845 protein-coding genes, 11 tRNA genes, 1 other RNA gene and 13 pseudogenes (2 of these 870 running past the window's edge) are annotated in these 917,602 nt (G+C 60.6%); 392 read left to right on the plus strand and 478 right to left on the minus strand.

Features of this window, described 5'->3' with window-relative positions; genetic code table 11:
• From HXX25_RS08800 to HXX25_RS14420, 7 genes and pseudogenes are all read left to right on the plus strand, one after another.
• Window positions 1–1,068, plus strand: partial view of an ATP-binding protein gene (locus HXX25_RS08800; protein ID WP_233346617.1) — the 3' portion only. 321 nt of this gene lie to the left of the window's left edge; the window shows 1,068 of its 1,389 coding nt (coding positions 322–1,389); its start codon lies off the left edge, out of view; it ends in the stop codon at window positions 1,066–1,068.
• A 166-nt stretch (window positions 1,069–1,234) separates the two neighbouring features.
• Entirely contained in the window at window positions 1,235–2,836 is a 1,602-nt protein-coding gene (pstC, locus tag HXX25_RS08805; protein WP_187165559.1) for a phosphate ABC transporter permease subunit PstC, read from the plus strand.
• Window positions 2,829–4,565 carry a phosphate ABC transporter permease PstA gene (gene pstA, locus HXX25_RS08810; RefSeq protein ID WP_187165560.1) on the plus strand — a complete coding sequence of 579 codons (1,737 nt, stop codon included), beginning with the start codon at window positions 2,829–2,831 and terminating at the stop codon, window positions 4,563–4,565. Before pstC ends, pstA begins: the two co-directional genes overlap by 8 nt.
• A gap of 2 nt (window positions 4,566–4,567) precedes the next feature.
• Window positions 4,568–5,380 (plus strand): phosphate ABC transporter ATP-binding protein PstB, encoded by an 813-nt coding sequence (gene pstB / locus HXX25_RS08815; RefSeq protein WP_370543732.1) that lies wholly within the window; start codon window positions 4,568–4,570, stop codon window positions 5,378–5,380.
• Window positions 5,381–5,400: 20 nt separating this feature from the next.
• On the plus strand, window positions 5,401–6,102 hold the full coding sequence (gene phoU, locus HXX25_RS08820; RefSeq protein WP_187165562.1) for a phosphate signaling complex protein PhoU: 702 nt from the start codon (window positions 5,401–5,403) through the stop codon (window positions 6,100–6,102).
• Window positions 6,103–6,116: 14 nt separating this feature from the next.
• Window positions 6,117–6,413 (plus strand): annotated as a pseudogene (locus tag HXX25_RS14415) (response regulator); the annotation flags it as partial.
• 206 nt (window positions 6,414–6,619) lie between these two features.
• Window positions 6,620–6,808: a winged helix-turn-helix domain-containing protein gene (locus HXX25_RS14420; protein ID WP_370543733.1), complete on the plus strand. Its 189-nt coding sequence runs from the start codon at window positions 6,620–6,622 to the stop codon at window positions 6,806–6,808.
• 3 nt (window positions 6,809–6,811) lie between these two features.
• On the opposite strand, the gene HXX25_RS08830 is transcribed toward HXX25_RS14420, so the two are convergent.
• The gene (locus HXX25_RS08830) at window positions 6,812–7,327 is read right to left on the minus strand and encodes a GcrA family cell cycle regulator (protein WP_187165563.1); all 516 of its coding nucleotides are present in this window, start codon (window positions 7,325–7,327) and stop codon (window positions 6,812–6,814) included.
• Window positions 7,328–7,538: 211 nt separating this feature from the next.
• On the opposite strand from HXX25_RS08830, the gene HXX25_RS08835 reads away from it, so the two are divergent.
• From HXX25_RS08835 to HXX25_RS08845, 3 genes are read left to right on the plus strand one after another with little or no spacing between them, the layout of a single operon-like run.
• A complete protein-coding gene (locus HXX25_RS08835; protein WP_187165564.1) occupies window positions 7,539–8,354 on the plus strand; it encodes an ABC transporter permease in 816 nt (271 codons plus the stop codon).
• A 57-nt stretch (window positions 8,355–8,411) separates the two neighbouring features.
• Window positions 8,412–9,593 (plus strand): aspartate aminotransferase family protein, encoded by a 1,182-nt coding sequence (locus tag HXX25_RS08840; protein WP_187165565.1) that lies wholly within the window; start codon window positions 8,412–8,414, stop codon window positions 9,591–9,593.
• A 5-nt stretch (window positions 9,594–9,598) separates the two neighbouring features.
• Window positions 9,599–10,498, plus strand: coding sequence for an Hsp33 family molecular chaperone (locus HXX25_RS08845; RefSeq protein ID WP_187165566.1), 900 nt, complete (start codon window positions 9,599–9,601; stop codon window positions 10,496–10,498).
• Here the strand turns inward: HXX25_RS08845 and HXX25_RS08850 are convergent.
• Entirely contained in the window at window positions 10,493–11,950 is a 1,458-nt protein-coding gene (locus tag HXX25_RS08850; RefSeq protein ID WP_187165567.1) for a TrkH family potassium uptake protein, read from the minus strand. The genes HXX25_RS08845 and HXX25_RS08850 overlap by 6 nt on opposite strands.
• Before the next feature lie 18 nt (window positions 11,951–11,968).
• Window positions 11,969–12,466, minus strand: coding sequence for a Co2+/Mg2+ efflux protein ApaG (gene apaG, locus HXX25_RS08855; RefSeq protein ID WP_233346618.1), 498 nt, complete (start codon window positions 12,464–12,466; stop codon window positions 11,969–11,971).
• 33 nt (window positions 12,467–12,499) lie between these two features.
• On the opposite strand from apaG, the gene HXX25_RS08860 reads away from it, so the two are divergent.
• The 3 genes from HXX25_RS08860 (at window position 12,500) to HXX25_RS08870 (ending at window position 14,731) form a co-directional block, all read left to right on the plus strand.
• Window positions 12,500–13,513 carry a 2'-deoxycytidine 5'-triphosphate deaminase gene (locus HXX25_RS08860; protein ID WP_187165568.1) on the plus strand — a complete coding sequence of 338 codons (1,014 nt, stop codon included), beginning with the start codon at window positions 12,500–12,502 and terminating at the stop codon, window positions 13,511–13,513.
• 50 nt (window positions 13,514–13,563) lie between these two features.
• Window positions 13,564–13,637: transfer RNA gene (locus HXX25_RS08865), tRNA-Gly, on the plus strand.
• Between the two features lie 113 nt (window positions 13,638–13,750).
• Window positions 13,751–14,731 carry a hypothetical protein gene (locus tag HXX25_RS08870; RefSeq protein WP_187165569.1) on the plus strand — a complete coding sequence of 327 codons (981 nt, stop codon included), beginning with the start codon at window positions 13,751–13,753 and terminating at the stop codon, window positions 14,729–14,731.
• A gap of 164 nt (window positions 14,732–14,895) precedes the next feature.
• Here the strand turns inward: HXX25_RS08870 and HXX25_RS08875 are convergent.
• From HXX25_RS08875 to HXX25_RS08900, 6 genes are all read right to left on the minus strand, one after another.
• A tRNA-Arg gene (locus HXX25_RS08875) sits at window positions 14,896–14,972 on the minus strand.
• 76 nt (window positions 14,973–15,048) lie between these two features.
• Window positions 15,049–16,908: an ABC transporter ATP-binding protein gene (locus HXX25_RS08880; RefSeq protein ID WP_187165570.1), complete on the minus strand. Its 1,860-nt coding sequence runs from the start codon at window positions 16,906–16,908 to the stop codon at window positions 15,049–15,051.
• A gap of 12 nt (window positions 16,909–16,920) precedes the next feature.
• Window positions 16,921–18,348: a sulfotransferase family protein gene (locus HXX25_RS08885; RefSeq protein WP_187165571.1), complete on the minus strand. Its 1,428-nt coding sequence runs from the start codon at window positions 18,346–18,348 to the stop codon at window positions 16,921–16,923.
• Window positions 18,345–19,196: a sulfotransferase gene (locus HXX25_RS08890; protein WP_187165572.1), complete on the minus strand. Its 852-nt coding sequence runs from the start codon at window positions 19,194–19,196 to the stop codon at window positions 18,345–18,347. The genes HXX25_RS08885 and HXX25_RS08890 overlap by 4 nt, the downstream gene beginning before the upstream one ends.
• Before the next feature lie 170 nt (window positions 19,197–19,366).
• Window positions 19,367–21,496 carry a reprolysin-like metallopeptidase gene (locus HXX25_RS08895; protein ID WP_187165573.1) on the minus strand — a complete coding sequence of 710 codons (2,130 nt, stop codon included), beginning with the start codon at window positions 21,494–21,496 and terminating at the stop codon, window positions 19,367–19,369.
• A gap of 76 nt (window positions 21,497–21,572) precedes the next feature.
• On the minus strand, window positions 21,573–22,556 hold the full coding sequence (locus HXX25_RS08900; protein ID WP_187165574.1) for a P1 family peptidase: 984 nt from the start codon (window positions 22,554–22,556) through the stop codon (window positions 21,573–21,575).
• 32 nt (window positions 22,557–22,588) lie between these two features.
• Here HXX25_RS08900 and ggt point away from each other — a divergent pair, with 32 nt between their 5' ends.
• Window positions 22,589–24,277, plus strand: a complete 1,689-nt coding sequence (gene ggt, locus HXX25_RS08905) for a gamma-glutamyltransferase (protein ID WP_370543765.1) — start codon at window positions 22,589–22,591, stop codon at window positions 24,275–24,277.
• Window positions 24,278–24,287: 10 nt separating this feature from the next.
• On the opposite strand, the gene HXX25_RS08910 is transcribed toward ggt, so the two are convergent.
• The gene (locus HXX25_RS08910) at window positions 24,288–25,694 is read right to left on the minus strand and encodes a sensor histidine kinase (protein WP_187165575.1); all 1,407 of its coding nucleotides are present in this window, start codon (window positions 25,692–25,694) and stop codon (window positions 24,288–24,290) included.
• A 172-nt stretch (window positions 25,695–25,866) separates the two neighbouring features.
• Between HXX25_RS08910 and rpmH the strand changes: the two genes are divergently transcribed.
• The 9 genes from rpmH to HXX25_RS08955 are packed head-to-tail and all read left to right on the plus strand — an operon-like array spanning window position 25,867 to window position 33,068.
• Window positions 25,867–26,001, plus strand: a complete 135-nt coding sequence (gene rpmH, locus HXX25_RS08915; RefSeq protein ID WP_109261113.1) for a 50S ribosomal protein L34 — start codon at window positions 25,867–25,869, stop codon at window positions 25,999–26,001.
• Between the two features lie 20 nt (window positions 26,002–26,021).
• On the plus strand, window positions 26,022–26,378 hold the full coding sequence (gene rnpA, locus HXX25_RS08920) for a ribonuclease P protein component (protein WP_187165576.1): 357 nt from the start codon (window positions 26,022–26,024) through the stop codon (window positions 26,376–26,378).
• A gap of 21 nt (window positions 26,379–26,399) precedes the next feature.
• Complete coding sequence (yidC, locus tag HXX25_RS08925) at window positions 26,400–28,169, plus strand: membrane protein insertase YidC (protein ID WP_187165577.1); 1,770 nt, start codon at window positions 26,400–26,402, stop codon at window positions 28,167–28,169.
• Complete coding sequence (gene yihA / locus HXX25_RS08930; RefSeq protein ID WP_187167804.1) at window positions 28,166–28,813, plus strand: ribosome biogenesis GTP-binding protein YihA/YsxC; 648 nt, start codon at window positions 28,166–28,168, stop codon at window positions 28,811–28,813. The genes yidC and yihA overlap by 4 nt, the downstream gene beginning before the upstream one ends.
• A gap of 9 nt (window positions 28,814–28,822) precedes the next feature.
• The gene (locus HXX25_RS08935) at window positions 28,823–29,836 is read left to right on the plus strand and encodes a DUF1036 domain-containing protein (RefSeq protein WP_187165578.1); all 1,014 of its coding nucleotides are present in this window, start codon (window positions 28,823–28,825) and stop codon (window positions 29,834–29,836) included.
• Complete coding sequence (locus tag HXX25_RS08940) at window positions 29,833–30,531, plus strand: pyrimidine 5'-nucleotidase (protein ID WP_187165579.1); 699 nt, start codon at window positions 29,833–29,835, stop codon at window positions 30,529–30,531. The genes HXX25_RS08935 and HXX25_RS08940 overlap by 4 nt, the downstream gene beginning before the upstream one ends.
• The gene (gene dapD, locus HXX25_RS08945) at window positions 30,528–31,355 is read left to right on the plus strand and encodes a 2,3,4,5-tetrahydropyridine-2,6-dicarboxylate N-succinyltransferase (RefSeq protein ID WP_187165580.1); all 828 of its coding nucleotides are present in this window, start codon (window positions 30,528–30,530) and stop codon (window positions 31,353–31,355) included. The genes HXX25_RS08940 and dapD overlap by 4 nt, the downstream gene beginning before the upstream one ends.
• Complete coding sequence (gene dapE / locus HXX25_RS08950) at window positions 31,306–32,499, plus strand: succinyl-diaminopimelate desuccinylase (RefSeq protein ID WP_187165581.1); 1,194 nt, start codon at window positions 31,306–31,308, stop codon at window positions 32,497–32,499. Before dapD ends, dapE begins: the two co-directional genes overlap by 50 nt.
• On the plus strand, window positions 32,496–33,068 hold the full coding sequence (locus tag HXX25_RS08955; RefSeq protein ID WP_187165582.1) for a hypothetical protein: 573 nt from the start codon (window positions 32,496–32,498) through the stop codon (window positions 33,066–33,068). Before dapE ends, HXX25_RS08955 begins: the two co-directional genes overlap by 4 nt.
• A gap of 22 nt (window positions 33,069–33,090) precedes the next feature.
• Here the strand turns inward: HXX25_RS08955 and truA are convergent, their stop codons facing one another.
• The 7 genes from truA to rmuC are packed head-to-tail and all read right to left on the minus strand — an operon-like array spanning window position 33,091 to window position 38,493.
• Window positions 33,091–33,828, minus strand: coding sequence for a tRNA pseudouridine(38-40) synthase TruA (gene truA, locus HXX25_RS08960; RefSeq protein ID WP_187165583.1), 738 nt, complete (start codon window positions 33,826–33,828; stop codon window positions 33,091–33,093).
• On the minus strand, window positions 33,828–34,760 hold the full coding sequence (gene fmt / locus HXX25_RS08965; protein WP_187165584.1) for a methionyl-tRNA formyltransferase: 933 nt from the start codon (window positions 34,758–34,760) through the stop codon (window positions 33,828–33,830). Before fmt ends, truA begins: the two co-directional genes overlap by 1 nt.
• A 48-nt stretch (window positions 34,761–34,808) precedes the next feature.
• The gene (locus HXX25_RS08970; RefSeq protein ID WP_187165585.1) at window positions 34,809–35,393 is read right to left on the minus strand and encodes a hypothetical protein; all 585 of its coding nucleotides are present in this window, start codon (window positions 35,391–35,393) and stop codon (window positions 34,809–34,811) included.
• Window positions 35,394–35,434: 41 nt separating this feature from the next.
• A complete protein-coding gene (locus HXX25_RS08975) occupies window positions 35,435–36,043 on the minus strand; it encodes a hypothetical protein (RefSeq protein WP_187165586.1) in 609 nt (202 codons plus the stop codon).
• Complete coding sequence (locus HXX25_RS08980; protein WP_187165587.1) at window positions 36,040–36,567, minus strand: GNAT family N-acetyltransferase; 528 nt, start codon at window positions 36,565–36,567, stop codon at window positions 36,040–36,042. Before HXX25_RS08980 ends, HXX25_RS08975 begins: the two co-directional genes overlap by 4 nt.
• Window positions 36,564–37,091, minus strand: coding sequence for a peptide deformylase (def, locus tag HXX25_RS08985; protein ID WP_187165588.1), 528 nt, complete (start codon window positions 37,089–37,091; stop codon window positions 36,564–36,566). Before def ends, HXX25_RS08980 begins: the two co-directional genes overlap by 4 nt.
• Window positions 37,092–37,122: 31 nt before the next feature.
• Window positions 37,123–38,493, minus strand: a complete 1,371-nt coding sequence (gene rmuC / locus HXX25_RS08990; RefSeq protein WP_187165589.1) for a DNA recombination protein RmuC — start codon at window positions 38,491–38,493, stop codon at window positions 37,123–37,125.
• Between the two features lie 103 nt (window positions 38,494–38,596).
• Between rmuC and HXX25_RS08995 the strand changes: the two genes are divergently transcribed.
• A complete protein-coding gene (locus HXX25_RS08995; RefSeq protein ID WP_187165590.1) occupies window positions 38,597–39,730 on the plus strand; it encodes a GNAT family N-acetyltransferase in 1,134 nt (377 codons plus the stop codon).
• On the opposite strand, the gene recR is transcribed toward HXX25_RS08995, so the two are convergent.
• From recR to HXX25_RS09035, 8 genes are all read right to left on the minus strand, one after another.
• Window positions 39,731–40,336: a recombination mediator RecR gene (recR, locus tag HXX25_RS09000; protein WP_187165591.1), complete on the minus strand. Its 606-nt coding sequence runs from the start codon at window positions 40,334–40,336 to the stop codon at window positions 39,731–39,733.
• A gap of 6 nt (window positions 40,337–40,342) precedes the next feature.
• Complete coding sequence (locus tag HXX25_RS09005) at window positions 40,343–40,666, minus strand: YbaB/EbfC family nucleoid-associated protein (protein WP_187165592.1); 324 nt, start codon at window positions 40,664–40,666, stop codon at window positions 40,343–40,345.
• Window positions 40,663–42,441, minus strand: a complete 1,779-nt coding sequence (locus HXX25_RS09010) for a DNA polymerase III subunit gamma/tau (RefSeq protein WP_187165593.1) — start codon at window positions 42,439–42,441, stop codon at window positions 40,663–40,665. The genes HXX25_RS09005 and HXX25_RS09010 overlap by 4 nt, the downstream gene beginning before the upstream one ends.
• A 29-nt stretch (window positions 42,442–42,470) precedes the next feature.
• Window positions 42,471–42,568, minus strand: an RNA gene (gene ffs, locus HXX25_RS09015) — signal recognition particle sRNA small type.
• A gap of 46 nt (window positions 42,569–42,614) precedes the next feature.
• Window positions 42,615–44,183: a VWA domain-containing protein gene (locus HXX25_RS09020; RefSeq protein WP_187165594.1), complete on the minus strand. Its 1,569-nt coding sequence runs from the start codon at window positions 44,181–44,183 to the stop codon at window positions 42,615–42,617.
• Window positions 44,184–44,250: 67 nt separating this feature from the next.
• Entirely contained in the window at window positions 44,251–44,460 is a 210-nt protein-coding gene (locus tag HXX25_RS09025) for a hypothetical protein (RefSeq protein ID WP_187165595.1), read from the minus strand.
• Between the two features lie 78 nt (window positions 44,461–44,538).
• Window positions 44,539–45,525, minus strand: coding sequence for a D-Ala-D-Ala carboxypeptidase family metallohydrolase (locus HXX25_RS09030; RefSeq protein WP_187165596.1), 987 nt, complete (start codon window positions 45,523–45,525; stop codon window positions 44,539–44,541).
• The gene (locus HXX25_RS09035) at window positions 45,431–47,002 is read right to left on the minus strand and encodes a murein L,D-transpeptidase (RefSeq protein WP_187165597.1); all 1,572 of its coding nucleotides are present in this window, start codon (window positions 47,000–47,002) and stop codon (window positions 45,431–45,433) included. Before HXX25_RS09035 ends, HXX25_RS09030 begins: the two co-directional genes overlap by 95 nt.
• Window positions 47,003–47,167: 165 nt before the next feature.
• Here HXX25_RS09035 and HXX25_RS09040 point away from each other — a divergent pair, with 165 nt between their 5' ends.
• Complete coding sequence (locus HXX25_RS09040; protein WP_187165598.1) at window positions 47,168–47,557, plus strand: hypothetical protein; 390 nt, start codon at window positions 47,168–47,170, stop codon at window positions 47,555–47,557.
• Here the strand turns inward: HXX25_RS09040 and HXX25_RS09045 are convergent, their stop codons facing one another.
• Window positions 47,558–48,013, minus strand: a complete 456-nt coding sequence (locus HXX25_RS09045) for a diacylglycerol kinase family protein (RefSeq protein ID WP_187165599.1) — start codon at window positions 48,011–48,013, stop codon at window positions 47,558–47,560.
• Between the two features lie 97 nt (window positions 48,014–48,110).
• Here HXX25_RS09045 and nudC point away from each other — a divergent pair, with 97 nt between their 5' ends.
• Entirely contained in the window at window positions 48,111–49,007 is an 897-nt protein-coding gene (gene nudC, locus HXX25_RS09050; protein ID WP_187165600.1) for an NAD(+) diphosphatase, read from the plus strand.
• A 70-nt stretch (window positions 49,008–49,077) separates the two neighbouring features.
• Here nudC and HXX25_RS09055 read toward each other — a convergent pair whose 3' ends face one another.
• Window positions 49,078–49,617, minus strand: a complete 540-nt coding sequence (locus HXX25_RS09055) for a porin family protein (protein ID WP_187165601.1) — start codon at window positions 49,615–49,617, stop codon at window positions 49,078–49,080.
• Window positions 49,618–49,923: 306 nt separating this feature from the next.
• On the opposite strand from HXX25_RS09055, the gene HXX25_RS09060 reads away from it, so the two are divergent.
• Complete coding sequence (locus HXX25_RS09060; protein ID WP_187165602.1) at window positions 49,924–50,670, plus strand: cytochrome c family protein; 747 nt, start codon at window positions 49,924–49,926, stop codon at window positions 50,668–50,670.
• Here HXX25_RS09060 and HXX25_RS09065 read toward each other — a convergent pair.
• Both HXX25_RS09065 and HXX25_RS09070 read right to left on the minus strand, forming a co-directional pair.
• On the minus strand, window positions 50,667–51,515 hold the full coding sequence (locus tag HXX25_RS09065; RefSeq protein WP_187165603.1) for a C40 family peptidase: 849 nt from the start codon (window positions 51,513–51,515) through the stop codon (window positions 50,667–50,669). The genes HXX25_RS09060 and HXX25_RS09065 overlap by 4 nt on opposite strands.
• Window positions 51,516–52,883: a M17 family metallopeptidase gene (locus HXX25_RS09070; RefSeq protein WP_187165604.1), complete on the minus strand. Its 1,368-nt coding sequence runs from the start codon at window positions 52,881–52,883 to the stop codon at window positions 51,516–51,518.
• A gap of 115 nt (window positions 52,884–52,998) precedes the next feature.
• On the opposite strand from HXX25_RS09070, the gene HXX25_RS09075 reads away from it, so the two are divergent.
• Window positions 52,999–53,808: a tetratricopeptide repeat protein gene (locus tag HXX25_RS09075; RefSeq protein ID WP_233346622.1), complete on the plus strand. Its 810-nt coding sequence runs from the start codon at window positions 52,999–53,001 to the stop codon at window positions 53,806–53,808.
• Window positions 53,809–53,814: 6 nt separating this feature from the next.
• Here HXX25_RS09075 and HXX25_RS09080 read toward each other — a convergent pair whose 3' ends face one another.
• From HXX25_RS09080 to HXX25_RS09125, 10 genes are all read right to left on the minus strand, one after another.
• Window positions 53,815–54,315 carry a hypothetical protein gene (locus tag HXX25_RS09080; RefSeq protein WP_187165605.1) on the minus strand — a complete coding sequence of 167 codons (501 nt, stop codon included), beginning with the start codon at window positions 54,313–54,315 and terminating at the stop codon, window positions 53,815–53,817.
• 59 nt (window positions 54,316–54,374) lie between these two features.
• The gene (locus HXX25_RS09085) at window positions 54,375–55,346 is read right to left on the minus strand and encodes a type II secretion system F family protein (protein WP_370543766.1); all 972 of its coding nucleotides are present in this window, start codon (window positions 55,344–55,346) and stop codon (window positions 54,375–54,377) included.
• Between the two features lie 15 nt (window positions 55,347–55,361).
• Window positions 55,362–56,351 (minus strand): type II secretion system F family protein, encoded by a 990-nt coding sequence (locus HXX25_RS09090; RefSeq protein WP_187165607.1) that lies wholly within the window; start codon window positions 56,349–56,351, stop codon window positions 55,362–55,364.
• Between the two features lie 2 nt (window positions 56,352–56,353).
• Entirely contained in the window at window positions 56,354–57,838 is a 1,485-nt protein-coding gene (locus tag HXX25_RS09095) for a CpaF family protein (protein ID WP_187165608.1), read from the minus strand.
• An 8-nt stretch (window positions 57,839–57,846) separates the two neighbouring features.
• A complete protein-coding gene (locus HXX25_RS09100; protein WP_187165609.1) occupies window positions 57,847–59,385 on the minus strand; it encodes an AAA family ATPase in 1,539 nt (512 codons plus the stop codon).
• Window positions 59,386–59,400: 15 nt separating this feature from the next.
• A complete protein-coding gene (locus HXX25_RS09105; protein WP_187165610.1) occupies window positions 59,401–60,078 on the minus strand; it encodes a CpaD family pilus assembly protein in 678 nt (225 codons plus the stop codon).
• Window positions 60,079–60,090: 12 nt separating this feature from the next.
• Window positions 60,091–61,548: a type II and III secretion system protein family protein gene (locus tag HXX25_RS09110; RefSeq protein ID WP_187165611.1), complete on the minus strand. Its 1,458-nt coding sequence runs from the start codon at window positions 61,546–61,548 to the stop codon at window positions 60,091–60,093.
• A 10-nt stretch (window positions 61,549–61,558) separates the two neighbouring features.
• The gene (cpaB, locus tag HXX25_RS09115) at window positions 61,559–62,407 is read right to left on the minus strand and encodes a Flp pilus assembly protein CpaB (RefSeq protein WP_187165612.1); all 849 of its coding nucleotides are present in this window, start codon (window positions 62,405–62,407) and stop codon (window positions 61,559–61,561) included.
• A 113-nt stretch (window positions 62,408–62,520) separates the two neighbouring features.
• Window positions 62,521–63,024, minus strand: a complete 504-nt coding sequence (locus HXX25_RS09120; RefSeq protein ID WP_187165613.1) for a prepilin peptidase — start codon at window positions 63,022–63,024, stop codon at window positions 62,521–62,523.
• A 150-nt stretch (window positions 63,025–63,174) separates the two neighbouring features.
• A complete protein-coding gene (locus HXX25_RS09125) occupies window positions 63,175–63,333 on the minus strand; it encodes a Flp family type IVb pilin (RefSeq protein WP_187165614.1) in 159 nt (52 codons plus the stop codon).
• Between the two features lie 276 nt (window positions 63,334–63,609).
• Here HXX25_RS09125 and HXX25_RS09130 point away from each other — a divergent pair, with 276 nt between their 5' ends.
• The 3 genes from HXX25_RS09130 (at window position 63,610) to HXX25_RS09140 (ending at window position 65,240) form a co-directional block, all read left to right on the plus strand.
• Complete coding sequence (locus HXX25_RS09130) at window positions 63,610–64,095, plus strand: pilus assembly protein N-terminal domain-containing protein (protein ID WP_187165615.1); 486 nt, start codon at window positions 63,610–63,612, stop codon at window positions 64,093–64,095.
• A gap of 88 nt (window positions 64,096–64,183) precedes the next feature.
• Complete coding sequence (locus HXX25_RS09135) at window positions 64,184–64,711, plus strand: TadE/TadG family type IV pilus assembly protein (protein WP_187165616.1); 528 nt, start codon at window positions 64,184–64,186, stop codon at window positions 64,709–64,711.
• The gene (locus tag HXX25_RS09140; RefSeq protein ID WP_187165617.1) at window positions 64,704–65,240 is read left to right on the plus strand and encodes a TadE/TadG family type IV pilus assembly protein; all 537 of its coding nucleotides are present in this window, start codon (window positions 64,704–64,706) and stop codon (window positions 65,238–65,240) included. Before HXX25_RS09135 ends, HXX25_RS09140 begins: the two co-directional genes overlap by 8 nt.
• On the opposite strand, the gene HXX25_RS09145 is transcribed toward HXX25_RS09140, so the two are convergent.
• From HXX25_RS09145 to putA, 8 genes are all read right to left on the minus strand, one after another.
• On the minus strand, window positions 65,241–66,038 hold the full coding sequence (locus tag HXX25_RS09145; protein WP_187165618.1) for an aminotransferase class IV: 798 nt from the start codon (window positions 66,036–66,038) through the stop codon (window positions 65,241–65,243). It abuts the gene before it with no gap.
• Window positions 66,038–67,309, minus strand: a complete 1,272-nt coding sequence (locus HXX25_RS09150; RefSeq protein WP_187165619.1) for an anthranilate synthase component I family protein — start codon at window positions 67,307–67,309, stop codon at window positions 66,038–66,040. Before HXX25_RS09150 ends, HXX25_RS09145 begins: the two co-directional genes overlap by 1 nt.
• Entirely contained in the window at window positions 67,306–68,070 is a 765-nt protein-coding gene (locus HXX25_RS09155; RefSeq protein ID WP_187165620.1) for a tyrosine-protein phosphatase, read from the minus strand. The genes HXX25_RS09150 and HXX25_RS09155 overlap by 4 nt, the downstream gene beginning before the upstream one ends.
• Before the next feature lie 113 nt (window positions 68,071–68,183).
• Window positions 68,184–69,647: an AMP nucleosidase gene (locus HXX25_RS09160; RefSeq protein ID WP_187165621.1), complete on the minus strand. Its 1,464-nt coding sequence runs from the start codon at window positions 69,645–69,647 to the stop codon at window positions 68,184–68,186.
• A gap of 44 nt (window positions 69,648–69,691) precedes the next feature.
• The gene (locus HXX25_RS09165; protein WP_187165622.1) at window positions 69,692–70,729 is read right to left on the minus strand and encodes a ribonucleotide-diphosphate reductase subunit beta; all 1,038 of its coding nucleotides are present in this window, start codon (window positions 70,727–70,729) and stop codon (window positions 69,692–69,694) included.
• Between the two features lie 136 nt (window positions 70,730–70,865).
• A complete protein-coding gene (locus tag HXX25_RS09170; RefSeq protein WP_187165623.1) occupies window positions 70,866–71,684 on the minus strand; it encodes a lipid A-modifier LpxR family protein in 819 nt (272 codons plus the stop codon).
• Between the two features lie 193 nt (window positions 71,685–71,877).
• Complete coding sequence (locus HXX25_RS09175) at window positions 71,878–73,731, minus strand: ribonucleoside-diphosphate reductase subunit alpha (protein ID WP_187167806.1); 1,854 nt, start codon at window positions 73,729–73,731, stop codon at window positions 71,878–71,880.
• 304 nt (window positions 73,732–74,035) lie between these two features.
• On the minus strand, window positions 74,036–77,155 hold the full coding sequence (putA, locus tag HXX25_RS09180) for a bifunctional proline dehydrogenase/L-glutamate gamma-semialdehyde dehydrogenase PutA (protein WP_187165624.1): 3,120 nt from the start codon (window positions 77,153–77,155) through the stop codon (window positions 74,036–74,038).
• Between the two features lie 205 nt (window positions 77,156–77,360).
• Between putA and HXX25_RS09185 the strand changes: the two genes are divergently transcribed.
• Both HXX25_RS09185 and HXX25_RS09190 read left to right on the plus strand, forming a co-directional pair.
• Window positions 77,361–78,440, plus strand: coding sequence for a glycosyltransferase family 4 protein (locus HXX25_RS09185; protein WP_370543767.1), 1,080 nt, complete (start codon window positions 77,361–77,363; stop codon window positions 78,438–78,440).
• A 60-nt stretch (window positions 78,441–78,500) separates the two neighbouring features.
• The gene (locus HXX25_RS09190) at window positions 78,501–78,974 is read left to right on the plus strand and encodes a hypothetical protein (RefSeq protein WP_187165626.1); all 474 of its coding nucleotides are present in this window, start codon (window positions 78,501–78,503) and stop codon (window positions 78,972–78,974) included.
• A gap of 171 nt (window positions 78,975–79,145) precedes the next feature.
• Here HXX25_RS09190 and HXX25_RS09195 read toward each other — a convergent pair whose 3' ends face one another.
• The 19 genes from HXX25_RS09195 to HXX25_RS09285 form a co-directional block, all read right to left on the minus strand.
• Entirely contained in the window at window positions 79,146–80,240 is a 1,095-nt protein-coding gene (locus HXX25_RS09195; RefSeq protein WP_187165627.1) for a substrate-binding domain-containing protein, read from the minus strand.
• A gap of 99 nt (window positions 80,241–80,339) precedes the next feature.
• Window positions 80,340–81,452, minus strand: a complete 1,113-nt coding sequence (locus HXX25_RS09200; RefSeq protein ID WP_187165628.1) for an OprO/OprP family phosphate-selective porin — start codon at window positions 81,450–81,452, stop codon at window positions 80,340–80,342.
• A 184-nt stretch (window positions 81,453–81,636) separates the two neighbouring features.
• Window positions 81,637–83,706, minus strand: a complete 2,070-nt coding sequence (phnE, locus tag HXX25_RS09205; protein ID WP_187165629.1) for a phosphonate ABC transporter, permease protein PhnE — start codon at window positions 83,704–83,706, stop codon at window positions 81,637–81,639.
• Entirely contained in the window at window positions 83,703–84,503 is an 801-nt protein-coding gene (phnC, locus tag HXX25_RS09210) for a phosphonate ABC transporter ATP-binding protein (RefSeq protein ID WP_187165630.1), read from the minus strand. Before phnC ends, phnE begins: the two co-directional genes overlap by 4 nt.
• A gap of 69 nt (window positions 84,504–84,572) precedes the next feature.
• Window positions 84,573–85,049 carry a hypothetical protein gene (locus HXX25_RS09215; protein WP_187165631.1) on the minus strand — a complete coding sequence of 159 codons (477 nt, stop codon included), beginning with the start codon at window positions 85,047–85,049 and terminating at the stop codon, window positions 84,573–84,575.
• Window positions 85,046–85,771, minus strand: coding sequence for a type II secretion system protein N (gene gspN, locus HXX25_RS09220; RefSeq protein ID WP_187165632.1), 726 nt, complete (start codon window positions 85,769–85,771; stop codon window positions 85,046–85,048). Before gspN ends, HXX25_RS09215 begins: the two co-directional genes overlap by 4 nt.
• Entirely contained in the window at window positions 85,771–86,271 is a 501-nt protein-coding gene (gene gspM / locus HXX25_RS09225; RefSeq protein WP_187165633.1) for a type II secretion system protein GspM, read from the minus strand. The genes gspN and gspM overlap by 1 nt, the downstream gene beginning before the upstream one ends.
• Window positions 86,268–87,461 (minus strand): type II secretion system protein GspL, encoded by a 1,194-nt coding sequence (gspL, locus tag HXX25_RS09230; RefSeq protein WP_187165634.1) that lies wholly within the window; start codon window positions 87,459–87,461, stop codon window positions 86,268–86,270. Before gspL ends, gspM begins: the two co-directional genes overlap by 4 nt.
• The gene (gene gspK / locus HXX25_RS09235) at window positions 87,458–88,444 is read right to left on the minus strand and encodes a type II secretion system minor pseudopilin GspK (RefSeq protein ID WP_187165635.1); all 987 of its coding nucleotides are present in this window, start codon (window positions 88,442–88,444) and stop codon (window positions 87,458–87,460) included. Before gspK ends, gspL begins: the two co-directional genes overlap by 4 nt.
• Entirely contained in the window at window positions 88,441–89,085 is a 645-nt protein-coding gene (gene gspJ / locus HXX25_RS09240) for a type II secretion system minor pseudopilin GspJ (RefSeq protein ID WP_187165636.1), read from the minus strand. The genes gspK and gspJ overlap by 4 nt, the downstream gene beginning before the upstream one ends.
• On the minus strand, window positions 89,082–89,444 hold the full coding sequence (gene gspI / locus HXX25_RS09245; RefSeq protein WP_187165637.1) for a type II secretion system minor pseudopilin GspI: 363 nt from the start codon (window positions 89,442–89,444) through the stop codon (window positions 89,082–89,084). Before gspI ends, gspJ begins: the two co-directional genes overlap by 4 nt.
• Entirely contained in the window at window positions 89,444–89,938 is a 495-nt protein-coding gene (locus tag HXX25_RS09250) for a GspH/FimT family pseudopilin (RefSeq protein ID WP_187165638.1), read from the minus strand. The genes gspI and HXX25_RS09250 overlap by 1 nt, the downstream gene beginning before the upstream one ends.
• Window positions 89,935–90,378: a type II secretion system major pseudopilin GspG gene (gspG, locus tag HXX25_RS09255; RefSeq protein ID WP_187165639.1), complete on the minus strand. Its 444-nt coding sequence runs from the start codon at window positions 90,376–90,378 to the stop codon at window positions 89,935–89,937. The genes HXX25_RS09250 and gspG (HXX25_RS09255) overlap by 4 nt, the downstream gene beginning before the upstream one ends.
• 11 nt (window positions 90,379–90,389) lie before the next feature.
• Window positions 90,390–91,616 (minus strand): type II secretion system inner membrane protein GspF, encoded by a 1,227-nt coding sequence (gspF, locus tag HXX25_RS09260; RefSeq protein ID WP_187165640.1) that lies wholly within the window; start codon window positions 91,614–91,616, stop codon window positions 90,390–90,392.
• Window positions 91,603–93,093, minus strand: a complete 1,491-nt coding sequence (gene gspE, locus HXX25_RS09265) for a type II secretion system ATPase GspE (protein ID WP_187165641.1) — start codon at window positions 93,091–93,093, stop codon at window positions 91,603–91,605. The genes gspF and gspE overlap by 14 nt, the downstream gene beginning before the upstream one ends.
• Window positions 93,090–95,027 carry a type II secretion system secretin GspD gene (gene gspD / locus HXX25_RS09270; RefSeq protein ID WP_187165642.1) on the minus strand — a complete coding sequence of 646 codons (1,938 nt, stop codon included), beginning with the start codon at window positions 95,025–95,027 and terminating at the stop codon, window positions 93,090–93,092. Before gspD (HXX25_RS09270) ends, gspE begins: the two co-directional genes overlap by 4 nt.
• The gene (locus HXX25_RS09275) at window positions 95,024–95,821 is read right to left on the minus strand and encodes a type II secretion system protein N (RefSeq protein WP_187165643.1); all 798 of its coding nucleotides are present in this window, start codon (window positions 95,819–95,821) and stop codon (window positions 95,024–95,026) included. The genes gspD (HXX25_RS09270) and HXX25_RS09275 overlap by 4 nt, the downstream gene beginning before the upstream one ends.
• 158 nt (window positions 95,822–95,979) lie before the next feature.
• Window positions 95,980–98,562, minus strand: a complete 2,583-nt coding sequence (locus tag HXX25_RS09280) for a TonB-dependent receptor domain-containing protein (protein ID WP_187165644.1) — start codon at window positions 98,560–98,562, stop codon at window positions 95,980–95,982.
• Window positions 98,563–98,644: 82 nt separating this feature from the next.
• Window positions 98,645–101,440: a hypothetical protein gene (locus tag HXX25_RS09285; protein WP_187165645.1), complete on the minus strand. Its 2,796-nt coding sequence runs from the start codon at window positions 101,438–101,440 to the stop codon at window positions 98,645–98,647.
• A gap of 409 nt (window positions 101,441–101,849) precedes the next feature.
• Between HXX25_RS09285 and HXX25_RS09290 the strand changes: the two genes are divergently transcribed.
• A complete protein-coding gene (locus tag HXX25_RS09290; RefSeq protein WP_187165646.1) occupies window positions 101,850–103,085 on the plus strand; it encodes a type III PLP-dependent enzyme in 1,236 nt (411 codons plus the stop codon).
• 18 nt (window positions 103,086–103,103) lie between these two features.
• Window positions 103,104–104,150 (plus strand): deoxyhypusine synthase, encoded by a 1,047-nt coding sequence (locus HXX25_RS09295; RefSeq protein ID WP_187165647.1) that lies wholly within the window; start codon window positions 103,104–103,106, stop codon window positions 104,148–104,150.
• Window positions 104,151–104,159: 9 nt separating this feature from the next.
• Here the strand turns inward: HXX25_RS09295 and HXX25_RS09300 are convergent, their stop codons facing one another.
• Both HXX25_RS09300 and HXX25_RS09305 read right to left on the minus strand, forming a co-directional pair.
• Complete coding sequence (locus tag HXX25_RS09300; RefSeq protein ID WP_187165648.1) at window positions 104,160–104,534, minus strand: hypothetical protein; 375 nt, start codon at window positions 104,532–104,534, stop codon at window positions 104,160–104,162.
• 22 nt (window positions 104,535–104,556) lie between these two features.
• Window positions 104,557–106,614 carry a TonB-dependent siderophore receptor gene (locus HXX25_RS09305; protein WP_187165649.1) on the minus strand — a complete coding sequence of 686 codons (2,058 nt, stop codon included), beginning with the start codon at window positions 106,612–106,614 and terminating at the stop codon, window positions 104,557–104,559.
• A gap of 148 nt (window positions 106,615–106,762) precedes the next feature.
• Between HXX25_RS09305 and HXX25_RS09310 the strand changes: the two genes are divergently transcribed.
• A complete protein-coding gene (locus tag HXX25_RS09310; RefSeq protein ID WP_187165650.1) occupies window positions 106,763–106,966 on the plus strand; it encodes a hypothetical protein in 204 nt (67 codons plus the stop codon).
• A 93-nt stretch (window positions 106,967–107,059) separates the two neighbouring features.
• Here HXX25_RS09310 and HXX25_RS09315 read toward each other — a convergent pair whose 3' ends face one another.
• Window positions 107,060–107,368 carry a DUF1244 domain-containing protein gene (locus HXX25_RS09315; protein WP_233346624.1) on the minus strand — a complete coding sequence of 103 codons (309 nt, stop codon included), beginning with the start codon at window positions 107,366–107,368 and terminating at the stop codon, window positions 107,060–107,062.
• Window positions 107,369–107,457: 89 nt separating this feature from the next.
• Between HXX25_RS09315 and HXX25_RS09320 the strand changes: the two genes are divergently transcribed.
• From HXX25_RS09320 to HXX25_RS09340, 5 genes are all read left to right on the plus strand, one after another.
• Window positions 107,458–108,507: an aromatic ring-hydroxylating dioxygenase subunit alpha gene (locus HXX25_RS09320; protein WP_187165652.1), complete on the plus strand. Its 1,050-nt coding sequence runs from the start codon at window positions 107,458–107,460 to the stop codon at window positions 108,505–108,507.
• On the plus strand, window positions 108,508–109,812 hold the full coding sequence (locus tag HXX25_RS09325; RefSeq protein ID WP_187165653.1) for an APC family permease: 1,305 nt from the start codon (window positions 108,508–108,510) through the stop codon (window positions 109,810–109,812).
• 112 nt (window positions 109,813–109,924) lie between these two features.
• Complete coding sequence (locus HXX25_RS09330; protein ID WP_187165654.1) at window positions 109,925–110,191, plus strand: hypothetical protein; 267 nt, start codon at window positions 109,925–109,927, stop codon at window positions 110,189–110,191.
• Between the two features lie 115 nt (window positions 110,192–110,306).
• Window positions 110,307–110,957, plus strand: coding sequence for a MarC family protein (locus HXX25_RS09335; protein WP_233346625.1), 651 nt, complete (start codon window positions 110,307–110,309; stop codon window positions 110,955–110,957).
• A gap of 84 nt (window positions 110,958–111,041) precedes the next feature.
• Entirely contained in the window at window positions 111,042–111,215 is a 174-nt protein-coding gene (locus HXX25_RS09340; RefSeq protein ID WP_187165656.1) for a hypothetical protein, read from the plus strand.
• Between the two features lie 57 nt (window positions 111,216–111,272).
• Here the strand turns inward: HXX25_RS09340 and HXX25_RS09345 are convergent, their stop codons facing one another.
• The 5 genes from HXX25_RS09345 to HXX25_RS09365 all read right to left on the minus strand — a co-directional run bounded on the left by HXX25_RS09345 (window position 111,273) and on the right by HXX25_RS09365 (window position 119,355).
• Complete coding sequence (locus HXX25_RS09345) at window positions 111,273–112,826, minus strand: bifunctional GNAT family N-acetyltransferase/carbon-nitrogen hydrolase family protein (RefSeq protein WP_187165657.1); 1,554 nt, start codon at window positions 112,824–112,826, stop codon at window positions 111,273–111,275.
• A gap of 8 nt (window positions 112,827–112,834) precedes the next feature.
• Window positions 112,835–113,671 carry an N-carbamoylputrescine amidase gene (aguB, locus tag HXX25_RS09350; protein ID WP_187165658.1) on the minus strand — a complete coding sequence of 279 codons (837 nt, stop codon included), beginning with the start codon at window positions 113,669–113,671 and terminating at the stop codon, window positions 112,835–112,837.
• Between the two features lie 13 nt (window positions 113,672–113,684).
• Window positions 113,685–114,914: a serine hydrolase gene (locus HXX25_RS09355; RefSeq protein ID WP_187165659.1), complete on the minus strand. Its 1,230-nt coding sequence runs from the start codon at window positions 114,912–114,914 to the stop codon at window positions 113,685–113,687.
• A 37-nt stretch (window positions 114,915–114,951) separates the two neighbouring features.
• Window positions 114,952–115,968 carry an agmatine/peptidylarginine deiminase gene (locus HXX25_RS09360; protein ID WP_187165660.1) on the minus strand — a complete coding sequence of 339 codons (1,017 nt, stop codon included), beginning with the start codon at window positions 115,966–115,968 and terminating at the stop codon, window positions 114,952–114,954.
• Window positions 115,969–116,079: 111 nt separating this feature from the next.
• Window positions 116,080–119,355: a TonB-dependent receptor gene (locus HXX25_RS09365; RefSeq protein ID WP_187165661.1), complete on the minus strand. Its 3,276-nt coding sequence runs from the start codon at window positions 119,353–119,355 to the stop codon at window positions 116,080–116,082.
• A gap of 340 nt (window positions 119,356–119,695) precedes the next feature.
• Between HXX25_RS09365 and HXX25_RS09370 the strand changes: the two genes are divergently transcribed.
• The 17 genes from HXX25_RS09370 (at window position 119,696) to HXX25_RS09450 (ending at window position 137,849) form a co-directional block, all read left to right on the plus strand.
• A complete protein-coding gene (locus HXX25_RS09370) occupies window positions 119,696–121,249 on the plus strand; it encodes a glycosyltransferase family 39 protein (protein ID WP_187165662.1) in 1,554 nt (517 codons plus the stop codon).
• Window positions 121,250–121,318: 69 nt separating this feature from the next.
• Window positions 121,319–123,361, plus strand: a complete 2,043-nt coding sequence (gene gspD / locus HXX25_RS09375) for a type II secretion system secretin GspD (RefSeq protein ID WP_187165663.1) — start codon at window positions 121,319–121,321, stop codon at window positions 123,359–123,361.
• Window positions 123,358–124,119, plus strand: coding sequence for an A24 family peptidase (locus HXX25_RS09380; protein ID WP_187165664.1), 762 nt, complete (start codon window positions 123,358–123,360; stop codon window positions 124,117–124,119). The genes gspD (HXX25_RS09375) and HXX25_RS09380 overlap by 4 nt, the downstream gene beginning before the upstream one ends.
• Before the next feature lie 54 nt (window positions 124,120–124,173).
• Window positions 124,174–126,249 (plus strand): bifunctional 2-polyprenyl-6-hydroxyphenol methylase/3-demethylubiquinol 3-O-methyltransferase UbiG, encoded by a 2,076-nt coding sequence (locus HXX25_RS09385; protein ID WP_233346626.1) that lies wholly within the window; start codon window positions 124,174–124,176, stop codon window positions 126,247–126,249.
• Window positions 126,246–127,298: a rhamnan synthesis F family protein gene (locus tag HXX25_RS09390; protein ID WP_187165666.1), complete on the plus strand. Its 1,053-nt coding sequence runs from the start codon at window positions 126,246–126,248 to the stop codon at window positions 127,296–127,298. The genes HXX25_RS09385 and HXX25_RS09390 overlap by 4 nt, the downstream gene beginning before the upstream one ends.
• Window positions 127,298–128,917, plus strand: a complete 1,620-nt coding sequence (locus HXX25_RS09395; RefSeq protein ID WP_187165667.1) for a GspE/PulE family protein — start codon at window positions 127,298–127,300, stop codon at window positions 128,915–128,917. Before HXX25_RS09390 ends, HXX25_RS09395 begins: the two co-directional genes overlap by 1 nt.
• The gene (locus HXX25_RS09400) at window positions 128,917–130,113 is read left to right on the plus strand and encodes a type II secretion system F family protein (protein WP_187165668.1); all 1,197 of its coding nucleotides are present in this window, start codon (window positions 128,917–128,919) and stop codon (window positions 130,111–130,113) included. Before HXX25_RS09395 ends, HXX25_RS09400 begins: the two co-directional genes overlap by 1 nt.
• Window positions 130,114–130,122: 9 nt before the next feature.
• Complete coding sequence (gene gspG / locus HXX25_RS09405) at window positions 130,123–130,524, plus strand: type II secretion system major pseudopilin GspG (protein WP_187165669.1); 402 nt, start codon at window positions 130,123–130,125, stop codon at window positions 130,522–130,524.
• The gene (locus HXX25_RS09410) at window positions 130,496–130,969 is read left to right on the plus strand and encodes a GspH/FimT family protein (RefSeq protein WP_187165670.1); all 474 of its coding nucleotides are present in this window, start codon (window positions 130,496–130,498) and stop codon (window positions 130,967–130,969) included. Before gspG (HXX25_RS09405) ends, HXX25_RS09410 begins: the two co-directional genes overlap by 29 nt.
• Complete coding sequence (locus HXX25_RS09415; protein WP_187165671.1) at window positions 130,956–131,297, plus strand: prepilin-type N-terminal cleavage/methylation domain-containing protein; 342 nt, start codon at window positions 130,956–130,958, stop codon at window positions 131,295–131,297. The genes HXX25_RS09410 and HXX25_RS09415 overlap by 14 nt, the downstream gene beginning before the upstream one ends.
• Window positions 131,294–131,947 (plus strand): type II secretion system protein J, encoded by a 654-nt coding sequence (locus HXX25_RS09420; protein ID WP_187165672.1) that lies wholly within the window; start codon window positions 131,294–131,296, stop codon window positions 131,945–131,947. The genes HXX25_RS09415 and HXX25_RS09420 overlap by 4 nt, the downstream gene beginning before the upstream one ends.
• Window positions 131,944–132,822: a general secretion pathway protein GspK gene (locus HXX25_RS09425; RefSeq protein ID WP_187165673.1), complete on the plus strand. Its 879-nt coding sequence runs from the start codon at window positions 131,944–131,946 to the stop codon at window positions 132,820–132,822. Before HXX25_RS09420 ends, HXX25_RS09425 begins: the two co-directional genes overlap by 4 nt.
• A complete protein-coding gene (locus HXX25_RS09430; RefSeq protein ID WP_187165674.1) occupies window positions 132,819–133,841 on the plus strand; it encodes a PilN domain-containing protein in 1,023 nt (340 codons plus the stop codon). Before HXX25_RS09425 ends, HXX25_RS09430 begins: the two co-directional genes overlap by 4 nt.
• Window positions 133,838–134,323, plus strand: a complete 486-nt coding sequence (locus HXX25_RS09435) for a GspMb/PilO family protein (RefSeq protein ID WP_187165675.1) — start codon at window positions 133,838–133,840, stop codon at window positions 134,321–134,323. Before HXX25_RS09430 ends, HXX25_RS09435 begins: the two co-directional genes overlap by 4 nt.
• Window positions 134,320–134,802 carry a hypothetical protein gene (locus HXX25_RS09440; protein WP_187165676.1) on the plus strand — a complete coding sequence of 161 codons (483 nt, stop codon included), beginning with the start codon at window positions 134,320–134,322 and terminating at the stop codon, window positions 134,800–134,802. The genes HXX25_RS09435 and HXX25_RS09440 overlap by 4 nt, the downstream gene beginning before the upstream one ends.
• A gap of 138 nt (window positions 134,803–134,940) precedes the next feature.
• Window positions 134,941–137,151: a reprolysin-like metallopeptidase gene (locus tag HXX25_RS09445; protein ID WP_187165677.1), complete on the plus strand. Its 2,211-nt coding sequence runs from the start codon at window positions 134,941–134,943 to the stop codon at window positions 137,149–137,151.
• A gap of 8 nt (window positions 137,152–137,159) precedes the next feature.
• The gene (locus tag HXX25_RS09450; protein ID WP_187165678.1) at window positions 137,160–137,849 is read left to right on the plus strand and encodes a hypothetical protein; all 690 of its coding nucleotides are present in this window, start codon (window positions 137,160–137,162) and stop codon (window positions 137,847–137,849) included.
• Window positions 137,850–137,885: 36 nt separating this feature from the next.
• On the opposite strand, the gene argC is transcribed toward HXX25_RS09450, so the two are convergent.
• The 3 genes from argC to HXX25_RS09465 are packed head-to-tail and all read right to left on the minus strand — an operon-like array spanning window position 137,886 to window position 141,156.
• A complete protein-coding gene (gene argC, locus HXX25_RS09455; protein WP_187165679.1) occupies window positions 137,886–138,830 on the minus strand; it encodes an N-acetyl-gamma-glutamyl-phosphate reductase in 945 nt (314 codons plus the stop codon).
• Complete coding sequence (locus HXX25_RS09460) at window positions 138,827–140,146, minus strand: acetylglutamate kinase (protein WP_187165680.1); 1,320 nt, start codon at window positions 140,144–140,146, stop codon at window positions 138,827–138,829. The genes argC and HXX25_RS09460 overlap by 4 nt, the downstream gene beginning before the upstream one ends.
• The gene (locus tag HXX25_RS09465) at window positions 140,143–141,156 is read right to left on the minus strand and encodes an N-acetylornithine carbamoyltransferase (RefSeq protein ID WP_187167807.1); all 1,014 of its coding nucleotides are present in this window, start codon (window positions 141,154–141,156) and stop codon (window positions 140,143–140,145) included. Before HXX25_RS09465 ends, HXX25_RS09460 begins: the two co-directional genes overlap by 4 nt.
• 305 nt (window positions 141,157–141,461) lie before the next feature.
• Between HXX25_RS09465 and kdsB the strand changes: the two genes are divergently transcribed.
• The 4 genes from kdsB to HXX25_RS09485 are packed head-to-tail and all read left to right on the plus strand — an operon-like array spanning window position 141,462 to window position 145,202.
• Window positions 141,462–142,244: a 3-deoxy-manno-octulosonate cytidylyltransferase gene (kdsB, locus tag HXX25_RS09470; protein ID WP_187165681.1), complete on the plus strand. Its 783-nt coding sequence runs from the start codon at window positions 141,462–141,464 to the stop codon at window positions 142,242–142,244.
• A complete protein-coding gene (locus tag HXX25_RS09475; RefSeq protein WP_187165682.1) occupies window positions 142,241–142,861 on the plus strand; it encodes a histidine phosphatase family protein in 621 nt (206 codons plus the stop codon). Before kdsB ends, HXX25_RS09475 begins: the two co-directional genes overlap by 4 nt.
• A complete protein-coding gene (locus tag HXX25_RS09480; RefSeq protein WP_187165683.1) occupies window positions 142,858–144,000 on the plus strand; it encodes a CaiB/BaiF CoA-transferase family protein in 1,143 nt (380 codons plus the stop codon). The genes HXX25_RS09475 and HXX25_RS09480 overlap by 4 nt, the downstream gene beginning before the upstream one ends.
• Complete coding sequence (locus HXX25_RS09485; protein WP_187165684.1) at window positions 143,997–145,202, plus strand: NAD(P)/FAD-dependent oxidoreductase; 1,206 nt, start codon at window positions 143,997–143,999, stop codon at window positions 145,200–145,202. The genes HXX25_RS09480 and HXX25_RS09485 overlap by 4 nt, the downstream gene beginning before the upstream one ends.
• On the opposite strand, the gene HXX25_RS09490 is transcribed toward HXX25_RS09485, so the two are convergent.
• Window positions 145,199–145,441: a hypothetical protein gene (locus tag HXX25_RS09490; RefSeq protein ID WP_187165685.1), complete on the minus strand. Its 243-nt coding sequence runs from the start codon at window positions 145,439–145,441 to the stop codon at window positions 145,199–145,201. The two genes, HXX25_RS09485 and HXX25_RS09490, sit on opposite strands and share 4 nt — an antisense overlap.
• Before the next feature lie 187 nt (window positions 145,442–145,628).
• A complete protein-coding gene (locus HXX25_RS09495; RefSeq protein ID WP_187165686.1) occupies window positions 145,629–146,315 on the minus strand; it encodes an SDR family NAD(P)-dependent oxidoreductase in 687 nt (228 codons plus the stop codon).
• Window positions 146,316–146,482: 167 nt separating this feature from the next.
• Between HXX25_RS09495 and HXX25_RS09500 the strand changes: the two genes are divergently transcribed.
• Both HXX25_RS09500 and pbpC read left to right on the plus strand, forming a co-directional pair.
• On the plus strand, window positions 146,483–151,354 hold the full coding sequence (locus HXX25_RS09500; RefSeq protein WP_187165687.1) for an alpha-2-macroglobulin: 4,872 nt from the start codon (window positions 146,483–146,485) through the stop codon (window positions 151,352–151,354).
• Window positions 151,354–153,396, plus strand: coding sequence for a penicillin-binding protein 1C (gene pbpC, locus HXX25_RS09505; RefSeq protein WP_187165688.1), 2,043 nt, complete (start codon window positions 151,354–151,356; stop codon window positions 153,394–153,396). Before HXX25_RS09500 ends, pbpC begins: the two co-directional genes overlap by 1 nt.
• Before the next feature lie 80 nt (window positions 153,397–153,476).
• On the opposite strand, the gene HXX25_RS09510 is transcribed toward pbpC, so the two are convergent.
• From HXX25_RS09510 to HXX25_RS09535, 6 genes are all read right to left on the minus strand, one after another.
• Window positions 153,477–154,406, minus strand: a complete 930-nt coding sequence (locus tag HXX25_RS09510) for a hypothetical protein (RefSeq protein WP_187165689.1) — start codon at window positions 154,404–154,406, stop codon at window positions 153,477–153,479.
• Between the two features lie 129 nt (window positions 154,407–154,535).
• Window positions 154,536–155,390, minus strand: a complete 855-nt coding sequence (locus HXX25_RS09515) for an alpha/beta fold hydrolase (RefSeq protein ID WP_187165690.1) — start codon at window positions 155,388–155,390, stop codon at window positions 154,536–154,538.
• Between the two features lie 11 nt (window positions 155,391–155,401).
• A complete protein-coding gene (locus HXX25_RS09520) occupies window positions 155,402–156,508 on the minus strand; it encodes a ferritin-like domain-containing protein (RefSeq protein WP_233346628.1) in 1,107 nt (368 codons plus the stop codon).
• A gap of 95 nt (window positions 156,509–156,603) precedes the next feature.
• Window positions 156,604–157,539: a sterol desaturase family protein gene (locus tag HXX25_RS09525; RefSeq protein ID WP_187165691.1), complete on the minus strand. Its 936-nt coding sequence runs from the start codon at window positions 157,537–157,539 to the stop codon at window positions 156,604–156,606.
• Window positions 157,540–157,544: 5 nt separating this feature from the next.
• A complete protein-coding gene (locus HXX25_RS09530; protein ID WP_187165692.1) occupies window positions 157,545–157,955 on the minus strand; it encodes a hypothetical protein in 411 nt (136 codons plus the stop codon).
• Between the two features lie 70 nt (window positions 157,956–158,025).
• On the minus strand, window positions 158,026–160,551 hold the full coding sequence (locus tag HXX25_RS09535; RefSeq protein WP_187165693.1) for a TonB-dependent receptor: 2,526 nt from the start codon (window positions 160,549–160,551) through the stop codon (window positions 158,026–158,028).
• Between the two features lie 174 nt (window positions 160,552–160,725).
• On the opposite strand from HXX25_RS09535, the gene HXX25_RS09540 reads away from it, so the two are divergent.
• From HXX25_RS09540 to rpmE, 9 genes are all read left to right on the plus strand, one after another.
• Window positions 160,726–161,931, plus strand: coding sequence for a serine hydrolase (locus tag HXX25_RS09540; protein WP_187165694.1), 1,206 nt, complete (start codon window positions 160,726–160,728; stop codon window positions 161,929–161,931).
• Window positions 161,932–161,933: 2 nt separating this feature from the next.
• Entirely contained in the window at window positions 161,934–163,538 is a 1,605-nt protein-coding gene (locus HXX25_RS09545; protein ID WP_187165695.1) for a GMC family oxidoreductase, read from the plus strand.
• Between the two features lie 13 nt (window positions 163,539–163,551).
• Window positions 163,552–164,958, plus strand: a complete 1,407-nt coding sequence (locus tag HXX25_RS09550) for a coniferyl aldehyde dehydrogenase (protein WP_187165696.1) — start codon at window positions 163,552–163,554, stop codon at window positions 164,956–164,958.
• A gap of 3 nt (window positions 164,959–164,961) precedes the next feature.
• The gene (locus HXX25_RS09555; protein WP_187165697.1) at window positions 164,962–165,696 is read left to right on the plus strand and encodes an SDR family NAD(P)-dependent oxidoreductase; all 735 of its coding nucleotides are present in this window, start codon (window positions 164,962–164,964) and stop codon (window positions 165,694–165,696) included.
• Window positions 165,697–165,781: 85 nt separating this feature from the next.
• The gene (locus HXX25_RS09560) at window positions 165,782–168,088 is read left to right on the plus strand and encodes a penicillin acylase family protein (RefSeq protein WP_187165698.1); all 2,307 of its coding nucleotides are present in this window, start codon (window positions 165,782–165,784) and stop codon (window positions 168,086–168,088) included.
• A 10-nt stretch (window positions 168,089–168,098) separates the two neighbouring features.
• On the plus strand, window positions 168,099–169,781 hold the full coding sequence (locus HXX25_RS09565; RefSeq protein ID WP_187165699.1) for an alkaline phosphatase: 1,683 nt from the start codon (window positions 168,099–168,101) through the stop codon (window positions 169,779–169,781).
• A 176-nt stretch (window positions 169,782–169,957) separates the two neighbouring features.
• Window positions 169,958–170,953 carry a hypothetical protein gene (locus HXX25_RS09570; protein WP_187165700.1) on the plus strand — a complete coding sequence of 332 codons (996 nt, stop codon included), beginning with the start codon at window positions 169,958–169,960 and terminating at the stop codon, window positions 170,951–170,953.
• Window positions 170,954–170,956: 3 nt separating this feature from the next.
• Window positions 170,957–171,970, plus strand: coding sequence for a peptidoglycan -binding protein (locus tag HXX25_RS09575; RefSeq protein WP_187165701.1), 1,014 nt, complete (start codon window positions 170,957–170,959; stop codon window positions 171,968–171,970).
• Window positions 171,971–172,068: 98 nt separating this feature from the next.
• Entirely contained in the window at window positions 172,069–172,287 is a 219-nt protein-coding gene (gene rpmE / locus HXX25_RS09580; protein WP_187165702.1) for a 50S ribosomal protein L31, read from the plus strand.
• 76 nt (window positions 172,288–172,363) lie between these two features.
• Here the strand turns inward: rpmE and HXX25_RS09585 are convergent, their stop codons facing one another.
• Together HXX25_RS09585 and HXX25_RS09590 are read right to left on the minus strand one after the other, a co-directional pair.
• Entirely contained in the window at window positions 172,364–172,885 is a 522-nt protein-coding gene (locus tag HXX25_RS09585; protein ID WP_187165703.1) for a DUF1465 family protein, read from the minus strand.
• Between the two features lie 55 nt (window positions 172,886–172,940).
• Entirely contained in the window at window positions 172,941–173,135 is a 195-nt protein-coding gene (locus HXX25_RS09590) for a DUF1192 family protein (protein ID WP_187165704.1), read from the minus strand.
• A 78-nt stretch (window positions 173,136–173,213) separates the two neighbouring features.
• On the opposite strand from HXX25_RS09590, the gene HXX25_RS09595 reads away from it, so the two are divergent.
• Entirely contained in the window at window positions 173,214–174,200 is a 987-nt protein-coding gene (locus HXX25_RS09595) for an NAD(P)H-quinone oxidoreductase (protein ID WP_187165705.1), read from the plus strand.
• 155 nt (window positions 174,201–174,355) lie between these two features.
• Window positions 174,356–175,045: a DUF1013 domain-containing protein gene (locus HXX25_RS09600; protein ID WP_187165706.1), complete on the plus strand. Its 690-nt coding sequence runs from the start codon at window positions 174,356–174,358 to the stop codon at window positions 175,043–175,045.
• On the opposite strand, the gene HXX25_RS09605 is transcribed toward HXX25_RS09600, so the two are convergent.
• The 3 genes from HXX25_RS09605 to HXX25_RS09615 all read right to left on the minus strand — a co-directional run bounded on the left by HXX25_RS09605 (window position 175,021) and on the right by HXX25_RS09615 (window position 176,973).
• Complete coding sequence (locus HXX25_RS09605) at window positions 175,021–175,830, minus strand: SDR family NAD(P)-dependent oxidoreductase (RefSeq protein WP_187165707.1); 810 nt, start codon at window positions 175,828–175,830, stop codon at window positions 175,021–175,023. The genes HXX25_RS09600 and HXX25_RS09605 overlap by 25 nt on opposite strands.
• Before the next feature lie 14 nt (window positions 175,831–175,844).
• The gene (locus HXX25_RS09610; RefSeq protein WP_187165708.1) at window positions 175,845–176,714 is read right to left on the minus strand and encodes a tetratricopeptide repeat protein; all 870 of its coding nucleotides are present in this window, start codon (window positions 176,712–176,714) and stop codon (window positions 175,845–175,847) included.
• A gap of 88 nt (window positions 176,715–176,802) precedes the next feature.
• Window positions 176,803–176,973, minus strand: a complete 171-nt coding sequence (locus HXX25_RS09615; RefSeq protein WP_187165709.1) for a YdcH family protein — start codon at window positions 176,971–176,973, stop codon at window positions 176,803–176,805.
• Window positions 176,974–177,064: 91 nt separating this feature from the next.
• Here HXX25_RS09615 and HXX25_RS09620 point away from each other — a divergent pair, with 91 nt between their 5' ends.
• The 3 genes from HXX25_RS09620 (at window position 177,065) to HXX25_RS09630 (ending at window position 178,410) form a co-directional block, all read left to right on the plus strand.
• Entirely contained in the window at window positions 177,065–177,667 is a 603-nt protein-coding gene (locus HXX25_RS09620) for a UbiX family flavin prenyltransferase (RefSeq protein WP_187165710.1), read from the plus strand.
• Complete coding sequence (locus HXX25_RS09625; RefSeq protein WP_187165711.1) at window positions 177,664–178,131, plus strand: TIGR02444 family protein; 468 nt, start codon at window positions 177,664–177,666, stop codon at window positions 178,129–178,131. Before HXX25_RS09620 ends, HXX25_RS09625 begins: the two co-directional genes overlap by 4 nt.
• Before the next feature lie 63 nt (window positions 178,132–178,194).
• Window positions 178,195–178,410, plus strand: coding sequence for a YdcH family protein (locus tag HXX25_RS09630; RefSeq protein ID WP_187165712.1), 216 nt, complete (start codon window positions 178,195–178,197; stop codon window positions 178,408–178,410).
• 2 nt (window positions 178,411–178,412) lie between these two features.
• On the opposite strand, the gene HXX25_RS09635 is transcribed toward HXX25_RS09630, so the two are convergent.
• Window positions 178,413–179,150: a GGDEF domain-containing protein gene (locus tag HXX25_RS09635; RefSeq protein ID WP_233346629.1), complete on the minus strand. Its 738-nt coding sequence runs from the start codon at window positions 179,148–179,150 to the stop codon at window positions 178,413–178,415.
• Between the two features lie 184 nt (window positions 179,151–179,334).
• On the opposite strand from HXX25_RS09635, the gene purE reads away from it, so the two are divergent.
• From purE to HXX25_RS09650, 3 genes are read left to right on the plus strand one after another with little or no spacing between them, the layout of a single operon-like run.
• Entirely contained in the window at window positions 179,335–179,793 is a 459-nt protein-coding gene (purE, locus tag HXX25_RS09640) for a 5-(carboxyamino)imidazole ribonucleotide mutase (protein ID WP_233346997.1), read from the plus strand.
• 6 nt (window positions 179,794–179,799) lie between these two features.
• Entirely contained in the window at window positions 179,800–180,876 is a 1,077-nt protein-coding gene (locus HXX25_RS09645) for a 5-(carboxyamino)imidazole ribonucleotide synthase (RefSeq protein ID WP_187165714.1), read from the plus strand.
• Window positions 180,877–180,917: 41 nt separating this feature from the next.
• Window positions 180,918–181,700: a metallophosphoesterase gene (locus HXX25_RS09650; protein ID WP_187165715.1), complete on the plus strand. Its 783-nt coding sequence runs from the start codon at window positions 180,918–180,920 to the stop codon at window positions 181,698–181,700.
• On the opposite strand, the gene HXX25_RS09655 is transcribed toward HXX25_RS09650, so the two are convergent.
• Entirely contained in the window at window positions 181,697–182,356 is a 660-nt protein-coding gene (locus tag HXX25_RS09655) for a COQ9 family protein (RefSeq protein WP_187165716.1), read from the minus strand. The two genes, HXX25_RS09650 and HXX25_RS09655, sit on opposite strands and share 4 nt — an antisense overlap.
• A gap of 151 nt (window positions 182,357–182,507) precedes the next feature.
• Here HXX25_RS09655 and rpsU point away from each other — a divergent pair, with 151 nt between their 5' ends.
• Entirely contained in the window at window positions 182,508–182,768 is a 261-nt protein-coding gene (gene rpsU, locus HXX25_RS09660; protein WP_187167810.1) for a 30S ribosomal protein S21, read from the plus strand.
• A gap of 64 nt (window positions 182,769–182,832) precedes the next feature.
• On the opposite strand, the gene HXX25_RS09665 is transcribed toward rpsU, so the two are convergent.
• The 3 genes from HXX25_RS09665 to HXX25_RS09675 all read right to left on the minus strand — a co-directional run bounded on the left by HXX25_RS09665 (window position 182,833) and on the right by HXX25_RS09675 (window position 185,805).
• A complete protein-coding gene (locus HXX25_RS09665) occupies window positions 182,833–184,293 on the minus strand; it encodes an ABC transporter permease (protein ID WP_187165717.1) in 1,461 nt (486 codons plus the stop codon).
• The gene (locus tag HXX25_RS09670) at window positions 184,293–185,225 is read right to left on the minus strand and encodes an ABC transporter ATP-binding protein (RefSeq protein WP_187165718.1); all 933 of its coding nucleotides are present in this window, start codon (window positions 185,223–185,225) and stop codon (window positions 184,293–184,295) included. The genes HXX25_RS09665 and HXX25_RS09670 overlap by 1 nt, the downstream gene beginning before the upstream one ends.
• Window positions 185,226–185,310: 85 nt before the next feature.
• A complete protein-coding gene (locus HXX25_RS09675) occupies window positions 185,311–185,805 on the minus strand; it encodes a DinB family protein (protein WP_187165719.1) in 495 nt (164 codons plus the stop codon).
• A 105-nt stretch (window positions 185,806–185,910) separates the two neighbouring features.
• Between HXX25_RS09675 and HXX25_RS09680 the strand changes: the two genes are divergently transcribed.
• A complete protein-coding gene (locus HXX25_RS09680) occupies window positions 185,911–186,240 on the plus strand; it encodes a TraR/DksA family transcriptional regulator (RefSeq protein ID WP_187165720.1) in 330 nt (109 codons plus the stop codon).
• Here the strand turns inward: HXX25_RS09680 and HXX25_RS09685 are convergent.
• On the minus strand, window positions 186,237–186,857 hold the full coding sequence (locus HXX25_RS09685) for a class I SAM-dependent methyltransferase (protein WP_187165721.1): 621 nt from the start codon (window positions 186,855–186,857) through the stop codon (window positions 186,237–186,239). The two genes, HXX25_RS09680 and HXX25_RS09685, sit on opposite strands and share 4 nt — an antisense overlap.
• Before the next feature lie 127 nt (window positions 186,858–186,984).
• Between HXX25_RS09685 and HXX25_RS09690 the strand changes: the two genes are divergently transcribed.
• The gene (locus HXX25_RS09690; protein WP_187165722.1) at window positions 186,985–187,380 is read left to right on the plus strand and encodes a hypothetical protein; all 396 of its coding nucleotides are present in this window, start codon (window positions 186,985–186,987) and stop codon (window positions 187,378–187,380) included.
• 48 nt (window positions 187,381–187,428) lie between these two features.
• On the opposite strand, the gene HXX25_RS09695 is transcribed toward HXX25_RS09690, so the two are convergent.
• From HXX25_RS09695 to HXX25_RS09730, 8 genes are all read right to left on the minus strand, one after another.
• A complete protein-coding gene (locus tag HXX25_RS09695) occupies window positions 187,429–187,713 on the minus strand; it encodes a hypothetical protein (protein ID WP_187165723.1) in 285 nt (94 codons plus the stop codon).
• Window positions 187,714–187,769: 56 nt separating this feature from the next.
• Window positions 187,770–188,543, minus strand: a complete 774-nt coding sequence (locus HXX25_RS09700; RefSeq protein ID WP_370543768.1) for an inositol monophosphatase family protein — start codon at window positions 188,541–188,543, stop codon at window positions 187,770–187,772.
• Between the two features lie 20 nt (window positions 188,544–188,563).
• The gene (efp, locus tag HXX25_RS09705; RefSeq protein WP_187165725.1) at window positions 188,564–189,130 is read right to left on the minus strand and encodes an elongation factor P; all 567 of its coding nucleotides are present in this window, start codon (window positions 189,128–189,130) and stop codon (window positions 188,564–188,566) included.
• Window positions 189,131–189,249: 119 nt separating this feature from the next.
• Window positions 189,250–189,735 (minus strand): hypothetical protein, encoded by a 486-nt coding sequence (locus tag HXX25_RS09710; protein WP_187165726.1) that lies wholly within the window; start codon window positions 189,733–189,735, stop codon window positions 189,250–189,252.
• Entirely contained in the window at window positions 189,732–190,322 is a 591-nt protein-coding gene (locus HXX25_RS09715) for a glycoside hydrolase family 108 protein (protein ID WP_187165727.1), read from the minus strand. Before HXX25_RS09715 ends, HXX25_RS09710 begins: the two co-directional genes overlap by 4 nt.
• 144 nt (window positions 190,323–190,466) lie before the next feature.
• On the minus strand, window positions 190,467–191,693 hold the full coding sequence (locus tag HXX25_RS09720) for a tetratricopeptide repeat protein (RefSeq protein ID WP_187165728.1): 1,227 nt from the start codon (window positions 191,691–191,693) through the stop codon (window positions 190,467–190,469).
• A gap of 12 nt (window positions 191,694–191,705) precedes the next feature.
• Window positions 191,706–192,326 carry a thiamine phosphate synthase gene (gene thiE, locus HXX25_RS09725; protein WP_187165729.1) on the minus strand — a complete coding sequence of 207 codons (621 nt, stop codon included), beginning with the start codon at window positions 192,324–192,326 and terminating at the stop codon, window positions 191,706–191,708.
• Between the two features lie 41 nt (window positions 192,327–192,367).
• Window positions 192,368–193,165 (minus strand): hypothetical protein, encoded by a 798-nt coding sequence (locus HXX25_RS09730; RefSeq protein ID WP_187165730.1) that lies wholly within the window; start codon window positions 193,163–193,165, stop codon window positions 192,368–192,370.
• Between the two features lie 179 nt (window positions 193,166–193,344).
• Between HXX25_RS09730 and HXX25_RS09735 the strand changes: the two genes are divergently transcribed.
• The gene (locus tag HXX25_RS09735; protein ID WP_187165731.1) at window positions 193,345–193,737 is read left to right on the plus strand and encodes a hypothetical protein; all 393 of its coding nucleotides are present in this window, start codon (window positions 193,345–193,347) and stop codon (window positions 193,735–193,737) included.
• A gap of 3 nt (window positions 193,738–193,740) precedes the next feature.
• On the opposite strand, the gene HXX25_RS09740 is transcribed toward HXX25_RS09735, so the two are convergent.
• Window positions 193,741–194,589 (minus strand): CPBP family intramembrane glutamic endopeptidase, encoded by an 849-nt coding sequence (locus HXX25_RS09740; RefSeq protein ID WP_187165732.1) that lies wholly within the window; start codon window positions 194,587–194,589, stop codon window positions 193,741–193,743.
• A gap of 101 nt (window positions 194,590–194,690) precedes the next feature.
• On the opposite strand from HXX25_RS09740, the gene HXX25_RS09745 reads away from it, so the two are divergent.
• Together HXX25_RS09745 and HXX25_RS09750 are read left to right on the plus strand one after the other, a co-directional pair.
• A complete protein-coding gene (locus HXX25_RS09745) occupies window positions 194,691–195,182 on the plus strand; it encodes a MarR family winged helix-turn-helix transcriptional regulator (RefSeq protein WP_187165733.1) in 492 nt (163 codons plus the stop codon).
• 210 nt (window positions 195,183–195,392) lie between these two features.
• Window positions 195,393–196,145, plus strand: a complete 753-nt coding sequence (locus tag HXX25_RS09750) for a hypothetical protein (RefSeq protein WP_187165734.1) — start codon at window positions 195,393–195,395, stop codon at window positions 196,143–196,145.
• 223 nt (window positions 196,146–196,368) lie between these two features.
• Here HXX25_RS09750 and HXX25_RS09755 read toward each other — a convergent pair whose 3' ends face one another.
• The 6 genes from HXX25_RS09755 to rfbC all read right to left on the minus strand — a co-directional run bounded on the left by HXX25_RS09755 (window position 196,369) and on the right by rfbC (window position 202,504).
• Window positions 196,369–196,959: a hypothetical protein gene (locus HXX25_RS09755; protein ID WP_187165735.1), complete on the minus strand. Its 591-nt coding sequence runs from the start codon at window positions 196,957–196,959 to the stop codon at window positions 196,369–196,371.
• Between the two features lie 744 nt (window positions 196,960–197,703).
• Window positions 197,704–198,732: a class I fructose-bisphosphate aldolase gene (locus tag HXX25_RS09760; protein ID WP_187165736.1), complete on the minus strand. Its 1,029-nt coding sequence runs from the start codon at window positions 198,730–198,732 to the stop codon at window positions 197,704–197,706.
• Between the two features lie 41 nt (window positions 198,733–198,773).
• Window positions 198,774–199,964: a phosphoglycerate kinase gene (gene pgk, locus HXX25_RS09765; protein WP_187165737.1), complete on the minus strand. Its 1,191-nt coding sequence runs from the start codon at window positions 199,962–199,964 to the stop codon at window positions 198,774–198,776.
• Window positions 199,965–199,985: 21 nt separating this feature from the next.
• Complete coding sequence (gene gap / locus HXX25_RS09770) at window positions 199,986–200,999, minus strand: type I glyceraldehyde-3-phosphate dehydrogenase (protein ID WP_187165738.1); 1,014 nt, start codon at window positions 200,997–200,999, stop codon at window positions 199,986–199,988.
• Window positions 201,000–201,077: 78 nt separating this feature from the next.
• On the minus strand, window positions 201,078–201,944 hold the full coding sequence (gene rfbD, locus HXX25_RS09775; RefSeq protein WP_187165739.1) for a dTDP-4-dehydrorhamnose reductase: 867 nt from the start codon (window positions 201,942–201,944) through the stop codon (window positions 201,078–201,080).
• Window positions 201,941–202,504, minus strand: a complete 564-nt coding sequence (rfbC, locus tag HXX25_RS09780; protein WP_187167811.1) for a dTDP-4-dehydrorhamnose 3,5-epimerase — start codon at window positions 202,502–202,504, stop codon at window positions 201,941–201,943. Before rfbC ends, rfbD begins: the two co-directional genes overlap by 4 nt.
• Window positions 202,505–202,646: 142 nt before the next feature.
• Between rfbC and HXX25_RS09785 the strand changes: the two genes are divergently transcribed.
• Window positions 202,647–203,852: an NAD-dependent epimerase/dehydratase family protein gene (locus tag HXX25_RS09785; RefSeq protein ID WP_187165740.1), complete on the plus strand. Its 1,206-nt coding sequence runs from the start codon at window positions 202,647–202,649 to the stop codon at window positions 203,850–203,852.
• Here the strand turns inward: HXX25_RS09785 and HXX25_RS09790 are convergent.
• A complete protein-coding gene (locus HXX25_RS09790; RefSeq protein WP_187165741.1) occupies window positions 203,849–204,535 on the minus strand; it encodes a sulfotransferase in 687 nt (228 codons plus the stop codon). The two genes, HXX25_RS09785 and HXX25_RS09790, sit on opposite strands and share 4 nt — an antisense overlap.
• 6 nt (window positions 204,536–204,541) lie before the next feature.
• Complete coding sequence (argE, locus tag HXX25_RS09795) at window positions 204,542–205,714, minus strand: acetylornithine deacetylase (RefSeq protein ID WP_187165742.1); 1,173 nt, start codon at window positions 205,712–205,714, stop codon at window positions 204,542–204,544.
• Between the two features lie 119 nt (window positions 205,715–205,833).
• Between argE and HXX25_RS09800 the strand changes: the two genes are divergently transcribed.
• Both HXX25_RS09800 and HXX25_RS09805 read left to right on the plus strand, forming a co-directional pair.
• Complete coding sequence (locus HXX25_RS09800) at window positions 205,834–207,381, plus strand: VWA domain-containing protein (protein WP_187165743.1); 1,548 nt, start codon at window positions 205,834–205,836, stop codon at window positions 207,379–207,381.
• Between the two features lie 107 nt (window positions 207,382–207,488).
• Window positions 207,489–208,973 carry a TadE/TadG family type IV pilus assembly protein gene (locus tag HXX25_RS09805; protein ID WP_187165744.1) on the plus strand — a complete coding sequence of 495 codons (1,485 nt, stop codon included), beginning with the start codon at window positions 207,489–207,491 and terminating at the stop codon, window positions 208,971–208,973.
• Here HXX25_RS09805 and HXX25_RS13860 read toward each other — a convergent pair.
• The 4 genes from HXX25_RS13860 to HXX25_RS14085 all read right to left on the minus strand — a co-directional run bounded on the left by HXX25_RS13860 (window position 208,970) and on the right by HXX25_RS14085 (window position 215,065).
• A complete protein-coding gene (locus HXX25_RS13860; protein ID WP_304607828.1) occupies window positions 208,970–209,524 on the minus strand; it encodes an FKBP-type peptidyl-prolyl cis-trans isomerase in 555 nt (184 codons plus the stop codon). The two genes, HXX25_RS09805 and HXX25_RS13860, sit on opposite strands and share 4 nt — an antisense overlap.
• 116 nt (window positions 209,525–209,640) lie before the next feature.
• Entirely contained in the window at window positions 209,641–210,150 is a 510-nt protein-coding gene (locus HXX25_RS09815) for an SRPBCC domain-containing protein (RefSeq protein ID WP_187165746.1), read from the minus strand.
• Window positions 210,151–210,258: 108 nt separating this feature from the next.
• The gene (locus tag HXX25_RS09820; protein ID WP_187165747.1) at window positions 210,259–213,111 is read right to left on the minus strand and encodes a pitrilysin family protein; all 2,853 of its coding nucleotides are present in this window, start codon (window positions 213,109–213,111) and stop codon (window positions 210,259–210,261) included.
• Between the two features lie 94 nt (window positions 213,112–213,205).
• Complete coding sequence (locus HXX25_RS14085; RefSeq protein WP_187165748.1) at window positions 213,206–215,065, minus strand: ABC transporter ATP-binding protein; 1,860 nt, start codon at window positions 215,063–215,065, stop codon at window positions 213,206–213,208.
• 148 nt (window positions 215,066–215,213) lie between these two features.
• Between HXX25_RS14085 and HXX25_RS09830 the strand changes: the two genes are divergently transcribed.
• Window positions 215,214–217,466 carry a PAS domain S-box protein gene (locus HXX25_RS09830; protein ID WP_187165749.1) on the plus strand — a complete coding sequence of 751 codons (2,253 nt, stop codon included), beginning with the start codon at window positions 215,214–215,216 and terminating at the stop codon, window positions 217,464–217,466.
• On the opposite strand, the gene HXX25_RS09835 is transcribed toward HXX25_RS09830, so the two are convergent.
• From HXX25_RS09835 to HXX25_RS09850, 4 genes are all read right to left on the minus strand, one after another.
• On the minus strand, window positions 217,463–218,395 hold the full coding sequence (locus HXX25_RS09835; RefSeq protein WP_187165750.1) for an acyl-CoA desaturase: 933 nt from the start codon (window positions 218,393–218,395) through the stop codon (window positions 217,463–217,465). The genes HXX25_RS09830 and HXX25_RS09835 overlap by 4 nt on opposite strands.
• A 157-nt stretch (window positions 218,396–218,552) precedes the next feature.
• Complete coding sequence (locus HXX25_RS09840) at window positions 218,553–220,430, minus strand: nucleoside-diphosphate sugar epimerase/dehydratase (RefSeq protein WP_187165751.1); 1,878 nt, start codon at window positions 220,428–220,430, stop codon at window positions 218,553–218,555.
• An 83-nt stretch (window positions 220,431–220,513) separates the two neighbouring features.
• Window positions 220,514–221,050, minus strand: a complete 537-nt coding sequence (locus HXX25_RS09845) for a DsrE family protein (RefSeq protein WP_233346632.1) — start codon at window positions 221,048–221,050, stop codon at window positions 220,514–220,516.
• A complete protein-coding gene (locus HXX25_RS09850; RefSeq protein ID WP_187165752.1) occupies window positions 221,047–222,423 on the minus strand; it encodes an MFS transporter in 1,377 nt (458 codons plus the stop codon). Before HXX25_RS09850 ends, HXX25_RS09845 begins: the two co-directional genes overlap by 4 nt.
• Window positions 222,424–222,741: 318 nt before the next feature.
• On the opposite strand from HXX25_RS09850, the gene HXX25_RS09855 reads away from it, so the two are divergent.
• From HXX25_RS09855 to HXX25_RS09865, 3 genes are all read left to right on the plus strand, one after another.
• Complete coding sequence (locus tag HXX25_RS09855) at window positions 222,742–223,065, plus strand: UrcA family protein (protein ID WP_187165753.1); 324 nt, start codon at window positions 222,742–222,744, stop codon at window positions 223,063–223,065.
• Window positions 223,066–223,317: 252 nt separating this feature from the next.
• Window positions 223,318–225,030: an autotransporter assembly complex family protein gene (locus HXX25_RS09860; protein WP_187165754.1), complete on the plus strand. Its 1,713-nt coding sequence runs from the start codon at window positions 223,318–223,320 to the stop codon at window positions 225,028–225,030.
• Entirely contained in the window at window positions 225,027–228,950 is a 3,924-nt protein-coding gene (locus tag HXX25_RS09865; protein WP_187165755.1) for a translocation/assembly module TamB domain-containing protein, read from the plus strand. The genes HXX25_RS09860 and HXX25_RS09865 overlap by 4 nt, the downstream gene beginning before the upstream one ends.
• Here HXX25_RS09865 and HXX25_RS09870 read toward each other — a convergent pair.
• Window positions 228,947–230,545: an AMP-binding protein gene (locus tag HXX25_RS09870; RefSeq protein ID WP_187167813.1), complete on the minus strand. Its 1,599-nt coding sequence runs from the start codon at window positions 230,543–230,545 to the stop codon at window positions 228,947–228,949. The two genes, HXX25_RS09865 and HXX25_RS09870, sit on opposite strands and share 4 nt — an antisense overlap.
• Window positions 230,546–230,640: 95 nt before the next feature.
• Between HXX25_RS09870 and pcaF the strand changes: the two genes are divergently transcribed.
• Entirely contained in the window at window positions 230,641–231,837 is a 1,197-nt protein-coding gene (pcaF, locus tag HXX25_RS09875) for a 3-oxoadipyl-CoA thiolase (protein WP_187165756.1), read from the plus strand.
• Window positions 231,838–231,955: 118 nt separating this feature from the next.
• Here the strand turns inward: pcaF and HXX25_RS09880 are convergent, their stop codons facing one another.
• The 9 genes from HXX25_RS09880 to HXX25_RS09920 all read right to left on the minus strand — a co-directional run bounded on the left by HXX25_RS09880 (window position 231,956) and on the right by HXX25_RS09920 (window position 241,216).
• Entirely contained in the window at window positions 231,956–232,348 is a 393-nt protein-coding gene (locus tag HXX25_RS09880) for a RidA family protein (RefSeq protein ID WP_187165757.1), read from the minus strand.
• Entirely contained in the window at window positions 232,345–233,517 is a 1,173-nt protein-coding gene (locus HXX25_RS09885) for an acyl-CoA dehydrogenase family protein (RefSeq protein WP_187165758.1), read from the minus strand. The genes HXX25_RS09880 and HXX25_RS09885 overlap by 4 nt, the downstream gene beginning before the upstream one ends.
• A gap of 2 nt (window positions 233,518–233,519) precedes the next feature.
• The gene (locus tag HXX25_RS09890) at window positions 233,520–234,329 is read right to left on the minus strand and encodes an enoyl-CoA hydratase family protein (protein ID WP_187165759.1); all 810 of its coding nucleotides are present in this window, start codon (window positions 234,327–234,329) and stop codon (window positions 233,520–233,522) included.
• On the minus strand, window positions 234,326–236,602 hold the full coding sequence (locus HXX25_RS09895; protein ID WP_187165760.1) for a bifunctional salicylyl-CoA 5-hydroxylase/oxidoreductase: 2,277 nt from the start codon (window positions 236,600–236,602) through the stop codon (window positions 234,326–234,328). Before HXX25_RS09895 ends, HXX25_RS09890 begins: the two co-directional genes overlap by 4 nt.
• Window positions 236,603–236,692: 90 nt before the next feature.
• Window positions 236,693–237,313, minus strand: a complete 621-nt coding sequence (locus tag HXX25_RS09900) for a DUF3501 family protein (protein ID WP_233346634.1) — start codon at window positions 237,311–237,313, stop codon at window positions 236,693–236,695.
• A 10-nt stretch (window positions 237,314–237,323) separates the two neighbouring features.
• Window positions 237,324–238,679 (minus strand): (Fe-S)-binding protein, encoded by a 1,356-nt coding sequence (locus HXX25_RS09905; protein WP_187165761.1) that lies wholly within the window; start codon window positions 238,677–238,679, stop codon window positions 237,324–237,326.
• 91 nt (window positions 238,680–238,770) lie between these two features.
• Window positions 238,771–239,190, minus strand: coding sequence for a rubrerythrin family protein (locus HXX25_RS09910; RefSeq protein ID WP_109261295.1), 420 nt, complete (start codon window positions 239,188–239,190; stop codon window positions 238,771–238,773).
• 109 nt (window positions 239,191–239,299) lie between these two features.
• A complete protein-coding gene (locus HXX25_RS09915) occupies window positions 239,300–239,704 on the minus strand; it encodes a Fur family transcriptional regulator (RefSeq protein ID WP_187165762.1) in 405 nt (134 codons plus the stop codon).
• Window positions 239,705–239,740: 36 nt separating this feature from the next.
• Complete coding sequence (locus tag HXX25_RS09920; RefSeq protein ID WP_187165763.1) at window positions 239,741–241,216, minus strand: sodium/proline symporter; 1,476 nt, start codon at window positions 241,214–241,216, stop codon at window positions 239,741–239,743.
• Window positions 241,217–241,341: 125 nt separating this feature from the next.
• Between HXX25_RS09920 and HXX25_RS09925 the strand changes: the two genes are divergently transcribed.
• Window positions 241,342–242,535 carry an acyl-CoA dehydrogenase gene (locus HXX25_RS09925; protein WP_187165764.1) on the plus strand — a complete coding sequence of 398 codons (1,194 nt, stop codon included), beginning with the start codon at window positions 241,342–241,344 and terminating at the stop codon, window positions 242,533–242,535.
• Window positions 242,536–242,592: 57 nt separating this feature from the next.
• On the opposite strand, the gene HXX25_RS09930 is transcribed toward HXX25_RS09925, so the two are convergent.
• The 7 genes from HXX25_RS09930 to HXX25_RS09960 all read right to left on the minus strand — a co-directional run bounded on the left by HXX25_RS09930 (window position 242,593) and on the right by HXX25_RS09960 (window position 249,889).
• A complete protein-coding gene (locus tag HXX25_RS09930) occupies window positions 242,593–243,408 on the minus strand; it encodes a hypothetical protein (protein WP_187165765.1) in 816 nt (271 codons plus the stop codon).
• 66 nt (window positions 243,409–243,474) lie between these two features.
• Window positions 243,475–244,401: an RDD family protein gene (locus HXX25_RS09935; protein ID WP_187165766.1), complete on the minus strand. Its 927-nt coding sequence runs from the start codon at window positions 244,399–244,401 to the stop codon at window positions 243,475–243,477.
• Window positions 244,401–245,402 (minus strand): stage II sporulation protein M, encoded by a 1,002-nt coding sequence (locus HXX25_RS09940; protein WP_187165767.1) that lies wholly within the window; start codon window positions 245,400–245,402, stop codon window positions 244,401–244,403. The genes HXX25_RS09935 and HXX25_RS09940 overlap by 1 nt, the downstream gene beginning before the upstream one ends.
• Window positions 245,399–246,688 (minus strand): DUF58 domain-containing protein, encoded by a 1,290-nt coding sequence (locus tag HXX25_RS09945; RefSeq protein ID WP_187165768.1) that lies wholly within the window; start codon window positions 246,686–246,688, stop codon window positions 245,399–245,401. The genes HXX25_RS09940 and HXX25_RS09945 overlap by 4 nt, the downstream gene beginning before the upstream one ends.
• Window positions 246,688–247,653: a MoxR family ATPase gene (locus HXX25_RS09950; protein WP_187165769.1), complete on the minus strand. Its 966-nt coding sequence runs from the start codon at window positions 247,651–247,653 to the stop codon at window positions 246,688–246,690. The genes HXX25_RS09945 and HXX25_RS09950 overlap by 1 nt, the downstream gene beginning before the upstream one ends.
• Complete coding sequence (locus HXX25_RS09955; RefSeq protein ID WP_187165770.1) at window positions 247,650–249,068, minus strand: hypothetical protein; 1,419 nt, start codon at window positions 249,066–249,068, stop codon at window positions 247,650–247,652. The genes HXX25_RS09950 and HXX25_RS09955 overlap by 4 nt, the downstream gene beginning before the upstream one ends.
• A gap of 50 nt (window positions 249,069–249,118) precedes the next feature.
• Window positions 249,119–249,889 carry a hypothetical protein gene (locus HXX25_RS09960; RefSeq protein WP_187165771.1) on the minus strand — a complete coding sequence of 257 codons (771 nt, stop codon included), beginning with the start codon at window positions 249,887–249,889 and terminating at the stop codon, window positions 249,119–249,121.
• A 157-nt stretch (window positions 249,890–250,046) separates the two neighbouring features.
• On the opposite strand from HXX25_RS09960, the gene alr reads away from it, so the two are divergent.
• The 5 genes from alr to HXX25_RS09985 are packed head-to-tail and all read left to right on the plus strand — an operon-like array spanning window position 250,047 to window position 256,115.
• Window positions 250,047–251,135 carry an alanine racemase gene (alr, locus tag HXX25_RS09965; protein WP_187165772.1) on the plus strand — a complete coding sequence of 363 codons (1,089 nt, stop codon included), beginning with the start codon at window positions 250,047–250,049 and terminating at the stop codon, window positions 251,133–251,135.
• A gap of 39 nt (window positions 251,136–251,174) precedes the next feature.
• A complete protein-coding gene (locus HXX25_RS09970) occupies window positions 251,175–253,760 on the plus strand; it encodes a M14 family zinc carboxypeptidase (RefSeq protein ID WP_187165773.1) in 2,586 nt (861 codons plus the stop codon).
• A gap of 7 nt (window positions 253,761–253,767) precedes the next feature.
• Entirely contained in the window at window positions 253,768–254,577 is an 810-nt protein-coding gene (locus HXX25_RS09975; protein WP_187165774.1) for an enoyl-CoA hydratase/isomerase family protein, read from the plus strand.
• Entirely contained in the window at window positions 254,574–254,966 is a 393-nt protein-coding gene (locus HXX25_RS09980; protein WP_187165775.1) for a DUF4345 domain-containing protein, read from the plus strand. The genes HXX25_RS09975 and HXX25_RS09980 overlap by 4 nt, the downstream gene beginning before the upstream one ends.
• A gap of 6 nt (window positions 254,967–254,972) precedes the next feature.
• Window positions 254,973–256,115 (plus strand): CaiB/BaiF CoA-transferase family protein, encoded by a 1,143-nt coding sequence (locus HXX25_RS09985; protein WP_187165776.1) that lies wholly within the window; start codon window positions 254,973–254,975, stop codon window positions 256,113–256,115.
• 129 nt (window positions 256,116–256,244) lie between these two features.
• On the opposite strand, the gene fghA is transcribed toward HXX25_RS09985, so the two are convergent.
• From fghA to HXX25_RS10075, 18 genes are all read right to left on the minus strand, one after another.
• Entirely contained in the window at window positions 256,245–257,075 is an 831-nt protein-coding gene (fghA, locus tag HXX25_RS09990; protein WP_187165777.1) for an S-formylglutathione hydrolase, read from the minus strand.
• 9 nt (window positions 257,076–257,084) lie between these two features.
• Entirely contained in the window at window positions 257,085–257,993 is a 909-nt protein-coding gene (locus HXX25_RS09995) for a restriction endonuclease (protein WP_187165778.1), read from the minus strand.
• 22 nt (window positions 257,994–258,015) lie between these two features.
• Window positions 258,016–259,134, minus strand: a complete 1,119-nt coding sequence (locus HXX25_RS10000; protein WP_187165779.1) for an S-(hydroxymethyl)glutathione dehydrogenase/class III alcohol dehydrogenase — start codon at window positions 259,132–259,134, stop codon at window positions 258,016–258,018.
• Window positions 259,135–259,144: 10 nt separating this feature from the next.
• Window positions 259,145–261,250: an amidohydrolase family protein gene (locus HXX25_RS10005; RefSeq protein WP_187165780.1), complete on the minus strand. Its 2,106-nt coding sequence runs from the start codon at window positions 261,248–261,250 to the stop codon at window positions 259,145–259,147.
• A 68-nt stretch (window positions 261,251–261,318) separates the two neighbouring features.
• Window positions 261,319–261,963, minus strand: a complete 645-nt coding sequence (locus HXX25_RS10010) for a hypothetical protein (RefSeq protein WP_187165781.1) — start codon at window positions 261,961–261,963, stop codon at window positions 261,319–261,321.
• Window positions 261,899–263,250, minus strand: a protein-coding gene (locus HXX25_RS10015; protein ID WP_187165782.1) for an IS3 family transposase whose coding sequence is annotated in 2 segments (ribosomal slippage) — window positions 261,899–262,914 and window positions 262,914–263,250 — 1,353 coding nt in all. Because the reading frame shifts where the segments join, the coding sequence is not laid out codon by codon here. Before HXX25_RS10015 ends, HXX25_RS10010 begins: the two co-directional genes overlap by 65 nt.
• 139 nt (window positions 263,251–263,389) lie before the next feature.
• Window positions 263,390–263,938 carry a DUF4334 domain-containing protein gene (locus tag HXX25_RS10020; protein ID WP_187165783.1) on the minus strand — a complete coding sequence of 183 codons (549 nt, stop codon included), beginning with the start codon at window positions 263,936–263,938 and terminating at the stop codon, window positions 263,390–263,392.
• A 32-nt stretch (window positions 263,939–263,970) separates the two neighbouring features.
• On the minus strand, window positions 263,971–264,633 hold the full coding sequence (locus tag HXX25_RS10025) for a sulfite oxidase heme-binding subunit YedZ (protein ID WP_187165784.1): 663 nt from the start codon (window positions 264,631–264,633) through the stop codon (window positions 263,971–263,973).
• Between the two features lie 5 nt (window positions 264,634–264,638).
• Complete coding sequence (msrP, locus tag HXX25_RS10030) at window positions 264,639–265,616, minus strand: protein-methionine-sulfoxide reductase catalytic subunit MsrP (RefSeq protein ID WP_187165785.1); 978 nt, start codon at window positions 265,614–265,616, stop codon at window positions 264,639–264,641.
• 119 nt (window positions 265,617–265,735) lie between these two features.
• Window positions 265,736–266,962 (minus strand): efflux RND transporter periplasmic adaptor subunit, encoded by a 1,227-nt coding sequence (locus HXX25_RS10035; RefSeq protein WP_187165786.1) that lies wholly within the window; start codon window positions 266,960–266,962, stop codon window positions 265,736–265,738.
• 6 nt (window positions 266,963–266,968) lie between these two features.
• On the minus strand, window positions 266,969–269,335 hold the full coding sequence (locus HXX25_RS10040) for an ABC transporter permease (RefSeq protein WP_187165787.1): 2,367 nt from the start codon (window positions 269,333–269,335) through the stop codon (window positions 266,969–266,971).
• A complete protein-coding gene (locus tag HXX25_RS10045; protein WP_109261850.1) occupies window positions 269,329–270,036 on the minus strand; it encodes an ABC transporter ATP-binding protein in 708 nt (235 codons plus the stop codon). Before HXX25_RS10045 ends, HXX25_RS10040 begins: the two co-directional genes overlap by 7 nt.
• Before the next feature lie 81 nt (window positions 270,037–270,117).
• Window positions 270,118–270,753: a glutathione S-transferase gene (locus HXX25_RS10050; RefSeq protein WP_187165788.1), complete on the minus strand. Its 636-nt coding sequence runs from the start codon at window positions 270,751–270,753 to the stop codon at window positions 270,118–270,120.
• Window positions 270,750–271,682 carry a rhodanese-related sulfurtransferase gene (locus tag HXX25_RS10055; RefSeq protein WP_187165789.1) on the minus strand — a complete coding sequence of 311 codons (933 nt, stop codon included), beginning with the start codon at window positions 271,680–271,682 and terminating at the stop codon, window positions 270,750–270,752. Before HXX25_RS10055 ends, HXX25_RS10050 begins: the two co-directional genes overlap by 4 nt.
• A gap of 72 nt (window positions 271,683–271,754) precedes the next feature.
• Entirely contained in the window at window positions 271,755–272,615 is an 861-nt protein-coding gene (locus HXX25_RS10060; protein ID WP_187165790.1) for an alpha/beta fold hydrolase, read from the minus strand.
• 3 nt (window positions 272,616–272,618) lie between these two features.
• Complete coding sequence (locus tag HXX25_RS10065) at window positions 272,619–273,995, minus strand: MFS transporter (protein ID WP_187165791.1); 1,377 nt, start codon at window positions 273,993–273,995, stop codon at window positions 272,619–272,621.
• On the minus strand, window positions 273,992–274,936 hold the full coding sequence (locus HXX25_RS10070) for an alpha/beta fold hydrolase (protein WP_187165792.1): 945 nt from the start codon (window positions 274,934–274,936) through the stop codon (window positions 273,992–273,994). The genes HXX25_RS10065 and HXX25_RS10070 overlap by 4 nt, the downstream gene beginning before the upstream one ends.
• A gap of 52 nt (window positions 274,937–274,988) precedes the next feature.
• Window positions 274,989–277,310 carry a TonB-dependent receptor gene (locus HXX25_RS10075; RefSeq protein WP_187165793.1) on the minus strand — a complete coding sequence of 774 codons (2,322 nt, stop codon included), beginning with the start codon at window positions 277,308–277,310 and terminating at the stop codon, window positions 274,989–274,991.
• A 258-nt stretch (window positions 277,311–277,568) separates the two neighbouring features.
• Here HXX25_RS10075 and HXX25_RS10080 point away from each other — a divergent pair, with 258 nt between their 5' ends.
• A complete protein-coding gene (locus HXX25_RS10080) occupies window positions 277,569–278,222 on the plus strand; it encodes a TetR/AcrR family transcriptional regulator (protein WP_233346638.1) in 654 nt (217 codons plus the stop codon).
• A 93-nt stretch (window positions 278,223–278,315) separates the two neighbouring features.
• Window positions 278,316–279,869 carry a class I adenylate-forming enzyme family protein gene (locus HXX25_RS10085; protein ID WP_187165795.1) on the plus strand — a complete coding sequence of 518 codons (1,554 nt, stop codon included), beginning with the start codon at window positions 278,316–278,318 and terminating at the stop codon, window positions 279,867–279,869.
• 8 nt (window positions 279,870–279,877) lie between these two features.
• Here the strand turns inward: HXX25_RS10085 and HXX25_RS10090 are convergent, their stop codons facing one another.
• The 3 genes from HXX25_RS10090 to HXX25_RS10100 form a co-directional block, all read right to left on the minus strand.
• A complete protein-coding gene (locus tag HXX25_RS10090; protein WP_187165796.1) occupies window positions 279,878–280,993 on the minus strand; it encodes a class I SAM-dependent RNA methyltransferase in 1,116 nt (371 codons plus the stop codon).
• Between the two features lie 93 nt (window positions 280,994–281,086).
• Window positions 281,087–281,683 (minus strand): thymidine kinase, encoded by a 597-nt coding sequence (locus HXX25_RS10095; protein WP_187165797.1) that lies wholly within the window; start codon window positions 281,681–281,683, stop codon window positions 281,087–281,089.
• Window positions 281,684–281,740: 57 nt separating this feature from the next.
• Entirely contained in the window at window positions 281,741–282,412 is a 672-nt protein-coding gene (locus HXX25_RS10100; protein WP_187167815.1) for an RluA family pseudouridine synthase, read from the minus strand.
• Between the two features lie 32 nt (window positions 282,413–282,444).
• On the opposite strand from HXX25_RS10100, the gene HXX25_RS14090 reads away from it, so the two are divergent.
• The 9 genes from HXX25_RS14090 to HXX25_RS10140 all read left to right on the plus strand — a co-directional run bounded on the left by HXX25_RS14090 (window position 282,445) and on the right by HXX25_RS10140 (window position 288,678).
• Entirely contained in the window at window positions 282,445–282,579 is a 135-nt protein-coding gene (locus HXX25_RS14090) for a hypothetical protein (protein WP_255466939.1), read from the plus strand.
• A 60-nt stretch (window positions 282,580–282,639) separates the two neighbouring features.
• Window positions 282,640–283,659, plus strand: a complete 1,020-nt coding sequence (gene moaA, locus HXX25_RS10105) for a GTP 3',8-cyclase MoaA (RefSeq protein ID WP_187165798.1) — start codon at window positions 282,640–282,642, stop codon at window positions 283,657–283,659.
• 2 nt (window positions 283,660–283,661) lie between these two features.
• Window positions 283,662–283,919 (plus strand): MoaD/ThiS family protein, encoded by a 258-nt coding sequence (locus tag HXX25_RS10110; protein WP_187165799.1) that lies wholly within the window; start codon window positions 283,662–283,664, stop codon window positions 283,917–283,919.
• Window positions 283,919–284,389, plus strand: coding sequence for a molybdenum cofactor biosynthesis protein MoaE (locus HXX25_RS10115; protein WP_187165800.1), 471 nt, complete (start codon window positions 283,919–283,921; stop codon window positions 284,387–284,389). The genes HXX25_RS10110 and HXX25_RS10115 overlap by 1 nt, the downstream gene beginning before the upstream one ends.
• Window positions 284,373–284,885 carry a molybdenum cofactor synthesis domain-containing protein gene (locus tag HXX25_RS10120; protein ID WP_187165801.1) on the plus strand — a complete coding sequence of 171 codons (513 nt, stop codon included), beginning with the start codon at window positions 284,373–284,375 and terminating at the stop codon, window positions 284,883–284,885. Before HXX25_RS10115 ends, HXX25_RS10120 begins: the two co-directional genes overlap by 17 nt.
• Before the next feature lie 4 nt (window positions 284,886–284,889).
• On the plus strand, window positions 284,890–285,381 hold the full coding sequence (gene moaC, locus HXX25_RS10125; protein WP_187165802.1) for a cyclic pyranopterin monophosphate synthase MoaC: 492 nt from the start codon (window positions 284,890–284,892) through the stop codon (window positions 285,379–285,381).
• On the plus strand, window positions 285,378–286,568 hold the full coding sequence (gene glp, locus HXX25_RS10130) for a gephyrin-like molybdotransferase Glp (protein WP_187165803.1): 1,191 nt from the start codon (window positions 285,378–285,380) through the stop codon (window positions 286,566–286,568). The genes moaC and glp overlap by 4 nt, the downstream gene beginning before the upstream one ends.
• Window positions 286,565–287,323 (plus strand): sulfite exporter TauE/SafE family protein, encoded by a 759-nt coding sequence (locus HXX25_RS10135; protein WP_187165804.1) that lies wholly within the window; start codon window positions 286,565–286,567, stop codon window positions 287,321–287,323. Before glp ends, HXX25_RS10135 begins: the two co-directional genes overlap by 4 nt.
• 158 nt (window positions 287,324–287,481) lie before the next feature.
• Window positions 287,482–288,678 (plus strand): NAD(P)/FAD-dependent oxidoreductase, encoded by a 1,197-nt coding sequence (locus tag HXX25_RS10140; RefSeq protein ID WP_187165805.1) that lies wholly within the window; start codon window positions 287,482–287,484, stop codon window positions 288,676–288,678.
• A gap of 8 nt (window positions 288,679–288,686) precedes the next feature.
• On the opposite strand, the gene HXX25_RS10145 is transcribed toward HXX25_RS10140, so the two are convergent.
• The 4 genes from HXX25_RS10145 to HXX25_RS10160 all read right to left on the minus strand — a co-directional run bounded on the left by HXX25_RS10145 (window position 288,687) and on the right by HXX25_RS10160 (window position 294,751).
• On the minus strand, window positions 288,687–289,058 hold the full coding sequence (locus HXX25_RS10145; RefSeq protein ID WP_187165806.1) for a response regulator: 372 nt from the start codon (window positions 289,056–289,058) through the stop codon (window positions 288,687–288,689).
• Window positions 289,059–289,194: 136 nt separating this feature from the next.
• Window positions 289,195–290,655, minus strand: a complete 1,461-nt coding sequence (locus HXX25_RS10150) for a DASS family sodium-coupled anion symporter (RefSeq protein ID WP_187165807.1) — start codon at window positions 290,653–290,655, stop codon at window positions 289,195–289,197.
• Between the two features lie 71 nt (window positions 290,656–290,726).
• Window positions 290,727–291,590: an alpha/beta hydrolase gene (locus HXX25_RS10155; protein ID WP_187165808.1), complete on the minus strand. Its 864-nt coding sequence runs from the start codon at window positions 291,588–291,590 to the stop codon at window positions 290,727–290,729.
• Window positions 291,591–291,637: 47 nt separating this feature from the next.
• The gene (locus tag HXX25_RS10160; protein ID WP_187165809.1) at window positions 291,638–294,751 is read right to left on the minus strand and encodes a TonB-dependent receptor domain-containing protein; all 3,114 of its coding nucleotides are present in this window, start codon (window positions 294,749–294,751) and stop codon (window positions 291,638–291,640) included.
• Between the two features lie 183 nt (window positions 294,752–294,934).
• Here HXX25_RS10160 and HXX25_RS10165 point away from each other — a divergent pair, with 183 nt between their 5' ends.
• The 4 genes from HXX25_RS10165 to HXX25_RS10180 are packed head-to-tail and all read left to right on the plus strand — an operon-like array spanning window position 294,935 to window position 299,187.
• The gene (locus tag HXX25_RS10165) at window positions 294,935–296,242 is read left to right on the plus strand and encodes a TetR/AcrR family transcriptional regulator (protein WP_187165810.1); all 1,308 of its coding nucleotides are present in this window, start codon (window positions 294,935–294,937) and stop codon (window positions 296,240–296,242) included.
• Complete coding sequence (locus HXX25_RS10170) at window positions 296,239–297,732, plus strand: lyase family protein (protein ID WP_187165811.1); 1,494 nt, start codon at window positions 296,239–296,241, stop codon at window positions 297,730–297,732. Before HXX25_RS10165 ends, HXX25_RS10170 begins: the two co-directional genes overlap by 4 nt.
• Entirely contained in the window at window positions 297,729–298,961 is a 1,233-nt protein-coding gene (locus HXX25_RS10175; RefSeq protein WP_187165812.1) for a M14 family metallopeptidase, read from the plus strand. Before HXX25_RS10170 ends, HXX25_RS10175 begins: the two co-directional genes overlap by 4 nt.
• A gap of 4 nt (window positions 298,962–298,965) precedes the next feature.
• A complete protein-coding gene (locus HXX25_RS10180) occupies window positions 298,966–299,187 on the plus strand; it encodes a hypothetical protein (protein WP_187165813.1) in 222 nt (73 codons plus the stop codon).
• Between the two features lie 31 nt (window positions 299,188–299,218).
• Here the strand turns inward: HXX25_RS10180 and eda are convergent, their stop codons facing one another.
• From eda to HXX25_RS10220, 8 genes are all read right to left on the minus strand, one after another.
• Entirely contained in the window at window positions 299,219–299,866 is a 648-nt protein-coding gene (eda, locus tag HXX25_RS10185; protein WP_187165814.1) for a bifunctional 4-hydroxy-2-oxoglutarate aldolase/2-dehydro-3-deoxy-phosphogluconate aldolase, read from the minus strand.
• Entirely contained in the window at window positions 299,866–300,843 is a 978-nt protein-coding gene (glk, locus tag HXX25_RS10190) for a glucokinase (protein WP_187165815.1), read from the minus strand. The genes eda and glk overlap by 1 nt, the downstream gene beginning before the upstream one ends.
• On the minus strand, window positions 300,840–302,684 hold the full coding sequence (edd, locus tag HXX25_RS10195) for a phosphogluconate dehydratase (RefSeq protein WP_187165816.1): 1,845 nt from the start codon (window positions 302,682–302,684) through the stop codon (window positions 300,840–300,842). Before edd ends, glk begins: the two co-directional genes overlap by 4 nt.
• A 17-nt stretch (window positions 302,685–302,701) precedes the next feature.
• Window positions 302,702–303,430: a 6-phosphogluconolactonase gene (pgl, locus tag HXX25_RS10200; protein ID WP_187165817.1), complete on the minus strand. Its 729-nt coding sequence runs from the start codon at window positions 303,428–303,430 to the stop codon at window positions 302,702–302,704.
• On the minus strand, window positions 303,414–304,889 hold the full coding sequence (gene zwf, locus HXX25_RS10205) for a glucose-6-phosphate dehydrogenase (RefSeq protein WP_187165818.1): 1,476 nt from the start codon (window positions 304,887–304,889) through the stop codon (window positions 303,414–303,416). Before zwf ends, pgl begins: the two co-directional genes overlap by 17 nt.
• Window positions 304,889–306,535, minus strand: a complete 1,647-nt coding sequence (locus HXX25_RS10210; protein ID WP_187165819.1) for a sodium/sugar symporter — start codon at window positions 306,533–306,535, stop codon at window positions 304,889–304,891. The genes zwf and HXX25_RS10210 overlap by 1 nt, the downstream gene beginning before the upstream one ends.
• 135 nt (window positions 306,536–306,670) lie before the next feature.
• A complete protein-coding gene (locus HXX25_RS10215; protein WP_187165820.1) occupies window positions 306,671–309,274 on the minus strand; it encodes a glycoside hydrolase family 3 protein in 2,604 nt (867 codons plus the stop codon).
• Window positions 309,275–309,532: 258 nt separating this feature from the next.
• Window positions 309,533–312,709, minus strand: coding sequence for a TonB-dependent receptor (locus tag HXX25_RS10220; RefSeq protein WP_187165821.1), 3,177 nt, complete (start codon window positions 312,707–312,709; stop codon window positions 309,533–309,535).
• A gap of 178 nt (window positions 312,710–312,887) precedes the next feature.
• Here HXX25_RS10220 and HXX25_RS10225 point away from each other — a divergent pair, with 178 nt between their 5' ends.
• From HXX25_RS10225 to HXX25_RS10240, 4 genes are read left to right on the plus strand one after another with little or no spacing between them, the layout of a single operon-like run.
• Window positions 312,888–314,417, plus strand: coding sequence for a tryptophan halogenase family protein (locus HXX25_RS10225; protein ID WP_255466940.1), 1,530 nt, complete (start codon window positions 312,888–312,890; stop codon window positions 314,415–314,417).
• 24 nt (window positions 314,418–314,441) lie between these two features.
• Entirely contained in the window at window positions 314,442–315,869 is a 1,428-nt protein-coding gene (locus HXX25_RS10230) for a tryptophan 7-halogenase (RefSeq protein ID WP_187165822.1), read from the plus strand.
• Window positions 315,862–317,385, plus strand: coding sequence for a tryptophan halogenase family protein (locus HXX25_RS10235; protein WP_187165823.1), 1,524 nt, complete (start codon window positions 315,862–315,864; stop codon window positions 317,383–317,385). Before HXX25_RS10230 ends, HXX25_RS10235 begins: the two co-directional genes overlap by 8 nt.
• 18 nt (window positions 317,386–317,403) lie before the next feature.
• Entirely contained in the window at window positions 317,404–318,912 is a 1,509-nt protein-coding gene (locus HXX25_RS10240) for a tryptophan halogenase family protein (RefSeq protein WP_187165824.1), read from the plus strand.
• Between the two features lie 15 nt (window positions 318,913–318,927).
• Here the strand turns inward: HXX25_RS10240 and HXX25_RS10245 are convergent, their stop codons facing one another.
• Entirely contained in the window at window positions 318,928–319,974 is a 1,047-nt protein-coding gene (locus HXX25_RS10245) for a LacI family DNA-binding transcriptional regulator (RefSeq protein ID WP_187165825.1), read from the minus strand.
• Between the two features lie 297 nt (window positions 319,975–320,271).
• Between HXX25_RS10245 and HXX25_RS10250 the strand changes: the two genes are divergently transcribed.
• Window positions 320,272–321,210: a sulfite exporter TauE/SafE family protein gene (locus tag HXX25_RS10250; RefSeq protein ID WP_187165826.1), complete on the plus strand. Its 939-nt coding sequence runs from the start codon at window positions 320,272–320,274 to the stop codon at window positions 321,208–321,210.
• A gap of 25 nt (window positions 321,211–321,235) precedes the next feature.
• On the opposite strand, the gene HXX25_RS10255 is transcribed toward HXX25_RS10250, so the two are convergent.
• The 4 genes from HXX25_RS10255 to HXX25_RS10270 form a co-directional block, all read right to left on the minus strand.
• Window positions 321,236–323,449, minus strand: coding sequence for a glycoside hydrolase family 3 N-terminal domain-containing protein (locus HXX25_RS10255; protein ID WP_187165827.1), 2,214 nt, complete (start codon window positions 323,447–323,449; stop codon window positions 321,236–321,238).
• A 53-nt stretch (window positions 323,450–323,502) separates the two neighbouring features.
• The gene (locus HXX25_RS10260; RefSeq protein WP_187165828.1) at window positions 323,503–324,954 is read right to left on the minus strand and encodes an MFS transporter; all 1,452 of its coding nucleotides are present in this window, start codon (window positions 324,952–324,954) and stop codon (window positions 323,503–323,505) included.
• 37 nt (window positions 324,955–324,991) lie between these two features.
• Window positions 324,992–325,975, minus strand: a complete 984-nt coding sequence (locus HXX25_RS10265) for a glycoside hydrolase family 16 protein (RefSeq protein WP_187165829.1) — start codon at window positions 325,973–325,975, stop codon at window positions 324,992–324,994.
• 361 nt (window positions 325,976–326,336) lie between these two features.
• A complete protein-coding gene (locus HXX25_RS10270) occupies window positions 326,337–327,209 on the minus strand; it encodes an aldo/keto reductase (RefSeq protein ID WP_187165830.1) in 873 nt (290 codons plus the stop codon).
• A 91-nt stretch (window positions 327,210–327,300) separates the two neighbouring features.
• Here HXX25_RS10270 and HXX25_RS10275 point away from each other — a divergent pair, with 91 nt between their 5' ends.
• Window positions 327,301–327,744, plus strand: a complete 444-nt coding sequence (locus HXX25_RS10275) for a VOC family protein (RefSeq protein ID WP_233346641.1) — start codon at window positions 327,301–327,303, stop codon at window positions 327,742–327,744.
• A 4-nt stretch (window positions 327,745–327,748) separates the two neighbouring features.
• On the opposite strand, the gene HXX25_RS10280 is transcribed toward HXX25_RS10275, so the two are convergent.
• The 5 genes from HXX25_RS10280 to HXX25_RS10300 form a co-directional block, all read right to left on the minus strand.
• On the minus strand, window positions 327,749–328,558 hold the full coding sequence (locus HXX25_RS10280) for a family 16 glycosylhydrolase (RefSeq protein WP_233346642.1): 810 nt from the start codon (window positions 328,556–328,558) through the stop codon (window positions 327,749–327,751).
• Window positions 328,559–328,627: 69 nt separating this feature from the next.
• Window positions 328,628–329,650, minus strand: a complete 1,023-nt coding sequence (locus HXX25_RS10285) for a LacI family DNA-binding transcriptional regulator (protein ID WP_187165831.1) — start codon at window positions 329,648–329,650, stop codon at window positions 328,628–328,630.
• 74 nt (window positions 329,651–329,724) lie between these two features.
• Window positions 329,725–330,684, minus strand: a complete 960-nt coding sequence (locus HXX25_RS10290; RefSeq protein ID WP_187165832.1) for a glycosyl hydrolase family 17 protein — start codon at window positions 330,682–330,684, stop codon at window positions 329,725–329,727.
• Window positions 330,684–331,574 (minus strand): glycosyl hydrolase family 17 protein, encoded by an 891-nt coding sequence (locus HXX25_RS10295; RefSeq protein WP_187167819.1) that lies wholly within the window; start codon window positions 331,572–331,574, stop codon window positions 330,684–330,686. Before HXX25_RS10295 ends, HXX25_RS10290 begins: the two co-directional genes overlap by 1 nt.
• 164 nt (window positions 331,575–331,738) lie before the next feature.
• A complete protein-coding gene (locus tag HXX25_RS10300) occupies window positions 331,739–332,302 on the minus strand; it encodes a hypothetical protein (protein ID WP_187165833.1) in 564 nt (187 codons plus the stop codon).
• A gap of 377 nt (window positions 332,303–332,679) precedes the next feature.
• Here HXX25_RS10300 and HXX25_RS10305 point away from each other — a divergent pair, with 377 nt between their 5' ends.
• Both HXX25_RS10305 and HXX25_RS10310 read left to right on the plus strand, forming a co-directional pair.
• On the plus strand, window positions 332,680–333,654 hold the full coding sequence (locus tag HXX25_RS10305) for a Gfo/Idh/MocA family protein (RefSeq protein ID WP_187165834.1): 975 nt from the start codon (window positions 332,680–332,682) through the stop codon (window positions 333,652–333,654).
• 140 nt (window positions 333,655–333,794) lie between these two features.
• Window positions 333,795–335,234 (plus strand): SLC5 family protein, encoded by a 1,440-nt coding sequence (locus HXX25_RS10310; RefSeq protein WP_187165835.1) that lies wholly within the window; start codon window positions 333,795–333,797, stop codon window positions 335,232–335,234.
• Here HXX25_RS10310 and HXX25_RS10315 read toward each other — a convergent pair.
• From HXX25_RS10315 to HXX25_RS10340, 6 genes are all read right to left on the minus strand, one after another.
• The gene (locus HXX25_RS10315; RefSeq protein ID WP_187165836.1) at window positions 335,231–337,192 is read right to left on the minus strand and encodes a beta-galactosidase; all 1,962 of its coding nucleotides are present in this window, start codon (window positions 337,190–337,192) and stop codon (window positions 335,231–335,233) included. The genes HXX25_RS10310 and HXX25_RS10315 overlap by 4 nt on opposite strands.
• A complete protein-coding gene (locus tag HXX25_RS10320) occupies window positions 337,192–339,249 on the minus strand; it encodes an alpha-galactosidase (RefSeq protein WP_187165837.1) in 2,058 nt (685 codons plus the stop codon). Before HXX25_RS10320 ends, HXX25_RS10315 begins: the two co-directional genes overlap by 1 nt.
• The gene (gene galE / locus HXX25_RS10325) at window positions 339,246–340,223 is read right to left on the minus strand and encodes a UDP-glucose 4-epimerase GalE (RefSeq protein WP_187165838.1); all 978 of its coding nucleotides are present in this window, start codon (window positions 340,221–340,223) and stop codon (window positions 339,246–339,248) included. The genes HXX25_RS10320 and galE overlap by 4 nt, the downstream gene beginning before the upstream one ends.
• The gene (locus tag HXX25_RS10330; protein ID WP_187165839.1) at window positions 340,220–341,260 is read right to left on the minus strand and encodes a galactokinase family protein; all 1,041 of its coding nucleotides are present in this window, start codon (window positions 341,258–341,260) and stop codon (window positions 340,220–340,222) included. Before HXX25_RS10330 ends, galE begins: the two co-directional genes overlap by 4 nt.
• Window positions 341,257–342,327 carry a galactose-1-phosphate uridylyltransferase gene (locus HXX25_RS10335; protein WP_187165840.1) on the minus strand — a complete coding sequence of 357 codons (1,071 nt, stop codon included), beginning with the start codon at window positions 342,325–342,327 and terminating at the stop codon, window positions 341,257–341,259. The genes HXX25_RS10330 and HXX25_RS10335 overlap by 4 nt, the downstream gene beginning before the upstream one ends.
• A gap of 120 nt (window positions 342,328–342,447) precedes the next feature.
• Complete coding sequence (locus HXX25_RS10340; RefSeq protein WP_187165841.1) at window positions 342,448–343,776, minus strand: ATP-binding protein; 1,329 nt, start codon at window positions 343,774–343,776, stop codon at window positions 342,448–342,450.
• 427 nt (window positions 343,777–344,203) lie between these two features.
• Between HXX25_RS10340 and HXX25_RS10345 the strand changes: the two genes are divergently transcribed.
• The 3 genes from HXX25_RS10345 (at window position 344,204) to HXX25_RS10355 (ending at window position 349,376) form a co-directional block, all read left to right on the plus strand.
• Window positions 344,204–346,081: a RyR domain-containing protein gene (locus HXX25_RS10345; RefSeq protein WP_187165842.1), complete on the plus strand. Its 1,878-nt coding sequence runs from the start codon at window positions 344,204–344,206 to the stop codon at window positions 346,079–346,081.
• Window positions 346,082–346,164: 83 nt separating this feature from the next.
• Window positions 346,165–348,342: a tetratricopeptide repeat protein gene (locus tag HXX25_RS10350; RefSeq protein ID WP_187165843.1), complete on the plus strand. Its 2,178-nt coding sequence runs from the start codon at window positions 346,165–346,167 to the stop codon at window positions 348,340–348,342.
• A complete protein-coding gene (locus tag HXX25_RS10355) occupies window positions 348,339–349,376 on the plus strand; it encodes a toll/interleukin-1 receptor domain-containing protein (protein WP_187165844.1) in 1,038 nt (345 codons plus the stop codon). Before HXX25_RS10350 ends, HXX25_RS10355 begins: the two co-directional genes overlap by 4 nt.
• 252 nt (window positions 349,377–349,628) lie before the next feature.
• Here HXX25_RS10355 and HXX25_RS10360 read toward each other — a convergent pair whose 3' ends face one another.
• From HXX25_RS10360 to HXX25_RS10370, 3 genes are all read right to left on the minus strand, one after another.
• Window positions 349,629–350,678 carry an SMP-30/gluconolactonase/LRE family protein gene (locus tag HXX25_RS10360; protein WP_187165845.1) on the minus strand — a complete coding sequence of 350 codons (1,050 nt, stop codon included), beginning with the start codon at window positions 350,676–350,678 and terminating at the stop codon, window positions 349,629–349,631.
• A 200-nt stretch (window positions 350,679–350,878) separates the two neighbouring features.
• Window positions 350,879–352,033, minus strand: coding sequence for a hypothetical protein (locus tag HXX25_RS10365; protein WP_187165846.1), 1,155 nt, complete (start codon window positions 352,031–352,033; stop codon window positions 350,879–350,881).
• 234 nt (window positions 352,034–352,267) lie between these two features.
• Window positions 352,268–352,357 (minus strand) — tRNA-Ser (locus HXX25_RS10370).
• A gap of 256 nt (window positions 352,358–352,613) precedes the next feature.
• On the opposite strand from HXX25_RS10370, the gene msrA reads away from it, so the two are divergent.
• Window positions 352,614–353,258 (plus strand): peptide-methionine (S)-S-oxide reductase MsrA, encoded by a 645-nt coding sequence (gene msrA, locus HXX25_RS10375; RefSeq protein WP_187165847.1) that lies wholly within the window; start codon window positions 352,614–352,616, stop codon window positions 353,256–353,258.
• 175 nt (window positions 353,259–353,433) lie between these two features.
• A complete protein-coding gene (locus HXX25_RS10380) occupies window positions 353,434–354,147 on the plus strand; it encodes a DUF4386 domain-containing protein (protein ID WP_187165848.1) in 714 nt (237 codons plus the stop codon).
• Here HXX25_RS10380 and HXX25_RS10385 read toward each other — a convergent pair.
• On the minus strand, window positions 354,144–355,460 hold the full coding sequence (locus tag HXX25_RS10385) for an NADH:flavin oxidoreductase/NADH oxidase family protein (protein ID WP_187165849.1): 1,317 nt from the start codon (window positions 355,458–355,460) through the stop codon (window positions 354,144–354,146). The genes HXX25_RS10380 and HXX25_RS10385 overlap by 4 nt on opposite strands.
• 77 nt (window positions 355,461–355,537) lie before the next feature.
• Between HXX25_RS10385 and HXX25_RS10390 the strand changes: the two genes are divergently transcribed.
• Entirely contained in the window at window positions 355,538–356,200 is a 663-nt protein-coding gene (locus HXX25_RS10390; RefSeq protein ID WP_187165850.1) for an HAD-IB family phosphatase, read from the plus strand.
• On the opposite strand, the gene serA is transcribed toward HXX25_RS10390, so the two are convergent.
• Both serA and HXX25_RS10400 read right to left on the minus strand, forming a co-directional pair.
• The gene (gene serA, locus HXX25_RS10395) at window positions 356,197–357,402 is read right to left on the minus strand and encodes a phosphoglycerate dehydrogenase (RefSeq protein WP_187165851.1); all 1,206 of its coding nucleotides are present in this window, start codon (window positions 357,400–357,402) and stop codon (window positions 356,197–356,199) included. The genes HXX25_RS10390 and serA overlap by 4 nt on opposite strands.
• Window positions 357,403–357,465: 63 nt before the next feature.
• A complete protein-coding gene (locus HXX25_RS10400; protein WP_187165852.1) occupies window positions 357,466–357,996 on the minus strand; it encodes a peroxiredoxin in 531 nt (176 codons plus the stop codon).
• A 160-nt stretch (window positions 357,997–358,156) separates the two neighbouring features.
• On the opposite strand from HXX25_RS10400, the gene HXX25_RS10405 reads away from it, so the two are divergent.
• Both HXX25_RS10405 and HXX25_RS10410 read left to right on the plus strand, forming a co-directional pair.
• The gene (locus HXX25_RS10405) at window positions 358,157–358,840 is read left to right on the plus strand and encodes a 2OG-Fe(II) oxygenase (RefSeq protein WP_187165853.1); all 684 of its coding nucleotides are present in this window, start codon (window positions 358,157–358,159) and stop codon (window positions 358,838–358,840) included.
• Between the two features lie 74 nt (window positions 358,841–358,914).
• Window positions 358,915–359,751 (plus strand): DUF3883 domain-containing protein, encoded by an 837-nt coding sequence (locus HXX25_RS10410; RefSeq protein WP_187165854.1) that lies wholly within the window; start codon window positions 358,915–358,917, stop codon window positions 359,749–359,751.
• On the opposite strand, the pseudogene lepA reads toward HXX25_RS10410, so the two are convergent.
• Window positions 359,748–361,555, minus strand: a pseudogene (gene lepA / locus HXX25_RS10415) (translation elongation factor 4). The gene HXX25_RS10410 and the pseudogene lepA sit on opposite strands and share 4 nt — an antisense overlap.
• A gap of 125 nt (window positions 361,556–361,680) precedes the next feature.
• Here lepA and HXX25_RS10420 point away from each other — a divergent pair.
• From HXX25_RS10420 to HXX25_RS10435, 4 genes are all read left to right on the plus strand, one after another.
• Complete coding sequence (locus tag HXX25_RS10420; RefSeq protein WP_187165855.1) at window positions 361,681–362,112, plus strand: BLUF domain-containing protein; 432 nt, start codon at window positions 361,681–361,683, stop codon at window positions 362,110–362,112.
• Between the two features lie 96 nt (window positions 362,113–362,208).
• Window positions 362,209–362,805, plus strand: a complete 597-nt coding sequence (locus HXX25_RS10425; RefSeq protein WP_187165856.1) for a DUF1134 domain-containing protein — start codon at window positions 362,209–362,211, stop codon at window positions 362,803–362,805.
• 9 nt (window positions 362,806–362,814) lie between these two features.
• Window positions 362,815–363,330: a GNAT family N-acetyltransferase gene (locus tag HXX25_RS10430; protein ID WP_187165857.1), complete on the plus strand. Its 516-nt coding sequence runs from the start codon at window positions 362,815–362,817 to the stop codon at window positions 363,328–363,330.
• A gap of 248 nt (window positions 363,331–363,578) precedes the next feature.
• A complete protein-coding gene (locus HXX25_RS10435) occupies window positions 363,579–365,030 on the plus strand; it encodes a DEAD/DEAH box helicase (protein WP_233346644.1) in 1,452 nt (483 codons plus the stop codon).
• Between the two features lie 127 nt (window positions 365,031–365,157).
• Here HXX25_RS10435 and pheT read toward each other — a convergent pair whose 3' ends face one another.
• The 8 genes from pheT to HXX25_RS10475 form a co-directional block, all read right to left on the minus strand.
• A complete protein-coding gene (gene pheT / locus HXX25_RS10440; RefSeq protein ID WP_187165858.1) occupies window positions 365,158–367,557 on the minus strand; it encodes a phenylalanine--tRNA ligase subunit beta in 2,400 nt (799 codons plus the stop codon).
• Window positions 367,554–368,189 carry a hypothetical protein gene (locus HXX25_RS10445; RefSeq protein ID WP_187165859.1) on the minus strand — a complete coding sequence of 212 codons (636 nt, stop codon included), beginning with the start codon at window positions 368,187–368,189 and terminating at the stop codon, window positions 367,554–367,556. The genes pheT and HXX25_RS10445 overlap by 4 nt, the downstream gene beginning before the upstream one ends.
• Window positions 368,189–368,680: a hypothetical protein gene (locus HXX25_RS10450; protein ID WP_187165860.1), complete on the minus strand. Its 492-nt coding sequence runs from the start codon at window positions 368,678–368,680 to the stop codon at window positions 368,189–368,191. The genes HXX25_RS10445 and HXX25_RS10450 overlap by 1 nt, the downstream gene beginning before the upstream one ends.
• 9 nt (window positions 368,681–368,689) lie before the next feature.
• Window positions 368,690–369,772 carry a phenylalanine--tRNA ligase subunit alpha gene (gene pheS, locus HXX25_RS10455; RefSeq protein ID WP_187165861.1) on the minus strand — a complete coding sequence of 361 codons (1,083 nt, stop codon included), beginning with the start codon at window positions 369,770–369,772 and terminating at the stop codon, window positions 368,690–368,692.
• 71 nt (window positions 369,773–369,843) lie between these two features.
• Entirely contained in the window at window positions 369,844–370,029 is a 186-nt protein-coding gene (locus HXX25_RS14425) for a DUF1272 domain-containing protein (protein WP_187165862.1), read from the minus strand.
• 6 nt (window positions 370,030–370,035) lie between these two features.
• Window positions 370,036–370,392 (minus strand): 50S ribosomal protein L20, encoded by a 357-nt coding sequence (gene rplT / locus HXX25_RS10465; protein ID WP_187165863.1) that lies wholly within the window; start codon window positions 370,390–370,392, stop codon window positions 370,036–370,038.
• Window positions 370,393–370,427: 35 nt separating this feature from the next.
• Complete coding sequence (gene rpmI, locus HXX25_RS10470) at window positions 370,428–370,631, minus strand: 50S ribosomal protein L35 (protein WP_109261421.1); 204 nt, start codon at window positions 370,629–370,631, stop codon at window positions 370,428–370,430.
• Between the two features lie 128 nt (window positions 370,632–370,759).
• On the minus strand, window positions 370,760–371,059 hold the full coding sequence (locus tag HXX25_RS10475; RefSeq protein WP_187165864.1) for a metal-sensitive transcriptional regulator: 300 nt from the start codon (window positions 371,057–371,059) through the stop codon (window positions 370,760–370,762).
• A gap of 52 nt (window positions 371,060–371,111) precedes the next feature.
• Here HXX25_RS10475 and HXX25_RS10480 point away from each other — a divergent pair, with 52 nt between their 5' ends.
• Genes HXX25_RS10480 through HXX25_RS10495 form a run of 4 tightly spaced genes read left to right on the plus strand, consistent with a single transcriptional unit; the run spans window position 371,112 to window position 374,836 of the window.
• Complete coding sequence (locus tag HXX25_RS10480; protein ID WP_187165865.1) at window positions 371,112–372,455, plus strand: TolC family protein; 1,344 nt, start codon at window positions 371,112–371,114, stop codon at window positions 372,453–372,455.
• Between the two features lies 1 nt (window position 372,456).
• On the plus strand, window positions 372,457–373,800 hold the full coding sequence (locus HXX25_RS10485) for a multicopper oxidase family protein (protein WP_187165866.1): 1,344 nt from the start codon (window positions 372,457–372,459) through the stop codon (window positions 373,798–373,800).
• Window positions 373,801–373,811: 11 nt separating this feature from the next.
• On the plus strand, window positions 373,812–374,132 hold the full coding sequence (locus HXX25_RS10490; RefSeq protein WP_187165867.1) for a copper-binding protein: 321 nt from the start codon (window positions 373,812–373,814) through the stop codon (window positions 374,130–374,132).
• Window positions 374,132–374,836, plus strand: a complete 705-nt coding sequence (locus HXX25_RS10495) for a PepSY domain-containing protein (protein WP_187165868.1) — start codon at window positions 374,132–374,134, stop codon at window positions 374,834–374,836. The genes HXX25_RS10490 and HXX25_RS10495 overlap by 1 nt, the downstream gene beginning before the upstream one ends.
• Here HXX25_RS10495 and HXX25_RS10500 read toward each other — a convergent pair.
• The 6 genes from HXX25_RS10500 to HXX25_RS10525 form a co-directional block, all read right to left on the minus strand.
• Window positions 374,833–375,264, minus strand: a complete 432-nt coding sequence (locus HXX25_RS10500) for a MerC domain-containing protein (protein WP_187165869.1) — start codon at window positions 375,262–375,264, stop codon at window positions 374,833–374,835. The genes HXX25_RS10495 and HXX25_RS10500 overlap by 4 nt on opposite strands.
• Window positions 375,265–375,399: 135 nt before the next feature.
• Entirely contained in the window at window positions 375,400–377,223 is a 1,824-nt protein-coding gene (locus HXX25_RS10505) for a hypothetical protein (RefSeq protein WP_187165870.1), read from the minus strand.
• Window positions 377,224–377,262: 39 nt separating this feature from the next.
• Window positions 377,263–377,745 carry a peptidase S1 gene (locus HXX25_RS10510; protein ID WP_187165871.1) on the minus strand — a complete coding sequence of 161 codons (483 nt, stop codon included), beginning with the start codon at window positions 377,743–377,745 and terminating at the stop codon, window positions 377,263–377,265.
• Between the two features lie 217 nt (window positions 377,746–377,962).
• Window positions 377,963–378,502 carry a translation initiation factor IF-3 gene (gene infC / locus HXX25_RS10515; RefSeq protein ID WP_187167821.1) on the minus strand — a complete coding sequence of 180 codons (540 nt, stop codon included), beginning with the start codon at window positions 378,500–378,502 and terminating at the stop codon, window positions 377,963–377,965.
• 125 nt (window positions 378,503–378,627) lie between these two features.
• Window positions 378,628–379,605, minus strand: a complete 978-nt coding sequence (locus tag HXX25_RS10520) for a glycosyltransferase family 9 protein (RefSeq protein WP_187165872.1) — start codon at window positions 379,603–379,605, stop codon at window positions 378,628–378,630.
• A 4-nt stretch (window positions 379,606–379,609) separates the two neighbouring features.
• Window positions 379,610–380,740 (minus strand): glycosyltransferase family 4 protein, encoded by a 1,131-nt coding sequence (locus HXX25_RS10525; protein WP_187165873.1) that lies wholly within the window; start codon window positions 380,738–380,740, stop codon window positions 379,610–379,612.
• A gap of 88 nt (window positions 380,741–380,828) precedes the next feature.
• Between HXX25_RS10525 and HXX25_RS10530 the strand changes: the two genes are divergently transcribed.
• Complete coding sequence (locus HXX25_RS10530) at window positions 380,829–381,605, plus strand: carboxylesterase (RefSeq protein WP_187165874.1); 777 nt, start codon at window positions 380,829–380,831, stop codon at window positions 381,603–381,605.
• Here the strand turns inward: HXX25_RS10530 and HXX25_RS10535 are convergent.
• Window positions 381,587–382,441 (minus strand): SDR family oxidoreductase, encoded by an 855-nt coding sequence (locus HXX25_RS10535; protein ID WP_187165875.1) that lies wholly within the window; start codon window positions 382,439–382,441, stop codon window positions 381,587–381,589. The genes HXX25_RS10530 and HXX25_RS10535 overlap by 19 nt on opposite strands.
• Before the next feature lie 59 nt (window positions 382,442–382,500).
• On the opposite strand from HXX25_RS10535, the gene HXX25_RS10540 reads away from it, so the two are divergent.
• On the plus strand, window positions 382,501–383,154 hold the full coding sequence (locus HXX25_RS10540) for a tetratricopeptide repeat protein (protein ID WP_187165876.1): 654 nt from the start codon (window positions 382,501–382,503) through the stop codon (window positions 383,152–383,154).
• Here HXX25_RS10540 and HXX25_RS10545 read toward each other — a convergent pair.
• Complete coding sequence (locus HXX25_RS10545; RefSeq protein WP_187165877.1) at window positions 383,151–384,914, minus strand: DUF885 family protein; 1,764 nt, start codon at window positions 384,912–384,914, stop codon at window positions 383,151–383,153. The genes HXX25_RS10540 and HXX25_RS10545 overlap by 4 nt on opposite strands.
• A gap of 58 nt (window positions 384,915–384,972) precedes the next feature.
• Entirely contained in the window at window positions 384,973–385,857 is an 885-nt protein-coding gene (locus HXX25_RS10550) for an SDR family NAD(P)-dependent oxidoreductase (RefSeq protein ID WP_187165878.1), read from the minus strand.
• Between the two features lie 115 nt (window positions 385,858–385,972).
• Here HXX25_RS10550 and HXX25_RS10555 point away from each other — a divergent pair, with 115 nt between their 5' ends.
• From HXX25_RS10555 to HXX25_RS10600, 10 genes and pseudogenes are all read left to right on the plus strand, one after another.
• Window positions 385,973–387,364 carry an amidohydrolase family protein gene (locus HXX25_RS10555; protein ID WP_187165879.1) on the plus strand — a complete coding sequence of 464 codons (1,392 nt, stop codon included), beginning with the start codon at window positions 385,973–385,975 and terminating at the stop codon, window positions 387,362–387,364.
• Window positions 387,365–387,450: 86 nt separating this feature from the next.
• Window positions 387,451–387,855 (plus strand): succinate dehydrogenase, cytochrome b556 subunit, encoded by a 405-nt coding sequence (gene sdhC / locus HXX25_RS10560; protein WP_187165880.1) that lies wholly within the window; start codon window positions 387,451–387,453, stop codon window positions 387,853–387,855.
• Window positions 387,852–388,235 (plus strand): succinate dehydrogenase, hydrophobic membrane anchor protein, encoded by a 384-nt coding sequence (sdhD, locus tag HXX25_RS10565; RefSeq protein ID WP_187165881.1) that lies wholly within the window; start codon window positions 387,852–387,854, stop codon window positions 388,233–388,235. Before sdhC ends, sdhD begins: the two co-directional genes overlap by 4 nt.
• Before the next feature lie 20 nt (window positions 388,236–388,255).
• Complete coding sequence (sdhA, locus tag HXX25_RS10570) at window positions 388,256–390,043, plus strand: succinate dehydrogenase flavoprotein subunit (RefSeq protein WP_187165882.1); 1,788 nt, start codon at window positions 388,256–388,258, stop codon at window positions 390,041–390,043.
• 271 nt (window positions 390,044–390,314) lie between these two features.
• A complete protein-coding gene (locus HXX25_RS10575) occupies window positions 390,315–390,725 on the plus strand; it encodes a hypothetical protein (RefSeq protein ID WP_187165883.1) in 411 nt (136 codons plus the stop codon).
• Window positions 390,718–391,134: a DUF3052 family protein gene (locus HXX25_RS10580; protein ID WP_187165884.1), complete on the plus strand. Its 417-nt coding sequence runs from the start codon at window positions 390,718–390,720 to the stop codon at window positions 391,132–391,134. The genes HXX25_RS10575 and HXX25_RS10580 overlap by 8 nt, the downstream gene beginning before the upstream one ends.
• A gap of 81 nt (window positions 391,135–391,215) precedes the next feature.
• Window positions 391,216–391,623, plus strand: coding sequence for a DUF2306 domain-containing protein (locus HXX25_RS10585; RefSeq protein ID WP_187165885.1), 408 nt, complete (start codon window positions 391,216–391,218; stop codon window positions 391,621–391,623).
• A 65-nt stretch (window positions 391,624–391,688) separates the two neighbouring features.
• Window positions 391,689–392,309 (plus strand): hypothetical protein, encoded by a 621-nt coding sequence (locus HXX25_RS10590; RefSeq protein ID WP_187165886.1) that lies wholly within the window; start codon window positions 391,689–391,691, stop codon window positions 392,307–392,309.
• 89 nt (window positions 392,310–392,398) lie between these two features.
• Window positions 392,399–393,175 (plus strand): annotated as a pseudogene (locus HXX25_RS10595) (succinate dehydrogenase iron-sulfur subunit).
• 111 nt (window positions 393,176–393,286) lie between these two features.
• Window positions 393,287–393,667, plus strand: coding sequence for a VOC family protein (locus HXX25_RS10600; protein ID WP_187165887.1), 381 nt, complete (start codon window positions 393,287–393,289; stop codon window positions 393,665–393,667).
• Here HXX25_RS10600 and HXX25_RS10605 read toward each other — a convergent pair.
• Window positions 393,664–394,515, minus strand: a complete 852-nt coding sequence (locus tag HXX25_RS10605) for a 1-acyl-sn-glycerol-3-phosphate acyltransferase (RefSeq protein ID WP_233346645.1) — start codon at window positions 394,513–394,515, stop codon at window positions 393,664–393,666. The genes HXX25_RS10600 and HXX25_RS10605 overlap by 4 nt on opposite strands.
• Window positions 394,516–394,641: 126 nt before the next feature.
• Here HXX25_RS10605 and HXX25_RS10610 point away from each other — a divergent pair, with 126 nt between their 5' ends.
• From HXX25_RS10610 to arsB, 4 genes are all read left to right on the plus strand, one after another.
• Window positions 394,642–395,196 carry a hypothetical protein gene (locus HXX25_RS10610; protein ID WP_187165888.1) on the plus strand — a complete coding sequence of 185 codons (555 nt, stop codon included), beginning with the start codon at window positions 394,642–394,644 and terminating at the stop codon, window positions 395,194–395,196.
• 74 nt (window positions 395,197–395,270) lie between these two features.
• A complete protein-coding gene (locus tag HXX25_RS10615; protein WP_187165889.1) occupies window positions 395,271–395,609 on the plus strand; it encodes a helix-turn-helix transcriptional regulator in 339 nt (112 codons plus the stop codon).
• Window positions 395,606–396,094: an arsenate reductase ArsC gene (locus tag HXX25_RS10620; protein ID WP_187165890.1), complete on the plus strand. Its 489-nt coding sequence runs from the start codon at window positions 395,606–395,608 to the stop codon at window positions 396,092–396,094. Before HXX25_RS10615 ends, HXX25_RS10620 begins: the two co-directional genes overlap by 4 nt.
• Window positions 396,091–397,173, plus strand: coding sequence for an ACR3 family arsenite efflux transporter (gene arsB / locus HXX25_RS10625; RefSeq protein WP_233346646.1), 1,083 nt, complete (start codon window positions 396,091–396,093; stop codon window positions 397,171–397,173). Before HXX25_RS10620 ends, arsB begins: the two co-directional genes overlap by 4 nt.
• 3 nt (window positions 397,174–397,176) lie before the next feature.
• Here arsB and HXX25_RS10630 read toward each other — a convergent pair whose 3' ends face one another.
• Complete coding sequence (locus HXX25_RS10630; RefSeq protein WP_187165891.1) at window positions 397,177–397,851, minus strand: hypothetical protein; 675 nt, start codon at window positions 397,849–397,851, stop codon at window positions 397,177–397,179.
• Between the two features lie 140 nt (window positions 397,852–397,991).
• On the opposite strand from HXX25_RS10630, the gene HXX25_RS10635 reads away from it, so the two are divergent.
• The 3 genes from HXX25_RS10635 to queG are packed head-to-tail and all read left to right on the plus strand — an operon-like array spanning window position 397,992 to window position 400,684.
• The gene (locus HXX25_RS10635) at window positions 397,992–398,972 is read left to right on the plus strand and encodes a cation diffusion facilitator family transporter (RefSeq protein ID WP_187165892.1); all 981 of its coding nucleotides are present in this window, start codon (window positions 397,992–397,994) and stop codon (window positions 398,970–398,972) included.
• Between the two features lie 31 nt (window positions 398,973–399,003).
• Window positions 399,004–399,669, plus strand: a complete 666-nt coding sequence (locus HXX25_RS10640; RefSeq protein WP_187165893.1) for a glutathione S-transferase family protein — start codon at window positions 399,004–399,006, stop codon at window positions 399,667–399,669.
• Window positions 399,650–400,684 (plus strand): tRNA epoxyqueuosine(34) reductase QueG, encoded by a 1,035-nt coding sequence (gene queG, locus HXX25_RS10645; RefSeq protein ID WP_187165894.1) that lies wholly within the window; start codon window positions 399,650–399,652, stop codon window positions 400,682–400,684. The genes HXX25_RS10640 and queG overlap by 20 nt, the downstream gene beginning before the upstream one ends.
• Window positions 400,685–400,910: 226 nt before the next feature.
• Here queG and arsC read toward each other — a convergent pair whose 3' ends face one another.
• Both arsC and HXX25_RS10655 read right to left on the minus strand, forming a co-directional pair.
• Window positions 400,911–401,258: an arsenate reductase (glutaredoxin) gene (gene arsC, locus HXX25_RS10650; protein ID WP_187165895.1), complete on the minus strand. Its 348-nt coding sequence runs from the start codon at window positions 401,256–401,258 to the stop codon at window positions 400,911–400,913.
• A complete protein-coding gene (locus tag HXX25_RS10655) occupies window positions 401,255–402,100 on the minus strand; it encodes a CoA ester lyase (protein WP_187165896.1) in 846 nt (281 codons plus the stop codon). The genes arsC and HXX25_RS10655 overlap by 4 nt, the downstream gene beginning before the upstream one ends.
• Before the next feature lie 23 nt (window positions 402,101–402,123).
• Between HXX25_RS10655 and HXX25_RS10660 the strand changes: the two genes are divergently transcribed.
• Window positions 402,124–402,954: a bifunctional hydroxymethylpyrimidine kinase/phosphomethylpyrimidine kinase gene (locus HXX25_RS10660; RefSeq protein ID WP_187165897.1), complete on the plus strand. Its 831-nt coding sequence runs from the start codon at window positions 402,124–402,126 to the stop codon at window positions 402,952–402,954.
• A 9-nt stretch (window positions 402,955–402,963) separates the two neighbouring features.
• The gene (locus HXX25_RS10665) at window positions 402,964–404,097 is read left to right on the plus strand and encodes a serine hydrolase domain-containing protein (protein ID WP_187165898.1); all 1,134 of its coding nucleotides are present in this window, start codon (window positions 402,964–402,966) and stop codon (window positions 404,095–404,097) included.
• Window positions 404,098–404,255: 158 nt separating this feature from the next.
• On the opposite strand, the gene HXX25_RS10670 is transcribed toward HXX25_RS10665, so the two are convergent.
• From HXX25_RS10670 to HXX25_RS10685, 4 genes are all read right to left on the minus strand, one after another.
• Window positions 404,256–405,212 (minus strand): alpha/beta fold hydrolase, encoded by a 957-nt coding sequence (locus HXX25_RS10670; protein ID WP_187165899.1) that lies wholly within the window; start codon window positions 405,210–405,212, stop codon window positions 404,256–404,258.
• Window positions 405,209–406,102 carry an EamA family transporter RarD gene (gene rarD, locus HXX25_RS10675; RefSeq protein ID WP_187165900.1) on the minus strand — a complete coding sequence of 298 codons (894 nt, stop codon included), beginning with the start codon at window positions 406,100–406,102 and terminating at the stop codon, window positions 405,209–405,211. Before rarD ends, HXX25_RS10670 begins: the two co-directional genes overlap by 4 nt.
• Before the next feature lie 124 nt (window positions 406,103–406,226).
• Window positions 406,227–407,243, minus strand: coding sequence for an aspartate-semialdehyde dehydrogenase (locus tag HXX25_RS10680; protein ID WP_187165901.1), 1,017 nt, complete (start codon window positions 407,241–407,243; stop codon window positions 406,227–406,229).
• Window positions 407,244–407,536: 293 nt separating this feature from the next.
• Complete coding sequence (locus HXX25_RS10685) at window positions 407,537–407,896, minus strand: hypothetical protein (protein ID WP_187165902.1); 360 nt, start codon at window positions 407,894–407,896, stop codon at window positions 407,537–407,539.
• Window positions 407,897–408,204: 308 nt separating this feature from the next.
• Here HXX25_RS10685 and HXX25_RS10690 point away from each other — a divergent pair, with 308 nt between their 5' ends.
• Complete coding sequence (locus HXX25_RS10690; RefSeq protein ID WP_187165903.1) at window positions 408,205–408,417, plus strand: cold-shock protein; 213 nt, start codon at window positions 408,205–408,207, stop codon at window positions 408,415–408,417.
• Window positions 408,418–408,489: 72 nt separating this feature from the next.
• Here HXX25_RS10690 and HXX25_RS10695 read toward each other — a convergent pair whose 3' ends face one another.
• Complete coding sequence (locus tag HXX25_RS10695; RefSeq protein ID WP_187165904.1) at window positions 408,490–409,491, minus strand: glycerophosphodiester phosphodiesterase family protein; 1,002 nt, start codon at window positions 409,489–409,491, stop codon at window positions 408,490–408,492.
• Window positions 409,492–409,554: 63 nt separating this feature from the next.
• Between HXX25_RS10695 and HXX25_RS10700 the strand changes: the two genes are divergently transcribed.
• Window positions 409,555–410,079 carry a hypothetical protein gene (locus tag HXX25_RS10700; protein WP_187165905.1) on the plus strand — a complete coding sequence of 175 codons (525 nt, stop codon included), beginning with the start codon at window positions 409,555–409,557 and terminating at the stop codon, window positions 410,077–410,079.
• Between the two features lie 7 nt (window positions 410,080–410,086).
• Here the strand turns inward: HXX25_RS10700 and HXX25_RS10705 are convergent, their stop codons facing one another.
• Both HXX25_RS10705 and HXX25_RS10710 read right to left on the minus strand, forming a co-directional pair.
• Window positions 410,087–410,395 (minus strand): hypothetical protein, encoded by a 309-nt coding sequence (locus tag HXX25_RS10705; RefSeq protein ID WP_187165906.1) that lies wholly within the window; start codon window positions 410,393–410,395, stop codon window positions 410,087–410,089.
• Window positions 410,396–410,515: 120 nt separating this feature from the next.
• The gene (locus tag HXX25_RS10710) at window positions 410,516–410,695 is read right to left on the minus strand and encodes a hypothetical protein (RefSeq protein ID WP_187165907.1); all 180 of its coding nucleotides are present in this window, start codon (window positions 410,693–410,695) and stop codon (window positions 410,516–410,518) included.
• A 171-nt stretch (window positions 410,696–410,866) separates the two neighbouring features.
• Here HXX25_RS10710 and HXX25_RS10715 point away from each other — a divergent pair, with 171 nt between their 5' ends.
• Both HXX25_RS10715 and HXX25_RS10720 read left to right on the plus strand, forming a co-directional pair.
• Window positions 410,867–412,798 (plus strand): transglycosylase domain-containing protein, encoded by a 1,932-nt coding sequence (locus tag HXX25_RS10715; protein ID WP_233346647.1) that lies wholly within the window; start codon window positions 410,867–410,869, stop codon window positions 412,796–412,798.
• Window positions 412,799–412,881: 83 nt separating this feature from the next.
• A complete protein-coding gene (locus tag HXX25_RS10720; RefSeq protein ID WP_187165908.1) occupies window positions 412,882–414,561 on the plus strand; it encodes a hypothetical protein in 1,680 nt (559 codons plus the stop codon).
• Window position 414,562: 1 nt separating this feature from the next.
• On the opposite strand, the gene HXX25_RS10725 is transcribed toward HXX25_RS10720, so the two are convergent.
• On the minus strand, window positions 414,563–415,687 hold the full coding sequence (locus HXX25_RS10725; RefSeq protein WP_187165909.1) for a PQQ-dependent sugar dehydrogenase: 1,125 nt from the start codon (window positions 415,685–415,687) through the stop codon (window positions 414,563–414,565).
• Between the two features lie 65 nt (window positions 415,688–415,752).
• Here HXX25_RS10725 and HXX25_RS10730 point away from each other — a divergent pair, with 65 nt between their 5' ends.
• Entirely contained in the window at window positions 415,753–416,211 is a 459-nt protein-coding gene (locus HXX25_RS10730) for a hypothetical protein (RefSeq protein WP_187165910.1), read from the plus strand.
• Here the strand turns inward: HXX25_RS10730 and HXX25_RS10735 are convergent.
• Together HXX25_RS10735 and HXX25_RS10740 are read right to left on the minus strand one after the other, a co-directional pair.
• A complete protein-coding gene (locus tag HXX25_RS10735; protein ID WP_187165911.1) occupies window positions 416,208–417,437 on the minus strand; it encodes a polyhydroxyalkanoate depolymerase in 1,230 nt (409 codons plus the stop codon). The genes HXX25_RS10730 and HXX25_RS10735 overlap by 4 nt on opposite strands.
• A 27-nt stretch (window positions 417,438–417,464) precedes the next feature.
• A complete protein-coding gene (locus HXX25_RS10740) occupies window positions 417,465–418,115 on the minus strand; it encodes an SCO family protein (protein ID WP_233346648.1) in 651 nt (216 codons plus the stop codon).
• A gap of 113 nt (window positions 418,116–418,228) precedes the next feature.
• Here HXX25_RS10740 and HXX25_RS10745 point away from each other — a divergent pair, with 113 nt between their 5' ends.
• Together HXX25_RS10745 and HXX25_RS10750 are read left to right on the plus strand one after the other, a co-directional pair.
• Window positions 418,229–419,542 carry an ActS/PrrB/RegB family redox-sensitive histidine kinase gene (locus HXX25_RS10745; protein WP_187165912.1) on the plus strand — a complete coding sequence of 438 codons (1,314 nt, stop codon included), beginning with the start codon at window positions 418,229–418,231 and terminating at the stop codon, window positions 419,540–419,542.
• A gap of 31 nt (window positions 419,543–419,573) precedes the next feature.
• On the plus strand, window positions 419,574–420,122 hold the full coding sequence (locus tag HXX25_RS10750; RefSeq protein ID WP_187165913.1) for an ActR/PrrA/RegA family redox response regulator transcription factor: 549 nt from the start codon (window positions 419,574–419,576) through the stop codon (window positions 420,120–420,122).
• Here HXX25_RS10750 and HXX25_RS10755 read toward each other — a convergent pair.
• Window positions 420,119–420,565 carry an MmcB family DNA repair protein gene (locus tag HXX25_RS10755; protein WP_187165914.1) on the minus strand — a complete coding sequence of 149 codons (447 nt, stop codon included), beginning with the start codon at window positions 420,563–420,565 and terminating at the stop codon, window positions 420,119–420,121. The genes HXX25_RS10750 and HXX25_RS10755 overlap by 4 nt on opposite strands.
• A 99-nt stretch (window positions 420,566–420,664) precedes the next feature.
• On the opposite strand from HXX25_RS10755, the gene HXX25_RS10760 reads away from it, so the two are divergent.
• The gene (locus HXX25_RS10760) at window positions 420,665–421,060 is read left to right on the plus strand and encodes a metallopeptidase family protein (protein ID WP_187165915.1); all 396 of its coding nucleotides are present in this window, start codon (window positions 420,665–420,667) and stop codon (window positions 421,058–421,060) included.
• Window positions 421,061–421,073: 13 nt separating this feature from the next.
• Here HXX25_RS10760 and HXX25_RS10765 read toward each other — a convergent pair whose 3' ends face one another.
• Entirely contained in the window at window positions 421,074–421,799 is a 726-nt protein-coding gene (locus HXX25_RS10765; protein WP_187165916.1) for an NAD-dependent deacylase, read from the minus strand.
• Window positions 421,800–421,850: 51 nt separating this feature from the next.
• A complete protein-coding gene (locus tag HXX25_RS10770; protein WP_187165917.1) occupies window positions 421,851–422,300 on the minus strand; it encodes a hypothetical protein in 450 nt (149 codons plus the stop codon).
• Between the two features lie 141 nt (window positions 422,301–422,441).
• Between HXX25_RS10770 and HXX25_RS10775 the strand changes: the two genes are divergently transcribed.
• Window positions 422,442–422,747: a hypothetical protein gene (locus HXX25_RS10775; protein ID WP_187165918.1), complete on the plus strand. Its 306-nt coding sequence runs from the start codon at window positions 422,442–422,444 to the stop codon at window positions 422,745–422,747.
• Here the strand turns inward: HXX25_RS10775 and HXX25_RS10780 are convergent.
• Window positions 422,744–423,745, minus strand: coding sequence for a succinylglutamate desuccinylase/aspartoacylase family protein (locus tag HXX25_RS10780; protein ID WP_187165919.1), 1,002 nt, complete (start codon window positions 423,743–423,745; stop codon window positions 422,744–422,746). The two genes, HXX25_RS10775 and HXX25_RS10780, sit on opposite strands and share 4 nt — an antisense overlap.
• A complete protein-coding gene (locus tag HXX25_RS10785) occupies window positions 423,733–425,160 on the minus strand; it encodes a glutamate-cysteine ligase family protein (RefSeq protein ID WP_187165920.1) in 1,428 nt (475 codons plus the stop codon). The genes HXX25_RS10780 and HXX25_RS10785 overlap by 13 nt, the downstream gene beginning before the upstream one ends.
• A gap of 239 nt (window positions 425,161–425,399) precedes the next feature.
• Here HXX25_RS10785 and ffh point away from each other — a divergent pair, with 239 nt between their 5' ends.
• From ffh to rplS, 8 genes are all read left to right on the plus strand, one after another.
• On the plus strand, window positions 425,400–426,923 hold the full coding sequence (gene ffh / locus HXX25_RS10790; RefSeq protein WP_187165921.1) for a signal recognition particle protein: 1,524 nt from the start codon (window positions 425,400–425,402) through the stop codon (window positions 426,921–426,923).
• A gap of 41 nt (window positions 426,924–426,964) precedes the next feature.
• Window positions 426,965–427,489, plus strand: coding sequence for a 30S ribosomal protein S16 (gene rpsP / locus HXX25_RS14430; RefSeq protein WP_187165922.1), 525 nt, complete (start codon window positions 426,965–426,967; stop codon window positions 427,487–427,489).
• A 176-nt stretch (window positions 427,490–427,665) separates the two neighbouring features.
• The gene (gene rimM, locus HXX25_RS10800; RefSeq protein WP_187165923.1) at window positions 427,666–428,190 is read left to right on the plus strand and encodes a ribosome maturation factor RimM; all 525 of its coding nucleotides are present in this window, start codon (window positions 427,666–427,668) and stop codon (window positions 428,188–428,190) included.
• A 53-nt stretch (window positions 428,191–428,243) separates the two neighbouring features.
• Window positions 428,244–428,846, plus strand: coding sequence for a hypothetical protein (locus tag HXX25_RS10805; RefSeq protein WP_187165924.1), 603 nt, complete (start codon window positions 428,244–428,246; stop codon window positions 428,844–428,846).
• A 3-nt stretch (window positions 428,847–428,849) separates the two neighbouring features.
• The gene (locus tag HXX25_RS10810) at window positions 428,850–429,575 is read left to right on the plus strand and encodes a hypothetical protein (protein ID WP_187165925.1); all 726 of its coding nucleotides are present in this window, start codon (window positions 428,850–428,852) and stop codon (window positions 429,573–429,575) included.
• Complete coding sequence (locus tag HXX25_RS10815; RefSeq protein ID WP_187165926.1) at window positions 429,572–429,748, plus strand: hypothetical protein; 177 nt, start codon at window positions 429,572–429,574, stop codon at window positions 429,746–429,748. The genes HXX25_RS10810 and HXX25_RS10815 overlap by 4 nt, the downstream gene beginning before the upstream one ends.
• A gap of 12 nt (window positions 429,749–429,760) precedes the next feature.
• The gene (trmD, locus tag HXX25_RS10820; RefSeq protein WP_187165927.1) at window positions 429,761–430,471 is read left to right on the plus strand and encodes a tRNA (guanosine(37)-N1)-methyltransferase TrmD; all 711 of its coding nucleotides are present in this window, start codon (window positions 429,761–429,763) and stop codon (window positions 430,469–430,471) included.
• A complete protein-coding gene (gene rplS, locus HXX25_RS10825) occupies window positions 430,468–430,863 on the plus strand; it encodes a 50S ribosomal protein L19 (protein ID WP_187165928.1) in 396 nt (131 codons plus the stop codon). The genes trmD and rplS overlap by 4 nt, the downstream gene beginning before the upstream one ends.
• A gap of 531 nt (window positions 430,864–431,394) precedes the next feature.
• On the opposite strand, the gene HXX25_RS10830 is transcribed toward rplS, so the two are convergent.
• The 6 genes from HXX25_RS10830 to HXX25_RS10855 form a co-directional block, all read right to left on the minus strand.
• Complete coding sequence (locus HXX25_RS10830) at window positions 431,395–431,763, minus strand: DUF983 domain-containing protein (protein WP_233346649.1); 369 nt, start codon at window positions 431,761–431,763, stop codon at window positions 431,395–431,397.
• A gap of 943 nt (window positions 431,764–432,706) precedes the next feature.
• A complete protein-coding gene (locus HXX25_RS10835; protein WP_187165929.1) occupies window positions 432,707–433,288 on the minus strand; it encodes a hypothetical protein in 582 nt (193 codons plus the stop codon).
• Between the two features lie 84 nt (window positions 433,289–433,372).
• On the minus strand, window positions 433,373–434,650 hold the full coding sequence (locus HXX25_RS10840) for a dicarboxylate/amino acid:cation symporter (protein WP_187165930.1): 1,278 nt from the start codon (window positions 434,648–434,650) through the stop codon (window positions 433,373–433,375).
• A gap of 60 nt (window positions 434,651–434,710) precedes the next feature.
• A complete protein-coding gene (locus HXX25_RS10845; protein WP_187165931.1) occupies window positions 434,711–435,019 on the minus strand; it encodes a hypothetical protein in 309 nt (102 codons plus the stop codon).
• A gap of 178 nt (window positions 435,020–435,197) precedes the next feature.
• Window positions 435,198–435,731: a carboxymuconolactone decarboxylase family protein gene (locus tag HXX25_RS10850; protein ID WP_187165932.1), complete on the minus strand. Its 534-nt coding sequence runs from the start codon at window positions 435,729–435,731 to the stop codon at window positions 435,198–435,200.
• 81 nt (window positions 435,732–435,812) lie between these two features.
• Window positions 435,813–436,364, minus strand: a complete 552-nt coding sequence (locus HXX25_RS10855; RefSeq protein ID WP_187165933.1) for a peroxiredoxin — start codon at window positions 436,362–436,364, stop codon at window positions 435,813–435,815.
• A gap of 132 nt (window positions 436,365–436,496) precedes the next feature.
• Here HXX25_RS10855 and HXX25_RS10860 point away from each other — a divergent pair, with 132 nt between their 5' ends.
• A complete protein-coding gene (locus HXX25_RS10860) occupies window positions 436,497–437,390 on the plus strand; it encodes a hydrogen peroxide-inducible genes activator (protein WP_187165934.1) in 894 nt (297 codons plus the stop codon).
• A 54-nt stretch (window positions 437,391–437,444) separates the two neighbouring features.
• Here HXX25_RS10860 and HXX25_RS10865 read toward each other — a convergent pair whose 3' ends face one another.
• Window positions 437,445–439,667 carry a prolyl oligopeptidase family protein gene (locus tag HXX25_RS10865; protein ID WP_187165935.1) on the minus strand — a complete coding sequence of 741 codons (2,223 nt, stop codon included), beginning with the start codon at window positions 439,665–439,667 and terminating at the stop codon, window positions 437,445–437,447.
• An 83-nt stretch (window positions 439,668–439,750) separates the two neighbouring features.
• Between HXX25_RS10865 and dapF the strand changes: the two genes are divergently transcribed.
• The 6 genes from dapF to HXX25_RS10895 all read left to right on the plus strand — a co-directional run bounded on the left by dapF (window position 439,751) and on the right by HXX25_RS10895 (window position 445,044).
• Window positions 439,751–440,554 carry a diaminopimelate epimerase gene (gene dapF / locus HXX25_RS10870; RefSeq protein ID WP_233346650.1) on the plus strand — a complete coding sequence of 268 codons (804 nt, stop codon included), beginning with the start codon at window positions 439,751–439,753 and terminating at the stop codon, window positions 440,552–440,554.
• Window positions 440,555–440,602: 48 nt separating this feature from the next.
• Complete coding sequence (mtaB, locus tag HXX25_RS10875) at window positions 440,603–441,910, plus strand: tRNA (N(6)-L-threonylcarbamoyladenosine(37)-C(2))-methylthiotransferase MtaB (RefSeq protein ID WP_187165936.1); 1,308 nt, start codon at window positions 440,603–440,605, stop codon at window positions 441,908–441,910.
• Window positions 441,907–442,857 (plus strand): signal recognition particle-docking protein FtsY, encoded by a 951-nt coding sequence (gene ftsY / locus HXX25_RS10880; RefSeq protein ID WP_187165937.1) that lies wholly within the window; start codon window positions 441,907–441,909, stop codon window positions 442,855–442,857. The genes mtaB and ftsY overlap by 4 nt, the downstream gene beginning before the upstream one ends.
• The gene (locus HXX25_RS10885) at window positions 442,854–443,699 is read left to right on the plus strand and encodes an EamA family transporter (protein ID WP_233346651.1); all 846 of its coding nucleotides are present in this window, start codon (window positions 442,854–442,856) and stop codon (window positions 443,697–443,699) included. The genes ftsY and HXX25_RS10885 overlap by 4 nt, the downstream gene beginning before the upstream one ends.
• Before the next feature lie 21 nt (window positions 443,700–443,720).
• On the plus strand, window positions 443,721–444,389 hold the full coding sequence (locus HXX25_RS10890) for an inner membrane-spanning protein YciB (RefSeq protein WP_187165938.1): 669 nt from the start codon (window positions 443,721–443,723) through the stop codon (window positions 444,387–444,389).
• Window positions 444,390–444,480: 91 nt separating this feature from the next.
• Window positions 444,481–445,044: a MarR family winged helix-turn-helix transcriptional regulator gene (locus tag HXX25_RS10895; protein WP_187165939.1), complete on the plus strand. Its 564-nt coding sequence runs from the start codon at window positions 444,481–444,483 to the stop codon at window positions 445,042–445,044.
• Here the strand turns inward: HXX25_RS10895 and HXX25_RS10900 are convergent.
• Genes HXX25_RS10900 through ccmA form a run of 6 tightly spaced genes read right to left on the minus strand, consistent with a single transcriptional unit; the run spans window position 445,041 to window position 448,680 of the window.
• On the minus strand, window positions 445,041–445,562 hold the full coding sequence (locus HXX25_RS10900; RefSeq protein ID WP_187165940.1) for a DsbE family thiol:disulfide interchange protein: 522 nt from the start codon (window positions 445,560–445,562) through the stop codon (window positions 445,041–445,043). The two genes, HXX25_RS10895 and HXX25_RS10900, sit on opposite strands and share 4 nt — an antisense overlap.
• Window positions 445,559–445,717 (minus strand): heme exporter protein CcmD, encoded by a 159-nt coding sequence (ccmD, locus tag HXX25_RS10905; protein ID WP_187165941.1) that lies wholly within the window; start codon window positions 445,715–445,717, stop codon window positions 445,559–445,561. The genes HXX25_RS10900 and ccmD overlap by 4 nt, the downstream gene beginning before the upstream one ends.
• Entirely contained in the window at window positions 445,714–446,499 is a 786-nt protein-coding gene (locus HXX25_RS10910) for a heme ABC transporter permease (protein WP_187165942.1), read from the minus strand. The genes ccmD and HXX25_RS10910 overlap by 4 nt, the downstream gene beginning before the upstream one ends.
• Window positions 446,500–447,369 (minus strand): DUF3298 and DUF4163 domain-containing protein, encoded by an 870-nt coding sequence (locus tag HXX25_RS10915; protein ID WP_187165943.1) that lies wholly within the window; start codon window positions 447,367–447,369, stop codon window positions 446,500–446,502.
• A 28-nt stretch (window positions 447,370–447,397) separates the two neighbouring features.
• Window positions 447,398–448,063 (minus strand): heme exporter protein CcmB, encoded by a 666-nt coding sequence (locus HXX25_RS10920; RefSeq protein WP_187165944.1) that lies wholly within the window; start codon window positions 448,061–448,063, stop codon window positions 447,398–447,400.
• Complete coding sequence (gene ccmA / locus HXX25_RS10925; protein ID WP_187165945.1) at window positions 448,060–448,680, minus strand: heme ABC exporter ATP-binding protein CcmA; 621 nt, start codon at window positions 448,678–448,680, stop codon at window positions 448,060–448,062. Before ccmA ends, HXX25_RS10920 begins: the two co-directional genes overlap by 4 nt.
• Before the next feature lie 154 nt (window positions 448,681–448,834).
• Here ccmA and acnA point away from each other — a divergent pair, with 154 nt between their 5' ends.
• Window positions 448,835–451,513: an aconitate hydratase AcnA gene (gene acnA / locus HXX25_RS10930; protein ID WP_187165946.1), complete on the plus strand. Its 2,679-nt coding sequence runs from the start codon at window positions 448,835–448,837 to the stop codon at window positions 451,511–451,513.
• Between the two features lie 20 nt (window positions 451,514–451,533).
• On the opposite strand, the gene HXX25_RS10935 is transcribed toward acnA, so the two are convergent.
• Together HXX25_RS10935 and HXX25_RS10940 are read right to left on the minus strand one after the other, a co-directional pair.
• Complete coding sequence (locus HXX25_RS10935; RefSeq protein ID WP_187165947.1) at window positions 451,534–451,899, minus strand: DUF6768 family protein; 366 nt, start codon at window positions 451,897–451,899, stop codon at window positions 451,534–451,536.
• The gene (locus HXX25_RS10940; RefSeq protein ID WP_187165948.1) at window positions 451,896–452,441 is read right to left on the minus strand and encodes an RNA polymerase sigma factor; all 546 of its coding nucleotides are present in this window, start codon (window positions 452,439–452,441) and stop codon (window positions 451,896–451,898) included. The genes HXX25_RS10935 and HXX25_RS10940 overlap by 4 nt, the downstream gene beginning before the upstream one ends.
• A 137-nt stretch (window positions 452,442–452,578) precedes the next feature.
• Here HXX25_RS10940 and HXX25_RS10945 point away from each other — a divergent pair, with 137 nt between their 5' ends.
• Entirely contained in the window at window positions 452,579–453,313 is a 735-nt protein-coding gene (locus HXX25_RS10945; RefSeq protein WP_187165949.1) for a thioredoxin family protein, read from the plus strand.
• 6 nt (window positions 453,314–453,319) lie between these two features.
• On the opposite strand, the gene HXX25_RS10950 is transcribed toward HXX25_RS10945, so the two are convergent.
• From HXX25_RS10950 to HXX25_RS10970, 5 genes are read right to left on the minus strand one after another with little or no spacing between them, the layout of a single operon-like run.
• Window positions 453,320–453,703, minus strand: coding sequence for a VOC family protein (locus HXX25_RS10950; protein ID WP_187165950.1), 384 nt, complete (start codon window positions 453,701–453,703; stop codon window positions 453,320–453,322).
• Window positions 453,700–454,728 carry a DUF4340 domain-containing protein gene (locus tag HXX25_RS10955; protein WP_187165951.1) on the minus strand — a complete coding sequence of 343 codons (1,029 nt, stop codon included), beginning with the start codon at window positions 454,726–454,728 and terminating at the stop codon, window positions 453,700–453,702. Before HXX25_RS10955 ends, HXX25_RS10950 begins: the two co-directional genes overlap by 4 nt.
• Window positions 454,725–456,560 (minus strand): GldG family protein, encoded by a 1,836-nt coding sequence (locus tag HXX25_RS10960; protein WP_187165952.1) that lies wholly within the window; start codon window positions 456,558–456,560, stop codon window positions 454,725–454,727. Before HXX25_RS10960 ends, HXX25_RS10955 begins: the two co-directional genes overlap by 4 nt.
• Window positions 456,557–457,309, minus strand: a complete 753-nt coding sequence (locus tag HXX25_RS10965; protein WP_233346653.1) for an ABC transporter permease — start codon at window positions 457,307–457,309, stop codon at window positions 456,557–456,559. The genes HXX25_RS10960 and HXX25_RS10965 overlap by 4 nt, the downstream gene beginning before the upstream one ends.
• Entirely contained in the window at window positions 457,306–458,037 is a 732-nt protein-coding gene (locus HXX25_RS10970) for an ABC transporter ATP-binding protein (protein WP_187165953.1), read from the minus strand. Before HXX25_RS10970 ends, HXX25_RS10965 begins: the two co-directional genes overlap by 4 nt.
• A 333-nt stretch (window positions 458,038–458,370) precedes the next feature.
• Between HXX25_RS10970 and HXX25_RS10975 the strand changes: the two genes are divergently transcribed.
• Window positions 458,371–458,691, plus strand: a complete 321-nt coding sequence (locus tag HXX25_RS10975) for a DUF2794 domain-containing protein (RefSeq protein WP_187165954.1) — start codon at window positions 458,371–458,373, stop codon at window positions 458,689–458,691.
• A gap of 50 nt (window positions 458,692–458,741) precedes the next feature.
• Here the strand turns inward: HXX25_RS10975 and HXX25_RS10980 are convergent, their stop codons facing one another.
• Window positions 458,742–459,488, minus strand: a complete 747-nt coding sequence (locus tag HXX25_RS10980) for a Bax inhibitor-1/YccA family protein (protein ID WP_187165955.1) — start codon at window positions 459,486–459,488, stop codon at window positions 458,742–458,744.
• 160 nt (window positions 459,489–459,648) lie between these two features.
• On the opposite strand from HXX25_RS10980, the gene thpR reads away from it, so the two are divergent.
• Window positions 459,649–460,212 (plus strand): RNA 2',3'-cyclic phosphodiesterase, encoded by a 564-nt coding sequence (gene thpR / locus HXX25_RS10985; RefSeq protein WP_233346655.1) that lies wholly within the window; start codon window positions 459,649–459,651, stop codon window positions 460,210–460,212.
• On the opposite strand, the gene HXX25_RS10990 is transcribed toward thpR, so the two are convergent.
• The 12 genes from HXX25_RS10990 to mutM all read right to left on the minus strand — a co-directional run bounded on the left by HXX25_RS10990 (window position 460,209) and on the right by mutM (window position 472,518).
• Window positions 460,209–460,661, minus strand: coding sequence for an isoprenylcysteine carboxylmethyltransferase family protein (locus HXX25_RS10990; protein ID WP_187165956.1), 453 nt, complete (start codon window positions 460,659–460,661; stop codon window positions 460,209–460,211). The two genes, thpR and HXX25_RS10990, sit on opposite strands and share 4 nt — an antisense overlap.
• A gap of 14 nt (window positions 460,662–460,675) precedes the next feature.
• On the minus strand, window positions 460,676–461,368 hold the full coding sequence (locus HXX25_RS10995) for a histidine phosphatase family protein (RefSeq protein ID WP_233347000.1): 693 nt from the start codon (window positions 461,366–461,368) through the stop codon (window positions 460,676–460,678).
• Between the two features lie 110 nt (window positions 461,369–461,478).
• Complete coding sequence (locus HXX25_RS11000) at window positions 461,479–461,880, minus strand: hypothetical protein (protein ID WP_187165958.1); 402 nt, start codon at window positions 461,878–461,880, stop codon at window positions 461,479–461,481.
• Window positions 461,881–462,007: 127 nt separating this feature from the next.
• Window positions 462,008–464,425 (minus strand): DNA topoisomerase (ATP-hydrolyzing) subunit B, encoded by a 2,418-nt coding sequence (gyrB, locus tag HXX25_RS11005; RefSeq protein WP_187165959.1) that lies wholly within the window; start codon window positions 464,423–464,425, stop codon window positions 462,008–462,010.
• Between the two features lie 145 nt (window positions 464,426–464,570).
• Window positions 464,571–465,188, minus strand: a complete 618-nt coding sequence (locus tag HXX25_RS11010) for a LysE family translocator (RefSeq protein ID WP_187165960.1) — start codon at window positions 465,186–465,188, stop codon at window positions 464,571–464,573.
• A complete protein-coding gene (recF, locus tag HXX25_RS11015) occupies window positions 465,178–466,332 on the minus strand; it encodes a DNA replication/repair protein RecF (protein WP_187165961.1) in 1,155 nt (384 codons plus the stop codon). Before recF ends, HXX25_RS11010 begins: the two co-directional genes overlap by 11 nt.
• A 14-nt stretch (window positions 466,333–466,346) precedes the next feature.
• Entirely contained in the window at window positions 466,347–467,465 is a 1,119-nt protein-coding gene (gene dnaN / locus HXX25_RS11020; RefSeq protein ID WP_187165962.1) for a DNA polymerase III subunit beta, read from the minus strand.
• Window positions 467,466–467,618: 153 nt separating this feature from the next.
• Entirely contained in the window at window positions 467,619–468,977 is a 1,359-nt protein-coding gene (dnaA, locus tag HXX25_RS11025) for a chromosomal replication initiator protein DnaA (protein WP_233346657.1), read from the minus strand.
• A gap of 424 nt (window positions 468,978–469,401) precedes the next feature.
• The gene (gene rpsT / locus HXX25_RS11030; RefSeq protein WP_187165964.1) at window positions 469,402–469,668 is read right to left on the minus strand and encodes a 30S ribosomal protein S20; all 267 of its coding nucleotides are present in this window, start codon (window positions 469,666–469,668) and stop codon (window positions 469,402–469,404) included.
• Window positions 469,669–469,781: 113 nt separating this feature from the next.
• Window positions 469,782–470,558, minus strand: coding sequence for an enoyl-CoA hydratase (locus tag HXX25_RS11035; RefSeq protein ID WP_187165965.1), 777 nt, complete (start codon window positions 470,556–470,558; stop codon window positions 469,782–469,784).
• A gap of 122 nt (window positions 470,559–470,680) precedes the next feature.
• Complete coding sequence (locus HXX25_RS11040) at window positions 470,681–471,556, minus strand: TraB/GumN family protein (protein WP_187165966.1); 876 nt, start codon at window positions 471,554–471,556, stop codon at window positions 470,681–470,683.
• A gap of 98 nt (window positions 471,557–471,654) precedes the next feature.
• Window positions 471,655–472,518, minus strand: coding sequence for a bifunctional DNA-formamidopyrimidine glycosylase/DNA-(apurinic or apyrimidinic site) lyase (mutM, locus tag HXX25_RS11045; protein WP_187165967.1), 864 nt, complete (start codon window positions 472,516–472,518; stop codon window positions 471,655–471,657).
• A gap of 47 nt (window positions 472,519–472,565) precedes the next feature.
• Between mutM and HXX25_RS11050 the strand changes: the two genes are divergently transcribed.
• From HXX25_RS11050 to ubiB, 5 genes are all read left to right on the plus strand, one after another.
• Complete coding sequence (locus HXX25_RS11050; protein ID WP_187165968.1) at window positions 472,566–473,333, plus strand: class I SAM-dependent methyltransferase; 768 nt, start codon at window positions 472,566–472,568, stop codon at window positions 473,331–473,333.
• 81 nt (window positions 473,334–473,414) lie between these two features.
• A complete protein-coding gene (locus HXX25_RS11055; RefSeq protein WP_233346659.1) occupies window positions 473,415–473,768 on the plus strand; it encodes a YciI family protein in 354 nt (117 codons plus the stop codon).
• A gap of 3 nt (window positions 473,769–473,771) precedes the next feature.
• The gene (locus tag HXX25_RS11060) at window positions 473,772–474,113 is read left to right on the plus strand and encodes a YciI family protein (RefSeq protein ID WP_187165969.1); all 342 of its coding nucleotides are present in this window, start codon (window positions 473,772–473,774) and stop codon (window positions 474,111–474,113) included.
• A gap of 4 nt (window positions 474,114–474,117) precedes the next feature.
• A complete protein-coding gene (locus tag HXX25_RS11065) occupies window positions 474,118–475,335 on the plus strand; it encodes an RNA polymerase sigma factor (RefSeq protein WP_187165970.1) in 1,218 nt (405 codons plus the stop codon).
• A gap of 97 nt (window positions 475,336–475,432) precedes the next feature.
• Window positions 475,433–477,001: a 2-polyprenylphenol 6-hydroxylase gene (gene ubiB, locus HXX25_RS11070; protein ID WP_187165971.1), complete on the plus strand. Its 1,569-nt coding sequence runs from the start codon at window positions 475,433–475,435 to the stop codon at window positions 476,999–477,001.
• Here ubiB and HXX25_RS11075 read toward each other — a convergent pair.
• Window positions 476,998–477,408, minus strand: coding sequence for an MAPEG family protein (locus HXX25_RS11075; protein ID WP_187165972.1), 411 nt, complete (start codon window positions 477,406–477,408; stop codon window positions 476,998–477,000). The two genes, ubiB and HXX25_RS11075, sit on opposite strands and share 4 nt — an antisense overlap.
• A 96-nt stretch (window positions 477,409–477,504) precedes the next feature.
• Between HXX25_RS11075 and coaBC the strand changes: the two are divergent.
• The 4 genes and pseudogenes from coaBC to cysK all read left to right on the plus strand — a co-directional run bounded on the left by coaBC (window position 477,505) and on the right by cysK (window position 480,758).
• Window positions 477,505–478,712: pseudogene (gene coaBC / locus HXX25_RS14435) on the plus strand (bifunctional phosphopantothenoylcysteine decarboxylase/phosphopantothenate--cysteine ligase CoaBC).
• Window positions 478,713–478,769: 57 nt separating this feature from the next.
• Complete coding sequence (locus tag HXX25_RS11085; protein WP_187165973.1) at window positions 478,770–479,216, plus strand: hypothetical protein; 447 nt, start codon at window positions 478,770–478,772, stop codon at window positions 479,214–479,216.
• Between the two features lie 48 nt (window positions 479,217–479,264).
• Complete coding sequence (gene dut / locus HXX25_RS11090; RefSeq protein WP_187165974.1) at window positions 479,265–479,717, plus strand: dUTP diphosphatase; 453 nt, start codon at window positions 479,265–479,267, stop codon at window positions 479,715–479,717.
• Window positions 479,718–479,801: 84 nt separating this feature from the next.
• Window positions 479,802–480,758 carry a cysteine synthase A gene (gene cysK / locus HXX25_RS11095; protein WP_187165975.1) on the plus strand — a complete coding sequence of 319 codons (957 nt, stop codon included), beginning with the start codon at window positions 479,802–479,804 and terminating at the stop codon, window positions 480,756–480,758.
• A gap of 3 nt (window positions 480,759–480,761) precedes the next feature.
• Here cysK and HXX25_RS11100 read toward each other — a convergent pair whose 3' ends face one another.
• The gene (locus HXX25_RS11100; protein ID WP_187165976.1) at window positions 480,762–482,045 is read right to left on the minus strand and encodes an ATP-dependent RecD-like DNA helicase; all 1,284 of its coding nucleotides are present in this window, start codon (window positions 482,043–482,045) and stop codon (window positions 480,762–480,764) included.
• A 64-nt stretch (window positions 482,046–482,109) separates the two neighbouring features.
• On the opposite strand from HXX25_RS11100, the gene HXX25_RS11105 reads away from it, so the two are divergent.
• Window positions 482,110–482,859: a molybdopterin-synthase adenylyltransferase MoeB gene (locus HXX25_RS11105; protein WP_187165977.1), complete on the plus strand. Its 750-nt coding sequence runs from the start codon at window positions 482,110–482,112 to the stop codon at window positions 482,857–482,859.
• Here the strand turns inward: HXX25_RS11105 and HXX25_RS11110 are convergent, their stop codons facing one another.
• The 3 genes from HXX25_RS11110 to HXX25_RS11120 all read right to left on the minus strand — a co-directional run bounded on the left by HXX25_RS11110 (window position 482,860) and on the right by HXX25_RS11120 (window position 488,181).
• Window positions 482,860–484,926 (minus strand): S9 family peptidase, encoded by a 2,067-nt coding sequence (locus HXX25_RS11110; protein ID WP_187165978.1) that lies wholly within the window; start codon window positions 484,924–484,926, stop codon window positions 482,860–482,862.
• Between the two features lie 175 nt (window positions 484,927–485,101).
• A complete protein-coding gene (locus tag HXX25_RS11115; protein ID WP_187165979.1) occupies window positions 485,102–487,153 on the minus strand; it encodes a S9 family peptidase in 2,052 nt (683 codons plus the stop codon).
• A 128-nt stretch (window positions 487,154–487,281) separates the two neighbouring features.
• Window positions 487,282–488,181, minus strand: coding sequence for an MBL fold metallo-hydrolase (locus tag HXX25_RS11120; RefSeq protein ID WP_187165980.1), 900 nt, complete (start codon window positions 488,179–488,181; stop codon window positions 487,282–487,284).
• A 98-nt stretch (window positions 488,182–488,279) separates the two neighbouring features.
• Between HXX25_RS11120 and HXX25_RS11125 the strand changes: the two genes are divergently transcribed.
• From HXX25_RS11125 to HXX25_RS11140, 4 genes are all read left to right on the plus strand, one after another.
• Window positions 488,280–488,852, plus strand: a complete 573-nt coding sequence (locus tag HXX25_RS11125) for an SH3 domain-containing protein (RefSeq protein WP_233346663.1) — start codon at window positions 488,280–488,282, stop codon at window positions 488,850–488,852.
• A gap of 73 nt (window positions 488,853–488,925) precedes the next feature.
• Entirely contained in the window at window positions 488,926–489,453 is a 528-nt protein-coding gene (gene fabA, locus HXX25_RS11130) for a bifunctional 3-hydroxydecanoyl-ACP dehydratase/trans-2-decenoyl-ACP isomerase (RefSeq protein ID WP_187165981.1), read from the plus strand.
• Window positions 489,454–489,477: 24 nt separating this feature from the next.
• Window positions 489,478–490,692: a beta-ketoacyl-ACP synthase I gene (gene fabB, locus HXX25_RS11135; protein WP_187165982.1), complete on the plus strand. Its 1,215-nt coding sequence runs from the start codon at window positions 489,478–489,480 to the stop codon at window positions 490,690–490,692.
• A 17-nt stretch (window positions 490,693–490,709) separates the two neighbouring features.
• Complete coding sequence (locus tag HXX25_RS11140; protein ID WP_187165983.1) at window positions 490,710–491,528, plus strand: enoyl-ACP reductase; 819 nt, start codon at window positions 490,710–490,712, stop codon at window positions 491,526–491,528.
• A gap of 58 nt (window positions 491,529–491,586) precedes the next feature.
• Here the strand turns inward: HXX25_RS11140 and HXX25_RS11145 are convergent, their stop codons facing one another.
• Complete coding sequence (locus HXX25_RS11145; protein WP_233346665.1) at window positions 491,587–492,762, minus strand: acyltransferase; 1,176 nt, start codon at window positions 492,760–492,762, stop codon at window positions 491,587–491,589.
• A gap of 240 nt (window positions 492,763–493,002) precedes the next feature.
• Here HXX25_RS11145 and HXX25_RS11150 point away from each other — a divergent pair, with 240 nt between their 5' ends.
• Entirely contained in the window at window positions 493,003–493,863 is an 861-nt protein-coding gene (locus HXX25_RS11150) for a LytTR family DNA-binding domain-containing protein (RefSeq protein WP_187165985.1), read from the plus strand.
• 59 nt (window positions 493,864–493,922) lie between these two features.
• On the opposite strand, the gene HXX25_RS11155 is transcribed toward HXX25_RS11150, so the two are convergent.
• The 5 genes from HXX25_RS11155 to rbfA all read right to left on the minus strand — a co-directional run bounded on the left by HXX25_RS11155 (window position 493,923) and on the right by rbfA (window position 500,599).
• A complete protein-coding gene (locus tag HXX25_RS11155; protein ID WP_233346667.1) occupies window positions 493,923–496,373 on the minus strand; it encodes a prolyl oligopeptidase family serine peptidase in 2,451 nt (816 codons plus the stop codon).
• A 365-nt stretch (window positions 496,374–496,738) separates the two neighbouring features.
• Window positions 496,739–498,874, minus strand: a complete 2,136-nt coding sequence (gene pnp, locus HXX25_RS11160) for a polyribonucleotide nucleotidyltransferase (RefSeq protein WP_187165986.1) — start codon at window positions 498,872–498,874, stop codon at window positions 496,739–496,741.
• Window positions 498,875–498,915: 41 nt separating this feature from the next.
• Window positions 498,916–499,185 carry a 30S ribosomal protein S15 gene (rpsO, locus tag HXX25_RS11165; protein ID WP_187165987.1) on the minus strand — a complete coding sequence of 90 codons (270 nt, stop codon included), beginning with the start codon at window positions 499,183–499,185 and terminating at the stop codon, window positions 498,916–498,918.
• A gap of 32 nt (window positions 499,186–499,217) precedes the next feature.
• A complete protein-coding gene (gene truB / locus HXX25_RS11170; protein WP_187165988.1) occupies window positions 499,218–500,174 on the minus strand; it encodes a tRNA pseudouridine(55) synthase TruB in 957 nt (318 codons plus the stop codon).
• The gene (rbfA, locus tag HXX25_RS11175) at window positions 500,174–500,599 is read right to left on the minus strand and encodes a 30S ribosome-binding factor RbfA (RefSeq protein WP_187165989.1); all 426 of its coding nucleotides are present in this window, start codon (window positions 500,597–500,599) and stop codon (window positions 500,174–500,176) included. The genes truB and rbfA overlap by 1 nt, the downstream gene beginning before the upstream one ends.
• A gap of 180 nt (window positions 500,600–500,779) precedes the next feature.
• Between rbfA and HXX25_RS11180 the strand changes: the two genes are divergently transcribed.
• From HXX25_RS11180 to HXX25_RS11190, 3 genes are read left to right on the plus strand one after another with little or no spacing between them, the layout of a single operon-like run.
• Window positions 500,780–501,244 (plus strand): nuclear transport factor 2 family protein, encoded by a 465-nt coding sequence (locus HXX25_RS11180; protein WP_187165990.1) that lies wholly within the window; start codon window positions 500,780–500,782, stop codon window positions 501,242–501,244.
• Window positions 501,245–501,259: 15 nt separating this feature from the next.
• A complete protein-coding gene (locus HXX25_RS11185) occupies window positions 501,260–501,751 on the plus strand; it encodes a nuclear transport factor 2 family protein (protein ID WP_187165991.1) in 492 nt (163 codons plus the stop codon).
• Between the two features lie 37 nt (window positions 501,752–501,788).
• On the plus strand, window positions 501,789–502,166 hold the full coding sequence (locus HXX25_RS11190; protein ID WP_187165992.1) for a hypothetical protein: 378 nt from the start codon (window positions 501,789–501,791) through the stop codon (window positions 502,164–502,166).
• A 32-nt stretch (window positions 502,167–502,198) separates the two neighbouring features.
• Here HXX25_RS11190 and infB read toward each other — a convergent pair whose 3' ends face one another.
• The 20 genes from infB to HXX25_RS11290 form a co-directional block, all read right to left on the minus strand.
• Window positions 502,199–504,781 carry a translation initiation factor IF-2 gene (gene infB, locus HXX25_RS11195; protein WP_187165993.1) on the minus strand — a complete coding sequence of 861 codons (2,583 nt, stop codon included), beginning with the start codon at window positions 504,779–504,781 and terminating at the stop codon, window positions 502,199–502,201.
• A gap of 117 nt (window positions 504,782–504,898) precedes the next feature.
• Window positions 504,899–505,498 (minus strand): RNA-binding protein, encoded by a 600-nt coding sequence (locus HXX25_RS11200; RefSeq protein WP_187165994.1) that lies wholly within the window; start codon window positions 505,496–505,498, stop codon window positions 504,899–504,901.
• Between the two features lie 14 nt (window positions 505,499–505,512).
• Window positions 505,513–507,228 carry a transcription termination factor NusA gene (nusA, locus tag HXX25_RS11205; protein WP_187165995.1) on the minus strand — a complete coding sequence of 572 codons (1,716 nt, stop codon included), beginning with the start codon at window positions 507,226–507,228 and terminating at the stop codon, window positions 505,513–505,515.
• Entirely contained in the window at window positions 507,225–507,767 is a 543-nt protein-coding gene (gene rimP / locus HXX25_RS11210) for a ribosome maturation factor RimP (RefSeq protein WP_187165996.1), read from the minus strand. The genes nusA and rimP overlap by 4 nt, the downstream gene beginning before the upstream one ends.
• A gap of 129 nt (window positions 507,768–507,896) precedes the next feature.
• Entirely contained in the window at window positions 507,897–508,565 is a 669-nt protein-coding gene (trmB, locus tag HXX25_RS11215; protein ID WP_187165997.1) for a tRNA (guanosine(46)-N7)-methyltransferase TrmB, read from the minus strand.
• A complete protein-coding gene (locus tag HXX25_RS11220) occupies window positions 508,562–509,515 on the minus strand; it encodes a class I SAM-dependent methyltransferase (RefSeq protein WP_187165998.1) in 954 nt (317 codons plus the stop codon). Before HXX25_RS11220 ends, trmB begins: the two co-directional genes overlap by 4 nt.
• 14 nt (window positions 509,516–509,529) lie before the next feature.
• Window positions 509,530–510,696 (minus strand): methionine adenosyltransferase, encoded by a 1,167-nt coding sequence (gene metK / locus HXX25_RS11225; RefSeq protein WP_187165999.1) that lies wholly within the window; start codon window positions 510,694–510,696, stop codon window positions 509,530–509,532.
• Between the two features lie 100 nt (window positions 510,697–510,796).
• Window positions 510,797–511,219 (minus strand): helix-turn-helix domain-containing protein, encoded by a 423-nt coding sequence (locus HXX25_RS11230; protein WP_187166000.1) that lies wholly within the window; start codon window positions 511,217–511,219, stop codon window positions 510,797–510,799.
• Window positions 511,220–511,323: 104 nt separating this feature from the next.
• Window positions 511,324–512,946 carry an apolipoprotein N-acyltransferase gene (lnt, locus tag HXX25_RS11235; RefSeq protein ID WP_187166001.1) on the minus strand — a complete coding sequence of 541 codons (1,623 nt, stop codon included), beginning with the start codon at window positions 512,944–512,946 and terminating at the stop codon, window positions 511,324–511,326.
• Window positions 512,943–513,803 carry a hemolysin family protein gene (locus HXX25_RS11240; protein WP_233346671.1) on the minus strand — a complete coding sequence of 287 codons (861 nt, stop codon included), beginning with the start codon at window positions 513,801–513,803 and terminating at the stop codon, window positions 512,943–512,945. The genes lnt and HXX25_RS11240 overlap by 4 nt, the downstream gene beginning before the upstream one ends.
• Complete coding sequence (gene ybeY / locus HXX25_RS11245; protein ID WP_187166002.1) at window positions 513,800–514,264, minus strand: rRNA maturation RNase YbeY; 465 nt, start codon at window positions 514,262–514,264, stop codon at window positions 513,800–513,802. Before ybeY ends, HXX25_RS11240 begins: the two co-directional genes overlap by 4 nt.
• Before the next feature lie 3 nt (window positions 514,265–514,267).
• The gene (locus HXX25_RS11250) at window positions 514,268–515,272 is read right to left on the minus strand and encodes a PhoH family protein (protein WP_233346673.1); all 1,005 of its coding nucleotides are present in this window, start codon (window positions 515,270–515,272) and stop codon (window positions 514,268–514,270) included.
• A complete protein-coding gene (gene miaB / locus HXX25_RS11255; protein ID WP_187166003.1) occupies window positions 515,269–516,639 on the minus strand; it encodes a tRNA (N6-isopentenyl adenosine(37)-C2)-methylthiotransferase MiaB in 1,371 nt (456 codons plus the stop codon). The genes HXX25_RS11250 and miaB overlap by 4 nt, the downstream gene beginning before the upstream one ends.
• A 67-nt stretch (window positions 516,640–516,706) precedes the next feature.
• On the minus strand, window positions 516,707–517,936 hold the full coding sequence (locus tag HXX25_RS11260) for a TCR/Tet family MFS transporter (protein ID WP_233346675.1): 1,230 nt from the start codon (window positions 517,934–517,936) through the stop codon (window positions 516,707–516,709).
• Between the two features lie 13 nt (window positions 517,937–517,949).
• Window positions 517,950–518,372, minus strand: a complete 423-nt coding sequence (locus HXX25_RS11265; protein ID WP_187166004.1) for a Fur family transcriptional regulator — start codon at window positions 518,370–518,372, stop codon at window positions 517,950–517,952.
• 55 nt (window positions 518,373–518,427) lie between these two features.
• Window positions 518,428–518,859: a ribosomal protein S18-alanine N-acetyltransferase gene (rimI, locus tag HXX25_RS11270; RefSeq protein ID WP_187166005.1), complete on the minus strand. Its 432-nt coding sequence runs from the start codon at window positions 518,857–518,859 to the stop codon at window positions 518,428–518,430.
• Window positions 518,856–519,497: a tRNA (adenosine(37)-N6)-threonylcarbamoyltransferase complex dimerization subunit type 1 TsaB gene (gene tsaB / locus HXX25_RS11275; RefSeq protein ID WP_187166006.1), complete on the minus strand. Its 642-nt coding sequence runs from the start codon at window positions 519,495–519,497 to the stop codon at window positions 518,856–518,858. Before tsaB ends, rimI begins: the two co-directional genes overlap by 4 nt.
• 22 nt (window positions 519,498–519,519) lie before the next feature.
• Window positions 519,520–520,137, minus strand: coding sequence for a malonic semialdehyde reductase (locus HXX25_RS11280; protein WP_187166007.1), 618 nt, complete (start codon window positions 520,135–520,137; stop codon window positions 519,520–519,522).
• An 83-nt stretch (window positions 520,138–520,220) separates the two neighbouring features.
• On the minus strand, window positions 520,221–520,772 hold the full coding sequence (locus tag HXX25_RS14440; protein ID WP_187166008.1) for a NifU family protein: 552 nt from the start codon (window positions 520,770–520,772) through the stop codon (window positions 520,221–520,223).
• 64 nt (window positions 520,773–520,836) lie between these two features.
• Window positions 520,837–521,313, minus strand: coding sequence for a universal stress protein (locus HXX25_RS11290; protein ID WP_187166009.1), 477 nt, complete (start codon window positions 521,311–521,313; stop codon window positions 520,837–520,839).
• A 53-nt stretch (window positions 521,314–521,366) separates the two neighbouring features.
• Here HXX25_RS11290 and HXX25_RS11295 point away from each other — a divergent pair, with 53 nt between their 5' ends.
• The gene (locus HXX25_RS11295) at window positions 521,367–521,918 is read left to right on the plus strand and encodes a hypothetical protein (protein ID WP_187166010.1); all 552 of its coding nucleotides are present in this window, start codon (window positions 521,367–521,369) and stop codon (window positions 521,916–521,918) included.
• On the opposite strand, the gene HXX25_RS11300 is transcribed toward HXX25_RS11295, so the two are convergent.
• The 5 genes from HXX25_RS11300 to mutS are packed head-to-tail and all read right to left on the minus strand — an operon-like array spanning window position 521,915 to window position 530,660.
• Window positions 521,915–522,442, minus strand: a complete 528-nt coding sequence (locus HXX25_RS11300) for a copper chaperone PCu(A)C (protein ID WP_187166011.1) — start codon at window positions 522,440–522,442, stop codon at window positions 521,915–521,917. The two genes, HXX25_RS11295 and HXX25_RS11300, sit on opposite strands and share 4 nt — an antisense overlap.
• Window positions 522,443–522,502: 60 nt before the next feature.
• Window positions 522,503–523,531, minus strand: a complete 1,029-nt coding sequence (gene trpS, locus HXX25_RS11305; RefSeq protein ID WP_187166012.1) for a tryptophan--tRNA ligase — start codon at window positions 523,529–523,531, stop codon at window positions 522,503–522,505.
• 39 nt (window positions 523,532–523,570) lie between these two features.
• Window positions 523,571–525,133, minus strand: a complete 1,563-nt coding sequence (gene murJ / locus HXX25_RS11310) for a murein biosynthesis integral membrane protein MurJ (RefSeq protein WP_187166013.1) — start codon at window positions 525,131–525,133, stop codon at window positions 523,571–523,573.
• Window positions 525,134–525,135: 2 nt separating this feature from the next.
• Window positions 525,136–527,949, minus strand: coding sequence for a [protein-PII] uridylyltransferase (locus HXX25_RS11315; RefSeq protein WP_187166014.1), 2,814 nt, complete (start codon window positions 527,947–527,949; stop codon window positions 525,136–525,138).
• Window positions 527,950–527,981: 32 nt separating this feature from the next.
• Entirely contained in the window at window positions 527,982–530,660 is a 2,679-nt protein-coding gene (gene mutS, locus HXX25_RS11320; protein ID WP_187166015.1) for a DNA mismatch repair protein MutS, read from the minus strand.
• Between the two features lie 119 nt (window positions 530,661–530,779).
• Between mutS and HXX25_RS11325 the strand changes: the two genes are divergently transcribed.
• A complete protein-coding gene (locus HXX25_RS11325) occupies window positions 530,780–533,059 on the plus strand; it encodes an NADP-dependent malic enzyme (RefSeq protein ID WP_187166016.1) in 2,280 nt (759 codons plus the stop codon).
• On the opposite strand, the gene HXX25_RS11330 is transcribed toward HXX25_RS11325, so the two are convergent.
• The 7 genes from HXX25_RS11330 to rsmI all read right to left on the minus strand — a co-directional run bounded on the left by HXX25_RS11330 (window position 533,060) and on the right by rsmI (window position 540,936).
• Entirely contained in the window at window positions 533,060–534,400 is a 1,341-nt protein-coding gene (locus HXX25_RS11330) for an MFS transporter (protein WP_187166017.1), read from the minus strand. It lies immediately after the preceding gene.
• Between the two features lie 15 nt (window positions 534,401–534,415).
• Window positions 534,416–536,251 (minus strand): hybrid sensor histidine kinase/response regulator, encoded by a 1,836-nt coding sequence (locus HXX25_RS11335; RefSeq protein ID WP_187166018.1) that lies wholly within the window; start codon window positions 536,249–536,251, stop codon window positions 534,416–534,418.
• A 45-nt stretch (window positions 536,252–536,296) separates the two neighbouring features.
• On the minus strand, window positions 536,297–537,832 hold the full coding sequence (locus HXX25_RS11340) for a YifB family Mg chelatase-like AAA ATPase (RefSeq protein ID WP_187166019.1): 1,536 nt from the start codon (window positions 537,830–537,832) through the stop codon (window positions 536,297–536,299).
• A gap of 139 nt (window positions 537,833–537,971) precedes the next feature.
• Window positions 537,972–538,919: a glutathione synthase gene (gene gshB, locus HXX25_RS11345; protein ID WP_187166020.1), complete on the minus strand. Its 948-nt coding sequence runs from the start codon at window positions 538,917–538,919 to the stop codon at window positions 537,972–537,974.
• A 12-nt stretch (window positions 538,920–538,931) separates the two neighbouring features.
• A complete protein-coding gene (locus HXX25_RS11350; RefSeq protein WP_187166021.1) occupies window positions 538,932–539,597 on the minus strand; it encodes a BON domain-containing protein in 666 nt (221 codons plus the stop codon).
• A 59-nt stretch (window positions 539,598–539,656) separates the two neighbouring features.
• Window positions 539,657–540,043: a YraN family protein gene (locus HXX25_RS11355; RefSeq protein ID WP_187166022.1), complete on the minus strand. Its 387-nt coding sequence runs from the start codon at window positions 540,041–540,043 to the stop codon at window positions 539,657–539,659.
• Window positions 540,040–540,936, minus strand: coding sequence for a 16S rRNA (cytidine(1402)-2'-O)-methyltransferase (rsmI, locus tag HXX25_RS11360; RefSeq protein ID WP_187166023.1), 897 nt, complete (start codon window positions 540,934–540,936; stop codon window positions 540,040–540,042). Before rsmI ends, HXX25_RS11355 begins: the two co-directional genes overlap by 4 nt.
• Between rsmI and HXX25_RS11365 the strand changes: the two genes are divergently transcribed.
• Window positions 540,935–542,254 carry a penicillin-binding protein activator gene (locus HXX25_RS11365; RefSeq protein ID WP_187166024.1) on the plus strand — a complete coding sequence of 440 codons (1,320 nt, stop codon included), beginning with the start codon at window positions 540,935–540,937 and terminating at the stop codon, window positions 542,252–542,254. The genes rsmI and HXX25_RS11365 overlap by 2 nt on opposite strands.
• On the opposite strand, the gene hemW is transcribed toward HXX25_RS11365, so the two are convergent.
• Window positions 542,251–543,387 (minus strand): radical SAM family heme chaperone HemW, encoded by a 1,137-nt coding sequence (gene hemW / locus HXX25_RS11370; protein ID WP_187166025.1) that lies wholly within the window; start codon window positions 543,385–543,387, stop codon window positions 542,251–542,253. The genes HXX25_RS11365 and hemW overlap by 4 nt on opposite strands.
• Complete coding sequence (gene rdgB, locus HXX25_RS11375) at window positions 543,380–543,997, minus strand: RdgB/HAM1 family non-canonical purine NTP pyrophosphatase (protein WP_370543736.1); 618 nt, start codon at window positions 543,995–543,997, stop codon at window positions 543,380–543,382. Before rdgB ends, hemW begins: the two co-directional genes overlap by 8 nt.
• A 539-nt stretch (window positions 543,998–544,536) precedes the next feature.
• On the opposite strand from rdgB, the gene HXX25_RS13900 reads away from it, so the two are divergent.
• Together HXX25_RS13900 and HXX25_RS11385 are read left to right on the plus strand one after the other, a co-directional pair.
• Window positions 544,537–544,881 carry a DUF2975 domain-containing protein gene (locus HXX25_RS13900; RefSeq protein WP_233347002.1) on the plus strand — a complete coding sequence of 115 codons (345 nt, stop codon included), beginning with the start codon at window positions 544,537–544,539 and terminating at the stop codon, window positions 544,879–544,881.
• A 14-nt stretch (window positions 544,882–544,895) separates the two neighbouring features.
• Window positions 544,896–545,126 carry a helix-turn-helix transcriptional regulator gene (locus HXX25_RS11385; protein ID WP_187166028.1) on the plus strand — a complete coding sequence of 77 codons (231 nt, stop codon included), beginning with the start codon at window positions 544,896–544,898 and terminating at the stop codon, window positions 545,124–545,126.
• A 147-nt stretch (window positions 545,127–545,273) separates the two neighbouring features.
• Here HXX25_RS11385 and rph read toward each other — a convergent pair whose 3' ends face one another.
• The gene (gene rph / locus HXX25_RS11390; RefSeq protein ID WP_187166029.1) at window positions 545,274–545,984 is read right to left on the minus strand and encodes a ribonuclease PH; all 711 of its coding nucleotides are present in this window, start codon (window positions 545,982–545,984) and stop codon (window positions 545,274–545,276) included.
• 119 nt (window positions 545,985–546,103) lie between these two features.
• Between rph and hrcA the strand changes: the two genes are divergently transcribed.
• The 5 genes from hrcA (at window position 546,104) to HXX25_RS11415 (ending at window position 551,577) form a co-directional block, all read left to right on the plus strand.
• On the plus strand, window positions 546,104–547,174 hold the full coding sequence (gene hrcA, locus HXX25_RS11395) for a heat-inducible transcriptional repressor HrcA (protein WP_187166030.1): 1,071 nt from the start codon (window positions 546,104–546,106) through the stop codon (window positions 547,172–547,174).
• Window positions 547,175–547,192: 18 nt separating this feature from the next.
• On the plus strand, window positions 547,193–547,864 hold the full coding sequence (grpE, locus tag HXX25_RS11400) for a nucleotide exchange factor GrpE (RefSeq protein ID WP_233346677.1): 672 nt from the start codon (window positions 547,193–547,195) through the stop codon (window positions 547,862–547,864).
• Window positions 547,865–547,931: 67 nt separating this feature from the next.
• Window positions 547,932–549,230, plus strand: a complete 1,299-nt coding sequence (locus tag HXX25_RS11405) for a M48 family metallopeptidase (protein ID WP_187166031.1) — start codon at window positions 547,932–547,934, stop codon at window positions 549,228–549,230.
• A gap of 102 nt (window positions 549,231–549,332) precedes the next feature.
• Window positions 549,333–550,856, plus strand: coding sequence for an FMN-binding glutamate synthase family protein (locus tag HXX25_RS11410; RefSeq protein ID WP_187166032.1), 1,524 nt, complete (start codon window positions 549,333–549,335; stop codon window positions 550,854–550,856).
• A 67-nt stretch (window positions 550,857–550,923) separates the two neighbouring features.
• Window positions 550,924–551,577 carry a hypothetical protein gene (locus tag HXX25_RS11415; protein ID WP_187166033.1) on the plus strand — a complete coding sequence of 218 codons (654 nt, stop codon included), beginning with the start codon at window positions 550,924–550,926 and terminating at the stop codon, window positions 551,575–551,577.
• Here the strand turns inward: HXX25_RS11415 and HXX25_RS11420 are convergent.
• Complete coding sequence (locus HXX25_RS11420) at window positions 551,567–552,178, minus strand: alpha-ketoglutarate-dependent dioxygenase AlkB (RefSeq protein WP_187166034.1); 612 nt, start codon at window positions 552,176–552,178, stop codon at window positions 551,567–551,569. The two genes, HXX25_RS11415 and HXX25_RS11420, sit on opposite strands and share 11 nt — an antisense overlap.
• Before the next feature lie 259 nt (window positions 552,179–552,437).
• On the opposite strand from HXX25_RS11420, the gene dnaK reads away from it, so the two are divergent.
• Together dnaK and dnaJ are read left to right on the plus strand one after the other, a co-directional pair.
• The gene (gene dnaK / locus HXX25_RS11425; RefSeq protein ID WP_187166035.1) at window positions 552,438–554,369 is read left to right on the plus strand and encodes a molecular chaperone DnaK; all 1,932 of its coding nucleotides are present in this window, start codon (window positions 552,438–552,440) and stop codon (window positions 554,367–554,369) included.
• A gap of 64 nt (window positions 554,370–554,433) precedes the next feature.
• Window positions 554,434–555,609, plus strand: a complete 1,176-nt coding sequence (gene dnaJ / locus HXX25_RS11430; RefSeq protein WP_187166036.1) for a molecular chaperone DnaJ — start codon at window positions 554,434–554,436, stop codon at window positions 555,607–555,609.
• Between the two features lie 3 nt (window positions 555,610–555,612).
• On the opposite strand, the gene HXX25_RS11435 is transcribed toward dnaJ, so the two are convergent.
• Window positions 555,613–556,257 (minus strand): TetR/AcrR family transcriptional regulator, encoded by a 645-nt coding sequence (locus HXX25_RS11435; RefSeq protein ID WP_187166037.1) that lies wholly within the window; start codon window positions 556,255–556,257, stop codon window positions 555,613–555,615.
• A gap of 187 nt (window positions 556,258–556,444) precedes the next feature.
• Between HXX25_RS11435 and dapB the strand changes: the two genes are divergently transcribed.
• From dapB to HXX25_RS11450, 3 genes are all read left to right on the plus strand, one after another.
• Entirely contained in the window at window positions 556,445–557,251 is an 807-nt protein-coding gene (dapB, locus tag HXX25_RS11440) for a 4-hydroxy-tetrahydrodipicolinate reductase (RefSeq protein ID WP_370543737.1), read from the plus strand.
• Between the two features lie 193 nt (window positions 557,252–557,444).
• Complete coding sequence (locus HXX25_RS11445; RefSeq protein WP_187166039.1) at window positions 557,445–558,479, plus strand: hypothetical protein; 1,035 nt, start codon at window positions 557,445–557,447, stop codon at window positions 558,477–558,479.
• A gap of 43 nt (window positions 558,480–558,522) precedes the next feature.
• Window positions 558,523–559,137, plus strand: coding sequence for a YafY family protein (locus HXX25_RS11450; protein ID WP_187166040.1), 615 nt, complete (start codon window positions 558,523–558,525; stop codon window positions 559,135–559,137).
• On the opposite strand, the gene HXX25_RS11455 is transcribed toward HXX25_RS11450, so the two are convergent.
• From HXX25_RS11455 to HXX25_RS11470, 4 genes are read right to left on the minus strand one after another with little or no spacing between them, the layout of a single operon-like run.
• A complete protein-coding gene (locus HXX25_RS11455; RefSeq protein ID WP_187166041.1) occupies window positions 559,138–559,602 on the minus strand; it encodes a VOC family protein in 465 nt (154 codons plus the stop codon).
• Window positions 559,602–560,165, minus strand: coding sequence for a hypothetical protein (locus tag HXX25_RS11460; protein ID WP_187166042.1), 564 nt, complete (start codon window positions 560,163–560,165; stop codon window positions 559,602–559,604). Before HXX25_RS11460 ends, HXX25_RS11455 begins: the two co-directional genes overlap by 1 nt.
• A gap of 9 nt (window positions 560,166–560,174) precedes the next feature.
• Entirely contained in the window at window positions 560,175–561,032 is an 858-nt protein-coding gene (locus HXX25_RS11465) for a bifunctional helix-turn-helix domain-containing protein/methylated-DNA--[protein]-cysteine S-methyltransferase (RefSeq protein WP_187166043.1), read from the minus strand.
• 25 nt (window positions 561,033–561,057) lie between these two features.
• The gene (locus HXX25_RS11470; RefSeq protein WP_187166044.1) at window positions 561,058–561,531 is read right to left on the minus strand and encodes a DUF2244 domain-containing protein; all 474 of its coding nucleotides are present in this window, start codon (window positions 561,529–561,531) and stop codon (window positions 561,058–561,060) included.
• A gap of 139 nt (window positions 561,532–561,670) precedes the next feature.
• Here HXX25_RS11470 and HXX25_RS11475 point away from each other — a divergent pair, with 139 nt between their 5' ends.
• Entirely contained in the window at window positions 561,671–562,288 is a 618-nt protein-coding gene (locus tag HXX25_RS11475) for a LysE family translocator (protein ID WP_187166045.1), read from the plus strand.
• A 38-nt stretch (window positions 562,289–562,326) separates the two neighbouring features.
• Complete coding sequence (gene nth / locus HXX25_RS11480; protein ID WP_187167838.1) at window positions 562,327–562,989, plus strand: endonuclease III; 663 nt, start codon at window positions 562,327–562,329, stop codon at window positions 562,987–562,989.
• Here the strand turns inward: nth and HXX25_RS11485 are convergent.
• Window positions 562,986–563,453 carry a DUF6438 domain-containing protein gene (locus tag HXX25_RS11485; protein ID WP_187166046.1) on the minus strand — a complete coding sequence of 156 codons (468 nt, stop codon included), beginning with the start codon at window positions 563,451–563,453 and terminating at the stop codon, window positions 562,986–562,988. The genes nth and HXX25_RS11485 overlap by 4 nt on opposite strands.
• A 60-nt stretch (window positions 563,454–563,513) precedes the next feature.
• The gene (locus HXX25_RS11490; protein WP_187166047.1) at window positions 563,514–564,407 is read right to left on the minus strand and encodes a RimK family alpha-L-glutamate ligase; all 894 of its coding nucleotides are present in this window, start codon (window positions 564,405–564,407) and stop codon (window positions 563,514–563,516) included.
• 109 nt (window positions 564,408–564,516) lie between these two features.
• Here HXX25_RS11490 and HXX25_RS11495 point away from each other — a divergent pair, with 109 nt between their 5' ends.
• From HXX25_RS11495 to hslV, 3 genes are all read left to right on the plus strand, one after another.
• Window positions 564,517–565,521, plus strand: a complete 1,005-nt coding sequence (locus HXX25_RS11495; RefSeq protein ID WP_187166048.1) for an adenosine kinase — start codon at window positions 564,517–564,519, stop codon at window positions 565,519–565,521.
• Between the two features lie 277 nt (window positions 565,522–565,798).
• Window positions 565,799–567,850 (plus strand): bifunctional diguanylate cyclase/phosphodiesterase, encoded by a 2,052-nt coding sequence (locus tag HXX25_RS11500; protein ID WP_233346679.1) that lies wholly within the window; start codon window positions 565,799–565,801, stop codon window positions 567,848–567,850.
• Between the two features lie 64 nt (window positions 567,851–567,914).
• Window positions 567,915–568,475, plus strand: a complete 561-nt coding sequence (gene hslV, locus HXX25_RS11505; RefSeq protein ID WP_187166050.1) for an ATP-dependent protease subunit HslV — start codon at window positions 567,915–567,917, stop codon at window positions 568,473–568,475.
• Here hslV and HXX25_RS11510 read toward each other — a convergent pair whose 3' ends face one another.
• Entirely contained in the window at window positions 568,476–568,907 is a 432-nt protein-coding gene (locus HXX25_RS11510) for a VOC family protein (protein WP_187166051.1), read from the minus strand. It abuts the gene before it with no gap.
• A gap of 85 nt (window positions 568,908–568,992) precedes the next feature.
• On the opposite strand from HXX25_RS11510, the gene hslU reads away from it, so the two are divergent.
• Window positions 568,993–570,297 carry an ATP-dependent protease ATPase subunit HslU gene (hslU, locus tag HXX25_RS11515; RefSeq protein WP_187166052.1) on the plus strand — a complete coding sequence of 435 codons (1,305 nt, stop codon included), beginning with the start codon at window positions 568,993–568,995 and terminating at the stop codon, window positions 570,295–570,297.
• Here hslU and HXX25_RS11520 read toward each other — a convergent pair.
• Genes HXX25_RS11520 through HXX25_RS11530 form a run of 3 tightly spaced genes read right to left on the minus strand, consistent with a single transcriptional unit; the run spans window position 570,294 to window position 572,624 of the window.
• Window positions 570,294–570,842, minus strand: a complete 549-nt coding sequence (locus HXX25_RS11520) for a Smr/MutS family protein (protein WP_187166053.1) — start codon at window positions 570,840–570,842, stop codon at window positions 570,294–570,296. The two genes, hslU and HXX25_RS11520, sit on opposite strands and share 4 nt — an antisense overlap.
• Window positions 570,839–572,062 carry a murein transglycosylase A gene (locus tag HXX25_RS11525; RefSeq protein WP_233346681.1) on the minus strand — a complete coding sequence of 408 codons (1,224 nt, stop codon included), beginning with the start codon at window positions 572,060–572,062 and terminating at the stop codon, window positions 570,839–570,841. The genes HXX25_RS11520 and HXX25_RS11525 overlap by 4 nt, the downstream gene beginning before the upstream one ends.
• On the minus strand, window positions 572,022–572,624 hold the full coding sequence (locus HXX25_RS11530; protein WP_187166054.1) for a Tim44/TimA family putative adaptor protein: 603 nt from the start codon (window positions 572,622–572,624) through the stop codon (window positions 572,022–572,024). Before HXX25_RS11530 ends, HXX25_RS11525 begins: the two co-directional genes overlap by 41 nt.
• A 172-nt stretch (window positions 572,625–572,796) precedes the next feature.
• Between HXX25_RS11530 and secB the strand changes: the two genes are divergently transcribed.
• Window positions 572,797–573,315, plus strand: a complete 519-nt coding sequence (gene secB / locus HXX25_RS11535; protein WP_187166055.1) for a protein-export chaperone SecB — start codon at window positions 572,797–572,799, stop codon at window positions 573,313–573,315.
• Window positions 573,316–573,325: 10 nt separating this feature from the next.
• Here secB and dnaQ read toward each other — a convergent pair whose 3' ends face one another.
• Genes dnaQ through HXX25_RS11560 form a run of 5 tightly spaced genes read right to left on the minus strand, consistent with a single transcriptional unit; the run spans window position 573,326 to window position 576,879 of the window.
• On the minus strand, window positions 573,326–574,018 hold the full coding sequence (gene dnaQ, locus HXX25_RS11540) for a DNA polymerase III subunit epsilon (protein ID WP_187166056.1): 693 nt from the start codon (window positions 574,016–574,018) through the stop codon (window positions 573,326–573,328).
• Between the two features lie 3 nt (window positions 574,019–574,021).
• Window positions 574,022–574,630 carry a dephospho-CoA kinase gene (coaE, locus tag HXX25_RS11545; protein WP_187167840.1) on the minus strand — a complete coding sequence of 203 codons (609 nt, stop codon included), beginning with the start codon at window positions 574,628–574,630 and terminating at the stop codon, window positions 574,022–574,024.
• The gene (locus HXX25_RS11550; RefSeq protein WP_187166057.1) at window positions 574,623–575,462 is read right to left on the minus strand and encodes a shikimate dehydrogenase; all 840 of its coding nucleotides are present in this window, start codon (window positions 575,460–575,462) and stop codon (window positions 574,623–574,625) included. The genes coaE and HXX25_RS11550 overlap by 8 nt, the downstream gene beginning before the upstream one ends.
• Entirely contained in the window at window positions 575,459–576,046 is a 588-nt protein-coding gene (locus HXX25_RS11555; protein ID WP_187166058.1) for a nucleoside triphosphate pyrophosphatase, read from the minus strand. The genes HXX25_RS11550 and HXX25_RS11555 overlap by 4 nt, the downstream gene beginning before the upstream one ends.
• Complete coding sequence (locus HXX25_RS11560) at window positions 576,043–576,879, minus strand: pyruvate, water dikinase regulatory protein (protein WP_187166059.1); 837 nt, start codon at window positions 576,877–576,879, stop codon at window positions 576,043–576,045. Before HXX25_RS11560 ends, HXX25_RS11555 begins: the two co-directional genes overlap by 4 nt.
• 453 nt (window positions 576,880–577,332) lie before the next feature.
• Between HXX25_RS11560 and hemE the strand changes: the two genes are divergently transcribed.
• The 5 genes from hemE (at window position 577,333) to HXX25_RS11585 (ending at window position 582,077) form a co-directional block, all read left to right on the plus strand.
• Window positions 577,333–578,355 (plus strand): uroporphyrinogen decarboxylase, encoded by a 1,023-nt coding sequence (gene hemE / locus HXX25_RS11565; protein ID WP_187166060.1) that lies wholly within the window; start codon window positions 577,333–577,335, stop codon window positions 578,353–578,355.
• Window positions 578,356–578,357: 2 nt separating this feature from the next.
• Window positions 578,358–579,395 (plus strand): ferrochelatase, encoded by a 1,038-nt coding sequence (gene hemH, locus HXX25_RS11570; RefSeq protein ID WP_187166061.1) that lies wholly within the window; start codon window positions 578,358–578,360, stop codon window positions 579,393–579,395.
• Window positions 579,388–579,852, plus strand: a complete 465-nt coding sequence (locus HXX25_RS11575) for a CopD family protein (protein WP_187166062.1) — start codon at window positions 579,388–579,390, stop codon at window positions 579,850–579,852. The genes hemH and HXX25_RS11575 overlap by 8 nt, the downstream gene beginning before the upstream one ends.
• Window positions 579,853–580,175: 323 nt before the next feature.
• Complete coding sequence (gene rho / locus HXX25_RS11580; RefSeq protein WP_370543769.1) at window positions 580,176–581,441, plus strand: transcription termination factor Rho; 1,266 nt, start codon at window positions 580,176–580,178, stop codon at window positions 581,439–581,441.
• A gap of 9 nt (window positions 581,442–581,450) precedes the next feature.
• Window positions 581,451–582,077 carry a glutathione S-transferase family protein gene (locus HXX25_RS11585; protein ID WP_187166064.1) on the plus strand — a complete coding sequence of 209 codons (627 nt, stop codon included), beginning with the start codon at window positions 581,451–581,453 and terminating at the stop codon, window positions 582,075–582,077.
• Here the strand turns inward: HXX25_RS11585 and HXX25_RS11590 are convergent.
• Both HXX25_RS11590 and HXX25_RS11595 read right to left on the minus strand, forming a co-directional pair.
• Window positions 582,074–582,907, minus strand: coding sequence for a glycerophosphodiester phosphodiesterase family protein (locus tag HXX25_RS11590; protein WP_187166065.1), 834 nt, complete (start codon window positions 582,905–582,907; stop codon window positions 582,074–582,076). The two genes, HXX25_RS11585 and HXX25_RS11590, sit on opposite strands and share 4 nt — an antisense overlap.
• 8 nt (window positions 582,908–582,915) lie before the next feature.
• Window positions 582,916–583,611 (minus strand): dienelactone hydrolase family protein, encoded by a 696-nt coding sequence (locus HXX25_RS11595; protein ID WP_187166066.1) that lies wholly within the window; start codon window positions 583,609–583,611, stop codon window positions 582,916–582,918.
• A gap of 82 nt (window positions 583,612–583,693) precedes the next feature.
• On the opposite strand from HXX25_RS11595, the gene HXX25_RS11600 reads away from it, so the two are divergent.
• The 6 genes from HXX25_RS11600 to HXX25_RS11625 all read left to right on the plus strand — a co-directional run bounded on the left by HXX25_RS11600 (window position 583,694) and on the right by HXX25_RS11625 (window position 589,570).
• Window positions 583,694–583,930, plus strand: coding sequence for a DUF6489 family protein (locus HXX25_RS11600; protein ID WP_187166067.1), 237 nt, complete (start codon window positions 583,694–583,696; stop codon window positions 583,928–583,930).
• Between the two features lie 5 nt (window positions 583,931–583,935).
• A complete protein-coding gene (gene mnmE / locus HXX25_RS11605) occupies window positions 583,936–585,261 on the plus strand; it encodes a tRNA uridine-5-carboxymethylaminomethyl(34) synthesis GTPase MnmE (protein WP_187166068.1) in 1,326 nt (441 codons plus the stop codon).
• Window positions 585,262–585,351: 90 nt separating this feature from the next.
• On the plus strand, window positions 585,352–587,214 hold the full coding sequence (gene mnmG, locus HXX25_RS11610) for a tRNA uridine-5-carboxymethylaminomethyl(34) synthesis enzyme MnmG (protein WP_187166069.1): 1,863 nt from the start codon (window positions 585,352–585,354) through the stop codon (window positions 587,212–587,214).
• 1 nt (window position 587,215) lies between these two features.
• A complete protein-coding gene (gene rsmG, locus HXX25_RS11615; RefSeq protein ID WP_187166070.1) occupies window positions 587,216–587,866 on the plus strand; it encodes a 16S rRNA (guanine(527)-N(7))-methyltransferase RsmG in 651 nt (216 codons plus the stop codon).
• Window positions 587,859–588,701, plus strand: coding sequence for a ParA family protein (locus HXX25_RS11620; RefSeq protein WP_187166071.1), 843 nt, complete (start codon window positions 587,859–587,861; stop codon window positions 588,699–588,701). The genes rsmG and HXX25_RS11620 overlap by 8 nt, the downstream gene beginning before the upstream one ends.
• Window positions 588,698–589,570 carry a ParB/RepB/Spo0J family partition protein gene (locus HXX25_RS11625; RefSeq protein ID WP_187166072.1) on the plus strand — a complete coding sequence of 291 codons (873 nt, stop codon included), beginning with the start codon at window positions 588,698–588,700 and terminating at the stop codon, window positions 589,568–589,570. Before HXX25_RS11620 ends, HXX25_RS11625 begins: the two co-directional genes overlap by 4 nt.
• Here the strand turns inward: HXX25_RS11625 and HXX25_RS11630 are convergent, their stop codons facing one another.
• Both HXX25_RS11630 and HXX25_RS11635 read right to left on the minus strand, forming a co-directional pair.
• Window positions 589,571–589,942, minus strand: coding sequence for a hypothetical protein (locus HXX25_RS11630; protein WP_187166073.1), 372 nt, complete (start codon window positions 589,940–589,942; stop codon window positions 589,571–589,573).
• Between the two features lie 58 nt (window positions 589,943–590,000).
• Window positions 590,001–590,957 carry an ABC transporter ATP-binding protein gene (locus HXX25_RS11635; protein WP_233346684.1) on the minus strand — a complete coding sequence of 319 codons (957 nt, stop codon included), beginning with the start codon at window positions 590,955–590,957 and terminating at the stop codon, window positions 590,001–590,003.
• A 78-nt stretch (window positions 590,958–591,035) separates the two neighbouring features.
• Between HXX25_RS11635 and HXX25_RS11640 the strand changes: the two genes are divergently transcribed.
• From HXX25_RS11640 to polA, 3 genes are all read left to right on the plus strand, one after another.
• Window positions 591,036–591,224 (plus strand): zinc-finger domain-containing protein, encoded by a 189-nt coding sequence (locus HXX25_RS11640; protein WP_187166075.1) that lies wholly within the window; start codon window positions 591,036–591,038, stop codon window positions 591,222–591,224.
• Window positions 591,225–591,233: 9 nt separating this feature from the next.
• Complete coding sequence (locus HXX25_RS11645) at window positions 591,234–592,715, plus strand: DASS family sodium-coupled anion symporter (protein WP_187166076.1); 1,482 nt, start codon at window positions 591,234–591,236, stop codon at window positions 592,713–592,715.
• A gap of 64 nt (window positions 592,716–592,779) precedes the next feature.
• Window positions 592,780–595,557 carry a DNA polymerase I gene (polA, locus tag HXX25_RS11650; RefSeq protein WP_187166077.1) on the plus strand — a complete coding sequence of 926 codons (2,778 nt, stop codon included), beginning with the start codon at window positions 592,780–592,782 and terminating at the stop codon, window positions 595,555–595,557.
• 92 nt (window positions 595,558–595,649) lie between these two features.
• Here the strand turns inward: polA and HXX25_RS11655 are convergent, their stop codons facing one another.
• Together HXX25_RS11655 and HXX25_RS11660 are read right to left on the minus strand one after the other, a co-directional pair.
• Complete coding sequence (locus HXX25_RS11655; RefSeq protein ID WP_233346685.1) at window positions 595,650–596,084, minus strand: hotdog fold thioesterase; 435 nt, start codon at window positions 596,082–596,084, stop codon at window positions 595,650–595,652.
• Between the two features lie 47 nt (window positions 596,085–596,131).
• Entirely contained in the window at window positions 596,132–596,887 is a 756-nt protein-coding gene (locus HXX25_RS11660) for a hypothetical protein (protein WP_187166078.1), read from the minus strand.
• A 149-nt stretch (window positions 596,888–597,036) separates the two neighbouring features.
• Between HXX25_RS11660 and HXX25_RS11665 the strand changes: the two genes are divergently transcribed.
• Window positions 597,037–597,453, plus strand: a complete 417-nt coding sequence (locus HXX25_RS11665) for a DUF1330 domain-containing protein (RefSeq protein ID WP_187167842.1) — start codon at window positions 597,037–597,039, stop codon at window positions 597,451–597,453.
• A gap of 13 nt (window positions 597,454–597,466) precedes the next feature.
• On the opposite strand, the gene HXX25_RS11670 is transcribed toward HXX25_RS11665, so the two are convergent.
• From HXX25_RS11670 to HXX25_RS11680, 3 genes are all read right to left on the minus strand, one after another.
• Complete coding sequence (locus HXX25_RS11670; RefSeq protein WP_187166079.1) at window positions 597,467–597,775, minus strand: hypothetical protein; 309 nt, start codon at window positions 597,773–597,775, stop codon at window positions 597,467–597,469.
• An 83-nt stretch (window positions 597,776–597,858) separates the two neighbouring features.
• Window positions 597,859–598,344, minus strand: a complete 486-nt coding sequence (locus HXX25_RS11675; RefSeq protein WP_187166080.1) for a hypothetical protein — start codon at window positions 598,342–598,344, stop codon at window positions 597,859–597,861.
• A gap of 59 nt (window positions 598,345–598,403) precedes the next feature.
• A complete protein-coding gene (locus tag HXX25_RS11680; protein WP_187166081.1) occupies window positions 598,404–599,201 on the minus strand; it encodes a DUF1295 domain-containing protein in 798 nt (265 codons plus the stop codon).
• 139 nt (window positions 599,202–599,340) lie between these two features.
• On the opposite strand from HXX25_RS11680, the gene HXX25_RS11685 reads away from it, so the two are divergent.
• The 3 genes from HXX25_RS11685 to HXX25_RS11695 are packed head-to-tail and all read left to right on the plus strand — an operon-like array spanning window position 599,341 to window position 603,184.
• Complete coding sequence (locus HXX25_RS11685) at window positions 599,341–600,831, plus strand: NAD(P)/FAD-dependent oxidoreductase (RefSeq protein WP_187166082.1); 1,491 nt, start codon at window positions 599,341–599,343, stop codon at window positions 600,829–600,831.
• The gene (locus tag HXX25_RS11690; RefSeq protein WP_187166083.1) at window positions 600,828–601,646 is read left to right on the plus strand and encodes an SDR family oxidoreductase; all 819 of its coding nucleotides are present in this window, start codon (window positions 600,828–600,830) and stop codon (window positions 601,644–601,646) included. Before HXX25_RS11685 ends, HXX25_RS11690 begins: the two co-directional genes overlap by 4 nt.
• A 20-nt stretch (window positions 601,647–601,666) precedes the next feature.
• Window positions 601,667–603,184: a bifunctional 2-polyprenyl-6-hydroxyphenol methylase/3-demethylubiquinol 3-O-methyltransferase UbiG gene (locus HXX25_RS11695; protein ID WP_187166084.1), complete on the plus strand. Its 1,518-nt coding sequence runs from the start codon at window positions 601,667–601,669 to the stop codon at window positions 603,182–603,184.
• Here HXX25_RS11695 and HXX25_RS11700 read toward each other — a convergent pair.
• On the minus strand, window positions 603,181–604,356 hold the full coding sequence (locus HXX25_RS11700) for a cystathionine gamma-synthase (protein WP_370543739.1): 1,176 nt from the start codon (window positions 604,354–604,356) through the stop codon (window positions 603,181–603,183). The two genes, HXX25_RS11695 and HXX25_RS11700, sit on opposite strands and share 4 nt — an antisense overlap.
• 9 nt (window positions 604,357–604,365) lie before the next feature.
• Complete coding sequence (locus HXX25_RS11705) at window positions 604,366–605,667, minus strand: PLP-dependent cysteine synthase family protein (RefSeq protein WP_187166086.1); 1,302 nt, start codon at window positions 605,665–605,667, stop codon at window positions 604,366–604,368.
• 194 nt (window positions 605,668–605,861) lie between these two features.
• On the opposite strand from HXX25_RS11705, the gene acs reads away from it, so the two are divergent.
• The 3 genes from acs to HXX25_RS11720 all read left to right on the plus strand — a co-directional run bounded on the left by acs (window position 605,862) and on the right by HXX25_RS11720 (window position 609,590).
• Window positions 605,862–607,826: an acetate--CoA ligase gene (gene acs / locus HXX25_RS11710; RefSeq protein WP_187166087.1), complete on the plus strand. Its 1,965-nt coding sequence runs from the start codon at window positions 605,862–605,864 to the stop codon at window positions 607,824–607,826.
• A 106-nt stretch (window positions 607,827–607,932) separates the two neighbouring features.
• On the plus strand, window positions 607,933–608,598 hold the full coding sequence (locus HXX25_RS11715; RefSeq protein ID WP_187166088.1) for a hypothetical protein: 666 nt from the start codon (window positions 607,933–607,935) through the stop codon (window positions 608,596–608,598).
• Window positions 608,599–608,657: 59 nt separating this feature from the next.
• Window positions 608,658–609,590 carry a glutaminase gene (locus HXX25_RS11720; RefSeq protein WP_187166089.1) on the plus strand — a complete coding sequence of 311 codons (933 nt, stop codon included), beginning with the start codon at window positions 608,658–608,660 and terminating at the stop codon, window positions 609,588–609,590.
• Between the two features lie 36 nt (window positions 609,591–609,626).
• Here the strand turns inward: HXX25_RS11720 and putP are convergent, their stop codons facing one another.
• Window positions 609,627–611,180 (minus strand): sodium/proline symporter PutP, encoded by a 1,554-nt coding sequence (gene putP, locus HXX25_RS11725; RefSeq protein ID WP_187166090.1) that lies wholly within the window; start codon window positions 611,178–611,180, stop codon window positions 609,627–609,629.
• 257 nt (window positions 611,181–611,437) lie between these two features.
• Window positions 611,438–611,689 (minus strand): YdcH family protein, encoded by a 252-nt coding sequence (locus HXX25_RS11730; RefSeq protein WP_187166091.1) that lies wholly within the window; start codon window positions 611,687–611,689, stop codon window positions 611,438–611,440.
• Between the two features lie 362 nt (window positions 611,690–612,051).
• Between HXX25_RS11730 and HXX25_RS11735 the strand changes: the two genes are divergently transcribed.
• On the plus strand, window positions 612,052–613,299 hold the full coding sequence (locus HXX25_RS11735; protein ID WP_187166092.1) for a 2OG-Fe(II) oxygenase: 1,248 nt from the start codon (window positions 612,052–612,054) through the stop codon (window positions 613,297–613,299).
• Window positions 613,300–613,713: 414 nt separating this feature from the next.
• On the opposite strand, the pseudogene HXX25_RS11740 reads toward HXX25_RS11735, so the two are convergent.
• From HXX25_RS11740 to HXX25_RS11750, 3 genes and pseudogenes are all read right to left on the minus strand, one after another.
• Window positions 613,714–613,845: pseudogene (locus HXX25_RS11740) on the minus strand (IS6 family transposase); the annotation flags it as partial.
• A gap of 94 nt (window positions 613,846–613,939) precedes the next feature.
• Window positions 613,940–615,376 (minus strand): serine hydrolase, encoded by a 1,437-nt coding sequence (locus tag HXX25_RS11745; protein WP_233346688.1) that lies wholly within the window; start codon window positions 615,374–615,376, stop codon window positions 613,940–613,942.
• Window positions 615,377–615,555: 179 nt separating this feature from the next.
• Window positions 615,556–616,857, minus strand: coding sequence for a serine hydrolase (locus tag HXX25_RS11750; protein ID WP_187166093.1), 1,302 nt, complete (start codon window positions 616,855–616,857; stop codon window positions 615,556–615,558).
• 182 nt (window positions 616,858–617,039) lie between these two features.
• Between HXX25_RS11750 and HXX25_RS11755 the strand changes: the two genes are divergently transcribed.
• On the plus strand, window positions 617,040–618,509 hold the full coding sequence (locus HXX25_RS11755; RefSeq protein WP_187166094.1) for a LytTR family DNA-binding domain-containing protein: 1,470 nt from the start codon (window positions 617,040–617,042) through the stop codon (window positions 618,507–618,509).
• Between the two features lie 67 nt (window positions 618,510–618,576).
• On the opposite strand, the pseudogene HXX25_RS14445 reads toward HXX25_RS11755, so the two are convergent.
• Window positions 618,577–618,663, minus strand: a pseudogene (locus HXX25_RS14445) (IS6 family transposase); the annotation flags it as partial.
• An 89-nt stretch (window positions 618,664–618,752) separates the two neighbouring features.
• Window positions 618,753–619,736 carry a CinY protein gene (locus tag HXX25_RS11760; RefSeq protein WP_187166095.1) on the minus strand — a complete coding sequence of 328 codons (984 nt, stop codon included), beginning with the start codon at window positions 619,734–619,736 and terminating at the stop codon, window positions 618,753–618,755.
• Window positions 619,737–620,101: 365 nt separating this feature from the next.
• Between HXX25_RS11760 and HXX25_RS11765 the strand changes: the two genes are divergently transcribed.
• The gene (locus tag HXX25_RS11765; protein ID WP_187166096.1) at window positions 620,102–620,659 is read left to right on the plus strand and encodes a hypothetical protein; all 558 of its coding nucleotides are present in this window, start codon (window positions 620,102–620,104) and stop codon (window positions 620,657–620,659) included.
• A gap of 115 nt (window positions 620,660–620,774) precedes the next feature.
• On the opposite strand, the gene HXX25_RS11770 is transcribed toward HXX25_RS11765, so the two are convergent.
• Together HXX25_RS11770 and HXX25_RS11775 are read right to left on the minus strand one after the other, a co-directional pair.
• Window positions 620,775–621,239: a dienelactone hydrolase family protein gene (locus HXX25_RS11770; protein ID WP_370543770.1), complete on the minus strand. Its 465-nt coding sequence runs from the start codon at window positions 621,237–621,239 to the stop codon at window positions 620,775–620,777.
• A gap of 42 nt (window positions 621,240–621,281) precedes the next feature.
• The gene (locus HXX25_RS11775) at window positions 621,282–621,977 is read right to left on the minus strand and encodes an IS6 family transposase (protein ID WP_187166098.1); all 696 of its coding nucleotides are present in this window, start codon (window positions 621,975–621,977) and stop codon (window positions 621,282–621,284) included.
• Window positions 621,978–622,197: 220 nt separating this feature from the next.
• Here HXX25_RS11775 and HXX25_RS11780 point away from each other — a divergent pair, with 220 nt between their 5' ends.
• Window positions 622,198–624,042 carry a serine hydrolase domain-containing protein gene (locus HXX25_RS11780; RefSeq protein ID WP_187166099.1) on the plus strand — a complete coding sequence of 615 codons (1,845 nt, stop codon included), beginning with the start codon at window positions 622,198–622,200 and terminating at the stop codon, window positions 624,040–624,042.
• 116 nt (window positions 624,043–624,158) lie between these two features.
• Here the strand turns inward: HXX25_RS11780 and HXX25_RS11785 are convergent, their stop codons facing one another.
• The gene (locus HXX25_RS11785; protein ID WP_187166100.1) at window positions 624,159–625,295 is read right to left on the minus strand and encodes an alkane 1-monooxygenase; all 1,137 of its coding nucleotides are present in this window, start codon (window positions 625,293–625,295) and stop codon (window positions 624,159–624,161) included.
• Window positions 625,296–625,416: 121 nt separating this feature from the next.
• Here HXX25_RS11785 and HXX25_RS11790 point away from each other — a divergent pair, with 121 nt between their 5' ends.
• Window positions 625,417–626,019: a TetR/AcrR family transcriptional regulator gene (locus HXX25_RS11790; protein ID WP_187166101.1), complete on the plus strand. Its 603-nt coding sequence runs from the start codon at window positions 625,417–625,419 to the stop codon at window positions 626,017–626,019.
• A gap of 162 nt (window positions 626,020–626,181) precedes the next feature.
• Here HXX25_RS11790 and HXX25_RS11795 read toward each other — a convergent pair whose 3' ends face one another.
• The 4 genes from HXX25_RS11795 to HXX25_RS11810 form a co-directional block, all read right to left on the minus strand.
• Window positions 626,182–626,880, minus strand: coding sequence for an IS6 family transposase (locus HXX25_RS11795; RefSeq protein WP_187166102.1), 699 nt, complete (start codon window positions 626,878–626,880; stop codon window positions 626,182–626,184).
• 106 nt (window positions 626,881–626,986) lie between these two features.
• The gene (locus tag HXX25_RS11800; RefSeq protein ID WP_187166103.1) at window positions 626,987–628,285 is read right to left on the minus strand and encodes a hypothetical protein; all 1,299 of its coding nucleotides are present in this window, start codon (window positions 628,283–628,285) and stop codon (window positions 626,987–626,989) included.
• A 73-nt stretch (window positions 628,286–628,358) separates the two neighbouring features.
• Window positions 628,359–629,825, minus strand: a complete 1,467-nt coding sequence (locus tag HXX25_RS11805; RefSeq protein ID WP_187166104.1) for a hypothetical protein — start codon at window positions 629,823–629,825, stop codon at window positions 628,359–628,361.
• 170 nt (window positions 629,826–629,995) lie between these two features.
• Window positions 629,996–631,288: a S41 family peptidase gene (locus HXX25_RS11810; RefSeq protein ID WP_187166105.1), complete on the minus strand. Its 1,293-nt coding sequence runs from the start codon at window positions 631,286–631,288 to the stop codon at window positions 629,996–629,998.
• Window positions 631,289–631,334: 46 nt separating this feature from the next.
• Here HXX25_RS11810 and HXX25_RS11815 point away from each other — a divergent pair, with 46 nt between their 5' ends.
• On the plus strand, window positions 631,335–631,868 hold the full coding sequence (locus HXX25_RS11815) for a MarR family winged helix-turn-helix transcriptional regulator (RefSeq protein ID WP_187166106.1): 534 nt from the start codon (window positions 631,335–631,337) through the stop codon (window positions 631,866–631,868).
• A 179-nt stretch (window positions 631,869–632,047) separates the two neighbouring features.
• Here HXX25_RS11815 and HXX25_RS11820 read toward each other — a convergent pair whose 3' ends face one another.
• Together HXX25_RS11820 and HXX25_RS14450 are read right to left on the minus strand one after the other, a co-directional pair.
• Window positions 632,048–633,136, minus strand: coding sequence for a dienelactone hydrolase family protein (locus tag HXX25_RS11820; RefSeq protein WP_233346690.1), 1,089 nt, complete (start codon window positions 633,134–633,136; stop codon window positions 632,048–632,050).
• Between the two features lie 26 nt (window positions 633,137–633,162).
• Window positions 633,163–633,303, minus strand: a pseudogene (locus HXX25_RS14450) (IS6 family transposase); the annotation flags it as partial.
• Between the two features lie 172 nt (window positions 633,304–633,475).
• Here HXX25_RS14450 and HXX25_RS11825 point away from each other — a divergent pair.
• Complete coding sequence (locus HXX25_RS11825) at window positions 633,476–635,671, plus strand: M12 family metallo-peptidase (protein WP_187166107.1); 2,196 nt, start codon at window positions 633,476–633,478, stop codon at window positions 635,669–635,671.
• A gap of 336 nt (window positions 635,672–636,007) precedes the next feature.
• Here HXX25_RS11825 and HXX25_RS11830 read toward each other — a convergent pair whose 3' ends face one another.
• Window positions 636,008–638,026, minus strand: a complete 2,019-nt coding sequence (locus HXX25_RS11830) for a pentapeptide repeat-containing protein (protein WP_187166108.1) — start codon at window positions 638,024–638,026, stop codon at window positions 636,008–636,010.
• A 408-nt stretch (window positions 638,027–638,434) separates the two neighbouring features.
• Between HXX25_RS11830 and HXX25_RS11835 the strand changes: the two genes are divergently transcribed.
• The 6 genes from HXX25_RS11835 to HXX25_RS11860 all read left to right on the plus strand — a co-directional run bounded on the left by HXX25_RS11835 (window position 638,435) and on the right by HXX25_RS11860 (window position 644,036).
• The gene (locus HXX25_RS11835; protein WP_187166109.1) at window positions 638,435–638,671 is read left to right on the plus strand and encodes a hypothetical protein; all 237 of its coding nucleotides are present in this window, start codon (window positions 638,435–638,437) and stop codon (window positions 638,669–638,671) included.
• A 97-nt stretch (window positions 638,672–638,768) separates the two neighbouring features.
• A complete protein-coding gene (locus tag HXX25_RS11840; protein WP_187166110.1) occupies window positions 638,769–639,938 on the plus strand; it encodes an integrase family protein in 1,170 nt (389 codons plus the stop codon).
• Window positions 639,928–640,572: a hypothetical protein gene (locus tag HXX25_RS11845; protein WP_187166111.1), complete on the plus strand. Its 645-nt coding sequence runs from the start codon at window positions 639,928–639,930 to the stop codon at window positions 640,570–640,572. The genes HXX25_RS11840 and HXX25_RS11845 overlap by 11 nt, the downstream gene beginning before the upstream one ends.
• An 80-nt stretch (window positions 640,573–640,652) precedes the next feature.
• Window positions 640,653–640,868, plus strand: a complete 216-nt coding sequence (locus HXX25_RS11850) for an AlpA family transcriptional regulator (RefSeq protein ID WP_187166112.1) — start codon at window positions 640,653–640,655, stop codon at window positions 640,866–640,868.
• Window positions 640,868–643,177: a PriCT-2 domain-containing protein gene (locus HXX25_RS11855; protein ID WP_187166113.1), complete on the plus strand. Its 2,310-nt coding sequence runs from the start codon at window positions 640,868–640,870 to the stop codon at window positions 643,175–643,177. Before HXX25_RS11850 ends, HXX25_RS11855 begins: the two co-directional genes overlap by 1 nt.
• Before the next feature lie 340 nt (window positions 643,178–643,517).
• Entirely contained in the window at window positions 643,518–644,036 is a 519-nt protein-coding gene (locus HXX25_RS11860; protein WP_187166114.1) for a hypothetical protein, read from the plus strand.
• A gap of 152 nt (window positions 644,037–644,188) precedes the next feature.
• Here the strand turns inward: HXX25_RS11860 and HXX25_RS11865 are convergent.
• The 6 genes from HXX25_RS11865 to hemC all read right to left on the minus strand — a co-directional run bounded on the left by HXX25_RS11865 (window position 644,189) and on the right by hemC (window position 649,575).
• Window positions 644,189–644,264: transfer RNA gene (locus HXX25_RS11865), tRNA-Thr, on the minus strand.
• 242 nt (window positions 644,265–644,506) lie between these two features.
• Window positions 644,507–645,166, minus strand: coding sequence for a uridine kinase (gene udk, locus HXX25_RS11870; RefSeq protein WP_187166115.1), 660 nt, complete (start codon window positions 645,164–645,166; stop codon window positions 644,507–644,509).
• Window positions 645,163–646,602, minus strand: a complete 1,440-nt coding sequence (locus HXX25_RS11875) for a heme biosynthesis protein HemY (protein WP_187166116.1) — start codon at window positions 646,600–646,602, stop codon at window positions 645,163–645,165. Before HXX25_RS11875 ends, udk begins: the two co-directional genes overlap by 4 nt.
• The gene (locus HXX25_RS11880; protein ID WP_233346691.1) at window positions 646,599–647,870 is read right to left on the minus strand and encodes a COG4223 family protein; all 1,272 of its coding nucleotides are present in this window, start codon (window positions 647,868–647,870) and stop codon (window positions 646,599–646,601) included. Before HXX25_RS11880 ends, HXX25_RS11875 begins: the two co-directional genes overlap by 4 nt.
• Window positions 647,871–647,926: 56 nt before the next feature.
• The gene (locus HXX25_RS11885) at window positions 647,927–648,637 is read right to left on the minus strand and encodes a uroporphyrinogen-III synthase (protein ID WP_187166118.1); all 711 of its coding nucleotides are present in this window, start codon (window positions 648,635–648,637) and stop codon (window positions 647,927–647,929) included.
• Entirely contained in the window at window positions 648,634–649,575 is a 942-nt protein-coding gene (gene hemC, locus HXX25_RS11890) for a hydroxymethylbilane synthase (RefSeq protein WP_233346693.1), read from the minus strand. The genes HXX25_RS11885 and hemC overlap by 4 nt, the downstream gene beginning before the upstream one ends.
• 38 nt (window positions 649,576–649,613) lie before the next feature.
• Here hemC and tsaD point away from each other — a divergent pair, with 38 nt between their 5' ends.
• The 4 genes from tsaD to HXX25_RS11910 are packed head-to-tail and all read left to right on the plus strand — an operon-like array spanning window position 649,614 to window position 652,361.
• Window positions 649,614–650,744 (plus strand): tRNA (adenosine(37)-N6)-threonylcarbamoyltransferase complex transferase subunit TsaD, encoded by a 1,131-nt coding sequence (tsaD, locus tag HXX25_RS11895; protein ID WP_187166119.1) that lies wholly within the window; start codon window positions 649,614–649,616, stop codon window positions 650,742–650,744.
• Window positions 650,741–651,742, plus strand: a complete 1,002-nt coding sequence (locus tag HXX25_RS11900) for an NAD(P)H-dependent glycerol-3-phosphate dehydrogenase (RefSeq protein WP_187166120.1) — start codon at window positions 650,741–650,743, stop codon at window positions 651,740–651,742. Before tsaD ends, HXX25_RS11900 begins: the two co-directional genes overlap by 4 nt.
• Entirely contained in the window at window positions 651,742–652,032 is a 291-nt protein-coding gene (locus tag HXX25_RS11905; RefSeq protein WP_187166121.1) for a YciI family protein, read from the plus strand. Before HXX25_RS11900 ends, HXX25_RS11905 begins: the two co-directional genes overlap by 1 nt.
• Window positions 652,029–652,361 carry a Rieske (2Fe-2S) protein gene (locus tag HXX25_RS11910; protein ID WP_187166122.1) on the plus strand — a complete coding sequence of 111 codons (333 nt, stop codon included), beginning with the start codon at window positions 652,029–652,031 and terminating at the stop codon, window positions 652,359–652,361. Before HXX25_RS11905 ends, HXX25_RS11910 begins: the two co-directional genes overlap by 4 nt.
• A gap of 81 nt (window positions 652,362–652,442) precedes the next feature.
• Here the strand turns inward: HXX25_RS11910 and HXX25_RS11915 are convergent, their stop codons facing one another.
• Window positions 652,443–653,186 (minus strand): creatininase family protein, encoded by a 744-nt coding sequence (locus HXX25_RS11915; protein WP_187166123.1) that lies wholly within the window; start codon window positions 653,184–653,186, stop codon window positions 652,443–652,445.
• Between the two features lie 191 nt (window positions 653,187–653,377).
• On the opposite strand from HXX25_RS11915, the gene HXX25_RS11920 reads away from it, so the two are divergent.
• Entirely contained in the window at window positions 653,378–654,136 is a 759-nt protein-coding gene (locus tag HXX25_RS11920) for a class I SAM-dependent methyltransferase (protein ID WP_187166124.1), read from the plus strand.
• Between the two features lie 134 nt (window positions 654,137–654,270).
• On the opposite strand, the gene HXX25_RS11925 is transcribed toward HXX25_RS11920, so the two are convergent.
• Window positions 654,271–655,041: a DUF3800 domain-containing protein gene (locus tag HXX25_RS11925; protein WP_187166125.1), complete on the minus strand. Its 771-nt coding sequence runs from the start codon at window positions 655,039–655,041 to the stop codon at window positions 654,271–654,273.
• Between the two features lie 95 nt (window positions 655,042–655,136).
• On the opposite strand from HXX25_RS11925, the gene HXX25_RS11930 reads away from it, so the two are divergent.
• A complete protein-coding gene (locus HXX25_RS11930; protein WP_187166126.1) occupies window positions 655,137–656,807 on the plus strand; it encodes a lipopolysaccharide assembly protein LapB in 1,671 nt (556 codons plus the stop codon).
• On the opposite strand, the gene HXX25_RS11935 is transcribed toward HXX25_RS11930, so the two are convergent.
• From HXX25_RS11935 to rlmN, 3 genes are read right to left on the minus strand one after another with little or no spacing between them, the layout of a single operon-like run.
• Complete coding sequence (locus HXX25_RS11935; protein ID WP_187166127.1) at window positions 656,804–657,583, minus strand: extensin family protein; 780 nt, start codon at window positions 657,581–657,583, stop codon at window positions 656,804–656,806. The two genes, HXX25_RS11930 and HXX25_RS11935, sit on opposite strands and share 4 nt — an antisense overlap.
• 11 nt (window positions 657,584–657,594) lie before the next feature.
• Window positions 657,595–658,452, minus strand: coding sequence for a GNAT family N-acetyltransferase (locus tag HXX25_RS11940; protein WP_187166128.1), 858 nt, complete (start codon window positions 658,450–658,452; stop codon window positions 657,595–657,597).
• Window positions 658,452–659,588: a 23S rRNA (adenine(2503)-C(2))-methyltransferase RlmN gene (gene rlmN, locus HXX25_RS11945; RefSeq protein WP_187166129.1), complete on the minus strand. Its 1,137-nt coding sequence runs from the start codon at window positions 659,586–659,588 to the stop codon at window positions 658,452–658,454. Before rlmN ends, HXX25_RS11940 begins: the two co-directional genes overlap by 1 nt.
• An 87-nt stretch (window positions 659,589–659,675) precedes the next feature.
• Here rlmN and HXX25_RS11950 point away from each other — a divergent pair, with 87 nt between their 5' ends.
• A complete protein-coding gene (locus HXX25_RS11950) occupies window positions 659,676–660,425 on the plus strand; it encodes a DUF6065 family protein (protein WP_187166130.1) in 750 nt (249 codons plus the stop codon).
• On the opposite strand, the gene HXX25_RS11955 is transcribed toward HXX25_RS11950, so the two are convergent.
• A complete protein-coding gene (locus HXX25_RS11955) occupies window positions 660,426–660,923 on the minus strand; it encodes a hypothetical protein (RefSeq protein ID WP_187166131.1) in 498 nt (165 codons plus the stop codon).
• A 152-nt stretch (window positions 660,924–661,075) separates the two neighbouring features.
• On the opposite strand from HXX25_RS11955, the gene HXX25_RS11960 reads away from it, so the two are divergent.
• Window positions 661,076–661,657 carry a sigma-70 family RNA polymerase sigma factor gene (locus HXX25_RS11960; RefSeq protein ID WP_233346695.1) on the plus strand — a complete coding sequence of 194 codons (582 nt, stop codon included), beginning with the start codon at window positions 661,076–661,078 and terminating at the stop codon, window positions 661,655–661,657.
• A gap of 74 nt (window positions 661,658–661,731) precedes the next feature.
• On the plus strand, window positions 661,732–662,415 hold the full coding sequence (locus HXX25_RS11965) for a ChrR family anti-sigma-E factor (RefSeq protein ID WP_187166132.1): 684 nt from the start codon (window positions 661,732–661,734) through the stop codon (window positions 662,413–662,415).
• Here HXX25_RS11965 and HXX25_RS11970 read toward each other — a convergent pair.
• Window positions 662,412–662,927, minus strand: coding sequence for an RNA methyltransferase (locus HXX25_RS11970; RefSeq protein ID WP_187167847.1), 516 nt, complete (start codon window positions 662,925–662,927; stop codon window positions 662,412–662,414). The genes HXX25_RS11965 and HXX25_RS11970 overlap by 4 nt on opposite strands.
• Before the next feature lie 17 nt (window positions 662,928–662,944).
• The gene (locus tag HXX25_RS11975; protein ID WP_187166133.1) at window positions 662,945–663,820 is read right to left on the minus strand and encodes an isoaspartyl peptidase/L-asparaginase family protein; all 876 of its coding nucleotides are present in this window, start codon (window positions 663,818–663,820) and stop codon (window positions 662,945–662,947) included.
• Between the two features lie 138 nt (window positions 663,821–663,958).
• On the opposite strand from HXX25_RS11975, the gene HXX25_RS11980 reads away from it, so the two are divergent.
• A complete protein-coding gene (locus tag HXX25_RS11980) occupies window positions 663,959–664,738 on the plus strand; it encodes an SDR family NAD(P)-dependent oxidoreductase (RefSeq protein ID WP_187166134.1) in 780 nt (259 codons plus the stop codon).
• A 175-nt stretch (window positions 664,739–664,913) separates the two neighbouring features.
• Window positions 664,914–666,992 carry a TonB-dependent siderophore receptor gene (locus HXX25_RS11985; RefSeq protein ID WP_187166135.1) on the plus strand — a complete coding sequence of 693 codons (2,079 nt, stop codon included), beginning with the start codon at window positions 664,914–664,916 and terminating at the stop codon, window positions 666,990–666,992.
• Here the strand turns inward: HXX25_RS11985 and egtB are convergent.
• The 3 genes and pseudogenes from egtB to HXX25_RS12000 all read right to left on the minus strand — a co-directional run.
• Window positions 666,989–668,302: an ergothioneine biosynthesis protein EgtB gene (gene egtB, locus HXX25_RS11990; RefSeq protein WP_187166136.1), complete on the minus strand. Its 1,314-nt coding sequence runs from the start codon at window positions 668,300–668,302 to the stop codon at window positions 666,989–666,991. The two genes, HXX25_RS11985 and egtB, sit on opposite strands and share 4 nt — an antisense overlap.
• A 487-nt stretch (window positions 668,303–668,789) precedes the next feature.
• A complete protein-coding gene (locus HXX25_RS11995) occupies window positions 668,790–670,694 on the minus strand; it encodes a cytochrome c peroxidase (protein ID WP_187166137.1) in 1,905 nt (634 codons plus the stop codon).
• 93 nt (window positions 670,695–670,787) lie between these two features.
• Window positions 670,788–671,303, minus strand: a pseudogene (locus HXX25_RS12000) (osmoprotectant NAGGN system M42 family peptidase); the annotation flags it as partial.
• A gap of 282 nt (window positions 671,304–671,585) precedes the next feature.
• On the opposite strand from HXX25_RS12000, the gene HXX25_RS12005 reads away from it, so the two are divergent.
• Together HXX25_RS12005 and HXX25_RS12010 are read left to right on the plus strand one after the other, a co-directional pair.
• Window positions 671,586–672,074 (plus strand): hypothetical protein, encoded by a 489-nt coding sequence (locus tag HXX25_RS12005; protein ID WP_187166139.1) that lies wholly within the window; start codon window positions 671,586–671,588, stop codon window positions 672,072–672,074.
• A gap of 522 nt (window positions 672,075–672,596) precedes the next feature.
• Window positions 672,597–677,516 carry an NAD-glutamate dehydrogenase gene (locus HXX25_RS12010; RefSeq protein WP_187166140.1) on the plus strand — a complete coding sequence of 1,640 codons (4,920 nt, stop codon included), beginning with the start codon at window positions 672,597–672,599 and terminating at the stop codon, window positions 677,514–677,516.
• Here HXX25_RS12010 and HXX25_RS12015 read toward each other — a convergent pair.
• From HXX25_RS12015 to HXX25_RS12040, 6 genes are all read right to left on the minus strand, one after another.
• The gene (locus HXX25_RS12015; protein ID WP_187166141.1) at window positions 677,498–678,373 is read right to left on the minus strand and encodes a dienelactone hydrolase family protein; all 876 of its coding nucleotides are present in this window, start codon (window positions 678,371–678,373) and stop codon (window positions 677,498–677,500) included. The genes HXX25_RS12010 and HXX25_RS12015 overlap by 19 nt on opposite strands.
• A gap of 36 nt (window positions 678,374–678,409) precedes the next feature.
• Window positions 678,410–679,267 (minus strand): dienelactone hydrolase family protein, encoded by an 858-nt coding sequence (locus HXX25_RS12020; RefSeq protein WP_187166142.1) that lies wholly within the window; start codon window positions 679,265–679,267, stop codon window positions 678,410–678,412.
• A gap of 3 nt (window positions 679,268–679,270) precedes the next feature.
• Window positions 679,271–680,860 (minus strand): bifunctional phosphoribosylaminoimidazolecarboxamide formyltransferase/IMP cyclohydrolase, encoded by a 1,590-nt coding sequence (purH, locus tag HXX25_RS12025; RefSeq protein ID WP_187166143.1) that lies wholly within the window; start codon window positions 680,858–680,860, stop codon window positions 679,271–679,273.
• Between the two features lie 76 nt (window positions 680,861–680,936).
• Window positions 680,937–682,652, minus strand: coding sequence for a heparinase II/III family protein (locus tag HXX25_RS12030; RefSeq protein ID WP_187166144.1), 1,716 nt, complete (start codon window positions 682,650–682,652; stop codon window positions 680,937–680,939).
• A 5-nt stretch (window positions 682,653–682,657) separates the two neighbouring features.
• Window positions 682,658–683,320 carry a ribulose-phosphate 3-epimerase gene (gene rpe, locus HXX25_RS12035; RefSeq protein WP_187166145.1) on the minus strand — a complete coding sequence of 221 codons (663 nt, stop codon included), beginning with the start codon at window positions 683,318–683,320 and terminating at the stop codon, window positions 682,658–682,660.
• A 43-nt stretch (window positions 683,321–683,363) separates the two neighbouring features.
• Window positions 683,364–684,668 (minus strand): RsmB/NOP family class I SAM-dependent RNA methyltransferase, encoded by a 1,305-nt coding sequence (locus HXX25_RS12040; RefSeq protein ID WP_187166146.1) that lies wholly within the window; start codon window positions 684,666–684,668, stop codon window positions 683,364–683,366.
• Window positions 684,669–684,714: 46 nt separating this feature from the next.
• Between HXX25_RS12040 and HXX25_RS12045 the strand changes: the two genes are divergently transcribed.
• Together HXX25_RS12045 and HXX25_RS13905 are read left to right on the plus strand one after the other, a co-directional pair.
• A complete protein-coding gene (locus tag HXX25_RS12045) occupies window positions 684,715–684,921 on the plus strand; it encodes a DUF1674 domain-containing protein (protein ID WP_187166147.1) in 207 nt (68 codons plus the stop codon).
• Window positions 684,922–684,984: 63 nt separating this feature from the next.
• Window positions 684,985–686,151: a hypothetical protein gene (locus HXX25_RS13905; RefSeq protein WP_233347012.1), complete on the plus strand. Its 1,167-nt coding sequence runs from the start codon at window positions 684,985–684,987 to the stop codon at window positions 686,149–686,151.
• Here the strand turns inward: HXX25_RS13905 and pyrF are convergent.
• Together pyrF and HXX25_RS12060 are read right to left on the minus strand one after the other, a co-directional pair.
• Complete coding sequence (gene pyrF / locus HXX25_RS12055) at window positions 686,148–686,834, minus strand: orotidine-5'-phosphate decarboxylase (protein ID WP_187166148.1); 687 nt, start codon at window positions 686,832–686,834, stop codon at window positions 686,148–686,150. The two genes, HXX25_RS13905 and pyrF, sit on opposite strands and share 4 nt — an antisense overlap.
• Before the next feature lie 6 nt (window positions 686,835–686,840).
• Window positions 686,841–687,677, minus strand: a complete 837-nt coding sequence (locus HXX25_RS12060; protein ID WP_187166149.1) for an SDR family oxidoreductase — start codon at window positions 687,675–687,677, stop codon at window positions 686,841–686,843.
• A 221-nt stretch (window positions 687,678–687,898) separates the two neighbouring features.
• Here HXX25_RS12060 and HXX25_RS12065 point away from each other — a divergent pair, with 221 nt between their 5' ends.
• From HXX25_RS12065 to HXX25_RS12095, 7 genes are all read left to right on the plus strand, one after another.
• Window positions 687,899–688,366, plus strand: a complete 468-nt coding sequence (locus HXX25_RS12065; protein WP_187166150.1) for a hypothetical protein — start codon at window positions 687,899–687,901, stop codon at window positions 688,364–688,366.
• On the plus strand, window positions 688,363–688,845 hold the full coding sequence (locus HXX25_RS12070; RefSeq protein WP_187166151.1) for a hypothetical protein: 483 nt from the start codon (window positions 688,363–688,365) through the stop codon (window positions 688,843–688,845). Before HXX25_RS12065 ends, HXX25_RS12070 begins: the two co-directional genes overlap by 4 nt.
• A gap of 66 nt (window positions 688,846–688,911) precedes the next feature.
• Window positions 688,912–690,090, plus strand: a complete 1,179-nt coding sequence (locus HXX25_RS12075; protein WP_187166152.1) for a dipeptidase — start codon at window positions 688,912–688,914, stop codon at window positions 690,088–690,090.
• A gap of 107 nt (window positions 690,091–690,197) precedes the next feature.
• The gene (locus tag HXX25_RS12080; RefSeq protein WP_187166153.1) at window positions 690,198–690,470 is read left to right on the plus strand and encodes a metalloregulator ArsR/SmtB family transcription factor; all 273 of its coding nucleotides are present in this window, start codon (window positions 690,198–690,200) and stop codon (window positions 690,468–690,470) included.
• On the plus strand, window positions 690,467–691,171 hold the full coding sequence (locus tag HXX25_RS12085; RefSeq protein WP_187166154.1) for an SdpI family protein: 705 nt from the start codon (window positions 690,467–690,469) through the stop codon (window positions 691,169–691,171). The genes HXX25_RS12080 and HXX25_RS12085 overlap by 4 nt, the downstream gene beginning before the upstream one ends.
• A gap of 67 nt (window positions 691,172–691,238) precedes the next feature.
• Window positions 691,239–692,474 carry an argininosuccinate synthase gene (locus HXX25_RS12090; protein WP_187166155.1) on the plus strand — a complete coding sequence of 412 codons (1,236 nt, stop codon included), beginning with the start codon at window positions 691,239–691,241 and terminating at the stop codon, window positions 692,472–692,474.
• Between the two features lie 93 nt (window positions 692,475–692,567).
• Window positions 692,568–693,863, plus strand: coding sequence for a tetratricopeptide repeat protein (locus tag HXX25_RS12095; protein WP_187166156.1), 1,296 nt, complete (start codon window positions 692,568–692,570; stop codon window positions 693,861–693,863).
• On the opposite strand, the gene HXX25_RS12100 is transcribed toward HXX25_RS12095, so the two are convergent.
• Window positions 693,864–694,202, minus strand: a complete 339-nt coding sequence (locus HXX25_RS12100) for a hypothetical protein (protein WP_187166157.1) — start codon at window positions 694,200–694,202, stop codon at window positions 693,864–693,866. It lies immediately after the preceding gene.
• Between the two features lie 134 nt (window positions 694,203–694,336).
• Here HXX25_RS12100 and HXX25_RS12105 point away from each other — a divergent pair, with 134 nt between their 5' ends.
• Window positions 694,337–694,864, plus strand: a complete 528-nt coding sequence (locus tag HXX25_RS12105; protein WP_187166158.1) for a hypothetical protein — start codon at window positions 694,337–694,339, stop codon at window positions 694,862–694,864.
• On the opposite strand, the gene HXX25_RS12110 is transcribed toward HXX25_RS12105, so the two are convergent.
• Window positions 694,861–695,607: a sulfite exporter TauE/SafE family protein gene (locus HXX25_RS12110; protein WP_187166159.1), complete on the minus strand. Its 747-nt coding sequence runs from the start codon at window positions 695,605–695,607 to the stop codon at window positions 694,861–694,863. The two genes, HXX25_RS12105 and HXX25_RS12110, sit on opposite strands and share 4 nt — an antisense overlap.
• 76 nt (window positions 695,608–695,683) lie before the next feature.
• On the opposite strand from HXX25_RS12110, the gene HXX25_RS12115 reads away from it, so the two are divergent.
• Entirely contained in the window at window positions 695,684–696,454 is a 771-nt protein-coding gene (locus tag HXX25_RS12115) for a DUF2189 domain-containing protein (protein WP_187166160.1), read from the plus strand.
• On the opposite strand, the gene ccoS is transcribed toward HXX25_RS12115, so the two are convergent.
• The 8 genes from ccoS to ccoN are packed head-to-tail and all read right to left on the minus strand — an operon-like array spanning window position 696,412 to window position 704,277.
• Entirely contained in the window at window positions 696,412–696,621 is a 210-nt protein-coding gene (gene ccoS, locus HXX25_RS12120) for a cbb3-type cytochrome oxidase assembly protein CcoS (RefSeq protein ID WP_187166161.1), read from the minus strand. The two genes, HXX25_RS12115 and ccoS, sit on opposite strands and share 43 nt — an antisense overlap.
• A complete protein-coding gene (locus HXX25_RS12125; RefSeq protein WP_187166162.1) occupies window positions 696,621–698,780 on the minus strand; it encodes a heavy metal translocating P-type ATPase in 2,160 nt (719 codons plus the stop codon). Before HXX25_RS12125 ends, ccoS begins: the two co-directional genes overlap by 1 nt.
• A complete protein-coding gene (locus HXX25_RS12130; protein WP_187166163.1) occupies window positions 698,768–699,226 on the minus strand; it encodes a FixH family protein in 459 nt (152 codons plus the stop codon). Before HXX25_RS12130 ends, HXX25_RS12125 begins: the two co-directional genes overlap by 13 nt.
• Window positions 699,223–700,707, minus strand: coding sequence for a cytochrome c oxidase accessory protein CcoG (gene ccoG / locus HXX25_RS12135; protein ID WP_187166164.1), 1,485 nt, complete (start codon window positions 700,705–700,707; stop codon window positions 699,223–699,225). Before ccoG ends, HXX25_RS12130 begins: the two co-directional genes overlap by 4 nt.
• Before the next feature lie 41 nt (window positions 700,708–700,748).
• Window positions 700,749–701,663, minus strand: a complete 915-nt coding sequence (gene ccoP / locus HXX25_RS12140) for a cytochrome-c oxidase, cbb3-type subunit III (RefSeq protein ID WP_187166165.1) — start codon at window positions 701,661–701,663, stop codon at window positions 700,749–700,751.
• On the minus strand, window positions 701,656–701,847 hold the full coding sequence (locus HXX25_RS12145) for a cbb3-type cytochrome c oxidase subunit 3 (RefSeq protein ID WP_233346702.1): 192 nt from the start codon (window positions 701,845–701,847) through the stop codon (window positions 701,656–701,658). The genes ccoP and HXX25_RS12145 overlap by 8 nt, the downstream gene beginning before the upstream one ends.
• A gap of 8 nt (window positions 701,848–701,855) precedes the next feature.
• Complete coding sequence (gene ccoO / locus HXX25_RS12150; RefSeq protein ID WP_187166166.1) at window positions 701,856–702,611, minus strand: cytochrome-c oxidase, cbb3-type subunit II; 756 nt, start codon at window positions 702,609–702,611, stop codon at window positions 701,856–701,858.
• A gap of 10 nt (window positions 702,612–702,621) precedes the next feature.
• The gene (gene ccoN, locus HXX25_RS12155; protein WP_233346703.1) at window positions 702,622–704,277 is read right to left on the minus strand and encodes a cytochrome-c oxidase, cbb3-type subunit I; all 1,656 of its coding nucleotides are present in this window, start codon (window positions 704,275–704,277) and stop codon (window positions 702,622–702,624) included.
• Between the two features lie 231 nt (window positions 704,278–704,508).
• Between ccoN and HXX25_RS12160 the strand changes: the two genes are divergently transcribed.
• The 4 genes from HXX25_RS12160 (at window position 704,509) to HXX25_RS12175 (ending at window position 711,213) form a co-directional block, all read left to right on the plus strand.
• On the plus strand, window positions 704,509–706,785 hold the full coding sequence (locus tag HXX25_RS12160; protein ID WP_187166167.1) for a M3 family metallopeptidase: 2,277 nt from the start codon (window positions 704,509–704,511) through the stop codon (window positions 706,783–706,785).
• Between the two features lie 83 nt (window positions 706,786–706,868).
• A complete protein-coding gene (locus HXX25_RS12165) occupies window positions 706,869–709,532 on the plus strand; it encodes a M14 metallopeptidase family protein (protein ID WP_187166168.1) in 2,664 nt (887 codons plus the stop codon).
• A 200-nt stretch (window positions 709,533–709,732) separates the two neighbouring features.
• Window positions 709,733–710,068, plus strand: coding sequence for a UrcA family protein (locus tag HXX25_RS12170; protein ID WP_187166169.1), 336 nt, complete (start codon window positions 709,733–709,735; stop codon window positions 710,066–710,068).
• A gap of 86 nt (window positions 710,069–710,154) precedes the next feature.
• Complete coding sequence (locus HXX25_RS12175) at window positions 710,155–711,213, plus strand: helix-turn-helix domain-containing protein (RefSeq protein ID WP_187166170.1); 1,059 nt, start codon at window positions 710,155–710,157, stop codon at window positions 711,211–711,213.
• Here HXX25_RS12175 and HXX25_RS12180 read toward each other — a convergent pair.
• The 3 genes from HXX25_RS12180 to HXX25_RS12190 form a co-directional block, all read right to left on the minus strand.
• Window positions 711,210–712,433 (minus strand): trans-acting enoyl reductase family protein, encoded by a 1,224-nt coding sequence (locus HXX25_RS12180; RefSeq protein WP_187166171.1) that lies wholly within the window; start codon window positions 712,431–712,433, stop codon window positions 711,210–711,212. The two genes, HXX25_RS12175 and HXX25_RS12180, sit on opposite strands and share 4 nt — an antisense overlap.
• Window positions 712,434–712,488: 55 nt before the next feature.
• Complete coding sequence (locus tag HXX25_RS12185; RefSeq protein ID WP_233346705.1) at window positions 712,489–713,274, minus strand: DUF3108 domain-containing protein; 786 nt, start codon at window positions 713,272–713,274, stop codon at window positions 712,489–712,491.
• Between the two features lie 99 nt (window positions 713,275–713,373).
• Entirely contained in the window at window positions 713,374–714,966 is a 1,593-nt protein-coding gene (locus HXX25_RS12190; RefSeq protein WP_187166173.1) for an ABC-F family ATP-binding cassette domain-containing protein, read from the minus strand.
• Window positions 714,967–715,144: 178 nt separating this feature from the next.
• On the opposite strand from HXX25_RS12190, the gene HXX25_RS12195 reads away from it, so the two are divergent.
• Window positions 715,145–717,574: a DUF305 domain-containing protein gene (locus tag HXX25_RS12195; RefSeq protein ID WP_187166174.1), complete on the plus strand. Its 2,430-nt coding sequence runs from the start codon at window positions 715,145–715,147 to the stop codon at window positions 717,572–717,574.
• Window positions 717,575–717,679: 105 nt separating this feature from the next.
• A complete protein-coding gene (locus HXX25_RS12200) occupies window positions 717,680–719,062 on the plus strand; it encodes a M24 family metallopeptidase (RefSeq protein ID WP_233346707.1) in 1,383 nt (460 codons plus the stop codon).
• Window positions 719,063–719,207: 145 nt separating this feature from the next.
• Here HXX25_RS12200 and HXX25_RS12205 read toward each other — a convergent pair.
• Both HXX25_RS12205 and HXX25_RS12210 read right to left on the minus strand, forming a co-directional pair.
• Window positions 719,208–719,282, minus strand: a tRNA-Gly gene (locus HXX25_RS12205).
• Between the two features lie 80 nt (window positions 719,283–719,362).
• The gene (locus HXX25_RS12210) at window positions 719,363–719,929 is read right to left on the minus strand and encodes a DsbA family protein (protein ID WP_187166175.1); all 567 of its coding nucleotides are present in this window, start codon (window positions 719,927–719,929) and stop codon (window positions 719,363–719,365) included.
• A gap of 82 nt (window positions 719,930–720,011) precedes the next feature.
• On the opposite strand from HXX25_RS12210, the gene HXX25_RS12215 reads away from it, so the two are divergent.
• The 5 genes from HXX25_RS12215 to HXX25_RS12235 all read left to right on the plus strand — a co-directional run bounded on the left by HXX25_RS12215 (window position 720,012) and on the right by HXX25_RS12235 (window position 722,730).
• The gene (locus HXX25_RS12215) at window positions 720,012–720,521 is read left to right on the plus strand and encodes a prolyl-tRNA synthetase associated domain-containing protein (protein ID WP_187166176.1); all 510 of its coding nucleotides are present in this window, start codon (window positions 720,012–720,014) and stop codon (window positions 720,519–720,521) included.
• Window positions 720,522–720,583: 62 nt separating this feature from the next.
• Window positions 720,584–721,516: a thioredoxin gene (gene trxA / locus HXX25_RS12220; protein WP_187166177.1), complete on the plus strand. Its 933-nt coding sequence runs from the start codon at window positions 720,584–720,586 to the stop codon at window positions 721,514–721,516.
• 42 nt (window positions 721,517–721,558) lie between these two features.
• Window positions 721,559–722,188, plus strand: a complete 630-nt coding sequence (locus tag HXX25_RS12225) for an LON peptidase substrate-binding domain-containing protein (RefSeq protein ID WP_187166178.1) — start codon at window positions 721,559–721,561, stop codon at window positions 722,186–722,188.
• A 33-nt stretch (window positions 722,189–722,221) separates the two neighbouring features.
• A complete protein-coding gene (locus tag HXX25_RS12230) occupies window positions 722,222–722,434 on the plus strand; it encodes a Trm112 family protein (protein WP_187166179.1) in 213 nt (70 codons plus the stop codon).
• Window positions 722,431–722,730, plus strand: coding sequence for a gamma-butyrobetaine hydroxylase-like domain-containing protein (locus HXX25_RS12235; RefSeq protein WP_187166180.1), 300 nt, complete (start codon window positions 722,431–722,433; stop codon window positions 722,728–722,730). Before HXX25_RS12230 ends, HXX25_RS12235 begins: the two co-directional genes overlap by 4 nt.
• 281 nt (window positions 722,731–723,011) lie before the next feature.
• Here the strand turns inward: HXX25_RS12235 and bioB are convergent, their stop codons facing one another.
• Window positions 723,012–724,022 carry a biotin synthase BioB gene (gene bioB, locus HXX25_RS12240; RefSeq protein WP_187166181.1) on the minus strand — a complete coding sequence of 337 codons (1,011 nt, stop codon included), beginning with the start codon at window positions 724,020–724,022 and terminating at the stop codon, window positions 723,012–723,014.
• On the opposite strand from bioB, the gene HXX25_RS12245 reads away from it, so the two are divergent.
• Genes HXX25_RS12245 through HXX25_RS12255 form a run of 3 tightly spaced genes read left to right on the plus strand, consistent with a single transcriptional unit; the run spans window position 724,021 to window position 725,921 of the window.
• On the plus strand, window positions 724,021–724,413 hold the full coding sequence (locus HXX25_RS12245; RefSeq protein ID WP_187166182.1) for a VanZ family protein: 393 nt from the start codon (window positions 724,021–724,023) through the stop codon (window positions 724,411–724,413). The genes bioB and HXX25_RS12245 overlap by 2 nt on opposite strands.
• Entirely contained in the window at window positions 724,410–725,234 is an 825-nt protein-coding gene (locus HXX25_RS12250; RefSeq protein WP_187166183.1) for a heme-dependent oxidative N-demethylase subunit alpha family protein, read from the plus strand. The genes HXX25_RS12245 and HXX25_RS12250 overlap by 4 nt, the downstream gene beginning before the upstream one ends.
• Window positions 725,235–725,279: 45 nt before the next feature.
• Entirely contained in the window at window positions 725,280–725,921 is a 642-nt protein-coding gene (locus tag HXX25_RS12255) for a glutathione S-transferase family protein (protein ID WP_187166184.1), read from the plus strand.
• A 46-nt stretch (window positions 725,922–725,967) separates the two neighbouring features.
• On the opposite strand, the gene HXX25_RS12260 is transcribed toward HXX25_RS12255, so the two are convergent.
• From HXX25_RS12260 to HXX25_RS12300, 9 genes are all read right to left on the minus strand, one after another.
• Window positions 725,968–727,494, minus strand: coding sequence for a sodium:alanine symporter family protein (locus tag HXX25_RS12260; protein WP_187166185.1), 1,527 nt, complete (start codon window positions 727,492–727,494; stop codon window positions 725,968–725,970).
• Window positions 727,495–727,621: 127 nt separating this feature from the next.
• Window positions 727,622–728,167 (minus strand): molybdopterin-dependent oxidoreductase, encoded by a 546-nt coding sequence (locus HXX25_RS12265; protein ID WP_187166186.1) that lies wholly within the window; start codon window positions 728,165–728,167, stop codon window positions 727,622–727,624.
• Between the two features lie 82 nt (window positions 728,168–728,249).
• Window positions 728,250–728,516 carry a hypothetical protein gene (locus HXX25_RS12270; RefSeq protein ID WP_187166187.1) on the minus strand — a complete coding sequence of 89 codons (267 nt, stop codon included), beginning with the start codon at window positions 728,514–728,516 and terminating at the stop codon, window positions 728,250–728,252.
• Window positions 728,517–728,642: 126 nt separating this feature from the next.
• Window positions 728,643–728,951 carry a hypothetical protein gene (locus tag HXX25_RS12275; RefSeq protein WP_187166188.1) on the minus strand — a complete coding sequence of 103 codons (309 nt, stop codon included), beginning with the start codon at window positions 728,949–728,951 and terminating at the stop codon, window positions 728,643–728,645.
• Between the two features lie 113 nt (window positions 728,952–729,064).
• A tRNA-Arg gene (locus HXX25_RS12280) sits at window positions 729,065–729,141 on the minus strand.
• Between the two features lie 40 nt (window positions 729,142–729,181).
• On the minus strand, window positions 729,182–730,243 hold the full coding sequence (gene holA / locus HXX25_RS12285; protein WP_187166189.1) for a DNA polymerase III subunit delta: 1,062 nt from the start codon (window positions 730,241–730,243) through the stop codon (window positions 729,182–729,184).
• On the minus strand, window positions 730,240–730,731 hold the full coding sequence (gene lptE, locus HXX25_RS12290) for an LPS assembly lipoprotein LptE (protein WP_187166190.1): 492 nt from the start codon (window positions 730,729–730,731) through the stop codon (window positions 730,240–730,242). Before lptE ends, holA begins: the two co-directional genes overlap by 4 nt.
• A 2-nt stretch (window positions 730,732–730,733) precedes the next feature.
• Window positions 730,734–733,319, minus strand: coding sequence for a leucine--tRNA ligase (gene leuS / locus HXX25_RS12295; RefSeq protein WP_187166191.1), 2,586 nt, complete (start codon window positions 733,317–733,319; stop codon window positions 730,734–730,736).
• A 41-nt stretch (window positions 733,320–733,360) separates the two neighbouring features.
• Window positions 733,361–733,846 carry a DUF3576 domain-containing protein gene (locus tag HXX25_RS12300; protein WP_187166192.1) on the minus strand — a complete coding sequence of 162 codons (486 nt, stop codon included), beginning with the start codon at window positions 733,844–733,846 and terminating at the stop codon, window positions 733,361–733,363.
• 269 nt (window positions 733,847–734,115) lie between these two features.
• On the opposite strand from HXX25_RS12300, the gene HXX25_RS12305 reads away from it, so the two are divergent.
• Complete coding sequence (locus HXX25_RS12305) at window positions 734,116–735,303, plus strand: hypothetical protein (protein ID WP_187166193.1); 1,188 nt, start codon at window positions 734,116–734,118, stop codon at window positions 735,301–735,303.
• Window positions 735,304–735,407: 104 nt separating this feature from the next.
• The gene (locus HXX25_RS12310) at window positions 735,408–735,827 is read left to right on the plus strand and encodes an NtrZ family periplasmic regulatory protein (RefSeq protein WP_187166194.1); all 420 of its coding nucleotides are present in this window, start codon (window positions 735,408–735,410) and stop codon (window positions 735,825–735,827) included.
• On the opposite strand, the gene HXX25_RS12315 is transcribed toward HXX25_RS12310, so the two are convergent.
• Window positions 735,824–736,441, minus strand: a complete 618-nt coding sequence (locus HXX25_RS12315; protein WP_187166195.1) for a thiamine phosphate synthase — start codon at window positions 736,439–736,441, stop codon at window positions 735,824–735,826. The genes HXX25_RS12310 and HXX25_RS12315 overlap by 4 nt on opposite strands.
• Between HXX25_RS12315 and HXX25_RS12320 the strand changes: the two genes are divergently transcribed.
• Window positions 736,440–737,123, plus strand: coding sequence for a YggS family pyridoxal phosphate-dependent enzyme (locus HXX25_RS12320; RefSeq protein WP_187166196.1), 684 nt, complete (start codon window positions 736,440–736,442; stop codon window positions 737,121–737,123). The genes HXX25_RS12315 and HXX25_RS12320 overlap by 2 nt on opposite strands.
• Here the strand turns inward: HXX25_RS12320 and HXX25_RS12325 are convergent.
• Window positions 737,113–737,619, minus strand: a complete 507-nt coding sequence (locus HXX25_RS12325; protein WP_187166197.1) for a L,D-transpeptidase — start codon at window positions 737,617–737,619, stop codon at window positions 737,113–737,115. The genes HXX25_RS12320 and HXX25_RS12325 overlap by 11 nt on opposite strands.
• 308 nt (window positions 737,620–737,927) lie before the next feature.
• On the opposite strand from HXX25_RS12325, the gene HXX25_RS12330 reads away from it, so the two are divergent.
• Window positions 737,928–738,614, plus strand: coding sequence for a response regulator transcription factor (locus HXX25_RS12330; protein WP_187166198.1), 687 nt, complete (start codon window positions 737,928–737,930; stop codon window positions 738,612–738,614).
• A 77-nt stretch (window positions 738,615–738,691) separates the two neighbouring features.
• Entirely contained in the window at window positions 738,692–739,261 is a 570-nt protein-coding gene (locus HXX25_RS12335; RefSeq protein WP_187166199.1) for a DUF922 domain-containing protein, read from the plus strand.
• Here HXX25_RS12335 and HXX25_RS12340 read toward each other — a convergent pair.
• From HXX25_RS12340 to ahcY, 4 genes are all read right to left on the minus strand, one after another.
• The gene (locus HXX25_RS12340; RefSeq protein ID WP_187167851.1) at window positions 739,258–740,073 is read right to left on the minus strand and encodes an exodeoxyribonuclease III; all 816 of its coding nucleotides are present in this window, start codon (window positions 740,071–740,073) and stop codon (window positions 739,258–739,260) included. The genes HXX25_RS12335 and HXX25_RS12340 overlap by 4 nt on opposite strands.
• A 12-nt stretch (window positions 740,074–740,085) precedes the next feature.
• Window positions 740,086–740,676: a hypothetical protein gene (locus HXX25_RS12345; RefSeq protein ID WP_187166200.1), complete on the minus strand. Its 591-nt coding sequence runs from the start codon at window positions 740,674–740,676 to the stop codon at window positions 740,086–740,088.
• 5 nt (window positions 740,677–740,681) lie between these two features.
• Window positions 740,682–741,137 carry an energy transducer TonB gene (locus tag HXX25_RS12350; RefSeq protein ID WP_187166201.1) on the minus strand — a complete coding sequence of 152 codons (456 nt, stop codon included), beginning with the start codon at window positions 741,135–741,137 and terminating at the stop codon, window positions 740,682–740,684.
• A gap of 84 nt (window positions 741,138–741,221) precedes the next feature.
• On the minus strand, window positions 741,222–742,613 hold the full coding sequence (gene ahcY / locus HXX25_RS12355; RefSeq protein WP_187166202.1) for an adenosylhomocysteinase: 1,392 nt from the start codon (window positions 742,611–742,613) through the stop codon (window positions 741,222–741,224).
• Window positions 742,614–742,878: 265 nt separating this feature from the next.
• Here ahcY and HXX25_RS12360 point away from each other — a divergent pair, with 265 nt between their 5' ends.
• On the plus strand, window positions 742,879–744,510 hold the full coding sequence (locus tag HXX25_RS12360) for a hypothetical protein (RefSeq protein WP_187166203.1): 1,632 nt from the start codon (window positions 742,879–742,881) through the stop codon (window positions 744,508–744,510).
• Here HXX25_RS12360 and HXX25_RS12365 read toward each other — a convergent pair.
• From HXX25_RS12365 to HXX25_RS12380, 4 genes are all read right to left on the minus strand, one after another.
• A complete protein-coding gene (locus tag HXX25_RS12365) occupies window positions 744,495–744,767 on the minus strand; it encodes an HPr family phosphocarrier protein (protein ID WP_187166204.1) in 273 nt (90 codons plus the stop codon). The two genes, HXX25_RS12360 and HXX25_RS12365, sit on opposite strands and share 16 nt — an antisense overlap.
• Window positions 744,767–745,174, minus strand: coding sequence for a PTS sugar transporter subunit IIA (locus HXX25_RS12370; protein WP_187166205.1), 408 nt, complete (start codon window positions 745,172–745,174; stop codon window positions 744,767–744,769). Before HXX25_RS12370 ends, HXX25_RS12365 begins: the two co-directional genes overlap by 1 nt.
• Window positions 745,175–745,244: 70 nt before the next feature.
• Window positions 745,245–746,867, minus strand: coding sequence for a stimulus-sensing domain-containing protein (locus HXX25_RS12375; RefSeq protein ID WP_187166206.1), 1,623 nt, complete (start codon window positions 746,865–746,867; stop codon window positions 745,245–745,247).
• Complete coding sequence (locus tag HXX25_RS12380) at window positions 746,836–747,540, minus strand: response regulator transcription factor (protein ID WP_187166207.1); 705 nt, start codon at window positions 747,538–747,540, stop codon at window positions 746,836–746,838. Before HXX25_RS12380 ends, HXX25_RS12375 begins: the two co-directional genes overlap by 32 nt.
• 129 nt (window positions 747,541–747,669) lie before the next feature.
• Here HXX25_RS12380 and HXX25_RS12385 point away from each other — a divergent pair, with 129 nt between their 5' ends.
• Window positions 747,670–749,367: a hypothetical protein gene (locus HXX25_RS12385; RefSeq protein ID WP_187166208.1), complete on the plus strand. Its 1,698-nt coding sequence runs from the start codon at window positions 747,670–747,672 to the stop codon at window positions 749,365–749,367.
• Here the strand turns inward: HXX25_RS12385 and HXX25_RS12390 are convergent.
• The 7 genes from HXX25_RS12390 to HXX25_RS12420 all read right to left on the minus strand — a co-directional run bounded on the left by HXX25_RS12390 (window position 749,364) and on the right by HXX25_RS12420 (window position 754,383).
• A complete protein-coding gene (locus HXX25_RS12390) occupies window positions 749,364–750,278 on the minus strand; it encodes a hypothetical protein (RefSeq protein ID WP_187166209.1) in 915 nt (304 codons plus the stop codon). The two genes, HXX25_RS12385 and HXX25_RS12390, sit on opposite strands and share 4 nt — an antisense overlap.
• Window positions 750,275–751,198 (minus strand): glycosyltransferase family 2 protein, encoded by a 924-nt coding sequence (locus HXX25_RS12395; RefSeq protein WP_187166210.1) that lies wholly within the window; start codon window positions 751,196–751,198, stop codon window positions 750,275–750,277. The genes HXX25_RS12390 and HXX25_RS12395 overlap by 4 nt, the downstream gene beginning before the upstream one ends.
• Window positions 751,195–752,334, minus strand: a complete 1,140-nt coding sequence (locus tag HXX25_RS12400; RefSeq protein WP_187166211.1) for a GNAT family N-acetyltransferase — start codon at window positions 752,332–752,334, stop codon at window positions 751,195–751,197. Before HXX25_RS12400 ends, HXX25_RS12395 begins: the two co-directional genes overlap by 4 nt.
• Window positions 752,335–752,392: 58 nt before the next feature.
• Window positions 752,393–752,803: a response regulator gene (locus HXX25_RS12405; protein ID WP_187166212.1), complete on the minus strand. Its 411-nt coding sequence runs from the start codon at window positions 752,801–752,803 to the stop codon at window positions 752,393–752,395.
• Between the two features lie 75 nt (window positions 752,804–752,878).
• A complete protein-coding gene (gene folD / locus HXX25_RS12410; protein WP_187166213.1) occupies window positions 752,879–753,775 on the minus strand; it encodes a bifunctional methylenetetrahydrofolate dehydrogenase/methenyltetrahydrofolate cyclohydrolase FolD in 897 nt (298 codons plus the stop codon).
• Window positions 753,772–754,083, minus strand: coding sequence for a DUF167 family protein (locus tag HXX25_RS12415; RefSeq protein ID WP_187166214.1), 312 nt, complete (start codon window positions 754,081–754,083; stop codon window positions 753,772–753,774). The genes folD and HXX25_RS12415 overlap by 4 nt, the downstream gene beginning before the upstream one ends.
• Window positions 754,084–754,383, minus strand: a complete 300-nt coding sequence (locus HXX25_RS12420; protein WP_187166215.1) for a YggT family protein — start codon at window positions 754,381–754,383, stop codon at window positions 754,084–754,086.
• Window positions 754,384–754,544: 161 nt separating this feature from the next.
• Here HXX25_RS12420 and HXX25_RS12425 point away from each other — a divergent pair.
• The 3 genes from HXX25_RS12425 (at window position 754,545) to HXX25_RS12435 (ending at window position 760,678) form a co-directional block, all read left to right on the plus strand.
• Window positions 754,545–754,620: transfer RNA gene (locus HXX25_RS12425), tRNA-Ala, on the plus strand.
• Between the two features lie 344 nt (window positions 754,621–754,964).
• Window positions 754,965–757,916 (plus strand): S8 family serine peptidase, encoded by a 2,952-nt coding sequence (locus tag HXX25_RS12430; RefSeq protein ID WP_187166216.1) that lies wholly within the window; start codon window positions 754,965–754,967, stop codon window positions 757,914–757,916.
• 170 nt (window positions 757,917–758,086) lie between these two features.
• A complete protein-coding gene (locus tag HXX25_RS12435) occupies window positions 758,087–760,678 on the plus strand; it encodes an EAL domain-containing protein (protein WP_187166217.1) in 2,592 nt (863 codons plus the stop codon).
• On the opposite strand, the gene HXX25_RS12440 is transcribed toward HXX25_RS12435, so the two are convergent.
• Window positions 760,675–761,463 carry a MipA/OmpV family protein gene (locus HXX25_RS12440; protein WP_187166218.1) on the minus strand — a complete coding sequence of 263 codons (789 nt, stop codon included), beginning with the start codon at window positions 761,461–761,463 and terminating at the stop codon, window positions 760,675–760,677. The two genes, HXX25_RS12435 and HXX25_RS12440, sit on opposite strands and share 4 nt — an antisense overlap.
• Window positions 761,464–761,564: 101 nt before the next feature.
• Here HXX25_RS12440 and HXX25_RS12445 point away from each other — a divergent pair, with 101 nt between their 5' ends.
• Window positions 761,565–762,026 (plus strand): hypothetical protein, encoded by a 462-nt coding sequence (locus HXX25_RS12445; protein ID WP_187166219.1) that lies wholly within the window; start codon window positions 761,565–761,567, stop codon window positions 762,024–762,026.
• On the opposite strand, the gene HXX25_RS12450 is transcribed toward HXX25_RS12445, so the two are convergent.
• On the minus strand, window positions 762,023–762,301 hold the full coding sequence (locus HXX25_RS12450; RefSeq protein ID WP_187166220.1) for a 4a-hydroxytetrahydrobiopterin dehydratase: 279 nt from the start codon (window positions 762,299–762,301) through the stop codon (window positions 762,023–762,025). The two genes, HXX25_RS12445 and HXX25_RS12450, sit on opposite strands and share 4 nt — an antisense overlap.
• 116 nt (window positions 762,302–762,417) lie before the next feature.
• Between HXX25_RS12450 and HXX25_RS12455 the strand changes: the two genes are divergently transcribed.
• On the plus strand, window positions 762,418–762,690 hold the full coding sequence (locus tag HXX25_RS12455) for a histidine kinase (protein WP_187166221.1): 273 nt from the start codon (window positions 762,418–762,420) through the stop codon (window positions 762,688–762,690).
• A gap of 1 nt (window position 762,691) precedes the next feature.
• On the opposite strand, the gene HXX25_RS12460 is transcribed toward HXX25_RS12455, so the two are convergent.
• A complete protein-coding gene (locus HXX25_RS12460; protein WP_187166222.1) occupies window positions 762,692–763,957 on the minus strand; it encodes a UbiH/UbiF/VisC/COQ6 family ubiquinone biosynthesis hydroxylase in 1,266 nt (421 codons plus the stop codon).
• Window positions 763,958–764,078: 121 nt separating this feature from the next.
• Between HXX25_RS12460 and HXX25_RS12465 the strand changes: the two genes are divergently transcribed.
• From HXX25_RS12465 to HXX25_RS12480, 4 genes are all read left to right on the plus strand, one after another.
• A complete protein-coding gene (locus HXX25_RS12465; RefSeq protein WP_187166223.1) occupies window positions 764,079–766,439 on the plus strand; it encodes a DNA translocase FtsK 4TM domain-containing protein in 2,361 nt (786 codons plus the stop codon).
• A gap of 54 nt (window positions 766,440–766,493) precedes the next feature.
• Window positions 766,494–767,360, plus strand: coding sequence for an SMP-30/gluconolactonase/LRE family protein (locus tag HXX25_RS12470; RefSeq protein WP_187166224.1), 867 nt, complete (start codon window positions 766,494–766,496; stop codon window positions 767,358–767,360).
• 54 nt (window positions 767,361–767,414) lie between these two features.
• Window positions 767,415–768,080 carry an outer membrane lipoprotein carrier protein LolA gene (locus HXX25_RS12475; RefSeq protein WP_187166225.1) on the plus strand — a complete coding sequence of 222 codons (666 nt, stop codon included), beginning with the start codon at window positions 767,415–767,417 and terminating at the stop codon, window positions 768,078–768,080.
• 309 nt (window positions 768,081–768,389) lie between these two features.
• A complete protein-coding gene (locus HXX25_RS12480; protein ID WP_187166226.1) occupies window positions 768,390–769,190 on the plus strand; it encodes an undecaprenyl-diphosphate phosphatase in 801 nt (266 codons plus the stop codon).
• On the opposite strand, the gene HXX25_RS12485 is transcribed toward HXX25_RS12480, so the two are convergent.
• Window positions 769,187–770,146, minus strand: coding sequence for a complex I NDUFA9 subunit family protein (locus HXX25_RS12485; RefSeq protein WP_187166227.1), 960 nt, complete (start codon window positions 770,144–770,146; stop codon window positions 769,187–769,189). The two genes, HXX25_RS12480 and HXX25_RS12485, sit on opposite strands and share 4 nt — an antisense overlap.
• 188 nt (window positions 770,147–770,334) lie before the next feature.
• Here HXX25_RS12485 and HXX25_RS12490 point away from each other — a divergent pair, with 188 nt between their 5' ends.
• The 3 genes from HXX25_RS12490 (at window position 770,335) to HXX25_RS12500 (ending at window position 772,026) form a co-directional block, all read left to right on the plus strand.
• On the plus strand, window positions 770,335–771,549 hold the full coding sequence (locus HXX25_RS12490) for a hypothetical protein (protein ID WP_187166228.1): 1,215 nt from the start codon (window positions 770,335–770,337) through the stop codon (window positions 771,547–771,549).
• A 48-nt stretch (window positions 771,550–771,597) separates the two neighbouring features.
• On the plus strand, window positions 771,598–771,852 hold the full coding sequence (locus HXX25_RS12495; RefSeq protein WP_187166229.1) for a hypothetical protein: 255 nt from the start codon (window positions 771,598–771,600) through the stop codon (window positions 771,850–771,852).
• Window positions 771,853–771,939: 87 nt separating this feature from the next.
• Window positions 771,940–772,026, plus strand: a tRNA-Leu gene (locus HXX25_RS12500).
• 121 nt (window positions 772,027–772,147) lie between these two features.
• On the opposite strand, the gene HXX25_RS12505 is transcribed toward HXX25_RS12500, so the two are convergent.
• Window positions 772,148–773,499 (minus strand): IS3 family transposase gene (locus HXX25_RS12505; RefSeq protein WP_187166230.1). Its coding sequence is split into 2 segments (ribosomal slippage): window positions 772,148–773,163 and window positions 773,163–773,499, totalling 1,353 coding nucleotides; the frame shifts between segments, so codons are not numbered across the junction.
• A 533-nt stretch (window positions 773,500–774,032) separates the two neighbouring features.
• Between HXX25_RS12505 and HXX25_RS12510 the strand changes: the two genes are divergently transcribed.
• From HXX25_RS12510 to HXX25_RS12525, 4 genes are all read left to right on the plus strand, one after another.
• On the plus strand, window positions 774,033–787,901 hold the full coding sequence (locus tag HXX25_RS12510; RefSeq protein ID WP_187166231.1) for an Ig-like domain-containing protein: 13,869 nt from the start codon (window positions 774,033–774,035) through the stop codon (window positions 787,899–787,901).
• A 407-nt stretch (window positions 787,902–788,308) separates the two neighbouring features.
• Window positions 788,309–788,650: a zinc ribbon domain-containing protein YjdM gene (locus tag HXX25_RS12515; protein WP_187166232.1), complete on the plus strand. Its 342-nt coding sequence runs from the start codon at window positions 788,309–788,311 to the stop codon at window positions 788,648–788,650.
• 31 nt (window positions 788,651–788,681) lie between these two features.
• Window positions 788,682–789,143, plus strand: coding sequence for an N-acetyltransferase (locus tag HXX25_RS12520; protein ID WP_187166233.1), 462 nt, complete (start codon window positions 788,682–788,684; stop codon window positions 789,141–789,143).
• Window positions 789,140–790,612 carry a RimK family protein gene (locus HXX25_RS12525; RefSeq protein WP_187166234.1) on the plus strand — a complete coding sequence of 491 codons (1,473 nt, stop codon included), beginning with the start codon at window positions 789,140–789,142 and terminating at the stop codon, window positions 790,610–790,612. Before HXX25_RS12520 ends, HXX25_RS12525 begins: the two co-directional genes overlap by 4 nt.
• Here HXX25_RS12525 and HXX25_RS12530 read toward each other — a convergent pair.
• On the minus strand, window positions 790,609–790,794 hold the full coding sequence (locus tag HXX25_RS12530) for a hypothetical protein (RefSeq protein WP_187166235.1): 186 nt from the start codon (window positions 790,792–790,794) through the stop codon (window positions 790,609–790,611). The genes HXX25_RS12525 and HXX25_RS12530 overlap by 4 nt on opposite strands.
• 352 nt (window positions 790,795–791,146) lie before the next feature.
• On the opposite strand from HXX25_RS12530, the gene HXX25_RS12535 reads away from it, so the two are divergent.
• From HXX25_RS12535 to ptsN, 7 genes are all read left to right on the plus strand, one after another.
• Window positions 791,147–791,761, plus strand: coding sequence for a ribonuclease D (locus tag HXX25_RS12535; protein ID WP_187166236.1), 615 nt, complete (start codon window positions 791,147–791,149; stop codon window positions 791,759–791,761).
• 48 nt (window positions 791,762–791,809) lie between these two features.
• Window positions 791,810–792,496: an LPS export ABC transporter periplasmic protein LptC gene (gene lptC, locus HXX25_RS12540; protein ID WP_187166237.1), complete on the plus strand. Its 687-nt coding sequence runs from the start codon at window positions 791,810–791,812 to the stop codon at window positions 792,494–792,496.
• Window positions 792,493–793,080 (plus strand): LptA/OstA family protein, encoded by a 588-nt coding sequence (locus HXX25_RS12545; protein WP_187166238.1) that lies wholly within the window; start codon window positions 792,493–792,495, stop codon window positions 793,078–793,080. Before lptC ends, HXX25_RS12545 begins: the two co-directional genes overlap by 4 nt.
• A gap of 2 nt (window positions 793,081–793,082) precedes the next feature.
• Window positions 793,083–793,850: an LPS export ABC transporter ATP-binding protein gene (gene lptB / locus HXX25_RS12550; RefSeq protein ID WP_187166239.1), complete on the plus strand. Its 768-nt coding sequence runs from the start codon at window positions 793,083–793,085 to the stop codon at window positions 793,848–793,850.
• Between the two features lie 39 nt (window positions 793,851–793,889).
• A complete protein-coding gene (rpoN, locus tag HXX25_RS12555) occupies window positions 793,890–795,383 on the plus strand; it encodes an RNA polymerase factor sigma-54 (protein WP_187166240.1) in 1,494 nt (497 codons plus the stop codon).
• 112 nt (window positions 795,384–795,495) lie between these two features.
• Window positions 795,496–796,092 (plus strand): ribosome hibernation-promoting factor, HPF/YfiA family, encoded by a 597-nt coding sequence (gene hpf, locus HXX25_RS12560; protein ID WP_187166241.1) that lies wholly within the window; start codon window positions 795,496–795,498, stop codon window positions 796,090–796,092.
• 63 nt (window positions 796,093–796,155) lie between these two features.
• Window positions 796,156–796,620: a PTS IIA-like nitrogen regulatory protein PtsN gene (gene ptsN / locus HXX25_RS12565; protein WP_187166242.1), complete on the plus strand. Its 465-nt coding sequence runs from the start codon at window positions 796,156–796,158 to the stop codon at window positions 796,618–796,620.
• A 47-nt stretch (window positions 796,621–796,667) separates the two neighbouring features.
• Here ptsN and HXX25_RS12570 read toward each other — a convergent pair whose 3' ends face one another.
• From HXX25_RS12570 to HXX25_RS12580, 3 genes are all read right to left on the minus strand, one after another.
• Window positions 796,668–798,251 carry an AbgT family transporter gene (locus HXX25_RS12570; protein ID WP_187166243.1) on the minus strand — a complete coding sequence of 528 codons (1,584 nt, stop codon included), beginning with the start codon at window positions 798,249–798,251 and terminating at the stop codon, window positions 796,668–796,670.
• Between the two features lie 426 nt (window positions 798,252–798,677).
• A tRNA-Ala gene (locus tag HXX25_RS12575) sits at window positions 798,678–798,753 on the minus strand.
• Window positions 798,754–798,834: 81 nt separating this feature from the next.
• Complete coding sequence (locus HXX25_RS12580) at window positions 798,835–799,272, minus strand: FYDLN acid domain-containing protein (protein ID WP_187166244.1); 438 nt, start codon at window positions 799,270–799,272, stop codon at window positions 798,835–798,837.
• A 160-nt stretch (window positions 799,273–799,432) separates the two neighbouring features.
• Between HXX25_RS12580 and aroA the strand changes: the two genes are divergently transcribed.
• The 11 genes from aroA to HXX25_RS12635 all read left to right on the plus strand — a co-directional run bounded on the left by aroA (window position 799,433) and on the right by HXX25_RS12635 (window position 810,547).
• The gene (aroA, locus tag HXX25_RS12585) at window positions 799,433–800,710 is read left to right on the plus strand and encodes a 3-phosphoshikimate 1-carboxyvinyltransferase (protein WP_233346717.1); all 1,278 of its coding nucleotides are present in this window, start codon (window positions 799,433–799,435) and stop codon (window positions 800,708–800,710) included.
• The gene (gene cmk, locus HXX25_RS12590) at window positions 800,707–801,345 is read left to right on the plus strand and encodes a (d)CMP kinase (protein WP_187166246.1); all 639 of its coding nucleotides are present in this window, start codon (window positions 800,707–800,709) and stop codon (window positions 801,343–801,345) included. The genes aroA and cmk overlap by 4 nt, the downstream gene beginning before the upstream one ends.
• Before the next feature lie 195 nt (window positions 801,346–801,540).
• Window positions 801,541–803,436, plus strand: a complete 1,896-nt coding sequence (gene rpsA, locus HXX25_RS12595; protein WP_187166247.1) for a 30S ribosomal protein S1 — start codon at window positions 801,541–801,543, stop codon at window positions 803,434–803,436.
• A gap of 127 nt (window positions 803,437–803,563) precedes the next feature.
• Window positions 803,564–803,851 carry an integration host factor subunit beta gene (gene ihfB, locus HXX25_RS12600; protein ID WP_187166248.1) on the plus strand — a complete coding sequence of 96 codons (288 nt, stop codon included), beginning with the start codon at window positions 803,564–803,566 and terminating at the stop codon, window positions 803,849–803,851.
• A 15-nt stretch (window positions 803,852–803,866) separates the two neighbouring features.
• Entirely contained in the window at window positions 803,867–804,502 is a 636-nt protein-coding gene (locus tag HXX25_RS12605) for a phosphoribosylanthranilate isomerase (protein WP_187166249.1), read from the plus strand.
• Window positions 804,503–804,506: 4 nt separating this feature from the next.
• Window positions 804,507–805,718 (plus strand): tryptophan synthase subunit beta, encoded by a 1,212-nt coding sequence (gene trpB / locus HXX25_RS12610; protein ID WP_187166250.1) that lies wholly within the window; start codon window positions 804,507–804,509, stop codon window positions 805,716–805,718.
• 145 nt (window positions 805,719–805,863) lie between these two features.
• Window positions 805,864–806,649, plus strand: a complete 786-nt coding sequence (gene trpA, locus HXX25_RS12615) for a tryptophan synthase subunit alpha (RefSeq protein ID WP_187166251.1) — start codon at window positions 805,864–805,866, stop codon at window positions 806,647–806,649.
• 12 nt (window positions 806,650–806,661) lie between these two features.
• Window positions 806,662–807,564, plus strand: coding sequence for an acetyl-CoA carboxylase, carboxyltransferase subunit beta (gene accD / locus HXX25_RS12620; protein ID WP_187166252.1), 903 nt, complete (start codon window positions 806,662–806,664; stop codon window positions 807,562–807,564).
• A complete protein-coding gene (locus tag HXX25_RS12625; RefSeq protein WP_187166253.1) occupies window positions 807,551–808,867 on the plus strand; it encodes a folylpolyglutamate synthase/dihydrofolate synthase family protein in 1,317 nt (438 codons plus the stop codon). The genes accD and HXX25_RS12625 overlap by 14 nt, the downstream gene beginning before the upstream one ends.
• Before the next feature lie 11 nt (window positions 808,868–808,878).
• On the plus strand, window positions 808,879–809,457 hold the full coding sequence (locus HXX25_RS12630; RefSeq protein ID WP_187166254.1) for an alpha-ketoglutarate-dependent dioxygenase AlkB: 579 nt from the start codon (window positions 808,879–808,881) through the stop codon (window positions 809,455–809,457).
• 70 nt (window positions 809,458–809,527) lie between these two features.
• Window positions 809,528–810,547: a S41 family peptidase gene (locus tag HXX25_RS12635; RefSeq protein WP_187166255.1), complete on the plus strand. Its 1,020-nt coding sequence runs from the start codon at window positions 809,528–809,530 to the stop codon at window positions 810,545–810,547.
• Between the two features lie 70 nt (window positions 810,548–810,617).
• Here the strand turns inward: HXX25_RS12635 and trxA (HXX25_RS12640) are convergent, their stop codons facing one another.
• From trxA (HXX25_RS12640) to tsaE, 6 genes are all read right to left on the minus strand, one after another.
• Window positions 810,618–810,953 carry a thioredoxin gene (trxA, locus tag HXX25_RS12640; RefSeq protein ID WP_187166256.1) on the minus strand — a complete coding sequence of 112 codons (336 nt, stop codon included), beginning with the start codon at window positions 810,951–810,953 and terminating at the stop codon, window positions 810,618–810,620.
• 81 nt (window positions 810,954–811,034) lie between these two features.
• Complete coding sequence (locus tag HXX25_RS12645; protein WP_187166257.1) at window positions 811,035–814,607, minus strand: UvrD-helicase domain-containing protein; 3,573 nt, start codon at window positions 814,605–814,607, stop codon at window positions 811,035–811,037.
• Window positions 814,604–817,615, minus strand: coding sequence for a PD-(D/E)XK nuclease family protein (locus HXX25_RS12650; RefSeq protein WP_187166258.1), 3,012 nt, complete (start codon window positions 817,613–817,615; stop codon window positions 814,604–814,606). The genes HXX25_RS12645 and HXX25_RS12650 overlap by 4 nt, the downstream gene beginning before the upstream one ends.
• Entirely contained in the window at window positions 817,612–818,322 is a 711-nt protein-coding gene (locus HXX25_RS12655; RefSeq protein WP_187166259.1) for a nucleotidyltransferase family protein, read from the minus strand. Before HXX25_RS12655 ends, HXX25_RS12650 begins: the two co-directional genes overlap by 4 nt.
• Entirely contained in the window at window positions 818,319–819,413 is a 1,095-nt protein-coding gene (locus HXX25_RS12660; RefSeq protein ID WP_187166260.1) for an aminoglycoside phosphotransferase family protein, read from the minus strand. The genes HXX25_RS12655 and HXX25_RS12660 overlap by 4 nt, the downstream gene beginning before the upstream one ends.
• A complete protein-coding gene (gene tsaE, locus HXX25_RS12665) occupies window positions 819,406–819,864 on the minus strand; it encodes a tRNA (adenosine(37)-N6)-threonylcarbamoyltransferase complex ATPase subunit type 1 TsaE (protein WP_187166261.1) in 459 nt (152 codons plus the stop codon). Before tsaE ends, HXX25_RS12660 begins: the two co-directional genes overlap by 8 nt.
• Window positions 819,865–819,963: 99 nt before the next feature.
• Here tsaE and HXX25_RS12670 point away from each other — a divergent pair, with 99 nt between their 5' ends.
• Entirely contained in the window at window positions 819,964–820,284 is a 321-nt protein-coding gene (locus HXX25_RS12670) for a 2Fe-2S iron-sulfur cluster-binding protein (protein ID WP_187166262.1), read from the plus strand.
• Here the strand turns inward: HXX25_RS12670 and HXX25_RS12675 are convergent.
• Complete coding sequence (locus HXX25_RS12675; RefSeq protein ID WP_187166263.1) at window positions 820,281–822,779, minus strand: PAS domain-containing sensor histidine kinase; 2,499 nt, start codon at window positions 822,777–822,779, stop codon at window positions 820,281–820,283. The two genes, HXX25_RS12670 and HXX25_RS12675, sit on opposite strands and share 4 nt — an antisense overlap.
• 181 nt (window positions 822,780–822,960) lie before the next feature.
• On the opposite strand from HXX25_RS12675, the gene HXX25_RS12680 reads away from it, so the two are divergent.
• From HXX25_RS12680 to HXX25_RS12700, 5 genes are all read left to right on the plus strand, one after another.
• The gene (locus HXX25_RS12680) at window positions 822,961–824,457 is read left to right on the plus strand and encodes a CoA-acylating methylmalonate-semialdehyde dehydrogenase (protein WP_187166264.1); all 1,497 of its coding nucleotides are present in this window, start codon (window positions 822,961–822,963) and stop codon (window positions 824,455–824,457) included.
• Between the two features lie 157 nt (window positions 824,458–824,614).
• Window positions 824,615–825,754, plus strand: a complete 1,140-nt coding sequence (locus tag HXX25_RS12685) for an iron-containing alcohol dehydrogenase (protein ID WP_187167852.1) — start codon at window positions 824,615–824,617, stop codon at window positions 825,752–825,754.
• A complete protein-coding gene (locus HXX25_RS12690; protein WP_187166265.1) occupies window positions 825,751–826,179 on the plus strand; it encodes a thioesterase family protein in 429 nt (142 codons plus the stop codon). Before HXX25_RS12685 ends, HXX25_RS12690 begins: the two co-directional genes overlap by 4 nt.
• A gap of 308 nt (window positions 826,180–826,487) precedes the next feature.
• Complete coding sequence (gene zapE, locus HXX25_RS12695; protein WP_187166266.1) at window positions 826,488–827,603, plus strand: cell division protein ZapE; 1,116 nt, start codon at window positions 826,488–826,490, stop codon at window positions 827,601–827,603.
• Complete coding sequence (locus tag HXX25_RS12700; RefSeq protein WP_187166267.1) at window positions 827,603–828,274, plus strand: O-methyltransferase; 672 nt, start codon at window positions 827,603–827,605, stop codon at window positions 828,272–828,274. Before zapE ends, HXX25_RS12700 begins: the two co-directional genes overlap by 1 nt.
• Here the strand turns inward: HXX25_RS12700 and HXX25_RS12705 are convergent.
• Window positions 828,271–828,684, minus strand: a complete 414-nt coding sequence (locus tag HXX25_RS12705) for a DUF6265 family protein (RefSeq protein ID WP_187166268.1) — start codon at window positions 828,682–828,684, stop codon at window positions 828,271–828,273. The genes HXX25_RS12700 and HXX25_RS12705 overlap by 4 nt on opposite strands.
• 139 nt (window positions 828,685–828,823) lie before the next feature.
• On the opposite strand from HXX25_RS12705, the gene mdh reads away from it, so the two are divergent.
• Both mdh and HXX25_RS12715 read left to right on the plus strand, forming a co-directional pair.
• The gene (gene mdh, locus HXX25_RS12710) at window positions 828,824–829,786 is read left to right on the plus strand and encodes a malate dehydrogenase (protein ID WP_187166269.1); all 963 of its coding nucleotides are present in this window, start codon (window positions 828,824–828,826) and stop codon (window positions 829,784–829,786) included.
• 96 nt (window positions 829,787–829,882) lie between these two features.
• Window positions 829,883–830,503 (plus strand): peroxiredoxin family protein, encoded by a 621-nt coding sequence (locus tag HXX25_RS12715; protein WP_187166270.1) that lies wholly within the window; start codon window positions 829,883–829,885, stop codon window positions 830,501–830,503.
• Here HXX25_RS12715 and HXX25_RS12720 read toward each other — a convergent pair.
• Window positions 830,500–831,012, minus strand: a complete 513-nt coding sequence (locus tag HXX25_RS12720) for a TspO/MBR family protein (protein WP_187166271.1) — start codon at window positions 831,010–831,012, stop codon at window positions 830,500–830,502. The two genes, HXX25_RS12715 and HXX25_RS12720, sit on opposite strands and share 4 nt — an antisense overlap.
• Window positions 831,013–831,155: 143 nt before the next feature.
• On the opposite strand from HXX25_RS12720, the gene HXX25_RS12725 reads away from it, so the two are divergent.
• Window positions 831,156–831,707 carry a GNAT family N-acetyltransferase gene (locus HXX25_RS12725; protein WP_233346720.1) on the plus strand — a complete coding sequence of 184 codons (552 nt, stop codon included), beginning with the start codon at window positions 831,156–831,158 and terminating at the stop codon, window positions 831,705–831,707.
• On the opposite strand, the gene HXX25_RS12730 is transcribed toward HXX25_RS12725, so the two are convergent.
• Window positions 831,704–832,438 (minus strand): LytTR family DNA-binding domain-containing protein, encoded by a 735-nt coding sequence (locus HXX25_RS12730; protein WP_187166272.1) that lies wholly within the window; start codon window positions 832,436–832,438, stop codon window positions 831,704–831,706. The two genes, HXX25_RS12725 and HXX25_RS12730, sit on opposite strands and share 4 nt — an antisense overlap.
• Before the next feature lie 145 nt (window positions 832,439–832,583).
• On the opposite strand from HXX25_RS12730, the gene HXX25_RS12735 reads away from it, so the two are divergent.
• The 7 genes from HXX25_RS12735 to HXX25_RS14185 all read left to right on the plus strand — a co-directional run bounded on the left by HXX25_RS12735 (window position 832,584) and on the right by HXX25_RS14185 (window position 837,846).
• Window positions 832,584–833,123 carry a DUF2306 domain-containing protein gene (locus tag HXX25_RS12735; RefSeq protein ID WP_187166273.1) on the plus strand — a complete coding sequence of 180 codons (540 nt, stop codon included), beginning with the start codon at window positions 832,584–832,586 and terminating at the stop codon, window positions 833,121–833,123.
• A gap of 25 nt (window positions 833,124–833,148) precedes the next feature.
• Window positions 833,149–834,366, plus strand: a complete 1,218-nt coding sequence (locus tag HXX25_RS12740) for an alkaline phosphatase D family protein (protein ID WP_187166274.1) — start codon at window positions 833,149–833,151, stop codon at window positions 834,364–834,366.
• A 172-nt stretch (window positions 834,367–834,538) separates the two neighbouring features.
• A complete protein-coding gene (locus tag HXX25_RS12745; protein WP_187166275.1) occupies window positions 834,539–834,829 on the plus strand; it encodes a DUF2282 domain-containing protein in 291 nt (96 codons plus the stop codon).
• 14 nt (window positions 834,830–834,843) lie between these two features.
• Window positions 834,844–835,698 (plus strand): DUF692 domain-containing protein, encoded by an 855-nt coding sequence (locus HXX25_RS12750; RefSeq protein WP_233346721.1) that lies wholly within the window; start codon window positions 834,844–834,846, stop codon window positions 835,696–835,698.
• Window positions 835,691–836,440 carry a DUF2063 domain-containing protein gene (locus tag HXX25_RS12755; protein ID WP_187166276.1) on the plus strand — a complete coding sequence of 250 codons (750 nt, stop codon included), beginning with the start codon at window positions 835,691–835,693 and terminating at the stop codon, window positions 836,438–836,440. Before HXX25_RS12750 ends, HXX25_RS12755 begins: the two co-directional genes overlap by 8 nt.
• Window positions 836,437–837,012, plus strand: coding sequence for a DoxX family protein (locus HXX25_RS12760; protein ID WP_187166277.1), 576 nt, complete (start codon window positions 836,437–836,439; stop codon window positions 837,010–837,012). Before HXX25_RS12755 ends, HXX25_RS12760 begins: the two co-directional genes overlap by 4 nt.
• A 123-nt stretch (window positions 837,013–837,135) precedes the next feature.
• On the plus strand, window positions 837,136–837,846 hold the full coding sequence (locus tag HXX25_RS14185) for a class I SAM-dependent methyltransferase (RefSeq protein WP_187166278.1): 711 nt from the start codon (window positions 837,136–837,138) through the stop codon (window positions 837,844–837,846).
• On the opposite strand, the gene HXX25_RS12770 is transcribed toward HXX25_RS14185, so the two are convergent.
• Window positions 837,843–838,439 carry a YceI family protein gene (locus tag HXX25_RS12770; RefSeq protein ID WP_187166279.1) on the minus strand — a complete coding sequence of 199 codons (597 nt, stop codon included), beginning with the start codon at window positions 838,437–838,439 and terminating at the stop codon, window positions 837,843–837,845. The two genes, HXX25_RS14185 and HXX25_RS12770, sit on opposite strands and share 4 nt — an antisense overlap.
• 58 nt (window positions 838,440–838,497) lie before the next feature.
• Here HXX25_RS12770 and HXX25_RS12775 point away from each other — a divergent pair, with 58 nt between their 5' ends.
• The 8 genes and pseudogenes from HXX25_RS12775 to HXX25_RS12810 all read left to right on the plus strand — a co-directional run bounded on the left by HXX25_RS12775 (window position 838,498) and on the right by HXX25_RS12810 (window position 848,271).
• On the plus strand, window positions 838,498–839,745 hold the full coding sequence (locus HXX25_RS12775) for an MFS transporter (RefSeq protein ID WP_187166280.1): 1,248 nt from the start codon (window positions 838,498–838,500) through the stop codon (window positions 839,743–839,745).
• Window positions 839,746–839,853: 108 nt separating this feature from the next.
• Window positions 839,854–841,040, plus strand: a pseudogene (gene sucC, locus HXX25_RS14455) (ADP-forming succinate--CoA ligase subunit beta).
• A 107-nt stretch (window positions 841,041–841,147) separates the two neighbouring features.
• Window positions 841,148–841,459 (plus strand): hypothetical protein, encoded by a 312-nt coding sequence (locus tag HXX25_RS12785; protein WP_187166281.1) that lies wholly within the window; start codon window positions 841,148–841,150, stop codon window positions 841,457–841,459.
• Window positions 841,456–841,902 carry a thioesterase family protein gene (locus HXX25_RS12790; RefSeq protein WP_187166282.1) on the plus strand — a complete coding sequence of 149 codons (447 nt, stop codon included), beginning with the start codon at window positions 841,456–841,458 and terminating at the stop codon, window positions 841,900–841,902. Before HXX25_RS12785 ends, HXX25_RS12790 begins: the two co-directional genes overlap by 4 nt.
• A 12-nt stretch (window positions 841,903–841,914) precedes the next feature.
• Window positions 841,915–842,819, plus strand: a pseudogene (sucD, locus tag HXX25_RS14460) (succinate--CoA ligase subunit alpha).
• A gap of 139 nt (window positions 842,820–842,958) precedes the next feature.
• Window positions 842,959–845,937: a 2-oxoglutarate dehydrogenase E1 component gene (locus tag HXX25_RS12800; RefSeq protein WP_187166283.1), complete on the plus strand. Its 2,979-nt coding sequence runs from the start codon at window positions 842,959–842,961 to the stop codon at window positions 845,935–845,937.
• A 25-nt stretch (window positions 845,938–845,962) separates the two neighbouring features.
• Window positions 845,963–847,603, plus strand: coding sequence for a 2-oxoglutarate dehydrogenase complex dihydrolipoyllysine-residue succinyltransferase (gene odhB / locus HXX25_RS12805; RefSeq protein ID WP_187166284.1), 1,641 nt, complete (start codon window positions 845,963–845,965; stop codon window positions 847,601–847,603).
• Window positions 847,604–847,833: 230 nt separating this feature from the next.
• Window positions 847,834–848,271 (plus strand): hypothetical protein, encoded by a 438-nt coding sequence (locus HXX25_RS12810; RefSeq protein WP_187166285.1) that lies wholly within the window; start codon window positions 847,834–847,836, stop codon window positions 848,269–848,271.
• Here the strand turns inward: HXX25_RS12810 and HXX25_RS12815 are convergent.
• The 3 genes from HXX25_RS12815 to HXX25_RS12825 form a co-directional block, all read right to left on the minus strand.
• Entirely contained in the window at window positions 848,268–848,525 is a 258-nt protein-coding gene (locus HXX25_RS12815; RefSeq protein WP_187166286.1) for a hypothetical protein, read from the minus strand. The genes HXX25_RS12810 and HXX25_RS12815 overlap by 4 nt on opposite strands.
• Window positions 848,526–848,609: 84 nt before the next feature.
• A complete protein-coding gene (locus HXX25_RS12820; protein WP_187166287.1) occupies window positions 848,610–849,062 on the minus strand; it encodes a MarR family winged helix-turn-helix transcriptional regulator in 453 nt (150 codons plus the stop codon).
• Window positions 849,063–849,071: 9 nt separating this feature from the next.
• A complete protein-coding gene (locus HXX25_RS12825) occupies window positions 849,072–850,217 on the minus strand; it encodes a twin-arginine translocation pathway signal protein (protein ID WP_187166288.1) in 1,146 nt (381 codons plus the stop codon).
• Between the two features lie 156 nt (window positions 850,218–850,373).
• On the opposite strand from HXX25_RS12825, the gene lpdA reads away from it, so the two are divergent.
• A complete protein-coding gene (gene lpdA, locus HXX25_RS12830; protein ID WP_187166289.1) occupies window positions 850,374–851,774 on the plus strand; it encodes a dihydrolipoyl dehydrogenase in 1,401 nt (466 codons plus the stop codon).
• A gap of 162 nt (window positions 851,775–851,936) precedes the next feature.
• Window positions 851,937–852,482 (plus strand): GNAT family N-acetyltransferase, encoded by a 546-nt coding sequence (locus HXX25_RS12835; protein ID WP_187166290.1) that lies wholly within the window; start codon window positions 851,937–851,939, stop codon window positions 852,480–852,482.
• Here HXX25_RS12835 and HXX25_RS12840 read toward each other — a convergent pair.
• From HXX25_RS12840 to HXX25_RS12855, 4 genes are all read right to left on the minus strand, one after another.
• Window positions 852,479–852,781, minus strand: a complete 303-nt coding sequence (locus HXX25_RS12840; protein WP_187166291.1) for a transcriptional regulator — start codon at window positions 852,779–852,781, stop codon at window positions 852,479–852,481. The genes HXX25_RS12835 and HXX25_RS12840 overlap by 4 nt on opposite strands.
• Window positions 852,774–853,394, minus strand: a complete 621-nt coding sequence (locus HXX25_RS12845) for a hypothetical protein (protein WP_187166292.1) — start codon at window positions 853,392–853,394, stop codon at window positions 852,774–852,776. The genes HXX25_RS12840 and HXX25_RS12845 overlap by 8 nt, the downstream gene beginning before the upstream one ends.
• A gap of 220 nt (window positions 853,395–853,614) precedes the next feature.
• Window positions 853,615–854,550 carry a tyrosine recombinase XerC gene (locus tag HXX25_RS12850; RefSeq protein WP_187166293.1) on the minus strand — a complete coding sequence of 312 codons (936 nt, stop codon included), beginning with the start codon at window positions 854,548–854,550 and terminating at the stop codon, window positions 853,615–853,617.
• Window positions 854,532–855,269 carry a DUF484 family protein gene (locus tag HXX25_RS12855; RefSeq protein WP_187166294.1) on the minus strand — a complete coding sequence of 246 codons (738 nt, stop codon included), beginning with the start codon at window positions 855,267–855,269 and terminating at the stop codon, window positions 854,532–854,534. Before HXX25_RS12855 ends, HXX25_RS12850 begins: the two co-directional genes overlap by 19 nt.
• A 64-nt stretch (window positions 855,270–855,333) precedes the next feature.
• Between HXX25_RS12855 and HXX25_RS12860 the strand changes: the two genes are divergently transcribed.
• Window positions 855,334–857,523, plus strand: a complete 2,190-nt coding sequence (locus tag HXX25_RS12860) for a primosomal protein N' (RefSeq protein WP_187166295.1) — start codon at window positions 855,334–855,336, stop codon at window positions 857,521–857,523.
• Here the strand turns inward: HXX25_RS12860 and solA are convergent.
• On the minus strand, window positions 857,508–858,617 hold the full coding sequence (solA, locus tag HXX25_RS12865; protein ID WP_187166296.1) for an N-methyl-L-tryptophan oxidase: 1,110 nt from the start codon (window positions 858,615–858,617) through the stop codon (window positions 857,508–857,510). The genes HXX25_RS12860 and solA overlap by 16 nt on opposite strands.
• A gap of 256 nt (window positions 858,618–858,873) precedes the next feature.
• Here solA and HXX25_RS12870 point away from each other — a divergent pair, with 256 nt between their 5' ends.
• The 7 genes from HXX25_RS12870 to HXX25_RS12900 all read left to right on the plus strand — a co-directional run bounded on the left by HXX25_RS12870 (window position 858,874) and on the right by HXX25_RS12900 (window position 864,996).
• Window positions 858,874–859,431, plus strand: a complete 558-nt coding sequence (locus HXX25_RS12870) for a F0F1 ATP synthase subunit delta (protein WP_187166297.1) — start codon at window positions 858,874–858,876, stop codon at window positions 859,429–859,431.
• 7 nt (window positions 859,432–859,438) lie between these two features.
• Window positions 859,439–860,968: a F0F1 ATP synthase subunit alpha gene (atpA, locus tag HXX25_RS12875; protein WP_187166298.1), complete on the plus strand. Its 1,530-nt coding sequence runs from the start codon at window positions 859,439–859,441 to the stop codon at window positions 860,966–860,968.
• Window positions 860,969–860,990: 22 nt separating this feature from the next.
• Window positions 860,991–861,878, plus strand: a complete 888-nt coding sequence (locus tag HXX25_RS12880; RefSeq protein WP_187166299.1) for a F0F1 ATP synthase subunit gamma — start codon at window positions 860,991–860,993, stop codon at window positions 861,876–861,878.
• 29 nt (window positions 861,879–861,907) lie between these two features.
• Entirely contained in the window at window positions 861,908–863,341 is a 1,434-nt protein-coding gene (atpD, locus tag HXX25_RS12885; RefSeq protein WP_187166300.1) for a F0F1 ATP synthase subunit beta, read from the plus strand.
• Window positions 863,342–863,440: 99 nt separating this feature from the next.
• Window positions 863,441–864,208 carry a hypothetical protein gene (locus HXX25_RS12890; protein ID WP_187166301.1) on the plus strand — a complete coding sequence of 256 codons (768 nt, stop codon included), beginning with the start codon at window positions 863,441–863,443 and terminating at the stop codon, window positions 864,206–864,208.
• A 90-nt stretch (window positions 864,209–864,298) separates the two neighbouring features.
• A complete protein-coding gene (locus tag HXX25_RS12895) occupies window positions 864,299–864,700 on the plus strand; it encodes a F0F1 ATP synthase subunit epsilon (protein WP_187166302.1) in 402 nt (133 codons plus the stop codon).
• Between the two features lie 95 nt (window positions 864,701–864,795).
• Entirely contained in the window at window positions 864,796–864,996 is a 201-nt protein-coding gene (locus HXX25_RS12900; RefSeq protein ID WP_187166303.1) for a hypothetical protein, read from the plus strand.
• Here HXX25_RS12900 and HXX25_RS12905 read toward each other — a convergent pair.
• Window positions 864,954–865,418, minus strand: coding sequence for a hypothetical protein (locus tag HXX25_RS12905; protein WP_187166304.1), 465 nt, complete (start codon window positions 865,416–865,418; stop codon window positions 864,954–864,956). The genes HXX25_RS12900 and HXX25_RS12905 overlap by 43 nt on opposite strands.
• Window positions 865,388–866,389: a helix-turn-helix transcriptional regulator gene (locus tag HXX25_RS12910; protein ID WP_187166305.1), complete on the minus strand. Its 1,002-nt coding sequence runs from the start codon at window positions 866,387–866,389 to the stop codon at window positions 865,388–865,390. The genes HXX25_RS12905 and HXX25_RS12910 overlap by 31 nt, the downstream gene beginning before the upstream one ends.
• A 124-nt stretch (window positions 866,390–866,513) precedes the next feature.
• Between HXX25_RS12910 and HXX25_RS12915 the strand changes: the two genes are divergently transcribed.
• Window positions 866,514–868,037 carry an amidohydrolase family protein gene (locus HXX25_RS12915; protein WP_187166306.1) on the plus strand — a complete coding sequence of 508 codons (1,524 nt, stop codon included), beginning with the start codon at window positions 866,514–866,516 and terminating at the stop codon, window positions 868,035–868,037.
• Window positions 868,038–868,070: 33 nt separating this feature from the next.
• Here HXX25_RS12915 and HXX25_RS12920 read toward each other — a convergent pair whose 3' ends face one another.
• The 12 genes and pseudogenes from HXX25_RS12920 to rplU form a co-directional block, all read right to left on the minus strand.
• The gene (locus HXX25_RS12920) at window positions 868,071–868,559 is read right to left on the minus strand and encodes an RNA pyrophosphohydrolase (protein WP_187166307.1); all 489 of its coding nucleotides are present in this window, start codon (window positions 868,557–868,559) and stop codon (window positions 868,071–868,073) included.
• Entirely contained in the window at window positions 868,559–869,746 is a 1,188-nt protein-coding gene (locus HXX25_RS12925) for a divergent polysaccharide deacetylase family protein (protein ID WP_187166308.1), read from the minus strand. Before HXX25_RS12925 ends, HXX25_RS12920 begins: the two co-directional genes overlap by 1 nt.
• Before the next feature lie 115 nt (window positions 869,747–869,861).
• Window positions 869,862–871,157 (minus strand): S41 family peptidase, encoded by a 1,296-nt coding sequence (locus tag HXX25_RS12930; protein ID WP_187166309.1) that lies wholly within the window; start codon window positions 871,155–871,157, stop codon window positions 869,862–869,864.
• A gap of 31 nt (window positions 871,158–871,188) precedes the next feature.
• Window positions 871,189–872,409 carry a murein hydrolase activator EnvC gene (locus HXX25_RS12935; protein ID WP_187166310.1) on the minus strand — a complete coding sequence of 407 codons (1,221 nt, stop codon included), beginning with the start codon at window positions 872,407–872,409 and terminating at the stop codon, window positions 871,189–871,191.
• Window positions 872,410–872,413: 4 nt separating this feature from the next.
• Window positions 872,414–872,884, minus strand: a complete 471-nt coding sequence (gene rlmH, locus HXX25_RS12940; protein WP_187166311.1) for a 23S rRNA (pseudouridine(1915)-N(3))-methyltransferase RlmH — start codon at window positions 872,882–872,884, stop codon at window positions 872,414–872,416.
• 6 nt (window positions 872,885–872,890) lie between these two features.
• Complete coding sequence (rsfS, locus tag HXX25_RS12945) at window positions 872,891–873,253, minus strand: ribosome silencing factor (RefSeq protein WP_370543771.1); 363 nt, start codon at window positions 873,251–873,253, stop codon at window positions 872,891–872,893.
• A gap of 98 nt (window positions 873,254–873,351) precedes the next feature.
• A complete protein-coding gene (gene egtD / locus HXX25_RS12950) occupies window positions 873,352–874,332 on the minus strand; it encodes an L-histidine N(alpha)-methyltransferase (protein WP_187166312.1) in 981 nt (326 codons plus the stop codon).
• 33 nt (window positions 874,333–874,365) lie between these two features.
• On the minus strand, window positions 874,366–875,013 hold the full coding sequence (locus HXX25_RS12955; protein WP_233346723.1) for a nicotinate-nucleotide adenylyltransferase: 648 nt from the start codon (window positions 875,011–875,013) through the stop codon (window positions 874,366–874,368).
• Window positions 875,010–876,074 (minus strand): annotated as a pseudogene (obgE, locus tag HXX25_RS14465) (GTPase ObgE). The gene HXX25_RS12955 and the pseudogene obgE overlap by 4 nt, the downstream one beginning before the upstream one ends.
• An 18-nt stretch (window positions 876,075–876,092) precedes the next feature.
• Window positions 876,093–876,662 (minus strand): GNAT family N-acetyltransferase, encoded by a 570-nt coding sequence (locus HXX25_RS12965; RefSeq protein ID WP_187166313.1) that lies wholly within the window; start codon window positions 876,660–876,662, stop codon window positions 876,093–876,095.
• A gap of 113 nt (window positions 876,663–876,775) precedes the next feature.
• Entirely contained in the window at window positions 876,776–877,042 is a 267-nt protein-coding gene (gene rpmA, locus HXX25_RS12970) for a 50S ribosomal protein L27 (protein WP_187166314.1), read from the minus strand.
• A 3-nt stretch (window positions 877,043–877,045) separates the two neighbouring features.
• On the minus strand, window positions 877,046–877,594 hold the full coding sequence (gene rplU / locus HXX25_RS14470) for a 50S ribosomal protein L21 (RefSeq protein ID WP_187166315.1): 549 nt from the start codon (window positions 877,592–877,594) through the stop codon (window positions 877,046–877,048).
• Between the two features lie 271 nt (window positions 877,595–877,865).
• On the opposite strand from rplU, the gene HXX25_RS12980 reads away from it, so the two are divergent.
• The 3 genes from HXX25_RS12980 to HXX25_RS12990 all read left to right on the plus strand — a co-directional run bounded on the left by HXX25_RS12980 (window position 877,866) and on the right by HXX25_RS12990 (window position 879,401).
• Complete coding sequence (locus HXX25_RS12980; protein WP_187166316.1) at window positions 877,866–878,213, plus strand: PadR family transcriptional regulator; 348 nt, start codon at window positions 877,866–877,868, stop codon at window positions 878,211–878,213.
• A complete protein-coding gene (locus tag HXX25_RS12985) occupies window positions 878,210–879,157 on the plus strand; it encodes a hypothetical protein (protein ID WP_187166317.1) in 948 nt (315 codons plus the stop codon). The genes HXX25_RS12980 and HXX25_RS12985 overlap by 4 nt, the downstream gene beginning before the upstream one ends.
• Window positions 879,158–879,311: 154 nt before the next feature.
• Window positions 879,312–879,401 (plus strand) — tRNA-Ser (locus tag HXX25_RS12990).
• Window positions 879,402–879,745: 344 nt separating this feature from the next.
• Here HXX25_RS12990 and HXX25_RS12995 read toward each other — a convergent pair.
• Together HXX25_RS12995 and HXX25_RS13000 are read right to left on the minus strand one after the other, a co-directional pair.
• Window positions 879,746–880,753, minus strand: a complete 1,008-nt coding sequence (locus tag HXX25_RS12995) for a recombinase family protein (RefSeq protein WP_187167857.1) — start codon at window positions 880,751–880,753, stop codon at window positions 879,746–879,748.
• 292 nt (window positions 880,754–881,045) lie between these two features.
• Window positions 881,046–882,068 carry an IS110 family transposase gene (locus HXX25_RS13000; protein ID WP_187166318.1) on the minus strand — a complete coding sequence of 341 codons (1,023 nt, stop codon included), beginning with the start codon at window positions 882,066–882,068 and terminating at the stop codon, window positions 881,046–881,048.
• Between the two features lie 128 nt (window positions 882,069–882,196).
• On the opposite strand from HXX25_RS13000, the gene HXX25_RS13005 reads away from it, so the two are divergent.
• Window positions 882,197–882,895 carry an IS6 family transposase gene (locus HXX25_RS13005; protein WP_187166319.1) on the plus strand — a complete coding sequence of 233 codons (699 nt, stop codon included), beginning with the start codon at window positions 882,197–882,199 and terminating at the stop codon, window positions 882,893–882,895.
• A gap of 566 nt (window positions 882,896–883,461) precedes the next feature.
• On the opposite strand, the pseudogene HXX25_RS13010 reads toward HXX25_RS13005, so the two are convergent.
• Window positions 883,462–884,483 (minus strand): annotated as a pseudogene (locus tag HXX25_RS13010) (IS110 family transposase).
• A 128-nt stretch (window positions 884,484–884,611) separates the two neighbouring features.
• Between HXX25_RS13010 and HXX25_RS14475 the strand changes: the two are divergent.
• Window positions 884,612–884,851, plus strand: a pseudogene (locus HXX25_RS14475) (IS6 family transposase); the annotation flags it as partial.
• 301 nt (window positions 884,852–885,152) lie between these two features.
• Here the strand turns inward: HXX25_RS14475 and HXX25_RS13015 are convergent.
• Both HXX25_RS13015 and HXX25_RS13020 read right to left on the minus strand, forming a co-directional pair.
• Window positions 885,153–887,399, minus strand: coding sequence for a PPC domain-containing protein (locus tag HXX25_RS13015; protein WP_187166320.1), 2,247 nt, complete (start codon window positions 887,397–887,399; stop codon window positions 885,153–885,155).
• 143 nt (window positions 887,400–887,542) lie between these two features.
• On the minus strand, window positions 887,543–889,795 hold the full coding sequence (locus HXX25_RS13020; protein ID WP_187166321.1) for a DEAD/DEAH box helicase: 2,253 nt from the start codon (window positions 889,793–889,795) through the stop codon (window positions 887,543–887,545).
• A gap of 254 nt (window positions 889,796–890,049) precedes the next feature.
• Between HXX25_RS13020 and HXX25_RS13025 the strand changes: the two genes are divergently transcribed.
• A complete protein-coding gene (locus tag HXX25_RS13025) occupies window positions 890,050–891,132 on the plus strand; it encodes a DUF2855 family protein (protein ID WP_187166322.1) in 1,083 nt (360 codons plus the stop codon).
• A 61-nt stretch (window positions 891,133–891,193) separates the two neighbouring features.
• On the opposite strand, the gene HXX25_RS13030 is transcribed toward HXX25_RS13025, so the two are convergent.
• From HXX25_RS13030 to HXX25_RS13040, 3 genes are all read right to left on the minus strand, one after another.
• On the minus strand, window positions 891,194–891,490 hold the full coding sequence (locus tag HXX25_RS13030) for a hypothetical protein (RefSeq protein ID WP_187166323.1): 297 nt from the start codon (window positions 891,488–891,490) through the stop codon (window positions 891,194–891,196).
• A gap of 157 nt (window positions 891,491–891,647) precedes the next feature.
• Entirely contained in the window at window positions 891,648–892,163 is a 516-nt protein-coding gene (locus HXX25_RS13035; protein WP_187166324.1) for a curlin-associated protein, read from the minus strand.
• Window positions 892,164–892,345: 182 nt separating this feature from the next.
• Entirely contained in the window at window positions 892,346–892,870 is a 525-nt protein-coding gene (locus HXX25_RS13040; protein WP_187166325.1) for a hypothetical protein, read from the minus strand.
• Between the two features lie 195 nt (window positions 892,871–893,065).
• Between HXX25_RS13040 and HXX25_RS13045 the strand changes: the two genes are divergently transcribed.
• Window positions 893,066–894,322 (plus strand): cytochrome P450, encoded by a 1,257-nt coding sequence (locus HXX25_RS13045; protein ID WP_187166326.1) that lies wholly within the window; start codon window positions 893,066–893,068, stop codon window positions 894,320–894,322.
• Between the two features lie 10 nt (window positions 894,323–894,332).
• Here HXX25_RS13045 and HXX25_RS13050 read toward each other — a convergent pair whose 3' ends face one another.
• Together HXX25_RS13050 and HXX25_RS13055 are read right to left on the minus strand one after the other, a co-directional pair.
• Window positions 894,333–895,946 (minus strand): peptide ABC transporter substrate-binding protein, encoded by a 1,614-nt coding sequence (locus HXX25_RS13050; RefSeq protein ID WP_187166327.1) that lies wholly within the window; start codon window positions 895,944–895,946, stop codon window positions 894,333–894,335.
• A gap of 71 nt (window positions 895,947–896,017) precedes the next feature.
• Window positions 896,018–896,944 (minus strand): alpha/beta hydrolase, encoded by a 927-nt coding sequence (locus tag HXX25_RS13055; RefSeq protein WP_187166328.1) that lies wholly within the window; start codon window positions 896,942–896,944, stop codon window positions 896,018–896,020.
• A 91-nt stretch (window positions 896,945–897,035) separates the two neighbouring features.
• Here HXX25_RS13055 and HXX25_RS13060 point away from each other — a divergent pair, with 91 nt between their 5' ends.
• Window positions 897,036–898,553 (plus strand): leucyl aminopeptidase, encoded by a 1,518-nt coding sequence (locus tag HXX25_RS13060; protein ID WP_187166329.1) that lies wholly within the window; start codon window positions 897,036–897,038, stop codon window positions 898,551–898,553.
• 116 nt (window positions 898,554–898,669) lie between these two features.
• The gene (ileS, locus tag HXX25_RS13065) at window positions 898,670–901,876 is read left to right on the plus strand and encodes an isoleucine--tRNA ligase (RefSeq protein ID WP_187166330.1); all 3,207 of its coding nucleotides are present in this window, start codon (window positions 898,670–898,672) and stop codon (window positions 901,874–901,876) included.
• Window positions 901,877–902,059: 183 nt separating this feature from the next.
• Here the strand turns inward: ileS and HXX25_RS13070 are convergent, their stop codons facing one another.
• On the minus strand, window positions 902,060–902,929 hold the full coding sequence (locus HXX25_RS13070; RefSeq protein WP_187166331.1) for a Rossmann-like and DUF2520 domain-containing protein: 870 nt from the start codon (window positions 902,927–902,929) through the stop codon (window positions 902,060–902,062).
• Entirely contained in the window at window positions 902,929–904,272 is a 1,344-nt protein-coding gene (gene hisS / locus HXX25_RS13075) for a histidine--tRNA ligase (protein WP_187166332.1), read from the minus strand. Before hisS ends, HXX25_RS13070 begins: the two co-directional genes overlap by 1 nt.
• A gap of 127 nt (window positions 904,273–904,399) precedes the next feature.
• Between hisS and HXX25_RS13080 the strand changes: the two genes are divergently transcribed.
• Window positions 904,400–904,475, plus strand: a tRNA-His gene (locus HXX25_RS13080).
• Between the two features lie 7 nt (window positions 904,476–904,482).
• On the opposite strand, the gene HXX25_RS13085 is transcribed toward HXX25_RS13080, so the two are convergent.
• Together HXX25_RS13085 and HXX25_RS13090 are read right to left on the minus strand one after the other, a co-directional pair.
• A complete protein-coding gene (locus HXX25_RS13085) occupies window positions 904,483–906,297 on the minus strand; it encodes an ABC-F family ATP-binding cassette domain-containing protein (protein WP_187166333.1) in 1,815 nt (604 codons plus the stop codon).
• 6 nt (window positions 906,298–906,303) lie between these two features.
• Window positions 906,304–907,122, minus strand: a complete 819-nt coding sequence (locus tag HXX25_RS13090) for a ferredoxin--NADP reductase (protein ID WP_187166334.1) — start codon at window positions 907,120–907,122, stop codon at window positions 906,304–906,306.
• A 146-nt stretch (window positions 907,123–907,268) separates the two neighbouring features.
• On the opposite strand from HXX25_RS13090, the gene HXX25_RS13095 reads away from it, so the two are divergent.
• The 3 genes from HXX25_RS13095 to HXX25_RS13105 are packed head-to-tail and all read left to right on the plus strand — an operon-like array spanning window position 907,269 to window position 912,725.
• Complete coding sequence (locus HXX25_RS13095) at window positions 907,269–908,006, plus strand: ImuA family protein (protein ID WP_187166335.1); 738 nt, start codon at window positions 907,269–907,271, stop codon at window positions 908,004–908,006.
• Complete coding sequence (locus HXX25_RS13100) at window positions 907,900–909,480, plus strand: DNA polymerase Y family protein (protein ID WP_233346728.1); 1,581 nt, start codon at window positions 907,900–907,902, stop codon at window positions 909,478–909,480. The genes HXX25_RS13095 and HXX25_RS13100 overlap by 107 nt, the downstream gene beginning before the upstream one ends.
• Window positions 909,477–912,725 (plus strand): error-prone DNA polymerase, encoded by a 3,249-nt coding sequence (locus tag HXX25_RS13105; RefSeq protein WP_187166336.1) that lies wholly within the window; start codon window positions 909,477–909,479, stop codon window positions 912,723–912,725. Before HXX25_RS13100 ends, HXX25_RS13105 begins: the two co-directional genes overlap by 4 nt.
• On the opposite strand, the gene HXX25_RS13110 is transcribed toward HXX25_RS13105, so the two are convergent.
• Complete coding sequence (locus HXX25_RS13110) at window positions 912,722–913,951, minus strand: DUF418 domain-containing protein (RefSeq protein WP_187166337.1); 1,230 nt, start codon at window positions 913,949–913,951, stop codon at window positions 912,722–912,724. The two genes, HXX25_RS13105 and HXX25_RS13110, sit on opposite strands and share 4 nt — an antisense overlap.
• A 220-nt stretch (window positions 913,952–914,171) precedes the next feature.
• On the opposite strand from HXX25_RS13110, the gene HXX25_RS13115 reads away from it, so the two are divergent.
• Together HXX25_RS13115 and HXX25_RS13120 are read left to right on the plus strand one after the other, a co-directional pair.
• The gene (locus tag HXX25_RS13115; protein WP_187166338.1) at window positions 914,172–915,059 is read left to right on the plus strand and encodes an ABC transporter ATP-binding protein; all 888 of its coding nucleotides are present in this window, start codon (window positions 914,172–914,174) and stop codon (window positions 915,057–915,059) included.
• Window positions 915,060–915,081: 22 nt separating this feature from the next.
• A protein-coding gene (locus tag HXX25_RS13120; protein ID WP_187166339.1) for a M1 family aminopeptidase crosses the window boundary here: on the plus strand, window positions 915,082–917,602 show its 5' portion. 1,139 nt of this gene lie beyond the right edge of the window; the window shows 2,521 of its 3,660 coding nt (coding positions 1–2,521); the start codon lies at window positions 915,082–915,084; its stop codon lies off the right edge, out of view.

Here is a 917,602-nt window from a genome sequence, read left to right on the forward strand (position 1 = left end):
ATCGAACAGGCCAACCCGGCCGCGCATGAATTTCTGGGCCTCGGCAATGAATCTGGCCTGCTGTCGGCATCGCTACGCCAGCCCAAAGTGCTGGAAGCCGTCAGCGCCGTCTTGCAGGGCGACAAGGCGCGTATCGTCGAATATTCAACGCTAGCCCCCATAGAGAGCCATGTCCGTGTCCACGTCATGCCGCTGAAAGCCGAAGAACCCGGAAGTTATCCCTGGCGGGCGCTGCTGGTCCTGGCGGATGAAACCTCCAGCAAGCGCGCCGAACGCATGCGCGCCGACTTTCTGGCCAATGCCAGCCATGAATTGCGCACCCCCCTCGCCTCGCTTGCCGGCTTCATCGAAACGCTGCGGGGCCATGCGCGGGACGATATGGCGGCGCGGGACAAATTCCTGTCCATCATGCAGGATCAGACCGAACGCATGCGGCGCCTGATCAACGACCTCTTGTCACTGAGCCGCGTGGAAATGGACGAGCACGTACCGCCCAGCGGCGAAGCTGATTTCGCGGCCATGACGCAGAACACGATCGATTCTGTGCGTCCGCTGGCCCAGCCGAAAGATATCCGGATCGAGTTTGAAGGCGACCGGAATGCCCCGGTCATCGGCGAACGGGACCAGTTGTTCGAAATTGCCCAGAACCTGATCGAGAATGCGATCAAGTATTCCGCACCCGGTTCGCGAATCGTCTGCGATATTCACGCAGATATCGGCCGTGAAGACATTGACCGCCTGACCGGCAGTCTCGGCCCCGATGCCGGCCGCCTGACCATCGCCGCGCCGGGCCGCGCGGCTGGAATGCGGTTCGCGATGTTGCGGGTACGCGATGCCGGCAAGGGGATTGAACGCCGTCACCTGCCGCGTCTGTCCGAACGCTTCTATCGCGTGGATGGTCAAAAGAGCGGACCGAGAGAAGGCACGGGCCTGGGTCTCGCTATCGTCAAGCACATCGTCAGCCGGCATCGCGGAGGCTTCTTCGTCGAAAGCTTGCCTGGCGAAGGCAGCGTCTTCGCAGTCAGCATTCCGCGGCAAGTCGTGGAAGCGGTGCCCTCTGACACCTGACGGCCGTTATCAGCTGCAGACGAGAACCGTGTTTCCGGGCCGCCCTCGGGTGGCGTCATTAAACTGTTATGAAAATGACATAAGCGCGCCGTGAACCGCCTGCTAGGGGTCGCGGAAGCTCTACTTTGGCAGCCTTGGCCGCATGACGTAAATCGACGGGACTTAAATGCCGATCAACGCCCTCATTCTGTTGATGATGCTCGTGCTCATCTCGGCGGCATTCTATGTCGGCCGGACGCGGGCCTTGCGGTCAGCCGGACGCGAAGCCATCAATCTGCATTCACTGCCAAATTACCATGGCTATTTCGTTGCGCTGTGGACCGGCACGCCGGCACTCCTACTGATGGCGGCGCTCGCCATGTTCGGGCCCAGCCTGACCGAAACCGTTGTTGAATCGCGCCTCAATCAGGCTGCCGCACCGCTTATCCAGGACTTCGAAACGCGTCAGGAAAACGATTCGCTGATCGCGTCCGCGCGGCGCACGCTGGAGGCATCGGACAATGTAAACGCCGCGACCGAAGCCCGCGCCACACTTCAGAGCCGGCGGACCGCGATTGCGGCCGAGATCACGGCATCTGCCCGGCAGAACAGCGCATCGCCTCTGTCGCTCGCCGGTTTCGAATATGCCAATCTGCCGCCCGAACGCCGGGGTCTTTTCATCAACGACGCCCGCGCGCTCGCCTTTGACAGCCAGCCCAGCGAAATCACGCCCGCCATTGAAGCTACCGCTTCGGCTTTCCGCCCGGTCGATCAGGCGATTCGATATGGCGGAGCGGTTCTGGCCATTCTTCTGGCGCTGGCCGGACTGGTGTGGTCGCGATCGCGAGTGAAAGCCGGCTTCCGCGCCCGCAACCGGGTCGAGAGTGCCTTCATGGGCTTCCTGATGCTGTGTTCCGGAATCGCCATCCTGACCACAATTGGCATCGTTGCCTCGCTATTGTTTGAATCGCTGCGCTTCTTTGAAGCCATCAACTGGCGGCTGGACCAATTCCTGTTCGGGACGCAGTGGAGCCCGCAGACCGCCATCCGCGCAGAGCAGATAGGGCAGACGGGCGCCTTCGGCGCGGTGCCGCTATTTGCCGGCACCTTCATGATCACCATCATCGCCATTCTGGTGGCCGGGCCGATCGGCCTCTTTGCCGCCATCTACCTGTCGGAATATGCCGGCAAGCGCACCCGCAACATCGTAAAACCAGTCATGGAAATTCTGGCCGGTATTCCGACGGTGGTGTATGGCTTTTTTGCCCTCCTGACTGTCGGCCCGGCCATCCGGGCGGCGGCCCAGTTTGTGGGCTTTGAAAGCGCCGTCACCCAGTCTGCCCTGTCCGCCGGACTGGTCATGGGCGTGATGATCATCCCCTTTGTGTCCTCCCTGTCCGACGATGTGATCAACGCCGTGCCGCAAACCCTGCGCGACGGTGCCTATGCGATGGGCGCGACCAAATCGGAAACCGTCAAACAGGTCATCCTGCCCGCCGCCCTTCCGGGCATTGTCGGCGCCTTCCTGCTGGCGATCAGCCGCGCGGTCGGCGAAACCATGATCGTCGTCATGGCCGCCGGTCAGGGGGCCAATCTGACGGCCAACCCGCTGGAATCCGTGACCACCATCACCGTGCAGATCGTCATGCTGCTGACCGGCGACCAGGAATTCGACAGTGCCAAGACATTGTCCGCCTTCGCCCTCGGCCTTGTACTTTTCATCTTCACGCTGGCGCTGAACGTGATCGCGCTGCGCGTCGTGCAGAGATATCGGGAAAAATATGATTGATCGCACCGATATTCAGGCCGCTGTTCAGGCCCGCCTCGCCAAGCGCTATCGCGCCGAAGGCCGGTTCCGCATGTTCGGCATTCTGGCCATCATGTCGGCCATCGCCGTCCTGATCCTGCTGATCGGCTCCATCGCCAGCCAGTCGATTCCGGCGTTTCGCGTCCACGAGCTGACCCTGCCGGTAACGCTGGAGGGTTCCCGGGTCGATCCTGCCGGTGATCGCAGCGAAGCCTCGCTCCGCCGGGGACCATATAACAGCCTGTTGCAGGAAGCCCTGCGCGCCGAATTCCCGCATATCCAGGAGCGCGACGAACTGCGCGAACTCTTCGGCCTCTATACGCCGCTCAATTCGGCCCGGCTCCAGAACCATGTGCTGGATAATACGGATCTGGTCGGCCAGACCATCGACTTCACCTTTCCGATTTCCGACGATGCCGACCTCTATCTTCAGGGGCTGACCACGACCTCCAGCGAGGCCGCACCCGGCCTCGTCGCGACTCCGTCCGGCAGAACCGGCGATATCAGTATTTTCGCGAATGCCAATGTGTTCTCGCCGATTGTTGCGGATATTCGCGCCCAGCTGACAAGCGAGGCCGAAGAGCTGGAAGACCGGGCCGCACGATATGAAGCACGCGCAGCAAACTCGTCCGGGGACGAGGCCGCCGCAAGCCTGACGCGCGAGGCCGAACAGGCCCGGACCCAGGCCGCCAGCCGCCGCGAACTGGCCGCACCGGGCGGCGACGGCATCAATATGTCACCGGATTTGCCCAGCCGTCTCGTCCGCATGAATGGGGGCATCATCCAGATCGACCGGATCAGTGATGGCGGCCGCACCGCCGAAGGCCGCGTCCTCGTGGCGCTGGACAGCACGGAGGCCGGCAGTGAATGGACCATCTGGACGCTGGACGTACCGCAGGCCGAACGCCGCATCACCGACGCACAGATCGCATGGGCCGAAACCCTGCTGGCGCGCGGCCGCGTGGTTCAGGGCTTCAACACCTATCTCTTCACCAATGCCGATAGCCGCGAACCGGAACTGGCGGGCGTGCTGGGTGCTGTCATCGGCTCGGGTCTGACCATGCTGGTCACAATGCTTCTGGCCGTCCCCATCGGCGTGGCGACTGCAGTCTATCTGGAAGAATTTGCGCCCAAGAACCGCATCACCGGCTTCATCGAGGTCAATATCAACAACCTCGCCGCCGTCCCCTCCATCGTCTTCGGCCTGTTGGGACTGGCGGTGTTCATCAGCCTCTTCGGCCTGCCGCGATCCGCCCCGCTGGTCGGCGGCATGGTGCTGGCCCTGATGACCTTGCCGACCGTGATCATCTCCTCGCGCGCCGCCCTGAAAGCCGTGCCGCCTTCCATCCGGGAAGCCGCGCTCGGCGTGGGCGCATCGCGCCTGCAGACGGTCGTACACCACGTTCTGCCGCTGGCCGCGCCGGGTATTCTGACCGGATCGATTATCGGGTTGGCGCAGGCCATGGGCGAAACCGCGCCGCTATTGATGATCGGCATGGTCGCCTTTGTCGCCGACACGCCCAGCCTCTCGGCCGCCGGACTGACCGAGCCGGCGACGGTCATGCCGGTCCAGATTTTCTTGTGGTCCGACGGTGCCGAGCGCGCTTTCGAACCCCGCACGGCCGCCGCCATTCTGGTGCTGCTGGCCCTGATGATTGTGTTTAATGCGGTCGCGGTCCTGCTGCGCCGCCGGTTCGAGCGGAGATGGTAGGTATGGCGGATTCCGGTAGCCGGACCTCAACGGTTTATCACGACATTGCCAGGAGCATTAAGGGCAAGATTACCCTTGATGGCGTGAATGTCTTCTATGGCCCCAAACAGGCCATTTATGACGTCTCCATGGAAATTGCCGATCGCTCGGTGACCGCCTTCATCGGCCCGTCCGGCTGTGGCAAATCCACCATTCTGCGCACCATCAACCGTATGAATGAAACGATCGATATTGCCCGCACGGATGGCTCCATCCGCATTGATGGCGAAGAGATCAATTCCAAGGCCGTAGATCCGGTCATCCTGCGTGCCCGCGTCGGCATGGTGTTCCAGAAACCCAACCCGTTTCCGAAATCCATCTTCGACAACGTCGCCTATGGCCCGCGCATTCACGGTCTCGCCTCGTCCAAGAGCGAGCTTGCCGATGTCGTCGAGACCAGCCTGCGCAAGGCCGGCCTGTGGGACGAGGTCGCCGACCGTCTCGACCAGCCCGGCACCGGCCTCTCCGGCGGTCAGCAACAGCGCCTCGTGATTGCCCGCGCCATTGCCGTCAGCCCGGAAGTCATCCTCATGGATGAACCCTGCTCCGCACTCGACCCGATCGCCACCGCCAAGATCGAGGAGCTGATCGACGAGCTGCGCGAGAATTACTGTATCGTCATCGTCACCCACTCCATGGCGCAGGCCGCGCGTGTTTCGCAAATGACCGCCTTCTTCCACATGGGCGATCTGGTCGAATACGGCCCCACAGAAGAGATTTTCACCAATCCACACGAACCCCGGACACAGGACTACATCACCGGACGTTTCGGCTAGGCCACTGAAAGAGCAAAGCCATGAATAGCCAACTCCCCTCCCACACGGTTCGCGCCTATTCCGACGAACTCAACGCGCTGTCCGATGAAATCGCGCGCATGGGTGGCCTGTGCGAAAGCCAGGTGACCGATTGCATCGCCGCCGTCATGCGCCGCGATCCGGAATTGGCGAAACAGGTGGCCGAGAGCGACCACCGGGTCGATGAGCTGGAAACCGCCACGGAAAAGCGCGTCATCCGCATGCTCGCCCTGCGCCAGCCCATGGCGTCTGACTTGCGCGCCACCATCGCCGCCTACCGGATTTCCGGCGATCTCGAGCGCATCGGTGATCTCGCCAAGAATATCGCCCGCCGGACCCACGAACTGAACAAGTCCGAACCGCTGGAGCTGACCCGCAGCGTCGAGCGCATGGGCAAGATGGTCGTCAGCAATCTGCACCGCGTGCTGGATGCCTTCTCAGCCGGTTCGGCAGAGGAAGCCGTTGCCGTCTGCCGCTCCGACGAGGAAGTCGACGAGCATTATAACAGCCTGTTCCGCGAGCTCCTCTCCTTCATGATTGAGGATCCGCGCACCATTACGGCCAGCGCTCACCTGTTGTTCGTGGCCAAGAATCTCGAACGCATTGGCGATCACACCACCAATATCGCCGAAATGATTCACTACCTCGTCACCGGCGCGGAACTGCGCCGTGATATCCGCCGCGACTCCAACGACGCGGCCTGAGCCCGGAGATCAAGATGGACCCGCATATTCTGGTCGTTGAAGACGAGGACGCGCTGGCGACCTTGCTTCAGTACAATCTGGAAAAGGAAGGCTATCCGCGTATCCGTGGTGGCCGGCGACGGCGAGGAGGGGCTGGTGCTCAGATCGACGAGCGCCTGCCCGATCTGGTGCTGCTGGACTGGATGCTGCCCAAGGTGTCGGGCATCGAGGTGTGTCGGCGCATCCGCGGCCGGCCGGAAACCCGCAATGTGCCGATCATCATGCTGACGGCGCGCGGCGAGGAAGCCGACCGGATTCGCGGTCTGGACACCGGCGCCGACGACTATCTGACCAAGCCCTTCTCGATGACCGAGCTGATCGCCCGCATCCGGGCGGTGCTGCGCCGCATCCGTCCCGGTCTGGCCGACGACCGGATCAACCACGGCGACATCGTCATCGACCGGGTGGCCCACCGGTGCGCCGGGCGGGCAAGGAAATCCACCTCGGCCCGACCGAATTCCGCCTGCTGGACCACTTCATGCAGCACCCGGGGCGGGTGTTCAGCCGCGAGCAGCTACTGGACGCGGTTTGGGGCTCGGACGTCTATGTCGAGGCGCGCACGGTCGATGTGCACGTCGGCCGCCTGCGCAAGGCCCTGAACGTTGAAGGGACCGCCAATCCCATCCGCACGGTGCGCTCGGCGGGATATTCGCTGGACGCGAAATAGCCCCTAGAAATTCACGCGCCGTGTGGCTTGCAGCGCGTCCAGAGCGGCTTGCGCGTCGGAGACTTTCCGCTTGCGCTTCTGCTGCGGCTGGTAGGCGATCTGGGCGTGGGCCTCGCAATAGGCATCCCCGGCTTTCGTGCGGTGGCCGCAGAAACGGAAATCACCGCTGGCCGGATCACCGATGGGCCATTTGCACATCGAATCCTTCAGCGTCAGCACGGTGGCGAATTCACCATTCGGCAGGCGCTCCGGCGCAGGCGCTTCAATCGCCGGCTCCATGACCTTGCGCGTAACGGGCGCTTTCGCCTTCACCGGTGTGACGACGCGCGGCTTGGGCGTACGCGCCGGACGGCTGGACGGGCGCGACGGTGCGGCGCGGCCGGACAGGCCGAGACGGTGCACCTTGCCGATGACGGCATTGCGGGTGACGCCGCCAATCTTCTTGGCGATCTGGCTAGCGGAAAGGCCTTCGGCCCACAGCTTCTTCAATTCTTCAACGCGATCGTCAGTCCAGGCCATTTTTCGCTCCACCAGCTTTGCGGTGATACTATGGGCGGTAGCCCCGCCTTCGTCATCCGCAATATGTTGTGTCTTGTCCGAGATACAGTATCCAGAACGCCCCGCACCACAAGATGCGCTCGCTGATTCGCCTGTGGAAAGCTGATTCGGATGCAGTTGACCGCCATCATCCGGCTCGCCCGAAAGCCCGGTGCGTGCTAGTTGGCTGGCTATGACAGAGACTCACACCACCCGCCCCGCTCCCGTGCCGCGCCGCTTCGGAGCGCTCAACACGCTTGGCCTGTGGACGCTCTACCGCAAGGAAGTCCACCGCTTCGGCAAGGTGATCATCCAGACCGTATTTGCACCGGTCGTGACCACATTGCTGTTTTTCGCAGTGATCAATCTGGCCTTCGGCGAGCGCCGCGGCGATGTGGCGGGTATTCCGTTTTCCGATTTTCTGGCCCCCGGCCTCATCCTGATGGGACTGTTGCAGAACGCCTTTGCCAATTCCTCGTCCTCCATTCTGGTGTCGAAGGTGCAGGGCAATTCGGTGGATTTCCTGATGCCGCCCCTGTCCGCGCTGGAGCTGATGATTGCCTTCATCGCCGGCGCGGTGACGCGCGGCGTGGTCGTGGCCGCGGCCACGGGTATCGTCATGGCCTTCTTCGTCGATCTGACGCCCGCGCACATCTGGGCGATCGTCTTCTACGCCATCACCGGTGCATCGCTCCTGGGCATGGTCGGGCTGATCGGCGGCGTCTGGGCGGAGAAGTTTGACCACATCGCGGTGATCACCAACTTCATCATCACGCCACTGACCTTCCTCTCGGGCACCTTCTATTCCATCGAGGTCCTGCCCGAGCCGTTTTACACGCTCAGCCACATCAATCCCTTCTTCTACATGATTGACGGCTTCCGCTATGGCTTCACCGGGCATGCCGACGGCAGCATTCTGGCAGGCGTACTGATCATACTGGCGCTGAATGCCATCCTGATCGCAATCTCCTATCTGGTATTGCGCTCCGGCTGGCGCTTGAAGAGTTAGCGAGACAGGCCTAGACGGCTTCTGGAATAACACCACACATTCAAGGGAGATCACTTCATGCCTGCACCGCTTATGGACACCTATGCGCCGCCGGATCTTGTTTTCGAGCGCGGAGAAGGCGTCCGCCTCTATACGGCTGAAGGAAAATCCTGGCTCGACTTCATTTCCGGCATTGCGGTCAACGCGCTGGGTCACCACCATCCCAAAGCCGTCGCCGCTCTGAAAGAGCAGGCCGACAAGCTCTGGCATCTCTCCAACATGTTCCAGGTGCCGGGCCAGATCGAACTGGCGAAGAAATACACGGACGCCACCTTTGCCGACCGCGTCTTCTTCACCAATTCCGGGACCGAGGCCATCGAATGCGCGCTGAAGACGGCGCGCCGCTATTTCTACGACAAGGGCGAGCCGCATCGCTATCGCATCATCACCTTCACCGGCGCCTTTCACGGGCGCACCTATGGTGCCATCAATGCTGGCGGCAACCCCGCCTATCTCGAAGGCTTCGGCCCCCGGATGGAAGGCTTTGATCAGGTGCCGTTTGGCGATCATGACGCGCTGAAAGCGGCTATCACCGAGGAAACCGCCGCCATTCTGGTCGAGCCGGTCCAGGGTGAAGGCGGCGTTCGCGCCATTCCCGAACATTGCCTGCGCGGCCTGCGCGAGATGTGCAACGAGCACGGCCTCCTCCTGATGTATGATGAAGTCCAGTGCGGCGCAGGGCGCACCGGCAAGCTGTTCGCGCATGAATGGGCCGGCGAGGCCCGGCCTGACATCATGGCTGTGGCCAAGGGCGTTGGCGGCGGCTTCCCGATGGGCGCCTGCCTGACCACCGAAGAGGTCGGCAAGGGCATGGTCGTCGGCACCCACGGATCGACCTTTGGCGGCAATCCGCTGGCCATGGCGGTCGGCAATGTCGTTTTTGACGAACTCACCGCGCCGGGCTTCCTGGATAACGTCAACAAGGTCTCCAACTTCATGCACCAGCAGCTGACCGGCCTCGCCGATCGCCATTCCGGCGTCGTGACCGAAGTGCGCGGCAAGGGCTTGCTGATGGGTCTGAAACTCGTTGACGGCGTCGTCGCCAAGCAATTTGCCGGCATGGTCCGCGATCGCGGCCTGTTGATCGGGGCTGCGGGCGACAATGTCGTGCGCATGGCACCGCCGCTGGTGATTGACGAAGCCGATGCCAGCGAAGCCATCGGCATCCTGGATGACACGCTGAGCGACGTGGCAAAGTAGGCCTCATGTCGGATCCACTGGGTGAAGCAGACGATCTGGTGGCCGCCTTTCAGGTCGACGGTCACGCGGCGCGTGGCCGCATCGTCCGCATGGGCGCGGCGCTGGACGACATCGTGTCGGCCCATGATCATCCCCCGGCGGTAAAACGTCTGGTCGGCGAAGCCGTGCTGCTGGCGGCCCTTGTCGGTGACTCGCTCAAATTCGACGGCCGTCTGATCGTCCAGGCCAATGGCAATGGGCCGGTGAATTTCGTTGTCGCCGAGTGGAATTCCGGCGGAGCCGTGCGCGGCTTCGCCCAGTATTCCGGCGAGCCGGTCAGCGATGATGCCGGCGTGGCGCAATTGCTCGGCACCGGCTCTTTTGCGATGACGATTGATCCGGGCGGCGAGATGGAACGCTATCAGGGCGTCGTGGCGCTGGAAGGCGACCGGTTGAGCCATTGCGCCGAGCGTTATTTCGAGCAATCGGAACAGACCCCGACCCGCATCAGACTGGCCGTTGGCGAGAACGTCCAGACCGGCGGAAAGTCGAACTGGCGCGGCGGCGGTGCCATCCTCCAGCAGATTGCCGGCGATGAGGCGCGCGGCGATGCCTCTGCCGACTGGGACCATTGCCGGGCCCTGTTTGAAACCATCGCCGATGACGAGCTGATCGACCCGGATATTTCAGCGGCAACGCTGATCTACCGCCTCTTCCATGAAGACGGCGCCCGTCTGTTCGAACCGCGCACGCTGACCAGGCACTGCCCGTGCAATCGCGAACGGCTGGTGGAAATCCTCGCCCGCTTTTCCGAAGACGAGCAGGCGGAGATGGAAAAGGACGGCAAGATCGGCATGACCTGCGAATACTGCAATCGGCTGTTTGAATTCACGCCGGAAGATATCGACACCGCCAAGGCCTCATGACTGCCAGAAGCGCGGCGTAAACAGGATCAGCACGGTCAGGACCTCCAGCCGGCCAATCAGCATATTCGCGGACATCACCCATTTGGCGGCATCCGGCAAAGGCTGGAAAGTGCCCGAAGGACCGATGATGTCGCCCAGCCCCGGACCGACATTGGCCAGCGTCGCCGCCGCCCCCGACAGCGCTGTAGTCGTATCCAGACCGATTGCCCCGAGTATCGCCGCTGACAGCGTGAAAATGGCGATGAAGGCAAACAGGAAGCCCAGCACGGAATAGACCGTTTCCGGCGACACCGGGCGCCCGCCATAGCGCAGCGGCGTGATGGCGCGCGGATGTGCGAGCGAGACGACATGCTGGCGGATCGCCAGTATCGCGATCTGATAGCGGAAAATCTTGACCGAACACGTCGTCGATCCGGCACACCCCCCGGCAAACATCAGGACGAAAAAGGCCGCCGTTGCCGGCGCGCCCCAGACCCCGAAATCGGCCGTCGCATAGCCTGTGCCCGTGATCACCGAAATCGTGTTGAAGGCGGCGGCGCGTATGCCCGCTTCGGGGGCATAGAGGTCGGCGGCAACGACAAAGACCGACATCGCCACAATGGCCGCGACGACCAGCGTGAAAAAACCCTGAACCTGCGGGTCGCGCCACAGGGCCGCCGGGTGTCCCCGCACCAGCATCAGATAGGCGGCGAATGGCAGGGCCGCCATCAGCATGAAGACCATGGCGACATAATCCGCGCCGCCCTCGGTAAAGGCGCCCATGGATGCATCGCGGGTGGAATATCCGCCGGTGGCCACCGTCGTCATGGCATGGGCCATGGCATCAAATCCGTTCATGCCGGTGGCGGCATAGGCCATGGCGCAGATCAGCGTCAGTGCCAGATAGATAAGCGATATCGCGGTCGCAATCTCGGCGGCGCGCGGCAGAACCTTTTCCGACGACGAATCCGACGATTCCAGACGGAAGAGCTGCATACCGCCCACGCCCAGCATCGGCCAGATCGCCATCGCCGTGACGATGATTCCGATGCCGCCAATCCATTGCAGGATGGCGCGCCACATCAGGAAACCCGGAGGCCGCGCATCCAGCCCCGTCACCACGGTCGCGCCGGTCGTGGTCAGCCCGGAAATCGCCTCGAACAGAGCATCGGTCCAGCCCAGCTCATGGCCGCCGAACCGCATCGGCAAGGCCGCAAAAATCGCCAGCACCAGCCACGACCCCGCCGTCACCAGAAACGCCGAACGGGTGGTCAGATTGCGGTCTTCGGTGCGAACGCCAAGCGCCACGGCCATGCCCAGAAATCCGCCCACAGCAGACGACCAGAAAAACGCCGACGCGCTGTCCATCGCGCCCGCATTCATATCCATGAAGGCCGGAATCAGCATGGCCAGGGAAATACTGGCGACCATGATGCCCAGAACGAAGAGGACGGTTCGGACCGATGCGCTCATCAGATGTTATCCAGCCAGTTAATGGACCGACGTCCGGTCATAGGGGCTGTCGAGCGAAAAGGCCGGTATCACCGCGTCAAACCGACTGCCCGACGCCAGCGACATTTCAAAACTGCCGCGCATGAAACCCGACGGCGTCTTCAGCGGCGAGCCGGATGTGTAGGAATAGCGCTGACCGGGCTCCAGCACAGGCTGTTCGCCGACCACGCCCGGACCGCGCACGGTCTCGATCTTGCCGGTTCCGTCCGTCACCAGCCAGTAACGGGAGACAAGCTGCACCGTTTCATCACCCCTGTTTTCGATCTCGATCGTATAGGCCCACATATAGAGCTGGCGATCCGGGTCGGACTGGTCGTCCAGAAATTCCGGCGTCACCCGCACGGCAACCCCGCGGGTTTCGCATTCATAACGGGCGATTTCATGTGTCTTGACCATGCCGGGATGATCCCCTCGAATGCCGGAGGCTTCAAGTCCCGCATTCTGCTCTTTCTCGCAAGCGCATAATCCCGTAACCAAGGAACCGACTCTTTTACGGTAATGGACGCCCTCATGAGCATTGCAGGCATTCTGCCCGATACCGAAATCACCGACCTGGCAGCCCGCGGTGCCATCAACTGCGACCTGCCCTTCGTCGACACCCAGGTCCAGCCCGCCAGCCTCGATCTTCGCCTCGGCCATACCGCCTATCGTCTGCGCGCCAGCTTTCTTCCGGGCCGGAGCCGGACGGTGCAGGACGTGCTCGGCAGCGGGCTCGTCATGCACGAGCTGGATCTGACCGGCGGAGCCGTGCTGGAAACCGGATGCGTCTATCTCGTACCGCTGATGGAGACACTCGCGCTCAACGGCGATGTCAGCGCTGCGATGAACCCGAAGAGCTCGACCGGCCGGATCGATGTCTTCACGCGCGTCATCGCCGATCAGGCCACAACCTTCGACCATGCCCCCGCCGGATATACCGGACCGCTCTATGTCGAGATTTCGCCGCGCACCTTCTCCATTCTCGCCCGGCCGGGTGACCGTCTGGTGCAGGCGCGCTTCCGGCGCGGCCTGCGGCAGGCCACCCGCGAAATCACCGTCTCGGTGGATCTCGAAGGGTTTGACGGCAAGGTCGGCTATCGCGCCCGGCGCCATTCCGGCCTGATTGATCTGGCAAAGATCGGCCAGCACGATCCACGCGATTTCTGGGAAGAGATTGATGTGCGCCAGGGCCGCATGATCCTCGATCCGGGTGAATTCTACATCCTCGCCTCACGCGAACCGGTCATCATTCCGCTGGATGAAGCCGCCGAAATGGCCCCCATCGCGCCTGAGATTGGCGAGTTCCGCGCCCATTATGCCGGCTTCTTTGATCCCGGCTTTGGCGTCGCAGAGGCCGGCGGCACAGGTGGCCGCGCCGTGCTGGAAGTCCGGGGCCGCGACGTGCCCTTCTTCCTCGAACACAGCCAGGCCGCCGCCCGTCTGGTCTATGAGCCGATGGCCGCCCGCCCGGCCCGGCCCTATGGCATGCAGGGCTCGAACTATCAGGCCCAGAAGCTGAAACTGGCGAAATATTTTTCCGGCTAGGGAAAGGCGCTTGCGTACCCGGCGCACGCCGACTTAAATTCCGCCACGATGCGGGTGTAGCTCAATGGCAGAGCAGAAGCTTCCCAAGCTTACGACGAGGGTTCGATTCCCTTCACCCGCTCCAGCCATTCCTCAGCTTTGAAGCTATTAGATTTTCCACCGGGTGGAGAGGTTCTCTGATAGGCTCGTCCCGCACGAACCTCGGTCGCCGAGGTCCGACAGGCTCGGAGGGCCATCATGAAATCGCTTCTATCCATCGCTATCCTGGCATCTGGTCTTGGCAGCGCTGCGGCGCTTGCGGACTCACCTCTGACGGACGCGTTCTCCGACTATCTCGGCGCTTGCTGGGCCAATCATCAGGACGGCCAACCGGCACCCGAAGTCTATTGCTTCGAGCGTCTGGAGAGTGATTTCGTCCGCATCGTCCGTCAGAATCCGGGCCCGCATGGCATGTTCTACAATGAAGAACACCTGTTCTGGGATGCTCAGGCCGAACGCATTCTGTCGGCCATGTACACGTCCGGCGGTCATGTGATCGAGAACGATGGTGCAATCGAAAATGGTCAAGCCACGCTGTTCGCGTATCGCGAGTCCGGCGAGATGAATCTGCGTATGCATTGGGGCGCGGTGACAGGCGATTTCGCCAGCTTCATCCGCGAACAATATCTCGGCGAGGATTATGGCGGCTGGAATACCGAGGCCGAACGTGTGTTCACTCGCCAGCCCGCCACCACAGGCGAGGAGCTGGCCGCTGAAATGTCGGGCGATGCCATATTTGGTGAAGCGATTGAGGCCTTTGGCCCATTGATGGGGGCCTGCTGGTCGGCATCCTTCGACGACTCGGCGGCCGTCGATACGCACTGCTTTACCGATCTGCTCGGCCGGTATGTCAGGGACCGCCATATTGTTCCCGGCAACCCGGACTATTCCGGCGAAACCGTTTTTCACTATAACCGGGAATTGGACGGACTCGTCTTTCGCTATGTGAACTCCATCGGTGGCCGGTCGATCGGCTCTGCTACAATTTCGAACAATGGAATTGAATTTGGCGAGGAAACCTACACATCCCCGGACGGCGAGGAACAGACCTTCCGCGGGCGCTATTATGACATGTCAGATGCTGGCTATTCCAGCCAGACAGAACAACTTGTCGATGGCGAATGGGTCGTCGTCTCCGAACAGCGTTTCACCCGCGCCGGTGGACCGAACGCAGAATAACGCCCGCTTCGCGGCCCGAGGATGCAAATATCAGGTGACTCATGCACAAGGATATCAAACCCGCCCACACCCCAGCTCTGAGCGCGCTTAATGCGAGCACCGGCGTATTGCAAACTTCGATGACGAAAGCCGCGCCGGGCGGAGCGGAAGCAACAAGGAAAGAATGGCGCACCGGGGAAGATTCGAACTCCCGACCCCCAGATTCGTAGTCTGGTGCTCTATCCAACTGAGCTACCGGTGCAGACCGACCGGGACAGCTATCCAGCCCCCGGGAAGGCGCGGAAACTAGCCGCGCGATTTTGTAATAGCAAGAGCCCTTATCCGTCTTTTTCAGGGTCTGCAGAAACGTCTTTTCCGCCATAGAATTCGGCCTGCTCGCGGAACAGATCGCGATAGGCGCCGGGCGCGGATGCGAGGTGTTCCGGCGTACCGGACTGGACGATCCGGCCCTTCTCCAGAACCACGATACGGTCGCACCAGCGCAGGGTGGACAAGCGGTGGCTGATCACAATCAATGTGCCGTCCTTTTCCTTCAGGGCGCGCACGAAATCGGCCTCGGTGGCGGGATCCAGCGCCGCGGTCGGTTCGTCGAGAATGAGGATATCCGCGCCCTCGCGCAGCATCGCCCGCGCCAGTGCCAGCCTCTGCCACTGGCCGCCGGAGAGTTCCCGCCCGTCGAGGAATTGCTTCGAAAGCTTTGTGTCCAGCCCCTCAGGCAGATCGTCAAGCACGGCCCCGGCCAGCCCGGCTTCGGCGGCGGCGGCCCAGCGGTCACGATCAGTCACACGAAGCCCCTCGCCCATGGCGATGTTTTCACCTGCCGTCAGGCTGTAACGCTGGGACGGCTGGAAGACGGCCGCAGTGCGCGCAAACAGGGCGGACTTGTCCCATTCGCGAATATCCAGTCCGTCGAGCGTGGCCTGCCCGGATTGCGGCAGGTAGAGCCCCGTCAACAGCTTGACCAGCGTGGATTTGCCCGAGCCATTGGCCCCGACAATGCCCAGCTTCTGCCCGGACGGAATGGTCAGAGAGATATCGCGCAACGCCGGCCGGTTCCCATTGGGATAGTGAAAGCTGACATCGGTCAGTTCATACCCCTTGCCCGCTTCCGGTCCGCCTGCGTTCCGGCCGCGCGCAACGCCGCTATCCCGGCCCAGCAAGGCATAGAGATTGGAAACATAGAGCAGGTCCTCATATCCTCCGCTCAGTGTCGCCAGCAGAGTAGTGACGGAATTCTGCCCCTGTTTGAGTACGGCGGCATACATCGTCATCTGGCCCAGCGAGATTGCGCCCAACACGGTCGCCCACACCACCCAGGCCTTGCCGCCGAGAAAAAAGGCCGAGCTGACCAGAAGCAGGATGACGCCGAATATCGTGCGTCCGGTTTGCAGGCGCATGTCCTCGCCAAACAGCCAGCGGAACAGGCCGGCATAGCGGTCGCGGATGGCCGGGCTCGAATCCGCGTGCAGACGCTCGACCGCAGCGCTGTCACTCGTCATCAGGCCTTCGAGATAATTACGCTGGCGTATCTCCGGCGTCCGTCCGGTATAAAACCGGAAAGCTGTGCCGGAAAAGCGCAATTCCGCCAGAAACAGCGGTACACCGCCCGCCAGTATGATCGCGACAGCCCACGGCGAGAACGTCCACAAGACCACGGCGAGCGAAACGAGCGTCAGCGTATGCTGGCCGCTTTCGATGACGCGGTTGGCGAGGTTATAGGGCCGCGCACTGGCATGCTGGCGCGCCAGCAGGATTTGTTGCTGCACGTCCGGCCGTTCGATGGTTTCCAGATCAAAGCGGCTGGTCTTGTCGAAGATTTTTGTGCTGACGGCGAAGCCCAGCTCGGCATGGAGCAGGCGTTTGAGGTGCACCAGAATGCGCCGCAGCGCCATGCCCACGCCCAGAATACCGGCCTCGGCGGCCACCCAAATCAGCGCCTGCTGACGGTCCGCTTCTGTCCCGGTATCGATCGCCAACAGCACCGTATCCACGATCAGCTTGGCGACATAGGCGGCAAGCGCCGGCACCAGCGCCACAAGGACGGTGGTCGCGGCAATCGCCAGCGTCAGGCGCGGCGCGGTCTGCCAGACCAGCGCCAGCGTCCGTCCGGCAAACCCCAGCGACTGCCGGAAGCCGGGGGCTTCGATGTCGCTGAAAGGGTTGTCGGACGCGGCCATATCGGGGTCTGCCTACTCCGCCACTTTCGCGGCGATCCGGGCCGCTTCCACCCGCTGCGACATGATATTGCCCTTGTGCGGGAAGGGCTCGGCCGGTTTCGGCACACCCATGAAGGGGGCCAGTTTATCAAAGCCTTCGCCTTCGCAGATATTGAGGATCAGGAGATCGTCCGGACGGTCCCTGAAATAGGCCTTCACCTCGGCAACGTGCTTGTCATAGACCCAGCTGAACCGCTCCGGCTGGTAGTTGTAACAGCCATAGACCGCCGCCCGCAAAAGCTGGCGCATCAGCAGATGGGTCTCTTCATCGGGATCATCCGTATGCTTGAAGGCCGGCCGGTTGAACCAGTGATTCTGGCAGGAGCGCAGCCAGCTCTCCCGGTCGCGCACGGTCAGGACGAATTTCGAACCGGGATATTGCTTGTCAAGCTGCTGGTAATACGGCACCGTCGTGATGTCGGTCAGCCCGTCATGATATTTCAGCAGGGTCAGATCGTACTGACCATAGGCCAGCTCGGTATAGGTGTCTTCGTCGATCGGGTAATGCGACGTATCCCAGCCCAGCATCTGCAGACCGGCGGTCAGCGAGCGCGTCCCGGTCCGCGACAGGCCCAGACCGAAGACTTTCGGCTTGTCGCCGGCCGACCCATAGACATGCCGCTGATCATTCCTCTCCAGCCAGCTTTCCAGATCCGCCAGCGTGAAGGCGTCCTTTTCCTCAATCCCCAGCCGGGTCAGCTCGCGTTCGGCATGCTGCGGCAGGTTTTCGATGAAGGCATGGGTCTCCGCCGCGCTGGCATTCTTTGAAACATGTTCACGCGCATAGCGGACGGCATGTTGCGCAATGACATAGTCATCGACCGGCCCGGAAATATCCGGCCAGTGCTTCATCGCCGAGGACAGGCGCTTCAGCTGCACCTGCGTCCGGCTGCGCAATTCGCGCAGCGCGTATTTCATGAAGACGTGGCGGTAGTACTGGAAATAGTCGTGCAGGATGTCGAAATTGCGAAACTGCTTGCTCATCCGCAACGGCTTCATCGCCAGATTGCGCAGGCGTGATTCCGGCCGCAGCACGTATTTTAGATCATCCAGCGGCGGATCGATGGCGGCCATGGCCCGCACCAGATCAATCCGCGTGATATGCACGCCGCAATGCAGCCGCCCGCGGAAACGGTCGGTGACATAGGCATCGACATAGGCGGCATCGGTCTGTTCGATAAACTCGCGCATCTCCTCGAGGATCAGACAGTCGGCATCCAGATAGACGACATAGTCGCAATCATGATCAATGCGCAGCATCTGGTTCACGCACTCGGTAAAGGGCCGCACATCATCAATGATATGCACCGCATCCGGGCGGATATGCTTCCTCGCCAGCTCCAGCGACACGTCCCGCGTGCGCTCGTCGATTTGGCGGAAGACCAGATCAATCTTCGTCATTTGCTATCGTGCTCCCAGGCCATATCGGCATTGAAGTCGCCGGCCATGTCATTGAACAGCGCCAGGTGCGGCGCGGACATTTCGGTTTTCCAGCGAAGGTCCAGGCGGATGTCGCCGGAATGCTTCGCGTAATAATCATGCGTGCGCGGGGTCAGCTTCAGGATCGCATCGGGATCGCCTTCCACCTTGTCACGCGCCGCGACAAATTGTGTGCCGGTATTGCCACCCATCGGATGGGACTCGCCTTCATTGAAGGCCAGCATGTCGGGGTGATAGGGCAACCCCGCCACTTCGCAGATGTTACGAACCATGGCTTCAGGTCTTGTCGCCAATTCCTCATACCGAACGATCAGCTTTGGCCCCTCAAAGGCGTCATAGGCTGTCTGACTGGCGGAAATCTGATCCATCCATGAGCGGATCTGTTCGGCCGCATCGCGATCTGGATATTTCCGGAAGCGGGAATTCAGGACGGCGCGGCCATCACGCTGCAGGAAGATCAGCGCACCCTCATCCCCGGCGGCCGTCAGCTCGTCAGAGCGGGCCCGTATCCATGCCGGATTCTTGGTCGAATCGACGATGATGTGGGCACCGGTAAGGGCCGCGACCTCGCGGTAGAGCGGCTTTACCTGATCCCAGTGAAAATCCGACCAGACGGGGCAATCGTCGCCGCATACCTTGCAGGCGCGCTTACGCAGCGGCTTGTTTAGATCGTGGAGATACCGGATTTTCGCGCCTTCCCCGACATAGAAAGCGCCTTTAGCCCGACCTAAAATCAATCCCAGCAGGGTTGATCCGGAATGCCCGGCCCCGCAAATCATCACGCCCTTGATGGGCGATCCCGTTTTCATTTTACAGCCTGCCTGTCCCGCGGAGTGTTCCGGGCGTCTGAAGCCCACACGGAATACTCACCCCCTCGCAAAAACCTTCATGCCGCCTTTCATGCGAAAAGCGCAAGCAAATAGCGCGGCATTGCTGCCGCGCTATTGCCGGTTATTGCAGTTGGCCGTCGAAGGCCGGACTATTGCGTACGGACCGCCACACTGGTGGCGCCGCGCGCATTCGCGCCCTCATTGAAGCGGACAAAGACGCGGTTCTGGGCCGGGTTGTTGTCAATGGCCTGGCCGTTGCCGCGAACGAAGACACCGAATGTGGCCGTGCCATTGGCACCCACATTCACCTGTGCCGTAGCGGCCCGCGGCGATGTGCATGCGCCGGTACCCGGATCAGTGGGGCAGACCTCGATGTTCTGGATGGCGAGCACCCGTCCGCCCGTATCGGCAGAAGCCGTAATCGTACCGGCGGCACCGACATTGGAAATCGCCACGGCAAACACGCCGACCTGATTGCCGGTTGTCGGCACATTCACCCGTCCCGGATCGCCCGACGCAGCAAGGGCGACGATGTCCGGAACCGGTGTCGGCGAGGAGCTGAAGATCAGCGAATTCAGGCCCAGCGTGTATTCACCGGAGCGGCGATTGGAACAGAAGGCCTCGATGAACAGATGGGTTTCGTTATTTGTCGACGCTTGGGGCAGGCCCTGATTGTCGGCAAAATCCGTCGCACTCGTGACCGAGAACACAAAGTTCTGGGCCCCGCCGGCAGCGATATCCGCTGGTGTGTTGGCCGCGCCCGACAAGGCATTGGCCGGTGTGGTGGTCTGATACGAAAACTGCGCCGGTGTGGTCCCGGCCAGCCGCAGGCCGCAGCCCGTCGCCGTGGAGCCGGTTGCCGCCGGATTGATGATCGTCGCGAAGGCCGTCGCGGCCGTTCCGTTCTGGACCGAACGTGTGATCGGCAGAACCGAAGAGACAACGCGCGGCGCTTCAGGGCGGAAATTCACGACATTCCGGCTTTCCTCACGGGCGGCACGCGCCACATCCGCTGGATCCGGATCATTGAAAGGACGCCCGCACGCACCCGTGCCGTTTGGCGGACACCGCAGTATCTCTGGGTTGGAGAAGAAAAAGGCCGTCGTTTCACCGCCAATTCCATTGGGCGATCCCGCCGGGCAGGCCTGAATTTGGGCATTCGTGGACGGGTAAGCCATGATCGTGCCGAAGTTGCAATCGACCCGGTGACCATGTGCGAAATTGCGAACGCCGCCGCCAACCTGGCCTTCCTGTTCCACATTGTGCACGAAGCCCATATTGTGGCCAATCTCGTGCGCAAAGGTCGCAGCCCCGCAAATGGAGGTTTGATCCGGCGTCAACCAGTCCGCCGACACCGAATAACCGAAGGGCAGATTAGACGCGTCCATCGTCCCGTTGGTCCCATTGGTCCAGGCCACACCGCAGGACACCTGATTGGGCAGCGCCCGCTGGATAATGCCAACAAGGTCAGCGCCATAGGTGACGCCTGCAGCGCGCAATGCACTCAGATCCTGCGTCACTTGCGCATTGCCGTTTGGATTGCCGGACAGATTTTCGAGCGTCACGCCTTGGTCCGCATCATCCGTCGTCAGATTTACGCTATCGAGATGAACCAGACGCGCGCGCAAACCGGTATCACTGTCGACCAGTGCGGTATCAAGCACAGCCATCAGATATTGAACGCGCCCGCCTGTCGCGAGTCCCCAATGCGCGGACATGCTCTGGGAATAGAAAACCGCGATATCAATTATGCCATTCGATCCGACCGGAACGGCTTCAGCGATGTCTTCGGAGAAATCCAGCTGCCCGGCTTCTGCGCGGGCCGCGAGCGCCATCGGGTCGGGAAACCGCATGTCATTGGCACTGAAACGCGGCTGAGCCGTCGCCGGCATCTGCATGATACGGTGGCCGCTGCCGTCGGGAATGATGTGCCAGATGCCCTCGTCAGTGACGATCCGGCCAAATGTGTAGCCGTTGGTTTCCGTGATCAAAATCCGGTCCAGCAGACTTCCGCCCTCAAGCCGGCCGACCCAGACCTGCGCACCCATCGACTGGGTGGTCACCCGGTCCATTTCGGCGACATAGCCTGATCCGAAATTCAGCGCGATCGTCTCACCGGGAGACATGCGCATCACATCCGGCGATAGCGAATCAAACCGGATGATATCCGGCCCGCCCTCGGCGGCCGAAATGGTTTGAACATTCGAGAACATGTCCTGGCCAAAAGCCGCAAAGGACACAGCAATAGTGGCGGCAACGCCGACAAAAACTAACTTCATGAAACTCCCCGTGGCGCGAATAAAGATGCGCCGAACGACGGATGCTAGACTTTCGGACGAACCAATGCCAGCGAAATCAGACCTTTGCCGCTTCGAAAACGCCGCGGGCAACCGCCCGTGTCAGACAATCCGCGGCCAGCGAGCCCAGCCGGGACAGGGTTAAGGCGGTCGGCTCTGCCAGCGCGCGCTGCCCGGTGGACAGGGCAAAAACGACATCGCCATCGAACGGCGTAAAGACCGGACGAATAGCGCGGGCAAATCCGGCCGACGCCATCTGCGCCAGCCGCTTGGCCTCTGCCGAAGTCAAAACCGCATCGGTGGCTATGACCGCAATCGTCGTATTCGTACCCGGAGCGGGATTGAGCTTGGCCGCACCCCAGTTTTCGGCATCAAAGGCCCCATCAGCGGAAATGGGCACACCGCCAAATTCACCGCCGATTTCGAACGGGGCCGCCCAAAAGGCCTCTGTGCCCGGCACCTTCACCGCACCAAAGCAGTTCACGGCAACAATGGCCCCGATGGTATAGCCGTCGCCGGTCTGAATACTGGCCGAGCCGATCCCGCCCGGCAGCGTCCCGGCGCTCGCGCCATATCCGGCGCCGGCCCGGCCCAGTGTCACCGCGCCGCTCGCCGCCTGAACCGCCGCGCGTCCCAGCGATGCATAGGGCGGAAGCTCGCCCCAATGCTTGTCCCCGCCATTGGCGAGATCATAAAGGATCGCAGCCGGCACAATCGGCGAAACCGGCACATCCGGACTGGACATCAATTCAAACCCGCGCCGCTGTGCGCCCAGCACACCGGCCACGCCGTCCGCCGCCGCCAGCCCGTATGAGGAGCCGCCCGACAGCACGAGTGCATCCACGGCATCGACGAGCGTATGCGGCTGCAGCGCATCGGTTTCGCGCGTCCCCGGTCCACCACCGCGCACATCCACGCTGCACACCGCACGATCATCGGGGAGGATCACGGTCACGCCTGTCCGGACGTGTTCGTCCTGCGCCTGACCCACTTTCAGGCCGGGGACATCCGCGATCGTGTTATTCGGGCCGGGTTTTGCCATAATCAGGACTTTCGCTGTTGCCGCTTCACGTTATGGTGCCATCGACTGGACCGGGAGCAAGTGTGTTGATCCGTTTTTTAAGCCTGACTCTGTTTGGCCTCGCCACCGCTGCCTGTTCGGCGCAAGAGTTCGAGCCCGGCCCCGCCATGGTCGCCGCGGCCAATCCTCATGCGGTCGAGGCCGGCCTTGAAGCCCTGCGCGACGGCGGCAGTGCCGTTGACGCCGCCATCGCCATCCAGACCACGCTTTCGCTTGTCGAGCCGCAATCGAGCGGAATCGGCGGCGGTGCCTTCATGGTCTATTACGATGCCGGGACCGGCGAAACCACCGTCTATGATGGCCGCGAAATGGCCCCGGCGGCGACAACAACAGAACACTGGCTGGACGAAAACGGTGAACCTCTGGGCTTCATGGCGGCCTGGACAAGCGGGCGCGCGGTCGGCGTGCCCGGCGTCATCGCCATGCTGGCGCAAGCCCATGCCGATCACGGCGATCGGGACTGGGCGGACAATTTCACCTTTGCCGAGGCGCTCGCCGAGGACGGCTTTGAAATCAGCCCGCGCCTCCATTCCCTGATCGTGCGGGTAGGTCAGGCGCGCGATGTCTCGACCACGCCGGACCTTCGCGACTACCTGTTCGACGACGCGGGCACTGCCCATCCCGTAGCCCATGTTCTCGCCAATCCGGACTATGCCGGCAGCTTGCGCCTCATTGCCGATGACTGGCGCAATTTTTATGAAGGCCCGCTGGCCGAAGACATCGTCGAGGCGGTCGCTGCCGGACCGGTCCCCGGTCAGATGACGCTGGAGGATCTGGCCAATTATCGGCCCGAAGTCCGCGCGCCGATTTGCCGGGAATACCGGAGCTGGAATATCTGCTCGGCCCCGCCACCCTCATCCGGCGGCGTCATCGTCAACGAGATCATGGGCATGCTCGAGCCCTTCGACATGGCGGCCACCGGGCCGGACACGGCCGAAGGCTGGCGCCGTTTCATCGAGGCCAGCCGCCTCGCCTATTCCGATCGCGACGCCTTTATCGCCGACACGGCCTTTGTCGATGTGCCGGTCGAGGCACTGTTGTCGGATGACTATATTAATACGCGCTCGGCCCTGATCGACCGCGACACCGCCATTCCCTCCATCCCCGCGGGCGAGCCGGATCTGCCCGGCACCAGCCATTTCGTCGTCGTCGATAGCGCCGGCAATGTCGTTTCCATGACGACGACGGTCGAATTCCTCTTCGGCTCCAACCGCATGGCGGGCGGATTTTTCCTCAATAACCAGCTCACAGATTTCAACTTCAACCCACTGAATGCCGATGGCAGCCCGGCGGCCAATGCGCCAACCGGCGGCAAACGCCCGCGTTCCTCCATGTCGCCGACGATTGTGTTCGACGCGGATGGCGCGTTCGAGCTCGCCACCGGTTCACCAGGCGGCGCATCCATCATTGCCTATGTCTCGAAGACGCTGGTCGGCATGCTCGATTGGGGTCTGACACCTCAGGAGGCGATCAATCTGCCGAATGTCGTCGGGCGCGGCGATATCATCCGCATCGAAGACAGCTTCCCGGCTGAGCTGGCGGACGAGCTGCGCGCCATGGGCTTCACACTCGATGCCAATCGCACGGAAAATTCCGGCCTCCACATCATTCGCCGTCTGGAAGATGGCTCGCTGACCGGTGGGGCCGACACGAGGCGCGAGGGCGTCGTGGGAGAACCCTAGGGTCCTGACCCTAGTCCACCCCCGGCAGCGTAACCGCGAACACCGTCCCGCCTTCACCTGTCCTCACCAGCACGATATCCCCGCCATGAGCGCGGGCGAGTTCCCGGGCCGTGGTCAGGCCCAGTCCCGTGCCTTCCCGGCGCGTGGAGGAGGTAAACGGCTGGAAGAGATTGTCCTGCGCCTTTGATGGCAGGCCCGGCCCGCCATCAGTCACCTCGATCCGGATGAAGCCGTCATCTTCACGGCTGCTCACCAACAGGCGTATCTCCCGCTCCACCAGCGTCATCGCCTGGATTGCATTGCGGAACAGGTTGAGGAAAATCCGGTGCACATGGTCCGGATCGGCTTCGATGGCCGTGCCCTCGGCGATCTCGTTGTTCCAGACCCCCTCGCCTTCCGTCGCCATGGCATCGGCGGCGGCTTCATCCAGCGCGAGCCGGAGATTGAGCCGCATCGTCTGCGGCGGGCTTTCCTCGGCGCGTCCATATTGCAGCGTTGCCTCGGTTAGGCGAATGCCGCGCCCGACCGCCCGCACCATGCGCGCGCCCATCTTGCGCACGCGCTCATCCTCGAACGAGACCAGCCGGTCGGAGACCAGCTGCGCCGCGGCCAACACATTGCGCAGATCGTGATTGATCTTCGCCATCGCCGCGCCCAGCGCGGCCAGCCGCTCGCGCTGTTTCAGGGCTGCCCGCACATCTTCCTGCATCGCTGCCAGCGCCCGTTGTGCCTGGCCGATCTCGTCCTTGCGCGTGTCCGGCACAATGGCGCGTTTGGGGTCCATCGGGTCTTTCTGGAAACGCGCCATGGCCGCCGCCAGCTGTCGCATCGGCCGCACAAAGGCATAGAGCAATGTCACATAGAGCAGGACCCCCGTGACCACAGCGATGAAGAGCGAGAGCTGTAACAGCCCTACGGAATAGTCCAGGAGGGCCGCCTTCAATGGAGCCTCCGGCACAATCACATCAATAATGTCGGCGGGCCGCGCCTGCGGATTGGCGATAATGCGGATAAAGCGCTCTTCGGTGATGGTGAAGGTGCGCGCGGCACGGGTAATACTGCCCCACCAGGTTTCGCGCCGCAGATCCGCTTCGATCAGGCGCGCATCAATCGGCCCGCCATAAAGCACCAGCTCGTTGCGGCCTTCCGTCACCCGCGCCACAGCGACCGCATCGGAAGCCTCCAGCAACTGGCTCACCTCCACATCGCCCAGCGTGCCGCCTTCGGCGACATCGGCCGCCAGCGCCGCGATAAAAGCGGTCTCGGCCTGGTCGGAGAGCCAGTTGGTGCGAAATTGCGCTGCCAGCGGCAGGAAGATCAGAAGCTGGGCCAGCATGACAAAGCCGAGCGTGAACAATAAAAGCCGCCCCGGCAGGCTTTCGACTGTCGCCCGGCAGACACCGATCATAACGTTCATTATACGTTGAGCGGCTGAGGGGGGAGGTAGATGTTCGTTCATATCCTTCTTCGTTCTAGGCGATAGCCCACACCGGGCCGCTGAACAAGCAGGCCGTACGCCCTTGACGACCCCTATTTGGTCGCGTAATGACCGCGCCTCTTGAGATTTGCCCATGTAATGGAGCGCGCCCGTGAAACGTACATTCCAACCGTCCCAGCTCGTCCGCAGCCGCCGGCACGGATTCCGCGCACGTATGGCCACCAAAGCCGGCCGTCAGGTTCTGGCCCGCCGCCGCGCCAAAGGCCGCAAGCGGCTGTCAGCCTGATCCCTTCTGGCGATACGGAAATGAAGATATCCCGCCTGCGCGTCAGGCGGGATTTTCTGTTTGTGGCACAAGGCCGCAAAGCGGTGCGCTCCAGCGTTGTTGTTCAGGCCCGCGAAGGCCATTGCCCTCCTGACGAGATCCGCGCCGGCTTTACCGCCACCCGCAAGATCGGCAATGCCGTTGTGCGCAACCGGGCCAAGCGCCGCCTGAAAGAGGCTGCGAGGCTGCTATTGCCCCTCCACGGACAGGCCGGAACCGACTATGTGTTCATCGCCCGCGTGACAACTGGCGCAAAGGCATGGACGCGCTTACTTGACGATGTGCAATCGGCGCTGCAAACCCTCGCCCGCCCGGCCTCGGGCGACAAGAACGACTAAAGCGGATCGGGACACCCTCTCATGGGCGACAATCGCAATATCATCCTCGCCATCGTGATCTCGGCGGCCATTCTGATTCCCTATCAGATTTTCGTTCTGGGGCCGATGAATGAGCGCCAGCAGGCGGCGCGCCTCGCCGAGCAATCCACGGCCGTACAGACCGAACTGACCGGCCTCGCCGCCAACGCCAATGCCGCGGCACCGGACGGCAGCGGCCCTGCAGAAGAACAACGCATCGAAATCGTCAGCGAAGCCGTCACCGGCTCGCTCTCCCTGACCGGAACGCGAATCGATGAATTGCGGCTGCAGCGTTACGACACCGAGGTTGATGATGATACGCCGGTGGAGTTTTTACGCCGCCGCGACGGTGCCAATGCGTTTTACGCACAGGATGGCTGGCAGGGGCTGGGTTCCGGCCCGACCGACGCGCCCGGCTTCAACGCCAACTGGACCCTCGTCTCCGGCAATCAGCTGACGCCGGAAACGCCGGTCGTGCTGGAATATCGCGGCAGTGACGGCCTTGTCTTCCGCCGCACGATTTCGCTCGACAACGACTATATGTTCACCTTCGCCGACGAGATCGAGAACACGTCGGGCCAGACCGCCAGCCTGTCGCGTTTCGCGCGCGTGCGCCGCGATGGCGAACCGCCGGCCCCCTGGTCGCCTTTCTTCATTCTGCATGAAGGCCCGATCGGCGTGGTCGGCACCACGATTCTGGATGAAAAATACCGCTCCATGAATCCAGGTGACGAAACCGATCGCTCTGGCACGGGCGGCTGGATGGGCATTACCGACAAATACTGGATGGCCGCCGTCATTCCCGATCAGTCCATGGAATTCGAAGGCTCGATGCGCCTGATCGGCCGTCAGGGGGAAGACACCTTCCAGTCCGGCTATGTCACCCAGCCGGTAGATCTTGCGCCGGGCGCGACCCTCGCCACAACAGCGCGCATCTTTGCCGGTGCCAAGCGGGTCGATCTCCTGCAGGCATATGAAGAAGACCTCGGCATTTCCCGTTTCGACATGGCCGTTGACTGGGGCATGTTCTGGTTCCTCACCCGCCCCTATTTCTGGCTATTGCACACCCTGTCCGGCTTCCTTGGCGGCATCGGCTTTGCCATTCTGGCCGTCACCGTTCTGGTCAAGATCCTGTTCTTCCCGCTGGCCAATCGCGCCTATGTCTCGATGGCGAAGATGAAGAATCTGCAGCCGAAAATGCAGGAGCTGCGCGAGAAATACGCCGACGACAAACAGAAGCAGCAACAGGAAACCATCGCGCTTTATCAGCGGGAGAAGGTCAATCCGCTGGCCGGCTGTCTGCCCATATTGTTCCAGATCCCGGTCTTCTATGCGCTCTACAAGACGCTGTTCGTGACTCTGGAAATGCGCCATGAGCCCTTTCCGGGGTGGATTCAGGATCTGGCTGCGCCGGACCCGACCAGCCTGTGGAATCTGTTCGGCCTCCTGCCCTATGACCCGTCCGGCCTGCCGCTCATCGGCACGACGCTGGCCATCGGGGCCTGGCCCATTCTCATGGGGATCACCATGTGGGCGCAGCAATCGCTGAACCCGCCCCCACCGGACAAGATGCAGGCCCGGATCTTTGCCTTCCTGCCGCTGGTCTTCACCTTCATCCTCGCGAATTTCGCCGTCGGACTGGTGATCTACTGGGCCTGGAACAACTTCCTGTCCGTGGTCCAGCAATACATCATCATGCGGCGTCAGGGGGTCGAAACCCAACTCGACAAGCTGGTTAAAAGACTTGCCAATCGCGGTGGAGAAGCAAGCTGACCGCCGAGCCCGGACGCTCCAGCTCCGGGCGCGGCCGTGCGCTTTTCGTCCGCCCCTGCGAGTTTATCAAAGGTGCCGTCGATCTCGCCGGACTGCCGCCGGCCGACATGCCCGAGATTGCCTTCTGGGGCCGGTCGAATGTCGGCAAATCCAGCCTGATCAACGCCCTGACCAATCGCAAGCAGCTGGCCCGCTCCTCAGGCGAGCCCGGCCGCACGCGAGAGCTCAATTTCTTTGATCTGGGCGGCGCGATCCGCCTTGTCGATCTGCCGGGTTATGGCTTCGCCAAGGCACCCAAGAAGACGGCCCAGGTCTGGACACGGCTGACCGAGGCCTTCCTCAAGGGACGCCCGAATCTCAAGCGCGTCTATTTGCTGATTGATGCCCGCCACGGCCTGAAACCCACTGACGAGACAATGATGGACGGCCTCGACGAAGCCGCCGTCAGCTATCAGATCATTCTGACCAAGGCCGACAAGTTGAAGCCGGGCGAGCTGGCGAAAATGGAAGCCGATACGCTGAAGCAGATTGCCAAGCGCGCCGCGGCTTTCCCCGAGCTGATCCCGACCTCGTCGACCAAAAAATCCGGCCTTGATGATCTTCGCGATGCGATTGCCGCGTTTACGCCGGAATTTTCCGGATAAGGTGAAACAATGATGTTTCGCGCTGTTCTATTTCTGAGCTTGCTGATCCCGGCCATGCCCGCGCAGGCCGCGGATATCTGCAATGAAACCAGCTTCATCGTTGAGGCCGCCTTGGGCTGGGCCACGCCGGATCGCGAGATCGCGGTCGAAGGCTGGACGCGCATTCGCCCCGGTGAATGCGTGGAGACCGGCCCGAGCATCGATCCGGACAGCGACGAACCGCTTCTCTTCTATGCCCGCTCAACCGCCGCCTATCTCGGCGGTGTGCGCGAATGGGGTGGCCAGCTCGATCTCTGCGTCGGTGCCTCCGACTTCGCCGTCGAGGGTGTCAGCGATTGCGACGCTCTGGGGCTGGACCGCCGGGGCTTTGATATTCTGCGCGGCGAGCATCGTTTCCGCACGATCCTGGTCGAACCCGCAGATTTCGGCGAAGACGCGCAGGAGGCCGGCACACAGCGCCTGCTGCGCGATGCCGGATATGATATTCGCTCCATAGACGGGCTGGAAGGCCGCCGCACAACCCGCGCCATATCCGCCTTCGTGCAGGCCGAAAGCCTGCCACGCACACCGCCACGCCCGGAGCTGATAGACGCGCTGGAAGCCGCCGCCTTGCGCCGCAATGCCGAGGCCGGGCTCATCCTGTGCAACGAAACCGAAGGCCGGATCGCCGTCGCGCTCGGGCGCGAACGTGACGAGGTGTGGGAAGCACGTGGCTGGTGGCGGCTCGATGCCGGCGGCTGTGCGCGCCTGATCGCCGATCATCTGACGCAAGCCAATGCTTTCTACTATGCCGAACGCACCGGCGAGTTGGGCGGCACCCTGCAAGGTGGGACGGAGGAATTCTGTTTTTCACCATCGCGATTTGTGGCCGAGGGCCGCGATGACTGCGCCGGCCGCGGATATTCCAGCGCCGGCTTCCGGCAGATACCTGAACCGCTTGACGGAACCAGCCGTATAGAACTGACCATTGCCGATTTCAGAATACCGGCACAACAAGCAACGCCGGAGCCTGAACAGCCATGACGCCGCCCGATCTGTCACACATTTCCAACTGGGTCTTCGATCTCGACAACACGCTCTACCCGTCCGACGCCGAGGTGATGTCGCAGGTCGACCGCAAGATGACGGAATATGTCGCCCGCGAACTCAATCTCTCTCGTGAAGATGCCCGCAAGGTACAAAAAGACTACTGGCGCGAATACGGCACCACGCTGAACGGGCTGATGGCCAATGGACAGGTCCGCAATGGCCGCGAATTTCTGGATTTCGTGCACGATATCGATCACAGCGTCATCACGCCGGACCCGCAGCTGGCGGCACATATCCGTGCCCTGCCGGGCCGACGCTATGTCTATACCAATGGCTCGATGAAGCATGCCGAGGATATCTGCCATCATCTCGGCCTGACCGATTGTTTCGATGACATGTTCGATGTCGAGGCCGCCGACTTCAAACCCAAGCCGCACCGCTCGGGCTATGATCTGTTTTCCTCGCGCTTTGACATCAAGGCACCGGAAAGCGCCTTCTTTGAAGATTCGATCCGCAATCTGAAAACCGCGCACGACATCGGCTGGACCACGATTCTGGTTCGGGCCAGACCGGGTCCGCGCGATGAAGAAAGCGCCGGGCCGGACGATCATCCCGACCATGTCCATTTCGCCGTGGATTGTCTCAAGACCTTCCTCTCGACCGCCAAGACGAAAGACAAAGCCGCATGACCGATCTCGCCGCGCTCGAAGCCACCATCAACACCGCCTGGGAGCATCGCGATCAACCGGACGCGCTGAATGCTTCTGTCGCCGACGCCGTGGCAAAAGCGGTGGGCCTGCTGGATGCCGGCAAGGCGCGCGTGGCGGAAAAGACCGGCGGCGAATGGGTCGTCAATCAATGGCTGAAAAAAGCCGTCCTCCTCTCCTTCCGCCTTAATCCGATGGGCGTGATCGGGGGCGGCATTGGCGGCGCAAAATGGTGGGACAAGGTCCCGTCCAAATTCGAGGGCTGGGGCGAAGCCGAATTCAGGGCCGCCGGTTTCCGCGCCGTGCCGCCCTGTGCGGTGCGCCGCGGGGCGTTTATCGCGCCGGGCGCCGTGTTGATGCCGTCCTATGTCAATATCGGCGCTTATGTCGGTGAAGGGGCGATGGTCGATACCTGGGCCAGTATCGGCTCGTGTGCGCAGATCGGGAAGAATGTCCATGTCTCTGCCGGGGCGGGTATTGGAGGCGTGCTGGAGCCCCTACAGGCCAATCCGACCATCATCGAGGACGGGGCCTTCATCGGCGCGCGTTCCGAAGTCGTCGAAGGCGTCATCGTCCGCGAAGGCGCGGTGCTGGCCATGGGGGTCTTCATCTCCGGCTCGACCAAGATCGTTGATCGCGCCACCGATGCCATCACCTATGGCGAAGTGCCGCCCTATGCGGTTGTTGCACCCGGCACCCTGCCCGACCCCAAGGGCGGCCCGTCCCTCGCCTGCGCCGTCATCGTCAAGACCGTCGATGAGCGCACCCGCGCCAAGACCGCCATTAACGAGCTTCTGCGGGATTGAGATGTCCGATCCGATCGATCTCGCTCAGGCCCTGATCCGCGCGCCCTCGGTTACGCCGAAGGATGAGGGGGTCATGGACGTCTTGCAGGGCGCACTGGAACAGCTCGGCTTTACCGCGCAGCGCTATCCCTTCGAGGAGGTCGACAATCTCTATGCCCGGTCGGGCACGGACGGGCCCGTTCTGGGTTTTGCCGGCCATGTCGATGTCGTGCCGCCCGGCGATGAGGCGAACTGGACCAATGGCCCGTTCGAGGCCCGCATCGAGGACGGCGTCCTCTGGGGCCGCGGCGCGGCCGACATGAAGGGCGCGCTGGCCGCCATGGTCGCGGCCGTTTCGCAGGTAAAGGCCGGACATGACATTCCCGGCTCCATCGTCTTCCTGATCACGGGCGATGAAGAAGGCCCGGCCGTCAACGGCACCAAGCGCCTGATGGAGGCCCTGCACGAGGCAGGCGAACGCTTTGATCATGTCCTCGTCGGCGAGCCGACCAATCCGCACAAGATGGGCGAGACCATCAAGGTCGGCCGCCGTGGCAGCCTCAATGGCGTGATCCGCGTCATCGGCCGGCAGGGTCATGTCGCCTATCCCGAACTGGCCGACAATCCCGTCCCGAAACTGATCGAACTTCTGAACCGCCTGCTGGCGCGCACCCTGGACGACGGGGCACCGCATTTCCAGAAGAGCAATCTGGAAGTCACCTCCGTCGATGTCGGCAATGAGCCGCACAATGTGATCCCTGGCGAAGCGCGCGCGAAATTCAATATCCGCTTCAACACGGCCCACACGGGCGATGATCTCAAACGCTGGATCGAGGGTGAGGCCAGGGCGGCCGGGCTCGGTTTTGAAGGCCGGATCGAGCTCGATCTGAAAGTCACCGGCGAGGCCTTCCTGTCCACGCCCGACCATTTCACCGAAGCCCTGAAAGCCGCCGTCGAAGCCGAAACCGGCCTGACACCAGCGCTGACCACAGGCGGCGGCACCTCCGATGCGCGCTTCATCCGCAATTACGCGCAGGTCGCAGAATTCGGCCTTGTGGGCGCCACCATGCACCAGGTCGATGAGCGCGTGGACACAAGCGATATCGAAACCCTGACCCGCATCTATGCGCGTCTGATCAAATCCTATTTCGGGCTGACCACATGATCCGCCTGTTGACCGATACGATGCAGGGCGTGAAGGCCGTCGGGCGGGCCCTGTCCTTTCGCGAAGACTGGGCCGAAACGCTCGATCTGTCGGCGAGCGGACTGATCCGCAGCTTCTTTGCAGCGATTGTATCCCTGCCCATTCTGGTTTTTGTGCTGCTCGGTCTGCAGCAATTGAATATCGACAATATCGAGGGCTTCGAAAGCCGCCTGACGGCGCTCGACCTGATCGGAACGCTGGCGCGCATCTGGCTGGTTTTCCCCGTGCTCGCCATCTTCCTGACGCGGCTGACCGGTACCAAGCATCGCTTCGTGCACTGGGTAGTCCTGCATAACTGGGCGGTTGTGGTGCTATTGATGGTGCCGGTCTTTCCGGTGGCCTTCTACCTTCTGGGCCTGACCAGCGCGGCCGGTGTCGCCTTCTCGATCGGCTTTCTCTACGAAGGTTTTCGCTATTTCGTGCATTTCCGCGTCGCGCAACTGGCGCTCGGCCTGCCCCTGCTCTGGACCATCCCCATCGCCATGATCCCGGTGATTGTGAACATGGTCCTCGCCTACGGGCTCAACTGACGCGTCCGGAAAAGCCAAAAGGCTAGTAATCCACCCGTTCCAGATAGAGGCCGTCCGCGGGCGCGACCGGCCCACAGGCGGCGCGATCACGCGCCTCCAGTGCCGCTTTCAGATCCTCCGGGGCCCATTTTCCGCGGCCGATTTCCACCAGCGAACCGGTGATCGACCGCACCTGCCGATGCAGGAAGGAGATGGCGGAACAGGTCAGCTCGACCTCATCCGCCACCCGCCGGACGGCAATCTTTTCCAGTGTCTTGACCGGTGATTTCGCCTGGCACTGGATATCCCGAAAGGTCGAGAAATCATGCGTCCCGACGAGGCATTGCGCGGCGGAATGCATGGCATCAACGTCCAGCTTTTGCGTCACCCGCCAGATCTTGCCCTTGTCCAGCGTCAGCGGCGGGCGGCGATCGATCATGCGATAGATATAATGGCGCTTGGTCGCCGAATGACGGGCGTGGAAATCCTCGTCTACTTCCTCGCACGACAGGACCGCAATCGGCTCGGGACGCAAATGCTGGTTGATGGCATCGCGCACCGTATCGGTCGGCAAATCCTTGTCGAGATCGAGATGAGCGACCTGCCCCAGCGCATGAACGCCACTATCCGTGCGCCCCGCCCCGTGAACTTCCACGGGTGATCCGTTCAGCTTTGTCGCGGCACGCTCCAGACTGCCCTGCACGCTGGGTCCGTGATCCTGCCGCTGCCAGCCCATGAAGGGCCCGCCATCATATTCCAGCGTCAGCTTGTAACGCGGCATCAGTCCAGCACCGTTCCGGCCGCCAATGTATTGCCGCGCAGGAAATCATCTGCATCCATCGCCGCCTTGCCTTCGCGTTGCAGCCGGGTCAGGCGCACAGCCCCCGAACCACACGCGATCAGCAGCGCCTCATCCAGCACCGTGCCGGGCGCGCCCGCACCGTCCCCGGCTCTGGCGAAATGGACTTTCACCCGCACGGGCCCCCTGGCGGTTGGCAATTCGAACCAGGCCCCGGGAAAGGGCGACAGGCCGCGAATCTGGTGGGCGACAACCATCGCTGGCTGCGACCAGTCGATGCGCGCCTCATCATTGGTGATCTTCTTCGCGTAGGTCGCGCCCTCGCCGCTTTGCGGGACCGCCTCCAGCGAACCTCGCTCCAGCGCCGCGAGTGCGCGCGGCCACATCTGTGCGCCTGCACCCATCAGCCGGTCATGCAGGCTGCCCGCCGTATCATGCGGGAAGATGCGCACCGTTTCCGACAACAGGATCGGCCCGGTATCGAGCCCCGCCTCCATCTGCATGATCTGCACACCGGTCAACTCATCCCCGGCCATGATGGCCCGCTGGATCGGCGCGGCTCCGCGCCAGCGCGGCAGAAGCGAGGCGTGCAGGTTGAGACAGCCCAGACGCGGCGCGTCCAGCGCGGCCTGCGGCAGGATCTGTCCATAGGCGACGACGGCGGCGAGATCGAGATCGAGCGATGCAAAATCCGCCAGCACAGCCGGATCGCGAAAGCTGTCCGGCGTGTGCACATCCAGCCCCAGTGTTTCGGCCAGCGCATGGACCGGCGTCTTCTGCTCAGACTTGCCCCGCCCCTTGCGGCGCGGCGGCTGGGTGTAGACGCGGACAATCTCGTGGCCGGCAGCGGCTATCTCCACCAGAGAGGCGGCGGCAAAATCGGGCGTACCCATGAAGGCAAGGCGAAGTGTCATGGCGGCGTTTCAACCAATCCCGCCGCCAAGATCAAGGACTATCCGCAATCAGTCCTCAAAACCCCACGGCGCGGGCGGGGCCTCGACCGGATTGGAGAGGTCGAATTCCATTCTCAGATATTGGTCCGGATTATACCACTCATACACAAACCACTGGCCGTCGAATTCCAGTCCCCAGATGTTTTCAGTCGATGAATTGAGGCTTTGCTGCTCGAAAAGGTCCAGACTGTGCGCGTCCGCGGCGAATTCGATCCGAAGGCGATCACTGATCCATGCATCCCCACCATAACCGCTCAGCGCGAGCGATGAACCGTCTTGATGGTGTTGATCATGCCTGAGATGAAAACCCAGCTCTGTACGAGATAGTACCCAGATTCGTGAGCGGTCGTTCCCGGCATGAATCGCGATGCCGATTTCATCGGCCGAGCAGTCGCGAACATGCATAATCAGCGATTGCCCGGCCCAATCTCCCGCCGGCGGACCATTACTTGTGATTCTGCCTGCGAAGGCAGCTCCACAGAACTCCAACAACGCCTCAAATAGATTAATAGGCTCGGCATTCTCACCAGGTATGGAGCGGTCTTCAGAACAAGCGCAAAGCGCCAGACACAGGGCACCGGCAAATCCCGCCAACACTATTTTTCGTACTCGAACTGGCATCAATGCCGCCGCAATCAGTCCTCAAATCCCCACGGTGCAGGCGGTGCATCAACCGGATTGGAGAGGTCAAATACGGCGCGGAAGCTCCGGCCCGGACGGTCCAGCCCGTAAGTGAACGTCTCGCCCTCAACCTGCATCAGCCAGGTATTCTGCGCGGAATCGGGAATGCCCTCAGCCACAAACAGGTCGCGGCTGAATTCATCGGCCGGAAACTCGATCCGGGACGCGGTCACGACAGAGCTGTCACCGCCATATTGCGTCAGCACGTCTTCGGACCCGTCCTCATGCCGGTGATCATGTTTCAGGCGGTAGCCGTCTTCCGTGCGTGTCACCACCCAGGTCCGCGAACGATCCTCGCCAAGATGTAGCGGGATGCGGATTTCGTCTTCCGAGCATTCACGCACATGCATGACCAGCGTCTGGCCCACCCATCCGGCATCGCGCGGATCCTCGCTATCGACGCCGCCTTCAAAAGCCTGCCCGCAATAGGCAGAAAGTGTCGCAAACAGACTTTCCGGCGCCGCCGTGCTCGGCGTGTCCGCAGCTTGCGGTGCCGAACCTTCCATTGAGCATGCCGACACAAGTGCAGCCGTGCTGGCAATAATTCCAAATCGGATATTCATGTCTCAGTTTCCTCCCATTGCGCCCGGCGCAATTCCATCACCTGACACGCATCATCGCCGAAACGGCGCTCTCCGACATCAACAAAACCCAGCCGCCGGTAAAAACGGATGGCCGCGGTGTTGATCATCAGGGGATCAATCAGGATATTGGCGACTGTCAGATCGGCAAAACAGCGAGCAATCGCCAGCCGCATCATCTGTGTGCCGAAACCTCGCGCGAGGTCACTTTCCTCGCCGATCCAGATGTCGATTGCCCGCTGGTTCGGGGCGCATGTCCCCCAGTAATGGCTTTCTTCCAGATGCGGGTCGATGATCTGCACCACGCCAATGGCGCGCCCCTCCACCTCACCGATCAGGATATCCAGCCAGTCAACGTCCCGCGCAATCTGGGCCGCCCAGTCCTCGCGCGCCTCATCAGGCAAGGGCAGGTCCGGATCAAAACCCGTACACCATTTCACATGAGGTTTTTCATCCCAGGCGGCCAGTAGCGGCGCATCATCCTGCGTCGCCGGACGCAGGATCAAGCCGCGTCGTCCTGCTCGCGGAGTTTGACCAGCTTCTTCACCTTCTGGACCGCGCGCTGACGCTTCAGGCGCGAGAGGTGATCAATGAAGAGCACGCCCTCCAGATGGTCCATCTCGTGCTGGATGCAGACCGCAAACATGCCCTCGGCAATCTCGGTTTTCGGCTTGCCGTCATAATCGAGATAATCGATCCGGATGCGGTCGGGCCGCTCGACCTCGTCAAAATAGGTCGGCACCGAAAGACAGCCCTCTTCATAGGGCAGGGTATTCTCGGACGGGTCGGACAGGACCGGATTGACGAAATAGCGCGGATTGCGTTCGCCCTTGCCCCAGTCCAGATCCATGACGATGACCCGCTTGGGCACGCCGATCTGGATGGCGGCCAGGCCGATCCCGTCCGCCGCATACATGGAATCGAGCATGTCATCCATCAACGAGCGAAGCTCTTCATCGACGGTGGCGACAGGCTTCGACACCTCTTTGAGGGTCGGATTGGGAACGGTGAGTATTTCGCGTACGGCCATGGCGCTTAAGTATGCGAGGGGATGGAAATCTTCAAGTCTCGTCTTTGCCGGGGCCAGTATCCAGCGCAGGCAGGTCCGGGTCGTCCGCGTCCGCCGCAGCCTCCAGATATCCGGCCGGCAAGGACTTCTTCGTCTGCGCACCCAGTTCTTTCAGCATCTCGGTCTGGCGGATCACATTGCCGCGCCCGGAGGACAAGCGCCCCTTTGCGGTCGACCACGCATCATGGGCCTGATCCAGCCTTTGCCCCACCGTGTCCAGCTCCTCCACAAAGCCGACCAGCTTGTCATAGAGCTGCCCGGCGCGGTCAGCGATTTCGCGCGCATTCTGGTTCTGGCGGTCAATCGTCCAGAGATTCTGCACCGTGCGCATGGCCATCATCAGATTGGTCGGCGTCGCGATCATGATATCGCGCTCCCACGCATAGCCGGACAGGCCCGGATCACTCTGGAAGGCCAGGCTCGCCGCCCCTTCCAGCGGAATGAACATCAGGGTGAAGCTGACGCCTTCATAAAGCTTGGGATAGTCCTTCTCGTGCAAACTCTTGATATGGGCCCGGATGGAGGCGAGATGCTGTTTCAGCGCGGCTTCGCGGTCCTCGTCCGTGTCGGCATTCACGCACGCCTCGAAAGCTTTCAGGCTGACCTTGGAATCGATGACCAGACGCTGATTGCCCGGCATGTCGACAACCACGTCTGGCCGCAGGCGCGCGCCCTCGGAATCGGTCTCGCTCTGCTGGGTGTGAAACTCCTGGCCTTCGCGAAGCCCGGCCTTTTCCAGAATACTGGTCAGGATCAATTCGCCCCAATCGCCCTGCATTTTCGACGATGACCGCAGCGCATTGGCCAGATTGGTCGCATCCTCGGACATTTGCTGCGCATTCTTGTGCAGGATCTGCACCATACGATCGAGCGAGGACGTCTGCTCCACGCGCTTGTGGGAATCGATTTCCACCTTCTCGCGGAATTCCTTCAACTGGTCGCGCAGCGGATTGAGCATCTTGTCGAGCGATTCCTTGCTGGATTTGCTCAGCTCCTCGCCGCTGGTTTTGAGGATCTCGCTCGCTGTGACCTTGAAGGTCTCTTTCAGCTGCTCGCGCGCCTTCTCCAGGTCCGCCAGTTTCTCGGCATGATGCCGCTCGGCGGATTTCAGCTCGCTTTCCATCCGCGCCAGCCGGGTTTCGGCATTTTCGCGCGCCTGATTGGTCAGCTTCAAGTCCGCCTCCGCCTCGGCGAGTTTCGCTTCCAGCCGGTCGGCAATCGCAGCCCGGCCCTGCAAGTTCGACAGCTCCTTCTCCAGCCGGGATTTGGCGCGGCTGGTCACCAGCCACAACACCAGCAGGCCCAGCGTCATCACGGGGGCAGAAACAATCAGAACGGTCTCAAGGGTCAGCGTATCGAGCATCGAATCATCCAGTCATTGATGCGCCAGCCTACTGTCTCACCGCGCGGCCCGAAACCGGCATCCTTCTTGCTTTCTCCTGTTACGAGAAAGAGGAGCGGAAAGAATGCGCGTAAAAAGCGTTTCGATACGGGACTTGAGCAGCGCCGAACTCGGCAAGTGGCGGGATTGGGCGTATCAGGATGGTCAACTGGTCAGCCCCTACCTTCTGCCGGATTTCGCAGCAGCGGTCGATCGCGTGCGCTCCGATGTCCGCGTCGCCGTAATCGAGCAGGATGAGCAGACCGTTGGGTATTTCGCTTTTCATGCGCCGCGGCACTTTGCGTTGCGCCCGGTCGGCGCGCCGATGTCGGATTATCAGGGCATCGTGTCAAAACCCGGCGTGTCGATCTGCCCGAATGAATTCCTGACCCGGCTCGGGGCCGGTTTCATGGCCTATGAAAACTGGTGGAATGGCGCTGGCTGCAAGGTCGAGAAGGCGCGCGAACGCGATGGCTCCGTTATTGTCGATCTCTCCGATGGCTCTGACGCCTATTTCGCCGAGCGCATGGCCACGCACAAATCCCAGTTCAAGAAAATGGATCGCCGCCTGCGCAATGCCGAGCGCGATTTCGGCCCGGCCCGTCTGGTCGTCGGAGACGGCGACGGTCAGCTTCTTGCCACCTTGAATCGCTGGAAATCCGAGCAGTACAACGCGACCCGCAAGCTGGATGTGTTCGACATCGACTGGGCCCGCCAGTTGCTCGTCAATCTGAACGCCTCGAACGATGCCGGTTTCCAGGGTCTGACCTTCGCGCTCTATTTCGGTGACGAACTGGCCGCGGTCGAGTTTGGCCTGCGCGCCGGTGACGTCTACCATTCCTGGTTCCCGGCCTATGACGAGCGCTTCGCAAAGGTCTCGCCCGGCCTCCTCCTGCTGCACGAAATCTTCAAGGCCGCACCGGAGCTGGGCCTCAATCGCGTCGATCTCGGCAAGGGTGGCGCGCATTACAAGACCTATTATGCCTCTTACGAGGTTCCGCTGGATTCCGGCCGCGTCATCGCGCCCAGCTTTTCGGCTCTGGGCCTGCGCTCCTGGGATGTCGCGGAACAGTGCGCCAGGATTCTGCCCGGAAAACTCTCCGAATTGCCGGTCCGCGCCCGTCGCCGCTGGTCACAGGTCAGTGCCTTCGAACCAGACATGGCAGCGCGCCTGCGGACCTTCTCGAAATTCTTCCGGTCACCGACCAAAGCCGCGTAATCAGGCCGGCCGGCGCGATTTGAACGCCGCGGTCAGCGTGCCGTCGTCGAGGTAATCGAGCTCGCCGCCGACCGGCACGCCGCGCGCCAGGCTGGTAATCTCTACGGCCGCCCCTTCGAGACGATCGGAGAGGTAGTGCGCCGTGGTCTGGCCATCGACTGTCGCATTCAGCGCCAGCACGATCTCTTTCACGACCGGGTTTTCAGCCCGCTCCAGCAGACCACCAATATTGAGATCATCCGGCCGCACACCGTCCAGAGGCGACAAAACCCCGCCCAGCACATGATAGCGCCCCTTGAACGCCGCTGCGCGTTCCAGTGCCCAGATATCGCCGACCGTCTCGACCACGCAAATGACAGACGGGTCACGCCCCGGCGCCGCGCAGATGGCGCACGGATCGGTCACGTCCATATTCCCGCAAGTCGAACAGGCCGTGATCTTGTCGGCCGCCTCTGCCAGCGCTTCGGCCAGCGGGCGCATCAGCGCATCGCGCTTTTTCAGCAGATGCAGCGCCACGCGACGCGCCGAGCGCGGCCCCAGCCCCGGCAGCTTGGCGAGCAACGCGATCAGGCGTTCGATTTCAGGTCCGGCAGAGTGGGTCGACACGCTGGGTTATCCCGGAAATGAAAAGCCGGGCGGCAGCGGCAGACCGCCCGCCGCGTCTTTCATCACCCGCGCCTGGACCTCTTCAATCTTGCCGCGCGCATTGGTGAAGGCCGCCTTGATGAGGTCCTCGACGACTTCCTTCTCGCTGGCGACCAGTATGGACGGATCCAGCTGGATATCCTTGATATCGCCCTTGCCCGACAGGGTGACGCGGACCAGTCCGGCCCCGGATTCGCCGGTGACGGATTCCGCTGCCAGCTTTTCCTGCGCTTCCTGCATACGGGCCTGTAATTCCTGCGCCTGCTTCATCAATCCCATCAGGTCTTTCATGATCGGCCCTTTGCGGTTTCGACGGTGTCATCCGGCTCCGACGAGGCCGGACGGCGCACTTCGACAATTTCGGCACCGGGGAAAATCCGCAGCGCCTGCTGCACAACCGGATCGCGCGCCACTTGCTGGGCGTGTTCGCGCTCTTCCCGCTTCTGCCGTTCGCGAATGGTTTCACCGCCGCGGCTGTCATGTGTGGCCATCACCGCCCAGGTCACCCCGGTCCAGTCCTGCAGGCGTTTGGCAATCCGTTGCGCCAGATCAGCCGGTGCATGCTCGGCGGGCTCGAAGACGATCCGCCCCGGCTTGAACGACACCGGACGAATAAAGCGCATCATATCGGAGCGGAGCGCCGCATCAGCGCGGTCCGTCATCGCCTCGATCATGGCATCCAGAGATGTGGGCGCATCCTGAATATCCGGAACCGGCACGGCGTCCTCATGGACATCCTCGACGGCAGGCGGCGGTGTTTCGGCCTGCGCAACAGGGGCCTCGACCGGCGCTTTGGCCGGCGGTGCCGGCTCAGGCTTTGGGGCGGAGGGCGCGGCCCCCTCGTCGCCGCGCAACAGTCTGGCCGCATCTTCCGGCGAAGGCAGGGATGCGGCAGAGCCCAGACGCAGAAGCGTCATTTCTGCCGCCGTCAGAGGATCCGGCGCACGGCGCACATCATCGAGCCCCACCAGCAGGATTTTCCAGAGCCGTGTCAGTTGCGCAATCGAGAGGTTTTCCGCAATGGCAACGAGCCGCTGAATTGTTTCTTTTGCCTCGGCCAGATCGGCATCGGGCCCGGCCGCCTTCACGCGGGTCAGCGCATGCACATAATCCAGACAGTCACGGGTAATGATGGCCGGATCCCCACCTGCATCATAGAGCGATGCAATCTCGGCCAGCGCCTTGGCATGGTCGCCCTGCAATGCCGCTTCAAGAAGATCAAGCACGCGCGCGCGGTCGGCCAGTCCCAGCATGTCTCGGATCTGCAAGGCGGTCACAGGTCCGTCTGAGGCTTCGCCCTGTACAATCGCCTGATCGAGCAGGGACAGCGCATCGCGCACCGAGCCTTCGGCGGCGCGGGCAATCAGCGCCAGCCCGTCCGCGGCCACCGCGGCACCCTCTTTTTCACAGATGGCGGAAAGGTGTTTCGCCAGTTCGTCGCGGTCGACGCGCTTGAGATCAAACCGCTGACAGCGCGACAGGATCGTCACCGGGACCTTGCGGATTTCGGTCGTCGCGAAAATGAATTTGACGTGGGGCGGCGGCTCTTCCAGCGTTTTCAGAAGCGCATTGAAAGCCGCATTCGACAGCATGTGCACTTCGTCGATCACATAGACCTTGTAGCGCGCGGAGACCGGCGCATAGCGCACGCCTTCGAGAATTTCACGGATATCCCCGACACCGGTGCGGGATGCCGCGTCCATCTCCATCACATCGACATGACTGCCCTTCTGGATGGCATCGCAATGCACACCGGGCGGATCAAGCGTGATGGACGGCCCATCAATGTCATCGGTGAGGTAATTAAGCGCACGCGCAATCAGCCGCGCCGTCGTCGTTTTACCGACACCGCGCACACCGGTCAGCATGTAGGCATGGGCAATCCGGCCCGACTTGAACGCATTAGTCAGCGTCCGCACCATGGCGTCCTGACCGATCAGCTCCTCAAAACGCAGCGGGCGGTATTTGCGGGCCAGCACCTGATAGCCAGCGCCGGACTCCGCGACGTCGAGCCCCAGAGACGGGCCCGGATCGGTGTCCGTCATTGGTTCGGGAGCGTCGTCCATGGCCACTTTCTGGGCTGATTCCGGAGGTAAGTGGAAGACCGGACAGCGACCCGGAGCAAAACTCGTTACGGCTGCTTCCTTCCGGACCTGACCGGGTTGGCGAGGCGTCCGTCCGCGCCGATCTTCCACTGACCAATATCGGACGTTGGATGCCGCATGACAAGGCTTGCGACTCAGCCGGGAGTCACACGGAGCTCATAGCGGCTGTGACGCGATGCCAGACGCGGCTCCTGTGTAGAGATTTCGACGATGAAGGGCGCGGCTGCCTCAACCGTGAATTCATGGCTTCCCGGATCAGGCCGTTCGCGCTGAATGCGACGTCCCGTCTCCGCATCATAAACGATAATCCCGTAGCGCATGTCATCGCTTTCAAGAGTCACGGTCAGATCAACACGCCCTGTCACTTCAATGCGCCAGAGATCTGTCAGATCATCATGGCCGACGAGGCCGTTGCCCGTCTCGCCAGCGGCGAGCTCGGGATAGTCACCGTCGCGTTCGGAATCGGCGTCACCGCCACCGGTATCCGAGGCATCCTCGATGGCAATTTCGAACAGGCTCAGCGGCGTGACGGTTTCATAATTATCGCCGACGCCGATAATGAATCCATTGCCCGTCGTATCGACATAATAGCCGACCAGGCTCTCGCCCGGCAGATTGCGTTCGCGCGGGAAGCCGGACCCGGCCCGCTCCCCGTCCGGCCCCAGCATCCGGATCGTCATCGCGCCCAGCGAGGCTTGCGTTTCCACCGCATCCTCACCGTCGCCGGAATACGCATAGCTTTGCAACAGGCCGCGCACGACACCCATCTCGCCTTCATCCGTGTCGACCCGGAAATAGCGATACTCTCCCTCGGGGACGAGCTCGCCAATCGTGTAGATGCCGGGTTCGAGCAGAACGGCGGATTCAGGCGACAATCCGCCCTGCACCGGGTTTTCACAGCGGATCAGTTCGCGCGACGAACGACTGACCGTCATGCCCGCCACTTCCCGCATTGCATCGGCAAGCGCATCGCCATCCGGAGCCGGGATATACCGGCCGCCCGCGGCTTCCGCGACGGCGCGCATCTGTGCTTCCTGTGCTGGATCAAGATCAAAACCGACCACGTAGGCGGAAACGTTTATGTTTTCGGCCCGCAGAGCGGCGGCTGCCGCCACCGGATCGCCACTGCAGGTCTCCTCCCCGTCAGAGAGGAGAACGATCAATCGCTCCCTCGCTTCAATCGCTTCAAGGTCTGCGGCCGCCGCCTCCAGGCTCGCGGCAATCGGCGTATATCCATAGGGTGACAGGCCCGAAGCCGCATCGCGCAAAGCGCCGAGATCATCGCTCAGAAAATCCGTCAGTTGCTGCGTGTTCGGGCAGGAGGCTTCGGCGGTATGTTCGACGCTGGCATCAAAGCCATAGGCACGAAGCGACGCCGCGATGTTCGCCGCCTCGATCACATCCAACGCATTGATGAAAGCGGTGCGGGCCACATCCATCTTGGAACGGCCGCCGGCATCTCCAGCCATGGATCCGGATGCATCGAGAATGAACTGCACCGCCACCGGCCCTTCCCCCTCAGGCGCAACTTCTTCGCTGCCCTCGAAGGACACGCCGCGCACGACCTCCAGAAGGCGTTGCTGGATGACATCAAAGGCCGGACAGGCGTCGACGCCGTTTTCCGCTTGCGAAACAGATGTTTGCGCCATCGCCGCACTGGCCGTCATGACAGCCGCAAGCAGGGCTGAATGGACCGATCTCATAGGCAACTCCCCTATTTTGAGGAATCCTATCACAAGCCGACCAAAGACCGCAAAAGTCGGAGGGGTATCAGCCCGCAGCCGACCGCAGGAAGGTCTCATGCGCATCGAGGGCTTCGATCAGATCAATGTCACCATTGCGATCGACCAGCAGATCGCGCCAATAGCTGGCGATACGCGCCTGCGTTTCCAGCCAGTCGCGAACCGCCAGTTCGGTTGCGGCTTGCGCCCGATTGTCTACCGCAGCCGACAGTCCATCCGCTTGAATCTGACCTGACACGTTTTCCTCCCGGCTCGTTTGACGTGAGCGAGAGCAAACTAACTTAATTGCGAATGAGTCGCAACAGCAGACGTAGAATCAGGAACGGCCCCAGCGCGCATTCCAGCCGCGCTCGTCGACATGGACAAAGGGACCGTGCGCGGATGTCGAGCCGTATTCGCCCAGCCCGCCATGGAAATCCGTCCAGTCCGGGCGCGTCAGCATACGGTCGATAAAGTCATACAGCGCCGCCGCATCCTGCCGATCGAGGACACCGTCCCGGTTGAGATCGTCCATAATGCCGTCGCCATCCTCGTCGATATAGATATCGGCGGCCCCGCCATAGACATGGCGCGAATAGCGGCCATTGCCGATCCCGGCATTATAGACCGGCGTGCGATAGCCGCTCATCACGACAAAGCCGTCCGTCCGCCAGCCATGCGCATTCACTTCTTCCAGGAGGCGTTCCAGCTTCAATAGAAGGCGTTCACGCACGACGGCATAGCGCACCGGTCCGCCCTCCTGCTTGCAGAGGAACTGGCCCAGGGTGAAATGGGGCGAGATCGGCAGGTCATGCAATTCCGGCGGCACTTCGATGAAACCCGCCGGCGGCAGATAGGCGTCATGGCCCCGATAGGGCTCCTGCGGATACTGGCCGATGGCATAGCCTTGCAGCACGCCCGCCTCGATTTCAGTGGCCGGCCGCAGCACAAAGGCATTCAGCCGGATCAGGCCGCCGGCCCTGTTGCGGATTTCAATGACATGATAGCCCGGCGTATCCGGTGCCTGCCAGACCGCGTCGGTCGTCGACAGCGTTTCCAGGCCGTTTTCAGTCGAAAAGGCTACCGCCTCGTTCGACGAGAGGCTGACACGTTCACCCGGCATGACCAGGGTCGCAAAGGTTCGATAGTCCGCTTCAATCTCGTCATTGATGCGAATGGAAAAACCTACTCGCCCGGCATCGAAACCGGCGGTCTCGCTGGCGGCAGGGTCAGGCGGGGCAATGTCCGTCAGATCCGTTGCGCGCGCGGGCAGAGTGGAGACGGTCAGGGCGAGGCCGACGGAGGCGAGTTTGATCATCTTCATAGGATCGATCCATAGACGTAATAATTGTAAGGTCTTTATCATATAGGTCGTGCACCATCCGAACGGAACCATCTGCGTTCAAAAAAGCGGTAAGGTACAGAAAGTGAACACGAATTTCCTCAGAGACATTGAGCCGGGCTTCGTCCCGCGTCTCGACGAGCGCTGCGATATCCGCCGGTTCGGCGAGGCTTGCGTCGGCTACCCACTGGGCCAGATCGACGGCATCCCGAACCCGGACACAGCCGGATGACAGGGCGCGGGGCATTTCGTCAAATCTCTGCCGGCCGGGCGTATCATGCAGGAAGGTACTGTGCGGGTTGGGAAAGATCAGTTTCACGACGCCCAGCGCATTGAGCGGACCGGGTGCCTGCCGCAGCCGATAGGGGAAAGCGGCAGCGCTGACCGTCGGCCAGTCAATCGTAGCGGCATCCACCACATTTCCGTCGCGGTCCAGTATCTGGAAACCGAGCCGGGCCACGGCATTCGGGTCGCGCCGGAACAGGGGCAATTCATCATTCACGGCCAGCCGGTGCGGCGTTTCCCACCAGGGATTGACGACCATGTAGGCCAGCCTGGCGGACAGGACCGGCGTCGGTCGCGAAACCCGGCCAACGATCACATCATGCCGCCGGACAGTCTGGCCCGCCTCCACCACCTGAAGCGTGAAATCGGGTATATTGACGACGATGTGCCGGGCACCAAACTCGTCGGGCAACCAGCGCAAGCGTTCCAGATTGGCGCGCAGCGTGTCGGCGCGCTGAACGGGAGTCCGGTTGATCCAGGCCAGCGTCCCGGGACCCGCAATGCCATCGGGATGGATGCGCGCCAGGGTTTGCACATTGCGCACCGCTGTCTGCATTTCGGCGTCGAAATGCGGCGTGCCGTCAATGCTGACGAAATCAGAGGGTATCGCCTCAATCGGCATGATCGGCGACAGGGGCTGCAACCGGCCCATCTGCACCAGACGGGCGCGCAAGGCATCAACATCGGCGCCGGCATCGCCCAGCTCCATATGGTCACGGGTTGTGGTCACTTGTGGCCAGTCAGACTCTGACTGCTTCAGCCAGAATAACCGCTCGCGTATCAGCGCCTGATAAGCGGGCGTTTGCGGCTCGAACCCGGCGAGGACCGCCGCGACATCTCCCGTTGAAAGGGCCCATGCCAGCGCCGCATCAACATCCCGCTGGCGATATTCAAACGGCCATTGCCGCTCTATCGCATGCGGGTCGAGGCGGCCGGTCAGCAAATCCAGCGCGAAATTCCGGAAAGCGGCCTCGGCGAGCCGGTCTGTTTCAGCCGAAACCAGAGACGCATCAGCGCTGGCCAGAGCCTCCAGAGAATAGTCTTCCGGCCGAAGGCCATGGCGTCCGGCATCCGCGATCACCGCGACAAGACTGTCCAGCGCGCCTGAGCGGCCAGGACCGGTCCATTGACCCGATTGCGCCCATGCCGCGGGCGTCAGAAGAACAAACAGCAAAATGAAAACCAGCCTCATCCCAAAACCATACGACGGCTGCGGGCATTGCGAAACAGGCATCTTGACGCGGTCGTCGCGCTAGCGCCGGTCGAGACGTGTCTCACCGGACGGCTCGAAGCGAAGCCCCGCGTCGCGCTCAACGGCGCTGTATTGCAGAAGGTTGAAATGCGTCTCGTGGATATCGATCAGATTGAAGCCGGCCGCTTCTTCCCGCGCACGCGCGGAAAAAGCGGTCGACGCGCCGACAAACCAGCTGGTGCACTCACCAGACCGGACGGGGCAGGCAAAATGCTGGTGCAGATGTCCGGTCAGAACGAGGTCAGCCGTGTCGGCAATCTTTTGCGCAAACCGCGGCGCGCGCCGTGTGCGGGCCCGGCCCCGGTTTTCCAGTGGAGAGAGGATGGGATGGTGGGCCGTCAGGATACGCGCGGTGCCCGCGCCTGCGCCAGTGCCTCAAGGGGGGCGTTCAGATGCCGCGCGGAGACGACACCCAAAGACCAGTCCCATCGAAATTGCACGCCCCGGGCGGAATTGAAACTTTCGATCTGGACCTGATCATTGCAGAAATTCCGGGAGGCATGTGCCTCGACCGCCTTCTGCAAACGCCACCGCAAACAGGTGACCATTGGCCTCGCCCAGCGGCAGGCACCGCGCCTCGGCGCTTCGGGCCCCGCCCAGAATGGCGTCGATATCGATCGTTTCGTGAATGTGACGAGCCAGAAGGTTCGCGGTGCCACAGGGCAGGATCAACGCGGGTGGAACGCCGTCCAGTCCGGCCAGCTGATTCAGCACCGACATAAGCGTGCCATCCCCTCCGGCAATCGCGATCGCATCCTCACCGGAATCCTTGAAGACCGCCCGATCCGGCAGTTCGTCCGTTTCCAGTTTTGTCTCGGCGGAAATCGTCCAGCCCGCAGCGCGGATCGAATCCCGAAGCGCGGAAATGTCGAGACCCCGGACAAATGCGCCGGACATCGGGTTATAGATGAGGTGGAGCCGTTGTCGGTCCATATTCGACGTCCTTCGATTTTAGCTGCTCGGGTTCAACGGTTTACGTGACGCCGGGTCTGTCACATATACGGGCAGACAACGAACCGTGGATTATCACATGAATCATCTGCCGCCATTGGCCTTCTGTTTGTCGCCGCTCGACCGGGCAGACGAAATCCGGCGCGATGCCGTCGCCCTGAAAGCGCTCGAAAAACATACCAGCGCGCAGGCGGTATTGTTCCTCAGAGGTGACCCGGCCCTCGACGGCAACGCGCTTTTACGATGGCCTTATTCGAAGACCGTCAACATGACCCAGGCCGCTGATCCCATATTGCTCGGGCTGGAAAATGGTGCCCCTCTTTATGCCGTCGATCTGTTACCGGACGCGGAAACGCCCGGCCTGCCGGAATTCACCGACACACGTTCCGCGGGCATGAGAGTTTCCGTCGAGGAAAGCGGGATTCTGGCGCAGGCCCGGTCGCTGATCGAATGGCGGCGCAAGCACCGCTTCTGTTCCAATTGCGGCGCCGAGACGCAGCAGACCGAGGCCGGCCGCAAACGCACCTGCCCCGACTGTGAGACCGAACACTTTCCGCGCATTGATCCGGTCGCCATCATGCTGGTCGTCAAGGATGACTGGTGCCTTTTGGGCCGTCAGGAATCCTGGCCGGAGCGAATGTGGTCAGCGCTCGCCGGCTTCATAGAGCCCGGAGAGACCATTGCCGATGCCTGCGCGCGCGAAATCCGGGAGGAGGCCGGCATCCAGTGCGATCCATCGACCGCGGAAATTGTCTGTGACCAGCCCTGGCCCTTTCCCTCATCGCTGATGATCGGTCTGATCATCGAGGCCGTAACGGTCGGCATCACGATTGATGAATATGAAATGGAAGCCGTGCGCTGGTTCTCGCGCGACGAGGTTCAAGAGATGTTGTCCGGCACACATAACGAGGTTGATCTGCCGCCGAAAATCGCCATTGCCCGGCGCCTGCTGGAAGTGTGGGCAGCGCGGGGATGAACGTGAAAACGGCCGCGCTGATATCAGCGCGGCCGTCCTTCAATCGTCAATAAATGGCGATCAGGCCGGATTACCGGCCACCGCCAAAGCGGCGCACGTAAGTGATGCCGTAGACGTTTGCGTCGGAATTGCCGAAGTCATAATTGGTGTAATCGACACGGAAACCGTTGCGGGCGTCGAAGAAATACTCGCCGCCAACGCCAAAGCCGAAGCCGTCGAGGCTGTCCGTAATGGAAACGCCCGGCACAGACGCGCCCACATCAGCGGTCGCATAACCGACCCGCGCAAACAGGTTGGCGTTTTCAGAAACCGGAGCGCGCGCAATCACGAAGCCCGAAATGGCATAATTCAGTTCGACGTCGACCGGTGTATTCGCCACGATGATCGTGTCATCGCTGACACCAAAGTCCACCTGGCCTTCGAAACCGAAGTGCCGGGTAAACTGATAGTCGCCGCGAAGCGTGACCGCACCGACGTCAACACTGGCGGTGGAGTCGGTGACATTGACGGTCGAATAGCCGATTCCATAGGTGAAATTGCCCTGACCGGCGAAGGAAGCAGAGGCAGCGGCAAGCGCCAGTGCGGAAGCAGAAACAAGTGTACGCAACATGATATGCCCTTTCATGGGAAACTGGATATTCGATTGCTGGCCGGCCAGCTGTTGGCCGAATGCAAAGTGAGCCCTCAAAAACTTTTGCAAGCCTGATGCCATCAGAATTGCGAAAGTGCTGTTAAGCCGCAAATGTAGGCTGAAAAATGGCAAATATCCAGCTTTCCTGCAGAACGTGCGCCCCGCGACGATGCGCCACTGGACGAGACCGCATCTGACCGGTAAGTGACGGACAACATCAATTGGTTGATTGGCCGCTTTCTGCGTGCCAAACACCGCCGAATTGTCAGACTTTTGGGGACCAGCATGGGTGATCTCTTCTGGAACAAAGTAGCCGCCGCAGTTATCGGCCTCGTTTTGATGGTCATGGTCATCGGCGTTGTCGGGGACATTGTTTTCCCTGACGAACAGGGTGGTGAAGACCACGCCTCGCTGGCCTATCCGATTGATCTTGAAGCGGTCATGGGCGGCACGGGTGGTTCTGGCCCGGTCGTGGAAGAGGTCGTGGATCTGGGCGCCTTGCTCGCTGTGGCCGATGCATCGTCCGGCGAACGGACTTTCCGCCGCTGTGTCTCCTGCCACAATGCAGCCCCGGATGCCGGCAATCTGCAAGGGCCGAATCTCTGGAATGTGGTCGGCCGCGAAGCCGGCACATATCCCGGTTTTTCCTACACCGCCGAAATGAGCGCTCATGGTCCCTGGACCTATGAAGCCCTCGACTCATTCATCGAGAACCCGCGCGCGGACGTTCCGGGCACAGCGATGGCCTTTGCCGGTATCCGCAATGACGAAGACCGCGCCGATCTGCTGGCCTATCTGCAGACCCTGTCCGATAATCCGGTTCCCTTCCCGGCCCCGGCGCCAGCGGAAACCGAAGAGGATATGGCAGCAGGCGGCGATATGATGGACACCGCTGAAGGCGAAATGGCTGAAACGGCAGACGATATCGAAGACCAGATTCAGGCGCTGGAAGACGCCGGCGAAACGGTCATTGACGATCAGGCCGGCGACGGCGAAATGCCGGAAGAAGCCCCCGAAGACGGCGGCAACTAGTCTCTCAACCGGATAACAGTTGTGACAGGCGAGTCGTTATCAACGGCTCGCCGTGTCGTTTCTGATAACGGCTCGATCACTGTTTCCATGAAATGGGCATTGGCGTGGAGGATGTTTGTTGCATCCACCATGATGCCCACATGTCCGGCCCAGAAGATGATGTCGCCGCGCAAAAGCGGCGCATCGGCCGCTATGACCGTGAACCGTTCGGCAAATTCGGCTTCCTGCATACGGGTATCGCGCAGCACGGCTATTCCAGCCGCTTCGAGCGACGTCTGCACCAGCCCCGAGCAATCCAGCCCCAGGCTCTCCTTGCCGCCCCATTGATAGGGGGCTCCCAGAAACCGCTCTGCTGCACTGACAAAGTCGGGCGCCGCATGGTCTGCCGGAACGATATGCCCTTCAAACACCCAGCCCCGGCCATTTGCCGAAACGAACCGGCCGTGTGTGTCGCCGGCGGTGATCTTGGCATTCATCGACAACAGGCCATAAGCGGCTGATTTGAGATCGGGTTCCGAAAACAGGTAGGTCCGCAAGGCAGACACCCGATGTGTCGGCCGGGACACCGGCGAGGACAGGGCCGCCATATCGACATGGCCGACATAGCCGTCATGCCGGGAAAACCCCCATGCCCAGCCGTCTTTTTCTTCCAGCACCGCAAACACTTCACCAAACAGGGTCTGCGTCTCCATCGCGCCATCATCGCGCGGTTCACGCCGGATCGCCGTGACACAGGCCGTCACCTGCATATCGACCGGCTCGACAAAGCGATCGGCCTTGACCTGGCCTTTCAGATGCGCCGCGGCGAGGTCGCCGCGCGCCGGAAGCAAATTCTTGTGCGTCATCTATTGTCCATACAGGGTTTTCAGCGCTTCCCAGGCCGCACGGGAGCCGAGCATTTCACCGCCTGCCGGACGCCCCGGACGATCTTTCGGATTCCAGGCAAAGATGTCAAAATGGCACCAGCGGCAATCACCGGTGAAACGGCGCAGGAAGAGTGCTGCGGTGATCGACCCCGCAAACCCGTTATCACCGGTATTCTTGAGGTCGGAAATCGCCCCGTCGAGCTGATTGTCATAACCATCCCATAACGGCATCCGCCAGAGCGGATCAGCGACTTTCGCCCCGCCCTTGCTCAGCGCATCGGCGAGTTTTTCGTCATCGGTATAGAAGGGCGCAAGATCCGGCCCCAGCGCCACGCGCGCCGCACCGGTCAGCGTCGCAAAATCCAGGATCAGATCGGGTTTGTCCTCGACTGCCTTGGCCAGAGCATCGCCCAGCACCAGACGTCCTTCCGCATCGGTATTGTCGATCTCGACCGTCAGACCCAGCCGCGAGGTCAATATATCGCCCGGGCGGAAGGCACCGGCGCTGATCGCATTCTCGGCGGCAGCGACCAGCAGATGCAAGCGCACCGGCAATTTCGCATCCATGATCAGGCGCGCCAATGCCATGGCATTTGCCGCGCCGCCCATATCCTTCTTCATCAGGCGCATGCCGGCAGCAGGTTTGATATCCAGCCCGCCGGAATCAAACGTGATGCCCTTGCCGACAATCGCAAGACGCGGATGGGACGTATCACCCCATTCCAGCTCGATCAGCCGCGGCGCGCTGTGCGCTGCCCGGCCCACGGCGTGAAGCATGCCATAGCGCTCTTTCAGGAGGTCATCGCCCGCTGTGACGTGGACTGTCGCCCCGAAGGCCTTGGCCAGCTTCACGGCTTCGGCCTGTAATCCGTCCGGATCCATATCCCCGGCAGGTGTGTTGACCAGATCGCGCGCCAGCCAGATGGAACGCACTACCCGCGTTGCCTCATCCGCATCCGCGCCCTCAACCGGTGTCAGGCGGGCGGGTTTCCGCGAGGGCTTTTTATAGCGTGTGAACTGATAGCCCCCGGCACCGAACGCGACCATCGCCAGCGTCGGATCGATCTCTCCCAGATCGCCCGTCAACGTCCAGTCGCCCTCAGACAGCGTCTTGGCCGCATCGCCGAGCGCAAAGGCATCCGTGCCATTCCCGAGGCCGATAATCGCATCGACACCGGCGCTCTCGGGCATCAGGACAATGTGCCCCGCATCGCCCTTGAACCCGTTGGCTTTAGCAATCGCGCGGCCGTCCTCGGTCAGCGGTGCGGGCAAATCTCCGGCAAGGCTGGCGGTTACGGCCAGAAGGCGGCGGGCGGACGAAGAAGCGGTCGGGAATATGTCGGTCACGGGCAAGGCTCCGGAAAATTTCTACGTACAAACAAACCGCCGGAACAGATTAACGCAATCTTGACCGGCGCAGGGAAGAGTAAACCTCTGATTCTGACGGTAAAGGACTTCGCCCATGCGGACCCTGACGAAAATCACGCTGATGGCCTCCATCTCGCTGCTGACAGCTTGCGCGACAGCGCGGACAGATCAGGAGCAGGCGCTCGCTGATGATCTGACGCAGCGCGCCTCCATTGTTCCGGCCAGTGCCGCCGAGCGCGAAGCCATCCGCAGCCAGGACTTGCTGACACAGGCCGCTTTCTGGGCCGAGGCCCACGAGCTCAACCCGGGCGACCGGGAAGCGGCGGTCGAGCTGTCCCGCGTCCTGCGCAATCTGGGACAGACCCAGCGCGCCGCTGCCGTGGCACGTCAATCCATGGCGCTTTTCCCGCAGGATATCGACCTTCAGCTGGCGTACGGCACCGCTTTGACCGATGCCGGGCGCGGTGCCGCGGCCATTGAATCGCTGACCCGCGTGACCACTGCGCGGCCCGATGACTGGCATGTCATGAATATTCTCGGCGTGGCCTATGAGCAGGCCGGCCTGCGCCAGCAATCGCGGCAGAAATATATTGAAGCCCTGCAGCTCGCGCCCGGCGAGCCCTCCATCATGTCAAATCTCGCGCTGTCCTATGCCTTTGATGGCGACGCCGCGCAGGCCGAACGGCTGTTGCGTGAAGCCATGGCGCGTCCGACCGCTGCCGCAACGGTGCGCCAGAATCTGGCGCTGGTGATTGCCCTGCAAGGCCGTTTCGATGAGGCGGAAGCCATGGCCCGCGTCGATGTCAGCCCGCAAACGGCCGAGGCCAATATGGCTTATGTTCGCGCCATGCTGACCAGTGGCCGCCGCTGGGATGCCATTCGCGACGATAGCGGCGCGCGCTGATTGAAATCAGATTTCCGTTGAGCCCATACCCGCCGGAAACGGCGGCGGTGGCACATCGTCCGGCTTTTCCTCCACACGCTTGAGCGGGAAGAGCCCTTTCAGGGACGGATCCACCAGCGTCGTATCAAAGCGGAAATTCTCGGCATGATCGCGCAAGGCCGAAGGCGGACGCCCGTCGCGGGTATTCTCGATGGCGCGATAGAGCGCATACAGGCGCAGATAGCCCTTGTCGTCTTTCGAAAGACTGGTGTCGTCCAGACGCTCGAAAACCTTGATCAACTGATTGAGGCCATTCTTCCGCTTGCCGGCCGACAGATCCGTCAGTGCCATCACCAGCGCCACTTTCCAGCCGGTTTCGGCAAATTCGACGCGCTTGGGCACCGCTGTCAGCTCGTCACGGGCACGCGCCACATCACCGCCGACCAGCGCCTTGAGCGCGGCCTCACTGGCGCGGCTGGCAATCAGATTCGATTGCGCCCGCTCTTCACTGTTTCTGCGGCCTAACATGGGGAGGTTTTAGCGGCAGGACGATGTCTTGGCGAGAGTGAACGCCAGACAGGCGAATCCTACATCGACTGATAACGCATGATGGCCGGGCCGAGAATGACCACGAAAAGCACCGGCAGGAAGAAGACAATCATCGGAACGGTCAGCTTGGCCGGCAGGGCCGCCGCCTTCTTCTCGGCATTGGCCAGCCGCATATCCCGGTTTTCCTTGGCCATGACGCGCAGTGCCTGCCCCAGCGGCGTCCCGTAGCGTTCCGCCTGGATCAGCGCGGTCGCCACCGATTTCACCCCGGGATGATTGGTACGCTTGGCCAGGTTTTCATAGGCTGTGCGCCGGTCCTGCAGATAGGACAATTCGGCCGTCGTCAGAGACAATTCCTCGGCAAGTTCGATCGACTGCGCGCCGACTTCGCCGGAAACTTTCTGGAAAGCCGCTTCGATCGACATCCCCGCCTCGACGCAGATCAGCAGAAGGTCCAGACCGTCTGGAAAGGCCATCATGATGGATTGCTGGCGCTTGGCGGCAGCATTCGTCAGATAGAGGTTCGGCGCATAATAACCCGCCATGCCGATGCCGGCAGCGACGCACCAGCGCGTAATCGTCGGGAGGCCGAAATCATTGACGAAGAAAACATAGAACGCCGCCCCGCCGAACAGCAGGATCGGTGCCGCCAGGCGGAAGAAATAAAAGGTCATCACCGGCCCGTTGCCGCGGAAACCCGCCTGAGTCAGCTTGTCCTTGAGGTCGGGATCTTCAAACAGCTTTTGCAGGTTCAGGCTTTGCACAATCGTCCTGGCGAGACTCTTGTCTTCCTTGCCCCGCAATTTGGAGGCATGCGCCTCTTCCATGGCTTCGCGCGACTTGCGGCGCAGCTCTTCCTTGCGGTTCTGAACACCCTTGATGCGGTTTTCCAGCTTGTTCTGACCCATCATGGGCGAGGTCAGCGTGACCACGGTCGCAAACACGGCAATCGCCGCAATGACCGACCACAGAAACTGCGGGTTGGTGACGAGTTCGGCTATGTCCTGCATGTTCATGGCCGCCCCCTAATGCTTGAAGTTGATCATGCCGCGCATCATCAGAATACCGAGGCCCATCCAGATCCCGCCGCCCAGCAGCATGAGCTGGCCCTTGGGTTCAACGAACATGGCGGTCATGTAGGAGGGCGTCGTGAAATAGACGATGGCGAGCACGCCCGGCGGCAGCGCACCAATGATCATGGACGATGCCTTGGCTTCCGATGACAGCGCGCCAATCTTCTCGCGCATCATCTTGCGGGCACGCAGAACAGCCGACAGATTGCCCAGCGCTTCCGCCAGATTGCCGCCCGTCTTGGCCTGAATGGTCAGCACGGTGGCGAAGAAATTCAGCTCCGGCAACGGCATGCGCGTCACCATCTTCTTGATGCCGTCTTCGAGCGTGACGCCCACAGCCTGTGCTTCCACCAGCTTTTTGAACTCGGAGGCCACCGGTTCCGCAGATTCCCGCGCAATCACCTTGATACACTCATTCAATGGCAGGCCGGACTTGATGCCGCGCACGATGATGTCGAGCGCATTGGCAAATTCGCCGGTGAATTTCTTCTGCCGTCCGGAACGGCGCATGCCCAGAAACCAGCGCGGCAGGCCCAGCCCCGCCGCAATCGACAGCCCCGCCGAAATCAACAGACTCTGCCCGGTCAGCAGCGCGCCGAGAAAACCGACGATCGCCAGCACACCCGATGCAATCCAGAAGGCGCGCGGCGAAAAGCTGAAGCCCGCTTGCTCGATCTGGGATTTCAGGGTCAGGGATTTTTTCTTCGCGCTTTTCTGCTTGTCCTCGATTTCCTTCAGGGAATCCTGGACCTGCTTGCGGCGCTGAATTGTATTGTCCGCCTGCTGGGCGCGCGCCTTTCGCGGACCGGAGCTGGACACAACCGCCTTGCGGCGCGCCGATTTCTGACCATCACCCAGCGCACCGGCCACAACCCAGCCGACACCGCCCACGGCAATGAACGCGGCGACGGCAGCAAACAGGAGCGGTAATTGTCCTTGCATGACTAGCCCTCCGACGCATCGAGCGCGGCGGCGAGCTCGCGTTCGAGACCATAATAGCGGGCGCGGTCCCAGAAACGCGGACGCGCAATGCCGGTGGATTTATGCTTGCCGATAATCTTGCCGTCCGCATCCTCGCCCTCCATCTCGTAGACGAAGAGGTCCTGGGTCACGATGACATCGCCCTCCATGCCCATCACCTCGGTGATGTGCGTGATTTTCCGTGAGCCATCGCGCATCCGCGAGGCCTGGATGACCACATCAATGGAACCCGCAATCATTTCACGGATGGTCTTGGACGGCAGGCTGTAGCCGCCCATCGTGATCATCGATTCAATACGCGACAGACCTTCGCGCGGGCTGTTGGCGTGCAACGTGCCCATCGAGCCGTCATGGCCCGTATTCATCGCCTGCAACAGGTCAAAGGCTTCCGGTCCGCGCACCTCACCCACGATGATCCGCTCCGGACGCATCCGCAGGCAGTTCTTGACCAGATCACGCATGGTGACTTCGCCGGAGCCCTCGAGGTTTTTCGGGCGCGTTTCCAGACGCACGACATGCGGCTGCTGCAATTGCAATTCGGCGGCATCTTCGCAGGTAATGATGCGCTCTTCTTCGCCGATGAAAGCGGTCAGACAGTTGAGCAGCGTGGTCTTGCCGGAACCCGTACCGCCGGAGATCAGAACATTACAACGGGATGTGCCGATGATCGACAGCACTTTCGCGCCTTCCGGAGTGATCGAGTTGAAATCGACCAGATCCTGCATACGCAGCTTGTCTTTCTTGAACTTCCGGATGGTCAGTGTCGGCCCGTCCAGCGCCAGAGGCGGCGCGATCACATTGACCCGCGAACCGTCGGCGAGACGCGCATCACAAATCGGGCTGGCTTCATCCACACGGCGGCCGACCTGGCTCACAATCCGCTGACAGATATTCATCAGCTGGCCATTGTCGCGGAAACGGATATTGGTTTTTTCAACGCGGCCCGCGACTTCGATAAACACATCGCCCGCGCCATTGACCATGATGTCGGCAATATCATCGCGCGCCAGCAAGGGCTCCAGCGGTCCATAGCCCAGCACGTCATTGCAGATGTCCTGGAGCAGGCGTTCCTGCTCGGCAATCGACATCGCAACATTCTTGATCGAGATGATCTCGGTGACGATATCGCGGATTTCCTCGGCGGCTGTCTCATTGTCGAGCTGCGCCAGCGCGCCCAGATCAATCGTATCGATCAGCGCATTGAAGATCGTCGTTTTGGTGGCGTAATACTCGTCAGTCCGTTGCGTATCGGCGGTCGTCGCCACCGGCTTGACCTTCGGGGCCGGCTTCGGTCCGGTCACCGCGGCGGGCTTGGCCGCTGGTTTGGGCGCAGATTGTGCGGGAGCCTCTGCACGCGCAGCCGGGCGGCTGGCAGGCGCAGCAGAAGCCGGCACGGGGGCCGGCTTCGGGTCAGGTCTGGGCGCTGTGGCGTCGCGCTTACCGAACATGGCTCAGATCACTTTCCAAACAGGCCTCCGAAAAGACCTTTCTTTTGAGGGGCAGCTGCACGGCCGGACAACATGGCAGCCAGATGCGAGAAGCCTTCGGCGGCTTTCGATTTCGGATCGACCTCGGCAATCATCTGCCCGTCATTGGCGGCCTTGCCGAAGAGTTGCGGCTCGAATGGCAGGACCAGAGCGGGTTGAACGCCCAGCGCCTCGGCAAAATCCTTGACCGGAATTTCCGGGCGTTTGGCAATCCCCGCCATATTGATCACCACTTTCGGCGGTTCGTCATTCGGGCGCGAGGCATGGATCAGATCGAACAGATTCTTGGCATTCCGAAGGGAGGCCAGTTCCGGTGTAACCGTGACCACCACCTGATCGGCCCCCAGAATCGTGTGCTTCACCCAGGGCGTCCAGGTATGCGGCAGGTCCAGCGTGATAAACGGGGCCTGACGGCGGATCTTGTCGAGCACAGCCTCGTAGGCTTCAGGACCGAAATCCCAGTCCTTGTCGAGCGTCGCCGGCGCAGAAAACAGCGACAGGCGTTCCGTGCAGCGCACCAGAAGCCGGTCCAGCAGTGCATCATCGAGGCGATCCGGATCGCTCAGCGCATCGCCCAGCGTCTGCGCCGGGTCCTGATTGAAATCGAGCCCGGCCGTGCCGAACGACAAGTCCATATCCACCAGCACACAATCGGCATGCGAATTTTCCGATATGCACCAGGCCGTATTGTGCGCGACGGTGGAAGCCCCGACGCCGCCCTTGGCACCGATAAAGGCAATCGTCTTGCCCGCAAACGGCGCTTCCGGATCAAGATAGAGACCGGAAATCGTGCGGATCAGATGCAGCGGAGACATTGGCGGCACGAGGTATTCGCTCACGCCGCGCTTCATCAGCTCGCGATAGAGCGAAATGTCGTTGGCGGCTCCGATAATGATGACTTTCGTGCCCGGATCACAGAATCCGGCCAGTTCTTCCAGCTGGTCAAACAGGCCTTGCCCGCGCATCCCCGATTCGATGATCAGGAGATCCGGCGTCGACTGGGTCGCAAACCGGTTGATCGCCGCTGGTAGTCCGCCCAGCTCCACTTCGACATGGGTTTTGGACAGGCGGCGGTCATTGGCGGCATTGTGCACCAGCGCACCGCTTTCCGGGCGTTCGCAGAAGGCATGGATGGTGATCCGGGGAATAGGCTGGTCCGGGATGTCATCATCGATCTCACCGACCAGCGGGTCGATGGTTTGGGGCGCATAGCCCTCAGGCTCAAAGCCGTCAAAGCCGGATGTCGGGTCAGAGACCGGCTCTGCCACATACGCGTCGGCTTCGGCCCAATCATCTTCGGGCGCCGTCACCGGCACTTTCGGCGCTGCCGCCGCGCGCGATCCGAACGGACGCTGCGCATCACCGCCGTCGCTGAAGCCATCCAGATCACCGAATTCTTCATAGCCCTCATTCGCGCTGTCGCTCAGAAGGCGGCGCTCCACTTCAGCCGGATCAAGGAAATCGTCCTCGTCCAGGAAGTCGTCGTCATATGTCTGTGGTTCAGCCATTCTTCTTATCCAGCGCTATTCAACCGCAGAGGAAACGGCGCCGCTTTCATCATCGCGGCGCTGCGTGCCGGTGGGTTCACCCCGGCGATAGGTATCAAGGACGGTCTGACGGCGGCTGCCATCAGGCGCATCGGAATCGGTCGGGCCGATGAGATGATAGGGATCGCCCACCATCGCCGCACGGTTCTGCGCCATGAAGCAGCCAAAGCCGGCATAGGCCTGATTGTTGCGCTCGCGGACAAGATCATCCCACTGCCGGTTTTCACATTCGGCCGGCAATTCCGCGACATAGTGCAGATAGCTGACGATCAGAGGCGCATTGCCCATGCCCGACGCATTATAGGGGCCTTCTTCGGTATAGCGGGCGGAAACACCTTGCGAATCGAGGAAAGCCCGCAATTCGCTCAACGCCGAATGCGCAGCGGCATCTTCACTGCCACCATGCGGATAGGACACAATGATCGGGCCGTGACCATTGGATTTGTAATGATCGACAAAGGCCTGGAACATGCCCAGCTGTGACCACAGAAGGCCATTGGCCTCCGCATCCACAAGCAAGTCCATACGGGCCGCTTCCTGCACCGGACGTGCTTCCGGAAAGCCGATCAGATTGGTCGTTGACGTTCCCGTTGTCCCGCAGGCAGCGAGAAACGCGGCGGGAATGAGGGCGGTGAGGGTTTTTATCATCTTCATGTGCCTTCTCCCCTAATCGATCAGAAATCCGACAGGACCGGTCCATGACCGGCCTTCTGTCTGGGCGCCCGGCACCGCATAGGCGCGGTTGATATTGCCGAAGACAAAGGTTTCCAGTTCACTTGCCGCACGGAAGCCGTCCAGCGGCGTTGCCGCGTCATTCTGGTTGATCGGATCGACCAGGTACGGCGTCACGATCACGACCAGCTCGGTTTCCTGATTCTCGAAGTCACGAGAGCGGAACAGCGCGCCCAGCACCGGCAAATTCTGGACACCTGGCACGCCGTCGAGGTTCTGGCGGGTTTCTTCCTGAATGAGGCCGGCCAGAACGAGGCTGCCGCCGGAGGGCAGCTCTACCGTTGTTTCGGCGCGATTGACATTCAGACCCGGTATCGTCAGCCCCGGCACCGTGCCGATCACATTGCCCTGGTCATCGGTCACATTCTGCGAGCCCAGCTCCAGCGAGCCCTGATTGGTCAGCTCGGAAATCTCCGTCGAGATCCGCAGCGAAATACGGCCTTCCGAGAGCACGACCGGCGTGAAGCCGAGCCCGACACCGAATTGCTTGTATTCGACGGTGATATTGCCATCGCGGTCACGGCCGACGGGCACCGGGAATTCACCGCCCGCCAGGAAATTGGCGGCTTCACCGGAAATCGCCGTCAGATTGGGTTCCGCCAGCGTGCGCACCAGACCGACACGTTCGAGCGCCTGGATCAGGGCTCCGGCAGAGCGAATGTCGCCGCCGCCTGTATTGGTATAGTCAAACTGTCCGCTGACACCGCTCAGCGCCCGGCCGACCAGCGAGAATTCCTGCTCGGTCGCGACATTGAAGGCGACATCATCGAGCTGCCCGGCTGCTGACAGATTGATGCCCAGCTGGCGAACAATCGTGCGCTGCATTTCCACAATACGAACCGACAGCATGACCTGTTCGCGGCCCTCGATCGACAGCATGGACAGCACATTTTCCGGATTGTCCGTCCAGCGTTGCGCCAGGCGCAGCGCCGTATCGGCTTCGGCCGCGCTGCGCACCGAGCCGGACAGGACGATATGATTATTCATGGCCTCGGCCATCACCACACGATCCGGGAGGAAACGATCCAGCGCTTCCTGCAGGGCGCGCATGTCCCGCTCGACACGGATATCGAGATCAAGGATCAGTTCGCCGTCCGCATCAAAGAAGAAGGCATTGGTCTGGCCGATGGCCTGTCCCAGCAGATAGGCGCGGGTCGGCGTGCGGATCACCGCATCGGCCACTTCGGGATTGGTCACCAGGACGTCCACCGCATCCACCGGCAGGTGAATGATGGCGGCTTTGCTCAGCGGCAGGTTCAGGACTTCGGAGGCCGGGCCGTAACCTGACCGCGTGATATAGACCTGCATGGTCGTCGATTCGGTGGCCGATTGCGCCAAGGCGATTCCCGCAGGAAGCATTGTCACCAGCGCGAGTATGAGGGCGCGTAACATGTTCGGCCTCCTAGTTGTCACCGGCCGAGACCACACGGGCCTGACCATAGCGATAGACAACCATCTGATCCTCGTCGCGGAGCGGTTCGAAATCTTCGGGGTCCGGGCGATTCAGATTGGGGTTGGGTTGGCGCGAGACGAGACGGGGACCGCCTTCACCATCGGAAAGGCTGCGCAGCGACAGCGAGATTTCTCCGCGCGCGACCGCCAGAACAACCGCATTGGCCTGTTCCGGCGTCAATTCCAGCGTCGCGGTCTCGCCGACCACAACCCCTTCGGCATCCGGATCATCACCAAAGGACTGGTCGATGGCCAGAATGCGGGCATTCTCGACAACGGTTTCTGCCACGAAGAACCGGCGGCGTGTCGCGCCCTCTTCCTCGGCTTCATAGGACACGATGACATCCACGCGGTCTCCGGGAAGGATGAATCCGCCGGCTCCTGTCTCCGCACTGATCGGGACGGAGGTGGCGCGCATGCCCGGTCCGAGCACAGCCGACATGAAACCGGCTTCCCCGGCCTGCAGAAGCTGGCGCGCCGATACCGGCTCGCCTTCCGATACCGCGCTGCGGACAACCGAGCCGGCAAAGGTCTCGGCGGCATCCGGATCACGATCTCTGCGTACCTGTGACGGGTTGACGGCATCCTGCGGCCAGGCCTGCCAGTAAAGGTCGCTGGCCTGCACGCGGGAGCCGATTGGCAGATCACGGCGCGCGGCCAGAACTTCAACCGTGGCCGCTTCAACGATCTGTGGCTCGGTAGCCACCGGTTCGCTGGAAGACGACTGGTAGACAAAGTAGGCAGCAGCAGCAGCGGCCAGCGCAGCGGCGATCAGAACTATGATTCTTGCGGCGTTCATCGGCGCGAATCCCCTCGGGTTACGCGCTCATCTCACCTGTAAATTCCAAAAGGGGAGTTAAGATTCGAATGTGATTGCAATCTATTGGGAAGGTTTCTTCACAAGTCGAAAAATCACAGCACCGCCAGAAGGAAAATCTGACTGTCCGGAAGGGTCCACAAAGCGCCTGCAGCAAGGGCAATCCCGTAAGGCGCGGGCGCGCCATCAGCGAGCAAAGTGTCCGTCATCCAGCGCTGCGGTAATCCTGTCGCAGGTGCAGCCCGGCGCAGCATGATCAGCGCAACGGCCAGCAAACCGCCCATCAAGGCGGCTTTTCCAAGGAACATCAGGGCATCCGGCCAGCCAAACCAGAGCGCCGCTGCGGCGACAAGCTTGGCATCGCCGCCACCAATCCAGCCCGGGGCGAACAGCGCCATGCCGATCAGCAGGGCCACAACCCCGACCAGGAGGTGAAGCCCGAAATCCATCCAGCTCAGGCCGAGAAAAATCGCCGCGACAGGAAAAATCAGGGCGAGCGCCCCGCAGAGCCAGTTCGGGATCGTGTAGCTCATGGCATCGCGCGCAGCGGCAAGCACCATGAGGAATACAAAAACCAATAAAACGAACTGACCCGCCATCTCTTCACTCCGGATGATTTTCCATTCTCTATAGAGCAACAGGCTTAACAATCGGTTGGCTGCGATCCAGGGGCTATCCCGATGGCAGCCGGATAGCAAAAGGGGCCGCCCGATGGGCAGCCCCTTGAACGCTTTTGATTGTCTCGCGAACTAGATCGCGTCGGCAACCGTCTGCATGTTGTCACGAACGCCGGTACCGAGCGCCGTCACGGCACCGATAATAACCACAGCGATCAGAGCAGCGATCAGGCCATATTCGATAGCCGTTGCACCAGATTCATCTTTGAAAAAGCGAGTTACGATTTGCATTGGGTCTACTCCCGTGTTGCTAGCCACACATCCACTTCAAGGAGGCTTTTTGTCCCGACCTCTCTTGTCGTGTGCAATCAATAAAACACAGGACCGTTTAAAAGAGGTGAATACTCATACTTAATTTTCTACTAATATTTCGAACCGTGGTTTATAGTTAAATTTGACTGAAGAAAACAAGTGTAAATCGAATGTGATCTTCGAACCTTTCCGTTTAGAAAGTCTTCACGCGGCTGCGTTCTTATGGGGGGAACAGCGACACCCGTGGAGCACCCCATGCGCAATGCCCTGACCGCCCTTGCCTGCCTTCTGTTTGCTCCGGCCCTGGCCGCCGCCGACCAGATGCTGGAAGTCGAGCACGCCGATGTTGTCCGTCTTCAGGCTTCAGCCTCCACCGTTATTATCGGGAATCCGGCGATTGCCGATGCCGTCATCCATGACCGGCGGACATTGATTGTCACCGGCCGCCTCTTTGGCCGGACGAATATCATCGCGCTGGATCGCCAGGGCCGGGTGATTTTCTCGGAAGACTTTGTGGTCGGCCCGTCAACATCCGGCCAGCTTGTCCTGCAACGCGGGACGGCCCGCACGACGATGACCTGTACGCCCAATTGCGCGGCCAGCCCGACTGTCGGCGATGACACCGAAGCCTTCGACACGCTCACCGGCCAGCAAAGTGCGCGAATCGGCCTGGCCGGTGAAGCCACGGCCATTACAGAAGACTCCCAGAGCCCGCGCCGTCTTGAAGGCGGCAATGAATAGGGCGCCTTAGCGCGCCATTAACCCTGCCTCTTCACGCGGGTTTAAAAGCTTCATGTATAGAAAGAGTGCTGACTTCCGGAGCCGGATCATGCACAGGACAGGTTTCTTCAAATCCTTCCGTAAAAATCGCGATGGCGCGACCGCCGTCGAGTTTGCGCTGATTGCCGGCCCGTTTTTCTTTTTTCTGATGGCCCTGATCGAGATTGCGGCCGTCTTCTTTGCCGAAACCGTTATCGAGAATGCCGTTCTGGAATCGGCACGCCTGATCCGCACCGGCCAGCTGCAGGGCGGCGGCGGTGATGCGGCCAGTTTCCGGACCGAGGTCTGCGACCGGATCGAAGTCATCGCCAATTGCGACGAGATGGTCTTTGAGGTTGCGGTCTTCGAAGATTTCGACGCGATCAATCCAACCCCGCCCATTGCCGACGATGGAACGCTGAATGGCGGCAATATGGGCTTCGATCCCGGCAGATCCGGCGATATCGTTCTGGTCCGCGTCTACTATTCCTACCCGTTGATCCTGCCGAACATGTTCGGCGCAGCCGGCAACCTTCCGGACAATCGCCGTCTGATCCAGTCCTCCACCGTATTCCGGAACGAGCCCTTCGATGATTAGGTCAGCGCGCACATTCCTCCGCCGCCTCGGCGGCAATCGCGACGGCGTCTCTGCGGTAGAGTTCGCCCTCATCGCCCCGGTCATGGTCCTGCTCTATCTTGGTATGGTCGAGATCTCGCTGGCTCTGTCGGTGGACCGCAAGGTCACCAATGCCGCCAGTGCCATCGCCGACCTGATCGCACAGGATGATGTCATCACCGATGGCGAGATGATCAACATTCTCAATGCCAGCAGAGCCATCATCGCCCCCTATGACACCGATCAGTTCGCGGTTCGTATCTCCAGCGTCTCCATGGATCTGACGGGTGATGTCGCGGTTGACTGGAGCGATGCCCGCGGCACGCTGGCCCGGGCTGAAGGCTCCCAGCCGACCCTGCCCGCCGGCCTGCTCAATCCGGGCCGCTCGATCATCTGGGTGGAAGTCGCCTATGCCTATGATGCCCCGTTCCGGGAAATCACGGGTGATTTCAACATCGAGGAAGAATTCTTCCTGCGTCCGCGCCAGTCTCTGGTCGTCAGCCGCGACTGATCAGAGATCAGCAGCCTGCAACCGGACAAGGATGCCTGAGGCCAGCTCAAAGACCTGTCCGTCGATCCCGGACACCGGCATGACACCGCCCACAGAATTCGTGATCCATACCGATTGCGCCGTCATTAGCGCATCCGGCCCGGCCTCAACCTCCTGGGTCACCCTTCCCGCCGCCTCCAGCCAGCCCAGAACGCATTGGCGCATGACGCCATTGCGGATGCCGCACGCTGTTGCGGGCGTATAAACCTGCCCGTCCCGCTCCCAGAACAGATTGGCGCTATCGGCCCCGGACACAAGGCCCGATTCCGTCAGCAGAAGGGCCACATTACAGCCGCGCGCCATGGCCTCGCGGCGGGCGGCCAGATTATCGGCATAGCTGAGCGTCTTGAACCGCGCCGCCAGACTGCTGGCCGAACGGCGCAGTGCGACCGTTGCCAGCCGCACAGCCGCCGGGCGGGGTGGCACGGGAAAATGCTCGAAGAACAAGCGGACATACGGCTCAATGATCGGCGCAAGACCGCGCCCACCCGGCCCGCGGGTCAGGATCAGCTTGCCAATCCGCTCATCGTCCGCATCCGTCACTCCGGCGATTGCGCGCTCGATGGCGGCCCAGTCCGGCACCGGCAGTTCCAGGGCCTCACACCCCGACGCCAGCGATTTTGCATGAAGCGCGGAATGACGGATCCGGCCGTGTGCGATACGAAACGTCTCGAACACGCCATCGCCCAGGAGAAATCCGCGATCCTCCACCGGCAGGCCGTCAATCGGCCGGGCCACTCCATCTGTCAACGCCCACATCAATCCGCCTCCAGAGCGCTCTGGAGCGCGCTCAGCTTCTGCAGCGTCTCTTCATACTCGGCTTCAGGTTCGGATTCGATGGTGATCGCTCCGCCCGACCGCGCCGCAATCTGCCAGTCGCTATCGGTGCGGATGAGGTCCAGCGTCCGGATCATCACATTGAAATCCATCGCCTGACCGCCCTCCCCGATCCAGCCCAGCGCGCCGCAATAGGGCCCGCGCCGCGCCTGTTCGGCGGCGGCGATCAGCTCCATCGCCCGGATTTTCGGTGCGCCCGTAATCGAGCCGGGCGGGAAGGCCGCCGTGATCAGATCCAGCGCGTCCCTGCCCGACTGCAACCGGCCTTCCACGGTCGAGACCAGATGATGGACATTGGCATAGCTTTCCACCGCATTGAGGCGCGGCACGCGGATACTGCCCGGCATGCAGACGCGGGACAGATCATGGCGCACCAGATCGACGATCATCAGATTCTCCGCCCGGTCCTTGGCGCTGGCCGATAGCGCTTCCGCTTCGGCCCGGTCGGCGGCCGGATCGGCCCGGCGCGGGCGCGTCCCCTTGATCGGCCGGCTTTCAACCCGGCCGGCCTCCAGCTTCAGGAAACGCTCGGGAGAATTCGTGATCACCACATGATTGCTTTCGGGCCGGAACCAGGCCGCATGCGGGGCATCGCTTTGCGCGATCAGACGCAGGAAAACCGCCCAGGGATCTCCCTGCAAACGCCCGGTAAAGCCCTGTGAGAGATTGGCCTGATAGATGTCCCCGGCGCGAATGTGATCGATCAATGTCTGGCAGGCCGCCAGATAGGCCTCTCGCGGCCAGACGGGACGGACCTGTCCGCACGCCGGTTTCGCCGGTGGTCGCCCGATATGCAGCCCGGTTTTCAGGCGCGCGCGGCCTTCTGCACTGCCCTCAAGCGTCAGGCTCTGCTTTACCGGATCGAACACCGCCCAGGCCGGATAGACTCCCAGCCGGACCAGCGGAAACCATTTGTGAGGGGCGCCGAGTTTCGGCTCGAGCACTGCGCCGAACTCATAATCAAAAAGACCGGCCAGCTGATACCCTTCCGCCAGAACCGTTCGCGCACGGTCCAGAAATGCCGCCAGATCGTCGCCCGGCCAGAAGGTCAGATGATCAATGGCGAGGGCATAAAGCCGGGATTGCGAGCGCTGCCCGCCCTGAAGCAAGAGCGAACCGTCCTGTATGCGAAAGGGCGCAAAGGCCTGCTCCGGCGCGATCCAGTCAAGCTGTTCCGAACCGGATGCGCTCACCGGGCTATCAGATTGGCCCGGACCGCCGCAACTTCGTCTTCCGTCAGGCCGAGCACGTCGGTGACATAGCTTTCCGCCGAGCCGATCTCGTCAAAGGCCTCGTCCAGATATTCGGCTTTCACGCCGAGGAAGACCCGCATCGACTCTTCCGGCACCTTGCGCTCATAGGTTTCCTCGATCCGCTTGTGGATCAGCGGTACCAGCAGGTCATAATCGACCGCCGTATTGGTCATCAGATAATCATCATAGATGTCGTCTTTCGAGGCGCCCGCCAGTGACAGGGCCAGCGCGCAGAACAGGCCGGTCCGGTCCTTGCCCGCCGCACAGTGAACGACAAAGCCCTCATCGGGGCCATGCGTGGCGAGCTCGCGCAATCCGGCGGTAAACACCTCCTGATTACCCTTCTCGTTCGGCAGGCGGCGATAGGTCGAGCGCATGAAAGTGGCCACGCCGTCTGCACTCATATCCCCGGTGCGTAAAAACCGCATATGCGGCGGCTCGGCATGACCGGCGACATCCGATTGCAGGACGCGGAAACCATCGCCCCAGCTCGACGGTTCATTGTCGCGTTCGCGCGGGCGGCGCAAATCGGCCACCACCGAAATATTGAGCGCATCAAGCTTGGCCCGGTCCGCATCGGTCACATTGTGAAAATGCCCGGAGCGATAGAGCCCCGAGCGGACGCGCGTCCCGTCCCGTCCGGTGTAATCACCGAAATGGCGGAAGTTGCGAATGCCTTCAAATTCAAGAACACGGCTCATGAATGTCTGCTACTGGACCCGGCCGCAAAGGGCAAGACGCTCCAAAAAACAATCGCCCATTCGGGTGAAAAAACATGTGAAATCCGCAAACGGGAAATGGCCGGCCAACCGCCCTACCTGAATGGCGGTTCGTCGAAACTGCGCAGCTTGCGCGAATGCAGCGCATTCGCCTCATTGCTGCGCAATATCTCGACGGTCTCAATGCCCGCCATCAGGTGTTCGGAGACCGATTTCTGATAGAAGAGATTGGCCGCGCCGGGCAGTTTCAGCTCGCCATGTAGCGGCTTGTCCGACACGCACAGAAGCGTCCCGTACGGCACGCGCAGGCGGAAACCATTGGCGGCAATCGTCGCCGATTCCATGTCCACCGCGATGGCCCGACTCTGGTTGATGCGCCGCGCCTCGGCGTGATAGCGCAGCTCCCAGTTCCGGTCGGCATAGGTGGCCACCGTCCCGGTGCGCAGGCGGCGCTTGATATCTTCCCGGCTATCGCCCGAGACGCGCTTCACCGCATCGGCCAGCGCGATCTGGATTTCGGCAATCGCCGGCACCGGAATTTCCAGTGGCAGATCCCGGTCCAGCACCCGATCATAGCGCAAGTAAGCATGCGCCAGCACATAGTCGCCCAGACGCTGGGAATGGCGCAGCCCGCCGCAATGGCCGATCATCAGCCAGCATTGCGGGCGCAAAACCGCCAGATGGTCGGTAATATTCTTCGCATTCGACGGGCCGACGCCGATATTGACGAGGGTGATGCCGCGTCCGCCGGGCGCCTTGAGGTGATAGGCCGGCATCTGGTAGCGCCGCCAGGGTGCCGCCTCGACATCGGCGCGCGGGTTGGGCGTATTCGCATCCACCTCGACAAAGCCGGCCGCCGAGAAACTCTCGTATTCATTATCCGCTTTCAACTGCCCGATCGCCCAGGCCGTAAAGGCGTCCACATAGCGATGGTAGTTGGTAAACAGGATGAATTGCTGGAAGTCCTCATAGGGACTGCCGGTATAATGCTTCAGCCTTTGCAGCGAATAATCCACCCGCGGCGCATCAAACAGCGTCAGCGGACGCGGCGCGCCGGGCGGCGGTGTGCGCTCGCCATTGGGCAGGGCGTCATCGATTTTCGCCAGATCAGCATAAGGAAAATTGCGTACCAGATCGGCGACAGACGCCGCATCCAGATCCAGATCCTCCGCCCCGTCCAGAACGGTCGAAAACGCGATCTCGTCCGAGGACGGGCCGGTCTCGATAATGATGTCATACTGGTCATTCAGCAGGGTCAGCTGGTCGATCAGATAATCGCGAAACAATTCGGGATGGGTGATCGAGGAGGCATAAAGCCCCGGCTCGGAAAACTTGCCGAAGGCGCGGCTCACCGGCGGCGGCGAGCCTTCCGGTTCATAGCGCACGCGCAATTCGGGATAGGCGAAGGCCCCGGCTTCGCGGGCTTTCGCGTCCGGCGCGATGCCGTTATCCAGATAGGCTTTCAGCGCAAGGCGGAGATTTTCAACAGAGGCGGAATGGAGGCTCACCAGCCGATCAACGGCCGCCTCCGGTGTCTTGGCAATTTCAAACGTTTTCATGGCCAGCTAATGCCGGAAACAGGCGCGGGCGGCAAGTCGAATCCCTACTCCGCCGGCAGATCGTTCAGCGGCTTGCTGTTCTGGAATTTGTCGAAATTCGACCACACGCCGTCTTCGCCATGCCATTCGCCCTTGGTCGCGCCCTTGGAATATTCCGTGGCGCGCGCCTCGAAGAAATTGGCATGCTCGACCCCGTTCAGGATCTCGGTCAGCCACGGCAACGGGTGCTTCTCGATGCCGAAAATCGGCTCCAGCTTCAGCTGGCGCAGGCGCCAATCGGCGATATAGCGAATGTAATTCTTGATATCGTCCGGCGTCATGCCTTCAACTTCGCCGGCTTCAAACGCCAGTTCGATAAACTTGTCCTCGAGCGCCACCACGGTACGGCAGCATTCCACGATCTTGTCCTTCACGTCCTGCGTATAGGCGCCGGTCTCCTCGGCGAAGGTGTGGAACATCTTCATCATGCCCTCGCAGTGCAGCGATTCATCGCGCACCGACCAGGACACGATCTGGCCCATCCCCTTCATCTTGTTGAAGCGCGGGAAATTCATCAGCATCGCGAAAGAGGCAAAGAGCTGCAGGCCCTCGGTGAAGGCACCGAACACCGCCATCGAGGTCAGTACATCCTCGTTGGTTTCCACCCCGAACTGGCCAAGATAATCATGCTTGGCGACCATTTCCTTATACTCGGTGAAGGCCGAAAACTCGCTGTCCGGCATGCCGATGGTTTCCAGCAGCAACGCATAGGCGGCGATATGGACCGTCTCCATATTCGAGAAGGCGGCGAGCATCATGCGCACTTCAACCGGTTTGAAGAGCGGCATGTAGTTTTCCATGTAATTCGCGCCGACTTCGACATCGGACTGCGTGAAGAAGCGGAAAATCTGCGTCAGCAGATTACGCTCGCGATCAGACAGATTGGTCGCCCAGTCCTTGCAATCCTCGCCCAGCGGCACTTCTTCCGGCAGCCAGTGAACCTGCTGCTGCTTTTTCCAGAATTCATACGCCCACGGATAACGGAACGGCTTGTAGGAATGGCTGACGGTCAGAAGACCTGGAAGCTGAGCGGTATCGGACATGGAAAACCCCGGTGAAGCTATGAAGGCGACTCGCCCGAAGGCGTGTCCCTGATCACTACATATTGGGGTTAATCGCCTCTAAAGGTCCAGACCTTGTAGGCACACTCTTCACAAGAAAATCGCGTTTTGTGGATAACTACCAGCGGCGGCTGAGCGAAAAGGCCGCAAAATCATCGGCGGCATCATAATCATCAATGCCGATCCGGGCGGTGCGTTCCCGCCGGACATAGGCGAATGACAAATCATTGTCGCCAAAGCGCATGGCCACACCGGCCTGGGCGTCGCCCACGACGGCATAGGGCTCCAGCGTCATCGCGCCGCGCATATTCCAGCCTTCGGAGGGATCATACAAAAGCGCCCGGCGTTCAGCGCCGGCGAACAGATACCAGCTGGACCGTTCATTATCGTGCTGCAGATAGCGGCCAACCCGCACTTCCGCACCGGCACCGGCCCCGGAGCCTTCCGGACCGATACTCACCCCGGCGCGGGGCTCAAAGGACAGATCCAGACCGGTTGCACCGCCATAGGATTCAAAGCGCGTGACATAATCCACTGCAACAGATGACCGGGTTTCGCGCATCGGCCGGATAATTGCGGAATCAACGCCGGATTCCGGATCGAACAGGCGGTCAGACCGGGACATCAGGTCCGGCTCATGAACCCGCACTTCGATCCGGGTCAAGTCGTCCAGCTGGCTGATCGCGGCGGAATATCCGGAAAATGCCGTCAGGGAGGCATTATCCGTTCCGGTCTCACCCAGAACGCCGGCCGCCACGGTCGAGGCATTATTGTCAATGAATGACGTGGATTCCGGTTGCTCCATCAGAAACGGCGCGAGAATCACATCGTCCAGATCAAAGGCGAGCGGCCGCGGCGCATCTTGCGCATGAGCCAGCGCGGCGGTTCCGAAAACCGCCAGCGATATCATCGCGATATGTTGACCCGAACGGCGCACGCTTTCACTCCATGAACCCAATTCGACATTCACGGTATCATGCCTGTTTGTGAATTGCGCCTGAATTACGCCGCAAAATCCTTAATCTGGCGATTATGGTGAAGATATTTTTGAAAGCGTGACTCGAAACGCACATGATGCAGCGCAGCAAAAAGGGCGGCTCAATGGCCGCCCTTTTCTCTATTGATTTTGCCTACTGACAGGCGAGGCATTCCTCGTAATCTGTCTTCGCGGCATCCATCATCGAGGCTTCCGCATCCGTCTTGTCGGCTGCCCCGGCATAGGACGCCCGCTGGATCGATTTCGACCGGCAGTAATAGAGCGATTTCACGCCCTTCTCCCAGGCCGTCCAGTGCAGCATGTGCAAATCCCACTTATCGACATCGCCGGGCAGGAAAATATTGAGCGATTGCGACTGGCACACATAGGGCGTGCGATCAGCGGCATGTTCGATCACCCAGCGCTGGTCAATCTCGAACGCCGTCTTGAACAGGTCTTTCTCGTTCTGGTCCAGACAATCGAGATGCTGGACCGAACCTTCATGCTCGAGAATGGAGTTCCAGACCTCCTGCGTGTCCTGACCCTTGGCTTCCAGCACCCGCTTGAGTTCCGGATTCTTGACCGAAAAGGATCCCGACAGGGTCTTGTGGACGTAGAAATTGGCCGGGATGGGCTCGATACCCGCAGAGGTTCCGCCGCAGATGATCGAGATCGACGCCGTCGGCGCAATCGCCAGCTTGTGCGAAAACCGCGCTTTCACACCGGCTTCTTCGGCATCCGGGCACGCGCCGCGTTCTTCCGCCAGCCGGACCGACGCCTTGTCGGCTTCCTGACGGATATGTTTGAACATTTTCAGATTCCAGGACTTCGCCATCGGAGATTCAAACGGCGCATTCATGGATTGAAGGAAGGAGTGGAAACCCATCAGGCCCAGACCGACCGAGCGCTCGCGCTGCGCGGAATAGACCGCGCGGGCCATCTCGTCAGGCGCGCGCTCGATGAAGTCTTCCAGCACATTGTCGAGGAAACGGAAGATGTCCTCGATAAAGCGTGGATCATCCTTCCATTCGAGGAATTTCTCGGCATTGAGCGAGGACAGGCAGCAAACCGCCGTCCGGTCGCGGCCATGCTTGTCGACGCCGGTCGGCAGCATGATTTCCGCGCACAGATTCGACTGGCGGACTTTCAGGCCCTGCTTCTTCTGGTGAGCCGGCAAGGCGTCATTCACCGTGTCGGAGAAGATGATATAGGGTTCGCCGGTTTGCAGGCGCAGATCGAGAATCTTCTGCCAGATCTTGCGGGCCGAGACCGAACGCACGACTTCGCCGGTGCGGGGTGATTTCAGCTCGTATTCGTCATCATTTTTCACCGCTTCCATGAACGCATCAGTGACATTGAGGCCATGATGCAGGTTCAGGCTCTTGCGGTTGAAATCGCCGGACGGTTTGCGGATTTCGAGGAATTCCTCGATTTCCGGATGGTGCACATCCAGATAGACGGCCGCAGAACCGCGGCGCAGCGAGCCCTGTGAAATCGCAAGGGTGAGCGAATCCATCACCCGGATGAAGGGAATGATGCCGGAGGTCTGGCCATTCTGGCCGATCTTCTCGCCAATCGAGCGCACTTCACCCCAATAGGTGCCGATGCCGCCGCCATTCGAGGCCAGCCAGACATTCTCGTTCCAGGTGTTGACGATGTCATTGAGCGAGTCGCCGACCGTATTCAGAAAGCACGAAATCGGTAGGCCCCGCGTCGCGCCACCATTGGAAAGAACGGGCGTCGCCGGCATGAACCAGAGATTCGAGATATAGTCATAAAGACGCTGGGCATGGTCGGTATCGTCGGCATAGGCCTTCGCCACACGCGCGAACATGTCCTGATAGGATTCGCCTTGCAGGAGATACCGGTCGACCATGGTCTTCTTGCCGAAATCGGTCAGAAGCGCATCGCGCGACGGATCGATCTGAACCTGCTTGACCAGTTTCAGATCCGGTTTCTGCGCGCGCGGTTTGCCCGGGCGCAGCGTCTCTTGCGGTTGCGTATCCATGGTGCTTTTTGCCAATGCTGCAGCGTCATAAGGCGTCATTTTTAACTCGTCTCCCCCCGGAAATCAGAGCGCAGCTTGCCCGTCGCGCAAAACGCACGCTTTTGCGCCGCTGCTCTGGAAATCCCATGATGGTGTGTCCGCTGTCTCAGCCGACGCAACATATAGTGCTCAAGACGGAGGCCATGGTCAACGGGGGAATTGGTCCGAAAACGGATTTTTTGGTTAACGACCCGCTAATGCCCTGTCGTCACTGACAAACTCCGGTAATGCTTTTTACAGTAGGGTTTTTTGCCCCCCTGAAACGTCAAAGACTTAGCAATTCCGGATCACCGCCCTGCGCCGAAATGTTAACGGTGATGGTCCGCTCTGCCGCGAACCGTGTCACATAATTCGGTCCGCCTGCCTTGGGTCCGGTGCCGGAAAGCCCCTCGCCGCCGAAAGGCTGCACGCCGACAACGGCGCCGGTGATATTCCGGTTCACATAGACATTGCCCGCCGGCACGGCATCCATGATCTCCTCATGGAAGCGCGACAGCCGCGAATGGATTCCCAGCGTCAGCCCATAGCCCTTGGCCGCCAGCTCCCGCGCCAATTTGCCGACGTCTTTGCGCTTGTAGCGGACAATGTGGAGAATCGGCCCGAAGACCTCCCGCTCCATCAGGTCCAGAGACGGCAATTCGATCAGGGCGGGCGCAAAATAGAACCCGTCCGCCGCCAGCGGGCCGGGATTGGCCTGTTTGAGAACCTTGGCGTTTACCCGCATCCGGGTCATGTGCTGGTCCAGCACGCCCTTGGCTTCCTCGTCGATGACCGGACCGACATCGGTGAAGGCATCGGCGGGATCGCCCAGCGCCAGGGCATCCATGGCCCCCATCAGCCCGTCGATGAATGACTGTGCCGTATCTTCCGGCAGGAACAGGATGCGCAATGCCGAACACCGCTGCCCGGCCGAGCCGAAAGCCGAAATGATCGCATCGTCAATCACCTGTTCCTTGAGCGCAGAGGTATCGACGAACATGCCGTTCAGCCCGCCCGTCTCGGCGATAAACGGAACGATGGGCCCGTCCTTTTCGGACAAAGACTTGTTGATGATCCGCGCCACTTCGGTCGATCCGGTAAAACAGACGCCGCCCGTGCGCGGATCGTTGACCAGGGCAGCTCCGGCGCGGCCATCGCCGGTGATCAGGTGCAGAACGTCTTTCGGCAAACCCGCGTTCTGGAACAGCTTGACCGCTTCGCACGCAATCAACGGTGTCTGTTCAGCCGGCTTGGCTACAACCGCATTGCCCGCCGCCAGCGCGGCGGCCAGCTGGCCGGTAAAGATCGCCAGCGGGAAATTCCACGGGCTGATGCAGACAAACACGCCGCGGCCGTGCAATTCGAGATGATTCGTCTCGCCCGCCGGTCCGGGCAAGCGGACAGGTCCGGCAAATTTCGTCTCGGCCTCATTGGCGTAATAGCGGCAGAAATCGACCGCTTCGCGCACTTCAGCCACGCCATCGGCCAGCGTCTTGCCGCCCTCGCGCGTCATGATCGCGATCAGACGATCAGTATCGGCTTCCAGTGCATCGCCCATGGCGCGCAGGATTTCCGCGCGTGCAGGTCCGCCCAGCTTGTCCCAGCGCCGATGCGCGTCTTCAGCGGCCTCGAACGCGGTTTCGATCATCTCGTCATCGGCATTGCTGATGATGGAAACGATCTCATGCTGATTGATCGGGCTGGCATGTTTGAACGGCTCGTTCTCATACATCTTGCCATTGACGATCGGCCCGGCTGCGAGCGGCAGCTTTTCATCCAGCTCGGCCTGAGCGCGGGCCAGCCGGCCCCGCACCAGAGCCTGACTGAGATCGACCCCGGCCGAATTCACGCGCTGCTCGCCATAGAGGCGCGGCGGCATCGGAATAAACGGGTGGCGGTCAATGATATCAGCCTGATCAAAGGGACCGCTGGCAACGTCCTCGGCCGGCACACCCTTGTCGAGGAAGGAGTGGACGAAGGAAGTGTTGGCCCCGTTCTCCAGCAGACGCCGCACCAGATACGGCAATAGGTCTTCATGGCTGCCGACCGGCGCGTAAATCCGCACCGGATGGCCGCCATAGGCATCCTGCGCCGCCTTGTAGAGCGGCTCGCCCATGCCATGCAGACGCTGGAATTCGTAATGTTCGACGCCGGCCTTTTGCGCCAGCAGGCGGACGGCGCAGAGGGTGAAGGCATTATGGGTGGCAAACTGGCTGTAAATCGTATCCGGCGCGGTCAGCATCAGCTTTGCGCAGGCCAGATAGTTCAGATCCGTCGCCGGCTTGGTCGACCAGACCGGAAAGTCCGGCCAGCCCATCTGCTGCGCAAATTTGATCTCCGTATCCCAGTACGCGCCTTTCACGAGGCGCACGAGGAAACGCCGTCCGGTTTCCCGGCCCAGTGCGATAATCATCTCGATCACCGCCGCGCAGCGTTTCTGATAGGCCTGAATGGCCAACCCCAGCCCGTCCCAGCCGGCCAGCGAGGGCTCGCGCGCCAGTCGTTCCAGGATTTTCAGCGAAATCACCAGACGGTCGGTTTCCTCGGCATCCAGACACAGCCCGATATTCTGCGCCTTGGCGGCTTCGGCCTGTTCCAGAACCAGCGGATAAAGCTCTTCAAAGACCGACTTGGCCTTTACCGCATGATAGCGCGGATGCAGGGCGGACAATTTGACCGACACGCCATCCACCAGTTCGATCGGGCCGTCGCCACGATTTTTTCCGACTGTGGCAATGGCTTCCAGATAGCGGGAATGATAGCGGGCAGCATCGGCATGAGTGCGCGCGCCCTCGCCCAGCATGTCGAAGGAGTGCAGGCGGCCGTCGGTCTTGTGGCCGCGCTTGATCGCCTCCTTGATCGTCCGGCCCAGTACGAATTGTTCGCCGAGAATTTTCATGGCCTGCATGGTGGCCGCCCGGATCACCGGTTCGCCCAGACGCTGGGTCAGGCGCTTCATGTAGATGCCGGGATTCTTTTTCGCTTCGCGGTCGACGCCCACAACCGATCCGGTCAGCATCAGCCCCAGCGTGGACGCATTGACCAGCCAGTGTTCCGATTTGCCGATATGGCCGCCCCATTCGCCCGAACTGATCCGCTCGGCAATCAGCTTGTCGACGGTTTCCGCATCCGGCACGCGCAGCAAGGCTTCGGCCAGGCACATCAGGGCCAGACCCTCCTTGTTGGAGAGACCAAATTCCTGGAGGAAGGATTCCATCAGCCCGGCGACCTTGGTCGAGACGCGGGCCCGCTTCACAAGATCAATCGCTTCGCGGCGGGCTTCGGCGCGATCTTCGTCGCTGAAACCGATCTTGCCGGCCAGCGCGCGCGCCGCCTCTGATTCATCCGCAAATTTCAGCGCGTCGATCTTGTCCCAGTCGAGACGGGTAGAGGCGGTATCAGGCATGGCAAATCTCCGCGGCGGCCAGACCACAAACGCGATCCATTGACCATGCCACATGGCCGCTGGCAAGAGGCTGAAACGGGTCTTCGCCATGTGCGCAATATGGTTTATGGAGAACAGCATGAGTGAAGATCTGAACGATATCGAGCCGGACGAGGACTTCGAGGACGGCTATGAAGAGGGCTTCGAAGACAGGCCCAAGCGCATCATGCTCGTCACCGACGCATGGGAACCGCAGGTCAATGGCGTTGTCCGCACCCTCACCCGGACCACGGAAGAGTGCCGGGCCATGGGCCATGAGGTCGAGGTCATCCATCCCGGCCTGGGCTACAAGACATGGCCGCTGCCGACCTATCCGGAGATCAAGCTGGCATTTGGTGCGCGCAAGGATATCGAACGGCGCTTCAAGGAATTCGAGCCGGAAGCGATCCACATCTCCACCGAAGGCCCTCTGGGCATGGCGGCCCGTGCGGTCTGCCTGAAATGGAAACTGCCCTTCACCACCAGCTATCACACCAAGTTTCCCGAATATGTGAATGCACGCCTGCCCTTTGTCCCGCTGGCAGCGGGCTATGCCTTCATGCGCAATTTCCACAATTCGGGTGGCCGCCTGATGGTGGCGACGCCCTCCATGCGCGATGATCTGGCGGCGCGCGGTTTCAAGAACATCACGCCCTGGGCGCGCGGTGTCGACACCGTGCTCTTCAATCCCGACAAGCGCGGCATTGATGGCGGCGTCTTCAAGGACCTTGTCGGTCCGATCTTCGTCTATGTCGGACGCGTATCGGTGGAAAAGAATATCGAGGCTTTCCTCGATTGCGAATTACCCGGCACCAAGGTCGTTATCGGACCGGGCCCGCAGCTCGATGAGTTGCGCAAGGAATATCCCGACATTCAATTCCTCGGCCCGCAATATGGCGACGAGCTGGCGCGCTATTTCGCCGATGCCGATGTCTTCGTTTTCCCGAGCCTGACCGACACATTCGGTCTGGTGATTCTGGAATCCATGGCCTGCGGCACTCCGGTCGCCGCCTTCCCGGCCCCCGGCCCGATCGATCTGATCCCCGGAACGGGTGCGGGCGCGGTCTCGGAAAACCTGCAGGAAGCCTGCCTGGAAGCGCTGACCATGAGCCGCGAACGCTGCCGCGAATATGCCGAGGGCTTCTCGTGGAAATCCTGCGCCGAAGAGTTTGTCAAAAACCTCAAACCGCAACCCAAGCCGGAAGGCCGCCGTTTCTGGAAACGCCTCCGCCGTCTCGGCCGCAAGGAACGCAAACCGCTATTCTAGGAGCCGGACGCCGGCGTCCGGCCGCGTGGTCTTTTTCTGATCAGATGTGAGGTTGGGAGCATGAAGCGAGGTCGAATTCTCACCCAGCGCAGCATCGCCGCCGGAATGGCCTGCCTGCTGTTCGTCGTCCATTGCGTGGTGATCATCAGCGCATTCGGACTCATGACATGGCAATTCCAGAACGCCGGCACCGTCATCATCATCAGCCTGGCTTATCTGATCACAACCGCCCTGTGCACACTGATCTTGTTCCTGCCAATTCTACTGCTCTTCAAGGGCCGGACGCACCGCTTTTCGGTCATTTTCGCGATCGCCGGATTCGTTACCGGCTTTCTGCCGACGATCCTCATTTTTGGCGGTCTCGTGCTCATTGCGACGCAAGACCGGGAAGCGGCATTGCTGGCGGTTATGGCGTTTGCGCTTTTCAACGCTACCGTCGGCCTTTTGTCCGGACTTCTGACCCGGTACTGGCTTCGCAAGCGCCTGCGGGAGAATCTCCACAACAGCGCCGAGCTGGCCGAGATATATGCGTAAACCAGCGGCCGCATCGCCACCGCGACTTTCGACCTCATTCTGAGAAGGAATACGTCCGTCATCCCGGGGCACGCGATGGCGCGAACCCGGGACCCATTCCGGACAGCCGCCATCGCGGCATGGATTCCGGGTCAGGCTATCGCCTGTCCGGAATGACGGACGTATTGACCCCTAATGCGCTTCCGGCGCTTGTGTCATCGTTTCGAGCGAGTTGACGCGCTCGACCAGCTCTGCACGGCGGGCTTCCGGCAGCGGGATCAGGCCACGATCCGTCAGATAGCCGAACTCACCCCAGGCTTCATCTGACGCAAATTCCTGCAGATATTCCTGAATGCCCGGCACCACGCCCACATGCTGGGCCTTGGCATAGACGAACATGGAGCGGGAAATCGGATAATCACCCGATGCAATCGCATCAAACTCCGGTGCCACGCCATCAACCCGTGCGGCCTGAATGCGGTCGCCATTCTGCGCCAGGAAGGAATAGCCAAACACGCCATAGGCCGTCGGTGTATTTACCAGCGTCTGGACGATGGCGTTGTCGTTTTCACCGGAGTCGATCCACGCACCATCCTCGCGGATCCGCGCGGCGGCTTCGCCGGAAATCTCGCAACCGGTTTCGGCGGCGACTTCCTCGGCTCCGGCTTCCATGCCGAGTTCGACAAAGGCATCGCGCGTGCCGGAGGTTGGCGGCGGCCCGAAGACTTCAATCCGCAATTCCGGCAGCGAGGCATCAATATCCGACCAGCTTTCATTCGGATTGTCGATCATCGTGCAGTCTTCGGCCGGCACCGTGGCCGCCAGCGCGCGCCAGATCTGGCCGCGGGAAATGTCCAGTTGCGGACCGGTCGAGACGTTGGAAATGACGATGCCGTCAAACCCGATGGGAAGCTCGACAATATCGCGAACGCCATTGCTCTGGCACATCTCGTATTCGCTCGGCATCATCCGGCGGGACGCACCGGTCAGGTCCGGCCGGTCAATGCCAACGCCGGAGCAGAAAAGCTGCATGCCGCCGCCCGTCCCGGTCGATTCGACCACAGGCGTCGGGAAGTTGGTGCGCGCGCCAAAGCTCTCCGCCACGGCCGTCGTGAACGGGAACACCGTCGAGGAGCCGACGATACGAACCACATTGCGCGAGCCGGATCCGGCACCGCCGCTGGAAGCCGAGGTGCTGCCGGCAGAGGTCGTGCTACCCGAGTCCGAACACGCCGCGAGGCCGAGAAGGCCGGTGGCGATCACTGTCGAAAGAAGAAGCTTGTTCATGATGTACATTCCCGTTTTTCTGAGTGGGCCCGTTTGTCTGTATGGGATCGAAATCGAGCGTTGTTTAGACCGTCTGCCGGCTGGCGTTGTGTGAATTTTTTATGGCCAGGTCACCTGAAAGCGCATCTGCACGCCCTGGAAGTCGCCTTCACCGAAGCGTGCTGGCCCGTCCACATCGGCCATGATCACGTTGGCCATGACACGGACATTGCGCTCCACCTGCCAGTTGAGTCCCGCCGTATAGGAGGTCTGGCGTCCGGCGCTATCAGTATCGAGCTGGTCAATACGGCCGACAATCTCCCACGCGCCCCAGCCACCATTGCTTAAGGCTTGCGCCGGCGAAACACCGCGCATGATACCATCCGACGCCCGGTAGACACGGCTTTCACCCGTCAGCATCCAGCCGCCCGAAAGCCCCCAGGCGGTGGCGTCGGCCGCCCGCTCGGCGTCTTCGGTGGCCAGTTCGGCCAGAACATGAAAGGGGCCGTTGATGTAAAGCGCTTCAACGCCGATCAGCGTTGAACTCTCTGCAGTGGTGCGCTGATCCACATAACGATCGGCCAGGCTGGCACCGGGGCGCGCACGGAAACGCACCGATTCCGGCTCACCGGCATCGCGATTATACTGGCGGGCGTGAACGCCCAGATGCAGGACGCGGCCCGTCTCGTTGATCGGTGCGAAGGTCGCGCGGCCGGCAATGACCGTGGAGTCGGAAATCCCGAAGTCCGAATTGCTGTCCCCGATGGCGCCGCCAAAGACGCCCACGGCCACAGAATAATTCTCGCCCGAATGGTCCACCAGCACACCGATGCGGCGGTCATAACGGAAGGTTTGCGCCGGCTGGGCGCGTTCCATGAAGGTATTGACCGTCGAGGAGGTGATGTATTCGATCGAGTTCGGGGTCTTCTGATTGCCGAATGTGACGCGGACATTCTCGCCGCTCCAGCGCAGGCGGAAATCCTTGAACGAAACCCTGTCGCCACCAAAATCCAGCTCGGTCACAAAGCTGAAATCACCCCATCCGCCCTGCAAGCCCATGCGCGCGGCGCGGAGCGTCGAATCCTCGACACTGGCCTGCAGCGTGGCAAAGTCTTCTTCATAGCTGGCGACGTCTACAAAGAGGCGGCCGCGCGGTTCGATATTGAAAGCGCTCTGCGCAACAGCGGGGCTGGCAAACGCCACGAGTGAGAGCAGCGAAACAAGGCGGAACATGGGGCAATCCTTCTGACCGGACGCCGCATGACATTTTGATATCATTACGACGACAAATTCGCCGCCGATCTATGAAGGTTTGACTTCGGTTTTTTGACGGTTGAGCGAAGCTTTTGTGACAGCGCCAGACACCGGACCGATTAAAATCGGTCCGGTGTCCAGATGGTTTGAAACGCTGGAAAAGCTACATCAGGCGCTTGCGCAGCACTTGTGACAGCATATCGACCAGCGTCACCGCAATGATGATGATGCCGATAATGACCGCCGTCTTGCCGTACTCGAAGGAGCGGATGTTCTCGATCAGAACCTGACCGATACCGCCCGCGCCGATCAGGCCAAGGATGGTTGCCGAACGCGTATTCGATTCGAACCGGTAAAGCGCATAGGATGCCCACAGCGGTATGACTTGCGGCACGACAGCCCAGGTCACTTCATTCATCGGCCCGGCCCCGGTGGCGCGCACGCCTTCAACCGGACCTTCATCGATGGATTCCACGGCTTCCGAGAACAGCTTGCCGAGCACGCCCGCCGTATGGAAGGCCAGCGCCAGCACACCGGCGAAAGGCCCGAGCCCCACCGCCGCGACAAAGACCGCCGCAACCACCAGCTCGTTGATCGCCCGCAAGCCATCCATGACGATCCGCACCGGACGCCGGATCCAGAAGGGTGCGATATTGGATGCGCCCAGAAGGCCGAGCGGAATCGCCAGCACAACGGCAAAGAAAGTGCCCCAGAGCGCGATCTGGATGGTGACCAGAATCTGCTCCATATAGTTTCGCCATTCGGAGAAGTCCGGCCGCGCAAAGCCTGCCAGATATTCGCCCATACGGTCGGAATTCGCGCTCAGAAGCGGGAATTTGAAGACTTCGGCCGGCCAGAAGCTCCAGATCAGCAGGCCGAAGAATCCGCCCCAGATCACGGCATCAATCAGCCGGTCGGTCAGCAGGCGCACCGGCGCATATTTCGGCGGCTGCGACACAAACAGGACGAGGCCAAAGACCAGCAGCCCGGCCAGCAGGCCGATGCTCGCCCGAAACAGTGTGGGATCGCTGTCATCGCGGTGCGAGATATTCTGCGACACTGATTGCGGCGGCGGTGCGCCCTGATCCTGCAGGAAGGTCTCGACCAGCGTGCTGACCTCGTCACGGGTCTCGTCGGGATTGGCGAGCATGCGCGCCCGCGCGGCCTCGATCTCGATGGAAACCTGCTGGGTGGCAATCTCGCGTTCCTGACGTGCCACTTCCGCCAGCTCGGCTTCAATCTCGGCAAAGGTCGCATTCAGCTCGGCGAGGCGTTCATCGCGCAACACATCATTGAGCGTTTCGTCGGCTTCGACAGCAGAGATTTCCGACAGTGTCGCCCCACGGCGGTCAATCAGCTCCAGCCGCTGGATGGGCAGGAAATGGTCATTGGTGGCCGGCAGGAAGCCGCCCATTTCCAGTTCGCGTAGAATGCCCTGTTCGCGGGCCCGCTGGGCTTCATCGCCGCGCCAGCCATAGGTCAGGAAAAATTCCTGGATCCGGGAACGGGCCTCGGCCGACAGATCGCGGCGCCACATGATCGGGTCGGTCTGGATCAGCGGCGAGCGCCAGATGATCCGGATATCCTCGATCACTTCCGGGCGCGTGCGCTCCAGGCGTTCGATATTGGTAGTATTGTTGGTCGCCGCATCCAGCTGCTCATTCGCCACGGTCAGCAGATTGGCTTCATGGCTGGCGCGCGTGACCTGGTTGAAGCATTGCTGGGCATCAATCCCGCGCGGCGAGAAGATATAGGCATTCGGCACCAGCGTGCCCGAGGTCGACAACGGATCGCCGAAGCCGAAATCCACACTGCCGTCACAGATCAGCAGGTCATCCAGGCTTTGCAGCGGGCTGTTGACCGGCACGATGATGATGGAGCGATAGCCAAGCTGGCCGTCCGGATAGATGAATTTGGCAAACACTTCGGCATTGGCGCGGCGCGATGCCTCCAGACCGGAGCGATTGGTCAGCCAGGCGATCTGCACCTGATCGGCGCGCATCGCTTCGACCACGCCGGTATAATCGCCCGCCGACACCAGCTGGATGTCGAAGCCGGTATCCCGGCGCATGTCTTCAACGAAGGGCACCCACAGGGCGAGCACATTTTCCGACTGCTCGGTTGCGACCACGCCAAAGACAATCGTATCGCCTTGCTGCTGGGCAGACGCCGTCGCCGCCAGTCCCAGAAAGGCGAGCCCGGTGAGAAGGCGGGCCAGACACCGCATCATCATGCCAGCTCTCCTTCTTCATCCATGACGTCGATATATTCATCGCCATAGATTTCGATCAGGCGTTCGCGTGTCAGCCCCCGTGTGGGACCGTCATAGATGATTTCACCCGCTTTCAGCGCCACTGCACGGCGGCAATATTTCAGCGCGTAATCCACCTGGTGAAGGGTGACGACAACGGTAATGCCGTCCTCTTCATTCAGCTCCTGCAGGAGCTTCATCACATTGCGCGCCGACACCGGATCCAGCGAGGCAATCGGCTCATCCGCGAAAATCGCCTGCGCGCCCTGCACCATGGTGCGGGCAATGGCGCCGCGCTGCTGTTGACCGCCGGAGAGATTGGCCGCCCGGTTGCCGGCATATTGGGCAATGCCGACGCGTTCGAGCGAATCCATGGCCTTCTTGCGGTCCGCCGGCGAGAAGCGGCCCAGAACGCCCTTCCATTCCGGCATGCGCCCCAGCGCGCCGAGCAGGACGTTGGAATAGAGACTGATCCGTTTGACCAGATTGAATTGCTGGAAAATGAAGCCGATCTGCGCTCGCGCCCGGCGCACGCCGCGCGACAGCTTGCCCGCTTCCTGCACCCGGTCGCCGAACAGGCGCGTCACGCCGGACGTCGCATCTGCCAGCTGCAGGCCGGCACCGACGCGCAGCAGGGTCGACTTGCCGGAACCCGAAGGCCCGATCAGCGCGACCATCTCGCCTTTTTCGACGGTGAGCGAGACGCCTTTCAGCGCCTGGGTCGTCCCGAACGTAACACTGATGTTTTCGGCCAGAAATGCCGGTGCCGATTCAGACATGAAGGCAAAGCCCCTGCTTGTAATTCAGTCCCCCTTGCCGGTCTTGCGTGACAGTTTTGTGAAAACCCCTCACCTGTCAGCAGCATCGCGGCAACTGATCAACCCCATTAGCGGAGAAACTTCCATCGCACCACCCGGCAGAGTCCGCCGCAATACCGCCCGGCCAATGACGGCCTCGCCGTCTCTTGTGGCGGTAATCTCTCCCTCAACGGTGATGATCTCGTTCGAGGGCAGTCGATACGTCCGCAAAAGGCGCTGTCCGGTCGCATAAGACCCGGTGCGCGGCGATGTGCCCAGTTCCAGGATGCCACTCTCCAGCCACAGGCGCGCTTGCTCGCGGCTCTCATTCTCGAACAGACGCAGCGGATTGGGTTCGGCCCGGTCCCAGAAAAACGCCCCGCACTCCCCGGCCGCCAGATCCTGCGCTGGCAAGCCCTGCACCATAGACGGGCTGGCTTCGCCCGCCTGCAGCCCATTGGCCACAGCACTGACACTGAGTGCGAGCAGCAGCGCCAGAAACCCTGCGTATTGATCCCGCCACATCATAATTGCCCGTCTCCGCGATGCCGCCAGATGGCACCATCGTGTGTAAATCCCAAAGCCGAGACAACCGGCGTCAGGGATGGATCCATGATCTGCGCCTCTGCCGTCCAGCGGTAAAGCCCGGATGCAGAGAGTGACAGCTCAAGCTGGATGTCCATGTCCCCGCTCTGCCCGGCGAGGTCGGCAAACAGCACCCCGTCACGGCAGGACAAAGCACCGTCCAGCATCGGCGCAGCCACATCATAGCGCGCCGACAGCCCCATCAGTGCCGAGGTCCAGATAACCGCATCCGCCGCCACACAGCCCGCGCCATCAAACGTCAGTTCGGCAATTTCGAGCGAGAGGGATTCATCCATCACCGCGGCGGGCATGGGCAAGCCCAGCGTCCGGAACCGGCTGGTCAGCTGCGCCTCGCGCAGGCCGAACGTGGTGAAGCTGACAAAGCCCTGCCCGTTGCCGCGCGCATTCGGGTCCACGATCTGCCAGTCAAACCCCGCCCGCCCCGTGAACAGGGAGGCCGGGCGCAAGGCCGCATTCACCTGCGAGAATCGGGCATTTCCCACCGCCGCATTGTAGAGTCGGCCATCCAGGGCGCGCCCATATATGCTGGCTTGCGCGCCGAGGGGCTGGCCCGCCACGCCATGGATAAAGGCCAGCGGCATCATCATGATCAATGCCACCAGAACCAGAACAGCGCCCAGAAAACCGATCCCGCGCAGCGACATCAGCCGCCCCTCCGCTCGAGCACGATCTGGGCGCGCGCACGGCCATCACCTTCACGGTCAATATTGGCGCGAACGGTGATAATCCCGTGCCCCTGCTCCAGGTCCGCCAGCCAGGTCATCAGCCGCTCGGCATCGGCATTTTCGGTCCAGACATTCAGACGCCCCGCCTCGTCCGGCACCATGCGCGACAGGGGCAATTCCATCGCCGCGGCGCGTTCCGAGACCAGCGTCCGCAAGGGGCGGTCATCCGCCCTGTCCAGCGCCGGATCGTCATTGGCCAGCGCCTGATAGCGCGCAATGCCGAGACTGAGGTCGCGATAGCGATCCACCGAATCGACATAGGCCGCGCGCGACGCATTCCGGAAATCGATCAGCGGGGCGGCCACACCATACCAGAGGCTCAAGACCAGCAGAATGGCCCCCAACCCGCCGAGCAGGAGCTGCTCGCGCGCGCTGCGTTCCGCCCAGGCCGCGCCCAGCGTATTCAGAAACGACATCATGGCAGCCTCACCGAAAAATCACCGTTGAGCGTGTCGCCATTCTGACGCACGCCGCCATCCTCCAGCGTCACGCCCAGCGTCGCCGCTGCCGTGCTCAGTGCTTCGAAATCGGAAAATTCCGAATAGGTCGCCGAGACGTTCAGCACGTTCAGGCCGCGATCAAAGCGCAAGCTGTCGATCTCGACGGTATCAACCTGACGCCCGAGCTCGGCCACCGCTCGCGTCAGCAGAAGGAAATCGGAACCGCCCGACCCATCCTGTGCCGCGAGCGCCTGCCGCAGCTGGAATTGCGGATTGACCGCCGGAGTGCCCGGGAAGGCCGAGGTGAACAGCGCCGTAGCGGCATCATCAATCGCATTGCGCTGATAGCGATAATAATAGCCTTCTCCGGTCATCAGGGCGGCCGCGATCATCAAGCCCGCCAGCAGCAGAAGGCCGGCGCGGCGAAACGGCGTGACCCACATCAGCCAGCCCGCACCGGACGAGGTGTTCTGCAGGAATCCCGGCAAGCCGGACAGCCGCTCCGGTGCCAGACCGGACAGCGCAATCGCAGGGTCAACCGCCGCAAACCGGCGGGGCCGCGGCAGCGGCACACCGGCAATCTCGGTCCAGTCGACATTGTCGCTGACCGCCAGCGTTTCCGGCGCCGACGACAGCAACAGGGCGGGCAGTGTTTCCGCCAGCATGTCCGGGTCCAGGCGCAGGGCCGGCCGGTCATGGCGGGGCCGGCACAACAGCAGATCACTGCCATCGCCAAACAGGATGGCGTCTTCGGCTTGGTCCAGCGCGGCAAAGGCATCCGGCACGAAATATACCCGGCGCGCCGGAATCGCTTCGGCCTGAGCCCGCCACTCCTCGACCAGCGTCTTGCGCGCGGCATAAATCCAGCGCTTGCCGTCTTCTCCCACCGGCCCGATGGCAAACTCCGTCTCCTCCAGAGGCGCAGCCAGCTCGTCCTCGATCACAAAGGGGGCGGCTTGCCGGGCTTCGCGATCCGAGCGGGCGGCCAGCGCCAGCCGGGATACAAAGACATCACTCGACGGCAGGACCAGGATCAGGCGGTCATACGCTGCATCGGTGGCGGGCGGCAGGCCCTCGCCGGAGCGCTTGCGGCGACCCTCTTCCACGCGCACCCATCGCGGCGGATGACCGTCATTCACAGGCGCAAACAGGACCAGATCGCGGCTCATAAAAACACTCCGAAACGCTGGCCATGCCGGGTCAGGCGTCCCGAGCTTTCCAGCTCCACCCGCTCTGTCAGGCGATAGCGGCTTTCGCCTTGCCGCACATCGACATGGATCTCGAAATAGCGGCTATTGAGCGTGAAGTCCGGGCGGGCGTCGGGCGCTATCTCCAGCTCGGCAACCAGCGGATCGCGCCAGAAATCCTCAACCTCCAGATAGCCAGTGGTCGGCCGCCGCGAGATCAGCAGCGCGGCTTCAGATTGCGACACCTGATTGTCCAGTGCTGCCGCCAGCAGCGCCGCCTGTTCCGGGCGCAGCGTATTGAGATTGAGCGGTATCTGTTCCGTCACCGGATGGGCGCACACTAGAGGCGCCAGACGGCCGAAATAGAGCGGCGTCATCACCGGCAGGGCCAGCATTTCCTCGGCCTCGGCAAACAGCGTATTGGCGGCGCGATGCGGCACGCGTCGCTGCGCATATTGCATGTCTTCCGCGCCGCGCGCTTCCGGCCGCGTATCGCTATCGATCCAGTCCGTCGCCTGCGCGGCAATCGCCTGCGCATCACCGGCGGGAATATTGAGCGCTTGCATCAGCGCGACAAAATGCCCGGCCGCTGCCTCATCGCCCGTATGGCCCCCGCGCCCGGAAGGCACCACCAGCGCATTCAGGTTGAAGCAATTATTGGCATCCCGCACCTCGCCGATCAGCGCGCCATTCTCGATCTCGAACTGGCGCGGGCCCTGCGCCCAGGCATCGCTGGCCCGCATCGGTTCACCGGAGGGCGGCAAGGATCGCAACAAGGCGCTCTCGGCAAAGTCCCGCGCACCCACCGCATACCAATAGGCCTGATCGCGGGTCTCGATATGGCCGCTGCGGTCGATGCCAAAGAACAGGGTCTGCGACAGGCCGACGGCCACGGTCGACATGACCGCCGTGATCATCAGCGCCGTAATCAGCGCCGTGCCGCGTTTGGCCGGGGCGTTGGTCATGACGGGAACTCCGGCGTCAGCAGCACAAATTCCAGATCGGTGGCATCCGTCATTTCCGCCCGCAACCGGACGGCGCGCGGCAGGCTGGTTGCCTGTCCCTGATGCGCGCCCGACGCCATCGCCGTCACCCAGCTATTGAGATTGAGAAACGCCACGTCCAGCGCATCGACATCCGACAGCAGGACAAATTCACTCGCCGGCGTGTCAAACTGCCGGTCCGGATAGGCCCAGCTGCGGCGGATCAGACGATCGCCGGCGCGCACATATTCAACATATTGCAGCGAACCGCGCGGCTGAAGCCCGCCGGGATTGGGGCGTCCGGCGCGAGTAAACGCGATCAGCGTCATGTCAGAGGCCAGACCCGCCGATCCGGCCAGCCCGGTCGTGGATCCGGCAAAACCCGCCCCGCCGCTGCGCCCGTCGGGCTGACGCACCGCGCGATTGACCAGCTGACCGAAATCCTCACGCATCAGCAGGCGGGCGCGGTCGATCATTTCGGCCCGGTCCGCACTGGCCTGATTGATGTCCCGAGCAGTCAGCGAGGCGTTCAGCATGCCGGTTGAAATCACGCCGATAATGGCAAACAGCATTACCGAGACCAGCACTTCGACCAGGCTGAATCCGGCGCGCGACGGGTTCATGACGCCCTCCGGAAAGTGACGATCTGATGCGAGCGGCCACCGTCGACTTCGCTGATATCCAGTTGCACGCGCAACAGGCCGGCATCCGGCGTCGGCAAGACCGACAGCGTCCAGTCAAAGGCCTGGCCCGCCATTTCATACCGCCCCTGATCAGACGACGGCCGGTATCCCGCCTGCTCGATCAGGGCGGAGTTCAGGACATTCTCTCCCGCCAGTGCCAGCACGCTGCGCGAGGCGATGATCTGGGAGCCGCGCGTGGATTGCTGTGTCGCCGTCATCAGTGCCATGCCCGCAATCGCCAGAATCGACAGGGCGACCAGCATTTCAATCAGGGAAAATCCGGCGTCGGTGCGGCGCATCAGAGATCGCCTCCCGTCAGCCGGATACCGTCCGGCCCGCCGATGGAAATCCGCCAGCGCGCCTCGCCGGTTTCCAGTTCGAAGGCGGCGGCATCATTGGCACCGGTCGGATCGAACCAGTAGTCCGGCACCGGACTTGCCGCAGGCGATGCGGACATCGGCATCCGCGCCGACACCAGCACAACATGCTCCGGCAAGCGCCGCGCCGCCAGCGAGGAGCGGCGATCCACAGCCCGCCATTCGCCTGCCTCATAGATGAGGAAATCATAGCCCTCCGGCGAGGTCCGCAAACCGATGAACGCTCCACGCGTCACCGCCATCGTCTCTGCGCGCATCAGGTCCAGCTGCATCTGTTCGGCCATGGCGCGCGCAGGATCGCTGGCCGGCCGCATCGTCAGATACGCCGCGCCTGTCATCAGACCGACAATGGCCAGCACGACGAGAATCTCGACCAGCGAGAATCCGGCGCGGCCCGTATCTTTTGGCCGGATCAATTTTCCCAATTGCCGATATCGGCATCGAGCCCGTCGCCACCGGCACGGCCATCGGCCCCGAGCGTGAAGATATCAAACTCGCCATTCGCGCCGGGATAGAGGTATTGATAGGCATTGCCCCAGGGATCGGCGGGCAGACGGCGGATAAAGCCATTGGCCGGAAAGCGCGCGGCCCGGGCCGCATCAGATGGCCCTTCGACCAGTGCGGTGAGCCCGTCCTCGGTGGTCGGATAAGCCTGCAACTCGAGGCGATAAAGCTCGACCGCCTGTTCCAGCGTGCTGATGTCGGTGCGTGCCTTCTCGACCATGGCGCGGTCCTGGCTGGGCAGCACATTGAGGACGACGACCGTCGCCAGAATGCCCATGATGACGATGACCACCATCAATTCGAGAAGCGAGAAACCGGCCTTGCCGGATGTCTTTCTGGGTGGGGTTTTCATAGTCGATCCTCCTATCCGAGGGCGAGTGTATTGAGGCGCAGGATCGGCAACAGGATCGACAGGATGATCCCGGTCACAATCGCGCCCATGGTGATGATGATGAGGGGTTCGAGCAGGTTCATGGCGGTCGAGGTGCGGCCATCCACATCCTGCTCCAGCTGATGCGCCGCCCGGTCGAACAGATCGCCCAGCGCGCCGGACCGCTCTCCGGCAGCGACCATGTGAACCAGAAGCCCCGGAAACCAGTCACTCTTGCGCAAGGCATCCGACAGGCCCGTGCCCGTCTCGACATCGAGCAAAACCGATTGCACCGTTTCGGCAAAGGCCCGGTTACCGGCGGCCCGGCCCGCCGCGCGCAAGGCATCGGGCAGCACCGCGCCGGACTGAACCAGTATCGCCATGGTGCGGGCAAATCGCGCCGCTTCCATATCGCGGATCCAGCTGCCGATCAGCGGCAGTTTGCGCAGCAGTCTGTCGCGCTGCGATTTCGCCGCTTCGGTGCGCAAAAGGAGAATGCCGAGGATCACGGCCACGCCCACGCCCGCCAGAAGCAAAAGGCCATAGGTCTGAAGAAAGCCGGACAGGCCGATCAGTATCCGCGTCGGCAGCGGCAACGAAACACCCGTGCCCTCGAACTGCTCGGCAATGCGCGGCACGATGAAGACCAGCAAGGCCGAGACCACGGCAACAGCCACCACGGCCAGCGCGCTCGGGTAAATCAGTGCCGCCTGAATCTTGCGGCGGATGACATCGGCCTTTTCCAGATAATCGGCAAGCCGGTTGAGGACACGGCCGAGCCCGCCAGCGCTTTCACCCGCCGAGACCATGGCGCGATAGACCGCCGGAAAGGAGTGCGGATGATCGCCTAGCGCCTCGGCCAGACGCCCGCCCTCCTGAACACGCGACCGCGCCGACGACAGCACGCGGCGCAGAACCGGTGTTTCGGCTTGTCGCGATAACAGACCCAGCGCCTCCTCGACGGGAATGCCGGCCTCGATCAGACTGGCCAGCTGACGCGTGAAAATCATCAGATCACGACGGCTCAGCCCGCGCGTCTGGAAGACAGCGAGATTTGCACCGGCGCTCTGTGCGCGCTTGTCGCCAGCACGTCCGACCTTCAGCGGTGCCAGATTGCGGCGGCGCAATTCGCGGCGCGCGGCAATTTCAGAATCGGCATTCAGATAGCCGCGGCTGCGCTTTCCGCCGGTATCGAGGGCCACATATTCAAACGCCGGCATGACGCTCGCCCTCCTCGCGGCAGACGCGCAGCACTTCCGACAGGCTGGTCTCGCCGTTCAGAGCGGCTGACACACCATCCTGGAACAGGTGTTTGCGATTCCGGAAAGCATGATCGGACAGCGCCTTTTCGGAGGCATGGTCATGGATCAGCGCGCGCAAGCCCTCATCCACGGTCACGACCTCATAGAGGCCGACGCGGCCCGCATATCCCAGACCCTTGCAGGCAGGGCAGCCTCTGGACCGGTAAAGCGCGACGGGTCCGGAGCTCGCCAGTCCCATGGCGCTGCGCTCGGCGGCGCTGGCGGTATAGCTTTCGCGGCAATGACCACACAGCCGCCGGACAAGACGCTGCGCCACAATGGCGGATAATGTCGTCGCCAGAAGGAAGCTCTCCACACCCATATCGCGCAGGCGCGCGACCGCCGCGACGGCCGAATTCGTGTGCACGGTGGACAGGACGAGGTGGCCGGTCAGGCTGGCCTGAACCGCAATGCCCGCCGTTTCCACATCGCGGATTTCCCCGACCATGACCACATCCGGGTCTTGCCGGAGGATGGCGCGCAGACCGGCGGAGAACGTCATCCCGACCTTGGCATTGACCTGTGTCTGCCCGACCCCGTCGAGTGCATATTCCACCGGGTCTTCGACCGTGAGGATATTGCGCGAGGAATCATTGAGCAGGTTGAGCGCGGCATAGAGGGTCGTGGTCTTGCCGGCACCGGTCGGACCGGTCACCAGAATAATCCCGTTCGGCTGGCCCAGCGCCTGTTTCATATCGGCCAGATTGGCCGGTCCCATGCCCAGCTGGTCGAGCGTGAAGCGCGCCTGATCCTTGTCGAGAAGGCGCAGGACCACCCGCTCGCCAAAGCGCGACGGCAGGGTCGCAACGCGGACATCCACACCCTTGCCACCCAGGTTGAGCGACAGACGGCCATCCTGCGGCACACGCTTTTCGGCGATATCGAGCCGCGACATCACCTTGATCCGGGACACCAGCGGCGAGGCCAGCGCCGGAGCGAGGCTGGCGCGCTCTGACAACACGCCATCAATCCGGTAGCGGACCGAGACGCGATCCTCATAGGGCTCGACGTGAATATCCGAGGCCGCCGTGCGAATGGCTTCGGCAATCAGCCCGTTGATCAGCCGGATAATCGGAGCGTCAGAGGCCGAATCCAGAAGATCGGCTGTGGGCGGAATTTCATCAATAATGCTGGACAGGCTCTCGCCTTCGGCCTGATCGCCGAGACTGCCGGCTTCGGCATCCGAAAACGCATAGATGTCAGAGAGCGCGCGCTCGAATTGCGGCGCGTCGACTTCCTCGACCGGCCATGTCCGGCCCACGGCCCGCCGAGCCTCGATCAGCGCCAGACGATCGCCGCCGCGCTTCAACACAAATGCCGGCGTCTCCCCGCCACGGAAAAGAACGCCGCGGGATTTGGCAAAGCCATAGGAGAGCCGGTCGAGCGCTGACGTCATTGCGGTGCCGATGCTCCCGCCGAACCGGTCAGCAGATCGGCAATGGCATCGAGATCATTGACGCCGGTCCGCTCATCGCCGCGCGGCCCCCTGATACGGCCATAGCTGCGGCCGGTGACATCGCGCATTTCTTCTTCGCTGCGGATAATCGTCGGGCGGATGAAAACCATCAGATTGCGCTGCACCACCGATTCGCCTTCCGAACGGAACAGCCGCCCGACGCCGGGCAGCCGGCCCAGTCCCGGCACGCCGCTCGCCGTGGTTTGCCGGTCCTGTTCGATCAGCCCGCCCAGAACGATGATCTCGCCATTATCGGCCAGTACGGTCGTGGAGATTTCGCGCTGATTGGTGATCAGCTCATCCGACGAGGCGCTGACGGTGCCGGCCACGCTGGAGACTTCCTGACGAATAGCCAGGCGGATCGTATCGCCTTCATTGATTTGCGGGCGAACCTCCAGACGCACACCGACATCTCGGCGCTCGATCGTACGGAAGGGGTTTACATTGTTTGCGCCCAGCGCTTCGCCAGTGGTCACCGGGATTTGCTGACCCACCAGAATGTAGGCTTCTTCATTATCCAGCGTCATCAGCTGGGGCGTGGAGAGGACGTTGGAATTCTGGTCCTGCTCGACCGCATTGAGCACCAGCCCGAAGAGATTGCCGCTGGAATCCTGTCCGCCAAATCCGGCGGTAATCCCGGTCGCGCCGAGCAGCGAATTCAGAGCCAGGGCGCGCAAATTTGTATTGCCGCCATCGCCGCTGCCATCATCCACCTCGGCAATCGCGCCGGTCAGGGCGAGAATATCCGGATTGGCCCGGTTGAACCGGCTCATCACCAGCGGCGCATCGCCATCCTGATCGCCCGAGAACAGGAATTGTACGCCCAGCTCTTCGGCCACCGTGTCGGAAATCTCCACGATGATCGCTTCGACCAGAACCTGCGGCCGGCGGATATCGAGCTGGCGCACCACCTGTTCGATCTGCCGCTGCGCATCGGCCGGCGCATTGATGATCAGCGAATTGGTCGGCGCATGATGCGAAATGGAAATCGCCCCGCCGGTCGCGCTTTCGCCTGTTGGCGCCAGCGAGGCGGCAACGTCTTCCAGAATCGGCAGGATGGATTCGCCATCGGTATGGCTGAGATAGATGACGCGATAATCCTGATTGGACTGGCTGACCGAATCAATCTGCCGGGCCAGCCGCATCATTTCCGCAATTTGCGTTTCATCGCCCCGCAGCAGCAGCGAATTGGACGAGGCGACCGGCACGATGGTCACCGCATAGCGGCGGCCCTCTTCGCCCGACCGCGTGCTGGGTTGAGAGGATTCGAGAATGCGCGCCATATCTGCCGCCGACACATTCTCCAGCGCCACCATTTCAAACACTGAGGTGTCGCGGTCCAGATTGGCGAGCACAGAGCGGGCGCGCTGAACATTGGTGGCATAGTCGACGATCACCACGGCATTGCCGGAATCAATCGCATTGACGATGCCCTGCGCACTGGTCAGCGGGCGCAGAATGTCCTGCGCTTCACGCGCGCTTGTGTGCTGCAGACGGATCACGCTGGTCATGATCTGGTCGCCCGACGTCGCACCGGATCCGCCCGTCCGCGCGCCTTCCTGTTCCGGCACGATCTGGTAGGCACCGCTGGTCGAGCGGATCACGGCATAGCCCTGCACCCGCATCACCGAGAGGAAGACCTCGAACACGCCCTCATCCGACAGCGGCGTCTGCGAGGTCACATTGACCACGCCGCGCACATCCGGATCGACGATGAAGGTGTAGCCGGTCAGGATGGATACATCGTCGATGAAGGCCCGGATATCCGCATTGACGAAATTCAGCGTGCTGTCCTGCCGGGCACCGGACAGGCCGGGCGACATGAGCAACAGGACAGCCGCGGCGGCCAGTATGCGGATCGTTTTGATGATCATCGGGAAGCATCCAGAGTGACCCGCTCGCCATCACGGCGCACGGTCAGTTGAAGGGAAGACGATTGTTGAAGGCCGGGCAGTAATCGCGCCGCCGCCTCGGCGTCTTGCGGCAAGGCGCGGCCATTGATTTCCAGAATGATATCGCCGCGCTCCAGACCCAGAGACGTCGCGGCGGCGCTGTCCGCATTCACGCGAAAGCCGAGGAGGTTGCCGGCTTCGAAATAGGGTTGAAGCGCCAGATCGGTGATCAGGGTTTCCGGGTTCAGAGCCGCCGCCGGGCGCGCCGCGGCTGCGCGTTCCGACTCTTCGCGCAGGAACAGGACTTCGCGAACACCGGCCCGCCGGATGACAATGCGATCTGCATACACCGCCGCCAGCTCGGCATCCTCGGTGATGGCCTGCCCGACCGCATAGGTGCGTTGTCCATTGGCACCGGCCTCGATAATGGCTGTTCCGGTTTCGGGATCCGCTGCGGTCCGCACCCCGAACAGGCGCAGGCCCAGACGGGTTTCCGGCAAGGTGTCCAGATCGTCTCCCGGTCCCGATTCCATCCCCCCGGAGAACAGGCCGGCAAAGGATTGGGCGGAGACCGTCAGCCGTGCTTCGCTCACACGCGGCGAGTGATCCGGTTCGGCAAATTCGAAGGGCTCGGCATAGGCGCCATAGGCGATGAACCAGATGGCTCTGGCCAACAGGAACGCCAGGCCGGCAAGGACCAGAATCTCCACAGCGATGACCAGCACCCGCGGTAGGGGACTGGCTTTCACCGGCATTGTTCTGGAAGCTGTCAGCATCACCATCCACGACGGGGTTAGCAGCGCCTGAAACAACCGGTCAGGCCCGGACTGACCCCGCGTTTACGACGGAATTTTTCAGGCTTTGCGTCAGTTTTGATTCATTAATGTGACGACCCGCCCTTGGCGGGCGGGCCGTCTCATTAATGCTGCAGTCTCTAGAAGTGAGCGGTCAGGCTCATGGAGACTGTCGTACCGCGCTCATAGGTGTTGAAATTCGTCACACCGATGGTCGGGTTGCGCTGGAATTCGATATGATCCTCGTTCAGCAGGTTGCGGGCATTCAGTCCGAATGTCACCGGCTGTTCAAAGAGATCGAAATCACGGCTGTAGCTGAGATCGAGCTGGAAGCCCGGATCCTCGAGTACGTCCGGCAGCTCCGCACCCGGCTGGCTGAGACCGCGCTGAAGCACGCGCTCATCCACCCAGTTCACGAGCAGGGTCAGCTGTTCCACATCGCTTTCCCAGCCGATCTGGGCATTGACGATATTTTCCGGCGTGCCCTGCAGAACCGATCCGTCCAGCCCGAACAGGGCGGCCGGCCGCGGCGACTGCGAGATTGGGTCGAACACCAGCTCGTTGGCACCGGCCTGAACTTCCGAGTCGGTATAAGTGTAGTTTACCGATACCCGGAAATCGCGATCCGTGAAGAAGCTCGCCTCAAGCGGGATGTTGAAATACTGGCGGTATTCCAGTTCCACACCCTGAACGATGGCTTCCGGCGAATTGATGAAGGTCGATTCAAACACAAAGGAGGAGGTTGAAAACTGCACTTCCTCAATCGGATTTTCCAGACGCTTGTAGAAGACCGCACCGGTGATGAACTGATCGCGGCCCATATAGTATTCCAGACGGGCATCGAAATTCTGGATCGTGGTGTCGACCAATCCGGAATTACCCCGATAGGAGCGTTCCGATTCCGGATCGAAGAATGACGACCTGGCCAGTTCACGGAATTGCGGGCGGGCAATCGTTTCCGAATAGCCGGCGCGCAATTGCAGATCATCGGCAAAGTTCCAGGTCACGGTCAGGGCCGGAAGGACGTAGTCATTTTCCAGCTGCGAACCGGCACCCAGAACACCGAACCGGTTGAAAGTCTGCACATTCTCCTCGGCCTCTTCATACCGCGCACCCGCTGTCAGGCGAATGAAGTCGGTCACGTCGAGATCGGCCTGCACATAGAAGGCATCAACATCGAGATTGGCCCGGTAAGAATCATTCGGCGTCGTGATTTCCGTCAGAACAAACCGGTTCGGATCGATATTGTCCGGTCCGAACAGGAAGTCCGGACGCGCCACCCGCACATCATCCGGCAACGAATTACCGCCGGCAAAGCGGAAGGAGAGCAGCTCGTAATCGCGTTCGGTACGCGACGTGTCAGCCCCCGCCCCGAGGACCAGTTCGCGGCTGCCGAAATTGAAGGTCCGGCTGATATCGAACCCGAAATTCATCAGGTCGTCCGTCAGCTCGGAAAAGCGGATATTGTAGCTGTTGGCGACATCATATCCGATATTTCCGTTCTGATCGACGAAACGCCGGAGATTGCGTTCATAAGGCGCATCGCGTGTGGCCCGGGCGATCGATCCCCGCCAGCTGATATCGAAGTCGCCGAGCAGATGTTCGCCGGCCAGCTGTGCCATTCTCAGATCGCGTTCGTACCAGCCGGTGGATTCATCATGAATCTGACCGGTGGAACCCTGAGCGTTGAAATCCCGGCCCGTATCGATCTGGGATTCTTTCGACGTGCTGTGAACATAGAAGACCGTGCCTTGCAGCAAGTGATCACCATTGTCGAAAGAAACCGATCCGAGCGCATTGCTCTGGATGTTCAATGTGGTTTCAACGGTCTGGAAATCGTTGCCGATGATATCGCCGAGCACGAACTGGCGGGTGGCCCTCTGGGTTTCCCAGTTCTGGCTATAACCGGCCGCAGCGATCACACCCACATCCCAGTCGCCCAGGCGGAAAGCCCGCCCGGCATCGAAAGAGAAGGAACTGTTCAGGCCGAGATCACCCGACTGGATCACGGTGAGCGGCGAATTGGTCAGCGACTCGCCGATCTGTTCGATCTGGTCCGGATGTTGTGACGACAGGGTCTGGTTGGTGACGATCAGATTGCGGATGCCGCTCGGCAAACGGCGCGCGCCATTATCATAGCCCGTCCAGTCTTCATCGGAACCATAATGGAAGAGGCCATCATCACCGGTCGTTTCGGTATTATAGCTGGTGCTGGCCGATATATTGGTGAAGTTCTCGATCGGGCGGCGCGTTGTCCGCAGATCTATGAGTCCACCTCCGAATTCACCGGCATAGTTGGCCGAATAGGTTTTCTGGACCGCAATCCGGTCGAGAACCCCGGACGGAAACAGGTCCAGCGGCACAGTCCGGCGAAGGGGCTCCGGGCTGGGCAGGGGCGATCCGTTGAGCAGGGCGGATGAATACCGGTCGCCCAGCCCGCGGACATAGGCATACCGGCCGCCGACGATCGACAGTCCGGAAACGCGGGTCAGCGCGATGGCGGCGGAGCTGTCACCGGACCGTTGCAGGTCTTCATTGGTGACAAAGCTGGCGACCTGCGCCGTCTGGCGTTGAGGTTCGGGGATAAACTGTCCGCGAACGACAATCGTGTCGCTTTCGGATGTATCCGCGGCGGCTTCCGCTTGCTGTGCCATCGCGGCCGAAGGCGCGAGGAACATTGTGCTTGCGAGCAGGGCACCGCCAAATTTCGTGAAGGTATTCATGGCTTCAACCTTTGAATTTCGAGAGCTTTTTGGGGGCAGATGGCGGAGTGCGCCGGCCCGGAGGCCGGCGCACTCTTTCGCCCTAGCAAGGCGTTGATGCCTCGAGGCCGCACGACCAGCCCGCCCACCAGCGGTCCTGATTGTTCTGCACTGCACCGGCATAGGCCGCCGCCTGGAAGAACGACGGATCCAGCGTCGTGGCGTCAAACGGTGTGACAGCCGTTTCGTTGGCACCGTTGATGAAGGTGGCCGACAGGGAGCTGGCACCAACCACGTTGTTGGAACCCCCATTGATGGCGGCCTGAGCCGTGCCCGTTTCGGAGTTGGCTGTCTCGATACCACCGGCACAGTCAAACAGTACCGAGTCGAAGCTCGGGTCCTGACCGACGCCCTGATAGCCTGCCGTGCCGTTGCCGGCAGAGCTCTGGTAGCGGAAACAGGCATCGCCCTGTTCAAGCACGACACCGTTCACATAGCGGCCGACCGTACCCGTGTTAAGGCGGAAACCGTTACCGCCGCCCGCGCGGGCCACGAAGGTGAAGTTGGACAGATTGGCATTCGACAGCGGCGTGACGCCATTACCGGCCGAGGACGCCTCGACGACATTGTCACCGCCATTGGCACGCTGGACCACAATCGCGAACTGGATGTTGCCCTGATAGCCATTGTCGGTGTCGATGGAGTCATCGTCATTGCCGGTCAGCACCAGATTGCGGACATTGACGTTACCGCCGAAGAATTCGACGCCATCGTCAGAGTTGTTGTGCACCTGGATGTTGTTGACCGTCGTGCCATTGCCGACACCGGCAAAGGTGATGCCGTTCAGCTCGTTGCCTTGGGTGTTGATCGCAAAGCCGGCGAACTGGACCCGGGTAAAGGTCAGCGAGCCTGACGAATCATTGGGTGTCGCACCGCCATAGACGGCGTCCGGATTGGTCACGCCTTCAACAATGTTTTCACATTGCACCGTTCCAGGCGTCGCGGCTGCGCCGCAACGGTTGATCGGCGCACGGCCGAGGATCACCAGACCGCCCCATTCGGAGATCGCGTCGGTACGGTCACCGGCAGCATTGGTCACGTCGTTTTCCGACGTCATGATGACCGGAGCCGCCGCTGTGCCGTTCGAGAAAATCTGCGATCCACGGTTCACGACCAGATAATCGGCGCCGGACCGGCCAAAGAGTGTGACACCCGATTCGATGGTCAGCGATGCCGGGTCACCCCCTGCAGCATTGCCGGCAGCACCGATATCGACACCGACATCAACGCGCCCGTCAAGCTGATAGAGATTACCACGGGTCAGGCGGATATCGTCCCGGATGATGCCGGAAATACGGCAAACCGTCGTACCATTGATATCGAAACCGGAGTCCGTTGTTCCGACCGGGCAGACCGGGTCCGGGAACAGGGCGAAGGTCCAGCCGGCCGCCCAGTTCTGGGTCTCGGTATCATTCGGGCCGAAAGCGCCGACATAGCCGAGATTTTGCAGGAAGCCGTCAGCCCCCGACGGATCGGTAGGCGTCATGCCGTTTTCAATCGGTCCCGGGAACAGGCGCGCCGCCAGCGAGCTGGCACCGACCACATTGTTCGCATTGGCATTGACAGCACCGGTCGCTGCAGCAGCGTCCGAATTGCCTGTCGAGATACCGCCGTCGCAATCAAACAGGACAGACTGGAAGCTCGGATCCACACCGACGCCGCCATAACCGGCCACCCCGTCACCGGCATCCGGCTGGTAGCGGAAGCATTCCTGACCGTAATCGATCACGCCATTCATGTAGAGGCCGACCGTGCCCGTATTCAGACGCATGGCATTCGAGCGATTGCCGACAATGGTAAAGTTCGAAATCGAGGCGTTGGACAGCGGGGTCACACCATTACCTGCGGAGGAGGCTTCGACACCATTGTCGCCGCCATCGGCCCGCTGGACGATGATCAGGTTCTGAACGGCACCCTGCCAGCCATTATCGGTGTCGAGTGAGTCGTCATCATTACCGGTGAGAACGACATTGCGGAGATTTGCCGTACCGCCGAACATCTCGACGCCGTCGTCGGAATTGTTGTGCACCTGGATGTTTTCGACGGTCGTGCCGTCACCGACACCGGCCATCGTGATGCCGTTGAGTTCATTGCCCTGCGTGTTGATGGCAAAGCCGGCAAACTGGACCCGGACATAGCGCAGAATGCCCGAGCTGTCGTTCGGCAGCGCACCGCCATAGACGGCGTCCGGGTTGGTGACGCCTTCGACAATGTTTTCACACTGGGCCGTTCCCGGTGTCGCGGCGGCGCTGCAACGATTGATCGGCGCACGGCCGAGAATCACCAGTCCGCCCCATTCGGAGATATTCGAACCACCGTCATCATTGGTCGGGTCGGTGTCGGCGCGGCGTTCGAGATCGGCCTGACTGGTCATCACGATCGGATTGGCCGCTGTACCGTTGGCCTCGATCTGGGAGCCGCGATTGACGACGATATAGTCGGCACCGCTGTTTCCAAAGAGCACGGCACCCGGTTGGATCGTGAGCCGGGCGGCCGTACCGCCGGCATTGCCGGTTGCACCGACGTCCGAGCCGATATCGACGCGGCCATCAATGCGGTAGGCCACACCCTGCACCGCCGGAATGGTCAGATTGGCCAGGACGGCACCGGAAAGAAGGGCCACCGTATTGCCGGCCACGGGGGTCGCGGCACAGGTGAAACCGGCCGGACAGGCAGCGCCACCGCCACCACCGCCGCCACCACCGCCACCGCCGCCACCAGGGCCGGTACCGGGATTGGTCACGCCCGGAGACGCAATGTTGGAACCCTGCGAACAGGCGGCGAGTGTGCCGGCGGCTGCAATCAGCAACAGCTTTTTGAATGAAATGTCCAAGGACATGGATGACCCCCAATGAAGAGCGCGGAACAGACAGGTCGCATGCAGGCCTCATTACCCACATACGTGATCGCGGCGGAACAAATCGGAGAGTTGCGACACTGGAATGACAGATTGGCGTCGGTTTTCTATCAGGTCTGCAACCGCTTTGTGAAAGCCGCCGTTTGCGCGATTTCTGCCGACATAAATAACTGATTAAATTATCTTATTTGGAGGTGTGACCGTAAGTCCCCGCACCCCGGACCGGGGTATTAAATTTGTGTGACAGCTATTTTGCGTGTTAGGCCGTTCGGCACCCGGAGACCGCATCTCATTTTCCGCTTTACAGCCGGAAAATTTGGACATAAATGCGTCTTCCCGGCGGAGGTGACGATGCCGGATTGGGTTAATAGCAGTCAGGGGGTTTCGTGCGTTGGACACGTTCAATACGCCCCTGGACCTGGTCCGCAATCGGCCCGTCGAGGTTCCGAACTTTTGTGTTCGCCAAGACCGGTTGTCCGTAGCGGTTCGCTGGTTCCAGGATAACTTTAGTGGCGAAGTGCTGTATGCGGTGAAGGCCAATCCTTCCGCATGGGTCATTGATGGCCTGTACGCATCGGGACAACGCTGGTTCGATGTCGCCTCCCTGCCCGAGGTGCGGCTGATCGCGGAACGCTGCCCGGAGGCCGTCATGGCCTTCCTGCACCCGGTCAAGAGCCGTCATGCGATTCGCACCGCCTATACCGAATACGGTGTGCGGATTTTCGCGCTCGATTGCGAGGACGAACTCAACAAGATTCTCGAGGCCACGGACAATTCCGAGGACCTGACGCTGATCGTGCGTCTCGGCGTCTCCAATGCCGGAGCCGTCCTGCCGCTGGCCGGCAAGTTCGGCGCCAGCACGTTTGACGCGCCGGCCCTGATCGAGAAGGCCCGCCATGTGGCCGACGAGCTGGGTGTCAGCTTCCATGTCGGCAGCCAGTGCATGGACCCGATGGCCTATCGCGCCGCCATGATGGAAGCCAGCCGCCTGATCGCGCGCGCTGGCGTCACCGTCGACATTGTCGATGTCGGTGGCGGTTTCCCGTCCGTCTATCCGGGCCTGACCCCGCCGCCTCTGCACGATTATATCGACGCCATCGAGGATGCCTTCGAGGAAATGATGGTGCTGGAGAACGCCGATCTGTGGTGTGAGCCCGGCCGCGCGCTCGTCGCCGAGGCCAGCTCGCTCCTGACACGGGTCGAGCTGCGCAAGGGTGATGCGCTCTACCTCAATGACGGTGCCTATGGCGGCCTGTTTGACGCCACCCACGCCAAATGGCCCTTCCCCATGCGCGTTTTCCGCGAAAGCGGAGAGGTCAAAGGCGAGGTCTCGCCCTTCCGCCTGTTCGGCCCGACCTGCGATTCGATCGATTCCATGCCCGGACCGTATGATTTGCCGGCCGATATCCGCGAAGGCGATGTCATCGAGATCGGCATGCTGGGCGCCTATGGCGAAGCCATGGCCACGCGCTTCAACGGCTTTGGCGACTACACATGGGCCGCGGTCCGTGATTTTCCCTGGGAAAGCCTGTATGTTGCCCGCCCGGCCCGCCGGATTTCCGAGGGAGCCGAGATCGTCGCCTTTCCGCGCACAAAACGCCGCCGCGAGCGGTTGCGCCGCCGCTAACCAGATTACGGGTTTTACATGACTGACAAGACCAACCGGAAGGCAGAGCTTCTGTCTTCGCCTGTCGAACATATTGATATTACGGCTTTCGACGGCCGCCCCATGATCGACGCCTGGGAGAAGATGTCCTTCACCTCGCGCGATGCCGCGCGCGCCGCCCGCATCCTCGAGGCCGCCGTCGCCGATCCCGATTGCTCGGTGATTCTCACCCTCGCCGGGTCCACCTCGGCGGGCGGCTGCATGCATGTCTGGCGCGATATGGTGCGCCACAACATGGTCGATGCCATCGTCTCGACCGGGGCTGCCATCGTCGACATGGATTTCTTCGAGGCCCTCGGCTTCAAGCATTATCAGGCGCGGGATATCCCGGACGACCGTATCCTGCGCGATCTCTATATCGACCGGATCTACGACACCTATATCGACGAGGAAGAGCTGCAGGCCTGCGATGCCGCCACGCTGGAAATCGCCAATCTGCTCGAACCCGGCCCGCGATCCTCGCGCTCCTACATCAAGGCGATGGGCAAATGGCTGGCCGATGGCAATGCCAAGAAGGAAGGCTCGCTGGTTCAGGATTGCTATGAGCACGGCGTGCCGATCTTCTGCCCGGCCTTTTCCGATTGCTCTGCCGGTTTCGGCCTCGTGAAACATCAGGTCGAGCGCATGAAGGAGAACAAGCCTTACCTCTCGATCGACAGCGTCGCCGATTTCCGCGAACTGACCGACATCAAGATCAAGGCGGGCAAGACCGGCCTCTTCATGGTCGGCGGCGGCGTGCCGAAGAATTTCGCGCAGGACACGGTCGTCTGTGCCGAAATCCTCGGCGTCGAAGTACCGATGCACGCCTATGCGGTACAGATCACCGTCGCCGATGTGCGCGACGGGGCCTGCTCGTCCTCCACGCTGAAAGAGGCCTGCTCCTGGGGCAAGGTCGATGTCGCGCTGGAACAGATGGTCTTCGCCGAAGCGACAACCGTCGCCCCGGTCATGGTCTCCGACGTCTATCACCGCCGCAGCTGGGAAAACCGCCCGCGCCATCGCTATGCGGATATGTTTGAGGACTAGGCGGGCGGATCACATCGCCGAAATACCAAGCGCCCCGGTGGAAACACCGGGGCGTTTTTGTTTTGAAAGCGCCGTCGCATTCAGGCTTTTCTGCCTGCCATATTGTTTCATTGTGTTAATACATAGTACCGCACAAATCAGAACATAGGCGTGGCCACCGGCATGCAGGAGAGCTTCAGCTGGGCAGGTGTGGCCGCAGCGGGCGTGAGTGCGGGCGTCTCGCATCGCCTCAACCGGAGCGGCTTCATCAAGGGCATCGAGCAGACAGACGCACTGGGAACGCCGGGGTTGCGGGTCTCCCGGTATGGAAGCCGCGAGAGTGCTGATTTCATGTGGCGCCCCCAGCAAACAGATTTGCCGCATTCGCAAGCCGCGAAACAGCAACCATGGCTTTGTCTCCTGTGGATTAAAACTGCCCCGACACGGTCAGCGAGACGAACATGCCGCGCTCCTGCCGAATGGTTTCAAGCTCGCTGAGTGCCGCACTTCGGTCGGGCGTAAAAAGCCGTCGCTCGCGATGAAAGTCCTGCCCGCCAATATTCTGGAATGTCAGATTGGTCCTCAGCCCTTGAATCCGGGTGGTTTCGACGAAGACCGTCCAGGTTTCGCCATCCCGGCTAAAACTTTCTTCATCGGCATAAAAATAGGTCTGGTCCGTCGCATTCGCATAAGACGCCCCCCAGGCGAGTTGCTGCTCGACAAGGTCTTGCCGGAATTCGACAGCGAAACGGGGGGATAGCGTACCGGATATCTCGCGCTCCAGCCCGCTGACAGGATCAAGGAAACTGGATTCCCGGACTCCGACTTCGGCCTCCAGCAAGCCACCCTCAAACAAAGCGCCAAGCGGCAGGCTTCCATTGATTTCAACGCCCCAGAAACGCCCATCTCCCGCATTTCCTGCTCCGGCTGAACCCGACGGCAAAATGATCTGCTCGATCAGATCGTCTCGCCATTCGTGAAACAGCTCGGCGTTAAATGCTGCACCGCCTTCAGCACGAATATCAATGGCCGTGGAAAGGCGTGTCGTCTGGTCAGGGCCAAGGTCAGGATTGCCGGCCAGAAGGCGATCATCCGAGGCAGACGCAGACGCGGCAAAAGCACTGAAGTCCAGCTGACCAACCGTTCGCTCCGCTCCCAGGCGAAACTGGACACCTTCGCGCGGCGCGTAGATGACGGACGCGCTGGGCTTGAGAAAGAAAAAGGATTGCGAATTCGCGGCATCGCCCGAGACAGATATTTCAGAATATTCTGCCGCCATGCCACCTTCGACCGACCACCGCGCCGAGGCCTGCCAGATCAGATTGGCAAACGCCTCGCCGCGCAATTCTTCAATCGTGACATTCGCTGCAGGCAAGGTGACGGATGTCTGCGATCCCGGAGGACCACTCGTCAGGGACAGCGTGCTGTCGAGGCTGTTGAAAGCGATTTCGGCGCCGAATTCCGGGCGAAATTCGACATCTCCGGTACGCGACATTGTTGCCCGTAAAACCGTCTCGAATTTGTCCTGTAGTCGAACGAACTCCGAAGCCGAGCTCACAATGCCCAACGGTCGCTCCGAGGACAGGATTTGCGTTTGGTCCAGGTCCTGAAAATAGGTGAGCGCCAGTATCTTACCCGACCACGCATCAGTTAAAGGTCTTGTCCAGTCTACGCCCAACTCACCTTCCAGGTATTCGCTGTCAAAATCGATCAGAAACCGCTCGTCCGGATTTCCAACTGGCAGGCGGTTATCAAAGATCAAACGATGCGTATCTGGCAGAAAACCGCTATATCCGTAGCGGCCCGTAAGGGTTAAATCACCGTCCAGCAAAGGACGGCTGGCTTCAGTCGACACAAAAGCTTCCGCCAGCACGCTGGGGCGATGCTCCAATTGGCTGAGCAGTAATTGCCCGTTTGCATTTTCGGTTGTCCGCGTACCGGTCAGGGGAAAACGCTCCCAGTAGGCATTGACATTGGTTGACGTCTGCCACCCCCCGACCGAATTCACCATCGTCAGGTCCAGAGCCGGGTAAAGACGCCCGTCAGCGGCGCGTTCCAGCTCAACCTGCCAACTGCCTGTGCCGTCAGATGACTCCCGGATAATGTTCGCCACCACGGTCTGCCCCGCCGCCTCACTGGAGCCGGCCGTGCCGCGGATCAGTTCAATGCGGGCAACGGAGTTCGCCGGAATTCTGCCCAGCGCATCCAGGACGCCAACTTTCGAGGACGGGCGGTTGCCATCAATCAGGATATTCCCGGCCGCGCCGCCAAAACCCCGCACATTCTCGCCCGCATCAAGCGAAAACCCGGGCAGACGCTCGATCATGTCGCGCGCGGTTTGCGGGTTAAACCGGGCAAAGAAATCCCGCTCATAGACTTCAGACTGGCTCTGCGCTTCGGCAACCTCCTCTACGGCACCGCCTTCAGGGACGGTCTGTAAATTTGCATTGAGCAGCAGCGCAAGAAAAACGGCAGATAATGACATAACGTCGCCCCGGGCCTTGATATCACATGGTCCGAGCGCCTCCCTGTTGGTCAAGGACGGATCTCGTTTGAACCGTTATGTTATATTATAACGTTTATTGAGGGCGTTAATTTTCCGTAACTTCAGGGCTGCGTATGACTCAGCTTCTTTGGGACGGGCATGGGTCGCGCTCAAACTGGCCATAGGCAAGGTCGATGTGACGCTGGAACAGATGGTCTTCGCCGAAGCGACCACCGTCGCCCCGCTCATCGTCTCCGACGTCTATCACCGCGAAGCCTCGAAACCCCGCAAGAAACGCCGCTTTGCGGATATGTTTGAAGGCCAGGCGGACGCACACCACGCCGCGTCATGATCCGATTGAATCAGTGCCGCTCTCTTGTCGTCCAAGACCCTCCGGTCCCCGCGACAGCGGGACCGGAGGACGACAAAAAACAGGGCGCCCGGCCTAGCCCCGCTTCCGCGCCGCAAACGCCGCCTGTTGTTCCGCCGTCGCGGGCGTCTGGAAGTTCGCTTTCCAGTCTTCATACGCCATGCCGTAAATGCGCTCTCGCGCCTCGGCATCGGAAATGTCGAGGCCGCGCTCCTCGCCCGCCGCGCGATACCATTTCGACAGGCAGTTGCGGCAGAAATCCGCCAATATCATCAGGTCGATATTCTGCACATCCTTGCGGCTATCCAGATGCGCGATCAGCCGCCGGAAGGCGGCGGCATCCAGCGCATCCTGATCGGCTTGGGGTAGCGCGTCGTGTTTCATATTTTGCTCCATCGGCTTCGTCGGAATTCTGTTGGTGTTATCCCGAAGCTTAGCCTACGGTTTAAGGTGGGGAACAGGGACACTTCATCATGACAGATGCGCCAACGCGGCTGGAACAGGCCCAAGCGCTATCGCCAGACGTCTATCTCGGCGAAGACTGGCATCGCTTTGACCAGAAAAACATCCTTAGCACCGGATGGCAGATTGTCGGCCCGTCCGCGCATGTGGCCCAATCCGGGGACCACATTGTCCGCGAGATTGGCGGCAAGCCGGTCCTGATTGTCCGCAATGCACAAGGCCGCCTCAATGGCTTCTACAATGTCTGCCGCCACCGCGCCGGACCGGTGGCGCTGTGCGATGGCAAAGGCGCAAAGCGATTGCGCTGCGCCTATCATGGCTGGATCTATGATCTGGATGGGCAGCTGAAAATCACCCCGCAAATGGATCGCGCGGAGAATTTCGATCCCGCCGCCCTGTCCCTGCCCCCGATCGATGTGGCCGAATGGTCCGGCATGGTGTTCGCACGCGCCGGATCCGGTCCGGGTTTCGACGAGATCAGGGCCGATCTGGACCGCGTCGCCCCGCCCGCTTGTCTGGACGGCATCGTCTATCACCACACGCGAGCCTACGAAGTCGACGCCAACTGGAAGACCTATGTCGACAATTACCTTGAAGGCTATCACGTGCCCGTCGTCCATGCCGGGCTCAACGCGCTGATCGAATATGATGTCTACGACATCGAGCTGACGCGCTGGGCCTCGGTGCAGAGCTCGCCCATGACCGACCCGGACCTCTATGGCACGGGCGAGGCGCGCTATGTCTTCCTCTACCCCAACACCATGCTGAACATCCTGCCCGGACGGGTGCAGACCAATCGCGTCGTCGCAATCTCGGACCGCAAATGCGTGGTCGAGTTTTCCTATTATTACCGACCCGGCGAAGAGGCCAAGGCCGATCGCGACGATGCCTTTTCCGAAGAGGTTCAGGGTGAAGACCGGATGATTTGCGAGCGCGTCCAGAAGGGCCTCGAATCCGGCGCCTATACACCCGGCCGCCTCTCTCCCTCACAGGAATCAGCCGTCTGGCATTTCCAGAACCTCTTGCGCCGCACCTATGCCACGGCAGAAAATCAGGACTGAATGAGCGATATTTCAACGGTCGAAGACGCCTCCATCCGAGCGAAAAAACCGCTGGGCTTCTGGGGCTGCTGGTCGCTGACCGTCGGGGTGATGATCGGCTCGGGGATTTTCCTCCTGCCCACCGTGCTCGCCCCTTATGGTCTGATGAGTTTCGGCGGCTGGCTCCTGACCGGCGGATCCTCCATCCTGCTCGCCCTCGTGCTCGCCCGCCTCGCCGGACGCACAACGCGCACTGGCGGCCCCTATGCCTATGCGGCCGATGCCTTTGGCGATCTGCCCGGCTTTCTCATCGCCTGGGGCTATTGGGCCTCGGTCTGGATCGCCACGCCCACCATCGCCCTCGCCTTTGTCGGCTATCTCGGCGTCTTCTTCCCGCAGCTCAATGACGCGCCGGTGGCACAGGCCGCCATCGCGCTCGGCCTGTTATGGACGCTCACCCTCATCTCCATTCGCGGCGTGCGGGAGGCCGGCCTTGTCCAGCTGGTGATGACCTTCCTCAAACTCATCCCCTTGATCCTCATTATCATTGCCGGGCTGGCCTTCGGCTCGGCGGACAATCTGCCCGCGCTCAACCCCACGGGCGGCCACCCACTCGCCATTCTCGCCACCACGGCGCTGCTGACCATGTGGGCCTTTGCCGGCATGGAGGCCGGCGTCATCCCGGCGGGTGAGGTCGCCAATCCGCAAAAGACCATGCCGCGCGCCATCTTTACCGGCGTCCTCACCGTGGCGCTGGTCTATATCGGCTCCACAGCGGCAGTGATGATGCTGGTGCCCGCAGATCAGCTTGCCGAATCCACCTCGCCCTTTTCCGATGCCGCCCGCGTGCTCGGCACATGGGGGCCGCCCCTGGTCGCCATTGGCGCGCTGGTCTCGACGGCGGGCTCGCTCAACGGCAATATCTTCACCTCGGGGCAGATGCCGCTGGCCGTTGCGCTGGACCGGCTCGCGCCCAAATTTCTCGCCATAAGAAACAAGGGCCATGCGCCTTACTGGGCGCTCATCCTCGCCACCTCGGTCTCGTCCATATTGCTGATGCTGAACTTCTCGCGCGGCCTTGTGGGCGCCTTCACCTTCCTGTTGATGATGAGCACGCTCACCACCCTCATCCCCATGCTGATCAGCGCCCTCGCCGAGTTCAAACACTCCTGGGCGTCGGCCAGAGGCTGGGCCGCGGTGGCGGTCGCCGGTGCGCTCTATTCGGTGTTTGCCATTCTCGGCTCGGGCCTCGAAGTCCTCGCCTGGGGCGCGGTGTTGCTGGCGGCCGGCGTGCCGGTGTTTTATCTGGGGCGGCAAAGGGGGTGACAAGACCCAGGAAGATACTATTGCCCGACTGCCAGCTCCGGGTGCGTATTCGCCGCATGTCACCACCGGACCGGTTAGCATAGTCTCTATCTGCAAACTCTGGGAGACAGCCATGAACCACAAGCATCGAAAGGTCCTGCACGCGCTGTTCGCCCATCCGGAACCGTCAAATCTGGCGCCCGCGGATGTCGAAAATGTCCTAGTCGAACTTGGAGCAGAGCTTGGCGAGCGCAGTGGAGCGAAATTCTCGGTTAAGCTCAAAGGCAATACCGCCGTATTTCACCATGCTCAGCACAGCATGCCAAAGGACGAGGTGCGCGCAATGCGCAAATTCATCGAGAGCGTCGGTATTGATCCTGAACTAGATTTTCCGCTCTAGACCGCAATCCAGGCCTTCTGTCGCATAGCCGCAAACCCCTTATGCAAAAGCGGGTATCGCCAAGCCGTAGGACCCGTGTTAGGGGCGGATCAAATTCGAACTCCGGATGCCTGCTATGCTTGACCTCGCCCTTCTGACCGCCAGCTTCGTCACCTTCTTCGTGGTGATCGACCCGATCGGCGTGGCCCCGATCTTTGCCGCCCTCACCGATGGCTCCACCCCCGCCCACCGCCGCACCATGGCGATCAAGTCGGTCGCCATTGCCACCGGGGTTCTGATCGCCTTTGCCTATGGCGGCGAATGGCTGCTGAGCGCGCTGCATATCAGCCTCGACGCTTTCCGCGCCGCCGGGGGCGTTCTCCTCTTCCTCATCGCGCTCGACATGATTTTCGAGAAACGCACCGAACGCCGCGAGGAACGCGCCGACAAGATGGCCCATGAGGATGAGAGCATTCCCGGCACCAATGAAGACATTTCCGTCTTCCCCATGGCCATTCCCATGCTGGCCGGGCCGGGGGCGATTGCCTCCATCATGCTGTTCATGTCCGGGGATGGCGGATCGGTCATGGGCCAGGCCGCCATCTTCCTCGGCCTCGGGGCCAACCTCCTGGCCTGTCTGGTCATTTTCCTCGCCGTCGGTCCGCTGATGAAGCTGATGGGCGATACGCTGGCCGCCATGATCACCCGCATTCTCGGCGTCATCCTGGCGGCGCTGGCCGCGCAATTCATCTTCGACGGAATCTCCGGGGCGCTGCTGGGCGGATAAAGGCCGCGACGGCGCCAAAATTCCGCCGCAAGCGTTTTTTAAAGACTCTGGTGTAGGGTGGAAGCGGTTGGAAAGGGTGAGGCGATGGTACGGCTCGCAGTATTCCTGACAGTCCTGATGCTGGTCCTGACCGGCATGACCGCCAGCGCGGTCGCCTTCACGCGCGGAAATGTCGACGCCGGGATCGCCTTCCTCTGGCCCGCCCTCGCCATTGCGCTGGTGCTCGGCCTCGCCATGCCGGGCCGGAAAACCGCCTAAGAGCTTTTTCAGCGAAAGTGGGAACCGGTTTCGCGGTTCGAAAAAGCGGCGGAATAACTAGCGCTTGTTCCAGACCACGCGGTAAAGATCAAACCGCCGGTCGCGCAGATTGCGCACCGTGCCCGATTGCCGCGCCGCCGTCAGATCATCCAGCCGCACATCGGCGACCACAATGGTCTCGACATTCTCTGCCGCCACCGCCGCCAGACCGTCGCGCGCAAACGGGAAATCACACGGCGTGATGATGGCGCTCTCGGCGTAATTCACATCCATATTCTCAACGTCCGGCAGATTGCCGACATTGCCCGCCGTCACCACATAGACCTGGTTCTCGATCGCCCGCGCATGGGCGCAATAGCGCACCCGCAAATGCCCCGTCCGGTCATCCGTCGCATAGGGCACGAACAATATGCCCGCCCCCTCATCCGCCAGCTTGCGCGCCAGCTCCGGGAATTCGGCGTCATAACAGATCAGCACCCCGATCGGCCCGCAATCGGTCTGGATGGTGCGCACCTCATTGCCGCCCTTGATTCCCCACCAGAATTTCTCGTTCGGCGTGGGGTGGATTTTCTCCTGCGCATGCACCGAGCCGTCGCGCAGGAAAACATAGGCCACATTCTGGATGTCGCCATCATCGGTCTGGGTCGGATGCGATCCGCCGATGATGTTGATATTGTATCCCACCGCCAGGCTGCGCATGAATTCAATGAAGCCGGGCGTATGTTTCGTCAGCGCCTGGATCGATTCCTCCGGCGTCAGCTTGCGCTTTTCCAGCGCCAGCAAAGCCACGGTGAACATCTCCGGAAACACGCAGAAATCCGCCCGGTAGTCCGAACACACATCCACGAAATACTCGATATTGCGCTCGAAGGCCTCAAGGCTGTCTTCCGCCCGCGCCTGAAACTGCACCGCGGCGACACGCACCGTGCGCGGCTCCGGCCGGACCGGCGCTTTCTCATCCTCGACCCAGGACGGATTGTGCCAGGCCATCAACAGGGCATAGCCGAGGGAATCCCTGTCCTCGTCATAATACCCTTTCATCAGCCGCACCGGCTCGAAGCCCTGCCGCGCCTGGAAGGCATAGACCGGGTCCCGGGCCTTCTTGGCCTTCACCGCCTCCAGATAATTCTCCGGCGTGCCGTATTCCTTGACCTTGCGGCGCAGCGACGGGAAGCGCGCGCCATAGACAATGCCCTTCAGCCCCCAGTCCTCGCACAGACCGCGCCGTGCATCATACAGGCGTTGCCCCAGCCGGATGCGGCGCACATTGGGGTCCACACAGATTTCCGCGCCATACAGCCAGTCACCATCGGGATTATGCAGCGTGCCATAGCCATGGCCGGTAATGCTGTCGAGCGTATGGTCTTCAAACGCCAGCGCTTCATCAACGATGAATGTCGAGGCCCAGCCCGCCAGCTCTCCATCCAGCTCGACCACGAACTGGCCTTCCGGAAAGCGTTCCAGCCGGCCCTTGATCATGCCCGGCTCATCCGGCTCCAGTTTCGGAAAGGCCCGTTTCTGCAGCGCGATAATGTCGTCTATATCGCCGGCCTCCGCATTACGGATGATCAGGCGCGCGGACTTCTTGTGCGCATTATCAGCTGCGGGCATGAATTATCCTATTTGTAAAATTCGGGACGGCGGTCCCGGAAAAAACCCCAGGCCGCACGGTGGCGATTGAGAAAGTCGAGGTCGAAGCTTGCGGTAATGAAACCGGTTTCGGTCCGGTCCAGTTCCGCGACGACCGCCCCGGCATGATCGGCAATGAAGGACGTACCATAAAAAACCTGTCCGTCCTCGTCTCCCACACGGTTGGCGGCAATGACCGGCATGACGTTGGAAACAGCATGACCCTGCATGGCCCGCCGCCAGCGCGCCGCCGTGTCCAGGCTGTCATCATGCGGCTCGGATCCGATGGCCGTCGGATACATCAGGATGTCCGCGCCCATCAGTGCCATGGCCCGGGCGCTTTCCGGAAACCATTGGTCCCAGCAGATGCCGACACCGATCCGGCCATGCCGCGTAGGCCAGACCTTGAAACCCGTATCGCCCGGCCGGAAATAGTATTTCTCCATATAACCCGGACCATCCGGAATATGGCTCTTGCGGTAGACGCCCATCGCCGCGCCATCGGCGTCAATCATGACCAGCGAATTATAATAGCACGGCCCGTCCTTCTCGAAGATCGAAACCGGTATGACCACGCCCAGATCCCTGGCCAGCGGCTGCAAAGCGGTCACGCAGGGATGCTCAAGCGCCGGATAGGCCTGCGCAAACCAGTGTTCTTCCTGCGTCTTGCAGAAATACGGCCCCTGGAACAATTCGGGCGGCAAGATGACTTGCGCCCCCGCAGCTGCCGCCTCGCGGATCAGGCCGGCCACAGTCTCGATATTCGCGTTGGTGTCGTCACCGAAGGGCGCCTGTAGCGCCGCCACGGTCAGCTTTTGATCCGGCATGAAAATGTCCGTTCTATTCGTCGAGCTGGTCAATCCAGTCGCCCGGGCCATCGCCCGTCCGCAAATCCATCAGCGTCGGAAACAGCCACCACGGGGCGTCACCATCCGCATTCCACAGACCCACATAAGCAAATCCGGTCGCGGGTTCCAGATAGATTTGTGCACCATAACCGGAAAGATAGCCGGAATGTGTCAGAAGCTGTCGTCCATTCCAGTCATAGGTGCGCCAGCCCAGACCATAACCCGTTGAGTCAATTCTCTCCGCCAGCCTGTACATCCGTCGCGTCTGCTCCGGGGTATCGCCCTGACTGGTCTGAACCCGGTGTAGCACTTCCTGCGGTATGCGCTGGCTCGCCCCCAGATGGGCCCGGGCATAAGCGATCATATCGCGAAGCGACACATTCACGCCGGCCGCAGACACAGTCGTATCATAGGCCGATTGCGGATCACCCGCGACGGGCTGGCCGCCCACGCGCTCGCGGCGGCGATGGGGACGTGCCCAGCTATCGGCCGTAATCAGGTCATCAACGCCGATGGTGGCATCCTCCATGCCAATCCGCTCGAACAGCCACGCCCGCATCGCCATTTCGAACGGCAATCCGGCGGCCTGGGCGCCGAGCGTTTCAAGGCTGGTATAGGTCACATTCTGATAGCTGTAACACTGACCGGGGCGACAGACGGTTCTCTGGGCCCGGAAGCGGTTGCGCAGATCATAAAGCTCGATCCCGGCCTCCATCTGCCGGTCCAGCGTATGCGGCGTCAGACCGGTACGCTGCGCCAGCACCTGCTCGACAGTGGCTGCCCGCCCATTGGGCAGGGGCAGGAGTTCGCGGGGCACATCATCGACCAGATTCAAGCGGCCCTCATGTTCGAGCAAAGCCATCAGCGTTCCGGTCATGCCCTTCGACACCGAGGCCGCCCGAAACAGCGTCCGGTCGGTGATCGGCCGCCCCGATCCCACGGCTTCTTCACCGGAGGTATAGATGAAGACCGGCTCCCCATGCTCGAGAACGGCAATCGCCAGACCCGCCATATAATCGCGCCCGGCGACGTCTTCGACGCGCTGGCGAAAGGGCGTGAGATAGTCCAGCGCACTGGGTGGACGCGGCGTATGGGGCATGAAGACAGGTTCGAGCGCAGCGAAAATGGCGGGTGAGACCTGCACAATAAAAGCCGGGCTGGACGCAGCAGCAGAGCCGGTCCAGGCGGTCAATAACACAAATATCAAACCCAGGGCGCGCATGCCCTCATCCCCCACGTCTACAGCCGGGAGACAGCTTTCAGGTCATTCGCGGCAAATTGCAGGTAACGCAATGAAAGGCGCCGCCGCCTGAAAGGATCGCCCGTGCCGGACTCGTTAACACTTTCTTCTCTGGCAGAGCATCTTGCAAGGCCTGCGCCGCCGATTTCCCCGGAGATTCGTCATAGATCGGCATAATGATCCGATCGAACGCCGATACCCAGTTCATGTGGGAGGCCGGCATGGGCTTGCCATCCTCATCCTCGACTTTGCCGGGAGACGGTATTTCGATGACCCGGAACCGTTTCCCGTCTGGCGTTTTCATCCGCCGCAGCTGAGCCGAAATCTCCTGCAGGACGTCGGCCTGGGGATCATCAGCACCGTTCGGCGACTGGCAAACCACGACGCCGGGCGCCACAAAGCGGGCAATATTGTCGATATGACCATCCGTATGGTCGAAATGCAGGCCGCGGTCGACCCAGTAGATCGTCTCGACTCCCAGCGTCGAATAGAACAGGTCCTCGACATCCGCTTCGGTCCGGTCCGGATTACGAAACTGGCTCATCACGCATTGCCGGGTGGTCAGAACGCCGCCGACACCGTCAAATTCCAGCGCCCCACCCTCACAGGTCAGATCAACCTTCTTCAAAGGTACGCCGGCAAGATCTGCGATCACGCCGCCCACTTCATCATCGCCGGGCAATTCATATTTCCCGCCCCAGCCGTTGAAGCGGAACTGGACCGCTTCCATTCGTCCCTTCCGCAAGCGGAACACCGGCCCGGTATCGCGCGCCCAGACATCTCCGTAGTCCGCACGAACGATCTCGGCGCGATTGCCCAGCGCCGCCCTGGCCGAAGCCTCGGCCTGATCAGTGGCCGCCAGAATGGTGATCGCCTGAGCGGTTTCACCCTCGCCGGCCAGAAGACTGACAAACTGTGCGAACTCGGCCTGCGCCGGCTCGAGGTCGGCTTCCCAGAGATCGGGATCAGCCGGCCAGCAGGTAAAAATCCGGTCCTGAGGTGCAAATTCGTGAGGTATGGAAAAATCGTTTTTCATGACATTCCGCTAGCATGAAGGCGGCGTCCCTGCCAGCGGGATGCGCGCAAAAGAAAAGGGGCGGCTGACAAGCCGCCCCCATCCTTGTCCGGTTGACCCGGTTACGAGAAATTAGAACTCGTAACGCAGGCCGATACGGATGTTGTAAACCGAGCTGCCGGAACTCAGGAAGCCGGTCGGCTCACGGAAGTTCTGGTAGCGGTTGTAGCGATAAACGCAGGAGCCCGCCGTCGTACATGCAGTGCGCATGGCATCGCCGGTCAGAGCCGTCGCACCATTGACGCCGTTTGCGGCGACATCAGCAGTGGACACCATATCTGCCTGCACCAGAGCTACCTGACCGAAGCCAGGAGCATTGTACTGGGTGCCCCACTCATCGTTCAGCATGTTGAGGACGTTCTCGATATCAACCACCAGATTGAAGCGGTTGTCACCGACAAATTCCTCGACGAAGGGCAGGCTGCCCAGCTCTTGCTGGATGCGAAGGTCCCACTGCTGGTTCCACGGACCGAAGTCGGAATTGACTTCATGGATTTGTCCACGAGCCAGGCCACGGCTGTTGATCAGGGCATCGAAAGCCGTCTGATTGAAGGTCCCGGCATAGACGACCCGTGCATCACCCGCAGTCGGGATGTAGAGCGGGCTATTGTCAAACGGACCTTCACCCAGGCCTGCACGACCGAACAGCGAGTTCGAATTGTTGATATCGAACGTGTAGGTGAACGGCGCACCGGAGGTGATTTCACCGAACAGGTCAAAGCGTGTGGTCAGATCGCCGAAGAAATCACGCTCGTACCAGAAGCTGAGCGCGAAGCGGTCCTGGACCTGGTAGATGGATGTCCGGGCCGACGGGAAGTTCCGGTCCGTATCCACAATACCACGCCAGCTCGAAATACCGCGGGAGGACGAACCTTCCGATCCCATTTCCACGTCCTGATAGCCATAGGACCACTGGAAGCCGAGGCCGTTCTCGAACTCTTTGGCCAGGGTGAAGGTGAAGATGTGGTTTTCGCCTTCGGAGTGGTTGGTCAGCTGGGTGAAGTTGCCAATGCCAAGGGCATCAAGGTCGGCATAGATGGTACGTCCATCCGGTGCTACACCGGTCGGCAGAGCTGCCGGAAGCTGCGTCTGGGCCAGATTACGCCACTGGAAGCCATTATTCGTACGATTGTACAGATACTGGAAGGTGAAGCGGTAATCGGTACCGAGATTGAAGAATTCCGGCAGACCGAACATGTCGCCCAGTTCTGCATCAAACTCCTGATCGACCCGGATGGAGGCCCGCCAGTCGGACGGGATTTCGAAGTTAGGGTCAATGCCGTCAATAACCGACGGCGTGCCGTTGGCCACATTGTTCAGAAGGTTTTGCGGAATGCCGAAACCGTTCAGCGTGACATTGTTGGCCGAAGTGAAGACCGTCGATTGCTGGAAGGCGTTGGAAATCCAGACCATCGGATTGCCGCCGGAGAAGAGACCGAAGCCACCGGAAACCGTTGTGCGGTCAAGCGGCGTCCAGCGAGCGCTGAGACGCGGCATGAACACGTCACGGCCATCCAGGTTTTCTTGCGAAGACTGGCCGAAATTGGTTGCGATCGCAGGATCATTCGGCGGCGTGTCGTCCTGGCTGAAGAACTCCCAGCGGAAACCACCTTGCAGTTCCAGTTCCGGCAAGACCTGCCAGGTGTCCTGACCAAAGATCGTGAAGCGATCAACACCCCACTCGGCAGCACCGGTCGATGCGTTGTTCGACGGAACGTTGACGTATTCGATACGCGCCGTGCCGTTGATGATGTCCTGGACATTGTTGAAGATGAAACGGCCATTCGAGGACGCAATGAAGACATTGCGCAGTTCGAATTGCTCGTATTCACCGCCCAGTGTCAGAACGTGGTTGCCGGCGGAATAGTCAGCAGAACCGAACAGGGTCAGACGGGTGTCGTCATATTCGTTGGCGTGACGGAAGCGGTCGCAACCACCAATAAAGGTGGTTTCGCTGGTATTTGTCAGCAAACCGTCGAGAACCGTTCCGGCCACATCGGCCGCACTGAGGCGGAATTCGAGATGCGGTTGACCGGCGCCGGCGCGGCAATTCTGGCCGCGGACGAATTCGGTGTAGTTCACACGGAAGGTCGTCGACAGATTGGCGTTCCAGTCGGAGAACACCTGACCGGTATAGGCGGTTACATCAACCGGAATGTCATACCAGGAAGAAACAAAACCCGTACCGCTTGTGCTGGTGCCGGCTTCCTTCGTGCTTTGATAGGTGAAGGATGCGCGATGGTCCTGATTGATGTTCCAGTCGAGACGGCCAAGGAGGCGTTCCGAAGTGACCGGATTTGAAACCGATGTCGGACGGCCGCCCATGTTAAAGCCGAGCTCGTTCTGAACCAGGGTGTTCAGTGCATTGTAGAAGCCTGCCTGACGGCCGTTTGCCGCATCACCGGCAGAAAAGTCGGTGCTCGAACCGGATTCGAACTCGTCATAGGACACAAAGAAGAACAGCGTGTCTTCGATGATCGGGCCACCGAGCGTGATGCCATACTCTTCTTCGGTGAAGGGCGGGTTGCCCACGATGTTTCCATCGACAACATCGCCGCGGAAATCTTCGTCGGAACGATAGTAGAAGAGAGAACCGTCAAACTCATTCGTGCCCGAGCGGGTCACGATGTTGACCAGGCCGCCGGTGAAGTTACCGGCTGTGACCGAGTAATCCGAGGCCACGATTGACGCCGATTCGATGGCGTCGAGGTTGATTGGCGAACGGCTGGTCGCATAGGTGTTGGAGCCCAGACCGAAATTGTCCTGCTGCAGCGCACCATCAATGGCCAGCGCGTTGAAGCGCGGGTTGATACCAGCGACAGAGAGGTTGCCTTCACCGCTGGAATTGGCGAGCGGGTCGCGCAACAGCGTAGCGATGACATCGCGATTGGTCGAAGGCTGGTTGGCAATGTCGCGAGCCGTATAGGTCGAGCCGGCGCCATTGTTGATGTCCAGCGACTGGAGGCGCTGACCCAGGACAACGATCGTGTCAGCCTGGCCGCCTTGCAGTGTCACGCGGATCGGTGTGTTCGAACCCGGATCGAGGCGAATATCCTCGATGATATCCGCCTGAAAGCCTTCAGCCTGAATGGCGAGACGGTATGGACCGCCAACCCGCAGACCGGACTGGAAGAAGTTACCGTCACCAGCTGTCAGGGTGGTCGAAACCGTACCGGACGGAATGTGAATGATCGTCACGGTCGCGCCGTTGATGGCAGAACCATCTTCGGCAACCACGGAACCGCGCACCTGCGATGACGTATTCTGGGCATAAACCGCAGCGGGTGCTGCAAGTGCGAACAGAGCAGCTGCCGCTGCGCTGTAAGAAAGTTTTCTTGAGAATGACATGGTTCTTCCAATCCCCACGAGTCGACGGAATGGGGACTGTCGCGGTCCCCGGTGAAACACGGGGCGGGCAATACGCCTCTGACGAAAAGGATCAATGACTAATTTGTGACGCTTATGTGACGAAGCCCACGGTCATTTTGTTGCGGCGCACAAATGCGTTTTCGAGTCCCGGTAAACAAAATGTGAAGTGGCCTGAAAACATAACGAAAATTCTCCACTGCAATCGCGGTCAGGATTTCCACAATGTCAGCCATCAGCCGTCAGGCGCGGATGACGGGGCACGAACATTTCCCTAAAAGTGCGGCTTGTATGTTACACCTCTCTCAGGCAGGAAGCCGTCATGTCCCAGCGTCAGAACCTGACCGATTCTCTTTCGCCTCTGCTATGGGGTCTGGCGGTCATTATCGGGGTGACGCTGGCGCGTCTGATCCTGCTCGCCAACACCCAGCTGCAACTCTACCCGGACGAGTCGCAATACTGGGTCTGGTCGCAAAGCTTTGACTGGGGATATTTTTCCAAGCCGCCTCTCATCGCCTGGGTGATCGCGACCTCCACGACCCTGCTCGGCGATACTGATTTCGCCGTGCGTCTGCCCTCTCTTCTTTTCCACGCAATGGGCGCCGGCTTCCTGCTGCTCAGCGCCCATCATCTGAAACAGGGCTGGGCCGGTCTACTCGCAGCGCTGGTCTATCTGTCCATGCCGGGTATTGGTCTGTCGGCTGGCGTGATCTCGACCGACGCCCTGTTACTGCCGCTGTGGGCTGGTTCGCTGTATATGCTGCTGCGCTTGCGCGACGGGTCTGGCGGCTGGGCGATCGCCGCCGGTCTCGGCGTGCTGACCGGGCTCGCCTTTCTGGCCAAGTATGCGGCGATCTATTTCCTCATCGGGACCGGATTGGCGATCGTGCTGGACCCGCCGACACGCCGCGCCCTTCTGTCGCCCAAAGGCTTGCTGGCGGCCATCATTCTGGCCGCGGTCTGGGCCCCCAATATCCTGTGGAACGCCTCTCATGATTTTGCGACGGTTCAACACACCGCCGCCAATGCCAACTGGCAGGGGCAATTGTTCAACCCTGGAGAATTGCTGGATTTCCTGACCGGCCAGTTTGGCGTCTTCGGGCTTTTGCTCTTCCCGGTATTGATCGTTGCCATTGTTCAGGCCTGGCGGCACTGGCGCGATCCGGACCGGCAAATTGACCGCTTCCTGACATTGTTTATCGCGCCGGTCCTGATGGTCGTCCTCGTCCAGTCCTTCATCAGCCGCGCCCACGCCAACTGGGCCGCATCGGCCTATGTCGCGGCAACGCTTCTGGTGCTGCTCTTCCTGACGAGGGGCGAAAAATGGCGGCGGCATGTGATGACCGCCTCCATTGGAATCGGTTTTGCGGCATCCGTGGTCATGGCGGTCCTGGCCGTCAATCCGTCACTCGTCGGCGGGGTCAACGCCTTTCGGGGCTTGCGGCACTTGCAGTCCTGGCCGGAGACAGCCAGCGCGCTGCACGAAGCTGAAACCCGGCATGCCTATACCGCCCTGGTCTTTGATGACCGGAATATCTTTCACCAGATGCAGCGCTATGGCGGTCAGCTGGAAACGCCGTTGCGCATGTGGCAGCGCTATAATGCACCCCACAATCACGCCGAAGACGTCTGGGCGCTGGACGACGGCGCAGAGGGGCCGGTCCTGATCATATCCGAGCGGGAATGGGAGCGCGCCCGCTTGCTGGCCGATTTCGAGCGCGTCGAACAGCTTGATGAGATCAGCATTCCGACGGGTGGGCATCGCGAACGCCGTTTAATCCTCTATGCCGGCTACAACTATCATCGCATTCCGCGAACCGCGGAATATGAAGCCGCCCAGGCGCAGGCCGATGCTGCGCGTCAGGCGTCCAACTGACAGGAAACGCTTGGCCGATGTGCTATCAACGGTTTAACTAGTCCGGCTGTGTCTTGAAGGGTTGCGTGTATGTCTGGGATCCGATTTGTCCGTGGAATGGGCTTGATTGCTCTGCTGGCCATTCTGACGGCTTGCGCCACGACCGCCACGCGACCCGCCATTGATGCCGGCGGCGGGCCGTTGACCCGGCTGCCCGACACCGACCCGGCCACCAATCAGGGCACGCGCCGCACCGAATCCAGCCAGACCATTCAGGACGCCCGCGAGTCCGATACCGTGAGCGAAACCGTTCGTTATGGCGATGGTGTGCAAATCCGGCCCAGCCGGGTCAGCTCGAATTCCCTTCCCAGCGGGGCCTACACGGTCAATTTTGTGGACGCGCGCGTGGATGAAGCGGCGCAAACCATTTTCGGCGATCTGCTCGATGAGTCCTATAATATCGACCCGCGTGTTCAGGGCCGCGTCACCGTCAACACGCCGCGCCCGGTGTCCCGTGAAGGCCTGCTCTCGCTCTTCGAGGCGAGCCTGTCGATCAACAATGCGGCCCTTGTATTTGCCGATGGCGCATACAGGGTCATGCCGGCTGGCGAAGCCCAGACATCCGGCCTGGCCCGGTTTGCCACGGTCAGCCAGCCCGGCTGGGGTGTGACCGCCATTCCGCTCCGCTTTGTCTCCGCGAATGAAATCCGGACCCTGATGGAGTCCGTTGTCACACGGCCCGGGGCCTTGCGGGCCGACCCGGCGCGCAATCTCTTGCTCATTCTGGGTTCGGCACCTGAACGCCGCAATATGGCAGCGGCTGCCGAAGCGTTCGACGTCGACTGGATGGCCGGCATGTCGGTCGCCATGGTGCCTTTGATCAATGCCAGCGCTGATGACGTGATCCAGGAAATCCGGACGATCTATTCGTCGGGTACCGAAGGCAGTTCCGGCGCCTTGCGCCTGCAAAGCATTGACCGCCTGAACGCGGTTCTGGTGATCGCGCCAAGCCGGGAATTGCTGGATCAGGCACGCGAATGGATTACGACACTGGATGTTGGCGGCGCGGACGGCTCGACCCTGCGCGTCTATTTCCTTGAAAATGGCGAAGCCGAAGAAACCGCTGCCCTGCTGAATGAGTTGCTGGGTGACGGGGCTCTGAATGGCGTCGCACCGGATCTGGAATCGGGCACGGCGTCCTCATCCGGCACCGGGTCGTCTGGCAGCCGTGCGAGCGGCGAAATTCGCGTCATCGCCGACACCATCAACAACGCCATCCTCGTGCTGGCCGATCAGCCGGGACAGGCCCTTGTCGGGCGCGCGCTGGAATCGATCGACCGGACGCCGGTTCAGGTCGTCATCGAAGCTGTGATCGCGGAAGTCACGCTGAACGATACACTCCGCTACGGGGTGCAATTCTTCTTTGAAGGAGATGGCATTGCCAACGTCGCCGATAGTGGCCGCGGCGGATTCGGGGTCGATGCCTTTGATGCCAACGGTAATTTCCCGGGCTTCAACATGCTGCTCGAATCCGGCGACAATGCCCGCGTCGCACTCGACGCCCTGTCCCGCGTGACCGACCTCACAGTGGTCTCCTCCCCGACTGTCCTGGTTCGCGACAATCACACCGCCAACTTTCAGGTTGGCGATGAAGTGCCGATTGTCACCCGCCAGTCCAACTCGGTCATCAATCCGGACTCTCCGGTCGTGAACAATGTCGAATTCCGCGATACCGGCGTTCTGCTCACCGTGACGCCGCGTGTGTCGTCCACCGGCATGGTAACAATGGAAATCGAGCAGGAAGTCTCGAATGTCGCCAGCGGTTCGGCCAGTTCCCTGACGCCAACAATTTCCACGCGCTCGCTTTCCACAACCGTCTCTATCCGCTCCGGCCAGACCGTCATTCTGGGCGGGCTGATCGACGAAAGCCGCGATAGCGGACGCGACGGCATTCCCGGCGTCGCCAGCATTCCCTTCATCGGCGACTTGCTCAGCCAGACCAACATCACGACGACGCGCACCGAATTGCTGATCTTCCTGACGCCGCGCGTCATCGATTCCGATGAAGATGCGGCGGCCATCACCAATGAGATCCGCCAGCGCATGGAACTCCTTCGCCCGGAAACGAATTGATCAGCCTCTATCTCGACGTCTTCCTTCTGGCGGCCAGCCCCTTTATCGGAAGTTTTGTCACCGCCTCGGCGCGCAGCTGGCCCGACTGGGGCAAAATCGTCACTGGCCGGTCGGCCTGTGATGACTGCGGGCGGACACTGTCTCCCGCCGAGCTGGTCCCCGTCGTCAGCTTCCTGATCCAGCGCGGGACATGCCGCTCATGTGGCGCATCCGTTTCCTGGACCCATCCCGCCGGTGAAATCCTGGCCCTCCTGATCGCCATTCTGGCGGTTCTGGCGTTTGATGGCTGGATGAGCCCGGTCGCCATGATGTTTGGCTGGGTCTTGCTGTTTGCGGCGCTGGTCGATCTGCGCACTTTTCTGCTGCCGGATGTCGCTACGCTGGGCCTGATCCCGGCCGGATTGGCCGTCGGATTTCTGCAAGGCGGTCTGGATACACTCTGGCTCAACGCCCTGGCTGCCGTCATCGGATTTGCCAGTCTGGCCCTGATCAGCGAAACCTATAAACGCCTGCGCGGCCGCGAGGGTCTGGGTCTGGGTGATGCCAAGCTGCTGGCGGCCGGGGGCGCCTTCGCCGGACCGTTGGCCTTGCCCTGGATCGTGATGACCGGGGCCGGCGCGACACTCTTTATCGTGCTGATCGGCCACCTGCTCGGCCGCAAGGCCTCTGCCGATACCGCTGTCCCGCTGGGGCCGGGTCTCGCAGCGGGCTGTTATCTGGCCTATTCTTTGCCTTCGCTGATCTCGCCACATTTCTAGAAAGACGTTCGCGTGTTCAAAATACATGCCCTCCGGATCGGTCCCAGCCGCGCAATGTCTCGCAAGCCAAGGACGCTGTGGGCAGAGCCGTGGATGGTGTGGCGCGAGAATGCCTGGCGGGAGCTGACCTGCCCGGCGTGCGAGACCACCGGCCTCATGCCCAAGCGCATCGATGCCAATCCGCCCTACAAGCCGCGCGAGCGCTATAATCTGTTCGAATGCGAGACGTGCGGCACACTGCATTATCCGGACGCCGAGGTCTTCGAATACGAAAGCCGGCGCGATGCAGACCTTGCGCGCAAATTCTATCTGGAAGTCGGTGCCGGGCTGGATGCCATGATTGCGCCGCTCGCCTGGTCGGCGCGCAATGATGTCGGCTCCTTTCTGGAAGTTGGCGGCGGCTACGGGTTTTCGGTCGATTTTGCCAGCCGCGAACTGGGGTGGAAGGCCGCCAATATTGATCCGTCTTTTCTGGCCCGCACTGGCGCGGCAGATCTTGGGCACGCGCATGTCGCCGCTTATCTCAGCCCCGATCACAAACTGGCGGATCAATCCTTTGACCGCGTCCTGTCATCGGAAGTCATCGAGCACGTCAAAAAACCCGATGATTTTATCAACGCCCTGACCGCGGCGCTCGCCCCGGATGGGGTTTTGCTGCTGACCACACCCAATGCCGCGGTCGTAAAGAAGGGTGCCAGCCTCGACGATCTCTTGCCGGTGATCACGGCTGGCCACCACCTCGTCATCTATTCAAAAGCCGGGCTGCAAGCCGTGCTGCGCCGCGCAGGCTATTCCCGTATCCGTATCGAGGAAAGCGGTCCGACCCTTCACGCCGCCGCCGCGCGCGAAGACTTCGAGGTCGACTTCAATGCCCGCCCGGACCGGTCCCGCTTGCAATCCTATCTTGCCGGGCGTCTGGAAAGGCTTGGAAAGGATCACACACTCTTTGCGGCCTTTGCAGTGCGTCTGTTGAAGGAATATGTCCACACCGGCCAATGGGATGAGGCACGGCACCTGCGCGACCGCATCACGCGGCGCTGGCTGGAAGACTACGGATTCAATCTGAGGATGGCCGACAGTCTGAAGCCGGACTTCGTGCCCGGCGAAAAAGGCCAGCGGCGCCAGCTTCGGAAATTTGCGGCGAACCATCCCTTTTCACTGGCGATCGCCCTTTATTACTCTGGCCGGATTGATCAGCAGGGCGGCAACACCAAACAGGCGCTGGGCGCGCTTCTGGCATGTGCGCGCATCGCCACCACAATGCAGACAGTCTTCAGCGCCATGTATGCGGCGTGCCGCGAGACGGAGGAGGCCGGGCTGCGCGCAACCCTGGCTGCAGCGGAAATCAACGCCTCGTTCGACGCGGAGTCCGCTTGCGATGCCCTCCTCGCCATCGCCGACAAGGTCGAGGATCTGGTCCGCGACGAGTGGTGGCGGGTCGCCTGCCACGTCTATGCTTCAAATGCATTGTCCGGACACCATGCGGCGGTCTCCGGCATTGAAGCCCATGTCCGGGGATGGCTGGAAATGGCCCGCGATGAACGACGTGCCCTGACACCCGCCGAAGGCTATGCGGCGGGAGGTGTCGGTGAACACCATCAGGTCAACGGGCGTCCGGAACAGGCCGCACGATGGTTTGACGTGGCGGCGACCGCCATGACCGATCCGGCGGAGGCCGATGTCTTTCGGCGAAAGGCGGCGGAGTTGAAGCCCAAAGCTCCAAGCCGCGGCCAGCAATTGATCGACGCGCTGAATTCAGACGATGAGGACACGGCGCAACACATCGGCCACGCCATGAGCCATTTGCCGGTCACCAGCGATGAGATCGACGCTTCGGTGGCCTATGCGCTGGGGATCTATCATCTGAACATCGCGCCCGATGCGAATGCAGCGATCAAATGGTTTGCACGATCCGCCGAGCTGGCAAACGGCGATGCCCGGCTGGATGCAGAGCTTCATATCGCCCTTGCCGCAGAACGGCTGGCGGACGGTCCGAGAGCGAGAATTCTTCCGGACCTTATTCACCAGTTGGAGATCGCAAATCCGGTACGCGGCGATTTGGGGTCGCGGATCAAGGAGTTAACCGATAGGTATAGGGCGCAATCCGGTGCGAGGGAGGAAACCGCGTGAGCTGGCGGCGTTACATTCGATGGATCAAATGGCCGTGGCGCTGGGTTTTCGACCAGCGCGAGCGGAAGGACTATATCGCGCAGGCCTTCTCCTGGACCGTGGCGGCACTGATCGGCCCGAAATCCATGGTCCGCCAGACCTGGACGGGAGCCGACAGGCTGGAGGGCGCAAAAGACGTCGCCGTGCTGGTCACCTGGGACGCCAAGGGCCGGGTGCATGATTTCCTGATCGAACACATGCGCGCGCTGAGAAAAGCGGGCCGCGCCGTCATTCTCGTCTCCAACAGCCCGGAATTTCCTGAAAGCCAGATCGAGCGCGCAAAGCCGCATTGCGCGCTGATCGCCTGGCGCCACAATCGCGGCTATGATTTCGGCGCCTATCGCGACGGTCTGATGCTGGTGCCGGACTATGATTCGCTGGAGTCAGCCATCGTCATAAACGACAGCATTTACGGACCGTTTCAGCCGCTCGGCCCTCTGCTCAAGAAAGCCAGCGCCGCCAGGGCCGATGTCTGGGGCATGACCGATAGCTGGGATACACGCTGGCACCTGCAGAGCTATTTCATGCTGCTGCACAGAACGGCGCTTCAAAATCAGAAGGTCCGCGATCTCTGGTCCCGATGGAAGCATGTCCAGTCCAAATCCTGGGTCATCAACAAGCTGGAGATCGGTCTGACCGGACAATTCGAGCGTGCCGGGCTCACCTGCGCTGCCTTGTTTCCCTATCGCGACGAAGTCACCCGGTTTGCCCATACGGTGCGCAGCAATGAATTGCTCGCCGATGAAAGCCTCGCCAAACCACACCGCGATCTGCTGGAAAGAATGCTCTATCTGGCCGATGCCGGTGCGCCCATGAATCCCTGCCACTTTTTCTGGGACCAGTTGATCTCTGAAGGCTTCCCCTATCTGAAACGGGAGGTTCTGACGACCAACCCGATCGGGATGCCGCGGCTCTATGAATGGAGCGATGTCGTCGCGAATGCCGGAAAATACGACCCCGACCTGATTGTCCGCCATCTCCGCAAGATCGCCAAAAACCGGGTGGTTTGATGACAGGAAAGGCCGATATCGACTGGATTGAAACGATTGCCGGCTTGTCAGAGGCCGATATCAGTCGTGCGCGGCGCCTGTCTGTTGAAACTGGCGAGCGCCTCGCCCGGTCGCTGAAACGCCTCGGCGCAGCGTCCGATGCCGCGATTGCCGATGCGCTGGCGGCCGCCTGCGATCTGGAGCGCGTCTCGCCCTCCGCTTTCCCGGCACACGCCGCAGAAGCGGGGGGTATTTCGCCTCAATTTTTACAGGAATCAGCCGCCCTGCCGCTCTCGGAAGCCGATGATCTGATCGTTCTCGCGGTTGCAGACCCGACCGATCCGTCGCCGGAAGAAGGCGTTCGCCTCGCAACCGGAAAAGCCGTGACGCTGAAAGTGGCGGCGTTTTCAGACATCGAAGAGGCGCACACCCGGCTTTATGGCACCGATACCGCACTGGGTGATGTATCGGGCGATGACTTTGGCGATGGGGAAGACCTCAAGGATCTTGCCAGCGAAGCGCCGGTCGTCCGCCTGGTGAACGATCTGTTCGCCGACGCGCTGAAATCGCGGGCCTCTGACATCCATGTCGAGCCCTTCCGAGACCGACTGCGCATTCGTTTTCGCATTGATGGTGTCCTGCACAATCGCCCTTCGCCGAAACCGGGCCTCGCGCGCCTCATCACCAGCCGTATCAAGATCCTCGCCAGTCTCGACATTGCCGAGCGCCGGCGGCCGCAGGATGGCCGGGCCCGGGTCACCATCGCCGGAAGCGCCCTGGACTTGCGGGTGGCGACGGCACCCACAGCGCATGGCGAGAGCGTGACCATCCGCTTGCTCGAAGATCGCGACACGCAAGTCAAACTCGACGATCTCGGTCTCTCGCAAAAACAACGCGATCACCTGACGCGGCATCTGACAGCGCCCTACGGCCTCATTCTGGTCACCGGCCCCACGGGTTCGGGTAAAACCACGACGCTGGCCGGTGCGCTGGACCAGTTGAACACGTCGGACCGCAAGCTGATATCGATTGAAGACCCCATCGAATATCAGATCGAAGGCGTCAATCAGATCGCGGTGAATGCGCCCATCGGCCTGACCTTCGCCAGCGTGTTGCGATCGGTTTTGCGCCACGATCCGGATGTCATCGTCGTCGGCGAATTGCGCGACGGCGAAACCGCGGAAATTGCGGTCAACGCCGCCCTGACCGGTCACCTCGTCCTGGCTACCGTCCACACCAATACAGCATCAGGTGCCGCGCCCCGGCTGATCGATATGGGTGTCGATCCCGCCCTGCTCCGTTCAACCATGCGCCTGTCCCTGGCCCAGCGTCTGGTCCGTCAGCTTTGCCCCGACTGCAAGGAGCCCGCGGCCCCGCCCGCCGGACTGACCTCGGCATGGAAGGCCGTCGGATGCGATCATTGCTCGGGAACCGGATATCGCGGCCGCATCGGCGTATTTGAATTCGTCGATATGAAGGATGAATTGTCCGATGCGCTGAAGCCCGGCGTATCATCGTCCGAAATCGAAAAGCTGGCCCGCAGGAAAAAAATGGTCTCGATCCGGCAGGATGCGCTCGAGAAAATCGAAGCCGGCATTACCAGCGTTGAAGAAGTCGACCGCGTGCTCGGAGTGTTCTGATGGCGCTTTTCGCGGTATCAGCCATACGTCCTGATGGCGGTGCAGAAACCATCCGCATTGACGCCGCCGACAAGGCCGCCGCGGCCGCCGCCATTTCCGCGCGGGGCCTGACCCCGATCCGCGTTCAACCCGCCCGCGAAGCCCCGCAAAAGCAGGCCTCCGGCCGGGCCAAGAAAATGGCAACGCGTCTGGCGCGCGAATTGTCCGTCCTGACCGCAGCCGGCCTCAGCATTGAGCCCGCGCTGGCCGCCCTGTCCCGACATGCCGCTGAAAAGAAGCTGAAAGAAGCTGCGGACATGTTGCTGGCCGATGTCCGCAATGGTGCCTCCTTGTCGGAAGCCTTTGCCAAGCGGCCTGAAATCTTCCCTTCACCCTTCCCCGAGATCGCCGAGGCCGGAGAAGCCGGCGGAGCGCTGGGCAAAGCACTGGGCGAACTCGCCGACACCCGCGAGCGCCGGGAAGCGGTCGAGGCGACGATACAGGGCGCTTTGGCCTACCCCGCCTTCCTCATGCTGATGGCCATCGGCGCCGTTTCGGGCCTTCTGGTTTTTGTCATTCCCAGATTTCGCGGCCTCTTTGACCAGATCGGGCGGGAAATTCCGTCTCAGGCGGCTTTCGTTTTCGGCGCCGCCGATGCCATTGGCACCTATGGACCGTGGGTCATCATTCTCATAGCGGTGATGGTGCTGATCTGGCGCGCCGCGTTGAACCGGCCGGGCTTTCGCGAAGCCTATGATCGATGGTTATTGGGTCTGCCGCTCATCGGCACCGCTTTGCGAACGATGATTGCGGCCCGCTTTTGCCGCGTGCTCTCGCTGCTCCTGAAAAACGGCTTGTCAGCGGTTCCGGCGCTGAGGCTGGCCTCCCGCGCAGCGGGCAATCTCTGGGCCATCCGGCGTCTCACCGAGGCCTTGGCCGAAGTCCGGACCGGCAAGGGGTTTTCCGAGCGGGTAGAAGCCTCGGACGTGCTGCCGCCACTGGCGGCGGAATTGCTGTCTGTCGGCGAGGAGACCGGTGATCTCGGCGCGGCCGCCGAACGCCTGGCCACATTCTATGAAACCCAGTTCGAACAAAATGCGCGGCTGATCTCGCGCATTATCGAACCAGCTGTTATCGTCTTTGCCGGTCTTGCCATTGGTGGTGTCGTTGTCTCGATCCTGTCGGCACTGGTCAGCATCAATGAAATCGATTTCTAGAGGTTAGCCATGCACCGCAATTCAATCAGAACCTCCGACCATCGCGCTGGTTATTCACTCACCGAAATCATGGTCGTACTGGTCATTATCGGATTGCTCATTGCCCTTGTCGGGCCCCAGCTCTTCCGCTTTGTCGGCCGGGCCAATAGCGACACGGCAGCAGCCCAAGTCGAGAGCATCTCTACCCAACTCGATTTCTATCGTCTGGAAAACGGCGATTATCCGGATAGCGCGCAGGGGCTGACCGCGCTGGTCCTCGAGGGCGGACAATCCGTGCCGGATGATCCCTGGGGCAATGCCTATGTGTATGAGTATCTGGGTCCGGGCCGGGCACGGATCGGGACGTACGGACGCGATGAACAAGAAGGCGGTGAAGGTGAAGATGAAGACATCTTCCGAAATCTCCAGTAGTCGCCGCGGCTTTACGCTCACTGAACTCCTTGTCGTACTGGTAGTCGTCGGGCTGGCGATTGCGCTGGTCGGGCCCATGCTATTCCGAAATTCGCCAGCCAGCGAATTGCGGCACTCCGTCGAATTGATCGAGACGGCGGCCCGAATGGCCCGGACCGAGGCCCGCCTGTCCGGACGCGATACCCTGTTGAGTCTCGATCTGGACGCCAGGACGCTGACCGTCTTGCCCAGCGAACGCGGTTTCCAGCTCGGCCGGAACATCGATCTGCGCGCCACCGTTGCCGATCAGGAGCTCGACGGAGATATCGCCTCTGTGCGTTTCTTCCCCGAAGGTGCCACGACGGGCGGAACTTTCCTGCTGGAACTGGACGACACGCAGCGTGCCATCCGGATCAGCTGGATTACCGGCGCAACCGAGAGGCTGGATCCCGATGACATCGAGTAAGAGCGGTTTCACCCTGCTGGAAACAGTCATCGCCATTGCCCTGGCCAGTGCCGGACTGGCATCTGTCTATCAGGTCTATGCGTCCTCGGCGCGCGCCGAGCAGGGGGCGACTGAAACCGAAACCGCAGCCCGCATTGCGGAATATCTCTTGTTGACGGCAGACTCTGATGCCAACGGCGAAACTGATGGTTTTGTCTGGACGATCGAGGTGTCTGAAGATTCCCGATGGGAGGAGCTTGAAACACTCACCCTTCGCATGATCGCCCCGTCTGGCCGCGAATTCGAACTGGCGCTGGACCGCCCCCGGGCATCGGAGACGCCCTTATGAAACGCGGCTTCACCCTGACCGAAATGCTGATCGCGCTGGCGCTGACAGCGGTCGCGATCACAATCATTTCCGAAGGCGTTCGGCAGACACTGAATTTCCAGCGCCAACTCCAGTCCGCACGCGAGGCCCGCGAAACCCAGACGGTGACGCTTGAAGCGATCCGCAACCGTCTGGAACATCTCGTTCCGGCGACCCGGCCGGGAGATACGAATGGTGAGGCCCAAATCCTGTTCGATGGACAGGCCCAGCGTCTCGTCTTTCTGGCCGCAGACCCCGGCTATCCATCGGAGGCGGGCGTCTATGAATACACGCTGGAACTGACAGGCGGTGAAAGCGAGGGAGTTGAAGACGACGAGATCACCACACCGCAGCTCATCCTGCACCGGCGGTTGCTGACCGATCTTGATGACTTTGACCGGCCCGCTCGCGAGGATGTCGCCTTTTGGGCGCTCCCGCTGAGCCAGCCCTTGAGTTTCGGATATGCCGCGGCAGGAGGCTCGCCCTCCCCCGGCTGGCAGGACACAGCCGCCTACCCGGCGCTGATCACCCTGGCGTCCAGTGAAGCTGACTACGCAGCCCTGACAGTCTTGCTGCCGCGCGAACGCCCGGAGGCAAATGAAGAAACACCCGGACAGGAGACAACACAATGACGTCCCGCCGCGGCATTGCCCTGTTGATCGTGATCGGGCTTCTGGCCGTTCTCGCCATGGCCGCCGGCATGACAGCGCTGGCGGCCCGCGTCTCGACCTCCGCGGCTTTCGCAAGCATGGAAAGACTGGAGCTTCGCACAGCCATCGACAGCGCCGTCGCCCGCACGGCTGTCCAGTTGTCCCGTGAAGACGATCGCTGGATGGCCGATGGACGTCTGTATGAAATGGAGATCGGCGATGTCAGCTTGCGCATTCGCGCCCTCGCCGAACCCGGCCGCTATGATCTCAATCAGGGCAATATCGAAACACTCGCGGCTCTGCTCGAAGAGCTTGATGTCCCGACCCTGACCGCGCGGCGCATTGCCGGCGCCCTCGCCGACTGGCGCGACGAGGACGATGATGTCGGCAACGACGGAGCCGAAGCCGGCGCCTATCGCGCGGACGGACGGCCGCCGCCCGGCAACCGGCCATTCATTGCCGTTGAGGAATTTCGTCAGGTTTTAGGAGTCGACGCGGCCCTCTATGCTGCCGCTGCTCCCTACCTGACCCTGAATGGCGGAGAGGCCGTGACGGGCCGTTATGCGCCGCCCCGCCTGATCGAGGCGACAGGCGTGTCCGCCGGTGATGCGCGCCGTATTCTGTCAGCGCGGGAAGGCAATCGCAGCATCCCCGAGGTCAATGGATCGGCCCAGTTCGATCCCGCCCAACCGGCGGCCTATGCCATCTTTGTCGAGGCCGAAGCGGCATCAGGTGCACGCCTCTCGCGCGAGATCATCATCAGCCTTCCCGGCGCGGAAGGCTTGTATGAGACGCTGTCCCGTCATAGCCATGTATTCGGATATGCTGACTTTCTTGATCCGGAGCCCGATGCGTGACGACAATCCTTGATGCCATTGGACGCGGGTTGAAAACCTGGCGTGACGATGTCGACAGCGCAGCGGCAGAGCTTCCGGTCATTGGTGGTCTGTTCGCCCGTAACTGGCGGGTGCTGCGATATGAAAACGCGAGCGTGGTCTACACAACGGCCAGTGGCGAAAGCCTCGAAATCCCGGCCAGCGAAGAAGCCGGCATTGCCAGCGCCGAAATTGCCCGGCTCGGCAAGAAGGGGCCTCTGGTGCTTCGTATTGCGGGCGCTCTCGGATTTCGCCGGTCCGCGAGCTTTCCCGAGGCGGCCCGGAAGCATCTGGACGAAGCCATAGAACTTGCCTTGCCACGATTATCGCCCTTACCGGCGGCAGATATCGTCTTTGCGGCCGATCGCTCCCGTCTGGAAGAAAGCGATGGCCGGATCAGCCTGCCGGTTTCCATTGTCCGGCGCAGCACGCTGGACGACGCATTGAAACGGGCCTCAGCCCTCGGGCTCGATGTCGCCGCCATTGATCTGGAGCATGATGAAGCCGGCATCGCCCCGAGTCTGGATTTGCGCGACGGCCGGTCTGCGCCCTCAGGCGGACGATCAGCCTTCGTTTTTGCAAGCATCGTCAGCGCCCTTCTGATCGTCGCGACCGGCGGCTTTCTGATTGACCGGGCCGTGCGGCTTGATCCCGAATATGCGACAGCGCGGCGCCCGGCGAGTCTCGAAGCCCGTCTGGAAGCCGCGATCGCGCACGCCGAAAACAAGGCCAGGTCCGGATCGGCCGTCGCAGCGCTCGCAGATCTCAGCCGGCGCTTGCCCGATGGCGCTTACGTCACCAGCTTTGCCTATGAGAACGGCAATGTCCGTATATCAGGTCTGGCCTGGGATGCCGCTGCAGCGCTTCGGGCACTGGATTCTGCCGATGAATTTGTGGGGGCATCGTTCGACGGTGCCACCGTTCGTGACGACGAGACCGGCCGCGAACGGTTTGAGCTGACCGCGCAACATCGCATGATTGGGTCAGGAGGCGGAACATGACACCCGACATTCGCCGCCTGGTGTCATTGATCGCGATCGGCCTCGTTCTGGTCATCAGCCTGACAGGCTTTGGTGTGTCGCTGACCGGTTGGATGGGCGTGCGGTCGGATATCGATCAGGCCCTTGCCGATCAGGACGTCCCGCCGGCGGCCGATCCGGCGCGCTATCTCTCTCCGGGTGAAAGTCACGCCGTCGCGGGATCCAACCTCCAGACCCGCCTCAACGAGGCTGCGCGCAATGCCGGTCTGACAACCGGACGCGTGAACATTTCCCCCGTCAATAGCGCTGACCCGCTCGCCGTCGTGGTGGATTTTCAGGCCGAAGGTGAGATGGATAACCTCGCGCGCCTCTTGCATAGTATGGAAGCATCACTGCCGGCGCTGATCGTTGAGGAAGTCCGCCTGACGCCGGTCCGCAATTCCAGCCGCCTTCAGTTGACCGCCACAATCCGCGCGCGCCGTGAACCCGGAGGCGGATCATGAACCGGCGCACCCTCATCCTGGCCGGTATTGCGGCGGTTCTGACCGTCATCGTCATATTGCGCTACACGGTTTGGAGCGAAGGCGGCGACTCCCGTGTCATAGCGCCCGCGCCACCCCCAGCCTCAACGGTCGCCATACGCGAGGAAAGCGGTGATTTCCTGCCGCCATATTCAGCCTTCCCGGCGATTTCCGATCGTCCACTGTTCCGGCCGGATCGCCGTCCGGAACCGGATGCCGTGATCGAAACACCGGTAGAGGCACCGGTCCAGACACCAGACAGCGAGCCGGAATTCGTCGTTATTGGCACTGTCACCGGGCCGAATGGCGGCGTCGCCACGATCCGCAGCCAGAATGAAACCCGGCGGGCCTATGTCGGCGATACAGTCGAAGGCTGGCGGATTGATGCCATCACGGGTAGCGGCGTTGACGTTTCACGAAACACGGACAGATTTCGGCTGTCGATTGGGGAGCCCGAATAGCCTTTCTTGTCTTTCGGTTTTCGGGGTGAAATCCCAGTCATCACAGAGCGAGCGGCATTGCAGGCTTGCGGTTTCGCGCTATGGTAGGATTCAGGCGAGGAAGTCTCCGCTCCAACAGCGGTATTCAGGGAGTACAGCATGCATAAATTCCTTATTTCGGCATTGGCGCTGACAGCTTTTTCGAGTCCGGCAGCCTTCGCTGATGACATGTTTCAGGGCGTTGAAACCCTTGCCTTTTCGGGTGGTGCCGGAGACGAAGTCCGGTTCACGTCACTCGCGCCTGATGTCATGGAAATGCGCGTCGGCGATCGGATCGACCTGAATTTTGGCCCGGGCTATGTCGCTGAACTGGACCGCATCGACCAGCAGGCCATGGGCGCGCGCACCTGGATCGGCCGCATTGAAGGCGGCGATATCCATGACCGTGTGATCATCTCGGAATTGAACGGCTTCACCTTCGGCAGTATCGCGACCGACGATGGCGTCTGGAATATTATTCCCGGCGAAAATGGCGGTCATCGTATTTTCCAGCATCCGGAAAATGCCGTACTTGAAGGATGGGGTGACGACGAAATCGTCCCGACTCCGGACAGTGTGATTGCTGAGTTTCAGGAGTCCGCGGCGGACAGCGGAGAACTGTCATCGACGGATGCCGTCGCTGTCGGCTCGAACGGAACCATTGATCTCATGGTGCTCTACACGCAGAGCATGGAAGACACCTGGGGCCTCGCCGTTGGCGGGCGGGTTCAATATCTCGTCGCGCTTCTTGACCAGGCGCTGATCGACAGTGACACCGGCCTGCGCGCGCGTCTGGTCTACCTCGACAAGCTGTCCGCTAGCGAGACGGCAAGCAATGCGGACACGCTTTACGATTTGCAGGACGGCGCCGGCCGGGGATTGGCATCCGATAATTCACCACAAGGTGCCGGTCAGGACTTCAGCGCACTTCTCGCCATTCGTGATGCCGTCGGCGCGGATCTGGTCTCCATTATCCGCCGCCATTACAGTGGCTCCGGCGCTGTCAATCGCTCTGGCAGCTCGTGTGGCGTTGCTTTTGTGAATGGTGGGAGCCAAAAAACCATTGGCGTGGCGAATGCCGTTAATGGCGTTGGTATTGTCAGCGACTGGGTCAATGGCAACGACACCAACCTTCTCGATGGATATGGTTTCTGTTCCGATTTTACCTTCGCACATGAGACCGGCCATAATCTCGGTTTCTCTCATAATGTCGAGGATACGACGCTCGGATCGGGCGTGCGGAGCTTTGCACACGGTCATCGGGTTGACTGCGAATTTACGACCATCATGGCGTATGGATCTGATGGCGACGTAACGTGCCCGGGTACCGGCCGCAATGAAGCGCAGGCCCCTTATTTTTCAAACCCGGATCTGAATCTCTGTCCGGGCGGCGCAGCGTGCGGTATTGCTGCACCAGCGTCCGATTTGTCAGCGCCTTTGGCAGACAACCAGGATCCGGCCGATAATGCCCGGGCGGCGCGTGAAGAAGGCAAGAATGTCTCCATCTTCCGCAACGAGGCGCCTCGCATCGTCTCATCAGTGCTTCCCATCACACGCTCTGTCCAGAATGGTGCGACCGCGACGGCCTTTGCGACCATCATCAACCCGGCCGCAACAGGCTCAACCGCAACGGCATGCGGACTGCGCCTCGCAGGCTCTGATGCCTCAAGCTTCTCATATCAGACGACGACATCAGCAAATGCCTTGTCGGGCACAGCCAATACACCCGTTGATATCGCAGCTGGCGCGGCTCAGAATTTCATCTTCTCGGTCACATCGGCTTCGGACTTCTCCGACAATAGCAACCAGGTTGGGGGGGTCGTACCGAGCAGCAATGTCGAAACAGACCTCTTCATCGAAGCGCATTGCTCCAACCGGCGCTCCGCAGAATACACGCTGGGGCTCAACTCGCTGACCTTCCTGTCGCTTTCCATTGCACCCGCAGATGTGATTGCGCTGGCAGCAACGATAAATAATGATGGCCGCATCAATGTACCGACGACCGGCAATCGGGTCGGCGTGGCGTCAGTTGCCGTTTCCAACGTCGGAGCAGGCGCCATTATCACCGCATCGGCCGACACCGCCGGACGCGCTATGGCCGTCTCGGAAATTGAAATCTGTGGGACCGATGCGGCCGGGGCCTGCGTTACCACACGCGGACCCTCAGCGACACTGGCACTCAACACCAATGCGACTGCGACATTTGCGGTTTTTGTTCGCGGAACCGGCGCTGCTATCGCCGATGATCCTGCACGCAATCGTATCTTTATCCGATTTAACGAGGGCAGCGCCCCACGGGGTGCCACCAGCGTAGCCGTTCGCACCCAATAGGAGGGAATATGCGCTATTCTTCCACATTCCTGATTGCAGCGGCATTTGCCCTGGCAACGGCCACTGCGGCGTCTGCGGAAATCCGCGTTGAAGATAATGACGGTGTCTGGACCGTGTCTGCCACTGGCGAGCCCTTGTCAGAAGTGCTGGCCACCATGCAGTCCGAAGCCGGTTTTCGCCTTGTTGGTGCAGATCGTCTGATCGATGATAATGCTATATCGGCTGATATATCCGGCTCACTGGGTGACGTGCTGGCGCGTTTGCTGTCGGGCTTTGACTATGCACTCGTTTATGGCGAGACGCCGGAAACGGCCGATCAGCTTCAGCGCGTTGTGCTGCTGTCCGGGCGTGCCGGCGATGCACCGGATGAAAGTCAGCGCCTGACGGTCGAACGGCTGCCGGCAGAATTGAGCGAGGAAGATGGCGAGCGTGTCAGCGATCTTCTGGCGCGTCAGGTCCAGCCTCTCATGGACGCAGAATCCGGCACAACGAATGCCGGCGGCGGGGACAGCAGCACACTGTCTGCGGCGCCTGCAACACCATCGACGGCGCCGTCAACGTCCAGCGGTGATGATTACGAGCTGGACCCCGAGACCCAGGCGGCCCTGGCCGAAGCGACACGCCGGGCGCAGCAGGATCTTCAGGCTCTGGTCAACGCGCTTCAGGCGGCCGAAGACAACGGCAATAACGACAACTAAGGCGATATGTTTTGAGATACCGGGACGCCGCGGACATCAGTTCGCGGCGTCTTCGTATCTGCCTTCCGGCAGTCCGAGCGCGAGCGACAGATTCTGCATTGCCTGTACGGCAGCGCCTTTCTGCAAATTGTCCAGCACCGAAACGACGGTCAGATGCCGGCCATCTTCAGCGAGACCGAATCCGCCGACAATGGCTCCGGGCCGGCCCGCAATCATGGCCGGCTCGGGAATGTCCTCGACGACCTCGACCAGGGGCTCGCCTTCGTAAAAGGCCCGGTACACTTCCCGACATCCGTCAACCGTCATCATGCCCGTAATCGGAATGTGGACGGTTGTAACCAGTCCGCTGAAAAAGGACGCCACATGTGGCGTGAAATGAATTTCCACGCCGGCATGTGCGGCCATTTCGCGCTCGTGAATATGCCCCGTCAGCGCATAGGGCATCAGATTATCCTTCAGCGCGGCCGCATCATTCTTTCGCGATGGCGTCGTTCCGGCGCCGGAATAGCCGGACACACCAAAGACATGCACCGGCCCCGAAACCATCTCCCGCATCGGGGCAATCGCCAGCTGCCCGCACGTCGCATAGCATCCCGGGTTGGCAATGCGCTTTGCGCCTCTCAGCCTGTCCCGGCCGTAAATCTCCGGCAGACCATACACCCAGAGAGGATCAAACCGGCCATCGGCGGACAGGTCCACCACGAGGGTGTCCGGATCAATATGCTCCAGAAAGCCGGCAGCGGCACCATTGGGCAGGGCCAGAATGATGGCATCCAGCTTGTGACCGCCCAGCGCCTCGGGCGCGACCGCGTCGAATGTCAGATCCGTATCAAATTCGGGCGCGGTATCGCGAACCCTTTGCCCCGCCAGCTCCCGGGAACTGGCCAGCACCAGCGTCATATCCTGTCGCTGCGACAGCAGACGCAAAATCTCGCGGCCGGTATAGCCGCGTCCACCAATAAGCCCGACCCGCGCCGTCACCGGATGGTCTCCAGTGTCTCCGGCAAACCGGCAATTTCGGACACGCGGGCAGGAATACGCGAAAGATCGTTTTCGCCTTTCCAGAAAATCGTCCAGGGCCCCGCCTTGATCGATCCATCGCACTCGTGAAAATAAAAACTGTTCACCGGATTGCTGGTTTTGGACCGCCAGTAGAGATGCGGCGCGTAATCGACCATTTCCTGCCAGACCGCGCGCGCCAGCCCTTCGCCCCGCGCCTCTTCCAGCACGGCGAACTTGTCGAGATAGGCGACCCCCTCCATGCGGGTGATCACCGCTGCCGCGCGATAGTTCTCGGTCACAAACAGCCGGTCGAAGGCCAGCCTGTCCCAGTATCCGGCAATCGGCTTGCGCCCGAAGGAGGCCGCAATCAGCGCCTCGAGCCGGGGCCAGTCGACGTCGGGTTTCCGGGTCAGGGTCAACAATTTCTCGCCGCGGCGGATCAGCGTGCCGGCCCCCGCATGGGTAAACAATTCCTGGCTCAAACCTTCCGGCGAGGTGATCGACACCGAGCTGGTCAGAGGCAGGTCATCCAGCAGGCTTTGAATCTGGTCGATCTTCACGCGCATACCGCCCGTAATCCAGCCCGCTGACATCAGGCGGTCCCGGTCGCTGGCAAGGTTCAGCGTCGAGATCACCTCGCCCTTGTCATCCAGCAATCCGCCGGTCTCGGTCAGGAAAATGATCTTGTACGGCTGAAGCGTCTTCACCAGTGCGGCGACGGCGTGGTCCGCATTGATGTTGACCAGCCGGCCATCATCCGTCTCTCCCAGACAGGCCAGCACCGGAATCTCTCCACCACGCACAGCCGCATCGACAAGGTCAAGATTGACGCCGTCGGGCGCGCCAACGCGGCCATAGACGGCCTCATCCAGAAGGCGCGCCGAAAACACGCCGGTCGGCACACTGGCCGCGCGCCCGCCGCTTTCCCGGATCGCATCGACAATGGCGATATTGGCGGCGCTGAGGGCCTTGCGAATAACCGGAATGGCTTCAGCCGGCGTGACCCGAAGTCCATCAATCCGCTCGCTCGTAATCCGGGCCGCTTCCAGCGCGGCATCCAGCTGTGGGCCGCCACCGTGAACGATGATGGGTGACAGCCCGACGGTCTGCAGGAAGGCCAGGGCCGCGGCCAGCCCGTCCAGATCATCCCGGATCACCGCACCGCCCACCTTGACCACCGCAAAGCGGGACTGATCCAGGCGCGAAAAGCGGTTGAGATAGTCGCGCACCTCCTTGCCATCACGCATATGCGATAGCAGGCGAATAATGGTCGAGCGCGTCGCGGTCTGGCTCATGGTGTGGTGTCCACATGGCGCGCCAGCGCTTCCAGCATGGCCTTTTGAACGTGCAGGCGGTTCTCGGCCTCTTCAATGCCCAGGAAAGCCGGTGAGTCGACGACGCTGTCGGCGATTTTCACATTGCGCCGCATCGGCAGGCAATGGCTGATCGTGGCATTGTCGGTGAGCGCCATCTTGGCATCATCGACCATAAAATCCCGGCCCTTGGCGCGATAAGGTGCTTCACCGTCCCACTGGCCATAAAAGGGCAAGGCACCCCAGCTTTTGGCATAAACCGCATCCGCGCCGGAATAGGCGGCCTCGACATCCGTCATGACGTCGAACGATGTGCCATGTTCCCGGCAACTGGCTTGCGCGGCCGACATGTATCGCTCGTCCAGACGATAGACCTCGTCCGGGACCAGCAGTCTCACATTCATGCCGAATTTCGATGCCATCAGAATGGCGGAGTTGGCGACAGCCGTGTTGAGCGGTTTGGGATGGGGTACCCAGGTCAGAAGGAAGGTCTTGTTTTCAACGCGGCCATGCCGTTCCTGCAGGGCCAGCATCATCGCCAGTTCCTGACAGGGATGAACGATGGTCTCCATATTGACGATCGGAACACTGGCATGACGCGCAAAGGCCGAAATCAGCGGGTCTTCGCGTTCGGTCTGCCAGTTCTGGAATTTCGGGAAACAGCGGATGGCGATCATGTCGACATAACGCGACAGCACTTTGGCCGCCTCGACAACATGCTCTTCGGCATCGCCATTCATGACGACACCATCTTCAAATTCCATCGGCCATGTCCCGGCACGGGCGTCCAGCACAATGCCCTGTCCACCCAATTGCGCAATGCCGATGTCAAACGAGGTTCGCGTGCGCAGCGACGGATTGAAAAACACCAGCGCAACAGACTTTCCGGACAGGGCTGAGCTCGACGCGCCGGCCTTGAGCGCCTTCGCGCGATCCAGAATGGATTGCAGCTCGTCCTGATCCCAGTCTTCAGTCGTCAGAAAATGGCGCATCATAATCGTCCCGTAGAAAAAAGCCCGGCTCACCGGGCCGGGCCTTCATAACATCTGCCTGCGCGCTTGAAAGCCAGCGATTTCATGCTGGCAGCGCATCATCTTGTTGCGGTCCCTCCTGCGCGCACACGCGGGTCAGCCAGACAACGCCAGCAAGCCGGGCCTGCAATAATCAAAAGGCGCATTTTTGCTCCCCTTTTTTGATGACCGGCATTCTTGCATGGACCCTGCGCGTGCAAGTCAACAATTGTTGATCCCATGCCCGGATTGCCGCAAAACAACGGCTCGATATCTGATGGGGTCTCATGTCCGTTCTTGCCGTCATTCCCGCGCGTTATGGTTCCACCCGGTTTCCCGGCAAGCCTCTGACCGACATTGCCGGTCGCAAGATGATCGAACGGGTCTGGCGCCACACCTCGGCCGCCGAAGGCGTCGACCAGGTTGTTGTGGCGACAGACGATATGCGGATCGCCGATTCGGTGACAACCTTTGGCGGGCGGGCCGTCATGACGCCCGAAACCTGCCGCAATGGCACCGAACGTGCGCTGGCCGCGCTGGACGCGCTGAACAGCACCGCCGAAATCATCATCAATGTTCAGGGCGATGCCGTCCTCACGCCGCCCTGGGTGATCGGCGCGGTGCCGGTCGTGATGCGCGCGGATGCCTCCATCGAAATGGCAACGCCCGCCGTCAGAATGCCGCCGGAAACAGAAGCCAAATTCCGGGCCGCAAAGGCTGCCGGCGAAGTGGGCGGCACCACCGTTGTCTTCGACAGGAATATGAAGGCGCTCTATTTTTCCAAAACCGTCATCCCGTTCCAGCGCAATCCGGATGCCGGCACGCCGACCTGGCAGCATATCGGCCTCTATGGCTATCGCGCGGAGACCCTGCGCCAACTTGTGGCGATGCCCCCCAGCCCGCTGGAACAGGCCGAAAGTCTGGAACAATTGCGTGCCCTGGAGAACGGTATTCCGATCCGCATTGTCGAAGTTGACTATCGCGGCCGGTCCGCCTGGTCCGTCGACGCCCCCTCCGATGTCGCCGAAGTCGAGGCCATCATCGCCCGCGAAGGCGAGCTGGTTGAATGAGCCTGCTTCTCCTCGCACGGCACGGCAATACATTCGGCCCTGGTGACAAGATCGTCTGGGTCGGTGCCAGGGAAGACCTCCCCCTCGTAAAATCCGGCGAAGCCCAGGCCGCGGCTCTGGGTGAAGCCCTGCGCGAACAGAGCATCGCGCCGGCGCGCCTCGTCTCCGGGCCGCTGAAGCGCACGCGGCGCGCGGCGGATATCGTCAAGGCCATCACCATGTCGGATGCAGACATAGAGATCGATAGCCGCCTCACCGAGATCGATTACGGCCAATGGGGTGGCAAGACCGACGACGAGATTGCCGAAATCTTTGGTGCCAATGCCATTCCTGACTGGCGGGAACACCACAAGCGCCCGGGCAATGCCGGCTGGTCACCAGGCGATGACGAATTGAAATCCAATGCACTGGGCGTTCTCGCCGACATGGCGACAGCGGCGTTTCCGGGGCTTGTCATCACCTCGAACGGTATTTTGCGATACTTTCATGCCGCCATCGGATTTGACGGCGATGCCAAGGTGAAAACCGGCCATGTCTGCGCGGCCCGCAAGACGGCCGATGGCTGGCAGCCCCTGTTCTGGAATGCACACCCTGAAACTCTTCCGGAGCTGACATGAGCGGTCCTTTAAGCGGCATCAAGGTCATCGAACTGGCGGGCATTGGACCGGGGCCGCTGGCCGGGCAATTGCTGGCGGATCTCGGAGCCGACGTGATCTCCGTCGATCGCAAGGCCGAAGCCATCGGCATGGCGCGTCCAAAGGATGCCAATCGCCGCGGCAAACGCTCCATCGCCGTCAATCTGAAGGCGGACGGTGCCAGGGATGTGATCCTGAAGCTCTGTGAAACCGCTGACATTCTGATCGAGGGCTTTCGCCCCGGTGTCGCCGAACGATTGGGGCTCGGACCGGATGCCGTACACACCCTCAACCCGGCGCTGGTCTATGGCCGTCTGACGGGCTGGGGACAGACGGGGCCTCTGGCCGACCGGGCGGGGCACGATATCAACTATATTTCCATCACCGGCGCCCTCGCCGCTATCGGCGAAGCCGGCCGCCCCGTCCCGCCGCTCAATCTGGTCGGCGATTATGCCGGTGGATCACTGATGCTGGTCTATGGCGTCATGGCGGCGCTGGTGTCTGCAAAAACCACCGGCAAAGGCCAGGTGGTTGATACGGCGATGACAGACGGCTCGGCCGCGATCATGAGCCTGATCCATTCCCTGCGCGCCTCCGGCATCTGGCAGGACAAGCGCGAGGCCAACATCATTGATGGTGGTACGCCCTTCTATCGTTGCTATGAAACGGCCGACGGCGAATTCATGGCGGTCGGGGCGATTGAACCCCAATTCTTCGCCGAACTGATCAAGGGGCTGAGCCTCGATGAAAGCTGGTGCGCCCGCCAGTATGATGCGGCGGGCTGGCCCGGGATGAAATCCGAATTCGAGCGTGTGTTTGCCAGCCGGACCCGCGAGGACTGGACCCGCATCTTTGAACCGACCGATGCTTGCGTATCGCCGGTTCTGACGATGGCCGAAGCGCCTGCTCATCCGCACAATGCCGCCAGACAGACCTTTGTCGAGATCGACGGCTTTCCCCAGCCGGCCCCGGCCCCGCGCTTTTCAGAAACGGAAACCGGACAGCCGAGCAGCGCCTTCTTTCAGGGGGAGCATACGCGCGAGATTCTCGAAAGCGCAGGATATACCAGCGACGACATCAACGCTCTGATCAGCGATGGAAAGGTCCAGATCGCACAATGATGAACCACATTGTCATTCTCGGTGCCGGACAGGCCGGCCTCCAGCTCGCCGACAGCCTGCGGCGCGAAGGTCATGATGGCCCGATCACACTGATTGGCGAAGAAACCCAGCCCCCCTACCAGCGCCCCCCGCTCTCCAAGGCGTTTCTGTTGGATCAGCTGGAAGAAGACCGCCTGCCCTTGCGGCCCTACAGCTTTTTCGAACAACGCAATATCATCACCCGCTTCGGAACGCGCGCCACCGCCATCGACCGGGAAGACAGGACCGTGGAGCTCGATACGGGCGAAACGCTGGCCTATGACCGGCTGGCATTGTGTCTCGGCGCGAATGTGCGCATTCCCCCGATTCCGGGCGCCGATCTGCCGCACGTTTTGGCGCTCCGCACGCTGGATGATTCCCTGAAGCTCAAGGCCGCACTGGCCAAAGCCAAATCTGTCGTCGTGATCGGCGGTGGATTTATCGGACTTGAAGTCGCCGCTTCGGCCCGAAAGATGGGCAAGGATGTCACCATCATCGAAGCTTTGGACCGGGTGATGAAACGGGCCGTCAGCGAACCGGTGTCCCGCTTCTTCGAGGACTTGCATCGTTCCCATGGCAGCACGCTTTTGCTGGACACGCTCACCGACGCGATCACGCCTGATGGCGTCAGTCTCAAGGATGGCCGGAACGTGCCAGCTGATCTGGTGGTGATGGGAACCGGCGTGTCACCGTGTCACGAACTCGCCCTGACAGCCGGCCTGAATTGCGAAAACGGTATTCTGGTCGATGAATTCACGCGCACATCCGATCCGGACATTGTCGCTGTCGGCGATTGCGCCGCGCATCCCAATCATCTTACCGGGCAGGTCTTGCGCCTGGAGTCCGTCCAGAATGCCATCGATCAGGCCAAGATTGCCGCCAAGACGCTCACCGGAAAGCCGGAAGCCTATACCGCCGTGCCCTGGTTCTGGTCCGACCAGTTCGACATCAAATTGCAGATGGCCGGCCTCTCCATGGACACCGATATCGCCGTAACGCGCGGCGATCCGGCCAGAAGCAGCTTTTCGATTTTCTACTTCAGGGACGGCGTCCTGATGGCCGTCGATTCGATCAACGCGCCGGCCGATCACATGGCGGCCCGCCGCATCCTGGCGCACGACCACCGGTCACTGACGCCGCAGGAAGCCGCCGATCCGGCGTTTGATCTGAAGCTGGCCTTCTAGCCGGCTTCAACTTCGCTAGGTTTCGGAGAGGCGGGCTGCATCTCTGACGTCCACGCCAGCCGGGCAAACCAGCCTGCGGCCAGTATCGCGCCGATAGATGCAAGGCCATAAAGGGCCCACATGACCGCTTCGGCCGGATGGAACATGCCGGCCATCGCCCAGACAGAGGCGAAAGCCACGACAAGCGCTTCCGAGCCGACCAGCACGGTAACGGCAATCACCGATGCGAGTGCTGTCAAGGAATAGGTTCGAATGCGCGCAGGTTTTTCTGAAGGCCCCTGCAAAGCCTGACTGTGAGACGCCATGCGCCTGTTCTTTCCACAAGGATCGGGCCCGATATGGGGCCGATGGCAAACAAGTGGGAAGGCCGGTTCCGCTTGCAATAGGCGGGAAGGCCGGAACTGACAAAATGGGAATCGGGGTTTTCTAGACCTTGCCGGTCACCGGCAGAAGCGCGCCGGTAATGGCGCGCGCTTCATCGGAGGCCAGAAACAGCATGACCGATGCCAGATCGGCCGGTTTCACCCAGATGTCCGGGTCGGTATCCGGCATGTCCTGACGGTTTTGCGGTGTGTCGATAATGGACGGTAGAACGGCATTTACCGTCACATTGGTGGATTTCAATTCTTCCGCCAGGGCTTCGGTCAGACGCATCACACCGGATTTGGACGCCGCATAGGCACCCATGCCCATCCCGGCTTTCAAAGCGCCCGCCGCGCCCACATTGACGATCCGGCCCGCCGGTGCGGCTTTCAGATAGGGCAAGGCCATCTTGCAAGCTGTTGCCGCGGTTTTCACGTTGATCTCGTAGAGAAAATCCCAGCTGTCGATCGATCCGTCTTCCAGCGTCTCCCACCGGAATCCACCCGCAATATTGAGGAGCGCATCCAGACGTCCGTGCTTTTCAACAATGGCATTGAAGAGGTCTGCCGTGGCCTCTGCATCGGTCAGATCGACACCGCCGCGCTGGTCCACGCCGTCCGGAAACGTCTCGCGGGGGCCCTCGGCCCGGTCGATCGCCACGACCGTCCAGCCTTTTGAAAGTGCACCCTTGACAGCCGCCTCTCCCAGAATGCCAAAACCACCCGAAATCGCGATCACCTTGCCGGACATGAAGACCTCCTCTTGTATGCGCCGGACACTAGCGCGCGAAAATTCTCCCGCAAGACTGTCGGCATTGAATGACCCGTTTTGCGCCCGCAGATGGACACAAATGAAGGGGATGAAGTTTCCCGCTACTCGTGAGAGAATGCACATTCGGGAAGGGACAGGGAGATTCCATGATGACGACCGGTTTGACACGCATCGGCCTGGGGGCCGTGGCAATGGCATTGGCACTGACAGCCTGTCAGGAGCGACAGACCGGCACGGCAGGGACGGACCGCGACGGCATTCAGCTCTCGGATCGATCCGCGTCAGCGCCCCGGCCCGAACCGGAATACCCGGACCAGTTTGACTATCTTCGCTATCGTATTGATGTCTCGGCAGCCCAGCCCGCCGCCTGTTTTGTGTTTTCCCAGGCGCTGGACCCCGCCGTCGATTATTCGCCCTATGTCGAACTGGATCCGCCCGCAAATATTGCCCTCCGGATTGACGGATCATCGCTCTGCGTCGGCGGGCTGACCTTCGGTCAGTCGCCCGATATCACCCTGCTGGCAGGCTTGCCCGCCGCCGATGGCGATACCCTGGCGATATCCGAAACCACCACGATCGAATTTGGCGCGCGCCCGGCCTATGTCGGCTTCTCCGGAGACGGCGTCATCCTGCCGCGTATTGATGCCGATGGTATTCCCATCGAGACGGTCAATGTCGATGAAGTCGAAATCGAGGTCTTGCGGATCACGGATCGCGCGCTTGTCTTCCGCGAAATCACGCAAGGCTATACCGCCTCGGAAGATGAATGGGGCTATCTCTATGGCGAAGAAAGCCCGAACGATGTCGGGCGGACCATCTGGCAGGGCACGATGGACACATCGGGCGAGCCCAACGCCCCCGTCATTACAGTTATGCCGCTCGCAGAAACGATTGGCGTTCTGGAGCCCGGCGCCTATTTCGTGCGCGTCCGCGATGCCACCGTTGATGAATCTGAAAACCAACCCGCCCGGTCCGAGCGCTGGTTTGTCATCACCGATCTGGCCCTGACCTCCTATGTCGGACAGGACGGCATCGACGTCACGGTGAGGTCGCTTCAGACCGGCCGGTCCGTGGAAGGCGTCGATATCCAGCTGCTCGCCCAGTCCAATGAAATTCTCGCCACGGTCGAGAGCGATGACGATGGCCGCGTTCGCTTTGACGACCCGCTGACCAACGGCACGGGAGCCAATTCACCCCGCTTGCTGGCCGCCTACGGCCCGGACGGTGATTTCGCCCTGCTCGATTTCAACCGTGCACCGGTGGATCTCTCCGAGCACAATATCGATGGTCGCCGCACGCCCGACGGCGCGGATGCCTTTCTCTATCTGGATCGTGGCATCTACCGTCCCGGCGAAACCGTTCACGCCACGGCGCTGATCCGCGACCGGGAGGCCAATGCGATAGACGACCGGCCCGGCAGTTTCATCCTCTATGCTCCCAATGGCATTGAGTCCGATCGCCTGCGTTTTGATGAAGCGGACATGGCCGGTGGCCTGCAGCACGATTTTGATATTTCGAGCGCCGCCGCGCGCGGCATCTGGCGTCTGTCGCTGGAGCTGGATGGCGTTGGCGTCGTGGGACGCACCAGCTTTTCGGTGGAGGACTTCGTTCCGCAACGCATCGAACTGGATATCGAAGCCGATGACACCACGCCGTTAAAGGCCGAAGAAAGCCGCGGCATCGAAGCCAATGTCCGCTTTCTGTACGGTGCACCCGGAGCCGGCCTGCCGGTGGAAGGCGAAGTCCGTATCGAGGTCGATCCGTCCCCGTTTGAGGAATTTTCCGGCTATCGCTTCGGCCTTCATGATCAGGCCTTTCAGCAGATCGCCTATGACTTGCCCGATGCCGTCACGGACGGCGCCGGCCGCGCCGTGCTCGGGCTCGATGCCGGACGCCGCGGAGCCGAGGCTACCCAGCCCTTGCGCGCCCGGGTCGTTGTCTCCGCCATTGAACCGGGCGGACGCCCGGTGCGCGATGATGTCCGTATCCCCTATCGCCCGCGTGACCTCTACATTGGTCTGGAACCGGATTTCGACGGCCGGGCGGAACGCGATGCGGCAACCGCCTTCAATGTCGTCGCACTCGATTCCTATGGCGATCAGACCGACGCCCGTCTGGAATGGCGTCTGACCCGCCAGGACAATCGCTATGACTGGTATCGGACCAGCGGCGGGGCGTGGCGCTGGCGCCGGACGAGCTTCACGGTTCCGATTGAGGACGGTGTGATCCAGACCGGTGGAGAGATTACGGCGGTCAACACGCCGCCGCTGGATTGGGGCAATTACCGGCTCGAAGTCTCGGGTCCGGATGGCGCTTCCAGCAGCTATGGCTTCTGGGTCGGCTGGGGCAGCGTCGCGCAAGATGGCGTCGAAGCGCCGGACCGCGTCCGGATAGCAACGCCCGAGGACGCACCTGCTGTAGGCGATACGGCCCAGATCACGCTGCAAGCCCCCTATGCCGGTGAAGCGGAGATCGTGGTCGCAACCGACCGCGTGATTGCCAGCTACACCATCAGCCTGCCCGAAGGCGGGACCGGCTTCACGCTGCCCGTCACGGATGAGTGGGGCACCGGCGCTTATGTCATGGCGACGGTTTACACGCCGCGTGACGCCGCAGAGCAACCGCGCCCGCGCCGGGCTGTCGGGGTCGCCTATATTCCGGTCAGCGCCGCAGAGCGCACCATTGATCTCGCCTTCGACATGCCCGAACTGGTGCGCCCGCGTCAGATCGTCAGTGTCGATCTCGAAGCCAGCCAGAATACGCGCAATGCATATGTGACGGTCGCAGCGGTCGATGAAGGCATTTTGCTCCTCACACGCTTTGAATCCCCCGATCCCATCGACTGGTATTTCGGACAACGCGCCCTCGATGTGTCGCTCTATGATGATTATGGCCGCCTGCTCGACCCCAATCAGGGTGCAGCCGCCCCAGTCAGGTCCGGTGGCGACCAGATCGGTGGTGCCGGTCTGACCGTTGTACCCACGCAAACAGTCGCCCTCTTCTCCGGCCCGGTCGAATTTGATCGCAATGGCAATGCCTCGGTCGATATCGAGGTGCCGGATTTCAACGGCGAATTGCGTCTGATGGCGGTAGCCTGGTCGGATACGGCACTCGGTTCGGCGTCGCAGGCCCTGACGGTCCGCGATCCGGTTCCCGCCGAACTGATCCTGCCGCGTTTCCTGTCTCCGGGAGATCAGGCACAGGCAACGCTGACCATTGACAATGTCGAAGGCGAAGCCGGCGATTACATCGCCATGTTCTCCAGCAACGGGCCGGTCTCCTTCGACCAGCCACAGAATGGTGCGGCCATGGAACCGGGCGAACGCCGCGATGATACGGTCGGCATCACGGCCGGTGATATCGGTATCGCTCAACTGTCCATGGATGTGATCGGCCCGGATATCGAACTGGAATCCAGCTATCCGATACAGGTGCGCTCGGCCTTCCGGCCGCAAGCCGATTATCAGCGATACGCTCTGGCGGCCGGCGAAAACTGGTCACCCGATCCGGCACTCCTGTCGGAATTCAATACCGGTGATGCCGAACTTGAGCTCAGTTTTTCGGCCATTCCCATGGATGCGGCAGCGATCTACCAGCATCTCAGCCGCTATCCTTTCGGCTGTACCGAACAACAGACAAGCCGCGCCATGCCGCTGCTCTATGCCGGCCAGATGGCCGCATTGGCCGGTCTCGAGACGGATAGCGATTCCCATCAGCGCATTCGCGATGCCGTCGAAACCATACTCAGCCGGCAAAGCTCCGATGGTGCCATTGGTCAATGGCGGATGGGCGATCGCTACGCCGATGGGTGGCTGGGCGCCTATGCCACCGACTTCCTCGCACGGGCCGACGCGGCCGGGTATGACGTTCCGGAAGCGGCCCTTGATCGCGCCTATACGGTGCTCGGTCATATCGCCCGCGGTGATTTCTATCGCGCTGGCGGGTATGATACGGACATCCGGCGAGGTCCGTGGCAACGCGATACGCAGCAGCGTCTGAATGATCGCAGCCAGGCCTATGCCTTCTACGTGCTGGCCCGCGCCGGACGCGCCGATGTCGGGCGTTTGCGTTATTTCCACGACGAGCGAATCGACCAGATTTCCAGCCCGCTGGCCCGGGCCCATGTCGCCGCCGCACTGGCCATGGTGGGGGATCGCTCGCGCAGCCAGAATGCGTTCGATCTCGCCGAACGTGTCCTCGGCTACAACAATCCCGGCGACTATTACCAGACACCGCGCCGCGATCTGGCGGGCGTGTTGGCACTCGCCGCCGAGGCGGGCGATACGGACCGCGTCGAGCGTCTTGGCAGCCGTGTGGCCGTTGAACTCCCGGCGGTAGACAGCCTGACAACGCAGGAAATGGCCTATCTGCTGCTGGCCGCCAACGCCCTCACGCAAGAAGGCGACGAGGTGGAGATCGCCCCGGATGGTGCCGTCACCGTACGGGCGGAAAATCGCAGTTTCGCGATGTCGCCGGACGATCTGGCGCAAGGGGCGAGTTTCACCAATGCGAGCGATAATCCGGTCTGGCTGACCAGCGTCGCGCGCGGCACACCCAGCGAGCCTCCGGCGGCCGAGGCGTCGCGCCTGACAGTCAGCAAACGCATCCGGAATACGGATGGCAGCGAAGCTGACCTTGCCAATATTTCGCAAGGCGACCGGCTGGTGATCTCGTTTGAAATCGTCAATCCGGAATCGCGCCGGGCACCGCTGATTCTTGCGGATTTGCTGCCGGCCGGTTTTGAAATCGAAGCCGTTGTTCAGACCAATGAAGGCGGACCGAATGGCGTCTATAGCTGGCTCGGATCCATCGATTCCGCCCGCATACAGGAAGCCCGTGATGATCGCTATGTGGCGGCCATCGAGGTCTATGGCCAGCGCACAGAGCGCTATGCCTACACCGTCCGCGCCGTAACGCCCGGCCGGTTCACCATTCCGGGTGTCGTGGTGGAAGACATGTATCGCACTGATGTCTTCGCTCGCACCGCCGCTGGTGAGGTTGTCATCCGGGCCCGCTGATGTCGCGCATACTGACCGCCTGGCGCTGGACCAGCCTTGCCGCCCTGACCGCCATGGTTCTGGCGGTGGGGCTGGACCGCGTCTTTCCGCCGCCCCCATTGGCGGAGCGCTCCATTGTCGTCACCGACGAGCGCGGCCAGATGTTTCGCGCCTTTCCGGTCGAGGGCGGACGCTGGCGGCTGGCCGCGGACCTGGAATCGATCGACCCGGCCTTTGTCAGCGCGCTTATTGCGGTTGAGGATTCCCGCTTTTATGAGCATCATGGTGTCGATCCGATGGCGGTTGTTCGCGCGGGTTTCAATGCCATACGCGCCGGCGAAATCGTATCCGGCGCCTCGACATTGACGATGCAGACGGCGCGCCTTCTCGAGCCGCGCCCCGAACGCAATCTCGGCTCCAAGCTGATGGAAGTCTTGCGGGCATTGCAACTGGAATCCCGTTATTCCAAAGACGAAATTCTGGAAACCTACCTGACACTGACACCCTATGGCGGCAATCTCGAAGGCGTCACCGCTGCCAGCTGGGCCTGGTTTGGCCACGCGCCCGACCGTCTGACACCCGGTCAGATCGCTCTGCTGATCGCCCTGCCACAAGCGCCCGAAGCCCGCCGCCCGGATCTGAGGCCGGAGAATGCCCGGTCAGGCCGCGCGCGAATTCTCGACCGGCTTGCCAGTTATGACATCATCGCCGCAGATATTGCCGCGGAATCCGCCAGTGATCCGATTCCGGTCCGCCACGATTTTCCGGGTTTGGCCTGGCATGCCAGCCAGTATTTACGGACCGCGAATGCTGACGGAGCCGTCAATATTCGCTCGACACTGGATTTCGGCCTGCAACAGCAAGCCGAGCGTCTGGCCCTCGACGCTGCTGAAGCGGCGGGGCCGGATGTCCAGCTCTCCATCCTGATCGTCGAGAATGAGACCCGCGCCGTGCGTGCCGCCATTGGTTCTGCCAGCCGCGCCCGTGATGGCGGATGGATTGATCTGTCCGACCGGCCGCGCTCACCCGGCTCCACGCTGAAACCCTTCATCTACGGGATGGCCTTCGATGACGGACTGGCGATGCCGCACACCCGTATCACGGATGCCCCGCGCCGCTTTGACAGTTATATGCCGGAGAATTTTGACCGCATGTTCCGGGGCGATGTCACCGTCGCCGAGGCCTTGCAACACTCGCTGAATGTCCCCGCAGTCGAAACACTTGATGCGGTGGGTGCCAGCCGCTTTGCCGCGGGTCTGCGCTTTGCCGGGGCCTCACCGGTCATTGGCAACAGCGCCGATACCGATACCGGTCTCGCCATTGCCCTGGGCGGAGCCGGGCTGACCGTTCGCGATCTCGCGACACTCTATACGGGCCTCGCGAATGGCGGCGAAGTGCGTCCTCTCGTCTGGACGGCAGACGCGCTGGCCGCCGACGCGCCCGGCATGCAGATCATGAGCGCCGAATCGGCCGGCGAGATCCTGAACATTCTGCGCGGAGCGCCCCAACCGTCCGGCCGCGCACCTGCCAGCCTGACCAGCAATGCGCCGGCCATCGCCTTCAAGACCGGCACGAGCTGGGGATATCGGGATGCCTGGGCCGCCGGAATTGCGGGAGGTTATACCGTCGTCGTCTGGGTCGGCCGCGCGGATGCGCGCCCGCGCACAGGGCAGACCGGACGCGAGGCGGCCCTGCCGATCCTGTTTGATATCTTCGACATGCTGCCACAACAGGAGACGCCGCGCGAAGACCGTGAGCCCTGGCGTCTCGCGCAGGAAACGCCCGAACCCATGGCAAGGTACAATCGCGACCCACAGCCGGAGATTCTGTTTCCGCCGGATGAAGCCGAAGTCTGGATGGAGGCCAGTGGCCGTGATTATGTCCTGGCGGGCCGGGCGGAAAGCGCCCTGCGCTGGTATGTGGACGGGCGGCCTGTCGCGCTCAATGCGGCGGGTGAGCCGGTCTGGACGCCGCAAGGCCCCGGTTTCTATGCCGTTCGCGCGGTCGATATAGAAGGGCGCTCCACCGTGTCACAGGTCCGCATCATCACGCCTGCCGGATAGCAAGACCCCCAAAAGAAAACGCCCCGCCCGGTATCCCGGACGGGGCGTTTCACTGGCCGGGCCGGAGCCCGGATCAGACCTTATTGACGGCCGAGGATGCGGCTCTGGGCAGCACCATCATAGTCGTCATTGTGGCTGTCGAAATCCACGCCACCGGAATGGTCCTGATAGGACATCGGCGTACGCGAACGTTCAACGGTCGGTGCGTCGAAGTTCGGAAGTTCGATTTCTTCGCAATCCATCATCCGCCACTCATAACGCTCGCTGGAAACGAGACGGTAGCGCGTAATGGTTTCCGAGCGGCCCTGAACAGTGCGGCTCTCAACCGTTGCCGGCTGGGTCAGAACCTGAACCGTATAGGTGTCGTATTCTGCCGGGATCGGAATTTCCTCAACGCGGCCACGCTCGACGAGCACTTCACGCGACACCATGGCATATTCTGCCGGTGTCTCGATTTCATCAATGCGCGCCGGTTGCACGACCACATTGCGGGTCACTGTGCGGTATTCGCCCGGCTCTTCAACCAGACACCAGACTTCACCGGTTTCCGGGTCATAGCGCGTGATCTGGGCACCCGGTACACGACCGCGTTGCCAGGCCATGCGCGGCTCACGAACCATGACCTGCTCGGTCACGGTTTCATGGACGGCCGGACGCACGACATATTCGGTGTAGGCTGGACGGACGAGAACATTCTCTGTGACCGTCTCGTAAACCGGCTGATGAACGACATAACGCACACCGGCATCGCGGCGGACATATTCCTCGATGCGCTCTTCAATGCGTGGCGGTGCCACGTCATAGGTCTCGTAGGCGTCAGACGACGTGATGGTCTCCGTGTAAGGCTCGTAGATCGGCTCAACACGGACACGGGCATAGCACTCACCCGGGGTCGCATTCGTCGGTGGCTCGGACGGAAACCAGGACATGTCGTCGGCGGCTGCAACACCTGCAGTCGGTCCGGCGATCAACGCGGCGGTGCCGCTGAGAAGAAGAAGACGTCGAAGCATTGGATATATTCCCCCAAAAAAGAATTTCGATACCCAACCGTATACCCACAGAAAGCCGGAGTTAAGCGAAAATTAATGTTTTCACCAGTTTTGACGTGGAATAATTGAGCAACTCCCGCGTGAGGGGAATTATTGCCGCGCCAGCCATTCATATATCGCGTCGCGGGCGACTGATTCGGTCAACAGGGGCGTGTGACCTGTATTCGGGACCTCGACATAGTCCATATCCGGACGGCGCAGCATCATGCGGTCCGCGATTTCGCGGGTGACGAGTTCGGAAAGCGCGCCACGGACCAAAAGTGTGGGGATTTCCCGCAACAGGTCGAAGGCATTCCAACGATCTTCGGGCGACGGACCGCCCCCGAGCGACGCCAGAATCGCCGGATCATAGTCCGAACGGAAACTTTCCGGCCCCGTCTGCCGGTGCGTTCTGCGCGCAAAGGTCAGCCAGAATTCATCGGAATCCTCGTCGGGATGGACATGACCATTCACGTCGCGGCAACGCCGCGCGGCGTCACTCCAGGATCGAATAGCTCCGCCCTTGCCCGCAATTTTCCGGATATTTTCCACCCCTTTCGGGTCAATTTCCGGCGCAATATCATTCAGGATCAATCCCCGCACCCGGTCAGGTGCCATCACCGCGGCATACATGGCAATGCCGCCGCCCATGGACGAGCCAATCCAGATGGCCGAATCAGCGCCAGACTGATCGAGCCAGGCCAGACAGTCCCGGACATAGGTTTCGATCGAATAGGTGGCGGTATCGGTTGCGTATTCGCTCTCCCCTCGCCCGCGCATATCGAGTGCGAGGACAGGAAAGCCTTGTCCGGCCAGAGCGGGCGCAAAATCCTCAAAGTCCCGCGAATTACGGGTGAGACCATGCAGGCACAAACAAAGAGGCTTCGCCGCATCGCCGGCATAATACCGGCCAAAGAGGCGAAGCCCGTCAGCAGAGGTCAGCCAGACCGGCTGAGCTTCAGGCATGGGAAAGTCCGCTATTCGGCGTGTCCGACAGCGGAGACATTGCCGTCGCCGCTGGCCTTGGCAACCGCTTCGACATAAGCGCGCCGCGCGTCGAATTCCTTGGCTTTCGCCTCGTCATCGCGTTGCAACTCTTCCGGATCGAGATTGGCATACTGGAGCACACCCATCTCTTCATAGGTCTTCTGGATGTCCTTGCCCCAGATACCGATATCCTTGACGATCGGCACGATGCGCTGGAACAGCATCTGCCGGTAAAGCTGAACGATCTCAGAGTTTTCCGAATAGTCGACACATTCCTGTTCGGGCAGATCCAGAGCGCGATAGACTTCGCGGGCATCGGTCATGCGACCGCGCATCAACCAGCAGGCTTCGACCAGAAATTCTTCCCGCTCATCGCGCTCGGCCTGTGTCAGCTGCGGGTAGTAATCCTTCAGGGAAATTCGGCCAAAAGCCACGTGGCGCGCTTCGTCTTCCATGACATAGGCATTCACCATCCGCGCCAGCGGATTCTGCGCCATATCGCGAATGGCACCAAATGCGGCCAGGGCCAGCCCTTCAATAACGACCTGCATCGCCAGATAGGTCATATCCCAGCGGCTGTCGCGCAGCGCCTGATTGACCAGCTCCTGAAGCGGGTGGGTCATCGGATAGGCCAGGTCGAATTTCTTCAGAAGCTTGGCATAGGCTTCAACGTGGCGCGCCTCGTCCATCACCTGGGTCGCGGCATAGAATTTGGCGTCGAGATCCGGGACTTGCTGGACAATTTTTGCTGCGCACAAAAGCGCGGCCTGCTCGCCCTGCAGAAACTGGGAGATATTCCAGGACTGGGAATGCCGGGTCAGCTCGATGCGGTCTTTCGCACTCATCCGTTCCCAGAGCGGCGAGCCATAGAGGCCGCCGACTTCGACCGGCAACTCCATCGGGTTTTCCGGATCCAGCTCTTGTGTCCAGTCGATGCGATTGACCGCATCCCACTGCATGTCCTTGCCTTTTTGATAAAGGTGCATGAGCGTCTTTCGACCCTCATCAAACTCCCAGTCAAAAACAGCATCAAATTCCTGCGGAACGGTCCAACTTGGGTCAATGTTCGGCAGCGGATAAAGGTCACGCAAGCTCATCAGTCTCTCCCCGATCGGTGCAGCATTTTATAAAAGTAAACGCTGTTCACTTCCGGGGAGAGTGATCGAAATTTACGGGAAACGCAAGAGGCCGCCTATTCCGCGGGCGAAATTGTGCCATCGGCATCGACCGGTGCCGGCACCGGCTTTTCAACGCCCGCTCTTTGCTTGATGGCTTTGGTCGTCAGCCGCGATCCATCCGGCGACCATCCCGGCGGCGCAAAAACATAGGCCAGCGCGTGCTTGAAGGACTTTGCCGAGGCCACATCTTTCACAATGCCCCACCATTCATGGATGGAAATACGCAAGGGGTTATAAGTGCCCAGATTCCGGATAATGCCATAACGGCAGGGCTCTTCGTCCAGCTCGGCCTGAAACGTCCCGAACATGCGGTCCCAGATAATGAAGACACCGGCATAATTCCGGTCGAGATAGAGCGGGTTGGTCGCATGGTGAACCCGGTGATGCGACGGCGTATTCATGATCGCCTCGACCGGCGCCGGCAGGCGTTTGATCACCTCGGTATGGATCCAGAACTGATAGATCAGGTTCAGCCCCCCGCAGAACGCAACCATGGCCGGCGGGAAGCCCATCAATATCATCCACGATCCGAACCAGATGAATTTGAGCGTGAAGACGTTGAACCAGGGCTGACGCAAGGCTGTCGTCAGATTGTAATGCTGCGAAGAATGGTGCGTGACATGATCGGCCCAGAACCAGCGAATGGTGTGCGCGAAACGGTGTGACCAGTAATAGACGAAATCGTCCAGCACAAAGCAGATGATCCAGACATACCACGCCCAGCCGAAATCAAAGACGGCATACTGGCCGATAAAGGCGAACCAGCTGGCCCCCACGGCCGCAAAAACCACACCCGCAATTGTATTGCCCAGACCCATCGCCAGACTGGCACCGGAATCACGGGGCTCGAACTTCGCCTTGCCGGTCCGCTGCGCATAGATCAGCTCGGCCACAATCAGGAGCACGAAAAACGGAATAGCAATCTGGATCGGATCGGGAAGATCAGGCATGGCGTTCAGCTTTCCCCCGCCAGACGCGCGCGCCACTGTGCCGCCACATCTGAATTGTCGAACTCGAAAAGTGTATTCGGAAATGTGAAATCACGAAAGCGCAGATCAAGCGCGCTTCCGTTTTCGGTGATCCGGGCAATGTCGTCCGGCGACATCAACCGGGATACGAGAATATCGCCCTGTGCCACAACCAGCCCGATGCGGCCCGTTGCTTTCTCCATGATCAATGCCGCGCGTTGGTCTTTGGCCAGCACGCCGTCATCCGGCTCGAATGCCAGCAGATCCTGCCGCAGCAAATCGGCGGCGGTTTCCAGCGAGTCGATTCTGGACGGCGTCCAGCCGCCCATCCAGGCATTGAGACCAATCAGCCCCAGAATGAGGACGGCCGATACGGCGATAATGATCAGGGTCGTCATGTCCGGATGTTTGCCAAGAAAAAGGGCGGAGGCAAGGCCCCCGCCCAATCCCTGTTGTCGCAGGTAACGACTAGTTACGCAGGCGGAACGTCACACCATAGGTGCGCGGGTCGCCCGGATAGCCGTTGATATTGCCCGGCAATGTCGAGTCGAAGGAACCTTGCAGATACTCTTCATCTGCCAGATTGCGGCCCCAGACCTGAACTTCCCAGCGGCCATCTTCAGCCGTCAGACCGACACTGCCATTGAAGAGCTGGAAGCTCTCCTGAACCTGAAGCGGATCAAGCTGTGTCGTCAGGAAGGCGTCGGACCGGAAGAAGACTTCGCCGCGAAGGAAGAATTCCAGATTCTCCGAAACCGGACGCTGATAGAGCGCCGTCACATTCCCGGTGAACTCTGCACTGCCGCGTTCGCGGCCGGACAGATCCTGCACCGGCACCAGAGCCGGAGAGGTTGCGCTGGCACGGAACTGACAGTTCGACGTATCCGACACCGGGCATGGACCATCGGTGAAAGTCACATACTTGTCTTCCCAGAGCCAGATGACGCCACCGGTAAGGGTGAGGTATTCGGTTGGCTGGAACAGGGTTTCGATCTCGATACCCGAAATCTGGATCTCGCCCGCATTGTCCGGCACGAAGGATGAACCGGTGAACACGTTGGTCTGGAAGTCCTCGACATTCTGACGGAAGACGGCCGTGTTGATCATCAACACATCGCCGATTGTCGTCTTGATGCCGAATTCCCAGGCCGTGACGGTCTCGGGATCGAAGGTAAAGCTGCCGACCCGCGCCGCAGCAGAGTCGAGTGCAAAACCGCCGCCCTTATAGCCCTGAGTATAAGAGGCATAAAGGTTGAGATCGTCCGTGGCATCATAGCTGGCAATGATCGTGCCGGACAGGTTGGAGTCCGAACGCGAGGAGTTGAAGTTCGGTGCCGGCGGGAAGAATTGCAGTGCACCAAGGCCGAGCAGCGTGTTGACATTCGGATCTGCCGCTGCCGCCTGAGCGCCGGCAACGATTTGCGCAAAGCCGGCCGGGTTTGCACCCTGTACGAAGGCGACGTTAGCCGGCGTGAACGGAAGCCCGGTCGCCTGCGTAAACGCTGCCGGGAAGATCAGAGCGTTAAACCCGATCTGCACAAAATCCAGTGCCGCGTACGGATCCTGAATGGAAATGTCGGAGCGCGCATCTTTTTCGTCATTCGTATAGCGCAGGCCGCCCGTCAGGGTGAACCGGTCATTCACATGCCAGTCCAGCTGACCGAAGAAGGCCATACTGTCATTATTCTGCCAGAAGGTCGAAGACTGACCGGAGCCGGCCGCCAGATATTGACCCGGCACACAGCCGCCGATGAACGGGCCCTGCGGACCGTTACACAAGGCTTCGACAAAAGCGACACCACCACCGGAGAACAAATCCCCAAATGGCCGCAGAAGCGGACCCTGACGCGTAATATTGGTTGTGTTCAGATTCTGGTGGAAGAAATAGGCACCGAGCAGATAGTCGACAGTCCGGTCACCGGTCGAGGTCATCCGGAATTCCTGGGTCGTGGTCTGATAGTCCTGATCCAGGAAACGGCGCTGGTTGAACGGCTGATCCACCCAATCCGGGTCAATGTCCTGATCCTCATCATAGGCACGATAGGCCGTGATGGAGGTAAAGGTGAAGCCGTCGAACTCGTAATTCAGTTCAGCCGACAGACCGCCGCTATTGATCAGAGACGCAATGCTGCCATCAATCGCGATCTGACCGGAATAAGGGTTCACCGGCAATTGCGTCACGCCGAGAAGGGTAAAGGCACCGGCGTTCCCGGGAGACACTAGGGTAAACGGTGCGGCGCAGCAATTCTCGTCGATCTGCTGCATGTCACCAATGATACGCAGCGACAGGCGATCATTCGGTTCGAAGAACAACTGACCGCGCCAGCCCCAGCGATTGCGCTCATTCACATCCCGGCCATCCGGAACGTTGGTGATGAAACCGCCACGCTGGTTGATATTGACGTCGAGGCGGCCGGAGATGCCGTCGCCCAGACCATTTTCAATCATGCCGCGGAAGGTGCGCTGATTGAAAGAACCCAGCGTCACTTCGCCTTCATAGCCGAATGTATCGGCCGGCGTTTCGGTCACGAAGTTGATCACGCCGGCAGACGTGTTCTTTCCGAACAGGGTCGACTGCGGGCCGCGCAGCACTTCAATCCGCTGCACGCCGAGGAAGTCGCCGATCGATGCACCATTCCGGGACCGGTACACACCGTCCACAAACACGCCAACCGACGGCTCGATGCCGAAGTTGAAGGTCGAGGACCCGACGGCGCGAATGGAGAAGCTCGCATTGGATGACGAGGAGTTCTGCGACACGGAGAGTGCCGGAACAAGCGTCTGGAGGTCACGGACATCGCGCAACTGCGATTGTTCCAGAACATCACCGGACACAGCTGTCACGGCGACAGGCGTATCCTGAAGCGTGGTTTCACGCCGCTGTGCGGTCACCGTAATGGTGTCCATGCCTTGCGAATAGACTGGAGCTGCCGCAATCACGGCCATCGCCAGCGCAGTCGAACCGAGTGCCAGTTCGCGAATAGATTTCTGCATATTTTCCCCCTGGATCACCGCGTTTCTCTTGCGGCTTGAGCTTTTATTGCGCCTACTAGATCAAACTTCGATGCTCTTGTCAGTAGCGAACGCGCAACAGGCGAGCATCAGAATGCATCATCACGTGCAAGACGTGTGCCCGATCGGGGTTAACAGGGGGGAAATTCTACTGTCATGGTTATAAGAATCCTGGGCGGCGCATTGCTGCTGATCGTATTACTGGCAACGGCTTTTGCTGGCTGGTTCTATCGTCCATGGTCGGACTATTCACCGGCACGTGTGCAGCAGGCATTCGAGCCTGAGAATATTATCGATGTGTCACTGCACATGTCGGACTATTTCCCCTATGCGGGCCTGGAAGCGACCCATCCCGACCCTCTGCAGCGCGACATTCGCCCTCTTGATGTGACTTATGACTTCAACGGCGAGAACCGGTCGCTGGAACAGTATCTTGAAACCACACAATCTCTCGGCCTCGCCGTCATTGTCGATGGCGTGGTGGTTCACGAGCGTTATCTCAATGGCGCGGACGAGATGAGCCTGCCCACCTCCTGGTCTGTCGCCAAGAGTTTTGTCGCGACACTGATCGCCATGGCCCTGCACGAGGGCCGGATCGACAATCTCGATCAGCTCGCGCAGGAATTTGCGCCGCAATATGCCGGCTCAGCATTCGGCGAAACATCGCTGCGTCATTTGCTGATGATGTCCACCGGCATCGATTTCGTCGAGGATTACAGCGATACGGAATCGGATATTGGCGTCCTCTTTGCCGATCCCTTTGTCTGGGGCAGCGATATCGATCAGTCGCTCCTGCAATTTGAACGCACCACCGACGCTGGCACCGAGCTCGACTATATTTCCTCGGCCAGCCACGTTTTGTCTGCCGTCCTGCGCGGCATCTACGATCAGCCGCTTCATCAGATCGTGCAGGAGAAAATCTGGACCCCGCTCGGCATGGAAAGCGATGCCTACTGGAACCAGAACGTCATGGGCGAGGATGGCGTGTCGCTTGGCTATTGCTGTCTGAACGCGCGTCCGGTGGACTATGCCCGCCTCGGCCTGCTCTACCTCAATGACGGTGTCTGGAATGGCGAGCGCCTCTTGCCCGAAGGCTGGGTCGACATGGCCACCCACGCCAACGCACCGTTTCAGGAAGCGGATGTGACCTATTCCCTGCGCGGTTACGGCCTGCACTTCTGGTTCCCGGAAACGGATCGGGATGAATTTTTCGCCGCCGGGATTTACGGCCAGTACATCTGGGTCGATCCGTCCCGCAATCTGGTGATCTCGCGCTTTGCAGCGGATCCGCAATGGGGGGCGCACACCGCGGAAACCTTTGCCGCCTTCCGTGCCATCGCAGCTGAAGCCGCGGGAGAGTAGACATGGCGGATTATGCGACCGAATACGACTATATCATTGTCGGTGCCGGATCGGCCGGCTGCGTTGTCGCCGAGCAACTCTCCCGGGATCGCGACGTCACCATCTGCGTTCTGGAAGCCGGCAAGTCGGACGATCACCCGAACATTCGCACACCCATGCTGCTGAAAGAGGTCGTCTCCGGCGGTCCCTTCAACTGGAATTATGAAACCGAACCGCAGGAGCGGCTGAATAACCGGCGCATGTTCTGGCCCCGCGGCAAGACGATTGGCGGCTCCTCCTCCATCAACGCCATGCACTACATGCGGGGCGCGCCGGAAAATTTCGACGAATGGGGCGAGATGATTGGCGATGGCGGCTGGAGCTGGCCGGACGCGCTGGAACGTTTCAAGCGCCACGAAAACAACAATACATTTTCCGGTCCGCTTCACGGCACGGACGGGCCACTGCATGTCCAGTCCATCCCGAAGCTGAACCCTCTGACAAAGCTCTTCCTCGAAGCCGGCGGCGAGCTGCAATACCCGGAAAACGACGACTTCAACGGCGAGAAACAATTCGGTTTCGGCCCCTATCAGGTGACCATGAACGGCCCGCGCCGCTGGAGTGCGGCAGATGCCTTTCTCCGCCCCGCGATGGAGCGCGGCAATATCACCGTCATCACCGAGGCGCTCGGTCACAAGGTGCGTCTCGAAAACGGCAAAGCCACGGGCATGCTCGTGGACATCAAGGGCGAGCTGACCGAGCTGACAGCCCGCAAGGAAGTCATCCTCTCGGGCGGCGCGATCAACTCACCGCAATTGCTGCAGCTGTCCGGCATTGGTGACGCAGCCTGGTTGAGGGCTGCAGGCGTTTCAGTCGAGGTGGATCTGCCGGGCGTCGGCCGCAATCTTCAGGATCATCTGGATATCGCGACCGTGGCTCAGGTGAAGACCGCCGAGGCCATCGGTCTCTCGCTCCAGCGCTTCCCGAAGAATATGTATGACGTCTTGCGCTGGATGATCCGCGGTGATGGCGATTTCACCATCAACCCGGTCCAGGGCGGCGCCTTCATTTCGTCCTCGGTCGCGGGCGACATTCCGGATCTGCAGCTGGTCTTCATTCCCGGCTATTCGCTGAACCATGGCAAGGAGACGAAGATGGGTCACGGCATGACATTGCATGTCTGCCATCTCTATCCGGAGAGCCGTGGCGAAATCCGGATCAAGACGGACAACCCTGCGGACTATCCCGCAATTGATCCGAACTATCTGGCGACGGACTTTGACCTGACCGCCCTGACGGACGGCTATGAGAAGGTCATCGAAATCCTGCGCGCGCCAGCCTTCAAGGACGAGTTCGTGGAATGGGTGCATCCGGAAAAGCCCGGGACACGCGATGATCTGGTGGCCGATATTCGACAGCGCGCCGAAACGCTCTACCATCCGACCTCGACATGCGCGATGGGATCGGGAGAGCTGGCGGTGCTGAACTCCGACTGCCGCGTCAAAGGCGTGAAAAGCCTGCGTGTGGTGGATGCCTCTGCCATGCCGCGCCTCGTCGGTGGCAATACCAACGCGCCGACAATGATGCTGGCCGACAAGGCCGGCGAAATGATCCGCGAAACGGCCTGAGGGAGACCAGACAATGAGTGATTTGGACAACAAGCAGATCGAGCGGATGGGTGCCGTCTTCAAGGCCCAGAAGAACGCCTTCGAGGCCGAGCGCCACCGTAGCTACAAGGATCGTCTGCGCGATATCGATGCGATCGGGGCGCTGACCAAAAAGCATGGCGACGCCATCAAGGATGCCGCTGCCGCCGATTTCGGCGTCCGGTCACGTTGCGAGACACAGCTGACCGAAGTCACCTATATGACGACCGCGGTGAAACATACGCGGCGCCATCTCTGGAGCTGGATGCAGAACAGGAAGGTCTCCATCCCCGGAAATCTGGCACCGGGCAAGGCCTATATCCGCCGCGAACCCAAGGGCGTGGTCGGCATCATCTCGCCCTGGAATTATCCGTTCCAGCTCGCCTTTTCACCCATTCTCGCCGCGCTCGCCTCCGGTTGCCGCATCATGCTCAAGCCATCGGAACTGACGCCCAACATGTCGGAATTGATGCGCAACATGCTGGCCGAGGAATTTGACGAAACCCATATCGCCGTTCTGCTCGGCGGGCCGGCCGTCGGCGAAGCTTTTACGAAGATTCCCTTCGATCACCTGCTGTATACCGGCTCGACTCATGTCGGCCGCTTGGTCGCAAAAGCCGCAGCAGAAAACCTGACTCCGGTAACGCTCGAACTGGGCGGGAAATCGCCGGTCATCATCGATTCCGGTTACAAGCCGGAAGCGGCGGCCGCCTCCCTGACTTTCGGCAAGTACATGAATGCCGGTCAGACCTGTATCGCGCCCGATTACGTCATGGCGCCTGCCGACCAGACCCGCCCGATTGCCGAAGCCATTATCGCCAAGGCCGAGAAATCCTACCCGGACTGGGCCACGGACGAAGACTACACCGCCATCGTGTCCGACCGCCATTATGACCGCCTCAACGCGATGATCGAGGAAGCCCGCGCCGGTGGCGCTGAAATCCTTCAGGCCAAGGGCGGTGATCCTGGCAATGCCCGCAAGATCGCACCGACCATCGTCCTCAACCCGCCCGAAGACTCAAAGCTGATGCAGGAAGAAATCTTCGGCCCCGTCCTGCCGATTCTGTCTCATGACGGTCTGGACGACGCCATGAAGCGCGTGAACGCAGGGGAGCGCCCGCTGGCGCTTTACGTCTATTCGAAAGACAAGAAAGCGGCGCGCCGCGTGCTGGAAGGGACGATCTCCGGCGGAGCTGTGGTCAATAACACCATGCTGCACTATTCGGTCGAGGACCTGCCCTTTGGCGGCGTCGGGGCATCCGGCTATGGCGCCTATCATGGCGAAGCCGGTTTCGAGACCTTCACCCATGCCCGCAGCGTCTTCGAAGCGCCGGTCTGGCACCCCTCCCGCCTGATCGCACCGCCCTACGGCAAGCTCTTCAACATGATTGCGAACAAATAGACCATGCTGAAAGACAAGACTGTTTTGGTGACCGGCGCCTCGCGCGGCGTCGGCAAGGAAACCGCCCGCGCCTGCGCCAAGGCGGGGGCGAAGGTCATCCTTCATTTCAACGTCAATCAGGACGAAGCCGTTGCGCTCGCAAAAGAGATCGATGCGGTCGGCTGTATCGCCGCCGATCTGTCGCAAAAGGGCGCGGCAGACAGGGTCTGGCTGAAAGCCAAAACCATGGCCGGTAGCGTGGATGCCGTCGTCAACAATGCTGGCGTCTATCGCGAGACTCCGCTGCACAATGCGCAAAGCTGGGAAGCCGGCTGGGCCGAGCAGTTGCAGGTCAATGTCATGGCACCGTGCGAACTGATGCGGAACGCCATCAATGACTGGGGCTCAAGCGGTGGCGCCATCGTCAATATCGCCAGCCGTGCGGCCTATCGGGGCGATGGGCCGGACCATGCCGGATACGCCGCCTCCAAGGGCGCACTGGTCGCCGCGTCGAAGACGCTGGCGCGGGCCCATGCGCACAATAATGTCCTGATCTACACGCTGACACCCGGCTGGATTGAAACCGACATGGCCCCTTCCCGCGTCGAGGCGCGCGCTGCGGCTGTTGCGGATATTCCTCTGGGACGGGTCGCCCAGCCGCAGGAAATCGCCGCCATGGCGACGTTCCTGCTGTCCGGCCAGTGCGGATCGGCCACTGGTTCGGTCATCGACATCAATGGCGCGAGCTTTATGCGCTGACCTGACTCCCCATCCGCGCAAACCCTGCTAGATTTCCTGTGAACGCCGTTCACGAAGCGGGCGGGCATCATGAGGGGGAATTTTCATGCGTTGGGTTATTCGCGGCATTGCGGCCATTCTCGGCCTTGGCATTCTGATTGTGGCTGCGGGCCTCGGTTACGGGTATTGGCGCTTTTCCTCCTCCCTGCCGCGCACGGAGGGCACGGTCGAGGTCGCCGGCATTTCCGGCGATGTACAGATTGTCCGCGATGAATATGGCGTCCCGCACATCTTCGGCGAGACCGACGAGGACATCTATTTCGCCATCGGCTACGCCCATGCGCAGGACCGCTTTTTCCAGATGGATATGATGCGCCGCTATGTGCACGGCGAATTGTCTGCCCTGCTCGGCCACCTCAATCCGGCCACCGTCACCGCCGATGCCCGCAGCCGCAATCGCGGCTATCACCTTGTTGCCAATGCTGCGGCTGAAAATCTCTCACCGGAATTTCAGGTCGCAGCAAATGCCTATGTGGCCGGGGTGAATGCGCGTCTGGCTGAAGGTCATTACCCGCCGGAATATCTCATCCTGCAAGCGGCGCCCGAGCCGTGGGAGCTGCATGATTCCATGGCCGTCGTCGTATACATGGCCGATAGCCTTGCCGCCGGAGAAGGCGAGGAAGTGGCCCGCCGCGAACTCGCGGAAATTCTCTCCGAAACGCAATTGTCCGAATTCCTGCCGGGCTATCCCGACTGGGCACCGAACATGTTGCAGGCTGAGGATTTTGCGTCCGTCCCGGAGCCCGTAGAGCCCACCACCGAAGCCCAACCGGATTTCGATGATGGCTCCAACGCCTGGGTGCTGTCGGGTGAACACACCGCCACCGGAGAGCCGCTGCTGGCCAATGACCCGCATCTGGCGCTTGGCGCACCGGGCATCTGGTATTTCGCGCGGCTGAACCTGCCGCAGGGCGCGATTGTCGGCGCGACGATTGCCGGATCGCCCCTCGTTGTTCTGGGCCGTAACCAGGTCTCCGCCTGGGGCTTTACCAATACCGGTTTTGACGTCATCGACATGGTGCCGTACGCGCCGGGAAGTCTGACCACAACCGAGCGCACCGAAGTGATCGAGGTGCGCGGCGGTGCCGATATCGCCATCACGATCCGCGACGCGGACAACGGCCCTGTCCTCGATCCGGAATATTTCAATCTCGATGTGTTCGGAAATCAGGATGTGGTGCTGGTCTCGACCGCGCTGGATCGCTCCAATCAGGTTGCCAGCGTGTCCTATAATCTGATGCTGTCACAATCCTTCGACGAATTTGTCGAGGCCGGGCGCGGCTTCACGGCCCCGATGCAGAACATGCATTACGCCCATGTCGATGGCACGATCGGTTATACCACGCCGGGCCTGCTGCCCATTCGCGATGAAGCCGGTAACTGGACGGGTTTTGTCCCCTATGAAGACCTGCCGCGCGTTGAAAACCCGGTCTCCGGCCGTATCGCCTCGGGCAATAACCGCATTGTTCCCGACAATTACGCCTATGATACGCCGGGCAGCTATGCCGCCTATCGCGCAGCACGGATCGAGGAGCGGCTCGACGAAACCGGCGCCCATACGCCGGACACCTTCCACGACATCCAGATGGATCAGGTATCGGCCCAGATCCGGCGCATCCTGCCCGCGCTGCAGGCCGCAACGCCGCAAACCGAACGCGGCCAGCAGGCGCTGAACCGCATCCGGAACTGGAATGGCGATATGAATGCCCTGCTCGCGGAACCGCTTATCTATTCGCTCTGGTATCGCGATATCCAGGAAGGCATCTACGCCGACGAACTCGGCGATGATTTCCTGCGCCACCTGTCGACACGGCGGGTCTTCACCGAAAACGTGCTGATCGGCGATGACGGTCATTGGTGCGATAACGTCACCACCGATGCGGTCGAGATCTGTCCGGACATACTGGGCGCAGCGCTGGATGCGGCCATGGAGCGCGGTGTCGCCACCTACGGCCCGGACGTCAACAACTGGACGTGGGGCCAGGCCCACCAGGCCGTCTTCGATCATCCCGTCTTCACCGGCTCCGGCCTGCCTTTGCTGGAGGACTGGTTCACGGTTCGCCAGCCGGTTGGCGGCGACAGCTCGACGGTCAATGTGGCGGTCTATTCCGTACGTGCGGGCTCGTTTGATGTTTTCCACGGACCATCGCTGCGGGCTATTTATGATCTGTCGGATCTGGACGCATCGCGCTTCATGCATGCGCCGGGACAATCGGGACACCCCTGGTCGGATCACTATCGCGACCTCGCCCCGATGTGGGCGGCCGGCGAGAGCTTTGAAATGCGCACCGACTGGACCCCGGACACGGCACCCGACGGTGCCCGCATCTTGACCCTGACCCCTGCCAACTAGGACGCCAACCATGTCGATACGTATCACCCGTCGCGGCGCGCTCTTCGGCGCCTCCGGTCTCGCCTTCGCGGCGGCCGCCTGTTCATCCGGCCCGCGGCGGCCCGAGCCGGAGCCGCAAACCGGACCCTTCCGGCATGGCGTGGCCTCGGGTGAACCGGATCAGTCCAGCGTCGTGTTGTGGACCGCCATTACCGACGATGCCGGCGGGGAATACGTCTTTCAGGTGGCGGCCGATGAGAGTTTCGAAACCATCGTGTTCGAGGACCGCGAAGAGCGCACCTATGTCACCAGCAATGCGATCTCGACCTTCAAGGTCATCGCAACCGGGCTGGAACCCGCGACAACCTATTTCTATCGCATGCTGTTCAACGGCATTTCCTCGCCGGTCGGCCGGACCCGGACTTTGCCGGTTGGTGCCGTCGCGCGTTTCAACATGGCCGTCTGCTCCTGCTCGAATTATCCGGCTGGGTATTTCAACGCCTATCGTGAACTGGCCAACACGCCCGATCTCGATCTTGTCCTGCATCTCGGCGACTATCTCTACGAATACAGCGCCGACGGATACGCTTCCGAAGAAGCCGAACGTCTGGACCGCGTCGTCGATCCGCGTCATGAGCTGATCTCCTATGGCGACTATGCGCGCCGGCACGCCCTCTACAAGACCGACCCGGATCTGCAGGCCGCGCACGCTGCTGCCCCCTGGCTGATGATGTGGGACGACCATGAAGTCGCCAATGATGCCTGGACCACGGGCGCTGAAAACCACAATGAAGGCGAAGGCGTCTACGAAGAGCGCGTCTACAACGCCATGCTCGCTTATCATGACTGGAATCCGACGCGGGAGCCGGAAGATCAGATCGGCACGGCGCGGATTGCGGAGATTGGTGATCTGGCCACACTGGTCGTGACCGAATCCCGCCATGTGGCGCGCGACCAGCCGATGGATTTCTCCACCTTCCCGATTGCCGATGATGCGGACCCCGATGATCCGGCCAACCGGCAAGCCATCGCCGACTGGCGCGCCAATGAAATCGGCCGGGACGATCGCGAAATGCTGGGTGCGGCCCAGATCGCGCAAATCGCCGATGCCTTCGGTGCGGCCGCCGGCAAGCCCTGGCGCTTGCTGGGCGGTCAGGTGATCATGGGACGCGTGGAAACCCCCGACATGATCGAGGCCCTGCCGGGCTGGCTGAAATTCATTGTCTCGAAATCCGATGATCTGGCCTGGGGCTATATTCAGCGCTCCCAGTTCGACATCCCCTTCAATCTGGACGCCTGGGATGGCTATGTGGCCGAGCGCGAACGCCTGTATGATGCGGTCCGCGAGGCCGGCAGCGACATGATCGCCTTTGCCGGCGACAGCCATAATTTCTGGACCAACCAGCTGATGGACGATGACGGCCATCGCATCGGATATGAATTCGGTACCACGTCGATCACCTCGCCATCTCCCTTCGAGCGGGTGCCCGCGCCGGGTGTTTCCTTCTCCCGCCTCATCGAGGACAAGAATCCCGACGTCATCCGCCACAATGATCGCGACAAGGGCTTTATTCGCGTCACCCTTACACCGGAAGCGATGGAAGCCGATTTCGTGACGGTCTCAACGATAAGGCGTCGCGGATACACGGCCGGCAGCGACAGCCGCTGGCGGGTCACGCGCGGGTCAGACGGGCTGGAAATCGACGCCATCTGAGGGTGAATTTTCCGATTCAAATCAAGCTACTGAATCGATTCATATTTTTCGTTTCGGAATGAGATTCCGATTCCGCTTTGAAATTGATGCGCAAGCTGTAACTGGTCGCCCTCAAATCGTCATGATAGGCAGGCATCACGCTTTTTCATGTCAGACTGACGGGAAGGATTTCGGGCATGCCCTCACGTTTTGAAGCAACAGACAGTGAGCCTGTCCGCTCGGTGAAGTTTACCGGGCCGGGACGCTATCTCTTCTGGATGACAGTATTTCTGGCCGCGGTCGGCGTGATCGCCGTCCTGCTGATCGGGCCGCTGGAAGAGGCCTTCATGGCCAATATGGCCATAAACGGGCTGATCATCGCGGTTCTGCTGATCGGCATTCTCTACACCTATCTTCAGGCCCTCTCGATCGCGCCGGCCGCCCGCTGGCTGGTTCGTTTCCGGACCTCTGACGATTCAACCGTCCTGCCCAACCCGCCCAGCATGATTGCGCCAATGGCCTCGATGATGGGCGATGCAGGGTCCCGCGTCCGGATCTCGACCAATTCGGTCCGCACGGTGCTGGATTCCGTCGGCGCGCGGATGGCGGAATCGGGCGCATTCACGCGCTATTTCGGCCGACTGCTCATTTTCCTCGGCCTGCTCGGCACCTTCTGGGGTCTGCTGGCCGTCGTCTCCGAAGTCGGCGAAGCTGTCCGCGCCGTCACCGCCTCATCCACCGGAGGAGAAGCCGACGTCCTACGGCTGATGGCGGCGATCGAAAATCCCATTCAGGGCATGGGAACCGCCTTTGCGTCCTCCCTCTTCGGCCTCGCCGGGTCGCTCATCATCGGCTTCCTCGACCTTCAGGCCAGCCGGGCACACAACCGCTTCTTCAACGAGATCGAGGAGTGGCTGTCCTCCATCTCCCGCGTTGCGGCGGCCGGCCCGTCCACCACGCCGGATGGCGAAATGTCACCAGCCTATGTCGGCGCATTGCTCGAACAGACGGCAGAAACGCTGGACCGCCTCTCCCACACGCTGGAAAAGCATACGAGAGATCTGGATTCCACGCTCCGCCGCGTCGCCGAGGAAAACGCCTCCGGCCAGCAGGAGGCCTCCCGCGCCCTGCGCGACGAAATTCGCGTTCTGGTCCGCGCCATCGAGGCGCAAAACCGGTCACGGGGCAACTGATCCATGAGTTTCGCGCCCCGTCTTTCGCGATTTGCCGAGAATGATTCCGGTGACTACTGGCCGGGATTTGTGGATGCGCTGGCCACGCTCTTGCTGGTCATTGTCTTTCTCCTGTCGATCTTCGTGGCGGGGCAATTCGCGCTGAGCCGCGCGCTGACCGGACGCGATGAGCAACTGGCAACGCTGAACCAGCAACTGGCTTCGCTGACCGATGAGCTGGCCCTGGCCGAAGGCGAAAACACCCGTCTCGAACAGGAAATGACGACACTGCGCGCCACCCTGTCCGATGTTCAGGCCGAACGTGACGACCTCTCCGATCAGCTCGTCATCGTCATGGGCCAGTTGGAAGACGTCCAGTCGCGCCTGATTCTGGAAGAGGAAGTCACCGCAAACCAGGTCGATCAACTGACCGCCCTGAACCTGCAAATGCAGGCCCTGCGCGACCAGATCTCCGAACTCAGCGGATTGCTGGATGCTGCCGAGGCGCGCGAGGAAGAGCTCGAAAGCCAGATATTCAATCTCGGCGAACGCCTGAATTCCGCGCTCGCCAGCCGCGCCGCCGAACTCGCCCGCTATCGCTCGGATTTCTTCGGGCGTCTGCGCGAAATTCTCGGCAATCGCTCGGGCGTCAGCGTTGTCGGCGACCGCTTCGTGTTTGAAACCGACGTGCTCTTTGCCTCGGGATCCGCGGCGCTGTCGAATGATGGCCGCGAAAGCCTGCGTCCCATTGCCGACGCCATCATCCAGCTGACAACCGAAATTCCTGACGATCTGGAGTGGATTATCCGCATTGACGGTCATACCGACCCGCGGCCTATCCGCACCACCTATCCGTCCAACTGGCACCTTTCGGCGGCGCGCGCGATCTCGGTCGTGAACTGGTTTGAGGACCTCGGCGTACCCTCCGAACACCTTGTCGCCGCCGGCTTTGGCGAGCATCAGCCCATTGCCGAAGGCACCAGCGAGGAGGCCTATGCCCGCAATCGCCGGATCGAACTGAAACTGACGAGCCGCTAGCGGTAAAGCCGCTTGCCCTTTAAATGCCGCTCCGCTATAAGCCGCGGCTCATTTGACGGAGCAATCCGTTACACAGCCTGACGTGCCGGAGCGCTACGATGCAAAAAGATATTCATCCCGATTATCACACGATCAATGTGACCATGACCAACGGGACGGTTTTCCAGACACGCTCTACCTGGGGCAAGGAAGGCGATACGCTGAATCTGGATATCGACCCGACGACCCACCCGGCCTGGACCGGTGGCGACCAGAAGCTGATGGACCGCGGTGGCCGCGTGTCCCGCTTCAAGGACAAGTTCAAGGGTTTCGCCTGATCCTTTTCAAGGATATCGGAATCAAAAAGGCGCGAGACTCCGGTCCCGCGCCTTTTTCCTTGCCGGTTGTGCGGTTCTAGCTGAACGCGTTCTTGAGCCGGTTCATCTGGTCTTCGACCGGGCTGGAGCCGGTCGCGCCGCGGCTGTTTTCAAACAGGGAATCATCAATGCGCTTCAGCCGCGCATAAAGCTGTCGGGACCGCGCAGCGAGATCGGCCAGAACACCCGGTACGGGATCCCCGTCGGCAGGCCACAAATCCTCGATATCGTCATCATCGGGCAAGCGATATTGCCCCGTCACCAGCTGGTCTGCGGACAGATCCCCTTCCGCCACCTGCCGCTGCGCCAGAAGCCAGGACGCGGCCTGCATCAGGCGCGTGGTCAGCTTCATGCTCTCCGCCGCATAGGCCAGAGCCCCGCCGCGCCCGAGGGATTTGGCATCCTCACGGCCCGGCCCGTCGAGATAGGAGGCGGTTTCCTCCACCATATCCATCCCGTCCCGGAACAGGCGCGAGAAATGCTCGCTACCGGCAAATTCGGCCACACGTTCTGCCGGATTGCCCGACTGAAAACCGGTATCACTCACCACGTCACTCATACATACCTGCTTTGATCCACGTGCCACAAAGACTGCAATCGGCGGGCCAAGGATATCAACCCTGTCTGAAAATCGACTCGGCGACTTCCAGCCCGGATTGCTTTGACGCGATCATCTCGTCAATCCGCTGGATCTCGCTTTCGATGGACAGGCGCCGTTCTTTCAATCCCTCGATCGAGAATTCCGACAAATCCTCTCCCGGAATGATGACATTCGGATTTTTCCCAAGGGATGCATCTTCATCAAACATATCCACCTCCCTCTATTGCGATCGCCCACACTAACGCTCACCATCGCGCTTGTCGCCCCTTTGCTTGAAAGGCCGTTCATGTCTGTCCCGACATCTCACCGCATCGCCATTGCGCCAGAGCCCGGCGGCCCCGATGCCATCGGTATCGTCGAGCGGCCCTTGCCGGCGCTCAAGGCAGACGAGGTTCTGATCCGCACGGCGGCCTGCGGCGTCAACAAGCCGGACACATTCGAGCGCATGGGATTCTACCCGCCGCCGCCCGGCGCACCGGAGGGGCTGGGCCTCGAAGCCGCCGGAACGATCGTGACTGTGGGCGCTTCTGTGGATCGCTTCAAGGCCGGTAACAATGTCTGTGCGCTGGTGACCGGCGGCGGCTATTCCGACTATGTCATCGCCAAAGCGGGCAGCACCCTGCCGACACCGAAAGGCATCGAACTGACCGCCGCGGCGGGATTGCCCGAAACGGTTTTTACCGTCTGGGCGAATGTGTTTCAGGCCGGGCAGTTGAAGGCCGGCGAAACCCTGCTGGTGCATGGCGGCGCGGGCGGCATCGGAACGACCGCCATCCAGATGGGCAAAGCCGCCGGCGCGCGCGTATTTGCCACCGCCGGAACGCCGGAAAAATGCGCCCTGTGCGAACGCCTCGGGGCCGACCGGGCCATCAATTACCGCGACGAGGATTTCGTCGCCATCCTCAATGAAGCAGGCGGCGCCAATGTCATTCTCGACATGGTGGGCGGACCCTATGTGCAGAAGAATATCAATTGCGCCGCCTTTCGCGGGCGCATTGTCCAGATCGCCTTCCTGCAAGGCTCGCGGATCGAAGCCGATCTGATGCGCCTGATGCTCAAGCAATTGACCCTCACAGGCTCGACCTTGCGCGCACGCCCCGAGGCGGAAAAGGCCGAGCTGGCCAAAGCGATTGAAGACACGGTCTGGCCGTGGATCGAAAGCGGCCGGTTCAGACCTGAAATCCACGCGACATTTCCATTGGAAAACGCGGCCGAGGCGCACCGCCTGATGGATGCCGGTGATCACGCCGGGAAAATCCTGCTGACGCCCTGAAGCTCATCCCTTTTCAGTTGCCGGCGGACGCGCTATACAACGCGCAAATCGCTGGCTCGCCTGTAGACTTGAGCCAGCGTCGGAAGGCCATCCAACCCGGCATCCGTGCCGGGTTTTTCTATGGCCGAAACACATTACGTCTGGAGACGATTTAAATGACCGAAATTCTGATGCCGAAAGCCACGGCTGTCTGGCTGGTCGACAATACCGCGCTGACCTTCGAGCAGATTGCCGATTTCTGCGGCCTGCACCGCCTCGAAGTCAAAGGCATTGCCGATGGCGATGTCGCCGTCGGTGTGCGTGGCTCTGACCCTGTCTCCAGCGGCCAGCTGTCCCGTGAAGAAATCAGCAAGGCCGAAGCCGATGCGGCTTATCGCATGACCGCCGTCAAGCACCGCTATGATGATCTGCACCAGCCGCGCAAGAAGCGCGGTCCGCGTTACACGCCGCTCTCGCGCCGTCAGTCGCGCCCGGATGCCATTGCCTGGCTCGTCCGCAACCACCCGGAGCTGACCGACCCGCAAATCTCCAAGCTGATCGGCACGACCAAGACGACGATTGAAGCGGTCCGCGAGCGCACGCACTGGAACTCCTCCAACATCAAGCCGACCGACCCCGTCACACTGGGGCTGACCACGCAGATTGATCTGGATGAACAGGTGCGCAAGGCCTCCGCCCGCCGTGAAAAGCTGGAAGAGGAACGCCGCGCTGCCGGTCAGGATCCGATTGCCGGACCCGCCGAGCAGGAATCCGAAGAGCACGAAACCGCCACCAGCATGGACGACGTCAATCTCGAGACGCTGTTTGGCGGCAAGAAGGCTCAGTCAGACGATGACGACAGGTAGTTGAGGGCCAAACGGCCTCCATCGGCATAGATACATTCGCCGGTGATATAGCTCGCATCCTTTGATGCCAGAAAGGCCACGACCCCGGCGATCTCGTCGGGGTCGCCTATTTTTCCGAGAGGCGTCCGCGACAGGACCTTGCCCATCGCCTTGCGATCTTCCAGCACGGCTTTGAGCACATCGGTATTGATACTGCCCGGTCCGACGGCATTCACGCGCACCCCTTGCGCCGCCAATGCCAGCGCCATGGACTTGGTCATCTGGTTGATCGCGCCCTTGGTCGCGCAATAGGCCAGCTGATCCGCGATCGCGACCACCGCATTGACGGACGACATATTGATAATGGCATAGCGTTTGCGGCAATCATCGGGACGCTCGTCATCATGCTCGATCTGGTCGATCATTTGCCGGGCGGCGGCACGCGCCACCAGAAACGCCCCGCGCAGATTGACGGCGAGCACCTTGTCAAAATCATCTGTTTCCAGAGACAGGATGTCGCCCTTGGCGACGATGCCCGCATTGTTGACGAGGATATCGAGGCGGCCAAATGCCGAACGCGTCTCCGCCATCAGATTGGCCACTGACAGCTTGTCGGACACATCACAATCGACAAACAGGGCCCGGTCCTTGTCTGCGCCCAGTTCTTCGGCCAGCGATTTGCCGGAATCCCGGTCGCGGTCGGCAATGACGACCTTCAGCCCGTCCTCGGCAAACCGCCGGGCGCAGGCGCGTCCGATTCCGTTGGCTCCGCCGGTAACGATTGCAACGCGATCAGATTGGGCCATGACAGTCTTCCGCTCTATTGGTTTTCAGCGCGGGTGCGCAGATAATCATTTTCAAGGGTCTCACTGTCCGGCATCAGCTCATAGGCGTCGGCAAACAGCTGGCGCGCTTCATCCATGCGTCCGACACCTTCCAGAGCCGAGGCGAGCGAATGCACAATCGCGCCACTCTCCGGCTCCGCCGCGACAGCCTGCTCGCAAAGCGGCAGGGCCGTTGCATACTGCTCATCCGCAACCAGTGCCCAGCAAAGTGCATTCAGGGAATAACCACTCTCGGGGTTCAGTTCGACGGCCCGGCGCGCCTGATCAATGGCTTGCTCATTCATGCCCATTTCAAGGAAAGCGGCCGACAGATTGATCCAGCCGCTTGGCCAATCCGGCTCGAGCCGTGTGACGTTCTGGTACGCCACGACAGCTTCGGCCTGGCGGCCCAGCTGATCATAGGTCCGGCCCAGATTGAGCTGGGTGGAGATATCGTCGGACATTTCCTGGACGGCAATTTCCAGGTCTGTCAGCGCACCGTCCGCATCACCTGTCATCAGCCGGGCAATACCCCGATTGCGGCGGATATAGGCATTGTCGAACGCGACGCCGCGCGTTTCGGCGATGGCATAGGCCAGATTGAAAGCCTGCAGGGCTTCGTCAAAGCGTTGTTCGTAGAGATAGGCACCGCCCAGCCGGGTATGGATGACCGCCTCTTCGCCCGGTTCCAGATCCGCAGAATTCAGACAGGCCTCAAACGCCGTAATGGCTTCATCGGCATTGCCTTCCGTCAGCGCGTTTTCGCCAACCTGACAGGGATCGCCATTTGCCACCGCGCCGGAGTCTGCCGGCGTACACGCGATAACCATTGCGCTAATGGCCAGAAGAAAGGGGATTCGAAACATGCAGCGGCTCCAGAGTATTCCGGTACGATCATGCAATAAGGGCGGCCTTTCGCAAGGCCGCCCGACTGTAAGCGTGATCAATTTGACGTCAGTGACTTCGTCGAAGGAGCTCTATCTGCTCCTTAAGTCGAAGTTTTTCTTTCTTGAGGGAGGCAATCTGAAGCGTGTCAGACCCGGGACGCTTGCATTCGTTTTCAATTTTGTGGTCCAGTTGATTGTGTCGAGCGTCCAGTTCACGGATGTGCGCTTCAATCGTCATAAGTCGCCTCCTTGCGTTAACTACAACGGAATGAGGAATTGAAACACCGTCCGGCCTATATGTCACTTCACAATTCGTATCGGAGCAAAAAATGTCTGAACGCGGACGAATAATTGTCGGAATTTCCGGCGCATCGGGCGTGATTTACGGCATCCGCGCCCTGCAAGCCCTTCGTGAGCTCGGCATCGAAACCCACCTGGTGGCCTCGAAAGCGGCTGAAATGACACTGGGGTATGAGACCGATACCACGCCGGCGGAACTGAAGGCACTGGCCGATTATGCCTACAAGCCGTCGGATATCGGCGCATCCATTGCCTCTGGCTCGTTCGGTAATATGGGCATGCTTGTTGCGCCCTGCTCGGTCCGGTCAATGTCTGAAATCGCCACCGGCGTTACGTCCGGCCTGATTGCCCGCGCGGCAGATGTGACGCTGAAAGAGCGCCGCCGTCTGGTACTGATGGTACGGGAAACCCCGTTTCATCTCGGGCATTTGCGCACGATGACACAGCTCACCGAGATGGGCGCAGTCATCCACCCGCCCCTGCCCGCCTTTTATACCAATCCGGAATCGATCGATGACATTGTCAACCAGTCCGTTGGACGGGCGCTTGATCTGTTCGGTCTGAACTGGGAACCCACCCGGCGGTGGGGGGAAGATCTGGCTGGCGGCAAACGCCCTGCATCCCAGACATGAGCCAGGCCTTCTGGGAATGGTCTCTGGACCGTTATGAGCAACCCGGCGTCGCGGCCGCCTGCCTCGACTTGCAGGATCGCCACGGTCTCAACGTCAATATCTGTCTCTGGTGCCTGTGGCTGGCGACAGAGGGCCGCAACGCAACACCGTGTATCGAGGCAGCGATGAAGGCGCTGGCGCCCTGGTCCGGTGAGATTACCTCCGCCATCCGCGAGACACGGCGCAGACTGAAAAACCGGCCCGGCGCGGACACACTCTACAAATCCGTGCTGGCCTGTGAACTGGATGCCGAACACATCGAACAGGACCTATTGTTCGAACTGGCGGCCAGCGCGCCGGAAAGCCGGATGGAGGTCGAGCCGGCCGCCAGGCAGGCGCTCTCGGAATACGCGGGTTTGAAAGGCCTTCACATTGATTTTACGCCTCTATTGAAAGCCGTTTTATCTCCCGTCAAAAAAGTGTAAGACACGGGGCTCGCCCCGTAAGAGAGGGCGTTTTCTGACAACAATAAAGAAACACACCCGGCGATGAGCGAAGACGAATTCCTCGAGCAATCCACAATACGGGCGAAGATTGACGAGCTTAAATTCCGTCACCGGTCGCTGGATTCCGAAGTGCGCGCGCTTCAGGACATGGGCGTGGCCGATCAGTTGAAAGTGGCGCGCCTGAAAAAGGAAAAGCTTCAGCTCAAGGACCGCATCGCCGAGCTTGAAGACCGCATGACGCCCGACATTATTGCGTAAAATCAGCCGGCTGCGGCGGTTTTCAATTCCTGCTTGCGCGCATACATGGCCGCATCGGCCTGCGCCATCGCCGCATCGACATTCACACCGGGTTGCAGCGGGTGAACCCCCCAGGCCGCATTGATATGCAACTCGCGCCCGTCATGCATGAAAGCGGTATTCTCGATTGCATCGGCCAGATCACTGGCCTTGTACTCGGCCTGACTGACAGTGGTCAGTGTCAAAACGACGCCGAATTCATCGCCGCCCAGCCGCCCGACCGAATCAGTTTCACGCAGATTGGCGGTCAGCGTCGCCGCCACATGATGCAGGGCGGCATCGCCTGCGGCATGCCCGTAGCTGTCATTGATGTCCTTGAAACCGTTCAGGTCAAAATAGACCAGAGCCGACGGCGCTTCGTGGCGTTCCGCCAGAGCCAGCGCGCGCGAGACTTCCCGCACAAAGGCCCGGCGATTGAGGACCGGCAGGAGCACGTCATGATCAGCGAGCGATTCCAGTTCGCGCACGCGGCTGCGCAAGCGTTCCGTATCCTTGCGAAGCTGATCAACCTCGCCCATCAGGCCCAGCAGGGCGCGCTGGACATTCGGGGTCAGTTCGTTTTCCGGAACACCCATGATCTGGGCCGCATCACGCGGCGCCGACATTGACGCCGTTGCGGATGAACCACTCGCCGAGGACGCCTTGCTGGCATCGCCGGTCGACTTCATTTTGTTCAGCGCATCAAAAGGACGAATTCGCATGTGTTCAGCCCGAAGTATCTGATCCAGCACAAATCTTGGCGAAGGGCAGTTAAGAAAGGGTCAAGGTTAATGGTTGGTTTTGCCCTTTTCCTTGACGCGCGCTGGCATCTGCGTATGTTCCCGCGCTTCCCGAAAGCCGAGGAGGCTGACCGTGAGCGCCAAAGCGCCCCGCATTGCCATCATCATGGGGTCCCGGTCCGACTGGCCGACCATGAAAGCTGCTGCCGATATTCTCGACGCCCTTGATGCGGACTACGAGACGCGCGTTGTGTCCGCACATCGCACGCCGGACCGCATGACCGACTTCGCGAAATCCGCGAAATCAAAGGGCATTCAGGTGATTATCGCCGGAGCCGGAGGCGCAGCCCATCTGCCCGGCATGGTCGCGTCCATGACAACCCTTCCCGTGCTCGGCGTGCCGGTTGAATCAAAGGCCCTGAAGGGCATGGACAGCCTCTTGTCCATCGTGCAGATGCCGGGCGGCGTGCCGGTCGGCACCCTTGCCATCGGCGAGCCCGGCGCAAAGAATGCCGGTCTGATGGCCGCGTCCATCATCGCCTTGCAGGATCCGGCGCTCGCAGGCCGGCTGGAAGCCTATCGCGATGCGCTCGAGGCCTCGGTTCCCGAAACGGTGGAAGACTGATCCGGCATGACTGACGCGCTCGCGCCCGGCTCCGTGATCGGCATTCTCGGCGGCGGACAGCTGGGCCGCATGCTGGCGCAGGCCGGTGCCCGGCTGGGCTTCGACATCCACATATTCGACACTGCCGCGAACGGGCCCGCCGCGCGGGTCGCTGCCAGAAGCTGGGCGGCACCGTGGGCGGATGACGGCGCGGTCCAGACCTTCGCTGCCAAATGCGATGTCCTCACTTTCGAATTCGAGAACATTCCCGCCTCTGCCCTCGCCGCCGCCGAAAGCGCGGCGCCGGTCCGCCCCGGCCGGAAATCGCTGGAATTGACGCAAGATCGCCTGATCGAGAAGCGCTTCATCCGGGAGGCCGGATGCTCCACGGTGGATTTCGCCGAGGTCAATTGCATTGACGATCTGGAAGCGGCGGCCGCAGAGCTCGGCCGGCCCGCCATTCTGAAGACCCGCCGCTTTGGCTATGACGGCAAGGGACAGGCCGTGATCCGCGAGGACACGGATCTGTCCGGGGCCTGGGCCGCCATCGGCGAACAGCCCGCCATTCTGGAAGCCTTCGCGCCCTTCAGCCGTGAATTGTCGGTTGTCGCCGCGCGCGCCGAAAATGGCGAAATGGCGATCTATCCGCTGGCCGAGAATTCCCATTCCGGCGGCATTCTGCGTGTCTCGCGAGCGCCGGCCATCGTTTCAAAGGATATCGAGACCCGTGCGATCGAGATCGCCCGCGCCATCGGCGACGGGCTCGATCACATCGGCGTCTTTGCGGTGGAATTGTTTGATGTCGCGGGCGAATTGATCATCAACGAAATCGCACCGCGGGTGCACAATACCGGGCACTGGACGATGGATGCCTGCACCTGCAGCCAGTTTGAAAATCATATCCGCGCAGTGGCCGGCTGGCCACTGGGCGCAACCCGGCCCCATTCCGCCTGCGAAATGACCAATCTGATCGGCGATGATGTCGCGCCCTGGCACGCCCTCGCCAGCGAATCGGACGCCTGTCTTCACCTTTACGGCAAGCGCGAGGCGCGGCCGGGCCGGAAAATGGGCCATATCAACCGGCTTTCGAAACTTTCCGGCTAGGACACCCTTGCACTCTGCGCTGTCGCCGTTATGGGAAAGCCATGACGGTTCAGCGCCCCGATATCTGGCAACAGGAGACCGGCCCCTTTGACATCATCGGGGACGTTCACGGCTGCGCGAAGGAGCTGGAAAAGCTCCTTGAAAAACTGGGATATGAGCTGACGTCAAGAGGGCCCAGAGGCCGCCGGACCACCCATATTCGCCATTCCGGAAATCGCAAGGTGATTCTCGTCGGCGATCTCGTCGATCGCGGCCCCGCATCGATGGACGTCCTGCGAACCGCCATGCACGGCGAAACCGACGGCACGATACGCTGCGTCATCGGCAATCATGACGACAAATTCCTGCGCTGGCTGAAAGGCCGCGAGGTCCGCATCACGAGGAGCCTGCAAACCACGATTGATGAAGCCGATAAGGAAAAGCCCAAATTCCTGGACGATGTCCGGCACTATCTGGAACACCTGCCCAGCCATCTGATCCTCGATAAAGGCCGGCTGATCGTCGCCCATGCCGGCCTGCCCCAGAAATACCACGGCATTGAAAGCCGCTCATCGCGCGTGTTCGCCATGTATGGCGAAACCACCGGACAGACGGATGATCTGGGCTTTCCGATCCGCCGCGACTGGGCCCGCAATTACCGCGGAGACGCCACAGTCGTACACGGCCATGTCGCGGAAAAGAAAGTCCGCCATGTCAATAATGTGTGGTGTCTGGATACCGGCTGCGTCTATGGCCACAAGCTGACGGCACTGCGCTGGCCGGAAAAGGAAATCGTCCAGATCAAGGCCAAACGCGACTGGTTCCCGCACCCGCGATTCAGCTAGGCGCGGCGACGCCCGCCATATCGCAAGCCGGCCAGCACCTTCGCCGGATCCGGCAAATCCCTGGTCAGTTTTCGCCAGTTCGCCTTGGCTTTCTCAAATTCCATGACGTTTTCAATGCGCCGGTCGAGAAAGGCTCTGGCCTTGGTTTTCTCCGGCGTTTCATCATTCAGCCAGACGGCCAGACTCGACGTGTAGACCGCCGACAAGATCGTCCGCTTGGAATACCAGTTGAAGTCCGTCGACGTGTCGTTCAACCCGCGCCAGATTGCATCCGACGACGCCCAGACGAGCTCCGCTCCCAGCGTCGCGGCATCATGCAGCAGAAGCCGGGCGCGCGCGCGGCGGGCGGCTTCCTCATGCGGCCCGATGGCTTCCAGCCGGGCCAGCACGGCAAATGTCACGCGCTGGCGGATTTTCATCGACGCCATGTCGGCGGCCGCCATGCGCGCCAGCATCTCGCTGTCCATCTGCGCCGACCAGTTGGCGATGAGGTCCAGAGCCCCACGCGGTGCGGCCAGTAACGCGGCATCCGCGCTGAGATCGGCGTCCGTGCGGGCCAGACGGAGCGTCTCGTCTGACCAGCCGTCAAAGCCCGCATGAGGCAGGGCGGACTGTGTAAGGCGGTCAAGATCGGGAGGAGTCGTGTTATGGGTCATGCAGCCTATGTAGAACAGCAAGACCGCGGCGTCGATGTGCATGTCGTCACAGGCGTCGATGGGTGTGGACAGGGTGCGTCAGCTCTGCTAATAGCCGCGCCTCTCGGCAAGAGACCTGCGGTCGTACGAATCTGGTGCGGCTGCGCAACAGATAACTACGAACCCAGGAGAGCGGACCATCGTTCAGATTATTGTGCGCGAGAATAATGTGGAGCAAGCGCTCCGCGCGCTGAAAAAGAAGATGCAGCGGGAAGGCACTTTCCGCGAAATGAAGCGTCGCAATCACTTCGAGAAGCCCTCGGAGAAGCGCGCGCGCCAGAAGGCAGAGGCCATCCGCCGTGCCCGCAAACTGGCCCGCAAGCGCGCTCAGCGCGAAGGTCTCATTGCAGGACCGAAGCCACGGCAGCCATAGCCGCAGGTTCAAGCCGATACAGGTTTAAGATCAAACGCCGCGCTGTCACCAGCGCGGCGTTTTCTTATGCGGATCTGGACTTCCCGAAGCTCAGCAGCCGTTTGATGGACGAGGCATTGGCCCGGCCCATGGAGCCCTGCCGGAACACATAGCTGGCCAGAAAAATCACCGTGACGGCCGTCACCACCATGACGATGGTCGTGCCGATAATCTCCACCATGCCCGGGTCTGACTGCAAACGCGCCATCATCAGGAAGGGCGTCCACAACGGCACCCAGGACGCGATCTGCAGGAAGGTCGAATCGGGTGATTCGAGTGTCACCATGATCACGATGAAGGGCACCATCATCACCATGATGATCGGGCTCATCAATGACTGGGCTTCCTGAAGCGTATCGCACAGGGAGCCGATCGCCAGATAGATCGTGCCATACATCAGATAGCCGACCACGAAATAGCCGATAGCCGGGATGATGAGGCCGGGATCCCAGATGGCGGCCAGGATTTCGGCGAGTGGCAGATCAGCTGCTGCGGCAAATGATTGCGCCGCAAACAGGCCACTGGAGGCCAGCCCGCCCCAGACCAGAATGAAGGTCGCAGAGACCGCTGCCAGCCCGGCCAGCTTGCCGATCAGGATTTCATGATAGCGCGCCGTCGCCAGAAGGGTTTCCAGTATCTTGTTGCCCTTTTCCTCGATCATCGCGGTCAGCAGCATGTTGGTGATCGAGAAGATCATGATCCACAGCATGATGGTCGCGCCAATACCGACGGCAAAGGGGATACGGTCGCTGATGCTGACTTCGGCACTCTCCCGGCCGCGTTCCGGCGTCCATTCCTGAAGCACCGGATTGATGGCATTCACTTCCGCCAGAACCTGTTCGGAAATGCCGGCGGCTTCAAACGCTTCCGAGCGCAGATGGTTTCGCGCCGCCCGGCGGGCCCGGTTTTTCAGATCGGACGATGTCAGATTCGTACTCCAATAGTCGATCTCGACGCCGTACTGACCGCCGCTCCGAAAGACGATGGCGGCAAAGAGCGGATGATCTTCGCCATCCATACGAACGGTCTGCTCCCCGAGAAGATAGGGTCTCAGCGCGTCGACATTTCCGGCGGGAGGATCGACCTGAATGAAGCGGCTCCGGAACTGGTCGGCGGAGATGTCCACGGGAGCCCCGAAAGCCTCCAGGGCTTCTGGCAGGCCTTCCAGGCCGGGTTCCGCCCGGATCGCCCGTTCGACGCTGTCCATCGCCTCTGACCGGCCCATAGTGGCGGCCAGTGCGCTGAACGCGGCTATCACCTCGTCCTTCTGGCCTTCCTGGAATTCGCGTTCGATCGCCTGACCGAGGCCCAGCCCCGTTTCGTCAAGAACGGCGTAATACCGGGTCGGCTGGGAGGATTCGGCCAGGATGGGAATGGCGCCACCAATCATCATGAAAAACGGGATCGAAAGCAGCGACAGCCAGAAGCCCCAGGTCGCGACATAGGAGAGGTATTCGCGGCGGGCCATGAGATAGATTGCGCGCATCACACAGCCTCCCGGTTGGATTTCTCGACAAGTTCAACAAAGACATCATGTAAGTGCGCGCGCATCGGCTCGAACCGCGCGAGCCTGACACCCGCCTCGACGCAGGCCTTCAATACGTCCTGTGCGTCCGAACCGGGGGCCAGCTCGATCGTCCAGCCGGACAGGCCTTCCGGGGCGTCCTGGGGCTCGACACCGCCCTGACCGGAGAGAACCTGCTTCAGATCATGATCGGAGGAGGTCTCGATGATCACCCGGCGCGGCACTTGCGACAGGGCGCTCGGCACATCGCCATCAAAGACTTTTCGGCCTTTGGAAATCAGTACGATCTGGTCGCACAGGCGTTCGGCATGTTCCATGACATGGGTGGAGAATAATATGGTCTTTCCGCGCCGGGCTTCGTCGCGGATCATTTCCTCGAGCATTTTCTGATTGACCGGATCGAGCCCGGAGAACGGCTCGTCCAGAATGATGAATTCCGGATCATGGGCGAGGGTGGCGATAATCTGCACCTTCTGCGCCATGCCCTTGGACATGTCCTTGATCTTCTTCTTCGCTTCACCGCCCAGGCCAAACCGTTCCAGCCCCTCGCGCGCCGCCTTGCGGGCGGCCGGCATGGTCATGCCTTTCATACGGCCAAAGAAGATGATGACGTCTTCCGCCTTCATCTTCTTGTAGATGCCGCGCTCTTCCGGCAGGAAGCCGACGCGCTGCAAGGTTGTGGCGTTCGGCGATTTCCCGAACAGGCGGACCTTGCCGTCATCCGGCTTGATGATGCCCAGCGCCATACGCAGGGATGTCGTCTTTCCGGCACCGTTGGGCCCCAGAAAGCCGGTAATCTGTCCGCGATGGACCGCAAGGTCGAAGCCGGCAACGGCAGTGTGGCCGGAATAGCGCTTGGTGACGCCCTCCAGCGAGAGAATGGTTTCGGTCATGACTGTCCCTGTCTACCCGATCTGGCGCGCACCATAGCCCCGCGACAGGTCAAGGAAAGCGGGACAGACGGCCAGACGGTCTCTCCTAAGCAGCCGGCAGGGCAAAATACAACAGATCCAGCGGCGGTGGCACCCTGCCTTCCACGGAAAGCATGTGATGCACCTGGCCGCGGTGATGGGTCTGGTGGTTGAACAAATGCGTCAGGATGATCTGCCGTGCCAAATGATGCGGTTCGCCGCGCGTATTGGTGTAGTGGGACTCTCCGGCATAATCGGCCGCTGGCAATGCGTCGATGAAAGCCTCGATGCGCCGGTCCATGGCTTCTCGTTCCATCCACAATTCGCCCAGTTTTTCAAAAGGCCTGTCTCGCAGATTTGTGTGGGTTGGACCCTCGCCGGTCAGACGGTGCATCCAGATCCGGTCGGCGATCAGGATATGAGTCAAAGTCCCGAAAATACTGTCAAAAAAAGCGCCATTCGCGGCCACTAACCGGTCATCGGACAATTCAGCGACCGCGTCGTAGAGGCGGTCATTGGCCCAGGCATTATAGGCCGACAGGCGCAGAAAATGATCCCGCATGCGGGCTTACCCTCTCCATTCCGCTTTCTCGCCCGCCTTATCATCATTCAGGCCGCGCGGGAACAAGAGTAGCGCCGCACCCGGTTGCGGTGCTAGATCGGCGCCATGACGATGGATCCGATTGCCGCCCGCCAGCGCCTGCTGGAGCTGAAGGACGAATTGATCGCCCTCTCGAAAGGCGGCGGTGAGGATCGCAAGCCTGTGACGCTGGACCAGCAATCCGTGGGCCGCCTGTCGCGCCTCGATTCCATGCAGGTCCAGGCCATGGCCAAGGCCGCCGACTCGCGCCGCGCCATGGAAATCCGCCGCATAGACGCCGCGTTGAAGCGGATTGATGCCGGCGAATATGGCTGGTGCGTTGAGTGCGGCGACGAAATCGCGCCCAAACGCCTGGACAGCGACCCGGCTGCGCCGAGATGTGCGGGGTGCGCTTAGGCGACCTTCGCCGCACCTATATAATCATAGGCGACGATTTTGGCCGTTTTGGGCATATAGCCTGCCTCCAGCTTGTCGATGGAAAAACCACCTGCCGTGATCATGCGGTCAATCGGCCGGGCCAGATGGCACCCGCCGGCAAGGATTTTCCAGACCGGCTCGATCCGGCTTTGCCATTTGAAGACCCCCGCATCGGGGGCCGCACCATGTTCGCAAAACAACAATCGTCCACCGGGTTTCAGGATTCTCCGGATTTCCGCCATAGCTCCGGCCACGTCCGGCAGGGTACACAGCGTGTAGGTCAAGACCACTGTATCGGCTGTGGCCGCGTCAAGCGGCAGATTTTCAGCCACGCCATCCACCAGTTCGACCGGCAGCGATTGTGCCTGAATCGCTCGGCCGGCCTTTGTGCGCAATCCGGCATTGGGCTCGATTCCGATGATCGCCTTCACCTTGTCGGCATCATAGAGCGGCAGGTTCGGGGCCGCTCCCATACCGATTTCAACAACGACGCCTTCGGCCTCGGGAACGATTTTGGTGCGTTGCTTCATGATCCGCGATTGCTGGCACGCGCATCCGATCAGATTGGGCAGGATAAAACGGTTATAGAAAGCCATGGCGAATACCTTGCATCTCTGAGAATGAGGATCAAGAGCCTTCTCACTAAACGCTTGTTTGACAAGGGGTATTTGGCCTCACTATAAACCATAAATGCATTATGGTTTTAGCATGGGAGGGCAGGATATGGCCAAGAAGGGAAAACTCAGCCGCCGATCATTTCTCGCCAGTGTTGCGGGCGGAATGGCGGCAATGGGGGCAATCGGCACGGTGACGGGAAGCGCTGTCGCCCAGTCCTACACCGGACGCACGGATGCTGACAGCGGCAGTTCGGCAGATCGCGCCGGCTATGGCCGGCGGCAGCGAACAGGGTATTCCGACAATGACTCCGGTGCCAATGCCGACCCGGCCAATTACGGACGCCGCGGCACCAGCAACACCAACCGCACCAACGTCACCGACAGCGACAGCGGGCCTAATGCCGACCGCGCCGGTTATGGCCGGGGAACCACGCGAAATTGTTCCGACCGGGACAGCGGATCGTCGGCAGACCCGGCAGGACGCGGACGTCACTGCCGCTAGTGCGTCATCCGACAGGTATTGGCGGGGCCGGGCTTTGTCCGGCCCGCGCTAGTCCACGCCCGGAAAGCTCTCGACAAACTTGATCCGGATATCCGGGAAACTGTCGACGAAGCGGATGGTGAAGTCCGGAAACGAGTCGACGAACTCCCATTCGCCGCAATCATCGGCGAAGCTCTCCACCACTTTCACATTGAGATCGGGAAAGCTGGTCACGACCTCGACATCAATGTCGGCAAAACTTTCAACCACCTGCACCTCGCCATAAAGCGGGATGCCGTTCCAGGTGCAGTCTTCGCTGATGTCGAAAGCCGCCAGAGCCAGTAATTCAATCATGGTGCACCTCCCCGGATGGCAGAAAGGCACACCTTACATGAATGCCCGCTGACAGGTCAGGCGGCGGCTTTCAGTTTTTCGGCGATATGGCGGGCAATGTTTTCATTTCCGGCGATGATATTGCCGGTTTCCAGCGGATCGCCTGCGCCATCCGCTTCGATGTGATAGCCACCCGCTTCCCGGATCATGATGATCCCGGCAGCAATGTCCCAGGCCTTCAGATCCCGCTCCCAGAACGCATCAAAGCGCCCGGCCGCCGTCCACGCCAGATCCAGCGAGGCCGCGCCATAGCGGCGGATGCCGGCCACGCTCGGCATGATCTGATGCAGCTCTTTCAGGAAACGGGCATGCCCCTTCTTGCCGAAATACGGCGTGCCGGTGGCAATCACGCAATCCATGAGTTCCTTGCGCCCGGAGACGCGCAGACGCCGGTCATCCAGCCACGCGCCATAGCCTTTTTCAGCATGGAACATGTCGCCATTGACGGGGTTATAGATCACCCCGGCGACGATCTCGCCCAGACGCTCCAGCGCGATCGAGACCGCAAAATGTGGCTGGCTGTGCAGGAAATTCGTCGTGCCATCGAGCGGATCGACAATCCAGCGGTGGGTCTTGTCCGTGCCTTCGACCTCGCCGCGCTCCTCCATCAGGAAGCCATAGCCCGGCCGCGCCGCATCCAGGGCTTCGTAGATGACATCTTCGGCCTTGCGGTCAGCTGCGGAGACAAAATCCGCCGGCCCCTTGCGGGAGACCTGCAGGTGTTCGACTTCGCCGAAATCGCGGGCCAGGCCACGCCCCGCCTTGCGGGCCGCATTCTGCATGACTTCCATGAGGGCGGTGACGCGTCCCACTATTCGGCCCGCTTCTGATAGCTGCCGTCTTCGGTCGAGATGATCACCCGCTCGCCGACGCCGACAAAAGGCGGCACCGCTGTGCGCACGCCATTGCTCAGAACCGCCGGCTTGTAGGAATTGGCGGCCGTCTGGCCTTTGACGACCGGCTCGGTATCGGCAACTTCCAGCTCGACAAATTGCGGCAGGGTCAGGCCGATCGGGCGATCTTCATACAATTCCAGAACGACCACCATGCCATCAGTCAGAAACGACGCCGTCTCTTCGCCGATGAAGTCCATCTGCAATTCAAGCTGCTCGTAATTTTCCTGATCCATGAAGGTCGCCATCGTGTCGTCCTTGAACAGGAATTGATAATCCTTCTGTTCCAGGCGCACGCGCTCGACCTTGTCGGCCGCGCGGAAACGTTCGTTCAGCTTGCGGCCATCGAGGATATTCTTCATCTCGACCTGCGCAAAGGCACCGCCCTTGCCAGGCTTGACCGCGAGGGTTTTCACAACCGTCCAGAGCGTGTCCTGATGCTGCAGCACCATACCCGGCTTCACTTCATTCCCGTTGATCTTCATGGACGATCATCCCGTTCGCTGTCTTCACGATGAAAACCGGCCCCCACCCGCATCAGGCGAGGGCCGGAAAGTTGCGCGCGTCCTATCAGGCAGCGCGGCGGGCGGCAAGCGCTCTTCGCCTAGACCCGCTCCTGTGGGGGCAGGCGGTATCCGCCAAACAGCCAGTTGAAAACATCCTTCACAATGAAACTCGCTCCACCCAGCGCCGCAATGGCCGCATCGCGGCTGGCACCGCCTTGCAGGAAGGCCGGCAATTGCGCTTCCAGCTCCGGGAAGAACTGGCCGAGGAACATGACGGTCAGGACCGCCGCGCCGACCCAGGCCAGCGCCAGGATAAAGCTCCTGCGGCGTCCCCGGCGGCGGGCGACGCCGAAGCCGTCCCGGCGGTCAGCCTCCGTCATTACCGAGCGCACTGCTTCGCGCAGTTCCGGGCTTTCCAGAAGGCGCGCCCCGATTTGCCGGGGATCGTGCTCGCCGGTCGCCGTGGCGGCCAGCGACAGAACCTGCTGCCCCTGCCCGCCCGAGCGGACCCGGCGCGCCATGGCGTCATCGAAACCGGCGCGCAGCAAGAGCTGGCGGGCCTGATTGCGTCGTTGATTAATCATACCCAGGCTCCATTGGCTGAGTTGTCGGGAAGATCGGACGTGTCGAACGGCGGCGGTGCATTGTAGTGGGGGTCCGCCGCCGGCTTTGGCAGGGACAGGGCGTAAGCGCTCATAAGGCGCCGGGACCAGCCCATGCCGAACACGGAAAACGTCGAGAGCTGACCGTAGAAATGCATGCGCCGCGCGGCATATTCCTCAACCAGCGCATCCGGGTCAGCGGCATTCACCGCGCCCATCGTCTGCGGGCCGATAATGCCGTCATCTGGCACACCGGCGGCCTGTTGCAGGAACCGTTTCGCCCGGTGCGGCCCGTGGTTCACGGCGGCATCAAACAGCATGAAGGCAATGCCATCCGGCATCTCGCCGCAGCGGCAGACATCCCAATAGCGGTCCTTGTAGATCTGGCCCGCTTCCTGAAGCGTCAGATTTTCAACATCGCTCTTGGTAACCGGTGTGCCGCGCCATTCGGCCAGCGTGCCGATGGTGATGCCCATATTGGTGGCACCGCCGGGATCGCTGGGATGATCCACATATCCGCCCTCGAAGGACAGGACGTGTTCCAGAGCCGTATCAAAAACAACCGCCATGACAATCTCCCCTGTTCTGTCTGACGCAAGGAAGCTGGCCGAAGGTCAAGGCTTCAAATGGGCCCAATCAGGGTTTTCGCGCCCGATATGGGGCGATTTCGGACCCGATCTGTTCATCTTCGATTGGGGTTGGCGGGCGTCGGCCTAGCGCGAGATGCGGTCGCGATAGGCTTCGACTTCCGACTGCACGTCCTGCACCACGGCTTGGGAATAGACATTGGCAAGGTCGGTTTCCAGCGCTGCGGCAAGGCGGTCCCGGTCGACATTCAGCGACCGTGATCCGTCCATCTCGTATTCGGCCATCAGCGCCCAGTAATAGGCCCGCACCGGATCGCGCGGCACGCCATATCCGCCCGCCAGCGCGACGGCATAGAGGAAGCGCGACTCGGCATCCCCGCCGACCGCGCCCTGTGCAAACCATTCCGCCGCGGTGGCCGCATCGGCTTCGCCGTCATCAGTGCCGTTCAGCAGCATCAGCCCGTATTGGCCCATGGCCGGCGCAAACCCGGCTTCGGCCGATTGCCGAACCAGCGCAAAGGCCTGCGCGGCATCCTCCGGCCCGCCCTCGCCGGCGCCTGCCATCAGGCCCGCCTGCAAGGCCGCCTCGGCATGATCGGCCTGCGCCGCGCGGACATACCATTCGCGCGCGGCTTGCGGATTGTTCGGCCCGCGCTCCCAGACATCATACATCTGGGCCAGCTGGAACATGGCCTCGGCATGGCCCTGACTGGCGGCGCGCTCGGCCCATTCCAGCGCAAAGGGCGCATCCTGCGGCACGGGCGAGGCTTTCAGGATCAGGGCATAGGCCAGCATGGCGTCGATATTTCCCGCCTGCGCCGCGCGCTGGAAATAGCCGCGCGCCTCGGTCGGCAACAGGCTGGCTTTGGCCGCCTGCGCCATCCGGCCCAGCCGATAGAGCGCGACGGGCTCGTTCTGATCGGCCGCGCGCCGGTACCAGCGCACGGCCTGCGCATCACTGGCCTCTTCAATCTGGCGGTTTTCGTGCAACAGGCCCGCCAGCGTCGCCGCGCGCGCATGGCCGCCGGAGGCCGCATTGCGTGCATGCACATAGGCGGTTTCAAAATCTTCCGTCGCATAGGCCAGCTGTGCCCGGTCAAAGATCTCGGCCAGATTCGCCGTGCTCGATGGCGCCGTGGTCACCGGCGCGTCGGCATCGTCCAGCGACAGGGCGTCATTCTGGCGTTCGGCATCAATGAGCTGGAGACCGCGCAGGAGCGGTGCGGGCGCATCATCATCAGACGCCGCCTCTTCGGACGGCGCATCCACGGACGGTGCATCGTCCTGGGCGGACGCCTGTCCGGTCACCAGAAGCAGGAAAAGAAACAGCGCGGTCAATACGCGACAGACCATGGTCAACCTCGTCTACTCGCCCCGCATCAATGCGTTGAACGCTATAACGGCTGCCGCCGGTCCGTCCACATGCGACCACACACCCGACGACACGGCGAGGAAATCCGCGCCCGCCTCGATCAGCGGTTTGGCATTGTCCACCGTGATGCCGCCAATGGCGACACAGGGTAATTCGAACAGGTCCGACCACCACTCCAGTATCTCCGGATCCGCCGTGGTCGGCGCATCCTTGGTCGCGGTCGGATAGAAGGCCCCGAAGGCGACATAATCGGCTCCCGCCTCGCCCGCCTGCATCGCCAGATGGCGGCTGTCATGACAGGTCACGCCCAGCATGCGGTTCGGGCCAATCGCCTCGCGCGCCGCTTTGGCCGGCACATCGCCCTGCCCGACATGCACACCGTCACAGCCCAGCGCCACGGCCAATTCCGGATCATCATTCAGGATCACTGCCACGCCCATCGATTGCGCGAGTTTGATCAGCGGCGGGGCGAGGCGTTTGATCTCCTCCACCGAATGATCCTTCAGGCGCAGCTGCAGGGCGGCCACCTCACCGGCCTGCAAGGCCTCGGCGAGCATGTCGTCAAAACCGGCCTCGAGGCGCGGCGGCGTGATCAGATAAAGCTGGCAAGTCATGAGGGTGCTCTTAGCGCGGAAGGCCGGTCGGTAGGAAGGGGCTACTGAAGCGGAAACACCCAGCTGCTGTCGTCGCGCTGGACTGCGAAGGAGCAGGTGTAAGGATTGCCGCGAGCTGGAAACAGATGAATTGAGCGGTTGGGCCAATCGGCTTCATCACAATCTTCCGAAAACTGGCATGCACAAACACCATAGCCATGATTGGGCGATGGGTTCTGAGCCGCAACGACATCAATGAAGGCAAAGACTTCAGTTGACGTCCGCTCCTCCTCATCCGACCAGGGCAGGGCTCCCCAAAATGCCTCAATCAGAGGCTCGCCAAGCTCCGGAGGGGCGGGTATCACGATATACTCATCCTCAGGCCATGATAAAGATGTGGCCGGTCGCTCCTCCAAAATATCCAGTACAATTGTATCCCTTAGCTCCGAGGCTCTATCCGTACATATAGATATCACATCGGCATCTGGATCAGTGAGGTCAGCGCCAGGAATTCTGACGCCGGAACAGTGTGCCGAATATTCCGCGTCAACCATAACTCGATTAAATCGAACGATATCGTCGCCGGTCCGTCGCAGACGAAAGAAGATGCCCGCGCACGATCCAGAATCGTGCGCTTGATCCATAGATTGTTCGGACCCCGGATAATATTCGATCTCGTCGCAGATATTGCAATCATAGCCGACGCAATGATCCATATCACCGACAACCCGAACTCGCCGTCCATCCCACGCCCACGGGTCCTCATGGATTTCTGCAATCGTCACCAAGGGCGGCACGGTTTCCGCTTCCGGCGCGCCGGTTTGTAGCATCACCACAGCCGTCAGTAATTCGATCAGCATTCCCTTGCCTCCCATAGAGCATGAAAAGCCTATCCGGACACGCCGGCCTCCCACAAGCCTGACGCGCAAATCAGCCACCGCCGCCTTGCGCGCGAACCCGCTCGCCTTCCACGAGAATGATGTTGCGAAACCGTCATATTTCACACAGCGTCCGGACCGGGTGGGGAGGACAAGCAATCATGATGCGTATTCTCAACATGCTGATCCTGGGGGGATTAGCGATCTGGGCGGCCTCGTTCTTTCTGAGCGGCCCGGCCTCCAGCGCAGGCGCAACCACACTGACCATGGCAGAAAGAGCCGCCTTTGCCGAAGAGGCCTGCACCGCCGCCTGGGCGGCCATGCCCGGCTTCGGCCCGGTGACCCCACAGGCCGCCGCCGCGCGCGAGGATTATGACGAGGTCTATGCCTGCACCGGCATCGTGCCGCAGGCGGGCGAGGTCCTGCTGGTCGCGCGCTATGCCGGCGGTCCGCGCGAACGCGCCGTCAGCTACCGCATCGACGCGCTGTGCGACGCCACCGGCAAATCCCTGCTGGAAGATGGCGGACGCCTGCCGGAAGCGTGCGAGGGCTAGACCTTAAAGCCCTTCGGCGCGCGCCTTGCGCCAGTAGATCAGCGCCAGAACTGTGACGACCAGCGGCACCATCAAGCCGTATTCATCGATCCAGACCCCGGTCCGTTCCGTTTCGAGCGTCAGCGGCGTGAAGATTTTCTGGATGTAGATATTATGCGCCCCGTGGAACATGACGGCGGGCCACAGGGAGCGCGCACGGAAAGTGTAATATGTCATGATCACCGACATGGCGACGATCATCAAAGTAAAACAGGCCAGCTGGAACAGCGTATTGCCGCCGCCATAGGCGATGATGACCGGATAGTGCCAGACCGCCCATAACAGGCCGCTGATCAGACAGGTCGCCTCGAACGACATCAGTTTACGAAGCTCCCAGACCAGAAAGCCGCGCCAGCCGATTTCCTCACCCGCAATCGTGCCCAGCGATTTCACGAACTGCACCACCGCCATGAGCACCACCATCAGGGCGATCACCATCCAGGTGGACGCCTCGGGCAAGCCCAGCTGCGCGCGCCAGTCGGCGAACGTCTCCGGATTGCCCATGCCGCCAAAGCCGAGCAACCAGGCGAGGCCATAGGCGGCCGAAACATAGACGACCGGCACCAGATAGCCGGCCCAATTGGGGCCGAATCCGCCCCAGCGCCAGGGCAGGCCGGAAATTGTCCGGCCCCGGAGCTTCAGCGTCACAAAGGCGGACAGGGCAGGCATCATCATCAGCGTCCCGACATAGAGCGAGGTCGGCACCAGACGCACAATTGCAAAATGCGCCACGGCGCTCCCAATCGTCAGGATCACCAGAAACAGGCCGAGCGTTGCGATGGTTGATCGCTTGTCAGTCGCGTGTGTGTCCATGGCCTTTTTCCTCCTGTGTCTCTGTTCCGGATTGACCGGACCGGTCGCGATATATATAAATACACAATCAATTGTGCAATTAATTGTGGAATAATCAAGGCATGCAGAACAGCAACATCATGGACACCCACCCGCTGAGCGGCGCTTTCCTGTCGAACAAGCTCTTGCGGCTGGTCGAGACGATTGCCGATCAGGGGGAAGTCTTGCTGGACTCGGCCGGCATCCGCATTCCGCCGCGCGCGATTTCCACCGTGCTGATGATCGGCGAGGTCGACAATGTCACCGCTGCCGACATTGCCAACGCACTGGATCAACCACATCAGCTCGCCACACAGCGCATCACGCTTCTGATCGAGCTGGGTCTGATTGCCAGGACGCCGCATGCCACCGACAACCGGCGCAAAGTGCTCAAACTGACCGCAGAGGGGCAGGCGCAATACACGCTGTTGATGGACATGCTCGGCCACATCCGGGCGGCCATGGACGCGCTCTATGAAGAGCTGGGCTGCAATCTGGCCGACATCGCCGCCAAAGCCGTCGACGCCCTGAACGACCGGCCCCTGATCGAACGCATCGGAAAAACGCCGGCATAGGCGCCGATGTTACGGTCGCCCGCCTGCCTGGACACACCCCCGGAGCCCGTGGAACCGAACCGGAGCCCAGTTCGAGTCGGACCGGAATTTTCCTGGAGTCGCCGAATGATCGTTCAGCTATTTTGTGATCCATCCTTTGACTAGATAACCGTCATCAGACACGCTTGGCCGTCCATGTCGAACTGATAATGATCGCTTTGAGGGGAAGATATGCCGTTTCGAAGGCAGAAGGCTAATCTCGGTGCCCGGGACTGGGCTGCGGTCGGCCTTGATTTTGTGATCGTGTTGGTCGGCGTTTTATTGGCGTTTCAGATCAATTCCTGGAACGAAAACAGGATTGAGCGCAGAGCACAAAGCGCGGCCCTTGAGCGGTTGCTGTCTGAATCCGAGGAAGCCATTCACTATCTGAGCCGGTCCGTAGATCGCTTTGAAGAAGGAAACCAGAGCAGAGCAGAACTTCTCACCCGCTTGCGCGAGGACGATTGGGAGGGCTTCAACAATGATGCGATGGCGTTTGGCATCGTAACGATTGGCAGGGCACCACCAGCTGCGCCACCGCGCAGCGCTTATGAAGAGATCATCGCCTCTGGCCGTTTTGCCGGAATTGGCGATGCCGCGGTGCGAGACGCCGTGACGGAATATTATGCGTCGGTCGATTACCTGAACGGCATGTCCGAGTACATTCAACGGCTATCCAGCGTGGAACCTTACTGGCGCCATGACGGGGTCACCGATGAGTATGCGCCTGATTACCCTTTTCAGATCAGAACGGTCATCGACGTGGATGCGATGCGGGCGGACCCACAATTTGCGGAGATGCTGGTCCGTGGCCACCGGGTTCAGCTTTCTTTGACGCAGTGGTGGCGAACAGCGTTGGATGACGCTGTGGCAATGTGTGAGGAGTTGGCGCGTTTCTCTGACAGCACTTGCTCAATCCCGGGCGCCCGAGGCTCGCTCGACTAGCCGTTCAGTGCAAGAAAAACAGGGACACACCATTAAGCTTCGCTTGTCCGCCCCGGCGCGGCGTGAGGCGCCGGGTCTTGCGCCGGTAAATTCCTGGAATCAGGACGGTGGCGGCGGGGCCTGGACGGTGCGCGCCGGAGAGACGCTGCAATCCATTGCGGCAGGCGTGTGTTGGGAAGATTAAATGGTGTGTGTCCCCGTTTTTCGCCAATTTTACGCCCGCTTACTCGTAGATTGAGACGATGCTGCCAACCAGCTTGTAGATGGGTGGATAACCGCCGGGATGATCGGGCGATTCCGTTGAGCAATAGCCTTCCTCGCCCGCCGTTGGCCTGCCCCAAATGACAAAGCCCGTCGTACCGGCCTCGCTGCAAATATGCATATCCCGATTCATATATGTACTGTGACCGCCCACCAGGGCATCGCCATCGAACGTGTGATACGGCGACGTGCTGGCCATCTCGACCCAGCGCGTTGTATGCCCCGGTGTCGGTACCAGAAACTGTAAATCTGTTGTCTGCGCGCCTTCGACAGTTCCTGCATACCAGGCATTGCATCGCGTGCCATCAAACCAGCCGATCCACAAAGAGCCAAAACTGCCAGAGATTTCCCGACTATCAGTCACACGGCAAAGCGGGCGCTGCGGCGCGCCGACAGCGTGCACGTAGTCGACCGGCGGCGTATCCTGACGCACCCAGATATATTCGTCTTGAGCGTCAGCGGCCGCGCTGAAGATCGCGGTGCCGGTGGCCATCGCCGCAAGCGACAGGGCTCCGGTGCCCAGGCGGGCCATCCAGGACAGGGTCGATTTCATGGAATTTCCTGACTTCGGTAAAAACTAGGCTCGTAAAGCCCTATCCGCCACGCGGACCATCCCCTGCAGTAGGCCTAAAAAGAGACTATGGCCAACGAATTCGAAGCAATATTTAGCCATTTCACAATGACCTGCTTCTGTCAGTTTTTCCCACTAAGCTGCAAACACCAGATGCGGAATGAACAGGGACACACACCATTTAGCTCCGCTTGTCCGCTCCGGCGCGGCGTGAGACGCCGGGCCGACTTTGTCGATAGAGCCCGCCGTCTTTGTCTTCAAGGAAAGTTGGCTGGCGGCGATTGCCGCGCTGGACCACATGCTGCGGATATCCGGGCAGAACAATGCGCGCTGGTCCGGGCATGCCCGCAGTGTGGCGGAAGGCGCGCCAAGGCACGATTTGGGGGCTCACCGGAAACCGGTGTGTGTCCCTCTTAATCCCTTATCCCCGTCCGCCGCATTGCGCCTAAACTCCCGTTCCATCGCCGGGCCGTCCCGCGGCGCGCCTTCCGGACATTACGGGGATAAAACCGGAAAAAACCGGAGTCAGGGGAGCCCGGCGGGGATAAAACCGGAATCATCAGAATGACCACCATCGCCTTGCCAGACACGCCCATCCGCCCCTCGCGCACCTCCGGAATTGCAGGAGTTGTAGTAGGAGACAAAAATGCCGATTCCAATTTTATCCCCGCAATCGCGGACGGTCCGGCCAATCTGTCAGCGGGCGAGCCGGTGGGCGGCGGAATCTCAGCCCTGCGTTTCCAGCTCCGGCGTCCACTCCCCCATCGCGGCCAGACCATTCATGCGGGCCCGATGATTGAACGCTTTTTGCCCGGCAGCCACATCCTTGCCATTCCAGGCTTTCAGCGGGGCAGCCTGCAAGGCACGGCCATAGGAGAAGGTCAGCGCCCACGGCAGATCATATGCCGCATTCATGGCATTGAGGTGGGCCGTCGCGTCTTCGTCCGACTGTCCGCCCGAGAGGAAGGCAATGCCCGGCACCGCCGAGGGCACGCAATTGGCGAGGCACTGGACCGTCAGATCGGCCACGTCCTCGACACTGGCCTGTTCAGGACATTTCTTGCCCGGAATGATCATGTTGGGTTTGAGGATGATGCCTTCCAGCTGCACGCCTTGCGCATAAAGCTCATCAAACAGCTTCTTCAGCGCATATTCGGTGACTTCATAGCAGCGCTCGATTGTGTGATCGCCATCCATCAGGACTTCCGGCTCGACAATCGGCACAATGCCCGCTTCCTGACACAGGGCGGCATAACGCGCGAGCGCGTGCATGTTCACATCGACGCAATAGGGCGAGGGCATGCTGTCATCACCATCGCGGCCCATCTCGATCACGGCGCGCCATTTCGCAAAGCGTGCGCCCAGCTCATGATATTCATTCAGGCGATCGCGCAGGCCATCCAGGCCCTCGGTGATTTTCTCGCCCGGCGCGCCCGCCAGATCCTTGGCGCCCATATCCACCTTGATGCCCGGAACCGCACCGGCATCGGAAATCAGTTTCGCCAGCGGCGTGCCGTCGGCGGCTTTCTGGCGCAGGGTTTCATCATAGAGGATGACGCCGGAAATATATTCATTCATCGCCGGCTGGGTGCGGAACAGCATTTCGCGCCAGTCGCGGCGGCTGTCCTCGGTCGAGGTGTGCCCGATCGTGTCGAAGCGCTTCTTGATCGTGCCGGTGGATTCATCCGCCGCCAGAATGCCCTTGCCGTGTGCCACCATTTGCATGGCGATTTCGTTGAGTTGTTCGAGATCCATCGTCTTGTCCCCAGCAGATCAGAAGGTTTGAAAGTCTAGCGTTAATCGGTGACGGCTTCCACGCCCGGCAGCGTTTTGCCTTCCATCCATTCCAGGAAGGCCCCGCCCGCGGTGGAAACAAAGGTGAAATCGCCCGACGCCCCGGCCTGATTGAGCGCGGCGACGGTATCGCCCCCACCCGCCACGGCGATCAGTTTATTCGCCCGCGCGCGATTGCCGGCATATCTGGCCGCTTCAACCGTGGAGGTATCAAAAGGCGGCGTTTCAAATGCGCCCAGCGGACCATTCCAGATCAGCGTCTTGCAGGCATCAATCGTATCGGCCAGCGCATCCACCGTCGCCGGACCGCAATCCAGCGCCATCATGCCGGACGGGATAGCGTCGACCGGCACCGTCACCGTGTCCGGGTTGGGGGCGAATTCGCGTGCGCAGACCAGATCGACCGGCAGGATCATCTCGCAGCCATGCTTGCGGGCGGCGTCCATGATCGCGCGGGCGGTATCGGCGAAGTCCGCCTCATAAAGGCTCTTACCGACATCATGGCCCTGCGCCGCCAGAAACGTATTCGCCATCGCTCCGCCGACAAACAGCTTGTCGACCTTGCTGACAAGGTTTTCCAGAAGCGCGATCTTGGTCGAGACTTTCGCCCCGCCGACAATCGCAATCACCGGGCGTTTGGGATCGCGCAGGGCCTGTCCCAGATGATCCAGCTCCCGCTGCATGGCCAGCCCCGCATAGGCGGGCAGCAATTGCGCCACACCAGCCGTGGAGCCGTGCGCCCGATGCGCCGCCGAAAAGGCATCATTCACATAGATATCGCCAAGCTTGGCCAGTTCGGCGGCAAATGCCGGATCATTGGTTTCTTCGCCCGCATGAAAGCGCGTATTTTCCAGAAGCAGGACACCGCCGCGTTTCAGCGCCGCCACGGCAGCTTCCGCGGCCGGACCGATACAATCCTCGGCAAACTCGACAGGTGCCGCAATCATATCCGCCAGCGGTGCGACCACCGGCCTCAGCGAGGCGTCCGCCACGCGCTGCCCCTTCGGCCGTCCGAAATGCGCCAGCAGGATAATTCGGGCGCCCGCCGATTTCAGATAGCTGATGGTCGGCATGGCCGACATCAGGCGGGTCGCGTCCGTGACCACGCCATCTTTCATCGGCACATTGAAATCGACGCGGACCAATACCCGCTTGCCGTCCACGTCCGCGTCTTCAATCCGGCGTAATGTCATGACGTATCCTGTTCCTGACGATCAGATGAACTTGCCCATGGCCACCGCGGTATCGATCATGCGGCAGGCAAAGCCCCACTCATTGTCGTACCAGGTCATCACACGGGCGAGGCGCCCATCAATGACATTAGTCTTGTCGATGGCGACGATCGAGGACCGATTGTCATGATTATAATCGATCGAGACCAGCGGAATGTCGTCATAGCCGAGAATGCCCTTCATCGGACCATCGGCTGCGGCACGGATGGCGGCATTGATCTCCTCGGCAGTTGTTTCCCTTGACGGTACAAACACCATATCGATGAGGGAGACATTCGGTGTCGGCACGCGCACCGCTGCCCCGTCCAGCTTGCCCGCCAGCTCCGGCAGCACCAGGCCTACGGCTTTCGCCGCACCAGTCGAGGTCGGCACCATGGACATCGCTGCAGCCCGCGCCCTGTGCAGATCATTGTGGTTCCGGTCCAGCGTCGGCTGATCGCCGGTATAGGCGTGGATTGTCGTGACATGGCCACGCTCGATACCCACGGCATCGTTCAGCACCTTGGCGACGGGCGCGAGGCCGTTCGTGGTGCACGAGGCATTCGACACCACCAGATCGCTGGCTGCCAATTGATCGTGATTGACGCCATAGACAATGGTCTTGTCGGCATTCTTGGCCGGTGCCGAGCACAGAACCTTCTTCGCGCCCGAACCCTCGATGTGCGCCATCGAGGCTTCCTTCGAATTGAACTTTCCGGTGCATTCCAGCACCAGATCAACGCCCATATCACCCCAGGGCAATTGCGACGGATCGCGGTTGGAGACCTTCTGGATCTTGCCAAAACCGGCATCAATCCAGTCATCCCCGACCGTGATCTTGCCCGGATAACGGCCATGCACGCTGTCATAGGTCAGAAGGTGGGCATTGGTTTTCGGTGTGGACGAATCGTTGATGGCGACAACTTCGATCTCGCCCCAGCGCTGCTCCTCAAGAACCGCGCGCAAAGCCAGACGACCAATGCGGCCAAAACCCGTAATAGCAACCCGAACAGCCATGCGAAATTCCTCTCGATGCGGATAGGCGCGAGCCCCGCAGGCCCGCCTGAAACAGAGTCGCGCGCCGTTTACCCGCTCTTACGCGCGGCGTCCACTCACACCCATCATTTCAAGGCATCTTTCCAGCGATTCCTGCCAGTCGGGCAGGATAATGCCATACTCCGTCTCCGCCCGCGCCAGGTCGAGACGCGTATCTCCCGGGCGTCTGGCGGGGGTTGGGTAGTCGCTGGTGAGGATGCCGGACACGCGCGTTGAAAGCCCGGCCCCGGAGATGGCGGCCTGCGCCAGGTCCTTCCAGCTGGCTTCGCCGGAATTGGCGACATGCAATAATCCGCCGGGCGCCCCGCCCTTCAAATGTTCGCCCAAAGTCAGCAAAGCGGATGCCAGCGCGTTGGCCTCCGTTGGCCGGCCAATCTGGTCATCCACCACGTTCAATGCGTCGCGTTCGGCAGCGAGGCGCAGCATGGTGCGCACGAAATTGTGCCCTTCCGCCGCATAGACCCAGCTGGTGCGCACTATCAATGCCGCCGGATTGACTGCCAACACGGCCTGCTCGCCATCGGCCTTGGTCTGACCATAGACATTCAGGGGAGACACTTCGGCCTTTTCCACATAGGGCGCGCCGCCCAGACCATTGAAGACATAGTCGGTCGAGATATGAATGAAGGGTACGCCAAGTGTCTCGGCTGACCGGGCCAGCGCCGCCGGTCCGGTCTCGTTCAGGGCGCGCGCCGCTGCGATCTCCTCCTCGGCCTTGTCGACGGCAGTGTAGGCCGCCGCATTGACGATGATATCGGGCGCAATCTGTCCAATCAGATCGGCGATTCCGGTCGGGTCGGCCAGATCAAATTGCGGACGTCCCGTGCGGATCACCTCATGCGAACCCGCTTGCCGGGCGAGCGCCGTCGCCACCTGTCCGCTGGAGCCAATCACCAGACACTTCATGATGCATGCCTGAAGAGTTCGGGAAGCTCCGCGAGCCTTGGCGCATTGCGATCCTTGGCGGACGTCACAGCGGCATCCGTATCAAACGGCCAGCGTATGCCAATCGCGGGATCATTCCAGAATATGCCGCCATCATGTTCGGCCGAATACGGATTATCGACCTTGTAGGCGATCTCGCTGTCCGGCGCCATCGTGGCAAAACCATGCGCAAAGCCACGTGGCACCCAGAGCTGGCGTCCATTTTCCTCGGTGAGAGTCGCGCCCGCCCATTGTCCAAAGGTCGGCGAGCCATGGCGAATATCGACAATAACATCATAAATCGCGCCGCGCGGGCATCGCACCAGCTTGGCCTGCGCCATGGGGGGCGATTGAAAATGCAGGCCGCGCACCGTTCCCGCAGCTTTGGATCGGGAAGCATTGTCCTGAACAAATCGCGGCGAAACCCCCACAAGTGACTGAAAGCGCGATTCATTCCAGACTTCTTCAAACCAGCCACGCTCATCACCGAACCGTTTGGGCTCGATCAGAAAGGCATCATCAAACGGCCCGAAGCGTTCTATTTCTGGCAAATCCGGCTCCTGTGGGTGCGCGTTCTAAATTATTCTACCTGCTTGTTTAGAGCAGCAAAGCCTTGTCATCAGGCGTATCCCTTGCGAGAAGGCTCGCCAATCCGGAATTATTAATGTAGCGCAGGTGTCCATTATGAAGGTGATCGTTCTCGGCGGCGACGGTTTTTGCGGTTGGCCTACGGCCCTACACCTTTCCAACAAAGGCCATGAAGTTGTCATCGTCGACAATCTTTCACGCCGCAAAATCGATATCGAACTCGAGGTCGATTCGCTGACACCTATCCAACCGATGAGCGTGCGCCTGGCGGCCTGGAAAGAAGTTTCCGGCAAGGATATCCGGTTCGTCGATCTCAATGTCGGCAAGGATTATCAGGAATTGCTGGATCTGATCCTGGCGGAAAAACCGGATGCCATCGTGCACTTCGCCGAACAACGCGCAGCGCCCTATTCAATGAAATCGGCGCGCCACAAGCGCTACACGGTCGACAACAATCTGAACGCCACCAATGACGTGCTGGCGGCCATCGTGGATTCCGGTCTGGACATCCACCTCGTCCACCTCGGCACGATGGGCGTTTATGGATACGGCACAGCCGGAATGAAAATTCCGGAAGGCTACCTCAATGTGAAAGTGGAAACGCCGCTCGGCCTGATCGATACGGAAATCCTGTATCCGGCCAATCCAGGCTCCATCTACCACATGACCAAGACGCAGGATGCGCTCTTCTTCCACTTCTATAACAAGAATGACGGTTTGAAGATCACCGACCTCCATCAGGGGATTGTCTGGGGCACACAGACCGAAGAAACCCGCAAGGATGAGCGTCTGATCAACCGGTTTGATTATGACGGTGATTACGGCACGGTTCTCAACCGCTTCCTGATGCAGGCCGCCATCGGCCACCCGCTGACAGTGCATGGCACCGGCGGACAGACCCGCGCCTTCATCCATATTCAGGACACGGTGCATTGTATCGAACTGGCCCTGGCCAATCGTCCGAAGCCCGGTGAGCGTGTCCATATCATGAACCAGATGACCGAGACGCATCGCGTCCGCGAACTGGCCGACATGATCGCCGGCAAGACCGGTGCAGAAATCGCCAATATGCCAAATCCACGCAATGAAGCCGACGAGAACGAGCTTCATGTCGAGAACGCAACCTTCCTGAAACTCGGCCTGAACCCGATCACGCTGGAAGAAGGCTTGATGGACGAAGTGACCGAAATTGCGCGCAAATACGCTGACCGGTGTGACCGCTCGAAAGTTCCGTCCGTGTCCTACTGGAACAGGGATCGCGAAGCGGCTCAGACAGATACGACGCTGAAAGCGGTTTCCTAGAGCGCGCCCTGCCGCGGCCAGCCCGGATCTGTCGGGCTGCCATGGCCGCGTTCCGGGTAACAGAAGGCGATGGCCTCCTCGACCTGCTCCAGCGATGGCGACAGGCCGCAAAACCCGGCCAGCTGCTCGACAAAGCGCTCGGGCCTGACCAGCGACTTTTCATAGCTCACAAGCGCCGCGGGCAGATCACAGTCCGCCAGATATGTCCGGCTGCGCTGATACAGCGTCAGGGTTTCCTCGAGTGCCGCCAAAATCGGCTTTTCTGTCAAAAGGCTCACCCGTTCGGCGGCGGCCTGCGGATCACGAAACACGCAGATAATCCGCGGATCAGGCAACAAATCCTGCACCTGCGCCGCATAGAGCGCGCCATGCGGATCTTTCCAGCCCCATGGCTGGCCGGATTCCGCACGCTTTACGATCGCTGGCCGCATTCGCGAGAGTGCAGACCGAAAGACGCCGGACGCCGGATCTCCCAGCTCGGCCACCCCGCCTCGGGCGTCCTGAATATCCAGATCCTCATTATTCCCGACGCCTTGCCGCGCGCCCATATCCACGCCGAGGATGCGCAAGGCGCCCGCCACCATGGACGTGCCCCCACGTGGCGCACCGAAAACGAGTATCCCCCGCCCCTCGCCAGATGCCGGCGGATTCAGGACATGTAGCGGCTCAGAACGTTCATACATGGCGCATTACTCGGTCAGCCAGTCAGACAGGCGGTTCAGAAATAGGATACAGGCTTCCAGCTGGCTGATATCGACAAATTCATCCGGCTTGTGCGCCTGTTCGATATAGCCGGGACCGCAAACAACCGTCGACAGCCCGGCAGACTGGAATTGACCTGCTTCCGTCCCGAAAGATACATATCTCTTGGCGTTATCGCCGGTAAGCCGCCGGGCCAGCTCTTCCGCCGGGCCGTTGTCTTCCGGGCGCAAGGGCGGCGCGTCGGATCGCTGGGCGACCTCGACCCGGGCGTTGGGCGCATATCGGCGCATCTGCGCCTGCACCTGTTCAGCCTGCGCGCGCAGGCCTTCGCCGACGGCGCGGGCATCATCCCAGGGCGCCGGACGCATCAGACTTTCAAACCAGGCACGGCGGGCGAGAATATTCGTCGCTGTTCCGCCTTCCATCTGACCGATCGTGATCGTGCCATAGGGCGGGTCAAACGGGCTGTCCGCCGGAGCGCTGGATCGCCAGATCTCGGCCTGATCGACCAGATATTGCATCAGCGGAACCGCATGGGTGACGGCGCAGGCCCCATCCTCGACTTTCGAGGAGTGTGCCTCCAGACCCTCGATTTCCACCCGGACAGAATAAAGCCCCTTATGTCCCGTCACGACTTTCATACCGGTCGGTTCGCCAATAATGGCAATCCCGGGCTGCGGCCCGGCCGCCGTCATTTCGCGGATCATGTCCGGTGCACCCAGACATCCCACTTCCTCATCATAGGAAAAGGCGAAATGCACAGGCCGCTTCAGGTCCTGGCGCGCAAATGTTTCGGCCATGACCAGACAGCAGGCGATAAAGCCTTTCATGTCGCACGTGCCCCTTCCGAACAGGCGGTCACCGGCCTCTGTCATCACAAAGGGATTGGTCGCCCAGTCCTGGCCATCCACAGGCACGACATCGGTGTGGCCGGAGAGCACAACGCCGCCATCGACCTCGGGTCCGAGAATGGCGTGAAGATTGGCCTTGGTTCCGGACGCATCGGCCGTGCGCTCGCACCTTGCGCCCAGCGCCTTGAGGCGGGCTTCGGCATAGTCGATGAGCTTCAGATTGCTGTCGCGGGACACGGTGGCGATGCCGATCAGGTCAGCAAGGCAGGATTTGACGGCGTTGAGGGTCTGGGCGGCCACGGAAATCATCCTTCAGGGGAAAGACTGACTAGCCCGGTCTTAACCTCCGGGAAACCCTCTCTTTCCACGCGATTTTAAGAGATTTCGGTCATTCTTCGCGCTTGAATGGTAAATAAAGGCCTGTTCAGATGGGTGGAATTTATTCAAAACTTCGGCGCTTTTTCCGGGCTACGGGCGGAAATGTCGCAACGATTTTTGCTATCAGCCTCGCTCCGATCACGGTCATGGGCGGTGGCGCGGTTGATTTCGCACAAGCCATGAATGCCCGCGGACGCCTCGCCGAAGCGCTTGATGCGGCTGCGCTGGCAGTCGGCTCGCAGCCCAACCTTTCGCGCGGACAGGCCGAACAGATGGCACTCGACTATATCGAAGCCAATTATCCCGCTCGCGAGATCGGCAGCGTGCATTCGGTTTCAATAAGCATTGATGAGGTCAATGGCGTTGTTCAGATTTCCGGTCAGTCGCGCGTTGGCACAACACTGCTCGGCATCATGGGCATGGATTATATCAATGTTGACTGGACCAGCGAGGTTCGCCGTGCCCAGCAAAATCTCGAACTGGTCATGGTGCTGGACAATACCGGCTCCATGGGCGGCTCCAAAATCAGGTCTCTGCGAGACGCTGCGCATTTGCTCACGGATATTCTCTACAGCGGCGCGCAAGAGCCGGAAGACGTCCGGGTCGGACTGGTCCCGTTTGCGGCAACTGTGAATGTCGGCACTCAATATGAACGTGCCTGGTGGCTGGATCCAAACGCGGAGAGTCCGCTGCATGCGCAATGGGCGGGCGGTGCCCAGGAAATCGAGACATGTACGGGACGTCGCCGCCGGCGGACGTGCACGACAGAAACCATCACGCCGAACGCCTGGGAGCTCTTTGACCAGTTGCGCAATACCAGCTGGGCGGGCTGCGTCGAAGCCCGCGCTGTTCCCCTCGACATCGAGGATGTGGCGCCAAGCCGGGCTGATCCCGAAACGCTGTTTCTTCCGTTTTTTGCACCGGATGAGCCGGATATTTCTAACTTCTACAATGACTATCTGGATGACGACACGGGTGGTGGTATTCACGAACGGCTGATGAATCTGGCAAAATATGATGATGGCCGCCCGTCCGGCGGTGGGCCAAACAACGGCTGCACCACGACTCCGGTAACGCCGATGACCAGTAATCGCCGCACGGTCGACGATGCCATCTCCGCCATGGGGGCCAGCGGCAATACCAATATTCCGAACGGAATCGGCTGGGGCATTCGCCTGCTGTCACCGCAGGAGCCTTTCACGGAAGGTGCGGCTTACGGTGACCGGGAGACGATCAAGGCCATGGTGATTCTGACCGATGGCGAGAATGTGCTTAGCGGGCACAATTCCGCATTGATGTCCCGCTACAATGCGTATGGCTATATTGCAGATGGCCGGTTGGGCATTCGCACCTCGTCCAGCAACCGGCTTTCCGACGCTCTTGATGAACGCACACTGGCCGCCTGCCGCTATGCACGCGATCAGGGCATTCGGGTCTACACGATCACCTTTCAGGTCAACTCGTCCTCCACCCGCCGGATGATGGAAGAGTGCGCCTCTCACCCGAGCCTCTATTTCGACAGCCCGTCGAATGAGGCCCTCGAGAGCGCTTTTGAAGTCATCGCCGGCGATCTCTCGAACCTGCGCATTTCGCGCTAAATCAGAAGCATTCCAGCGACAAGATCTTAACCTCGTGCACGAGAAGCCCGTGCACGAGGTCAAGATTTACGGATTCCTGTTGTCTCACAAAACAGGAATTGGCGATCATGCTGCGGTCACAGCTTCGATCTTTCAGCAAGAATACACGCGGCAATGTCGCGATGATTTTCTCCCTGATGCTGGTGCCCATTGTCGTGATGGGCGGCGGGGCCGTTGACTTCAATCAGGCCATGAATGCCAGAGGCCGCCTTGCGGAATCGCTCGATGCCGCTGCATTGGCTGTCGGCGCGTCGCCCAACCTGCTGCCCCAAGACGCCATTGCGCTCGCCCAGTCCATCGTCGCGGCCAATTATCCGGACTATGAAATCGGAGATCTGGGGCCGATCAGCGTCAATGTCGACGACACCAGCAACATTGTGACCGTCGCCGGCACCTCACGGGTTCAAACCGCCTTTCTCGGCCTGATCGGTATCGAGCACCTGACGGTGGAATGGGAAACCGAGGTAAGACGCGCACGCACAGCACTCGAGCTCGTCATGGTGCTCGATAATACCGGCTCCATGTCGGGCTCCAGGATCAGCGCTTTGCGCGATGCCGCCCATATGTTGACCGATATCCTGCACGACAATGCCGATGACCCCGACATGCTGGAAATCGGGCTGGTGCCATTCTCCTCCACTGTGAATGTGGGGACAGGATATGAACGCGCCTGGTGGCTCGATCCGGACGGGATTGCCCCCAATCATTCAAACAATTTCTACCCCGATGCCAATCGCTGGGATGTCATTGACTCCATGCAGTATGAAAGCTGGGACGGGTGTGTGGAGGCGCGCGACATCCCGCTGGACATCGAGGATGTACCGCCCTCTCCATCCGATCCGGACACGCTCTTCCTGCCCTATTTTGCGCCGGACGAACCCAGCTATTATTCGGGCTATAGCAACAGCTATATGTCCGACGGCACGGGCAGCTCCAACCAGCTCTTCCGCCTGATGAATGCCTACAAGTATTCCGGTGTGAACCCGTCTGGTGCCGCCTCGAACTGGGGCTGCACGGCGCGCCCGATCACGCCGCTGACCCAGAGCCGGTCTGTAATTGACGCCGCGGTGGACAATATGATTGCCAGCGGGACAACGAATATTCCCATCGGCATCAGTTGGGGCGTGCGCGTACTGTCACCCCAGGAGCCCTTCACCGAGGGCAACCCCTATGATGATGACGAGAATATCAAGGCGATGGTGATCCTGACGGACGGTGAAAACGTCATCAACGGGCGCGGGAATATCAATTACTCGGATTATTCCGGATATGGCTATATCCGCGAAGGGCGTCTCGGTCTCGTCACATCCAGCTCATGGGCACTCGGAAATGCACTCGACGAGAGAACTGCGGCGGCCTGTGCCTATGCGCGCGACCAGGGCATCCGCGTCTATACAATTACCTTCCAGGTCAACTCGACGTCGACGCGGGACATGATGCGCGATTGCGCCTCGCACCCCAGCCTCTACTTCGACAGCCCCTCGAGTGAAGCCCTGCGAAATGCCTTTGAATTGATTGCCGGCGATCTGACCAATCTGCGCCTCTCGCGTTAGGCTTCGCAGCCACCGTCTTCCCGGCCCGGAAGGCAGATGAGCTCCATCCGGAAATAGAGTGCCTGATTGGGGCCGATCGGGCCGCCCGGCGTGCCACGCGCGCCATATCCCAGCTCGGCGGGAATGAAGAGCTCCCACTCTTCGCCCGTCCGCATCAGGCCGAGCGCTTCAACCCAGCCACGGATCAGACGGTCCGACGGGAATTCTGCGGGCGCACCGCGCGCGTAGGAAGAGTCAAATTCTTCACCATCAATATTGGTGCCCTCATAGTGAACACGGACCATTTCACCGCCTTCCGGCGTCAGCGCGTCTTCACCGGAAGCCCGCAAAACCCTGAAATGAAGCCCGGACGGCAAGGCATAGACGCAGGGCTGCAGACTCATGCGCTCGATATAGAGCTCACCCTCGAGCTGATTGCGCTCGGCCTGCGATGGATTGCCCTCGAATTGAGGGCGCCCGATATCCGGTACATCCATGTCTGCAAAGTCGGCCGGATCACATTGACGCGCGGCGTTTACAATCGATAGCGCGTCGGATGGGTCTGTTGGCATCGGCGGCTCCGTCGGAGCGCTGGAGCAGGCCGCCAGAAAAATGATCGATGAAAGAGCAGCAAGACGCATAACAAACTCCCGGTGAGGAATGAAAAGAATACTGGCGTTATGCCAACCTATTCGGCGGTGGCGGTCAATGCTTCCGACATGGCGGTCAGGACAAGCGGCCAGTTCTGCTGGAAATAGGCATAGGCCTCGTCCCATTCGCCGCCCTCGCCCCATCCGGTATGCGTGATGGTCACGGACGTCACGGTGTCAGACACCGGTACGATCTCGATGGTCAGTGGCGTCAGATGTGGCCGCACCTCCGGCATGTAAGGTGGCATGGCCCATGTGATGGACAGCATCCGGTTTTCCTGAAACCCCAGCACGGTCGTCCCTTCCGAACCCCGTTGGCCGTCCGGTGCGTCGGGCAGGAAATAGACTTCATAAGTGCCGCCGGGCCGCAGATCGATACGGGATTCGGGCGCAAAGAAGGTCAGACCGTCCTCGGTTGTCCACAAATCCCAGATCTGGGCCGGACTGGCCTCGACCTCAACGGACGAAACAATGATCCGGTCTGTCGCCCGTGCCGCGCCAAACGACAGGGCAAGACCAAGAATGGCAACCAACAATATCCGGAACATCACAATCCCCCGAGCCGATATTTCCGCCGCCAACGCTAGGCCATTCCCGCGTTGGCGGCGAGGTCTTTCTTGTGGCTCCGGCCGCCCTTTGGGAACGGGAACGAAGCGTTACTCGGCGGCAGCCGGTACAACGGTGACCCGATAGGCTGTATCGGCGGACAGATAGGTGCGGGCGATCACGACAATCTCTTCCAGCGTGATGTCGGAATAATCATCCGTGATGGTCCGTATCCGATCCAGCCGCTCCGGGTATTCAAAAGACTGCGACAGCCAGCCCAGCCAGACGCCATTGCTTTCAAAGGCATTCTGGATCTGTTCGAGCAGGGGGCGGCGCGCACGCAGCATCTCGTCATCCGTAATCTCGCCATTGACCATATCGGCGGCAATCAGACCGATCGCTTCGTAAACGGGATCAATGTTTTCGACCCGGACATCGGCACCGACATAGAGATAGCCGTAATCGGGATGGTAGAAGCTTTCCACATTCGAGGACGACGCCGAATAGGTAAAGGCTTCGCCTTCGCGTAGCCGCTCCGTCAGCTTCAGGGCCAGGACGGCCCGCATCAGGCGAATGGTCCGCGACACATGAACATCGCTATCATCTGTCGTGGGCCAATAGACATTGACCAGCGCCTGATCGTCGCCGCCATTATGGGTCAGGACAATCGGTGTTTCCGTCGCCTCCGGGAATTCCAGAATGCGGTTGTCGTCATATTCCGGCCAGTCTTCGGCGCGGTCCGGCAGGGCACCGATAGTGGCAGCGATAGCATCAATCACGGCTTGCTCTTCAAAATCACCAACGACCGTGATTTCGATCGGCGCACTTTCAAGTGCCGGCGTCAGAAAGGCCCGGACATCGTCCAGATCAACGTCATCCGCTTCGTCCTGTGTCGGGAATCCGAACCGCTGATCGCCCGACCTCAGCATGCGGGAAATATCACGCGTCCGGACGCCGCCCGGCGTAGAGCCGAGATTGCGCCGCAACTCCGGCAGGCTGGCCCGGAATTGGGCGAGGCTTTCCGGGCGGTAGCCGGGGGCCGTCATATAGGCGGCAAACAACTGGAATTGCAGCTCGAGATCGGCCGGCGTGGTGGAACCCGACATGCTGAAAGACCCGGCATTGACGCTGAAGCTTCCACCGACATTGCGTCCCGCCAGAATGCGGCCGAGATCATCGAAGGAATGCGCTTCAAGGCCGCCCGACGTGAAGACGCTGCTGGCCACCGTATCGACAACGGCCTCATTGCGAGGCTCGAGATCGCCCCGGCCGAACGTCATAGTCATCCGGATGACATCATTCTCGAAATCGGTCTGCTTGAGAGAGACACGAACACCATTGTCGAAAACCAGACGGGTCACGCCGAGATCGTCAATTTCCGTTCGCTCAACAACCTCGCCAGGCGTTCCGAAGTCCTCATAGGCCCAGGCCGCAATCTCGACGTCTTCCATGGCGTCGACAGCGGTTTGAGCGCTCTCATTCCAGACATCGGCAATACGGGCTTCCGCGTTATCAATTTCGAGCGATGTGGCGAGGAAGACGAGCGGGCCATTTCCCGCCCACTGGTCCCGGAAGGCGGCATGGACGGCCTCAACCGTGATGTCGTCTTCATATTCATTGTAACGTGCAAGGGCGTCGACCGGGTGTCCGAAAACCTGATTGAACCGCCAGCTGCTCCACAGTGCATCGGAAAGCGACGAGGAGACGCGGGTATCGGCCTGCTCAACCGAGGTTTCCAGTGCCGTGCGCAAATTGGTCAGCTGTTCGTCGAGTTCTGACTGCGTAAAGCCGTGCTCGAGGGCGCGGCGCAATTCCTGCTCAACGACGGCCAGCCCCTCTTCCCAGCGGTCTGGCTGGGCGACGGCCAGGATATTGGCGCGGGCGGCAAATCCGTATTCTTCAGTCGAGAAATTTGCGCCGCCCTGAATAAGCGGTGACGTTCCGGAGCTGATGATGGTCGACATCCGGCGCGACACAATCCCGGTCGCCAGGGAATCCAGAAGGCCATCAAACCGGCTGGCCATCGTATCCTCTTCAATTGTGTCGGGCTGAACCGATTCAACGGTCAGAACGGTGAAGAAATCCGGATCATGGAAATATCCGGTCTCAAAACCGCGATCAGGATCCACCGAGCCCGCCACAGGTGGTCCGGCGGGGTTTCCGGAGGCTGCCCAGTCGGCATAGACGTCGGCGATTTCGGCCTCGACACGGTCAACATCGATATCGCCAACAATCACCAGCATCGCCCGGTCCGGCCTGTAGAATTCATCGTAATAGCGCGCAAAGGCTTCCCGAGGGGCGGTCTGGATAACCTCCGGAATCCCGATGGCATCGCGCTGCGCCACGAGAGAGTCAGGATATCGGAACTCCATCAACGCATTGCTCCAGCGCCGAACCGGTGTGTTCCGCAGGCGCTCTTCGGACAGAATGATATCCCGTTCCCGGTCAATGGCATCGATATCAAGGGTCAGATTCGAAGCCGTTTCCCGCATGATGAAAAGGCCGGTATCAATGGTTTCATCGTCAACTTCGGGCATATCGAGCTGATACACGACATATTCGCGACTGGTGCCCGCATTCGTATCCGGACCAAACTGCAAGCCGTAACGCTCCAGCAAGGCCACCATTTCACCTTCCGGAACATTTTCCGACCCGTTGAATGCCATGTGTTCGATGAAGTGCGCCAGACCGCGCTGATCATCCTCTTCCACCATGGAGCCGACATTGAATGCCATGCGGATGGATGCGGTATCCGGCGGCGTATCATTTTGCAGGATCGCATAGCGCAGACCATTATCCAGCTGACCATAGCGAACGGCCGGGTCCGCGGCGATATCGCTTCGGTCCTGCGCAAACCCCTCACCCTGTAAAGCATTGGCGGCCCCAAACGGTGCCATGGCCATGGCAAGGCCCGCAGCAAATGCAAACAGTGGTCGGCGCAGGCCGCGAATATCTGGAAACATGGTCGATCCTTTTAAAAAACAGAGTCGCTGTGCCGCACCCTACAGGTGCGCCACCAATTCACTTAGTGAACAATAGGTCAGATTGACCGGGAGCCTAGTCGCTCGCGAGCACGGTCTCGATCGGATCGTGTTCCGCCACGAAATGCCCGGGCGAGACTTCTTCAAGCTGCGGCCGATATTGTTCGACCCCCGCCTTGTCCACCAGCCTGGATTTGAGGAAGCGCAATTGCGCACGCGGGTCCATCGGAGACGGTAAATCGCCCTCAAGCTTCAGGCGCTCGCGCGATTTTTCCACGGCAGGGTCCGGAATGGGAACGGCGGAGATCAGTGCCTGCGTATAGGGATGCCGGGCATCGTCATAAATCGCCTTGCGGTCGGCCAACTCCACGACCCGGCCAAGATACAGCACCATGACGCGATGCGAGACTTCCCGCACGACCGAGAGATCGTGCGAAATGAAGATCATCGACAAATCCATCTCTTTTTGAAGGTCGATCAGCAATTTGATGATCTGCGCCTGAATGGACACATCCAGCGCCGACACCGCCTCGTCGCAAATCACCAGCTTCGGGCTCAGTATCATGGCGCGGGCAATGCCCACGCGCTGGTTCTGACCGCCGGACAATTCGTGCGGATAGCGATTGATCATGTCGGGATCGAGTCCAACCTTTTCCATCATCGCACGCACGCGGTCCTGCCTCTGGGAGCGATTGAGGCGAGTTTCATAGGTGAGCAGCGGTTCGGCAATCGAAGCGCCGACTGTCATGCGTGGATCAAGGGACGCCAGAGGGTCTTGGAAAACGATCTGCAAATCCCGGCGCGTCTTGCGCAAACTTCCCTTGCTGATGGAGGTCAGATCCCGGCCCAGCCACGCGACGGAGCCCGCCGTCGTCGGCACCAGCTGCAGAACGGCGCGGGCCAGCGTCGATTTTCCGCAGCCGGATTCACCCACGACGCCGAGGGTTTCGCCTTTGCGAAGATCGAAACTCACGCCATCAACGGCTTTCAGCGGCCTGCGTTTGGGAAACAGGCCACCCCCGACCGTGATCGGAAAATGGACTTTGACGTCATCGACGGTGAGCATCGGCTCCGAGCCCTTGATCTCCGTATAGGATGGCAAGGCGACATGTCCCAGCTTGTCTGGCTGGTCGATGCGCGGCATCGCGTCCAGCAGCATCCGGGTGTATTCGTTTTCCGGCTTGTGAAAAATCTGGTCGACAGGGCCGCTTTCAACATAGACGCCGTGGCGCATCACCTCGACGCGATCTGCCATCCGCGCGACGACACCCATATCGTGCGTGATAAGCGCAATCGCAGCGCCGGTTTCCCGTTTCAGATCATCCATGATGTCGAGAACCTGAGCCTGAACGGTCACGTCCAGAGCTGTGGTCGGCTCATCCGCAATCAGAAGGTCAGGCTCGCAAAGCATGGACATGGCGATCATCACGCGCTGACGCATTCCGCCGGATAATTCATGCGGATATTGCTTTAACCGGCTTTTGGCTTCCGGAATCCGGACCCGCTCCAGCCAGTCGAGCGCGCGCTGGTCCGCAGCAGCGCCCTGGAGGCGCATGTGCTTTTTCAGAACTTCGCGCATCTGATCGCCAACGCGCATGTGCGGCGTCAGCGATGTCAACGGATCCTGGAAAATCATCGTCATCGACTTGCCGCGGATATTGTTGAGTTTCCCCGGCCGCAGATTGAGTATTTCTGTCCCGCGATACTTGATCGACCCGGTCGCGCGGCCATTCGTGGCGAGCAATCCCATCGCCGACAGAAAAGTCTGGCTCTTGCCCGATCCCGACTCGCCCACAACGGCGAGACATTCACCCGGATTGATATGAAGATTGATCCCCTTTACGGCCTCGACGGCACCGTCCGGTGTCGAGAAGGTAATGGCCAGATCTTCAACCGAGAGAATGGGGCTGGAACCAGTGCTGGGCTGTTGTGTCACGCGGGGTCATCCTTGGTTTGGCCAACGCTGCGAGGATAAAGCCCGCGACCGTTTTGGCCAGCCTTCACATCAGGCGGGTAACAGCAATGCGAATAAGGTTACGAATTGGTGGGGATTTCGTATCCTGCGCTGCGATTCGGGAGTCTGCATGTCGATAGATCAGGATTTTCATTCCGGCGTTCTCGAGGCCCTCTATCAGCACACGACCCATGCCGTCGTTGTCGTTGGCAAAGACAGGCGCGTGCAATTCGTCAATCCCGGCTTTACGAAAATGTTCGGCTATGAGCCGGGTGAAGTCATCGGACACACGACGGAAGGTCTCTATCGCGACACAGCCCAGTTTCAGGAAATCGCCACCGAACTCGCCAAGCTGGGCGGTCAGCCACCTGACGACATTTACTATGCGCTTTACAGATCGAAATCAGGGCATGAAATCATCGGCGAAACCAAAGCCGCCGTTTTTGCAGACAAGCAGGGCAATCCCTCAGGCTTCATCGGTATCATCCGGGACATCACCGAAACGGTCTACCGCACCGGGCTGGCAGAAGAGACCGAACAATTATTCCGGGACGCCCTGGAATCCGTTCATGACACAGCGTGGCGGATGGATCTGGTGACGAATGAGATCGAACTGGCAGGCCCGGCCGCAGCGGATATTTTCGGCATCAAGGAGAAAAAGGGTCGGCTGTCTCTGGACGAATGGAAGCAGCGCCTCACCGACGACGGCGTCGTCGCCTGCAAGCGGTTTATGCAGGATCTTTTGAACACGGGACATGCCCAGACCTTTCTGACATTCCAGCAACCGGACGGGGCTTTGATTTTTACAAGGGACACCGGGCGCGTGATCAGACGGGCACCCGATGGAACGCCCCTTGTGGCCGCGGGAACATTTGCCGACATCACCGAGCGCAAAGCGCTCGAAGAAAAGTCGACCGAGACCGAACAGTATCTCGATTCCGCTTTGGAAGCGGCGGATCTGGCGGCCTGGCGGTTTGATCTGGTTGGGAATACCTGCCGTTTGAGCGGTCCCCTCGCGCGACTCGTCAATCTGAAGTCGGAAAACGAAGAATTCACCGGGGCCTATTGGTGTTCATTGCTACACCGGGATGATGTGGGCGAAGTTATTCGGCAAACCGCTGCGATGGCCGAAGGCCGTTCGAATTCCTGTGACGTGCTATACCGCCTCAAGGACAAGGCCGGACAATGGCGCTGGATCCGCTCCATCGGCGGTGTGACAAGTCGGTCAGATGACGGCCTGGGGCTCGTGGCGAACGGCATCATCAAGGATGAAACGGAGACAGTTGCCCTGCGCAAAAATCTTGAAGCCGAGCGCAATCGCTTCGAGACGATTTTCCGCAACACGCCGGCCATGCTGCATCAGATCGATGAAAACGGTGTTGTCAGAGACGTCAGCGCCTATTGGCTCAGTCATATGGGCTATGATCGTGACGAGGTTATAGGAAAACCTGCCAGCACCTTTCTAACCGAAGAGTCACAGATTTATGCCGAAAATCATGCCTTGCCTGACTTCATGAAGAATGGGCGGGCAAAAAATGTGGCCCTGGAGTTCCGGAAAAAAAACGGTGAGGTGATAGACGGGCTGATGAACGCCTATCTTGAGACCCGGTCGGGCACTGGCGAGCGGGTTGGCTACGGTGTGATTACAGATGTCACCCAGCTGAGGCGTGCCTATCGCGACCTTGAGCGATCCAATCGGGAGCTGGACCGTTTTGCGACCATTGCGTCTCATGACTTGCAGGAGCCCTTGCGCAAGATCACCGCTTTTGCCGGTATTCTGGCCAGCCGGCATGCCGCCAAACTCGATCCTGACGGGATCCAGTATCTCGACTACCTGTCCGATGCCGCCGCGCGAATGCAGAGACTGATCGACGACGTTCTGGAATATTCACAACTTGAAATCCGGCCAATGAAGCCGGAACGGCTGTCTCTCAACGCGCTCATCACGGACATAAAAACGCGTTTGTCGACGTCCATAAGTCAGACAGGCACAACGATCTCTGTCTCGGGAAGCGACGCCATTCTGGCAGACCGGTTTCTGTTAAACCAGATACTCCAGAACCTTGTTTCCAACAGTATCAAATATCACGCGGATCAGCCGCCGGACATTCGTATCCGTATGCTTGATGAGCCGGGCGGATGGACGATTTCGGTCAGCGACAACGGTATAGGGTTTGATCCCAAATTCGCCAGCCAGGTTTTCGAACCCTTCCGGCGCTTGCATCCGCGCGGCGAATACGAGGGTGCCGGAATTGGCCTCGCAATCGTTCGCCAGGCCGTTGACCGGCAAAACGGCCGGATATCCGTGGATACCCGGCCGCAGAATGGCTCGACATTCACAATCTATCTGCCGCGTCATTCAGCGCAGCAAAACGTCGCCTAGTTCCGGACCGGAACTGGCGCGGGCAGGAATTGCGGCGCGATCTTCAGATCCCTGGCCAGCTTCAGCTTGTTCATGATCAACAATGCGGTGCCGTTGTAGTCGACAATGCGGTTCCAGATGCCCCGCTTGGGCAAATGCAGGGCACTGCGAGGGAATTCATGGTGATGACCATGAAGCGCCTCGCCGCCGGTCAGGAAGGCCAGCACATAATCAAACCATTTCGGTGTATTCAGATGGCCGAATACGTTCACGCCGAGCGTGGTTGCATGGAATTGAAGCCCCCGCCCGATAACCAGTGAGGCGTGGAGAATAGCAATCAGGATCAGCGGGCCACCCAGCGCCCAGGTGATCGCATAGGCTGCCAGCGGCACCATCAGGTGGGCGATCAGATAGAGCCACAGAAAATGCTTGTCGTGAAACCGCACAACCGAATAACGCTCCAGCCAACGTGCCGTAGGGCGCTCCAGATCCGCCTCATCACGCCACATCAGCCAGCCAACCCACGCCCAGAGCTTGCTCTCATGCGGATTGTGCGGGTCGCCAGCGCGGTCCGCCCAGTGATGATGCTGGGTGTGATAATTCACCCAGTCCTTCATGCGTCCCTGCATCGCAATGATACAATTGATCATCACCATGATTTGCGCCGGCACGGCGAGTTGTCCCGCGCGATGTTGAAGAACCCGATGGAGCGGACCAATGCCCATATTACAGATGAAGACGGCCGCAGCGATGGTCGCGATGGCCAGGGGTGCATACCACCAGTAAACGGCAACGCCCTCCAGAGCGAGGCCGGCAATGACCGCTACCAACAGGGCCGTGATACCTAGTACCGGATATATGATGGCAGAAAAGACGCTGGCCCAATCCAGCGTGCGCCAGTTCTTCAGGATCGCTTCGGAACGCGCGATGATTGATTCATCAGGTGTCATGCACTTTACCTTCCAGACATGTATAGCGTGAGTGTCACGCCGTTCAGTAATGTGGCGCAGAATGAGAGAACTTCAATAAATCTGGCAAGTCCGCCTGAATTGTCCGTAAACGCACTACAGCTATAAAACGCGACTTGGAATTGCAGTTTTTCAACATTCAATTTTGGCGAATTCGTCCGACCTCGGATCGAATGCGGTCGGAAACCTCTACAGCACTGTGTTTTTGTGAAAATTGAATCAGTTGTTCAATTTCCGGCCATGCCAGACGGCTGCCTGCGTTCGGTTTCACTTTTTGCAGCCCGTCCATCGCTGAAATCAGCTTTTCGCCAGAATCGATCAGCGCCTCGCGAATCTTTTCGCCCGGCCGCAAGCCGGTGACTTCGATTTCGATTTCCGATTCCATACCCGCAGGCGCGCAAAGTTCGATCAGCCTCTGTGCCATATCCATGATTTTGACCGGCTCGCCCATATCCAGAACATAGACCGCCGGCTCGCCACCATTCTTGGCCGCTTCCAGCGTGGCATGCAGCACCAGCTGGACGGCTTCGGGGACCGTCATGAAATATCGCTCCATATCCGGATGCGTGATGGTCACCGGCCCCCCGGCCTCGATCTGGGAACGGAAAATCGGCACGACAGAACCATTGGACCCCAGCACATTGCCGAACCGGACAACGCCAAACCGCGTCACGCCTTCGGCTTCGTCAGCCATCTTGTGCACGACCGCTTCGGCCAGGCGTTTGGCGCCGCCCATGACATTGACAGGCTCCACGGCCTTGTCGGTCGAGATCAGCACCATTTGCGCAACGTCGAACTCGCGCGCCGCCCTCGCGACATTGGCCGTTCCCAGCACATTGGTTTCCACGGCCTGCCGGGGGTGGTCCTCCATCAGCGAGACATGTTTCAGCGCGGCGGCATGAAAAATCACCTCCGGCCGCGTCGCGCCCACGGCCTCGCGAATAGCTTCGCCATCACGGATATCCCGCAACATCGTCCGGCGTTTCACGGAGGTGAAGCGTTCGGAGATTTCACGATCAATATCGAAGAGCGGCGTCTCGGCGAGATCCAGCATCACCAGCTCGGAACATCCCAACGCCGCCGCCTGACGGCAGAGCTCTGCGCCGATTGTACCGCCAGCGCCCGTGACCATGACACGGCGACCCCGAAAACCGGTCCGAAGGGGCTCCACCGGCAAGTTGACCTGTGGCCGTGACAACAGATCTTCCAGCTTCAATTTGCGCAGCCGGAAACGGCGATGATCGCTTTCCGACAATTCCGCTGTCCGCGGCAGGGTGAGGATACGGAAGTCGCGTTTTCGAAGCCGCGCAATCGCGGCCCGGTCAATACCTTTCAGAGACGTCGGTGACGCGGTGAAGACGAGGGCGAGGTCGCTTTCCGTGCCATCCGTTTGTGCGTCGGCGATGGCTTCCAGAACCCGGGTGCTGCCAAGCACCCGAATCCCGCGTATGCCCTGCCCGGACAGGCTATCCTCGTCCAGAACAATACCCACAGGTTCATAGCCGAAATCCGCGCGGTCGATCACCTCACGAAGCGCCGCGTCCACGTCCGACGGCGTGCCGATCAGGATCATGCGGGGCTTGCCGGCATGCATCGGTTTCGCCGGGAAAGGCGAAAGCAATTCCGACAATCGCTGTTCCCGGGCGGCCCGCACAGCGGTGCGGACCAGCATCATGCCACCGGTCGCCAGCATCCATGTGAAACCGTAAAACTCCCCCGGTCCCATGGCCTGGCGGAAAAGCAGGTAATTGATGGCGGCCAGTCCCAGCGTTGCAAACAGCGCTACCTGGACAATGCGCAGAAGATCAGGCGGGGAGACATAACGCCAAGAATGACGATAAACCCGCGCCGGCAACTGGGCGATAACAATCAGGGCCGCATACAGAAATCCGTTCGCCAGCCAGGCCCAGAAGCCGCCCGCCGGCAGACCACCCGCTGATGCGAGAAACCAGCCGCCCGCAAATGCCCCGAGCGCAATCAGGACATCAATCAGCAACTTGGTTGTTATGGTCAGCAATAGAGTCCCCGCTCCAGCGATTTGTATGAGGAGTTCATCTTATAGGGATTGTGGCGCTCGCATGCGCGAATTTTTGCAGCCCGTCAGAATGGATTCAACGTATAGCCCGCTTGTTGTAATTGCGCGTGTACCGTCATGGCCGACAGCGCCATCGTGACACCCGGCAGCAGATCGTCGGCCCCGACCTCGTAATAGATTGCCGACTGGCCACACACATAGATATCAACGTTATGCGCCAGAAGTGCCGCGATGAGCTCCGCGTTGGCGGCCGACTGACCGCCCGCGACATCGGCGACATCACGCACGGCGCGGCCGTGAATGACCACGCCAATATGGATGTTATCCGGATCCACGCCAGCACGGCCATGCATGTTGATGAAGCGCGCCGCCGACACCAGCGTCCGGTTCAATTCACCCTCTTCGGCAGGCGTGGACGTGTCGAACACGACCCGGAATTCGGCGTCAGCGGGGATGGCCTGCGCGCCGGGGACCAACGCATTCGGCCCGAAGCCCTCGATAACCGGCCCCGTCGAGAACACCTCTTGAGCCAATGTCGGCGAGGCCCCGGCAAGGAGTAATCCGCCCGCAAGGACCATCATGACAGCATGTGGATATCTCATTCACCGGCCTCCCAGTCTTTGGCAATGGATCTCGAGGCCAGCAGGAAAAGACCTGCCGCCGGAATGATCATCGTGGCAATGATCAAAATGGCATAGCGCAAAGCCTCATCACCATAGGCTTCACGCAAGTAGTCGCTGAGCGCGCCGACAGCTGGCGGCCCCATGCCAAGCCCTATGACATTGATGATGAAAAGCAAAATCGCTGGTGCCATGGCACGCATGGACGGCTTCACCAGATTCTGCGCCACCGCCCAGACCGGCCCGTACCACATCGACCCCAGGGCACTGGCGATTCCCAACAGCAGGAAGGCGATCCAGGTGGGCGGGATGGACAGCGACACAAAGTAGATGGGCAGCGAGATCAACAAGGCTGCGCCGGGAATGGCCACATAGGCTCCCAGCCATTTGCCCGAGAATTTGTCCGTCAGATACCCCCCGGCCAGCGTGCCGACAAAACCGCCGCCGCCAATCACGAAGGAATAGGGAATGGCCGCATTGGCCAGCGCATCCTGAAGCGAAAGCGTCGGATCATGAAGAAACGCTTCGCGGATAAAGTAGCTGAGCAACCAGGGAAACAGGCCATATCCGACCAGAGACGCGATCGCGGCAGCAAAGGCCAGATACCAGAAAGAGGATTTCTTCGACAGGGCGCGAACCACGTCTCCCAGCGATGCCCGCGATCCATCCTGTGCGGCTCCATCAAACCGTCCGCGGACCGGCTCCTTGACCGTCAATTTGACAAGGATGGCCAGAAGCACGCCCGGAATGCCGATCAACAGGAAGGTGACGCGCCAGGCCACATCCGCGCCAATGGCGGCCAGAAATTCGGGCGCACCATTTTCTGCATAATAATCGGCGATCCAGCGGTAAACGATCGCCGTTAGCAGAATGCCGAGGACGGATCCGATCGGAATTCCCAGAGAGTAGACCGACAAGGCCCCGGCGCGTTTGCGGGGCGGGACGTAGTCGGAAATCAGTGAATGCGCCGGCGGCGAACATCCCGCCTCGCCAATCCCCACGCCGACGCGCATCAGGAAGAGCATCCAGTAGGAATTCACGAGGCCGAAGAGAGCCGTGAACGCGCTCCAGACCGCCAGTGCGATGGAGATAATCGAGACCCGGTTCCAGCGATCCGCCAGATAAGCAATGGGCAGCCCCAGAACGGCATAGAGCAGTGCGAAGGCAGGGCCAGTCAACAGTCCGAGTTGCAAGTCCGACAGGTCAAAATGCGCCTTGATCGGCTCCTGCATGACCGCAACAATCTGCCGGTCGATGAAATTGAATGTGTAAACCACGAACAATGCCAGAATAACGTAATTGGCATAGCCCGACCCCTGCGGGCGCGCTGCCCCCGCTGCCGCTTGATCTGTCATCTGCTCTCCCCTGACCCGCACCTTTTTCCGGAGCGTAGTGTTAGCCGGGACTTTAGACCAAGCCATCTGCGAGGCAAATTATTCCGTCTTAGCGCACGTTTTTCCTTCATCCAGAGCCAGAAAACACCTTCCCGCCGCAGCCGGAATGTCAGGGTTTCCGCGCCGAAAAAAGACATAAGTAATTGAAATAAATAGTCTTCAATAGACCTATGCAATTGTCACAAAAATCCACTTTTAGTCCGTATTCAAATCGTTTACAAAAATATGACAAACACGTGACGGTTAAATAACGATCCTGACACAAACGGGGAGAACACTATGAAAAAGACAATTCTTGCTCTGGCCGCAGCGGGCGCATTGGCCGCTCCGGCTTTCGGGGCCGGTGACATCTTCCAGTTTGCCGCCGAAACGTCTGATCTCGAAAACACGCAAAGCGTATCTCAGCTATACGAGCGGCTGGATATGGCCGTAATGGAATACTGCGCAGACCTGGTCGATGAGCCGCAGCTGGACGCTTGCCACACGCAGGTTCTCGACGCCGTGGTCGCGCAATTCAACAGCGCCGATCTTATGGCCAGGCATGAACGGGCAACCGGCGCATCAGACAATGTTGAACTGGCCGCCCGGGATGATGGCGTCTGATAGAGACCGTCGTAACGCGAAATAGCGCGGCCGGGTTCTGAATTCTCCCGGCGCGGCGGAACATTCTTTCCTGTCAGTCATTATAATTGTTTGAAACACCCGGCCCTTCGCCGGGTGTTTTCATGTGATGCATTGCCCTTTGCCAACAAATTCTAGCCACACATTCTCTCTACTGACTGCAGCCCATCGAACCGCGGCGACTTCCCCGGTTGAAAGTGTTTAACTGGAACCGAAGAGCAAACCGGGCAACGAATGTACAGACTGGCGCTGATAGTTCTTGTGACGTTGGCATCCTCAGCTCATGGCGAGGAGCCTCTGGCGCGCGTGCAAGGCGTTGAGAACGCCGTGCTGGAAGCCGGCATCTACGAAATTCTCGGCACCAGAAAAGCGGATCCGGAAGACGAAATCGCCATACGCCGCGACCTGCGCACCGCCGAGGATCGGGTCGACCGCTATCTGCGGGCCCGGGGCTATTATGCGGCCAGCATAGATGCCGACATCGGCGAAGATGGCCGCCCTGTTCTGACAATCGAATCCGGCCCCGCTTTCTCGATCGGGCGTATTTCGGTGGAGACCGGAAACCGGGAAGCCGACATGACGGCGCGCATGGCTGTAGAGCCCCCCGAGGACAATATACTCACCGCACAATGGGTGCTCGCGGCCGAAGCGGCCGCTCAGGCCGCGCTCGAAAATTCCGGCTGGCCGGAGGCCGAAACCCTGCCACGCGAGGTGATTGTTGATCATGCCAGCACAAGCGGCGATGTCCGCTTTCTGATCGAGCCGGGCCCGTTCACGCGTTATGGCGGAACACGGCTTCAGACCGAGGGCTGGCGGCCGGGATTCATCCGGCGCCTGACAACACTGGAAGAAGGTGTGCCCGTTCGGCTCGAGGCCATACAGGCTTTCGAACGCCGCCTTGAGGGATTGTCCAGTGTTCGGGAAGCCCGCATCATCCTGGCCGATATGGCTGATGGCGAGATGACCCGTGCGCTGGACGTCGCCCTCACGCCTGCGCCCCGCCACGCGATCGAAACCACGATCAGCCTTTCCACCACAGAAGGCGCCGGCACCAGCCTCGCCTGGTCACGGCGCAATCTTTATGGCGGCGACGAAACATTGACGTTCACTGCTGAGCTGGCGTCCCTGGTTCAGTCGCTGGACGCCGAAATGAGCCTTCCTTACTGGCAGCGTATTGATCAGCGACTGATCCTCAACACCGGGTTGAAATCAGAAGATACCGATGCATTCCAGCAGAACGAATTTACCGCTGGCGTCACACTGTTTCGGGAAATGCGCGAAGATCTGGATGTGCGCATCGGCGCGCTGGTTGATATTTCCCGTGTCACCGATGCGTCAGGCGAGCGGGATATCCATTCGCTTCGTCTCACATCCGCGATCGCCCTGGATCAGCGCGATGACCCTCTGGACCCGCAATCAGGCGTTCAGGCCGCGTTGATCGTCAATCCTGGCATCAGCTTCGGCGATGCCGAAGCCACCTATCTGCAGACCGAAATCCGGACCAGCGCCTATTATCCGGTCTCGAACCATTTCACGGCCGCTGCCCGTATACGCCTGGGCGCGATTGTCGGCGCGAGCGCCATCAATCTTGCAGCGGACCAGCGCTTCTATGCCGGCGGGGGCGGCTCGGCGCGCGGTTATGAATACCAGTCGCTGTCACCCATTGGCGCGGACGGTGCGCCGGCCGGCGGCCTTTCAGTATCGGAGCTGAATGCCGAACTGCGCTGGCGGGGCGAAGGCCGCTGGGGCGCCGTCGCCTTTGTTGACACGGCCTTTGCCGGCGCCAGCCGCACGCCGGAATTTGACAATCTGCGGACAGGCGTCGGCATGGGCCTTCGGTATTATCTCGACTTCGCCCCTGTACGTTTTGATGTTGCGACACCTCTGGATCGCCGTTCGGGCGAAGACCCGATCCATGTATACATCAGCATCGGACAAGCCTTTTGATCCTGTCTGAACGCCTTCTCCTCCGGCGCTGGTTGATCCGTTTGGCCATCACGCTCGGCGTCCTTGCCGCGCTCTTGCTGGGCGCGCTCTGGGCCGCAACGGGTCCGGCCGGACGCTGGGCGGTCATGCATTTTGGCGATGATCGCGAGCTGGCGCGCGGGCTGGTCCTCGAGATTGACGGACTGAGCGGCAATGTCCTCCATCGGCCGCGCATCGAACGCCTGACCATTCTTGATACCGAAGGCACTTTTCTGACCCTCGAAAATGTGGCGGTGGATTGGAATGGACTGGCGCTGCTGGGTGGCGACATTGATATTGCAAGGATCGAAGCGGCCCGCATTGATGTCTTTCGCAGACCGGCGCTCGCGCCATCAACGGGCGGGGGCGGAAGCCTGCCATCGCTGCGGATTGGCGCGATCAACATCCCCCGCCTTTCGCTCGGCGAAGCGGTTCTGGGCGATGCCACGACATTCTCCGTAGAAGGACAGGGCCGCGTCCGGGATAGCGGCCGCCTCACACTGCATATCATGCGGACTGACGTGACCGGCGATCATATGTCCGGCGAGGTGGTCTGGTCGGAAGCGGGCGCGATCGACGGGCAGGCATCGGCTTTCATTTCCGGGTCCGGCCCCATCGGGACAATGCTGACACTTGACGGGCGCGATGCAGAAATCTCCGGATCGCTCAGCGGGAATATCGATACGGGAAATGGCCAACTGACATTCATCCTGGCCGGACAAAACGCCGCCGAAGCCGAATTCGACTGGCAGGACGGCCGGTGGTCAACGCGCATCGATGTCGATGGCAGCGTTCTGGAAACCATCCGTGCCCTGCCCTTCGATCCCCGGGCGCGGATCGAGGCGGAAGGAACGCTGTCGCCGATTCGGCCTGTTCGGATCGATGCAGACGGTCAGGGTTGGGAACTCGACATCGCCCCGGACGGGCCACAACGCATCACCGCCAATATCGCGCTCACACAACCTACCTGGCAGGCTCTCGCAGGCGACAATGTCAGGATTGAACAGACACAATGGGCGGGCACAATAGATTATTCGACCGGCATAACGGCCGACGGCATTCTGGAGCTGAATTCAATCCGCGCCGGGCAGACAACGATCGACGCCCTTGGCGGCTCGCTGCTCTTCACGCGGATCGATGGCCAGAATTCCATTTTTGCCGATCTGACAGCGACCCGGATCACATTGCCCGGCAACACACCGGTGGCCACTTTGCCATGGGCGGGGCTCGCCATCGAAGCGCGGCAGGACGATGGCGTCTACGTCTTCGACGCCCTCAGCCTGACCTCCGACATTGCTGAACTGACCGGTGACGTTCAACTCGATAGTGATGGATATGTGCTCAACGGCGATGCCCGGCTGACCGTGCTGGACATCGGTGCCCTGACCGGCATGGCCTCCGGCAGGGCGGTTGCGGACATGCGTATTCAAAGCCTGTCCAGAGAGGGCGCCGTTCTGCAGGCCGACCTCAATGGTGACAATATTCAATGGCGCGATGAAACGCTTTCAACGCTCCTGGCACAGGCCAACGCGTCGGCCCGGCTTGAAAGTGATTTTTCCAGCTGGCGCATGGACGGCCTGACGCTGGACAGCAATGCCATTGCGCTTCGTGGCGAGGCGGCGGGCGAAAACCGGAACTGGTCCACCGCACTGGATGCGGCGGTCAATGCCGACCTGTCCATCCGCGACGTGATCATTGGCGGTGGAGCCGCCATCGCGCTGCAAGCGCAGGGAGAAGGCCTGGATGCAACCGGGGAGGCCGTGATTTCGACTCCGCGTCTGGAAGTGGCTGGCCGGTCATTATCCGAGCCGCGCATTGGCCTTGATTTCACCTACACGCCCGAACAGCAGACCGCCGACTGGCAGCTGGAAACGCTGTCCGACTATGGGCAGGTTCAGGCAATCGGAACCCTAGAACGCGATCCGGCAGGCATAAATCTCGTCATCGATCAGGGACAGATCGATTCCTACGTGTTCAGTGGCAGTGCCAACAGCAATGCCGAGGGATTCGCCGCCGAGCTGAATGCGCGTGACTGGACCTTGCCGAATGGTGCCTTGTCACGCCTCGACGTGACCGCTTCAAACCGCACCGGCACACTCTCCATCACAACACGGGCAGCCGGCGAGTTTCAGGAGCCGTTCAGCCTGACGGCGCAGACGACCGTCAACGACGGTGACGTATCCACGGAGCTGACCGCTGACTGGGCCGGAATTCCGGTCTCCACTACCAATCCGATTGTCTATCGATTTGGCGGCGAGAATCCGTCTCTGACAGGTGGCCTGAACACGGGTGGCGGCGAGACCCGGATCAACTGGACCGCAGGGGAAGAATTGCGGCTTCGCATCACCGATCTTCCAGCGAGCCTCCTCGCAACCGCTGCCGCCCTGCCGCAAATGGATGGCATTATCGATCTCGACCTCGCCCTTCGTTACGCCGAAAACCGGTGGGGTGGAACGATAGAGGCAGGCGCACGCGAGTTTCAGGTCGGCGAGATTCGCCTGGGCAGCGCCTTGAATATCGCGCTCTCGGGAGCGTTGAACGATAATCTGGACCTGACACTGACCGTGACAGGTGATGATCTGTCGGGCCGGGTGGTCGTACAACGTGAGGGCCGGATTACCGATCTTCGGCAACTCACAAGTGACGCGCCTCTGACGGGCCGGGTCGAAATGGCCGGCGCAGTCGAACCGCTACTCGCACTCATCATGCCCGATTCCCGCCAGCTTGCCGGACAGTTGAACGCAGATCTGGTGGTCTCGGGCAGCGTCCTCCGGCCTGAATTGCAGGGTGAAACCGGGATTTCAAATGGCCGCTATGTTTCCCAGGAGCTGGGGGTCTCCGTGGAAAACGTAAATGCCATGGCGATCTGGGAGAATAATCGCCTGCGCATCGAGCGTTTCACCGCGGCCGGGCCGCGCGGCGGCGAACTGACCGTTTCGGGTGAAGGCGGGCTCGGTGAGAATGGCTGGGACGCCTCTGTCCATGCAGAATTCAGAAACTTCAACGCCGTCCGGCGGCCAGACCTGTCGGTTATTGTTTCGGGTCATTCAGATGCAGATATCTCACTGGAGGGAATCGGCATCACGGGCGACATCACGGTCGAACGCATCGAAGCGCGGCCGCCCGAAGCCTCGGCACCGTCATTCGCGGAAATCGATGTTACCGAGATCAATCATCCAGAAGGCAGCAATGGACAACGTGCCGCGCGAATACCCGTGACGCTGGATGTTCACATTCGGGCCGACGACAGTATTTTTGTGTCGGGCGAGCCGTTTTCGACCGAATGGCGGGGCGATTGGCACGTCACGGGCAGCCCATCAGCGCTCAACATCAATGGCGATGCCGTACTTCTTTACGGTCGCGCCTTCCTGCTCAATCGTGCCTTTCGCATTGAAGAGGGCGTCGTCTCCCTGTCGGGCGATGTGCGTACGGCCGAGATCAATCTTCTGGCCCGGCATCAACGCGAAGGCCTCACCGTCAATACGCGGATTTCAGGTCCCGTCTCGTCACCGGCGCTGAGCCTCTCCAGCCAACCAGCCTTGCCTGAGGACGAAATTCTGGCACGGCTGCTATTCGATCGGAATTCGGGACAGCTCAGCCCGCTGGAAACCGCAACCATTGCCGCTCAGCTCTCCGGCCAGAACCTGTTCGGCATCGTCGGCGGGCTGAGGCGCGCGGCCGGGCTCGACAGACTCGATTTTGCCGCCGGTGAGAATGGCGAGATCGTCGTCACCGGCGGCCGCCAGTTGACGGACGATGTTTATCTGGAAGTTGAAAGCAGCGGCTCGGCTCTATCTTCTGCGCGACTGGAATGGACGCTGACACCGGACGTCTCGCTGCTCTCGCGCCTGACCGGCGACACCCAAGCCTCCATTGCCCTGCGCTGGCGCACCGAATACTAGGATTTGAGCCGGAAACGCTGGATTTTTCCGGTCTGTGTTTTCGGCAAGGCATCGGTGAAGTGAATAGCGCGCGGATATTTGTAAGGCGCAATCGTCAGCTTGACGAAGTCCTGCAATTCCTTCGCCATCTCGTCGCCCGCCAGAAGGGGCTGTTTCAGAACAATATGGGCGGCCACAATCGTCCCGCGGTCCTCGCACGCCTGCCCCACGACCGCGCATTCTGCGACGGCATCATGCATCAACAGCGCCTGCTCCACTTCCGGTCCGGCAATGTTGTAGCCTGACGCGACAATCAGATCATCCGCGCGGCTGACATACCAGAAATAGCCATCCGGGTCGCGGCGATAGAGATCTCCGGTAATATTCCAGCCGTCCTGCACATAGATTTTTTGCCGGTCATCCGCGAGATAGAGGCAACCGGTCGGGCCACGGACCGCCAGCTTGCCAATCTCGCCATCCGGCACCGGCCGGCCATCTTCACCGATGACCTTCGCGTCATAGCCCGGCACGGCCTGCCCTGTCGCGCCGGGCCGAATTTTCCGTCCTGTCGCCGAAATGAAAATATGGATCATTTCCGTGGCACCGATTCCGTCCACCAGACTGACACCCGTCGCGTCTTTCCACGCCCGCCATGTAGCTTCTGGCAGATGCTCCCCCGCCGACACGCCGCCTTTGAGCGAGGACAGGTCATAGGCATCCTTCAAACCAATCATCGCGCGATAACCGGTCGGTGCGGTGAAAGTGTGCGTCACGCCAAAGCGCTGGATCGTCTCGCACAATGCCTCGAATCCCGGCCGGGAGGCGAGCGCGACCGCAATACCGGCGCGGGCCGGAAAGACCACGAAGGCGCCGAGCCCGAAGGTGAACGCAAAGGGCGGCGTGCCGGCATAGATATCGCCCGGCGCTGGCGCGAGCATCGCGCCGAAGGTGTCGGCCATCGCCAGCACGGACCGGTGGAAATGGGCGCACGCCTTGGGCTCGCCCGTCGTTCCCGACGTAAAGGCCAGAAGCGCGACGTCATCAGCTGCGGTATCGCAGGCACGGAACTCGTCTGGCTTGCCTGCCATGAGGCGCACAACGTCTTCACCTTCACCGGTGAGCGCAATGCGCTTCAGGCCCGAATTTTGCGCCATCGAGTTTTCGACCGCTTCCTTCAACGGCGCGGCACACAGAGCCAGTCGGATTTTGGCTTTGCGGACAATCTTTGTGATTTCAGGCTCGCGCAGCAACGGCATGGTCATCACCGCAATGCCGCCGGCTTTCAGAACACCATACCAGGCCACCATCATGTCGATGGAATTGGGGCCGTGGATCAGCACCCGCTCGCCACTGACCAGATCGAGATCGTCCACAAGCACATGGGCCAGCCGGTTCGCCTCGACCGCCAGCTCGGCATAGGTGAGCGTCCGCGCTTCGGAATAGACCGCCGCCCGGTCGCCCCAACCCTTTTCAATCGCGCCATCGAGTAATTCGGCGGCGGCATTCAGGCGTTTTGGGTATTGAACCGACGGACGATCAAACCGGAAGTCCGGCCAGTCGGATTCATCCGGCAGGCTGTCTCGCGCAAAACCATCCGCATAGCCTGAAGGCTCCATCGGCATGGCACATCTCCCCATTTGCCGCGCAGCTGTTTAGTCTGGCCGTGAATCGCCGCGCTGTCATTGCGGTTATTGTGCACGAGGATACCCCCATGACGGAAGCTTTTCTCTACACCGGATTGCGCACACCCATTGGCCGCTATGCCGGTTCGCTGTCATCGGTGCGGGCAGATGACCTTGCAGCCTTGCCGATCCGGGTATTGGCAGAACGCCACGGGCAATTGTCAGAAATTGTGGAAGAAGTCGTGCTGGGTTGCGCCAATCAGGCCGGCGAGGACAATCGCAATGTCGCGCGCATGGCGGTTTTGCTGTCCGGCCTCGGCGAGAGCGTGCCCGGTGTCACGGTCAACCGCTTGTGCGCAAGCGGGCTGGAAGCCGTAGCGCAGGCTGCTTTCCGTATACGGAGCGGTGGACTCTCTTGCGTTGTTACGGGCGGCGTCGAGAGTATGTCGCGCGCGCCATTTGTGCTCGGCAAAGCCGAGACAGCTTTCTCGAGAACGCCAGAGCTGCAAGACACGACGATTGGCTGGCGTTTCGTCAATCCGGAAATCGAACGGCTCTACGGCGTCGAGTCCATGGGCGAGACCGCCGAAAATCTCGCCGAAGAATTCGGTATATCCCGAGACGATCAGGACGCGTTTGCCGCCCGGTCGCAAGCATTGGCGGGTGCAGCCGCGCCGCAGCTTCAAGATCAGATTACGCCGGTCACCATTCCCCGGCGAAAGGGTGATCCGGTTGTCGTCAGTCACGACGAACATCCCCGCCCGGATGTGACCACCAGCCAGCTGGCGAAACTGCCCGCTGCCTTCCGCAAGGGCGGGAGCGTCACCGCAGGCAATGCCTCCGGCGTGAATGATGGTGCAGCAGCCCTGATCATCGGAGACGAAGCCGCAGGTCAAGCGCTCGGCCTCGATCCGATGGCGCGAATTGTCAGCTATGCCACGGCAGGCGTTCCGCCACGCACAATGGGTATCGGCCCTGTTCCGGCGACGGAAAAGGCGCTCGCGCTGGCGGGTCTGACCCTGAACGACATCGATGTGATCGAGCTCAACGAAGCCTTCGCCGCACAGGTGCTCGCCTGCACCCGCAGCTGGAAGATCGCCGATGATGATGAGCGGCTCAACGCCTGGGGCGGCGCCATTGCGCTGGGTCACCCGCTCGGCATGAGCGGCGCGCGTCTTCCCCTCACCGCTGCGCAGCGCGTACATTCCGTAAACGGACGATATGCCCTCGTTACGCTCTGCGTCGGGGTCGGTCAGGGCGCGGCCATGGTGCTGGAGCGGGTATAACGCATTGCGTGGTTCGAGGCCCGGCGCGCGCCGGGCACCTCACCATGAGTTTGGTTGGCGATTGTTGCTCACCTCATCCTGAGGTGCGAGCATAGCGAGCCTCGAAGGACGAGGTGATTTACTCTCCCACAACCGCCGTCGTTTCGATCTCCACCAATGCCCGCTCCTCGATGAGCCCGGCCACGATCACAAACGCCATCACTGGATAGCTCTTCCCCATCAGCTTTTTCCAGATCGCGCCAAGTTTTGGTCCGGCATCCAGATAAGCCTGACGGTCGGTGATATAGCCGGTCATCCGCACAATATGCTCCGGCCCGGCACCGGCTTCTGCCAGAACCGACAGCGTGTTTTTCAGGACCTGTTCGAACTGATCGGCGAAATCATCGGACACGATGGTTTCCGTCTCGTCCCAACCGATCTGGCCGGCAACGAAGATGTGCCGCCCTGTCGCCTCGATCCCGTTGGAATAGCCTTTCGGGCGCGGCCAGCCCGGCGGGTTGAGCACTTTCATGATCCGGTCTCCGACAAAAGATGGCGGGCAATGATGAGTTTTTGCACTTCCGACGCCCCTTCATAGATTCGCAAGGCCCGGATATCGCGATAGAGCGCTTCGGGAACCGAGCCCTTTGTGACCCCCTGCCCGCCGAATATCTGCACCGCCTTGTCGATCGTGTGCTGAGCAGTCTCCGTTGCAAAGAATTTCGACATCGCCGCTTCGCGCGAGATCCGGCTGACGCCGGAATCCTTCATCCAGGCCCCGCGATAAATCAGCAGCGCGCTGGCATCGATATCAATGGCCATTTCGGCGAGCTGCGACTGCACCACCGGCAGATCCGCCAGCTTGTCGCCAAACAGTTCACGCGACTGGGCCCGGGCGCGGGCTTCATCCATCGCGCGCCGGGCAAAGCCCAATGCTGCGGCAGCAACGGTCGAACGAAACACATCCAGCGTCCCCATCGCATATTTGAACCCGGCATTTTCTTCGCCGATCAGGGCCGAGGCCGGGATGCGGCAATCCTCGAATTTCAACCGCGCCAGTGGATGCGGGGCAATCACTTCGATCCGCTCGGCGACCGAAAGGCCGGGCGTATCGGCGGGCACGATAAAGGCGGAGATTCCCCGCGCACCGGCCTCGCCGGTCCGGGCAAAGACAACGTAGAACCCTGCAATCCCGCCATTCGAAATATAGGTCTTCTCCCCGTTCAGAACGTAATCCTCGCCATCGCGGACTGCACTCAGAGCCAACGAGGACACATCCGAACCCGCCGCCGGCTCCGTCAGCGCAAAGGCAGCGAGGGTTTCTCCGGATGCGACTTGCGGCAACCACTCGGCTTTCTGCTCATGAGAGCCGAACAACGAAATCGTCCCCGATCCGAGCCCCTGCATGGCGAAGACAAAATCCGCCAGCCCCGAATGATAACCCAGCGTCTCCCGCATGAGGCAGAGCGAGCGGACATCCAGCGTCTCGTTCGCACCGCCATACGCTGCGGGCACGCAGTTCTTCAGCCAGCCGGCATCACCCATTTTCCGGGCCATCTGGCGACAGTCCTCATCAATATCGGCATGAGCCGCAAAGCCATTGGTTCCGATCTCTGCTGCGCACCAGTCCCGTGCGGCATCGGCCAGTGCGCGGTGCCGATCCTCAAAAAACGGCCATGCAAGGAAGCTTCTGTCCGCCATGATCAATTCCCCTCGAAGACGGGCTTTTCCTTCGCGATAAAGGCGCGATAGGCGCGGCGGAAATCCTCGGTCTGCATGCAAATCGCCTGTGCCTGGGCTTCCGCCTCGATCGCCTGGTCAATGCCCATATCCCATTCCGCATTCAGCTGGGTCTTGGTGATGCCATTGGCAAAAGTCGGTCCGGCGGCAATCCGCGCCGCCCACTTCCCGGCCTCTTCCATCAACTCATCGCCCGCCACCAGCGCATTCCAGAAGCCCCAGCGTTCGCCTTCATCCGCGCTCATCGACCGCCCGAAAAAGAGAAGTTCGCTGGCCCGGCCCTGACCGATAATGCGGGGCAGGATGGCGCACGCGCCCATATCACATCCGGCCAGCCCGACCCGGTTGAACAGGAAGGCGGTCTTGGCGTCCGGTGTGGCGATGCGCAGGTCCGACGCCATGGCGAGGATCGCCCCGGCCCCGACACAGACGCCGTCGACCGCTGCAATGACGGGCTGCGGGCAATGGCGGATCGCCTTGACGAGATCGCCGGTCATCCGCGTGAATTCAAGGAGTTGCGGCATACCCATTTCGGTCAGCGGCCCGATGATCTCCCGCACATCGCCGCCGGAACAGAAATTCCCGCCTTCCCCCTTGATAATGACCACCTTCACCTCCGGCGCATAAGCCAGCGCGCGGAAGAAATCGCGCAGCTCGGCATAGCTCTCGAAGGTGAGTGGATTCTTTTTCTCCGGCCGGTTCAGCGTGACGGTTCCAACGCCGTCCGCAAACGACCACAGGAAATGTTCCGGATTGTGCGTTGCGGGGTTCATACCTTCATCTCCTGCATTTCGGCGGCGCGTTTGAGATTGCGTGCCAGCTGGACGTGACCGGCAATATACTGGTTGGGCACATCCACCCCGCGATAGCCCAGCTCGGCCGCCGCGCGCAGCGTCCAGTAGGGATCGGCCAGATGCGGCCGCGCCAGCGCCACCAGATCGGCCCGGCCCGCCGCCAGGATCGAATTGACGTGATCGACCTCATAGATATTACCCACTGCCATGGTTGAACAATGCAGCGTATTGCGGATCTGGTCGGAAAACGGCGTCTGGAACATGCGGCCATAAACGGGCTCACCCGCCGGCGTGGTCTGTCCGGCAGACACATCAATCAGATCGGCACCGGCTGCCGCGAAGGCTTTTGCCACTAGCACCGCATCGTCCGGCGTTATGCCGTCTTCACCGACCCAGTCCGTCGCCGACAGGCGCACCGCCATCGGCCGGTCCGCAGGCCAGACCGCCCGCATGGCGGTAAAGACCTCCAGCGGATAGCGCAGCCGGTTTTCCAGACTGCCGCCATATTCATCGTCGCGCTGATTGGAGACTGGCGTGATGAAAGACGAGAAGAGATATCCGTGCGCACCATGCATCTCGACCATGTCGAATCCGGCTTCCAGCGCCCGCTTCGTCGCGGTGACGAATTCATCCTTCACCCGATCCATGTCCTCCCGCGTCATTTCGCGCGGGATCTGGTTCTTCTCGGACCAGGGAATGGGTGACGGACCAATCAGCTCCCAACCACCCGACTCCAGCGGCTCGTTATTGCCTTCCCAGGAGAGTTTCGTTGCCCCCTTGCGGCCGGCATGCCCGATCTGGATAGCCATTTTCGCATTATTCGCATGGACATGATCGACGACGCGTTTCCACGCGGCGACATGTTCATCCGTGTAGATGCCGGCGCATCCGGGTGAAATCCGCGCATCGGCCGCCACATTGGTCATTTCCGTATAGATCAGCCCCGCCCCGCCCATGGCGCGCGATCCGTAATGGACAAAGTGGAAATCATTGATCAGCCCGTCATCGCTGGAATACATGCACATCGGCGAAACCACGACGCGGTTTTTAAGCTCCATCCCGCGCAGGGCATAGGGCACGAACATGGGGGGGCGAACAGAGACGCCCTGCTGGCTTGCAAACCAGCCCTCCATCCGCGCCATCCATTTCGCATCCCGCTCACGCAGATTTTCATGGCTGATGCGTTGCGAGCGTGTGAGTAGCGAATAGGCAAATTGCTTGGGCTCGAAATCCAGATAGCGGTCGAGCGTTTCAAACCATTCGGTGGAATTTCGCGCCGCAGACTGGAGCTTCAAGACCTCCACCGTCCGGACCGCCTGATATTCCTTCAGTCCCTCTTCGATGGGCTGGCTCTTCGAGGTCAGAACCTCGGCCAGCATGATCGCGTCTTCAAAGGCCAGCTTGGTTCCGGACCCGATGGAAAAGTGCGCCGTATGGGCCGCATCGCCCAGCAGGATGACATTCCTGTGTGTCCAGTTTTCGCATAATACGCGCCGGAAATTCAGCCAGGCCGACCCCCGTAAATGCCGGGCATTGCTCATCAGCTCATGGCCGTCGAGCTGGTCCGCAAACAGCGCCTCACAAGCCCGGCAGGTCTCGTCCTGGTCCATCTGGTCAAAACCCAAACCGCGCCAGGTCTCCTCCGAACACTCCACGATGAAGGTCGAGAGATCATCGTCGAACCGGTAGGCGTGCGCCCACACCCAGCCATGCGCCGTCTCCTTGAAGGCAAAGGTGAAGGCATCGAAAACCTTGTGCGTGCCCAGCCAGACGAATTTGTTCGCCCGCACATCGATGTCCGGCTTGAAAACGTCCGCATACTGCTCGCGAATGCGCGAATTGATCCCGTCGGCGGCGATCACCAGATCGGCATCGGGCAGATTGGCCGGATCGGTTTCGGTCTCGAAATGCAGATTGACGCCCAGCTCGGCCGCGCGGTCCTGCAGGATGGCCAGCAGGCGCTTGCGGCCGATACCGCAAAAGCCGTGGCCACCGGAACTTTCAACCGTATTCTTGAAATGGACCTCGATATCATCCCAGTGCGCCAGCGAATCGGCAATCAATTGCGCGCTCTGCGGGTCGGTCGCGGCGAGATTGGCCATCGTCTGATCAGAGAAGACCACGCCCCAGCCGAATGTATCACCCGGCTTGTTACGTTCGTAGATGTCAATTTCGCAGAACGGGTCCCGCAATTTCATCGCGATCGCGAAATACAGGCCCGCCGGGCCGCCACCGATGCATGCGATTTTCATATGAAAAGGCCTCCCCGAACTTGTCCGCGTCAGACAATCACACAACGCGGAAAATGGGGAGGCCTGAACTGGTTTTAGCGGTGGAGGAAGCTAGACGAGGTCCGCGCCCAGCGTGGCTTTGGTATCGGCCGACAACAAGGTCATGTGCGGGTAATTCTCGTGACGAATCCCCAGCATCACGTCGCCGTCGAAGTCCTTGAAAGCGGCGGCCTGATCATCGGTGAAGTCGAAATGGATGAACTGGACGGACGAGGCTTTACCGTCAGCCGTCGTCCGGTCGACATCTGTTTCCGCGCGGGCCTGGATTTCGTGATCCCCGAATTTGAGGAAAATCGTCTCCTCGACGCCGCCCAGCCGCCCCAGCACGCTTTTACGCAATTTTTCATCATCGATCTCGAACATCAATGTCGCCGACAGGTCGCGGCCTTTCGGGATCAGCGGATTGTAGGCGGCGAGTTCATCGGGAATCTGGTCCGGTCCGCCTTTTTCAATGAACAGCATTTCGTGGATCTGCAGCCACATGGTCTCGTAGCTCTCGAAATAGAAGGTCGCATGCGGGCCGATCGGCACACGGCGCGCCTTCTTCAAGGGAACCAGCTCGGCGCGCTTCTGTTTGCGAACCTTTCCGTATTCGGCAAGGTCCATCAGGTCTGCGGCCTTCACCTCGGTCTTGTGCCGGGCTTCGGAGAGATTGACGACATTTCCCATCATTCTGGTCCTTCTAGAGTCCGTAGGCTTTTGCGAAAATTTCAATCGGATGCCAGGTCCGCGCCGGGGCTGACTCAGATTGCAGCGTGTTGATGCCCGTCTTGATGTGATCGCAGGACAGCGGGCAGGTCGACGACACAAATGTGTTGTGATGCTCCAGTGCCTTGCGGAAGACCGGCGTGCCCACCTTGATGGCGGTGTCGTGATTGGCCTTCTTGATACCCCACGTCCCGCCATGCCCCGAACATCGCTCGATGACATTCAGTTCGGTATTCGGGATCATCTTCAGGAGCTCGGTCGATTTCTGCCCGATATTCTGCGCCCGCGAGTGGCAGGACAGGTGCAGGGTGATACCGCCCTTCAATGGCTTCAGCCCCTCGGCCAGGCCCTCATTTTTTGCGACATCCACGATCAGCTGGTCAAAATCCATTGTCGCCGCGGACAGCGCTTTGACATCTTCATCATCCGGCAGAATGAGCGGCCATTCGAACTTCAGCATCAGCGAGCAGGAGGGAACCAGACCCATAATGGTATAGCCGTCATCGACCAGCGGACGCAGTGCCTTTGCGACCTTGCGGGCATTGGCCGCGACCTTGTCGAGATTGCCCTGCTCCAGTTCGGGCATGCCGCAACACCCCGGATAGACCACTTCGGCATCAATGCCGTTCCGGGCCAGTACCGCCAGCGTCGCTTCGCCAATTTCCGGCTTGTTGTATTCACCAAAACAGGTTGCGTAGACCGCCACCTTGCGTTTGCCGTAGGCGGGTGCCTCGGCATTGATTTCGCGTGGGACTTTCGCCCGGCTGGTCAACGTGCGCGTATTGAATTTCGGCAGCTCGGCCTCGGGGCTGATATCCCCCAGTGTGTTGATCAGCGTGCGGACGCCGGTATTCTTCCGGTCCGTTGCCCAGTTGATGACGCCGGCCACTGGCCGCGCCAGCGTGCCATTGCGGTCGGTCTTCACCAGCTGATTGTCGGCAAAGGGAATCTCGCCCTTTTTTTGTGAAATGGCACGATAGCGCAGCATCAGATGCGGGAAATCGATATTGAATTCGTGCGGCGGTACATAGGGGCATTTGGTCAGGAAGCACATGTCGCAGAGCGTGCAGCCATCGACCGTTGCCTTGATATCCGTCTTGGTCAGATCATCGACCGAGAAATTCTCGCTTTCATCCACAGCGTCGAACAGGGTCGGAAAGCTGTCGCACAGATTGAAACAGCGGCGGCAGGAATGGCAGACTTCGGCCTGACGGCGGAATTCCGCGTCAAATTTTTCCTCGTCATAATAATCGGGATTCTGCCAGTCGATCGGATGCCGCATGGGCGCATCCAGAGAGCCTTCGCGCGGCTGTGACGGTGTATCGCTCATGCTTGTGCCTCCCCGGCCAGTCCCGAAAGAAAGCGCCCGAGCCCGCCGTCTGGCCAGCCCGGGCGCTATCGGGATAACAACGAAAGGCGGCCTAGCTGGCCAGTTCGTCCAGTGTTTTCTGGAACTTGCCGGCATGCGAACGCTCGGCCTTCGCCAGCGTTTCGAACCAGTCGGCAATCTCGTCAAAACCCTCTTCGCGAGCGGTCCGCGCCATACCCGGATACATGTCCGTGTATTCGTGCGTCTCGCCGGCAATGGCGGACTTCAGATTGGCTTCGGTATTGCCGATCGGCTCACCTGTCGCCGGATCGCCGACTTCCTCGAGATATTCGAGGTGACCGTGCGCGTGGCCGGTTTCGCCTTCGGCTGTGGAGCGAAAGACCGACGCGACATCGTTGTAGCCTTCGATGTCGGCCTTTTGCGCGAAATACAGATAGCGGCGATTGGCCTGGCTCTCGCCGGCAAACGCTTCCTTGAGGTTTTCTTCGGTTTTGGAACCTTTGAGCGACATGATCTTCCTCCCTTTGCGCCGACCATCCGGCGTGAATATGAGAGCAAACCTAATCGCGCGACAGGCGAAGTCAACGTTTTAGAATCATTCTAAAATTTGAGAATTATTCTCATTGTGAACGGGTGCGGATCACCAGTTCACAGGCGACAATCTCGCTGCCATCGGCGGGTTGGGGCAACAGATCCAGAGGGATGGCACCCTCCGGAATATCGGTCAGTTCACCGGTCGTCTCATTCAGGAAATGATGGTGCGAACTGGTATTTGTATCGAATCGTGTCGCGTCCGACCCCCGCGCCGTAATCGGTCGCAAGAGGCCCGCATTCACGAAATGTCCAAGCGTATTATAGACGGTCGCCAGCGCGATCGGGGCGTCATGGCCCGACAACTGCCCGTATATCTGCTCCGCCGTGACATGCCGGTCCTGACCATCGCCGAACAACAGACGCGCAATCTGCACACGCGGACGCGTGACGCGCAGGCCAGCGGTTTCAAGAAGGGGCAACGGATCGATCATGCATGCTGTTTAGGTCAATCGCGAATTGTTCGCAACTCACGTCTTTGAAGCCGGGGCAACCGCGCGCCGGGAAGGCCGGGAGGCAATAATCAAAAGCCCCAATGGCAAAACCCACGGCACAATGCGTTCGAACGGATCCCCCGGCAGACGCGCCAGCTCACCTGCCCAGCTATCCCCGCCGATCTGGCCGGCCAGATAGAAAAAGACCGTCATGGCAAATCCGGACAGGATCGCCGCCAGTATCGCCCAGCCCGCCGGTTCGCGATGAAACACACGGACCAGAACGACCGGGCCAAAGGCGGCGCCGAGCGCTGACCATGCAAACAGGACGCGGCTGAAAATTGTGGCCGGAAGCGCCAGCGCCAGAGCGACCGCAAGACCCACCAGGATTGCCATCACAATGCGCGAAATCAGGACTTCCCTGCCGGGAAACTGGCGCGCGACGCCCATGTCATGGGCGACAGCGGCCGAAGTCGCGATCAGGAGCGAATCCACGGTCGACATCACGGCCGACAGGACGGCGGCAATGATCAGCCCGGCAATCATCGCGGGAAAAAGGTCGCCAGCGAGCAGATAGAGCAGGCTTTCGCCATCCGCCTCGCCGCCGGTCAGCGCACGGCCCGACAGGGCCAGCGTGATCATGCCGGTATAAACGATCACCGCCCAGCCCATCGCGATCCGGAATCCCTGCTGGCGGGATTTCTCGTCCTTGACGGCCATCAGCCGCGCAATCAGGTGTGGCTGACCGAAGGGGCCCAGCCCGATGGCGGCAATACCCAGCACGAAGCCGATAAAGATGAATCCGGCATGCGGGCCCGTCCAGGACAGATACCCGTCCGGCGCACTCGTACTCAGGGTTTCCCAGACACCGCCCGGCCCGCCCGCGGCGATCAGAGCTGCCGCGGGAAGCAGAATGGCAACCAATGCCATGAGCCCGCCCTGTAGCATGTCAGTGACACTAACCGCCCAGAACCCGCCCAGCAGCGCATAGATGAGGATGACGAGTGCACCGATCAGAAGGCTTTCGACATGCGGCAGGTTGAGTTGGGTTTCAAACGCCGCCCCGGCCGCGCCGAACTGGGCGGCGATATAGAAGATAAAGCAGAAAATGATCAGCACGGCGCTGGTCATGGCAATGACGGTTTTCATGCCGCGCCCGGTTTCAGCCGTCATGAAATCGGTGAGCGTAACATGACCACGCGAGGCGGTTTCCTCGCGCAACCGTTTGCCAAAGACCTGCCATACAACGATATAGCCACCCAATATGCCCGGCACCATCCAGAGCGCACTAAGGCCATTGGTATACACAAAGCCGGTAAACCCCAGCAGCACCCAGGCCGAGGAGGTGGACGCCGCATAGGAGAGCCCCGCCACCCAGGCGCCCAGCCCGCGCCCGCCGAGGAAGAAATCATCCTCCGTCTTGTTGCGGCGGGAGGCCCAGAGGCCAATGCCGATCAGCGCCAGCTTGTAGACGATGAGCGTCGCAATAATGATCAGAGTATTGGTGTCCATGATGTCTCCCCTGCATCGACCCTAGCGCGGCATGTCCGATGCGAATAGTGCCCTCGCCAATGGACGCCTGCGCGCTAAAATGTCATCAGACGACCAACATTCCGACCGATTACAGGACGACCGCCATGAACAGCCACACCGATGTCGATGCCAAAAGCTTCAACTGGGAAGACCCGCTCGATCTGACCGGCCTCTTGTCCGAAGAAGAGCGCATGGTCCAGGAAACCGCGCGCGGCTATGCGCAGGAAAAGCTGATGCCGCGCGTTATCGCGGCCGCACGAGAAGAAAATTTCGACCGTAATATCATGACGGAAATGGGCGAGCTCGGCCTGCTCGGCGCCACCCTGCCGGAAGAATATGGCGGGGCCGGTCTCAACCATGTCGCCTATGGCCTGATCGCGCATGAAGTTGAAAAAGTGGACTCCGGCTATCGCTCCGCCATGAGCGTCCAGTCCTCTCTGGTTATGTATCCGATCTACGCCTTTGGCTCCGAAGAGCAGAAACAGAAATACCTGCCCCGACTCGCCACGGGTGAGTGGGTCGGTTGTTTCGGCCTGACCGAACCCGACGGGGGATCCGATCCGGGTGCCATGCGCACCACGGCGACGAAGGTCTCTGGCGGCTATGTCCTCAACGGCTCGAAAATGTGGATCACCAATTCCCCCATCGCCGATGTGGCAGTGGTCTGGGCCAAGCTGGATGGCGCCATCCGTGGCTTCATCGTCGAACGCGGCACGCCGGGTTTCGAAACGCCCAAGATTGAAGGCAAGATGAGCCTGCGCGCCTCGATTACCGGCTCGATCACGCTCAGCGATTGCAAGGTCGGCGAAGACGCGCTCATGCCGAATGTGAAGGGCCTGCGGGGCCCCTTCTCCTGCCTCAACAAGGCGCGCTACGGCATTGCCTGGGGCGCCATGGGGTCCGCGACCTTCTGCTGGCATGCGGCGCGTGAATATGCGCTGGAGCGCGTCGTCTTCGGCAAGCCGATTGCCGGCACACAGCTGGTCCAGAAAAAGCTCGCCGATATGCAGACCGAGATCTCGCTGGGCCTGATGGGGGCCTGGCGGCTCGGGCGTCAACTCGATGAAGGTGCATGGATTCCGGAAACCATCTCGCTGATGAAGCGGAATAATTGCGGCAAGGCACTCGCCATTGCCCGCGAAGCCCGCGACATTCATGGCGGCAATGGCATTGCCGAGGAATACCATGTGCTGCGCCATGCGGTGAATCTGGAAACCGTGAACACCTATGAAGGCACGCACGATATCCACGCCCTCATCCTCGGGCGCGCCCAGACCGGCATTCAGGCCTTCGCCTAGACATGCATCCGGCAGGAATGGAGAGGGCGGCCCGAGAGCCGCCCTTTTTCGTCTGCATTACTCGAAGACCTTGAGAAGGTCGCCAGCCTGGCCGCCTTCCTTGATTTCCTTGAGGCGGGCGTAGACGACACCGCTGGCAATCAGGGATAGCGGCGCTGCCAGTGAGGAAATCGCAGCATTGAGAACGCTGAACCAGATCGGATAAGAGGCTGTATTTCCCTGCAGAAAGGTATCGCTGCCGCCTGTCGCCATGAAAGCACCGACCAGAATGGCGCCACCGATTGCACTGACAATCCAGATAATGATGATCAGTACGATCGCGGTGCCGATAATCGCCCAGCGATAGTTTTCCGTGAGTTTCAGGCTGCGCTCCAGCGCGCCGAAACCGGCATTTTCGAACACGATGGTTGGCACCATCACATAGAACATCGCCATGATGTATAGACCGGGAACAATCAGGAATACGAGCCCGATACCGGTCATCAGCCCGACCAGAATACCGAGGATCAGAATCGGGAAAAAGCCGGCCAGCGCCGCGCTGATGGCTTTGCCGACCGCACTTCCCTGCCCGACCTGCAGGCTCACCGCCATGCGCACGATCACGGCTTGCGCCAGGATCATCAGAACCAGATAGACGAAGAGCGACCCAAAAGTGCCTGCAAGCATCGCAAGCACGTCACTCGGATCGTTCTGGAAATTGCTGGCAAACAGGCGATTGAAAAACAGTTCGAAAATAAGGGTCGGGATGAAGACGATCAGGAAAAAGACCGGCAGGTTCTTGAAATAGAGCCCGAAGCTCTGCGAGATCATTCGACCGACATCGAGCGGCATCTTTCCGCCCGGCGGTTGCAGTGTTCCTGTCGTGTCAGCCATTATTTCCTCCCCGTGGCCGTTGAATCAGTGCCGTCAGTGTGCCGGGCGCGCCGCCACAATCAATGATTATTTTTGCGTATTCTGCCCGCTTTCGTCCCTGTGATGTTTGTCATCGCGCACATCGCCGAAGAGTTGCTTCTGCTCCAGATAGGCGCGTTGAGCGGTATAAAAGGCATGCAAAAAGGCGAGTACGCGCTCATCTGCAACCGATTCGGCAAAGCCGGTTTTCTTGCGGATTTGTGCCGCCACCTCGACCAGCGTCTTGCGCATGTCGGCCTTGATCGGCTTGTCCAGCGGATTGGCGCGCAGAAGCGTTTCCAGCGTCTGCAATTCGAACCGGCCGTAATGTTCAAGGTGCGAGGCGGAAAAGACAAATTCCTCGTCCGGGCCGGCCGTTGAAAGATCCGGCATCAGCAGGGTCTTGGGCTGAGCCGCGACATAGGTGTTGGCGAGAATATCACCCAGTCTCTGTCGCCGTTTATTGGTGAGCGGGACAATCAGCAGAATGGCAATCCAGACCAGAAGGACAATGTTCCAGAAAAGCCCCATCTGTCCGGCCATCAGAACCATAGTTCCCGGAATGAAAACCTCGACTTCCTTCATTATATTGCGCGCCACGACACCATGGGTCGTCAGACCCCGCCCGTCCGCGGACAAGACGCGCAGCCCGGTCAGTCGTTTGCCCAGCGTCTGCCCGTTCCAGAACAATTCAGCCATGATGTAATAGGGCGCGCGAATAAACAGCGAGAGCAACCCGACCAGAACGCCTGCCGCCTCGCCGCCCAGATTGAATGGCAGGAGAGCAATCACCAGAGTCAGCGCCACAGCACCGAACACGGTGATCAGGATATCGGCAATCTGGGCGCCCATCCGCGCCATCAGACTGGCAACCTCGAAATGAATCGGCACACCTTCCGGCGGCGTCAGAACGGAATAACGCTGAGCTTTTTCATACTGGCGGGCAGCCGCGGCAGGCGTCTTGGCGCGCGCCATCAGTTCCGCCTCCAGCCGGCCAGAAGAAACCACACCGCCCAGACAGCACCAAAACCCCAACCAATGACGATGCGCACTTGCGTATCCTGTATCAGTTGTCGCCCGAAGCCCTCCAGTAGGCCGGCCACAAAAAGCATCAGCGCCGAAATCAGCGCCAGCTTCACAGCATCCTTTGATGCCGCCCGCAGCGCATCCTTTCGGGGCATGTCGCCGGGAAAGAGAAAGGCCAGCCCCAGCATGAACCCGCCGCCGGCCGCAATCATGATCGCGGCCAGCTCGGTCACGCCGTGAATACTGAGCCAGCCAAACAGCTCATACCCGAGATCGCGGCTGTCATAGAGGGCATAGAAGGCGCCCAGCATCAGCCCGTTATAGAGCGTCAGTAGAAAGCTCGGAACACAGGCAAAAATGCCCAATGCGAAGGCAAAAAACGCCACCCGCGTATTGTTGGAAAACAGGTAGGCCGCAAAAGCGCCAAGACCGGCCAGATAGCCGCCGCCATCATCAAACAGGGCCGCACGAAGCGATTCCGTGCTGGCACCCGGATCCCGGCCGCCTGCCAGACCGCCGGGCACAAACGTGTAGAACCAGGCCGTATCCTGCATGAACAGCGCATAGGCGATCACCGCCCCCAGCGCCATGGCCAGAAAGCCGAGGATCAAGCCGATCCAGCTGCGGCGCATGGCCTGCGGAGCCGATGACGCAAAGAAGCGCGTGACCACACCGGAGAGACTTTCCTGCGGTGCATAGACAGCGATATAGGCCCGCGCGACCAGCGCTTCGAGATAGGCGAGAAGGGCCTTGTCCAGCGAAATATCCCGGGCCACCGAAAGGCTCGTTGCCGTTGACCGGTAGAGCCGCGCCAGATCCTGCGCTTCCTGAAAGGACAGTTTCGCCGCCGCACCGCGCTCGGCCTTCCTGACCAGCTCTTCCAGCGCCCGCCAGTCGGCTTCGCGCTGTTCCCGGAAACGGGTTGAGCGTATACGGGCAATATCGGTCATGCGACCTCCCGCGCTTTCAGATCAAGATAGGTCGACACCAGACGCGGGGTCAGCTTGTCCGGCTCCACATCCAGGCACATCACACCCAGACGGTTCAGACGTTCAAACACAATCCGGCGCTCGCGCACGAAATCCGCTGCGGCGACACTCGCGGCGGCCTGCTCGATCGAGGTCACGGGATCGCTGACCAGCGCCTCTGTCTCCGGATCGCGCAGGGCAATGAAAATCACCAGATGTTCACGCGCCAGATGACCGACCTGCTCCAGCATCAATTCCGCCGTCGTGGTATCCACGAAATCGGAGAAGACGATCACCAGGCTGCGGCGCTTCAGCTGGCCTTTCAACGTAGCAAGGGCGAGGGTGTGATTGCTTTCGCGGCTCTCATAGGCGAGGTCGGCCAGGGTCCGGCGCATTTTCGGAAAAGCCTGCCGGCCTGGCGCGGGCGGAAGCCAGACCCGCGGCCGCGAATCATAGGTATAGAGCCCGACCTGATCCCCGCCGGCCGCCGCCGCCCAGGCGGTTGCCAGCGCCGCATTGATCGCATGGTCAATCTTCGGCAGGCCGAGAATTTCCTCGCGCATCAGATACCCGTTATCCAGCGCGATGATGACCGAGTGATTGCGCTCCGCCCGCGTCTCCTTGGAGAGCATACGGCGCTGCCGGGCCGAGCGCTTCCAGTCAATCCGGCGCAGGCTTTCGCCCGGCACATAGTCGCGCAATTGGTGAAATTCGGACCCCTCACCTTCATTGAAGGTGTTTTTTTGCCCCATCAGGCTGGTGCGAACCTGAAGATCAATTTCACCATTCAGCACAGGACGAATGTCCGGCATCACCGCGATCGGCTGCGGCATGCGCGCCTTCGGGACAAATTCAAAGAGGCCCAACCGGCTGGGCCAGCTCATCCAGATATCGCTGAACAACCAGCTCCCGCGGCTCGTGGCGCGGACTTCGAATGTCAGGGTCCGTTCGGCATCCGGGTCCTGATATTCGCCGGGGCCGTCCAGACCGTCCGGCCAGTCAAAACGGAGACGAAAATCAGCCGGCAACGGGCGCCGGAACACCAGTTCATACCGCGCCGTCTCATTGCAGAAAAGCTGTAAAGGTCCCGATATTCCGAACTTCGGGCGGAGCCGGAAACTGGTGAGCAGGTCGAACAGGATCACAAGCCCCAGCGCCGTCCACGGCAAAGCCAGAAGCGTGGCGTTACCGGTCGAGATCGGTAGCAACAGCCCGGTCAACAGCAAGGCGCCCAGCGACAGCCACAGAAGACGAGCGGTTGGACGCACTAGCGCGGCACCTCGATCCGGCCGAGCACGGAGGTCAGGACATCATCGGCCGTGCGGCCTTCAATTTCGGCCGACGGTCCGAGCACGATGCGGTGACGAAGGGCCGGCAGGAAAAGATCGCGGACATCGTCCGGAATGGCATAGTCGCGGCCATCCAGCGCCGCCGTAACACGCACCGCCCCTGCAATCGCATCGGCCGCCCGCGTGGATGCGCCTTCGCGGATATCCGGGTCAGAGCGCGTCTCCCGAACCAGATCGACGATATAGGTCAGGATTTTCTCGTCGAGCCGAATGCTGTCGATCAGACCCTGCGCCGCCGTCAGCTGTTCGCCCGACATGACAGGTTCGATACGGTCGGTCTGGCGGGATTTGTTGAGGGATTGTGCCGCATGGCGGCGCAGGATTTCCAGCTCCGCATCCCGATCCGGGAAGTTCAGGACAATCTTGAACAGAAAGCGGTCATTCTGCGCTTCCGGAAGCGGATACGTGCCTTGCTGTTCGATGGGGTTCTGGGTCGCGATCACATGAAAATGCTCACCCAGCGACATGTCCTGCCCGTCAATCGTCACAATCCCTTCCTGCATGGCCTGCAGGAGCGCGGCCTGGGTCTTGGGCGGTGCACGGTTGATCTCGTCCGCCAGCAGAATGTCAGTGAATACCGGCCCCTTCACGAGGCGAAAGGCGTTGGCACCAAAATCAAAGAGGTTGGCGCCGAGCACATCGCCCGGCATCAGATCCGGCGTGAACTGGATGCGCCCGAAATCCAGCGCCATGGCGGCCGCAAAACTGCGGGCCAGCAGCGTTTTCGCCGTCCCGGGCGGTCCCTCCAGAAGGCAATGCCCGCGTGAAAAAACCGAAACCAGCAGCTGGTTGATAACCGCATCCTGACCGTGAACGGTCTTGCGGATTTCCTGTCGCAGCGCCTCGGCGCCAGTGGCAAAATCGTCGAGCGTAAAATCTGTCATGTCAGCTTCAGCGCCTTTTTGTAAGCGGTTTCCAACCGGGAAAGTGCGGGAACGGTCTGATCCAGACCAGCGGTATCGGGCAGGTTACGGATTTCGGCGATCACATCGCGGAAAGCTTTTGCGACCGCTGCGTCAACGTGATCCAGCCGGCGCAGCACGCGCGCCTCGCGATCTGCAAGGCGGGCATCCCGCCCGAGCGTGCGTTCTGCCAGCGTTGTAATGTGCGTGGTCAGCAAGGTCTTCAGGAGGGCACCATCCGAGCGCGCGCGGCGCATCAGGCGGGCCTGCGCGAAAAGAGACGTCCGCCGCGCCGCGCCATATCCTTCGGTGAAGCGCCGCACCAGCGGAACGCCGCGAACGCCACCCCGCCACAAGAGAATGATCAGAAAGCCGAGTCCCGCCAGCCAGAGCCAGCGGAAGGGCGGCTCGAAATAGCGCAGCAAATCCGACAGGGAACGTGCATGCTCTGCGACATCGCGCAGAAGCCAGGGGCGCGCCGTATAATCGACCATCACAACCCCATCACCGGCCAGGCCGCGGATCAACTCGACCGCCAGACGCGCATTTTCCCCGCGCGCCAGCCCGTGATTGTTCAGTAAATCAGGGTCACTCAGCAACCAGTAGGTCACGTCATTAGTGACGCATTCGAACAGCAAGCCGCGCTCGCCCTCACCAATCAGGGCTTCGCAGCCGAGCGGCGCAACAGCATATTGCGGCGCATAAACAGATGCACTTCCGGTCAGGCGAGGCGCAAGTGAAACCGGCTCCGGTTGGTCAGGTTGCTCATGGGCCAGTCTGTAGAAGGTACCGAAATCGGCTTGCTGATAGTCGTCGGCAGGCTCTTCCACGATGATCTCGCCGGGTTCTTTCGGCGGCAGGTATTCACTCTCGGGCTGGAGTTCCACAATGTCGCCATCTCCGGCAAAGCCCTCGACATCCCAATCCTCGTCAGCTGTTGAATCCACGGGTGGCGTGTAGGCATTGCCGGACTCCCCGGCATCAACGGCCGGTTCGGCAGAAGCGGGAATATCGCCTGGAAGCAGAAAGTCCGGGTGAATGAAACCCGCCTGGCGAATACCGTCGCGCCATTTGGCCATGACGACAAGCGTCGGAAGCGTCTCGATCTTGGTCGAAATGACACCGTTGAAAATGCGCTGGATTTCCGGCCGGAGAAATCGCCCCTCCCCGCTCAAAACCGTTGAATCAATGCCTGCCGTGTTATCGTCGTAAAGCGGCAGTATCCGCAAACCAATGCCCTCCGGATCCAGCGCGCCGCCGCCATGAAAGGCGCGGCTCTCGATGTCATGGGCATCCAGAAGCGCGACCAACCCGTCCAGGCCGATCACGCTGCGCGAAATCCGGGGCGCGCCCTGAAACGTCAACAGCCAGACAATACAGGCGGCCATGAGCAGCAACAAAATGCCCCCGCTGATAAGCGGAAAACGGGGTTTGGAGCGACTCGCCACTACGCGCGTCCTTTTACGTCGCGTAAAACCGGACGCGCCGCTTCGACGGCAGCGACCAGTCCCGCGCGGTCCAGCGTTTCGCCAGCAAAGCGCACGCGCTCGGCCAGCCGGACGAGCGCAGCCACGGGTGCATAATGGCGCCAGTCCCGCGGCAGCCGAAACAGCACGGCCCGCGCCGTTTCGCTTTTGCGCAGCGTCGCATTGATGGAGGCCAGCGCTGTCTCCAGAACCAGCCTCTGCAAGGCACCGATCGCAACATTCTCGTCGTCAATCGCAAGAACCGCTTCAAGCGTCGCGATCTTTTCTTCATTCGCCAGTGCCGGGCCGGCTTCGACCGTCCCGCCGCCCGTCGCGCCGGTATCGGCGTCACCTCTTGTCCCGACCTGGATCACCGATCCATAGCGCCAGATCACATAGATAATCACGCCAAGTATGGCCGCGCCAATCGTCCACAGAAGGATCCGGATGACCGTGAATGGATTGAGGTTTCTCAGGAAATTCACGAACCAGTTTGAGCCGTTCGCTCCGCGAGCCTCCACGCCCGCGCGTTCCCGCCAGTTATCCTCTGCCGGATAGATTTCAGGTACGGGCTGCAAATCCAGCCGTTCCGAAATCTCAGTGAAGTCCGGAGTCCCTGCGGTAACGGGTTCGCTGTCCGCCAGGCGCGCGAAGAGGCCAAAGGCCGCCAGCAGAACCAGGCCCGTAATCGCGACAAAACCAGCCAGCAAAACCGGTCGGGACAAGCCGGATCGGGCCGAACGCACACTCACTTCTGGACACCCCGCATTGCCGACACCACTCCCCTGAGGAACGACCGTAGATAGCGGTCATAGCAAGAGCAAGTGCGGCGTATGAATCTTCGCGAAAATCCCGACACATGTGGATTTCCCAATTGCTAGACGCGGCGCTGCCTGAAACACTTGTGCCATGTCCGCGCGCCCCCGCCTCACCGTCGACCTTGACGCCGTTTCGGCCAATTATCGCTTGTTGCGAGATACGGTTTCGCCAGCGGAATGCGCAGCCGTCATAAAGGCAGATGCCTACGGGTTGGGCGCCAACGCCATCGGACGCCGCTTGCTCGCGGAAAACTGCCGGACCTTCTTTTTCGCCCATCTGCCGGAAGTGGCGGATCTCGCACCAGCCATACAGGCGGTCGACGGCAAGGCGTTTGTCCTGAACGGGGTCGGCCTGTATCCGGTCGCAGACTTCCTGAGCGCCCACGCTATCCCCGTCCTGAATACGCTTGAGGAGGCGCGGCAATGGGCCGCCGAAGCCGGCAATGCCCCTGCCGCCCTTCATCTGGACACCGGCATGAATCGTCTGGGTCTGCCGCATCGGGATGACGACAAAATCCGCGATCTTCAGGATTCCGGTCTCAACCTGATCCATGTGATGAGCCACCTCGCCTGCGCGGATGAGGCCGGCCATCCGCAAAATCGCGTCCAGCTGGAACGGTTCAGGGATCGCGCAGGCCGTTTCGGCAACCTTCCGGCCTCCCTGTCAAATTCAGCCGGATGCTTTCTGGGTAGCGCGTTCCAGTTTGATCTTTCACGCCCCGGCCTTGCCCTCTACGGCGCACAGCCGATCAACGGAAAAGACTTGCCGCTGGCCCTTCCCTATCGGTTCGAAGCGCCCGTGCTTCAGGTCCGTCGTTTTTCCAGAGACGAAGCGTTCGGCTATGGCGGCACGCACTCAGCGGGAGCCGAGGGTTATTCAGCGACCATCGGCGCAGGCTATGCAGACGGGGTTCCCCGCTGCCTGTCAAATCGCGGCCATGTCTGGTTAGGTGGTATCAGGGCACCCATCATCGGACGTGTCTCCATGGACTCGTTTACCGCCGATATTTCGGCCTTGCCGGACCCGGAAGGCCAGCTTCACCGGAGCGCACAGATTTATGGGCCGGACCTGCCCATTGATGCGCAGGCTGCAGCTTCTGGATTGAGCGCCTATGAGTTGCTGACCCGCATCGGCGGGCGTACAGAACGGTTTTATATCAATGAATTGGAATTGCGCTGATACTGCGCTAAGCCAAAATGGATCAAACAGGGGATAATCATGCAACGTATTCTGCTCGCCTTGAGCGTTTTTATGGGCACCGCTGCGGCGGCGCTGGCTGACCCGATTGAGTATTTTCAGGTCGACGGCATTGCCTATGACGAAACCATCCCCGCGCCCGAAGACCGGCTGGGCTTTGGCGTCGGCGACCGCCCCATTCGCCATGATGCCATGGTCGCGTATCTGACAGAGCTCGCAGACCGGTCTGACCGGATATCTGTCGAGACCATCGGCTACTCTCACGAGCACCGCCCCATTCTTTTCTTCACGGTCACCTCGCCCGATAATCAGGACCGTATCGAAGATATCCGCCAGCAGCATCTGGCCCAGCTGGCGCCCGGCAGTACACCCGGAAATGGCCCCGCCGTCATCTGGCTCAATTATGGGGTTCACGGCGCGGAAAGCGCTGGCATGGATGCCGCCATTCCTACGCTTTATCATTTCGCCGCCGCGCAAGGTGCGGAGATCGAAGAGACTCTGGCCAACAGCGTCATTCTGATCACGGCCATTTTCAATCCGGATGGTCATTCCCGCCGCGTCAATCATGTCGAAGCGTTCGGCGCGGAAATCGCCGTTACCGATCCCGACCACGAACAACACAATCTGTGGACAGAGGCCCGAACCAATCATTACTGGTTTGACCTCAATCGCCAGTGGTTATTGCAAACCCAACCGGAATCCCAAGCCTGGCTGGAGCAATGGCATCGCTGGAAGCCGCAAGTCTCCGCTGATTTCCACGAAATGCAGACCGAGGCCACCTTCTATTTCCACCCCGGCGAGCCCCTGAGACGTAATCCGCTCATCCCGGAACGTGCCCGCGAACTGACCGAGGGTATTGCGCAATATCATGTCCGCTTTCTCGATAGCGAAGCGCGCCTCTACACCTCCGCCGAGGGCTTCGATAATTTCTATGTCGGAAAGGGCTCAACCTATCCTCAGGTCAATGGCTCTCTCGGCATTCTGTTCGAGATCGGTGCCGCGCGTGGTGGGCTGATCGAAGCCGATCGAGGGCTAGTCCGCCACGGGGAAAATGTCCGCACGCATTTCCGTACAAGCCTCACGACTGTTGAAGGCGCACTCGCTCAGCGCGAGGCCATTGCCGGCTATCAAAGGCAGTTCTTTGCCGACGCCGCGGCACAAGCCGCGCGCGATTCCGATCGTGCCTATGTGTTTTCCGCCACCGGCGATCCGGAACGTCTGAATCTGTTTGTCGATCTGCTGGATCGCCACGACATCACGGTCCATGCTCTGGCCCGCAATGTGCGGGCTGGGGGGCAGGACTATCGCGCCGGAGAGGCCTTGATCGTCCGGCTGGATCAGCCGCAATACATCATGATCCGCAGCCTGTTTGATCGCGTGACCGAGTTTGACGAGAATATCTTCTACGATGTCTCGGGTTGGACACTGCCGCTGGCCTATGATCTCGAATACGCTCCGCTGGGCCGCACCTTTGCCGCCGACATGCTGGGCGACGTGATATCGCCGCGCGCGGTCGGCACCACGCCGCCGCAGCGCTCCACCTATGGCTATGTGCTTCGCTGGTCGGATTATTTCGCGCCGCGCAGCCTGTATCGCCTTCTGGACAATGACGTCCGTGTCCGCGTCGCCACCGAAAATGTGACAATTCCCGTGACCGGTGGACCGCGCCAGTTCGGCCCCGGCAGCGTCTTCATTCCGCTGGTCGGACAGGATGTTTCCAACGACCGGATTTACGAACTGGTGGCTGAAGCCGCGCGCGAGGATGGCGTCTCAGCCCATGCCGTCGTTTCCGGATCCACGCCCGGCAACACGCCGGATCTGGGTGACAGCAGCGGTTTCCGCTCGGTGGATCAGCCGCATGTGCTGGTGCTGTTTGATGATGGCATCGCCTCTTATGATGCCGGCGAAGTCTGGCACCAGCTGGACTATCGGATGCATATACCGGTGACCTTGCGGCGCAAGGATGAGGTCGGCAGCCTCGACTGGTCACGCTATACCCATCTTGTCATCGTCGGCGGCGGGAATACGCGCCTGTCTGATAGTGCCGCCGATCGTGTCCGCCAATGGGTCCGCGAAGACGGCGGCGTCATTATCGCCAGCCGACAGGCGGCTCTGATGGCGCAGAATGTATTCCTTGGCGTTGAACCCGAAGCGGACGACGAAGAGGAAGAGGACGAAGAGGACAGCTCCGATCCGGATCGCCGCAATTATGCCGACCTGTCCGTCGACGACGCCGAGCATATTATCGGCGGTGCCATATTCGAAGGCGACCTCGACCCCACCCATCCGATCGGCTTTGGCTATTCGGATCGTTTCATCGCACTCCACCGCAACATGGTCGAAACGCTGGAATGGCCGGAAGATGACCCGTTCGCCGTTGTCGTCCAGTATGCCGACGACCCCCTCCTGTCCGGATATGCATCCGGACGACGGCTGGAAGAAATCGGCGGGACACCGGCTGTGATCGCACAACGCATGGGCCGGGGGGCCGTCATTCTGTTCGCGGACAATCCCAATTTCAGGGCCACGTTCCGCGGCAATGAGCGCATGTTCATGAATGCCATCTTCTTCTCCCGGCTGATCACGCCACCGCGCGGGGAGTACTGATCACGGCATGACGGACGCGCCCCTTTTCTACGTCCGGAACGGTCCCGTCGGAGAGTTGGTGCTCAACCGCCCGCAAAAGCGGAACGCACTGACACGCGCCATGTGGCAGACGCTTCCACGTCTGCTCGCCGGGGCCATGGAAGAGCCGGACCTGCGGGTGGTGATCGTCCGCGGAGAAGGGGGAGCGTTTGCAGCTGGAGCAGACATAGCCGAGTTTGAAGATGTCTATGCCACGCCGGAAAGTGCCGATGCCTTTTCCGCCGAAGTTGCAGCTGCGCTGGATGCGCTCGCCGGTTTTCCGCTCCCCACACTCGCACAGATCGAGGGGGCCTGCATCGGGGCCGGGTGCGGCATCGCACTGGCCTGCGATATTCGCTATGCGAGCGAGACAGCCAAATTCGGCATCACGCCGGCCAAGCTGGGCCTGCTCTATCCGCTGAACGACACACGCCGGCTGGTCGATGCGGTCGGGCAGGCTGTCGCACGCGACATGCTGTTTTCCGCCCGCCATCTGGATGCCCGCGAGGCGGCGACCACTGGCCTGGTCAATGCCTGCTTCCCAGCCACCGATCTGGAAGCCCGGAGCCGCGAAATGGCCGGCCTGATCGCCTCCAGGTCCAGAGACAGCCTGCGCGGGCTCAAATCCATCCTCGACCTCATTGCCGGCGGGGTTCACAATGATACGGTAGAAACGCGCGCGCTTTTCCGGCAAGCATTTGATGGTGATGATTTTTCCGAAGGTTATCGGGCCTTTCTCGAAAAGCGGGCACCGGATTTTTCCGGCCCCGACTCCGGCTCCGACAAGGACAAGACATGAAACGCGGACTTCAGATTTTCCTCGCCATATTCAGCCTCGCTCCGCTGTATTTCGGAGTGACCGGCGTCTTCTTTGGAGCCGCCGGCCATATGCCCGCCGACGCGGTGACGCCCGATCTCGACAGCCAGTTTCGCTATCTGTCGGGCCTCTATATCGGCTTTACCGCGCTCATCTGGTGGTTCATTCCCAATATTGATCGTCATGTCTGGCTGTTCCGCCTGCTGACACTCGCCATCTTTCTGGGCGGTCTGGCGCGGCTCTTCTCATACCTGACCGTCGGCGCACCGGCGCCGCAACTGGTCGCCGGGATCGGCATCGAAATCGCCCTTCCGCTCATCATCATCTGGCAGACGGCCGTCGCGCGAAAAGCACAGCTGGAAAACGGATAGACCGACATGGCGGATGCGCCTCTGAAAGGCCTCAAGGTTCTGGAACTGGCCCGCGTGCTGGCAGGGCCATGGATCGGACAGACACTCGCCGATCTGGGTGCGGATGTCATCAAGGTGGAAGCGCCCGGCGGCGATGATACACGGCGTTGGGGCCCGCCCTGGATCGACCATGATGGCGAGCGCGCCGCGGCCTATTATCATGCCTGCAACCGGGGCAAGCGGTCCATCACTGCCGATTTCAGGACCGAAGAGGGCCGTGATCTTGTTCGCAAACTGGCTGCGCAATCGGATGTACTGGTCGAGAATTTCAAGCATGGCGGGCTCGCGAAATACGGGCTGGATTATGCGGCATTGAGCGCCATCAATCCCCGTCTCGTCTATTGTTCGGTCACAGGCTTTGGCCATACCGGCCCCTATGCCGACTATGCCGGCTATGACTTCATCATTCAGGGCATGTCCGGCCTGATGGATCTGACGGGCGAGACAGACGGTGCCCCGCAGAAAATCGGCATTGCCATCGCGGATCTGTTGACCGGGCTTTATGGCGTCATCGCCATTCAGGCGGCGCTGGCCGGGCGGGAGAAAACCGGCAAGGGCCGGCATATCGATATGGCGCTGATGGATTGCATGACCGGCGTCCTCTCCAATCAGGCGATGAATTATCTGGTAACGAAGAAAAGCCCGCACCGCATGGGCCCGGCACATCCCAATATCGTGCCCTATCAGGCCTTTCCGGTGAAGGACGGCTATCTGATTATCGCCGTCGGCAATGATGGCCAGTATCAGCGTCTGGTCGATTTGCTGGGTCTGGAGGCCGGGCGGGCGCCGGAATATGCGACCAATTCCGGCCGGGTCGAACATCGTGAGCGTCTGGTGCCGCTGATCGCGGAGCAGACACGAAAATGGACACGTTCAAACCTCCTGCAGGCTTGCGAAGACCACACCATTCCGGCCGGCCCGATCAACACCCTTGCCGAGGTCTTCAACGACCCGCAGACGATCGAACGGGAAATGGCCATTCTCGTCGACGGTGTGCCGGGCATCCGCACCCCCATCACCTTCACCGGCGACAAGCTGGCGCTTGGCAGGCCGTCCCCGAAGCTGGACGAGCACCGGGCAGAAATCCTGGCAGAGTTGACTACCGGATAAAAAAAGGCGGACCCGAAGGCCCGCCCAGTCATACCAGTAATCCGAAACCCGGAGGGAGAATCCGGCGACCGTTCGATAGGCCCGGCATGTGTCAACTTCGTCGCTTCTCCATGAAGCCTGCAAGACGGATCAGCCCAGCATCTTCACATGATGGGCGATGTGATCGTCCATGAAGGTCGAGATGAAATAATAGGAATGATCATAGCCGGCCTGCCGGCGCAGGGTCAGCTTCTGCCCCGCTTCCGCGCAGGCCGCTTCGAACAATGCAGGCCGCAAATGTTCTTCCAGGAAATTATCCGCCAACCCCTGATCGATCAGGATGTGGGCGCTGGACGCCTGTTTCCGTACCAGCTCGCAGGCATCATATTGCGCCCAGCTGGAACGGTCCTCGCCCAGATAGGCGGTGAAGGCCTTTGTTCCCCAGGGCACTTGCGCCGGTGCGACAATCGGCGCGAAGGCGGAGCAGGTCCTGTAGGTCTCGGGGTGTTTCAGGTGAAGGGTCAGCGCGCCATGCCCGCCCATGGAATGCCCGAATATACCTTGCCGGCTCATATCCGCCGGGAAGTTCGCGGCGATGATCTGTGGCAACTCATCCGTCAGATATTGATCCATCCGGAAATGTTTCGCCCACGGCGCTTGCGTGGCGGTCAGGTAGAAGCCCGCCCCCTGCCCGAGATCGTAAGACTCATCGTCGGGAATTCCCTCGCCGCGCGGGCTGGTATCCGGCGCAACGACAATCACGCCGTGACGCGCCGCCGCAGCCTGGAGATTGCCCTTCTCCATCACATTCGACCAGTTGCAGGTCAGGCCCGACAAATACCACAACACCGGCACCGGACCGGACTCTGCCTGCGGCGGTACATAGACGGCAAACCGCATCGCCGTCCCGGTCACCGATGAGTCGTGATCATGGACGGACAAAGTGCCGTTGAAGGATTTGAAGGTGGAAATGGGGGTCATATCGGACAACTAGCCAAAATAATCTTCGTCGACTTTCTTGATGTGAAGGATCTCCTGATCACGACACCCGATATTGTAGGCAATCATCAGTTTTGCTAGCTGCCGTCCGTCGATTAAAACAATTCGATTGCCAAGACCTTTTGCGGTTTCAATCGCGGCTGGCGAAAACGCGGATGTTGTAACGAAAATTCCTTTTTGAGCACGCTTGAGGCTTAGCCCGCCGAAGAAGTCCCGGATGGCCCCGGAGCCTATTGAATTCCCTTCGGCGTAACGTTTTGCCTGCAAATAAATCTGATCCACACCCAATGGGTCTTGATCGATTACGCCGTCGATTCCGTCATCACCAGACTTGCCAAGCGCGCGCCCCGCTTCCTCGCTTGACCCTCCATAGCCCATGGCGATCAGGAGCTCGACAATCAGCTGTTCGAAAAAGGCTGGCGGCGCTTCACGCACGCGATCAAGAAGGTCAAGTGATAGCGCGTTGTTTATTTTCTTATGCGCTGCGCGAAGAATTTCATCCGGTGTTTCATCTGCTGTTTCATCAATTATTTCGCTTTTCTGCTTGTCCGATCTCTCAGGTTTTCGGTTCTGAAAGTCCTGAAATTCTTCAAACTGTTTCAAAAAGCTATTGTCTATTCGCTGGTCGGGTTTTGATAGGGCGTCTCTGCCGCGCTCAGTAATCGTGAAATGCCCTCGTCGTGTTGCGCGAACCAACCCTGCTTGTTTCAGATATGACTTCGCCCAGTGGACGCGATTTGCAATTACGGTCTGCTTGCCACTGGGCAGCAATTCTTCGCGCTCATCCTGTGACAGGCCCAGTTCGCCACTCAACGTATCGACCAGCTCGCCAATGCGAATTTCTCCTGCGGCCGAATGCTCGAGGACGGGTCTCATGAGGGACTGATAATCCGGAATCAAAGCGAAACCCCTTCGCGCGCCATCAATAAACCACCACGCTGCGAATGCTCTCGCCGGCATGCATCAGATCAAAGCCTTTGTTGATGTCTTCAAGCGCCAGCTTGTGGGTGATCAGCGAGTCGATATCGATGCGGCCGTCCATATACATGTCGACGATTTTCGGCACATCCGTTCGTCCTCTGGCCCCGCCAAAGGCCGAACCGCGCCAGACGCGGCCGGTCACCAGCTGGAAGGGCCGCGTGGATATCTCGGCGCCCGCCGGGGCGACGCCGATGATGATGCTCTCGCCCCAGCCCTTGTGACAACATTCCAGCGCCGCGCGCATGACATCGACATTGCCGATACATTCAAAGGAATAATCCGCCCCGCCGCCGGTCAGCTCGACCAGATGACCAACGAGGCCATCATGCCCGCCGGGAATGTCCTTCGGATTGACGAAATCCGTCATGCCGAACTGGCGCGCCATGCTCTCGCGGGCCGGATTGAGATCGACGCCGACGATCTGTTTCGCGCCGATCAGCTTCAGCCCCTGGATGACATTGAGCCCGATCCCGCCGAGCCCGAACACGACGGCGGTGGAATTGGGCTCCACCTTGGCGGTGAACATCACCGCGCCAATGCCGGTCGTCACGCCGCAGCCGATATAGCAGATCTTGTCAAACGGCGCGTCCTTGCGGACCTTGGCCAGCGAGACTTCCGGCAGGACGGTATGGTTCGAAAACGTCGAACAGCCCATATAGTGCAGGAGTTTCTGCCCCTTGTAGGAGAACCGGCTGGTCCCGTCCGGCATCACGCCCTTTCCTTGCGTGGCGCGCACCTTCTGGCAGAGATTGGTCTTGGGATTGAGGCAGTATTCGCACTCCCGGCACTCGGCCGTATAGAGCGGAATGACATGATCACCGGGTTTCAGGCTGGTGACGCCCGGCCCGACTTCGAGCACCACGCCCGCGCCTTCATGGCCGAGAATGGCCGGGAAGGCCCCTTCGGATTCCGCGCCGGACAAAGTGAATTCGTCGGTATGGCAGATACCGGTTGCCTTGATCTCGACCAACACTTCCCCGGCCTTCGGGCCCTCGAGATCGACCTCGCAGATTTCCAGCGGCTTTCCGGCTTCAAAGGCAACAGCGGCGCGTGTTTTCATCAGTCTCTCTCTACTCGTTCGGTTCGGTCACAGCCGGGATTTCGGTGAAAGGCAGGATACCGAATTCCGGATAGATTTCAGTGGGGAAATAGACCCGCCCATCCGCCATCACCATGGAGATCGTCTTGATCTCGCGCAGATCCTGTGTCGGATCGCCCGGCACCATGAAGAAGTCGGCGAGATAGCCTTCCTCGATCAGGCCCACCTCGTCGCCCACACCCAGATATTCGGCCATGCCGTGGCTCGCCCAGGCGAGGATTTCCGGCGGCGTCATGCCGATCCGCTGATACAGCTCCAGCTCGCGGTGATAGGTGAAAGACCCGCCCAGATCGGTACCGGGCACGATGAAAATACCGCGTTCGCGCATCCGCCGCAGCGTCTCGGTGATCTGGTCGAACGCACCGCGATAATTGATGTCATCCTCTTCCGTCTCGATCGCCGCCCAGGCCGAGCGGGCCTGCCGCTGCGCGTCGACCGGCAGATGATCGATATAATCGACCGTTCCCGGCGAAATCTCGCCATTGCGCGACAGGAGCAGGGCTTCATGGATCGCGAAGGTCGGATCAATCGCCACACCATTCTCCACCATCGCATCCAGCGTCGCCTGAACCGGCGCGCTGTCGAGATCCAGTGCCGGCAGGCGGCGCAGAGCCGTCAGACGGAGCAGTTGCCGCGTGTCCTCACCCTCTTCCAGCACCCAGCCCAGCATGACCTGGTTGATATGCGTCATCTCGTCATAGCCGGCTGCAATCATCGCATCGGCATTGGTGAAGGCCGGCACATGGCCCGAGACACGCAGGCCGCGGTCATGCGCGCGCGCAATCATGGCCGGCACCCATTCCGGCGTCATGGAGTTGTATATCTTGATCTGGTGATAGACGCCCGCATCGGCATAGAAATCGACCGCCGCGACTGCTTCCGCCTCGCTGGAAACGATGATGCCATTATTCGAGCTGTAATCGCTCTGGCCTTCGATAAAGCCGGACCGGTGAATGCGCGGCCCCGCCAGATCGCCGGATTCAATCCGCTCCACCAGCGCGCCCAGCACTTCGTTGTCATTGCCCATATCCCGCAGCGACGTGACGCCCGCAGCGATATTCAGGAAGGCGGCGGTTTCGCCCATATGGCCGTGCATTTCAAAGAAGCCGGGCAGGAGCGTGCCGCCCGCCCCGTCAATCTCGACGGCATTGGCAGGGGCGGCCATGTCAGCCGCTCCGATCGCGGCAATCGTGTTGCCCTCGACCAGTACCGAGGCCGCGTCGCCGCGGGTTTCCGTTTCGGCGTTGAAAATATGAACATTCCGGATCAGCACCGGCGCGTCATAATCGCGGATCACACGGGACTGGATCTCCTCGAACCGGCGCGCGCCATAGTCCGCTGACAGATTGCGCAGGCGCTCGTCCTCGCCTTCAAACCCTTCTGCAAGAATGGCAAAGCGCGGCGTTATCAGCCCCATGAAGGCCTCACCAGACATCAGGAAATAGGTCGGGTTCACACTCGTTCCGGACATGGCATAAGTCGTGGCGTCGAAGGTTTCTTCGCCATTCGAGAGCGTCAGCGTCTCGATCGGTGTCATCCGCAATTCACCGCCCGGAATGGCCGGCAAAACACCGTCCTCATCAGCGATCAGGGCGCGCGCCGCAATAGCCAGCCAGTAGGGGCTGCCATCCTGCGGCACATAAAATCCCGGCGATTCCATCACCGCCTCGTCAGACCCGGTCGCATCCGTCCAGCTCGCCTGACTGTCGGTATAGCCATAGGTCTCGTTGACCGCATTGCCGAACGTCGTATTGCCCTCGACCGTCCAGCTGATGGGCAGCCCGTCTTCATCGAGCAGGACGCGCTCGCTGATCGTCGGACCCCGGCCATTATTGCGGAATTCGTATTCGACCGAATACCCGTCCTCGATCTCGCTGATCTCCAGCGCGCCAATCACGGTGCCACCGACCATGATGGTGAAGACTTCCGCCTCGGCGATCTGTGCCGTCGCCGCCCCTGACCCAGCCGTTTGCGAATCTGTCGCCGGCACCGCCGCCGACGGTTCCTCTGCTGCTGGTGAACAGGCCGCAATTACCAGGCCCGCGCCCGCCAAAAGGCTCAATCTGATCGAATTCATGTCATTCTCCCCCGAATTGTTGGGGAGAGACTAGCAGGCCGGTCTGGCCCTGTCGCCTGACCCGGTCCCTATTGTACTGTGATTGCAAGCGACGTTGCCGGGCTTTCACGTCCAAAAAAGAAACCAATCCGGTTGTCGCGGGGATTGAAGGCAATCGGATCGCCGGTAGATCGAATGAAGGCGGTGAAGGTCCGCACCTCGTTGCGCGCAAAGTCAAAGGAAAGCGTTTCCGCACGTTCGCCAAGGCATTGTCCGGTTGCGGGGTTGGTCGCGCAGAATTCCACCGTGAACGCTCCTGCAATCGCATTGGATAGCGAACGCGCTTCCAACGTAACCTGACTTGTCCGGCCTATATTTACCGCAGCAAGCGCTACAGCGGTTGCCCGGCCTTGATCAATGCGGGCCACCCCGTCCCCCGACGCACTGATTGCAGATGTGATGACATCGGCACTATTGGCGCCTGTGTTGGAAAAGCCGAACGAATTCACGCCGGGGAAAACGGCCGCTTGCACATCGCCGCAGCTCACAAATGGCGCAAAATCCACACTTGCGTATTGACGGCTGGCTTGCAACTGTCCGTCGTCAGGACATTTGGCACAGATTGCGGCGTGATCGTTTGGAGCATCGGCCTCGTCTGGTGGGTTGATATTAGGCGGCGAGTTTGCGGTGTTGCAAGCGCCGATGTTCGAGCGTCTGTCGCTTGATCCTTTCACGTTGTTTGATGATGGTTTGTGCTCTGCCGAAGTAGGCGTCTGCAGGCGTCACATTGTTCAGGCTCTCGTGGTAACGTTGATGATTGTAGTGTTCGACGAACGCTTCGATCTGCGTTTCGAGGTCGCCGGGCAGGAAGTAGTTTTCCAACAGAATGCGGTTCTTGAGGGTCTGGTGCCAGCGCTCGATCTTGCCTTGCGTCTGCGGATGGAAGGGTGCGCCGCGAACATGGCTCATGCGCCGGGCCTCGATGTAGTCTGCTAGCTCGCCCGCGATGTAGCTCGGCCCATTGTCGCTAAGCAGTCTGGGTTTGTGCATCACGGTAGCCTGGTCGCAGCCTGAAGCAGCGAGCGCCATGTCCAGCGTGTCGGTGACGTCCTCGGCGCGCATGGTCGAACACAGCTTCCAGGCGATGATGTAGCGCGAGTAATCGTCGAGTACGGTCGACAGATACATCCAGCCCCAACCAATGATCTTGAAGTAGGTAAAATCGGTCTGCCACATCTCGTTCACCCGGGTCGTCTGGGTATGGAAGCGATCAGCAGCCTTGATCACCACATAGGCTGGGCTGGTAATCAGATCATGGGCCTTCAACAGCCGGTAAACCGTAGCCTCAGACACGAAGTAGCGCGTCTCGTCAGTGAACCGCACAGCCAGTTCCCGTGGGCTGAGCTCGGACTGCTCCAGCGCCAGTTCGATAATCTGACCGTGGATGTCGGGCGGAATACGGTTCCACACACGGCCCGGTACCGATAGCCGATCCTCCAGCGCTTCAGGTCCACCTTCCAGATACCGGTCATACCAGCGATAGAAGGTTCGCCGCGCTATACCCAGCTTCTCAAGCGTAACCTTGGCAGGCAAGTGGGACTGCTCGACGAGCCTGATGATCTCGAGCTTCTCAGCTGCAGGATATCTCATGCGCCGTCTCCCCCATCCGCGAGAATGCTTTTTTTGAGCAGACGGTTCTCCAGCGTCAGATCAGCCACGCATTCTTTGAGATCACGCGCCTGATGGCGCAGATCCTTGACCTCATCGCTGGTGGCTGCACGCGCAGTGTCACCGGCAAGCCGGCGTTTGCCAGCCTCCATGAACTCCTTCGACCATGTGTAATACAGGCTCTGCGCAATGCCTTCCTTGCGGCATAGCTCGGCGATGCTGTCGTCACCGCGCAGGCCTTCCAGCACGATCCTGATCTTGTCTTCAGCCGAGAAGTGTCGCCGCGTTGCCCGGCGGATGTCCTTTACCACACGATCTGCAGGCTTTTTGGACTTTGTAGATTTGGCTCTCATCTTCATTCCTTGGTCATTACGACGAGAACCAAATCCTCCTTAAATCACAACCCCAATTCTGTGCCATAGGTGCTGACGGGGAACAAGTCTAGCCCATTTTTGACCGCACACTCCAGACATTAAGACCGAACGCAATCCATCAGGAGTCAAAATCAAACGCTTCTTCGCCCTCGCGCGTCAGCGTGAAAACATAGGGCCGGGCCATGCGCTTCATATCCATGAAGCCCAGGACATTATTATCGTCCAGCTTGCGGAAAACGTCATGAATAGGCAGCTGATCATAACACATGGTCGCCGACACCTTGCCGCGATACTCGGTCATCCGCAGGCGCGCCCGGCTCCTCCGGGTCTGCATATAAGCCTTCATGCCCCAACGCAGGGCGGGCAGCATCCATTCCGGATAGTGCGGCGTTTTCATCCGCGGCCCCATCGGCATTTTGCCGGGATCAGCAAAATACTTGCGACCCTGCCCGTCGAGATGGACGAGCGGATGAACATTCTCTTCGTCCAGAAACGTCTTGCCATACCAGCGTGCCAGCGCCAGCGAGCCGTCCATATTGTGACCGGTGGAGACTTCGCGCCCCCACCATTCGCCAATCATGAAATCGGTCGGGATGGGATTGAGGCCATCATACAGGGCCTCGGCGGATTCAAAGCTCATGGAAACAGGATATGTGTCATGGGTCATGGCGATATTAGGCCATGAATTGCAGGACCTGCCTAGCGCTTTGACGTCGCCGCAGCGCGCGGCGTCAGCGCCGGCAGCCATCGCGTCCAGAGCCGCCAGCCCAGAAGCAGAGCGAGGATGCCGGCATGGATCAGCGGGCCGGGCTGGAGGCCCTTTTCAGCGAAGAAATGGTGCGTCACGGCAAGGATCGCCAAGGGATAGACCAGCATATGAAGCCGTTGCCAGCGTTGCGGGCCGAGCCGCCGGATCATGGAATTGAAAGAGGTCGCCGCCAGCGGCACCAGCAGGATTAGCGCCGCCATACCGAAGGTGATGTAGGTGCGCTCGACAATGTCTTCCCACAGGGCCGGCAGGGAAAAGAACAGGTCCGCACCGAAATAGGCGAGCAGATGCAGCAGGGCATACCAGAAGGCCGCCAGCCCGATCCGCCGGCGCACCTGCAGGATGGGTGTCCAGCGAGTGATATCCCGGAACGGCGTCACCGCCAGCGAGATCAGAAGGATACGCAGCGCCGTCTGGCCCAGAAAATGGTGCGTCGCCGCCACCGGCTCAAACCCGAGATCATGTTCCATCCCGGCAAGCAGCAAGGCCCACTGGCTGGCAATCCAGACAAGGGGCAGCACCAGCAGAAACAGCGTCACCGGCTTCAGCCAGTGCCGCGCGAAGTTGCGCAGGAAGGCGGATCTTTGCGCCATTGGCCTTAGTAGTTTTCTTCCAGATCCATACCGGCATAAAGCGAGGCGACGTCGTCATAACCGTTGAACATCTCCGTATCGCGGCGGGCGAAAGGTCCGGCCCCGATGATGCGCTCGCTCGCCTGACTCCATCGCGGATGGGACCGGTTCGGGTTGACGTTGGAATAGAAGCCGTATTCGCGCGGCGCCGACTGTTTCCAGCTGGTCGGCGGCTGTTCAGACACAAAGCTGATTCGTGAAATCGACTTGATCGACTTGAAGCCGTATTTCCACGGCACCACCAGGCGCATCGGCGCGCCATTCTGGTTCGGCAGAACTTCGCCATAGAGGCCCACCGCCATCAGCGTCAGCGGATGCATGGCTTCATCCATCCGCAGACCCTCCTTGTAGGGCCAGTCCAGCACCGGAAACCGCGTGCCGCGCATTTCCGAGCGGTTCAGATAGGTCTCGAACGCCACGTATCGGGCATCGGATGTCGGCCGAAATCGCTCCAGCACCGAGCTCAGGGGTACACCGATCCAGGGAATAACCATCGACCAGGCTTCCACGCAGCGCAGCCGGTAGATGCGTTCTTCCAGCGCATTGAAATCCACGAGATCCTCGACGCTGAACGTCCCGGTCCGCTCCGCATGACCGTCGACCTGCACGGACCAGGGATCGGTGGTCATCGCGCCGGCATAGCGGGCCGGATCATCCTTGCCGGTACCGAACTCATAGAAATTGTTGTAGCCGGTGACCGCATCATAGGGCGTCAGATCGCCATCCGTGACACGATAAGCGGTCTCCGAATAATCCAGCGATCCGTCGGATACACGCGGCGCGGCTTGGGTCTCGTCAGGTTCCTGCGCCGAACAGGCGGATGTCATGCCGGTCAGCGCCAATGCGCCCCCGGCCGCCATGATTTTCCGGCGATTGAGATAGAGATGCTTTGGCGTCACATCATTTTCGGTCACGCCCGCCAGAGGCGGTTTCCTGATCAGCATGTCGGTCCCCTTATTCGCTCGGTTCCCGTTGGGACATAGCACGATCAGCGGCCACGTCTCCCCGGCTTCACCAATTGTGATCGGGCGTGATCTGGCGTGACAGGATCGCGACCATGCGATTATCGCTCGATCGTATTCCGGGCCACAACAGCGGCTCCCTCAAATATCGCCGACGATGGATAAAGCACGACGCGGTCGCCTTCTTCCAGACCCGAGACAATATGGGCCTGCAGGCCGTTATTCCGATCGATCTCTACCGGCACGCGGCGGGCGCGGCCGGACCGGACGGCGAAGACCGCCCAGTCATCTCCATCCCGGAAGAGCGCGCTGGAAGGCACGACCAGTGCGTTTTCATTCTCCCAGATCACGATGCGGACCACGACACGATAACCATGGCCCAGTCCTTGCGGTCGCTCGTCGGGGTTGGCAAAACGTATCACAGAATTGACGCGTTGTTCTTCGACGCCCAGGGCCGAGAATTTCGTAAAACCCCACGGATCAACGCGTTCAACCACGCCGTCGATATCGGATTCTCCGCCCCAGTCTGCGATCAACACCCTCTGACCGGGCAAGACCCTGACAGCATCGGTAGACAGGAGCTCGACCAGAATTTCCAGATCATGTTCGACATTGCCGATTTCCAGAATTGGGGACCCGGCAGGCAAAGTGGTTTCACTTTGCTGGATCAGGCGCAGCACCCGTCCGGAAGCCGGCGCATGTATCGGAATATCCGCGATCAGCTGTGGCGCATCCTCGCGATCTCCGCTGATGCCATCAAGCATGGCACGCGCATTCGCCAGCTCTGCTTGCCGGACGGAGACTGCGGCATCTGCGGAATCGAGTGCCGCACTTGCCGAACGCGCCTCGCGGACCGCACGATCCAGCGCGGCTTCGCTGGCGACGTCATTCTCCCGCAGATAGCGCTGCCGCTCCAGTTCTGATTCCGTCAACTCAAGGTCGGCAACCGCCCGGTTACGTTCAGCCTGCGCCAGCCGCAAAGCGGCCTCTGCGGCGCTGACATTGGCGCGGGCCTGCTCGCGCGTCCTTACATCCAGCACAGCCGGATTGGACGGGGCCATATAGGCCACGATATCCTCGCCGCGCTCCACCGGATCACCGGGCTCGACCTCGACACGGCGCAACCGGCCCGACACCGGTGTTGAGACGACATAGGCATCATGAACCCGTGTCCGCCCTTCTTCTGTGACCGTATCCAGCATAGGCTCCCGGACCACTTCTCCGATATCAACCGGGACAGGACGCGGCCAGAAGGCAAATGCCAGCACGGCCACCAGCAAAACGGCGGCTATGAGGACCAGTATGGTGCGCGAATATTTCTTGATCATCTGCCCCTATTCCCTCGACTTTAGCGCGGAAACCAGATCGGCGCGATCACTCTCGCGCTTGACCATCCATCCGGAAAATATCGCAGCGGCAAGCACGGCCAATCCCGCCACACCCAGACTGTCCGGCGAGAAAATGGCCGGCACCTGATAAAGATCTGTACTGAAGCCCGCGGCAATCGCATGGCTCAGCCCATAGCCAAGGACCGCGCCGGCTGGCAATGCCAGCAGTACGATCAGCCCTAGCTCACCGAGTAACACGAAAGCCGCCTCTCCTTTGGAAAAACCGATCACACGCAGGCTGGCCAGATCATGCGCACTTTCGGCGTAGGCGATACGGGCAGTGTTGTAGACGATGCCGAATGTGATCAATGCCGCAATCGCGGCCATCACGAACCGCATGGCACCGGCTCCATTGTCCATCATGCGCTGGAAAGCCTCCCGCGCATCCTGTTTGACCGAGATGCCCGCAACCGTCGGCATGGCATCCAGTGCGGCATAGATCGCATCACGCCGCAGCGGATCAATCCGCAAATAGGCACCTGATACGCGATTCGGTTCGCCCAGCGCCCGGTTCAATGCCGACAATTCCATGTAGGACGGCGCGCCCAGAAGGGATTCTGCAATACCTGTGACGACCAGATCCAGTTGCGGACGCCGCCCTTGCCGGATGTCAGCGCGTAGCCGGTCTCCGGTCTGAAGCTGCAGAATATCGGCCAGGGCAGGCGTGAGAATGATGCCATCCCCGCGCAGTGTCAGCGCCTGACCGTTTGCATCGACCGCACGCTGGAGCCGCGCACTGGACGTAATGCCGGACACACCGCCCCGATAGGAATGAACACCATTCCTCAGGATGACCGGGATTGTCCGCGAGGCTTCCACCTCGATCACACCATCGAGCTGTGCAAGCGCGTGCAGTGTTCTGTCCGGCAACGGTTCGATGAAGCTGACCGACATGTCGCTGCGGTCGATAACGCTGAATGTGGTCTCGACCGCCTCGTCAAATCCGGCCAGCACCGTCATCATCCCAGCTGAAAGCGCCATCCCGGCGGAAACCCCGGCAATCGCCCCCAGACTGCGTCCCGGATGCCGGACAAAACGGCGCAGCACCATCCGGGTCGGCTGATCCAGCACCCGCTTCAGCAAGCCGCCGAAACGGCCTGTCCCGCTATAGTCCGGCGGTGTGGGCGGCCGCATGGCAACGGCGGGCGTCAGGGCAAATATCCGGCGCAGTGCGAAGAGGCCGCCGAACGCGGCGGCCGCCACACTTGCAGATACCGCAATGATGAAAGAGGCGGGGTCGATTTCGAAGACCAGAAACGGAAATTTGTAATACTGGACATAAACACCGATGAGCGCTGCACCAGCCGCCAGCCCCAGCAGGTAACCCAGCACGGCACCGCCGGCCGCAATGGTGAGGATGAGTTTGAAATAGTGAGCCGTCACCTCTGAATTGGTATAACCGAACGCCTTGATCAGGCCGATTTGCTGGCGCTCGGCCTGCAAAAGCCGCGAGATCACAATGTTCAGCAGAAAGGCGGCCACCGCCAGAAATATCGGCGGCACGCCGGCGCTGGAGGCGCGCAATCCGGCAATTTCCTCCGCCACGAAGCGGTTCGAGAACTGATCCGCGAGCCCGTAAGCGCCGACGGCCCCGTAATCATCGAGAATCCGGTCTGCCGCTGCCAGAACCGACGGCAGATCCTCTTCCCGGCCAATGTCCAGCAGCGCCTCATTGAAGGCCCCGTCCAGATCATAGGCCGCCTCCATGGCCGTCCGGCTCATCCAGATCACACCGAAACGGGAATCATCCGGCACCAGTTCGCCCGGCGCGGTCGTGTAGAGAAACTCGGGAGACTGGGCGATGCCGACGATTTCAAAACTCCGCCGCGCGCCATGCATTGTGGCTGACAGGGTGTCGCCGGCTTCCAGTCCATGGGCATCCGCAAAACTTTTGAGCAACAGGATTTCATGGGACCGCCGCCGGTCGATCCAGCGGCCGGCCGAAAGATAGACCGCATTCAGCCGCGGCTGGCCGAAATCGGGCAGGGAAACGGCGCGCGCCTGCACCGGCAGATCGCTTCCGGGCATATCGATCAGCGCGCTCCCGGTGATACGCCCTTCGGCGGCCGACACCCCTTCTATGTCCGCCAGTCTGGTCAGCACGCGGTCAGGCGCACGCACGACCGGTGCAAAGACGTCCGCCAGCCGATAGCGTTCATAATAGGCCCGCCGCGTCTCATCGAGGGAGTTGACCAGACCCGACATCATCACCAGCAGCATGACGCCCACAGCGACGACCAGGCTGATCGCCAGGGCCTGCGTCTTCATCCGCCAGAGATCGCGCAGCAATTTGCGGTCCAGCGGGCTTACCATTCGATTTCGTCCGGCGAGAGCTTGGTCGGGTTCCGGACGACCTCCCGAATGCTGCCGTCCGAAAAATAGATGACGCGGTCGGCCATATTGGCTGTGGCAGCCGCATGGGTGACAATCAGCACGGTCGCACCCAGCCGCTCATTCACATCGCGCAATGCGGTCAGGACGGTCCGTCCGGTCTCGGAATCCAGAGCGCCGGTTGGCTCGTCACAGAACAAGACTGTCGGGTTTTTTGCGATGGCGCGGGCAATGGCGACACGCTGCTGCTCCCCGCCGGAAAGTTCCGATGGGAAGTGATCGGCGCGATTGGAAAGGCCAACCATGGCGAGCGCCGCCTCGGCCGTCATCGGATCTTCGGCCACCTCGGTGACCAGTTCGACATTCTCGAGCGCCGTGAGACTGGGCATGAGATTGTAGAACTGGAAAACAAAGCCGACATGGTCCCGCCGGTAACGGGTCAGCTGGCGGTCACTCATCGCCGTCAATTCCCGGTCGAGAAACCAGGCCTGCCCGCCGCTCGCACGGTCCAGTCCGCCGATGATGTTCAGAAGCGTCGATTTTCCGCTTCCCGATGGCCCCAGAAGCACGACAAACTCACCTGCCGGAATGTCCAGATCAACGCCGCGCAACGCATGTACAGCTGTCTCGCCTTCACCATAGACCTTGGTGAGATTCTTCGTGGTAAAGGCATTCTGCGTCACGCGGGCTCTTGTCCCTTCCAGCCAGAGGCGGTCAGCCTGCTGCACACAGTTTGAGCATTTTCCGGTACAGCGCAATGTCAGCTATCGGCCGTCCCACGCCACTCCATCTGCCCACAAATCGTGCTTCACCATGATGTCGGCGAAAAGCGGTGACGCCAGATGTCCCGCCAGCCAGGTTTGCAGTTGCGGCAAATCCTGAGCGTCAAACCAGTCGCGGTCATGATTGGCAAATTGCCGGATGAAGGGAAAAATCGCGATATCGGCGAGGCTGACATGATCGCCGAACAATTGCGCCTGCCCGTCCAGTCGGGAATTGAGCTTTTTCAGGAAGACATGACCTGCCGCGCGGTGTTCCTCCGCTTGCACGTTCTCATAGCGATCAGGGTATTTGTAGCGATCCAGATGATGTTTGAACGGACCGTCATTTTCCGAGATCAGATCAAACATGGCATCGCCGGGCGCGAGCCAGTCATGCGGGTCATTCTGCGCCAGCGCCCAGCGCATGACATCCAGACTTTCCTCGATCACATCGCCATTCGGCAGGACGACCACCGGCACTGTCCCTTTGGGTGAGGCAGCCAGCATGGAAGGCGGCTTGTCGCGCAAGAGGATTTCGCGGTGCTCCAGCTTTATCCCGGCGTTCTTCAGGGCCATGCGCCCGCGCATGGCATAGGGGCAGCGGCGAAAGGAATAGAGTATGGGCAAAGCCGGACTCACCGCCGGGCCTCGTCCTCATAACTGGCACCCAGATGCTTTTCCCCGCGCGCCGCGGCCAGCGCCTGCTGTTTTTGCCGTTCGGCATAACGGGCCCGTTGCTCTTCGCTCGTCAGGCCATGACAATGCGGGCAAGAGACGCCTTTTTCGAACAGGGGCGATTTGAGGTCTTCCGGTGCCAATGGTTCACGGCAGGCATGACACGACACAAACTCACCCACCTCCAGCCCGTGCTTCACGGCGACGCGGCGGTCGAATACAAAGCACTCGCCTTCCCACAGACTTTCGGCTTCGGGGATGGTTTCCAGATATTTCAGAATACCGCCCTTGAGATGGAAAACCTCGTCTTCGCCTTCCGCGAGCGCAAAGGCGGTGGATTTCTCGCAGCGTATACCGCCCGTGCAATACATGGCGACCCGCGCATTCGGGCGGGTTTCGCGAAAGTTCCGATACCAGTCGGGAAACTCGCGAAAGCTCACCGTCTCGGGATTGATGGCGCCCTTGAACTGCCCGATCCGGACTTCGTAATCATTGCGCGTATCAATGGTGACGACATCCGGCGAGGAAATCAGCGCATTCCAGTCTTCCGGTGCCACATAGGTCCCCACCGCCCTGTTCGGATCAACGCCCGGAACGCCCAGCGTGACGATTTCCTTTTTCAGGCGGACCTTGAGCCGGAAGAAGGGTTGCTCGTCGGAAAAGCTTTCCTTGTGTTCCAGATCAGCGCAGCCCGGCAGGGCACGCAAGGCCGTCAGGACCTGCTCGACACCGCCCGCGGGGCCGCCAATCGTGCCGTTGATGCCTTCCGGTGCAATCAGAATGGTTCCGACCACATCATTGCGGGAACACACGTCAAAAAGCGCCTGTTGAAGCGACTTGTCCGCCGTCAAAGGCGTGAACTTGTAGAAGGCAGCGATGCGGTATGCGGGCATGGCGCGATAGTCCGTTAACGGTCAGAGGTCGCCCTGTCCTATGCAGGCAGACGCCGGCACGCAAGCCTTCGGTCAGTCGAGAAATCCCCGGATGGCGGCCCAGGCCGCGTCTTCCGTCAGGAAGGGCGCATGACCGACATCCGGCACGTTCACAAATTCCATGTCCGGCTTGCGGCGTTTCATTTCCTCAACTGTCGACGTCATCAGGAGGTCGGAAATCCCCCCTCGCACGACGAGGGTCGGAATGTCTTTCATCGCGTCAAACAGCGGCCACAAATCGACATCGGTATCCCCGCCTTCGGCCACGGATTTGGCGATCGCCGGATCATAATCCAGCATCACCACGCCATTGTCCTCGCGGCAGGTCTTGTGCGCAAAATCGAGCCAGAAAGCGTTTTCCGATTCCTTTGGAAAGGCGGTCCCGTTGATGGCGCGGATCGCATCCGCCGCCGCCTGCCAGCTGTCAAACCGGCCAGACGTCTTTCCGGCATAGGACCGGATGCGGGCAATGCCCACCGGGTCGAGTTCGGGGCCGATATCATTCAGCACCGCTTTTGCGATACGATGCGGTGCCATGGTGGCCGCGACCATCGTCATCAGCCCGCCCATGGACGTGCCGATAAAGACCGCCTTGTCGATGCCGAGATGATCGAGCAGGGCCAGCATGTCCTGCGTATAGACGGCCGGCGTGTAGCGCTCATGTTGCGGATCATGGTCCGATCCACCACGGCCGCGCTGCGTGGCAGAGATGACTGTCCGGCCCAGCGCACCGAGCCGGGGTGCCAGATCCTCGAAATCCTTCAGATTGCGTGTCAGCCCGTGCAGGCAGAGAACCGGCGGCCCGGTCTCCTCCGCCGTCGCCGGATAGACCCGGTAGTGAAGTTTCAGACCGTCATCCGTCTCGAACATGTGGTCGGTAAAGCCGCCAGCCATCGATTATTTCTCCCAGTCATTGGCCAGCGTCCGCGAGGCCAGCAGGAATAACAGGCCCGCGACCAGGTAGAGGGACGCGCCGATCATGATCGAATAGCGCAGCGCGTCGGCACCGAATGCAGGGGTGAGCAGGGTCGACAATTCGCCCAGCACGTACACCCCGACCCCGATCCCGAGGAGATTGTTGATCAAGAGGAAGACGGCGGACGCCATGGCGCGCATGTTCGCCGGCGCCAGATGCTGGAAGGCCGACAGCGTCGGCCCGAGCCAGGCGAGGCCCAGACCGGTGGGAATGACGAACAGCAACGCCGCAATCACAGGCGTCGTGGCCATCGTTCCGGCGATATACATCGGGAAGGTGCAGAAGAACGCGATCGCAGGCACGATGGCGTACATCTTCTTCGACCCCTTGCCCATGAGATCACCAAGCACGCCGCCCAGGATGATCCCGAGCGAACCACCCACGAACAGCACGCCGCCGAACAGCCAGCCGGTGGTGATGATGTCCAGCTCGAAGCTGCGCGCGAAGAAGCTGGGGACCCAGAAAAACACGCCATAGCCCATCATCGATGAGCACGACGCACCGAATACCAGGAACCAGAAGCTTGGCTTCTTCGCCAGGACGGCGAACACGCCGAAAAAGCCGGGCTTTTTCTCGTCGGCCGCCTCGGCCGGTGCCGCGGCGCTCGCCGCTTCGCCGGGTTCGGGCTGCAGCTTCGCCGCTTGCGTCTGCGGTTTCACATCGAGTCCGCCGCGCTTGGGTTCGCGCAGGGTGAGCTTGAAGATCGGTGCGATCACGATGCCGGCGAGCCCGACGATGATGAAGGCGGCGCGCCAATCGAGGCTTTCGCCCAGATTACCCCCGGCGATCTGCGCCCCGGCGACCACCCCGAAGGCCGATCCGATCGGTATGCCCAGCGAATAGAGCGCCAAAGCGCGCGCGCGTTTATCCGGCGGAAAATAGTCGGCAATCAATGAATAGGATGGGGCCACGCCGCCCGCCTCTCCGACTCCCACGCCAACCCGGGCGAGGAAGAGCTGCCAGAAATTCTGTGCCATGCCGCAAACCGCCGTGAAGCCGCTCCAGACCACCAGCGAGACCGTGATGATCGAGGTCCGGCTTTTCCGGTCGGCGAGCCAGGCAATCGGCACGCCGAGCGTCGAATAAAGCGCGGCGAAAGCAATCCCGCCCAGAAGGCCGAGCTGGCGGTCCGACAGGCCCAGCTCGTCCTGGATCGGGATGGCCAGAATGGAGATGATCTGGCGGTCCAGAAAATTGAACGCGTAGACGACAAACAGCATGATGAGCACCCAGGCGCGATAGCCTGCCGTCGTCTCGCTTGCTGCTGGCGGGCGGGCGGAAGCCGTGGTTTCACTCATTCGGAAGTCTCCAGAAAGGTCAGCACATCCGCAACGGTGCGCTCGGGATCATCTTCATGCGCTGCATGGGCGAGGTCGTCGTAAATGATGAGCTGCGAATTGGCGATGGCCGCCGCGACACGCGGGCCGTGACTCGCCGGAATCATAAGATCGCGCCCGCCCCACAAGATTAGGGTCGGCGCGGTTATCTGCGACAGCAAGGCTGAGGGGTCCGGCATGGTGAACTGACGGATGTGCTCGACAAAGGCCTCGCCATTTCCCTCCCGCCGCATCATGTCGATAATCGTCTGGACGCGTGCTTCGCTGACGGCTGCCGGATCGGCGAATACAAAGGCCAGACTCTGGCGTACAGCCGCGTCCGGAGCGAGCTGGAAGAACGCCTGGATGGCCGCGGGCGGCTCCACCGGCTCATCCCCCACTTCATTGAACTGGAAAACACCGGGATCGACCAGGATCAGGTGATCCACACGATCCGGAAAGGCCGCTGCAAAACGCCAGGCTATCGTGCCACCCAGCGAACTGCCGGCCAGCGAGGCGTGCTCGATATCCAGTGCATCCATCAATTCGGCCAGAAACTCCGCTCTGGCCTGTGGTGCATAGCGTTCCTGTGGATCCGGCCCCGTCAGCCCGTGACCGAGAAGATCATAGCGAATGACCCGATAGTCTTCGGACAGACGTTCGGCCCAGCCATCCCAGCTTTCCAGCGAGAAACTGAATCCGTGTATCAGGATGAGGACATCACCGTTCACCGGCCCCTCTTCCCGTACCCGCACCCGGGCACCGGAAACATCAATGAACCGGTCATTTCCGGTCAGGTATCGGGTTTCGAGCGCCGAGGCCGGTTCGCCGCCGGCCTGGTTTTGATACCAGAGATATCCCGCGCCAAGGGCGAGAAAAACGAGGGCCAGCAAAACGCCAGCAATGATGAGAATCGTGCGCATGACAATACCCTACACGGCTCTGGCCCGGAGGCCAGAGCCGCGAGGTGCTGTATCAGTAACGGAAGGCGATCGTGCCGGTTACCGTGCGAGGATCGCCATAGAAGGCGGTCAGCGTGCCTTCAAGGCCCAGTTCCGGGGCATTTGTGGCGTTGTTGACGAAGTCATATCCGGCAACTTTATAGCGTTCATCAGACAGGTTGCGTCCATGAACACCGAACTGCCAGCGGCCATCATCTGAATCCCAGACGACGCTGGCATTCCAGAGGGTGAAGGCTTCCTGATCGATTGCCGCAAACGGGATTTCGAACTGACTGGAGTCACCGCGATAGGACAGCGTGTTGAGCAGGGTCAGCTCGCCCTGACGGACCGGGGTCGTATAGGCCAGCGTCGCAGACGCCGTCATGTCCGGCGTATTCTGGATCTGGACCTGGTTGGAAATGTCCACACCGAAGGCGTTGATAAAGCTGTCATATTCCCCATCGAGTACACCGACAGCCCAGTTCAGGGCCAGCGTGTCACCCCGGCCGGTCATGTCATCGGACAGAATGGCAGAGCCTTCATACTCGATACCCTGGATGGTCGCAGCCGCCGCATTGGTGGTCACGCCCGTGAAGGTATCATTGATGCCGTCGCCATTGGTGTCGACGCCCACCGAACCCGGAATCTGGACGTCCTGATAGTCCATGAAGAAGGCCGCAACGGCGTGACGATAGCGGCCATTGTCGAAGCGCCAGCCGACTTCATAGGAATCGACCTCTTCCGGATCGAAGCTCATGAAGCGGAAGACCTCGTCTGCCGTCACGGCACCGCTATTGTCAAAATCCGGGGCTGCCGATGTCTGGCCACGCGGGTCAAACGAACCGCCCTTGAAGCCCTGGCTGTAGGAGAAATAGACGCTGTTCTGATCGTTGACGGTAAAGTTCAGCGAGGCCCGCGGGCTGAAATCTGTCCACTCGTTCGAGCCGGTGAAATTTGACGTCGTTGCGATCAGTGTCGGTGTGCCGCCGAAATTCTGCGAGAACCCGCCGATATAGGTCCGGCGAAGCACTGTGGAGTTGCGCTGGTCATTCGTATAACGGCCACCGATCGAGGCGCTCACCCAATCATTCAGATCGAAGCTGACATCTGCGAAGATCGACCAGGTTTCAGTCGAGACATCGCCGAAAGTCTGTGCGTTCAGGCCGGGCAGGTTGATCAGCGCACCCGTATTGGCGAGAAGGACGTCAAAGACCGTGCTGGAATTGGCATCCAGATAGTAGAAGCCGGCCACACCGCTGATCCGGTCGCCCTCATAGAGCACCTGGAATTCTTCGGAGAACTGCTCATTCGTGTAAATGGCCGGAACGTCGAGGTCGCCGCTGGGAAGGCTGTCGAAATCGATCGGCGTGATCGAGTCATCCTCACGGTAGGAGAGGATATTCCGGAACGTCCAGCGATCATCATGGCGGTATTCGGCCAGGAAGGACCCACCCGATGCTTCCACGCTCTGGCTGACTACATTCAGTCCGGCGCGGGTATCATAGACATTGTTCAGAACCGGAGCGCCGGAAAGGGCGCCCGGAATCAGGCGATGACCCTGACGCGGGGCCGAATCATCGGTCAGCGTGTCGGCTGACAGGCGGAAGAACCACTGATCATTCGGCTCGAATTCGGCCGAGGCCCGGAAAGCCAGAACCTGCTTGTTATAATTGTCTTCGCCGGTCGTCAGATTGGTGCCGTAGCCGCCGCGGTTGAGGCTGGCAACCGCGCCGCCGACACGGAAAGTGTCGCTGAGCGGCACCGAGCCGGACACGATGGCATCGACCTGCTCATAGCTGCCGACATTCAGGCGCGCATTGAAGGTCGGGTTTTCTGTGTCCAGACGGCGGGTCACGTATTTTACTGCACCGCCAATCGTGTTGCGGCCGTAAAGCGTACCCTGCGGTCCGCGCAATACCTCGATGCGTTCCACATCGTAGATGTCCAATACAGCGGCCTGCGGACGGTTGAGATAGACATCATCCAGATAGAGGCCGACGCCGGATTCAAACCCGGAAACCGGATCCTGCTGACCGACGCCGCGAATGAAAGCCGACAGCGTTGTATTGGTGCCGCGGGACACTTCCAGCGTGACGTTCGGAGTGGTCTGACCGACATAGGTAATATCCGGCGAACCCTGACGCTCGAGCTGTTCACCGGAAATGGCGGTCACCGACAACGGAACATCCATAATCGTTTCTTCGCGGCGGCGCGCTGTCACCGTAATAACGTCCTGCGTCATCGGCGCATCGGCGGAGTCGTCCTGAGCCACGGCCATCGGCGCAGCCAGCACCGGCAACATGGACGCGCTGGCCAACAGGGCGGCCAGCCGTGCGGAACGGTTACGTAAAATCATAATGCTCTCCCTTTGACCTTGCGGACCCGCCGTTGCCGGGGTGTCCGGCAAACCAACGCGCCTCTTTTTTAAAGGTCGGTTCCTTTGTGATGGTGCACAACAAATTCAACGCTAGTTGAAATGTCAAATGAAATTAAATGAACGTTGAAATTAGTTTCCAAACTTGGTCATCTTTGCAACACTGGCCGCCGGTTTGCGGTTCACCTTAAACTGTGTATGGATTTTCCATCATCAACCGCACGGGGGGAGACAATCGGGGTGACACGCGGCGAAAAAACCCGGAAGAAAATCCTTGATTCGGCGGAAAAACTCTTTGCCCGGCGGGGGTATCACGGCGTTACGATCCGTCAGATCACAAAGGATGCCGGTGTCGATACGGCGCTCGCGAATTACCATTTCGGAACCAAGCGAAATCTGTTCGACGCGGTGCTGCTGCGGCGCGCCGAAGAGCTCAACAAGGTTCGTCTGGAAAAACTCGAAGAGATCGAATCGGCCGCAGAGAACGGTGTCGCCAGCCTTGAAGACATTATCGATGCCTTCTCTCATCCGCTGCTCGACCGGTCCGAACGCGGCGGGCCAGGCTGGAAAAGCTATTTTGCCCTGATCGCCCAGATCAACAACTCACCGGAATGGGGCGGCAAGTTGATGACGGAATATTTCGACCCACTGGTGCGACGCTTCATTGCGGCCCTGCAACGCGCCCTGCCCGATGCGCGGGAAGAAGATCTCTACTGGAGCTATCATTTCTTCTCTGGCGCGCTGGTGCTCACCTATGCCGAAACCGGCCGGATCGATAATCTCTCGGACGGCAAGGTCCATTCCAGTGATCTTGATGCTGTGCAGTTGCGTATGCCGCCCTTTATTGCGGCCGGTTTCCGGCGCTTGTGCGCACCGGAGCCCACGAAAAACTGAGCGGCTAGATTTCAACACTTGTCGAAATTAAGTTGACGGACGCGCATTCCTCGGCTCAGTTTCCGGTCCTCCGAGACTGATCCGAAGGTGCAAATGCAGCGCGGCCTGACCTCTCCTCCTCCGCTTTTTCCGGAAATATTGCAGCTGAACGCGAAATGGCGCGGGACAGCGCCTGCACTGGTGGCCGGGAATGAAACGCTGAGCTGGATTGATTTCGAGCAGCAGACAAATGCGATAGCCAATGGTCTTCTGGAAACCGGCCTCAAATCCGGTGATGCGATCGCACTGGTCATGTCCAACAGCATCGACATGGCGCTTGTCATCGCCGCTGCGATGAAGGCCGGGCTGGTCACCGCCCCTCTGAACACCAGCGTTCTGCCTGGGGCCATGCTGGCCATGATCGCGGACTCGCAAGCCCGGGCGATTATTGCATCCGCCCACTTCCGCAATGCGCTCGAGACGGCCGCAGCGGCAAGCGCCTCATCCCTGCCCGCCATCCGGATCGTCCAGGCCGGAGAGGCAGACGGCTGGCAAAGCCTGAAAGACGTTCGCACGCATGCCCGCACCTCGCCGCCGGGCGTGTGTGTAGACCGCGATCACCCGTTGAACATTATCTATTCCTCCGGCACGACCGGACAGCCCAAAGGCATCCTCCACACTCATGGAACGCGGCTCGACTGGGCTTATGATCTGGCGATTGCCCTGCGCTATCATTCCGGCGCGCGCACCCTCGTCACGCTCGGCCTGTATTCGAATATCAGCTGGGTCATGATGCTGTGCACGTGGCTGTGCGGCGGCACGATTTTCATTCGCGACACATTTTCCGCCAGCGATGTACTGGATCAGGTCTCGCATCACCGCATCACCCATACGGCGATGGTGCCGATACAGTATCAGCGCATTCTCGACGACCCGGCTTTCAATCCTGAAAAGCTGAGCTCCCTGCAAAATGTCATGTCCTGCGGATCTCCGCTTCTGGCCCATACCAAGTCGGCCTGGCTGGAAATCTGCCCCGGCATTATCGAGCTATACGGTCTCACCGAAGGCCTGATCACGACGCTGGATCCGGAAGATGCGCCGGGCCGCCTGGCATCCGTTGGCAAACCGGTGCCCGGAACGGATATCCGCATTCTCGATGATGACGACAAGGACTGTGCGCCCGGCATTGCCGGTGAAGTTGTGGGACGCGGCCGCATTGCGATGCCCGGCTATCACAACCGTCCCGACGCCACATCGGACGCCACATGGATGGATGAGCAAGGCGAGGCCTGGCTCCGGACAGGCGATATCGGCAAGCTGGATGCGGACGGCTTCCTCTATATCGTGGATCGCAAGAAAGACATGATCGTCTCGGGCGGTCAGAACATTTTTCCCAAGGACATCGAAGAGGTCCTGATCGCCCATGACGACGTCGCGGATGTCGCCGTGATCGGCGTTCCCGATGACATCTGGGGCGAAACGCCGGTCGCGGTCATCGTCGCAATCCCCGGCGCCGCGCCCGACCTGGAAGAGCTCATTGATTGGGCCAATGCGCGTCTGGGCAAACAGCAACGCATTCGCGGCGCTCACCTCATTGACGAGCTTCCGCGCAACGCCAATGGCAAGGTGTTGAAGCGGGAATTGCGGACCCGGTATTCCGGTAGCTGACCGGATTTTCAGGGTAGCGGCTTTGTCTGATAAAGCCTGATCTTTATCCCGCCATGATCCACCGGCCGGGAAGGGGCGCCGAAAGGCAGGCGGGTGGCCCGCGCCAGCTTGTCCTCGCTGGTGATCAGCCCGACGCGCCAGCCCGCAAACCGCGATCTGAGGCTCTGACCTAGATCATGATAGACGCTGTATAACGCCTTCAGATTGCCAATCCGCGCACCATAGGGCGGATTGACGATCAGAAGACCCGGCGGCCCGTCCGGCGGTTCGATGTCGGCCACGCTCTTTTGCTGAAACGCCGTCCATGCGGAGACACCGGCGCGCGCGGCATTGGCCTCGCTGGAACGGATTGCGCCCGCATCCCGGTCAGAGCCGGAAAAGCAAATGTCCGGAACCGAATGTTGTGTGGCCTGTTTCAGGGCTCGCCATCGCCCGTCATCAAATCCGGCAAGTTGTTCGAAGGCAAAGGTACGGCCCCGTCCCGGCTGAAGGCCGGCGGCCATCTCGGCAGCCTCGATCACGAAAGTCCCCGACCCGCACATCGGATCACAGACCGGTTCCTTGCCTGTATAGCCACACTGGCGCAGGATAAGTGCGGCCAGCGTCTCGCGCATCGGCGCTTTGGCGACGGCCTCCTTGAAGCCGCGCCGGTGCAGCAACTCGCCCGAGGTATCGATGCTGATCGTGCAGACATTGTCGTCAATTCGCGCCAGAATTCGCAAATCGGCATCCCTGGAAACCGGCGCGCCGAATGTCTCGGCTATCGCCGTTTCAATCCGTTGGGCAATGGCCCCCGCATGATAGAGCTTCGATTTCCGGGCCGAGGCATCGACCCTGACCGGCACATCAGACCGCAGAAAGCCACCCCATTCGATGGCCCGTGCCCGTTTGTCCAGCTGCGCCAGATGAACGACGCGAAATTCGGCGATACGGGCCAGAACACGGCTGACACCCCGGATTTCGAGATTGGCGCGCCAGACATCCGGCCAGCCCCCCTCAAAGGTGACGCCACCCGGTGTGATCTGCGGATCCGGAAATCTCTTTTCGCGCAATTCGTCGGCCAGAACCGGCTCAAGCCCCGGCGGTACGGTCAGGAAGATTTCGAAGCGTTCAGCCATTGTCATCCAACCGCTATAGACGGGAAATCCGGCCGGATCGATTCCCGGCCAGCAGACAGGTGAGCTATTGCAAAAAGTCAGAAGTCTTCTGCAGCGCGCTCAGTCGACCCGCATCAAGTCAAGCCGTTCGCGCCAATGGACCCGGCACAGCGAGACATAGTCCGATTTCGCGACCCCGACCTGCTCACCTTCGGAGACCGCACCGCCAGCAGAATCCTGCCGTAAATTCATTGTTGCCTTGCGCCCGCAATGACAGATCGTGCGCGCCTCGCGAAGGTCATCGGCAATCGCCAGGAGCTCAGCAGCCCCTTCAAACAGCTCGCCCTGAAAATCGGTGCGCAAGCCGTAACACAATACCGGTATGCCGAGATCATCTCCGACCCTCGCCAATTGCCAGACATGGTCCTTCGACAGGAATTGCGCCTCATCGACAAAGACGGCATTCAGGGGACCCTCCGCTTTCCGCCGCGCGATCGCGTCAAGCATATCCGTCTCGGCGCGGAAAATATGCGCTGGCGCGCGCAGGCCGATGCGGGATTCAATCTCCCCCATCCGGGCGTCCGGATCGCTGGCATGATGGCCGGACGTCCACAACATGACCGACATGCCGCATTCGCCGTAATTGTGCGCAGCTTGCAGCAATATTGCCGATTTCCCGGCATTCATGGCGCTGTAGGTAAAGTAGAGCTTCGACATTCTGGCTGGATAGCTTGATTCCGGATTTCGTCTACTGCGCGGCAAGCGCGTCCATGCCTAAAAGGGCACCGGACTTTCAACGTAGACAATTTTACCGCTGACCGGGTGAGCAAATTCGAGCGATTGCGAATGCAGACAGAGCCGGTCGCGCGCTGCCAAAGCCGCGTTCGGGGCATAGAGATTGTCGCCGAGAATGGGATGGCCCAGATACGCCATATGCACGCGTAATTGGTGGCTCCGCCCGGTCAGTGGCGTCAGGCGCATCCGCGTCGACTCTGCCCCGGTCTCCAGCGCGGTCCAGTCCGTAATCGCCCGGCGGCCATTGATCGGGTCGATATGCTGTTTTGGCCGGTTCGGCCAATCCGTCATCAGGGGTTGGTCCACGCGCCCTTCCGCTTCCGCGACTCGCCCCCAGACCAGCGCAATATAGACTTTCCGTGTTGCGCGTTGCTCGAACTGGCGGCTGACCCGGGCCTGCGCCTCCAGCGTCAAGCCCATGACGATCACACCGGATGTATCCATATCGAGCCGGTGGATGATGCGGGCGGTTGGAAAATCAACCCGCGCCCGCTTTTCCAGACAATCTGCCCGCTCGGGCTGATTGCCCGGCACGGTCAACAGACCGCTTGGCTTATCGAGCACCAGAATATGATCGTCGGCAAACAGGACCGGAAGAGGTCCCGGTGCGGGCGGTGAATAGACAAAGGGGCGCGGAGGGGCCGGTGAAATGCTTGAATCTCCTGAAGTGGAGGGTGAATATCATGTCTATCAAAACCGAGCGCCCGAACGCTGTCATCCTCGCGCGGCAGGTGCGGGTTTTCCTCTCGCCCCTCCCCGGCCGATTGCTGGCGACACCACTGATCGCGGCATTGTGCGCGCCAGACACCTTGTCGTGACTGGATACCCAACGCAGACTGGATATATGGCAAGCCATGAGATGAACCAACGGAGTTGTTTTGGACCGCACAAGTCACATTGGTGAAAAGCCGAAACTGATCGACCAGTTTGGACGGCAGATCACCTATCTGCGCCTGTCCGTCACCGACCGCTGCGATTTACGCTGTGTGTATTGCATGAAGGCGCGACCGGACTTCCTGCCCAAGCCGGATTTGCTGACGCTGGAGGAACTGACCGTTCTGTGTGACGCCTTCATCGCGCGCGGTGTGACCAAAATCCGTCTCACGGGCGGCGAACCGCTGGTGCGCAGGGACATCCTCACCCTGATCGAGAATCTGGGTGCCCGGATCGGCAAACCCGGCCTGAAAGAGTTGTGCCTGACCACCAACGCCACCCAGCTTCCGAAATATGCGGGCCGGCTGGCAGCGGCCGGCATCAAACGCCTCAATGTCTCGCTGGATACGCTCGACCCGGATGTCTTCAGCCAGCTCACACGCGGTGGCAAGGTCGAACAGACACTGGCCGGGATCGCCGCTGCGAAGGCCGCAGGGCTTCACGTCAAGATCAACGCCGTCACCCTGAAAGACCGGAATGACGCTCACTTGCCTGATCTCATCCGCTGGGCCCATGATGAAGGCCATGATGTCTCCCTGATCGAGGTCATGCCGGTCGGCGAAATCGGCGCGGATCGCTCTGCCCAGTTTGTTTCACTCCTCGATATACGTCAGCAATTCGAAAGCCATTGGACGCTCACCGACCTGCCCGATGATACCGGCGGCCCGTCCCGCTATGTCCGCATCGAGGAAACCGGCGGCCGTCTGGGCTTCATCTCGCCGCTGACCGGGAATTTCTGCGCCGGCTGCAACCGTGTCCGCATGACCTGTACGGGCGAGCTTTTCATGTGCCTTGGTCAGAACGGCTCGGTGGACCTGAAAGCGGCCATGCGTGACGGCGGCCCTGATGCTGTTGACCGGGCGCTCGACCGGGCCATGGCCACCAAACCCCTGCAGCATGAATTTGACGTCTCGCCCGGGGCGAAGTCGACTGTAGCGCGCGATATGGCGCGGACCGGAGGATGAGCATGAAAATCTCGCTCGAATTCTTTGGTCCAATCCGCGACCGGGTGGGAACAGCCCCCGACATCCTTGAACTCGACTCTGCACCGGCAACACTCGAAGCGCTGATCGAAATGGTCGCCTGTCAACTGAGTGCGGAAGACGCCCTTCGCGATCCCCATCTGCGTATCGCGATCAATGACCAGCTCTGCCCCGGGAATGAGACCATCTCCCTCAAGGAGGGTGATCGCATCGCCGTTCTCTCACCTTTTTCGGGGGGGTAATGCGCCAATCCGCCACCCTTCTGACCGCTGACCCGCTCGATCTGGCGGCGTTGAACACACGCCTGCCCGCCCGGGCGAAAACCGGCGCCATCGCCAGTTTCACCGGTTACGTCCGGGGTGGAAACGGGCTCACCGAGTTGGAATTGCTGGTACATCCGGTCCTGACGCATGCGGCGCTGGAAAAGATTTCGGAAGACGCCGCCACCCACTTCGACCTGACCGGGCTGTTGATCGCACACCGGCATGGCCGCATGCAGATTGGAGAGCCGATTGTTCATATTCTGGCCGCCTCCTCCCATCGCCACGCGGCGCTGGAGGCCGTCAGTTTCGCGATTGACGTACTGAAAACCCAAGCGCCTTTCTGGAAGCGGGAGTGGCGGGGCGAAAGATATCAGTGGATAGAGCCCACATCGAATGATCATGACAAGACCGCACAATGGCTGGGAGCGATGAATGACAGGCATTCCTGAAACCGTCGGCTTTGCCGTCATGACCGTATCCGACACACGCGATGCCGCGACCGACAAGACCGGCCCGTGGCTGCGCGAACAGATCGCGTCCGAAGGTCATGCCGTAATCGATCACGCCATCGTCCCGGACGATACTTCTGCCATCCAAGCCAAGCTGAAAGCCTGGATCGCGCATCCGGATATTCACGCCATTATTGCAACGGGCGGCACCGGCCTGACCGGCCGCGATGTCACCCCCGACGCCTTCCGCCCGCTATTCGACAAGGAAATGGACGGCTTTGCCGCCGTTTTCCATCAGATCAGTTTCAAATCCGTGGGCGTCTCCACCATCCAGTCGCGGGCCATCGCAGGCATTTCCGGTGGCACTTATCTCTTTGCCATACCGGGCTCCTCGGGCGGGTGCAAGGACGCCTGGAACCACGTTCTGCGCGATGAATTCGACCGCACGCATCGCCCGTGTAATCTGGTTGAACTGATCCCCCGGCTGACGGAGTAAACGGATGAGCAAGTCCCTGACCCACCAGGACGACGAAGGCCGCATTCGCATGGTCGATGTTGGCGATAAGCCCGTCACCCGGCGCCGCGCACTGGCGGGCGGGCATATCGCCATGTCCGGGACAGCCTTCAAAGCCATTCGCGACGGTCAGGGGCCGAAGGGTGATGCGCTGCAAACGGCGGAGCTGGCGGGCATTATGGCGGCCAAACGCACCGCCGACCTGATTCCGCTCTGCCATCCTCTGCCGCTGACCTCGGTCAAGGTGAAAATCGAGCCAGACGTCGATGGCAAGGGCTTTGATATTCGTGCCGAGGCGGTCTGCGATGGCAAGACCGGCGTCGAGATGGAAGCCCTGACGGCGGTCTCCATCGCCGCGCTGACGCTCTACGACATGACCAAGGCGATCGACAAAACCATGACGATCAGCGCCATACAATTGCTCGACAAAAGCGGCGGCCATTCGGGTGACTATCACCGGATAACACCGGACAGATGATTGCGCTGGACGACGCCATCGCCCTGATCCGGGACCGGATCCAGCCCCTTGGCGCGGAAACCGTTCCGCTCGGCGCGGCGCATCGGCGTTGGCTGGCGGCACCAGTGATCGCCGCGCGGACCCAGCCCCCCTTTGATGCCTCTGCCATGGACGGATATGCGGTCCGTTCCGCGGATCTGACCGGCTGGGACATCAGGCTCGATCTTCGCGGTGAATCTGCCGCCGGGCATGCCAGCCATCACGCCGTGGGCGCGGGCGGAGCGTTTCGCATTTCGACGGGAGCACGCCTGCCCGCCGGGGCGGATCAGGTTGTCATTCAGGAGAACTGCAGGAAGGCGGAAGGGGGCATCACAACCGCCGAGGCCCCTCACCCCGGCGCCCATATCCGCCGCGCCGGGATCGACTTCATGACCGGCGACACGCTACTCGAACCGGGCCAAAGCATGACGCCGGCAGCGATGTCTCTGGCGGCCAGTGCCGGGCATTCCGCCCTCTCCGTCTCCCGCCAGCCAATTGTCGGTCTTCTGTCGACCGGTGACGAGCTGGTCGAGATCGGCGCGGCCGCCGGACCGGACCAGATCATCAATTCACTCGGCCCGGGACTGACCGCCCTCGTCCAGGCATGGGGCGGCCTGCCCCGTTATCTCGGCATTGCCCGCGACGATGTGGTGGATGTCCGCGAAAAACTGCGGGCCGCCGAAGGTCTTGATCTCCTTGTCACCATTGGCGGTGCCTCGGTCGGCGATCACGACCATTTACGCCGTGTCTTCGGCGAGCTTGGCGGCGAGTTGTTCTTTGAAAAAATCGCCATCAAACCGGGCAAGCCGACCTGGTTCGGTCGCCTTGGATCGACCCCGGTCCTCGGCCTGCCGGGAAATCCGGTTTCAGCCATGGTTATGGCCCGGCTCTGTCTGAAACCGGCCATGGACCGTCTGTTGGGATCGGAAAATCCGGCGCTCTTCCTCAGCGCGCAGCTCGGCATTGACCTGCCCGCCAATGGCCCGCGCGAGAACATGATCCGCGCGCATTTCGATGCTGCCACAGGACAGATTGCACCTCTGGACAATCAGGATTCTTCGGCTCTGTCCGCACTGGTGGCGTCCAACGCCCTGATCCGGCGTCCGGCCGAAGCCCCTGCCGCTTCGGCCGGCGAGAGCGTCAGCTTTCTGCCGCTGGATGCCGGATGATCGCGCTGGCGGGACTGGCGGCGCTGTTCCTCCTGACAGCTCTGGCCTATGCCATGGTCGGCTTTGGCGGCGGCTCGACCTACACGGCGCTTCTGGTGCTGGCCGACACGGATTACCGCATCCTTCCCGCCATCTCTCTGGCCTGCAACATCACCGTCGTGACCGGTTCGGTCATCCAGTATGGATCGGCCGGACTGATCCGCTGGAAGCGGATTCTGCCGCTTGCCGCTGTGTCGGTGCCGATGGCGTTTCTGGGTGGGCTGATGGAGATTCCCGAACGCGCCTTCATCACAATTCTGGGCCTCTCGCTTCTGGCCTCGGCCGCTGCTCTGGTGATCCGGAAACCTGCGACAGCAGGGCCGCATAAAACCCTCCCGGCCTGGTCCGGCCCCGCACTCGGCGGCGGCATCGGGTTTCTCGCCGGTCTGGTCGGAATTGGCGGCGGGATTTTTCTCGCGCCGATCCTGCATCTTCTGCGCTGGGGCAAGGCGCGTGAGATCGCGGCAGCAGCCTCTGTCTTTATACTCGTCAATTCCATCGCCGGGCTGACCGGACAGGTGCAACGCTTGTCCGGGACGGGTGATATTGGCGCGATCATCGACTATTGGCCGCTTCTTCCCGCCGTTCTGATCGGCGGGCAGATCGGTGTCTGGCTGGGCCGCACCCGGACATCGGACATCTGGCTGATCCGCCTCACCGCATTGCTGGTGCTATTTGTTGCCGCACGGCTTCTATGGCGGGCTTCCGGTCTGTAAGGCGTTGTCGGGTTCGACAGCTGGCCGCTGCGGGTTCAGCGGATCGAGCCCCCCGCAACGACATGGCAACGATGCAGGCAATTCGGCCCGGGGTGGCGCCGCATGCCGACCGTGCACGACGCTTGACGCATCGCGCCCGGCAATCAAAAGCAATGGTGATGAACGGTATTCTGACCCACTCATTCGACGCACTGGTGATTGGCGCCGGTGCTGCCGGCCTGTTCTATGCTGCACGCGCGGGCGAAGCAGGTTTGCGGGTATTGGTCATCGATCATGCCGCCAAACCCGCCGAAAAGGTGCGTATCTCGGGCGGCGGTCGATGCAATTTCACTAATATCCATACGCGACCAGAAAATTTCATTTCGGAGAATCCGCATTTTGCCAAATCTGCGCTGGCGCGCTTTACGCCGCAGGATTTCATCGATCGGCTGGCCCGGCATGACATCACCTGGCACGAAAAGACGCTCGGCCAGCTTTTCTGCGACGGCCGTTCAGCGGCCATCATCGACATGCTGGTCGGTGAGTTGAGAGAGACGAGCGGCGAGCTGCAACTGGACACAAGCGTCGGCGAGATATCCAGAACGGCCGACGGATTTCGGGTCGAGACCTCGGGCGGGATCATCGAGACCCGTCGGCTGGTGATCGCCAGTGGCGGGCTCTCCATCCCGAAAATGGGGGCCTCCGGCCTGGCCTATGATGTCGCGCGTCAGTTCGGTCATACCATCATCGATCCGCGTCCGGCTCTGGTGCCCTTCGTTTTCGAGGGTCGCGACAAAAGCGACTTTGCCTCCATTTCAGGGCTCGCCTGCCCGGTCACCGCCCGCTCGGAACGCGCTGCTTTTGAAGAGGCCATGTTGTTTACCCATCGTGGCCTGTCGGGTCCCGCCATATTGCAGATCTCGTCCTACTGGGCAGAAGGCGAGCCAATCCGGCTTGACCTCCTCGCGGGGCTGGACGCCGGCGAGCGCCTCAAGGCGTTCAAGGCGGATCATCCCAGAAAAAGTTTCGCCAGCGCAATGGAAACGATTCTGCCCAATCGACTGGTCAGCCTGCTGACCCTGCGCGGCGACATTCCGGATATGCCGCGCATGGCGGACATGTCCCATTCGGCGATCGACAACGTGGTGGAAGACCTCTCGAACTGGACGATAAAGCCTGCCGGCACGGAAGGCTGGCGCACCGCCGAGGTCACGGCCGGGGGTGTGGATACGGCCGGCCTGTCTTCCAGCACCCTGGAAAGCCGTCGTGTCCCGGGCCTCTATTTCATCGGCGAATGTGTCGACGTCACGGGTTGGCTGGGCGGGTATAATTTCCAGTGGACCTGGTCCAGCGCATTCGCAGCCGCGCAAGCCTGAACCGTGGATCAGGACTCGCCCTGATCACCCTCAAAACACGCCAGAATCCGGTTCAGAAGCGTTTCGGCGGCAAAGGGTTTTTCAATCAGATCGGTAAATCCTGCACTCGCGAATTCCGGATCGCGGCTGACGCTTTCGTCCGCCGTCAGGGCGATAATCGGCCCCTCAAATCCGCCAGACCGGATCGAGCGGCACGCGGCCACGCCATCAATGCCCGGCATCCGGATGTCGAGGAGTATCCCGTCGAATGTTTGAGATGCGGCAGCTGCAATTGCATCCTGACCGTTGACGACAGCCACCACCTCGCAATGCGGCCCCAAGAGCCGCAACAGAACGGTTCGCATGATATCACTATCGTCGGCAACAAGAAGGCGAGGCATCGTCCGTCTCTATGTCGTATCCGGATGAAATGGAATGGTACGTTTTCACTCTGTCCGATTGTAAGGACTGGCGCGATCATGAATTCCGGCGAAGGGTTTCCCTGACAATTCCCGGCAGTTTTTTAAAGCCGCTTTCTCAGAATACGCGGGGCGCAATCAGCAGGGCCACGGCGCTGAGAACGGCAACGGCGACAATGTTCAGGATCAGGCCAACCCGGACCATGTGCGGAATGGCGACCATGCCGGAGCTGAACACCACCGCATTGGGCGGGGTCGCGACCGGGAGCATGAAGGCACAGCTCGCCGCCAGCGTGACCGGAATGACATAGACGAGCGGGTCCTGCCCGGTCTCGACGCCGATCGCTGCAATCACCGGCAGGAAGGTCGCGGTGGTTGCCAGATTACTGGTCAGCTCGGTGATGAAAATCACCAGAGCGGTGGCCGCCACGATCAGCAGGATCGTATTCAACCCGCCGACGGAGACCAATTGTTGCCCGAGCCACAAGGCCAGTCCGGAAGCGGAAACCGCTGTTGCGAGAGCCAGCCCGCCTCCAAACAGCACCAGCACGCCCCAGGGCAGCTTGGCCACAGCGTCCCAGGTCATCAAGGCCTGACCCTTTTTTCCCGAGGGAATCAGGAATGCGGCGACAGCCGCTGCCATGGCGACGCCCGTATCCGAAACCTCCCCCAGATAGGGAATGTCATTCAGCCATCCGCGTGACAGCCAGCCGACAACGAGGAAGGCAAACAGAAGCCCGGTCCGCACCTCGGCCTTGCTCATCTTGCCGAGCCCGGCCCGCATGGAGAGGATGTGCCGCACCGCTTCGTCAGACGCCTTGAAACTGATCGGGAAAACTATCCGCGTGAGCACCAGCCAGGCGATGGGCAGCATGATCAGGGACACCGGCAAACCGACCAGCATCCAGCGCGCAAAATCGATCTGGACATCGTAATTGTCCGACATGAAACCGACCATGAAGGCATTTGGCGGCGTCCCGACCAGCGTGGCCAACCCGCCAAGTGTTGCGCCATAGGCGAGACCCAGAAGCAGCGATACGCCGAAATTGGTCCGCTGGCGCTCATCGAGGGACGGCATGGTTTCATGGATGACCGTTACAACAGACATGGCGATGGGCAGCAGCATCAACGTGGTCGAGGTGTTGGATATCCACATGCTGACAAAGGCGGCGGCAAGCATGAAACCACCCACAAGGGCTCTGGCATCCGCCCCGGCGAGCGCGAAGACGGCGAGCGCGATACGGCGATGCAGGCCGCAGCGCTCAATGGCCAGCGCAACCACAAAGCCGCCAAAGAAGAGATAGATGATCGGATTGGCGTAGGGCGCAGCGATTTCGCGTGTCGATATCACATCAAGCAGAGGCAGGGCCACGAGTGGCAGGAATGCCGTAATGGCAACCGGAATCGCTTCCGTCGCCCACCATATCGCCATCCATGTTCCGATAGCGGCGACGATCACGCCTTCACGGGGCAAGCCCTCAGGTGCGAAGGTAAATCCGATGAGCAATGCCGCAAGAGGCCCGAGCAACAGGCCGATCCGCTGATAGAGTGCGGGGCTGGAATCCTCTTGTGGGGTCATCGGGTCACCTGTTCTGGGTCAATTCTTATGAAAGAAGGCGAGACAGGAGGCGCCGGGGGCACGACCTGTCATCATGGGGCTGTTCTTGTCCTGTCCGGCTGTGCCGCGATCAGGGCCGCGGCGGCCTCGGCCATTCCCGCATTGTCGTGTGCAATCCCGGGAACACTGACAGTGCTCCACAAGAAAGGCGTATCGAGCCGGTCGGCCTGAGCCTGTGCAAAAGCGAAGAAAAATTCGCCGCGGGCGTATCGATGCGGGCCTTGCGTCATCGCGTCCGGCGTACGCCGCAAATTCACGTCTTCCGGATCCGTGTCCTGATCACCCAGTAGCAACACCATCGGCCGGCCCAGCCATTGACGCACATCGTTCTGATCTGCCGGCACGCCGTGAAGCCCATAGGGCCAGGGCGTCCCGGCATCCGGTAATGTGTACCAGCCTGCATTTGCAGAATAGGCCGTATTCAGGCGCGGCAAGTCCTCGAACAGAAGTGCGCGGTGAACAAATTGCGCGCCCGCCGAATGGCCGAAAAGGAAATATCCCTCCGCCGTACCACCGCGCTGCATAATCGCATCGAAGAGCGGTTCGATTGCCGAGTAGGCATAGGGACCGTCAGTGCCGATTCCGCCAAGATTATACAAAGCGGCTCCGGGAAAGGAGTTTGCCGAGAATTCCGGCGCATAGATCCGCAAACCATATTCCCGGGCCAATGTCTCCCAGTTTGCCGCATAATCGTCCGCATTCCGGTTCACGCCGTGCATAACGATCACCACGGGCGCATCGCCCATGGCCTCCGGCAGGGGCTCGACAAAGAAGACGTTCATCGCCGGGCCGGACCAGCCGGAAAACACAAAACGGCCCGTGCGCAGGTCGTCGGCCAGAGCCAACCCTGCGGGAAGCATCGCAATGAAAAGGAAGGCAGCCAGACGGCGCAGCATGAGATGATCGGGGCGCCGCTGGACAGCAGCGCCCCTGCAATCACGAGCTAGAAGAATTTACGAATGTCGAGATAGATCTGACGTCCGCGAATGCTGTGATAGGCCGCATCATAGCCGTTGGTTTCATCGGCCAGCGGCGGATCTTCATCGAAGATATTATTTGCGCCAACGCGAATGCGCAGGCCATCGAAGGATCCATTGCTGTCGATGTCATACTCCATATAGGCGTTTACCTGGGTCCATTCATTGACAATGAATGGATCGCCATTCGGATCCAGTCCAGCGCCGGTATCGATAAACTCGCTGGTGTAGTCGGCGCGCACGCCACCACCAAAACCGCTCGGGTGACGCCATGTCAGGCTTCCTGCGACACGCCATTCCGGCTGACCGTCCTGGCGGATGATGTCCCCTTCCTGCGAAACGGTAATTTCATTGGAGATCAGGCCGCTATTCACAGCATCCCGGATCTGCTGGGCCCCGGGTGAAAGAGCGATGAAGTAGGTATCGAGGAAGGACGCATTCAGGCTGAGATCAAAGTCGCCGAGCGGCGTATCTTCGATTTCGTAGTAGAATCCGTAATCAATGCCGTCGACATCAATGTCTTCGTTATTGTCATACGTATCGCGGACAAACTGGATTTCGCCCACAGGGGTCAGGCCCGCTGCGGTGAAGAAGTTGATCTGGTCCTGATTGGGGGCCGAGCGAACCACATTGGGGTTGGACGAACCCTGCAAGCGCAGCAGGTAATCCAGGCTGATATGGTTTTCTGCGCCAAACACGCCCACCACGCCGCGGCGCTGGATCTCCCAGCGATCAACGGTGATGGTCAGGGAGTTCAGCACGCTGAGCGGTCCTTGCAGGCCCCGTGGCTCGAAAACAACGCCATAAGTGACGTTGATATCGTCTTCCGGGCCGATATCGTCAGCCACGGAACGGCGCTCGGTACGGCCTTCCGTGAAGCCGTTACAGGCCGCAAAATTGGCAAAGGTTCCGTTTCGAACGCCGCCTTCACAAAAGTAGCTGTCTTCGCGGGAATTGGAGCGATCGACACCTTCATTGACCACTAGCAGGTTTGGTGCCCGGAAGCCTTCCGAATAGGCGCCGCGGAACATCAGGCCTTCAAAAGGCGTCCATGCCGCCGCCACACGCGGTGTCACGCCACTGCTGCCGAAATCGGAATAATGTTCGGCACGCGCCGCAATCTGGATGTCGAACGTATCGATCAGCGGAATATTCATATCCGGGCTGACAAGAGGGATGGACGCTTCGACAAAGGCCGCGAAAACATCGCGTGCCCCCCGCGAATCCGGCGTCGGGCTGGTGCCATAAATGTCGGTTTCGCTGGTTTCGCCGGTGACGGCGTCTGTGAATGTGATCGTGCCGTCGACGCGGGCGTCGCGATCTTCCTCATAGCGCCTCATTCCGAATTCGGCGCCGGTCGCAATACCGATATCGCCCCCGGCGATGCTGAAGACGCTGCCATTGCTGGCCCTGAAATCGATCAGGGAAAGCTCTGTCGTACTTTTGCGGACCACATCGACGAGGAAGGGGTCAATGAGATTTTGCGCGTTGGGCGTGGCATCGCCGATGGATGGATTGTTCGGATCGCCACCGTTGAAAATGTTGTAGACGTTCGGCGTTTCGTTCGAAAGCGCCTGCTGGAACAGGGTCCGGGAAATCGAATTGTTGACCGTGTCTTCAGCATAAGCGCGATTATAGAGCAGCGCCGTATCCCAATCCCACCCCGACGTGCCAAACTCGCCGCGGGCACCGCCGAGCAGGCGCCATTGCGTGTTGACGACCTCGATATCGCGGAAGCCCACATCAACGAAACGATAGCGACCCGCGTCGGTGAAGACGGGCAAACCGCCAACCGGTACATTTGTCAGACCCGGCAGACGGTTGGGGTTGGGAGAGCCATCGGAGAACGTCACCGGTCCGAACGGATTGTAATAATAATTGGCCGGAATGGAGATGTTTGTCGCACCAATGCCGTTCCGCGGCTCGTTGGTCGATTGCGTCTCGGCATAATAATAGCCGAACTCGCCATAAAGACGGATACCGATATCCATGTCGTGATTGACGAAACCAAAGAGGTTGACGCGTTCGCGATCGGAGATGATGGAGCGTTCATAAGCGCCGTCAAAGCGCAGATCGCGATCCTGACTACCATCGTCAATGCAGATATTGGCCACCGACAGCGCACCAGCCGTATTGGCGCGGCAACCGGCGAAACTGTCCGGCTGGATATGAAAAACGCCGGAAGTCGATGTCAGTGTCGTCCCGTTCTGCCTGACCCGGGTGCTCGACGTCGTCCGCAACGTCCATTGCCCCCAGGGCGTTTGGGTGGCCCGGTTGTCAAACGAGGCATCGCCCTCGAAACTCGTGCCGATCAGAAAGGGGCGTCTGTCCTCGGTCGCCGCGAAAGGATGCTCGGAAGCAAACATTCCATCGCGTCGTGAATATTCCGCCGAGAGCGAGATATTGGTCTGGCCATTGTTGAAGTCATCGCCCGCGCGAAGCGTCAGCGTTTGTTCGTTGAGCCCGCTGCCGGTGGCAAACAGATGGCGGGCGCGCGCATAGAGACCATCGACATCATCGGAGAGAATTGTGTTGAACACACCCGCAACCGCATCGGAACCATAAATGGCGGACGCGCCGTCATTCAGCACTTCGACGCGCGCAATCCCAGCGACCGGAAGCGAGTTGACGTTAATCGTGGTGACCGGAGTCGACAATTCCGCCTGGGTCGACGGGTGATTGACGACGCGGCGGCCATTGAGCAGGACAAGCGTACCGCTGGAGCCGATCGAACGCAGGTTGATGGACGCGACATCACCGCGGGCATTGTTGTTCGTGGTGTTGTTGTCGGTCCGGAACTGAACGCCGCCCTGCGAGGGCAGGGAGCGGATCAGGTCTTCGCCATCGACTCCGCCGATGGAGTCGAGCTCGTTCTGGCCGATAATGGTCACGGGCAGTGATTCGTTGATGCGGGCACCCTGAATATTGGTACCTGTGACCACAATAATATCGGCTGGTTCAACCTGTGCAGGCCGCGCGTCCGGCGTTTGCTCCACGGGCGCATTTTGCGCGAAGGCGCTCCCGCCAAAGGCCAGAACGCTGAGTGCGATCCCCGAATTCAAGATACCCCGATATGACATTGTGTTCTCCCCTACACGATTTGAAATTGACGAAAGCAACGCTGCTGGACAGTGTCAACAAAAATTATACACTCGGTTCAAATTCAATGCAGCCAGTTGGCTTGGTTTTCCGGCCAGCATTTTCCATGATGCCGCCGCCGGTGCGCTTTCGTTTCGGTTGTCAGAACAATGGCGAAATCCAGAATGACCGTTCTCAGACCCAAATTTCCGGACCACAGATCGCCCTTTTCAAAGCGGCAGGAGCGGGCTCGAAAGACAGCGGCCATCCGCGCGGCTGCCGCCCAGCGGTTCAGCACATACGGAGTGCAGGGGACACGGCTGGAGGATATCGCAGCCGATCTCGGCCTGACCAAGACCAGCATTGCATACTACTATCCGTCGAAGGATGACCTGGTCGAAGCGGTCTTCCTGACCGCCGCCGAGTTTCTGGAAGAGGCCGTCAGCCATGCCGAGGAAATGGCGGCGACGGCTGACCTCAGGATTCTGGGCCTTTTTCAGGCCTATGTCGATCAGCTCACCGATGCGGTTGACGGCCAGCGCAGCCACCCGGCTCAGCTCCAGGAGCTCGATACACTGCCAGAGGACATGCAGGCGCGGATCGTCAAACGCCTGAGTGCAACTGTCGGGCGCGTCAACGCTATCGTCCAGGACTGGCTCGATCAGACCAATCATTCTCCGGGACGCAGCGAGCCCGTGACCTTCTGCCTGTTTGCCTTGCTGGACTGGTTGAAGGTGAGCGCGAACGAGTTGTCAGGCGAAGATTTCAAGAAAGACTCCACAGTCTTGCTGGATATCCTCGGTGGAGGATTGGCAAGGCGCGGTGCGCTGTCAGGCCGGATCACGCCGCAATTCAACACGCATGATGAATTGCCGCAGATTTTTGATCGCGAGGCCCGCAAGCAAGTCAAGCGTGAGGCCTTTCTCAAGGCCGGGATAAGGTTTTTCAATCAGTATGGGTTTGAGGGCGTATCGCTCGCCGATGTCGCCGGTTCCCTAGGCGTCACACGCGGCGCTTTTTACTATCATATCCCTGACAAGGAGAGCTTTCTCGAGCAATGTCTCGACCACTCTCTGGATACGGCGGAAGCCACGTTTGATGCAGCAGATCAGACCCATAGCGGTCTCGATTTCATTCAGCGCGTTCTGTTCGATTTGATCTACATGCAGGCAAGCGGCGCAACGCCTGTCATCCGGCCCGGACTGATGTCTGCCCTGCCATCTACGCGGCAGAAAAGGTATCAGGTCCGTCTTCGCAACATCGCTCGCCGCCTGGGAGATGCCCACGACGCTGCGATCGCCGCCGGCACGGCGCGCCAGCACGATACAGCGGCCGTCGAAACCATTCTGGCCAGCATCATGTTTCTCAATGACGGTTACACTCTGGCGGCAGCCAACAGTTTCAACGACTGGCGCATATCCGAACATCCGCAGTCTGCGACGAATGATTACCTGTACATCCTGTTCTTCGGATTGACGGCAGGTGACGCGTGATAAGGGCGCTCCTGCTGATCGCGGCGCTTGTGCCTGCCGCCTGCTCCCGATCGACAACGGATAACGCCGAAGTCGCGCCTGTTACAGCCGCAGCGATCGAGGCTGAAGCCGCCGTCACGCCGGATCCACCAGCCTTCATTCCCCAGACCCGCCCCCTGTCGCGCAATAGCGAAATCGCCACGATTTTCTCGACGCCGGCGTTGAACGCCGAGGTGCTCAGGCTGGAAGCCGCGCTCGCGCGGGCCCAGGCTTTTCATGGTGTCATCCCGCAATCGGCGGCGGACGCAATCTCTGCTGCGGCCGTGCCGGAAAACATCCCGCAGGACGCGATCGACGCCGAATATGCTGTCGTCCGCCACCGCATGGTCGCCTTTCTGAACGTATTCCGGCGGTCACTCGACGAGGAGAGCGCGAATTACCTGCATTTCGGGGCGACGACCGTCGACCTTTACGACAGTGCCGCCATGCTTCAGATGCGCGCCTCCGTCTTCGAAATGATCGAGAATTTGCGGACCATCGAGCTGCAACTCATCGAGCTCGCCGACCGCTATAAAGACACCCCCATGATCGGGCGCACTCTGGGCCAGCACGCACTGCCCATTACGTTCGGCAAGAAGCTGAGCGGCTATATCGGCGAGAACCGGCGCCACATCGATCGCCTCGCAGACCTGCTCGACCGCATCGAGCGATCGATCATCATGAAGGGTGCCGTCGGCAGCTATCTGGGCCTCGGGCCCGAGGGGCAGAATGTCGAAGCCCGGATGGCAGTCGAGCTCGGCCTGCCGGCGCCTTACCCGGACGACTGGCATGCCAGCCGCGATGTTTTTGCCGAATTTGCCCTGGTGCAAGCGATGATGGCGCGCACCTGGGGCCGGCTGGGACAGGAGGTTTTTCTGCTCCAGATGACGGATATCGGCTCGGTCATGGAGGCGGTGCCCACGGGCTCCGTCGGGTCAAGCACAATGCCGCACAAGGTCAACCCGTCGCTCTCCGAGGCCCTGATCCAGCACAGCCGCACCATACCGCGTCTCGCCGAGATCGTATTGGATGACATGGTCAATTTCTTCGAGCGGGACAACACCTCCCGGCCCAACCGCGCCATCGAGGATGTCGCAATTGCCACAGAGGAAATGCTCGGCGATGCCAGCCGCTTGCTGTCGCGCATACGAGTGGACGAGGCCCGCATGGCAGAAAACCTTCAACGCAGTCAGGGCTGGATTCTGACCCAGCGTATCGTGTTTGCGGTGCAGGAGGATCTCGGGCGTGAGGCCGCAGAGCACCGCCTCCGCGATCTGGCCGCCGCGGCAACCGGCACCGGCGCCTCGCTGCGGGACGCCATCGAGAGCGATGCCGAACTGTCCGCTCTCCTGTCGCCGGAAGAGCTTGAAGCCCTGCTCGATCCGAACACCTATCTGGGCCTTGATGCCGCGCTCGTAGATGCCGTGATTGCCGAAGCCCGCGCCGCCCGGCTGGAGGACCCCGTCCGATGAATGTCAAACCTGTGTTGAGCACGCTGGCGCTTCTTGGCGCGGCCGGCTTTCTGGGCGCTTGCGCGACCCCATCAACAGAATTGGCCGATTGCGCGCAAGGCGATGTCCGCCTGACGCAGGATTTTTCCGGCTCGCCCGCTTACGCCTGCACACGAACGGGGCCGGCAGCCTTTCAACTGGCTGTCGCGCCGGAAAGTGCACCGATCAATCCCAGCCCCTGGTTCGCCTTCGACCTTGAGGCAGAGCGCGAGACCGGGGTGAGCGTTCAACTCGATTACGGTGAGTACGAACATCGCTACCGTCCGGAAATCAATCACGGCGATGGCATCTGGGCCGCCTTGCCCGATACCGCCGTCCGGCTCGAAGCCGGCGACAGTGTCGCCGTGATAAGTGTTGATATCGGGCCGGGCATTGTGCGGATCGCAGGACAAGAGGTTTTCGGCGTTGAAGACCGGGCGCAATGGCGGGCGGAGTTTGCGGCGCGAAACGGCCTCACCCGCCAGACCATCGGCCAGAGCATCGATCGCCAGCCTGTCGAGGCCCTGTCCCGGTCCGCATCGGCACAGAATGCCCCGCTCATCGTCATACTGGGCGGCCAGCACCCGCCGGAGGTGACCGGCGTGCTGGGGCTTCGGGCTTTTCTGGAAACCCTGCTTGGTTCCGCGTCCGGTGACAACCCGCTGGATCTCTATGAATGGCTGATCATACCCGACCTCAATCCGGACGGCGTCGACCGCGGACACTGGCGGCAAAATCTTGGCCGGATGGATCTGAATCGCGACTGGGGTCCCTTCACCCAGCCCGAAACCGCTGCCGTCCTTGCCGAACTCGAAACGCGCGTGTCAGAAGGGCAGGTGCCTTTTCTGATGCTGGATTTTCACAGCACACATCGCGACGTGCTGTACACGCCACCCGATGACCTTGGCCTGTCACCCGATAATTTCGCGGCGGACTGGATCGCTATTCTCAATGGAATCTGGCCGGGTGAAGGTGAGGCTTTTGCCCGGGGCCCGGGGCATAATCCCGACCTTCCCACATCCAAGACCTGGTTCGCGACACGCTTTGGTGCGCCGGGAATAACGGTGGAGTTCGGCGATGAAACCGACCGCGGCCGGATCATGATGCTGGCGCAAACAGCGGCACAGGCGCTCAGGATTTATCTCGAGGATGCCCAAGCGGAAAATGAAGCCGCCGGATTCTTGCCCCCTGGAAATGCGCGCCCGGATTGAGGCCGTGTCAGACGAACGCGAACCGGTCTCATTTTGCCAGGGTGTCGCCGATTCAGGCGGCAAGCCGCCGCCATTCGGCCAGCGCGATTTGGCGGCTCTCCTTGAACCGGCTTCGGTCGTTGATGTGGCACGCGGGATTGAAGACGTCGTGGTCCGCGGCGCTGTTTGGCGCGCCTTCGCGAACAATCGAACGAGACAGGAATGGGTGGCGGCGCTGTCAGACTAAAGCGAACCGGTCTCAGTTTGCCGCCAACCCGCTAACACCGAGTTTCTTCTGACAAAGCCTTCAGCTCTGCAGCAAGCTGGGAATTATACGAAATTGCTCGCCAGTCGCCCGCATTTATGAGCGAAGGTGGCGCAATCCAGGAGCCCCCGACACAACCCACATTTGGCAAAGCGAGATAGTCTACCGCCCTGTCTTTTGAAATTCCGCCTGTCGGACAAAAACGAAGGTCCGGTAGAGGTCCGCTCAGTGATTTGAGGTAATCAATGCCGCCGGCCGCCTCGGCTGGAAAGAACTTCAACCCCCGAAACCCCTGATCAAAGGCTCGCATGGCCTCGCCAGCTGTCGCCACACCGGGCAGGGCCGCACAACCGGAGGCGATCATCGCTGCTCCCAGCTCCGGTGTCAGGCCCGGCGATACAAGGAAATCCGCACCGGCCTCAACGCTTGCATCGATCTGTGACGTGCTCCGGATGGTTCCCATACCCACCAGCAGATCGGGGCAGGCGGATTTCATTTCCTTCATGATGGCAAGAGCATCATCGGTTCGAAGCGTCATTTCGATGACTTTCAGACCACCGGAATATAGCGCCTCTGCCAAGGGCACAGCATCGGCAATGCGCTCGACGGTCAGAACGGGAATAATGCTGGCAGCTTCAAAAATCGTATTCACGCTGCTCATCAATGATCTCCATACCGCGCAGCCAGGGCTGCGGCGCCGCGCAAGGCCGGTGTATCTGAAAGTATAAGGGAAACGGGTATCCCCGCGGCGAAATCATTCATGGGCGCATGCTGACGGAACCGGTCCAGAAACTGCTCGGAATCAAAAAGCGGGTGGATGACGGGCGTGATCCCGCCGGATACATAGACGCCTCCTTTTGCACCCGTGATATAGGCGGCATCACCTGCAAAGCTGGCAAGAACCAGCCAGAACGTCTCCACCACACGACGGGCAAGGCTCTTGGGTTCAGCCAGAGCTTCAAACGTTATGTCCTCGGCCGAATATCCCGGCCATGTTCGGCCTTCAATCGCACAAAGCGCGCGATGCAGATTCACCAGACCCCGTCCCGACAGGATGCGTTCCCAGGACACGAAACCGAGTTCCTGGGCCAGATAGTCCGCGACTTCCCGTTCCAGCTCGCTTCGAGGCGCAAACCCGGCATGGCCACCTTCCGTCGCGACAATACGTATGTCGTCGCCGTCCTGATGGAGCTGGCCAAGGCCGAGACCTGTACCGGGCCCCAGGACAATTCGCGGTGCACTGGATTGCCCGGCCCCGGCGAAAACGATCTCGCATTCCGACCCGGACGCGAAAACCGCGCCGCGCGCCTGGGCTGCAAAATCATTCACCGCAGTCAGAAACGGCAAACGAAGGTCATTTTTCAAAGTCGTGCTTTCAAAGGACCATGAGGTATTGGTCAAGCGAATCTCGGGAGTACCGACAGGGCCAGCCACGGCAAAACATCCCCCCGAAAGCCGCGTATCGGAACAGCTTTCGAGATAGGCATGCGCGGCATCGCGAAGCGTTTCGAAATCAGCGGTTTTCAGCTTCCGTGTATTTTCCAGTACGAACCCTTTGCGCAGATTACCGCTGGCCAACGCAAATCTCGCATTGGTCCCGCCTATATCGGCTACGAGATAGATAGCCGACCCCATCATGTCGAAACAGCTTCCCCTGCCGTCCCGGCCCCATCAAGCCCCGGTAAGGAAATAGCTCCGGATTCCGCGGACGTCGCAACAGAACGGAAGCCGGCAAACAATTCGCGCCCGATGCCCGTCTCGCTGCTCTTACCAGCGGTAGCTGGCGGTCGACGGGACAGGTCTGCGGCTATATCCAGCCGCCCCGAACGAGCGTCCAGTGTGATGATGTCCCCGTCACAAACCCTTGCCAGAGGACCATCGCATGCGGCTTCCGGCGAGACGTGAATCGCGGCTGGTACTTTTCCAGAGGCCCCCGACATCCGCCCGTCCGTCACCAGCGCCACTTTGAAGCCCCGGTCCTGCAACACTCCGAGTGAAGGAGACAGTTTATGTAATTCCGGCATGCCATTGGCGCGCGGTCCCTGAAACCGGATAACCGCAACAAAATCCCTGTCCAGTTCGCCGGCCTTGAAACGCTCGATAAACGTATCCTGACTATCGAACACAATCGCCGGTGCGGAAACGACATGATGCTCTGGCTTAACTGCTGAAACCTTGATCACTGCCCGCCCGAGGGGCCCGTCCAATACCCGCAGGCCACCATCTTCCGAAAAGGGCGCAGACACCGGCCGCACAATGTCAGTGTTTGCGCTTTCGGCGGCTCCGCTTTGCCATTTAATGCCATCGCTCGCCTCGAACGGCTCCTGCGTATAGGCCCGCAGCCCCCGCCCGGCGACGGTGCGGACGTCTTCATGCAAAAGTCCTGCATCGATCAGCTCCCGGATCACCAGGGCCAGCCCGCCTGCGGCATGGAAATGATTCACGTCAGCGGGGCCATTGGGGTAAATCCGGCAAAGCAACGGCGTCACCGCGGCCAGTTCGTCAAAATCATCCCAGTTCACCAGAATACCGGCGGCACGGGCAATGGCGACAAGGTGTAGCGTGTGATTGGTTGATCCACCAGTGGCGTGAAGACCGACAATGGCGTTTGCGATCGAACGCTCATCAACCACTTTATAGAGGGGAGTGGGATTAGATCCTGTCTCGGTCAGGTCGACAACTGCCCGTGCAGACGCCTCGGTAATAGGTCTTCGCATTGGGTCATCGGGATTCACGAAGGCGGCCCCGGGCAAATGCAGCCCCATAATTTCCATCAGCATCTGGTTGGAATTCGCTGTGCCATAGAATGTGCATGTCCCCGGCGAGTGATAGCTCGCCGACTCCGCTTCCAGCAAATCTTCCCGGCTGGCCTTACCTTCAGCATAAAGCTGACGGATACGGGCCTTTTCCGGATTTGGCAAACCGGACCGCATCGGGCCTGCCGGAATAAAGATGGTCGGCAAATGCCCAAATCGAAGCGCCCCCATAAGGAGGCCGGGCACGATCTTGTCACAGACGCCCAGACACAAAACGCCGTCAAACATGTCATGCGACAGAGCGATCGCTGTGGACATGGCAATGACGTCCCGGCTGAACAGCGACAGTTCCATCCCCGCTTGGCCTTGCGTGACACCATCGCACATCGCCGGCACGCCACCCGCCACCTGACCGGTTGCCCGGACATCGCGCAAGGCCGAGCGAATGATTTCCGGATAAGCTTCAAAAGGCTGGTGCGCCGACAACATGTCATTATAGGCGGTGACGATACCGATATTGGCCGCACGCGCGCCCTTCATCGCCTCCTTGTCTGACGCCGGGCAGGCCGCAAAACCGTGCGCCAGATTCCCGCAGGACAAAGACAATCTGCGCGGCCCGCGGCCCCCAGCCGCTTCCATCTGGGCAACATACGCAGCGCGGGGCTCCCGACTGCGTTCAATGATGCGATCCGTGACGGACTTCAGTACCGCATTGCGGTTCATGCTATTGCTCCCGTAATTCAAGGTGCCCAGCAGATGCTAAGGTCGATGGCCGGGTCATTCAACAACGCCCGGACCGGCATTTCTTCAATCGGACCGGGCCCAATCACCCGCGCCCAGCTGGAACGCTTATCCGTACCTTTGAGCAAGAGCGCCGTAAACCGTGCCCCCCGTAAAGCCGACCGCGTCAGTGTCATGCGCTCAACAAACGGCCCCGTGATATCGGAGCGTTCCGCAGTGACAGCCGCAGCCATGAGTGTGTCATCATTCAAGGCCGCCTCCAGCCCCTCAGCTTCCGGGAACCAGCTGGCCGTGTGTCCGTCATTTCCCATGCCCAGCACAACGGCATCAAACGGTCTGGACAATATGGCCAGACGTTCATTGACGGCGTCAACTGCCTCCGCAGGCGTTCCATGCGGCGTCTTCAGCCCCACAAATCGGGCCTTGGCCGCCAGGTCCTGCAACAGGCAATTGCGCACGAAAGTTTCGTTGGACCCTGCAAGCCCCGGATCGACCCATCGGTCATCCACCAGGACAATCGTCACCTTCGACCAGTTTATCGGCGCAAAGGAAAGTTGCCGATAAACCGGCTCCGGGGTCGAGCCGCCGGAAACGGCCAGCACCGCCTTCCCGCGGGCTTCGATCGCGGCCGCAAGCGTTCGGGCGATCTGATCCGACAGCGCCACTGTCAGATCATCCATCGAGGCAAATTCCTGATAGTTTGTCATCAACTCAAGTACGGCTTTCATCGAACCACTCCCGGTTGTCTTTTGCCAGCAATAGCGCGGACTCGGCGGGACCATCCGTGCCGGCTGGGTAGGTGAGTACGGGGCTTTGCGAATCCGTCCAGGATTGCAGGATCTGGTCAGTCCAACGCCAGGCGGCCTCGACCTCGTCGCGCCGCATGAACAGACCCAGATTGCCGCGTATGACCGCCATTAGCAGCCGCTCATAGGCATCCGGGTAATTCTTCTCGAAGGTTTCGGCATAGCTGAGATTAAGCGGGACATAACGCACCCGCACACCACCCGGACCGGGGTCCTTGGTCATCAGCATCAGCCGCACCGCCTCATCCGGCTGCAGCCGGATAATCAGGCGGTTGGGGCGAATTTTTCCGCTGTCTGCCTTCACGACATCATGCGGTACTGGTTTGAATTGAATCACGATTTCCGAATATCGGTGGGACATCCGTTTTCCGGTTCGAAGGTAGAATGGCACACCGGCCCAGCGCCAGTTGTCGATTTCCGCCTTGATCGCTACAAATGTTTCGGTATCGCTCGACTGCCCCAATTCGGCTTCATAACCGGGAACGGCTTCGCCCTTGATGGCGCCTGACGCATAGCGGGCACGCACAGCTTTTCCGGAAATATCGTCCGCACGGATTGGCCGAAGCGCCTGAAGCACTTTGAGTTTTTCTGTACGAACCGTATCGGCCTCAAGATCTGACGGCGGCTCCATGGCGACCAGGCACATCAGCTGGAGCAAATGATTCTGGACCATGTCCCGCAGCGCGCCTGCCGTGTCGTAATATGCCGCCCGCTTGCCAGCTCCGACAGATTCAGCAACCGTGATCTGGACATGATCGATTCCGGTCGCGTTCCAGATCGGTTCAAACAACCAGTTTCCGAACCGCAGGATCAGAAGGTTCTGGACAGATTCCTTGCCGAGATAATGATCAATCCGGAAAATTGAATCTTCGCCGAAGACCTCTCCCACACGCTGGTTGATTTCCCGGGCCGTATGAAAATTGGAGCCAATGGGTTTCTCGAGCACAATGCGTGACCCGGGACTGTTCAGTCCGTGATGGGCGAGATTTTCCGAAGCCGGCGCATAGAGGCTGGGGGGCAGCGCGAGGTAGAAGAGCCGTAAACGGCTGCTGTCGCCAAATGCCGCCTTCAGCAAGCTCCAGTCACTATCGCGGTCCGTCGCATTGAGCGGCACATAGACGAGCCTTTCGGCAAAGGCGTGCCAGGTCGAATCTTCATCCAGATCCCGCTCATACCCTTCAAGATAACGCTTTCGAACGAGCTGTCGGAACGCCGCATCGTCGAGCTCGTCTCGCGCGACGGCAATAATTCGCGAATTCGCCGGGATCTGGCCGTCGCACCAACGGTGAAACAGTGACGGCAACAGCTTGCCCAGCGCCAAATCTCCGGTCGCGCCGAATATGGCGAGGTCAAAAGGTTCGACTGGTACGAGAGCGGCCACTACCAGAACACTCCATAGATCGCGATGAGCACGGCGATGATCGCAAGGCTCGCGAGGTTGAACACCGGCTCGGTGGCGAAACGGATGCCGCCCAGTTCGACGGGTCGGTGCTCGGCCGGCTTCGCCGTGATCAGCGACACGCCAACACCAATGACCACACAGGCCATGAACACGATCCAGATCCGGATCACGAAGGGCAGATCAAGCGCCTCCAGACCCAGCATGGTCAGCAGCCCCGCGCCGGCACCGCCCATAGCGGCCGGATTGGCCATAAGCCAGAACAGGAATGACAGCACCACGGAACTGATCAGCAAGGCAAAGGCCCCGCTGGTGTTCGTTCGCTTCCAGAAGAACCCCAGGAGGAAGACAGCCACAATTCCCGGCGCGATAAATCCGGTATACTCTTGGATAGTCTGGAACGCGCTCTCCATGCCGCCGAGGAATGGTTGAGCAAGCATCAGTGCGATCGCCATCGCCGAGAACGCCGTGATACGGCCAACCGTAACATAATGATGCTCCGGCTTATCCGAACGAATTGACCGGTAGAGGTCCATTGTGAAAATGGTCGATATCGAATTCATCATCGATGCCAGCGAGGACACGATCGCAGCGATCAACGCGGCGAATACCAGCCCGCGAATACCCGTCGGAACCAGTGTCATCAGCACGCCGTATGTACTGTCCGGACGCGCATCCAGCGCCGACTGATCAATGAGACCGTTCTGCGCGAGGTACAGCGCGGCAATGCCGGGCACGACGACAATCACCGGGATCAGCAGTTTCAGCGAAGCCGCGAAGGCAAGACCTTTTCGGGCTTCGGAGAGGCTCTTGGAACCTAGTGCGCGCTGGATGATGTACTGATTGAACCCCCAGTAGGAGAAGTGCAACACCCACAAGCCTCCCAGCAAGGTCCAGATGCCGGGGAGGTTGGAATAGCTGGGATGTTCCGGATTCAGGATCATGTTGAAATGATCAGGTATCTCGTTCATCAGCGTCGCGAATCCGGACACAGGGCCGGCGCCCTCGCCAACAAGTGACAGGGATATCCAGGTGATCAGTATACCGCCTGCAATCAGCACGATGACCTGGATGATGTCGGTAAGCGCCACGGCTTTCAGCCCGCCATAGATCGAATAAACGACCGCAAACGCCGCCAATGCCGCCATGGCAGGCCAGACGCCGAGGCCGGATACGGCATTGATAGCGAGGCCACCGAGCCACAGCACGCTGGTCAGATTCACCGCCGTGTAAAGGGCGATCCAGAAGACCGCCATCACCGACTTGACCCCGCCGCCAAACCGCTGGTCGAGAAATTGCGGCATCGTGTAGATATTCCGCTCGAGAAAGATGGGCAGGAAATACTTGGCGACGATGAGAAGGACGATGGCCGCCTGCAATTCATAGGCAGCGATCGCGAGACCCACGACATAGCCTTGACCCGATTGACCGATAATCTGTTCGGCAGAGATATTCGCGGCGATCAGAGAGGCACCAACAGCCCACCATGGCAAGGCTTTGCCGGCGAGAAAATAATCCGTTGAATTCTTGGCGTGACCCGCTTTTTCGCGGCTGACAAAAAGCGCAATCGCAATAAGTGCCAGCGCATAGCCAAACACAATTGCTAGATCAATTGGTTCCAGAGTCATAATTCCTCCTAGTGGCCGGACGGATCCTGACGGGTCGGAAACCCGCCTCTGCCCATCCTTGGCCTAAAGCATTCTGACCGCATTCCCTGATTGAAAAGCGGGACGCATATGAAAAGGCACCAACGCAGCCATCGCTCAGAGCTCACAGCCCATTGTTTCGTTGGCTTGGCCGCCGATCGAAACGTCATCGATCCACAGGTCGAGACCATTCCGACCGGCAATAATCAAGGGCGCATCAATGGCTGCGAGATCGGCACCGGCCTCAACGAAACAATGAAGCGGCAGGCTTGCAGTCATCCAGCCCTTGCCTTCCGCCCAGCGGATGCCGGCCGTGACATCGAGGCCGCCTTCGCAGCTCTCGCCGCAACCCATGGCCAGGCTGACTGCACCGCTGCCGCTATCGGTAACCTGATAGGAAATGTGCACCAGCTGATCGCGGGAAAGAACGTCCATGCCGCCTTCAAGGCGCAAAATTGCGTCTCCCGACCAGATGATGCGGCGCGTATCATCCTGCACATCGCGCTCATCCAGCGTGACGCTGATCGCACCATCCGCGGTGGCGGCGTCGGGGCCGCTGACGGTAACTGTCTGTCCCTCGCTCACAAGTGCCAGTGTGAAGCCACCCGACGCGCGCCCGTTTTCCAGCAGGGTTAAGGCGTCCGGGCCCTCAATATCGGCAATACCGCTTTCCTCGTTCAGCACCCCGAGTGGTTCACCCGGCTCGGCGTAGCTGAGGCCATAACCGAAGGCGAAAAGCGGATCGTAATTCTCGTCCCACGGGTTCAGCACGGTCTGATCGGCGCGGCGAGGCCAGGAATATGAAAGCCGACCGGTGAAATCATGTCGCGGCGAACCATCGGCATTGCCCACAAGGACATCGGCAATGCCGGCTCCTTCCGAACCCGGCAGCCAAGCCGCCACAAAGGCATCGGAGGCGTTGAGTTCGCGATTCATCCACAGCGGGCGACCGGACATGAAAATGGCAACGGTCGGAATTCCGTCGGCCCGGAATCGCCGCAGCAGTTCAAGTCCGTCCTCGTTGGCGAAATCCACAAACTCCTGGTCGCCAACGAATTCGGCGTAAGGCTCTTCACCGAAGACAACGACAGCGACATCCGGTGGGGTCGTGTAGCTGCCATCCTCGCTGAGCGTCACGGTGCCGCCGGCTTCGGAGAACGCCGCTTCGAAACCGTCAAAAATCGACTGGCCACCGGGGAAGTCCTCATTGGTATGTCCGTCACCCTGCCAGTTGATGGTCCATCCACCCGCCTGCATCCGGATATTATCGGCACCATCGCCCGCCAGCAGTATGTTGGTGGTCGGGTCGAGCGGGAGGACGCCGGAATCATTCCGCAGCAGCACAAGCGAACTGCGGACGGCCTCGCGCGCAACGGCGCGGTGTTCCTCGCTGCCGATCAAGTCGAAATTCCCGGCATGCGGGCGTTCCGACGGCGCAACGCCGTCGAACAGTCCGGCGCGCGCCTTGACGCGAAGGATACGCGTGACCGCCTCATCCAAACGCTCCATGGGTATGGTGCCATCTTGTACCTGGTCCAGCAGGTTTTCATACAACCCCCGCCAGCTGCCCGATGCCATATACATGTCGACACCGGCGATCAGCGCCTGGGGACAGTTTTCATTCTCACACCCGGCAATCTGGCCGTGGCCTTCCCAGTCGCCAATGACAAATCCGTCAAATCCCAGCCGATCAACGAGCACATCCGTCAACATGGCGCCATTGCCATGCATCTTGATACCGTGCCACGAATTAAAGGACGCCATGACCGTTTGCACACCGGCCGTTATGGCCGGCGGATAACCCGCCGCATGTATATCGCGCATGTCAGCTTCACTGGCGCGGTTATCGCCCTGATCGATACCGCGGTCGGTGCCACCATCGCCAACCCAGTGCTTGGCCGTTGCCACGACATAACCTGCACCCAGAAAGTCTTCGGAACCGGCAGTGCCCTGCAATCCCTCGACCATGGGGCCGCTCAGGCGCGCGACAATCTCCGGGTGTTCGGAATATCCTTCATAGGTCCGGCCCCAGGTGTCATTCTGTACGACCGCCAGCGTCGGAGCGAAGGTCCATTCCTGACCGGTCGCTCGCACTTCCAACGCGGTGACGCGGCCGATCCGCCGGATCAGATCCGGATTGTTGGCCGCACCCAGACCGATATTATGCGGAAACAAGGTCGCCCCGACAATATTGGAGTGGCCATGAACAGCATCCGTTCCCCAGATAATCGGAATACCGGCACCACCGTCGGATGTATCCGTCGACGCATTGTAATACGCGTCGGCCAGCGCCAGCCAGGCTTCGGGCGGCGCAAAGTTGTCGTCACCCGGGCCGGAATTGCCGCCGTTCAGAACGGACCCGAGATGGTATTGCGCTGCCAGCTCTGGTGTCACTTCTGAAATGTCGGCCTGGATAACCTGGCCGACTTTCTCCTCGACGGTCATTCGGGACAGGATGTCGGCAACAAAGGCTTCGACCTGCGCGTCCCGCTCCACACCGGACTGCCCTTCCGGCCAGTTCGCAGGATCAATGACAACGCGGCCGCCAATATCGTTAGAGACGGTAATCGCCGAGTCCAAGGGCTGGGTTTGGTCTGACAACACTTCGGAATCCGCCGGCTCGGCATTCATTTCGGCCGCCGGCTGACAGCCCGCCAGCAAGAGTGCAGCAATGGATGTCGTCAGGAAGAACTGGGGAAATCTGGTTTTTTCGGCTGTCATTGAAGCCTCCACATTCGGCTTGCCTTCAGCAATTTGGAAAGGACGGAAAACGGCAGCATCACCTTGAATCCGACCACACCGGCCCGGTGAACCTGCCAGAATCGGGATCATTCAGCCGCGACCATAAACGGAACTTTCGGAGCCTCCGAAACCGGCTTCAAGATAAAAAGGCCCGGTCTTGAGGGGAGAAAAAGGGGCGGGCTGACCAGCCCGCCCTCTATCTCCAGCCATACCAAGCCGTAAATGTACCACCAGCTACTAGAATGCGTAACGCAGGCCGAATTCGAACCGGCGGTCATTTTCGAACACCGACCGGCCAAATCGCTGGCCCCGCGCATCTATCTGCTGATAGGCCACCGCCTGGGTATCCAGAATATTGGCCAACTGGGCCCGGACGGTTACACTATCAGTAATATCCCACCGGATAGACGCATCGAGGAAACCGATATCATCCTGAATGATCGGATTACCCGTAATGAAATCCCGATAGGAACTGATGTATTCAGAGCGCCAGTTATAGGCGATACGAGCCTCGATAGTATCGCTCTGATAGATACCGATCAGATTGTAGGAATAATCCGACAGCCCCAGAAGATCGGCCACATTCCAGCGATAAACCGTCAGGAAGCCCTCAACGCCATCACCATCCGCATCCGGCACCGGCGGCAGAGCCGTCGCCGATGACGACAGGATCGTCAGGTTCGCCTGGACACCCAGATTTCCGAGTTGACCCGGCCATTCGGTGAAGAATTGCTGGTAGGCAAACTCGATACCTTCGACGGTGCCATCATTCCGGTTGGTATTACCAAAATAGGTCACCGGAACCGTGTAACCATCCAGAGTAATGGTATCGACCACCTCTTCGCCATAGACGATGATGTTGCTGAGATCCTTGTAGAAGGCGGATGCGGTAAACAATCCGTCCGTGCCAAAGTAGAATTCGACCGCAACGTCAAGGTTTGTTGCTTCGATCGGCTCCAGGTTCGGATTGCCGCCGAATACATTGATCCCGCCCAGCACAATATCCTGAATCACCGGCGGCGTTGCCGTCGCGTCAACGACGAAGCCCAACTCGGCCTGACGGCTTTGCGTCGAGTTCAGGTTGGAAATATTCGCCGGTGTGATCGCACGGCTGGCGCCGATACGGATCAGCCACTCGTCATTGAGGTCCCAACGCATATTGAAGGACGGCAAAAGGTAGCTGTACGAATTCGAAATCGAATTCGGCTGGTTTGCCTGATCGAGATAGGCCGCCGTTTCCGGAAGGAAGTCCCGCTCTTGCCTTGGGTTCGCCGGATCGTCAGGCGCGAACTCGACGAAGCCGAGAATACCACCGCCCGTGGTTTCCGAATTCACGTAACGCAGACCGACATTACCCGACACGGACTGACCGCTGGCCAGATCATGCGTGAAATTGGCCTGCGAGTAGAAGTTATAGGTCACTTCCCGAACGTTGCCATCAACGCCCCGGCCCGCATAGTCGATCGTGCCATTCTGACGAAGCGGCACCCAATCGCCGATCTGCAGATTGCCGTCGGCATTCGGACCGGAATTCATCAGCGGCTCAGCCGCAAGTGAATTCACGAAGGCATCGTAATCGCGCATCTGCGCGCGGCTCGGATACACGACCGACGTATTGTTGCCGAGGAAAACGCCACCGCCCTGGAAATCGCGGAAGTCAAAGATGTCATACGAGTTCTGGTCAGCACGGTTGGCATACGGCAGATAGCCATTGCCATCCCATGGCGGTGCAATGGCACCCCAGTTCAACCCCGCACTGCGATTGTTTTGCTCGCGCTCGGAGAAGCGTGCACCAAAATCAACCGACTCAAACCAGCCATCTCCGCCCAACTCGTAGCGCGCATCCGCACGTGTCGAGAAGAGATTGCCTGTATTGTCCTGGAATTCGTCAGCCGCATACAGCATGAAGGCATACCGAGGATCACCGAGGTCACCAAGGATGCCCGGATCCGCCCCGCGGAATGTACCGCCCCAAGTGGCCAGCTGAACCTGGTCCGACATGAAGAGTTCAATCTGCGGGTTTTCGATATCCGAGAAATTGTAGCGATAGTCAGCAAAGTGGTTGCCACCCGACCAAAGTCGCTGAAGCTGCGCCTCTGCTTCCGTGTAATGAGCATCAAGCTCGACAAACAGACGATCGCTGACGCGCCATTGCAGATTGGCCGCAAAATCCTGCGTCATGGACGTTTCGGTTTGCGAAACGGCCAGCGACTGAAGCGGCGTCTGGAGATTGCCGGTCTGACCCAGCCAGTCGCGCAGATTGTTCGAGACAACGCCCGACTCCATCAGCCCGCCATTGACCGGGATCAGCTGTTCGCAGATTCCGATACCGCCATTGGCGGCTTCTCCGTTACCGTTACAGCGCGGGAGACCCGGCGATGAGAACGGAACAAAGCTGCGCGAACCGGGCCCGTCAAGAATGGTCCAGTTGGCCCAGGATTCTGCATCGGTGAAGAATTCGAGTGTGCGCTCGTCATTCGTGATCTCGTTTTCGACCCGAACAGCCGTGAACGAGAATTCCACATTCCCGCCCGGCGAACGCCACTGGCTGGCAAGATAGTAACTGTCACGCTCGCGATCGACATCGGCGTCGCGCGCCTGCCAGCCGCCCGGAAGCGCCATGGTGGTGCCCGGGACATCCGGATTCGCGATAGCCATCAGCTGGCCATACTGGAAACCGTGAATGCTGGACCGGAGATTGGACGTCGAATACGAGGCCAGCAGACCGAACTCACCACTGCCCGTATCCCAAGTGTTGCCAAGAACAGCACTATATCCCGGGCTGAATACATCGGCAATATCGGTGTAAGTCTGCTCGACGGAGGCCACAGCAATCAGGCCATCGCGATCAAAAGGCAGCAGGGTGCGCAGGTTCACGAGACCGGAGATACCACCCTCGATCTGGCTGGCCGTCGCGTTCTTGTAAACCTCGACGGCGCCGATCAGCTCGGGCGGGATACTGGCCCATTCCAGAGCACGTCCGCCATTGGCACTGAATGAATCCCGGCCATTGAATTCTGAACGCACGTATTGAAGCCCGCGAATGATGTTGCCCGAACCTTCTGGAGACGGGAAGTCGCCGTCACTGCCACCAAGTTCGAACCGCTGGGTCACCACACCCGGAACCCGCGACAGCGCCTCGGCAACCGAAAGGTCTGGCAGTTCCGAGACATCGGATGAAGCGATGGAATCTACCAGAGTGTCCGAATTGCGCCGGATATTCCGCGCATTCAGGAGAGCCCCCCGGACGCCGCGGACGACAATAACGTCCTGCGCCTCTTCGGCTCCTTCATCTGTTGTATCCACATCCTGAGCCATCGCGGGAAACGCGCCGAAAGCCGTTACCAATGCGGTTGTTGCAAGAAGCGCGAATTTGGTTGGCTGCCAACGGTCAGCCGTCTTTGGATCACTCACTAGCTTTCTCCCCTACGCTAGCATTCCCTTTGGTGATCGTGTCTGCAGATTTGACTGCTTGCTGAATCAACACGACCGGCGGGCACTGTCTAATTTGATAGCGCTACCATAAATGCTAAACACTTTGCAATAGATGATCCGTATGGCCACAGTGATTTGAGTTTTTCGGGGAACGGATGTGACATCAATTTCCAAAGTTTGCATTCTCGGTGGCGGCACTGCCGGATGGATGAGCGCTGCAGCGTTATCTAATAAATTCAATAATCTGGACTTGGAAATAACGCTGATAGAATCCGATGAAATCGGAACGATCGGGGTAGGCGAGGCAACCTTGCCACATATCCGATATTTCAATCAGACACTGGGCATTAACGAGCCCGAATTCATGAAATCGACCGAAGCCACGTTCAAACTCGGCATCCAGTTTTGCGACTGGGGTCGGCGTGGCGACCACTACATCCATCCATTCGGTGAATATGGACAACCAATTGATGAACTCGATTTTCATCAGTTCTGGTTGCGGCTGAATCAAAGCGGCCGCGCACCGCGCCTGAGTGATTATTCCTATCCGGTTCTGGCGGCAGAAAAAGGCCGCTTCCGGATCCCGGATGAAGACATAACCCGCATCGGTTCAAATTTCGGATACGCGTACCAGTTTGACGCTAGCCTGTATGCGCGCTTTCTGAGAAACCATAGCGAGCTGAACGGTACAAAGCGGATTGAAGGGCGGGTTATCGATGTCGAGCTTGATGGCGAGACCGGCAACGTCAGATCCGTCACACTGGAATCGGGCGCGCGCATCGAGGCCGATCTCTTTGTCGACTGTTCCGGTTTTCGCGGGCTTCTGATCGAGCAGGCGCTTCAAACAGGTTATGATGACTGGAGCCAATGGCTGCCCTGCAACCGGGCCATCGCCGTTCCCTGCGAATCTCGCGGCGAGCTGCTGCCCTATACCCGGGCGACGGCGCGAACCGCCGGATGGCAATGGAGAATTCCACTGCAGCATCGCACCGGCAATGGGCATGTTTACTGGAATGAATTCGTTTCGGACGATGAAGCCGCACACCAGCTGATGACGTCTCTGGAGGGCCCTGCCCTCGCCGAACCGAAGCAATTATTCTTCAAGACAGGCCGCCGCAATAAATTCTGGAACAGGAATGTGGTGGCCATTGGTCTGTCGGCAGGGTTTCTCGAGCCGCTTGAATCAACGTCCATTCATCTGATCCAGGAGGGTATTACGGCTCTGGTGGAGTTGTTCCCGACAACGGAAATCAATCCGCTCGACATTGCCGAATACAACACGCACATGGCATTGAACTTCGAACGGGTCAGGGATTTTCTTCTTTTGCATTACGTGGCGACCCAGCGCGATGACAGCGAAATGTGGCGCTTTTTCCGGTCCATGGAGCTGCCGCAGAGCCTTCAGGAAAAAATCGCAGCCTGGTCCTCCAGAGGCTATCTGCTCAAATATGAGTTCGGCGTTTTCCTTCCCCCTAGCTGGATTGCGGTCATGTTGGGACAGAACCTGCTCCCGGAAGGTTACGATCCGAGGGTCGACCGCTATGCTGATGGGGACCTGGTACGGGAGATGGAAAGGGTCCGCCTAGAAACCGAGGCGGCCGTCAGAAACACGCCCACGCAAAGCGAGTTTCTGACCCGGTATGGCGCCACATCCGATTCAAGGCCGCTCAGCGCTTCGCTGACCTGAGACCGGAAGCACCGAAGGAAACCCATGCGGTCTTTAACAAAAAACATTGCCGTATGCGGCGGAGGTCTGGCCGGTAACATGGTCGCGACACGGCTCGTCGCAGGACTGGGCGCGGACTGGAAAATCTTTCAGCTATGCGATTCAATGCCCCCGCAGCACGACATTGCCTACGGGAATACATCAGATCCGGACAGCTACAATTTCCTGCTCGATCTTGGACTCAACGAGCCGACGCTCTTTTTGAAAAGTGCAACGAGCTTTTCCTTCGGCACCCATTTCAGCAACTGGCTGAATAGAAGCTGGATGCAATGTCATCACACACCCTTTCAAACTCTGCGCGGCATACCTTTTCGCCATTTCGTCGCCCGCTCGAACACGTCGCTCGAACCGCTCCTGATATCTGCCCGGGCCGCGATTGCGGGTCGCTTCGCCCACCCGCCAAAGGACCCTGCCATCATCTTGTCGCGCGCCGAGTATGGCTACCAGTTCGATGTGCGCGAGTGGGCGGCGCTACTCGAACAGAAGGTTCTGGCAAGTCGCGTCATCAGAAAATCCTCACCGATCAGATCCGTCACAACCGATGGCGATACACTGACCGGTCTGAAGCTGGAAAATGGAGAAGATCTCGAAGTTGATCTAGTCATAGATGCCGCCGGGACGGGACGGGACGTCATAGGGGCCGCTGGCGGACGCTTCCGGTCGCACCGGACAGTAAGGATAAACGGCAGCATCACGCGCGAAGCCGAGACCGGCCCTCCGCTTCGGGACGTCTGCTCGCAGCTGAACGGTTGGACCAGCACGGCTCATTTGCAGAAGGCGCGGAGTGTCATTCAGGTCGAAGCCGCTGATAGCGGCGGCGAACAGGCGGGCGATTGCATCGACATCGGGTTACTGGACAGGGCCTGGGTTGGAAATTGTATCGCCATCGGGCACGCGGCCAGCGTGATCGAGCCCCTGACGCCCGCTCCGGTCATGATGCTCAGGCGCGACATTGATCGCTTGCTGGAACTGATTCCTGTCTCAAGCGATATGACCATCGAAAGGCGGGAATTCAATCGACGGTTTCATGAGGATTATGAACATATCGGGTTATTCCATTCTGCCCTGATGGATTGCGACGACAGGCCTGACACGCCCTATTGGCAGGCGGCGGCATCCGGGAATTCGGATGACAAGCTCAGGCGGAAGATTGACCAGTTCGAAAATCGCGGGAAGCTGGCGAGCTATGATCTCGAGCCGTTTAACGATGAGGACTGGACCATCCTGCACCTGGGCATGGGGCGGCGCCCGCGAATATATGACCGCCAGGTCGATCGGGTGCCCAGAGCAGAAAGCGAAAGCGCATTGACCGAGGTCCGACAATCCATTCAGCAGCTCGTTTCGAAAATGCCGCCTCATGGCGCCTATATAGATCGTCTCAAGCAATTCCTCTCGAGGCAAGACAATGTCTAACTCCGCGGCCGTTCCCATCAGGCAGATCGTTATTGTTGGCGGAGGCGCTGCCGGGTGGATGACGGCTGCGGCCCTGTCCAGCCTGTTGCCGGCCGGAAGCGTCAGGATTTCTCTTATCGAGTCAGAGGCGATCGGAACAATTGGTGTCGGCGAGGCCACGATACCCGATATCATCAACTTCAATGCGCTTTTGGGAATCTCCGAAACAGAGTTTCTCAAGGCCACCAACGGCACCTTCAAACTCGGCATCAAGTTTGTGAACTGGGGTCGCGTTGGTGAGGACTATTTCCACCCCTTCGGTCCGCATGGTGCGGACATGAATGCAATTGATTTCCATCAGTTCTGGCTGCGCCATCAAGTCACCAACCCCTCCAGCGATATTGAGGAATTCAGTCTGAACGCGGCGGCGGCCAAGGACGGCAGGTTCGCCCTGCCCGACCCGAATCCGCGTTCGGTCCTTTCCCGACTCCGGTATGCCTACCATTTCGACGCAACGGCCTATGCGGGCTTTCTTCGCAATTATGCCGAGCACCGCGGCGTGCGGCGGGTCGAGGGGATCGTGACGGAGGTCCGGCAGGATGCGGAGACCGGCGATATCTCAGAGATCGTTCTGGAAAACGGATCGACCATAGCCGGTGACCTGTTTTTCGACTGTACAGGGTTTCGGGGCCTGTTGATCGACAAAACCCTTGATGTTCCTTTCACGGACTGGTCGCACTGGCTGCCTTGTGACACCGCACAGGCGGTTGCCTGCGATCGGGGCAGCGAAATCCTGCCCTACACCATCTCCACGGCAAAGTCGGCCGGTTGGCAATGGCGCATCCCGACGCAACACCGCACCGGAAACGGGCATATCTACTCCAGCAGCCTGTTGAGTGACGACGAGGCCATAGACAGTCTCCTGGAAGATCTGGACGGCCCGGCGATAGGTGAGCCGAGAAAGATCCGGTTCCGCACCGGGCATCGCGCACAACCCTGGAACAAGAACTGTGTGTCGATCGGATTGTCGGCGGGTTTTCTGGAGCCCCTGGAATCGACCTCGCTCTTCCTGATCCAGGAAGGCATCAGCAAATTCATTGCCCTTTATCCGACCGCCGACATGCCAGACGTGGTCCGCGACGAATACAATCGGCAACTGGTCAAGAAATTCGAACAGGTTCGAGATTTCATCATCCTGCACTACAAGGCAACGGAGCGGGACGACAGCGAATTCTGGAATTACACGCGGACGATGGACATACCGGATTCTCTGGACAACCGGATTGAGCTCTTCAGGGAGGCGGGTCGGGTCTTCCGGTATGAGGACGAGTTGTTTGCCAAGCCGAACTGGGTGGCCGTGCTTCTGGGTCAGAACATTGTCCCCAGGTCGATCGACCCGATCGTGGGCGCAATCGATCCGGCAAGTATAGCGCATAGTCTGCAGTCGATGAGGTCCGCCATGAACAATGCCGTCACCCAGATGAAATCACACCGTAACTTCCTTGAGAGTTATGCGTGGGCGACCGAAAAATTCTAGAATAATGGGGCGAAACAGATGTCAGATATGAACATCAGGGAAATTGCGATCGTTGGCGGAGGCACAGCGGGCTGGATGGCGGCGGCCGGCCTGTCGATTCTCCTGCGGGATCCGGGCATTCGTATCCGCCTGATTGAATCCGATGAAATCGGGACAGTCGGCGTCGGCGAAGCCACCATCCCGCACATCCGCTATTTCAATCAGCTGGTTGGCCTCGATGAAAAAGAATATCTGCGGCGGACGAATGCCACCTTCAAGCTGGGCATTGAATTCGTGAACTGGGGTCAGGTCGGAGATCGCTACTTCCACCCCTTCAGCCCGTATGGCGTGAGTATGGATGGCATCCATTTCCACCATTTCTGGCTTCGTCATATCCGCAAGCCGGGCGCGCCACCCATCGATGATTACAATCTTCAGGTGCTCGCCCACAAACTCAACAAATTCGCTCACCCGCAGCCGAATGCCCGCTCCTCGCCGCTGGCATCCATAGAATACGCCTATCAATTCGATGCCAGCCTGTATGGAAAGTATATGCGCGACGTCGCGGAATCGCGCGGCGTTCAACGCATCGAAGGCAAGGTGACCGACGTCAGACAGCGATCGGAAGATGGGTTTATCGAATCCGTAAAGCTGGAATCGGGCGAAGAGATTGCCGCCGACCTTTTTATTGATTGTACGGGATTCCGCGGCCTGTTGATCGAGCAGACGCTGAAGTCGGGTTATGATGACTGGTCAAACTACCTACCTGTTGACCGCGCCGTCGCACAGGGGTGCGAGCTGGCAGGCCCGCTCACACCCTACACGCGCGCGACAGCGCATGAATCCGGCTGGCAATGGCGCATTCCGCTACAGAACCGGCTGGGCAATGGTCATGTCTATTGCAGCGAGTATATCAGCGATGACGAGGCCTATGCGAAACTGAGCTCGGGGCTGGATGGCGCGCCCATCGCAGAGCCGCGTTTCCTGCGTTTCAAGACAGGAATCCGTAAAAAACCGTGGAACAAGAATGTCGTTTCCATGGGGCTGGCCTCGGGCTTTCTAGAACCGCTGGAATCAACCTCGATCCACCTGATTCAAACTGCAATTGCACGCCTGATGACAAATTTTCCGGACAAGCATTTCAGCGAGAAGGATATCGATTATTACAATGAGCGCACGCTTGCCGAATTCAAACAGGTGCGCGACTTCCTCATTCTACACTATTGCGCGACACAGCGGGACGATTCACCCTTCTGGAATTATGTCCGCACGATGAAGCTCCCCGATACGCTGCAACAGCGCATCGACATCTATATGGAGAATGGCCGGCTCTATCGGCACGACAATGAATTGTTCGGCGAGCATAGCTGGTTTGCGGTCTTTGAAGGGCAGAATCTCAGGCCCGAACGCTATCACCCGGTCATCAATCATTTGTCCGACCAGATGCTCGACCAGCGCATGGCGGAGATCCGTCGCGCCATGCAGAAATGCCTCGAGCAATTCGAGGATCACGAGCAATATCTGAAAAAACAGGCTCAGGCCAACTAGGCTGTTCGCGGGCGTCTAATCCGTTTTCGCGGGTGGCGCAGTAGATTGGCGAACCACCAGCTTGTAGGGCAGTCTGAGTTTTTCAGGCGGCACCGAACCGCCAGAATTGGTGTCGTTCACGACGCGCTCGAGTATTTCGATTGCGGAGCTGGCCATCTCCCGGATGGGCTGGCGGATCGTGGTCAGGGGCGGCCAGGTCGACGACGCCGCTGCGGCATCGTCAAAACCGACGATGGAAACGTCTTCGGGCACCCGCAATCCTGCCTGATGAACCGCGGTTATCGCACCGATGGCCATGTCATCATTGCTGGCAAATATTGCGGTGGGTGAAGACCCGGCATCGAGAAGCTTTCGCGTGAGACGCATCCCCGAAACATAGGTGAAATCTCCCTCGCTGATCACGCGCGCATCGAATGGGCGGCCCCGGGCTTCAAGCGCTTGCTTGTAGCCCGTCAAGCGAAGCTCACTGGCACGGTGATCGGGCGGCCCCTTGATAAATCCGATACGCTCATGACCCAGGTCCAGCAGATATTCGGTCATTTCGCGTGCCGCGTCGATTTCATTCATGCCAACGCTGGCACCTGCATAATTGTTCAATCTCGGGCTCACGCAGACATACGGCATCTTCAATCGTTCGAGCACATCAATGAGCTCCGGATCATCCGACAGCGGCGGTACAACGATCAGGGCCTGAATGCTCGTGTCCAGAAAACGCCGCTCGATGATCTCGAGGTCAACCATTTTCCGGTCAAGCATCGGTTCCTCGACAATGAGATTGTGCCCCAGTCGGCGACAGGCACTCAACGCGCCAAGCAGAAACTCGCTGAGATAGCCATAGGATGGGTTGCGGTAGATCAGGCCAATGAACAGGCCTGAACGTCCGGCCAGGCTGCGAGCCATGAGGTTTGGCCGGTAATTCAAAGATCGCATGGCCTGCTGAACGCGTTGGCGCGTTGCCTCTTTGACCGCACCGTTATTGTTCAGAACGCGTGACACCGTCATCGGCGAGACTGCCGCCATTTCCGCAACGTCCTGGATCGTGATCTTTTGTCTTTTGTTCATGCCGATTTCAGAATAGCTGCGCTTGCCGTGGCTCGAGTCGATTAATCACATTTTTTGTATTGTTTTACCCCTCCTTTGGACAGCGCCTCAACCAGAATGTTAGCCGTAACATCAAATTTCTGTCCGCCGGATGATCTGAAAACGGTTCGGAAGGCGTCAAATGTCGCAGCATCCTGCTTGAACGATCTCGAAAACAGCCCTGCTCCGCAGCAGAACACAGCGCTTTCATTTGACAGGCTCGGAAAGACCGCTAGGTCAGCAGATCGTCTGGCGTCCTTCCCTTCAGCGAGATAATTCATGGCCACCCAGCAGAATGCGCCAGAACAGAAATCGAGGCTGCGCTTTCGTATATTGCTGGGCGCACTCATAGCTTTTCTGGGTCTGTCCTATGGACTGGTCGTCCATGCCGCGGTCACATCCACTGCACTGCTGGATTTCTCCCCCTTTGCATTGGTTGGCTTGTTGGGAGCGTTGATTGCCAATTCTACCGGCGTCGGTGGCGGTGTGGTATTCGTGCCGGCTTTTTCATTTCTCCGCGAAACAGGCGTGATGGAGGTGTCTCCCGCTCAAACGGTGGGCGTGAGTTTCGCGATCCAGTGTTTTGGCATGTCGACGGGCGCCGTGACTTGGCTCAACCATTTTCGCGATCGAACCGGGAACGCGGTCCCGCAGACCCGTTTGCGTCTATTGGGTCAGGCCGTGCTGATTGTAGCACCGCTCAGCCTGATATCCCTGTGGATCACGCAATACGTAATCCAGCCCGATCCACGGCTGGCCTTCCTGTTGTTCAAGCTGTTCTCCATCACTTTGGGTCTGGCGCTCTTCCTGCAGATACTGATCGCGCGCCAGGCGCAGGGTGAGCGCTCGCATTTCATCCCGGCTGACATGATTGCCCTGGCCTTGATTGGCAGTCTTGGCGGCGCGGCAACCGCCCTGTTTTCCGTTGGCGTCGGCGAGCTTATGGCGCTCTATCTGTTTTTGCGGCGTTTCCCGCTGGACGTGTGTGTCGCATCGGCCGTGATCGTGTCGGCGATCACCGTGCTCGGCGGAACACCCTATCATCTGGCGACCGGCAACCTGATCTTCGAGATTCTGTTTTTTGCCGCCCCCGGCGTAATGCTGGGCGGTTTTCTGGCCCGCAGGCTTGCACACGCACTGGGGGCGTTTCGACTGAAACTTGGCGCCGCTGCATGGATCGTTGCGTCCAGTATTGTCCTGATCGCCATTTCATCCTGAAGCGCGTACCGCCGATGCCCCCGGGCTATCCGGAAATCGAGAATACGGCGTGCAATCCACCTACGCTTGAGGCGGAAACCCAGACATCAAACGCACCCGGTTCGGCCGCGAACTGCCCGTTACGCCCGTAAAAGGCCAGATCATCTGTGTGCAGCCTGAACGACACCTTGCGGGTTTCTCCCGGCTCGAGATGGACCCGCTTGAAGCCCTTCAGCTCCCGCACCGGCCGCGTCAGGCTTCCGAAACGATCGCGGATATAAAGCTGAACGATCTCGGTCCCGGACCGGTCGCCGGAATTGGTGACTGAGGCCTCGACGACAACGCTGCCACCCATCGGGATGTCATGATGGTTGATCGACAGGTCACTGTAGTGGAATGTCGTGTAGCTGAGCCCGAAACCGAACGGGAAGAGCGGTTGATAGCCAGCGTCCAGATGAAAGGCGGTCATGCCAAGCGATGTCTGTTCTGCGCCCGCCGGAATATCGTCAATATGGATCACCGTTTCGGGAGTGGCTGGTCGACCGGTCTGCTTGTGACCGTAATAGATCGGCACCTGGCCGGACATGGTCGGGAAGCTCACCGGCAACTTGCCGGACGGCACGCATCGGCCGAACAGCGTGTCGGCGATCGCCGGCCCGCCCATGCTTCCCGGATGCCAGGCATAGATGAGCGCATCGAAGTGTTCGATGATATCGCCCATAGCCAACGGGCGACCGGCAAGGATGACACCAATGAGCGGCTTGCCCGTCGTGCGCAGCCGGCGCACAAGATCGGCCTGAACCCCGGGCAGGGTGATATCGGCGCGGCAATGGGCCTCGCCGGACAAGATCGACTCCTCACCAAGGAAGAGGACGACAGCATCCGCCGCACCGGCGGCGTTCAACGCATCATCAAACCCGCCTCTGTCACGGCTGCGGCTGGTTTCCAGCGCCCGCACATAATCAACCGCGACATCGCCGTCGAGCATGGATTTCAGGGCAGAAAGCGGCGTGACGCTGCGCGCTGCATCTCCGTCAAAAATCCACGTCCCCAATTGCTCGACCGGCTCATCTGCAAGCGGCCCAATCACCGCCAGACGTTCAATATGAGCCGCATTCAGTGGCAATATGTTCTGCTCGTTACGCAACAGCACCAGGCTCTGCTCGGCTGCCTCGCGGACTTTCGTCAGAGCCGCCATACGGGGCGGTTCGTCGGGCGGCGAAGTCACATCGCGATCCATCAGTCCACCGAGAATTTTGGTGCGCAGCACATTTCCCGCCAGCTCGTCGAGCCGCGCGATGGACATCCGTCCATTGGCGATCAGCTCGGGCATATGCTGCTGGTAGGCCGCGCTGACCATGTCGATATCGACACCCGCATCAGCAGAGAGATGGGTCGCCTCGACATCATTCTCGCAAAGGCCATGAACGCAGAGTTGATGGATGGCGTCCCAGTCGCTGACCACCGCCCCCTCAAAACCCCATTCCTCTCTGAGTACGGTCTTGAGCAGGAAATCGCTGGCCGTGGCGGGAATGCCGTCAATGTCGCTGAAGGACGTCATGAATGTGCCCACGCCGGCGGCTCGAGCGGCCTGGAATGGAGGCAGATAGACGTTGCGCAACTCGTTCAGGGGCACGTTTGTCGTATTGTAATCGCGACCCGCTTCGGACGCACCATATCCGGCGAAATGCTTTGCACAGGCGATGAGCGTGTCGGCACCGTTATCCTCACTGATCTGGAAACCATGGATCATGGCCGTGCCCAGCTGGCCTGTCAGAAAGGGGTCCTCGCCAAAGCTCTCGGCAATACGGCCCCAGCGTGGATCCCGCGCAATGTCGATCATCGGGGCAAAGGTCCAGTTGATTCCGAAAGCGCTGGCTTCCTGCGCGGCGACGCGCGCGCAATCGCGAACAACAGCCGGATTGAAACTCGCCGCCTGACCCAGCGGGAGAGGCGCAATGGTATGATAGCCGTGGATGACATCGCGCCCGATCAGTAGCGGGATGCCATGCCGACTTTCATTCACGGCAATATATTGCAGTGCATTGATGGCGTCGCGATCCTCGACATTGAGGATGGAACCGATACGCCCGGCGCGGATGTCTGGTGCGAGGTCCTCGACGACATGCGGGCCCGTGCACTGAACCAGGTTCAGCTGACCGACCTTTTCTTCCAGCGACATCCCGTCCAGCAGGGCCCGGATGCGATCCTCCACATCCTGCCGGCTGACGATTGTACTTTCTTCCCGTGCACTGTTCATGACGGCATTCCCATGACTCTTGGCGAGAACTCGCCACACATCTGTTAGCTGACTTATTCGGCCGGTGCGTTCACTTCCGCCTGACGTCGTTCTTCAAGCTGTTGCCTCACCGCCTGCGATTTTTCTTTCGAGACATTGATCGTCATGATCAATCCGAGGGCGAGGGTATAGAGCAGGATCGGAACGCCGATATCGTAGACCCGCATCAGGAAGAACGTTGCGTCGCTCTGTTCGCCGCCGAGGCTGGCGTCAAGCCCGGTCGTGGCCAAAAGCCAGGCACCGGCCATGATGGCCACCGTCTGCCCCAGCTTGACGACCCACCAGTACATGGAGGCGAACATGCCCTCCCGGCGCTCACCGGTGCGCAACTCGTCCTGATCGACGATGTCGGCCATCATCGCCGGCATCAGTGTAAACAGCGAACCAAGACCAAAAGCCATCAACGGCGCCGGCACCAGAATCCACCAGGGGTTTTCAGGGCTGTAGGCGAATGTTTTCAACGCGTATCCGACCATGGCCAGCGCGATGGCAATGATGAAAGTCTTCCGCTGACCGATCCGCTTCGCCAGGTAGGTCACGAAGGCGACAATAAAGAAAGTCGCCACAATCCCGGTCGTTCCGAGCAGGCCGGCCATCGCTGCGCCGGCCGCCGTGTCACCGGAATACACGTAATAGGCAAGCACCCAGTAACTGTATGAGGAGATCAGGATAAACCCGTTGAAAACGAGGAAGGTCACCAGGCAGAGTTTCAGGAAGGGTACGAATGTCAGCGTCTGACCCATGCTTTTGAAGAATGCGCCGATTTCGGACAGGAAACCTGTCTTGCCGCCACGATGTGCTTTTTTTTCCTGCAGGGCGACAGTCGCCAGGCGCTCGCGCAGGAAGATGGCCGGAATTATGCCCGTGATGATGACAAGAATGGCGACGCCGCCGGCGACCCAGCGTGCGCCATCAATTGCATCTGGAAATTGCTTGGCAATCGCGAGCATGAAGAAGGACGGTATGAAGCCGATCTGGCCAATGAAATTCTGGGTGCCCATCAGCAGCGTGCGCTGGTCATAATCGGGTGTCAGCTCGTAACCGAGTGCCACCCAGGGCGTTGCGAAAATCGTGTAGGCAAGAAAGAAGATCAGCGAACCGATCAGATAATACCACGCATAGAAGGTCGGGCTCTGACCATCCGGGAATTGCCATAGAAAGAAGAAACACACGGCGACAAGAATCGCGCCAACGAAAATAAACGGTCGGCGGCGACCCCATCTGGATTTAAAATTGTCGGACATATAGCCGATGATCGGGTCTGTAACCGCATCAAACAGGCGCGGGAGGCTTGTAATCAAACCGAGCATGACAAGGCTGACGCCCAGATTTTCGTTCAGCAACACCACCATCGCCACGATTCCGTTGGCCAGCAGATTATTGGCGAAGGCGCCCGAGCCGTATGCCAGCCTGTGGAGAAAGGAAATACGATCTTCCGGTCGTGTCTCGGTTACAGCTTCGCTCATGGAAAAATCCTATCTGACGGCGCTCGAATGGCGTCGGTCAACTGGCGCAGGAGCGCGCCGTCTCGGTATCTTCGGGACAGTCATAGACCCGCACCCAATCGATAAGAAACTGGCGCGGATAGCCTTCATAGTCGACACCGCCAGCGGTATGGCTTTCGGCGAGGTGCCCCCCGATCGCCAGATTCAGGATAAGATGGAAACGCTGATCAAAGGGTGCGTTGGGGTTGCCTTCAGCAAGAGGGGAGTCGGTGTTCCAGTTCTCCGGCGTCAGATAGCCATAGCTCTCGCCATCCAGAAACCATTCGACCCGGCCCTCGGTCCACTCGATCGCGAACACATGGAAAACCTGTTCGCCATCAGGACCGGTCGGTAATGTCGTACGACGGTTTTCATAGCGGTTCTGCGGCCAGGCTCCGCCAAAGTGCAGCGTTCCGAACATGCGGTTCTCGACTGCACCGTCACAGTCCTCGCACTCAGCACCCAGATTGACGGCCTCGAGTATGTCAATCTCGCCCGATAACGCCCAGCCACCATAAACGTCATCCGTCGGCAGCATCCAGATCGCCGGCCAGGTTCCCTGACCTTCCGGCAGAAGAGCCCGGACTTCAATCCGGCCGTAACGCCAGTCGCCCTTGCCGCTTGTGTTCAGGCGAGCGGACGAAAAGGGCTGGGATGTCGTTTCGACGCGCTGCTCGGGCGTGACCTCGTCCATCAGGCGCGCGGGCCAGGCCGGCCCCGTCGTTTCTTCCAGATGGGCCTCGATGACGAGACAGCCTTCGTCGAGCCGGGCGTTGGTCTCCGACGCCGTGTAGCATTGCCGCTCTTCATTGCCGCCACCCCAGCAATCGACTTCACGGGTCCAGCGGTCTGTATCGATCTGCTCATCTTCGAATTCGTCGGACCAGACAAGCCGCCAGCCATTGTCGGACTCGCTGATGCCAGCCGATCCGTCGCAATCAGCCCAAACCATCGAGGATGAAACCAATCCTGCAGCAATTGCCAATGCCAGACGTCGCATCATGAATGTCCCCTGTTGGATTCGCGCGCATTCTCGCCTGGCACGCAAAGCGCCCATGACGGAGAGAAACACGGCCTGTTGTTTTCCGGGAAATAGAACATCCGCGCTGCCGACAAAATTCGTGCAGCCAAGTTCTCGCGATGCCAACCTAGGTTTGGCAATGCCTGTTCTCCCCAAAATGTTGCCCGTTTTCGGTGCAGATTTCTCCCAGTAATCAGGCTCGGGAACCCGATTGTCAATAAAAATGTCCAACCTTGTCATTATCGGCAGGCAATTGCCGAGAGAGTAAATTCCACAAAGGGCAGGGCCGGGATTATTCCGGTCAGGCCGGATTCCCGCACTCTGCGCGGTGGAACAACAAAAGTCAGGGGACCGGCTGATTTCTGGAAGCCTCCAGAACCGCATACCAGCTCTCATTGTCAAAACGGGTGGCTGTCATCTTGGCCACCTGACGTTCCATTCTTTCTATTTGCGTACCGCCCAGAATCGGAACCGGCGCCGACGGATGATGGCCCACCCATGCCAGCGCGGCGCCGGCAATGCCATCTTCGGACCCGTCATCAGCGATCTGTTCCAGCACCGTCCTCACGCGGTCAGCGGGAGCAAATCCGGGATCAAAGAAACGACCGCCGCCAAGGGGCGACCAGGCGGAAACAGCGCGTTTCGCCGATTGGGCATCGTCCAGAAGGCCGTTGTCCAGACAGGATGTTTCCAGCACCGAGAATTCGAGCTGGTGATGCGCAATGGGCAGAGACAGATGCGAGCCCAGAGTTTTCAGGCGCTCGCATGGAAAATTCGATACGCCGACCTGCCGGACCTTGCCCGATTGCACCATGCGCTCCAGGGCCGTCGCCAGCTCATCGAAGTTGAGAAGGTAATCCGGCCGATGCACAAGGAATATGTCAACAGCCTCTGTCCTGAGGCGACGGAGAGAGGTCGACAGGGAGTCCTCCAGATGTTGGGCATCATTGCGATAATGGTGAGCCGTGGCACCGTTGCCTTCGGACGCGAAGACGACCGCAGACTTGGCAATCAGCGAGAACCGGTCTCGAAGCTCCGCTGAGCTGGACAAGGCCTCACCGACCAGAGCCTCACTGTGTCCATTGCCGTAAATATCGGCAAGGTCGATCTGCGAGCATCCCATATCCGCGCAGCGGCCCAGAAAGGTCGCCAGAGCACCGGGTGTAGCCGTTTCCGGCGAAGCCGTTGCGCGCATGCTGCCCCAAATAAATGACATCTGGCATCTCCCTCCATCGGCCCTGGCAGCAAGCGGGCTGGCCGCCACCGGACACTGCTTATAACCTCTCCTGCAAGACAGGAGTCCAGATATGCTGCAACAGCGCCTGAGTGTGATTACCCTGGGGGTGGCGGACATTGAAGCATCACGGCGTTTCTACACTGACGTACTGGGTTGGAAGACCGATGATCGCGAGAACTGCATCTTCTTCGATCTGGGCGGGTATGCGCTCGCCCTTTATGAAGTCGGCAAGCTGGCCGAGGACATCAGCCTGACGATCACGCCACCGGAAAGAAGGGGCTTCAACGGCTTCACGCTCGCCTACAATGTTGGCTCCGCCGAGGAGGTTGACCAGCTGTTTCGAAAGCTGGCCGCACACAATGTCGATATCCTCAAACCGCCTCAAGCCGTTTTCTGGGGCGGATATTCGGGATATTTTGCGGACGTTGACGGTCATCCCTGGGAAATCGCGTTCAACCCTTTTGTGACCATTGATACGGCCGGCAGGATGCGGATGGACAAGCCGTCGGACTGACGCACTAGATTTTTTCGACGCGCACCCAATCGATCTGGATAGCTGCCCCCTCGCGGCGGATAAGGTCTGCGCTGGCAGGAGGCAAACCGTAATAAGGCGCCTTAAACCGGTTGACCTTGTACGGGTACTCGCCGCCGATCGCGAGATTCAAAATGAGGTGTTTCGGCGTGTCAAAACGCCATTTTCCGTACAGCTCGACCATGGGCCGGGTAACCCGGTAGATCGTACGTCCATCCACCTTGAACAGGATCGTCTCCGGGTCCCATTCAACTTCATATATGTGCCAGTCGGCCGCGGTCGCGCCATCCTCGAAAAAATACTTGTTCACCAGAGGCGTCTCGCCGGAATATCCAGGGCCATGAACCGCCACGCCGACCCAGTCGGATTCACCGACATATTCCAGGATGTCGATCTCGCCGGTTTCCGGCCAGCTGCCATTGCCCAGCATCCAGAAGGCCGGCCAGACGCCCTCTGTGTCGGGTAGCCGGATTCGCGCCGACGCCCGCCCGTGTGTGAAATCGAACTTGTCGCGCGTATCGATCCGTCCGGACACGAAATCGACGGAGCGCCCGTCCGGCGTCTGGAATCCGGCTGAGTAGCGCGCTCTGAGTTCAAGGACACCACCGGTTGCGCCGGCAATGCTGCCTTCAGGAAGCAGGCGGACAGTTCCCGGCGAGTCGATATACGCCTGCGCCTCCCGGTTAACCCAGAAGACCGGTCCCTCGACATTCCAGAGACTGCGGTCGAGTTCGCGACCATTGAAAGTGTCCTCAAAGAGGATGGATGACGCTTCAGTCGGTTTGCTATCTGACACTTCGGATCCCTTGATCTTCTCTGACGGGCCAAAATGATGCGCCGTCTGAAAAATGAACTGGCCTGTACGTTACAACTCTCTCGCGGACGGAGGCGGGGCTGTTGAGCCCCTGATTATCAGGCGGCATTCCAGCGTCGAATTCAGACCGTGTTGGGCGTCCGGGTCCGTATCAATCAAGCGCCTGACCGCTTCTTCAGCCATCACATCGAAAGGCTGGGAGACCGTCGTGAGGGGCGGCCATATCGTGGTGGCAATCGCAACATCATCGAATCCCGCAACCGATAGATCATCGGGTACAGAAAGGCCGAGACTGTTGGCCGTGTAGCAAACAGCTGCCGCCATTTCGTCATTGGCGGCAAAGATTGCAGTTGGCCGGTCATCGGCGTCGGCAAGCATCTTGCGCGCGCTCGTCAACGCGTCCCGAAAACTGAATTCTCCATCACCGATCCAGCCATCCCGGACCTTGAGGCCTGATTGCGACAGCGCGCGGAGATAACCCGCCTTTCTGAACTGGGTTGCAACATGACCGGCAATGCCGGCGATATGGCCGATTTTCGTATGTCCCAGAGCGATCAGATGTTGTGTAATCTCGAAGCCGGCCTGCTCCTCATTCACACCGAGGGATACAGCCCCCTCATTCATGATGGAGGGTGAAATCAGGGTGAAGGCAATGTCCTCGGCAATGAGCTGTTCGTGCAAAAGGGTTGAATCACAGAAAGGCGGAACAAGGATCATTCGCTTGACCCGCGTCCGGCTGGTAAAGGCAGCCAGTTCATCCGTCCAGTTGTCATCATTCTCGTCGATCAGGCCGGCGGTCAGAAAACAACCCGCATTACGGCATGCTTGCAGGGCGGCCATATGCAAGCGTCCCTGAAAACCCCCGCTCGAATCACTCAGTATGATACCGATGGCTCTCGATTGACCGCTTCTGAGCTCGCGGGCGGCAAAGCTTGGATGATAGTCCAGCTCCCGCATCGCAAGCTGGACTTTCTTCCGGGTTTCAGATCGGACATTGGTGGCATGGTTCAATACCCGGGACACGGTCTTGATCGACACGCCGGCCTTTTTTGCGACATCGAAGATTGTAACCATTACATCTCCCCGGACCTGCCCATTGCTTGTTTGCCGACGATAGAAGACCGAAAGCGCAAGCCAGCTGACAAGTCCTACCTGACCTCGGCCAGATCGGCAAAACGCTCTGCCACGGCGCGCTTCGGCTTGCGGTGGACGGTAAACACACCCCAGTGCTTCTCGGGTTCGTCAGGGTCCGAGGACCCTTTCCAGCTCTCGTCAAACGCCTCGAACACAAAAGTGATCACACCCTGCTCCCCGGACCAGGCTTCGAGCTGCGCCAGATAGCGAGCCTGCAGATCCTCGGAGGCATTGTGCGGTTCGATCCCGCGCCCGTTGGCGCGTGTTGTCCATCCGGCTTCGGTAATGACAACCGGCGTTTCGGGGAACCTGTCCTTTACCGCTCGAAAATTCGCTTCGGTATAGGCCATGGCCTCATCGATCGATTTGTATTCCCAGACCGGGTAGGTATGAACGCTCAGCACGTCCAGATAAGGCACCAGCGGATCGAGTTTTCCCGTCCACGGCACGTAATTCTCGCAGAATGTCACGGGATGACGGGCACGTCGGCGCAGCGTTTTCGCAAAATGGATGAGCCGGTCCACGCTGACCATGTGATCATTCCAGTCAACGCTGGCTTCGTTGCCGATCGAGACCGCCAGAACTTCTTTCCGGTATTTGCGGGACAGGGCGATCATCTCGCGGAGCTCTGCATTATTGCTCCGGCGGTTCGCCGCCAGAACGTCATCCGGATAGACACCCCCCCAAGGGCAGGAGGCATTATTGATCTCTGCCTGCAAACCCATGCCCAGCATGACTTTCAGCGGCAGACGCTTGTCTCTTATGACCCGCAGAACCGTAGCGGCATGAGGCGTGCAGTCATAGACCCGTATATATCGCCAGTGACGCGCAAGGATTTGTAAATCCTCGAAAATTTCATCATAGGATGGAAAAATACCCGATGGCGGACTCTGGCCATCGCGATAGCCCGAATAGCAAATGGCGGGCGCGAATTCCGGTGCGAATTTTCGTGGGGATCTGAAGAAACCGAACATCAGGACATATGGTATTTCGGATGTCCATCCTTGTCCCAAATGCCCCAGAACGCACCGACATCGCCCTCCTTGGCAACCTTCCAGGCCTCATCAAACCCGGCGAAATAGAACAGGTCGATGCCTTCCTCCTGCGTCCATTCCACGGCCTCGATAAGATATTTCATGGCGTTGATTTTCGACGGCTCTGCGCCCCGGTCCCGGGTTCCGACATTCGGCCAGCCCGTTTCGGCGATAATGACTTTCTTGCCTTTGGCAACGCGTTGAGCACGCCGGTACATTTCGCGCATATAGATATGCGCATGCTCGATCGGATAGCCTTCCCAGAAAGGATAGCAATTGACGAGGATGACATCGCAGGCATCGGCCACTCGCGGATGGTTCTCGAACAGGAAATAGGCATCGACATAGCCGACCGGTACGTCCACTTCCGCCTTGGCCCGCTCGATGTATGCGATCAACTGGTCCTCGGTGAGCTCTTTCCTGAGCATGACCTCATTGCCGATCGCCAGAATGCCCGCATGCCCCTGTTTGGCAATCTCGATACTGTTGGCGAGTTCAATCTCGTTATTCTCGAGGTCATCATCAATCCAGGCACCGACCATTGTCTTCAGACCCAGCCCGGAGGCGATAGCCGGAGCCAGTTCATTGCCGCGGGTACAGGAGAATGTCCGGACCCAGCGCGTATAGGGCGCCAGCATGGCCATGCGCGCACGGATCTGTTCGGCCGGGATCTCGCATGTGTTGTCCTGCCCGTCTGTATAGGGACTGAAGGCCAGCCCGTGCAGACCTTCGTCAAGGATTTCCCGGAGACGTTTTGACATGACAGCCTCGCCGGTCGTGGCCGGGTCCATGCCCATCAGGCTCAGCTTGCGATAATACGGATTGGACATCATCATCCCCATCAGAAATCGAACGTTTGAACAGCGCCAACTCCACTATGACAACGTTGGACATTTGACAAGTCGAAACAGCGCATATTCCGGACAGGCCCGGAATCGCGGTCACTTTTCTCGAATATGCGGGTCCGGTGCGCAGGCGATCCCGCGCCGCCAGTCTACTCTTCGGGGTCTATTCGGGTGACAAAGATGGGACCGAACTGGATCGTTTGACGGCCATATCCAAGATTGGCGCCGAAAACCACATCTTCCGCGTCGAAATCCGAGTTCGCGACGCCGCGAACCGTATAGTACTGGCCCTCGCTCGTCGGGCGGATATTCTCGCTGAATATGTTGTCATAGGGCTCTCGGGTCCGCACGATCTGGAGGTCAACATTGCCCGTTCCCAGGGAGTTGAGCGGCGATTCAGCACGCACCCAGACGCGGACCTCGACGGTATCTCCGGCCTGAATATCGCGAATCAGGGGCACGGTGACGCGCGAACGCCAGGCTTCCTGATTGCGGCGACGAATGCTCACCTCAAGGGCCGCACCACCGGGAGCCGTTACCGATTCAACAATGCTCCGGCGCACGCCGCGCCCTTCTGTATCCCAGCGCACGGACATGCGATCGTTGAGGGCTTCGTTCACCCGTGCGGACGCAACACCCGGCAACGTCATGCCCAATCCGATAATCGCCGCGACAAAAACGGCGGCCATCCTGTTTGTGCGCTTCTCAGTCATGATCAAATCCCCGGTTTCTCCTGAAAACACCGCCAAAATGTTAGCGATATCACCAGCCCGGCTCAAGACCAAAATCGCCGCGCCCATTGGCCGTCTTCCCGGAAACCGTATCAGACGAGCGCGAGCGGAGTCGTCCGGCTGGAATATCGAGCGTGTGCCTGGCGGACCCGCTGGCGACTGTCTGGCGACTGTCTGGCATATGATCGAAGGGATCGGCAACAAACGCTGGCGGGGTAAATCCCAACATCAGGCCCGGCTATGATCGGCAACCATTTCGCCCCGCAGCGGGTGTTCGAATGATGGATTTAAACATAGGGTCAAAGAGAACTCCCCGGACGATTGGCGAGTTGTGGATTCAGAATACGGGGGCGGACGCAATGAAAAAGGTTCGATGGGGCATTCTGGGCGCCGGCAGAATAGCCCGGCAGTTTGCCGCCGACATCCGGTTTGCGCCCACCGCCGGGCTTCATGCTGTCGGTGCCCGGCAAGGACCGAGCGCGATTTCGTTTGCCCGCGAATTCGGAATTCCCGCCGCACATGCTTCCTATGAAGCCTTGCTTTCGGATCCGGACGTGGACGCGATATATGTCGCGACGCCCCACAGCTTTCATCTGGAACAATCCCTGGCGGCCTTACGCGCAGGCAAGGCCGTGCTTTGCGAGAAACCCCTCACGACCAGTCCGGACGATTGCCGCGCACTCGCCCGGGCGGCGCACGATCAGGACACCTACCTCATGGAGGCGTTATGGACCGCCTTTCTGCCCTCCATTCAAAAAGCGCGGGAATGGCTGGATGACGGACGGATCGGCGAGTTGGTGCAGCTTCGCGCGGACTTTGGTTTCTCCGCTGCGTTCAATCCTCGGGACCGCCTCTGGAATCCCGCCCTTGCAGGCGGCGCCTTGCTGGATATCGGCATCTATCCAATCGCCTTTAACCGCTTGATGCTCGGTCGAGGGCCCGATCACATCAGTTCCATTCTGAAGATGGCGTCCACCGGCGTGGATGAAGAGGTTTTCACGATGTTCCAGACAGGGGACATCACGTCACTTCTGACCTGCTCGTTCAAATGCAATCTCGACAACACGGGCGTTCTGATTGGCACCAGAGGCCGGATTGTTCTTCCGGACTTCTGGCGATCAACATCGGCCTTTCTCTACGAAGACGGATCGTTGATCGAATCGTTTGATGACCAGCGCAGGGGAAACGGGTTTGAGTTCGAGATTGAAGCGGCCTCGCGTGACATTCTGAACGGCCGGAAACAATCGGAAACCGTACCGTTATCACTCAGCCTTGCCCTTCAGGAAGACATGGCCGACGTCATCAGTGCTGGCGATGCCGCCCGAGCCGGCTAACAGCGTCGCATTCGGCTGAAACAGCCTCCAGCGGGGCGTGGCCACCCCCCAAAGTGTACGTCAGACCCGGCCCTAACCGACGCACCAGTGGCTTGTATAAAACCCGCGATGGGGGCAGTTTGCCGACCGGGGAGACACACATGCCAACAAATCTTGCGCTCGATCCGCTACAGATCGGCATTTTTGCTGCGCTGACTCTGGCGATCGGGGCTTTGACCTGGTGGCGCGTCTCGCAAATGAAGAAGACTGCGGGGGACGACGAGAGCGAGTATTTCCTTGCCGGACGCAGTCTGGGCTGGATGCTGGTCGCGGGCTCGATCACGCTGACCAATCTGTCGACAGATCAACTGGTTGGCATGAATGGAAACCAGATGGCCCTGCTCGCCTGGTGGGAACTCTCTGCAGTTGTCGGGCTGATCATTCTCGCCTTTGTCTTCCTGCCAATCTACTACAAGAACAACTGCAGGACGACGACGGAACTCCTCGGCCAGCGCTATAATGACCGGAATATCCGCGCCCTCATCGCAGCGCTCTTCCTGCTTGGGAACATAATCGTTTTCCTCCCCGTCATGCTCTACACAGGTTCGCTCTTCCTGAAGTCCATGTTCGGCGTCGACTGGCCCATTCTGAGCTTTGCGATTCCCCTGGCACTGATCGGCTCGGCCTACGCCATTTTTGGCGGACTCAGAGCCGTTGCGGTATCAGATGCCATTTCCGGCGTAGGCGTGCTCGGCGTCGCGGTTCTGGTGGTCGTCCTGTCCCTCATGGCGATTGATTTCGATCTCTCGGGGATACCTGCCGAACGCCTGACAATGATTGGCGGCAATGATTCTCCCATACCGTGGCACACCCTGCTGACCGGCATGATCTTCATCCAGATTTTCTACTGGAGCACCAATCAGACCATTACCCAGCGTGCCATGGCTGCCAGCAGCCTGCGTGAGGCGCAAAAAGGGGTCATGGCCGCAGCGGGCATCCGGCTGCTGATCGTACCGGCGATTGTTGTCATTCCGGGCATTGTTGCATTCAAACTGTTTGGTGATGTGGGCGATGCTGCCTATGGGCAGATCGTGGGGGCCGTACTTCCGCCCTGGCTGTCAGGCGCTTTTGCCGCGATGATCGCGGCGGCTGTTCTGACCAGCTTCAATTCAGTTCTGAACTCATCGACCACGCTCTACGTCCTGGATATTCACGAGACCTACTTTGACTCCACGCCCAATGTGGGGCGGATGAACCTGGTAATCACGCTGATCTTTGTCGGCCTCGCCATTCTGCTCGTGCCCATCTATCAGAGCGCGGAAAGCATCATCAATCTGGTCCAGCAACTCTTCGGACTGTTGTCGATGCCAATCCTGTCCGCCTTCATTGTAGGGCTCGTCTTCCGCAATGTAGGCGCGGGCGCGGCCATGACGGGCGTGCTCTCCGGCACGCTGATTTATGCGTGCTTCACCTTCGTCTGGACACCGCTGCACTATATTCACCTGATGCTGATCACGCTGATCGCCTCAATCAGCATTGCGCTGATCTATAACCGGCTGATCCTCGGCAATAAGGAAGAGTTCGTCGGCATGCCGCGCTAGCTGCGCCAGGCAGCAACCCCGGCAGGCGGAAGCGTGGGGCCACCCAGAATAAAGTCGGGAGTCTCCGGTAGCAGCCCTTCGAGCGGTTCGGTTTCAAGGCCGTAGTTGAACGCAAACTCCAGTCTGCCGATGCGACGCAGACGAAGACTCAACCCGAGCGGTCTGGGCTCCAGCCCGGCGCGTTTGGCAAAAATTCCAGACAGGTTGAAAGCCGTGTCGGGGTCCGGCCAACCTGCTAGATAATGGATATTGTCGCTTTCCACCCAGAAGGGCGCGCCATCGGCAAACCGCGCTTCTACATGAACACCCAGCTCACTGTCCGGGGGCGGCAGTTCGAGGTGCTCTCGCCAGTTTACAATACGCAGCTCGCCGCCGGCCCAATGGGCCGTCTCAATGATGGACGGCCGCAAACTCTCCACACGCACGACCTTGACGCCGCTCAAAGACCGTAATTTGCCCGGTGGAAGTTCCGGCGGTATCTGGAATGTCCCCGTCTTTGATCCCGACCGGGGCAGGATGACCACTTGCGCCCGGCTGCTCCGGATCTGATCAACCAGCGCATCCTGAATGATCGGCAAGCCGGGAAGGACAATCAGCTTATAGTCGGACAGGTCTGCGCTTTGTGGGAGAATGTCAATCGACAGGCCGTTGGACCGCAGAGCCGAATAGGCGTCGAAGGTCTGTCGGAGCAAATCCATCCCCCGACCCTGCGGCTGGACCATGTGTGTCCACTGGCCCTCATAGTCAAAGATCAGCGCGACATCCGCCTGGCCCGGCTGCATCATGCCGAGTCTGGCAACATCCTCGGCAACCTGTCGCGCCTCCTCATAAGCCGGGGCCGGTTCGCCATCCGGCCGCTGGAGACCGGCGTGCATGTGCTCCTGCGCAAACGGCACCTGTCGCCAGCGAAACCAGCTGACCAGGTCAGCCCCGTGCGCCATTGCCTCAAGCGACCAGAGCCGCACCATACCGGGGAGAGGCGCCGGATTGTAGGGCGCCCAGTTCACCGGGCCCGGCTGTTGTTCCATTACCCCCCATTTGTGCGAGCAACCGCGATAGAGATCATGGTGGAAGGCCTGAAAGTCCGGATGTCCCTGGCGCAACCAATAGCGTTTCAGATCGTCCGGCACCGGGCTGAGATCCAGAAAACCGAGCGGGTAGCTGTCCCATGTCGCAATATCGATATCCGCCCCGACCTTGTGATGGTCAAAAGCGGTAAACGCACCCATGAAGTTGTGCGTGATCTCCCGGCCCGGCGAGTGCTGGCGGATAATATCGACCTGTTCGCGATTGAAGCGCGCCACCTGATCGGACGAGAAGCGCTGGAAATCGAGCCGGTGGGACGGATTGGCTTCCGTGACGGTGGCGCCGGGCAGATCGACCTCGTCAAAGGACCGATAGGTCTGACTCCAGAATGTCGTTCCCCAGGCGTCATTCAGCGCGTCTATCTCGCCATACCGGTCCTTTAACCAGAGACGGAAGGCCGCCTTTGCGGCGGGCGAATAGCTCTCTACCGTATCGTGACAGCCATATTCATTATCGGTCTGCCACATCACCACTCCGGGATGCTCGCCATACCGTTTGACCATTTCCGAAACGATCCGCCGGCATTCGCGTCGATAGGTTTCGCTGGAAAAGCAATAATGCCGCCGAGAGCCGAACCGCCTTGGACGGCCATGCGCATCCTGCGCCAGAATGTCGGGATGCCGGTCAATCAGCCTTTTGGGCGGTGTCGCCGTTGGTGTCCCCAGGATCAGACCGAGACCTTCACCGTGAAGCGTATCAATCGCGCGATCAAACCACGCCCACTCAAACCGGCCGGGTTCGGGCTCGAACCTGGCCCAGGCAAACTCGCCAATCCGGACACAGGACAGGCCGATCTCGGCCATTTGTCTGGCATCCCCGGCCCACATTTCTTCCGGCCAGTGTTCGGGATAATAGCAGACGCCCAGACGCATTACGTAATCCTTTCAAGGTGAATCAAACGCCCGCTCAGAGCGCGGCCCGGATCGAGTAAAAGGCCTTCCGTCAAAAGGCCCGCGCCGGAAAATTCTCCGACAGGCCAGAGCTCGGCCTCGCCCTCAAGCGCGATTTCATTCAGGCGGTACATGGCCCCTGCTTCCAGTCCCGCCAGCCGGATTCGTGGCTGCAGGGGACGCATGGGCGTATTGACCCGCAGAAGACGCAAAAGTGCCTGACCGCCATCTCTGGAAAGAGACATCTGGACATCAGGATCACTGTCAGCCTCGCTGATCCGGATCCATCTCCCCTCCACCATCCAGTCGCGGTGCCGCTTGTAGATATCTATACCGCGCCTCAGCACAACGCGATCGGCCTCCGGGATTGTCTCCGGGTCCGCCTCGATTCCGAAGTGTCCGAAGAGTGCTGCAAGCACGCGGAAGCTCATCGGGACATATCGACCGGTCATAGGATTCGGGCTCGGGCCGACATGCGCGCCACACATTTCCGCAGGGAAAAGCAGGCTGGCGGCCCGCTGTATGCGGATGCGGTCAATCGCGTCCGTGGCGTCACTGGTCCAGAAACGCTGGGTATACGCGGCGATGCCGGCATCCATCCGCCCCCCACCGCTGGCGCAGCTTTCGATGACAACAGGATGCGCTGCAGTGATCCGCTGCATGAGCGCATAAAGCCCGTCAGTCTGGGCGGCTGCACGCGCAATCCCCATGCGCGTGGCCGGATAGAGGTCGCGATTGCAATCCCATTTCAGATAACCGATCGGATACGCTGCCAGCAGGGACGAGATCGCGTCAAAAACAAAGGTCTGCACCTCTGGAAGGGCGAGATCGAGCACAAGCTGATGTCGACCCGTCGCGAGGGCTTCGTCAGGATGGCCCAACACCCAGTCCGGGTGTGCGCGATAGAGATCGCTGTCCGGGCTCACCATTTCGGGTTCGACCCACAGACCAAATTCCATGCCTTCCTGATGGACGACATCAACAAGGGGCTGGAGCCCGTCGGGAAACTGCCGGCCATCAACGACCCAGTCGCCCAGGCTGGTCTGGTCATTCCGACGCCCCTTGAACCAGCCATCATCAAGGATGAAACGCTCTGCACCCAGCGCCGCGGCTTGTCGGGCCAGAGCCATACAGCTGGCTTCATCGACCGCGAAATATCGGGCTTCCCATGTATTGAAATGGACCAGCCGCGCCACCTTCCGCGAGCGGCAACGGAGCGTCTCGTGAAAAATCTGTGAGACGCCGTTAAAGCCCTGATCGGAAAGCGCCAGCAAGGCTTGAGGTGTTTCCATGTCTTCCAGAGATGAAAGGATGCATTCGCCCGGCGCCCAATTGGCCTCAGCCAGGATCTGTCCCTGGCCATCCGTCGCGCGCTCGGCAGCAAGCCGGAACGCCCCGCTCCAGGCCAGATGCGCGGTCAGGGCGCGACCCGCATGCTCGGATGTTGCCGTTTCGCACAGGGTCAGTGTTGGCCCACCGTCAAATCCGGGTCGACCGGAACGGCCCACCTGTTCAACACGGCCAGATGTCCAGGGCGTGCGAATACTATGCCCTTCCCGACCCCAGGCGCCGGCCTGACTCAGCACGACATTCGCCCAATCAGGCGCTGGCAGCAGACAGGACGCAAGGCGCTGCACGCAGATCCGCGAAGCGCCCGAATTGACAATACGAGAGGATGTGACAAGCGCATCCCCGTCGAAACGGATCAGGCTTTCGACGCGAATCCCGAGTGCGGCATCTTCAGCGTCGAGAAGAATTCCGTCGCTTGCCTCGCGGATCTCCGGATCGCTCAGTCGGATGCGGCGGCCTGTCTCCAGACAAAAGCCTTCTATCTGGGCAATGCCATGAAACCCCTTTCCATGTTCCGGCATCAGGCCCGGACCTGTCGGAATATCCGGACTGGCAGGCAGTCGCTGGAAAGAAGCGGCCCTGGCCATCTGCGCGTTGGATGCGCGGCCGAACCAGACGAGATGGGCCGCACCATCCTCACCCCGCTCGGCTATCAGCGACAGCGTCCGGCCTTGAAGCCGCACCCTCACAGGTCCCAATCCTTCTGGTGAAACCGCCAGGCGTCTTCAACAATTGTGCGGATGTCCGATCGTTGCGGCGAGAAATTGAGGAGGGAGCTGGACAGGCGTGTATCGGAATACAGCTCGGCGGCATCGCCGGGACGACGCGGTTGAACGACCAGAGGCACTTGCCGACCTGTGACGGCTTCAACGGCTTCGATCACTTCCCGTACCGTTATGCCGGTCCCCGTTCCCAGATTGCAGGCGAAACTGTCGCCACCTGCCACGAGCCGGTCCATCGCCGCCAGATGCCCCGTAGCCAGATCATCAACATGAATGAAGTCACGCACGCAGCTGCCATCGCGGGTGGGATAGTCATCGCCGAAAAGATGAAACGCGTCCAGCAAACCGCCCGCTGCCTTCAACGCATTGGGGATGAGGTGGGTTTCCGGGTCATGCCTTTCGCCAATCGCGGCATCCGGGCTGGCACCGGCAGCATTGAAATAGCGAAGTGCGGCAAAGCGCAGCCGGCTGGCGCTCGAGACATTTTCCAGAGCGTGTTCGACCGCCAGCTTGGTGCGGCCATAGACATTGCCCGGCTTGCGGCTCTCGCTTTCCGGAATGGGGAGTGTGTCGGGTTGGCCATAGACCGCACAGGTAGAAGAGAAAACAAAGACCTCACACCCCTGCCGGACCATCGCCTCGAGCACATTCAATGTGCCCGCGACATTATTCTGCCAGAAGGCCAGGGGTTCGCGTTCGCCGATCCCGACTTCGATAGAGGCTGCAAAGTGTATGACAGCTTCCGGCTGACACCGGCTGAAGACGCGGTCGAGTGCCTTCGGATCTCGAATATCGCCTTCAATCAACGGCCCCCATTTTACAGAATCGCGATGTCCGGCCGAAAGATTGTCAAACACGATCGGCGTATCACCACGCGCTGCGATCGCCTTGCAGACATGCGAGCCGATATATCCCGCACCACCCGGAACAAGAATATTCATTTCAAACCTCCGGCATGAGCGTTCTCGGAATTCAGCCAACAGACAAGCCGGGCCTGCGGACAAGCCGCATTCAGCCTGCCCCACCAGTCCTCGGGTGCATCGGCGCCGAGCAGAGCGACGATACATCCGCCAAAGCCGGCCCCGGTCAGCCGCGCACCTCTGGCACCAAGGCGTGTCGCATCCCGGACCAGATCATCGATCCCGGCGGTCGAAACCAGGAAATCATCCCGCAAGGATGCGTGGCTCTCATTCATTGTCATTGCAAAGGTCGAGATGTCGGATTGCCGGACCGCTTCCAGCGCCGCGACAGACCGCTTGTGCTCTGACACGACATGTCGGGCTACCGGCTGCGACCGCGGGTCGAGGTCATCAATATTCGTCGCCTGACACAGCCAGTCGACCCCCAGCTTCTCCGCAGCCGCGAGGCAGGCACGGCGTTTTTCGGCGTACTGACCATCGGCCAGCTGCCGGCCCACTCCCGAGTGAATCACGGCGAATCTCCAGTCCTTCGGAATCGGCAGGGTCTCGACACCCAGTGATATCGTATCCAGTGCGATCAGTTCGCCGGGCCTCGCATGGGTAACGGCCATCTGATCCATAATCCCGCACGGTACGCCGATAAACTCGTTTTCGATCCGGCGGGCCAGAAGAGCGATTTCCTTCGGGCCGGCATCATCCGGCTTGAGTGCGGCCAGCACCCCGACGGTCACAGCGGCCGAGGAGGACACGCCTGCGCCCGCAGGAATGTCGCCATCAAGATGAACACGGATACCGCCATCCACCCAGCCCATTTCACGAGCCGTCTGTAACGCTCCGAAAACGTAATCCGCCCACTGTCCGGAAGCCGGCTGATCGAGATCCCCCTCAGCCACGTTGTCAAACTGCGCCGAGCTGACGCGGTCCCGGACTCCCGGCAAGGCCGTGGTTGTCACCGTCACGCCGAGCGGCAGAGCTGCCGGCAGCACCAGGCCACCATTGAAGTCGATCCATTCCCCGATCAGATTGACCCGGCCCGGCGTCCAGCTTTGTCGCCTCATCCCGCTTGCCTGAGATCTGCAGCCGCCGCCCTCGGGTCCACATCAACGGTAAACACGCCGGTCGCCTGCTCGACACTGGCGAGGTATTTGAGCCGGCCGGCAGATCTCATGATCGGGTAGAACTGAACGGAAAACTGAAACCCCTTCGACAATCCATTCGGGGCTCCGTGAAAACTCATCATGTAGGGCATGGGCTGGTCAAACAGTCGATCGTATCGGGCGACGGTATCGCCCAGAAGCGATGCCAGGCCATCCACTTCGTCAGCCGAAAAATCCCAGGGCCCCTGTTTTCGCGCGCGTGTGGACAGCCAGGTTTCGTAGGGGAAGCGGCCAAAGGGGGGGCAATAGGAGAAAACCCCACCCGCATCCGCCACCGAGAATTCGGCGCCCCAGTCCTGACGATCGCCTTCCAGATCATATCCCTGCGAAAAGGCGTCCGCCGCACGCGCCTGGGGCTCGGGAATAACGGGGAATGAATAGATTTGCCCATGCGGATGAGCCAGCGTCACACCGACCGCCTCTCCGCGATTTTCGAACGGCAGGACATAGGCTGCCCCGGCGCTGAAATGATGCTGATAGCGATCAATCAGGGCCTCGACCAGCAAGATCCGTCGCGCTTGCCCGATTGTCGCCAGCGAGCCTTCAGCCGCCGGTGAGAAGACAACGACTTCGGCATCGCCAATAGCCGGTCTCGCCTTCCAGGGCGCGGAGAACGGCTCCGGAGCTTCGGGATGCAGACTCGGAAAGCGGTTGCCGAATATGGCCAGCTCGAAGTCGGAAAACGGTATCTCTGTCATTGGACCGCCGGGCCGGGCCGGGGCCAGCGGATTGGCCGCGTCAGATGGCTTGAACGTCCGGTTCTGGCGATGCGGCGAGTAGAGCGCCCACTCCTGACGCAGGGGGTGAAACCGCATCTCGGAACCCGATGAAACAGCTTCGTCAAACTCGGGCCCTGCCTCTCCCTCATGGGGCGCATAGCCGTAGAGATATAGCGAGCGCCCATCCGCCTTGGCGTGATGCCGACGGTAATACGCCGATGAACGACCCTCAATTCTGGCAGCACACATCCAGACGCTCTCCCCGCGAGAAGGATTAGGCAATTGACACGGAAGTTCAACGGGCAATTGGCCGTCGATCACGATAAGAAGGCCGGGGCGTTTTGCCGGTTCTGCCTGAACCGGCAGCAGCTATCCTGAAAGCGCTGGCCTTTCGGCCGTCAATTCCAGAGGCAACCGGATCGTGAAGACCGAGCCCACACCGGGTTTCGATTGAACCTCGATTTCACCGCCCATGGCGTTGATGAGACTGCGGGTGATGGCAAGACCGAGCCCGGTTCCGCCAAAATCGCGAGAGATGGAATCCTCTGCCTGGGTGAATTTATCAAACACCTGGTCAAGCTTGTGCGACGGAATGCCGATGCCGGTGTCCGTGACTGTGAACATTATGGACGCCACACCCTGTTCGACAGAATCGCAATCGACATCGATCCGGACATGGCCCCGCTCCGTGAATTTCACGGCATTGCCGACAATATTGGTCAACGCCTGACGAATCCGTCCCGGATCACCATTGACGGCGTCCGGCACATTCGGCTTCACATCCACGCAAAGCTCCAACCCCTTGCCCTGGGCCGAGATGTCCAGCAGCTTCGCGACGTCATGAGCAATCTCGCCAGCGCTGAATGGCAATGATTCGATCTGAAGTTTGCCAGCCTCGATCGAGGACAGGTCCAGAATATCGTTGATGATCGTCAGCAGGGCCGATCCGGAGGTTTCAATGATTTCTGCATATTTTTGCTGTTTCTCGTCCAGACCGGTTTGCTGGATGAGTTGGGCAATACCGAGTATGCCATTCATGGGCGTTCGGATTTCATGGCTCATATTGGCGAGGAATTCCGATTTTGAAGTGTTGGCCAGCTCCGCCCTTACCCGTGCCGCTTTCAGCTGGGCCGCTGCCGTGTTCATTTCAACAACAAAGAAAATGGTCGCAACGCCCGCCAGCAATAATGCAAGCACCAGACTGACAAGCGTCCACATCGAGATCTCGGCATAGGAAAGGGTTGGCATCACCTCATCAAGTCCGGTGCCGGCCGCCACGCCATGGAAATGCCCCCAGATCAAAAGGCCCAGGGTTGCCGCATTGATCACCGCAGCCTTTTTCCATGTTGTGGTGAGTGAGGACGCCACACAGATCGCCACGAGAAAAAATGGCGCGCGCGTCATCAGGCCGCCGGCCATATAGATGGTCCAGGCACAGAAAATGACCGCGAAACCGAGTACAAATGTCTGAGTGCGTTCAAGGTCGAGGCCAAGACGCAAATAGAGTGGAGCCGCTATCAGAATGAGGGGGCCAAGCGTCGTGCCCAGTGTAAAGACCGGATAGTCCGAGAACGCCTCGAGCAGATAGATGAAGCTGGAGAGAAAGGACAGCCCGCCTCCGACCACAGCGAACGCGACGAATGACCGCGTTCGCGCGCGGATCAGAAAGCTGTCTTCCCAGATGTTGTTCTCGCTCATTGGCAATATCACTTCCGACGCGCGTCCAGAAAAGCCACTCTTCAGGGAACTTGGTAAACGGCGCCCTAAACCTGCCTGTTCGGTCGCGGCCGGGCGACAGCAGGCGGCTCTCGGAAATCACGATAAACACGTTCAGGCGGTCAGCACGCGGTCGTTGATCGCGCCACATGGGCTCTGAACGAGGTTGCAATCTCTTTGATAAAGCTTGTACCTCTGCAGGATCACACCATCGTTTGGGGTATCATGATCGTTTGTTACGCACCGACAGAACAACGCGGCCAGCTCAGCCATCCGGATCTCTCCGGGCGTCACCTGAACGCTGAAGACAGAGAGCCGGAGCAATGAAAGAAGCCCGCGTTTCGGCACCTATCTCCGGCGTCACACCGTCGAACCACCGGACCGGCATCACCGGAATGAGGTATGTGCCATGAACAGGGTGCGTCGGTTTTTCGTTACGATCCGCAATCACCTGATCGGCATTTTGCTGCTCGTCGGCACTGTGGTGACGTTCGCGCTGGCCTTTTCTGCCTGGCATGCCCTTTTGCCGACATCTTTGACCGGGTGGGAACGCATTTCGCAAGCGGCCTATCTGGCGCTGCGGGCCTTCGTATTTGGAGATGAATATGCAGGAATCGGGTTACGAAACCTGGGTATCGTGGAAACAGGGAATCTGCCTGCTTCCATACAGAATCAACTCTATACTGCACGCTGGACGGGGGCATTTGTCGCACTTGGAGCGGTGGTAAAGGCGGCGCTTACCGTCTTCAGAGAACCCCTGATACGTCTTCAGGCGATGATGCGGGCGCGACACGCAGTGGTATTCGGTGATACCGTAATTGCACGTAAGTTTGCCGAGGACTGGGCTGCGGTCCGGAAGCTTCCGGTAACCCATCACGCCCACGAGGTCGAACACCAGTGGGATGGCGTGCTCACACTTCCCCGGAACGCCCGGTTGAACGCTGGACTGACCCTCAACAGCCTGCGCTGGGCCGACCGGATCGTCATATCAGAATCTGATGAAGCCGCGACCGTCGAGACCGCCTTGGAAGCCGCCCGACGACGGCCAGAGACTCCGGTCTTTGCGATTGTGCGCGACCCGTGGCTCGCAGAACATGTGCATCATGCGATGGAACACGAAGCCGCTGCCAGCGGCCAGGGAGACTTGCTTGTTACGGTTTCAGAGCACTCGGCTTCGGCACGGGCTGTCTTGTACCGTCATCCCGCTCACCTTATTGCCGAGCGTTCCGGCCAGGACCGGATCCACATTCTTATTGCCGGCTTGGGTGGGTTGGGCGAAGCACTCGTGCGTGACCTGCTGCATACGAATCTGGTCTCCTTTCTCGACCGACCGATGATCACGGTGCTCGACCTTGAAGCCCGGGCAAAGAGCACGAAATTTGCTCTACGCTATCCCGGCATTATCGATCATTACGATATTTCGTTCATCGAATGCGATGCTGCGACGATGGATAATGCGGCGTGCACGCTTCTCGAGGAGCGGGTTGCTGTGGCTCCAGTAACGGCCGCCTATGTCACGACAGGCGAGCGCGCACCGCCTTTGAGTATCGCGTTGGGCTTGCAGGAGCAGGCTCAACGCAATGCGCTTTTCCAGGCGCCGATCTTCATCGCGGCGCGCGACGGAGCTGGCTTGCCCGTGCACCCTGGCGGCGGGAATTTCGAATCTTGCGAGCTCATCGCCTTTGGGTCATGGGCCGATATCAATACTGCGGGCGGACTCCTGGACCGGGAACCGGATCGGCTTGCGAAGGAAATTCATGAAACATATTTGAAGTTCGAGTCGGGCGGCGAGGCTGCAGCACCGTGGCCAAAGCTCAAGGAACGCTTCCGAAACTCAAACCGGCGAGCCGTCGCTCACACGCAAGCGAAGCTTGCCAGCCTCGGTTTTGACATCAGTCCGCTGACCCGCGAATTTTCTATCGAACTTGATCGCCCGACCATTCGCACGGGCGAAAAGCTCTTCCGCAACGCAACCGAATTAATGAATATCGCCAGGCTTGAACATGACCGTTGGAGTGCCGATCGCCTCGTTGACGGATGGCGATACGGCCCGACCCGCGACAACCTCAAGCGAACCCACCCCAACCTCGTTCCCTTCGATGAGCTGCCACCCGACATTGCCGCATACGACATCCGGCTCGTCGCCCGGCTGGCCGACTGGATAGGCACAGGCAGTGACGGGCTGCAGCGCAGCGCGCGCTTTTTGACCCCTCCGCCCGAGCGGGCCGAAGATCGCGCAACGCTGAAAGCGGCGGAGGTTGATTTCGATGCAATGGGTCGGCTCTGAGCTTCTTTGGCTTCCGAATGCATCGAACTCTTGATAGCGTTGTCTTCAGCGCTCTGGAAAAGAGCGACAATATTGGAGGGTGAATGGTGCGGATTTTACTCGCCGTGTTTTGCGGGCTTCTTTCCATGTGTACCGTGCTGGCGCAGTCCCCCGGCACCGATCTTGATGCACGTGCTCGAGCCGAGGTGAGTGCGGCGATGTACTACGCCGCGTCCACTCAGGCAGCCGCCCTGCGCGAGGCCGATGAGAGAATTGGCACGCTTCAGGAGCGCGTCGCGGCACTGGAGGCGGAGGTCGATGCGGCTGATGCGACCGAAGCGCGCCTGGCCGCGTTGACCCGGGCACGCGATGATGTGGTGGCCGAGCTGGCTCTGCGAGACCGTGAATACGCCCGCGAGATTGCCGTCTTCCGCGATGCGGTCGAGGACATCGCCTCCACACCCGAAGGTGCCCGGGCGCTCGCGCGCTACAATACTGGAGACCGCTTGGGCGCTTTGTCGATTCTCGATGATCTCGCCGAGGCCCGCGCACGGGCGCGGGAAACCGCCGCCGCGATCGCTGAAGCAACAGACCGCCGCGATATTGCAAATCTTGCTCTGGATGCACGTGACCAGGGTGATGTGACGACCGATGACGTCATTGCAAGGTTCGAGGCGGTTGTCGCACTTGACCCGACCCAACATGCGGACTGGATCGAGCTCTCGCGCCTTTACGATGAAGCCGGGCGGCTTGAGGACGCCGCCAGCGCCGCGGCGCAATCGCTGGAGGTGGCTCCCGATGACCGGGCGCGGTCTATCAGCATGAGTCACCTCGGTGAAATCGCCCGCATCCAGGGCGATATAACGGGTGCGCTTGACATTTTGAATCAAAGTCTTGCGATCAGCCGCCGCCTGGCAGAAGACGATCCCGGCTCAGTCGAGGCACAGGCCGATCTGGCCTTCATCCTGGGCGAAGTGGGCAGAGCGCGGCGCACACAGGGGGATCTGGCCGGCGCCCTCGCGGCTTTTGAAGAAAGTCTGGAGACGTCACGGAGGGTCGCCGGCGGCAATCCGAACTCGGCCGATTTCCAACGTGATGTGTATTTGGGTCTCTACAATGCGGGCAACATTCTGCTTGATCAGGGCGATCTCGCAGGCGCGCTTGGCTATTATCAGGAAAGCTTCGAAATTGCGCAGCGCCTCGTCGAGACCAATCATACTTCCACCAGCGCCCAGCGCGATATCACGGTCATCGTGAACAGGATCGGCAATTTACGCCTGGAACAGGGTAATCTGTCCGAGGCCCTTAGCGCCTATGAACAGGGCCTGGCCATCCGCCGCCGCCTCGCCGAGGCCGATCCGAGTTCGGCATGGGCGCGGCGCGACATTTACGTCAGTCTCAGCAAGATTGGCGACGTCCTCTACCGGCAAGGCAATCCCACCGAAACCTTGGCGGCCTACGAGGAAATGATGGCCATCAGCGAAGGTCTCGCCCGAGCAGATGAGAGCTCGGCATTTGCCCAGCGCGACCATGCCTACAGCCTGGACAGGGTCGGCGATGTCCGTTTTTACCAGGGTGACCTGGCGGGGGCACTGCTTGTCTATGAGGAGGGTTTGGCGATCCGGCAGCGGCTTGCAGAAGACGATGAGGGCTCGGTCGAAGTTCAGCGCGATATAAACGCCAACATCATCCGGATCGGCGATGTTCGCTTCGAACAGGGCGATTTTACAGGAGCGCTCGCCGCCTATGAACAAAGCCTGGCCATCAGTCGCCAACTCGCCGAGGCCGATGAAAGTTTTGCCCGGACCCAGCGCGATCTCGCGGTCAGCCTGGCCAGCGTGGGTGCGGTTTACCTCGAACAGGGAGACCTCGCCGAAGCGATCGATGTCTATGAGCAGAGCCTTGCCATCCGCCGCCGCCTTGTCGAGGCCGATGATAGTTCGGCACTCGACCAGCAAGGTCTCGCTTCTGTGCTGGCGGGCATTGGCGATGTTCGCCTGGAACAGCGAAATCTCACTGACGCGGTCACCGCTTACGAACAGAGCCTGAGCCTCTACCGAGGCATCGCTGAAGCCGATGAAGCATCGGCAGAAGGTCAACGCGGTCTCGCCCGCAGCCTGGCAAAGCTGGCGCCACTTCCGGGCCATCCGGTGGACTGGGCCGACGTTGTGGAAGTTTACGAGCGAATGGATGAGCGTGGTTTGATAAGTGCGCAGGATCAGGATTTGCTTGATCATGCGAGGGAGCTCGTTCGAGCTGACGAAACGGAGATCGCGCAGTGACCAAAGCAGATGTTTTCATCAGTTATAAGCGCGAGGACGAGGCGATCGTTGCAAAGATGGTTGCCAGTTTTGAGGCGGAAGGTCTGGTGGTCTGGTGGGACCGGGATATCGAAGGTGCCAGCGGTTGGCGCGACGCGATCCATCAACGCCTGACGTCTGCAGCTTGCGTTATCGTGGTGTGGTCGGAGGCCTCGGTCTCGGGTGCCGGAGAATTTGTCCAGGATGAAGCGGCGGTTGCGAAATCCCGCGGATCATTCTTGCCGGTGCGCGTTGACAAGGTCGAGCCACCTTTGGGTTTCGGCCAGCAACAGGCTCTCGACCTCGTAGGTTGGCGTGGGAACCGGAGGGACCCGCGATTCCATGATGTCCTGGAAGCCGTCAAGGCGCTCGTAAATGGCAGACCCATTCCGCCACCCCAGGCGCCACGCAGGCGTATGCGCCAACGGGCTATCGGAGGGGGGGCCATTGTCTTCACGGCAGCATTGATCGGATTTGTGTTTAACCTGTTCGGCGCTCAGAACACGCTCTGCCAGGGACCATTCCGGGATGTTTGCGCCATTGTCTCGATCGGAGGTGTGCCGAGCGTGCAGGACGAAGCTGTGTTCGAGCAGGCAAGGGCAGACGGGTGCGACGGGCTGCGCGCCTTCATCGAATCCGGGCGCGGCGGAGTTTTACAGTTTGAGGCCGACCGCCTCCTCTCGGCACGGCGTACCGAGACCGTCACTGAATGGGTTGAAATCGAACGCCGGCTTCCTCTGTATGAACCCAGTCTTCGGAATGGGCAGTCGAGCGAAACCGCCGCACGCACCGCAGTCGCGACACAGGCGGAGCAACAGGCGCGCGAACTCTGCTCCGGCATGAGCCAGTCAGACATGTTTCGCGAAAGGGCGACCTCTCTGGCCATTGAAAATGCCAATTGCCGCAATGGCGCTGACGGATGGCGTTGCTCACTTGAAGGTGCGGCCATATGCGCGCTGGAAAGCCGCGAAACACGCGAAGTTGAGATATGTGACGGGGTGGAGCCAAGCCAATAGACAGCATCCGCAGGTACCGTCAGACCAGAGTGAACCGGTTTGGTCTGGCGCAAAGCTGATGATTAGAGCGGCAAGTTGGCGGCACTCGGAAAGCGCGTCGTGCTGTTTTTCCTTGAATCCGTTTCCGTCGTTGGTGTGGCCATCTCCCGATGTCCTGCCGGTCCGCGTTTCCGGTGGCGGTCTTCGCGATGAGTGAATGACCGAGGTCATCTGCCGGATGGCAGCGACCGGAAGGCCCGCGCACTGAAGAGATCACGGCGCGGTCCGCATCGCCGTGCGGCCCTGCCACTGGAGGCCAACAGCGTTGACGGGCAGCTGAAGCAGCCGATCATGTGCCGTCATGAACAGGCTGCGCCCGTCTTCGCCGCCAAAGGCGCAGTTTGCCGTCGCCCGGCCTGTCCGGATGCGCGCCAGCAAACCACCCTCCGGCGACAGAACGAACACGCCTCCCGGCCCCGTAGCAAAAATCGTCCCGTCCGTGCTCACACACAGGCCATCGGGCAGGCCGGGCTCCCCCGCAGCCAGAAATTCGCTCGTATCGAACCAGCGCTCCAGCGGGCCGTGTAGACCGTCCGCGTCCAGCGGCGCCCGGAAAATATAGGGAGCGGCCGGGTCTGACTGGGCCACATACAGCCAGCGCTCGTCAGGGGACAATGCGATTCCGTTCGGAAAACCCAGCTGATCGAACAGACGTTCACAGCGTCCATCCCGGGTCAGGCGATAGACACCGTTCGACTCCATTTCCTTCAGGGGCGAAGCGTCCAGCCCCTCAAGGCCGTAGGGAGGATCCGTGAAGTAGATGCTGCCATCGCTCGCCCGGACCAGGTCGTTCGGACTGTTGAATCTCTGCCCCTCATACACATCGACAAGAGTCTCGCGTACCAGCGTGTCGGGCCGCAGCCTCTGCACGGCGCGCATTCCGTGATTGCACAGATACAGCCACCCGTCATCGCCAAACCAGAGACCGTTTGCGCCCGCCTCGCGCAGGCCAGTTGTCTGTGCCGCCTCGACGCCCGACGGGTCCAGGAACACCTCGAGACCGGCCGCATCCGTCCAGCGAAACGCCCTGTTACCGGGGACATCGGTAAAATAGAGGCAGTTTCGCTCCCGGTCCCAGGCGGGGCCTTCGCTCCAGACAAACCCGTCTGCCAGCTGCCGCAGCCCGGTTGAGCCGCTGAACAGGGCCCGTGCGGCGGGATCATGGATTTCGACATCACCCGGCACACCGCCATCGCGACACCCGGTCATCGATACAATGGTCGCGCCTCCAAGTCCCCTGAGCATGTCGCGGCGTGTTGGCATGATTGTCTCCCCCGGAGCTCATTGTGCGCGGACGTATCCGGGAAGGTCAATTCCGGCGTACCGCCGGATGGAAAACCTGTTCTTGAATGACGCTGGCAGGGTGGTGTCAGACAAAAGCGAAGGGGTCTCGCATGGCCGCACATTGGCCTGAGCGCCGCGCTCGACCAGAGAGATTCTGATCTCTGACAGCCGCGCGCGTCTTATTCGGCCGGCGCCTCGGCGAAATCCGGAACTTCGACAGCTCTCGCACAGTCGGTCGCATTCGCCAGAACGCAGGCAAAATAGTCGCGGATGGCCGCTTCCATCGATCGGGGGATCGAATGGCCGATGCCGGGCAAGAGGATGGAATTGAAGTCCGCCATGCCGAAATCGGTATAGACCGCGCTGACTTCGGGGACACGGGCGACAGTTGACGCGCCTAGCGTTTCATTCACCCAGAGGGCCTGGCTGCAGTCATAGCTGTCAGACCTGTAACGCTCGCAGGTGAATGGGGGTTGGGGGACGGAGTCATTTTCGTCAGCGCCGCCCTGAAACAACAGGAAGGGCGTTTCTCGCAAGGCGTCGCGGTTCAATGTTCGACCGGAAATGACCTCTAGATCGCCAACACCCACCGGATAGGTCAGGGTTTCGCCATCATAGGTCTCAACGGGCAGAATGGGCAATCCGCCCACCCCGCCGGCGGAGACTGCGCGAACACGTTCGGGATGGAGAACCGTCATGCGGGTGACGAAGTCTGCGGCGGCGGAGAAGCCCCAGAAGAGCGCGTCTTCGGATACCTGATGGCCATTGTCCGCCAACTTGGCCCGGGCATCATCAAGCATCGCCAGCAACTGCAGATCGGGCCGCGTATACCTGTTTTCCATTTGGGTCATGGCCGGGCGAGTCAAAGCATGGATGTAGAGATTTCCATCGCCGTCTTCGACCAGCGGTCGCGGAAAAACGGGCGTCAGCACCGGAGCGCCGAGAGGACGGCCGAAATCGAGAAACAGCTGCTCATTTCGGATCGCAGCCCAGTATTGATGCGTTTCAAACGGCGCGCCCCACAATCCGTCATTATTGGGCTCGACCAGAATTGCGGCGTCGGGTGTGACAGCCTCCGGCAAGAGCAGGAAATAGGGCCAGAAAAAGCCTGCTTCGGGGTTGGCCTCGATGCGATAGACCCGCCCGGGCTCAAGCACGTCGTCATAGGCATGAAAATCAGGAGCGGGCCCGACGATCTCGCTGATATGGTCTGGAATGCGCGAGTTGGGGTCCCAGGAGACGCGGGCACGCGGATCGTAGCTATCCAACTCTTGTGATGCGGCTCCGCCAACGGAGGCGACCGCGATAAGAAGCCCTGCAAGAAGTCGTCTCATATGACTGTGCCTTCCGGGTATTCGAGCCACGCATCGCAGCTCGCAGCGAGGCTGACGGAGCACTCAAAACCAAAATCGTCGTCTGAGGATGGGGCCGCCTTCTCGCCCCCCCGGGGACGCGGCCGAGCGCCACCCGTCCTCAAGCTGTCGCCAATCGGCACGATCGGATAAACGCACAGCGAGCTCAAGCCCTGCACCCAGCACCATCCGTCTCTCGGGTTCGCTCGAAATGAATGGCGGAGAGAGAGGGATTCGAACCCTCGAGACTCTTCCGAGCCTACACACTTTCCAGGCGTGCGCCTTCGACCACTCGGCCACCTCTCCGCTGGAAGCCGCGCAAAATAGCCAAGCCTGTGTCAGGGTCAAGCGCGGCGGGCGGTCAGAAGCGCCAATACTCCCGCAGACGCAGCCATTTCCGGTGAACCGCAAGCCAAACCGCACTGCCGGTGATTTCGCGGACCCGTTGCCCGACGCCGCCCGGCCTTCACCTGCCCCGCCGCATTTTTTGATCAGCGCCGGTCTGGCAGTCTGCCGCCGACGGCTTATCTAGGGAGCTCAACCTTGATCACAGGAGGCCGGAATGGCCTGGTTTGATTTACGCTGGAAAAAGGAAACCATCCCCGCCGATCGGGCGCTGCCGGGACGCGACACGGCCATTCTCGTGCCGCACCCGCACCATGTCTCCGGGGCTTCGCTGACCGAAGTCAAACCCGGCGAAGAGGTCATCTTTTTCGCCATGGGCTGTTTCTGGGGTGCAGAGCGCATTTTCTGGGAAACGCCGGGCGTGGTCTCCACCGCCGTGGGCTATCAGGGCGGGCACACGAAAAATCCGACCTATCAGGAAGTCTGCTCCGGCGGCACCGGCCATACCGAGGCGGTGCGCGTCGTCTATGACCCGGCCCGCATATCGCTTGAAGACCTGCTGAAGCGCTTCTGGGAAGGACATGACCCGACGCAAGGCATGCGCCAGGGCAATGATGTCGGTACGCAATACCGATCCGCCGTCTACTGGACGACGGATGCACAGGAAGCCGTCGTCCGCGCCAGCGCAAAAATATATGCCGAGGCGCTGGATCAGGCCGGCCGGCGGGACATCACGACCGAGCTCGCCCCGGCCCCGCCCTTCTATTATGCCGAGGATGACCACCAGCAATATCTTGCCAAGAATCCGGGCGGTTATTGCGGACTGGGCGGCACAGGCGTCGCTTGCCCGATCAGCGCCTGACCGACTAGCTGCCCCGGAAATGTGAATCTCCACATTGCCGCCGCCGCACGGCATTGACCGGCGCGGTGCGCTCATCTGCAAGAGGTTCGAAAACAATTCGCCGATTTCCAAATCGGCAAGACGCCGGAGCATGGGACAGAGAGGATAGCCGAATTCAATTCCGAATGGAGCTCGCTTGACCCTCTCACCCCTCCCCCGCCATCCCGTAACGATCGCTCGTCTGTCGGGACTCGCCTATCTCGCCATCATCCTTTGCGGCATTTTAGCCCAGATTGTTGTGCGCAGCAGTCTGATCGACTGGCAGGACGCCAATGGCACCGCGGCGGCAATCATGTCACAAGACACATTGTTCCGGCTCGGCCTGCTGGCCGACTTTGTGGTCTTCTCACTCGATATCCTGCTGGCGGTGACCTTCTATCGCCTGCTCGCCCCGGTCGATCGGGGGGTCGCGCTCTTCGCCTTGTCCGCGCGGCTGGTGATGAGCGCGGTGATGGTCACGGCGCTGCTGGCCCAGACAGCCCCGCTCCTGCTTGTAGGCGAGTCGCCCATCGCCGGACAGTTTGATACCGAGACCGCGAATACGGTCAGCCTGTTTTTTCTGGGACTGCACAATGAAGGCTATATTCTCGGCCTGATGCTGTTCGGGCTTCATTGTGGCGCGCTGGGCATCCTGCTCGTCCGCTCCAGCTATTTTCCGGCCTTTCTGGGTCTGCTCATGGGTCTGTCCGGCATCAGTTATCTGGCACTTGGCGTCGTTCATTTCGGCATGCCGGCGCTCAGCGATGTCGGGGGGCTGCTGCTTCTGCCCGCCGCCTTGCCGGAATTCGTCTTCGCCGGCTGGCTGATTGTCATCGGCCTCAACCGGAAGAAATGGGAGGCTCAAGGCTAGGCCTGACGATCCACGGTCAGCTGCTGGCGATAAGCCTTGGCCATCTTCGCATCCAGCCCGTAGAATTTCAGGAAGACCTTGAGGCCCCCGGCCGCAAGGTCCACTGACCGGCCATCGGCAATCTCGTGAATCTGGTGATAGAACCAGTGCACGCTGGCCAGCGCGTTGATGACGCGCAGCATGGGAATGGACGAGGATGGCCCCAACAGGCCGGGCCCGATGCGGATGGATTTTTCATAGCTCGGCAGATGATCAATCTCGCCGGAAATCAGCTGTGCGGGTCCATCCAGCGCCACGCATAACGGCCGGGCCAGTCCGATCAAACCGGCCTCGCCCGCGGCCAGCGCATCATTCATCGCTCCGGCAGAGCGAAACCCGCCGGTGACCATGAGCGGCATCCGCGCCAGGCTTTGCACCTCACGTGCATAGTCGAGGAAATAGGCTTCGCGCGCCCGCGTGCTCGCCTTGATGGGCGGCTCCTCGCCATCCTTCAGGCCTTCCGTGTCGAACATGCGTGGCTGTTCATATGTGCCACCGGAAATCTCGACGAAATCCAGCCCTTCATCATTCAGCATCTCGATAACGGCCATCGACTCCTCGGACGAAAACCCGCCTTTCTGGAAGTCTGCCGAGTTCAGCTTCACGGCCACGGCAAAGCCCGGCCCCGCCTCAGCCTTGCAGGCCCGGACGATCTCCAGCAGCAGGCGCGCGCGATTGTTCAGCGGCCCACCCCATTCATCGGTGCGCAAATTGGAACGCGGCGACAGGAACTGGCTCAGAAGATAGCCATGGGCGGCATGTATCTGCACACCGTCAAAGCCGGTCTCGCGGCAGATCCGCGTCGCTTGCGCAAAGCGTTCGATCACTGCGGCAATTTCTTCGCCCGTCATCGCACGCGGCGTCCCGCTCAGCCCGCCGGGCAGATCCAGCGCGACATCGCTGGCCGAGACCGGGTGCGGGTTGACGGCCTTTGGCGTCTGCCGCCCGGCATGGGATAATTGCACCATGATTCTGGCGCCCCGGGCTTTCGCAGCCGCCGACCATTCAGCAAGCTTTGCCGATTGGGCATCCGATGGCGGCCCGTCAATCACGACATTGCCGGCGGCTTCAAGGTTATACCGGTCGACCATGACATTTCCGGTGATCATCAAGCCGATCCCGCCCTCGCCCCAGCGCCGATACAGCGTGATGAGCCGATCCGTGACGTCATTGCGCAGATCAGCCAGACGTTCTGTCATCGCCGCTTTCACAAGGCGATTGGGCAGGGTCAGCCCGCACGGCAGGGTGAGAAATGAGGCAATAGGCTGGGTCATTTGTAAATCCGAAAGCTATGACAGGCTGAATGGTCAGTCTCACTCTTCGGCCATCCGCCCGGGAAGGTAAACCTGTTATGTTCAACGCCCCCCGCCTTGTCTGTTTCGACGTCGATTCAACGCTGCTCGCGGTGGAAAGCCTCGACTTTGTGCTGACCCGCAAGCTCGGCCCGGCGGCCGCCGGGCAGATCGAGGCGCTGACCTCGGGGGGTATGAATGGCACAATGTCGTTTCGCCAGTCCCTGATGGCGCGGCTGGACATGACGTCGCTCAAGCGCAGTGACATCGCCACTGCGGCCGTAGAGCTTCGCCGTCATCTGACGCCGGGCATGACAGACCTGCTGAACGATCTGCGCGCTCGTGGCGATCAGGTCCGCGCCGTCTCCGGTGGCTTCGAGGATGTCTTGCGGCTCGCCTTGCGCGATCTGGGATTTGGCGTGGGTGAAGCTTTTGCCAATCGCTTCCTGTGGGACGGCGAGACGGTGGCCGGCATCGACACCGGCAGCCCGCTTTCCGATAATGGCGGGAAGCCGAAACTGCTCTCTGACTTGCGGACCAATGGTCAGTATTCAGCGATCTGGATGGTCGGGGATGGCGTCACCGATCTGGAAACCCTGACCCATGGCGCGGCCGATCACTTTATCGGCTTTGGCGGCATTGCCCGCCGCGAAGCCGTCGCGGATAAGGCGCCCGATTTTGCCGAAGATGTCGACGCCTTGCGACAATTCCTGTTGGGTTAGGCCGTTATGGTCCGGATCCGGATCGTGCCCGTCGCATCCCGCAATTGATCGAGCAGGCCCGCTGGCACATCCCCCTCCACATCGGTGGAAACATAGCCGATCCCGCCGGCCGTATTGAGATATTGCGCCGCAATGTTCAGCCCGGCCTCGCTTACCACCCGGGTCAAAGCCGAGAGATAGCCCGGCGCATTGCCATGCAGCGCCAGAATCCGCGTGCGCCCGGCGACCAGATCGCCCGCCTCCAGTTCGGGAAAATTCACCGATTTTGCCGATCCGCCCGAGCTGGCATAGCGCGCCAGCTTCATGCCGGCATCCATGCCGATGGCGGCCTGGGCCTCTTCGGTTGAACCCCCGATATGCGGGGTCAGAAGCGCGGTGTCACACGCGCGCAGCGGGCTGACAAATTCCTCGTCCTTTGACGCCGGCTCTACCGGGAAGACATCCACCGCTGCTCCGGCCAGATGGCCGGATCTTAGCGCTTCGGCCAGCGCCTCGACATCGACGAGGTCCCCGCGCGCATGGTTGATCAGGAAAGCACCCGGCTTCATTTTCGCGATTGCTGCTGCATTCATCATCATCCGGGTTTGCGGTGTGGAGGGCACATGCAATGTGACCACATCGCTGATCGCCAGCAATTCATCCAGCGACGCCACCGGCCGCGCATTGCCGTGCGCCAGCTTCGGCTCGGTGTCATAGAAATAGACGTGCATGCCATGGCCGGAAGCGAGCACGGATAATTGCGAGCCGATATTCCCGTATCCGATAATGCCCAGCTTCTTGGCGCGCACTTCATGCGCGCCCGTGGCGGATTTCTGCCATTCGCCGCGGCGGATGGCCGCCAGTTTCTGCGGAATGCCGCGCATCAGCATGACAGTCGAGGCCAAAGTCAGTTCGGCGACCGAGCGGGTATTGGCAAAGGGCGCATTGAAAACCGCCACGCCGCGTTGGGCCGCCGCGTCCAGATCCACCTGATTGGTACCTATGCAGAAACAGCCAATCGCCAGAAGGTCCGGCGCAGCATCCAGAATGTCCGCCGTGATTTTGGTGCGAGAGCGAATGCCCAGAAGGGACACGCCCGCAAGCCGGGCTTTCAGCGCGTCAGGGTCCAGCGCATGGGCCACACGCTCGATCTGTACACCCGGAAGACGACACAAGACCTCGTCCGCATCGGGATGCACATTTTCAAGAAGCAGAACTTTCATCGGGCCGGACCTGTTTCGCTGCACGGCAGCAAAATCCGATTCCGGCCCGAGGTGAAGCCGTCTTTACTCGGCCGCGGAGATCGAACGCAGCGCTTCCAGCGACAAGTCGACATGCTCATACGGGCTGAGCGCATTGTGCGTCATGACGACATGCGAGCTCTGGTCGATCACATAGGTGGTCCGATCGGTCCAGCCGGGCCGGGCCAGCATGCGAACTTCGTACTCACTCATCATGCCATCGGCGATGGCAAAGACCGGAAAGGCGGAAGCGCAATGCTGTGTCGAGAAATCCGAGAGGCGGTCCGTATTGCCGCCCGTTATGCCCACCACGCGCGCGCCCAGCGCCTCGAACTCGCCAATGCTTTCGGCAAAGCTGGCGGCCTGGGTCTCGCAGCCATCGGTGAAGGCAGCCGGGAAGAAGAAGACCACGACAGGCCCCTCGGCCAGGGCTTCGGACAGCGTAAAGCTGACCGGCTCACCGGCCTGATAGCCCTCAACGGTGAAATCCGGCGCAACCTCGCCCGGCTCGAGATCGGCCAGAGCGGCAGTGGAAACAAGCGCGGCAGCAGCGGTAGCAAGAAGCGTGCGGAACATGGTGAAACTCCGTATTGTTCACCATCAGATATAGGCGGTATTTCGCGCTTGGCGAGGGCCAGTGTGATCCGGACCCGCGCAAAGCATAGGCATCACAATTGGCTTGCCTTGCCCGCGCATTGGCCCTAGAGCGCGCCACGCTTTTTAAGGGCTGCGCCTTTTGACCCTTCTTCATCCGGCAGGCTCTGCGCCCGCCCCCTTCTTTGGTGACAACCTCACCGCCACACTCATCGCGGACCTCGCCGAAAAAGGCTGGGCGCATGTCAGCAAAGCCGTGTCCGACGATCTGGCGGAGGCGTTGCGGGCCCGTCTGGTCGCGCTGGAGGCGGCGGACGCCCTCAAACTTGCCGCCATTGGCCGGGGTGACAGTCAGATGAAGGCCGCCGCAATCCGTCAGACGCAGATCCGCTGGCTGGACGGATCGGACGCGGCAGAGCGCCGGTTTCTGGACGGATGCGAAGCCCTGCGCCGCGCCATCAATGAAGCGCTCTTTGCCGGTCTGTTCGAATTCGAGGCCCATTTCGCCCACTACCCGCCGGGCGGCCATTATGCCCGCCATCTCGATGCCTTCGCCGACCGGCCGCGCGACCGCGTCGTCTCGCTCGTCCTCTGGCTGAACGGGAACTGGCAGCCCGGTGATGGCGGTGAACTCGATCTCTGGTCCGGGCCGGAAGATCTCGGCCCGCCCGTCGCGACACTCGCCCCGCGCGGCGGGGACATGCTGCTGATGCTGTCGGAACGCATCCCGCATGCCGTGCGCGAAACCCACGCCCCGCGCCTTGGCCTCGCCGGCTGGTTCCGGATCAATCCCGGCGTCGGCGGCGTTCTCGACCCGGCGGTGTGAGGGGCGCACAAAAGCTTTCCGACAGTCGCCTATACTAGTTGACCAATGGCCCAAGACCGAATGAGAGTAGGATCATGGTGCAGAGCAATATCCATGGCAATCAATGGGCAGATGACGAACTCGATCTCATCGTGGCCGACTACTTGTCAATGTTGCGCGACGAGCTTTCAGGGACGCCATTTATAAAGCTCCATCGCGCAAAAGCGCTGATGGCGCTTACCGGGAGGTCCCATCGCTCGATTGAATTCAAGCACATGAATATTTCGGCTGTTCTCCGGGAACTCAGCTTTCCAACGATCAAGGGTTATCGGCCGATGCCAAATATTCAGAGCGCCATATTTGATGCCATTGAACGGGCTTTGCCCCAACACGCTTGGCTAGAAACTGTTGGACTGGGCTCCGCAATCGGTGTGGGCGAACGGCCGGCGCTATTTGAGGAAGCGACTCCTTCACTCGCAAAAGCGAAGTCCCCTCAAGAGGGCATGAAGCGCCTCATTCGAAAATTTGATCCGGTGAAGCGCGATGCCGCGAACAGAACTTTAGGACTGGCCGGTGAAGAGATGGCATTCGAAAACGAGAAAAAACGGCTAACGGATGCTGGGCGAAAAGATTTAGCGAAGCAGGTGTTTTGGACGGCCCAAGAGGAAGGCGATGGCGCTGGCTATGATATCCTCTCCTTCGAACCGAATGGTCGCGAACGGCTTTTGGAAGTGAAAACAACCAATGGAAGCCAACGCACACCCTTTTTCCTGTCGCGCAACGAAGAATCTCTTTCCCGCGAAAAACCGGAATCTTTTCAAATCTTTCGTATCTACGATTTTGCCAGAAAGCCCAGCGCATTCAGAATTGACCCACCGCTGAGCGAGCATGTTCGGTTGGAAACCGACACATTCCGCGCCAGCTTCAACTAGTCTGAATCCATCTTCAGCGCCGCGATGAACGCTTCCTGCGGGATGTCCACCCGGCCGAACTGGCGCATCTTCTTCTTGCCCTTCTTCTGCTTTTCCAGAAGCTTGCGCTTGCGGCTGGCATCGCCGCCATAGCATTTCGCGGTCACGTCCTTGCGCAGGGCCGATAGGGTTTCGCGGGCCACGATCCGGCCACCGATGGCCGCCTGGATCGGGATCTTGAACATGTGCCGCGGGATCAGGTCTTTCAGCTTTTCGCACATCGATCGCCCGCGCGCTTCGGCGCGGGAGCGGTGCACGATCATGGACAGCGCATCGACCGGCTCGTCATTGACCAGAACCGTCATCTTCACGAGATCATTCTCGCGATAATCCTTCCACTGATAGTCGAAGGACGCATAGCCCTTGGTCACCGATTTCAGGCGGTCATAGAAATCGAACACCACTTCATTGAGCGGCAATTCATAGACCACCAGAGCGCGGCTGCCGGCATAGGTCAGCTGCTGCTGGATGCCGCGCCGGTCCTCGCACAGCTTCAGCACACCGCCCAGATATTCATCCGGAACCAGAATCGTCGCCGTGATCCAGGGCTCCTCGAAATGATCGATCTGGGAGGGTCGGGCATGTCTGCCGGATTGTGGAGATCGATCTCGGACCCGTCATTCATGTTCAGCTTGTAGACCACGGACGGCGCCGTCGTGATCAGGTCAACATTGTATTCCCGCTCCAGACGCTCACGGATCACTTCCAGATGAAGCAGGCCGAGGAAGCCGCAGCGGAAGCCGAAGCCGAGCGCCGCCGAGGTTTCCATCTCGAAGGAGAACGAGGCATCATTCAGCGCCAGCCGCTCGATCGCATCGCGCAGATCTTCAAACTCGGCGCTATCGACCGGGAAGAGGCCGCAGAACACCACCGGAATGGCGGGCTTGAAGCCCGGCAGCATGGAATCCGTGGGGCGCTTTTCATCGGTGATCGTATCGCCGACCCGCGCATCGCGCACCTGCTTGATCGAGGCGTTGAGGAAGCCGATTTCGCCCGGGCCCAGCACATCGACACTGGTCTTGGCGGGCGTGAAGACGCCAACGCCATCCACGCCATAACTGCCGCCCGTGCCCATCAGGCGCACGCGCATGCCCTTTTTCAGCTGGCCTTCAATCACCCGCACCAGACAGATCACGCCCAGATAGGAATCATACCAGCTGTCGACCAATAGCGCCTTCAGCGGCGCCGCAGGATCCCCATATTTCGGCGGTGGCAGCTTGTTGACGATGGTCTCCAGCACCTGGTCGACATTGAGGCCGGTCTTCGCGGAAATCTCCACCGCATCATGGGCCTCGATCCCGATCACATCCTCGATCTGCTGCTTGATGCGTTCCGGCTCGGCGGCGGGCAGGTCGATCTTGTTGAGGACGGGCGCAATTTCCAGATCGGCATCAATCGCCTGATAGACATTGGCCAGCGTCTGCGCTTCCACGCCCTGCGCGGCATCCACGACCAGCAGCGCGCCTTCGCAGGCATAGAGCGAGCGCGAGACTTCATAGGCGAAGTCGACATGGCCGGGCGTGTCGATCAGGTTGAGAATATAGGTCTGGCCATCCTTGGCCTTGTATTCCAGCCGCACCGTCTGCGCCTTGATGGTGATGCCGCGCTCGCGCTCCAGCTCCATATTGTCGAGCACCTGCTCCTTCATCTCACGCTCGGTCAACCCGCCGGTGATCTGGATCAGCCGGTCGGCAAGCGTGGATTTCCCGTGGTCGATATGCGCCACGATGGAGAAGTTCCGGATAAGGGATTGATCAATGCTCATGGGGCGGGACGTAGCACTGGCAAGGGCGTCCGCCAAGCGTCCTGTGCGCATGATGACCGGACCCTTGCGAGCGCCGGAATCGCGGCTATTATTCCCATAAGAAATATAAGGTTATGGGGGAGCGGGTGACCGTATCACGACTGGTATATATTTCCCGCGCGCGCCAACCGGTCGCGGACGGCATGGTCGAGGCCATTCTGGAAACCGCGCGGACGAAGAATGCAGAACGGAATGTCACGGGACTCCTGCTGTTTGACGGCATGAATTTCATGCAATTGCTGGAAGGACCGACCTACGAGGTTGAGGCGGTTTTCAATGCCATCATTGCCGATGATCGCCACAGCGATGTCGTCCGGATTGTCTCGGAAACCGGCGTCCAGCGGCAATTTCCAGGCTGGTCGATGGGCTATGCCTTTGCCCCCGGGGATCGCCTGCCCGAGGGGAAAGGCTGGTTTCCACTGACCAATGGATCGCTTCAGGCCGCCCTGCCTTCAAAGGTCGATCCCGCCGTGCGGATGCTGTTCACCAGCTTCCTCAGCGTGGCACGCGCCGCCTGATATTAACGACACCCTAACCGGATCGTCATTGTCTTGCCTGAATTGATGTGCAGATTCGAAACCGAATTCGCGCTGATTGTCAGGAAACAGATCGCCATGTCCATACGCCAGTTTGGTTTTGCATTGATCGCCGCCTTCGGGCTCAGCCTGCCGGCTGCGGCCCAGGATGAGACCGATTACGGCCAGCCCAGCCGCTATTCAGAGGATGTTGACGGATATTCCCAGGAAGAAGTCGTCGATGCTGTGTCCGATTTCTTCGGCGTCACCGCAGAGGCCGCCGCCGCCGTGGTGGAACGGGTCTTCTCCGATCTTGGCCGGCCCGTCGGCTATGTCGCGGGCGAGGAAGTTGCCGCCGCCGTGGGCGTCGGCCTGCGCTATGGCGAAGGTTATCTGACCATGCGCGATGGCCGTCAGGAACATGTCTACTGGCAGGGCCCGTCGATCGGCTTTGATACCGGCGGCAATGCCAGCCGCGTCTTCGTGCTGGTCTATCGCATGGATGATCCGGACCGCATCTTCCGCCGCTTCCCCGGCGTGGAAGGCTCGGCCTATTTTGTGGGCGGCATGGGCGTGAATTATCAGCGCGCCGATGGCATCACCCTGGCCCCGATCCGCTCCGGTGTCGGCCTGCGCGCCGGTGCCAATGTCGGCTATCTCGCCTATTCCCGCCGCCGCAACTGGTTGCCCTTCTAGGCTGACCCCATGCAGATCCGCATCGCTGATCGCGCCGACTATTCCGGCATAAGGGCGGTGCTCGACGAAGCCTTCGGCCAGACTGCCGAAAGCGCCATCGTCGAACGCCTGCGCAGTGATGATGCCGACAGCCTCGAACTCGTCGCTGATCATCATGGCGATATCATCGGCACGGTGATGTGGTCTCCGGCCAGCGCGCAGCTCGCCTCGGGAGGCAGTCTGTACGGCCTCGGGCTCGGCCCGGTCGCGGTTATACCCGCACAGCAATCCAAAGGCATCGGCGCGGCCCTGATCGAGGCCGGGCTGGAGCATTTTGCGCCCTATTCCGTCGCCTTCTTCTGCGTGCTGGGCGCGCCGGACTATTATGCCCGCTTCGGCTTCACCCCGGCCATCGAGCGCGGCTGGCGCTGGGCCGCCGATGACGGCCGTATTCCGGAAATGGCGCAAGCCTTCCAGATCCGCCTGCCCCGGCCCTTGCCCAAAGGCGATGCCATCATCCATTACCACCCGGCCTTCGGCCTTTGACACGAATTCGTTTGCTATTGCCGGCGATCCGTGTGACAGAGCGCCCGTCTTCGTGCCGCGCGTAGATGTCCGGTTTTCCGGTCAGGCGGCACGCCATAGGCCGAGCCATCCATCATGTTGACGGATCGCCGTAAGCCCCACCCTCACACTTGATGAGGGGCCATCAGGCGGCTGGTCTACGCAAGCTCCCTATTTTGAAAAACCGCAACGCGCGGGACCGGCCTTTGCCGTTCCGGCGCGGTGTGTCTGTGAAAGTTGAATTTTTGACCCAGTTTACCGATTTCGGCCTTGCCGAACCGATCCTCAAAGCCCTCCTGTCGGAAGGCTATACCACCCCCACCCCGATCCAGGCCGAAGCCATTCCGGCTTTGATGGCCGGACGCGACCTTCTGGGCACCGCCCAGACCGGCACCGGCAAGACCGCCGCCTTCACCCTGCCCATTCTCGATGCGATTGCGAAATCGAAGGGCCGCGCGCAAGGCAAGTCCTGCACCGCCCTGATCCTCGCACCGACGCGCGAACTCGCCTTGCAGATCGCTGAATCCGTCAAGACCTATGGCCGTAATACGCGCCCGAATGTGGCGGTTGTCATGGGCGGCGTGAAACCCGGTGCCCAGATCCGTGCCATGCGCCCCGGTGTGGATGTTCTGATCGCCACGCCCGGCCGTTTGCTCGACCACATGCAGACCGGTGCCATCAATCTTGGCAGTGTGAAAACCGTCATTCTGGATGAAGCTGACCAGATGATGGATCTCGGCTTCATGCCGGCCATCCGCCGCATTCTGGCGGCCACGCCGTCCAACCGTCAGACGGCCCTTCTGTCCGCCACCATGCCGAAGCCGATCCGGGCCCTTGCCCATGATTTCCTGACCAATCCGGTTCAGATTTCCGTCGCGCCCGTCGCGCGTCCGATCGAACAGATCACCCAGTCGGTTCAATTCCTCGACCGCGCCCAGAAGCTGGAACGCCTTGTCCGCGTGCTCAGCGTGCCGGAAATGACCAGCGGGATCGTCTTCACGCGCACCAAGCGCGGCGCAGACCGTGTTGCCCAGCGTCTGGTGAAAGCCAACCTCGCGGCGGATGCTATCCACGGCAACAAGAGCCAGAACCAGCGCCAGCGCGCGCTTGATGCCTTCAAGAAGGGCAAGGTCAATATTCTGGTGGCCACCGATATTGCCGCGCGCGGCATTGATATCGACGGCGTATCGCATGTCGTGAATTTCGAACTGCCGAATGTGCCGGAATCCTATGTCCACCGTATCGGGCGGACCGCACGGGCCGGTAATACCGGCATCGCCGTCGCATTCTGCGATGACGAGGAAAAGCCGCTTTTGAAGGATATCGAACGCCTCATCGGCTATCGGCTTGCCGTCACCAATGAGGACGGTGTTGAACAACACCCCTCCAAGCCCTTCACCGAAGAAGCCCGCGGTCCGGCACCGGTCAAGAAACCCCGCCCCCGCGGTGGCCGGAACCGCAATCGCGGTCCGCGTCCCGAAGGTCAGGCAGGCGAGCGCGCACAATCTCCCCGTCCGCAAGGCCAACGCCCGGAGCGCGCCAAAAGCGCCACTGGTCCGGGAAATGACAATGCGGCACCGAACCGTTTCGGAAAGAGCAAGTTCAAACCAGCCCAGGGTGGCAGCAAGTCGGCATCCCCGGGGCGTCCGCGCGCCGGTGGCCCGAACCGCCGCTCGGCCTGACGCGCCGCGTCGTCCGCTGAAAAGATTTCTCCCCCTGCTTGCGGGGGGAGTGTCGCGGAGCGACGAGGGGGGCGGCCCCCCTCCGCCTCGCTGGCTCGGCACCTCCCCCGTAAACGGGGGAGGAAATCTACCCCCGTAAAACCGCTCCCGTCGCTTTCTCGACCGACGCCACAATCTTCGCCGCAACCGCTTCGATTTCCTTGTCAGTGAGGGTTTTCTCACGCGGCTGGATGACCGCCTCGATGGCCAGCGAGACCTGCCCCTCGGGCACGCCCTTGCCGGCATAGACATCAAACACGGAAACGTCCGCAATCATCGCCTTGTCCGCGCCCTTGGCCGCCCGGACCAGCGTATCCGCAGCGACGGTGGAATCGACGAGGAAAGCGAAATCGCGCTTCACGGGTGTCAGCTCGGCGCGATCCAGCGCCGGACGCGCCTTGGTTGCGGCCTTCTTCTTCGGGTCGGGAATACCGTCGAGAATGATCTCGAAGCCAATAACGCGGCCATCAATACCGAGTGCTTTCAGAACGCGCGGATGAATTTCGCCAAACTCGGCCAGCACATTCTTTGGCCCCAGACGCAAAACGCCAGAGCGCCCCGGATGCCACCAGTTGCGCGCCTCGGCTGCAACCTGTAGCGACTCCACCGGCGCACCGGCGGCGTCCAGCGCCGCCATCGCATCGGCCTTGGCATCAAACAGATCGGCTTCGCGCGTCCCGGCCCAGCGCCGTCCGGCAGCGACAAAACGCACACCCGACACCGCCATGCGTTGGCCGTCCGGCGCATCGGTCAGATAGATCGGACCGGCTTCAAACAGGCGCGGATCCGCAATGCCCTTGTCGGCATTGTCCTGCAACGCGGTCAGAAGATGGATCAGCGCCGTCGGCCGCATCACATCAAGATCGGACGAAATCGGATTGGCCAGCTCCAGCCCCTCGCCATGTCCGCCAAACAAGGCAGCCTGATCCCGGTGACAGAAGGACCAGGTGACCGCCTCGTTATAGCCGCGCACCGCCAGCGCCCGGCGGGCATGGCGGGCGCGGTTCTGCCCCTCGGTGGCGGTCGGCTCGCGCCGCCCCGGCAGTTTCGGCAGTGAAATGGCTTCAATCCGGTTATAGCCGTGAATGCGCGCCACCTCCTCGACGAGGTCGGCCTTCATCGTGCAATCGCGGCGGAAGGTCGGCACTTCCACATGCAGCGTGTCACCCGAACCCGCGACGCCGAAGCCCAGATCCATCAGGATTTTCGTGATCGTCTCCGGTGTCAGATCCAGCCCGGTCAGACGCCTGACCTCGGAGACCGGAAACGTGATCGGTGCCGGTGCCGCCGGAGCTTCACCCGCAACCCGGATTTCGGAAACCTCGCCGCCGCACAAGTCGACGATCATCTGTGTGGCCAGATCGATCCCGGTCTGGATCGAACCGGTATCGACACCACGCTCGAACCGGTAGCGCGCATCCGATTCAATGCCGGTCGCCCGGCCTGTGGCGCGGGTGATCTCGGGATCAAACCAGGCGCTCTCGATAAAGACATTAACGGTGCCGTCGGTGACGCCGGACATCTCCCCGCCCATCACACCACCCAGGCCAAGGCAATTGTCTTCATCGGCAATCACGCACTGCTCGGCGGTCGGCGTATAGTGTTTGCCATCCAGCGCCTCGAACCGATCCGCCTCGCCCTTGCCCCGGCGGGCAATGATGGTCGGGCCGATCTTGTCGGCATCATAGACGTGCAAGGGGCGGCAGCGGTCATAGGAGACGAGATTGGTGATATCGGCGAGGATGTTGATCGGGCGCAGGCCGATGGCTTCCAGCTTGCGTTTCAGCCAGTCCGGCGAGGGACCATTCTTGACGCCGCGAATATAGCGCCCGGCAAAGACCGGACAGGCCTCCGGATAGTCCAGCCGGATCTCGATCGGGCAGGGAAAAGCGCCCTTGATCTGCTTCGGTGCCGGCGTGATCACCTTGCCCAGTCCTGCAGCGGCGAGGTCGCGCGCAATCCCGTCCACGCCCAGCCAGTCCGGGCGGTTGGGCGTCACTTCAAAATCAATCACCGGATCATTCGCGCCCAGCGCCTCGGCGGCGGGGCCCCCGACCGCCCAATCACCTTTGAGATCGATAATGCCGTCATGATCCTCACCGGCATTCAGTTCCTTCGCGGAACACAGCATGCCGTGGGATTCAATGCCGCGAATCTTGCGAGGCTTTTTATCCAGCGCGAAATCCGCGCCCGGAATCCAGGTGCCGAGCGGCGCATAGATCGCCTTCATCCCGGCATGCGCATTGGGCGCGCCGCAGACAATCTGTTTGGTGCCTTCATACGTCTCGACGGTGCAGACTTTCAGCTTGTCGGCATCGGGGTGTTTTTCTGCCGAGATGACATGCGCCACGGTAAAGGCCGACAGGGCTTCAGCCGGGTTGTCGACATGCTCAACTTCAAGACCGGCCATGGTCATCGCTTCAACGATCTCGTCGACGGAGGCATCGGTTTCCAGATGCTCTTTCAGCCAGGACAGGGTGAATTTCATTGTTCGGCTCCCGCCGTTTCTTGTGTGTCGTCTTCAAGGGGTGTTGGCGGGATGAACGCTTCCGAACCATAGCGTTCGAAAACATCAATCCCGGGGTCCGGACAGGTGGCGACGGACTGCCGGTCCGGCACCTGAACGGTGGCGATCCAGCAGCGATCGAAAACCGAGCAGTAACAGATCTCGACGTCCCAGCGTTCCCATTCCGCGAACAGGGCGGAAATATGGTCCGCATCCACCTCATCCGCCGGCCAGGCGGCAGAAATCGGCGTGACCAGTTCGCCCGGCGCGATCACACGGCCGGTCAGCGTTACCCACGACCGGTCGACCTGTCCTGCGGGCATGGCGCTGAACATGCCATCAATTCGATCAACCGGTTCGCCATCCTGCAGCGGCGTGACATTGCGGATAAAGGCCGGGCCGACCCCATTATTCGCGACGCGCAGACCCAGCGTGAGCTGGTCCTCAACGGTTCGCGTGAAGGCATCCACCTGCAGCGCCGGCACGACGGCGCCATGTTGCTGGGCGCGCATCACCCGCGCCTGATCCCACGCCACATAAAGCGCCGCGAGACCCACGACCATCGCGCCGATGGCGGTGAGCGCCTGATGATTGGATTTGAACCAGCGGAGCATTATGAAAGCACCCAAGTATACTCGTCTTGTCCGGGGCACGATGACCAGATGCCATCAGCTATCAGATCACTCGCAGACACCAAGATCCGACCGTCGTCGACAGGCTCTATTGTCATATCGTGACCAGTATCGGTTTCGATCACCCATGGAGAACGGTGGGTCTGGAAATTCAAAGCATGCGGCAGCGGTCGTTCACGGTCCACAGTCCGGAAATACATTTCCCAATCGGAGTACTCACCATCTAACTGCCCCAACACCATAATGTTACTTCCGCGACCGATACGATAGATGACGACATCGCCTTGGCCGGGCGTCTGCCAGCATCCGGGAAGGTGCCGGACAGCATAGCGGCTTTGGGCCTCCCGCCAGAACATATTCAGAATATCCGGACTGGACCAGATCACAACGCCCATAATGATCGGTACGGACACCATTAAGCCGACCAGCAGCCTATTGGTCGTCCGCGGTGATATGCCTGTCCCGAAAATCATGAGTGCAACCTAACTCAACCCGGTCGCGAGATTGGCTTGCAAGAGCGGCGAGAAGCCGTAATGCGCCAGCCAGCGCGTATCATTGGCGAAATAATCGCGCAGATCCGGTGCGCCATATTTCAGCATGGCAAGGCGATCCACGCCCATCCCCCAGGCAAAGCCCTGATATTCGTCCGGATCGAGCCCGCAGGAGCGGATCACATTCGGATGCACCATGCCGCAGCCCAGAATCTCCATCCAGCTATCGCCCTCGCCGATCTTCACCGCATCACCAACGCGGGAGTATCTGACGTCCATCTCGGCGGACGGTTCGGTGAAGGGGAAATGGTGCGGGCGGAATTGCGCCTCCACCGTATCGGTCTCAAAAAAGGCGGCGAGGAAATCCATCAGGATGCCCTTGAGGTGGCCCATATGAGCCCCCTTGTCGATGACAAGGCCTTCGACCTGATGGAACATCGGCGTATGGGTCTGGTCCCAGTCACAGCGATAGACGCGGCCCGGCGCAATGATCCGGATCGGCGGTTTCTGCGTCATCATCGTGCGGATCTGCACCGGCGAGGTGTGGGTGCGCAAAACCATCTGCGAACCGTCCGCGCGCGGCTTCATGAAGAAGGTGTCGTGCGTATCGCGCGCCGGATGGCCTTCGGGAAAGTTCAGCGCGGTGAAATTGTGGAAATCATCTTCCACATCCGGGCCTTCCGCGACGGTAAAGCCCATATCCGAGAAGATGACGGCGAGCTCTTCCATCACCTGGGTGACCGGGTGCAGCTTGCCGCGCGGTTCGGGACGGATGGGCAGGGTGACATCGGCGCGCTCGGTGGCCAGACGCGCATCCAGCGCGGCATCGTCCAGCGCGGCTTTCTTCGCGGTGATCGCATCGCCAATCGTGTTTTTCAGACTGTTCAGGGCCGGGCCCATCACCTGACGCTCTTCCGGGCTCATCTGGCCCATGCCGCGCATCATCAGGGAGATCTGCCCCTTCTTGCCCAGCGCCTCGACGCGCAGGGCTTCCAGAGACGCTGCATCACCCGCAGCGGCAACCGCCGCCAGAAGCTCGGTTTTCAGGGCCTCGATATCGGAAGGTCCGGCCATAATGTCTCATCCTCGCATTGCACAGCGCCTGTGCGCTGGTCTACCGCCCGGAAACGGAAATGGCGAGGGGATCAGGACCGCTTTATGCGTTTGGGCCGGGCCACAAGCTCGCCGCCGCAATTCGGGCAGACATGTTTGTGAACATCCTCGGTGCAGGGCGCACAGAAGGAGCATTCAAAGCTGCAGATATAGGCCGGGCCGTCGGGGAGAATCGCCCGCTCGCACGTCTGGCAAGCGGGCTTCATCTCGAGGGCCATCAGACGTTAGTCCAGTGCGGCCTGTGCCTGATCGACCAGGGCTTTGAAGGCCTCGGGTTCCCGAATGGCCAGATCGGAGAGCACCTTGCGGTCCACTTCAATCCCGGCCTTCGTGAGGCCGGCCATAAATCGGGAATAGGTCGTGCCGTGCAGACGGGCACCGGCATTGATCCGCTGGATCCACAAGGCGCGGAAAGTGCGCTTCTTGGTGCGGCGGTCGCGATAGGCGTACTGGCCGGCTTTCTCGACGGCCTGTACCGCAACGCGGTAAACATTTTTCCGGCGGCCATAATAACCTTTGGCCTGGGAAATAACTTTTTTGTGGCGGGCGCGGGAGACGGTGCCGCGTTTAACTCGTGCCATGATTCAAGCTCCGTAACGGGTGATTCCAGTACGCCTTAAAGGCCGTAGGGAATGTAATTCTTTTTCACGATCTTCTGGTCGGCATCCGCCATGACGGTGGTGCCACGCTTGTTGCGGATCTGCTTATTCGTCCGCTTGATCATGCCGTGACGTTTTCCAGCCTGGCCGGCTTTCACCTTGCCTGTGGCCGTAAGCTTGAAGCGCTTTTTGGCGCCGCTCTTGGTCTTCAACTTCGACATTTTTCGCTCCATTTCCGGCGGGGTAGGCTCCGCCTTGCGTTCGTCGGCTGCCGGGCATGTCGATCTGGCCCGGGTGGCCGGTGTTTCAAAGAGCGCGCGTCTTATGGGAAAAGCCGCGCGATTGCAAGTCAGACCGGCCGCCGCAAAGCCACATCTATCAGTTCCGCGAATTTCTGCCGCTGGTCCTCGATATCACCCGATGCCAGCGCGTTCTCAACACAATGATCGGCGTGCGATTTCAGCACTTCACGCTCCACCGCCGTCAACGCCGATTTGATCGCCGAAATCTGGGTCAGAATGTCGATGCAATAGCGCTCGGTCTCGATCATTCCGGCCACGCCGCGCACCTGTCCCTCGATCCGTTTCAATCGGCCCAGAAGGGCGGTGTGATCGGCGGCAGATGTTGCGTGGTCGCAGATGTCAGACATGATGTAGAAGCGCTCCTTGTATACCCCATAGGGGTATGTTACGCCTCCGCGCATGTCAATTCGTACCGTCATTCTTGTGTTGGCTTCAGCCTCGCTTCTTGCGGGCTGCATCACCGTGGACCCGGCCGCCGAACGCCAGGCGACGCTGGACCGGGGCGCCGCTCTCGACACGCCGATCTTCGGCCCGTTGGGCGAGATGGGCGATACCGTTTCGGAAGATCAGGCCGTCGCCGCCGCTGTCGCGCGAAATCCCCGCCTCGCCGCCGACCTGGCCGAGGCCGGGCTGGCCCGCGCGGAATGGGCGTCCGCCGTATTACCGCCCAACCTCATCGCCGAGCTGACCTACTTCAATCCGGAAGGCGCTGGCGGTGTGCTCGATGCCGATATCCGCGCGCCCATTGCCGCCATCATCGGCTGGCCCCAACGCGCCGCCGCAGCGCGCGCCAATTATGATGCCGCGCAGGCGCGCGCGCTCCAGCGCCTGATCGACTTTTCTGCCGAAACCCGCCTCGCCTGGGTAGAGGTCGTCGCCGCCCGCGAACGCGCCAACATGTATGCCCGCATCCTGCAATCTGCTGAGGCCGCCTTGCTGGTCGCTGAGGAAATCGATGAACTGGGCAATGCCGCGCCGCTCGACCTGACCCGCCAGCGCGTCAATGCGCTCGCCGCACAGGCCGCTGCCGAGGACGCAGAGCAGGCGGCACTGGCTGCCGAAATCCGGCTGGAAACAATCCTGACCATGGCAGCCGAACTGCCGGAGCGGCTGCCCACGGACATGGCAGAACTGCCGGACGCTGGCACAGCCCGCACAACTGCGCTGGAGGCCAGCCTGCCGCTGGCCGTCGCTCGTGCGGACGCCGAGGCTGCCGCACAAGCCGCCGGATATACCGGGATTGAAAGCCTGCTGCATGGCGAGCTGGGTATAGCGCTCGATATAGAAGACGGCGACACGGAACGCGGCGTCTCGGCCCATTTCGACATCCCCACGAACGGTTTTGGCCATCCGCAGCGCGCCGCGGCCCGCATTCGCGCCCAACAGGCGGCGGATCGCTATGCGGCCCTGCAAACCGAAATTGCGGGAGAAGTCGAGCTTCATATCATGGAAATGGATCGCGCCGCCGCCCGCATGGTGCTGATACGCGAGGAGTGGCTGCCTGCCTCCACGCTCGCTCTGGAACAGACGCTGCAACAGTATAACGGCATGCAGGTGGGCGTTTATGCCCTGCTGGATGCCTTCAATGCACAGGTGGAGGCCGGGCGCGCCTATGTCGACACGCTGGAGCGCTATCACCGGGCCCGTATTGCCCTGACCGCGCTCGTGCAAGGCGGATCGCCCATGGGCATGGCCGCATCATCCGGCCTGAACGCAGGAAACGCTGGCGGGGAAGGGCATTGATATGAGTTTTTCCCGCAGAGACGCCCTTCTGGCCGGTGCCACCGGCCTGGTCGCCACACCCTTTCTGGCCTCCTCCGCCTCAGCGCAAACCCGCTCCGGCCCGGCTCATTCCGCCAGTGTGAGCCATTCTGTCCAATACCGCCCCGGACGGCCGAATGAAGATTATCGCCCGGTCATTACGCCCAATGGGACCACGCTCGATTATCGCGTGGTCGACGGGGTGAAGGTCTTCCACCTCGTCGCCGGTGAAGTCGATCACGAATTCGCCAGCGGTCTCACCGCCCGCACCTGGGGCTATAATGGCCGCACCCACGGGCCGACGATCGAATGTGTCGAAGGCGACCGCGTGCGCATCTATGTCACCAACCGGCTGATCGCACCGACCACCGTGCACTGGCACGGCGTCATCCTGCCGTCGGGCATGGACGGCGTCGGGGGCCTGTCACAGGCCGCGATCCAGCCGGGCGAGACCTTTGTCTATGAGTGGACCTTCCGCCAGCACGGCACCTTCATGTATCACTCCCACCATGACGAGATGACCCAGATGGCCATGGGTCTGATGGGCATGATCGTCGTGCATCCGCGCCGCCCGCGCGGACCGCTTCCGGATCGTGATTACGCCATCCTGCTCTCGACCTGGAAGCTGGAGCCGGGCGCGCGCAGCCCCGATCCCAACGAGATGACGGATTTCAACCTGTTGACCATGAATGCACGGGTCTATCCGGGCACCGAACCTCTGCTCGCCGAGCGCGGCGAACGTGTGCGCATCCGCCTCGGCAATCTCTCGGGCATGGACCACCACCCCATCCATCTGCACGGCTATGCCTTCCGCATCACCGAGACCGATGGCGGCGAAATTCCCGAGACGGCCCAGCACCCCGACACCACGGTTCTGGTGCCGACCGGTGCCACGCGAACGGTCGAATTTGTGGCTGACAATCCCGGCGACTGGGCCATGCATTGCCATATGACCCATCATGTCATGAACCAGATGGGCCACGGCCTTCCCAATCTGCTCGGCGTCAATGCGCGCGTCATTGATCGCGCCGTCGGCCAGCTCCTGCCCACCTATATGACGATGGGGCAGGACGGCATGGGCGAGCATGGTGCCCATATCGAGATGGGTCACATGGATGTGCCGGACAATTCCATCCCCATGGTCGGGGCCCGCGGACCACACGATTACATCACCATGGGCGGCATGTTCACGATTCTGAAAGTGCGCGACCGGCTGAACGGGACTGCCGATCCGGGCTGGTATCAGGCCCCCGAAGGCACGCAGGCGCGCGAAGCGACGACCGCAGAATTACAACGCGACGGTATAAATCCGAACCGCCAGAGCTGACAGGAAACACAATGGAAATTTTCTTTGCACTCGCCCTCATGACCGCGCCGGTCGATCATGGCTCCGATGGTCATGACCACCATGCCGAAGAAACGGCAGCGCAGTCGCGTGTCGCCGCCGATGTGCGGACAGTTGATGCCCATGCGCGGATAGCTCTCTTGCGTCACGAAGCCATGCCGGAGCTGGGCATGCCCTCCATGGTTATGCAATTTGCAATCGCCGATGATGTGGATCTCGCCCTCTTTGAACCGGGTGCGGCCCTGACGATCACCGCCACGATGGGCGAGGATGGCCTCACCGTCATCGCCGCCGAACCGGAAACAACAGAGTAATGCGCCCGCTCATCCGCTGGCTGATAACGCTGCACAAATGGGCCGCCCTGATCATCGGCCTGCAGGTTCTGGCCTGGGTCGCGGGCGGGCTGGTGATGAGCGCCATTCCCATCCAGCAGGTCCGCGGAGAGCACAATATTGCCGGGCAGACGGCAGAGCTGGATCTGGCCGGTGTCATGTCACCGGGGGAAGCCGCAGCGATTGCCGGCATCACGCCCACAGGCGTTGAATTGCGCCCCTGGCTGGGCCGGACCGTTTACGAATTTGGCCGCGATCAAGGCGCTTCCCTGATCATGGATGCTGTCACAGGCGATATCCTGTCACCGATTGATGCCGACACGGCCCGGGCGGTCGCGCTGGCCGATTATGCCGGTGAACCGGCGATAGATGCCGTGACCTTCTTCCCCGAGGCAACCTGGGAATCGCGCCGCGCCATGCCCACCTGGCGCGTGGATTTCGCCGATGGCGAAGGTACGCGGCTCTATGTCAGCGCGGCCACGGGCGAAGTCATTGCCCGCCGCAACGACACCTGGCGTTTCTATGATTTCTTCTGGATGCTGCACATCATGGATTATGGCGACCGGTCACACTTCAACCATCCGCTCCTGATCCTCGCCAGCCTGTTTGCGCTGGGAATGAGCCTGTTCGGCTTTATCCTGCTATTCCCGTGGCTGGGGCGGATGCTGTCGCGGCGAAAAGCCTAGTCCTCGCACATTCCGCATTCGCGTTCGTGGTTGTGCCCGGCGGCCTGACGACGGCGCCAGTTGGCAAAATGAGCGCCCAGAAGCAGGCTGACGCCCGTCACCGTCAGAAGCGTCTCGAACGGTTGGGCCACAATGTGCGAGGCGCCGGTCAGCATCAGCACCAGACCGAGCCCGGCGAAAAGCATCGTCCATTTGCCGGCCCGCATTGCCTTCTCGCCCCAGAAAAACGCCAGCAGCGTCACCGGGGCCGCAATCAGGAACAGGAACAGATGTGCCGGGCCTTCCACCAGAGACAGGCGCTCCGCCAGTTCCGGTGCCAGGGCCGGTGCCGCGACCGCTGCTGTCGGCAGGGCCAGACAGTGCAGCAGGCATATAAGCGAAAGTCCTGTGCCGGACATGTCCAGAATGGATTTGGTTTGGTGCGTCATGGGGAAGAGCTCATCCTTGTCCCGAAATGATATAATGTAACAAGTCAGGAATTCAAAGCCCTGTTTGCCGGATAACTGTGAATCAAAAAGGGCGGCTCCGGAGAACCGCCCTTTCTGTCAGCTTATAGATTGCGGCTAGTTGTCGCCGAAGCCAAGCTCCGAGATATGCAGGGTGGCAGGCGGTGTGCCAGCCGAGGAGGAATATGTTCCCACCCAGATATCATAGACACCGGATGCCGGGTTGGTGAATTCAATACCCGGATTCAGACCTTCAGCCCCGTCGTCATTGCACCACCAGCTGCCATCGGGCGCATTGACGATCAACACGGTATCCGTACCCGATGTGGCGGATACAAAGAGGTCGAACGCATTGCCGGCTTCATAAGTGAGCTCGAAATCCGGCGCGGCGGTCGTATAACCCCAGCATCCGTCCGGTCCGCTTTCGCGTACATTGATGTCGCCGCCCGCGGCGATCTGGACATTGTACGGATCCGGGATGAAGCCCGAAGACAGGGACGTCGATCCGTAATTCGCATTCAGCGTATAATCGAGCAGATTGACGTCGGGTACGGGTGATCCGCCATAGCCAATCTCCGAAATGTGGAGTGTGGCGGCAGGCGTGCCGGCAGACGACGAATACGTTCCCACCCAGATGTCGTAGACACCCGATTGCGGGCTATCGAATGTGAGGCCCGGATTGAGGCCTTCAGCCCCGTCATCATTGCACCACCAGCTGCCATCGGGTGCGTTGACAATGATCACCGTATCGCTGCTGGAGGTTGCCGAAAGATAGAGGTCGTACGTGCTACCTGCCGAATAGGTCAGCTCGTAGTCCGGAGCCGCAGTGGTATAGCCCCAGCACATATCGCCGATGGAGGTCGATGAGACATCGATATCGCCGCCAGCCGCGATCTGGATATTGACCGGGTCCGGAACGAAACCGGTCCGCAGGGACTGGCCACCATAATTGGCCGGCAGGGAGACATCGAGTTCGGCCGATGAGCCCGGACCTTCATAGTCTTCGAAGTAGTCATCCGTGGTCGTTCCATCAGCGCCAAAGCCCAGCTCGGAAATGTGGAGCGTCGCCGGAGGTGTGCCCGCGCCCGATGAATACGTCCCCACCCAGATGTCATAGACACCCGATTGCGGGTTCTCGAACATCAGACCCGGATTGAGCCCAGCAGAACCGTCATCATCACACGCCCATCGACCATCCGGACCATTGACGATGATCACCGTGTCGCTGTCGGACGTGGCCGAGAGATAGAGATCGAAAGTATTGCCGGCCTCATAGGTCAGTTCATAATCTGGCGCAGCCGAGGCATACCCCCAGCACATATCGTCAATACCGGCTTCGGCAACGTCGATATTGCCGCCCGCCGCGATATTGATATTCACGGGGTCCGGAATGAAGCCGGTTTGCAGCGACTGCCCGCCATAGTTGGCTGGCAGCGTGTAATCGAGACCACTGCCCGACCCCGATGGGCGCGGACCAAAGCCGATCTCGGATATGAATAGCGTGGCGGGTGGTGTGCTGCCCGCATTGGAATAGGTGCCGACCCAGACATTGTAGAGGCCGGAGGCAGGCCGCTCGATCCGGACACCCGGATTCAGCGCACCCTCGCCGCCATCATCATCGCAATACCAGTTCCCGCGCGCGTCATTGACGACGATCGTGGTATCGGCCTGCGATATGGCGGAGAAAAAGAGATCAAACGAACCGGCCGTATAATAGACATTGAAATCGGGCGCGCTGGCGATATTGCCACGGCACACACCGTTTCCATCCACCGTCACAGGCACATTCCCGCCCGCCCGGATCTGGACGCTGTGCGGATCCGGCAGATAGCCGGAATCCAGCGTGATCGACCCGTAGCTGGGTGGTGCAGAGATGTCTTGGGCGGCTACGGACGCGGCGGCTAATGCCGCCACGCCGAGAGCCGGAAGGATATGTTTCATGATGGGCCTCCCCGGTCCGTTGATCGTCAATTGTGCCGATTAGTAGGAACGGAGTTCCGAAATCGACAACGTCGCATTCTGATACGACGCATTGCCGTATGTGCCGACATAAATATCATACTGACCCGATGGCGGGCTGTTCCAGCGCAGGGACGGATTGAGACCCTGACCGCCATCATCATCGCAATACCAGCGGCCATCCGGCCCATTGATCACGAGCGTCGTGTCAGCATTCGAGCTGACCGAAATGATCAGCGGAAGCACATTGCCGGCGCTGTACTGCAAGCGGAAATCGGGGGCGTTGGCGACATAGCCGCGGCAGGAACCGCCGATCGATTGCGATGCATTGATGGAGCCGCCCGATTGCAGGCTGATCAGATAGGGGTCCGGAGAGAATCCGGACACCAGGGAAACGGAGCCATAGGATGGATTGAGACGCCAATCCTGAGCTTCGGCGGCGCCGGCCATCGCAAAGATGGCCAAAGCGGAAGCAGCGGCTGAAAGAGTGAATTTACGAAGCATGTTACTGTCCCCTGTTTTCGCCCGACCCCGACCATCGGGGGCGGCGCGGAACGGAAAGGTCCTCCTCCCCATTCTCGCGATAGAGACTAACATTAAAACCCGGTAACAGGTGAACCCCACTTGAACGAAAAAATCGTCGCACCGGCAGAAAAACGGCAAACTCCCGCCACAATTCGCGTGTGACGGGAGTTTCAGGCCTTATCGGCGCAATTCGGGACTATCGCGGCGCGAGCACCATCGTCATCTGCCGACCTTCAAGCTTGGGCTCGAATTCGACCTTTGCAATGGCGGCAAAGTCTTCCTTGACGCGAATCATGACATCCATGCCGCGATCCTGGTGCGCCATCTCCCGGCCCCGGAATCGCAAGGTCACCTTGACCTTGTCGCCGTCTTCAAAGAAGCGCGTCATGGCCCGGGTCTTGACCTGATAATCATGAGTGTCGATGTTCGGACGCATTTTTATCTCTTTGATATCTTGCGTCTTCTGCTTCCGGCGGGCCTCCGCCTTCTTTTTCTGTTCAGCGTATCTCAGCTTGCCGTAATCGAGAATCTTGCAGACCGGAGGATCGCCATTCGGCGAGACCTCGACGAGATCAAGCCCCGCCTCCACGGCCGCTTCAATCGCAGCTTCGGTTGGCATGACTCCCTGCTTTTCACCGTGTTCATCGATGAGCAGGACGCGCGGAACGCGAATATCTTGATTTATGCGTGGGCCCTCTTTTTTGGGGGGCGTCGCAGCAACAGGTCGGCGAGCTATGTAACTTCTCCACTATCAGCCAGAATTCGAAAAATACCACAATCGCAGGAAAAGGCGACGGTCAAGAGACAGCCCTTCCGCCTGCAAGGCAGCGGTGCAGTGTTATGAGGGTCACGGGCAGAAAATCAAGCCGCACGCGGTGATTCCTCGAAGCCGCCCGCCACGCGCATGGCCTGCAAGGCCTCCTCGGCTGTGACTTGCGCCAGCACCGGTGCATGCAACAGAACCACCGGAGAGGCACCGCGCGGTGCCTTGAGCGCCGGATTTTCGCCATCAGGGTAGAGCGCAGCCGCAGGCGGTCCCGCTGCGACGAGGAGATGGATGAGATCGGTATCCTCGCCAAAGACAAAACGTGTCCGGCGCGCCAGTCCGGCCAGCTGAACCAGCTTGGCCTTGCCTGTGACGTCGCGGGAATTGGGGACGTTCTCGGACACAAAGCGCCCGACATCGCGCGCAGACGGCCCGCCCACAATCGCGGGCGTGATGCCCAGGTCGAGCAATGCCGCGGCCAGCGCCGCCCAGCGTTCCCGCGGCCAGCGCAGATTGGCCTTCACTTCCTCACCGGCGGGGGCCAGCAGGGCAAAAGGACCATTGAGGCCGAAATATTCCGGCTCCAGCATGCGGGAGGTTCGGGCCAGATAATCCACCCAGGACACATCCGGTGCCGGCGCTTCGCCGAGGCGATAATCCTCGCGGCCCAGGCCGGACCGTCCCAGCGCGACAGCCGCAGCTTCAACGGGATGAACCCCGTCCATCGGCCGCGGAGCCGCATCGATCCACTTGATTCTGGAAAACCGCAGCCCGCCCCTGATCCGGCGCGCATCGGCATCGCCCACAAGATCATAGACATATTTGGGCTTGGTCACCTTGATCCGCTTCGAGGTCAGCTTGCCGGCCGGACCCGTCGCAGTGGCATCGGTTTCGATCTGGCTGAAATGCGGACAGTGCTTCAGAAGCGCTTCATAGTCCGGCGCCGTCAGAAGGATCAGCCTGGCGCGCGGATGAGCTTCACGGATTCGCTGACACGAGGCCAGCCCGCGGACGGTCGATGGCAGATCGCCCCACAAAAGGACGTAGATAATATCTTTGACCGCTTCGTTCATGCACTCACTCTAGAAGCTCGCGATAGACCCGCAAGGTGGAAGTCTGCAAAGATGACACCGTGAAACGCTGCAAAACCCGTTGCCGCCCGGCCTGCCCCTTGGCCTGACGCGCGGCGATATCAAGCTCCATCGCGACTTGCAATGTTTTTGCCAGCGCCCCGGCATCCCCCGGAAGGGTTCGCCACCCGGTCACGCCGTCTTCCACCACCTCCCGCGCCCCACCATGATCGGCGACGATCACCGGCAGGCCTGCCGCGCTCGCTTCAGCCGCCGTCCGCCCGAAGGCTTCCGGATCGGTCGACGGGTTCAGCGCGACATCAGCGAGGGAAAAGGCGGCCGGCATGTCGTTGCAATGACCGACGAGCCAGACAGTGTTTTCAAGCTCATGGCGGCCAATCAGCCATTCAATCTCTTCGCGATAGCCGGTGCGGCCCTGATCGCCGCCAACCAGTATCAGGACAGGGACATCCAGCCCCTCGGCCTTCATCCGGCCCAACGCCTCGATGGCGACCAGCTGGCCCTTCCACCGTGTCAGGCGGGCCGGCAGCACGGCAATAAACCGCCGCTCGGGCAACGCCCATTCAGTCGCGAGATCCCGCCCGCGCTGCCTGACCATTTCGGTCATCTCGAAACGGTCGACATCCACGCCGCGCGGAATGACGGTGATCGCCTCGGCGGGGAGGCCGTGCTCGGTGACAATATGGTCGCGAATGAATTCGGAATTGGCGATGACCCGATCACCGCGCGCCATCACCGAATTGTAGAAACGTTTCAGGCCAGATTTCGCATTATAGGTGCCGTGATAGGTCGTCACGAATTTCGCATTCGTGCCTTGCACGGCCCGCAAGGCCGACCAGGCCGGAGCGCGCGAACGCGCATGGACGATATCAATATTGCGAGCATTGATCAGCGCCTTCAGGCGGGACGCATTATTCAGCAGGGTAAAGAGATTTTTCGACGCCAGCGGCAGGCGGATCAGCTCGCCGCCCACCGCCGCCAATTCCGCCTCCATGGCGCCGCCTTCACTCGCCACCAGCGCCTCATGCCCGTCACGGACCAGCGCTTGTGCGACCTCGATCGTGGTGCGTTCCGCCCCGCCGGTTTCCAGACCGGGAATGACCTGCAGCACTTTCATCGAGGCGTCGTTCTCCTGTTGCCGGTCTTGACCCGCGTGTCCGGATTGCGGGAAAGATGCCACCATCTTGTTTCACAGGACTTAAACCATGACAAACTCGCCGGACATTCAGTTTCTGTACCGCGGCGATGGCGAGAAAATCGCCTTCGTCCGGCAGGCGGCACAGCCGGGAAAAGCCAGCCTGGTCTGGCTCGGCGGTTTCAAGTCCGACATGGGCGGCACCAAGGTCATGGCGCTGGACGCCTGGGCGAAAGCCACCGGGCGCGGCCTTTTGCGCTTCGACTATTATGGGCATGGTGCCTCTTCCGGTGATTTCGAGGACGGCACGATTGGCCGCTGGCGCGAGGATGCGCTGGCCATCATCGACGCCCTGACCGATGGCCCGCAAATCCTCGTCGGTTCCTCCATGGGCGGCTGGATCAGCCTGCTGACGGCTAGGGAACGGGCAGGGCGCATTAGCGCCATGCTGCTGATTGCGCCGGCACCGGATTTCACGTCCGAACTGATGTGGCCGGGCTTTTCAGACGAAGTGCGCCACACGATTGAGACAACCGGGCGGTTTGAAGAGCCCTCTCCCTATGACGACGAGGTTTTCATCGTCACGAAAAAACTGATCGAGGACGGAAAGAACTGGTCGGTTCTGGGCAAGCCAATCCCCTTTGACGGGCCGGTTCGTATTCTTCAGGGCATGCTGGATGACAGCGTGCCGTGGGAACATGCGCGCAAATGCGTCGATGTCCTGACCAGCCAGGACATCGTCTTCACCCTGATCAAGAATGGCGATCACCGCCTGTCGTCCGGCCCGGAGCTGGCGCGCCTGATCTCGACCGCAGAAGCGCTCGCGGCTCAGATCGAGGCGTCGTAAATCGCCTGCAATCCCTTGCGATAATCTGGATATTTTAGCGTCCAGCCGAGCGCCGCGCGCGTGGCCTCGCTGGAAACACGCCGCGAGGACGAGAAAAAGCTGCGCATCATCGCGCTCATCCCGGCGGAGTTGAAATCCTCAATGGGCGGCGGGTCAACGCCGAGTAATTCGGCGGCAAAAGCCGTCACATCGGCCTGCGGGGCGGGCATCTCGTCGGCCAGATTGAACGGACCGGCAACATCGGGCCGGGCAATGGACGCCATCAACGCTGCCGCGATATCGTCAACATGAATGCGCGAAAAGACCTGCCCCGGCTTGACGATACGCCGGGCCGTGCCGGCTGTGACCCTGTCCAGCGCCGAGCGCCCCGGGCCATATATTCCCGACAGACGGAAAATCCGTGTCCTGTCCGATCGGGCTTGCCAGGCCTGCTCCGCTTCCAGCCGCCGCATCGAGCGGGCTTCAGCCGGATCCGGCGGCGTCGCCTCGGTCACCCAGCCGCCCTGCGCATCGCCATAAACGCCCGTGGTCGAGAGATATCCGAGCCAGTCCAGTGCGGAGAAATCCACATCCCCGCCCAGTGCCTCCAGCACCGGATCTCCGCCTCCGCCAGGTGGCACCGATACCAGAATATGCGAAGCAGCGGCCATCGCCTCGTGCAACTCATCGACCGCCGGGTCAATCAGCGGCGTCACGCCCAGCGCGCGCATTTCATTCGACTTTTCAATGGACCGGCTGGTCCCGGCAAGCTGAAAGCCTGCGGCCCGAAGATGCGGAGCCGTGGCTTTTGCGACATAGCCGAAACCCAATAGCAAGGCGGAGCGGGTGTGTGACATGGACGTCAATCTACCGCCCGCCTATGGTAGGTCCAGTGGGCATACGGGAGCTTATCGACATGAAGCGTCTTCTTTTTGCAGCTGCGGCAAGCGTGGCCTTTACCTCTATGGCATTTGCACAGGCACGTGATCATGACCGCTACGAAGCCTGCCTCAGTGGCGTGGAAGCCAATCCGGACGCTGCCTATGAAGAAGCGCTCGCCTGGCGGTTTGAAGGCGGCGGCTGGCCGGCCCGTCATTGCGTGGCGCGCGCGCTGATTGCACTTGGCGAGGAAGCCGAAGGTGCATTCCGCCTTCAGGCGCTGGCCGAAGCCCCCGATGGGGGCCCCGCAGCCATGAAAGTACTCTATCTGGCCGAGGCCGGCGAAGCCTGGATGTCCAGTGGTCATCCCGAAGAAGCCCGCCGCGTCTATTCCCGCGCCGTCGAATTCTCCCCGCAATCGGCTCCGCTCTGGCTGGGCCGCGCCCGCGCCGCGGCGGAGATGGGCGAATGGGCAGCGGTCGAGGCCGATGCCGCACAGGCCATTTCCCATGAGCCACAAAATTTCGAGGGCTGGCGCACCCGCGCTCAGGCGCGTCTGGAGCTCGGCGATCTTGATGCTGCCGAAGCCGACATGCAGCGCGCCCTGTCACTGACGACAACGGATGAAGAGACGGTCTCTGTCCTCCTCATCCGTGGCCATATCAACGAGGCTCGACGGACGGGGGGTTAGTCCTCCGCCGCGCCGTCCTCCCCGGCTTCTGCCTCTTCCAGCGTCGCTTCGATCCAGGCCATGGTCCGGTTTTCGAGATAGCCCAGCGGCACGGCGCCTTCGCTCAGCAGCTCGTCATGGAAATCGCGGATGTCGAAATGCTCGCCCAGCCGTGTCTCGGCCCGCTGGCGCAGATCCCGCATCAGCAATTCGCCGGTCTTGTAGGCCAGCGCCTGGCCCGGCCATGAGATATAGCGCGAGACTTCGGTGCGGATATTGTGCGGCGCGAGAGCGGAATTTTCGAGGAAGCAGGCCTCGGCCTGATCCCGCGTCCAGCCCATATAATGGATGCCGGTGTCGACGACGAGACGGCAGGCGCGCCACATCTCGTAGGTCAGGCGGCCAAACTGGTCATAGGGCGTGGAATACATGCCCATCTCTTCCGCCAGGAATTCCGTATAGAGCCCCCAGCCCTCGCCAAAGGCGGTGATATAGGTGTTGCGGCGAAACGCCGGCACATCTTCCAGCTCTTGTGCCAGCGCGATCTGGTGATGGTGGCCCGGCACGGCCTCGTGCACGGTCAGGGCCGGCAGATTATAGAGCGGACGCTGCGAGAGATTATAGGTATTGACCATGTATCCCCCGGCCACGCCATTCTCCAGCGATCCCGGCCAGTAGCGGCCCGTCGTATAGGTCGGCGCAATCGAGGCCGGCACCGGACGCACGCCGTAAGGCAGGCGCGGCAGACGGCCAAAGAAGCGCGGCATGGCATCATCGGCCCGCTTGGCCAGCCATGAGGCATACATCATCAGCTCTTCTTCGCTCTCCGCATAGAATTGCGGGTCGGTCCGCATGAAGTTCAGGAATTCGGCAAATGTGCCGTCAAACCCGACCTCCTCGATGATGGCTTCCATCTCCGAGCGGATCCGCGCCACTTCGGCGAGACCGCGCTGATGGACTTCCTCTGGAGAGGTATCCAGCGTGGTGTGGTAACGCACCAGCGCCTGGTATTGCGCGCGGCCGTCCGGCACCGAGGAAATGCCCAGCTCTGTCCGCGCCGCCGGCACGTATTCTTCGTCCATGAAGTCGAGCAGCGCCTGATAGGCCGGCAGGACATGATCGGCGACCGCCGCCTCGGCCTCGGCGCGCAGACGCGCCCGCTCGGCGTCCGGCACGCTGGCCGGCAGGGCGTCGATCGGCTCCACCATGCCGGTTTCTTCAACGCTCATGGCGGCAATCGCCGCAATCTGGTCGCGGACGCCGCCGATGATATTGGCGGGCTGGGTATAGCCAGCCTCTATGCCTTCACGCATCCAGTAGATGTTTTCATCCAGATAACGCGGCAGATCTTCCAGCCGGGCAATCCAGTTTTCCGCCGCCTCGACATTGCGGGGACGAGTGGAGGAGGCGACATAGAGCGGGGTCGAGAAGAAGCCGCTATCATTGGAGAAGGGTGCGCGCTGCATGTCGAATTGCGCGAGCTCGACGCGGAAGCGCAGGAGATAATCCAGCGTCGCGAAATTGACGATCTCGCCGGCGGGCAGATTGTTTTCGTCAATCGCTTCCAGCCGGTCCAGGAACACCATATCCGCGGCCCGGTCCTCGGCATATCGTTCCGGCGAGAGATCACCCCAGCGTCCGGCGGCGTCCGGATTCTCATCCGGATCATCGCGGTTTTCATGCGCCTCGAAATCGGCAATCAGCGATTGGAAGTCTTCGGCATCATCCGCAAGAACGGGTGCCGAAAAAAGCAGGCCTGAAATCAGAAGGGCACGCAGCATGTCTCTCTCCCCGAGTGTTCGCCGGAGAGACTAGACCAGATTCTTCAGATGTCAGCCCTTAGTCGCGCTTCAGGTCTTCCGGACGCAGGGCCAGGCGCTTGATGACCTGCTTGTCGACGAATTCTTCCGGCAGAAGGCGCGGCATGGTCCAGTTTTCAAACCGCTGCGGCACTTCCGCATAGCGGTTCTTCGGCTTTGGCGCGGTCAGGCAGAAATGCACACGCTCGCCGATCTGGCGGGGCGGCAGGCCTTTCGGGCCGCGATCCAGCATCCAGTGAAACACCCGCTCCATGGATTTGATGTAATCGGTGTGGCGGTATTTATCGAGCTCGCTGGTATCATCCGCCTTGTCCCAGATCGGCGTGGCGACCGCCCCCGGCCCGATGATGTGAACGCCGATGCCATAAAGCGCCAATTCCTTGCGCAGGGATTTCGACAGGCCTTCCAACGCGTGTTTGGACGCGGCATAGGGCCCGACAAAGGGCATGCCCATTTTCCCGGCGACAGACGACATGGTGACGACCCGGCCCGGCTTTCCGGTGAGGGTCTTGTCCGCGCCCAGAAGCGGGCCGAAGGCCTGCACCGTGCGCACCACGCCCAGCACATTGATGTTCAGCTGGGTTTCAAATTCCTCGACCGGAATGTGCAGGATCGGCCCGGTCACCGCGACACCGGCATTGCAGACCAGGCCTTGCAGCGTCTTTCCGCCCAGCGCCTCGCGTACCTTTTCCCCCGCCGCATTCATGGAGGCCGAATCCGTTACTTCCATTTTCAGCGGCGTGACGCTGTCACCGAATTCCTGGCTCAGCCGCGCGGCATCCTCATCCTTGCGCACCCCGGCAAAGACATGAAAGCCGTTCTCGATCAGCACTTGCGTCGTCGCATGACCGATCCCGGTTGAGGCTCCGGTGACAACGGCGGCGGGTTTGGTGAGGGTGGTCATGGCGTGAGGTCTCCCTTTGGTTATCCCTGTTTACGCATAACATGGGCGCAAGGATTGCTTTTGACGAATCCGGCACACAGGCTAACGTGATCGGAACGCTTTGGGAGGGGCCATCATGATCATTCGTACACTCACACTCGCTGTCAGTCTGACACTCACCGGCACGGCCATGGCGCAGGAGCGTCAGGCGCTGGTCGGTGGTACTTTGCTGGATGGCAATGGCGGCCCGCCCATCCGCAATTCCGTCATTCTGGTCGAGGATGACCGCATCACCGCCGTCGGCAATCAGGATTCGCTGATCGTGCCGGAAGGCTACGAGATCATCTCCACCGAAGGCATGACGGTCCTGCCCGGATTGTGGGAGATGCACGCCCATCTGATGCTGACCGGCCATGCCGATTACGATCACTGGCACCCCACCTATGCCGACCGCATGGAAGACGAGATCATGCCCGCCTCGGCGGTCCAGCTCCTGCTGGCCGGCGTCACCACGGCGCGCGATCTCGGCGCACCGCTCGACATCAGCCTTTCGATCCGCGACCGCATCAATTCCGGCGAACTGCCCGGCCCGCGCCTGTTCGTCTCCGGCCCCTTCATCCAGCACCGCACCCGCCCCGGCGCCGAGCATTACCGTTGGGGCATTGAGGGCGAGCGCGAAGCCCGCGCCCGCGTCAATGAACTCGCCGATGCCGGCGTGGATGTTATCAAGCTGATTGATCAGGACGAAATGACGCTGGCCGAAGCCCGCGCTGTCGTCGATCAGGCGCATCAGCGCGGCCTGACCGTGGTGGCCCACTCCCATCGCCCGAATGAAATCCTGCGCGGTCTGGAAATCGGCGTCGATAATTTCGAACATACCGGGCTGACAACCGCACCGGCATATCCCGATCATGTCATCGACGCGCTGGTCGCCCGCACCGCCCGCGGCCGCATCAGCGGCGGGCCGCTCTTCTGGACGCCGACCATTGAAGGCCTGTGGAATTACGAGCGCACACGCGACAATCCCGAACGTCTGGACAATACCTGCTGGCATCGCGGCCTGCAGCCCGACACCATTGCCGACATTGCCGCCTCTCTGGAACATGTCGACCAGCTGGAATACATGCAGCTCACACCGCTGCGCCGCCCGACCCTGCAGCGCAAATTCGAGCAATTGCGCGAAGCTGGTGTGGTCATGCTGGTCGGCACGGATTCGGGCATCCCGACCAAATTCCATTGCCAGTCGACCTGGAATGAAATCGATGTCTGGACCCGCGAGCTGGACGTGCCGGTTATGGATGTCATCCGCTCGGCCACCTACTGGCCGTCCGTCCTGATGGGCGTGCAGGATCAATGGGGCCGCATTCAGGAAGGCCAGTATGCCGACATCATCGCCGTGGATGGCGATCTTCTCACCTATCCCAGCCTCCTCCAGAATGTCGATTTCGTGATGAAGGGCGGCGTGGTTTACGTTGAAGACGGCAATGTCAACGAGGAGCGATTGCCGGAATCGCTGAGGATGGATTGACCACAAGCGCATCCCCGCGTTGACCAAGAGCCGACGCGGCTTATTGTCTGCGTCGAAACGGGCTTTGTCTGATCAGGGAAATCCAAATGGCCAGCGGAAATACCGATACACGGCCGCTTTCGCCGCATCTTCAGGTGTGGCGTTGGCATCCGACCATGCTGTCGTCCATCCTTCACCGGGTCTCCGGCATCGGAAATTATCTTGGCGCGCTGGCGCTGACGGTCTGGCTGGTCATGCTGGCCACAGGCACGGAAGGCAGTGTCGCCTTCCTGTTTGACGGCCCGATGCTGTGGGTGACGCGCTTCGGCCTGATCCTTCTGACCTGGTCGGTCAGCTTTCACTTCCTCAATGGCATCCGCCATCTGGTCTGGGATGCGGGCAAGGGGTTTGATCCGAAAGGCTCCAACCAGCGCTCGGTCCTGATCATCGTCTTTTCCTTTGTCCTGCCGGCCCTTCTCTGGGGCTTTGCCCTGACGGGAGGCGCATCATGAAATCGATGATGACCCCCGCCAAGCGCACCAACCGCCTCGGCTCTGCCAAATCCGGCACGCATCACTTCATCACCCAGCGCGTCAGTGCCATTGCGCTGGTGATCGCCCTGCCAATCTTTGTGATCGCCTTCACCTTTTCGGGCGCTCCAGATGCGGACGCGTCGCGCGCCTTTTTCGGCTCGGCCTTTGGCGCGCTGATCACGCTGATCACAATGATTGCGACGCTTTATCACATGCGGCTGGGTTTGCAGGTCGTGATCGAGGACTACATCCACGAAGCAGGGCTGAAATTCACCCTGCTGATCGCAAATACGCTGATCACTTATGGACTGATGCTGGCGGGTGCCTACGCGCTGATCCGCCTCGCGCTGGCCGGCTGATACGGGAAGAAGAGAGACACATGTCTGACTATAAGTGGATTGATCACACCTATGACGTTGTGGTGGTCGGAGCTGGCGGCGCCGGTCTTCGGGCGGCGCTCGGCGCGGCGCAATCCGGGCTGAAAACCGCCTGTATCTCGAAAGTCTTCCCGACGCGCTCCCACACGGTTGCAGCGCAGGGCGGCATTTCCGCCAGCCTCGGCAATATGGGCGAGGATGACTGGCGCTGGCACATGTATGACACCGTGAAGGGGTCAGACTGGCTGGGCGACCAGGACGCTATCGAATATCTCTGCCGCAATGCACCGGCCGCCGTTTACGAGCTGGAACACTGGGGTGTGCCCTTCTCGCGCACCGAGGACGGCAAGATCTATCAGCGCGCCTTTGGCGGCATGACCCGCAATTACGGCGAAGGCTCGGTGCAACGCACCTGCGCTGCCGCCGACCGCACCGGCCACGCCATCCTGCACACGCTCTACGGCCAGTGCGTGAAGGAAGAGACCGAATTCTTCATCGAATACTTCGCCCTCGATCTGATCATGGACGAGGACGGCGTCTGCCGCGGCATCACCGCCTGGAAGCTGGACGATGGCACTTTGCACCGCTTCCGCGCCAAATCCGTGATTCTGGCCACTGGCGGCTATGGCCGCGCCTATTTCTCGTGCACCTCGGCGCACACCTGCACCGGCGATGGCAATGCCATGGTGCTGCGCGCCGGCCTGCCGCTTCAGGACATGGAATTTGTCCAGTTTCACCCGACCGGCATTTATGGCGCGGGCGTCCTCATCACCGAAGGCGTGCGCGGCGAAGGCGGCTATCTGACCAATTCAGAGGGCGAACGCTTCATGGAGCGCTATGCGCCCTCGGCCAAGGATCTGGCCAGCCGCGATGTGGTGTCTCGATCGATGACCATCGAGATTCGCGAAGGCCGCGGCGTCGGGCCGAAGAAAGACCATATCTATCTCCATCTCGATCACCTCGATCCGGAGATCATTCACAAACGCCTGCCGGGCATTTCCGAAAGCGCGCGCGTCTTCTCCGGCGTCGATGTGACCAAGGAGCCCATCCCGGTTCTGCCGACCGTCCACTATAATATGGGCGGCATTCCGACCAATTATCATGGCGAGGTTCTCACCGTGAACGGCAAGGGTGAAGAGATCACCGTGCCTGGCCTGATGGCGGTGGGCGAAGCCGCCTGCGTGTCCGTGCACGGCGCCAACCGCCTCGGCTCCAACTCGCTGATCGACCTGGTCGTCTTCGGCCGGGCGGCGGGCCTGCGCGTCGGCGAAACCGTCGATGCCGCCGCCAGTCAGCCGGAATTGCCGAAAGGCGCGGGCGATAATTCGCTCGCCCGTCTCGACAAATACCGCAACGCCAAGGGCAAGACGCCGACCGCGCGCCTGCGCGATGACATGCAGGCCGCCATGCAGGAAAACTGCGCCGTTTTCCGCACCGGCGAGGTCATGTCCGAAGGCGTGGAGCGTATCAAGCAGGTCTATGCCGGTCTGCCGGATATCGCCGTCTCCGACCGCACCATGATCTGGAATACCGACCTCATGGAAACCCTTGAGCTGGACAATCTCGTCGCCCAGGCCGCCGTTACCGTCAACGGTGCAGTCGCCCGCGAGGAAAGCCGCGGCGCCCATGCCCGCGAGGACTTCCCGGATCGCGATGACAAGGACTGGATGACCCACACCCTCGCCTGGATTGACGAGACCGGTGAGGTCAGCCTCAAATATCGCGGCGTCCACACCTACACCATGTCGAACGACATTGCGTACATTGAGCCGAAAGCGCGGGTTTACTGATCTACGATTCGCATCATCCTCCGATTTAATCGGAGGATCTCGAGAGACCCTCCGGTCCCCCGTTTTCACGAGGGCAAGCAAGCCGGAGGGCGACGGGTGTGATGGAATGCGTGCTTCTCGGCCTTTCTCGCGGAAAGCGCCTCACCATAAGATGAGTAGAATGACGTCATGCCCCGGCCGCGCCAGCTCAGGTCCGGGGCATCTCGCTTCTGGAGATCACCCGGACAAGCCGGGTGATGACGAAATAGAAAATCACCGCTAGCCTTCACGCATGATTGCCCGCTCGCTTGTGCTCGCCATTTTGATGGCCTTTGCCTGCGCCGCCTGTGATAGCGGCCAAACCCGGCTGGTCGGCGAATACTCGATCTGCTGGACAGACATCCCAGAAGAGGCGGGGCTCTGCCGCGCAGAGAGTGAAGGAGCATTCCGTTTCAGCAGTCCGCCTGTTGTGGCAGCAGGTTACAGCGCAAGCCATATCGGCCTGCAAACCTGTGGACCAGATGGCGTTCAGCACTACTCGGTCGAGCGCGACTACACGACTTCCGACCGTTTCGAGGCCATTGGTCCCCTCACAACCGAGGATCGGACCGAAAGACAAATTACGTCCCCTGAAATCTGGCCAGACTACTCTCATCGGGATACACGTTTAGCTCATTTGCTTTGCGGGGAAGAAGATGCTTGAGGCAGGCTATTCCGCCACGCCCCTGCCGAAGAAGCTTGGCCTGAAAGACGGTCAGGCCGTGTGTTTTATCAACCTGCCGGAGAGCCTGCGCTGGCTTACCAACGCCGCGCAATTCATAAACCTGACCGACACGCCAGACCCCGGCGGAGCGCTGGATGTTGTCCACCTCTTCGTGATGTCGCGCGACCGGCTGAACACCGCCTTGCCGCAAGCCCGGCTCGCCATCGCACAGGACGGCATGATCTGGGTGAGCTGGCCCAAGAAAGCCTCGAAAGTCGATACCGATATGAGCGAGGACGCGGTCCGCGAGTCCGCCTTTCCGCTCGGCCTCGTTGACATCAAGGTCTGCGCCGTCGACGAAATCTGGTCCGGCCTGAAACTCGTCATCCGCAAGGAAAACCGGCGCTGATTGGCGGATGCGCCCCCATCCTTGCCGGCATTCACTTTATATTTTAAAGTAGATTCTCAACTCGCCAGATGAGCGCCGAATATGAATCTCGACCCTGTGTTCGAAGCCTCGCTGGCCATCCAGCTACATTTCTACACGGTGGTCCCGGCTTTTGTTCTGGGCACCATCCAGATGGGGCTCCCCAAGGGCACGCCGCTGCATCGCTGGAATGGTTATGTCTACATGGCGCTGATGATGTTTACGGCAACCGCCGCCATCTTCATCCCCAGCTTCATGCAAAGCGGACGGTTATTCGGCCATTTCGGTTTCATCCATCTATTCGTCCCGCTGACCTATGTCTCGGTCCCGCTGGCACTCTACAATGCGCGCAAGGGGAATATACGGGCGCATCGCGGGGCCATGATCGGCCTATATATTGGCGGGCTTCTGATCGCCGGCGGACTCGCTTTCATGCCGGGCCGCATCATGCACGACATGTTCTTTGGATAGACAGGCCTCTTGCGGCAATTCTATCCCTGCGCCAGTCTCGACAGCCTGATCTGATGGAGACTGCCATGTTGCTGACCGCCCTCCTCTCCCTGACCATCGCGCAGACCGAAGCCGCGCCGCAGGAAGTGCAATCCATCCTCTTCCTTGAGATCATCGCCCGGCGGGCGCCGCAATGCGAATTACTGGAAGACTGGCAGTCCGCGGCCATCCGCACCCAGACGGCGCAGGCCTTGCGCGGCTATGACATCGCCTCGCAGGATCTGTTCGAGACCGAAATCGCCGCCCGTGTGCCGGGCGTCGCCTGCGATGATCCGCAGATGATCGCCTGGATTGCCGGGGTCGAACCCGGCATTGCGCGGGAGTTCCTGCCGCAATTTCTCGTCGCCTATCGCGCCTTTGCCCGGCTGGAGACACCACCCGTCATCTTCACGTCCGAAGCAGAGGCCGACCCGGATCGGGCTCTGTCCCGGATTGATGCCGAGATTGCGCGCCTGGCCGACGCCGGCATTACCCCGGAAGGCGGTGGTGACTGGGCGACACATCAGGCCCGCGTCGATGCGGCCGCCCTCTCCATCGCCGACATCCTTGAGACAGGCGAGTCCGATGGCATGCCGCCCGCAGACGCCGCCATTCTGGTCCGCGATGCCGTGACAGTCACGGAGCTCTGGCTCGCCGCGCAGGAATAGGCTGTTTCCTCTGCCGCTTGCGGGTCGACTTCCCCGCCGCGGGGTATACATTCAGCGTCAGTTTGAAATGAACATTTGTGGAGTCTCAAATGGTTGAGCTGGCCCTGCCACGCGGATCAAAACCCAAAAAGGGCAAGACATGGGACAAGCCGGAAGGCGCGACCAACACCCGCACCTTCAAGGTCTACCGCTATGATCCGGAAGCCGGCGGCAATCCCAGCTGGGACACCTATACCGTCGATCTCGACGATTGCGGGCCGATGGTGCTCGACGCGCTGTTGTGGATCAAGAACAATGTCGACTCATCGCTCGCCTTCCGCCGCTCCTGCCGGGAAGGCGTGTGTGGCTCCTGCGCCATGAATATCGGCGGCCGCAACACGATTGCCTGCACCAAGGGCATGGACGAGATGACGGGGCGGTGAATCTATCCGCTGCCGCACCAGCCGGTGGTACGCGACCTCATTCCCGACCTCACCGATTTCTATGCCCAGCAGGCCTTCGTGCAGCCCTATCTACAGACCAAGACCGCGGCGCCGGAAAAGGAATGGCGTCAGTCCGAAGAGGATCGCGCCAAGGTCGACGGGCTGTATGAATGCATCATGTGCGCCTGCTGTTCGACCGCCTGCCCGTCCTATTGGTGGAATGGCGACAAATATCTCGGCCCGGCGGCCCTGCTTCACGCCTATCGCTGGATTGCCGACAGCCGCGATGAAATGACCGGCGAGCGGCTCGACGATCTCGAAGATCCGTTCAAGCTCTATCGCTGCCACACCATCATGAATTGCGCGCAAACCTGCCCCAAGGGTCTGAACCCCGCCAAGGCGATTGCCGAGATCAAGAAGATGATGGTCGAGCGCGAAGGCTAGGAAAGCCTTTTCCGCCGAAAACCGCCGCAAAAGTGTCGATTCCACCCGATCGGGTGATGTCCTGCGCGCGTTTTGCGCTAGCGTAGCGCTATGAACGCGAAAGGACACGCCATGACACAAAGCTCTCTGGGCGCATTTTCCATCAGCCTCGCCGTCAAGGACATCGAAGCCTCGAAGACGTTTTATGAAACGCTCGGCTTTTCGAAGATGGGCGGAGATCAGTCACAAGGCTGGCTGATCCTGAAGAATGGCCCGACAGTCGTCGGCCTCTTCCAGGGCATGTTCGATAAAAATTGCCTCACCTTCAATCCGGGCTGGGATCAGGACGCGAAGAATGTGGAAAAGTTTGAGGATGTCCGCGCTCTGCAAAAGCGCTTGTCAGCGGCGGGCCTGGATGTCGGCGAGCTGATAGACGCCGCAAGCGAAGGCCCGGCCCATTTCACCCTGACCGATCCGGACGGCAATCCGGTCCTGATTGACCAGCACCGCTAGCGCCGCCACGCCAGCTGTTCACAGGCGGCTTTGACAATCGCGGTCGCCTCGGCCTCGCTCTCGGGCAGGGCGGCTGGATCAATCGGCGCGCCAAACCGCAAGGGATAGTGCGCGCCCTTCTTGCCCATGAAGCCGTGAAACACGGTCATGTCTTTCAGCTCGGTATGCACCTGGGCGAGCGCATAATAGAGGATCGGCATGCGCTGGCGTACACCCAGCGGAATGATGGGTTGTTTGAATCGCCGGGCAAAACTGACCGCCGTCGGCGCCCATGGCTTTTCATCCAGCGTGAAGCGCTTCCAGTTCCATTCCGCCATGCGCCCGGCGGGAAAGATCACCACGCACCGGTCCGACTTGAACGCCTCCAGCGCAGAGCGCAGCGTCTCGCGTGCATTCTGACGGCTGCGCAGATTCTGGCGCCATTCGACCGGAATGATCAGATCGGCCAGACCCGGACTGACCCGCAAGGCATCGCGATTGGCAAAGAAGCACACGTCCGGGCGTTTTTCCCGGAGCGCATCCCAGACCGCCACACCATCGGCAATCCCGCCAGGGTGATTGGCAATGACCACACAGCCGCCCGCCTCCGGCACGATATCCAGATTTTCCGGCTGCGGCTGCAGGTGAAGATATTCGCTGACCCAGTGCAGCGTTTCGTCGCCGGACTTGTCGGCAATCGCATCGGCAATGGCGACGGCCTTTTTATACCCCAGCATGGGATAGGCGATATTGCGAATCGCCGCCCAGACGCGCGGGCGCGAGATGAGACGCGGCGCGCGCTCCTCAATCAGGCGGTCCACGACATGACGATTCATATCGTCGCTCGGCGGGGCATAGGCATACTCCATGTCGCATTCATCGCATGACCATAAAAACCTGCAAGCAGGAACGGCATTAACCTCTTGGCAAGACTTGGCCTTCGCCTTGCGAGGGAATGTTCCGACGTTAACACACTGTACACGATTGGGACGATCATGGCCGTTGTCGATACCGCATTTGCTCCGTCATTCCTGACCCGCCTTGCGTCACCTTTGCGCAAGATGCAACGCTCGGCCTTGCGCCGCCGCGGTCCGCTGGATGCCGCGCTGGAGGATTATCTCGGCGAGATTGCCCATGCCGGTGACAAGGTGCTGCAACTGGGCGCTTCAGACGGAATCTCTGCGGCTTTTCTGGATCGCGGCGTCTTTTCATCACCCGTCGCTCCGGCGGCCTCGGCCGATACGGTTGAAGCGATCTGCCAGCTGCGCGGCTGCAGCGCGGCCCGCCTGCGGGTCTTTGCCAATATCGGTCATTCCGGTTCTGCGGGAGAGGTCGACACGGTCTGGCTTGCGCGAACCCCGTCTCTGGCCGTGCTCGCCGCCCATTTCCGTCATGCCATGGCCCGTCTGAAATGTGGCGGCCTGCTCCTGATCGAGGGCATTGATACCGAATTCGGCAAGACGCTGTTCAAACAGCTCTCACACGATATGGACTGGCGTCTGGATGAAACGATTGCCGGTCAGGTCGCGGCGTTTCGCCGTCTGGCCTGACCGGACAAAACAAGCGCCATAGCAACAGACAATTCCGCTTTGCCGCAATTCCATTTTTCGATAATACTCGAAATATGGAATTGACAGACGCCACGACAATTTTCGCCGCCCTGGGGCATGAGACCCGCCTGGCCCTGTTCCGCCGCCTGTTGCGGTCGGCGCCGGAGGCCATCAGCGCCGGTGTGCTGGCGCTCGAACTGGATATTCCGCCCTCCACGCTGACTTCGCATCTTCAGACATTGCAGCGCAGCGGTCTTATCCAGTCGCGGCGACAGTCGCGCACCATTCTCTATTCCGTCCGGGCTGAAACCGTTCAGGCCATCGTCGGCTTTCTGGTCAGCGATTGCTGCCGCGGCCGCCCGGAATTATGCGGCACACGCCTTCCCGAAATCCACAAGGACGAGGCGAGATGAAGACTGTCCTGTTTCTCTGCACCGGAAATTCGGCCCGCTCCATCCTTGCCGAATGCCTGTTGAACCGGCTCGGCAAGGGCCGCTTTCGTGCCCTGTCGGCCGGCTCCCTGCCCGCCGGAAAGGTCAATCCGTTTGCGCTGGAATTACTCGACTCCCTCGACTACGACACCACCGGCCTGCGCTCGAAAAACTGGAGCGAATTTGCCGATGGCGAGAGCCGGGAGGCCGGAATAGACTTCGTCTTTACCGTCTGTGATTCTGCAGCCGCCGAGGCCTGTCCGGTCTGGCCGGGCACACCCGTAACGGCGCATTGGGGATTACCGGACCCGGCCGCCATAGAGGGCAGTGACGCCGAGAAACGAGTCGCCTTTCTCGACACCTACAAGGCACTGGCCCGCCGCATCGAAGCCTTCGTCAACCTGCCCATGGACTCACTCGACCGGCTCGCCTTGCGCCGCGCCGCAGCAAGGATCGGCAAATCATGACATCCGGTCACAAGCCCGTTCCCGCGCCGGACACACCAGACACCCAAATGGGCCTGTTCGAAGGCTGGTTGTCCGTCTGGGTGGCTCTTGCCATCGGGCTGGGCCTGTTGCTTGGCAATCTGGTGCCCGGCGCTTTTGCGTTTCTCAGCACGCTGGAGATCTTCTCGGTCAATCTCGCCGTCGGCGTGCTGATCTGGGTGATGATCTATCCGATGATGGTCAATATCGATCCGGCCAGCCTCGCCCGCATCGGTGACCGGCCCAAGGGCCTGCTGATCACCATCATCGTCAACTGGGCCATCAAGCCCTTCACCATGGCGGCGCTGGGCATTGTCTTTTTCCGCTATGTCTTCGCGCCCTTCATGGAGAGCGCCGATGCCGAGCAATATATCGCCGGCCTGATCATTCTGGGCGCGGCGCCCTGCACCGCCATGGTCTTTGTCTGGTCGCGGCTGACCGGCGGCGATGCCGAATACACACTGCTTCAGGTCACGGTGAATGACCTGATCATGATCATCGCCTTTGCGCCGATTGTCGGCTTTCTGCTGGGCGTGACCGGACTGACCGTGCCCTGGGAGACCCTGCTCTTGTCGGCCGGCCTGTTTGTGGCTGCGCCGCTGGCGGCCGGAATCGCGACACGAAGTGCCTTGTTGCGGGGAAATCGCGCACAGGGCGAAGCGCGTCTGGACGCCTTCTCGGCGCGGATCAAGCCCCTGTCGGCGGGCGGCCTGCTTTTGACCGTAGTGCTGCTCTTCGGATTTCAGGGCAATGTCATTCTGGAACAGCCGCTTCTGATCGCCATGATCGCCGTGCCCCTGCTGATCCAGACCTATGGCATATTCTTCCTCGCCTATGGCGCCGCCTGGGCGCTGAAATCACCCCACGCCATCGCAGCCCCCTGCGCGCTGATCGGCACCTCGAATTTCTTCGAACTGGCGGTCGCCGTCGCCATCGGGCTTTACGGCCTCAACTCCGGAGCCGCGCTGGCCACCGTTGTCGGCGTTCTGGTGGAAGTCCCGGTCATGCTGTCGCTGGTCGCCATCGCCAACCGCACCCGCTCGGGCTTTGCGCAGCGCTAGACGCTAGTAGGGCGAGCCGGGTTGCCGGCGCTGTGATCCCTGAGGGGATGTCATCGGCGTTGTGGCACGCTGGCGGCCGGAGGGTTCGCGATCACCCTGGATGGCGGCATTGCACTCCTCGCTCGGACGGCCGGGCGGAATGCGTTGCGGGACAAACTGCAGCGCGCGAAGCTGCGTCTGCGCGAATTGTTCGGCCGACACGCTGTCGCGAATGTCGCCAATCGTATCCGTGTCCATCCGGGTCAGACCCAGCGACATTTCACGCACATTGTTTGTGTAGAGCATGGTCCAGTAGACGGCCTCGTCGGCATTGCCCTGCGCATGATAATATTCCGCCAGCGCCGCCTGTGAGGCACCCCAGCCGGCCAGACCCGACGTGGTCAGATAATATTCGCCATCCTCGCGATAACCGTCAGCGTCTTCACCGCCCGCATCGGCCAGTTCCAGCGCCGTCGTACCGGCATAATACCAGGCCACTTCATAACCGCCGCCAAATTGCGCCGCGCAGGCAAAATACTCATTCGCCTGGTCGATCCGTCCCGCTTCCAGCGCGCGAAGACCGCGTCCGTAAGCGGCGTCGCCGCCCGCTCCACCACGAAAGGTCGGGGCCCGGTCATTGGTGGAACCACAGGCCGCGAGGCCCAGAGCGAGAGCGAGGACAGGAAGCGAATATCTCATTCCGGTATCATCGCGCAGCAAAGCGGGTCGGCGCAAGACCAACGTGCTGTAAATTCGATTCCGTCGGCTCGGCCTGACAATCATTCTTTATTGCAAACTTGGGGTTTGACGCTTCAATCCGCATTACGTCATAAACAGGCATGCCACACGATCATGCCCATCACGACGCAGGCCCGGGCCGCATGGACCCGGGCGAAGCGCGCAAGATCACCAGCCGCGCCACGACGCTGTCCGTTCTGGTGGCGTCGACACTGGTCATCACCAAGCTCGCCGCCTGGATCGCCTCCGGCTCTGTCGCCTTGCTGGCCTCGCTGGCCGATAGCGCGCTCGATCTGGCGGCCTCCATCACCACCTTCCTTGCCGTGCGCTATGCCGCCGCGCCCGCCGATGACGATCACCGCTACGGGCACGGCAAGGCAGAGGCCTTTGCCAGCTTCCTGCAAGCCCTGTTTATCGCCCTGTCGGCCGTTCTGCTTTTGCGGGAGGCGTGGTTGCACGCCATTGATCCGCGGCCCGTTCTGAATGGGGGCTGGGCCATCGCCGTCATGGTGTTGTCCATCATCCTGACGGCCGGTCTGGTCTGGGCCCAGACCAAAGCCGTGCAGCAAACCGGTTCCGTCGCCGTCTCCGGCGACCGGGCGCATTATGTGGCCGACCTCGCCTCCAACTTTGCCGTGATTGCAGGGATCGGGGCCGCCGCTTTCCTGTCCATCCCCGTCGCTGACCCGATTATCGGGGCCGGGGTGGCTCTCTGGCTGGCCTGGTCGGCGATAGAAGTCGGACGCGGCGCGCTGACCCATCTGCTCGATCAGGAATTGCCGGACCGCGAACGCCGCCGGATCATCGAGATCGCCGAGGACGATCCGCGCGTCATCGATGTGCACCAGGTCCGTACCCGTGCCGCCGGGCCGCTCATCCATATCCAGATGCACATGGATCTCGATGCGAAGCTGACGCTGGAAGCCGCTCACGAAATCGTCGTCGCGGCGGAAAAACGCCTGCTGGAGCGCTATCCCGCAGCTGATATCCTCATCCACGCCGACCCGCACGGCAAAGCCGAACCGCACGGGCTGGACTTTTTCCGCTCGGAAAATGATGCCGAAACAGCCAAAGACACTTAAACGCGGCGAAAAATCACCCTAGCGTGCGCCCATGCGACGTCTCCACCACTGGCCCCTTGATCCCGGATCCCGCGCAGCGCGCTTCGCGCTTGCGGAAAAGGGGCTGGATTTTGATCTCGAGGAAGAACGCCCCTGGCTGAGGCCGGAGCCGCTCTTTCGCCTCAACCCGGCGGGCCATCTGCCCGTGCTGGAAGATAACGGCGCCACCATCGCCGAGATGCGCCCGATCCTGGAATATCTCGAAGACGCCTTTCCGGGACAGCCGCTTCTGCCGCGTGGCGCGGTTGAGCGCGCCGAAGTGCGCCGCCTGATGGGCTGGTTCGAGCTGAAATATGATGGCGAGGTCAATGCCTATCTCCTGCATGAAAAGCTGGAAAAGCGCGCGCAATCACTCGGCGCGCCGGACCCGCAGGCCATCCGCGAGGGGCGCGATCATCTGCGCTGGCACATGGATTATCTGACCGGGCTTCTGGACGAACGCGACGGTCTGGCCGGACCGCGCTTCACCCTCGCCGATATTGTCGGGGCTGCGCATTTGTCCTGCGCGGACTATCTCGGCGATGCGCCCTTCGAGGAATTTCCGGCCGTGAAGACCTGGTATACCCGCATCAAATGCCGCCCCGCCTTCCGCGGCCTGCTCAATGACCGCTTGCCCGGCGTCCCGCCGTCAAAGCATTATGATGATCTCGACTTCTAGAGCCGCGCTCGAAGAAATAGCCACCTCGCTCGGCTTCTCCGACGTCCGCGTTTGCCGCGCGGATGAGGCCTGGGCGGCGGCCGGACGGCTGGAGGAATTTGTCGAGCAAGGCCGTCATGGCTCTATGGGCTGGATGGAGACAACGCTGCAGCGCCGCAAGCAGCCCACCAATATGTGGCCGGAGGCGAAATCCGCGCTGGTCGTTGCCATGAATTACGGACCGGAGAGCGACCCGCTCGAAGACCTGAAAGCCACCTCCACCGGCAATATTTCCGTCTATGCCCGGCACCGCGATTATCACGACGTGATGAAGGGCAAGCTGAAACAGCTCGCGCAGACATTTGCGCGCGAGACCGGCGAGGAGGTGAAAGTCTTTGTCGATACCGCGCCCCTGATGGAAAAGCCGCTGGCCGAAAAGGCGGGGCTCGGCTGGCAGGGCAAGCACACCAATCTCGTCAGCCGGGAACATGGCTCGTGGCTCTTCCTCGGCGTCATGCTGACCACGGCAGAACTGGAACCGGATACGCCCGAGGCCGATTATTGCGGCTCCTGTACCGCCTGCCTCGACATCTGCCCGACCGATGCCTTCCCCGCGCCCTATCAACTCGATGCGCGGCGCTGCATCTCCTATCTCACCATCGAGCATAAAGGCCCGATTCCGGTGGAATTCCGTAAAGCCATGGGCAACCGGATCTATGGCTGCGACGATTGTCTGGCCGTCTGCCCCTGGAACAAATTCGCCGCGACAGCCTCAGAAGCCAAACTCGTCGCCCGCGACGATCTGAAGTCCCCGCCACTCGCCGATCTGCTCGTGCTGGATGATGCCGGTTTCCGCAGCCTGTTCTCCGGCTCTCCCATCAAGCGCATCGGGCGGGATCGCTTCATCCGCAATTGCCTCATTGCGGCGGGCAATTCCGGCGACGCGGCGCTTTTGCCGCTGGTCGATGGGTTGCGATCCGATCCCGACCCGGTGGTGGCCGAAGCAGCGGACTGGGCGCTTGCCCAACTAAAATAGCCGTCACCCCTGCTTCCTGATCCTTCGAGGCTCGCTGGCGCGAGCACCTCAGGATGAGGTGGGGGATGCAAATACAACCGTCATCGTCCGGCTTGCTTGCCCTCGTGAAAACGGGGGACCGGACGATCTCGTCATAGAGACCCTCCGATCAAGTCGGAGGGTGACGTGTAAATACTTGCCTCATGGTGAGGTACCGCCGCAGGCGGCCTCGAACCACGCAAAACGCCTACAATATCCCCAGCACATTCTCCGGCGGGCGGCCGAGCGCGGCCTTGCCATTGGCGATCACCACCGGGCGCTCGATCAGCTTGGGATGGGCGGCCATGGCTTCCAGCAACTTGTCGTCCTTGTCCTCGCCCTTGAGGTTCAGCGTCTTGTAATCGGCCTCATTGGTGCGAATCCATTCCCGCGCCGAGCTGAAGCCGAGCTGTTTCAGCACGGTTTTCAGTTCCGCCACGCTGGGCACATCCACCAGATATTCGCGCACTTCGGGCTTATGGCCGTGGTCTTCGAGATATTTCAGCGTCTCGCGCGACTTCGTGCAGCGGGGATTATGCCAGATCACAACACTCATTTTGCGTCCTTTACCTGTTTCAGTATCGCCTCGGCCTCGGCCAGATGCAGACGTTCGGCCATTGTGCCTTCAAAGGGTATTGCCCCCTTTTCCGCATTTTCGGGCAAGGCAAAGGCGGCCACAAGCCGCTTCGCGCGGGCGATCTCGTCTTGCGACGGGCCGAAAGCGTCATTCGCGCCCGCGACCTGTGAAGGGTGGATCAGCGTCTTGCCGGTATAGCCCAGCGCCTTGCCCTCTGCCGCTTCGGCGGCAAACCCGTCTCCATCCTGATAGGCATTGTAAACGCCATCCAGCGGCACCAGCCCCCAGCCCCGCGCGGCGGCCACGATCAATGCGAGGTGCGGCACCAGCGCCGCCCGGCTCGTCGTCTTCAATGCCTTGGCGAGATCATTCGTCCCGGCGATCAGCCCGGCCAGCCCCAGCGCCGCAGAGGCCTCGCCGATTTCGCGCAGATGGAACAAGGCTCCCGGCGTCTCGATCATCGCCCAGAGCGGCGGGCCTTCGGGGATCAACACGCGCGCGGCCTGCAGATCGGTCACGCTTTCCACCTTGGGCAGGACAATCGCATCGGCTCCGCGCGCCGCGGCGATGTCACCGCCCTCAAGGCCGGAGCCGATACCATTGACGCGCACAGCGCGGATCGCGCCACACCCCGCCCAATGGGCCAGCGCGTCATCCACACGGCCGCGCGCGGCGGACTTTTCCTCCGGCCCGGCGGCGTCTTCAAGATCAAGGATGAGCATGTCCGCGCCCAGACCGGCGGCTTTTTCAATCGCACGCGGACGCGATCCCGGCACAAACAGCGCCGACCGGATGAGGCGAATCGAGCTCTGGTCAGTCATGTCCATCCCTATAACATGCGGGCATGACGCGCGTCCTGATTCTCTCCTCTCATGTTGCAGCCAGCCGTGTCGGCGGACGCGTCGCTGTCTCGGCCATGGAAGCGCGCGGCATCGACACCGTCTTCTGCCCGACCGTCCTTCTGGGGCGGCATCCGGGCCACGGCGCGCCGGGCGGCGGGGCCGTGCCGCCGGAACAATTCGGCTCCATGCTGGAAGGGGTCGCGGCACAAGGATTATTCGCGCAATTCGATGCGGTCCTGACCGGCTATTTCGCCAGCGCCGAACAGGTAGAGATTGCCGCAGCCGCCATCGGCGAAATCCGCAAGGCCTCGCCGCACCCGCTCATCGTCGTCGACCCGATCATTGGCGATCATGGCGCGCTCTATGTCGCGGAAGACGTTGCCATTGCCATCCGCGATCAGCTTCTGCCGCTGGCGAACATCATCACACCCAATGCGTTCGAGCTGGGGTGGCTGAGTGGTCGAGAGATTACATCGCCAGATGATTTCATCGCTGCGGCCGGTGCGGTGTCGCCCGTCACCTTCATGACATCAGCCCGGTTTGGCGACCGTTTCGGCACCGCCTACCATTCCGGCGGTCATGCCGTGCTCGCCGCCCATGCCGAGCTGGATGGATTGCCCAACGGAACCGGTGATTTTCTGACCGCGGAATGGCTGGCCGAATTGCTGACCGGCGCTGAACCGGGGACAGCTTTCGAGACGGCGGCCCGCAACACGCTCGATGTGGCGCTGAAGGCGCGTGAGGGTCAGATGTCCGACCTCCCCGACATCCACGCCCGCCAGCTGCCCCTGCACCCGGACGCCGGGATTGATTTGCAGCCGCTAAACGACTAGCTCCGCCTCATGACCGATACACCCGACATTCACGGATTTACCGCGCCCGGCTTTGAACCCGTCCGCGACGCCTTCGCGTCTCTCTGGGACGGCAACGATGAAATCGGCGCCGCCTTCGCCATCGAGATCGACGGAAAACCCGTCATCGACCTCTGGGGCGGATGGACCGGCAAGAAACGCGAGGCCGAATGGGCTGAAGATACAATCGTGCCCGTCTTCTCCACCGGCAAGGCGATAACCGCCCTGGTCATGGGTTGGCTGAAGGATCAGGGCCATTTTGCCTTTACCGACCGGGTTGCCGATTACTGGCCGGACTTTGCCGCCAATGGCAAAAGCGAGGTCACCATCGCGCAGGCGCTCTCGCATCAGGCGGGCCTCTCCGGTCTCATCGAACCGATGGAAGCCGGTGACTGGTTTGACCGCGATTTCATCGAGGCCCGCATTGCCGCGCAAGCCCCGCTCTGGCCGCCCGGTGACGGGTCCGGCTACAGTCCGCTGGTCTATGGTTTCATCGCCGATGCCATTGCCCTGCGGACAGATGGCCGCTCCATCGGGCAGATATTGAAGGCCGAAATCACAGGTTCACACGGCATTGATTTCTTCATTGGCACACCGGAAAGCGAGCACGCCCGCACCGCCGAGCACCGCCTGCCGCCCAAAGCGCCCGATCTGGGCGAGATCAACGAGATCACAAAGCTCGCCTTCCTCAAACCCTGGTCCAGCCCCGGCCGCCGCGGCGCAGCCGAATGGCGCAAGGCCGAATTTCCCGCCGCCAACGGCCACGGCAATGCCCGGTCCATCGCGGCGCTGATGGGGCTTTATGCCAATGAGGGCCGGCTGGGCGATGACGCGCTCATCGCACCCGCAACGATTGCCGAGCTCATGGCCGAACAGGTGCGCGGACCCGACCGGGTTCTGCCCTTTGACCTGTCGCTGGGCATGGGCGTGATGCGCAATACGACCAACGGGTTTTACGGCCCGGAGAGCGCCAGTATCGGTCATTACGGCATGGGCGGGTCGTGCGGCTTTGCCGATCCGGTGCGCCATCTCTCCGGCAGCTATACGCCCTGCCAGCTCAGCTTCCACCTCGCCGGCGACCCGCGCGCCGTGTCGCTGATCAATGCGGTTTACGGGTGTTTGTAGCGCGCCATTCCGGGAATTAGCGCTCCTTTTTCTCCCCCCGCTTGCGGGGGGAGTGGTCCCCAGGACCGAGGGGGGCGAATGGCGGGTGGCAACACGCCCCCTCCACCGCTACGCGGTCCCCCTCCCCCGTAAACGGGGGAGGAAAACCGTCATGGCTCTCAACCGAACCGCCGCATCGCCCAGTCCTCGATAAAGCCGGCCAGATCATTCGGCCGTTCCCACATCGTCCAGTGGCCACAGCCCTCCAGCACATGGGTTTCCAGATCCGAGCACAGCGCCGGCATCCATTGCATGAGCACCGGCGGCAGCATGAAATCGGCATCCGCGCCAATCATCAGACAGGGCATGGACAGGCGATGATCCACCCCGCCCATCCGCTCCCAGTTGCGGTCGAAATTGCGATAGATATGCGTCGGCGTGACAGCGCCGGTCTTCGCATAGGCGCGAGCATAGACATCGCGGTCGGCCTTGGGCACGACGAGTTCGGCTTCTGACCGGCCGCCGTGCTTTTTGAAATTCCGGATGATGTGCGTCACGCCGGGAAAAAGTTGATCCAGCATGTCAGCCGGCGGCGGCGCGGCAAAAATATAGTTGAAGAAGGCGTCTTCCTGGCCTTCAAACGCCTCGCGCACAGTCTCGGGGTTCTGGAATTGCAGGATGTAGTGATCCTCCCCGCCCATGCCCATGAAGGCTTCCGAGGGCGGCGTGGAGGGGCGCGGCAGGTGCGGCGTATTCACGCCGATCGCGCCGAGGAAACGCTCCGGCACAAGGCAGGCCGCCTGCCACATGATGATGCCGCCCCAGTCATGCCCGCACCAGACCGCTTTCTCTATGCCCAGCGTATCGAGCAGGCCCGTCAGGTCTGCCGTCATTTCGTCAATGCCATACTGATCCACATCCTCCGGCGCATCCGAGGCACCAAAGCCCTTGAGATCGGGTGCAATCACGCGGAAGCCGGCATTCACCAGAGGATCCCAGACCGGCTTCCAGGAATAACCCAGCTCCGGCCAGCCATGCAGAAGGAGCAGCGGAATGCCCTCGCCCGGCCCTCCGATATGGACGGACATCTCGATATCACCGCTTTTGACCCGGACCGGATTGGGGAATGTCGTCATGTAGATTGAACCTTTCGTCGGCGCAGCATGGAGACGGTGAAACAGGCCAGCCCCGCCCAGATGAAGGCGAAGGTCAGCGCATGCGCCGCCGTGAACGGTTCACCATAGGCCACTGCGACGGCAAATTGGAGCGTCGGTGCCAGAAATTGCAGTATGCCCACCGTGGCAAAATGCAGCCCCCGCGCCCCGATGATGAACAGGAGGAGCGGCGCGACCGTCATCGGCCCGGCCATGATCAGAAGGAAAGCCTGCAACGGGCCATCGGTGAAATGCCCGGCAGGTGAGGTTTCGATGAAGCTCAGGACAATCAGCGAAGGCAGGAAGATGACCAGTGTCTCGACGAAAAGACCGACCCGCCCGTCGACCGCAATCGTCTTGCGGATATAGGCATAGACGGTAAACGAGCCCGCCAGCGCCAGCGCGATCAGCGGCAGGCTGCCCACGGTCAGGATCTGGTTGATCACGCCGATCGCCGCCAGACCAATCGCCGCCGCCCGCCACCAGCCAAAACTTTCCCGGAAGACGATGATGCCGACCGCCACATTCATCAGCGGGTTGATGTAATAGCCCAGCGAGACTTCCAGCACCTGATCGGTCTGAACCGCAAAGATGAACAACCACCAGTTTCCGGCAATCAGGATACCCGAGAAGACCAGCAGACCCAGTGTTTTCGGCCGGGTCAGAACCGAGACCACACTGCTCCAGCTGCGCGCCAGCCAGATCACCAGCGCCAGGGTCGGCACCGACCACACCGCCCGGTGCAGGACAATCTCGGCGGCGCCCGCAAAGCCCAGAAGCTTGTAGAAGATCGGCGACAGCCCCCAGATCGTATAGCTGGCAATCGCCGCGGAGGCAGCGCGGACGGGGCTGGCATGACCGGATTCAGGCATCCATATCGTTCCTCATAGAGAGCGCGTCTCTAGAATATACGGATACGATACGCGACCCGATTATTGCGGCGGCGCGGTCACGATTATCCGCCCCGTATTTCAATCCCACGAGTCAGATCCCTGATCAGCCGATCAGGCCGCGATTGTTCAGCGCTTCGGCGATCTGAACCGCATTGAGCGCCGCACCCTTGCGCAGATTGTCACAGACCACCCACATGGCCAGGCCGTGCTCGACGGTCGGGTCCTCGCGCACCCGGGAAACGAAGACGGCAAACTCGCCGACGCACTCGACCGGTGTGACGAAGCCGTCATCCTCACGATTATCAACCAGCATCAGGCCCGGCGATTCCCGCAGCAAGTCCCGCGCGTCCTTGGCTGAAACCGGCTTGTTGAATTCGACGTGCAGATTCATGCCATGGCCGACAAAGACCGGGACGCGCACGCAAGAGGCAATGACGCGGATATCCGGGTCGAGCATCTTATGGGTCTCATCGACCATTTTCTGCTCTTCGGTGGTTGCGCCGCCCTTCACCAGATCACCGATGCGCGGGATCACATTGAAGGCGATCTGCTTTGTGAATTCGTGCTTCTCCACCCCGTCATTGACGAAGATGCCGCGGGTCTGACGCCACAACTCGTCCATGGCGGCGTTGCCGGCGCCGGAGACCGATTGATAGGTCGAGACCGAAATCCGGCTGATATCAGCCAGGTCATGCAGGGGTTTGAGTGCCACAACCATCTGGATGGTGGAACAATTGGGGTTGGCCACGATCCGCTTGTTCCTGACACCTTCCAGCGCGTCCGGATTGACCTCCGGCACCACGAGCGGCACGTCGGGATCCATTCGGAAGGCCGAGGAGTTATCAATCACGATGGCGCCGGCAGCCGCGATTTTCGGTGCCATATCCAGCGCCACATCCGCGCCGGCGGATATCAGCACCAGATCAACGGTCGAGAAATCGAAGGTCGCCACATCCTTCACCTTCAGATCGCGGTCTCCGTAGGACACTTCCACACCCATCGACTTGCGCGTGGCAAGTGCGTGAATTTCGTCTGCCGGAAAGAGGCGCTCGGCCAGAATCGTCAGCATTTCCTTGCCGACCGCTCCTGTGGCACCCAGTACCGCAACTTTCAAACCCATGGTGGAATCCCTTAACGTCATTGATGGATGCGCGGCATATACCCTTTACGCCGATATGGGGAGGGGCCAGATGAATGTCAGGGGCCCGCACCTGCGTTTCAGAGCGCCTGCCCACAGCGTCCGGCAAGACGCTTTCAGCGACAATCCCCCTTTGGCGCACCGCCCGCCTGTTCTATTTTTCTCCGGATGAGTGGTTGGACCGTCTTCGCCATCATCGTCAACGCAGCCATATTCATTGGCCTGTGGGTCATTGATATTCGCCCGCGCCACAAAACACCCCGCAATGCCGGTCCTCAGCGCGAGGATGAGGCGTCGTCCACGTCATCATCCGCATCCTGAGACCGCGCGCGCGACGAGCGCCACAAGGCCCAGGCAGCATACACGCCGATCGAGAGAATGATGGCATATTCCAGAAGGGATCCGCCGAGAAACACCGGCCGGGTGATCGCATCGAGGCTGGCGAAATTCTGCATCCAGCCCGATTCCATCCGTTCGGAATCAAATCCGATAAACACCGCAATCCCGATCAGGATCGCCGCGACCAGCCCGGCAAACCGCATCATGGCGGCCGGATTGATCAGGTCGCGCGATTGTTTTGCCTTGCGTTGGCGGGCCCGGTAGGTGCGGTCGAGGAAGTCTCTGCGGCGATTCATGTGTCTGTCCCGGTCGGCAATTTCACCGTAAATACAATATCATTCCTGTCGGCGGAAAGGGTCAATTCAAGCATCACAAAGACTTTGATTGATTTCTCTCACGCTTTGAGGCATATATCGCCTTGCACGGGCGGCCTTGTTTACAGGCCCGGCGGAAATACAAGACTGTCCTATTTGATTTCCTGAGTCATCAGGCACGTAAGACTTCAGACTTTCCCCGAAATAGCTTGCTCGTCGCCCCGCCGGGACGCTGGCCGGGCTATGATTGCTTATGTGATGGACGCATCACACGAGGAAAGCTTATTATTATGGCTCAAGGTACAGTCAAATTCTTCAACCACAGCAAAGGCTTCGGCTTTGTCACTCCTGACGAGGGCGGCGCAGATGTGTTCGTTCACATCTCTGCAGTCAACGCATCGGGTCTGCCAGGCCTCGAAGACGGCCAGCGTGTCACGTTCGACACCGAGCCGGATCGCCGTGGCAAGGGTCCAAAGGCTGTGAACCTGCAATACGCAGAATAGTCACACCTTCGTTCTGATTTCAGGACAGTGAGACGGCCGCCGGTTCCTCCGGCGGCCGTTTTCTTTTGCGGTCTACTCGGCCGCCATTTCGGCCCGGACCCGCACCGCCGTCGCCGGAAAATCGGTGAACACCGCATCCACACCGAGCGCATAAAGCGCGCGCAGTTCGTCTTCGACGGTCTCGCCCACGACCGGCTCGCGGTCATCGCGTACCGTCCAGACATGGATATCGAGCCCGAGCGCATGGGCCTCTTCCAGCAATCCGGTCGAGCTGCCATCGGGATTGAGCAGCAAGGCCTTGTTGGCGCCCAGACCGTCGGCAAACTGTGCCACCGCTTCCAGCGGATAGCCATTCATATCCCCGCCCGGCTCGTCCGGAGACGAATACAGCATCGCCAGACGGACCGGCGCGACCGCGCTCATACGGATCAGGAAGCCCGCATCAAAGGATTGCACCACAACCGGCGCATCCTCGGCATAAAGGCCATGATCCAGCAGGGCCTGATTGAGCAGCGGCAAGGGATCGAGGCCGGCTTCGGCAAACTCTTCGGGATGTTTCACTTCCGGTTCGATCCCGATCACGCAGTCACACGCGGCTTCGGCCGCATCCACCAGGTTCAGAACCTCTTCAAATGTCGGGATCATGTAGAGCCCGTTATAGGACTGATCACGGTCGGGCTGGGGCTGGACGGCGCGCAGCGTGCGCAATTCCTCCAGCGTGAAATCATGCACCCACCAGTCCGTATGACCGAGAAATTCGCGCCGGCGATCGGCAAATTCGGGATGATCGGCCACATTTGTCGTGGTTGACAGATAGGCGTCATGGCGCGCCACAAGAACGCCATCGGCGGTGACGACAAGGTCGGGCTCGATGACGTCTGCGCCCTGTTCGATGGCCAGCGCATAGCCCTCAAGCGTGTGCTCGGGCAGATCCCCGCTCGCCCCGCGATGGGCGATGACCTGCGGCGGTGCGCCGGTGCGCGTATTCCACATCACCGTCTCCGATGACGGCGAATCGGCGGCCGGCGAACACGCCATCAAAGCCAGGCCGGCCAGTAGAATTGCTGTGCGCATGTCACCCCTCCCCAATCTCTCGGCAACAGGCTAGCCTGACTTCATGATGATTGGGAGACAAAGATGAGCGCGCCCACCCGTTTTGACACCCTGGCTGAAGCCGCCAGCCGTTATGGTCAGGCCAGCCTCGATAATTATTCGCTGGTGCGGTCGCTCGCCGAACAGATATCGACGGGCTTTTGCAAATATCTCGGCGACTCTAAGAAATGCGTCTATCTGGTGCCGCCGGACGGCCCGTTCTCACCGGTGGATCATGGCTCCGGAGCTTTTTCCGTATCCGGCCAGGGCTTTCTGCCACTGGGCGAGATCAAGTTCGGCCTCGCCGTACGGGTCTCTCACACCGGCGACTGGATCCGCGTGGTCCTGTCGGCCGAAAAGGAAGGCCCGGATCTGGATGTCGGCATTGTCGGCGGCCGCAACTTTGCCTTCCGCCTGCCGATCACCGAAGAACGGTTGCAGGAATTCTTCGCCATACTGTTCGAGCACCTGACCGACTGGTTCAATGACCAAGCCAACCATTATGCCAATGGCGTCTATGGCGGCGGCGCCATGGGCTTTGAATTTCTGCATTCTGAAGAGGGCGAATAGCGAGGCCCTAGTCCGGCAAAGTGTCCATCAGTTCAGCCGCCTGTGCCACGTCTAGGAATTGCGACTGGAACCAGCTGACGGCATCGCCCATTTCCACCGGCTGCACACCCAGCGCACTGGCCGCCGCCAGTCCCGCGGACGCCGCGGCACCGAGCACGGCGGTCGACACACCGCGCCGGCGCATCGCAAAGCCCGCCATGTGACGCAGCGCGGTAAACAGCCATTTCGAACCGAAGGCCCGGACCGCGCCGCCGATCAGCAGGGCGCACAAAGCTGCGACCGGTATGATATCAAGATAGTCTGGCAAGAAATCCATGATCACCTCCCCTGTGGGTGAAGGAAGAAAACACCAGTGGATTTGAGCAAAACCTGAAAGCCGCACTCATCCCGCATTCATGTGCGGCGCAGCAGTCCAAACCCTTTATGAGTACAGACGCTAAGGCCAGTCAGAGGGTTCGCCACCTCCCGGCTGGTCGCCCGAACAATACGGCCAGTTCGGATCACTGGGACCATTGCCCTCGCAAACCGACGGGCGGCCCTCATAGGGCGTGATGCAGCCCGACAGGGCGAGTGCACCGGCGGCCGCCAGAATAAAAACGCTGATACGCTTCAACATGGATACCCCTCTCAACCCCTGCAAAAGAGGCCGAAATCATGGTGCGGCAGGGAAAAGCGCGGCGCAAGGGCGGATTATGAAGAATCGCCACATTCACGCCGCCTTAACGCCGTCAGGCGATCAAGCTTGCAGGATAAACGGATAACGATTCCCGCCGGAGCAACGCGCCCCTTGAGCCAGACCCGCAAACCCCCCGCCCCCTGGAGGCGGCGTCAAAGCCCGCAGCGCCGGCCCGCGCCGCCCGGCCGGCAACGCTTTGGCTGGTTCCGATTCATTCTGTCGATTGCCGTCATCGGCTTTCTCGCCGGGGCCGCCTTTCTGGTGGCGATCACGCGCGACCTCCCCAATGTCTCCGATATCGAGCTGGCCCAGCCCAGACTGGGCGGCGAAGTCTATCTGGACCGCAACGGGCAGGTGATCTCGCGCCGTGGGGCCAGCCGCGGTGCCTCGCTTTCGGTCGCGGAATTGCCGGACTATCTGGTCAATGCCGTCCTCAGTGTCGAGGACCGGCGTTTCTATGACCATGGCGGCGTCGATTTGCGCGGCATAGCGCGCGCCATGCTGGCGAATATCCGTGCCGGACGCGTTGTGCAGGGCGGCTCGACCATCACCCAGCAGCTGGCCAAGAATCTGTTCCTGACGTCCGACCGGACCTTTGTCCGCAAGATTCAGGAGATGGTGCTCGCCTGGCAATTGGAGCAGCGCTTTTCCAAGGATGAAATCATCGCGCTCTATCTCGACCGCGTCTATTTCGGGGCGGGTGCCTATGGCGTGGAAGCCGCCGCCCAGCGTTATTTCGGCCGTTCCGCGCGGGATGTGACCCTGGGTGAAGCGGCGCTTCTGGCCGGACTGTTGAAAGCCCCGTCGCGCTATTCGCCCGCCAACGACATGGAACGCGCAGCGGCGCGGGCGACCGTCGTTCTGGACCTGATGTACGAGACCGGCCGCATCACCGAGGAAGAGCGCATTGAAGCCGCCCAGACGCCCATTCGCGTCGCGCGCGCCGCCTCGACGCCGGGCGCTGGCTATTTCATAGACACCATCGAGGCACAAGCCCGCGAGCTGGCCGGTGACCGCGAGGCGGATATCGTCGTTTACACCACGCTGGACATTCCGGCCCAGCGCGCCGCCGAAGCCGCCGTGCGCAGCGTTATGACCAATCCGGAAACCGCCCGCGGCGCCGATCAGGCCGCGCTTGTCGCCATGTTCGGAGACGGAGCGATACGGGCCATGGTGGGCGGGGTCGATTATGCCGCCAGCCCCTATAACCGCGCCCTCAATGCCAGGCGCCAGCCCGGCTCGGCCTTCAAGGTCTTTGTCTATGCCGCGGCGTTTGAAAGCGGTTTGCGGCCCGAAGATGTCCGCGATGACATGCCGGTCTCCTGGGGAAACTGGTCACCGACGAATTATAATGGCCAGTATTCCGGCCCGATGACGCTGGAAACGGCCTTCTCTCGCTCCTCCAATGTGGTCGCCGCCCGCGTGGCCGAAGAAACCGGCCATGGCTTCATCGCCGAGCTGGCGCATCGCCTCGGTATCGAGAGCGAAATCCGCGTTGACCGCTCCATGGCGCTGGGCTCGTTCGAGGTCACACCCGTCGAGCTGGCCACCGCCTATACCGCCTTTGCCAATGGCGGCCAGCGCGCCCATTCCCACATGATCGAACGGATCGAGACCGTCGATGGCGAGCTGCTCTGGCAACGCGACGTGCCGGACATCGAGACCGTACTGGATCAGCGCACCCTGTCCTGGATGCGGCGTCTGCTGGAAACCACGGCCCGCTCCGGCACGGCGCGTTTCGCCGCCCCGCCCGGCACGGTCACCGGTGCGAAGACCGGCACCACGAATGACAATCGCGACGCCTGGATTGCCGGATATACGGGTGGCCTGACCGCGGCGGTCTGGGTTGGCAATGATGATTCCTCGCCCACCGACCGCGCCGCCGGCTCCGGGCCGCCTGCCGCCATCTTCCGGGCCTTCATGACCGCCGCCCCGCCGGAAGCCGGCGTCCCAGCCAACTGGACAGAGCCGGAGATTCCGGACGAGGAAGAGGAACGCGATCCTATCTCTTCCCTCTTGTCTCGCATCGGCGTTGGCGGTTAGCCTTAACAAAGTCATTTTTGGCTGCAGAACTGCCGGTGAGCGGCAGGTCTGTTGGCGTGTCACATTTTATCCGGGGACCCTTCATGAAAACGGCATTGATTATTTCTGTATCCGCACTGGCATTGGTGGCCTGTAGCGACGAGACCGCATCCGATAGCGGCGATATCCAGATCACCCGGGTTGACGAGGCGACCGCCGCCAGCGCGCTGGAAGCCCTGCACCTTGCCAATTCCGGCGATGGCGCGGTCAGCTGGGACAGCCGCACATTTGACGATGGCACCTATACCTTCACCGGCCTGACCTTCACCTTTCCCGATAGCGGCGATGATCTGGAAGCGGTCGAGGATGACGGCACCAAGAGCCAGGATACCGGCGAAGCCGAAACCATGGACGAGAACAGCGGCGGAAGCGGCAATAATACGCTGACCGCGGCGACCATGACACTGGCCGCACCACGCTTCGATGAGTCGGGCAATGTTGTCTTCGACCGGCTTTCCATCGACGACATTCTGGTCGGCGAGAATGATGACGCGTTTGACGGCTCGATCGACCGTTTCCTGATCGAACAACCCAATGCCTCCATGGCCTCGGCGGTTGCGCTCGGATTCTCCGGCGAATCCGATATTGATGTTGAAATGGATCAGGACCGCTGGACCTATGGCCTGTTTGCGATTGAAGGCCTGAATATTTCCGGCACCGAAGACGGCAACAATTTTGCCGTGTCGCTCGGCCGCCTCGCAATTGACGATCTGGCCGAATATACGATTGGCCGTTTCGAGCTGATGGACTTTGCCATTGAAGGCACGGACGACGAGATCGGCATTATTGATTTCCGTCTGGACGAAATGTCCGCTGACGCGATTGGCCAGGCCATCACCTATCCGTTTGTCGCCCAGTTTGCGTTGATGAATGCGGCCCTGTCGGACGAGACGCCGAATGATGACGTCACCGATGTTCCGGAATTGCCGGAGGATTTTGACCCGCTGGATGCGTATGAAAGCGCCACCATTCGCGGCTTGAGCGCCAATGTCGGCGGCATCACCGTTCAGCTCGATTCCCTGACCGCCAATGTCGACGATAATGGCAATGAGGTCCGCTATGTGTCGGAAATGACGCCGCTGATCATTGCGCCGGACACCGATTATGCGCTGGGCGCGCAGATGGCGATGGGGCTCGGCATGCTGAATTACAGCCAGCTCGAATTCGTCTCCGAAGGCGCATCCGTCTATGAACGCGATACCGACCGGGCCTATACGGACGGCGAAAACTACTTCGCCATGCGCGATGGTTTCCGGGTCGAGATCGAAAGCGACATGACCGGCCTGATGGCCTATTCCCTCGCCGCCATGCAGATGGGCTATACGATGGATGAGCCGTCACCCGAGCAGATCATGACCCTGCTCGAACCGCTGGTTCTGAACAGCTTCGTCTTCCGCCTCGAGGACCAGTCCCTGATGGACCGCGCCCTGACCGCCGCGTCGGCCATGCAGGGCATGTCGAAGGAACAATTGCGTAATCAGGCCGGTGCCATGATCGCGCTCGGCACAATGGGCGCACCGGCGGAAATACCGCGCGCCTTGCTGACGGAATTCTCGACCGCCATGACCAGCTTCATTGCCAATGGCGGCTCGGTCGAGGTTCGCATGACGCCCGACGCCCCGGTCAGCGTGGCCGAACTGGTGGCTCAGGCCGAAGCCGGCAATCTGGATTATGAGGCGATGGGCATTTCCATCACCGCGATTCCTGCCGAAGGCGACGAATAGGCTAGCGCGACAGGCGGATAACCGAGCCATCAAAGGCATCGGTCAGCACATAGAGGCTGCCATCCGGCGCGGTACGGATATCCCGCACCCGGGCGTCCAGCTCTCCAAGGATTACGGTCTGCCCCTGTGGCAGGCCGTTTTCGTTGAGGTCCACAATCCGGATATGGCCTGAATTTGTGTCCGCATTGCCGGGCTGGAGCGTCGCTATCAGGAGATCACCCTGCCATTCCGGAAACATGTCGCCGCGATAAAGCGTCATGCCCGCCGGGGCGATGGACGGATCCCACACCACAATCGGGTCACGCATGCCGGGATAGGTTTCATACGGGCTGATGATCGCCCCGGAATAATCAATCCCGAAGGTCGCAATCGGCCAGCCATAATTGACGCCGGGTTCGATGATATTGACCTCATCGCCGCCGCGCGGGCCATGCTCGTGCGAGATGATCCGCCCGGTCTCCGCGTCATACAGAATCGCCTGCGCATTGCGGTGGCCCCAGGAATAGACGCCGGGTGCGCCGTTCTCGATGTCCGGATTGTCCGCCGGGACGGAGCCGTCATCATTGAGCCGGACCGTCGTGCCGAAATGGTTGGATGGGTCCTGCGCTTCCTCGCGATAGTCAAAGCCTTCGCCGATGGTGACGATGAAAGTGCCGTCCGGCAGGAAGGTCATGCGTCCGGCATAATGGGCATCGGTATCCTTGGTGATATTGGCGGTGAAGATCGTCTCGACATCGCTGAGCGCCCCGTCGGCATAGCGCCCGCGGGCAATGGCCAGCGCATTGGCGCGGCGATCACCGGACGCATAGGTCAGATAGACCCAGCCATTCTCCGCAAAATCCGGGTGCAGGACGACGTCCAGCATTCCGCCCTGACCGGCGACATAGGGCTCGGGCGCGCCGGAGACCGGCTCAGCCACCAGCCCGACTTCCGTGATCAGGCGCAATCGCCCGCCGCGCTCGGTCACCAGCAGATCGCCATCGGGTAAAAAGGCCAGAGACCAGGGGTGCACCAGTCCACTGGCCACGACTTCCGTCTCGCCGTCAAAAGCCGTGTTCGGCACCGGCTCCTGAGCCAGAACCGGGCTGGAAAGCGCCAGAATCATCAGCGAGGATCGAAACCACATGGTGTCACCTGTCCTGTCTTGCGTTACATACCGGTATCAAGATAGCGCCCGGATTGGATTTGAACATGCCCGGCTGGACCCGACCTGTTATCGCCTACCTTGCCGCTGTCGTGACGGGCGGCCTGGCGACAACCATCCTGTCCACCCAAATTGTGCTGCAATATCTGGTCAATGCCGGAGCGGCCATGCCTCTGGACGCGCGGCTGGACGCCACGCTGACAGACCTGACCGGATTCGCCCCGACGCTCATTCTTCTGACTGCCATCGGCTATCTGATCGCCTTTCCGGTGGCCCGCCTGATCTCGCGGCAACTCGGTGCGCTCAGAACCTTCGGCTACGTCCTCGCCGGCTTCGTCACCATCATGGTGATGATTTACGCCATTGAGGTCTTTTACCAGACTATCCTCGCCTCCACGATCACGCCCATCGGATCGGGCCGTGATCTCTGGGGCCTTCTGATCATCGGATTGGGCGGCGCGACCGGCGGGTGGGTGTTTGCGCTTCTGGCAAAACCGGCCAGCTAGGCCTTGCGGCCCTTCTCTTTCATGAAGGCCTTCATGCGCGGCGCGATTTCCTTTTCAAACCGGCTGCCATTGAACACGCCGTAATGGCCGACCTTTGGCTGCACCCAGTCAATCCGGATCGATTCAGGAATGTTCGAACAGAGATCATGCGCGGCCTGCGTCTGGCCGATGCCGGAAATGTCGTCATTCTCGCCTTCAACCGTCATCAGGGCGATATCGGTGATCTTTGACGGATCGACGAGGCGGCCGCGATGCTCGAATTCGCCGCGCGGCAATTTGTGGTCCTGGAAGACATCCTTGATGGTCTGAAGATAAAACTCCTCGGTCAGATCCATGACCGATAGATATTCGTCATAGAATTGCCGGTGCTTGTCGGCGCTGTCGCCATCTTCCTCGACCAGATGATTGAAGAATTGCCAGTGCGCATCGACATGGCGTTCCCAGTTCATCTGCATGAAGCCGGAAAGCTGCAAAAAGCCCGGATAGACCCGGCGCATCGCGCCCGGATAGGGCGCGGGCACGGTGTGAATGGCGTTCTGCTCGAACCAGTCGAAGGGTTTTTCTTCCGCCAGCTTGTTGGGCACGGTCGGTGACAGACGCGCATCAATGGGCGAACCCATGAAAGTCATCGAGGCCGGGCGCAGCGGATCGCCGTCCTCGGCCATCAGGGCGATGGCGGCCAGGGTGGGCGGGCCCGGCTGACACACGGCGACAACATGCACGCCTTCACCGGCGGCGCGGATCATCTCCGCAACATGGTCGACATAATCATTGAGATCGAACCGGCCTTCCGAGATCGGCACCATGGAGGCATCGGTCCAGTCGGTAATGTAGACCTCGCAATCGGGCAGGAAGGTCTTCACCGTACCGCGCAGCAGCGTCGCATAATGGCCCGACATCGGCGCCACGAAGAGAACCTTCGGCTGGCCGTCTGGCGCACCGGCGCGCTTGAAATGAACCAGGTCGCAAAACGGAGACGACCATATGGTTTCCGGCGTGACCGCCACCTCTTTACCGCCGATCTCCGTCGTCGGCAGATCCCAACCGGGCTTGCCGTAATTGCGCGTCATGGATTCAAACAGATCGGCACTGGCAGCCATGGTGCGGCCCGCCAGCGTGTCGCCCATGGGGTTCCACGGCGAGCGAAGCGATTTGCGCGTCGCGTTCGCAGCGGCGCGCCAGGGCGCCATTGCCAGTCTGCTTAACTCGAACATGCTGTAGAGCATGGGATACCTCTTTAATGCCACGCAGGATTATCGCGGGCTTTCCTCAAGGAAGTCTTGTAGTCCCGCCGCCAGCCGGGCCGGCGGTGTGCCGTGGGCATACACGCTGTGGAATTCGCCCTGCCGGTCCATCAGATAGATCAGCGAGGTATGGTCCATCGTGTACGTGTCTTCAGGTGCCCCCTCTTCCAGAGCACGGCGATAAATCACCCGGTATTCGGCGGCGACGGCCGCAATCTGCTCCGGCGTTCCGGTCAGGCCGACCAGATTGTCGGGAAAGGCCGGGCTGGACACATATTGCGCCAATTGCTCGGGCGTATCGCGTTCCGGATCGACCGTGATCAGGACGGGCTGGAATTCGGCCCGCTGGTCTTCCGGCAAACCGGCCAGCGCAGCGGCCATCACCTGTAGCGAAAACGGGCAAATGTCCGGACAATAGGTAAAGCCGAAATAGATCAGCATGGGTCGGCCGGCAAAATCCGCCTCGGTAACAGTCGCGCCGGTGTGATCGATCAGGGTGAACGGACCGCCGATATCGGCCCGGCCTGACGAAACGACCTCGCCAGCCTGTGGTTGCGGGCGCGAATCAAGCAGCATCAACAGGCTGAAGACCAGCACCAGTGCGGCGATGCCCGCCATCAGCGGGATCAGCCAGATCGGGAGACCAGAAAACGACTTCACGTGTCCTCCTGAATTCGGGATCGGGAAGATGAACCGGTCTGGAAAATTGTGCAATGCAGCAAGGTGTAATCCGTCTGGTCACTTCTGCGCGAGGCAGGGTATATAGACGCCAGATGCTTGATGCCTATGACCTCACTCAGGATGCGCCGCCGCCCGGCGGCGCGCCCTTCTTTGGCCGGGTTCGCCTGCGGACGCTGATCGTGCTGCGCTGGCTGGCCGTTTTCGGTCAGGCCGCCAGCCTGCTCTTTGTCAGCCTCATTCTCGGCTTTGCCCTGCCGCTGGCCCTGTGCGCCGCCGTCGTCGCCGCCAGCGCCATTCTCAATCTCGGCCTTATCATCACGCGCGATATCCAGCGCCTGACCTCGCATCACGAGGCATTTGTCCAGCTGGGCTTTGACGTCTTGCAACTGACCATTCTGCTGCTTCTGACCGGAGGGCTGCAAAACCCCTTTGTCGTCATGCTGGTCGCCCCGGTGACGATTGGCGTCGCTGCGCTGCCCCCCCGCTATGCGCTGGGACTGGCCGCGATCGGCCTGTCAGGGCTCGGGGCGATGGCCCTGTTTGCGTTGCCCCTGCCATGGATTCGCGGTGAGACCCTGCATTTGCCGCCGCTTTATGTCGCCGGGCTGGGGACGGCCTTCATCATCGCCGTGGCCTTCACCGCCGTCTATGCCTGGCGCATCGGCCATGAAGCCAAGCGCATGGGCGCAGCGCTGGCGGCCACACAGGCCATTCTCGCGCGCGAGCAGAAACTCTCTGCCGTTGGCTCTCTGGCCGCAGCCGCCGCGCATGAACTTGGCACACCGCTCGCCACGATCCAGCTGACCGCCAGGGAAATAGCCCGCGAGGCCAAGGATGATGTCTTGCGGGACGATGCCGAGCTTCTCGTCTCGCAGGCCAAACGCTGCCGCGACATTCTCCAGCGTCTCTCCGCCCAGCGCGAAACCCATGACAAGATGCACGACCGCATGGCCTTCCGCGATGCGCTCGATGAAGTCGCCGCGCCCTTACGGGGCCTCGGCGCCTCCATCACCCTGCGCGCGGACGGGGTGGGGCCCGCCCCCTATCTCGCCCGTCAGCCCGAACTGCTCTACGGTCTGGGCAATCTGATCGAGAATGCGGTCGAGTTTGCCGCCGGAGCGGTCATTATAGAAGGTGAATGGGATGCCGACACCATCCGCATCTCGATCAATGATGATGGAAAGGGCATTGCGCCCGACATGCTGAGCCGGATAGGCGAGCCTTATATCTCCCGGCGCTCGGGCGAAATTGGCGGCGGTATGGGGCTGGGCACCTTCATCGCCATCACCATGATCGAACGCCTGGGCGGCAAGGCCCACTTCGCCAATGGCGGCGAGCTCGGCGGAGCCATCGTCCATATCCAGTGGCCGCGCAACCGGGTGGAAGCGCACGAGGAAGCGGGCTAGATAAGCTTTAAGACGAAAACGAGTGACACGAATGACCGACACACCGCTTGACCTGCCCGATGATAAATCCCTCCTGATCGTGGATGATGATGCACCGTTCCGCACGCGCCTCGGCCGGGCGATGACCAGTCGCGGCTTTATCGTCTCGGCGGTCGGGACCGTCTCGGAAGCGATGGAAATCGCCCGTGGCAATCCGCCCGCCTTTGCGGTTGTCGATTTGCGGCTGGAAGATGGTGACGGGCTGGATGTCGTGCGCGCCCTGCACGCCTCGCGCGATGACTGCCGCGCTGTCATGCTGACCGGATATGGCAATATCGCGACTGCCGTCGCTGCCGTGAAGTCCGGGGCGATTGATTATCTGGCCAAGCCGGCCGATGCCGACGATGTGGTCAAGGCGCTTCTGTCACCCGGTGACAAGCCGGCCCCGCCGGACAATCCGATGTCAGCCGACCGGATCCGCTGGGAACATATCCAGCGCGTCTTCGAATTGTGTAATCACAATGTCTCGGAAACCGCGCGCCGGCTGAACATGCACCGCCGCACCCTGCAGCGTATCCTGGCGAAGCGCGCCCCGCGCTAAGGCTCCAGCCGGCCCAGACGCTCGGCCGCGCAGCGAGCAAAGCGCAGCATCACCGATTTGCGGCGCGCCGCATTGATCGGATCATGCGGACTTTCGCGCACGATGGCCGCACCAAAGCCATCGGCGATGATCAGCCCGGCCTGTTCCGGCAGGATATCCTGCGGAAAGCGGGTCGAGACGGCAAAATAAAGCCGGTCGCACCAATCCCGGTATTCCATCCATTTCGTATCGGCCCGAAAATCCGCTATCCCGGATTTGACCTCGACCACGGTCATCTCGCCTTTCGGGCCCAGCGCGAACAGATCCGCGCGCCGGCCCGTCTTGAAGGAAAATTCGGGGATCGCCGTATAGCCCATATCATAGAGCAGACGCGCCGCGCCGCGCGCCAGAAGCCGGGCATCATCTATCGCCGGGTTGAGGGCCGAGGCGAGCGGGCTATTCATCAGGGTGCTCCTGTCGAAGGACGCGCAAAAAGAAACCAAATAGCATGTTCCCTGTATGTTCGCAATGGCGCATCCGCCATCCATACCTATATAGACCGGATGCACACACCTCCCGATATCGACCAGTTTGCCGGCTTCGCCGAAGAGGCCTTCAACGAATTGCCCGCAGGCTTCCGCAAGATGTGCGGCAATGTCTCCATCCGCATTGCCGATTTTGCGGACAGGGAAACGCTGGCCCATTTCGGCATTGCCGATCCCTATCAGCTCTCCGGCCTCTATCATGGCGTGGACCTGACACAGAAATCGGTCATTGATCCGGTCACCTTTCCGGATCAGGTCTGGCTCTACCGCAAGTCCATCCTCGCAGAATGGCAGGCGCGCGGTGATGTCAGTCTGAAATTCCTGATTGCCCATGTTCTGGTGCACGAGATCGGCCACCATTTCGGTCTGTCGGACGAGGATATGCACGCCATCGAGGATGCCGCCGGCCCGTAGGGCGTGGCCTGTATCACCGCCCGGAAAATGCCTGGGCGATAATACGGTCGCACCAGTCCGGCACGGTCTGCGTGGCCGGGCCATAGACGGCATGGTGGAAGTCATGCCCGCTTTCGCCAGCCTCCATGGAGAGCTCCCAGGTGGCGGCCCCGGCGCGGGCGGCTTCTGCCGCAAATCCCGCTGCGGGCCAGACCGAGCCGGACGTGCCGATGGCGGCAAAATGCGTGACCGAGGACAGGCGCTCGAAAATCTCGTCCATGCCCAGTGGCATTTCTCCAAACCAGACGACATGCGGGCGCAACCGGCCGTCGCGGCCACAGGCAGAACAGCTCATCGCGATGGACAGATCGCTGCGGCAGGGTTTCAGATCACCGCACGCCCCACAGCGCGAGCGCAGCAATTCGCCATGCATGTGGATGAGGCGTTCAGAGCCCGCCCGCTCATGCAGATCGTCGATATTCTGGGTCACAAGAAGGAACTCGCCGCCGGATCGCACCCAGGCCGCCTCCAGCAGGGCCAGCGCCGTGTGAGCGGCATTGGGCGCAGCGTCCAGCAATCCGGCACGCCGCGCATTGTAGAAGGCATGAACGGCGACCGGGTCTTCGGCAAAGCCTTCGGGCGAGGCCAGTTTCTGCCAGTCGAATTTCGACCAGATCCCGTCCGTATCACGGAAGGTGCCGAGCCCGGATTCAGCGGAAATACCGGCACCGGTGAGAATGAGGAGGCGGGGCGTTGTCATGCGTGCCAGTGTGCCGCCTCGTGCCTCACTCGCCAACCGGCGGTGGCATCTTCAGCAACGCGTCACCGCCTGGCTGACCGGCCGCGACAGCGATCCGCCGGAATAGGTGTAGCGAAAACTGGCCCCGTCCCGCACCATTTGCGCGGTCATGGCATTGTCGCACGTATTGGGAGGCGCAGTATCTGCCAGCCAGGCCTGCAATTGCGCGCGTGTCACGGACGTATCGATGACATCGTAATGCAGCTCGATTTCAAGCCCGTTCCGGCGCACGCCGTCCATCACCGTCGAATTGTTGATGGGCATGGGCAGCTGGGGCCGCAAATGGGTCACATAGTATTCCACCCGGTCGCCAACCGGACCGTCCGCGGGGAAAGCGCCGGGCGCCGTGACACCACCCGAAGCCTCCGGCGCGCCGTCATCGTTGGCGGCCCTGTCGTCCGGCTCCGAGCAGGCCGTCAAAAGCAGGCCACCGGCCAGTGTGGCGAATAGAAATGCGCGCATGATCTTGTCCCTCCCTGTTCATGCCCAGTCTGGACCGCTCACGCCCGCGAGAGAATGTCGCAAACCGTCGCACGGGCGGCGGGCGCACTGATCCGGTGGCTGCGCCCACACGTAAGGTTCTGCAAACAGGGAATCAGCACCATGATCATTTTACGGCTTCTCACCGCTCTTGGCGGCCTCGCACTCGGCGGGCTGATCTGGCTGGCCTTTACGACCGGCGATTTCGGTGCGGCAGGTGCCTGGCTGATGTCCGACCCGTGGGGACGGGTGACACTGTTTGATCTTTATCTCGGCTTTTTCTTTCTGGCCCTGATCATGGCCTTCTTTGAAAAGCACCCCCTGCGCGCCATCCTCTGGATCGCGCCCCTGCCCATTCTCGGGAATATCTGGGCGGCCCTCTGGCTGGTGCTGAGTCTGCCGGAGCTCGCCCGGCGGCTGCGCGCCTAACCCGCCTTTTCCATCAGATAGCCGAGGCAATCATCGCGGATGGCGGCTTCATTCGTGGTCAGCATGGCGGGGGTGAAGTCCCGCTTCAGGATCAGGCGGTCGCCCTCACGGACAAAGCACAGGTCAGTCACGTCTTCGCCGGTCTCGGTGGTCACGCGCACGGGATTCCCGCAATTGAGGATGCGGGCAAAAGTGGAGCCGGCCGGGCGGTCGAAGAAATTCCATTTTTCCAGACTGGCGGGAAATTCCACATCACCCTCCGCCCCATGTTCAAAGACCATGCGCGCGTCCGGATCGATCAGGATGCGGCCGGTCACCGTATAGAGATCCAGCGGCAGATCCGGCGCGCCGCGCCAGTGATCGAGATGCAGCACATCCCGCACCAGATTGAAGGCCGCGTCTTCATTCGCCGCCACACCCGAATGACCACATTCTGCCGTGATCGCCGGGCAGAAGGCCGACATGGCCTCGCTACACGTGCCGGGCGGATTGTGCGTCATCATGGCATTGGGCGAGAACAGGCTGGTCAGTTGCAGATCTTCCGGCCGCTCGTGATGGACCAGCGCATAATGCGGATTGGCCCCGGTATTATTGTGCAGATCAATGGCGGCGAAAGGTTGGGCCGCGCGGACAATCTCCGTCACCCGCGCCGCCAGCTCGTGCTCGGGCGTCTCACCCGCCCGCCAGATGCGGTTATAATCGGGGCGCCCCGGCACCATGCGTAACTGCCGCTCTGCGGCGCGGACATTGCCGATGAAGATCAACAGGGACCGCGGCAGCGGATGATCCGCCATCCAGGCCTGAAGCCGTTTCAGCGCCTCCCAGCCGACGGTTTCATTGCCATGAATCAGGGCCGACACGAAAAGCGGCTGTTTCTGACGCCCCTCCAGCGCGATCAGCGCGCTTTCGGGAAACACGGTGCGCACATCGCGCGCGGCAAGGCCCGAGAGGTCAGGCAAAGCCGCATACCGCTCAATCGGAAACTCTAGATCCGCCATGTATGTACCGGCCGCCCGCCCTGCTGATTCTCGTAATAGGCTGCTACCAGACCCTGAAAGTCCCGGCCATGGCAATTGACCCAGCTGCGTTGCCAGGCGGCGCCATTCTGACCGGATTTCGCCCGTTCGCGAATGGGGGCCGTCACGGCTTTGGCTTCATGTTCCGGCACGCCGGACGTGATCAGCCCGTCGCGCGCCGCATCGACCAGATGGTCATATATCAGGCGCTGCACATCATGCATCTCGCCATCAATCCACTGCACGGAGGCCCCGAGACCACGGCGCGCACAAGCATAGAAATTCGCGCGGGCTGCCGCAAATGGCATGTCCGTCTCCGGAGCCGTGTCCCGCGCCGCCAGATGCCGGGTCAGGCCGATGAAGAAAGCGGCATTGGCCACCATGTCCGTCACCGTCGGGCCGGCCGGCGTCACCCGGTTTTCAATGCGCAGATGCGGCGTGCCGGAACAATCACCGCCGACAATGGGCCGGTTCCAGCGCCACAGCGTGCCGTTCTGGAGTTTGAAATGCCGGAGTTTTTCTGGCGACTGATCCTCGATCAGCGGCAGAAGGGCGTCATGCCCGTCCAGATTTTCCAGGAAAAGTTCCATGAGGCTCTTGCGCAACCAGCCCGCACCAAAAGTCACGCGGCCGACTTTGGCGCCATCGCGCCCCCTGAAAGAGGGAATGCCGATCGCCTGTTCAAAGGCGGGAATGCGCGTCTCCTCCCACAGCCGGCGGCCATAGAGGAAGGGAGAATTGGCGGAGATGGCGGTGACAGGTCCGGCGGCGATCTGCGCGGCATTGAACATCCGCGCTTCTTCCTCACCGGGATTGACCGTCAGATGGGTCTGCAGGGACGTGCAGGCCGCCTCGATCATCAGATGGTTCTGGGCGAGCTGCAATTGCTCACGCCGCGCAATCTCGATCTCGGTAGGCTTGCCGCGCACCTTCATGACCTGCTCGTTCAGCGCCTTGTAGCGGTTGGACGGCGTCATCGTGTCCAGCGACAGCATGTCCTGGATGAGGGTCGGCGGGGTGCCGATCATCAGCGGCTTCAGGCCCAGCGTATTCGCCGCTTGCGTACAATCATCCCAGAGTTTTCCGATCTGATCCTTCAGCTTCGGCAGGCCGCCGGGCAGGGAATGCGGATCCAGATTGAGCTCGAAATTGAACCGCGCGAGTTCATGCGTGGCCAGCGGTTCGCCCAGTTTTTCCAGGAAGGCGTCGTTTTCCGGCGCTGGCAGCCAGTTGTCATCGACCAGCCAGGCTTCGACCTCCGCCCCGATCATCGGCGGATCAAAGGTCTCGAAGCGATTGTCCCGGAAACAGTCAGCCACGAGCCGCGTCTCGGCGCGCAGGCGTTTCAGGAAGGCCGGCGCATCGACATAGTCGCGATCGTTTACTTCCTGCCCCATGCGCACCCTCCCCGCTAACCGACTTTAGACGCGATCATCGCCGTCTTCCAAGTGGCGGATGGCCGCATTTCTTGACAATCCTGCTGCAGGCGCGTAACTCCCGCCGCTCACATGCAAGCAGGGATGCTTGCCTTGACCGGCACGCGATGTCGGCGAGGTCCCGCGGTCGGCGAAGTTTTCGCTCACCGGGGTGGTATTTCCCGTGTCTGCATAATGCGGCAATGGAGACGGGCGAACACATGTTCGACGCTTTAACAGAACGGCTTTCCGGGGTTTTTGACAGCCTGACCGGACGCGGCGCGCTTTCGGAGAAAGACGTCGACAAGGCCCTGCGCGAAATTCGCACCGCGCTTCTGGAAGCCGATGTCGCCCTGCCCGTCGTCAAGAGCTTCATTGCCGGCATCAAGGAACGCGCGATTGGCGAGGATGTTATCCGCGCCGTCGCCCCGGGCCAGCAAGTCATCAAGATCGTCCATGACGGTCTGGTGGAATTGCTGGGCGGGACAGGCGAACCGGAAGGTCTGTCGCTGGACGGGGAACCGCCCATCGTCATCCTGATGGCCGGTTTGCAGGGCTCGGGTAAAACCACCACCTCGGCCAAGCTGGCGCGCCGCATCCAGACCCGCGACAAGAAGAAAGTCCTGCTCGCCTCGCTCGATACGCGCCGTCCGGCGGCGATGGAGCAATTGCAGCAAATGGCCGCCCAGGCCGAGGCCGGCTTCCTGCCCATCGTCAAGGGCCAGGGCGCGGTCGATATCGCCAGGCGCGCCCTTCAATCGGGCCGCCTGCAAGGCTATGACGTCATCATCCTCGATACGGCGGGCCGCACCTCCATCGATGAAGACATGATGGCAGAAGCCAGGGCGATCTCCGATGTCGCCCGTCCGCGCGAAACCCTGCTGGTCGCCGATGCGCTGACCGGTCAGGATGCCGTCGAGACCGCCCGGCGCTTCCATGAACGTCTGCCGCTGACCGGCCTTGTTCTGACCCGCATGGATGGCGATGGCCGCGGCGGTGCCGCCCTCTCCATGCGCCATGTCACCGGCCTGCCGATCAAGTTTGTCGGTACGTCCGAAAAGGTCGACGGTCTCGACAACTTCGATGCCAAGCGCATGGCGGGCCGTATTCTGGGCCGCGGCGATATCGTCGCCCTCGTTGAACGCGCCGCTGAAGACGTCGATCAGGAAAAGGCCGAACGCCTCGCCCGCAAGATGGCGAAGGGCAAGTTCGACATGGACGACCTCGCCGAGCAGTTGAAGCAATTGCAGAAAATGGGCGGTCTGGGCGGAATCATGGGCCTCTTGCCGGGCATGAACAAGAAGATGCAGGCACAGGCCGCAGCCGCCGGCATGGATGACAGCCTGCTCAGAAAACAGGGCGCAATCATCTCCTCGATGACGCGGCAGGAACGCAAGAAGCCGGAACTGATCAAGGCCTCGCGCCGCAAGCGGATCGCTGCGGGCGCCGGCGTCGGCGTGCCGGAAGTCAACAAGCTTTTGAAAATGCACCGCCAGATGGCCGACATGATGAAGAAGGCCGGCAAGAAAGGCCCGCGCGGCATGATGGCCGGTTTCACGCCTCCGGGCGGCGGCGGTCCCGATCCGGCCTTGCTGGAACGCATGAAGGGCGGCGCCAAAAGCGGCGGCCTGCCCGGCCTTCCCGGTGCGGACCAACCGGCCTCCGGCGGCTCCACCCTGCCGGGGCTCGGGGGCGCACCGCAACTCGGGCCGGACGGCCTGCCGATCGGCTTTGGCAAGAAATAATCACATCAGATCAATCTTATAAAACTCAAGGAAACTGAACCATGGCACTGAAAATTCGCATGTCCCGCGCGGGCTCCAAGAAACGCCCCTTCTACCGCATCGTCATTGCTGACTCGCGCTCGCCGCGCGATGGCCGCTTCATCGATCGCGTCGGTTCCTATAATCCGATGCTGCCGAAGGATGCCGAGCGCGTGAAGCTCAACATGGAAAAGATCGCGGAATGGTATGCCAAGGGCGCCCGCCCGACCGATCGCGTCGCCCGCTTCATGCACGAGGCTGCGCCCGAGACCTATGCCTGGAAGCATGGCGACAACCCGAACAAGGGCAAGCCGGGCCAGAAGGCACAGGAACGCATCACCGAGAAGGCCGAAAAGGCTGCCGAGCTGAAAGCCGCCGAGGAAGAAGCCAAGGCGGCTGCCGCTGAAGCCGCGGCCGCTCCGGCTGAGGAAGCACCTGCGGAAGAAGCCCCTGCCGAAGACGCTGCTGCCGAAGCTCCGGCTGAAGAATCCGCTGCTGAAGCGCCGGCTGAAGAAGCTGCGGCAGAAGACGACAAGAAGGAAGGCTAGGGCCGCCTTGCTAAGCCTTTCCCTCCCCCTTGTGGGGAGGGGGGCGGTCTTTTCGTCGGAGCCCTTCGAGGCTGACTGCGTCAGCACCTCAGGGTGAGGTAGATAACGGATTATCATTCACCTCATGCTGAGGTGCGAGCGACAGCGAGCCTCGAAGCACCCGGCAGGATTTGGCCATGGCAAACAAACTCATCACCATCGCCCAGATCAAGGGCGCGCATGGCGTCCGGGGTGAGGCGCGGATCCGCTCCTACACGGCGGATCCGGTGGCCTGCTTCAGCTATGGGCCCTTTCTGGACGAGGCGGGAAAGCCCGTCCTGACGCCGGTGAAATGGCGTCCGGTGAAGGATGGATTTGTCGTCACTTTCAGGGAAAACCTGCAACGCGAGGCGGTCGCCGCCCTGCGCGGCACGAAGCTTTATGCCCCGCGCGAAGCCCTGCCGGCGACGGACGAGGACGAATTCTACATCACCGACCTTCTGGGCCTCGACGCCGTTTCGCCCGAGGGTGAGCACCTTGGCAAGATTGCCTCTGTGCAAAATTTCGGTGCCGGCGACCTGCTCGAAATCGACACCTCATCGGGCCGCATCTTCGTCGCCTTCACGCGCGACGCCGTGCCCGACATCTCGCTGAATGACCGCAAGGTCACGGTGATCCTGCCCGAGGATGACGGCGAGGACGGTGCCGAGGAAAAAGGCTGACAGCTCCCGGTTTTGATTGTTAGGGTTGCAATCAATCCTGGGGAGTATGTTTCATGGAATGGATTTTCGGCCTGCTACTGGCCAGCTTTGCCGTGCCGCCTGAAGGTGCCGCAACAGGCCCTGCCACGGACACCATCTATTGCGATGCGGCCTTCCAGACCCGCAGCGGGCGGGCCTTCCGGATTATTCCCGACTGCCCGGATGTCGAAAACCGCGAAGTGATGGAAGACCAGGTGCGCCGCCAGATCAGAGAGGCGACGCCCGTCCTGAATGATCTCAGCGTGCGCGACATGACCGGGCGCATCTTCTTCCGTCCCGAACAGATTGATGGCGAAACCTATTGGCGGATTCAGCCCGGCGTGATTTCGCGCATCAATGCCTATTATCCGGTGAATGCCTATCGCAGTGCCGTCAGCGGGGCCTGCACGGCAACCTATGAGGTCATTGAAGGGGTGCCGGAAAATATCTGCATCCGCTGCCGCGCCGGGGATTTCCGCGGCGAATTCATCCGCGAAATGCGCCGCGCCATCCGCCGCTCGCATTACGTCAATACCGGCACACCCCTGCCACAGACCTACCGGGTGGATTTCCCGCATCCCGAAAACCCGTCCCCCGGCTTCCCGGATGTGCCCGATTGCGCGGACAGTGAGGAGTAGGGGATGATCGGATTTCTGCTGGCCGCCGCACTGCTGGTGCAGGACGTCAAGGATCCCGATACGGCGCCAACCGACCCGGCGAATGTGCCGGATCTGGCCGGAGCCGCGCTGGGCGAGGACGGATTTGCCGGACAGGGCGAGCTCGATGCCAGCTATGTCGAACCCGAGCGCTATTCGGGACCGCGCAATGTGGTCTGCACCTGGTCCTTCCAGGCCGGACGGCGAAGTCCGCGCGATCTGGAAGTCAGCTGCCCGGCCGGCGATCTGACCGAAGAGGTCGAGGCGCGCGCCTATGAGGTGATGAATTTCGAGACCCGCCGCAATACCGACAGCCAGATGCGCCGCGACACCGTGCGCGGGCGTCTGTTGATGCGGCGCAATCTGAACGAGCCGGACCGGCCCGACTGGCTCGCCGAAACCACAATGGTTCTGGGCGCCGTGCCCAGCTATCCCAATTCGCAGGCCCGGCGCGGCGCACCGGCCGTCTGCACGATCAGTTTTCACGTCATCGACAACCAGGCCGAGACGCAAGGCGTCACCTGTCTGACACCGGGCCTTGAAGAGGCGTTCGAGCGCGTCTCCGGCAGCGTGGTGGAGCGCTATGTCTTTGTCGGCGACGAGGACGTCTATTGTCAGGAAACCAGCCTCTCCTTCTGGTTCCAGCAGCCTATCAACATCCCGCCGCCACCGGCGCCGCATTGCGAAATCCCGCTGGAGGCCAACCCGTGATGACCGGACCGGCGCTGCTGTTGCAGAGCGCCGTTAAGACGGACGAGGAACGGCGCAATACCGGCCCGATGCGCCATACCGAATTGCTGACCGCTAGCGAGGTCTGGTTCCAGCACGCTCCCCTGGAACAATACAATAACCCCCGACTCGCCAAGCGCTCCGCCCTCTGCTAAACGCCGCGCGTCATGTTTACCGCCAGTGTTCTCACCCTCTTTCCGGAGGCCTTTCCCGGGCCGCTTGGTGTCTCCCTGATCGGGGCTGCACAAAAGAAGGGATTATGGGCGCTAGAAACGGTGGACATCCGGGAATTTTCCCGTCATAAGCACGCCTCCGTTGACGACACGCCTGCTGGCGGCGGGGCCGGAATGGTCTTGCGCCCGGATGTGGCGGCGGCGGCAATAGATGCGGTGGACGCCTCTTTTGAAGAGGAACGGCCGCGGATTTATCTGACGCCACGGGGCCGTCCGTTCAGCCAATCCCGCGCAAGGGAGCTGGCCGCGGGTCCCGGCGTTGTGGTGTTTTGCGGGCGTTTTGAAGGCCTTGACGAAAGGGTCATCAGGACGCGGCAGCTGGAAGAGATCAGCGTCGGTGACGCGGTTCTCGCCGGCGGCGAAGCGGCCGCGCTCTGCCTCATCGAGGCGTGCGTGCGTCTGATCCCCGGAGTATTGGGGGATCCGGCCTCGGCCGAAGAAGAGAGTTTCGAGGGTGATCTCCTCGAATACCCCCAATACACGCGTCCGCGCGAGTGGGAGGGGGAGGAGATCCCGGAAGTGCTGTTGTCTGGTGATCATGGCCGTGTGGCCGCGTGGCGCCGGGAAATGGCGAAAAAAGTGACGCAGGAACGACGTCCGGATTTGTGGGACCGCCACATCCGCCGGCAAGGAGACAACCGATGAACCTCATCGAGAAGATTGAAAAAGACGAAGCTGTCCGTGTGATCGGCGAAAAATCCCACCCGGATTTCGATCAGGGCGATACGCTGAAAGTGCATGTGCGCATCAAAGAGGGCGAGCGCGAGCGGATCCAGATCTTTGAAGGCGTCTGCCTCGGCCGCAATGGTGCCGGCCTGCAGGAGAGCTTCACGGTCCGCAAGATCTCCTTCGGTGAAGGCGTCGAGCGGGTCTTCCCGGTCTATTCGCCGAATGTCGAGCAGATCGAGATCGTGCGCCGCGGTAATGTCCGCCGTGCCAAGCTCTATTATCTGCGCGATCGCCGCGGCAAGTCGGCCCGGATCTCCGAGCGTACCACCGGCCGGAATATGGAAAACGGCCGCGAGAAAAAGTCGTAAGCGACGTTTCGCATACAGAATTGAAAAGGCCCGCCCTCACCGGCGGGCCTTTTTGTTTGCGCCCGCAGCCCTTTTGCGTCAGTCCGGGGCCGCCCTCCACTCCGTCATTCCGGGGACCGCCAATGGCGGGAACCCGGAACCCATTCCGGAAGTTTCGCGGTTAAGGCATGGGTCCCGGATCGCCACTACGTGTCGTCCGGGATGACGGGACTTGAATGACCTCATGTCCCCTACTTGATCGGGGAGTGAGGTGCCTGGCGCAAGCCGGCCTCAAACCATGCACCACGCTGGAAGCCTCCTTCGAGGCTCACTCCGCTCGCACCTCAGGATGAGGTGATCTTGAATTTCAACCTCTAACCGACCTCATGGTGAGGTGCTGCCGCAGGCAGCCTCGAACCACGCACGCCCCTGCCCCCCGTCATTCCGGGGACCGCCGCAAGCGGGAACCCGGAACCCATTCCGGTTGTTTCACGGTAACAGCATGGGTCCCGGATAAGGCTTCGCCTTTCCCGGATGACGCAAAACAGGTCGCTATTTCCCCAGACGGCTGACATGCAGCACGCCGATCACAACGCCCTTCATCCGTGGCAGGAGCAGCAGCACACTGCCGACGATGACCACCGCCAGAACCGGATAGGTGAAAACCGCCGGCCAGCCGGACACCGCAATGCCAAAGGCCAGCGGTACCAGAAACGGCCCCATCAGGAGGACGGTCAGCCAGGCCGGACCATCATCCGCCCGGATGTCCGAATAATCCGCTCCGCAATGGCCGCACACCTCGACCGGTTTCAGATAACGCGTGAACAGCCTGGCCCGGCCGCAGTGCGGGCAGAGCAGACGAAAGCCGCGCCAGCAGGCCGTCATCAGGGAAGGAAACCCGGTCTGGCTCAATGTCGTCACGCCTCTGTCCGCCACATCCCGCCTGCATGCGCCGGATAACGCCGCCCGGCAAGCCTGCTCGGTGCAGCGCCTTTCTCCCCCGCCTGCGGGCGGAGTGGCCCGGAGGGCCGAGGGGGGCGAATGGCGGGCGTCATCCTGCCCCCTCCGTCTTTCGCTGAGCTGCCGTTCGGGCCGTCGATTGATCCACCGGATCAATCTTGGGGGCCCTCACCCCCGTAAACAGGGGAGGAAACCAACCCCTCACCCCCTCCCGTCATCCCTGCGACTTGTGCCCGCGGAAGCGGATAAAGCAGGGACCCAGAGCAACAGTGGAGCAGCAAAGACCGGCCCTCAATCTGCGCGGCGTCAAAGCTGGCGGCAGGTTGGCTCAGGGCGCGCCGGTGGAAAGGGCGCAACTGGGTCCCTGCTTTCGCAGGGATGACGCAGAATAGAAGACCTCAGGGTGAGGGGGGGTCAGCCCCGCCGTGAACCACGCATGCCCTCTTCAACTCCGTCACCCTCCGGCTTGACCGGAGGGTCTCAAGAGATCACCCGGATAAACCGGGTGATGACGCGTTTATGTGTGACCTCATGCCTGTCCCCGATTTGATCGGGGAGTGAGGTGCCCGGCACAAGCCAGGCCTCGAACCATGCACCACGCTGGAAGCCTCCTTCGAGGCTCACTCCGCTCGCACCTCAGGATGAGGTGATCTTGAATTTCAACCTCTAACCGACCTCATGGTGAGGTGCTGCCGCAGGCAGCCTCGAACCACGCAACAATCCCCCCGCGCCCGTCCGCGGTTAGACTGCCGCCATGATCTGCACCCGCTTTTCAAACCAACGCGCCATCGCCGCGCTTATGGCAGGGGCCATAACCGGAATTGTAGTAGTTGTAGTAGGAGACAAAATCGCGATTTTTCCAGACTTATCCACGCCGGCCCAAATTCCGCCGCGGATTTTCGCCTCAATGCCGGGCCGAAACGGCGATCAGATTGGATTGAAACAGCGGATGCGGACCGGCAGAAGCGGCCGGGCCGATCCGGTGGCGCGGGCGATCAGAACAGACATAGGCCGCGGCGCTCTCTTTCAGCCAGTGCGCATATTCGCTCTGGCCCGTCTCTGTCAGCAGATCGCGATACGCGTCTTCGGCCAGCACGCTCTCATCCAGCGCCGCACAGGCGGTTTCAAAACCGCTGATCGCGCCCTCTGCCAGCCGGCTGTACGCGGCATTCTGAAGCTCGGGCGGGCGGGTGCGCAATTTGGGATCGGCCCAGTCGGCCGGATCACACACCGCCGCGGCCAGCTCCGAGGCGACGAACGCATCCGCAGCCGCCGCATAGGCCCGGGCCGGTGCGTCGTCGAGCTGGCGTTCCGCCGTCAACGTGGTGGAGACCGCAGCCGCCTGAAACGCCTCGCAGACGTCCAGTGGCGCGGTGGTGAGAAGGGGCATGCCGGGATCAATACCGGTCTGGCTCTGCCAGTGAAAAACCAGCCAGACGCCTGCCAGAATCGCAGGCAATGCCGCAGCGGCAAGGAGAAACCGCACCCATCCCATGAGCGTCAGATTGCAGCCGGATTAAGGCCAGAACGTGGCAGGTCAGCCGCTTGCCAACTCGCAAACGGCTGCCGCCTAGATCGTCGCCGGATCGCGGAACGTCTCCTCGTCGAGCTCGCCCTCCCATTTGGCGACGGTCGTGGCCACAGCGGCATCGCCGGTGACATTCACCACCGTCCGCGCCATATCCATGATCCGGTCAACCGGCAGGATGAATCCCACCACCAGGGCGATCTGCTCGGGCGTCGCTCCGAACGTGCTGAGCACCGTCGCCAGGAGGAAGAGCGAGGCCGACGGAATGCCCGCAGCGCCGATCGACACGACCGCAGCGGTGACCGCGATCATGAAGTAATTCATCAGCGTCAGCTCGATGCCGAACGCCTGCGAGGCGAACAGCGCCAGAATGCCGAGATAGAGCGCCGTCCCGTCCATGTTGATCGTCGCACCCAGCGGCAGCACCGAACCGGCGACGCCCTTGGGCACACCCAGATTGCGGCGCGCATTGGTGATTGTCACCGGCAAAGTCGCCGAGCTCGACGAGGTGGAAAACGCCACCGCCTGGGCATCGACAACGCCGCGGAAGAAGCGGATCGCCGGCAGGCGCAAAATCACCTTGATCAGGCCGCCATAGATCAGGACCATATGCGTGAAGAGGCCGAGATAGACCGTCAGGATCAGCCAGAAAATCGACTGGAAGGCCTCGATGCCATAGGCAACAGTCGTGTACGAAATCAGCGCGAAGACACCAAACGGCGCAAACTCCATGACGACGGTCGTGACCTTCAGAACCGCTTCCGACGCGCTTTCGAAGAATTTGCCGACAAGCTCACCCTTGGACCCGGCCAGAAGAATGCCGATCCCGAAAAGCAGGGCGAAGAAGATGATGGCGAGGATATTCGCATCCGCCATCGCCGCAGCGGGGTTCTGGATAATGTCGAGGATCTGGTCCCAGCCCGAAGGCCGCGCCTGGGAAATCGCTTCGGGGGTCGCACCGGCGAGCGCTTCGGCGGCGCCGGCACCGGGGCGCATGATGGTTCCGAAGATCAGGCCGATCACATTCGCGAAGAAGGTGGTGACCAGATAGAGCCCCACCGTCATCAGGCCGAGCGTGCCCAGCTTGGCAGGCTCCTTCATCGCCACAACACCCGCCACCAGCGTGGTGAAGATCAGCGGCACGATCATCATCCGGATCAGGGCGATGAAAATCTCGCCATAGGGGCGGATATATCCATCAAGGAAGGATTCAGCCTGATCGCCCATGAGCTGCTGAATCAGCAAGCCGAAGCCGATCCCCAGAACCAGCGCACCAAGCACGCGCTTCCACAGGGTAATTCCAAACCAGAAATTGAACATGAAAACCGCCTCCCGCCCGGCCATTATGATGGCGGCAGACTAGGCCGGTTCAGAGCCGCGTCAACGGCGGCGTGTTGCGTCGAGAAGCTTGGCGAGGCCGACATAGGCCGTCACGCCGGCCAGACCGGCACCGGCGATCATGGCAAAAAGGCCCAGATCGCCCATGGCCTCGATCAGCGGAGCGGACATCAACGGCAGGGCTACCAGAATCTGGATTCCCAGCCGCGACCAGCTGATATCGCGATAGCCGTTCGCACTCTGCATCGTATTGGCAGAGAAATAATGGCTCGAACGCGCGGCTTCACCGCCGTCATGGCCATCACGATCGTGCGAAACGACCACTTCGTATGGGTTCTGAAACATTGCCATAATGGTGACTATACGGAGTTTTTATTGAATGTCAAAGCCCTCTGGAAAACTCGGATAAACTCAGAAAAAACAATAAGAAAATACATTTTTGGCGGTCACATCATATACTAACAAAAAGTGAAAAGGCGGCCCGAAGGCCGCCTTTTGGGAGAAAACCGGTTCATTCAGAATACGGAATTTATGCCGCAATTGCGCTTTCAGCATCCAGAACGGCCGCAATGGCGTTGATGGTCGAGGCAATCCGGACTGCCGTCTGGATCTGCTCGGCGCTCACACCGTGCCGGCGCAATTCGGCCTCATGGCTGTCTATGCAGGCACCACAGCCATTGATCGCCGATACCGCCAGCGACCACAATTCGAAGTCAGCCTTGTCAACGCCGGGATTGGCGATGACATTCATCCGCAGCTTGGCCGGCAAGGTCTTGTAATCCTTGGCGGAGGACAGGTGAACAAAGCGGTAATAGACATTGTTCATGCCCATGATTGCGGCGGCAGACTTGGCACCGGATATGGCTTCCGGAGACAGCTTGTCGGCCACTTCGGCCTCAATCGCACGCACGACAGCCGGCACGCCAAGAGCGTGCGCGGAGGCGAGGAATGTGCCCCACTTCTTCTGATCGTCCAGAACGGTTTCCCGTGCGAGGCTCGACAGGTTGAGCTTCAGATCCTTGGCATAGTCCGGAATTTCGGTCTTGAGCGTTTCGAGGCTCATGGGAATTCTCCTTGTTGGATACCAAGACGCGCCTGCCTCGGGGGAGGAGAGCAGGCGCGTCCCGGGTCAGGTCGCGATGGGTTACGCGGCCAGGGTTTCGCCACCTACAGCACGGTTGCAGGGGCAGAGCTCGTCGGTTTGCAGCGCATCCAGAACGCGCAGCGTGTCTTCCGGATTGCGGCCGACATTCAGATTGGTCACATAGACGTGCTGGATCACATTGTCCGGATCGACAATGAAGGTTGCCCGCAGCGGAACGCCCTCATTCGAACGGATACCCAGCGCATCGATCAGCGAGCCGGTTGTGTCGGCAAACTGCCAGATCGGCAATTTTTCAAGATCCGGGTGATCGCGGCGCCAAGCCAGCTTGCAGAACTCATTGTCGGCCGAGCCACCCAGGACAACTGTGTCACGATCTGCGAAATCGTCATTGAGATCGGCAAATGCCTTGATCTCGGTCGGGCAGACAAACGTGAAATCCTTCGGATAGAAGAAGATCACTTTCCACTTGCCGTCAAAACTGTTCTGAGTGACAGCCTCGAATGCGCTTTCACCGTTTTCTTCATGCTCCATGAAGCCCGGCTTTACGCCGGTGATTTCAAATTCGGGGAGCTTTTCGCCAATTCCCATCATAGTACTGACCTCGTTTTTTGTTTTCAGATTTTCGGGCTCTTCACCCAATCGACAGGGCCAGAGGTAAGGGCTTGATGATCATAAATCCAATGAATTGTTTTTGGGTATGACATAGGTTATATCGATAGCGCTATGACGATTCCCTTGCCCACGCTCCGCCAGCTCCGCTTCCTTGTCACTCTTGCTGATGAAGGGAATTTCTCGCGCGCAGCGGAAATTTGCCATGTCACCCAGCCGACCCTGTCGGCTGCCATCAAGGAGCTGGAGGCAACACTCGGCGTTACATTGGTGGAACGCGGTGCCAGAGGCGCAACGCTCACGCCTGCAGGCGAGGCCGCGCTGGATCGCGCCCGCTCGACGCTGGCAGAAGCCGAGGATCTGGTGCAGGCCGCCCGCGCGGCGGGAGAGCCCTTGTGCGGTCCGTTCCGGCTGGGCGTCATTCCGACGATTGCACCCTTCCTGCTGCCGAAACTCTTGCCACTGCTATCGAACGCCCACCCCAAGCTAAAGCTCTACCTTCGGGAAGACCTGACGGATCGCCTGCTGGAGGGCTTGCGCTCCCGCAATCTGGATGCGGCCCTGATTGCCCTGCCCTATGAAGCGGCCGGAATTGAAGCGATCAGTGTCGGTTCGGATGAATTTCTGTTTGCAGCGGCACCGGATCATCCGCTGGCACAAAAAGCGACAATTTCGGCCAGCGATCTCAGCAATGAAAAACTGCTCATGCTGGAAGACGGCCATTGCCTGCGTGATCATGCTCTGGCGGTGTGTACAGCCGCAGCGTCACGCTCGGACTTTGCCGCCACAAGCCTGCACACGCTGGCGCAAATGGTGAAGTCCGGCCTCGGCGCCACCCTGCTCCCACGGCTGGCCGTCGAGGGCGGTGTCACCGACGGGCTGGGTCTTGTGGTCAAGCCTTTCACCCCGGCGATTGTCGGCCGCGAAATCGGCATCGCCTGGCGCAGGGGCTCGGCGCGCGAAGCCGAGGCCAAACTGATCGCGAAAACGCTGGACGGGCTGGTCTAGAAAAAAAAGCCCCGGAATTATATCCGGGGCTTTTCAGTTTCATGGCGTCGCGCCTTATTCCGCTGCCGGCTCGTCCTCATCCATCAATTGCTGGGTGAGGAAAGTGTAGAGCAAGGCATCGCGGCGCGCACTCTCCGCCAGATTGGCGGCCGAGGAGTGACCGCCTTCCGTGTTCTCATAATAGAGATAGGGATGACCGAGCTCTTCGAGCAGGTGCGCCATCTTGCGGGCATGACCCGGATGGACACGGTCGTCCTTGGTCGAGGTATAGAGATAGATCTCCGGATAATCACCGTCTGCATCGACATTGTGATACGGCGAAATCGAGCGCAGGAAACCGCCCTCGTCCGGATCGCCCGGATCGCCATATTCACCCATCCAGGAGGCCCCGGCCAGAAGCTGGTTGAAGCGCAGCATGTCGAGCAGGGGCACCGCTGAAACAACGGCATTCCAGAGGTCAGGACGCTGCGTATACATGACGCCGGTCAGCAAGCCGCCATTGGATCCGCCATAAACGCCCAGATGGCGCGGCGTGGTCAGGCCGGTGTCGATCAGGTCTTCAGCAACCGAAATCAGATCGTCATAGATGCGCTGACGGTCCATTTTCAGGCCCGCCTGGTGCCAGGCCGGCCCAAACTCGCCGCCGCCGCGGATATTGGCCACCACATAGGCCCCGCCGCGTTCCAGCCAGAGACGGCCGCGAACACCTGAATAGCTCGGCTGAATGGAGACCTGAAAACCGCCATAGGCATAAAGCAGCGTCGGTGTTGTGCCGTCCATGACCGTATCACGATGGCGAACCACGAAATAGGGAATCATGGTTCCATCGGTGGATTCCGCTTCCAGTTGTTCCACCACGAGGCCTTCGGCATCGAACCAGCTCGGCGTGGAATCCGCGACGTCCACCGTGCCCGCGTCGACGTCCACCAGATACATGGAGTCGGGCGTCAAAAAGCCTTGGGCGTTCATGAAGGCAAGGTCGTGATGCACGCTGGTGCCAAACAGGCCCAGCGTCATATTTTCCGGCGTCTCGATCTGCGAGGACGTCCAGTCACTGCCATCAAAATCAAAGCGCCAGAGCTGTCCGGTCACATTGTCATCAATCTGGATCAGCACCGTATTCTGCGAAATGCCCACACTTCCGATGGATTGACGCGGACCGGGCACAAACACGGTTGCGACCTCGCCAATCTCGCCGGTCGCAGCAAACTCGCCCATGTCAAATGACAGGAGCGCGCCCTGCGGGAAGCTGTCCCCGTTTTCCCGGTTCCAGTCTTCTTCCAGCGTGAACAGGAGTTGATTGTTATAGAGGCCCGATAGCGAGGATTTGGCCGGAATGGGCAGGGAAACCGGATCGGCTCCGTCCGGCAAATACCACCAGGTTGTCTCGAAGAATGTGTCGGCCTCCGAGGCCATGATATAGGTGTTACCGGCATTGTCCTCCGTCCGGAAGGCGAACAGGCCGACATCCTCGCGATCGCCGCGCAGGATTTCGGTAGCCTCTTCCATCGGCGTGCCGCGTTCCCAGCGATACACAACCGACGGATAACCGGACGTCGTCGAATTCTCGTCATTGGTGGCAAAACCGAAGACGACGGTGTCTTCATCGACCCAGCTCATACCGCCCTTGGCTTCCGGCGAAACAAAACCGTCTTCGACAAAGGAGCGGCTTTCCATATCAAATTCGCGGCGCACCGAGGCATCCTGACCACCATCCGACAGGGTGATGATGCAGCGATTATAATCGGGGCTCAGACAGTTTGAGCCTTGCCAGACCCAGTTGACGCCCTCTTCTTCCGCTATCGCATCAAGATCGAGAACGATGTCCCATTCGGTATTGTCCGAAAGATAGCTTTCCAGGCTTGTCCGGCGCCACAGGCCATGCGTGTTGGTCGCATCACGCCAGAAATTCCAGATATAGCCGTTCTGGTAGGAGCCGTAGGGAATGCGGTCATTGCTCTGATAGACTTCCAGGGCCGCTTCATAGAGCTCATCATAGCGCGGATCGCCCTGCAAACGATCAAACGTCCGCTCATTCTGGCCTTCCACCCATTCCAGCGCCCGCTCGCCTTCAACCTCTTCCAGCCAGACACGCGGATCGTTTTCAGGGTCGATCTGGACAATATTGCGGGTCTCGGCAGTATCGCCGGACTCCATTGTGTCTGCGGCATCCGTCATATCGGTTTCGGTGTCCGTCATATTGGTGTCTGCTGTCGGCGCAGAACAGGCCACCAGAAGGGCTCCGGCGGCGGTTGCAGTCAAAAGGCGTTGCAGCATGTGGATCGCTCCCCAGATAATGTTGGAGTTATCCCTAGCGTTTGGGGCCGCGGATTCAAGTTAAACCCTGCAAGGAAACTGCTATGCGCGCCTTGAAAATGAACGGAACAGGGAATGCTTTTCTCCTGATAGATGCCCGGCAGGGCCCCGTCGAGGTCGACGCGGAAACCATCACGCGATGGCGCCAGTCACATCATTTCGATCAGGTCTTGATGCTCGCGCCCAGCCAGAGTGGCGATGCCCGCTACCGCATCTGGAACCGCGATGGCGGCGAAGTCGGCGCATGTGGAAATGGCGCACGCTGCGCCGGATGGTATCTGATGCGCGAGTCCGGCAAGGCAACAGCCTTGCTGGATACCGCCTATGGACTGACGCAGGCACGGCGGACCGCAGATAATCGGGTATCGGTCGATCTCGGCCCTGCGCGGACAGACTGGCGCGATATCCCGCTTGCCCGGGAAATGGACACGATTGCACTCGACTATTCTCTCACCGCTAGCGGCCTGACCGTCTCGCGCCCGGGCGCTGTCTCGATGGGAAACCCCCACATTGTCTTTGACGTTCCGGATCTGACCGGACTGCCGGTAGAAGTGCTCGGACCGATGGCGGAATACGACCCGCTATTTCCGGACGGCGTCAATGCCGGCTTCATGCAGATCCGGGACCGGACGCATATCCGCCTGCGCGTCTGGGAGCGTGGAGCCGGGCTCACCCGGGCGTGCGGAACCGGAGCGGCCGCAGCCATCGTCGCGGGCCATCGAAAAGGCCGGCTCGACCGTCAATGTCATGTCTCGGTGGATGGCGGCGATCTCGCCATAGACTGGAAAGAAAACAATCATGTCTGGCTCGAAGGGCCGGTGGAGCTGGAAGGCGACGTCACGCTCTGAGGCCCGCCGCTTGACCGCACCCCGGCTTTCCACCACTTAGGCAGGCTTATGTCTGACCAGAATATTCATACCTCACCGCCGGAGGCCCCGGCGCAAGCAGGCGGGAATGAAATTCTCACCTTTGGCTGCCGGCTGAATAGCTGGGAGAGCGAGGTCATGCGCAGCCATGCCACCGCGGCCGGCCTTGAGGGTGCCATCATCGTCAACACCTGCGCCGTCACCAACGAGGCCGTACGCAGCGCCCGCCAGGCCATCCGAAAGGCCCGGCGCGCCAATCCAGCCGCCCCCATCATCGTCACGGGCTGTGCGGCGCAGATCAATCCGGACGAATTCGCCCGCATGCCGGAAGTCACCCGCGTCATTGGCAATGCGGACAAGATGAAAGCCGAAACCTTCCAGCCCCATATCCTGCTCGGCGGAGCAGAGAAAAAGTCAGTCTCCGACATCATGAAGGTAAAGGATGTCGCCGGACATCTGGTAGACGGTCTGGATGGCCGCGCGCGGGCCTATGTCCAGATCCAGACCGGTTGCGATCACCGTTGCACCTTCTGCATCATCCCCTATGGCCGCGGCGATAGCCGTTCTGTGCCGGCCGGTGATGTGGTCGAGCAGGTCAGGGCGCTGGTCAGCACCGGCCATCAGGAAATCGTCCTCACCGGCGTCGATCTCACAAGCTGGGGCGGCGACCTGCCAGGTGAGCCAAAGCTGGGCCGGATGGTTCAGGCGATTCTGAAAAACGTACCGGACTTGCCGCAGCTTCGCCTCTCCTCCATCGATGCGATAGAAATTGATGACGCCCTGTTTGAAGCGATCACTTCCGAGCCGCGCATCGCACCGCACCTGCATCTGTCGCTTCAGGCGGGGGCCGACATGATTTTGAAGCGCATGAAACGGCGCCATTTGCGCGCCGATGCCATCGCCTTGTGCCAAAAGCTCAAATCCGCGCGCCCGGGCATTGCCTTCGGCGCGGACATCATCGCCGGATTCCCGACCGAAACCGAAGAGATGTTCGAAGACTCGCTGCGCCTCGTCGATGAGTGTGATCTCGCTTATCTGCACGTCTTCCCGTATTCGCCGCGCCCCGGCACGCCGGCCGCGCGCATGCCGCAGCTTGACCGGAACATCATCAAGGATCGCGCCGCACGGCTGCGCGAGAAGGCCGGCCTTGCTCTGATCAGGCATTTGAACGGCATGACCGGATCGATCCAGCAGGGTCTGATCGAAAAGCCCGGCTTTGCCCGTGCTCCGAATTTTGCGGGCATAAGTCTGGCCGGCACGACGCCCAGAAACGGCGCGATTTTGCCCATCCGGATAACCGGCCACAATGGCAAGGTGCTTGAAGGAGAACCGGCATGAGTGACGGCGAAACCCCGGAAAAGAAAAAGGGCTTCTTCTCCCGGCTGGCCGCCGGCCTGCGCCGGTCGTCGAGCGGAATCACGGAAAGCGTCACGGCCGTTTTCACCCGGAAGAAGCTCGATGCCGAAACGCTGGAGGCCCTTGAGGACGCGCTGATTGCCGCCGACCTCGGCGCACCGATGGCGCAGAAGGTCACCGAACGGCTGGCCCGAGATCGCTTTGACAGGGAAGTCACTGACGAAGAGATCAGAACCGCGCTCGCCGAGACGATTGCAGAGACCTTGTTACCGCTCGAATCGCCACTGGAAATCGGCCGGGAGACAAAGCCGGAAATCGTGCTCTTTGTGGGCGTCAACGGCTCGGGCAAAACAACAACGCTGGGCAAGATCGCCGCGGGTATGACCCGCGTCGGTCAGTCGCCACTCCTGGTCGCGGGAGACACCTTCCGCGCCGCGGCTGTTGAGCAGATTGCCGTCTGGGGCGAGCGCGCCAATGCACCTGTCGAGCGCCGCGATCTCGGGGCAGATGCCGCCGGGCTGGCCTTTGATGCAGTGCAGCGCGCCACCCGCGAAGGCCTGGACGCCGTCCTGATCGACACCGCAGGCCGGCTTCAGAACCGCACCGAATTGATGGACGAATTGCGCAAGATCGTACGGGTTCTGGGAAAGGTGGACGAAACCGCCCCGCACAAGGTCATTCTGGTTCTGGACGGCACGGTCGGCTCCAATGCGATGTCGCAGGCCGAAGCCTTCCTCGAGGCCGCCCGTGTGACCGGCCTCATCATGACCAAGCTGGATGGCACCGCAAAAGGCGGCGCGCTGGTTCAGGTCGCCGAGAAATTTGCGCTTCCCATCCATGCCATCGGGATTGGCGAAGGCATTGATGACCTTCAACCTTTCGACGCCCGCGCGTTTGCACGGGCGCTTGCGGGGCTTGACGAGGCGTGACGCCCGAAATTGCCGGCGCAGCGGCCATGCTCGGCTCGGCCATGACCCATGCAGTGATGGGCATGCTGACCAAATCCTCATCGGACAAGCTGGTCTTCCGTTCGGTGATGATGTCGACGAGCGCGGTCCTCTTTTTACCGCTTCTCTTCCTCCTGCCGCCACCACCCGCGGAGGCATGGCCCTTTCTGATCATGGGTATGGGGCTGCATTTCGTTTTCCAGATGTCGATGATCTCCGCCTTTGAACGCGGCGACATGAATCTGGTCTATCCGGTCATGCGCGGTGCCGCACCGGCATTGGCGGCGCTCTTTGCCTTCTTCATCCTGGGTGAAGCCCTGTCCATGCTGCAGATCGGCGGACTGGCACTCGCCTCGGCAACCATTATCGGTTTTGCCTGGCCGGATCGCAGCAAGGCACCGAAAGTCACTGCGCTGGCATTTGCCGCGCTCGCTGCGCTGATGACGGCTCTGTATTCGGTCAACGACGCCTCGGGAGTCCGGGCGACCGGAAATCCGCTGACCTATCTGGCATGGTTTTCTTTCGTCACGGCCCTGCCGATTCTGGTGACTGCACTGGTCCGGCGCGGGCGGCGCTGGCCAGAGCTCGCCCGGCGGCAGTTTCGCAGCGCCGCACCTGCGGCTGTCCTTGGTGCGGCGTCTTATGGCCTGGCGCTGTTTGCGTTTTCTATTGCCGCAATAGGGCCGATGGCAGCCATGCGTGAGACATCGGTTGTATTCGGCGCCATCCTCGCCGCGCTCATCCTGAAAGAACCCTTCGGGATCAAACGCAGCCTGCTGGCAATCTTTCTGGCCGCTGGCCTCGTATTGCTTCAGGTTGGCTGACGTGAATCGGAGATAGCAAGTATGAGTCAAGTCAAGAAAACCGCCGGGCAAGGCGCACAATTGCTGACCGATGTGGGTCCGGTCATCGCCTTCATTCTGGTCTATAATATCGGCCGGAATTTTGCCGGCGATCAGGCCATCTACTGGGCTACCGGTGTTTTCATGGCGGGTGTGGCCATGGCGCTGGGATATGCGGGGGTTGTGCAAAAACGCTTCCCGCCCATGCTCGTCGTATCGGCGGTGATCGTGATGTCGTTTGGCGGGATGACGATCTATCTGCAGGACCCGATTTTCGTCTACATCAAACCCACGATTATCAACCTGCTCTACTCTTTCGCGATCCTCGGCAGCTTCGCCTTCGGCTTCAATGTCTGGAAAGCGCTTTTCGGTTCTGTCTTTACCCTGCCCGAACGGATCTGGTGGATTCTGGCCGTGCGCTGGGCATTGTTTTTCCAGATCCTCGCCCTGATCAATGAATTCCTCTGGCGCCACATCAATGATTCCGTTGTCGTGGAAAGTGCCCGCTGGTTCCCGCAACTCGCCTGGAGCGAAAGCCTCTGGGCCAACGGCAAGCTGGGAATCATGGCGCTGACCTTCGTCTTTGCGCTGGCCAACATCCCGATTGCCCTCAGGCATCAGACCGACGATGACGACGCCAATGCCGATGAGGCCGCGCCAGACAACGCCTGAACGCGCCACACTCCGTATCCGGATCATTGTCATTGATCCGTGACACGCTTGCGTTAAGTTGCGTCAGCCTTGAAGCAGTGGGGGGCCAGACATGGCGGACGACAATACATTCGATCTGTCCGAATCGCCCGGTCATTTGCTGCACCGGGCTCAGCAATTCGCGGCTGAGCGGTTTTCCAAGAATCTGTCCGCCGGGGACAAGCTCACCCAGCGCCAGTTTGCGGTTCTGGCGTCCACAGCGGCCAATGAGGGCCTGACCCAGACCGATCTTGTCCGCGAAACCGGTATTGATCGCTCAACCCTGGCAGAACTCGTCGCGCGTATGGCCATAAAGGGCCTGATACGCCGCGAATCCGTGGCCGCCGACGCGCGGGCCAATGCCATTTTCCTGACGGATGATGGGCGGGGCATGTATGAGCGGGCGCTCGCAGGGGCCCGCCTCGCAGACGAGGCCATCCTGTCGTCATTGCCGAAAAACAAGCGCGCCAGCTTTCTCGTGACCCTGCTCCGCATCGCGATGACGATTGAAGAGGACGAGGCCAAGGCCAAGGCCGAGCTGAAAAAGCTCAAGGACGCCGAGAAAAAGGCCAAGAAGAAAGCCAAGAAGAAAGCGAAAAAGCAGGCCAAAAAGAAAAAGAAGAGCAAGGACGCCTAGCGGCCTTCCTCCAGCGCGGGCAGGATAACCCGCCGCACCACATCATCCGTCAGCGGCCCCGCCCAGCGCGCCCGGATAATGCCATCCGCACCTACGACAAAGGTTTCGGGTGCACCGGTGACGCCGAGATCAATGACAGCGGATCCGAACGGATCCATGACAACGCCCGAAAACGGGTTTCCCAATCGCGCCAGAAAGGCGTTGGCATTCTCGTCCGTATCGCGCCAGGCAATGCCGTAAATCGGCACACCCGCCTCTGCCAGATCCAGCAATACCGGATGCTCGACTTCACACGGCGGACACCACGACCCCCAGACGTTCAGGAGATAGGCCTGTCCAGCGAGATCGGACGGTGCAAAGCCCGCGCGGCCTTCGACGGCCTCCAGCGTAAAATCCGGAACAGGGTCGCCAACAAAACGATCTGTCTGATTGCCCTCTGTCCGGGTCAGAAGCGCATAGGCCAGAGCGCCCGCCAGGCCGAACAGAATGACGACCGGAACCAGCCGCAACCCGTTCATTCCCCGGCCTCGTCTTGCTCACGCTGAAGATGACGCCGCGCCGAGGACCGCTCATTGAGAATAAACAGAACAAGCCCGGCCACGCCCAGCGCCGTCAGCGCATAGGAGGCCCAGACAAATTCGATATAGGCACCGGGTTCGATCACTCCGCTCATGCGCGCGCCTCCCGTATCCGCTGAAGGTTGGCGGCCTTGCGCGCCATGATCGCACTGCGCATCCGGTACAGCACCATCCAGCCGGCCAGAAAAGTGAATCCGACCGCCATCAATGCCAGCGGCAAAAGCTGGCTGCCATGAATGGCTGGTCCGTCGGCCCGGAAAACCGTTGCACCCTGATGCAATATGCCGTCCCACCATTCCACCGAAAAGCGGACGATGGGCAGATTGACCAGACCCACCATGGCCAGAATGGCCGCTGACCGCGCCGCCAGACGTTCATCTTCAATCGCGGCGCGAAGCGCAATATATCCCAGAAACAGCAGAAACTGGATCAGCATCGACGTCAGCCGGGCATCCCACACCCACCACGTCCCCCACGTGGTCTTGCCCCAGAGCGAGCCGGTTATCAGACAAAGCCCGGCAAATACCGCCCCGATGGGCGCGATGGATTCCGCCGCCACATCCGCCAGATTATGCCGCCAGATGAAGAAGATGAAACTGGCCCCGCCCATGGCAAAATAGAGGGCCAGCCCGAGCCAGGCGGCCGGCACATGGACATACATGATGCGGATCGTGTCGCCCTGATAGCGATCTACCGGTGACGCAAACAGGCCAAACCAGAGGCCCGCAAGGATCAAAACCAGAGCCAGCCCCCCACATGCCGGAATGGCGATGCGGGCAAATTTTTCGAATCGTTGCGGGTTGGCGAGATAGCTGAACATGGTGGTGAAATGCGTTAGCCTGCCCTGCTCCGGCGGGCAAGCGCCAGATGGCCGCATCTAGTCTCCGGTTTCAGAAATAATCGGCTCCAGCGCGTCGCCGGCTTCGGTGAGAACCGCCTGTGCGGGCGCACCGTCAAAGACATCCGCCCATTCCCCGGTCAGATAGGCCTCAAAAACGGACAGGGGTACGGGGACGTCATAACCGCCTTCGGCATAGGATCCGACTTCATAGGGCTCGAAGTGGAACATCAACCCGCCCGCCGCTTCGCCCGATTGATTGGCGATCAGGACAAAGCCCGGAAAGGCGTCAACTTCCGGCGCCAGCGGTGCCAGCCATGTTTCGCGCTCCATGGCCTCGTCGAAATCCGCGCCGAGGCGTTCACGCTTGAGTGCCATCAATTCGCGATAGACGGCATAGAATAAAGCCGTCAGCGCCGGAGAATCCGGAGCCGTTTCCGCAAACAAATCGTCCAGTCCGGCCGGGTTCAGACTGTCAGCGCGCGTGACGATCGGGCTTCGGCCCTGATTGGGGTGCGCGCCGCCGGTGTAGTAGGAAGACTGGCGATCAAGGCTGATGACGTCTTCATTGGCAAAAGTGATCGAAATGTCGGTTTCACTGAAATACGCATTCCAGCTCCAGTCCGGCGATTCGTCGATCCAGCTGCGATGGTCATTGACCGCGAGCGCTGCAAACTCTGCCAGGCCTGACAATTCCGCCTCGCGTAGCGCATTCATGATGCCAGGATAATTTTCCAGGCGGTGATCCAGGGTGATCGTCACGGAATAGACGCCGGGAAGCGTGTCTTCGATAACTTCATCCGGCGGAAGGGTTTCCGTTTCTTCCGGCACAGAGGCCGTACTTCCGGTCTGCGCAAACCCGGCGGGCACCGTGGAAAGCAACAGGGCAAAGGCAAGCAAGGATTTCATGCCTTCGATAGAAGCACAGGCGAGCCGTCTATTCCAGACGCGCCTTCAAGGCGGCAGAAATGGCAAAGGGGGAGAGCGCGGTTAAAAACAGGCTGACCGCGCACGTCAGGAGCAGATTGGCCCCCGCCGCGGCGTCGCCGATCGCAGCGGCCCGGCCGGCGCTGGCGGTAAACACCATCAGGGGAATGGCGAGCGGCGCGGCGATCAGCGCAATCACCAGCCCGCCACGCCGCGCGCCTGCCGACAACGCCGCGGCAATCGCCACAAGAAAGGCCAGTCCCGGAATCGCCGCCGCCAGTGCCAACCCCAGCATTCCGGCGGCTTCAACCGGCAATCCGAAGGCGATACCCCCGCCCAGCCCGACAAGCGGCAACGGCCAGAGCGTGGCGACGGCAGATCCCAGAACCTTCGCAATCGCGATGATGGACATGGGAATGCCCGAAAGACCATAGGCTTCGAGCGTGCCATCGGCCACATCCTCCCCGAACAGCTTTTCGGCCCCCTGCAAGACGGCCAGCAAGGCCGCAAAACAGATGACGCCCGGCCCGGCCGCCTGCAAGGTCGCCGGAGACTGGCCAATCGCGAGGGGTGCCAGAGTCAGGCTGGCAATAAAAAACGCCGCCGGAGCCGCGGGTCCGCCGCCGCCGGCAAACGCCAGCCGGGCTTCCCGCAAGAAGACGGTGGCAGCTCTCATCGCGTCAGCTCCTGCACCCGGGCACCCGGCCAGTCGAGCGCCTGATGCGTGGCCGCAATCACCAGCCCACCGCGATTCCGGTGTGATGTCACAGCGGCGGACAATCTGTCCCGGCCATCTGAATCAAGCGGGGCCGCCGGTTCGTCCAGAAGCCAGACCGGCCGGTTCTGAACCAGAATGTGCGCCAGCGCGGAGCGGCGTTTCTGACCCTGCGACAGGCGCCGCGCGGGCCGGTCTGCCAGAGCTTTCAGTCCCATCTGCTCCATGGCGGCCGGCACGGCGTCTGTCAGCCCGGACAATGCCGACCAGAACAAGAGCGATTGGCGCGGGCTTTCGTCCGGCTTCAGGGCGTTGTCATGGCCCAGAAACGCGCAGACCGCCGGGGCTGCCTTGATCGCCGGTCTGTCGCCGTAGAAAATCTCGCCCATTGCCGGCCGGAGAACACCGGAAAGCGCCCGCAAAAGCGTGGTTTTACCGACACCGTTTCGCCCGAGAAGAACCAGCGCCTCGCCGGGCGCAACACTTAACGACAGGCCTGAAATTAACGGGATACCCCCGCGTTCAAGCGTTACATCCGTCACGGAAAGCGGAATTGGATCAAAGGAGGGCAATGTCATTCGCTGCGATTTCACCCGGCCTGACCCCGGGGTCAAGGCAGATTGGCTAACAGACCGCATTGCAGCCAGACGCGGCGAGGTCTAAAACGCCCGCAAACACAAATGCCCCCGTTCGCGATTTTTGCTCGCGTTCCAACCGATAAGGATGCTCCCCATGGCTTCACTCGACAGCTTCAATTGCCGCCGCGAACTCGACGTTGATGGAAAAACCTATGTGTATTTCGATCTGAAGACGGCCGAGCGCAATGGGCTTGAAGGCGCGTCGAGACTGCCCGCTTCGCTAAAAGTGCTGCTGGAAAACCTCTTGCGCAACGAAGACGGAACCACAGTCACCAGGTCTGACATCGAGGCCATGGCCGGCTGGATCAAGGAACGCAAATCCACAACCGAGATCGCCTACCGCCCGGCACGTGTCCTGATGCAGGATTTCACCGGTGTTCCGGCTGTCGTTGATCTGGCGGCCATGCGCGATGCAGTCAAGGCACTCGGTGGCGACCCGGAAAACATCAATCCGCTGGTGCCGGTTGATCTCGTGATCGACCACTCGCTGATGGTTGATTCATTCGGTACGGCGGGCGCGTTCAAGAGCAATGTGGAGCGCGAATACGAGCGCAATGGCGAGCGCTACAAATTCCTGAAATGGGGCGCGAGTGCGTTTGACAATTTCCGAGTCGTGCCGCCGGGCACCGGTATCTGTCACCAGGTCAATCTGGAATATCTCGCCCAGACCGTCTGGACGAAGGAAGAAAACGGCGAAACCATCGCTTATCCCGACACGCTGGTCGGCACGGACAGCCACACCACAATGGTCAATGGCCTGTCTGTTCTGGGTTGGGGCGTCGGTGGTATCGAAGCCGAAGCGGCCATGCTGGGCCAGCCCGTCTCCATGCTCATTCCGGAAGTCGTCGGTTTCAGGCTGACCGGCAAATTGCCGGAAGGCGCGACCGCAACCGACCTTGTCCTGATGGTCGTGCAGATGCTGCGCGAGCGCGGTGTTGTCGGCAAATTCGTTGAATTCTATGGCGAAGGCCTCGACCACCTCTCACTCGCCGATGAGGCCACGATCGCCAATATGGCACCTGAATATGGTGCCACATGCGGCTTCTTCCCGATCGATAATGAAACCCTGACCTATCTGGCCGATACCGGTCGCGACCCGGAACGCGTGAAGCTTGTTGAAGCGTATGCAAAAGCCCAGGGCCTCTTCCGCCCGGACTATACAGAAGACCCCGTTTTCACGGATACGCTGGAACTGGATCTGTCCGAGGTTGTGCCGTCGCTGGCCGGACCGAAGCGGCCGCAGGACCGGGTGCCGCTGGATGGTGCATCGGATGCGTTTGCCCAAGTACTGCATGACGAATTCGACAAGCTGTCGGAAGGCCACAAGCGGGCCAAAGTCGAAGGCACGGAATACTCCATCGGCCATGGAGATGTCGTCATTGCCGCCATCACCTCCTGCACCAATACCTCCAACCCGTCTGTCATGCTCGGCGCCGGGCTTCTGGCCCGCAACGCCATCAAGCGCGGCCTGAAGGTCAAGCCGTGGGTCAAGACGTCTCTGGCACCGGGGTCCCAGGTTGTCACAGACTACCTCGCCAAGGCCGGCTTGCAGGATGATCTCGACACGCTCGGCTTCCAGCTTGTCGGTTATGGTTGCACGACCTGTATCGGTAATTCGGGACCCCTGCCCGAGCCGATTTCGAAGGCAATCAAGGAAGCCGATCTGGTCGCCACATCCGTTCTGTCCGGCAATCGCAATTTTGAAGGCCGGATCAGCCCGGATGTTCGCGCCAACTATCTCGCCTCACCGCCACTGGTGGTCGCCTACGCCATTGCCGGCTCGATGAATGTCGATCTTCTGAACGACCCCATCGGTTATGACGAAGAGAACGAGCCCGTTTTCCTCAAGGAAATCTGGCCAACCACGGCGGAAATCAGTGACGTTGTCCGGACCGCAGTGACGCCGGACATGTTTGCTTCGCGCTATGCCGACGTTTTCAAGGGCGATGACATCTGGGCAAATATCGAGGTCACGGGCGGACAGACCTATGACTGGGATATGGGCTCGACCTACATCCAGAACCCGCCCTATTTCGAGGGCATGTCGATGGAGGCAACCGCGCCGAAAAGCATTTCCAATGCGCGCATCCTTGGCCTGTTCGGCGATTCCATAACAACTGATCACATTTCACCTGCCGGCTCGATCAAGGCCGACAGCCCGGCCGGCACCTATCTGCAGGAGCATCAGGTCGCGCCACGGGACTTCAACTCGTATGGCTCTCGCCGGGGCAATCACCAGGTCATGATGCGTGGCACATTTGCCAATATCCGGATCAAGAACCGGATGTTTGACGGACTGGAAGGCGGCTATACGAAGAAATGGCCCGAAGGCGGGAAAGCCGACATCTATTCGGCGGCCATGGACTACAAAACCGACGACACACCGCTCGTCGTCATTGGCGGCAAGGAATATGGCACCGGCTCATCGCGCGACTGGGCGGCCAAAGGCACGCGTCTGCTGGGCGTTCAGGCGGTGATTGCGCAAAGTTTCGAACGTATTCACCGCTCCAATCTGATCGGCATGGGGGTGTTGCCCCTGCAGTTCGAAAGCACGGGCTGGGAAGAGCTGGGCATGACGGGCGACGAGCAGGTCTCGATTGCGGGCATTGAAACGCTGACGCCTCGCCAGATACTGGACGTCACCATCACTTTCCCGGATGGCCGGAGCGAGACGGTAAAGGCGCGCGCCCGGATCGATACCGAGAATGAGCTGGAATACTACCGCAATGGCGGCATTCTCCACTACGTGCTGCGGCGCCTGGCCGTCGCCTGATCCGGATCCCGGGGTGCGGCTCAGACCGCGCCCCGGACCAGATGTAACTCGATGCGCTTGATCTCACGCAACATGGCGAGATGATTCATGCGCATCCAGAACCATATCTTGAAAAGACCGACCGCCAGCAGCGTGCTCCACACACCCGTCGCCCAGAGGACGGATTCCCGGACACTGTCCGCTTCCAGCAACTGCCAGAAGCAGTAGATTGCCGCGCCAAACAGAACCAGCGACTGGATAAAGGCAAAGGCCGTCCAGTATTTCAGCCGCCCGTGAAAGGCACTGCCCATTTGCACAAACAGGCCCGGCTCGTCATCCAGGCTGCGCAGGAATTCCTCGTCATCCTGGCTCAACGCGTTTTCGAGATTCTGATTGAAATTGCTCATGGCAATTCACTCCCTGATAAGGCCGCCTTCAGTTTCTGGCGGGCGTGGAAAAGGCGCGACTTCACGGTTCCCAGAGGAACGGAAGTCGCGGCAGAAATTTCGGTCAGCGTCAGTCCTTCGCCGAAAAAGAGTGTGGCAGCGATCCGTTGATCGCCCGGCAGGCTGGCAAAAGCGGCATTCAGGCCCATTCGGGCATCCGGTGCACCGCCCCCGGATTCTGCCGGCACGGGTTGACCGGACTGCCGCTCACGTTCCCTGACGATGCGGCGCAAACTGTCGGCGCATTTTCGCGTTAATATGCCATAGGCCCAGGCGGGAAACCTTCGCGGATCTGAAAGACCCAGCCAACCTGAACAGATACCCGCCCAGGTTTCCTGCACGGCATCTTCGGCAAGATCGGCATCCCTGAGAATCCGGCGGGCCGCGCGTCTGAGCCGTGGATACCATCGTATGGCCAGCCTTTCGGCGGCCCGCCCGTCACCCTGGCGCGCCCGGACCAGCAGGAGTTCATCAAAAACTCTGGATTCTGTTGGCTGCGCCAATAACGTCTCCGGCTTGCAAAGTTATAGGGTTAGTCGCTATTGACCATGAAAAGGTTCAATTCGGATCGACTTTCTGGCCAGACACGTCACAGCCATGTGATTCGCAGGTCAGCGGCAGGAGCACTATCTAGAAAGACATGATCAACGGATTGCTCAGCCTTGTTTTTGCCGCACTGCTCGCCGGACCAGCGCATGAGCCGACGAGCGCACCGCCACGTCCGGTACTGATCGAACTCTATACCAGTCAGGGCTGCCCGCTTTGCCCCGCTGCCAACGAATATCTCGGGCGGTTGGATGAACGGCCGGACGTTATCGCCCTCAGTTTCAGCGTCGATTATTGGGATATATACGGCTGGCAGGACACTTATGCCCGTCCGGAATTTGTCGAGCGTCAGCGTGACTACAAGACCCGCATGGATCTCGCCCGCATTTACACGCCGCAATTTGTCATTGATGGCACCACAGAAGTCGGCGGCTCTCGGCCCGAGGGGATTCTCGCCCAGATCGCGAACCGCCAGCTCACCATGACCGGATCGGTTGAGATCAATGTCCAGCATCATGGCGAGGGCAATTTCACGATCGATATTGACGGCTCTGTGCCCTCGCCCGACCCGGCCATTGTATATATTGCCGCTTATGTGCCCGGCTGGCGCACGGTGAATGTCGAGGGCGGCAACAATGCCGGGCGCGAAATTCGTGTCTACAACCCGGTCACCGCAATTTTCGAGCTGGGTGAATGGCAGCAGGGTGAAGACAGCTACGGTGCTGCTCTGCCCGAAGGCCTGGCCGGCGTTTTCCTTGTTCAGGGCGGCAATGGCGGCCCGATCTATGGAGCCGCTGATTTCCGCCGTTCCATGACAGACCGGGAATGACTCTGATCAAATTTCGCCGGATTTGACACGCCACGGCGGGTCTATCCGGTTTTCGCCGGCATGATAGAGCTTCCAGCGATGCCCGTCCGGATCGCGAAACTCGGCCTCACGCCACAAATAGCCTTGATCCTCGGCATCGGTGTCAAAAACAATACCCGCCGCTTCCAGCCGCGCCTTGTCGGCATCGACATCATCGGTTTCAAGATAGAGCGTGGCACCCGAAACAGCGACATCGTCGGCAATGTGCAGTGAAAATGTGGTGTCGCCATCCGGCGCGAGGAAGCGGGTATAGTGCGGACTGTCCACAAGTAACTGAAATCCGAGTTTACGATAGAAGGCTTTTGACCGGGCAATATCGCGCACATCCAGCGTGATCTGGTTAAGCCTCATTCATTTCCTCCGTCCGCCAACTCCACCGCGATCCGGTCAAGCGGCCTTATCAATCGTTCAACCGACAGATCGCTCAGTGCAAAGACCCAACCGTCCGCCCGCTCGTTCAGTTCGATAGCGGCCGGACGCGCGGAATCACTATGGGCAACAGCGAGAACCCGCGCCCAATACTGACCCTCGACCTCATGGATAAAGAGCGTGACTTCGAGACCGTTCACCGTCGAGATACGATGCTCGGCGACATGCGGCCCCCGCATCGCGGCAATCGGGCGAACATCACGAAACCGGATCCGGCCAAGGACAGTGGCCACGCCATCGCCCGCGCCGGGTGAAACCAGCGTCCATCCCCGCGGCGACACCAGATTGAAAGCCTCCGAGCTCAGGGACTGACGCAGGAGACAATAGCCCGTTCCATCCTCCGGAAGAATGCAGGCCTCGCGAATGGAAGAGCGCCCGAGCGACAGAAATTCCAGCTGCATCCATTGCGTAACATCGGAAAATTCCGGCAGATAGCCCCGCACCAGCCAGCTCGTCGCCTCTTCGGCACGCCGGACATAGACATGCCCGTCGGCGCGGCTCTCACCGATGAAAAGATTGGCCAATTCCCGGTCGTTATTATCGAGCAGGATAATGTGTGTCGCGCCGCCTCCGTCTTCCGGGGCGCCAAGAGACAATTGCTCATATCCGCTTTGCAGACGCGTCCGTTCACCAACCGGTTCCAGCGATGCGATGGCTGAAATCAGGCGCCCGGCAAGTTCGGCATCAGCCTCATATCCGTCATGAGACACCAGCGCCCAGCCTTCAAGGGTTCGGCGTAGACGGAAGGTCTCGTCCGCCGTCGCAACTGTGATTTCGGCCACGGTGTCAGGTGCCGCAACAAGTCGGGGCGTCAACGTCTCCGGTGGAGACCGTAAAACCGTTTGGGCACCCTGCAGCATCGTTGCCGCAATACCGGTCAACAAGAGCAGAATACCGGCCCCGAGGGCGATGAAAACCTGACGGCGGCGTTGCGTATTGACGCTCATGACAGCGTCCTCCGGCGACGCCAGAAACCAATTCCGAAGCCGGCCAGCAGGATCAGTATGGGAGGCGCCCACATCGTCCAGAAGCGCAATCCGGACTCCAGCGCGTCAATGTCTTCGCGAAACTCGCGCTCAATCCGCCGCAGGCCGTCCCGGGCGACCGCCATTTGACCCCGCAACTCGGCGATCCGGCTTTCCAGAGTCGTTCCCGTATCCGCCGCCTCCACGGGTGGCCGGCCGGACATCAGATCGTCCAGTTCGGACTGGATTTCCTCAGTGCGGACTTCAAGCGCCGCCTGCTCGTCTGCATATTCTGCTTCTGCTTCAGCTCTGAGAGCCTCGACGCGGCTCATGGGGCGCGATGAGGACGGCAGGGACCGCAATTGAAGCAAAGCCGGATCGCCAAGAGCCAGATCCACAAGATTAAGAAGAAGCGCCGGATTATCCGCAACAATTGACAGTCCGAACGCATTGTCCTCGCGGAGGAAATAGGGGTCATCCAGCCAGTCAACATCCGCGAAAACAACGACATCACCTGATCGCTGCGATGTCGCCAGATGCGAATTCAACCCCTCACCTGTCGGCGGACCATCCGGAAAGGCCGACGGGAAAAGCCCGCTCAGCCGAACCGCGAGAACCGGCGGGGACCCGGCAGGCGCGTAGTTCGACAACAGCGTCGCCGGTGACGGGTTGCCGGCTGCCGTTTCGGTATCCGTGACAGAGCCGTCGGCACTGGTTTGCACCAGAATGCGAACCCCCAGCCCGTCAACGGGCGACAACCGGATAAGCCCCGGCGATCCGAAATTCACACCGCGTTGCAGATCCGCCGTCGTCAGGTCCTCATCGGACATCTGAGCCGGCCCTGCGGAAAACCAGAGGGGATAGTTTCGAACCTGATTCCGGCCATTTTCATTGATCTGTACAGGCAGGCCGAGACTGCGATCCATCGCGATCTGATCGGCCGGAATTTCAACACCCCAGGCGGATAACAGGTCCGTCAGGGTCGAAGACCGCCGGGCACCAGGCGGCGGCAGGCCATCCGGGCCTGCCCGGAAAGCGGACAGGGCCAGCGGGTCCAGCGCCATGATCACCCGTCCGCCCGAAAGAACGTACTGGTCCAGCATGTAGAGCTGGTCGTCCGTCAGGCGCGGTGGATGGATCACCAGAAGCGCATCAATGTCCGGCATTGCGCGAAAGCCGGAATCCAGCCAGCGAAGATCATAGGCCGCTCCGATTTCATCAACGATATGGCTGGGCCGGGCCCCGATTTCACCCGGGCGGATGGGCAGGCTGGTCAGGACGCCCAGCTGGCCACGCCCCTCTCTCGAGAGCTCTGACAGGGACCGTGTGAGGTCGTATTCCAGCAGCGCTTCACGCTCCGCCGAAAAATAGGCCAGCACCTGCCGGTCATCGACGGCATTCTCGGCCACAAGCCCGAAGAAAATGCGCTGCCCCTCGCCGGCGGGGGCAGCCGTCAATCCGGCAGCCAGTGCCGCATCTTCATCCGCCGAGAAGGGCTCGGGATCAATCTCCGTCAGAAGAACTCTGCCATCAGATTCGGCAGCATAGGTCCGCAATAATCCCCGAACGCGGGCCCCGTAGGCGCGCACAGCGGGATAGTCCGCTGCGGTACGCCGGGAATAGTAGAACGTCCAGCGAACCGGCTCTTCAATATCGCGGACCACGCTTCGGCTACCGGCCGAAAGCCGGTAAAGGCCGCCTTCGGTTATGTCGATCCGGATATCCGAAAGCCACGCCGATGCGAGCAGGTTGACGCCAGCAAGCCCGGTGACAAGCGCCGCTATAAACGCTGCGAGATGCCAACGGCGATTCATCGTCCACCCTCCCGGCTGGCACCGGCCTGAAGACCGCCCGCCGTGATGCCAAATCCAATCAGTGACAGGAAATAGACAATGTCTCCCAAGCCAACCACGCCGCGCTCGAAGGCCGCAAATCGCTCCAGCACGCTGGAATAGGCCAGGGCCTCCACCACAAAGGCAGGGGCGGTACCGGAAAGCGAATCCGTGACCAGCGGCAAACCGGCCATGGTCAGGAAAAGGGACGCCAGCACGGAAAGCACGAAAGCCGTCACCTGACTGCCCGATGCGGCCGACAGGGCCTGCCCGATCGCGAGATAGCTTCCTGCAAGGAGGAAAGCGCCAAGATAGGAGATCGCAATCGCCAGATTATCCGGACTGCCGAGATAATTGACCGCAACCCACATCGGGACAGTTGCAACCAGCGCCGCCAGCGCGACCGTCCAGGCCGCAGCAAATTTGGCCAGCGCAATGGAGGACACCGAAACCGGCAGGCTGAGCAGAATTTCCAGCGTTCCGCGATCCCGCTCTTCGGCCCAGGCCCGCATCGCCAGCGCTGGCATCAGGATCATCAACAGCCAGGGCATATAGGCAAAGAGCGGCGCAAGATCGGCCCGGTTGGTATCAAAGAACCGGCCGACATTGAATGCAAAGGCCGGCGCGGCAAACGCAAAGGCGGCGAGAAATACATAGGCCAGTGGCGTGGTGAACCAGGCCCACATTTCGCGCCGGTAGATCGCCAGAAATCCTGCAGGCGAAAACATCATGCGCTCGCCTTGTCGATGGTCCGGGTCAATGATCTGAAGGCATCATCCAGCCGGCCGGACCGTGCACGGCCCGCAAACTCGCCGGGATTCTCGTCTACCAGGATACAGCCCTTGTCGATGACGATCACGCGGCTGCAGACCGCCGGCACTTCCTCCAGAATATGGGTCGAAACGATGATCGCCTTGTCGACCGCCATTTCGCGGATCAGGGCGCGCACTTCATGCTTCTGATTGGGGTCGAGACCGTCTGTCGGTTCATCCAGCACCAATAGGGGCGGATCATGCGCGATGGCAGCGGCGAGGGCAGCGCGCCGCGTATAGCCTTTCGAAAGTGTACCGATTTGCTGACCAGCCTCGGGCCCGAGCCGGGCGCGCTCCAGCGCCAGCTCGCGGGCGTTGCGCAATTGCGCGCCGGAATGCCCGCGCGCAGACAGGCAGAAGCCGACAAATTCCCGCGGTGTCATCGTGCGATAGGCCGGCGCGCCTTCAGGCAGATAACCCACCAGTCTCTGTCCTGCCCGGCGATCCTGCACCATGTCATGCGTACCAACGCGGACCTGTCCGCCATCGGGCTCGAGACGTCCGGCAATCATGCGCATGACGGTCGTCTTGCCGGCGCCATTGGGTCCGAGGAAGCCCAGCACTTCTCCCGTCGCGAGTTCGAAACTGACGCGATCGACCGCAGTGCGGCGCCCGAATGTTTTGACCACTGAGTCAACGGTCAGCATGGCTTGGTGAATTTCCTCATCGCAAGAGATATGATGCCCATAGCGATAACTTGCGTTGCCGGGCTTGGCCAGATGAGAACGGTGAAAGACTGAAGGAAGGGTGTCGGCCGGAGGTTATGCTGCTGATCCGGGGGGCTGGGGGGGCTGTCTGAAACCTGGACCATGCAGCCTTTGAATAACCGTCCGACCGACAGGTGAAAGCTGTTTTCAGGATGCGGCCTTCACAAGACCGAAATTTGACGGCTTTGTGGCGATGCGTGAATACTTGGTAACAAAGCCGGAGTGATTCCGCTCTGGCGTCCATCAGGGAGCCCGGTTTCGCTTATGAGGGGAATGTCAGTTTCGGCCCGCGAAGACACCGTCATGTTTGCCCGCCCCGAACTAGATGCCATCCTCAGCGTTTACGGACGGCTCGTGGCCAGCGGCGATTGCAAGGACTACGCGATAGACGGGCTGTCAGACCGCGCCGTCTTCTCCATCTTCCGCCGCACCAGCGAGTTTCCGCTCTACCGCATCGAGAAAACACCCGCGAATGCCAAAAAGCAGGGTGCGTGGAAAATCCTGGCCCCGGGCGGTGCCATTCTCAAGCGCGGCCACGAACTCGGGCCGCTTCTCAAATATTTCGACAGGAAGCGATTCCGGATCGTAGAATAAAAAAACCCCGGCTCCGGAGAGCCGGGGTTTGTCATTAGAGGTGGAAAAACCTATTCGCGGCCACCGAGGAACATCAGCAGGAACTGGAACAGGTTCACGAAGTTGATGTAGAGGGACAGCGCGCCGAAATTGGTGGCCACGGCCATCTGAGCCTGATCACCACCCAGCGCGTAATACGTGCCTTTCAGGCGTTGCGTATCGAATGCGATCAGGCCGGAGAACACAAGCACGCCAATCGCGGAGATGATGAAGGCCATCATTTCGCTTTGCAGGAACATGTTCACGACCATGGCAATGATCAGGCCGATCACGCCCATGATCAGGAAGCTGCCCATGGCGGTCAGATTCCGCTTTGTCGTGTAGCCGAAAAGCGAGAGGCCACCAAAAGCCGCAGCGGTCACGAAGAAAGTCGTGGCCACACTGGTCGCGGTGTAGATCAGGAAGACCACGCCCAGCGAGGCACCGATCGAGGCCACAACGGCCCAGTAAAGCAGACCGGATCCCGACGCGGTCGGGTTCTTCATGAAGAACATGGAGCCGAAGATCAGCGCCAGCGGCAGGAACTGGACGATCATGCCCAGCGGTGTGACGCCGGCCAGCTGGCCGGATTCGTTGACCACAAAGAATAATTGCTGGACGGCCGGAACATAAGCCGTCGCCAGGGCCAGCAGGCCGGACACAAAAAGTCCGAGCCCGAGTTTGTTGTAGACGCCGAGCATGAAGCTGCGCAGCCCGGCATCGACGGACATATCCATCGTACCGGCGGCGTTTGCATAACCACGATAGCTGTCATTCATAGCAATTCTCTTTCCTTCAACACAGAATGGGCCTTGGCCCGAAGGCAAAACCCGTTGCGCTGAATATCGTTCGAATGGCGCGCCATTACAAGGGGAGACGGGCGCCGGGCGAATCCCCTGTTTCCGGCCGCGAATGGCAGCTGCAGGGTTAATCTAACCCATGAAACGCGTCTATCCTGACCCCATGCCGCTACGCCTCTTTGCCGCCCTGCCCTTGCCTGACGGGATCACCGAATGCCTGACCGGATTGCAGCTGGGTGTACCCGGTGCGGACTGGCGCCAGAAAGAGGCGCTGCATCTCACCCTCAGCTTTTTCGGCAATGTAGACAATGAGGCCGCCGAAGCGCTTGATCATGAACTGGCCCGCATCCACTGCAAGCCGTTTGATCTTTCCATCAGGGGCGCTGGCCATTTTGGCCGCGAGGAGCCCCGCGCCCTCTGGATGGGCATAGACGCCCATCCGTCGCTGTTATTGCTCTCTCACGCCTGTGAACGGGCGGCACGGCGCGCCGGTTTGAACATCGAAAAGCGGAGCTTCATCCCGCACATCACCCTGGCCTATCTGCATGAAACACCGCTCAGCCCCATTCAGGCCTTCGAACGCCGGCACGCATTGTTTCGAAGTCCGGACTGGCGGGCGGACCGATTTTATCTCTATTCGTCCTGGAAGGGCGGGCGTGGCGATAATCCCTACCGGATCGAGGCCGAATATCCGCTGGCCTAGATCCAGCGCCGCGTGCGCGCGCAATACGCCTCGAACGCATCCCCGAACATCGCCCTCAGGGCGCGCTCCTCCAGCTGAATCTGCAAGCGGTTCAGCGTGACGACAAAGCCCGGCAAGGTCACCAGAGCCAACACATCACGGGAATAGAAAACCACGCCAATCAACACGAGCAGCATGCCGAGATACATGGGATTGCGCGTAAAGCGGTAGACGCCGCCGGTGACCAGCGCTTTGGCCTTGTCAATCTTGTGCGGATTGATCGTGGTCTTGTGCTTTTGAAATTGCAGAACGCCGAGCACCGCGATCAGAACGCCCACACCGCCAAATACCAGTGCCAGCGGCAAGCGGGATTGTCCCAGCAGGAGATCAAACGGCGAGAAAACATCAATTCCCAGCGCAATACCGATAAAGAAGATCAGGATGACGGGCGGCGGGATAACGGGCTTCATGCCAGACGGCCAACCTATCCGGCGACGTCGAAAATGCCCTCAAGCACTTCGACCCGCCATTCACCCGCAATGCGGTAAAGCCAGAAAACATCGCCATAATCGGCAGACGTGAGCTGCCCGCTCTCGCACAGCGTTCCGGCGAGCGCGTCGGCACCGGCGATCGCCGCAATCCAGTTGCAGCTGGTATTGGAATGCTCTGCGACGAAACTCCAGCGCGCATCGGAACCGATCGCTTCGGCGATCGCGTCTTCACGAGTACGCGCGGCCGTTCCGCCACCACACAGGGCGGGCGCGGACGCGGCAGCGGCGTGTTGAATGACGTCTCCCGCCGGCAACGCTGTCTCATAGGTCCGGCAAGCCCCGGATGAATAGACCGCATCGAAGTCGGGGTCGCCAAGCAGCTCGTTCAGGCGCGCCACCATTGCCAGGCCGGTATCGCCGAGCGGACAATCCAGCGCATTGCAGGACTCCTCGGCCTTGCGGGCATGGCGCACGATCAGGATATGACGATCTGCCAACCCGATATCGGCACGCGTTCCCTCATCGGCCGCCATCAACAGGGCCGGACGGTCAAAGCTGTCATCCGCGAGCGCAGACGCGGAAAATACGAATCCAAGCGCAATTGTCGCAACGGCTAAAAGAGCCGTGCGCCATTGCGCTGCGCGGACTGACGTCTCTCCGAACGCCGGGCTGTCGAGATGTCTCATGAATTTCAAGATTCAACTCCGTGGGGAAAGCGGAGCGAGTCCTTAACGCAACTATCGCCAAAAGGCGACGGCAGATATCATGACAATAATGAGAGGTTCGGGTCTCGGGATCAGAATCCGCTGTTTAACAAGGGCTTCCTGCCAAACCGCCGGCGGAAAATCTGGATTTCCTTTTCGGCCTGCTCATAAGGCGTCGGGGTTTCCGCGCAACAGAAAAACCGTGCATGTGGATTCTCGAGTGACATCTGGGTCGAAATTTCTTTCAGAAACTCTTCCCGCAGATTCTTCGCCCCGCCCAGAAAAACCATGTCGCTTTCCCGCTTGCCGCTCATCAGCGCATAGACGCCGGGTGTTTCGGGCACGTCCATCCCGAACCCTTCACTCAATGGCAAAACACGGCCCCAATGAAGGGAATTGCCGGTCTGGATGCGAGGCGCGGGTGCCGCAGGCCCGTCTACGGGCTTTCGCGACGGAGCCGCCGATGGCGTTGACGCCTTCGGAGCCTGTGTCACGCCTCTTTTTCCAAAACCTGCCATAATGAGCACTGAACCTGTTGACCGCTGCCGACTCTTTAGCCGCACACGGATGTGAAGCCCAAGGGTGTATCGTCAAACAGTAATCAGGACTTTAAGACGGGCGTTATACATCCACCTCGGCTTCAAGCGCGTGAGTGGTAATGAAATCGCGCCGTGGCTCGACGAGATCACCCATCAGCTTGGAGAAGAGATCATCCGCTTCAGCCAGTTCTTCAATTTTGACCTGAAGAAGAGACCGGGCATCCGGGTCCAGTGTCGTCTCCCAGAGCTGTTCGGCATTCATCTCGCCCAGCCCTTTATAGCGCTGAATTTTCATGCCCTTGGCACCTGCCGCAGTGACGGCGGCCATCAACTGTGTCGGCGTATAGATCACCGTATCAACGGTCTTGGTGACATAGTTGGCCGGCCCGACAAAATCACTTGCAATGGCAATAGCCCGGTCCGACAAACGCCGCGCCTCCGGAGAAACACGCAGCGATTCTTCGAGTATCGCGGTTTCCGTCACGCCGCGAACATCGCGTTTGAAGACAAGGGCGTGATCGTCGGTCAGCGTCGCCGTCCAGTTGTCCTCACCCTCTTCCGCGAAGCGATTGAGAATGCCCGCCGCCTTGTCCGCGGCCTCCTGCGAAACATCAGGCACCATGGCACCGGCCAATGCGGCGGCTTCCGCAGCGAATACCGGCGCTCGCGCCGCCATGCGGACCAGCGCCAGCTTGACCAGCCGGGCCTTCTCCACACGGTCCGCGAGATCGGCACCACCGATCGTTGACCCGTTGGCCAGCTTCAGCAGGGCGTCAGAGCAGCCCTCCTCGATCAGATAGGAGTCCATCTCCGCCTGGTCCTTTACATACCGCTCTGACCGGCCACGGGTGATTTTATAAAGCGGCGGCTGGGCGATATAGAGGTGTCCGCGCGTAATGAGCTCGGGCATCTGACGATAGAAGAAGGTCAACAACAGCGTCCGGATATGCGCGCCATCGACATCGGCGTCGGTCATGATCACGACCTTGTGGTAGCGCAGCTTGTCCAGATCGAGCTGATCGCGGCCAATCCCGGCCCCCAAAGCCGTAATCAGCGTCCCCACCTGTTCCGAGGACAGCATTTTATCAAATCGGGCCCGCTCGACATTCAGGATCTTGCCGCGCAGCGGCAGAACGGCCTGGAATTCACGCGCGCGGCCCTGCTTGGCCGAGCCGCCAGCGGAATCACCCTCGACGATGAAGAGTTCGGATTTCGACGGGTCTTTTTCCTGACAATCGGCCAGCTTTCCGGGCAAGGACGCAATATCCAGCGCCGATTTCCGGCGCGTCAGCTCACGGGCCTTGCGCGCCGCTTCCCGCGCGGCGGCGGCCTCGATGATCTTGCCCACAATCTGCCTGGCCTCATTGGGATGTTCTTCAAACCATTGGGACAGCATTTCATAACACGTGCCCTCAACCGCCGGGCGGACTTCCGAGGAGACCAGCTTGTCCTTGGTCTGTGACGAGAATTTCGGATCGGGCACCTTGACCGACAGAACGCAGGTCAGACCCTCGCGCGCATCATCGCCGGTAATGGTGACTTTTGACTTCGCCGCCAGGCCAGAGGAGGCCGCATAGGTATTGATCACACGCGTTAGCGCTCCCCGGAACCCCGCGAGGTGGGTGCCACCATCGCGCTGCGGAATGTTATTGGTGAAGCACAAGACATTCTCGTGATAGCTGTCATTCCATTCCAGCGCGGCCTCGACCGTGACACCCTCGCGCTCGCCGGAAATCAGCACCGGCGGCGTGAAGATCGGCGTTTTGGCGCGATCCAGGTGCTCGACAAACGCCGCGACGCCCCCCTCGTAGAAAAGCCGCTCTTCAAATCCCTCATCATCGCGCTTGTCGCGGAACAGGATCAGCACACCGGAATTCAGGAAAGCCAGCTCGCGCAGGCGGTGGATCAGCGTTTCCCGCTTGAATTCGATATTGGTGAAAATGGTATCGGATGGCATGAAGCGGACTTCGGTTCCCGTCAGCTTCCTGCCTTTGGCATCCGGTGCATCGCCGACAATCTTCAGATCTTCGCCATTTTGCGGATCGCCCATCAAAAAGCGCATTTCATGCGTCTTGCCATTACGCCAGATACGCAGGTCGAGCCATTCCGACAGGGCGTTCACAACAGACACACCCACACCGTGGAGACCGCCGGATACCTTGTAGGAATTCTGGTCAAACTTTCCGCCCGCATGGAGCTGGGTCATGATGACCTGAGCCGCCGAAACGCCCTCGCCCTCATGCATGTCCACCGGAATGCCGCGGCCATTATCCGACACGCTGGCAGACCCGTCGGCGTGCAACGTCACCCGGACCTCGTCAGCATGGCCCGCGAGCGCTTCGTCGATGGCGTTATCCACCACTTCATAAACCATGTGATGAAGCCCGGATCCGTCATCGGTGTCACCGATATACATGCCGGGGCGCTTGCGGACGGCATCCAGTCCCTTGAGGACCTTGATGGAGCCGGCTGCGTAATCCTGATTTTGTTCTTCGCTCATGGCCTTAGTCTATCTGAATCGCCCCACTCGCGCCATGCTTGAACTACATATTTATGACGAAGAAGATATAATAAAATCAATTAGATGCAGGTGAACGACAGAGGCTTCGGAAAAACCCGCTCATTGGCCCCGGAAAACAGCAGAATCAACGCAAAACAAGAAGGATCGCGATACCCAGCATAACCGCCGCTGTGAGGGCATCGGCCCAGCGTTTGACGCCCTTTTCCTGCAACCAGTTCCGGGCCCTGTGGGCCAGGCCGACATGAACGCCGGCGGTCAGCAGATACATGGCCAGCATGATGGAAACCATGGCCAGCCAGGCGGGTACGTCCACCCGGCTCAGGTCAAAAAAGCTGGGCAGGAGGGTCAGATAGAAGATGATCGGCTTGGGGTTGGTCAAAGGCATGGCAACGCCCGCCATATAGGTCGCGGCCAGTCCCATGCGCGTCGGTTTTTTCAGGAGCGCAACTTTCGGATGGCGAAACGACTGGAAAGCGTTCCACGCAAACCACAGCAATATCCCCACGCCGATAATCTTGAAGACCCAGGCCGCCGGACCGATACGATCCGCGACCGCCGTCAGGCCTGTGACCGCGACGGTGAACCAGAAAATGTCGCCGGTGATGATGCCGCCGCCATAGACAAAGCCATGCGCCGGACCGGCATCCAGCGTCCGCGCCACCATGGCGACATTGCCGGGACCGGGCGTAAAGAACAATACGAGCAGCGCGGCCGCGAAAAGGAGCAGGCTTTCAATCGGCATGGGGCCGGGCCTCGACCGAAATCCGGCCCTGTGCGACCGCGAAATGCTGAGCCTGATCGCCAAAAGCGGAAAACAGGCTCGCCTCGACACCGGTCAGCCAGGCCTGAGCACCCAGCTCCAGAAGAGCGGCGGCCAGTCCCTCGCGGCGTATTTCATCAAGATGCGCGCAGGCTTCATCCAGAAGCAGAACCGGGATCACCCCGCCGCGCGACGCCAGCGACTGCGCCTGCGCCAGCACCAGGCGGATGATCAGCGCCTTTTGCTCTCCGGTTGAACACCGTGATGCCAATTGGTCCTTCTCGCGATGACGGCCCGTCAGATCGCTGCGATGGGGGCCCCGCGTCAGCGTCCGTCCCGCAGCCGCATCCCGGCCCCGGCCCTCAGCGAGTGCGTTGATCAGCAGGTCTTCGGCGGCGCGGATTTCGGCGCCGTCGGCCAGCGCCGCTTCGATCAGCCCGTCCAGAGCCAGATCGGCCTTGGGAAACGCACTGTCATTCGCGGTATCAATCGCCGCCTGCAGTCGGGCCAGCGCATGAAGCCGCCCGGCGGCCAGCGCAACCCCATGCCCGGCCATGTCCGTTTCCAGAGCGTCCAGCCAGACCGGATCCGCGCGGCCCTGATCCAGAAGCCGTTGACGCCGCGACCGCAGCTTTTCATAAGCGCCGAGCGTCTCTCCATGTGATGGCTCGCTGGCGGCCACGAGACGGTCAAAAAACTTTAACCGGTCCGACCGTGGCCCGGCAAATATGCGGTCATGTTCCGGCAACAGCGCAATCATTGGCAGACGGCGCGCGAGGTCACCCCGCGATGCGGCCTTTCCATCCATACGGGTTTGCCGCCGGCCACCGTCCAGAAGCCCGGACGCCAGCGTCGCTTCATCACCGCTTTCCGAAAGGGTTTCAGCAAACACCGCCCACGCCGGAGCCACGCGATCACCATCCCGCTTTAGCGGTTCCTCTGTTTCGGCCCCGCGCAGCCCTCTGCCCGGCGCCAGCAGGGATATGGCTTCAAGAATATTGGTCTTTCCCGAGCCATTGGGCCCGGCCAGGCAAACCGGCCGCGCATCGAGATCAAGATCGAGCGTTTCGAAATTGCGGAAATCAGTGAGCCGCAGCCGCTTGAGAGCGGCGACGTTCCGGGTCACGGCGGAGGTTTGCGTCACACGCGGAGCGGCATCAGCACGTATAGCGAATCCGCATCACCGGAATCGGTCACCAGCGTCGGTGAGGCCGGATCGGCAAAGTGGAATTGCGCAAATTCACCTTCGATTTGCCCTGCGACGTCGAGAATATAGCGCGCATTGAAACCGATTGCGAAGCCGCCCTCCTTGCTGTCGACGGGCACCTCTTCAGTGGCCTGACCGGATTCCGGGTTGTTGACCGCCAAAGTCAGCGTGCCGTCATCCAGAGACAGTTTGACCGAACGGGACTTCTCGATCGAAATCGTAGCCACGCGGTCGACCGCCTCGGCAAACCGCTTGTTCTCGACCGACATCATTTTCTCATTCCCGCGCGGGATCACCCGCTCATAATCCGGGAAGGAACCGTCGATCAGCTTTGACGTCAGCACCGCACGGCCGAAGCCGAAGCGAATCTTGCCGTCGGAAACGGAAATGCGGATATCGTCATCGGCATCCTCCAGAAGACGGCGGGCCTCCTGAACCGTTTTGCGCGGCACGATCACCGCAGGCATACCGCCCGCGCCATCGGGCAGATCACATTCCGACAATGCCAGGCGATGGCCATCCGTCGCCACCGCCCGCAGGGTTTTACGGCCCTTTTCATCAGCCGCATGGAGATGAATCCCGTTGAGATAATACCGCGTTTCTTCTGTCGAAACGGCAAACCGCGTCTTGTCGATAATCCGCGCCAGCGCGCCGGCTTCCAGCTCGAAGGCATGCTGCAGATCTTCTGACGGCATCATCGGGAAGTCGCCCGGCGGCAGGGAGGGGAGCGAAAAGCTCGACCGGCCCGCCTTCAGGCTGAGGCGGGGATCGTCGCCGTCCAGCTCAAGCGTGACATCTGCGCCTTCAGGCAGTTTGCGGGCAATTTCGTAGAGCGTGTGGGCAGGCGCCGTGGCCATACCTTCGCGTTCAACCTGTGCGGCCGCGCTTTCCTGGATTTCCATGTCGAGGTCGGTCGCGGCAAAACTCGCGCCGCTCGAACCGGCCGTAATCAGGACATTGGACAGGATGGGGATCGTATTCCGGCGTTCAACGACAGCCTGAACGTGACCCAGAGCCTTGAGAAGAGCTGCGCGTTCGATCGTGAGTTTCATATCGTATCCGTCTTCCTGCCTTCTTGTCCGGAAACAGGGTCAATCGCGACAGAAAAATGAATCGCCTCATCCCCGGGGCCGAGAGCATAGCGAAATTTTATAAAGTGCAATACGCCCCGGCCTGCCTGAATGCAGCAAGCCGGGGAAAACCCGTCAGCCGCGAATCTCTTCGGACAGACTTTCTATCTCGTCTTTCACCGGGTCACCGGCCTTGATCAGATCGCTGATCTTGTTGACGGCGTGAATGACCGTGGAGTGATCGCGATCGCCAAACCGGCGGCCGATATCGGGCAGGGACCGCGTTGTCATGGTCTTGGCCAGATACATGGCAACGTGACGCGGCTTGACCACGGTCTTGGTCCGGCGCTTGGACAAAATGTCCGCCACCTTCACGCCAAAGCGTTCCGCGACTGCCTTCTGGATGACATCCACCGTCACGCGCCGTTCCGAGACAATCGACAATTCACGCAAGGCCGCTTCAACGGCTTCCATCGTCACGGGACGCCCCAGCAAGGCGGTCCGGCCGATCACATTGTTCAGCACACCTTCCAGCTCGCGCGCACTGGCCGTCATCCGCGCCGCCAGAAAATCGCGAACCGTCTCGGGAACGGCAAGTTCGGGATAATGACAACCGGCCTGGGCAATCTTGCAATCAAGTATCTTGCGCCGCAGATCGAGATCCGGCTTGCGCAGCTCACAGGCAAAACCGCCCTTGAGCAGCGAGGCCAGACGCTGATCCGTGACATTCAGCTCCGACGGAGGAAGATGTGACGCCAGAACTACCTGCTTCTCGTCGGCGATCAGTGACGCCACCGTGTGCAGGAATTCGTCCTCGGTCTTCGGCTTGCCGGCAATGAAATGCACGTCGTCAATCAGAAGCACGTCCACGCGGCGGACGGATTCCTTGAAACCGATCGTATCTTTCTTGCGCATCGCCGAAACAAAGCCGGACAGGAATTCCTCCGCCGTCAGATAAAGGGCTTTGCGCCGGGCGCCGCCCAGTTCGACCGAATGCGCAATGGCATTCAGAAGGTGGGTCTTGCCGACCCCGTAGTCGCCATAAAAGAAGGCCGGGTTGAACGGTGAGGGCGAGGCGTTGACGATGGCCCGCGAGGCCGCCGACGCCATCTCGTTCGATGGCCCCACCATGAAGGTGTCAAAAGTGAAACGCTCACTGACTGCACGTGGTTTTGTTTCCGTAGTGGGCTGACGTGACGCCGCCTCCCCGGTCATCGAAATCGCGACAACCGGGCTGGGCACGACATCTTCCTCGGCGAGAAGCTGGATTGCACGGTTCGCGGGATCCAGCTGCGTCCAGAGTGCCCGCAAACGCGCGCCCGCATGGTCCTCGACCCAGTCCCGGTAAAACCGGCTCGGCGCGATAACCAGCAGACCACCATCCGCCTCTTCGCGAACCCTCAAACGGGCCATATTCGATGAAAAAACCGTATCGCCGTACTCACGGCGAAGATGCGCACGCACCTCGCGCCAGACAGCCCCCGCAGTCTTCATTTCGCCAGCCTTGTCCAGGGATTTTAACGCACCGCCCGATAATAAAGACATATCCCCCAAAACCCCTTATTGGGCCCATACATAGTAGGCCATGTTATTGTATTACAGGCACATTTTTCCCATCCACCGAACACGCAAATGTCCGGCGTCAGCGTTTTATTTAATCCGCATGGGAATGAACGCCTGATGTGACCCTAGAGTAACCCGTGACCCCGCTCGGTCAACCGAACTTTCCCCCTGATTCGCGTGATTCTTCGCTTGACACGAGAAAAGTCGTGAAGGGGAAAGAATTTGGCATCTGCATGTTTTTTTCATCCGTACACAGGGCCGTTCGAGTACGAAAATCACTCGCAGAAAGGCAAAGAAAAACGCTCCGAGCACGGCGCTCGAAGCGTCTTCAAAATAGCTGTTGAAGCGTCGGTGTTTAGGCCGAGAGCGACTTCACGCGAGCCGACATGCGCGAAATCTTGCGCGATGCCGTATTCTTGTGAAACACGCCTTTGGTCACCGCGCGCATCATTTCTGATTCCGCCTTGACCAGAGCCTCGCGGGCCTTCCCGGAGTCGCCGGCAGCAATCGCCACGTCAACCTTCTTGATAAAGGTCCGAACGCGCGAGCGACGGGATTTGTTGATCGCGGTGCGGCGAGCAATCTTGCGCACCATTTTCTTGGCAGAGGCCGTATTCGCCATGAAGGTTTGTCCGTTGTCTTAATAATTCTGTGCCTACGCGCTCCAAAGTCCGGATCGCGAATGAGGCAGGGCGTATACGCGTCCGGGCCCCGCCCGTCAACTCTCTGCGCAGGCTATTTATGCTTGAAGTGTGCGGCCCGCTTCTCGGCAAAAGCCGCCATGCCTTCGCTCTGGTCCTCGGTCGCAAATTGCGACTGGAAAACGCGGCGCTCCCAGCGCACACCTTCCGACAGGCCCAGCTCGAACGAACGGTTGATCGCTTCCTTGGTCATCATCGCGATGGGCAGTGATTTGGCGGCAATCGATTCCGCCGCCTCAAGCGCTGTGCTCATCAGATCATCAACCGCGACAATGCGGCTGACAAGCCCGGCCTGCTCGGCCTCTCTGGCGTCCATCATACGGCCGGTCAGGCACATATCCATGGCCTTGGCCTTGCCCACAGCGCGCGGAAGACGCTGCGTCCCGCCCGCGCCCGGCATGACGCCCAGATTGATTTCCGGCTGGCCGAATTTCGCGGTTTCCGAAGCGATGATGAAATCGCACATCATGGCGATCTCGCAGCCGCCGCCCAGCGCGTAGCCGGACACTGCCGCAATGATCGGCTTGCGGAAGCGCGCGACCGACTCCCACGTTTTTTCAAACGGGTCATTCATATAGAGGCCGACAAAATCCTTGCTGACCAATTCCTTGATATCTGCACCGGCCGCAAAGGCCTTCTTCGAGCCGGTCAGAACCACACAGCCGATATCGCTATCGCCTTCGAATTTCACCAGCGCCGCGGCAAGTTCTGTCGTGAGCTCGTCGCAGAGCGCATTCAGCGCTTCCGGGCGGTCCAGCGTGATCACGCCGACACGGCCTTCGGTCTTTACCTGAATTGTCTTGTAGCCCACGAAAGGCCTCCATTTGAACGCGGCGAAATCGCCGCCAGGACATTGAGCGCGCCGCTATAACGCAAACGGACACCGGGGTCACCACCTCGATGCCCGTTCGATTTGGCATAGCGGCTTTGCGGTTACGGTCCGGAAATTTCAATGCCACGATCGCGCAACAGAGAGATCACGCCTTGCTCGCCCGGCAAGTGCCCCGAACCGACGGCGATGAAAACCGTGCCCGATCCATCGAGTATATTCTCGATCTCTTCCACCCAGCGCTGATTGCGCTGGACAATGATGACGTCATGAACTTCCGGCGCGTCTGCCCGCATCTGGCCATTCATCACGGCGTCAATGGCCGCCTGATCGCCATTGGCCCAGGACGTCACCAGCGTATCAATCTGGTCCGGCGATGCCTCGAACTCGGCCATGGTCTCTTCGAGCAGGCGTACTTCGACATCCTGCGGAAGATCAGCGAAGAAGCCGATCTGCTCCTGCACGGTTTCGAAATAGGCCAAAGTCTTGCCGGCGTCGTTCGCCATCGGCCAGAGCGTGGCTTCAACGCCCGATTCCGGGTTATATCCTGACGCCACAATAAAGCCGACGCTCAACTGGACCGTCGCGATCCAGGGCCGCAGGCTTTCCAGCTGGGCCGCCGAAAAGCCGACCTGCGGGGCAAATTCCTCGATCAATGCCCAGGTCTCCTCGCTGACAAGCGACGACAGGGTCACGCCGGCCGGATTCATCGCGTTGGCCAACACAGCCTGCTGCATCGAACTGGCCTGTGCGGGGTCGTTTACCGGGGCTTCGAAATACACGGTATCGGCCGCATCAAAGGCCGACATGACCTCCTCGGTCTGCCACTCAATGCCCGGCCGCAGGATATGCACCGTGCCGAAAACATATATGTCGCTGTCTTCGTCCTGAATGTGCCAGAGCGTCGGGTCAGCCGACGCCGTACCCACGAGCAGGGTGGCGGCAATTATCCCGCCGGCAAGCATTTTGAAGGGCTTCATGTCTGTCTCCAGTCCTGGAATGTAATTCGGCCGGTCGCGGTCACTATTGCGGCCTGTATGCGGGGTTTCTACCGGGAACGGGTCCGCTTCCGTCTCCCCTATCGCTGACAAGTCGGGCAGAAAAATGTCGAGCGCCCCGATTGCACGATGCGCTCGATCACACCGCCACACCCTGCCGTCACACAGACCTGACCCTCCTGCCCATAGGCCCGGAATGTGTGCTGGAAATAGCCCAGCTCGCCGTCCGCCGAGGCGAAATCCTTCAGACTGGACCCGCCAGCGGCAATCGCCTCGTCAATCACCTGCCGGACCGCCAGCGCCAACCGCTCGGCGCGCTGCGGCCCCAGCGTTCCGGCCATCCGGCGCGGCGAGAGCCCGGCCCGGTGCAAGGCTTCACACACATATATATTGCCCAGACCGGCGACGACGCGCTGATCCAGCAGAGCCGCCTTCAGCGGTGCTTTTTTGCCCTTCACGCGAGCCTGCAGAAACGGTCCCGAGAATTCATTTGAATTGGGTTCGGGCCCGAGACCGGCCAGAAACGGCACGGCGGCTTCGTGATCTGTCGGAAATAGCGTCATGAAACCAAATCGGCGGGGGTCATTGAAAACAATGCTCGCCCCGCCCTCCATGCCAAACACAACATGGTCATGTTTTTCGGACGTGCCGGGCGCATGCGCAAAACTGCCGGGCTTTTCGGTCTGTGTCTCAAGCTGGATTGTGAATCGCCCCGACATGCCCAGATGTGCCAGCAGGGTTTCGCCGCTTTCCAGACGGAAGAGAAGGTATTTGGCGCGCCGGTCCAGCCGCTCGACCCGTATACCGGTCAGGCGCTCGGCAAAGCCGTCAGGAAATGGAAAACGCAAATCCGGGCGGCGATTCTCGGCGCGCTCGATGAGGCGCCCCTCCATGACCGGAGCCAGCCCCTTGCGGACAGTTTCAACTTCAGGAAGCTCGGGCATGATGTCGCGCTAGTGCAAACCAGTTCATTGCCCTATCTTCCGTCCCCATGAGTGAACCGCAATCAGAAACCGCATCCTTCGGCTTCAGGGATGTTCCGAAATCCGAGAAGGCCTCGCTGGTACGCGGCGTCTTTGACCGGTCCGCGCGCAAATATGATCTGATGAATGATCTGATGTCGCTGGGTATTCACCGCGCCTGGAAAGACATGACGATCGAGCGCGCCAATCCCCAGCCCGGTCAGAAGCTGATCGACGTGGCCGGCGGCACCGGAGATCTCGCCCGGGCTTTCGTGGCAAAAGCCGAACAACGGCGCAAAACACGCGGCGGCGATCCGGCAACGGCCATCGTCACCGACATCAACGAGCAGATGTTGCTGGCCGGCCTCAAACGCGGCGGCGGCGATCATCTGACCTGGGCGGTCGGCAATGCCGAATGTCTGCCCTTCGAGGACAAGAGCGCTGATTGCGTCACGATTGCCTTCGGCATCCGCAATGTGACCGATCGTATGTCTGCGCTGAAGGAAATGCGCCGCGTGCTGAAACCGGCCGGGCGCTTTCTGTGTCTGGAATTCTCGCGCCCGACCACGCGGGCGCTGGAGCGCATCTATGATGCCTGGTCGTTCAATGCGATCCCGGTTCTGGGCGAGAAGATCGCGCAGGACCGCGACAGCTATCAATACCTGGTCGAATCCATCCGCCGCTTTCCGCATCAGGACGCCTTTGCGGCCGAGTTGCGCGAGGCCGGTTTCGGTCAGGTCAGTGTCACCAATTTTTCCGGCGGCATCGCCGCGCTCCACACCGGCTGGCGGATTTGATTTCACCTGATTGTCGAAATCGGGAAAACTCATCCGTCTTGAAGGCGACCGGGATATCCGGCCACCTTCAAACGGGAGAGCATGATGCAATACGCAATACTGTTTTATGAGAGCGCCTGGGATTTTGCCGCAAGGCAAGATCCGGCCCGCGCGGATTACTGGCAGGGATGGACATCCTATAGCGGCACGATTGGCCAGTCGGGCAAGCTGACCGGCGGGGCCGCCCTGCAGGGACCGGAAACCGGCGCCACCCTGAAAGCCGGCACGGTGCAGGATGGGCCCTATGCCGACACCAAGGAGCAATTGGGGGGCTTTTTCATGGTCGAGGCTGACAGTCTGGAGGATGCGCTGGAAATCGCCGCCCGGGCCCCGACGGCCGGAACCGGGGCTGTTGAAGTCCGCCCGGTTTTACCCATGACACAAGGAGAGAGCTGAGCCATGCAATTCATGTTGCTTTTACACGATGACGAAGCGGCCTGGACGGGCCTTTCCGAAGACCGGCAGATGGCGATTGTCGGCGAACACATGGCCTATTCGGATGAGCTGCAGACCGCCGGGGCTTTCGTGTCCGGCGCGGCGCTCGATCCTGCAGGATCGGCGAAAATCGTCACAGGTTCCGGCATACAGGACGGTCCCTACGCTGATACCAAGGAGCAGCTCGGCGGATTCTATCTGATCGAGGCGGCCTCCATGGCAGAAGCGGTGGAATGGGCCGGCAAATGCCCGGCGGCAAAAACCGGCAAGGTCGAGGTCCGGCCCGTCCCGGACTATGGCGGATAGGCCCTTGCAGGATCCGGCCCGGCGGGCGGCGGAAGACGCTGTTCGCAATGCCTATGGCCGGATCCTCGCCCTGCTCGCCATTCGCAGCGGCAACCTTGCCAACGCCGAGGACGCGCTGGCCGAAGCGCTCGCCCGCGCCCTCGAGGTCTGGCCGCAGTCCGGCGTGCCGGACAAGCCGGAAGCCTGGCTTCTAACCACGGCCCGCCGCCTCGTGATCGACACGGCGCGGAAAAAATCAACCGAGACAGCCCGGCAAGCCGACGTCCGGCTTCTCCTCGAGGAAGGTGAGGCGGCGGTGACGGAAGCGGACAGCCTTCCCGATGAACGCCTGAAATTGCTCTTTGTCTGCACGCACCCGGCGATCGAACCGGGCATGCAGGCTCCGCTCATGCTGCAGACCGTGCTGGGTCTCGATGCGTCCCGGATTGCTAGCGCCTTTCTGGTGCGCCCTGCCACAATGAGCCAGCGGCTAGTCCGGCAGAAATCCGCCCTGAAGACGGCCGGGGCCGCGTTCGATATTCCGGACAGGGGCGAATGGCCGCAAAGGCTGAACGCTGTCCTGCAGGCCATTTACGGTGCCTATAACGCCGGATGGGATGATCATGCCGACGCCTCACTTGCGGGTGAAGCGCTGTTTCTCGCCTCGCTCATAAACAAACTGTTGCCCTTTGAGGCTGAGGCCGCGGGCCTGATGTCACTCATCCTGCATTGTGAGGCCCGTCGCCACGCGAGGCGCGACGAAGCGGGCCGGTTCGTTCCGCTGGACCAGCAGGATGCGACCCGATGGGACGAGGCCAGGATTGCCGAGGCCGAGCGCCTGCTCGGCACAGCCTTGCGGATGGGAAATATCGGGCGATTCCAGCTGGAGGCGGCTCTGCAATCTGCCCATGCGGCCCGAAGGATCACCGGGCAAACGGACTGGGCCGCCATCCTCGCCATCTATGACCGGTTGATCGCGGTCAGCCCGGCTCTGGGTGCGAGGGTTGGCCGGGCGGCGGCCATCGGCCGGAATGTATCGCCGGAAGCCGGACTTGCGGCGCTGGATGATCTGCCCGGCGACCGCACGGCACAGTATCAGCCCTATTGGGCCACACGGGCGCATCTCGAAGCGCTCAGGGGCAATATGCCAGCAGCACAGAAGGCCTACCATACGGCGATCGGTCTGACATCAGACAGTGCGGTCCGGAATTTTCTCCTGACGCGGCTGGCGGGGACGGGGTGAAAAATTGTCACCCTGATAAATGTGCTGGCCCGTTACCTGTATGCGACCGCATACCACGCTCGCCATCGAAGCCATGGCGCATTAAACCTCCCATCCGATGTTCAGAACCCTTGCTTCCCTTGGCCGGCTTGTCCGGGCCGGATTCACGCTGGCGCGTTACGACGCCATCTTTCCGCGCGAATATCAGGAGAAGTTTCCGCCATCACTGGTCGCGCTGGCCGCCGTCACCCGGCTGTTCTCGCGCCGTGGCGAGGCGGACAATCCCGGCGAAAGACTGGCACGGGCACTGGAAAAACTCGGCCCGTCCTATGTGAAGCTGGGACAGGTGCTCGCCACACGGGCCGATGTGGTCGGTCAGCGCTTCGCGCGCGGCCTGTCGCGCCTGCAGGACCAGATGCCGGCCTTCGACCAGCAAATCGCCATCGCCACACTGGAGCGCGAGCTGGGCGGAGAGCTGGCCGACTGGTTCACCGAATTTCGCGAGCCCGTGAATGCCGCATCGGTCGCGCAGGTTCACCGCGCGACCACGACCGATGGCCGCGATGTCGCCGTGAAAATCCTGAGGCCCGGAATTGAAGCCCGGCTTCAAAAAGACATTCGCGCCATGCAATTGGGCGCAAAGCTGGTTCAGCATTTCGTCCCGGCCGCCAAACGCCTCGAACCGGTGAAATTCGTCGACACCGTGGCCCGCGCCACCGAACTGGAAACCGACCTGCGCCTCGAAGCGGCCTCTGCCAGCGAACTCGCCGAAGCGGCAGCCCTCGCCGAGAATTACCGGATTCCCGAGATCGACTGGGAGCGCTCGGCCAAGCGGGTCCTGACCACGCACTGGATTGACGGCATCCCGCTGACCGATACGGACCGCATTGATGCCGCCGGCATAAATCGCGTGGCGCTGGCCAACACGCTGACGCGCGCCTTCCTGACCACGGCGATGGAAGCGGGCGTATTCCATGCTGACATGCACGCCGGAAATCTGTTTGTGGATACGGACGGCAATCTCTGGGCTGTGGATTTCGGCATTATGGGCCGGATAGGCCGCGAAGAACGTCGTTTCCTTGCCATGATCCTGCACGGCTTCCTGACCCGCGATTACAAAGGGGCCGCCGAGGCCCATTTCAACGCCGGCTATGTTCCGCCCCGTCACTCGATCGATGATTTTGCGTCCGCGCTTCGTGCCGTCGGCGAGCCGATTTTCGGCAAAAGGGCCGACGAAGTGCCGATGAGCCGGGTGCTCTTGCAGCTTTTCGAGATTACCGACCTGTTCGACATGCATCTTCGCCCCGAACTGGTCCTGCTTCAGAAAACCATGGTCCAGTCCGAGGGCGTGGCGCGCATCCTCAATCCCCAACACGATATGTGGGCCGCGTCAGCGCCCGTCGTGGAGAAGTGGATGAAGCGCGAACTGGGTCCTGAAGGCATCGCGATGGATTTTGTCGACGATCTCAAACGCCTGCGCGCCAGCGCAAAACGCCTGCCCGATGCAATCGAGGACTGGGCCGAGGCCGGCGCGCGCTTGCGCAGCGGTGAAATCAAGCTCGACGAAGCCAGCCTGACCCGGCTGGCGGGTCAGCAGCGCGAAGGCCGACTCTGGCGCTGGCTCGGCTATGGTGTGCTGGCGATGGCGGCCGGTGCCGCCGGTGCCAGCCTTTTCAGCCTGCTTTAAAGCGCCAGAAGAAAGTGTAGCCACATCGCCGCCAGAACGACGGCGGAAATCCGGTGAACCAGAAACCGCAAACCGATAATGTTGATCGTAATGTGGATCAGCGTGTGCAGATATCGTAACCCGACAAACACCCACGCCAGCGTCAATTGCAGGCTCCATACCTCGATATCGGCGGCCAGATGCAGCGCAATCAGAACATAGAACAGCACCGGCAATTCCAGAAGATTCACGAGATTTCGTCCCGCATTGCCGACATAGGCGGGCGGCGGCGCGCCCGTCTTGGTCAGTGAATATTCTTTGGACAGCTCACCGCGCGCATTGGCGATCACGCCCAGCACGGTCATCAGAAAATAGACAAACAGGGTAAGCAGTGCGAGCGCTGCGGCGGCATGAAGTATGGATGGCATGATGTCCTCCCCAGTTCAGACAAAAGACGCTAGCGCGCTTTGCCCTCCACCTGCGAGCAAAAACACGCTAGGAGATAACAGGTTCTGGAGGCCCGAATGAGCGACAAGCGTATTCTTCTCATCATCGGTGGCGGCATTGCCGCTTACAAATCGCTCGAACTGATCCGCGAACTTTCCCGGCGCGGCATCTCTTCGCGCTGCATCCTGACCAGCGCTGGAGAAAAATTCGTAACGCCACTCAGCCTGGCAGCCCTGTCCGGCGACAAGGTCTATACCGACCTCTTTTCGCTGAATGACGAAGCCGAAATGGGCCATATCGAACTGTCCCGCTCCGCCGATCTCGTGGTCGTCGCACCGGCCACGGCCGACCTGATGGGCAAATGCGCCAATGGCCTCGCCAACGATCTGGCCTCAACCACGCTTCTGGCAACCGACAAGCCGGTCCTCATGGCGCCGGCCATGAATGTTCGCATGTGGGAACACGCTGCCGTTCAACGAAATCTGGAAACACTCCGGTCCGACGGCATTGAATTTGTCGGCCCGGATGACGGCGAAATGGCCTGCGGCGAATTCGGACCCGGCCGCATGGCGGAGCCCTCGGCGATCGCCAGCGCCATCGAAGGCCTCCTGTCGCGGATCTCTGCATGAGCGGTCTCATCGGCAGGAAAATCGTCGTGACCGCTGGCCCGACGATCGAGGCCATCGACCCGGTGCGCTTCCTCTCCAACCGGTCCAGTGGCAAGCAGGGCTATCTGATTGCCGAAGCCCTCGCTCACAGAGGCGCGGATGTCCGGCTTGTTTCTGGCCCGACATGCCTGCCCTGCCCGCTGGATGTCACCCGCATCGATGTTGAAAGCGCCCGCGACATGCTCGCGGCAGTGGAGGCCGAACTGCCGGCGGCAGCCTTCATCGCGGTGGCCGCCGTCGCGGATTGGCGCCCGGCAGAAACCCATGCCCGCAAGGCGGAGAAATCGGCGCATGGAGTCACGCTTCAACTCGTTGAAAACCCGGACATTCTGAAGTCCGTTTCCGGCCTGGGTCACAACCGCCCGCCTCTGGTCATCGGTTTTGCCGCTGAAACCCATGACGTGCCCGAGCGCGCGCGCGCCAAACGCCTGCGGAAAGGGTGCGACTGGATCGTCGCCAATGATGTGTCCGGCGACGTCATGGGCGGCGATAAGAATGCAGCCGTCCTGATTACAAACGATAGCGAGGAAAGCTGGCCGCGAACGCAGAAAGTGGCCATTGCGACCCTGTTGGCGGATCGCATCGAAGCCGCGCTCGCAAGAATGCGAGAATTATAATCTGGCGGCCTTCGCTCCGATTTCGTATTTTCACGAGAGAAAACAGGAGGCCGGTCAATGAAGACGGCGATCATTTCTGCAATGGCACTGGCGGGCTTGGCAACAGGCGGCGCGCTGGCACAAACCGGCATCGAGGAATATGGCTGCGCGGCCATGTCGAATGATGGTCAGGGCGCCGCCGGAATGCCCGGATACAGCATTCTGGACGAAACCCGCGAAGAGGGGCGTTTTTCTTTTGGTATATCGGCCGACTTCCCGGTCAGCGGCATCATGTGCCGGCGAAACTCCATCATTCCCGCCGAATTTGATTTCGAAGTACCGCTCTCCGGCTACCCTTTATACATCTCCACAGACGGTGCGGATGGAAGCCGCATTGTTGTCCTGACGATTGAAGACGAACAGTTTGTCGTCAGGGTACTGGAAGGCCGTTTGACAGCAGCGGAGCGGGCCCGGGTGGCGAGCCGTATCGAAAGCTATTACGCTCGGCTCGATACCGAATCATAAACAGACCGCCAGTTGCGACAGCTCGCGGTCCCCGGGGAGAGGGCCGCCATGCCGGTAATTGTTCAGGTTTCACCATTGCCGCATTTTGAAGGTCTGGAGCTACCAAAATACCAGACGCCTGCGAGCGCCGGGCTCGACCTGCCCGCAGCCGTCGCAGAAGATGAGCCTGTCACCATCCCGCCCGGCGAATGGCGGCTGATCCCGACCGGCCTCTCTATCGCGCTGCCCGATGGATATGAGGCGCAGATACGTCCACGGTCCGGGCTGGCCGCAAAGTTCGGCATATCCATGGTTAACACGCCGGGCACAGTCGATGCCGATTATCGCGGCGAAATGAAGGTCAATCTGATCAATCACGGCAAGGAACCATTTGTCGTCAAACGCGGCGAACGCATCGCCCAGATGATTGTCGCGCCCGTTACCCATATCGAGTGGGCACCCGTTGCCCGGCTCGACGAAACCGCTCGCGGCACCGGCGGTTTTGGCTCAACGGGCCGGTAGAGCCCCGAATAACGCGTCCGCACCTCTGGCAAAGCGTCTTTCCCGTCATACATAGAAGGACAGCCACAACCGGAGAGACACGTCATGGCAACCAATGGGCGCGGGAAAGTCTACGCATCGTTTCTGGACACGATCGGCGATACGCCGCTGGTCGAGCTGGGGCGGCTGGCCGAAAAACATGGTGCCAAGGCGCATATTCTGGCCAAGCTGGAATTCTTCAACCCGCTTGCCAGCGTGAAAGACCGGATCGGTCTGGCGATGATTGAATCGCTGGAAGCCGCCGGCAAGATCGGACCGGACACGCTTCTGGTGGAACCGACATCAGGCAATACTGGCGTCGGGCTGGCTTTTGTGGCCGCCGCCAAGGGCTACCGGCTGAAGCTGGTCATGCCGGAATCCATGTCCATCGAACGCCGGAAGATGCTGGCTTTCCTCGGCGCCGAACTGGAATTGACGCCCGCCGCAAAGGGCATGGGTGGTGCCATTGCCCGAGCCAAAGAGATTCTGGAAGAGAATCCGGATGCGGTCGCCCCCGGGCAATTTGTCAATCCGGCCAACCCCGACATTCATCGCAAAACCACCGGCCCGGAAATCTGGAATGATACAGATGGCAAGGTCGATGTTTTCGTATCCGGCGTCGGAACGGGCGGAACACTGACCGGCGCTGGCGGCTATCTGAAAGAGAAAAACCCGGACGTGAAAATAATCGCGGTAGAGCCGGTCGACAGTCCGGTTCTGTCAGGCGGCGCGCCAGGGCCACACAAGATCCAGGGCATCGGGGCCGGCTTTGTTCCGGACATTCTCGACACCGGTCTGATTGACGAAATCATTCAGGTTTCGAACGCGGAGGCCATTGCGTGGTCCCGGGACGCCGGGAAGGTTGAAGGCCTGCCGGGCGGCATATCGTCCGGAGCAGCACTGAAGGCCGCGCTGGATGTTGGCAAACGCGAAGACATGGCGGGCAAGAATATCGTCGTGATTATCCCGTCCTTCGCCGAGCGCTATATCTCTTCGGCCCTGTTCGACGGGGTTGGCGAGTAGGCCCTAGACGTACGCATCATGGCAATAGGAGGAAACGTCGTTGATCCTCGGATCAACGACAAGATCGCTGGGACGCAGAGGCCGCGAAATGCGCAGCCCTTCGAGCGACCGCGCCCGCGACAGCGCGACATACGCCTGCCCGTGGGCAAACATGCCGCGAGAAAAATCGATGTAGAGCTTGTCAATCGTCAGGCCCTGGGCCTTGTGGACCGTCATCGCCCAGGCCAGCCGTAGCGGCAATTGCTTGAACGCCCCGACCACCGACTTGTCGATCGCCTTTTTCGCCGCATCATATTGATAGGAATAACGCTCCCAGGCGGCGGGCTCGACGCGGTGCGTGTCGGTCCCAATACGGACCATCACCGCTCCGTCATCGAGATCGGCAACTTCACCCATTGTCCCATTGACCCATTTTCCTGATGGATCGTTGCGGATCATCATCACCCGCGCGCCCCGTTTGAGCACCAGCGGATCTTCGGTCGGAAACAGGCGCGGATCAAACTGGCCCTCGGTCTTGGAGCTGTATGCGCCCGCCTCGCCGGGCAGGGCCGCCAGCCGGGCCGCATTGATGTCATGCGCGGCCTGATTGGTCGGTGTGAGCACAACATGCGTGGCGCTGGCGTCAAAGCCGGTCGCCTGCGTCACCCGTTCATTCAACAGGGCCGCCTCGCGTTCATCCACGCGAGCCTCCCGGACGGCCGACAATATATCGATAAAATCCGGATCCGATTGCCGGAAAACGGTTTCCAGTTCGACCCGCAGAAAGCCGGCATCGCGAAAACCGGGCGCATTGAAGAAAAACGGGCCGCCATAGATTTCGTCCAGATACTGACCCACCTGCCCGTCCACCACGGGCGGAAGCTGCGCCAGATCCCCCACGACAATCATGCGAACCCCGCCAAACGGCTCCGAGCTGTCACGGTGCAGGCGCAAGGAGTGATCAATGGCGGCCATCATGTCGGCCCGCACCATCGAAATCTCGTCAATCACCAGCGTATCGAGCTCCTTGAGAAGCCGGGCATGCCGAAGCCGGCGAATATCCTGCGGCTCGATCAATCGCGGCGGAAAACGGAAAAAGGAGTGAATGGTCTGCCCCCCCGCATTCATTGCGGCGACCCCCGTCGGCGCTACCACAGCTGCGCGCCCCTCCATCTGCTGGAGGAATTTGCGCAGAAGCGTGGTCTTGCCGGTCCCCGCCCGTCCGGTCAGGAAAATATGGGCCCGGCCCGTAGTCAGCAGTCGCAAGGCGGGCGCGGTGGGATCATCATGAGGGGCAATCGTGTTCATGATTCCAGACTGACCTGATTGGTGACGAACCGCCATAGGCAGGCTGTCAATCCGGTGCTAGTCGATGGCCATGGAAGATGAAGAGATCGAACGCTATGCCCGCCATCTCGTTCTGAAGGAGATTGGCGGCGCGGGACAACAACGCCTTCGCGCTGCCTCCGCGGTCATCATCGGCGCGGGCGGCCTTGGCGGGCCGGCAGCCCTTTATCTCGCGGCGGCGGGCACAGGCACGATCACGCTGATCGATCCCGATACCGTCAGCCTCGACAATCTGCAGCGCCAGATCCAGTTTGCCACGACCGATATCGGCCTGCCCAAAGCACAGACCGCCGGAGCCGGACTCGCCCGGCTGAATCCTCTGGTGAATGTTCGTGCCGTTCAAGCCGCGCTGACGGCGGAAAATGCCGCCTCCGTTATCGCTGGAGCCGACATCGTTCTGGACGGCTGCGACAATTTCGAAACCCGCTTCGCCGTCAACGCCGCCTGTCATGCCCGGGGCATACCTCTGGTCTCGGGCGCGGTCGGACGATGGACCGGACAACTGGGTGTGTTTACATCGGGGCTGAGGGACGGCTCACCCTGCTATCAATGCTTTGTACCCGCTATTCCACCGGATGCGGAAACCTGCGAACGCGTCGGTGTTGTCGGGGCTCTGACCGGCGTCATCGGCTCGATGATGGCGCTGGAAACCATCAAGTGGATTACGCGCGCAGGCGAGCCCCTGACCGGCCGCCTGATGATCCATGATGGCCTGGCTGCCACAAGCCGCACCCTGACGCTGCGCCGTGATCCGGCCTGTCCCGTTTGCGGTTGATTATTTCGGATCAGAACCGGTGTCTTCCACCCGCTCGCCGGCAAAGACGTTTTCATACTGACCGCGGTCCGGACCGATTGTGCGGTCGAACAACTGAACGGCCGAGCGCAGGATAGAGCTCATATCTGCGCTGCGTGAAAACTGGTGACCCGCGCGATCATATATCGCGAAGTCGACGACCACGCCCGCAGAATTGAGTTCGCCCGCCATTTCCTGGGATTGTTCAAACGGCACAGTCCCGTCGCGCATACCGTGCGCAATCAGCACCGGCATCGTGTATTGACCCGCAAGATTCACCGGTGAGGCCGCTTCCAGCCGGGCGCGATCGCGGCGGGGATGGCCAATGGCCCGTTCCCAGTATTCTGCCGCAGCCTCGTTGTTTTCCTGCCAGTGTTCGACAAAGGAAACGAGGTTGGTGACCGGCGCGGCGGCAAACACACAGTCATAGAAGCCCGGCCTCTGCGCTCCACCGATCAACGCCGCATATCCGCCATAGCTGAAGCCGGCAATACAGACGCGTTCGCCGTCAACCTGCCCGGCGGCGATGACGGCGGCGATCGCATCGTCGACGTCCTGCTGCATCCGGCCGCCCCATTCGCCATATCCGGCCTCGGCGAAGGCCCGGCCATATCCCGCCGAGCCCCGGAAGTTGGGCTGCAAGACGGCATAACCATTGGACGCAAAATACTGTGCGACCATGTCGTAGCCATAGAGATCGCGGGCCTCCGGACCGCCGTGCGGCATCACGACAAGCGGTGTGTTCGGCCCCAACCCCTGCCGCGGAATGGTCAGATACGCCTGCAAGGGTGTGCCGTCGCGCGATGTATAGGACACCACATCGACATCGTTGAGGTCCGACTCATGCAAATTGGGGCTGACCGAATAGATATGGGTGATTTCATCGCTGGACGCTTCATAGAAATAGAGCGCGCCGGCCTCTCTCGGGCCGCTGGCATGCAGCATCATCCGGTCGCCGCGAAAGCCCCTGGGCACGACCGTCAGATCCTCATCAAAACGGGCAATAATGCGTTGGTAGTGCGCATCCAGAGCCGGGTCGAGAATAACCACTTCATTTGCGCCGTCCGAGCGGACATAGCCGAGAAGCCGGCGCGAGCGGCCATCCACAATGGTTCGGGAAATATCGACGCGGTCTTCGAGCGCCAGTGTCGCGCCATATTCCCCCGCCGCCAGATCGAACCGGTAGAGCCCCACCTTGTCGCTGCCTTCAGGACGGCCAAAAATAATGATTTCCCCGGGGGCCTCGCCATGACCGGCAAAGTCAAACTCCGGTGCCGCTTCGGCGAGTTCATTGGTCAGATAGGACGCCGACCGCCGCCATCGCCGGCTGTCGGGCGCCCGCGTAAAAACATGCACGCGCCGCTGGTCTGTCGAGACGTCGACCCGCATGGCAGCCTGACCATTGGTGTCGGTAAACCAGTAGGCGGTGCGCTCCGTGCCCCGCTCCACAAGCTCGGCATCGCCGGTAAAAACATTGACGCGCCAGAGATCGAGATTCCGGTCCCGATAGGCAGGCATCAGAACATGCCCATCATCGCCCGGCAAAAGATCGACGACCGCGCTCCAGAAGGCGTTGTTGACATTCCGGAAGACCCGCCGGCCTTCATTCTGGAACAGGACGACCGGACGCGATGTATCCCATGGATCAAAACTGACGGTCCGGATAACCGGCACATCCACGCGTTGACCGCCCGCCTGGACATAGCCATTGGTCCGGATCGTCACCAGCAGCCGCTGGGCATTCGCCCACACCATGTAGACAACGTCATAGCCCGTCAGATCGGTACGGGAAATTTCCGGCTGGCCGGGTGAATCAAGGTCGCGAATAACCAGCTCGCCGCCGGGGGAGTCGACACCGCGATATTGCATCTGGGCCAGCAACCGGCCGTCCGGCGACAATTCCGGTGGCGTTTCACCTGCGCCGGAAAGATAGTCATAAACATTGACATACCGGTCCGGCCAATAGCCGTCCTGACCGAGCGCGGGGGCAACAAGAAAAACGCTCCCAGTCAGCAAAATCAGAATCTTGACCCGTAACAGCCGATTCATTGCAGTCAAATCCAATTCAAGCACGTCCATCTTTGCGTTACAGTAAAACCCTAAAGCGGAAGGTGTAATAAATACAAATTCTGATAGAATTCCTTCCGGGGTCTTTGCTCGACGCAGATGCTATAACGCCAAACGACTAACCTCAGCCGCGATGGGCGAACTTCGACCTATTTGGTCAAGGCTCCTCAGCCGCCTCGTCCATGGGACCAGGCCAGTCTTCAAGGAAAATGCTGTCATACTGACCTCGATCAGGTCCAATCACTCTGTCAAACATTGCCGTGGTTTGGGTTAGCAATAAACGCCAGTTTCCATCCTCCTCGAAAGAGTGCCCGGCATCGCTATAGGTTTGAAAAAAGTAGTCGCCTCCGACTTCGGCCAAAGCCTCCGCCATTCTCTCAGTGTGATCGAACGGCACAACGGAGTCATCCGTACCGTGTGCAAGAAGAACCGGCATTGTCATACGATCAGCCAGATGAATCGGGGAAGCCCAATACATGCGATCACGATCGGTTCGTGGATTCCCGATGGCTGTGGTCCAGTATGCGTATGCATTCTCATTATTGCGCTGCCAGTAATCAACGAAACCCAGCAGATCTGTCACCGCGGCGCCCGCAAAAACGCATTGATACAGGTCGGGCCGGGTTGCCCCGCCCATCAGCGCTGCATATCCACCATAGCTGAATCCTGCGATGCATATCCGGTCAAACGCGACTCGCCTTTGATCAATCATCACCTGTACGGCATCATCCAGATCTAGCTGCATTCGCTCGCCCCAACGGCCATATCCCGATTCAGCAAAATCGCTGCCGTAACCAGACGAACCACGAAAATTCGGTTGCAGGACCGCATAGCCTCGCGACGCATAGTATTGGGCGATAAAATCAAATCCGTAATCATCGCGGCGTTCGGGACCGCCATGCGGCAATAGAATCAAAGGTGTATCCGGCCCCATACCGCGCCTTGGTATAGTAAGGTATGCTGTCAATGGAACGCCGTCGCTCGCTTGATAGCGAACGATCTCGACATCATGCAACACATCTGGCGGCAAGCGCGGTCGCGGTGTCATCAGCGGGTCAACAGATCCCGATGCACGATCATAGAGGTAATATACGCCGGCCTCACGCGGCCCGGTGACATACAAAATCATGCGCTCGCCAGCAAAACTGGCGGGTAATACACTGACATCATCGCCAAAGAAATTCCGCAGGCCACGATAATGTCGACGCAGATCAGGATCTGTTATTTCGACCTCAAACCGATCATCCGTAAAGGCATATCCCAGATAGGCTCCGTTCTGCGGGTTGACCATGATATGGCTGATATCCACCCGATCATGCTCAGCCATGGTTTGGACATATGTCCCTTCTGCAAGGTCATAGAGATAGATACCACGCCGATCGGATCCGTCGCGCCGACTAAAGACGTATATTTGCCCCGGCTGGTCTGAAATGCCGCCCCAGGCAAATTCGCTGGCGCGATCAGATAACTCATTGGTCCGGAATTGCGCTGTCCGGCGCCAACGCCGCTCACCCGGCTGTCGTGTAAACACCTCTACGCGGCGCCCGCGGTAATTCACATCTACACGCATTACGGCCACACCGTCGCCATTGGTGTACCATTGTCGCGTGTGCGAATTACCATCCTCAATCACATCCGCCGCACCGGTTTCGGTATTCACACGCCAAAGATCGAGGGAATCGCCACGGTAGGCGGCCATCAAAATATGTTCAGGGTCATCGGGCAGAATATTGACGAGTTCATTGCCGTAGGCGTTATAAAGATTGTCAAAGACCCGGCGCTCTTCCTCAAATAGCACAGTCGGGCTGGACATGTCTCGGCGGTCGTAACTGACCGTCCTGATAGAGGGCACGTCGACCGGAACACCCCGGACTCGGACCAGCCCTCGGCGTAACAGCGTGACAAGCACCCTGTCATCGCTCGCCCAACCAATATTGATAATTGGTAGCCGACCAAAGCCCGTCTGACTCACATTTGAATTATCGGGCGAATCGAGATCGCGAATGACGAGGACATCGCCATTTTCGGCATGGTCAGTGTGCACCATGAAGGCGAGATAACGCCCGTTGGGCGACAGAACCGGCCGCGTGACTTCCGGTGTATCCAGAAAATCCTCGAGTTCCGCCTGACCATATGCAGGTAGATCATCCTGAGCGCTGGCGTTGCAGGCGACCAGACATACGAGCACAAACGTAACGAAACTTCGCAATGTGAATTCTCCCCTCCCCTCGGATTTAAGAGGATGGGGAGGGATCACGCAATGCCTGATTGATCCGGCGGCGGCTTTGGCGGGGCTAAACCAACAAGATCGTCAACAGAGCGACAGAGAAGCGGCGTTCAGTCGCAGCTGATGGTCAACGGACTGGTTTCGGTATCGCCTGCGGCATCAAAATAGAGCGTCGCGACCATGCGCGGCGTACAGATAAAGCGCCAGTTCCAGTCGTCCCCATAGTCTGCCAGCGGATCGGCCGCCAGTACGTCTTCGAGCGACAAACCCTCTTCGACGAGTGGCGCAATAATCGCCCGTGTCGCAACAATCATGTCGATCGAGGCCTGAATGTCCGAGCGCGTCGAGAGCGGCCCATGGCCGGGAATGACCTGAGTGTCGGGCCCGGCGACGCGCAAACCGGTTTCCATCGCATCAATAAACCCTTCGATAGACCCGCCACCGGCGACATCAATGTAGGGGAAGAGACCCGAAAAAAGTGTGTCACCCATGTGAAGGACATCCGCGCCCTCGAAATAGACCAGTGCGTCGCCATCTGTGTGCGCGGACGGCACGTGGACCGCACGCACCGTCTCGCCATTCATGTGAAAATGAAGGTCTTCGCCAAATGTCAGGATCGGCAAAAATCCGTATTCATTCTGCGAATCGGAATTGGCCAGCCGCGTTCGGATATTGTGGTGGGCGACGATAGTTGCGCCTTCGGCGTGGAAGTGATCATTCGAACCCGTATGATCGCCGTGATAGTGAGTGTTGAGGACAAAACGTGGCACGCCCTCGCCCGCAATATCGGCAATAGCCGCTTCGACTTGCGGCCCGGAATTGGGCAAAAGGTCGTCCACCAGCAAGATGCCGTCTGCGCCCGTCAGAAACGCCATATTGCCGCCGGCTCCGGTCGACAGCATGACAATGCCGCCGCGTAACTGGGTCGGCTCGAATTCGTACTGACGATCCTGGGCGCTTGCGCCCGCGGCAAAGGCCAGAATGGACGCGGTGACGAATACAGATTTCATGAGATCCTCCCTGATGGCTCCTGTCTCATATAGAGCGTTATCACCGGAACGTCTTGCAAATCCCGTCAAATTTACCGGCTATTCACCCTGAAGGGCGCATGTCACGAACCATGCAACGCCTCCTGCGCCTTCTCCTGTTTGCCATCCTCGTGATGACGTCGCCCGCCATTCTGGCGCAGGACGCCGACACGCCTTCAGGCTATCCGGTGCCGCGCTTTGTCTCATTGAAGGTCAGCGTGGCTTACGGACGCGAGGGACCGAGCCAGGATCATCAGATCGTCTGGCGCTATGTGCGCGAGGGATTGCCGCTGCGGGTAACGGCAGAAGCGCCCGGTTGGCGCCGTGTGGAAGATCCCGGCGGCGAAGTCACCTGGATGCACCACTCCCTGCTCTCGGGCCGGAGAACCGTCTTTATTCCGGAAGAAACAGAATTGCGCATTCGCCCGGATAACGACGCCAATATCGAAGCCGTCGCAGAAGCCGGGGCCATACTGGACCTGGAGCGTTGCGCAGACGGCTGGTGCCGCCTTGAAGCGCAGGGACATCATGGCTGGGTACAGGCCGATGCCGTTTGGGGTCTGATGCCATCTGATCTGGGGCTGAGCGATGCTGCCACAGACAGCCTCGCCGCCTTGAGTGCCTCGTCGCCGCATGATACCGCTGATCACTGAAAGCGGTGGATATCTGACGGCTTGATCCCCCGCTCCAATTCATAAAGCGGACCGTCACCGATCGGGATCGAATATGACAGAACGCCTCAACGCGCTTTCCTATGAAGACCTGCTGCGCTCAGCCAGCGGCGAGCTCTTCGGGCCGGGCAATGGACAATTGCCTTCACCGCCCATGCTGATGATGGACCGCATCACCCACATTTCCGAGGAAGGTGGCGAATACGGCAAGGGCCAGATCATAGCCGAGCTCGACATCACCGATGACAAGTGGTTTTTCGAATGCCATTTCAAGGGCGATCCGGTCATGCCGGGCTGTCTGGGTCTGGACGCCATGTGGCAAATGGTCGGGTTTTTTCTCGTCTGGGCCGGCAATCCCGGCAAGGGGCGGGCCATCGGATGCGGCGAAGTCAAATTCGTCGGCCAGGTGACGCCGGACGTGAAACTCGTTCGATACCAGATCGACATGAAGAAAATCGTCAAGCGCGGACTGGTGCTTGGCGTTGCCGATGCGCGGCTCTTCGCCGACGATAAGGAAATCTACAAGGCCAAGGATCTCAAAGTCGGCCTCTTCAAACCGGAAGATCTCGCCCGTCAGGGCTGAGCCCCGAATTACAGGAGTTCATCAATGCGCCGTGTTGTGATCACCGGGCTAGGCGTAATTTCGCCTATCGGAAACAATGCCGACGAAGTCGCCGCCTCGCTGAAAGCGGGCAAGAGCGGCATCGGCTTCATGCAGGAATTTGCTGACCATAATTTCAAGTGCCAGGTCGGCGCCAAGCCGGATATCGACCCCGCAGAGCATGTCGACAAACGCGTCTATCGCTTCATGAGCGAAGGCGCGGGCTGGTGCTATATGGCGATGGAAGAGGCCATCGCCGCTTCGGGAATTGGCGAGGATGACATCTCCAACCCGCGTACCGGGATTATCATGGGCTCGGGCGGTCCCTCGGCCGGCACGATTGTTCATGCCGCCGACATAACCCGCGACAAGGGCCCGCGCCGTATTGGCCCCTTTGCCGTGCCCAAGGCGATGAGCTCAACGGCCTCGGCCACGCTGGCCACTCCTTTCAAGATCCTCGGCGTCAATTATTCCATCACATCGGCCTGCACGACGTCACTGCATTGCGTCGGGGCCGCGGCAGAGCAGATCCAGTGGGGCAAGCAGGATGTGATGTTCGCCGGCGGTTGTGAGGAAATTCACTGGGCGCTGTCCAACCTGTTTGATGCCATGGGCGCAATGTCGACGAAGTATAACGACACACCGCAACAGGCTTCGCGGGCGTTCGACAAGGATCGCGACGGCTTTGTCGGCGGGGCCGGGGCCGGTGTCGTCGTGCTGGAAGAATATGAACGCGCCAAAAAGCGCGGCGCCCCGATCCTCGCCGAGATCACCGGCTACGGGGCCACATCCGATGGCTATGACATGGTCGCCCCCTCCGGTGAAGGCGCTGTACGCTCCATGAAGCTGGCCATGGAAACCGCCGGATCGGACATCGATTATCTCAACCCGCACGCCACCGCGACGCCCGTCGGGGACATCACCGAGATGAAGGCCGTCAAGACCGTCTTCGGCGACAAGGCTCCGATGATTTCGGCAACCAAGTCCATGACCGGCCATTCGCTCGGCGCTGCCGGTGCGCATGAACTCGTCTATACGCTGTTGATGATGCGGGATAATTTCGTGGCACCTTCGATCAATGTTTTCGACATGGATCCGGACATTGCCGCGCTGAACCTGCCTATCATCACCGAAACCCGCGACGCCCAGATCAACACCGCCATGTCCAATTCCTTCGGCTTTGGCGGCACGAATGGTACGGTCGTCGTCGCCAAAGTCTGATCCTGAAAGGTCTTCCCATGTCTGATACTGTTTTCCCGACCGGCGATCTGATGAAGGGCAAGCGCGGCCTCATCATGGGCGTCGCCAACAAGAATTCCATCGCCTGGGGCATTGCCCAGCAGCTCGCTGCGCAAGGCGCGGAACTGGCCTTTTCCTATCAGGGCGAAGCGCTGGAAAAGCGTGTCCGTCCATTGGTCGAAAGCCTGGGGCCGGGGCCCTTCATGCTCTCTGCCGACGTCACCGACGATGCCTCCATGGATGCCTGCTTTGCGGCCATCGAGAAAAAATGGGGCAAGATGGATTTTCTGGTTCACGCCATCGCCTTTGCCGGCAAGGACGAGCTGGTCGGCTCGTTTACTGAAAACACCACGCGCGACGGCTGGCGCCGGGCGATGGAAATCTCAGCCTTCTCATTTGTCGATGCCGGTAAACGTGCCTCACATCTGATGACGGAGGGCGGCTCCATGGTCACGCTCACCTATCTCGGCTCGGAACGCGTCGTGCCGTCCTACAATGTCATGGGCGTCGCCAAGGCCGCTCTGGAAGCGTCCACCCGCTACATGGCCCGTGATCTCGGACCGTCTGGCATTCGCGTCAACGCCCTCTCGGCCGGCCCGATGCGGACCCTCGCCATGGCGGGCATTTCCGGTGGCAAATCCCTCATGCGCACGGGCCGCGAATGGTCGATGATGAAGGAAGACACGCGCATCGAAGGCGTGGCGGGCGCGGCGCTCTATCTTCTGTCCGATCTCGGCCATTCCTGCACGGGCGAAACCCTGCACGTTGATGCCGGCTTCCACGCTGTGGCCGTGCCGAGCATGGATGATGACGAGTAGGCATTAAACAGCCACCCCGAAGTCAAGACCCCGCCGGATCGCTCCGGCGGGGTTTTTGTTATTCCGCAGGGGTCGCAACGGGTCGGGGGCGCGGCATCCCCTTCAACCCGAAGAGCGGCCTCAGCCACGCCACCCGCCGGATGATCTCGAAACCGAGCACACAGCCGCCGAGCGTGACCGCCGTCAGGGCGGCAAATTCCGTCCATACGCCCCATCCCTGCTGCGCCATCCAGTAGCCCGCCGTCACTGTGATGGTCTGGTGCAGAATGTAGAAGGGGAAGATCGCCTCGGTCAGATAGCGCCGCGCCGGGCCATCACGGTTGAGAAAGCGCTGGGCCAGACCGGTCAGCGTCAGAATGATCGACCAGGCAAATACGATGCGGGCAATGCGAGCCGTCCAGATGATGGCGTCATGTTCCAGCGCCGCCTCAAAATTCGTGTAGGCGGCAAGCAGGAAGGCAAAGAGCACGAGCGTGAGCCCGCCAACGACCGGCAGCGCCCGGTCCACGGCGCGCCACAGCGCACCATTCTTCGCGAAGGCATAGCCATAGAGGAGGATAGTCAGGCTGCCGGCATGATTGGCCCAGTCATCGAGCAGGGCATGGGTGGTCGGGAATTGCGCGGCCAGGGTGAAGCGGATCACCAGAAACGGAATGACCGGCAGGGCAACCAGGAGGACCGGACCGATGACCGGGCGGGCAAAGAGCTCGCCCGCACGCCGCATGAATCCGCCGTCGGCCCCGGACCGCAACAGCGGGATCAGGGGTGCCAGCAACAGCGAATAGACGAAAAGATAGACGACATACCACAGGTGGTTCCAGGTCGGTGTGTGGACAGACCACGGGCCGTCCCACTGGAAAGCATAGCCCTGATAGAAATCCCACACATTCGGGCCGATCTCGCCGGCGCGCAGGAGCTCGACATAGGTTTGCGGCGCGACGATCACATACATGCCGAACAGGATGACCGATAACAGGCGGATGAAGCGCTCGCGCGCAAAACCGGCACTGCCCAGCTTGTCGGACAGGAAGCGCAGCGCCACACCGGAAATGAAGAAGAGCAGCGGCAGCCGCCAGGGCGAGGATAGCCACATGATCGGCTCCATCGTGTCATTGGCATGTGTGCTCTTGGCGTGCCAGCCCTCGGTATTGAAGAACATGCCGATGTGATAAAAAATCAGCAGGCCGAAGGCGATGATCCTGAGCCAGTCGAGATCATGACGTCGCGTGAACACGGCGTTGGGTCCGGGCTGCGGGGCGGTTTGAGTGTGAGGTGTTGCGCGGGACATGGGTCAGGCCTTTTTCAATGTGACGGCCCTTGTCTGACCCCTGTACGGCCCGCGCCGCTACACATGTGTGACCGTCAGCGGATGGCGGGGATGAAAACAGCAGCGCGCGGGATGAGCGGCGGTCTTGCGGGGCAGGCGGTCCGCGCCGCGCTTGCATGCACCGCCGGGCGGTGCATGATCGTCCCCATGACCGATACCACGCGCCCCAGTGATATCCAGCGCGAACACCGCGCCCAGCGCGATGCCGTCATCCGCGCCTTTCTGGCCTATTCAGTCATCATCCTGGGCTTCTGGGTGATCAATTCGCTGTCCAACATCACCGAGGCCGAACGCGGCGGCGGTGTCGCGCATGTCGCCGAGATCTGGTTTCTGGAAGGCACGAGCACTGCCTTTGTTCTCCTGCTTTTCTGGCCGGTCAGCTGGCTGGAATCCCGCTATCCGGTCGGCGAAACGCGCTGGCCGGTGGCCATTCCGGTCCATGTCATCGGGTCCCTCGCGTTCTCAGCCATTCATGTCGGCGGGATCGCGCTGGCGCGCGACGGGCTGTGGCCGCTCCTGTTTGACGGCCAGTACGACTTCTTTGGCGACGGCGTCGGCCTCGTATTCGTCTATGAATACCGCAAGGACGTTATGGCCTACGCCGTCATCCTCTTCCTGCTCTACATTTTCCGCACCGTCGAACAGCACCGCATGGACGCCGAGGCCGCGAGGCGCGAGGCGCAGGTGCGTCACCGCGTGACCCTGAAGTGCGGCGGCCGGACCGTGCTCGCCGAGGCGGACGGTTTTCTGTTTGCCAGCGCGGCGGGCAATTATGTCGAGGCAACCTTTGCCACCGGCACGCATTTTGCGCGCCTGACCTTGCGCGAACTGGAAACCCAGCTGCGCGCCGCACAGGTCGACGCAGTGCGGGTGCACCGCTCCTTCATCGTCAATCGCTCGGCTATTGCCGAGATTGCACCCACCGGCGAAGGCGATGTGGTGATCACCCTGACCAGCGGTGCGCAGGTGCCAGGGTCGCGGCGGTATCGGGCGGCGCTTGAAGGCTGACACGAACATCCCCCGCCGGATCGCTCTGGCGGGGTTTTCTTTAGCCTGCCCCAACCGGTTTATTCAGTCGCGGCGTCGCTTTCCGGCGCATCCTCAGCCGCATCCCGCCCCGTCGGATCCTCAATCGGCAGCACCCAGGTGTTCAACCAGTCAATGCTCTCGGCCAGAACGTGCAACACGCTTTCGCGCCCGCTATAGCCATGGCTTTCATAGGGCAGCATGACGAGACGCGCCGTGCCGGCATTGCCCTTGACCGCCGCAAACATGCGCTCGGACTGCATCGGGAATGTGCCGGAATTATTGTCCATCTGACCGTGGATCAACAGGATCGGCTCGTTGATATCGTCCGCATGCATGAAGGGGGACAGCTCGAAATAGGTATCCGGCGCGGCCCAGAAGGTCCGGCGCTCCGACTGGAAGCCGAACGGCGTCAGCGTCCGGTTATACGCCCCGGACCGCGCAATGCCGGTGCGGAAAATATCGCTGGCCGCCAGAAGGTGTGCGGTCATGAACGCCCCATAGGAGTGCCCGGCCACCGCCACGCGATCTCCATCGCCGAAGCCGAGGCGCACCGATTCGTCAACGGCCGCTTGCGCCGACAGCACCAATTGTTCGATGAAGCTATCATTCACCGTCTCCGGATCGTCACCGACCACCGGCATGGTGGCATTTTCCATGAGCGCATAGCCTTGCGTCACAAGGAAGCGCGGGCTGGTTCCGGCCACGCGAGTGAATTCGTAGGGCGAGCCCCGCACCTGGCCGGCGGTTTCCGCATTATTGTATTCCAGCGGATAGGCCCAGATCAGCAAGGGCAGGGTCTGTCCCTCTTCATAATCTGCCGGCAGGTAGAGTGTCGCCGACAGCGGCATGCCATCGGCGCGTTCATAGGTAATGAGCTCACGCGAGATCTCGTTGAGCTGCGGATGCGGATTTGGAAAATCCGTAACGAATCGCGGATCGCTATCACCGTGCAGGCGGACATTTGGCGGCGTTTCCGGGTCTTCATAGGAGGACAGGAAAACCGATCCGTCCGCCTCGACAAGGCCGATGACGCGCTCGTAATTCTCTCCGCTGTTGCGCCATAATTCTTCGGTCTCGAATGTGTCGAAGCTGACCCGATTCAGGAAGGGCCGGTTGCCTTCCGGCGTTGCGCCGGTCCCGGTATAGTAGAGATAGCCATCCTCGATCGCCGCGACCGCTCGCCCGAATTCATTGCGCACCGTCTCCGGCGAGCCCGGATCGGCATAGGCATCCTGGAGATTGCGCTCCTCGGCCAGCCGCGGAGCAGCGCCATTCTCGGCAAAATCAATGACCCAGCGGCGGATGATCCGCGTGTCCCGGTCATATTCGACCGCCAGCCCGGTTTCGCCTTCGGACGTATATTGTGTGCCGTAATAACGGTCTTCAAAACGCGCAACTTCGACCGGCTCACCATCAAACGGAGCGCCCAGTGTCCAGACGCTGTCTCTTTCATCGATCTCGACGCGCGGGTCGCCGCCATCCAGCGCCTCGGCCCACACAATCCGCGCCGGATGCGACGCCTGCCAGCCAATGCTCCGGCGGCCGGTAATGACGCCGCCAATCGGCACGCTGTCGGCAATCGGTTGGCGCGCGATTTCCGCAATCTCATTCCCGTCGAGATCGATGACATAGGTCCGGTCGGCAAAGCTCGCCCAGTTCACATCATAGGAAAACGGTTGTTGCATGGCCCCGATCAGGATCATCTCGCCACCGGGCGCGGGGTCCGCAGAATAGATCAGATCCGGGTCGCCGACAGGCTGCGGACGGCCGCGGCGCGCATCAACCATCACAAGCTGGGTGGTCGCCATCCAGGCGAAGAGGGCCGCATCATGACTGTCGGTCAGAAGGTCCTGATAGGTCCTCACCGGCGCTTCATAACCGCCCGCCTCCTGAATGACCGGCCCTGCCGGAACGAGTGGCCGCTGCGGCATCGGTCCGCGATCCGCCGGGACGGTATTGACGAGCAGCGTCTCACTGTCCGGCATCCAGCTGATCGGATCAAAGACCGCATTCACGCCTTCGGATATGACTTCACGAGCGCGGGCGCGTTCAACATCCGCCACCCAGAGCGACAGCGTGCTGCCTTGAGTGACGACGAAGGCCGCATATCGCCCGTCCGGCGACCAGTCGAAATTCGACAGGCCGATATCATCCGGCAGCGGGATGGTGCGCTCTTCACCAGTTGTCACATCAATCACCGACAGACCCGTCGCTGTGCGGGGCCCATGGCGTCCGTTTGTGGCGGCATCAAGCCGCAAGCCGGCGAGGCGCTCCATCGGGCGCGCCAGCTCCGCCACAGGCGGCAGGCTTTCGCGGTTGATCAGCAGCAAATGCCGCCGATCGGGCGAGAATGTCGTCCAGGGCGCGGCCGGCGCATCAACGATATCAACAATATCCTGCGGTGGCAGGCGATAGGTATTGTCCTGTGCGAGGGCCGCCGCTGAGATAAGACCGGCACAACCGGCAAGTGCGAGAATATTGCGGATCACTTCATGTCTCCCGATGACGTTTGACGATAATCATAGGGGGCAAAGTGGACAGGTCCAGCCGTCCTGCCTGTATCGGGCTCAGTCAGCGGCGTCTCCAGCCTCCATCCGGCTTACCAGGCATCCACGAAGGGCGCGGAACGCCTCACACCGCTGCGGCAGGGATAGATCTGCGCCAGCCGGTCCGGCGAAATGTGGATGTGCAGGGCTTCAACCTGCGGACTTGTCCACTACACGCTCTCGGCCGTACGGGCCGGATAAAGGCCGAACGACCCTCCGGCGGTGTCGAAATTGATTGTGCGCATAAAAAACTGGCCCGGATTCGCATCCGGGCCAATTCAATCAGATATGAAACGCGCGAGAAAGAGCTATTCCTCTTCGTCGCCTTCATCTTCCTTGATGTCCTTGCCGGTTTCCTGATCAACGACTTTCATTGACAGGCGGACCTTGCCGCGATCATCAAAGCCCATCAGCTTCACATAGACTTCGTCGCCTTCGGCAACGACGTCCTTGGGATGCGAGACGCGCTCATTCTTCATTTGTGAGACATGAACCAGGCCGTCTTTCGGGCCGAAGAAATTCACGAAAGCTCCAAAGTCCATGACCTTGACGATCTTGCCTTTGTAGATTTCGCCGATTTCCGGCTCGGCCGTCAGACCATGGATCCAGTCCAGAGCCGCGCGGATGGATTTGCCATCCGGCGACGAGACCTTGATCACGCCGTCATCATTGACATCTACCTTGGCGCCAGTGACTTCGACGATCTCGCGGATCACCTTGCCGCCTGTACCAATCACGTCACGGATTTTGTCCGTCGGAATGGTGATGGTTTCAATGCGCGGTGCATATTCGCCAACTTCTTCACGGGCCGTGCCGAGGGCGTCATTCATCCGCTCGAGGATGTGCAAGCGGCCACCCTTGGCCTGCTCAAGAGCGGTTTTCATGATGCCTTCGTCAATGCCGGCAATCTTGATGTCCATCTGCAGCGAGGTCACGCCTTCAGACGTACCCGCCACCTTGAAGTCCATATCACCGAGATGGTCTTCATCGCCGAGGATATCGGACAGAACCGCCACGCCATCCGGGTCCTTGATCAGACCCATCGCAATACCGGAGACGGGGCGCGTAATCGGCACACCGGCATCCATCATCGCTAGCGACGCACCACACACCGTTGCCATCGAGGACGAGCCGTTTGACTCGGTGATCTCGGAGACCAGACGGATGGTGTAGGGGAAGTTTTCAGCCGAAGGCAGAACGGCATTCACCGCGCGCCAGGCCAGCTTGCCGTGGCCGATTTCGCGGCGGCCCGGAGCCAGACGGAAGCTGGTTTCACCCACCGAATAAGGCGGGAAGTTATAATGGAGCATGAAGCGCTCCTTATAGGTTCCCGTCAGAGCGTCGATGAATTGCTCGTCTTCGCCGGTGCCGAGCGTTGCAACGACCAGACCCTGCGTTTCACCACGGGTGAAGAGAGCTGAACCGTGCGTGCGCGGCAGAATACCGGCTTCGGCAACAATGGTGCGGACCTCGTCCAGCTTGCGGCCATCAATCCGTTTTCCGGTCTTGATGATACCACCGCGAACGATCGAGGATTCAACACCCTTGAGAACGTCAGCGAGAACATTGCCCGGAACGCCGTCGGGATTGTCATCACTCTGGCCGAGCTCGGCTTTCGCCTTGTCCTTGGCCACACCAACGGCAGCATAGCGCTCGGTCTTGTCGGTGATGGTGTAGGCCGCGGCCAGATCTTTTTCGACCAGCTTGCGAACCTTGGCTTCCAGTTCGGAATGATCTTCCGGCTGATAGTCCCAGGGTTCTTTGGCAGCTTTTTCAGCCAGACGAATGATCGCTTCAATCACCGGCTGGAAGGCGGCATGACCAAACATGACCGCGCCGAGCATGACGTCCTCGGAGAGCTCCTTGGCTTCCGATTCCACCATCATCACGGCATCGCCCGTACCGGCGACAACGAGATCGAGCGCGCTGTCTGCGATATCATCGCAGAGCGGGTTCAGGACATATTCGCCGTCGATATAACCCACGCGGGCGGCACCGATCGGGCCCATGAAGGGCAGGCCGGAAATGCAAAGCGCAGCAGACGCGCCAACCAGACCGACAATGTCCGGGTCGTTTTCCATGTCGTGCGACAGAACCGTCAGCATCACCTGGACTTCATTCTTGAAGCCTTTGGGGAAGAGCGGCCGGATCGGACGGTCAATCAGGCGGGAGGTCAGCGTTTCCTTTTCGGTCGGCCGGCCTTCGCGCTTGAAGAAGCCGCCCGGAATTTTCCCGGCAGCAAAGTATTTTTCCTGATAGTTGACCGTCAGCGGGAAGAAGTCGGCTCCCGGCTTGACATTCTTGACGCCGACAGCGGTCGCCAGAACGGTTGTCTCACCATAGGTGATCATGACAGCGCCGTCCGCTTGGCGGGCGACCTTGCCGGTTTCGAGGGTCAGCTCACGGCCGCCCCATTCAATAGTTTCTTTGTGTATCTCAAACATCTCGTGCGTGCTTTCGTCCCGTTCGTCGTCTTGACCAGCGATTATCGGCGGAGGCTCAGCTTCTTGATCAAAGCCTGATAACGTGCCTCATCCTTGCCTTTGAGATAGTCCAGCAGCCGGCGGCGCTGGGATACCATCTTCAACAGACCACGGCGGGAGTGATTATCCTTTTTGTGGGTTTTGAAATGCTCGGTCAGATTGACGATCCGTTCTGTCAGGATAGCCACCTGGACTTCCGGAGAACCTGTATCGCCCTTGGTCTGAGCATTTTCGGAGATAAGCGCACTCTTGCGCTCTTGCGTTACCGACATCGGACTTTCCTTTCTTGCCCGCTACAGGGGCTCTAGATGCTATGGTTGAAGACCCGTGACGGAACGAATTTTCCCGCCTGTGCGTCTCCGAGAGCGACCGCCATCTCGCCGTGCATCGCGACCGCCATTCGAGACCCGTCTTTTCCGGAAAGATCACGAGGACGCCTTTGGGCACGGAGCTCCTGCGCAATGCGCGGGAGCAGGACGATGGACCGCCCTTGCCTCAGATGAGAAACCTCTTCTCCGGTTACGGCCAGCGCCGGGATGTCGTCCAGCGCGGTCTCAACCGGGGCAAGCCCCTCAAAAGCGCGGCCCTTATGGGCCAAATCTGCCAATTCGTCCAGCGATATGGCAGCAGACTCTTCAAATACGCCGACCGCTGTCCGGCGAAGGCGGAAAATATGCCCTTCCGTGCCAAGCTTGGCCGACAGGTCACGGGCAATGGCGCGAACGTAAGTGCCTTTGCCGCAATCCATTTCGAAGACCGCCTCATCAGGCGAGGGCGTCTCGATCAACTCCAGCCGCTCGATGTGAACCGGCCGCGCGGCGATCTCCACCTCCGCCCCGGCGCGGGCAAGATCATAGGCCCGCTCGCCATCGATTTTGATAGCCGAGTATTTTGGCGGAATCTGTTCGATGTCACCTACGAAGTCTGACAAGGCGTCACGAATGGCCTCTGCATCCGGCCGCACATCGGACGTTGCCGTCTCCGCGCCCTCGGCATCCAGCGTATCGGTAGATACACCCCAGCGAATGGTGAAGCGGTAGGTCTTGGTCGCGTCCTGGGCAAGCGGAACGGTTTTTGTGGCCTCGCCCAGCGCAATCGGCAGCATGCCGGTTGCCAGCGGATCAAGCGTGCCGGCATGACCGGCCTTTTTGGCGTCGAACAACCGGCGCACCGCAGAAACCGCCTGCGTCGACGTCATGTCCAGAGGCTTGTCGAGCAAGACCCAGCCATGAACATCCTGCCCCTTCTTGCGACGGCCCATCAGTCATCGCCCTCATCAGCCAGACCCGGATCAAGGTCCCGTTTGACAGACGGGCTCGCCAGCAAATCGTCAATGCGGCTGGCCTGATCGAAACTGTCATCGGCCACAAACCGCAGCTCGGGCGTATTCTTCATTTCAATTTCACGGCCCAGCTGTCCGCGCAGAAAACTGGCGCAGCGATTCATCGCCTTGGCGACCTTTTCCTTGTCACCTTGTGCGAGGGGGGCGACATAGACGCGCGCATTCTTCAGGTCGGGCGAGGCGCGGACCTCGGTGATCGTGATATCGACGCCGGTCAGATCACTGTCGCGCAATTCCTTGCGCTGGAGGATATCGACCAGGGCGTGGCGGATCAGCTCGCCGGCGCGAAGTTGGCGTTGGGATGGCATTTTGGCACCCGCTTGGGGCGATCCGTGGCGGGACATGAAAACCTCGTTCTCGAAGGGCCGGAATCGAACCGGCGCATTCGTTATGCAGAAGGGCGCGCGGTCTAACGCTTCAGGCCCGCCAACGCAAGCATTACGTAATTGCCAGTATTTTCGCGATTTTGTGATTGGGTTGTGTGCTGATCGCACGCTACCACCAGCATCAGAGGAGTGTGTTTCATGAAACTTCTGTTTTCGGGATTATTATTCTGTTTGGGGTGCCTGTGGGCCGACACTCTTGCTCAGGACTCCACCCCTTCACGACAGATAGCAGATGCCTGGCTGACCGCTTATCAGGCACAGGATTTTGATGCCGCGCGAGGACTTCTCACCCATGAGTCCGTCTTCATTGATCCGACCTCGTTCGGGCGGGAGAATTTCGGCGAACCGATCAACTGGACCGGAGCAGACGCCATCATCTCGGGCATATCCAGCTGGGGCCTGGCCGGGGCCGAGTACAGTTTTGACCGCGTTTATGAATCACCGGGCCGTGTGATCTATGACGGCAGCGTTCTTGTGACCTATCAGAACGGGGCAAGATACGATTTTCCGATCATAACCATTGTAACCGTCGCCGATGGCCATTTGGTTGAACATCGCGATTATACCGATTTTGACGGCGCGGTCCGCCTCGAATCCAACTGATACCCGGAGAATAGAATGAAAAGCATCATGTTGGCTGTCGCCGGGGGTCTGCTTTTGTCAGTCGCGGCGTCCGCCCAGAATTCAGACGCCGAAACCCGTGCGATCGTGGACGCCTACATGACACATTATTCAGCCGCAGAGTTCGATGCCATGGAAGCCTATATGGCCGAAGATGTCGTCTTCGTAGATCCGACAGCAACCGGATTGGGTGAAGCGGGCCTGGCGCATCACAGCCGCGATGAAATCATGGCCGCGCTTCGTGAATTCGCGTCTCAAAACAATCCGATCGGACTCAATTTTGAATGGGACACGGTGTTTGAAAGCAATGATCGCTATGTCTTCATGGGCCGCGTGAATGCGACCTATCCGGTTCAGCAAGAGGGCATGGTGTTTCGCTGGTCGGCAGCCCAAACGACCGTCATCCACATGCGCGACGGGCTTGTGGTCGAGCAATACGACTTTGCTGACTATGAGGGTGCTGAGCAAGTTTTGGTCTCTGAAGAATGATGAAATAAGATTGCCATTGGTCAAGTAAGAGGCATTCATGATTCCATTCATTCTGGCCGCTCTAGTCCAGGGGCAAGCCGCCGATATTCATGAAATTCGCTGCGCCGTAGAACAGTTTGAGATCATCCGCAACCATCATGATGTTACCGGCGAGTGGGTTAATCTTGAAGATGGAGAAGGCCGGCTGATTGAACGGAACGCAGGGCCCGTGCGACTTATCTATGAGGGCTCCGCAACAGCATTCACATTGCGAGCACACAATGAGGGTGAATATCCCGGGATGCTGACCCTCGAGCTCTTTTATGATGGCAACGCCGCTCCGGTTAGGACCATTCCGTGGCCTGCAAATGTTCACAATCGCACGCAACAAGCTGGCACTGCAGTGCTGCTCTGTCGCCGACAGAGTTTCAACTAGACAAAAGCCCCGCCGGAGCGGGGCTTTTCTCATTAGAGCTTGCGTTCGACTTCCTCGACTTCGAAGCACTCGATGAGATCGCCTTTTTGAAGGTCTTCGTAATTCTCGAAGGCCATGCCACATTCCGTGCCTGCACGGACTTCCGGCACTTCGTCCTTGAAGCGCTTCAACGTCTTCAGCTTGCCTTCATGGATAACCGTATCATCGCGCAGCAGGCGCACGCCCGACCCGCGCTTCACAACGCCTTCGGTCACGCGGCAACCGGCCACCTTGCCCGCCTTGGAAATATTGAAGACTTCCAGAATTTCCGCATAACCGATGAAGGTTTCGCGTTTCTCCGGAGCCAGCATGCCTTCCAGCGTGGCTTTCACATCATCCAGGATATTGTAGATGATGGAATAATAGCGGATCTCGACGCCTTCGGCCTCGGCCATCTGACGGGCTTGCTTGTTGGCCCGCACATTGAACGCAAAAACCGGTGCGCCAGACGATTTGGCCAGCAGGATATCGGATTCATTGACGCCGCCTGCGGCCCCATAGATGACACGGGCTTTCACCTCGTCATTGCCGATCTTCTCCAGCGATTGCGCAATGGCTTCTGCCGAACCCTGAACATCGGCCTTCACCACCAGCGGCATCTCCTGGATATCGCTCGACTGCAGACGGGCCAGCATCTGCTCCAGAGACGCACCACCGGCACCGGCGGCTGACGTCGACTGGCGCTTCTGACGCTGACGGTAATCCACGATTTCGCGGGCGCGCGCTTCGCCATCAACGACAGAGAACAATTCGCCCGGCTCAGGCGCCCCGTCCAGACCCAGAATTTCGGCTGGCTGGGATGGCCCCAATTCCTTGAGCTGCTGATTGCGCTCATCAATCATGGCACGCACGCGGCCCCACTGGGCCCCGGCCACAACGATATCACCGCGCTTCAGCGTGCCCCGCTTGACCAGTACGGTCGCCACGGAACCACGGCCCTGTTCGACCTGGCTTTCAACCACCACCCCGTCGGCGGCCCGATCCGGATTGGCTTTCAGCTCCAGCAATTCCGCCTGCATCGTGATGGCGTCGGTCAGTTCCTGAAGGCCGGTCTTTTTCAGAGCGGACACCTCGATCGCCTGCGTCTCGCCGCCCATGCTTTCAACGACCACTTCATGCTGAAGCAAATCGGTCAGCACTTTTTGCGGATTAGCCCCTTCGCGGTCCATCTTGTTAATGGCAACGATAATCGGTGCACCGGCCGCCTGAGCGTGTTTGATGGCCTCGATTGTTTGCGGCATGACGCCGTCATCGGCCGCGACCACGAGGATCACGATATCCGTCGCCATCGCCCCGCGTGACCGCATCGCGGAAAAAGCCGCATGGCCCGGCGTGTCGAGGAAGGTAATCTTGTCACCCGATTTCAGCTTCACCTGATAGGCGCCGATATGCTGGGTAATCCCGCCCGCTTCACCGGCAACAACGTCCGTGGCGCGCAGGGCATCCAGAAGCGATGTCTTGCCGTGATCGACGTGACCCATGACGGTCACAACCGGCGCACGCGGCTGCTTGCTATCTTCGGGATCATCGTCCGCGATAAAGCCTTCTTCGACGTCCGATTCGGAGACGCGTTTTGCGATGTGACCGAAGTCCTCAATGATCAATTCGGCTGTATCCAGATCGAGCACGTCATTCACGCGGACCATCTGGCCCTGCTTCATCAGGTATTTGACGACGTCGGCAGCGCGTTCGGCCATCCGGACGGCCAGTTCCTGAACCGTAATGGCCTCGGGAAGGACGACTTCGCGCTGAATCTTGTCGCGATCGCCGCCTTGTTGACGGCGCTGCTTTTCGCGTTCCCGTGCGCGGCGCACCGAGGCGAGCGAACGCTGACGGTCTTCGTCGCCATCCAGAATATTCTGAATGGTCAGCTTGCCGGAGCGGCGTCCATGATCAGCTTTCGCGCGGGCTTTTTCGGGAGCGGCACGTCCGGGACCCGGAGCGCCCTTCTTCTTGACGCGGCCACCCATGGCTTCGAGCATGGAATCGGCATCATCAATATCGCGATCCTGGTTCTTGTCTTTGGGCTTGGGCGCTTCGCGGCGCGCAGGCGCCACGTCGTCCGGATCGCCTTTGACTGGAACGGGCGCTGCCGCCGCTGCCGCCGCGGCAGCCGCTTCAGCTTCGGCCTCGGCTTTCCGGCGTTCGGCATCAGCGAGCTCTTCCGCTTCACGGCGCTGTTTGGCTTCGAGAAGGCGTTGTTCTTCTTCGGCACGTTTGGAGCGCTCGGCTTCAGCCTCCTTGCGCTTTTCATCTTTCTGGGCGGCCTCGGCACGCGCGCGCTGAATGGCGCGCTGCCGCGCGACCAATTCCTCTTCGGACAGGCCGAGCTCGCGGGCCTTGGCCGCCAGCGGCGTTTCGCCCTTTCGCTGGGTTGCGCCCGGTTGCGGTTTACCCGGAGCGGCCGGGTTTCCGCCAGATTGGGGGCCGACCACGCGCTTGCGTTTTTTCTCGACCACCACAGATTTGGAGCGGCCGCGCGCAAAGCTTTGCTGCACGGTGCCTGACCCTCCGCGATTCAGCGAAAGAGGCCGGCGGCCGGAACCACCCTGATTACGATCGTCGTTGTCGCTCATGCGAACCTTTCAACACGGCCTATTCCGGGACTATCGCTGGCGGCCGATCAACCAACGTCCCGTTTTCAAGTCATCAAGGCTTGAAAGCCCGCTAAACTAGCCAGCTTCAGGCCGGATTCAACCACTCTCACCCGCATTCTTCGCCGGATCGATGATCCGGAAGCCTGAAAGCCGGTGCATTACCTCTCCAAAAGACCGCCCCTGCGGTCCGCCGGAGAGGGCTGCGTGGACCACGCTATCGCGCCCTGCAGCCTGTCCCAGTTCGGCAGCAGAAAAACATCCTGCGACCGGAATATCACCCCACGCGGCCTTCGCCAGCCGGTCCAGCTTGCCACGACCATCTGCCGCGCCATCACTGGCTTCGATGCGCCAGGCAGGACGCGCCGCCTTCAGCGACAGGCGGACTGCGTCCATCCCCGTCGCCAGCGCTCCGGCTCTTCGCGCCAGTCCGATCAGGGACAGGGCGCGTGCCGCCAGAAGCATTTCCACCTCATCTGCCAGGCCCGCCGATGCTTTAGCGCCATCCAGCGCGCGCGCCAGCTTGCCCTTCTTTACCGCCAGATCGACCGAGGCGCGGTCGGCACTGACCCAGGCCCCGCGGCCCGGCAATTTGACGGCGATATCCGGCACCACTCTCCCGTCGGGATCAGCCACGAAGCGGATCAATCCACTTTCCGGGCCACTCACTCCCCTGGCAAGGCAGCGCCGCTCGCGCATGTCCGTTTCTCGGCTCAGTCCTTGACCTCTTCTGCGTCCTCGACCGGCGCGTCCAGATCGACACCCAGCGCAGCCGCTTCGGCTTCAAGGGCATCAAGGTCCATATCGGCAATGTCGACTTCGCCTTCGTCTTCAGCGCCGTCTTCAGCCTCTTCGACTTCCGGCTGGGGCAGATCGTCTTCAGAAATCCAGCCCGCCGCGACACGCGCCTTCAGGATCAGCATTTCGGCATCTTCCTGAGACAGTTCGAATTCTTCAAGAATGCCCGGTTCGCGAACGCGTTCGCCATTCCGGGTCTCGAACCAGCCGCGCAGATCATCCGGCGTGAAGCCGGCCAGATCATCTGCTGATTTGACGTCATTCTCGCCCAGCTTGACCGCCATCGGCAGATCAACACCGTCAATCTGCAACAATGCGTCCTCGACACCCAGCTCGGTCCGCTTGGCGTCCTGCGCCGACGCGACCTTGTCGAGATGCTCCTTGGCGCGAGTCTGGATTTCGACAGCGGTATCGTCGTCGAAGCCTTCAATCGCGGCAATCTCGTCAAGCTGGACATAAGCCAGCTCTTCGACGCTCGCAAAGCCTTCTGTTGCCAGAAGCTGCGCGATCACCTCGTCCACATCCAGCGCATCCATGAAGATGGCGGTCCGCTCGGCAAATTCTTTCTGACGGCGTTCGGATTCTTCCTGCTCGGTCAGGATATCAATTGACCAGCCTGTCAGCTGCGACGCCAGACGCACATTCTGCCCGCGGCGGCCAATGGCCAGCGACAGCTGGTCATCCGGCACAACAACTTCGATACGCTGGTCTTCTTCATCCAGGACAACCTTGGAAACCTCGGCCGGCTGCAGCGCATTCACGATGAAGGTCGCGGGATCATTATTCCACGGAATGATATCGATCTTCTCGCCCGCAAGCTCGGACACAACCGCCTGAACACGGGAGCCCCGCATACCGACGCAGGCACCCACCGGATCGATCGAACCGTCATTGGAAATCACGGCAATCTTGGCGCGTGAACCCGGATCGCGCGCGACGGCCGGAATTTCGATAATGCCTTCGTAGACTTCCGGCACTTCCTGCGCGAACAGGGCGGCCATGAAGTCAGGGTGGGCGCGTGACAGGAAGATCTGGGGTCCGCGGGTCTCGCGGCGCACATCATAGATGTAGGCGCGAACGCGATCGCCATTCTTCAGATTCTCGCGCGGAATCCCGTCATTGCGGCGGATAATCCCTTCGGCGCGGCCCATATCGATGAAGACATTGCCGTACTCGACACGTTTGACAATGCCATTGAGGATTTCGCCAACGCGGTCCTTGTATTCCTCGTACTGGCGCTCGCGCTCGGCATCACGCACCTTCTGCGTAATGACCTGCTTGGCCGCCATGGACGCCACACGGCCGAATTCGATCGGCGGCAATTCTTCGGAGAAGACCGTCCCGATTTCAGCATTGGCATCAATTTTCTTTGCGTCTTCAAGGCTCATTTCCTGAGCGTCGTTTTCAACCTCTTCAACGACAGTGGTATGCCGTGTCAGAGACATTTCACCCGTCTTCGGGTCAATCTTCGACCGAATATCCAGCTCGGCACCATAGCGCGAGCGGGCCGCTTTCTCGATCGCCTCTTCAATGGCCTCGATGACGATGCTTTCGTCGATCGATTTTTCGTGTGCCACAGCCCGGGCAATAGCGAGCATCTCGGTCTTGTTTGCACTGACGCCGATATTCATGGCGTGTCTCCACTTGCTTCGTCCGAGCCGGTTGGCGCACCACGCGCCGCCAGGTCGGCCTTGATCAATTCTTCGGTGAGAACGAGCTTGGCATCCGCGATCCAGTCAAAGGGGATCAGCGCCGTTTCGTCCTCTTTGGGCAAGTCTATCAGCACCGAACCATTTTCGAAGCCGGCGAGTTGCCCGGAAAAGCGTTTCTGTCCCTCAACCAGACGGTCAAGTTCCAGCCTGGCCTTGAAACCTTCCCAGCGCTCGAAATGCGCGGGCATGGTCAGGGGCCGGTCGATACCGGGCGACGATACTTCAAGCGTATATTCGCCCCGGATCGGGTCTGTTTCTTCCAGAATGTCTGACAGGCCGCGCGACAGCTTCGCACAATCCTCGACATTCATCGTCCCGTCCGACTTTTCCGCCATGATCTGAACGATCTGCGTCTTCCCCGACTTCACACGAATGCGGACAATTTCCATGTCCAGCGCCTCGGCCACAGGCAGAGCCAGTGTCAATATCGCCTCATCCGTTGCGGTGCGGGTGCGCAAGGGCGGCCCTCCGTATCAGCCAATAAAAACGGCGGCCCCGGTGAGGAGCCGCCGATAAGCGCAATCCAGCGCTAATCGAACGTGTTGAGGGGGATATACGCGGTTAAGCCCGAAAGCGCAAGAACATGGTCACACCCGCAGGAAATCAAAAAACACCGGCGCGCAATCGCCGAGCTGCTTGGTCTCGTAGCGCGTGGTCAGATGGTCGGGCGGCGGATCGCGCCAATCCGCAGCCGCTGCCGCCTGCCATTCCAGGCCCGGCGTTCGCCGCAATATCCACAGGGCATGATCGGCATAGGCTTTGACGTCTGTCGCCACGCGCAGGTTTCCGCCCGACTTTAATAGCCGCACAAATTCGGCCGCGGTCTCGTTCTGCACGAAACGTCTTTTGGCATGGCGGATTTTCGGCCACGGATCGGGAAAGAGAAGGAAAATCCGGTCCAGACACTGGTCCGGCATGCGCTCCATCACGTCTCGGGCATCGCCCTCATGAAGACGCACATTTTCAAGCCCGCCTTCCTCGATCTGGGTCAGGGCTTTCGCAACGCCGTTGATGAAGGGCTCGACGCCCATGTATCCGATGTCCGGATTGCGGGCCGCCTGCCCGGTCAGATGTTCACCGCCGCCAAAGCCGATCTCGAGCACATGGGCCGCCTTGCTGGGGACCAGCTTCGCCGGGTCCACCGGCCCGGAAGCCGGAATACCGATTTGCGGCAGCAGATCATCCACAAGCCCCTGCTGACGGTCCGACAGGGTCCGCGACTTGGTCCGCCCGAACGTACGCAGCCTGTCAGTCATGATCGATTGCCATCCGGAACGTCAGGATAGGCGGTTTCAATGATATCGGCGGTTTTTACGGGCCAATCGAGGGTGGAAACACCTGTTTTTCGCGCCAGGACCCCCGACGCCTCGAAGCCGACCGATGCTTCCGCGAAACGTTTTCCCTCGCTCCACAACCAGGGAATAATGAATTGCGGTGCTTCTTCATATGCCGCGATAATTTCAAACCCCGTCGCCGGATTGAAAAAGCCTGGCCAGGCGTCCCTGGAAAAACGCAGAAAATCCCAGGGCTGATCGTGAAGACCAATGGTCTGGTGGGTGGAGATGAAGACCAGCCCGCCCGGCTTCAGAACCTTGTTGATTTCAAGCGCGACCTTCCAGGGCATCAGCAAATGCTCGAACACGCTTCTCGAATGCACAAAATCAAAATGATCTGCTGGAAACAGCCCGCTCATTTCATGCGCATCACCAACGACGTCGACCCGTGGGCCCGGCAAGACATCGACCACGGTCACCCGGGCGCCGGGAAACTCCTTGCGATCGCCGACCTCGCTGCGGTCACGGCCGCCCACATCCAGCAAGCGGCATCCGGGTGTCATGGTTACACGATCGCGGAAATGACGGAATGTCTGACTGCCCTCACTGCGACCGCGGCGATCCGAAATCAGGTCCGTCAATCGAATCGTCAGCTCGGCATCCAGACTTGTTCTGAAAACCAGCTTGCCCGCCTCGGGAAATTCATCCTCGCGCAGCAAGATTTCAACACTGAAACCCTTCCCCGGCCCGAGGTCCGGCAACACGCCGCCATGATCAAATCCGGTCCGGATATCGGCCGACAGGGCATCAATATCTTTCAGATCAATTCCGGTGAGCCGTGATTCCTCGTGATGGAACCATCCTGACACCCGGAGATAACGGTGCATTTTCGCGACCGTATCGACCAGAAAAAGATGTCCATCAATGTCCACGGCTCAAAGCGCCCTCACGCGAGGCCCTTGAGCTGGTCGACCAGGTCGAGCTTTTCCCAGGAGAAGCCACCATCATCGTCCGGCTGCCGGCCGAAATGACCATAAGCGGACGTCCGTGCGTAAATAGGCCGGGAAAGGCCCAATCGCTCGCGAATGCCGCGCGGTGACAGATTGGCGATCTGCCGCAACGCATCCTCGACACGCGGCTCTTCGACATGGCCGGTGCCATGAAAGTCAACATAGAGGGAAAGCGGCTTCGAGACGCCGATCGCGTAGGACACCTGAATCGTGCACTTTTTTGCCAGACCCGCAGCAACAACATTCTTGGCCAGCCAGCGGCAGGCATAGGCGGCCGAGCGGTCAACCTTCGTCGGATCCTTGCCGGAGAAGGCGCCGCCGCCATGCGGTGCGGCCCCGCCATAGGTATCAACGATGATCTTGCGGCCAGTGAGACCCGCATCGCCATCGGGACCGCCGATGACAAAATTGCCGGTCGGATTGACGTAAAACTCGTCGTCCGGCGGAAACCAGCCTTCGGGCAGGACGCCCTGAACGATCGGGCGAACCAGCTCGCGTATGTCGCCCGGGCTATATCCGTCTTTGTGCTGGGTGGAGACGACGACCGACGTCACGCCAACGGGCTGCCCGTTTTCATATCGCAGCGTCACCTGGGATTTGGCATCCGGCTCAAACTCCGGACGTTCACCGGTTTTACGCTGGCGGGCCATTTCTCTCAGAATCTGGTGCGAATACTGGATAGGCGCCGGCATCAGTTCGGGTGTCTCGTCGGTCGCATAACCAAACATGATACCCTGATCGCCCGCGCCCTCATCCTTGTTGCCCGACGCATCCACGCCCATGGCGATGTCGGCGGATTGTTCGTGCAGGTAATTGCTGAACTCGGCCGTGCGCCAGTGAAAGCCGTCCTGTTCGTAACCAATGTCCCGCACGGCGGCGCGGGCCACACCCTCGATCTCGTCGTGATGGACGGGGGTGGAGGATCTGACCTCACCCGCCAGAACAATGCGGTTGGTTGTGGTCAGGGTTTCGCATGCGACCCGGGCTTCCGGATCACGGCCAAGAAACAAGTCCACGACAGCATCCGAAATACGGTCGCAGACCTTGTCCGGGTGACCCTCTGAAACACTTTCCGAGGTAAAGATATAGGATTTCCGACTCACAGCGCTCCGCCTTTCATATAAAGATGTCTTTATATGATGTGCCGATTACGCGCTTCCAGCCCGGCTGGCAACCAGATGTCAGCAATTTCCGGCAGATTTGTCAGTCGCCGCCATTTTCGGCTTCGTCTTCATCGGCGAGCGAGCGGACCAGCTCCAGCACACGGCGGCGCACTTTCGGCGTCTTGATCCGCGAGAAGGCTTCCGCCAGAGCAACGCCGTCGGGGCTCTGGATAAAATCGTAGACAATCGGGCTTTGTTCCGTTTCAGCGACGCCCGTCGCCGCCACGCCGGTCAAACCGTCAAAGAAGAAATTGACCGGCACATCCAGAACATTTGCCAGGCTGAAAAGGCGGCTGGCACCAATGCGGTTGGCCCCCCGTTCATATTTTTGAACCTGCTGAAAGGTAACGCCAAGCTCGTCGCCAAGCTTTTCCTGGCTCATCTTCATCAATTGCCGTCGCAGCCGGACACGAGATCCGACATGGGCATCAATTGAATTGGCTTCGCGCGGGTTTCGTTTCATGGCAATCCCCCGATTATGATATGATTATGACAGTCCCCTTGGGGCATCAAGTAACCTAAATTTATTGTAAGACTAGGCATATTTACAGACGCCGCAAAATTTTTTCATTTACGTAATTGCTCACGTATTACAATCGCAGAAACCACGAATATACTTAAGATATAGAACAGCCAGAACAATACACCTGAAGTAATGGAATAAAGTGTCGGAGCACCCGGCATTGGCAGGCGGATATCGGTGATCCCGTTATATCTGCGGTCAATTCTCACCGGCATGCGGCCGTACGTATCGACGACGCCCGAAAACCCGCGCGACGCCGAGCGGATTATTGGCAAGCCGGTTTCAATGGCGCGATAGCGCGTACTGTTCAGATGCTGTCTCGGCCCCGCCGTCGGGCCAAACCAGGCATCATTTGAAATGTTGAGTATCCAGTCCGGACGAACGGCAACCTGCTCGACGATGCCCGTGAAAACCGCCTCATAGCAGATCATTGGAAAGAAAGTCGGTGCACCGGTATCATCCAGCGTGATGAATTCAGACCCGTGTGAATAGCCTTCCACACTTTCCTGAAGTGACCGGACACCGAACGAGGAAATCACCTCTCCCAGCGGAATGAACTCGCCAAACGGGACCAGTAAAACCTTGTCATAAAGGCCCAGAACACGTGGCCGATCTTCCGCGAAGCGGATCGCGACAAGAGCGTTATAGTATCGCACGCCGCCATCCCCGGCGCGTTCGCGGCGTGGCGTGCCGGCCAGCAAGACCTGATCCTGTGTCAGGATTTCCGTCAAGGCCGAGATAGACGCACTGTCCTCGATCAGAAACAGCGGGAGCGCACCCTCCGGCCAGATCACATGTGTGACATCGTCGATGCCATCGGACGCTGTAAGTTCGAGATATCGAGCCCGGACAACATCTTCGCCACCCGGCGCCCATTTCTCCTGCTGATCGATATCGACATTGACGAGCCGGAAAACCACATCGGGCTGATATGTGACCTCAGCCTGGCCGAGCCGGAGTGTGCCCCCGGCATAGAGGGCCGCCAGCACAAGCAGACTGATCATCACCGGCAACCGGCGCTGAACCTCACCGCCCCTTCCGGCAAGCGCCGCCGGGCTGGCAAACAGAAGCAGGACCAGAAAGCTGAGCCCCCAGGCGCCGAACCAGGCCGCAGACTGGGAGACCGCACCGCCAGCCGGAAACACATGCGCCGGCAAATTCCACGGAAACTGGGTGAAGGGCAGACCCTTGGCAGCTTCCGCTGCCAGAAACAGCACAGCAAAGGCCAGAACCCGAACCGGCCCACGCAGGTTAAGCTTGGCATAAACAGCCCCGGCCACGCCCCAGAAGGCGGCAAGAAACGCCCCTCCGCCAATCGCCACCAGAGGTCCGAAAAAGACATAAACGCCGCCCCGGTTCCAGAAGGCAAAAGCCACCCAGAAGACGCCAATTCCCAGATACGCCCAGGCAAACAGGAAAGACCGCCAGAACCCGGATAGACCCGGCTTTTTCATGTCCATCGACCGATCCAGCATCCAGACAAGGCCTGTCAGCCCGACAACCAGCGAAGGGAAGAAATGTATGGGCGAAGCCGACAGTCCTGAAAACAGTCCCAGCGCCGCCAGCACGATCCAGGCTTTATATGGCGGAAGCGCATGAAGGCGATCGCGCAGGGCAACAGGAGCCAGCTGATCAAGCAACTGCCGAAGCCGCAAGGCCGCCGTCATGCCGGCTCCCAGCTGCTCTCGTCCTTGCTGGACCGGCGGCCCTTTTTTCGGATTCTCAGCCGCTTGATACGCCGCGGATCGGCATCCAGAACCTCGAATTCGAAGCCGCCCGGATGCAGTATCATTTCACCGCGTTCGGGGATCCGCCCGGCAATCATGAAAACCAGTCCGCCGAGCGTGTCGATGTCATCATCTTCGCCCTCGTCGAGAATGGTCTGACCCGCTATCTGTTCCAGCTCGTCGATGGTCGCGCGCGCATCTGCAACCCAGACACCATTGCCTTTCGGAACAATGCCGGGCGTCGCCTCGTCATCATGCTCGTCTTCGATATCACCCACGATCGGCTCGAGCAGGTCCTCCAGCGTCACCAATCCGTCCGTGCCACCGTATTCGTCCACGACCAGCGCCAGGTGCATCCGGCGCGCCTGCATACGCAATAGCAGGTCAATCGCCCGCATCGAGGGCGGGGCAAACAGAAGCGGGCGGCGAATGTCTTTCAGTATCTGACGCGAAGCCCAGCCCTGATTGGGCTCGGACACAATCGGGACCAGTTGCGACATCACGTCCTTGATGTGCACGACGCCCAGCGGATCATCCAGTGTTTCGCGATAGATCGGAAGGCGGGAATGTGCCGCCTCGGCGAATGCCGGAATCAGCTCGCCAAGCGGCGTGTTGACTTCGATGCCAACAATGTCGGCGCGCGGGACCATCACGTCCGCAACCTGCATCTCATTGAAAAGCTGAACATTGGCCGCAAAGCCATTGCCATCGGGAAGGCTGGCGTCCGTTTTCGATTCACGGCCCATCATGCGCGCCAGACGCGCACCCCAACTTCGGCCGGCTGCGTCGTCACTCACTGCTGATCTCCTTCATAAGGGTCGGCAATGCCCATGTTTTGGAGCGCCAGACGCTCTAGGGATTCCATCTGCTCTGCTTCTGCCTCCGTCTGGTGATCATAGCCCTGCAGATGCAGGAATCCATGCACAACCAGATGTGCGATATGGTGGATTACCGGAATAGACTTTTCTTTCGCCTCGCGAAAGACCGTTTCTTGCCCCAAGGCGATATCGCCGAGAAATCCGGCATCGCTCGCAGCCGCCGGAAAGGCGAGCACATTCGTCGCGCTCGGCTTGTCCCGGAATTGCGTATTCAACGCCTGCATCTCGGCATCGTCTGTAAACAGGAGGCAAAACGCGTCAGAGGACTCAAGGCCCAGCGTCGCCAGAGACGATGAAATGGCCTGCCCGCCCACTCGCAAAAGCTCATCTTCCGGTGGCCAGTTCTCAGCATCGACAATCAGGTCAAATGACGGCGTCATGGCTTATCGGGCCGCATCCCGGCGTTCATAGGCATCGACAATCCGGCCCACAAGATTGTGGCGGACAACATCCTTACGCTCAAAGCGAATGATTTTAACCGCAGGATCACCGTCCAGAATGTCCAGCGCTTCGGGCAAGCCGGACGGCTGACGGCTATCGAGATCCGTCTGGGTCGGGTCACCGGTTACAATCATGCGCGAGCCTTCACCCAGCCGGGTCAACACCATACGCATTTGCGCGCGGGTCGCATTCTGGGCCTCGTCGACAATGACGATGGCCCGGCTCAACGTCCGGCCCCGCATGAAGGCAAGGGGCGCGACTTCAATGCGCTTGTCTTCGCGGAATTTTTCCATCTGGGTCCGGCCCAGCGCATCGGTCAGAGCGTCCCAAACGGGCAAAAGATAAGGGTCGACCTTTTCCGCCAGATCACCGGGAAGAAAGCCGAGCTTCTCGCCAGCCTCCACTGCCGGGCGGGTGATTATCAGACGTTCGACAGATCGCTGTGCCAGCTGCGCGGCACCATAGGCCACCGCCAGCAAGGTTTTTCCGGTTCCGGCAGGCCCGACCCCGAAGATCAGGTCGGTTCTCTTCGGATCGTTCAATGCGCGAATATAATCGGCCTGCCGCGGGGTGCGCGCCATGAAACTGGCACCGCGCGGCACACGGATAACGGTCGAATCGGCCAGCGCCGCCTCACTGTCATCAAGGGTCAGAACCGAACGCACATCTGCCTCATCACAAGCCATTTGCTGTTCAAGACGCGTATACAGCCGATTGATGATCCGCTTGGCTTCCAGCCGGGTTTTGGGCTCGGCGCCGGATATCTGGATCTGGCCGCCGCCGGGCGCGGCCAGCCGCACACCAATCTCTTCTTCTATCATGATGAGATGGCGATCACCCGCTCCGGCCAGAAGGCGCACGCGGTCACTATCGTCGAAATGAAGCGTTTCGACGGGCTCTTTGCGGGGCTTGGCAGAACGGGATTTTCTGGTGCGTGAGGCGGTCAAGCGGCATCGACCTTTGCGTTGAGACGGCCGGTCAGCGAATTCTGGCTGGCGTCCGTAATCGTGACTTCGGCGATCTGACCAATCAGTTCGGCGGGCGCTTCACAATGCAGGGATTGAAGATAGGGCGAACGGCCGTGAAGCTGGCCCGCAAGGCGCCCGGTTTTCTCGAAAAGCACCGGCAACCGCATCCCGATCTGCGACTGATTGAAGGCCGTCTGTTGTTGCATCAGCAACGCCTGCAGACGCGCCAGACGGTCGCTGGCAACTGTATCATCGACCTGCATCGGCAGGGATGCGCCTGGCGTGCCGGGACGTCGGGAATATTTGAACGAGAAAGCCGATGCGTAATTGATATCCCGCACGCCCTGCATCGTCGCTTCGAAATCGGCGTCGGTTTCGCCCGGAAAGCCGACGATAAAATCACCGGAAATGGCAATGTCCGGACGCGCGGCGCGGACCTTTTCGATCACGCGCGCATAGCTTTCAAACGTGTGCTTCCGGTTCATGGCATGCAAAATCCTGTCCGATCCGGACTGAACCGGAAGGTGCAGATACGGCATCAGACATTCCAGATCGCCATGCGCGGCAATCAGATCATCGTCCATGTCATTGGGGTGGGACGTCGTATAGCGGATCCGGTCCAGCCCCCCGATCAGCGCCAGATGGCGTAGCAATCGGGCGAGCCCCCAGGTGCCCTCCGCTTCGCGTCCCGAAGGCGGCGCGCCGTGGAAGGCATTCACATTCTGACCCAGGAGGGTGATTTCGCGCACACCCTTGGACGCCAGCATACGTGCTTCAGCGGTGATCTGGTCGACCGGACGCGACCATTCGGCACCCCGCGTATAAGGTACAACACAGAAGGTGCAGAACTTGTCACACCCTTCCTGAACGGTCAGGAAGGCGGAATATCCCTCAACCGCGCGATCGCCTGCAAGCGCATCGAATTTGGCAACCGGTTCAAACTCTGTTTCCAGCCGCTCGCCTCGGGCGCGATGGGTCCGCGCAATCAGCTCGGGAAGCTTGTGATAGGTTTGCGGACCCACGACGAGATCGACGACCGGCGCGCGGCGCATGATCTCTTCGCCTTCAGCCTGCGCCACACACCCGGCGACCGCAATGGTCATCGGATCTTTCGTACCGGCCTTGGCTTCCTTGTGTGGACGCAAACGGCCAAGCTCTGAATAGACCTTCTCTGCCGCTTTCTCGCGAATGTGGCAGGTATTCAGGATCACCAGATCCGCATCGTCGGGTTTGTCCGACGGCTCATAGCCCAGTGGAGAGAGCACATCACGCATGCGCTCACTGTCATAGACATTCATCTGACAGCCATAGGTCTTGATAAAGAGCTTCTTGCGCTTTTGCGCCATGGTGGACCCGTCTTTCTTGAAAGAGGCGCGGGTTATGATGGAAAGCGGGCGGAATCGCAAGCCCCGCCTAGGCTGTGACCGCGTTTCGTCCGATCACCCGTGCGATAATCACAACGGCACAGGCCGTCAGGAGGCCCGCAAGGGCAAAGGGGGCCCCGGGAAAATAGACGGCCGCGTCCCGGTTCGAAAAGGAATAGAAGATGAAGGTCATCACCCCGGGGCCGAACACCGTCATCAGGGAGGCAAGGCTGGTCGTGGCTCCGGAAAGCGCGCCCTGCATATTACCCGGCACCTGGTTGGACATGATGCCCTGCAGGGCCGGCCCACCGATGCCCGAAAGCGCACCGATGACGATGATGACGTAGAGCATCGCCACATTGGGTGCCAGCGCATAGCCCCAATACGCCGCGCCCGCGATCGCGAAGCCTATAACCGCTGATCGTTTGGCGCCCAGCAAGGGAATGATCTTGCGCGACAGCAAACCCTGGACAATGGCCGCCGAAAACCCGACCACCCCCAGAGAAATACCAATGTCCAGCTGCGTCCAGCCAAATCGCTCGATTCCGAAATAGGCCCAGGCCGCCGGAAGGGCGGTATGGCCCAGATGAAAAAGCGCCAGCGCGCCGAGCAATCCGAAGACAATCGGAAACTGGCGCATTTGCAAGAATGCGCCGAGCGGATTGGTATTGAAAAGCCGGAAGGGACGGCGGTTTTCCTCGGCGAGGGTCTCCGGCAAGACGAAATAGCCATAGATGAAATTCGCCATACCCAATGCCGCCGCTGCAAAGAAGGGCAGGCGATGATCGACTTCGCCCAGCACGCCGCCAATGACGGGACCGATAATAAAGCCCAGACCGAAGGCCGCGCCGATCAGGCCGAAATTGGCCCCGCGCTTTTCGGGCGGCGACACATCTGCAATGAAAGCGCCGGCCGTTGTGTAGGTCGCACCGAAAATCCCCGACAGAACGCGCCCGACAAACAGGACCCACAGAACGGGGGCGAGCCCCATGACCAGATAATCAAGCGAAAAACCGGCGAGCGAGAACAGCAGAACCGGCCGCCGCCCGAAGCGATCAGACAGATTGCCGACAATCGGCGCGCAGACAAATTGCATGAAGGCATAGAGCGTCGCCAGCGCCCCGCCCCAGAGCGCGGCCCGGGCAAGCGTCAGCCCCGTCAGATCCATGATCAATTGCGGCAGAACCGGGATGATGATCCCGAGGCCGATCATGTCGACCAGAACGGTAATAAAAATGAAGGCCAGAGCATTCCGGCCCGGAGTGCGCGAAATCGTCAACGCTGTAACGCTTTTACTTGCGTTCGTCGGCGTTCAGCGGAACGGCATAAAGCTCCAGTCTGTGATCGACGAGACGATAGCCCAGCTTGCGGGCGACGGCTTCCTGGAGGCGTTCGATTTCCTCATTGACGAATTCAATGACCTCGCCGGAGCGCAGATCAATCAGATGATCATGGTGATCGTCACTGGCTTCTTCATAGCGGGCCCGGCCATCCCGGAAATCATGACGCTCGATAATGCCGGCTTCCTCGAACAGGCGAACCGTCCGGTACACCGTCGCCAGAGAAATCCGGTCATCCTCGGCCGCGGCGCGCCGGTGCAATTCCTCGGCATCAGGGTGATCTTCGGCATCCGACAGAATGCGCGCAATGACGCGGCGCTGATCGGTCATGCGGAGGCCTTTTTCAACGCAGATTTTCTCGATCCGGTCCGGCATGAACATTCCCCTTGCAGTGATATACTCCAGACATAAGCCGCTCCGGGCAAAACGTCTATTCGCCGAGTGTCTTTTCCATCACCAGCGCGTCCGATCCATCCGGATAATAGGCACGCCTTCGCCCGCCCTGAACAAACCCCGCCGATTGGTAAAGCGAAATGGCCGCGGCATTCTGATCGGAAACCTCCAGAAAGGCTGTCTTCGCTCCGGCATGCCGCGCCTCGGTCAGAGCTTCGGCCAGAAGGGATCGGCCAATTCCGGCGCGCCGTCTGTCGGGGTCCGTTGCCAGTGTCAGTACTTCGGCCTCGTCCAGCGCGACACGAACCAGAATAAATCCGGCTGCGCGGGGCGTCCCGGCTGACAGGGCGATGACGCCCGGCTCTGCGGCCAGTTGGGCCAGCTCCGTCGAGGACCAACCGCGTGGAAAACATCTGGCGTGCAGATCGGCAAGGCCGCCGAAAGCGTCTTTTTTGATGACGGAGATCATAATTCGGGGCGATGTCCACCGGGCAATTTCGCATCCGGCGGGCGCGCATAGAATGGTTTCGGTGGATCGAACGGTGATTGTGAAGTGGCCGCCAGATCAAGCAGGGCCGTCAAACCGGGAGACGCCCGCTCCGGACCATTGTCCAGAAGATGAGCACCGGATCCTGTCAGCTTTACCTGCGATCCGGTCGTATCCTGCCTGTCTTCAAGCCATGAAAGGGCGTCGGCAATGCTCTGCGTAAGAGCGGCGGGTCTCGCACATTCGCGTTGACACACCTGTGTCACGACCTCGCCCCGTTTTGCGTCGTGAACCACAAGAACGGGTTCGCCATCGGCAAGCCCGGCCTCGACCGCCCACCATTCCAGATTGGAAAGGCCGACAGTCTCTGCCCCCGTGGCCAGTGCCAGTCCGCGGGCAAAGGCAACACCGACCCGCGTTCCGGCAAAACTGCCGGGACCGGTCGTGACGCCAATCCGGTCTAGATCGCGCGGGGTCAGTCCGGCTTGCACCAGCACCTCGGCCACCATCGGCGCCAGCCGCTCGGCCTGTCCGCGTGCCATGATTTCGGAACAGAGAAGGTCGGCCCGCCCCGGCACCCGCAGCGCGACAGAGCAGGCCGGACCGGTTGTATCGATCACCAGCAAATTCATGTTGCGGCGTTTAGAGGATTGCGGCGGCCTCGTCGAATGAAAGTCGCGGCAGGCGGGCAAAGATTTTTTCCCCCGAGCCATAACCGAGATTGACGAGAAAATTGGCAGTCCAGTTTTCCCGAGTCTTGTCGCCGGCGAAAAACGCCTTGTCGACGCCCTCGATCGAGAAGCCGGACATTGGCCCGACATCCAGGCCCAGAGCGCGTGCCGCAAGAATCAGATACGCGCCTTGCAGTGTGCCATTGCGATAACCATTGGATTCCGCGGTATTTTTCATCATGTCGCGGGCCCCGTCCGAATGCGGGAAAAGCTGCGGCATTTTTTCGTAAAACGTCTTGTCCCAGGCGACAATGACGGTGACCGGCGCGGTCATGGTTTTCTCGACATTGCCCTCCATCAAATGCGGCTTCAGCCGGGCCTTGGCGGCATCAGAGGTGAGAAAAACAAAGCGCGCCGGAGAGTTGTTCATACTCGTCGGGCCCATTTTCACCAGATCATAGAGCGCGTGCAGCGTCTCGTCCGGAATGGCTTTGTCCGTCCAGGCGTAATGAGTACGCGCTTCGCGGAAGAGCTGATCCAGCGCGGCGTCAGAAAGCGCGTCATAATCTGAAATATTCGGGTCGAGCATGAGGGCACCTGTGCGTTATTAGTGACGAACAGGGAGATAGTGCCGACCTTGATCGCTTTTAACCGCCATTCCGGAAAAAGTGATTATCCAACCGCGACGACTTCGCGGACTTCGGGGACGTAATGCTTCAGCAGATTCTCGATTCCGGACTTCAGCGTCATCGTTGACGACGGACAGCCCGCACAGGCACCGCGCATCACCAGAGCGACAATACCGGTCTGCTCGTCAAACCCCTTGAAGATGATATCACCCCCATCGCGCGCCACGGCCGGGCGGACACGTGTATCAATAATCTCCTTGATTTCCTTTGCCGGACCGCTGTCGGGTTCGTAATCGGCCTCACCGCCGTCAGCCTCGAACAGCGCGGCGCCGGACTGTAATACGTCCATGATCGTGCCCAGAATGGCCGGCTTGATATGGGGCCAATCTAGGGTTTCGTCTTTCGAAACCGATATATAATCCGCGCCGCAGAACACACCGGTCACGCCATCCACGGCGAACAGCTCCCGCGCCAGCAAGGATGCCTCCGCCTCTTCAGGCGTTGCAAATTCGCGCGGACTCTCCGGCGCGATCTCGCGCCCGGGCAGGAATTTCATCGTATTGGGGTTGGGTGTATCTTCGGTCTGGATAAACATGGGCTCGCCCGTGGTTTCAATCAGACCTCACATGGCGCTTAATCGTCTGCGCCGCAACCCTTCATCATGTGAGGTCATCTATGGCGTCACGCGATAGCCCTCCGGGCACGACGGTCACCGGAATGGGCCTCGCGCCCGTCAAACCGCGGCCGCGTGCCAGGGCGGTCACCAGAGGGCCGGGCCCTTCCCCGGCCTCGGCAGCGCCGAGGACAAGGATGGAGATTCTCGCATCCTCCTCGATGAGATCGGCCATGGCTTTTCGCAGCTCGTCTTCGCGAAGAATCAGTTCGGGCCGCTCGCCCATCACCGCCTCGGCGTCCTCGGCCAGCGTATCGAGCAACTCGGTCGCTTCCTCCTCGGCCTCACGGCGCATGGTTTCGGACACGCCGATCCAGTGATCAAAATTCGAAGGCTCGATCACCGCCAGCAGAGTCAGGCCACATTCCGTGGCTTGCGCCCGCTTGGCTGCGAAATAGAGGGCCGTGCGGCACTCCTCGCTCTGATCTGCCACGACCAGAAATTTTCGGCGATGTTCACTCATACTGCATAGAATTGGCCTGACACGCACCGTTCGTCCAGATAGGAATGCGCTTCATGACGGAACCCACCTATTCTGATCGCCGCAACGCAACGTCTCCGGAGCAGTTTATCACACTGGAATCCGGTCGCATTTCCGTATCCATGGACGGAAAGCTGAAACGCGCCATTGCAATCAACGAGATCGCAGAAGTGCGGCTGGGGGTCGAGATGGCGGGGCGGGACAGCCAGGTCGTTTGCCGCATCACCGCAAACGACGGGACGCAGATTGTGTTCGGATCCCGCAGTTGGAAATCGGTCGGCCTCTGGGAAAATCGCGCGGATCGCTTCCTTGAATTCAACACCGCCCTGCACCGGGCCGTGTTACCGCACGCCGCCTCCATCCGTTTCATCGAGGGTCAGCCGCTCTGGTTCGGCTTTGTCATGTGCGGGCTGGGCATATTGATGGCCCTTCTGGGGGGCGGATTTGCGCTTTATCTTTTGTGGAACGACAATCTGATCGGATTTGGCGGCGTTCCGGGTCTCATCATCGGCCTCTATCTGGCCTGGATGTTCCGGCCGCGCGCGCCCAAACCCTATGATCCCGCGCTCTATGCCGGCACCGGCTAGTATTCGCTGACCTGTCCCGGTGGCATGGACCGGACCTCAAAGGTCACGGGAACCGCACCGGCATTCTGCAGGTTCAATGTGCCATTGACGGTATCGCCCTCCACGACCGGAGCCAGACCGAACACCATCAAGTGGCGGCCGCCGGGTGTGAACACTAACGGCCCCTCATCCGACACGCGCTGAGGACCGATTTCCCGCATCTGCATGACGCCTTCGGAGGTCATGAAGTGACCGTGAAGCTCGACCCGTTCAGCGCCGTCAATCTCGACCGATTGCAGCAAGTCCTCCGACCCCTCCGACAAATCGAGCACAATATAAGCCGCTGTCACATCGCGCCCTGACGGGTGAGGGCGCATCCAGCTGGCGCGGATATCAATGGCCGTCGCCTGTTCGGAAACCGGCCCCTGTTCCTGAGCGCCCGTATCCCCCGGGGCAGCGTGATCCATCTCACTGGACGTCTCCGCTTCAGGATTGCCGCAAGCGGCCAGCACAAGGGCGGGGATCAGGGCGAAAATGAAACGCATGGCTAAATCTCCTGTTTCGGCCTTGCTAGCGCCCGGGCCGTCCACTGGCCATGCGGCGAATTAACCCCAGAAGCCCACCTTCGCCTTGACCTCCCTGATCACCGGATCGGCCACGGCGCGAGCCCGCTCAGCCCCTCTGGTCAGGATACGATCCATTTCAGCCGGGTCGGAAATCAGCCGGGCATATTCATTGGCCACAGACGACAGGCGTTCAACCGCCAGCTCCGCCAGTTTCGGTTTGAAAACGCCAAACCCCTGACCGCCGAATTCGGAAATGACCTTTTCCGCCGTTGACCCTTCCAGCGCGGCATAAATGCCCACCAGATTGAGCGCTTCGGGACGGTCACCCATCTCTTCGAGCGACCCCGGCAGGGGTTCAGGGTCGGTCTTCGCTTTCTTGATCTTGCGCGCAATCGTATCGGCATCATCGGACAGATTGATACGCGACAGGTCCGATGGATCGGACTTGGACATCTTCTTCGTCCCGTCCTTGAGCGACATGATCCGCGTTCCCGCGCCCTGGATGTAAGGATCGGGCAGAGGGAAAAAGCCTTCACAATCATAGTCGCGCATGAAGCGCGCTGCGATATCTCGCGACAATTCCAGATGTTGTTTCTGGTCTTCGCCGACCGGAACATGGGTCGCCTTGTAGACCAGAATATCGGCCGCTTGCAGCACCGGATAGGTAAACAGGCCCACGCTGGCACGCTCCTTGTCCTTGCCGGCCTTGTCCTTGAACTGGGTCATGCGCTCCAGCCATCCCAGACGGGCCACGCATTGGAACACCCAGGCCAGCTCGGCATGAGCGGTGACAGCCGACTGAGCGAAGACAGCCGATTTTTCCGGATCAACGCCGGACGCGATATAGGCAGCAGCGGCGCCGCGCACCTTGTCCGGCAACTCGGCGGCGTCGTGCGGCATGGTGATGGCGTGCAGATCCACCACGCAGTAAAAACACTCCGCGCCGCTCTCCTGCAGCTTGACCCAGTTCACCAGCGCGCCGAGATAATTACCCAGATGAAGGCCGCCTGTGGGCTGCATCCCCGAAAGAATGCGCTGCGGTCCGGAATAGGTTTGAACGTCGGTCATGGCTTGAACCCGGCTGGTGTCGATGTGGACACAGGGGGTTTAGCCGCGGGCAAAGGCGGCACGCAACTCCGAAATCCGCAACCCGCCTGTGATCAGGCTGACCAGCAGATAAACCAGCATCCCAACGCCCGATGCGACAACCGCCCCCATCAGCCGGGAGCCCAGAGCAAGGCCGGCAAGATCGGCCTTGTATATTTCAAGGCCCAGCATGACGCCTCCGGCAATCAGCGCGGCCAGAAGCAGCCGCGGTATCGCTGTATACAGACGGCGGTCCGGCCGGAATCCGTTCCGGCGGCCGAGGAAAAACGCCAGCAGGCCGGCATTGACCCAGCCCGCCAGTGACGTCGCGGCCGCCAGGCCAACATGGCCGCGATCCGGCGCAAACTCCCGGATCCAGAAAAACGCGGCCGCGCCAATGACGATATTCAGAAACATTGAAACCGCCGCGAATTTCATGGGGGTCGCCGTGTCTTCCCGCGCAAAGAAGCCGGGCGAGAACACCTTGATCAGGACAAAGGCTGGCAGGCCAACCGCAAACGCCTGAACCGCCAGACGTGTGGATTCCGCATTCTCGGGCGTAAAGGCCCCCCGCTGGAACAGGCCCTCCACCAGCAATCCGGGCATGGCGATCAGGGCCGCCGTCGCAGGCAGGGTCAGCGCCATCGAGATTTCGATCGCCCGGTTTGTGGTCTCGAGGGCACCTTGCTCGTCTCCGGCACGCAACCGCCTGGACAGGCTGGGCAATAGCGCGACGCCCATGGCAATGCCGATAACACCCAGCGGCAACTGGTAAAGACGATCCGCGTAATAGAGCAGCGCCACAGCGCCATCCTGCAGTGTGGCGATCAGCTGGCTGATGACAATATTGATCTGGGTCACACCCCCCGCAATCGCCCCCGGTACGCCGAGAGCAATCAGGCGGCGCACCTTGGGTGTCAGTTTCGGCAACCGTATTGAGAAAGTGATCCCGGACCGTCGACAGCCCCAGAAGAGCAGGCCGGCCTGAACCACGCCGGAGACCGGCACGGCGATGGTAATCCACAACCCGGTTGTCTCCGGGTCGGGTGGGGCCGCCAGAAGCACGCCGATCATGACGATATTCAACGCAATCGGTGCCGCAGCAGATACCGCAAACCGGTCATGCGCGTTCAGCGTGCCGCCCATCATGGCCGTCAGAGAGACAAGCAACAGATAGGGCATGGTGATCTGGGTAAACAGCACGGTCATGCCAAACAGGCCCGGCTCGTCGACAAAGCCCGGCGCGATCACGCGGATGATCGGGTCCATGAAGATTTGCGCGCCGACGGTCAGCGCCGAAAGCACGACAATCATGACAGACAGCGTGTCGCGGGCAAATTGCCGGGCCTCGTCTTCGCCCTCACCCTCCAGCGTCCGGGAATAGAGCGGGATAAAGGCGGAGTTGAAGGCCCCTTCGGCAAAGAAACGCCGGAACAGATTCGGGAAGCGGAACGCGACCACAAACGCTTCTGCGACGGGGCCGGCACCCAGAGCCGCCGCCAACAGCATTTCCCGCAAGAAGCCGAGGACCCGGCTGACGGCCGTAAAGCCGCCAATTACGAAGGTCGAGCGAAGGAGGCGCATGATCAGCGTCCGGAACTGGCCCGGGCGCGAGCGAGACCGCGGGTTCGGGCTTTTTCTTCTATACGGGCCTCTTCTTCAGTCAGGACGGTTAACAAAGCCGCTTTCACGTCTGCAATGAGCCGCTCATCGGTTAGCTTTTTGCCGTCTTTCAGAACGTAAAAGACATCCGTGGCGCGTTCGCCATAGCCATCAATTCGGGCCGATTGTAGCGCCAGCCCCGAATCCGCCAGAGCCTCCGACAAGTCGGCCAGAAGCCCAGGGCGGTCCCGTCCTGACGCCTCGATCAGCGTGGCCGTCTCGGCGGCCGTCTGGTCGATCGAGACCGACGGAATGACGGTGAAGGCGGCCGCTCGCCGGGTCAGGGGCTGGGAAGGCCGGGCCGTTACGCGTGTTTTGGAGCCTGACGCGGCCCGTCTCACACGTTCTGCCAGAGCATCCCGCGCCCGTTCCCGGTCAAAGCCATAAGGCTGCCCGGCCGCGTCCTGAACATAAAAGACATCAAAAGCCTCACCCGATGCCGTCGTCGAGACCTGGGCCCCGACAACGCTCGCACCCAGATTGGCCAGAACGGCAACAATATCGGCAAACAGCCGGTCCCGGTCCGGAGCAATCAACATGACCTCGGTCGCGGCCCGCCGCTTGTCGACCCGCGCTGCCGCAGCGACGAGATCGCCGCGCCCGCGGGCCGCGCGAACGAAAGCGGCATGCCGCAATCGGTCCGCCTCGGAAAAGGACAGCCAGTAGGAATCATCCAGATCCGCGATCCAGCCCTGGGCAAAATGGTCGTCGACCCGTTTCAGCTTTTCGCGGAAGGCGGCCCGCGCTTCATCAGCCTGGCCCCGCAGGAGCGAGCGGATTTCAGCCTCGCCGTCGCTGGAGGTATCCCCCTCCAGCACGGTTCGGGTTGCCGCGTAAAGATCGCGGAGGAGCTGGCCCTTCCAGCCATTCCATATGCCGGGCCCGACTGATCGGATATCAATGACCGTCAACAGGGTCAGAAGGTTGAGCCGCTCCAGCGTGCCGACTTCCCGCGCAAACTCGATCACCGTCCGCGGATCGCCGATATCGCGCCTCTGCGCGGTATCGCTCATCAGCAAATGGGCACGCACCAGCCAGGCCACGAGCTCCACCTCGGCTTTGGGCAATCCCAGCCGTGTGCATGCGGCACGCGCTTGAAGCGCACCTTCCACGCACTGATCGCCCTTGCCCTTGCCGGTGTCGTGCAATAGCGCCGCCAGATGAAGCGCCCGGCGGTTCTTGATGTCGTGCACAATCCGGGTCGCGACCGGGTGATCCAGCGGATGGTCACCGGTTTCGATCTCGCGCAACAATCCGATCAGTTGCAATGTATGCTCATCCACGGTGTAGCGGTGATACATGTTGAACTGGGTACGAGCGACGATACTGCCAAATTCCGGCAGGAATTTCCCCAGCAATCCGGCTTCGGTCATGAGCCGCAAGACCAGTTGAGGCGCAGCCGAATCCAGCAATATCGAAAAGAATACCCGCACGGCCCGCGGGTCGGAGCGGAAATCGTCGTCAATATGACGGATATTTCGGCCCACAACGGCAATCGCATCCGGGTGCAGATCGGCTCCCATTGCCGATGCCGCCCAGAACAGGCGCAACAGCAAGACCGGGTCTTTCTCGATCATTCCAGGATCGACAAAATCAAGACGGCCATCGACAAGCGCGAAGGCATCATCCACCGGTTCATCCAGCCCGTCATTCTCGGGAAGGAATCGCGCCAGCCCCCGCGGCCGCGACTTGCGGTGGTCTGCTTCCAGCTTGGCGCAAACAAGGCGTGTCAAACTACCCACATCCATCGCCGTCAGAAAATATCGGCGCATGAAGCGCTCCACGGCGCTTTCGGCCTCGGCATCATCAAATCCCATTCGGGCCGCGATTTCCGGCTGGATATCGAAGGTCAGGCGATCATCCTTCCCCCCGACAATAGCGTGGATATGAAAGCGGATGGTCCAGAAGAAGTCCGATGCCCGCAAATATTTCTCGACATCGTTTATGGTCAGCAAACCGGAAGATACCCAGCGCTCGAACGCATCTGCGCCATAGAGAAACTGCGCCAGCCAGCGCATCAGTTGAAGATCGCGCAGCCCGCCCTTGGATTCCTTCAGATTGGGCTCGACCGTGTATCTTGAGCGGCCCGCTTTCGCGATCCGGCTGTCGCGTTCTGCCAGCTTGGCCTCGACAAAGGCCGGGCCGCTTGACTGAGCCTCGTCCCACAAGGCCTGACGCAAGGCTTCTGTCGGTGCCGGATCCCCGGCCAGATGCCGGAGCGACAAGAGCGACGTCCGCTCACCAATATTCGCATTTGCGATCTTCAGCGTCTCGCGGACAGTCCGTACAGCCCCGCCACCAATATCCAGCCCGGAATCCCACAACACATAGATGACGCGCTCCAGAAACTCCTTTTGAGCCTTGCTGGCGCGTTCCGGTTTGATGAACAGGATATCGATGTCAGAGCTGGGCGCGAGCTCGCCTGCCCCATAGCCGCCAATAGCCAGCAGCGAGATACCCTCGGCCACCTTGCCCGCATCGGCGGCCAGCGAATCAAATGCCGCCACGAGAACGGCATTCATGACGCCGGACAGAAAACGCGCCGCCTCCAGCCCGCCGCCGGCACCATCCAGCTTCCTGAACGCGGCCTCACGGCCTGATTCGATCGCCGCCTTGATCCGGGCAATCGCCGCCAGACGGGCCGTGACGTCCTGCCAGCCCTTGTCGCTCAACGCCGCCGCCAGTTCGGCACGAAGTTTCAATCCATCAAGGGATGCCGGAAGAGCGGAAACAAGCATTGTCTGTGTTCTAGCGCGCCTCGCAGAAAGCGTCACTCACTGTCTTCGTCAGACAGGCGTTTGAGCTCATAGAGGCAGTCCAGCGCCTCTCGCGGGCTGAGCTGGTCAGGGTCAATGCGCTTCATCCTCTCTGTTACTTGCGAGGGCCGGGCAGGAACAGAAACCGGCATTGAGGAAAAGAGAGGCAGCTCGGCCAGGGCCGCTGCCGGCGCGTCTTCGCTTTCCAACCGCTCGAGAATCGTGGTGGCCCGGGCAATGGCCGCCCTTGGCAATCCCGCACGACGGGCAACCTCAATTCCGTAGGATCGATCAGCCGGCCCTTCGGCCACCTGATGCAGAAACACCAGTTCGCCTTTCCATTCACGCGCCTTGAGGCTGAGATTGCCGGCCGCCGACAATTCATCTGCCAGCCGTGTCATCTCGTGATAATGCGTGGCAAAGAGCGCCCGGCACGTATTGACTTCGTGCAGGTGCTCGGCGGCTGCCCAGGCAATCGACAGGCCGTCAAAGGTCGACGTCCCCCGGCCGACCTCGTCGAGGATGACGAAGCTGCGCGGTGTCGCCTGATTGAGAATCGCCGCGGTTTCCACCATTTCGTTCATGAAGGTCGAACGGCCACGTGCCAGGTCATCCGCCGCCCCGACACGAGAAAACAGCCGGTCAGCAATGCCGATCCGCGCTTTTGTCGCCGGGACATAAAGCCCGGCCTGCGCGAGGATGATCATCAAGGCGTTCTGACGCAGATAAGTCGATTTACCGGCCATGTTTGGTCCGGTCACCAACAACAACCGCGCGCCAGCTTTCCCGCTACCCGCCATGCGGCAGTCATTCGGTGTAAATCCGGCTTCGCCGTCCCGTTTGAGCGCAGCCTCCACAACCGGATGACGGCCACTTTCGATCTCGAACACAGGATCATCGGTTAGCGCAGGATGCGTCCAGTTGGCGCGCCGGGCCAGCTCGGCATTGGCCGTTGCAACGTCAATTTCCGCCAGCGCCCGGGCAACCGCCCGGATCGTTTCGGCATTTTCCTCTACGCGCTCTCGAAACCCGGAATAGGCTTCCAGCTCCAGCGCAAGCGCACGGCCTGCCGCCCCGGCGATTCTTGATTCCAGCTCGGCCAGTTCGGTCGTGGTAAAGCGAACCGCATTCGCCATTGTCTGCCGGTGGATAAAATCGTCATGCGCCATGAGAGGGTCGGCATTCTTCGCGCTGACCTCTACAAAATAGCCCAGAACATTGTTGTGCTTGACCTTCAGATTGGTGACGCCGGTTGTCTCGCAGTAGGTTTTTTGAAGACCAGCGATCAGCTTTCGGGAATCGTCCCGCAGCGCTCGGGCTTCATCCAGTGCGGCGATCCAGCCCTCGGCGATAAAGCCACCATCCCGGGCATAGAGTCCGGGCTCTGCAATTAACGCAGCTTCCAGATCCGCGACCAGCGCCCGCAAACCCTCGAATCCCTGGATGTTCAGGGCATCGGCCAAAACCGTGAGGCGTTCCGGAAGATCGAGACCCGGTCCCGGCGCCAGAATGGCTGACAGGTTTTGCGCTTCGCCCAGCGTGCGCCGGAGCGCGGCGAGATCGCGCGGGCCGCCACGCGACAGGACAAGACGCGACAAAGCCCGCTCCGGATCTCCTGCGGCCTTCAGACGTTCGCGAATCGCCGCTGACTTCGGCGATTCCAGAAAGTGGGCCAGCAACTCCAGCCGCGCATTGATTTCTGCCGCATCGGTCGAGGGCCGGCTGAGCCGCGACGACAACAGCCGCGCACCGGGCGCGGTAACGGTTTCATCAATGGCATCCAGCAGCGACCCCTTGCGTTGACCCGCAAGCGTCCGGTCGATTTCAAGGCTGGCGCGGGTCGCGGGATCAATCAGCAAGGCACCGCCACTGCGGATCTGGCGCGGCGAGGAGAGCTTGGCGGGCGCGCCCGCCTGCGCCAGCTCCAGATAATCCAGCAACGCGCCCAGCGCCGCGGTTTCGGCTGAAGAAAAATCACCGAACGCATCCAGGGAATCGACGGTAAACCGCTCTTTCAGGCAGCGTGCGGCGGACTTGGCATCGAATTTGGCGCGCGCCAGCGGCGTTACCCGGCCCTGACCGATCCAGTCACTGGCGGAAATGAACATCTCTTCCGCGACCAGTAATTCGGCCGGGTTGAGCGCACCGAGCTCTGCCGCGACCTGTGCTTCCTCCACCGCGCTGACGGCAAATTCGCCTGTCGAGACCTCTGCCCAGGCAATGGCCATTCCGCCGGAGGCCGATTGGGCATAGGCCGCAATCCGGTTGGAGGCGCGCGCCTCCAGTAAGGAGTCTTCTGTCAATGTGCCGGGCGTCACAATCCGCGCAAGGCCGCGCTCAACCGTCTTGGCCCCGCGCGCCTTGGCAGAGGCCGGGTCCTCTAGCTGTTCACCGACCGCAACCTTGAAACCCGCCCGGATCAACCGGGCCAGATAGGCCTCGGCAGTGGCCGCGGGTACGCCGCACATCGGAATCGGTTCGCCCTGATGCTGCCCGCGTTGCGTCAGGGCGATATCGAGCGCTTCGGCGGCGCGCCGGGCATCGTCGAAGAACAATTCGTAGAAATCGCCCATCCTGTAAAACAGCAGGGCATCCTTCGGCGTTTCCTCCCGCAGGGTGAGGAATTGCGCCATCATTGGCGTTGCGCCATCGGTGCTGGGAAACTGGCGGTCGGAGAGCGTCGGATCAGTCATGGAGCGTGCGAAATTGGCCGGGATTCGTGAGCTCTGCAAGCGGCCATGACGCTTGCGTCAGACGCGGGCGGCGTTAGGTTCGAATCAAACCTTCCCGCGACCCGTTCAGGAACCGAGATATGTCAGACCGCACCAGCCCCGTGGATGATGAAGATGCGCTGCGATTCCATAGCCAGCCGACCAAGGGGAAGCTGGCGCTGCAGCCGACCAAGCCGATGGCCACCCAGCGCGATCTGTCTTTGGCCTATTCGCCGGGCGTGGCCGCGCCGGTCAAGGCCATCGCCGCAGATCCGGACCTGGTTTACGAATACACGTCCAAGGGCAATCTGGTCGCCATCGTATCCAATGGCACCGCGATTCTGGGCCTCGGCAATCTCGGGCCCATGGCATCCAAACCGGTGATGGAAGGCAAGGCGGTCCTGTTCAAACGCTTCGCCGATATCGACGGCATGGATATCGAGGTCGACGAGGAGGATCCCGATCTCTTTGTGGAATGTGTAGCCCGTTTCGGAGAAACCTTCGGCGGCATCAATCTGGAAGACATCAAGGGCCCGGACTGCTTCATCATCGAACAAAAGCTCCGCGAACGCCTCGACATTCCGGTCTTTCACGATGATCAGCACGGTACGGCGATTATCGCCGCCGCCGGCATCATCAATGCCTGCGAAATCACCAAGCGCGATATCTCGAAGCTGAAAGTCGTCGTCAATGGCGCCGGAGCAGCCGGCATTGCCGTTCTGGAACTCCTGAAGGCCATGGGTGTGAATGCCAAACATTGCATTCTCTGCGACTCCCGCGGCCCGATCTATCAGGGCCGTGAAGACGGCATGAATCAGTGGAAGGCCGCCCATGCCGCGCCAACCAAAGCGCGAACGCTCGCTGAAGCCCTCAAGGGGGCAGATTGCTTTCTGGGATTGTCCGTCGCCGGCGCGATTGACGAAGACATGGTCATGTCGATGGCGAAAAACCCCATCATTTTCGCCATGGCCAATCCGGAGCCGGAAATCCGCCCGGAGATCGTCCGCAAGATCCGCAAGGATGCCATCATGGCCACGGGCCGCTCGGATTACCCCAACCAGGTCAATAATGTGCTCGGCTTTCCCTACATATTCCGGGGGGCGCTCGATGTCCGGGCACGGACCATCAATGAGGAAATGAAGATTGCCTGCGCCACTGCCCTCGCCAATCTGGCCAAGGAAGACGTGCCCGATGAAGTGGCCGCTGCCTATCACGGACACCGCCCCAGCTTTGGCAGGGACTACATCATTCCATCGCCCTTTGATCCGCGCCTGATCTCCTACATTCCGCCTTATGTTGCTCAGGCGGCCATGGATTCCGGCGTAGCCCGGCGGCCGATTGAAGACATGGCCGTTTACAAGAAATCACTCGCCCGGCGTCTGGACCCGACCGCCGCGCTGCTGCAGCGCATTCAGGGCGCGGTCGCCGGCAAGGGAAAACGTATCGTTTTTGCCGAAGGCGAGGAGCCGTCGGTGATCCGCGCCGCCTATGCCTTCCAGATGCAGGAATTGGGCGAAGCCATTCTGGTCGGGCGCGAAGAACAGACCCGCGCCAATATGCGGCTGGTCGGCGTGCCGGAAGATGCGCTGACCATCGTCAATGCCCGCCTGTCGGAACGTAATTCCGACTATTCAGCCTTCCTCTATTCGCGGCTCCAGCGCGAAGGCTATCTGAAACGGGATGTGCAGCGCCTCGTCAACAACGACCGCAATGTCTTCTCCGCCTGCATGGTAAAGCTGGGCGATGCTGACGGCATGGTCACCGGCGTGACGCGCAATTACGATGCGGCATTGAATGATGTCGCGCGTGTGCTCGACCCGGCCGAGGGTGAGCGCGTCATCGGCATGTCCATCGTTCTGGCCAAGAACCAGACCTTCTTCATCGCCGATACCAATGTCACCGAATTTCCCGATTCCGCCGCTCTGGCGGACATCGCCTGCGAAGCCGCAGCGGCGGCCAGACGTTTTGGCTTCGAGCCCCGCGTCGCCTTTCTCTCCTATTCGACATTCGGAAACCCGGCGGGTCAACGCTCCGAAAAGCTTCAGGCAGCGGTGCGCATACTGGACGAGCGCGGTGTGGATTTTGAATATGAAGGCGAGCTCGCTGCCGATGTCGCGCTCGACCCCGCCCACCGCCTGCTCTATCCTTTCTCGCGCCTGACGCGTGCCGCCAATGTGCTCGTAATGCCCGCCATTCACTCCGCCTCCATCGCCACACGCCTGATGGGGGCTGGTGCCGGGGCGACAGTGCTCGGGCCGATGCTTCTGGGATTTGAACGCCCGGTCCAGATCGCCCGGCTGGGCGCACCGGTGACCGAGATCACAACGCTGGCGGCGCTGGCCGCCTATGACCTCTCGGCAGAGGCCGAGGCGGCGGAATGATCAGATCGTTTCGCGTTCGGCGAAAGTGTGCTTGCCCTTCGCATCTTCCGTACCGAACATGAGGATGAACCAGAGCAACAATGCTGCGGGGATCGTCCACGCTGCGGTGATGAGGAAGAAATTGAAATAGCCGACCGCATCCGCCAGAAGCCCCGAAAACCCGGACAGAAATTTGGCTACAAAGGCGTAGAAAGAGCTGAGTAGCGCATATTGGGTTGCGGCATTCGCCGGGTCCACAAGGCTCGAAAGATAGGCGATAAAGGCTGTTGTCACAAAGCCACCCGCCAGATTGTCGCCGACGATGGCCACCGTAAGCTTCCAGACATCTTCCGGACCGGCTGTGGCGGCAAGCCACGCATAAGCGCCGTTCGTGATGAAGGTGATAACGAGGCCGATGACAAGCGCACGCATAAGGCCGAACCTGAAGACCGCCACACCGCCGATAAACAGTCCGAATATCGTCGAGGCCAGTCCCGGTCCGCCCTGCACGCCACCGACAATTGCGCGATCAAAACCGATGTCCGAATAGAGTGGGCTCGCCATGACGCCCATGGTGAAGTCTGACAAGCGGTAAATCATGACCAGCAGGATGACCGGGATTATCCAGAGTTTGAGGCGTGAGAATATCTGCTTGAATGGCTCCCAGACCGACATCACGACCTTCGTGGCAAAACCGCCTTCAAGCTCCCGTTTTGCAATACCGGTCGCGGGTTCCTTCATGTAGAATACCAGAACGGCAGAGAGCGCCATGGCGGCCGCCATCGCGAGAAAGGAAATATCCCAATCCGCCCAGGCCGAAATGGCCAGTCCCAGCCCTGATGTCATATAAGCGACCCGGTAACCCAGCGAATAGGCCGCCGCCATATTCGCCTGCATGCGGTTAGGCGCGGATTCAATTCGCCAAGCGTCAATTGCGACGTCCAGCGTGGCTCCCGAATAAGATAACAGGATGGCGCCGATAGCGACAGGCAGAAGCCCCTGTGTTGGATCTGTCTGGGAAATGATGATGAGGCCGATAACCGTTCCGGTGATGGCCGTTACAATCCAGGACCGTCGCGGGCCCAGCATTTTGTGGAGCAGGGGTATTTTGACCCGGTCAACGATCGGCGACCAGAGGAATTTGAATGTATACGATAGTGTCACCCAGTAGAAAAAGCCGATGGTCGAGCGTTCAATGCCGGCATCGCGAAGCCAGAACGATAATTTCTGGAAGACCATGTAAAGCGGAAGGCCCGACGCAAATCCTAGGATCAGCATGGAAAGCATCACCGGCGTGAAATAGACACGAACGGTTTCTGCCCAGCTACGCTGAGGGCCGCCAGGCAAACTCGTATCCGTCATGCGGTGATCTCCAGCTTATCCGGAAACGACCCTGAAACGGTTTTGGGCTTTCGACAAGCTCAACACTGTGCCGGTCAGGGTTTCCGGATCGACCGGTTTGGTCAGGAAGGCATTCATGCCGGCCTCCAGACAGGCGCGGCGGTCGGCTTCCGATGTATTGGCCGTCAGGGCTATAAGCGGAATATTGATCCCGGCTTCTCGCGCCGATCTGGCAACACCCGGCCCATCCATTTCCGGCATGCGCAGATCGATGAGGGCAACATCCAGCCCGCCGGCCTTGAGACGCTCCAGCGCCTCCCGCCCGTTCATGGCGCGCTCCGGGTGAGCGCCGAGGCGGGTCAGCACCCGTTCAGCGATCAGACCATTCACCGGGTCATCCTCGGCGATCAGAACACGCAGACCCGCCAGCGGCCAGCCTTCGCCTTCCAGTCGGTTATTATCCCCCGCCTGGCCGGGCATGTCGCCGCCGACAAATCGTTCGAGGCTCTGACGGCGCACTGGTGTGACGAGCCAGCCATCCGCGCCTTGGGGTGGATTGTCCCGTATCGTGTCTTTTGATGCGGCATCGGTGAGAATCAGCGTCCGCCTTGCGCCGCTTTCCTGCGCGCGGTCGGACCATTTCGAGTCCAGCAAGAGCGTCAGTCCGCGGGCCGAGGATATCCGGTCAGGATTGGACAGCGTCCGGGCCTCACCCCCCAGCGCCAGTATTTGAGCCGACAGGGCATTGCGGGTCACGCGCGATGGCGAGGCGATCATCACGCTTTCGCCCGCCAGCGGACGATCCGTGCGCACGCCCTTGCGGATCGGCACGGGCAGCGCGGCCCAAAAGGACGCGCCTTCGCCCGGCGCGCTTTCGAGCCCGATCTCGCCATTCATGGCCTCGACCAGCTTTTTCACCATGGCCAGGCCGAGCCCGGCGCCGCTTTCCTTCAGTTGGGCCGAGCCCGTGCCGCGTTCGAAATGATCAAAGATCTTCGCCTGGTCCGCCGGATCAATTCCCGGACCGGTGTCGCGCACGGTGATGATCAACCGGGCACGATCCTCACTGTCATGATCCCCGGACAGCTCGACCCAGGCCCCGCCTTCGGAGGTAAACTTGACGGCATTGCCCAGAAGATTGAACAGGATTTGCCGCAAACGGGCCGTATCGGCCAGCACCTCTTCGGGAGCTGATTCGCGGACGACACAGGCCAGCGCGAGGCCTTTCTCGGCCGCGCGTGGGGCGAGCAATTCGACCGCATGCCGGACAAGGTCTGCCGGGCGAACAGGCGCGGGCCGAAGGTCGAGATGCCCCGCCTCCAACCGTGACAGGTCCAGAATTTCATCGATCAGCCCCAGCCCGTGCATGGCGCTGTCGGCCACGGCTCGGACATATTCGCGCTGATCCGGTTCCAGCGCCGTCAGCGCCAGGAGGTCTGCCACGCCTTTGACGCCTGCAAGCGGCGTTCGCAATTCATGGGTCACCGATGCAAAAAAGCGGGTGCGGGCATCTTCGGCTTCCTGACGCTCGGCGTCGGCATCGCGTTGATCGGTGACGTCCCGGCCGATCGAGATCGAACCACCGCTTTCAACCGGGCGTTCGTCCCATTCGACCCAGCGATTTCCCGACCGGGTGCGCATCAGTGCCTCGAACCGACGCGACCCGCGGCCTGTCGGCCCCGCCGGTGCCACCGCAAACCATCGCCCGGTCCAGTCAGACCGTTTCCCTCCAAATGCCGACAGGAAGGCGTGGTTGACGAAACGCACACGGCCATCGGCCGCGCGCAAAAGGGCCATTTCCCCCGTTGCATCCAGCGCAATCAGGGCGGCTTCCGCGGCATCTGTGGCCGGGCTAATCGGGTTCGTAGTCATGGTAAACGAGCCTAACCCTGAACCGGTTAAAGAACCGCTTCTGTGCTAGCCGGCGGAAACCCGGTTGCGGTTCGCCGACAGCGCCCCGGCACCGGGAGCGGCTCGCCGGAGCGAGAGCGCTTCGGCAATATGAACCCGGCGCACGCCATCCGAACCATCAAGGTCGGCAATGGTCCGGGCCGATCGAAGGACGCGATGATAGCCCCGCGCCGTGAGGCCCATGACTTCAGCCGCCTGATTGATCAATTGCTGACCGCCGCGATCCGGTTCTGCAACATGATCCAGAAGCTCCGCATTCAATCGGGCATTAAGGCGGCCGCGTTCGGTCTGGGCCTCCCGTGCCCGCGCCACCCGGGCTGCGGCCTCTTCGGTCCCCTCAGTCGGGGGCGGCAAGGCCAGATCTGCCGGTGTCACGGGTGGCGCTTCAACATGAAGATCGATCCGGTCCATCATCGGGCCGGACACCCGCGCCTGATAATCGGCCGCGCATCTCGGCCCGCGCTTGCAGGCCTCGCCATTGGCACCGGCCCAGCCACAGCGGCAGGGATTCATCGCCGCAATCAGCTGGAAATGGGCCGGATAGGTAATGTGCGCATTGGCCCGCGCGACAACGATTTCACCGGTCTCCAGCGGTTGGCGCAAACTGTCGAGAACTTGCGGGTGAAACTCCGGAAGCTCGTCAAGAAAGAGGACGCCATGATGGGCCAGCGACGCCTCTCCCGGCTTGGCCTTCTGGCCGCCGCCGACCATGGCCGCCATGGAGGCGGAATGATGCGGTGCGCGAAAAGGCCGCGAGCGGGTCAAACGTCCGCGTTCCAGAAGGCCGGCGACAGACTGGATCATCGACACATCCAGCAATTCAGGGGCCGACAGGGGCGGCAACAGGCCGGGAAGACGTGCCGCCATCATGGATTTGCCGGATCCCGGAGGGCCCACCATCAGGAGATTGTGGCCGCCTGCCGCCGCGATTTCCAGCGCCCGCTTGGCGCTCTCCTGCCCCTTGACATCCTTGAGATCAATATCCGGCCGGGCGTCGATGAGATCGCCCGGTACCGGACGCGAGAGCATTTGACGGCCCTTGAAATGATTGACCAGCTGAATGAGGGACGCGGGCGCCAGAATGGAGAGCTCACCCCCGGCCCAGGCCGCTTCGGGACCACAGGATTCCGGACAGATGAAACCGAGATCGAACCGGCTGGCGGCCATCGCGGCGGGCAGGGCCCCCGGCGTCATATTGATCGAGCCGTCCAGCCCCAACTCGCCCATGGCCAGATGGTCGGCGGCGGCATCCGGGGGAATGACATCCATGGCCGCCATCAGGCAAAGCGCAATCGGCAGATCGAAGTGCGCGCCCTCCTTGGGGCGGTCTGCCGGTGCCAGATTGACGATCACCCGGCCGGGCGGCAGGGACAGCCCGATCGCGGCAAAGGCAGCACGGACCCGTTCGCGGCTTTCGGCCACCGCCTTGTCGGCAAGACCGACAACCGCAAAGACAGGTTGCCCGCCCGCGAACTGGGCCTGAACATCAACGCGCTTCGCTTCCGCGCCTTCAAACGCGATCGTCGTGGTTTTGGCCGCCATTATCTGTCCCCTGTACGGCCCGCCCGCGAGAGCAAGCCTTTATGATATCGACACTTTTCCACAGCCTGCGGAACATGGTCGATCAAAACAGGAACATAATAAGAACGAAAGACAGCTGCGAGTCAAGGTTGCGGGATGATCAGGCCTTCAGCCGGCGGTCAACGGCCTCCCAGAAGAGCGCCGCCGCATCCACACCGGAAAAGCGCTTCAACTCCTGCACACCGGTTGGCGACGTGACATTGATCTCGGTCAGGCGGTCGCCAATGACGTCAATGCCGACCAGAACCAGACCACGCGCCTTGAGCACGGGTCCGATCACCTTGCAGATATACCGGTCAGCTGCGTTCAGTTCAGCGGCTTCAGCCTTGCCGCCGACATGCATGTTCGATCGCGTTTCGCCGGGCTGCGGGACGCGGTTGATGACCCCGACAGCCTCGCCATCGATCAGGATGACGCGCCGGTCTCCCGCCGACACATTCGGCAAGAACGCCTGCGCAATGATCGGCTCGCGATTGATGCCGAAAAACATTTCGACAATGGACGAGAAATTGCTGTCATCGGGCTTCACCCGGAACACGCCAGCCCCGCCATTGCCGTAAAGCGGCTTGAGGATGATGTCCTTGTGCGTCGTCCGGAAGTCCCTGATCGCCGACAGGTCGCGCGAAATCAGCGTCGGTGGGATGAGGTCGGGGAAATCCAGCGGAATGATTTTTTCCGGGCTGGACCGGACCCATTCCGGATCATTCAGAACCAGCGTTCTGCCTTTCAGATATTCCAGAATATGGCAGGCCGTGATGTAGGACATATCGAACGGCGGATCCTGCCGCATCAGGACAACATCCACATCCTCGGCCAGATCCAGCGTCTCGCGATCTCCCTCGATCGCCGGCTGGCCGGTAACGCGCTGAACCGTTGCCGGGCGGGCGCGCGCCGTGACTTTCCCGGCCTCCCAGGACAGGTGTTGCGGCTGATAGGTCCACAGTTTGTGGCCCCGCTCCTGAGCCGCTTCCATCAGTGCAAAACTGGTGTCGCCATTGATGTCGACGCCGGAAACCGGGTCCATCTGAACCGCAATGCGAAGGCTCATTCTGTGTCCTGTCTAGTCAATGGGCGTAAAGGTCGTTGACCGCACATCCTGCGGTGGCTCCAGCGACGGCAGGGACTCATTTGCCGGAATCGCTTCTCCGCTGCAAGCGGCAGCCTGACGCGCGCCTCGGGCGACCGGCGTCGCTTCCTCGCCCACAACCCGGACGAAGGTGACCACTTCCGTCACACCATCCACGAGCGAGGCATGTTGCGCGGCCCGCTCCAGTTCGCCGCGCGTGCGCGCCACACCCAGAAGAAAGACGCGGCCATTTTCAGCTTCCACATTGTAATTCACGCTGCGTACCGAACGGTCCCGCAAAAGGCGGCTGCGCACTTGCTGGGTGATCCAGCTGTCACGCGCCCCATCACGCAGCGTCGAGGCGCTCGCGACCGTCACTTCATTCTCGACGGCCCGTACAGCCAGAGCCGACCAGGCAAGACATTCGGCCTGACGCCGGTCTTCTTCGCGGGGCGCGGTGCCGGTGAGAAGCGCGATCCCGTCCGTGACCTCCACATCCACACCATCAAGCGCATAGCCCTCGGCGCGGGTCATGGCGGCCTTGATCGAAAGTGATGCATTCGTGTCATCAATGCCGCGGCCGATCGACCTCTCAGGCTGGATCGCCGCACAGGCCGAAAGGGTCAGTGCGAAAATCAGGGGAATAAGGCGGAATTTCATGCGGCAACACTCCAGAAATGACAGCCCGGCTGGAAGTCTATCTGCGCAAATGATTCTGTTCAGTTAAAGTTTTGTGAGCCACGCCCTTCCGGCCAGAACGCCTGACGGGAATGAAAGGGCAGACGCCACGGCCGGATCACGATCAGATCATAGCGGATGTCCAGCCCGGCATATTGCCGGCTGCGGCCGATAAAACTCGACGTGCCGCGGATAATGCGCTGTTGCTGATGCCAGGTCAGAGCGTTGATGCCATCCGCCAGCGAATTGCGTCCCTTGACTTCGACGATTGCCAGAATTCGGCCCTTGCGGGCGACAATGTCCAGCTCACCCGATGAGGTTTTCTCCCGCAGGGAGACAATGCGATAGCCTTTCAGAACAAGCCAGAGAGCCGCCCACCGCTCGGCACGGCGACCGCGCGCCTCGGCCTGGCGGCGCGATTCCGTCACCCTTTGGCGTCCTTGAGCAACAGGGCCCGCGCGTAAAGGTCCCGCTTGTTGAGACCTGTTGCGTCCGCAATTTTTGCCGCTGCCCCCTTGACCCCGAGACCGGGAATTAGCGCCCGCAATTCCGCATCAATATCTATTGAGACGCGACCGCCGCCATCACCCGGACCGATCAGCAGCGTGATTTCGCCGCGCGGAGGACCGTTTTCGGCATAGAAAGCGGCAAGGTCCGCAACAGACCCGCGGCGAAATTCCTCGAATTTCTTCGTCAGCTCGCGCGCTACTACGGCCTCTCGCTCGCCCAGAACGCTTGAAATATCTGCCAGACTCGCCGCCAGCCGCGGACCGGATTCATAAAAAACCAGCGTTCCCGGGATGGCGGCCAGCTCTTTCAGGCGATTCTGCCGCGTCCCGGATCGCGGCGGCAGAAAGCCGGCGAAAAAGAAGGCGTCACTGGGCAAGCCGGCCGCCGCAAGGCCGGTCAGAAGCGCGGAGGCGCCCGGCAAGGCCCTGACCGGATGGCCCGCCTCAACCGCCTCGCGGACCAGTTTATACCCCGGATCGGAAATCAGCGGTGTTCCCGCATCCGAGATCAGGACAACGCGCTCACCGGCTTCCAGCGCTTCGAGAATCTCCGGGCGCACTTTGGCCCCGTTATGGTCATGATAAGGTAAGACTTTTCCGCTAATGCCATAGGCGTCCATCAGCTTTCGGGCCACACGCGTATCTTCGGCCAGTATCCGGTCAGCTCCTGCCAGGGCATCCAGAGCGCGAAGTGTAATGTCGCGCAAATTGCCGATCGGCGTGGAAACAATGTTCAGACCCGGCTCGGGCGGTTGCGGTGCGGGAGCGCGGCGGCTAGTTTTGCCGGGAATATGTGAAGGCGGCTCTGTCATGATTCTCGCAGCATCTTTGCGCGGCTTGCGCAAACTACCAAGACCGATTGTTGTTACGCTGACAATGGCCACATTGGCCGCATGTGCCAGTACACCCCCGCCACCACCTCCTCCGCCGCCTCCGCCACCGGAAGTGATCGAGCCGGAGGTGACAACACCCGAAGTGGTCGAGCCGGAAATTGTGCGGCAGGACGGTATTGTCCCGCGCCACCTTGAAGGCCGCGACCTGACCCGGGCGGCGCTACTGCTGCCGTTCAGTCACCACAATGCCGCCGCCCGCGGTGAGGCGTCCAATCTGCTGCGCGCGGCCGAGCTGGCCCTGTTCGAGCATGGCGCGGATACGCTGGTCCTGATGCCGAAGGATACGGGCGGAACCGCGGAGGGCGCGCGTCAGGCTGCACAGGCGGCGATTGATGATGGTGCTGATATTATTCTCGGCCCGCTTTTCGGAGCGGCCGCCGTCGCAGCCGGACAGGTCGCGCAGCGCTATGATGTCCCGGTCCTCGCTTTCTCGACCGATACCAGCATTGCCGGAAACGGCGTCTACCTCCTCAGCCTCCCGCCCGATCAGGAAGTTGCGCGCATTACCGAATATGTGGCGCTTCTCGGCGTTGACCGTTTTGCCTTTATCGGACCGGGCGGAGCCTATGGTAGCGCCGTCCGCAATGCCCTTGCCGAAAACGCGCAGCTGAATGGCGGTGCGCTGGTGGCCGAGGAAACCTATGTCGGCGGCGTCGAGGCCATGACATCCGCCGCGCGGCGTCTGGCCCAGCTCGGCTTCACAAGCCTCGAGGCCGAAGACGCCATGATGTTCAACTCCAGCGAATGGGTCCCGTCACCCAATGCGCCATTTCAGGCCGTGATGTTGCCGGAAGGCGGCACGCGGTTGCGCACACTGGGGCCGCTTCTGCCCTACCATGAAATTGACCCGTTGATTGTCCGCTTCATCGGTACCGGCCTGTGGAATAGTGAGGAGACACGCCGTGAGCCCGTCCTCCATGGCGGCTGGTTTGCCGGACCGGATGCAGAGGCCCACGACGCCTTTGTCACCCAATACGAATCCGCCTTTGGGGAGGAACCGTCCCGCATTGCCAGCCACGCCTATGACGGGGTCTTGCTATCGGTTTTCTTTGCCAATGAAGGCGGGGTCAGCCGCGAAGCGCTGGAAGACCCGGAAGGTTTTTACGGAGCGGACGGTCTGTTCCGTTTCCGCGCGGATGGCCGAATCGAACGCGGACTGGCCATTTATGAGGTGCGCCGCGATGGCTTCCGCGTCATCGAGCCGGCACCGCGCGAATTTGCTCCAGCCGTATTCTAGGGGCAAAGCGCAGCCGCAATGCCGTCCGCCAGAAGGCGGCCCTCATCGGTAAGGCAAAGGCGCGTCCCGGACATCGTCAACCAGCCCTGATCGGTATATCGGCGCAATTCTTCAGCCTCCACGGTTTGGCCGGTGGTGTGTTTCAACTGTTCAAGATCAAGCCCGCTTTCAATCCGCAATCCCATCAGAATGCGTTCCCTTGCTTCATCCAGTGCAGACAAGGTCTCGGCTTTCGACCCCGTACCGGTCTCGGCAACCCGGCGGATATAGTCGGCAGGCCGCAGCGCGGTCTCGGTCGAGAGCCGCCCGCCCGTTGCGGCCGATCCAATCCGGCCATGGCCACCGGGGCCGATGCCGATCCAGTCCGCCCCCTGCCAATAAAGGCGGTTATGGCGCGATTCAGCACCCGGTCTGGCGTGATTGGAAATTTCATAGGCGGGAAGTCCCGCCTCCCGGCACAATTCCTGGGTCAGGCGATACAATCTTTCCCCGAGCGCGTCTCCGGGAGGCGTCAACTCGCCCCGCTCTGCCCGTTTGGCAAAGGCGGTGCCCGGCTCGATGGTCAATTGATAGAGCGAGAGATGTGCGAGGCCTGTGGCCAGCACTGACGACAACTCCGCCGCCCAGTCATTTTCTGTCTGACCCTCGCGGGCATAAATGAGGTCAATGGACACATTGCCAAAAGCGGACAGGGCCGCGTCCAGCGCCGCTTGACTGCTGGCGCCATCATGATCACGGCCCAGCGCGCGCAAGGCGTCATCATGAAAACTCTGCACGCCCAGAGAAAGGCGGTTTATCCCGGCCGCGGCAAAATCAGCCAATCGGCCTGCGTCATTCGGATTCGCTTCCAGTCCGATCTCGATACCCGGATCAAAGCCAAATCCGGTTTGCGCGCGGTCAATGAGCTGCCCGATTTGCCGCCCCGTCATCAGGGACGGCGTTCCGCCGCCAAAGTGAATCGAGGCAAGCGTTCGACCCGGCCATTGCGCGGCCCAATAATCCAGATCCGCCACAAGGGCCTCAAACAGCGCGCCGTCATTTCCCCGCGCACGATACACATTGAAATCGCAATACGGGCAGATCCGGGCACAGAACGGCCAGTGTATATAAAGGCCCAGAGCGGTATCAGACATGACCGAACTCGGCCGCGATCAAGGCCGTCATAGCGCGGGCGCGATGGCTCATCGCCGCTTTCTCACGCGACGTCATTTCCGCAAACACGCGCGTCTCTCCCTCTGGCTGAAAGACCGGGTCATATCCAAACCCACCCTCTCCGCGCGGCGGCCAGATCATCTCGCCAACAACCCGGCCCTCATAAATCCGGTCAGACTCTCCCGGCACAACAAGTGCCAGCACACAAACAAAGGCGGCGCTGCGGTCGCCATCGCCACAGGCCTCCAGCTCGTCCTCGATCCGGCGCATCGCCCGTGCGAAATCGCGAGGCTCGCCTGCCCAGCGTGCGGAGTGAATGCCGGGCTGACCGTTCAGTGCCGTTACACAAAGGCCGGAATCATCGGCGAGCGCAGGTAGGCCGGTTGCCTGACTGGCCGCCCGCGCTTTCAGCAGGGCATTACCGGCGAATGTCGACTCGGTTTCATCGGGTTCGGAGAGTGAAAAATCAGCAGCCGACTGCAAATTGACACCAAAAGGCCTCAGCAACTCGCCTATCTCTCTGATTTTTCCTTGGTTATGTGACGCCAACACCCAGGAATTTGCTGCTTTCATAGCCCGGTTCACCCTCATTTTTTATCGCCTTTCGGAAAATTAATATCGAAAAACGATATTTTTGCTTGCAGCCCCGGAATTTTATGTTTATCGATAAATCCACGGACGGCGAAATGATCGTTCGGCAGACAAAACAAAACATCTTGGTCGATTGAAACACTTAACTGGAGAACATAAAAATGGTCAGGTCCGAAAACAATGCAGCACGCACCTTTCTTGCGGTTGCGATTAATGCGTTTCTTATCATCGCGGTCGGTGCCGGCGTTGTTGCCGCTCTCGCCCCGGCGATGGCATGAGCGTAAAATGGTCCCGGCGGTAGCGTTACGCGCCGCCGGGGACCCAATAGGGGGCAGGAGTAAATGGAGGCAACAAAAGCGAGTCCGATGATCGGAGGCCTGAAATGGCTTCTGGATATCATCTGGTATCTTTTGTGGGCGGTGCTCATCGTCAGCGCGGTAACCGTACTCCTTGCCACAATATTGTTCGGTGCCCAGCTTTTTGGGTGGTTGCCGAGCGGGGTCGCAGCCTCTCTTACGGGGGCGATAGACCGGGTCATCATGCTCCCGCTTGTTGTGGGAGAGATTGTCACGCTTCTGGTGATTGTGCATCGCCTGAGGCTGATCGTCAGAACCCTCATTTCCGGGGACCCGTTTGTTCCTGAAAATGCTGGACATTTGCGGGTCATAGCCATCGCGGTCGGCGTTTACCAGATCGTTCGCTATGCCGCTCAGGGTCTGGTCGCAATTTCGCTGGCCGTCTTTAATTTCCGGATCGGAGGCGTGGAGCTCACGCATTTCGATCTCAATCTCGGGCCATGGTTTGCGGTGGCCGCGCTTCTGGTGTTGTCGGAGGTTCTTCGTGAAGGAGCCCGGATGCGCCAGGAACAGAAACTGACGATTTAGGGAGGCGCGGGAACATGCCCATTCGCGTCACCCTCGACAGGATGCTCCTTGAGCGCCGCATGTCTCTGACAGAGCTGTGCGATCGGGTCGGCATCACAATGGCAAACCTGTCCATTCTCAAGACAGGCAAAGCCAAGGCAGTCAGATTTTCGACGCTGGAAGCGTTGTGCCAGGAACTGGATTGCCAACCTGGCGACCTTCTGAGCTTCGATGAAGATGGAGACGGAGACGGCACCGACGCCTGATCCGTTTCAAGTAAACCCCCGGCGGATTTTCCACCGGACGGTGAAGAAGCAGCGGGAGCGGGCCTGATTGGCATACGCCCCTTCCCAAGAGCGCCGATCGGGCCTTTTTCAGCCCCCCAGCGCGCTCCCGCTGCTTCTCTTTTTCCTTTATAATACGGAATTCTGGATTTCGCCTAGCTCGGCGATGCCTTTCCGTGCGAGATCAAAAAGTGCGTTGAAATTTTCCTGCGGCAGCGGCCGGTCTTCGGCGGTCGCCTGAATTTCAACAATCCCGCCTGATGCGGTCAGAACGAAATTGGCGTCCGTCGACGCCTGGCTGTCTTCCTCGTATTCCAGATCAAGCCGCGCCGTACCGTCCACCATGCCGCAGGAAATCGCGGCCAGCTGGTCAAACACCGGATCGGTTTTGAGAACACCCTCTTCCACAAGCCAGCCCATCGCCAGCTTGAGGGCCACCCAGGCACCTGTAATGGCAGCCGTGCGGGTTCCGCCATCGGCCTGAATGACGTCACAATCCAGCGTCACCTGCCGCTCTCCCAGAGCCCTCATATCTGTAACAGCCCGCAGGGAACGTCCTATCAGGCGCTGGATTTCCTGCGTGCGGCCCGACTGTTTGCCGGCTGCGGCTTCCCGGCGTCCGCGCGTATGAGTGGCACGTGGCAGCATGCCGTATTCGGCCGTCACCCAGCCCTTGCCCGAATTACGCATCCATGGCGGTACATTTTCTTCCACGCTGGCGGTGCAGAGCACATGTGTATTTCCACATCTGATCAGGCAGGAGCCTTCTGCATAGGGTGAAACACCGGTTTCGATCGTCACATCCCGCAAGGCATCCAGGGCGCGTCCATAAGGTCTCATAGGTCAATTCTCCGACAGGGCTTTCGCCCCGTCTAGCCATGGCGCCAACAGACGTAAACCGGCGATCACCGCTTTGCCGGATTGAACGCCAAAGCCGCATGTCCTAACTGAAGGGCTCAATGACCTTCGACAGACAGAATATGCCCAGCCTGGCGGATCTGGATGAACGCTCGCGGCAGATTTTCCGCGAAATCGTCGATTCCTATCTGGCAACAGGCGATCCGGTCGGCTCGCGCACCTTGTCGAGGCGCGAAGGTCTGGATCTGTCACCAGCCTCGATTCGCAACACGATGTCGGATCTGGCCGCCATCGGCCTGCTGACCGCGCCGCATCAGAGCGCCGGGCGCCTGCCGACACATGCCGGGCTGCGGCTGTTCGTGGATGGCCTTTTGCAGGTTGGCGAGCCCTCGGCAGAGGACCGGCAGGCGATAGAATCCCGCGTCGCGCCGACGGCCGCCAAGGTATCCGATGTCCTGTCGGAGGCCTCGTCCATGCTGGCCGGTCTGGCCGGTGGCGCCGGGCTGGTCACGTCGCCGTCTCGTGAAACCAGACTGCGTCATGTCGAATTTGTACCGGTCAGTGCGCACGAAACGCTCGCCATTCTCGTGTCGGAGGACGGCTCGGTTGAAAACCGCATCATGGTCGCCCCGCCCGGACTTCCGGCATCGGCCATGGTCGAGGCGGGAAATTACCTCTCCACGCGGCTAAAGGGCCGCTCGCTGAAACAGGCGACGGAGGAAATCCGCGGCGAGATCAAAGAGCGCAGGGCCTCTCTGGATTCGGCCGCCAGCGCGCTGGTAGAACAGGGGCTGGCCAGCTGGTCAGGGGGAGAGGAGCGCGCCCTCATCATCCGCGGACAGGCGCAATTGCTGGACAATGTGGCCGCTGCTGAAGATCTGGAACGCATTCGCATGCTGTTTGACGAGATCGAGCGCAAGGAGGGCCTGATTGCCCTTCTGGACAAGACCAGGGACGCGGAAGGCGTGCGCCTTTTCATCGGCGCGGAAAACCCGCTTTTTTCGCTATCCGGTTCAAGTGTCATTGTCGCTCCCTATATGGATAGCGAACGGCGCATTATCGGGGCGCTCGGCGTCATCGGACCGACACGTCTGAATTACGCACGGGTCATCCCCATGGTCGATTATACTGCCCGCGTGGTCGGGCGCTTGCTGGAAAAATCCCGCAACTAGACGGGTCAAGAGGACAACATGCCAGAGAATAAAGACGATCAACCCATCGAAGACCGGATCGAGGAAATCGAGGCCGCCGAAGCCACTGCCATGGCCGAGGCCGAAGCCGCAGAGGCCGAGGCGGAACAGGCCGAGCCCTCCCCGGAAGATGCCATTCGGGCGCTTCAGGCCGAGCTGGAAGAGACGCGCGACCGGCTTCTGCGCACTGCTGCTGAAGTCCAGAATGCGCGCCGCCGCGCGGAAAAGGACGTAAAGGATGCGCGGCAATATGCCATTTCAGGCTTTGCGGGTGACGTTCTGAACGTCGCCGACAATCTCTCTCGCGCCCTTCAGGTCGCCCAGTCGGAATCGCTGGAAGGCCCGGCCAAAACGCTGGTCGATGGCGTTGCGCTGACCGAGAAAACCCTGCTGTCAACGCTGGAGCGCCATGGCGTAAAGCGCGTCGAGCCCGCACCGGGCGATGCCTTTGACCCCAACCACCATCAGGCCACCACCCAGATTCCTTCAGAACATAAGGCCGGCACCATCGCGGCCAGCTTTGCGCCCGGCTATGTCATCGGCGAGCGCACCTTGCGCGCCGCCATGGTAGCGGTATCGGCCGGCCAGCCCGCCGCAGATGATGGCGGCGGAGCCGGTAAGGCCCGGAACGACGGGCCCGAACCCGGCTCCGGCGTCGACGTAAAGGCCTGATACCGGCCGCTTGTTGATTCCGGCGCAAAATTGCTTTCCTCTGTTCATCTGAACAGGGGAGGCGTTCATGGAATTTCTGATTGCTGCCGTCAGTACGCCGGTCAACTTTGATGCCGCTACGGCGACGGACGCCTATATCGCCACCATGGATGCCGCTGCGCGGGCGCGCTCGGATGCCTATTTCGAAGGCGGCTACTGGCTGATTCCGGTCAATCTGATCGCCGGGCTCGCCATGGCGGGATTGCTTTTGCAGACCGGCTTTTCAAAAGGCCTTCGCGACCGGGTTCAGGGGCTCGTCAGATCGAAATCCCTGACCGTCGCCCTCTATGCAGCCATCTACACCATCGTCACCACGCTCATTCTATTTCCGCTGACGCTGTGGCAGGGCTATTTCCGCGAGCACGCCTACGGCCTGTCGACCATGTCGCTCGGCGGCTGGCTGAACGAGCAGGCCATCGGTCTCGTGACCGGCGTCATCATGGCAGCCATCTTCCTGACGATATTCTATCTTGTGCTGGGCCTTGCCAGGCGCGCCTGGTGGATCTGGGGCGCTGGCGTATCGGTGATCCTTCTGGCCGTCGCGATCTTCATCTCGCCTGTCTATATTGATCCGCTCTTCAATGAATATCAGCCGATGGAAGAGGGCGAGCTGCGTGATGACATTCTCGCGCTCGCCGACGCCAACGGCATTCCCGCCGATAATGTCTATGTCTTTGATGTGTCACGTCAGTCCAATCGCATCACCGCCAATGTGAATGGCCTGTTCGGCACCACCCGCATCGCCCTGTCGGATACGCTGATCGACAATACCGATCCCGATGAGGTCCTGGCCGTCATGGGACATGAAATGGGCCATTATGCGCTCAACCATCTCTGGGAAATGTTCATCATCTTTGCGGTTGTTCTGGCCATCGGCTTTGCCTTTACTGACCGGCTCTTTGCCTTCGTGAATGGCCGGTTCGGCAAGAGCTGGGGCGTTTCCGGTATCTCCGATATTGCCGGCCTGCCTTTGCTCGCGGCCTGTCTGTCAGTCTATTTCTTCATCGCGACCCCGGTCTTCAATACCGTGATCCGGACCAATGAAGCCGAAGCCGATATATTCGGCCTCAATGCTGCGCGCGAACCTGATGGGTTTGCGACCGCCGCGCTGCGTCTGGCCTCCTATCGCAAGATCGATCCGGGCCGCTGGGAAGAATTTATCTTCTTCGACCATCCGTCCGGCCGCGCCCGCATTGCCATGTCCATGCAGTGGAAGGCCGGACAGCTGGCGCTGGGCGCACAAGACCAGACCCCGGAATTGCGGCTCGACCGGGCGCGCGCCATTTCAGACGCGCTGGTGGAGGGACCGGAAACCCGGCAAGAATAGCGCGGCCTTCCGGGGCTTAAATCACGATCCGTGACAACAATGTGTGTCGCCAGACCGGCGTGATTTTGCCATGCTCTGATCAAAGCAAAGGCAGGAGCCTGCATGTTACCGAACTGGGCCATGGATGCCATGAGCATCCTCACGCAAGTCTTCATCCTCCTGCTGGGGGCGGCGGCGCTTGTCGTGGCCATTCTCTTCATCATTGATATCAGCCAGACGCGTGATGCCATCCGCCGGAATTATCCGGTTGTGGGCCGGTTCCGGAATCTGTTCACCCGGCTGGGCGAGTTTTTCCGTCAGTATTTCTTTGCCATGGACCGGGAGGAATTACCCTTCAACCGCGCCGAGCGCGAATGGGTGTATCGCTCCGCGAAGGGCGAGGGCGGAACCATCGCCTTCGGTTCGACCAAGCCGCTGACACCTGTGGGGACCGCTATCTTTGTCAATAGTCCCTATCCGGATCTGGAGGATGATGTTGCCCACACCAGAAGCCTGCAGATCGGCCCGTTTGCGCGCCAGCCTTATGACGCCCCCTCTTTCTTCAACATTTCAGGCATGAGCTATGGAGCGCTGTCGCGGCCTGCGGTGCGCGCCCTGTCGCGCGGTGCGGCCAAGGCCGGAATCTGGCTCAATACCGGTGAAGGCGGGCTCTCCGATGCGCATCTGGAAGGCGGCTGCGATATCGTCTTCCAGATCGGCACGGCGAAATACGGCGTGCGCAATGTCGAGGGCGGCCTTTCGGATGAAAAACTGAAAGCCGTCGCCAGCCTCGAACAGGTCAGAATGTTCGAACTGAAGCTGTCGCAAGGTGCAAAGCCGGGCAAGGGCGGTATCCTGCCGGCAGAGAAGGTGACACAGGAAATTGCCGACATTCGCGGCATTCCGGCCGGGATTGCGTCCCACTCGCCCAACCGGCATCCGGAAGTTGGCGATAATGCGCAATTACTGGATTTTATCGCCCATATCCGCGAGGTGTCCGGCAAGCCGGTGGGCATCAAATTCGTTGTCGGCGCCTATGGCTGGCTGGACGCGCTGTGCGAGGAGATCAAGACACGCGGCATTGAAAGCGCGCCCGATTTTTTCACCATCGATTCCGGTGATGGCGGCACGGGCGCAGCCCCCATGGCGCTGATGGACAATGTCGGCCTGACGATACGGGAAAGCCTGCCCATGGTGGCCGGCATTCTGCGTCATCATGGTCTGAAGGAGCGCATCCGCATCATCGCCTCGGGAAAACTCCTGATCCCGTCCTCCGTGGCCTGGGCCCTGGCCGCGGGGGCAGACTTTGTCCAGTGCGGCCGCGGCTTCATGTTCTCGCTCGGCTGTATCCAGGCGATGAAATGCCACATGAATACCTGCCCGACCGGCGTCACGACCCACAAGAAATCCCTGCAGCGCGGACTCGTACCTCAGGACAAGGCCGAGAAGGTCGCCCTCTACGCCAATACGCTGCGCGAACATGTCGAAATCATCGCCCATTCCTGCGGCGTCAGCGAACCGCGGCAGCTCAAACCCATGCATGTCCGGCTGGTACAGGCCAATGGGCGGTCCAGGTCCATGGACAATCTGAACTTCATTCCACCGGAGGAATTACGCCAGGATCGCAGCCTGCCGGAGCAGGCTTGATGTGGGCATGTCACTCGACAGCTTTTGTCACGCGAATAGATTGCAGGCTTGCAAGGGGGACAGGGTAATGAGGCGGATATTGTTGATTGGCGCGGCGGCTTTGTTGTCAGCATGTGCTTCCACGCTGCCAGAGGATTTTGCATTTGACCCGGGATCGGGCGAAGCCTTGCTGGCATTTGACAGTTCTGTTGTTCGGGAAAGCGGCACGCTGATCCTGGTGTCGGCTGATCTGGAGACCGGGACGTTTGACCGCTTGCCCGATCCCGTAACGGCCGGTTACAGAAACCGTATCGAACTGGATGATCCCACGGCGGGCCGTATTTATCTGAACAGAATGGAGCCCGGCACCTACGCTATTGCCGGCGTCATATACACGCTCGGGCAGACGATGACGACGACATGTTTTTCGCGCGGCACGGTCGTTTTTGATCTCCGCGAAGGCGAAGTCGGCGTTTTGTCCGGTGGTACGGGCTTGACCGGAAACGGCCGGTTTATGACCCGTCAGACCCCGGCAGATCGTTTGGCACGCGCAAGAAACGCGCTCGCCGCCGTTCCGGGCGTTCCCCTGGATATATCGGCCTATGTCGTCGAGCCTGTCGCGGCCATCACGTTCGAACCGGGCTTGCGTTTGATCGGCACAGGCTGTCCGGGAACATCAGACTTTCAAACCCTTGAAGGCCCTGTCGTCACGGCAGGCGATGACGCGGCGGTCAAGGATTAGTCACCCGCCGCATCGTCAGATTCAGCCGTCCGCCATCGGGTACCAGTGTCGAGGTTCCCGGATAGATGCGGTCCACCCCGTGATAACAGCGCCGCGCCTCACCGCCGAGCACGACGACGTCGCCCGATGACAGGATCAGGGAATGCGTTTTGCCTTTTCGGGCTGGCCCGCCCAGACGAAAGCGCGCCTTGTCGCCCAGAGAGACGGATACAACGGCGGCATTCGTCGCCTCCTCGTCCCGGTCGATATGCAGGCCCATGCGAGAGGTATCGCGATAGTAATTCACCAGGCAGGCTTCAAAGGGCGCAGGGTAACCGGCCACCGAGTCCCACAGGTCCGTCAGCAGCTCAGGCGGGTCAGGCCAGGGCGCGCCGGTCCCGGGGTGAGCCGGTTCATAGCGATAGCCCCTGTCCTTGTCCGTCACCCAGCCCAATGGCCCGAAATTCGTCATCGTGACGCTCATGGGCTGGCCGGTCCGCGGCATGCACGGCCGATAGAAGGGCACGGTTTTCACCGCCTCCAGGACAGCCTCGACCAGCGCAGCCTGTTGTTGCCGGTCAAAATATCCGGGCAGGTATCGAAATCCGTCTGGCAAACTCATACAGGTAAGGATAGACGAAGTCCTTTCTGCGGCCAGTCATGAGCACTGCAAACACCTGAATTGATTCGCCCCACACCCTTGCGGGTTATGCCGGGCCTCCCTATCTCCGGCATCGAGCCGGGTGTCCGGCAATTGGATTAATGACAGACAGGCGGCAGGGCCTGGAACCTTGGGGGGTTTCATCCAGCCGGCCGGCGCTTCGGGCCGGTTGGAAATCTGGGAGAGCCTCGCCCAAAAAGAAAACGGAGACGAAAACGTCATGAGTAAGGTAATCGGCATTGACCTCGGGACCACAAACTCCTGTGTCGCAGTCATGGATGGCGGCAGCGCCAAGGTCATCGAAAACTCCGAAGGCGCCCGGACCACCCCGTCCGTTGTGGCGTTTACGGAAGACGGTGAACGCCTGATCGGCCAGCCGGCCAAACGTCAGGCCGTCACCAACCCGGAACAGACCTTCTTTGCCATCAAGCGTCTGATCGGCCGTGATATGTCGGACCCGATGGTCAAGAAGGATGCCGGAATGGTGCCCTACAAGATCATAGCCTCCGATAATAACGATGCCTGGGTTCAGGGTCGCGACAAGAAATACTCCCCGTCTGAAATTTCCGCTTTCATTTTGCAAAAGATGAAAGAAACGGCTGAATCCTATCTCGGCGAGAAGGTCGAGCAGGCCGTCATCACGGTTCCCGCCTACTTCAATGATTCACAGCGTCAGGCCACCAAGGACGCCGGCAAGATTGCGGGCCTTGAGGTATTGCGCATCATCAACGAACCGACCGCGGCAGCGCTCGCCTATGGCCTCGACAAGGGTGATAACCGCACGATTGCTGTCTATGATCTCGGTGGCGGCACGTTCGACGTCTCTATCCTCGAAATTGGCGATGGCGTCTTCGAGGTGAAGGCCACCAATGGTGACACCTTCCTGGGCGGTGAGGATTTTGACCTCCGCATCGTCGATTATCTTGCTGACGAGTTCAAAAAAGAAAACGCCATCGACCTGCGCAAGGACAAGCTGGCGCTTCAACGGCTGAAAGAAGAGGCCGAAAAGGCCAAGAAGGAATTGTCGTCTGCCACGTCCTATGAAGTGAATTTGCCCTTCATTACGGCCGATGCCTCGGGCCCGAAACACCTGACCATGAAGCTGTCCCGCGCCAAGCTGGAATCGCTGGTCGAGGATCTGGTCAAGCGCACGATCGAGCCCTGCAAGAAGGCATTGAAAGATGCCGGCATGTCGGCGTCCGACATCGAGGACGTGGTGCTGGTTGGCGGCATGACCCGCATGCCGAAAGTCCAGGAGGCGGTGAAAGGCTTCTTCGGCCGTGAACCGCACAAGGGTGTGAACCCGGATGAGGTTGTTGCGATGGGCGCCGCCATTCAGGCCGGCGTGCTCCAAGGCGATGTGAAAGACGTGCTCTTGCTGGACGTCACGCCGCTGTCTCTGGGTATCGAGACACTGGGCGGGGTCTTCACCTCGCTGATTGAACGCAATACGACCATCCCGACCAAGAAGTCCCAGACCTTCTCGACCGCTGAAGACAATCAGCAGGCCGTGACCATCAAGGTCTCGCAGGGCGAACGCCAGATGGCGGCGGACAACAAGCTTCTGGGTCAGTTTGACCTGATGGGAATTGCTCCGGCCCCGCGCGGCATGCCGCAGATCGAGGTGACGTTCGACATTGATGCCAACGGCATCGTCAATGTGTCGGCCAAGGACAAGGCCACCGGCAAGGAACAGCAAATCCGCATTCAGGCCTCGGGGGGGCTATCCGACGACGATATCAACAATATGGTCAAGGACGCGGAAGCCAATGCAGAGGCCGACAAGAAGCGCAAGGCGCTGGTCGAGGCGAAGAACAATGCCGAGGCTCTGCTCCACCAGACCGAAAAACAGCTGGAGGAGTTTGGCGACAAGGTCGGGGATGATGTCAAAACCGCAATCACCAAGGCGTCAGACGAGTTGAAAGCTGTCAAGGACGGTGAGGATGCCGCTGAAATTCAGGCCAAGACCCAGGAGCTGGTCCAGGCTGCGATGAAACTGGGTGAAGCCATGTATGCCGCCCAGCAATCCGAAGGCGGACCGGACGATTCAGGTGATGCCGGCTCAGGCGACGAGGATGTTGTTGATGCCGAGTATTCGGAAGTCGACGGCGAAGGTGATGATACCTCCGGCGACAAGAAAGAAAGCGCTTAAACCGCGTATGGGATGAAAGGCGCCCTGCCAAAGCAGGGCGCTCCTCACCTGAAGGCTGCAGTCCATGGCAAAGCGTGATTTTTATGAAGTTCTGGGCGTTGACCGCTCGGTCGACGACAAGGCGCTGAAAAGCGCCTACCGGAAACTTGCCATGCAGTATCATCCGGACCGCAATCCGAATGATGCCGACGCAGAAGCCCGCTTCAAGGAAGTGGGCGAGGCCTATGCCGCTCTCTCTGATCCACAAAAGCGCGCCGCTTACGACCAGATGGGCCATGCCGCCTTTGAAGGCGGAATGGGCGGCGGCGGTCAAGGGCCGTTTGGCGGCGCTGCCGGTGCCGCAGACTTTGCCGATATTTTCGAGCAGGTCTTTGGCGGCGGTTTTGGCGGTATGGGCGGCCGCCGCGGTGCACGGCGCAGCAATGGCCCGGCCCGCGGTTCCGATCTGCGTTACGACCTGGAAGTCAATCTGAAAGACGCCTTCGAAGGCAAGTCGGAAACCCTGAAGGTTCCGACCAGCCTCACCTGCGAGCGATGCGACGGGAATGGTGCCGAGCCGGGAACATCTCTTGAAACCTGCGCGACCTGCGCCGGTCAGGGCGTTGTCACGGCGGGAAATGGCATGTTCCGGATTCGCCAGACCTGCCCGGCCTGCGGCGGACAGGGCAAGACCGTTTCCGATCCGTGTCACGAATGTGATGGTGTCGGACAGGTGCGAAAAATCCGGACGCTGAATGTCGATATCCCAGCCGGAGTGGAAGACGGCATGCGGATCCGGCTCGCCGGTGAAGGCGAATCCGGAGCCCGCGGCGGTCCGCGAGGCGATCTCTATATCTTCGTATCGATCCGCCATGATGATCTGTTCGAACGCGATGGCCCGAACCTCTACTGCCGCGCAACCGTTCCCATGGTGACAGCCGCTCTGGGTGGAACCATTTGCTGCCCGGTTATTGATGGCGGCAAGGCGGAGTTGAAGATTCCGTCTGCGTCCCAGACAGGCAAACGAATGCGCCTGAAAGGCAAGGGCATGCCGCGTCTGCGTGGCGGGCCACGCGGCGACATGATCGTCGAATTATATGTCGAGACACCGCGTAATCTGACCGACCGGCAGAAGGAATTGCTTCAGGAGTTCTGCGAGCTCTCCGGCGGCAATTGCAATCCGGAATCTGATGGCTTTGTCGGCAAGGCAAAGCGTTTCTGGGACGATCTGACCAGTGAGGACGGCCGGCCGGGCGTATAGGGCCTAGGCTGACGGCGCTGTCAGATACCAGAGTGCCGCTTTCTGGATATCCGAAGTAAAGGCGCGGCGGGCCGTCTCGTCGTCCTGCAAGTCAGCCTGAAACAGGGCCGCATCCCGGCTGAGCCCTATGACCAGTGTGAGCAGAAATAGGGCGGCCGGCGGCGCAAAGTGCGGCGGTTTGATCTTCAGAACGGTCAGCGTCTTCGACAAATCCTCGGCGAGTCTGGCAGGGGGCTGCGCCAGATCGACCGGACGCCCCGCCAGCCGGGATAGCAAAGCCCGATTGGCCAGACCATGCGCAACGCAGGCCTCGGCGAGCTGTCCAATCCAGCGGTGCACGTCCCGATGACGGCGCGCCTCCTGGTTGGCCAGCAACAGGTTTTCCGTCAAAATCTCCAACCGGTCCGCATAGAGCGCATCCAGCGCGGCCGCCTTGTCGGCGAAGCGTCCATAGAAGGCACCGACGGACGATTTCGCCTTTCGGGCAATATCCGCCACCGTCAACGCATCGATTGAATTATCCTGAACTGATTTTTCAAGTATTTTCAGGATTCTCTGACGCGTTGCGCGGCTGCGGGCCTGCATGGCCGGTTTGACGCCCGATTCAACAGTGGCTTCGTTTTTGGGATGGGCTTTCCATTCCGGCAATGGCTTTAACTTTCCATTCACATATTCGAATCAGGGCTTTGGAGGTTAGATTTTATTCGAACCAAATTCTAGTTCTTTAATGGGGGGGACACGTTACAGGGGAAATAATCTCCTTGTTAACTCTATTGCGCCATCGATTTTGACGGTAAAGCCGACCCATCCTGATTGCGAGGTTTTGGACATGGTCTTGAGAATTTCAATTATCGGCGTCGGCGGGCGCCTCGGACGCACGATTGCCCGCGAAATCATTCTTGATGAAAGATACGAATTGGCCGGCGGCGTTATCCGGTCCGATTCCGACCATGTCGATCAGGATCTGGGCGAGATTGCCGGAACGCCCTGGCTCGGCAGACCTGCCTCTATCCGGCTTGAGGATGTTCTGGACGGGGCTGACGCCGTCATTGACGCGTCCACTCCGCAAGCGAGTGCTGCAATCGCCCGCCGTCTCGCCGATCTGGGAGGGCCGGCGCTGGTGTGTGGCGTGACCGGCCTGAACCAGGCGCAGACAGACGCATTGCGAGCCGCCAGCGAGATATTGCCGGTGCTGGCGGCCCGGAATTTCTCGATTGGCATCGCACTGGTCGAAATGCTGGTGTCGACGGCAGCGGCAGGACTGCCGCTCGAACGCTGGGATGCCGAAATCAGCGAGACCCATCACCGGCACAAGATCGATGCGCCCTCGGGAACGGCTCTGATACTGGGGGAAGCCATTGCGAGATCTCGCGGACAGATCCTAGACATGGTCGCCGAACGCGGCCGCAGCGGACCCGATCAACCGCGCAATCCCGGAGGTATCGGTTTTGCCTCCGTGCGGGGCGGCGCCATTGTCGGCGAGCACGAAGTGCGCTTCCTGTCAGACAATGAGGAAATATCGATCGGACACCGGGCACTGGATCGGCGCGTTTTTGCCCTCGGTGCCCTGACGGCGGCGCAATGGCTCGTGGGCCAGAAGGCCGGACTGTATTCGATGCGGGACGTGATTGGCGGCAATTGACGCAATTCCGGCAAACAGGGCATAAGGCGTCATAAGCAGTCAGGAGTTGACATGAGCCGATCCCGCCGCCTTTCAGATGTTTCCCGCGCGCCGAAATCCGCCGCCTCGGGGGCCGGATGATCGCGACAAACGGATTTGAGGGCCGGATGACGGGGCAAATGGCCGCGCATCCGCCGGTGCAGGGAGAAGAGGCGTGAGTGAGGGGAAGCAGACTGCCGACAGCTTTCTACCTTTTGAAGTCAATCTGTTAGTAACGCTCCGACTGGATTACCGACTGCTGTCTATTGGCTTGTTCCTGATAATGACCGGCAGTTTTATGGCCATTGCCAGCCTGACCCACACGAATGGTTTTCAAGCGCTGAAACCGGGCGGCGACCTGTTTCAGGAAGTCGAGCTCGCCATTGTTTTCTGCGCCTTGCTGACAGTCGCCATCGCGCTTCAGACCGCTGGTCATAATCTCTGGAAACGGGAATTAAAGGCCCTGCGCGATGCGCTGCGACCGGGATTCCAGGACCGGCTCGACCCGTTTGAGTCCGGCTTGCCTGTCACGTGGCGAAAAGCCTACCGGGTTGCGAGCCTCAGTGGCCTTGCGGCCGGCATAGCACTCAATTGCGTTATTGTTTCTCAGGCGAGCCAGCCTCTGAGCGTGATCACAGAGCCCGTTGGCATCTGGTTCCTGACCCTCGGTCCCATCCTTTTTATCCTGGGCGCGCGCGGATTGACCGACATGTCCTGTCAAAGCCGCTTTGTGAAGGATCTGATCCATGAAGCCGCCGATATTGATCTGGCAGATCTCGAAAAACTACAGGTATTTGGCCGGATGGGCCTGCATGAAGCTCTGTCATGGAGCCTGATTGCCGCCGTTCTCATTCTCATGCTGGCAGCTGGCATTTCCTCGGGCGGCGTCGGTGTGTTGGGGATAGGACTTCTCACAATTGCCTTGGCAATTGGTGGGGCTGTCCGCTCTTTCTGGTTGGCCATTCAGCCGGTACAGAGGCGTATTGCATCGGCGAAGGCAGAAAAACTGAAAGCCCTGCGAGCGGGGATTCTCAAGGCTCGGGAAAATGTTGGCGACCTGATTGCGCTGGAAAACTGGATCGCCAGCCGTCCCGAGTGGCCAATATCGGCTCCCATCTCACGGCGGCTGTTAATCTATGTCGCCCTCCCGCTCCTCGCCTGGGCCGGAGCAGCACTTGTGGATCGCGGCGTCAACGCGCTCATCTCTTGACGAACACTCCGATTGGTAGGAAAAACCCTCGTCAGGAGTTGACATGAGCCGATCCCGCCGCCTTGTAGACATTGTCCGTGAGCTGAAGAAGGCTGCGCCCGGCGCGCTGACGGCGCATCAGATCGCCGAGCATTTCAGCGTCTCCGAGCGCACCATTTATCGCGACATGGCCAAGCTGATTGATTCCGGCGTTCCGATCGAGGGCGAGGCCGGTCTCGGCTACTGGCTGGCACCGGATGACGGGCCGCCCCCTGTTTCCCTGACTTGGCGGCAGGCGCAGATCCTGTGGCGCGGTGCCCGCCTGATCGCCCTGACGGCAGAAGAAGAATTCGCACAGGATGCAGTCAAGGCCCAGACCCAATTGACGACAATTCTCGGCGGGCAGCGCGTCAGCCGGCTGGAGAGCCACCCCATACTGTCATTAACTGACAACTTGCGCCCGGCACCGGCGGTCCTGGCCGCGTTTAATCGCGCCATGGAGCGCGGCACCGGCATCCGGGTCACCTATGTTGATCTGCAGGAAGACGACAGGATCATTGAAGGCACACCGGTTGGCATCACACCGGTCGGCGAAATGCGCATTCTGACCCTGTCAGCTCCTGACGGCCTTGTTCACTTGCGGGCTGAGCGCGTCAGAAAGCTGACCCTGCGCGCCTGATTACCAGCTGCCGGTGTTTTCCATCGTCGCCCAGGGTTCTTGTGGATCCCGGGCCTCACCCGCTTGCAAAAGCTCGACGGAAATCCCGTCCGGAGATTTCACGAACGCCATCCGCCCGTCTCTCGGCGGCCGGTGAATCGTAAAACCGAGGCCTGCCATGCGGGAACAGACCGCGTAGATATCCTGCACCCGATAAGCGAGGTGGCCAAAATTCCGGCCACCGGTATAATCTTCCGGGTCCCAGTTATGCGTAAGCTCTACCGTCGGTAGGCCCGCCGGTATCGGGCTTTCCTCGCCCGAATAACCACCGCGCTTCATGTCATCCGGACTGGCAAGGAAGATGAGCGTAAAGCGTCCCTGCTCGCTGTCATGGCGGCGGATTTCTTTCAATCCCAACCCGTCGCAGAAGAAGCGCAAGGTCGCATCAACATCGCTGACGCGGATCATGGTGTGGAGATATTCCATCAGTTTTCCTCTTCTTTGGGAGCGCCGTCGGCCATCGCCCGGGCACGCCGGGCCCATTTGGGCCGCGCGCGTTTGAGAACGACATCGTCCAGCGGCTCGCCGCGGGCGCGCATCAGGGCCGGATTGAAGTTTTCCGGAGCACGTTGGTGATGGAAGCGGGCGGCCACAAAGCCACACAACGCCCAGGCCCCGACCAGTCCGAAAAACATGAAGAACATCCAGGGATAATATCCCGGTGCGAATACATCACTGGCATCAACCAGATCCGTAATCCATGCCCAGAAGGCCAGAAGCCCGAAAACCGCAAGCGGCGTCACGAGAATGGCCGCAATAAGGGCCCCTGCTGCATAAACCGTCCAACGCGGCGCATAGCCATCAACATAGAGCCGAACAAATTCCGCTTCGCTCACACCCTCAACGGTATGAGCACGGTCCTCGAGCCGCCCGGCATATTCGCCGCGCGCGTCGTGTCGCAGATTCGCGGTCGAGACAAACCACCGGATCAGCAAACCCGCGGCGGCAAGCACAGCCAGTAAGGCGGCTATCAGAAAGGGATCGGTCATACGCCAAATCTAGGCGGTTACGGCCTCATAGGCCAGCATGGCGCGCTTGCGATTCACACCCCAGTGATAGCCGGTCAAACGGCCATCGGATGCCAGAACCCGATGGCAAGGGATCAACCAGCTGACCGGATTGGCGCCGACCGCCGCCCCGACCGCCCGCGAAGCCCTCGGCGTGCAGACCTCCTGCGCGATGTCCCGGTAGGTGACGGTCTGGCCGGAGGGAATGTTCAGAAGGGCGCGCCAGACCTGTCGTTGCCAGGGCGTGCCATACAATGCCAGCGGAATGGGCCCGTCGCCTCCGGCAAATATCCGGCGTGCCCAGCGCAGGGCCTCATCGTCATCGCGGCGATAATCCGCGGCCGGATATCTTGCCGTCAGGTCGGCCATCGCCGTTGCAAGATCCGGATCGGCAAAGGCCAGTGCCGACAAGCCCCGCGGCGCGATCAGAAAGACGCCGGGCCCGAAAGGAGTCGGTGCGGTGCCCCAGATAAAGGACAGGCCTGCGCCGCGAGACCTGGCCTGGCCGGGTGTCACCGCCTCATGAGCAATGAAAAGGTCATGAAGACGTCCGGGCCCGGAAAGGCCGGCCTCGAAACTGGCATCCAGCGTATTGGCACCATCATCCATGGCCGCTCTCGCTGCGGAATGCGCCAGAGCCCCGACATATTTTTTGGGACTCAGCCCCACCCAGCGCGAAAACACGCGCTGGAAATGATGAGGGGACAGGCCCGCTTCACGCGCCGCAGCATCCAGATCGGGATGGTCTCGCCAATGGTCTCCGAGAAAACGCAACGCATCACTGATACGGTCAAAATCGCGTTCAGCGGCATGAAGGTCATAGGCTCGGGATTCGTGGGTGTGTGTCATGCTCGGAGAATGGCGCGGCAAGTGGTCAGGCGCCACCCGATTCTTGCGCTACGGACTGACGCGCCCGCCCGATTGCGCATTCAATGGCATCGCCCAGATCGGGACGCTCCGGCGGGCTGAGAAAGCTTCCAACGACCAGCCGCTTGCCGGATGCCGATAATTCAACGGCGGCATCATGTTTTCCGGCATGATGAATTTTCACCTGCGTCCACGCAGTCGGCAATACGTAATGTCGCGTGGAGCCATTGGGATGCTGGCGGTGAATGAGAATCCGGTCCCGGGCAATACGAATGATTTCACGCCGCCGACCATCGCGATAACTGATCTTGAAGGCCAGCCAGACCAGAAGGATATCAATGCCGAAAAAGAAGGGTACGGGCCACGCCCCCATACGCAGATAAGCCAAGCCTGCCACAAAACTCATTCCGGCCAGCACCGCCATCAATGCAATAAATCCCGGATTGGGCAGCGAGCGGTTGGGCGCCAGGACAGCATCCATGAAAAGCGGGCCCGCCGGTTCGTCCGGCAGGCGGCTTTCAGGAGGGCAGGATTCAACACAGCCATGCATGGGATCAAATATAGGCGCCGATTGCCGATTGTCGCGTGACGAATTGGCCCATATCCACTAGGGCGAGACCATGATCGACCCCACCCTCCTTCTCGGCTTCGCCATCACGGCGCTGATCATCGAGCTGACGCCCGGACCCAATATGGCCTGGCTGGCGCTGCTCAGCGCAACAGACGGACGAAAGGCCGGGCTCGCCGCGACCGGCGGAATTGCGGCCGGCCTTCTTCTGATTGCCGCGGTCTCAGCCCTGGGGCTCGCAGCCTTGATGGAGCGCGTACCCGCCGTTTATGAAACGCTGAGATGGGCCGGGGCCCTGTTTCTGCTCTATCTGGCCTGGGAAGGCTGGAGGGAGGCCGGCGAATCCTCCCCGGCCTCTGCAAAATCCGGCACCGCCCGCCATGCCTGGCGCGGATTTATGATCAATGCGCTCAACCCCAAGGCCGCCTTTTTCTATGTCACCGTCCTGCCGGAATTTGTTTCCCCGGCCATGCCGGCAGCGCCGCAGACGATCACTCTGGCGCTCACCTCCGTGGCCATCGCAACGCTGATTCATCTCACGCTGGTCATGATGGCCGGGAGCATCCAGGCATTTATTGCGGACGAAGCCCGAAACCGTCTGACCCGGCGCATCCTGTCTCTGGCGCTGGTCGCCGTTGCTGTCTGGCTTTTCATCTCCGCCGCGCGTTAGGGCTTGGCGTGCGCGCCGCGCCAGTCTATCCCGCCCTTATGCCCCGCAAGAAGAAACCGGCCCCGTTTACAACTGAAGAGGCGACAGACCTCTTCGCCCGCCTGGCAGAAGTCCGACCGGATCCGCAAACAGAGCTGAACTACGTCAATCCGTTTACGCTGGTTGTCGCCGTGGCCCTGTCAGCGCAGGCCACCGATATCGGCGTCAACAAGGCCACACGCCAGCTTTTTGAAATGGCCGACACGCCGGAAAAAATGGTGGCGCTGGGCGAGGACGCCATTCGCGAGCACATCAAGACAATCGGCCTCTTCCGCAACAAGGCAAAGAATGTTTTCGCCCTGTCGAAAATGATCCTTGAGGATTTCGGAGGAGACGTCCCGCAAACCCGCGAAGCGCTGGAGCGCCTCCCGGGAGTCGGGCGCAAGACCGCAAATGTGGTAATGAATGAAGCTTTCGGAGAACCCACCATCGCCGTTGATACCCATATTTTCAGGGTATCCAACCGGACAAATCTGGCCCCGGGGAAAAACCCGCTGGAGGTCGAGCTGAAGCTCGAGAAAATCATCCCCGCGCAATACCTGAAGGGCGCGCATCACTGGCTGATCCTGCACGGACGCTATACCTGCAAGGCCCGCAAACCCGATTGCGGAAATTGCGCGATTGCTGATCTCTGCCGTTATGACGAGAAAACGCCCGCCTAGCCGGGGCGAACAATGCTTTCATAGTCGAACGCATCCCGCAGACCGTCGCGCAAATCCCGCATCGTCGCGTTATTGCAGCCCTGGAACCATTCCACCGTGTGCGATCCCTGACGGTTCGTCCAGGTGATCGTTATGCTGGGCATGTCCGATAGTGGCGGCCCGGGACAGACATCCGGATTATTGAAGGTGATGTCAGTCGGCAGATCGAAAAATTCTGCCGTTTCAAGCATTTCCACCATGCGCGCATAGCTGCCGGCATCCAGATCGCCCTCGGAAAAGCCGTTGATCCGGGTGAAGCGCTCACCATTCAGCAAATAATGATCATCCGGCGTAAGCGTCACATCATAAATCGGGCACTGGCCAAAACAGGCACCTTCGGAAATCTGGATCGACTGCCTGTTGTTTGCGGGGGTCGCACAGGCGGCCAGAGCAAACAGAGAAATGGCAAGCAAAAAGACACGCATCGGGTTTCCTCCGGATGATTTCCCTCATCCTGCCTCAGAACCGCGGCAAAGTCATGGCATTCAAGCCGGATTTGCTAACAACCGGTCAAGCGCGGCCGCAAAATGCGCGCCCATATACTCACCCTGTTCCGGATAGAGATAGGGCTCGATCAATTCCAGCTCCATCACCTTCCACCCCCCATCAGCGCCGCGCATCAGATCGACGCGGGCATAGAGCAACGGACCTGCAACCGACTCGAGCGCGGCATGGGCGATGGCCAGAGCATCCGCCGGAGGGTCAGCCTTCGCCTCTTTCGCGCCATACATCGATTGCGTGCGGTAATCCCCCGCCTTCGGCTTCTTGACGAGGCCATGAGAGAAAACCCGGTCGAAGAATAGCAGGGTCAGCTCGCCCTCAGTTTCCGCCGCCTTCAGGAAAGGCTGGATCAGGCAGGCCGCAGGCGGCAGGGCGCTGGCGTCCGGCAGGGCATCGCCCTTTTTCAGGCGCGCTTGCCGCCAGGCACTCGCGCCGATGCGGGGTTTGATGACGATGTCGTCGGTGTCCAGCGCGTCAAACGCGCTCCGGATGGAAGGCTCATCTGCCTGATCGGCCCAGACCGTCGGAATGGTGGCGATGCCCTGTTTGCTCAGATCCCGCAGATAGGATTTGTCGGAATTCCACCGGACAGTGCCAACCGGATTGAGTAGTCGGGTTGCCGCGCTGACCCTGTCCATGGTTTCGAGGAAAAGCGCCGGTTTTTCCATATAGTCCCAACACGTGCCGATAATGGCGGCCTCATAGGACGACAAATCAAGGTCAGGCGCGTCCCAGATCTGCTCTTCAAGCGCGATCAGGCGGTGTTTGCAGGCAGGGGCAAGCGCTGCAAATTCCAGCGTATGCTCCCACGCATCCTCGCGGGCATCGGCATGGGATTCCAGCATGCAGGTGGCGGTGAGAAAAGCGACGCGTTTCATGCAAAACCGGTTAGCGCGCGCAAGCACAGCCCGCAAGCTTGCCGCGCGGTTGAGGCCGCGCTAAGGCCGGGGCAGAAAACCCGTTAGCGTTAATGCGCAGGAGCCGGAAATGAGCCAGCACGTCTATGATGTTATCGGTGTCGGGAACGCCATCGTTGATGTGATCGCCTCGTGCGACGATGCCTTTCTGACAGAACAGAATATCGAAAAGGGCGCGATGACCCTGATCGATGAAGCCCGCGCCAGGGAGCTTTACGCCGCCATGGCGCCCGGCAAGGAAGTGTCGGGCGGGTCCGCCGCCAATACACTTGCCGGCATCGCCTCATTCGGTGGGCGCGGAGCCTATATCGGAAAAGTATCCGGCGATGAGCTCGGTGAAATTTTTCGGCACGATCTGAATGCGGCCGGGGTGGATTACAAAACAGCTCCGCTGGTCGACGGACCGTTGACGGCGCGCTGCCTGATCAATGTCACACCCGACGCCCAGCGTTCCATGTCGACCTTTCTGGGCGCATCGGTGTTCTTTTCCGAAGAAGATATTGATGCCGACAAGATCGCGGCCGCGCGCATCACCTATCTGGAGGGTTATCTGTTTGACCGTGACGAAGCCAAGGAAGCCTTTGTCAAAGCAGCAGAAATTGCCAAGGCCGCCAATCGTCTCACATCGTTGACCCTGTCCGACAGCTTCTGTGTCGACCGTCACCGTGCCGCCTTCCGGCAACTCGTGCGCAACCATGTCGATATTCTGTTTGCCAATGAAGCCGAGCTGGTTTCGCTATACGAAGCCGACAGTTTCGACGCCGCTCTGGACGCTGTGAAGGCAGAGACCCGGATTGCCGCGATCACGCGCTCGGAAAAAGGCGCGGTTCTGATCGACAGGGGGGATACGCTCGCCATACCCGCTGAGCCTGTGAGCCAGATAGTCGACACAACAGGCGCAGGTGACCTGTTCGCGGCCGGAATGTTAACCGGACTCGCAAAGGGCCTTGATCTTGAGACGGCGGGCCGCCTTGGTGCCATCGCTGCCGCCGAGATCATTTCTCACATCGGCGCGCGCCCGAATATCAACCTGAAAGACCTGGCTGAATCAAAAGGTATAGATCTGTCGGGCTGATCCCAAGTATTTCGTGGTTGTTAACCGCACTCTTCAAATGCTGGCACAGTCCGTTAACGAAACCTGATTGCGGTTTTAACCGTGTTTCAAACCCTTTCTGCCATCTTGTCCCCAACGAGAAGAATAATCTCCGGGTGGTAGGACATGTTTCCAAGTGGTTTGAACGACCTTTTTGCGTCTGAAAGCTGCATGTCTGCGCCGGCCCGGACCAGCTGACCAAAGGCGCGCCATGGCACCGCTTCACAGTCTGATTTCACGTTTCATGCGTTCACTCGTCATGAAGTTTACCCTCATGACGGCTTTGCTCATGATCGGCACGGCGACATTCCTGCTTGTGATCGAAAACCGGAATGATCGTCAGCAAAATGAATCTGTACTGATCGAGCGCGCCGGGATGAAGGCCCAGATCCTCGCACTCAACGTCTCGGATGATATTCTGGCCGACGACCGGGCGCGATTGCAGTCTCGAGTGTCCAGCCTCGTGGAACGCGCTGATGTTACAGAGGCATTCATTGCCGATGCGCGACGCCGTACGCTGGTTCACAGTGACCCTGCCGCTTTCAGCCAATCCGGTCTGGCGACAGATCCGCTTGTGGTGATGGCTTTGGGGTCGGGTGAAACGCGTTCGGAAATCAGAGGCAATTCGGTTTATGTCGCCGCCCCTATCTACAGCTCGGCAAATCGCCTTGTGGGGGTTGTCTATACCCAATCGCCCATGGATGAGCTTCATGCCGCCTCGCGCGCATCCCTGCAGCGCCATGTCCTCACGGCCACTCTGGCCCTGTTGATCTTCCTGCCGATTGCGGGCGCGCTCGTTTACTGGTCCTTGCGTCCAATCGCCCGCCTGACGGATGCGGCGCGGACCGCATCGTCCAAATCCCTGGATGTCCGCATCAACGTCAAAACCGGTGATGAGCTGGAAGTACTCGCCAATGCCTTTAACCGCATGCTGTCGCGGATCGATTCCAATCTGAAACGGATTCACCGCCTCGCTTATGTCGACATGGTGACGGAACTGCCCAATCGCGAACGTTTCCGCAAGGAAGTGGAGCGCGTGACGCGCAATGCGGTTGAAGAGGAAACCAGCGGCGCGGTGCTCTTTCTCGATCTCGATCGGTTCAAGCGGGTCAATGACTCCCTCGGGATTGGCGAGGGCGACAAGCTGCTCGAAATGGTGGCAAGACGCTTGCGCGAAGCGGCCCGGGGACATGATCTCGCCCGCGGCGGTGAGGGCGAGCCGTCAATGGTCGCGCGCCTCGGCGGAGACGAATTTACGGTTCTCGTGCCCAACGTTGAAAATTCGGCAGACGTGGCCCGCTATGCCCAGCAGATCATCTCGGCCATACGCCGCCCCTTTGATGTGTCTGGCCATCAGGTCTTCCTCGGCGTGAGTGTCGGTATCGCAGTCTTTCCTCAGGATGGTGCCGAACCCGAAAGTCTGCTGCGTCATGCCGATCTGGCCATGGCCCATGCAAAGGATACGGGCGGGAATGCCGCGCATTTCTTCGAACCAAAGATGAACCAGGCGGCTTTCGAACGTCTGGTGCTCGAAAACGAATTGCGCGATGCCGTCAAGCTGGACCAGCTCGTCGTCTACTACCAGCCGAAGGTCCGCATGAGCGATGGTATCATCGAAGGATCGGAAGCACTGGTGCGCTGGAATCACCCGGCCTCGGGACTTCTGACGCCCGGTCATTTTATCGAAGCCGCCGAAGAATCCGGCCTGATTGTGGAGATCGGGGACTGGGTGATGCGTAACGCTTGCCGTCAGGCAGCGGAATGGACCAGCAATGGATTGCGCCTGCCCGTTGCCGTCAACGTATCGGCCATGCAATTCGAGCGTCCGGGCTTTGCCGACAATGTCATGGAAATTCTCGAGCATACCGGACTTCCCCCGGAATTGCTCGAAATCGAACTCACGGAATCCATCGCGATGCGGGATCCGCAGCGCGTCATTGATCAGGTCCAGCCCCTTCGCGATCGCGGTGTGAAATTCGCCATTGATGACTTTGGCACGGGTCACTCTTCGCTGTCTTACCTGACGCGGATGCCGTTTGACGTTTTCAAGATCGACCAGAGTTTTGTCCGGTCGATGTCGCAGGATCCGCACTCGCGCGCCGTGGTCGAAACCATTCTGGCCCTCGCCAAGGCGCTGAAACTCAAAACCGTCGCCGAAGGCGTGGAAACCACCGAACAGCTGGCCGCCCTCCGTGAAGACGGCGCCACGCTGGCACAGGGCTATCTCTTCTCGAGACCGGTTCCGGCAAAAGATTTTGAAATCTATGCCCGAAACAGTCTGGCCGATGAAATCAAGGCGGTCAGCGCCTGATCATCGGGCCTTGACGGAAAGTCATCACCCCCCGACTCTGCACTGACAAGGTGTGGAGCAATTCATGACAAAAACCGACAACACCCCGGGCTGGCGTGGCACCACGATACTGGGCGTGCGCAAGGGCGAAAAATTTGTGCTCGCGGGGGATGGCCAGGTCTCGGTCGGCCCGACCATCATGAAGGGCAATGCGAAAAAGGTTCGCCGTCTGGCCGACGGAAAGGTTGTCGCCGGATTTGCCGGCGCAACCGCGGACGCCTTCGCCCTGTTCGAGCGGCTTGAATCGAAGCTTGAAAAACATTCCGGCCATCTGGCGCGGGCCTGTGTCGAGCTCGCCAAGGACTGGCGGACAGATCGCTATCTGCGCCGTCTCGATGCCATGCTGATTGTCGGCGACAGGGACGCCACCTTTCTGATCACCGGTGCCGGAGATGTCCTTGAACCGGAAGATGGCGTGGTCGCCGTCGGATCCGGCGGGAATTATGCATTGTCAGCGGCCCGTGCGCTGATCGAATATGAAGACGATGCCGAAGCCCTTGCCCGCAAGGCCATGGCGATTGCCGCCCGCATCTGCGTCTACACCAATGACCAGTTGACGATTGAAGTAATCAACACCGATGACTGATTATCGTGCAAGAATCTGATCGTCATTGCGGAAGCTCTTGAATTCCAGCGCATTGCCGCTGGGATCAATGACAAAAAAGGTGCCCTGTTCGCCCGCCAGACCCTTGAACCGCACATAGGGCTCGATCAGGAAATCGGCACCGCCGGTTTTCAGGCTCTCCGCCAGATTCTCCCAATCGGTCCAGTCCATAAGCAAACCGAAATGCCGGACCGGGACTTTCTTGCCGTCAACATCATTGGCAATGGCGCCGCCGCACTCCTCCGGCGCATAATGCGCCACGATCTGATGGCCAAAAAGATCAAAGTCTATCCAGTGACCGGGGTCCTCACGGCCTTCCGGGCAGGCCAGCAAGCCGCCATAGAAGCCGCGGGCGGCCTCCAGATCATGAACCGGAAAAGCCAGATGAAAGCGGGGTCGTGACGGGTTTGACATAAAAATCCTCAGCTGCGGGATTTGTGGAAGCCGGTATGGCAGACTACATGGATGAGAGAATTAAACCGGAAAGCCCGCCCTGCCCATGACTGATTTTTCGCCCCGCGAGATTGTTTCGGAACTCGACCGTTTTATCATCGGTCAGAAAGACGCCAAGCGCGCCGTTGCCATTGCTCTGCGCAATCGCTGGCGCCGCAGCCAGCTGGAACCCGGCCTGCGCGAAGAGGTCACACCGAAAAATATCCTGATGATCGGACCCACGGGCGTCGGCAAGACCGAAATATCGCGCCGTCTGGCCAAGCTCGCGAAAGCCCCTTTTCTGAAGGTGGAAGCCACCAAATTTACCGAAGTGGGTTATGTCGGCCGGGACGTCGACCAGATTGCCCGCGACCTGGTCGAAATTGCCATTGGCTTGGTGCGGGATGAAAAGCGCGAAAGCGTCCGGGCACGGGCTCACAAGGCAGCCGAAGACCGCGTCCTGAAAGCTCTGGTCGGGAGCACGGCCAGCGACGCGACAAAAGACAGCTTCCGCAAGAAGCTGCGCGATGGCGAACTGGACGACAAGGAGATCGAGATCGAGATCGCTGACAATTCATCTCCTTTCCAGCAATTGGATATTCCGGGAATGCCCGGTGGGGCGGGCGTCCTGAATCTCTCCGACATGTTTGGAAAGGGTATGGGCGGAAAATCCAAGAAAATCCGCACGACGGTCAAGGCCGCCTACGAGCCCCTGATTGCCGAGGAAGCCGACAAGCTGATTGACGAAAGCGCTATTGCCACCGAAGCAATCCATCTGGTTGAAAACGACGGAATCGTGTTTCTGGACGAGGTCGACAAGATCACGGCGCGGTCCGATGCAAGAGGCGCTGATGTCAGCCGCGAAGGCGTGCAGCGCGACCTCCTGCCCCTGATTGAGGGAACGACTGTAACAACCAAGCATGGCCCCGTGAAGACTGACCACATCCTGTTTATTGCATCCGGTGCATTCCATGTCGCCAAGCCCTCCGACATGCTCCCGGAATTGCAGGGCCGTTTACCCATAAGGGTAGAGCTGCGGGCTCTGACCAAGGACGATTTCAAACGCATCCTGACCGAACCGGAAGCCAGTCTGATCAAGCAATATACAGCCTTGATGGGAACAGAGGGGGTGACGCTCGAATTCACGGACGATGCGATTGATGAAATCGCCGGCCTCGCCGCATCCGTCAATGAAAGCGTCGAGAATATCGGTGCCCGGCGGCTTCAGACCGTTATGGAAAAACTGGTGGAGGAAATTTCCTTCACGGCATCGGACCGGGCGGGAGAAACCATCGGGATCGATCGTGAATTTGTCCGTAAAACCGTCGGCGAACTCGCGGCAGATACGGATTTGTCGAAATTTATTCTCTAGCCCGTTCGGATCATTACATAAAAGGCACCGTCACCGCCATGCCGGCGATGCGCCCCGGCATAACCCGAGACCAGATGGCGGAGCTCCGGCTCTGCGAGCCATTCCGGAAAGCGGCGGCGGATAATCCCCGGCGCGTCTTCGCCAGGCTCGCGATCGCGCGCTCCGGCCTTTCCCTTGCCAGTGATCACCAGCACTGCCCGAAACCCGCGTGACCGGGCCGCATGCAGAAAGTGACCCAGAGACGTCCGGGCCGCAGCTTGCGTCATGCCATGAAGATCGATCCGGGCGTCAATCTCGACGCGGCCCCGCCGCAAGCGGCGCTCGGCAGAGCGGTCAGCGGGCGGCGGCTTGGTGCCGGGAATAACGGGCCTGGGCTTTGTCGGCGGACGCGATTGACCCGGACCGGTTGTCGCTGACGAGGTCGGCAACGCCTTGAGGTCCGCATCCTTATCCGGCTCATCGCGCGAGGTATGTAACGGCGTGACACTCCGGGTCACTTTTCGCCAGATCTGACGCTCTTCCGGTTTCAGTCCACGCCCACTCATGCCGGTTGCAGCAGGGATTCAGCAACGGCGTGTGGCAAAAGAACGATCCATTCAGACCGGGACCGCGTCGAGCCTGCCCGCCGTTCCGCCACCTCTCCCCAGCCATAGAAGAAATCACCGCGCATCGGTCCGCGGATCGCGCCGCCCGTGTCCTGTGTCACCATCAACCCGGTCCAGCCCGGAGCATCGGGCAGGTCAGCGCTCAACACGACCGGTACACCATAGGGCAGAAATTCCGGATCAACGGCAATGGAGGCCATGGGCGTCAGTGGGAGGCCCGCCGCGCCGCGCGGCCCCAGCTCCGGATCAGAAAGGCTTTCCAGACCAAAGAAGACGTAGCGGGGATTGACGGCGAAGAGCTCCGCTGTTGCGTCCGGGCCGTGCTCATTCAACCAGGCTTCGATGCCGGCCTTGGACGCCTGATGCAGTTCCAGCTCGCCGCGCGCCACCAATTCCCTCCCGATAGACACATAGGGCTGGCCATTATGAGCGGAAAACGCGGCGCGAACCGTTTCCCCGTCGGCAAAGACCAGACGCCCGGACCCCTGTATCTGAAGGAAGAAGACATCAATCGGTCGGCCCCAGGCCAGCGGCTCGCCAGCATTTTCAATCTCGATGGCATCACGCTCCCGGTAGGGCACGAAGCGACTGCCCTCGACGCGCCCCATCACGCGCAGTCCGGCCAGCTCGTCAGAAAATGCGCCCAGATCGGCGGACAGCAAATCATCCGGCCGCTGGCGTATCGGCTGGACAAACGCGCCCTCGCGGTGTCGGCGCACCTCCACTTCCGGCTCATAATATCCTGTCAGAAGGCCGGAATCGGCTTCATTGGTGGTGACACGCACCGGCACAAAGCGGGTTTCAAAATAGGCACGCGGATTGCCGGCGTCCCGCTCGCGGCACACACTCTGCCAGTCACCCACACGACCGCCAATGCGGGCGCGCGGGGACATGGGCGTGTCAGCCGGCAGCTGGCCGAGCGAAATACAGGAGCGGACGAAGGCCGTATAGGCGGACGACACATCCAGGTCCGGCCAGGTCAGGACGTCTGCCCAGTCCAGCAACTGAAATTGAAGGCTGGTGTCCACGACCGGGTCAGGCGGCAAATCCGGGACGGAATCCGGCTCGGGGCCGTCCTGAGGCGTGCACGACAATAATATCAGGGAAAGCGCGAGCGCGCTAAGCGGTCTTGACGCCCGCCAGCTTCCAGTTGGGGTCACGGCTGTCAGCATCCTTTTCAAAGGTCCAGATCTCCTCAACCGTGTTCAATCGCGTCAGATCACCCGAAACACGCTGCCCGTCATGATCTTTCGTTTCCGTTGAGATATCCGCCTTGAAACGCACTTTTACGGTAAACAACTGACCATTCCGGAAACTTTCGAGAATTTCGCTTTCAGCGATGCGGTCAATTTCGGTCACACTGGTCTGTTGACGCTGTTCCCGGTCGGCAATCGCCTTCTCGTACCGGCTGAAAACCTTGGGGGTCAAAAGAGGCTTCAGCGCCGCGCGGTCGCCCCTGGCAAAGCCTTCAACGACCAGCGCATAGGCCTTCCGGGCGCCGTCAATAAACAGGGCCGGATCCATATCAACCACCCATCTGGACGCCACGTCTCCATCCGTCATCGCCGGAGAAAGCTCCTTTGGGGGCTGGGTTTCTTCTGATGCGGGCGTGACCGGACGCAAATCCGGTGTATGGCCCGTTTTCCGGCCCAGCACCATATAGAGGCGATAGCCAAAAAAGGCGGCAGCACCGGCGGCAATGAGGAGGGTAATCAGCTCCATGGAAAGATTCAGTCTCCGCTAAAATGAATTTGGTTCATAACATAGGGCGGCGTGAAGTGTGAGTCAGCCCGCAGCGGCTGTCTTGCTCCCGCCTCGTGCACATGTTACCCGCCCGCCTTCCCTTGAACGCCCGGACAGGCCGGGCCTTCGCTTTCGGGTTGGAGAGACAATCATGGCCGATACGCCAGAAACAGGCGCGACACCGCCACAAAACGACCAACAGAATATACCGCAAATGCGGATACTGGCCCAGTATATCAAGGACTTGTCCTTTGAGAATCCGGGCGCACCGGCAACACTTCGCTCCAACCAGGCCCAGCCGAATATTGACCTGAATATTGATGTTCAGGCCAAGGCTCTGGAAGGCAATTCCTTTGAAGTCGCCATTATCATGTCCGCCCGGGCACAAAGAGGTGAGGAGACCACCTTCATCTGCGAACTGACCTATTGTGGCCTGTTCGATCTGGTGAATTTTGACGATGTCTCGCGCCAACCCATGCTGCTGGTGGAATGTCCGCGCCTGATTTTCCCGTATGCGCGCCGCGTCTTTGCCGATGCGACCCGCGACGGGGGCTTCCCGCCACTGATGCTGGAGCCAATCGATTTTGCAGGTCTGTATCGCCAGCAGCTCGCCAAACAACAGGCCGCAGCCGGTGCGACGCCGCCAAATGGCGACGCACCCGTGCAGTAGATCGGACGGATCAGAGAAGCCCGGTCTTTTTCCAGACCGGGCGCTCGCCCAGCGTCTCTACAAATTCCCGGTGCGCCGCACACTCGGTTTCGGACAATCTGGCCGAAAGCGGTTTCAGGCGCGCCGGCCGGGCCGGAAAGATTACCAATCCGCCAGAATCTCCGCCGTCGCCGGACAGGTCCAGCGCGCGTTCGCGGCCCCCGTTAAGTTCCAGATACACATCGGCGAGCAGCAGGGCATCAATAATTGCGCCGTGCTTGTCACGGGTTTCGAGTGACACGCCAAACCGCTTGCAAAGCGCGTCCAGAGACGCATGTGCGCCCGGAAATTTCTTTCGGGCCATGACAACCGTGTCCACCCAACGCTCGTTCGCGATCACGGGTTTGCCGATCTTCTCCAGCTCCATATTTATAAAGCCGCGGTCGAAAGGCGCATTATGTGCCACGACATTGGCATCGCCCACAAATTCCAGAAATCCTTCGGCAATTTCGGCAAAGAGTGGCTTGTCGGCCAGAAATTCTGCGGTCAGGCCTGTGATTTCAGTCACTTTTTCCGGGACGCTACGCTGCGGATTGACATAGGAATGCCAGGTTCGACCGGTCGGAATGAAATCCTCCACCTCGACACAGCCCAGTTCGGTAATCCGGTCTCCGGTGCGTGGATCCAGTCCGGTCGTCTCGGTATCAAAAACAATCTCTCGCATGGGCTAATGACTGGCCTGATTTGTACGGCGCTTCAATTTCGAGATCAGCTCATCCACAGCTTTCCGGGCGGCGCCTATCCCCTCTGACGTATCAATGATGAAATCGGCGCGCGCCCGTTTTTCTGAATCGGGAGTCTGGCGGGAAAGAATCTGATTGAATTTGGCCAATGTCATGCCCTCTCGAGCCAGAACGCGGTCGCGTTGAACCTCGGCCGGCACGCTGACAACCAGAACGCCATCAACACCTGTCTCGCTGCCCGTTTCAAACAACAACGGAATGTCGAACACGACGAGTGGCTCACCTTTGATCGCAGCCTGTCTCACAAATTCATGGCGGGCTTCCGCAACAAGCGGATGGACGATGGCGTTCAGCCGATCAAACCCGGTGGGATCCGAAGCCAGGGCTTCAGACAATTTTGTGCGCGAGACTGCATCATTTTCAACGCATCCCGGAAAAGCGGCCTTGATGAGGGGAACGGCCTTTCCACCCGGTCCATAAAGTTGATGAACCACCGCGTCGGAATCAAACACGGGAATTCCGGCATCACGAAACATGGATGCTGTTGTTGATTTCCCCATCCCGATCGAGCCCGTCAGGCCAAGTTTATAGATGGTCATGGGCCAAGGCCTTTCTGAGAAGCCTGTCAGCATCCATCGATTCCGGCACAGGCGCCTCATAAAGCGCCTCAAACGATGGCCGGGCCTGCCCGATCAACATGGACAATCCGTCAATCGCAATCAGACTGGCCGCTCTCGCTGTTTCCATGAACGGGCGGCGGATTGGCGTGTAAACCGTATCAAACACGACCATTCCGGCTGGACATCTTGTAAAATCAATCTCCGGGCTCGAAAGGCCATCCATGCCAAGGCTCGTGGCATTTATCACGATATCCGCGGCCTCGGCAGCGTCCTGGCGCTCGGCCCAATTGACGCTGATAGCGTCAAAAACGGCTGCCAGATCATCCGCCCGGGACCAGGTCCGATTGGAAATAGCCAATTTGGATGCTGCGCCCTGCCGGGCGGCGGCACAGGCGGCACGCGCCACGCCGCCCGCGCCCAGCACCAGAACAGATTTGCCTTTGAAGCTTTGTCCTGCTCGCGACAGCGCATGGAGAATACCGTCAATATCGGTGTTTCGGGCCTCGATTTTTCCGTTGCTGAATATCAGGAGATTCGCCGCTCCTGTTACCGCCACGCCCGCAGAGCGAATATCCGCATTTTTGGCGGCGAGCGTCTTGAACGGCAAGGTGACATTGAGACCCGCAAGCCCGGACTGGCTCAAGGCCCGCAAACCGGATCCGGAAAAATCAGCGCGCGCCGGAAACGGCACATAGGCGGCATCCAGTCCCGCAGCCGCAATCCAGCTATTCATCAGAAGCGGCGAAAGAGAGTGTGATACCGGCGCACCGATCACACCGGCAATCCGCGTCCGTCCGTTTATCATGCCGGAATGACGCCTTCGCGGCGCAGCAAATTCAAAACCGGTAAGAGCGGCAGACCGAGAATGGCGTAATAATCTCCCTCAATCCTCTCGAAAATCTGTGCCCCGAGGCCTTCAAACGCATAGGCGCCGACACTGGCGGTGAGTTCATCCCCCGCTTTGTCCATATATTGATCGAGAAAGGCGTCGGAAAAATCGCGTACCGTCAGAGAGCTGTCCTGTGCATGCGTCCAGATGGTTTGACCATTGCGCACAGCGGCCAGCCCCGAATGGAGAATGTGCGTTTTTCCACGCAAGAGCGTGAGGCGGTCTCGCGCTTCAATTCGGGACGCGGCTTTGTCGTAGAGGGAGCCTTCCAGGCTCAATATCTGGTCGGCTCCAAGCACCAGAACATCTTCCGGCACCGACACGGCCCGCGCCTTGGCTTCAGCCAGCTGGACGGCAAGTTGAGACGGGCTCTGATACCGGGATGCGGCCTTGATGGCATCCTCGTCCACGCCCGATGTTTTTACTTGAAACCCGACGCCCGCGCCTTCGAGAATCTGCCGGCGGATGACACTCCCGGAGGCCAGAACCAGAGCGGTCATTTCAGTTTCGCCTTGCGCTCATTGATGAGATTCAGAATTTTTGCCGCCGTTTCCTCAACGGATCTGCGTGTCACATCAATCGTCGGCCATCCATGGCGCGCATACAACCGTTTCGCCGTAATGATCTCGTCTTTTACTGTTGTATCATCAACATATTCAGTATCACGGTCTTCATTGAGCGAGAGAAGGCGGTTCCGGCGGATCTGGACGATCCGTTCCGGCGAAGCTGTCAGTCCAACCACGAGCGGGCGTTTCAGCCTTTCAATTCCAACGGGTTCCATGGCCCCGCGAACCAGCGGAATATTGGCCGCTTTGACACCGCGATGAGCCAGGTAGATACAGGTCGGTGTTTTTGACGTCCGGCTAACCCCTAAAAGCACAACATCGGCACCTTCCAGATCTCCACCCTGACCATCATCATGCATGATCGCATAATTGAGCGCTTCAATTCGCTCATAATATTGCGCGTCAAGATCATGCTGGGCGCCTGCGCGGCTGGAAGGCGGCATCGCCAGATAACCGGACAATGTCGCAATAATGGGATCGAGAATGGCGATCGCCGGGACCCCGACTTTTTGACAATGGTCTTCCAGACGCCGCCGCATATCCGAGGAAACGATGGTATACATCACCACGCCGGGCGCGCGCTCGATTTCCTGAAGCACACGATCAAGCTGCCGCGGCGAACGGACCAGCGCATAAAGATGTTCGATCATTTCAACATCTTCGAACTGCGCGACAGATGCCCGCATCACTTCGCCCAGCGTTTCGCCGGTTGAATCCGAGACAAGATGAACATGAAAGCTTCGAAGGGTCGAATTGGACTTGGGCATGGAAGCTATCGGTCCGGATAGAGGTTAATGGTGTGTTAACAAGTCAGGGACTCGTTAACAGGGGTCTGAGTGAATTTGTCTCATCTCCGATCATCGGGGAAATCCGCCCCTGATGTCCATCGCGAATTCACAGGCGCGTCATCTGTTGAAAATCGGAGCGACAGATTCACCTATTCAGGTTCCAGCGATAGTTTTCAACCGTTTGTTCACAAATTTCTTATTCTATCATTTTGAATTAAATTGGATTTTTCAGTTATCCGGTTTTACGAACAGAATCCGGTTCCAATTTTAACAAACAGGCCCGAAAGCTGCGAATAATGGGGATAAATGACTTACTCACATAGTTAACGTCCCAACGACTCTCTCAATCAATTAAATAGGATTCTGAAAGAAGAGGGGAGAAGTGATTAACGCGGATTGCTTTCAACGATATTGCCCCCTAACCCTCCCGTTATGACGAAAAGCATTCTGAAAGTTCTCGCAGGTGAAGCTCTGGACAGACCGCCAGTATGGCTGATGCGTCAGGCCGGGCGCTACCTTCCGGAATACCGCCAGGTTCGGTCCACCGCCAAAAACTTTATCGATTTCTGTCTGACACCTGATAAGGCAACAGAAGTCACCCTCCAGCCGATCCGCCGATTTGGATTCGATGGCTCTATCCTGTTTGCTGATATTTTATTGATTCCAATGACTTTGGGAAGAAATGTCTGGTTTGTTGCCGGCGAAGGACCCAAACTCGATCCGTTGGCAGCAGACGACATTGCGTCGCTCGAAATCGGAGATGTCGAGGGCATACTCGGACCGGTCGGTCAGACTGTTGCCAATCTGTCAGTCGCACTTCCGGATAAAACAACCCTGATCGGTTTTGCCGGATCGCCCTGGACCGTCGCAACCTACATGATTGAGGGCGGTGGATCCAAGGATCGCTGGAATTCACGGCGACTGTATTGGGAACACCCGGCGGCCATGGAAAGGCTGCTCGATCTGATTGCAGATGCCACAATCCGGTATCTGGTGATGCAGGCCAATGCAGGCGCTGAAGTTCTCAAATTGTTTGACAGCTGGGCCGAAGGCCTGCCGCCGCCCATGTTTGAAGATGTTGTCATACGTCCGACCCGTCGCATCGTCGAAGGATTGCGGGCTGCCGGCGTTACCTGCCCGATTATCGGCTTTCCGAAGGGGGCGGGGCCGAATTATGTAGCCTATGCCGAACAAACGGGTGTGACTGCCCTGGCCCTTGATCATGGTTTGAATACGCAATGGGCGCTTGATAATCTGCCAAAGAACATGCCGTTGCAGGGTCAGCTTGATCCCGCTGTTCTGCGCGCCGGCGGCGATGCACTTGACCGGGAAATCGAGCGCATCATTTCCGCCTTCCGGGGCCGGCCCCATATTTTCAATCTGGGCCATGGCATTACACCGGATGTTCCGATTGATCATGTCGAGCAACTCGTCCGGAAAGTCAGAGGCGAATAGACATGGTGCGAAAAATTGCGGTCGTATTGTTCAATCTCGGTGGGCCTGACGGCCCCGATGACGTTCAGCCATTCTTGCGAAATCTCTTCCGCGATCCGGCGATCATCGGTGCGCCCAAACCGGTTCGCGAAGCGCTGGCCTGGTTTATCTCGAAAACCCGTGCCCCGTCTGCCCGCAAGAATTATGAATTGATGGGAGGTGGGTCACCCCTCCTGCCGGAGACGGAAAAACAGGCGGATGCGCTTATTGCAGAACTCAAAAAATCCCGTCCGGATAATGAATTCAAAACCTTCATTGCCATGCGCTACTGGCACCCCTTTGTGGCAGAAGCCGCGGAGTCGGTAAAAGCTTGGGGCGCGGATGAAATTGTCCTGTTGCCGCTTTATCCGCAATTTTCAACGTCGACGACTGGCTCGTCGCTGACAGGCTGGGAAGAGGCCGGCGGTCCGGCGGCGCGCACGATTTGTTGCTACCCGACGGATACACCCTTCATCACCGCTCATGCCGATCTCATCCGGGAGACCTGGATAGCGGCCGGATCGCCTGAATCAGTCCGTTTGTTGTTTTCCGCCCATGGCTTGCCGGAGCGTATTGTCCAGCAAGGCGATCCCTATCAATGGCAGATTGAACAGACGTCTGCCGCTGTTGCCGGATTATTGCCGGAGATTGCCGATTGGCAGATCTGCTATCAATCCCGGGTGGGTCCCTTGAAATGGATCGGACCATCAACGGAAGAGGCCATTGATCAGGCCGCGACAGATGGAAAAGGCATCCTTCTGACGCCGATTGCTTTCGTGTCGGAGCATATCGAGACACTCGTCGAACTTGACGATGAATATGGTGATCTGGCTGCGGAAAAGGGCATTGAAACCTATTTGCGCGTGCCGGCCCTTGGCATCCACAAGGGTTATGTTGAAACGCTTTCCCGGCTGACACTGGAGGCACTGGATGGACCGGTAGGCCTCAAACCACCCTGCGGGAAACGGATTTGTCCGGCAGATTTCAGAAAATGTCCAAACCGGATGGAAGCGGATGTCTGATTTCGTACTCGGTGGTTATGACTGGTTTCGAGGCCTTCACATTCTGGCGGTTATCGCCTGGATGGCCGGCCTGCTCTATTTGCCGCGCCTGTTCATCTACCACTGCAATGCGATTCCCGGTGGCGAACTGGATGAAACGCTCAAACTGCAGGAACACCGTCTGCTGAAATTCATCATGAATCCGGCGATGATTGCAACGTGGATTTTCGGACTACTGCTGATCTGGTCGAATGCCGAGCGATCCGGCGGCTGGTCCATTTTTCATGAATGGGACTGGCTGGTGAAGTTTTCAGCGGTCATTCTGATCACCGGACTGCATCACGTATTTGCGATTCGAAAAAAGCGGTTTGAGGCCGGGACGAATGACTGGCCACAGCGCAAATACCGGATTTACAATGAAATTCCAGCCGTCCTGGCCATCGTTATTGTACTGATCGCGACCGTGGCATTGCGATAGGGCGATCTTGACGATCTGCCCCGGCTGTGTCACTCGTTTTGAAAGTTTCGCGTTCGCGAAATGTCTTTCCCGGTGTGCGCCTGGTCCCTGGCGAACCCGGAAACCCTGACACTCCCGTTTTGACCGTTCCATTTTCAGATGGAATCCGTCCGACAAACAGGCTTTGAAACCGAATTCCCGACCTCTGATGACACAAGTGAGTCCCGATGTCTGACTATAATGATGACAATGAAACTGACGACGACGATCTCGACAATGAGAACGAAAACGACTCAGACGATCTCGACAATGAGCCCAAACAATTGCCGGAATTGCTCAACGGCATGACGCGCATGACCCTTCAGGAACTGAAGGAGAAAAAGCCCACGGAATTGCTGGAAATCGCCGAGGCCCTCGATATCGAGAATGCGGCGACCATGCGCAAACAGGGCATCATGTTTGCCGTTCTCAAGGAAGTTGCCGAACGCGGCGTCGAGATTTCCGGCGGCGGGACGCTGGAGATTCTTCAGGATGGCTTTGGTTTCCTGCGGTCTCCGGAAGCCAATTATCTTGCGGGACCGGATGATATCTACGTGTCGCCGAACCAGATCAAGAAGTTCGGTCTGCGCACGGGCGACACCGTTGAAGGCGAAATTCGTGCGCCGCGGCGCGGTGAGCGCTATTTTGCCCTGCTGAAGATCAGCCTGATCAATTTCGTCGATCCGGAAGCGGCCCGGCACAAGATTCATTTCGACAATCTGACGCCGCTCTACCCCGAAGAACGTTTTAATCTGGAGCTGCCCGATCCGACCAAAAAGGACCGGACCGGCCGTGTGATCGATATTGTGGCGCCGATCGGCAAGGGCCAGCGCGCGCTGATCGTTGCTCCACCGCGGACCGGCAAGACCATGATCTTGCAGAATATTGCCCATGCCATCGAGACCAATCACCCCAATTGCTATCTCATTGTCCTGTTGATTGACGAGCGTCCCGAAGAGGTGACGGACATGCAGCGCACGGTGAAGGGCGAGGTGATTGCCTCGACCTTTGACGAGCCGGCCACCCGCCACGTCCAGGTTGCCGACATGGTCATCGAGAAGGCCAAGCGGCTGGTCGAGCACGGCCGTGACGTCGTTATCCTGCTGGATTCCATCACGCGTCTTGGCCGCGCCTACAACACAGTTGTGCCCTCTTCGGGCAAGGTGTTGACCGGTGGTGTGGATGCCAATGCGCTGCAACGCCCGAAACGTTTCTTCGGCGCGGCCCGGAATATCGAGAATGGTGGATCGCTCTCCATTATTGCGACTGCTCTGATCGATACCGGTTCGCGTATGGATGAAGTGATCTTCGAGGAGTTCAAGGGTACGGGTAACTCGGAAATCGTGCTGGATCGGAAAGTGGCCGACAAGCGCGTCTTCCCGGCCATCGATATTCTCAAATCCGGAACGCGGAAAGAAGAACTGCTCGTTGACAAGGTCGATTTGCAGAAAACCTATGTTCTGCGCCGCATCCTCAACCCGATGGGTGCGCAGGATGCGATTGATTTCCTTCTGTCCAAGCTCAAGGAAACAAAGCAGAATTCCGAATTCTTCGATTCCATGAACACTTAGGCCATAGCCATGCCCCAACCCGACATCACGCTCTATTACGCGCCTCTGACCCGGGCCATCCGGCCCCGTTGGGTGATGGAGGAAATGGGTATTCCCTACGCGCTGGAGCGCCCGGATTTCAAACATGGCAATGTCGGCGGGGAGGCCTTCAAGGCCGTAAACCCGCTTCAGAAAATTCCGGCCATGCGCGACGGCGACACGTTGATGCTGGAATCGCTGGCGATGATGCAATATCTCGCCGGCAGATATGGACCGACGGATCTCGTCGTAACCCCGGACGAGCCGGATTATGCCCGCTATCTGGAATGGCTGCATTTTGGCGAGGCCAGCATGGTGATGGCAAACAGCCTGATGTTGGCCCACAATATGTTGTTGCCCGAAGACAAGCGAAACCCCGGCCTGGCGCGCTGGGCAAAAACGGAATTCGACAAACAGGCCCGGTTGATTACAAGCCGTGGCCTGGACGGCCGTCAGTGGCTCGCTGGCGATCGCCTGACGCTGGCGGATATGTCGATTGTCTACATTCTGCTTCTGGTCAAACTCGTCAAGCAATTCGACGACGTGCCGGAAGCGTTGAAAGCCTATTTCAAACGCGCCACTGCGCTTGACAGCTGGAAGCGAGCCACGGCCGACTAGGGCCGGCAGTAAAGCGCATAATGCCCGAAGGCCTCGACGGCTTCTGACGGATTGTCGGACGCCAGCAATTCCACATGCATCTGGTCGATAAAGGCGTAGTCTATTGTACCGTCAGCTTCGCCCGGAAAGTCATGCATGGCGGTCTCGATCGTCTGGCCTGTCAGGAAGGCTTCCGTGCGCGCATTCGGAACACCCCGGCCAACCCAGCTGATCAGACCCGAAAAATCCAGTTCGCTGTTCAGCACCTCATAGTGATCGGTAAATGGTAGCGAGATACCGATCTCTGTGGAAATGGCCTGAATCGGGCCAGCGTTTTCAACGTCATAAACGATGATCAGGTTATAGGGTGCCAGCCCGGCGCCCTGAACAATGCGCGCTGCTTGTTCCGGATCCATCTCTTTCAGGTCGAGCTCGAGATAGATGCCGGATTCTCGTGCCAGTGTTAATGCTTCCATCAATGTCGGAATGCGCTCAACCGTAATGCGCCCGCCATTGTCGCGCAGATAGAGACTGCGGAGTTCCGTCAGGGTGAGCGCGTTGAGGTCGCCCTCGCCGGTTGTGGTCCGGTCCAGCGTTGCATCATGCATCAGCACATACTCGCCGTCCGCGGTCTGCCGGATGTCGATTTCGGCGAAAGCGGCCCCCAATTCGGCGGCGCGCCGGATTCCGGCCAGGGAATTCTCGGGAATGCCGGGCGCAAAACCGCCAGCTCTGTGAACCGCGACCAGCGTTGCATCGGCCTCGCGGGCACAATCAAGCAAATCCGCGACTGGCAGCATGGCCGGTCCGGTTTGCAAGGCAAAGGCAAGAACAAGGCTGGTCAGTGGCATGATGCGTCCTATCCGATGTGCGCCTGGAGGAAAGCGCGGCTGCGAGTTTTGGCGAGATCGGCGGCTTTGGCATCAAAATGATCGCCGCCCGGCCGGGCAAAAGCGTGATCCTGGTCTGGATAATCGTGAAGCGTGACGCTTGAATGATCATCCAGCCCGTCATGCATGGCTTTCTGGGCCTTGGTGTCGACAAATTGGTCCTTGCCCGCGACATGCAGCATGAGATGGCCGGAAATCGTGGCGGCTTCTTTGAGGTATTTGGCGATATTGACGCCGTAATATCCGATGCTGGCATCAACATCTGTCCGGCAGGCGGTCAGATAGGCGAGGAGTCCGCCGAGGCAGTAGCCAATGGCCCCGACCTTGTTGTTGGCGGATTCCCGGCGGGCATGTTCAAGTGTGGTCGCGATGTCCTTTACGCCGAGATCCACATCAAATTTCCCGAACAGATCAAAAGCCTTGTCCCATTCTTCCTGGCTCTGGTCGGTGATATCAATGCCGGGCTCGATACGCCAGAAAAGGTCCGGACAGATGGCCACATAGCCCTGCTCCGCCAGATCATCACAAATATCCCGCATCACCTGATTGATACCGAAGATTTCCTGAATGACGATGATCGCCGGGCCGTTTCCGCCTTTCGGGGCGGCGCGATAGGCCTGAAAATCGCCATCGGCGCCATGGAGGGTGATCATTTCGGTGGTCATGGAAGACTCCCTTGATTTGCTTTTTGCAGCGTCTCACGTCAGAGGATATAAGCTATGGCGTCAACAACAAGGGAAGCCGTCCATGAAGGTCAAGATCGATATCGACTGCACCCCGGCGGAAGCGCGCGCATTTTTCGGCCTTCCTGATGTGACGCCGCTGAACGAGGCCATGGTCAAGGAAATGTCGAGACGCATGAAGGAAAACATGTCGTCTCTTGAGCCGGACGCCCTGATGAAGAACTGGATGAGTGTCGGCGGGCAGATGCAGGACCAGTTCATGGCGCTGATGCGTCAGGCCGGAACCCCATCGAAAGATTAGGCAGTATGCAGCCGGATACCATTTTTGCCCTGGCCACACCGCCGGGACGCTCCGGCGTGGCGGTGATCCGGATTTCCGGCCGCCTGACCGGCGAGATCCTCGAATCGGCAGTATCCGGAAGCCGGCCTGCGCCTCGCAAGGCGGTGCTCCGGCGTATACGGGACAAGGCCGGAAGGTTGATCGATCAGGCGCTGGTCCTGTCATTCCCGGGACCGGCCAGCTTTACCGGTGAAGACTGCGCCGAGTTTCAGGTGCATGGCGGGCCCGCTGTCATCGAGGCCGTGCTGGACCGTATCATGGAACTGGGCGGCCGCCCGGCCGAAGCGGGTGAATTCACGCGCCGGGCATTCGAGCATGGAAAGCTGGACCTGACCGAAGCAGAAGGTCTGGCCGATCTGATTGACGCGGAAACCAGTGGTCAGAGGGAGCAGGCGCTCTCGCAAATGACGGGTGCGCTCAGAACACTCTATGACGGATGGCGCACTCAGCTGATTTCGATCATGGCGGCCATTGAGGGAGAGATTGATTTTCCGGATGAAGAGGGCGTGCCGGATCATCTTGCCCGGACGGCGCGCCGCGAGATCGAGGCGCTTTGCGTTGAGATGACGACCCATCTCGATGACAATCATCGCGGCGAGAAGATCCGCAACGGCTTCAATATCGCCATCATCGGACCGCCCAATGCCGGAAAGTCCAGCCTTCTGAATGCGCTCGCACGGCGCGATGCGGCCATTGTCACGAATATTCCGGGGACCACACGCGACATCGTCGAAGTGCGTCTGGTGATGGGTGGGTTTGCCGTGACTCTTTCTGACACGGCGGGGCTCCGGGAGTCCGTTGATATTGTCGAGCAGGAGGGGGTTCGTCGCGCCCTGACTCGTGCTGACTCTGCGGATCTCGTTGTGGGGGTGCTGGATGGAAGCGGTGGTTGGAATCAGGAGATGACTCTGATCCTGGAGAAGTCCGACCTCCTGATTCTCAACAAGGCTGATTTGGGAGTCAACATGACTCCCCCTGACTCTCATTCGGCCGTCATGTCGGTATCGATAACGGAAGGCGAGGGCCTGGCTGAGATCGAACAATGGCTGGAAGTGGAAGTACAGAAGCGGCTGGGTCGGCGGGAGCTGCCGGCATTGTCCCGCGCCCGGCATCGCAGAAATGTCGAGCGGGCCAGCGAGGCTTTGGCACGGGCCGCCGGGCTTTTGAATCAGCCGGAATTGGCGGGCGAGGATTTGAGGATGGCCATTCAATCCCTCGAAAGCCTGACGGGCCGGGTCGATATCGAGGATGTTCTGGGCGAAGTGTTTTCGCGCTTCTGCGTTGGCAAATAGACCGATTGTTTCACGTGAAACAGAGGCGTGGCCCCCTCGACTCTCGGGCCCGGAACCCTTACATAGCGCGCCCTTGATGGAGTTGGTCAGATGACCCGGAAATGGGATGTCATTATTATTGGCGGAGGTCACGCGGGCTGTGAGGCGGCGGCGGCGAGCGCGCGCCTGGGATCCCGCACCCTCCTTCTGACCCATAACCCAGCGACGATTGGCGAAATGTCCTGCAACCCGGCCATTGGCGGCCTCGGCAAGGGGCATCTCGTCCGTGAAATTGATGCAATGGACGGCGTTATGGGCCGCATTGCCGATGCGTCGGGAATCCAGTTCCGCTTGCTCAATCGTTCCAAGGGGCCGGCGGTTCGCGGCCCGCGAACCCAGTCCGACCGCCGGCTTTACAGAGAAGCCATGCAGGCCGAACTGGCCGCGACGCCAAATCTGACCATCGAGGCGGCCGCGATCGAGGACCTTGTAACGGATGCCGACGGCCGGATTTGTGGCGTTGTTGCAGAGGATGGCCGGGAATGGAGCTGCGCGGCTGTTGTTCTGACGACTGGCACCTTTCTCAAGGGCGTGATTCACCGTGGCCTGGAGCGGACACCTGCGGGGCGTTTCGGGGAAAAACCTGCCATTGGCCTGTCGGACCGGCTTTATGGTCTGGGCTTGCGCATGGGCCGGCTCAAGACCGGGACACCGGCGCGTTTGAAGGGTTCGACGATTGACTGGTCCGCGCTGGATACGCAGCCGGCAGACGAAACACCCTTCCCGTTTTCCTTTCTGACCGACCGGATCCGCGTGCCCCAGATCAAATGCGGCATTACCCATACGACATCTGAAACGCATAGGATTATTGCTGAAAATCTCGATCAGTCGGCGGTTTACGGTGGTGGCATATCCGGCCGGGGGCCGCGCTATTGCCCCTCCATTGAAGACAAGATCCATCGGTTTGCCGACAAGGATAGCCACCAGATTTTCCTGGAGCCCGAAGGCCTGGATACCGACCTCGTCTATCCCAATGGCATTTCGACCTCCTTGCCGGACCGCGTTCAGCTGGCCTTTCTGCGGACCATTCCGGGGCTCGAAAATGTCGAGGTTGCCCGATACGGCTACGCCATTGAATATGATTATGTCGATCCGCGCGAATTGACGCCGGACCTGCAGGTCCGCGCTGCGCCAGGGCTTTATCTTGCGGGCCAGATCAACGGTACGACCGGCTACGAAGAAGCCGCCGCACAGGGACTCATGGCGGGGATCAATGCCGCGCGTGCCGCTTGCGGTGACGAACCCGTCATTCTGAGCCGCTCCGAAGCCTATATCGGCGTGTTGATTGATGACCTCGTGACTCGAGGTGTCAGTGAGCCTTATCGAATGTTTACCAGCCGCGCCGAATACCGGCTTTCCCTAAGGGCCGATAATGCAGATCAGCGTTTGACTCCTCTTGCCATAAGCTTGGGCGGGGTTTCGACGGAGCGCCAGGATCGCTTTGCCCACAAGGCAGAAGCGCTTGGTGCTGCGCAAGAAGCCCTCGACCGACTCTCCCTGACACCGGCGGAGGCTCAAAAGCTCGGCATTGCCATAAATCAGGATGGCCGCCGCCGAACGGCAAGGGAACTCCTGAGCTATCCCGATGTCACCTGGTCTACGCTGTGCGCCGCCTTTGGCGAGCTCGAAGGCATTGATGAGGGTATCGGTGAGCAATTGGCCATCGAGGCCGTCTACGCCAATTATCTGCAGCGTCAGGAGGCCGACATTCTGGCCTTCCGCCGGGATGAGGCCATCAACCTCCCGCCCGGCCTGGATTATGGCGCGATTGGCGGTCTGTCCTCGGAAGCCCGCGAAAAGCTTAAAGCTGTCCGGCCCGCTACGCTCGGCCAGGCGAGTCGCATAGAGGGCGTCACGCCCGGCGCTATTACAGCGGTGCTCGCCCATATCCGGCAATCACGGCGGGCGGGTTGAATTGAGTTACGGCCCTGCAGAATTCCGGTCCGCGACAAATGTTTCACGTGAAACACTCGAGAATTTTGTCGTCTGGCATGATCTTCTGGCTGAAGCGAACAAGGCCACCAACCTTGTCGGCCGCTCCACCATGGACGATTTCTGGCGGCGCCATGCCCTGGATGGCTTCCAGCTGATCGACCATGCCCCGCAAGACGGATTGCGGTGGCTGGATTTTGGCGCCGGCGCCGGAATACCCGGCCTGGCACTGGCGTTGGCCATGAAGGATCGCGGGCTGTCCGGCAGCGAACTCGTCATGGTCGAATCCGTTGGCAAGAAGGCGCGTTTTGTCCAGACGACAATCGCGGCAACCGGGGCGCCGGCCCGGATGGAAAACTGCCGCGTCGAGGCCATGGACCGTTCCCGAAAATTTGACGTGATCACGGCAAGAGCCGTGGCATCCCTCGACAAGCTGCTATGGTATGGCTATCCGCTGTTGAAAAGCGATGGCCTCTGCCTCTTTCCCAAGGGTCAACGCTACCGTCAGGAATTGACGGATGCCAATAAATACTGGACCTTCGACGTGGATGTTCGGCCAAGTCTGACCAGCGGGGATGGAGTCATACTGCATTTCTCCTCGGTTCGACCCAGAAAGGGAAATCGTCATGCCTGAGGCCTACCGCGGAAAAGCACCGAAAGTGATCGCCATCGCCAATCAGAAAGGCGGTGTCGGGAAGACCACGACGACCATAAATCTGGGTACGGCGCTCGCCGCGATTGGCAAACAGGTCATCATTCTGGACCTCGACCCACAGGGCAATGCCTCAACCGGACTGGGCGTTCCGCCGGCAGATCGCAAGATTACGACATACGATGTGCTGGTCGGCGAACAACCGCTGGAGCGCGCCCTTGTCGACACGCTGGTCCCCGGCCTGTCCCTGGCACCGTCGGACCCGGATCTGTCGGGCGCTGAGCTGGAGCTGGCCTCTGCGCCGCGCCGATCCTATCGGATGCGTCACGCCATTGATCGCTTGCGCAAGCGGCTGGCTGATTCGGGCCATCATTGTGATTACGTCCTGATCGACTGCCCGCCATCGCTGAATCTGTTGACTGTCAATGCCTTGACATCTGCTGACTCAGTTCTGGTTCCGCTTCAATGTGAGTTCTTTGCGCTCGAGGGGTTGAGCCAGTTGATGCGGACCATCGAACTGGTCCGATCCAACCTCAATCCCAAACTCGCCGTCCAGGGCGTCGTCCTCACCATGTTTGATGCACGCAACAACCTCTCTGGCCAGGTCGAGGCCGATGTCCGCGAACATTTCGGTGATCAGGTCTATAAAACCCTGATCCCGCGCAATGTGCGGGTCTCCGAAGCACCTTCCTTCGGCAAGCCCGTTCTCCTCTACGATCTCAATTGTACCGGCAGCCAGGCCTATATCGCTCTGGCGAAAGAGATTGTTCAGCAGGAAAAGCGTCAACGCCTTGAAAATGAAAAGGTTCCAGCATGAGCAAGGAACGCACACGCGGCCTCGGCCGGGGCCTCTCGGCGCTATTGAATGACGGTGACATGGCGGACGCCCAGAATCCGGGTGCCGGGGGCGCTCAAATGATCCCGATCGGGGAGATCAACGCCAACCCGGACCAGCCACGCCGTGTCTTCTCTGAAACGGATCTGCAATCCCTGTCGGCGTCAATCAGCGAGAAGGGCTTGCTGCAACCGGTTCTCGTCCGCCCGGCACCCGGCGGCGATGGCTATCAGATTGTCGCGGGGGAACGCCGCTGGCGCGCCGCTCAAATGGCCCGCCTTCACGAAATTCCGGTTCTGATCCGGGATCTGACGGATCGCGAAACGCTGGAAATCGCCATCGTCGAAAATGTTCAACGCGCAGACCTCAACCCGGTCGAGGAAGCGCGCGCCTATAAACAACTGGTCGACCGATTCGAGCACACACAGGACGAAATTGCTCGCGCCGTCGGAAAAAGCCGCAGCCATATTGCCAATATGATGCGTCTTCTGGCCTTGCCCGAAAGCGTTCTTGATCACCTGGCTTCCGGCCGGTTGTCGATGGGCCATGCGCGGGCAATCGCTACCGCTCCCAATTGCGAGGTTCTCGCCGACAATATCGTCAGCCAGGGCCTGAGTGTCCGGCAGGCCGAAAATCTCATGAAAGCTCCGGGCGGCAAAAAAGCCCTCGAGGTCAAATCGGCATCTTCAGCAAAGGACGCCGATACGCGGGCGCTCGAACAGGACATCTCCCACCGGCTCGGACTTTCGGTGGAGATTGACCACGGCAAGGGAGAGGCCGGGCGCTTGACGATTTCTTACACCAGGCTCGAACAGCTGGATGACATTATACGGCGCCTGAACGCCGGATAATCAGGTCATATCCGTGGATCCGGCATCTGAACCATCAGAATCATCTTCCGGATCACGCTGCCGGCGTCCGCCAACATCGTCCGGATCGCCTTCCTCCCGCCGCCGGCGATTCGCCATACCCACGCCGGTCAGGCCCAGACCAATGGACCCACCGTCCTCATCCAGCCCGGGGTCCAGCTCGATCCGCCGTCCGGGTGTGGCGATCCACGCATAGAGCATTATGCAGCCAATGGCCGAAACGCTAACGAGCACAAGCGCTGTCACCCAGCCGCTTTGGCCTTGCGGGTTGAGGAAAACAGAAAAGACATAGGTGAGAAATGCAAACAGCCCGAGCGAAACCAGTGCGGCGAATACGCGGCGAATGAACTTCATGATGGCCTCCGTTTGCCACTGAACCCTCGCCGCCAGATTTGACCAAATAAAGGCGTCTTCAGGCCGCGTGGCCGTCGCGTTTATAGGTCAAGGCCATGAAGACGTCTTCCAGATCCGGCTCCTCGGTGCGCAAATCCGCAATCCGCGCGCCGGAAGCATTATATTTTTCAATAATTTCCGCCACCGATTGCGCCCCGAACCTGTAGGTTACCGCAAGGGAACCGCCGCTCCGCAACTCCGTCTCGAAACCAGCCAGTGTTTCCGGCACGGCATCCAGTGTCTCGACCGGGTCAATCACCAGAACCTTGGTATCCATCCGCTTGAGCAGCGATTCCTTGGGCTCGCAGGCAATCACCTCGCCTTGATCGACAATGGCGATTTCGTCACAAAGTTCTTGCGCTTCCTCCAGATAATGCGTGGTGAGAACGATAGTCGTGCCGGCGGCATGGAGCTCACGCACATAGGCCCAGAGCTGGCGGCGCAGCTCGATATCGACGCCGGCGGTCGGTTCATCCAGCACCAGGATAGGTGGATTGTGGACCAGCGCTTTCGCGACTAGCAGGCGGCGCTTCATCCCACCGGACAATTGCCGCACATAGGCGTCGCGTTTGTCCGACAGGCCGACAGCGGCCAGAATCTCTTCGGTCCGGCGCTCACCCTTGGGAACGCCATAAAACCCCGCCATCAATTCCAGCGTCTCATAGGGCGTGAAGAACACGTCCATATTGATTTCCTGGGGCACGATCCCGATGGCGGCGCGGGCATTGCGCGCTTCCTTGTCGATATCCCGGCCCCAGATGATTGCCTTGCCGGATGTCTTGTTTACGAGACCAGCGAAGATATTGATAAAGGTCGACTTTCCGGCACCATTTGGCCCCAGAAGCCCGAAGATTGAACCGCGTTTGATCCGCAAGGTCACGCCTTTCAGCGCTTCCTTGCCGGGTGTGGTTTTGCTCCCGCCATACGTCTTGCGCAGATCGACGGCCTCCAGAGCGTATTCGGGCAATTCATTCATCGACATGTCCTGATTGACGGCTCGGGTTCAGACCCATAACTATGCCTCTCACTTGCCCATGTCCATCGGAGCCCTGCCATGCCCGCGCCCCAACCTCCCGAAATTGTTATCACGGATCAGCATCGCGTTTCCTGTGATGGCGGCGGTGGCGCGTTGGGGCATCCCAAAGTCTGGTACGAAATGGATCGGGATGCCGGATTTGTTGAATGCGGATATTGCGACCGCCGCTTTGTCGCCAAGGGTGGCCCTGCAGATACCGCAGCCTGACGCGGCAGCATGGCGCGCAGTCCCGCCCAGAATATCGGCCTGATTTCGGGCCTGGCCCTGGCCCTAGGCTTACAGCTGATCCCGCTGCCCGAAGGCCTCAGCCGCGAAGCCTGGCTCCTCGCTTCGCTTGCCCTGATGATGGCGGCATGGTGGGCGACCGAAGCCATTCCCATTGCCGCAACCGCGCTGGTGCCTCTGGCGCTGTTTCCGCTTCTGGACATCAATTCGGTCGCCGCAACATCCAGCCCCTATGCTAGCCCCATCGTCATGCTCCTGCTCGGCGGCTTCATTATTGCCATGGCGGTCGAGCGCTGGAATCTGCACACCCGCATCGCGCTCAATGTCGTGAAGATTTTCGGCGGCCGCCCGGACTTTCTGGTCGCCGGCTTCATGACCGCCGCCGCGCTTCTCTCCATGTGGATTTCCAATACGGCGACCACCATCATGATGATTCCGATTGCGCTTCGCGTGGCGCAGGAGGTGATGAAGGAAGGCCATGCCAGCAAGGATTTCCCAGTCGCGCTGGCCCTGGGCGTGGCCTATGCCGCTTCCGTCGGTGGCGTCGGGGTCTTTGTCGGTACACCGACCAACCTCATTGCCATCGGCTTTCTGGAGCGCGAATTCGGCCGCACGATTGACCCCGTCACCTGGTCAATGATGGGGCTGCCGGCCGTCATCCTGTTTATACCCGTGATGTGGTTCATCCTCACGCGCTGGGCGTTCAAGCTGACCAGCCGGGTCGATTCGGGCGCGGCGCGGCGCATTGTCACCGCAGAATTGACCGCGCTGGGACGGATCACCACGCCGGAAACCCGCGTCGCCATACTGTTCGGAGTGGTCGCATCCCTGTGGATGGGCCAGGCCTATCTCTGGAATCCTCTGCTGGACTGGATCGGCGAGGCATTGGGCCTGACCATAGAGCTCGGCGTTTCCAACACCCAGATCGCCATTCTCGGCGCGCTCCTCGCCTTCCTGATTCCCGCGGGCGGGCAGGGCGATGGCAAGGGCAAGATGCTGATGGTCTGGGAGGATACCGCCCGCCTTCCATGGAATGTGATCGTGCTGTTCGGCGGCGGATTGTCATTGGCGGCGGCCTTGACGGCGACCGGCCTGGCCGACTGGCTGGGTGTGCAGATGAGCTTCCTGCAAGCCTTCCCGGCCCCGCTCCTCATCTTCACGCTGGTGCTCACGGTCATCTTCCTGACCGAGCTGACCTCCAACGTGGCCACAACCTCGGCCTTCCTGCCAGTCCTCGCCGCCATGGCGGCGGGCGCGGGCTTTCCGGCCGAGCGCCTCATCGTGCCGGTGGCGATTGCGGCCAGCTTTGCCTTCATGCTGCCGGTCGCCACTGCGCCGAACGCCATCGTCTATGCCTCGGGCGCGGCCACGCAGGGCCAGATGATGCGGGCGGGCTTCCGGCTGAACCTCGCCGGCGCGGTGGTGATTGCCGCTCTGGGCGCAATCCTCGGCCCGATTGTGTTCCCGGGCTGACAGGCCAATTGCCTCTCCCGGCAACCCCGCCTAGCTTGGCAAGCACGCAAGCAAGGGCTGGAAAATGGCGACCGAACGCAAAGTCGACGAGACCTCTCACGTCTATCTGATTGACGGGTCGGGCTATATTTTCCGCGCCTACCATGCCCTGCCGCCGCTGACGCGATCTGACGGAATGCCGGTCGGCGCGGTGCAGGGCTTCTGCAACATGTTGTGGAAGCTTCTGGAGGACCTGAAGGGCGAGGAACAACCCAGTCATCTGGCCGTGATTTTCGATTATTCCGGCAAGTCCTTCCGCAATGACATCTATCCGCAATACAAGGCCCACCGTCCGCCGGCACCTGAAGACCTGGTGCCGCAATTTTCGATCATCCGCGATGCCACGCGCGCCTTTGGCACGCCCTGTATCGAGATGGAGGGGTTCGAGGCGGATGATCTGATCGCCACCTATGCCCGGCAGGCCGAAGCCAAGGGGGCGAAAGTCACCATCGTGTCCTCGGACAAGGATCTGATGCAACTCGTGGGCGAGCGCGTCACCATGTTCGACACGATGAAAAACAAGCGCATCGATCCGGCCGGCGTCGTCGAGAAATTCGGCGTCGGTCCGGACAAGGTGATCGAGGTCCAGTCCCTGATGGGAGATTCCTCGGACAATGTGCCGGGCGTTCCGGGTATTGGCCCGAAAACGGCCAGCCAGTTGATCGAGGAATATGGCGATCTGGAAACGCTTTTGTCTCGTGCGGAAGAGATCAAACAGACCAAGCGCCGCGAAAACCTGATCGAATTTGCCGATATGGCACGTATCTCCCGGCAGCTCGTCACGCTGAAAACCGATGTCGCGGTCGAAAATTCGCTGGACGAATTCGGCACTGCCGAGCCGGACGCCGAAACGCTGGTCGGTTTCCTGAAAGAGATGGAATTTCGCACGATCACCCGCCGCGTTGAAGAAGTGCTGGGCGCGCCCGCCGCAGATGCAACGGGTGATGCCACAGCGCCGATTGACCGCTCGGCCTATGAGTGCGTGACGACGATGGCGGCGCTGGACAAATGGATTGAGGCCAGCTTCAGGGCCGGCGTGATCGCCGTGGACACCGAGACCGACCGTTTATCGGCTGTCGCCTCCAATCTTGTCGGCATCTCTCTGGCCACAGCACCGGGCAAGGCCTGCTATATTCCGCTCGATCATGGCACGGCCGGGGATTTGCTGGGCGGCGGCGACCGGCCCGATCAGATCGACCTGAAAGCGGCGATCGCCGCGCTGAAACCTCTGCTGGAAAGCCCTGCGGTTCTGAAAATCGGCCAGAACATCAAATATGATCTCGGCGTTCTGTCGCGCTATGGCGTGCGCGTTGCGCCCTATGACGACACCATGCTCCTGTCCTATGTCATCGATAGCGGCCTGCACGGGCATGGCATGGATGAATTGTCCGAGCTGCACCTCGGCCATACGCCGATGAAATTCAAGGAGGTCTGCGGCACAGGCCAGAAACAGATCAGCTTTGCCGAAGTCGACCTGCCCAAAGCCACGGAATACGCTGCTGAAGACGCGGACGTGACATTGCGCCTGTGGGAGATCCTCAAGCCCAGCGTGCCCGGCAAGGGCAAGGCCACGCTATACGAGACGCTCGAGCGCCCGATGCCGCAAATCCTGACAGATATGGAACTGGCGGGCGTAAAGGTGGACAAGGCGCAATTATCCCGCCTGTCGTCTGATTTCGCGCAGAAAATGGCCGAGCATGAAGACACTGCGCATGGGCTGGTGGGCACCAAGTTCAATCTCGGCAGCCCCAAACAGCTGGGTGAAATCCTGTTTGACCAGATGGGCTTGCCCGGCGGCAAGAAGACCAAGACCGGGGCCTGGTCAACCGATGTCTCCGTGCTGGAACAGCTTGCGGCCGAAGGGCATGAATTGCCGCAGGCCATTCTCAGCTGGCGCACCTTTGCCAAATTGAAATCAACCTATTCCGATGCGCTGGGCGCGGCGATCAATCCGTATACGGGCCGGGTCCATACCTCCTTCTCGCTGGCCGCGACGACGACCGGCCGGCTGGCCTCTTCCGAGCCCAATCTGATGAATATCCCGATCCGGACCGAAGAAGGCCGCAAGATCCGCGCGGCCTTTATCGCCGAGCCGGGAAATGTCCTGGTTGCGGCTGACTATTCGCAGATCGAATTGCGGCTGCTGGCGCATATCGCTGACGTCACCGCCCTGAAGGATGCTTTCAGGCGCGGCGATGACATTCACGCCATGACCGCGTCGGAAATGTTTGGCGTCCCCATTGAGGGCATGGATCCGATGGTGCGCCGTCAGGCCAAGGCCATCAATTTCGGGATAATTTACGGGATTTCCGCTTTCGGTCTCGCCAATAATCTCGGCATTGGCCGTGACGAGGCGAAGACCTTCATCGAAAAATATTTCGAGAAATTCCCGGGCGTCAAAACCTATATGGATGACAAGCGTGAGGAGGTAAAAGCCCGCGGCTATGTCGAGACCATTTTCGGCCGCCGCGCGCACCTGCCCTCGATCCGGGACAAGAATCCCAATATGCGCCAGTTCGCCGAGCGTCAGGCCATCAATGCGCCCATCCAGGGATCGGCCGCCGATGTCATCCGCCGCGCCATGATCCGCCTGCCGGGCGCAATTGAGGCCGCCGGGCTGGAGGCGCGTATGTTATTGCAAGTCCACGATGAACTGGTGTTCGAGGTGCCGGAAGACCAGGCTGAAGCCATGATTGCTCTGGCAAGAGATGTCATGAGCAAGGCGGCCCTGCCGGCGATTGATATTTCGGTGCCTCTGGATGTGGACGCGAAGGCCGGCTATCACTGGGGCGAGGCGCATTAGCCGTCCCCGAATAGCGTCTTGGTCCGGCTTGACCGGACCATCTTCAGTATCCTTCGGAAGAGCCGGCGTATGACGCCGTAAAATGACCGGGATTATCCGCCGGTTTTGATGATCGCCATCGTGCAGCGGGACAGGCAGACCAGCTTGCCCTTGTCATTGGTGATCCGGATCGTCCAGACCTGTGACGTCCGGCCCATCGTCTCCATCTTCGCTTCGCCATGGACCCAGCCGTCCCGAACCGGGCGGACATGATTGGCGTTGATTTCCATGCCGACCGCGGCGTGGGTTTCCGGGTTCTGTGTGCAGAACGCCCCGATCGAGGCGAGCGTTTCGGCCAGCGCCACAGATGCGCCGCCATGCAGGAGACCGAAGGGCTGATGTGTGCGGTGATCGACCGGCATCTTGCCGCGCACCCAATCATCACCGGCTTCGGTGATTTCGATCCCGATGGAATCGGCCATGGTCTTGCGATCGGAAAAATTCGCCATTTCCAGCGGAAAGCGCCCGCCATGCCAGATATTGGACATGTCTGTCTCCTTGGTTTGGAGAAAGACTTATGGCGGCACAGCCCGGATTACCAGCGGGCAACGAGGGAAACGGCGGCAAAACCTTCTTCTTCTTCCCATTTATCGGTGCCGTACTGATAGGCCCAGTCCCGGCGGACATATGCCAGAGCGAGATCGGCGCGATCCGTCAGCCGATAGGCCATACCCACCTGAACATCGCCTATCACGCTATAGGGCGTGATATCGATAGCCCGCACCGGCCGGTTCATATCGGTTGCGTCATAAAATAGCGCCTGCCGTTCCGCCGCGGCAAAAAGGAACCAGCGCGATTCATCACCGCGCCCGTCGCCGACGCGAAACTGAGCGCCGACACGGGCTTGTGTGCCTTCGGGCGTCAGGGCCAGGCCGGCATAGGGCGTCACTACAGCATCGCTGTCCGCTGCCTCTACGGGGGCGGCCAGCCTGACAGTCGTGGTCACGCGTGGCGGTTCACCCTCCACCAGCCCGGCGCGCTGATAGGCTTCTTCCGCGCGCGTTTCGCCTTCGATCACGAATTCGCCGGGACCAGGCGGGTCAGCCAGCACAAAGCGCGTGCGGGCATTGGAAAAGTCAGGATCATAAGACTGACGGATACTCATAATAGCCGTTGCGGTGCGCGCCGTTCCGTTCGAAATATGGGGTCTCGGTTGATCATTCAGGGAGGCCAGAACCGCTGATCGCGGATCCCAGTCTTGTTCGGACGACTCCACGGGACCCACCATACCGGTCATCAACCCGGCAATGGCCACACAGCCCGCACAAATCAGCTCGATCGTCCGCCGCATTGTTTCTCCCCTGCAAAATGGTTAACAGAATTTGCGGCAAAGGTCACCTCGGGTCGTGGATATTCCAGTCTTCCCGTTTTACACGAAGCTGTTAGTCGGGTTGGCCTTTTCCGGCTCAAACGCTCTATTCACCACCGACGGAGGCTGAACTGGCCCATATCGACCCGACCCGCGAGAGTTTCGAGATTTTCAAATCGCTTCCCCGCGACCAACCGATTGACATGCTCAACCTGATCCGGCTCCGGGACACCGCCCGCTATCCGGATGGACGCCAGATCAGCGGCGCAGAGGCCTATGCAGAGTACGGAAAGATCAGCGGTCCGGTGTTTCAGCGCGTCGGCGGCGAAATCATCTGGCGCGGCGAACCGCAGGCCATGCTCATCGGACCAGAGGACGGATTGTGGGACATCGCCTTCATTGCCCGTTATCCGGGGGCGGCCGCATTCCTGGAAATGGTCACTGACCCGGTCTATCAGACCGAAGCCGTTCCTCACCGGCAGGCGGCTGTGCGCGATTCGCGCCTGATCCGGCATGCGGTAAAAAAGGGCGGCCGCCAGTTCGGCTGACCGCCCGGAACGCCTATTCGCGGGCGATCAGCGTGAAGGTGACGTCGTCGCCATTCGCATTCTGGCCTGTCCAGCTGTCGCCAACGGCAAGATCTGCCATCAGGGGCTGACAATTGGCCGCGCCGGACTCGCGCTCGACACAGAATTCTTCCCCGTCTACATGCCAGTTACCGGCAATGCCGATATTGGTGGTATAGGTGCCGTCGGCCTCAAAGAAGACAGTGTATTCGCCTTCGGGACCCGAAACCTGAAGCGCATTCTCTACGAGCGGATCACTGGCCATTCCTTGCAGGAGCAGCGCCGCGGCTATCTGAACAATCATCGAATTCTCCCCAACGGCGAAGCACGCCAACCGCGCCGCGCCCTAGAGGTGAATAACAAACGGATATCGACGATGAATCAAGTCTATTTCGGACTTGCGGCAAAAGGATTCCGACTTCCTTGCCGCAGACAGGTCTCCAGCGCCGGCAAGGCCCGCGACGTGTTCGTCAGGGCAAATTCGAAATCTGCCTGCCGCGCGGTAATATAGAGAATGTTGCCGTAAATGAGCGCATTCTCCAGCGTGCTGTTCGGAACATAATCATAATCAATGGCAAGGGTTTGCCGCCCGGCCACATGCGCGGTCACGCTCTGGCTGATGCGATTGTCGATCCGCAGGCTCAGGGAATATTGCTCGCCATCGTTCAGCGACCAGGCTTCGTTTTGCAAGGCAATGCGGAACGTCGAAGCCGAACGCACAAAGGCCAGATCTATTCCGCTATTGTAGGGAATGGACGCGGAGCAAACATAAGCGCCCTCATTGTTGACCGCGCCCCGTACTTCCCAGCCATTGATATCAATGGGCCCGTAATTCTGTATCGCTGCAAGAACAAGAATGCCTGCCAGATTCATGATCGTCTCCCCGAAATTCCCATGAGCGCAGACAAGTCTAGATCAGTTTTCAGGCCATTTTAAAGAGACTTTTTTGGAATCCAGGGAAAAAAACCGCTTGTCCGGGCGACATAGTCTGCATAGCCCGGGCGCGTTTCCGCCAGCCCGCGTTCGAGGAGCGGTGCGCCGCTCCACTTCAGAAGCGTCCAGCTCAGGAAAAGCGGTCCCGGCAATGCCAGCCAGCCCCAGGGCGCCTCTGCCGCGATCAGAAACAGCCCCCACCAGACACAGAAATCGCCGAAATAATTGGGGTGCCGCGTGTATCGCCATAAACCCCGGTCCATGATCTTTCCTGCATTCTCCGGATTTTTGCGGAAGGATTCGAGCTGAAAATCCCCGATGGTCTCGAACAGAATGCCGATGACCGCCAGCGCGATCCCCGCCATCGCCAGATAGCCAATGCCGCTGCCATACTGGCCCAGCTGGACCGGCAGGCTCACCAGCCACATCAGGATGGACTGCGGCAGAAAGACAAAGAGCAGGCTGGCTTTTGCGAACCCGAAACCCCTGGGCTCCACCCGCGCAAACAGATTGGTATAGCGCTTGTCCTTGCCGTCGCGGCGCCAGCGGCCAAACAGATGCAGCCCCAGCCGCAGACCCCATACCGCGCACAGCCCTACCAGAACCAGTTGACGTTCGCCGTCACCATGCACCAGCCAGTAGGTCGATATCGCCAGAATCACCATGCCAAACGCCCAGAAAGCGTCGACAAAACTGGCATCCTTCAGGCGAAGCGCCAGAAGCCAGAGGCAAAGGAACACCCCGACAGCTATGGCCAGATTGATGCCGGCCAGATGAAGCATGGATAATTCGGTCATTTCGCGTCTCCCCGCATTACTTCTTAAACTAGCGCAAATATTTCCGCCGTCATGCTGTTTGGTGGATGCTGTGGCGCCGGGATTGATCGTCACGCTGATTTCGCCATAGTGAACAGTGTTCACTTCGGGGAGCGAATGAATGACCTCAACAGATATTGATGTCCTGATTATCGGCGCCGGCGTGTCCGGCATTGGCATGGCGTACCACTTGCAGGAGCGCTGTCCGGGCAAGACGTATCGCGTGATCGAGGCGCGGGACCAGATCGGTGGCACCTGGGACCTTTTTCGCTATCCCGGCATCCGTTCGGACAGCGACATGTATACGTTCGGCTATGCGTTCAAACCTTGGATTGATGGCAAGGTCTTCGCCGACGGGCCGGCCATCCGCAATTATGTCAGTGAAACCGCCGATTCAGCGGGTATCGCACCGCATATTCGCTTTGGCCGAAAGGCGACTGCGGCGAGCTGGAACTCGGATACGGCCCGCTGGACTCTGCAGGCGGACGGGCCGGACGGACCGGAGACCTATACCGCGCAATTCCTGTTCTTTGCATCGGGCTATTACCGTTATGACAAAGGCTATCTCCCTCATTTTGAGGGCGTCGAAGACTTCTCGGGCGACTTCATTCATCCGCAGAAATGGGAAGAAGACTACGATTATTCCGGCAAGAAGATTGTGATCATCGGATCAGGTGCCACGGCCGTCACCTTGCTGCCCTCGATGGCGAAAAAGGCTGAGCACGTCACCATGTTGCAGCGTTCGCCGACCTATATCGCCGGCCGGCCATCCGTGGACCGGACCGCAAATTTCCTGCGAAAGATTCTGCCTGGAAAACTGGCCTATACGATCACGCGCACAAAAAACATTCTTCAGACCATCCTGATATATAACCTGTCGCAGGCTTTTCCCGACTTTGTGAAGAAGGGCATTCTGAAACAGACTCGCGCCATGCTCGGCGACGATTATGATGTCGAGAAACACTTTGCGCCCAGCTACAAGCCCTGGGATCAGCGTTTTTGCGCCGCACCTGACGGTGATTTTTTCAAGGCGCTGAGGTCCGGGAAGGCGTCGGTCGAAACCAATCAGATCGAGCGGATCACAAAGACCGGCATTCAGCTCAAATCCGGCACCCATCTTGATGCCGATCTCATCATTCCCGCCACCGGTCTGAATCTGCAATTTGTCGGCGGCATGAGTGTCGAGGTCGATGGAAAGCCGGTGAATATTCCCGATCATGTCGTTTATCGGGGCATGATGGTCAGCGATATTCCCAATATGGCCATGGCCTTTGGTTACACCAACGCATCCTGGACCCTGAAAATTGACCTCACCTGCGAGCGCTTCTGCCGCAATATCAACTACATCAACAAAATTGATGCGGACTATTTTGTGCCTGTGCCCGATGCCGACATGCCGCGCGAGCCATTGAAATTGCTGGATTCCGGCTATTTCCGCCGGGCGGCTGATATCCTGCCCCAGCAGGGCCCCAAAACCCCCTGGCGAGTCCATAACAATTACTTTGCGGACATGATGGCCATACGCTTCGGGGCGATCGATGATGGCGCGCTTCAGTTCGGCAAGGCGGTGTCAGCGAAACAAGAACATGCCGAGCTGGAGGCGGCTGAATGAACCGGCTCGATCTTGCTGGTAAGACCGCCATCGTGACCGGTGCCGCCAGTGGCATCGGTGCCGCGCTGGCACGGGCGTTGGCGGATCGCGGCTGCAATCTGGCACTGGCCGATATCAATGGCGATGGCCTGGAAGAGGTGGCCGCGAGCCTGCGCTCGAATGATCGCGGGGTCACGACTACGGTTCTGGACGTTGGCGATGAGGCGGCCATCAACGCCTTTGCCGAAGAGGTCCGCAAAACCCATGGCGAAGCCCATCTCTTGTTCAATAATGCCGGTGTCGCGCTGGGTGGGCGTTTCGATCAGGTTACGCCGGACCAATTTGACTGGTTGATGAACATCAATCTGCATGGCGTTATCCGAATGACCCGGGCCTTCCTGCCTCTGATTCAGGATCAGGAGGAAGGTCACATCACGAATATTTCCAGTATTTTCGGCGTGATCGCACCGGCCGGACAAACCGCCTATTCGGCGGCCAAATTCGGGGTTCGCGGATTTACCATGGCGCTGCGGCATGAGCTCGCCGGCACCTCTGTGGGCGTGACCACAATCCACCCCGGCGGCGTGGCCACCAACATTGCCAAAAAAGCCCCAAGGGGGGAGGGCGTCACGGATGAGGAATACGAGATGGCGATGAAGATGGCGGATCAGTCCCTCGTCATGCCGCCAGCCCGGGCTGCCGAAATCATTTTGCGGGGCGTGGAGAGGCGCAAGCCGCGTGTTTTTGTGGGTCGGGATGCCCACACCCTTATGTGGATGGAACGTCTGTTGCCGACGCGATACTGGAATACCATCAAACGTCGACTCAACGCCTGACCCTCTGATACAGGCGGCAGATGTCTTACGAACTCGGATTTGACTGGAACCGCTCTGTGACGACAGGGCAGGATTGCCCGATCTGCCGGACACCCGGCCCGCACGCCCACAAGGTGACATCCTCTACACCTGCCAGCCCCGTTGGAAGGGCAGATTATTTCGAATGCAGGAACTGCCACGGCGTTTTTGCCGTTCCGTTTTCCTATCCCGACTATTCAGAAGACTATGATTTTGCAGACTATCTGAGATTCTATCAGGAGGTCGGTGCGGGTCTGGAAGCCATGACCCAGCCTCTGGATCTGGCCCTGTCATTGCGGCCAGCGGCTTCGCTGATTGATGTCGGCTGCGGAGTGCCCTTTGTGGTCGACTATGCGCGCCGCGAATACGGCCTTCAGGCGGAAGGGCTCGATCCATCGAACTATGGCCGCCGGGGCGGCGAAAGCCTGGGCGTCGACGTGATCGGCGAACTCCTCGGGGCGGGTTCCCGGTTTGACGGCCAGACCTTTGATATTCTCTATTCCAGCGAGGTGATAGAGCACGTCGAGGACCCGGCAGCCTTTCTTGAAACCCTGGTCAGCCATCTGAACCCGGAAGGCATTCTCATTCTGACCACACCGAATGCCGAAAACCTGGGACCACACAACGACAGCCTGACAAATGTATCCATCGTCTGGCCCGGAATTCATCACGCCCTGTTCACGCCCGCCGCCATGGAAAGAGCCCTGAAGTCAGCCGGCCTGTATCACTGCCATATTTCTACAGCGACCGGCCATATCGTGGCGCTGGCCAGCCGGTCGCCCCTGTCCATTCCCGAACAATCACCACCATCGCGTCTGACACCCTATCTCGAGCGTGATTTTCCTGGCCTGCCACTTCTGGAGGGCGGCAATCTGTTTCGCTTGCTGCGCCAGGCTGTAGGCTTGGGAAACTGGACGGAAGCCCGCGAAATTCGCGACACATTGAGCGCCCGCATCCACACCGATTATGGCTGGGATGTCTATGACATGGACCGCTTTGTCGCGGCGGCCGCAAATGAGCCCGCGCCTGGCCTTTTTGCCGCTTTTCCCTATTTTGCCGGCTGTCTGCCCTTCTATTTCGGCATGGTTGATTTTCAGTCTTCGCCTCGAAATCTCGATTCGGCGGCGAGTTTTCTGAAGGCGCAGATCGAGATCGGTGAAACGCTCACCGGCGGCGATCCGCTCTGGTGGGGCGAGATCGCACACATCCATCAACCGGCCGCTTTCAACCTCGGCATGGTCCATCTGATTGGAGGGCAGGTCGAGCCGGCCATCGCCGCATTGGAGCAGAGCCTGGTCAGCCCTGCGGCGGGCAGCCTCGCATCATTGGGGCGCCGGAGCCTCGCTCTCGAGACCACGGCGCGCCTGCAACTGGCGCTGGCATATGCCAAAGCCGGGCGGTTTGACGACTCGGACCAGACTTTTGCGCAAGCCATGGCCTGCGTCGAGACAGAGCCGGCCTGTGCCTTTCTCGAAACCATGGCCAACACGCTGCAATCAGCGATCAAGGCGTTGCGCTAGACGGCGTTTGCCGCCTCCAGAGCCTGTTCCAGATCGGCAATCAGATCGCCGGCATCCTCAATCCCGCACGACAGACGCACCAGGCCATCATCAATGCCCAGCGCGGCACGCTTGTCCGCGTCAACAGAGGCATGGGTCATGATGGCGGGGTGTTCAACCAGCGATTCCACGCCGCCAAGGCTCTCCGCAAGCGAGAAAATCTTCAGCGTTTCGAGGAAGCGCCGCGACGCCGGAAGGCCGCCGGTCAGCGTCATCGTGATCATGCCGCCAAAGCCCCGCATCTGCCTGGCCGCGATCTTGTGTTGGGGGTGGTTGTCCATGCCCGGATAGATCACACGGCCAATACCATTTTTACCAGACAGCCAGTCGGCGATCTTCCCGGCATTTTCGCAATGGCGCTGCATGCGGACATGCAGGGTTTTTGTCGAGCGCAGCAGCAGGAAGCAATCCATCGGGGCCGGCACGGCACCCACGGAATTCTGGATATAGGTGAGCTTTTCCGCCAGCTCTGCATTGGCCGTAATCAGCGCGCCACCGACCAGATCGGAGTGCCCGCCGAGATATTTGGTGCAGGAGTGCGAGACGATGTCCGCACCCAGCGCCAGAGGATTCTGCAGATAGGGTGACGCGAACGTATTATCTACGACGCAAATCGCACCGCCGTCATGGGCAATCTGCGCCACGGCTTCGATATCGATCACTTTCAGTGTCGGATTCGTCGGCGTTTCCAGCCAGACCAACTTGGTCTTGTTCGTCATGGCCGCGCGTGTCGCGTCAAGGTCCGTCATGTCGACGCGTGAAAACTCGATCCCCAGCTGCGCGAAGACATTATTGAACATGCGGAATGTGCCGCCATAGACGTCGTCGCACAAAAGAACGTGGTCACCGGATTTCAGAAGGTGAATACAGGCGGCCAGAGAGGCAACGCCCGATGAAAAGGCAATCCCGTGCTTGCCGCCTTCCAGACTCGCCAGATTGGCTTCCAGCGCCGTGCGCGTCGGATTCGCCGAGCGCGAATAGTCATAATTGCCAATGAATTCGCCCGGGCTGGTCTGCACATAGGTCGAGGTCTGGTAGATGGGCGTCATGATCGCGCCCGTCGACGGATCCGGCGCCTGCCCGGCATGAATGCACCGCGTCGCAAATTGCTGATTGTCTCCGCTCATCTTCATATCCTTTGTTCAGCCGCCAATGCGGGCATTGTATTCTTTTTCCGTGACGACACCGACGACGCCATCGCGGGTCATCACCAGAGCGGCATCACCCTTTGCCAGGATGTGTGGCATTTCCTCGATACGGGCCTCGGCATAGAGAATACCGCCAATCGACAGGCGTTGACCGTCGCGCGTGGCAATGGCGGTGAATGAGTCACCCTCCTGCAGCGGCAGATAATCCAGATCGCCTTCGGTCATCATGCGCTGGATATCGTCGCCGGAGGCCTCGGACGAGGCGGTCAGGGACGAGCGACGGGCGACGAGGTCCTGCACCGGGCCCAGCAATTCGTGCCCGGTAAAGAAGCCCTTGTCTTCCATCCACTTGTCGGACAGGTATTTCGAAATGTACCGGGTCCCGCTGTCGCAGAGCGTGACCACAATGGTCTTGCCCGGCCCCATTTCCCTGGCGACCTTGACCGCCGCTGCCACGATGGAGCCCGATGATCCGCCGCAGAACAGGCCCTCTTCGCGCACCAGCGCGCGGCCCATATGGAAGCTTTCCCAATCGTCGATCTGGACCATGTCGTCGACAACGGAGAAATCCATCGCCCGGCACTCAATGTCTTCACCAATGCCTTCAACCGAATAGACATAAGCGGCCGGCAGGCGGCCCGTCTTGAACAGGTTGTAATGAACCGAGCCGAGCGGATCGACGCCGATAATTTTTACATCTGGCGCGTATTCCTTCATGTAGCGGCCGACACCCGAGACGGTTCCGCCCGTCCCCGTGCCACCCATGAAGACGTCAAACTTGCCGCCATCTGTCTGCTCGAAAATCTCGCGGCCGGTATTGTGGTAGTGTCCGTCTATATTCCAGGGCGCATGATATTGGTCGACATAAAAGGCGCCCTCCGTCTCTTCCGCGATCCGCTTGGCCGTATTCACATAATGCTCCGGGCTGTCACCGGGTACATCCGTGGGCGTGATCACGACGGTCGCGCCATAAGCGCGCATCATGTCGATCTTTTCCTGGCTCATCTTGTCCGGCAGGGTGAAAACGCACTTATAGCCCTTGACCGCCGCGGCCATCGCCAGGGACTGGCCGGTATTCCCGGACGTATTCTCGACAATCGTGCCGCCGGGCTTCAACAGGCCGGCCTTTTCCGCCTGCTCGATAATATAGGGCCCCATGCGGTCCTTGATGGAGCCGGTGGGATTGAGGAATTCACACTTGGCCAGAATCGTCGCCGAACCTTCGGGCACAACCTTGTTCAGCTTGACGAGCGGCGTATTGCCGATTGCGGAAATAATGTCTGGAAAGTGGGTCATCGGGCAACTCGCTTCTGACGGTCTGGAATCGTGTCCCCTCCTATTGTTCCCGGCGCTGAAAGTCCATCGTCTGGCCGACAATCGTGCGCGCAACAAACCGTGAGCGGAGGCGAACTGGAAATCACGCCTTGATGCAGAAAGAGACTTGGCATTGACTGCAATCAGGCCCGTCAGAGGCATTGAGGGAGACACCCATGTCGGAAGAACGCTCAGGCTCCGCGCCCGAAATCGTCCCGGTTCCGGATCACTACGAACCCCACAGCCAGACCAGCGCAAGGCAATACGCGGAACGCTATCGCCGCTCGATCGAGGAGCCGGACGCTTTCTGGATGGAAGAATTGCGGCGACTCGACTGGGTCAAAACCCCCACCGAGATATCCGACGTCAATTGGGATCCGGAAAAACTGTCGATCAAATGGTTCGCGGATGGCGTTCTGAATGTCTCGTATAATTGCATCGACCGGCATCTGGAAAAGCGCGGCAATGACGTCGCCATTATCTGGGAAGGCGATAACCCAGCCTACCACAATTCGGCGACGTACCGGCAATTGCACAATCATGTCTGCCGCATGGCCAACGAGCTCAAGGCGATGGGCGTGCAGCGCGGTGACCGCGTGACGCTCTACATGCCGATGATCCCCGAAGCCGTTTATGCGATGTTGGCCTGTACACGGATCGGCGCCGTCCATTCGGTCGTCTTTGGCGGCTTCTCGCCGGATGCTCTGGCGGGGCGTATTACCGATTGCCAATCGGAATTTGTGATCACGGCCGATGAGGGCGTGCGCGGTTCCAAACCCATTCCACTTAAGAAAAATGTCGACCGTGCGATCGAGATTGCCGGAGGCGTCAGGGCGGTTCTCTGTGTCCGGCATACGGGTGCGCCCGTTGGCTGGGTCGAGGGCCGCGATCATTGGCACCATGAATTGGCGCTGAAGGTGGATGCTGATTGCCCGCCCGAACCCATGGAGGCGGAGGATCCGCTCTTTATCCTTTACACGTCAGGCTCTACAGGAAAACCGAAGGGCGTCATGCACACAACGGGCGGCTACCTGCTCTGGGCGGCGCTGACTTTTGACACCGTGTTCGAGGTCAAGCGCGGCGAGGTCTTCTGGTGCACGGCCGATATCGGCTGGGTCACCGGCCATACCTATCTGACCTATGGCCCACTGGTGAATGGTGTCACCACCCTGATGTTCGAGGGCATTCCGACATGGCCGGCCGCGGACCGCTTCTGGGAGGTGTGCGACAAGCATCAGGTCAATGTGCTCTATACCGCGCCGACGGCCCTGCGGGCCCTGATGCGCGAAGGCGATGCCCTCGTGGAAAAGCATGATCTGTCCAGCCTGCGCCTTCTGGGATCCGTCGGAGAACCGATCAATCCGGAAGCCTGGGCCTGGTATCACCGTGTGGTGGGCAAGGGAAACTGCCCGATTGTCGATACCTGGTGGCAGACCGAGACTGGCGGCGTCATGATCTCCGCCCTGCCCGGCGCCCATGATCTCAAGCCCGGTGCCGCCTCCATGCCAATGTATGGCATTGAGCCGGCTCTGGTCGATGCGGAGGGTAATTTCATCGAGGGAGAGGGCGATATCACCGGAAACCTGGTGATCAAGGGAAGCTGGCCTGGCCAGATGCGGACCGTCTATGGCGACCATGAGCGGTTTGCCGAGACCTATTTCGCCACTTATCGCGGGCTCTATTTCACCGGCGACGGGGCCCGGCGCGACGCGGACGGCTATTGGTGGATCACCGGCCGGGTCGATGACGTCGTCAACGTGTCCGGCCATCGGCTGGGGACAGCGGAAATCGAAAGTGCGCTCGTTTCGCACCCCAATGTCGCGGAGGCTGCTGTGGTCGGCTATCCGCACGACATCAAGGGACAGGGCGTCTATTGTTATGTGACGCTGAATGCGGGCCTGGAGCCAACCAGCGACACGGCGATTGAACTGAAAGCCCATGTACGCGAACAGATCGGGCCGGTTGCAACACCGGACATTATCCAGTTTTCACCCTCCCTTCCCAAGACCCGGTCCGGGAAGATCATGCGGCGGATACTGCGCAAGATTGCCGAAAATGATTTCGGCGCGCTGGGGGACACATCGACTCTGGCCGAACCGGGTGTGGTTGACGAGCTGATAGCGAACCGGCCCAGAAGCTGAACGGAACAACCCCAGCTTTTGTGTGTGCGCCCGGGCCGCGGGCGTAGCCTCTGGTTATTTCGGGCAGAGTTGCGAAATAAACGGGAAATTCGAACGAGGATTTCCCATGCGCCGTCTTCCCTATGGCATTGGTCTGTTCATGCTGTCGCCGCTCTTTATCTGGGCGGGACTCTGGCTGGCCTTTCCCGGACCCAAACCGGGTATTACCGATGCCCCTTTCATCGCTTCCCTCATCGGGATTTCTATCCCGCTGGCCTTTTACCACTACATTGCCGGACTGGCCTTCATCGCCAACTCCATCGAGGGCGGCGCGGGAGAGGTTCGGCCGCGCTGGGCCCCCGCACGTTGGCTCCAGAAAGCAATGATCCCGCTCACGGCCATTTCCAGCCTTGCGGCCATTATCTGGTTGGTTCAGCTGGACATCAGCCCGATTTACGTCGCCGTGCTGGCCCTTTCCGGTGCCTTGCTGACATTCGGCCTGATCAAGGCTGAGGGCGGACAAGGGCCGTTCAACATCCATTTGACGCTCGCTTCCGCGGTCAGGGGTTCGGTGCGAATCCTTCAGAGCATTCTGATGAATCTGCCACTGATCGGCGCACTAATGCGCGAAATCAGCCGTAATCCCCAACGCGCCGCCCCCTACTTGGTCGCAAATGTCGTGCTCGGCGCGATTTTGTATATCTGGCTGTTTGGGTTTGTGGCGCTGGTCATTCCGGCCATGCTGCTGGTGCCGGTGGCCTTTTATCTGATGATGACGCTCGCTGCAGACTGATTGCCGCGGCGCTTCAAAGAGGGGTTCCAAGTCAAGGCGGGCTGTATAGGTTGGCGACCATGTCCCGACCCCTGCCCGACTTTGACACCCTGCTGGACGACATCGCTGCCGAGGCGAGAAAATCAATCGGCCGCGGCAAGGTGGCCGATTATATTCCGGCTCTGGCGCGCATTTCGCCGGACAAGTTCGGTATGGCGATTTGCGGTGTGGACGGGTCGGAATATGTCACCGGCGATGCCGATGAACGCTTTTCTATCCAGAGCATTTCCAAGGTTTTCACTCTTATTCTGGCGCTGCAGACTATTGGATCGAACGCACTCTGGAGACGTGTCGGCCGCGAGCCGTCCGGCACCGCCTTCAATTCGCTGGTTCAGCTCGAATCCGAACAGGGACTGCCTCGCAACCCCTTCATCAATGCTGGTGCAATCGTAGTTACGGATGCCATAACGGCGCATTCGGTCAGCCCCGTATTGCAATTATTGTCACTGGTACGGCGCTTCTCCGGCAAGGAGCAGATCTATATCGACGATGTTGTGGCGCGGTCCGAGGCCGAACACGGCCACCGCAATGCCGCGATCGCTCATCTTCTGAAAAGCCAGGGCAATCTGAAAGCACGGGTCGAAGACGTCCTGGTGACCTATTACCGGCAATGCGCCATTGCCATGACCTGCCGCGATCTGGCGCGGGCCTTTGTGCCGCTCGCCAATGGTGGAAAGCAGTGGGAGAGCGGAGAAAAGCTGATGACTCCGCTCCGGGTCAAACGCATAAACTCACTGCTCCTGACGTGTGGACTTTATGATGGCGTCGGCAATTTTGCCTTCCGCGTTGGCATTCCGGCCAAGAGCGGTGTCGGCGGCGGAATTGTTGCCATCATACCCGGAAAATTCTCGATCTGCGTCTGGTCGCCCGAGCTTGACGAGCTGGGCAATTCTCTGGCGGGCACGCGGGCTCTTGAGCTCTTTGCCCGCAAGACAAAGCTCTCAATTTTCTGACACGACAATCAGAACCGGCCCATGCCCGTCCCGCCGCTACGCCTTCATGGCGTCTTCCACGTCCTCGTGAGTCGCCTCGACTGACTTCTTCGGGGCGGGCGTGACAAGGCTCACAACGATGATCGCCAGGAAACAGAAGATGAAGCCCGGAACGATGGAATAGAGCCAGCTTCCAAGGGGTACCAGACCGCCATCAACCGGCAGCAATGGCACATAGGTCCAGATCAGGACTGTGGCGGCACCGGTAATCATGCCGGCCAGAGCGCCCCAGCGCGTCATCCGTTTCCAGAACAGCGACAGGATCACGATTGGTCCGAAAGCCGATCCGAACCCGGCCCAGGCGTTGGAGACCAGAGTCAGCACATTGCTGTCCGGATTCCAGGCCAGCGCGATGGCCACCAGAGCCACGATGACCACGGCGATCCGCCCGATCATGACCAGCTCTTTCTGGCTGGCGCTCTTGCGCAGGAAGATTTTGTAGAAATCCTCGGTCAGAGAGCTGGAAGAGACCAGCAATTGCGAGGAAATCGTGCTCATGATGGCCGCCAGAATGGCGGCGAGCAGGAAGCCGGCAATATACGGATTGAACAGGATCTGCGAGAGGACAATGAAGATCGTTTCACCGTCAAATGCGCCATCAACCAGATAGCCGTCGGGCGTGCCGTTCTGAAGGATGTAGGCAAGGCCGATCAGCCCTGTCGACAAGGCACCGACAATCGTGACCAGCATCCAGCTCATGCCGATATTCCGGGCCGCCGGAATATCCTTGACCGAACGGATGGCCATGAAGCGGACAATGATGTGAGGCTGGCCAAAATAGCCCAGCCCCCAGCTCATGGCCGAGATGATGCCGACAAGCCCGACACCGCCGAGCAGATTCATCGACCAGTTTTCGGCCAGTCCGAGCTCGGCGATATTCGCAGCGGTCAGCCCGTTCAGCGTGTCGCTCAGGCCGGAAACGCCGCCAATGCCCGTCAGGGCAACAAGCGGGACCATGACGAGCGCGACAAACATGATGCAGCCCTGCACAAAATCGGTCATCGACACCGCCATGAATCCGCCGAGCAGCGTATAAAGCACCACTACGCCTGCGGTGATAAACAGACCCAGCTCATAAGGCAGGCCAAAGGCGGAATCGAACAGCTTTCCGCCCGCGACAACGCCCGACGACGTATAGAGCGTGAAAAACAGGACAATCACGATGGAGGAGATCACCCGCAGCAGGCGGGTATTGTCCTCGAAACGCTTCTCGAAATAGTCGGGAATGGTAATCGCGTCATGCGCGGTCTCCGTATATACGCGCAGGCGCGGGGCCACGATCAGATAATTGGCCAGTGCGCCGATCAGAAGTCCGATGGCGATCCAGGATGCCGAAAGCCCTGAAACGAACATGGCGCCGGGCAGGCCCAGCAGCATCCAGCCCGACATGTCGGAGGCTCCGGCGGAAAGGGACGTCACGGCCGGCCCGAGCTTGCGTCCGCCGAGAAGATAGCCCGAGGAATCGCTGGTAGACTCCCTGAAGCCATAAATGCCTATGCCGATCATGATGATAAAATAGGCAGCAAGCGATACGCCGGTACCGAATTCCATGTCGTCCATCCAGTTTTGCTTGTCTGCTGACGGAATTTCGCCGCGGGGTGTTGGGCGAGACCGGGCATGACGCTTTCAGGTCAGGCCGGATTGCAGACATCAGGAAATGTGCCGCTCGTGTGGAACATCTGGGGCGTGGAACGTCAAGGCAAGGACTGAGTCCGGTCGGGTTTCGTCATCGCCCGGAAAAACAGGAATCGCCCGTCGCCGCGCGGAAGCGGGGCGGATACAGCGTCCGGCTCCTGATCTCCCGACGATCAGGGATTTTGCGCGGCGGCTTTCAACAGGGTGTTGATGTCATCTTTCAGAACCATGCGGCGTTTGCGCATCTCCGTCAGATGTTCATCCGAGGTCGGCTCGACATTGGTTTCGGCCCGGTGGATTTCACGATTCAGCGTGTGATAGGCATCCGCCAGTTTTTGAAAGTGGGCGTCGCTTTCTTTCAACAGGTGCAGCTGTTCGGCATATTCCGGAAAATCCGCTGCGAGTTCATGGGGGGTATGGCTCATCAAATGCGTCCTCTGGTTCGCGAAACCGGTCCCGTTTTGGATATGGCCGCAGGGTCAATGCGATCTCGATTCAATCCTCAGTATAGACACCCGGTGGCCGTCCAGACTACTGAATTATCCATTCAGGAATTGCAGAGATGTGGGTGTCCACCGCTGCGGGAAAACAGAATTTTCGCCATACCGTACCGGCACTGGCCCGGCCGCCATTCAGGCAGGACCCTGTCGGGCATCCCGGAGGGCGCCGCGCCAAGCCGCCCCGTGCTGCTGCCAGACGCCTCCCGCTTTTCGGGAGACCGCGCAGGACAGGCAGCCTGACGAACCCCCTTTCCAGTCCGGCGGACGGGATGCCATAAACTGATCTCATGACGACACCGCACAAACCTGCGCCCGGCAACGCCCAGCGGGCCTATGACGATTGGCTTGCCGGGAATCATGAGGCTTCGCTTCGCGCATTGGCCGGCGCGGCCCGGGCCGGTGACCTCGCCAGTGCCAGCTTGCTCCTCACCTTGTCAAACCAGCCCGAAGCTCCGCCACGTGCCTGCGAGGCCGCACGCGACGCTCTGGAAGCGGCGCCCGGCGGACCGGTCATCCATCGGCATCTCGCCTATCTCAAGGCGTCCGGCTATGGCGGTCCGGTTGATGCTGCGGCGGCCCTGCGGTTACGGCTCGCAGACGCGCAGAAGGGCGACACTCAGGCCCTGACCGAGCTGGCGCTTCTGTCTATCTGGGCTGGTGAAACCGGCATCGGGGAAAAGGCGCTCATAAAGGCGGCGTCCGGCGGGCAGGCTCATGCCATTGCCGCCCTTCTGCGGATCGGTTCAGACAGGGGCCATTTGCGGGCCATCGCCCGCGAACAGGCCGCGGGCCTGGCCCGTAGTGGCCACCCGCTTGGCGCCAGCCTGGCGTCGGCCACCGCCGGTCTGGAAGTCCGCGAAAGTCCGGACGCTGATACCATTTCCGGAATGGACAGGTCCGTAACCGGCTCAATCGAGCGCTGGTTTGCAGAGGCTGATCCGGCCATGCAGACGCTGAGCGACGATCCGCCGGTTGCCTATGTCGCGGGTTTCCTGCCGCATGTCATCTGCGACTATCTGGTCGCCAATGCGGTGCCACATTTGCAGCCCGCAAAGATATTCGATCCCTACACCGGTCAAAACCGGGCAGACCCTTATCGGACATCGCTGACCGCCAGCCTTCCCGACGGTATTTTTGATATCGTTCTCTGGGCAATCAAGGATCGCATGGCGCGCCTGGCAGGTGTGGACCCGGCCCGGGGAGAAGCCCTCAGTGTTCTGGCCTATCGTGCCGGAGACCAATACCGGGCACATTTCGATTTCCTGACGGATGACAACGGACCTGCTTCGGCGGATCTTGCCCGCCGTGGCCAGCGTATCGCGACGACGCTGGTTCGGCTCAATGACGGCTTTGAAGGCGGTGCGACCGTTTTTCCACGGCTCGGCATAAGCTGGAAAGGCGCATCCGGCGAAGCCCTGACCTTCCGCAATGTCAGATCCGATGGCAAAGGCGATGAGCGGAGCCTTCATGCTGGCGAGGAAGTCACCTCAGGCATGAAATTGATGGCCAGTCTGTGGCTGCGCGAGCGCCAGTAATCAGCCAGCGCGGAGCGAGGCCCTGTCTCCGCTCGAACGCCGGATGATGATATTCTCTATGGCGAAAGACGGGGATGGTGCCGCATGGGTGACTCGAACACCCGACCTACGCATTACGAATTATGGATTAGTTGCCCTGAACGAGTTCGAAAGAACGCGAATAACAACGAAACCCCCAATGCACTCAGTGAGTTGCACTATGAACGGCTGCGAAGTCGTTAGAAGCCTTTTTAATCCCGCGCCCTACTAATGCGCTACTAATCGTCCGGTGGCCCCATGGCGGGGTTATGGGCGACCCTGCCAAAAACCGGTGCCGGAAATTTCCCTAAAATTGAGCTCTGAACCCTAGCGTCCCACTCTCCACTCATGATCGCCATTGGCGATGAGCAGCGTAGCGGCTTCATTTTCGTTTGCGGACAGATCGATCCCGCGCTCGTGGAGCAGGCCCTCGACGTTTCTCAGAGACAGCGGAAAGCGGACATACATCATCACCGCCAGGCGAATGACCTCAGGCGACGTTTTGAAATAGCGAAATGGGTTTCTCATCCGGCGAAAATATCGCCTGACCGGCTAACAGGGCGTTTCTTCTGACGCTGCCAAACCGGCTCTTGGTCATCCGACGCAATTATCGGCTAACCGGCTAACCGGCTAACACCGAGTTTCCTCTGACAGAGCCCCTGTAGAATACCAACAATCTGAAAACCGACCACATCACACCGGTTGCTGAGCCAGCGATCAAAGTAATGACCAAATCTGGCGCATACAGGTTGAGAGTTGCAAGCGAAACGCCAAAGAGCTGCGGTATGAGGAAGATGAAGCACCACGCCATTGCAAGTGTCGCAAGCAGGGGAAACCAAAGGCTGAACATCCCGGTCAATCCTGATTTCGCACGCAAACCCCGCCGCAAAATCCAAGCCCCGATCATGCCGCCCAGAAATATAAACGGCAGAATCACGAGCAACGCAAAAAGGGCCTTTTGTTGCAGGCGATTGCCGCCGCTTTCATAGAGCTGACCGAGACCAAGCGTAGCGATGCCTGTCAGCAGTTCCTGGTTTTCACCAAACCCAATCCCGCTTCCCGCATTGATTAAAACAACAACGCCCCTTTGTTCGGACAATGAAAGAGCGGCGATTGTCTCAACGCCCGGGCTGACACCGGTGTGGAAGGCGGCGTAGCCCTCTACATCGATGGACCAACCAAACCCGTAGAAAGGCGAAATTGGGCTGGCCGGTTGAAGCATCATGGCCTTGTTATCGGCGCTGATGATGTCGTCTTCGCCATTCATCATGAGCGCGAGATATCGGGCGACATCATTGGCGCTTGCGATAATGCCACCGGCGGGTGCGCCGCCCCGAGCGAAGCTGCGCCCCTCCAGGGAGCGCTTTGTGCCGAACCAGGGAAGGTGGCCGATTGCCATAAAGTCGTATGTGCCACCATCAGAGACAAAGCTGTCATCCATGCCGGCCGGTTCAAGAATTTCTGTTTCGATATAATTTGTAAAACCCCGGCCGCTGATCTCTTCGATAAGGGCACCCAGAATCAAATAGTTCGCGTTCGAGTATTGCCATTGGCTATCGGCGGCGTGCGCCGGGACCGTGTGAGCCAGTTCGCGAACATTGTCGGAAAGTCCACGATTCTCATCGTTTTGTTGCGCTTGGAATAAATTGCCTTGCAGGGTCGAGTATCCGCTTGTGTGGCTGAGCAGCTGGCGGATCGTGACCGTTCCGCCAGCCTGCCCCTGGAAGACGTCAAGATATTCAGAGATGGCAGTATCGAGCTCGATACTGCCCGCTTCCATGAGTTGGACCACAGCCAGCGCCGTGAAGCTTTTAGAAATCGAGCCGAGCTGGAAAGGGGTTTCGGGCGTCACGAGTTGACCGCTCCCGGACAAAACCTCACCGCGCGCTCCGGCGCAAACCACGCCATTGTCGATCACAGCATAGGCGAGCCCGGGCGCTCCCGAGACGGGCATGGCTTGATCAATAAAATCGTCAATTATTTCGGAGCAATGCCCTTCCTGCGCATAGGCGCTGGCAGACATGCATAGCAAAATCAACAAAACTGGAAGACGCCACATCTGAATGTCTTTCTTAGTAGACGAAGGCCTGACAAGGTCCGGTCCTGCGCTCTAAGCCATGTTCCATGGACAACACCGTCACGTGAGGCTAGAGAGTCGAGAATTCGGTCGCAATCGATTTTCCTCTGACATCACCAACGCTGCGATTTGGGGGCTCCCAGTTTCGCATCAGCCTTTCTTCAAACCGCAGCGACGCGGCGGCGTCTCCGCCAGCGACGCCATACCAAGCTTGCGGCAATTGCGATGGTGATGAGGCCGATAAGCACAATGCCCGCTAGAATCGTCAGGATCATGTCTCCGGCGTCGCCGGCAAAACTCAACACATCCAGTCGGTGGCTCTGCCAGAACACCCACTCGCCGGCGATGCGGGTGGCAAGGAAACGGTTGCCGGTTTCCAGTATCACAATACCGTCGCCGGTGGCCGGGTTGTACCGAACAGCCGAATTAATCGCCGGATCATTGCTGCCATCGTGTCCTGCAATGAAATCGCCATGACCATTTGGTGCGTAGAGGATATTGCCTAATCCCCAGATTTGCAGCCCAAAATCTGACGCATGTGGCTCGCGCATCGAGCCAATGGTTTGGGGTTGCAGAATGCGGGCCCGGGCGGTGTTGCCCGTGCCGTTTTCAAGATTTGACTGGAGAAAACGCACCATATCGGCCGTCGAACTGTTGAGCGCAGTCGGTGCCAGCCCGGCAAAGCGGTAGCGGACTGCTTCACTGCCATCGACATCATAGAGGGTGGCCCGATTGCCATTATCGCTGACAGCATCAAGATAAGTCGAGTTCTCCATACCAAGAGGCTGGAAGACGGTCCGCTGCATGTAGGATTCGAAGTCCTCGCCCATCACGTCTTCGATCAGAAGCTGCAGCAAGGAATACCCACCGCCGGAGTATTCGAACTGCTCGCCGGGTTCGAGGCCGACGCGGACCCGGCCATCCGCTCCAGGAGAGGCGTCAGAAGCCCGCGTCAGAGATTCCGTCAGCGGCTGAATCTCGTGCCCCGGCGCAAACCCGCCATAACCCAGACCATCGGTCAGGCCGGCCGTGTGACTGAGAAGCCGGCGGATGGTTACGCCATCATTGTCGAACTCGCCGCCAGGCAATTGCCAGCTTTGAAGATAAGTCGAAACCGGCGCGTCTAGGTCCAGCCTTCCATCCTCGACCAGCGCCATAATGCCGACCGCTGAAATCCATTTGCTCAGCGAAGCGACCTGAAAACCGGTGTCGCGGTCAACGGGCGCGCCAATAGAGACATAATGTTCGCCCACGACTTCGCCATTTTCCAGCAGGGCAAATCCAAGATTACCACGATGATCGGCGTCGATCATCTCGATGGCGGCCTGCAGGAAACCATTCACATCGTCAGGCTCTGCGAGGGCGGTGCGGGTCCAGCCATTCATGGTTCCGGTGAAAACGAGACCTGCCCAGGCCGCCATTGCGACGAGAGCGGACACGGCAATCAGAAGGTAGCTACGCATAGACATCATCCTTGAAGCCCCCCAAGCATACCTGCGATCGGGGGCCTGTCATTAAAGCCCCCAAAATGGCGGCAACTCTTGTTCGGGGCCGGACGGGCTTCTCGCCTGACGCCAGCCGGATTGTGCGCCTCGAATGCGCGCAACGCCTTGCCAAGGATAGGGAAAAATGACGAACTGCTCGCATGGATGACGAACCGCTCATTGTGAGACACTTCCATGCGAAGCTGATTGAAGTTTGCATCTGCGTGCTTGTGACGATCGGGGTTCTCACCCTCACCGGACAACCCGTTATATCGCGCGCCCTTGACGCCGCGAGCATCGTTGAATTCCGCACGACGGCGCCGGCCGATCCAAATTCATCCTGGACAGAGGCTGAAACGCTCGATCTTTCAGACCTGCCACGTCCGCGAACAGACGCCTGGTTGCGATGGTCACCAACCCTGGAGCTTCCGACCGATCGTCCCTTGGCGATCCAGATGGCCGGCCCTTTTTCTGCAGATGTCTATTTCAATGGCGAGCTGATCGGTTCGAAAGGTGTGCCGGCGCCCTCGCCGCAGGACGAGCAGGCCGGGGAGATTGACAGCCTGTTTGCCATTCCTGCCGGACTGATCAGAGATGAGCGCAATTGGGTCATGCTCCACTATTCGAGCCATCACGCCGGGTATCAGCCCGCAATTGTTGTGCATTCACTGGTCATTCTACCCTATCGCGACGATGCGCGCCGCCCCCTGCGCTATTATGCGCCCATCATACTGGTCGCGGGCGCATTGGCCGGCCTGATCTTGCTGGCCGCCTATCAATCGCGAGCCCGAGGATACGCGACAGGCTATTGGCTTATCATGGCATTGACCGGATTGCTGATTGCCGGAGGCGCGGAGGTATCGCGGGCACTCATCAATTACTCCTATGACTGGCATCAACCGCGACAGGCGGCCCAGCTTGCAGGGTTTCTGGTCTTTGGTGCCGGCATGTTGCGCTATTGTCTGCTGCGATGGCCTGCCCCGGCGCCGTTTCTGCGCCTTGTTTTCTGGGGCACCATCCTTCTAGCGGTCATTTCAGTGATGGCGTCCAGCGGATACGATGCCCGCTCTTCCATTGCCATTGGCATTCTGGCCGGAATCGCCGGAATCTGGGCGGCCTGGACAGGCCTTCGCACGAACCGCGCCGCCCTTTTACTGGCGCCCCCGCTCGTCGCCATCACGATCTACAGCCAGATGGCCCCGGGGGATTTGCTCGATCGGGGGGCGTATTTGCTGGTGACCATCCTGTTTGGTCACGCCATGTTGCGACACGATTTTGTGCTGATCCCCGTGCCGGTAGAGACCGCTACGTCCAAAACCCTCGCCGTGACGGAAACCGGGCGGACGCGCTTCCTGCCAATCGGCAAAATCCTGTTCCTGAAAGCGGCAGGCAATTACACCGAAATTCACTCGGTTGATGAAACGGTCGTCCTGGACGGGCGTGGCCTCGGCCTGGTCTTGGCTCAATTGCCCGATACCTTTCAGCGTGTGCATCGGTCGTGGGCGGTTAAACTGGAAGCGATAGAAGCGCTCCATACTCAAGAAGGTAGCCGTTACACGTTAGTCCTTACCGGAGGCAGACAAATTCCGGTTGGCCGACAACATGTCGGCGCATTGCGCGCAAAGCTGTAAATTGTACGTACGAAATTCGATCTACCGGATCTCATATGGAAAATTATGCGCCTTAGCCGGTCGGGGGAGATAGCAGGATGTGGACACGTACCATCACCGCGAGACGGATGACCTCAGGTGATGTCTTGAAGTAGCGAAATGGGTTCTTGCTCATCCGCCAAAATTATCGACCAACCCGCTAACACCGAGTTTCCTCTGACAAAGCCCGCCGAGCCGCCTGGGACGGCCCATCCAGAATTTCGCTCAGACACAGTCGTCGACCGGGTCGTCATGGGTGATCGCACAGACCATCAAAGCAGCCCGTTCAGCCCCATAAGCAGCAACCAGCATCTCCTGGAAGGTCGCCCACTTGTCAGCGCTGTCTTCTATGGCAGCCACGACGGCGCGTTCGAAATTGTCACTGATGGCACCGCGCGCTGTCGTTCCTTCTCCAATACGCGGATCGATGGTTCCGGTGTCTTTGTTAAGATCAAGATGACGCAGCCGGTGGGTTCCTGCGGCTTCATCCCCGTAAAGACAGCCCGTGTCCTCGCCGGCGAAGGATGCCATGTCGAAACAGCCGGAAACCAGACCAGCAGGGAAGGCCGGGTTGGCGGCCCGCAAATCCAGCCACGGTGCCCGGCCAGAATTGCCGAGACCGGGCGGATTCTCGATTCCGCCGGGACGCGCCGGGTCGGGCTGGTCGACCCAATTTGAGTGTGAATAAAAGTCCTGACTGGCATGCAGGATGCGCCCCAGGTGGGCCAGCACATTACATTTCGCGCGGCCATGCTCCTGACCTGCATAGACGCAGGAAATATAGGTCGGAATCTGGCTCGATCGTATGTCCCCGTCATCGTCCAACAGGTCTGCGGCATCAACAACGGCGTGGCGAATGTTCTCGAGCATGTAATCGCGGCATTCGCTCAACGAATCTTCGGCCTCGGACCGGCTGCGCGGATAGTCCGGGATGTCGAAATAGTCCCCAGCGCTGCAATGCGCGTACGAGGTGAGCATACCTCGGCCCCGATCCGGCGCGCCAACGGCACCGAAATCACCCCGGCTACCGGCCAGCGAATCCAAAGTGTCGGACTGGAAACAGGCAGCGGGCGGCGATGCGGCCTCACATGCCAGTGCGTGACGCGTTATGCGCCCGTGCTCGGAATTCTGACCACCACTGTTAATGGTCCCGAATCCGGTCGAAATTAATATGGCACCCGCCACAGATAGTAATTTAAGAGCAGACATTTGTTGTTGGAAAATCATGGCACCCCCTGAACTTGAGGAGCGTAACGAAAAAGTATCCGTGAGGAAAACTATTTAAAATGCTATTTTCGAATTTAGGCTCAGCGACCTGAATGAATAGCCATATATTCGTAAACGGCTTCTTCCCTAATTTCGAGGCAAGGAGGCTGGTACCAGGAATTTATTCAAAATTGGACACGGATCATTAGCGTAGCGCGCCCACATGTCTGTTTGCCTCATCTACGATGAGCGTCAGGTTCACACGATAGAGATAGATCAATAAGAGCGGCCTTCCCGGCCACGCGTCGAAGTCGCAACGCAGAACGTGATTTTATGATAGAGTGCGTCCCAGCATGGGAGACACAAAAATGAGAATTTCGTTTTATATAGCGACTGCCGGTCTGGCAGTCGCTTTCGTTGCTTTTTCCGGTTCAGTCGATGCACAGCGACAGGACGCGCGTTCTGTCCAGAATGAGATGCTGCCTCTCTGCCGTGATGCGGAAGCAGGCGAACGCTGCCGTACGCGCAATGGCACCGTCCGGGTCCGCCGTGGTCAACGAGCGGGTTCCGGCAATGAGCCAGGGCTCACTAACAATCTAGGCGGTGGAGATCCCGGCTGGGAGGTGCGCGGTGAAGGCGACACCGAGCCTCGCGGAGAGGCTCCGGGCCAAGTACGCCAGCCAGATGTCCAGAATTTCGGCGGTGCCGATGTCGGCTTCATTACCGGACGTGGCGGGAACGCCCCCGAGCCTGAAGCGATGGACTGCGAATTGTGCGACGACGACGAGGACACGCCGCAAGGCCCGATAGACAATACACCGCGGCCCGACACACGCGCCCCGCAGGGCCCGGACGGCGGCGAGGACGATGATTGCGAGTGGCACAATCCTGCCGGTGGTCCGGATCAGGAATTTTGTGACGAGTAGTTTTTACAGATCACGTCTTTTAAACTAGCGGTCTCTGTGAATGTGGGCACTAAGGGTAGAAGATCGGCACTGACCTGCGCCCCTTAGCTCCCTCGTTTATTTCGAGAATCTGTTATTAAGGAGACAGACGATAGGCAAAGAAATCCAGCGTCCGCGACCAGGCGAGCGAGGCAGCGTCAGAGTCGTATCGCGGCGTGGAATCATTATGAAAACCGTGATTGGCGCCTTCATAGACAAAGGCATCATAGACGGCATTACTCGTATCGAGCACCGCTTTATAGTCAGGCCATCCGGCGTTGACACGTTCATCCAGTCCAGCCAGATGAATCTGGAGAGGAACCTCGAGCTGTTCAGCTTCACTCGCCGTTGGCCAGCCGCCGTAGAAGGGCACGGCGCCTGATAGCCAAGGCTGGCGGACAGCCATCAGATTGGCGACGGCCCCACCGAAACAAAAGCCAACACAGGCCACTTTCCCGGAGCAGGCGTCGTGCGTGCGCAAGAAATCTGCAGCAGCCTGAAAGTCCTGAACCATCGACTCGCGTTCGCGCTGAGCCTGCAGAGCTCGCCCGGGAGCTGTCAGACCAACGCGAACCGGTCTCCGAAATCGACCACCGACCTTAACTCAGGCTGCGAGTTCACGCCATTCGGCCAGAGCCGCGGATCGGTTTTGCTTGAATATTTCTCTGCGGTTTAGGTGACGCTCGTGGCTGAAGTGGTTGTGGACGGATGACTGGGTGGAAACGAATTTCTGCAAGGTCTCGAAGCTGCGGAACTTGCCCATCGCTCGCTCCTTTCGCCGGAAGGGGAGATGGGAGTTTTCCGCTCGATTGTTGAGCCAGCGCCCGGTCTCCTGGCGGCCGGCATTGCCGATCAGTTTCATCGCGGCTTTGTATGACTTCAGCCGATCCGTCACTACGACGTTCGGATTGCCGTATCGCTTCATCGTTCTGCGCAAAAATCTCAACGCTGCTTTGCGATCCCGGCGCCTTGTGACATAGGCCTCTAGAACTTCGCCTTCGTGATCGACGGCCCGCCACAGGTAATGAAGCTCGCCGTTGATCTTCACGAAAACCTCGTCGAGATGCCACGCCCATTTCGAGAAGTTATTGTCGGCAACCCGCTTTTTGCGGATCTGTGCCGCGAACATCGGGCCAAAGCGATTCCACCAGAAACGGATCGTTTCATGCGTGATATCGATCCCGCGCTCGTGGAGCAGGTCCTCGATATTCCGCAAGGACAGCGGAAAGCGAACATACATCATTACCGCCAGGCGAATGACTTCAGGTGACGTCTTGAAATAGCGAAAAGGATTCTTCATTTGGCGAAATTACCGCCCAAGCCGCTAACACTGAGTTTCCTCTGACAGCGCCCCGCTACCCAGAAACCGCCGGACTAACAATACCGGTGGACCACTCCTAAGGGGCAGGCCAAGATGTATTCATGTCACTGACCTATGGCAAAGGTAGCGCGGCCTGAGATGACTCGACGGATCAGCGTGATCAAAGACGTATAACCTCATGATCATAAGGGGTGATGGCATGCGAATTCTGATCACGGCTATTCTGATCAGCCTGATTGCGGGCGAGGCTTGGGCACAGACCCGCCTGCGCTCGGCTGTCCTGCCTGCCACTCGGGTTGTGGAAACCGGAACACCGGCTACCGTCTTTGCCACCCTTATCAACGCCGGCGCTTCGGCCGTCAGCCATTGCCGTATCACGCTGGATGCGGGGTTTAGCGGCCCAGTGCCCGTGAACCTCAGCTTTCAGACCGTCAATGCCGTCAATCAGCTGACGGGTAGCGCCAACACGCCGGTCGACATTCCGGCAGCCGCGGCGCAGGGTTTTCTGATCACGCTGACCCCAACCGGTGAAATCGCAGCGCGGGATATCGGTTTTGATTTTGTCTGCGACGAAGGGCGCGCAACAGTAACCGAGGGGGTCAACACGCTTCGCCTGACAGCCAGCGACACGTTCCTTCCGGATATTATTGCCATTGGCGCCACCCTGTCGGGTGATGGCGTCCTCCGCATTGAAAGCGCTGGGGGTCGTCAGGCCATGGCTGCGGCTGCGCTCAATATAGGCGACACGGCCACTGTCACCGTTCGTCCGGTGACGGGGCGCTACGCCTGGCCGATTGATCTGGAGGTTTGCGAAACGGGTCCTGACGGACGCTGCCTCTCCCCACCGGTCGCCAGCCTGCCGATCAATTTTGCCTCGGGCGAAACACGCACCTTTACCGTCTTTGCGCGCGGCGATAGTCGGCTCGGTATTCCGCTCATGCCTGATATCGCGCGTGTCTTCCTTAATTTCGAAGCCGAAGATGGCAGCGCGCTTGGTGCGACATCCGCGGCTCTTTTCAGCCCGCAGCCGGTGCGCGACTATGCGCCGCTGAACCTGCAAGCGGCCCGCGACCAGGCCTTTGTATCCGGCGCACGCGCAGTCCTCATTATGCGCGATGGTGAGGTTCTGTTGGAAGATTATCGCGGTATTGGCGCTGCGGATCGTGCCGAAATTCTTAATTCAGGAACCAAAAGCTTTTCCTGCCTTCTGGCTGGCGTGGCGCGTGATGATGGTTTGTTTAATCCCGATGACTATGCCTTTGTCGGTATTTCCGCTTGGGCCCCAGATGGGACCGACCCCTGGTCACCGGTCAAGCAGGATATTCGCGGGCGCGATCTGATTGCCCTATCCCATGGGCTCAGCCCCGGCCCCAGCGCAGGCGATATCTCCGGCTTTGACAGCTATGAAGAGGCGATCAATATCGCATCCATTTACCGTCCCGATCGTAATGCGATCTATGGGCGTAGCGGGTTTCAGGCCTTTTCTGCGCTGTTTGAATTGCGAACCGGTGGCGAAATCGACACTGATAGTGTTATTCAAGGCGGGCGCGACCCGGCTACGTATCTGGATGACAGGCTTCTGTCAGTGATCGATGCCGTTCCAGCATGGAATCGCGACATCAATGGTAACCCTAATTTTTCTGCTGGAGCGGCGCTAACGGCGCGAAACTGGGCGAATTTCGGACGGTTTGTGCTGGATGATGGCATGTGGGACAGCCAGCGCCTTTTGACCCGGTCCTCGATACGGCGCTGCCTGCATTATGCCAGTCCTGCTTATCTGGGTTATGGCCTTGGCTTTTGGCTCAACCGCGATGTCGGTGACAGCTATGATGCGCAACGCGACGCCCTGCCGCCTGAGACACGAGTCCATATGCCAACAATGGGGCGCATTTTTCCCGCCGCACCTGATGATATGGTATCGGCTTGGGGTGCATTTAATATGCAGATGCATTTGATCCGTTCGGAAAACCTGGTGATCGTCAAATTTGGGGGATCCGGTGATCAGAATGTATTTTTCGAAACCTTGTTTGCGACGTCACCATAAATTGCCCCTTTTTCGCCGCGAGTCCGTGTCAGCTTGAGTATTCTGACAGGGGCCGTCCACACATGACAGCACCTAACTATTCGAACCAACGAACCGTTGTAGACCATATGCGACGGTCAATGGTCGAGCGTGTTGATCTTGCTGAGGTCACCGCCCGCCCAATCAAGAACTCTAGGATTCATCACCTTGAACCAAAGTTGGGGGATAGCTGCCAGCACGAGACAACCGGGGTAGCCGGATGGAAGACTTGGCACTTCGTCATAGTCTCTTAATGCCTGATACGGGCGCATCGGATAGGCGTGATGGTCAGAGTGGCGTTGCAGATGCAGTGTCAACAGATTCGAAATCCTGTGGTTCGAATTCCAGGAATGGCGCGGCTGACACTTTTCGTATTTGCCATTCGGACGCTTCTCTCTGAGCAGGCCGTAGTGCTCAATGTAGTTGACTTGCGTCAGTGCGTACCAGGAGAAAAAATGATGGGCGAGAATAAACGGAAGAACGATCCAGCCCAATGCCGCCACAAGTCCAATCGTTATAATTGTTGTTAGCACGTAGACTTGGAGAATTTCGTTTCTCCAATGGAGCGCAGGCAACCCCTTTTTTTCTAGCCTTTTAATTTCTTGGCTCCATCCGCCAAAGAATGCGCCTGGCAATTCGCGGAGGGCAAACTGATAGACCGACTCACCGAATTTGGATGAGGCGCAGTCTTCTGGTGTCGCAACATAGACATGGTGGCCGCGATTGTGCTCGGGCGTGAAGTGTCCGTAGCCGGAGAGGCTGAGCGCCAATTTAGCGAATGCGCGATTTCGTTTGTCTGTCTTATGGCCAAGCTCGTGGGCAATGTTGATCAAGCTGCCGTTGATTGAGCCGACACCGACAGCCAGCAAACCGACCGCCCAAACCGGCAAACCCTGCGTGCCAACCATCCAGACACTCGCCAGGAACAGAAAAAAATGCGCCGGAATCATCAAGTAAGCGACAGTTTCGTAGAAAGTGTCCTTACTCATGGCAGGCACCACAACCTCCGGCGGATTCTGAGGATCGCCGCCGATAATGGCGTCCAGCGCCGGAATGAACCCAAAAAAATAAAGAAGCGGCAATACCATAAGAAACGGATTTTCGCCCGCTGCAAAATAGAGCGCATAGGCGCTTAAGGGCACAATTGGCAGCGCGAGGCTGCCGAGCCACAGCCAGCGCTTTTTGTCGACAAATCGGATCACCTCGCCCTGTTCGCCTTTAGCAACAAATTCCATCTTGCCTGCTCCATTGTTGTCCTTGACGTAGCGCTGGATGTTGACAATGTCAACATCTAAGATGAAACCAGAAACGATTGCGGCATTCGAATAGCGCCAGAACCGGCCAGGGGATTGAAATATGTCAACTTATCATCACGGAAATCTCCAGGCGGCGCTTCTCGAACGCGCGATCGAGGTTATTGGCCATGAGGGTGTCGAAGGGCTGTCGCTCAGAAAAGTCGCGAAGGACCTCGGCGTTTCCCATGCAGCCCCAAAGCGCCATTTTAGGAACAAGGCAGACCTATTGGCGGCGATTGTTCGAGAGGCCTACCAAGAATTGACGAAAACAGTTCTTGCGGACGTCGAGGGCGTCGATGCCAATGACGCCCTAAGACGCTTGAATTTAATGGCGCGAAGCACGATCCGATGGGCCGTCGAGAATAAAGCAAAATTCAGCGTCATGACGAACCCCGATGTAAGCCGGTTTGCCGATGACGAGTTGAAGGTCGCCCTCGCTGATTTCACCAAGCTGCTTTCGCATGCATTAAATGACGCAAAATCTCAGGGGTTTCGTGAGAGCGCGTCTATGCAAACGCTACTTGTCTACTCGGTCGGCGCAGCCCTCGGGGTTGCAACTATTCTCACCGACGAATTGATGCGTTCGGTTCTAGGCGCAACCGAGAACGAGCGCGCGATAGCTGCAATGGCCGATCAGATTGTTCCGATCGAGAGCTCACGATGAGAATCAAACGCCATTGGGCTGGGCGGTGGTGTCAGACCTTGGGCGCTTTACGAGCGAAGGTCAGCCGAGGCTGGGTTGGTGGGAACATAAAATCGATCTAGCCTTGCAGGCGTGTTGTCAGACCAAAGCGAACGGGTCTCAGTTCAGCAGGTTTTCGCCGGTTTAGGCCGCAAGCTGCCGCCATTCGGCCAGCGCGATTTCGCGGTTCTCCTTGAACCAGTTTCGGTCGTTGATATGGCGTTCGAGATTGAAGTGATTGTGGACAGAGGAATGGACGGTGGCGAACTTCTGAAGACTTCGCATTCGCCTGAATCTGAGCATCGCCCGCTCGCGTCTTCGTAAGGGCTGATGTGAGTTTTCGGCCCTGTTGTTGAGCCACCTCCCCACATCCTGTTTGTCCTCGTTTCCGATGACTTTCATGGCGGCTTTATAGGACCGTAACCGGTCGGTGACGATAACTTGCGGGCTGCCATATCGCTTCATCGCCTTGCGCAGAAACTTCAATGCAGCATGACGATCCCGACGCTTTGTGACATAGGCTTCCAGCACCTCTCCCTCGTGATCGACCGCGCGCCAGAGATAGTGAGTGACGCCGTTTATCTTGACGAACACCTCGTCCAAATGCCATTGCCATTGGGGCCAAGCACGAAGACGGTCAGCGCGCCGCTTTCTGATCTCAGAGGCGAACATCGGGCCGAAACGGTTCCACCAGAACCGCACCGTCTCGTGACTCAAATCGATGCCACGCTCGTGGAGCAGATCCTCTACATTCCGAAGCGACAGTGGAAACCGGACGTACATCATCACCGCAAGGCGGATCACTTCCGGTGATGTCTTGAAATAACGAAATGGGTTTTTCATCCGACGAAATTATCGGCCAACCCACTAACGCCGAGTTCCCTCTGACAAAGCCCACCAAAATCATCGGCTAACCCGCTAACGCCGCGATTCCTCTGAAACTGCCCCGTCAGGGCCTGTTGTCGGCCAATGCGGCTTCGAGCACCACATCGTGGCCCGCCAGCCAGTCGTCAAACATTACCGGAACAACGACATTTGGCGTAACTGTTCGACGCGTATCGGTTGGAAGCGATCCCTGCCAGTAAAGAGTCGAATGGATAACTGGCAGGCCCGTCATTGTCAGATTGACAAAGTTTGCGTCGCCGAAATGGTTGGGTGCCCCCCCGGTCGGCTCACCGATGAGTACCGCATCCAGATGGCGCTCCGCCTCGGTTACAAAATTCATGGCAGCTGAAAATGTTTGGCGGCCAACCAATACGATAGTGCCTTCTGAATGATCGAGACCTGCGCGGATAGTGTCGCGAATGATGGCTTCATTCAGGAAATTGTTGCCGCCACGGTTGCGCCGCACATCAAAAATCACGCGGGTCGTGCCAAGACGAGTAGCGGTTTCCTGGATGCGCGCCGAAACATCTGCAATCGTTTCATTGTCATTATCCTCAACAGCATTGAACGCGACATAAATTGTCTGTCCGCCGTCAATGACTGCAAAATCGATATTTCTCTCAGGATCTGCAGGAGGCCGTGCGCGGTTTATTGCGGTGCTCGACCGAGCGTCGACCAACTCCCCAGTCGGTATGCCTGGCTCAAGGCGAACCTGGCGGCGCATGCCGTCGTTGTCCTGAACTGTGAGAACGATTGCGCCGTCGATTTCCATCGCGCCAATCGCTTCAAGATACACAGGGTTTGACAGCAAGGTGGGCATCCAGTTTCGACCCCATTGATCATTCTCCCGGCCTATCATGGAAATCAAATGCGTCCGCACATCTTCAATCGGCATATCGTTGATGGACACTATCTGTTGGGCCAACAGGCTTTCATTTCCTGGCTCGGCCTGGATAACGAACACACCGTCATCAAAATCAAATACACGAATCGGTAATTGCTTTTCAAAACCTAAGCTTTGGACGAAGAACGGGACGACGTTGGAGTGACCGTCTTCAAGGCTGGCCACCAGGTGGCTCAAAGCCGCCAGTCGCTCAGTTGCCGACTGTGTTGGCAGCGCGACGCGGATCTGCTCGACAGAATCGTTCCACATGTCCCGGGTTTCTGAGAATCTCAGCGCGGGGTGTTGGTCTCGAATGGCGGTGTCGAGTTGCACGAGATCGGCTTGCCAGTCTTCCAGGGAGGCATCCCGGAAGTTTACCTCCGGCTGCTCGGCGTTGTTCAATTGCAGTCCCTCCGCGGAGTTCACCAAGAGTCCGAATAGAATTGCGAATAGGGAAATGCGTTTGATAACGGGATTCATGTCCGTTCCTCGTTTAAGTAATCGCGGCTTACGACAGGGTCTATTTTCCCTAGCGCAAGACAGAGAAAGACGTCTAGCGTTGAAGGAAATCCGGCATACAGGCTGGCTCACGCGATCCGCTGCATCCGTTGGCGGCAAATCGCACCATGATCTCATCTGGACCGAAAGCAGATGTCGCCAGACCAGCCTCATCCATGCGAGCGAGCACATCAAACGGGTTGAACGGCCCGTTAAGCCAAGCGTGAATTTCACTGGCAGCGCCATCTGACACAACGTCCAATTCAGCAAGCAGGCGGGCTTCAGAATAATGGGTGTCGTCCGCCTGGTAGAGACCGCGCAGCGCAGCCTCATAGGCACCAGGGCCAGATTGCGCGGTCATTTCCGCATCGAGCAGAAAGTTGAAAAGCGCGCCGGAACCATAGACGAGTTGACGGTTCTGCTGCTTGTTTTCACCTGCCTCCGCCAACGAGATTGGCCCGCTGGATATGCGACCTAGAAAATAGCGGCGAATTTGACCCTCGATCATGAAAATCACGTCATCGGCGTCCACAAGGCCAGCCCGGTAGAGCGTCTTCATCGTCAGGTAGTCCGTGCCGCCTTCTGTAAACCATTGCAGCTCGGAATAGGGATCAGCTTCGATCGCATGCCCGATCCATGCATGGAGTGTCTCGTGGGCCAATGCACGCGCCCACATCAAGGTCTCATGCGCGCGAAACGGTGCCGGTAATCGCTGCCCGAAACTTTGGGCAAAAGCGCCACCATCGTTCATTTCATCCGCCCCAAAGGCGACTAAATAGCGGTCCATCGGCATATCGCCAAATATCTGGCCGTAACGAGCCAGGCTTTCGACGAGGACGTTACGAAACTCCTGGCGCGCCGACGAGAAGGCCTCTTCGGTAACAATTACGACGTCGAGGCCACCAATGCGGATCATTTCGGGGTCGAGGCCTGGCCCAACCACAATGAGATTGCGCAGCAGATCGTTGAGGCTCGCGACCGCGAAATGGTTTTCCGCTTCTTCATTCCAAGGCGTCAAAGCCTGCCAGTCGTCTGGAATATCAAAACGCACATCAAAATGGCAGTCTGTCCACGCATAGTTGACCGCGAGGACAGAATGCATAACGAAATAGAACGCATCGTCGAAGCGGTAGGCGACCTCTTCCTTGCCGACATCCCACCTCGCCGCATCATGGCCCGCCGTCAACGTGTAGCGATAACCATCCCAACGCGTTTCCGCATCGCCAGGCACGGTCCAGCTGCCCTGGCCGAGATACGTCGCCTCGACCGACCGGCCATCGGCCAAGTTGAAAACCACGTCTGAGAGAAAATCGGCAGTACCGTCCACCGTGCCTTGCGCTGGGCCCCAACTGATATCGATTGCACCGGAGGCACCGACCGCAGAGACCCCGATTTCGAAGCGGTCCGTACCTGCTGGTGTAATAGAGATTCCGATTGGGTCAGCCGGACAGGATGACTGCGCCTGTGCTGCGCTTGAGAGGCTCAAGGCCGCCAAAAGTGTGGTGGTAAGCAGGAATTTCATGAAAGCGTCCTTTTCGGTTGCACATGTGATGCGTGGCACACTTGAAGCAGATGCGGCTAAAGCCAGCCGTGAGGGCACCGGTTGAGATCAGTTGAGGGAAATTAGTGATCCCATAATTATTCAGATTCGACGCCCGGCCGAATATTTCAATTTGAGTTGCTCTTGTTGTGTTATTCGAGGGCCGCGATTATTTCTTCCACAGTCAATGATGAAACATGCTCAACTATTTGATCTGGCATTACACCGTGCGTGCCAACCTCGCCTGACGCTCTTGTAAAAAGATAAAGGGGCGCCCTAACCTCGAGCCCCGTATTAGGAAGCGTGAAGCTTTGAACTTGGCCGGTTTGATTTGCTCGCCCGTCAGTTTCCTCGCCGATTATCCTACCGATGTCGAAATCTTGTATGATGGTCGCAAAAACTATGGCCTGTGAGTAGGTCTCTGGTCCGACAATAATGTAGACTTCACCCTCAAATCGATTTTCTGAATCGGCAGGGGGTTGCACCCACTGGGCGAAAGGAAGCGTTACAATCGACCCCATTTCAGCACCCGGGATAAGACTAATGTTTTCTTCAGTAATCCGCGCCCGAACGGCTGAAATTGGTGTGTAACGTTCCGAGGTCAGGTAATTAAGCAGCCTATCCGACAGCTGCCGAGCTCCACCACCGTTCGCTCGCAGGTCGATAAAAAGGCGGTCAGATCCAGACTCGTTAATTTGAGCAAATGCATTCTGAAGGAAGCTCTCAAATCGATCTTCATATTCTCGTTCAAAACTTGTGATGGTCAGAATCGCATTGGCCCCTTCCAATTCGACATGAAATGTCTCGGACAAACCTGGGTCACCAGAGAAGTCACTATCCGAAAGCGCCATTGAACGTCCTAGTGGGGTGAGAATCATAACGTCCGATCGTGTGAACTCGCCGACGTGCAATTCAATCAAGTCGTTCAGACGCAACTCCAGAATGCGTCGGCGCAACGCATCAGATTCGCCTCGTATATTGGGCATGGTTTCGGCGACCATTGCGGCAACAGATTGGTTCTTGACTGAGACGAGTTCGGCTGTCTCCCCGCTTCCAGCCAACGTTATGAATACGCGATGCCCTTCAATGGAAACAGGATGTTCGATGATTGAGCGCTGGGCTCTTGGAAGCGCAATGCCGGTATGTGCATCGTTAAACATCGAATTGAGTCGTCCAAATACATGCCACGCCGATTGTCGGCTCATCCCATCTGAGAGACCTGATTCAACCTCGCTCAATAGGGATTCGAGCGCCCTGACGTCGATCAACGCCTCAATTGCTGGGTGTGTATTTCTGGCCCAAGCCTGCCAAGTTTGGAGATCATCGAGTAATTCTGCGCGCGAAAACATTCGCTCGTTCTCGCGAGGCGTAGCCCAAGCGAGGCCAAATGAAAGAGAGAGCACACCGACAATCAGAGTGCGCAAAAAAAAGGAAGACACAGCCATAAAACTCCGCCATAGTGCGTTATCGGTAACGTAACTGGTTACATGTATGACCCTTCCCACATACTCGTCAAGCGTATTTCGTCGCCGTGAACTTCTGCGGGACTTGTACGGGCCGGCCTTTCTTGGTCAGTTGATGGTGCGGATTACGGAATTTCTTATCGCCAGCGGTGCGCCCGTTGCGGCAGAATTTGGCATAACCGCGCCTGTTCGGACATTTTCCATTCTGGTCCTCCTGCGCACCGAAGCGGCGTCAAGTTCCGAGCTGGCCTCGGCCCTCGGCGTGACTCACGTAGCTATTGTCAAGAATGTCCGCGCTCTCCTGGTACTTGGCCTCGTCGAGAAGAGTGATGACCCCGGTGATGCCCGCCGCAAGCCGATCAGTCTGACTGATAGTGGGACAATCGAGGCCCAAAAGGTTCATATGTTTATGGAGTTGTCGCGGTCTGTTTTTGAAGAACTTTTTGAGGATGTCGGTCACGACGTATTCTCAGCCCTCCACGATATAGAAGACGCTTTTAAACGAGAGGGATTAGGCGAGCGGATTCGATCTAAAATTAAATCCAGAGGCACGGGCAGTTGAATGACACGTGGCCAGGCCCCACGAGGAGGTGCCGTGCGCGCATTCGCTGGCAGTCGTCAAAGCAAGGATACGACCTGTTTTCACACAAAGTTGAGTTGCTCCATCGGGCCGCAGGCAACAAACGAAATTCAGATTGACCTGCGCCCCTTGGCTCCCTCGTTTATTTCGAGAATCTTTTATTAAGGAGACAGACGATAGGCAAAGAAATCCAGCGTCCGCGACCAGGCGAGCGAGGCAGCGTCAGAGTCGTATCGCGGCGTGGAATCATTATGAAAACCGTGATTGGCGCCTTCATAGACAAAGGCATCATAGACGGCATTACTCGTATCGAGCACCGCTTTATAGTCAGGCCATCCGGCGTTGACACGTTCATCCAGTCCAGCCAGATGAATCTGGAGAGGAACCTCGAGCTGTTCAGCTTCACTCGCCGTTGGCCAGCCGCCGTAGAAGGGCACGGCGCCTGATAGCCAAGGCTGGCGGACAGCCATCAGATTGGCGACGGCCCCACCGAAACAAAAGCCAACACAGGCCACTTTCCCGGAGCAGGCGTCGTGCGTGCGCAAGAAATCTGCAGCAGCCTGAAAATCCTGAACCATCGACTCGCGTTCGCGCTGAGCCTGCAGAGCTCGCCCATCATCATCATTGCCGGGATAGCCGCCCAAGGGGTGCAGCGCATCGGGCGCAAAGACGGCATATCCCTCCAATGCAGCGCGGCGGGCCACGTCGCGGATATATGGGTTCAAACCACGGTTTTCATGAATGACCACGATGCCGCCCAGTGGCGATGAGGCGCCCGCAGGCCGAGCGAAATACCCTGCCATATCACCTGCCCCGCTCGGCGAATCATAGTCCAGCATCGCAGTTTCGAGGCGCGGGTCATCTGCCGCCGTTTGCTCGGCAGCGGCGTAATCAGGCATAATTAGGCTGGCGAGTGCGGTCACCGTTAAGCCGCCAACAGCATAGCGTGTTAGCCCGTCAAGAAAGGCTCGCCGCGACAAATGACCGTGCGCATACGCATCATAAAGGCTTAATGCGCCTTGAGCAATCTTGGGCTTTGTGTCGTCAGTCATGGGCATGGCTTTCGTTGGGGCAGCATACAGCAGCAACTCGGAAGAAACTGAAGCCCAGGTTGGCCGAGTCAAGACAGCGGTGTCGTTTCTTCGCCCGATGTCGGGATAATGAGCTACCCCGTCGAAGGCCGGTACCCGAAAGTTCCCCAAAATCGAGATCTGAAACCCACCGTTCCACCCGCCAACCGTGTGAGCCATTCACGATCAGTAGCGTAGCGGCTTCACGTTCTTGCGGACGTATCGCTACCGCGCTCGTGCAGCAGATCTTCCACGTTTCGAAGCGACAGCGGAAAGCGGATATACATCATCACGGCGAGACGAATGACTTCAGGAAACGTTTTGAAATAGATAAACGGGTTTTTCATGCGCTCAAATTATCGGTCAACCCGCTAACGCCGGCTTGCTTCTGAAAACGCCATTAGGTTCGTTCTGGCCGCGGTTTTATTGGACAAATCTCAGATAATGGTTCCCTATATAGTTAATGTGGGCGGTACACATCGTCTGCCCGCTTAGCGCACCAAGCGATAGGAGGCGGTCATGTTTCGAAGTTTTCTAACCTCTACAGCGTTCCTGCTATTCGGCTGTTCAGGTGCATTGGCGGACGACCTGATCGATTTCGGGTCGAATACCGATATAGCGTTTGAAGCCGGTCCAGGTTCGGCGGGGCCTGTGCGCCGGGAAATCCGTGGGCTTGACCCGGCCGTCATGTCGATGACGCCTGGTGAACGTGTCGCGCTCAACTTCGGGGCGGGCGGCAATGCCGTCCTCGATCGGATCGAGAGGAACGGGACCGGCACCTGGATTTGGGCCGGACACATCGAGGGTGAACCGCTGAACCGGGTGCTTCTTACCCGGACTGGTGAGCATGTATTTGGACGCGTCCTAGCCGGCGACGGAATCTGGCTGATCATTCCGGAGCTGAATGGCGGCCATACGCTGTTCCGCCATGCTGACAATGCGCGTCCGGGCGGCTTCGATGGCGATAGCCTTGTTCCCACCGTCGACGATATGCTGCGCCTTCGGATGCCGCCGGGTAGCGGAGACGCGCCTGTGACGGAAGCAGCGGTCGCGGTCGGCTCGCTCGGAACGGTCGATATCCTCGTTTATTATAGCGAAAGCTTCCGAACGACATGGGGCCCCGCGGCGGGCGGGCGCATCCAGTATCTGATGGCGCTGCTTGATCAGGCCCTGGTCAATTCCGACACGGGTCTGCGCGCGCGTCTTGTAGGTACGGAATCCATTTCGACCAACGATGATCGCGGCAACGCCGCCACCGTCGTCGATATGCGCTCCGGTGCCGGACTTGGAGAAGCAGGGCCGAACGGACAGGATTACAGCGCGATGTTGGCGCGGCGGAACGCCCTGGGCGCAGACCTTGTGGCCATAGTCCGCAACATGCGTTTACCCAACATGGCCAATTGTGGCACCGCCTATGTGATTGGAGCGACAAGCGACACCATCGGAACCGGAAGCGATATTGTCGGAGTCGCCGCGATCAGCGACTGGATCGACGACACCGATTCAGACCTCAGCAATGGCTACACCTACTGCACCGATCTGACTTTCGCGCACGAAATCGGCCACAATCTCGGCATAGACCATGACCTAGCAAACTCGGACGCCAATCGCGGCGTCCGTGATTATGCGCTCGGATACGTCAATCAATGCGGATACCGGACGATCATGGCGTATGACTCGTCATTGCGCTCAACTACCTGCCTAGTGGATACGGCACCGGGTTCGAACCATGAACTCGAAATGCCTTACTTTTCCAACCCTGACGTCGGCCGGTGCGGACCGACCATCGGTTCCAGCTCGACCAGTCAGCCTTGTGGAACGGCCGACGCGGACGCAGCGCGCGCCATGCGCGAGGAAGGCCGCAACGTCACCGAATTTCGTAGCGAGGCGGGTTTTCTGCGGTCTGCTGTTCTGCCGCTGACCAGGGCAGTCCCCACGGGCACGACGGCCACCGCATTCGCCACTGTAATCAATCCTGCAGCAAGCGGAGATACCGCGACTGGCTGCGGGCTCCGCCTTCCCGGAGCGAGTACAAACCAGTTCAGCTATCAGACGACCGACGCCCTGAACGCGCCAACCGGAACAATCAACACGCCGGTCGACATCCTTTCTGGCGGTGCGCAGAGCTTTGTCTTCACGGTCCGGACGAACAACCAGTTTATCGACAACTCCCGGACTGAGATCGACTCCGGCAATGTCGAGTCCGACCTTTTCATTGAAGCCTTCTGCTCGAACCGGCGTTCTGCCGAATACATCGAAGGCGTGAACTCCTTCTCCTTCCGGTCGGAAACACTCCCCGGACCGGATGTTATCGCCGTCGCCGGAACGCCGACGATCCCGGGCACCGTCCTGATTCCGACGACGGGCAACATGGTCGGCTTTTTCGTCGTTGCCGTGACAAATGTCGGCACAGCCGGCGTCGTCGTCGCGCGCCCGTCAATCGGACCGGACGCCGAAGCCGGAATTTCCTCTGTGGAGATCTGCCAGACCGATCCCGGCACCGGTGCGTGCACAAGCGCGCGCGCGGGATCGGCGACGATCAGTCTGGCGACCAACGGGACGGCGACGTTCGCGATCTTCGTTCGGGGAACAGGGGCTGCGGTGTCAAACCTCCCGGCGACGAACCGTGTTTTTGTCCGCTTCACCTCGACAGGGACGGTCCTCGTCAGCGGCGGTGAACGCGGCGCGACCTCGGTCTCCGTGCGAACGAACTGATGTCTCCTTGCTTTCGGGCCTCGGTCCCTCGCGATAAACGAGGGAGCCAAGGGGTGCACACTCGCCGCCCAAATCCTAGTTTCCCGGGAAGAGCGAGACCACTTCGCTTTAGTCTGACAGCACCTAACTATTCGAACCAACGAACCGTTCCTTGCTAAACGGGGGCCGTCCACACATGACAGTGCCCACGTCTGTGCCAAATGTTCTGACGACGGACAGTCTTGAATTATTTGAACGGATTGCGCATCCGGTGAGGCTAGGGAACTACCTTCCCGCGCTCAAGGCGAAGTTCCTCTGACACGACCCAAACGACGCAAGGAATGGTCCGCCCCGTGTTCACCTTCCGCCTTGAGGGCAGTGGTGATTTGAGACCTGGCCATCAGGGGCAACGGTTTCACAAAAGACCGTGCCGTCAAAACGTTGGAATATTCCTGTATCGAACTGCGACTGCAGCATGGTGGCGCGGGTCAGATCCGCGCCGGCGAAGCGAGCACCGTTCAGGTTTGCCCGGGATATATCGGCGCTTGTCAGATTGGCGTTCTCCAAATTGGCATTGGTCAGGTTCGCGCCCTGGAAATTGGCTCCGGTCAAATTGCTGCCGGAAAAGTTCACGCCCTGAAGATTTCGATTGGTGAAATCATATCCGGTCAGATCCCAGCCGCTATAATTGCGATTGGATTGATCAGCATCGCGGAACTGCGTCGGCGTGATGCAGTTATAGCTTATCACCTCGCCGTTATAGCCGGTTGTGTTGCATAGCACGGTCTCTTCATTGATGTTAAAATAAGCGATGTTCTGAACATTGGTGAGGTTGGCACCTGTCAGATCAGCGCCTTCCAACCGAGTTTCCCGCATGTCGGCGCCGGTGAAAGTCGCATTGCGAAGAATCGCACGATTGAGATTGGTGTTGGTGAGATTTGCGCCTTGGAAATTGGCCCCGGTCAAATTGCTGCCGGAAAAGTTCACGCCCTGAAGATTTCGATTGGTGAAATCATATCCGGTCAGATCCCGGCCGCTATAATTGCGATTGGATTGATCAGCATCGCGGAACTGCGTCGGCGTGATGCAGTTATAGCTTATCACCTCGCCGTTATAGCCGGTTGTGTTGCATAGCACGGTCTCTTCATTGATGTTAAAATAAGCGATGTTCTGAACATTGGTGAGGTTGGCACCTGTCAGATCAGCGCCCTCCAGCCGGGTTTCGCGCATGTCAGCACCGGTGAAAGTCGCATTGTAAAGAATCGCACGATTGAGATTGGTGTTGGTGAGGTTTGCGCCAGTGAGGTTCGCGCGACTTAGATTCGCACCCTGGAGGTCTGTTCCGGACAGATCGACTCCGGAGAGATCCGCGCCGACAAAATTGGTGCCGGTCAGGCGCGCACCCGATAAGTTGGACCCTGCGAGGACTGCGCCTTCAAAATTGAATCTTTCAAGATTGGTGCCTGTGAAGTTGGCCCGCACGGTCGTCCCAGCAAAGATATCCCTGTTCAGCTCCGCTGGAGGGCGGCAGAACACGATGTCACCAAACGCCATGTTTTCGCGCGGAGCCGCGACATAAAAACTGGCGTTGGCCGCCTCGCATCTCGCGTCGTGAATACGATTATTTTCCGCAGTTTCCGCAAACCAATTGAAAAATTCTCTGCTGATGTTTAGCTGAGCCTGGCAAGTGATCCCTTCGATGTCGTTTCTGCATTCGCCAGGGCGTCGCAGGGTGACGCGCTCAGGCGGACCAATAAAAACAGGCCCCCTAAACACATCCGTTAAGATCCCTAGTCTATTGGTGTCTCTTTCTTGGCCCCTCCCTTCTGTTGGAACGAGCGATATGCCGGAGGGTTGCGCTTCGACACCAAGCATTATGCCGGTGCGTTCCAATTCGAGACTGCGCTCATCCGCCCAGTAGCCATTGTAATAACCTGATACGTAAAGACCGTGATAGAGACAGTTTGTGAGCTCTTGTCGACTGTAGATGCGAGTCGTTCCATCCCACTCATAGATGCCGCCACCCCAGACCTCTACAGTGAAACGATATCGTGGCGGATACCCCGAAAATCCATTTGGGTTTAAAGAGCCGGGAAACCGTACGCTGTATTGGATATTGTTCAAACCTGAAAGGGCGGTAACGACGATCGTGGTCAGCCCGGTTGGCCTGATATTGCCGAGTACGTTGTTTTGCCCGTCGACAAGCTCGAATGCCTGGTCGAGCCGGTTATCAAACACCAACCTGCACTGATGGTTGGCCCAACTTGGGGCCGTTACGGTTAGCGCGACAAAAATAGCTGTCAGAACGCAAAATACCCCCCCAAACGCTCCTAACGGCTTCCGGCGTGTTTCCTCTTGGAACAACTTGTCTCGCATGGTCTGCCCCCCGGCGGATTGGCGCCTTGCTCGGGCGCAAGACCTGTTTCAGGTGTCAGGTTAGCGAGAACTCCGAGGTTTTGCCAGCTAGATGCAAATGTCGGGTGTTGTCATGTGTGGACGGCCCCCGGTGCTGTCAAACGAAAGCGAAGTCGTCTCAGTTTTCAAGGGAAACCGGAGTTCAGGCGGCAAGTTGTCGCCACTCAGCGAGCGCCGTCTGCCGCTCCCTAAGTGTTTTGGCGGTTCCCTCGCTCTAAAATGCGCACCTTGCGAGGCTAACTGACCCAAAGAGGGTTCGAAAGACTTGGAAGCTCTTGGAGGGTTTTCGAAGCCTTCTCCCAGGCTGTTGATTTATTTTATTTATTCCTGATTTCTGGCTGTCTTGAAAAGCCAAGAAAGGCATTGAACATGAGAACTATTCGTCAAAACCTGCACGAAATTTTTAACTACCTTAACGACCATCCCGGCGACGAAGATCAATTGCTTGGTTTCGCCGTCCAAGCCACTCACGCAGGCCTAAAAGATTGGGAGAAGGCACTCGATGTTGTCGGTAATCTCACCTCCTTTCTTCGCTGCTATCACAGTGGCGATATTGAATGCATTGCTGGCTTTTTTCAGGACATCAGAGATGAGCAGTACTTCTAGCTGGGATCCGACTTAGCGGACCGGTTTTCCTGCCGGTCCGCTTATCATTGTGATTTCAATCCCTTCAGTTAACCTGGAGGGGCATGGAGGATGAACCATGCCACAGATCAAACTTACCCGTAGAAACATTGACCGGATCGAGCTGCCCCCGAGCGGTCAGCTCATATATCGCGATACCGAACTGCCCGGCTTTGGGTTGCGCGTTGGCAAGAAATCGAGAAGCTTCTTTGTCGAGCGCCAGATCGGCCGCAAGACGATGCGCCGCACGATTGGTAACTTCCCTATCGTGACGCCGGAGCTGGCCCGTGAGGAAGCACTGGTGGTGCTTCGCCGGCTCAATGCCGGTGACGACCCGCTTGAGGAAAAGCGCAAGGAACGCACCGAGACGATCACGCTGGACGAAGCGGCTGAGGCCTTCTTCGAGGGTCGCTCACAGCTGAAGCCATTCACCGTGGACACCTATCGCCGGTCCATCGACCTGCATTTGTCCGACTGGCGCGATCTTCCCATGCGAGAGATCACCCGTCAGATGGTCATGGAGCGCCATCAGCGGATTACGCGTCAGGTCAGCGGCGTCAGTGCCAACAATGTCATGCGGCACCTGCGGTCCATTTATAACTACACAGCGGCCGCACACGACGGGCTGGGGGCCAACCCGTGCCAAGTGTTAACCCAAGCCCGCGCCTGGGCGCGCGAGCAGCGTAGGCAATCGGTAATACCGGCCAAGCACCTGCCCGCCTGGTGGCGGGCTGTGTGGATGGAGGACGACCAGCCGCGTGACTTTATGCTGGTGGCCATCTTCACTGGCATGCGGTCCAGCGAGATCAAGCGTCTGCGCTGGGAGGACGTGGACCCCGTGGCAGAAACACTCACAGTTCCTCAAACTAAGAATGGCGACCCGCTTGTCTTGCCGCTATCGACGCAGCTTGCAGGGCTGTTCAAGGACCGCCGAGCGCGGGTTCAGGGCAGCCCGTGGGTATTCCCCGGCAAGGGCCAGAACAAGACTGGCCATATCAAGGAGGTGAAGTCCATTGTTCGCCGGGTCCGCAAGACGTCAGGCGTTCACTACTCGATGCATGACCTTCGCCGGACCTTCATCACCATTGCGGAAGGCTTGGATATTCCCGCGTTTGCGCTCAAACGCCTTCTCAATCATCGTATCGATACCGATGTTACGGGCGGCTACATCGTCATGGACGCTGAGCGTCTGCGCGAACCCGCACAGCGCGTTGCAGATAGAATCATGGAGTTGGTCAGTGACAGATGATGAACCGATCGGCGAATATCTTCCGCCGCTAACAGAGCTTCAGCATTTAGGCTTTGTGCTGGGCACCGCATTCAGGTGCCTTTCAAAAGAGGCAACCAATTCCGTCAAAGCTAATGAGGCAAAAAAGCTCCGCAGTGAAGCCAATAAATTCTATCGCATTAGAACGACACGCAAAGAGAAACCCCTCGCTCTTGTCACAAACTCTCGTCAACGCACGGCACTCAAGACCGCTATGGCAACCATGTGGCAGAATACGAACACTGATACCGAGCGAATGATGGCCTTGAAGGGTGTCGAGCGACGCCTCGGGTTCGAAGCGATAGCTAAACGCGTCTTGCCGCCGCGCTCAGAGCATCAGGAGCGCCCTTTTCAACGTGAAGGCGACGAAGGACGAAAGCTGAAGAACAATGAAAGGGCATGGGCGGCGATATGGTTGAGCGTGAACGCGTCAGCAGACTACACCGATTTTGACCATAAGTTTGAAGCCCTACAGTCTATGGCAAAGCAGTGTTGGTCTGACGGAGTCTATTTTCTCAACCCACTGGGGGTTGATCTGTTCATCACGCCTGGAGGCCTGAAAAATCTGGCAAAAGAAGCTGTTCACGATCTAGATGCCGCTTGCTCTTCTAAATAAGAGCCCAGTTTTTCCTATCAAGACCGCCCGGATTCATGTGCATAAAAGGATGTCTTCATTAGTTGTTTATGGAGACGCCGATGCGCGAAAATACAAATATTCCTGAAACCTACGTCCCAACCCGCGATGCGGCGAAGTTTCTAGGCCTGTCCGATTCTTGCCTCGAGCGATTACGTTGGAAGGGCGGCGGGCCACGCCACTACAAGCTGGGTAAGAACGGCCGCATCCGATACAAGTATTCCGATCTAATTGAGTGGGCAGAAGATAATAATTTCGCATACGGGAGGTCAGCCTAATGACTCTCCCGATCGAAGGTGGCCGGGTAACACCGGCTGCCGCCCAATTCATGCTGAGCTTGGCGAAGATGTCACGGCTCGACGCCTTCAATTTTTATACCGGCAAAGCAAAGTCCAAGTACCGAAAGATTGACGCCGAGCTATCGGAATCCACGGTCGCGGATCACCTATCCAATGCTAAACCGATCAGTGTCTTTCCGGTCATTACAGACCAGACCCGATATGCAGTGTTGGACTTTGATGACCACGACGGGACAACTGAATGGTCGGACATGGCGTCGGCGGCGAATGCCGTCGTCGAAAAGCTCACCGAAGGCGGAGTGAAGTGCTTCGCGGTTCGATCCGGTGGGGGCCGAGGCATCCATATCTGGATACCATTCCGGAACCCACAATCGGCGCGCACTGTTCGCCGGTTCCTGACGCGAACACTCAAAGACTGTGGATTCACGGTCGGCGACCGACCCGTCAGCGATGGCCAAGTACAAGTCTTCCCGAAGTCCGATTCTCAAGGCAAGGGCGGATATGGCGGCGGTGCAATAGCACTCCCATTTGCGCGCGCAAGCGTTCCGCTCGACGCCGACTTCAATCCGTTGAACTTGGAAAGTTATGAGCCGCCCGCACTAGAATCCTTGCTCAACGATGATGTGGATGAGCCGGAAACAGTATCGCTGCCCGATGAAGCTTCGGCTGAAACGGCACCCATGGCGCTGGGTGACGATTTGGACGAGATGCTAGATCATATTCCTGCAGATGACCGTGACGTCTGGATTCGCGTCGGTATGGCCCTGAAAGCGACCTATGGTGATCAAGCCCTTGAGACATGGGACCGTTGGTCTGCAAAGTCCGATGCATATGAGGGGGCGGAAGATTGCGAGACAGCGTGGCGCGGACTTACGCCGACAGGATCAATCGGGTTCGGTTCCCTGGTCTACCTCGCGAAAGCTAACGGTTACGCCCCGTCAGGCGATTTGCGCTTGCTGGCAATTAACGAACGCTACGCCCGTCTGACAGTTGGCCAGACTCCAGTCGTGATTGATTTGGAGCCGGATGGCGCATCGCATGATGTTATCAACACGCTCAATGAACGCACCTTTGTGCGGCGTATGTCGGCAGAGCTCAAGTTGATGGTTTCTGAGGGCGGCAAGCCAAAACTGGTGAATATCGGTCGATATTGGCTCGATTGGCCTCAAGCTCGCCACTACACCCACGTCATCTTCGATCCATCTCGACCGCCAGGGCACAATGGAAGTGGATACAACGTCTGGCAGGGTTTTACCGTCGATCCCGCGCCGGGCGATTGTAGTCTTCTGCTTGCCCACATTCGCGACAATGTCTGTAATGGCGATGACGAAGCCTACAAGTGGGTGATGAACTGGCTAGCGCTGGCTGTGCAACGCCCCGCCGAGCCACCCGGAACCGCGCTGGTACTCAAGGGCAAGCCAGGCACGGGAAAAGGTTTCCTCGCGAACATGTTCGGACGCCTATGGGGTATCCACTTCAAGACGGTGACGCATAAACAACACTTCACTGGTCGGTTCAATTTTCACCTATATGGGCGACGATTTATCTTCGTCGATGAGGGTGTCTATGGCGGCGATCCACGCGAAGCTGACGTCGTCAAGGTCATGATCACCGAATCCGTGATCATCTGGGAAGAAAAATTTCGTACGCCATTTTCCGACTTCAACCGAATGGCCTTTATCATTGCCTCTAATCGCGATTCGGCAGCGCCCGTAATGGACAATGATCGCCGGTTCACCGTGTTAGAGGTCTCGGATAGCCGGGCTAATGACCGTGCGTATTTCAGTCGCATAGCCAAACAGATGAATGACGGCGGTGACGCTGCGTTTCTCGACCTCTTGCTCAGTCGCGATATTAACGATGGGCCGAATCCGCGGCAAAATCTGCGGCGAGCAGCAGCGTTTGAGGATTACCTTGAACACGCACCGCCGGAGATTAAGGCGATACATCGCGCATTGGATGAAGGCTGCCTACCCGGAAGCATTGAGAACCTGGAGAATACGGCCAACAGCTTCGAATTCTTTGACCAGATGCAAGCCTTCGGTGGCTACGGCGCTCGCAACACCGCCCTGACCCGTCTCGGCAAAGCCATCAAACGGTATTTGCCGTCCGTTGCGAGCAAGCAGGGGTCGGTGATGAGCGACGATCATGACAAAAGCCGGGGGCGGCCTCGGATTTATACCTTCCCGCCATTGCAAGAGGCGCGCGCCGAGTTCGCAACCAATATCGGCCACGTCATCGAGTGGCAAAACGACGCCGCGGCGTGGGAAGCAGAGCATCTTTGCTAGCAGCCCTATGCACGGGTGCACGGTAAAACCACTAAATTTAATAGGGAGAACAGGTATTGTACTGCAACACCAATCAGTTCGGTGCCATTCCACCATTCCATATTGGCGGCCCTGCCGTGCACCCGTGCATGGCAGGGCTTTTGTTTGACCAAATCGTTCAGGCCGCGTCGTTTATATCACTCCTAGTTCGGGCGCAGCTGTCCGCGCCCGCGCACCTACGGCCTTCTGAGGGGGCTGAGCCGCAGATTCAGTCCCGCGGTCGTGAACGGTCCGAAAATTTCACATTAACAACTTATCGATCAGGCTTGCCTGCCCCGCCGAACCGGTCGACCCTCGGACCATGTTATCGCTTCTGCTGGCAGCATTGGTTTCAACAGACCCGCCGTTCGATGTGCACCGCGTTGCGGAATCCGCGGTCTGTGTACCGGTGTCATCAACTTCCGTCGCGCCGGGCGGCGCTCTGGATCAATTCGCCTTCTCTTTGCAATGGACCACCAGGGCCGAGGCGCTGGCCTTTCCCGATTATCCGGATGAACTGGCAGCGGTTTATCAGGAGCGCGTATTCGCAGCCTTCGGCGAATCGCCATTGTTCCGGGGCCTGGTGCTTGTGACCGGTGAGATTCCGCACCAGTGGCCGCTACAACGCCATATAGACGCCAGCGCTGGTCGCCGGTTCTCCCTTGCAGGGCACCAGCTTGCAAACGGTGCCACACTGACGGTCTATCCCGATGAAGGCGAGTTTCTGCTGACTGCGCCGCAGGATGCTCGCGACGAACCCGAGATCGGCGTTCTGATAGTCCGCGGGACCTGCGAGTTCTTCTGGTCAGAAGGCTATGGGACAGCCAGCGCCGAGCGCTGATTCACGGGCGCTACTTTTGAATTCCCCGGATGTCGTTTGTCTATGCGGCTGGACGGCCGATTTGTGCTTCATGCGCCCTACTAGACCGTACACGCACAATCTTCGGAGGGGTATGATCGCGCTGTTTTTTATGTTGAAAATCAGTGATTTGATGGTGCCGCATGGGTGACTCGAACACCCGACCTACGCATTACGAATGCGTTGCTCTACCAGCTGAGCTAATGCGGCCTAAACCAATCATGCGCGCTACTTTTGCGCTACTTTTCTTACCTCTGGCAACCTAACTCACTGCTTTGCTTCGTGTTCCGCAATTAGGGCACCTAATTACGAATGCGTTGCTCTACCAGCTGAGCTAATGCGGCCCTTGAAATAAGGCGCCGGAACGTAACCGCGAACGCGCCAATCCGCAATATCCCAAATGCGCTCTGTTTCAGCGCGTTTTCCGGTCAGAAAATCCCGCGGTGGGTCGTCTAGCTTCGCGCCGCCAGCATTTCCTTGATCCGGGCGGCCGCCGGTGTAGCCAGGCGATCAAAGGACGGCGATAGCGCTTCAAGTTCCGGGCTGGCGGCGGCCGCATCATTGGTCACGACGAGGTCGGCTTCATTTTTTCCCGGTTCCGTATGCGCCAGGTGCATGGGTCGCACGGTGCGCAGATACTGGGTCACCACAGATTCAACGCTTCGCCCCCGTTCGCGGACATCGCGTAACAAACGCCGGGCCAGACGGATATCAGCCGGCGCATCCACAAAGATCGAAAAATCATAGAGGTCGCGCAAAATGGGGTCGGCCAGAACGTGAATGCCCTCGACAATAATCACATCTGCAGGCTTCACTTCCCGGGTCTGTGTCAGCCGCTTGTGGGTCAGAAAATCATAAAGCGGGGCATGAATGGTCTTGCCGGCTTTCAGCTTTCGCAACTGTTCGCTCATCAAGGCATGATCATGGGCGGCGACGTCGTCAAAATTGAAGCGCTGGGGGTCAAAGCCCGGCTCGTCGGCATGGTTGCCATAATACTCGTCTTCGCCAATCAGGCGCACGTCATTGGGGGTGAGTTGGCGGCGGAGCGCATCTGCAAACGTCGACTTGCCTGACGCCGAACCGCCTGTCACCGCGACAATCAAGGGTGTCATGCGTCAACCTCATCGATACCCGGATCATCCGGCGGACGCGGGGCATCGTAGAATTCGGGTGCAGACCCGGCCTTCCTGACCGGCCTCGGGGCTTCCAGAAGTGCATTTTCCGGAACGGCACCGGCGGCAATCTCGAAGCGCTCATAGCGCGGATGGGTCATGCGGCCCTCATCGCCATAGGCATAGACCATGCGCTTCCAGTCATCCGGGGAGTAGGAAAAAGCCCGGCCCTCACCGTCTATGTCTGACCAGTCGGCCTCACCGGGTGCATGCGAAGCGCGTGTCATCCAGCGGCGCGCGGCGGCATCATCATCTTCCTGACGGGCCAGACGGGAGGCCAGAGCGCAAAGCCGCGCCGTTGGCGTACCCATATTCAAAAGCGGATCCAGAACCGCTCTCGCGGCTTCGGCCTGCGAGGCATCAAGGGCGGCTTCCGCCAGCAGCAATTTTGACTCGCGGTGCTCCGGCCGCGTCGCGGCCAGCATGCGCAAGCGTTCAGCTCTTTTGGCTCTTGTGTCCGACTTTCGCAAATCACCCAGCGCCCGGGCCAGCGCCGGATGAGGCTCGGCCGCCCAGGCGGTTTTGATCAGCTCTTCGGCACGTTTATGTTTCCGGCTCGCCGCTAGAAGGCGGGCGGCGAGCACCACGGCAGGGGCAAATCCCGGTGCCGAGGCGGCCGCACGTTCAGCCAGGGGCCGCGCAGTATCAGGCTCCGCATTTTCGCACTCCAGCGCTCTGGCCGTCAGCAGAACAGCCCGCCGCCGCCGGGCACGGTCGAGCGGAATACGGCGGCGCTTTTCGCCTTCGCTCAGCGTTTCAAGTGCGGCCGTCCAATCGCCTTGCGCGACCTGGGCATCGAACAGGGCGTCAAACGTCCAGCTCGCCGATCTGGACTGATCGAATGCGGCCTTCGCGTAGCTCGCAGCCTCGGCATGCGCGCCGCGTTCCCGAGCGATCTGGGCCAGGCCACGCTGGGCGACCAGCTTCGATTTTGGATCTTCCAGCATGGCTTCGTAATGGGCTTCGGCGCCCGGAAGATTGCCGGCAGACTCTGCGGCCCGGGCGGCCAGAAGGCGGGACAGCGCCGGCCGGTCGAGCAGAGCGTCGGCCCGAGCCGCCTGGCGGACTGCCACTTCGCCTTCTCCGGCTGCTGCGGCGATGAGGGCGTTCTCGAGCGCGTCGAAGCCCTTCTCCTTGCGTCGGCGGCGGCTGAATTCCCGGAATTTGTCCGGCGCGGTCCACAGGATGAAAATCGCCCAGATCGCGACGAAAAGCAGAAAGGTGCAAACCAGCAAAAGCGCCATGGCCAAGGCAAACGGCATCTGGCCTTCCATACCCAGAAACTCGAAACTGACGGATCCGGGGTTGAGGGTCAGGAAGACGCTCAGTGCGCAGGCGACAATGATCGCGATGACAACAAGGATGAGGCGGATCATAACGGGTCAGCTCCGGTCTCGGCAGCCGCCTCTGTCAGCGCGGACCGCAATTCATCCAGCGCCGTATTGATGGCAAGCCGTGCGCGGGCCTGAACCAGCCAGCTTTGTGCCGCCTCCAGAGGCGCGCCTTCCAGTTGTTCGGTCAGAAGCACGGCCCCGGCGAGATCATTTCGATCCAGCCGCTCATGCGCCAGAACAACCCGCGCCAACGGGCTGGCTTCGCTTCCCGATGACGGACGAAGCTCGATCAGGCCGAAGAAAACACGATTGGTACCGATGGCGTCTTCGATCTCTTGCCGGGGATAGGCATTCACCAGCATTTCGACATCCGGCACGCCGGACCGGGCATGCGCGGATAACAGGTTGAGTTGTGGCTGGTTCCGCCAAAGCCGGGCCAGGGCTGCGCGTTCAGCCTCAAATGGCTGTCCGCTGCGGGCGGATTCGATCAGGGCCACCAGAGCCAGCGAGCGGGCGGCCAGTTGCCGGCCGGATATATCACCAGCGACGCTCTGGCTTTGTTGCTCCGATTGGCGGGCCTCCAGCACGTCGATGCGCTCGCGCAGTGCGCTCAGGTCAACCGGCGCCGCTGTCTCGAGCGCATCAAGTCGGGATACCAAAGGCTCCGCATCGAAGGGTTCAGCAGGCATTGCGGATTCAAGAGCGGACAAACGTGATTCGATCGCCGACAGATCAACAGGCGCAGATCCTGCGGGCTCGGCGTTTTCAAGAGCGGTCAGCCGCGTCTCCAGCGCCGTGAGCACGGCCGGATCAAGGCCCCCACTACTCTCTCCGAGTTGATCGAGCGCCTGATTGGCCAGCGCGGAATTTTGCGCAACTGCGCTTTCCAGCGCATCAAACCGCCGGGCGATGTCCGGGTCTCCGGAATTGGCCGGCGTCACAGCTTCCAGCGCCTCCAGCCGGGTCTCGACGCCTGACAGATCCACCGGTTCCGGCTCGGGTGGCGGAACCGATTCCAGAGCAGTCAGTCGCGCTTCAAGCTCCGCCGGATCAAAAGCGACGGCATCCGGGGAAGACTCAATATCCGCAAGGCGGCTGCGCAATTCACTCAGCACGGTCTGATCCGAACCCCGTTCGTCAAGCGTCCATGCGATCCACCCGCCCAGACCCGCCCCCACGATGGCGGCGAACAGGAAGGTCAGAAAATAGCCGCCGATACCGCCGGATTTTCGCGGTTTTTGAGAGCGTGCAGCGTCTTCGGCCGGTTCAAACTCGGCATCGACGGGTTCGGGTTCAGTCGGATCACTCATATCTATCCAGCCCATGGCTGATTCGCCTTAACGAAACCATGCTGACGACTGTCATGCTAGAGGTCAAAACCAATCCGGCCCAGCATGTCATTCTCATTGGGTGTTTCCGCCACTTTTACGGCGGCCCAGTCAGACCGCACCAGCCCGTTTGCGGCCGCCTGACTGATCGCGACCGCGATCACCGTATTGAGATGGTCTGACAGGTCTGCATCCTCGACCAGCGCGGTAAAGGCGACCGCGGCGCGTTGGGAATGGAACAAGGCGACGGCCAATTCCCGTTGCCGGATGAGTTGCGCCGCCTTCTTTGGAAGCTGGTTTTTGGCCACGGCTTCGTAAATCACCGCCTCATCAACCTCGTAACCGCGCGCCTGCAGGGCTCCGGCGATATCATGCGCCGTGTGTGCGCCGCGCAAATGCAAAAGCCGATGCCGCCCCGGAACCAGCCGCGCCTCGCAAAGCGCGATCAGGTCGTTGGCATCCCCGCCCGCGGACCGGACTTTTGAAAACCCGGCTTCCAGAGCGGCAGCTGCCGTGGCATCACCGACGCAAAATGCCGGAAGATCGGTTTCGCTTCGGCCCGAAAGCCAGGCGCGCACGCCGTTGGGACTTGTAAACAAGAGTGCGCTGATCCGGCTCAGGCCGACCTCGATTTCGTCGGCAAACTGCACCTGCAACATGGGCGCGATAACCGGCTCAGCCCCGCGCCGGCTCAGCTGTTCGGCGGTTTTCGAGGCACCGGGCTCGGATCGTGTGATCAATACCTTCATGAGGCCTCGATCACCTTTGCCAGGCGTGCGCCGCCGGCCCGCTTGATGGCTTCGCCGAGGTCGCGGCCAAGCGCTTCCGCGTCCGCAAAAGTGCCGGAGCGTTGCGCCTGCCAGCGCGCACTGCCGTCCGGAAGCAGGGCCTCGCCGCGGATCGAGAGCGTGTCGCCATCCAGGGTGGCGTGGGTGGCGAGCGGTGTCCGGCAGGAGCCATCCAGCGCCGCCAGAAAGGCCCGCTCCGCCGTTATGGCGAAAGCGCTGGGCAGATGATTGAGCGTCAGAACAGCACGCGCCGCATCGGCATCATCCGCGCGAATGACCAGACCGATGGCCGCCTGGCCGGCGGCGGGAAGCATCGTGTCCATATCACAGGGCGGGAAGGTGCCTTGTTCACGCCCGAGGCGCTTCAGCCCGGCGAGCGCCAGGAAGGTGGCATGCACCTCGCCACTTCTCAGCTTGCCCAGCCGGGTATCGACATTGCCGCGCAGGGTAACGATTTCCAGATCCGGGCGGAGCGCGAGTGCTTGCGCCTGGCGCCGCAAGCTGGCTGTGCCCAGCCGTGCGCCGCGCGGCAGGTCGGCAAGCTGCGCGCTACCATGAGCGGTGAGCAGCACATCCCGCGGATCCTCACGCTCCAGAATGGCGGCCAGCACCAGCCCGGCGGGTAATTGTGTCGGCACATCCTTCATCGAATGCACTGCGATGGCGGCGGCACCTGTCAGCAAGGCGTCGTCTATTTCCTTTGTAAACAGGCCCTTACCGCCCGCATCGATCAGCTTTCGATCGGTCAGCTTGTCGCCGGTCGAGACCAGAGCGTGAATTGGAAAATCATCCGCTGTAGCGCCAAATGCAGAGACGAGCCCGTCCTGAACCAGATGGGCCTGAGCCAGCGCCAGAGGAGATTTTCGCGTCGCAAGCGAGAGTGGGAAGCGCAAAGGCACGTTGCTTTATCCTGTTCAGGCAGAGTATCGAACTTGTCATGGACTTAGACTCCTCACCACCCGTCGCGCAAGACAAAGCCTTCACCGTTCTCGGGCTGGAATCCAGCTGTGATGAAACGGCAGCCGCCATTGTGCGGTTGGGCCCTGATGGTTGCGTGCAGGTCCTGGCTGAAAAAGTGCGCGGCCAGAACGAGGCGCACGCGCCCTATGGCGGTGTCGTGCCCGAGATTGCCGCCCGGGCTCATGCAGAAGTCATGGACGTTCTGGTCAGACAGGTTCTGGATAAAGCCGGTATCTCGCTGGACTCGCTGGATGGCATTGCCGCTACATCAGGTCCCGGCCTGATTGGCGGGGTGATGGCGGCCCTGATGACGGCAAAGGGATTGGCCCTAGGTGCCGGCAAGCCGCTGATCGCCGTGAATCATCTTGAGGGCCACGCCCTGTCGCCGCGCCTGTCTGAGCCTCTGGCGTTTCCGTATTTGTTGCTTCTGGTGTCGGGTGGGCACACACAATTGCTCATTGCGGAAGATGTCGGTCGCTATCATCGCTTGGGCTCGACCATGGACGATGCGGCCGGTGAGGCTTTCGACAAAACCGCAAAAGTGATGGGGCTCGGATTTCCGGGAGGGCCGGCGTTGGAAAAAATCGCAAGATCCGGAAATCCGGATCGCTTTGAATTGCCGACCCCGCTGGGTAATCGCCCGGGGCATGACTTTTCCTTTGCCGGGTTGAAGACCGCTGCGCGTCAGATCTGGGACGGCCTGTCCGTACCGACAAGTGTTGACAGGGCTGACTTGGCGGCGTCCATGCAGCGGCAGATTGCCCGGTCACTCGCCAATCGCTCTTCTAATGCCATGAAATATTTCATGGAGACATATACTGACATAAGCGATTATGTGTTTGTCGTCGCTGGCGGTGTGGCGGCGAATCAGACCGTGCGGCAGGCTTTGCAGGAAACGGCTACTTCGCGCGGGTTTCGCTTGATGGCGCCGCCCATGAAGTGGTGCACGGACAATGCGGCCATGATTGCACTGGCCGGTGCCGAGCATCTGCGCCGGGGCGAGGTCGATGATTTGTCGGCGCCCGCCCGGGCCCGCTGGCCTTTGGACGCGGCATCGGCCAAGCTGGATCCAGCGATTGGTTCAGGTCGGAAAGGGCCCAAGGCATGAGCGATTATCAATCGATTGGCGTGATTGGAGCGGGTGCCTGGGGCACGGCTCTGGCCCAGACCGCGGCGATTGCCGGGCGGGACGTCACGATCTGGGCTCACGAAGAGAGCGTCGCGGAGAGCATAAATCGGGAGCGGACCAACCCGGCCTATCTGCCGAATGTCGAACTCCACGCCAATATCCGCGCGTCAGGCGATCTGTCGGAGCTTTCCGCCTGTGGGGCCGTTCTGGCAGTGGCACCGGCGCAGCATATGCGGGGCGTGCTCGGACAGTTTGCGCCGCATGCGACCGAAGCACTGCCAGTCCTCCTCTGCTCGAAGGGCATCGAGCAATCTTCGCTGAAACTGATGACGGACGTGCTGGCCGAGGAAATTCCGGCCGCCATTCCTGCGGTTCTGTCCGGACCCAGCTTTGCGATAGACGTCGCGAACGGCCTACCCACCGCCGTGACACTGGCGACCGGCTATAAATCGCTGGGCCATGCCCTGATGGAGGCCATCGGGACGCCGCGTTTCCGGCCTTACTGGTCTGGCGATCTGATCGGGGCTGAAGTGGGGGGGGCCGTGAAAAACGTCCTCGCGATTGCCTGCGGCATCGTTGAAGGCCGCGAATTGGGCAAATCAGCCCATGCCGCCCTGATTTCCCGCGGTTTTGCCGAGATGACGCGTCTGGCCGTCGCCATGGGCGCCGAGCGGGAAACACTCTCTGGCCTTTGTGGACTGGGCGATCTCGTTCTGACCTGCTCCTCGCCGCAATCGCGCAACATGTCCTGCGGCATGGCGCTGGGGCGCGGCGAAACACTCGACAGTGTTCTGTCGGCGCGAAAAGCGGTGACCGAGGGCGTCTCATCGGCTCCCGCAATTGCAGCGCTGGCAGACAAACATGATGTCGATATGCCGATCTGCGCTGCGATGAATGCCATTTTATCGGGCAAGGTGACCGTAGACCAAGCCATGGAGGAGCTGTTATCCCGCCCCTTCACGGTGGAAGGCACATAATGGCGTTTGTCGTCAGGGCAACAGACCGGGCCGGCGCACTGGAAATCCGCAAGGCCAACCGGGAAGCGCATCTCGAATTCCTGAAGGCGGCAGGTGATCGGCTCTTGCTGGCCGGGCCGTTACTGACCGGGGCGGGCGAGATGGCGGGCAGCCTGCTGATTGTTGATTTTGACACCGCCGCAGCCGTCACCGAATGGCTCGCGGCCGACCCCTATTCCAACGCCGGCCTGTTCGAAAGCGTCGAGATTACCGGCTTCAAGCCGGTGCTCGCAAACTTTCCGGCTCAATGATGGAATTGCCGCCGTCCGGAACCCTTCTCGGCCGCATCAGTGACTTGCCGGATTCCGGCGGGCTGGAAGCGGACTGGGACGCAGCACCGCTCTTTCTCGTACGCAAGGGCGCAGACATTCGCTGTTTCGTGAATATCTGCCCCCATGCCGGCCGCGCCCTCTCTCTCCCGGACGGACGGGTCTTTCTGCACAAGGGCGAACATATTCTCTGCCCGGTTCACGGCGCGACATTCGAGGTATTGTCCGGCAAATGCACGGGCGGGCCTGCAGGCGAACCCCTGAAATCTGTCCCGATCCGGCTGGACGGCGACACGATCCGCGCCGCCTAGCCCGTCCGCATAAACCGGACCTCGTCCATACCTGTCTGGCCATGGGTCATGTCACCCAACGTCACAAAGCCGCGGGTATGGCTAGTCATTGGAGCGGAAGAACGCGGTCGCCTCGGAAACCAGCGAATCCCGCGCCGCCAGCGTGATGGTTTCGCCCTTCTCCGGGGTGGCCTGGGATGGATCCGAGCCGATCCGGCCATCGGGAAAGGTTTTCCGGTAATCATCGGCATCGGCAAAGTCGCCGTCCGGGGCGATCTTTGGCGTCATCTCGACCCGCTTCACGGAGTCCGGATAGCCGTAATACGTCACCGCCACCTCGGAGGCTGTGGCATGAGAGCCGTCTCCGACCGGGAATATCTCCCGGCAAACCTTCATGACACCGGGCAGGTCCCACCAGTTCCGGCTTTGTAGACGGTAGGGGCAGGGCTCTCCCGCCAGCGACCAGTTCGAATAGCTTTCGGCGATCGCCGCCTGAATGGTCGGCACATTGCCGCCATGACCGTTCAGGAAGTAGATCCGCTCGAACCCATGACGGACCAGGCTGTCTATCCAGTCCTGCAGGGCGGCAATCATGGTCGAGGGCCGGAGCGTGATGGTTCCGGAAAACCCGAGATGATGCTGGGCGATGCCGACATTGAAGGTCGGGGCGATCAGAAGGTCCGAGGCTTTGCTGGCTTCGTGAGCGATGATCTCCGGGCACAGCGCATCCGTCCCCAGCAGCCCGTTGGGGCCGTGCTGTTCGGTCGAGCCGATCGGAATGATGATCCCTCTGGAGTGTTCCAGATAGGTGTCGATTTCCTGCCAGGAGGATTGATGCAGCAGCATGTCGTGACCTCTTTTAGTGTCTGGCAGAAGGGCTACGCGTCACGCTGGCCTATGGCAAGTCATTCAATTCAGCCCGGCTCAAGCGGACCAAAATTGGCGGCAAACTGTGTTCACGAAACTGTGCACGCAACGCCGCTTGTCTTGACGCGATAATCGGCGAGGATGCCGCCAAACCAATACGGGGGAAACTTATGAGACTGGCAATTTCAATTCTGGCACTGGCTGTCTTGTCGGCCTGCTCTGCAAACTCGACGGATCATATCACCCTGGCGGTGAACGATTCAGGCCGCCCGGAAGCCGACATGCAACGGGATGCCGGACGGCACCCGGCGGAAATGCTGACCTTTGCCGGCGTTCAACCCGGCTGGCGTGTGGCCGATCTGGGTGCTGGCAGTGGCTATTATTCGCGCATCCTGTCCGGCGCTGTCGGCATGGACGGCGAAGTCATTTCCGAGAATATGGACTGGATCGTCGAACGCTTTCCAAATGCGGACGCCGCCATTGCCGCACTCGAAGCAGAACGCGACAACGTCACGCGCCTTGTTTCACCCGTCCCGTCCATTCTGGATGATTATGAGAACGAGCTGGATGCGGCCTTCATGATGCTGATCTATCATGATCAGGCATGGGCACAGGAGGGCTTCGAGGCGCCGACCCGCGAAGACCGGATTGCCATGAACCAGTCCATTTTCAATGCCTTGCGTCCTGGCGGCGTTTATCTTGTTGTCGACCATCGCGCCGAAGATGGAACCGGTGATAGCGTCATTGGCGACTATCACCGCATCGACGAGGCCTTCGTTCGCGAAGAGATCGAGGCCGTAGGCTTCGAGCTGGCCGACGAATCCGACATTCTCTCCAATCCGGACGATACGCGGACGATTTCCGTCTTCGACCCGTCCATTCGCGGCAATACGGATCGCTTTGTGCTTCTGTATCGCAAACCGCTTTGATTGAGCCATTGATTATGGTAAATTGGGTGTGCGAGCTGAGTTAGGCTGAAAGGTCAGACACGGTTAGGCAATGATCGGGCGGCGCGTCGCTATGCGGATGTGCCGCCCGTTCTGTATGTGGGCCCCATTTACGATCACACATTCTCGACAACAAACACACCATCCGCATTGACGCCCGGAGCCTTGACGATGGCCGGTTGCAGCGCTTTCAAGAAGCGCTCATCGCCCTTGTTGGCCTTGACCGCCATTGACGGTTTTTCTTTCTGGAAGACCGCATAGGCGCACAAATCGGCCGCCTGAATCAACAGGCTCCGCTTTGAATCCTGATGCTGGGGCAATTCAATAACGTGTTTGAGCGGCTTGTTGTGGATGCGTGTCTTTCTGCGCCACCAGCCATAGGTCTCCGTCACGGGCCGTTCACGCCGCAAGGCCCGCACCAGCTTGTCGAGCTGCGCACTCTGGGTCCGGTCCGCAACGACAAAGCCCTGCGATCCCGCATTCCGCCCTCTTCCGCCGGCATTGGCCAGAAATCCGTCAAACTGACCCAGTTGGGCCGACCATCCGGCCCGGAACACATCGGTTTCCGGCGGCAGATTCTTCTTCCGGACCGCGCACAGGATAACGCGGACCGACTTGATATCGGCGATGCCTTTTAGCGCTGATTCGATCAACGCCACGCGCCGGGCCGAATCTCCGGGCCCTTTGCGCATGATCGTCGAGCCGCGCAGCTCCTCACTGGCTTTCAGGCCATATTGCGCGCCGAGAGACTGGCGCAGTTCAATCATCGCCTGCTCGATCTCGGACCATTTTCCCGAGGGCGCAATCAGTCCGGCCAGCACGAAAGCCGGGCTTGATCCCGGTTCCCGGCCGGTATCCCCGGACTCATCGACATACATCAAATACATGTAGCGCCACCCCTCAGGCCACAGGTTATAGTTAACACGACTCAACGTGATGACGAAAGCTGGCTCGCCTCTCGCGGGAAGGTTAAGGTGGGATCATGACAATCTGGACCTCTTTCAGGAACGGCACACGTCCGGCCCGCGCCTGGCTGAAGCGCCGCTGGGCACCGACAGCGGCGGTTGCTGCCGTCGTGGCCACAACGCTGGGCGTGATCACGGACATGGAAAGCCTTCTGAATGGCGGCGTCGCGCTTTCGCAAGCGGAAGCGGCGTCCCTGGCCCTGAGTGTGGCGTCACATCTGGAGGCCGCCTCCGTGGCCAGCGGCGGTGAAATCGATGGCAATACCGATCTGGAACGCACACTCAATACGCTCGCACGGTCCGGCGACCGCAATGTCGAGCGCGCTCTGACGGATTTGGACAACGGAAATACGGACGCCGCTTTTTCAGTGCTGGAAGACAGCGCACGCCAGCTGGAGCGGCGTCAGCCGCAGGTAGCCGCCGAGCGGTGGTTTGCGGTTGGCGTTCTGGCCGAGGCTGTCGTCCCCGAACGGGCAATGGCGGCCTATCAATCCTCCCTGACACTCGCCCCGGACAGCCCGAGGACGCTGGACCGGCTGGGCGGTCTCTATCTGGACCAGGGGGATGACGAACAGGCCGAAGCCCTGCATCGCCGCGCCCTTGAAGCCGCGATTGAAGCAGATGATGAGCCTGAACAGGCCCGGATACACTCCAGTCTCGGGTCTCTGGCCTGGATGCGCGGCGATTTTGACGACGCGGAAGAGTTTTACGACCGCGCGCTCGAGCTCGCCGACCTGAATGGCGACGTATTCCTGTCGGCGCGGCAATTGGGCAATCTCGGCCTGATTGCCATGGCGCGCGGTGAAACGGAAACGGCCGAAGCCTATTATGACCGGGCCTACAATCTTATGGAGCAGAGCGGCGACACGACAGGCATGGCGCTGGCCCGCAATAATCTCGCCAATATCTATCGCCAGCGGGGTGAGCTGGACCGGGCGGAAGACATGTACCGGCTGACGCTGTCGGAACTCGAGACCGCCGGCCAACCGCCACTCGCTGCCATGACCATTGCCAGCCTCGGAATGGTCGCGGAATCACGCGGGGACTATCAGTCCGCCCGCCGCTTCTATGAACGCAGTCTCGAACGCGCCCGGGAGTATCAATATATCCGCGCCATAGAGCGGGCGGCGCGTAGCGCGGGCTGGATGGCCATGCAGCACGGTGATCTGGGTCAGGCCCGGCAATATGCCGATGAGGCGTTGGCGGCGGCCGAACGCATTCCGGATCCCGCCAATCTGGCAGATGTCTTGATTCTCTCTGTGGGAATTGCAGCCTCGGCTGAGGACGATGCCTTGGCCCGCGCCCACGCGGCCCGCGTCTTCGAGATCATTGATGCGCGCGGCGCGCCGCCGGACACCCGGGCCTTTATTCATGATGCTCTGGCGCTGTCGGCTTTTTTTGCCGAGGACTATACGCGCGCCGAGCAGCATGTCTCCGAAGCCAGGCGCTATTATCAGGAGGCGGGCGAAATCCCGGCAGTCGCGGAACAGGAATTGCGGCTGGCTACATTGGCGTTTCGGCGCGCCGAACGTGAAGAGGGCTGCAACTGGCTGGAGGCCGCCGAGGTCAATTACGGCCGCTCCGGGGTCATCTCCGAGGCCAATCGCATGCTGGACCGCCGCGAGGAAGAAGGGTGCCCGCCGCGGGAAATTGGCGGAAATGGCAATGTCGCCGACGCGCCTGGCTAGGAGCAAATCTCCCACGGTCCCATATCCATGTGGAAATGATCCGCATGGGCGTCATTGTACTCCGGACCCAGCACGCCGGTGAAAATCTCGCAGGAACGGTCACGGACTTCCGTCAGAAAAGCGGCGTCCTCGCCGCCATTATCCCAGCGATGCACGCCGATAACGCGGCCATCCGACAGGCGGAAACCGGAAATATCAATGGCATTGGCATTGGCATGCTGGGACCAGCGGCCCGCTTGCGCCGAGTTTTCCCGGCGGCAATTATACGTTCCGTAATGCAGGATTTCCGCGACCTCCGCATCAAGATGGCGCGCTGCTGCAGGTGCGACAATCTCGCGCTCCCAGATGTAGAGCGCCGCCGCCAGCGCGCAGGAAGCCACCGGCGGCTCCGGATTCGCATAGTCCAGATTTGAGGTGGAAATCTGGACACCGGCCTGCCAGCGGCATTCCGGCGTTGGAGAGCTCGGCTCGACTTCGGCATAGCTCATATTCGATCCATCCAGCGCGGCGATACAGGCTTGCGGGTCGTCGCGAAGGGCGCGGATTTGCTCAGAGGTAAACAGCCGGATGGGCTCTTCCAGATCGGCTTCACCCCAGGCGCTGGCACCATTCGGCATTTGTTCAATATAGAAAAACACGCCCAGAATGCCCAGCAGCGCAAAGATCAGGATGAAGCCGCGCAGCGCGATCTGGACCGGCAGGCTGCTGCCGCCCCAGATGTCGGTCTTGCGCGGCGTTGTGGTCCGCCGCGAGGGAGTTTTCGGGTCATTAGACATGTCAGCTACGTCTAAAGCGGAACTTTTGGGCCATTTTCAGGCACGACAATCGCGTAAATCAGGCTGTCGCGCACGCCGATATGGGTCGACCAATTGCCCTTGAGCCGGCCTTCATAGCTCAGACCCAGCCGCTCGATCAGCTTTATGGAGGCCTGATTGTCGGGATCCACATCCGCCCACACGCGCTGGAAACGGCGAACTGTCAGGGCGTGTTCCAGCATCTTCGAGGCCGCCTCAAAGGCGATGCCCTGCCCCTGCGCATCCGACCGGAACATGAAGCCGATCTCGGCCTGATTATTGTCCTTGTCCATCAAAATGACCCAGCCAACGGCCTTGCCGGGTTCGGTTTTTCGTTCCACCGCCCAGCACTGGCACCCATCCCCATGGGCATTCCAGGCAAGGTAATCATAGACTTCAGCAACCGTCTGCATCGGCCCGCGCGACCAGTAGCGCATATTGGCCTCGTCCGAGACCGCCGGGAAAAGCGCTTCGGCATCGTCCTGACGGATGCCACGCAATACCAGCCGTTCGGTTTCATAGACGGGGACAGGATGGCCTGCTTCTCGTTCGGAGAGCTCGTCCGCGGTCAGCGTCAGAACCACTTCCGGAAAGCGCTCTTCGATGCAGTCCCGCATGGTTCCGAAACAGGGAAGGTCACCGAGGCCTTCATTTTCCCAGCACTTCTGCCGCAGTTCTTCTGACGGCCAGCGCGCATAGGACCAGAACAGCCCGTCAGCGCCTTCATGCAGACGCGCGCCATAGGAAGCACAGGTCTTGTGAATGGCTCTCGTCGCTTCCGTCCAGGCCTTGCGGAATGTGTCTTCCGTGCCCGGCGTCAGCTTCCAACGATAGAGAACAGCGGACGACATCAGCCTTTCCGCGCACTCGCACGCAGGCGCTCGCTTTCCGATTTCAGCTGCCCGCAAGCGGCAAAAATATCGCGGCCGCGCGGCGTGCGGATCGGCGAGGCATAGCCCGCCCGGTTCACGATCTCGGCAAAGGTCTCGATGGTTTCCCAGTTCGAGCACTCATACGGGCTGTCCGGCCAGGGGTTGAACGGGATCAGATTGATCTTGGACGGCACGCCCTTCAGCAGATTGACCAGCGCCCGGGCCTCGGCGGGGCTGTCGTTCACGCCCTTCAGCATGACGTATTCAAACGTCACGCGATTGGAATTATTGAGTCCCGGATAGGCCTTGATGGCGTCCATCAGCTCGGCAATCGGGTATTTCTTGTTCAGCGGCACCAGTACGTCGCGCAAATCGTCATTTGTCGCGTGCAGCGATATGGCCAGCATGGCGCGAGTGCGTGTCCCGAGCTCGGTAATTTTTGGCACGACACCGGAAGTGGAAACCGTCATCCGCCGCCGGCCAATGGCCATGCCGTCGCCATCGGACAGGATGTCGATGGAATCCGAAACTGCATCCAGATTATACAGCGGCTCGCCCATGCCCATGAAGACGATATTGGTGATCTTGCGGTTTTCCGCCGAGGTCGGCCATTCTTCCAGGTCATCGCGGGCGATAATCACCTGTGCCGCAATCTCCTGGGCTGTCAGATTGCGGACCAGTTTCTGGGTACCGGTATGACAGAAGGTGCAATTGAGCGTGCAGCCCACCTGGCTGGAAACGCAGAGCGCGCCGGATTTGCCGACATCGGGAATATAGACGGTTTCACACTCCACGCCCGGTGCGAGGCGGATCAGATATTTGCGTGTGCCATCGACCGAGACCAGCCGTTCAACAATTTCAGGCCGCGACAGCACATATTTTTCCGCCAGAACTGCACGTTGCTCCTTCGCAATATTGGTCATCGCCTCGAAATCGGTGACGCCGTGATGATGCACCCAGCGCCAGACCTGCTCGGCGCGCATTTTCGCCTTGCGATCCTCCACGCCCGCCGCCTTCATCGCCTCCAGCATCTGGGGACGCGTCAGCCCGGCGAGGGAGCGTGGACCTGCCACCGGTTTCGCGGAGGGGTCGTATATGTTGAGTGCAGCCGCCATGGGAGCGCGGACATAATGCATATTTGACGCAAAGGCGAGGGGGTGACCGATTGAAGCCTGCGGGCGTAGCGGTTATCGAATGGGGCCATGAAACTGACGCTTTATCCGCTGTCGAAAGAAATGCCACAGGTGCGCCCGGCAGATCCGCGCCGGCAATGGATGGACGACACGCCTGAAAGCTTTGCCTATCGCTGCCTGCCCTTGGCGCTGGCCAATCAGCATGGCTGGGAGGTGACAACACCGGCCGGATTTACCGCGACCTGGAATGGCGGAAACCTGCCATCCGATGTCTCGATCACATTTGATACGCCTCAAACAAAAAGCCTGTCGGGCGCGCCGCTTGCCAATTTCGGCTCCGGCGTTCTGACCTTCGAGCTTCACTTCCTTTTACGCACCCCGCCGGGCTGGAATATCTTCGTGACGGGCCCGATGAATGGCATCAAGCACGGTATTGCGCCCCTTTCGGGTGTGATCGAGACGGACTGGAGCCCTATTACTTTTACCATGAACTGGCGCTTCACCGCGCCCGACTGCCCCGTGCGGTTCGAGGCGGGCGAGGCTGTGGCGCACTTCTTCCCTGTAAGGCGGGATCTGTTCGAGAAGTTCGAGCCGGCGCTCGATCACCTCAATCGTGACCCGAAAACCTATGAGCAATTCATGCGATGGCGTGACAGCCGGCAGGACTTTGCTAAACGCCTCGTTGAACTGGAGGCGAATGCGGTCGAGGAAAAATGGCAGAAAACCTATTATCGCGGCCTGCGGCCTGACGGTTCGGCCGGTGCAAAGGATCACAAGATCAAGCTGCGGGTGAAGCCCTTCAAAAAGCCATCCCGCTGATCAGCAAAGCGCATCAACCCTTTGCAGGGCGGCCGTTACCCCGGTGAGCGAGAAGAGATAGGCGGTCGCCGTGCCGCGCTGGCTTGTGGCCTCGATGCGCATCTCCGCGCCGCGCCGCATTTCGCGGATCAGATCGCCTTCATCATCGAGGTCCTCGAGAAATCCGTCTTGTCCGGCGGCAAACATCTGATACCGGCTGGAGCCGACACGCGCTCGCGGTGGCGTTTCCGGACGCAAGGTATAGCCGGAAACAAAGCGTGGCTGGTCTTCGGCGGCCCCATTGGCCCATGTCGATATCACAAAAAACACTTCGCCATGATCGACATTGGTCGGTGTCATTTCAATGGGCCGGCTGGCGGCATAGCAGACCTGGCCGTTATCGGTATCAATGGTGAAAACAAGCCAGTCGCCATAGGCTCCGCGATTCTGCGCCTCCTGGGCCAGGCCAGGGCCCGTAAAAGCGGCGAACAGGGCAATCATCAGAAATCGAAAACGCATGGTGAAATTTGGCTCCGTTGTCGCAGACCGTCATACCATCCCTGCAATGCGGCGCTTTATGGGCAGTTAATGGCGAAACCACTTCCCGCTTCAGGTGCATATCTGTTAGGCAATTATGGCGCTGAGCAAAAGCGGTGAATGAAGGATTTCGCGTGCCAGACTCATCTAGACAGGATGCAAGCCTGCCCGGCCGGGATCAGCTGGACGCCTGGGTGGAGGCTTGCGCGAAATCAGATCGTTCGGCTTTTGCGGCCCTGTTCGAATTTTATGCGCCGCGCGTGAAGGGCTATCTGAAACGTCTGGCGACCGATGACGCCACGGCCGAGGAGCTCGCGCAGGAAGTGATGCTGACGGTCTGGCGCAAAGCGGGACAGTTTGATTCCCGGCAGGCCTCTGCGTCGACCTGGATTTTCCGGATCGCCCGGAACCGGCGGATTGATATGGCCCGAAAGGCAGCGCGGCCCGACCTTGATCAGGACGAGCCCTTGCTGCAGCCCGTTGCCGAGGAGCTGCCGGATAATGCCGCTCATGCGCGTGATCGCGAGGGGCGTGTGCGTGAGGCCTTGAAATTGCTTCCTGAAGACCAGGTTCGTCTTTTGCGTCTGGCATTTTTTGAGGGATTGTCGCATTCGGAAATCGCTGAACGCGAAGACGTCCCGCTCGGCACTGTGAAGTCCCGGATAAGGTTGGCATTTGACAAATTGCGAAGCCAGCTGAACCCGGGGGATATTTAAATGCGTGTTTGCCCTTGACCCCCAGGTCAAGCGAGACATATCGAGAAATCCGAGACCGGATATAAAAGAAACCTATGACGCTGATTTCTTTAGATGACGAATTGATCGCGGCGCGCGCGTCCGGGACGCTGAGCGCGCCCATGCGTTTGCTCGTCGATACCCATGCGGTTCTGAAAAATGATGTGGCCGAAGCCGCGTTCATGTCCGATGTGATGTCAGCGGCCTTCCTGGAAAGCCTGCCGGCCGAGTCGATGGCGGATAATGCGCTCGATATCGCACTTGCCGCGATTGATGCGATCGAGGCTGGCGCGGGCGAGGCCGCCGGCACGCAATCCATTAGCCGCAAGGCCGCAGCGGAAGCAGCGGACTCCACATTCTTCGAATTGTTGAACCTGCCGGAACCTGTTCGCCAGCGCGCACTGGAAGCGGGCGCTCAATGGCGGTTCGCTGCGCCGGGCGTGCGCCGCATCGAGTTGATGCGTGAAGGCAATGCGACCGCAGAATTATTGCGGATCGAGCCGGGTCACGGCTCGCCGAGCCATACGCACGATGGCAAGGAATTCACGCTAGTCTTGGCCGGCGCTTTTGCCGATGGCATTGGCCGCTATGAAAAAGGCGATCTTTGCGCGGTGGGCGAGGAAACCACCCACCGGCCCATCGCGGAACAAGGCGAGATCTGTTTTGCGCTGGCCGTGACGGACGGATCTCTCAAATTCACAGGTGCGCTGGGCGCTGTGCAGCGCTTTCTGGGGCATTAGTGCTTTTTCGCATCCCAGTCTGAAATCGCATCCAGTCCCGGCCCGCCGGGCATGACGGGGCGTTCGGGATAGCCGCCCATACACAGTGTGCGATCGTAAAGCGTGATCGCCGCCGCGACCGAGACATTGACGCAAAACCGGGTCGGAATACGCACGATGTGATCGCACCTTGCCTGCATTTCCGCAGAAAGCGAGCCGCGTTCGCGACCCAGCACATAGGCCGCGGCGCGCGGATGCCGGAAGCTGGGCAGTTCAACAGCCTCATCGGTCAACTCGATCCCGACCAGCGAACAGCCTTTTGGCAACAGCATGTCATTCAGCGTGTCCCAGCCGTAATAGGGAACGTTTTTCAGGCTCCGCGACGTGTCGGAATCAAAGACTTTTTGTGCCTTGTGATGTGCGTTGACCGTAAAGGCGAAGCTGGCACCAAAGGCATGGGCGGTTCGCAATATGGCCCCGAGATTCATCGGCTTGGAGATTTCCTCGGCACCGATACCGAAATACCCCCTCAACGGCCGAACAGGCTTGATCATGACAAATCCTGCACGCCGGCGGTAATCCGGCCGTCCGCGTGCAGCACCGCACACTTCATGCCTTGCGAATTATACGGCGCGGCGATCCGGCCATCGCGCCCGACGGCAATAATCCCGCCATCGCCGCCTAGGCGCTTGACGTCTTTCAGGGCCCAGCGCGCGGCCTCGTCAGGGCTTTCATGCAGGTAGCGGATGCGCGCGGCGACCGTTCCGGCGGCCAGAGCGCGAATGAAGAATTCACCCTGGCCCGTACAGGAAATCGCCACGTCCTGATCGGCCCAGGTTCCGGCCCCGATCAACGGGCAATCGCCGACCCGGCCCGGTGTTTTCTTCAGCGTGCCGCCGGTCGAGGTCGCGGCGGCCAGGCGGCCCTCGCAGTCAAGCGCCACGCAGCCGACCGTGCCGGTGGCATAGGCCCGGCCATCCGGCACGGCTGCGGGCGTATAATAGCTGTCCGGATCATCGACAGCCTCAAGGCCCTCGCGTTCGGCCAGCCGATTGGCGCCCCAGCCCGCCAGCATCACATGCGGCGTCGATTCCATGACCTTGCGCGCGGCATGTATCGGCGAGATGAATCCTTCCATTGCCGCAACCGCACCGGCATTGCGGGTGTCTCCATCCATGATGGCCGCATCCAGCTCGTAGCGGTTATCGGTATTGGGTGAAGAGCCCTTGCCAGCCACATAATGGCCGCTGATTTCCAGCTCGTAGACGATGGCTTCAACCACATCTAGAGCCGTCGCGCCCTCATTGAGCATGGCTTTTCCGCGTTCGGCGAGGCTGCGCATATGATCAATCTCGCGATCATAGGACTTCTTGGCGAGCACGCCGGCTCCGCCGTGTAATACCATCGCTACGGGTCGGGTTGTCATGGATCGAATTCCTGTTTCTGGACGTCGCGTTCATCTAGCACCGGAATTCGTCACATCAAAACGACTGAACACCGTTCACTTGACGGCGATGGCGCGCTATGTCCGGTGCAGGATAAAAATTGCTTCAAGGGGAGTTCCATGAAAATTACCAAGGACACAGCCGCTATCGTCACAGGTGGCGCATCGGGTCTCGGCGAAGGCACGGCGCGCCGCCTCGCGGCGGAAGGCGCCAAAGTCGCCCTCTTCGACCTTAATGCCGATCGGGGCGAGGCTGTTGCGGCCGAGCTCGGCGGCGTCTTCTGCCACGTCAATGTGGCGGATGTCGCCAGCGTTGAAGCCGGATTTGCCAAAGCCCGTGACGCTCACGGCCAGGAACGGGTGCTTGTGAATTGCGCCGGGATCGGTTGGGCCGAGAAAACCGCCCGCCGGTCCTCTTCCGGCGATATTGTCCGGCACCAGCTGGATAAATTTGCGCTGGTCGTGAATATCAATCTGATCGGCTCCTTCAATTGCGCCGCCATTGCGGCTGAAGGCATGCTGTCAAATGATCCGGATGATGGCGGCGAACGCGGCATCATCGTCAATACCGCGTCGGTCGCCGCGCAGGATGGCCAGATCGGCCAGGTGGCTTATGCCGCCACCAAGGGTGGAATCTACAGCATGACCCTGCCCATGGCGCGGGACCTCGCGCGGGAAGGCGTTCGCGTCAACACCATCCTGCCGGGCTTCTTTGAAACGCCAATCTATCAACAGATGCCGCCGGAAGTGAAAACCAATCTGGCCTCCCACCTCCAATTCCCGCAGCGTTTCGGCACGCCGGCCGAATATGCAGACCTCGTCGCCTTCATGGTGACCAATGGCTATATCAACGCCGAATGTGTCCGCCTCGATGCGGGCGCCCGCATGCCGCCGAAATAGGCTTTCAATTCAGACTGTCGAGAAGGCCGCACTCTCACCGGGTGCGGCCTTTTTGTTACGCGCGCGGTCCGGGTTGAGAGGGATACTGCAAATCATTTGCATGACGGGTAGACAGGCGGCTTTCCGTCAAAGAAAATGCATATCATTCGCAAATTCAGTTTTTCGGGGTCTTTCCATGCGTTCTTTGTTTGCCGGTGCCGTGTCCATGCTTGCCCTCTCGGCGGGCGCTTTTGCCGATGATGTCACACCTGCATCAGAGGCGGCGACGGCCACCGACGACATCATCTATGTCTACGGAACGCGTAGCTTCTATCGCGAAGATGAGTCCAGCTCCTTCACGCGGACCGAGACCCCGCTGGAGCACATTCCCCAATCTGTTTTTGTCATTACTCGTGATGTGATTGACGACCAGGCCATGACCGGCTTTGGCGAGCTCGTTCGTTACGTGCCTGGCGTCACGATGGGGCAGGGCGAAGGCCACCGCGACGCACCGGTTCTGCGCGGCAATCTAACCACGTCGGATTTCTTCGTCGACGGAATCCGCGACGACCTCCAGTATTTGCGTGATCTCTATAATGTGGATCGTGTCGATGTGATCAAAGGGGCCTCGGCTCTGGTATTCGGCCGAGGAACCGGCGGCGGTGCCATTAACCGCGTCAGCAAATCCGCCGATGGCGGCGACATTCGCAGTCTGATGCTCACACTTGGCAGTGAAGGTCAGGCGCGGTTAGCCGGCGACCTCGGTGGCGAGCTGTCCGACAATGTGGGCGCCCGGCTCAATGTCGTGGTTGAAAACAGCGAGACTTTCCGGGATTTCATGGAAGTTGAGCGCCTTGGTGTCGCCCCGGCTTTCCGCTTCGAGCTGTCGGATACCACGCAGCTGGATGTTTTTGCAGAATATTTCGAGGACACTCGCACAGTGGACCGCGGAGTTCCGTCTCTTGCCGGCCGGCCCTGGCCGGGCGATTCCGGCACCTATTTTGGCAATCCCGATATCTCGAACAGCGACATCACTGTCGCCACCTTGCGCGGCGTGCTGACCCATGAACTGGCCAGTGACCTGACCCTTCGCAGCGTTCTATCTTATGGCGACTACGATAAATACTATCAGAACGCCTATCCCGGTGGGCCGGTAGATCCCGTTGCCATCACGGTCCCGATTTCGGCGTACAATTCGTCCACGACGCGCGAAAACCTCCTCTTCCAGACGGATCTGATCTGGGAGCCGGAATTTGCCGGTCTGCAACAGACCATTCTTTTCGGTCTCGAAGCGGGTCATCAGGAAAGCGCCAATATCCGGGTAAACACGGCAGGGTCTGTTTTCAGCCTCGTTGACCGGGGGCGTAATTTTATGCCGGACTTCTCGGTACCGGCCGCGCGCGACAACACGAATGAGCTCGATCTTTTTGCGCTACTGATCCAGAACCAGATTGCGGTGGCGGACAATGTCCGATTTGTTGCCGGCCTGCGATTTGACCGGTTCGACATGACGTTCGATGACCGTCGTCCAAACACCACCGATTTCTCACGAGAGGATACCTTCTTTTCGCCTCGCCTCGGTGTCATCTGGGAACCTGGCCTCGAAGCTTCTTTCTATGCGGGCTGGAGCCGTTCCTATCTTCCGCAATCCGGCGAACAATTCAGCTCACTCAACGTCACAACGGCGGCTCTCGAACCGGAAGAGTTCGAAAACCTTGAAGTCGGTTTCCGCTATCAGCCGAACGAGCGCCTGCTGGTCAGTGCTGCCGTCTACCGTCTCGACCGGACCAATACCCGCGCTCCCGGCGCAACGCCGGGCACAACGGTTCAAACCGGCTCGCAGCGTGCGGAAGGCGTTGAGCTCGCCATTCAGGGCGAGGTGCGGGATGGCTGGAATCTGATAGGTGCCATGGCCTTCCAGAATGCCGAGATCACGTCGACCACCAGCGCGGCGCCTGCCGGCCGCGACGCGCCACTCTCACCGGATTTCAGCGCGTCGCTGTGGAACCGGGTCGAGGTGACGGACAGGCTGGATCTTGCGCTCGGTGTCATTCACCAGGGTGACCAGTTCGCCTCGATCAGCAATGCGGTCACGCTTCCGGGCTATACGCGCCTGGATGCCGGTATCTTCTATGCATTGACCGACACAATCGATGTCCAGCTGAATATCGAGAACCTGACCAATGAGGAGTATTGGTTCAGCGCCCACAATGACAACAATATCAGCCCCGGAGCGCCGACCTCTGCGCGGCTGACCCTGTCGGCGAGTTTCTAGGCGGACCTCAAGGAGCTGGCCGGGCGTGTACGCTTGGCCAGCCGGATTCCGGAGAACTGCCAGCGCGCATCGGCCGGAAAGAAATTCCGGTAGGTCGAACGGATATGGTTGCGCTCTGTCGCACAGGAGCCGCCGCGCAGCACTTGCTGTCCGGACATGAATTTGCCGTTGTATTCCCCTACCGCGCCATCGGGCGGATGATAACCGGGATAGGGTTCATATCCGCTGGACGCCCACTCCCAGACACCGCCAAAGACCGCTTCGGGATCCGGCCCTCCCTTTAGCGGGCCGGGGTGATAGCGCTCGGCCTGTCCCAGCAAAACGCCTTCGGCAGGATATTTACGGGCCAGTAACTCCAGCTCCGTCTCGGTTGGCAACCGCTCGCCCTTCCACTCGGCAAAGGCGGCGGCCTCGTAGGCGCTGATATGGCAGACAGGGAAGCCCGGCTGCAGCGATGCCAGCCCGTGGAGAGTATACTCCTTCCAGCCATCGGCACTTTCACGCCAATACAGGGGATGCCGGATGGCATTCTCGTTGATCCACGCCCATCCGTCAGACAACCACAGCCGCGCGTCCCGATACCCGCCATCTTCAATGAAAGCGCAAAACTCGGCATTCGAAACGGGTCGCGCTGCAATCTGGAAATCTTCCTGCCAGCGTTTGTGACGGGGCAGTTCATTGTCGAACACGAAGTCTGCATGGCTCGCGCCGATTTCGACAGCTCCGCCGCTTATCTCCAGATAGCGTGCCTCTGAAGGCGCTTCTGCATTGGCCAATGGCGATGGAAAGGGCGCATGCGGCTCCGGTGCGTGGGACAGGACGTGCTTGATATCGGTCAGTAGCAATTCCTGATGCTGCCGTTCGTGTTGCTGGCCCAGCTCGAGCAGGGGGGCAATCTCTATCCAGGCTTTGTCGGAGGCATCATCGATCAGGCTCAATACCGCGGTTTCGACATGTTCCCGATAGGCCAGAATCGTTTCGGCGGACGGCCGCGACAGCAAGCCGCGCTTTGCCCGCGGCCATTTCTCGCCGACCTGCTCATAGTAGGAATTATAAAGATATCCGAAGCCCGGATCAAATTCCTGATAGGTGCCCAGAAACGGCTTGGCCAGGAAGGTTTCGAAGAACCAGGTCACATGCGCCAGATGCCATTTCGTCGGACTGACGTCGGCCATGGTCTGGATCTGCATATCTTCAGGCGACAGCCCGGCAATCAGCCGCATCGTATCCGCGCGCGTGTCCTGAAATCTGGCGCGGCAAGCAGGCCGGTCATCAAACAGAGGTCGATAGGAAAGGGCAGGGTGGGTCATCTGATCGGGCTCCGGCACGGCTTCAAAGCCTAAACGGATGCCTTGAAACTTTCCACCCGTAGGTGCTTGACGCCCAAATATGAAAGGTTTGTAATGTCTTTGCCGTCTGGGGAGGGGCAAGATGAAGCTATTGATCGGAATAGGTGCCGCTGGTTTGCTGGTGATCGGTGCCACAACGTGTCCCGAGGCCGTGCGTGATCAGGCAAGAGAGGCGACTACTCTGTCGCCAGCCATTCACGCTGAAGTCTCGCGTCAAATTGAAATGTTCGTGGCTGTCATGGAGGGTGAGCGGCCCGACATTCAGCCGCCAGCTTCACAATAATTCTATCGGGTTTACGTCGCGGTAGTCAGACTGAAAGCACACGGACAGGCGCGCAAATTCAGCCTTTGCCCACTTTTCGGGGGAAGGCATGCATCGCTCTTTGATCATTCTGGATAACTTCATGGACAATGCGCGGGATGTCCCGCGCCGCTTTTGCCGGATCACCTAATCCACAAACGGATCCGCAAAACGTGGATCCGTCAGAAAATCATTATCGGTCAGCGTATGCAGGAAGGCTTCCAGCGCCTGCGCTTCTTCCGTTGTCAGATTCAGGCGCCGGGGCTGGCCGCCACCTGCCCGCAGCCGCGGATCGAGATTCGGATTGAGGATAACGCCGGAATTATAGTGCTCGATCACCTGGGCCAGCGTTGTGAACCGCCCGTCATGCATGAAGTGGGGCCGAACACCGACATTTCGCAGTGAGGGCGACTTGAACTCTCCCAGCCCGTTTCCGGCATCTGCATCGGCATCATTCGCAGCATTCAGACCGATATTGTGAACATCGTCGCTGATATGAGCCAGAGTATTATGGCAGGCCGCACAGCCCACATTCTGGATGCTGGACCCGTTCACCGGCATGAAGAGCTGTAAACCGAGATACTCCTGCTCTGTAAAATTGGCCTCAAAGGCCGGCGAGCCCACCGGCCCCGCGGTAAGAGCATCGTCAAACCGGGAGTTATACGTCGTCAGAGATCGCACGAACTGCGCCATCGCCAATGCCATGCGGTCGGATGTGACCGCCGCATCGCCGAAGGCTGCCGTAAACAGCGCATCATAAAAACTCTCTGCATCGACCCGGGCGACGGCCTCTTCCAGTGTGAGGCCCATTTCCACAGCGCTCTGGATAGGCGCGAGCGTCTGGTCTTCCAGCGTTTCGGCGCGCTCATCCCAGAAGAAATGGCCATTGGCGTAGTACCGGGCATTGGACAGTCCCGGCGAGTGACGGCTGGTCAGCTCACCTGCAAAACCTCGGGAAAGCTCCAGCGGATCGGAAAAGCCCGTCGCCTGTGTGTGGCAGCTGGCACAGGACGTAGTATTATTGGCCGACAGGCGGCGGTCATAGAACAGCACCCGGCCAAGGGCCGCTCCGGGATTGGTAATATGATTGTCCAGCGGGGTATTGTCGGCGCCCGCGACGGGCCCGTTCCGGTAATAATTTGGCAGGTCGATATCGGCATCGGCGTAAAGATAGGGAATTTGCGGCGGAATCGGTTCGCTCATCAGCGTTCGCACGGCCACCGAAGTTGACCCTCGAAGCGCGCCGTCTTCTTCAAAACGCACGGAAATCCGATTGCTACCAGGCTGAAAGGTGACGGGCATGCCATCCTCGACAAAAATGGCAAAACTCGCCGTCTGGTTGGCACCGATAAAGAAATCAACATCTGCCGTGGCAGGTGAAAGGCAGGCGCCGGTCGCCTGATTTGTCTGGCAGATCCGGGGGGTGACCGTAATGCCGTCCTGACTGAGCACAGGCCGTGCCGTCAGATTGGCCGCCGCGCCAATATTGCTGATGGCAACAACGAAGGCCCCGTTTTTTTGACGGTCGATCGTTTCAACGACGCCGGGAAGTGTATTGAGGCCGACGGCGGAGCCGGTGTCCGAAACCGCCACAATATCGGCTCCGGCTGTGGTCGACGCCGAAAGCCAGAAGGAATTGACCCCTGCCGTCATCGCGGCCGGAGGGGTGTTGTCGCAGTCAAAGACCAGTGGCAGATCACCGCCCGCATAGGGTGCGGCGGGCGTAAAGGCGAATACAAAACTTTGCGACCCGCCTCCGGCGATATTCACCCCAGCGTTAGGGCTTCCGGTTGCAACATTGTTGGCATCCGTGGTCTGGAACGCGAACGTGCCGGCCGCCTCTCCACCTGGTGCCAGCGCCACGCGGCAATTTTCCGCTTCGATCTGCCCGGAATTGATGATTGTCGCAAAGGCCGTCGCTGTATCGCCAACCTGCACAGCGCGGCTTGATGGCAATACAGCCGCGACGATCGGACCGCTATTGTCCTGTGCCAGACTGGAGGAAAAAGTAAGGAGACTCGCCGCTATTCCGGCTTTTAGATACGTGTTCATAAACGCCCGTCCTCGCTCGCTCTTGTTCAACAAAAGCGCCGTCCCCGAAATCAATAACGGCCAAGGGTTACCAATCCGTCGCGAGACAATTCATCAATCTGTGCGGTGACCGCTGGCTCCCCTGGCGGTTTCGTGAGGCTGTTCCGGGAAGCCCTTGAGGTCACCGAGCTCCTGCGCGTCCCGCAGGATGTCCACCGGGCTCAGAACATAGGCGGCGACGAGCTTGGCCACCGAACACGGGGCATCCATATGCGTTCGCTCATAGCCGTGGCTGGCATCAATGCCGAACGTTATGAGCGCCGTGCGGACATCCGCGCCACCTTCGACGGCGGAGGCATTGTCAGAGCGGTAGTGTTCGAAGTGATCGCGTTGATGGCGAATATCGTGTTGCCGGCAAAGATCGATCAATTTCCGTGTCAGGTGAAAATCAAAAGGCCCCGTCATGTCGCCCATGGCGATGGTGACACCGGTTTCCCGTGATCCCTGTCCGGGCGCGACCGCTCCGTTGTCGATGGCCACCATTGACGCGATATCGTGTGTCAGGATCGAGGAGGCACCGGAGCCGATCTCTTCGGTAATCGAAAACAGGAAGAGTGTATCAACCGCAGGTGTCTGGTCCGCACATGGACGGTTAGCTCCTATAATTTCTGTATTCAATCAGTATTGAATCAAATTAGAATGAATTGATTGGGAAAACCCATAATTAGGATGGGTCCAGCGATAAATTAACCGGCGACGCTCGCGACACTAAAAAGCAATATAAAAATAATTATGTCATATATGTGTGGAGTATGATTGAATTATGCCACAATTCGACTATTTCTATGCTCATTAGAAAAACGTAGAAACCAGAATCGTCCGCACCGAGGTGCAGGGCGTAGAAGGAGTTTAATGAACCGCTTTGCCCGTAAACGCCAACCCATCATCGGCCGCGTCGCCGCCATAACCGCCCAGAATTTCAATGCCGATGAATTTGTCAGAGCAACCCGTCCCCTTGAGCAAAAAGGGTTCTCCGTATCGGTCGTGTCCAACACAAGTGGAATGCTGACGGGGCGGACGGAAGCCGGGCAGGACGTCAACTTCGTTCCGGCGTCAACAATCGGGGATATGGAGTTTGACGGGTATTGCGCGCTTATACTTCCGGGCAATTCTCATGGCATGGGCGAATCCACACAGACCGCCATCGAAAAATTCCTGAGTGATGGCAAGCCCATAATCGCCATGATGGGCGATGTGCCCATGCTGGCCGAAGCGGCCAACTCGCCGGATGTTTCCGACGCCGGTGTTGCCATTTCCATGAACGGAAAGGTTTTCGCCGCGCGGGGTGAATCCGATTCAGAAGAAGCGATCGAGGTCTTTGCCCAGGTCCTGGCTGCCTGACTCCGAAGCAAATCCAGTTGAATGTAGAAGCGTCGCCCGGGCAGGGCGGCGCTTTTCTGTTTCTGGAAAGACAGTCTTTCACGGACTTGTGACGTCCCGTGGGGTGAAGTTTCATACCTTCCGACCCATATGTCCTCCACAAGAGCGAGGACACAAGTCGATGTACAAGATTGCATCAATCGGATTGGCAGCGATGGTTTTGGCAGCCGTCATTCTGGTGTGGTCTTCAAATGGAAGCACCACTCTCTATATAGCATAACGAAGCCGCAGGGCTTCGCGTAAACAGGCCTCTCTTGTGCGTCCCCCCAGCCTGCCTCGGAGGCCTGCAGGCACCGCCGGACAACTCCCCTGTCCCCGTCCGGCGGTGCCATACCATTCTTCACACATTATTGCGGTTTTTTACGGCATTACGCCTTGATTAACCCTTCTCGTTGCAGGAGTAAGGATGAAACGCTGGTCGTCCTGTCGGCTGCACATTCAGGCGATCCGGTCACCTTTTCCGTGCTTAAGAAGAGCCGCTCCATGACCTCTGTTGTCGCCACCGCTCAGGCATACACTTCCGCAACATTCACCAAGGCCGCCCGCAAAGTATGGCAAAAGAAATTCGGCAGTGAACCGGATGCCTCGGCACTGGCATTTCTGGAGCAGGTTCTGGGCGATGCGTTGGCCGAGGACCTCGAAGGCATCAAGCCGGTTCAGCTTGCGGAGCAGGCGGCCGAATTCTGGGATTGGGCCAGGGGTCTGGGGAGCGGGAAAATCCATGTCCGCGCCCGGCCGTCCGACACAGGAGGTGCCAGCTCGATCAAGCGCGACATCGTCGAGGTGGCCGGACCGGACCGTCCCTTCCTCGTTGATTCCGTCATGGGTGAGATCGGAGCGCAGGGGCTGGACGTGCTGGCCATGTTCCACCCGATCGTCCCGGTCAGCCGCAACGAAAAGGGCGAAATCTGCACAGGCGGCGAGACGCTTCCCGAAAGTCTGATTCAGGTGCATGTCGAGCCGCTTGACGAACGCACCCGTGAAGTTCTGGCGGAAGCTGTTCGTGGTGCTATGGAGGATGTCCGCCTTGCGACGGACGATTTCAAGGATATGCGCGCGGCCATGAACATGGCCATCGCCCACGTCGAAGACGCAAATACCCCGGCCAGTCTCGAGGAAAAATCCGAAACGCTCGAGTTCCTACGCTGGCTCCGGGACGACCATTTCGCGTTTCTCGGCAGCCGGGTCTACCAGTTTGATGTCGATTCAAAAGGCCGGATGACAACGCGTGAGCCGACGGTTCAGCCGGGCTCCGGCTTTGGCATTCTTCGCGATCCCGAGCGGCAGGTGCTGCGCAAGGGCAACGAGCCGGCGCTTCTCACCCCGGCCATCGAATCCTTTCTGAACGAGCCGTCTCCGATCATTGTCGCCAAGGCGAATATCAAATCCCGCGTCCACCGCCGGGTTTACATGGATTATATCGGGGTCAAACGGTATCGCGAGGATGGCGCGGTGGTGGGCGAGGCCCGGTTTGTGGGTTTGTTCACCGCCGAAGCCTACGACCGAATGGCGCGGGATGTGCCGCTCGTCCGCCGCAAGGTCAGGCGGGTTCTGGAGCGTGCGGGCAAGATTCCCGGCACGCACTCGGAGAAGAAGCTCCGCAATATTGTCGAGAACTATCCCCGCGACGAACTCTTCCAGACCGAGGAAGACGATCTGCTGAAGATCGGTCTTGGCATTTTGCACCTGCAAGACCGGCCGCGGACAAAGCTGCTAGTCCGGCGCGACCGGTTCGACCGTTTCGTGTCCTGTCTGCTTTTCGTGCCCCGCGACCGTTATAATTCGCGTGTCCGCGAGCAGGCCGGCGAAATGATCCGCGCCGCGTTTGATGGCCGCATGTCGGCCTATTATCCGCATTTCGGCGACGGACCGCTCGCCCGGGTCCACTATATCGTCGGCCTTGACCCGAACAACCACCCGGAACCCGACCTGCATGAGCTGGAACGTCAGATCGTTGCCCTGGCGCGCACCTGGGAGGACGAGCTTGTGGCGGAAGGCCGCCGCTCTCTGCCTGACACGCACCGGCACCGCCTGTCAGCCTATGATCAGGCCTTCTCCGCCGGTTATCGCGAACAGTTTGCGCCGACCGAAGGGATTGCCGATCTGCTGCGTATCGAATCGCTGGGCGATGAGACGAATATTGGGGCACGTCTGTATCGTACTGGCGGGGAAGATAAATCCGTTCTGCGTTTGAAAATCTATCGCCGTAACCAGCCGACCCACCTGTCAGACGTCATGCCCATACTGGAGAATATGGGTCTCAATGTGATCCAGGAATCCGGTTATGAAGTTCACCGCGAAACCGAGGAAGCCCGCGAAGCCGTTGTCCATATACACGACTTTGAAATGCAATCGGATGCGCTGGCTGACACAGATGTCGACGAGTTCAGTCAGGCCTTCGAAGACGCCCTCCTCGCTGTTCTGGCCAACCGGGCCGAGAATGATGGCTTCAATCAGCTTATCCTGAAGCTCGGCGTGAGTTGGCGCGAAGCGGCCGTATTGAGGGCTTTTGCGCGCTATCGTCAGCAAACCGGCCTCGACCCCTCACAAGCCATCCAGGAAGAGGCCTTGTCGGAAAACCCGGCCATTGCGCGCCAATTGCTGGTGCTGTTTGATACGCGGTTCAATCCGGCACTCGATTTCGATCTGGAAGACCGCAAGGAAAAAGCTGCGGCTATCGGCAAGGATATCCGGTCTCAGCTGGAGAAGGTCGCCTCCATTGATCATGACCGGGTATTGCGGCGCCTGCTCCGCCTGTTGGAAGCCACGCTCAGGACGAATTACTTCCAGACCGGCGAGAACGGCCTGCCCAAGGCGCATATCTCGTTCAAGATTGCCAGTCAGGAAGTCGAAGAGCTCCCCCTGCCAAAACCGTATCGCGAAATCTTTGTCTGGTCGCCGCAGGTTGAAGGCGTGCACATTCGCTTTGGGCCGGTGGCCCGGGGCGGATTGCGCTGGTCGGATCGCCGCGATGACTTCCGCACCGAAGTTCTGGGCCTCGTAAAGGCCCAGCAGGTGAAAAATGCCGTGATTGTTCCGGTGGGGTCAAAGGGCGGCTTCTATCCCAAGCAATTGCCGCGCGCCGGTTCCCGGGATGAATGGCTGGCAGAGGGCCAGAGCGCCTACCGGACGTTTATTCGGGGCCTGCTCGATATCACCGACAACATTCAGGAAGATGAGGTGGCGCACCCCGATGACGTGGTCATCTGGGACGGCGAGGACCCCTATCTGGTCGTCGCGGCCGACAAGGGCACGGCCACATTTTCCGATATCGCCAACGGCGTTGCGACAGACGAGTATGATTTCTGGCTCGGAGATGCCTTCGCGTCCGGCGGTTCCGCCGGGTATGACCACAAGAAAATGGGTATTACGGCCCGCGGCGCATGGGAGTCCGTCAAGCGGCACTTCCGTGAACTCGGCAAGGATATCCAGAACGAGACCTTCACCGTCGCCGGCGTTGGCGACATGTCCGGCGATGTGTTTGGCAATGGTATGCTGTTGTCGCGCAAGATCCGGCTGATTGCGGCCTTCGATCACCGCGATATCTTTATCGACCCGGATCCGGTCGATTGCGAGGCGAATTGGGAAGAGCGCAAACGCCTGTTCGATCTGCCGCGTTCCAGCTGGCAGGATTACAACAAGAAGCTGATCTCGAAGGGCGGCGGCATTTTCTCGCGCGCCGAGAAATCGATCAAGCTGTCCAAAGAGGCTCGCAAGGCGCTGGGCATCGAGGTTGATACGCTCTCGCCTCCCGAGCTGATGACGGCCATCCTCAAGGCACAGGTCGAACTGCTCTGGTTTGGCGGTATCGGGACCTATGTGAAAGCCTCCACCCAGCAGCACTGGGAAGTCAGCGACAAAGCCAATGATTCCATCCGCATCAATGCCATGGATGTGGGCGCGAAAGTCATTGGCGAAGGGGCCAATCTCGGCTTCACCCAGGCAGCGCGGATCGAATTTGATCGCGCCGGTGGCCGGGTCAATGCCGACTTTGTCGACAATTCTGCCGGCGTGGACACGTCTGACCACGAGGTCAATATCAAGATATTGCTGAGCCCGCTTCTGCGCTCCGGCGAGATGAGCCGCCAGGCGCGGGACAAGTTGTTGGGCGGCATGACAGATGACGTCGCCGAACACGTTCTCCGCCACAATTATGATCAGACGCTGGCCCTGACGCTCGCCGAGCATGACGCACCGGCCGACGTCGATGCGCATGAGCGCTTCATGGCAGGCCTGGAGAAAGCGGGCCGGCTGGATCGCGGCGTCGAGGGTCTGCCGTCCGGTGACGGAATGCGCGCCTTGAAAGAGCAGGGCCTGGCGTTGACCCGGCCCGAGCTCGCCGTGCTCGTCTCGTACGCAAAGATCACGACCTTCGACAAGCTCGTGGCGTCCAACGTGCCGGATGATCCGCATTTCGAAAGCATGCTGAAAGGGTATTTCCCGAACGATCTCGACGCCTATGGCGAACAGATGTCCGGGCACCGTCTGCGGCGCGAGATCATTGCCACGGTTCTGGCCAATCACATGATCAATCTGGGTGGCCCGACCTTTGTCCACCGCGCGATCGAATCCACCGGCGCCGAGGCGCAACAGATCGCCCGCGCATTCGAGGTTGGCCGAAGAATTTTCCGCTTCTCCGAGCTGACTGACCGCATCAACAAGCTGGACAATCGTGCGCCGGCAGACATCCAGATCACCCTGCACAGGGAAATCATTCGCCTTCTGCGCCGGCAGACCTATTGGCTGGCCCGACGGGCAAGGGCACAGGAGGCCGGACAGGCCACGCCGATCCACGAGCTGATCGAAGCCTATCGTCCGGGCGTCGACAAGCTGCGCGATACGGCGATGGGGCTGATATCGACCTATGAGCGCGCCAATATCGAACAGCGCACCGAAGCCTATGTCAGAGCCGGAGCGCCCAAGGATCTCGCGCATGACATTGCGGTTTTGCGCCCGCTGACATCGTCCTCCGATGTTGTTGACCTCGCGCTGCAGGAAGACTGGCCGCTTGAATCGGCGGGCTATGTCTATCATGCCGCCGGGTCACGCTTCTCGGTGGATATGTTGCGGGGTCTGGGCGCGGAAGTGTCCTCGGATCTGCATTGGGACCGTCTGGCCGTTCGCCGCCTGATTGAAGACCTCTATGCCAGCCAGCAGGCGATCGCCGCCTCCATGATGCGGTTTGCACGATCAGCGGGCGGCGGGCTTCAAACCGGTGTCGAAGCGCCCAATCGCGAATGGGCTGACGAATTGCTGGATGCCTGGTGCATTCAGAATGATGTCGAGGCCGGTCGCTATGACAGCGCGCTGGAAGAGCTGGAAACCACAGGGGCCTGGACCCTCTCCAAGCTTGCGATTGCCTCCACGCAGCTGCGGGAAATGGCTCAGTCCGCCGAACCGTGATCGAGATTCAAATGTCGGCTCAGGAAGTCCTGAAAGGCGGCATGAGCGATTTTCGCAACTTCGGGATCGAAGACCAGCGTCGAGGTCGGGTGGTGATCCGGCTCGTCAAAGGCGTGCGTCGCATTTTCGACATAGCGCCATGTGACGTCGGCGCCCCACTTGATCTGGCGATTGAACACGTCGACGGAATCCGCGTCGCTGCAAATCGTATCCCCCCGCACCAATAGGCTTTTAACCGGGATATCCGGCGGCCATGGCAGGCGCCGGGATCGCGCCGGAAATCCGCTATAGGGATACATGGCGAACACAGCCTTCACACCGTCAAGTCCGTCTGACGGCGCCTTATCCAGAGATCCCGGCGGCTGTCCGGCCCTGGCCAGCGCCAACGCTTCTAGCGCCGTCCAGCTGCCATGGCTCCAGCCGGCGAGAATGATCTGCTCCGGATCTGCCTGTGGGTTCTGCCGGACAAGTTCCAGCACGGCGTGCAGATCACCGGCACGTTCCGAAGCGCGCAATTTCGCGCCCGAACACACGGTTTCCAGCGCCTCTTCGTAGTCAATTCCATGAAAGGAGTTCGAGTCCGGAACAACAGCCATCACGCCGAGATCGTTCGCCAGCCTGGCATAAGTCGCCATGTTGGGCCTGACACCGCCGCATCCATGCAGCAGGATCACAACCGGAAACGGTCCCTTGCCCTTCGGAAGATGGATGTCCGTGAAAGGCGCAATGCCGCGTGTGATTTCATCCAGCGGTGTTCTCGCAACCGGCATCAGCAACCCTCTCCGGTAAAGCCGGAACAGAACGAAAAGCGCGGCAGCCAGCGCGATCAATAGTGCCGAGAGTGAAAACCATCCCATACCGCCTTGATGGGCGAGGACGGGCGCGCCGTAAAGTCAGTCTTGTGTCTCACCCAGCATTTCGATCAGCCGGGCGCGCAACCTGGCGGCCGCCTCGGCATCATATGTCATGCGTGGATCGATAGCCGGTGCATCTGTATCGTCAAAAGCGTGTGTAACGCCGTCCCACACCGCGTAATCGATTTCTGCGCCGGCCTCTATTGCCTGTCGCGCCAGACGTTCACAATCGGCGTGAGGGGCCACCATGTCGCGCTCGGCCAGAACCATTTCCACGGGCGGCAGACCCGGGCCGATGCGTCCGGATGCGCGCGCCGGAAATCCGCAATAGGGATAGATGGGCACAATACCGAGGACGCCGTCAAACGACACGTCTCCGTCGATCAGGGCGGGTGGTCGCTCGCCCTCGCTGACAAAGCTCATCGCATCCAGCAGCGTCCAGCCGCCATGGCTCCAGCCTGCCAGAATCAGGCGCTCTGCATCAATCCCGTCGGTTTCACGCGCGATTTCCATCGCCGCGAACACATCGGCAGCGCGTTCCTGACCCATCAGCCGGGTGGCAGAGCAGACCTGCGTCATGGCACCAAATCGGCCAATCCCGCGCGGCTCGAACGAATCGACAACCAGAGCGCCAAACCCGGCCTCTGCAATCGCCGCAGCATAGGCCGTATGCATGGGGCGCTCACCCCCGCAGCCGTGGAAGAACAGAATCGCCGGCACCGGCCCGGTTGCGGAATCGGGCAAGAAAATCTGCACGCCGGGCCGTATCAGCTCGACCTGTTCGTTTAGCGTTCGCCGGGGCACAAAGGCGCTCGTCAGATTCTGCGCCGCCGCGGCACCATAGATCAGGGCCAGCCCGGCCAGGGCGAGACCAATGCGGATGGTCCAGCGCCCCATCTTCTAGTGCCGGAAATGCCGAATGCCGGTGAAAACCATGGCAATACCGGCGTCGTTCGCCGCCTTGATAACGTCTTCATCCCGCACGGAGCCACCCGGCTGTATGACGCTGGTCGCTCCCGCGTCGACGGCGGCCATCAATCCATCGGCAAAGGGAAAAAACGCATCCGAGGCGCAGGCGGACCCGATCGTGGCCGGCTCGTCCCAGCCATTCTCCTGCGCGATCTCCACCGCCTTGCGGGCCGCCAGCTTCGCCGCTTCGACACGGCTTGTCTGGCCCATGCCGATACCGGTGGTCATGCCATCCTTTGCGTAGACAATGGCGTTGGATTTCACATGTTTGCAGACCTTCCAGGCAAATAGCAGATCCCGCGTCTTCACATCGTCGGGTTTGACCTCTGTGACCGTTTTCAGATCCTGTTGCGTGGCCAGGCCATTGTCGCGTTCCTGTACCAGCATGCCACCGGCGACGGTCTTGGCGGTCCAGCTTTCCTGCTTTGGATCGGGCATCGACCCGGTCAACATGACGCGCAAATTGGCTTTCTTCGACAGGATATCCAGCGCCGCTTCATCAGCGCCCGGTGCGATGATCACCTCGAGGAATAATTTGGTCAGGCCATCGGCGGTTTCGGCATCGATGTCGCGGTTGAACGCCACAATCCCGCCGAAAGCGGAAATCGGATCGGCCAGCAAGGCCCGGCCCCACGCATCCCGTACGGATTTCCCGAGAGCAACGCCGCAGGGATTGGCATGCTTGACGATGACGCAGACGGGTTCCTCCGCGAATTCCGCGGCCAGTTCGAAAGCAGCATCGGCATCCGCCAGATTATTGTAGGACAGCGCCTTTCCCTGAACGATGCGCGCTGTAGCAACACCGGGACGGCCGGCCCCGTTGGCATAGAAGGCAGCGGCCTGATGCGGGTTTTCGCCGTAACGCAATTCACAAATCCGGGCGCCCCCGAAAGTGCGGAAGGTGGGCGCTTTGTCGCCGAGCTCGCCGGAAAACCAGTTCGAAACTGCGGCATCATAGGCGGCTGTGCGGGCATAGGCCTTGGCCGCGAGCGTCTTGCGCAGCGCGAGCGGCGTGGCCCCGGCGTTGTCGTCCATGGCATCCAGCACGGCATCGGCGTCCTCATTATCGACGCAGACCGCCACAAAGGGGTGGTTCTTGGCCGCGGCCCGCAACATGGCCGGGCCGCCAATGTCGATATTCTCGATACAGGTCTCGAAATCTTCACCGGCCGCAACCGTAGCCTCAAAGGGGTAGAGATTGACAAAAAGAAGGTCGATGTCCGGAATGCCATGGGCCGCCATGGATTCCCGGTCGCCCTGCAGATTGCGCCGACCCAGAAGTCCGCCATGGACAAGCGGGTGCAGTGTCTTGAGCCGTCCATCCATCATTTCCGGAAAACCGGTCACATCCGTGACGTCCCTGGCCGCGATCCCGGCTTTTTCAAGCGCGCGAAGCGTGCCGCCGGTCGACAGGATTTCGACTCCCAGTGCAATGAGGCGGCGGGCCCGGCCTTCCAGTCCTGTCTTGTCAGACAGGGATATCAGGGCGCGGCGAACGGGAACGAGATCAATTGGGCTCATGAGACGTCTGAAACTTTCTGTTGAGGGCGGGGTCGTCGATTATCACGCAGTGGCGAGGAGGCAAAGACGTGAACGCTTACGTTCCGCCAACGCGGCCCAGGCGTTGAAATGCCCAGCGGACCCGATTGGGCGGACGTTCGCCGGCTCCGAAGGGCTCTGCCTCGCCCTGAACGACGATTTGTGAGGTCCGTTTCGGGCCGCCCCCGGCGGCCAGATAGACGGATCGTTCGATGCGGATCGGGCCACCATCTGTCCGGAATCGCCAGCCATCGCCATTTCCGAGAACCAGAAGGGCACTCATTCCGTCTCGCGCCAGCGAAGCCTTGACGCCGGGATGAAGGTGAAAGCGGATCGCATATCGATACCGCTGATCGACATCTTCCGGCGGGCCGTCGTCGACCGGCCGGAAAAGTCCATCCTCGCCGCGCAGATCACCGCCATCCGCCGCCAGGAATAATCGCCGTCGATGGTGAAGGCCGAAGCTTTCATGATAGCCATCGTGGCTGGCCTCGATCCATGTCCCGATGTCTTCTTCATTGCGCCGGGCTACGACCATGCCGGGCTGGTCTTCAAAGCGCGGACCCAGAAGTTTTCGCGGCCAGCCGGGCGGAATCAGGCGCGCCGATGACGTTTCTTCCAGTGTCAGGGTCGAATGAGCCGCGGTCGCCCTCACGGCTTCCCGCCAGCTGTCGGGTTGTTGGTCGGCCCATCCGCAATTGACAATGATACGGTGGCCGCCTGCCGCGAGCTCGAAAGCAAGCGCGCCGGCATGCGCGGATACGGCAGACGCTCCTTTAACCGGTTTTCCGGCGTCCATGATCAACAGGGCACCACCCGCTTCGACCCTCTGATAGCCACTATTGGGCGCAAACCCGAATGATCGGGCCCCCGTATCCCGGGCAGAAAGCGAAATGTCTATGGCCCTGCGATCGCCCTCGCCGCCGCCCTGAAATGCGGCCAGGCCACCATCACCCATGCGGAAGAAGCGGATGATGGGCGCCATGCGGTCCATGGCCCGGCTGACCGATTCAGGCGTTTCCCGGTTGACGTGCGCGTCGGCGGTATCAATCAACGTCAAAAGGGTCAGGATTTCAGACGTGGTCGCGGGAGACCGGCTCAGATGACCACCGTCTGTAAAGACCTGACGCGGCAATTCGCTGTCCAGCAATTTCTGGCCCGCAGCGCGGAGGCTGTCCGTCGCCAGCGCCGCGCCAGATAGCATCAAGGCCGCACCGGCGCGAATATGATCCACATCGGTGTAGCCGTGTATGGCGGATCGTTTCAGATGACGCGCCTGGCGCATCAATGATTTCAGACGGTCGGGCTCGCCCGTGAAAAGCTGTCCTGCCAACACCCAGTTGATGATCCGCTGTGCATTGATCTCCGGCGCCCACGAAAAACTGTTCCACGTATCAAAGCTGGCGATCCAGCTATCAATCAATTCACCGGCCCGGGCGTTGGCCTGTCCGTCCTTGCAAGCGAGCAGGTCGCGCAGCCAGGCAAAACTGTGCAGAGAACGCGCAAAACGCTCGGAGGGTGCCGGTATTGAAAACGGATTCTCACCTTCCAGGACGTGACCGGAAAACCCGAAACGCCCGTCCAGAATGGCTGCACCGCGGGCGGCGTCTGCTCCGCGAATATCTTTCAGCGGGGGAGAAAAGGGAACTTCAGGAAGGGGCCCCGCCGAGATGGCCCGCGCGCCACCGATTGAGTTCAGTGTCTCGAAGAGCTCACGCTGCACCTTGCGGCTCAGGGCTTCGGCATAATCGGAGAGTCGGACCGCACGGGTCATTCCGGCTAATCTCCGCGAAGGGCTTTGATGTTTGCCGAATACTTGTCCGCGCCGCCTTTGAAGACAGCTGTGCCCGCCACGAGCGCCCGGGCGCCGGCGTCAATACATTGCCGTGCCGTTTGCGGATTGATTCCGCCATCCACCTCGATGATCACGTCCAGCCCACGCTTTTCTATTGTGGTGGCCAGCGCCTCGATCTTGCGCAATTGTGATGCAATGAAACTTTGCCCGCCAAATCCGGGATTGACGCTCATCACCAGAACCACATCCAGCTCGTCCAGAACGTGATCAATCACGGTCTCGCTGGTGGAGGGGTTCAGCGCGGCCCCCGCCTTGCAACCCGCTGCCGTGATGGCCTGCACCGTACGATGAAAGTGCGGACCGGCTTCGGGATGGGCGGTAATGATGTCGGCTCCCGCTGCGGCAAAGGCGTCGATAAACGGATCAATCGGCGCAATCATCAGATGGCAGTCGAAAGTCTTTTTCGAGTGGGGACGAAGCGCCTTCACAACACCCGGGCCGATTGTGAGATTCGGGACGTAATGACCGTCCATGACGTCGACATGGATCCAGTCCGCGCCCGCCTCGTCAATGGCGCGCACTTCCGCGCCGAGCCGCGCGAAGTCCGCAGACAGGATAGACGGCGCGATCAGAACAGGTTCAGCCATGTATTTCGAATAACAGCGCGCCCGTGCCCGCGCAAGCAAGCCGTCAGGCTTTGCCGGTTTTCCGCAGCCGGGCGATGAAGAAACCGTCAATTCCGCCGCGATCTGCCCACATGTCGGGAGTCAGGCGAACGGTTCCGTTTTCCAGAATGGCCCCTTCCAGTTCCGGCAATTCTTCTGGCTGGACCGCGTCAATGTCCAGCTCCGGATGCCGTGTCAGGCCGTGCTCGAGCCAGTATTCGCCTTCTTCCGGCTGAAGCGAGCATGTGCAGATAACCAGACGTCCACCGGGCTTCAGCAATCGCGCGGCATTGTCCAGCAACGCATTCTGGATCGGAAGCAGCGAAGCGATATCCTCCTGATTCTTGATCCATGCCGCGTCTGGACGACGTCGGAGTGTGCCGGTTGCCGAACACGGCGCATCCAGAAGAATGGCGTCGAAAGAATCCGCTTCGCCCCAATTCTGACCATCGGCGGTGACACATTCGGCCACAAGTCTGGTGCGGCCAAGATTGTCGGCAACTCGGCGCATGCGTTTGGGGGACGCATCCAGTGCTGTCACCGAGGCACCCGCCGCCGCCAGCTGCATGGTTTTCCCGCCAGGCGCGGCGCATAGATCAAGCACTGATTCGCCCGGCTGAACATTCAGCAAGCGGGCGGGTAGAGCCGCGCCGGCATCCTGTGCCCACCATTGCCCCTCGTCAAAACCCGGCAGGGCAGTCAGGTCGCCGATTTCCGGCTTCCGCAGTGTGCCCGTCGGCAGGATGGCCGCCCCGATGGCCTCGGCCAGACTTTCACCGTTCCCGTTATGTCGCAAGGACAGATCGAGGGGCGGGTCACGCATGATGACGGCGCAGATGTCCTCGACCGTACGCACGCCATAAGCGGCCTGCCAGCTGTCCCGCAGCCAGTTTGGCAGATTGTCGGATAGCGGTGTGGCGTCGGCGATCTCTTTTCCGCCGGCAACGACCTTTCGAAGAACCGCGTTGATCAGGCCGGAGAACCGCTTTGAATTCGCCGATGTCTTCGCCAGCGTTACCGCCTCGGAAACGGCCGCATGGGGTTTGGTGTCCAGAAACAGGATTTGCGCGGTCGCGGTCTCCAGCAATAACCGCGCTTCCCCGGCATGTTCGGGCAGGTCGTGTTCCAGAAAAGCAGAGAGCACGGCGTGAATTTGCCCGCGCCGGCGCAGCGTGGTGGCAGATATCAAACGGGCAAAGGCCTTGTCGCGCGATTCCATACGCCCGAATTCCGGCGTTTGGGAGAGCGCAGCGTCCAGCGCCGTCCGGCTTTCCAGCACAAATTTCAGAGCGCGCACAGAGGCGCGGCGGGCATCGAGTCCAGGATTCATGCGCGCGCACTAGCATGTCGCGTTCTGACGCGCTATCTCCCCGTCCATGAGCAAGCCTGAAACACATCCCGAAGGAGCCGCCCCCGGCAAGGTTTTGAGTGAGCCTGCGCGCCGCGCATTGGAAGAAGCCGCAGAGCGCCGGAATAAAAGCGCTGAGGCGACCGATTCCCCCAAGGAAATCAATGGCCCCAAAGGCCTCGAGCCTACGCGCTTCGGGGATTGGGAACGCAAGGGCGTGATCTCCGACTTCTGATCGCTTCGCGCGACAAGGGAAATCGCTGTCAATTGGCACAAGTCTGGCATTAGCATTTTGTTAATGAACAAGATGCTCGCCACTCTCCTTGTCTTCTCGGCTGCCAGTCCGGCGGTCGCCCAGGACTATAACCGCCTGCTCGGGGGCCAGAACGTCCCGTCAGGTGCCCAGATTCGTTTTGCTGAATGTCCTGCTGGGACACGACAGGAATACCCCGAGGGCCAGTCCGAGCCGATCTGTGTGGTGGATCGTTCCGGGATATATTCCGGAGGCGGCCATGAAACCCGGCAGACATCTGGCGGATATACGTCGAACAGCCATGAAGGCTCGGCGCTTTCGCGGCAGCCAACCTCCGGCCGCTCCCGGTATGCCTATATCGAGGACGGCGATTACAGTCCCAACGAGGCCGGGCATCGATATATTTCGGGAGGCCACGGATCGGATCGATATGTGGATCACCGGGGAGGATCGCAGGGCGGACGCCGCATGCCGGGCCATCCCTGTGTGATTCTCGACCCGGTTCCGACCGAAGCCGAGTGGAACGCGTCGGGCGGGCCTTGCCGCCTCGTCGATACGCCTCAGCGTCCACCACATTATGAGCCCCCTCGCTACGAGCCTCCGCGCTATGTCGTGAGAGAAGACAGCTATTATCGCCGTGAGACTGAACATACCCGTTCCCGTTATGCGCGGGAATGGCACGGTCAGGATGGCCGTTACTGGCAAGAGACCGGCGGCTATTCCTCGGGCGGACACCATTCTTCTTGCGGCTGTACGGATCACCATCAGCATCACAGTGGCTGCGGACACCAGAGCGAATATGCAAGCTGGTCCGGCCCGATTTTTCCGGGCGTCGGCGGCCGGTCACCGGTCTATTATGGCGGCGGCGGGGGCGGCACAATCATTATCAATAATAGCGGCGGACGCTCCCGCGCCTTTGCCGGCAGCGGCGCCGGATCCAATTCGAACGCCAATGCCAGCGCCTCGGCCAATGTCAATGTCAACACCAATGTCCGCGTCAATACCGGCGTCCGCATTACCGGCGGCGGAGGTGGCGGCGGTCACGGCGGAGGCGGCTATGGCGGCGGCGGTTATGGTGGTCACGGTGGCGGCGGTTACGGTGGCGGCGGCTACTCCGGTGGTGGTTATGGCGGTGGCGGTTATTCCGGCGGCGGTCATGGCGGTGGTGGCTATGGCGGTGGTGGCTATGGCGGCGGTGGCGGCAGCTATTAGGCGGCTTCCATCTCCTCGAGGATTTTCCGCGCGGCCTCGGCCGGATCAGCAGCGGCATTGACCGGCCGCCCGACGACCAGATGCGTGGCCCCGTTGCGCAGGGCATCCGCGGGCACGGCGGCGCGGGCCTGATCGTCCTGACTGGACCATGAGGGCCGGATACCCGGCGTCACGATCAGCAATTTCTCCCCGAATTTCTTCCGGATTTCAGCGGCTTCCAGCGGGCTGGCGACAACGCCATCCATGCCCGCTTCCAGCGCCTGCTCGACGCGCCGCATCACCAGATCGTGCGCGCCCATCGCATAACCCATCTCGGTCAGCATCGCATCATCATAGGAGGTCAGCACGGTCACGCCAAGCAATTTCAGATCCGGATCATCGCCGCGCCCGGCCACGGCGGCGCGCATCACGGGCGGTTCGGCATGGACAGTCAGCAAATCCCCGCCGCGCGAGGCAATGGACCGTGTGGCTTTTTCCACTGTCGTCGGGATGTCGTGCAGCTTGAAATCCAGAAACACCTTTTTCCCGGCGGCACGGAGCTTTTCGCAAAAATCCATCCCGCCCACGGGCAGGAGTTGCAGGCCGATCTTGTAGAAGGAAACGGCCTCTCCGCATTGCGCGGTCATGGCCTCTGCTTCGGCGGTGGAGGGCAGGTCGAGGGCGACAATCAGGCGGTTTCTCATGGCGCCTTACTCCGCGGCTTGTGAGGTCTGGGCGCGCTTCATGGCGCGTCTGGCCTGCTGCGCGATCAGCCATTCGCCGATCGGGTCGGGCAGAACCCGCATCGTGGCGACCATGAATTTATACCAGGCCCCCGGCACGCTGACGGCCTTGTTGCGTTCGACCGCATCATAGGCAGTGGCGGCGACGTCCTCGGCTTTCAGCATCCAGTAGGACGGCAGTTGCGAAACCGACTGGCGCGCCCCGTTCACATCGTGAAATTCCGACCAAGTATAGCCCGGACAAACTGCGGTGGCGTGAACATTCTTGCCCGTCATTTCCGCCTTCAGGGATTGCGACACCTTGATGAGGAGCCCCTTCGCGCCGGGATAGATCGTGCCGGAATAGCGCGTATGGCCAGGCGAGACCGGCAACAGGGCGGAAACCGACGACACATTGAGGATCCGCCCGAATTTGCGTTCCTCCATGCCCGGCAGGATCAGGTGGATGAGCTTGAGATAGCTGGTCACCATCAGTTCGAGGAAGCGCGCCTGATCAGCCCAGTCCGTTTCTGTGAAATATCCCGGTTGTCCGGCGCCGGCATTATTGACCAGACCGTCGATTTGCCGTCCGGCCTTTTCGATTTCGCCGACAATGCGCTCCGGTTCACCGGGTTTGGACAGGTCGGCGGGAATCACGAGGCTGTCGACGCCATTCTTGGCCTTCATTTCCGCGGCAAGATCGCGCAAGCGGTCTTCGCGGCGGGCGACCAGGGCCAGATCCCAGCCTCTGGAAGCGAATTGCCGGGCCATGGCATCGCCGATGCCGGAGGATGCGCCGGTGATGAGAACGAGTTTGCGGGCCATTTTTCAGTCCTTTGACGGCGGAAAGCGTGGATAAATCCGGAATCGGCGGATTTCGACTCCTACTACTACAACTCCTACAGTTTTATCCACGCCGGAGGCAATCATTGCCGCCGGTACCGGCACGATAACCCGGACCGGAAGGCCGTGGAGACGCACTGCGTCATTGCGCATCTGGCGGCCCGCCTCAGCTTGCGGCAGGATGGCGCAAAACGGAGAGGCGCATGACCGTCATAGAGCATCTGGGACGCCTTTTCGTCCGGCGATTTCTGTTTCCCGCCATCGCCTTTCTTGGTGCCAGCATGGTGGCCAGCTTGCTGGTCTCCATCGTCTTTTTCGCCATCGCGCTCCGGGGCGAACCGGATCAGACGTTCAGCCCCTTTGGCCTGTTCGGCATGCTGATCGTGGCGATCACGCTCGGGTTTTACACGGCCGCCCTAGCCGGTGTGCCGGCTTGCCTTCTGATCTGGGGCATAAGATTGACCGGCCTTCGCCGGGGCTGGGCGGATGCCATCGCCGGCGGATTGCTCGGCGCGGTGATGATGCATGTCGTGCTGCATGGCGTATCCGCAATCACCGAAACCCCGTCACTGATGGTCGGCGTGTTTGGCCTGGCCGGACTGATCGGCGGCGCGGCCTACTGGAATTTCACCGGACGGCCGAGGGTGCCATATATAGCAAAGCAAAATTGAGTGATCGTCGCGCGATGTTGAAAGAGTCAGAAACGGCATACGAACAACAGCTACGGCGGCGTGTAGTGAGGCCAATCGTGGCCTTTCTATCAGCCAGTTTTGTAGCCGGTCTTGTTGGGTCGTTGTCCGCCATATTTTTGGCAATAGGGGAAGACGCTCCTGGATGGCTGGCGATTCCGTCAATTCTGTTTGTGGCGCGTTTAATTGGATTCAACATTGTCCTCGTCGCGTTTTTCCCAACCATTTTGCTCGTCTTTCTGATGCGTTGGACGCATGTGCCGCGAGGCTGGGGGGACACAATCATCAGCGCGGGCCTTGGCGCTGGCATGATGACAGCCCTGGGCGGCGGGCCAGATATGGTCAGCCGAATTCAAGTGTCGTTGGTCACGGTTTTCGCCGCGGCAGGCCTCATTGCAGGCCTTACATACTGGTTGGCCGCCGGACGACCAAAGCCGCCCTATTCCGCAAATAAAGCCTGAACTTTTCCCGTCTTGCTCCGCACCTCTGTCCGGGCCAATGTTCGACCCATCAGGGGGAGATCGAACATGCGCACGTTTTTCAAATGGCTCGGAATGGCGATATTGGTGACGGCTTTGACCGGGGCCGGGTTTTTCTTTTTCATCTTGCCGCCGCGCGTCGATCATGCGCTGAACGCGGTTACTCCGCATGAGCCCTATGTCATATCGGCGGAAGCGCAGGCCCTGCATGAAACCTTGCGCGTCGCGGACCTGCATTCCGATCTGCTTCTGTGGTCGCGCGACCCGGTGCGCCGTTATGGCCGGGGTCATACCGACCTGCCGCGCCTGCGCGAGGGCGGCGTGGTGTTACAGGTTTTCACCTCGGTCACCAAGACGCCGTCCAACATGAATTACGAGACCAATGATGCGACCAGTGATGACATCACCCTGCTGGCGATTGCCCAGCGCTGGCCGGTGGACACCTGGGGCTCGCTCTATAATCGCGCCCGCTTCCATGCCCGCCGCCTGCACCGCGCCGCCGAACTATCAGACGGCGAATTCGTCGTGGTGGAGAGCCGTGCCGATCTGAGCGCGGCGCTGGCCGCCCATGCTGAAAATCCGGACATGGTCGCCGGTATTCTCGGCACGGAAGGCGCGCATCCGCTGGAAGGCGATCTGGCGAATATTCCGCGCCTCTATGCTGAAGGCTATCGCGTTGTCGGCCTGCAGCACTTTTTCGACAATGAGCTGGGTGGCTCGCTGCATGGCCTCTCGAATGCCGGCCTGACCGATTTTGGTCGTGCAGCCGTACGCGATCTTCTGGATCAGGGCTTTATCCTCGATCTCGCTCATTCCTCGCAGGCCGTAGTCCGCGAAGTGCTGGACATGACAGACGCCCCGCTGATTGTCTCCCATACCGGCGTGCGCTCCCTGTGCGAAACGCCGCGCAATATCGACGATGCGTTGTTTGCGGAGATTGCCGCCCGCGGCGGTTTGATCGGCATCGGTTTCTGGGCGGACGTGACCTGCGATGACAGCCCGGCCGGCGTTGCGCGCGTCATCGCCTATGCCGCAGAGCAATTCGGCGTGGAGGCCATCGCGCTGGGATCAGACTATGACGGCTCCATCACTGCCACATTCGATGCCTCGGAACTGGCCGCGCTCACCGATGCGCTGCTGGCGGGCGGGATGAGCGAAGCCGACATTCGCGCCGTGATGGGCGAAAACCAGATACGATTTTTTCTCGAGAATCTGCCGGCGGAATAGCGCTTACTCGCACGCCTGGGGGGAACGCGCCGGGCGGTGTGTATTTATCTTTCGCTTTTTCAATAATTAGTCTTGACGCTAAATAAAGTGCATGTCAATCATCGGCCATGAGTGATGTTTTCAAGGCGCTGGCCCATCCGGTGCGGCGTCAGGTGCTGACAAAATTGCGCGACGGGCCGATGTCGGCGGGCGATCTGGCCGCGGCCTTTCCCGTATCCAAGCCGACCATGTCGGGCCATTTCACCGCGCTCAGGGAGGCCGGGCTGATCCTCGCCGAACGTCATGGCACGACGATCCGCTACCGGCTCAATGCCGGCGCTGCCGAAGAAGCCATCGCCCTGCTCATGGGCCTGATGGGTCGTAAGGAGACTGACACATGATCCGCCTGGGTTTGATCATTTCCGCCTTTGCCTTTGTCCTCGCCGTCATCTTTTCCGCCTATGGCTGGATCAACACCGAACCGGGCGCGCAAGTGCCCGTCCACTTCAACCTGTCGGGCGAAGCCGATAGCTACGGCTCGAAAACCGAAGCCTTCCTCTTCCTGCCGGCTATTCTTCTCGGCATCACCTTCCTGCTCGCCATTGCCCCGAATATCGACCCGCGCGGCAAGAATCTGCGCCGCTCCCGGCCGGTCTATATTGTCGGCTGGATCATCGGCGTTGTGGCGCTGGCGGGCGGGCAGGGCCTGATCACCTGGACGGCTGTCGGCGGCGGTGTCGAGGGCGAGGTCATGGCCCGCGGCGTCGGCATCTTTATCGCGGCCATCATGCTCCTCCTGGGCCTCGTCATTGCCAAGGCGCGGCCGAATTTCTTCGCCGGCATCCGCACGCCCTGGACGTTGTCTTCGGACCTCTCCTGGGACAAGACCCACCGCTGGGCCAGCCGCGTCTTTCTGGGGCTCGGCGTGGCAGGTCTGGCGGCGGCCCTGCTTCTGCCGCCGGAACCGGTGACCATCGGCCTGATGGCGGCGCTTCTGGTATCGACGCTGGGCCTCGTCATCTATTCCTTTCTGGTGTGGCAGGCTGACCCGGCGCGCGAAACCCTCAATCCGGACGATGCCGATGAGGATGCCGGGGTCTGATTGATCGCTTGCGCGGGCCTGTGCTTGCGATAGTTTCCGCCCGAAATCGATTTTCGGGAGATGCGGCATGGCGCGCAAGGATATCAAGCGGATTGTACTGGCCTATTCCGGCGGGCTGGATACCTCCATCGCGGTCAAATGGCTGCAGGAAGCCTATGACGCGGAAGTCGTCACATTTACCGCCGATCTGGGGCAGGGCGAGGAGATCGAACCCGCGCGCGAAAAGGCACTCGCCGCCGGGGTCAAACCCGAACATATCTTCATCGAGGATGTGCGCGAGGAATTTGCCCGCGACTACATCTATCCCATGGTGCGCGCCAATGCCGTCTATGAAGGCCTCTACCTGCTCGGCACCTCCATTGCCCGCCCGCTGATCGCCAAGCGCCTTGTCGAGATCGCGCACGAGACCGGCGCTGATGCTGTTGCCCATGGCGCGACCGGCAAGGGTAATGATCAGGTCCGTTTCGAGCTGGGCTTTGCCGCGCTGGATCCGTCTTTGCATGTCATCGCACCCTGGCGGGAATGGGATCTAACCTCGCGCACCAAGCTGATCGCCTATGCCGAAAGCCGGGGGCTTCAAATCCCCAAGGACAAGCGCGGCGAGGCACCGTTTTCCGTCGATGCCAATCTCTGGCACACCTCCTCGGAAGGCAAGAATCTGGAAGATCCGTCAGCGCAGGCCTTTGAGGAAACCTTCCAGCGCACGCTGGCGCCCGAGGATGCGCCCAATGAGGCCGAATACATCGTCATTTCCTTTGAAAAGGGCGATGCCGTGGCGCTGAATGGCGAGAAACTCTCTCCGGCGACGCTGATCGAGCGCCTCAATGATCTGGGCCGCGCCCACGGCATTGGCCGTCTTGATCTCGTCGAGAACCGCTTTGTCGGCATGAAATCGCGCGGCATTTATGAAACGCCCGGCGGCTCCATCCTGATGGCGGCGCATCGCGGCATCGAGCAGATCACGCTCGATCGTGGTGCCATGCACCTCAAGGACGAGCTGATGCCGAAATACGCCAAAATTCTCTATGAGGGTTTCTGGTTCTCGCCCGAGCGCGAAATGCTGCAGGCCGCCATCGACCACTCGCAGAAATATGTCTCCGGAGATGTCCGCCTGCGCCTCTTCAAGGGCTCGGTGAATGTGGTGGGCCGCCACTCGCCGATGTCACTTTACAGCCTGGAACACGTCACCTTTGAAGACGATGATGTCTATGATCAGAAGGACGCACAGGGCTTTATCCGGCTGAATGCCCTGCGCCTTCAGCTTCTGGCCGCCCGCAAGAAACGTCTGGGGGAGAATGACTGACCTGTCAGTCAGGCAATCTTTCTCGCGAAATTGTCAGGTGCATTGCCGGCACAGATATCTTCCAATGCCCTCAAATCAGCTGTGAGACGCCCCATGATCCGTTCCCTTGCCGCCGCCGCTCTACTGGCGGCCAGCCCGATCACCGCCTTCGCACAGGATGAGGCACCCGCGCCGCTGGCGCCATTCGAGACCTCGCGGGCTTTGCGCGCCGAAGCCGCGCGGGCGGCAGAGGCCGGTGATTACGAAGCCGCCCGCCGGGCGCTTCAGGCGGCCAGCGCCTTGCAACCCGGTCATCCCGGCATTCTGCTGGGTCTGGCCCAGACCGGCATGGCCAGCGGCGATGACGAATTGCTGCTGGGAGCGCTCGAAGCCGTGGCCGAGGCCGGGATTTCCTTTGACCTTTCCCGTCTGGGCGAGAGTGATGCCCGCCTGCGCGAGACCTATACGGACCGCTATGCGGCGCTCGATGGCCTGCTGGCACGCCATTCCGGCATGGGCGGCGAGGCGGAACGCGCCGCCGAAGTCAGCGTCGCCGGCAGCCTGATCGAAGGTGTCGCCGTCGAGATCGAGACCGACCGGATTTTCCTGTCTGATGTCACCGGGCGTCAGGTGCTGGTGGTCGAGCCCTTTGATCGCTCTTCCGCTGCGGTCTTCGCCGATGCCGAAGACGGTCTGCAATCGGTTTTCGGCATTGCGTCCGATGATGTAAATCGCGTCATCTGGGCGGCGACCGGCACCTTGCCGCAAACCCCGCTCGCCGAGGGCGAAGCAGCTACGACCGCCCTCGTCGCGCTGGATATGATCACCGGCGATGTCTACCGCCGCTATGAAATCGACGGCGCCGACCGCATCGCCGACATCGTCACGCGCGATGGCATTGTCTATGCAATCGATAGCGGCGCGAACCGCATCTACCAGCTGACCTCGCTCACCGGCCGCCTGCAGCTCTTATCGGACGATGCCCGCTTTGCAGGATTACAGGGCGCGGCGCTGGCCGATGGCGCGCTCTATGTGGCGGATTATGCGCTGGGCCTGTGGCGGGTGGACCTCGCCGACGGCACGGCGCAGCAGGTCCGTCCGGGATCAGAAAGCCTGGTCGGGATTGATGGCCTTGCCGCCACCCGCGAGGGTCGGCTCATCGCCGTGCGCAATGGCGTCGCACCCCATGCCGTGATCGCGATCGATTTGTCCGCGGACGGGCTCGGCGTGGCGAACACGGAGATTCTCCTCCGCAATCACCCCGATTTCGGCGAGCCGACTCTGGTGGATGTGCAGGATGACCGGATTTTCGTGGTTGCCAATGCGCCCTGGGCGCTGTGGCCGGAAGATGGCAGCGGCCCGTCCGAAGCCGTGCCGCCCACCATCATTCTGGAATATGATCTCGACTAATCAGTTGAATTCATCAATGCCGCAAGCTTCGCGCATGACGGGTTCGGCCACCTGCATTTTCTGACCCATCACCATGATGTCGGCGACTTCCATGCCTTGCTCGGCGGCAATGCTCATGACTTCCGTGGGCTCATTCGTGTCGGCTTCCATCACGGCGAGCATGAAGGCCAGCTCGGTTTCGTCGAGCGTTTCGACAATGTGATCCGCAGCGCAGGCGCAATCCGCGGCGTCATTGCCGGATTCCGTGCAGGCGGCGGTCAGTTCCTCCTGCGGCGTCAGCGCAAAGGCTGCGGTGCTCAGGGCGAAGACAGCGGCGCTGCCGGCGAGAATACGGAACATGCGAACTCCTTATCGGTTTCCTTTGACGGGAGAGCCTGACACGAATTCGATGAACCCGGAATGACACCACTGGAAAAACCCGCGCAACAGGCTCATACTCGTTCGCGCGAGGACATAGAAATGGAGAGATTGCCATGCGAATTACCGCAACGCTTATACTCGCCGGAGTCCTTCTGGCAGCCTGCGCCACCCCGACCCCCTATCAACAGGCCGGTCAGGCCGGCGGCAGCGTCTACGGCTATAGCGAGCAGGCCATCGAGCGCGATCGCTATCGCATCACCTTCTCGGGCAATTCCATCACCGACCGCGAAACCGTGGAGACCTATCTGCTCTATCGCGCGGCCGAGCTGACGCGCGAACGCGGCTATGAGCATTTCACCGTCGTCCGGCGCGCCACCGATGAAGAGACCCGGCGTTACGATACCGACCCCTTCTATTCGCGCTTCTATGTCGATTACCGCTATTTCCACCCGCGTCATGGCTGGTATGGCTGGCACGACCCGTTCTGGAATGACCGTCACTATCGCGAGAGCACGCGCTATGAAGCCGTGGCCGAAATCGTCATGGGCCGCAGCCCGTCCGGCAATGAAGCCAATGACTTCAACGCTTCCGAAGTGCTGCGCAATCTGGGTCCGAATATCGTCCGGCCGGAGATGGGTTAAACCGCCATCCCGCACATCGCGGCGATCACCTCCGGCGGGATGAGCAGCATCAGCCCGCCCAGCGCCGCGATGGCAAGGCCCGCCCCGAGCCGCAGGCCGGGCTTGCGGCCCATATGCTCCAGCGCGCCAATACCCAGCGCCGTGCCGGTGACAGACGGCAAGGTGCCAAGGCCAAAGCCCAGCATCACCCATGCGCCCTGTAACGCGCTGCCCGCCAGCATGGCATAGAGCAGGGCGGCATAGACCATGGCGCAGGGCAGAGCCCCCCAGGCCAGCCCGGCCAGCCAGGGCGAGACCGGCCCGGCGGCCATGACCGGCTTCATTACAAAACGGGTGACCGGGGCCAGCACACGGTCGAGCACGACCGGCGCGGGCAGATAGCCGGTCAGCGACAGGCCGATCCAGACCAGCATCATCGCCGCGCCCCAGCGAAAGACGGCCTGAGCAGCCGAAAAGTCCATCACCGAATAGAGCCCGGTGCCAGCCGCCCCCACCGCGGCCCCGGCCAGAACATAGCCCAGCATCCGCCCGGTCTGCGCCGTCATCAGCACGCCCAGCCGCGTCGCCGGGCTCTGGTCCGGCGACAGGGAAAACATCAGGCCCGAGGCAATGCCGCCGCACATGCCGGCGCAATGCAGGCTACTCGCCAGCCCGGCGATCAGACCGCCGAGAAAACTGATTTGCGCCAAGGCTTCCATGGCGGGCACATTGCCTCCGGAATCGGCTTGTGGAAAGTATGGCATGCGCGGCACTACGCCGCTGGGCAAGTCCGGTGCTTTGGCCTTATGATGATTGTGGACTTATCCGGGGAGGGACAAGATGGCAGCTATTGAATTGAATGCGGTCCGGCCGGGCGCGCCCATGCGCTGGCTGAAGGCCGGGGCGAATGATCTCAAACGCGCGCCGGTGGTTTCCATTGGCTACGGGCTGATTTTCGTGGCGCTAGGGGCGCTTTTATCCGGGGGGCTCTGGTGGATCGGGGCCGCGGCCTGGGTCCCTGTTGCCCTCTCCAGTTTTGCGCTCATTGCGCCGCTCTTTGCCGTCGGCTTCTATCAGATTTCAAAGCATCTCGATGAGGGCAAGGCGGTCAGCTTCAGCGATATCTGGCTGGTCTCTGGCGAGAAAATATCCCAGGTCGCCTTTCTGGGCCTGCTGCTCATCATTCTTCTGCTCGGCTGGGCGCGGATTGCGCAATTCCTCTACGCCTATTTTGCATCGCAGGACTATACGACGCTGGCGGAATTCTCCTCATGGGTGCTGACCCATCCGGCGGGCCTGCTCATGGCGGTTGTGGGCACGATCATCGGGGCCGGGCTGGCGCTGGCCGCCTTTGCCATTTCCGCCATTTCCTTTCCCATGCTGATTGACCGCGAAGTCGATGCTGCCACGGCGCTCATCGCGTCAGTGACGGCTGTGCGCCGTTATCCGCTGGCCATGCTGACATGGGCGTGGCTGATCGCCTTCTGGACGATTATCGGCACGGCCTTCTTTCTGGTCGGGCTGGCGGTGGTCTTTCCCTGGCTGGGCCATGCCAGCTGGCGCGCCTATCAGGACTTCTGCACGTCGTCCGGTCCGTCGGCTTCCGCCTGACCGGCCTTGTCATCAGGCAGCGGCCTGTCATCATCGTTAATGAGAATGCGATGCGCCGCGCCATCGAGGTCCTCATACTGGCCGGCCTTCATCGTCCACAGGAAGGCGGTGAGACCGACCACCCCCAGGCCCAATGCAATAGGGACAAGATAGATCAGCACCTCCATCAGCGCGCCAGTCGCAGCGCGTTGAGCGTGACCAGCAGCGAGGAGGCCGACATGGCAATGGCAGCCACCAGTGGTGTCACGAAACCGAATGTGGCGAGTGGCACGGCGATCATGTTGTAAGCGACCGAAAGACCGAAATTCTCCAGCACCCGGCGTTTCGCCTTGCGGGCAATGATGATGGTTTCGGGAATGGCAGACAGCCGGTCCCGCTGGATCACGAAATCGGCCGCTGCCTTGGAGATGTCGGCGGCACTGGCGAGCGACATGGAAACATGCGCCGATGCCAGGGCCGGAGCATCATTCAACCCGTCACCGATCATCAGAACGTGCCGGTGCTCGCCGCGAGCGGTCTCCAGGGCGGCAATCTTCTCGGCCGGTTTCAGCCCGGCCTGCCAGTTATCCATGCCCAGCGTCTGCGCCATTCCCGCGACGGCCTCGGCATGGTCGCCGGACAGGATACGGGCCGGCAGGCCCAGCTTTTCGACCGCCCGTACGGCCTCGGCTGCGTCATTGCGCAATTGGTCGGCAAAGGCAAAACGCACGGGTGCCCGGTCTCCGGATTGCAGCCAGACTTCCGAGACCGCTTCGCCCGTCGCTTCAATCCCCATCCAGCTGGCCGAGCCCAGCCGCACGCGCTGGCCGTCAATCACCGCTTCCAGACCGCCGCCGGGGGTTTCGGTCACGCCGTCCGCCACTGCGCCCATCCCGGCGAGATCCGCAATCGCCCGCGACAGGGGATGACGGCTGGTCCGGGCGAGCAGCGCAGCGCGCTCGAAATCGGCATCGGTTATGGTGTCGCGATTGACCAGTTGCGGCTTGCCGATGGTCAGCGTCCCGGTCTTGTCGAACGCGGCCAGATCGGCCTCGGCCAGCCTTTCCAGCGCATCGCCGGACTTGACCAGCACGCCCGACCTGTAAAGCCGCCCGCAGGCCACCACCTGCACCGCCGGAACGGCCAGGGCCAGTGCGCAGGGGCAGGTAATGATCAACAGGGCAATCGCATTGAGAATGGCGGTCCGGGGCTCAGCCCCCACGACGATCCAGCCGACCAGCGTCAGCGCCGCCAGCGTGTGCACGATGGGCACGTAAAGCCGCGCCGCGTGATCGGCGAGCTTTACATAGCGCGAGCGGTTCTGTTCGCCGGCCTCGACCAGCCGGGTAATCTCTGCCAACAGCGAATCATCGCGCCGGGCTGTCGCGCGGACTTTCAATGCCGCGCCCAGATTGACCATACCGGAGAATATCTCTGCGCCCGGCGCAGCATCAACCGGTCTTGTTTCCCCCGTCACCAGCGCCGCATCAAGATGGCTGGTCCCCTCGATCACCTCTGCATCGACGGGAACCTTCTCACCCGCCGCGATCAGCAAAACATCTCCGGGCCGGACATCGCGGGCGGGAACGGCTTTCAGCTGGCCATCCACGCCGATGCGGCTGGCAGTCGCCGCCTGCATTGCCGCCAGTTGCCGTGCTGCTGCTCCCGCCTTGGCCCGCAGCCGGCTGTTCAGCCAGCGTCCGATCAGAAGGAAGAAGAGCAGCATCACGGCAGCATCGAAATAGGCTTCCTCGCCGCCCTGTATGGTTTCGTAGAGGGAGAGGCCGCAGGCCAGCGTCACCGCCAGCGAGATCGGCACATCCATATTGACCTGCCGGTTCCTCAGCGCCGCCAATGCCGATGAAAAGAAGGGCCGTCCGGAAAAGGCGACGGCCGGCAGGGCGATCAGGGCGGATATCCAGTGAAACAGGTCGCGCGTCTGTGCGCTCATATCCGTTCCGGCCCAGACAGAGACCGAAAACAGCATGACATTTGCGGTCGCAAAGGCCGCCACTGCCATGGCGATCAACAGGCGCCGCTCTTCCTGAGTGGTGGCATCGGCACCGGTTTCCGGCTCGAACGGCGTCGCCGGATAGCCGATCTCGCCCAGCTTTCTCACCATATCGCGGGCGCGGGCCGCCGGGCCGCTCCAGACCAGCGACAGGCGTCCGGTCGACAGATTCAGCCGCGCATGGGAGACGCCGTCAAAGTCGCGCATGGCGGTTTCCACACGCGAAATGCAGCCCGCGCAATGCACGCCGGAGACAAGCAGATCCATTTCCTGATGGCCGTCGCGCGCCCGCACGAAGGCTTCAGGATCAATCCCGCTGGCATCTATTGCAGCCATATCTCCTGTTCCATCTCAAACGGCGGACCCTCCGGGGTTGACACCACCAGCGTCCAGCGGCCGTCCGGAATATCGGCCTGTGTGGCATAGACGCCGGGCCCGTCACCGCGCAAGTCCAGCACGATATCCAGATTGGAATCCGCCGGATGGCGCAGCCGCGCATCCAGCATCAGACCGGTCACACCCTGCCCGTCCGCATCGGAAATCTCGATCCGGACGCCGGTCTCGCTGACCGTGCTGATGGCGGTCCAGCCCAGCTCTGCCTGCGCCTCGCGGCGCGCCAGCGTGTCATTGTAATTGATGCCCTGGATATAGGAGCGCGGCTCATCCTCCCCCCGGAAGGTGCGGAAGGCCTGCGTCAGGAAAACCGCATTGACGGCAATGATGACCCCGAAAAAGATCAGCAGGCCGATGAGGACGTGATAGCCCTTGATTTCACGGATCATCGTGGACCTCCCGACAGGAAGACGGTTTCGGCTGTGCGCGTTTCGTCCGAGCCTTGCGGCGAGACAGTGAAGACCACGCTTTCATTGCTGGTCGTGATGGTGTCGCGCGGGACGGTCAGGAAGAGGCGGAAATCCTGCGTCCGCTCGGCGGGCACATCCACGGTGAGGCCGCGCGTGGCCTCCTGCCCCAGAATCCGCCACTCCAGCCCGTCCGGCCCGTCAATCTCCACCGTGTATTCCAAGTCATCATGGGTGCGGTTGATGATTTTCAGCGTATAGCCATTGCGCACTGACCCGTCCGACAGGGTGACGAAATTCGGATTGCGATCGCGCGTGACATTGACGTCCAGGCTGGCGCGCGTCGTGAGGCCGAACAGCATGATGGAACCGGCAATCGCCAGCGAGACCGCATAGACCAGCACACGCGGGCGCAGGAATTTGTAGACCGGAGCCAGCCCGGCCTGGCGGCGGTCGATATTGATATCGGTGTCATAGGAGATGAGGCCGGTCGGGCGATCGACCTTCTTCATGATGTCGTCGCAGGCATCAATGCACAGCGCACACTGGATGCATTCCAGCTGCGAGCCATTGCGGATATCAATCCCCATAGGGCAGGCCACGACGCAGGCCTTGCAATCAATGCAATCACCGCGCCCGTCCCAGCTCTCGCCCTTCTTGTGGGGCCCGCGCGGTTCGCCGCGATCCACCCGGTAGGCGACATTCAGCGCATCCCGGTCCGTCATCGCCGCCTGTATCCGCGGCCACGGGCACATATAGGTGCAAACCTGCTCGCGCATCGTCCCGGCGAGCGTGTAGGTGGTGAAGGTCAGAACCCCGAAAAACAGATAGGCCGACATCGGCGATCCGCCGGTGAAGAAGTGTGACAGCGTGTCATAGGCGTCGTGGAAATAGAGGATCCACGCCCCGCCTGTCGCCCCGGCAATCAGCAGCCAGACGGCGTGTTTGCCGGTTTTACGCCACGCCTTGTTGAACGACCATTTGGCACGGTCCAGCTTGATCCGCTTGTTGCGGTCGCCCTCGAATATCCGCTCGACGGCGATGAACAGGTCGGTCCAGACCGTCTGCGGACAGGCATAGCCACACCAGACCCGGCCAAACAGGGCAGACACCAGAAACAGCGCCAGCGCTGCAATGATCAGAAGCCCGGAGACATAATAGATCTCCTGCGGCCAGATCTCGATGAAGAAGAAATAGAAGCGCCGGCCCTCGAAATCGATCAGCACGGCCTGGTCCGGTGCCGAGGCCCCGCGGTCCCAGCGCAGGAAGGGGATGAAGTAATACGCCCCCAGCGCCAGCAGCATGAACACCCATTTGGCGAAACGGAATTTTCCGTGCACCAGCTTGGGATAGATCTGCTCGCGCTTTTTATACAGCTTGCGCTGGGTGGCGTCATTCACCGCCTCGACCTGGTGGGTTTCGACACCGGGGGCGGAAATCAGATTATGTCTGGCCGTGCTCATTTTTGCACTATGCCTTTATTCGGGGAGGAAAGGGATGCGGCTTATTCGCCTGCTGCCCCCTCGGCTTCGGCTGCCGCTTCACCGCCGCCGAGTGAGTAGACATAGGTGGCGAGAGCCGTGATCGTCGGATCGTTGAGGCGGCCTTCCCAGGCGGGCATCACACCATAGGGTCCGCGCCAGATCGTATTCTCGATCTCTTCCGGGCTACTGCCATAAAGCCAGACCGCATCGGTCAGATTGGGCGCGCCCTGGGACTGGTCGCCCATGCCATTATCTCCATGACAGGTGGCACACTGGTTGGCGAAGACGGCTCCGCCCGCATCCAGCGCGGCCGCGTCAAAGCCGGTTTCGCCCGACAGGCTCAGGACATAATCGCGAACGTGACGGATTTCCTCGCGCGACAGCAGGCCGTCAGCCCCATAGGCCGGCATTTGCGAGAAGCGCGTTTCGGGATGGTCCGAGCGGATGCCGACCACCAGCGTATGGCGGATATCTTCAAAGGAGCCGCCCCACAGCCAGACATCGTCATTGAGGTTGGGATAGCCGACAAAACCCTGCGCGCCGGCACCGTGGCAGGTCGAGCAGAAGTTTCCGAAGGTGGATTCGCCCGCCGCCAGCGCAAAGCGGAAAAGCGCCGGATCAGATTCGATGGCGCCATAACCGTCGGCCGCTTCCAGTCGCGTAAAGAAGTCCGCGCGCGAGGCCTGCAAGGCGTTCAGGTCATTGGCCACATTGACGCGTTCGGAATTGCCGACGACGCCGGTTGTGTGGCCCTGCATGCCCGGCGGTGCGGGCCAGGCCGGCATCAGCACCCAGTAGACAACGGACCAGGCAATCGAGGCGTAGAAAATCCACAGCCACCAGCGCGGCAGGGGATTGTCCAGCTCGCGGATACCGTCCCACTCATGACCGGTCGTTTCCGTGCCGGTTTCCTCGTCGATATGTTTCTCAGACATGGGTTTCGTCCTTTTTCCCGTCCTCGGAAGGCGGGGCATCATCATTCAGCGGCATGCGGGCAGCGGCATCGAATTTATCGCGGTTCTTCGGCCACAGGGCGTAGACCAGTACGCCGATAAAGACGGTGAAGAAGAACAACAGACCCCAAGTCTGCGCGAAACTGGCCAGTGCCTCATACATCATTGCCGCTCCTAGCGCTGGTTCTCGTCGGCTTCGGGCTCATAGGTGGAGAAATCCACCATCGTGCCCAGCACCTGCAGATAGGCGATCAATGCGTCCATCTCGGTGATGACATCGCTATTGCCGTCGAAATTGCGGATCTGCGCACCCGGATAACGGGCCAGCAAGTCGTCATAGCCGGAGGAAAACTCGTCGACCTGGGCTTCCAGATCGGCAGCGGCATTTTCAATCGCCTCGTCCGAATAGGGGACGCCGAGAAACTGATTGACCCGGAGGTGGGCAGAGATGGTGGAATAATCAAGCGCCGCATCCTGGAGGAAGGCATAGGGCGGCATGATCGATTCCGGCACCACCGATTGCGGGTGGATCAGATGGTCGCGATGCCATTCATCCGAATAGCGGCCGCCGACCCGCGCCAGATCCGGCCCGGTGCGTTTCGACCCCCACTGGAAGGGGCGGTCATACATGCTTTCCGCCGCCAGCGAGTAATGGCCATAGCGCTCCACTTCGTCGCGCAGGGGACGGATCATCTGCGAGTGACAGTTATAACAGCCCTCGCGCAGATAGATTTGCCGGCCCATCAGCTCCAGCGGAGAATAGGGACGCACGCCTTCGACCTCTTCAATCGTCGAATCGAGATAGAAGAGCGGGGCGATCTCGATAATGCCGCCGATGGAGATGGTCACGACCACGCCCAGCGTCAGGATCAGCGAGTTCTTCTCGAAGAACTTCTGGTGGAAGCTCGGTTTTTGCGGTGTATCAGCCATGAACCTGCTCCTATTCCGCCGGGATCGCACGCGGTTGCGGCGTGACCACGTCTTCGGTCTTGCTCACATCGCCTGTGATCGTCTTGTACATGTTGAACGCCATCAGGATGGCTCCGGCGAGGAAGAGCAGTCCGCCCGCCGCCCGGATGATGTAATAGGGATGCATGGCCTCGACCGTCTCGACGAAGGAATATTCCAGGAAGCCGAGATCATTGTAGGCGCGCCACATCAGACCCTGCGTAATGCCTGATGGCCACATCGCCGCGATGTAGAGCAGGATGCCCAGTGTCGCGAGCCAGAAATGCCATTCAATGAGGGCGCGGCTCCACATGCCCTTTTTCTTCCATAGCCAGGGCACCATGCAATAGATCGCCCCGAAGGAGATCATGCCGACCCAGCCAAGGGCACCGGAATGCACGTGGCCAATGGTCCAGTCGGTATAGTGCGAGAGCGCATTGACCGCGCGGATACTCATCAGCGGGCCCTCAAAGGTCGACATGCCGTAGAAAGCGACCGAGACCACCATCATCCGCACCACCGGATCGGTCCGCAGCTTGTCCCAGGCACCCGACAGCGTCATCAGGCCATTGATCATACCGCCCCAGGACGGCATCCACAGCATGATCGAGAAGGTCATGCCCAGCGTCTGCGCCCATTCCGGCAGCGCCGTATAGTGCAGATGGTGCGGCCCGGCCCAGATATAGATGAAGATCAGCGTCCAGAAGTGAACGATGGAAAGGCGGTAGGAATAGACCGGCCGGTCCACACGTTTCGGGATGAAATAATACATGATGCCGAGGAAGCCGGCCGTCAGGAAGAAGCCCACCGCATTGTGGCCATACCACCACTGCGTCAGCGCATTCTGCACCCCGGAAAACACCGAATAGCTGAACGAGCCGAACGGATCGACGGGGATCGACAGATTATTGACCAGGTGCAGGACGGCAATCGTCACGATGAAGGCCAGATAGAACCAGTTCGCCACATAGATATGCGGCTCCTTGCGCTTCCACAGCGTGCCGAGGAAGACCATCAGATAGGCGACCCAGACAATCGTTAGCCAGATATCCGCATACCATTCCGGCTCGGCATATTCCTGACCTTGTGTGACGCCCATCAGATAGCCGGTGGCGGCAATGACGATGAAGAACTGATAGCCCCAGAACACAAACCACGGCCACAAACCGCCTGCGAGGCGTGCGCGGCTGGTGCGCTGAACGACATAGAAGGAAGTGGCGATCAGGGCATTCCCGCCAAAGGCGAAAATGACCGCAGATGTGTGAAGGGGACGCAGGCGCCCGAAATTCAGAAAACCGAATTGCTCGAAGTAGAAGATACCGGGCCATGCCAGTTGCAACGCCAGGATCAGCCCGACCAGAAGACCAGCAATAGCCCAGAACATGGTCGCGATCGCGCCCGCCTTGATGACGTTGTCATGGTAAAGGCCCTTTTCCTCCACCCGGCCATTGGCCGAATAGGCATTCACCACAAGGATGAGGCCGACAATGAACCCGCCCAGCATCAGCCAGCCATGCGCCACCATTTGCGGATCAACACCGCGGGCAGCTGCCATGAGGCTCCAGAAGGCACCGAGAATACAGATCAGTCCGATCAGCATCCCGTCGAGGCCGGATGATTTTACCGGCATCGCTGTGGCTTGCGACATGGATAGTCCCCCAAATCAAACTTTGCTCTGCGGGATAATTCCACAGACCGGTTAACGGTAAAAGGGGAATGTCCCCAAAAAGAATGTGGCATGCTGACACATGGCAGGGAGTCGCAGGCTCGGCCGCGTTGAACATTAACCTTCCGCAATGCGACGCAGTGGGGCATTTGCGATTCGCCCTTGTGACGCTAGGTTCCACGCCAGCCATTCACCTTTCCCGGAGAAAGACACATGAAACGCATTCTGATTACCACCACCAGCCTCGCTGCACTGGCGCTGGCCGCCTGCTCGCAAGAAGGCACAAACGGCACTGACGCGGAAGGCGCCAATATGGACAATACCGCCACCGAAACCGCCATGAATGCCGACACCACATCAGATGACACCATGTCTGACGAAAGTGCGGACGCCATGGATTGGCAGGCCGAGCTGGAAACAAATCCGCTTCTGGCCGATCTGTCCGGCCCTTATGGCGGCGTGCCGCAATTTGGCGCCGCCAGCCTTGATCAGCTGGAATCTGCGGTCGAGGCCGGCATCGCCGCGCACCTCGCCGAGATCGATGCCATCGCCAACAACGCGGAACCCCCGACGTTTGAAAACACCATCGTTGCCATGGAGCGGGCCGGCGCACCGCTGGGCCGGGTCTTCAATTTCTGGGGCATCTGGTCGTCCAACATGTCATCGCCGGAATTCCGTGGCTTGCAGCGCGAACTTGCGCCGCGCCTGTCCGCCTACAATTCGCAGATCACGCAGAACCGGGCATTGTTCGACCGGATTCGCGCGGTTTATGAAGGCGATGAATTTGACAGCCTGCGTCCGGATCAGCAGCGCCTTGTCCAGCTCACCTATGACGGCTTTGCCCGCAATGGCGCGACGCTGGAAGGCGAAGCCGCCGAGCGCTATGCTGCCATCAATCTGCGCCTATCGGAATTGCACACGCAATTTGCCAACAATGTGCTGAACGATGAAGAAGCCTATGTCACCTACATCACCGCAGACCAGCTGAGCGGTCTCTCCGACTCGGTCATTTCGGCCTATGCCGCCGCCGCGGCCGAGCGCGGACGCGAGGGCGAATATGCCATCACCAATACCCGCTCCTCGATGGACCCTTTCCTGACCTTCTCTGACGAGCGCGATCTGCGCGAGACGGTCTGGCGCACCTATTACAATCGCGGCGATAATGGCGATGAGTTCGACAATAACGCCGTGATCGCCGAAATCCTGCAGCTCCGCCACGAGCGCGTCGGCCTGCTCGGTTATGACAATTACGCCCAGTGGCGTCTGGCCGACCGCATGGCCGGCACGCCCGAGCGGGCCATGGAGCTGATGGAAGCTGTCTGGCCGGCCGCCGTCGCCCGCGTCGAGGAAGAAGTCGCCGACATGCAGGCTCTGGCCGATGCGCGCGGGGACGACATCACCATCGAGCCCTGGGATTATCGCTATTACATGGAAAAGATCCGGCAGGATCGCTATGAGCTCGATTCCAACGAGGTGCGCCAGTACCTGCAGCTCGACAATCTCCTGCAGGCCATGTTCTTCGTCTCCGGCGAGCTCTTCAATTTCGAGTTCACGCAGATCACCGATGGCTCGGTACCGGTCTGGCATGAAGACGTCACCGTCTATGAAGTGACCGACCGGGACAGCGGCGAACATGTCGGCGTCTGGTATCTCGATCCCTTCGCCCGCACCGGCAAGCGCTCGGGCGCCTGGGCGTCCTCCTTCCGGGGCCACACCACTTATGACGGTCAGGAAACCCCGCTCTCGACGAATAATTCCAACTTCGTCGAACCGGCACCGGGCCAGCCTGTCCTGATTTCCTGGGACGATGCCAACACCTTCTTCCATGAATTCGGCCATGCCCTGCACACTCTGTCGTCCAACGTCGCCTATCCGACGCTGAATGGCGGCGTCCGCGACTACACCGAATTCCAGTCGCAATTGCTCGAGCGCTGGCTCTCGACCGACGAGGTCATCGACAACTACTTCGTCCATGTCGAAACCGGCGAACCGATGCCGGACGAGCTGGTGGCCCGTATCGAGGCGGCCTCGACCTTCAATCAGGGTTTTGCCACCACCGAATATCTCGCTTCGGCCCTGGTCGACATGTACTACCACACGACCGACCCGGCCGGCATTGATCCGGACGCGTTCGAGCGCGAGACCATGGAGCGCCTCGGTGCCCCGTCCGAACTGGTCATGCGTCACCGCAGCCCGCATTTCGGACACATCTTCTCGGGTGAAGGATATTCCGCCGGCTATTACGGCTATATGTGGGCCGACGTCCTGACCTCGGATGCCGCAGAGGCCTTTGCCGAAGCGCCGGGCGGTTTCTATGACGAGACCGTCGCGGCCGCGCTGGTCGAGCATCTTTTCGCCCCGCGCAATTCGGTCGATCCGGCCGAGGCCTATCGCGCCTTCCGCGGACGTGATGCCGACATCGCGCCTTTGATGCGCGATCGCGGCTTCCCGGTTCCCGGTGAAGACGAGAGTGATAGCGGCGAGGAATAATCTCGCCATTTCAACCGGCCCGGAGCATCCTGCTCCGGGCCGTTTTGTATCTGCCTGACATTCAGACCTTTTCGGGGACCTTCATGACACATCGTATCCTGCTTGCCGCTCTTGCCGCTTTCGGCCTGTCCGCCGCCGCGTTCGCGCAATCCGCGCCGACCCCGCTGGAGGCCCGGTACGACACCGCCATACCGGATCTGGAAGCGGCGCTGGGCCATGATTTCGGCGAGGAGATTACCCCGCCCGAAGACGCGGTCGATTATCTCCGGACGCTGGCTGATAGGGCCCCTGAACGCATGCAGGTCTTTGACTATGCGACCAGCTGGGAAGGCCGCCCGCTCGTCTATGCGGTGATCGGCAGCGCCGAGAATATGGCGCGTCTCGACGAGATCCGGGCCGGTCTGCAACGCCTCGCCGACCCGCGCGGCCTGTCAAATGCCGACCGCGAGGACCTGATTGCTACACTGCCCGTGATTGTCTGGCTCGGCTATGGCGTGCATGGCGACGAGATTTCCTCCACCGATGCCGCTTTGCGCACCGCCTATCACCTGATCGCCGCGGCCAATGACCCGGTCGCCGACACGATTCGTGAAGACGCGCTGGTCATTATTGATCCCACCCAGAATCCCGATGGCCGCAACCGCTTCGTCAATTCCTTCACCCAGGCGCGCGGCCTGCAGGCGGACGGCTATCGCTACTCCGCCGAACACGACCAGCCCTGGCCGGGCGGGCGGCACAATCACTACCTCTTCGACATGAATCGCGACTGGTTCATCATGACCCAGCCGGAAACCCTCGGCCGCACGGCGGCGATGCTGGACTGGCGGCCCATGGTGATTGTCGATGCCCATGAAATGGGCGGTGATCAGTCCTACTTCTTCCCGCCCGTGGCCGACCCGGTCAATCCGGTCCTCACTGACGGCCAGCTGGAAGGCCATGACATTATCGGCCTCAATCACGCAATGTGGTTTGACCGTATCGGCTCTGACTATTTCACCCGCGAAATCTTCGACGCCTTCTATCCGGGCTATGGCGATACCTGGCCGATGATGCAGGGTGGTGTGGCCATGACCTATGAACAGGGCTCGGCGCGCGGTCTGGTCTGGACCCGCCGCAATGGCGAGGACCTGACCTATGCCGATGGCGTCACCAATCATTTCATCGCCAGCCTGTCGACAGCGCAGGCCGCAGCAGAAAACCGCGAGCGCTTCGTGCGCGGTTTTCATGATGTCCGCGCCGCCGCCAGCAACAATGCGGACGGCCCGGCGGCCATCCTTCTGTCACGCGAGACCAATCGCTGGGGGGCGGAACGCCTCGCCCGCCTGATCGCCCGGCAGGGAATTGAAATCACCCGCATTGATGCCGGAACCACGGCCTGTGGGACCGCCCTGCCAGAGGGCGGGTTTCTGGTGCAATTGAACCAGCCCGCCGGGCAGCTCGCCCGCACCCTGCTGGAGCGCGACACGCCGCTGCCGGAAGATTTCCTCGCAGGCCAGGAAGATCGCCGCACACGCGGGCTCGACCACGAACTCTATGATGTCACCGCCTGGTCCCTGCCGGTGATGTTCAATGTGCAATCAACCGAATGCGCCAACCGCCCCAATCTATCCGGCGACGCCGTCACCGCCGATGACGCCATGCCTGCCAGCGTCGCGGACTCGGCGCGCTTTGGCTATGTCATTCCCTGGACCGATGCCGGTCAGGCCCGCCTTGTCGCAGCGCTCGCCGCCGAGGGCGTGCCGATGCGCACCGCGGCCAGCGAATTCACCATTGACGGCGAGACATATCCGGCCGGATCGGTCGTGATTGCGCGTACAAGCGCCCCGGCCAATCTCGATTCCCTGATGCGGCTCCATGCCCGCATGATCGGGGCGTCCTATGCCGGCCTCGCCACCAGCTGGACCGAGAGCGGCCCGAATTTCGGCTCCAGCCAGTTTGCCGACATCATCGCCCCGCGCATTGCCATGGCCTGGGGCGAAGGCACGGATGCCAATTCGGCCGGCGGGCTGCGCTATGTGCTGGAGCGCCGTTACGGTCTGCCGGTGACGGTGATCCGCGCTGCGCGTCTTGGCAGTGCCGATCTCTCCGGTTTTGACGTGCTGATCCTGCCCGAGCAGTCGGGTGGCGGTTATGGGGCGGAGATCGGCGAATCCGGTTCCGGTAATCTCTCCCGGTTCGCGCAAGGCGGCGGCACGCTGATTGCTCTGGGCGATGCCACCCGATTTGTCACCGACCCGGATATCAACCTTCTGCCGCTGCGCCGCGAACGCGCCGCCGACACACCCACTGGCAGTTCCGGCGAGGGCGCTCTGGTCTCCGGCAGTGTGATCGAGGATGACGCCGCGTTGCAGGCCGCGCTGGAGCCGCGCAATGCCCGGCCCGACACCTCTCCCGGCGCGCTGCTCAATGTCACCGCCAATGCCGATGCTTTCCTGTCAGCCGGTTATGCCGAAGGCGCCGCCGCCATGGTGACGGGATCGGACATCTATACCGCCGTGCCCCTGGACGAGGCCGATACGGTGCTGCGCTTTGCCGGGCCGGACGACCTGGTCGCTTCAGGCTATCTCTGGGACGAAAACATCGCCCAGACCGCCTATAAGCCTTTCATGGTCTCGCGCCGGACGGGGTCCGGTTTTGTCGTCGCCTTCACCCAGGACCCGACCGCCCGCGGCTATCAGGAAGGCCTGGATCTGGCACTCCTGAACGCCGTCATCCTCGCCCCGGCGCGTTCCTGGCGGCTCAGATAGCGGCGGCAGCAGGTAGCGGACCGCCATCTATCTCAATCGAAAGCCGCCTTTCAGCCCCCGTCACTGATCATTTCCGGAAAACGCCGCGCGTTTCTGAAAATCATCACGCGTTTTTCGAAATCGCAAAGCAGAGCAGACAGGAACTCTCCAGATTGAACTCGTCAGCCGCCTCCCCGCGGCCATAACAAACGAGGTCGATTATGTTGAACGCACTCCTCCCTGCCCTGTTTCTCGGCACAACCGCCTTTGTGGGCGGCCCGGCCAGCGCAGAGCTCTCCTTCTCGCAGGCCGAACTTTCCACCCACAATGGCTCTGCTGCCGTCTACCAGCGTGTGGTGTCGGCCGCTGAACGAGTCTGCGCCGCTGAAAACCGCAACTCCGGCATGGCGGCAACAGCAGCCCGTATCTGCGTCACCGATACGGTGGACCGCACCGTGGCTCAGATCGCCGCCCCGCAACTTTCCGAGATCCACGCCGCCCGGAGCATCTCCCCTGATGGACGGGACGCCGTGGTGCTGGCCGCCGCGCGCGACTAGCTTTCCTGCCCTGCCGGCTTTTCCTCCGCCCCCCGGGTTTTCGGAAAAGCTGGCAGGATTTTTTTGATTGAGGCATACTTCGCCGCATGACCGACGCTGCTCTTATTGAAGTTATCGCCCGCATGAGCGCGGGTGTGCTGTGTCTTCTGACCAGCGCTGTGCTGCTGCTCAATGCGCGCAAATCCCTCGCCGCCCGTCTGGGCGCGCTTTTCGGACTCGGTGCCGCAGCCTACATGGCCTGTGCCTCACCGACCATGCGCGACCTGCTCGGCACCTGGCGGCACATCATCGAGCCTCTGGGCTGGCTCGACGGAGTCTTTTTCTGGTGGTTCTGCCTCGCCCTGTTCTGCGACCAGTACCGCTTCCGCGCCGCGCATCTCTTGCCGGCCTTACCGATCCTGATCCTGGTGCCGCTGCAATATGTGGTGACGGACCCGTTCTGGCGCGATGGCATGACGCTGATCAAGCAGTCCATTTCCGTCATCCTCTTCCTGCATGCCACCTATTTCGCCCTGCTCAGCCTGAAGGATGATCTGGTCGATAGCCGCCGCCGTTTCCGCGTGGTGATCGCCGTCTCGGTGGGGCTGTCAGCGGTGATCCTGATGGGACTGGAAATTCTGGTGCGCGGCACGGCAGCCGAAACCGCCTATCTCGTCGGCTCGTCGCTGTGGCTGCTCGTCCTGTGTTTCGCCTTCGCCATGTGGGCACTACGGGCGAGCCCGGAAATGTTTGTCGACCGCAAGGAAGTGCGCCAGCATCATGACAGCGAGGCGGCCATTGCCGCTATTGATCCGGCGGACCGTCCTCTGCTGGCGCGGCTGGAAGCGGCCATGCAGGCCGGAGCCTATCGCGAGACCGGCCTCACCGTCGGCAAGCTGGCCGATCATCTGAACACGCCGGAACACCGCCTGCGCAAGCTGATCAATTCCGGCCTCGGTTACCGGAATTTCTCCAGCTATATCAATTCGCACCGGGTGGAAGACGCCAAGGAAATCCTCGCCGATCCCGAGCGCGCCCGCCTGCAGATCCTGCAGGTCGCGCTCGATCTCGGCTATGGCTCCATCGCCAGCTTCAACCGCGCTTTCCGGGAAGCCACGGGCGAAGCCCCGACCAGCTTCCGGCGCAAGGCATTGATGGCCGACTAGTCCTCGATGGCAAAGGTCAGCCCCGCGCGTTCCTGCAACCGGTCAATCAGCACATCCCCCAGAGCGGCGCCCGCTGTCCACACACCGCCACCCGTGGTCTGACGGTCCACATTCATGACCAGCGCCGCGGCGCATTCGGTTATCATCTTCGAGGTCGAGCCATAGCCCGGATCCTTGTCGCCCTTCACCGAGGCGCGAAGGGCATGGCCGTGCGCGTCTTCGCCGAGAAACAGCACGTCATAAAAGCCGGTTTCACGGGCCTGTTTGTCCGGACCCTGGCCGGGTTTGGGCAAGGCGAATGTCTTGATCAGCCAGCGCGTGGGCGCAATTGCCAGAAGAATATTCTGGATCTTGTCCTGCCGGGCCGCAGCTTTCGCGCGCTTCTCGCCCTTGGGGCCGTCCCCTGTCATCATCCGCTCGTCATAGATAAAATCCTCACCGTAAGGGTGTCCGGCGAGCGCATTGGTGCGATGCACATTCTTGGTATTGATCGGCGCCATGATGAAAGGCGCCGTCCACGACTTTGCACTCTCATCATACTCGGCCTTGTCCGAATGGGGCTGCTTCGGGCCCTTGAAGCCCGGCACTAGCGAGAACGGATTGGTGAGCAGCTTGATGATGGACTTGTCCTTCGAGGCCGCCTCCAGCGTCGCCGTCAGGCTCGCCGCTGTGCCGCCCGAGAAGGTGCCCTTCATCTTGCGCACCCGGCCTTTGACACGGGTCAGGGTGTCGCCGAATCTGGCCTTTGCCTCACGCTGCAGGAACCAGACGCCAAGATCAAACGGCACTGAGTCAAACCCGCAGGAGAAGACCAGACGCGCGCCAGAGGCTTCGGCCTTTTCCTGATATTTGACGATCATCTGCGCCATCCAGGCCGGTTCGCCGCACAGATCGACATAATCGGTTCCGGCCTCCGCGCAGGCCGCCAGCAAGGGTTCGCCATAAAGCTGATAGGGCCCGACCGTGGTCAACACGACCCTGGCGCTTTCCGCCATCGCTTTCAGGGTTTCCGGCTGACCGGCATCGGCGATGACCAGCGGCACATCGGCAGAAATGCCCATCTCTTCACGCACGGCCGCGAGCTTGGAGGCGGATCGTCCGGCCATCGCCCATTTCAGGTCGCCGCCGACGCCATAGGTGGTATTGAGGTATTCCGCGACCAGCCGCCCGGTAAATCCGGTGGCCCCGTAAACCACGATATCATGTGTGCGTGTCGTCATGTCCGGCTCTCCCTTTGACCTTCAACATCGCGCGCAGGGACGCTCCGTCAAGGCGCTAGTGAAGTTCCAGTTGACGTAACTCCACCGTTACCCCGCCAAAGCCGGCCCGCGTGTGCAGACGCACGGGCAGGAAGGCGGTGCCATCGGCGATCGGAGCGATCCACATGCGCAAGGGATGGCGGGTTTCGCCCGGCTCCGGCCAGTCTTCGGCGTCATAGCCGGAAACCGGTGTGTAATAGGCATCACAAACGAGCGCCTCGCCGCGCCAGCCGCGTGTGCGCACCGTCTCGGTTCCACGTGAAGCAAGGTTGAGATCATAGCGCTGCTTGCCGTCGAAGACGGGGATCGAGCCTTCGCACGGCGCCCCGCCCGAGGCCGCCACCATTTCCGACAGCAGCAGGGTGGCCGTCATCGGATCGACCACGCCGGTCCGGTCGGCCTCGCTTGCAGGCGGATCACCCCAGTTGGTAAACTCCGGCGAGGCTGTCGAGCGGGCCACACCGCCGCCAAAATCCACATCGATGATCCGTGTCTTGTCGCCTGTGCGCTCGGTATGGCCATAACGGGCCGGTTCGGGCCCGCCTGCGCCGAAGCGTCCGGCCACTCGGGAATCGATCTCGAAATCGGTGAACAGCGCTGCCAGTCCGGCCGCCTCGACATGCGCCTGCGCCGCATAGTCCGCGCGCCCCAGATCGGCCTCCAGCGTCACCCGCCCGACCCGGAAAACCAGCACCGAGGCGGAATAATCCGCCGTTATTGACAGCGGCGTCTCGCGGTTCAGCGCCGCGGCCGGCGCAGTTGCCAGAAGACAGAGCAGGCCGATGGATATCAAACGCAACACATTCACCGCCGTTTTGCCGGGTTCCGGGATCGATCCGACCAGTCTATCGCCCCGGCCCGGTCTGTCGAGCGCAGGGCATATCCGCCGCGTATGGCCGCCTCAGGCTTGTGCCGCCCGGTCGGCCTGCAGGACGAGTTTGCGGTAATCATTGAGATCGCCGTCATAGCGTGTCGCCCGGCCATCCTTGACCAGCCAGAGCTGATCGGCGGTGCCTTCGGCGAGATAGACATCGTGGGTGATCAGCACCACGGCGCCGTCATAATCGTTGAGCGCATAGATCAGCGCCTCGCGGCTGTCGATATCGAGGTGGGAGGTCGGTTCGTCAAGGATCAGGATATGCGGCTTTTCAATTGCCATCAGGCCGAGCAGCAGACGCACTTTCTCGCCGCCGGACAGCTTTTCGATGGCCGTGCCGACCTTCTCATAGGGAAAGCCCATGCCGGCCGCCACGGCGCGGTGCTTTGACGGGGGCGAGCCTTCCGGCAGAGCGTCGCGAACATGGTCGAGCACGGTTTCGCCGGGCCGCAACTCGTCCATCTGGTCCTGCGAGAAATAGCCGATGCGCAGGGCGCGCGGCGCCACACGTTCGCCAGACAGGAGCGACAGGCGCTCGGCGATGGATTTCACCAGCGTCGTCTTGCCCTGTCCGTTGGCCCCGACAATGGCGATGCGGTCTTCCGGGTCCAGACGCAGATCGATATCCCGCAGGATCACGGCGTCTTCGCCATAACCCAGCGTCGCATCGCGCAGCTGCAGCAGGGGCGGGGCGAGCTTGTCGGTGGAATTGGGAAAGACGAACGGCGTCGTCCGCTCGGCCAGCGGAACGGAAATTTCCTGCATCTTCTCGAGCTTTTTCACCCGCGACTGGGCCTGCCGCGCTTTCGAGGCCTTGGCGCGGAAGCGGTCGACAAAGGCCTGCAAATGCGCCCGGTCGGCATCCTGCTTGGCGCGCTCGCTTTCCAGCAGTGCCAGTTTTGCGGCCCGCAGCCGCAGCCAGGCATCATAGCCCCCCGGCGTGATCGCCAATTGTTTGTGCTCCAGCGCCAGCGTGTGCGTGACGGAGCGATTGAGCATCTCCCGGTCGTGCGAGACGATCAGCACGGTGTGGGGATATTTCCTCAGATAGGTTTCCAGCCAGGCCGCGCCTTCCAGATCAAGATAATTGGTCGGCTCGTCCAGAAGGAGCAGGTCCGGCTGGGAGAACAGGACGCCGGCAATCGCGGCGCGCATGCGCCAGCCGCCGGAAAACTCCCGCGTCGGCCGCGACAGATCGGCATCGGTAAAGCCGAGCCCCATCAGCACTTCGGCCGCGCGCGATTCTGCGGACCAGGCGTCGATATCGGCGAGCCGCATATGGATCTCGCCGATGCGGTCGGGATCGACTGCGGTTTCCGCTTCCTGCATCAGGGCGTGGCGTTCGGCATCAGTGGCCAGCACGACCTCAAGAATGGTCTCGTCCGACGGCTGGACCTCCTGCGCCACCCAGCCCATGCGCGCCCCGCGGCTCAGCCGGATCGGGCTGTCCGGAGAGGGGTGGGCAATCTCCTCGCGGATGATCTGCAGAAGGGTGGATTTGCCCGTGCCATTGCGTCCGATCAGCCCGACCTTCCAGCCCGCAGCGATCTGGGCGGAAGCGTTTTCGAACAGGGCGCGTTCGCCGACACGGTAATCAAGGTTTGAAATCGTCAACATGGTGGCGCGGTGTAACGTGCGCAGCGCCCAGCGCAATGCCTGTAGGGAGTCGAAAAGCGGCCAGCTACGGGTCCGGGGCGGGGGCCAGCGGCAGGATGCCGGCAAATCCCGCCTTCTCTCCTTGCCCCGCCCCGCTGCCATGCTAGCTTTTCATGCATTGTTTCTCGGGGAGCCCAGCATGTCCATCAAATCGAAATTTCTGAACCAGTCCATTCTTGGCGGTGCCATAGCCGGCGTTTTGGCCCTGACCAGTGCCGCTACGGCGCAGGATGTGCCGATTGTGCAGCCGGGCGCACCCGGACAGGACACCCGCACGCTGAGCGCGGACGAGGCCGTCCAGCTGGCGAATAACCGCTATTCCGATGCCGACGTCGCCTTCATGCAGAACATGATCCCGCACCATGCACAGGCGGTGGAAATGTCGGCGCTGGTCGCAGACCGCACCAATAACGGGGACGTGGCCGCGATTGCCGGGCGCATTGATGCCTCCCAGGCTGATGAGATCGCCTTCATGCGGACCTGGCTGACCGAGCGCGGCGAAGCGCTGGAAAGCCCGCACGCCCATCACGCCATGGGACATGCCATGATGGGCATGGCCACACCGGAACAGATGGCTCAGCTCGCCGAAGCGTCAGGGCCGGAATTTGATCGTCTCTTCCTTGAATTGATGATCACCCATCATGAAGGCGCGGTGGACATGGTCGATCACCTGCTGGAACAATCCGGCTCGGCCTACGACCCCCTGCTGTTTGATTTTGCCGGCGACATCAAGAATGAACAGGAAGCCGAAATCCGCCGCATGGGCGGTCTCTTGCGCGGCCTGTCCGCGGACCCGCGCTCCAACCTGACACCCGGTTTCCGCGACGCGGGTGAGGCCATTTCCGGCCTGATCCATGTCGCCACCCTGCCCAAGCCGACCGGCTTCTTCGATCCGGAAAACCCGGCCGGCCTTCCGCCCCTGATCGAGTCCGACGAGGATGAGGACGAGGCGGCCGACGCAGCGGATGAAGACGACAGGCCGGAATTTGGCGCGCGCTCTCCCTTCCTCAGCTTCTCCAATACCGACATGGCCTTTTCCGGCGATCTGATGGCGGTTGGCAATTATCACGGCTTCAACCTCTACCGGCTGGGCGGCGCCGAGCCGGAATTGATCTCCTCGGTTGTCTGCCCCGGCGGGCAGGGCGATGTCTCCATTGTGGGTGATCTCCTGATCATGTCGGTGGAACAGACCCGTGGCCGCGTCGATTGCGGCCGTCAGGGCGTCAGCGAGGATGTCAGCGCCGACCGCTTCCGCGGCATCCGCATTTTCGACATTGCCGATCCTCTGGCCCCGCGCCAGGTCGGACAGGTCCAGACCTGCCGCGGTTCGCACACCCATTCCGTGGTCTCCGGTCCCGGTGAGGATGGCGTTCTGATCGTCTATAATTCCGGCACCAGCTCGATCCGCGATGAGGAAGAACTGGCCGGTTGCGTCGGCGACGTGCCCGGCGACAGCAGCACAGCGCTCTTCCGCATCGATGTGATCGAGATCCCGATTGCCAATCCGGCGGCCGCCCGCATTGTCGACAGCCCGGCCGTGTTTGCGGACGATGAAACCGGACAGCTGGCCGGTCTCTGGCGCGGCGGCGATCATGGCGAGGGCACCCAAACCACCAGCCGCACCGATGAATGCCACGACATCACCGTCTTCCCCAGCCTGAACCTCGCCGCTGGCGCCTGCTCGGGCAATGGCATTCTGATGGACATTTCCGATCCGCGCGCCCCGCGCCGCATGGATGCTGTCAGCGATACCGGCTTTGCCTACTGGCATTCGGCGACCTTCAATAATGACGGCACCCGGGTCCTGTTCACCGATGAATGGGGTGGGGGCGGGCGTCCGCGCTGCCGCGTTCAGGACCCGATGACGTGGGGCGCCAATGCGATCTATTCCATCGAGGACGGCGAGCTGGACTTCAATGCCTATTACAAACTGCCCGCCTATCAGTCGGACGAGGAAAACTGCGTCGCCCACAATGGCTCCATCATCCCGGTGCCGGGCCGCGATATCTTCGTCCAGTCCTGGTATCAGGGCGGCATCACGCTGATCGACTTCACCGATCCCGCCAATCCGGTGGAAATCGGCTATTTCGACCGCGGCCCCATCAATGGCGATACGATGGTCACGGGCGGCTTCTGGTCGTCCTACTGGTATGGTGGCCGCATCTACGCCACCGAGATCGTGCGCGGGCTGGATATTTTCGAGCTCGCCCCCAGCGGCGTCCTGACCGAAAACGAGATTGCCGCCGCCGCGCTCGGCGATCAGGGCGACACCTTCAATCCGCAACAGCAACACCCCGTCACCTGGCCGGATCACCCGGTCGTGGCGCTCGCCTATCTCGACCAGCTGAACCGGGAGGGCGCGCTGGTAGTAGAAACGGCAACGGCGATGGCGGCTGCGCTGGGCCAGGCGCGTGCGCTGATGGAGGCAGGCGAAAGCGATAGCGAGCTTTCGCAAACACTGACCGATCTGTCAGAGGATTTGTCCGGCGTCGATGCGGATGGCCGCAATGGCGCGCGCCTCACCGCCTTGCGCAACACCCTGACCGGCATTGCGGCGGGTCTGGAGTAGGCCTCTGGGCCGCGGCGGCAGGTTCGACATTCGGGCCGCGCCGCGGCTTTCACGCCATTATGCGTCGTCGCCAGCCTTCAGGATTGGAAACAACGAGGCCGTCAAATGAAACAACCCGCCATCCTGTCCGTTCTGACGGTTGCTTTCCTGTTCGGCTTTGTCATTCCCGCCAGTGTCGGGGCGCAAATGCCGCCGCCCGTCCTGCCCATGAGTGAGACCGAAGAGGAGGCGCCGGAATTGCCGCCGGTCTTGCCTCTGCGGGATCGGGCCGCGGTGATTGACAGAATCCTCGCGGAGCGCCTTGAGACCGTCGTGCCGCAGATCATGCGCGAGAATGGCGTTGCCATGTGGGTGCTGATGGCGCGGGAGTATTTCGAGGAGCCCGTCATCGCCACCATGCTGGATGCCCGCAGCATGGCGGCCCGCAGACGGACCATTCTGGTGTTCTTTGATACGGGCGAGGGAGAGCCCATCGAGCGTCTCACGGTAAGCCGCTACGGGCTGGCAGGCCTGTTTGAGCCCGCCTGGGATCCCGAAGTCGAGCCGGACCAGTGGAATGCCGTGGCCGCCATTATCGCAGAGCGGGACCCGGCGACCATTGCCATCAATTTCTCGGATATTTCAGCGTTTGGCGACGGCATGACACTGAGCCAGTACCGCTTGATGATGGCCGCCTTGCCGGAGGGATTCGAGGACCGCATCATTTCCGGAGAAACCCTGGCAATACGCTGGCTGGAGACCCGCACGCCAAGCGAGGTGGCGCTCTACCCGGCCATTGTCCGCACGGCCCACGCGCTGATCGCGCGCGCCTTTTCCCGCGAAGTCATCACGCCGGGTGTAACAACCGCAAATGATGTCCGCTGGTGGTATCGTCAGGAATTCGCCCGCTTGGGCCTGACGCCCTGGTTTCATCCATCGGTCGGAATTCAGCGCGCCGGGCAGGAGGGCATGCTCTCGGGCGATGAAATCATCCAGCCCGGAGACCTCCTCTGGACGGATGTCGGCATCACCTATCTGCGGCTGAACACGGATACCCAGCACCTCGCCTATGTCCTGCGGCCGGGAGAAACCGTGGCCCCGGCCGGGCTGCGGAATGGTCTGGCCGCGACCAATGAGGTTCAGGACATTCTGCTGGCCCATTTTCAACCGGGGCGGAGTGGCAATGAGGTTCTGGAACGCGCCCGCGCCGAAGCGATTGAACGGGGGCTCAATCCGTCCATCTACACCCATCCGATCGGCCTGCACGGGCATGGCGCCGGACCGGCAATCGGCTTCTGGGATAATCAGACCGGCGATCCTCGCGGCGAAGGGCCGATCAACGCCAACACAGCGTGGGCGATCGAGCTCACCACCTTCAATGCTGTCCCCGAATGGGGCGGGCAAATCGTCGACTTCCGCTCCGAAGAAGATGCATTCTTTGATGGCGAAAAAGTCCGCTTTTTCGACGGACGGCAGACCGAAATCACGCTGATACCGTCCGGCGAGTAGATTGGGGTCCACCCGCTAAGCGGATTGACCCGTGCGGACTTTGATCGCGTGGACGGTCTCCGCGGCCGGTACCGCCCTGCCGTTCCAACAACGCGCAAAGCAGGCGCGGCCGAAACGTCAACCGAGAATCATACTGAAAAGAGAATGGAGCGGGCGATGAGATTCGAACTCACGACATTCACCTTGGCAAGGTGACGCTCTACCCCTGAGCTACGCCCGCTCATGTCTGGGGTTCCGGCTTGCGCCGGGAGGCGGCGTATATCGCGCAATCCCGGCCCGATGGCAAGACGCCAGATTCAGCTAGGCGGCGATTGTTTCCAGGTAAAGATCAAACCGGTCCTGCCCCCAGTATTTCTGCCCGTCCGCGATCAGGAAGGGGACGCCGAAAATCCCGTGCTTGGTTACCGCCGCGCGCGCCCCGGCTTCGGCGCTGCGGATGGCTTCGGACGTTTTCAGCGTGGCGGTGTCCGGCAGGTCAAGGTCCAGCCCGGCGGCGATGCCGGCGAGCACGTTGTGTCGATTGAGATCCTGCCCTTCGCCCCAGCGTGCCTCCGAGGCCGCGCAGGCAAAATCAAATCCCTTGTCCGCCAGATCGGCAAAGTGAAAGGCGAGATTGGGCAGGCGTGAGGTCAGCTCGAACGTATCGGGAAAGGCGAGCGTCAGGCCCGCCCGCGCCGTCATGCGCGGAATGTCTTCGAGATAGTATTCCAGCTTGGGTTGGCTGTCGGTCGGATTGAAGAAGGGCACCCCGTCCGGCGGGCCGGTAAAGGGGATCATCTCCGGCCTCACACCCGCCGCTTTCAGCTTGGCGAGTCCGATGCGGGAATAGGGGCTGCGGAAACCAAAAAAGCAGACAGGCGTTGTCATGGTCAGGTCCTTCTGGCGGTCGCAGGAAGCGTATAGTAGATTTACGCTTGATCCAGCACACTCATGCGCCATAACGCCCGTTATGACAGCGACCCGCAATGAATTGTTTGCATACCTGGATGAATTGGGCATCGCCCATTCAACGCAGGACCATGCGCCGGTCTTCACCGTCGAGGAGGGCCAGGACATCAAGGCCAGCCTGCCCGGCGGGCATACCAAGAATCTGTTCCTGAAGGACAAGGCCGGCCGCTTCGTGCTGGTCTCGGCGCTGGGCGACACGCCGGTCCGCATCAACCGCCTGCACAAGCCAATGGGCTGCAAGCGCCTGTCCTTTGCCCGCGAGGGGGATTTGCTCGACGTGCTGGGCGTGCGGCCGGGCTCCGTCACCGCCTTTGCGCTGATGAATGATGTCGCGGGCCGGGTGACATTCGTCGTCGATGCCGCCTTGCTGGCCACCGATCCAGTCAATTTCCACCCGCTGAAGAATGACGCCACCACGGCGATCTCCCGCGATGATCTTCTGGCCTTTGCCAAAGCCACCGGACATGATCCGCTGATTGTGGATTTTGCCGCGCTGGCGGCAGACGACTGACCTTGTAAAGCGGGGCATCGCGCGCCAAGTAAGCCCCAGGATATCAAAGATGGAATTTTGCCATGAGCGACTTTTTCACCACCGACCCAAATGCCGCCCCTTCCGCTGGCTCCGCCCCTGCGGCCGACCTCATCAAGGACGGCACGGATCAGGGCTTCATGGCCGATGTGATCGAGCCCTCGAAAGAGGTGCCGGTGATTGTCGACTTCTGGGCACCCTGGTGCGGTCCGTGCCGCCAGCTGGGACCGGCGATTGAAAATGCCGTGCGCAAGGCCGGCGGCAAGGTGCGCCTGGTCAAGATCAATATCGACGAGAATCCGGGCATTGCCGGGCAGTTGCAGGTGAAATCCATCCCCGCCGTCTTTGCCTTCCAGAACGGCCAGCCGGTGGACGGCTTCATGGGCGCCTTGCCGGAAAGCCAGATCAATGACTTCATCAAGCGCATTACCGGCGATGGTCCGGACAAGGAAGCCATTGCGGCGCTGATCGCCCGGGCCGAGGAAAGCCTCGCCTCCGGCGATCTCGGCGGCGCAGCGCAGGACTTCTCCCTCGCGGCGCAATCCGATCCGGAAAATGTCGCCCCGATTGCCGGCATGGCGCGCGTTTTCCTTGCCGGCGGCGATCCGGACAAGGCGCGGGAGCTGCTCCAGCATGTGCCCGAAGACAAGCATTCCGACCCCGCCGTTCAGGCGGTCATGACCGCACTGAAACTGGTGGATGAGGCCGGCGATGCCGGTGAGGCCAGTGAGCTGGAACAGAAGCTGGCGGATAATCCCGGCGATCACGCCACACGGTTTGAACTGGCCAATGCACTGGTTGGCAAGGGCGATCTGCAAGGTGCCACCGATCAGCTTTTTTTGATCCTGGAGGCCGATGCCGACTGGGAAGAGGGCAAGGCCAGGGCGCGCCTTCTCGAGGTTTTCGAAGCCGCCGGATTTGCATCCCCGGTGGCGAAATCGGGCCGCCGCCGGCTGTCCACGCTGCTGTTTTCCTGACCCCCCCTTGGCAGAGGCCTTTATCGGCCCTAGCTCAAAGGTATGACACAGCTTCCCAAAACCCTGCCCGTCTTCCCGCTGGGCGGTGCCATTCTGCTCCCCGGAGAGATTTTGCCGCTCAATATTTTCGAGCCGCGCTATCTCAACATGATTGATGATGCGATGGCGGGCGACAAGCTGATCGGCATTGTCCAGACCCGGGCCGGCGGGCCCGCGGATCAGCCCTTCATCGAGGCCATCGGCGGCGCCGGACGGATTACCCGTCATGCCGAGACGGAAGATGGCCGCTATCTGATCGAGCTGGAAGGCCTGTCGCGCTTCGAGATCACCGCCGAGCTGGACGCGAAAACCCCCTACCGCATGGCGCAGGTGGACTGGTCGCTCTTTGACGCCGATCGCGCCGCCCCCGATGCGCTGCTGACTGCCGACCGGGAACGGTTTACCGCGCTGCTTCGGGGCTGGTTCGCGCAGGAAGGCATCAAGTGTGACTGGGGCACGGTGGAGGCAGCACCGGTGATCCGGATCGTCGACCAGATCGCCATGGCTGCGCCCTTTGCCGCCAAGGAAAAACAGGCTTTGCTAGAAGCCGGCGATGGCCGCGCCCGCTATGATCTGATGACGGCGCTGCTGGAAAAGAAGCTGGCGGAAGGCGCAGGCGGCACGCCGAACTAGGCAGGCCCGCCCTGACAGGATAGAAGATCCGGCATGAGCGAAAACATCGAAACCCCGCCCAAAGACGTTGATCCCAAGCTGCTGGAAGTGCTGGTCTGCCCGGTGACGCGCGGTCCGCTCGTCTATGATCGAAAGAAAGGCGAACTGGTCTCGAAAAAGGCCCGTCTCGCCTATCCGGTACGCGAGGGCGTGCCCATCATGCTGCCGGACGAGGCGCGCGAGCTCAGCGATGCGGAAGTGAAATGAGCCGCGCCTGGCCGACCCGGCTCGATTTCTCGAAATCGCGCAAGGTGCTGACCGTCGACTTCGATGACGGCCGGACGGCCGAATTGCCGTATCAGCTTTTGCGCACCGAATCGCCCAGCGCCGAAGTGCAGGGCCATGGTGCCGGGCAAAAGAAAATCATTACCGGCAAGGAAAATGTCGGCGTCACCGCCGCCCATCCTGTGGGCCGTTATGCGGTACAGATCGTCTTTGATGATGGCCATGATACCGGTCTTTTCACTTGGGATTATCTGCGCGAACTCGCCGGGCTGGATTAGCGTGATTTTTCTCCCCCTGCTCGCGGGGGGAGTGGCCCGTAGGGCCGAGGGGGGCATGGCCCCCTCCGTCAGCTTCGCTGCCACCTCCCCCGTAAACGGGGGAGTAAAACATCATCTCGAAGCCCGCAGCGATCAATTTTATGGCGTCTCCATCCGGCTTGACCGGAGGGTCTCTTCGTCATCGAGGTTGTCCGGTCAAGCCGAACGAAGACGGTGTAATTATTTTCTGGTGCCGGAATGCACTTTTCCTCCCCTGTGTGGGGAGGGGAAATATGTGCTGCCTACTCCGCCGCGCGTTCCACCGGCGAGGACGGCGCTGCCATCGGCTCGAGGCCGAGATCGTTGAACAGCGCCCCATCGACTTCCAGATCCGGATTGGGCGTGGTGAGAAGCTCTTCACCCACAAAGATCGAATTGGCCCCGGCGAGGAAACACAGCGCCTGAAGCTCGCGGCTCATGCCTTCGCGGCCCGCCGACAGCCGCACAACCGAGCGCGGCATCATCAGGCGTGCTGCGGCAATCGCCCGCACGAAATCAAACCCGTCCAGCGGCCTGGCATGGCCCAGAGGGGTGCCTTCCACGGCGACCAGATGGTTGATCGGCACGCTTTCCGGATGCGGGGCGATCGTGGCCAGCTCGACCAGAAGGCCGATCCGGTCAGCTTCGCTCTCGCCCATGCCGATAATGCCGCCACAGCACACATTGATGCCCGCCTCCCGCACACGGCCCAGCGTTTCCAGGCGGTCGTCATAGGTGCGCGTGCTAATCACCTTGTCGTAATATTCCCGGCTCGTATCCAGATTGTGATTGTAATAATCCAGCCCCGCCGCCTTCAGCCTTTGTGCCTGATCGGCCTCCAGCATGCCGAGCGTGACGCAGGTTTCCAGACCTTCCGATTTCACGCCTTCAATCATCTCGCATACGGCATCAACATCGCGATCCTTCAGGGATCGCCAGGCCGCCCCCATGCAAAATCGTGTCGCCCCGCCGGCCTTCGCCTTGCGCGCGGCGGATAGGACCTCATCGACGGGCATCAGTTTGGAGGCTTTCAGCCCGGTCTCATGAAAGGCCGACTGGCTGCAATAACCGCAATCCTCGGCACAGCCGCCGGTCTTGATGGACAGGAGTTGGGATTTCTGGACCGAATTGGCCGCATGATGGCGCCGGTGCACGCTTTGCGCGGCGAACAGCAAATCGTTAAACGGAGATCGGTATATCCCGCCCGCCTCGTCTGCAGTCCAGTCAAAGCGGGGCTTTGACAAGGTCTCGATATCAAGGACAGTGGCAGCCATGTCATCTCATCCGTTTTCTTCTGGCGCGGACCCTAGAAAGAGGCAGGCCCTGCGGCAAGCCGCCAAGGGCATGTTCTGGCTGGCTTTTACAGCCATCACCGTCCTCGCGCTTTTGCCCGGCCCGGCGGCCCCGCCGCGCCTGCTGGGGACGGACAAGCTGGAACATGCGGCCGCTTTTCTGGTGCTGACACTTCTGGCCGGCTTTGGCTGGCGGGCACTACCCCTCTGGTTTATCACGCTGGCCATGATCACCTATGGCCTTCTGATCGAGCTGATCCAGGGCTCGCCCATCCTTCAGCGCACCATGTCCTTTGCCGATGTTCTCGCTGACTTGGCGGGGATTGCGCTGGGCCTGACGCTGGTAGCGATACTGGGCCTGCGAAAGCCGTGACGCGGCCGCCCTACAAACCCTTTTATAGTGGCCCGCCGCGCTTTCAGGTCGGCCTTACCCGGATTGATCCGGCGCACTGGCTGTCCCCTGATCCGGAAGCCGATTGGCTGACAATGAAATCGGAACGCCTCGATGCCGATCCGGAAAAATATTACCGCGCCTTGCCCGCCGCATCGTTGGCGGAAGCGGAGGCTCTGTCCCGCATCGAGGCCGCGACCGGGCGGGCCCGCTCATCCCGCACCGAACCCGCCCTGATTGCCGCCGGGCGTCTGGTTTCGGATGATCTCGTGGTCATGGAAAATGCGGGCGAGGGTTGGGTGGCCACCAGCCTGCTTTTGACCCAGCCGACCTTTTTCTCTCTGGAAGACAGCTTCAACCGCGAACTGCACCAGCTCCACGCGCCTGTGCCCTACGGCGCGCCGGCTCTGGCGGGAAAGATCGCCCGCGTCTTCGATCGCATGCCCGCCGGAGAAGTGTTCGAGCGCTTCAACTGGACGGTCCAGCTCGGTATGGAGCGGCACTGGCCGCATGGTTCGGCCATGCGCGAACAGCTGAAGACCACGCCGCCGGAAGCCGCCATCAATGACCTCGTCTTGCGGGTGGAGCGCCAGACGCTGGTGCGGCTGGAGGCCACGAATGCCATCCTCTTTTGCATCCGCATCTGCCTCGACCCGATCCGCGAAGCGCTCGCCGACCCGGCCGACCGTTCTGCTTTTGCGGCGAGCTGGCGCGCGGCGTCAGACGATGCTCTGGCCTACAAGCGCTGGGGCCAGTTCAACGCCCATGTCGAGGCCGCCCTCGCGGCGCTGGGTGACAGGTAATTTCGGTCTGATAGACTGTGCCAAACCGGATGCGAGGCCGCAACAATGCCAGATCTGACGCTTTACACATTTGACTGGGTGCCCGAAATGCCGCGCGGCCTTGTGCGGGACTTGCGCGTACGCTGGGCACTGGAGGAGGCGGCTCTGCCTTATCGTGTAAGGTCCGTGTCGTTTGCGGAGCGGCGCGCCGATCATTTTTCGCATCAACCTTTCGGCCAGGTGCCGTGGCTGACCGATGGTGATGTGTCGGTGTTTGAAAGCGGCGCGATCCTGCTCTATCTCGGCGGGCTGAGCGAAGCGCTGATGCCGGCGGAAGCGCCCGCCCGGCTGAACGTGACGCAATGGGTCTTCGCTGCGCTCAATTCCGTGGAGATGGCGGCCCTGCCCTGGGCGTTGAAGCAGTTCGGGCGAGACGATACCGCTCCGCCGCTCGACGACTTCCTGTCCGCCCGGCTGGGCCATATGGAAGCTGTCGTCACCAAAGCCGACTGGCTGTGCGGTCACTTCTCCATTGCCGACATTCTGATGGCGGACGTATTCCGCCTGGTGGACCGATTTGACGGTCTGGCGGCCTATCCCGCCTGCCATTCATATCTGAAGAGCGCCATCGCCCGGCCGGCTTTTACAACCGCACTGCGCGGCCAGATGGATCACTTCGCGGCCGCTGATACGCGCCTATCGGAATAGAAAAAGGCCCCGCCGGTTGGCAGGGCCCTGATCAGTTCACTTCCGCCTAATTGCCCGGATGGGAGGGGTCCAGCGGGTCGGACGGATCCGGCTCATCCGGTCCGGGCGGCTGCGTGCCCCAGACATCGCCTGCCCAGTTAGGCGGCAATTCGCCGGTTTTATCAAAGCGCCTGGTCATGCCAACGACGACGCCTGAAAGCATCAGAAGCGCAACGACATTCGGCAACAGCATGGACGCATTGGCGATATCGCCGAACCGCCAGAGCCCGTCGACATTGACAATCAGCGTTCCGCCGAAGGCGACGAACACCCACAGGAAGCGGAAGGGTTTTGCGGCCCAGTCACCAACCAGATAGGTCGCACTCTGTTCGGCATAATACGACCAGCCGATAATCGTGGTGAAGGCGAACAGGGCCTGCGCCGCCAACACCACCCATGCGCCGCCGAACATGCCGGCGGAAAAGGCTGCCGTTGTAATCGCAGAGGCTTCGAGATCAGCCGATTGCCACGCATAGGACACCACACCGCCAGCGGACGGATAAGCGCCCTCCACCACAAGAATGACCAGAGCTGTCATGGTGCAGATCACGATCGTGTCGATGAAAACACCCAGCATGGCGATCTCGCCCTGTTTGATCGGGTTTTTCGTCTGCGCCGCCGCGTGTGCGATCGGGGCAGAGCCCTGACCGGCCTCGTTTGAAAACAGCCCGCGGGCCACACCGGCCCGTACCGCTGCCAGAACACCATAACCGGCGAGCCCGCCACCGGCCTGTTCCCAGCCGAATGCAGCACCGAAAATCTGACCGAAAGCCATCGGAATATGATCCAGATGGGTTACCAGAACAAAGAGAGCGGCCAGCACATAGGCCCCGGCCATAAAGGGAATGATCTTTCCCGCGACATTACCGATCGACTTGATACCGCCGATAATGACAATGAACACCAGCACGGCGAGGATAATGCCGACGCTCCAGTTGGGCACATTTATGCCCAGCGATGTCCCGGCTTCGACAGCTGACTGCGTCACTGAATTGGCCTGAATGGCGCCACCGGTCGCAATCGCCGACAATATCGTGCCAAGACAGAACAGTACGGCCAGCCAGCCCCAGCCTTTTCCGAGGCCGTTCTTGATGTAATACATCGGTCCGCCATGGAAGTGGCCATCCGGGTGCTTTTCGCGAAAGCGGACGGCAAGGCTGGACTCGGCATAGGCCGCGGCCATACCAAAGAGGGCGGTAATCCACATCCAGAAAATCGCACCGGGCCCGCCCAGCGTGATGGCCGTGGCCACACCAGCCAGATTGCCGGTGCCAACCTGACCGGAAAGTGCAGTGGAAAGGGCATTCCAGGGTGAGATCTCGCCTTCACCGGTGCCCTTGCGGCCGCTCCAGAGTTCACCGAAGGCCGGGAACAGGCGGCGTAGTGGCCGTCCGCCCAGAATGATCATGAAAATCAGACCGGTGCCCAGCAGGGCGACCGTGATGATGCCTACGGGCAGGATGCGTTCGTCACCCCAAGTCCCGCCCCACAGAAAGTCGCTGACCGTGGTCGCGGCGTTGAAAAAGCCGTCCATATCTCTCCCCAAGAGTTGCTTGCGCAGCAGCTTAGGAAGCAATGGCGCAGACGCAACGGCTTTTTCTGGAAACCGGTGAAATCATGTCAGCAATATAACAGGTGATGGGTCCGGATTGGGAAAGGTTCTAATTCACCTCTATGGAGAACACGCCCCAGATCCAGTCGCTGTCATCCATCCCGGCCAGAGCCTCGTCCGTATCGCGCGGCCAGACGATCATGGCCGGGCCGAACCCGCCGATATTGAGCGCATCGCCATCCATGCGGATGGCCAGGATCACATCATGGTCCTCGATCCGGGACAGCTCGATATCGCGCTGATATCCGTCCAGCGCGGTAATAGTCAGCATTGTCCCTTCCGGCATGGCACCCGCCATGACATCGCGCAGCAAGGGGCCTGAGAAGCTGTGCGTCTCTCCGCCTGCCGGATAGGCGACCCGGACGGTGTGTTGCGGCATGTCCGCCAGGCTGGCGAAAGGCATGGCATGGGCGCTATCGAAGTCTATGCCATAGGCATTGAACAGAGGTTCAAGCCCCGGCTGCATCGCGCCGCGATCCGTCGTCCCGATCTCGCCATGAATGGTCAGGATATCGCCGCCCCCTGCGAATTCATTGCCGCCGGAACAGGCGGCCAGACTCGCGCTGGCCAGTATGATTGTCATCAGCCGGATCATGTTCAGCCCCTTTTGCTTGAGCTGCAGCATAGTCGAGTCGCGGCCCCCGGTGAATGGGAAATCCGGTGAATTGTAGGACTGCCTACTGGAAGGATTGCCGGTACCGGCTTTCATCCTGAAGCGTCATAATCACCGAGGTCTCCCCCATCGGGCGGTTGAGAATATTGCCGCCGCCAAAGCGCCATCCTTCGCCCGATTCTGCCATCACGGCGTATTCCGTCAGCTCGCCCTCGACATGCTCGTAGCGCGTGCGGAACAGCAGGAAGACATAGCGCAGTCCGGGCCGGTAACAGTGACCCCGCTCGGTGCAGGGCAATGTGTCCGCATTAATGGCAGCCGCCAGCAACACCTTGATAGAGATCAGCGCGCCGGTGCGGCAGCGGCTGTCGGTGAGGAAGCGCAGATAACGCTCGCGCGGCCACCATTGGCGGATACGCCGGTCGGTCAGCCGGTATTACGCGTAATGATCTTCGTCCTACCAGCCGGCCACCCAGTCCAGGAAAGCGTCATAGGCTTCACGCACTTCTTCCTCTGTTGCAGGCGCGGTGGCTTGCCCGCTTGCAGGCGCAGAAGCGGCCAGGACGAGATTGCCGAACGCATCAAACCCGCCAGGGTTTGGCAAGCGCGCCCGCGCGCCCGCGGCTTTAGCAAGGAGTGAAGGCCCTGCCGGGGCATGCCGCATCAGAATTTGAAACGTGGGCCCGCCTTCGCCAAGGCTACGGCGTGACAGTCTTCGCTCGAATTCCATGGGCTGGCTTGCCGGGCCGACGCTCGCTGCAAGCATTTTCAAACCCGCCTACGCCCCAGCCCTGAGCGCGCTTCATGCGAGCACCGGCGCTATTGCAAACTTCGATGACAAGAGCCGCGCCGAGCGGAGCGGAAGCAACCAGCAAAGGCTGGCGCACCCAAGAGGATTCGAACCTCTGACCTCTGCCTTCGGAGGGCAGCGCTCTATCCAGCTGAGCTATGGGTGCGTTCGCGCCGTGGAATAACCCAATGAGACCGGGGGCGCAATCACGTCGAGCGCCGTGATGACATGGCTTTGGCGCGCAAGGCCAGTTTGAGTAGCAAATCCCCGCCCAGAAGCTCTGCCGGAGCGGCCCCGGCGCGCTTCATCTGGCGCTCGGCCTCGAACGCCGCCTGCCGTGCCTGATCCAGCGCCCGGTCATTCCACAGGGCGGCCTGCTGCTTGAACGCATCCGCTGCCGGACCAAAGCGCGGGGCTCCCAGACGCATGGCCGCATCCGGCCCGCCGGATTTCAACTCGGACAGCAAATCGATTCGCCGCTGTATCGTGCGCACGAGGCCGACCCCGCTGGCTCCGCCCGACCGCGCCCGCATCCAGCTGGCATCGGCGTCCTTCACACGGCCCGACATGGCGGTATCGACGACACGGTCCAGCGCGGCATCGCCCCCGGCGGCCGCGCTGGCCTCGATATCGGCGAGCGTGATGGTGTCTTCGCCATCGGCGCGCACCTCTTTCGGGCCCTTGTAGAGAATGAGCTTGTCGATCTCCGAGCGCGCCACGCCGCGATCCCCCTCGATCAGCGGCAGGAAGCGGGCGCGCGCATCGGCCTCCAGATTGAGACCTTCGGCGGCCAGCGCCTCATCGACAAAGGCGATCAGATCCCGCCCGGTTTCCGCATAGCACGGCGCGGCCAGCGCCTTTTTGGCGGGCTCGAACGCCTTGCGCAACTTGCCGGCCGCCTTGAGATCCCCGGCTTCCACCACCAGCCAGGCTTCCGCCGGGGCTTTGCCGGCTTCGAAATCCTTCAGAAACTCTGCCACCGGCGCTCCGCCCGCCTCGGTCGAGATCTGCACCCGCACCAGCCGGTCCCCGCCCATCATGGAGAGCGCCGCCATATTGTCGGCCAGCAGGGCCGGGTCGGTCTTCAGGTCTTCATCGGTCAGCTTGGTGACGTTGAAGGGATCATCGGGATCCTCGACCAGCGCCTTGACCAGCAGATTGGCCCGCTCGCGCACCAGCCCCCGGTCCGGCCCATAGATCAGCCAGGCCGTCAGCTCGCTGTCCGGCGTGGCCAGCCGCGTATTCACATCACGGGCTGTCGCCTTCACTGGCCGCCGCGGTTGATATACCGCGCCACGCGCAGGGCGATCCGGTCCGCGGCTTCCCGGGCGGCACGTTCTTCGGCATCGCGGCGCGCACTGACGGCGGCATAGGGCTGCCGCGGGATGTCAAACGTCGCCTCGGTGCGGACGGTTTCCGTCAGCACAGGCGAACCGGAGCCGGTATCGATCAGGCTGAAATCAACCGACAAAGACAGGGCCGACCGTGAGGCCACATCATCCGCCCCGACCCCCAGGCCGGACGTCGTCACGCTGGTTTCCGCGGCGAGGCGATAGCGCCCGCCGGAGGGCGTGCCGAAGCGGTCATTCAGGGATTCGGCCAGCATCTGGTCGATACGCTCCTGCCCTTCAACGGCGACGGTAATGCCGCGCATGGCGCTCACCTGCTGCGGTGAGCCATGCAGAGGCTGGAAGGCGCAGGCCGAAAGGCCGAGTGTTGCGCCCGCCATCAGGGCAAGGAGTGCTTTGCGTTTCATATTCAGCCCGCCACAATGTTGACGATCCGGTCCGGGACCACGATCACTTTGCGCACTGTAAGGCCTTCCAGCGAACGCGCCACCCCCGGATCGGCCAGAGCCGTTTTTTCGGCCACGTCCTTGTCCGAGCCCTTGGGTAATTCGATCTCGCCGCGGCGCTTGCCATTGACCTGAACGGCGATCGTGACGGTGTTGTCCACCAACAGGGCAGGATCGGCTTCCGGCCAGGCGGCGGTCGCGACGATACCGTTCAGCCCCAGACGCTCCCAGCAGGCTTCGGCCAGATGTGGCATGAAGGGCGAGATCAGCTGGGCGAGCAGCGTCAGCGCCTCTTTTTGCGCCGCCTTGTCGGCCGCGTTCGCGGGCAGGAATTTGCGCAGCGCATTGACCAGATCATGCACCTTTGCCACCGCCGAATTGAAGCGGAAGCCTTCAATCGCCTCCGTCACATCGCGCACCGAGCGATGAGCCGTCTTGCGCAGCTCCAGACCGTCTGCGCTGACGCCGGACATGTCGGTCGCGTCCGTGCCATCAAAGCCGTCGACCACGGTCCACAGGCGCTGGACAAACCGCCAGACGCCATCCACGCCGCCATCAGTATATTCAACATCGCGCTCGGGCGGGCTGTCGGACAGGACGAACCAGCGCGCCGCATCTGCGCCATAGGTGTCGATGAAGTCATCGAGATCGACGACATTCTTCTTCGACTTCGACATCTTCTCGATCGCGCCGACGGTGACCGGACGTCCGGTTTCAAGCTCGACCAACTGGCCGTCGCTGTCCCCGATTTCGGTCGGGGCCAGCCATTTGCCGCTCTCGGACTTGTAGGTCTCGTGCGTGACCATGCCTTGCGTGAACAGGCCGGCAAAGGGTTCGCCGGAGGGCAGATCGATCAGCCCGCAATCATGCAGGGCGCGGGTAAAGAAGCGCGCATAGAGCAGGTGCAGAATGGCATGCTCGATCCCGCCGACATATTGATCGACCGGCATCCAGCGCCGGGCCGCTTCCGGATCAAACGGCCTGTCCTCGCACCAGGGCGAGGTAAAGCGCAGGAAATACCAGGACGAGCAGACAAAGGTGTCCAGCGTATCGGTCTCGCGCTTTGCCGCCTGACCGCATTGCGGACAATCGACATTGCGCCAGCTCTCATGCCGGTCGAGCGGATTGCCCGGCGTGTCAAACGTCACATCGCGGGGCAATTCCACCGGCAATTGGTCCGCCGGCACCGGTACCGTCCCACAGCTTCCACAATGGATGATCGGGATCGGACAGCCCCAATAGCGCTGCCGTGAAACCAGCCAGTCGCGCAGCCGGTAATTGGTCGCGCCCTGACCCAGACCGCGCTTTTCCAGCTCTTCAATCGCGCGCTCGATGGCAGCCTCTGTGGTCAATCCGTCGAGGAAGCGCGAATTATAGATGGTGCCGTGATCGGTATAGGCTTCGGTATCGATGGTGTGCGTGGCCGCATCGGCGTCCGGCGGCAGCACGACCGGGGTCACCGGCAGATTGTATTTCCGTGCAAAATCAAGATCGCGCTGATCACCCGCAGGCGAACCGAAAATCGCGCCAGTGCCATAGGTCGACAGCACGAAATTGGCCGACCAGACCGGGATTTCCCAGCTATCATCAAACGGGTGCAGCACCTTCACATGCAGATCAATGCCCTTTTTCGGGGCTTTCTCGATTTCCTCCGCCGTGGTGCCGGCGGCCGCACAATCGCGCGCGAACTTGTCGACCAGCGGATCATCCTGGGCCAATGCGGCCGTGATCGAATGATCGGAGGCCAGCGCCAGAAAGCTGGCGCCGAACAGCGTGTCGGGCCGCGTCGTGAAGACAGTGATGCCTTCACAGCCAAAGCGGTCCCTGTCGGCCGGATCGGCAAACGGGAAGGTCACATGGGCCCCGCGCGAACGGCCGATCCAGTTGGCCTGCATCAGGCGGACTTTATCCGGCCAGCGCTCCAGCGTTTCCAGCCCGTCCAGCAGGCTGTCGGCATAATCGGTGATTTTCAGGAAATACTGGTCGAGCTCGCGCTGGACGACCTGTGCGCCGGAGCGCCAGCCCTTGCCGTCGATGACCTGCTCATTGGCCAGAACGGTATGGTCGACCGGATCCCAATTGACCTTGGCCTTGCGGCGCTCGACGAGGCCTTGCTCGAAAAATTTCAGGAAAATCGCCTGCTGGTGCTTGTAATAGTCCGGCTCGCAGGTCGCGATTTCCCGGTCCCAGTCCAGCGCCAGACCCAGCCTTTGCAGCTGTCCGCGCATCACCTGGATATTCTTCAGCGTCCAGTCGCGCGGATGCACATTGCGCTCGCGCGCCGCGTTTTCGGCGGGCAGGCCGAAAGCGTCCCATCCCATCGGGTGCAGCACATCGAACCCGCGGGCGCGCTTGTAGCGGGCGACCACATCGCCCATCGCATAATTGCGTGAATGGCCGACATGGATCTTTCCCGACGGATAGGGAAACATTTCAAGGACGTAGTATTTCGGACGGTCAGACGCCTCGCGCGATGCGCGGTCCACGCCCTCTTCCGCCCAGACGCGTTGCCATTTCGGCTCGGCCTCTCTGGGATTGTATCTGCTCATGGAATTGTCCTGAGCCCGCGCCGGAAGGGCGGGCAAAAAGGTTAGTTGTCGAGCGTCGAGATCCGCAATTGCCGCGCCCGCGTCAGGATCGCGTTTTCAATATCGATCCCGGTTTGCGGTGTAACGGTTGCGTCCACCCATTCGCCGGCTTCAGAGCGTTCCTGACGGAAGACCCGCACAGACAAGGCATCGCCGCGAAGTCGCGTATCGAGGATATAGACCGTGACCTGGAAGCGCTCATTCGGCTGTTCCGGATTGGCATACCAGTCGGTGACGATCACGCCGCCGAACGGATCGACCTGATCCAGCGGCATGAAGCTGATCGTGTCGAGGCTGGCGCGCCACAGAAAGCTGTTGACGCCGATACCCGCCGGACGCTGATCGCTGGCACCGCCGGAAAAGCTGGGCAGACGAAGGCCGCTGCGGCCATCATCGCCGGATTCGGTACTGCGTGAGGACGAGCACGCCGCAAGCGCCAGCATGGATAGCGCTAGAACCGGCAAGGTTAGGGAGCGGCTGAACTTCATCTCTCGGTCTCCATGAGAAATAGTGTGGCAAACCGGACCCGTTGGCCCGACGGCGACGTGATCTATACCACGCGAAACGCGCATGGCCAGCCATGGGCGACACTTGATTCACCACGAGTTCGAAATGAACCATCGTGGCTTTCGCGCCACATCTGCCTTTTTCTTGCCTTATTTGCCGCTTGGCTTGCTTGACGATGAGGGTATGGCCGGTGTGGATTAGCGCTTCGTCCGGGGGGACGGGGCCGACCGGCGGGGCCGCGAGAGGCACAATGACGCAGTATTCAGGCGCGATAATATTCTCCGCGCTTTCTGCAGTCCTCGCGGCCGCGCCGGCGCATTCTTTCCAGAATTCAGATGATATAAGCTATCGCCTGGCGGCGATTGACCTATCCTTGCGCACGGATGCCGCTCTGGTCTTTGCCAGCGGATCCTATGGCGGCAATGTGCTCGCCGACCTCGATGCCCGCATTGAATGGGAAGCAATTTCCGACAATGGCTGGCGCTGGGGGCTGGAAGCCGGGCTCCATGCCCAGAGCGATATTGCGCGCGACGGGTTTGCAAATGCGGCGGGACCGGTCCTGACCAGCCCACGCAGATCGCTGGCCACGGGCCGTTATCGCGGCGGTGCCGCGGAGACCGGCCGCAAGGCCATTGCGGCTGAACGCTTCAATATCTTTCTGAAAGCCGGCTGGGGCGAATGGCGATTGGGTCTGACACCCGGAGCCGCGCAGGTTGAAGCTATCAACCTGCCGACCGGTTCGGCCTTTGTCCGGCTGGATGGCGGGCCTCTGGGGCTCGGCCGTCAGGTGATGACACGCACGGCCAATACCGGCGCGGGATTCGGGCCCTCGATTGTCTATTCAACGCCGCGTATCATCGGTTTGCGGGCCTCGGCCTCCTTTGCACCGCAAGCCCGCTATTGCGCCGTCGATATCTGCCTGTCGGCCGCGATTGCGGGCGGTGCCGGTTCGGCCAGCCTCGAAAACGTCTTCGAAGCCGGGGTAAGCTTTGATCACACCTTTGCCACGGCCGGACAGATAGAGGCGGCACTCAACTTCGTGACGGCCGACCCGCTTTCGGTCGCGTTTTCCGATGCTTACAGCGCCGTCGGAGCGGAGCTGCGCTGGTCGCGGGACGGGCTCTCCATCGGCGCGTCCGGCCTCTGGTCTGACAATGCGGTGTCCGGCGGCGATTATCAGGCCCTGACCCTGGCGGCGAGATATGATCGCGGCGACTGGAGTTATGGTGCGGAATGGGCCGCCTCCGAGGATGATTACCTCCAGGAGTCGGAGACGGCGGCGCAATTGACCCTGTCGCGACTGGTCGGCGATCAATTCACTGTGACCTTTGGACTACACTCAACGGAACGGGACTTTGCCATCCCTACCGTTCAGGGCATTGTAAATAATACTGAAAATGGTACCGGAGCGTTTTTCGAGGTGACATTCCGGAACTGACAAACGGAGGGTGGCACCTTAAAACGTTGTCATTCTGAGATTCAACTCTTCGCCTTTTAACGATCATTGGTTATATTGTTTTCTGCATTGAGGGGCATTGTGGCATGAGCCAGGTGTTAAAAGCATGGACGATCGTTGTTGCGGTCGCGGGGTTTGTCGCCTCCGCGCCGGGCGCTTTTGCGTTCCAGGATGCGGTTAGCGCCTCGTCCGATGCCGATGCTCAGGCCTGGTATGAAACCTACACGCTGGACTCGAATGTAGCGCCCGGGGTCAATCTCGATTTCCCGGACAATCAGGTGGAATTCCAGTCCGGCGATGGCTGGGGCTTTACCCTCGGCATTGACCGTAATGACGAGCAGCGCCGTGAATTCGACTCGATCGATGCCGGCGTCTATGTCGATCTCAATCAGCGCTTCCGTTTTGGCGGATCGATCCGTTTTTCCAATCCGGACAATCTGGTCACCGGCCCGCAGATCGATAATCGTGCGCCGGAAGTGAAGTTTGAAACCGGCTGGCGCTTCTAGGGTTTTAACCCGTCAATCGCTGCCAATCCCGAAAATCCTGAATTTGCCAGACGCTTTGCCGTGTCTGCCGTTATGCCACCGAGCGCATAGACCGGCAGCCTCGCGCGGGTTGTGAGGGAGGTTGCCCGCAAAGGGCCCAACCCGGCCTTTCCGGCATGGCTGCGTGTGGCAAAGACCGGCGATAGCAGCACAGCATCTGCTCCGGTCCGAGCTGCCAGCGCGAGTTCGCGCCGGTTATGCGCCGACATCGTCATGATCGCCCCCGAATGGGTGTTCCGCCAGCGCTGCGCCTCCCGGACCAGGCGGGCCGGCCAGTGCACACCCTCAGCATCGCACGCCTCGGCCAGCTCCGGATCTGCTGCAATCAGCAGAACCAGTCCTCTGGCCCGCGCTATGGCCGAAAGATCATGCGCTTCGGCGAACCGTTCGGTCCGGCCAAAATGGCGATAGATCAGCGCGCAGTTATCCGGCAGGCCGCGTGCAAAGGCGGCAACATCCGGCGTTCGCTGCGGATCCGTCACTGCGATAAGGGGCGGCAGGAAGCCCGGAATGCCGGGCCATCTGGCGGCAAGCCTTGCCAGTTTCATCGCTTGGGAATAGGTGCGGGAGGACATGACCGACTCTGTAAACGAATTCGCCGCCCGCCGGAATGATATCCTGAAGCGGATCGCCGCCGCGGCGAAGGCCGCGGACCGGTTAGCCGCAGATGTGGCGCTGGTGGGCGTTTCCAAGAAACAGCCCGACACGCGCATTGAACACGCCCTTGCGGCGGGTCAGCGCGTTTTTGGCGAGAACCGAGTTCAGGAAGCACAGGCCCGCTGGGACGGCCGGCGCGCCGATTATGCGGACCTCGAATTACGGCTGATAGGCCCGTTACAGACCAACAAGGCGCAAGACGCGGTCGCTCTGTTTGACGTCATCGAAACGCTGGACCGGCCCAAACTCGCCAAAGCCCTCAAGGCCGCGATGGAAAAGACCGGCCGCACGCCGCGCCTCTATGTGCAGGTCAATACCGGCGAGGAAGACCAGAAGGCGGGAATCGCCCCGCCTGATCTCGCCGGTTTCCTGACATCGCTGCGCGAGGATTTCGGGTTTCAGATCGAAGGCCTGATGTGCATTCCGCCGGTCGAGGATCCCGCCGGTCCGCATTTTGCCCTGCTGGCGGACCTGGCCGCCGCCAATGGCATCGAAAAACTCTCCATGGGGATGAGCGGCGATTATGAAACGGCGGTGAAGTTTGGCGCGACCAGCGTGCGGGTCGGCTCGGCCCTGTTTGGGGAGCGTCCTAGCGCCTGATTTCGAGCGTATCGCCGGGCCTGGCGTTCGCAAGTACGTGTTCCAGATCGTCCCGCGCCAGCGCCACACAGCCCAGCGTTGGCGGATAGCCCGGCTTGGCGCAATGCAGGAAAACCGCAGAGCCCTTGCCCGGCACCGGCGGATCATCATTGTGCGACAGCACAACAACGATGTCGTAGAGTTCATCGCGCCGCGCCATCTCTTCACACGATGCCGGATAGGGCAGGCGCACCGGCCGGTTGTAGGCCGGGTCATCGGGCGCATCACACCAGCCATCGTCGGAGTGGATCGCGCGAACCGGCAGCGCCGTTGTGGGCGCATCGCCGCGATCTTTGCGGTAGAGTACTCGCCTCAGCGTGTAGACGCCGAGCGGTGTGGCACCATCGCCTTCCACCTTGTCCGCTTCCGGCTTCACACCGCCCTTGCCGAGCGCTGCGCGAACGGTGCCGGTCGGCGATTGAAAGACGCCATCAGAGGTGACGGTAAATCGGGTCATGTCGGCGGGTTTCCGGCAAAATCAGGCATAATTCAAGCGGTCGGCGCGGGACGCCCTCCAGCGCAAAAGCGCATAACACGGCGTCCCGGTCGCCTCCCCCACCACGGAGGGTTCACGTGGCCGGACGAAGCCGGCCTGTCGTGCCGGGCGTTAACCATGCAATTTTGAAGCCATTTTTCACGCCGTGATGACGCCTTGCACACGCTATTGTGTGCTTGACCGTGAGCGCGAGCAGGGTCATTTGTGCCGGGAAATTTCAGCCGCCCGGCAGGAATTGCCTCCGGTTCAAAAAATGGCATGATCAAACCATGAGTGCGAAAAAAACGATTCTGTGCGTCGATGATGACGATGACCTCCGCGAAACCCTGATCGAACAATTCGGGTTTCATGACGAATTCGACGTCCGCGATGCGGACACGGCGACCAAGGGCATCCGGATTGCCCGTGACGAGCGCGTCGACATCGTGCTTCTGGACGTCGACCTGCCGGATATGGACGGCCGCGAGGCCTGCCGCCTGATGCGCAAGAATGGCGTGACGGCACCGGTCGTGATGCTCACAGGACAGAATACCGATGCCGACCAGATCCTCGGCCTGGAATCGGGCGCCAATGACTATGTCACCAAACCCTTCAAATTCTCGGTCCTGCTGGCCCGGGTCCGTGCCCATCTGCGCAGCCATGAGCAGAGTGAAGATGCCATCTTCCAGATCGGGCCCTACGAATTCAAGCCGTCCATGAAATTGCTGGTGACGTCAGACGAGAAGAAGATCCGCCTGACGGAGAAGGAAACGAATATCCTCAAATATCTCTACCGCTCGGGCGGCAAGCCGGTCTCGCGCGACGAACTCCTGCATGAAGTCTGGGGCTATAATCCCAATGTCACCACACACACGCTGGAAACCCACATTTACCGTCTGCGCCAGAAGATCGAGCTCGACCCGTCCTGCGCGCGCCTTCTGATCACCGAAGGCGGTGGTTATCGCCTGCAATCATAAGCCGTTCGGGCCTTTCCGGGTGACAGCCTTGCGATCTGCCGTCAGGATCAGGCCCGGTTTCTGATTTCAGGTGTTTCATGCGTATTGGGCTTGGGCTGGTCTGCTTGGCATTCAGTTGCGGTGTTGCCGCGGCCCAGACTCCGGTATCGACGGCTGAGACGCTGGACATTCATCATTATGAAGTCACCGGTCTCTCGCCGGAGCATTTGATCGCCTCGTTTCGCAACCGCCCGGATCCGGCCGTCATGGCAACCACACGCGGCGGTCTGTCCATTCGCTATGATTTTGCCTTTGGCGGCGATGAGTGCCGTTTGATGCAGGTCGATCTGACGCTGGATATCGACATCACCTATCCGCTATGGCGCGAGGAAGACCGGGGATCGCAAGACATGCGCGCGGCGTGGCAGCGGTTCAAAACCGCGCTGGAAATACATGAGGAGGGCCATGTCGAGCGGTTTCGCGATGCAGCGGGCCGCCTCTCAGACCGACTCGCGGCCATTCCGCCGGCGCCGTCCTGCCATACCGTCCGCGCTGCGGTGGACCGGCACCGCGAGCAGTTCGACCGTGAGGTGGAAGCCGAACAAGCGACTTATGAACGCGAGACCGATAATGGCGCGACTCAAGGCGCGCGGCTCAGGTTTCGCTAAAGCACCAGATCCAGCACAATCGGCACGTGATCGGATGGCTTTTCCCGCGCGCGTTCCGGCTCGTATATCCGGAAACCGTCGCGGCCGCGTGCCAGAGCGGCGTCTTTCAGCGCGGGTGTCACCCAGATATGATCCAGACGCCGACCCCGGTTGGAGGCGCGGTAATCCTTCGAGCGATAGCTCCACCAGGTGTAGATCTTTTCCGGTTCCGGGATGATTTCCCGCGCCACATCGATGAAATCACCCGCCGCCAGCATGGCGTTCAGCGCATCAACCTCGCCCGGCGTGTGCGAGACGACCTTCAGAAGCTGTTTGTGTGACCAGACATCGTGCTCATAGGGCGCAATGTTGAAGTCGCCGAGAATGACAATCCGGTCCTTCGCCGTGTCCCGCGCCGCGAAGTAATCCGTCGTCCGCGCCAGAAAATCCATCTTGTGCGCAAAGCGCGGATTGGTCTCGACATCCGGCTCATCGCCGCCGGCGGGGATATAGAAATTGTGCAATTCGATGCCCTTCACGCCAACGCGTTGATGGCGGGCTTCCGCGCGCGGGCAGATGGCTTCATCGCCCAGATCCTCAAGCGGAAACTTCGAGGCAATCGCGACCCCGTGCATCCCCTTCTGACCGCGCACATGGAAATGTTCATAGCCCATCTCGCGGAAGGCTTTTTCCGGGAATTCCTCCGTCCGGCATTTGATCTCCTGCAGGCACAATACGTCCGGCGCTGCGGCAGCCACAAAGGGCGCAATCAGCGGCACGGCGCGCAGGCGCACAGAATTCACATTCCAGCTCGCAATCGAAAGCGTCGTCATCATTCCGTCCAATCAGAGAATATTATAGGTCGAGCCCGCCAGGCCCACCGGCCAGCGTCCGCGCACAAAGAGACGCCAGCGCGCCAGGAAGGGATGCGGTGGATCATCATCCTCGGCCTCGGCCATGATCACCAGCGCGGCCCCGTTCGCCGCCTGGATGAGTGAGCCCGCGGCCGCGTTCAACACCGCCTCATCGCTCATATCGCCCAGTGACGCCGAATAGGCGACAGCGTCCTGTGCCGCTTCGCCGGCCTTCATGCCGACATATTCCAGAACCGTCTGGATGCCGTCCTCGTCCAGCCGCATCGAAGCTTCCGATACCAGCCCGGCGCGCAGCATTTCCTCGGTCTCCCAGCCTTCGGGATTGAAATCCATCGCCTCGGCGGCTTCGGCGGCCTCATCCCAATTGGTCAATAGCCCTGCTTCGGCATGGGGAAAGCCCAGCCCGTCGAGATAGGTGCGGGACAGATCGCGTTCGCGTGTGTCGAGGGGCTCGCCCAATCGCATGAACAGGCGGGCGTCTGCCAGCCCGTCCGCAAAGGCGCGAACCTTGTAAAGCAGCGGAATTTCATCCAGCAGCCGGGTAAAATCATCTTCAGCCATACGCGTTATCTAACGCGAACCGTGCCGTTACGGAACTCGAATAACACCACGCAATTGGACAGGGCCTGCCCGCCCGGCAATTCGCGAAAGCGCCAGTCTTCCACAGCCCGCACGGCGGCCGCATCGAAATGCCCGGCGGGAATGGACTCAGCCGAGCGGACGCGATGCGGACGGCCAGTGTCATAAACATGGAAGCGGACGACCACCCAGCCTTGAAGGCCTCGCGAATAGGCGCGGGCCGGATAGACCGGCATCTCGAATTCGCGGGCGGCCAGCTGTGCGCCCTGACAATCCTCCGGCCCGATCAGCCGTTCGACATTGGCCGGCACCGGAAAGGGTTGTGCCGGCATGAAGGGTTCCGAGCGCGGATCCAGCCGTTCGGTGCCGGGCAGTGAGGCCACGGACGAACAGGCGCTGACACACAAGGCCAGAAGGGCGATCAGGAAAGAAGTTCGGATCATGGGCGCAAGCTAGCGGCTTTCCCGGAAAAGAAAATGCCCCGGACCAGCGTCCGGGGCATGTCTCATGCAATCTGGCAAAACCGCCTAGTAGCGGTAATGCTCGGCCTTGTAGGGGCCTTTTTGCTCGACGCCGACATAATCGGCCTGTTCGGTGGACAGCTCGGTCAGTTTTGCACCCAGTTTCGGCAGGTGGAGGGCGGCGACCTTTTCATCCAGATGCTTGGGCAGGATGTAGACCTCATTGCCGTATTGCTCACCGCGCAGCCAGAGCTCGATCTGGGCCAGGGTCTGATTGGTGAAGGAGGCCGACATCACGAAGGACGGGTGACCATTGGCATTGCCGAGATTCACCAGACGGCCTTCGGAGAGAAGGATGATCCGGTTGCCTTCCGGGAATTGCACCAGATCGACCTGCGGCTTCACATTCGTCCACTGGAAGTTCCGCAATGCCTCGACCTGAATCTCGTTGTCGAAATGGCCGATATTGCAAACGATGGCCATGTCCTTCATGGCGCGCATGTGGTCGACGGTCAGAACGTCCTTGTTGCCGGTGGCGGTGACGAAGATATCGCAATCATCAATCACGTCCTCGACGCGCACAACGGCGAAACCGTCCATGCAGGCCTGAAGCGCGCAGATCGGGTCGACTTCGGTGACGGAAACGCGGGCACCGGCCTGCGCCAGCGATTCTGCCGAGCCCTTGCCGACATCGCCATAGCCGCAGACGAGGGCTGTCTTTCCGGCCATCATCACATCGGTGCCACGGCGGATGGAATCCACCAGGCTTTCCCGGCAACCATAACGGTTGTCAAACTTCGACTTGGTGACCGAGTCATTCACATTGATCGCCGGGAAGGGCAGCTCGCCGCGTTTTTGCATCTGATAGAGGCGCATCACGCCGGTCGTGGTTTCTTCGGAAACGCCCTTGATCGCGGCCTTGGCCTTGGCAAACCAGCCCGGTGTTGCGGCAATCCGCTTCTTGATCTGGGCAAAGAGGTATTGCTCTTCTTCCGATTTCGGCTCGCCCAGCACGGACGGGTCATTCTCGGCTTTCTCGCCGAGGATCAGATACATGGTGGCATCGCCGCCATCATCGAGGATCATGTTGGCGGTCTCGCCATTCGGCCAGGTGAAGATCTTGTCGGCAAAATCCCAGTATTCTTCCAGCGTCTCGCCCTTGTGGGCAAAGACCGGCACGCCGGTTTCAGCGATCGCCGCCGCGGCATGGTCCTGCGTCGAGAAGATGTTGCAGGAGGCCCAGCGCACTTCCGCGCCCAGCGCGGTGAGGGTCTCGATCAGCACCGCCGTCTGGATGGTCATGTGCAGTGAACCGGCAATCCGCGCGCCTTTCAGCGGCTGTGCCGCGCCATATTCCTCGCGCAGCGCCATCAGGCCCGGCATTTCGATTTCCGCCATGTCGATTTCGGTGCGGCCCCATTTGGCCAGCGACAGGTCTTTGACTTGGTAATCAGACATAAAAGGTCCTTCCATCAGGATGATCGGGAGAGCTTTGGCCCTCCGGGGCGGGGACTCCCGGCCGGATAGGGGACAGCATTGTGCCGCCGGTTAGCATGCAGGGCGGCCGGACACAATGTAGGCTGTGAGGCAGTGCAGACAAACTTTCTGTGAACCCCATGACTCTGGCGGCCCAAATCTTGTATAGTCCCCGATGTCCGGCGTTTTCGGGCCATGACGCAGAGCAGGATTGCCGCGTTGAGTTGATGAATTGAGGGGTGGGTCGATGTCGAGTATTCCGGGGGCGCATGCCAGCCTAGGCTTTGGACGAAAGCGCGTTGATTTCTATGCCTCACCGGGCGTTACGGCCGGTGAAGGTCAGCGCCGCGGCGAACACGAAATCCGCGATGCCGACGGGGCGTCGCATTCCATGCGCCTGTCCCGTCCTGATACGCCCCTGGAAACCGGAGAGACGGTGACCGTCCTTCGCGCGCAAAGCGGACCGGATCATGGATCGCGCCCCGTTGCCGTCATCAATCATGACCGCAATGCCTGGACCCGCACGGCACCGGAAGCGACCGCCGTTCTGGCGCGCAGCGGCATCACCCGCGCGACCAATTGGTGGCTGGCCATGTTGCTCTTCATGGTCGCGGCCATTGCCTTCTCCTGGTCGGATATCCGGCTTTTCATGCTGGAAGTCGATCCGGGTATTTTCGCGTCACTTCCCGCCTTCAATATTTTCGATCTGGTGGCCACCCGGATTCCGGCCCTTGCCGGATTCGACCTCGCCGCCGCCATTCCCGGTTTTGGCGGTCTTGTTGATCAACTCGGTCTGCCGGGCTGGTTGTCGGCCCAGATGCTGGCATTTGTGCTGCCGCTTACTCTTCTGGCCCTGATCACCTATTTTGCCCGTTCCTGGCGTATCATCTGGGCCCCGGTCTATGTTTTTGCGGCGATTGCCACCGGCCTGGCGCTGGGAACGGAATCGGCGTTGATGCCCGCGATTCTGGCGCTGGCCGGTGTTGGGCTCGTGTTCTGCGTCGGCGGGTTTGTCAACCGCACGCGGGATGCCGGCCGGCTGGAAGGCCGTATTGCCCGTCTGAGCGAGAATATTCTGCGCCATCCTCCGGCTGAAACCGTGGCGGCTCCGGCCGCTACCGGTGCGGCTCTGGCCGCCGCAGCAATTGTCGACGCGTCCCCGGCCGGGGAGGCTGAAGACGAAGCGGCTGATGATCTGCCCAGCGATGAAGAGCTGGCGGCCGCCCGCAGCGGGTCTGACGACGCGGATCCGGCCCCCGTGCCCTCCATGCCGGCGGCAGCCGAACACGCCAGTGTCGAAGAAACATCGACGTCAGACCGTGACATGGTGATGCCACCACCACCGCCATTGGCCAACCGCTCCGTTAGCGACACAGCGGTATCCGGTGAGGCTGGCGTAACGGAAACGGAAACCGCCGCGACGGACGAGACGGTTGTACCGGCCACCGCCGCCGCTTCGGCGATGCATGCGCCGACGCCGGAACCCGTTGAAACTCGGGCGGACAGCCAATTGCCGGCCGGGACTCCGTCCACGCCGGAGTCCGACATTGCGGATACACCGGCCATCGCCACTGCTTCGGCGATGCAGGCCCCGACACCCGAGGCGATGCCTGCCGCGCCGGCAATCGAGCCGGCACCCGACACGCCTGCAGCCGAGGACGTGCATTCTTTCGCGGCGTCCGGCTCCGGTTCGGGTGAAATGCTGATGTCGTCACGCGATATTACCGATGCGGAAGACGCAGCGGATGCCGCAGATGCGCCGGATGCCGCGCCAATGGCGTCAGCATCTACTCCGGCAAATGCGGAAGCGGGCAGCGACGACGAGGCAGACCCCTTCATGTCGCCAGAACCGGAAACACCGCGTCAGACAGATTCGTAGAACTTGTCCTCGACGAGTTGAGTGAGGGCGGCCAGCGCTGCGTCTGCGTCCGGCCCGTCGGCGAGAATGGTGATCTCGGTGCCCGGCCCGGCGGCCAGCATCAGGATATCCATGATGGAGGACGCCGCAACGACCTCCTCGCCGCGCCGGACGTGGATTTCTGCATCAAAGCCCGCCGCCATATCGACGAATTTTGCCGAGGCCCGCGCATGCAGGCCGCGCTGGTTGGTAATCAAGACCTGTTTTGAAACCGGCACTATTTCGACGCGCCAACAAGGACGGTCGAGGCACGTGCAATATAGCGCCGTCCGGCGACTTCACCGGCTTCGGCCAGTGCATCGAGCGCCATTGCGCTGCGCGATTCCGCCAGCTTGATCATCATCGGCAGATTGATACCGGCCAGAACTTCGACTTTGCCGGGCGTCAGCTGGGAAATCGCCAGATTGGACGGCGTGCCTCCGAACATGTCTGTCAGGATGAGCACGCCCGCGCCGGTATCCAGTATCTTGATGGCATCACGGATATCATTGCGCCGGTCTTCCAGATCGTCATCCGGACCAATGCAGATGGCGTCGCAATGCTTCAGCGGCCCGACAACATGCTCGGTCGCGGCGATAAATTCGCGCGCAAGATCACCATGTGTAACGATCAGCAGACCGATCATGTTTCACCTCAGGATGGTGTGATTAAATCCCGGAGTGCCGCTGGCGAAAAGGAGTTTCTTCATCGCCGTGTCATATTTGCGCAGCACGCGGCAGGGTGACGATGAAGCGGGCACCGGTTACCCGGCCATCTGTATCGCACCGGTTTTCTGCGCGGATATCGCCGCCATGGACATCGACAATCTGGCGCGAAATCGCCAGCCCGAGGCCGGAATGCGACCCGAATTCCGCGCCGGCTGGCCGCTCGGTATAGAAGCGTTTGAAAATGGTTTCGAGATTGTCGGGCGGAATGCCCGGCCCGTCATCATCAATGGTGAGTTTCAGCTGTCCCGTTTCAGAAACGCTCAACGCGATGCGGATGGTGCCGTCTTCGGGTGAAAAGGTGATCGCATTGTCGATCAGGTTGCGGATGACCTGCCCCAGCGGTGCCGCCCGGCCCTCGACCAGGGCGCGCTCCAGCGAGGTTTTGAAGATCAGCTCGGGCTCATCCGAACGCGACGCTTCATAGGCGCTGACCGTGTCGCGCATCAATTGCACGAGATCGACCTGGCCGACATCCTCGCGGGACAGCTCGGCATCGAGGCGTGACGCCCGGGAAATATCTGTGATCAGCCGGTCCATCCGGCGGACATCCGAGGCAATCACACGCAGAAGGCGCTCGCGCTGTTCGTCCGTCTGCGCGCGAGGCAGGATTTCCGCGGCCGACCGGATCGAGGTCAGCGGGTTTTTCAGCTCATGCGCCACATCGGCGGCAAATTGCTCGATCGCGTCCATCCGGTCATAAAGGGCTGCGGTCATCTCCCGCATCGCTTCGCCCAGCTCACCGATTTCGTCGCGGCGCCCGGCAAGAGACGGCATTTCCACGCGTCGTCCCTTCGCCATGCGCACGCGCCGCGCCGCCTTCGCCAGCCGGCGGATCGGGCGGGCGATAAAGACGGTCAGTGTCAGCGATGTCAGGATACTGACCAGCGCCGCTATCAGGATGAAGGGAAAGAGCGCCCGGCGCTCATCCGCAATAATCTCGTCAAGATCGAAGGATTCCAGCGTCACCACACCGACAACGGCGCGCACCGGCTGGATCGGCACGGACACCGAGACCACGCGTGAGCCATCCGGTTGCCGCCGCACGCCGGCGATGGTTTCACCACCGATTGCTCCGGCGATTTCCTCTTCCAGCGTGCGGTCGAGCGCGGCGCGCTCTTCCTCAGTCCGGAACCAGCCGCCAAACCCGTCCATCAGGCGCGAGAGCAGGCTGCGCGCATCCTCGGCAAAATCCCCGGGCAGCATCTCTCCTGGCGGCGGCAGCTCTGTCACATCAAACCGGTCGGCCAGCAGATGACTGTCCGCGACCAGCTGCGCGGCCTTGTTGTAGATGCGCGCCCGCACCTCTTCCGGAAGATAGAGGTCCCGCAGTATCAGCCGGGCATCCCCGTCCAGCAGACGCGGCGACGGGTCGCTCTCGGCGGCGCCTTCGGCCATCACATTGGCGATTAGCTCGCCCTCGACGCGCAGGGCCTCGATCTTGGCATTGACCAGTCCCCGCCGGGTTTCGGACACGGCCAGCATACCGACGATCAGAACCAGCAAGGCCAGACCATTGGCGGTAAGGATGATCCAGGCGAGGCGGGAAAAGGAGACCCCGCGAACCGAACGGATCGTCCGGCTAGCTCTCCTTGTAACGGTATCCAACACCATAAAGCGTCTCGATGGCGTCGAACGTCTTGTCGACTTCTCTGAATTTCTTGCGGACCCGTTTGATGTGACTGTCGATGGTCCGGTCGTCGACATAGATCTGATCATCATAGGCCGCATCCATCAGCGCATCGCGGCTTTTCACATAGCCGGGGCGTTGCGCCAGGGATTGCAGGATCAGGAATTCCGTCACCGTCAGCCGCACCGGCTCGCCTTCCCACGAACAGGAATGACGATTGGGGTCGAGTGACAGCCGCCCCCGCATGATTGGTTTGGAATCTCCGCCAGGCTGTCCGGGATCGCCCACAGGATCCGGCCGGGCGCGGCGCAGGACGGCTTTCACCCGCTCGCCCAGAAGACGCTGGGAAAAGGGTTTGGTGATATAATCATCGGCACCGAGATTGAGACCCAGAGCCTCGTCAAATTCGTCGTCTTTCGAGGTCAGGAAAATGACCGGCATATTGGACGACTGACGCAGGCGGCGCAGAAGTTCCAGCCCGTCCATGCGCGGCATCTTGATGTCGAACACGCCCAGATCCGCCGGGTCATCCGTCAAGGCTTCCAGCGCAGCGGCACCATCATTGAAGGTGCGCACCTTGTAGCCTTCGCCTTCCAGAAAAATGGATACCGACGTGATGATATTCTCGTCGTCATCGACCAGCGCGATTGTGGCCATGAACGCGTCTCCTCATTCCCTGTTTTGCAAACCTTAGACAAGCTTGGCGCGAAGCGAAAGCGTTAGGGTTCACGACGCCTTAAATGTTTCAGTGGCATTGTCTCCGCGTGATTGCACGGAGTGCGCCTGATGGCGGCAGCCAAGATTCATTATGAGGTCTTCGTCAAGAAGCACCGCAAGGCGTCATGGATACTGGCAGAGGCGCGTCCAGAACGCGAAGATGCCATTGAATTTGCAAAGAAACTTCTGAGCGCGACGCCTACCGGATCGGTCCGGGTGTCCAAGGAACGCTTTGACGAGGAAAGCCGCGCTTTCCGGTCCTTCACGATCTGGGAAGAAGGCGCGGAGAAATTCGAGACCGAAGCCGAAAAAACCGGCGATGGATCCTTGCCCTGTTTGTCACCGGACGATCTGACCAATCCGTCGGCCCGCGACACGATGAGCCGCGTCATGAATGAATGGTTCGTGCGCAAGCAGGTCACACCGATGGAGCTGATGCACAGCCCCGAGCACGCCGAGGATCTGGAAAGCGGTGGCACCGAGCTCCAGCACGCCATCCAGAAGGTTGCTGTGGCCAGCGCGCGCGATGGAGACTCCACGGTCCATGCCTATGTCAAACAGCTTCATGAGCTGAGCGCGAAGGCCTTTGACCGGATATACAAGGACGGAAAATCCGGCCGCCTGCCGAAATTCTCCAGATACAAGACCTATGCGTCTCTGGTGGAAGCCCATGCGGGCGAGAAGTCGCCCTACAAGATTCGCGCCGCACTGGCGGACCGTCTGTCGGACGAGCGCGGCTTCGGCAAGAAATTGTCGGTTCTGATGGAGTTTGCGACCGAATTGCCGGAGGCCGACTCGGCGCGCAAGACCGGCTGCGAACAGCTCGATATCTTTCTGGCCGAAATTCTCAATTTCGAGTCCGGAATGACGGCCTTGATCGGGTCTCCGGAGGAATTGGGCGATCAGGTCCAGCGCCTGGCCGACATATTTGATGGTTCTGACTCGGCGGAAAGCCTGCAGGGGCCCCCTGCCGACGCCCGCACCCTGACCCGTTTGATGAAAACCGGTGGATTGCCATCCTGCAAGACCATGATCGCCAGTGCCTTGCTGGAGCGCTTGCGCCGGCCGCGCCGCATGCGGCCCAAGGATGTTCTGGCCGAGGTGAAACTGGCCCGGAAACTCGCCCAGAAACTGGTGATGGCACAAGGACCGGACCTGGCCGTGGACGCGCTGCAGGACGCCTTCGCCAAGCGCTCGGCGCGTCTGCTGACGCCGGAAACCATTGGTGATTTTCTGGAGAAATGCGAAACGCCGGATCAGGAAATCGAAAATCTTCTGGCGCTGGAAGAAAATATTGTCGGCGCCCAGAACAAGCGCAAGCTCGCCGGCTATATCCGGGCCACGCTGGGCAATCACAAGACGGAAGGCTGGTTCGTTTCCGGCGGGGGCCGCGCCATTGATCGTCTGCACCGGCTGACGGGATTCCAGACAAAAGCCCTTAAGGGCAATTATCCAGATGAGGACAAGTCCGGCCTGGCGACCGCCTTCGATGCGCTGGGACAGAAAGTGCTCGAGCGCTCAGGATTGATCGATGCGATTGTCAACGGGCCGTCTCCGGCTCTGGACCGGGCCGCCTCGCTGCTGAAACTGGTCACGTGCGGGGCGATTCCGGTCGGCAAATGCTCTGTTGCCGCCCAACAAAAAGCCGTTCAGCTCATTCGCTCCGATGCGGGCCTCGAGGAAGCGCGCGCCGATACGGAACGCGCAAAACTGGCGGATATCGAAGCAATGCTGAAGACCATCTCCGGCCAGTCCGCCGCTGCCTAAAGCGCTGCGAGGCCGCCGGGCTCTGCCGGATCAATGCGGAAGCTCGGTGCCAGCGGGTCGCGGCGATTGCCGCCGGACAGTTTCAGCAAGCGCGCCAGTCCGGCGCGCATCAGCGTCACCGGCGAGAGCGATCCGCCCAGCCCCGGTGAAAGCCCGAATCGGCGCCTGAGAACACCATTTGTATAGATCGCATTCGCCCGCACCAGCGCCGCTGGCGTCAGGAATTCCGCCGAAATCGAGACATTGAGATCATCCTCGTTGACGATGCGGTGCGGCGCATTTTGTGGCCAGGACACCATATCGCCCGGCGACAGATCAAAACATTCGGCGCCCGCGTCAAACTCACGGCGATAGTCAAGCTGCTCGGCGGTTTCCCGCAGCACGATGGCTTCCAGCGCTTCCGGCGATACATAGGGCGCTTCCGGCGGGTAGAGCCAGACGCGCTTGTGCCCGCGCAAATGCCAGAGCGCGACGCGCGCCACATCCAGATGATAGAAGACCTGGGCGCGCGGCGAGGCAATCAGAAGGCCGATATCCCGCTTGAAGGTTTTGAGGCCCGGAATCGTCGATTCCAGTTCGCCGAACATCCGGTCGGCCAGATTGGCATAATCGGGAAGCCAGACATTCGTGGCGCGCAGATTGAACCAGACCCGGCCCGTTTTCGCGATCTCGATCAGTCGCTCACCGGGCAGATGGGTGATATCGCCGCGCCGCCAGCTTGACCGGTCGCAGGCATCCTCGCCCATCGTGAAAACGCCCAGATGTTCGCGCGGATAGCGGTCCAGAATGCCGGCCAGCGCCGCATCGCTCCAGTCCATCTGCGTGTGCAATCGATGTTTGAACGCCGAGACGTTGGCGGCAAACCCGCCCGCATCCAGATCAGGGGCGTGGTCCAGAACGGCCGGTGTCATGACGCGGCGCTGCCATAAAAGCCAAGCTTGAACGGGCCGCCCCAGAAAACCTTTCCCAGACCGCGCATCGCCTTGTCGAGCATACGCGCCCGGCGCGGAGCGCCAGTCGCCCACAGCACAGCTGCGGCCAGGCCAAAAACCAGAGCCTGTCCGGCGCCGACAATCATCCAGAACAGGATGCCCGGCAAATTCATCGGTTTGTGGGAGGCGCAGGCGGCGCTTGGTCCCTGACCATAGGCGAAGGCGCGCTTCAGCGTATAGGACAGGCTGGCCCGGCTCGACAGCGGCTCTTCCCAGACCCAGGCCTCGGCGGACCAGGCAAAGACGGCATGCCGGGCCTGCATTTGTGCAAACAACAGATCGTCTTCACCGCCGGTCGTGTTGCGTTCAACCGAGAAGGGTTGCTCGCAGGGCAGGGCGGATTTCCGGATCAGCGAATTCCCGCAGCCATAATAGTGGTCGATATGGCCGCTCTCTTCCGGTCCGAAGCGGGAAAAAAACTCGTCATAATACTCTCGATGCGCGGTCACGCTCTCCGGCAGGCGGGTCCGGACAGGACCAAAAACCGCATCCGCATCATAGAAATTCAGGGTGCCCACCAGTTCACACAGCCAGGTGGCGGGCGCTTCCTCATCATCGTCGAGAAAGGCAATCAGCTCACCCGTGCTGGCCGCGAGACCGGCATTGCGGGCATTGGCCACGCCGGCTTCCGGCATGTGAACCACCCGGACCGGGAAGGCGGCTTCCCTGGCGATGGCCTGCGCGGAGGCGAGACCGGAGCCGTCCGGATCATTGTCGACAATCACCAGCTCCAGCTGAAGCCCGCACGGATTGGCCTGCGCCAGAATACTGTCTGCGGCCCGCCGCAATCCGTCTGGCCGGCGGAATGTGGGAATAATGACCGAAATGCTCTGCGTCATGAAGATGGCCCCGCAATGGGCTCCGCGCGGTGTGTAAACGCCCGCACGAGGCCGGAAATACGATGGGCAGTATCCAGCTCAACCGCTGAAATCTGGTTAAGACGCCGCCGGATGCGCGAGGTGATATTGCCAACAGGCGTCAGATCGGCCGCCTCCCAGACAATCGCGCGCGCCCGTGTGATGCGGGCATCGCGTCCCGGCGCGGCGATCAGGGCGCTGTGAACCGGCATTGTGTCGGCGGCATAATATTTCTTGTAGTGATCGTGATCGGCACCGATATCACAGCGCTCGAGACCCAGCTCCGGCATGGCGGCGACCAGCTCGTGCAGGACTTGCTGGCCCGGCGACCACGCCCGGTAGGCCGGATTATAGGCGGCAATCCAGGGATTGAAGACGGTGTCGCTGCGCACACCAAACAATCCGGCAATGATCTCGCCCTTTGCCCGCAAGCTGAACAGCAGCCCCTGAAGCGGCCCGTCCTGCCGGGCATGGGTCTGGCGCATGAAGTCCTGTACCCAGTGCGCCGCCAGAACATCATGCCGGCCGCTGGCCCTGTATTGCGCCTGCTTCCAGCCGAGCAATGTTGCAAGTGCGGTTTCGTCCCTGTCCTCCATTACCAGTGAGACGGGGCCGCACTCGCGTTCCAGCTTATGGCCAAGACGGCGGTGATTCTTGAACCGTTTCGGATGCAGGGCACGCTGGCTTTCCAGAAAAGCCGCGGCATCCGGACCGGGCGCAATTGTGTAGGCTTCACCGGCCTCGCCGGCCTGGGTGGCAAAAAGCCCATAGGGGTCGACCAGATTGTCGAACTGGAAAGCGCGAATGCCCGCAGCCTTCAGCGCTTCTTCGCCGGTAGCAAAGAAATCCGGCGCACAGACCAGCGCTTGCACATCACCAAAAGGCGCGGCGAGGGATCGGGCCATCCGGCCCGGGCGTAAATGGAAGGCAAGAAAGCCGGGTGTATTCTGGCCCTTGCGGAAGACCGCGACCCGCACATCATCGCGCACGCTTGCGACCAGATCGGCAAAGTCCGGCTGAAGCAGCGGCGACGCGAACGGGCCCGTCGCCAGCGACCGCCAGGCCGCGCGATCGCTCGCCCTCAATGCGTCAGGAGATAGAATTTCGGCTTGCACCATTTTGACCCGCTCCGGAAAGAACGGAAAATACAGCGCAAGAACCGGGCCGGATCAGAGACTAGATGGCTTCGAAATCATCGTCGGAGACCGACATCCGGAGGATCTGGGCCAGCGAGTGCTGTTGGCCCGCCGCGCGGCCACACAGATACTCATTCTTGTCGAGCTGATTGACCTCGGACGAAATCGCGCCGCTATCGACCCGCATGGAGCCGGACAGAACCACAATCGGCGTTGACGGGCACAAGCCCTGCATCGTCGTCAGCGTGTCGTCGGGATTGATGGAATCGGGCAGTCGCAAGTCAAGCAGGACGAGATCATATCTCTTTTTCTTCAGCTTGCGGCGGGCGTCCCGAAGATCGCGTACGACCTCGAAACCGATATCGTAATCGCCGGATTCAAAAACATTGTTCTGAACCAGCAAGGCGTCCGCAAAATCATCTTCAACGTGCAATACATTCAACGCCGACATAGCCTGACCTGTCCTTCTTCCCTGAAGAGACATATGCGCCCGATTTCGTTAACGGCATCTTTACAAAAGGAGGGCTCAGAGGATTTCTGCGGTCTCCAGACCGGCCCGCCGCGCGGCGGCGGTGATCGTGTTCCGCAACAGCATGGCGATGGTCATCGGCCCGATGCCGCCCGGCACGGGTGTAATCCAGCCAGCGCGTTCGGCCGCCGCCGCGAAAGCCACATCGCCGACCAGACGGGTCTTGCCGTCCCCGCCTTCCGGCGCGTCGATACGATTGATCCCGACGTCCAGCACACAGGCCCCCGGCTTGATCCAGTCGCCCTGTATCATCTCCGGCCGTCCGACGGCCGCCACCAGAATATCGGCCTGCCGCGCCAGTTCGGGCAGGTTCCTTGTACGCGAATGGGCCATCGTGACCGTGCAGTCCTTCTCGAGAAAGAGCAGGGCGGCCGGCTTTCCGACCAGTATGGAGCGGCCGATCACCAGCACCGACTTGCCGGTCAGATCGCCCATCGCCCGTTCGGCCAGCAGGACGCAGCCCGCCGGCGTGCACGGGCGCAAGCCGGCTTCTCCGCCGAGGAGACGCCCGGCGCTGATCGCGGTCAGCCCGTCAACATCCTTGTCGGGATCAATCCGGTTGATCACGGCGGCCGCATTGATGTGATCGGGCAGTGGCATCTGCACCAGAATGCCATCGACGGCCGGATTGGCATTCAGTTGCTCGACGATTTCGATCACTTCGGCCTGACTGATGGCGGCCGGCTTGCGGATGGCGGTCGACTCCATGCCGGCTGCTTCGGCGCGCCGCACCTTGTTGCGGACATAGACCTCGCTGGCCGGATCGTCACCGATCAGCACAACGGCCAGACCAGGCTTGCGGCCGAGCAGATTTTCCAGCTGTGCGGCCGCCGCGGCGACGCGCGCATCCAGATCGGCGGCGACAGATTTTCCGTCGATGAGTTTTGCGGTCATGTGTCGGCCTCCGTCAGTTTCGCGGCCAGCGCCCCGGCCTCTCCGGCCTCGCATGCAATGGCGATCGTCTTGATCCGGCTGGTCTGGCCGCGTGTCAGTGTCAGCCGGGTTTTACCGATTCCCATCCGTTTGGCGAGCAGTTTGACAAGCGCGGCATTGGCCTTGCCTTTCTCCGGTACAGCCCGGACATGCGCGCGCAGAACGTCTTGCCCGTCGGCATCCGTCTCCCAGCCATCCAGACTGTCACGGCGCGCATTCGGGGTCAGGCGGACAGAAATGGAAAAGCCGGCAGGTTTCAATGCTGGCAACTAGAATATCGAGACGATACCGCCTCGCAGGGCATAGATAACGAACTGGACCAGCAGGAAGGCAACCAGCGGTGAAAAGTCGAATCCACCCATGCTGGGCAGGATGGACCGGATCGGCCGCAGCACGGGTTCAGTGAGAGTAGACGTTATACGCCAGATGGTACTGACAACCGGATTGTAGGGATTGACGATCTTGAAGCTGATCAGCCAGCTCAGAATAATCGACGCAATCAGAAGGATCAGGAAAAGGTTAAGCACGGGAATCAAAAGCAAATGAATAATGCTATCAACAAGGGACATGTTCGCTCTTCCATTCTCACCGGAAATTTCCCCTGCTCTAGCCCCTATCCGGGGGGGATCGCAAGCAAATGCCGGATCGGCTTGCATATACCACCCGCAACCGGCGGCGAAATCTTGACGCTTCCGCGGTGCGGTCCTATTCCTCGGCCTCCCAATCGGTCGGGGCCATAGCTCAGTTGGGAGAGCGCGTCGTTCGCAATGACGAGGTCGGCGGTTCGATTCCGCCTGGCTCCACCATATCAAGCCGGTCTGCCGGAGGCGGAAAATTCGGCCCGGGGGATCGATTTTGGGTGCGAAATGTCCCGGCAGGGGCCTTCGCCGCCGGCTTCAGGTGGCTTCGCCCGCCCGAAGGCGGCGCAGGCGAAAGCGGACCATAGAGATCAAACGCCGTGCGGGTATCAGTTCGGCGTTTTCTTTTGCCCTTTGACGGGTCGGAGCGTCCGTAAAATCTGCATCAACCCGTTATCGGATTGTAAACCACCAGATCAATTAACCCTTTGGAAACCAATAAAATTAGGTCGAATTTGAACTAAATGCGCGAGAACTGATCCCACATTCAGGCAATCCTGATGGGGGATGACATGAAAAAGTTTCTGCGTAATACCGCCGCCGCTACAGTATTGGCTTTCGCGATCACGCCAATGACATCTGTTGCGGCCTGGGCCGGGAAAAAGGACGACCAGCAGTCGGCCGAAACGCCAACTTTCCTGTTCGCCTATCGCGGAGACATCAATCCGTTCCGCGGCGATATCAGTCCCTTCCATGGCGACATTGATCCCTTCCACGGGGACATCAATCCGTTCCGCGGGGACATCTCTCCCTTCTACGGCGATATTTCACCGTTCTGGGGCGACATCTCGCCGTTCTGGGGCGACATCAATCCCTTCCACGGCGATATCAACCCCTTCCATGGCGACATCTCTCCGTTCTGGGGCGACATCTCGCCCTTCTATGGCGACATCGACCCCTTCTATGGTGATATCAATCCTTTCTACGGTGACATCAGCCCGTTCTGGGGCGATATCGGTCCGTTCTGGGGCGACATCAACGCCTTCTGGGGCGATATCGACCCCTTCCAGGACACCGCGACGTCCGATTATGCGTCGGTCGCTGCACAGCTCCAGGCCATCTTTGACCGGGCCGAGGACGTCTTTGGCGGCGCGGTCGCCCATGAAACCGGACAATCGGTGCAAGAGGCCGTTCTGGCCGACCTGCTCGCCCGTTATGGTCTCGACCTGTCCAATCCGGACAGCCTCGCCAATATGGATGCCGCCGACCGCTCGGCCTTCTTCCTCGATTTCTATGATGGGCTGATGGGCTTTACCGGTCTGGACCGTGTCGATCACTGGATGCCGCAGATCAACTGGACGCCTGCCCTGTCGCAGGCAGCAGGCGCCGGCAACAATGTAATCGTCGGCCTGCTCGACTTCTCCTTCACCACCGAGGAAGCCCTGAATGTACGCAACTCCAAAGGTGAGCGCGACTATCTCGGCTTTGCGCACGGCGCGGCCGTGGCGGGTCTGATCAATGCGCCACTGGATGGTGAAGGCGTGATGGGGCTGGCCCCGAATGCCACGCTCGTCACCTATAATCCGTTCGATGACACCCTCTCGACCAATTTCGACGATGTGCGCGATGGTATCGATGCGCTGCTGACGGGTGGGGCCCATGTGATCAACATGTCGCTCGGTGTGCCGGGCACGACCTTCTCGCAGGACTGGGCCGATGTGTTCAGCGACCGCAAGATTGCGCGCCGCGCTGGCGATGCCCTCTTCGTCGTGGCCGCCGGTAATGACGGCTACACGCAGGATTTTGATGTCGACTGGTCCAGCGTGGGCGATGTGTCCAATCTGATCCTCGTCGGTTCGGTCGATCCGGCGAACAATATCTCCTTCTTCTCCAACCGTCCGGGCGAGGCCTGCTTCACCGTCAATGGTGTGTGTGAAGAGGGCAATCGCCTGATGGACCGCTTCCTGGTCGCGCCGGGTGAGCTGATCCTCGTCTCTGATGGCGAGGGCGGTGTGATGCGCCAGTCCGGCACCTCCTTCGCCGCGCCGATGGTGGCCGGTGCTGCGGCGCTGGTTCAGGGCCGCTGGGGATGGCTGGAATCCAGTGATGTCGCCGATGTGTTGCTGCGCTCGGCCCGCGATCTGGGCGCACCGGGAACGGATGCTGTCTATGGCCGCGGCCTGCTGGATGTCGGCGCGGCAATGTCGCCGCTCGACCCGGATAACCTCTATATGGTCACCGGCGATCTCAAGCGCCGCGATGTGGCGGGTGCCGTGCGGACACGGGGCCGTCTCACCTTCTACGCAGCCGACGAGAACAGCGTCGTTCTTTTTGAAGACCTCAACGATACCTTCCGCGACTTCGTCGTCTCGCTTGACGATTTGACGCTGGACATGAGCGATGACGAGTTGGCCTCGACAGTCAATGCGGAAACCTATCTCCTGGAGCGCAACCGCAATGCGGACAGCAACGGCGATGGCACGGCGGATTTCCGTGACACCACCGAATATGCCGCACCTCTGGCCGTCCGTGGCGACTTCCGCATCACAGCGGTGATGTCCAGCCACGATCCACGCGAAAATATCAGCGATGGCGAATTGCCGGTCCAGATCGGCATCCGCATGAGCGACGATGTATCGGGCCGCGAAATGCGCTTCGGTCTCGGCAATGGCGCGCTGGCCTTCTCCGGTCAGGACGGCTTCGGTCTCTTCTCCGACCATCGCCCGGAAACCGGCGGCGTCAATCCGGTGCTCGGCTTTGCCTCGGGCGGTCTCTACGGCATGGCCGGCTATACGCTGGACACCCGAACCCGCCTGAACTTCGGTGTTTCGACCGAGCGCGACGAGGACATGTATGTCCTGCCGTATTCCGGCGAGGAACGGACACGTGTCTCCGGCCTGGACGCCTATCAGGCGACGGCCTTTGTCGGCGGGATCGAGCATACGCTTCGTGACGGGCTGGAGGTCAATCTCTCCTACACCCTGCTGCGGGAAGACACCGGCTTCCTCGGGGCGCAAGGCACCGGCCCGCTGGACTTCAGCGGCGGTACGATGACCGACGCGGTCACGTTCGGAACGTCTGTAGCTCTGCCAATGGCGCTCAACTTCGATGCGTCCGCCACGATGGCCCGCACCCGTGCCGGTGACTTTGACAGCGACGTTCTGGAATTGTCGCAAGACACACTGTCGACCGCCTTCCAGATGACCATGACCCGCAACGGACTGGTCTCTGAGGGTGACGCGCTGCGCGTCAGCCTGATCCAGCCCCTGCACATCGAACGCGGTGAGATGCGTTACACTGCAGCCGGTGTGGTGGATCGTGAAAGCGGCACGCTGGATGTCTCCACCCAGACCTGGCGTCTGGGCGGCGAGCGCCCGCTCTTCGCGGAGGCCATGTATGGTACCTATCTCTTCAGCGGATCGACGGAATTCAGCCTCTATTCGCGGGTGGAAGTGTCCGGCGACCGCCAGTCAGACGACATCAGCGGCTTCACCGCTGGCGGCCGTCTCCGCTTCGAATTCTAGGCGCTACGACCTGTGGCTCACCTCGCCCCCTCCCGGTTTCCGGGAGGGGGTTTTTCTTTGTAAACATGGCCGCCTGTCAAGCGCAGACGGCCCGATTCGATAAATCTTAAGCCCTTTGTGTTTTCCTCTGACTTCGTCGGCCAGACCATTGGCCGGACGCGGAGACAGCGATGTCGTGGTGGAAATGGATTTCAGGTGTCTTGCTGGCCCTCGCCCTGATGGCGGGCCCAGCGAGTTATGCCCAGACCGACCTCCAGGCAGCCTCACCCTATGCCGATGCCATTGAGGCGGCGCGCACCAATATGATGAGCGATCCGCGGGCAGCACTGGAACATGCCCAGCATGCCGAACAGCTTGTGCCCATGGATTTTGACGGGGCCATGCAGGAAATGGCTCTGGCGTCCGCCGCCTGGCTGCAATCGGAAGCGATGACGCGTCTGGGGCGCCCGAACGAGGCCTTGCCCCTCGCCGAACGAGCGCTGGCCTTGCTGGGTGAAAATCCGGCTCCGACCAAGCTCCATGCCGATACATTGCTGTCGATCGGCCGCATTCTGAAACTGACCGGTGAACATGGCGAAGCGCTGGAGATTCTGCAGCAAGCTTTCGATGTATATCTCGCCATCGGGGAAACCCGCAGTCAGGCCATCGTTCTGCAATCCATCGGATCCATCTATAATGATGCGCGCCAGTATGACCGGGCGATCGAGTATTTCGCCGACGCGGTCGAGCGCCACCGCGATACCAATCTGGACCTCGCCACCTTCAACAATCTCGGCAATGCCCATACCGCGCTTGAGGATTACCCGCAGGCGCTAAGTTACTACACGCAAGCGCTCTCCGCGGCGGAAGAAATGGGCAGTGGCATGTTGCAGGCGCGCATCCTGAACAATGTGGCTTCCCTGAATATTGCCAATGGCGACTGGCAAGCGGCCGATACCGCGGTGGATCAGGCCTTTGCAGTCGCCGGTGAGAATTCGGGCGCCGAGTGGTCGCGTTTCCTGTGGGGTGTTCGGGCCCAGGCTGCGCTGGGCCGCGAGGAGTATGCGGCGGCGCGCACCGGTATTGAACACGTTTTTGACGGTGTGGAGATTTCCGAAACCAATCATCACTTTACCGATTTTCACGACTCCGCTGCGCGGATCTATGAAGCGCTGGGCGAGTATGAGCTCGCCATATCGCATTTGCGCGCCTTCAAGCGCCTTGAGGATGATGGCCGGGAATTTGCCGCCAACGCCAACTTCGCCCTGATTGGGGCCCAGTTCGACTTTGCCGCCCAGGACCTTCAGATCCAGCAATTGCACGCCGAAGGCCTCGCCCGCGACCTCGCCCTGGCCCAGAGCGAAGCCCGGCTGCGCATGCTCATTGCCGTCGGTGCCGGGACGCTCATGCTGGTCCTCCTGATCGGCATGGTCATGGCCATGCTCAACTTGCGGGCGCGGGCACGGCAGATGCGCGAACAGCTGAATATCGACCCCGAAACCGGCCTGCCCACCCGTCATGCGCTCGTCAGACAACGCAACCGCGATGTCCTCGATGACGGCTCGAACACCTATGTCGCCGCGGTCAATCTCAATCGCGCCTCTCATATCGAAAGCCTTCTCGGTTTTGCGAATTTTGTGGAATTGCAGAAGCAGCTCGGGGCCCGTCTGGGCGAGATTGACGGCGTGACATTCGTTTCCCTGATTGGCCACGGTGAGTTCGGCATCCAGCTCGATACCGATGACGAGCTGGTTGTCGAAGATGAAATCAACGAATTGCTTCGCGCATTCGGACGCCCCATCACGATTGACGGTGTCGATGTGGATGTCAGCGCCACGATTGGCCTGGACAATGCCGCGGATAGCGAAATGGCCGTCCGCAATGCCATGATTGGCGTCAGCCAGGCCGAGGATCAGTCCACGCCACATGCGCTCTATAACGAACGCCGCTTCGGGGATCCGACCGAAAATCTGAGCCTGATGACCCGGATGATCGACGCGACAAAAGCGGGCCATATGCAGATGCACTACCAGCCGAAGCTGGATTTGCGGCGCGGCGCCTTCACGTCCGCCGAAGCGCTCTGCCGGTGGAATGATCCGGAGCGCGGTTATATCAGCCCGGATGCCTTCATTCCGCAGGCCGAGGGCACCGGAAAAATCCGTGAGTTGACGGAATGGACCATTCGGCAGGCAATGGCCGACAAGGCCCATCTGGCACAGAACGGCCATGATATATCGATCGCCGTGAATATTTCCGGCGTTCTGGTAGCGGATCCGAAATTCGGTCAGCGGATTCTTGAAATTGTCGGCTTTGGTGCCAACGGGCTGATCTTCGAGATCACCGAAACCGCAATGATGTCCAATCCGGACAAGGCGATGCACAATCTTGACCGCTGGGTGGATGCCGGCATCAAGCTGGCGATTGATGATTATGGCACCGGCTTTTCGTCTCTGGCCTATCTCAAACGCCTGCCGTGTGAGGAATTGAAAATCGATCAGGTCTTTGTCAAAGGCGCGCATACGTCTGCCAAGGACCGGACGCTTCTCAAGTCGACTATCGATCTGGCCCATAATCTGGGCATGTCGGTCACCGCCGAGGGCGTTGAGGATGATGACATACTGATGGCTTTGCGGGTCATGGGATGTGATGTGGCCCAGGGCTATGGCCTGTCGAAAGCGTTACCGCTGGATCAGCTCCGGCAATTCCTTGATCAGGCGCGCTCCGAGCCTGCCCGGAATGTGCCCGGTAGCAGCGGATCGATAACCCAGTTCCGGGGCCGCTAGAAACGCCGGCCGATGCCCAGCCCGGCAAAATACTGCATGTCATCACCGCGCACGGTCACGATCGGCGTGTCGGCATAATCACCCTGCAAGCGGTTGGCACCGAAAATGCCGGTGACGGACCAGTCCTCGGAAATCTGCTGGTCCAGCAGGAAAGTGACGCCGATATCCTGAACGCCGGATTGCGCCTGATAGACGGGCAGGCCGCTGGCCAGAGACCCTGCCGCATCGACCGAAAACAGGCGGTCGGCATAATCATCGGGCGAGCCGGACACAGACAGGTTTGCAATCAGCAGCGTCGTGCGCGAGAGCGGGGTGGCATAGGCGACCGAGCCGGACCAGAAGGCGCCGCCGAATTCACCGGTCACATCGGCCCCGACGCGGCCACTGATGAAGACGCGGTCATACTGGCTCAACACGCCCTGTGCGACCTCGATGCGGACAAAGCCGCCGGCGACAATACCGCCATCTACTTCCGGCAGAAGGTCGACGACGACATCGCCGGTATGGTCATCACGACCGCCATAGACGCGGAAATAGGCGCCGGCCTCGACCTTGCCCTCATTGTAGAAGCTTGCGGAAATCCCCGGCCCCTCGATCTGGTAGACGACTCCGCCCAGCGTGGCACGTCCGGCCGCAAACGGAATGAAGCGGTAGCTATCTCCACCGGGAGATTCCGGCAGGGCGGCGACACCGATGGCCACGAAATTTCCGGGGCCACCCTCTTCTTCCTGGGCCAGGACGGGAGCAGTCATAAGCAGGCTGGCGAGGGCGGCTATACGCAACATGGGGTCACTCCATTCATGGTTTGCAGAGTCTTACGAAAATCCGGCGAAATCGGATGAGTCCGGAACCGGATTTTATACGCTCATCTGATATTGATCCCGGCATGAAAAAATTCCTTCTCGCCTTCTCGATCTGCTCCCTTCTGATGACGCCCACGGCTTTTGCCGGCGGGGGCGGTGGCGGCGCAGACACCCAGGGTGCCGCACCGGCCCAGCAGGGCAGTGGCCGACAGCATCGCCCGATCACATCTTCGACGGGATATGTGCCGCTTGCTCCGTTGACGGCGACCGTGCAGTCCGATTTCCGTCTGCGTGGTATCATGCATATCGAGGCCGGGCTGGAAATTCCGAACAATCGGCAGAGAGAGCGGGCTGAACAATTGATGCCGCGCCTGCGTGATCGCTATGTTTCGGCGCTCGCCATGTATACCGGCACCAATTATCGCTTTGGCGATGTGCCGGATGCCGACCGGATTTCTGAGCTTCTGCAGCAGGCTACAGACGAAGTTCTCGGCGCGGGCGAGGCCGATATCCTGCTCGGCATGGTGATCATACACGAAAACTAGGCGATGGCGTCCATGAAGCGGGCGAGATCGAGATCCAGCGTGGTGACGCCATCGGCGTCATGCGTCGATAACAGCACGTCGACCTTGTTGTAGACATTGAACCATTCCGGATGGTGGTCCATCTGGTCCGCCTTCAGCGCCACACGCGACATGAAGCCGAAGGCTTCGTTGAAATCGGCGAACTGGAAGACCTTGCGGATGGCGTCGCGGCCATCGACGGTCTCCCATCCGGATAATTGCGATATTGCTTTTTGTGCGCCAAGTTTTTCGGCCATGATGTTTTCCCATGATTGCTTGTTGACCGTCTAACGCGACGGCTTCCGGCTTGTCAGCCGAAAATTAACGCGTTTCTGCTTACATGATGTCTTCTGTGGATGGAAAGGAGACGGCCATGACCCGTTTTCTAAAATCGGATAGCAATCCGGCTGGTCATAAACTGGAAGACATTCTGATGGAGCTGCGGTCGGACGTTCTGATCCGCTGCACCAAGATTGCCGGGGATCATCGCCCGGAAGCGCTGAAAGTGTTGTCCAACAACATGAAGGTGCTGGAACACCTGACCGCCGCCATCGAGCTGGCGCAGGATTCCACCAGCATTCTCGACCGGGCATTCGGCCCGTCCGAAGCGCGGGATGGTGGTGAGCCGCGGATCGGCGTCGCCTGACTCAGGCCGCGAGGCTTTCGCCTTTCAGCAATTTCGGTAGATCGCCGGTCTCCCCGCCCGCTTCGCGCATGAAGAATTGCCGGGCGGCGGGGATTTTGTCGACCAGCGACAGGCCCAGCCCGCGCACCAGGCGCAGCGGGCCGATATCGTTTGAAAACAGACGGTTGAACATATCCGTCGCCGCCACCAGCCCCATGGAATCGAGCTTTCGCCATTTGGCATAGCGTTGCAGGGTGACCGGTGAGCCGAGCTCCATGCCCAGCGATTTCGCATCGGCCAGAACCTCGGCGAGCGCCGCGGCATCGCGGATGCCCAGATTGAAGCCCTGCCCGGCCAACGGGTGAATGCCGCGCGCGGCATCGCCGACATAGGCGATGCGGTCTTCGTAAAACCGCTCGGCGAATTTCACGGACAGGGGATAGCCCCAGCGCGGGCCCGCTTCCTTCACCGCCCCCAGAAAGTCGCCAAAGCGCTTGTCGAGCTCGGCCTGAAAGCCGTCCGCGTCCAGCTTCAATATCGCATTGGCGATTTCGGTACGCTCGGTCCAGACAAGCGAGGCCCGATTACCCGGCAAGGGCAGGATGGCATAGGGACCCCCTGGCAGAAAATATTCATACGCCACACCATCATGTGGTTTTTCATGTTCGACCGTGGCGACAATGCCGGTCTGGTCATAGCCCCAGCCGGCGGTGCGCGTTCCGGCCTGCTGCCGCGAGCGGGAGAATTTCCCATCACTGGCGCAGAGAAGGCGGCCTTTCAAACTGCGGCCATCTTCCAGGAAGAGTTCAATACCGCCAGGAATGTGCTCCCAGCGATCCGCCTTCATTGGCGCGACCAGCTGAATGTCCTTGCGCGCCTTCAGACATGCGGTCAGCGCATGGCGGGTATGGCGGTTTTCACACATCCAGCCCAAAGGCTCACCTTCATCTTCTGGGTGAATTTCGCGGCGGTCAAAATGCAGCGTGTGCGGCCCCGGCCCGCCCGGCTTTGGTCCGCCATAGGGGCGGCCATCGCAGACCAGAATATGCTCGATCCGCTGCACATGCGCGCGCATCCGGTCGGCCGCGCCGATCACTTCCAGCATGCGATAGGAGGTGTAGGCCAGCGCCGAGGCGCGGCCATCAAATTCCGGGGCCAGCATGTCGTCCAGCGGCGCGGCATCGACCAGCGTCACCGACACGCCGGCCTGATCCAGCGCCAGCGCCAGGGTCTGCCCCGCCAGCCCGCCACCGAGTACAATCACATCGCTATCGAATGAATTTGTCATGGCGCGGACTTTATACCGGTTGCGGTCAGGGGGAAGGGGGCGCGCTGCCGCAGGTGCGCAAAGCCGCATTATCTTAACCCGTATTTACCATCGACTCACGCTTTCGCGATTGAATGCGCGCATGGCGGGTTATGATGCTGTCTCTTCCGACAATATTTCGGGCCGGGTCCGCCGTGCGGGTTCCGGCTGGATGTCGCGTCTGGGTGCCTGGATAACGGGCGGTCTGCTGGTGGCGCTGGCGGGGCTGACCGGGTTTGCCCTGCTCGATCACAATCCGCTGGATCCGAGCTGGAATGTCGCTTCTGCGCAAGCCGTGACTCATACGCTGGGCGCGTTCGGCGCGATCCTCTCCGATCTCTTGTTACAGACTCTGGGCTGGGCCGCTGGCGGTGTGCCGCTGGTGCTGGCGGTCTGGGGCGTGATGAAGATGACGCGCCGCTATCAGCCGCGCTCGCTGGGCTTCAAACTCCTGCGCATTCTGGCGGCCGGATTTGCCATTCTCGGATTTGCGATGGCAGTGGCTGCCCTGCCCATCCCCGAAGCCTGGCCGTTTGCGGTCAGTCTGGGCGGGGTGCTGGGCGATGGCCTGCTGTTTACGCTCGCCGACCCTTTGACCGCGATGGGGGCACCCGCCCCGATGGCGATCGCCGCCGGGCTGGGGCTGCTGGTCTCGATACTGGGCGTGTTCTTCACCTTCGGCCTGCGCCCGTCCGATATTGTGGCCGCCGCTGATACGGCCAGCCTGGCCTGGGCAACTCTGCGGGTCTGGATCGATGCGGCGCTGGGCCGTCTGCCCTGGCGAGAAGGCGAAGCCGGAGCGGACGGCACTGATGATGTGGCTGCCGCGCCGCGCCCGCGGACACGCCGCCGCAAGGCGATGGAGCCCGTGATACCGTCGGTGAAAGTGGCCCCGACGCGCAAGCCGCGTGCCTCCGGCCGCGAAGCCCGCGAAGCACAGGGCGCCTTGCCGTTCTCGCTCGCAGGCGGGTTCAAACTGCCACGACTGGATCTTCTGGTGCGGCCACAGGTGCGCACGGAATCGGTGGATGCGCAGGCCCTGCAACAAAATGCCGAACTGCTTCAGGGCGTGCTGGAAGATTTCGGCGTGCGCGGTGAAATCGGACAGGTGCGGCCCGGCCCGGTGGTCACGCTCTATGAATTCGAACCGGCTGCCGGTGTGAAATCCTCGCGGGTCATTGGCCTGTCTGACGATATCGCCCGCTCCATGAGTGCGACGGCCGCACGGGTTGCCGTGGTGCCGGGCAAGAATGCCATCGGTATTGAATTGCCCAATCCGCGGCGCGAGACCGTTTTCCTGAGGGCCCTGTTCAACTCCTCCGCCTTCGAGGCATCCAAAGCCGAATTGCCGATGGCGCTGGGTGAGACCATCAATGGCGAGCCCTTTGTGGCCGATCTCGCCCGCATGCCCCACCTCCTGATCGCCGGAACCACCGGCTCGGGCAAGTCGGTGGGTATCAATGCCATGATCCTGTCCCTGCTCTACCGGTTGTCGCCGGACGAGTGCCGGATGATCATGATCGATCCGAAAATGCTGGAATTGTCCGTCTATGACGGCATTCCGCACCTGCTGTCTCCGGTCGTCACCGATCCGAAGAAGGCCGTCGCCGCGCTGAAATGGACGGTGCGCGAAATGGAAAGCCGGTATCTACGCATGTCCAAGATCGGCGTGCGTAATGTGGCAGGCTTCAATGAGCGCGTCGCCGAAGCGCTGGAAAAGGACGAGCCGCTCGAGCGTACAGTTCAGGTCGGCTATGATCGCGAAACCGGAGAGCCGATGTATGAGACCGAGACCATCGAGGCGGTCAAGATGCCCTATATCGTGGTCGTCATCGACGAGATGGCCGATCTGATGATGGTCGCCGGTAAGGAAATCGAAGGCACGGTGCAGCGCCTGGCGCAAATGGCGCGCGCCGCGGGTATTCATATGATCACCGCGACGCAGCGCCCCTCCGTTGACGTCATCACCGGTACGATCAAGGCGAACTTCCCGACCCGCGTCTCCTATCAGGTCACATCGAAGATTGATTCGCGCACCATCCTTGGTGAACAGGGTGCCGAACAGCTGCTCGGCATGGGCGATCTCTTGTACATGGCCGGGGGCGGACGTATTCGCCGCCTGCACGGCCCCTTCGTGTCCGATCAGGAAGTCGAAGACGTCGCTGCCTATCTGAAAAAACAGGGCACGCCGGAATATCTGGAAGAAGTCACCGAAGACAATGACGATATGCCCTCGCCCTTTGACGAGGCCGGCGGCGGATCGGGCGATGATCTGTTTGATCAGGCCGTGGCCGTCGTTGCGCGCGACCGCAAGGCCTCGACCAGCTATATCCAGCGCCGCCTGCAGATCGGCTATAACCGGGCGGCGACACTGATCGAACGCATGGAAAATGAAGGCATGATCGGCCCCGCTGACCATGCCGGGAAACGCGACATCTTCTTGCCGGAACACAACGCGGCGTGATTCTCACGCAAATTTGAGATTATTCCGGCGAAGAGAGCGGGCATAAATCCGCGCATGATGAAATTATCGCTGTTTGCCCCCGCTCGCCCGTTGGCCGGATCCCTTTGTCTGGCCTGCTCACAATCGGCGTCGACACCGATAGAGTCTGTGGAGCTCACGGAGGTCTGGCGGACGGACGGCTTTGCCGCTCCCGAAAGCGTTCTGCCGGACCCGCAAAGCGGTCTGATTCTTGTTTCCAACGTCAACGGCGAAGGCGGTGCCCGCGATGGCAACGGTTTCATTTCCCGCCTGACACCGGAGGGCGATATCGAGACGCTGGAGTGGGCGACCGGGCTGGATGCGCCCAAGGGCATGGCGCTTGTGGGGGACCGGCTTTATGTTACCGACATCACACGGATTGTCTGCCTCGACCGGGAAACGGGCGAGATCGTCAGTAGCTGGCCGGCACCCGGCGCCGGCTTTCTCAATGATGCCGTCGCGGGACCGGACGGTCGCATCTATGTCTCCGATTCCGCGACCGCGCGCATCTATGTGCTGGAAGACGGAATGGTGCATGTCTGGGCCGAGGATGACGCGCTGTCCGCCATCAACGGACTGTGGATGGAGGCGGACCGCATGCTGGCCGTCACCATGGCGGGCCGCTTTGTGTCCATCAGTCCGGATGGCGCCGACATTGCCGTCATTTGCGACGGGCTGGGCGATGGCGATTTGATCGCGCCCGACGGGCAGGGCGCCTATTTCGCCAGCGAATGGCCGGGCCAGCTCTATCATCTCATGCCGGACGGATCGTTTACCGTGCTCGCCGACTCGCGGGAGGCCGGCATCTATATGAATGACGGCTATGTGCTGGGCGATGTCCCGATCATTCCGCACTGGCAGCCGGGCGAGGTTTCCGCCTGGCAGATCCGCTTTAGCCACTGATACGCTGCGCTTATGCCATGACGCCGCCGCAATTTCGCGGGCAATATGACTCGCATGTTGATTGAACTCTTTTTCTCCCTCGCCCTGATGGCTCAGGATGCGCCCGCCTCGGCCGCACCCGCGATCACTGATGAGGCGCCGGCCGAAGAGGTCGTGGCCGAACCGGACGTTTTTGACGCCGAGGCGGCCCTGTCGGGCGTCAATGCCTGGCTGAATGGTATCGAGACCTATCAGGCCCGTTTCACCCAGATCTCGCCGGATTTTTTATCCTCCAGCGGTGTCCTGTCGATCCGCCGGCCCGGCCGTTTGCGCTTTGAATATGATGCGCCGTCGCCGCTGCTCGTGGTTGCTGATGGCACGACGGTCGCCATTGCGGATTCTGACCTGGATACGGTCGACCGGGTGCCACTGCGCTCCACCCCGCTCTGGTGGCTGTTGAAGCCGGACGTCAATCTGGCCGAGGACGCCAATGTCACCGACGTCTGGCAGGAAGATGGCTATCTCTATGTCGCGACACGCGACCGGAGCGATGAAATGGACGGGACGGCGCTTTTTGCCTTCAATCCCGACAACTATGTACTGGAAGAATGGTTCATCACCGATTCGCTGGGCTATACCACGCGGGTGACGTTGACGGATGTCGAAACCGATGTGCGTTTGAATCCACGGCTTTTTGTGATGGAAGACCCGGAAGACGACCGTCGCGGACGCCGCCAGTAGCGATCACATTCTGTTACAGAATATGTAGCAAGAATGACACATACAAATTCTTTCTTATTTTTAATTTGCACTTTTTTAGAGCTCGTGTCTTTAATGTAACGGCTGATTAGGGCGCTGGATCGGCGTCGTCCCCCCGCTGACGGGTCTGCCGTCCTGATCGCATCGGAGTCCCCTCCCGATGCATGCGCAACAGTTTCGACGGCGCACAGCAAGCGCCCGGCCGCAACCCCTCGCGGCCGGGCGTTTTCTATTTCGTCACGACTTGGCGGCAAAGAAGGGGCGAATTGATTCTGCCATGACGAGTCGCTGATGCCACTTTCCCAACTCATTCTGCTGTCGCTGGTTCAGGGCCTGACCGAGTTTCTGCCGGTCTCCTCCTCGGCCCACCTCATTCTGGCGCCGATTGCCGCCGGGATGGAGGACCAGAGCCCGCTGATCGATGTCATGGCCCATGCCGGCAGCCTGGTCGCCGTCCTGGTCTATTTCTGGCGGGATATCCGCGATGTTGCCATTGGCAAGCTGGCCTGGTTGTCGGGGCGTATGACGCCGGGCGGGCGGTTGGCTCTGCTGATCGGTGCCGCCACGCCGCCGATCATTATCGGCGCCGGCGCGCTCTACCTGACCGGTCATACCGATCTGTTCCGATCCCCCCTGATTATCGGCATTGCGACCCTTGTCTTTGCGGTTCCGCTCTGGGCCGCGGACAAATACGGGCGCGCCGGCGTCACCACCGAAACCATGAGCTATCGCGATGCCTTCCTGATCGGCCTAGTTCAGATCTTCGCCCTGATCCCGGGTGCCAGCCGCTCCGGCGTGACCATGACAGCCGGTCGAGCGCTGGGCCTTGGCCGCAGCGAAGCGGCGCGCTTTTCCATGCTGATGGCGATTCCGGTGATTGCCGCCTTTGCGCTGGTGGCCGGACTGGACCTCGCGCAGGGCGGAAATGAGGGTGCGAGCCTGACGGACGGGCTGATCGTGGCCGCCTTGTCCTTTCTGTCAGCCTGGGCGTCGATTGCCGTCATGATGCGCTTTGTCGAGCGCGTCGGCTTCCTGCCCTTCGTGATCTACCGGCTGATCCTCGCCGGCCTGATCTTCTGGCTGCTGGTCTAGGCCATCTCGTGGAACTGGCCGTTGCGGCGATAGCGTTCCAGATAGACCGGCACGATGGATTCAATGGTTTCCGGCGTAATGCCCAGATCCGCGATGCCGTGAGCGTCGGATGCCACCACATTGTCCTCGCCCAGCAAGGTGACCTGATCACGCGTCAGGACAGGCTGGACGAAAGGCAGGATGGCAGCGATTTCCGCGGCCAGTCCGATCAGTGACATGGCAAACATCGGCACCGGCACCAGAAAGCGCGGGCGATCAATGGTTTTCAGAATGAATTCCATCAATTCCTTATAGGTATAGGTGCGCGGTCCACCGAGCTCATAGACGCCGCTGATCGCCGTATTTTCGATTGAGGCGGCCACGCTGGCGGCCACATCACCGGCAAAAACCGGCTGCATCTTCATCTTGCCGCCCCCCGGCAAAGGCAGGGCCGGGGCATAACGCGCCATATTGGCAAAACGATTGAAGAATTCGTCCTCGGTGCCGAAAACGATGGAGGGCCGCAGGATGACCGCCCCCGGAAACGCCGCTTTTACCGCGGCTTCGCCTTCTGCCTTGGTCGCCGCATAGCGCGAATCCGAGTCGGCATCGGCGCCAATCGCGGAGATCTGGACAAAGCGCTGTACGCCCGCTTCGACGGCGGCTTCGGCAATATTCTGCGCACCTTTGGCCTGCAGGCTGGCGAAGCGTTGCTTGCCGCCTTCGGCCAGAATACCCACGAGATTGACCACGCCATGCGCGCCGGATACCGCGCGGGCCACGGAGGCCGGATTACGGACATTGGCCTGCATCAGCTGCACCTGGCCGACGACGCCGGTGACTTTCATGTCGAGCGCGAGATGCGGCCGGCGCGTGGCGACCCGGACGCGATAGCCCTTTTTCACCAGAGCCCGCACCACATAGCGGCCAACAAAGCCGGACCCGCCAAAAACCGTGATCATTTCTTCGCGCAGCATCAGCCAAATGCCTCCGGAAAGCGTTTCAAGAGAGGCTCTGCATAGACCAGAAATCGACGCGCCTGTCCATGCGTCACTGCGTTTCACATTCCCGTAGCGCGCGAACCGACTCCTCTTGGCCGCCCCGCGGCGCTAGGGTTGGGCCTGACCAGAACAAAAACACGGGTTTTCGGGGGTGAATTGAGGGGATGACAGCAGAGGTCGCCTTGCTGAACAAGCAGGCCGTGGCATTGGCGGCGGACTCCAAGGCCACGTTCGGCTCGGGCATGAATATCAAGACCTATGACAGCGTCGACAAGCTGTTCAACCTGTCGCGGGAACACCCGGTCGGGGTCATGATCTATGGCAATGCCGAATTCATGCGGGTGCCGTGGGAAGTCATCATCAAGGAATTCCGCGAGCGTCATGGACATGACGGACACGCCACGATCGCGCGCTGGGGCGAGGCCTTTTTTGACTTTGCCGGCCAGTTTCATGATTTCTCGATGCGCGATAGCGAGATCGCCGTGTTTACCAAGACAGCCGCATTCCTGCGCGCAATCGAGGCCAGCGCGCTGGTCAACCGCTCGCTGGAACCGCTGATCAGAGATGTGGAATCGCGGCGCGTGCATCCGGCGCTGGCCGATCTCAGCGAGGGCGAATTCCTGCGCAATTTCCCCGATCTGATGCAACGCTATGAAACGCTTCTGCATTCACGCATCGGCGAGCGGATGAATACCGACATCAAGCGGCAATTGCCGCGGCTTCTGCACCGGCTCTCCATTGCCGATATCGAAACCGTGGCGCGCTCCGGTCTGGTGGTTGCCGGCTTTGGGGGCGATGAAACCTTTCCGTCACTGATCAATCTGGAGACGGATGGCGTCATTGCCGGGCGGCTGGCCGTGTCGCCGCGCTCGGAGAGTCACATCACCGTGGATCACCCCGCAGACGTTCTGCCGTTTGCCGTGCGCAATGTCATGATTTCAATGGTGCACGGTGTGGATCCGTCGTTTCTGGACTATTCGCTCACGGTATTCCGCGACCTTATCCGCGCCAATGGCGACCGGCTGATCAACGAATTTGCGAAGAACGACCAGGAAAAGTCCCGGCTGCTGCATGAAAACGCGGCGATGTCGGATGACTTCATTTCGGTGTTTCTCGATTATCTGCGGGATTATATTCAGGATATGCATCTGGGGCCGTTTGCTTCGACCCTGCAGGGTATGCCGCCGGACGAAATGGCCTGGCTGGCCGAGTCGCTGGTTCACCTGACTTCTGTTAAGATGCGGATGTCGCTGGGCCCGGAAGGCGTTGGCGGCCCCGTCGACACCGCCGTTATAACCAAGCGTGAGGGATTTAAGTGGGTCAAACGCAAAGCGCCCATAGAGGCGCTGACGGGACCCGGATTGGGGAAGGGGGAATAAACAATGAAACGGTATCGCTACCGCAAGCTCTCAAAGGATCGACTGCCCATGGCTCCGACAACAAGCTCACCGGAATCGCTGCGGCAGGATGATACGCCGCGCGCCCTGTTTGAAGGCGACAGCGCCTCACAGCGCCTGTTCAACCGGGCCGCTCTGGACCAGATGGGCGATTATTCCGCCGTCATTCTGGCCTCGGACAGCTTGCGCCCGGCCTGGGCCGAGCCGGGCGATCTGGTGCATGTGCGGCGCGGCGCGGAAGATGCGAACGCCATCGTCGACACCGTCTCCGGAAAGAAACGCTGAGCGGCAACTGAAGGAAGGCCGCCGCGGCGGTGATATCCGAATTGACAGGCGCGCGCGCAATTCGTATGTCGCCCGCCTTGCTTACCTGCCCAGGTGGCGGAACTGGTAGACGCGCCAGCTTCAGGTGCTGGTTTCCGAAAGGAAGTGGAGGTTCGAGTCCTCTCCTGGGCACCATTGCATCATCCGCAATTGACCAAGTAACTCCATAAATCATTAAAATTGTCCGTCGTCAGAACATTTGGCACAGATGGCATCGTAGATTAGTGGAGCATCGGCCTCGTCTGGTGGGTTGATATTAGGCGGCGTGTTTTCGGTGTTGCAAGCGCCGGTGTGCGATGGTCTGTCGCTTGATCCTTTCACGTTGTTTGATGATGGTTTGTGCTCTTCCGAAGTAGACGTCTGCAGGCGTCACATTGTTCAGGCTCTCGTGATAGCGCCGGTGGTTGTAATGTTCGACGAACGCCTTGATCTGCGTTTCGAGGTCGCCGGGCAGGAAGTAGTTCTCCAGCAGTATCCGGTTCTTCAAGGTCTGGTGCCAGCGCTCGATCTTGCCTTGCGTCTGCGGATGGAACGGAGCGCCGCGAATATGGCTCATGCGCCGGGCCTCGATATAGTCTGCCAGCTCCCCAGCGATGTAGCTGGGGCCATTGTCGCTGAGCAGCCTGGGTTTGTGCATCACCGTAGCCTGGTCGCAGCCTGAGACTTCCAGCGCCATATCCAGCGTGTCGGTGACGTCCTCGGCCCGCATGGTCGAACACAGCTTCCAGGCGATGATGTAGCGCGAGTAATCGTCGAGCACCGTCGACAGATACATCCAACCCCATCCGATGATCTTGAAGTAGGTAAAGTCCGTCTGCCACATCTCGTTCACCCGGGTCGTCTGGGTATGGAAACGATCGGCAGCTTTGATCACCACATAGGCCGGGCTGGTGATCAGATCATGGGCCTTCAACAGCCGGTAAACCGTGGCCTCAGACACGAAGTAACGCGTCTCGTCGGTGAACCGCACAGCCAGTTCCCGCGGGCTCAGTTCGGACTGCTCCAGCGCCAGTTCGATGATCTGGTCATGCACCTCGGTGGGAATGCGGTTCCAGACCCGGCTCGGGGCAGATGGCCGGTCCTCAAGCGCTTCAGGTCCGCCTTCCAGATACCGGTCATACCAGCGATAGAAGGTCCGGCGCGCTATATCCAGCTTGTCGAGCGTGACCTTGGCAGGCAAGTGGGACTGCTCGACGAGCCTGATGATCTCGAGCTTCTCAGCTGCAGGATATCTCATGCGCCGTCTCCCCCATCCGCGAGAATGCTTTTTTTGAGCAGACGGTTCTCCAATGTCAGATCAGCCACGCATTCTTTCAGGTCACGCGCCTGATGGCGCAGGTCCTTGACCTCATCGCTGGTGGCTGCACGCGCAGTGTCACCGGCAAGCCGGCGTTTGCCAGCCTCCATGAACTCCTTCGACCAGGTATAATAAAGGCTCTGGGCGATCCCTTCCTTGCGGCATAGCTCGGCGATGCTGTCATCACCGCGCAAGCCTTCCAGAACAATGCGGATCTTGTCTTCAGCCGAGAAGTGCCGCCGCGTCGCACGGCGAATGTCCTTCACCACACGATCAACAGGCTTTTTGGACTTCGTTGATTTGGGTCTCATCTTCATTCCTTCGTCATTACGACGAGACCCAAATCCTCCTTAAATCACAACCCCAAACCTGTGCCATAGGTGCTGACGGGGAACACGGCCGTAGAATCTCCTGAATGCCCCGGTCAGCGATAAAGGGTTGATTGCCTATAGTGAATAGCGAATGGGACACGTCCTATTAAGCAATACGCTCGTCCATCAAATAGGCGTCAAACCCAACGAATTGCGGGGGTGCAAGTGAGTGCAGCACGTGCCCTGCCACGCGAAGTCGCTTGCCGAGTGCTTTAGAAGGCCGCATAGCAACGGTTCAGTTCGGTCGGCACGGCGCGCTGATGTCATGCACAGTAACCTGTTTGTGCTACATTAAGGGACTGAATTGCATGTCATTTTCATTTCGAGCACTAGCGCTGGTTGGTTTTTCTGGATTGGCTTTGGGCTTAGGTGCGCTGTTCGCGCCGGCCGCCGAGGCACAGGATGCGACACCGCCAACGATCTCGTCTATTGTACGCCAGGCCCCTGCCACATCGCCAACTAACGCCGACAGCGTGACTTGGCGTTTAACGTTTGATGAGGCGGTGCAGACCGTCACGCCGGGCATGTTCACCTCGACAGGCTCAACCGGCACGCTGGCTGTCACTAATAATTCAAGCACGCAGACCGACGTCACGCTCTCGGGTGGCGACATGGCTAGCCTTAACGGTGTGGTGACGCTGGACGCATTGGTCGGTCCGCCCGCTCTGACCAATGTCGCCAATATCACCGATAATGCGACGCTCAAACTGAATGGTGCCGCTTCCGTCACGACAGGCGTAGTGGGCGGGACCACTTTCCTTTTCGCTGCCGGGGCTATTGATGACGGCGTCAGCGTTTTCTCGGTCGCGGCGAATGGCAGTCTGACCAATGTCGCGAATGTCACCGATGATGCGACGCTCGAACTCGATGGTGCATATTCCGTCACGACAGCCGTGGTGGGAGGGATTACTTACCTCTTCGCTGCCGGGGTATTTGATGACGGCGTCAGCGTTTTCTCGGTCGCGGCGAATGGCAGTCTCACCAATGTCGCGAATGTCACCGATGATGCGACGCTCGAACTGGCTGGTTCCCGATCCGTCACGACAGCCGTGGTGGGAGGGATTACCTACCTTTTCGCTGCCGGGTCTTTTGATGCCGGCGTGAGCGTTTTCTCGGTCGCGGCAGATGGCAGTCTCACCAATATCACCAATGTTCCCGATGATGCGACGCTCCAACTCGATGGTGCCATCTCTGTCACGACAAGCATGGTGGGAGGGATTACCTACCTCTTCGCCGCCGGGCAGAATGATAGCGGCGTGAGCGTTTTCTCGGTCGAGCCCAATGCGAGCGGGACGGTCGACCTAACCAATGTCGCCAATGTCACCGATGATGATGATGCGACGTTCGAACTGCGTGCTGTGCGATCCGTCACGACAGCCGTGGTCGGAGGGACCACCTACCTCTTCGCCGCCGGACAGAATGATGACGGGGTGAGCGTTTTCTCGGTCGAGCCCAATGCGAGCGGGACGGTCGACCTAACCAATGTCGCCAATGTCACCGATAATGCGACGCTGGAGCTAGATGATGCCCGTTCCCTCACGACAGCCGTGGTCGGAGGGATCACCCACCTCTTCGCTGCCGGGGCTATTGATAACGGCGTCAGCTGGTTCGCTGTCGCGGATGGTGGCAGTCTGACCAATGTCGCGAATATCACCGATGACGGTTCCGGCGGTGCGCTCGAACTGGGTGGCGCTGCTTCCGTCACGACAGCCGCAGTGGGAGGGACGACCTACCTCTTCGCTGCCGGGTATGAAGATGACGGGGTTAGCGCTTTTACCTTCGGAACCGAGCGCATACAGGATCTCGCGGGAAATTCACTTGCCAATGCGACACCCACCGGCACGAATGATGCGACTTTTATCATCGATCACATTCCGCCTGACGTCTTCCTCTCAGGTCCAGCCGGGCCTGTTTATGGAGATTTTGCGCTGGATGTGAGTTTCAGTTCAGACGTCAGCGTCTATGATGACACCGACCTGACTGTCGTCAACGGCACGATTTCCGACTTTACACCGGGTGCCAATTCAACGGCGTCGATGACGATCACCCCGACCGCTGATGGTTCAGTAACGGTCGATTTTGCCGCGGATCGTGTCGAGGACGCGGCGGGCAATGGCAATACGGCGGCGACGCAATATTTGGTAACGGCTGACATCACCCCGCCGGAAGTGGTGTTGTCGAGCGCCGTCGGCACGCACACCAATGCGGCTTTCTTCGTGGTGCTGGCGACCTTTACTGAGGACATGACGGGCGTCGCAATCGACGACTTTACGGTCACCAACGGGGTCGCCTCCTTGTTCCAGACCGACAACGCCAAACAATTTTCGGTGACAATCACGCCGTCCGGCCAGGGCTCGGTTGTCATCAGCATTGGAGCCGACACCGCGAACGGGACGAACGGAAATCCAAATCTGGCGTCCAACGGGTTATCGGTGATCTATGACACGGTCCTACCGGTCGCGCCGACGGACCTTTACATGCACCTCTCCGATGATGGCGGGGCCGGCAACGGTGATGGCGGGGCCGGCAATTCTGATGGAATTACCAGGGTTCTGGCACCGCGGATTATCGGCACACACATTGAAACCGACGCGACGATCACACTGACATCATCACTTGATGGTGTGGTGGGTTCGACTGTCGCTAACATCAGCACCGCGGATGAGCGCGGCTTCAGTGGCAATTGGATGGTGACGCCGTCAAACCTGACACCCGGTACGCATTCGATTACGGCGACGGCGACCGACCTGGCGGGCAATACCGGCCCGGCCTCGGCACCCTTCATCATTGTTGTTGATACGACGCCGCCCAATGCCTTGGCGTTCAGCCGTGTGACGCCCGCTGGTCAGGTGACCAATGCCGACACGTTGGTCTTCAGTGCGGTCTTCGATGAGCCGGTGATCTATGTCGGCTTCGACGTGAATGGCAGCACGGCAACAGCCATCACAACCGGGTCCGGTGATACCTATACCGTGACGGTCTCCGGCGGAGACCTGGCCACGTTGAACGGCACGGTCGATGTCGATCTGGTATCGACCGATTCATTCTGGAGTGCGCTGACCGATGCGGCTGGCAATCAGATCGTCAGCCTCACACCAGCGTCTGAAGAAACCTATACGCTGGACAACATAGCGCCGACAGTCGCCATCACCGGCCCGAGCGGCCCAGTGGCTGGGGCCTTTACGGCAACGGTGACATTCTCATCCGCGACCGACAATTTCGCGATTGGGGACCTGACTGTTGTCAACGGAACGCTCTCGAACTTCCAGTCAGTCAGCACCACGGTCTTCACCGCGACAATCACACCGATTGCCGAAGGGAGTGTCACCATTGATGTTCCGCAAGGCGGTGCCGCGGACGCCGCCGGCAATGGCAATACGGCTTCCCCACAATTCTCGGTCGCCTATGACGCAGCAGCGCCGGGCCTTGTTTCGATCGAACGATTTAATCCGATCAGTTCGCCCACTGGCGCAACAAGTGTGACCTGGCGCGTGACATTCAACGAGCTAGTATCAAATGTAACGGCGGACGATTTTACCATCACAGGCACGACCGGAACGATCAGTGTCAACAACGTGTCGAGTACAGTAACGGATGTGACCGTATCCGGCGGTGATATGGCGACTGTAGTCGCGACCCTTACTTTGGGCTTTAGTGCCTGTCCGGACATTGTTGACGCGGCCGGACGGTCGCTGAGTAGTACCACCCCATCGGGCGTGAATGATCGCACCTATGTGAAGATCGTTGACGCGACCGCGCCGCAAGTCGCCTCAATTGAACGGGCAACGCCCAACGCTGCCATCACCATTGCTGAGCGCTTCGTCTGGCGCGTGTCGTTTGATGAAGCGGTCAGCAATGTCGACGCTGCCGACTTCGTCGTTTCCGGGACGACAGCAACAATCACGTCCGTGACACCCATGTCCGACCGTATCTTTGACATTACTGTCAGCGGCGGCAATTTGGCCACCTACAATGGCACTATTGTCCTGTCTTTCGCCGCCGCCCAAAATATCGTCGATCTCGTCGGCAACACACTGGCCGTTACAACGCCGACAGGGACCAATGATTTCTCGGTTCGGCTCATTACGGCTGCGGAGCCTTTTGGCGATGAATTCCTCGTCAACACCACCACAGCGGCAAATCAGAATGTCCCGGCCATCGCTGGCGGGATAGACGGCCAGTCACTCGTTCTCTGGACCGATTACAGCGAAACGGGCGATGACACTTCCGGGTCGGCCATTCGCGGCCAGATGTATGGGCCAAGTGGTGCGCCCGCCGGCTCTGAATTTGTTGTCAATTCGACGACGGCAAGTAGCCAGTACTGGCCGCAAGCTGTTGCCCTGACCGGCGGCGGCTATGCGGCCGCCTGGTACGATTATGGCGGCAATGCCTCTGATCTTGATGGTTCAGTTCGCGCGCGCGTCCTCGACGCCAATGGCGCGCCGATCGCTGTGGATTTTCAGGTCAATACATCCATCTCAGGCGGCCAGTCTCTGGCCGGGATTACGGCGCTCTCGGGCGGCGGATTTGCCATCATCTGGCAGCAAAGTATCGGCACAGGTCCGTCAACCTATACGGCAACCGTATACGTGCAGCAATTCGATGCGGGTGGCTCGCCGCTGGGTAGCGAGACCGTTGTCGTCAGTAAAGACAATCACGGTTTTGCCAATGGCTCTGACATCACCAGCCTGCCCGGTGGCGGATTTGTCGTGGCCTGGATTGACGAAGACGAGGCGACCGTCCAGCCCAGCTCGACCTTTACGCTGGATGCCCGGCATTTCGATTCCGCGAGCATACCCGACGCCCCGTTCAACATTGTTGCGTCGAGCACTGACAGTATCGAAGATGTTAGTATCGCGGCACTGCCCGGAGGGGGCTATGCCCTTGCCTGGGAGGGCGCGAGCACCATCACCGCCCGGGTCTTTGACGACGCAGGGGCAACCGCCGGCTCTGAATTGACCGTTGCAACCAGTGCTCAGTTCGGCGTTTTCGACCCGCAAGTGTCGTCGCTTGCGGGTGGCGGGTTCGTCATCGCATGGGACGGACGGCATTCGAGTGGTGATGGCCGGGATATTCTCGCACAGAGTTATCTCGCCGATGGGACTGCGGTTGGCGGAGAATTGTTGGTCAACTCAACGACGGCCGGCAATCAGTCTAACCCAACTCTTGCCGCGCATGCTGACGGGGGCTTCCTGTTTGGCTGGACCGACAAGGCGGCGACGGGGGGCGATCTGTCCGGCAATGCCGTTCGGGCACAACGTTTCGGACCCGATGTCACGGCCCCGGCTCTGCTTGCCTTTTCGCGCCAGTCGCCCACGGCCGCGCTGACCCAGGCAGATTCGCTGGTTTTCCGTGCGACCTTTGACGAGCCGGTTGGCATGGTGTCGGTCGATGATTTTGCCGTGAATGGCACCACCACAGCTATCGTCTCGGCGGTGTCGGCCTCTTCAGGGCAGGATATCGACATCACGGTCTCGGGCGGCGATCTGGCCAGCTTCACGGGCACTGTCGGTCTCAATCTATCGAACAGCGGAAACATTTCCGACATAGCTGGAAATGGTTTGCCAGGGACAGAACCCACGACGGACGAGAGTTTCACGCTCGATAATGCCGCGCCATCCGGTTACGCAGTCGCGGTCGATCAGCCTTTCGTCAACGCGGCCAATGATGACGCCATATCGCTTACATTCACCGGTCTCGAAATCGGGGCTAGTTACGACTATGCGCTGTCGTCCAGCCAGCCCCATTGGGCGTCACCCATTACCGGATCAGCAACGGCATCCTCATCTAGTGAAGCCGTCTCCCTAACAGTCTATCCTGATACCGCGTCCGCATTGCCGGACGGCACGCTGACCGCATCGCTCGCGCTGACCGATTCTGCCGGCAATGTCGGCGTGACGGTGACCGCGACTGTCCTGAAAGACACGACGGGACCCGGTTGGACCTCGGTTAATATCCAGCCCGACCCGGTCAATTTGAGCAATGAGAGCGCCGTAGGGCTTGATGTGTCTGTGCTGGAGACCGGGACTACATATACCTATTCCGTAACCTCCAGTGGCGGCGGAGCGCCGATTACCGGCAGCGGCAGTGTGACGTCCACGGACTTCACGATTCCCGGCATTGACTTGTCGGGGCTAGCAGACGGCCAGCTGACGGCCTCCATCACCATGACAGATGCCGCTGGAAACACCGGCTTTACTTATACCGATACGGCGACCAAGGACACAGTTCCGCCCTCCGGTGTGACCATGGTCGCTGACTTTCCGGCCATCAACGCGGGCAATATCGACACGGCCCTTATTCTGGTCACCGGAGCTGACGATGCCGATTTGTCAACGGTCGTGATTTCGTCTTCGGGCGGCGGCACACCCAGCACTCTCGGGCCATTTGCCTCGACAGGCGGACGTGTTGCGATCCCGTTTGGCGCGGCCGCCGGTCTCCCGGATGGCAATATCACATTTGCCTATCAATCCACTGATCCGTCTGGAAATGAAGGGCCCACGACCAATGCGGTTGTGCCAAAAGACACGGTGGCGCCTTCAGGCTATAGCTTCACCATTGATCAGGACCCGATCAATCTCGGTAATGTCGGATCGGTTTCAGTGTCATTTGCGGGATTTGAACCGGGTACGACCTATAGTTATTCGCTGTCATCCAGTGGCGGCGGAGCACCTATTACTGGCTCCGGAACAGCCGTTCTCGCCGCAAGCACTTTGCCGGGCACGGATGCATCCGGACTTGCGGATGGCACGATTACGGCGTCGATCACGCTGACCGATGCGGCTGGAAACACCAGCGCTGCCGCAACCGATACCGCGACCAAGGAAACGGTCGCGCCAACGCTTCAGATCACCGGCCCTGCGGGAATAGTTGGCGGCCCCTTTGATGTGACGTTTACCTTCTCCGAGGATGTGACCGGATTTGAACTGAGTGACATTGTCGTTACCCGCAACGGCTCAGGCTCAGGCAGCGGCGGCGTGTTCGTTTCCGGTGCGGCGACGAATTTTCAGACCATTAACGCGCGCGAATATACCGCAACCATCACCCCGACCAGCAGCGAATACTACATGACCAGTGTCGGCCCCGGGCGTGCCGTGGACGCGGCCGGCAACGGGAACTCAATCTCGGCTTCCAATCCGTTTGCGGTTCTGGCTGATTTGGCGCCTCCGAGTGTTTCGGTTAGCACCACAACGCCGCCGCTCCCGGGCAGTATCAGCCATGCCAATGGACCATTCAACGTTACCGTTTCCTTCAACGAGGATGTGGCAGGGTTTACCATCGACGATATTGTTGTGACCCGCCGCGAAATCAGTTCAGCTGCGGAGTCGGTCGCGCCCAATACGCTTTCGGATTTCCAGGTCGTCAGTGCGCGCGTCTATACGGCGATCCTGACGCCGCCAGAGCCCTCTTATTCTACCGTCTATTATGTTGATATTCCCGTTGACGCCGCAACGGACGTTGCGGGAAACGGGAATAGCGCAACGTCACTTGCCGACCATAGCCGATTTCTTCGTATCGTCGATAACGATCACCCGACACTAATCATTTCCCGAATTGGTGGTGCCGTGACGGCTCTGAATGGGCCATTCCAGATATTCATCCGCCCGCCGGGTACCGTTGGCGTAACAGGTTTGACGATTGACGACGTGATCGTCAGCAATGCGACGACGTCTGACTTCGAACCCCAGGGCGGCGGTGGCGCCCTGCTGATGGTAACGCCGATCGCGGAAGGTCCTGTCACGGTCGATGTCCCGGCCAACTCGGTTATTGATTCCTTCTTGAATGGCAATATCGCGGCGCCGCAGTTCGTTTTGCAATACGATCTCACTCCGCCATCCGTCGTGATCTCGGGCCCACCAGGGCCCATATCTGGTGCCTTTACGGCGACGTTCACCTTCTCTGAAGATGCCACCGGTTTTGCCGTTGGTGACATCACGGTTGGCAATGGTGCGGCGTCCAACGTTCAGGCGACAAGCGCGTCTATCTACACCGCGACGATCACACCGGTGGCCGATGGCGCTGTGACTGTTGATCTAGCAGGAGCTGTGACAACAGACATCGCAGGCAATGACAACTCGGCGGCCACCCAGTTCACTGTCACCAATGACGAGGCGGCTCCTACACTTGATATCAGTGGACCTGCGGGCCCTGTGAGTGGAGTCTTCACGGCGATTTTTACCTTCAATGAGGACGTCACGGGCTTTGCGCTCGGCGACATCTCGGTAGGCAATGGCGCGGCGTCCGACGTCCAGGCGACAAGTGCCAGCGTATATACCGCGACCATCACACCCGCTGCCGATGGCGCTGTGACTTTGGATGTGGCTGGAGCTGCGGCTATCGATAGCGCTACCAATGGCAATACGGCCGCCACGCAATTCTCCGTCACCAATGACCAGATTGCGCCGACCGGTTATACATTCGAGATTGATCAGGATCCGATTACGCAGGCCAATGTCGGCGCTGTATCGCTGACATTCGCGGGATTCGAGTTGGGCTCAACCTACAGCTATTCCCTGTCGTCCAGCGGCGGCGGAACGCCCTTTACAGGGGACGGCGCGGTCGCAATTGCAGGCGGAACCCTGCCGCCAATCGATGCATCAACATTGCCGGACGGAATTATTACTGCGTCCGTGACGCTGACCGATGCCGCTGGCAATGCAGGCCAGGCAGTCACAGGCGGCGCGACGAAGGATGCGACCGGACCGTCATTACTGGTCACCGGCCCTGCTGGGCCGGTCAGCGGCGCATTCGACGTCGTTATGGTCTTCTCGGATCCCATCCAGGGTCTGGCCTTTGTCGATGATCCGTTCGCGATCACCAATGGATCATTTGGGGATAGTGAGCTTGTCGATGCATTGACCGCTCGACAGCAGGTCCTTCCTGATGCCGATGGCCTCGTTGTCATCGACTTCAATGCCGATGCGGTAGCGGATGCGCTGGGCAATCTGAATACGGGCGCAACGCTGTTCTCGGTGTCGAATGACCAGACTTCCCCGGGGCTGACCATCACCGGACCTTCGGTTCCGGTCAACACGTCTGCGCTCGTGACGTTTACATTCGACGAAGATGTGACCGGGTTCACAATTGATGATCTGAACATCAGCGGCGGCATCGCATCGAATTTCGCCGTGACGTCCGCTACCGTCTATACGGCCCTGATTGGTTTGGACCCCAACGCTGCAGCCGATCAGGAAGATGGGGTTGATCGTCCTCTGGTTGGCGCGAGTGGATATCGGATCGACGTAAGCGTAAATGCTGACACCCTCAATGATGTCGCTGGAAATTCCAATGCGGCATCCGGGTCTTTCCCGGTATATTATGACACGGTTCCACCTGTTGCCCGTATCAGCGCGCCCAGCGCGTCCAACGGCCCCTTCACGGTCAACTACACCTTCGAGGAGTCTGTCACAGGCTTTACTGCCGACGATGTTATTGTGGGCAATGGCACGCTCTCCGGTTTTACCCAGACCTATGACTGCGGGGACCCGCTGGGCGTTATTTTGGGCAGCTGTGAAATTGCCGCCGTGTTTGAAGCTGAAATCACGCCTCTGCTGGAGGGCCAAGTCACCATTGATGTACCCAACAATGCCTTTGTCGATGTCGCAGGAAATTCGGGGAGCGCCAGCGTCCAGCGAATCGTTTCCTACGATACTGTTTCTCCCACGACCGCCATTACCGGGCCGACGGGTCCTGCGAGCGGCGCCTTCACGGCGACGTTTACTTTCAATGAGAATGTATCGAATTTTGTGCTGGCTGATATCACAGTCGGCAATGGCGTAGCATCGAACTTTCAGGCCCCATCGGCCAGTTTATATAACGGGCATTTCACACCTACAGATCTTTTCACCGCCACGATCACACCGGCGGCGGATGGCGCGGTCACCCTTGATGTTGCTGGCTCTGTCGCCACCGATGCAGCGGGCAATGACAACACGGCGGCGACGCAGTTCTCCATCACCAATGACGAGACAGCTCCAACACTGGCCATCACCGGTCCAACCGGTCCTGTCAGTGGGGCCTTCACAGCGACCTTCACCTTTGATGAGGACGTGACGGATTTCGTGGTGGGTGACATCACGGTGGGTAATGGTGCAGCCTCTGCCTTCGATGACAGTGCTGCTCCGATTTATACGGCCACGATTACGCCAGCGGCGGATGGCGCGGTCACCCTTGATGTTGCTGGCTCTGTCGCCACCGATGCAGCGGGCAATGACAACACGGCGGCGACGCAGTTCTCCATCACCAATGACGAGACAGCGCCAACGCTGGCGATCACCGGACCTGCTGGTCCTGTCAGTGGGGCCTTCACAGCGACCTTCACCTTTGATGAGGACGTGACGGATTTCGTGGTCGGTGACATCACGGTGGGTAATGGCGCAGCCTCTGCCTTCGATGACAGTGCCGCTCCGGTCTACACCGCCACCATCACGCCTGCCGCTGATGGCGCAGTGACGCTGGATGTTGCTGGCTCTGTCGCAACAGACGCCGCTGGCAATGACAACACGGCGGCCACCCAGTTCTCCATCACCAATGACGAGACGGCTCCAACCCTGGCCATCACGGGGCCGACAGGTCCGGTGTCTGGTGCGTTTACGGCGACCTTCACCTTCGATGAGGATGTGACGGACTTCGTGGTGGGCGACATCAGTGTGGGTAATGGCGCAGCCTCTGCCTTTGATGACAGTGCCGCTCCGATCTACACGGCCACGATCACACCGGCAGCGGATGGCGCAGTGACGCTGGATGTTGCTGGCTCTGTCGCAACAGACGCCGCTGGCAATGACAACACGGCGGCGACGCAGTTCTCTGTCACGAATGACGAGACGGCACCTACGCTCGCGATTACAGGCCCAACGGGTCCTGTATCGGGTGCGTTTACCGCAACCTTCACCTTTGATGAGGACGTGACGGATTTCGTGGTCGGTGACATCACGGTGGGTAATGGCGCAGCCTCTGCCTTCGATGACAGTGCCGCTCCGGTCTACACCGCCACCATCACGCCTGCCGCTGATGGCGCAGTGACGCTGGATGTGGCTGGCTCTGTCGCAACGGACGCGGCGGGCAATGACAATGCGGCGGCGACGCAGTTCTCCATCACCAATGACGAGACAGCGCCAACGCTGGCGATCACCGGACCTGCTGGTCCTGTCAGTGGGGCCTTCACAGCGACCTTCACCTTTGATGAGGACGTGACGGATTTCGTGGTCGGTGACATCACGGTGGGTAATGGCGCAGCCTCTGCCTTCGATGACAGTGCCGCTCCGGTCTACACCGCCACCATCACGCCTGCCGCTGATGGCGCAGTGACGCTGGATGTTGCTGGCTCTGTCGCAACAGACGCCGCTGGCAATGACAACACGGCGGCCACCCAGTTCTCCATCACCAATGACGAGACAGCGCCAACGCTGGCGATCACCGGACCTGCTGGTCCTGTCAGTGGGGCCTTCACAGCGACCTTCACCTTTGATGAGGACGTGACGGATTTCGTGGTCGGTGACATCACGGTGGGTAATGGCGCAGCCTCTGCCTTCGATGACAGTGCCGCTCCGGTCTACACCGCAACGATTACGCCTGCGGCCGATGGAGCTGTGACCGTTGATGTGCCGGGTTCTGTTGCAACCGATGGCGCAGGCAATGACAACACAGCGGCGACGCAGTTCTCGGTGACCAATGACGAGACCGCCCCGACGGTGGCTTCCATCACGCGCCAGACACCGTCTGTGTCTCCGACGGATGCAGACAGCCTGGTTTGGCGGGTGACCTTCTCTGAGACAGTGGTCAATGCCGGGGCGGCAGATTTCTCTGTGACCGGCACAACGGCAACGGTCACGGATGTCACGGCCATTGATGGGGCACGCTATGACGTCACGGCATCAGGTGGAGATCTGGCTAATCTCAATGCAACCGTCACACTGTCCGTTGCGGCGGCTCAGGATATCGCGGATGAAGCGGGTAATACGCTGAGCGATACGACACCCACCGGTACCGATGAACGCGCCTGGTCTGTCATCAATGACGCGGATGCACCGACAGTTGCGTCTATCGCGCGCAACACCCCGTCTACAGAACTGACCAATGCGGACAGCCTGGTCTGGCTGGTGAGTTTCTCTGAAAACGTGACGGATATTGGTACCGGTGACTTTGCCGTATCGGGCACAACCGGCACGGTGACATCTGTCTCGCCTCAGGCGGTCAACCTTCCGCCAAGTGTGACGGGCAATGGCTATAGCGCTCCGATGGTTGTGTCCTCCTCCGCCTTCACAGTCACCGCTTCGGGCGGAGACCTGGCCAGCTATACTGGCGTGGTCACCTTGTCCTTTGCACAAGGCCAGGACATCACCGATGATGCGGGCAATGCTTTGACCAACACCACACCAAGCGGGGCCAATGAGAACAGCTATACGCTGGATAATACCGCCCCGACTGTGGCGCTTACCACAACAGCGACTGCGCCTATCTCCGGCCCGTTCACTCTCACCGCGACCTTCTCGGAAGACGTCACCGGCTTTGATGTGGGTGATCTGACGGTCGGCAATGGCACGGCTTCGAACTTCGCTGCCACCAGTGCCACCATCTACACCGCAACCATCACGCCAGGTGCCGGTTCATCGACCACGGTCGATGTGGCATCTGCGGCAGCCATCGACGCTGTGGGCAATGACAGCACAGCGGCCTCGCAGTTCTCTATCGCTCACGATGCGGATCGCACGCTCAACGTCTCTCTGCCCGGTGTGGGGTCTGGCACGGTTACCAGCGCGCCAGTCGGCATCGATTGCGGAACTGATTGTTCGCAGGACTATACGCTTGGCACATCTGTCACACTGACCGCTGCGGCAGATACCGGCTCCACATTCGCGGGATGGACAGCGGGGCCTTGTATCGGCACCGCGACCGCGACCTGCGGCGTCACGATGAGTGCTGATACATCGGTCTCAGCGCGCTTCACGCTTGATACTCCGCCAGCTGGCCGCATTGTCGCCGCCACCCTGCCGGGTGCGCGCTCAGGCTATGTCGGGGGTCCGGTGATCTCCGCCTTCCTGTCGGTGGTCTCTCGTACGTCCAGCCCGGCCCAATCGTGTCAGGTGACTGCGCCTGCCGGAGCCCCGGTCACACTTGGCTATAACCAGCTGGATACCAACGGGGATCCAACCGGTCCGGACAGTCCGCTCTTTGATATTGTTCCGGGCGGGGCATTGAACTTCGTCATTGGGATGACACCCACCGCGCAGACTGGCCCTGATGGTTACAGCTTCCTGCCTGTCATCACCTGTCAGAACGCCAGCCTTGATCCCATTGTCGGCGTCAATGATGTCTTGTTGAATATCGGAGCAGCACCAACACCTGATCTTCTCTCGATCTCTGCTACACCATCAGGTGATGGCGTGATCCGTATACCTGTCGCTGGAGGCATTCAATTCATGTCGGCCTCGGTCATCAATATCGGCATTGGTGACGGATCAGGCGGGCGTAATGAAGTCACGCTAACGACCACGGTCGATACCGGTGCGGCGACATTGCCGCTTAACCTGGAGATATGCCAGATCAATGCATTGGCGATCTGTCTGACCCCGCGGGGCCCAAGTGTGACCTCGACAATGACGGGCAGTGATCCGCTCTTCTTTGCGGCCTTCGTGCGTGACACCTCCACGGGCGGTATCCCGTTTGATCCGGCCAACTCCCGCGTCTTCCTGCGCTTTACCGATGCGAATGGTGTAAGCCGCTCGGCGACCTCTGCGGCCGTGACAGCCCCGGCACCAGCTGATGCGCCAGAGATCGCTTCCAGCCTACCCCAAGGCCGTTGGAGCGTGCTGATGCGTCAACCGGATGGCGTCTGGCCAGGCCTTGCCCGAACCTCGCTCTACGTTACCGAGACCGGTCAGGTTCTGGTCGATGATGGCATCACGCCACGCCTGACCACAATCGAGGCCATTGCAGCGGACGATGAGGACGGCACACAAGCGCGCTTCATGGCCCTGGGCAATGACGGTGTCTGGACCTCGGCAGGTGGTATCCGTCTTGGTGGCCCCTGGGCCGAACAGGTCGGTGAGTTCTGGGGTGTGCGTGATGCGCGCTCCGACATGGCCACCAGCTGGACAGACCTGGCTGGAAACTTCGGCGGTAACCTCATCCTCTCCCAAACCGGCGAAATCCGCGGCAATATCGATGGCTGCGCCGTCTACGGTCAGGCCTCAGGCCCGGCGACACAAGCGGCAACCTTGAGCCTGTCAGGCTGCGCACAGTCCGGCTTCTATCTCGGCCTCGTCGATCTACCCGCCAACGATAATGGCCAGCCAGCGTTGCTGATTGCTAATGGCACGACAGGTTGGAGAGTTGGGCGGTAGCGGGGCAACCACCCGTGATTCTGACACGCGCAGCCAACACGCCAATCAAATTGCGGGTAGATTTGCGGGTACATATTTTTCGAGAGAAGATTTACTCATTAAATTTCAAAGTATTATGCCCATGAATCGATGCCTCTCCTGGCACCATTCCAAACTAATTTGCTTCGCAAAATTTTTGACCCGTTGGGTCGAAAATAGGTTTGGAATGCCCCGGCAGGGGCCTTCCCCATTGAAATCAGACTCAGCGGTTTGACGCGAGCTTCGGCTCGGCAAGCCACACACTCAAATTCGACCGCTGACCGTCGCGCCGTTTCCGCCAAAGGCGGAGCCCGTGCATGGACATGCCGGTCGCGGGCCGATAGAGGACTCTGCCGCGCAAGGCCTGCCCGAATCCGAAAGCCCCGCCCATGACCGCTCTTCCTGCCTGCCCGAAATGCGCCTGTGAGTGGACCTATGAAGACGGTGCGCTCCTGGTCTGTCCGGAATGTGCGCATGAATGGTCCGCCAGCGAAACTGCCGCCAGCGCCGAGACCGTTCGCATCTGGCGCGATGCCAATGGCACCGAGCTGGCCGATGGCGACTCGGTGACGGTGATCAAGGATCTGAAGATCAAGGGCACCAGCCAGGTCGTTAAGGTGGGTACAAAGGTCAAGAATATCCGCCTTGTCGAAGGCGATCACGATATTGACTGCCGGATTGAGGGCGTCGGCCAGATGGGGCTGAAAACCGAATTTGTGCGCAAGGCCTAGGCAAGCGTCAAAAAGCCGTCATGCTAGGGGCATGACCCATTGCCGCCCCGCCACACTCGAAGATCTGCCCGTCCTTCTGGAGATCGAAGCCACCGCCTTTACCGAGGACGATCAGTTCACGCGGCGCACCATCCGTCAGAAGCTGGACTCGCCCAGCGCCTTTGTCACGATCTGCGAGGTTGAAGGCGTGCCCGCCGGCTCGGCCATCCTGCTGTTTCGCAAGGGTGTGACGGTCGCCCGCCTGTATTCGATTGCCACCAATCCCGTGTTCGAGAAAAGAGGCGTCGGCGCGGCCCTGATTGCGGCGTGCGAGGCCGAGGCCCTGGCGCGCGGCTGTGATCGCTTGCGGCTGGAAGTGCGGGCTGAAAATGCGCGCGCGCGGTCGCTGTACGCCCGTTGCGGATATTCCTTGCACGACACGCGGAATGGCTATTATTCCAACGGCGATAGCGCGCTCGTCCTGGAGCGTGATCTGAGGGCCGATACTGCATGAGCGACTGGCTCGTTCTCGTTGAGCATGACCGTGACGTCGGACAGGCTGACACCCCCCACAAATTGATGCGAATCCGGGATTACCTGACCAAGCCCGGCCTGTTTGCCGGGCGGCGGCCGTCCATCTTCAGTCTGGCCCGCAGCTATGCCTATCAGTCGCAAGCCTATTATGCCTCGCTGCTGGCCGAGGCGCGCGGACACCGTGTGGCGCCCAGCGTCCAGACCATGGTCGAATTGTCGCGCAAATCGCTCTATGCGCATGCCCTGCCCGAGCTGAATGCCGCGCTGAAGCGCGATCTGGATGCCGGAGCGGCGGCAGAGGAATCGCTGTTCATTGCCTTTGGACAGTGCGAGCGCGCCGGATTTTCGAAATTCTCCAAACTCCTGTTTGACTGGTTCCGGGCGCCGCTGCTGGAGGTCGCGCTGGGCGGCAAGAAGAATGGCGAGATCGACCGGATCCGCCTGATGCCGGTCAATGCGGTGAAGGGCGAAAGACGCGACTTCGCCATGCAGGCGATGGCGGACTTCACACAGCGGCGCTGGACCTCGCCCAAGGCGCGGCAGACACCACGCTGGACGCTGGCCCTGCTGATCGATCCCAATGAGGCGCAGCCGCCCTCCGATCCGGCCTCGCTGAAACGCTTTGCGGCCGTGGCCGGGCGCGAGGGCGTGGTGGTCGAGCCGATCTATCCCAATGATCTTGCCAGCCTGTCGGAATATGATGCGCTGTTTATCCGCACGACCACATCGATCGATAATTTCACCTATCGCTTTGCCCGCCGCGCGGAACAGGAAGGCATGCCGGTGATTGATGATCCGGTATCGATGATCCGCTGCACCAACAAGGTCTATCTCGCCGAATTGCTCGAAACCGCTGGCCTGCCCGCGCCGCGCACCGAGATTCTCGATCCGTCGATGACACTCGACAGCGTGTTTGGGCGCCTGGGCCGCCCGGTGGTCCTGAAAGCGCCCGATGGTTCTTTCAGCCGCCAGGTGCACAAGGTCTCGACGCCGGAAGAACTCGCCGCGACCGCGAAACGGCTGTTTGACGATACCGCCCTGATCATTGCGCAGGAATATATGCCGACGACCTATGACTGGCGCATCGGCGTTCTGGGTGGCAAGGCGCTTTTTGCCTGCAAGTACAAGATGGCGCGCGGCCACTGGCAGATCATCAAGCGCGATGACAGCGGCAAGGTGATCGAGGGCGGCTCCGAGACCCTGCCGGTCGCGGACGCGCCGGCGCGCGTCATCGAACTGGCTGAAAATGCGGCCCGCCTGATCGGCGACGGGCTTTATGGTGTCGACATCAAGGAGAATGAGACCGGCGTCTATGTGATCGAGATCAATGACAATCCCAATCTGGAAGCCGGCGTTGAAGGCGCGGTGCTGAAAGACGGGCTGTGGCGCGAGATCATCGGCTGGTTCTCGCAGCGGCTGGAAGCACGCATGGCACCGGTCGCGCGCTAATTCTCCATCAGCCAGGCGCGGGCCTCGGCCTCATCGGACAGAAATTTGACCTGGATGCCGTCGCTGAAAGTGGCCGCCTCGATCAGCATGAAATGCCGGGTGAACATGTTTTCCGGCACGAGATAGCAAAAGCGGGCCCGCCTGCCACCGATGCGGCCGATCCGCCGCACTTCATCGAGCATGGAAACATGTGAGAAAACGGGGTTGGAAGCGCCGACCTAATAAAGAATGCGCCCGATCCAGCGTTCAAGATGCTCGACAATATGGTCCGAGGTTTCAATAACAAAATCGAGCGAGATATCGCCAGTAAATAGCACAGCAGAATGTCATTTTCCTGGAGTTCGAAAACGACACTTCCACCCGTTGCGGGGTCGTGTGCGGTCTGGACCATAGGTGGAAAGATAGGTCATTTGTTGAAATAATGCCAGTTTTTACGCGCGCCGTGGCCGGACAGACAAATCCGCTTCCGCCTTGCTGTCTTGTTGTGGCCGGGCAAGCGGGCTAGACGGGATGAAACGAGCAGGAATACTCCGGATGACGATACATTTTCACAAGGGCGATCTCGCCGCGGGCATTGATTTTGGCGCGGCTGTGGCCGTGGATACAGAGACGCTGGGCCTGTCTCTCGTGCGCGATCCGCTTTGCGTGGTCCAGCTCTCGACCGGTGATGGCGAGGCGCATGTCATTCAGATGGACCGGTCAAGCTATGACTGCCCGAATCTGAAAGCGCTCCTGTCGGACCCGAAGGTCACGAAAATCCTGCATTTTGCCCGCTTTGATGTGGCCATGATCAAGCGCGATCTGGGCGTGACCCTGTCGCCGGTGTTCTGCACCAAGATCGCGTCGAAGCTCTGCCGCACCTATACCGACCGACATGGTCTGAAGGATGTCACGCGCGAGCTCCTGAATGTGGACATGTCGAAACAGCAACAAAGTTCGGACTGGGGCGCTGCAGAGCTGTCGCAAGCCCAGCTGGATTATGCTGCTTCTGACGTGCTGCACCTGCATGCCCTGCGCGACAGGCTGACGGCCATGCTGGAGCGCGAAGGCCGGATGGAGATGGCGCGGGCCTGTTTTGATTTCCTGCCGACCCGTGCTGACCTGGATATTGCCGGTTGGGACGAGACTGATATTTTCGCCCACTCGTGACGGCTTTGCCATAAACTTGCCGCGACCGTCCTTCATTGACAGGCAAAGATGACTGCAACAACGGCCGATATCTCTTCCCTGCAACCGCCCCGGCATGTCGCCTGGGAGCCGCAGCGCGCGACGACTCTGGCCGACGCCCGGAAGCGGACCGCCTTTATCCGCCTGCTGCGCTTTGGCCTGATCGGATTGACCGGCGTGATCGTGGTGGCCGTGATCGTGCAAATCCTGTTGCGATCCCTCGGCGGCGAGGTTCAGGCACCGGTGACGGTGGGCGAAGATGCCCGGATGATCAATCCGCGCTTTACCGGCCGCGACGAGAATGGCACGCCCTATGTCGTCACAGCGGATGCCGCGATACGCCGGCGCGGCGAGGATACCCGCCTGACCGAGCTGGAATCGCCCCAGCTGGACTATGACCTGATCTCTGCTGACGAGGAAGCCGAAGGCGTTCTGGCGCGCACCGGGCTCTATGATGCCGATGCCCGCACGCTGGACCTGAGTGCCGATGTGCGCTTCCGGACCCGGTCCGGATACGAGTTTCTGGCCGAACATGCCCGCATCTACCTTTCCGACGAGCGCGTCGTGGGCGATAGTCCGGTTGAAGGTGACGGGCCCATGGGCACAATACGCGCTGACGGGTATGAAATACTGGACGGCGGCGACCGGGTCGTGTTCACAGGGAATGTCCGGACCCATCTCCGGAATGAAGCTTCTGACGGCGGAGACCAGCCATGAAGACATTGCGCTTATTGATCCTGCTTCTGGCCTCGGCCGCATTGCCGTCCACGGCACTGGCACAGATTGGCGGCCAGGGCGGACCGATGGATATTTCCGCCGACCGGCTGGAAACCTTCGATGCCGAGCGGCGCGCCATGTTCTCCGGAAATGTCGATGCGGCCCAGGGCGAAGCCAATCTGCGATCTGATGCGCTGGAAGTCTTCTTTGCCCCGCGCACGGGCAATACGACCGGCACCGGTGCCAGCTGGGGCGAGATTGATCGCGTGATTGCGACAGGTGATGTCTTTTACGTCACGCCGAACGAGATCGCACGGGGTGAGCGCGCTGTCTATCAACTGACAGCCCAGACCATCGTCATGACCGGCGGCGTCACCTTGCGGCGCGGCGAGAATGTGATCGAAGGCGATTGCCTTGTGGTCGATCTTGCGACCAATAATTCGCAGATCAATGCACCGGCCTGCACCGGCGAGACGCCTGCGGGGACGGATCAGAATACGGGCCGTGTCAGAGGCGTCTTCTTCCCCGCAACCAGCGAGCCGGACGATGACGATGCGGACGCCGATGCGGACGCTGAAGGGTGAGCATGACCGACATATTGCCTGAAGGCGAAGCCCGGCCCGTCAGCACCGCTGACGACGGCCTGGTCGTCGAGAATATCGGCAAGTCCTATCGCAAGCGGCCTGTGGTCAAGGGCGTGTCCCTGCACCTGAAGCGCGGCGAGGTGGCCGGGCTGCTCGGCCCCAATGGCGCCGGCAAGACGACGTGTTTCTACATGATTACCGGCCTGGTCGAGGCTGATTACGGCCGCATCCTGCTCGATGGCGAGGACATTACCCGCCTGCCCATGTATCAGCGCGCCCGCCTTGGCATTGGCTATCTGCCGCAGGAAGCCTCGATTTTCCGGGGCCTGTCGGTAAAGGACAACATCATGGCGGTCGCGGAGATCGTCGAGCCGGACAAGAAGGCCCGCAAGGAGACCGTCGCCCAGCTGATGGAGGAATTGCGGATCTCTCACCTGGCCGATGCGGCGGCCCTGTCCCTCTCGGGGGGCGAACGCCGCCGGGTGGAGATTGCCCGGGCGCTGGCCACACGGCCCTCCTTCATGCTTCTGGATGAACCCTTTGCCGGGATTGATCCGCTGGCCATTACCGACATTCGCGATTTGATCCGCTTCCTGAAAAATCGGGGCATCGGCATTCTGATTACCGATCACAATGTCCGCGAAACGCTCGAGATTACCGATCGCGCCACGATCATCCATGAAGGCGAAGTGCTGTTTGAAGGCGCGCCGGATGCCATTCGCGCCGACCCGGATGTGCGCCGCGTTTATCTCGGTGAAAGTTTTGGGTGATTTACTCCGGGTCTAATTCAGCGGACCGGAGGCATCCCCTTGGCGGGACTTCATCAAAAACTGGAAATGCGGCAGGGCCAGTCACTGGTCATGACGCCGCAATTGCAACAGGCCATCAAGCTGTTGCAATTGTCGAACATCGAGTTGTCAGCCTTTGTCGAGGAAGAGCTGGAACGCAATCCGCTGCTGGAGCGCGATGAGCGATCCGACGAACCGGAAGCGGTTGAACTGACCCCGGCCGAAGGCCGCAAGGAGCTGGAACTGGACGGGTCGGCCCATGCCGAAGCCAATGATGCCGTGGATGTCGATTCCGATGTCCTCAATTCTTCTGATTCGAAAGCCGATATGGCGGGTATGGATCCCGGCATGTCCTCGTCCTGGTCCGGCGCCAACAAGGGCGGCTCCTTTGAGGGCGGCGATTATGATGCGGCGGCCAATTCCAGCCGCGAGAAATCGCTCGCCGAGCATCTGCATGACCAGTTGACGCTGGCCGGCGCCGATCCGGTACCGCGCCTGATTGCGGCGCACCTGATCGATCACGCCGATGATGACGGCTATATGCGCGCGGATATGGACGAGATTGCCGAGCGTCTGGGCGTGAAAACCGGCGAAGTCGCCGCCGCGCTCGACATGCTCCAGGGATTCGAGCCGGCCGGGATCATGGCACGCGACCTGCCGGAATGTCTGGCGCTGCAATTGAAAGATCGCAACCGGCTGGATCCGGCGATGGCCAGATTGCTGGATAACCTCGATCGCCTGGCCAAGCATGACTATGCCGCGCTGCAATCGATGTGCGGTGTGGATGCCGAAGACCTCGATGACATGATTGCCGAGCTCCGCTCTCTGACGCCCAAGCCGGGCCTCGCCTATGGCGTGGACAATAGCCGGGCGATCGAACCGGATGTGTTTGTGCGCGAAAATCCGGATGGCAGCTGGCGGATCGAGTTGAATACCGACACGCTGCCGCGAGTATTGGTGAACCAGACCTATGCCGCTGAAATCAGTGCTGTCGCCCGCTCAGAGGCAGACAAGACCTTCATTACCGAGTGCTCGCAAAATGCCAGCTGGCTGGTGAAATCCCTCGATCAGCGCGCGCGGACCATTCTCAAGGTCGCGTCCGAGATCGTGCGCCAGCAGGACCTGTTCCTGGCCAAGGGCGTCGCCTTCCTGCGGCCGCTGAATCTCAAAACCGTTGCCGATGCCATCGAGATGCACGAATCGACGGTCAGCCGGGTGACGTCGAACAAATATGTGGCCACGCCGCGCGGCCTGTTCGAGCTCAAATACTTCTTCACCTCCTCCATTCCGTCATCGGGTGGCGGCGAAGCCCATTCGGCCGAAGCCGTGCGCTATCGCATCAAGGCCCTGATTGATGGCGAGACGCTGGACGAGATCATGTCCGATGATGCGCTGGTGGACCGGCTGCGCGACGAAGGAATTGATATTGCGCGCCGCACCGTGGCGAAATATCGTGAAGCCATGAATATTCCGTCGTCCATCCAGAGGCGCCGGATGCTGAAAAGGGCCAGCTGACATCCCTTTTTGCGGGGCGATTGACATTTGAGATCGCGCCAATAGGTTCCGCCCGCGCTTGCCGGGAGGCATGTTTCCTAGCGAGTGCCCCGTATGTTAGGGTTATATAAAGATGCAAATTCAGATCGTCTCCAAGGGTATTGATGTCTCTGGCGCGCTGCAGGAGGAAATTTCCGGCCGCGTGGAAGAAGGCGTGTCAAAATATTTCAACCGGCCGAGCGAAGCCTATGTGGCCGTGTCGCGCGAGGGATCCGGTTTCCGGGTCACCGTTTCGCTGCACCTGCCGTCCGGCGTCATGTTGCAGGCCCAGGGCGATGATGGCGATGCCTACAAGGCCGCCGACAAGGCCGCGGACCACCTCGAAAAGCGTCTGCGGCGTTACAAGCGCAAGCTGAAAAACCACCACAATGAGAACAAGCCCGAGCTACCCGCCGAGACCACGCCGATCACGGTGTTCCAGGGGCAGCCGGACACTGATTACGACGACGATGATGATTCAGACTTTCACGGCACAGAGCCGGTCATCGTGGCCGAAACGCCAGGGGAGATGCGGGCCATGACGGCCAGCATGGCGGTGCTGGAACTGGAAGCGGCCGGCGCGCCCTTCCTGATTTTCCGGAATATTGCGCATAATGGCGTGAATATCGTGTACCGGCGGCCCGACGGGCATGTCGGCTGGATCGATCCGGATCGCGATAAATCCCGCTAGCCCTTTGAAGCATTACAGGCTAGAGCGCGAATTGTTCTGCCTGAATTGAACCGGACCCTTGTCATGGCCTTACCCGACCTTCTGTCGGCCGATACCGTTCTGGGAAGTCTGAGTGCGACCAATCGCAAACAGGCTCTGCAGATCTTGAGCGAAGCCGCTGCGGCCAAGCTCGACCTTGATTCCCGTATCATCTTCGATGCCGTCATGGAACGCGAACGCCTCGGCTCGACCGGTGTGGGCGATGGCGTAGCCATTCCGCATGCGCGGCTTGAAGGGCTGGATCATGTTTTCGGCCTGTTCGCCAAGCTGAAAAGCCCGATCGATTTCGACGCCATTGATGGCCGCCCGGTGGATCTGGTCTTCCTGCTTCTGGCACCGGAAACCTCCGGCGCCGAGCACCTCAAGGCCCTGGCGCGGATTTCACGCGTTTTCCGCCGGGAGGATATCCGCTCTCACCTGCGCGCCACCGAAGCCCGCGACGGTATGGTGGCCATCCTGACACTTCAGGACGAAAGCGACGCGGCCTAGGAGCAAGTGATGTTTATCAAGCACGCCGCGCTTGAGGCCGCCATCGCCTAACCCGGATAATAGGTCGGAGAGCCCGGGCCGACGGGCAGGCCGAGAACGAAGGTCCAGAGAAAGAAGAAACCCGACCAGGTGAGCAGGAAGAGGATGGAATAGGGCAGCATCATCGCGATCAGGGTTCCGACGCCCAGATCCTTCTGATAACGCGTCGCCCAGGCCAGGATCAGACCGAAATAGCTCATCATCGGCGTGATGATATTGGTTGAGGAATCGCCGATCCGGTAAGCAGCCTGAATCACTTCCGGCGCATATCCGATCAGCATCAGCATGGGCACGAAAATCGGGGCAGTCACCGCCCACTGGGCCGAGGCCGAGCCCAGCATCAGATTCACAAAAGCGCACATCAGGATGAAGAGAAAAAAGATGACCGGCCCGGTCAGTCCCGTATCCTGCAGGACATTGGCACCGGTGACGGCGGTGATCGCGCCCAGATTGGTCCAGCCGAAAAAGGCCACGAATTGCGCCGCGAAAAAGACCAGCACGATATAGAGGCCGAGCGAGGCCAGCGCCGCTGCCATGGCATTGATGACGTCGCGATCATTCTTCATCGTCCCGACCGCGCGGCCATAGGCGATGCCGGTGACGACGAAGAAAATCAGGATCCAGACCACAAAGCCCCGGAAGAAGGGCGAGTTGATCCGGTCACCCGTATCCGGATTGCGCAATATGCCCCATTCCGGAACCAGAGTGAGCGCCATGACCGCCAGTACGCCCAGCAGGGCGAAACCGGCCCAGACCAGTCCCTTTCGCTCGCCCGCATTCAAAGGCTCCATCATCCGGTCGTCGAGGATATCGGGATCGGCCTTGTCCGGATTATACGGTCCGAGCTTGGGTTCAACGACGAAGATCGTGACCAGAGAGCCGATCGCGGTAATAAGGAAGGTCGAGGCGACCATGAAATACCAGTTGGCCGTCGCGACAACGACATATTCGGCGTCGATCAGGCGGGCCGCCTCCTGGGTGATGCCGGCCAGAAGCGGATCGATCGTGCCGATCAGCAAATTGGCGCTGTAACCACCGGAAACGCCCGCAAAGGCCGCGGCCATTCCGGCGAGCGGATGACGGCCCAGCGCGTAGAAAATCGCCCCCGCGAGAGGGATCAGCACGACATAGCCGACTTCCGACGCGGTGTTGGAAATGATCCCCGCAAAGACGATGACGACCGTCACCACATGGCGCGGCGCCCCCAGCACCATGCCGCGCACGGCTGCAGACAAAAGTCCGGATTTTTCCGCCACCCCGACGCCCAGCATGGCGACGAGCACAACGCCGAGCGGTGCAAAGCCGGTGAAGTTTGTGACCAGCCCGGTCCAGATTCGGCGCACACCGTCCGCGCTCAACAGGCTGACGGCGCGGATCATGCCGTCATCGGCGCGGCCACTGGCGCCGACTGGCCGTGGATCCTCAACCGCCAGCCCCAGACCACCCAGAATACCCGACAGGATCACGATACCGACGGCCAGAATGGCAAACAGCGTGACCGGGTGGGGCAGGAGATTGCCCAGCCATTCCACACCATCCAGAAAACGGGTGAAAGCATTGCGGCGCGCGGCTGGCGGGGGGCTGTCCGTCATATCGTCTCTCCTCGGCGGGCAGTGTTCGCCACAGAGGAGGGTGTCAGGCCCCGGATATCAACCCCAAGATCTTTAGGGGATTTCCGTCCAAGCCATTCCGGCGCGGGCGGAGCGAAAGCCGAAGCTGTTGAAAAGAGCACCTATCGGGCTTTGCGCCCGGAAGGCGGACGCCTGCCTTCGCTCTTGCAGACGGCTTGCCGAGCCGAAGCCACCCGATGCCTGAGGCGAAGGCCCCTGCCGGGGCATTTCGCACCTAAAATCGATCCCCCGGACCGATTTTTCTGCCTCCGGCAGACCGGCTTGAAATGGTGGAGCTGGACGGACCAAGATCGAGCCCGCAGGGTTCGCAAGCGCAACCGCGCGTCGACCGGTCAGGCCGCCCTATCGGAGGCGTCCGCGAAGCGGACCGCCGTGAGATCGAAGAAATGGTGGAGCCAGACGGAATCGAACCGACGACCTCTTGCATGCCATGCAAGCGCTCTCCCAACTGAGCTATGGCCCCGAATTTCAAACGGCACCCTCGGGCAGGTGCGCGGCGCGGAAACTAGTCAAAGCCCGCGCGCCGATCAAGCGGCATTAGCGCCTAGATATCATCCTCGTCATCGTCATCGCCGATATCGAATTCGTCTTCGTCGTCGTCATCGTCGAGAAGCACATCGTCATCGTCGTCGTCATCATCAAGGTCGAGATCGGCGTCAGCGTCGATATCGATGGCATCGTCATCATCGTCGTCGCTATCGTCATCATCGTCTTCGGCATCGGAAAGCGAGACAACGGCATCGGCGTCGAGCTCGGGGACATCGTCCTCTTCCTCGTCATCCTCGTCGTCTTCATCCTTGGCCTTGTCGTCCTTTTCGTTGGACTTCTCGGGCGCAGGCGCTTTTGTCACCGGCGGCAGAACGGCCTCCGGCTTGAATTCATGATCACATTTCGGGCAATGGGCAGGATCCTTGTTCAGGTCGTAGAATTTCGACCCGCATTCCGGACAAACCTGCTTCTCGCCGAGATCGGTTTTAGCCATGACGATCCCCATAGACAGATGTTTTCGGCGCGCGTCGTTGCCACGATAGCCGCCTCCTGTCAAAAGCCTATGTCTGCTGACCCGTAAAAAGTTCATTTCCCTTATGACACGCACTCTTCAACCCGTTCCCCGAGAGGCGGTTTCCCGATCGGGAAAACCCTTGCAGGGGTATGTGAATACGCCGGGCGACAAGTCGGTTTCCCACCGCGCCCTCGTCCTCGGCGCGCTCGCACACGGCCAGACCCGGATTACGGGCCTGCTGGAATCCGGCGACGTTCTGGCCACGCTCGAAGCGGTGAGTCGTCTGGGTGCCGATGTCGAACGCCGGGGCGAGGGTGTCTATATTGTGCAGGGTGTAGGCGGGACGTTTGCGGCCGCGGCAGCCACACTCGACTTTGGCAATTCCGGCACAGGTGCCCGATTGATGATGGGCGCCATTGCAGGCGCGCGCGGACAGGCGCGCCTGGTGGGGGATGACAGCCTGTCCTCCCGCCCCATGGGCCGGGTGACGACGCCTCTGGCCCGGATGGGCGCGCAATGCCGTGCGACGGACTCACGTTTGCCGGTCGACATCACACCGGCCCCGCTGACCGGCATTGACTATCGCCTGCCGGTCGCCTCGGCGCAGGTCAAATCCGCCATCCTGCTGGCGGCGCTGGGCGCTTCCGGCGAAACGATTGTGCGCGAAGACATCGCGACCCGCGACCACACCGAGACCATGCTGAAACTGTTCGGCGCAAAGATCACCGTCGAACCGGACGGCGAGGGCCGCATCATCCGCCTGAACGGTCCGCAAACGCTGACCGCCTGTCAGATCGGCGTGCCGGGCGATCCCTCCTCGGCCGCATTCGCGGCGGTGGCCGCGCTGATCACGCCGGGTTCGGAAGTGACGCTGACCGGTGTGATGACCAATCCCTCGCGCACCGGGCTTTACAAGGTACTGGAGCGGATGGGCGCGAATATCACCGTCACGCCCGCGGGCGAGGCGGCAGGCGAACCTGTTGCGGACTTCGGCCTGCGTTTCGGGGCATTGACCGCCATTGATCTTGAACCCGAAATCGCCCCGTCCCTGATCGACGAATATCCCGTCCTGGCCATTGCCTGTGCGTTTGCAAAGGGTACGTCGCGTCTGCGCGGGCTGGCGGAATTGCGCACCAAGGAAAGCGACCGGCTCGCCGCAACACACGCGCTTCTGATCGCGAATGGCGTTGATGCCCGGATCGAGGGCGATGACCTCATGATCGAGGGCGGCACCGTGCGCGGTGGCGGCCATGTCCGCTCGCTGGGGGATCATCGCATCGCCATGTCCGCGCTCGTCCTGGGTCTGGCCGCGCGGGACGCGGTGACGGTGGATGATATCTCCATGATCGCGACCAGCTATCCCGCCTTCATTGCCGATATGACGGCGCTGGGGGCCATGATAAAGGTGCATCCATGATCATTGCGGTAGATGGCACTCTGGCGTCCGGCAAGGGCACGGTGGCGCGCGGTATTGCGCAAGCCTTCGGACTCGCACATCTCGACACGGGCGCACTCTATCGTGCGGTAGCTGTCGAACTCCTGAAGGCCGGAGAGGACCCCGGCAATGCCGAAGCCGCCGGAAACGCTGCGAGGCATCTCGACCCGTCCCGGATTGATCCGGCCGCAATCCGCACCGCAGACGCCGGAGCGGCCGCTTCGGTGGTGGCCGCCCAGCCCGCCGTGCGCACGGCGCTGTTTGATCTGCAACGCCGGTTTGCCGAACAGCCGGGCGGCGCTGTGCTGGATGGCCGCGATATCGGCACTGTGGTGTGTCCCGATGCCGATGTGAAATTCTATATCGATGCCGAGCCCCGTATTCGGGCCGAACGCCGCTGGCGCGAACTGGCGGCAAATGGCGAGGACATTCAGCTTGCCGATATCGAACGCCAGCTCGCCGAACGCGATGCCCGCGACTCCTCTCGCGAGACGGCACCGCTGATGCGGGCAGAGGATGCCATCTTGCTGGATACGACTCATTTGAGTATAGACGCCACGCTCGCAGAGGCCGTCCGCATGATACAGAACAAGACGGGCGTCTCGCCGCGCAACTAGCCGGACCGGTTCACGATCAGGCCCGCCGTATGAGGGACTCCTCTCCCTTTGGCGCCTGACCCGTTGAAAAGGCCCAATCTTTAACCTCCCGCCAGACGGCGGCACAACGCGTATGAAATTGGCTCATTGTGGCAAGACCGCCGGAGACAACCGGCTGGCCGGAATATCGTTTCATACCGGAGTTCACTTCCAACCATGTCTGATACCCAATCCCAAATCCCGTCCCGCGATGATTTCGCGAGCATGCTTGAAGCAAGCTTTGCGGGTCAGGACCTTGCTGAAGGTTCTGTGATCACTGGCCGCGTCACCGCGGTCGAAAACGATTTCGTCACCGTCGATATCGGTCTCAAGACCGAAGGCCGCATCCCGGTCCGTGAATTCACCGGCCCGGGCTCCAAGGCGCCTGTCGTCGGCGATGACGTTGAAGTCTATCTCGAGCGCATCGAAAACGCGCTGGGTGATGCCGTTATCTCGCGCGACAAGGCCCGCCGCGAAGAAAGCTGGGATCGCCTCGAGAAAGCCTTCGACAAGAAAGAGCCGACCAATGGCGCGATTGTTGGCCGCGTGAAAGGTGGTTTCACCGTCGATCTCGGCGGCGCCTCGGCCTTCCTGCCAGGCTCGCAAGTCGATATCCGCCCGGTCCGCGATGTCGGCCCGCTGATGAATATCGAGCAGCCTTTCGCCATCCTCAAAATGGACCGTCCGCGCGGCAACATTGTTGTTTCGCGCCGGGCCGTTCTGGAAGAATCCCGTGCCGAGCAGCGCGCCGAACTCGTGGGCCAGCTGGCCGAGGGTGAAGCCCGCGAAGGTATCGTCAAGAACATCACCGACTACGGCGCATTCGTCGATCTCGGCGGTATTGACGGCCTCTTGCACGTCACCGACATGTCCTGGAGCCGCGTCGGTCACCCGTCCGAAGTGGTCGAGGTGGGCCAGACGGTCAACGTCCAGATCATCCGCATCAACCCGGAAACCCAGCGTATCTCGCTTGGCATGAAGCAGCTGATGTCCGATCCGTGGGAAGGCATTGCCGCGAAATATCCGGTGAATGCGACCTTCAAGGGCCGCGTCACGAATATCGCCGAATACGGTGCCTTCGTGGAACTGGAAGCCGGCGTCGAAGGTCTGGTGCACGTCTCCGAAATGTCCTGGACGAAAAAGAATGTTCATCCGGGCAAGATCGTCTCCACCTCCGAAGAAGTGGACGTCATGGTTCTGGATGTGGATTCGGACAAGCGCCGCATCTCGCTCGGCATCAAGCAAACCCAGCGTAACCCCTGGGATATGCTGGCCGAGAAGCACCCGATCGGTTCGACCGTGGAAGGTGAAGTCAAGAACATCACCGAATTCGGCCTCTTTGTCGGCATCGACGACGAGATCGACGGCATGGTTCACCTCTCCGACATCGACTGGAACAAGTCCGGTGACGAAGCGGTCAAGGACTACAACAAGGGTGACACGGTTCACGCCAAGGTGCTGGACATCGATATCGAGAAAGAGCGCGTCTCCCTCGGCATCAAGCAACTGGCCAGCGACCCGATGGACGAAGGTGGCTATCGCCGCAACGAGACCATCACCGTGACGGTCAGCGAAATCACCTCCGGTGGCATCGAGGTGACCTTCGGTGATGACAACAATCTGAAGTCCTTCATCCGCAAATCAGACCTGTCCCGTGATCGCGACGAGCAGCGCCCAGAGCGTTTTGCCGTTGGCGACAAGATCGATGCCCGCGTCATGAATATCGACAAGGGTTCGCGTCGTGTCTCTCTCTCCATCAAGGCGCTGCAAATCGCCGAGGAGAAAGAAGCGGTTCAGCAATACGGCTCTTCGGATTCCGGCGCTTCACTCGGGGATATCCTCGGTGCGGCCCTGAAAGACGCTGCACCTGCAGCTGAAGAGAAGAAGCCGGCGGCGAAGAAGGCCGCTGCGAAAGCAGATGGCAAGGCCGAAGCCGCGGATGCGGGCGAGGACTTTGACGCGATGACCAAGGCCCAGCTGGTGGATTATGCTGAAGCCAATGACATCGAGATCGTGAAATCAGCGAAAGTCGCTGAAGTTCGCGACGCTGTGAAAGCGGCAGCCGGGAAGTAATCCGGCCCACGATCACGGAAGATTCAGGCCGGACGCAACGCGTCCGGCCTTTTTCTTGATATCTTTCATTGACTCATGGCCTTGGACTGGCGCAACTTAAGACCCTAGACCACGCAGGGAGACACGCATGATCAAGTCGGAACTCATTGCAAAGCTCGCGGAAGAGAATCCGAACTTGTTTCAACGCGATGTCGAGCGGGTCGTAAATGCCGTCTTTGACGAAATCGGTGACGCGCTGGCCCGGGGTGACCGGGTCGAGCTGCGCGGCTTCGGTGCCTTCTCGGTTCGCCACCGCAAGGCGCGTGAAGGCCGCAATCCGCGCACCGGCGCTTCGGTCTCGGTGAAGGACAAATACGTGCCCTTCTTCAAGACTGGCAAGGAATTGCGCGAGCGGGTCGACGCCTCCGCAAAATAGGCTATCTGCCTTTTCATGACCGACATCAAATTCTGCGGCCTGCGTACGCAAGGCGATGTGCTGGACGCTGTCCGGCTGGGCGCGCGCTGGGTGGGCTTTGTCCACTTCCCGCCTTCGCCGCGGCATATCGAGCCGGCGACCGCTGCGCGCTTGTGGGATGTTGGCCGGGAGAGGGTCGATATCGTCTCCGTCACGGTCGATGCCGATATGGAGCAGCTGCAGGATATCCGCGCAACCCTCGCGCCCGACTGGATCCAGCTGCACGGCCGGGAAAGGCCCGAACAGGTCGCTGCGGCAAAACCCTTTGCCCGGAAAGGTGTGATCAAGGCTCTGCCGGTGGCCGATCTGGCCGATCTGGACGCCGCGTCCGCCTATGACGGCATCGCCGACATGATCCTTTTTGATGCCAAACCACCCAAAGGCGCCACGCGGCCGGGTGGCTGGGGTTCGACCTATGATTATGCACTGCTGAAATCGCTGAACATCACCACGCCCTGGCTCTTGTCCGGCGGGCTGGATGCCGCCAATGTCCGCGCCGCTGTCGAGGCGTCCGGCGCAAGCGCGGTCGATGTCTCATCAGGGATCGAGGTCGGCCCCGGCAAGAAGTCGGCAGGGAAGATGGCGGATTTCGCCAGGGCACTGAACGGATAATGGCATGACCAAACCCAACGCTTTTTCGCAATATCCGGATGCGCAGGGCCGCTTTGGCGAGTTCGGCGGCCGCTATGTCGCCGAAACCCTGATGCCCAACATTCTGGCGCTCGAAAAAGCCTATGAGGCCGCCAAGGCCGATCCCGCCTTCACCGCCGAATTCGAGGACTTCCTCAAACACTATGTCGGCCGGCCCAGCCCCTTGTATTTCGCCGAGCGTCTGACCGAACATTTCGGTGGGGCGCAGATCTGGCTCAAGCGCGACGAGCTGAACCATACCGGCGCGCACAAGATCAATAATTGTCTGGGGCAGGTCCTGCTCGCCAAACGCATGGGCAAGACCCGCATCATCGCCGAGACCGGCGCGGGTCAGCACGGCGTCGCCACCGCCACGGTCGCGGCCCGCTTTGGCCTGCCGTGTGAGGTCTTCATGGGTGCGACCGACGTGGAACGACAGGCCCCCAATGTCTTCCGCATGAAATTGCTGGGCGCGAAGGTGCATGCGGTCAAATCGGGGCGCGGCACGTTGAAGGATGCGATGAACGAGGCGCTGCGTGACTGGGTGACCTATCCGGACGAGACCTTCTACGTCATCGGCACGGTGGCCGGCCCGCACCCTTATCCCATGATGGTCCGCGATTTCCAGTCCGTGATCGGCCGCGAGGCCCGCGAACAGATGCTGGAACGCATTGGCAAGCTTCCCGACGCTGCAGTGGCTTGCATTGGGGGCGGGTCCAACGCGATGGGTCTCTTCTACCCCTTCCTGGAGGATGAGAGCGTGCGCCTGATCGGTGTGGAAGCCGCCGGCAAGGGTCTGGACACGCCCGACCATGCCGCCAGCCTCAATGGCGGCGAGCCGGGCATTCTCCACGGCAACCGCACCTATCTTCTGCAGGATGCAGATGGCCAGATCGTAGAGGGACATTCCATATCGGCGGGGCTGGATTATCCCGGCATCGGCCCGGAACACGCCTTCCTGCACGATGTGAAGCGCGCCGAATATGTCTCGGCCACCGATGACGAGGCGCTGGAAATGTTCCAGCTCTGCTCGAAGCTGGAAGGCATCATCCCGGCGCTCGAACCGGCCCATGCGCTCGCTCGGGTTCGCGATCTGGCCACGGAGCTCGGGCCGGACGGCATTATCCTGATGAATATGTGTGGCCGCGGCGACAAGGATGTGCCCCAGGTCGCGAGGATGTTGGGAGTGGAGGTATGATGTCCCCCCTCACCCTCGAATACTCACCCTTGCAGGGCTCGCATTCTCTCCCTCTCCCTCGAGGGAGAGGGAAGAGCGTCCGGCTTCCGGTAGGAAGGCGGATGCGAGGGGTGAGGGGTCTTTTGTGCATTCAGAGAGCAAACCAATGAACCGCCTCACCACCAAATTCGCGGCGCTGAAAGCCGGGAACCGGGCCGGTTTTGTCACCTACATCATGGCCGGGGATGGCGAGACGGCTGACTTGCTCGATGCACTCCCCGCTGCCGGGGCCGACGTGATCGAGCTCGGCATGCCGTTTACCGACCCCATGGCCGACGGCCCGTCCATCCAGGGCGCCGCCCTGCGCGCGCTCGACAATGGCATGACGCTGAAAGGCACGCTGGCCCTCGCCAAGACCTTCCGCGCGAACCATCCCGACACGCCGCTGGTTCTGATGGGCTATGCCAATCCGGTCCATCATATGGGCTATGCCGCTTTCGCAAAGGCGGCGGCTGACGCTGGTGTCGATGGACTCATCTGCGTGGACCTGCCGCCGGAAGAAGACACAGAGCTGCGCGAAGCGCTGGCGGCGGAAAACATCTCCATCATCCGGCTGGCCACACCCACCTCGAATGACGACCGGTTGAAGGCCGTGGCCGAGGGCTCGTCCGGCTTTGTCTATTATGTCTCCACCACCGGCGTCACCGGCATGGGCAAGGGCGCGGCCACCGATGTCGCCGATGCGGTGAAGCGCGTTCAGACCGCCACCGGCCTGCCCGTGGCGGTCGGATTTGGCGTCAGAACGCCGGAAGAGGCGGCTGAAATTGCCTCTGGCGGAGCCGATGCCGTTGTGGTGGGTAGCGCCATTGTGAGCGCAAACCATGACGGCGGCACGAAAACTGCGTTAGAACTTGTCCGGAATATATCGGCAGCCGTACGCGCTGCGCCCTAGAACAGGATTGTCATGAGCTGGCTGGAACGACTGACCCCTCCGGGTGTCTCGAAAATCTTCTCCAAGCGCGACACGCCGGAACATCTCTGGGTGAAGTGCCCGGTCTCGGGAGACATGGTCTTCCACAAGGACCTGGAAGCGGGAATGTTTGTCACGCCCGCGGGTCATCACATGCGGATCGGGCCGGACTACCGGTTCAAATTCACCTTTGACGGGGACTGGACCACGCTGGCCATGCCGGAGGTTCCAAAGGACCCGTTGAAATTCAGGGATGACAAGCCCTACACCTCGCGCCTCTCTGCCGCCCGCAAGAAAACCGGCCGCGATGATGTCATGTCCATCGGCCAGGGCTCGATTGGCGGTGTGCCATCCACCGTACTCGTTCAGGACTTCGCCTTCATGGGCGGATCGCTGGGCATGGCAGCGGGCGAAGCCTTCATTACGGCCGCCAATGCCGCCGTCAAGGACCGCACACCCCTGATCGCCTTCACCGCCGCCGGCGGGGCGCGCATGCAGGAGGGCTGTCTCTCCCTGATGCAGATGCCGCGCACGACGCTGGCCGTGCAGGATCTCAAAGAGGCGGGCCTGCCCTATATCGTCGTCCTCACTGACCCGACCACGGGCGGAGTCACGGCCTCCTATGCCATGCTGGGCGATATCCACATCTCCGAACCCGGCGCGATGATCGGCTTTGCTGGTCGCCGCGTGATCGAGCAGACCATTCGCGAAAAACTGCCGGAACGCTTCCAGACGTCCGAATACGTGCTGGAAAAGGGCATGATTGACCGCGTCATCCACCGCCATGAAATGCGCGAGACTCTGGGCCGCATGTTGCGCACGCTGATGAAGCGCGGCGGCTCGAACGTCCCGGCGCTCAAACGCCCCGCGCAGCCTGCCGATCATGCCGGCGGCTGACGCGCTTCAGCCGGTGCTGGACCGGCTGGCTTCCCTTCACCCGAAGAAGATCGACCTGTCGCTGGACCGGCTCGAATCCTTGCTGGAAAAGCTCGGCCAACCGCATCTGCGCCTGCCACCGGTCATCCATGTCGCGGGCACCAACGGCAAGGGCTCGGTATGCGCCTATCTGACGGCGATTGCCGAAGCGGCGGGCGAGCGCGTCCATGTCTATACCTCGCCACACCTGGTCCGCTTCAATGAGCGCATCGTACTGGCCGGAAAACCGGTCGACGACGCCCGGCTGATCGACGCCTTTGCGCGCTGTGAAGCGGCCAATGACGGCGCACCGATTACTTTCTTTGAAATCACCACGGCCGCCGCTTTTCTGCTTTTTTCCGAAACGCCGGCAGATCGCCTCATCCTTGAAGTTGGGCTCGGCGGCCGCTTTGATGCCACCAATGTCATTGGCAAGCCGCAAGTCAGCGTCATCACCCCGGTCAGTCTTGATCATGCCGAATTTCTGGGCAGCGAGATTGCCGGGATTGCCGGCGAGAAGGCGGGTATCCTGAAGCGGGGTGTTCCTGCCATCATCGGCCCTCAACGCGATGAAGCCGAAGACCGTATCGGCGCCATCGGGAATGCCATCGGCGCACCCTTGCGCCTCTGGGGCCGCGACTATCGCGCCTGGTCGGAACATGACCGCCTCGTTTACGAGGAGGAAAACCTGCTCTGGGATTTGCCGCGTCCGGCCCTTCCGGGCGAACACCAGATCATCAACGCCGGGATCGCCGTCGCTGCTGCCCGGGCGGCCGGATATGACGAACCGGCCGTTCGCAGCGGGCTGGAAAACGCTGTCTGGCCTGCCCGCCTGCAACGCCTCACATCCGGCCCGGTCCTGGCTGCCGCAGGGGAGGCCGAAGTCTGGCTTGATGGCGGGCACAATGAAGCCGCCGGTCAGGCGCTGGCGCGCGCCCTGGCCGATCTGGAAGCACGGTCTCCGCGGCCCCTGATGCTGATTTGTGCCTTTTCGCCCAACAAGGATGCGGCCGGCTATCTCCGGCATTTTTCCGGGCTCGCCCGGCGCGTGCAGGCAATCGGCTTTTCCGGTGGACGGGGCGGCTCTCAAAGCCCGGCAGACATCGTGACCGCCGCCCGCAGCGCGGGTCTGATGGCCGAGGCCAATACCGATCTCTTCTCCGCCATTGCCGATGCCATCCGCGACGATCCCGCCCCGCGCATCCTCATCTGCGGCTCGCTTTATCTGGCGGGCGAAGTGCTGGGCCTCAATTCCGGCGTGACACCGCACACAACCTCAGGCTAGCATGACGCCAGATGGCGCATTCCGGTCAACTCCCGCCAAACGCAAATTGCATCCCGAATGCCCTGCCGTCCGAGGCGGAACAGCAATTGATCCGCTGGATTGATACCCAGCCATGGCGCACGGACCTCAAGCGCCGGGTCCAGCATTATGGCTGGCGCTATGATTACCGCGCGCGGCATGTCGATCCGGCGGATGACCTTGGTCCGATACCCGATGCCTTGCAGCCAATATTGCAACTACCGGCGATCATGCAGGTTTTTGATCGTTCACCCGACCAGGTCATCATCAACGAATATCTGCCGGGGCAGGGCATATCCGCCCAAATCGATTGCGCGCCCTGTTTCGGCCCGGTGATCGCCTCGCTCAGTCTTGGCAGTGCCACCGACATGCTATTTCGCCGCCGCGTGAGTGGTGAGAGACGAGCCATCAGACTCGAGCCGCGCAGCCTGATCCTGCTATCGGGGCCGGCCCGCTATGACTGGACCCATGAAATCCCGGCCCGGAAGAACGATGTTGTTGACGGAATACGTATGCTGCGCGAGCGCCGTCTCTCGCTGACATTCCGGACCATTAGGGCCCCGTTTTCATGAGGCCGCATCCAATGCGGCACGAGGGCGCATCCAAGTGGTATACCCACTCCAGATAGCGACGGATTAACTCATGAACCGATATTTAGCTGCGACAGCTGCCGCAATGGCGCTGGCCCTATCCTCACAGGGCGTTGCCCAGACCGAGCCCTCGCCCACGGACTTCATAGCGCTCGCAAATGAAATCAATGCGGCCATGCACGCATACCACTATAATCCGAGCGAACTCGACAATGCCGTCTATGCCGCCGTCGAACAGGCGACGCTCGAACTGGCGCAAACCGCCACCACTGAGGAGGAATTCAGGGCTGGCTTTGAGGCAATCTGGGACTCCGGTCCGTTTTCCCATGTCGACCTGCGCCGGGAGAATCGTGACGCAGAGGCCGTAACGGAATGGGTCGACCAGTTGCGGATTGGCGGCAATGGTGCGGCGCTGACCTGGGATGGCGATATTGCCGTCCTTACCGTCAATACAATGATGGGGAATGATACCTTCGAACAAGTTGATGCCGCCTATGATGACATCGCGGAACAGGGCGCATCAGCGTTGATTATCGACCTGCGCGCCAATCGGGGCGGCATGTTTGCGTTCAAACCATTGGTCGAACACGTGCTCACTGCCCCGTTGGATATCGGCGTGTTTGTGTCTCAGGGCTGGAATGCCCGTATGGACCGCGCACCCGGACCGCAAGATGTCGAGGGTGTCGAACCCTGGACCGGTTGGTCCATTCGTGATTTCTGGGATTCGGTTCAGGCGAACGACCTGACTTTGGCACGCCTCAGCCCGGACGGGCCCCATTTTGCAGGGCCGGTTTATGTCCTTATCAGTGAGGACACGGCCAGCGCCGCCGAAATTGCTGCGGACGCCTTGCAGGCATCTACGCGCGCGATTTTGATTGGCCAACCATCCGCCGGACAGATGTTGTCACAACGGGTTTATGACATGCCGGGCGGGTTCCAGCTCTATCTGCCCATTGCGGATTATTACTCCCTGACCAATGGCCGGATCGAGGGCGTCGGCGTTGAGCCTGATATTCTGGTTCCGGCGGACGCGGCTATGGAGACCGCGCTGTCACAAGTGCGTAGCGAATAGCCTTTGTGTTATTTCCAACAAAAAAGGGCTCGCCAGTCGCGAGCCCTTTTCAAGGAGTATCTCAGTCGGATCAGGCTTCCGCTGACACCAGCGTTTCCTTGATCCATTCCTCGATCTTGGTCTTGGCCATGGCGCCGATCTTGGTGGACACCACTTCGCCGCCGCGGACGATCATGAGCGTCGGGATGCCGCGCACGCCATACTTTCCGGGCGTCATCGGATTGTCGTCGATATTGACCTTGGCGATGGTAATTTCGCCCGACATGCTCGTCGCGATTTCTTCCAGAGCCGGGCCGATCTGTTTGCACGGACCGCACCACTCTGCCCAGAAGTCCACGAGGACGGGCTTGTCTGATTTCAGAACATCGCTTTCAAACGAGTCATCGCTGACCGCTATGGTCGACATCGCAACTCTCCTTCATAAAATTCGAATCCTGCAAGGCGCAGTCTTCGCTCGGGGCTGACCTAGGAAGTGCAATCCCCGCCGTCAAGCTTTCACGCCTGCTGCGAGAGCCTTTGCGAGGGCTGCATCGTCCAGTTCCATCAATCGCGGACCATCCGTCCAGACCAGTGCACAGCGCACTTTCCGGCCGGGGTGGATCGCCCGCAGAAGGGCTTGGTAGGCGGCCATTTGGGCCAGATAAAGGCGCGGTACGTCTTTCGCCTCGGTCGGCGGTGGACGGTTGGTTTTGTAGTCCACAATCAGGATTTCGTGATCGGTTATGACCAGCCGGTCGACCTGCCCGTTCAGCCTTGTGCCGGCCGGCAGACCGGGCGCGGTGCCGGTCAGGGATACCTCGGCGAGGCTACCGGGTCCGAAAATCGGCGCAAAGCCCGGATGCGAGATCACGGCCAGCGTTTCATGGGCGATCTGCTCACGCAGGGCGTCGTCCAGACCGGTTTGCGAGGCCAGATAGGCGCGCGCTGATTCTTCGCGCCGCCCTTCTGGAATATCGGGCAGGGTTTCCAGCAATTTATGGATCAGCGAACCGCGACGGAAGCGGCGGCCGCCATCATCGGCCAATGGTGACATCACCGGGCTGTCCATTCCATCCGCCAGATGAGACGGCGCAATGGTGCGGGCCATACCGGCCTCTTCCGCCGCCGGGGCCAACGCCCAGTCCGGCAAGGTGATCTGCCTGTCCTGCCGGGTCACCTTGCCCAGTTTTTCCGGCACGGTGCCAAAGCGTCTTGCCGGTTCGACATCGCCATCCTCATTGATCACGGGGCTGTCGCATTCGCTCCAGCCGTCACCTCTCCACAGCGTATCAAGGCGTTCATACCAGCTGCGTTTTTCCACGCGGCCGGGCGCGGCATGGCGCTTCCAGCCGCAGATCAGAAGCCGGTCGCTGGCGCGGGTCAGCGCGACATAGAGCAGGCGTGCGCTCTCGCCATCGGCGCTGGCGATATCCGCTTCGGAATAGGCCTCGATCAAGGGCGGCTTGATCTGGCCGGGTGGTCCCCAGACAATGCCGAAGTCTTCCGTGAAATAGAGGCTGCGATCGGCGCGAGCCATGGGCGAACGGGTCGTATCGGGGAGAATCACGATGGGCGCTTCCAGCCCTTTCGAGCCATGCACTGTCATGACCCGGACCTCGCCCCGCCCTTGATCCATCTCGCGCTTGATCTGGCCTTCACCGGCTTTCAGATCAACGATAAAGCCTCGCAAAGACGCCGTGTTTTGTTGCTCGAAGCTGATCGCACGGGCGAGAAATTCCTCGACCGGATCGCGGGCTTCCTCTCCCAGACGCGCAAACAGACGCTTCTGGCGCGTTTCGCCGGTGGTGGAGCGCTCATTCAGGAAATCGGCAAAAAAGCTGTAAACGCCCGCCGTCTCAATCCGGTTGCGCGCCCGCATCAGGGCCTCGCGCGCTTCGGTCAGCTCCGGATCGGCGCTGTCCTGCAGCCGGGACCACAGGCTCTGCTTGCCGCGTTTGTGGGCGAGATTGAACAAGACCTGCTCATCAATTGGCGGCGGGCTGTCGGCGGGATCGAAGAAAGGCGTCTTCAGGAACTCCGCCAGCTTCAGATCATCCAGCGGGTTAAGGGCAATTTCGGCCAGATTGATCAGGTCCTGTACAGCCAATTCTTTGGTCAGCACCATGCGGTCGGCCCCGGCAACGGGCACAGCCAATTGCTTTAATCGCCGGATCAGCTCGCGGAAAAAGCTGCTGCGCGTGCTGACCAGAACCAGAATGTCCTTCGGCTCGGCTGCGCGCATGCCCTTGATTTTTTCATCATGCACCGCATCGCCATCATCCAGAATGCGGCGAATTTCGGCCGCGACCAGCCCGGCCAGCCTGTGGCTCGGGCTTTGCTGGCTTTCCCGGTCAACCGGCTCTGCCGGGTCGGGGGCTTCGGCCTTTTTCTCCGGCGAAACAGCTGGCCAGATTTCCACCAGTCCCGGTCGCTCATCCCAGGCGGCCTGATGCGGCTGATAGCGCTCGAAGGCCTGCTGCGAGGGCTCATAGCCCGCACTCACGACTTCGCCGGTGTCATCCGGGGCTACAAATTTGGTTTCCGGCGCGGACAGGACGGCCTTGCGTTCGCCCAGCCGGCGTTCCGGTTCAAAGGCCTGATCGACGGCGGCCAGAATGACCGGTGCAGACCGGAAGGACACCGACAGAGACGGGGTTTCAAACTTCTGTCTGGCGGCGTGGGCATCGCTGCGCAAGCGCTCGCCCCAGGCCAGAAATTGCCGTGGCTCGGCCCCCTGGAAGGAATAGATGGATTGCTTTTCATCCCCGACCGTGAAGACAGTCTTCGGCGTTGCCTGGTCTATGCCGGTGCCGGAGAAGTATTCCTCGACCAGTGCACCGATGACACGCCATTGCTCGGGCGCATTGTCCTGCGCTTCATCCACCAGAACGTGATCAATGCCCTGATCCAGCTTGTAGCGGATCCAGTCGCGCGCCTCGGAATCATCCAGCAATTTGACCGCAAAGGCGATCAGATCGGCATAGTCCAGACGCCGGAGGGCGCGCAGGCCCGCTTCATAGCGGCGGATATAGTGTGCGCTGAGACGCGTGGCTGCCTCCGACGCCTCGGCCATGTCTGCGGCAGCGATCCGGCCGCGCAGATCCGAGAGCCGCGCCGCTTCGCGGGTGAGCAGCTCATCAATCGCCGGATAGGTCTCGCGGACCGGTTTGGTGGCAAAGCTTTTCCGCAACTCGCCTTTCTGCGTGAAATAAACATCATTGATGATCGCCAGTGCTGTTCCGGGATCCCTTGCCTTCAGGGCGGCCTGGATACGATCCGCCTGTTGCTGATCCGTCTTCGAGCCGGTGGCGAGTGTCGCGGCCGCAGACAAAAGCGCATCCTGCGGGGCGTCCAGCCAACCGCTTTCCGATAGTCCGCTGGAGGTCTCGTTATCTGACAGCCCCAGTTCGGCCCGCAGCGCGGCGCGAAGACCCGCCTCGCCGTGTTCCAAGAGCAGCCGGGAAAAGTCCAGACGCTTGCCTGCAACCAGTTTCACGATCAGGTCAAAACTGTCCACACCGCGCGCATACAGCGCCTCCAGCGCCTCATGCAGTCCGGAATCCGTCTGGGCGGCCAGCAGAAGGCCGCGCCGTGCTTCGGCGGCAATGGCGCGATTATCAGCATCATCGGCGACGTCAAAGCCGGGCGGCAAACCGGCTTCCAAAGGGAAGCGTTGCAAGAGCGACTGGCAGAAGGCGTGGATGGTTTGTACGGCCAGACCGCCCGGCGTTTCCAGAGCGCGGGCAAAGAGCTTTCGCGCCTCGGCGAGGTCGCTGCCGGTATAGGCCCGGCTCTCGTCATTATAGAGCTTGTTCAGCTTCCCGCGCAGCGTCTCGTCATTGGCAATCGACCACTCGCCCAGCGTTTCAAACAGACGCGATTTCATCTCGCCTGCAGCAGCCTTGGTGTAGGTCAGGCAGAGAATTTTATCCGGCGCCGATCCGGTGAGCAGCAGGCGCGCCACCCGGCTGACCAGAACCCGCGTCTTGCCTGACCCGGCATTGGCTTCAACGTGAATGTGGTGATCAGGCCGGGCGGCGAGCGTCTGCTGTTCGGTGGCGTGCCGGATGGCGGGGGTCATTCCGGGCCTCCATCTTTATCTTCGGCTGATGACCATTCGACCCGGCGGCTGAGCCGGTCGTAATCGCCCCATTCATTTTCAAACTGCGGGAAAACCTGCGCCAGATAAGGCGTACTCTCCTTGCCATATCGTTCGATCAGACGCCGCAGGATCGCTTCATACTGGAGCACAAATTCGTCGGTGGATTTCGCATCCTTCCCGCTATCATTGATCTTCACTTCACTGCCGGCGTCGCGCCCGCCCGACAGCTTGATATAGAGGAGGTCGCCCGGTTCGGTCGGATAGATACCGTCAAACGCGCCATCTCGCAGCATGGCCGCTTCCAGCGGTGTTTGCGGTTCAAACCCGGCGGCTGTCGCCGTTGCCGACGGCGTACGCCCGGTCTTGTAGTCGAGAATATCGATCCGGTTATCCGGGCGGTCATCCAGACGATCCGCCTTGCCCCGCAAGATGAAGTCGGTCCCGGCCACTTGCCATTCTGCCCGTTTCTCCAGCCCGAGGGGCCGGATATCGTTCGCGCGGCGCGTGGCCTCCCAATCGAGGAACCACCGGGCCAGGCGTTCAAACCGGATCATGTCCGGAACCAGCTCGGCCTCATCCATCCCGGCCTCGATCGCGGCATCGCGTCCGTGCTTCATCAGATCATGCAAAGCGCTCTCGGGCAGCGGTCCGGGGCCGACATCCTTCACAAACAGCTCGAAGGCCTTGTGAATGGCGGTGCCGCGCGTGGACGGCAGCGCATTCTGGTCAAGATCGTCAAGCGGACGCAGACCCAGTATGCGCCGGGCATAAATCGTGTAGGGGTCACGGATCCAGTTGCGGATTTCGGTCACAGACAGGGATTTCGGGCGCACCGATACCGGCGGGCAGGGGCGCGGCTCTGTCACGGCAACCGGGTCCGGCGTATGATCCAGCGCCCGCGCCAGCGCGAGATAATGGGTTTTCGGCGACAGCGCCGCATCGGCTGTCTCGCCCAGCGCGCCTCTGGCCAGCGTCTTCAGACGCCACAGCCAGCGCGAAGCCACAGCAGGCGCTCCATCCTGTTTCTCTGATCGTGTCAGCATGGCTTCGGGCGCACAGGCGAGTTGCGCAAAGTCGTGCGCGGCCCGACCCAGCCGTTTCTCGCGCGGTGGCAGTCCGGCCTCGGCCCGCATACCGCGCGACATCCACGGATCAATGCCCAGCCCGGCGGGCCAGACACCTTCATTGAGGCCGGCCAGAATGACCCGGTCCGCCGACAGAAGGCGCGCTTCGATCGGGCCCAGCAGACGCAGGCGTGGATGCACTTCGCCGCGTGGCCGCACGGCGCGCGCGCGGCCCAGCGTGTCGAACAATTCGGCATAATCGCGCAGGGTCAGATCGGGCAGGATTTCGGATTCTGTGATGAGTTCGCGGATCAGGGTCGCGGCCGCTTCGCCATCCTCATTGATCCAGAGCCGTTCCGCGCCGGAGCGCTTGTCGTCAGCGGCCAGTGCTTCACCGGTTTCAGCCTGCAGGCGCGCCCATTCCGCCACGGGCCGGGTATTGCCCTCCAGACGGGTCAGATGTCCCGTCAGCTGATCCATCAGGGCCTTGTCGCCCGCTGTCTCGAGGCGCGCAGAGACCGAGGCGAAGGATCGTCCCGGCCGCGAACCTCGCAGTGCAATATCAATCGTGTCAAAGCGCTGCCGGGCTTTCCCGCGTGACAGGCCCAGCGCGAAAAAGGGCGAGGCCCACAGTGCGGCGAGCGGCTGGGTCGCGCCGGGATCGGCGGCGGCATCCAGGATCAGGCGCAGAAAACTGCCCGCCGGCGTCTGCGACAGAGGGCGCCCGGCAGAATCGTCCAGTGCCACGCCATAACCCCGCATCGCCGCCAGCACCCGGTCGGCAATACCGCGGTCCGGCGTAACAACCATGGCCGTCTTGCCCGGCGTTTCCAGTGTTTCACGGACCGCCAGCGCAATCGCGCGGGCCTCCACTTCCGGCGTCGGCGCCTCCAGAATGGAGAGCCCCTTGAAACCGGCATCCAGAAACCCGGCCCCCCAGCCGCTTTCGATCTCATCGATGCGAGACAGCCAGTCGCTGGTTTCTTCGGCGGGCCGCAGGGATTCGGCCAATATGCGTTGCCGCGCCGCGCCCTGATTATCAGTGGCGTGGCCCGGCCAGTTGGCGACCGCGCTGCGGGGCAGATCGATTCTTTTCAGGAAGGTCTGCATTGCCTGCTGGGGATGTTGATCATCCGTCTCCAGCGCCGCCCATGCCTTGTCATCCATATCCCGGTCGAGCCCGGGCAGAACGACGGCCCCTTGCGGCATGTGCGCTATGGCGGCCATCAGGTCGGCGACGGCCGGAATCGAACCGGTCGAACCGGCGGCAATCACCGGACCCGGCGGCGGATCTTCCCGCCAGCGATCCGCCAGGGCTGATAACAGGGCGGAGCGGCGCTGGGCCGGGTCGCTCATGCCCAGCTCGGCCAGACGCAACGGCCAGGCGGCCATGACGATAGAGATGAAGTCGGCGGATTCCTTGAGATGATCGGGCAGGAGGGCGCGGATGGTCTCGCCGAGTGCCGACACATCGCCGGTTTCTTCGGTCCAGATATCGTCGATCAGCTGGCTCAACGGCCCCGCCAGGGCAATGGCTCCCGCCGCCGCCATGGTCCCGCCCTGCGCCGCATCCTTGGCGAGGATCAGCCGCGCCAGTTCAAATGTGCGGCGCACCGGGTTGATCGCGGGCGGCGCGATGGTGGCCAGTTCGCCCGGCTCGAAAGGGGGGTCATCGGCATCCACATCACCGATCGGACGGATAAGCGGCAAGAGCGTCGCTTGTGCGCTGTTCTCGAGGCTCGAAAAAGCGGCGGCCAGCGCCCGCCCGGCGCGCCGTGTCGGCGTCAGGATGGTCACCCGGGCCAGAGATTCCGGCGTGTCGCCGAATTCCGCCTTCAGGGTTTCGGCCAAGAGTTTCAGGAAATCGGTCTGCGGCGGCGTGGTAAAAACGCGTGGGCAATCGGGTTTGAAGATTTCGCTCATGTCAGCCGCCCCTCGGCGGCATCGCGCGCATCAGGATCCCCGACATGCATCCAGAAGGCATCCATCACCAGGCCATGAACACGGCCTTTCGCCAGCAAGGCATCCCAGATCCGGTTGAGCGAGAACGCTTCTTCGCGATAGCCGTCAATAACGGCCGGGTTGAGGATTTGGGTTCCGGCAAAAACGTAAGGCGCGCTGTCGGCGGACCCGCGGCGGCGAACACGGCCCTCGGCTTCCAGAAAGAAGTCACCCGCACCGCCATAGCCCAGCGTGTCCTCGCGGCGGGCGAGAAGAAGGAGCGCGTCCATCTCATCGCCCGTCCACGCCGCGCGCAGCCGATCCAGCTCGGCTGTTTCGCCTTCCGCCCAGAGGGCATCGATATTCGAGACGAAAACCGGATCATCCCCCAGCAAAGGGCGGGCCTTGACCAGCCCGCCACCGGTTTCGAGAACCAGCTCGCTTTCATCGGAAATCCGAAGGGCCGGTGGGTCGGCGCGTTGGCTCAGATGGTCGCGCATCTGATCGGCAAAATGGTGGATATTGACCACGGCGCTGGAAACGCCAACGTCGGCAAACCGGTCGAGCACGTGATCGAGAAGCGGTTTGCCATTGACCTCGACGAGCGCCTTGGGCCGGGTCAGGGTGAGGGGCCGCATCCGCGTGCCCAGACCTGCCGCCAGCGCCATGCCCGTTTCTATCGTGATCATCCGCCGGCCATTTCATTCAGTTCAGGCGCGAGAGCATGGATCAGGGCGCGCACATCCGAAAGGGCGGGGTGGGAGATATCTGTGAGGAAGTGGCGCGCCACGCGTGGCAACAGGTCGAGATATTTCGGTTTTCCGTCCCGCATTGCCAAACGCACGAAAATACCCAGGATTTTGGCATTCCGCTGGGCTCCCAGCACCGCATAGGCCGCATCAAAAGCGCCGGCATCGGAGATATGCGCCGCTTTGAGGAAATGCGCTTTCATCCCCGCCGCCAGTTCGGTCGGCACATCGCGGCGCGCATCCTCCAGCAGCGAGACCAGATCATAGGCCGGATGCACAAACAGCGCGTCCTGATAATCGATCAGCCCGGCACGGGCCGGGCCGGCTCGCGCGGGCAACCAGAGCAGGTTTTCGGCATGATAGTCGCGCAATGCCAGCCCGGTCGCTTCAGTCTCCAGCGCGGGAAAGGCCGCCCCCCAGACATCGCGCCAGCTTTGCCGATCCGCGGACGAAACACGGTGGCCAAGATGTTTTTCGACATACCAGTCGAGGAAGAGCTCCGTTTCCGCCAGAAGGGCCGCATTGTCATAGTCGAGAATATGCCACGTTCCGCCATGATGGCGCAGAGCGGACGGGAAGCTGGAGCGATAGATCGCGGCCAATGCCTCGACGCCATGGCGATAGAGCTCGCCCTCGTCCGCGCCCGCCGGGATGGCGCGCGCGAACAGATCATCACCGAGATCCTCCAGCAGCAGCAGTCCGCGCGGCAGATCCGCGGACAGGATGTGCGGCGCTGAAAACCCGCGCGCTGTCAATTCTTCGGTGAGACCGGCAAAGGCCGCCAGATTGGGCCCGGCCAGCCGCGCGAGCGCATTATAGCCGAGGGCTGCGCGCTCATCCGGCGTGGCCTCTGGCGGACAGGCGGGGGCTTCGGCCTGTGTAGGCGCATTCATCAGCACAGCCGTGTCATCGCCCCGATAGAGCCGCCGGTAGCTGCGCGTCGAGGCATCGCCCGGAAAGGCCTGTTGGCGCGCCTCGCCCCAGCCGGCCTCCTTCAGGAATGTCCCAATTTCGATCTCGCGGTCAGACATTGGCCAGCCGCCCTCCCCAGTCTCCAACCGGGTGAATCTGCGCGATTCTCTGCGCCCCGTCCTGCACCAGATGTAGGTCGAGCCGCCGCGACGGCAGATACCGCCCCAGCCGGTCGGGCCATTCAATCAGGCAGATGGCGTCGTCAAAGGCGTCGTCCAGCCCCAGCTCTTCCAGCTCACCCTCGTCTTCAATGCGGTAGAGATCGGCATGCAACAGCCAGTCGCCGCTTTCCGTGTCATAGGATTGCACCAGCGTATAGGTCGGGCTCGGCGCGTCGGTCACGCCGCACAAGGCGGCAATCATGCCGCGCGCCAGCGTGGTTTTACCCATGCCCAGATCACCATGCAGCAGGACAATATCGCCGGGTTTCAGGACAGACCCGAGACGCGCGCCTAAAGTCTCGGTCGCGGCGGCATCGGGCAGGGAGAAAGTGAGCGGCGGAGTCGTCATGCTCTCCGATTAGTGAAGCGCGCCGCGCCCCGCAAGCACCCTCGTCTTGACTTTCCGCGCCCGAGCCGCCAATTCGCGTCCGACCTGCGGAGACGGATTATGGCAAAAATCACCTATATCGAGCACGATGGCACAAAGCACGAGATCGACGTGGCCGATGGCCTGACCGTCATGGAAGGCGCGATCCGCAACATGGTGCCGGGTATCGATGCCGATTGCGGCGGCGCGTGTGCGTGTGCCACCTGCCATGTCTATGTCGATGAGGCCTGGGTCAGCAAGACCGGTGAAAAATCCGGTGTCGAGGAATCCATGCTGGATTTTGCGACCGATGTGGAAGCCAATTCCCGCCTGTCCTGCCAGATCAAGGTGTCGCCGGAGCTCGACGGCCTGATCGTCCGCATGCCGGAATATCAGGGCTAGCCGTCCGCGGCCGCTTTTTGTCCGGCAGGACGCAAAAGTCCGGTCAGGTCCAGTTCCGGCGCTGACGCCACTTTCGCAATGACCGGAAGGTGACAGACGACGGTTGTGCCTTCTTCCGGGGCCGAGGCGAGATCGACCCAGCCGCCATGCATTTCCACGATTTCCTTCACCAGGGCGAGACCGAGCCCGGCCCCGCCGCGCTGTCCGCGCTCGAAGCGTTCAAACACACGTGCCTGACGATCCGGTGAAATGCCTTCGCCGGTATCGGCGACTGTGATGGAAGCGCCATCCTCGTCGCGCTTCACCGTCAGGGTGATCCGGCCATCGCGCGGCGTATGGTTCAGGGCGTTGGACAGAAGATTGACCGTGATCTGACGCAAGCGCTTGGCATCACCGGTAATCACAGCGTCGCCCGACGGCGCATTGACGGCCAGACGCACACCGGCATGTTCCGCCTTGGAGGCGAGCAATTCCACCGCGTCCGAGGCGAGTTCCTTGAGATCGACATCGCCGGGGTCAAGTTCCAGCTGTCCGGCATCAATGGCGGCGACATCAAGAATGTCGGTGACCATCTTCTCCAGCTCATCCGCCGCCGAGCGCACATAGCCGAGATAATTCTGCTGTTGTTCGTTCAACTCTCCGGCAATGCCTTGCAGGATCATGTCGGCATAGCCGGTAATCGTGGTCAGCGGGGTGCGCAGCTGATAGCTGACATGCTCGACAAACTCGCCCTTGATCCGTTCCGACGCTTCCAGCGCTTCGGCCCGTTCGCGCAGCGCATCCTCAATACGGCGGCTATCAGTCACATCTTGCCAGGCGATCAGCGTCGCGCCATCGGGCAGCGGGCGTGAAAGCCAGACCAGCACCTTGCCGTCCTCGCGTTCCATTTCGCCGGTCACATGGCGGCGCGCTTCCGGGCTGGGGTCGGCGACACGGGCTTTCATGTCGGCCCAGACGCCCGGATTATCAAACAGGGCCGAGCATTTCGCGGCGACGATTTCCAGCTCCGGCTGACCGTCCAGTTCGGCCGCTTCCAGATTCCACAAGCGCTCGAATTCCGAATTGTGCAGGCGCAGGCGTCCGTCAGAGCCGAACACGGCCACAGCTTCATGCAGCTTGTCCAGCGTCGCGCGTTGCACATTGATCAGCGTGTTATACCGCGCGCGCAGCGACAATTCGTCGGACTTGTCCTCGAACACCATCAGCAGACCGCCGAGCGGATTGCGCTGGCGAGCGACCCGCAGCGTGCGGCCATCGGGCAGATTCCACAGATCGTCCGGAATTTCCGTGTCCGGCGCATCTTCATAGCGGGCCAGCTCGGCCTTTTTCCAGCCGGCATAATCGGCCTGTTCGGGGATTTTCCGGGCCTCGCGCAAGCGGTCCAGCATCGCGCCATGACCGGGGCGGCTATCCAGCATTTGCCGGTCGAGCCCGAAAAGATTGTCGAAGGCGGTATTGCGGAAGACCATTTTCTGACCGCGATCAAAGACGGCGACGGCTTCGGCCAGCTGGTTCAGCGTGTCGTCAAAGGCGCGGCGGAAGCGTTTCAGCGCGGTCTTGGCTTCTTCGCCATCGGTCACGTCCAGTGCAAATCCGGCGGCCCCGCCTGATATCGGGAAGCTGACCAGATCGAGCGCCCGGCGCGAGCCTTCGACCACGACAGGTTTCAGCGCCGAGACGGCTTCGCCGGATTTCGCCGCTTCCATCGCCAGATCCTTGATGGCGGGTTCCAGCGCGATCTGTTTTTCCAGCACTTCGGCCGGGGTTTCGGCCTCCACCGCGCGGGCATAGGCGGCATTCGCCCAGACGATGCGGCCGGTCGCATTCATCCGCCAGGACGGATAGGGCGCGCGCTCCAGCGTATCGAGAATGGCGATCGGATCGGCTTCCAGCTGGCGGCGGGCATCCTCTACCCGGCCGCGCGCCTCGGACTCGTCCAGCCCGCGAATGGTGGCATCCGACAGCCAGACGACCAGCTGGGTGCCGGCGGCGCGCGCATCGGCCTCCAGAAAGCGGCCTTCCGGCCCGATAATGGTCAGCGAGAAGGGACGGCCATCGGCAATCAGCTCGGCAAAGCGGCGGCGCAGCGTGGTGTCATCCCCCGCCGCCGAGCGCGCTTCGTAGTCCGCGATGCCTTCCAGCAGCAATCCCGCCGGATTGGGCCCATCGCTCGCTTCGGCGAATTTCAGCAGGCTGGCGAGTGCGGTGGGAGACCCGAAAATGCGCGGCGTGCCCCAGCCGGAGAGCTTGCCATCGTCCAGCGCCGGAATGTCATCCCAGACCAGAACCAGTCCGGGAAACGAGCCGAACACGCCATCGGCGCGAGCAATCTTGTCTTCCAGCTCGCGCGACCGCTTGCGCCACAAGGCTTGCGCGGCCCGTGCGCCCGCCGTCAGGCGATAGGCCCACAGACCCGCAATCAGGCCGAACACAACGGCCGCCAGCGTGACGGAAATCGAGACGATCTCGGTTATGTTGATCCCGCCCTCGGGCATACCGGCGAAGTCCCCCATGGATAAAGACGGCGCAAGCGCGCGCCTTTTCGAATCACCACTCTACCCGCTTCGCGAATCGAGGGGGAGGGGGTAATGCCTGACACGTCATTTGACGTGCCGCCTCTCAAGCGCGATATCAGCCCACAACAGATGACCGCCCAAAGGGCGAGGGAGAGACGCAATGCGCGAGATCAATCATTTCATCGATGGCACAAGCTTTACCGGCAAGACTGGCCGTTTCGGCGATGTCTTCGACCCCAATACCGGCGAGGTGCAGGCGCGCGTGCAGTTTGCCGACGAGGCCGAAGTGGCCCGCGCGGTGGAAGGCGCCAAGAAGGGTCAGCGTATCTGGGCCGCGATGAACCCGCAGCGACGCGCCCGCATTCTGATGGCCTACAAGAATCTCGTCGAGGCCGAGATGGACGAGCTGGCGCATTTGCTCTCCTCCGAGCATGGCAAGGTGATCGCCGATTCAAAGGGCGACATTATCCGCGGCCTGGAAGTCATCGAATTTGCCTGCGGCGTGCCGCACCTGATGAAGGGCGAATACACCGACAGCGCCGGTCCGGGCATTGATGTCTATTCCATGCGCCAGCCGCTCGGCGTGGTCGCGGGGATTTCACCCTTCAACTTCCCGGCCATGATCCCGATGTGGTTCATGGGCATGTCGATTGCCACCGGTAATGCGCTGGTGCTGAAACCGTCCGAGAAAGATCCGTCCGTCCCGGTCCGCCTCGCCGAATTGTGGATGGAAGCCGGCCTGCCCGAAGGCGTGCTGCAGATCATCCATGGCGACAAGCAGGCGGTCGATGCGCTGCTTACCCATGACGATGTCAAGGCCGTCTCCTTTGTCGGCTCCTCCGACATCGCACACTATATCGCCCGCACCTGCACCGAACAGGGCAAGCGTTTCCAGGCCATGGGCGGGGCGAAAAACCACGGCATCATCATGCCGGATGCGGATATGGACCAGGTCGTCAACGACTTCCTCGGCGCGGCTTATGGTTCTGCCGGCGAACGCTGCATGGCGCTGCCCGTGGCGGTGCCGGTCGGCAAGGATACGGCGGATGAATTTGTCAGGCGCATGCTGGACGAAGCAAAAAAACTCCGCGTCGGCGTCTCCACCGACAGCGATGCGCATTACGGCCCGGTTGTTTCCGCCGCGCACAAGCAGCGCGTCGAGGACTACATCACGCTGGGTGTGGAAGAAGGTGCGGGCCTTCTTCTTGATGGCCGCGGTTTCAAACTGCAGGGCCATGAGAACGGCTTCTTCATTGGCCCGACCCTGTTCGACAATGTCAAACCCGGCATGAAGACTTATGCAGAGGAAATCTTCGGCCCCGTCCTGCAGGTCGTCCGCGCCGACAATCTCGAAGATGCCGCCCATCTGCCCAGCGACCATCAATACGGAAACGGCGTTGCCATCTTCACCCGCAATGGCCTCGCCGCACGCGAGTTTGCCGCCAAGGTCCAGGTCGGCATGGTCGGCATCAATGTGCCGATCCCGGTGCCGGTCGCCTATCACTCCTTTGGCGGCTGGAAGCGCTCGGCCTTCACCGACACCAACCAGTACGGCACCGAAGGCATCCGCTTCTTCACCAAAATCAAGACCGTGACCCAGCGCTGGCCCACCGGCGATATCGGCGATCAGGCCTTTGTCATCCCGACGATGGGGTAGGATTCAACCGTCATCCCGGACAGGCGTCAGCCTGATCCGGGACCCATGCTGTATATTTGACGATCCGGAATGGGTCCCGGGTTCGCGCATTCTGCGCGCCCCGGAAGGACGAATGGAAGGCTTGCCACCCGCATACGCCCCGCTAATCTCCCGTCCCATGCACAATTTCTCCTTCCGCACCGTCCCGCACATCGTCTTCGAAGCTGGCGCGTCAAAGCGTCTGGCCCGTCTCGCTGCGCCGGTCCTGAAAGACGCCAAACGCCTCTTCTTTGTCACCGACAAAGGCGTGCGCAACGCCGGTCTGATTGATAATGCGCTCGCCGCGTTGAAAGCGGATGGCTTTGACGTTTTCGTCTTTGACGAAGTGGTCGCCGATCCGCCTGAAGCCGTGGTGTTGGACGCCGCCGCGAAAGCCAGCGAATTCGGTGCGCAGGCCATCATCGCCTTTGGTGGTGGCTCGCCCATGGACACAGCGAAAGTCGTCTCCCTCCTCGCAGGCGGCGACCAGCCCCTGTCGGAGATGTATGGCGTCGAGCAGGTGCGGGTGGCCGGACTGCCCTCCATCATGATCCCGACCACGGCGGGCACCGGCTCGGAAGTCACCAATGTCGCGGTGCTGACCACCGGCGCGACCTCCAAGCGCGGCATCGCCTCCGGCGCGCTCTATGCCGATATGGCGATCCTCGATCCGGAGCTGACGCTGGGCCTGCCGCGCCATGCCACGGCGGCCACCGGCATAGATGCCATGGTCCATGCCATCGAGGCCTTCACCAACAAGCGCTCGAAAAACCCGGTCTCCGATGCACTGGCCCTGGCGGCGCTGAAGAAGCTGCAGGGTGGCATCCTGACCGCCTGCGATGAGCCCTCCAACATTGAGGCCCGCGGCGACATGCTGCTCGGCGCCATGCTGGCCGGGCAGGCGTTTTCAAACTCGCCGGTCGGCGCGGTCCATGCCATGGCCTATCCGCTGGGCGGGATATTCCATGTGCCGCACGGGCTTTCCAATTCGGTCGTCCTGCCGCCTGTCCTGAAATTCAACGCCGCCGCGGCCGAGCCGCTCTATGCTGAAATGGCCGCGCATATGGGGCTGGCGGCCTCCTCTGCCGGACTGATCGCGGAGATGGAACGCATCGCCGAGGCCACCGGGATCGAGCGCCGCCTCTCCCAGCTCGGCATCTCGCACAATGACATTCCGCGCATGGCCGAGGATGTGGCGGCCAATGACCGCCTCTTGCCGAACAATCCGCGCGAACTGACCTATGACGACATCGTCCGGCTCTATGAGGAAATCGTATGAGCGGGGCACAGACCGGCCGGACCGATTATCCCGTCTTCATCGAGATCGCCACGCGCTGGCAGGACAATGATGTCTACGGCCACCTCAACAATGTCGTCTATTACGAGCTGCTCGATACGGTCGTGAACCGGCATCTGATCGAAGCCGGTGTGCTGGATCCGGCGACCAGCGACCAGATCGGTCTCGTGGTGGAATCCGGCTGCAAATATTTTGCCTCGCTTGCCTATCCCGAAATCATCGATGTCGGTCTGCGCGTCACCCATATCGGCAATTCCTCGGTGCGCTACGAGGTCGGGGCTTTCGCCAGGGGTGCCGAAACGCCCGCCGCCGAGGCCTTCTTCGTCCACGTCTATGTCGATGCCAAGGCGCGCCGTCCCAAACCCCTGCCGGATGATTTCCGGGCAGTGCTGGAGAGGTTGCGTTAGGCCAGCCTCCTTCGAGTTTATGCCAATCCGTCATTCCGGGGTGAGCCGCAGGCGAGAACCCGGAACCCATGCTGCGGCGTTTTTGATGGCTCCCCGCTTGTGCGGGACAGGCGGCATGGTTCCCGGATCGTCGCTTCGCTCCGTCCGGGATGACGTTGTTTGCCTTGTCTCGTGGTGAGGGGGCATCTTGCCATTCCCGCACCTCGCTGCCATCAAACCACCATGCGAGAGATCAAACGCCCGCTCTATCTTGTGACGGCCGCCGCCATTGCCTTCGGCCTGTTGTTGGCAGTGTTGATTTTTGCCGCATGACCCCGCTCGCCAACCTTGAAAAGCGGATTGCCGAAGGCACACTGACCGAGGACGCCGGACAACTGGCCGCGGCGCAGGCGCTGACCGATTTGCACGAAAGGCTGGCAAGCTGGCGTATCAGGGATGGCTGGTTCCGCCACAAGACACCGCCGCCGCGCGGTCTTTATCTCTGGGGCGGGGTCGGGCGCGGTAAATCCATGCTGATGGACCTGTTCTTCAAAACCGCTCCGGTGGCGCAAAAACGCCGCGTCCACTTTCATGAATTCATGCAGGAAACCCACGCCCGCATCGGTGCCTGGCGCAAACGGCTGGAGCGGAAAAAGGGTCAGGATGATCCCATCCCGCCCGTCGCAAAAGCCATCGCTGCGGATGCGCGCCTGCTCTGCTTTGACGAATTCCAGGTCACCGATATTGCCGATGCCATGTTGCTGGGACGCCTCTTTGAACAGCTTTTCGATATCGGCGTCGTGGTCGTGGCGACATCCAATCGCGTGCCGGACGACCTCTACAGGGACGGCATCAACCGCCAGCTTTTCCTGCCCTTCATCGCGGAGCTGAAAGACCGGCTGGATGTGATGGAGATCGCTTCCGGGGTGGATCACCGCCTGCAGCAACTCACGGCCGCGCCGGTCTATTACACGCCGCTGGGATCCGAAGCGGATGCTGCGCTGGATGAAGCCTGGAAGCGGCTGACGCAAGGTGCCGAGCCGCAGTCCTGCACGATCACCGTTCACGGGCGGGCCGTTCCGGTGCCGCGCGAAGCAGCGGGCGTTGCCCGCTTCACCTTTGCCGAATTATGCGCCCGGCCCCTGGGTGCGGCGGACTATCTCGCCATCGCGGCGCAATTTCATACATTGCTCGTCGGAGACGTGCCGCAACTGACGCCGGACAAGCGCAATGAGGCGAAACGCTTTGTCACATTGATTGACGCGCTCTACGAAGCCAAAACAAAGCTGGTCATGAGCGCCGCCGCCGAACCGGACGATCTCTATCCGGCCGGCGATGGAGCCTTTGAATTTGAACGCACGGCGTCGCGTCTGATGGAAATGCGGTCTGAAACCTATCTCGCCGCCGCCCACGAAGACGCCATGCCGCAAACAGGAGAAAGCTGATGTCCCGCTCCATCAGTCTCGACGAGACCCTCACCAATTATGTCCGCAAGGCCAACCGCGCCGAATCCCCGGCGCTGGAGCGCTGCCGCATCGAGACTGATGCGCGCGAGGACAAGATGATGCAGATCAGCCCGGAACAGGGTGCTTTCATGAAGCTGATCGCCCGCATGGTGAATGCCAGGACGGCAGTCGAGGTCGGCGTTTTCACCGGCTATTCGGCGCTGGCGACAGCCGAGACCATGAAGGAAATGCACGGCACAAAAGCCCGGCTCTTTGCCTGCGATGTCTCCTATGACTTCATCGGCATGGCCGAGGATTACTGGAAGGAAGGCGGGGTTGCCGACATCATCCAGCCAGTGATTGGCGATGCGCGCCATAGCCTGATCGGCCTGTTGAATGACGGGCTTGGCGAGAGCGTCGATCTGATGTTCGTGGATGCCGATAAAACCGGCTACCCCGATTACTACACCGCCGGCCTCAGCCTGTTGCGGCCCGGCGGCATCATGCTGTTCGACAATGTCCTGTGGTCGGGCTCGGTCGCCGATCCGCAAAAATGCGATGAGGACACCGAAGCCCTGCGCGCCATTGCCGACAAGCTGCGCGAGGATGACCGCGTCGAGATCGCCTTCACCGCCATTGGCGACGGCGTACTGATGGCGATGAAGCGCTAGTCTTCCACACGCTCCCAGCCAAAGCTGAACGCCTGATCGCCCGACAGATCAGAGATCGTCGCCGTCAGCGTATCACCGTCGCGTACATAGCGGATGCGTTGCGGGAAATCATGCTCCGGATTTTCGAACGTCACGGCATGTTCACCGCTCTGCACAAGTTCGAAACACACGGCCTCCCCGCCACCGGGCTGAGCGCAATAGGCGGCGCCATCATCGTTCTCGACAATGCGCATGAATTCAAAGGCCCGTGCTTGTCCGTCGCTGATCGTGCGGTTGACCCCGAGATAGAGCCCGCCATCGCCATTGGTCCAGATTTCCTCGGACACGCGGCCATCGGCCTCGCTGCGCCAATGCCCCTCCATCCAGTCCAGATCGCTGGCCGGCGCCGGGCTGCTCAATATCAAACTCACAATTCCCGCCCGAACCAGCATAACGATCTCCGTGACCAAAAGAAAATACTAGCGCAAAACCGCAGACCTGTCGCTTGCTCCGGAACGTCTGCGGGTCTAGACCGTGCGCAAATTCCCGCACTTGCGAAGGAGCGCCCAAATGGCCCGTAATAAGATTGCCCTCATCGGTTCCGGAATGATCGGCGGCACGCTCGCCCATCTCGCAGCAAAGAAGGAAATGGGCGACATTGTTCTGTTCGACATTGCCGAGGGCATGCCCCAGGGCAAGGCGCTGGATCTTTCGCAGTGCGGTCCGATTGAAGGCTTTGACGCGAAAATCACAGGCTCGAATGATTACGCCGACATTGCCGGCGCCGATGTGGTGATCGTCACCGCCGGTGTGCCGCGCAAGCCCGGAATGAGCCGCGATGATCTCCTCGGCATCAATCTGAAAGTCATGAAATCCGTGGGCGAAGGCATCAAAAAGCACGCCCCGGACGCCTTCGTCATCTGCATCACCAATCCGCTGGACGCCATGGTCTGGGCGCTGCGCGAGTTTTCCGGCCTGCCGCACAACAAGGTCGTCGGCATGGCCGGCGTGCTCGACTCGGCCCGTTTTGCCACCTTCCTGGCGTGGGAATTTGACGTCTCGGTTCGCGATGTGAACGCCTTCGTGCTGGGCGGTCATGGCGACACCATGGTGCCGGTCCTGTCCTATTCCACGATCAATGGCATTCCGGTGGCGGACATGGCCAAGATCAAGGGCGTCGATGTCAGCCGTCTTGACGAAATCGTCGACCGCACCCGCAAGGGCGGCGGCGAGATTGTCGGCCTGCTGGGCAATGGCTCGGCCTATTACGCGCCGGCCTCCAGCGCCATCGCCATGGCCGAAGCCTATCTCGGCGACCAGAAGCGCGTCCTGCCCTGTGCCTCCTATGTCGGGGGCAAATATGGCCTCGACGGGCTCTATGTCGGCGTGCCGACCCTGATCGGCGCGGGCGGCACCGAAGACGTGATAGAGATTGACCTCTCCGAGGAGGAAAGATCCAACCTCACGGTCAGCGTCAATGCGGTGAAGGAATTGCTCGAGGCGTGCAAGGGCCTCGATTCCAGCCTCGCCTGATCACGCTGGCTGACATCCCGGCCACATTCGCGTGAGCGCCATTGACCGGGACCGGTGATGGCTCCAATTCCCGTGCGGGAAGAAAAGGGGCTATCCATGTTTAAATATCTGACGCCGGTTCTTGCGCTGGGTCTGTTTGCCTGTTCGGGCGGCAGCGATACACCACCGGAAAATTCCGCAGCGCTCGAATCAGCCAGCGAGGCGGCCGAAACGCTCGGCCCGTCCGTTGGCAGCGCGATGCCGGCATTCCGCCTGGCTGATGGCAATGGCGAGATGCTGACGCTGGCCGATGTCGCCGGGGATAACGGCACGGTTATCTATTTCAACCGCTCGCTCGACTGGTGTCCCTTCTGTCAGACCCAGACGATGGAGGTGAATGCGGCCGCTGATCAGTTTGCGGCTCTTGGCTATGGCGTGGTGACGATTACCTATGACAGCGTGGACATAATCCAGGATTTTGCCGAACGCCGTTCGATCGGCATCACCCTGCTGTCCGATCCGGAATCCACCCTCGTTGATGCACTTGATATTCGCGATCCGGTTTATACCGACCCCGACAGCATGGCTTATGGCGTGCCCTATCCGATCACCTTCATCGTCGATGCTGAGGGCGTGATTACCCACAAGCTCTGGCACGAGCCGGGATATGGCGAGCAGCGCGGCTATCGCGAGCGCATTTCCGTGGGCGATGTGTTGAGCGTGCTGGAGAGTGATTAAAGCCCGGCGAGTTGCAGACCGGAATTGAGTCGCATCAGCTCGAACGAGACCGTCAGCATGAAGGTCGTCCAGATGAAGATGGGCCACATCAGGACGGCCGAGAATTTCTGGGCCCGGCCAATAACAAAGACGGTCAGGGCCGTCAGAATCCAGCTGCCGAGAATCGCGTAAAAGCCGAACGTCACATCGCGCAGGATCACAAACCCGGCCAGCCATCCGCCCGAAGCGAGATAGAGCAGAACGAGGAGACCAATGGAAACACGCCGGGCCCAGCCATGGCCGAAGCGGTCCACAATCCAGAGCACCAGTGCCATCATCATGGTTTTGGCGATCCACAACCAGGTCAGGATCATGACGGGTGGCAGCAAGAGGGGCCTCTGCAAATCCTGATACACCCATTCCACAACGCCGGTCGCGAAGGCGAGCCCGGAAATAACGCCGGTCATCGCAGCGGCAATGATCCAGTATACGGCAAGGCGTATGATTGTGGGACGGTTTGTATGGGCCATGAGAAGGACGGATTGCTCCAATATTGATCAACATCCCTCCATCGCAAGGAATGCGCCAATTGTGGCATCAGCGAGGCATTGCGCTTGCCCGCCGCAGAGCCGCAGCCTATTCCCGCTATCCGGTTGCATTTCAGGAGGTCAGCATGCCGATGGAAATTTCAACATTCGGGCCGCGCCTGGAAACAGACCGCCTGATCCTGCGCGTCCCCGAAGAGCGTGATCTGGAACCTCTGGCCGCCGCCATGGCGGACGAGGAAACCGCCCGGCACATTGGCGGCACACAATCGCCGCCTCTGGTGTGGCGCTCCATCGCCAGCATTATCGGTCACTGGGCGCTGCGCGGCTATGGATTCTTCACGGTCGAGGACCGGGCGACCGGCGAATGGCTGGGCCGGGTCGGCCCCTGGTTTCCGCATGGCTGGCCGCAGCCGGAAGTGGGCTGGACGATCAAGCGCGAGGCGTGGGGTAAGGGCTATGCCAGCGAGGCCGCTGCGCGCTCCATCGACTGGGCATTTGACACGCTCGGCTGGGACTCGGTCATCCACCTCATCGATGAGAAAAATACCGGTTCACAAGGCGTTGCGAAGAAACTCGGTTCAAGAAATCTGGGCCGCAAGGCTGAAGTGGCGGGCTTTGGCATGATCGTCGACGTCTGGGGCCAGTCGAAAGCCGACTGGGTCGCCGGACGCGGCTAGATCCAGCCTCTGTCGCGGATTTCCGGATAGAAGCTTCGGCTGACCGGTGCGGTAATGCCGCCCGTGAGGGTCAATTCGGCGCGGCCGCCGGATTTCGCGGCATTATCAATCGCCGCACGCGCTACCCACCAGGAGCGGTGCGTCTGCGCACCGTCCAGCCCCTCAACGGCCGCTATCGCGTCACTCAGACGCATCAGGATCAGCGCATCGCCGCGCGCTGTATGTACCCGCAGATAATGATCTTCCGATTGCAGGGCGAGGATATCAGCGGTTCTCAGCCGCACCGGCAGTTTGTCGGTCAGCGCCCGACCGGCGCTGGCCTCGGCTGCGTTTTCGCTTCGGCCTTCCAGCATATAATTGATGGCGGTCACGGCGGCAGAAATCACGAACACCAGACCGAACATGATCGGCCAGGTATAGAGGGGTGGTGCCGGGCCCAACACCGCCTGTATGCTGATCACGGCAATCGTTACCGGCAGCGAAACCAGCACGGCGACCAGCGTGTAGGCCGCAAGTTTCGGCATGCCGGGTGCAAACCGTTCCAGAGCCCAGACCGCAGCATTGCCGGAGGCCCCGCCGAGCAGCATCAGCGACACCCAGTAGATCCACACCCACGGCCAGCCCAGCCCGCCCGTATTATAGGGGGCGAGAATCGCCAGAAAGGTGCCGATCCCGGCGACCAACAGATAATTGCTGCCGTGTTGCTTCGCCCAGTCGACCAGCTTCTGCACCGAAAAGACCCCTCCATTCGCGTTTCGCGAACGGTAATCTAGCGCCATTCGCGACGGGAAACAGCCCGTTTGCGTAGTCCGTATTTCTTCCGGCCGGATGCGTTGGCAATCAGGGCCATCACCTGTTTTCCCGGAGGAATGTAAAATGAATACTCTTCGCCACCTGGCCATCGGATTCGGACTGGTCACCATCGTTGTCGGCATCGCGCTCATACAGGGCGGTATCATGCAGGACGGCTATCTCGGCGCCTATGCGCAGGAGATTGGAAACATGATTTCCGGCTTTAATCCGGATTTCGCCGCGTTTTTCCGTGCGCCGGTCATTATCCAGGTCCATGCGGGCGCGGCCCTGGCGGCCCTGTTGCTCGGCGCGGTTCAGCTGCTGGCCCCGAAGGGGACGATCCCGCACCGGACGCTGGGCTATACTTGGGCGGTGCTGATGCTTGTCACTGCGATCACGGCGATTTTCATTCGCGAGATCAACCAGGGCAGCTTCAGCTTCATCCACATCTTCGTGCCGCTGACGCTGATGGGGCTGTACGGCATGATCACTCATGCCCGCGCCATGCGCACCGACAAGCACCGCAATGCGGTTCTGGGACTCTTTCTCGGCGCATTGGTCGTGCCCGGACTGTTTACCTTCATGCCCGGCCGCCTGCTGTGGCAGATGTTTTTTGGCGGGTAGTCACCGGCAGCGCAGGATTGGATTCGTGTCAACGTCACATTTCCGGTGTAAGCGGATCGAAACCGGTATGGAGATTTCGATGCGCGCCTGTTTTTCCTTGATCCCGTTTGCGCTGTTGGCCACACCCCTTCAGGCACAGCAAGCCGCCACCTCTTCCGCCGAAACCCCGCCTCGCACCGTTTTCGAGGCGCTACGCCCCTTCTATGACCAGCTCGATCTGGACCATCCGGCGGCAGGGACGGGTGTATCACTTGATCCCGCTCAAGCTCTCACCCGCATTGCCTTCGGCTCCTGTCATGACCCGGAGCGAGCGGGTATGGAAATCCTTGACCGGGTCGCGGCCGATAACCCGGATGTCTTCATCTATACGGGTGACAATGTGTATGGCGATGCCTGGTCCTGGGATGCGACCCTGCCGGAATTGCGTTCCGCCTATGCTGCACTGGCCGCCTCTCCGGAATTCCGGGCCTTGCGGGCGCAGATTCCGATGCTGGCGGTCTGGGACGATCATGATTACGGGCTGAATGATTTCGGCCGCGGTTTTCCTTTCAAGGAATATGCGGAACGGCTCTTTCTCGATTTCTGGGCTGTGCCGGAGGATGATGAGCGCCGCAGCCGGGACGGAATCTATACGTCCCGCGTCTACGGCCCGGAAGGGCAGCGCACACAGATCATCCTGCTCGATACGCGCTATTTCCGATCTGATCTGACGCCGACACCCGAACGCGGAGCCGAGGGCCGCGAGCGTTATATTCCGTCCGAAGCGGAAGATCAGGACATGTTGGGTGACGCTCAATGGGCATGGCTGGAAGACCAGCTTTCCGTGCCCGCCGATCTGCGCCTGATTGTCAGCTCGATCCAGGTCCATGCCGATGGTCATGGCTGGGAAGCCTGGCGCACCCTGCCGCAGGAGCGGGCGCGTTTATACAACCTGCTGGAGACAAGCGGTGCCGAAGGCGTGATCCTGATGTCCGGAGATCGTCATTCATCCGGCATTTATGTTCGCGAGGACGTGATCGGCTACCCCCTTTACGAGATCACCTCATCCTCGCTGAACATGTCTTTTCAGGATGAAAACAACGAATCCGGCCCCCATCGCATCGGTGAAATGTACGCGCCCGTGAATTATGGCGTGATTGATGTGAACTGGGAGGGCGGGTCCGTGAGCCTTGAAATTCGCGACGCAGACGGGCTTGCCGTAAGGGATGTGGCGATTTCTCTGGATGACCTCGCGGTACGCTGACCTTACCGGTTGTTCACAAACCCCGCAGGAATGATGATATCGCGGTAACGTGGGCGTTAGCGTGTTCGATCAGTCGTGATTGGATTTGGCCGGGGCGTTCAGCCAGTTTTCATCTCGCCGGACGGGACTGATCCTGACCGGTGCGAATTGAACCCTCAGGAGGTCACATAAAATGAATACCCAAACCAAATTTGCAACGCTCGCTGCGTCTGCCCTGGCGCTGTCCCTGTCGGCTGCAGTGTCGGCTGACGACGCCATGCAGGGCATGGACGGTATGGAGCGCTGTTACGGCATCGCTCTGGCCGGCGAAAATGATTGCGCCGCGGGTCCCGGCACGTCGTGCGAAGGCACGTCCACTGTCGACTATCAGGGCAATGCCTGGACCTATGTTGCGGAAGGGACCTGCACCACGATCGAAACGCCTTATGGCAATGGCTCGCTCGAGCCGGTCGAGCGCCCGTAACCACAGGCATCGCGATGACCTCCGCTCACCTCTCCCCGGATCCGGCACCCGAAATGGGTGCCGGCATCGGCCTCAAGCCGCAGCATTATCGCAGCGTGCTGGAAAGCCGGGCCGAGGGGTTGTGGGCGGAAGTTCATCCCGAAAACTACATGACCGATGGCGGTCCGCGTCTGGCCTGGCTGGATGCCATCCGCCGGGATCGGCCGCTCTCCCTGCACGGGGTCGCGCTCTCGCTGGGCGGGGCCGACCGTCCGGATCGCGGACATCTGCAAAAATTGCGGGCGCTCGCGGACCGTTACCAGCCGGCGTTGATGAGTGAACATCTGGCCTGGTGCGCTCATGATGGCACCTATTTTGGCGACCTTCTCCCGACGCCTTACACAATGGCGCAACTTGACCGTTTCTGCGCCCATGTTGATGAGACCCAGGAGGCGCTGGGGCGCAATATACTGGTCGAGAATCCGTCCATCTATCTGCCGCTGAAATCGGAAATGACCGAACAGGCCTTTCTCGCCGAGGCGGTCCGGCGCACCGGATGCGGTCTTTTGCTGGACGTCAACAATGTCTTCGTCACCAGCTGGAATCTGGGGCAGGATCCGTACACCTATATCGACAATGTGCCGGGTGAGGCCGTCGGGGAAATTCATCTCGCCGGCCACGAGCAGGACGAAAATCTGGGCGACCAGTTGCTGATCGACACACACGGCGCGCCTGTGCGCGACGATGTCTGGAAGCTGTATGATTATGCCATTGCGAAGATCGGGCCGAAGCCGACCCTGATTGAACGCGACAGCAATCTGCCCCCCTTCGACCAGCTGATGGCCGAGCGTGGCCGCGCTCAGGATATTCTGGAGGCCGCCAATGGCTGACTTCCACGATATTTTTGCCCGCGCGCTGAAATCCGGCGATGCCTCGGCGCTAGCGGCCTATACCGACGGTCCGCCAGAGACGAAATTCAAGGTCTATCGCAATAATGTCGTCAAGGGTGCGGCGGACACGCTGGGCGATGCCTATCCGGTGATCAAGCGGCTGGTCGGCGAGAAATTCTTTCAGGGCATGGCACGGGCCTACTGGGCGGCTTATCCGCCGGCGGGCCGCACCCTGACCCTCTATGGTGAGGACTTTGCCGATTTCATTGAAATGTTCGAGCCCGCCCGTCCGCTCGTCTATCTGGCCGATGTCGCTCGCATCGAGCGCGCATGGCTGGAAGCCCATCATGCGCCGGACGCCGCGCCGCTCAAGCTGGCTGATGTAAAGGGCCTGCCGCCGGATGAACTTGCGGGAATGGCACCGGGACTGCACCCGTCAGTGCGGACACTGGCATCCGATTGTCCGGTATTCTCGATCTGGCGCACCAATCGGGAGGACGAAGCGGTTCAGAAAATCTCGCTGGACGCCGGTGGGGAGATGACCCTGGTTCATCGCCCGCAAATGGAAGTGCGCTACCGGCGGCTCTCGCCCGCAGATGCGCTTTTTATCGCGCGCATCGGCGCCGGTCAGGATTTTGCCACGGCCTCAAATGCAGTGGCCGACAGTTTTCCGGGCGTCGAGCCCGCACCGCTATTCATTGCCTTGCTGAAGGAAGGCATTTTCAAGGGAAAAGACACATGAGCACGCAAGAATTCGACGGCAATCAGCCGGTCCTGGGCGCGGCAGGCGCGCTCTATCATCAGGCCTATGGCAAGGTTCAGGAACTCATCTCGCACAATGTCCTCGCCCTGTTTGCACGCCTCGCCATCGCCGGGGTTTTCTGGCGGTCCTTTCTCAACAAGGTCGAGACCAATGGCCTGTTCGATTATGTCGAGGTCATCAATAATTTCGAGGTGCAGAGATCATTGATCAAGATCCCGGCCTTCCCGATCACGATCGAGCAATCGACCTTCAACCAGTTTGCAGAAGGTGGGCAGTTCGCCCTTCCGCTTGTCCCCGGAACGCTCGCGGCCGTCATGGCCACGATGGGCGAAGGCATTCTGCCCATCCTGCTTGTCTTCGGACTGTTCTCGCGGTTTGCCGCAAGCGGCCTGATCGTGATGGCGCTGGTCATCCAGATTTTCGTCTTTCCGACCAATGTCCACTTCTGGGGAACAGTAGCGCTCTGGCTGATTCCACTGCTCTACCTTGCCGGGCGTGGGTCGGGCGCTATCTCGCTGGATTATGTCCTGACACGTCAATTGTCTCGATAACCCTCCGAGCGTTCGGACATGCTGCGCCGCTGACCGCTCCCCCGGTCAGCGGCGCTCTTCATTTGGCGTTGGCGTTCAAACCGGCTAGGACGCGGACAGACAAGAATTTCATGGGGCAAGACGATGAAAGTCTTCTTGAAGACATTGCAGGCGCGCCTGCGCGACCCGCGTCAGTTTTCGGTAAAATCGCCGGACCGGATCTGTCCGATCTGCGGTTATGAGGGCCGGTTTCTGTCGCTTGGCACACCCCCGCGATGGGATGGCCGCTGCCCCAATTGTTCGTCCCGGGAACGTCATCGTCTTTTACATATCTGCCTCGAACGCGAAGGTATTGATCTGACTGATGGCCGGTCCATCCTGCATTTTGCGCCCGAGGGTTATTTCAGGAAAATGATGGGCGACAGCCCGGCCTATCACACGGCCGATCTTGTGCCCGGAAAGGCCCGTCATGCCATGGACATGGCCGACATGACATTTGACGATAACAGCGTCGATGTCGTGATAGCCAATCATGTTCTGGAGCATGTGCCGGACGACAAGAAGGCCATGCGTGAAAGCCTCCGCGTGCTCAAGCCCGGCGGTCTGGCCATTTTCACCGTGCCGCAAAACTGGGCCCGTGCCGAGACGTATGAAAATCCCGATGTCACCTCAGCGGCGGACAAGTACGCGCATTACGATGATGCCAGCCATGTCCGCTATTATGGCCGGGATTTCGCCGATCGCGTGACGGAGGCCGGATTCGAGGTCACCGAATGGCGGCTTCCTCCGGAAGAAGAGCCGAAATACGGCCTCTTCAAGCAGGATATCATCTATCTCTGCCGCAAACCGGCCTAGCCGCGTTCAAACACCAGATAGACGTTGACCGGAAAGACGGGTGTGATCCCGTCCAGTCCGGCAATGCCGGCCAGCGCCTCGACCGCATCACCGAGGCCGAAATCGCGCGCATCGATCAGCGCCGCTTCCGACGAGATCACCAGCACGCTATCGGCCCCGTTCCGGATGACGCGCACGGGCGCATAGACGGTCCGCACCTCGCCATGCAGGCTGACGGCGAGTTGCAGCTCGGTGTCCAGATTGTCGCCGATGGCAAGGTTGGCAAACAGGGCCGGGTCAAGATTGGCCGTGAGCTGGATGTCCGGGAAGGCGCTCACTTCAAAGAAAATATCGCGCAAGCGTTCATTGCGGATGTCGACATAACTTTCAAAGCTGGCCGCATCGATGCTCAGTCGGGCTTCGCCGGACTCCGAGACGGAACCGGAAAGCGCTTCAAACCGGCTGGTTTCAACGACATTGCCATTCTTCACACTGATGACAGTAATGTCTGACGCATTGCCATCTAATTGCCATGACGCTTCGTTAACCGGCGCGTCTGCGGAGCAGGCGGCCAGAAAAGCGGCGAAAAGAATTGCGGCCACACCCTTGAACATGTCAGAGCCTTCCTGTTGCTTTGGCGAACCAGACTAACGCGAATCTAGGACGAATATTGTGATTTTCTACCGTAACGTCTCTGTTGTCATGCTGGCCATCGGTGTCTGGCAGATCGCCAATGGCCTTCTGAACGTCGCCTTGCCGCTGACCATGTCGGGCGCGGAATGGTCGGGACTCGCCATCGGTGCTATCGCATCGGCCTATGCTCTGGGCTTCATGGCGGGGGCCTTCTACGCACCGACACTGATCGCGCGCATCGGACATATTCGAGCCTTTGCAGCTGCCGGTGGTCTGGCCGCGGCGGCGACCCTGTTTCTCGGCGTGGATACCAATGCCTGGCTCTGGTTCGTCTTGCGTCTGGTTTTCGGGGCAAGTGCAGCGGTGCTTTTTGCCGTCGCGGAAAGCTGGATTGCCGATTCCACCCCGGCCAAAAGCCGGGGCGGCGTGATTTCCGCTTATCAGATTGCCGGCCGGGCCGGGATTGTCATTGGTCCGTTCCTCATCGCCGGTGGCGCGGAAGGCGTGGGTGCAGCCTTGCTGATTGCCGGCGCGTTTCTGGCGCTGGCCATTTCGCCGATTGCGGCGACCGGGCGGGCGCAGCCGGCCTTGCCCGAAAAACCGCCGGGTTCGCCCCTGGAAGTGCTGAAGATTGCGCCGGCGGCGGCCGTTGCCGTTTTTGCAGCGGGGCTCGTGAATACCGGTGTCCTGGCCTTTATTCCCATCTGGGCCGGTGGTCTGGGCGGCGAGAATGCGAACGAGAATGTCACAGCTGCCGCCGCCCTGGTGATGGGTGTGATCTATGCGGCGTCCATGGCCAGTCAGTGGCCCGCCGGAAAAATCTCGGATCATTATGACCGCCGACTGGTCATTGCAGCGCTCGGCGCAGGCTGGGCCATTGTGTCACTGATACTGGTCGTCTTTGTAAATCCCGGCCTGATCGCAGGCGTTGTTCTGATCGGTTTGTGGGGCGCCACCTCACTGGCCCATTATGGCGTCGCCATTGCCCATGCCGCCGACCGCGCCGATCATGGCCAGTTGCCGGCCATGGCGTCCGGCCTTCTGCTCGTCTGGGCGGCCGGCTCGGTGATCGGTCCGCTGATCGCCGGCGCGCTCTATGCCAGCCCGCTGGGCATGCGGGGCGTCTTCCTGTTCTCGGCCATCTCCGGTGCCTTGCTGGCCGGGGCAATGGTGTTGAGGCAGCGCAACAAGGCGGCGCCGTCGGAGGCTGATCGCGAGGATTTCGTCAATCTTCATGCAACCTCTGCCCAGCTGGCAGAAATCGACCCGGACGACGTCGACACCTGACCTCTGCGATTGTAGGGGCAAAGGCGCATTGCACCGCATCATGCGGGTGTTATAAGCGCTCTATATCTTTCCGCCTGAACGCTGATTCTCCACGCGAGGCTTCAATCCATGAATATCCACGAATACCAGGCCAAAACCCTTCTGAAATCCTTTGGTGCGCCGGTCGCTGATGGTGGTGTCGCCATGACGCCGGCCGAAGCCGAAGCCGCCGCAAAGAATCTGCCCGGCCCTCTATGGGTGGTCAAAGCCCAGATCCATGCCGGTGGGCGCGGCAAGGGCAAATTCAAGGAAGCCGAAGCCGGTGAAAAAGGCGGCGTCCGTCTCGCCAAATCGACCGCCGAGGTTCGCGAATTTGCCGCGCAAATGCTCGGCAATACGCTGGTCACCAAGCAGACGGGTGAGGCCGGCAAGCAGGTCAATCGCATCTATGTCGAGGATGGCGCAGACATCGAGACGCGAGCTGTATCTCGCGCTGCTGGTCGACCGCGTGACCTCCCGCGTCAGCCTTCGTCGCTCGACCGAGGGCGGCATGGATATCGAGGCCGTCGCCGAGAAGACCCGGAGAAGATCCTCACCTCCGGTCGATCCGGCCAGCCGGCTACAGCCCTTCCATACGGCCGCATCGCCTTCCGCCTCGGGCTGGAGGCGATCGCCGTGAAGCAATGCGTCGCTGATGGGCACGCTCTACAATGCCTTTGTCGAAAGGACATGGAGATGCTCGAGATCAACCCGCTCATCCTGACCGACAAGGGCGAGCTGCGCTGCCTCGACGCCAAGGTGAGCTTCGACAACAACGCCATCTACCGCCATTCCGACATTGCCGAGCTGCGCGACTGACCGAGGAAGACGACAAGGAAATCGAGGCCTCCAAATACGACCTCGCCTATATCGCGCTCGAGGGCGATATCGGCTGCATGGTCAACGGGGCGGGCCTGGCCATGTCGACCATGGACATCATCAAGCTCTACGGTGCGGAACCGGCCAACTTCCTCGATGTCGGCGGTGGCGCATCGAAGGAAAAGGTGACCGCCGCCTTCAAGATCATCACCGCCGACCCGAACGTCAAGGGCATTCTGGTCAACATCTTCGGCGGCATCATGCGCTGTGACGTGATCGCCGAGGGCGTGGTGGCCGCCGTCAAGGAAGTGGGCCTCAAGGTGCCGCTGGTCGTGCGCCTGGAAGGCACCAATGTCGAGAAGGGCAAGGAGATCATCAACACCTCCGGCCTCGACGTGATTTCGGCCGATGATCTTGATGATGCCGCCCAGAAAATCGTGAAAGCCGTGAAGGGTTAGGTGGTCGACGTGCTTCGAGGCTCGCTTCGCTCGCACCTCAGCATGAGGTGTAACAAAGACCTCACCCTGAGGTGCTGCCGCAGGCAGCCTCGAAGGGCAGGGTCGGCATGCTGGGTGGCAAACCGGTGATCGGCCTTCTCCAGATACTCCTCATGGTCGCTTTGCCGGTCGCCGCCGGGGGGTATGCCGCCTGGTTTCTGCGCCGCCGTCTGTCTGCCATGCGCTGGAATATCTACGCCTTCTCGCTGATGATCGGTTTGCTGACGCCCTTGCTCATCAGCCTGTTGATTGCCCGTGTTATGATCGAATTTGGTGAAGCCGGGCCGCCGGTGGTGTTCGCAATGATCATCGGGATTTCCGTCGGGACCGGCTGGCTCGTGGGCGCGTTGATGTTCCGCTTCAACGGAGAGGGCGAATGACGGGCCGCGCCGAATTCACCTTCTTCCACGAACACCGCGTGCGCTGGGCCGAGGTCGACCCGCAGGCGATTGTGTTCAACGCCAATTATTTCGTCTTCGTCGATCATGCCGCGACCGAGTATTTTCGCGCCGTCGGCATGATGTGGGATGACACGCTGAAGGCCGGGTTCGACTTCTTCACTGTCAACGCCAATTGCAATTTCCGTAGCCCGGCGCGGCTGGACGAACTGATCCAGATCGGCTTCCGCTGCAAGCGCTTCGGCACCTCGTCTGTGGATTATGTTTTCGGCATTTTCCGCGGCGATGAACTGCTGGCCGACGGCACGATGACCTATGTCTGTGCGGACGTCGAAACCCGCCGCCCCATTCCGCTGCCGGACCATTACACATCCCGCATTCTGGCGTTTGAACGCCATCCGATTGAAACAAAACAAGCCGCTTGAGGTTCGAATACTATGGCCGTACTCGTCGACAGGAATACCAAAGTGATCTGCCAGGGCCTGACAGGCAAGAATGGCACTTTCCACACCGAACAGGCCATGGCCTATGGCACGCAGATGGTTGGCGGTGTGACGCCGGGCAAGGGCGGCCAGACCTGGCACGGGGATGATGACAAGAGTCTCTCTTTGCCGATTTACAATACGGTGGCCGAAGCGGTTGCCCTGACCGGCGCCAATGCCTCGGTCATCTATGTGCCGCCGCCTTTTGCCGGCGACGCCATCCTTGAAGCCATTGATGCCGGGATCGAGCTGATCGTCACCATCACCGAAGGCGTTCCGGTTGCCGACATGATCAAGGTGAAGCGCGCGCTCGACCGGTCCACCTCGCGCTGATCGGCCCGAACTGTCCGGGCGTCATCACGCCGGGCGAATGCAAGATCGGCATCATGCCGGGCCACATCCATCAGCGCGGCACGGTCGGCGTGGTTTCGCGCTCCGGCACGCTGACCTATGAAGCGGTCAAGCAGACCTCGGATGTGGGCCTCGGCCAGTCCACCTGCATCGGCATTGGCGGCGATCCGGTGAACGGCACCAATTTCATTGACTGCCTCGAGCTTTTCCTCGGCGATGACGAGACCCAGTCCATCGTCATGATTGGCGAAATTGGCGGCTCGGCCGAAGAAGAAGCGGCTGAATTCCTGAAATCAGAAGCCAAAAAGGGCCGATCCAAGCCGGTCGTCGGCTTTATCGCGGGCCGGACCGCCCCTCCGGGCCGCACCATGGGCCATGCAGGCGCGGTTGTTTCTGGCGGCAAGGGGGGCGCGGAAGACAAGATCGAGGCCATGAAGTCGGCCGGAATCACGGTCTCCGACAGCCCGGCGCGGCTGGGCACGACCATGGTCGAGGTCTTGAAAGGCTAGGCGATCGTTCAAAATCCAGGAGCGGCGGCGCATTTTCTGGCACCGCCCCTGTCCGGTTTGGGGTTTACAAAGGGGGTAGGCTCGCCGGAAACATAGTTAACAGGTCCACCAGCGGGGGTGGGGCCAAGCAGGAAGCAAAATGTCAGACGCAAAGCGCACTGATCGTAATCAGAATTTCCTCGATACCTCCTTTCTCTATGGCGGCAACGCCCATTTTGTCGAGCAGATGGCGGCCAGCTGGGCGGAGAATCCCGCCTCCGTCCCCGATGAATGGCGTCAGTATTTTGAAGACAGCGGCGCTGATCCGGCGGCGTCCGGCCGGGCCGCGCGCGGCGCCAGCTGGAAACGCACAAGCTGGCCGTCGGACGTCAATGGTGACCTCACCTCGGCGCTGGGCGCGATTGACGGCGCGGCCGAACCGGCCCTGATCGAGAAAGTCGCGGAACGTTTGCCGGACGCTGACCCGGCGGAGGTCCGCAAGGCGACGCAGGATTCCATCCGCGCCATCATGATGATCCGCGCCTACCGGATGCGCGGCCACCTCGCGGCCAATCTCGATCCATTGTCCATGTCGGATTTCGGTCCGCAGCCGGAATTGCAGCCTGAGTCCTATGGCTTTCAGGCCGCGGACATGGACCGCGAGATTTTCATCGATGGTTATCTCGGTCTGGAAACGGCCACACCGCGCGAAATGCTCGACATTCTGCGCCGCACCTATTGCTCCACGCTGGGCGTGGAATTCATGCATATCTCCAATCCGCAGGAGAAAGCCTGGTTACAGGAACGCTTTGAGGGGCCGGACAAGGGCATTAATTTTACCGCTGACGGCAAGAAAGCCATCTTCTCGCGCCTGGTCGAGACCGAGGCCTTCGAACGCTTCCTTCACAAACGCTATCCCGGGACAAAGCGCTTCGGCATTGATGGCGGCGAAGCCATGGTTCCAGGCCTCGAACAGATCATCAAGCGTGGCAGCCAGATGGGCGTGTCCGACATGATTCTCGGCATGCCGCACCGGGGCCGCCTGAACGTTCTGGCGGCGGTGATGGGCAAGCCTTATCACCAGATTTTCCACGAATTCCAGGGCGGCTCGACGCAAGGCGGCGAGTTCGGCTCCGGCGATGTGAAATATCACCTCGGCGCGTCATCCGACCGCGAATTCGATGGCAAGACGGTCCATTTGTCCCTGACGGCCAATCCGTCCCACCTCGAAGCGGTGGACCCGGTCGTGCTGGGCAAGGCGCGCGCCAAACAGACCAAATACCGCCGCGAGCAGGGCGACGATGCCAGCACCTCACGCCAGGTCCTGCCGCTCTTGTTGCATGGCGATGCCGCTTTTGCCGGGCAGGGTATTGTGGCGGAATGCTTCGGCCTGTCAGGCCTGAAAGGCCATCGCACCGGCGGGGCCATCCACTTCATCGTCAACAACCAGATCGGCTTTACCACCGACCCGAAGGATTCGCGCTCCTCGCCCTATCCGTCGGATGTGGCCCTGATGGTGCAGGCGCCGATCTTCCACGTGAATGGCGATGATCCCGAAGCGGTCGTCTATGCCGCGAAAATGGCGACCGAATATCGCCAGCTTTTCGGCAAGGACGCCATCGTCGATATGTTCTGCTATCGTCGCTACGGCCATAATGAAGGCGATGATCCGTCCTTCACCCAGCCGCAAATGTATCAGATCATCAAGACCCATCCGACGACGCGCGAGCTTTACCAGCAGCGTCTCGTCGCCGAAGGCGTTCTCACCGATGAGGATGCCGACGCCATGGCGCGCGAGTTTGATGACTTTCTCGATGCCGAGTTCGAGAAGGGCAAGGATTTCAAGTCAAAGGATGCGGACTGGCTGGACGGTGTCTGGTCAGGTCTCGGCCTGCCGGAAGAGGATGACCGCCGCGGCGAGACCGCCGTGCCGAATGACAAGCTCAAAGAGCTTGGCAGGAAGCTGACCGAAATCCCCGACGATGTGGACGTGCACAAGACGTTGCGCCGCGTGCTGGAAGGCCGCCGCAACGCCATAGAATCCGGCGAGGGCCTGGACTGGGCAACGGCGGAAAGCCTCGCTTTTGCCACCCTGCTCGATGAAGGCTTCCCGGTGCGCCTGTCCGGTCAAGATTCCGGGCGCGGCACCTTCTCCCAGCGTCATTCCCACATCATCGACCAGACGACGGGTGAAAAGCACACACGGTTGAATCAGCTCGGCACCGAACCCATCCGCTATGAAGTCATCGACACCATGCTGTCGGAAGAGGCGGTCCTTGGTTTTGAATACGGCTATTCGCTGTCCGCGCCCAATACGCTGGTCATGTGGGAAGCCCAGTTCGGCGATTTCGTGAATGGCGCGCAGGTCATTATCGACCAGTTCCTCGCTGCCGGCGAACGTAAATGGCTGCGTATGTCGGGCCTCGTCATGCTCTTGCCGCATGGCTATGAGGGGCAGGGGCCGGAACACTCCTCGGCCCGGCTTGAGCGCTTCCTGCAGCTGTGCGCACAGGACAATATGCAGGTCGCCAATTGTTCAACCCCGGCAAATTACTTCCACATCCTGCGCCGCCAGATTCACCGGGGCTTCCGCAAGCCCCTGATCCTGATGACGCCGAAATCCCTGCTGCGTCACAAGAAGTGCATATCCTCGCTGGCGGCGATGAGTGATGGTTCGTCTTTTCACCGGGTTTTGTGGGACGATGCCGATCCGTCCAACCGCCCCGAAGGCGCGTCGGAGGTGACCTCCACCAAGCTGGTCGGGGACGACGGGATCCGCCGTGTCGTGATGTGCTCCGGCAAGGTCTATTACGACCTGCTTGAAGCGCGCGAGGAGAAGGGTATCGATGATATTTATCTCTTGCGGGTCGAACAATTCTACCCGATTCCGGCGCGTTCCATGCTGCAGGAATTCTCGCGCTTTCCGAACGCCGAACTCGTTTGGTGCCAGGAAGAGCCCCAGAATATGGGCGCGTGGACTTTCATCCAGCCGACGCTCGACTGGGTGCTGATCCAGACCGGAAATACGCAATCCCGGCCCAAATATGCCGGCCGTTCGGCTGCTGCCTCGACCGCCGCCGGTACTGCCGCCGCTCACAAATCCGAACAATCCGCCCTGATCGACGAAGCACTCGCCTGATCGCGACACGAAGGACACGAACGCCATGACTGATATCAATGTCCCCGAACTGGGTGAATCCGTATCCGAAGCCACGGTCGGCAGCTGGAATTTTTCCGAAGGCGACACGGTGAAGAAGGATGACATTCTGGTCGAGCTGGAGACCGACAAGGTGTCCATCGAGGTGCGCGCCGAAGAAGACGGTATCCTGACCCAGATTGTTGCGGCTGAAGGTGAAACGGTCGAGATCGGGGCGCGGCTCGCCGTGATCGGTGGCGACAAAAAAGACGATCAGAAGGCTGCTGACGACACCTCGGATGACAGTGATTCGAGCGAGGACGACGACACTGCGGACGAATCCGCAGAAGCGAAAGACGAGGCCGACGCCGGCTCTGGAAAAGACGAGTCCACTGACGATGAGGATTCTTCTAACGAAGACGAAAGCGCCTCCGCAGACGCATCGCGCAGCGATGACAGCCTCGTCGATGCCAAAATCCCGGAAATGGGCGAGAGCGTCTCCGAAGGCACGGTCGGGGCCTGGCTGGTCGATGTCGGCGCCGCGGTGAAAAAGGATCAGGCGCTGGTCGAGATCGAAACCGACAAGGTCGCCGTTGAAGTGCCGTGCCCGGTCGATGGCGTCTTGGAAGAGCGCAAGGCCGAAGAGGGCGACATGGTCGCCCCCGGTGATGTGATCGCTCGTATCCGCGAAGGCGGCGCGGCAAAAGCCGGTACCCCGGAAAAGGATCAGCCCAAAAAAGACGCCAAGGCCGAGGGCAAGCCGGCCGCGTCATCCGACGTGAAGGCCATGCCGTCGGCAGCGCGTATCGCCGAGGAAAACGACCTCGATCTGGCAAAGGTTGAAGGCACGGGCCGCGACGGACGGGTCACCAAGGGCGACGCTCTGAAAGCCGTTGAAGCCGGCGCGCGTTCACCCGAACCGGCGGCCCGGCCAGCGGACAAGGCTCCGGCGTCTGCGGCGTCCGGTGACCGCAGTGAAGAGCGGGTGAAGATGACCCGTCTGCGCCAGACCATCGCCCGCCGCCTGAAAGAGGCGCAGGACACCGCCGCCATGCTCACCACCTTCAATGAGGCGGACATGACGGCCATCCTGACGGCGCGCAAGACCCATCAGGACGCCTTTGTCGCCAAGCATGGCGTCAAGCTCGGCTTCATGAGTTTCTTCGTGAAGGCCTGTGTCAATGCGCTGAAGGAAATTCCGAACGTCAATGCCGAGATCGACGGCGACGAGATTGTTTACAAGAATTATTACGATATGGGCGTGGCGGTCTCGACCGAGCGCGGCCTGGTCGTGCCGGTCGTGCGTGATGCTGACACCATGTCTCTCGCCGATATCGAGAAGAAAATCATCGAGCTCGGCACCAAGGCGCGCGATGGAAAGCTCTCGATCAACGAGATGCAGGGCGCAACCTTCACCCTTTCCAATGGCGGGATTTTCGGCTCGTTGCTGTCAACGCCGATCCTGAATGCGCCGCAATCGGGCATTCTCGGCATGCACAAGATTCAGGAGCGCCCGGTCGCGGAGAATGGCCAGGTGGTGATCCGCCCGATGATGTATCTGGCGCTCTCCTATGATCACCGCATTGTCGACGGCAAAGAAGCCGTCACCTTCCTCGTCCGCGTCAAGGAAGCCCTGGAAGACCCGCAGCGTCTTCTGTTTGATATCTAGGGCAATCGTCACGCCGTCATCCCGGACAGGCGTCAGCCTGATCCGGGACCTCTGCCGGAACATTGGCGGCACGGCATGGGTTCCGGGTACTCGCCTTCGCTCGCCCCGGAATGACGCGGTTCATTACCCGCCGCAGAAGCGCGAACACATTTTCCTGAAACTCACAACGCTCCCCTCCCCTTTCGTCCGGTTTCGCGCTAGCGTGGTGTCCTCAAGGGGAGGAAATGATCATGTCCGAGATACGCGCAAAAACGCCGCTCTGGTTCTGGATTCTGTCTGTAATCGGCCTGTTATGGTTCGCCATGGGGGCGTTTGACTATACTGCCACTCAATTGCGGCTCGACTTCTACATGTCGAGCTTTACTGAAGAGCAGCTTGCCTATTTCTACGGCTTTCCGGCCTGGTATGAGGCGACCTGGGCAATATCGGTCTGGGGCGCTGTCGCGGGTGCCGTGCTCCTCCTGATGCGGAAGAAGGCGGCGTCGCTGATGTTCCTCATCAGCCTGATCAGCTTCGTCATCGGGGCTATCTACAGCTATGGCTTCACCAATGCGATGGAAATGATGGGCGGTATCGGCTCGGTGATCTTCTCGGCCGTGATCTTCCTGTCCATTCTCGGCTATTTCTGGCTGGCGCGATGGGCCAGCACCCGTGGCATTCTGCGTTAGCGCGTATTGCGCAACCGGCTGAGTCCGGCCAGCAGTCCACCGATGATCGTCCCGGCCAGACCGGCCTCGAGGCCGAGATAGACGAAGGCTTCCCATGCGAACGGCTCGGTCGGGCGTACGGCTCCGAGGCCGACAATGATGGCGATGGCGCCGGCCAGGCCAATAGCGGCACCGATCAGCCCGCCCTTGAGAATACCGCGCGCGAGCGTCCGCCGCGGACGTTTTGCGTCTTGATTCTGGGTTGTGAAGGCCATTCCGTCCTCCTCTTCCGCTTGAGAGGATAACGTTGCTTCGCGGCAGCAGGTTCCATCGGGGCGGCGGCGCGAATTGCCGCCGGGTCAGTCCCGGGCCTTGTCGAAAACGGTCCTGAGCTTGGTGAGAAACGGCAGGGCCGCCGCCGCCTCGTCCGCAGAGATGTTTTCGGCGATCGGCGCCAGTGCCGGGACCGCCATCATCAGTGCTTCATTTCTGCGGGCGAGGCCCGCGGGCGTCAGGCTGACCTGCTTGCTGCGGCCATCGTCCGGGGCCGGTTCGACGCAAACATAACCCTTCGCTTCCATCCGTTTGACCGTATTGGTGATAGCGCCCTTGGTGACCTGCAATGCGCTGGCCAGCCGGGCCGGGCTCCAACCGCCGCCCAGGCGGGCGAGGTGATGTAGCAGAGTAAAGTGCGACAGCCGCATATCATCAGGCAGAACACGTTCAAAAGCAGTCGAGCTCAGCTGATGGATAATTCCGATCTCGGTGAGGACAGAAAACAGGTCATCCGGGGGGGGAGGAGAATCGCTCATCCGGCCAGCTTACGCGCTCTCACGCAATCGGGTCTCCAGCGGCCAGCGGGGCGCTTCAGATACCGGGCGGGCATATCCCAGACGCGCGAGCATCTGTAGCGTCCCACCCTCGGGTGCGAGCCGCTGATGCACCTCGCGATACAGCTCGGCCATCTCCGGGTATTCCTGCAGGGACTGGCTCATGGGCTGCATGGCCAGGCCGTCGCGAGTCGCGGACAGTGCCGCCCGCAGATAAGCTGCACCGGCATCAATCTGCTCCGCGCGGGTATTGCTGCTCGTTCGCATCCAGAAGAACGCCATGGCGGTTTGCGACCAGCCTGCCTGCATGGACAGGCTTTCGCCAAAGGCGCGATGATCGGGATCAGCCATGGTTTCGGTCGTCATGATGCCCGCTATTTGCAGCGCCTCCATCATGGCACCCGTAATGGCTATGCCGTCGGGATGGGCCTCGATCTGGCGGCGGCCGATCCGCATCACATCGAGGCTCTCCTGCCACGTCGCGGGGGTGATCTGCTCAACCCGGCTCGCCTCCTGACACAGGGACCGCAACGCATCGCGGCGCGCCCCGCTTGCGACAAAGCCCGTCGATAGACGGTCTCCAGCGGCTGTTTGCATGGCGGCCAGCGCTGTTTCCGGTACATCTCGTTCAGTGTCGTAGGGGTTTCGATTGGTGCGGCGGTCCGGAATGAAGGCAAATAGGGGGTCGGCCTCGCCGCCCGGCGTCAGGGACATGCGCGCGACGGGGCGCTGATCGAGACGCGGCTGAGGCTCGCCTTCCGGGAAAACCTCGACCTCTGCAGCAAAACCGTCTTCGGCGGCGGCCTGCCGGAATATTTCCAGAAAACACCCAAGCCCGATGGTGATCTGGCGATCAAAGGGGTCCGTCTCAGGGAGCCGCCTGTCCATATCGCAATACAGCACGGCCTCCGTCTCGCTGATCAGGTCGACGATCCAGGGCTGCCGGTTGTGCGGGTTCGGTGCCAGAACCGCCCAGGACAGGGCGCGCCGCATCGGGTCTGGATAGCTACCGGCATTGCGCCAGGGCGCTCGGGCTCCAACGGGCTCGCGGGTTAATACGAAGCCGGTTCCGGCAGCCGCCAGAATGACGGCCGAGCTGCCGAGAATTTGCAGAAAGCGGCGACGGGAAGATGTCATATCACACCTTTAAAGTTTAACGTTAAACGATTATTGGTTTAACGCTCAACTATTGTCAAGGCGCAGCGTTGAACCGGGGTAGAAGCGTGCCTAGATTGGCGTTACACGACAGCGAGTCGCAGACGTGTTCGTTTCATCCATTGCAGGAGCCGCCCCATGTCCGAAGTCTATGATGTCGTCATTATCGGCGGTGGTCCCGGCGGCTATAACTGCGCCATCCGCGCCGGACAGCTGGGGCTGAAGACGGCTTGCGTGGAAATGCGCGAGACGCTCGGCGGCACCTGCCTGAATGTCGGATGCATCCCGTCCAAGGCCTTGCTTCATTCATCGGAATTGTATGAAGCCGCCGCGAAGGATTTCGAGGGGCTGGGCATCAAGGTGAACGGGCTGAGCTATGATCTGCCGAAGATGATGGAAGGCAAGGCCGAGGCCGTGAAGGGCCTCACCGAGGGTGTCGCCTTCCTTCTGAAGAAGAACAAGGTTGACCATATTCGCGGCAAGGGCCGGATTGCGGGCAAGGGGAAAGTCGAAGTCGACGGCCCCGACGGCAAGCAAACCCTTGAGACCAAAAACATCGTGATCGCGACAGGCTCGGAGGTGACGCCTCTGCCCGGCGTCGAGATTGACGAGGAGCGGATTGTTTCGTCCACCGGTGCACTGGAATTGAGCGAAGTGCCGAAAAAACTCGTCCTGATCGGGGCGGGCGTGATCGGCCTTGAGCTCGGCTCGGTCTGGCGCCGCCTGGGTGCCGAGGTGACGGTGGTTGAATATCTCGACCGCATTCTGCCCGGCATCGACAGCGAAATCGCCAAACAGGCCCAGCGCATTTTCAAGAAGCAGGGCTTTGCTTTCGAGCTGGCCCGCAAGGTGACCGGCATCGAGAAGACCGGGGACGGCCTGACCATTGCCACCGAGGCCGCCGATGGCGGCAAGGAGAAGTCCTTCGAGGCGGATGTCGCCATCGTCTGCATTGGCCGGCGGCCCTATACGAAAGGGCTCGGGCTGGAGAATGTCGGAATCGAGCCGGACAAGCGCGGCTTCATTGCCAATGATCAGTTCCAGACCAGCGCCGAAGGCGTCTGGGTTGTGGGCGACTGTACCCACGGGCCCATGCTGGCGCACAAGGCCGAGGATGAAGGCACAGCCTGCGCCGAGCGCATCGCCGGCAAGGCCGGGCACGTCAATTACGGCGCCATTCCGGGCGTCGTCTATACCCACCCGGAAATTGCCTCGGTCGGCGCCACCGAAGAAAAGCTGAAGGAAGAGGGCCGCAAATACAAGACCGGCAAATTCTCCTTCATGGCCAATTCCCGGGCGCGGGCGAACCATGAGACCGACGGCATGGTCAAGCTGCTGGCCGATGCCGAGACGGATGAATTGCTAGGGGCCCACATGATCGGCAAGGGTGTGGGAGAGATGATCGCCGAGCTTTGCCTGGCGCTGGAATTCCGGGCGTCGTCGGAAGACATAGCCCGCACCTCTCACCCGCACCCGACCATGACCGAAGCCATCCGGCAGGCGGCGATGGGCGTCGAGGGCTGGACGATGCAGGCGTAAAAAAAAACCCATTCTGACAAAAAGTTCAGAACGCGAATCAGCAAATCATGCTATAAACGCCCCCGTCAGGCTGGCGTTTGCGAGGCGTTCTGGTCTGTGTTCGGACAATGAGATTTTTCGGCGGCTATGTTGCAGGCCGCCTTGCTGTGCAGGATGTCGCCCATGTTGGCTATCAATGCAGAACGACTGAAACTGGTGGCGCTGGATGCGCGCCTGGCCGGTCTGCAATCGCGGGCGCCGGCGGCCTTTTTCGAGGCCTTGAATGTCATGTCCGAAGCCAGCTGGCCGCCGGACCTGATGGATCAGCCGGCCATGAATGCGTGCGAATTGAAGCTGACAGAACATCCCGGCACGGAAGGCTGGTATTTCTGGGCGTTCATCTGGCCGGACTTTATCGGCGGCATGGACCGCCTTGTCGGCGGCGGCGGGTTCAAGGGGCCTCCCGGCAAGGACGGCGTGGTTGAAATCGCCTATTCCATGCTGACCTCGTTTCGCGAACAGGGTCTGGCGACCGAAGCCGTCAATGCCCTCATCGACTGGGCCTTCTCCACGGGTCAGATCCGCGAAGTTATCGCCGAGACCCTCCCGCATCTGATTGCGTCACAACGGGTTCTGGAAAAGACGGGATTCGTCGAGGCGGGCACGCGCGAGGAAGATGGCGTGACGATTGTCCGTTTCGCCCTGCAGCGCGAACGCGCCGCAGCCTAAGCGCCGGTCAGCCGCCGCAATTCATCCAGATAGGTGATCCAGGCCTTGCGTCCCGCCGGGGTCAGCGCCAGCGTTGTGCGGGGGCGCCGTTTGACAAACCTTTTATCCACCGCGACGTAGCCCGCCTCTTCCAGCTTGCGCATGTGGACGGACAGATTTCCATCCGACGCCCCGGTTTTCTCTTTCAGCTCGGTAAAACTCGCCGTGCTCACCGAAGAGAGATAGGCCATGATGCCCAGGCGCAATTTGCCGTGAATGACCTCGTCCAGCGCTGCGGCGTTGAACTCTGCATCACTCATGGCTGGACGCGGGCTCCTTGCCCATCAGCCGCATGCCGGGCACGACCGCCGCAAACAGAATGATCGCTGCGATCAGAAGATAAAGCTCGGGCCGGCCGTAAAACGCTGGCGATAGAGCGGCTCCGGCAATCGACATCCAGGCCGGACCGTAAAGCCATTTTTCCGACGACAGCGCGGCTGTGACGGCAAAAGCGATGGAATAGCCAAACAGCGCAATCGTCAGGATGGAATCAAACAGGACCGGCGAGGCATCCAGCGCCGTCACGGAAAACAGCACGCCCGCCAGATATAGGCCGATGCCGATGCCGACATATTGCCAGGCAACCCGGTATACGCGGTTCCCGATCGAGCCGATGCCGGGTTTGGTCGATAATCCGCGGGCGGCGACGAAATTGGCCAACAATCCGATGACGCCATAGGCCAGCCAGACGGCCCCCACATATTGGGGCTCTATCGGAATGACCTCCGCCAGGATCGACCAGTGCGCCACACACGCGATGACGGCAAGTCCGCCCCAAATCACCAGAAATCGCCCGCCGATCAGCGGCGCCTGCGCACCCGATTCCGCGACATTGCGCAGATAGTCCAGATCCGTATTGCTTGAGTCCGTCATGACTTCCTCCAAAGAACTTTGAAATACAAAGTATCAGATCTGGAGCAGGAAGCAAGAGGGGTGAAAAGCGCCGGGCGGACGGCGAGGAAAGGGTCGGCCAGGGCGAGTTTGAAAAAACGTCTGAAACGGCTGGAAATCCTGCTTTTCCGGGTGAAGCCGGGTAGAGAGCGAAGCGGCAGGGCGGGGCCAGGGGAAAGGGCAGATCAGGCCAATCCCGGTATCAGCGCCGCCGGGCGCGTGGATGCGCAGCGGCATGAACGGCCGTCAGATGCGCGCCTTCGACGGCCGCATAGACCTGCGTGGTCGACAGGCTGGCATGTCCCAGCAATTCCTGGATCGTGCGCAGATCACCGCCGCCTGCCAGAAGATGGGTGGCAAAGCTGTGCCGCAGCGCATGCGGCGTGGCGCTGGCGGGCAGGCCCAGCCGGGACCGCAGATTGACGACGAGCTCCTGCACGGCCCGTGCACCCAGTGCGCCGCCGCGTAAAGCGCGGAAGACCGGCTCGCCGGAATCCGGGCTGAACGGGCTGAGCGCGACATAGGCCGCCATCGCCTCGCGGACGGCCGGCAGGACCGGCACCAGCCGCGTTTTCTGGCCCTTGCCGGTCACGCGCAGGACATCGCCGAGTGGCAAGTCCTCCACCGTGATCGCCAGCGCTTCGCTGATCCGGAGGCCGCATCCATAGAGCATAAGCAGCACTGCTGCATCGCGGGCAGCGATCCAGTCGGGCATATCCCGCGCGCCGGTCTCGGCAATCATCTGCCGGGCGGCATCAGCGCTCACGGGCTTGGGCAGGCTGCGCGGCACTTTCGGCGTTTCGACGAGCCCGAGCGCGCTGCATTCGACGCCGCGGCGTTTTTCCAGATAGCGATAGAAGCTGCGCACCGAAGACAGGAACCGCGCGAGGGATCGCGCGGAGACACCATCGCGCCGCCGATCCGCCAGCCAGGCGCGAAAATCGGTGGCCTTCAGATCACCCAGATGTCGAAGAGTCAGGCGTGTCCCGCGATGGGCGAACTGGAAGTTCAGAAAGGCCGAGACATCCCGGCCATAACTTTCAAGCGTTTTCGGGCTGTAACGCTTCTCGCCGGCCAGATAGCCCAGCCAGTCGTCCAATGCCGTATCGGCAGACGTGCTCAGGTCTCGCTCAGCCATTTATCCATCAGGCGCTCGACGGCGCGGGCGACGAAATTCAGGATTTCCGTGCCCTGTCCGGTATGAAACTGGTCGGGTTCGGTTGCCGCCAGCGCCAGCAGCCCGGTGCGGCCCCCGGCCTCAATCCGGCAGAGGGCGTGACTGCCCATGTCTTCGCCATAGAGCGTGCGCGCGGTTCGTGGGGCACAGCCGCCGGTGAAGTCATTCTCGTCGCCCAACAGCTCGTCTGCCAGACCTTGCCCGCAGGCATGAATGGCTTCGGACACTATCATCGGCGTTGCGCCTTCAAGAAACAGGCGGACCTTTTCAACGCCCAGCGCGGCCGGGGCTTCCCAGGCGAGTTTGTAGTCCAGCTCGTCCAGACCGGCACATTCCATCAGCGACAGAACAAACATCTGGGCCCGCGCCAGCAAAGCCAGATTATTGCGAGCATGATCCGCAATCGCCTGCTCGCGCCGCTTCAGCGCGCGAACCTCGTCCAGCAGCTTCTCGCGCACCACAAAGCCCAGATCCGCCACACCCCTGGCAGCAGGTGCCGCTGCCAGATGCGACAGCAATTCGGTGTCTTCGCGAACCCAGTCGGGATTATTCATCAGCATCTGGCGCACCATGGCGCGATCCATCGCATCGGGCGCAGCGCCCGGCTGTGTCGTAAAATCTGTCAATGTCCCACCATCCGTTTTCGGATTTGTATTGAGGCCTTTATAGCCGACAGGCATTGGCGTTCCGTAAACGCGGCAGAAGATCATTTGCAGAACCGATGCGAACTCCCACTATGGAGGTATGAGTCGCACGCCCCCTCTCAAAGCCAAGGCCTCCATCCTGTTTCCCATGCCCTTGCCGGAACCGTTCGATTATGCGGTGCCGGACGGGATGGAGCTGCGTATCGGCGACCATGTTCGCGCGCCGCTGGGCAAGCGCTCGGCGCGCGGCGTCGTCTGGGCGCTCTCGTCCGATGATGGCAGCCGCAATCTCAAAAGTGTCGAGAGCGTTTATGAAGCCCCGCCCCTCTCGGAGGCGATGATCGAATTTGTAAACTGGTCAGCGCGATACCTGGTGCAATGGCCGGGGCTGGTCCTGCGCATGGTGTTACGCAGCGAGGATTCGCTCATGCCATCGCCCACCGAAATCCAGTTTGACGCGGCGGGAGACCTGCCCGCGCGCATGACCGAGGCGCGAACCCGTGTCATCGAGGCCGTCACCGAATATGGGCCGAATTCCGCGGCGGAACTGGCGCGTCTGGCCGGCGTGACGCCCGGCGTGGTGTCGGGGCTGGCCAAGGCCGGCGGTCTGGTGCGGATCGAGCGCCCGGCGGACCCGCCGTTCGATCCGCCGGATCCGGACGGGCCGGGCGTCGATCTGGTCCCGCAACAGGCCGAGGCCGCGGATCAGCTGAAACGCATGATTACTGCCGGCGGCTTTCAGGCGGCTTTGCTGGATGGCGTGACGGGTTCGGGCAAGACGGAAGTCTATTTCGAGGCCATAGCCCATTCGTTGCGCCGAGACCCGGATGCACAGATTCTCGTCCTTCTGCCCGAAATTGCCCTGACCCGCGCCGTGACCGCGCGATTTATATCGCGTTTTAACGCCGAACCGGCGCTTTGGCATTCCGATCAGGGTCACAAGGAACGCCGCCGAATCTGGCGGGAGGTCAATGAGAATCGCGCACGGATTGTCATTGGCGCGCGCTCGGCTCTGTTCCTGCCTTTCCAGAATCTGCGCCTTATCGTCGTCGATGAAGAACATGACGCGACCTACAAGCAGGGCGACGGATTGCATTATCAGGCGCGCGATCTGGCAGTCGTGCGGGCACGGGCCTCGCAAGCGCCCATCGTCATGGCGTCGGCCACGCCCTCGATTGAAAGCCTCGCGAATGCGCGGGCCGGGCGCTATGCCTATATCCAGCTTCCCGACCGCATCGGCAAAGCGGTTCTGCCCGAAATCACGACCATCGATCTTCGCGAGGAACCGAACCGGCCCGCGAGGGGGATGTGGCTTTCCAATCCTCTGGTCGAGGCGATGGCCGAGACGCTGGCGCGCAAGGAGCAGGTGCTTTTGTACCTGAATCGGCGAGGCTATGCGCCGCTCGTCCTGTGCCGCGATTGCGGACACAAGATGAAATCGCCCGCTGTCGACGCCTATCTGACAGAGCATCGTTATACAGGACGGCTGATCTGCCATCTCACCGGCTTTTCCATGCTGCGCCCCGACAAATGCCCGGAATGCGGGGCCATTGATTCCCTGACCAGTGTCGGGCCGGGCGTCGAGCGAGTGGCCGAAGAAGCCAGGGCGCGTTTTCCCGACGCGCGCATCGAAATCCTCTCCTCAGATACGGCTCACTCAGCCGAGAAATTGCTGGCGCTGATCGACCGCATGGAGCGCGGCGAGATTGATATTCTCGTCGGCACACAGATTGCCGCCAAGGGCCATAACTTCCTCAACCTCACCCTCATTGGTGTCGTCGATGCCGATCTGGGTCTGGCCGGCGGCGACCCGCGCGCCGGCGAACGAACCTATCAGACGCTGGTTCAGGTCGCGGGGCGGGCGGGCCGGGCTGATCGTCCGGGCCGGGCCTTTCTGCAAACCCATGATCCGGAACATGATGCCATCGCCGCATTGGTCGCCGGTGACCGGGATCGCTTCATGGAAACCGAAACCATGGCCCGCGAACTGCTCGGCCTGCCGCCCTATGGCCGGCTCGCGGCGATTATCATTTCAGCCAGAGACCCCTCGCAAGCCGATGCGGTGGCGCGGGAATGGGCCCGCAAGGCGCCGAACGCCGACGGCATCCAGATCTGGGGACCGGCCGAACCGCGCTATGGCATGGTCCGGGGCTGGCACCGGCGGCGCATGCTGATCCGCGCAGATCGGGATGTCGACCTTTCCGCCTGGCTCTGGGCCTGGAAGAAAAACATGAAACCGGTTTCATCGGTCCGCGTTACAATAGACATTGAACCCTACAGTTTTGTCTGACGCGCCAGCGTAAACGGCGAGAGATCGACCGGCGGCGGTAGATCCAGCGCCAGTGCCACAGCCGCTTCGCCGACCGCCGGCGCGAACTTGTAGCCATGGCCCGAACAGGCCGCGACCAGCACCATGTCCGGAAGATCGGCAGCGTGATCAATCACGAATCGTCCATCTTCCGTGTTGGTGAAGCGGCAAACCTCGAACCGGTCCGGCGGCGGACAGTCCGGCAAGACAGCTTTCAGGCAGCCGGTCAGAATCCGGCGGTCTTCGGCATCCACCTCGCTGGACCCGCAATGCGACGGGCCGCGCTGCCGGCGATGATGGTAGAGACCGAGTTTCCATCGCCCCGGCTCGGCGGCCGGCAAGAGATAGACGCGCCGGCCATCATCCAGTTCGCGCTGGAAAGGCGGCACATCGCCGTCCGGCCCGTCAAAATAGCCCACAACCTGCCGCTCGACGGTCAGGACGTTCTGAAGGCCGGGATAAAAGCGGTCAGCCCAGGGTCCGGCGGCGTTGATCACGCGGCGGACGCGCGAATCACCCTTATGGGTGCGGATCACAAATCCGTCTGTATCCGGCGTGACACTCAGAACCGGCGTTTCCCAGTTCAGGTCGGCACCGTTGTCCTGCGCCAGCCTGGCCATGGCCATATTGGCGCGGTCGCTCAACAGAACACCGCTCTCGCGAGACATGATGGCCGCACACGTGTCCGGAAGGTTCAGGGCGGGCCAGCATTCATTGACCGTCATCGCATCCATCAGAATACACGGGCGGTCATACATGTCGGCGCAGGCCTGCACTTCCCGAAGCAGCGCGGAGCCTTCGGCCGCGATATCCAGACCGCCGCGGGCTTCGAGCAGCGTTTCGCCGGCGTCCGCTTCGAGCATTCCCCAGAGCGCATAGCCGCGGTCAAGCAGCGGCATATAGACCCGTCCTTCGCTGTAGAGGCCGCGAATCATCCGGGTTTCGCCATGGCTGGAGCCCTGGCGGTGATTCTGTGGGAACTGGTCAAAACCGATGATTCTGGCCCCGGCGCGGCTTGCCGCCCACGCACTGGCCAGGCCCATCGCGCCCAGACCGATTACCCCGATATCGTGCATGCCACTCTCCCCATTGTGCATGCCGAACGCCCCGCGGTCACTTTTCGTGCTTTTTCTGAAGCAATCAAGCCATGCCGATAATGACGCAAGCGGGTTGCCGCCTGATAGGCCCTATGCTAAGCGGGCGCGCAACTGGAGAAGCGCGCGTCTCAAGGGCGAAAGCGTGCTTCAGATTTCGCAATGTTCTCAAGTATTTGGCGGTTGATCAAATCGACGCGCAAATACAATCAGCAAAGGCAGGCGACAGAACGGTCAGATGAGTGGTGATCACGTAACAATCACCGGCGCAGCCGGACGGTATGCCAGCGCCCTGTTCGAGCTGGCTTCGGACGCCAAATTGGCGGACAAGGTCGAAGCCGACATGGCTGCTCTGGGCGAGTTGCTGGCAGGCAGCGAGGAGCTGTCGGCCGCGCTGAAAAGCCCGATGGTCGATGGCGATGCCAAATCCGGAATCATCACGGCGATTGCCGAAAAGGCCGGTTTTCAGGATATGACCCGGAACGCGCTGAAAGTGGCGGCTGAAAACGGCCGCGCCGGCGAGTTCGGGCTGATTGCAGCGGCCTATGCCAAAATGGCGGCTGCGGCGCGCGGTGTGGTATCTGCGGATGTCACCAGTGCTGCCAAGCTGACGGCCAAGGAAATTGACGCTTTGACAGCGTCCTTGAAACGCGCCCTCGGGCGTGAAGTTGACGTCCGGACTCACGAAAATCCGGACATTCTCGGCGGGCTGATCGTTCAGGTCGGTTCGCGCATGTATGATTCCTCCCTTCGGACCAAGCTCGACGGGCTCCGGACAGCGATGAAAGAGGCTTAGAAGCGCCATGGACATCCGTGCTGCGGAAATTTCCGCAATTCTCAAAGATCAGATCAAGAATTATGGCGCCGACTCGAAAGTCTCGGACGTTGGCCAGATCCTGTCCGTAGGTGACGGGATTGCCCGCGTCTACGGCCTCGACGAGGTTCGCGCCGGTGAGCTCGTGGAATTCCCGGGCGGGGTGAAGGGCATGGCTCTGAACCTGGAGCGCGACAATGTCGGTTGCGTGATTTTCGGCGAAGACCGCGGCCTGAAAGAAGGCGATACGGTCAAGCGTCTCGGCTCCATCGTGGACACCGGTGTTGGCAAGGGTTTCCTTGGCCGCGTCGTGAACGCGCTGGGCGAGCCGATTGACGGCAAGGGCCCGATTGATGCGACCGAGCGCCGCCGCGTGGACGTGAAGGCCCCGGGCATCATCCCGCGGAAGTCCGTGCACGAGCCCATGGCGACCGGCATCAAGTCCGTCGATGCCATGATCCCGATTGGCCGGGGTCAGCGCGAGCTGATCATTGGCGACCGTCAGACCGGCAAGACCGCCATCGCGATCGACGCCATTCTGAACCAGAAGCAGGTCAATGAAAGCGATGACGAGAGCAAGAAGCTCTATTGCGTCTATGTCGCTGTCGGCCAGAAGCGCTCCACCGTTGCCCAGATCGTGAAAACGCTCGAGGAAAACGGCGCCATGGAATACACCACCGTGGTCGCGGCCACCGCGTCTGATCCGGCTCCGATGCAGTTCCTCGCACCGTTTACCGCGTGTACGATCGGCGAATATTTCCGCGATAACGGCATGCACGCCCTCATCGTCTATGATGATCTCTCGAAGCAGGCCGTGGCCTATCGTCAGATGTCGCTCCTTCTGCGCCGCCCGCCGGGCCGCGAAGCCTATCCGGGTGACGTTTTCTATCTGCACTCCCGCCTGCTGGAACGTGCGGCCAAGATGAATGACGAACTGGGTTCCGGTTCGCTGACCGCCCTGCCGATCATCGAAACCCAGGCCAATGACGTGTCGGCCTATATTCCGACCAATGTGATCTCGATCACCGATGGCCAGATCTTCCTCGAAACCGATCTCTTCTTCCAGGGTATTCGCCCGGCCGTCAACGTCGGTCTGTCCGTGTCCCGCGTGGGCTCTGCGGCTCAGACGAAGGCGATGAAGCAGGTTGCCGGCAAGATGAAGGGTGAACTCGCCCAGTACCGTGAAATGGCGGCCTTTGCCCAGTTCGGTTCCGATCTCGACGCTGCCACGCAGCGTCTGCTCAACCGGGGCCAGCGCCTGACCGAACTTCTGAAGCAGCCGCAATTCTCGCCGCTGTCGATGGAAGAACAGGTCTGCGTGATCTTTGCGGGTACACGCGGCTATCTCGACAAGATTCCGGTCGGCAATGTGCGCCAGTATGAAGCCGAGCTTCTGCGCCACCTGCATGCCGATCATGCTGAACTTCTGGCGAGCATCCGCGACGAACAGAAGCTGAGCGATGACAGTGAAAGCAAACTGACCTCCGTGGTCGAGGCCTTCACGAAGAACTTCGCTTAGGGTCAGGGTTTAGGAGAGCCGCATGGCTTCGCTTAAAGAGCTTCGCAATCGCATCTCCAGCGTGAAATCCACGCAGAAGATCACCAAGGCGATGCAGATGGTGGCCGCGGCCAAATTGCGCCGGGCACAGGACGCAGCCGAAGCGGCCGGGCCTTATGCCGAGCGCATGGCGTCCGTCATGGCGAATCTGTCGGCCTCGATGAAGGATTCTCCGGGTGCCCCTCCGCTTCTGGTGGGGACGGGCAAGTCCGATTCGGTTCTACTGCTGGTGCTGACAGCCGACCGTGGCCTGTGTGGTGGTTTCAACACCAACATCGCCCGCAAGGCTCGCGAGCGCATTACCGCGCTGCAGGCGGCCGGCAAGACAGTCAGGATCATCACCGTCGGCAAGAAGGGCGCAGACCAGCTCAAGCGCCTCTACAGCGACCTGATCGTGAAGCAATACGATCTCTCGGGTGGCAAGACTGCCGGGCGCGATGCCGCATCGAAATTCGGCCTGATCGTCCGCGACATGTTCGCCGCCGGTGAGTTCGATATCTGCGAGCTCATCTCGTCGGAATTTGTCTCCGTGATTTCGCAGAAGCCGCGGGCCCAGACGCTGATCCCGGCCGTTGATGCGATTGATGAAAGCGTCAATCGCCCCGATCTCGGCGGCGCTGTCTATGAATACGAGCCCGACGAGGAGGAAATCCTCAACGTGCTCCTGCCGCGTTATGTCGATACGATTATCCTGTCCGCCCTGCTGGAAAACGCCGCAGGCGAGATGGGCGCCCGCATGGCCGCAATGGACAATGCCACGCGCAATGCCGGCGAACTGATCGACAAACTGAACCTCGTTTATAACCGCACACGCCAGGCCAAGATCACGACGGAGCTGACCGAAATCATCTCCGGCGCCGAGGCCTTGTAAGAAATACGTCCGCAAAAGGAATTATGCAGATGGCACAGCTCAAGGGACGCGTCGTACAGATTACCGGCGCCGTTGTTGACGTCGAATTTGAAGGCGGCCTGCCGGATATTCTCAACGCTGTTGAAACCAGGAATGGCGAACAGAAACTGGTTCTGGAAGTCGCCCAGCATCTGGGTGAAAACACCGTCCGGACCATCGCCATGGACGCCACGGAAGGCCTGCAACGCGGTGCCGAAGTGAGCGATACCGGCTCGCCGATCACCGTTCCGGTGGGTCCGGGCGTGCTGGGCCGTATCCTGAACGTGACCGGTGACCCGATCGATGAGGCTGGCGAGGTTTCTTTTGAACAACGCGCCCCGATCCACCGTTCCGCTCCGGCCTTTGACGAACAGGCCACGGAAGCTGAAATCCTGCCGACCGGTATCAAGGTCATCGACCTGCTCTGCCCCTACGCAAAGGGCGGCAAGATCGGCCTCTTCGGCGGTGCCGGCGTGGGCAAGACGGTGCTCATTCAGGAACTGATCAACAACATCGCCAAGCTGTTCGGCGGTTACTCGGTCTTCGCCGGCGTGGGTGAACGCACCCGCGAAGGAAACGACCTGTACTGGGAAATGATCGAATCCGGCGTGAACAAGGACCCGTCCAAGGGTTCTGTCGAAGGCTCGCGCTGCGCCCTCGTTTTCGGTCAGATGAACGAGCCTCCGGGTGCCCGCGCACGGGTCGCTCTGGCCGGTCTCGCCCAGGCTGAATATTTCCGCGATGAAGAAGGCAAGGACGTGCTCTTCTTCGTCGACAACATCTTCCGCTTCACACAGGCCGGTTCCGAAGTGTCCGCCCTGCTCGGCCGTATTCCGTCGGCTGTGGGTTATCAGCCGACCCTGGCCACCGACATGGGTGCGCTGCAGGAACGCATTACTTCTACCAAGAAGGGCTCGATCACATCCGTGCAGGCCGTCTACGTGCCCGCAGATGACCTGACCGACCCGGCCCCGGCCACCACCTTCGCCCACCTCGATGCGACGACCACGCTGAACCGCTCGATCGCGGAAAAGGGTATCTACCCGGCTGTGGATCCGCTCGATTCGTCCTCGCGTATCCTCGATCCGCGGATTGTCGGTGAAGAACACTATGAAACGGCCCGCGCCGTGCAGGAAATCCTGCAGCGCTACAAGGCCCTTCAGGACATTATCGCCATTCTCGGCATGGATGAATTGTCCGAAGAGGACAAGCTGACCGTGGCCCGTGCCCGGAAAGTGGAACGCTTCTTCTCGCAGCCGTTCGACGTGGCCCAGATCTTCACCGGCTTCCCGGGTGTTCAGGTGCCGGTCGCCGATACGGTCAAGGGCTTCAAGGCGATTGTCGCCGGTGAATATGATCACCTGCCGGAACCGGCCTTCTACATGGTCGGCACGATCGAAGACGCCGTGAAGAAAGCAGAACAACTGGCCGCTGAAGCCGCCTAGCTTCGCTTTCATATGAATTTGAAAAGGCCGGTCATCACGACCGGCCTTTTCTTTCGGGCGCTGACCCGCCAAACTCGCCGCCAGACCGGGGAGTCCTTTATGAAATTCATCGTCGCTGCCATCAGCCTGCTATTCGTCGCGGCCTCGCCGCCGCCACCACCCCCGCCGGCACCGGATGTCGCTCTCGGTGAGTTTGACGGTTATGACGGCCCGGCGCTTTGGCGGGCCTGGCGGCGGGCGGCCTATGATGCCGCAGCCGATGGCGCGCTGGAGCGCTTTGAAGCCCACAATATCGATCAGCCAGGCGCGGCAATCGAAACCGAAGGTCCGCGCGGCCAGCGCGGTTCGCCTTTCTACTGGACGGAAGTCTTCCGTTTTGCTTTCAACGAAGTCTGCGGGAACGCTAATTGCCAATGGCGCTATCATCAGGTCAGCATTGAAGGCGAAACAACAGATTTTGATGTCATAGCCGAACGTCTGTTTGATGGTGCCGCTGCCGCTGCCTATCTCCGCTCGAACGGGCTGGAGCCCGGTCAGGATATAGGCGGGGAACACCGCGCCTTCGGACGGCAAGCCGAACTGGATGAAGCGGTGGCCGATCGCATTGATCTGGTGACCCATCTGGAAAGCGATTGCGCCGCTGTCGCGCAATGGCAGCAACGTTATGACGGTCAAATGCCTCCGCCGGTCGTGACATCGGAGGGCGAAATACCGCCTCAGCCTCTTCCGCCCCTGCCGTTCAATGTCGCCATGCAGCTCGATATGCCCGGTTGGGCCGTGGGCTCCGATGCGCCCTGGGTGCGCCGCGAGGATAGCCGCGATCGCGCTCTATTGGATTTGCTGGGCGCTTTGCCGCCGAACTGCTGAGCTCAGCGCCGGCAGCGAGTGAAAACAATGCTCCACAAATCGCGCCGGGCCTGTTAAAGAGCGCCGCGAACGCACGAAGGATTCTCCGTCATGGCTGACAAACTTCATTTTGACCTCGTTTCTCCCGAACGCCGCCTGTTCCAGGGCGATGTCGACATGGTGGTGGTCCCTGGCGAAGAGGGCGATTTCGGTGTCCTTCCGGGTCATGCGCCGGTGATGAGCGCGATCCGGTCCGGCGCGATTTCCGTCCATGACGGCTCCGATGTGCGCCGAACCTTCATTCATGGCGGTTTCGCCGAGGTCACGCCGGAAGGCCTGACCGTGCTCGCCGAGGAGGCCATCGATCTGGCGGCTGTTGATCGCGATCAACTGGCGAAGGACCTGACCGATGCGCGCGAGGATATCGGCCTCGCCCGCAATGATCTCGAACGCCAAGTCGCCGAAGCCAAACTTGCCAAGTTCGAGGCGCTGACCGAAGCGCTGAACGGCTGATCGACTTTCTCATCTCTCTCGGCCTGACAGATTTCATCGGCTTTGCCGGCGTCGCCTGCGTCCTGTTTGCCTATTTCTGGCAACAGACAAGGGGCGTGAGCGATGATGACTGGCGCCATCCGGTCATCAATGGTGTGGGTGCTGTGCTCTTGCTGATCTCTTTGATCTACAAGCCCAACCCGGCCTCTATCGCGATTGAATTTTCATGGTTTGCAATCAGCCTGATCGGGCTCGTCAGGGCGCTGAAGAATCGTCAGCGCGCGAAAGCGGAAAACGCCTCCACCACTTCTTCATAGACGGCACGTTTCCAGTCGATGATGAGCGGCGGAATATTCGCCAGCTTCTCCCATCGCCATTCGGCAAATTCCTGTGGCGGGACAGCCGTCAGATCGAAATCCGCGTCGCGTCCGGTGAACCGGAAGGCAAACCAGCGCTGTTTCTGGCCTTTCCATTTATAGCGTTTCTGGTCGGGCCGCGGCGGCAGGCCAGGCGGAAAATCATAGGCAATCCAGTGATCGATCGCGCCGAGAAGCTCCAGGAACTTAAGAATGCCCAGGAAGACCTTGGCGTCGCCAAATCCGATGTCGAAGTCAATCAGGCCCGCGAGCGCGTCGTCCGTCTTGAGGCTATGCGGAGTGCTGTCGCAAACTGAGCCGGCCCGCGCAGACTGACTAAATGAAGATTTTTCTATTCGGCCTTGCTGTCCGGAGCATGACAATGCGCCTTGCGCCAGGCGCTCGGCGTTTCGCCGGCCACATCGTTGAACGCCTTGTTGAAGTTGGAACGGGTCTGGAAGCCGCAATCGAGCATCAGCTCGACCAGCGGCCGGGCCGGATCTGCCTGAATAAGGCGCTGGGCCTCAGCGATGCGCCAGCCATTGATCCAGCGGCTGACGCTGACCCCGAAGCGGTCATTGACAGTCTCCGACACCGTGCGCTGCGGCAGGCCGAGCTGGCGCGCGAGGCGCGCCACGGTTAGCTCTGCGTCGAGCCAAGGACGCGTCTGGGACATATGGACCTCAAGCCGTTCCTGGACCTGCTCGGACCGTGCACCCCCGCGTTGGATCCGCGTCACAATCCAGCTCAAGGGACCGGTCTGGTTCAGGCTGGTCAGCACCAGATAGGCAAGGAAGAACAGGAAACCGGCCATCGTGAATACCAGGGCGCGTGACTGTCTCAGATTATCGCTTTCGGCCAGCTCGACCATGACGAGCCCATCGGCGAGTGCCATCAGGATGAGCCAGCCGCTCACCATGTATTTCCAGCGCCGAGCGGCGGGCAAGGCGGCCTTGATGTGGATCAGGCAGAGACCGCAATAGAGAACGAGGCTGAGAATGATGACCACGTCGAGATAGGCCCCGCTCCCGACAATTTGCCGTGCCAGGGCGAGGCCGGCCGGACCGGTGAGGTGGATCAGATCCCGCGCCGATGGCGTTTCGTCCGGCTGCGTGGTCGAGCGCAGATGCAGGTAGATGACCGGTGCAAGGGCCATCGCTAGGACCGGTCGCCACCAGACCAGTGGGTTACCGATCTCCATTACCGCCAGACTCGTTAGTAGATGCTGGGTCGCAAACAAGGCAAATACCACGGCCAAAAGCCTGTGTGCCAGTTTCGGCTCCGATCGCAGATTGGCCAGAAAGACGGCCATGATCGCCGAGAGTGCAGCGGAGATGTGGAGAACAGACAGCATCCAGACTTGATAAGGCGTCTCGGCCCCGTGGCCAAGATCACGTTTTGATCTGTCCTCAATCGCGTTTCAGGGCGCATGCGGGGCAAAACCCGGCTTTTCTGGCGTCACCGCAAAGGAGGCCCAAATGACTCATCCGCTCGCCCGTTCCCTTTTTGCCATTGCTACTTTCCTCGGCCTGGCTCTGACCCAACCGGCATTTTCGCTGTCGGATTCCGATGTCGATCTCGTGATTCTGAACGCGACCCTGATCAGCCCCGAGCGGGCCACGCCGCTACAGGATGCCTGGGTGAGAGTGAGTGGCGACCGCATTATTGAGGTTGGCAGCGGAGCCATTGATGTGGGCTCTGCGCAAGTGATTGACGCCAATCATGGATACCTGATCCCGGGTCTGATCGACAGTCATGTCCATCTCTATCATGCGACCGGATTGCGCGCCCGCTACACTGATGACCACGTCGCGCTCTACCGCGGCTATATGGAGCAACAGCCTCGCAGCTTCCTGTTCCACGGCTTCACCACCGTGATTGAACTCAATGCCGATGCGGAGACCAATGCCCGCTTCGAAGCTGCCCCGCTTCACCCCCATCTGGTCCATTGCGGCCAGGGGGTCGCACTGTCGGATGGCTTCATGGCGCTCGAACTCGAAGGCGTACCGATTGGGGATGCCTATCCCGGCTATCTGATCGATCACTATGCAGGTGGCCTCATCCCTGACGGCGCAGACCCCGCGGCGCACACGCCTGAGGCCGTTGTGGCGTCAGTTGTCGATCAGGGCGGCCAATGCATCAAGCTCTACTACGAAGAGGCCCTGTGGTGGCCTGAAGGCGCGCCAGCCTTCCGTTTGCCCTCGGTAGCGATCGTGCGTGACGTGGTTGCGGCAGCCCATGCGGCCGGCTTGCCGGTCCTGCTCCATGCGACCACGCCGGCTGGCTATGAGTTCGCCCTCCAGTCGGGTATCGATATTCTGGCCCACGGCATGTGGGAATGGACCGGCCAGTCTTTCACCGACCCCCAGCCCTCCGCGCGCACTGCGGAAATAGCCTGGCGCGTTGCCCATTCTCGCATTGCGGTGCAGCCGACCATTGAGACCATCCGAAATACGGCCAGCCTGTTTGACGCGTCCGTGCTAGCGGATACTGGCTGGGTCGATGCGGTGCCCGCGGCCTATCTCGACTATTTGCGCGGTGAGGCCCAGGTTCAGCGCGAGGATTTTATTGCCATGTTCGGCGCCACGACCGTCGAGGGGAGCGGCAGCGATGATATGGGCGCCGCGCAATCGGCATTTCTGAACCGGTATGAAAACCTGCTTTCGGGGATGTATGCCGAAAATTCCCGCCTCCTGTTCGGCACCGACACGGCCGTTGGCGGCTTCGGCTGGGCCTCCCCTCCTGGACTGGCAGGGTATTGGGAAATGCAGAACTGGGTCGATACTGGCATCACGCTCCAGTCCTTGTTCAGGGCGATGACGATCAATAATGCCGCTGCCTTTGGTCTGGGCAACGAGATTGGTACGATTGAGCCGGGGAAGCGCGCGGATCTCTTGATCCTCCGGTCCAGTCCGCTGCTTGATGTCGCGGCCTATAATCAGATCGATCGGGTAGTTCTGGCCGGCGAAGTGATCGAGCGGTCCAGCCTGTCCGCGCGCTAAATGGAGGTTCCAGATCACCAGGCGCTCGAAAGCCTAGCGCGCGAAAGCGGAAAACGCCTCCACCACTTCTTCATAGACGGCACGTTTCCAGTCGATGATGAGCGGCGGAATATTCGCCAGCTTCTCCCATCGCCATTCGGCAAATTCCTGTGGCGGGACAGCCGTCAGATCGAAATCCGCGTCGCGTCCGGTGAACCGGAAGGCAAACCAGCGCTGCTTCTGGCCTTTCCATTTATAGCGTTTCTGGTCGGGCCGCGGCGGCAGGCCAGGCGGAAAATCATAGGCAATCCAGTGATCGATCGCGCCGAGAAGCTCCAGCTGGTCCGGGCGCGCACCGGTTTCCTCATAGGCTTCGCGGCGGGCAGCCGCCTCGGCGTCTTCACCCTTATCCATGCCGCCTTGCGGGAATTGCCAGATATGCGGGCCGTCGACATCCGCGCGGCGGCCAATCCAGACAAGGCCTTCGGCATTGAACAACACGACGCCGGCATTGGCCCGGTGTTGCGGATAGGGGTCGTCCATCAATGGCTGCTGGATGAAGCGGTTTGCGATCCACCGCGTTCGGCCTGTTGCCGCGCCATGACGGCTGACGGCGGGGCCAGGGCGTAGCCACGCGCCTCGAGCCCTTCGGCCCAGCGGGCGACCTGATCGACGGTCGAGCGATAGGCGAATCCCGCCCCGACCGCGCTGCCATTCTGAAGCGCGAGCGCTTCCAGTGTCAGCAGGCGGTCATCCACCGCAGAAGGTGAGGGGTCTTCATCCAGCACACGATCGGCTATCCCCCACCGCGCACCGGCATTGCCGCCAGCGGCTTCAATCGTCGACCGGCGGCCCGTACCGTCATGCAGGAAAGAGACGCCGCGTTCTTCCAGTGTGGCCATCAGATGGCCGAGCGCCGGTTCGGACGTCGAAAAGCGCGCGCCGAGATAATTCGTCATCGCGAAATAGCCGGTCGCCTGACTCATCAGCCAGTAGAGGCGGCGCGAATTTTCCGAATTCGGCGCATCGGCGAGCAGCGTGTGCGGGCCCGGATCATTATTGGGATAATCAAAGGGCTCCATCGGTACCTCGATCAGCACTTCATGTCCGGCCGCCCGCGCCTGGTCGATCCAGCTTTGAAGATCGCGGGAATAGGGCGCAAAGCTGAGCGCGACTTCCGGCGGCAAGTCGTTGATGGCGGCCTCTGTCACGGCGCGGTTCAGCCCCATCCCGCCAATCACCACGGCAATCATCGGCATGTTGGGATCGCCATGCCAGGGACGGGCATAAGCCTGATCCGGGCGGGTGCCATCCGGACCAATGGCCGGCAGAGGCCCGGACGGTCCCGGCGTTGTGAGGCCGGTCAGCGGTGCGGTCACCAGCGCGTTCGGATTGGTCTGCCCCGCATGTTGGGCTTCTGCGTGAGCCGGATCCGAGCCATCCACCGGGGGTGTGGCTTCAAAGGTTTCCGGAACGCCGGACAGCGATGGCTCGATCTCGGTATCCGGCGAAGTAAATTCGACCGGACGGCGGATGTCGGCGATTTGCACGTCCTGAAGGGCCGGCTCGGGAATGGGGGCGAGAGCTTGCCGGGCGACCGGCGGACGGCCCGCAGGATCGCCGAGAAACGCAATCATCAACGCGCCAATGCCGAACAGCAGCGCGGCCCCCACCCCGGCGAGGGCAGGCGCTTTGAAGGCTTGTGTCGCGCTTGTTGTGTTTCCGCTCATCTTTACCCGGCGTGTCGGCCTGTCAGTCCGACCGAATCAATTCGATCGGACCTCTGGCTGATTGCTGCCCGCTGCCGGGTAAGAAAGGGTTAAGACGGGCGGCTGGACGACCGTTCTATTGCAGTGCGGCCTGTTCCCGCTCGGCCAGGCCTGCCAGAATCTGCAAGGCCCGCTCCAGCTGGAAATCGGTACCTTCATAGTCTTCGGGCGGCTGCTCGATCGTTGCGAGGTTTTCCGCTTCCCGCTCTGTTCCGTCTTCATTCTGAAGAGCACCATCCAGCGCGGATTCGCTGTAGCGGGCTTCGGCGCTCTCCTCGATCGGGCGGAATGCCACGAGCCAGTCCGGCACAATACCGGTGGCCTGAATGGAGCGGCCCGACGGGGTGTAGTAACGGCCCGTGGTCAGGCGCAGACCGCCATCACGACCGCCGCGCAGCGGGATCAGCGTCTGAACCGAGCCCTTGCCGAAGCTGGTGCGGCCAACAAGCGTCGCACGCTCGCGGTCCTGCAGGGCACCCGCAACGATTTCCGACGCACTCGCGGACCCTTCATTGATCAGCACGACCACCGGGGCCCCATTGATCATATCACCCGGACGGGCGTTGAAACGCTGGTTCTCGCCCGGATTGCGATAGCGTGTGGTCACGATCTCGCCGCCATCGAGGAAGGTGTCGGTGACGCCGACAGCCTGATCCAGAAGGCCACCCGGATTGAAACGCAAATCGACAATGACGCCCGGAATCGTGCCACCGAAAGCGTCCCGCATTTCAGCAATCGCCTCATGCAGTGTTTCTGTCGTGTGTTCATTGAAACCGGCAATGCGCAGATAGCCGAAGCCCTCTTCCTCACGCCAGGCCACGGTGCGCAGCGGAATGATTTCGCGCACCAGATTCAGATCGAAATCCTCTTCGCCCTCACGGGCAACGGTGATGGTGACCGGCGCGCCCACAGGGCCGCGCATCAGATCAACGGCTTCATCTGTCGAGAATCCGATGATGGACTCGCCATCAACGCCGATAATCTGATCGCCAGGCTGCAGTCCGGCACGGCCGGCGGGCGTGTCTTCATAGGGCGATACAATCGTGATGCGGTCATCGCGAACGGTAATTTCCATGCCGAGACCGCCATATTCGCCGCGCGTTGACACCTGCATGTCCTGGAAGCTGTCGGGAGAGAGATAGGAGGAGTGCGGGTCCAGACTTTCCAGCATGCCTTCAATGGCCGCTTCGATCAGCGCCGCGTCATCGACATCGGTGACATAATCCGACTCAATCCGGGACAGGACATCGCCGAACAATTCGAGCTGGCGATAAGTGTCTTCGCGGGAATTGTCGAAGCCTTCTGCGGAAACCGCGAGAGCACCGGCGCCAAGAGCGAAAGCAATAGCTGCTGCAATGAAATTCAAACGCATGATCTAACGAGTCCTTTTTATCTCGCCCGCATTATCCGGATTGCGATCTGACCCTTAACCAGGGCTCGGGGTCAACCGCTGTTTCTCCGCGCCGGATCTCCAGATACAAATCCGGTGCCACTTCATCATTACCGGGCATCTCCCCGATGGGCTCGCCCGCCAGAACCGACTGACCCGCCTCGGCATAGATGGAAGCTAGCCCAGCCAGCACAATATAGTAGTCATCGCCTGCACTCAGGATCAATAGTCCGTTATATGTATTAAATGACCCGGCGTATTCGATGCGCGCATCAAAGGGGGCGACAACCTGCCCTCCGGCGCGGGCACGAATCCGGATACCCTCCAGCGGTTCGTTATTCTCGTCATCCTGCCGGAAGCGCAGCACGATCGGCCCTTCTACAGGCGGCCGCAGCTCTCCGCGGCTATCGGCAAAGCGCAGCGTTTCAATCGGTGCCATGGCCGCGCGGGCCACGACCAGACCATCCTCGGGACGCAAGGCCGGGGCCGGAATATCGTCACCGCGGATCAGCCGTCTTGGATTAAAGCGGGGTGAAATTTCCGTCATCCCGCGCAGGGTTTCGAGTAATTGCCGCAAGGTGCGCGCCTGTTCACCGGCTGTGGCGGCGACATCGGCCAGCCGTTCGGCATCTCCCCGGCGGCGCGCTTCCAGCTGCCGGCGTTCGGCCAATAGCTGGCGGATCGTATCCTGGCGGGCACTCAGCTCCTGCTCGGTCGAGGCCAGATCCAGCCGCTCGGCTTCGACGGCCTCCCGCACGGCGCGTAAATTGTCGAGCTCCGCTGCGAGCGCGGCGGCCCGGTCCTGCAATTGAGGCGTGATGGCCGCCAGAAGGCTTGCGGCGCGCGCGGCTTCCTCGGCCTCGCCCGGAGAGGTCGCCAGCGCCGGCGGAGCCCCGCGTTCAATGCGTTGCAGGGCGGCGAGCACATCAATCAGCGCTTCCCGATCCGCCAGTAGCCGTTCCAGAATGGCATCTTCCTGTGTGGTCAGCGTGTCAATGCGGCGTTCGATATCCAGCGCAGCCTGTTCGCTGCTGGAGACGCGATTGGCGGCATTCACCAGCCGGGTTTGCAGTTCGACAATCTCGGCAGCCAGGGCTTCGGCTTCCAGCCGCGCGGCTTCGGCGCGTTCTGCGGCCTCATCTTCCTCCTGTTCCAGACGCTCGATCTCCGCAGGATCCGGCGTCGGCGGATCGCCGGCCGTCTGGAGCGCGAGAATGAGGGCAGGAAGCCACATGGCATCAATCCCGGTGATACGGCGAGCCGGACAGGATGGACACGGCCCGGTAGAGCTGCTCGGCCAGCATGGCCCGGACCAGCATGTGGGGCCAGACCGCTTTCCCGAATGACACTATCATATCCGGATTGGCAAAAACTGTCCGGTCCAGCCCGTCAGCGCCGCCGATCACGAAACAGGCGTCGCGAATACCGTCATCGCGCCAGCGCGCCAGTGCATCGGACAATTCGCGTGACGACAGCGCCTTGCCCCGTTCATCCATCAGACAAACGGCGGCGCCATCGGGAATCTGAGCCGCAAGGGCTGATGATTCCGCCGCGCGGGATTTGAACGGCTTGGGATCAATCTCGGTCTCTGACAGTGGCCCCAGGGCGATTTGTGGCCCGCTGGCGCGTATGCGTTCGGCATAGCGCTGGATCAGTTCGCGTTCCGGGCCGGACTTCAGCCGCCCGGATGCGATAATCCGCAATTGCATGCGGGATCAGCCTTCAGGCTTTTCAGGAGAATCCACCGACCACATGCGTTCCAGATTGTAGAAGGTGCGTACTTCCGGACGGAACAGATGAACCACGACATCGCCGGCATCAATCAACACCCAGTCGGCGGTCGCCAGTCCTTCGGCACGGGCCCGGCCATGACCGGATTCCTTCAGCGCGCGGATCACATGATCCGCAATCGCACCGACATGCCGGTGCGAGCGTCCCGAAGCGATAATCATGAAGTCGGTGACCGATGATTTTCCACGCAGATCGATGGAAATGATATCTTCCGCCTTGTCATCCTCCAGAAGGCCTGTGATGAGGCTTTCGAGGGCTTCGCTTGTGGCATCGCCGCCTTTGGCGATAACGGGGGCGGTTTCGGCGGTTTTGGCCGTCCGATCAGCTTGCGTGGTCAGTGGTCTGCTCCTGCATGAATGTCTGAAAATTCAGCATAGCACAGACTTTACGCACGTTCGAGCCAGTAGAGTGTGAAATAGCCGCGGGCATCACTCCAGTCCTGCTTGACCACCAGCCCGGCACTCGCCGCCAGCGCTGTAAAGCGCTCTATCGAGAATTTGTGGGAGTTCTCGGTATGAATCGTCTCGCCGGCTGACATGCGGAATGTCTGGCCCGATACGGAAAATTCCGTGTCGCGTTTGGCGACCAGATGCATCTCGACGCGCGCGGCATCGCTGGTCCAGACCGCCTTGTGGTCGAATGCATCGGTCTCGATCGTTCCGTTCAGCTCCCGGTTGATGCGGGTCAGGAGGTTGAGATTGAAGGCGGCCGTCACACCGCTGGCATCATCATAGGCATTCTCGAGTATGTCGGCCGATTTGACGCGGTCGGCACCGATGAGCAGGGCATCTCCCGGCCGCAACCAGCCGCGGATCGTCTCCAGCAGCGCCTTGGCGCCGCCCGGCTCGAAATTTCCGATCGTCGAGCCCGGAAAGAAGACCAGCCGCTTTCCATCCGGAATCGGCAGGTCTTCCAGGGGAACCGGTTGGGTAAAGTCCGCGCAGATCGCCCCGACCGACAGGCCGTCATATCGCGCGGCGAGGTCTTCACACGCAGAGATCAGATGCTCTTTCGAGATGTCGAGCCCGATATAGGCGGCCGCCCGGTCCAGCGCGTTGAGAAGCTTGTCGATCTTGACGCTGGAGCCGGAGCCCGGCTCGATCACGACTGCGCCGCTGCCGGCCTTGGCGGCAATTTCGCCGGCGATGGCATCCAGAATGCCAAGCTCGGTTCGGGTGACGTAATAATCTTCGGTATCGGTGATGTCATCGAACAATGCCGACCCCCGCGCATCGTAAAAATGCTTGGGCGGGATGGATTTTTGTGGCCGGGACAGGCCCTCCAGCACGTCATCCTGAAAGCGGGATTTGGGCGGGTGCAGGTCGTTGAAGAAGGAAAGCGTGCCAGCATGGCTCGGCATAGTCATGAAAAAAGCTCGATTGTGGCTGGCAGAACGGGGCTAGGTGTCGCGCATAAGCGACGAGGCCTCACTATGTAGGGGTTCAGTCAGATAGGTCCACCCCGGAGCCGGCTTCCGGGCGATCAGTTTGGCGTGAGTTTCCGTTACCCGGCTGGCGGCCATGCTTCGGGCTGCTGGCGACAGACGCGCCCGTATCGGATCCTGCGGCCGCGCGATGATGGCAATGGGGGTCGACGCCGCGATCTCGCGCCAGCGCCGCCAGCGATGAAACTGTTTGAGATTGTCCGCACCCATGATCCAGACGAAGTGAACCTTGGGATAGCGCCGGTGCAAGACGCTCAGGAGTTCTGCCGTGGTCCGGATGCCGGTGCGCAATTCGATATCGCTGATCACCATGCGAGGGCCGGTAGCGGCGTCCTCAACGCTTGCAAATCGCCGGGAGTAATCTCCGGCCAGATGTGATTTCAGCGGGTTTTGCGGCGAGACGATCCACCAGACCCGGTCCAGCCCCAATTGCTTGAGGGCTGTTTGCGCGACATGGCGGTGCCCGGCGTGAACGGGATCAAAACTGCCGCCAAACAGACCAATCGTCATGCCAGGCGCCAGCGCTTCGCTTTTGAGCAGCGATGCGCGGCGGCCGCGCCGTATGGCACCGGCAAAACGGACCGGGCGAGACTGCCGGTTCACGGCGTCCAGCGCTCTTCGGGCTCGTCCGGCGTTTCCGCCTCGATCCGTTCTTCCTTTTCCTGGGCGCGGGCGGCCTTGATCTGCTCCCAGAGGGCAAATTGCGCCTCGCGCATGCCCTTATTACTGGCCGCTGACAACTGCATGACCGGTTTGCCGCACTCGGCTTCCAGAGCGGCAGATTTTTCGGCGATATCCTCCGCATTCATGGCATCAATCTTGGACAGGGCAACGATTTCGGGCTTGTCGACCAGCCCACCGCCATAGGCGTCCAGCTCGGTGCGGACCGTCCGGTAGTCGCGCAGCAGATCGTCATCCTGTGAACTGCCATCCACCAGATGCAACAGCACCGTGGCAAGCGCTCGACATGGCCGAGGAACAGATCGCCCGTGCCCCACCCTCGGACGCGCCGTCGATCAGCCCGGAATATCGGCCACCACGAATTCCACATTGTGCACGCCGACCACGCCCAGATTGGGATGCAGCGTGGTAAACGGATAATCCGCGATCTTGGGCCGGGCGTTGGAGGTGGTCGCCAGAAACGTGGACTTGCCCGCATTGGGCAGCCCCAACAGCCCCACATCGGCAATCAGCTTGAGCCGCAGCCAGATCGTGCGCTCGACCCCCTCCTGCCCCGGATTCGCCCGGCGCGGGGCCTGGTTCGTCGAGGTCTTGAACCGCACATTGCCCCAGCCGCCATTGCCGCCCTTGGCCAGCTGCACCCGCTGGCCTACTTCGGTCATGTCGGCGATCACCGTCTCCTCGTCTTCGTCGAGGATCTCGGTGCCCACCGGCACCCGCAGCACGATATCCTCGCCGCTGTGGCCGGTGCGCTGACGGCCCATGCCGTGCTGACCGTTCTGGGCAAAGAAATGCTGCTGATAGCGAAAGTCGATCAGCGTGTTGAGCCCGTCCACCGCCTCGGCCCAGACCGAGCCGCCATGCCCGCCATCTCCGCCATCGGGGCCGCCGAATTCGACATACTTCTCCCGCCGGAAGCCGACGGCTCCGTTTCCGCCATCGCCGGATTTGATAAAGATTTTGGCCTGATCAAGAAATTTCATGGGTGCGGTCTACCTGTTTTACGCGTGCATGTGTAGCGCCATGTCTGCATGCGCGCTGGCAGCCATGCGTCCAATGGAAAAGACGTGCGAGCGTTTTCCGGTATCAGCGAAACCAAGCTTCTCCAGCACGCGGCCGGACGCCGGGTTTTCCAGAAAATACCCGGCCTGAAAGCGCGTGATGCCGTGCTCGCGTGCATAATCAAGCAGGCTGCGGCCCGCCTCGGTTGCGTATCCGTTTCCCCACATCTCGCAGCTCACCCAGTAGCCGAGCTCCCAGACGCCGCCGTCATGGGGATTGAGGCCGATGACGCCGATGCGCTCGCCATCCTCGCGCCGGATGATCAAGCGGACATGGTCGCCCCTGTTCTGCTCGGCTGCGCGCATCATCAGGATAAAACCTTCCACGAAAAGCGGCGGATTGGGCGACGGGATACGCCCTGTCATGCGGGCGATTTCAGGCCTCGAACTCGCACGTGAGAGCCAGGGTGCATCGCCAGGCTCGAGCGGTCTTAGATTGAGCCGTTCCGTTTCGATCACGCCAAAGGGTTCCGTGAAGCAAACGCTGCGATTGGCTGGGATGTCCCTCATGAGCGGGTCTCCGGCGGGGAAAAGAAAAGGGGAGGCGGAACCCGCCTCCCCTGAATTCTTGTCAGCCACCGGTTCCGCCTGTTGGTGAGGCAGTCCGGGTCTGTCCGTCCGCCCTATTTGGCCTCTTCAGCCGCGACGACCGAACAGAACATCTTGCCGCCGGCTTTCTTGGCAAAAGCGACGCGGCCTTCGGTCAGCGCGAACAGGGTGTGATCCTTGCCCATGCCGACATTGTCGCCCGGATAGAATTTGGTGCCGCGCTGACGCACGATGATGTTGCCCGGAATGACCGCCTGGCCACCGGATTTCTTGACTCCAAGGCGCCGGCCTTCTGAGTCGCGTCCGTTACGGGATGAACCGCCAGCTTTTTTATGTGCCATGGATTAGTCCTCCGACTTCTTCGCAGCCGGCTTCTTGGCTGCGGTGGATTTCTTCGGGGCAGCCTTCTTGGCGGCCGGCTTCTTGTCAGCCGCAGCTTTTGGCGCGGCCTTCTTGGCTGCAGGCTTGGCATCCGCCTTGGCCGCGGCCTTTTTCGGTGCCGCGGTCTTGGCGACAGGTGCGGTGTCGGCGGCAGCAGCTTTCTTCGGCGCAGCGGCTTTCTTGGCGGCCGGCTTGTCGCCCGGGGCCAGGATTTCCGAAATGCGCAGCTTGGAGAACCACTGACGATGACCGGCCTTGCGGCGGTAATTCTGACGGCGGCGCTTCTTGAAGACGATGATCTTCTTGCCACGGCCGTTTTCAACGAGCTCGGCCACAACCGAGGCACCGGTGATCATAGGTGCGCCGACGGTGACGCCCTTGTCGCCGCCCAGCATCAGCACGTTCTCGAGAACGATGCTGTCACCGGCTTCACCTTCAATTTTTTCGACGGAGATCTCGTCGCCCGGGGCGACGGTATACTGCTTGCCGCCAGTCTGAATGACTGCGAACATGGTTTTTCCTTTCTACAACAGGACTTTATGCCTGTTCTTTTTCTTCCCCGCCTGTCCCGGCGGGCGTTGTTAACCGGCTTGAGGCCGCAATGAGCGCGGGACATACCCTTTCCGGGACGCAAATGTCAACGCGGAAAAGCGCATGGCTACGTGCAATATCCGGTTCGGCCCGGCTTTTTCCTCTCCCGAATACAGCGCCCCGCGATGCAGCGACAACCCTGTATGGATTCCGGTATTGCCTTACTGTGTATTACACGGTATAGTGCGCCGTATGGTAGAGACATCCGCTCCGTTTTCGAAACTTGAACTGGAATTGCGCCGCGGCGCGATCGTGCTGGCCGCGCTCTCGCAGCTGAAAACGGCCCAGTATGGCTATTCATTGCGGCAGGCGCTGGCGGCGCGCGGCATGGAAATAGAGGAAGGCACGCTCTACCCGCTGCTGCGGCGGCTGGAGGGGCAGGGCCTTTTGACCAGCGAATGGCAAATCAGGGACGGGCCACCCCGGCGCTATTACGTGCTGAGTGCGGATGGCGAGCAGCTTTATGCAAGACTTTCAACATCCTGGCGCGCCTTGAGCGTGGTCATGGACGATCTCATCGACGACGGAGCGGGACAATGAAGGCTGATGAAATGATCGCGCGGTATGCGCACGCTGTCGCGCAACGCCTGCCACAGGCCATGCGCGACGATGTCAGCGCAGAGCTGGAAGCTCTGTTGACCGAAGAGCTCGAGGCGAAATCTGCCGGCGGAACGCCCGACGAGGCGGCCGCCCGCACCTTGCTGGCCAGGTTTGGCCCGCCGGCTGCCATGGCGTTGAATTATTACACACCCGCACCAGTGATTGACCCGCGCGACACACCGCTATTCGGAAAAATCGCGGCCATCTTTCTGACCGCGCTGGTGATTCTGGCGGTCAGCGTCGGCTTGTCAGATCCCGGCGCTGGCACCGATCCAGAAATGACCGCCCGCCTCATTGATGAGACGGCGATGGCCGGTTTGAAATTCCTCGGCGCACTGCTGGTCGTTTTCTGGGGCATCGGTGCCCTGCGCCGCCGGATGCCGCCGGGCGCATGGTCACCGAAATCGCTGCCGCCCGTGCGCGATCCGGATGCTATCAACCGGCCGTTATACGCGCTCGCCACTGGTTTCTGGTCGGCAGGCCTTGCAGTGCTTGTTGCTGGACCGGCACAGGTGATGGATTTCGTCTCCGGCGGGGCGGCACCACCGGCGCTGCTGGAGGCCTTCGCCTATGACAGCGTCTTCGCCGCGGAGCGGGCGCTGTTTCTCTGGTTGGCGCTGGGCTTCGCCATCGCTCTGACGGCCTGGCAGGCGATCGCGGGCCGCCGCTCGCGTACCGCTCGTCGCATCGATGCCGCCGCGACCCTGATTTTGTCTGCCATCCTGTTCCAGATCGCTCTCGCCGGCGACATCTTCGCCGCCGAGCCGGCCAATCAGTATATGAAGCTGGCCATGGCCTTGTTCGGTGGCTGGGGCTTTATCGATAGCGGGTCCGCACTTCTTCGGGAGTGGCGGACAAGCCGCGCCCGGCCCGTCCCGGCTTAATCCTGAAGCCCGGCAGCGGGCCAGGGGCAGCTGATTTCCCCTTTAAAGTGTGTCGCTGCGGAGAAGTGCCAGAGGGGTCGCCCCTCGTGCTGGCTTTTGCCAGCGCGATACCCTTGATTTTGATCGACCACTCGGCTTTAAAGCGTGTCCCTGCGGAGAGGTGCCAGAGTGGTCGATCGGGGCGGTCTCGAAAACCGTTGAGCGCGCGAGCGTTCCGAGGGTTCGAATCCCTCTCTCTCCGCCAGCTATTCCTGTCTCATTCGGGTGTTCGCAAAGACGCGCCAAATAGCGCAGCGTTTCCGCGGGTTAGCGGCCCGTAGTGGAACTGTAGACGGTCGCAATTCCGGCCATTCCAGCCATTTTCTGCGCGTGTCTCTGTCCAGTGCATCAGACGCTTCGGGAAGGGGTAATTCCCTGCTGTCAGGGAAATTTACAGGGAATTCGAGCTGAAATGTGGTGCTCCGCCCGATGTTCGCACGCAAAATCAATGACTTGTGGCTCTTCATCTGCAATCAGAGCAGGGAATTTTTTCAAGCGAGCAGGGAAATTGCGCCGGAGAGCAGGGAAATCTCGGGGCTTATAGCCTTGTTACCGGAAGCCGAATTTTCGTTCCTGTTGGTCCCAATCAAAGGGGATTCCGGAGCGCACGATGCGTTCAAGACTGAGATCGGGCGGCTGGGTTCCGGTCAGGATCGCTTCCTGGATACGCGGTGACAGGAAGGCGAGATTGGCCCGCACGCGTATGAAGGCATCGGAGGTCTTTTCTGACCTGGCGATAGTGGCCGCTGAAACCCCGGCCTTCATCTGCTCAATCCATCGATGAGATTTGGCGAGCGTTGATACCAGGGTCGGGTCCGGGGCCGGCTTCATGTCACCGGCCACGATCCGGGTTTCGACACCGCGCCGGCGGGTCGCAAATGGCGTGGTCATGACCAAGGCGTTGTCGTCGATCTGATCGAGCGGTAAATTGAAACGCGCTGCCAGCGCTGCCTTGTCGAGGCGGATGTCCAGTTGCCCTGAGGCGATGGCCACCCGGTCGACCAGCAAGCAAAACTCGGCAGCGGATGTGCTCGAAGCCGAACCCCCAAGTTCTGCCGCCAGATCCGCGCTCGCACTAGCGGCGTCTTTCAATAATGTGCGTCGATTTCCGGCAGTGGTCAGATGGCTCCGAACCGCCTGGCCGATGGTTTCTTCAAGGGCGGGCGCAGGTAGACGCCAGGCGGAACCGTTGGTCGACGCCCCTCTGGACGTCGAAACATAATAGCGATGCGCCTTACCGGATTTCCCGCGTGTGTGGGTTGGTGTCAGACGGTTTCCATGCGCGTCAAACACGCGGCCCGACAGGGGTGATCGGGACCGCCCTGATGCTGACACGGTGCCGCGTGGTTTGCGACCATTGATGGTGAGCTTGTCCTGGACGCGGTCAAAGAGGTCTGGGTCGATGATGGCATCGTGCTGGCCTGGATAGACATTATCTCGGTGGCGGACCATGCCTGCATAGATCGGGTTGGTGAGGATGAAATGGATCTGGCCGCGCCGTAGTGGCTCACCACCATAGGTGACCCCGCTCTTGAACTGGCGGGGCTTGGACAGAATTCCTGCCTCGAGCGGGTGTTGTCATGTGTGGACGGCCCCCGTTTAGCAAGGGTTGATTTGGGTGACTTTTGATCATTGCGGGTTGCGGTCATGTGTCCGGCCTATTGACGCGGTAGCGATGACCGCTGGCCCTGATGAAGTCCGCGTGCTGAGATCCCTCTCAGAGGATCGAGCTCTTACGCCCTGACAACGCCTCGGGTTTTCCTCAGCTGCGGCCCCGTTTGATCATCATCACTTACATCTGCCCTCGCATCTCTTCAGCGGTGCCGTGTGGGCTACCGCATGCTCTGTTTCACACCATTGCAGGTGCCCGATAGGTCTCGCCGCGTGCCAGCACCGCCCAGGCGATGCGCGCGGTCTTGTTGGCCATCGCCACAGTGGCTACGCGTGCCGGCTTGCGCTCCAGCAGACGCCTGACCCAGTTGCCCGTTGCCGACGTGTTGGTGCCAACGCGCCGGATGACCGAGGTCGCCCCCACCACAAGAAGCCTGCGCAGATATCCATCGCCCATCTTTGATATGCACCCCAGACGGTCCTTACCACCCGACGAGTTCTGGCGTGGCACCAGCCCAAGGAAGGCGGCGAACTGGCGTCCGGACTTGAACACCGATGGGTCGGGTATGCTCGCGGACAGTGCGGTCGCCGTGATCAGGCCTACGCCAGGTATGGTCTCCAGTCGCTGACTGGTTTCATCTTCGCGGTGCCAGGCCATGAGCCGACGCTCCAGTGCACGGATCTCAGCCGCCAGATTATCGAGCTGGGCCATCAGGCTGCTCAGGGCCGAGCGAGCGATGTCTGGCAAGCCGGGCATCTCCTCATCGCGCATCGCTTCGAGCAGAGCGGCCAGCTTGTGTGGACCCTGCGCTGTGATGATGCCGAACTCGGCCAGATGGCCGCGGATCGCATTGAGCACCATGGTGCGTTGGCGCATCAGGAGATCGCGCGTCCGGTGCAGCATCATCACACCCTGGCGCTGCGCACTCTTGACCGGAACAAATCGCATGGTGGGCCGCGTCACCGCCTCGCAGATCGCCTCAGCATCAGCCACATCATTCTTCTGACGCTTGACGTAGGGCTTCACATAGGCCGGCGGGATCATCTTCACCTTATGGCCCAATGCGCCGATCTCGCGGGCCCAGAAATGGGCTGTGGCGCAAGCTTCCAGCCCGACCAGGCAGGGTGGCAGGTCGCGCAGGAAATCCAGAACGCCATTCCGGCGCAGTTTCTTGCGGAACAGGACTTCACCATGCGCGTCAACGCCGTGAAGCTGAAAAACAGATTTGGCCAGATCAATGCCGATTGTTGTAAGAGTCATCGTGGACGGTTCCTTCCGTTGCTGCTGTCTAACAGCTCCAGCATGGCACATTGCGATGCCGTAGGTCGGGGCCGTCCACCCCATCAGAAGAAACCCCTCGTTAGCGGATTGCCCAATATTTTTGCCGAATGAGAAATCCGTTCCGCTATTTCAAGACGTCACCTGAAGTGATCCGACTGGCTGTGATGATGTACGTCCGGTTCCCGTTGTCGCTACGGAATGTTGAAGACCTGCTGCATGAGCGTGGCATCGATGTTTGTCATGAGACGGTGCGCTTCTGGTGGAACCGGTTCGGCCCAATGTTTGCCGGAGAAATCCGCCGGAAGCGGGCGGACCGCCTTCGCGCCTGGCCGCAGTGGCAATGGCATCTGGACGAGGTATTTGTGAAGATAAATGGCGAGATGCACTACTTGTGGCGCGCCGTTGACCACGAAGGTGAAGTGCTCGAGGCCTATGTGACGAAACGCCGGAATCGTAAAGCAGCACTACGTTTTCTGCGGAAAGCGATGAAACGATACGGTCGTCCAGAAGTCATTGTTACCGATCGGCTGAAGTCCTATCGGGCGGCCATGAAGACCATCGGAAACGAAAGTAAACATGATGTCGGGAGGTGGCTCAACAATCGGGCCGAGAACTCGCATTTACCGCTACGAAGGCGCGAGCGAGCCATGCTCCGGTTCCGACGAATGCAAAGTCTCCAGAAATTCGCCGCCGTCCATTCCTCCGTCCACAATCACTTCAATCTCGAACGCCACATCAATGACCGGAACTGGTTCAAAGAGAACCGGCAAATCGCCCTGACCGAATGGCGGCAGCTTGCCGCCTAAACCGACGAAACCTGCCAGTCTGAGACCAGTTCGCTTTGGTCTGACAACACCAGTCAAAGAATTCGGTAAAAGTGTATTCCAAGCCGAAAAGGCTAGCGTGAAAGCAACGAGAGTGCCTATGAGGAGCAAAAGGCCGATAGAGTGATTGCGGACTGCTACAATGAACCGGCGTAGAATCATAATCATGCCTCTTTGGGGCAAGGCTCGTCCGGTTGCGCGGCGCAAAGCCATTGCGAACGAAAGTCATAACGTAGACTTTTGCCATTTCTAGCGTTTTTATTTGTCGAGGGGGCTGTCATGTGTGGACGGCCCCCGTTTAGCAAGGGTTGATTTGGGTGACTTTTGATCATTGCGGGTTGCGGTCATGTGTCCGGCCTATTGACGCGGTAGCGATGACCGCTGGCCCTGATGAAGTCCGCGTGCTGAGATCCCTCTCAGAGGATCGAGCTCTTACGCCCTGACAACGCCTCGGGTTTTCCTCAGCTGCGGCCCCGTTTGATCATCATCACTTACATCTGCCCTCGCATCTCTTCAGCGGTGCCGTGTGGGCTACCGCATGCTCTGTTTCACACCATTGCAGGTGCCCGATAGGTCTCGCCGCGTGCCAGCACCGCCCAGGCGATGCGCGCGGTCTTGTTGGCCATCGCCACAGTGGCTACGCGTGCCGGCTTGCGCTCCAGCAGACGCCTGACCCAGTTGCCCGTTGCCGACGTGTTGGTGCCAACGCGCCGGATGACCGAGGTCGCCCCCACCACAAGAAGCCTGCGCAGATATCCATCGCCCATCTTTGATATGCACCCCAGACGGTCCTTACCACCCGACGAGTTCTGGCGTGGCACCAGCCCAAGGAAGGCGGCGAACTGGCGTCCGGACTTGAACACCGATGGGTCGGGTATGCTCGCGGACAGTGCGGTCGCCGTGATCAGGCCTACGCCAGGTATGGTCTCCAGTCGCTGACTGGTTTCATCTTCGCGGTGCCAGGCCATGAGCCGACGCTCCAGTGCACGGATCTCAGCCGCCAGATTATCGAGCTGGGCCATCAGGCTGCTCAGGGCCGAGCGAGCGATGTCTGGCAAGCCGGGCATCTCCTCATCGCGCATCGCTTCGAGCAGAGCGGCCAGCTTGTGTGGACCCTGCGCTGTGATGATGCCGAACTCGGCCAGATGGCCGCGGATCGCATTGAGCACCATGGTGCGTTGGCGCATCAGGAGATCGCGCGTCCGGTGCAGCATCATCACACCCTGGCGCTGCGCACTCTTGACCGGAACAAATCGCATGGTGGGCCGCGTCACCGCCTCGCAGATCGCCTCAGCATCAGCCACATCATTCTTCTGACGCTTGACGTAGGGCTTCACATAGGCCGGCGGGATCATCTTCACCTTATGGCCCAATGCGCCGATCTCGCGGGCCCAGAAATGGGCTGTGGCGCAGCTTCCAGCCCGACCAGGCAGGGTGGCAGGTCGCGCAGGAAATCCAGAACGCCATTCCGGCGCAGTTTCTTGCGGAACAGGACTTCACCATGCGCGTCAACGCCGTGAAGCTGAAAAACAGATTTGGCCAGATCAATGCCGATTGTTGTAAGAGTCATCGTGGACGGTTCCTTCCGTTGCTGCTGTCTAACAGCTCCAGCATGGCACATTGCGATGCCGTAGGTCGGGGCCGTCCACCCCATCAGAGGAAACTCGGTGTTAGCGGGTTGGGCGATATTTTCGCCGGATGAACAAGAACTCATTTCTCTATTTCAAGACGTCGCCAGAGGTCATCCGATTGGCGGTCATGATGTATGTGCGCTTTCCGCTCTCGTTACGAAACGTCGAAGACCTGTGACCTGCGCCCCTTGGCTCCCTCGTTTATTTCGAGAGTCTGAGCCGCGAGACAGTGCGCTTCTGGTGGAACCGGTTTGGGCCGATGTTTGCCGCAGAGATCCGCAGAAAGCGCGCCGATCGGAGGCGCGCCTGAAACGCATTGTTCTGTCCGCGCTCTGGCCGCGCCGCCCCGTCCCGAAGTTATTCGGGCCGGAATCACCCGAGGTCATTCGCCTGGCGGTGGCGAAGTATGTCCGGTTTCCGCCGTCGCCTGCGTACTGACGATGGCCTGCTTCACGAAATGTTCGCGATTGTCTGACGCCACCTGCTGACAGGAAAGTTCAAGCCAGAACGTCGGAGATCCCTGTCTCCGGTCCGGGAAACCACAAAATCCTTATTGGAAGAGAAAAATGAGGCTGGAACCGGAAGGTCCCAGCCTCCTTGACGCGCTGTTATTCCTCGTCCTCGTCATGGCCCGGAATGATGAAGTGCCGGTCGCTGAACGCGAAGGCGGCGGTTGGCATTGCGCCGCTCGCCGGCGTGAGGGCCAGCTGGAAGCGCTCGCCGCTGCACTCACCCGGGGCGGGCGGCATGGCCGTATTCATCACCATGAGGCCGAGATGCTCCCATCCGGCGGGATCGACGGTCCCGGACTGTCCCAGCGGGATGACGTGAATATTCCCGCCGCGCTGACCAAGTGCGAACAGGTTGATGTCGGCTCCCCGGCTAACGTTAATGGTTGTGGCTTGTGGCAAATCGAGCGCGAAAAAATTGACGCCCAATTGTTCCAGAAGCCCCTTGCTTCCGGCCGGGCCGGTGGCGCTGATCGTACCGGAGACTTCGACCGTGCGATTGAAAACCGGTGCCAGATCATAATCCAGCGCATAATTCTGGGCACGCCAGCGGATAACGGCTTCGTTCAGGCTTGAGCCTTCTTCCCGCAGGGCGGCGTCCATTGTCTCCAGACCATCCAGATGCACCGTATTTTCCCAGAAGCGGACGATCATCTCATTGCCATGGACATCGGCGATCGACTGCAAAAGGGTCCACTGTCCGTAATCCAGGCCTTCATCCGATGTGCTCCAGCACCGGCCCGGACGCGAAAAATCGGACGCGACATAATCGGTGGCATCCTGATCGACATCAACGGTCACGGTCTCGATCCACGAAGCGGTGGATTCATAAAGCCAGTCGAGCCCTTCGGTTGAGTCATACGCGTACTGGACGATGTGGTTCAGCTCGTGCGTGGCGGTTGCCCGGATCAGGCTGGACGGTCCGGCATCGCCCAGACCGGCAAAATCATTATCAATGACAAACACGGCGCGGGACGCGGTTTCCTCGCGGGCGTCGGCTGTCCATGGGTTGTCAAAAACCGTCTCGACCGGGCGGGCAAAGCCGAGCACGCCGCCCGCCTCGGTGATGAAGGCGCGGAAAACACCCTCATCATCGCGAATGGGTTCGGCGAAACCGATGGCGATCTGGGCATCAAGACTTTCCTGCAAGGCCGCACCGACTTCATTCGCATAGGCTTCGGACGAGGCATCTTCGCCTTCCAGCGTATAGAAGACGATGAAATCGTCCGTCCGGATTGAAAGGACTTCGCCGCTGAGCGAGATATTCTCGCGCAAGGCCCGCAATTCATCGACAATGACCGCATTCACAAGCGACAGCACAAGGCTGTATTCGCCAGACGAATTGCCGCCACGATAGCGTTCCATGCTGACAGTGTACTGCCCGCCTTCTTCGACGGTCAGCGCGATCGCCGAATTGAGCGATCCGTCGCCGCGGTCATCATTGAGCGCGACCGGTTGCCCGTCCGGGCCCAGCAGCCGCAGCACCGGATCAAGATCTCCCGACAACGCATCGGCCAGAACCAGCAGCGTCTGCCCGGCGTCCAGCGAGACCGGGTATTCCTGCGATGGCTGGTTGTCGTCGATTACGCCAGTATGGCGGGCGAGTTCCGTGCCCTCTATGGCCGTAAAATCATACGGCAGCTCGGCTTCGGGATCGATGGCCGCCGAGATCATGACATCGCCGACATCTGCTCCGGAATAGGAGCCAAGCACCAGCTGATAGCGGCCGGTCTGATTGACTTGCAGAAGAATGCGGGAATTCAGCGTGCCACCTTCGCGGCTGTCATCATTTTGCGCAGCGATACTGCCCGTCGGCGAACGCAGCTCCAGCGTCGTATCGACATTGGGGCTGATTGCGTAGGTGTCGGCAACGAGAATATCGCCTTCGGTCAGGTTCAGGTTGACCGAATGAGTGGGGCTGCCGCTGTTCAGTGTGACAACTTCCTGGGTAAGAATTTGTGCCGCATCCGACAGGCCGAAATCCACACCATCCGTGACGTGCAGCTCAAATGCACCAAAGCTGCCGCCATACCCGGTCACCGATGCCGTATAGACGCCCGGTGACGGGGGCTGGAAAATGATCTGCGATTGCAGCCCGCCGCCAGCGTAGTCGTCGTTTTCCGCCAGAATCTGGCCATTGGCCCCGCTGACGCGCAGGACGGTATCGAAATTGGTATCGGAGACAGTCGTCAGCGTGACCAGGCCGCCATCGGAAAGGTCGATCTGGAAGTCAACGCTCGGCTGGGTCTGGCTGACCTCGCCCGGCCGGACGTCGTCCTGTGCGTCTTGCGCAAATGCCGACGCCGTTGCGCAGGCCAGAATAAGTGAAAGAGCCCCGTAACGCATGAACATCCCCTATCGCTGTCTAGTCTGGTGCTTTTGATGGCAGAGGGCATAGCCATGCCGTTAGGCGACTGCAAGACGCAAATGTTCCGCAGTGGCCCAAATCCGGCTCCAGCCCACAGCGTTTGCCGGCGTCTGCCGAGCCGCTACGAGCGACCGGGTTTTGGGCCTTTGCGTTTCACCCGTTTGAAGGATTGTTGCCCGTCATCATAGCTGGCGCGATGTAGTTTGGGCTTGCCCTTGGATTTGAATTTTGACGGGCTGCCACCTGGCTTGGGCGCGGCATTTCCCGCAGCCGGACGCGCGTCCGGGCTGTCAGCTTTTCTGAAGTGACTTTTTCCGGCGAAAGGTGGTTTCGGCTTGTCCGGATTCGCGCGGAATTTTGGCTTGGCGCCATAGGCCTTGCGGGGCCGTTGCTCTGCCGGACCGGCCTCGGCCTGTTCGTCGCGGCGGCGCGGCGGGCCATCATCGGGGTTATAGCGCGGCGCGGTCGGTGAAGCGGGCCTGGCCCGTTTCTCTTCAGCCCCCGGCTTGCGGAAAGGCTTGTCATCGCGTGCTTTTGCCGGGCGCGCGCCTTGCGGACGTTCCGCCCGCTCCGGGCGTTCCGTACGTTCCGGCCGAACTGCGCGAGCGGGACGCGCCACGGGTTCAGGCCGTTCCGCCGGACGGGCGGGGCGCTCGACATCATCTGCCCGCTTTGCCGGGCGAGCCGGGCGGTCCATTGCCTCGGGTCGCGCCTCGGTCCGGGGCTCGAATTTCCGCTTCGGGCGTTCTTCGCGGACCCGGTTTTGCGGCTTGTTGGTCGGCGCATTGGCGGGATGAATGTAGATCGAGCCTTCTGCCCCGCCGGAGGCTTTGACATGCGCGGCGAAACGCTCGGCATGATCGGCGGCAATTTCAAACAGGGTTTCAGTATCGCCAATCTCGATGGCGCCGACCTCGTTGCGGGTGACATCGCCCATGCGGCAAATCATCGGCAGGAGCCAGCGCGGTTCGGCGCGCTGATTGCGTCCGGCCGTCAGTTTGAACCAGGCACCGCCCACAAAGGGCTCGCGGCGGGCGGTCTTGGTGCGTTCGCCGGCGGCAGGCATCACCATCAGGTCTTCGGCCGACGGCGTCGAGGATTGCATCCGGTGGAGGAAAGCGGCCGCGATTTTCTCGGGGCTGTGCAGGGCCAGCAATTCGCGTGCCTCGCTCAGCGCCTCTTCATCATAATCCTGATGCAGGCTCGGATCGTTCAGCAACCGCTCGCGATCCTTTGCCTTGATATCGTTCAGGCTGGGCGCTTCGCCCCATTCCGCTTCGATATGGGCGCCGCGCAGAAGGCGGTTCATGCGGCCGCGCTGGTTTTGCGGAACAATCATGACGCAGACACCTTGCTGGCCCGCCCGCCCTGTCCGGCCGGAGCGGTGTTTCAATACATCGCTATTGGTTGGCAAATCGGAATGGACCACCAGCTCCAGCCCCGGCAGGTCCAGACCACGCGCCGCGACATCCGTTGCAATGCAGACCCGGGCGCGGCCATCGCGCAGGGCTTGCAGGGCATGGGTGCGCTCTTTCTGGGACAGCTCACCGGACAGCGCAACGGCGGCAAAACCGCGATTGCCAAGTCGGGCAGACAGGCGGTTCACACCTTCGCGGGTGGCGCAGAAAACGATGGCGCGTTCGGCTTCATAAAAGCGCAGCACATTGATCAGGGCATTCTCGCGATCCGCCGGAGCCACGCTCAGCGCGCGGTATTCGATATCGGCGTGCTGCTGGCGCTCGCTGACCGTCGACAGCCGGACGGCATTGGTCTGATAGCGCCGCGCAATATCGGCGATGGATTTCGGCACGGTCGCGGAAAAGAGCAGAGTGCGACGGTCGTCCGGCGCGCCTTCGAGGATGAATTCCAGATCTTCGCGGAAGCCGAAATCGAGCATCTCATCGGCTTCGTCGAGCACCACGGCGCGCAAGGACGACATGTCCAGGGATTTGCGTTCGATGTGATCGCGCAAGCGGCCGGGTGTGCCAACGACAATGTGGCAACCGCGTTCCAGCGCCTTGCGTTCCGAGCGGGCATCCATCCCGCCCACGCAGGACACGATGCGCGCACCGGCTTCGCCATAGAGCCAGAGCAATTCACGCTGAACCTGAAGTGCCAGTTCGCGCGTCGGCGCGACCACGAGGGCCAGTGGGGCGGCGGCATGGTCAAACCGGTCGTCGTCGCCAAGCAGGGTCGGCGCAATGGCAAGGCCGAACGCCACGGTTTTTCCGGAGCCGGTCTGGGCGGAAACAAGAAGGTCGGCGCCAGCGGCCTCGTCGGTGAGGACGGCCTCCTGGACTTCGGTCATTTTGGTATAGCCCTTGCCTTCAAGAGCGCGCGCCAATGCCGGCGCGATACGGGAATTCATGGTCATGACGGGTATTTTTCCAAATGGGCGCAAGGCTTTGATCCGCTCTGGATCAAGGCTCCGGTGTGTTATCAAAGTGCGCTTATCAAGCGTCACCCCATACCGAAGCTTTTCCGCGCCGGGCGCGTCTAGCATACTCCTATCCGAAACGCGATAGGGTGTCGTCGCCTGGACAGACACATTGCCCGTGCGGGCGCGGCAGGCTTGCCAAACCGATTGATGGGCTTAGCTTCGGCCTGAAATGACCGGGAGAGACGCTGATGAAAAACTGGGCAATGGAAATCGAGAAGGCGGCGATACCGGTCGCGGGTCTGGTGGACGTACCCCCGCGGGAGCTGACCGATGGTGAGGCGCGGCTCGGCATCGACGTTTTTGCCCTGACCGCGAACAATATTACCTATGCGGCATTCGGTGACGCCATGCGGTATTGGGACTTTTTTCCGGCGGCGGGCGAGGGGAAGGGCCGTTTGCCGGTCTGGGGATTTGCCGAAGTGTCCGAAAGCCGGTGTCCAGACCTGCCGGTCGGGGAGCGCATCTATGGATATTTCCCGGCAGCTTCGGAATTGATTGTTTCGCCGGCAAAGGTCTCACGCGCCGGTTTTGTCGATGCCAGCGATCACCGGGCGCATCTGCCGCCCGCCTATAATCGCTATGTCCGGTGCAGCGGCGATGCCAGCTATGACCGGGAAATGGAAGCGGAACAGATGGTGCTCCAGCCGCTTTATCTGACAGGTTGGCTGCTGGCCCGCTATCTGCGGGAGGAAAAGGCCGTCGGGGCCAGCCGCGTTTATCTGACCAGCGCGTCCAGCAAAACGGCGATCGGCATGGCGAGTTGCCTGCGCGATTCTCCCGTTGCCGGCGTGAAGATTTGCGCGCTGACCTCCGCCGGTTCACGCGATTTTGTCGACGGTTTGAACCTGTATGATGAAGTGCATCTCTATTCCGATATTGATCGTATGCCGGCGTCACGGCCATCCGTGATGGTGGATTTCGCCGGAGACGCATCGGTGAACCGCGATTTTCACACGCGCTTCGCCGACCAGCTGAAGGCGAATATCCGCGTGGGCGGGGCCCATTGGGAGCAAAGTGCCCCGGCAAGGAATCTACCCGGGCCAAAGCCGGATTTCTTTTTCGCGCCAGACCATCTCGAAAAAGCGCGAGAGGCGTTGGGGTCTGGCGGCTTTATGGCCGCCTATGGCGAAGACTGGATGGCCTTCGCCCGATCGGCCCGGGCCTGGCTTCAGTTTCGCGAATTCAGCGGCGCGAACGCTTGTCTGGAAATCTATAACGGCCTGATCTCTGGCGACGCCATGGCGCGCGATGGTCTCACGATCCGGGTATGAAAAAGCCGCCGGGATAACCGGCGGCTTTCAAACATTTATGCAAACATTTATGCGGGCTGATCTAGCCGCCGAAACCACGGTCCGGTCCGGCACCGGCCGCATTGCCGCGATCCAGAGCATCATGGCCTTCCTGGGCGTCACGTTCCATTTGTTCCCATTCCTCGTCGGTCCGGCAAACGCGGTTTCCGAGGCGGGATCCCGTCTGGCGAATGGTGCGGCACCGCAGTCCGCCCTCTTCGGCGGTCCGGGTTTCCTCCGCCCGTTGTTCTTGCACGACGGCCTGTTCTTCAGCCGTCATCGTGGTGCAGGCGGCAAGTGTAAGCGGCAGAACCGCGAGAAGCGAAATGGTACGAAACATGATGATCCCCGAAAAAACTTGTATTTGAACCTAACCCGGTGAGGTCCGGTGTCCATTCCCCGGCGCATGAAACTTCCGTAATCATTTGCGAGAGCCTCGCAAAAGCAAAAGCGCCCGCCGGTGAGGGCGGGCGCAATGCTCGGAGTGGGTCGTCGGCTTAGTGATCGCCCTGGATGATCAGGGTGACATTACCGCTGCCGCGTTGACGCAGCGCGCCACTATTACCATTGCCGACCTGGATGATGGCACCGGCATTATTGTTGCCGGCCTGATCCGTTACGGCCGAATTGTTCGAGCCCATCTGATAGATGCCGGACAGATTGTTATTCCCGGTTTGAACCGCAGTGGCCCCGTTATTGTAGCCCTGCTGGCCAATGACGGCATCGTTGCGGCGGCCATACTGATCGACATAGGCGTCATTATAGCTGCCTTGCTGGGCGACGGTCGTGCCGTTATGGCTGCCGTCCTGCATGATCAGGATGTGCTGGCGATAGCCGTCCTGGCGAAGCGAGGCGCTGTTGCGCGAGCCGTACTGACGGCCGGCCACTTCATTCTGAACGCCATACTGGTTCACGCGAACCTCGTTACGGCGCGATTGTGCATCAGCAGCGCCGGCCATGCTGACAACGGAAGCGGCGACAAATGCGCCTGCGATCAAGGTGCGAAGTTTCATTTCAAGTCTCCTGTCAAACGGGCCGGTGCGGAATTGCTTGACCGGCTATGTCTCCTGTCTAGAGGAACCGGTATGAGGCGATCCTGAGCGCCGTATTCATGATCAATTCAGCTACCGGGTTGATCCACAAAAGAAAACGCCCGGCGCGGTGGCCGGGCGTGAGTGCCTCAGGAGAGAGAGGGCTAGTAGTTGAAGCGCGAAAAGTTCAGCCGCTGTGTATTGAGCGGCAGATAGGCCCGGCCGCGCTGCGGTGTCGCTGGCATGGCCTGCTGATTGATGCCATCCTGACAGACTAGGCGGCCGGCATTGTCATAAACCCGCAATTCTGCGGCGACCGATACATCGACACCATAGGCGCCTTCATTCAGACGCTCATCCTGCGGGCGGACGCCATGAGGGGCTTCCGGTCCATAACGCGCAGGACCGCGATACATCGTCGTCAGATAATTCCGCGACAGGGTAGACATATAGCGGCTGGGGCGGACCTGGCCGGATTGCGACATGTCGAGATAACCCGTCGGCGTGATCTGATAGGCCGTCATTTCCCAATGGCCGGGACGGTCTGCAGCAGCGCTGGCGGTCAGAAATCCGCTGCCATCGCCAGAGTGACGCACATCAAGTGCGCAATTGGCGGCCGAGGCAGTTCCGGCCGTGATCGCGGCCAGTGCAGCGGCGGAGACCAGAAGTTTCGTTGTAATGCGTGACATGACAGGCTCCTTTCGTGTTGGCGTGATCAAGTCGATGGCCAACATGCCTATTCCTGCCTGACCGGGATGTGAGGCTTGCGTTCACTTTCAATTCAGACGGCCACAACCACGGTCAGTGACAGTCGCCCGGCTGGAAATGAACAGCGTTTACTTTACTGTTCCTGGTGTCGCAAAGGCCGTCAGGGGGAGTGAAAATTGGGCAAGATCGATCCGTTATATCAGGCAAAGTCATGGGGGGACCGGGCCGCCAATCTCGATATTCTGGCGGATCTGCGCGCCAATGATCCATATTACTTCAATCGGAAAGAGGGCTATGTCGATCTCTGGCACATCACCCGCCATGCCGATATTTTCGAGGTGGAGAAGCATTCCGACAGCTTCATTGTCGCGCCGCGCATGGTGCTGATGCCGACCGAGCGGGAGGAAAAGCTCAGGGAATTCACCGGCGGCACGGTGCACATCATCAAGAGCCTCGTTTCCATCGACAAGCCGGAACACCCGCCCTTGCGCATGCTTACGCAAGGCTGGTTCATGCCGAAGAATCTCGCCCGCCTGCAGGGCGCGATGGATGCCTCGGCGGAAACCGCGCTGGAACGTCTGGCCGCTGCGGGGGGCGTCTGCGATTTTGCTCAGGATATTGCACTCGAATACCCCTTGCGGGTCATCATGGCGGCGATGGGTATCCCGTCAGAAGATTATCCGAAAATGCTGAAACTGACGCAGGAATTGTTTTCGCCTGAAGACCCTGACGTCTCGGCTGACGGAAAAACACAGGAGGAGGTGACGGCCGGAATCATCAACACCTTCCTGGAGTTTCACGCCTATTTCACGGCGCTCACCGCGGACCGCAAGGCCAGCCCCCGCGACGATCTGGCCAGCGTCATTGCCAATGCGGAAATCGATGGCGAACCCATCGGCGAGGCTGAACAGCTGGGCTATTACATCATCACCGCCACAGCCGGGCATGATACGACGAGCTTCTCGCTTTCCGAAGCCATCTGGCATCTGGCGCAGAACCCGGACGTGCTGGCCGAGCTGAAGGCCAATCCGGATGAGATGTCGAAAAAGATTGTGGAGGAGTCCATTCGTCTCGCTTCGCCGGTGCGTCACTTCCTGCGAACGGCAACCGAAGACATCAGGATCGGCGACAAGCAATTCTATAAAGGCGATACGCTGATGCTGTGGTTCCCGTCCGGCAGCCGTGATGAAGCCGTTTTTGATGATCCGGACACGTTTAATCCGCATCGGGACATGTCGACCCGCCACGCTTCATTCGGGCATGGCGCGCATATCTGTCTCGGCATGCATCTGGCCCGGCAGGAAAATGCCGCCTTCCTCAAACAGCTGGCAGGCCGCGTAAAATCCATAGAGCTGACCGGCGAGCCGGAATTCAATCATTCGCACTTTGTCGGCGGCATCAAGCATCTGCCGGTGAAGATGGAGCTGGAATAGCGCCGGAGCATCAACGCCAATCGGCTGTTTGGCCAATGGGTTCCAATCCCTCTCGGCACAGCCAGCGGGAACGGTTCTGACGCCCCGGATTAGCGTTCCAGCCGGTAATATCCGGTCGCACCAGGTCAAAATTGACGGGCACGGTCAAAGGCGCATGCGGCACTTCTTCCAGGAGGATTTCTTCTGCTGCGCCAAACAGGCGTTGCCTTTCGGCGGCGTCGCCTGTGGACAGCCCGGCCTCGATCAGGGCGTCATAGTCCGGATGCGTCCAGCGGCTGTAATTGATCTCTCCGGCCCGGCCCTCCCACATCAGAAGCGAGGCATAGGGATCGCCATATTCCGGCGTCCAGCCATTATTGCCGAAGGTGAAGTCACCGGCCCGCATGGCGGCATAGTGAAATTGCGCATCGCCCACACTGATATCGACAGAGACCCATGGCGCGATCAAGGCCCAGTCCTGCTGAAGCACGGGCGCGATCCGCTGTTGGGACGGCGTGTGCTGATAGACCACGTCCAGCGGGTTTTCGGGCCCGTATCCGGCCTCGATCAGCAGCGTTCTGGCACGTTCCCGCCGCGTTTCCATGTCATCGTCGGCATAGGACAATCGCAAGCCCGGCGCCGCATTCGGCACCGCTTCCGAAATCATCCGGAAACTCGGATTGGAGGCACCATTCAGCACTTCATTGGCGATAAAGCGCCGGTCAATCGCCATCGAAAAGGCCTGCCGCACGCGTACATCCGTAAACGGGCCAGCTGCCGTGTTGAAAAGAATGTCCTCGGCCGTATAGCTGGCGGATTCGCGAACCAGATCGCCGTGCTGCTGACGCAGCATGGTGATGTTCGACCCCTCGATGTCGGTATGAAGGTCGAGCTCCCGTGTCCGGACCATGCGTTCGCCAGTGACGCGGTCGGACACAGGATAATAATAGACGGTATCAAAACAGACCTGGTTGGCCTCGAAGAATTCCGGATTAGCTGTCAATTCGATGAAATTGTTCGTTCGCCACTGCGACAGAATATAGGGTCCATTCGTGACGATATTTTCGGGTTGAATCCAGGCATCGCCATGAATGTTGTAAACATGGCGGGGCAGCGGGTAACTGTTATTGACAAGAAAATCCTCCAGATGTGGCATCGGATAGGCCAGTCGTATTTCCAGAGTCTGATCATCCAGCGCTTCAACACCGAGCGCTTCCGGCGGCAGAGAACCGGAAATGACCTCCGTACCGTTCTCGAAAACAAAGTATTTGGAGCTGTTTTCATTGAGTGTCGCTGGCGCCGCCGCCCGCTGCATTCCGGCAGCTACATCATGGGCCGTCACCGGAGCCCCGTCTGACCACCGGCTTTCGCGCAGCGTAAATCGCCAGGTCAGCCCGTCGTCCGAAGTCTCGGCGTGCGTCACCAGTCCGGGTATGGTGTCGCCAATTTCATCCGCGACATAGAGACCGGAAAACATGTCCATGATGATCGCAAATTCGATATTCAGAACCGTCTTTTGCGGGTCCAGCGTCAGCGGTTCGCCGTCATTACCGCGATGGAGTGTGCGGGTGTCGTCTGTGCCGCCACTGCATGCGACCAGAAAGGCCGCGGCAAATGCGCTCGTAAGCCCAAGCATTCTTGACATGATTTGATCCCCCTCCATCACCCTGATCAGGATGACGGGTGGGGTCAAGCGAAAGCCGCTCGGGTGAACAATTAAGTCGCGCTTGCCAAAACCCCATCCAGCCATTTGCGGGCCCGGCGATTGGCCGTCCGGCCTTCCGGCACCAGCGGCTGGAAAATCGGGAAGACATGCCACAGCCCGGACCATACCTCGCAGGCGACGTCAACATTCGCGGCATCGAGGCGGTCAAACAGCCGTGTTGTGTCATCCAGCAGGACTTCATCCGACCCGGTCTGGATCAGGGTCGGAGGGAAGCCGTCAAAATCGCCAAACAGCGGTGAGACGCGCGGGTCTGCCAAATCCATATCGCCGCCATAAAGCGGTGCCGCTTCCTGCAGCCATTCCGCCTGCAACAGCGGATCGACGGCATTATTGGTAAAGGCATTCGCGCCGCTGACGGTCAGATCACACCAGGGCGAATAGAGAATGAGCGCATCCGGCAGAGCCTCGCCCAATGCCTTCAGGCGCTGTGTCAGGGCCAGGGCGAGCCCGCCGCCCGCCGAATCTCCCGCCACAACGACCGGGCCGTCCATGCCCTTGCGCATGTCGCGATAGGCGGCGAGGCAATCATCGACCGCCGCGGGGCAGGGATGTTCGGGGGCGAGACGGTAATCCGGGGCGCGGGTTTTCATGTTCAACGCCGCGGCCAGCCGCGAGATGAAGGGGCGGTGGCTGAAGGCGGACCCCCGGCAATAGCCGCCGCCATGCAGATAGAGCAGCTGTCCGTCTCGCGGCGCTTTGGGCCCGAAGACAAGTGTGCGCAGACCGGCCAGTTGGACATCGGCATAGACCACGGACCTGTCCATCGGAATACGCTTCCCGGCAGAAGCCATGATCTTGCGGCCCACCTCCATGTCGACCTCCGGGCTCAACCCCTGCGAGGCCCGGCGCGCCATGCGGCGACCGAGAGCGGTACGGATTTTCAGGCCAAAGCGTGGTGGAATGGTCTCGAAATTCATGGCCTCTGCCTGCTTTCTTTCGGATTTGTCACTTGCCGGACTTTAGGCTGCTCCTAACTTCCTTCACAACAAAGACTTTGGGGAGGTTCACATGCTTGTTCGCTTGATCGCGGGTTTTGCCGCATCTCTTTCGCTCGGCGCCGCCAGTCAGGCTGCGGATATTGTATTTCAGTCCGCCGATTTGCCCGAGGCCGGAATCCTCGTGATTCCGGTTGGCAGTGATTTGGACATTCCGGAATCGGCACTAACGCCGGATGATGCCGCCTACATGTCTCGGGCCCTTTCGGCCGCGGATTTTAACGGCGAAGCCGGGACCATGACAACGCTCTATGCGGTCGGCCCGTTCGACCGGATTATTGCTGTTGGCACGAACGGTCTCGACCGGGCCGCCGCCGAGACCCTCGGCGGAGAACTCATCAATCTCTCTCGCAGCGAGGAAACCGCCCTGTCAGTGCTCTGGCCGAATACAATGGGCGAACCGGTGGCCCTCAGCATCGCACTCGGGGCGGGGCTCGGCGGATACCGGTTCGACCGCTATCTGTCGGATGCCCCGGACTATGAGCCGGTATTGAATTTTCATGTCGCCGACCCTGACGGCATGAGGGCGGCCTTCGACGCCAGTCATGCGCCAATTATCGAGGCGACCGCCTTCGCCCGGGACATGATCAACGCACCGGGAAATGAAGTCTATCCGGAAGTATTCGTCGAACGCACTCGAGCAGCCTTTGCCGGCGAGCGCAATGTCAACATCCGCGTGCTCGATGTTGCCGCGATGGAGGCGCTGGGAATGGGCGCCATTCTCGGCGTTGGGCAAGGATCTGCACGGCCACCCCGTCTGTTGATCGTCGAATATACCGGAGGTGAAAGCGGCACTGCGCCGATCGCTTTTGTCGGCAAGGGCGTCACATTCGATACGGGCGGCATCTCGATAAAGGGCAATGACGGCATGTGGCGTATGAAATACGATCTCGCCGGAGCGTCAGCCTCGGTGGCCGCCGTGCTCGCATTGGCGCGCCGCGATGCTGGCGTCAACGCCATCGCCGTCGCGCCGCTGGTCGAAAACATGCCCTCGGGCACGGCCCAGCGGCCCGGCGATATCGTCACAACCATCTCGGGCCAGACCATCGAGATATTCTCCACCGATGCTGAAGGCCGTCTGATCCTTGCGGACGCGGTTCGCTACACCCAGGATCAGTACAGTCCGTCCCTGATGATTGACATCGCCACACTGACCGGCTCCGTGCGGGTGGCGCTGGGTCAGGAATATGCCGGCCTGTTCTCGCGCCATGATGATGTGGCGCAGCAAGTCCTTGAGGCAGGTGAATCCGTGGGTGAGGGGCTCTGGCGCTTGCCGTTGCATCCCTCCTATGCCGAGGATATCCGGTCGCCGGTCGCGGATATCCGCAATACAGGCGGCGATGGCGCCGGGGCCGGTATCGGCGCACAGGTCATCGGAACATTCGTGGATGAAACAACACGATGGGCCCATATCGACATGGCAAGTGTCGGCTGGGCATTTTCCTCGACACCGACCACACCCGAGGGCGGCGTTGGATGGGGCGTTCGTCTGTTTGATGCCATTGCCCGTCAGGAAGAGGCCCGCGACTAGTATTCGCTGCCAAAACTTTCTAAATCGGCAAGCCGCGCTGTACAGCAGCGCGGCTTGTTCTCGTCTGCAAAGAGTGGAATCAAGCCCGCTTCAGCCCTTACCCAACGGTATTCACAATGACACAGAAATTTCCCTCGCTTCCATCGCCCCTGTCCCTGCCGGCGATCGATACGGAAATTCTGGGATTCTGGGATCAGGACAGGACATTCGAAGCGTCGGTGTCCGAGCGGCCCGAACATGACCAGTTTGTCTTTTATGACGGACCGCCCTTCGCCAACGGTCTGCCGCACTATGGCCATTTGCTCACCGGTTTCGTGAAGGATGTGATCCCGCGCTATCAGACGATGAAGGGCAAGCGCGTCGAGCGTCGCTTTGGCTGGGATACCCATGGTCTGCCGGCCGAACTGGCCGCTGAAAAGGAAATCGGCGTCTCCGGCCGCAAGGCGGTGCTCGATCTCGGTATCGACAAGTTCAACGATGCCTGCCGCACGGCGGTCCTGCGCTATACCGAGGACTGGGAGGAATATATCCGCCGGTCCGCGCGCTGGGTCGACATGGAGAATGACTACAAGACGCTGGACGTCTCCTTCATGGAGAGCTGCATCTGGGCGTTCAAGCAGCTTTACGACAAGGGTCTGGTCTACAAGGATTATCGCGTCGTTCCCTATAGCTGGGCGGTGGAATCACCGCTGTCGAACTTCGAAACCCGGCTGGACAATTCCTATCGCATGCGCACCGACCCGGCGGTCACGGCCGCCTTCCCGCTGACTGATGGCACCGGCCTGCTTGCAGACGCGCGCGTCCTGATCTGGACGACGACACCTTGGACCCTGCCGTCCAACCTCGCTATCGCGGTTGGCGAGGACATCACCTATGCGGTGATGGGCAATGGCACCGACAAGCTTGTCCTGTCGGCCAATGGTCTGGAGAAATACAAGAAAGAGCTGGAAGGCTATGAAAAGCTGGGCGAGGTCAAAGGCACTGAGCTGAAAGGCCTGCATTATACGCCGCCCTTTGATTATTTCATCACCCAGGAAAACGCCTTCCAGGTGCTGTCGGGCGATTTCGTCGTCGATGAGGACGGCACGGCGATCGTGCACATGGCACCGGGTTTTGGCGAAGACGATTTGCGCGCCTGCAAGGAGGCCGGCATCGGCGTCGTCGTGCCGGTCGATCATACCGGCAAATACACGAGCGCCATCCCAGATTATGAAGGCATGCTGGTGTTTGATGCCAACAAGCCGATCACCCAGCGCCTGAAGGATGAGGGCAAGCTCATCCGCCATGACACGATCGATCACAATTATCCGCATTGCTGGCGCACGGACGAACCGCTCATCTACAAGGCCGTCGAGTCCTGGTATCTGGAAGTCTCGAAATTCCGCGAGCGCATGGTCGAACTGAACCAGCAGATCGACTGGACACCGTCACATGTGAAGGACGGCCTGTTCGGCAACTGGCTCGCCAATGCGCAGGACTGGAATATCTCCCGTTCGCGTTTCTGGGGCACGCCGATCCCGGTCTGGGTGTCGGACAATCCGAATTATCCGAGGGTCGATGTCTATGGCTCGATCGCGGAATTGCAGGCCGATTTCGGCACCGAAGTGACCGACCTTCACCGGCCCTATGTCGATGATCTGGTCCGTCCGAATCCGGATGACCCGTCCGGCAAATCCATGATGCGCCGCGTCGAGGATGTCTTCGATTGCTGGTTTGAATCCGGCTCGATGCCGTATGCCGCCGTGCATTATCCGTTCGAGAACAAGGACTGGTTCGAGACCAATTTCCCGGCGGATTTCATTGTGGAATATGTCGCCCAGACGCGCGGCTGGTTCTACACGCTGATGGTGCTGGGCACGATGCTGTTCGATAGCCCGCCCTTCAAATCGGCCATCTGCCACGGCGTTGTTCTGGACGAAAACCGTCAGAAACTGTCCAAACGCCTGCGCAATTATCCCGACCCGCTCGAATTCTTCGACGATTACGGCTCGGATGTGATGCGCTGGTTCCTGATCTCTTCACCGGTTCTGACCGGTGGCGATCTTCTGGTGCCGAAGGAAGGCCGCGAAGTCGCCGCCGTTCAGCGCGAGGCGATCTCGCCGCTCTTGAACGCCTATGCCTTCTTCTCGCTCTATGCGAATCTGGAGACACGCACCCCGCAGCTCGTCACCAAAGCCGACGATGCGCTGGACAAATACATCCTCACCAAGACGGGCGAGCTGGCCGCGGTCGTGGCCGAGCGTCTCGATGCCTATGACGTGCCGGGCGCTTGCCGCGAAACCAAGGCTTTCATGGATGCGCTGACAAACTGGTATATCCGCCGCTCCCGCGCCCGTTTCTGGGGCAGCGAGGATGCGCAGGCTCAGGCCGCAGCGTTTGATACGCTTTACACCGTGCTGGTGCGGGTTTCGCAAATCGTCGCGCCGTTGATGCCGATCGTCGCCGAGAAGCTCTACAAGAGCCTAACAGGCGAGCGCTCCGTTCACCTGACGGAATGGCCGACCGCCGACCTCTTCCCGCAAGACCATGACATGGTCGCGGCGATGGATCGCGTGCGCGAAGCCTGTTCAGCCACCCTGGCCGTGCGCGAACGCTTCCGTCTGCGCGTCCGCCTGCCGCTCAAATCGCTGGTGGTGGCGCACCCGGAAGCCATGAGCCTTCAGCCCTATGCCGGCCTGATTGCCGATGAGGTAAATGTCCGCGACGTGATTTTTGCCGAGGACCTCGCAAACTACGGCGAGCTTCAGATGAAAGTAAATCCGGTCATCGGCCGCCGCCTTGGCGCGAAAATGAAAGACGTCATGATGGCCTCGCGTCAGGGTGAGTTTACGCTCAATGATGACGGCACCGCTGTCGTCGCCGGCGAGACGCTGGGCGAAGGCGATTTCGAAATGCGCCTTGAAAGCGCCGAAGGCACCGCCGCCGAACCCTTCGACAAGATTGGCGCGGCCGTGCTCGATGTGTCAGTCGATGCTGATCAGGAAAGCGAAGGCCTCGCCCGCGACCTCATCCGTGCGGTCCAAACCGCACGCAAGGAAGCCGATCTCGATGTCTCCGACCGGATTGTTCTGGGCGTCGAGGGCGATGAGGTGCTTGCCGCCGCCATTACCACGCATGGCGAGATGATCAAGTCGGAAACGCTGGCGGTCGAATTGTTACCGAGAATTCACGCAAATCCGGCCACGCCGCCACAACTACCCGATGGCTTTATGGGGTTTCAGATGTCGCCGGGCACAGGGGGGGCTGGGGGAAATCAACCCTTTTTCACCGAAGCCAAGCTGACGGGCCACGTCGTGAAGGTGTCGGTGCAGAAGGCCGGTTAACACCTCGTCCGGTCACGCAGACGCCTCCCCTGTAAACAGGGGAGGCCGAAGCACGCACAAACACCCAACACAAAAACCGGGTCCCTCGGGCTCGCCTGTCCTCTACCCTGATCGGGGAAGCCGAGGGTCCATCTCTAAAGAACTGGATGGATCCCCGGATCAAGTCCGGGGACCGCGGGAATGTTATGAGCCAGACGCCCTCGTCATTTCCTGTATCGCCAGCAGCCCTTCAACCGACGCTTCGCCTTTCTCGGCTGACAGGTCTGCCGTCGCGCGGGCGAGCGCGGCATAGAGCGCGGCAAGGTCCGCGTCCGCGGCCGCCAGTTTTTCCAGATGCCGCGACACCGTCTCTGCATCGCCGCGCGCGACAGGCCCGGTCAGGGCTGCCGCCGGGCCGCGCTCCAGCACGGCCTCCAGCGTGTCACGCAGAATCGGACCGGTGATGGCGAGGCCATCCGCGCGGGAAATCCGGGCGTGCACAAATGTCTCCAGCCCGGCATGGATGAGTGTCGGCAGATGGTTGGCCATGAAAACAATCGCCGTGTGATAGAGCGTCCGGTCGACATCTTCGGGCAAAGACAGCGTTTGCGCGCCGATCGCCTGGAAGGCAGCGGCGAGTTCGGTCCGCGCAGACGCCTCGCCGTCCAGCGTCACCATTGTTCCGGCAAATGTCGCCACCGACCGGTCCGGGTCAGCGAACGCCTTGACCGGATGGGCGCAGACACAACGGACCGGCAGACCCGCCAGAGATGAAAAAGCCTCAAGCCCGCGCGCACCGGAGGTATGGGCGATGATCGTCCCGGGCTTGAGATCACACAGGGCAAGACGCGCCAGCGCGCTTTCAAGCTCCGGGTCAGGAACCGGGACCAGAATGATATCGGCGTCTGCCGGATCGCCATTCGCCTGGCCTGCACCGATAAAGGCGGCGGCGCCCTGCGCGGTCTCGTCGCGTCGCGTAATGACGGCGCCGATCTCGAAGACCTGCGCCGCGTAAAACAGTCTCGCCAGCGTCCGCCCGACCTTGCCGGGGCCGATGATGGCGAGGCGTTTCATCAGCCCTTGAGCCGCGCGGGCAGCCAGCTCGCCGGGTCAGCCAATTGAGGTGCGAGTCGAGCATCAATATCCTCAACCTCGTGTTCACCAGCAGTTGCGTGACCAAATTGAAGCCAGAGGTAACGAATACGTTTTTTAAGGGCGTATTTTCGTTGTTTATCTAAGCTTGCCTCACGGTGAAAAACTTCAACATTAATTCCGCGTTGGCGCATCATATTGGCCAATTGGTCTAACTTGATGGCATCGCTTTGTTCTGGCCGGGCGATCAGAACATCTGTCGGGGAGGCGCGTTCGCCGGTGATGACGCCTTCTTTCACTAGCTTGGCGAAAAGACGCGTCAGGCCGATGGAGATACCCACGCCCGGCAGGTCGCGATTGATATAGGCGCCGACCAGATCCGCATAGCGGCCCCCGGCGCAGATCGTGGAATATTCGGGATAATCAATCAGCTGCACTTCATAGACAACGCCGGTATAGTAATCGAGCCCGCGTGCAATCGCGAGATTGGCTTCCACCACGCTCTCGCCGGTATCCGCTGCATTTAATCGGTCCATGACCGTCGTGAGTTCGGCCAGACCTTCTTCAAACAGCTCGTTCTCGACGCCTAGCTTGCGGGCCTCCTTGGCAAAACCGTTATCGGTCGAGCGGATTTGCGCCAGAGCCAGACAGGCTTTGGCGGTTTCGGCTGGAAGGCCCAGCTCCTCTACGAGGGTGCGTTCGATCTCGCCCGCCGGCAGTTTGTCGATCTTGTCGACGACGCGGATGACGTCTCCGGCATTTTCAATGCCCAGCCCTTCATAGAAGCCGACGAGGATTTTCCGGTTGTTCAGCATGAAGCGGACAGGGCCGGCGCCCACAGCGTTCAGCGCGTGCAGGGCGATCAGCGGAATCTCTGCGTCGAAATCGTGCGAAATCTCGTCCTGATCGATGACATCGACATCGCATTGCAGGAATTCGCGGAAACGCCCCTCTTGCGGGCGCTCGCCGCGCCAGACCCGCTGGATCTGGTAGCGTTTGAACGGGAAGGTCAGTTTATTGAAATGCTGGGCCACATAGCGGGCCGTTGGCACGGTCAGGTCAAAGTGCAGAGCGAGGCGCGCGCCCTTATCCTCTCCCTCCGCGTTCAAGCGTTGCAGCCCGTAGATTTCCTTGTCGACGTCCCCGCCCTTGGCAGCCAGGGTCTCGACCTCCTCTACAGACGGCGTTTCGATATTCACATAGCCATAGCGCTCGAACGTCTCGCGGATGGTATCAATCCAGCGCAGCTCCGCCCGGCGTATTTCGGGCGTGTATTCCGGAAAGCCGCTTATCGGTTTGGGTTTCAGAATTTTTCGCTTTTGCATTTTTGACGTCACTTACCCATGTAATACATATGAAGGCGGCGATAGCCTCGGAAGGGCCTGTCTGTCCACTCCTTGGCATGCTTGACGCGGCATACAGGCCTTCTATAACCCGCGTCCTTGGTTTGTGGCGGCTGTAGCTCAGCTGGTAGAGCACTCGGTTGTGATCCGAGCGGTCGCGGGTTCAAGCCCCGTCAGTCGCCCCATTTCCTCTTATCCGTTTTCGGCTTCGATTTCTTCCCGCAGGGCTTCCAGCTCCAGCCACTGGTTTTCCTTGGCGTCCAGCTCGTCCTGCGCGGCCGCCAGTTGTTTCGAGGCAGCGGCAAACCGGTCCGGATTCTTGGTGAACAGGTCCGGCGCGGCGAGTTCGGCTTCCAGCTTTGCGATTGCGTTGGTCAGTTTGTCGATCTCGCCGGGCAGGCGCTCCAGCGCATACTTGTCCTTGTTCGCCATTTTCCGCTTATCGGCTTTCGGAACGGAGGAAGATGTGCCGGATTTTGGTGCAGAGGTGGACTTCGCCGCCTTGCGCGCCGCCACATCCGCGCCGCGCTGAGCCATCATGTCGGAATAGCCGCCGGCATAGATCTGCCACTTGCCATTGCCTTCCGGTGCGACCACGCGCTGGGCGATGCGGTCAAGAAAATCCCGGTCGTGGGTGATGAGGATCACTGTGCCGTCATAACTGGCGATGAAGTCTTCCAGAAGATCCAGTGTCTCCAGATCGAGATCATTCGTCGGTTCATCCAGCACCATCAGATTGGAGGGCCGCGCCAGCGAGCGTGCCAGCAGGAGCCGGGCCTTCTCGCCGCCCGAGAGGGTGCGAACGGGCGTCCGGGCCTGTTCCGGGCGGAACAGGAAGTCCTTCATATAGGCCATGACATGTTTGGTCTGGCCGCCGACCTCGATCATGTCGCCGCCGGGCGAGAGAGCGTCTTTCACCGACCATTCCGGATCGAGCACGGCGCGGTGCTGGTCCAGCGTGGCGATTTCCAGATTGGTGCCGAGCCGAATCTCGCCACTATCGGGTTCGATCTTGCCGATCAGCAGATTGAGCAGCGTGGTTTTCCCCGCGCCATTGGGGCCGAGCAGACCAATGCGCTCGCCACGATCAATCTGGATCGAGAAGTCCCTGACAATCGGCGTCTCGCCCCAGCTTTTGTTCAGCCCCTTCGCCTCGACCACTCGCTTTCCGGACTTGCCGGCATCGGTCTGCTCGATATTGGCGAGGCCGACACTTTTCTCGTAATTGCGGCGCTTGTCCTTGAGGTCGCCGAGCTCGCGCATGCGGCGGACATTGCGCTTGCGGCGGGCGGTCACGCCATATCGCACCCAGTGTTCCTCGCGGGCAATCTCGCGGGAAAGCTTGTGTTGTTCCGCGGCTTCTTTCTCGAGCAGGTCGTCGCGCCAGTCCTCGAAGGCAGCAAACCCCTTGTTCAATTCCTGTGTTGCGCCCCGGTCCAGCCAGACGGTCTTGCGCGACAGATTGGACAGGAAACGCCGGTCGTGACTGATCAGGACGAAGGCGGAGTTGCCGGACTTCAGCTCGCCTTCCAGCCATTCAATTGCTGGCAGATCGAGATGGTTGGTCGGTTCGTCGAGAAGCAAGAGGTCCGGGGCCGGGGCCAGGGCGCGGGCGAGGGCGGCCCGGCGACGCTCGCCGCCCGAGAGGGTAGCCGTGGTTTCGTCGCCGGTCAGACCCAGCGAGTTAAGATAGTAAAGCGCCCGGTGTTCATCATCGCCTGGTGTCAGCCCGGCCCGGACATAATCCAGCACGGTCGGCCAGCTGCTCAGGTCCGGATCCTGTTCCAGATAACGTACGGTCGCGCCCGGATGCAGGAAGCGGTCTCCGCTATCGGCCTCGACCAGACCGGCTGCGATTTTCAGGAAGGTTGATTTGCCCGAACCATTGCGCCCGACCAGACAGATGCGGTCGCCCTCTGCCACAGTCAGATTGGCCTCGCGCAGAAGCGGCGTGACCCCGAAGGTCAGCGAGGTATTTTGCAGGGTCAGGAGTGGCGGATTGGCCATGCCGGGCTAGACGCCTTCTCCAGCGAAGGCTTTCTCGATCACGAACTGCGCCGGCGCCGCGTTCGAGCCCTCGGTAAATCCCTTGTCCAGCATGATCTGCTTGAGGTCGCGCAGCATGGCGTCGGAGCCACAAATCATCACCCGGTCAGTGGCGGGATCCAGGGCGGGGCGTCCGATGACAGAGGCCAGCTCGCCATTATGGATGAGATCGGTAATGCGGCCGCGCTGATCCTGTGTTTCATCCCGCGTGGTCGAGGTGAAGTGGATCAGGCGGTCCCCCACCAGTTCGCCCACCAGAGGATCCTTGCGGATATCCTCGACCAGCTGCTTGCCGTATTCCAGCTCGGCACCCGTCCGGCAGGTATGGGTCAGGATGACTTCCTTGAATTTCTCATAGGTTTCCGGCTCGCGGATGATGCTGGCAAAAGGTGCAATGCCGGTTCCGGTCGAGAACAGATAGAGATGATCACCTGGTACCAGCGCATCATGAACCAGCGTGCCGGTCGGTTTCTTGCCCAGAAGGACGCCATCGCCGACCTCGATATGCTGGAGTTCGGTCGTCAGCTTTCCGCCCGGCGCCTTGATGGAATAGAATTCCAGCTCTTCATCCCAGGTCGGGCTGCAGATGGAATAGGCGCGCAGGACCGGCTTTCCGTCAATCATCAGGCCGATCATGATGAATTCGCCGGCCCGGAAGCGGAAGGCGGCCGGGCGCGTGATCCGGAAGGAAAACAGCGTATCTGTCCAGTGTTTGACGGCCGTCACCCGCTCGACCGTGCAGGTCTTCGGCGGCGTATAATCATCGGTCAGGATATTGTCGAACATGGCGGCGATCCGGCGGCTCGGTTGAACGTGCCGGTCTCTTAGCCCGCCTTGCCGCCAATTGCACGGGGACGCGCTGTCACAGCTTCAGACCCGCCGACTCACGACTCTCATTGACTCTTCTTTGTTATGGAACAAAACTAGAACAAATGATCAGAAAGAGAGGTCTTCAAAGCCTCGTGCGGCCCGCATCCGGGCTGCGCGATGAGGCCGCATCTCCCGCCTTCCCCTTCGGGCTGGCGCGCGTGGGCGTGCATGAAATCGCTGAAACCGCCTATGGCGATGCGGGCGCGGCGGCGGGATTTGCGCTTTCGGCGCTGAAAACCGCCCGGCCCGGTATCTGGCTGTGGATCCGCGAGCGCGCCCTGATCATGGATCAGGGGCGGGTTACCGGGCTGGGCGCGGCGGCCTTCGGCCTCGACCCGTCGCGCTTTGTGTTTGTCGACGCCGCGTCATCTATGGAGGCCCTGATGGCGACCGAGGAAGGCATAAGGTCCGGTGCGGTGTCCACCGTCATCACCGAAGCCAGAAGCGCCAGTTTTACCGCAACACGGCGCCTGATCCTTGCCAGCGAGTCCAGCGGCACTCCGGCGCTTCTGCTCTTGCCACACAATCGTCAGGGTGCGACCGCTGCCCATGCCCGCTGGCGGATATCGCCCGCGCCGTCTGCGCCCAACCTGTTCGACGCCCGCGCGCCCGGCTCCCCCCGCTGGATCGCCCGGCTGGAACGCTGCCGCACCGCCCCCGGACAGGCGGGCCGCCAATTTGATCTGGAGTTTGATGATGAGACGCTATGCCTGCGTCTGGTTTCCGGACTGGTCGATGGACCGGCTGCGGCGCGCCCGGCGCGGCCAGCCGATATCCTGCCATTCCGAAAAGCCGGATGAGCTCCCTTTCATTCTGACCGAGCAGGGCGTGACGGGTCTGCGCGTGGCGGCGGCGAATGCGTCCGCCACCCGCCTGGGTATTGGTCCGGGCCTGCGGTTCGCCGATGCCAGATCCCGCGCTCCGGATGTGCAGGCCGAACCGGTTGATCGCGGGGCCGATGCCGCAGCGCTGGAAGCGCTGGGCCTGTGGGCGACACGCTGGACGCCCCTGTCGGCGGTAGACGGGATCGACGCCCTGCGGCTGGACATTACCGGCTGCGCCCGTTTTTTCGGCGGCGAGGGCGCGCTCCTCAACGACATTGGGGAACGCATGGCCGAGGGCGGCCTGTCCTGCCGGATTGGGGCCGGGCCGACACCGGGGGCCGCCTGGGCACTCGCGCGCCATGGCGCGAGCCGGGTCAATGTCTGCCGCAGTGATCACCCGGTTGAGGAGGCCTTGAAGGACCTGCCGGTGACGGGTCTGCGCCTGACCGAAAATGCCGAGCGCCTCCTGCGCCGTTTCGGGCTGACCCGGATCGGCCAGCTTTATCCCGTTGACCGTACGGCTCTGGCGCGCCGTTTTGCTTCGAAAGAGGCGGCCAATGCGGTCCGCTTCCGGCTTGATCAGGCGCTGGGGCTTTATGCCGAACCTCTGGTGCCCTTGCGTCCACCGCCGGATTATGCGGCGCGGCGCTCTTTCGTCGAACCGTTGATTTCCGGGGAAGGGATTACCGCTGCACTGGAAGGCCTCGCTGAAACCCTGTGTGACCACCTTGAACAGGATGGGTGTGGCGCGCGCGATTTCACCCTGACGGCGTTCCGTTCGAACGGCTCGGCCAGTTTTGTCTCCCTGTCGACTGCCCGGCCGGTGCGTGATGCCGCCCACATCCTCCGCCTCTTCCGGGACCGGATTGAAAGGATTGATCCCGGTTTCGGGATTGACCTTCTGGCGCTGACCGCCGCCCGGCCCGACACGCTGGAAACCGAGGCCCGGCCCCTTTCGGCGGATCTGGCACCCGGCCCGGTCGACCGTGTGGCGCTCGCTGCTCTGGCGGATCGGCTGACAGCGCGGCTGGGGGAGGGAAGTGTCCGCATGCCGCGGGCCATTGCCAGCCATGATCCGGCCCGTGCCGAAGCGCTCGCCGTGTTCGAAGGGCAGGAAGAAGACTGGGATGACGCCGTCCTCGCTCCGCGCAGCGATCGCCCGGCCCGCCTTCTGGAGCGACCCGAAGCGGTCGATGTGCTGGCGGAAGTGCCCGATGGTCCGCCCGTCCGTTTCATCTGGCGGCGCGTGCCAAGGCGGGTGAAGCGCGCCGATGGCCCGGAACGCATTGCCCCGGAATGGTGGCGTACTTTCAATGCCGAGGCCCGGGCGCGGGATTATTACCGCATAGAGGATGAGGAGGGCCGCCGCTACTGGGTCTTCCGCGAAGGCCTGTATCAGGATGGCCGGGGCGGTCCGCCACGCTGGTTTGTGCACGCGCTGTTTGCATGACGGACTATGCCGAGCTTCAGGTGACGACCAATTTTTCCTTTCTGCGCGGGGCCTCCCATGCGGAAGAACTGGTCCTGCAGGCGCGCGCCTCGGGCCTGTCGGCCATCGGGATTTGTGACCGCAATACGCTGGCCGGTGTCGTGCGCGCCCATCTGGCGGCAAAGGAGCACGGCCTCAAACTGCTGGTGGGATGCCGGCTCGATCTCGTCTGCGGACTTAGCCTCATCTGCTATCCCACAGACCGGGCCGCCTATGGCCGTCTCTCCACCCTCCTCTCCCATGGCAAGATGGGGACAACAAAAAAGGGCGAGTGCCATATCACGCTGGAAGATGTAGCGGCGCACGCTGAAGGACAAATTCTCATCGCCGTGCCGCCACGGCGCGTGGATGAGGCATTTGAAGCCCGGCTGAGCGGGCTTTCAAGGCTCTGGCCCGGGCGCTGTTATCTGGCGGTGAGTTTCCGGCATGGCGGCCGCAACCGGGAACAGATTGCCCGGCTGATGGCGCTGGGCGAGCGCACCGCCACGCCCGGTGTGGCGACCAATGACGTCCTCTATCACATCCCCCACCGGCGGCCCTTGCAGGACGTGCTGACCTGTATCCGCGAAGGCGTGACCATCGAGACCGCCGGTTTCCGGCTGGAGGCCAATGCCGAGCGCTATATCAAACACCCGGCGGAAATGGCGCGGCTTTTTGCCGGCCATGAGGCCGCGCTTTATCGCACCATGGAAATCACCAACCGCTGCCGGTTTTCGCTGGACGAGCTGGCCTATCATTATCCCGATGAGCCGGTCCCGCCGGGTACGACAGCGCAAAGACATCTGGAGCATCTGACGCGTGAAGGGGCGAAGGAACGCTATCCCGGGGGCGTGCCGCAGCGCGTGCAATCCGCCATAGACAAGGAGCTCGCCCTGATCGAGGCGCTCGATTACGCGACCTATTTCCTGACCGTGAATGATATTGTGGCCTGGGCGCGGGCCCAGGACATTCTGTGTCAGGGCCGGGGGTCGGCGGCCAATTCCGCGGTCTGTTTCTGCCTCGGCATTACCAGTGTCGATCCGGATAAATCCAGCCTCCTGTTTGAACGCTTCATGTCGAAGGAGCGCCGCGAGCCGCCCGATATCGACGTTGATTTCGAGCATGAGCGCCGGGAAGAAGTGATCCAGTATGTCTATCGCCGCTATGGCCGCCACCGGGCCGCCCTGACCGCCACCGTCATCTCCTACCGCCCGCGTTCGGCGGTGCGTGAAGTCACCAAGGCGCTGGGTCTGTCGGAAGATGTCGGCGCGGCGATGGCGGGTACGGTCTGGGGCAGTTGGGGCCGGGAGGTCTCTGACAAGCGCATTGCCGAAGCCGGTCTGGATCCGGCCAACCCGATGATCCGCCGGGCGATCCGGTTGACCACCGAGCTGATCGGTTTTCCGCGTCACCTTTCCCAGCATGTGGGTGGTTTCGTTCTGACCCAGGGGCCGCTGATCGAGACCGTTCCCATCGGCAATGCGGCGATGGATGACCGCACTTTCATCGAATGGGACAAGGACGATATCGACGCGCTCGGCATCATGAAGGTGGATGTGCTGGCGCTGGGCATGCTGACCTGTATCCGCAAGGGCTTTGACCTGATCGCCCTGCATGGCGGGCCGCACTATGATCTGGCCAGCGTGCCGCCGGAGGACGTTGAGACCTATGACATGCTGTGTGCGGCGGATTCCGTCGGCGTCTTCCAGGTCGAGAGCCGGGCGCAGATGCACATGCTGCCGCGTCTCAAGCCGCGCAAATTCTATGATCTGGTGATCGAGGTGGCGATTGTCCGTCCGGGTCCCATTCAGGGCGATATGGTGCATCCCTATCTGCGCCGCCGCAATGGTCTGGAGCCGACGGTCTTTCCTTCGCCCTCACCCGATCACGGCCCGGCCGACGAGCTGGAACAGATACTGGGCCGCACAAAGGGCGTCCCCCTGTTCCAGGAACAGGCCATGCAGATCGCCATTGATGCCGCGAAATTCACGCCCGACGAGGCCAATGGTCTGCGCCGCGCCATGGCCACCTTCCGCAAGGTCGGCACAATCCAGCATTACGAGGAAAAGATGGTGAATGGCATGGTCGAGCGCGGCTATGACGCGGACTTTGCCAAGCGCTGTTTTGATCAGGTGAAGGGGTTTGGCGAATATGGCTTCCCGGAAAGCCATGCCGCCAGCTTTGCCCTGCTGGTCTATGTCTCGTCCTGGATGAAATGCCACCGGCCGGACGCTTTTGCCGCCGCCATCCTCAATTCCCAGCCCATGGGATTTTACGCGCCCGCCCAACTGGTGCGGGATGCCCGCGACCATGATGTCGAAGTGCGCGATGTGGACATCAATCATTCCGATTGGGATTGCACGCTGGAACCGGCCCGGCAGGGTCCCTGGCCATGTGCGGTCCGGCTGGGCATGCGCCTCGTTGACGGGCTCGGCCGGGACGAGGCCGAACGCCTGATGCAGGCGCGGGGCGCCGGTTATGAGGACCCCGCCGCGATCCGGCGCCGGGCGGGTTTGCGCCGCGCCCCTCTGGAGGCGCTTGCCGCTGCGGATGCGTTCCGCTCGGCAGGCCTCGACCGGCGGCAGGCGCTGTGGTCGGTCCGGGGGGAGAGCAGGGATATGGCCTTGCCGCTCTTTGCCGTGGCCGATGCAAGAGAACAGGGCGCGGATGCCGAAGTGCAGCTGCCGGAGATGCCACGCTCGGAGCATGTTCTGCAGGATTATCAGACCATCCGCCTGTCCCTGAAGGATCACCCGATGCGGTTTTTGCGGCAGGCCTATGGACAGATGGGGATCAGGACCACTCAGGAAATCAATCATCTGCGCAATGGCAGCCGGGCCAGCCTGGCCGGTGTGGTGCTGGTGCGACAGCGCCCCGGATCGGCCAAGGGCGTCTGCTTCATCACCGTGGAGGATGAGACCGGTGTTGCCAACCTCGTCGTCTGGCCGCGCGTGATGGAGACTTATCGCCCGGTCGTCATGGGCGCGCGTCTGCTGCTGGTGAAGGGGCGGGTGCAATCAGCCGAAGGCGTCACCCACCTCGTCGCCGAGGAACTCATCGACCGTACCGCCGACCTGACCCTGCTATCGGAAGATGCCAGCCGTGCCCTCGATAATGCGCTCGCCCATGCCGATGAAGTGCGCCGGCCGGTCGATGATCACCGCGTGCCAGCAGCGCGCCATCCGCGGCAGGTCCGCATCATCCCGAAGAGCCGGGATTTTCACTAGGTCCGCCGCATCGTGGGCAAAGTTCCATAGGTCAGGGCGCGCCAGACCCATTCCAGCGGGCCGAAATGGAACGCCTTGAGCCAGAAGTGGCTGAAAATGATCTGGAAGGTAAAACCGGCAACCGCGATCGCCATGGCGGATGTCGCCGTGGCCTGGCTCATCAGATCCAGACCCGGCCCGATGCCGAACAGGGTAAAGCCGATGATGAAGCTCTGCATCACGTAATTGGTCAGCGCCATGCGCCCGACCGGTGCCAGTACCCCGAAAAGTCTTGCCCCCCATCCCGTGCGCAGGGCGAGCACAAGCCCCGAAACATAGCCGGCCGCGATCAGGGGCGTTGCGACCATGTGCAGGAATTCACCGAAAAACGACCCCGCCACACTCTCGCCCGACAGGCCGATATCCGCGCCGAACTGGTTGAGCACTTCCAGCCCCAGGCCGAGGGGCAGGGCGATCAGCAGGACGTTCCGGAAGCCCGGCAGGAAATCATCGGCGCGGTGCAGCCATTGTTTTCGCCCGACCCACATACCCAGCAGGAAGCGGCCAAAAGTGTAAAACGCCAGACCGATGATCGGCCCCTTGAAATAATCGACCTGGTTTACGTGCCAGAAGTCCTGAACCAGCGCCCGGTAATCTCCGGCGGCAGAAAGCGCCTGACGTTCCAGAACCGCGGCGTCCGACCACAGCGCATCATATGCCCCGTTGTCATACAGGCCGGACAATTCAGCGATCATGCTGAATCCCAGCCGGCCAAAGACCGCCAGGATGATGCCCCCGAAAAGGATCATCCGGTCACTGGCCTTGCGCACCAGCAACAGGCCGAAGCCCAGAAAGGCGTAAAGGTGGAGAATGTCCCAGAACCAGATGAAGGTGATGTGGATGAGGCCGATCACCATCAGGATCACCAGACGCCGGGCATACAGACCGGAAAAGCCAGCACCCCGTTCACCCAGGCGCGTCATCTGGACATAGAATCCCAGCCCGAAAAGGAAGGCGAAAAGTGTGTTGGCCTTGTCATCAACGAAAATCCGGACAGCGAGGTGTATCAGCCGGTCGAAGCTGCGGATCGGTGACGCCTCCAGCTGGGCCTCGGTGGTCACATAGCCCCAGACCACAATGCCGACGATATTGGCCAGAAGCACGCCAAACAGCGCAAATCCCCGCAAGACGTCGAGATCGGTAATGCGTTCACCGGACGCAATCGGCGCGGCCTGCTGATCGGTCATATTTGTCCCCCGCCCCATTCACCATCCCTGCCTAGACAATGAAAGTTGACGGATCACTCACGTCATCGCCCGGCCGGGCTTCGGGGGGACAGCGTCGCGAACCTTCCCCCTTTTCCGGAAACATGGACTCCTGTTCATTGGCGCTCAACAGGGGAATACCCCTATGGTCGATTGAAACGGGACAGGCGAGGGAGGCGGCGCACGACGCTGCGAAAAAATCATGTTGGAAATCAGGAATCTTTCGAAAACCTATGGCAATGGTGTGCGCGCGCTGGATGATGTCTCGCTGACCATTCCCAAGGGCATGTATGGTCTGCTCGGGCCCAATGGTGCCGGCAAATCCTCATTGATGCGCACCATCGCCACCCTGCAGAATGCCGACAAGGGCTCGATCGAATTCAACGGGATTGATGTTCTGAAAGATCCCGCAAAGCTGCGCGCCCAGCTCGGTTATCTGCCGCAGGATTTCGGTGTCTACCCGCGCATGTCGGCCCGCGCCATGCTGGATCACCTCGCTATCCTGAAGGGCATTTCCGACAATAAGGACCGCAAGCGCGTGGTCGAGGGCCTGCTCGAGCAGACCAATCTTGCCAAGGTCGCCAAGAAAGCCGTCGCTTCCTATTCCGGCGGCATGCGCCAGCGTTTCGGCATCGCCCAGGCACTGATCGGTGATCCCCAGCTCATCATCGTGGATGAGCCGACCGCTGGTCTCGACCCGGAAGAACGCAACCGCTTCCACAATCTGTTGTCCGAAATCGGCGAGAATGTCGTGGTCATCCTCTCTACCCACATTGTCGAAGATGTCGCCGATCTCTGCCCGCAAATGGCGATTCTCAATCAGGGCCGGATTGTCGCCGAAGGTGCCCCGGCCGACCTGATCGCGAAACTGGAAGGCAAGGTCTGGCGCAAGCGCATTGCAAAAGCGGCCCTGCCGGAACACCGCGCCCGCTACAATGTCATCTCCACCCGTCTCACCCAGGGCGAGGTGTTGATCCACGTCGAGGCCGACAGCAAGCCGGATGACGGCTTCGATGCGATCGCGCCGGATCTCGAGGACGTCTACTTCTCCACCATCACTGCGGGCCAGACGGCCACGGAAGCGGCCTAGGCCGGGCAGGAGGAGACACGTCATGCTCGGTAAAATCGCCAGCTTCGAATTCCGATATCAGATCATGGCTCCGGCCTTTTTCTGGATTTTTGCCATATTCTTCCTGTTCGTGTTCGGTGCCGCCGCCTCGGATCAGATACAGATCGGCGACAGTGCAACGGTTCACGCCAATTCACCGTTCGCGATTTCGCTGAACATTCTGGTATTTTCGCTGTTCGGAATGATCATCCCGATTGTCTTTCTGGCGAGCGGTATATTGCGCGACCGCAGCTTCAACACCTATGAGCTGTTCTATTCAACGCCGGTGCGCGAACGCGATTACCTGCTGGGCCGTTTTCTCGGCGGCTTTGCCGTCACCGCGCTGGTCATCCTCAGCCTCCCCCTCGGAAACCTCGTCGGATCCCTGATGCCCTGGGTAGACCCGGAATCCATCGGCCCCTTCCGCCTGGAATATTACCTTTACCCTTACCTGGTGATCGGCGTCGCGAACATGTTCATCATTGGCATGATCCTGTTCACGATCGCCAATCTGAGCCGGTCTCTGGTCATCACCTGGGTGGGACTGCTGGGCCTGTTCGTATTCAATGTTGTCGGCGGATTTCTCGATTCCCAGCCTGAATGGCGGACGTTCGCCGCTTTGACCGATCCGTTTGGCGGCAATGCGCTGGCCGATGTCACGCGCTACTGGACGGCTGTCGAACAGAATACGCGCCTGATCCCCATGGAAGGCATATTCCTGCAGAACCGCCTCATCTGGATAGGCGTGGCCATCGCGCTTTTCATTTTCAACGTTGTGATTTTCTCCTTCCGCAGCGGCAATGCCCGGCTTGGCGGAAAGAAGATACGCCGCGCGGAAACGCCTTTTGTGCCGACGGAAATCGAACTGCCCAAAGCCACACCGACGCCCGAAAAGGCGGCCTGGGCCCAGTTCCGGGCGCGTGTGGGCTTCGAAGTCAAAGGCGTGATCTTCAATATCGGCTTCTGGGTTCTGTTGGCTCTGGGCGTTCTGCTCGTCGGTGTGAATGTCTTCCTGATCGCGCCGGTTTACGGCACCCCCAGCTATCCGCTCACCCGCGTTATGGTGTTCAGCATGATCGGCGGCTTTGTGCTGATCCCCATTGTCGTCATCATCTATTACGCTTCGGAACTGATCTGGCGGGAACGGTCCGTCCGCTTCTCGGAAATCGTCGATGTCTCACCCACACCCAGCTGGGTGTTCATGACCGCCAAACTGATCGGCATGATGGCTGTGATCGGCGGCCTTCTGATGGTTGCAGTGCTGATCACGATCGCCTCCCAGCTGATCCGCGGCTACACCCATCTGGAACTGGACCAGTATGCCATGAGAACCCTTGTGGATCTGGCCATTCCGCTGACCTTCCTGTCGATGGCCGCGATCTTCCTGCAGGTGGTCAGCAACAACAAATGGGTCGGCATCGCCGCCATGGGCGCGCTCTTCATTGTCACCGCCTTTGTGCTGCCCAATATCGGGCTCGCCCATAATCTCTACCTCTTCCCCTTCGTGTCGATAAATCCCTATTCCGACATGAATCAGTATGGCCATTTCCTTGGCATTCAGTTGTGGTTCCACCTCTACTGGGCGGCCATTTCCCTTTTCCTGTTTCTTGTTGCGGCCGTCATGTTCAATCGCGGAGCACTGGCACCGATATGGCAGCGCTTGCGGTCCTTGCCCGGCGCTTTCAACGCGCCCACTGCAGGCCTTGCCGCCGCCGCGCTTCTGGTGGCCATCGGTTCGGGAAGCTGGATCTACTACAACACGGTTGTCCTGAACGATTATACGACCGGCCCGCAGGTCGAGCGTCAGACCGCCGAATTCGAGCGCGAATGGCGCGACCAGTTGGAAGGCCTGCCCCAGCCGACCATCACGGATGTTGAATACACCGTCGATATCTATAATGCCGAGCGCCGCTATACCGCCTCGGGAACCAACACGCTGGTCAATCACACCGATGAGGCAATCCCGGTTGTCTGGGTGTCTTACGGCTCGGCTGATGTGCTCGAACAATCGCTGGAAGGCGCATCCGCCGAATTGCGCAGCGAGCTGGTCAATCTCTATGCTTTCGAACTTGAAACACCGATGCAGCCGGGCGAGACGCGGACATTGAGTTTCGAGGTCGAAGTCGCCAATCCGGGCTTCCGCAATTCCGGAAATGTCAGCTCGGTCAATTTCAACGGCACCTTCTTCAACAATGGAGAATTCGCACCGTCCATTGGTTTCAATCGCGGCTTCCTCCTGCAGGATCCGGCGGTGCGCCGCCGGCAGGATCTGCCGCCGATCGACCGGGCCTTTGCGCTCGAGGACGAAGAGCATTGGGACGAAAACTATATCCGTCAGGATTCCGATTACGTCACCTTCCGCACACTCGTTTCGACCGATGAAGGCCAGACAGTTGTCGCGCCCGGCTATCTCCAGCGCGACTGGGTCGAGGACGGCCGGCATTATTTCGAATACGTGATGGAGGATCGCAGCCTCAACTTCTTCAACTGGATGTCCGCCGAATATGCGCTGCTGGAAGAGGAAG

The organism is Hyphobacterium sp. CCMP332, assembly GCF_014323565.1.
GTDB lineage: Bacteria > Pseudomonadota > Alphaproteobacteria > Caulobacterales > Maricaulaceae > Hyphobacterium.

Bases quoted from the DNA above. Each gene is read 5' to 3' on its own strand.
- HXX25_RS09800 (WP_187165743.1), top strand. From the start codon at position 205,834: ATGGGTGGAATTTATTCAAAACTTCGGCGCTTTTTCCGGGCTACGGGC.
- HXX25_RS09590 (WP_187165704.1), bottom strand. From the start codon at position 173,135: ATGTTTGATGAAGATGCATCCCTTGGGAAAAATCCGAATGTCATCATT.
- HXX25_RS11510 (WP_187166051.1), bottom strand. From the start codon at position 568,907: ATGTCAAACCCGTCACGACCCCGCTTTCATCTGGCTTTTCCGGTTCAT.
- HXX25_RS10520 (WP_187165872.1), bottom strand. From the start codon at position 379,605: ATGAACGAAGCGGTCAAAGATATTATCTACGTCCTTTTGTGGGGCGAT.
- HXX25_RS10575 (WP_187165883.1), top strand. From the start codon at position 390,315: ATGATTGCCCGCTCGCTTGTGCTCGCCATTTTGATGGCCTTTGCCTGC.
- HXX25_RS09165 (WP_187165622.1), bottom strand. From the start codon at position 70,729: ATGTCCGATACCGCTCAGCTTCCAGGTCTTCTGACCGTCAGCCATTCC.
- HXX25_RS11560 (WP_187166059.1), bottom strand. From the start codon at position 576,879: ATGCCCAAGTCCAATTCGACCCTTCGAAGCTTTCATGTTCATCTTGTC.
- HXX25_RS12325 (WP_187166197.1), bottom strand. From the start codon at position 737,619: ATGACCCGATTTACCGTCACCTCTGATGGCGTCTTTCAATCGCCGACC.
- HXX25_RS09125 (WP_187165614.1), bottom strand. From the start codon at position 63,333: ATGCAAATCGTAACTCGCTTTTTCAAAGATGAATCTGGTGCAACGGCT.
- HXX25_RS11760 (WP_187166095.1), bottom strand. From the start codon at position 619,736: ATGTCTGCTCTTAAATTACTATCTGTGGCGGGTGCCATATTAATTTCG.
- HXX25_RS09200 (WP_187165628.1), bottom strand. From the start codon at position 81,452: ATGTTCCGCCTTGTTTCGCTGCTCTCACTCGTGGCGTTTGCCAGCCCC.
- truA (WP_187165583.1), bottom strand. From the start codon at position 33,828: ATGCCGCGTTACAAGCTGACGCTGGAATATGATGGCGGGCCCTTCATG.
- HXX25_RS10945 (WP_187165949.1), top strand. From the start codon at position 452,579: ATGATCAACGGATTGCTCAGCCTTGTTTTTGCCGCACTGCTCGCCGGA.
- HXX25_RS10450 (WP_187165860.1), bottom strand. From the start codon at position 368,680: ATGATTTTCGGGACAGGCATATCACCGCGGACGACCAATAGGCTGCTG.
- HXX25_RS09845 (WP_233346632.1), bottom strand. From the start codon at position 221,050: ATGAGATATCCACATGCTGTCATGATGGTCCTTGCGGGCGGATTACTC.
- pnp (WP_187165986.1), bottom strand. From the start codon at position 498,874: ATGTTTGAGATACACAAAGAAACTATTGAATGGGGCGGCCGTGAGCTG.
- HXX25_RS09900 (WP_233346634.1), bottom strand. From the start codon at position 237,313: ATGATGGGAAATGTCGTCAATCTCTCCGAAGCCCGGCACAAGACCGAG.
- fabB (WP_187165982.1), top strand. From the start codon at position 489,478: ATGCGCCGTGTTGTGATCACCGGGCTAGGCGTAATTTCGCCTATCGGA.
- HXX25_RS09940 (WP_187165767.1), bottom strand. From the start codon at position 245,402: ATGACCGATATTGCCCGTATACGCTCAACCCGTTTCCGGGAACAGCGC.
- HXX25_RS10090 (WP_187165796.1), bottom strand. From the start codon at position 280,993: ATGACAATGGCTGAACGCTTCGAAATCTTCCTGACCGTACCGCCGGGG.
- HXX25_RS11450 (WP_187166040.1), top strand. From the start codon at position 558,523: ATGAGCCGATCCCGCCGCCTTGTAGACATTGTCCGTGAGCTGAAGAAG.
- HXX25_RS13095 (WP_187166335.1), top strand. From the start codon at position 907,269: ATGATCAGAAAGAGAGGTCTTCAAAGCCTCGTGCGGCCCGCATCCGGG.
- HXX25_RS08910 (WP_187165575.1), bottom strand. From the start codon at position 25,694: ATGAACGTTATGATCGGTGTCTGCCGGGCGACAGTCGAAAGCCTGCCG.
- HXX25_RS09005 (WP_187165592.1), bottom strand. From the start codon at position 40,666: ATGAAAGACCTGATGGGATTGATGAAGCAGGCGCAGGAATTACAGGCC.
- HXX25_RS09635 (WP_233346629.1), bottom strand. From the start codon at position 179,150: ATGCGAATTCGTCCTTTTGATGCGCTGAACAAAATGAAGTCGACCGGC.
- HXX25_RS10685 (WP_187165902.1), bottom strand. From the start codon at position 407,896: ATGAATCGCCGCAGAGACTTCCTCGACCGCACCTACCGGGCCCGCCAA.
- fabA (WP_187165981.1), top strand. From the start codon at position 488,926: ATGACAGAACGCCTCAACGCGCTTTCCTATGAAGACCTGCTGCGCTCA.
- HXX25_RS09860 (WP_187165754.1), top strand. From the start codon at position 223,318: ATGTACAGACTGGCGCTGATAGTTCTTGTGACGTTGGCATCCTCAGCT.
- HXX25_RS10855 (WP_187165933.1), bottom strand. From the start codon at position 436,364: ATGATGGGAATTGGCGAAAAGCTCCCCGAATTTGAAATCACCGGCGTA.
- HXX25_RS12190 (WP_187166173.1), bottom strand. From the start codon at position 714,966: ATGTTGACGATTTCAAACCTTGATTACCGTGTCGGCGAACGCGCCCTG.
- HXX25_RS12700 (WP_187166267.1), top strand. From the start codon at position 827,603: ATGTCCCGCTCCATCAGTCTCGACGAGACCCTCACCAATTATGTCCGC.
- queG (WP_187165894.1), top strand. From the start codon at position 399,650: ATGATGATCTCGACTTCTAGAGCCGCGCTCGAAGAAATAGCCACCTCG.
- HXX25_RS12935 (WP_187166310.1), bottom strand. From the start codon at position 872,409: ATGTGGCTTCCTGCCCTCATTCTCGCGCTCCAGACGGCCGGCGATCCG.
- HXX25_RS12255 (WP_187166184.1), top strand. From the start codon at position 725,280: ATGCCAGATCTGACGCTTTACACATTTGACTGGGTGCCCGAAATGCCG.
- msrA (WP_187165847.1), top strand. From the start codon at position 352,614: ATGGCCTGGTTTGATTTACGCTGGAAAAAGGAAACCATCCCCGCCGAT.
- HXX25_RS12065 (WP_187166150.1), top strand. From the start codon at position 687,899: ATGACCGTCATAGAGCATCTGGGACGCCTTTTCGTCCGGCGATTTCTG.
- pstB (WP_370543732.1), top strand. From the start codon at position 4,568: ATGGCGGATTCCGGTAGCCGGACCTCAACGGTTTATCACGACATTGCC.
- lptB (WP_187166239.1), top strand. From the start codon at position 793,083: ATGACCGACATATTGCCTGAAGGCGAAGCCCGGCCCGTCAGCACCGCT.
- HXX25_RS08935 (WP_187165578.1), top strand. From the start codon at position 28,823: ATGATGTTTCGCGCTGTTCTATTTCTGAGCTTGCTGATCCCGGCCATG.
- dnaK (WP_187166035.1), top strand. From the start codon at position 552,438: ATGAGTAAGGTAATCGGCATTGACCTCGGGACCACAAACTCCTGTGTC.
- HXX25_RS10410 (WP_187165854.1), top strand. From the start codon at position 358,915: ATGGTGCAGAGCAATATCCATGGCAATCAATGGGCAGATGACGAACTC.
- HXX25_RS10640 (WP_187165893.1), top strand. From the start codon at position 399,004: ATGCGACGTCTCCACCACTGGCCCCTTGATCCCGGATCCCGCGCAGCG.
- HXX25_RS10175 (WP_187165812.1), top strand. From the start codon at position 297,729: ATGAATGTCAAACCTGTGTTGAGCACGCTGGCGCTTCTTGGCGCGGCC.
- HXX25_RS11465 (WP_187166043.1), bottom strand. From the start codon at position 561,032: ATGACACACACCCACGAATCCCGAGCCTATGACCTTCATGCCGCTGAA.
- HXX25_RS12310 (WP_187166194.1), top strand. From the start codon at position 735,408: ATGAGCCAGGTGTTAAAAGCATGGACGATCGTTGTTGCGGTCGCGGGG.
- rpe (WP_187166145.1), bottom strand. From the start codon at position 683,320: ATGGCTGAACCTGTTCTGATCGCGCCGTCTATCCTGTCTGCGGACTTC.
- HXX25_RS11830 (WP_187166108.1), bottom strand. From the start codon at position 638,026: ATGCGAGACAAGTTGTTCCAAGAGGAAACACGCCGGAAGCCGTTAGGA.
- gspM (WP_187165633.1), bottom strand. From the start codon at position 86,271: ATGATGTCGTTTCTGAATACGCTGGGCGCGGCCTGGGCGGAACGCAGC.
- HXX25_RS12655 (WP_187166259.1), bottom strand. From the start codon at position 818,322: ATGATCACGATAGAAACGGGCATGGCGCTGGCGGCAGGTCTGGGCACG.
- phnE (WP_187165629.1), bottom strand. From the start codon at position 83,706: ATGATGATGCGGTGTCTGGCCCGCCTTCTCACCGGGCTCGCCTTTCTG.
- HXX25_RS10590 (WP_187165886.1), top strand. From the start codon at position 391,689: ATGTTGCTGACCGCCCTCCTCTCCCTGACCATCGCGCAGACCGAAGCC.
- HXX25_RS10475 (WP_187165864.1), bottom strand. From the start codon at position 371,059: ATGTCTGACATCTGCGACCACGCAACATCTGCCGCCGATCACACCGCC.
- HXX25_RS10585 (WP_187165885.1), top strand. From the start codon at position 391,216: ATGAATCTCGACCCTGTGTTCGAAGCCTCGCTGGCCATCCAGCTACAT.
- HXX25_RS10775 (WP_187165918.1), top strand. From the start codon at position 422,442: ATGATCATTTTACGGCTTCTCACCGCTCTTGGCGGCCTCGCACTCGGC.
- HXX25_RS12435 (WP_187166217.1), top strand. From the start codon at position 758,087: ATGTCGTGGTGGAAATGGATTTCAGGTGTCTTGCTGGCCCTCGCCCTG.
- HXX25_RS12330 (WP_187166198.1), top strand. From the start codon at position 737,928: ATGAGTGCGAAAAAAACGATTCTGTGCGTCGATGATGACGATGACCTC.
- HXX25_RS11975 (WP_187166133.1), bottom strand. From the start codon at position 663,820: ATGACAACCCGACCCGTAGCGATGGTATTACACGGCGGAGCCGGCGTG.
- HXX25_RS13000 (WP_187166318.1), bottom strand. From the start codon at position 882,068: ATGACTCTTACAACAATCGGCATTGATCTGGCCAAATCTGTTTTTCAG.
- HXX25_RS10850 (WP_187165932.1), bottom strand. From the start codon at position 435,731: ATGAGCCTCGAAACGCTCAAGACCGAAATTCCGGACTATGCCAAGGAT.
- HXX25_RS13110 (WP_187166337.1), bottom strand. From the start codon at position 913,951: ATGACCGATCAGCAGGCCGCGCCGATTGCGTCCGGTGAACGCATTACC.
- HXX25_RS11585 (WP_187166064.1), top strand. From the start codon at position 581,451: ATGCCCCAACCCGACATCACGCTCTATTACGCGCCTCTGACCCGGGCC.
- HXX25_RS12470 (WP_187166224.1), top strand. From the start codon at position 766,494: ATGATGAAATTATCGCTGTTTGCCCCCGCTCGCCCGTTGGCCGGATCC.
- HXX25_RS08890 (WP_187165572.1), bottom strand. From the start codon at position 19,196: ATGAAAACGGGATCGCCCATCAAGGGCGTGATGATTTGCGGGGCCGGG.
- HXX25_RS09815 (WP_187165746.1), bottom strand. From the start codon at position 210,150: ATGTTCCGGATATTGTTGGTTGCCATTCTTGGTCTTGCCCTGTCGTTT.
- HXX25_RS09120 (WP_187165613.1), bottom strand. From the start codon at position 63,024: ATGGCGGGTCAGTTCGTTTTATTGGTTTTTGTATTCCTCATGGTGCTT.
- alr (WP_187165772.1), top strand. From the start codon at position 250,047: ATGTCCGCGCGCCCCCGCCTCACCGTCGACCTTGACGCCGTTTCGGCC.
- HXX25_RS12180 (WP_187166171.1), bottom strand. From the start codon at position 712,433: ATGACGACACGCACACATGATATCGTGGTTTACGGGGCCACCGGATTT.
- HXX25_RS11475 (WP_187166045.1), top strand. From the start codon at position 561,671: ATGATCGACCCCACCCTCCTTCTCGGCTTCGCCATCACGGCGCTGATC.
- HXX25_RS09285 (WP_187165645.1), bottom strand. From the start codon at position 101,440: ATGTCCTTGGACATTTCATTCAAAAAGCTGTTGCTGATTGCAGCCGCC.
- HXX25_RS08880 (WP_187165570.1), bottom strand. From the start codon at position 16,908: ATGGCCGCGTCCGACAACCCTTTCAGCGACATCGAAGCCCCCGGCTTC.
- HXX25_RS12630 (WP_187166254.1), top strand. From the start codon at position 808,879: ATGGCGCATTCCGGTCAACTCCCGCCAAACGCAAATTGCATCCCGAAT.
- HXX25_RS11815 (WP_187166106.1), top strand. From the start codon at position 631,335: ATGACCCTTCCCACATACTCGTCAAGCGTATTTCGTCGCCGTGAACTT.
- HXX25_RS13100 (WP_233346728.1), top strand. From the start codon at position 907,900: ATGATGAGACGCTATGCCTGCGTCTGGTTTCCGGACTGGTCGATGGAC.
- HXX25_RS10500 (WP_187165869.1), bottom strand. From the start codon at position 375,264: ATGACGCACCAAACCAAATCCATTCTGGACATGTCCGGCACAGGACTT.
- HXX25_RS10490 (WP_187165867.1), top strand. From the start codon at position 373,812: ATGGAAATTTTCTTTGCACTCGCCCTCATGACCGCGCCGGTCGATCAT.
- HXX25_RS12800 (WP_187166283.1), top strand. From the start codon at position 842,959: ATGTCAGACGCAAAGCGCACTGATCGTAATCAGAATTTCCTCGATACC.
- HXX25_RS11900 (WP_187166120.1), top strand. From the start codon at position 650,741: ATGAGCGATTATCAATCGATTGGCGTGATTGGAGCGGGTGCCTGGGGC.
- HXX25_RS12720 (WP_187166271.1), bottom strand. From the start codon at position 831,012: ATGGCCCATACAAACCGTCCCACAATCATACGCCTTGCCGTATACTGG.
- HXX25_RS11315 (WP_187166014.1), bottom strand. From the start codon at position 527,949: ATGCTTGTTTCCGCTCTTCCGGCATCCCTTGATGGATTGAAACTTCGT.
- HXX25_RS10770 (WP_187165917.1), bottom strand. From the start codon at position 422,300: ATGCGCGCATTTCTATTCGCCACACTGGCCGGTGGCCTGCTTTTGACG.
- gspI (WP_187165637.1), bottom strand. From the start codon at position 89,444: ATGCGCCGCACCGACGCCGGATTTTCCCTGATTGAAATGCTGGTCGCC.
- HXX25_RS09100 (WP_187165609.1), bottom strand. From the start codon at position 59,385: ATGGCTGAACCACAGACATATGACGACGACTTCCTGGACGAGGACGAT.
- gspD (WP_187165663.1), top strand. From the start codon at position 121,319: ATGTCTGGGATCCGATTTGTCCGTGGAATGGGCTTGATTGCTCTGCTG.
- HXX25_RS12130 (WP_187166163.1), bottom strand. From the start codon at position 699,226: ATGATCCGTGAAATCAAGGGCTATCACGTCCTCATCGGCCTGCTGATC.
- HXX25_RS11715 (WP_187166088.1), top strand. From the start codon at position 607,933: ATGCGCCGTCTTCCCTATGGCATTGGTCTGTTCATGCTGTCGCCGCTC.
- HXX25_RS12145 (WP_233346702.1), bottom strand. From the start codon at position 701,847: ATGATGTATGAGGCACTGGCCAGTTTCGCGCAGACTTGGGGTCTGTTG.
- edd (WP_187165816.1), bottom strand. From the start codon at position 302,684: ATGAACCGCAATGCGGTACTGAAGTCCGTCACGGATCGCATCATTGAA.
- HXX25_RS10735 (WP_187165911.1), bottom strand. From the start codon at position 417,437: ATGCTCTACAGCATGTTCGAGTTAAGCAGACTGGCAATGGCGCCCTGG.
- sdhC (WP_187165880.1), top strand. From the start codon at position 387,451: ATGGCCAGCGGAAATACCGATACACGGCCGCTTTCGCCGCATCTTCAG.
- HXX25_RS12520 (WP_187166233.1), top strand. From the start codon at position 788,682: ATGACCCATTGCCGCCCCGCCACACTCGAAGATCTGCCCGTCCTTCTG.
- HXX25_RS12750 (WP_233346721.1), top strand. From the start codon at position 834,844: ATGACCTCCGCTCACCTCTCCCCGGATCCGGCACCCGAAATGGGTGCC.
- HXX25_RS09155 (WP_187165620.1), bottom strand. From the start codon at position 68,070: ATGAGCCGTGTTCTTGAATTTGAAGGCATTCGCAACTTCCGCCATTTC.
- HXX25_RS09425 (WP_187165673.1), top strand. From the start codon at position 131,944: ATGACGTCCCGCCGCGGCATTGCCCTGTTGATCGTGATCGGGCTTCTG.
- HXX25_RS12160 (WP_187166167.1), top strand. From the start codon at position 704,509: ATGAAACGCATTCTGATTACCACCACCAGCCTCGCTGCACTGGCGCTG.
- HXX25_RS12890 (WP_187166301.1), top strand. From the start codon at position 863,441: ATGAAATTCATCGTCGCTGCCATCAGCCTGCTATTCGTCGCGGCCTCG.
- secB (WP_187166055.1), top strand. From the start codon at position 572,797: ATGGCCGATACGCCAGAAACAGGCGCGACACCGCCACAAAACGACCAA.
- HXX25_RS10215 (WP_187165820.1), bottom strand. From the start codon at position 309,274: ATGACAGCCGAAAAAACCAGATTTCCCCAGTTCTTCCTGACGACATCC.
- HXX25_RS12040 (WP_187166146.1), bottom strand. From the start codon at position 684,668: ATGAATCCTGGACTCGATGCCCGCCGCGCCTCTGTGCGCGCTCTGAAA.
- serA (WP_187165851.1), bottom strand. From the start codon at position 357,402: ATGAAAGTTCTGCTTCTTGAAAATGTGCATCCCGATGCGGACGAGGTC.
- HXX25_RS09435 (WP_187165675.1), top strand. From the start codon at position 133,838: ATGACACCCGACATTCGCCGCCTGGTGTCATTGATCGCGATCGGCCTC.
- HXX25_RS11955 (WP_187166131.1), bottom strand. From the start codon at position 660,923: ATGCGTTTTCGATTTCTGATGATTGCCCTGTTCGCCGCTTTTACGGGC.
- dapD (WP_187165580.1), top strand. From the start codon at position 30,528: ATGACCGATCTCGCCGCGCTCGAAGCCACCATCAACACCGCCTGGGAG.
- HXX25_RS10535 (WP_187165875.1), bottom strand. From the start codon at position 382,441: ATGTCACACACCCGCTCCGCCTTGCTATTGGGTTTCGGCTATGTCGCA.
- HXX25_RS10230 (WP_187165822.1), top strand. From the start codon at position 314,442: ATGCGGTCTTTAACAAAAAACATTGCCGTATGCGGCGGAGGTCTGGCC.
- HXX25_RS11720 (WP_187166089.1), top strand. From the start codon at position 608,658: ATGTCCCGACCCCTGCCCGACTTTGACACCCTGCTGGACGACATCGCT.
- glk (WP_187165815.1), bottom strand. From the start codon at position 300,843: ATGATGGGGTCGGCTATCTATCTCGTAGCCGATATAGGCGGGACCAAT.
- HXX25_RS10865 (WP_187165935.1), bottom strand. From the start codon at position 439,667: ATGCTGCAACGCCTTTTGACTGCAACCGCCGCCGGAGCCCTTCTGGTG.
- HXX25_RS12360 (WP_187166203.1), top strand. From the start codon at position 742,879: ATGTCGAGTATTCCGGGGGCGCATGCCAGCCTAGGCTTTGGACGAAAG.
- ftsY (WP_187165937.1), top strand. From the start codon at position 441,907: ATGAGTGACGGCGAAACCCCGGAAAAGAAAAAGGGCTTCTTCTCCCGG.
- HXX25_RS09440 (WP_187165676.1), top strand. From the start codon at position 134,320: ATGAACCGGCGCACCCTCATCCTGGCCGGTATTGCGGCGGTTCTGACC.
- HXX25_RS09010 (WP_187165593.1), bottom strand. From the start codon at position 42,441: ATGGACGACGCTCCCGAACCAATGACGGACACCGATCCGGGCCCGTCT.
- HXX25_RS11885 (WP_187166118.1), bottom strand. From the start codon at position 648,637: ATGAAGGTATTGATCACACGATCCGAGCCCGGTGCCTCGAAAACCGCC.
- HXX25_RS11300 (WP_187166011.1), bottom strand. From the start codon at position 522,442: ATGCGTTTCATTTTCGCCCTGATCCCCGCCCTTGTGCTGGCCGCTTGC.
- HXX25_RS11935 (WP_187166127.1), bottom strand. From the start codon at position 657,583: ATGTCTAATGACCCGAAAACTCCCTCGCGGCGGACCACAACGCCGCGC.
- HXX25_RS11810 (WP_187166105.1), bottom strand. From the start codon at position 631,288: ATGGCTGTGTCTTCCTTTTTTTTGCGCACTCTGATTGTCGGTGTGCTC.
- HXX25_RS10695 (WP_187165904.1), bottom strand. From the start codon at position 409,491: ATGCGCACAGCAATTCTACTGGCCGGCCTGGCTTTGATGGCGTGTTCG.
- HXX25_RS09175 (WP_187167806.1), bottom strand. From the start codon at position 73,731: ATGGATACGCAACCGCAAGAGACGCTGCGCCCGGGCAAACCGCGCGCG.
- HXX25_RS10630 (WP_187165891.1), bottom strand. From the start codon at position 397,851: ATGAGATATTCGCTTCCTGTCCTCGCTCTCGCTCTGGGCCTCGCGGCC.
- HXX25_RS09140 (WP_187165617.1), top strand. From the start codon at position 64,704: ATGATTAGGTCAGCGCGCACATTCCTCCGCCGCCTCGGCGGCAATCGC.
- HXX25_RS08900 (WP_187165574.1), bottom strand. From the start codon at position 22,556: ATGGCAAAACCCGGCCCGAATAACACGATCGCGGATGTCCCCGGCCTG.
- HXX25_RS09695 (WP_187165723.1), bottom strand. From the start codon at position 187,713: ATGATTGAATTACTGGCTCTGGCGGCTTTCGACATCAGCGAAGACTGC.
- egtD (WP_187166312.1), bottom strand. From the start codon at position 874,332: ATGACTATGCCGAGCCATGCTGGCACGCTTTCCTTCTTCAACGACCTG.
- HXX25_RS10350 (WP_187165843.1), top strand. From the start codon at position 346,165: ATGGTGCGGATTTTACTCGCCGTGTTTTGCGGGCTTCTTTCCATGTGT.
- HXX25_RS09130 (WP_187165615.1), top strand. From the start codon at position 63,610: ATGCGCAATGCCCTGACCGCCCTTGCCTGCCTTCTGTTTGCTCCGGCC.
- HXX25_RS12005 (WP_187166139.1), top strand. From the start codon at position 671,586: ATGAACCGCTTTGCCCGTAAACGCCAACCCATCATCGGCCGCGTCGCC.
- HXX25_RS09295 (WP_187165647.1), top strand. From the start codon at position 103,104: ATGACTGACAAGACCAACCGGAAGGCAGAGCTTCTGTCTTCGCCTGTC.
- putP (WP_187166090.1), bottom strand. From the start codon at position 611,180: ATGGAATTCGGTACCGGCGTATCGCTTGCTGCCTATTTTATCATCATG.
- HXX25_RS09160 (WP_187165621.1), bottom strand. From the start codon at position 69,647: ATGAAAACGTTTGAAATTGCCAAGACACCGGAGGCGGCCGTTGATCGG.
- HXX25_RS12715 (WP_187166270.1), top strand. From the start codon at position 829,883: ATGTTTAAATATCTGACGCCGGTTCTTGCGCTGGGTCTGTTTGCCTGT.
- HXX25_RS12635 (WP_187166255.1), top strand. From the start codon at position 809,528: ATGAACCGATATTTAGCTGCGACAGCTGCCGCAATGGCGCTGGCCCTA.
- HXX25_RS11790 (WP_187166101.1), top strand. From the start codon at position 625,417: ATGTCAACTTATCATCACGGAAATCTCCAGGCGGCGCTTCTCGAACGC.
- HXX25_RS11060 (WP_187165969.1), top strand. From the start codon at position 473,772: ATGCAATTCATGTTGCTTTTACACGATGACGAAGCGGCCTGGACGGGC.
- HXX25_RS10145 (WP_187165806.1), bottom strand. From the start codon at position 289,058: ATGCCTCGCCTTCTTGTTGCCGACGATAGTGATATCATGCGAACCGTT.
- HXX25_RS08895 (WP_187165573.1), bottom strand. From the start codon at position 21,496: ATGAAGTTAGTTTTTGTCGGCGTTGCCGCCACTATTGCTGTGTCCTTT.
- HXX25_RS12265 (WP_187166186.1), bottom strand. From the start codon at position 728,167: ATGATCCGGCTGATGACAATCATACTGGCCAGCGCGAGTCTGGCCGCC.
- dnaA (WP_233346657.1), bottom strand. From the start codon at position 468,977: ATGAAGACTGCGGGGGCTGTCTGGCGCGAGGTGCGTGCGCATCTTCGC.
- HXX25_RS09370 (WP_187165662.1), top strand. From the start codon at position 119,696: ATGTCCCAGCGTCAGAACCTGACCGATTCTCTTTCGCCTCTGCTATGG.
- HXX25_RS11820 (WP_233346690.1), bottom strand. From the start codon at position 633,136: ATGGCTCACACGGTTGGCGGGTGGAACGGTGGGTTTCAGATCTCGATT.
- HXX25_RS09525 (WP_187165691.1), bottom strand. From the start codon at position 157,539: ATGCCTGATCTTCCCGATCCGATCCAGATTGCTATTCCGTTTTTCGTG.
- rpmA (WP_187166314.1), bottom strand. From the start codon at position 877,042: ATGGCACATAAAAAAGCTGGCGGTTCATCCCGTAACGGACGCGACTCA.
- HXX25_RS10340 (WP_187165841.1), bottom strand. From the start codon at position 343,776: ATGAGCGAGAACAACATCTGGGAAGACAGCTTTCTGATCCGCGCGCGA.
- HXX25_RS09320 (WP_187165652.1), top strand. From the start codon at position 107,458: ATGACAGATGCGCCAACGCGGCTGGAACAGGCCCAAGCGCTATCGCCA.
- HXX25_RS10555 (WP_187165879.1), top strand. From the start codon at position 385,973: ATGATCATTCGTACACTCACACTCGCTGTCAGTCTGACACTCACCGGC.
- HXX25_RS10980 (WP_187165955.1), bottom strand. From the start codon at position 459,488: ATGAATGACAGCTATCGTGGTTATGCAAACGCCGCCGGTACGATGGAT.
- HXX25_RS13025 (WP_187166322.1), top strand. From the start codon at position 890,050: ATGAAAAACTGGGCAATGGAAATCGAGAAGGCGGCGATACCGGTCGCG.
- HXX25_RS10020 (WP_187165783.1), bottom strand. From the start codon at position 263,938: ATGACCCATGACACATATCCTGTTTCCATGAGCTTTGAATCCGCCGAG.
- acnA (WP_187165946.1), top strand. From the start codon at position 448,835: ATGGCTTCACTCGACAGCTTCAATTGCCGCCGCGAACTCGACGTTGAT.
- gspJ (WP_187165636.1), bottom strand. From the start codon at position 89,085: ATGAACCCGTCGCGCGCCGGATTCAGCCTGGTCGAAGTGCTGGTCTCG.
- HXX25_RS12445 (WP_187166219.1), top strand. From the start codon at position 761,565: ATGAAAAAATTCCTTCTCGCCTTCTCGATCTGCTCCCTTCTGATGACG.
- HXX25_RS13040 (WP_187166325.1), bottom strand. From the start codon at position 892,870: ATGTCACGCATTACAACGAAACTTCTGGTCTCCGCCGCTGCACTGGCC.
- HXX25_RS11980 (WP_187166134.1), top strand. From the start codon at position 663,959: ATGAAAATTACCAAGGACACAGCCGCTATCGTCACAGGTGGCGCATCG.
- HXX25_RS11600 (WP_187166067.1), top strand. From the start codon at position 583,694: ATGAAGGTCAAGATCGATATCGACTGCACCCCGGCGGAAGCGCGCGCA.
- HXX25_RS12870 (WP_187166297.1), top strand. From the start codon at position 858,874: ATGAGTGGTGATCACGTAACAATCACCGGCGCAGCCGGACGGTATGCC.
- HXX25_RS12200 (WP_233346707.1), top strand. From the start codon at position 717,680: ATGAAACAACCCGCCATCCTGTCCGTTCTGACGGTTGCTTTCCTGTTC.
- HXX25_RS10390 (WP_187165850.1), top strand. From the start codon at position 355,538: ATGTTCAACGCCCCCCGCCTTGTCTGTTTCGACGTCGATTCAACGCTG.
- HXX25_RS12370 (WP_187166205.1), bottom strand. From the start codon at position 745,174: ATGATCGGTCTGCTGATCGTTACACATGGTGATCTTGCGCGCGAATTT.
- gspD (WP_187165642.1), bottom strand. From the start codon at position 95,027: ATGATCATCAAAACGATCCGCATACTGGCCGCCGCGGCTGTCCTGTTG.
- HXX25_RS12095 (WP_187166156.1), top strand. From the start codon at position 692,568: ATGATCCGTTCCCTTGCCGCCGCCGCTCTACTGGCGGCCAGCCCGATC.
- rsmI (WP_187166023.1), bottom strand. From the start codon at position 540,936: ATGACAGAGCCGCCTTCACATATTCCCGGCAAAACTAGCCGCCGCGCT.
- HXX25_RS13050 (WP_187166327.1), bottom strand. From the start codon at position 895,946: ATGTCAAGAATGCTTGGGCTTACGAGCGCATTTGCCGCGGCCTTTCTG.
- HXX25_RS09520 (WP_233346628.1), bottom strand. From the start codon at position 156,508: ATGAGCTTGCGTGACCTTTATCCGCTGCCGAACATTGACCCAAGTTGG.
- HXX25_RS12485 (WP_187166227.1), bottom strand. From the start codon at position 770,146: ATGCTGCGCGAAGAAATGATCACGGTTTTTGGCGGGTCCGGCTTTGTT.
- HXX25_RS10300 (WP_187165833.1), bottom strand. From the start codon at position 332,302: ATGACTGAGAAGCGCACAAACAGGATGGCCGCCGTTTTTGTCGCGGCG.
- sdhA (WP_187165882.1), top strand. From the start codon at position 388,256: ATGTCTGACTATAAGTGGATTGATCACACCTATGACGTTGTGGTGGTC.
- rpsT (WP_187165964.1), bottom strand. From the start codon at position 469,668: ATGGCGAATACGGCCTCTGCCAAGAAAATGGTGCGCAAGATTGCTCGC.
- HXX25_RS11340 (WP_187166019.1), bottom strand. From the start codon at position 537,832: ATGGCGGCCAAAACCACGACGATCGCGTTTGAAGGCGCGGAAGCGAAG.
- HXX25_RS10525 (WP_187165873.1), bottom strand. From the start codon at position 380,740: ATGAAAGTGCTGCAGGTCATTCCCGGTCTGGAAACCGGCGGGGCGGAA.
- HXX25_RS09105 (WP_187165610.1), bottom strand. From the start codon at position 60,078: ATGAAGATGATAAAAACCCTCACCGCCCTCATTCCCGCCGCGTTTCTC.
- HXX25_RS09950 (WP_187165769.1), bottom strand. From the start codon at position 247,653: ATGACAGATTTTACGCTCGACGATTTTGCCACTGGCGCCGAGGCGCTG.
- HXX25_RS10975 (WP_187165954.1), top strand. From the start codon at position 458,371: ATGTCAGTTTCGGCCCGCGAAGACACCGTCATGTTTGCCCGCCCCGAA.
- HXX25_RS11855 (WP_187166113.1), top strand. From the start codon at position 640,868: ATGACTCTCCCGATCGAAGGTGGCCGGGTAACACCGGCTGCCGCCCAA.
- HXX25_RS09710 (WP_187165726.1), bottom strand. From the start codon at position 189,735: ATGATTAATCAACGACGCAATCAGGCCCGCCAGCTCTTGCTGCGCGCC.
- HXX25_RS10245 (WP_187165825.1), bottom strand. From the start codon at position 319,974: ATGAACAAAAGACAAAAGATCACGATCCAGGACGTTGCGGAAATGGCG.
- HXX25_RS12825 (WP_187166288.1), bottom strand. From the start codon at position 850,217: ATGACATCTTCCCGTCGCCGCTTTCTGCAAATTCTCGGCAGCTCGGCC.
- HXX25_RS09190 (WP_187165626.1), top strand. From the start codon at position 78,501: ATGAAGCGAGGTCGAATTCTCACCCAGCGCAGCATCGCCGCCGGAATG.
- HXX25_RS09465 (WP_187167807.1), bottom strand. From the start codon at position 141,156: ATGCGCCATTTTCTGACGACTGAAGACTGGGATCAGGACGAGCTGCAA.
- HXX25_RS11040 (WP_187165966.1), bottom strand. From the start codon at position 471,556: ATGAAGCCCTTCAAAATGCTTGCCGGCGGGATAATTGCCGCCACCCTG.
- HXX25_RS10095 (WP_187165797.1), bottom strand. From the start codon at position 281,683: ATGTCGAAGCTCTACTTTACCTACAGCGCCATGAATGCCGGGAAATCG.
- trpS (WP_187166012.1), bottom strand. From the start codon at position 523,531: ATGACCGACGTTCAAACCTATTCCGGACCGCAGCGCATTCTTTCGGGG.
- HXX25_RS09450 (WP_187165678.1), top strand. From the start codon at position 137,160: ATGCGCTATTCTTCCACATTCCTGATTGCAGCGGCATTTGCCCTGGCA.
- HXX25_RS09145 (WP_187165618.1), bottom strand. From the start codon at position 66,038: ATGTGGGCGTTGACAGATGGAGTGGCCCGGCCGATTGACGGCCTGCCG.
- HXX25_RS10935 (WP_187165947.1), bottom strand. From the start codon at position 451,899: ATGAGCAATTTCAATCAGAATCTCGAAAACGCGTTGAGCCAGGATGAC.
- HXX25_RS12645 (WP_187166257.1), bottom strand. From the start codon at position 814,607: ATGACCCCCGCCATCCGGCACGCCACCGAACAGCAGACGCTCGCCGCC.
- HXX25_RS10240 (WP_187165824.1), top strand. From the start codon at position 317,404: ATGTCAGATATGAACATCAGGGAAATTGCGATCGTTGGCGGAGGCACA.
- HXX25_RS11680 (WP_187166081.1), bottom strand. From the start codon at position 599,201: ATGACCGAATTATCCATGCTTCATCTGGCCGGCATCAATCTGGCCATA.
- HXX25_RS11905 (WP_187166121.1), top strand. From the start codon at position 651,742: ATGGCGTTTGTCGTCAGGGCAACAGACCGGGCCGGCGCACTGGAAATC.
- HXX25_RS12985 (WP_187166317.1), top strand. From the start codon at position 878,210: ATGAAGGCTGATGAAATGATCGCGCGGTATGCGCACGCTGTCGCGCAA.
- HXX25_RS09980 (WP_187165775.1), top strand. From the start codon at position 254,574: ATGAAACGCGGACTTCAGATTTTCCTCGCCATATTCAGCCTCGCTCCG.
- HXX25_RS09855 (WP_187165753.1), top strand. From the start codon at position 222,742: ATGAAAAAGACAATTCTTGCTCTGGCCGCAGCGGGCGCATTGGCCGCT.
- pheS (WP_187165861.1), bottom strand. From the start codon at position 369,772: ATGGCCGGACCTTCCGATATCGAGGCCCTGAAAACCGAGCTTCTGGCG.
- HXX25_RS10615 (WP_187165889.1), top strand. From the start codon at position 395,271: ATGGAATTGACAGACGCCACGACAATTTTCGCCGCCCTGGGGCATGAG.
- lnt (WP_187166001.1), bottom strand. From the start codon at position 512,946: ATGACGGCGGCCTTGCGGCTTCGGCAGTTGCTTGATCAGCTGGCTCCT.
- HXX25_RS12210 (WP_187166175.1), bottom strand. From the start codon at position 719,929: ATGACAACGCCTGTCTGCTTTTTTGGTTTCCGCAGCCCCTATTCCCGC.
- HXX25_RS10270 (WP_187165830.1), bottom strand. From the start codon at position 327,209: ATGTCATTTATTTGGGGCAGCATGCGCGCAACGGCTTCGCCGGAAACG.
- HXX25_RS09975 (WP_187165774.1), top strand. From the start codon at position 253,768: ATGACGGACGCGCCCCTTTTCTACGTCCGGAACGGTCCCGTCGGAGAG.
- HXX25_RS11835 (WP_187166109.1), top strand. From the start codon at position 638,435: ATGAGAACTATTCGTCAAAACCTGCACGAAATTTTTAACTACCTTAAC.
- HXX25_RS10480 (WP_187165865.1), top strand. From the start codon at position 371,112: ATGTCAATTCGTACCGTCATTCTTGTGTTGGCTTCAGCCTCGCTTCTT.
- HXX25_RS10135 (WP_187165804.1), top strand. From the start codon at position 286,565: ATGATCGCGCTGGCGGGACTGGCGGCGCTGTTCCTCCTGACAGCTCTG.
- HXX25_RS10000 (WP_187165779.1), bottom strand. From the start codon at position 259,134: ATGAAAACACGCGCCGCTGTTGCCTTTGAAGCCGGAAAGCCGCTGGAA.
- HXX25_RS10705 (WP_187165906.1), bottom strand. From the start codon at position 410,395: ATGGATTTCTTGCCAGACTATCTTGATATCATACCGGTCGCAGCTTTG.
- HXX25_RS08840 (WP_187165565.1), top strand. From the start codon at position 8,412: ATGCCTGCACCGCTTATGGACACCTATGCGCCGCCGGATCTTGTTTTC.
- HXX25_RS10620 (WP_187165890.1), top strand. From the start codon at position 395,606: ATGAAGACTGTCCTGTTTCTCTGCACCGGAAATTCGGCCCGCTCCATC.
- HXX25_RS10760 (WP_187165915.1), top strand. From the start codon at position 420,665: ATGCACACACCTCCCGATATCGACCAGTTTGCCGGCTTCGCCGAAGAG.
- HXX25_RS11415 (WP_187166033.1), top strand. From the start codon at position 550,924: ATGAGGCGGATATTGTTGATTGGCGCGGCGGCTTTGTTGTCAGCATGT.
- HXX25_RS09095 (WP_187165608.1), bottom strand. From the start codon at position 57,838: ATGTTCGGTAAGCGCGACGCCACAGCGCCCAGACCTGACCCGAAGCCG.
- HXX25_RS12405 (WP_187166212.1), bottom strand. From the start codon at position 752,803: ATGTCGGCGTTGAATGTATTGCACGTTGAAGATGATTTTGCGGACGCC.
- HXX25_RS10700 (WP_187165905.1), top strand. From the start codon at position 409,555: ATGAGCGCGCCCACCCGTTTTGACACCCTGGCTGAAGCCGCCAGCCGT.
- HXX25_RS08885 (WP_187165571.1), bottom strand. From the start codon at position 18,348: ATGACGAAGATTGATCTGGTCTTCCGCCAAATCGACGAGCGCACGCGG.
- HXX25_RS10910 (WP_187165942.1), bottom strand. From the start codon at position 446,499: ATGCGGCCATCTGGCGCTTGCCCGCCGGAGCAGGGCAGGCTAACGCAT.
- dapF (WP_233346650.1), top strand. From the start codon at position 439,751: ATGCGCGCCTTGAAAATGAACGGAACAGGGAATGCTTTTCTCCTGATA.
- HXX25_RS12790 (WP_187166282.1), top strand. From the start codon at position 841,456: ATGACGGGCCGCGCCGAATTCACCTTCTTCCACGAACACCGCGTGCGC.
- HXX25_RS10600 (WP_187165887.1), top strand. From the start codon at position 393,287: ATGACACAAAGCTCTCTGGGCGCATTTTCCATCAGCCTCGCCGTCAAG.
- HXX25_RS12605 (WP_187166249.1), top strand. From the start codon at position 803,867: ATGACCGACATCAAATTCTGCGGCCTGCGTACGCAAGGCGATGTGCTG.
- rimI (WP_187166005.1), bottom strand. From the start codon at position 518,859: ATGATCTCCGTCATCAAAAAAGACGCTTTCGGCGGCCTTGCCGATCTG.
- HXX25_RS11675 (WP_187166080.1), bottom strand. From the start codon at position 598,344: ATGAATCTGGCAGGCATTCTTGTTCTTGCAGCGATACAGAATTACGGG.
- HXX25_RS12625 (WP_187166253.1), top strand. From the start codon at position 807,551: ATGCCGGCGGCTGACGCGCTTCAGCCGGTGCTGGACCGGCTGGCTTCC.
- HXX25_RS09600 (WP_187165706.1), top strand. From the start codon at position 174,356: ATGACCGAAATTCTGATGCCGAAAGCCACGGCTGTCTGGCTGGTCGAC.
- HXX25_RS10305 (WP_187165834.1), top strand. From the start codon at position 332,680: ATGAAAAAGGTTCGATGGGGCATTCTGGGCGCCGGCAGAATAGCCCGG.
- HXX25_RS12545 (WP_187166238.1), top strand. From the start codon at position 792,493: ATGAAGACATTGCGCTTATTGATCCTGCTTCTGGCCTCGGCCGCATTG.
- HXX25_RS10425 (WP_187165856.1), top strand. From the start codon at position 362,209: ATGTCCATACGCCAGTTTGGTTTTGCATTGATCGCCGCCTTCGGGCTC.
- HXX25_RS10895 (WP_187165939.1), top strand. From the start codon at position 444,481: ATGGCGGACGACAATACATTCGATCTGTCCGAATCGCCCGGTCATTTG.
- HXX25_RS11695 (WP_187166084.1), top strand. From the start codon at position 601,667: ATGTCTTACGAACTCGGATTTGACTGGAACCGCTCTGTGACGACAGGG.
- HXX25_RS11910 (WP_187166122.1), top strand. From the start codon at position 652,029: ATGATGGAATTGCCGCCGTCCGGAACCCTTCTCGGCCGCATCAGTGAC.
- HXX25_RS09910 (WP_109261295.1), bottom strand. From the start codon at position 239,190: ATGTCGCTCAAAGGTTCCAAAACCGAAGAAAACCTCAAGGAAGCGTTT.
- HXX25_RS09085 (WP_370543766.1), bottom strand. From the start codon at position 55,346: ATGCAGGACATAGCCGAACTCGTCACCAACCCGCAGTTTCTGTGGTCG.
- HXX25_RS11700 (WP_370543739.1), bottom strand. From the start codon at position 604,356: ATGAAGATGAGCGGAGACAATCAGCAATTTGCGACGCGGTGCATTCAT.
- HXX25_RS13030 (WP_187166323.1), bottom strand. From the start codon at position 891,490: ATGTTTCGTACCATTTCGCTTCTCGCGGTTCTGCCGCTTACACTTGCC.
- HXX25_RS11190 (WP_187165992.1), top strand. From the start codon at position 501,789: ATGATTCCATTCATTCTGGCCGCTCTAGTCCAGGGGCAAGCCGCCGAT.
- HXX25_RS12490 (WP_187166228.1), top strand. From the start codon at position 770,335: ATGACAGCAGAGGTCGCCTTGCTGAACAAGCAGGCCGTGGCATTGGCG.
- dnaQ (WP_187166056.1), bottom strand. From the start codon at position 574,018: ATGCGAGAGATTGTTTTTGATACCGAGACGACCGGACTGGATCCACGC.
- nusA (WP_187165995.1), bottom strand. From the start codon at position 507,228: ATGAATATCGGCGTCAGTGCAAACAAGACCGAGATGCTCGCTATTGCC.
- HXX25_RS09685 (WP_187165721.1), bottom strand. From the start codon at position 186,857: ATGGCTTTCTATAACCGTTTTATCCTGCCCAATCTGATCGGATGCGCG.
- HXX25_RS11825 (WP_187166107.1), top strand. From the start codon at position 633,476: ATGTTTCGAAGTTTTCTAACCTCTACAGCGTTCCTGCTATTCGGCTGT.
- HXX25_RS10750 (WP_187165913.1), top strand. From the start codon at position 419,574: ATGACCGACACACCGCTTGACCTGCCCGATGATAAATCCCTCCTGATC.
- HXX25_RS12480 (WP_187166226.1), top strand. From the start codon at position 768,390: ATGCCACTTTCCCAACTCATTCTGCTGTCGCTGGTTCAGGGCCTGACC.
- HXX25_RS10290 (WP_187165832.1), bottom strand. From the start codon at position 330,684: ATGTTCGGTTTCTTCAGATCCCCACGAAAATTCGCACCGGAATTCGCG.
- trmB (WP_187165997.1), bottom strand. From the start codon at position 508,565: ATGACTGACAGGCTGCGTACGTTCGGGCGGACCAAGTCGCGGACCCTG.
- HXX25_RS12460 (WP_187166222.1), bottom strand. From the start codon at position 763,957: ATGACAAATTCATTCGATAGCGATGTGATTGTACTCGGTGGCGGGCTG.
- purH (WP_187166143.1), bottom strand. From the start codon at position 680,860: ATGAGCCCAATTGATCTCGTTCCCGTTCGCCGCGCCCTGATATCCCTG.
- HXX25_RS12850 (WP_187166293.1), bottom strand. From the start codon at position 854,550: ATGGCTGAGCGAGACCTGAGCACGTCTGCCGATACGGCATTGGACGAC.
- HXX25_RS11055 (WP_233346659.1), top strand. From the start codon at position 473,415: ATGATGCAATACGCAATACTGTTTTATGAGAGCGCCTGGGATTTTGCC.
- HXX25_RS09895 (WP_187165760.1), bottom strand. From the start codon at position 236,602: ATGAAAATCGCATGCATCGGTGGCGGCCCGGCGGGCCTGTATTTCGCG.
- HXX25_RS09820 (WP_187165747.1), bottom strand. From the start codon at position 213,111: ATGTTTCCAGATATTCGCGGCCTGCGCCGACCACTGTTTGCATTTGCT.
- HXX25_RS12375 (WP_187166206.1), bottom strand. From the start codon at position 746,867: ATGGTGTTGGATACCGTTACAAGGAGAGCTAGCCGGACGATCCGTTCG.
- HXX25_RS11640 (WP_187166075.1), top strand. From the start codon at position 591,036: ATGCCCGCGCCCCAACCTCCCGAAATTGTTATCACGGATCAGCATCGC.
- HXX25_RS10495 (WP_187165868.1), top strand. From the start codon at position 374,132: ATGCGCCCGCTCATCCGCTGGCTGATAACGCTGCACAAATGGGCCGCC.
- HXX25_RS10360 (WP_187165845.1), bottom strand. From the start codon at position 350,678: ATGCCAACACGCCGCGACATGCTCAGGGGACTTGGAGGCGCGACCATT.
- HXX25_RS10235 (WP_187165823.1), top strand. From the start codon at position 315,862: ATGTCTAACTCCGCGGCCGTTCCCATCAGGCAGATCGTTATTGTTGGC.
- HXX25_RS10275 (WP_233346641.1), top strand. From the start codon at position 327,301: ATGCTGCAACAGCGCCTGAGTGTGATTACCCTGGGGGTGGCGGACATT.
- HXX25_RS09885 (WP_187165758.1), bottom strand. From the start codon at position 233,517: ATGGCGGACAGAAGCTTCCTTGCATGGCCGTTTTTTGAGGATCGGCAC.
- ccoN (WP_233346703.1), bottom strand. From the start codon at position 704,277: ATGTCGCAAGCCACAGCGATGCCGGTAAAATCATCCGGCCTCGACGGG.
- HXX25_RS11405 (WP_187166031.1), top strand. From the start codon at position 547,932: ATGGAATTTCTGATTGCTGCCGTCAGTACGCCGGTCAACTTTGATGCC.
- rbfA (WP_187165989.1), bottom strand. From the start codon at position 500,599: ATGTCCCGCCACGGATCGCCCCAAGCGGGTGCCAAAATGCCATCCCAA.
- rlmH (WP_187166311.1), bottom strand. From the start codon at position 872,884: ATGCAATTGCGGATTATCGCATCCGGGCGGCTGAAGTCCGGCCCGGAA.
- HXX25_RS11805 (WP_187166104.1), bottom strand. From the start codon at position 629,825: ATGAAATTCCTGCTTACCACCACACTTTTGGCGGCCTTGAGCCTCTCA.
- rfbD (WP_187165739.1), bottom strand. From the start codon at position 201,944: ATGAAGTGTCTGGTGATTGGCTCCAGCGGACAGGTGGCGACGGCGCTC.
- HXX25_RS08955 (WP_187165582.1), top strand. From the start codon at position 32,496: ATGATCCGCCTGTTGACCGATACGATGCAGGGCGTGAAGGCCGTCGGG.
- ccmA (WP_187165945.1), bottom strand. From the start codon at position 448,680: ATGACATTGCCCTCCTTTGATCCAATTCCGCTTTCCGTGACGGATGTA.
- HXX25_RS10210 (WP_187165819.1), bottom strand. From the start codon at position 306,535: ATGACTCTGGAACCAATTGATCTAGCAATTGTGTTTGGCTATGCGCTG.
- HXX25_RS12235 (WP_187166180.1), top strand. From the start codon at position 722,431: ATGAGCCGCGCCTGGCCGACCCGGCTCGATTTCTCGAAATCGCGCAAG.
- polA (WP_187166077.1), top strand. From the start codon at position 592,780: ATGGCGACCGAACGCAAAGTCGACGAGACCTCTCACGTCTATCTGATT.
- HXX25_RS11730 (WP_187166091.1), bottom strand. From the start codon at position 611,689: ATGAGCCATACCCCCCATGAACTCGCAGCGGATTTTCCGGAATATGCC.
- mutM (WP_187165967.1), bottom strand. From the start codon at position 472,518: ATGCCCGAGCTTCCTGAAGTTGAAACTGTCCGCAAGGGGCTGGCTCCG.
- purE (WP_233346997.1), top strand. From the start codon at position 179,335: ATGGGGTCCCGGTCCGACTGGCCGACCATGAAAGCTGCTGCCGATATT.
- HXX25_RS09750 (WP_187165734.1), top strand. From the start codon at position 195,393: ATGCCGTTTCGAAGGCAGAAGGCTAATCTCGGTGCCCGGGACTGGGCT.
- HXX25_RS09905 (WP_187165761.1), bottom strand. From the start codon at position 238,679: ATGAGCGATACACCGTCACAGCCGCGCGAAGGCTCTCTGGATGCGCCC.
- HXX25_RS12395 (WP_187166210.1), bottom strand. From the start codon at position 751,198: ATGACGCAGAGCATTTCGGTCATTATTCCCACATTCCGCCGGCCAGAC.
- phnC (WP_187165630.1), bottom strand. From the start codon at position 84,503: ATGTCTGAATCGGCACCGGCATTTCTGGCCGAAAACATCAGTGTTACG.
- HXX25_RS11230 (WP_187166000.1), bottom strand. From the start codon at position 511,219: ATGAAACGAAACCCGCGCGAAGCCAATTCAATTGATGCCCATGTCGGA.
- msrP (WP_187165785.1), bottom strand. From the start codon at position 265,616: ATGCTGATCAGGAAACCGCCTCTGGCGGGCGTGACCGAAAATGATGTG.
- mtaB (WP_187165936.1), top strand. From the start codon at position 440,603: ATGTCTGACCAGAATATTCATACCTCACCGCCGGAGGCCCCGGCGCAA.
- HXX25_RS14090 (WP_255466939.1), top strand. From the start codon at position 282,445: ATGTCTATCAAAACCGAGCGCCCGAACGCTGTCATCCTCGCGCGGCAG.
- HXX25_RS11530 (WP_187166054.1), bottom strand. From the start codon at position 572,624: ATGGAGCTGATTACCCTCCTCATTGCCGCCGGTGCTGCCGCCTTTTTT.
- HXX25_RS12675 (WP_187166263.1), bottom strand. From the start codon at position 822,779: ATGCCCGAGGGCGGGATCAACATAACCGAGATCGTCTCGATTTCCGTC.
- HXX25_RS10610 (WP_187165888.1), top strand. From the start codon at position 394,642: ATGGCCGTTGTCGATACCGCATTTGCTCCGTCATTCCTGACCCGCCTT.
- HXX25_RS14420 (WP_370543733.1), top strand. From the start codon at position 6,620: ATGCAGCACCCGGGGCGGGTGTTCAGCCGCGAGCAGCTACTGGACGCG.
- HXX25_RS10335 (WP_187165840.1), bottom strand. From the start codon at position 342,327: ATGTGTGCTGCCAGAATTGAGGGTCGTTCATCGGCGTATTACCGTCGG.
- HXX25_RS12170 (WP_187166169.1), top strand. From the start codon at position 709,733: ATGTTGAACGCACTCCTCCCTGCCCTGTTTCTCGGCACAACCGCCTTT.
- HXX25_RS09985 (WP_187165776.1), top strand. From the start codon at position 254,973: ATGGCGGATGCGCCTCTGAAAGGCCTCAAGGTTCTGGAACTGGCCCGC.
- HXX25_RS11150 (WP_187165985.1), top strand. From the start codon at position 493,003: ATGACCGATACCACGCGCCCCAGTGATATCCAGCGCGAACACCGCGCC.
- HXX25_RS08975 (WP_187165586.1), bottom strand. From the start codon at position 36,043: ATGAATATCCGATTTGGAATTATTGCCAGCACGGCTGCACTTGTGTCG.
- ptsN (WP_187166242.1), top strand. From the start codon at position 796,156: ATGGCCTTACCCGACCTTCTGTCGGCCGATACCGTTCTGGGAAGTCTG.
- hemE (WP_187166060.1), top strand. From the start codon at position 577,333: ATGACGAAAAGCATTCTGAAAGTTCTCGCAGGTGAAGCTCTGGACAGA.
- rimM (WP_187165923.1), top strand. From the start codon at position 427,666: ATGGCAAACAAACTCATCACCATCGCCCAGATCAAGGGCGCGCATGGC.
- HXX25_RS13020 (WP_187166321.1), bottom strand. From the start codon at position 889,795: ATGACCATGAATTCCCGTATCGCGCCGGCATTGGCGCGCGCTCTTGAA.
- HXX25_RS12660 (WP_187166260.1), bottom strand. From the start codon at position 819,413: ATGTCTGACCGCGAGATCGAAATTGGGACATTCCTGAAGGAGGCCGGC.
- HXX25_RS11050 (WP_187165968.1), top strand. From the start codon at position 472,566: ATGAGTGAACCGCAATCAGAAACCGCATCCTTCGGCTTCAGGGATGTT.
- HXX25_RS10295 (WP_187167819.1), bottom strand. From the start codon at position 331,574: ATGTCCAATCCGTATTATCGCAAGCTGAGCCTGATGGGCATGGACCCG.
- gspG (WP_187165639.1), bottom strand. From the start codon at position 90,378: ATGAAAACCCCACCCAGAAAGACATCCGGCAAGGCCGGTTTCTCGCTT.
- HXX25_RS11860 (WP_187166114.1), top strand. From the start codon at position 643,518: ATGTTATCGCTTCTGCTGGCAGCATTGGTTTCAACAGACCCGCCGTTC.
- HXX25_RS11460 (WP_187166042.1), bottom strand. From the start codon at position 560,165: ATGACCGATCCCTTTCTGATAGCCGCCTTACTGGCTGTGCTTGCCGCC.
- HXX25_RS10745 (WP_187165912.1), top strand. From the start codon at position 418,229: ATGCTTGATGCCTATGACCTCACTCAGGATGCGCCGCCGCCCGGCGGC.
- mnmG (WP_187166069.1), top strand. From the start codon at position 585,352: ATGACCCGGAAATGGGATGTCATTATTATTGGCGGAGGTCACGCGGGC.
- HXX25_RS11200 (WP_187165994.1), bottom strand. From the start codon at position 505,498: ATGCGCGAGCGGCGCTGCCTTGCCAGGGGAGTGAGTGGCCCGGAAAGT.
- thiE (WP_187165729.1), bottom strand. From the start codon at position 192,326: ATGACTTGCCAGCTTTATCTGATCACGCCGCCGCGCCTCGAGGCCGGT.
- HXX25_RS12335 (WP_187166199.1), top strand. From the start codon at position 738,692: ATGCGTATTGGGCTTGGGCTGGTCTGCTTGGCATTCAGTTGCGGTGTT.
- HXX25_RS12300 (WP_187166192.1), bottom strand. From the start codon at position 733,846: ATGAAGTTCAGCCGCTCCCTAACCTTGCCGGTTCTAGCGCTATCCATG.
- HXX25_RS09745 (WP_187165733.1), top strand. From the start codon at position 194,691: ATGCAGAACAGCAACATCATGGACACCCACCCGCTGAGCGGCGCTTTC.
- HXX25_RS12420 (WP_187166215.1), bottom strand. From the start codon at position 754,383: ATGTCCCTTGTTGATAGCATTATTCATTTGCTTTTGATTCCCGTGCTT.
- HXX25_RS09485 (WP_187165684.1), top strand. From the start codon at position 143,997: ATGATGAACCACATTGTCATTCTCGGTGCCGGACAGGCCGGCCTCCAG.
- HXX25_RS11755 (WP_187166094.1), top strand. From the start codon at position 617,040: ATGGATGACGAACCGCTCATTGTGAGACACTTCCATGCGAAGCTGATT.
- HXX25_RS12430 (WP_187166216.1), top strand. From the start codon at position 754,965: ATGAAAAAGTTTCTGCGTAATACCGCCGCCGCTACAGTATTGGCTTTC.
- pheT (WP_187165858.1), bottom strand. From the start codon at position 367,557: ATGAAATTCACCCTGTCCTGGCTGAAAGAGCATCTGGAAACCGATGCC.
- HXX25_RS09720 (WP_187165728.1), bottom strand. From the start codon at position 191,693: ATGGTCTGTCGCGTATTGACCGCGCTGTTTCTTTTCCTGCTTCTGGTG.
- HXX25_RS09555 (WP_187165697.1), top strand. From the start codon at position 164,962: ATGCTGAAAGACAAGACTGTTTTGGTGACCGGCGCCTCGCGCGGCGTC.
- HXX25_RS09665 (WP_187165717.1), bottom strand. From the start codon at position 184,293: ATGCGCGCAATCTATCTCATGGCCCGCCGCGAATACCTCTCCTATGTC.
- HXX25_RS14425 (WP_187165862.1), bottom strand. From the start codon at position 370,029: ATGGCCCTCGAGATGAAGCCCGCTTGCCAGACGTGCGAGCGGGCGATT.
- HXX25_RS11590 (WP_187166065.1), bottom strand. From the start codon at position 582,907: ATGCCACTGACCAGCCTTGTTCTTGCCTTTGCCTTGCAAACCGGACCG.
- eda (WP_187165814.1), bottom strand. From the start codon at position 299,866: ATGAGCAGCGTGAATACGATTTTTGAAGCTGCCAGCATTATTCCCGTT.
- HXX25_RS09575 (WP_187165701.1), top strand. From the start codon at position 170,957: ATGAGTTTCGCGCCCCGTCTTTCGCGATTTGCCGAGAATGATTCCGGT.
- HXX25_RS10950 (WP_187165950.1), bottom strand. From the start codon at position 453,703: ATGAGGCTTAACCAGATCACGCTGGATGTGCGCGATATTGCCCGGTCA.
- HXX25_RS11420 (WP_187166034.1), bottom strand. From the start codon at position 552,178: ATGAGTTTGCCAGACGGATTTCGATACCTGCCCGGATATTTTGACCGG.
- HXX25_RS12195 (WP_187166174.1), top strand. From the start codon at position 715,145: ATGTCCATCAAATCGAAATTTCTGAACCAGTCCATTCTTGGCGGTGCC.
- HXX25_RS09670 (WP_187165718.1), bottom strand. From the start codon at position 185,225: ATGACCGAAACCATTCTCTCGCTGGAGGGCGTCACCAAGCGCTATTCC.
- HXX25_RS09360 (WP_187165660.1), bottom strand. From the start codon at position 115,968: ATGAAAAACGATTTTTCCATACCTCACGAATTTGCACCTCAGGACCGG.
- HXX25_RS11635 (WP_233346684.1), bottom strand. From the start codon at position 590,957: ATGAATGAATTGCCCGAATACGCTCTGGAGGCCGTCGATCTGCGCAAG.
- HXX25_RS09335 (WP_233346625.1), top strand. From the start codon at position 110,307: ATGCTTGACCTCGCCCTTCTGACCGCCAGCTTCGTCACCTTCTTCGTG.
- HXX25_RS12440 (WP_187166218.1), bottom strand. From the start codon at position 761,463: ATGTTGCGTATAGCCGCCCTCGCCAGCCTGCTTATGACTGCTCCCGTC.
- HXX25_RS10915 (WP_187165943.1), bottom strand. From the start codon at position 447,369: ATGAAATCCTTGCTTGCCTTTGCCCTGTTGCTTTCCACGGTGCCCGCC.
- mutS (WP_187166015.1), bottom strand. From the start codon at position 530,660: ATGACTGATCCGACGCTCTCCGACCGCCAGTTTCCCAGCACCGATGGC.
- HXX25_RS09755 (WP_187165735.1), bottom strand. From the start codon at position 196,959: ATGAAATCGACCCTGTCCTGGATGGCCCGCCTGGGCACCGGAGCCCTG.
- HXX25_RS12785 (WP_187166281.1), top strand. From the start codon at position 841,148: ATGCTGGGTGGCAAACCGGTGATCGGCCTTCTCCAGATACTCCTCATG.
- HXX25_RS10155 (WP_187165808.1), bottom strand. From the start codon at position 291,590: ATGCTGCGCCGTCTGGCTGCCTTCCTTTTCATTGCGATGCTTCCCGCA.
- HXX25_RS11485 (WP_187166046.1), bottom strand. From the start codon at position 563,453: ATGCGTGTCTTTTTGCTTGCCATTTCTCTGTTTGCTCTGGCCGCCTGT.
- leuS (WP_187166191.1), bottom strand. From the start codon at position 733,319: ATGAGCAGATACAATCCCAGAGAGGCCGAGCCGAAATGGCAACGCGTC.
- HXX25_RS11180 (WP_187165990.1), top strand. From the start codon at position 500,780: ATGAAACTTCTGTTTTCGGGATTATTATTCTGTTTGGGGTGCCTGTGG.
- HXX25_RS09475 (WP_187165682.1), top strand. From the start codon at position 142,241: ATGAGCCTGCTTCTCCTCGCACGGCACGGCAATACATTCGGCCCTGGT.
- HXX25_RS10025 (WP_187165784.1), bottom strand. From the start codon at position 264,633: ATGGCGCAAAGATCCGCCTTCCTGCGCAACTTCGCGCGGCACTGGCTG.
- HXX25_RS11075 (WP_187165972.1), bottom strand. From the start codon at position 477,408: ATGCCATCCATACTTCATGCCGCCGCAGCGCTCGCACTGCTTACCCTG.
- HXX25_RS09785 (WP_187165740.1), top strand. From the start codon at position 202,647: ATGAAGGTGATCGTTCTCGGCGGCGACGGTTTTTGCGGTTGGCCTACG.
- HXX25_RS11520 (WP_187166053.1), bottom strand. From the start codon at position 570,842: ATGAGTGGGCGTGGACTGAAACCGGAAGAGCGTCAGATCTGGCGAAAA.
- HXX25_RS09045 (WP_187165599.1), bottom strand. From the start codon at position 48,013: ATGGACCGACAACGGCTCCACCTCATCTATAACCCGATGTCCGGCGCA.
- ccoG (WP_187166164.1), bottom strand. From the start codon at position 700,707: ATGAGCACGGCCAGACATAATCTGATTTCCGCCCCCGGTGTCGAAACC.
- HXX25_RS12895 (WP_187166302.1), top strand. From the start codon at position 864,299: ATGGCTGACAAACTTCATTTTGACCTCGTTTCTCCCGAACGCCGCCTG.
- HXX25_RS12920 (WP_187166307.1), bottom strand. From the start codon at position 868,559: ATGGACGACCCCTATCCGCAACACCGGGCCAATGCCGGCGTCGTGTTG.
- HXX25_RS09835 (WP_187165750.1), bottom strand. From the start codon at position 218,395: ATGACACCTGATGAATCAATCATCGCGCGTTCCGAAGCGATCCTGAAG.
- sdhD (WP_187165881.1), top strand. From the start codon at position 387,852: ATGAAATCGATGATGACCCCCGCCAAGCGCACCAACCGCCTCGGCTCT.
- HXX25_RS12910 (WP_187166305.1), bottom strand. From the start codon at position 866,389: ATGCTGTCTGTTCTCCACATCTCCGCTGCACTCTCGGCGATCATGGCC.
- HXX25_RS13005 (WP_187166319.1), top strand. From the start codon at position 882,197: ATGAGAAATCCGTTCCGCTATTTCAAGACGTCACCTGAAGTGATCCGA.
- HXX25_RS11660 (WP_187166078.1), bottom strand. From the start codon at position 596,887: ATGCGGCGGACGATCGAGCTGATTTGTGCGGGCTGTGTGGCCATTGCC.
- kdsB (WP_187165681.1), top strand. From the start codon at position 141,462: ATGTCCGTTCTTGCCGTCATTCCCGCGCGTTATGGTTCCACCCGGTTT.
- HXX25_RS09305 (WP_187165649.1), bottom strand. From the start codon at position 106,614: ATGTCATTATCTGCCGTTTTTCTTGCGCTGCTGCTCAATGCAAATTTA.
- HXX25_RS11915 (WP_187166123.1), bottom strand. From the start codon at position 653,186: ATGCTGCTGCATCAATCCTCCTGGCAGGAAATCGACACCTATCTGGAA.
- rph (WP_187166029.1), bottom strand. From the start codon at position 545,984: ATGAGACCTTATGGACGCGCCCTGGATGCCTTGCGGGATGTGACGATC.
- HXX25_RS09445 (WP_187165677.1), top strand. From the start codon at position 134,941: ATGCATAAATTCCTTATTTCGGCATTGGCGCTGACAGCTTTTTCGAGT.
- HXX25_RS11745 (WP_233346688.1), bottom strand. From the start codon at position 615,376: ATGTGGCGTCTTCCAGTTTTGTTGATTTTGCTATGCATGTCTGCCAGC.
- HXX25_RS10890 (WP_187165938.1), top strand. From the start codon at position 443,721: ATGAGTCAAGTCAAGAAAACCGCCGGGCAAGGCGCACAATTGCTGACC.
- HXX25_RS10150 (WP_187165807.1), bottom strand. From the start codon at position 290,655: ATGACCCCACAAGAGGATTCCAGCCCCGCACTCTATCAGCGGATCGGC.
- truB (WP_187165988.1), bottom strand. From the start codon at position 500,174: ATGGGCCGTCGCAAGAAGGGGCAGGATGTTCATGGCTGGGTCTTGCTC.
- HXX25_RS12260 (WP_187166185.1), bottom strand. From the start codon at position 727,494: ATGGACGGCTTTTTCAACGCCGCGACCACGGTCAGCGACTTTCTGTGG.
- HXX25_RS11265 (WP_187166004.1), bottom strand. From the start codon at position 518,372: ATGCCGGACCGGATCGAGAAAATCTGCGTTGAAAAAGGCCTCCGCATG.
- hrcA (WP_187166030.1), top strand. From the start codon at position 546,104: ATGACCTTCGACAGACAGAATATGCCCAGCCTGGCGGATCTGGATGAA.
- HXX25_RS12305 (WP_187166193.1), top strand. From the start codon at position 734,116: ATGACGCAGTATTCAGGCGCGATAATATTCTCCGCGCTTTCTGCAGTC.
- HXX25_RS12835 (WP_187166290.1), top strand. From the start codon at position 851,937: ATGTTGGCTATCAATGCAGAACGACTGAAACTGGTGGCGCTGGATGCG.
- arsC (WP_187165895.1), bottom strand. From the start codon at position 401,258: ATGAGTGTTGTGATCTGGCATAATCCCCGCTGCACGAAGTCGCGCGAG.
- HXX25_RS12125 (WP_187166162.1), bottom strand. From the start codon at position 698,780: ATGGCTGCAATAGATGCCAGCGGGATTGATCCTGAAGCCTTCGTGCGG.
- HXX25_RS10070 (WP_187165792.1), bottom strand. From the start codon at position 274,936: ATGCGCACGATTCTCATCATTGCTGGCGTTTTGCTGGCCCTCGTTTTT.
- HXX25_RS12965 (WP_187166313.1), bottom strand. From the start codon at position 876,662: ATGAGGGACATCCCAGCCAATCGCAGCGTTTGCTTCACGGAACCCTTT.
- arsB (WP_233346646.1), top strand. From the start codon at position 396,091: ATGACATCCGGTCACAAGCCCGTTCCCGCGCCGGACACACCAGACACC.
- HXX25_RS09420 (WP_187165672.1), top strand. From the start codon at position 131,294: ATGAAACGCGGCTTCACCCTGACCGAAATGCTGATCGCGCTGGCGCTG.
- HXX25_RS10330 (WP_187165839.1), bottom strand. From the start codon at position 341,260: ATGAGGCGACAAAGCTGGACGCCGGGCCGGGTCAATCTGATCGGGGAA.
- HXX25_RS13085 (WP_187166333.1), bottom strand. From the start codon at position 906,297: ATGGCCAATCCGCCACTCCTGACCCTGCAAAATACCTCGCTGACCTTC.
- HXX25_RS09415 (WP_187165671.1), top strand. From the start codon at position 130,956: ATGACATCGAGTAAGAGCGGTTTCACCCTGCTGGAAACAGTCATCGCC.
- HXX25_RS08860 (WP_187165568.1), top strand. From the start codon at position 12,500: ATGAGCATTGCAGGCATTCTGCCCGATACCGAAATCACCGACCTGGCA.
- HXX25_RS10725 (WP_187165909.1), bottom strand. From the start codon at position 415,687: ATGTGGTTTCGATCCTCGCTGATGATTCTGGCGCTTTCCAGCCCGGTT.
- HXX25_RS11595 (WP_187166066.1), bottom strand. From the start codon at position 583,611: ATGACCACCGAAATGATCACCCTCCATGGCGCCGATGGCGATTTTCAG.
- HXX25_RS10785 (WP_187165920.1), bottom strand. From the start codon at position 425,160: ATGGGGCAGGAAGTAAACGATCGCGACTATGTCGATGCGCCGGCCTTC.
- HXX25_RS11335 (WP_187166018.1), bottom strand. From the start codon at position 536,251: ATGACTACGAACCCGATTAGCCCGGCCACAGATGCCGCGGAAGCCGCC.
- HXX25_RS10965 (WP_233346653.1), bottom strand. From the start codon at position 457,309: ATGATGTTTTCGCCTGCAGGATTTCTGGCGATCTACCGGCGCGAAATG.
- HXX25_RS09495 (WP_187165686.1), bottom strand. From the start codon at position 146,315: ATGTCCGGCAAGGTGATCGCGATTTCGGGTGGTTTTGGCATTCTGGGA.
- HXX25_RS11555 (WP_187166058.1), bottom strand. From the start codon at position 576,046: ATGACCGCTCTGGTTCTGGCCTCCGGGAGTGTCATCCGCCGGCAGATT.
- HXX25_RS11110 (WP_187165978.1), bottom strand. From the start codon at position 484,926: ATGAATCGGCTGTTACGGGTCAAGATTCTGATTTTGCTGACTGGGAGC.
- ileS (WP_187166330.1), top strand. From the start codon at position 898,670: ATGACACAGAAATTTCCCTCGCTTCCATCGCCCCTGTCCCTGCCGGCG.
- HXX25_RS11125 (WP_233346663.1), top strand. From the start codon at position 488,280: ATGTCACGAACCATGCAACGCCTCCTGCGCCTTCTCCTGTTTGCCATC.
- HXX25_RS12465 (WP_187166223.1), top strand. From the start codon at position 764,079: ATGGCGGGTTATGATGCTGTCTCTTCCGACAATATTTCGGGCCGGGTC.
- HXX25_RS09530 (WP_187165692.1), bottom strand. From the start codon at position 157,955: ATGACGACCCTGATCATTATCGCCGTATCGGCCGTCCTCATTCTGGGG.
- HXX25_RS10505 (WP_187165870.1), bottom strand. From the start codon at position 377,223: ATGAAACATATCCTTCCGGCTCTCGGCGTGGCGGCATTAGCCGCCGCG.
- HXX25_RS09020 (WP_187165594.1), bottom strand. From the start codon at position 44,183: ATGAGATCGGTCCATTCAGCCCTGCTTGCGGCTGTCATGACGGCCAGT.
- accD (WP_187166252.1), top strand. From the start codon at position 806,662: ATGAGCTGGCTGGAACGACTGACCCCTCCGGGTGTCTCGAAAATCTTC.
- HXX25_RS10250 (WP_187165826.1), top strand. From the start codon at position 320,272: ATGGCCACCCAGCAGAATGCGCCAGAACAGAAATCGAGGCTGCGCTTT.
- HXX25_RS09510 (WP_187165689.1), bottom strand. From the start codon at position 154,406: ATGCTTCGACGTCTTCTTCTTCTCAGCGGCACCGCCGCGTTGATCGCC.
- HXX25_RS12400 (WP_187166211.1), bottom strand. From the start codon at position 752,334: ATGGTGCAAGCCGAAATTCTATCTCCTGACGCATTGAGGGCGAGCGAT.
- HXX25_RS10710 (WP_187165907.1), bottom strand. From the start codon at position 410,695: ATGTTGAAGCGTATCAGCGTTTTTATTCTGGCGGCCGCCGGTGCACTC.
- trmD (WP_187165927.1), top strand. From the start codon at position 429,761: ATGTTTACCGCCAGTGTTCTCACCCTCTTTCCGGAGGCCTTTCCCGGG.
- HXX25_RS08940 (WP_187165579.1), top strand. From the start codon at position 29,833: ATGACGCCGCCCGATCTGTCACACATTTCCAACTGGGTCTTCGATCTC.
- HXX25_RS11470 (WP_187166044.1), bottom strand. From the start codon at position 561,531: ATGGATGCTGTCCTGGCGCCCAACCGCTCGCTGCCCAATCCGGGATTT.
- pgk (WP_187165737.1), bottom strand. From the start codon at position 199,964: ATGACATTACGCCGGATTGAAGACGCGGACGTGGACGGCAAGCGGGTA.
- HXX25_RS12925 (WP_187166308.1), bottom strand. From the start codon at position 869,746: ATGAGCGGAAACACAACAAGCGCGACACAAGCCTTCAAAGCGCCTGCC.
- pgl (WP_187165817.1), bottom strand. From the start codon at position 303,430: ATGAAAGCCGTACTTGAGTTGATGACAAACTATCAGGAATTTGCCTCG.
- HXX25_RS09315 (WP_233346624.1), bottom strand. From the start codon at position 107,368: ATGAAACACGACGCGCTACCCCAAGCCGATCAGGATGCGCTGGATGCC.
- HXX25_RS12810 (WP_187166285.1), top strand. From the start codon at position 847,834: ATGTCCGAGATACGCGCAAAAACGCCGCTCTGGTTCTGGATTCTGTCT.
- HXX25_RS09560 (WP_187165698.1), top strand. From the start codon at position 165,782: ATGCGTTGGGTTATTCGCGGCATTGCGGCCATTCTCGGCCTTGGCATT.
- HXX25_RS10265 (WP_187165829.1), bottom strand. From the start codon at position 325,975: ATGATGCGACGTCTGGCATTGGCAATTGCTGCAGGATTGGTTTCATCC.
- HXX25_RS12495 (WP_187166229.1), top strand. From the start codon at position 771,598: ATGGCTCCGACAACAAGCTCACCGGAATCGCTGCGGCAGGATGATACG.
- HXX25_RS12115 (WP_187166160.1), top strand. From the start codon at position 695,684: ATGGCAGCTATTGAATTGAATGCGGTCCGGCCGGGCGCGCCCATGCGC.
- HXX25_RS12450 (WP_187166220.1), bottom strand. From the start codon at position 762,301: ATGGCCGAAAAACTTGGCGCACAAAAAGCAATATCGCAATTATCCGGA.
- HXX25_RS09110 (WP_187165611.1), bottom strand. From the start codon at position 61,548: ATGTTACGCGCCCTCATACTCGCGCTGGTGACAATGCTTCCTGCGGGA.
- lpdA (WP_187166289.1), top strand. From the start codon at position 850,374: ATGTCCGAAGTCTATGATGTCGTCATTATCGGCGGTGGTCCCGGCGGC.
- HXX25_RS09615 (WP_187165709.1), bottom strand. From the start codon at position 176,973: ATGACGATTGAAGCGCACATCCGTGAACTGGACGCTCGACACAATCAA.
- HXX25_RS12685 (WP_187167852.1), top strand. From the start codon at position 824,615: ATGCACAATTTCTCCTTCCGCACCGTCCCGCACATCGTCTTCGAAGCT.
- HXX25_RS12340 (WP_187167851.1), bottom strand. From the start codon at position 740,073: ATGACGACGCTTTCGATTGCGAGCTGGAATGTGAATTCTGTGCGCCTG.
- HXX25_RS12515 (WP_187166232.1), top strand. From the start codon at position 788,309: ATGACCGCTCTTCCTGCCTGCCCGAAATGCGCCTGTGAGTGGACCTAT.
- HXX25_RS13905 (WP_233347012.1), top strand. From the start codon at position 684,985: ATGAACAAGATGCTCGCCACTCTCCTTGTCTTCTCGGCTGCCAGTCCG.
- HXX25_RS12380 (WP_187166207.1), bottom strand. From the start codon at position 747,540: ATGGCCACAATCGCGCTGGTCGATGACGACGAGAATATCATCACGTCG.
- nudC (WP_187165600.1), top strand. From the start codon at position 48,111: ATGAATCATCTGCCGCCATTGGCCTTCTGTTTGTCGCCGCTCGACCGG.
- HXX25_RS12345 (WP_187166200.1), bottom strand. From the start codon at position 740,676: ATGGCTGAAGATGATTTTACCCGGCTGCTGGATGAAATTCCGCTGCTT.
- HXX25_RS10345 (WP_187165842.1), top strand. From the start codon at position 344,204: ATGAACAGGGTGCGTCGGTTTTTCGTTACGATCCGCAATCACCTGATC.
- HXX25_RS09715 (WP_187165727.1), bottom strand. From the start codon at position 190,322: ATGGCGGTTGTTTTTGATACGGCTCTGGAACACGTCCTGTCCTTCGAG.
- fghA (WP_187165777.1), bottom strand. From the start codon at position 257,075: ATGACCCCCATTTCCACCTTCAAATCCTTCAACGGCACTTTGTCCGTC.
- dnaJ (WP_187166036.1), top strand. From the start codon at position 554,434: ATGGCAAAGCGTGATTTTTATGAAGTTCTGGGCGTTGACCGCTCGGTC.
- HXX25_RS09610 (WP_187165708.1), bottom strand. From the start codon at position 176,714: ATGTTTCGAATCCCCTTTCTTCTGGCCATTAGCGCAATGGTTATCGCG.
- pyrF (WP_187166148.1), bottom strand. From the start codon at position 686,834: ATGAGAAACCGCCTGATTGTCGCCCTCGACCTGCCCTCCACCGCCGAA.
- HXX25_RS10545 (WP_187165877.1), bottom strand. From the start codon at position 384,914: ATGCTGCGTGCCCTTCTGATTTCAGGCCTGCTTTTTTCGGCACCCGTT.
- def (WP_187165588.1), bottom strand. From the start codon at position 37,091: ATGGCCGTACGCGAAATACTCACCGTTCCCAATCCGACCCTCAAAGAG.
- rmuC (WP_187165589.1), bottom strand. From the start codon at position 38,493: ATGCTCGATACGCTGACCCTTGAGACCGTTCTGATTGTTTCTGCCCCC.
- HXX25_RS10510 (WP_187165871.1), bottom strand. From the start codon at position 377,745: ATGCTTCGTAAATTCACTCTTTCAGCCGCTGCTTCCGCTTTGGCCATC.
- HXX25_RS09090 (WP_187165607.1), bottom strand. From the start codon at position 56,351: ATGCAAGGACAATTACCGCTCCTGTTTGCTGCCGTCGCCGCGTTCATT.
- HXX25_RS11920 (WP_187166124.1), top strand. From the start codon at position 653,378: ATGAGACTGGCAATTTCAATTCTGGCACTGGCTGTCTTGTCGGCCTGC.
- HXX25_RS10075 (WP_187165793.1), bottom strand. From the start codon at position 277,310: ATGATTTTACGTAACCGTTCCGCACGGCTGGCCGCCCTGTTGGCCAGC.
- lptE (WP_187166190.1), bottom strand. From the start codon at position 730,731: ATGAAACGCAAAGCACTCCTTGCCCTGATGGCGGGCGCAACACTCGGC.
- HXX25_RS12320 (WP_187166196.1), top strand. From the start codon at position 736,440: ATGACCGACTCTGTAAACGAATTCGCCGCCCGCCGGAATGATATCCTG.
- HXX25_RS12535 (WP_187166236.1), top strand. From the start codon at position 791,147: ATGACGATACATTTTCACAAGGGCGATCTCGCCGCGGGCATTGATTTT.
- trpB (WP_187166250.1), top strand. From the start codon at position 804,507: ATGACCAAACCCAACGCTTTTTCGCAATATCCGGATGCGCAGGGCCGC.
- gspG (WP_187165669.1), top strand. From the start codon at position 130,123: ATGCACCGCAATTCAATCAGAACCTCCGACCATCGCGCTGGTTATTCA.
- HXX25_RS11550 (WP_187166057.1), bottom strand. From the start codon at position 575,462: ATGATAAACGGACGGACGCGGATTGCCGGTGTGATCGGTGCGCCGGTA.
- HXX25_RS09920 (WP_187165763.1), bottom strand. From the start codon at position 241,216: ATGGACACCAATACTCTGATCATTATTGCGACGCTCATCGTCTACAAG.
- HXX25_RS12725 (WP_233346720.1), top strand. From the start codon at position 831,156: ATGCCGATGGAAATTTCAACATTCGGGCCGCGCCTGGAAACAGACCGC.
- HXX25_RS10730 (WP_187165910.1), top strand. From the start codon at position 415,753: ATGCCCGGCTGGACCCGACCTGTTATCGCCTACCTTGCCGCTGTCGTG.
- thpR (WP_233346655.1), top strand. From the start codon at position 459,649: ATGAAACGCGTCTATCCTGACCCCATGCCGCTACGCCTCTTTGCCGCC.
- pbpC (WP_187165688.1), top strand. From the start codon at position 151,354: ATGTCGCGCATACTGACCGCCTGGCGCTGGACCAGCCTTGCCGCCCTG.
- HXX25_RS10840 (WP_187165930.1), bottom strand. From the start codon at position 434,650: ATGTTCAATTTCTGGTTTGGAATTACCCTGTGGAAGCGCGTGCTTGGT.
- HXX25_RS10665 (WP_187165898.1), top strand. From the start codon at position 402,964: ATGACCGATACACCCGACATTCACGGATTTACCGCGCCCGGCTTTGAA.
- HXX25_RS09620 (WP_187165710.1), top strand. From the start codon at position 177,065: ATGTCTGAACGCGGACGAATAATTGTCGGAATTTCCGGCGCATCGGGC.
- HXX25_RS12670 (WP_187166262.1), top strand. From the start codon at position 819,964: ATGGCAAAAATCACCTATATCGAGCACGATGGCACAAAGCACGAGATC.
- HXX25_RS11940 (WP_187166128.1), bottom strand. From the start codon at position 658,452: ATGTCGTCCGCTGTTCTCTATCGTTGGAAGCTGACGCCGGGCACGGAA.
- zapE (WP_187166266.1), top strand. From the start codon at position 826,488: ATGACCCCGCTCGCCAACCTTGAAAAGCGGATTGCCGAAGGCACACTG.
- HXX25_RS09760 (WP_187165736.1), bottom strand. From the start codon at position 198,732: ATGGATCTCGAACAACTCAACGAAATCGCCATGCAAATGGTGGCACAC.
- HXX25_RS10430 (WP_187165857.1), top strand. From the start codon at position 362,815: ATGCAGATCCGCATCGCTGATCGCGCCGACTATTCCGGCATAAGGGCG.
- HXX25_RS09890 (WP_187165759.1), bottom strand. From the start codon at position 234,329: ATGAACCCCGCAACGCACAATCCGGAACATTTCCTGTGGTCGTTTGCG.
- HXX25_RS11880 (WP_233346691.1), bottom strand. From the start codon at position 647,870: ATGAGTGATCCGACTGAACCCGAACCCGTCGATGCCGAGTTTGAACCG.
- pstA (WP_187165560.1), top strand. From the start codon at position 2,829: ATGATTGATCGCACCGATATTCAGGCCGCTGTTCAGGCCCGCCTCGCC.
- HXX25_RS10990 (WP_187165956.1), bottom strand. From the start codon at position 460,661: ATGAAGCCCGTTATCCCGCCGCCCGTCATCCTGATCTTCTTTATCGGT.
- HXX25_RS09275 (WP_187165643.1), bottom strand. From the start codon at position 95,821: ATGCTGACAGCTTCCAGAACAATGCCGGTGAAAGCCAGTCCCCTACCG.
- ubiB (WP_187165971.1), top strand. From the start codon at position 475,433: ATGTTCAGAACCCTTGCTTCCCTTGGCCGGCTTGTCCGGGCCGGATTC.
- HXX25_RS12230 (WP_187166179.1), top strand. From the start codon at position 722,222: ATGAGCGAAAACATCGAAACCCCGCCCAAAGACGTTGATCCCAAGCTG.
- HXX25_RS11410 (WP_187166032.1), top strand. From the start codon at position 549,333: ATGTTACCGAACTGGGCCATGGATGCCATGAGCATCCTCACGCAAGTC.
- hisS (WP_187166332.1), bottom strand. From the start codon at position 904,272: ATGCAAAAGCGAAAAATTCTGAAACCCAAACCGATAAGCGGCTTTCCG.
- HXX25_RS10810 (WP_187165925.1), top strand. From the start codon at position 428,850: ATGATCGGATTTCTGCTGGCCGCCGCACTGCTGGTGCAGGACGTCAAG.
- gshB (WP_187166020.1), bottom strand. From the start codon at position 538,919: ATGAGCCTTCGCATTGCGGTTCAGATGGACCCGGTTTCCGGCGTCGAC.
- HXX25_RS11685 (WP_187166082.1), top strand. From the start codon at position 599,341: ATGACCTCAACAGATATTGATGTCCTGATTATCGGCGCCGGCGTGTCC.
- hemH (WP_187166061.1), top strand. From the start codon at position 578,358: ATGGTGCGAAAAATTGCGGTCGTATTGTTCAATCTCGGTGGGCCTGAC.
- odhB (WP_187166284.1), top strand. From the start codon at position 845,963: ATGACTGATATCAATGTCCCCGAACTGGGTGAATCCGTATCCGAAGCC.
- HXX25_RS11490 (WP_187166047.1), bottom strand. From the start codon at position 564,407: ATGAAACGCGTCGCTTTTCTCACCGCCACCTGCATGCTGGAATCCCAT.
- mnmE (WP_187166068.1), top strand. From the start codon at position 583,936: ATGCAGCCGGATACCATTTTTGCCCTGGCCACACCGCCGGGACGCTCC.
- ccmD (WP_187165941.1), bottom strand. From the start codon at position 445,717: ATGAGCGGAGTGATCGAACCCGGTGCCTATATCGAATTTGTCTGGGCC.
- HXX25_RS13015 (WP_187166320.1), bottom strand. From the start codon at position 887,399: ATGCGTTACGGGGCTCTTTCACTTATTCTGGCCTGCGCAACGGCGTCG.
- glp (WP_187165803.1), top strand. From the start codon at position 285,378: ATGATTGCGCTGGACGACGCCATCGCCCTGATCCGGGACCGGATCCAG.
- HXX25_RS09065 (WP_187165603.1), bottom strand. From the start codon at position 51,515: ATGACGCACAAGAATTTGCTTCCGGCGCGCGGCGACCTCGCCGCGGCG.
- HXX25_RS09540 (WP_187165694.1), top strand. From the start codon at position 160,726: ATGGTTATAAGAATCCTGGGCGGCGCATTGCTGCTGATCGTATTACTG.
- HXX25_RS09935 (WP_187165766.1), bottom strand. From the start codon at position 244,401: ATGGCGCGCGCCAAGACGCCTGCCGCGGCTGCCCGCCAGTATGAAAAA.
- HXX25_RS09215 (WP_187165631.1), bottom strand. From the start codon at position 85,049: ATGATGTGGCGGGATCAATACGCAGGGTTTCTGGCGCTGCTGCTCGCA.
- murJ (WP_187166013.1), bottom strand. From the start codon at position 525,133: ATGCGCCTCCTTCGCTCGACCTTCGTAATTGGCGGCTTTACGGCCGTC.
- HXX25_RS09410 (WP_187165670.1), top strand. From the start codon at position 130,496: ATGAAGACATCTTCCGAAATCTCCAGTAGTCGCCGCGGCTTTACGCTC.
- rplS (WP_187165928.1), top strand. From the start codon at position 430,468: ATGAACCTCATCGAGAAGATTGAAAAAGACGAAGCTGTCCGTGTGATC.
- HXX25_RS10315 (WP_187165836.1), bottom strand. From the start codon at position 337,192: ATGCGTCTGGGCGTCTGCTATTATCCCGAACACTGGCCGGAAGAAATG.
- HXX25_RS12690 (WP_187166265.1), top strand. From the start codon at position 825,751: ATGAGCGGGGCACAGACCGGCCGGACCGATTATCCCGTCTTCATCGAG.
- HXX25_RS09595 (WP_187165705.1), top strand. From the start codon at position 173,214: ATGTCTGTCCCGACATCTCACCGCATCGCCATTGCGCCAGAGCCCGGC.
- HXX25_RS11385 (WP_187166028.1), top strand. From the start codon at position 544,896: ATGCCCATTCGCGTCACCCTCGACAGGATGCTCCTTGAGCGCCGCATG.
- HXX25_RS09550 (WP_187165696.1), top strand. From the start codon at position 163,552: ATGAGTGATTTGGACAACAAGCAGATCGAGCGGATGGGTGCCGTCTTC.
- HXX25_RS11010 (WP_187165960.1), bottom strand. From the start codon at position 465,188: ATGCCGATTGAAAGCCTGCTCCTTTTCGCGGCCGCGCTGCTCGTATTG.
- trxA (WP_187166256.1), bottom strand. From the start codon at position 810,953: ATGTCGACCATAGCGGTCAGCGATGACTCGTTTGAAAGCGATGTTCTG.
- HXX25_RS11785 (WP_187166100.1), bottom strand. From the start codon at position 625,295: ATGGAATTTGTTGCTAAAGGCGAACAGGGCGAGGTGATCCGATTTGTC.
- HXX25_RS10550 (WP_187165878.1), bottom strand. From the start codon at position 385,857: ATGACCACCCTCACCAAACCCGCCGCCGTTGTCACCGGAGCCTCAACC.
- HXX25_RS10385 (WP_187165849.1), bottom strand. From the start codon at position 355,460: ATGACCCAGCCTATTGCCTCATTTCTCACCCTGCCGTGCGGGCTGACC.
- HXX25_RS12020 (WP_187166142.1), bottom strand. From the start codon at position 679,267: ATGGGGCGCTGGACCATCCGCATTGGTCTCGCCCTGGCCGGGCTGGCC.
- HXX25_RS10970 (WP_187165953.1), bottom strand. From the start codon at position 458,037: ATGCTGACCGTTGACTCAGTGGTCAAAACATTCGGGCGCCGCACTGCG.
- HXX25_RS09850 (WP_187165752.1), bottom strand. From the start codon at position 222,423: ATGACAGATCAAGCGGCAGCGGGGGCAGCGCGCCCGCAGGGGTCGGGC.
- egtB (WP_187166136.1), bottom strand. From the start codon at position 668,302: ATGACCCACCCTGCCCTTTCCTATCGACCTCTGTTTGATGACCGGCCT.
- HXX25_RS11100 (WP_187165976.1), bottom strand. From the start codon at position 482,045: ATGAACACGATTGCCCCTCATGATGATCCCACCGCGCCCGCCTTGCGA.
- HXX25_RS10765 (WP_187165916.1), bottom strand. From the start codon at position 421,799: ATGACAACGCCCCGCCTCCTCATTCTCACCGGTGCCGGTATTTCCGCT.
- HXX25_RS09805 (WP_187165744.1), top strand. From the start codon at position 207,489: ATGCTGCGGTCACAGCTTCGATCTTTCAGCAAGAATACACGCGGCAAT.
- HXX25_RS12175 (WP_187166170.1), top strand. From the start codon at position 710,155: ATGACCGACGCTGCTCTTATTGAAGTTATCGCCCGCATGAGCGCGGGT.
- HXX25_RS09735 (WP_187165731.1), top strand. From the start codon at position 193,345: ATGATGCGTATTCTCAACATGCTGATCCTGGGGGGATTAGCGATCTGG.
- HXX25_RS12760 (WP_187166277.1), top strand. From the start codon at position 836,437: ATGAGCACGCAAGAATTCGACGGCAATCAGCCGGTCCTGGGCGCGGCA.
- HXX25_RS11120 (WP_187165980.1), bottom strand. From the start codon at position 488,181: ATGAAATCTGTATTCGTCACCGCGTCCATTCTGGCCTTTGCCGCGGGC.
- HXX25_RS11750 (WP_187166093.1), bottom strand. From the start codon at position 616,857: ATGCGTAGCTACCTTCTGATTGCCGTGTCCGCTCTCGTCGCAATGGCG.
- HXX25_RS10995 (WP_233347000.1), bottom strand. From the start codon at position 461,368: ATGAGACATCTCGACAGCCCGGCGTTCGGAGAGACGTCAGTCCGCGCA.
- HXX25_RS10285 (WP_187165831.1), bottom strand. From the start codon at position 329,650: ATGGTTACAATCTTCGATGTCGCAAAAAAGGCCGGCGTGTCGATCAAG.
- solA (WP_187166296.1), bottom strand. From the start codon at position 858,617: ATGCACGATATCGGGGTAATCGGTCTGGGCGCGATGGGCCTGGCCAGT.
- ccoS (WP_187166161.1), bottom strand. From the start codon at position 696,621: ATGGAGGTGCTGATCTATCTTGTCCCTATTGCATTGGGCCTGGGGGTG.
- rplU (WP_187166315.1), bottom strand. From the start codon at position 877,594: ATGTTCGCAGTCATTCAGACTGGCGGCAAGCAGTATACCGTCGCCCCG.
- cpaB (WP_187165612.1), bottom strand. From the start codon at position 62,407: ATGAACGCCGCAAGAATCATAGTTCTGATCGCCGCTGCGCTGGCCGCT.
- dnaN (WP_187165962.1), bottom strand. From the start codon at position 467,465: ATGAAACTCACGATCGAACGCGCAGCTCTTCTCAAGGCTCTGGGTCAC.
- HXX25_RS10655 (WP_187165896.1), bottom strand. From the start codon at position 402,100: ATGACTGACCAGAGCTCGATTCGCCTCATCCGGTCGGCGCTGTTTGTG.
- HXX25_RS10120 (WP_187165801.1), top strand. From the start codon at position 284,373: ATGACAGGCATTCCTGAAACCGTCGGCTTTGCCGTCATGACCGTATCC.
- HXX25_RS11930 (WP_187166126.1), top strand. From the start codon at position 655,137: ATGACAATCTGGACCTCTTTCAGGAACGGCACACGTCCGGCCCGCGCC.
- HXX25_RS09500 (WP_187165687.1), top strand. From the start codon at position 146,483: ATGATGACGACCGGTTTGACACGCATCGGCCTGGGGGCCGTGGCAATG.
- HXX25_RS12385 (WP_187166208.1), top strand. From the start codon at position 747,670: ATGGCGGCAGCCAAGATTCATTATGAGGTCTTCGTCAAGAAGCACCGC.
- HXX25_RS09040 (WP_187165598.1), top strand. From the start codon at position 47,168: ATGCGTCTCGTGGATATCGATCAGATTGAAGCCGGCCGCTTCTTCCCG.
- HXX25_RS12350 (WP_187166201.1), bottom strand. From the start codon at position 741,137: ATGATCCGAACTTCTTTCCTGATCGCCCTTCTGGCCTTGTGTGTCAGC.
- HXX25_RS11625 (WP_187166072.1), top strand. From the start codon at position 588,698: ATGAGCAAGGAACGCACACGCGGCCTCGGCCGGGGCCTCTCGGCGCTA.
- HXX25_RS11875 (WP_187166116.1), bottom strand. From the start codon at position 646,602: ATGATCCGCCTCATCCTTGTTGTCATCGCGATCATTGTCGCCTGCGCA.
- udk (WP_187166115.1), bottom strand. From the start codon at position 645,166: ATGACACCCTTGATTGTCGCGGTGACAGGCGGTTCGGCGTCAGGCAAG.
- HXX25_RS11765 (WP_187166096.1), top strand. From the start codon at position 620,102: ATGAGAATTTCGTTTTATATAGCGACTGCCGGTCTGGCAGTCGCTTTC.
- HXX25_RS09625 (WP_187165711.1), top strand. From the start codon at position 177,664: ATGAGCCAGGCCTTCTGGGAATGGTCTCTGGACCGTTATGAGCAACCC.
- HXX25_RS13860 (WP_304607828.1), bottom strand. From the start codon at position 209,524: ATGCCAACAGACCCATCCGACGCGCTATCGATTGTAAACGCCGCGCGT.
- HXX25_RS11085 (WP_187165973.1), top strand. From the start codon at position 478,770: ATGAAGACGGCGATCATTTCTGCAATGGCACTGGCGGGCTTGGCAACA.
- HXX25_RS09030 (WP_187165596.1), bottom strand. From the start codon at position 45,525: ATGAAGATGATCAAACTCGCCTCCGTCGGCCTCGCCCTGACCGTCTCC.
- HXX25_RS09585 (WP_187165703.1), bottom strand. From the start codon at position 172,885: ATGAGTGACGTGGTGAGTGATACCGGTTTTCAGTCGGGCAATCCGGCA.
- HXX25_RS09570 (WP_187165700.1), top strand. From the start codon at position 169,958: ATGCCCTCACGTTTTGAAGCAACAGACAGTGAGCCTGTCCGCTCGGTG.
- phoU (WP_187165562.1), top strand. From the start codon at position 5,401: ATGAATAGCCAACTCCCCTCCCACACGGTTCGCGCCTATTCCGACGAA.
- HXX25_RS11985 (WP_187166135.1), top strand. From the start codon at position 664,914: ATGCGTTCTTTGTTTGCCGGTGCCGTGTCCATGCTTGCCCTCTCGGCG.
- HXX25_RS11495 (WP_187166048.1), top strand. From the start codon at position 564,517: ATGAGCCAGCACGTCTATGATGTTATCGGTGTCGGGAACGCCATCGTT.
- efp (WP_187165725.1), bottom strand. From the start codon at position 189,130: ATGAAGATCAACGGGAATGAAGTGAAGCCGGGTATGGTGCTGCAGCAT.
- HXX25_RS09135 (WP_187165616.1), top strand. From the start codon at position 64,184: ATGCACAGGACAGGTTTCTTCAAATCCTTCCGTAAAAATCGCGATGGC.
- HXX25_RS11350 (WP_187166021.1), bottom strand. From the start codon at position 539,597: ATGAAATTCCGCCTTATTCCCCTGATTTTCGCACTGACCCTTTCGGCC.
- HXX25_RS09355 (WP_187165659.1), bottom strand. From the start codon at position 114,914: ATGCGCGCCCTGGGTTTGATATTTGTGTTATTGACCGCCTGGACCGGC.
- ffh (WP_187165921.1), top strand. From the start codon at position 425,400: ATGTTCGACGCTTTAACAGAACGGCTTTCCGGGGTTTTTGACAGCCTG.
- HXX25_RS09080 (WP_187165605.1), bottom strand. From the start codon at position 54,315: ATGTTAGGCCGCAGAAACAGTGAAGAGCGGGCGCAATCGAATCTGATT.
- HXX25_RS12010 (WP_187166140.1), top strand. From the start codon at position 672,597: ATGACCTCTGTTGTCGCCACCGCTCAGGCATACACTTCCGCAACATTC.
- HXX25_RS10755 (WP_187165914.1), bottom strand. From the start codon at position 420,565: ATGAATAGCCCGCTCGCCTCGGCCCTCAACCCGGCGATAGATGATGCC.
- HXX25_RS09535 (WP_187165693.1), bottom strand. From the start codon at position 160,551: ATGCAGAAATCTATTCGCGAACTGGCACTCGGTTCGACTGCGCTGGCG.
- HXX25_RS14440 (WP_187166008.1), bottom strand. From the start codon at position 520,772: ATGTTTATCCAGACCGAAGATACACCCAACCCCAATACGATGAAATTC.
- HXX25_RS10530 (WP_187165874.1), top strand. From the start codon at position 380,829: ATGACAAACTCGCCGGACATTCAGTTTCTGTACCGCGGCGATGGCGAG.
- HXX25_RS11705 (WP_187166086.1), bottom strand. From the start codon at position 605,667: ATGACCCACTTTCCAGACATTATTTCCGCAATCGGCAATACGCCGCTC.
- HXX25_RS13055 (WP_187166328.1), bottom strand. From the start codon at position 896,944: ATGAATTTCGAGACCATTCCACCACGCTTTGGCCTGAAAATCCGTACC.
- HXX25_RS10035 (WP_187165786.1), bottom strand. From the start codon at position 266,962: ATGATCAAGAAATATTCGCGCACCATACTGGTCCTCATAGCCGCCGTT.
- HXX25_RS12390 (WP_187166209.1), bottom strand. From the start codon at position 750,278: ATGACACCGGCCGTTCTGGACCACGCCCCTGATCTGGATGCGGGCGGG.
- rarD (WP_187165900.1), bottom strand. From the start codon at position 406,102: ATGCCTGAATCCGGTCATGCCAGCCCCGTCCGCGCTGCCTCCGCGGCG.
- tsaE (WP_187166261.1), bottom strand. From the start codon at position 819,864: ATGACGACTCCGCCGCTCACTTTCTCCCTGCCCGATGCCGCCGCGACC.
- HXX25_RS08835 (WP_187165564.1), top strand. From the start codon at position 7,539: ATGACAGAGACTCACACCACCCGCCCCGCTCCCGTGCCGCGCCGCTTC.
- HXX25_RS09565 (WP_187165699.1), top strand. From the start codon at position 168,099: ATGTCGATACGTATCACCCGTCGCGGCGCGCTCTTCGGCGCCTCCGGT.
- nth (WP_187167838.1), top strand. From the start codon at position 562,327: ATGCCCCGCAAGAAGAAACCGGCCCCGTTTACAACTGAAGAGGCGACA.
- HXX25_RS10310 (WP_187165835.1), top strand. From the start codon at position 333,795: ATGCCAACAAATCTTGCGCTCGATCCGCTACAGATCGGCATTTTTGCT.
- hemW (WP_187166025.1), bottom strand. From the start codon at position 543,387: ATGTCTGATACCGCTCTGGGCCTTTATATACACTGGCCGTTCTGTGCC.
- HXX25_RS11330 (WP_187166017.1), bottom strand. From the start codon at position 534,400: ATGACGGATACGAGTTTGCCTGGCGGCCCTCAGCGTAGCTGGGCAGAA.
- HXX25_RS09690 (WP_187165722.1), top strand. From the start codon at position 186,985: ATGGCCAAGAAGGGAAAACTCAGCCGCCGATCATTTCTCGCCAGTGTT.
- HXX25_RS11140 (WP_187165983.1), top strand. From the start codon at position 490,710: ATGTCTGATACTGTTTTCCCGACCGGCGATCTGATGAAGGGCAAGCGC.
- tsaD (WP_187166119.1), top strand. From the start codon at position 649,614: ATGGACTTAGACTCCTCACCACCCGTCGCGCAAGACAAAGCCTTCACC.
- HXX25_RS12855 (WP_187166294.1), bottom strand. From the start codon at position 855,269: ATGCCTGTCGGCTATAAAGGCCTCAATACAAATCCGAAAACGGATGGT.
- cmk (WP_187166246.1), top strand. From the start codon at position 800,707: ATGATCATTGCGGTAGATGGCACTCTGGCGTCCGGCAAGGGCACGGTG.
- rplT (WP_187165863.1), bottom strand. From the start codon at position 370,392: ATGGCACGAGTTAAACGCGGCACCGTCTCCCGCGCCCGCCACAAAAAA.
- HXX25_RS11185 (WP_187165991.1), top strand. From the start codon at position 501,260: ATGAAAAGCATCATGTTGGCTGTCGCCGGGGGTCTGCTTTTGTCAGTC.
- galE (WP_187165838.1), bottom strand. From the start codon at position 340,223: ATGAATATTCTTGTTCCGGGTGGTGCGGGATATATCGGCTCGCATGTC.
- HXX25_RS09655 (WP_187165716.1), bottom strand. From the start codon at position 182,356: ATGACCCATAACACGACTCCTCCCGATCTTGACCGCCTTACACAGTCC.
- HXX25_RS09700 (WP_370543768.1), bottom strand. From the start codon at position 188,543: ATGGAAGTCATGCAGAATGCGGCCCGCAAGGCGGGGCGTGGCCTGGCC.
- gspE (WP_187165641.1), bottom strand. From the start codon at position 93,093: ATGACGTCAGCGCTCGACCGGCTCTCCTATGGCTTTGCCAAATCCCGC.
- HXX25_RS10140 (WP_187165805.1), top strand. From the start codon at position 287,482: ATGAACGGTATTCTGACCCACTCATTCGACGCACTGGTGATTGGCGCC.
- HXX25_RS12085 (WP_187166154.1), top strand. From the start codon at position 690,467: ATGATCCGCCTGGGTTTGATCATTTCCGCCTTTGCCTTTGTCCTCGCC.
- dut (WP_187165974.1), top strand. From the start codon at position 479,265: ATGCCGGTAATTGTTCAGGTTTCACCATTGCCGCATTTTGAAGGTCTG.
- HXX25_RS11290 (WP_187166009.1), bottom strand. From the start codon at position 521,313: ATGAGTGAACATCGCCGAAAATTTCTGGTCGTGGCAGATCAGAGCGAG.
- HXX25_RS11775 (WP_187166098.1), bottom strand. From the start codon at position 621,977: ATGAAGAATCCTTTTCGCTATTTCAAGACGTCACCTGAAGTCATTCGC.
- HXX25_RS09605 (WP_187165707.1), bottom strand. From the start codon at position 175,830: ATGGCCCAATCTGATCGCGTTGCAATCGTTACCGGCGGAGCCAACGGA.
- hslV (WP_187166050.1), top strand. From the start codon at position 567,915: ATGACAAAAACCGACAACACCCCGGGCTGGCGTGGCACCACGATACTG.
- HXX25_RS10065 (WP_187165791.1), bottom strand. From the start codon at position 273,995: ATGAGTGAAACCACGGCTTCCGCCCGCCCGCCAGCAGCAAGCGAGACG.
- rpsP (WP_187165922.1), top strand. From the start codon at position 426,965: ATGGCACTGAAAATTCGCATGTCCCGCGCGGGCTCCAAGAAACGCCCC.
- aguB (WP_187165658.1), bottom strand. From the start codon at position 113,671: ATGCCGGATCAAAAGCTGACCGTGGCGGCGCTACAGGCGCCCTTCGGT.
- HXX25_RS09345 (WP_187165657.1), bottom strand. From the start codon at position 112,826: ATGCCCGCAGCTGATAATGCGCACAAGAAGTCCGCGCGCCTGATCATC.
- HXX25_RS12860 (WP_187166295.1), top strand. From the start codon at position 855,334: ATGAGTCGCACGCCCCCTCTCAAAGCCAAGGCCTCCATCCTGTTTCCC.
- rdgB (WP_370543736.1), bottom strand. From the start codon at position 543,997: ATGAGGGTGAACCGGGCTATGAAAGCAGCAAATTCCTGGGTGTTGGCG.
- HXX25_RS11690 (WP_187166083.1), top strand. From the start codon at position 600,828: ATGAACCGGCTCGATCTTGCTGGTAAGACCGCCATCGTGACCGGTGCC.
- trpA (WP_187166251.1), top strand. From the start codon at position 805,864: ATGAACCGCCTCACCACCAAATTCGCGGCGCTGAAAGCCGGGAACCGG.
- HXX25_RS12090 (WP_187166155.1), top strand. From the start codon at position 691,239: ATGGCGCGCAAGGATATCAAGCGGATTGTACTGGCCTATTCCGGCGGG.
- HXX25_RS12680 (WP_187166264.1), top strand. From the start codon at position 822,961: ATGCGCGAGATCAATCATTTCATCGATGGCACAAGCTTTACCGGCAAG.
- argE (WP_187165742.1), bottom strand. From the start codon at position 205,714: ATGATTTCCGTGGCCGCCCAGACCCTCAACGCCGTCAAATCCTGCCTT.
- HXX25_RS12930 (WP_187166309.1), bottom strand. From the start codon at position 871,157: ATGCGTTTGAATTTCATTGCAGCAGCTATTGCTTTCGCTCTTGGCGCC.
- HXX25_RS11950 (WP_187166130.1), top strand. From the start codon at position 659,676: ATGAAACTGACGCTTTATCCGCTGTCGAAAGAAATGCCACAGGTGCGC.
- HXX25_RS12100 (WP_187166157.1), bottom strand. From the start codon at position 694,202: ATGTTCCGTATTCTCGCCGGCAGCGCCGCTGTCTTCGCCCTGAGCACC.
- HXX25_RS12980 (WP_187166316.1), top strand. From the start codon at position 877,866: ATGGTAGAGACATCCGCTCCGTTTTCGAAACTTGAACTGGAATTGCGC.
- HXX25_RS11280 (WP_187166007.1), bottom strand. From the start codon at position 520,137: ATGCTCGACCCGAATATTTCAGATTATGACGCGCTTTCTGACGCCGCG.
- HXX25_RS11795 (WP_187166102.1), bottom strand. From the start codon at position 626,880: ATGAAAAACCCATTTCGTTATTTCAAGACATCACCGGAAGTGATCCGC.
- HXX25_RS13070 (WP_187166331.1), bottom strand. From the start codon at position 902,929: ATGAAACGCCTCGCCATCATCGGCCCCGGCAAGGTCGGGCGGACGCTG.
- HXX25_RS10160 (WP_187165809.1), bottom strand. From the start codon at position 294,751: ATGTCATATCGGGGTATCTTGAATTCGGGGATCGCACTCAGCGTTCTG.
- HXX25_RS09925 (WP_187165764.1), top strand. From the start codon at position 241,342: ATGAACAGCCACACCGATGTCGATGCCAAAAGCTTCAACTGGGAAGAC.
- HXX25_RS11670 (WP_187166079.1), bottom strand. From the start codon at position 597,775: ATGATTGTTCAGATAGCCGCGGCGCTGCTCCTGCAAGGAATGGCCAGT.
- HXX25_RS10605 (WP_233346645.1), bottom strand. From the start codon at position 394,515: ATGGAGTATGCCTATGCCCCGCCGAGCGACGATATGAATCGTCATGTC.
- HXX25_RS11365 (WP_187166024.1), top strand. From the start codon at position 540,935: ATGATTCTCGCAGCATCTTTGCGCGGCTTGCGCAAACTACCAAGACCG.
- HXX25_RS10900 (WP_187165940.1), bottom strand. From the start codon at position 445,562: ATGAACGGGTTGCGGCTGGTTCCGGTCGTCATTCTGTTCGGCCTGGCG.
- HXX25_RS10445 (WP_187165859.1), bottom strand. From the start codon at position 368,189: ATGCTCCGCTGGTTCAAATCCAATCATCAGGCGCTCACCGCCATCGGC.
- HXX25_RS09545 (WP_187165695.1), top strand. From the start codon at position 161,934: ATGGCGGATTATGCGACCGAATACGACTATATCATTGTCGGTGCCGGA.
- HXX25_RS09480 (WP_187165683.1), top strand. From the start codon at position 142,858: ATGAGCGGTCCTTTAAGCGGCATCAAGGTCATCGAACTGGCGGGCATT.
- HXX25_RS11620 (WP_187166071.1), top strand. From the start codon at position 587,859: ATGCCTGAGGCCTACCGCGGAAAAGCACCGAAAGTGATCGCCATCGCC.
- ccoP (WP_187166165.1), bottom strand. From the start codon at position 701,663: ATGTCTGAGAAACATATCGACGAGGAAACCGGCACGGAAACGACCGGT.
- atpA (WP_187166298.1), top strand. From the start codon at position 859,439: ATGGACATCCGTGCTGCGGAAATTTCCGCAATTCTCAAAGATCAGATC.
- rnpA (WP_187165576.1), top strand. From the start codon at position 26,022: ATGAAGATATCCCGCCTGCGCGTCAGGCGGGATTTTCTGTTTGTGGCA.
- HXX25_RS10085 (WP_187165795.1), top strand. From the start codon at position 278,316: ATGCAGCGCGGCCTGACCTCTCCTCCTCCGCTTTTTCCGGAAATATTG.
- HXX25_RS10060 (WP_187165790.1), bottom strand. From the start codon at position 272,615: ATGGCTGGCGGCTTTACCGACCACATGTTCGAGACGGATGACGGTCTG.
- HXX25_RS12650 (WP_187166258.1), bottom strand. From the start codon at position 817,615: ATGAGCGAAATCTTCAAACCCGATTGCCCACGCGTTTTTACCACGCCG.
- HXX25_RS10005 (WP_187165780.1), bottom strand. From the start codon at position 261,250: ATGAATTCGATCAGATTGAGCCTTTTGGCGGGCGCGGGCCTGGTAATT.
- HXX25_RS10780 (WP_187165919.1), bottom strand. From the start codon at position 423,745: ATGGCGGATCTAGAGTTTCCGATTGAGCGGTATGCGGCTTTGCCTGAC.
- HXX25_RS12745 (WP_187166275.1), top strand. From the start codon at position 834,539: ATGAATACCCAAACCAAATTTGCAACGCTCGCTGCGTCTGCCCTGGCG.
- gspN (WP_187165632.1), bottom strand. From the start codon at position 85,771: ATGTCGCTGCGCGGGATCGGTTTTCTGGGCGCTGTTCTGGTTCTGGTG.
- HXX25_RS11850 (WP_187166112.1), top strand. From the start codon at position 640,653: ATGCGCGAAAATACAAATATTCCTGAAACCTACGTCCCAACCCGCGAT.
- HXX25_RS10260 (WP_187165828.1), bottom strand. From the start codon at position 324,954: ATGAGCGAAGCTGTAACCGAGACACGACCGGAAGATCGTATTTCCTTT.
- HXX25_RS09740 (WP_187165732.1), bottom strand. From the start codon at position 194,589: ATGGACACACACGCGACTGACAAGCGATCAACCATCGCAACGCTCGGC.
- rho (WP_370543769.1), top strand. From the start codon at position 580,176: ATGACGCGCATGACCCTTCAGGAACTGAAGGAGAAAAAGCCCACGGAA.
- HXX25_RS10660 (WP_187165897.1), top strand. From the start codon at position 402,124: ATGACGCGCGTCCTGATTCTCTCCTCTCATGTTGCAGCCAGCCGTGTC.
- HXX25_RS11995 (WP_187166137.1), bottom strand. From the start codon at position 670,694: ATGAACACGTATCTAAAAGCCGGAATAGCGGCGAGTCTCCTTACTTTT.
- HXX25_RS09055 (WP_187165601.1), bottom strand. From the start codon at position 49,617: ATGTTGCGTACACTTGTTTCTGCTTCCGCACTGGCGCTTGCCGCTGCC.
- HXX25_RS13900 (WP_233347002.1), top strand. From the start codon at position 544,537: ATGCTCCCGCTTGTTGTGGGAGAGATTGTCACGCTTCTGGTGATTGTG.
- gyrB (WP_187165959.1), bottom strand. From the start codon at position 464,425: ATGAGCGAAGAACAAAATCAGGATTACGCAGCCGGCTCCATCAAGGTC.
- HXX25_RS10400 (WP_187165852.1), bottom strand. From the start codon at position 357,996: ATGTTCCGCACGCTTCTTGCTACCGCTGCTGCCGCGCTTGTTTCCACT.
- HXX25_RS12845 (WP_187166292.1), bottom strand. From the start codon at position 853,394: ATGACGGACTCAAGCAATACGGATCTGGACTATCTGCGCAATGTCGCG.
- bioB (WP_187166181.1), bottom strand. From the start codon at position 724,022: ATGGCTGCCACTGTCCTTGATATCGAGACCTTGTCAAAGCCCCGCTTT.
- HXX25_RS10540 (WP_187165876.1), top strand. From the start codon at position 382,501: ATGAAGCGTCTTCTTTTTGCAGCTGCGGCAAGCGTGGCCTTTACCTCT.
- HXX25_RS09185 (WP_370543767.1), top strand. From the start codon at position 77,361: ATGCTCGTCACCGACGCATGGGAACCGCAGGTCAATGGCGTTGTCCGC.
- dapE (WP_187165581.1), top strand. From the start codon at position 31,306: ATGAGCGCACCCGCGCCAAGACCGCCATTAACGAGCTTCTGCGGGATT.
- HXX25_RS09630 (WP_187165712.1), top strand. From the start codon at position 178,195: ATGAGCGAAGACGAATTCCTCGAGCAATCCACAATACGGGCGAAGATT.
- HXX25_RS12015 (WP_187166141.1), bottom strand. From the start codon at position 678,373: ATGGGATGGTTTTCACTCTCGGCACTATTGATCGCGCTGGCTGCCGCG.
- cysK (WP_187165975.1), top strand. From the start codon at position 479,802: ATGGCAACCAATGGGCGCGGGAAAGTCTACGCATCGTTTCTGGACACG.
- HXX25_RS10110 (WP_187165799.1), top strand. From the start codon at position 283,662: ATGAAAATCTCGCTCGAATTCTTTGGTCCAATCCGCGACCGGGTGGGA.
- HXX25_RS11800 (WP_187166103.1), bottom strand. From the start codon at position 628,285: ATGAATCCCGTTATCAAACGCATTTCCCTATTCGCAATTCTATTCGGA.
- rpsA (WP_187166247.1), top strand. From the start codon at position 801,541: ATGTCTGATACCCAATCCCAAATCCCGTCCCGCGATGATTTCGCGAGC.
- HXX25_RS12245 (WP_187166182.1), top strand. From the start codon at position 724,021: ATGTCATCTCATCCGTTTTCTTCTGGCGCGGACCCTAGAAAGAGGCAG.
- HXX25_RS12165 (WP_187166168.1), top strand. From the start codon at position 706,869: ATGACACATCGTATCCTGCTTGCCGCTCTTGCCGCTTTCGGCCTGTCC.
- HXX25_RS09730 (WP_187165730.1), bottom strand. From the start codon at position 193,165: ATGCTGATCGAATTACTGACGGCTGTGGTGATGCTACAAACCGGCGCG.
- HXX25_RS12880 (WP_187166299.1), top strand. From the start codon at position 860,991: ATGGCTTCGCTTAAAGAGCTTCGCAATCGCATCTCCAGCGTGAAATCC.
- pcaF (WP_187165756.1), top strand. From the start codon at position 230,641: ATGACGGAAGCTTTTCTCTACACCGGATTGCGCACACCCATTGGCCGC.
- gspK (WP_187165635.1), bottom strand. From the start codon at position 88,444: ATGACCAACGCCCCGGCCAAACGCGGCACGGCGCTGATTACGGCGCTG.
- HXX25_RS12475 (WP_187166225.1), top strand. From the start codon at position 767,415: ATGTTGATTGAACTCTTTTTCTCCCTCGCCCTGATGGCTCAGGATGCG.
- infB (WP_187165993.1), bottom strand. From the start codon at position 504,781: ATGAGCGACAACGACGATCGTAATCAGGGTGGTTCCGGCCGCCGGCCT.
- HXX25_RS12525 (WP_187166234.1), top strand. From the start codon at position 789,140: ATGAGCGACTGGCTCGTTCTCGTTGAGCATGACCGTGACGTCGGACAG.
- HXX25_RS09400 (WP_187165668.1), top strand. From the start codon at position 128,917: ATGGCGCTTTTCGCGGTATCAGCCATACGTCCTGATGGCGGTGCAGAA.
- HXX25_RS12060 (WP_187166149.1), bottom strand. From the start codon at position 687,677: ATGGCCCGCAAACTCGTTCTCATCACCGGCGCATCCTCCGGCATCGGC.
- HXX25_RS10040 (WP_187165787.1), bottom strand. From the start codon at position 269,335: ATGGTAAGCCCGCTGGACCGCAAATTGCTGCGCGATCTCTGGCGGATG.
- HXX25_RS13105 (WP_187166336.1), top strand. From the start codon at position 909,477: ATGACGGACTATGCCGAGCTTCAGGTGACGACCAATTTTTCCTTTCTG.
- HXX25_RS11780 (WP_187166099.1), top strand. From the start codon at position 622,198: ATGCGAATTCTGATCACGGCTATTCTGATCAGCCTGATTGCGGGCGAG.
- HXX25_RS12455 (WP_187166221.1), top strand. From the start codon at position 762,418: ATGACCCGTTTTCTAAAATCGGATAGCAATCCGGCTGGTCATAAACTG.
- hslU (WP_187166052.1), top strand. From the start codon at position 568,993: ATGACTGATTTTTCGCCCCGCGAGATTGTTTCGGAACTCGACCGTTTT.
- HXX25_RS10805 (WP_187165924.1), top strand. From the start codon at position 428,244: ATGGAATGGATTTTCGGCCTGCTACTGGCCAGCTTTGCCGTGCCGCCT.
- lptC (WP_187166237.1), top strand. From the start codon at position 791,810: ATGACTGCAACAACGGCCGATATCTCTTCCCTGCAACCGCCCCGGCAT.
- HXX25_RS10055 (WP_187165789.1), bottom strand. From the start codon at position 271,682: ATGCCCGCATACCGCATCGCTGCCTTCTACAAGTTCACGCCTTTGACG.
- HXX25_RS09915 (WP_187165762.1), bottom strand. From the start codon at position 239,704: ATGATCGATCCGTTGCCCCTTCTTGAAACCGCTGGCCTGCGCGTCACG.
- gap (WP_187165738.1), bottom strand. From the start codon at position 200,999: ATGGCTGTTCGGGTTGCTATTACGGGTTTTGGCCGCATTGGTCGTCTG.
- HXX25_RS10680 (WP_187165901.1), bottom strand. From the start codon at position 407,243: ATGGGTTTGAAAGTTGCGGTACTGGGTGCCACAGGAGCGGTCGGCAAG.
- HXX25_RS10635 (WP_187165892.1), top strand. From the start codon at position 397,992: ATGCCACACGATCATGCCCATCACGACGCAGGCCCGGGCCGCATGGAC.
- HXX25_RS09870 (WP_187167813.1), bottom strand. From the start codon at position 230,545: ATGGAGCCTTCAGGCTATGCGGATGGTTTTGCGCGAGACAGCCTGCCG.
- HXX25_RS12315 (WP_187166195.1), bottom strand. From the start codon at position 736,441: ATGTCCTCCCGCACCTATTCCCAAGCGATGAAACTGGCAAGGCTTGCC.
- HXX25_RS09060 (WP_187165602.1), top strand. From the start codon at position 49,924: ATGGGTGATCTCTTCTGGAACAAAGTAGCCGCCGCAGTTATCGGCCTC.
- HXX25_RS10845 (WP_187165931.1), bottom strand. From the start codon at position 435,019: ATGGCAATGTTTCAGAACCCATACGAAGTGGTCGTTTCGCACGATCGT.
- HXX25_RS11735 (WP_187166092.1), top strand. From the start codon at position 612,052: ATGACGACACCGCACAAACCTGCGCCCGGCAACGCCCAGCGGGCCTAT.
- ihfB (WP_187166248.1), top strand. From the start codon at position 803,564: ATGATCAAGTCGGAACTCATTGCAAAGCTCGCGGAAGAGAATCCGAAC.
- HXX25_RS09395 (WP_187165667.1), top strand. From the start codon at position 127,298: ATGACAGGAAAGGCCGATATCGACTGGATTGAAACGATTGCCGGCTTG.
- mdh (WP_187166269.1), top strand. From the start codon at position 828,824: ATGGCCCGTAATAAGATTGCCCTCATCGGTTCCGGAATGATCGGCGGC.
- HXX25_RS12110 (WP_187166159.1), bottom strand. From the start codon at position 695,607: ATGCCATACTTTCCACAAGCCGATTCCGGAGGCAATGTGCCCGCCATG.
- hpf (WP_187166241.1), top strand. From the start codon at position 795,496: ATGCAAATTCAGATCGTCTCCAAGGGTATTGATGTCTCTGGCGCGCTG.
- HXX25_RS12105 (WP_187166158.1), top strand. From the start codon at position 694,337: ATGCGAATTACCGCAACGCTTATACTCGCCGGAGTCCTTCTGGCAGCC.
- HXX25_RS10580 (WP_187165884.1), top strand. From the start codon at position 390,718: ATGCTTGAGGCAGGCTATTCCGCCACGCCCCTGCCGAAGAAGCTTGGC.
- HXX25_RS09280 (WP_187165644.1), bottom strand. From the start codon at position 98,562: ATGAATACCTTCACGAAATTTGGCGGTGCCCTGCTCGCAAGCACAATG.
- HXX25_RS11840 (WP_187166110.1), top strand. From the start codon at position 638,769: ATGCCACAGATCAAACTTACCCGTAGAAACATTGACCGGATCGAGCTG.
- HXX25_RS13060 (WP_187166329.1), top strand. From the start codon at position 897,036: ATGCTTGTTCGCTTGATCGCGGGTTTTGCCGCATCTCTTTCGCTCGGC.
- HXX25_RS12570 (WP_187166243.1), bottom strand. From the start codon at position 798,251: ATGACGGACAGCCCCCCGCCAGCCGCGCGCCGCAATGCTTTCACCCGT.
- HXX25_RS09830 (WP_187165749.1), top strand. From the start codon at position 215,214: ATGTCGATAGATCAGGATTTTCATTCCGGCGTTCTCGAGGCCCTCTAT.
- rpsO (WP_187165987.1), bottom strand. From the start codon at position 499,185: ATGTCGGTAACGCAAGAGCGCAAGAGTGCGCTTATCTCCGAAAATGCT.
- HXX25_RS09325 (WP_187165653.1), top strand. From the start codon at position 108,508: ATGAGCGATATTTCAACGGTCGAAGACGCCTCCATCCGAGCGAAAAAA.
- HXX25_RS12840 (WP_187166291.1), bottom strand. From the start codon at position 852,781: ATGAGTGATGCAGAGTTCAACGCCGCAGCGCTGGACGAGGTCATTCAC.
- HXX25_RS09790 (WP_187165741.1), bottom strand. From the start codon at position 204,535: ATGTATGAACGTTCTGAGCCGCTACATGTCCTGAATCCGCCGGCATCT.
- HXX25_RS12075 (WP_187166152.1), top strand. From the start codon at position 688,912: ATGCGCACGTTTTTCAAATGGCTCGGAATGGCGATATTGGTGACGGCT.
- HXX25_RS12915 (WP_187166306.1), top strand. From the start codon at position 866,514: ATGACTCATCCGCTCGCCCGTTCCCTTTTTGCCATTGCTACTTTCCTC.
- HXX25_RS12080 (WP_187166153.1), top strand. From the start codon at position 690,198: ATGAGTGATGTTTTCAAGGCGCTGGCCCATCCGGTGCGGCGTCAGGTG.
- HXX25_RS09340 (WP_187165656.1), top strand. From the start codon at position 111,042: ATGGTACGGCTCGCAGTATTCCTGACAGTCCTGATGCTGGTCCTGACC.
- ybeY (WP_187166002.1), bottom strand. From the start codon at position 514,264: ATGACGCCGTCATTTGACCTGATTGTCGATGCTGAGAACTGGCCACCG.
- pstC (WP_187165559.1), top strand. From the start codon at position 1,235: ATGCCGATCAACGCCCTCATTCTGTTGATGATGCTCGTGCTCATCTCG.
- trxA (WP_187166177.1), top strand. From the start codon at position 720,584: ATGAGCGACTTTTTCACCACCGACCCAAATGCCGCCCCTTCCGCTGGC.
- ahcY (WP_187166202.1), bottom strand. From the start codon at position 742,613: ATGTCTGATTACCAAGTCAAAGACCTGTCGCTGGCCAAATGGGGCCGC.
- HXX25_RS10960 (WP_187165952.1), bottom strand. From the start codon at position 456,560: ATGAATCGCCGTTGGCATCTCGCAGCGTTTATAGCGGCGCTTGTCACC.
- gspL (WP_187165634.1), bottom strand. From the start codon at position 87,461: ATGAGCCGCGATCTGGTCCTGTTTGCGCCTGTGAATGACGGTCATCCG.
- HXX25_RS10860 (WP_187165934.1), top strand. From the start codon at position 436,497: ATGACGATTCCCTTGCCCACGCTCCGCCAGCTCCGCTTCCTTGTCACT.
- HXX25_RS10670 (WP_187165899.1), bottom strand. From the start codon at position 405,212: ATGACGACATTCCCCAATCCGGTCCGGGTCAAAAGCGGTGATATCGAG.
- HXX25_RS12030 (WP_187166144.1), bottom strand. From the start codon at position 682,652: ATGACCCGTGCGGTCCGACTCTCCGATTATGCCGAAGCCCTGAGCCGC.
- folD (WP_187166213.1), bottom strand. From the start codon at position 753,775: ATGACCGCAAAACTCATCGACGGAAAATCTGTCGCCGCCGATCTGGAT.
- HXX25_RS09330 (WP_187165654.1), top strand. From the start codon at position 109,925: ATGAACCACAAGCATCGAAAGGTCCTGCACGCGCTGTTCGCCCATCCG.
- HXX25_RS11645 (WP_187166076.1), top strand. From the start codon at position 591,234: ATGGCGCGCAGTCCCGCCCAGAATATCGGCCTGATTTCGGGCCTGGCC.
- HXX25_RS10255 (WP_187165827.1), bottom strand. From the start codon at position 323,449: ATGAACAGTGCACGGGAAGAAAGTACAATCGTCAGCCGGCAGGATGTG.
- HXX25_RS08830 (WP_187165563.1), bottom strand. From the start codon at position 7,327: ATGGCCTGGACTGACGATCGCGTTGAAGAATTGAAGAAGCTGTGGGCC.
- HXX25_RS12215 (WP_187166176.1), top strand. From the start codon at position 720,012: ATGACAGCGACCCGCAATGAATTGTTTGCATACCTGGATGAATTGGGC.
- HXX25_RS12530 (WP_187166235.1), bottom strand. From the start codon at position 790,794: ATGCTCGATGAAGTGCGGCGGATCGGCCGCATCGGTGGCAGGCGGGCC.
- HXX25_RS13115 (WP_187166338.1), top strand. From the start codon at position 914,172: ATGTTGGAAATCAGGAATCTTTCGAAAACCTATGGCAATGGTGTGCGC.
- HXX25_RS11575 (WP_187166062.1), top strand. From the start codon at position 579,388: ATGTCTGATTTCGTACTCGGTGGTTATGACTGGTTTCGAGGCCTTCAC.
- HXX25_RS11965 (WP_187166132.1), top strand. From the start codon at position 661,732: ATGACGCTGATTTCTTTAGATGACGAATTGATCGCGGCGCGCGCGTCC.
- HXX25_RS11500 (WP_233346679.1), top strand. From the start codon at position 565,799: ATGAAGTTTACCCTCATGACGGCTTTGCTCATGATCGGCACGGCGACA.
- HXX25_RS09075 (WP_233346622.1), top strand. From the start codon at position 52,999: ATGCGGACCCTGACGAAAATCACGCTGATGGCCTCCATCTCGCTGCTG.
- rpmI (WP_109261421.1), bottom strand. From the start codon at position 370,631: ATGTCGAAGTTGAAGACCAAGAGCGGCGCCAAAAAGCGCTTCAAGCTT.
- HXX25_RS13035 (WP_187166324.1), bottom strand. From the start codon at position 892,163: ATGAAACTTCGCACCTTGATCGCAGGCGCATTTGTCGCCGCTTCCGTT.
- HXX25_RS09365 (WP_187165661.1), bottom strand. From the start codon at position 119,355: ATGTCATTCTCAAGAAAACTTTCTTACAGCGCAGCGGCAGCTGCTCTG.
- HXX25_RS10955 (WP_187165951.1), bottom strand. From the start codon at position 454,728: ATGAGCGTCAATACGCAACGCCGCCGTCAGGTTTTCATCGCCCTCGGG.
- HXX25_RS12735 (WP_187166273.1), top strand. From the start codon at position 832,584: ATGAATACTCTTCGCCACCTGGCCATCGGATTCGGACTGGTCACCATC.
- HXX25_RS12755 (WP_187166276.1), top strand. From the start codon at position 835,691: ATGGCTGACTTCCACGATATTTTTGCCCGCGCGCTGAAATCCGGCGAT.
- HXX25_RS10920 (WP_187165944.1), bottom strand. From the start codon at position 448,063: ATGAGAGCTGCCACCGTCTTCTTGCGGGAAGCCCGGCTGGCGTTTGCC.
- HXX25_RS11455 (WP_187166041.1), bottom strand. From the start codon at position 559,602: ATGGAATATCTCCACACCATGATCCGCGTCAGCGATGTTGATGCGACC.
- HXX25_RS09970 (WP_187165773.1), top strand. From the start codon at position 251,175: ATGCAACGTATTCTGCTCGCCTTGAGCGTTTTTATGGGCACCGCTGCG.
- HXX25_RS08845 (WP_187165566.1), top strand. From the start codon at position 9,599: ATGTCGGATCCACTGGGTGAAGCAGACGATCTGGTGGCCGCCTTTCAG.
- HXX25_RS09680 (WP_187165720.1), top strand. From the start codon at position 185,911: ATGACGATGGATCCGATTGCCGCCCGCCAGCGCCTGCTGGAGCTGAAG.
- HXX25_RS11325 (WP_187166016.1), top strand. From the start codon at position 530,780: ATGTCAGACCGCACCAGCCCCGTGGATGATGAAGATGCGCTGCGATTC.
- HXX25_RS14185 (WP_187166278.1), top strand. From the start codon at position 837,136: ATGAAAGTCTTCTTGAAGACATTGCAGGCGCGCCTGCGCGACCCGCGT.
- acs (WP_187166087.1), top strand. From the start codon at position 605,862: ATGTCGGAAGAACGCTCAGGCTCCGCGCCCGAAATCGTCCCGGTTCCG.
- HXX25_RS12770 (WP_187166279.1), bottom strand. From the start codon at position 838,439: ATGTTCAAGGGTGTGGCCGCAATTCTTTTCGCCGCTTTTCTGGCCGCC.
- HXX25_RS12275 (WP_187166188.1), bottom strand. From the start codon at position 728,951: ATGCTTGCAGCGAGCGTCGGCCCGGCAAGCCAGCCCATGGAATTCGAG.
- HXX25_RS09675 (WP_187165719.1), bottom strand. From the start codon at position 185,805: ATGCGGGATCATTTTCTGCGCCTGTCGGCCTATAATGCCTGGGCCAAT.
- HXX25_RS13090 (WP_187166334.1), bottom strand. From the start codon at position 907,122: ATGTTCGACAATATCCTGACCGATGATTATACGCCGCCGAAGACCTGC.
- HXX25_RS09645 (WP_187165714.1), top strand. From the start codon at position 179,800: ATGACTGACGCGCTCGCGCCCGGCTCCGTGATCGGCATTCTCGGCGGC.
- HXX25_RS10690 (WP_187165903.1), top strand. From the start codon at position 408,205: ATGGCTCAAGGTACAGTCAAATTCTTCAACCACAGCAAAGGCTTCGGC.
- HXX25_RS10485 (WP_187165866.1), top strand. From the start codon at position 372,457: ATGAGTTTTTCCCGCAGAGACGCCCTTCTGGCCGGTGCCACCGGCCTG.
- HXX25_RS08850 (WP_187165567.1), bottom strand. From the start codon at position 11,950: ATGAGCGCATCGGTCCGAACCGTCCTCTTCGTTCTGGGCATCATGGTC.
- HXX25_RS09515 (WP_187165690.1), bottom strand. From the start codon at position 155,390: ATGCCTGAAGCTCAGCCGGTCTGGCTGACCTCTGCTGACGGGCTTCGC.
- atpD (WP_187166300.1), top strand. From the start codon at position 861,908: ATGGCACAGCTCAAGGGACGCGTCGTACAGATTACCGGCGCCGTTGTT.
- miaB (WP_187166003.1), bottom strand. From the start codon at position 516,639: ATGGCGCAAAAGCGCAAGAAGCTCTTTATCAAGACCTATGGCTGTCAG.
- HXX25_RS12225 (WP_187166178.1), top strand. From the start codon at position 721,559: ATGACACAGCTTCCCAAAACCCTGCCCGTCTTCCCGCTGGGCGGTGCC.
- HXX25_RS12815 (WP_187166286.1), bottom strand. From the start codon at position 848,525: ATGGCCTTCACAACCCAGAATCAAGACGCAAAACGTCCGCGGCGGACG.
- HXX25_RS09460 (WP_187165680.1), bottom strand. From the start codon at position 140,146: ATGAGCCAGACCGCGACGCGCTCGACCATTATTCGCCTGCTATCGCAT.
- ggt (WP_370543765.1), top strand. From the start codon at position 22,589: ATGGTGCCATCGACTGGACCGGGAGCAAGTGTGTTGATCCGTTTTTTA.
- HXX25_RS10165 (WP_187165810.1), top strand. From the start codon at position 294,935: ATGACCGTTCTCAGACCCAAATTTCCGGACCACAGATCGCCCTTTTCA.
- HXX25_RS09195 (WP_187165627.1), bottom strand. From the start codon at position 80,240: ATGAACAAGCTTCTTCTTTCGACAGTGATCGCCACCGGCCTTCTCGGC.
- HXX25_RS08995 (WP_187165590.1), top strand. From the start codon at position 38,597: ATGCGCGTAAAAAGCGTTTCGATACGGGACTTGAGCAGCGCCGAACTC.
- HXX25_RS09650 (WP_187165715.1), top strand. From the start codon at position 180,918: ATGACGGTTCAGCGCCCCGATATCTGGCAACAGGAGACCGGCCCCTTT.
- HXX25_RS11295 (WP_187166010.1), top strand. From the start codon at position 521,367: ATGACGGAACCCACCTATTCTGATCGCCGCAACGCAACGTCTCCGGAG.
- rlmN (WP_187166129.1), bottom strand. From the start codon at position 659,588: ATGGCGGCTGCACTCAACATATACGACCCCTCCGCGAAACCGGTGGCA.
- rpmE (WP_187165702.1), top strand. From the start codon at position 172,069: ATGCAAAAAGATATTCATCCCGATTATCACACGATCAATGTGACCATG.
- HXX25_RS08870 (WP_187165569.1), top strand. From the start codon at position 13,751: ATGAAATCGCTTCTATCCATCGCTATCCTGGCATCTGGTCTTGGCAGC.
- HXX25_RS11925 (WP_187166125.1), bottom strand. From the start codon at position 655,041: ATGTATTTGATGTATGTCGATGAGTCCGGGGATACCGGCCGGGAACCG.
- fmt (WP_187165584.1), bottom strand. From the start codon at position 34,760: ATGACACTTCGCCTTGCCTTCATGGGTACGCCCGATTTTGCCGCCGCC.
- HXX25_RS12820 (WP_187166287.1), bottom strand. From the start codon at position 849,062: ATGAGCGATTCTCCTCCCCCCCCGGATGACCTGTTTTCTGTCCTCACC.
- ccoO (WP_187166166.1), bottom strand. From the start codon at position 702,611: ATGGCTGATACACCGCAAAAACCGAGCTTCCACCAGAAGTTCTTCGAG.
- putA (WP_187165624.1), bottom strand. From the start codon at position 77,155: ATGCCTGATACCGCCTCTACCCGTCTCGACTGGGACAAGATCGACGCG.
- HXX25_RS12045 (WP_187166147.1), top strand. From the start codon at position 684,715: ATGAGCAAGCCTGAAACACATCCCGAAGGAGCCGCCCCCGGCAAGGTT.
- HXX25_RS10720 (WP_187165908.1), top strand. From the start codon at position 412,882: ATGAAAACGGCATTGATTATTTCTGTATCCGCACTGGCATTGGTGGCC.
- HXX25_RS09880 (WP_187165757.1), bottom strand. From the start codon at position 232,348: ATGAAAGTGCTCAACCCGCCGGGCTGGCCGCGCCCGAAAGGCTATTCC.
- HXX25_RS10365 (WP_187165846.1), bottom strand. From the start codon at position 352,033: ATGAGACGACTTCTTGCAGGGCTTCTTATCGCGGTCGCCTCCGTTGGC.
- HXX25_RS09385 (WP_233346626.1), top strand. From the start codon at position 124,174: ATGTCTCGCAAGCCAAGGACGCTGTGGGCAGAGCCGTGGATGGTGTGG.
- HXX25_RS10115 (WP_187165800.1), top strand. From the start codon at position 283,919: ATGCGCCAATCCGCCACCCTTCTGACCGCTGACCCGCTCGATCTGGCG.
- HXX25_RS11655 (WP_233346685.1), bottom strand. From the start codon at position 596,084: ATGTCCAATATCTGGCATGGCGGGCGCTTTCCGCTGGAAATGGCGAAT.
- HXX25_RS11105 (WP_187165977.1), top strand. From the start codon at position 482,110: ATGGCCATGGAAGATGAAGAGATCGAACGCTATGCCCGCCATCTCGTT.
- yidC (WP_187165577.1), top strand. From the start codon at position 26,400: ATGGGCGACAATCGCAATATCATCCTCGCCATCGTGATCTCGGCGGCC.
- HXX25_RS12580 (WP_187166244.1), bottom strand. From the start codon at position 799,272: ATGGCTAAAACCGATCTCGGCGAGAAGCAGGTTTGTCCGGAATGCGGG.
- gspF (WP_187165640.1), bottom strand. From the start codon at position 91,616: ATGCCGGCGTTTGAATATGTGGCCCTCGATACCGGCGGAAAGCGCAGC.
- moaC (WP_187165802.1), top strand. From the start codon at position 284,890: ATGAGCAAGTCCCTGACCCACCAGGACGACGAAGGCCGCATTCGCATG.
- HXX25_RS11630 (WP_187166073.1), bottom strand. From the start codon at position 589,942: ATGAAGTTCATTCGCCGCGTATTCGCCGCACTGGTTTCGCTCGGGCTG.
- HXX25_RS09930 (WP_187165765.1), bottom strand. From the start codon at position 243,408: ATGGCTGACACGACAGGAACACTGCAACCGCCGGGCGGAAAGATGCCG.
- grpE (WP_233346677.1), top strand. From the start codon at position 547,193: ATGCCAGAGAATAAAGACGATCAACCCATCGAAGACCGGATCGAGGAA.